Genomic DNA, 909,881 nt, shown 5'->3' with positions numbered 1-909,881 from the left:
TGCTTTCACCGCCGTCAACGCCCTGCCACAGACCAAAGGTGTGCGATACGAGCCCGACCGAGTCCAGCACATTCATGCCCAGGCTGCCGATGTAGGGCACGTCCTTGCCGGCCATGTTGAGCGCTGCAATGCGTCCATGCTCTGTGGCCGTGGGCTGCAGTGCGTGCACTACCCATTCACCGGTGGAAAAGTCGTGCCCTTCGGCCACGTCGCCCGCCGCGTAGATGTGTGGGACCGAGGTGCGCATGTGCGGGTCAATCACGATTCCGCTGCGGATTTCCACGCCGGTGTTTGCAAGGAACGACACGTTCGGATGCACGCCGGTTGCCAGAATGATGAGGTCGGCATCAATGGCGCCTGTGTCCATGATCAGGCGCGGACCGGGTTCTATGCGCAGGGTGCGCCCAGTGGTGATGACGTTCACACCGCGACCCTCCAGCCAGCGCTGCAGCATGCGGCTGCCCACTGGCGTCATCATGGAACGCAGGATCTGGCCCGAACGGCCCGCCACTACGGATAGCCGCACGCCCCTGCTCACCAGCGCCTTCATGCAGACCCCGGCCACGAAGCCGGCGCCCAACAAGACCACGCGCGCGCCAGGGACCAGACGGGGCGCAATCTTGTGCGCATCCTCCAGGGTCCAGCACGACACCACACCCGGCAGATCGGTGCCGGGCAACGGTGGCAAGCTGGGCGATGAGCCGGTTGCCACCAGCAGACGGTCATATCGCAGTTGCGAACCGTCGTCCAGATCGACCAGGCCGCCGTCCGGCCCGGCGTGCACCTGCAACGCCTTGGCATGGAGGTAGCGAATGCCAAGCCCTTCGAGGTGGTGGTGCGAGCGGCGTTGGCGCGCACCGTCGTCGTCTATGTTTCCGCTCAGGATATAGGGGATGGCCATGCGCGCATAGGGCTCACCCGGTTCGCCGCTGACCAGTGTGATGTGCGCATCGGCACTGGTTTCACGCAAGGTCTCGGCAGCGCGCATGCCAGCCGAGCCGGCGCCAATGATGACAAAGTCCATGGTCCTTCTCCTTCATGTTGCCAGTGAATGGCATCGCCACAAATATAGGCTTCGCCGGGGAGAAATCCTTGACCATGCGCAAGATAGTCAATGCGCCGGGGTCCATGTGGCGAGCAACGCACCCAGAATGCGCATGCCTTGCTGAATCTGCTCAACCGTCAGACTGGCATATCCCAGAATGAAACCGGCGGGCCGGTACGCGGCAGATTCCAGGCTCGCAAACAGTGTGGACACCGGATAGATACCCACACCCACCGCGCGCGCCGCAGCCACCAGAGCCGGCTCGTCACCGGGACGCAAAAAGGGCAGCCACAACACCACATGCAGACCCGCAGCGGTGCCCCTTACTTGCGCTTCCTCGGGAAGGTACTGTGCCACGGCATCCAGCAAGGCAGCGCGGCGGCGCTCGTTTTCACGACGCATGCGTCGCACATGGCGTTCGTACGCACCGCTCTGTATCAATGCAGCCAGCACCCGCTGCTCCAGCACGGGCGCATGCCGGTCGGTCAGGCGCTTGGCCTGCCGGAATACAGGCACCAATTCCACCGGCAGCACCACATAGCCGATCCGCAGCTGCGGAGACAATGCCTTGGAGAATGTGCCGACATAAGTCACACGGCCATCGCCATCAATGGACTGCAGCGCGTCGATGGGGCGCTGCCCGTAGCGGAACTCGCCGTCGTAGTCGTCTTCCACGATCCAGGCGTTCTGGCGCCGTGCCCACTGCAGCAGTTCCTGGCGCCGCCCGATCGGCAGCACGCCTCCCAGTGGAAACTGGTGGGAGGGTGTTGCGTAGACCAGGCGGGCGCCGTCCGCGTGGGGCAATTGGCCAGTATCCATGCCCTGTGCATCCACAGGCACGGGACAGCAGCGTGCACCCGTGGCCTCGAAACAGCGGCGTGCCATCAGGTAGCCGGGATCTTCAAACACAAAGATGTCGCCGGCATTGAGCAGCAGCCGCGCGCACAGATCGATGGCCTGCTGCGAGCCATGCACGATCAGAATCTGCTCGGCGCTGCAGGCCAGGCCCCGGGCCCGCCGCAGATAGCCTTGCACCGCGTGGCGTAGCTGCTCATCACCTTCGGGAGGGACGTAGTACAGGCGGCGCTGCTGTTGCAGCAACTCCGACTGGTAAGCCCGCCGCCATGCCAGCGTGGGGAAGTCGCGATGGGCCACTGCCCCGTAGAGAAAGTCAAACCGGAGTGGCTCGGTATGCGGTAGCGCGGGCATGCCGATCGCGCTGAGGCGGCGCCCGAAATCAGACAGTGCGGGATTCGGCCGGGCCTGGCGTTTGCGCGGCATGGCGGGTGCGGCAGAGGCAGTGAATCGTTTGGTGACTCTGGCCACCCGACCCGTGGAGGTAGCCAGATAGCCCTCGGCTGCAAGCTGCTCGTAGGCTGCCGTGACGGTCGTGCGCGATACACCCAGTTCGGCCGCAAGGCTGCGTGTAGAAGGTGCGCGGGCGCCCGCTGGCAAGGTACCGTCGTTGATCTGGGCCCGCAGCAACGCATAGATGCCGCGTCCGGCTCCGTTGGCAACGCGTTGGGATCTAGATCGACTTGTCAACTGGCCCATGAATATTGTGAAAAACTGGTTCTTCTCATTGTGCCGGTTTCAGGCGACAGTTGCGATCATTCCGTTCAACCCCTGCTCCAACACCACGATGTACATCCCTGCCCACTTTGCCGAAACCCGATCTGACGAGCTGCACCGTATCGTTCGCGAGAATCCGCTGGGAATGCTGGTGACCCATGGCGACGCTGGTCTGGATGCGGACCACATTCCGTTTGAGCTGGATGCAGCCACCGGAGCACACGGCGCTTTGCTCGCACACGTGGCCCGCGCCAATCCCCTGTGGCAGCGCTGTCCGACCGGCACGCCTGTGATGGTGGTGTTCCGTGGAGTGCAGGCCTACATTTCGCCCAACTGGTACCCCAGCAAGCATGAGACCCATCGCCAGGTGCCGACCTGGAACTACGAGGTGGTGCATGCCCACGGCACTCTCACCATTCACGACGACGAGCGCTTTCTGCGACGTCTGCTGGCCCATCTCACGCGCCGGCACGAGGCCACCGAACCCAAGCCCTGGAAGATGGGCGACTCCGCGCCAGAGTACATAGACGCCATGCTGCGCAATGTAGTGGGAATCGAGATCACCTTGAGCTCGCTGGTGGGCAAGACCAAGCTCAGCCAGAACCGGGAGGAGCGTGATCGCCTGGGTGCAGCCGACACGCTGGAGGCACGTGGAAACAACGCCATGGCACACGCCATGCGCAAAGCCGGTTGAGCACGGTGTACAGCGCCACTTTCATTTTTGCCAAGGGCGTGTTCGATGATGCGTTCTTTGCGCTCGATGCCGAGATTGCCGCGCTTGCGAAATCCATCCCAGGCTACCTGGGCGAAGAAGCGTGGGAGAACCCGGCCACGGGTCTGATTTCCAATGTGTACTACTGGGAGACCCTCGAGGCACTGCAGACCTTGATCAAACACCCTGCGCAGGTCGTACGCATCTACGGGGACGGCGGCATTGCGCACCCGCTAGGCCATCACACCGGGACCGGGCATTGCCTATGACTTGGTCAAGTACGTGGGTGCCCTTTACCTGATGAAAGGAGTTCTGGTGGAGGCGTTGAACGTCAAGACTGCGCTGTTCTTTCCGGCTGAAGTCGGCGCTGGCCCATCAACTCACCATTGCAGCGCCTGTTGATTGGAGGCGTGGATGTTGCTGCGTGCGAGTACCGTGCCTGCACGAACAGCTTCTGCCCATGTCTGTGTGGTGACGACTGCAGCGAAGCGCGAGTGCATGACCACGCTGAATACCCGGTGGATGTCCATGGCGCTGGCGTAGCCGGCCTCATTGCGATAGGGCACTGCGCCGGTTGCGTCGGCCAGAAATTCCACCGTGAGTCCGCGGTGCACCGCGTCGAAGACGGTGGACGCATCACAGTTGTGTGTCATGTAGCCCGCGACCGTCAGTGTGTCGATGTTCTTTGACTTCAGCCAGGCTTCCAGATTGGTTTCGGTGAATGCGCTGGGCAGCGTCTTCTCCACATAGTGGTCGCGCGGTCGTGATGCAACCACGTCGTGCAGCGCCCATCCATCCGACCCATGTGCAAACAGCGGAGCAGTGGGCGCTGTGCGGTTCTGCACCACGATGACGGGAACACCGGCTGCATGCGCCACGTCCATGGCGTGGCCGATGTTGGATAGCGAGATGTCAATGGGTGGGTATTCAATCCTCAGATTGCCGGTGATGTATTCGTTCTGCACGTCGATGACGATCAGTGCGCGGCGGGGTGTGGTGCTCATGGTGTGTTCCTTTCGGTGTGTAGAAGATGAGTAGGAATTCTGGAAGTTGGTCGCCTATTTGACGAGTGGCCCGAATGCCATTCTTCGATAGAATTGGGCCATGTCCACCCGTCGCGCACCGGCTGTCACTTCGTCACTCTCCGCCAGAAAAACATCGGGTAAGCCGCGGCACATCGTCGTGGTTGCTTTCGATGGGATAAGCCCGTTCCATCTGTCGGTGCCATGTCTGGTATTCGGCGAAGACCGTTCGGACATAGGCGTTGCACCGTTTGACTTTGCGGTTTGCGCCGTCGAGTCCGGACCACTGTCGACGTCCGCCGGATTCCGCATTGATGCCAAACATGGCCTGGGTGCTCTGCGCAATGCGGATGTGGTGGTGATACCGAGTTGGCGTGACGTGGACGAGCGCCCACCAGGGGCGCTGCTGCGTGCTCTGGTGGCTGCACACCGGCGCGGCGCCACGGTAGTGGGTCTTTGCCTGGGTGCCTTCGTGCTGGCGCAAGCTGGCTTGCTGGATGGCAGAAAGGCCACCACCCACTGGCACTGGGCCTCGCTGTTTGCCAGCCGCTATCCGCTGGTACGTCTGGACCCCAGTGTGCTCTACGTGGATGAAGACCGCGTCGTTACCTCCGCGGGTACGGCAGCCAGCATCGATTGCTGCCTGCACCTTTTGCGCACCTGGTGCGGTGCCACCCTGGCCAACCGCGTGGCGCGCCGTCTGGTGGTGGCCCCGCATCGCACCGGGGGCCAGTCACAGTTCATTGAAGAGGCGATTCCCCAGACCGGGCGGGGAGGTCGCATGAATGAGTTGCTGGAGTGGCTGCAGACGCGGCTGAACCATGCACACGACATCGATACGCTGGCCGCACGCCTGGCCATGAGTCGGCGCACTTTTACCCGGCACTTTCAGCGCACGACCGGAACCACGCTGGTGCAATGGCTCACCTGGCAGCGACTGGCACGCGCCAGCCAGTTGCTGGAGTCGTCTGACCGATCGGTGGAGGCCATTGCAGAGGAGTCCGGCTTTGGTTCACCGGTGTCGCTGCGCCAGCATTTTGTTGCCCGCTATGGTGTGTCCCCCACGGCTTACAGACGCCAATTTCAGGCAGTTGCTGATGCTTAGGAAATGGCGGATGTGCGCGGCGAGACTGCCGTACAAACTGATCCCGTTGCGCAATTGGCCGGTGGCACCTATTGCGTGATTGTGTCCAGCTGCGCCAATGTGTCTGAAGTCAGTGTCAGCTGCGCCGCGGCCAGGTTCTCCCGCAGATGGGCCACGGACGAAGTGCCGGGTATCAGAAGGATGTTGGGAGAACGCTGCAACAGCCAGGCCAGGGCCACTTGCATGGGTGTGGCACCGAGTTGCTGCGCAACGCCCGAAAGCTCCGAAGACTGCAGCGGTGTGAAGCCGCCCAGCGGAAAGAACGGCACGTAGGCGATGCCTTGCTGAGCCAGGTCGTCAATCATTCCGTCGTCATCGCGATGGGCCAGGTTGTACATGTTTTGCACGCACACGATCTCGCAAATAGAACGCCCTTGCGCAACCTGCGTGGGCGTGACGTTGCTCAGGCCGATGTGGCGCACCAGCCCTTGCTGCTGCAATTCGGCCAGAACCGTCAACGGCTCCTCCAGCGAGCCTTCGACAGGACCATGCACACCAAGCATGCTGCGCAGGTTCACGACATCCAACACGTCCAGTCCCAGATTGCGCAGATTGTCATGAACTGCCTGTATCAATTCATCGCTTGACATGGCGGGTAGCCAGGCACCATCGGCACCGCGGCGCGCGCTGATCTTGGTAACGATGGTGAGGTGATCAGGGTACGGATGCAATGCCTCGCGGATGATCTGATTGGTGACGTGCGGTCCATAGAAATCGGAAGTGTCGATATGGTCCACGCCGCTGGCAAGGGCTTCGCGCAGAACCGCCAGCGCAGCATCGCGGTCTTTGGGCGGACCGAAGACACCGGGGCCCGCGAGCTGCATGGCACCATAGCCGAGCCGATTGACCGAGCGGCGGCCGAGTGGGTAGATGGAGTGTGAAGCGTGGTGCGACATGGTCGAGGTTCCCGTGGGGTTGAAGTGGGCGAATGGTAGGTGCCCACCCTTTGTTCGACAATCCGCCACAATGCGCACGGGTTGTACGAATTACTGAACAATGGAAGCTGACCTCGGCGATTTGAATGCATTCCTTGCCGTTGCGCGTGCCGGCGGTTTCCGCGTGGGTGCCCGGGCCAGCGGAACCAGCGCCTCTGGCCTGAGCGAGGCAGTGCGCCGTCTGGAAACCCAACTCGGTGTCCGGCTGCTCCATCGCACGACGCGCAGCGTTGTTCCAACCGAGGCCGGGCAACGCCTGATTGAGCGGCTTGCACCCGCGTTGACCGAAGTGCAATCCGCACTCGACGTGGTCAATGGTTTTCGTGATCGGCCGGCGGGCACACTGCGGCTCAATGCAGCGGTCAGTGCTGCACGGCTGGTTTTGCCAGCGATCATTCCCGCCTTTCTCGAAGCCTACCCCGACATCCAGCTGGAAGTATTCGCGGACGACAGCTTTGTGGATGTGATTGCGGTCGGGTGCGACGCAGGCATTCGTTACGAGGAACGACTGGAAAAGGACATGATTGCCGTGCCCATCGGGCCCCGCGTGCAGCGTTTCGCATTGGCCGCATCGCCGGGCTATCTGGATCGGTGTGGACGCCCTCAGCACCCCAGCGAGTTGCTGCATCACGCCTGCCTGCGCGGGCGCTTTGCCAGCGGCGCCATGCCCACGTGGGAGTTCGAACGTAAAGGCGAGGTGGTACGCATCACGCCCGCCGGTCCGCTCATCGTGCAAATCGGCTCAGCAGTTGATCTTCTGGTTGAAACAGCAATGGCCGGAACGGGCCTGGTGTACCTGTTTGACGAGTGGCTGCGCCCCCAACTCGACAGCGGTGCACTGGAGCCCGTGCTCGAGGCCTGGTGGCCCCGTTTTTCGGGGCCGTTCTTGTACTACCCGGGTAGAAAGCTTCCACCGGCACCGCTGCGCGCGTTCATCGACTTTGTCCGGGCCGCAGCGTAGTCGCGTGGGGTGTCATTGACGGCACGTACATTTGGTCGCACAAGAACCATAGATGTTGCAATTGACCAAGGGCATTTGCGAGATGACGGGGCTAGCATGCAGTCTCTTCATCTCTGAAAGTACCACGATGGCATTGCAACCCGCATTCTTTGGTAAACGCCCCAACGATCCCCTTGCTTCCCGTCCGCTCCCGGGCCAACCCGGCGCCGTCGCAGGCTCGCACCCGGTCGCCGCTGGAGCGGCACCGGTAGCCCCGGCACCGACGCCAGCACCCGTTCAGGCACCTGCGGCGCCTATCGAGAGTGCGGCCACACCGGCCATATCCGGCGCACCCATCAAGGAGGGTGGCAGCAAGCTCACGGTGGGGCCCAACATCAAGCTCAAGGGTGTGGAAATCACCGACTGCGACACATTGATTGTTGAAGGCACGGTGGAAGCCACGATGGACTCGCGCGTCATGCACATCACCTCAATCGGCGCATTCAAGGGCTCGGCGGAGATTGACTACGCCGAGATTCACGGCGCCTTCAACGGTGATCTGACGGTGCGCGAAAAACTGGTGGTCTATTCCACCGGACGCGTGAGCGGCAAGATCCGTTACGGCAAACTGGTGATCGAGGAAGGTGGCCAGTTGACGGGTGATATCCAGTTTGGCACGGCCAATCCATCCAAGGAATCAGCGTCCGCCAAGGTGGGGCTGCTGGCCGCCGCATGATGCCCTGACATCTTGCGGCGCGGCGCGTTACTGGGCGTCAGGCTGCATGTGCGGCGCCGCCCTCTGGAATGCATCCAGTTGCTGGCAGGCAGCCTCCACGCTGCGTAGCCGGGGGTAGGCATCCAGCGGGACCTGGAACCGCCTGGCGTTGTACATCTGCGGCACCAAGCAACACTCTGCCATACCGGGGACATCACCGATGCAGAAGATGCTTGCCTGGGGCCGCGTTTGCAGCATGCGCTCCAGAGCCTCAAAGCCCAGCGTGACCCAGTGCTGGTACCAGGCAGCCCTGGCGGAAGCGTCAACGGCCAAATCATGCTCAAGGTAGTGCAGCACGCGCAGATTGTTCAAGGGATGGATGTCACAGGCAATCAGTTGGGACAGTGCGCGCACCTTGGCGCGACCAGCGGCATCTGCAGGCAGCAGTGGCGGATCGGGATACACCTCGTCCAGGTATTCCATGATGGCCAATGACTGGCCCATTGGCAGGCCCTGATCAATCAACGTGGGCACCAGATGGGACGGGTTGATATCGGCATAGGCCGGCGCGTGCTGCATGCCACCGTCCTTGAGCAAATGCACAGGGATCGTGTCGAAGGCAAGCCCCTTGAGGTTGAGCGCGATGCGCACACGGTAGGCGGCCGAACTGCGAAAGTAGGAATACAGGATGGGCATGGGCGGCTAGCGCTTCAAATGATCAAGAGGCAGCTCGGTACTGCTCTTGATGCAGTTGAGAACGATGTTTGAGCGGATACTGCCTACACCCTGGATGCGGGTAATGCGCCGCAGCACCTGCTCTGACAGTTGCCCCAGGTCCGCACACACGATGTGCAGGATGTAGTCCGACTCGCCAGCCACCGAGTAGCACTCCAGCACTTCGGCAATGGTGCCAATCTCTTTCTCGAAGGCAATGCCTTCGTCACCCCCGTGGCGGGTCAGCGTGACATAGCTCATCGCCCGCACACCCAGGCCCAACACTTTGGGTTCCAGCAGCGCCACATAGCGGCGGATGAAGCCTCCTGCCTGCAAGCGCTGCACCCGTCGGCTCACCTGGGATGCGGACAAATGCACCCGCTCGCCGATCTGCTGGTGGGTGGCGTACGCGTCTCGCTGCAATGCAGCAAAAAGGCTGATGTCAAAGCTATCAAGCAATGAATCGTCTGTACTTTTGATATTCATGCACGAATTATGCACAAACGTCGCAATTGACAGAAAACATGCATACCGTTTGCATTCCGCTTTGGCCACAATTTGCCTATATCTAACACTACTCCCGAGGAGCTTGCCATGACCACGAAAACGACTGATTTGTTCGAGAACCCCATGGGCCTGATGGGCTTTGAATTTGTGGAGTTCGCCTCCCCGCTGGCTGGTGTGATCGAGCCGGTTTTTGAGCGCATGGGTTTTCAGCTGGTGGCCAGGCATCGCTCCAAGAACGTCGTGCTGTATCGGCAAGGCGATATCAACTTCATTGTCAACCGCGAGCCCAAATCTGTGGCCGGCTACTTCGCTGCCGAACACGGACCCAGCGCCTGCGGCATGGCGTTCCGCGTCAAGGATTCACACCATGCGTACAACCGCGCCCTGGAGCTGGGTGCCCAGCCGGTGGAATTGCGTCCCGGCCCGATGGAGCTCAACCTGCCCGCCATCAAGGGCATTGGCGGTGCGCCCCTGTACCTGATAGATCGCTATGAGGACGGCAAATCCATCTACGACATCGACTTTGAATTCATCGAAGGCGTGGACCGCCATCCACAAGGCCATGGCCTGAAGTTGATTGACCACCTGACGCATAACGTCTACCGCGGCCGCATGGCCTTCTGGGCAGACTTCTATGAGCGGCTGTTCAATTTCCGTGAGCTCCGCTATTTCGACATCAAGGGCGAATACACCGGACTGACTTCCAAGGCCATGACCGCCCCGGACGGAAAAATTCGCATCCCCTTGAACGAAGAAGCGCGCCAGGGCGGTGGTCAGATCGAAGAGTACCTGATGCAATTCAACGGAGAAGGGATCCAGCACATCGCCCTGATCTGCGACGACCTGGTCAGCACCGTAGACAAGCTCGCCATGGCCGGTGTGCCGCTGATGACCGCGCCCAATGACGTGTACTACGAAATGCTGGATGGCCGCCTGCCTGGCCACGGTCAGCCGGTGGCGCAACTGCAGACGCGCGGCATTTTGCTGGACGGCTCGACGGAAGGCGGCAAACCGCGCCTGTTGCTGCAGATCTTCTCGCAACCCCAGCTCGGGCCGGTGTTCTTTGAATTCATCCAGCGCCAGGGAGACGAAGGCTTTGGCGAAGGCAATTTCAAAGCCTTGTTTGAATCGCTGGAACGCGATCAGGTGCGCCGCGGCGCTTTGGAGGTCGCATGAAAATAGAACGCATCCACCACGTCGCCTACCGCTGCAAAGACGCCAAGGAGACGGTCCTCTGGTACCAGAAGATGCTGCACATGGACTTTGTGCTTGCCATCGCCGAAGACCTTGTGCCCAGCACCAAGGCGCCCGACCCCTACATGCATGTCTTTCTGGATGCAGGGCAGGGCAATGTGCTGGCATTCTTTGAACTGCCCACCCAGCCGCCTATGGGCCGTGACCCCAATACGCCGGCCTGGGTGCAGCACATTGCCTTCAAGGTGAAGGACCGCGAAGAGCTGCTGCAGTTCAAGGCGCACCTGGAGGAACAGGGCGTCGATGTACTGGGTGTGACGGACCACGGCATTTTTCACAGCATCTACTTCTTTGATCCCAATGGCCACCGCCTGGAGTTGTCCTGCCCCGACCCCGACGAACAGGCCAAGCTGGCACAGATGGATCAGGTGAAGTGGGCCATGCTGGAAGAATGGAGCGTGACCAAGCGCGCGCCCAGGCACGCCGCCTTTTTGCATGCCAATGAGTTCGGAGCCCCAGCATGAGTGCATTGGATGCCACGCACGCACCTGGGACGCGGAGCTGGGTCGAATCGGCCAATGCGCCAGACACCGACTTCCCCGTCCAGAACCTGCCCTTCGGTCGTTTTCGCCACGACTTGACGGAGCCGTGGCGAATCGGCGTGGCCATCGGCGACCGGGTTCTGGATCTGCACGCAACCGGGCTTGTAGACCACAACGACATGCATCGCCTGATGGCCGAGCCCGTGCCACGGCGCCGTGCCTTGCGTCTTGCCTTGTGGGAAGGGCTGCGTGAGGGATCGGCTCTGCAAGGTGTATGGACCCAGGCCTTGCTGCGACGGACCGAGGTGGAATTGGGCCTGCCCTGCGAGATAGGCGACTATACGGACTTCTATACCGGCATCCACCATGCCACCACGGTGGGCAAACTCCTGCGCCCTGACAACCCCTTGCTACCCAACTACAAATGGCTGCCCATCGGCTACCACGGACGGGCCTCCAGCATCGGTGCCAGCGGCCAGCAGTTTCATCGCCCGCGCGGCCAGACGCTCAAGCCTGGCGCTACCGTGCCCGATTTCGGCCCCAGCGCTAGGCTGGACTATGAATTGGAGCTGGGAGCCTGGATTGGAACGGGCAACGCGCAGGGCACTCCTGTTTCGATGGCAGATGCCGAAAATGCGATCTTCGGCGTCACACTGCTCAATGACTGGAGTGCACGCGATGTGCAGACCTGGGAGTACCAGCCTTTGGGTCCGTTTCTGGCCAAGAGCTTCGCCACTACCGTCTCCCCCTGGCTGGTGACCCTGGAGGCGCTGGCTCCATTCCGTACGGCATTTGTGCGGAACGCCGCCGACCCGCAACCACTGCCCTACCTCGATAGCGAAGCCAACCGTTTGCAGGGGGCGCTGAACATACAGCTGGAAGTCTGGTTGCAAACCCCGGCGATGCGTGAAGCTGGCAGCACCGGCGTGCGACTATCGCAGTCGAACATGCGCGATGCCTACTGGACACTTGCGCAACTGGTGGCCCACCATACGGTCAATGGCTGCAACTTGCGCGCAGGAGACCTGCTGGGCACCGGCACCCTGTCCGGCCCGGCTCCGGAACAAGGTGGCTCCCTGCTGGAGCTGACACAAGGCGGCAAGCGTCCGCTGCCCCTGCCCAATGGCGAGACGCGCACTTTTTTGCAGGACGGTGATGCCGTCATTCTGCGCGCTGCATGCGAGGCGCCCCAGGCCCGGCGCATCGGTTTCGGCGAATGCCGGGGCACTGTGCTGGCCGCACGGGACCTGTAAAGGAGGCCACGCATGGAACCTATCAACCCGGACACCTTTGGCAGCCTGCAGCAGAGTTGGCCCCATTGGCATTTCAGCCCGGAGCGCGGCGGCCAGATGATGCGCGAACTGGTCTTTGCTGACTTTGCCCAGGCATTTGGCTTCATGGTCCAGATCGCCATCTTGGCTGAAAAACGCAACCACCATCCCGAATGGCGCAATGTCTACAACCGGGTGGAAATCACCCTCACCACCCATGACGTGCAGGGGCTGTCGCAGCGCGACCTGGATCTGGCACACAGCATTGACACGGCCTTTGCAGGTCTTTCGAGGTAATCACCACCATGAACCCATCTACAAGCTCTTCTTCCCAAAAGCACGGCCTGGCCGCAGGAAATGACATTGCGCCCGAGCGAGCCGACTGGACCATCGACCAGGGCTGGGAACGCTACACCCCCGAGGAACACGCAACCTGGAAAACCTTGTACGAGCGCCAGACCCGGCTTCTGCCGGGACGCGCCTGCGACGAGTTCGTGCAAGGCATGCGTGATTTGCCGATCGGGGCAGACGCCATTCCCGAGTTCAGGCGCTTGAACGATGTACTGATGCGGCGCACCGGGTGGCAAGTGGTGGCGGTGCCTGGCTTGGTCCCCGACGAGGTATTTTTTGAACACCTGGCCAACCGGCGGTTCCCGGCCGGTCACTTCATCCGCAAGCCGCATGAGCTGGACTACCTGGAAGAGCCCGATGTATTTCACGACGTGTTCGGTCATGTTCCCATGCTGATGAATCCTGCCATTGCCGACTACATCCAGGCCTATGGCGTCGGTGGACTGCGCGCCCGGAAACTGGGCGCACTCGACAAGCTGGCACGGGTGTATTGGTACACCGTCGAGTTTGGTCTGGTGCAGCAAAAGGACGGTTTGCGCATCTATGGGGCAGGCATCGCCTCATCTCCATCGGAAAGCATCTTTGCGCTCGAAGATACGTCGCCCAACCGATTGCGCTTTGATCTGCCACGCGTCATGCGCACCCACTATCGCATTGACGATTTCCAGGAAACCTATTTCGTGATCAACAGCTTCGACGAGCTGCTGGAATTGGCCACCATTGACTTTGGCCCCTTGTACGAGCAGGTGAAAAACCAGCAGGAATTCGCCCCGGAGCAGGTGTTGCCACAAGACGTGGTGCTAACGCACGGTACCGGCCGTTACCATGATGCACGACGAGGAGCGAAGTGACATGGACTTTTCAAACAAAACGGTAGTGATCACCGGCGCAGCGGGCAATCTTGGCGGCGCCGTGGCCGACTTGTTTTTCGCTTCCGGTGCCAACCTGGTGTTGCTGGACTTGAAGCGCGATGCATTGACGCAACGCTACGGGCAGGCAACCGATAGGCGCGTGCTGGAAGCTGTCAATCTGCTGGATTCCGCACAGGTGGATGCGGCGGTTCTGGCCGTCGAAAAGCAATTCGGGCGCATTGACGTGCTGTGCAACCTGGCAGGCGGATTCCGCATGGGCAATGCCGTGCACACCACTTCCACTGGCGACTGGGACTTCCTCATGGACATCAATGTCCGTACCCTCTTGAACATGGTTCGTGCAGTCGTGCCCAAAATGCAAACTGCAGGCAGTGGCTGCATCGTCAATGTCGGGGCCCGGTCGGCACTGAGCGGGGCCGCGCAGATGGGAGCCTACTGCGCCACCAAAAGTGCGGTCATCCGCCTGACCGAATCGATGGCCGCTGAATTGCGGGAGCAAAACATCCGCGTCAACTGCGTGCTGCCTTCTATCATCGACACCCCGGAGAACCGGGCCTCCATGCCGAATGCCGATCCAGCGCGCTGGGTTTCCCCGCAAGACCTGGCGCAGGTTATCGCCTTTCTGGCATCGGACGCGGCCCGCGCCGTGCACGGTGCAGCACTGCCCGTGAGCGGCCTGAGCTGAGAGTCCGCACAGGTCAACGCCTCTACATCCCCCAGCGCAGCGCCGCCGTGTGCACCGGTGCATCCCAAAGTTCCAGAAACTCCGAATTGGCCGCTGTCACGGTGATGGAACAGCCCGCCATTTCCAGCGAGGTCACATAGGAACCGGTGAGATAACGCACCACCTTCACACCATGGCGCTCCAGCACACCACGTGCGGCGTTGACCATGAGGTACAACTCCAGCATGGGCGTGCCGCCAAAGCCATTGACCAGGAGGATGACTTCCTGGCCTGCCGTGAGGGCCAGGTCCTTGAGCACCGCGCTGGTGAGCTCTTCCGCAATGTCATCGGCACTGGCCAGCGGCACACGGCGCCGACCGGGCTCACCGTGGATGCCCACGCCCACTTCCATCTCGTGCATGCCGATCTGGAAGGTGGGCTTGCCTGCGGCGGGCACGGTGCAGGATGTCAATGCGACGCCCATGGAGGCGGTGGCCTTGTTGACGGCATTGCCCAGGGCCTGCAGTTGCTCCAGGCTGTCACCACGCTCCGCTGCGGCACCCAGGATTTTTTCGATGATGAGTGTGCCGGCCACACCGCGCCTACCCGTGGTGTAGGTGGAGTCTTCCACGGCCACGTCGTCGTTGACGATGACGATTGCGTTCTCCTGGTCCAGCATGTCGGATGCCATCTGGAAATTCATCATGTCGCCGGAGTAGTTCTTGACGATGAACAGCACACCGACGCCACCGTCCACCGCCTGTGCCGCGTTGAGCATCTGGTTGGGCGTGGGCGAGGTGAAGATCTGGCCCGGGCAGGCCGCGTCCAGCATGCCGTGGCCCACAAAGCCTGCGTGCAAGGGTTCATGCCCCGCACCGCCTCCGGAGATCAGCGCCACCTTGCCGGGCTTGCAGGTCTTGCGCCGCACGAACTCGCGCTCCGCACCCAGGGTCACGATGTTGCTGTGCGCCGCGGCAAAGCCGTCCAGCGATTCCTGCAACACGGTTTCCACGTTGTTCATCAAGTTTTTCATAGCCGGTCCAAAGAGGTAGTTGAAATGGGGGGAATCAGGCCTGCGCCAGCGTGTCACAAAGCGCGCCGATGATCAAGGCCATGGAGCGCGAGCCCGGGTCCACATGGCCCTTGGCGCGGTCGCCCAGAAAGGAGGATCGGCCCCGCGTGGCATCCATGTCGGCGGTGGCCAGTGCGCTGTCGAAGGCACATTGGCGCACGCGCGCCAGCAGATCGGGGCCGCCCTGGGCCAGCACTTTTTGCACCGGGTCCAGCACGTCCAGCAGGGTCTTCTGACCGACCTCGGCCTTGCCCAGGCGGGTGAGCGCTTCTATGCCCTGGCGCAGCGCCACGGCCAGGTCTGCAGCGGTGGCTTGCGACGGCAGCTCCTTGCCCAGCGTGATGAGCAGGGTGCCGAACACCGGCCCGGATGAGCCGCCAATCATGGCCACGCAAATCTTGCCCATGGCCTTGAGGGCCTCGTTGAGCGGCAGGCCGGAAAGCTCCGGCAACTTGGCCTGGATGGCCTGCGCGCCGCGCTTCATGTTGAGGCCGTGGTCGCCATCACCGATGGCCTGGTCCAGCGCGGTCAACTCGTCCAGATGGTCGACCAGCGTTTGGGTCGCGTTGTGAATCAGTGGCTTCAATGGCATGGTGGTTTACCTGTTCCTAAGAGTCATGGTCGAACCCGTTGGTCTGCTGCATCAAACCAAAGGCATTGGGTCATCTCAATCAGCACATCCTGTCCGGTCTCTGCAATCTGGCCGGGGCCGATGGAGGCGATCAACTCCTGCGCGCTGTCCAGCAGGCGCAGATGCACCAGATGCTGGTCACTTAAGCGCTCCAGCCGTATCACCTGTGCCGGCACGCCCGCGGACACGGCGGAGCCGACCGGATGGATGTGCATGTGTTCCGCGCGAACACCCACGGTCTGCACGCTGGCGGGCATCACAAGCTGCGGCAGGCCGGAGCGTGCGATCAGGTTGATGCGCGGCGAGCCCAGACGGCTGGCAACGGCCACCGTGTCCGGGTCCTGGTAGACCTGCTGCGGCGTGCCCAGCTGTACCAGGCGGCCATGGTCCAGCACACCGATGCGGTTGGCCAGCGTTAGCGCCTCCACTTGGTCATGCGTCACATAGAGCAAGGTGGCGCCAGTGTCCTGCTGGATGCGCTTGAGCTCCAGGCGCAGGTCGTTGCGCAGCTTGGCATCCAGCGACGACAGGGGCTCGTCCATCAGATACACCGAGGGGCTGCGCACCAGGGCGCGGCCTATGGCCACGCGCTGCATCTGCCCGCCCGAGAGCTTGGTGGCCGGGTTCTGCAGCTTGTCTTCCATGCGCAGCATGCGCGCCACTTCCAGTACCTTGGCCTTGACGTCAGCCTCATTGGTCTTGCGCAGGGGTGAGCGCAACGGGAACGCTAGGTTGTCGTACACGGTGAGGTGCGGATACAGCGAGTACTGCTGGAACACAAAGGTCACATCGCGCAGGGCCGGTGCGGTGTGCGTCACGTCGCGCCCGTCAATCCACACCGAACCACTGTCCGGTCGCTCCAGGCCAGCCACCAGCCGCAACGTGGTGGTCTTGCCGGCACCGCTGGGCCCGAGCAACACCACGAACTCGCCGCTGGCAACGTCGAGGTTCAAATCGCTGACCGCGGCATGGGCACCGAAGTGCTTGCTCACGCCCTGTAGTCTGAGATCAGCCATGGGCCACCTTTCGGGTTCCAACCGTGCTCAGCGCAATGTCATCACGTGCGGTGCGGATGGCGCGTCCGCTAGCCTGGTCAAACAGCGTCATCTCGCTGCCATCGAGCTCCAGGCCCACCTGGTCCCCCCGCACGGCACGGGTCTGCACACCCACCTTGGCGCGCAACGTGCCACCTGCCGCCGTATTCAACGTGACGATCTGGCAATTGCCCAGGTACTCCACACCCACCACTTCGGCACGCAATGGTGCGTCGGCAGACAGGCGGATGTGCTCGGGCCGCACACCGTAGAGCAGCGGGCGCTGGCTGACATCGTCGGCAACGGCGGGTATGTTCAAGGCAATGTCTCCCAAGGGCAGGGTGGTGGCACCGCGCGCCAGGGCGGCGTTGACGGGCAAGAAGTTCATGGCCGGTGAGCCCATGAAGTCGGCCACGAACACGCTGGCCGGACGTTCATAGATTTCCTGCGGCGCACCCAGCTGCTCGATCACGCCCTGGTTCATGATGGCGATCTTGTCGGCCATGGACATGGCCTCGCGCTGGTCGTGGGTGACGTAGACGGTGGTGGCGCCCAGCCGGTCATGCAGGGCACGCAGCTCCTGGCACATCAGCTCGCGGAACTCGGCATCCAACGCGCCCAAGGGTTCATCCATCATGAAGGCCAGGGGTTGGCGCACGATGGCACGGCCCAGCGCCACGCGCTGGCGGTCGCCACTGGTCAGACCCGAGACCGAGCGCTTGAGCAAGTGGGTGATGTGCAAGGTGCTGGCGGCCTGGGCCACGCGCTGCTCGATCTCGGCACGCGGCACGCCTTGCGAGACCAGCGGAAAGGCGATGTTCTGGCGCACCGTCATGTGCGGGTAGAGCGCAAACATCTGGAACACAAAGGCGATGTCGCGGGCCGATGCGCGCTTGAAGGTAACGTCCTCGTTACCCAGAAAGATGGAGCCGGAGGTCGGCAGCTCCAGCCCGGCAATCATGCGCAGTGTGGTGGTCTTGCCGCAGCCCGAGGGCCCCAGCAGGCAGAAGAACTCGCCATCGTTGACGACAAAGGAGGAGTCCTTCACCGCGGTGAAATCGGCGAAGGCCTTGTGCAGGTTGTGTATGCGTATTTCTGCCATGGTGCTTACTCGGGAAACTTGGACACCACCATGAACATGACGGTGCCCGCCAGCATGGTGATGAAAGACCAGGTGTAGAGCACCAGCGCAAACGGCTGCAGCAGCATGAGCAACCCCAGGCCGATGACGGCGCAGGCCACCAGCTCCAGGGTGTTGCGGCGCAGCCAGCGCGGCCAGGCACGCGCGGGTGCTGGCGGTTGGGAAGAGGGCACAGGGTGTGACATGGAGAGCTCCGCCTTATTTGCGCACCGCGCCGAAGGTGATCCCACGCAGCAAGTGTTTGCGCAGCAGCACGGTGAAGACCAGGATGGGCACCAGGAACAGCGTGGTGCCCGCCGCCACGGCCGGCCAGTCCATGCCACCCTCGCCGATGATGATGGGGATGAAGGGCGGCGCCGTCTGTGCCTCGCCGGAAGTCAGCAGCACTGCAAAGGCGTATTCGTTCCAGGCAAAGATCAGGCAGAAGATGGCAGTGGCCACGATGCCGGTCACCGCCTGCGGCAGCACCACCTTGCGAAAGGCCTGCAGCCGCGTGTAGCCGTCCACCATGGCGGCCTCTTCGTATTCGCGCGGGATCTCGTCGATGAAGCCTTTGAGCAGCCACACCGACAGCGACACGTTGACCGCGCTGTAGAGCAGGATCATGCCCAGCCTCGTGTCGGAGAGACCCAGCTCGCGGTACATCAGGTAGATGGGGATGGCCACGGCAATGGGCGGCATCATGCGGGTGGACAGGATGAAGAACAGCAGGTCATCCTTGAGTGGCACCTTGAAGCGCGAGAACGCATACGCCGCCATCACGCCGAAGCCGACCGAGAGTACGGTGGAACCAAAGGCGATGATCAGCGAGTTGGTGAAGCGCGGTGCGAAGTTGGAGGGGCCCGCCACCACCATCTCCTGGTCACGTGCAATGCGCTCGCAATCGCCCTTGGCCGGTGGCAGGCTGGCAATGTATTCGCGTGTCTGGCGCGAGCGGGTGGTGAACAGGTTGCAATAGCCTTCCACCGAGGGGCTGAAGACCACCTTGGGCGGATAGCTGATGGCGTCGGCCGGCGTCTTGAAGCCGGTCATGATGATCCACACCAGCGGGATGATGGTGACCAGGGCGTAGAACACGACAAGCGTGCCGGCCACCCAGCGCGTCTGCGCCGAGGGCTCTACAACGGAGTGGGCGGTGCTGATACCTGTGCGCATGGTGCGTTACCGGTTCTTGATGTGGTTGAGGGCTTTGACATAGATGTTGGCCAGCCCGAATACGGCCACAAACAAAATGATGGCGAAGGCAGACGAGTAGCCAGTGCGCCATTTCTCGAAGGCTTCACGCTTGAGCGTGATGGAGGCCACCTCGGTGGTGGAGCCCGGACCACCCGAGGTCAGCAGGTTCACCATGTCGAACATCTTGAAGTTCTCGATGCCGCGGAACAGCACCGCCAGCATGATGAAGGGCAGCACCATGGGCAGGGTGATGGACCAGAACTGGCGCCACTTGGAGGCGCGGTCCACCTCGGCGGCTTCGTAGATGTAGTCGGGAATGGAGCGCAGGCCGGCCAGGCAGATCAGCATCACATAGGGCGTCCACATCCAAGTGTCCACGATGACGATGGCCCAGGGTGCCAACGGCACTTCACCCAGCATGGAAAAGGACGATGGCGACACACCCGTCAGCAGCGATGCAATGGCATTGAACAGACCGGTCTGCGGCTGGTACAGAAAAGCCCAGAAGTTGCCCACCACGGCGGGCGACAGCATCATGGGAATCAGGATCAGCGTGGTCCAGAACCCATGGCCGCGGAACTTGCGGTCTATCAGATAGGCCAGGCAAAAGCCGATCAACGTTTGCAACAGAATGGTCCAGAACACAAAGTGCGCCGTGGTCTGCATGGCGGCCCAGACGTCCGGGTCGGTGAGGATGGACACATAGTTGTCTATGCCGAGGTTGCTGACTTCGGCATTCGGGCGGTTGGCGCGGTAGTTGGTGAACGACAGCTTGATGGTCCAGATCAGCGGAAAGATATTGATGGCCAGCAGCAGCAGCATGGTGGGGCCGATGAATATCCAGGCAATGGAGCGGTCGGACAGCCCCCGCATGCGGCTGGCAAGCGGCGCCGGTGTGGAGCGTGCAATGCGGTCAAGCAGAGGTGTTGATTCGGACATGGTGGTGGCCCAGGGCGTTGGTGATCCGTGCACCTGCCCCACGCAACACGCGTGGAGCAGGAACACATACGGGAGTCAGGAAGACGGCGTGGTCTTACTTGATCTTGCCGTCGTCCTTGAAGACCTTCTTCCAGTCTTGCACCAGGGCGTCCAGCGCTTCCTTGGCAGTGCCCTTGTCGGCCACCACAAAGTCATGCACCCGTTTTTGTTCGGCCAACAGCAGCTGCGCATAGGAAGGCTCGGCCCAGAAATCCACCACCTGGTTCATGGATTCCTGGAACGCTGCCGCGTACGGTGCGCTCTTCAGGTAACCCGGGTCCTTGAGCACGGCGTTGTGCGCGGAGGAGCCGCCAATGGCTTGCCACTTCTTCTGCACTTCGGGGTTGGCAAACCACTTGATGTAGGCCAGCGCCTCATTGCGGTTGGGCGAGTACGACACCACCGAGATGCCCTGACCACCCAGCTGCACGCCCTTGGCCTTGTCCGACGGATTCACAAAGTAGCCGATCTTGGCGCCGCCCACATTGGGGTCCTTGTCCAGGCCCGGGAAGAAGGCGAACCAGTTCATCATCATCGCAACCTGGCCGGACTTGAAGGCGTCCAGCCCCTCGCCCATATAGGAGTTGGTCAGCCCCGGAGGCGTGCTGCCCTTGTAAATGGACTTGTAGAACTCCAGCCCGCGGATGGCATCGGCGGAGTTGACGAAGCCGTCCAGCGCATAGGGCTTCTTGGGGTCTTCGTATTTGAAGCCGAAGGGATAGAGCACATTGCTCACACCCATGGTGATGCCTTCGGAACCGCGCTCGGTGAAGATGTAGGCGCCGTAGACCTTCTTGCCGTCAATCATGCGGCCCTGGAAGAACTCGGACACTTCCTTGAAGTCTTTCCAGGTCTTGGGTGGTTCCAGATCGCGGTTGAATTTCTTCTTGAACTCAGCCTTGATCTCGGGCTTGCTGAACCAGTCCTTGCGGTAGGTCCAGCCCAACGCATCGGCCATGGCGGGCAGGGCCCAGTAGTTGGGTGTGTTCTTGGGCCACTCGGCATAACCCACCACGGTGGCGGGTGCGAAGTCGCTCATCTTGATGCCTTCCTTGTCGAAGAACTCATTGAGCTTGACGTAGTGGCCGCTCTCGGCCGCGCCACCGATCCACTGGCTGTCGCCAATGATCACATCGCACAGCTTGCCCTTGGAGTTGAGCTCATTGAGCATGCGGTCGGCGAAGTTGGGCCATGGAACAAACTCGAACTTCATCTTGATCTTGCTTTGCGCCGTGAAGTCTTTGGACAGCTCGACCAGCGCATTGGCCGGATCCCATGCGGCCCAGCACAGGGTGATGGTCTTGTCTTGCGCCTGTGCCACGCCGGCGCCCAGACTCAGTGCGGTGGCCACTGCCATGGACGCCAGCGTCGGCAGCTTTTTCAACATTGCTTTCATGAACCGTTCTCCTCGTAAATATGTATTGAAGGGACTCTCACTCAACAAACATCCCACCGCCGTTTCAATGCAGGTTTTCGGCAGTCAAGATCTCCACGCGCGGTTGCACCACGCTTTGCACACCGCGCACGTTTTCACACAGGCCACGCAGCACGCGCGCTGCCGTGAGAACGCAGTAATGAACATCCTGGTGCAGCACATAGGCCAGGCTGCCCTGGATCAGCATGGACTGGTGCGCCGCAGTCAGGTCGTGCGCAACCAGGGCCACGTCCTGCGTGAGACCGGCCTGGGCCAGAGCGCGCGCGATACCTGCGGTGGCCACGCCGACGCAATACACGCCGCTGATGTGGGACAGATCCACACCACTGTTGAAGTAGTCGCTCAGCGCTTTGCAGGCCTCGTCGTCATCGGCGGGAATATCCGGCAGACGTTCCACCACCAGCGCGGGAAAGCGTTCCTCGATGACCTGGACAAAACCGATGCGGCGTTCAATTTCGGCGGACATGCGCGTGGTCTGCGACAGCAGCAGCAGGCGGTTGCGTTGGGGTTGGCTTGCCATGCGCGCCAGCAGCAAACCCGCAGTACGTCCGGCCGCACGGTTGTCGGCACCCACAAAGGCCTGGCGCATGGAGCCGGCCACATCGGTAAACAGCGTCGCCACGTGCACGCCTGCACGTACGTGGTCGTTGATGGCCAGCTTGACGGCGGGTACATCCGGCCCGACCAGCACGATGGCGTCGCAGTCGGTCACGCGTGAGAGCTCCTGGGCAAAGCGCGCCGGGTCTTCGGCAGGAAAGCGATAGGTCAGCTCGGTGATGTGCTGGTGCCGAAAGTCACCTGCGGTCTGCGCGATATGGCGCTCCAGGTCGTCCAGAAACGGGGTGCTGGCTTCGGGCAGGACATAGGCAAACTTGAAGTTGCCCTTGCTGCGCGGCCGGCCCCGGGTCACGGTGGGCGCGCCCAGCGCATTGATGGCGTCCAGTACCTTGCGCTCGGTCTCTGCATTCACCCCGGAGCGCCCGTTCAACACCCGATCCACGGTGGCGGTGCCTACGCCTGCGCTCTTGGCTATTTCTGCAATGGTGACGGTGGTTGCCATGACTGATTGATAATTGATTGATGTGCAGTTTATGTACATCAATAATTAAATCAATCAGGGTTTTTACCGTCCCCTGAGATCGCGCGCACCGAGGCGCGCCAACAAAATGGCGCTACTGGACGGGCTGGTACTTCTTGATGGCTTCGGCCAAGTCCTCGTACTCCTCACACGACCGATTGCCGCAAATGGACTCCAGCATGGCAAGGTGCTTTTGAGCCTCCTCGGGTTGCCTGGCCATCAGATAGGCCTCGCCGATATATTCATGCGCGCCTTTGTGGTTGGGGTCAATTGCCAGCGCCTTCTTGTAAAAGTCAAAGGCCTTGTCCAGCTCCGGCGCAGGTTTCTTGCGATTGAAATAGCCCAGCAGATTGAGCACGTCCGGATTCCTGGGCTCCATCCTCAGCGCCTGCTCCAGCTGGTAGCCGGCATTGCGCCAATCCTTTCCATCCATCATCTTGCGCGCAGCCGCCAGCTGCTCGGCCATGGGAGGTGGGGAACTGGAGACGACTCCCGCCGCACTGGCGGACCCGGCCAAGCCCAGCAACAAGGTTGCGCACAACCATTGGTTCAACTTCATGACAGCCTCCTAAAGTGGAGGGCAATTTTCCGTCGCCCAAGTACAACTTGCGCGATCAGGGTCAAGGCATCAGTCCACCTGAACCAGCACCATGCCACCCTCCACCTTGGCCGGATAGGTCTTGAGGTTGATGCACACCGGCGCGCCCAGCGCACGGCCATCGCGGATGTCAAAGCGGCCGTTGTGCTTGGGGCATTCGATCACATGGTCCATCACCAGACCATCGCAGAGGTGCACCTGTTCGTGGGTGCACAAGCCGTCGGTGGCGTAGACCTTGTCCTCCACGCGGTACACGGCGTAGGTGTGGCCGTCTGCGTCGAAACGCACCACGTCTTCATCGTCGATATCGTCAAAGGCACAGGCGGTAATCCATTGGCTCATGGTGGTTGTCTCCGTAAAGGGTTCAGGCGGCTTGTGCAGGCAAGGTGCGGCGCACGCAGTGATAGGGGTCCTTGGCCTGGCGCCACATGGTGGGCAGGATTTCGGCGTAGGCGGCGATGGTGCTGGCGTAGGGTGGCGGGCAATCGGCCTGGATGGCTTCGTGTAGCCGCGGCAACTGGTGGTAAGGCACCATGGGGAACATGTGGTGCTCCACGTGGTAGTTCATGTTCCAGTACAGAAAGCGGAACAGCGGATTCATGTACACGGTGCGGCAGTTCAGGCGGTGGTCCAGCACGTTCTCGGGCATGCCCGCATGCTGCGTCAGCCCGAAGAAGTTGTAGAGCCAGGCGCCCAGCATGCCGGGCAGCAGGCCTATCAGCAGCACCGGCAACCAGCTCTGCAACGCCAAGGCGCTGCCCATCACCACGGCATACACCAGCACCCATAGCCGCGCCTCACGCACCATGCGGGGCCACTCCATTTCGGGCACAAAGGTTTTCTCCTCTGCACTGATGCTGCCGCAGGCATTGCGCAGTACCGCAACCATTTCCTTGGGGCCGTTCAGGATAGCAAACAAGTTGAGCAGCGTGGAGGCCCAATCGACAGGCACCGGCGCGGCAATTTCCGGGTCGCGCCCGGTCACCAGGGTATCGGTGTGGTGGCGCGCATGGCTCCAGCGCCACCGGGTGGGACGGCGCAGCACCTGGAAGGATGCGCACTGGTACAGCACATCATTGATCCAGCGCGTCTTGAAAGCGGTGCCGTGGCTGGACTCGTGCCAGCGGCTGTCGGCCGGACCGCAATACAAGGTGGCGTAGACAAAGTAGGCGGCAAACAATGCAACCGCGCCCCAACCGGCGGTCCACCCATATGCGAATAGCGCACCACTGCCGATGATGAGCGCATACCAAAGCGCCGTGTCGCGCAGGGCATGGGCGTCGTCCCGCTGCATCAGGCCCTTCATCACCGGGCGGGGTACAGGGCATTTGTACCACTGGGCGTTGACCAGTCGGGCGGCAGCTGCGCGCTCAGCGGCTCCGCCTATGAGGCGGTAGTCGTCGCGGCGACGCGGCGCGGGCGACTGCATCTGGGCGGGATTGCTGGCAAGGCTCATGACTGTTGGTCTCCTGTTTTTGGATTTCCGCGAATGGTATCGATTTGAAAATTTTTTCCAATCACAAACCATCAAATCACATCAAAAGCTATCAAAATCAGACTTTGAAAACTTGCATGACTTGCAGACAGGGGCCGCCATGAAACCCAAGATCACCATCCAGGCCATTGCAGAAGCGGCGGGTGTGAGCACTGCCACGGTGGACCGCGTGCTCAACAGCCGCTTGCCGGTGCGGGAAGGCACAGCACTGCGGGTCATCGAGGCGGCCGAACGTCTGGGCTACCACGCGGTGCATGTAATGCGTCAGCGCCTGCCCGAACGCGGCGCCAGCCGGCGCCTGGGCTTTTGCCTGCAAAAGCGCGCCTCGCCTTTCTACCAAAGCTTTGCCCAGGCGCTGCGCGATGCGGTGCAGCGGCAGACCGACGGACGCAGCACCACCGTGATCGAATTTGTGGATGACCTGGAGCCGGTGGCCATCGGCGAAAAGCTGCTGGAGCTGGGGCGCCGTTGCGATGCACTGGGCGTGGTGGCGCTGGACCACCCGCACGTGAACAGCGCCGTGGCGCAGCTGCATGCAGAAGGCCACCCGGTGATGGCCCTGCTGACTGACCTGAGTGCACCACAGCGCCTGGGCTGCGTAAGCATAGACAACCGCCAGCGTGGCCGCACGGCGGCCTGGGCGGTGCGGCGCCTGTCGCGCGGCGAAGGGGATGTGGGCGTGTTCGTGGGCAGCCACCGCTACCAAGGACAGGAGATCAGCGAAATGGCCTTTCGCTCCGCCCTGCGCGAACACGCACCGCAGCTGCGTGTGCTGGACGCACAGGTCAATCTGGAGGATGAACAGACCGCCTACGAGGCCACGGTGGGGCTGCTGCAGCGCAACCCCGATCTGGTGGGCCTGTACGACTCGGCAGGTGGCGGCGCAGTGGGCATCGTACGCGCCCTGCGCGAAGAAGCGACCGGTCGCAACATTGTGCTGGTGTGCCACGAGCTCACGCCGGCGCACCGGCTGGGCCTAGTGGACGGCATCATCGACTTGGTCATCCAGACCCCGCTGGTCGCGCTCACCGACACCACCGTGCGCGTGCTACTGCAAGCTTTGCAGATGCCGGAAGCCGGGCAGACACCGGTACTGGCCCAGCCCTTCATCCTGCCGTTCGAGATTTACACCTCAGAAAACGTCTGACCCGCGCGAAAGGGCGCGCGGCGCGATTCCTCAGCGTCCACGTTTCTTGTTGCGGTACTGGTCGGCAATCACCGCCACTACGATGATGGCACCCTTGACCATCTCCTGGTAGTAGGCGTCGATGCGGATGAAAGTGAAGCCCGACATCATCACGCCCAGGATCAGCACGCCGATCACCGTGCCGGTGATACGGCCCAGGCCACCCACCAGGGATGTGCCACCAATCACCACCGCCGCAATCGCGTCCAGCTCATACATCACACCCATGCCGGACTGGCCGGAGATGGCACGCGCAGCCGTCACGCTGCCGGCAATGCCGCTGAGCAAGCCCGCGATGGTGTAGATGTAGACCAGGTGGCGGTTGACGTTGATGCCCGAGACACGCGCGGCCTGGCGGTTGGCGCCTATGGCATAGGTGAACTTGCCAAAGCGGGTGTAGCGCAACACGATGTGGAAGATGACCGCAATCGTCAGGAAGATGTATACCGGGTTTGCGCCAGAGCCGATCCAGGCGAAGTCATCGGTCAGCATGCTCACCGGCATGCCGCCAGTAAACCACTTGGCAAAACCACGCGCTGCCACCATGGTGCCCAGGGTGGCGATGAAGGGCGGTATGGCAGTGAAGGCAATGAGCGAGCCGTTGAGCAGACCAATCAGGAGGCCCACGGTCATGCCCGCCAGGACGGGCCAGATCACCGGCAAATCGGTCAGCTGCGGAAACACCGCGCGCGGGAAGTCCGACACCTGTGCCAGGCTGGCAGAGACCACTGCCGCAGCCGCCACCACGGAGCCGGAGGACAGGTCGATGCCGCTGGTGATGATGACCATGTTGACACCGACGGCGATGATGCCGATCACCGACATCTGCAGGATGATGATCTGCAGGCGCTCGGCATTGAAGATGAAGCTCTGCCCGTTGATGTACCAGCCCAGCGCCTCAAAGAACAGGCTGATGCCGATCAGCACCATCAGGATGCTGGCCTCGGGCGGCAGTTTGAATTTGGCACCAGCGCCTACCGAAGGGCTGGACGGTGCAGTGGAGGTAGTCATAGTGGTCATCTTTGAAAAATCTATTTGGCAGCCAGGTCCATGATGGAAACCTGGTCTGCATCTTTGCGGTCCAGAATGCCGGACACATGGCCCTCGTGCATCACGACAATGCGGTCGCTCATGCCGAGCACTTCGGGCATTTCGGAGGAGATCATCAGAATCGCCACGCCCTGGCCCGCCAGCTCGGAAACCAAGCGGTGGATTTCTGCCTTGGCACCCACGTCGATACCGCGCGTGGGCTCATCCAGAATCAGGATCTTGGGGTTGGTCAACAGCCAGCGCCCGACCAGCACCTTCTGCTGGTTGCCGCCGGACAGATTGAGGATGACCTCATCCATGCTGGGCGTCTTGACGCGCAGGCGCTTGGCCATGTCCATGCAATCGGCATGGAGCTGTTTGCTCTGGACAAAGCCAGCGGCCACATAGCGCTGGGTGAGTACCGCGCTGTCCATGTTCTCCTGGATGGTCAGTCCCAGGAAGCAGCCGGTCTCCTTGCGGTCTTCGGTCAGAAAGGCCATGCCGTTGGCCAGGGCCACGGCCGGGCTGTGGATGGTGACGGGCTTGCCGTTGATGGCAATGGTTCCGGAGGTGGCCGGCGTCACGCCAAACAGCGCTTCCGCCACATTGGAGCGGCCCGAGCCCACCAGGCCGGCCATGCCGACGATTTCACCGGCGCGTACGTCAAAGCTGATGTCGCTGAACACGCCGTCCAGGCACAGGTCTTTGACGGACAGCACCACCTTGCCAATCGGGACTTCCTGCTTGGGGAACATCTGTGTGATCTCGCGGCCTACCATCATCTTGATGATGTCGTCGCGCGTGACTTCGGTCGAGAGCTTGGTGGCAATGTATTTGCCGTCGCGGAACACGGAGAACTCATCGGCGATCTCGAAGAGCTCATTCATCTTGTGGGTGATGTAGATGATGCCTTTGCCCTTGGCGCGCAGACTGCGGATGATGCGAAACAGGTGCGAGACTTCCTTCTCGGTCAGCGCCGAGGTGGGCTCATCCATGATGAGCACATCGGAGTTGTACGACACCGCCTTGGCAATCTCCACCATCTGGCGACTGGCCACCGACAGCGTCTGCACTTCTGCGCTCGGATCGATGTCGATGTTGAGTGTCTTGAACAGCTCTGCGGTGTTGCGGTACAGCGCACCATGGTCCACAAAGCCGAATGCATTGCGGGGTTCGCGCGTGATCCAGACGTTCTCGGCCACGGTCATGTAAGGCATGAGATTCAATTCCTGGTGAATCATGGCAATGCCCTGATTCAGCGCGTCTATGGGCGACTTGAGCGTGATGCGCCGTCCCTTGAGGCTGATGTCACCACGGTCCGGCATGTAGATGCCAGCAATGATTTTCATGAGAGTGGATTTGCCCGCGCCGTTCTCGCCCATGAGCGCGTGCACGGTACCGGCGCGCAGCTTGAAACCCACGTTGTCCAGCGCGACAACGCCGGGGAAGCCCTTGCGGATGCCGTGGATTTCCAGCAACGGCGGCGCGCCGGATCCGGCGGCTGGCGTGGGCGGGGCTTCCAGTGTGGCTGTGTCAGACATTCTGATATCTCGTTGAATAAAGCAAACAGCCATGCAAGCCCTTGCGGGCTTGCATGGCGAGAGACCACCGCTTAGTTTTTGCCGGTGTACTTGCTCAGGTTGGCCGGCGTGACCAGCTCGAAAGGCACGTTGACAAACCGTTCAACCGGTTGCTTCTTGATCAGCTTGAGGGCAGATTCCACGGCGCCGGCGCCTTGGCCCGCTGCGTTCTGGAAAACAGTGGCCTTCAGATCGCCGACCTTCATGGATGCCAGCGCATCCGGGGTGGCATCCACACCGGCCACGATGGAGGCGGGGGTCCATTTCTTGCCGGCCTTGAGTGCATTGATGGCACCGATGGCCATTTCGTCGTTGTTGGCAATGATGGCGTCAAACTTCACGCCGGAGGACAGCCAGTTGGTGACGATGTCCTGGGCCTTGGTACGGTCCCACTTGCCTTCGCGCTTGTCCACGATCTTCATGCCGGAGCAATCCTTGGTGGCAATGACTTCTTCGATGTCCTTGGTGCGGGTACGGGCAGCTTCGTTGGAAAGATCGCCCATCAGCACCAGAACGTCACCCTTGCCCTTGAGCAGGCGGCAAACTTCCTGGGTTTCCAGGGTGCCGGAGACGCGTTCGTCGGAGGCCACAAAGGCTACGCCCGCCGGCAGCTTTTCAAAGTCAACCGGTTTGCGGTTCACGTAGACCAAGGGGATCTTGGCTTCGGTCACCATCTTGGTGATCTTGGGGGTGGCATCGGTATCCACGGGGTTGACGATGATGGCATCCACCTTTTGTGCAATCAGGTTCTGGATCTGGCTGAGCTGCTTGCCCACATCGCCCTGTGCATCTTCCACCTGGACGGTAGCGCCGGCCTTCTTGCCCGCATCCACGGTTCCGTTCTTGAGAATGGTCAGGAAGGTATCGAGTTCAGCCATGGCCAGACCGATCTTTTGCGCATGCGCGGCCAGGGGCGCCAGCAGGGTGGTAGCGACGGCGGCGGCGATCATAAGTTTCTTCATGATGGGTGAGTCTCCAGAGTATTTGATTCGAAGCAAAAACGAACAGGTTTTATGCGGCGCACTATCAACAGAAATTTTTTTGCACCACAGGTTGTACTGTAATGAAAATTTTCCAAAAAGGAAAAATATTTTCTAAGTGATTACCCCAAGCGAAATCTTTGTCCATATAATCTAGAGTCCACGAATCGAAAAGTTTTTCTAATTCCGTGCAACTGGCATAAGCTGTTGATCCACACGGGGTTCCGATTCACGCCAACCAGATAGATCCAACATGCCAGCCTTCCCATTTCCTGAAAACCGTCCGATTGACCTCGCCTGCCTGGGGCGTCTGGCGGTGGACCTGTATGCCCAACAGTTCGGCAGCCACCTGGAAGATGCCCGCAGCATGGCCAAGTACCTGGGTGGCAGCTCGGGCAACCTGGCCTTCGGCGTAGCCCGTCTGGGCATGAAGAGCGCCATGATCAGCCGCGTGGGCAACGAGCAGATGGGCCGCTTCCTGACGCAGAGCCTGCAGGCCGAAGGCTGCGATGTGTCGCAGGTACAGGTGGACCCGGAGCGCCTGACCGCCCTGGTGCTGCTGGGCCTGAAGGACCGCGACACCTTTCCGCTGCTGTTTGTGCGCGAGAACTGTGCCGACATGGCCATTGACGCAGCGCAGATCGACGAGTCCTTCATCGCCAAGTGCCGCGCCCTGGCCATCACCGGCACCCATCTGTCCACGCCGGTCACCCGCAAGGCTTCGCAGACCGCGCTGGACTATGCCGCCAAACATGGCGTGGTGCGGGTGCTGGACATTGACTACCGCCCGGTGCTGTGGGGCCTGACGTCCCGCGGCGCAGGCGAGAACCGCTTTGTGGCCGATGCCCATGTCACGGCGCAGCTGCAGGAAATGCTGCCGCACTTCGAGCTGCTGGTGGGCACCGAGGAAGAGTTCTTCATTGCCGGTGGCGCAGGCGAAGACATCATTGCCAGCCTGAAAGCCGTGCGCGCCGTATCCAAGGCCACCCTGGTGGTCAAGCGCGGCGCTTTGGGCTGCTGCGTGATCGAAGGTGCCATTCCCGACCGCATCGAAGACGCGCCCACCTTCCGTGGCGAACGGGTGGAGGTGCTGAACGTGCTGGGCGCTGGCGATGCGTTCCTCTCCGGTCTGATGGCAACCCTGCTGCAGGGCAAGGACTGGGCCGAGTCCACCCAAGTGGCCAATGCCTGCGGCGCCATCGTGGTGTCGCGCCACGCCTGCTCCGCCGCCATGCCCACACCGACCGAGCTGGCCCACTGGTTTGGCGGCCAGCGCAACCCCAAGGTCGATGCCGACCAGCAGCTGGCACACCTGCACCGCGTCAGCATTGCCCGCCCGCAATGGGACGAGCTGTGCGTCATGGCCTTTGACCATCGCAGCCAGTTTTATGACCTGGCCCGTGAGGCCGGTGCTTCCGATGCACGCATTCCCGCGCTCAAGAAGCTGCTGGTGCAAGCCGCTGGGCAGGTGGAAGAAAGCCGCCAGATGCAGGGCCACACCGGCGTGCTGATCGACGGTGGCGACTATGGCCGCGACGCGCTGGCCAGCGCCACCGGCCGCGGCTGGTGGGTGGGGCGCCCGGTGGAGCTGCCGGGCTCACGCCCGTTGCGCTTTGATGGCACCCGCTCCGTGGGCAGCGCACTGATCCACTGGCCCACCGAGCACGTGGTGAAATGCCTGGTGCACTACCACCCGGACGACGCCTACGCCCTGCGCCTGGAGCAGGAGCAGAAGGTGCTGGAGCTGTGGGAAGCCACGCGCGAGAGCGGCAACGAGCTGCTGCTGGAAATCATCCTGCCCAAGGCCCTGACCGTGACCGGCCAGGAAGACGCGGCGGTGCTGCGCGCCGTCAAGCGCTTCTACAACATCGGCGTCAAGCCCGAGTGGTGGAAGCTCGCACCCATGCAGGCCACAGGCTGGCGTTGCCTGGAGGCACTGGTGGCCGAGCGCGACCCGCATTGCCGCGGCGCCGTGATCCTGGGCCTGAACCAACCCATCGCCCATCTGGTGGAGAGCTTCCGGCACGCCACCAACCCCATCGTCAAGGGCTTCATGGTGGGCCGCAGCCTGTGGGCCACGGAATCCCTGCAATGGCTCAAGGGGGACATCGATGACGCTACATTCGTGAACCGGGTGGCGGCCAACTACACCGTGCTGGTGGATGCATGGCGCAACCGCCGCAGCATGGCACACGCAGTGGCCTGACCTACAGAACAAACACAGCAGAGACACACCATGAAGACCCTGAGACTGACAATGGCGCAGGCCCTGACCAAGTACCTGGCAGCCCTGCGCGTGGAAATGGATGACGGCAGCATCCAGCCCTACTGCGGCGGCGTGTTCGCCATCTTCGGCCACGGCAATGTGGCCGCCTTTGGTGAAGCCCTGTGGGCCGAGCGCGCGCAGCTCCCCACCTACCGCGCGCACAACGAGCAGGGCATGGCCCATGCCGCCGTAGCCTATGCCAAGGCGCACCTGCGCCAGCGCATCATGGCGGTGAGCACCAGCATTGGCCCGGGCGCCACCAACATGGTGACGGCAGCGGCGGTGGCCCACGTGAACCGCATTCCGGTGCTGCTGCTGCCCGGCGACACCTTTGCCACCCGTGCGCCCGATCCGGTGCTGCAGCAGGTAGAGAACTTCCAGCAGGGTGACGTGTCGGCCAACGACGTGTTCCGCCCGGTCACGCGTTACTTTGACCGCATCACCCGGCCCGAACAACTGCTGACCGCGTTGCCACGCGCCATCCAGGTCATGACCGATCCGGCCAACTGCGGCCCGGTCTGCCTGGCCTTGCCACAGGACGTGCAGGCCCATGCGTTTGATTACCCGGCCAGCTTCTTTGAACCCGAAGTCATACGCCTGCGCCGCCCGCCCACCGATGCACACGAATTGCGACGTGCAGCTGCGCTGTTGAAGTCCGCCAAGCGGCCTCTGATCGTGGCCGGTGGTGGTGTGCTCTACAGCCAGGCCAGTGCCGGCCTGCGCGCATTTGCGGAGCAGTTTGGCATTCCCGTGGTCGAGTCGCACGGTGGCAAGAGTGCCCTGGAATGGGACCATCCGCTGAACCTGGGCGCCATCGGTGTGGACGGCGGCCCTGCCGCCAATGCCCTGGCGCGCGATGCCGATGTGGTGTTCGCGGTGGGCACGCGCCTGCAGGACTTCACCACCGGTTCGCACGCACTCTTTACCGCAGCCAGGCTGCTGAGCCTGAACGTGCAACCGTTTGATGCCGGCAAGTGGAGCGGCACCGCACTGGTGGCAGACGCCCGCGTGGGGCTGGAGCAACTGACATCCGCACTGGGCGGCTGGACCGCCGACGCCGCCTGGACCCAACGCGCCAAGCGTGAAGCTGCCGACTGGGTGCAGACCGTGACCACGCTGACTACGCATGTGCCCGAGCCCGGTACGCTGCCCTATGACGCCGAGGTGATTGGCGCCGTGCGTGACTCCCTGAATGACGCCGGTGGCAACAGCGGTACGCATGACGTGGCCGTGGGCGCCTCGGGCACCTTGCCGGCCGAGCTGCACAAGCTCTGGCGCGCGTCCAGCCCCGGCAACTACCACATGGAATACGGCTACTCCTGCATGGGTTACGAAATTGCAGGTGCGGTGGGCGTCAAGATGGCGCGGCCGCAGCAGGAGGTGATTGCATTCGTAGGCGACGGCTCCTACATGATGGCGAACTCCGAGCTGGCCACCTCGCTGCTGCTGGGCAAGAAGCTCATCGTCGTGGTGCTGGACAACCGCGGCTACGGCTGCATCCAGCGCCTGCAGACCGCTACCGGCAGCGCACGTTTCAACAACCTGCTGGATGACTGCGTGGTCGAAGGCGGCGAAGCCAGCAAGATCGACTTTGCCATGCACGCGGCGTCCATGGGCGCTGACGCCGTGCATGTGAAAAACGTGGCCGAACTCAAGAGCGCCATGGCCCGAGCCCGCGCCGCCACACGCACCCAGGTGCTGGTGATCGACACCACCCACACCCGCACCACCCAGGAGGGCGGCTGCTGGTGGGAAGTGGGCATTCCCGAAGTCTCGGCCCGTCCTGAAGTCCAGGCTGCCCACGCCGAATTGGCGGCCGCCAAACAAGACCAACGCGTCTGAACCTTTTGCTATTTTTCTGAGAGAACACTATGACCTGGAACGTACATATCGGCATCAACCCCCTGTCGTGGATGAACGACGACCTGCCCTCGCTGGGCGGCGAAACCCCGCTGGAAACCGCGCTGCGCGAAGGCAAGGAAATCGGCTACGAAGGCTTCGAGCTGGGCAACAAGTTTCCCAAGGACGGCCCCGGTCTGAAGGCCAAGCTCGACGAGTTCGGCCTGCGCTGCGTGTCGGGCTGGTACTCCGGCTTCCTGGCCGAGGTGGAACCCGGCCAGAGCAATGCCGATGCAGTGGCCGCCGAGATCGAGCGCTGCAAGGCGCATATGAGCAAGCTGCAGTACAACGGCGTGAAAGTCGTGGTGTACGGCGAGTGCGCCGGCACGGTGCAGGGCCAGATCGACACCCCCGTGTCCAAGCGCCCTACCTTTGCCAATGAAGCCTTGTGGCAAGGCTACGCCGAGCGCCTGAATGCATTCGGTGAACATCTGATCAAGACCTACGGCATCAAGCTGGCCTACCACCACCACATGGGCGCCTATGTGGAGTCACCCGCCGATGTGGACAAGCTCATGGCGCTGACGGACCCTGCCAAGGTGTTCCTGCTGTTCGACACCGGCCACGCCTACTTCGGCGGCGCAGCCGACCCGGTGGCGCTGCTGCAAAAGCACGTCAAGCGCGTGGTGCATGTGCATTGCAAGGACGTGCGCACCGCGGTCATCGCACAGGCCCGCAACGACAGCTGGAGCTTCCTGAACGGAGTGATCAACGGCACCTTCACCGTGCCGGGCGATGGCAGCATTGATTACAAGGCAGCACTCACCACGCTCAAGAACGCAGGCTATGAAGGCTGGCTGGTGGTGGAAGCCGAGCAGGACCCCGCCGTGGCCCCCAGCTACCAGTACGCCAAGAAGGGTTACGACACCCTGCGCGCCTTGGTGGATAGTTTGTAACCCCCTGAGCCGCTTCGCGTCTTCCCCCAAGGGGGACGCACCCGGTGGCCCGGCAAAGCCGGTTCCACGGGCGCCCTTGAAGAACACCCTGTAAAGGAACGAATAATGGTCAGTCCCCTACTTGCCAAGGCCGCCTCAGAAGGCCGCGAAATCGTCAACGTCACGCCCGAGCGCGCGGGCTGGACGCATCTGGGCTTTCGGGCCGTGCGTCTGGCTGCTGGTGAAACCGAGACAGTGCAGACCGGTACCCGCGAACTGTGCCTGGTGGTGCTCACCGGCACCGTCGATGTGGAAGTGGACGGCCAGGTGTTTGCCAACCTGGGCCAGCGCGCCACGGTGTTCGAAGAGGTCTCGCCCGCAGCCGTGTACGTGCCCTCCGGCAAGACCGTGGTGGTGCGCAACGCGGCCGGCGCTGGCCATCTGGCCGAAGTGGCCCTGTGCACCGCGCCCTGTGACGATGCCACGCGCAGCGTGAGCGTGATTGACCCGGCCAGCATGCGCCGTAGCGTGCGCGGCAAGGGCACGAACACACGCTATGTGTGCGACATCCTGCCGCACGACGACCCGCGCGCAGCCCATCTGCTGGTGGTGGAAGTCATCACGCCCAGCAGCCACAGCTCCAGCTACCCGCCGCACAAGCACGATCAGGAAACGCCGCCGACCGAGACGCTGCTGGAGGAAACCTACTACCACCGCCTCAATCCGCCGCAAGGCTTCGCCTTCCAGCGCGTCTACACCGATGACCGCAGCCTGGACGAAGCCTGTGCCGTGGAAAACCACGATGTGGTGATGGTGCCGCGCGGCTACCACCCGGTGGTCGCACCCCATGGCTACGATCTGTATTACCTCAATGTGATGGCGGGCCCGAACCGCTTCTGGGTGTTCAAAAACGACCCGGCACATGAGTGGATGCTGGCTCCCTGACGCCCGGCTTCCCCGCAACTTCCTTCACTGCAAACCCTTTACCAAAGCACCCCATGACACCCTATACCGATTCCACCGAAGTTGCGCAGTACATCCAAGGTGCACGCACCGCGGGCACCAGCACACGCACACAACCCGTCTACAACCCCGCCACCGGGCAGGTGGCACGCCAGGTGCGCCTGGGTAACGCCGCTGACGTAGCCGCTGCCGTGGCCTCTGCCAACGCGGCATTCCCCGCCTGGGCCGACACGCCGCCTATCCGGCGCGCGCGCATCATGTTCAAGTTCCTGGAGCTGCTCAATGCCCGGAAGGACGAACTGGCCCGCGTGATCACCGCCGAACATGGCAAGGTGTTTACCGATGCGCAGGGTGAAGTCTCGCGCGGCATCGACATCGTCGAGTTTTCCTGCGGCATTGCGCAACTGCTCAAGGGCGACTTCACCGACCAGGTTTCCACCGGCATCGACAACTGGACCCTGCGCCAGCCCTTGGGCGTGGTGGCCGGCATCACGCCGTTCAACTTCCCTGTGATGGTGCCCATGTGGATGTTCCCGGTGGCGATTGCCGCAGGCAACACCTTTGTCTTGAAGCCCAGTCCGCTGGACCCCAGCCCCAGCCTGCTGATTGCCGACCTGTTCAAGCAAGCCGGTCTGCCCGATGGCGTGTTCAACGTGGTGCAGGGTGACAAGGAAGCCGTGGACGCGCTGTTGGAGCACCCCGATGTGAAGGCCATCAGCTTCGTGGGCTCCACACCGATTGCCAATCACATCTATGAAACCGGCGCGCGCCATGGCAAACGCGTGCAGGCCCTGGGCGGTGCCAAGAACCATATGGTGGTGATGCCCGATGCCGACATTGATCAAGCCGTGGACGCCCTGGTGGGCGCGGGCTATGGCTCGGCTGGCGAACGCTGCATGGCCATCAGCGTGGCCGTATTGGTAGGGGATGTGGGTGATCGCCTGATCCCCAAACTGCTGGAGCGCACCAAGTCCCTGAAGGTGCTGGACGGCATGAACCTCTCTGCCGAGATGGGCCCCATCGTGACACAGGCCGCGCACGCGCGCATTACCGGCTACATCGAACAAGGTGTGAAGGAAGGCGCCACGCTCTTGCACGACGGTCGTACCTTCAGCGGCAAGGCCGCCGGTGCGGGCTGTGACAACGGTTTCTGGATGGGTGGCACGCTGTTTGACAACGTCACGCCCGAGATGAAGATCTACAAGGAGGAGATCTTCGGCCCGGTGCTGTCCTGCGTCCATGTGAAAGACCTGGCCCAGGCGGTGAACCTGATCAACGCGCATGAGTTCGGCAACGGTGTCTCCTGCTTCACCCGCGACGGCAACGTGGCACGCGAATTCAGCCGCCGCATCCAAGTGGGCATGGTGGGCATCAACGTGCCCATCCCCGTGCCCATGGCCTGGCACGGCTTTGGCGGCTGGAAGAAGAGCCTGTTTGGCGACATGCATGCCTACGGCGAAGAGGGCATGCGCTTCTACACCAAGCAAAAGAGCATCATGCAGCGCTGGCCGGAGAGCATTGGCAAAGGCGCTGAATTTGTGATGCCCACGGCCAAGTGAAAGAGCAGCTGCAGCAGCCTGCGTCCCTGCCCGACTGGGACCTGTACCACGCTCTACGCGAGCAGTGGACGCACGAGGACAACCTGGTCAACCACCGGTTGATGTGGCTGATCCTCTCGCAGGGCTTGCTGTTTACCGCCTACGGCACGCTGACCTTCGACAAGCACCGTTGGCTGATCTTTGGTTTTCCACTGTTTGGCATGGCGGTTGCGGGAGTGATTGGCATCAGCATCTTTGCCGCGCTGGATTCGTCCCGCGCCATTGAAGCAGCCTACCGCCAGGCCGGACTGGAACGCCTGTGCCACCTCACGCCGCAGAGTGGCAGTGCGCACCGTGGCAACTGGGCCGCCAAGGCGCTGCCCTTTGTGTTTGGCACGCTGTGGGTGCTGGCGGCTACCGGCTTCATCCAGAGCTAGCGTTTACTCGTACGAAGGGGGCACCGGCTTGGCAACCGGCTTGCCCGCAGCCACCCAGGCATCGAAGCCGCCGGCCAGATTCAGCACATTCAGATAGCCCATCTCGTGCAACGCGGCGCCAGCCAGAGCGGCGCGGCCGCTGGTCTTGCAATAGAGAACGATGGCAATGTCGCGTGACTGCAGTGCGGGCATGCCACTGAAGCGGAACTCCAGCATGCCGCGGGAGATGTGGATGGCGCCGGGCAGGTGGCCGGCTGCGAACTCATCGGCCTCGCGCACATCCACCAGCACGGCGGCGTCGCGAATGGCCTGGTCGGCATCGGCAATGGACACTTCCTTCACGCGCGCCTTGGCGGCGCTGACGAGGTCACTGGCTGTTTTCATAGGGTTCTTTCTGGGGGTGGGGTTCGTATTCAGGTGGCAGCTGCCATCTGGTCGTAGGCGGCCAGCGCCTCTGCGGTGTACATCAGGGCCGGGCCGCCGCCCATGTACACGCATACCGCCAGCATTTCTTCCAGCTCCTGCTTGGTGCAACCCAGCTTGAGGAGCGCCTTGACGTGAAAGCCGATGCATCCCGAACAATGCTGGGTGATGCCAATGGCCAAGGCCAGGAGTTCCTTGGTCTTGGCACCCAAGGCTCCTTCGGCCATGGAGGCGCGGGCCAGTTGCCCGAACGCCTGCAAGGCATCAGGCTGTGCCTTGCGAAACGGCGCCAGGTTCTGGTTGATGGACTGGATCAGACCGGTGTGGTCAAAGTTGCTCATGGACGGACCTTCAATGACTAAAAACTCGCAAGCACCATTTTATACCCCATGGGGTATATTGCAAGCTGCATATTTTCACCGCTTGTCCCCGCTCAACACAGGACCACTGGCGATATGCGATGCTGTGCCTCTCAACCACCGGACATGCCATGGATTACCTGAACATCGGCCAGGCGGCCAAGGCCTCGGGCGTATCGGCCAAGATGATTCGCCACTACGAAAGTGCAGGGCTGATCCCCGCGGCCTTGCGGTCGGATGCGGGCTACCGTCGATACGGCCCGGCCGATGTCCACACGCTGAAGTTTGTGCGCCATGCACGTGACCTGGGCTTTTCGCTGGTCGTCATCCGCGAGCTGGTGGGTCTGTGGCAGGACCGCGAGCGGCCCAGCCGCCAGGTCAAGGAACTGGCGCAGACGCATATCCGCGAACTGGAGCAAAAGGCCCACGAACTGCTAGCCATGAAAGCCGCCCTGGAAAAGCTGGTGCAGTGCTGCCATGGTGATGACCGGCCCGACTGCCCGATTCTGGAGACGCTGGCCAATGATGGCTCTCCCATAGGCTAAGCGCCTTTGGACGCACCTGCACGACTGCCGCACCACAAGTAACGCCCCACGCACGGGGTCGGTAACTACTCCGGCTGCACCTGCAGGGCCTCCAGGAAGCGCGACACCATGTTGTAGCTGGCAATTACGCCCACCAGTTCCACCAGCTGCTGCGTCGAGCCCAGACGCTGACGTACCCGTTCAAAGCAGTCGTCGCTCACCTGCACCTGCCTGCACATCTCCAAGCTCAATTCCAGCACAGCGCGCTCGATGGCATTGAAGTGCATCATGTCCCAGCTCGCCGCCTCGACATCGCGCAGAGACTCCAGTTGCTCCTGGGTGCCGCCCGCCGCCAGAAACTCCGGCGCATGCTGCAGCCACTCATACTCGGCGCGGTTGATGACCGCCACCGCGCAGATGGCGAGTTCACGCAGCTTGGGATCCAGCGTGAGCGCATTGCGCACAGCTCCGAGAAAGGTGTTCCAGCCCACCGCGAACGCCGGGCTGTTGAGCAGCATGCGGTCCAGATTGAGCAGCGTGCCGCCGCGCCGCTTGCGGATGGCCTGCACCACCTCGGCCGGACCCAACTGCTCGTCGGGAACGGAAGGAATGCGCGGTTCGCGGTCCATGCTCAGTCCACGGCTGCAACCAGCTCAGCATTGTGGTGACGCTGCTGCTCTTCCATCACCAGCTGGCCCAGCTCTCGCTTGAGTGCGTTGAAGGGCGCAGAGGCCGGGTCGCGCAGGCGCGGCAGGTCCACCAGCATGTCGCGCTTGACGGTGCCGGGTCGGTAGGTCATCACCACGATGCGGTCGGCCAGGTAGATGGCTTCTTCGATGCTGTGGGTCACGAAGATCACGGTCTTGCCCAGCTCGGCCCAGATGCGCAGCAGCTCATCCTGCAAGTTGCGCCGGGTCAGTGCGTCGAGCGCACCGAAGGGTTCGTCCATCAGCATGATGGGCGAGTCCAGCGCCAGTATGCGGGCAATCGCCACGCGCTGGCGCATGCCGCCCGAGAGGTCCTTGGGGTAGCGCGTGCGAAAGTCCGACAGGCCCAGCTTGGCTAGTAGCGCCTGTACCGTCTCCTGGATCTGCTGGGCGCCCACGCCCTTGATCTCCAGACCGAAAGCGATGTTCTTTTCCACGGTCATCCAGGGGAACAGGGCGTACTCCTGGAACACCATGCCGCGGTCGGGTCCGGGCCCGGTCACGACGGCGCCATCGGCGGTAATGGTTCCGCTGCTGGGCAACGAGAAGCCCGCAATGGCATTGAGCAGCGTGGACTTGCCGCAACCTGAAGGCCCTAGCAGGCAGACGAACTGGCCTTGTGGAATGTCGAGCTGGATGTCCTTGAGCGCCACCACTTCACGGTCCGCAGTGCTGAAGATCTTGTTGACGCCGTTCACGGCAATATGGGTTGCGCTCATCTCAGTGCTCCAGACCGCGGTGCCAGCGCAGCAAATAGTTGTTCAGGCGATTGACGCCGATGTCAATGGCCAGCCCCAGCATGCCGATGGTGATCATGCCGGCGATGATCTTGTCGGACCAGAAGTACTCGCGCGCCTCCAGAATGCGAAAGCCCAGGCCGTTGTTCACCGCGATCATCTCGGAGACGATCACCACGATGAACGCAGTACCGATGCCGATGCGCACACCCGAGAGGATGTAGGGCACCGCCGCTGGCAGGATGACACGCAGGAACATGGTGCGCTGATTGGCACCCAGATTGCGCGCGGCACGCAGGTAGATGCCGTCCACGTGGCGCACGCCGGCGATGGTGTTGATCAGCACCGGGAAGAATGCGCCGATGGAGATCAGAAAAATGGCCGGCGGATTGCCCAGACCAAACCACAGAATGGCCAGCGGAATGTAGGCAATGGGCGGAATGGGCCGCAGTACCTGCGCCAGCGGGTTCAACCAGGCATACACCCGCGGGCTCGCGCCCATGACCAGGCCCAGCGGCAGCGCCAGTGCGGCGCCGACCAGAAAGCCCACAACCACCCGGTACATGCTGCCCAGGGCGTCCACAATCAGTTCGCCCGACACGGCCCATGCCAGCCAGCTGCCACCCACTTCCGCAAACGGCTTGGCCGGCAGCAAATAGGCCACCCAACGGGTCACCACAGCCCAAGGTGAGGGCAGCACGTGCTCATTGGCCCAGCCCATGGAAGAAGCGGTTTGCCAGATGGCAATCAGCACGATGGGGACGATCAAACCGGCGCCTATCTCGCGCCATTTGAATGTTTTGCTTGCTGAAGTGCTCATGGCGGCTTACTTCACTCCCAGGGACTTCTTGGCAGCTTCCAGCAGATCGGTCTTGACCCAGTCCTTGGCCACAGGTGGCTTTTCCATCTTGCCGATGCCGTACTTGGCCATCAGGTCGGTGGAAATCTGGATGTGCTCGGGCGTGATGTCAAAGGTGTAGGGCGAGTTGTCGATGGCGTCGTTGAAATCGTCCTTGGTGATCTGGCCTTTGAACACAGTTTGCGTGACGTATTTTTCAGCCGTGGCCTTGCTGTCGATGAAGGTCTTGGTGGCCTCCACAAAGCAACGCATGAACTTCTCGGCCGTGGGGCGGTGTTCCTTGTAGAACTTCTCGCTCATCACCAGGGTACGCACGGGCTCGCCAATCGGGGTGTCGTAAGGCTTGATCACCTCCACGCCAAAGTTCTTGTTGAGCGCCTGCGAAGACTGGGGCTCAGTCTGCATGATGGCGTCCAGGTTCTTGCCCAGCAGCGCGGCGTTCAGATCGGGGTAGGAAAGATAGATGAGCTGTACGTCCTTGCCGGGCGCGTCCGAGGCGGTCAATCCGTTCTGGCCCAGCTCCACTGCCAACAGCAGCTCCTGGATGCTGCCGCGGGTCACACCGACCTTCTTGCCCTTGAGATCCTTGACCGATTTGATGCCCGCATCCGGACGCGCCACCAGACGTGCACCGCCCTTGGCAAAGCCGGCCACCACATAGACCGGCACACCCTTGGCGCGGCCGGAAATGGCCGCCTCGGAAGCCGTAGCACCCACGTCCAGCTCGCCGGCAATGATGGCCTGCATGATGTCCGGCCCCTTGGCAAAGGTACTTTCTTCCACCTTGATGCCGCACTTGGGCGCGATTTCCTTGATGTACGAAACAGCGGCGAAATGCGCCAGCTTGAGGTTGCCCAGGCGGATGACGTCATCGGCCGCGTGCGCGGACATGCTGCCAAGGGTTGCACAGGCCAGCAGGCCCAGAGTGAGGCGTTTGAACATGGTTTGTCTCCAATGGTTTGAACTCACAGGCAATCAGGCGGCCTGTTGATGCCGGATTGTGGAGCGCAGCCAGCCAATGCGCATCTGTAAAACTACGCATGGGGCCGCCAGAACGCGGCATCCCGGGCCGGCTCAACCGGGGCTAGGGCCTGTTCACACTATTTGTCATCCTCCTGGACCGGCACCCGCAGGTCGTCCAGGTAGTCACGTGCGATGTCGATGCTGGAGGCAACCCCCACGTGCACCAGTTTGCGCTCCAGCCAATGGCTGGCGCACCGCTGCCCCAGGTCACGCAGCTTGTAGATCAGGTCGGCACCGGTTTCGGATTTGGTGGACGCTGGGTAAGCGTCCAGCTCATGGCCCCCGTCGATGCGGTGCATCAGCACGTTCTTGTAGCGCTTGGGGTCCAGCTTGCCTTCGGCGAGCAGGCGCTTGACGAAATCGATGGCGCGCATTTCGGCAATCAGAGCCGAATTGAAGGTGATTTCGTTGAGGCGGTCCAGGATATCGACCGAACTGGTGGGCAGCACATTGCGTCGCAGCGGGTTGATCTGCACCAGCAACACGTCGGAGCTCTTGCATTCATACACCAGCGGGTGGATGGCAGGGTTGCCGGAGTAGCCGCCATCCCAGAAGTCCTCGCCTTCGATCTCCACCGCCCGGAAAACCGTGGGCAGGCAGGCTGACGCCATGACAGCCTTGGCCGTGAGCCGCCTGCCGGAAAAGACTTCTGCCTTGCCCGTGCTGACCCGGGTGGCCACCACGAAGACCTTCAACTCGTCAAAGGCTGCCAGCCTTTCAAAGTCGATCTGCCGCTCCAGAAAGTCTTGCAACGGGTTGATGTCCAGCGGGTTGGTCTGGTAGGGCGAGAACGACTTGGCCCAGAAACCGGTCAGGGCGTCACTCACCATCTGACCCGGCGACTGATGACCGACCAGGGCAGAGAGGCCGCCAAACAGCAGGTCAAACGGCACACGCTGGGCATTGGAAATGGTGGATTGCAGGGCGCCCATGGCGATCACACCCTCCCAGAAATCATGCAGGGACGCCCGCGCCGACTCGCGCTTGTCAATCTGGGACTTGCCTTTTGCCTGCGCCAGACCGTGGGCCATAGCCACGGCGTTCATGGCACCGGCACTGGTACCGCTAATGCCCTCAAAGTCCAGCCGCCCGTCCTGCAGCAGGGTGTCCAGAACGCCCCAGGTAAAGGCGCCGTGGGAGCCCCCGCCTTGCAGCGCCAGATTGATGGAGCGTTGTTCGGACGGTGTGGATAACGGAGTTTGCGAGTGGTTCATGGCTTCACTTATAGCGATTCTCAAATGCCGATTGTTGCTGAATAAGCAATGTGGCTGTGATTGGAATGCTATTTCTCCTTGGTTAAAGAAATTTTAAAGTCCAACCCATGGCCGCAGCAGACGCTTCGGCGACCCCAAAAACTGAAAGGACCTGCACCATGAAACTCTTGCACATTGACTCCAGCGTACTGGCTGACAACTCCGTTTCCCGCAAACTGACCGCGCAAATCGTGGCCGAGTGGAAATCCAACCATCCCCGCACCACGGTGGAATACCTGGACCTGGCCAGCCACGCCCCCAGCCACCTGTCGGCTGACTCCCTGGGCTTTCGCCTGCCTGCGGGCTCCAGCCTGACCGATGTGCAAAAGCACGAAAACGCTGTTTCTGAAGCCCTGGTGCAACAGTTCCTGGCTGCCGACGTGATCGTGGTGGGCGCTCCGCTCTACAACTTCTCCATCCCCAGCCAGCTCAAGGCATGGATTGACCGCGTGGCTCAGGTCGGCCGCACCTTCAAGTACACCGAAAAGGGTCCGCAAGGTCTGGCCGGTGGCAAGGTGGTGATCGTGGCTTCCACCCGTGGTGGCCTGTATTCCACCAGCGAAGGCGGCCGCGCCATGGAACACCAGGAAAGCTATCTGCAGACCGTGTTTGGCTTCTTTGGCATCACCGACGTGCGCATCGTGCGTGCCGAAGGTCTGGCCATGGGTGAAGAGGGCAAGGCTCAGGCACTGGCCTCTGCCACCTCCGATATCAAGACGGCCACGGTGGCAGCCAACGCAGCTAACGCCGCACTGGCTGCCTGATAGCAGGCCAACCCGGGAGTGGGCGGGGCGGGGTATCTGGTACAAACCCCGTATTCCCACACTTTCGGAGCGCGCATGTTGAATTTCAAAGTTGTTGTTGCCACCAGCCTGGGGCTGCTGGTAGCCCTTTCGGCCCTGGCCAAGGATGTGGTCATTGACGTACGCAGTGAGCAGGAGTTCCAGGCCGGCCACGTCGATGGTGCCCTCAATATTCCCCACACGGCGATTGGGCAGGACATTCTCAAGACCAAGGTGGCCAAGGATGACCACGTCATCCTGTACTGCCAGACCGGTCGACGCTCCGGCATTGCGCTGGAGACGCTCAAGGGCATCGGCTTTTCCAATGCCGAAAACTATGGCGGCATTGACCAGGCCAGGAAGCGGCTGCAAAAGCCTTGAACACCCGGCGTGACTGCACGCCGGATGGTGCTATTTACAGCAGGCTGTCCGCCGGTACGTAGGGCTTGCCCAAGGCCTGTGCCACGGCTTCATAGGTGACCTTGCCCTCTGCCACGTTCAGGCCGTTCTTCAGGTGGGCGTTGTCCTTGAGCGCCTGCTTCCAGCCCTTGTTGGCCAGTGCCACGGCGTGCCCAATGGTGGCGTTGTTGAGCGCAAACGTGGAAGTGCGGGCAACGGCGCCGGGCATGTTGGCCACGCAGTAGTGCACCACACCGTCCACCACGAAGGTGGGCTCAGCATGGGTGGTGGCGTGCGAGGTCTCGAAGCAGCCGCCCTGGTCAATCGCCACGTCCACCAGCACAGCGCCTTTCTTCATCCGGGCAATCATGGCTTTGGTCACCAGCTTGGGGGCCGCAGCACCGGGGATGAGCACGCCACCGATCACCAGGTCCGCATCCAGCACGGCTTCCTCCACGCTTTGCACATTGGAGTAGATGGTGCTGATGCGGTTGCCAAAGACCAGGTCGAGCTGGCGCAGGCGGTCCACGTTCTTGTCCAGCACAGTGACCTTGGCGCCCAAGCCCACAGCCATCTGTAGCGCATGCGTTCCCACCACGCCAGCGCCCAGGATCACGCAGTGTGCAGCCGGCACGCCGGGTACACCGCCCAGCAGCACGCCCATGCCACCCTTGGATTTTTCCAGGTGGGCGGCACCGGCCTGTATCGACATGCGTCCGGCCACCTCGCTCATGGGCGCCAGCAGGGGCAAGCCGCCGCCGGGGCCGGTGATGGTTTCGTAGGCGATGCAGATGGCGCCTGACTTGATCAGTGCGTCGGTCTGTTCGGGATCCGGCGCCAGGTGCAGATAGGTATAGAGGATCTGGCCCGGGCGCAGCATGGCGCATTCCTGCGGCTGCGGCTCCTTGACCTTGACGATCATTTCGGATTTCTCAAACACCTCGGCGGCACTGGCTGCCAGCGTGGCACCGGCTGCCAGGTACTGGTCATCGGTAAGGCCGATGGCGGCACCCGCTCCGGCTTGCACCAGGACCGAATGGCCGTGGGAGGTGAGTTCACGCACGCTGGCCGGCGTCAGGCCGACACGGTATTCGTGGTTCTTGATTTCCTTGGGTAGTCCGATGCGCATGGAGTGCTCCTGAGTGGTTTGTTATGAAGAGCGCAGTGTGCGCAGCAGCCATGTGCTTTGCCAATCAGCATGAATGAGATTCGCGGAGTATTCACATGGCTAATACTTTGTCGCGGCCCGCTAAAAGCATGTCCACAGCGGATAGACGACGACCCGGATTGCATGGCCTACTACGCCCCCATGAGTCGCCACGTCTTTGATTTCCTGTTGCTGCCGGAGTTTTCGTTCATCGGCTTTGCTGCGCTGGTGGAGCCGCTACGCATTGCCAACCGCTACAAGCCCGGTGCCTATGCCTGGCGCATGGTGTCAGTCGACGGCTTGCCCGTGACGGCCAGCAACGGCATTGACTTGCACCCCGAAGCACGGCTGGATGACGTCAGCAACGCCAGCGTGGTGTTTGCCATCGCCAGCTTCAATCCGCTGAACCGCTACACGCGCGAAATAGGTCGCCAGCTGCGCCAGCGGGTGCAGCAGGGCCAGCGCCTGGGTGCCATTGATACCGGTTGCTTTGTGCTGGCCGAAGCGGGGCTGCTGCAGGGCGAGAACATCACACTGCATTGGGAAGCGGTACCGGCATTCCAGGAGCGCTATCCGCTCATCCATGTGCAGGGCGAGGTGCGCTTTACGCTGTCACCGCGGCTGATGACGTCAGCGGGCGCCATGGCCAGCATCGACATGATGCTGGAGGTGATCAGCCGGGACCATGGCAATGCCTTGGCGCTGCAGGTTTCCGAGCAACTGGTCAGCGGCTGGGTACGCAACCGGGCGGACCACCAGCGGCTGCAGATCTCGGCGCGCTACAAGGTGCACAACGCCAAGGTGGTGCAGGTGATCGAGTGCATGGAGCAGCACCTGGAAAGCCCCTTGTCCAGCGACGATCTGGCCGCGCAGGTGCATGTCACCCGGCGCCAGCTGGAGCGGCTGTTCCAGGAGCATCTGCATGTGAGCCCGGTACAGCTGTATTTGCGGCTGCGGCTGGAGCGCGCGCGGCATCTGCTGCGCCAGACCAGCATGGGTGTGATCGAGGTGGGCCTGGCCTGTGGCTTTGCTTCCGCATCCGCTTTTTCACGCGCTTACCGACGCGAACACGGCATCGCACCCAAGGACGATCGCAAGGAAACGCTGCACAAATAGCGGCTATTCAGGCGCGATCTTTTTTTCGATGCGCCGGTCCGGGATCAGCCAGATGAGGGCCACGGCAAGAATCAGCACGCCCGCAAGCATGGGCAGACCCAGCAGGGCCAGGGGGACGGCCGACAGGTAAAAGGCCATCGATATCTTGCCCTTGAGATCGTGGCCCACGGCCTGCGACAGCAGGGATTCGGAGCCATGGGCCTTGATGATGCACACCTGCAACAGGGTGTAGCTGATCGCACACATGAGCAGGTCTGCCGCATACAGGGCCATGGGCGTGGCGGCGAAGTGGTTCTCTCCGACCCAGGCCGTGGCAAAGGGCATCAGGGACAGCCAGAACAACAGATTGAGATTGGCCCAGAGGATCCCGCCATTCACATGTCGGGTGGCGTGCAACAGGTGGTGGTGGTTGTTCCAGTAAATGCCCACATTCACAAAACTCAGGACGTAGCTCAGGACGATGGGCCACAGGGGCTGCAGGTCCGCAAGCTCTTCGCCGTGCGGCACCTTGATCTCCAGCACCATGATGGTGATGATGATGGCAATCACGCCGTCGCTGAAGGCCTCCAGCCGGTTCTTGTTCATGTTGCTTGGAATCCGGCGGCCTTGTGGCTGCCATCGCAATAGGGTTTGTTCTGGCTATGGCCGCAGCGGCATAGGTAGGTCTCACCCACCTTGTTGCAGGTGCGTCCCGTGCCGGTCACCACCTCCAGATTGCCCACCACACGCAAGGGGCCGTTGGGTGTGGGCTGCACATCCAGTGGCCCATTGCGCTGGGCCAGCGGCTCAAAGGCTGCCGTGGCCGGCTCACCCGATGCAACGAATCCGGCGGCCACATGGCTGCCATCGCAGAACGGCTTGTTGGCCGACTGGCCGCAGCGGCACAGCGTGGCGCGCGGAACGCTTTGAACTTCTCCCTGTATCTGCAACTCCGCCTCAAACGCCAGCGGCCCGTTTTCCCGCAGGCGCACCGTGTTGACAATGGGTGCCGCGTTCGAGTGCGGCATGGCTCCCGCGGTGGGCACATTGCGCAGGACCGAGATGGCGCCCGACGGGCAGCTCTGGCCGATGCGGATCAACTCCTCCACCGGTTGCGCGTCCGGGTGAATCCATTCACCCACCACATTGGGAACAAACACATCCGGATGCGAAAGTACGCAGTTGCGCGAGTGGATGCACTTGTGCGCATCGAAATGGATGGTTGCTTCTTTTCCGACGACGACTTCCATGGCCATGTGGAACTCCTTTGCGCAGTGACGGGTGCCCCGCAGTGCCGGAATTCTAGGCCGCGATTGGGGTGAAAATCGGGGCATGGCCTAATTGCCTGTCCGCCGTGCCGTCTTTCCATCCCACCACCTTTCCACCCAGCCTATGACCTCCGCCGTATCCGCCCCACTCACTACCCATGACACCACCCGTATTGACGACGTGCGTATCGGTGCGGTACGTCCGCTCATCACTCCTGCGCTGCTGGAAGAAAGGCTGCCAGCCCCGCCAGCGGCCCAATCCCTGGTGGAAACCAGCCGGGCCGCCATCTCCAAGGTACTGCATGGTGCCGATGACCGGCTGATCGTGGTGGTGGGCCCGTGCTCGATCCACGACCATGCGCAGGCAATGGAATACGCACGCCAGCTGAAAACCCACGCGGACCGTCTACAGCAGGATTTGCTGGTGGTCATGCGGGTGTACTTCGAGAAGCCGCGTACCACGGTGGGCTGGAAGGGCTATATCAACGACCCGCATCTGGACGGCAGCTTTGCCATCAATGAAGGGCTGGAAATGGCCAGACGCCTGATGCTGGACATTCTGGAACTGGGTTTGCCGATTGCCACCGAATTCCTGGACTTGCTGAGTCCACAGTTCATCAGCGAACTGGTGAGCTGGGGCGCCATTGGCGCGCGCACCACCGAAAGCCAGAGCCACCGACAGCTGGCCAGCGGACTGTCCTGCCCGGTGGGCTTCAAGAACGGAACCGACGGCGGCATCAAGGTGGCCAGCGACGCCATCCAGGCAGCGCAGGCGGCGCACGCGTTCATGGGCATGACCAAGATGGGGCAGGTTGCCATTTTCGAAACGCGCGGCAACCAGGACTGCCACGTGATCCTGCGCGGCGGCAAGCAGACCAACTACAGCAAGACCGATGTGGATGCAGCCTGCGCGCTGCTCAAGAGTGCAGGACTGCGGGAGCAGGTGATGATCGATGTCAGCCACGCCAACAGCAGCAAACAGCACCAGCGCCAGATCACCGTGGCCGCTGATGTGGCGGCCCAGATTGCGGCAGGCGACCAGCGCATCACCGGCATCATGATCGAGAGCCATCTCGAAGAAGGCCGCCAGGACATCGTCTCCGGCCAGGCGCTGCGCTACGGCGTGTCGGTCACGGATGCCTGCATCAGCATGGCGCAAACGGTGCCGGTGCTGGAACAACTGGCCGAGGCGGTGCGCACCCGCCGCGGCATCAAACCGGCCTGAGAATCACTTTCGGCTAGACCGCGGTCCAGGCACCGTCGTTCGTGCTGGAACGGATCACGGCGTCCACAAAGCGGATGCCGGACAGCCCATCGGCTGCGTTCGGGAAATGGGTGGACAACGGATTCACGGTCTGGCCGGCGCGGCGTGCGGCAATGGCCTCCGCTGCATCCGAGTAGATGTTGGCAAACGCCTCGTGAAAGCCTTCCGGATGGCCTGCGACGATGCGCGAGGCATGCGCCGACAGTGGCAAGGTGCCAGGTCCATTGGGGGTTCGGATTTGCGCCGGAACACCCATGGGCTTGAAGCTCAGCAATTGGGGCTGTTCCTGCTGCCATTCCAGCGTTCCAAGCGAGCCGCTGATACGGATGCGCAAGGCGTTTTCCACCCCGGCCGCGGCCTGGGTCACCCAGAAGCTGCCACGCGCGCCATTGTCGAGCCGCAGCAAGGCGCCGGCGTAGTCGTGGGTTACGCGGGTGGGCACGATGGTTCCGACTTCTGCAGCAACCTGGGCCACTTCCAGCCCCGTGATGAAGCGCAGCAGGTTGTGGGCGTGGGTGCCAATGTCACCCATGACCAGCGACGGACCACCGCGCGTCGCGTCATCTTTCCACGGCGAACGGGACGGGCCGGCCTTGGCGCGGCCACCTTGCACATATTCCACCTGCACCAGCCGGATATCCCCCAACTGGCCATCGGCCACCATGGCGCGCGCCTGGCGCACCATGGGATAGCCGGTGTAGTTGTGGGTCAGGCAGAACACCCGACCACTGCTGTGCACACGCTCCTGCAGAGCTTGCGCCTCCTGCAAGGTGTTGGTCATGGGCTTGTCGCAAATCACATCCAGCCCGGCATCCAGCGCCGCCATGGAAAAGCGGAAGTGGCTGTCGTTGGGTGTCATGATGGCCACCACGTCGGCACCATCGTTGCGTGTGGCCTCGGCAGCGATGAGGGCATCACCATCGGCATAACAACGGTCAGGCGCCAGACCCAGTTCGCGCCCGGCCTGCACGGATTTTTCGGGGTTGGATGACAGACACGCGGCCACCAGCTCGTAGCGGTCGTCCAGGCGCGCTGCCTGGCGATGCATGGCACCAATGAATGAACCGGGGCCACCACCAATGACGGCCAGGCGCAGACGCCGGCCCAGTAAGGAAATCACAGGGTTCAGGGACATGGGCGACAACCTTTCTGCGGCAAGATCTGGACAAAAAAAAGCCGCTCGAAGAGCGGCCGTTTGTTGGATTTACTGAGGACGGCGCGGCGTCATCGGCCCGCGGCCTTCAATGTGGCGGAAATTGATGCGCCCCTTGCTCAAGTCGTAAGGAGAAAGCTCCAGCGACACGCGGTCTCCGGCCAGGATGCGGATGTGGTTCTTGCGCATCTTGCCGGCGGAGTAGGCGATCAGTTGGTGACCGTTGTCCAGGGTGACGCGAAAGCGGGTGTCCGGCAACACTTCGTTGACAACGCCCATCATTTCAATCAGTTCTTCTTTAGCCATGGTTTTATCCTTAAGCCCTCGATTATCGTTTGATTTACTGCAAACGGGTAGTCTGGTGTACCCATTCGATGCCTTGGGCCAACGCATAGTGGGCTGCCGCATCGTGTGTGGAAAAGTCATCGCAGAAGCGCATGACGCGATCCGTGGACGCGCTACCGCGTCCGCTGGCAATGGAAACCTGGGCGGCAAAACGGCCGCCGGCCAGTTCCTGGGGGCAAGCCGCTACGCGGTATTTGCCGATGGTGACCGGTGAAGGTCGCATGAAATTATTGTTATGAATCATTAAAAATACAAAGGCACGTGTCACTGGCAGGGACGGTGTGCAGAAAAAAGGGGGAAAAACCGCAGTGCCGTGAGAGTGCTGGAGCGGGACGCTGAAAACTGCTGAACGGACGACCACCTCTGCCGGGGGCCGGTGCAGCGTTGCGTGTGATTGATTGCCTGGTTGGCAAACCGCAGATATGCACAGTCTGTTCGCTTGGAGCGACCCACTAATGTAACACAGTTACTAAAACAGGGGGAAAATACGTGGCCATGAAACTCTGCATTCTCGAAAACGACGATCTGGCACCAGAGGCCACACAGAAATACCACGGCTATGGCTCCATGGTCGAACGCGTATTCCGCGAAGCCGGTGCCAAGGACTGGCAGTTCGAGGTATTCCATACCCCTGTCTTTGAATACCCAGCATCCTTTGATGGCTATGACGCCGTCCTGCTGACCGGCAGCAAGGCTGACTCGTTTTCCGACGAACCATGGGTAGTGGAACTGCGCAAGCGTGTCAGTGAACTACTGGAACAGAAGAAGAAACTGCTGGGCATCTGCTTTGGCCACCAGCTGATTGCCATCTGCCTGGGCGCCAAGGTGGGCAGGGCGCCGCAAGGCTGGGGCGTAGGACGCATGTCCTATGACTGGCATGCTGCCGATTTGCTGAGCGCCCCTGAAGACAACAAGCTGTCCCTGCTGGTAAGCCACCGGGACCAGGTATTTGAACTGCCTGAAAACGCCATCCTGTTGGCCAGCAATGCGCACTGCCCCGTGGCGGGCTACGCGGTAGGCGAAGAGGTGTTCTGCGTGCAGGGCCACCCTGAATTTGTCGAAGAGTACAGTGCCTTTCTGATGGGCAGACGCCGCGAAGCACTGGGCGAGGATCTCTATACCAGCGCAGTCAAAAGCCTGGAGCATGGCCACGACGGACTGGACGTGACGCGCATGATGATTGCCTTTGTTGAGGGCAAATAGTCAGCCGGGGTTGCGCAGAACCTGCTCGATTTCCGCTGCGTCAATGGAGCGCGCAGCACCAAAGCCTGCTACCTGGCGTGCGCCACCCACGGCGATGGCAACAAATCGGAAGTCCCCCAACTGCGTCATGAATTCCACATCGGGAAAACGCGCCAGATAGGCCGCACGTGCGCTGGCCCAGGCGGGCGTATCCACCTCCAGGACAGAGGCCTGACCTTCCAAAGTGACCCGTGGCAAAGCGTGCACCGGTTCGTCGGGGTTTTCGGCCTGCATGACCATGACGGAGACTTGCGGCGTTGCTTGCAGATTGCGTGCGTGTGCCGCAAGGCCACTTACATGGATCACGAGGCACCCGGCCGCTGCATCGATGGCAAAAGGCACCATGGACACAAAGGCACGGCCGTCCTCCCCCAAGGTGCCCAGCGCAGCCACACGATGGGTATTCAACAAGGTGCGCAAAGCGGTAGTCAGTCGGGGTTCGTGGGTCATGGTGCGATGTGGTTATGCAGAGGCAAGCGCTGGTTATAGCGGAAGCTGGCACCTGGTTGCACTCCAAATGACAAACCCCCGGAACAGATGCTGCGCCGGGGGTTGCATTTGCAATGCCAACCCTTGTGAGGTGGGGCTGCGCAAGCTTGGCTTGTGGCCGGTCTTGCTTTGTGCTGTGGATTACAGATGCATCCAGTGTATGGGAGGGGGCTAGGCAGGCTATTGCGTTGTTGCCTCCATATTGTTATTTTTTGGCATAAACTGCCAATATTCAATTAATTGTGGCAAACAATATGACGCTTGACCGCTATGACCGGCAAATTCTGGAAATCCTGCAGACCGATGGCCGCATCAACAACCAGGATCTTGCGGACCGTATCGGCCTGTCGCCTTCACCATGCCTGCGGCGGGTACGGGTACTGGAGGAGTCTGGATTGATCATGGGCTACCGGGCCCTGTTGGACGCGCGCAAGCTGGGCCTGTCGCTGATGGCCCTGGTACATATATCCATGGACCGGCATACGCCGGAGCGTTTTGCCAATTTCGAAGCTTCCGTCTCGGTGCTGCCCGAGGTACTGGAATGTCTGCTGATCACCGGACAGGACGCCGACTACCAGCTCAAAGTTGCCGTGCGCGATATGGACCATTACCAGACGCTGCTACTGGAAAAGCTCACACGCATTACCGGGGTGACGGGCGTACATTCCAGCTTTGTACTGCGCCGTGTCGTAGACAAGACCGCATTGGCAGTTAATTGAATGTGCCTGATCGCCTGGAACTGGCAACCCGACAGCGAAACGCCCTTGCTGCTGCTCGGCAACCGTGACGAATACTTTGCACGTCCGGCACTGCCACTGCATTGCTGGCAGGACGCCGAGGTTCTGGCTGGCAAGGACTTGCAAGCCGGTGGAACCTGGCTCGGCATTGGCCGGGGCGGTCGTCTGGCTGCGCTGACCAACTACCGCCTTCCGGTGGTGGACTCTGCCCCGAAGCCATCGCGCGGCATGTTGACGACCCAATTTCTGCAAAGCAATAGCAGTGCAAGGACCTATCTGGAGGCGCTGGCTCCGCAGGGCGCCTACAACCCATTCAACTTGCTGTTGTGGGATGGTGAAGAACTGCTGGGCCTAGAGAGCCGCAATCAGCGAATAGTGACCTTGAAGCCCGGAATCAGTGCGGTATCGAATGCAGACTTTGATACGCCCTGGCCCAAACTGCTTCGCCTCAAATCAGCGTTGCAGCAGCAATGCAAGCAAGGCCAAACCACGGTAGAGGGCCTGTTGCCCCTGTTGCAGGATCGCAGCAAGGCTGCCTACGCCGAACTGCCTGACACCGGTGTACCCAGAGAAATAGAGCACATGCTGTCTGCAGCCTTTGTATCTTCGGCAGCGTACGGCACGCGAGCCAGCAGCATTTTGGCGCTGAACAGGCAAAGATCCTTCTTCTTTGAGCAAACCTACGGGGCCCAGGGCGCGCTGACAGCAACGAAACATTTCTTCACCATATAAATCGCCTTCTGGGCTTGAACCGGCCTGAATCCGCGTCATCTGGAAGTGTGTTCTTCATGTCGCCAGCCAACAGCTGGCGATTGTTCCTATGGCTTTTGCCCCTCTTTTTGCCTTTTCCCTGATCGTGCACGCATTGGTTGGCTGGCGCCTGGTACCTGATTTGGCGCAGTACTCGGTATATGCGGGATTTGCCTTTTCTCTGTGGTTGGTCCTTTCCACGGCACTGATGCCCATGGGCCTGGTGGCACAGCGGCTTGCACCAGAGCCCTGGGGCCACAGGCTGACCTGGATCGGGATGGTCTGCATGGGAGTTTTCTCCAGCCTGTTTGCCCTGATGGTCGTACGCGAGGTAGTACTGCTGTTTGCAACCATGCTGCAGTGGATGAACCCGGGTCTTTTGAATCTGATGGCACTGCGGGAAGTTACCGTCGTGCTGATTCCCATTGTTTCCATCGCAATTCTGGCAGTGGGCTACTGGAATGCCCGACGTACGGCCGCGGTGGTTTCAGTGGATGTACCGGTTAACAATTTGCCCGAAGCGCTGGTGGGATTTCGCATAGCGCAGATCAGTGACATACATGTGGGTCCGACTATCAAGGAGGCGTATCTGCAACGCATAGTCCATCGCGTCAATCGGTTGCAGGCCGACGTGGTGGCCATTACCGGCGATCTAGTGGACGGACCCGTTCAACAACTGGCGTCGCTGGTGGAACCCTTGCGCGGTCTACATTCCACATACGGCAGCTTCTTTGTCACCGGCAATCACGAGTACTACTCGGGTGCCCATGCATGGATCAATGCCTTGCGCATGCTGGGTGTCACTGTATTGATGAATGAACACGTAGTGATTGACCACGGCCTTGGCAGCAACACACATGCATCTGCATCCCTGGTTCTTGCCGGCGTGACGGACTACAGTGCCCACCACTTCGATACCAGCCATCAAAGTGACCCACACAAGGCCATTGCCAATGCACCTACCGATGCAGGATTCAAGCTGTTGCTGGCACACCAACCGCGTAGCGCCGATGCTGCAGCAAAGGCTGGATTCGACCTGCAACTCAGCGGACACACCCATGGCGGTCAATTCTGGCCGTGGCCGCACTTCATACGGCTGCAGCAGCCCTTCACAGCGGGACTGCAAAAACTGCGCAACATGTGGATCTATACCAGCCGCGGAACCGGGTACTGGGGACCACCCATGCGCCTGGGCGCTCCTTCCGAAATTACCTTGCTACGGCTGATTCGTGAGCAGGACGCAAATCCTGCCTGAAGCGGACTAGCGGGCGTCCGGCAATTCGATCTTGACTTCCAGAACTTCCAGATTGTCCTGACGCTCGAGATTGACCTTGATATCGTCGGGATTGATCTTGATGTATTTGCTGATCACTGCCACCAAGTCACGCTGCAAGTCCGGCAGATAGTCCGGTGTTGCGGCGCTGCGGCCACTACGCTCGTGCGCCAGAATGATCTGCAGACGCTCCTTGGCCACACCGGCTGTTTTCTTTTTTTCGCCCAGCAGAAAGGAAAGAAACGACATGGTTTATTTTCCCCCGAACAGGCGTTTGAGCAAGCCCTGTTTGGGTGCGTCGATGAAACGCATGGGTTTGTCTTCGCCGAGGAAACGGGATATCACGTCCTTGTAGGCTTCCGAAACATCGCTGCCCTGCATATGCACGGCCGGCACACCCTGGTTGGACGCTTGCAGCACCGATTCGCTCTCGGGAATCACGCCAATCAGCGGTATGCGCAAGATGTCCTTGATGTCGTCAAGCGAAAGCATCTGGCCCTGGTCCACGCGGGAGGGGTTGTACCGCGTGATGAGCAAATGTTCCTTGATCGGTTCACCACCTTCCATGGCACGCTTGGTCTTGCTCGACAACATGCCCAGAATGCGATCAGAGTCGCGCACAGAAGAGACTTCCGGGTTGGTCACCACCAGTGCCTCATCCGCGAAGTGCATGGCCATCAGAGCCCCGGTTTCAATGCCGGCAGGGGAGTCACACACAATGTACTCAAAGCCCATGGCCGCCAGATCGGCAAGAATTTTTTCCACACCGTCCTGCGTCAGTGCGTCCTTGTCACGTGTTTGCGATGCAGCCAGCACAAACAGGTTTTCACATTGCTTGTCCTTGATCAGGGCCTGGTTGAGATTGGCTTCACCATGGATCACGTTGATCAGGTCGTACACCACACGGCGCTCACAACCCATGATCAGGTCCAGATTGCGCAGGCCCACATCGAAGTCAATCACTGCGGTCTTGTGCCCGCGCAATGCCAGGCCGGTCGCAAAACTGGCGCTGGTCGTGGTCTTGCCAACGCCACCCTTGCCAGAAGTCACCACAATGATTTTTGCCATTTCGGGTTTCTTTCCAGTATTAAATTCAAATCAACTTTTGAGCGGTTCGAAGAGCAATTTGTCTTGTCCGCCTTCGCTTGAGAGCCGCACTTGAGCCGGCTTGCCTGCCACATTTTCCGGCAAAGGTGATTCACTGGTGCGATACACACCAGCGATGGAGATCAGCTCCGGCTCCAGACACAGCGAAAAAATGCGTGCCCCCGTGTTTCCACGGGCACCTGCCATGGCCTTGCCGCGCAGGGGTGCATACACATGGATATTGCCATCAGCCACCACTTCTCCGCCTTGGTTAACCATGGCCAACACCACCAGGTCGGCGCCCCTGGCATAGATCTTCTGACCAGAACGCACCGGCTTGTCGATGACCATGGTGCCGGGTCCTGGCACTTCACGCACCACGGTTTCTATGGCTTGGGGAGTGCTTTTTGTCGCCTGTTTTGACTTGATGACCTCCATCGGCGCTTGCACCAATCCCGATTGCAACAGAGTTTGCGTCCAAGATTGCGGTTCACCCCTGAAGGCCACGGGGACCAAGCGGCAGGAGCGCAAAGCCTGCACCAGCTTCGATATATCGACGTAATCCAGGTCTCTGCGCAAGGCTGAAAAGTCCAGTACCACCGGATCATTGTCGAAAAAATCCGGGCTTTCACCCCCCGCTCCAAACTGCTTGCTGACATCGGCGACCACAGTGTTCCAGACCTCGGTTTTGATGAACAAGGCCACCAGGGATAACTGGGCGCTCTTGATTTCAAAACTTGAGGTATTGGGCTGGGAATTTGTGCCTGAAGGCTTGACGGTCATGAAGGTGAAACAAAGCCTGTGGCTGCAACAAAACAGGCCAAATCTTACTTGATCGTGGGCCGGCAAAGCGAAGCTATGCACAACAACATTTTTGTTTTTTTGAGTGCTTGGTTTCCTGTCTTCTTATCTTCTTTTATTAGATACAGAGTAGTAGTCGTAGATAGAGCAAACGCTGTTTGTGTGGACAAGCCATTTTTCTGGATTGAAATCATGGGCTTAGCTACTTTTGAAGCATGTTGGTGAGTCTGCGTTCGAGGTGTACCCGCAGACTGGATAACTCGGGGCATTCTGTTCATCCTGTGGATAAGTGCACGGTTATGCCAGAACTATCCACAGTGTTGTTACTTGACATGCTGACAATGGCCGGGATTTTTCGGGTGCTTCTGATTCATGGAACAAGAGTTGTGACGGTAGGTTAAAAAAGCGGATACTTGATGCACAAGCAAATGCAGTTGCCATTCCGGAGTGAGACCTTTGAATGGGCTGTCTGGTTGCACAAAAAGCGATACAAAACGCAGCAGGTAGGTCCAGTTATGAGTGAAAAAAAACCATTTGAAGTTGCCAGGGAAACGCTCAAGCAGTTGACAGCCCGCAAGCTTGCTCCCACGCCTGTGAACTACAAGGCCATCTACAACGAGATCGCCGGTATTCCCTCGGTGGAGCAATTCCCTATCAATGAACTGCGTAGCATCGCCACTGCCTTGCAGGCCAAGACACCGGGGCAGCAAAGACAGAAGGGCCTACTGGAATCCGCCATTGAGCGCATGAATTGGGACGGTGTGCGCGCTGCCATGGTTGCCTATTCCGGCTTTACTCCGGTTGGTGGCAACGAATCTGCGGGTAGCGCCGGTGTGCCGATTGCTGTTGTGTCGAGCGAACCCTTGTCAGCACCGGCCCTGACCAATGAGTTTCTGTCTCACATCGGCCGTCTCATTGAGTATGCACAGCCTGCCTTGGGTACGGACGATGCACGGTTTGTGGAACAAACCCATCAGTTGACCAAGATGCTGAGGCAACCTGGTGTGGACGTGACTGCCGCCAAGCAGATGCTGGTCAACTACAGCCACCGTCTCTCTTTCGTGGCCGAGGATCAGGCGGAAATCAAGAAGACGCTGCTCAAGTTGCTCAATCTTGTTTTTGAGAACATTGGTGACCTTGGGGTGGAAGACCAATGGCTCAGTGGCCAGATGGATGCGCTTAAGGCAGCGTCCACGGAGCCATTGAGCCTGCGTCGCCTGGACGATGTGGAACGTCTGCTCAAGGACGTGGTCCACAAGCAGAAGGATGCCAAGCAAAGAACCCTGGAAGCGCAAAGTGAAATGCGCCAGATGCTGGCAGCTTTCATTGAGCGGCTATCGCAGATGTCGCAATCCACCGGTGCCTATCAGGAAAAGCTGGAAGAGAGTGCGCGCCTGATTGAGTCAGCCAAGACGCTTGCTGAAATCGCACCGGTACTCAAGGAAGTGGTGGGGGCAACACGTGTCATTTCCCAGGACGCTTTGCATGCGCGTGATGAGTTGCAAACCATGCGGGAACAGGCCAACAAGACACAGGCCGAAATTGCCAAATTGCACCAGGAGCTCGATCGCGTCAGTACCCAGGCGCGCCATGACCCATTGACTGGTGCCCTGAATCGACGCGGTTTGGAAGAAGCGTTAGAGAAGGAAATATCCACGCTGCGCCGCAAGGAAACGCCGCTGAGCATTGCCATGCTGGACATTGACAACTTCAAGGCAATCAATGACGCAAAGGGCCATGAGACCGGTGACTCGGCGCTGGCGCACTTGGCCCAGGTGGCACGTGAGTGCATGCGCCCGCAGGACACGCTGGCGCGTTTTGGTGGTGAGGAGTTTGTCATTCTTCTGCCTGATACGCCCCTGGACAAGGGAGTGGAGGCGATGACCCGTTTGCAACGCGAGCTGACCAAGCGTTTTTTCCTGGCCGGTACCGAAAAGATGTTGATTACCTTCAGTGCCGGCGTGGCGCAATTGGCCAGTGATGAACCGGGCATGGAAGGCATACGCCGTGCGGACCAGGCCATGTACCTTGCCAAGCGCGCGGGCAAGAACCGTGTGGTCGGTGCCTGATCAGGCTACGACATTCTTCATATCGAGAGCAACACCATGGCTTATCTGATTCTGGGACTGGTCCTGTTTCTGGGTGTGCATTCCGTGCGGATCTATGCCGACGGATGGCGCACGCAGACCATTGCCCGCGTGGGAGAGAACGCCTACAAGGGTGCTTATTCCGTGATGTCCCTCCTGGGTTTCGGTCTGATTGTCTGGGGCTTTGGCATTGCGCGTGATACGCCCACACAGATCTGGTTGCCACCCCAGCCGATGCGCCATATTGCAGCGCTGTTCAATGTGATTGCCTTTGTTCTTCTGACAGCAGCCTATGTGCCTGGCAATGCCATCAAGGCGCGAGTGCACCACCCCATGGTGTTGGGCGTCAAGACCTGGGCTCTGGCGCACCTGATTTCCAATGGCACCCTGGCTCACATGGTGCTGTTTGGTGCCTTCCTGGCCTGGGGCGTGCTGGACTTCATTAGTTCACGCCGTCGCGATCGTGCACAGAACACGCAGTACCCTGTTGGCACGGTTAATGCCACGCTGGTGACGGTTGTTGTGGGAGTGATTGCAGCCGGATTGTTTGCCGTGTGGCTGCACGGCCTGCTCATAGGCGTCAAGCCGTTCGGCTAGGGCTTGTTGTCGGGACTTCAGCGGGTCAGGTACCACTGGATCAGGTACTTGGCTACAAAGCCCACCATGCCAAACGCCAGCCCGAGAAAAATCACAAAGGTGCCAAAGCGGCCAGCCTTGGACTCCCAGGCCAGATGGCCGATGATGAACAGCATATAGAGCATGAACCCGCCCACCCCGAAGGTGAGGCCAAAGGTTGCGATCTGCTCTTCAGAAAAACCAAACATTAAAGATTACCAAACTGACTATCGGGTGCGGACAGAGCCTCTCGGGCCTCGATATGGGATACGTCGACCAAGTCGCGATAAGCATGCCAACTGGCGTGCCCCAGCATGGGGATGACAGGTATCAGACCCAACAGCAGTGAGCCCAGACCCAGCATTGTAAAAACCATGATGATGGCGGCCCAGAGCGCCATGGGTGCCGGGTTTTCCAGCACGGTTTGCCAGCTGGTCAATATGGCCTGCATCAGCGTCACGCGGCGATCCAGCAGCAGCGGCATGGCTACCACGCTGGAGGCGAACAGGGGAGCGGCCATCACGCCGCCCACGGCCAGCCAGATCTCGAACAGCCAGTTGTCGGACGCCAGCACCACGTGGTGCACAAAGTCTAGCGGGCTGTTGATGGGAACAGGCGCCAGCAGGGTGATAAGGGCGGCAGACGTGAGCACCCAACCGGTGGCTGCCGCACCAAGAAGAAGACCGAACTGCACCATGCACCAGTAGTCACTGTCCCATTTGTTGAAGTGACTGTGCTGCCAGTTCAACCAGGTTTTCAATACGACGGACAGATTGGCTTTTTCCCGACGCTCTATGGCCCGGCTCAGGGCATACAAGCCGGTTGCCAGCACGGGAGCGATGACCATGAAGCCCGACAAGGCGCCAGCCAGCAGCCAAAAACGATGGCGGGCAATCGCAATGATGATGATGCCGGCAATCGTGAGCGCCAGTCCATGGAACACGCTGACCCAGCCTGAGCGGACCACGTCGCGCAAACCTTGCACCAGCCAGATCAGGGGTTGCATCATCCCAATGGTCTTGATCCTGGGTGCGCTGTTGGATGGTGTGGGAGTAGGCATGGCGATAAGGTGAAGAGTGTAGTGCCGACTTCATCTTAGCGGCTTGATGCCAGTCAAGTGGGTAGGGGATGCACCAAGAAAAACGCCTTGATGGTCAGCATTCCATCAAGGCGTTTCCAGAGGACCGAACCGTGCACTGCGCACGGTCGCGCAAGCCTATGGCTTGGGTGGCGTCAAGGCCTTGCCGCTGGTATCCGCAGGGTGCATTTTGTGGAAGCGTTCTCCACGCTTGTCCATCCTGGCGTGCTCTGCGTCAAAGGTCTTTTGCTGTTCCGGTGTCAGAGCCGCATAAAAGGTCTTGGTCGCATCGGCGCGTTTGTCCATTTCAGCTTCCATGGCCGCCATGTGCTCCTTGCGCAGTGCACGCATCTTGTCGATACGTTCGGGGGTGGTGAGCTTGTCCAGTTCGGCACGGTCGGGGCGTGTTCCAGGCAGATTGCTTGGCGGCTTCATGCTCTCGGTGAAGGCGTTCCAGGCGGGTTCCTGGCTGGCAGTGATCTTGAGCTTGGCCTTGAGTTCCGACAGATGCTTGGCATGCATTTGGGCCATCTTGGCCGGGTCCCGGTGCATGCCGTCGGGGCCCATGGGACCGGCATCCATTTGTGCAAAGGCGGCACCGGCAGCAGTTGCCATCACACCTGCGAGGACCAGAGATTGAATCAGTTTTTTCATGGTGTTTCCTTGTATTCAGAGGGGTCGGAGCGAACATCGGCTTCAACCTGGAGTCCAGTGTGCGCCCCCTTTGTATCGCCACGATGGTGCGGCGACAAGGCTATGTAAAGTTGCATGAAAAAGCGGCATGCGCTTGCGTTGACAATAGGCCCTCGCGCAGCAAATCCTGCGCAGTCAACAAGAAGGAAATCTGTGTTCAAGAATGTGATGATGTACCGCATGCTGCCTCCCTGGAGCGTGACGGTTGCGCAGCTGGAAGCGGCACTGGAGCCGGCCCGTTTTGTGGAGTGTGCAGGGTCCCAAGAAAAGTCAGTGGGTTGGGTGGAGCCGCGCGGTGTGGCCCATGGCCCCTTGGTCGAAGTCGTGGGCGGACAGTGGATTCTCAAGCTGATGGTGGAGAGCAAGGTTTTGCCCGCCTCGGTGGTCAAGCGTCGTGCGCAGGAGCAGATTGCCCAGATTGAAGCCACCACCGGACGCAAACCTGGCAAGAAAGAGTCGCGCGAAATCCAGGAAGATGCCCGCATGAGCCTGCTGCCTATGGCCTTTACCAAGCAGGGTTCGGTTACGGTGTGGATCGATCCTCAGGCCGCACTGCTGGTGCTGGATGCAGGCAGCCAATCGCGCGCTGATGAAGTGATGACCTGCCTGGTCAAGGCCATCGATGGTTTTGCGGTGAAGCTGATAGACACCCAGGTTTCACCGGCTGCGGCCATGGCCCAGTGGCTGGCGACCAAGGAAGCCCCACCGGGCTTTACCGTGGACCGCGAATGCGAACTCAAGGCGGCCGATGAATCCAAGGCCGTGGTGCGTTACACCCGCCATGCGCTGGATACGGACGAGGTGAGCGAACACATTGCCCAGGGCAAGATGCCCACCCGTCTGGCGCTGACCTGGAATGACCACGTGTCCTTTGTGCTGACCGAGGCGTTGCAGCTCAAGAAGGTTGCGGTGCTGGATGTGGTGTTTGAAGCTGCCGCTGCACTTTCATCGGACGGCAAGGACGACAACTTCGATGCCGATGTGGCCATCGCCACGGGAGAGCTGCAAAAACTCATTCCCGATCTGCTGGAGGCGCTGGGCTCCGAGGTGCAGGGCACACCTGCAGCATAAGCAGCCCCTGCGGGCTGCTAGGCGGTGCAAGTGCGCTTAATCGTGGCGATCCCAGCCACGGTGTTCACCACCATGATGGTCCCAGTCGTGACGTTCCCAGCGGCGCTCATCCATGTAGCGACCATGCTCGCCCCAGCCGTGGCGACCATAGTCCGGAGCCGGGTAGTAGTTGACGCGCTCCACCACGCGGTAGCCATATACAGGAGTTGGGCGGGGTGGCTCGGTGTAGACCACGGTGCGCTGCGGTTCGCGACGACGTTCGCCGTTGCTGGCAATCACTACACCCGTGGCACCGCCAACGGCTGCACCGATCACGGCACCGTCACGGCCGCCCACCGACTGGCCGATGAATGCGCCGGCCACTGCGCCCAGTCCGCCACCCAGGATGGGGTTGAGGTTGTCAGCGTGTGCGCCCATGCCGGCCAGGGCCAGCGCCAGGGTGGCGGCAATGCGCGTCGTCGTGCGAAGGTGTGTAGTGGTCAACATGGCAGCTAGGGGCTGAAGCCCATACCGACAGAAGTGCCGGTTTATGGCTGTTCAACGGCAACCGCTGCCCCGCGATGACGCTATTAACAAGGTCTTACAACTTGGGATACCTCGTTACGCGACGACGTAGCCTTCTTCCGTGATGGCATGTGCCAAGGCCTCGCGCGGTTGTTCGGAGACCACTTCCACCCGGTTCTGGGGGCGGTCAATCTGCACTTGCGCTTGGGGGTCGACCTGCAAAATGGCCCGGGTCACGGCCTTTTCGCAATGGCCGCAGGTCATTCCGGTAACGGTAAAAGTCTGGTTCATGGCATTTCCATTCAAGGTGATTCAGATAAGGGCATAGTGTGAACCTTTCCACTATGGCAAAGTCAAGCGCCCATGAGGCTTGTGGTGCCGATCAGCAAAACACCTTGACCTTGCAACCGTGGGAAGCTTTAGGCTCCTGTCTATGAACAACGAACCCACTACGACAAGTATTGATCTAGGCATTGGTGGCATGACCTGCGCTTCCTGCGTTGCCCGGGTCGAGCGTGCCTTGAAGAAGGTGCCGGGCGTGGCTCAGGCCACCGTCAATCTGGCGACCGAGTCGGCCCGCGTGGAGCTCCGCGTGGGCGAGCCTGCGGTGGGAGGTGGGCCTGTGCCTGCCGACAACATGGAAGCCCGCTTGCGCCGCGCCGTGCGCGATGCCGGCTATGAGCCGCGTGCGGCCGATGCCATGCTGCGGCCCGGTGAGCAGTCGCGCTGGCAGGGTTTTGCGCCCATCGCCTGGGGACTGGCGCTCTCTGTGCCGCTGGTTTTGCCCATGCTGGGTGAATTATTGGGTTATCACTGGATGCTGCCCGCGCTGTGGCAGTTCCTGCTGGCCACACCGGTGCAATTTGTGCTGGGCGCGCGCTTCTACAAGGCGGGCTGGCACGCGCTGCTGGATTGGAGCGGCAATATGGATTTGCTGGTGGCCGTGGGCACAACCGCAGGCTGGGCGCTGTCGGTCTGGCTCTGGCTCACGGCGGAGCCCGGTGCCATGGTGCATCTGTACTTTGAAGGGTCGGCGCTGGTGGTGACACTGGTGCTGCTGGGCAAATGGCTGGAAGCAGGAGCCAAACGCCAGACCACTTCAGCCATACGCGCCCTGCATGCGCTGCGACCGGAGACGGCCCATTTGGTGGGTGTCGATGGCGAAACGGATGTGCCGGTGGAAGAAGTGTTGCCGGGGGATCGGCTGGTAGTCAAGCCGGGTGAACGCTTTGCCGCCGACGGCGTGGTTCTGGAAGGGCAGACCCAGGTCGATGAATCCATGCTGACTGGCGAATCCCTGCCGGTGGCCAAGGAGCCGGGAAGTCTGCTCACGGCCGGTTCCATCAACGGCGATGGCTTGGTGCACATGCAGGTGCAGGCGGTGGGCGCCGACACGGTGCTCTCCCACATCATTCGCCTGGTGGAAGACGCGCAGGCGGCCAAGGCGCCGATTCAGCGCCTGGTGGACCAGGTCAGCGCGGTCTTTGTGCCGGCGGTGCTGGGCATTGCGCTGGTGACGCTGCTGGGCTGGTGGTTCAGCGGCCATAGCTTTGAGCTATCCCTGATCAACGCGGTGGCGGTTTTGGTCATTGCCTGCCCCTGTGCTCTGGGACTGGCCACGCCGGCGGCCATCATGGCCGGCACCGGTGTGGCGGCCAAATACGGCATTCTGATCAAGGACGCAGAAGCACTGGAGCGCGCCCATCAGGTGGATACGGTGGCCTTTGACAAGACCGGCACGCTGACGGTGGGCAAGCCCAAGCTGCTGGAACTGGCGCCAGTGCCGGGTGGAGATCGCACTGAGGCATTGCTACTGGCAGCGAGTCTGCAAAGTGGCTCGGAGCATCCCCTGGCGCGCGCCGTGCTGGCATCTGCCACCAAGGAAGGGTTGCCACTGGCAACGCCGACCGATGTCAGTGCCGTGCCTGGTCGCGGCATGCAGGGCGTAGTGCAGGGCAAGACCTTGCTGCTGGGCAGTCTGCGTTGGATGGAGTCGCTGCAGGTGGAGCTGGGTTCGTTGGCTGCGCAGGCTGCGTTGTGGCAGTCGCAGGGGTCCACGGTGTCCGCGTTGGCCGAGCGTGTGGCGCAGCCCGGTGCCCGGCCCGATGAAGGAACTGTAGTGCTGCGTGCCCTGATGGCCTTTGGGGATGAGCCCAAACCTGCTGCGAAGCAGGCGCTGGCGGAATTGCGCGCCCGCGGTTTGCGTCTGGTCATGATCTCTGGAGACAACCGCGGTGCTGCCGAGGCCATGGCGCGCCAATTGGGACTCAAACCCGAAGACGGTGAGGTGCTGGCCGAGGTGCTGCCTGGCGACAAGGCGGCGCAGATTGCGCAGCTGAAGCAGGGTGGGCACACGGTCCTGATGGTGGGTGATGGTGTGAACGATGCGCCCGCCCTGGCCGCAGCGGACGTGGGCATGGCCATGGCCAATCCGGATGGCGGTGGCACCGATGTGGCCATGCATGCAGCGGGTGTGACGCTGATGCGTGGTGACCCGCTGCTGGTCGCCGCGGCGCTGGATATTTCCGCCCGCACCGTGCGCAAGATCCGCCAGAATCTGTTTTGGGCTTTTGCTTACAACGTGGCCGGTATTCCGCTGGCCGCTCTGGGTTTTCTGAACCCGGTATTTGCCGGTGCCGCCATGGCGCTGAGCTCGGTCAGCGTGATGAGCAATGCCTTGTTACTCAAGCGCTGGAAACCTTGAGAGGCCGACTTTGTCCGAAATCCCGCGCTCCCTGATTGCTTTGGCCCTGGCCCTTGCGCTGGGTGCAGCGGTATCGCTGGGTATCACCCGGTTTGCCTACGGTCTGCTGTTGCCCACGATGCGCCAGGACTTGGGCTGGTCGTATGCGCTGGCCGGGGCCATGAATACCGCCAATGCGATGGGCTATTTTCTGGGCGCGTTGGCCTGCCCGTGGTTGATGCGCAAGTGGGGGCCTTCGCTGATGCTGTGTGTTGGCGCCCTGTTGGCAACAGCTTTCATGGTGGGCAGCGGTTTTGTGACGCAAACCGACGCCCTGTTGCTGCAGCGGCTGCTGGCGGGCATTGCCAGTGCCCTGGTGTTTGTGGCGGGAGGTTTGCTGGCTGCTCGCCTGGGCGCGCGTGATCCATTGCATAGCGGATTGCTGTTGGGGCTGTACTACGGTGGCACCGGCGTGGGCATTGCGCTGTCCAGCGTCGTGGTGCCCACGGCACTGGATGCGGCACAGGCAGCTCTACACGGCTGGCGCTGGGCATGGTGGGCGTTGGGCGCGGTCTGCCTGCTGTTCAGCCTGGTCTTGCTGTGGCCGGCGCGGGTGATGGCAGGTTGGGAAGCACCCGCCTCGAACGGGTCGGGGCCTGCCGTGCACTTTCGCTGGCGCCAATTTGCCTTTGGCCTGAGTGGCTACACGCTGTTTGGTGTGGGCTACATCGGTTACATGACCTTTGTGGTGGCGCTGCTGCGCAGCCAGGGCCATAGCGCGACGGAGATCACCGTGTTCTATGCCCTGCTGGGACTGGCGGTGATGGCCTCTTCCCGCATTTGGGCAGGTCTGCTGAGCCGCCACCATGACGGGCGCCCTATGGCCTTGCTCAATGCGCTGTTGGGTCTGGCCACGCTGCTGCCGGCGTTGACGCAGTCCTGGGGCTGGGTGCTGCTATCCGGCATGGTGTTTGGCGGGGTGTTTCTGTCGGTGGTCGCATCGACTACTGCGCTGGTACGGCATAACCTGCCGCATACCGCCTGGGCCTCCGGCATCAGCGCGTTCACAGTGGTGTTTGCTGCGGGTCAGATCATTGGCCCGACGGTGGTGGGCTGGATCGCAGACGGAAGCGGCGGGCTGGAACGCGGGCTGGTGTTTTCAGCCAGTGCACTTTGGCTGGGCGCCGCGCTGGGCTTGCGCCAGCGTGCGCTGCCAAAGTCTGCGGCGCATTAGCCGCAGACTTCTGAGAACGAGTTACTTGAGCAGGCCTTCGGCCTTCATGGCGGCTTGCACGGCCGGGCGGGCGGCAACGCGTGCACGGAAAGCCAGCAGGTTGGGGTAGCCGGAGAGGTCCACCGACAGGAACGGCGCCCAGTTGGTAACCGTGAACAGATAGGGGTCGGCCACGCTGAAATGGTCGCCCAGCAAATACTGTTTTCCAGCCAGTTCGCTGTCCACCCATTTCAGGCGACCATGCAGACGCTCCAGCAGCACGGGTTTGAATTCGGCTGGTGTGGCGGGGTTGAACAGAAAGCTAAAGCCGCCTTTGTGCAGTTCGGTGCCGATCATGGTCAACCATTCCTGTAGCTTGTAGCGCTCAAAAGTGCCGTTGGCCGGTGCCAGCTGTTTGGCGGGAACGAGGTCGGCGATGTACTGGACGATTGCCGGGCCCTCGTGCAGGCGGCGGCCATCATCGAGTTCCAGCAGAGGCACATAGCCCAGGGGATTGATGGTGTAGTAGTCGGTGCCGTCTGCCAGCTTGTGAGTCTTGGTGGGTGCGGAAACGGCTTCGAACGCCAGGCCGGATTCATACAGAGCAATATGGGGGGAGAGCGAACACGCGCCGGAGGAGTAATAGAGTTTCATGCTGCACCTTATAAAAGTTATGGGGTTGGAGGCTGCCTCAGTCGGGGGCCTGAGACAGGGCGCCATGGTATTCGGATTCAGCGACTCTTGCCGGACCCGGGCTCTTTACCGCGTGTTCAGCCGGCCTTAACGTGGCGGCAGGCTGTGTGGCATAGAGTAGGGGCTTCTCAACTATTTCTTGTTCCGATGCAAACCAAGACAAGCCCCGTGTCACGCTACAGCACACCCAGCGTGGTCATGCACTGGCTGATGCTGCTGGCATTCATAGGCCTTTATGCGGCCATCAACCTGACCGACGTCTTTCCCAAGGGGAGTGATGGCAGGCAGTTGCTTAAGAACGCGCATTTTTCATTGGGACTTCTGGTGTTCGCGCTGGTGTGGTTGCGCATTGTGTTCCGTTTGATGGGCACGACTCCGGCCATAGTCCCTGAGCCACCCGCCTGGCAGGAGAAGCTGGCCAAGCTGGGCCATCTGGCGCTCTATGTCCTGATGGTCGTGATGCCCTTGATTGGCTGGGCTGCCCTGAGTGCACGTGGCAAACCCATTCCCTTCTTTGGCCTGGATTTGCCCGCGCTGATGGGAGAAAACCGGGAACTGGGCAGCACCCTGAAGGAAATCCATGAGTTGGGTGGAAACATCGGTTATTTCCTGATTGGCGGCCATGCTGCCGCGGCGCTGTACCACCACTATTTCATGAAAGACACTACGTTGCTGCGCATGAAGCTCGGCTAATTGCTCTGGCACCGGCTGTGGTGGCTGGCATAATGCTATAGAATTAATAGCAAAAACCCCTTGCTGCGGATTCTGAAATGGGCTTCGCAATAGCGCGAGAGGGGTGGGTTCGTGGATCAAGGGGCATGGCCGAATTCCGGGGTACTGCCTGAAATTGCAGCAAACGGTAGAATCGCAGGCTCCCCCTCCTGCCTGTTTGCGCCGCGCCTTCTGCGCCGCGCCCCATTGGATCCACCATGCTCTACCCAGATTATTTCGATGTCATCGTCGTTGGCGGCGGCCATGCCGGAAGCGAAGCGGCATTGGCTGCTGCGCGCATGGGCTGCAAGACCCTGCTGCTGACCCACAACATCGAGACCCTGGGTCAGATGAGTTGCAACCCTTCCATTGGCGGGATTGGCAAGGGTCATCTGGTCAAGGAAGTGGACGCTCTGGGCGGCGCCATGGCGCTGGCCACCGATGAGGCCGGCATCCAGTTCCGCATTCTCAACTCCAGCAAAGGTCCGGCCGTACGCGCCACCCGTGCCCAGGCGGACCGGGTGCTGTACAAGGCGGCCATACGCCGCATGCTGGAGAACCAGCCCAACCTGTGGCTGTTCCAGCAGGCGGTGGACGACCTGCTGGTGGAGGGCGAGCGGGTTGTCGGTGCGGTGACGCAAGTGGGCATCCAGTTCCGCGCACGTACCGTGGTGCTGACGGCAGGTACCTTCCTGGACGGCAAGATCCATGTGGGCCTGAACAACTATGCGGCGGGCCGCGCTGGAGATCCACCCGCGGTTTCCCTGAGCGCACGGCTGAAGGAACTGCAACTGCCGCAAAGCCGCCTCAAGACGGGCACGCCGCCGCGCATCGACGGGCGCAGCATCGATTTTTCCAAGTGTGAGGAGCAGCCCGGCGACGGCATGCCCGGTGGCATGAGCGCCCAGATGCCGGTGTTCAGCTTCATGGGCAATGTGCAGATGCACCCGCAGCAAATGCCGTGCTGGATCACCCACACCAACGCGCGCACCCACGAGATCATCCGCAGCGGCTTTGACCGCAGCCCCATGTTCACCGGCAAGATCGAAGGGGTAGGACCGCGCTATTGCCCCAGCGTGGAAGACAAGGTCAACCGCTTTGCCGACAAGGACAGCCACCAGATCTTTCTGGAGCCCGAAGGCCTGACCACGCACGAGTACTACCCCAACGGCATTTCCACCAGCCTGCCTTTTGACATTCAGCTGGCTTTGGTGCGCAGCATGCCCGGACTGGAAAACGCCCACATCCTGCGCCCCGGTTACGCCATCGAATACGACTACTTTGATCCGCGCTCGCTCAAGAGCAGTTTCGAAACCCGTCAGATTGGCGGCCTGTTTTTTGCCGGCCAAATCAACGGCACCACCGGCTATGAAGAGGCCGCAGCGCAAGGCCTGTTCGCCGGGCTGAATGCCGCGCTGCAGGCGCGCGCTATGGGCGGTGGCAACGATTCCGCCAGCGCCGCAGGAAGCATCACGTATACCGACAGCACCTGGCTGCCAGGCCGGGACCAGGCTTATCTGGGCGTACTGGTGGATGACTTGATCACCAAGGGTGTGACCGAGCCCTACCGGATGTTTACCAGCCGCGCCGAGTTCCGGTTGCAGTTGCGAGAGGACAATGCCGATGCCCGCCTGACCGAAGTGGGTCGCCAACTGGGGCTGGTGGACAACGCCCGCTGGGATGCGTTTTGCCGCAAGCGCGATGCTGTTTCACGTGAAACAGAACGTCTGCGCAGCATCTGGGTCAACCCGCGCAACCTGGCGCAATCAGAGGCTGAGCGGGTGCTGGGCAAGGCGATTGACCATGAGTACAACCTGGCCGATCTGCTGCGCCGGCCGGATGTGAACTACGCCAAGCTGATGTCCTTGGCGGATGGCAAGTACGCCAATCCGGAGCTGCCCGTCGTGGCCGGGGAATCTGGTGCGGATACGGCAGACTTGGAGCGGGAAGCCTTCGTGGCCTCCGTGCTGGAGCAGGTGGAAATTGCCGCCAAGTATTCCGGCTACATCGATCGCCAGAAAGACGAGGTGCAGCGCGCATCCCATTACGAGAACCTGCGCCTGCCGGCTGAGCTGGATTACATGCAAGTCTCGGCCTTGAGTATCGAGGCGCGCCAGCGCCTGAACAAATACCGACCCGAAACCCTGGGCCAGGCCTCGCGCCTCTCAGGCATCACACCCGCCACGATCTCGCTGCTGCTGATCCATTTGAAGCGCGGCAATTTCCGCGGCTTTGCCGACAAGGGTGAGCTGGGTAGTGAAGCAGCCATTGCCGCCACGGCAGAGGCAAGCCACTGATGCGCGCCATGGAATCGGATCTGCGCTCTGGGGCTGCTGCGCTGGGGCTGTCCCTGACGGACGCACAATTTGCCCAATTGCTGGACTACATGGAGCTGATCGGCAAGTGGACCAAGGTCTACAACCTGACCGCCGTGCGCGATCCGGCGGAAATGCTTACGCACCATCTGCTGGACAGCCTGGCGGTGGTGTTGCCGCTGCAAAGGCAGTTGGGCCAGATGTCGGCAGCGGGTGCCCTGCGTGCAGATGCGCCGGTTCGTCTGCTGGATGTGGGCTCCGGTGCTGGACTGCCAGGCGCTGTGATCGCCATCTGTTGCCCGCAAGTTTCCGTGCACTGCGTGGACACGGTGGCCAAAAAGGCCGCCTTCATCCAGCAGGTGGCCGTGTCCTTGAAGCTGCCCAATCTGCGCGGTATCCATGCGCGCGTGGAGAATCTGACGGAAACCTACGACGTGGTCAGCTCCCGAGCTTTTGCTGCACTAGTCGACTTTGTGAACTGGTCGATCAAATCGCTGGCAGAGCAGGGCGTGTGGATGGCCATGAAAGGCAAGCATCCGGCGGATGAGATGGCGGCCCTGCCTGCGGGGGTGGAAGTGTTTCACGTGGAACCATTGGTGGTTCCGGGGTTGCAGGCTGAGCGCTGCATTGTCTGGATGCGGCACCGTTTGCCTACCTAAATCGCACACGTGGTTGGCGGGATCAGACGGTTTGGGTACTCTGCGCCGCTCGTGTCCCCCGGCCTTCGGCCTCCTCCTTTACCTCGCTCTGCAGAGCACCCAAGCCACCTGATCCGGGGTGGTGCAGGCACGCAATCGATGCGAGCCAGTCCTCCTGCACAAGGGATGGGATGGGTGCCAAAGCGAGGTAAAGGAGGAGCAGAGGGCAACGCCCTCTGCGGGGGACACGAGCGGCGGTACCCATCCCATCCCTTGTGTGGGCGAATGAAAAGGCGCCATTCGAATCCGCTTCGTCAACCCAAGCTGCTGCCCAAAACAAGCACAACAAAAACCTAACGTAAACTCAGCTCTCCCTTTTGAAAGCCCCACCATGCTCGGCGTTACCGATTACGGCACTTTTGTCGTCACAGTCATTGTGTTTCTGGCCATTCCCGGACCAGGCAATCTGGCCCTGGTCACCAGCACCAGCAAGGGTGGCATGGCGGGCGGATTGGCGGCAACTTTGGGTGTCATTCTGGGCGACCAGGTCTTGATGTGGTCGGCTGTGGCAGGTGTGGCGGCCTTGCTCACCGCCTACCCGGAGGCCTTTGCTGCAGTGCAGTGGCTGGGTGCCACCTACCTGGCCTGGCTGGGTGTGAAGATGTTGCTGGCCAAGCCCGGTGCAGCTCCAGTCATCCATATCAAGCCCGGCCATTACCTGCGCCAAGCCATGATGATCACCCTGCTCAACCCCAAGGCGATTCTTTTCTACATGGCCTTCTTCCCGCTGTTCGTGGACCAGGCGCACCAGCAGGGCGTGGTCACCTACGGCCTCATGGCTGCCACCATCGCGGCACTGACTTTTCTCTACGGGCTAGGCGCCACGCTGCTGACCTACTTCCTGGCCGAACGCATGCGCGCCAATCCCAGGATCGGACAGGTGCTTGAAAAAGTGGCCGGTGTCTTCCTGTTGGGCTTCGGTATCAAGCTGGCACTTTCCAAATAGGCACCATGAAAATATTCTGCATCGCCAACCAAAAAGGGGGAGTGGGCAAGACCACGACCACCGTCAACCTGGCAGCCGGTCTGGCAAAAGTGGGCCAGCGCGTGCTGATGATTGACCTAGACCCACAGGGTAATGCCACCATGGGTTCCGGCGTGGACAAGCGCAAGCTGGAGCTCTCGGTGTACGACGTCCTGCTTGAGTCTGCCACTATTGCCGAAGCCCGCGTGCAGAGCGATAAGCTCAAGGTCGCCGGTTGCGGCTACGACATCCTGGGCGCCAACCGCGAACTGGCAGGTGCCGAGGTGGAGCTGGTGGAAGTGGAGCGGCGCGAACGCCGCCTCAAGACCGCCATCGCCGCGGTGGCCACCGAGTATGACTTCGTGCTGATCGACTGCCCGCCGTCCTTGTCCATGCTCACGCTCAACGGACTGTGCTGCGCCCACGGCGTCATCGTGCCCATGCAGTGCGAATACTTTGCGCTCGAAGGCCTGACGGATCTGGTCAACACCATCAAGCAGGTCAAGGCCAACCTCAATGACGACCTGCAGATCATCGGTCTGCTGCGCGTCATGTTCGACCCGCGCATCACTTTGCAGCAGCAGGTCAGCGACCAGCTCAAGGCGCATTTCGCCGACAAGGTGTTTGATACCGTTATCCCGCGCAATGTGCGCCTGGCCGAGGCACCCAGCTACGGTGTGCCCGGCGTGGTGTTTGACATCAACTCCAAGGGCGCGCAGGCCTTTGTGGCCTTCGCCCAGGAGATGGTGGCCCGCATCCAGACGATGTAGCTATCAAATTTGTAGCAAATGATTTTCACTGAAGCCATGTCTGATCCCAAAGTGCTCCTCTTGCCCGGATGGCAAAACTCCGGGGATGCCCATTGGCAAAGCCGCTGGGAAGCACTGTATGGCGACCAGCGGGTGGAGCAGCATGACTGGATGCGTCCGCTGCGGGGTGACTGGATCGCGCGCTTGGAAGAAGTGCTGCTGGAGCAGACAGCGCCCGTGATCCTGGTGGCCCACAGCCTGGGCTGCATGCTGACCGCAGCCTGGGCCGCGCATTCGCGCAACACCCAGAAGGTGCAGGCCGCCTTTCTGGTGGCGCCGGGCGATCCGGAGCGCGAAGAGCTGCAAGGCGCGCTCAAGAGCTGGACGCCCATCGTCACCCACAAGCTACCGTTCCCCAGCCTTCTGCTGGGAAGCCACGATGATCCGTACTGCAGCTTTGAGCGTGCCCGCCATTTTGCCGACGCCTGGGGCGCGGAATTCATCGACTACGGCGCACGCGGCCATATCAACGCCGATTCGGGCCTGGCCGACTGGCCAGAAGGTCGCGCGTTGCTGCAGCGCCTGGTGCAGACCAGCGCACCCCAATAAACCACAACAAGGAAAACACCACATGGTTACCAAGAAACCCAAGGGACTGGGCATGGGTCTGGAAGCATTGCTCGGCCCCAAGGTCAAGGAGCTGGCACCGGGCGAGACTTCCGGTGTATCCGGCGAGGGCCAACCCAGCACCTTGCCTTTGGGCGACATGGTGGCCGGCCAGTACCAGCCCCGTACCCACATGGATGAGGGTGCGCTGTACGAACTGGCCGAGAGCATCAAGGCGCAGGGCATCATGCAGCCTATCCTGGTGCGGCGCCTGACCGATGCACAGGCAGCCGCCAAGCGCCTGGAGCAGGGCAGCACCGGTGCGTCACGCCCTCTGTACGAAATCATTGCTGGTGAACGGCGCTTCCGCGCGGCCAAGCTAGCTGGGCTGGACACGGTGCCGGTGCTGGTGCGCGACGTGCCCGACCAGGCCGCCGCAGCCATGGCGCTGATCGAGAACATGCAGCGCGAAGACCTGAATCCGCTGGAGGAAGCCCAAGGTTTGCAGCGCCTGATCAAGGAGTTCGGCCTGACTCATGAATCCGCGGCCCAGGCGGTGGGGCGCTCGCGCAGCGCCGCCAGCAATCTGTTGCGCCTGCTGAATCTGGCCGATCCGGTGCAGACCATGCTCATGGCTGGCGATATCGACATGGGCCATGCCCGCGCCCTGCTGGCGCTGGACCGCGCAACCCAGATCACCGCAGCCAACCAGATCGCCACCAAGAAGCTCTCGGTGCGCGAAGCCGAAAGCCTGGTCAAGAAGCTCAGTGCCGAATTCGCCCTGACCTCACCCAAGCCCAAGAAAGAAAAGTCGCGTGACATCAAGCGCGTGGAAGAAGAGCTGTCCGATCTACTCATGGCGCAGGTGGACGTGCACATCAAGAAGCGCGTCAAGCGCAACGGCCGTATGGAAGACATGGGCGAGGTGGTGATCCAGTTCGGTTCGCTGGAAGAGCTCAACGGCCTGATTGAACGCCTCTCGCCGGGCGTGTCGCGCTAGGGACCTGAGCATGGCGCGCGCCAAGCTGTGGCCCGGCCATTGGCAATGGCCGTTGCCCGCCGTGCTGGCGTGGGCGCTGGCCTGGTTTTTGTTCAAGGCAATGGCGTCGCATGGATTTGCTGCCGGCGTGGCGTTGGGTGCTGCGTCTGCCGTGGGCGTGGCTTGCAGCCTGTGGGGCGAAACCTGGTGGCGGCGTCTGCTGATTGGCGCGGGCTTCCCGTTGTCCTTGGCAATTCTGCTGACCTCATCCGGTGCCAGTGCCGTGCCCCCTTGGGCCTGGCTGGTGCCGTTGGTTTTGCTGCTGCTGGTCTATCCCATCAATGCCTGGCGCGATGCGCCCGTCTTTCCCACACCGGCGGACGCACTGTTGGAGCTGCCGCGGCATGCAGCCCTGCCAGCCGGTGCGCTGATTCTGGATGCCGGATGCGGTGCCGGCCATGGTTTGCAGGCTTTGCGCACCGCCTATCCGGATGCAGTGCTGCATGGTTTGGAGTGGAGTTGGCCGCTGCGTTGGCTCAGCGCCATGCGCTGCCCTTGGGCGCGTGTGCGCCGGGGCAATATCTGGCTGGCGGACTGGTCGGACTACGACATGGTGTATTTGTTCCAGCGCCCCGAGAGCATGACACGCGCCGAACTCAAGGCCAGGGAAATGAAGGAAGGTGCCTGGTTGGTCAGTCTCGACTTTGAAGCAACAGATCTGCGCGCCACGGCCCGTTACCGCACACCCGGTGGCAAAATGGTCTGGGTGTACAGGGCGCCGATGGTGGTGCTCTAAGGAGGACATCCATGGACTTACAGCCAACCGCAGAGGGTCGCACCCTCGATGCATTGCATGCGCACCAGGTCGCCCTGTTTGCAGTGGCCTCGCTGGCCGAATTGCGCGAGTCCGATACTGAAAGCCATCTGCTGCGTGTCAGGCACTATGTGCGGCTGCTGGCCACCAAGCTGCAAAGCCATCCGTCCTTTGCAGGCCAGCTCACCGATGCCTACATCGAAGCACTGAGCGACGCCATTCCCATGTACGACCTGGGCACCGTGGCCATTCCAGACCGCATCCTGCTCAAGCCCGGACGCCTGACCGCAGAAGAGCAGGCCATAATGTCTACCCATACGACCAAAGGCTTTGATGCCATTGTGCGGGCCGAAAAGTCACTGGGGCTGCTCTCGCCCATGCTGGCGCTTGCCAAGGAAATGACCTTGTCGCACCACGAAAAGTGGAACGGCAAAGGCTATCCCAAGGGCCTGTCGGAAACCCAGATTCCGGTTTCTGCGCGGCTACTGGCGCTGGCGGATGTGTATGACGCGCTGATCAGCAACAAGGTCTACCGCCAAGGCAAGACCTACCAGGAAGCCCTGGGCATCATCTTTAGCGAGCGTGGCCAGCATTTCGACCCCGACGTGGTGGATGCCTTCATGGAGCTCTCTGCTGAGTTCGAGGAAATCGCCCACCGCTTTGCCGACACCGAGCAGGACATGCAAAACAAGATCGACTACATGGCCAACGCCATTGCGGAGATTGCCGTCCTGTAGGTGCCCGGTGCAACGCTTGCCCTCTAAAGCGTAAAGATCTTCCCTGGGTTGAGGATGTTGTGCGGGTCCAGTGCCTGCTTGATGCCGCGCATCATGGCCACAGCGCCTGCACCCGCTTCATCGCGCAGGAATTCCATCTTGTGCAGGCCCACACCGTGTTCGCCGCTGCAGGTGCCGCCCAGCCGCAGCGCGCGCTGCACCAACTGGGTATTGAGGGCTTCGGCTGCCACGCGCTCCTGGGGTTGGTTCGGATCCAGCAGGTAGCCCATATGGAAGTTGCCGTCCCCCACGTGGCCGACCAGAAAGTAGGGGATGCCGGCGGCATCTGCTTCGGTGACGCAGTCCAGCAGCGCATCGGCCAGGCGTGAGATCGGCACGCAGGTATCGGTGCTGATGACGCGGCAGCCCGGACGCGACTGCACACCGGCAAAGTAGGCGTTGTGCCGCGCAGTCCACAGGCGGCTGCGCTCCTCGGGCGTGTGTGCCCACTCAAAGGCGTTGCCGCCATGGTCATGGGCGATGGACTGCACAGTCTGCACCTGCTCTTTCACGCCTTCCGGTGAGCCATGAAACTCCATCAACAGCAGCGGCGTCTCGGGCAAGCTGAGTCTGGAATGCCGGTTGACCATGGCCACGGTTCGGCCATCGAGCAGCTCGCAACGGGCAATCGGCACGCCCATCTGGATGATCTGGATGGTGGTGTTCACCGCATCGGCCAGACTGGCAAACGACACGCTGGCGGCCATCACCGCTTCTGGCAGCGGGTGCAGCTTGAGTGTGATTTCGGTGATCACGCCCAGCGTGCCTTCGGAGCCCACCATCAGGCGGGTGAGGTCGTAGCCTGCACTGCTTTTCTTGGCACGTGTGCCGGTGCGTATGACTTCGCCGCTGGCGGTCACCACTTCCAGCGCCAACACGTTTTCGCGCATGGTGCCGTAACGCACCGCATTGGTCCCGCTGGCGCGGGTCGCGCACATGCCGCCCAGGCTGGCGTCGGCGCCGGGGTCTATGGGGAAGAACAAACCAGCGGACTTCACCGCCTCGTTGAGCTGCTTGCGCGTCACGCCGGGCTGCAGTGTGACCGTCAGGTCTTCGGCGTGTATGTGCAGCACCTGGTTCATGCGCGACACGTCCAGGCTGACGCCGCCATGCACTGCCAGCAGATGGCCTTCGAGCGAGGAGCCCACACCAAAGGGAATCACCGGCACCCGGTACTGCGCGCACAGTTTCACCGCATCGGCCACATCCTGCGTGCTCTGGGCAAACACCACGGCATCGGGTGGCGGCACGTCAAAGGCAGACTCGTCGCGGCCATGCTGTTCGCGCACGGCCATCGCCACGGAAAACTGTGCCCCGAAGCGGGCTTGCAGTGCGTCGAGCAATGCCTGGGGTACTTCGCGCAATTGCACGGATGGCATCAGGTGATCAGGGGGAATGGCAGCGTTCATGGTGGTCTCGGTCAATAATCCCATTTTGATCCAAGGACGACGCCATGGGAAACCGCCTCACACAAATCGCCACCCGCACCGGGGATGCTGGCACCACCGGACTGGGGGACAACACCCGCGTCTCCAAGAACAGCTTGCGCGTGCATGCCATGGGCGATGTGGACGAGCTCAACTCCCAGATCGGTGTGCTGCTGTGCGAAGACATGCCGGAGGGCATCCGCACACTGCTGGTGGAAATCCAGCACCAGCTTTTCAACCTGGGCGGCGAGCTGTCCATCCCCGGCTACGAGCTGCTCAAGCCCGAAGCCGTGCTGGCGCTGGACCAGGCGCTGGAAGAGTACAACGCCACCTTGCCCCGTCTGCAGGAGTTCATCCTGCCCGCCGGCACGCGCGCTGCGTCGCTTGCGCATGTGTGCCGCACCGTGGCCCGTCGCGCCGAGCGTGCCCTGGTTGCCTTGGGCAACGAAGAGGCCTTGAAGGAAGCGCCACGCCAGTACCTCAACCGCCTCTCGGACCTGATGTTCGTGCTGTCCCGTGCGCTCAACCGTTACCGCACCGATGGCAGCGTGGGCGATGACGTGTACTGGAAGAGCGAGCGCATGGCCAAGGGCGCCGCGGAGTAAAGACCAGGCCTGTAGGCCGCGTCAGAGCGGCAGATTGAACGGCGTCACCACCTGCACGCCGGACAGGGTTGGCAGCGTATGCGCAGGCCCGGCGCCATGGGCACGCATGATCTGCAGACAGGCCATGCGCATATCGTGCTGCAGATCATGGTGCAGCACCGCGTTGAGTTGCCCAGCACGCAGCAGCGGCAGGTTGTCGGCATCCAGGTCATGACCTATGAACACCCGGCAACGCCTGCCCGCTTTTTCGAAGGCCTGCAGGATGGCCGCATTGGCCCCACCTATCGAGTACACGGCACACACCTGCGGGTGCTCGTGCAGACGCTGCAGCACCAATGCTGCCGTGGCCTCATGCAGGCCCAGGCCTTCGCTGGCATCCACGGGTTGCAGCAGCGGGTGATGCTGGCCCAGCGCTTCGACAAAGGCGGCCTCACGCTCCTCTTCGCCACGAAAGCGCGTGCTGCTCAACGACACCAGTACTGCGGCTTGCTCCTGGGTACCCAGCCACTGGCCCAGCAGATAGGCGGCGGTTTGTCCGGCGGCGCGGTTGTCCATGCCCACATAGGCCAGGCGTGCGGAGTCTGGCAGATCGGTCACCAGCGTCACCACCGGAATGCCGCGTGCCTTGAGCCGTGCCACGGCCTCCACCATGCGCGCATCATTGGGCGCCTTGAGCAATACGCCGTGGCTGCCGCGCATGGCGATCTTGTCCAGCACCGCCAGCAGATCAGTCACCGGCAGTGACTCACCCATGTGGTAGCGCGCGCGGAAGATGGCCGGATGCATGAGCGGCATCTCGCGCTCCAGCGCATCGCGCACCACCTGGGCAAAGCGCGCCGGCGCCTGCATCACCACATCCAGCATGAACTTGCGGCCCTGCAGACCCACTTGTGCACTCTGGCGTTCCAGCTCGGCCACGGCCTGCTGCACGCGCCGCACCGTGTGGGCACGTACACCCGGGCGCTGGTGCAGCACGCGGTCCACCGTGGCCAGGCTCACACCGGCCTGCAGGGCGATGGCTTTGAGCAGATGGGGGTGGGACATGGTGGGCAGGCCTTGGGTGGGATGCAGCGGATTGTGCGCCAAGCCGATTCATTATGAGGTGTTTTTGAGGTATTTTGCTGCAACCGCACAGAGATGCTGTTCCTACACTGCAGCTACTTCGGAATTGACCCACATCACAAAGGTTCCCATGAACGCACCCATATCCCCTGCCCACACAGCACCCGATGGCTGGCTGCATGCCGATGCCTGCCGCGTGGATGATCTGGACTGGCTGGTGAAGACGACCACCTTGGCGCAGGACTGCCCGCAAGCCAGCACGCTGTTGCACAACGTGCCGGTGTATGACGGTGCCGCCTTGCGTGCTGCGCTGTCGGCCGCCAGACAACCGCAACAGTGGCGTGCCGCGCTGATGGCCGAGTGGGCGCAGGTGTGGATGCATGGCCCCGGCGTGCTGGTGGTGCAGGGCCTGTACCCGGACACGGCTGTGGTGGACGCAGCCACAGCCGCATTCAATGGCCTCATCGAGGAGTCCCGCCGTGCCGGCCATGCAGGGGATCACTTCGCCAAGCCGGGCGCCAACGACCGGGTCTGGAACGCGCTGGAAAAGCTCTGCCTGCGCGCACCCGATGTGTTCGCCGCCTACTACGGCAACCCCATGCTGGCCATGGTGTGTGAAGCCTGGCTGGGCCCGGCCTACCAGGTCACCTCGCAGATCAACTGCGTCAATCCCGGTGGCGAGGCGCAGGTGGCGCACCGTGACTACCACCTGGGTTTCTTCACGGCCAAGGGGGCCGAGCGCTTTCCCGCGCATGTGCACCGCCTCTCGCCGGTGCTTACCTTGCAGGGCGCGGTGGCTCATGTGGACATGCCGCTGGAGAGTGGCCCCACGCTGTACCTGCCGCATTCGCAGAAGTACGAAGCCGGCTATCTGGTGGCTGGTGTGCCCGCATTCCAGGAGTACTTCGACCAGCACCATGTGCAGCTGCCCCTTCAGAAGGGCGACGGCATCTTCTTCAACCCCGCGCTCATGCACGCGGCGGGCCACAACCGTTCGCAGGATATACGGCGCATGGCCAATCTGCTGCAGGTGTCGTCGGCCTTCGGGCGCTGCATGGAAACGGTGGACCGGGTGCGCATGGCGAAAGCGCTATACCCCAGCCTGCTGCGCATGCGCGGCACGGCCAGCTCCACGTTGTCGGCAGAAGTGGAAGCAACCATTGCCGCCAGTGCCGAGGGATATGCCTTCCCCACCAACCTGGACCGCGATCCGCCCATTGGTGGGCTGGCGCCGCAAAGCCAGCAGGACCTGCTGCGCAGCGCGTTGCAGCAGAACTGGAGTGCTGCGCAGTTCAACACCGCATTGCAGGCCCAGGCGCAGACACGGCTGAGCTGACTTCCGCCACCCCCATACCAACGACACACAACAGGAGACACCATGACAAACACTTCTTCCATCGCCGCAGCGGCTCCCGCATCCCTGCAAGGCAAGGTCGCCATCGTGACCGGCGGCACCCAGGGCCTGGGCGCCGCCATTGCGCAGGTGTTTGCCCAGCGCCAAGCCAAGGGTGTGGTCATCTGCGGCCGCAACCAGAGCAAGGGCGAAGCGCAGGCTGCACAGTTGCACAGTCTGGGTACTGAGGCGCTCTACGTGCAGGCGGATCTGGGCAACGTGGAGGACTGCCGCAAGGTGGTGCAGCACGCCGATGCCGCGTTCCACCGGGTGGACGTGTTGGTCAATGCCGCAGCCATTACCGACCGCGGCACGATTCTGGATACCGAGCCCGCGCTGTTTGACCGCATGTTTGCAGTCAATGTGCGCGCACCGTTCTATCTGATGCAGGAGTCCATCCGCATCATGCGGCGCGAACAGATCGCCGGCAGCATCGTCAACATCGGCTCCATGTCGGCCATGGCAGGGCAACCCTTCCTGGCGGCCTACTGCACCAGCAAGGGCGCCCTGGCCACGCTCACCCGCAACACCGCCTACGCATTGCTGCGCAACCGCATACGGGTCAACGGGCTCAACATCGGTTGGATGGCGTCCGAGGGCGAAGACCGCATCCAGCGCGAGTTCCACCATGCCGACGACGATTGGCTGCAAAAGGCTGCCGCGGCACAACCCAATGGCCGTCTGGTAGACCCGCACGAAGTGGCACGCGCCGTGGCATTTCTGTGCAGCGAGGAATCGGGTCTGATGACCGGCTCCGTCATTGAATACGATCAGTCGGTATGGGGCGCCTACGACGGCTCACCGCATCCGGTGGCGCCGCTGTAAGCGGGCTACTTACTTCGGCGCCAGCACCGCCATGGTGATGCGTGATACGCAGCTCAGTTCGCCCGCGTCGTTGCACATGTCGATCTGCCATACCTGCGTGGTGCGGCCTATGTGCACGGCACGCGCCGTCGCCGTGACCCAGCCGCTGCGCGCGCCCTTCAGGTGGTTGGCATTGATGTCCAGTCCCACCACCAACTGCCCCGGCGCGCAGCTGTAGGCCGCGCCACACGAGCCCAGGGTTTCGGCCAGCACCACCGACACGCCACCGTGCAGCAGGCCATACGGTTGGCGGGTATGCGCATTGACCGGCACGCGGCCGACGATGTAGTCGTCACCGACTTCCACGAACTCGATGCCGAGATGGGTTACGGCGGTATCCGCTGTCGCTTGCGCCAGGATGTCAACGGATATGGGCTGCTGCCAGATGGACATGGTGGATCACACTCCCAGAAAGCCTGCCAGTGTCTCATCGCCGGCAACCGCGTCCGCGTTGCCACTCAGCACCACCTGGCCCTTCTGCAGCACCAGGGCCTGGTCGCTGTGTGCCAGGACCTTGCGGTAGTCGCGGTCCACGATCAAGGTGGCGATGCCGCTCTTGCGGATCTCGCCGATCACGCGCCAGATCTCGGCCACGATCAGCGGTGCCAGGCCTTCGGTGGCTTCGTCCAGGATGATGAGCTCGGGGTGCGTCATCAGCGCGCGGCCAATGGACAGCATCTGCTGCTCGCCGCCGCTGAGCTGTGCGCCCAGATTGGTGAGCCGCTCCTGCAGGCGCGGGAAGGTCTGCATCACGCGCTCGAAAGTCCACTCCTTGCGGCCATCGCGTCCGGGGCGTGCGGCCATCACCAGGTTCTCGCGCACGCTCAGGTTGGGGAACACGCCGCGGCCCTCGGGTACATAGGCCACGCCCTGGCGCGCTACCTCGTACGGCTTGGCTTTGGAGACGTCCTGCCCGAACAGGCTGATGTGCCCGTCGCGCTGCGTGACATGGCCCAGCAGGGTACGGATCAACGTGCTCTTGCCCATACCGTTGCGGCCCAGCAGGCCCATGGTCTCGCCACGGCCTATGCGGATGTCCACGCCATGCAGCACATGGCTGGAGCCATACCAGGCGTGCAGGCCACGTGCGTCCAGAATCGGTTCGGTGGAAGACATGATTAGTGTTCCCCCAAGTAAGCGATCTGAACTTGCCGGTTGGTCTTGATGGCCTCGGGCGCATCGGTGGCGATGACGCTGCCGTTGACCATCACCGTCACGCGGTCGGCAATGCGGAACACCGCATCCATATCGTGTTCCACCAGCAGGATGGCGTGGTCGGCCTTGAGTTCATTCAACATGGTCAGCATGCGTTCGGTTTCTTCGGCGCCCATGCCGGCCAGGGGCTCGTCGAGCAGCAGCACTTGCGGTTTGGTGGCCAGGCACATGGCGATTTCCAGCTGGCGCTTTTGGCCGTGCGAGAGCAGGCCAGCCTGCAGGTTCTGCAGGTCGGTCAGGCCGCTGCGCGCCACCACCTCGCGCGCAATCGCGGTGCTGACCGAGCAATGCTCCGCACTGCGCCACCACTGCCAGGGCTTCTGGTGTGTAGCTTGCGCTGCCAGGCGGCAGTTCTCGAACACGCTGAAGCTGGGGTAAATGGTGTTGCGCTGGTAGCTGCGACCCAAGCCGGCGCGGGCGCGGCGCGGTTGCTGCCAGCGGGTGACGTCCTGACCCATGAGCTCCACGCCACCTTCGGACGGTGGGAACTCACCGGAAAGGATGTTGATCAGCGTGGACTTGCCGGCGCCGTTGGTGCCGATCACGGCATGCACGCTGCCACGTGTGAGCTCCACATTCACCTGGTTGAGCGCCACCAGGCCGCCCCAGCGGCGCGTGATGTTGATGCCGCGCAGCAGCACTTCGCCGGTGCTGGCGGACTGCGCGGGTGGGTTGTTCATCACGATGCTGCTCACGGTGTTGCTCCACCTGTATTCTTTGCGCCCAGCAGCCGTGCACGTATCTGCTGCGGCAGCCCCACCAGACCCCGCGGCAGGAACACCACGCTGGCAATGATGGACAGGCCCAGGCCCAGATGCCAGTGCTTGGCAAAGGCGCCAAAAATGGCTTCGGACTTGAACAGCTCCTGCAGCAGCGCAAACGCAAAGGCACCGATCAGCGCGCCACGCAAATGGCCTATGCCACCCAGGATGATCATGATCAGCACGGCACCCGAGAGGTGCCAGCTCATCATTTCCGGGTTCACAAAACCGTCCTTCACCGCGAACAGAAAACCGGCCAGCCCGGCAATGCCGCCCGACACGGTGAACGCGGCCAGCTTGTAGGGGTAGGTGGAAAAGCCGGTGGCACGCATGCGCTGCTCATTCACGCGGATGCCGGCCAGGGCGCGGCCGAAACGCGAGCGGTTGAGTACGCCCAGACCACCGAAGACCAGCAGCAGGCAGGCCAGCGTGAAGCCGTACAGGCTGGCCGCCTTGTCCAGGTCCAACAGCTTGCCCAGCACCGGCTTCATCATCATGTAGATGCCGTCGGTGCCGCCGCCCAGCGGCGTGTCGTGCACCACGTAGTAGGCCATTTGGGCAAAGGCCAGCGTCACCATGATGAAGTACACGCCCTTGGTGCGCAGCGACAGCGAACCTACCACCAGCGCGTAGGCTGCAGCGGCAGCCACACAAGCTGGCAGCAGCCAGAGCAGGGACGGCGAATCGCTTTGCGGCGAAAGCAGAACCGCGGCATAGGCGCCTATGCCGAAGAATGCGGCCTGGCCAAAACAGATCAGGCCGGTGGCGCCCACCAGCAGCTCCAGGCTGAGCGCAAAGATGGCGTACACCATGATCTTGGTGACGAAGTCGATGCCATAACTACCAGAGACCAAGGGGAACAACGCCAACAGCACAAAGCAGGCCCCAACGAAAACAAAACGTGTATTCATGGTGCTATGCGGCCTTGAACAAGCCGTCTGGCTTCCACAGAAGAATCAAGGCCATCAGCACATACACCAGCACGCCGGCGGCCTGGGGCAGCAGCACCTTGCCAAAGGTATCCACCACACCAATCAGCAGTGCCGCCAGCAGCGCGCCGCGGATGGAGCCGATGCCGCCAATCACCACCACCACAAAGCAGATGATGAGCACCGTATCGCCCATGCCCGGGTAAACCGAGGACACCGGCGCGGCCACCATGCCAGCCAGCACGGCAATGGCCATGCCCGCGGCAAACACCACGCGGTACAGGAACTTGATGTCTACACCGAGTGATTGCACCATCTCGCGGTTGGCACTGCCAGCGCGGATCATCATCCCTAAGCGCGTGCGGGTGAACACCACATACATGCCCAGGGCGAGCGCCAGGCACACGCCGGAGATGAACAGCCGGTACACCGGATAGGTCATCATCTCGCCCAGCGGCAGCGTCCCGGAGAGGAAGGCCGGTACTTCGACGCCGTGCACCTCGTCACCCACCAGCAGGCTGCGCATCTCCTCGAACACCAGGATCAGGCCGTAGGTCATCAGCACCTGCTGCAGGTGTTCGCGCTCGTACAGAAAGCTGAAGAACGCCCACTCCAGCACATAGCCCAGCAACACCGCCAGCACCACGCCCACCAGCAGCGTGGAGAAAAAACCGCCGCCAAACGTGCTGGCCACGATGGGCGCCAGCGCATAGGCCATGTAGGCCCCCATCATGTAGAAGCTGCCATGCGCCAGATTGATGACGCCCATGATCCCGAAGATCAGCGTCAGCCCCGACGCCACCAGAAACAACAGCAAGCCGTACTGGAGCGCGTTCAGGCACTGAATCAAAAAAGTAGAAAAGTCCATGTGCAATCAATCATTCTCAGCGCGAAGTGCCTACATTTCAGAATGCCGCGGGACCGGCTGTGCCGGCCCGCTGGCGCTGCCCCCTGCAAGGGGGAAAGCGAAGCGACACGCAGTGCGCGCAGCCGGGGGGTGTGCCACTACATCTTGCAGCCGCGGGCTGGATCGGCCAGTGCCTTGCTGGCAATGCCGATCAGCTTGTTTTCCTTGCCGGTGACCTGGCGCAGATAGATGTCCTGCACCGGGTTGTGGGCCTTGGAGAGCGAGAAGGTGCCGCGCGGGCTGTCGATCTTGGCGGCTTCCACGGCAGCGGCGAACTCGGCCTTTTTGCTCAGGTCGCCATTCACGGCCTTCAGGCCAATGCCCAGGATCTGCGCTGCGTCATAGCCCTGCACCGCATACACGTCGGGCTGCAGCTTGTAGGTCTTGGCATAGGCCAGACGGAAGGATTTGTCCTTGGTGATTTCCATGCTGTCGGCATAGTGCAGCGCGGTTTGCAGGCCTTCGGCATCGGCGCCCTGTGCATCCAGCGTGCCGTCGGTCAGGAAGCCCGAGCCATACAGCGGAATGGTTTTCTTCAGGCCTGCAGCTGCGTAGTCCTTCACGAACTTCACTGCACCGCCACCCGCGAAGAAGGTGAACACGGCGTCCGGCTTGGTCGCAGCGATATCGGTCAGCAGGGCCTGGAACTCCACATTGGGGAAGGGCAGGTTGAGCTCTTTCACCACGGTGCCACCGCCCTTCTCAAACGCCTCCTTGAATCCGCGTACGCTCTCGTCACCGGCTGCGTACTTCCAGGTGATGGTCACAACCTTCTTGATGCCCTTCTTGGCCATGACTTCACCCATGGCGTAGCCGGGTTGCCAGTTGCTGAAAGAGCTGCGGAAGATGTTGGGCGCGCACATGGGGCCGGTGACCGCGTCGGCACCCGCGTTGGGCACGATCAGCAGCGTGCCGCTTTCCTTGGCGACTTTGGCCATGGCCATGGCCACGCCGGAGTGCACCGTGCCGATCAGCACGTCCACGTTGTCGCGCTTGATCAGCTTGTTGACGTTGTCTGTAGCCTTGGACGGGTCGGACTCATCATCCACCTTGACGAACTCCACTTCGCGTCCGGCAATCTTGCCGCCCTGTTCGGTGATGTACAGCTTGAAGCCGTTTTCAATCGCATTGCCCAGCGAGGCAAAGGTGCCGGTGTAGGGCAGCATCAGGCCGACCTTGAGCTTGGCGCCAGCCTGGGCAAAGGCTACGGTGGAAAGCAGTGCGGTAGCGGCAGCAACCAGGGTGGTGCGGAAAAGGACGCGCGTGGGTTTCATGTTGTGTCTCCTCAGTGTGTTGATGAATAAAAATTCCGGACCACTTCTATCAGGCGGTCTCTTTGTTCCAGATGCGGTGAGTGGCCGCAATCGGCCAGCTCCACGACTGCACATTGTGGCGCGACTCGGGCTATTCCATGGACTTGTTCCATCGTGCCGTACCTATCGTTTACCCCTTGTACCGCCAGCAGCGGGCAGGTGATGGTGTGCAGTTCCTGGTCTATGCGCCAGCTGCGGAAGTCAGGGTGCAGCCAGATGTCGTTCCAACCCCAGAAGGCCGAGTCGGGATCGCGGTGATGGCGTGCCAGGCGCTGGCGCAGGTCGGTATCCAGATAGGCTGTGCGAGCTTCCGCAATGCTCTCGATCGAGACGTCTTCCACCAGGATGTGCGGCGCCAGCACGATGGCACCGCTGAGTCGGTCGGGAAACAGGGCGGCATACAGCAACGCAATAGAGCCGCCGTCGCTGTGGCCCAGCAGCCAAAGCCTGTCTTGGATGGGGTCGATATCCAAAGCGGAAAGCAGTGCTGGCAGGACCTCGCGTGCCTGGCGGTGCATGAAGTCCGGTCGCCATTGCTCACCCGAAGCGCGCGGTGTGGACAGGCCATAACCCGGACGCGAATACACCAGACCACGGCAGCCCAGAGCCTCGCACAAGGCAGCAGGGAAGTCGCGCCACATCGAGACCGAGCCCAGCCCTTCGTGCAGGAACACCATCAAGGGTGCCTGCGTGTCTTCACGGCGCAGCCACTGGTATTCCACACGCACCGGCCGGCCAGCCCAGTCCAGCTCCACCGATTCGGTGGACGCGACAACGGGTGCTTTGCGCACTGCGGTGTCCATGTTCAGACGCGTTCCTGGTCGCGCAGCTTGAAGCGCTGGATCTTGCCCGTGGCCGTCTTGGGCAGGTCTTTCACGAACTCGATCTGGCGCGGGTATTTGTAGGGTGCGAGCTTGTCTTTCACAAAGGCCTTGAGTTCATCGGCAGTGGCGGAGGCTCCATCTTTCAGAACAACGAAGGCCTTTGTTTTTGTCAGGCCTTCGCCATCGGGCACGCCGATCACGGCGGCCTCCAGAACCGACGGATGCTGCACCAGGGTGGCTTCCACTTCAAAGGGCGAGACGTAGATGCCACTGACCTTGAGCATGTCGTCGCTGCGTCCGCCGTAGGTGTAGCTGCCGTCCTCGTTGCGTACGTACTTGTCGCCGCTCTTGGTCCAGCCGCCCTGGAAGGTTTCGCGGGTCTTCTCGCGGTTGCCCCAGTACATCATGGCGGCCGAGGGACCCTGGATGTAGAGATCGCCCGGTTCGCCATCGGGCACGGGTTTGCCATCGTCACCGCGCAACTCGACGGTGTAGCCCGGCACCGGCCAGCCGGTGGTGCCATAGCGCACGCGCTCGGGTGTGTTGGAGAGGAAGATGTGCAGCATCTCGGTGGAGCCAATGCCGTCCACGATGTCCACACCAAAATGCGCCTTGAAGCGCTGGCCCAGTTCGGCTGGCAAGGCCTCACCGGCCGAGGACACCAGGCGCAACCGCACGTCGCTGCGCGCAGGCAGGTTGGGGTGGGCCAGCATGCCAGCAAAGCCGGTGGGTGCGCCGTAGAACACGGTGGGTTTGGTATTGCCAACACCGCCCAGCCAGCGCTTGAAGGTTGCGTCGGGTGTGGGGCGTTCAGCCATCAGGATGGTGGTGGCGCCCACGCCCATGGGGAAGGTCAGCGCGTTGCCCAGGCCATAGGCGAAGAACAGCTTGGCCGCGGAGAAGCAGACGTCGCTCTCCTGCAATTTCAGAATGCCCTTGCCATACAGCTCGCCGGTCCAGTAGGGGTTGCCATGCGAATGCACCGTGCCCTTGGGTCGACCGGTGGAGCCGGATGAATAGAGCCAGAAGCCGGGGTCATCGGGGCTGGTGGTTGCCGGTTTGTGCAACGGCTGGTGCGCCTGTACAAAGGCCTCGAACTCCACCTCCGCCGGGTGCAACGGCGCGGCCGGTTTGGACACCACGACCTTGATGACTTCGTGGTCTGACTTGGTCATGGCAGCCGTCAGCGTGGGCAGCAGCGCGCCCGAGACCAGCACCGCCTGCGCGCGCGAGTGTTCCAGCATGTAGGCGTAGTCATCCGCCGTGAGCAGCGTGTTTACTGCCACTGGAACCAGGCCGGCATACATGGCACCCAGAAAGCTCACGGGCCAGTCGGCGCAGTCGTGCATCAACAGCAGCACGCGCTCTTCGCGGCGTAGCCCCAGGGCACGCAGGCCAGCGGCCACGCGGCGCACGCGGTCGGTCAACTGGCCGTAGCTGAGCGTGCCGTGGTCGTCGATGAAGGCAGTCTTGTCGGCACGCTCTGCGTTCACCTGCAAAAGGTACTGCGCAAAGTTGAACGGCGTGGGCAGCGTGGTGGGAGCCGTTGCATCCGTGGTTTCTGTGGTCATGTCTGTCTCCTGTCTTTTTGTAATGCTCAGGCGCCGAGCTGGGCCAGCACGGTGGTGCTGGCCTGGATGGCGGCGCGTCGGTGGTAGAAGTTCAGCGCGCGTGCACCGCCCAGCTCCTCACCGCCACCCGCCCGGCCCGGGCCGCCATGCAGCGATTGCGGCATCACATTGCCGTGGCCGGTGTGCAGGGCCGCTACATCGGGCGAGATGATGTGCACGCGGCCATGGCTGTCGGCCAGCTCTGTGGCGGCTTTGGCCAGTGCCTGCGCGTCGCTGCCGTAGAGCGAACACACCAGCGAACCCTGGCCGCGTCGCACCAGCTGCAGGGCATGGCCCAGGTCGCGGTAGGCCACCAGCGTGGCCACCGGGCCGAACACTTCGGTGTCATGCACCCGGTCGCTGGCATCGCTGCCAGCCGCATTACGCGTGCCCAGCAGGGTGGGGCCTAGGCAGCAGGAAGCGGCATCGGCATCCACCAGCGCATGGGTGGCGCCGTCGTGCAGCACTTCGGTCTGTGCCTTCAGATAGTCCAGACCTTCGCGCACCGCGTTGAGCTGGGTGCGGCTCACCAGTGCGCCCATGCGCACCGCGTCATTGCGCGGGTTGCCCACCGTGGTCTTGGCCAGCCGTGCGCTGATGGCCTGTGCGGCGGCAGCGTACACACCTTCGGGCACGAAGACGCGACGTATGGCGGTGCACTTCTGGCCGGACTTGACCGTCATCTCGCGCGCCACTTCCTTGGCCAGCAAGTCGAAGGATTCGCTGCCTGCGGCTTCGCCGGGCAGCAGCAGGGCGGAGTTCACGCTGTCGGCCTCGATGTTCACGCGCACCGAACGCTGGGTGACAGCCGGGTGCGAGCGGATCACTGCCGCCGTATCGGCCGAGCCGGTGAAGGACACCACGTCGAAGGGCTGCAACTGGTCCAGCAGACCGGCCGAGCTGCCGCAGACCACCGACAGGGCGCCCGCGGGCAGGATGCCCGCGTCCACCACATCGCGCACCATGCGCTGCGTCAGCCAGGCGGTGGCCGTGGCGGGCTTGATGATGACGGGCACGCCGCTGAGCAATGCCGGTGCGGCTTTTTCCCACAAGCCCCATGCGGGGAAGTTGAAGGCATTGATGAACAGCGCCACGCCGCGTGTGGGCGTGAGGATGTGCTGGCTCTGGAACAGCGGGTCCTTGCCCAGGCGCGCTGCTTCGCCGTCGGGCAGATAGTGCTTGTCGCCCAGTGTTTCCCCCATGCGGGCATACACACCCAGGGTGAACAGGCCGCCGTCGATGTCCACCGCGGAATCGTTTTTCACCGTGCCGCTGTTGGCCGTGGCGATGTCGTAGTAGGCATCGCGCTGGGCCTGCAGCACCTTGAGGACTTCGCCCAGCAGGGCGCCACGTTGTTTGTAGGTGAGGGCACGCAAGGCAGCACCACCCTGTTCACGGGCAAAGGCAAAGCCGCCGGCCAGATCGAGGCCGGTGGCGTCTACGCGCACCAGTTCGGCACCGGTGACCGGGTCGAACAAGGGGGTGCCGGCGCCGCTACCGGACTGCCATTTGCCGCCTAGGAAATTGGGGAGGAGTTCTGTGGTGCTCATGCGGCCGCCGTGAATTCAATGCGGCCTTGGGGCAGCAGGTACAACACCAGGGCACGTCCCTGGGAAACGGTGGGGCGATGGGCGCTGCCCGCAGGGGCCACCATCCAGCCGGCCGGGCGACCGTCGAACAGGGCGCCTTCGTCCAGCGGCATGATCAGGTCGATCTCGCCTTCGGGGTGGGTGTGGTGGGGGCCGGCCAGGTCTTTCATGTCGACCACGTCGACCGAGAAGCCATGCAGGTCGTCGGCGGGCTTGAAGATGCGGCCGTAGCGCAAGCCACCCCCTTCGCGGTTGCACAGCCAGCCCTCGGTCGCGCCGGTGATGCAGGCGGCCTTGAGTTGCTGGTAGGTCTGGCTGTCGGGCCCGACGTTCTGGTTGAGCCAGGTATCCAGCGCCTGGTCCAGCGGCCTGCCAGCGATGGACTGGGTCAGGGATGCGATCATTTCGCGAAAATCGGAAGGGGAGACGGAGGTGGGGGACACAAATCACTCCAGTTTGAGTTTCAGGCTTGCCATTCCGCACAACATGAATTATTGTGCACGCATGAACGATAAAGCCCGCACAACCCCGTGTCAAGCACTATATTGCATGAGTGCGGGTTTACACTGAGTTCCCTATGAATACTGAACTAGAGCAGTCCGAAGCGGTTCCCCTGGTTGCTGAAACCGGCACCGCTGCACCACAGAAGAACCCGTTCCTGGTCAGCCTGGGTGAGCGCGTGCGCTCGCTGCGTGCGCGCCGGGGCATGACCCGCAAGGCAGTGGCGGTAGCCGCCGATGTGTCGGAGCGCCACTTGGCCAATCTGGAATATGGTGAGGGCAACGCCTCCATCCTGGTGCTGCTGCAGGTGGCGGGCGCCCTGCAGTGCTCCTTGATGGAGCTGCTGGGCGATGTGACCACCTCCAACCCCGAGTGGCTGCTGATCCGCGAGCTGCTGGAAAACGCCGACGACGCCAAGCTGCGCAAGGCCCGCATCGCCATCGGCGAAGCCCTGGGAACCGGTGGCGCTACCCCAATAGCCAACGCCAGAGTGGCGCTGATAGGGCTTCGCGGCGCAGGCAAGTCCTCACTTGGCCAGATGCTGGCCGATGATTTGGGCTATCCGTTTGTAGAGCTCAGCCGCGAAATAGAGAAGTTTGCCGGCTGCAGCGTGAACGAAATCCAGGCCCTGTACGGCATGAATGCCTACCGCCGCTACGAACGCCGCGCGCTGGAAGAAGCCATTCAGATCTACCCCGAAGCCGTGATTGCCACGCCCGGCGGCCTGGTGTCCGACCCGGCCACCTTCAACCAGTTGCTGTCGCACTGCACCACGGTCTGGCTGCAGGCCGACCCGCAGGACCATATGAAGCGGGTGCTGGAGCAGGGCGATTTGCGTCCCATGGCCTCCAGCAAGGAAGCCATGGAAGACCTCAAGAGCATTCTGGCCGGGCGCGCAGCCTTCTATTCCAAGGCCCAGCTCAAGCTCGATACCAGCGCCCAGCCGCTGGAGGCCACGTTCAAGGCTTTGCGCACCATGGTGCGTGAGCTCTTGCAACTGCCGGTTTAAAGAAATTTCCAAAAAAGATGCACAAAAGTGCTTGACTACGATTAAGCAGATGCAATATTATTCATATCAATGAATGAGCGCCTGCATCTATTTACATCTTTATCGGAGACAAGACCATGACCACTGCCACCCCACCCCGCGTTGAATACCAGACCGATCCCAGCCAGTACAAACACCTCAAGCTCAGTTTCAACGGTGCTGTAGCCAGCCTGGCCATCGACATCGACGAGTCCGCCGGACTGCGCCCCGGTTACAAGCTCAAGCTCAACAGCTACGACCTGGGCGTGGACATCGAACTCAACGACGCCATCCAGCGCATCCGCTTCGAGCACCCCGAAGTGCGCACCGTGGTGGTCAGCAGCGCCAAGGAAAAGGTGTTCTGCTCGGGCGCCAATATCTTCATGCTGGGTGTTTCCAGCCACGCCTGGAAGGTGAACTTCTGCAAGTTCACCAACGAAACCCGCAACGGCCTGGAAGACTCCTCCAAGCACAGCGGTCTGAAATTCCTGGCCGCCGTCAACGGCGCCTGCGCTGGTGGCGGCTACGAGTTGGCCCTGGCCTGTGACGAAATCCTGCTGGTAGACGACCGCTCCAGCGCCGTCAGCCTGCCCGAAGTGCCCCTGCTGGGCGTGCTGCCCGGTACCGGTGGCCTGACCCGCGTGACCGACAAGCGCCATGTGCGCCATGACCTGGCCGACATCTTCTGCACCAGCGTGGAAGGTGTGCGTGGCCAGAAGGCCAAGGACTGGCGCCTGGTCGACGACATCGCCAAACCTGCCGCGTTCGCAGCCAAAGTACAGGAGCGTGCCCTGGCCCTGGCCGCCCAGAGCGACCGTCCCGCGGACGCCAAGGGTGTGAAGTTCAACCCCTTGCACCGCACCGTGGAAGCCGATGCCCTGCGCTACCAACATGTGACGGTGGAAATTGACCGCGCCAAGCGCACTGCCACCTTCACCGCCAAGGCCCCCACCGGAGCCCAGCCCACCGACATCGCCGGCATCGAAGCCGCTGGCGACCAGTGGTTTCCGCTGGCGTTTGCCCGTGAACTGGAAGACGCGATTCTGCAAATGCGCACCAACGAACTGGACATCGGCATCTGGCTGATCAAGTCGCAGGGTGACGCCGCCGCCGTGCTGGCCATGGACGCCACGCTGGTGGCCCACAAGGACCACTGGTTGGTGCGCGAAACCATTGGCCTGCTACGCCGCACCTTCAGTCGCTTGGACGTGTCCTCGCGCAGCCTGTTTGCGCTGATTGAAGCCGGATCCTGCTTTGCCGGCACGTTTCTGGAAATGGTCCTGGCCTGCGACCGCAGCTACCAGCTGATGCTGCCTGACGACGAGGCTGCATCGCCCAAGATCACCGTGTCCGACACCAACTTCGGTCTGTACCCCATGGTCACCGAACAGAGCCGCCTGCAACGCCGCTTCTATAGTGAGCAGGCCGCACTCGACGCCGTGCGCGCCCAGGCAGGCAAGCCGCTGGATGCGGATGCAGCCTTTGCGCTGGGCCTGGTGACTTCCAACCCGGATGACATCGACTGGACCGACGAAGTGCGCATCGCCGTGGAAGAGCGTGTCTCCATGTCACCCGACGCGCTCACCGGCATGGAAGCCAACCTGCGTTTCAACGGCCCGGAAAACATGTTTACCCGCGTCTTTGGCCGCCTCACCGCCTGGCAGAACTGGATCTTCCAGCGCCCCAACGCTGTTGGAGAAAAGGGCGCTCTCAAGGTGTACGGCAAGGGCGACAAGGCCGTATTCGACTGGAACCGCGTTTAAACCAATCAACCCGAGGAAACAACCATGTCCACCATCAATTACAGCGACAAGATCCCCAACAACGTCAACCTGTCAGAGGACCGCACGCTGCAGCGCGCGCTGGAACAGTGGCAGCCCAATTACCTGCAATGGTGGGGCGACATGGGCCCGGATGGCTCGCAGAATTTTGACGTGTACCTGCGCACCGCCGTCAGCGTGGACCCGCAAGGCTGGGCGCAGTTCGGCCATGTGAAGATGCCCGACTACCGCTGGGGCATCTTCCTGAACCCGGCCGAGCAGGACCGCAAGATCCACTTTGGTGACCACAAGGGCGAAGCCGCCTGGCAGGACGTGCCCGGCGAATACCGCGCCAACCTGCGCCGCATCATCGTCACGCAAGGTGACACCGAGCCCGCATCGGTGGAGCAGCAACGCCATCTGGGCCTGACCTGCCCCAGCCAGTACGACCTGCGCAACCTGTTCCAGGTGAACGTGGAAGAAGGCCGCCACCTCTGGGCCATGGTCTACCTGTTGCACAAGTACTTCGGCCGCGATGGCCGCGAGGAAGGCGAAGCCCTGCTGGAGCGCCGCTCCGGCCAGGAAAACAACCCGCGCATCCTGCAGGCGTTCAATGAAGAGACACCCGACTGGCTGTCCTTCTTCATGTTCACCTACTTCACCGACCGCGACGGCAAGTTCCAGCTGTGCGCCCTGGCCGAGTCCTCGTTCGACCCGCTGGCACGCACCACCAAGTTCATGCTGACCGAGGAAGCCCACCACATGTTCGTGGGCGAGTCCGGCATCAGCCGCGTGATCAGCCGCACCTGCGCCGCCATGAACGAGCTCAAGACCGACGACGTGGCCAAGCTGCGCGCCGCTGGCGTGATCGACCTGCCCACGCTGCAGCGCTACCTGAACTTCCACTTCAGCGTGACCATCGACCTGTTCGGTGCCGACGAATCCAGCAATGCCGCCACCTTCTACAACACCGGCCTGAAGGGCCGCTACGAAGAAGGCAAGCGCGTGGACGACCACGTACTCAAGGGCCAGACCTACAAGGTGCTGTCGGTCAACAATGGCCAGCTGGTGGAGCGCGAAGTGCCCATGCTCAATGCGTTGAACGAAGTGCTGCGCGACGACTACATCAAGGATTCCATCGGTGGTGTGGAGCGCTGGAACAAGGTCATCGAAAAGGCCGGCATTCCCTTCCGCCTGAAGACGCCGCACAAGGCCTTCCACCGCAACATCGGTTCGCTCTCCGGTGCCAAGGTGTCTCCGGACGGCCGTGTGGTCAGCGAAGCGGAATGGAAGGCCAATGTGGACAACTGGCTGCCTTCCGGCGCCGACCGCGCCTTCGTAGCCAGCCTGATGGGCCGCGTGGTGGAGCCGGGCAAGTTCGCCAACTGGATTGCTCCCCCGGTCATGGGCATCAACCGCCAGCCGGTGGATTTCGAGTACGTGCGGTTCAACTGAGGTTCTGTGCTCCGTGGGCATGGGTGGTCGCTGAACCCGCAGCAAGGTGGGGGAACGTGCCGCCGCTCATGTCCCCCGCCCTTCGGGCTCCTCCTTTACTTCGCTATGGCACGTACCCCCACCCTGCTGCTGCGAATGAGATCGCTGCGTTCCCTCTGTGGGCATGCGTAACGTATGTCACCTGGAGCGGGTGGATTGGGTGTTCTGCAGAGTGAGGTAAAGGAGGAGGCCGCAGGCCGGGGGACACGAACGGCGCAGAATACCCAAGCCGCACGCTTCTGAGCGAATGTAGGCGAGCAATAACAGCACACAATTGCAGCATTGCACAAGAAGAGAGAGAGACAACCATGACAGAAGCCGTCATCAAGCAACACCTGATAGACCCCGAGATCTGCATCCGCTGCAACACCTGCGAAGCCATCTGCCCCGTGGGCGCCATCACCCACGACGCACGCAACTACGTGGTCAAGGCCGATGTGTGTAACCTCTGCATGGCCTGCATCTCCCCCTGCCCCACTGGCTCCATCGACAACTGGCGCATGATGCCTGCGGCCCAGGCCTACTCCATCGAGGCGCAGTTCTTCTGGGACGAGTTGCCCGCTGAACTCAGCGCCGAACAACTGGCCGAACAAGGCGTGGCCACCGAGGCTGTGCAAGAAGCGCAGGCCCCTGCACCTGCAGCAGACCCTGCCGGACAGCAGGCATTCAATTCCGCAGCCTTCGGCGCCACATTGCCGCCCTGGTCGGCTGCCCATGCCTACACCAACCTCTACGGCCCCAAGGCCGCCGAGAAGACCGTGACTGCCAAGGTCGTCGGCAACGTACGCGTGACCGAAGTGGGCGCCACCGCCGGTGCCGACTACGACACCCACCACATCGTGTTGGACTTCGGCAGCATGCCCTTTCCCGTGCTGGAAGGCCAGAGCATCGGTATCGTCCCGCCTGGCGTGGATGAAAACGGCCGCGCCCACCACGCGCGCCAGTACTCCATTGCCAGTCCGCGCAACGGCGAGCGTCCCGGCTACAACAACCTGTCGCTCACCATCAAGCGCGTGCTGGAAGACCACAGTGGCAAACCGGTGCGCGGCGTCGGCTCCAACTACATGTGCGACCTGCAGATTGGCGACACCGTGCAGGTTATCGGTCCGTTCGGCACCAGCTTCCTGATGCCCAACCATCCGCGCTCCAACATCGTGATGATCTGCACCGGCACCGGCAGCGCACCCATGCGCGCCATGACCGAGTGGCGTCGCCGGCTGCGCCAGAGCGGCAAGTTTGAAGGCGGCAAGCTGATGCTGTTCTTCGGCGCGCGCACGCAGCAGGAGCTGCCCTACTTCGGCCCGTTGCAGAACCTACCCAAGGATTTCATCGACATCAACTTCGCTTTCTCCCGCACGCCGGGCAGCCCCAAGCGCTATGTGCAGGACCTGATGCGCGAGCGCGCCGTCGACCTGGCACCGCTGCTGGCAGACAGCAACAGCTACTTCTATGTGTGCGGACTCAAGAGCATGGAAGAAGGCGTTGTGCTGGCGTTGCATGACATCGCCAAGGGCGCGGGACTGAATTGGGAAACGGTGGGCGCAGCGCTTAAGCGCGAGGGCCGCCTGCACTTGGAAACTTATTGATGCGCACCTACCAGACCCTGGCGCTCAGCGAGCGCGCGCCCGGTGTGGCGCAAATCACCATGGCGCGGCCCGCTGTGTTCAATGCGTTTGACGAGCTGATGATCGGCGAGCTGGATGCGGCCTTTGAAGCGCTGGTTGCCGACCCGCAGGTGCGCGTGATCGTGCTCGCGGGTGAAGGCAAGCACTTCAGCGCAGGCGCCGATCTGCAGTGGATGCAGCGCGCGGCAGAAGCCAGCGTGGAGTGGAACCTGCAGGATGCGCGGCGCTTTGCCGGCATGTTGCACCGCATCGCCAGCGCACCCAAGCCGGTGCTGGCGCGGGTGCAGGGCGCGGCGCTGGGCGGCGGCGTGGGACTGGCCTGCGCATGCGATATCGCCATTGCTGCCGACAACGCCAGCTTTGCCGTGAGCGAAGCCAAGTTCGGCATCCTGCCCGCCGTCATTGGCCCGTATGTGACCAATGCTGTGGGCAAACGCCAGGCGCAGCGGCTCGCACTCACCACCACGCGCATTGGCGCGGCCGAGGCACTGTCCATGGGGCTGGTGCAGCAGGTGGTGGCGCTCGACGCGCTGGACGCCGCGGTGGATGCCACAGTGAAGGAACTGCTGGTGGGCAGCCCCAATGCGCAGCGTGAAATCAAAGCGCTGTTTGCCCAGCTGGAAGTCGGCCCCATCACGCCCGAAGTGCGTGAACTCACGGCACAGACCATCAGCCGCGTGCGCGGCACCGACGAAGCACGCGAAGGCTTTGCCGCCTTCCTGGCCAAGCGCCCCGCCAACTGGATTCCCCAATGAGTGATACCTCTCTGAACAACGCACCGGTGCTGGTGGTGGGCGCGGGCATCATGGGCGCCGGTATTGCGCAAGTCGCAGCGCAGGCTGGTCATGCGGTCATGCTGTACGACACGCGTGAAGGCGCTGCGCTGGACGCCAAGGCCAAGCTCACAGCCAGCCTGCAGGCGCTGGTAACCAAAGGCAAGTTGGCCGCAGATGCGGTGGCGCAGACCCTGGAGCGCATCAGCGCCATCAGCACGCTGCACGAAGCGGCATCGGCCGGCCTGGTGGTGGAAGCCATCATCGAAAAGCTCGACGCCAAGCGCGGCCTGTTCCAGCAGCTTGAATCCATCGTGGGTGCCAACTGCATCCTGGCCACCAACACGTCTTCCATTTCGGTCACTGCGATTGCCAACGGCCTGCAGCGCCCGCAGCGTCTGGTGGGCATGCACTTCTTCAACCCGGTGCCGCTCATGAAGCTGGTGGAAGTGGTCTCGGGCCTGCAGACCGATGCCGCAGTGGCGCAGGCCATCTTTGACCTGTCCACACGCTGGGGCAAGGTGGCGGTGCATGCGCGCTCCACGCCGGGCTTCATCGTTAACCGCATTGCGCGGCCCTACTACGCCGAGACGCTGGCGCTGCTGCAGGAGCAGGCCGCAACGCCCGCCGTGCTGGATGCCTGTCTGCGCGCAGCGGGCTTTCGCATGGGACCGTGCGAGTTGATCGATCTGATCGGTCACGACACCAATTTCGCAGTGACACAGTCGGTGTACGAGGCCAACTTTTTCGACAAGCGCTTTGTTCCCTCGCTGGTGCAGCGCGAGATGGTGGACGGCGGCTTGCTGGGCCGCAAGTCCGGGCGTGGCTTCTATGCCTACGGCCCCGATGCCGCCGTGCCGCAGATTGCCGCGTATGCGGCAGCGGCACTGCCTGCAGCGCAGGAGATTACGGTGCATGGCAGCGGCGCGGTAGCCAAGCTGCTGTTGCAGGCGCTCGATACCGCTGTGGATGCGGCCATCAGCCTGGGTGAAGTGTCCGCGCCTGCCATACACAACGAACCCGGCAGCGACTGGGTCGGCCTGGATATCGATGGCTGCCAGTTGCGCCTGACCGATGGCCGCTGCGCCACTCAACTGGGTGGTGAGGTGGCCGTGTTCGATCTGCCCCTGCAAGGCAAGGGCAGCACCGCAGGCATCGCCAACGCGCCCTTGGCCTGGGCGGTGTCGGCGCGCGCCAGCGATGCGTGGGCCACACAGGCGGGTCAGTGGTTGCAGGCACTGGGTTTCAATGACCAGCGCGTGGCCGATACGCCCGCGCTGGTGGTGGCACGCACCATTGCCATGCTGGTCAACGAAGCGGCCGATGCAGTGCACCAGGGTGTGTGTACCGAACAGGGTGCCAACGATGCCATGAAGTTGGGCGTGAACTACCCCACTGGCCCGTTCGACTGGCTTGCCCTGTGGGGCGTGGCATCGGTGGTCCAGGTGCTGGACGCGCTGGACCTGCACTGCCGTGGCGAGCGCTACCGCGTGAGCCCCTTGTTGCGCCAGCGTGCCTGGGCGGTCTGAGATGCGGTTCGCTGAATTCTCTGCAGGGCTGGTGATAGAAGCCGGCCCCTACCATGTGACCCAGGCCGAAGTCCTGCAGTTCGCCACGGCCTACGACCCGCAGTGGTTCCACACCGATCCCGAGGCTGCAGCACAAGGTCGCTTCGGCGGCCTGATTGCCAGCGGTTGGCACACCTGCGGCATCGCCATGCGCCTGCTGGCGGACAAGGCGCTCAAGGGCTCAGAGTCGTTTGCCTCGCCGGGGCTGGCCTACATCAAGTGGCCACACCCGGTGCGCCCTGGGGACGACCTCACCGTCCGCGCCACGGTGCTGGAGACGCGCGTAGCGCGCAGCCAACCGGGTCTGGGCATCCTGCGCTGGCGCTGGCAACTGTTCAACGCCCAGGGTGCCGAGGTGCTGGGCCTGGAAGCCACCAGCCTGTTTGATCTGTCCCAGCAACTTTCCAACTGATACCTGCCATGCAACAAGCTTTCATCTGCGACGCCATCCGCACCCCCTTCGGCCGTTATGGCGGCGCCCTCTCCTCCGTGCGCACCGACGACCTGGGCGCCATCCCGCTGCGCGCCCTCATGCAACGCAATTCCTCGGTGGACTGGGATGCAGTCACCGACGTGATCCTGGGGTGCGCCAACCAGGCGGGTGAAGACAACCGCAACGTGGCGCGCATGGCTGCGCTGCTGGCGGGCCTGCCCCAGGAAGTTCCCGGCGGCACCGTCAACCGCCTGTGCGGCTCCGGCCTGGATGCGGTGGGCACGGCCGCACGCGCCATCCGCGCCGGAGAAGCCACGCTAATGCTGGCCGGTGGCGTGGAGAGCATGAGCCGTGCACCCTTCGTGATGCCCAAAGCCGAGAGCGCTTTCAGCCGCGCCAACGCGGTGTATGACACCACCATCGGCTGGCGCTTCGTCAACAAGCTCATGAAGGCCCAGTACGGCGTGGACAGCATGCCCGAGACGGCAGAGAACGTGGCCACCGATTACAAGATAGACCGCGAAGCGCAGGATCGCATGGCACTGGCCAGCCAGTTGAAAGCCGTGGCCGCGCAAAAGGCCGGCCACCTGGCGCGCGAGATCTGCGCGGTGCACATTCCCCAGAAAAAGGGCGATGCGCTCGTCGTGGAAACCGATGAACACCCGCGCGAAACCAGCCTGGAAGCGCTAGCCAAGCTCAAGGGTGTGGTGCGTCCGGACGGCACGGTGACGGCAGGCAACGCCAGCGGCGTGAACGATGGTGCCTGTGCCCTGCTGCTGGCCGACGAAGCCACCGCAGCCAAGAATGGTCTGACACCGCGCGCCCGCGTGGTGGGTATGGCGACTGCCGGCGTGGCGCCGCGCGTGATGGGCATTGGCCCGGCACCTGCGACAGAAAAGGTACTTGCTCTCACGGGCCTGGGCCTGGACCAGTTGGATGTAATCGAACTCAACGAAGCCTTTGCCGCGCAGGGCTTGGCGGTGCTGCGCATGCTGGGACTGCAGGACGACGATGCACGCGTCAACGCCTGGGGCGGCGCCATTGCCCTGGGGCATCCGCTGGGCGCATCGGGCGCACGACTGGCCACCACAGCGGTCAACCGGTTGCATGCCACCGGTGGGCGCTACGCGCTGTGCACCATGTGCATTGGTGTGGGCCAAGGCATCGCGCTGGTGCTGGAACGGGTCTGAAGACCGGCGCATACGGCGCTGAAGTTCCATAAACAAGAGCCCGCAGGACGCATGTCTTGCGGGCTCTTTATCATTCAGCCCTGTCGCCACCTGCGCGTTGAACAAAAACCTCAAGGAACCACCATGCAAACCAAAGCAGCCGTCGCCTGGAAAGCCGGGCAACCCCTCACCATCGAAACCGTGGACCTGGCTGGGCCGCGCCTGGGCGAGGTGCTGGTGGAGATCAAGGCCACCGGCATTTGCCACACCGACTACTACACCCTGAGTGGTGCCGACCCGGAGGGCATCTTCCCGGCCATCCTGGGCCATGAAGGCGCTGGCGTGGTGGTGGATGTGGGCCCGGGCGTCACCTCGCTCAAGAAGGGCGACCACGTCATTCCGCTCTATACGCCCGAATGCCGCCAGTGCAAGTTCTGCCTGTCGCGCAAGACCAATCTGTGCCAGCTGATCCGCGGCACGCAAGGCAAGGGCCTGATGCCCGATGCCAGCAGCCGCTTCAGCCTCAACGGCGACCCCATCTTCCATTACATGGGCACCAGCACCTTCAGCAACTACACCGTGGTGCCCGAGATTGCGCTGGCCAAGATCCGTTCCGACGCGCCCTTTGACAAGGTCTGCTACATCGGCTGCGGCGTGACCACCGGCATCGGCGCGGTGATCTTCACCGCCAAGGTGGAGGCCGGCGCCAACGCCGTGGTGTTTGGTCTGGGTGGCATCGGCCTGAATGTGATCCAGGGCCTGAAGATGGTGGGTGCCGACAAGATCATTGGCGTGGACTTGAACCCCGCCCGTGAAGCCATGGCCCGCAGCTTTGGCATGACGCACTTCCTCAACCCCAAGGACATCGAAGCCGCAGGCGGCAACATCGTGGACGCCATCGTGCAGCTCACCGACGGCGGCGCCGACTACAGCTTCGAGTGCATCGGCAACACCAAGGTGATGCGCCAGGCGCTGGAGTGCACGCACAAGGGTTGGGGCCGCAGCATCATCATCGGCGTGGCCGAAGCCGGCGCCGAAATCAGCACCCGTCCCTTCCAGCTGGTGACCGGGCGCAAATGGGAAGGCTCGGCCTTTGGCGGCGCCCGTGGCCGCACCGACGTGCCCAAGATCGTGGACTGGTACATGGAAGGCAAGATCAATATCGACAGCCTGATCACCCACACCATGCCGCTGGAAGACATCAACAAGGGCTTCGATTTGATGAAGCGCGGCGAGTCCATCCGCGGCGTGGTGCTGTTCTGATCCGGCCCATGACCAGCGTCACCCTGACCAGTGAGCATGCCTGCTTTGGCGGCGTGCAGCGCTTCTACCAGCATGCGTCCGCCACCATTGGCCTGCCCATGCGCTTCTCGGTCTACCTGCCGCCGCAGGCTGCGCAGGGCAAGGTGCCCGCAGTCCTGTATCTGGCGGGGCTGACCTGCACCGAAGAGACCTTCATGACCAAGGCCGGCGCCCAGCGCGTGGCCGCGGAACTGGGCCTGGCGCTGATTGCGCCGGACACCAGCCCGCGTGGCGCGGGCGTCGCGGGCGAAGCCGATGCCTGGGACTTTGGTGTGGGCGCCGGCTTCTATCTGGATGCCACGCAGGCCCCCTGGTCCAGGCACTACCGCATGGAGAGTTACCTGATGGACGAGCTGCTGCCGCTGGTCACCGACACCCTGCCGGTGGATGCGAATCGGCTGGGCATCATGGGCCACTCCATGGGCGGGCATGGCGCGCTGACGTTGGCGCTGCGCCACCCCGAGCGGTTCCAGAGTCTGTCGGCGTTTGCTCCCATCTGCGCGCCCACGCAATGCCCTTGGGGTCACAAGGCGTTCACCGGTTATCTGGGAGCCGATACCCAGGCCTGGCAGGCCCACGACGCCAGCGCCTTGATGACGCAGCGCGGCAAGCCCCTGCTGGAGCGCCCCATCCTGATCGACCAGGGACTGGGTGACAAGTTCCTGGCAGAGCAGCTGCATCCGCATCTGTTCGAGCAGGCTTGCGTCCGCGCAGGCCAGTCACTCACCCTGCGCCGTCACGAGCATTACGACCACGGCTACTACTTCATCAGCACCTTCATGGCGGACCACCTGCGTCATCACGCCGAGGGTCTGGGACTTCAGCTGCCCTGAACCTCCGACCGACTGTCGCGCCAAACTTGTGCATGGATGCGTTGAATCCACCCCACATGCACTGACAACGGGATCGAGGTAGCGCAATCCGGTGCCCTGTGTAACCTGACCGTTTGGTCAGGTTGGCATGGAGCTTGCGTTATTGCTTCCACCATGGGAGCAATGCCTTGATTCTGCGATTTGAGAAGGGCTGCGCGGCTCGCGCATACCCTTGATCAGGATCATTCCGAATAAGGGAAAGCGAGCGGACCGATGGCTGTGAATTCATCGATCCTGACCAATTGGTTAACTTATGATGTTCGAACCCTTGTAGAGCCTGCCTGAGTCAATGACCAATACCGAACCGAATCGCCCTGCAAACTCTGCCCGTCTGGCCGTTCAAGTGCAGAACGCCAGCGTGATCTACCAGACCGCCGACACGCCCGTCCATGCGCTCAGCGACATTGATCTGGACATTGCCGAAGGCGAGTTCGTCTCCCTGATCGGCCCATCAGGCTGCGGCAAGACCACCTTGATGCGCGTCATTGCCGATCTGGAGCACATCAGTGCGGGCAAAGTGCTGGTCAATGGTGTGTCGCCCCACGATGCACGTCTGGCACGTGCCTATGGTTATGTGTTCCAGGCACCGGCCCTGTTTCCCTGGCGCACCGTGTTGGCCAATGTGACCCTGCCCTTGCAGATCCAGGGCAAGGGCCGTGCGGAGGCCAAACAGATTGCGGTGGAGCATCTGGAGCGCGTGGGCCTCAAAGGATTTGAGGGGAAGTACCCCTGGCAGCTTTCTGGCGGCATGCAGCAGCGTGTGTCGATTGCGCGCGCGCTGTCGTTCGAGCCCAAGATACTGATGATGGACGAACCGTTTGGGGCGCTCGACGAAATCACCCGTGACCGTCTCAATGAACAGTTGCAGCAGCTTTGGCAGCGCGAACGCCGCACCGTGGTGTTCGTGACCCACTCGATTGCCGAAGCGGTGTATCTGTCCACCAAGATCGTGGTGATGTCACCCCGACCCGGGCGCATCGTGAAAGTGATCAACTCACCCCTGCCGGATGGCCGTCATCTGGGATTGCGCGATACCACCGATTTCATTGCCGTGGCGCACGAAGTGCGCGAGGCCCTGGCGGACCACCACCATGGCTGAAGCGACGGCGTCTTCAAGCGCCGGCGGCGGCCAAACCCCGTCTGGTCTGCACGGTCTGCTCCACAAGGGTTTGCCGATTGCGGTGGTGCTCTTTGCCGTGGTGCTGATCTGGTATGGCGCTGCCTGGGCGCTGAATGCACCGGGCGCCATCGAACGCGTGCTGGACGCGGACGCCGGCTACACCTGGCAGGAGCTGTTCAAGGCCACCATGACCATGGAGCGCCCGCTGATGCCGGCACCGCACCAGGTGGTGATGGACTTCTATGAGAGTCTCACCGGCTATCCCTTGGACAACCCGCGCAACCTGATGTACCACGTCGCCGTCACCGGCCAGAGCACCCTGCTGGGTTTTGCCATGGGCACTGTGCTGGGCCTGGTGCTGTCCATCCTGATCGTGCACAGCCGCACGCTGGACCGCGCGCTAATGCCCTGGATCGTGGCATCGCAGACAGTGCCGGTGCTGGCAATTGCGCCCATCGTGCTGGTGATTCTGGGCAGCCTGGGTTTTTCCGGGACGGCGCCCAAGGCAGTGATTGCCATGTACCTGTGTTTCTTCCCCGTCACCGTGGCCATGGTAGCCGGGCTGCGTTCGCCGCAAAAGATCGAGACCGAGATGATGCATACCTACGCTGCCAGCCGCTGGCAGGCACTGTGGCTGTTGCGCATGCCCGCAGCGCTGCCGTTCCTTTTCCCCGCCCTGCGCGTGGGTGTGGCCGCCGGGCTGGTGGGTGCCATGGTGGCTGAGCTGCCTACCGGCGCACAAGCCGGTCTTGGCGCACGGCTGCTCACGGGTTCGTACTACGGTCAGACAGTGCAGATATGGTCTGCGCTGGTGATGTCGGCGTTTCTGGGACTGTTCCTCACAGCCATCGTAGCGGCTGTCGAGCGACTCGTGCTGCGCAATCGGGGGGGCGTATGAACATTCTGCTGGACGGCAACGCGCCCATGTTCTGGCCGCTCATCACGCTGTTGGCTGTCATTGCCATTTTCACGATCTACAAGACCGCGGCACTCGACGGCAGCCGCTGGGTGGGGCCACTCACGGCTGGCGTGTTTGGCCTGTGGGTGCTGTTCTTCTGGGAAGTGCTGGTGCGTGCGCTCGATGTTTCGCGCGTGCTGCTGCCAGCGCCCAGCCTGATCCTGGGCTCGCTGGTCGAGCATGCGCCCAAGCTCTGGGGCGATTTTGTGCAGACGGTGCTCAAGGCAGTCCTCGTTGGCTGGGCCCTGGGTTGTGGTCTGGGTTTTGCCGTGGCGGTGGCCATCGACCGTATGCCGTTCTTGCAGCGCGGGCTGCTGCCGGTAGCGTCTCTTACCAGTGCGATTCCGCTGGTGGGCGTGGCGCCCATCGCGGTGATGTGGTTTGGCTTTGAGTGGCCCAGCAAATCGGCGGTGGTGGTGTTGATGACCTTCTTCCCCATGCTGGTGTCCACACTGGCAGGCCTGAAGGCGGCTGGCAAGCTGGAGCGGGAGCTGATGTACAGCTATGCCGCCAGCTACACCCGCACGCTGCTGGCACTACGCCTGCCCTCGGCCCTGCCCTATATCTTTAACGCACTCAAGGTCAATGCCACGCTGGCGCTGATTGGCGCCATCGTGGCGGAGTTCTTCGGCTCGCCCACCATGGGCCTGGGCTTTCGCATTTCCACCGAGTCGGCCAAGATGAATATGCCCTTGGTGTGGGGTGCGATTGTGGTGGCTTCGGTCACCGGATCGGTGGCCTATGCCGTGCTGGTCGCGCTGGAGCGCCGTGCCGCGTTCTGGCACCCATCGGTGCGCGAAGGCAAATAGTGGTGGCAAATGGTTTGTGTTCCTGTGTAGTTTCTTTAACCCTGAAGGAGTAGTCCATGATTCGTTCTCGCAAATTCACCAGTAGCCTGCTGGCTGCGGTATTGGCCGTGTGTGGCGTTGCTGCCAGCACCGGCGCCCTTGCCAATGAAGCGGTGACCGTGCAGCTCAAGTGGGTGCCGCAAGCCCAGTTTGCCGGTTATTACATGGCCGCTGCCAAGGGCTACTACAAGGCCGAGGGCCTGGACGTCACCATCAAACCCGGTGGCCCGGATATCGCTCCCACACAAGTGCTGGCAGGCAAGCAGGCCGACATCGTGGTGGACTGGATGCCCTCCGCCCTGGCTTCGCGTGAAGCTGGCGTGCCGCTGGTCAACGTGGCCCAGATCTTCAACCAGTCCGGCCTGATGCTGACCTGCAAGAAGAAGAGCGGCGTCTCCAGCCCCAAGGACTTCAAGGGCAAGACCCTGGGTGTCTGGTACGGCGGCAATGAATACCCCTTCCTCAACTGGATGAGCAAGCTCGGCCTCAAGACCGACTCCGACATCAAAATCCTCAAGCAAGGCTTCAACGTGGATCCGCTGCTGCAGGACCAGGCCGCCTGTATCTCCACCATGATCTACAACGAATACTGGCAAGTCGTGGAAGCCGGTGTGAAGGAAAAGGATTTGGTTACCTTCTTCTATGAGAAGGAAGGCGTGGCCACCCTGGAAGACGGCCTGTATGTGTTGGAACCCAACCTGAAAGACCCGGCCTTCGTCGCACGCATGGGCAAGTTCCTCAAGGCCACACTCAAGGGCTGGAATGATGCAGTGAAAGATCCCGCCGGTGCCGCCAAGGCTGTGGTAGATGCTGACACCTCTGGCAGCTCCAACCTGAAGGTGCAAACCCGTCAGATGGAAAACGTGGCCAAGCTGATCACCAATGCCGGTACCAAGAAGATCGGCTACCTGGAACCCGCCGCCTATGAGCGCACCGTCAAGGTGTTGCTGGCTGGTGGCAGCGACCCCGTGATCAAGAAGGATCCGGGCAAGGCCGCCTACTCGCACGCCATCTGGGACGCTGCGCAGAAGTAATCAGCCGCAAGCAGGAAGCACGCGAATGCCATTGAATACCAAGACCGTTCGCGTGCGTCCACAGACAGAGGCTGCAGAAGCCCAGACCAAGGGCCTCATTCGCCAGACGAACGAGGCCCGTATTTTGTTGGCTGCGGAGAAGGTATTTGCCCGGGCCGGATTTGGCGGCGCCACCATGGCCGCCATCGCCGAAGCAAGTGGCTTACCCAAAGCCAATCTGCATTACTACTTCGGCAGCAAGGACGTGCTGTACCGCGCGGTCCTGTCGCACATTCTCAACGACTGGCTGGTACCCACACACGGCATCACCGTAGACGCCGAACCACGCGCTGCGTTGGAAGCCTATATCCGCGCCAAGATGGACCTCTCCGCCCAACGGCCAGACGGCTCCAAGGTGTTTGCCAATGAATTGCTGCACGGCGCGCCGGTGGTAAGCGAACTGCTACGCACCGAGCTGCGCCAGCTCGTCAAACAAAAGGCTGCCGTGGTGCAGGGCTGGATTGATGCCGGGCGCATGGCACCGGTCGATGCCACCCATCTCTTCTTCACCATCTGGGCGGCCACGCAGACCTACGCCGATTTCGACGTGCAGGTCAGTGCCGTGCTGGGCAAGGAATCCCTGAGTCCCAAGGACCATGCCCGCGCCACCGAGCATGTGGTGTCGCTGATCCTGCGCGGCTGCGGCCTGTAGGTCCTCAGGCCACGAACACGCGCGCCTTGCGCGGCGTCAGCACCAGCGTCTCACCTTCCTTGAAGGCTTCTTGCGCGAACTGCGTGGCAGGGATCTGCGCTTCAATGATGTCGCCGCTGCCGGCCGCCGAGGCGTCCAAGGGCAGCAGTTCCAGCCGCGCAATCGGGCCCACCACAATGGCGCGCACCAGCTTGGCGGGGATACCGCTCTGGGGGTTCTCTGCGCTAACCTTGGCGGCCTCACCCGCCTGGTAGCGGCGCACATCCAGATCGTGGGGGCGCACATAGGCAAAGGCTTTGGCGTCCTGTGTGTCACTGTGTTCGGGGCTGGCCAGACGCACGCCGTGGAGCTGCTCGCCGATCAGCATCTCGCCCTCGTGCGCACGGCCGTGGAACAGGTTCACATCACCCAGAAAGCCATACACAAAGGGACTGGCTGGATGGTCCCACACTTCCTGCGGAGATCCGATCTGCTCAATGGTGCCGCTGTTCATCAGCACCACGCGATCGGCTACTTCCAGCGCTTCTTCCTGGTCGTGCGTCACAAAGATGCTGGTCACGTGCAGGTCGTCGTGCAGGCGGCGCAGCCAGCGGCGCAATTCCTTGCGCACCTTGGCGTCCAGCGCACCGAAAGGTTCGTCCAGCAGCAGCACCTTGGGCTCCACCGCCAGGGCGCGGGCCAGCGCGATGCGCTGGCGTTGACCGCCCGAGAGCTGCGCCGGATAGCGGTCGGCCAGCCAATCGAGTTGCACCAGGTTCAGCAGCTTGTGCACTTTCTCCTTGATGACAGCTTCCGAAGGGCGGGTTGCGCGTGACTTCATGCGCAGCCCGAAGGCCACGTTGTCAAACACGGTCATGTGGCGGAACAGCGCGTAGTGCTGGAACACAAATCCCACATTGCGGTCGCGCACATGCACGTCGGTGGTGTCTTCACCGCTGAACAGAATATTGCCTTGGTCCGCTGTTTCCAGGCCGGCAATGATGCGCAGCAAGGTGGTCTTGCCGCAGCCCGACGGGCCCAGCAGTGCCACCAGTTCCCCGGAGTCTATGTCCAGGCTGACATTGCGCAGCGCATGGAAGTTGCCGAAGTGTTTGTCGACGTTGCGAATGGCGATGCTCATGGTTTCTTCTCTAAATTTCGGGAAATGGTCACGTGGCAGACGGTGCAACAACCAAGGGGCGCTCGGGTGGCAGTGCCGCCGCGGCTTTTTGATCACGTTCGAATCGCCACTCCACAACCTGCTTGATAACTAGGGTGACCAAGGCCAACAGGGCCAGCAGCGATGCCACCGCAAAGGCTGCCACCGACTGGTACTCGTTGTACAGAATCTCCACGTGTAGCGGGATGGTGTTGGTCTGGCCGCGGATGTGGCCGGATACCACCGACACCGCACCGAACTCGCCCATGGCGCGCGCGTTGCACAGGATTACGCCGTACACCAGGCCCCACTTGATGTTGGGCAGCGTCACATGCCAGAAGGTCTGCCAGCCGGTGGCACCCAGCACGATGGCCGCTTGCTCCTCGTCGGTTCCTTGCGCCTGCATCAGCGGAATGAGTTCGCGGGCAATGAACGGGAAGGTTACAAAGATGGTGGCCAGCACAATGCCTGGTATGGCAAACACGATCTTGATGTCGTGCGCCTGCAGCCACGGGCCGATCCAGCCCTGGGCGCCAAACATCAGCACATAAATCAGGCCGGCCACCACGGGTGATACCGAGAACGGCAGGTCCACCAAGGTGGTCAGAAAGGCCTTGCCACGGAACTCGTATTTGGCAATAGACCAGGCAGCGGCAATGCCAAATACCAGGTTCAGCGGCACCGCAATCGCTGCGGTGATCAGCGTCAGCCGGATCGCGCTCCAGGCGTCCGGCTCCTTGAGCGCTTCAAAAGCCGCATCGCCGCCCTTGCGCAAAGCCTCGGTGAACACCGCGGCCAGGGGCAGCACCAGGAACAGGAAGATGAAAGCCAGCGCAATGGTCAGCAGGGTCCATTTGACCCAGGTGGGTTCAGTCGTTCCGGCTTGTGCGCGCCGTACCGTGCGTGTATTGCTCATGACGAACTCCCGCCGGAGCGGCGACGCTGCCAGGCTTGCAGGGCATTGATGACGAGAAGCAAGAGGAAGGAGATGACCAGCAGCACCACGGCGACTGCGGTGGCTCCGGCGTAGTCGTATTGCTCGAGCTTGCCGATGATGATGAGGGGGGTGATTTCCGAGATCATGGGCATGTTGCCGGCAATGAAGATCACCGAGCCGTATTCACCGATCGCGCGGGCAAAGGCCATGGCAAAGCCGGTCAGCAGTGCCGGTGCAATAGTCGGCAGGATCACGTGCCAGAAGGTCTGCAGACGGGTGGCACCCAGGCAGGTGGCGGCTTCTTCCAGCTCCTTCTCGGCGTCTTCCAGCACCGGTTGCACGGTGCGCACCACAAAGGGCAGGCCGATGAAGATGAGTGCAATCACCACGCCGTTGCGGTTGAAGGCCAGCTGGATGCCGTAGGGCTCCAGCAAGGAACCGATCCAGCCATTGCTGGCCAGCAGCGCGGTGAGCGAAATGCCCGCCACCGCAGTGGGCAGTGCGAAGGGCAAGTCCACCAGCGCGTCGATGATTTTCTTGCCGGGGAAGCTATAGCGCACCAGCACCCAGGCCACCAGCAGGCCGAACACGGCGTTCACCAGCGCCGCAATCAGGGACGCGCCAAAGGTCAGGCGGTACGAAGCCAGGACCCGGGGGCTGCTCACGGCCAGCACGAACTGGTCCCAGGTCAGGGTAAAGGTTTTGAAGATCAGTGCGGACAGCGGAATCAGCACGATCACGCTCAGATAAAACAGCGTGTAGCCCAGGGTGAGCTTGAAGCCCGGCAGCACGCGCCGGGGCGTTCGGCGGTTTGCGGACGCGTTGTCGGCACCCTGCACCGACAGGGCGTTCGCGGTGACGGCACTCATTTACTTGACCGTATACAGCTTGTCGAACTGACCACCGTCGTTGAAGTGCACTTTCTGTGCTTCGGCCAGGGAGCCGAACAGCTCTTCCACGGTGAATAGCTGGATGGGCTTGAAGGTAGAGGCGTACTTCTTGAGGATGGCGGCGTTGGTCGGGCGCAGGGCGTGCTTGGCGGCAATCTCCTGCGCTTCATCGCTATAGAGATAGGTCAAATAAGCCTTGGCAAGATCGGCCGTTCCCTTCTTGGCCACAGTACGCTCCACCACGGCCACCGGGTTTTCCGCCACGATGCTGATGCTGGGGTGGATGGCGTCGACCTTGCCGGTGCCAAATTCACGGTCCACGGAAACCACTTCGGATTCAAAGGTGATCAGCACATCGCCGATATTGCGTTGCAGGAAGATGGTCGTGGCATCGCGCCCGCCCTTGGCCAGTACCGGCACATTCTTGTAGAGCTTGGCCACAAACTCAGCGGCTTGGGCATCTGTGCCACCCTTCTTGCGCACATAGCCCCAAGCGGCCAGATAGGCCATGCGGCCGTTGCCGCCGGTTTTGGGGTTGACGACCACGACTTGAACGCCTGGTTTGATCAGGTCGTCCCAGTCCTTGATGCCCTTGGGATTGCCCTCACGGGTCAGGAACAGCATGGTGCTTGAATTCGGCGATGCGTTGTTGGGGAAGCGTTTCTTCCAGTCCTTGGCCACCACACCGGCATTGGCCAGGAAGTCCACGTCGGTGGTGGTGTTCATGGTCACCACGTCAGCGTCCAGGCCGTCGGCCACAGCGCGCGCCTGCGCGCTGGAACCACCATGGGACTGGTCAATCTTGATGTCCTTGCCGGTGCTTTTCTTGTAACTGGCAATGAAGGCGGCGTTCACATCCTTGTAGAACTCGCGCGACACGTCATAAGACGCATTCAGCAATGTCTGGGCGGATGCCAGATTGCTTACCGAAAGCGCCAAGGCCGCCAGGGCCAACGTCAGTTTTTGTTTGAATTGCATGGGTCAAGTTCAGGAAGGGTTGAGCGGCGGGTGCGAAAACACCCCATTGGAGTCCGCATTGTGCAGACCGAAGCCGCAATAACCAACGAATACTTGGTTGTTTGCATATGCGGATTCCCTCTATAGAAGGGTTCTCCATATGCAGAAAGCCTTGAAGCTCGGGAGACTCGGAGCAATCAGCCGAACAGCGTGACGCGGGCCGCATCGGTGATGGCCACGACGCATGGATGGGTAATGCGGCGCTCCACGGAGACGGCAAAAAACTCGTCCCGCAGCTCGTCGGTGCGGCCAATGACCTTCACGCCAAACTGCCGGATGATTTCGTCCTCGACCACACTGGGCGCCATGAACACGCCCCGGCCCTCGCGCCCGAAGGCGGTCATCAGGGCACCGTCGTCAAACTCGCCGACGATCCGTGGCTGCACACCGTGGCGCGTCAGCCAACTCTCGAGTTGGCCGCGAACCGAGGCTTGCGTGCCGGGTATCAGCATGGGCTGGTTGGTCATGCAGTGGGGAAACTTGCCCTTGAGCTGCGCCTTGAGTTCCGGCGTACAGAAGAAGCTCATGGCGGTGCCACCGAGCGCATGGTTGAAGGCACGCACGTTCAGGCGACGCGACATGGCTTCGTCGGCAATTACCAGATCCAGGCGGTTGAGCGCCAACTGCGCCAACAGGTCGGGGAACTTACCCTCCACGCAGATGAGCCGCACCGGCTCGTCAATGGACAGCGCCGGCTCCAGCAGCCGGTAGGCAATGGACTTGGTGACCGAGTCCGCCACACCCACGGAAAAGTCCAGAACCTTCTTGCCGTCCCGGGCGGTCTGCAAGGCGCTCTCCAGTTCAGCGCCCAGCGTGAATATCTGATCGGCATAGCCCAGGGCGATTCGTCCGTCTTCGGTCAGTTCCAGATTGCGGCCGCTCTTCTTGAACAGCTTGCGGCCCAGCCAGTCCTCCAGCAACTTGATCTGGCCGGACAAGGTTTGGGGCGTTGTGTGGAGCTGTTCCCCCGCCCGGGTGATGCCGCCGGCCTTGGCCGTGACCCAGAAGTAGCGCAGGTGTTTGAAGTTCATCAGTTTTTCGCGAAGTAAAGTAATGAAAAATTCGACTTTTCACGAAGCATTGTCGACCCTATATTCCACTCACACAAGTGCCTTTGCACTTGCATAGGAGTGATAACCATGCGACTCAGTACCCGTGGACGTTTTGCCATTACCGCCATGATTGACCTTGCGCTGCGCGACAAGGGCTACCCGGTACCTCTATCTGACTTGGCCTTGCGCCACGGCATTTCCCTTTCCTATTTGGAGCAGGTGTTTGCCAAGCTGCGCCAGCACAGCCTGGTGGAAAGCACACGCGGCCCCGGCGGCGGCTACACCCTGGGCTTTCGCGGTGACAGCATCACCGTGGCAGACATCATCAGTGCCATCGAGGAAGTGGGTGACCCCCAAAGCGCGCGCAAGCAACGCCAGGGCGTGCTCAACACCCAGGCGCTGTGGGACTCGCTACATACCGCCGTGTTTGAACATATGAAGACCATCACGCTCAAGAGCTTGGCAGATGGCCAGCGCGCCGCAGGCTTCAAGGTGGATGAACGCCGCAAGGTCAGCAACAAGGGCGTAATGCCTGCCGCACCGCGCCCAGTTTTGCGCAACCTGCCACCGAACTCGGTGTTCGCACTGGCGCAGCATTTCCGCCCCTGATGTGTGGCGGCCTGGAGCCGCCATCTTCGTTATTCACATTTACAAGATCGAAAACGGTCTTTGTCTAGCGCGAGGTCCCTCCATACAGTTCACCGAGGGTCACGCACCGTGGGCCTGTGAATTGTTAAAGAAGGACCTCGCACATGAAAATCGATAGAAGAAAGCTTGCCGCGACGCTAGCCACCCTGGCCCTAGCCGCCGCCTTTGGCGTGAGCGCTGCAGACAAGTCTGTGGTGGTCGGTTACCAGACCGACGCATTGCCCTCTTCGCTGGGCATTGCCAATGGAGACTATGAAAAGGCCACGGGTTACAAGATTGACTTCCGCAAGTTCAATTCTGGAGCTGACGTGTTCGCCGCCATTGCCTCCGGCGACGTGCAGGTGGGTTATGTAGGTTCCAGCCCCTATGCAGCAGCCACTTCCCGTGGACTGGACGTCAAGGCTTTCTATCTGGCTTCCATTTCGGGCATCGACGAGGCGCTGGTCGTTCGCAACGGATCGGGCATCAACTCCCTGTCCGATCTCAAAGGCAAGAAGCTTGCCGCGGCTCCCGTGTCCACAGACCATTACCAGTTGCTGGCACTCATCAAGAGCCAGGGCCTGACCGAGAAGGACGTGCAGGTCTTTGCCATTCCCCAGCCTGAAATCGTGGCCGCTTTCAACCGCGGTGACATCGACGGTGGCTTTGTCTGGGATCCGGCGCTCACCGAGCTCAAGAAGAACGGCAAGGTATTGGTGACCTCCAAGGAAGTGGCAGAAAAAGGTGCGCCCACCTTCTCCGCCTGGGTCGCCACTGGCGCCTTCGCCAAGGACCATCCGGAGTTCCTCAAAGGGTTTGCCAGCGTGATTGAAAAGCACACCCAGTCCTTTTTGACCAACAAGGCCGCCTGGAACAAGGACAGCGACAACGCCAAGCAGCTTGCCAAGTTGCTGGGCGGCACATCGGCCGATCAGGCTGCGGGCCTGCTCAACCTGAACCTGGTGCCCTTGACTGCACAGGCTTCCGACGCCTGGCTGGGCGGTGGTGAGAAGTCCGGCGTTGCCAGAATCCTGAAAGAGACTTCTGCCTTCCTGAAAGAGCAGAAGAAGATTTCCGACGTGTTGCCCAGCTACGCGGCCTACGTGACTCCCACGGTGGTTGCGTCCCTGAAGAAGTAAGCAGGCTTTCATGCTGAAGGTCGACAACGCCAGCGTCTTTTTTGAGGCCCGCAATGGCCGCCCGGTACAGGCACTCGATAACGTTTCACTCGAGATTCCCAACGGCGGCTTTGTGGTGGCTTTGGGCACATCGGGGTGTGGCAAGTCCACCCTGCTCAATGCCATGGCGGGGTTTCTGCCTCTGTCCAAAGGCACGATTACCTTGGACGGCCAGCCCGTCGGTGGGCCCGGCGCCGACCGCGGGGTGGTGTTTCAGAAAGACACCTTGCTGCCCTGGCAGTCGGTGCTGGACAACGTGGCTCTGGGCCTGAAGTTTGCTGGCGTGCCGCGGCGCGAGCGTGAAGAACGGGCACACGAACTGCTGCGCTTGGTGGGCTTGCAGGACTTTGCCAAGTCTGCGCCCTACGAATTGTCAGGTGGCATGCGCCAGCGCGTCGGCCTGGCACGGGCGCTGGCTACAGACCCCAAGATCTTGCTGATGGACGAGCCATTTGGTGCACTCGACAGCATGACGCGCGAACACATGCAGGAGCTGCTGGTATCGGTATGGGCACGTACCGGCAAACAGGTGTTCTTCATCACGCATTCCATTGAGGAGGCCTTGTTCCTGGGCACCCAGGTCATTGTGATGTCACCGCGTCCGGGTCGGATCGTGGCGCGTTTCGACGTGGATTTCGTGCGGCGTTTCGCGCGCGATCGGGATGCGCGTGCCATCAAGACCTTGCCCGAATTTTCCGAACTGCGCGAAGAGATCCGCAGCATCGTGCACCAGACCGAAGACCAGGAGTTGGCAAGCGTATGAGCGATATGGCTGCACAGCTGGCATTGATTCAGAACGTGGACGCCAGTCCCACCGTGATGTTGCCGGATACCAAGACACCTGCGCCCAAGGTTGTGAAGATGCGCAACTTTGGCATCGGGGAAGGGTCCACTGCGCCTATCAGCCTGATCAGTGGCGTTGTGTTGCTACTTGCCTGGTGGGGTGTGACGCAAGCGGGCTGGGTCTCCCACCTGTTTTTACCCACACCGGCTGAAGTCATCACCATGGCCCAATCGATCTGGGCGGATGGCTATGCCAACGCCACCTTGTGGGAACATGTATCGGCCAGTCTGGCACGCATCCTGTCGGCAGCGGCCATTGCCGTACTGCTGGGTATTCCGGTGGGCCTGCTCATGGGGTTGAACCGCTGGGCCAAGGGCGTGCTGGACACGCCCATCGAGTTCTACTGGCCGCTACCGCCCTTGGCGTACCTGCCCTTGATGGTCATCTGGCTGGGTATTGGTGAAGCATCCAAGATCACCTTGCTGACGCTGGCCATGTTTGCACCCATCGTGCTCTCGGCCCAGGCTGGGGTGCGTGCGCTGCCCATCGAGCGCGTCAACGCGGCACTCGCACTGGGCGCCAGCCCCTGGCAGCTGTTTACCGAAGTGGTGCTGCCCTCGGCACTGCCTGAAATCTTGACCGGCATACGCATTGCGCTGGGTGTGGGCTGGGGCACGCTGGTAGCCGCCGAACTGATTGCCGCCAATCGGGGCATCGGTTATCTGATCATGTCGGCCTCACACTTCCTGGCGACGGACGCAGTGTTCGTGGGTATTGGCGTCATTGCCATCTGCGCCTTTGGTTTCACCCTGGCTATGCGCCTGTTGGAGAGCGTACTGGTTCCCTGGAAGGGCAAGAGCTAGACATCAATCAAGTAACGTGCCTGTTATGGCGCATGCGGTACAGTTCTTGCACACCCGCAGGGCCCACCGCGGTGGGGTTCTTTCGATGCAAATACAGGAGACCCTTATGGCAACCAGCAAGAAAGCGGCAGATGCCCCCAAGGCAGCACCCGTAGTCACTCCGGCAACCAAGCCGGCAACCGCCGCCAAAAAAGCGGCCCCTGCCAAGAAGGCTGCGCCGGCAAAGGCAGTGACCAAGCCGGTGCCAGAAGCAGTACCGGCAACCAAGGCCCCGACCAAGAAGGCACCAGCCGCGAAGAAAGCGGCCAAGCCAGCAGCACGCGTGATCACACCTGAACAGCGCGCCAACTACATTGAGGTGGCCGCCTTCTACATTGCCGAGCGCCGCGGGTTTGCGCCCGGCAATCCGGAAGAAGACTGGTTGCTCGCTGCCGCAGAAATTGACCGCCTGATTGACGGCGGTCATTTCGGCAAGTAGGCGCACCCATTCAGGGCGCAGTCAAGCCGTTGTAGCTGGCTTCCAGCCGGTGCCATTTGGGTGCAACGCCTGGTTTGCGGCGCACGCTGAAGCCCGCCTGCCGTAAGCCGCTACGTACACTGCTGGCCACTGAAAAGCTGGCCAGGGTGGTGCCCGCAATGCAGCGGGCCGCCACCGCACGCAAGGTCTCGTCGGACCACATCTGCGGGTTCCTGGCCGGGCTGAAACCATCCAGGTACACGGCGTCCGCGCGGCAATCGAGTTGCTGCAGCATGGGCAGCACATCGCCTATGGCCAAGGTCAGAAGGATGGCACCTTGTGCGAGGCTGAACTGCTGCATGCCGGGCCGCAGCGTCTGCCAATGCAAGGCCAGTTCCCGCGCCAGATCGACAAGAGGCGATATGGCCTGTGTGTCGCTCAACGCTTGGGCACTGCGCACCACATCTGCGGCCGAGACCGGATAGGCCTCCACCGCCACATAGTGCAACCGCGCACAACGGCGCGCATCTGCCAGCCAGGTTGCCCAGGTCGCCAGAAAATTCAAACCCAGGCCAAAGCCGGTTTCCAGAATGGTGAAGTGCTCGGTGTTCTGCCAACGCTGCGGCAGATGGCAGCCGCCTACGAACACCGTCTGCGCCTGCTGCCAGCCGCCGACGCGCGAACGGTAGACGTCACCGAAGCGGGGACTGGTGGGGCACTGGTCTTCTGACCATTCAACCGGCTCATGCATGGCGCCGGATGATAAAGCCCCCCAATCGCCCCTTCAGTGGGAGCGCGCCGAGCTCAGGCGCCGCACCACGGCGATGAAGCGGTCCACCTCTTCGCAGGTGTTGTAGAACGCCAGGGATGGCCGTACCGTGGCTTCCAGTCCAAAGCGGCGCAGTATGGGTTGCGCGCAGTGGTGGCCGGAGCGCACCGCAATGCCTTCGCGGTTGAGTTCCTTGCCCACTTCCTCCGTGGTGTAGCCCTTGAGCACAAAGGACAGCACGCTGGCCTTGTTCTGCGCCGTACCGACCAGACGCACGCCGGGAATGGGTCGCAGCAGCTGCGTGGCGTATTCCAGGATGTCGTGCTCGTAGCGCGCAATGTTTTCCAGACCGATGCGCTGCACATAGTCGATGGCCGCACCCAGGCCTACGGCGTCGGCAATGTTGCCGGTGCCGGCCTCGAACTTGTTGGGCGGGGGCTGGAACAGCGTGCGCTCGAAGGTCACGTCTGCAATCATGTTGCCGCCACCCTGCCAGGGCGGCATGCTGTCGAGCAGCTCGCGCTTGCCGTAGACCACGCCAATGCCGGTAGGTCCGAAGATCTTGTGGCCGGAAAACACGAAGAAGTCGGCGCCAATGTCCTGCACATTCACGCGCATGTGGCTGACCGACTGTGCGCCGTCCACCAGTGCCTTGGCACCGGCACGGTGGGCCAGCTCCACGATTTCCTTCACCGGCACCACGGTGCCCAGTGCGTTGGAAACCTGGGTCACAGCGACGATCTTGGTGCGGTCGTTCAGCAGCTTCTTGTACTCGTCGAGCAGTACCTGGCCGGAGTCGTCCACCGGGATCACGCGGATGCGTGCGCCCTTTTGCGCGGCCAGTTGTTGCCAGGGCACGATGTTGGCGTGGTGCTCCAGGTTGGAGACGATGATCTCGTCGCCTTCCAGCACGTTCTGCACACCCCAGGTCTTGGCCACCAGGTTGATGGCCTCGGTCGCTCCGCGCACGAAGATCACCTCTTCCACACTGGATGCACCCAGGAAGGCGCGTACCTTCTCGCGCGCACTCTCGTACGCGTCGGTGGCGCGAGCTGCCAGCTCGTGGGCAGCGCGGTGGATGTTGGAGTTCTCGTGCTCGTAGAAGTACGAGATGCGCTCGATCACCTGGCGTGGCTTGTGGGTGGTGGCGGCGTTGTCGAACCAAGCCAGCGGACGACCGTTCACACGCTCTTGCAGGATGGGAAAGTCGCGACGGATCGCGTTCACATCAAACGCCGGGTGGCGTGCCTGCGGGTCTACTTGCGGATCACGCCCGGCATAACCACTGGGCGGACGCTTCTGGTCCAGGAAGTAGAACGGGCCCGCGGCGTGGGCGGCATCGGCCTGTTGCGGCCGGCCGCCCACTGCGGAGCCAGGGGTCGCACTAGAGGGTGCTGCGCTGCGCGGGTTGTCGCTCAGCAGGGCACGCAGGTCATCCGCTCCGGGCAGGCCGAACGAGTGCGCCGTGACACGGTCTTCGCGCGGCACAGAGAATTCGGTCAACGTGGAGGGATAGCCACTGCTCTCACCCAGAAAGTAGTACGGGGTGGATGGTGTTCCTGGAAGCGGCGAAGGCGACTGCGGCGCAGCGGGAAGCGATGCCGCAAACCCTTCAGGCACACCCAGCGCTTGGCCGCCAGTACGGTTGTCCACGGCAGGGGGCACGATGGCCGCGTTGTCGGGAAGACCGTTGGTTGCAGCGGAATGCGGCAGCAGCGATGGCGTGCTGGCGCCCAGCGACAGCACGTTCTGCGGCGTCGTGGGTGCCACATTGGCACCCGGCGCAATGGTTCCGGCCAGCTGCGGTTCGCGCACCAGCGGCCCCAGCGATGTACCGCCGGGCAGCACATTCGTTGGTGCTGGTACGCCACCGAGAGCGGGCGGATTGGGCGCGCCGGAAGGCAGCTTGGGCGCTTCACCCGGCAGGGCGGCGAAGAAGGCGCCGGCCAGTTGGGTGAGCGTGGCTACATCAGGCAGTCCAGCGGGAGGCGTGGCTCCCGGCAGATCACTTGTAGGTGTCTGGATAGTCATGGAACTTGCCAATCTCAACATCTTCCAGAACGGCCAGTGCGTCGTCGGACTGCACCACCAGCGAGCAGTACAGGCTGATCAGATAGGACGCAATCGCGCTGCGGTTGATGCCCATGAAGCGCACCGACAGGCCCGGGCTTTGTTCGCCGGCCAGACCGGGCTGGTACACGCCGACTACGCCCTGGCGCTTGTCGCCTACACGTAGCAGCAGGATCTTGGTCTTGCCGTCAGCCACCGGCACCTTGTCGCTGGGGATCAGCGGAATGCCGCGCCAGGTCAGGAACTGCGAGCCAAACAGGCTCACCGTGGGTGGCGGCACACCGCGGCGAGTGCATTCACGGCCGAAGGCGGCAATGGCCAGCGGGTGGGTCAGGAAGAAGGCGGGCTCTTTCCAGACCTTGGTCAGCAGCTCGTCGAGGTCGTCGGGCGTGGGTGCGCCGGTCAGCGGGTAGATGACTTGCTCGGGCGCGACGCTGGCCAGCAGGCCGTAGTCGGGGTTGTTGATGAGCTCGGACTCCTGGCGTTCCTTGATGGTCTCGATCGTCAGGCGCAGCTGTTCCTTGATCTGGTCATGGGGGCTGCTGTAGAGGTCACTCACGCGGGTGTGCACGTCGAGCACGGTGGACACGGCGTTCAGGAAATACTCGCGTGGCTGCTCTTCGTAGTCCACAAAGGTCTGCGGCAGTTCGGATTCATCCCGCTTGGTGCAGGCCACCAGCACGTCCTGCGGATTCTTGACCTTGTTGAGGCGGTAGATGCCCGCTTCCACCGGCGTCCATTGCAGCAGGTGCACCAGCCAGCGCGGGCTGATGGTCGACAGGATGGGTACTGTCTTGGTCGCGTTGGCTAGTTGCCGTGCGGCGCTGTCACTGAGCGCTTGTTGGGAAGAGGTGTTCTCGGACATGAATGACTCCGTGGGATGTGAATGAGAAACAGGGAATGAGTGTCTGAGGCCTGAAGCCCGTCTTCAACAGGCTATAGACGTCAATTGAATGCCGGCGACCACATGGTGTTGGGCCAGCCGTTCGGTCTGCGCCAGCAGGTGGCTCACGCTGACGCCAAATGCAGTGGCCAGCTTCTCCAGCGTGATGAGCGAGGCGATGGCTTCACCGCGCTCCAGTTCGCCGACGTAGGAGCGGTTCAGGTCGGCCTTTTCAGCCAATACCTCTTGTGACCAGCCTCTGCCCTCACGGAACCGGCGTACGGTGGCACCCAAGTGCCGGGTGAGGCTGACTGCGGTCTGGGATGGAGAGCGGGGAGTGGGGCGCGGCATCAACGGGCTTTGTTGTCCTGGCGCAAGCTGGCCTGGGTGATGGCGGTGCCCGGCTCCACATCGTGCGTGAGCCAGACGTTGCCGCCGATAGAGGCGCCTTTGCCGATGGTGACGCGGCCCAGCACGGTGGCGCCGGCGTAGATGACCACGTCATCTTCCAGGATCGGGTGGCGCGGCTGACCTTTGATGGGTTTGCCGTCGGCGTCCACCGGAAAACTCTTGGCGCCCAGTGTGACCGCTTGATACAGGCGTACCCGCTGACCAATCAGCGCGGTCTCACCAATCACGACACCGGTGCCGTGGTCGATGAAGAACCCGGCGCCTATGGTTGCGCCCGGATGGATGTCAATGCCGGTTTGCGCATGCGCCAGTTCCGCCACGATGCGTGCCAGCAAAGGCACACCGGCCATGTACAGCGTGTGGGCCACGCGGTGGTGAATCATGGCCAGGATGCCGGGGTAGCACAGCAGCACTTCGTCCACGCTGCGCGCGGCCGGGTCGCCATCAAAAGCGGCAATCACGTCGCTGTCGAGCAGGCGGCGGATGTGGGGCAGGGCATCGCCGAACGCGCGCACGATGCGCTCCGCCCTTGCGCCCAGTTCGGTGTCGTCGATGTCATGCACATGGCGTGCGGCATGGCGCAGTTCCAGGTGCACCTGCTCCAGCAATGCATGCAGCACCGAGCCCAGGGTGTGGCCGATGTAGAAGTCTTCGCTTTCCTGCCGCAAATCCTTGGGCCCCAGGCGCATGGGAAACAGCACGCCCTGCAGTCCATGAATGATCTCTGCCAGGGCATCGCGCGACGGCAGTTCACGCCCGCCCGGCTCGTTGGAGCGCTGCTGCGCGGTGCGCCATTGCTGTCTTACCGCGGCCAACTCCGAAACAATGTTCTTGAGATCAAAAAGTGGCGGTTCAATTTTGTTGTGGTGCTGGCTCATGCAGGCGCTCCAGCTCAGTCCTGTACCCAAGGGAGGTTGTGGAAGCGCCAGCCATCCTTGGTGCCGCGGTGTTTGTCCAGGTCGATCTCGCCTTCAAAACCTTCCAGGATGTTGAACACGCGGGGAAAGCCAGCCTGCGTCGCTGCCTGCGCTGCCAGGGCCGAGCGCTTGCCGCTGCGGCACAGCAGCAGGATGGTGGTCTGCTTGCCTACCTTGACTTCCAGCTCGCGCACAAAACGCGGGTTGCGTGTGAGTGCGGTACCAGTGGCCCAAGCCACATGCTGTGTGCCTGGCACATGGCCAACGAACTTGCGTTCTTCGGTGGTACGAACATCGACCAGCACCGCCTCACCTGCCGAAACCAGCTCCCAGGCCAGCTGCGGCGGCACCGCGCCCGCGTAGGGCAAACCGGTGGCAAGGGCTACCGCACGAATGGATTCGAGTGCGGCGGGCAGGTTGGCGGTGTCGGTGGTGGCAGTCATGGTGCGGTGTCCTTTGGTCTCGCTGAGGTCAGGTAATGCGAGGACTGTAGGAGCGCATCGTTCAAACGCAAACGAGTTTTAAAGTAGTTGTATAGTTGGTTTTTGCATATGAGCGCCGTGGTCTGCGTTACACCGGGCGCACAGGCAGCAACAGCAGATTGACCAGCACATAGGCCAGCACGACGATCAAAACCGCCACGCCCAGTCCGGGCAGGAATTCAACATCATCAAACGGGTTGTCCGGCTGGGGCCCTGGGTTGTGGTCGGTCTCTGGCATGTGTTCCTCCTGCGTGCATGCGCCTTGTCGGTCTTGGAAACCATTCTTGGCTACAGGGGAAGAAACGCGAACGAAGAAAACCGCGCTTGCTCATGCTGCAAGCGTGTATGCCAGGCTATGCAGGCCCTTAGGGAAGCAGCGGCTTTTTCATGTGACGCTGGTGGTTGCAGCGGGCATGGCTGATGGCTAGGTTCTCGACATGGCTGTTGCCGCCCTCGCTCAAGGGCTGGATATGTTCCAGCGTCGCTTCCGCGGGCGCCACATGTTCACCGCACATCCAGCAAGGAACTTTGCCGTGTAACTGGCGGGCCACTGTCTTGTAGATCTTGTCGCGTGTCAGGGAAAGTCTGCTCATGCCCCTCAGTATGCACAGCTTCCAGTAGGTGGCAGTACCGCCGCAAAAACAATGCTTGACTTCGAGTGCACTCGAAGTCTTACAGTGCCCGCATGACAACCTTCTTCAGCATCGCCGAGGCATCCCGCGCGACAGGTCTCTCGGCCCACACCTTGCGCTATTACGAGCAGATTGGCCTGATTGCGCCCGTGGCCCGCAGCAGCGGTGCACGCCGCTACAGCGCAGAAGACATGCGCTGGCTGGAATTCCTGGTCCGGCTGCGCTCCACCGGCATGCCCATGCGCGACATGCAGCGTTATGCGCAGTTGCGACGCCAGGGGCAAGACCCGGAAGGCGTGGCCGAGCGGCAGGCTTTGCTCGAGCGCCATGCCATACGCCTGGAAGAGGAGCAGCGTCTGCTGGCCGAGAACCTGCAGATCATCCGCGACAAGATCCAGACTTACCAGGCAATGCAGACAACCCCTCCAGGCAACACAAGCCATGTATCAACTTTTTCCAAAGGACGACTGAAACCATGAAGACACGCACACTGGGCCGCAACGGCCCCACCATTTCCGCCATCGGCCTGGGCTGCATGGGCATGAGTGATTTCTACAGCCACCGCGACGATGCCGAATCCGTGGCCACCATCCACCACGCGCTGGACCAGGGGTTGAATTTTCTGGACACCTCCGACGCGTACGGGCCTCACACCAACGAGGTGCTGATCGGCCAGGCCATTGCGGCCCGGCGCGCCGATGTGTTTCTGGCAACCAAGTTCGGCATCTGCCGCGATCCGGCCAACGAGAGTGCGCGCACCGTGAACGGCAGACCCGAATACGTCAAGGCCAGTTGCGATGCCAGCCTGCAACGCCTGGGGGTGGAGCAGATCGATCTGTACTACCAGCACCGCGTCGACAAGACGGTTCCCATCGAAGAGACCGTGGGCGCCATGGCCGATCTGGTGCGCGCGGGCAAGGTGCGCTACCTGGGCCTGTCCGAGGCATCGGCGGCAACCATAGACCGGGCCTGCGCGGTGCATCCGATTGCCGCTCTGCAAAGTGAGTACTCCTTGTGGACGCGTGATCCGGAATTCACCGGCACGCTGGCCGCCTGTCGGCGCAACGGCATCAGCCTGGTGGCCTATTCACCGCTGGGCCGCGGCTTTCTCACCGGAGCGTTTACCAAACCCGAGGACCTGCCGGAGGAAGACTACCGCCGCCGCTTTTCGCCACGCTTCCAGGGCGACAACTTCGATGCCAACCTCGCCCTGGTGCAACAGGTCAAGCAGCTGGCCGAAGAAAAAGGCATCACCGCAGCCCAGCTCGCACTGGCCTGGGTGCTGGCGCAAGGGGAGGACATCATCCCGATCCCGGGCACCAAGCGGCGGACCTATCTGGACATCAACATCGGTGCGTTGGATGTGGTGTTGGGGCAAGACGAGCTGGAGCGGCTGAACGCGGTCTTCCAACCGGATGCGGCGGCGGGTCTGCGTTATCCGGAAGCTTTTCTTGGTTCGGTCAACGTCTGAGCAGGAGCACTTGCCCTTGCGCGAGCGGTGCTTGCACACCCGCTTTATGATGAAGCATGTTCAAAATCTACAGGACCGACGCCGAGTCACAGGCCTGCTCGCAAGACGAAGAGCTGCTCACCAAAGCACTTGAAGTTGTCAAGGAAAAGCGGGATGCGGGGTATTCCTTTGTCACCATGGTGGCAGAAGACCCGCGCCATGTGGGCAAGCCCGGCGTCGATGCCGTGGTGGATGGAAAGACGCCGGATGGCCAGGACTATGAATGGTCCAAGACCGGCCGCGCTGGTCGACCCCGCCGCAACGACAAGATCGTCGCCACCAAAGACCACTGACTGGAATGCCGCTCCATGCCTGAAGCAAAGCCCTACGTACCGCCCAAAGTCTGGACCTACGACAAGGAGAACGGCGGCCAGTTCGCCAACATCAACCGCCCCATCTCCGGCCCCACGCACGAGAAACCGTTGCCGCGCGGCAAGCATCCTTTGCAGCTGTACTCGCTGGCAACACCCAACGGTGTCAAGGTCACGGTCATGCTCGAAGAGCTGCTGGCGCTGGGCATCACTGCCGCCGAATACGACGCCTGGCTGATTCGCATCAACGAAGGTGATCAGTTCGGCAGTGGTTTTGTAGAGGTCAACCCCAACTCCAAGATCCCGGCGCTGGTGGACTACAGCGAGCCCGAGCCGGTCCGGGTCTTCGAGTCCGGCTCGATTCTTCTGTACCTGGCAGAGAAGTTTGGCGCCTACATTCCCACGGGGCGTGCCAAGCGTACCGAGTGCCTGAACTGGCTGTTTTGGCAAATGGGCAGCGCGCCTTATCTGGGCGGTGGATTCGGGCACTTCTATGCCTACGCGCCAACCAAGATCGAGTACGCCATAGACCGCTTTGCCATGGAGACCAAGCGGCAGCTGGATGTGCTGGACAAGCGCCTGGCGCAGAGCCGCTATATCGCGGGTGACGACTACTCCATTGCAGACATTGCCATCTGGCCCTGGTATGGCGGGCTGGCCAAGGGGCTTCTGTACGGCGCTGGCGAGTTCCTGCAGGTGCAGGAGTACACCCATGTGGTGCGCTGGGCCGATGAAATCGCGCAGCGCCCGGCCGTCATCCGCGGCCGCATCGTCAACCGCGCATTCGGCCCGCTGGAATCCCAGCTGCATGAGCGCCATGATGCGGGCGACTTCGAGACCCGCACGCAGGACAAGATCCAGAAAGCCTGATCAGAAAATTCTGAACGTGGTCGGAATTTTCCGGCTGCGATTCCGCCTATTCCGATGCCGGGGAAGACCCGGAGGTTCAGGAGAGCCTGCAAGCCTGCGCCAGTGCCTATCTTGCCAAGCCTTTCAGCCCGGTGCGCCTGATTTCATTGGCACATCAATTGGTTCATGGTTCGGTGGAGGGGCTGGATTCGCAGATGCGACCAAGAGTACAAGAGCTTGACCAACACCATCTCGGAGCGGGTACGGGTACAGATCTTGCTGCTTGCGCCGGCGTATCCCCCCGATATGCGCAAGGAGTCCAAGGTGAAGCAGTCCATCGTCTCAACCGGCACCAAAATAGGTGCCGGTTCCGTCATTTTGGTCGCCGCCGCTCTGGTTCTGGGCATGCTGTTGTTCAACCCGCACGGCCGTATCAACCATGCGATCAAACAGGCGCATAGCCACCTGCAGGACAAGGCTCCTCTCACAGTTCATGAGCCGGAGGTTATGAAGTCCAAAGAAGTTCCCAAGCAGACGTCCGCCGCAGTAGATGATTGAGCGATAGCCTGGCAACCGTTGCCCGTGCCAGTGATCGTCTGCTGGCACACGGACGCTGCGCGCCCACCTGGGGGAGAATAGGGAATGATTCGACGCAGCCTGCTGCTTGCACTTTGCTGCACCCTCGTGCACGCGCAACCGGTGCCACCGTCTGACGCCACGCTGAATGCCTGGTCGTTGCGATTCACCAATGAGGTGGACCACCAGTTGCAGGTGCCTTCAGATGTTCAGAAGCGCTATACCGATATGCTCGCCCAGGAGTTGGGGGAGTCGCATATGCGCAATGCCCCGCCACAAGCCTACGTGCTGGTGGATCGCAGTGCCTTTGTACAGGCCGCCTTTGTCGTGGTGCGCACGTCTGCCGGTTGGCATTGGCTGGGCGCCACGGCGGTTTCCACCGGCAAGATCGGCACATATGAGCACTTTCTGACACCCTTGGGGGTCTTTGCGCATACCCTGGACAACCCGGATTTCCGGGCCGAAGGCACCTACAACCAGAACAAGATCCGTGGCTATGGCTTGAAAGGGATGCGGGTGTTTGATTTCGGCTGGCAGACGGCCCAGCGGGGCTGGGGTGACGATGGCGAGAGCCAGATGCGCTTGCAGATGCATGCAACCGACCCGAATGGGCTGGAGGCGCGACTGGGCAGCGTGCAATCCGAGGGCTGCGTGCGCATACCGGCCAGTCTCAACCGCTTTCTGGACCGCTACGGCGTGCTTGACGCCCAATACGAAGAGGCCGCAGCCAGCGGCAAGAAGCTTTGGATACTGCGTTCAGACCGGCAGACGATGCCCTGGCCGGGGCGTTATCTGGTGGTAGTGGATTCGGGTGCGACCGAACGCCCGGTCTGGTCCCCCAAGCCGGGCAAGCGTTGATTCAGCCCGATCGGCGCGCGGGATGACTGCGCCATTGTCTATTCGGCGCCGCAAGGGTAACCTGAGGGCTTCAATAGCAAGAGCCCACCATGAAACACAATCCGGTCCAAAGCATGCGCAAGTTTGTGCGCATTCCGTTCGATGCAGATGTCCTGCTCAGGGTGCAAGACAAGTCCATCAAGGTCCAGCTGATCGACATCTCCATCAAGGGTGCGCTGGTGCAGGGCGACGGTAGCGAGACGTTCCAGCTAGACGAAAAATGCCGGCTGAAACTGCCCATGGCCCAGGACGGAGAGGGCATTGTGATGGCAGGACGCATTGCCCATTTGAAAGGTCCGCTGATCGGTATTGAATGCACCGAAATCGATGTCACCAGCCTGACGCGTCTGCGGCGCCTCATCGAATTGAACAGCGGCGATCCCAGCCTGATGAATCGCGAGATTCGGCACCTGTTTGGTGACCATTGATTTGCTGCACTGCGAAATACGCAGTGTTGTCGTAGACGCTTTTGGCATGGGCAGCTCATGCCATACTTGAAGCGATGCGGTTGAACGTACCTAATAAGTGGGCAGGATTTGCGGTTGCCGCCTTGGCGCAACTCGCCATCCTGTGTGCTGTTCTGGTGACGCTTTCCCGTCTGGGGCAGGGCTTTGCAGTAACGACCACGGCCATCATGGGCAGCCTGGTCGCGGTCAATGCGGGTGGGGTGCTGATTTACCGGTACGTTCGGCAGCTGGAAGAGTCCTCACGCCGCGCCAGCTTGTTGGCCGAGATGAACGTGAAGGTCAATCGTGAGATCCTCTTGAACGAGGACATTGAACTCATTTACCGCACGATCCTCAATTATTTGTTCAGCGTATTCCCCAGTGCCACCACCGGCTCCATCCTGATTCTGGGCGAAGATGGATGTCTGACCTTTGTTGCCTCCAGAGGGTTCACCGAAGAGTTTGTCAGCAACTTCCACCTCAAGCTGGAAGACTGCTTTCTGTACCAGTTGACCGGGGGCCAAATTGAGGAGGCACGCCTGATCACCGGGCAGGATTTCAAGCACATCGAAACGGTCATCAAACCGGGTGAGTGGGAATACAAGTCTGTCATCAGCGCACCACTCTTCGTGGGCGACCGGCTGTTTGGACTGCTCAATCTCGATTCCCCGGTGACCGGCACCTATGACGTCAAGGACGTGGAGATCGTGGAGCGCTTTTGCACCCAGATCGAGGTGGGTTTGCTGGCGCGCGAGCGCTACACCGCCAACATCAAGCGCTATCAGGTGGACTCGCTTACAGGGCTGTTGACCCGTCGCTACTTTGACGATCTGTTCCGGATTACGCTAGACCGTTCCCTTAGGCACCAGGAGCCTTTTGTCGTCGCGTTGTTTGACGTGGACGGACTCAAGCACGTGAACGATACATCCGGCCATCTCGCGGGTGACCGGATGCTGCTGGCCATAGCCAACGCCTTGCGCGCGTCCTGCCGCAACTCGGACATCATGGGCCGTTTTGGCGGCGACGAGTTCATCGCCAGCTACCACCTGACCAAGGCGGAGACCATGGAAAAGAACATCGCCGGCATTCTTGCCCGTTTGCGTGCCAAGCCCATGCGTTTTGGCGATGCGGAACACAGCCTCTCCTTCAGCTTTGGACTCGCCAGCTTTCCGGAAGACGGGACCGATGCGCAGTCACTCATCGCCAGCGCCGACAAGCGACTCTATGCGATGAAAACCGCCACCAGATGAACGCCCTGAAGCAGCGCAAGAAGAACCAGCTGTATGTGTCGCCGCCCTTCATCAGCGCGCTGCGTGACATCACCCAGCATCTGCAGGCGGATGAGGAAATCCGGCGGCTTGCCCAACCGCACTCTGCTGCTGGCCCGGCTCAAGGAGTCGAGCATCGACTGCGATCGCCGCGGCAGCTGGGGCTCTCTGCTGTATATCGATCTGGATCACTTCAAGACCTTGAACAGCACGCTGGGGTATGACATGGGAGACCTGCTGCTCAAGCAGGTTGCTTTTGGAGCATCTCACCTTGGTCGTCAACGCCAGTTCCTGGCCGCGTCAGGTTGCCACGCCTGCCAGGGCTACCTGTTTGGCAGGCTCTTGCCGATTGACGCCTTTGAAGCCTACGTGCTGAACACCTGAAGACCGATACCTGTTCCGTGTCGCGCCTACGCTGGCAATGCGCTGACCAGCTCGGCGGTAATTTCCGCAGCGGACTTCTCCACGCATCCGCTGGTGTTCTGCCCGGCCCAAAGCGGTGAGAACGCGCCCGATTGCCGTGCTTCCGCGTATGCGCGCAAAGGGGCGATAGCGCCGCCAGCCAGGGGGAAGGCCGGCGCATGGGCGCTGATGTTCCCCAACTCCCGCATGACGCGGTTCACGATGCCGCGCGCCGGGCGACCGGTGAAGATGTTGGTCAACGCGGTGTGTACCGCTTCATCGCTTTTCAAGGCGGCGCGGTGCACAGCGCTGGTGCGGGCTTCATGTGCCAGCAGGTAGCTGGTTCCCACCTGCACGCCGGCTGCGCCCAACGCCATGGCCGCCTTGACGCCGCGCACATCGGCAATGCCGCCAGCCGCAATCACCGGCACGCGCACGCGTGCTGCCAACTGCGGCAGCAAGGCCATGGTGCCCACCTGCGTGCTGAGGTCATCCGAGAGAAAAATGCCCCGGTGTCCTCCGGCTTCCAGCCCTTGCGCGACGATGGCGTCTGCCCCATGGGCCTCCAGCCAGACAGCCTCTTCCAGCGTGGTTGCCGAAGATAGAACCTTGGTGCCCCAGGCCTTGACGCGTGCCAGCAATTGTGGCGTGGGCAGGCCGAAGTGGAAGCTGACCACCGGTGGCTTGAATTCCTCCAGCAAATCCGCCAGTTCGGCGCTGAAGGGCTGCCGCTGGGAGCCTGCGGTGATGCCTGCCGGGTCGATGTCAAATTCCCGGTAATAGGGCATCAGCGCTTCTTGCCACTGCGCCTCTCTTTGTGTAGAAACCTGGGGTGGGGTGTGGCAGAAGAAATTGACGTTGTAGGGCTTGTCCGTACCGCTACGAATGGCCGTGAGTTCGCTACGAATCTGTGCCGGCGACAGCATGGCGCATGGGAGGGACCCCAGAGCTCCGGCATTCGACACAGCGATGGCCAGCGCGCTGTCTTGCACACCTGCCATGGGTGCCTGTATCAGCGCGTATCGGATACCGAGCAATTCTGTGAGATGCATAAGCGGGTTCGGGGTTGAGAGCCTTCAGGTCCTGTAATTTATCTGCATCGCAGTACTGCGACTCAGGATGAGGTCAATCGCTTGGAGACGCCGTCTTTCCATTGCCAATGACCATTTCATTTTTGAAATATGTGAATATTTAGCATTCAATCGCACGTGCGCAGAAATATTGCAGGGCGAATTGCTTCGACTTTGCTTTGGCAGGGGGCAAGACGCTATCGGCACAGTTTATGCAATGCAGCCAGCAATATTGCAGCGCGGATGCGCTAAGCACGGCTTTGCATAGGTATGCAACATAATCCGTCATCAGAAAAATATTGGTAAATATGGATAACTATTTGCCGATAAGATGCGATTGGGCCTTCGGGCCGGAGAAAATGAAATATCGAACGCAGGCCGGTCACCTGTGCATTCGCTTGGCGGTATCAACTATTTTGGTGTCATATTGAACTACGCGGCGCACAGTATCCGGGCTTCAGGTGATTCAGAGTGAATATGAATGCCACGGATGTAAACCACAGACAAGTCATCGAAACTTCACTGGACGGCTACCTGCATATTTCCAGGGCAGGCGTGGTGGTTGACGTCAACGCCGCCTTCTGTGCGCTTTCCGGTTACCCGCGTGAAGAGCTGGCGGGCTTGCATATTTCCGCATTCGATAGCCATGCCCTGGAGGCGAATGCCAACGCAACACTTGTTGATGGTGCAAAAGGGCGGCGCTTCGAAACCATTCTTCGGCGCAAGGATGGAACCCTGTGGAATGCGGACGTATCCATGGCCCTTGCGGACGACAACGGGCAGGAGATGTTTGGCTTCTTTCGCGACATATCCGATCGCAAGAAGGTCCATGCCGAACTGCGCGAACAAGGCGAGTTCTTCCGCCTGATCACCGAAAACCTGGACGGCTTTGTTGCCGTGCTCGACCTCAAGGGCGTGCGCGTCTACAACAGTCCTTCCTACCGGCGCCTGCTGGGCCCCGGTGACTCCGCAGGGACGTTTTCCTTTCTGGAAATACACCCCGAAGACCGTGAGCGCGTGGAGCAGGCATTCCAGGAAGTCGTCACCACCGGTGTGGGGCGCCACCTGGAATACCGCTTCATGCTGCCCAACCACAAGGACGTGCGCTACATGGAATCGCGCAGCGGCGTCATCCGCGATGGCACGGGCAAGGTCAAGAATGTGGCGGTCGTTTCGTTTGACATCACCGAGCGCAAGGCAAAGGACGAGCGAGTGCATGACATGGCGTTCAACGATGTCTTGACCGGCCTGCCGAACCGCCGTCTGATGCTGGATCGCCTGAAACAGTCCATGGCAGCAAGCAAGCGGAGTTACTTCTACAACGCCCTGATATTCATCGACCTGGACAATTTCAAACCCATCAACGACCTGCACGGCCATGCCGTGGGGGATTTGCTGTTGATCGAAGTAGCCAATCGACTCAAACGCCTGATGCGCGCCGAAGACACCGTGGCGCGCATTGGCGGCGATGAATTCGTGGTGATCCTGAGCGCGCTGAGTATGGACGAAGCCGAATCGGCCTCACTGGCCCGCGCCATTGCGGGAAAAATCTGCAACACCATATCGCAGCCCTACCAGCTGCAGATTGAAGCCGATGGGGATGTGGGCAATCTGGTCGAGCACCACTGTTCTGCCAGTGTGGGCATTGCCATGTTTTTGGGCCATGAAACCAGACCCGATGACATCCTGAACTGGGCAGACCGGGCCATGTACCAGGCCAAGGAGGCCGGGCGCAATGCCATCCGCTTCCACCAGCCGGTGAACTGAACCGCGATCGCCAGACCGCGGTTCAGCCGCTCACTTTTGCCGACTGGAAATGATCGCGTCCGCCACGTTCTTGGGCGCGTCGCTGTAGTGCTTGAACTCCATGGTGTACGTTGCACGCCCCTGGGACATGGAGCGAAGCGTCGTGGAATAGCCGAACATCTCGGACAGTGGCACTTCTGCCTTGATGACCTTGCCACCGCCCGGCACATCGTCCATGCCTTGCACCATGCCGCGCCGTGACGACAGATCGCCCATGACGTTGCCGGCATAGTCTTCCGGCGTTTCCACTTCCACTGCCATCATGGGTTCCAGAATGACCGGCGTCGCCTTGCGGCAGCCGTCCTTGAAGCCCAGGGATGCAGCCATCTTGAAGGCGTTTTCATTGGAGTCCACCTCGTGGTAGGAGCCAAAGGTCAGCGTGACCTTGACGTCCACCACCGGGTAGCCTGCCAGCACGCCGTTGGGCAGTGAATCCTCAATGCCCTTCTTCACCGCGGGTATGAACTCGCGCGGCACCACACCACCCTTGATGGCATCGACAAACTCGAAGCCCTTGCCCGGCGCCTGTGGCTCCACCGTCAGTACCACATGGCCGTACTGCCCCTTGCCGCCGGACTGGCGCACGAACTTGCCTTCCACATCCGAGACGGACTTGCGTATGGTCTCGCGGTAGGCAACCTGGGGCTTGCCCACGCTGGCCTCTACACCGAATTCGCGCTTCATGCGGTCCACGATGATTTCCAGGTGCAGCTCGCCCATGCCGGAGATGATGGTCTGGCCGGACTCTTCGTCGGTGCGCACGCGGAAGGACGGGTCTTCCTGCGCCAGGCGGCCCAAGGCAATACCCATCTTTTCTTGGTCGGCCTTGGTCTTGGGCTCCACCGCCTGTGAGATCACGGGCTCGGGGAAGACCATCTTCTCCAGCGTGATCACGCTTTCCGGGTCGCACAGCGTCTCGCCGGTGGTGACTTCTTTCAGCCCGACACAGGCGGCAATGTCACCGGCCAGGATCTCCTTGATCTCCTCGCGCTGGTTGGCGTGCATCTGCAGAATGCGGCCTATGCGTTCCTTTTTGCCCCGTATCGGGTTGTAGACCGAGTCGCCCGACTTCAGCACGCCGGAATACACGCGCACAAAGGTGAGCTGGCCCACATACGGGTCCGTCATCAGCTTGAAGGCCAGTGCGGAAAACTTTTCGTCGTCGGCGGCGCGGCGCACGGTGGGTTGGTCATCGGCGTCGGTGCCGGGCACGGGTGGAATGTCCACCGGAGACGGCAGGTACTCCACCACCGCATCCAGCATGGCTTGCACGCCCTTGTTCTTGAAGGCAGAGCCGCACAGCATGGGTTGCAGTTCACCAGCCAGCGTGCGCTGGCGGATGGCAGCCTTGATCTCGGCTTCGCTCAGCGTGCCGGTTTCCAGGTACTTGTTCATCAGCTCTTCGCTGGACTCGGCCGCTGCTTCCAGCAGGATGCCGTGGTACTGCTCGCAGACCTCGGCCAGGTTGGCGGGAATCTCTTCGTACTTGAAGGTCACGCCCTTGTCGGCGTCCCAGATGATGGCTTTCATCTTGACCAGATCGACCACACCCTGGAAGTGCTCTTCCGCCCCGATAGGGATCTGCAACACGATGGGGTTCGCCTTGAGCCGGTCCACCATCATCTGGCGCACGCGCAGGAAGTCGGCGCCCACCCGGTCCATCTTGTTGACGAATGCCAGGCGCGGCACCTTGTATTTGTTGGCCTGGCGCCAGACCGTCTCGGATTGCGGTTGCACGCCGCCCACGGCGTCGTACACCATGACGGCGCCGTCGAGCACCCGCATGGAGCGCTCCACCTCGATGGTGAAGTCCACGTGTCCCGGGGTGTCGATGATGTTGATGCGGTGCTCTTCCAGGTTGCCCGCCATGCCCTTCCAGAAGCAGGTGGTGGCTGCCGAGGTGATGGTGATGCCGCGCTCCTGCTCCTGTTCCATCCAGTCCATGGTGGCCGCGCCGTCATGCACTTCACCAATCTTGTGGTTCACCCCGGTGTAAAACAGGATGCGCTCCGTGGTTGTGGTCTTGCCGGCATCAATGTGGGCAGAGATGCCGATGTTGCGGTAGCGCTGGATGGGAGTCTTGCGAGCCATGGTGGTTCTCCTGTTGGAAAGATCAACAACATTGGGTCAGATGCGCGGGATGCAAGGTCTGACCGACCCGTTCCGCACGGATCATGGTAGCGGTTTGCTAAAAGGCGCTCTTCAGACAGCCGCCGTCCACCCGGAGTGCGGCGCCCGTCGTTCCGGACGAAAGCGGGCTGGCGATGTAGGCAACCATGTTGGCAATTTCCTGCGGCGTCTCGAAGAACTGCTTTTCAAATGCCTCCACGGTTGTGCCGTCGGCCTTGGCCAGGGCCTCGACGAAGTCGCCTACGCCGCGTGATCGCGTGGGCCCCGGCAGAACGCTGTTCACGGTGATGCCGGTTCCGGCTACGGACTCGGCGAGCCCCCTCGATACGGCAAGCTGTGCCGTCTTGGTCATGCCGTAGTGAATCATCTCTGCGGGAATCTGCACCGCGCTCTCGCTGGAGATGAAGATGATGCGGCCCCAGTTAGCCGCCTTCATGGCAGGCAGGCACAGGCGCGCCAACCGCACACCACTGAGCACATTGACATCGAAGAACCGCAGCCAGTCCGCGTCGTCAATGTCCTCGAAGGGCTTGGGCTCAAAGATGCCCAGGTTGTTGACCAGTATTTCAATGTCAGGATATTGGCGGACAAGCGACTCGGCCACGGCAGCCTTGCTGAGGTCACCGGCAAACCCCAGCACCTGCCCGCCGGGGCCAGCGCTGATGGTCGCCACAGCCGCGTCAACAGATGCTTGCGACCTGCCATTGACGATGACGCGTGCGCCTTCTGCGGCCAGTGCCGCAGCAATGGCATAGCCAATTCCGGCCGTGCTTCCTGAAACCAGGGCCAGTTTGCCTTTGAGTTGGAGATCCATGATGTTCCTGATGAATGGGTTTAAGGACCCAGCGGGGCCAGTCAGTACTGCATGCTATACAGCACGGACGCCCGGCGCATCAGGAGAGCCGAAAAGCCCTGCGAGTCAAACAGCGGCGCTGATCACCACTTCAATTTTCCAATCCGGCTTGGCCAATGCCGCCTGCACGGTGGCGCGCGGCGGTGTCTGGCCGGGGAAGTCGGCCAGATCGGCCAGAAAGATCTGCGTCATCAGGATCTTGCTCTTGTCGCTGCCCACGCGCGCCAGCAAGGCATCAATTGCAGCGAGAACCTGCCGGGTCTGGCCGCCGATGTCCTGGCTGCCATCTTCGGCAACCTGTCCGGCCAGATAGGCCACTCCGTTGTGAACCGCGACTTCGGACATGCGGGCTCCGACATCCAGGCGTTTGATCATGGGTTTCTCCGTGCGTTCAAAAATAAGAAAAGGCGAGTGTAGCTAGCGGCGCTCGGGCCAACCCGGATGCAACGTCCAATCTTGCATCCACAGGGCAAAGGCATCACCCGCCATCGGCCTGGCGATTCCATAACCCTGCGCCAGGTCGCAGCCGAATTGCAGCAGCAACCTGCCATGTGCCTCGGTCTCCACCCCCTCGGCAATGACTTTGCGTCCGAAGGCCTGGGCCAGACCCACCACGCCACGCAGAATGGCCTGGTCGTCCACGTTGTCCAACATGTTGCAGACAAAACTCTGGTCTATCTTCAGCATGGCCACGGGCAGCTGACGCAGATAGGTGAGTGACGAATAGCCGGTACCAAAATCGTCCAGCGCGAATTCCACGCCCATATCCTTGCATGCCTGAATGACGGTAGTGACTTGCTGCATGTCCCGCAGGGCACTGGTTTCCAGGATCTCAATTTGCAGATTGCCGGGTTTGACGCTGGGGTAACGCGCCAGTATCCGTTGAAGACGTTGCAGGAAATCGCACTGCTGCAACTGGATGGCACCCACGTTGACACTCACCGGTATCTCGAAGCCCTGGCTCAGCCAGACCAGGTGCTGGCGCAGCGCTGCATCTATCACCCATTCGCCGATGTCCACGGAAATCGGACTCTCCTCCGCCGATGACAGGAACTCCCCAGGCGCAAGCAAGCCGCGTTCAGGGTGCTGCCAGCGGATCAGGGCTTCTGCGCCAATGACGGTGCCCGTGCGCATGTTCACCTTGGGCTGGAAGTGCAGCACATATTCGGACTGCGCCAAGGCCAGGCGCATGCGCTCCAATATGTCGAAGTGCACGCGTATCTCGCTGTCGTGGCGGAAATCGAATACGTGGTAGCGGTTCTTGCCAGCCACTTTGGCCTGGTACATGGCCTGGTCGGCCTGTCGCAGGAGTTGCTCGGCATCCAGCTCCGCCTCCTGCGGGAATACGGTGATGCCGACACTGGTGGATATGCGAAGCACCCGCTCTTCCAGATGGAAAGGCTCGGTCGCCGCGGCAATCAACCGGGAAATCAGTGGCATCACCGACTCCGTGTCCACAAAGTCCGTGAGCACGGCCACAAACTCGTCACCACCAATGCGCGCCAGCGTGTCACCATCGCGCAGGTGGGCCACCAGCCGCTGGCCCAGGGCCTGCAGTAGAGCGTCTCCCACTTCATGGCCGTAGCTGTCATTCACCCGTTTGAAATCATCCAGATCCAGATAGGCAATCAACACCTTCTGCCCGCGCCGCTGGCATTGGGCCATGGCTTGGTGCAGCCGGTCGGCCAACAGCAGCCGGTTGGGCAGTCCGGTCAAAACGTCGAAGTGCGCTACGTGCTCCAGTTCAGACTGGTACTTCTTGAGCGCCGTGATGTCGGAGAACAAGGCCACATATTGCACCACCTGACCGGTCGGGCCGCGCACGGCACTGATGGTGAGAAGCTCTGCATACTCTTCGCCATCCTTGTGGCGGTTCCACACCTCGCCGGTCCAGAATCCCAGTTCCAGCAAACGGGTCCACATGACGTTGTAGAACTCCTTGCTTTGTCGCCCGGAACTCAGGAATCTCGGGTTCCTTCCCAGGACTTCCTCACGGGAATAGCCGGTGACGCGTGCAAAGGCCTGATTGACATCGATGATGGCCCCTTCGGCGTCCGTTACCACGATGCCTTCACGTGCATGGTTGAACACCAGGCCGGCAAGCTCCAGTTGTTTTTCGGCCAGATAGCGGTCCGTGACGTCCCGCGCAATGAAGATGAAGCGCTTGCTGTTCTGTGTTCCCGTGGCCATGGGCGCAACCGAGAGGTCGAACCAGCGTGTACCTTGTGCCAGATCGAGCGAATACCGCTTGCCGGAAGAGAATCCGGTTCGCGATGCCTCGTCTATGGCGGCTCTGCACACAGCGCAGGCCTCGGGCGGCAGCACCTCGTCAAACCGCTTTCCAAGAAAAGCCTCCGGTGGTGCAGCCAGCAGATCCCTGCTGTGTGAGTGGTACTGGAATATGTAACCCTGTTCGCTGACCTCAAACAGCAGATCCGGCAATGCATCCAGGGTGGCCTGCAAGGTGTTGGTAGTCTCTGTGATCCGGGCCTGCGCCCACATCAGGGTGGATATGTCTTGCAGCGTCCCCGTCAATCGAGCCGGATTATCTTGCGCATCGCGCGTCACCTTGCCCAGCGCGCGGATCCAGCGGATTTCCTTGTCAGAGTGGCGGACGATCCGGTACTCCCGATCAAACGGTTTTCCTGCCTGCAGTACCTGTTCGGTGAAGTAGGCAAGCAATGCAGGCCAGTCGTCGGGGTGTACCAGGCCGCTCCAGCTCTCCAGCGTGCGCTCGAAGTCCCGGGGAATGCCAAGTACCTCATCGCAGATATCGGAGGAAGTCCAGCGCCCCGATGCAATGTCCAGCTCATAGCTTCCCAGTCCGGCGATGTGTTGCGCCTCCAGCAGCAGGTGCTGGCTGCGGTTGAGCTCGTCTTCGCGCAGCTTCAGTTGCTCCAGGGACTTTTCGTAGTTGCCGATCAGGCGGGAAATCAGTGTGAAAAGCAAGAGCGCAGTGACGCCCACAAACAGCCAGCCTTTGAACAAGCCGATCATGGCGACCACTTTGGCGTCGGAGAACATCGAGCCGACCAGCGTGTCGGACAGCAGAATCCACAACGCTGCGAAGATTGTGTAGACAGCTACGATTCGCCAAGCGGACTCCTGCTCCTGGCCGGAGGGTTTTTCAGAGGTTGTAGGCACTCCCATGGTGCGACTCTAAAGCAATCGCACCGGTTTCCGACAGAGCACAAATACCGAGTAGGGTTACTCCATGCCGAGGGCAAACGTATCGGTCAATTGTTCAATCCACTCCTCGACTTCGGCCGGTTCCATGGACAGCGTGCTGGGGACGTAGTCACCACCCTTGAGCCACTCCACGTTGGAATGCATCTGGGCATAGCGCTGGATGGCCTCCTCGGCCACGATGTTCAGCGAGATTAATCGCACCACTTCCAGCGGTGCCTGCGGGTCCAGAAACACGTGGTAGTCGTGGTGCATGCGGATGGCCAGTGCGACGTGCTTGGATAGTCCCCAGGTCCTCACCATCAGCGCGCCAATAAGGGCGTGGTCGGTGTTATGGGCTTCATGTTCCACGGCGGTAAAGGAGCGCTCGCTGTCCTCGTTCGCAATGCGCAGAGTCTGGGTATAGCTTGGGAAGCGCTGCATCAGCAGTGGAATGCCGACGTCGCAGAACAGGCCGAAGGTCTGGGCCAATCCCACATCCACCACACCGGTGGCCTTGGCCATATGGGCCATGGCCTGGGCGCGTCGGGCCGACGTGTCGTAGAAACGGCCCAGGAAATTGCTGTCACCCTTGAGCAGGTTGCGCATGGCCAGGGCTGTCACCAGGTTTTCCAGTTGCTTGAGCCCGATCAGGTTGACGGCCTGTTCCACTGATTCGGCCTTGCGACTCAAGCCATACATGGGGGAATTCACGGTCTTCAGAACGGCGACCGTCAGGCCAACGTCCTGGCCCACGATCTGGGCAATGCGACGCATGTCCGGTTCAGGCCACGCCATCTCTTCCTGCATCTGCTGAACCACCAGCGGGCGCGGTGGAATGGGAATTCCCTTGATGCCACCTGCATGGGCGGCGGAGTTCATTTGTTCTTCTGCGCCAAACACTGTCGCGACTGCAGCCATCGTTCCTCCCAGAACTTGTTCTTTGCTCAGGCGCTATCGTATGCCATTCGTCAAAGGTCTCGCACGCCGTGGAGTAAAGCTTGCTCCTGCATCGTCACACACATCTGGTAGTGCGATCTGTCGGTCACTTCAAAGCCGCTGATCAGTAGCGGCTTGCGCAGCGCGGCATAGGCCGCATCGTGCGCCAGGGTGTGCAGGCCTTTGCGCAAGGCTTGCAGCACTGCCGGCGGAGTTTCCAGCGCAGTGATCAAGGGCAGGCCGGGGTAGGGTTGGGTTTGCTCAAACACGCGCAGCTGCGTGCCAAGTGATGGGTTGCTGCGCTGCCAGTGCGCCCAGCTGACCGGGTCTATGGAGGCCATATCCGCCTGTCCCGTACGCACCGCTTCTATGGAGCGGTAATGCGAGCCGGTATGGAGCGCCTTGTCAAAGAACGGCCTCTGCGTGGTGGTGGTAGCCACCAGTGCGCGCAAGGCGTTGTAGCCGGATTGTGAGATGGTGTCGTTGAAGGCCACGGTGCTGCCGGCAAATTCCGCCAGCGTCTGGCGCACATCGTCTGCGCGGCAAATGAGCTGGCTGCGGCAATAAATGCCCTGCGCGCCCACCGCCTCATAGGCAAACGTGCCCACCAGTTGCACCCGCCCCTTGAGCATGGTGACGAAGGGGTAGCCACAGGCCTGGCTGAGCAACAGGTCACTCTCCAGCCATTGGGCATGAACGTCTTCGGGCCAGCGCAATGCGGCAGGGATGTCATATCCGGCGCATGCAGCATCCGTACGCAACAGTCCGGCCAGCGCCGCCCAGAAGGCCTCTACCGCCTCGCGCGGCGGGAAGTACATGGGCAATGCTGCCTGCATGCTCAGGGCTTGGCTGGCACGCGTTTGGGGGCGGTGCGCTTGGGTGCCGTGGCGGGAGCGGCCAGCACCGGATTGTCAACCGGCTTGAAGGCGAAGTTGCGAATCAGGTAGAGGTAGCCCGGCAGCACAAAGCCGCCGTTGCGCTCCTGGTAGGCGGCGCGGTCCGCCCGGTACAGCGCGGGAATCTTGTACCACTGCACGCCAGGGTAGGCGTGGTGCACCACGTGGAAGTTGTTGTTGAGGTAGAGCAGCCGCCAGGGCAGCGCGGCCTCGTTGATCACGGTGCGGTGTGCGGGCAAGACGCCGGGGCGGTGCTCGTACAACGAACGCAGCATGGCCAGGCCCAGTGCCGGGTAGGCAATGCCAAAGCAGTAGTGCCACACCGGGATGCGGGTGTACTGGTCCAACAGCCACAGCAGCAGCGCCACCAGCGGCAGGTGCAAGCTCCAGACTTTCAGTTCGGTGGTCTCGCCCTTGGCCAGGGACCGTACCAGCCGCGTCCACAGGCTCACGTTGACGATGGCCGGGCCGATGATGAAGCGGCCCAGCACGGTGCGCTGGCTCTTGTACAGCCACAGCGCCACCGGGCCCATGGTGGCGGCCTGCTCGGGGGTGATGTAGTTGCTCTCCGTATCCACACCGGGCTCGGTCAGATGCGCATCGTCATGGTGTTTGAGATGGTCCTTCTTGTAGGTGTCGAACGGATACCACACAGCCAGCGGTGGCAGGCCGATCAGCCGGTTGATGGTTTCGTTGCGCGTGGGGTGGCCGTGGGTGAGTTCGTGCTGAAAGCTCATGTACCACGCCAGCAGCACGATCAGCAGCCCGGTGGACAGCCAGGTGGGAATGCTGCCATAGGTTCCCACCAGTGCCACCCAGGACAACAGAATCACGCCCCACAACAACCAGGTGGGCCATTCGAATTCGCTGGACGGTGTGGGACGGTTCATGGGGGCTCGCTGAGTAGGTGGAATGGGCGCTTGTATCAGTTATCGGCGGTTGGCAGGTTGCGTTTAATCAATGTCGGCAGTCTGGCGGTAGTGGCTCCAGCGCTGCAGTGCGGCGCCGGCGATGATACTGGGCACCACCCAGAGCGCCTCCGGGTTGTTGAGGCCGCCAGAAGCAATTGCCGGGCCTGGGCAATACCCGGACAGGCCCCAGCCGATACCGAACAGGGCCGAGCCGATGACCAGTGGTTTGTCGATCGCACGCGCCAGCGGCAGGTGAAACACGGTGTCCCACAGGGGCGCACGGCGCTTCAGAATGAAATGGAAGACCACGGCGCTCACCACCACAGCGCCGCCCAGCACGAAGAGCAGGCTGGCGTCCCAGCTGCCTGCCACGTCCAGAAAGTTCAGCACCTTGTCGGGGTTGGTCATCTGCGCCAGCGACAGTCCTAGGCCGAACACCACGCCACTGGCCAGTGCCGCCAGATTGCGCAAGGTGGCGCGGCTCATGTGGCCAGCCCCACCAAATGCCGCACCACGAAGGTGGTCACGATGGCCACACCCAGGAAGGTGCCGGTAGCCACCAGTGAACGCACAGACAGACGCGCCAGACCGCAGACGCCGTGGCCACTGGTGCAGCCGTTAGCTTGGGCCGTTCCGTAGCCGGTCAGGAGGCCCGCCACGATGAGCAACGGCACAGGAAAGCCATGGCGCAAAGGCGTAGCTTGGCCCCAGGCGGCATACAGCACTGTGCCCAGCACCAGCCCGGCCAGGAACAGCAGACGCCAGATCTGTGTGCCTGACGGCTTGACCAGCAGACCGGTGATCATGCCGGTCACGCCGGCAATGCGGCCATTGAGCCAGAGCAGCAGGATGGCGGCCGTGCCGATCAGCAGGCCGCCGGCCAGAGCGCTCAGAGGGGTAAAGGAAGTCATGTGGGCTGAGGGTAGTTCGGATGGAAAACCGCCACTATAGGAGATGCGACCCGCTACCAGCGCTTTGGCGCCAGCAGTCAGCCGGCCTCCGCAAATGCCGCCGTCACCACTTCCCTGGTCAGGGTGGGCACGAACAGTTCCACAAAACTGTACGCGTAGCCACGTAGCCAAGCACCCTTGCGCAGACCCAGTCGGGTCACGTTCACGGTGAACAGATGGCCGGCATCCAGAATGCGCAGGGCGCGGTCGCGCTCTTCGTCCAGCGCAATGGAGGCCACGATGCCAATACCCATGCCCAGTTCGACATAGGTCTTGATCACGTCGGCGTCCATGGCGGTCAGCACCACGTCCGGCTGCAGCCCTTCGGCAGAGAAGGCATCGTCAATATGCGAGCGGCCGGTGTAACCCACCTCGTAGGTGATGATGGGATAGCGGATCAACTGCTGCAGTGTGATCGGGCCCTTTTCTTCGAGCAGCGGATGCCCGGGGGGCACGATCACGCTGTGGGTCCAGCGGTAGCAAGGCAGGGTCAGCAATTGGGCGTAGTCGCCCAGCGCTTCCGTAGCCACGCCGATGTCGGCCTCTCCCGAAATCAGCATCGCGGCCACCTGCTTGGGCGAGCCCTGGTGCAGGTGCAAGGTGACCTTGGGGAAGCGATCGCGAAAGTCCTTCACCACCTGCGGCAGGGCATAGCGTGCCTGCGTGTGGGTCGCGGCCACCGTGAGTTGGCCTTCCATCTGCGCCGTGAAGTCCTGGCCGGCGCGCTTGATGTTCTCGGCGTCCAGCAGCAGCCGCTCCACGATGGGCAGAATGGCCACGCCCGGGGGCGTGAGGCCGGTCAGGCGCTTGCCCGCGCGCACGAAGATTTCCACCCCCAGCTCTTCCTCCAGTTCACGGATCTGGCGGCTCACGCCGGGCTGCGACGTGAACAGCATGTGCGCCACTTCGGTCAGGTTGAAATTGCAGCGCACGGCCTCGCGCACGGAGCGCAGTTGTTGAAAGTTCATGTCGCTCCCAGTGCCTGCTCCAGATCGGCCAGCAGGTCGTCAATGTGTTCAATGCCCACCGACAGGCGCACCGCGTCTTCCGGCACGCCGGACTTGGTCAGCTCTTCAGCCGACAGTTGGCGGTGCGTGGTGGAAGCCGGGTGGGTGGCCAGTGACTTGGTGTCGCCGATGTTGACCAGGCGGGTGAAGACCTGCAGCGCATCGAGGAAGGCCGCACCGGCTTCACGGCGTTTGCCTTCGGGTGCCTTCACGCCAAAGGTCAGCAGACCGGAAGGTTTGCCACCCAGGTACTTCTGCGCCAGGGCATGGTCCGGGTGCTCGGGCAAACCGGCGTAGTTCACCCAGCTCACCTTGGGATGCTTTTGCAGGAACTGGGCTACCGCGCTGGCATTGCTTGTGATGCGCTCCATGCGCAGCGCCAGGGTCTCGATGCCTTGCAGGATCTGGAAGGCGTTGAACGGCGAAATGGCAGCTCCCATATTGCGCAGCGGCACCACGCGGGCGCGGCCGATGTAGGCGGCAGGGCCCAGGGCTTCGGTGTAGATCACGCCGTGGTAGCTCACGTCGGGTTCGTTCAGGCGCTTGAAGCGTGCCTTGTTTTCAGCCCACGGGAACTTGCCCGAGTCCACGATCGCACCGCCAATGCTGGTGCCGTGGCCGCCCAGGTATTTGGTGAGCGAGTGCACCACGATGTCGGCTCCATGCTCGATGGGGCGCAGCAGGAAGGGGGACGCCACCGTGTTGTCCACGATGAGCGGCACGCCATGGCGGTGCGCAATCTCGGCCACGCGCGCGATGTCGGTCACATTGCCTTGCGGGTTGCCCAGCGATTCCACAAAGATCGCCTTGGTCTTGTCGTCGATCAGCGCTTCGAAACTGTTGGGGTCGCGGTGGTCGGCGAAGCGGGTGGTGATGCCGTACTGCGGCAACGTGTGGGCAAACAGGTTGTAGGTGCCGCCATAGAGCGCCGTGCTGGAGACGATGTTGTCACCGGCCTCGGCGATGGTCTGGATGGCGTAGGTCACCGCGGCCTGGCCAGATGCCAGGGCCAGTGCAGCGATGCCACCCTCCAGCGCCGCCAGACGCTTTTCCAGCACGTCCTGCGTCGGGTTCATGATGCGCGTGTAGATGTTGCCCGGCACCTTCAGGTCGAACAGGTCGGCGCCATGCTGCGCGTTGTCGAATGCATAAGCAGCGGTCTGGTAGATGGGTACGGCCACGGCCTTGGTGGTGGGGTCGGGCGAATAGCCGGCGTGCACCGCCAGGGTTTCAAACTTGTGGGGGGTGGACATGGGGTCTCCGGTTCAGAGCTTGGCGATGGACACTTCGGTGGACTTCACCAGTGCCACGACTTCGGAACCCACGACCAGTTGCAGGTCCTTGACCGAACGGGTGGTGATGACCGAGGTCACGATGCCCCAGGGGGTTTCCACATCGACTTCGGAGACGACATCGCCGTGGATGATCTCGCGCACTTTGCCGCGGAATTGGTTGCGAACGTTGATGGCTTGAATGGACATGGGTTTCTCCTAAAAAGTCAGTTAAAAAATCAATAAATCGTTGCGGGCATATCGCATCAGATGGCCCAACGCAGTCCGTGTGCGGGTGCACCGGGCCAGGTGTCTGGCGTGGTGATCGCTTCCTCTTTGACAGGACGTTGCAGCACGCGGTTGAGAATGCGTTCTTCCAGCGCGGCAAAGCGGGGATCGCCCCGGTGGCGCGGGCGTGGCAGGTCGATGCGCTCATCCAGCGCAATCGCACCGTCCTCGATCAGCACCACGCGGTCGGCCAGTGCAACGGCTTCTTGCACATCGTGGGTGACCAGCAGGGCGGTAAAGCCGTTGCGCTGCCACAGGTCTTCGATGAGGGCATGCATCTCGATGCGGGTCAGCGCGTCCAGTGCGCCCAGAGGCTCGTCCAGCAGCAGCAGGTCCGGCTGGTGCACCAGGGCGCGGGCCAGTGCCACGCGTTGGCGCTGGCCGCCCGACAGGCGCGCCGGCCAGTCCTGCTGGCGCTCGCCCAGGCCTACCTGCTCCAGCACCCGCGCCGCATCGGCGTGGCGGATTGCGGGCAGTCCCAGGGCGACGTTGTCGACCACGCGCTTCCAGGGCAGCAAGCGCGCGTCCTGGAACATGATGCGGGTATTGCTGCGTATGCCTTCGGATGGCTTCTGGTCAATAAGCAGGCGGCCATCGCTGGCGGCTTCCAGACCCGCCACCAGACGCAGCAGCGTGCTCTTGCCACAACCGCTGCGGCCCACGATGGCTACGAACTCGCCGGGGGCAATCTGCAGTTGCGCGTTGTTCAGCACGGTGCGCGCGCCGTAGCGTTTGGTCAGTCCCTTCGCATCCAGTGCGACGCCGCGTTGTTGTGGGTTTGTCATGCGTGCCTCACTGTGCATCTTGGTAACCGGGGTGCCAGCGCAGCCAGCTGCGCTCCAGCGTGCGCGCAAACCAGTCGGCCAGCTTGCCCAGTGCGGCATACAGCAGGATGCCCACCAGCACGATGTCGGTCTGCAGGAACTCGCGCGCATTCATGGTCAGGTAGCCGATGCCGGCCTGTGCCGAGATGGTCTCCGCCACGATCAGGATCACCCACATCAGGCCCAGCGAAAAACGCAGGCCCACCAGAATGCTGGAGAGCGCGCCGGGCAATATCACCTGGGTATAGAGCTGCCAACGGTTGAGGCCATAGCTGCGTGCCATCTCCACCAGGCCGGGGTCCACGCCGCGGATACCGTGGAAGGTGTTGAGGTAGATCGGGAAGAACACCGACACCGCAATCAAAAACAACTTGGCTGATTCGTCAATGCCGAACCACAGGATCACCAGCGGAATCATGGCCAGGGCCGGAATGTTGCGCACCATCTGGATGGTGCTGTCCAGCAGGGTTTCGAAAATCCGTATCGAGCCGGTCAGCAAGCCCAGCAGCAAACCCAGGCCGCCGCCAATGGCCAGGCCCGTGAGCGCACGCGCCGCACTGACTTTGACGTGGGTGAACAGTTCACCGCTGAGAGTCAGCTTCCATGCGGCGGTCGCCACATCCAGAGGCGCTGGCAGCACGCGGCTGGACAGCCAGCCCAGTGCGCTGCTGAGTTGCCAGAGCGCAATCAGTGCCAGCGGAACCAGCCAAGGAATCAGGCGCTGCCATACGGCGCGCAGAAACGGCAGCAGGGCGGAGCCGGGCGCGCGTGCAGAAGGCAGCGCAGCCAGCAGGCCGAAGCCCGGCGCCTGCAAGGTGTCTGCCGAGGCCGAGGCGTCTTGAACAGCGTGTGTCATGTCCTGGGTGCCTCAGCTTTGCGAGACCTTGGGCAGGTACTCGTTGGCCACCACTTCGCCAAATGCCTTGCCGCCGCTGAACTTGTCTTGCAGCTCCAGAGGCAGCAAGGGGAACACCAGTTCGGCAAAGCGGTAGGCCTCTTCCAGATGCGGGTAGCCTGAGAGCACAAAGGTATCCAGTCCCAGTGCCGCGTATTCCTGAATGCGTGCCGCCACGGTTTGTGGGTCACCCACCAGCGCGGTACCTGCGCCACCGCGCACCAGGCCCACACCGGCCCAGAGGTTGGGGCTGATTTCCAGATCGGCGCGGCTGCGCTTGGCGCCGGAGCCATGCAGTGCAGCCATGCGGCGCTGGCCTTCGGAGTCCATGCGGGCAAAGGCTTTTTGCGCCGTGGCCACGGTCTGGTCATCCAGGTGGCTGATCAGCGCATCGGCAGCGGCCCAGGCTTCTGCATCGGTCTCGCGCACGATGACGTGCAGGCGGATACCGAACTGGACCGTGCGGCCATGCTTTGCTGCGCGGGCGCGTACATCGGCCACCTTCTTGGCGACCTCAGCAGGAGGCTCACCCCAGGTGAGATAGGTCTCCACCTGTTCAGCAGCCAGATCGTGCGCGGCTTCTGAAGAGCCGCCGAAGTACACCGGTGGATGCGGTTGCTGTACCGAGGGGTAGAGCAGCTTGGCACCCTTGACGCTGAGGTGCTTGCCTTCGAAGTCATAGGTCTTGCCTTCGTGGCTGCGGGCAATGATCTCGCGCCAGATGCGGATGAACTCTGCGGACTGTTCGTAGCGGGCGGCATGGTCCAGAAACACACCATCACCTTCGAGCTCGGTCTGGTCACCGCCGGTGACCAAGTTGATCAGCAGACGGCCGTTCGACAGGCGGTCGAAGGTGGCGGCCATGCGTGCTGCCAGCGCGGGCTGGTGCAGTCCGGGGCGCACGGCCACCAGGAACTTCAGGCGCTGGGTGACGGGCAGCAGGCTGGATGCCACCACCCACGGGTCTTCGCAGGAGCGGCCGGTGGGGATGAGCACGCCTTCATAGCCCAGGCTGTCTGCGGCTTGAGCCACTTGCTTGAGGTAGTCGTGACTTAGAGCGCGGGCTCCTTCGGAGGTACCGAGGTAGCGGCTGTCGCCGTGGGTGGGGATGAACCAGAAGATTTTCATGATGGTCTGTGGGGCAGTGGGGGTGGGGCGTTTTTGCGGTCAGGGTTTGGTGGAGGCTGCGGCCACGCGTGTGGCGGGGGCGGTCCACACGATGTTGGCAACCTGCACGGGTTTGGGGATGAGGCCGAGCTGCAGAAAGGCATCGGCCACGCGTTGCTGGTCGGCCTTGGTGGATGCGCTCAAGGGGCCTACCGGTGAAGCGGGGCGACGTTGCAGGAACAGGCTGACCACGCCGGCATCCAGTCCGCTGAAGCCAGCAATCAGCTTGATGGCTTCGGGGCGGTGCTCCTGCACAAACCGGTCGGCGCGGGTGAGTTCTTCAAACAGCACTGCGATGGCATCGGCATGCTGGTTGGCAAAGGGCAGCGAGGCCAGGTAGAACGAGTTGTTGTTGGACAGGCCACGCCCGGTTGCCAAGGCGCGTGCCTGGATGCTGAGTTGGGTGGCGGAATAGAACGGGTCCCAGATCGCCCAGGCATCCACGCTCTTGCGCTCGAATGCGGCGCGCGCGTCGGCCGGTGTGAGGTAAATGGGCGTGATGTCGCTCCATTGCAGGCCGGCCTTTTCCACCGCGCGCACCAGCAGGTAGTGGGCACTGGAGCCCTTTTGCACGGCAATCTTCTTGCCTTTGAGTTCGGGCAGGGTGCGCAGCGGCGAGTCGCGCTGCACTAGCACGGCCGAGCTGTCGGGCTTGGGTGGCTCGGCACCCACATAGACCAGCTCCTTGCCTGCAGCCTGCGCGAATACCGGGGGCGAGTCGCCGGTCAGGCCGAACTCCAAGCTGCCGGCGGACAACGCTTCGAGCAGCTGCGGACCAGCCGGAAACTCGATCCAGCTCACCTTGGTGTTGGGGAAGCGCTTCTCCAGCGCGCCCTGTTCCTTAAGGATGACCAGATTGGCAGCAGACTTTTGGTAGCCGATGCGCAGCACGTCCAGCGGCTTGGCAGCCGAGGGCGCCGCCTGCGCAAACGCCGGGTTGACGACGGGGCCGCTCAGACCCCAGGTACCCGCCGTGACGGCCAGCAACTGCAGCAGTCCGCGCCGCTGGGTATGAAAGGGTGAGGTGGTACGCATGGCAGTCTCTCGCAAGGCGTTTCAGCTCAGGTTGACCGGTGCTGCGTGCAGCAGGTTGAGCTTTTTGGGGATGAGCTTGAGCTCGAAGAAGGTGTCGGCCACGGCCTGCTGTTCGGCCAGGATGTCGCTGGTCACGGCCTTGGTGCCGTAGGCGGCGCGGCCCACGTACAGCTCGGTGATGCTCTTGTCCAGACCCAGCACGGTGGCCAGCTCGGCGGCACCGGCGGCCTTGTTGTTGCCGATCCAGGTGTCGATGGCGTTGATCTCCTCGATCGCGATCTTCAGCACGTCGGTGTTCTTGGTGGCGAAGTCACGCGAGGTGAAGTAGTACTGGCGGTTGTTCACTACACCGCTGCCGTCCACCAGCAGGCGCGCCTGCAGCGTCTTCTGGGCCGAGGCCAGGAACGGGTCCCAGATGATCCAGGCGTCCACGGCCCCTTTCTCGAACGCGGCACGCGCATCGGGCGGCGGCAGGAAGATGGGGGTCACGTCGCTGTACTTCAGGCCGTTCTTCTCCAGCAGCTTGACCAGCAGGTACTGCACGTTGGAGCCCTTGTTGAAGACGATGCGTTTGCCCTTGAGATCGGCCACGCTTTGGATGGGCGAGTCCTTGGGCACTAGCACGCCTTCCAGGCGCGGGCGCGGCACGGTGGCTGCGGCATAGACCAGCGGTGCGCCAGCGGCCTGGGCAAATATCGGAGGCGCTTCGCCTACATCGCCGAAGTCGATGGAGCCGACGTTGAGTGCTTCCAGTTGTACCGGGCCGGCGTTGAATTCGGTCCAGGTCACATTCACGCCCAGGGGTGTGAGGCGCTTTTCCAGCGTGCCGCGGCCCCGCAGGATGGACAGCCAGCCCTTCTGGTAACCGATGCGCAAGGTGCGTGACGCGCTTTGTGCCAGGACACTGCCGCCGGCCAACAAGGCAGTGGAGGCAGCGGCACCGGCCAGCAGGTGGCGTCGGGTGATGGACGGATGGGACATGGTTGGATTCCTTGCAAAAGTGAAGACAAAACCTCCCCCGGGGGCCGCATCCTGCGGTCCTCGAAAACGTGGAGAGTGGGGTTTGCGCACTCGGTGCGCGTTGGGTTGTTACACGCTACATCGCACCTGCGAGAAGTGCACCGGTGCAAAGCGGCTGGCGTGCGCCAGGGAAGGAGACAGCGCTTCCGTGACCAGCGTGGTGACAGCCGCATCCAGGCGGTCACTGATGTCAGGGCTCAGGCTATAGGACCCCTCCGGCGAAAGCGTGACCTGCGAGTCCACCGCAAAGATGCCCGATAGGATATGGCGCGCACCCAGCGACTGCAGGACCGGTCGCAAGGCATAGTCCAGCGCCAGCATGTGGTTGGGGCTGCCTCCGGTGGCCAGTGGCAGCACGGTCTTGCCCTTGAAGGCATCCTGCGGCAGCAGGTCCAGGAAGACCTTGAGCACGCCGCTGTAGGCGGCCTTGTACACCGGCGTGGCCACGATCACGACCTGCGCCTGTGCCACCTGACCAATAGCTTTGCTCACCGAGGGGTGGCCAAAGTCCGCTAGCAGCAGCGCCTGGGGCGAGAGGTCGCGCACACGAAGTCGCTCTACCAGCGCACCGCGGGTTGCCAGGCGCTGGCCGGCGGCATCCAGCAGTGCGGCGGTGCGTGAGCGTTCCGACGGGCTTCCGGCAATCAAGAGAACAGACATGACAGACCTTGGTTGATGATGCTAAGAGTTGGTTTCACCGCCGGGCCGTCCCAAGGTGAAATGCGTGGGGCCTTATTTCTTGGTGTAGATCTGGTCAAAGCTGCCACCGTCGGCGAAGTGCTCCTTGTCGGCCTTTTCCCAGCCACCGAAGGCTTCGTCGATGGTGAAGAGTTTGATCTTGGCGAATTGCTTGGCGTACTTGGCCTTGGCCTTTTCCGACACGGCAGGGCGGTAGAAGTTCTTGCCCGCAATGTCCTGGCCTTCTTCGCTGTACAGGTACTTCAGGTATTCCTCGGCAACGGCACGGGTGCCTTTCTTGTCCACGTTCTTGTCCACTACGGCCACTGGCGGCTCGGCCAGGATGCTCAAGGGAGGTGCAACCACGTCAAACTTGGCGCCGAATTCTTTTTCCAGCAGGTAGGCCTCGTTTTCCCAGGCAATCAGCACGTCGCCCTGGCCGCGCTGGCCGAAGGTGATGGTGGAGCCTCGGGCACCGGTGTCCAGCACAGGCACATTGGCGTACAGCTTGGCTACGAACTCTTTGGCCTTGGCGTCACCGCCGTACTTGAGGCGGGCGAACTCCCATGCTGCCAGGTAGTTCCAGCGTGCGCCGCCAGAAGTTTTGGGATTGGGTGTGATGACCTTCACGTCCGGGCGGATCAGGTCGTCCCAGTCCTTGATGCCCTTGGGATTGCCTTCGCGCACCGCAAAGATGATGGTGCTGGTGTAGGGCGATGAGTTGTGGGGCAGGCGCTTTTGCCAGTCCTTGGACAGCCAGCCGCCGTTCTTGACGATGGCATCGACGTCGCCTGCCAAGCCCAAAGTCACCACGTCGGCTTCCAGGCCATCAATGACCGAGCGGGCCTGTTTACCCGAGCCGCCATGGCTTTGCTTGATGGTCACGTCCTGGCCGGTCTTGGCTTTCCAGTACTTGGCAAAGGCCGCGTTGTATTCCACGTACAGCTCGCGCGTGGGGTCGTAGGACACGTTCAGCAGGGTGACGGCCTGCTGGGCCTGGGCTTGCAGCGATGCACCGAGGGACGTGGCAGCCACGGCGACTGCGGCAGCCAGTTTGAGGAAGGGACGGCGGGAAAGGCGGGATTGGGGGTGGCGGTTTGCCATAGTCAACTCCAGGATGTTTGCAACGCAACAGTGCGATGGGTTGCATTCTGGAAGTGGACCGTTAAAACAGGAACAACTTAATTGTCAGTTTCTAATTACAAAAACGTATATGAAGAGGCCTTGCAAGTACTTTTGCGTACTTTGCAGCCCGGCGAACGTCACACCGGAAGTACCGGTTCCGGCAAGGTCTGCAGGTAGTCCAGGAAGTCCTGTGCTGCCTTGAACTGTCCGGCAGCACCGCCCAGGTGGTCGCGCAGCATGTAGATGCGCACATTGCTATGGGCGATGCCCAGGCCGTTTTGGGGCGCTGTCTTGATAACCTGGCGCACCTTTTCCATCACCGGGTCAATCTGTGTGAACGGGGTAAGAATCCAGAAGTCCATGCCCTCGCGGGCAATGAAGTCGGTGCCACGGAACGAGCGTTTGAGGCATTCGGCCACTTCGCTGAGCTTTTGCGCGGCATCGCTGGCACCGAAGGTCAGGTCCCGGATGTCCTGGGGGTCGTACTTGATGTGGACCAGGCCCGGCTGCAACACGTCGGCATGGCGCTTTTCCAGGGCCAGCATCCACTCCAGCATGAGCAAGAATTTGTCGTGCGCCGTCAAATCGTCCAGAACCATCGCGTCCCCCTTTGTTGCTCGGAAGATTATCAGCGCAGAAACCGTCTTTGCGGTGGAGGCGGCGGCAAGGGCGACTGAGGTCCATCCAATTGGCGGGTGTCTTCGGGCTATCTCCGCCTCTATGCCTGGGCCAAGGCTGAACAAAATCAGGGGGTCCCACCGGAGGGCCACGAGCCCGCCCTACCAAGGAAATCACCATGAACATCAGCCAGTTGCTCAGCAGCAGCACGGCAAGCCTGGCATCCAGCAGCCAGTCCACCACGCAGGCCAGCAGCGCGCTCAGCCCGGTTTTGGCGGGCATCACCAAATCCAGCACCGCCTTGCAGGCCAAGCTGGATGCCGCCACCACAAGCCTGTCCACGCTGGGCCAGTTCAAATCCGCCGTTTCCCTGGTGCAAACCGCCGCGCAGGGACTCAGCGGGTTCCAGACCTCTTCCACCAGTGACGACGTGAAAGCGGGCATCACCAGCTTCATCACCAAATTCAATGCGATGGTGGCGTCGGCGCAAACGGCTGCGGCACAGACCAGCGGCACAGACAAGATCAGCTCCACCATGAGCCGCGCGTTGTCTGCCGATCTCAGCAAGATCAGCGACCTGCGCAACATGGGCTTTACCAAAGCCAGTGACGGCACGCTGAAACTGGATGCCACCAAGTTTGCGGCGGCCTACAAGGCTTCGCCCAGCACCGTGCAGACGGCTTTGTCCAAGCTCGGCAAGCTGGTGGACAAGGCGGCCGGCAAGGAGCTGGCCAGCGATGGAAGGATTGCCTCCTCAGTCAGCGCGCTCACCAGCAAGTCCACCTTGCTGCAAACCCAACGCACCGCCTTGCTCAAGGCGGTGCAGCAGTTCAGCGCCTCGCAGTCGTCAACCACTTCCAACGCCTTGAGCGCCTACACGTCCAACGCCTGAATCCAGCTCGTCTGCGCCGGGCGCCCCGGCAAGTTCAACTGGGCGGTGGCAGCGGGTGACTGCGCAATCAGTTTGCCGGCTCGAAACACCTTGAGGCGCGTGGCGCGCAGGCGTATGGCCTCCACCGGGTCGCGCGCCTGCAGCAGCACCAGGTCTGCGTTACAGCCCGCTGCCAGTCCGTAGCCCTGCAAGCCCAGTACGCAGGCCGCATTGCGGGTGACCGCGTCAAAGCACTGGCGCATCGCGTCCTGGCTGGTCATCTGGCCCACGTGCAGCCCCATGTGCGCCACTTCCAGCATGTCGCCGCTGCCCAGCGAATACCAGGGGTCCATCACGCAGTCATGGCCAAAGGCCACGTTGATGCCAGCGGCCATCAATTCCGGCACGCGGGTCATGCCGCGGCGCTTGGGGTAGCTGTCGTGGCGGCCCTGCAGCGTAATGTTGATGAGTGGGTTGGCCACCACATGCAGCCCGGCCTCGGCCATCAGCGGAATGAGCTTGCTGACGTAATAGTTGTCCATGCTGTGCATGGAAGTCAGGTGCGAACCGGTGACGCGGCCCTGCAGCCCCAGCCGTTGCGCTTCGAACGCCAGCGTCTCCACATGGCGCGAGTGCGGGTCATCCGACTCGTCGCAGTGCATGTCCACCATCAGCCCGCGCTCGGCGGCCAGCTCGCACAGCAGCTTCACGCTTAGGGCACCATCGGCCATGGTGCGCTCAAAGTGGGGAATGCCGCCCACCACGTCCACGCCCTTGTCGAGCGCACGTTTGAGGTTGTCCATATGCTGCTGTGCACCCTGCGGTCCGCGCAGAACGCCATCTTGCGGAAAGGCGACCAGCTGCAGGTCGATATAGGGCGCCACCCGCTTCTTGACCTCCAGCAGCGCATCCACCGCCAGCAGACGCGGGTCGCACACGTCCACATGGGTGCGTATCGCCAGCAAACCCTTGGCCGCGGCCCAGTCGCAGTAGGCCAGTGCACGCTCCACCAGGGCTTCCTGTGTGAGCAGGGGCTTGAGCTCGCCCCACAGCGCAATGCCTTCGAGCAGCGTGCCGCTCTGGTTCACCCGCGGCAGGCCGTACGACAGCGTGGCATCCATGTGGAAGTGCGCGTCCACAAACGGGCTGGACAACAGCATGCCGCCCGCGTCCACGGTTTCGTGCGCGGGGGCTTGCAGCCCTTGTGTGACTTCGACAATCTTGCCGCCCTGCACGGCAACAGACATGGCCTTGCGGCCGTCGGCCAGTGCGGCGTTGTGGATCAGCAGGTCCAGCATGCGTCAGGCGTGCTCAGGTTCCTGCCCGCTCCAGCATGGCATGCAGCAGCACATTGCAGCCTGCGGTGATGTGCTCGGGTTTGGCATCCTCGATCTCGTTGTGGCTGATGCCGTCCTTGCAGGGGATGAAGATCATGCCGCTGGGAGCCAGCTTGGCCATGTAGACCGCGTCGTGGCCGGCGCCGGAGACTGCGGGCATGTTGGAATAGCCCAGCTTCTTGGCAGCACGGCCCACGGCGTCCACGCAGTCGGCGTGGAAGATCTGCGCGGGGTAGCTGGAGACCAGTTCAATCTTGATGTCCACGCCATGCTCCTGTGCCACCTTGGCGGCGAAGGCTTTCACTTCGTCGGCCATCTGGTCCACCAGGGCGTCGGTGCTGTTGCGCAGGTCAATGCTGAACTTCACGTGGCCGGGAATCACGTTGCGGCTGTTGGGGAACACCTGCACCATGCCCACGGTGCCACGTCCGTGCGGCGGGTGGCGGTGGGCGGCGGCCACCACGTCCTGCATGATGCGGGTGGCGGCCAGCAGCGAGTCCTTGCGCAGGGCCATGGGGGTCGGGCCGGCGTGGGCTTCCATGCCGGTGACGGTGCAGTCAAACCAGCGAATGCCCAGCACGCCGCTGACCACGCCGATCGTGACGTCGTTGTCTTCCAGCACCGGGCCCTGTTCGATATGGGTTTCGAAGTAGGCACCAATGGGGTGGTCGCCCGGCTCTTGGTCGCCGATGTAGCCGATGCGTTCCAGCTCGCCCTTGACCGACTTGCCCTCGGTATCGGTAGCAGCGTAGGCGTGCTCCAGCGTGAAGGCCTTGGCGAACACGCCTGAGCCCATCATCACTGGCACGAAGCGCGAGCCTTCCTCATTGGTCCAGAACGCCACTTCAATGGGCGCTTCGGTTTCGATGCCGTGGTCGTTGAGGGTGCGCACCACTTCCAGGCCGGCGAGTACACCGTAGTTGCCATCGAACTTGCCGCCGGTGGGCTGGGTGTCGATGTGGCTGCCGGTCATGATGGGCGGCAAGCTGTTGTTGCGGCCCGGGCGGCGCATGAAGCCGTTGCCGATCTTGTCGATGGTGACGGTCATACCGGCTTCACGGGCCCAGCCGGTCACCAGGTCACGGCCTTGCTTGTCTAGGTCGGTGAGGGTGAGGCGGCAGACGCCACCCTTGGGCGTGGCGCCAATCTTGGCCAGCTCCATGAGCGAGGCCCACAGGCGCTCGCCGTTGACGCGCAGGGCAGAAATATCGGTTGCGGTTGCAGTGGTCATGGTGAATTCCTCAGCGTTGGACGGCGGTGGGCTTCAGGGCTTCCGCACGCAATTTCGATGCCTCAAAGTTCGCACTGAAAGCGGGACGCTTGATGTAGCGCCCCTTGCCGCGCACGGCGCGCAGGTCGCCTTGCACGTAGACCAGCTCACCCTGGCTGATGGTGTGGCTGGGTATGCCACGCACGGTACGGCCTTCGAAGATGTTGAAGTCGCCCTTGCTATGCTGGGTCTTGGCCGACAGCGTCTTGGTACCGGCCGGGTCCCAGACCACCAGGTCGGCATCGGCGCCCACCGACAGGCTGCCCTTTTGCGGGTAGATGTTGAACAGCTTGGCGGTGTTGGCCGAGGTAATGGCGACGAACTCGCTGGGCGTGAGGCGCCCGGTGTTCACGCCGGCATCCCAGATCACGGCCAGACGCTCTTCCACGCCGCCGGTGCCGTTGGGAATCTTGGAGAAGTCATCCTTGCCTGCAGCCTTCTGCGCGGCGCAGAAGGTGCAGTGGTCGGTGGCGGTGGTGTGCAGGTTGCCGCTTTGCAGACCGCGCCAGAGGAACTCCTGGTGGCCTACGGGGCGGAAGGGCGGGCTCATCACGTGGGCTGCGGCAGTGGCGAAATCGGGGTTGCGGTACACGCTGTCGTCCAGCACCAGGTGGCCGGCCAGCACTTCACCATACACGCGCTGTCCGCGGGCGCGGGCGCGGGCAATGGCTTCTGCCGCTTCGATGCAGGAGACGTGCACCACATAGATAGGCACGTTCAGCACGTCGGCAATAGCGATGGCGCGGTTGGCCGCTTCGCCTTCGACCATGGGCGGGCGCGAGAGCGGATGGCCTTCGGGGCCGGTGATACCCATCTCGGCCACTTGCTTTTGCAGCAGGTAGACCAGCTCGCCGTTCTCGGCATGCACCGTGGGCATGGCGCCCAGTTCCAGTGCGCGCTTGAAGCTGTTCACCAGCGTTTCGTCGTCGCACATGATGGCGTTCTTGTAGGCCATGAAGTGCTTGAAGCTGTTGACGCCTTCCTGCTGCACCAGAGTGCCCATGTCGCGCTTGACGGTCTCGTCCCACCAGGTGATGGCGACGTGGAAGCTGTAGTCGCTGGCGGACTTTTCGGCCCATTCGCGCCAAGTCTTGTAGGCCTCCATGATGGGTTGCTTGGGGTTGGGGATGACGAAGTCGATGATGGTGGTGTTGCCACCCGCCAGACCGGCTGCCGTGCCGGTGTAGAAATCATCCATCGTCGTCGTACCCATGAAGGGCAGCTGCATATGGGTGTGCGGGTCTATGCCGCCGGGCATCACATACTGGCCACCGGCGTCTACCACCGTTGCGCCAGCGGGGGCGCTCAGGCCTTCGCCCACCGCAACGATTTTCCCGTCCTGGGTGAGCACATCGGCAACAAAGGCACGGTCTGCATTGACAACGGTGCCACCACGAATCAAAAGGCTGGTCATGGAGAGTTCCTCAAGAAATTAGCAGATTAAGAATAGGGCAGATCGCGGTCCTTGTCACCGAAAAACTGCCCCTCGGATTCAGGCCGCCGTGCGCATGGGGTTGTTGGGGTGCGTGGTCCAGTCGGCGTGCTGTGCCTGCACCGGCTTTTGCGTGCGCAGGTCCACCTCGCCGGGTGCCAGATCGCGCATGGTGATGCACTCGGGCACCGGGCAGACGTTGACGCACAGGTTGCAGCCCACGCACTCGTCTTCCTTGACTTCGAAATGGCGCTTGCCATCTTTCTCAAACGTGATGGCCTGGTGCGAGGTGTCTTCGCAGGCGATGTGGCAGCGTCCGCACTGAATGCAGCTGTCCTGGTTGATGACCGCCTTGCTGATGTGGTTGAGGTTGAGGTAGCGCCAGTCGGACACGGTGGGCACGGCCTTGCCCACGATCTGGTCCACGCTGGTAAAGCCCATTTCGTCCATGTAGTTGGACAGGCCGTCCGTCATTTCCTGCACGATCTTGAAGCCATACACCATGGCGGCCGTGCACACCTGCACCGTGCCCGAACCCAGGGCGATGTAGTCCAGCGCGTCGCGCCAGGTGCCGATGCCGCCTATGCCGCTGATGGGCAGGCCCGCGGTCTGCGGGTCGCGCGCAATCTCGGCCACCATGTTCAGCGCAATCGGCTTGACGGCCGGGCCGCAGTAGCCGCCGTGCGAACCCTTGCCGCCGGTGGAGGGGCTCATGGTCAGGGTGCGTGGGTCCACGCCCATGATGGAGTTGATGGTGTTGATGAGCGACACCGCATCGGCGCCACCCTTCTTTGCGGCGCGGGCCGGGTAGCGGACGTCAGTGATGTTGGGGGTGAGCTTCACGATGACGGGCAGCTTGCTGTATTGCTTGCACCAGGCGGTGACCATCTCGATGTATTCGGGCACCTGGCCCACGGCCGCGCCCATGCCGCGTTCACTCATGCCGTGCGGGCAGCCGAAGTTGAGCTCGATGGCATCCGCGCCGGTGTCTTCCACGCGCGGCAGAATGGCTTTCCACGACTTTTCTTCGCAGGGCACCATCAGCGAGACGATCATGGCGCGGTCCGACCACAGGCGCTTGACCTCGGTGATTTCGCGCAGGTTGATCTCCAGGTCGCGGTCGGTGATCAGCTCGATGTTGTTGAAACCCATCAGGCGGCGGTCGTTGCTCAGCAGCGCACCGTAGCGGGGGCCGTTGACGTTGACGACCGGTGGGCCAGCTTCGCCCAGGGTCTTCCAGACGACGCCGCCCCAGCCGGCTTCGAAGGCGCGGTTGACGTTGTAGGCCTTGTCAGTGGGGGGAGCGGAGGCAAGCCAGAAGGGGTTGGGGCTCTTGACGCCGACGAACGTGGTTTGCAGATTGGCCATGGTGTTACTTCCAATACGGTATGCGTTGAATTCGGGTGGTGCGCTGAATTACTTGCCAGCGCTCAGGTGTGCATGAATGGCCTTGGCCGAGCGCTTGCCGTGTTCCACGGCCTCCACGGTCAGGTCCAGTCCGCCAGCACGGCAGTCGCCACCGGCCCAGACGCCGGGCAGGTTGGTCTTGCCGTCGTCGTCAGTGGCAATGCGTCCGCTTTGCAGTGTCAGCCCGGCTTCACCCAGTACCGCATTGCCCAGTGTCTGGCCAATGGCCTTGAGCACCGTGTCGGCTTCCCAGGAGATCTCGCGTCCGGTGGGTACCAGCTTGCCATCCACCAGGCTTTGCTCGGCAAAGCGCACTGCGCTGGCGTGGCCATTGCTGCCCACGATTTCCACGGGTGCAAGCCACTGGTGCAGCACCACGCCGTTGGTCTGGGCCCATTCCTGTTCGTCCTTGGAGGCGGACATCTGTTCCGGTCCGCGGCGGTACACCATGTGCACCACCTTGGCGCCCAGCAGCTTGCTTTGCACCGCGGCATCCACAGCCGTCATGCCACCACCGATGACGATCACGCGGCGGCCCACAGGCAGCGTGGAGAGGTCTTCGCATTGGCGCAGCGTGGCAATGAAGTCCACCGCGTCCTGCACGCCGTTCAGGTCTTCACCGGGAACGCCGAGCGACGCGGTACTGGACAAGCCCATGCCCAGGAAAACCGCGTCATAGTCCAGGCGCAGCGTTTCCAGCTGGGCGGCGGTTTCCAGCTTCCAACTGTTGACGATCTTGATGCCACCAATGCCCAGCAGCCATTGCACTTCGGCCTGGGCAAAGTTGTCGGGCGTCTTGTAGCTGGCCAGACCGTATTCATTCAGACCGCCGGCCTTGGGGCGGGCGTCATAGACCACCACGCTGTGGCCCAGACGCGCCAGGGTGTGGGCACAGGCCAGGCCGGCAGGGCCGGCGCCGACCACGGCTACCTTCTTGCCGGTGGATTCTGCGCGGGTAAATATCTGGGGCTGCTTGCTTTCCATCAAGGCATCCACGGCAAAGCGCTGCAGGCGACCGATGGAGACGGGGCGGTCTTCCTGGGTGTTGCGCACGCAGACGGCCTCGCAAAGGTTCTCGGTGGGACAGACCCGTGCGCACATGCCGCCCAAGGGGTTGCTGTCCAGAATGGTGCGTGCTGCACCACGCAGGTTGCCCTCGCCAATGCGGCGGATAAAGGACGGCACGTCGATGCTGGTGGGGCAGGCCGTGGCGCAAGGCGCGTCATAGCAGTACAGGCAGCGCTCGGCTTCCAGCAAGGCCTGCGAGGGCGTGAGCCGGGGTGTTGCATCGGCAAAGCGCCGTGCGTATTCATCGGCGGGCAGTCGGCCAGCCTGGATGTCGGGGGATGTGGGGTTGGTGGAAACAGGGCTCACGCGACTCGCTCCTTTTGGTGCAAAACTTAAAAAACTGACCATTTGGTCAAGTAATTGAGCGAATACTAGCAATGCACGTGCCAGCCTGTAAGTAGGGGCTTACCCGATGTCAGTGGAAGGATGCCGGGTGACTCTCCTACGGTTGGCCCACAGGAAACAGCACTGCAACAAAAAGAGGGCCAAGCCCTTTCGACCGCCAAGTCGACAAGAGATTGGCCCTGCGTGGAGGGTGCCGTGCAAACGAAAGTCTCACGGCCCGACTATGGCTACAAGTGGGTGTTGCGTACAAGCTGAAGATCCAGCTTGGGTTCGTCCTCCACGGAAATACCCGCCCTTTCAATAGGTTCAGTGCGGCGTTTGACGAAGACGTCCCAAACAAATCCTTTGGCGTCTATCCCGCGAACCCATTTGGTAGGACGCTCTCCTGGAGTAAGCAATAGGGTGCTGTGCCCATCTGGCCAGACGAGGCTCCAGGAGCGGTCTGTGCCATACCGAAGACGCAGATCACCCACCACCTGGCTGCCGGACCGCGCACCCAGTATTTCCCGAAAGTAAGGGGGTGAATCAACAGCGCTCCTCAACTCCCGGGTAACCGTTGGACCAGATGGATGGCGATCCTGGCGTGTGCACTCCCACAGGCGTCCATCGATCTGCGTACACTGAAAGTTCTGCGCCATGGCGAGCCCTTGCAGTGAAGCCATCCTTAGCGGCAGCAGGAGCAATCTCATCGCTGTTGCATCAGACGAAGGAGTTGGAGACGCGCTGCAGGAGGCGGCGCTTCAACAACGGCTTCTTGACGATCCGCCGAGACGGGGTTCAAGGCGGGCTTGGATTGGCTCAGGATCGATCTGCCTGCGTTTCCAGCATATTGGCGTGCAAACGGGAAGACCAGATTTGCCCAGTCGTTGTAGTCACTCAGGACGCTCTTATGGCCGTCTCCATTGATATCCACGCTGAGAAGCGCAGAGGTGATGCTTGCATTGCGGTCCCAATCTGCGTAGGCACCGCTCTTGGCTCCACGTCCCATGTTCTGGGCTTCTGACAAGCTGGATTCGTCCAAAGCACTGCCTGTGCCGTCGGAATAGCTGATGACGAAGTTCACCTTATCACCGCAGGGAGAGCCAATCAGGCTGCATTCAATGGTGTAGTCGTTGTTTGCGTACATTAGCCAGCGTTGATAGGCCGTTGCGGAAGCCGGATCCGGATCAAGACCATCCAACTGGTACATGTAGTTCATGATGCTCCAATAGTTGGGCTTGTAGTTGGTGTTTTCAAACCCGCCATGTCGGAGCCCCAGGTTGTGACCCAGTTCATGCATGATGGTCGATGCCTGCATGTTGATCAGCTTGTTCAGGCTCTGACCGGCGTTGGCGCTGAAACCCCAAGATCCCATGGTGACCAAAAAGTCGTTCCCCGGCAGTTCGGCTACGCCAGAAGAGCCTGCAGAACCGTCTGCCTTTTGGGAGTTGCCCAGAAGCAGGTAGTGAAAGATGGCTCTGCGACGCAGGTCCATGTAAGTGTCTTTCCAGTCGTAGATGCTGCGCATGTTGCTTTGGTTGGCCGTACAGGTTACCTGGTCCAGCGTGACGCAAGGTTCGTATGCAACGGTGCCATTGGGTTGGCCCAGGTTGAAATCGGCCACTGAAAACGTGGAGCTGAACAGATTTCCGGCATCAAAAAATACGTCAATTCCATGGGCTGCGAAGCTATCCACCACCTTTTGCAGAGACTCCTTCCTGGGTTTCACGCCAGGATCGCTGCTCTGCATGCTGTCCACTTCGATGAATATCGCCTTTCTTCCCTGACGCGCGCCCATCGCATACAAGTCCAGGCCAGCAAAGGTGCCACCCGAAATCTTGGCCGTGTTGGGGATGCCGTCGCCGTCTGCATCTATTGCGGAGGCCGGCACATCGTTCATTCCACCGGGCGTTGCCCAGTTGACGCTGGTCCAGTCTGCGGCTGAATGGGTATTGGTGTCGATGATCCGGGGATAGAGTCGCACAATGGCCTTGCCATAGTCCGTGGCGCTGGAGGGCATCGCAGAAACAGATTGGCCGGTCCACTTTGAGGTTGTCACAGGGGTCTGCGTAACGGAGCCGAAGCGGATAAAGTCTGCCGTAGCGCCTGAGTTGAGAAGTTCAATGAACCCATTGGCGTTCCAGAACGGAACCCGGTTGCCAGAGCGCAACCGAATATTCTGGTTATTGCGTTGCGTGAGGTTCTCCGCGTTTCCAGAGATCACCACATAACCGTCGGAAGGAATTGTGATGCTGGGGAGTGCAAAGGTGGAAATCGTGGCAGGGCCTCCAACGGTCGCATCGATGCTGTAAGTCTTTACTGCATAGCTGCTCAGGTTGATCGCCGAAGTAGTGGGGTTGTAGATTTCGAACCAGCAGCCCACGTCATAGTAGTAGCAGCTGGAAACCTCGGAGATGACCAGTTCATTCTGGCCAGGGAGCACTGCGACTTGCGCCTCACCACTGGTAACGCTGCCAGCGCTATTGGTGACTTTCACGGAATATTTGTCACCATTGTTGCCCAAGGACATTACGGCTGAATATGCAGACTGGTTTGCGCCTTGGATGGCCGCACCATTCCTCAACCACTGGTAGCTCAGGGATGGCATCCCGTTTGCGGTGACGGTAAAGCTTGCAGCTTGCCCCACAAGAACCGTCTTTGGCGTGGGTGCCGTCACGATGCTGGGTGCGGCCGCTTGTACATTCAACGTCGCGGTTGCACTGGTAGTAGTGCCGCCTGTGCTTGTCACTGCGACGGATAGGGTGCTGCCATTGTCGGCAAGCGCGGCGTTTGTCCAGTTGTAGGTATCCGAAGTGGCACCCGGTATGTTGACGTTATTTTTCTTCCATTGGTAGGTAACTGCATCCTTGGAAGAGGCGGTGACGCTGAAAGTGGCGGTTTGGGATTCGTAGACGGAGGCAGATATCGGTTGCTTTGTGATGACCGGGGCCGCAACGGAACTCTCAGTGGTAGTGGTGGAGCCTCCCCCACCGCCGCCTCCGCAGCCCGTTATAAAAACGATAGCAAATGCGGTTGCTATCAGCCGTAACTGGTTTTTCATTTTGATTCTCACTATTTGATCATTTGCTTGTGTAGTAGGAAGTTGCACAGATCCCGTGAGGGGAGCAAGCGTCTGGTGGTGCATGTTGTGAAACAGGCGGCCAGATGCTAGGGAGAAGCAAGGAATGAAGACGGATGAAATGTTCGTGTGCGGGCATTGTTCCCCTTCGGACTTGGTTGAGGCCGCTTCATGTGACAGGTGGCGCTAACATCCCCGCCATGAACCTGGACAACAACCCACCCAAGCGCGCGCGCCGTCGCAGCGGAGCTGTCACGCTCCAGGACGTGGCGCAACTGGCCGGTGTGGCGCCCATCACCGTTTCGCGCGCCCTGAATACGCCTGCGCAGGTGTCTTCTGATCTGCTGCGCAAGGTGCAGGACGCAGTGCAGCGCACGGGTTATGTTCCCAACCGCATGGCAGGCGGATTGGCCTCGCAGCGCAGCCGCCTGATAGCTGCGGTGGTGCCCAGCACGGTGATGTCGGTGTTCATGGAAACCATAGAAGCGCTCAACACCGCGCTCATGGATGCGGGCTACCAACTCATGCTGGGGCAGTCCAATTACGCGCCTGAGCGCGAGACCCGTCTGCTGGAAGAGGTGATCGCGCGCCGTCCGGATGGCATCTTCTTGATTGGTCTTCTGCCTTCCGGCGCGAGCCGCACGCGCTTGCTGGCGTCTGGCATTCCCGTGGTGGAGACCTGGGACCTGGGCACTTCGCCGATGGACATGCTGGTGGGTTTCTCCCACGCCGATATCGGGCGTGCGGCTGCGGATTTCCTGATCGGCAAAGGCCGCACGCGCTTGACCATGGTCATGGCCGACGACGCGCGCGCGCAGCGCCGATTTGAAGCCTTTGCAGCCACCGTGGCACAAGCGGGACTGCCGACTGTGCAGGTCATTAATGTGGGTTCCGCGCGCGACGTGCACACTGGCCGTCAGGCGTTGACGCAGCTGCTGGCGCAGGCGCCGGATGTGGATGCGGTGTTCTGCAGCTCCGACCTGCTGGCGCTGGGCGTGCTGACGGAGGCGCGTGTACGCAGCGTTGCTGTGCCAGAGCGGCTGGCCATTCTGGGTTTTGGGGATGTTCCGCTGGTGGCCGATCTGGTGCCGGCGTTGAGCACGGTGCGTATCAATGGTGCGGAAATTGGCCGCCTGTCCGCAGAGATGCTGATTGCCCGTGCCGAAGGGCGCAACGTGGACCAGCCCGTGGTGGACGTGGGTTTTTCCATTGTGGAGCGCGACAGCACCTGAGTGGGCCGAGTAGGGCTGTGGACAAACAGGCTTGACGTCCAGAATTGGTAGCGCTACCATTCGCACTAATTTAATTTGGTAGCGCTACCAATTCCTTCCATTTCTGCCATAGCCCTCACCCATGACCGCACCCACCATTGCCACGTTACGCGTCATTCCCGTCGCCGGACATGACAGCATGCTCATGAATCTCTCTGGAGCGCATGCGCCCTTCTTCACCCGCAATCTGCTGATCCTGACCGACAACGCGGGTCATACCGGCGTTGGTGAAGTGCCTGGAGGGGAGAAAATCCGGGCTACCTTGGCGGAAGCCAGCAAACTGGTGGTGGGCCAATCGGTTGCCCAGGTGCAGGCCGTGCTCAACGCGGTGCGGGCCCAGTTTGCAGATCGCGACGCAGGCGGCCGCGGCCTGCAGACCTTTGACCTGCGCACCACCATCCATGTGCTCACTGCCATCGAATCGGCCATGCTGGACCTGATGGGCCAGCACCTGGATTTGCCTGTGGCCGCCCTGTTGGGCGAAGGTCAGCAGCGCGACTCCGTAGAGATGCTGGGCTACCTGTTCTATGTGGGCGATCGCCGACGCACCGATCTGCCATATCGCGATGAAACGGCGTCTGCAGACCCCTGGTTCCGCCTGCGCAACGACACGGCACTGGACGCCGAGTCCATCGTGCGCCAGGCCGAGGCGGCCCATCAAAAATACGGCTTCAACGACTTCAAGCTCAAAGGCGGTGTGCTGGCCGGTGAGGCCGAAGTGGAGGCCGTCACGGCACTGCACGCGCGCTTTCCCAAGGCGCGCGTCACGCTGGACCCCAACGGCGGCTGGCTGCTGAAAGACGCTGTGCGCCTGATGCGCGATACCCGTGGCATCGTGGCCTATGCCGAGGACCCTTGCGGTGCGGAAGACGGTTTCAGCGGACGTGAGGTCATGGCCGAATTCCGCCGTGCCACGGGCTTGCCTACGGCCACCAACATGATTGCCACCGACTGGCGCCAGATGGTGCACGCGCTGTCACTGCAAAGCGTGGACATTCCCCTGGCGGACCCGCACTTTTGGACCATGGCCGGCTCAGTGCGCGTGGCCCAGACCTGCCGCGATTGGGGGCTGACTTGGGGGTCGCACTCCAACAACCATTTCGACGTGTCCCTGGCCATGTTCACCCATGTGGCAGCGGCAGCTCCGGGCAAGGTGACCGCCATCGACACGCACTGGATCTGGCAGGACGGACAAGGGCTCACCAAGGAGCCGTTGCAGATCGTGGGCGGTCATGTGCAGGTGCCACGCAAACCGGGCCTGGGTGTGGAACTCGACATGGACAAGGTGGAAGCTGCTCACCGCCTCTACCTGCAGCATGGCTTGGGCGCGCGGGATGATGCCATCGCCATGCAATACCTGATTCCGGGTTGGAAGTTCGACCCCAAGCGTCCCTGCTTGGTGCGATAACTCAGCAGCAGCAGCAGCAGCAGCTTGGCGCTAGCGCTGGGTTGCAGCCACGCCGGCGTCCAATGCCTGCCGTACCCAGGCGATGAAATTCAACACTGCTTGGGAGCGCTGGGCACCCATGGGCAACACCAGAAAGTAGCCCCGCTCGCTGGGCAGAGGCGTGGGGTGGGCCAGCGCCAGCTCACCCCGCGCCAGTTCCGCCTCCACCAGCAGGTGCGGCACGAGGGCCACACCCAAGCCCTGTGCCGCCGCTGCACTGGTCATGGAAAACAGCTCATAGCGTGGACCCGCCAATGCATTGGGTGCGTCCACACCCAGGGCCTGGAACCAGTTACGCCAGGCGTCGGGGCGGGTGGACTGCTGCAACAGCGGCATCTGGGTGAGGGCCTCGGGCTTGAGCTTGCGGCGCGCACCCAGTACGCGCGGGTTGCAGACGGCTACCACCTTCTCGTCGAGCAGCTTGGTGAACTCAGTACCGGCCCAGCGGTTCATCTGGTCCAGCGTGCCGGCAAATATGGCGGCATCGCATGTGCCGTCGGAGAACATGAACGGTCGTGTGCAGGTGTCCATGTGCACCGTGGTGCCCGGAAAGAGACGGCTGAATTCGCCGAGGCGCGGAATCAGCCACTTCACGGCAAATGTCGGCATGCAGGCCAGGTGCAGGTCACCACCTGGCGCCGAAGTGCCCATGACGTCCAGCGTGTCCTGCTCCAGCGCATCCAGGCGCTGTGCCACGCGGGCCGCGTACTCCGATCCCGCAGCGGTGGGCTCCATGCCATGGCGCGTGCGTCGGAACAAGGCAACTCCCAGGTATTCCTCCAGGGCAATGATCTGCCGCGAAATGGCACTTTGGGTGAGCGACAGCTCAACTGCCGCGCGGGTCAGGCTGCGGTGGCGCACTGCCGCCTCAAAACAGAGGAGCGTGGTGGAAGAGGGCAGCTTGCGGCGCATGGGAGGTGATGGCGTGAAGGGGTAATCCAGATATGCGCTTTAATCATATCTGAGCAAGAAAGCATCGATTGCCTCCCAAGGCGCCCACGCCTAACATGGCGCCTATTCCATCCCGCTGTTTGCGGGCAATTGCAATCCCCCTACGGAGACAACCATGGCCACTGCATTCAACTGGCAAGACCCCTTTCTGCTCGACACCCAGTTGAGCGACGACGAGCGCATGGTGCGCGATGCCGCAGCGGCTTACAGCCAGGACAAGCTGCTGCCCCGCGTCACACAGGCGTTTCGCGAAGGCAGTACCGATCCTTCCATCTTCCGCGAGATGGGTGAACTCGGCCTGCTGGGCCCGACCATTCCAGAGGCCTATGGCGGCCCCGGCCTGAACTATGTGGCCTACGGCCTGATTGCCCGCGAGGTGGAGCGCGTGGACAGCGGCTACCGCTCCATGATGAGCGTGCAAAGCTCGTTGGTGATGGTGCCCATCTTTGAATTCGGTACCGAAGCGCAACGTCAGAAGTACCTGCCCAAGCTGGCCACCGGTGAGTGGATTGGCTGCTTTGGCCTGACTGAGCCCGACCACGGTTCTGACCCCGGCAGCATGGCGACTCGCGCACACAAAGTGCCCGGCGGCTACAAACTCAGCGGCTCCAAGATGTGGATCTCCAACAGTCCGATCGCTGACGTGTTCGTGGTCTGGGCCAAGGAAGTCTCCGAAGGCGGCCAAGTTGGCCCCATCCGCGGCTTTGTGTTGGAAAAGGGCATGGCCGGTCTGAGTGCCCCCGCCATCCACGGCAAGGTGGGCCTGCGCGCCAGCATCACCGGCGAAATCGTGATGGACGGCGTGTTCTGCCCCGAAGAGAGCGCCTTTCCGGAAGTGCGTGGCCTCAAGGGCCCGTTCACCTGCCTCAACAGCGCCCGCTACGGCATCGCCTGGGGCGCCTTGGGCGCGGCAGAAGACTGCTGGCTGCGTGCACGCCAGTACACCATGGACCGCAAACAGTTCGGCCGCCCCTTGGCCGCCAACCAGTTGATCCAGAAGAAGCTGGCCGACATGCAGACCGAGATCGCACTCGGACTGCAAGGCTGTCTGCGTCTGGGGCGCATGAAGGACGAGGGCATCGCATCGGTAGAAATCACGTCCATCCTCAAGCGCAACAGCTGCGGCAAGTCGCTGGATATTGCCCGACTGGCGCGCGACATGATGGGCGGCAACGGCATCAGTGACGAGTTCGGTGTGGCGCGGCATCTGGTGAACCTGGAGGTGGTGAACACCTACGAGGGCACACATGACATCCATGCGCTGATTCTGGGGCGGGCACAGACGGGGATTGCGGCGTTCGGCAATTAAGGTCTTTTGCGGTGCTCTTGTGGTTGCGCAGTTGGGGTAGGGGCGGGCGCCTCCTACTGCGGGTACGCACAAGTCGGCGCCCGCCCCTACCCCAACCGCGCTGCCAACGTATCGGCGCGCCACAGGAAACAACATGACAACTGAAACTACCGGGGCGCTTTCCCATATCAAAGTGCTGGACCTCTCCCGTGTGCTGGCCGGCCCCTGGTGTACCCAGATGCTGGCTGACATGGGGGCCGACGTCATCAAGGTCGAGCGTCCCCAGGTCGGTGACGACACGCGCCACTGGGGCCCGCCCTTTCTGCAGGATGCCGACGGCAACAACACCCAGCAGGCCAGCTACTTTGCTGCCTGCAATCGCAACAAGCGCTCCATCACCATCGACATGTCCAAGCCCGAGGGGCAGGAGTTGATCCGCTCTTTGGCGATGCAAAGCGACATCGTGGTGGAGAACTTCAAGGTCGGTGGCCTGACCCAGTACGGTCTGGACTATGCGAGTTTGAAGAAGCTCAACCCCAAGCTCATCTACTGCTCCGTTACCGGCTTCGGTCAGGCCGGTCCCTATGCCGAGCGCGCGGGCTATGACCTGATGATCCAGGCCATGACCGGCATGATGAGCATCACCGGCAAGGCCGAAGGCGAGCCCATGCGTGTGGGCGTGGCCATCATCGACGTGTTCACCGGTGTCTACGCATGCAGCGCCATCCTCGCCGCACTGGAAGTGCGGCATCGCACCGGCGAGGGCCAGCACATCGACATGGCCTTGCTGGACGTGGGCATGGCCATCTTGGCGAATCAGGCCGCAGGCTTTCTCAACACCGGCAAAGTGCCCATGCGCCAGGGCAACAGCCACCCCAGTCTGGCGCCCTACCAGGACTTCGAAACGGCGGACGGTGCCATGCTGCTGGCCATAGGCAATGACGGACAGTTCGCCCGCTTCTGCGAAGTGGCTGGCCATCCGGAATGGGCGCAGGATGCGCGCTTTGCCACCAACACCACCCGCGTAACCCACCGTGTGGCGCTGGTGGAGTTGATGCTGACGGCGACGCGCCAACGCACCACGGCGCAGTGGATTGCCACACTGGAAGACAAGGCCGTGCCCTGCGGTCCCATCAACCACATGGGCCAGGCTTTTGCCGATGCCCAGGTACTGCACCGTGGGCTCAAGGTCACGCAGACCACTTCGGACAGCGTACGCGCCAGCACAGGTGTGGCGTCCATTGCCAGCGTTGCCAGTCCGCTGCGCCTGGGTAGCACCCCGCCGGTGCTGCGCAATCCGCCGCCAGCTCTGGGCGAACACACGCAGTCCGTCTTGCAGGAGATGGGGTTCGATGCCGCCAGGATCGCCGCACTCAGGGAGGCTGCGGTCATCTAACCCGGCACAGCCAGCGCCTACATTGCCCCAGGTGTGCGCTGCGGGAACCGCAGCACCACCTGGGTGCCACTTCCCGCCAAAGAGACGGCCCGGATGTCGCCCGCAAGAATGCTGTTGACGATACGGAAACAGATTGCCATCCCCAGGCCCGATCCGCCCTGCCCGAGCCGGGTGGTGAAGAAGGGCTCGAACACGCGGTTTCTGGTCGCGGCGTCCATGCCCACACCGTCGTCTGCCACGGTCAGCGTCAACTGCCCGTTTTCCGTTTGGGCACTGATTTCGACGTTGCCGTATTCGCGCTCCCCGAAGCCATGAATGATGGCGTTCTGCACCAGGTTGGTGACGACTTGTCCCAAGGGGCCGGGGTAACCGTCGCAGGCGATACCGGGTTCGATGGCGTTGGTCAGAACCCAGGGTTTGTGCTTGATGCCGGGGCGCAGGGTCTCCAGATTCTCTTCCACCACTTCGCGCAAATCGAAGGGACGTCGGCGCTCTGACACCTGGTCAATGGCAACCTGCTTGAAGCTCGTGATCAGGGTGGCTGCGCGATTGACCGAGCGGTCGGCAAGCCGGGCCATTTCCGCAGCAGACTGCAGGCCGTTGACAAGTTGTGATCTTTTGATGGTGCCCGAGTCAACCTTTCGCCCGATGCTCTGCAGGTGATCGTCCAGCGTCGACAGGATCGTGACCGAATTGCCAATGGGCGTGTTGAGCTCATGGGCAATGCCTGCCACCATGGTTGCAAGAGATGCCAGCTTCTCGGAATGGATCAGTTCTTCCTGCATGCTTTGCAGACGGGTCAGCGCGTCCTGCAGATCCTGTGTACGTTGAGCTACCTTGGAGTCCAGATCGCGGTTGAGTTCGACCAGGCTTTGGTTTAGTTGGACAGCGCGCGCATATTGTTCCCGCACGCTGCTGGTCATGGCGATGCCCAATACGGCACCAAAGCCGCAGACCATGCCAAAGGTCAACGCCCATACCGCAGGTTCGCGTGGCGCCGTAGGGAGTTGGCCGGTCTGCTGCATCCAGGCCAGTGCCACAAGCCCGACGGTCACGATGGCCAGCAATGCCCAGGTCTGGCTGCGCCGCAGCAGCCAGCCACTGAGCATGGTGGCAATGGGCAGCAGCAGCAAGGCGGGTGTCTGAAAGCCCGACACGGTAAAGCCGCGGTGCAAGGCCACAACAACCAATGTGGCAATGAACAGGAAGAACGCCCACTGGAACTTCTTCTTTCGCAGCAGCCAGAGCACTACCAGTATGTTCAGAAGGAACAGGGTCAACGTGACATAGGCAACGGTCCCATGCAGCAGGTAGATATACAGGCTGACGATGGCCACGGCCAGCACAATGAAGAAGATGACCCAGCGGATGACTGCTTCACCGCGCGTGTCAATGAACATCCTGATGGGGTCGGATGCACGGTGCGCGGCGGGTGGTTCGTTTGATCCGTTCATTCTGGGCGGTTGCAGGCCTGCGATCCGGCCTCCTGCTGCATCCTGAAAAAAATACTGATTGGGTGGGATTGTGTCAGGCCAGAGCGGCTTTGCGTTACCGGTCATGCGAGCAGGGTTATGGGCAAGCCGGACGAAGTCGCTCGGGTACAGTAGGGACATGCCAGCAGCTCTTCCTTTGCGCCACTTTCTACTTGCCCTGGCGGTGGTAGCTGTTTGGGGCACCAACTTCGTCGTCATCAAACTCGCCCTGGGTCATTTGCCGCCCCTGCTGTTTGCGGCGCTGCGTTTCACCCTTGCCCTGTTCCCGGCAATGCTGTTTTTGCCGCGGCCCAATGTGGGGTGGCGCAATCTGGCCCTGTATGGCGTATTGATCGGCGTGGGCCAGTTCGGTCTGTTGTATCTGGCCATCAATGGCCACATCTCCCCGGGCATCGCTTCACTGGTCGTGCAGACGCAGGTCTTCTTTACCATCGGCCTTTCTATGCGCATGCGGGCCGAACGGGTGCAGCCGTTCCAGTGGCTGGCGCTGGCACTGGCCACAGCGGGCATTGCCACCATCGGCATGCATACCGATGGCACGACCACCGTACTGGGCTTGCTGCTGGTGCTGGGCGCCGCCCTGTCCTGGGCTGGCGGCAACATTGCGGCCAAGGAGGGCAAGCCGGACAACATGGTGGCCTACGTGGTGTGGTCCAGCGCGTTTGCGGCACCTCCGCTGTTTGTCCTGTCGTATCTGTTTGAAGGGGGCGATGCTATCCTGCATGGGCTGCGTGATGCGGACCAGGCAACCTGGCTTGCCGTGGTCTGGCAGTCCTGGGGCAATTCACTCTTTGGCTATGCCGCATGGGGCTGGTTGCTGGCACGTCATCCGGCAGCCACCATCACGCCGATGGCGCTGCTGGTTCCGGTGTTTGGCATGGGTGCTTCAACCTGGTGGCTGGGCGAGTCGCTGCCGCTGTGGAAACTGACGGCAGCAGCCCTGGTCATGGGCGGTCTGGCGGTGAATCTGTTGTGGCCCACCCTGAAGCGCGCTTTCGGCCGTTGAATCAACGCCGCGGCTAGATAGCCGGAATTGCCCCGCTATTTGCCCTTTATTTCTGCGTTGACGGATTGACCCCGTCTCCATACTTGTCCCAGACCTTCACCCACTGGGGACGTGCCATGCAGATTGGCCAGCTAAACAACCTTATCTATCCCGACTTCGGCAGCCAGTCCGCGACCGCCAGCCCGGCCAAGGACACCACTGTCCGCCCGACGCCGGCTGCGCAGGACGCGCCCGGTGTCATTGCGACTATTCAGACCACCCGTGACACTGCACCTGCCGCCCCTGTGCCTGCGGATCTGGTGTATTCCAATGGGAGCAAAGCCAACGCTGCGTCCGATAGCGACGCAGATGCCGCACGCGCAAGCGAGCAATATCGCCAAGCCGTCGCGCGCAGTGCCGATTCCCCAAGCAGCTTGTCACTGGACAAGGACGGTGTGCTGGTCTCCAGGCCCGCTACGCAGGACAGCTCTTCGCAGGCCTTTGTAACCTTTGCCGTCAACACCATGCGCCAATACGCCGATGAGCAGGAGCGGCAAAAGTCACTTGCCAAGGAAACACAAACTGACAGTTCTGCCTCGCGGATACCGCGCAGCCTGGGGGACGTGCAGAAACTGGCATCACGCTTCAAACTGTTTGCCTGAAGGCAGCTACTTACCAGACATCAAGCCCAGGTTGTGCGCGTGCAATGCCGCTTGGGCACGTGAGGAAATATTGAGCTTGCGGTAAATGTTCTTGACGTGATCGCCCACGGTGTGGCGCGAGATACCCAGGTTTTCGGCAATGGTGGCCAGCGTGACGCCGCGCGATAGCTCCTGCAACACCTCGCGTTCACGCGCCGTCAGTGCCGCTTGCTGTGTGGAGTCTTCCACTGGTGCGAGTGTCGCAACCGGCTCACGGAAGTGCTTGAGCAAACGCCGCGCCACGGCGGGGGACAAGGGCGGCTGCCCCTTCACAATGCCTTGCAGCTGGGCCACCAGCCGCTCCAGCGTCTCGTCTTTGAGCAGGTAACCCTGGGCGCCCGCGCGCAGGGCTGGAAACAGATGCGCGTCGTCCTCGTAGATGGTGGCCACCACGATCATGCAGTCCGGGTAGCGCTCAGCCAGTGCCTGTATTACGGTTACGCCACTGCCATCGGGAAGGGCCAGATCGATCAAGGCCAAATCCAGCGGTTTTCGCGAAACACACTCCAGGGCGGCCGCAACGCTGGCCTCGGCATGCACCGTGATACCGGCAAACGCGGTCTGCAGTAGTTCGCAAAGCATCTCCTGCGACTCGGGCAGGTCTTCCAGCACCAAGGCGTTTTTCATGACACCGGCAGCTCTGCCTGAAACAGCAGAGTCTGGTCCCGCAAGGCCGCCGAGAGCGAGCCACCCTTCTCCTTCAGGCGGGCACGCAGATTGCGCATGCCGTAGCCGTCTTTCCATGAATCGGGTGCAGAGACGGCACCATCGTGCGTAAGCTGCAGCTGCAGCCTTTGCTCCTGCAATGCGAATGAAACGGCCACCTGGGTGGGAGCAGCATGCTTGAGTGCATTCGTCAGCAGCTCGCGTACCACGGCCTCCAGCGTGGCCTTGGTATGAGAGGACAGCGGTGTTTCGGTCAGCTCGGTCTGCTGCTCCCACTGCATGGTGCAACCCGCGGCCTCGCAACGCTCGCTGGCCTCCGCACGCCAGTCCGCCAGCGCGTCGGCAAGTGCCACCGGGTGCGAGTCCAAAGCGGCAATCGATGTGCGCAAGTCCTTCATGGCTTCGCGTGCCACTTCGGCGGTGGGTGTGCCGCGCAGCTGGTGGATCATCTTCAGCAGGCGTGCACCGATGTTGTCATGCAGATCGCGCCCTATGCGCAGCCGCTCCTGTGCCACACCGGCCTCATAGCTCAGGCGGCCGGTCAGCATATCTGCCATCAGTTCGCACAGTGCGCTGGCCCATTGCGCATCCCGCGTGGTGAACAGGCGTGCGCCGCCTCCGGCATAGCGCAGGGTACAGGGCGCCAGATTGGCCAGCCCACCTACTTGCAGCACCAGTCCGTCCTGCTCTACATGCGCCATCTTGGGTTGCGTTGTAGCTGATGGTGGCGCAACGGACAACTCGAGCGGGTCGAACAGGCGCTGCAGCAGCGCGCTCCAGGCCGCCTGCTGTTCGGGCGCGCCGGCCAGAAAAGTGATGCGGGTGATTTCCGGCAGCAGGCTGTCCAGTCGTGCACCGTGCCGGCGCAATAGCCGCTGCAACAGCCACTGGCGAAACGGGAAGTACAGGGCGCCCACCAGCAGCACCGTGGTGCCCAGGGACAGGGAAGGCCCCAGCCCGATGGTGAGCAGCGCGGCGTCCATGGCCATCACCGCCGCAATGCCACCCAGCCACAGAATCACGCGATAAGCCCACTCGCCCAGATCGAACAGCCGGTACTTGCTCAGCCCCAGCGCAATGCCCAGGTACATCACCAGAAACAAACCAAAGGCATAGGCCTGCGGCAGCGGCGCAAACCATCCGAGGAAGCTGGGCACGTACACCAGCAACACGGCCAGGCTGCAGCTCACCAGCGAGGACAACGCAAACCACAGCAGCGAAGCCCGTTCCACCGGTTTGCCGCGCGTGGTACGCCACTGCACCACGCCCATGACGATGGCCAACAGCATTTGCGCCATGATGGGTGTGCGACTACCCCAGTCCTGATCCGGTGCGCTGTGTGTGGCATCCAGCGCAAACCAGAGGCCAAAAACCAGCGGCAGCCACAGCAGGGTACGCGGCTTCACCAGGGGTCGTGGGTACATGAGGAATAGCCCGACCAGCGCGCACCCAAATGCATTTGCGCCCAAATGGTTCATGCTGGACAGCGTACGAAACAGCACACCAGGCAGTGCAAGCTCGCGGCTGCTGTACAAGGCAGCAGGGACAGTGAACAAGACAAAGCTCATGCCGGTGAACAGAAAGAGCTGCGTGCCCCACTGGCCTGGGCGCAGCACATATACCCAGGTGGCAATCAGCAAGGCTGCAAATCCCACCGCCAACTGGTACCAGTACGGCGTACCCAGGCTAGCTAGAGGACGGTGCTGCGGCCGGATCATGCTGGCTTGCGGATGTTCCTCGGTGGTTTGCCAGATGACGCTGACCTCGCCGGCGCGCAGTATGCGGGCGAGCTGGTTTTGCCGTGCAAAGAAGTCGTCCATTTCGGGATAGGTATCCAGAAAATCGGGCTCTTCGATCAGGTCGGTTGGCTTGAGCGCCAGGGTCTGCAGGCCGTCGCTCAGCTGCAGCACGCGCGCGTCTTTGGGAATTGGAGGGTTGGCTGTGGGAGCTTCTGCAGCCAGTATGACTGTGGCGGCATCACCCTCGCCTGTCGTCTGCAATGGAAGCCCCAGCCACGGCTGGGCCAGTGCGACCACGGTCACCACTATGACAACCAGCACACAGGTAGCCGCGACGGTCAGCAAGGCAAGACTGGGGCGCACCAATAGCCGGTTCATGCAAAGCACCTCCTCATTGCGCGAGCTCCCGTTTGTTTGCCCCACTCTAACAAAATACGGGCAAGTGCAGCGAGTTTTGCATCAGGTGTTGCCGCACCCCGCGATCGCGGGATTGCGCCAGGGGTAACAATCCCCTAGCGTGCTTGCAGGCTTCAGGCGCCCAGCGCTTCCCAGCGCTCCAGCGCGGTCATGAGCTCTTCGTCGATCTGCGCGCTGCGGCTGGTCAGCGCCAGCGCACGGGCGTTGTCGCGCGCAAACAGGCTGCCGTCGGCAAGCTGTTCGGTAATGTCTTTTTGCTCGGCTTCCAGCGCGGCGATCAGAGCGGGCAGGCTATCAAGCTCGCGCTGCTCCTTGAAGCTGAGCTTGCGCGCCTTGGCAGCTGGTGCTGCGGGTGCGGGTGTCGGCAGTGGTGTGGAGACTGCCGCTGCTGCGGGCTTGGCGGCCTGGTCGCGTCCGTAGTTGAACGGCGAGGCGCCTTTCTGGCCCTTGCTCTGTGCAATCTCGTTGGCGCGCTTGCTTTGCACCAGCCAGTCCGACACACCACCTTCGTACTCGCGCCACTTGGCATCGCCCTCGTAGGCGATGGTGCTGGTGACCACGTTGTCGAGAAAAGTGCGGTCATGGCTGACCAGGAACACGGTGCCGTCATAGCTTTGCAGCAGGTCTTCCAGCAGCTCCAGGGTATCGATGTCCAGATCGTTGGTCGGCTCGTCCAGTACCAGCACGTTGGCCGGGCGGGCAAACAGGCGCGCCAGCAACAGGCGGTTGCGCTCGCCGCCGCTCAGGGAGCGCACAGGTGAATTGGCGCGCGCGGGCGAGAACAGGAAGTCGCCCAGGTAGCTCTTGACGTGTTTGCGCTGGTTGCCGATCTCGATCCACTCGCTGCCCGGGCTGATGAAGTCTTCCAGCGTGGCGTCCAGGTCCAGCGCATTGCGCATCTGGTCGAAGTAGGCCACGGTGACATTGGCACCCAGGCGCACCGTGCCCCAGGGGCTGTGACCGGGTTCGGGCGCGGGGGCGTTGGCCGGGGCTGGATCGGGTGTGAGCTGGCCCAGGATGAGCTTGAGCAGTGTGGTCTTGCCTGCGCCATTAGGGCCGAGCAGGCCGATCTTGTCGCCACGCAGCACGGTGGTGGAGAAGTCGCGCACGATCACGCGGTCGCCAAAGGTCTTGGTCACATGCACCATCTCGGAAACCAGCTTGCCGCTGGCGGCACCGGAGGCGATGTCCATGTTGACGCTGCCCACGGCCTCGCGCCGGGCCTCGCGCTTGGAGCGCAGTTCCTGCAGGCGCACGATGCGTGCCGTGGCACGTGTGCGGCGTGCCTCCACACCCTTGCGGATCCACACTTCTTCTTGCGCCAGCAGCTTGTCGGCGCGTGCGTTGATCACTGCCTCCTGTGCCAGTTGCTCTTCTTTCTGCACCAGGTAGGCGGCAAAGTTGCCGGGGTAAGACAGCAGCTTGCCACGGTCCAGCTCTACGATGCGGGTGGCCACGTTGTCCAGAAAGGAACGGTCGTGGGTGATGGTGATGATGCTGCCCTTGAAGTCCACCAGCAGGCCTTCCAGCCATTCGATGGAATCCAGGTCCAGGTGGTTGGTGGGTTCGTCCAGCAGCAGCACATCGGGTTGGGCCACCAGCGCCTGGGCCAAGGCCACGCGCTTCTTGGTTCCGCCCGACAAGGTGCTCACAATGGCCTCGGGGTTCAGGTGCAGGCGGTGCAGGGTTTCGTTGACCCGCTGTTCCCAGTTCCAGCCGTCCAATGACTCGATCTCGCCCTGCATGGCGTCCAGATCGCCGTGGCCTTGGCAGTACTCCTCGATCAGTTCGATCACTCGGGACAGGCCAGCACGCACGGCTTCGAACACGGTTGCGTCCGCGTCCAGTTGCGGCTCCTGTGCCACGTAGGCGATGCGGGTGTTGCCCTGCACCTGCAGGGTTCCGTCGTCGGGCTTTTCCAGACCGCCCAGAATCTTGAGCATGCTGGATTTGCCCGCACCATTGCGGCCGATCAGGCCCACACGCTCCGCGGTTTCGAGGGAGAAGTCAGCGTGGTCGAGCAGGGGAACGTGCCCGAATGCCAGCTGGGCGTCAAGAAGGGTAATCAATGCCATAGGGGTGGGATTATCCCTTGCACAGGTTTCAGGGCCGTCACAGGGGCCGTTCATAATCCCCGGCAGCGGGGAATGTTTTCCCCGGGGTCAGGAATTCAGGAGCAAAGCAATGGCGGTGACGGTAAAACGGGTTTTGGGATATTTGCTGGGTGTGCTGGCAGGCGCGGCGCTACTGGCTGCGCTCTACACCTTTGTCGTATTGAAGTGGAGCTACGCCGTGGGCGAGCGCGCCGGCTACCTGCAAAAACTCTCCAACAAGGGCTTTGTCTGCAAAACCTGGGAGGGTGAGCTGCAACTGGTCGCCGTGCCCGGCAGCACGCCCGAGAAGTTTCTGTTCTCGGTGCGTGACGACGCCGTGGCACAGCGCCTCAACGCCACCATGGGCAAGCGCGTGGCGCTGACCTATGAACAACACATCGGTGTACCCACCAACTGCTTTGGCGAGACGGAGTACTTTGTGACCGATGTGAAGGAAGTGGCGAACCAGTAAGCGAATTAACGGCTGCTAGGGAACGCAAACACAGTGCCCTCACGCACACCGGCCGAGGGCCAGCGCTGCGTGATGGTCTTGCGCTTGGTGTAGAAGCGCACGGCATCCGGGCCATAGGCATGCAGGTCACCAAACAGGCTGCGCTTCCAGCCGCCAAACGAGTGGTAGGCCACGGGTACGGGTAGCGGCACGTTCACGCCGACCATGCCCACCAGGATGTTGTCGGTGAAGTAGCGTGCGGCTTCGCCATCGCGGGTGAAGATGCAGGTGCCGTTGCCGTACTCGTGCGCATCGATCAGGTCCATGGCTTCCTGCAGCGTCTTCACGCGCACCACGCCCAGCACTGGTCCGAAGATTTCTTCCTGGTAGATCTTCATGCCAGGCTTGACGTTGTCAAACAGGCAGGGGCCCAGGAAGTAACCTTCTTCGTGACCAGCCACCTTGACGCCACGGCCATCCACCAGCAGGGTGGCGCCTTCGGCAACACCCTGGTCCACATAGCCCTTGACCTTCTCGAAGTGGGGTTTGGTCACCAGCGGTCCCATGTCGCTCTTGGCATCAAAGCCGGAGCCCACGGTCATCTTGGCCATTTCGGCCTTCAGGCCGGCAATCACCGCTTCTGCGGTACCGTCGCCCACAGCCACCACCAGCGGGATGGCCATGCAGCGCTCACCGCAGGAGCCAAAGGCGGCACCCATCAGTGCGTTGACGGCATTGGGCACATCGGCGTCGGGCATCACCACGGCGTGGTTCTTGGCGCCACCCAGGGCTTGCACGCGCTTGCCATGCTTGCAGCCTTCGGCATAGATGTATTCGGCGATCGGCGTGGAGCCGACAAAGCTCACCGCCTTGACGCGCGGGTCGGTCAGCAGCGTGTCTACCGCTTCCTTGTCACCGTTGACCACATTGAGCACGCCGGGCGGCAGACCCGCCTGCAGCGCCAGTTCGGCCACACGCAGGGTGGAGCTGGGGTCACGCTCGGAGGGCTTGAGCACAAAGGTGTTGCCGCAGGCTACGGCCATGGGCCACATCCACAGCGGCACCATGGCCGGGAAGTTGAACGGCGTGATACCGGCCGTGACACCCAGCGCCTGGAACTCGCTCCAAGAGTCGATAGCCGGGCCCACGTTCTTGCTGTGCTCGCCCTTGAGCAGCTCGGGGGCGTAGGAGGCGTATTCCACGTTCTCGATGCCGCGCTGCAGCTCGCCCAATGCGTCGCTGAGCACCTTGCCGTGTTCGGCGGTGATGAGCTGGCACAACTCGTCGGCGTGCTGCTCCAGCAGCACCTTGAGGTTGCTCATCACGCGGGCGCGCTTGAGCGGAGGTGTGTTGCGCCAGGCCGGGAAGGCTGCTTGCGCGCTGGCAATGGCTTCTTCGACCGTGGCCTTGGGAGCCAGCAGCACGCGCTTCTCGGCCTTGCCGGTGGCGGGATTGAAAACGTCCTGGGCACGTGTGCCCGAGGTGACGGACTTGCCGCCGATGAGGTGACCAACGATGGGGAGAGTAGACATAAATGGAGCAGTTATCGCAAAAAGATTCAGGCAGTGGCGTTGATGGCTTCGCCCAGGGCGTTGATCAGGCTGTCGATCTCGGCTTCGGTGGTGATGAAGGGCGGAGCGAGCTGGATGGTGTCGCCGCCGTAACGCACGTAAAAGCCCTTTTCCAGGCACTTCATGGCAATCTCGTAGGGGCGCTTGGCCGGTTCACCGGGCACGGCGGCAATCGTCAGGCCGGCGGCCAGACCGCAGTTGCGGATGTCGGCTACGTGCTTGGCGCCCTTGAGGCTGTGCACTGCATTCTCGAAGTAGGGCGCCAGCTTGGTCACGCGCTCGATCATGTTTTCCTTGACCAGCACGTCCAGCGCCGCGATGCCGGCAGCGCAGGCGACCGGGTGTGCGGAGTAGGTGTAGCCATGTGCAAACTCCAGCATGTAGTCCGGACCGCCGGCAGCCATGAAGGTGTCGTAGATTTCCTTGCCGGCCACCACCACGCCCAGGGGCTGGGCACCGTTGGTGATTTGCTTGGCGGCGTTCAGGATGTCGGGCGTCACGCCGAAGGCGGCAGAGCCGGTGTAGGCGCCCATGCGGCCAAAGCCGGTGATGACTTCATCAAAAATCAGCAGGATGTTGTTCTGCGTGCAGATCTCGCGCAGGCGCTGCAAGTAGCCCACTGGAGGCACCACCACGCCGCCGGAGCCCGACATGGGTTCGACGATGACGGCCGCGATGTTGCTGGCATCGTGCAATGCGATCAGGCGCAGCAGTTCGTCAGCGAGTTCGGCGCCGTTCTTGGGCATGCCGCGCGAGAACACGTTGCTGGCCAACTGGGTGTGGGGCAGGTGGTCGGCTTCCACGCCCTGGCCGAACATCTTGCGGTTGGCACCAATGCCGCCCACCGAGATGCCGCCGAAGTTCACGCCGTGGTAGCCCTTTTCGCGGCCGATCAGGCGGGTCTTGGTACCCTGGCCCTTGGCACGCCAGTAGGCGCGGGCCATCTTGAGCGCCGTGTCGGCAGACTCGGAGCCGGAGCCGGTGAAGAACACGTGGTCCAGTCCCTTGGGCATAAGTTCGGTGATCTTGTTGGCCAGCTCGAATGACAGAGGGTGGCCGAACTGGAAGGCGGGCGAATAGTCCAGCGTGGCGGCCTGGTGGCCAATGGCCTCGGCAATGTCGGTACGGCCATGGCCCAGACCGCTGCACCACAGGCCGGAGAGGCCATCAAAGATCTTGCGGCCGTTGACGTCGGTGTAGTAGGCGCCCTTGGCGCTGACCATCATGCGCGGATTGGCCTTGAAGTTGCGGTTGCCGGTGTAGGGCATCCAGTGGGCTTCCAGAAAGCCTGGGCCTGCCGGATAGGGTGTGGTGCTGAGGACGGGTTCGGTAGCGGAGTTTTCGTTGAGTTTCATGGCAGGCTCCAGAGGGGGAAAGCGCGATTTTGCGTGCGTTGGATACTTCGATATAGTGAGAGTTATCACTATTCAGTTAGCACTTTATGAAACAAAAGAGTCGTGCCGCCCTGGGTCAGATCAGCGACATGGACTTGCGCCTGCTGCGCGTGTTCCGCACCGTGGTGGATTGCGGCGGTATGGCCGCGGCGGAGCTGGAGCTCAATATCGGCACCTCCACGGTGAGCCGCCACATCAAGGACCTGGAAACCCGCCTGGGCCTGACCCTGTGCCGCCGTGGCCGGGCTGGCTTTGCGTTGACTGCAGAAGGTGAGCAGATCTATGCGCAGACCACCCAGTTGCTGTCGGCCACCGACGCCTTTCGCAGCAGCGTGGACGAGATCCACCAACGCATGGGTGGGCAACTCCATGTGGCGGTGTTTGACAAGACCGCCAGCAACCCGGCCAGCCACATCGCGCAGGCCATTGCCCTTTTCACCGATCTGGCGCCCGACGTAAAACTCAACTTGCATGTGGCCACGCTCAACGGTATCGAGCGGGGGGTGCTGGACGGGCAATTCCAGGTCGGCGTCATCCCGGGCCACCGCAGTTCAGACACCCTGGAGTACACCCGCCTGTTTGACGAAGCCATGTTGCTGTACTGCGGCGCGGGGCACGCCCTGTTTGCCGGGGATGCAGACGATCTGGACTGGGACAGCCTGCGCCAGCACGCCTTCGCCGGGTTGGGCTATCACTCACCCAATATGGAAATCAGCCAGTCGCAGCGCATGGTGCGCAGTGCAACCGGCTTTGATCAGGAGTCGATCGCCACGCTGATTCTGTCGGGCCGCTTTCTGGGTTTTCTACCGATTCACTATGCGCAAAGCTTTGTGGCTGCCGGGCAGATGCGTGCGGTCAAGCCCGCGCTGTTTCATTACGAATGCGACTTCTTCGGCATCGTGCGCAGGTCGCCCCAACCGTCCCGGGCCACGCGCGCATTCCAGGCCTGCCTGGAGCAGGCGCACGCGGCTCAGTAGCCGTAGAACTTGAAGTTCATGTCCGGCTTGGCACCGCTGATGAGTTCTGCCACGGCCTTGCCTGAGCCAGCCCCGTGGGTCCAACCCAGGGTGCCGTGTCCGGCATTGACCCAGAGCTTTTGCACCTTGCTCTTGCCAATGTAGGGAATGTTGGTGGGCGTGGCTGGACGAAGGCCTGTCCAGAACTGCGGGTTCCCGCCTTCGGTGTCCAGGCGGGTATCGCAGACGCCTGGGAAGATGGCTTCCACACGGCGTGCCAGCATTTCGCAGCGTGCGCGCGACAGGCTGCTGTCCAGGCCGGTGTCGTAGCCGCCGACCTCAATGGTGCCGGCAATGCGCAGGTAGTCGCCCAGGCGGCTCATGGCGCACTTCACCGAGTCGTCAATGAAGCTGACTTGCGGCGCCAGTTCCGGTTTGAGGATCTTGAAGGTGGCGCTGTAGCCCTTGCCTGGGTAGATGGGCAGGTTGATGCCCACGGTGCGCAGCAACGGCGCCGTGTACGAACCCATGGACAGAACGAAGTGGTCGCTGCGCAGTGCGCTGGTCTTACCGCTACGGCGGTCCTGCACGCTCACGGAATCCATAGAGTCGCCCTGCTTGTTGAGCGACAGCACGTCGTGTTCCCACAGGAACTGAACGCCGCGCTCGGCACAACGCTGGGCCAGCTGCTGGGTGAATTCGCGTGCGTCGCCGCTCTCGTCACTGGGGGTATAGGTGCCGCCCACGATATGGTCGGCATAGAGCTTGAAGGCCGGTTCGATCCGCAGCAGTTCGTCGCGGCTGACCACGCGTCGCTGCACGCCGTACTTGGCCATCAACGCGGCCGCACCTGCGGCGGAGTCAAAGGATTTCTGGTCCACGTAGAAGTGGGCAATGCCTTTCTCCAGCCGGTTGTATTCAATGCCGGTGGCATTCACCACGTCCTTGAGCGCGGTGTGGCTGTAGGAGCCCAGTGCGACCAGCTGCTGCACATTGCGCTCGAAGGCGGCGTCATTGCAATTGGCCAGGAATTCCAGTCCCCAGCGGTATTGGTGCCAGCCCTTGCCGATGGGGAATTGCGGCCTGAACAGCAAGGGCGCTTCCTTGCTGAACATCCATTTGAGGGCCTTGAGCGGGGCTTCCTTATTGGCCCATGGTTCACAGTAACTCACGGAAATCTGGGCTGCGTTAGCAAAGCTGGTTTCCAGGGCCGCATCGGGCTGGCGGTCCACCACAGTGACCTCATGCCCTCGCTCCGCCAGATGCCATGCGGTGCTCACGCCCATGATGCCCGCGCCAAGTACAGTAATTTTCATGCGCGCAGTGTCGTTGATGGCGCCAAATGACGGAAGTCAAACTGCCATATTTTCCGAAATCATTAGCGGCGTTAATAATAGAAGCCATGCGAACTTTTGATGCAGATGCCTTGGAGTGCCTTGCGGCCATCGTGGAGGAGGGTGGTTTTGAGCGTGCCGCGGTGCGCCTGTCCATCACCCAGTCGGCCGTGTCCCAACGTCTGCGCTCATTGGAGGCCCAGGTCGGCACCGTGCTGCTGGTGCGCAGTCGGCCCTTGCGCCCCACCACCGCAGGTCGTCTGTTGATCAAGCATGCCGTCCAGCTGCGCCTGCTGCGCGCCGATCTGGAAAATGATCTGCACGAGCTGACACCCGGCGCCAATGCCCAGCGCGAAGAAGACCGCATCTCGATTGCCGTCAACGCCGACAGCATTGCCACCTGGGCACTGCCCGCCCTGAGCCATCTGGTCCATGACGGGTTGCCGCTGGAGATCATTACCGATGACCAGGATTTCACCCACGAGTGGCTGCGCGAAGGGCAGGTATTGGGCTGCGTCACCACGCTCAAGCAGGCGCTGCGCGGTTGCAAGGTGATGGCCCTGGGCGACATGCACTATGTAGCGGTGGCCAACCGGGAGTACGCGCAGGCGCAGTGCCCGCAGGGGCTCACGCCGCATAACTTCCGCCAGATTCCCTTCATTGCATTCAACCGCAAGGACGATTTGCAGGCCGAGTTTGTCGGTGGCGCATTGGGGCTGCGGCGGGTGGCGTTGAGCCAGCGCTTTGTACCCAGCACCGAAGGCCAGGTGCACGCGGTGTTGTCGGGCTGGGGCGCCAGCGTAGTGCCGCAGATGCTGGTGCAAAGCCGCATTGACAGTGGTGAGTTGGTGAACCTGGTTCCGGCATTCAGTTTGCCCGTGAGTCTGTACTGGCATTGCTGGAACCTGAGCTCGGACGTGATAGACCGATTGACCAAGGCCTTGGAGGCTGGCGCGCGGGCGTCCTTGGGCAAGCCGTCAAAACCCGTCAGTCACAAAATAACCCCAAGATCCACAAAGTGACGTTGCTGGCTAAACTGTGGCCATGAACTCCCGCAACGTTGTCAAAGTCTCCTTCAAGGAGCAGATGCTCCAGGCACGGGAAGACGCCATCATCCGCACCGTCAATCTGCTGCTGGCTGAAAAGGGTTTTGAGGCCATGACGGTGGACGAAGTGGCCGCGTCAGTCGGCATTGCCAAGGCGAGCCTGTACAAGCATTTCCCCAGCAAGGAAGACTTGGCTGCGGCCGCCATGGTCAGCGTGATGCGACGGGCGCAAGCCTTTATCGCCACATTGCCTGAGCAGGCACCGCCCCTGGAAAACTTGCGCGCGGTGGTGCGCTGGATCATGGAAGTCAAGCTTGCTGGAGAGATGCCTTCGCTTCCCAGCCAGAACTCCAAGCTGCGCGCCACCCTGATGGCCAATGCAGACTATATGGACGGCCTGATGGAAGCAAGCGATGTGCTGGGCGGCTGGATAGAGGCTGCGCAGGATCAGGGCACGCTCAACCGGGGGATACCGGCCATTGCGATTCTGTACACCGTATATGCCCGGGCTTGCGATCCGGTGCTGGAGTTCCTGAAGATGGGCGGCCAGTACAGCGATGAGCAAATCATCGATCTGGTGATGTCCACCTGTTTCGATGGCCTGAACGCGCGCTAAACCTTATTCCAGGCCGGAAAAACGCCATTCCACGTGCAATGTCAGCGTCTGGCCGGTTTGCAGTACCTGCAGACCGGGGCGCCCCTCCACATGGAAAGCATCAATCGGCTGTGTCACCGGTTCAAAGCAGAAGGCCGGTCCCTGAGGTGGCCGGTAGAGCAGGCAAAAACCATCGTTGCGCCCGCTGTCTGCCACGGCAGGGACGCGCATCTCCAACTGCAGATTGTTTTCGGGCCATTCAATGCGCGCACTGCCGGACCAGCCGGTATAGGCGTTGTCCACCAGCGTGCCGTTCACGTCAAGCCCTGCACGGGGATCCCAACTGGGCGGGAAGGTGCTGCTGTGGGCGACCGGCATCGGGTCGACGCCGCTGAGCCACACGCCTTGTACATTGGCATGCAGACGTGTTTGGGGCGTACGCAGGAACCAGGGGTGCTGTCCCAGGCCATAGGGCAAGGGTTGCTTGCCGGTATGGGTCACGCTCAGGGTTTGGTCCATACCGTCTTCACGCAACACGAAGCGTTGCAACGCTTGGTAGGCATACGGATTGCCCGCGAACTGCTCGGAAGACAAGGTCATTTCCACAGTGTCATCTGCAGGCTGCTCCAGGTTCCAGGTTTGCAGCCAACCGTCTCCGTGGATGGGATAGGGCTCGCCGACGCGGTTGAGCGCTACCGGATGAAAGACACCATCCTGCGTGAAGCCGCCCTCGCTGATGCGGTTGGACCACGGCACCATCGGAAATGAGGCCAGAGAGTAGCGATCCAGATTTCGCCCATCCCAGGGCCGCCAGAGATGGAGTGCTCCTTCAGGCCGTTCCAATTGCCATGCCGCTACGCCGCCTGCCAGATCGGGAACCAATCCCAGGTGCTGGCCGGCGTGGTGCAGCCAATGGATGGAAGGAGCGGTAGTTTCGGGCATGGTCGAAGGACTGGTTGGTGAGGCAGCAAGAGCGCCTTGCATGCTAGCAACGGTGATTGATAAAGGAAAATCAAATAATTGATACTTTCAATGCCTGATTTGCAATGTCAAATTGACAAAAATAACAAGGATTTAGCTTGAAATTTTTTAACAACACTTGTTATTTTTCTTTTTGAACAGAGAACATTCCCCAATGTCTCTTTGGCAATAGCAAGACTGCAAATCTCTATTGGATAGATATAGGTCGCCTTCGTATCATCCGCCCACTTCTGTAGGGTAAAGCGGTGCTTGACATCGCCTTGCAGTGGTTGAGACGGGGGTGCTGGATACGGGCGGCTCTCCTACATGGCTTGTACCCGTTCCATTACACAAACTCTAGGAGACATCGATGAAACAGAACCGCCGTACCCTGATTGCCTCGCTGGCCATTGCGCCTTTCGCAGCCAGTCTGCCATTGAGCGCATTTGCCGAGAAAAAAATCGTATTGGGTTTCAGCCAGATCGGAGCCGAAAGCGAGTGGCGCAGCGCCAACACGGCCTCCATCAAGGACACCGCAGCGAAGGAAGGCATTGACCTCAAGTTCTCCGATGCGCAGCAAAAGCAGGAGAACCAGATCAAGGCGCTGCGCTCCTTCATTGCGCAGAAAGTGGATGTGATCGCCTTTGCCCCCGTGGTGGAGTCCGGCTGGGATACGGTTCTCAAGGAAATCAAGGCCGCGAAGATCCCTGTGATCTTGACCGACCGCTCGGTGGACTCCAAGGACACCTCGCTGTACGTGACCTTCATGGGTTCCGACTTCACCGAAGAAGGCCGCAAGGCGGGCCGCTGGCTGCTGGAAAAGGTCAAGAACACCACGGGCGACGTAAACGTTGTGGAATTGCAGGGCACCGTGGGTTCCGGTCCTGCGATTGACCGCAAGAAAGGTTTTGAAGAGATCATCAAGGCCAACCCCCGCATCAAGATCATCCGCTCGCAGACTGGCGACTTCACCCGTGCCAAGGGCAAGGAAGTCATGGAAGCCTTCCTGAAGGCCGAGGGCAAGAAGATCAATGTGCTGTATGCACACAACGACGACATGGCCATTGGTGCCATCCAGGCGATCGAAGAAGCCGGTCTGAAGCCTTCCAAGGACATCACCATCATCTCGGTGGATGCGGTCAAGGGTGCTTTCGAAGCCATGATGGCCGGCAAGCTGGACGTCACCGTGGAATGCAGCCCGCTGCTTGGACCGCAGCTGATGTCTGCCGTCAAGGATTTGGTGGCCGGCAAGACCCTGCCCCGTCGCATCGTGACGCAGGAAGGCATCTTTCCGATGGAAGTGGCGGCCAAAGAGTTCCCCAACCGCAAGTACTGATCCAGCCTCAGGGCTCAGTCAATCATCTACATCTCCGGTGTTAGCGGGGATGGTTCAGAGGACAGGCCACGGTGTGGCTTGTTCTTCATGAGGCGCAAGGACAATGACCAACAAACCACAGACTGCTCCGGTACTGGAGCTCTCCGGTGTGGCCAAACACTTTGGCGGAACGCAGGCATTGAGCGGCGTGAATTTGCGACTGTTTGCCGGCGAAGTGCACGCGCTGATGGGGCAGAACGGGGCTGGCAAGTCCACCCTGATCAAGGTACTGACCGGCGTGCACCGCGCAGACCAGGGCGACATGCGGCTGGAAGGGCGCAGCATCCATGCGACTTCACCGGTACAGGCCCAGAACCTGGGTATCAGCACGGTGTACCAGGAGGTCAACCTCTGCACCAATCTTTCGGTGGCCGAGAACATCTATGCAGGGCGTTATCCGCGCCATGGTGCCGTCAAGGCCTGGGCGATTGACTGGCAGCGCATGCACCGCGAGGCGTCGGAACTGCTGGCCCGCCTGAACCTGGATATCGATGTCACCCAGACGCTGGGCAGCTACTCGGTGGCCGTGCAGCAGATGGTGGCCATTGCGCGCGGGCTAAGCATTTCAGCCAAGGTGCTGATACTGGACGAGCCAACCTCCAGTCTGGACGATGAAGAGGTGGAGCGCCTTTTTGCGGTGCTGCGCCAACTGCGCGACCAAGGTCTGGCCATTCTGTTTGTGACCCATTTTCTGGACCAGGTCTATGCGCTGTGTGACCGCATCACCGTGCTGCGCAATGGCGAACTGGTGGGTGAGTATCCGGCTGCGGAGCTGGGGCACAGTGCACTGATATCAGCCATGGTCGGGCGCGACATGGTCGCCGGTCTGACGCCAGCTTCCAGCGCACTGTCCGAGGCGGCGACACAGGCTCCCGAGTTGCTGAAGGTCACCGGCCTGGGGCGCCGAGGTCAGGTCAAGCCGCTGGACCTGACGCTGCACCGTGGCGAAGTGGTGGGGCTGGGTGGTTTGCTGGGCTCTGGTCGAACCGAACTGGCCCGTTTGCTGTTCGGGCTGGATCGCAGCGATGCGGGAACCATGGTGCTGCAGGGCGAAAGCGTGCACATGGATTCGCCCGCGCATGCCATTCGTCTGGGGCTGGGCCTGTGCCCAGAAGACCGCAAGGCCGAAGGCATCATTGCCGAGCTGTCGGTGCGCGAAAACATCGCGTTGGCCTTGCAGGCGCGTCAGGGTTTGTGGCCTTTCATCTCCATGGCACAGCAGACGGCACTGGCCGAAAAATATGTGGCGGCGCTGGGTATCAAAACCGCCAGCATCGAGACCCCCATGGGGCAGCTCTCGGGCGGCAATCAGCAAAAGGCCGTACTTGCGCGCTGGCTGGCGACCCAGCCCTGCCTGCTGATTCTGGACGAACCCACACGCGGCGTAGACATCGCAGCGAAACAGGAAATCATGAACGAAATTTTGTCCCTGGCACGGCAAGGCATGGCGGTGCTCTTCATCTCCTCCGAGATGGAAGAAGTGGTGCGGGTCTCGGACCGCATTGTGGTGATGCGTGACCGAGCCAAGGTGGGAGAGCTTCCCGCCGGCAGCGCCGACCATGCGGTCTACGCCATGATTGCGGGGCAGGCATGAGCGCGACAGCTTTCCAAGCAGGCCTGGTTACCCGCCTGCGTACGCATCCCTTGTTGTGGCCGGTAGTGACGCTGGTGATGATTCTGGTGGTCAATGCCAGCCTGAACCCAGGCTTCTGGGTCTTGCAGTGGCGCGATGGGCACTTGTATGGCAGCGTCATCGACATTCTCAACCGCGCAGCACCTCTGATGCTGGTGGCCTTGGGCATGACGCTGGTGATTGCCACTCGGGGCATTGATATCTCGGTGGGAGCGGTGGTGGCCATCAGCGCCTCCGTGGCCGCATTGATGATTGGCGGGACGCTGGTCATAGAGAACGGCGTGCCGATGCGGGTCAGCCGCTTTCCCATGCCCTTGGCGATTGGGTGCGCGCTGCTGGCGTCGCTGGCCTGCGGCCTGTGGAATGGTCTGCTGGTGGCCAAGATTGGGCTGCAGCCCATCATTGCCACGCTGATCCTGATGGTGGCCGGGCGCGGCATCGCGCAATTGGTAACCGGTGGCCAGATCGTGACCGTGTACTACACACCCTTCTTCTACTTTGGCAACGGCTTTCTCTGGGGTTTGCCGTTTGCGCTGTTCATCGCGGCGGCTGTCTATCTTCTGGTGCATCTGGTGGTTACGCGAACGGCGCTGGGGCTGTTCATCCAGGCCATAGGCATCAACCCTGCGGCGGCACGCCTGGCTGGCGTGCGTGAGCGCCTGATCAGCATTTGCGTCTATGCGTTCTGCGGACTGACGGCTGGCATTGCCGGCATCATCATCAGCTCCAATGTGAAGAGCGCGGATGGCAACAACGCTGGCAATTTGATGGAACTCGACGCGATCCTGGCGGTCACGCTGGGCGGCACCTTGCTCACCGGTGGGCGCTTCAGCCTAGCGGGCAGCCTGATAGGTGCTCTCATCATCCAGACGCTGACGTCCACGATCTATTCCATAGGCGTCCCGCCCGAAATCAACCTGGTGGTGAAGGCCGCGGTGGTGTTTGTCGTGATGCTGCTGCAGTCGGCCGAGTTCCGTCGGGCAGTGCATGGCTGGGTCGTGCGTCCGCAGGCCGCAGTGGCAATGGGCAAAGGGGGCAAGGCATGAAGCTGGAACCCAAATACATGCCGCTGGCGGCAACGGTCTCGCTGTTTGTGGCCATGGCGGTGTTCGGCTCGGTGTCCTACACCGGCTTCTTTTCCGTACAGGCCTTCTTGAACCTGCTGATCGACAACGCCTTTCTGGTCATCGTGGCCGTGGGCATGACGTTTGTCATCCTGACGGGTGGCATCGACCTCTCGGTAGGCTCGGTGGTGGCACTCAGCACCATGGTGCTGGCCGAGCTGGTGGAAAAGCAGCATTGGAGCCTGTGGTTGGCCATTCCCCTGGTGCTGTTGATGGGCACGGCCCTGGGCGCGTTCATGGGGTGGCTGATCCAGCGCTTCCGGCTGCAGGCCTTTATCGTTACCCTGGCCGGCATGTTCCTGGCACGCGGATTGTGCTACTTGATCAGCATCGACTCCATCAGCATCACCGACGAAACCTATACGGCCCTTGCGCAGATGCGCGTGCCACTCTGGGCCGATGGCGCCGCGGTGTCACTCAGTGCCATATTGGCTTTGCTGGTGGTGGCTGCAGCGTTCTTTGTAGCGCATTCCACCGAGTTTGGCCGCACCGTGTATGCCATCGGTGGCAGCGAACATTCGGCCATGCTAATGGGCTTGCCCGTGGCGCGCACCACGGTGCTGGTCTATACCCTGAGCGGCTTTTGCTCGGCACTGGGGGGCGTGGTGTTCACCTTCTACATGCTGTCAGGCTACGGCTTGCACGCCGTGGGGCTGGAGCTGGATGCCATCGCCGCGGTGGTCATTGGCGGCACGTTGCTCAGCGGTGGCGTGGGGTATGTGGTGGGCACGCTGTTTGGTGTGCTCACGCTGGGCATCATCCAGTCGCTCATCATGTTCGATGGGTCGCTCAGCTCCTGGTGGACGCGCATCGTAATTGGTGCGCTCCTGTTCGTGTTCTGTGTGCTGCAGCGGGTGTTCGAGACCAAGCGCAACGCGCACTGATTGAGCAGTTACCCTGGCGCCCCGCCTGGTCAGCCGCGCTAGGTGCCAACCTCTATCAGTAGATCGGGCCGAAAGGAAACCTGCTCATTCTTGCGGGCATAGCCCAGGGGGTTGGCTACCACGCGGCAACCGTTTGCAATGTAGTCGCTGGGCGCGTGCAGATGCCCGTGCAGCCAAACCTGCGCCTGTTTCAGCAAATCGTCCAGCGTGTTGCAGAACCCGGCGGTCCCCGGTGTGAGTCCATAGCGCGGGTCGGCACTTCTCAGGCTGGGCGCGAAGTGGGTCACCACCACCGTGGTTCCCTCAAACGGGCTGTCCAGGGCTTCGCGTAGCCACCGCTGGCACACCAGAGCCTGCGCATGCAGGCCTTCAGCCAGCCATGGCTCACCTGCGCGAACGGTATCGGTTTTCTTCAGGTAGAAATTGGCGGCACGGTAGGCTTTTTCGGGTGTGCCCAACGCGCCAAAGTCGCTCCACAGCGTCGTGCCAACGAAGCGAATGGCTGGCGCCTGGTGGCTTGCCGGAATCACATGGCTGGCGCGCTCCAGCCAGATCAGGCCCAGCCGGTCGCAGGTCTCACGCAGGCGTGCATGCGCGGCGTCGAAGTCCATGCCATCATATTCGTGGTTTCCGGGTACAAACAGCACAGGCGTCGGCCAACCGTGCAATGGTGAAAACTGACGCAGACCGAAATCCGGGTCCTGCATCTTGTTGCCAGGCTGGTAGGAGCCTATGTCGCCAGCCAGGACCAGCAGGTCCGCATCTGGGTTGGGATGGGCGCGCCAGTAGGGATCGGTTTCCAGGTGCAGGTCGGATAGCAGTTGTAGTTTCATGCGGGGAAAGCCTTGTCAGCGAGTGCCAGTACCTTGGATCGCAACCAGGCGTGGGCGGCAGATGCGTCTTGCCGATGGTGCCACACCGCATCTACCTGGATGGTGGGCACCTTGAAAGGCAACTCACGCTGTACCAGTTGATCGGCAAACCCCGTCACGTTGACAAAGTGGCGCGGCAGCACGGTCAGCAGATCCGAGTTGGCGACCACCTTGCCTGCTGTGAAGAATTGGTTCACGGTCAATACCACCCGGCGTTTGCCTCCTTTTTCGGCCAGCGCTTCGTCCACAAATCCGAAAGCGTGTCCGGAAAAGCTTACCAGCAGGTGGCGGGCCTGGCAGTAGCGGTTCAGTGTCAGCGGTAGTTTGGCGTAAGGATGGCCCTCACGCATGACGCACACGTAGTCGCCCTGGAACAGACGGTGGTGCATGTACGTTGGAACTTCCCCCTTCTGATCCTGCAAGGACAGTTCTGCCATGGCCATAGGAAAGTGACCGATGGCGATGTCGGCACGTTCGCTATCCAGCAGTTTGCGCGGGTCGCGCGTCGTCAGCGGCAATACGCGCAGACTCACGCCCGGTGCTTCATTGCCTATGGCATCCACCAGGCCGGGCATCAGCTCGGCCGCGGTTGCATCTGCCATGGCCAGTACGAACACGTTCTCGGCAGACGATGGCTGGAATACGCCGGGCGCCAGCGTGCTTTGCAGGTTGCGTAGGCTTTCACGCACGATGGGCCAGAGTTCTGTGGCCCTGGCGGTGGGCTCCAGGGCGCGGCCCTTGCGCACCAACAGCTCGTCCCCCAACGACGCCCTCAGCCGACGCAGCGCGTTGCTGACGGCAGGCTGTGTCAGCGACAGCCGTGCCGCCGCCTTGGTCAGGCTGCGTCCTGCCATCACTTCGTCAAACACCTTGAGCAGGTTCAGATCAAAGGTACGCAGGTTGAATGGGGCATTGGTTTCCATGGCTTTCGCGATACCTTATTACATTCACTATATGAATAACAATGATCACTAACCAAAAGTAGACCAACACTAGTGAAAACCCTATGATTTGGCCATGTCCACTTATTCCCTCCGTTCAGTCAATCTCTCCCGGGAGTTCGCCATGGCACGTTTTGCTGAACCACATTTCTTCATCCTGCCCAGGGCAGCGTCCCATTCGGCGCCGTCTGTAGGCGTTGACGCGGGTTCCGATGGCTCGCGTACGCTGGCTGGCATGCTGTTGGCTGCCGCCATGGCTGCTCTGCTGGTGGTTGCCGATCAGGTCATAGATACCTGGTCAGACGGTCACTTGTTGGCGGCTTGGGTTGCACTGTGGACCGTTGCCTTCGCTGCTCTGGCGCTTCTGGCACCGCCTTTGCGGCACGTGGCGGCATTCGCATCTGCCGGCATGTTCAAGCAGTTGGCCGAGTGGCGTGCACGGCGTGATGAAGCGCACCTGTGGGAGTTGGCATGCCATGACCCGCGAGTGGTGGAGGAAATCCGGGTGGCCATGGGGCGCATGGGCACCTGATTTCGGTAGTTACCCGGGCAAAAAAAAAGCCACCTTGCAGGGTGGCTTTTTAGTTGGTGCGCCTCTGATGGGCGCATTTCCGTTGTGGATCAGGCGGTAAGGCGCTGCTCCAGCTTTGCTTTTGTCTCTTCGAGTTCTTTGGGCAAGTGGTAGGCGAGTTGCGTGAACAACTCGGTGTGAAGTGCGAACTCCTGCTTCCAGGCGTCCTTGTGCAGGTTGGTGACCGAATCGAACTGGGCGGCGGTGAAATCCAGCCCGGTCCAATTGAACTCTGCATAGGCAGGCGCCACGCCGAATCCGGTTTCCACGCCCTTGGCATTGCCTTCCAGGCGGTCAATCATCCATTTCAGTACGCGCATGTTGTCGCCGTAGCCGGGCCAGACGAACTTGCCATCATCACCCTTGCGGAACCAGTTCACGCAGTAGATCTTGGGCAGGGTGTGGCCGCCTTCTTCCAGTTTGTGTTCCATATCCAGCCAGTGCTGGAAGTAGTCGCTCATGTTGTAGCCGCAGAAAGGCAGCATGGCAAACGGATCGCGGCGCACCACGCCCATCTGGCCGACGGCGGCGGCGGTGGTCTCGGAGCCCATGGTGGCAGCCATGTAGACGCCTTCCATCCAGGTGCGGGCTTCGGTCACCAGGGGAACCGTGGTGGAGCGGCGGCCACCAAAGATGAAGGCGTCAATGGCCACGCCGTTGGGGTCGTTCCACTGGCTGTCCAGCGCCGGATTGTTGGTGGCCGTCACGGTGAAGCGCGCATTCGGGTGAGCCGCCTTGGCACCGGTTTCCTTGGCGATAGCAGGAGTCCAGTCCTTGCCTTGCCAGTCAATCAGGTGATCGGGGAATTTGCCGGTGTCCTTTTCCATACCTTCCCACCACACGTCACCATCGTCCGTCAAAGCCACGTTGGTGAAGACGACGTCCTTGTCCAGACTGGCCATGCAGTTGGGATTGGTGTGGAAGTTGGTCCCGGGGGCCACGCCAAAGTAGCCTGCTTCGGGGTTGATGGCGTAGAGCTTGCCGTCCGCATGGGGTTTGATCCAGGCGATGTCGTCACCGATGGTGGTGACCTTCCAGCCTTCAAAACCAGCTGGGGGCACCAGCATCGAGAAGTTGGTCTTGCCGCAGGCACTTGGGAAGGCAGCAGCAACGTGGTATTTCTTGCCCTGGGGATTGGTGACTCCCAGGATGAGCATGTGTTCAGCCAACCAGCCCTGGTCGCGGCCCATGTTGGAGGCGATGCGCAGGGCAAAGCACTTCTTGCCCAGCAAGGCGTTGCCGCCGTATCCGGAACCATACGACCAGATTTCACGGGTCTCGGGGTAGTGGACGATGTACTTGGTCTTGTTGCAAGGCCACTTCACGTCGGCCTGGCCGGCTTCCAGGGGAGCGCCAACCGTATGCACGCACGGCACGAAGGCTCCATCGACGCCCAGAACGTCGTACACCGCCTTACCCATGCGGGTCATGATGCGCTGGTTCACCGCTACGTAGGCGCTGTCACTCAGTTCGATGCCGATGTGGGCGATGTGCGAGCCCAGAGGGCCCATGGAGAACGGCACCACGTACATGGTGCGACCCTTCATGCATCCGTCGAATAGTGCTTTCTGGCCGTCCTTGCCGGTTTGTAGCAGGGCGCGCATTTCGGCAGGTGCCATCCAGTTGTTGGTGGGGCCGGCGTTTTCCTTTTTCTCGCTGCAGATGTAGGTGCGGTCTTCCACGCGGGCCACGTCGCTGGGGTCGGAGCAGGCCAGGAAACTGTTGGGGCGCTTGGCTGGGTTGAGCTTCTTGAACGTGCCGTTGTCGACCAATTGCTGGCACAGGCGCTGGTATTCCTCGTCGGAGCCGTCACACCAGTAGATGGATTGGGGCTTGCACAGAGCGGCCATCTCGGCAACCCAGGCAATGAGGCGCGCATTTTTGACGTAGCTGGGGGCTTCCAGCGTGAGTCCTTGCATTACGGGTGAATTCATGAAAAAGCTCCTAAGTTTGAAAATCGCCTTTTCAAAAAAACTGTGGGAAGCTCTTTGAAAAGGGGACTCGCCAAGCGCACTTCGAAGGAAGTTCGTTTGGATGAGTCGTCGATTCTATGAACCGGTACCGGAGTTACCAAGTAATTACATCCAAAAGTAATGCAAAAAATGCATTACTTTATACATCCATTGGGTTGGAGTTTTGCGATGTGATTGCATGGCAGGACGAATGCAACTGTTTCCGAGTCAATGACCGACAGCAATGGTCTTGTAGCACCTTGGTGGCGCAGCTATGGCCTACGGGGATAGTTGCGCACGCAGAAAAGCCCTCGGGAGCCACGAGGGCCCGCGAAGGCTTTTCTTCAATCTTGAGCGGAAGGAGGGCGGAGGAACCCGGACGGGTCAGGCCATGGAGACGGCAATGAATGCCAGTAGGAAGATCAGTACGGCGCCAGCCAGAGGCAATATCACCGGGATCATGGGCACGACGCCTTCAACGGTGTCAGACGAAGTGGCTTCAGTATGGTGAGCGGACATTAGGGTGTCTTCCTTAAGAGTTCTTGACACGGATTCTATCTATTTCGCCAAAGAACCCAATAAGCCACTGCATTTGGTTACATGCGCATTTCATCATTTGTCAACCGTTTGGACGGTTGGCGCGTCAATACACGCAGGGGGATGCATGAGATATGCGACAAGCATCCGTGTTCATAGACTTTCACTGTATATATGCACAGAGATACGATTCAGGTTCCTGAAAAGGGCACCTACAAATGGCAATTGTTCAACTATTGGTCTGACGAATTTCGCCAGACCCATAACGATCACTCCGCCTACATCGCGCTGAATTTTGCAGGCGCTTTGGACACCTGCCGTACCAAGCTACAGGCGCTTATCCAGCATCACCGTCAACAAGCCGCAAAGGCCGCATCGTGCGAGCGCCACAACCGCGCCATTGCCCGCCTGCAAAACACCATGACGGGCGCAGCCATGTCCTTTGAGAACGGATTTAGGCAGCACTAGCCTGACCACAGTCAGGTGACACAGGCAATTGCCACCACGCGCAGTACTTCCTCGGCATAGGCCTCCAGCTTCTTGATGCCTATGCCGCTGATGCCTTGTAAATCATCCAAAGACTGAGGCGCCCGCTGGGCAATGGCCGCCAGCGTCGCATCATGAAAAATCACATAGGCGGGCAAATTGTGCTGGCGTGCCACCTCGGCGCGCCACGCCTTCAGGGCCGAGTACCGTAGCAAGCCCTCGCTGTCCAGGGAAATGGGAGCCTTTACCACAGCACCCAGGCGTGCATTTCGCTTGGGCCGCTTGTCCTTCTCCGCAGCAGACTCCCGCAGGAGCACAGGCACTTCACCTCGCAGCACGGCGCGAGACTGTTCCGTGAGCTGCAATGTGTTGAAAGCCTGCCCGTCCACATGGATGGCGCCCATGGCAATCATCTGGCGCAGCACGCCGCGTAACTGCATTTCGCTGAAGCCTGCGCCAATCCCGAAAGTGCTCAGCGCTTCATGCCCATACTGGCTGGTCTTTTCAGTCGTCTTGCCGCGCACCACATCCATCACGTGACCGGCGCCAAAGCTCATGCCGCTCATTTGCTGGATGCGGTACACCGTGCTGAGCAACTTGCGTGCGGCATCTGTGCCGTCCCACACCGCTGGCGGGTGCAGGCAGTTATCGCAATTGCCACAGGGTTGGCTTTGTTCGCCAAAGTAACCTAACAGACGCATGCGTCGGCAATTGGTGGCTTCGGCCAATGCCAGCAGTGCATCTAGCTTGCCGCGCATGACCTGCTTGAAGTCTTCGCCAGCAGGGCTCTCATCGATCATCCGGCGTTGGTTCACCACATCCTGCAGACCGTAAGCCATCCAGGCATTTGCGGGCAGACCATCGCGTCCGGCACGCCCGGTTTCCTGGTAGTAGCCTTCGATGTTCTTGGGCATGTCCAGGTGGGCGACAAAGCGAACGTCGGGTTTGTCGATGCCCATGCCGAAGGCAATGGTGGCGACCATCACAATGCCTTCCTCGCGCAGAAAGCGATCTTGGTGGGTCTGGCGCGTCTTGTTGTCCAGGCCGGCATGGTAGGGCAGGGCATTGATGCCGGCGTCCACAAGCGTGTTGGCCATATCTTCCACCTTGCGGCGGGACTGGCAATACACAATGCCTGCGTCACCCGGATGCTCGCGCTCAATGAATCGCAGCAATTGCAAGGTGCTATCGCGCTTTTCCACAATGGTGTAGCGGATGTTGGGGCGGTCGAAGCTGCTCACGAAGGCGCGAGCGTCCTCGAGCTGGAGGCGCTCCACGATGTCTTCCCGCGTCAGCGCGTCGGCCGTAGCCGTCAGCGCCATGCGTGGCACTCCGGCAAAGCGCTCGTGCAGTACGGTCAGTGCACGGTATTCGGGCCTGAAGTCGTGTCCCCACTGGCTTACGCAATGAGCCTCGTCGATGGCGAACATGCTCAGCAGCCCGCGTTCAAACAACGAATCCAGCAGTGCCAGAAAGCGTGGCGTGGTCAATCGCTCGGGCGCTGCGTACAGAAGCGTGATCTCGCCACGCAGCATGCGTTGCTCGATCTGGTAGGACTCGTCACCGCTCAAAGTCGAGTTGAGAAACGCCGCACTCACACCGGCTTCATGCAGTGCACCCACCTGGTCGTGCATGAGCGCAATCAGCGGTGAAACTACGATGGTGACACCGTGTCCCAGGCGTTGGCGCGCAATGGCGGGGATCTGGTAGCACAGGCTCTTGCCGCCCCCGGTGGGCATGAGAACCAGGGCGTCACGCCCGGCAACCATGTGTTCAACAATATCCTGCTGGGGACCGCGAAATTGTGCGTATCCGAAGACGTCGCGAAGTATCTGGTGGTGGGACAAAGCGATATGCGGGCGATAACGCCTTATGTGCCTTTGATAGGAGAAGCCGGCGTGCTGGAATGCGCCAGCTCCTCGCGCATGGCGGTAGCAAGACGGGCATAGAGCTTGAGTTGGCGGTTGGTGTCTCGCAGACGCTCGGCAATGCTGGCAGATACGCCCAACAACAGGCGCGCTGCAACCACAGGGTCGTGCTGGATCATGGCTTTGATGGCGTCGCGGGTGAGAATGGCGCACCACAGATCCGTATTGGCCGTGCACGATGCGGAGCGTGGCTCGCTGTCGACCAAGCCAATTTCACCAATCAGACTTCCCGGGCCCATGACGCGGATGGTGACAGGTTCATTGTTGTTGATGGTCACGCGCTCCACCACCACCTCACCCTCTATGAGAAGTGCCATGAAGCCACTGTCGCTGGCATCGCCTTCGCGTATGAACGTTGTGTTGGCGGGCACAAAGCGGGGCGTCATATATCCCACCACAACACGTGCCTCTTCGAGCGTGAGGCCAGTCATGGCCTCGGGAGCGGACAACAGTTGGGCTGCGAATTCGGCACCTGAGCCACCCAGTGCCACGGGTATCTGGTCTATGGTTTCTATATGGGTACTCATGGCATTACGCGAGGCGTCCTCTCAAGTCTGGCAGCGATGGTAGCGCAGAAGGTGTGCTGTGGGTTCACCTGGAAGCGCACATGAAGATCGTGTCCAAAGACCATCGCTGAACTTCATGCTGTCCGTTGGGCCACATGCTGGCGGTATTGCAGAGCCTCGGCGGCGTGCAGCAGCTCAATCCTTTCGCTGCCGGCCAGATCTGCGATGGTGCGGGCGACTTTCAGGGTCCTGTGGATTCCTCGCGCGGACCAACCCAGCCGGGACGCGGCCGAGCGCAGGAATTGGACCGTGGGTTCGTCCGGACATGCGTGCGCATCGATTTCACCAGCCGTCAGCAGTTGATTGGTCTTGCCCTGGCGCACCAGCGCCCGCTCACGCGCAACCAGACAGCGCGCACGTATCTGCCCGGACGACTCACCGACCGGAGCACCCAGCAAGTCGGACGTGGGGATGCTGGGCACTTCCACATGCAAGTCAATGCGATCCAGCAGCGGCCCGCTCAGCCTGCCCTGGTACCGCGCAATTTGGTCCGGTGCGCAGCGGCAGCGCTGTGCCGTGCTGCCAAAATGTCCGCAGGGACATGGCCGCGTTGCCTTCTTACCATATGTGCCATACGTCCGAAAAGTGGCGCTTTTCAAAGTTCCGGTCACCGTTGGCGACCATATTGCCAAAAAGCGGAGGGAACTTGGGGAAACCCAGAAGCAGTTTGCCGACCGCTTGGGGGTGACTGCGGCCACCGTGCTTAACTGGGAAAAGAACCTGACAAAGGAACTCCCCGTCAGGCTGGTACCAAAAGTCACAGAACTCCTTGGGTATAACCCGGAACCAGTACCGGAAGGCGTCGGGGCACGTTTGCGGCACAAGCGACGGTCACTTGGGTTATCAATTGAAGAAGTGGCAATTATGCAAAAGGTGGATCGGTGTACCTGGGAGACGTGGGAGCAGAAGGAGGACTGGCCAAGGTGGCCGAGGTACAGGAAGATGCTGGAACAGTTCCTCAAGGACGAGAGTGCCGGGTAGACGAAGACTCCATTTGCTTTCAAGATATTTGCGGATGTGCTGGGAAAAATTGATGCTTGTCAGGTGCGGATCAGTGGGAGGGCCGAAACTACCGATAACAATAATTCAAGGAATGATATGAGTTGGAGCATCATTTGGAGCCCGGACTTGGCGCTCGTCCGGTTCACAGGCATTACGTCGGTTGAAGACCTTGTCGCCGCCAACAACGCATGCCATGGCGACCATCGCTTCGATGGGCTCAAAGTGATAGTGCTTGATTTCCTGCCAATAGATGCGTTTTTGGGTCTAGAGAAGCTGAGTACTTGCGTTGAAGACGTATGGGTAGTCGATTACGGGTCAAAGCAAAGCAATGCCAAGGTTCAAAAATTCGTGGTGACAAACAATTCCATGGTGAAGGCATTTGTGGAGGAGTACCGCAATCTACCTGAACAAGGTACTCCCATACGCCTCTATGAAAGGCTCGAAGAGGCAATAGCTGATGCTCGAAAACTAGTCAGCGGGCAAATTTTGGGCGAGTTTGGGCCTTGACTGTCAAAACGCTCTTCGGCGATGACAGTCTGGCTTCCTAGATTACGAAGGCAGACGGGTCACGCGGGCTTACTTCAGCAAATGGGCGATCAGGTCGATCACATTCTTAAGCACGGTGCTTGCACCGGCTAAGAGTGGAATCCACCGTTTCGCGAGCTTGAATAGCTTACGCATGGGTGTTGTCCAGAAAAAAACCCGCTCGAAGGCGGGCCATTGAGAAACCCGCGTGGAGCGGGCACAAAAAAGCCCGCACAAGGCGGGCAATGAAAAATTTAGGGCGAGCAGGGCTTACGCAGCAATATGGTGCAGTCCACAACAGAATGCATCCGAACCTAGGGCATCACGCCCATTGTTACGCGCTCATAACGCTACCCTGCTTAGCGGGGTTGTGAGGGCATAGCTCCGCCCCCAATCGGGAGTGTATCGAAAATTTCAAATTTGAGGGATTCAATTTGCATTGAAATCACCAGCCGGTTCCAATGTCCGCCACATCAGAAGCGATTCTTGTCGAAGTTGAACGAGCACGGTCTGGCCATGCGCAGCAACCTTGACTTATGATGTGTCGCCCTGAATACCGAACATCAAGTGCCAGGCGGTACGTCTAACCAAAACGTATCACGACCGGCGGCCTTGGCTTGATACAGCGCACGATCAGCCCGAGCAACTAACGCAGCAGGATTCAATTCATTGCCCTCGCAGAGGGTAATGCCTATGCTTGTTGTAGCGTGGATCTTATGATCCCCTAGCTGCATTGTTGCCCGTATGGTTCCTACCAGCTTTTCAGCGATCATCTGCACCTCATCTTGGTCACTCAGATCCTCCAAGATGAGGACAAATTCGTCGCCTGCCAAACGAGCTGCCGTATCTGTAACCCGGATGCTCGACTTCAGGCGATTTGCAACTTCACACAATACAAGATCACCTACGCCATGCCCGTAAGTGTCATTGATGGATTTGAAGTGATCAATATCCAGGTACATGAGAGCCATACGTGAACCGGTGCGTTGGCAGCGTGCAATGGCTTGCCCAAGCTTCTCATCAAACTGCCGCCTGTTTGGTAGCCCCGCGGGTCTATACGAGCGATATCCTGAAGTTCCTTCTCCACCCGCTTTACGTCCGTCACATCCAAGCTAAGCACATATGCGCCATGTGCTACGCCATCAGGCCACACGTCAGGAATAAAGATGGTTCGCAGGTATCGGTGGACACCCTTCTCATTAATTTCAGAATCGAATTCAATGCGCTCGCCCGCAAGCGCCTTTCGTAGGGCATCCCTACGTTTTTCATAGCGGACGTCGCCGAGGACTTCATGGATCGAGCGCCCAGTTGCCCATTGCAAATCAATTCCCAACCAGTCTTTGAATGTTGCATTGAGAAACTGCAGTCGCTCCTCCGTATCGACATAGGCAATTAAAACCGGCAGATTGTCTGTCACCGCACGGAGCTGCCGCTCACTTGCCTCAAGGCGCGCTTGCGCCTGGTGTTGTTCTGTACGATCAAGCACCATGCCAAAGATACCTGTGACTGTACCTTGAGCATCTCTGTCTGGCACGTAGTGCACGTACAAGTTGGTTGGCGAGCCAGGAATTGTGTTCGTGAGTTCAAATGACACATCCTTGCCAGTCATTGCCTCCGCCATATAGGACTTAACCCCAGCAAAAACCTCTTCACCAAACACCTCAGCGACTGTCTTCCCAACAGTGGAGCCCTCTTTCAAATGGAACCATGTTTGGTATTTGTCGTTCGTAAAGGTATACCGGTAGTCCATATCCACATGGGAAATGAGCACGGGCAAATTGTTGGCAATTAACCGCAAACGCCGCTCGCTACGGGCCAGTGCACGCTCTACCTCTTTGCGCTCTGACACATCGTAGTTCGTACCTAGCACACGGGTTGCATTACCATGCTCATCTCGAATCACTTCCGCGCGGGCATGCACGTGGCGAATTTCCCCATTGTCTGTAAGTACGCGAAAGTCAAAATCGATAGGTTGATAGGTCTCAATGGCCTTCTGAAATTCAGTCACGCTTCGCTGGTAATCTTTTGGATGCAGTTTGCTTGACCAATCTTCAAGCGTGCCACCAAAGGATGCAGGGGTACTGCCAAAGATTTCGAACATGGTGTCGGTCCACTCGACCTTCCCAGTCTTTAGATCAACTTCCCAGATGCCTATGCCATTGACGGACGTTGCCAAAGACAAACGCTCCTCTTTCGCGATCAAGGCAGCTGACATCGCCTTCTTTTCAGTTACATCCTGAATGATGGCCAATGAGTGCTCTGGTTGCCCGGACGAGTCACGTTCCAATATTGCAGACATCACTATGTCGATAACCGTTCCATCTTTCCGAACCATCTGGTACTCGATGTCTTCGATCCGACCAGACTCAAAAAAATTAGGCAGCACATCGTTCGTCGCGTAGTCTCGCGAGGCCGGGGTGAGAAAGTCCGTGGAGCGCTTACCGACTACTTCTTCTCGGGTGTATCCCAAACTTCGGAGCCACATATCGCTCACGTACAGTATTCGTCCCTGTCGATCGATGGAATGCAGCATCGCCGGAGTGGACTCATACAGTGCACGCAAACGATTCTGGCTTGCCTTCAAGGCAAATTCGGCCTGCTTGCGATCCGTGATGTCCCTGCCCACGGAATGTAGGGAAATGACGTGATCGTTCTCGTCACCGATGGATCGATTGGACCAGGCCATCCAGCGTTCTTCACCTTTTGCAGAACGCATTTGATTTTCACCATACGCAACCCCGGGCCCTTCGCAAAGCTTCTGCAAATGGGATGCAACAGCGTCCCGATCCTTTACTGAAACATAGTCAAACAGGTTGCGTCCAACCATGTCTTTAGGCGTCAGTGCGAAATGCTTGGCATATGCTTCATTGACATAAGTCAATTCGCCGCTTGGTAGTGATAGAGAGACAAGATCAGTTTGGTCTTCAACGATAGCGTGATAGAGCGCTTCTTGCGTACTTATCTCCTGCGCCTTTTCTGCAGTTCGTGCGTGTAGCTGATCCAATTCCAAGGCGCGTTGGCGCATATCCAGTGCTTTTGAAGCAACAAGCGCGAGATCCGACAACACCTTGCGTTGCACATCATTTAGCACACGTGGTTGGGTATCGATTACGCACAAGGTGCCAACACTTTCGCCCTCTGACATGACCACCGGAGCTCCAGCATAGAAGCGAATATGTGGTTGCCCGATGACCAGTGGGTTTAAGCAAAACCTGGGATCTTCCATGGCATCAGGGACCTCCATCAGGTCCGTACCCAGAATTGCATGGGCACAAAAAGCCACTTCTCGGGACGTTTCGGCTGTTCCTTCCAGCCCGATGTTGGACTTAAACCACTGCCGGTCAGCACTTACTAGGCTCAGCAAGGCAATGGGAGCATTGCAAATGGCAGATGCGGTACGTGTCAGAGCGTCAAATATTGGTTCTGGCTCGGAATCGAGCACTTGCAGTGCCCGTAATCGAGCCAGTCGCCCTTCTTCATTGATGGATCGTGGAGCGGCGTAATTCATGCATTATTTTCTTCTGGCGCCCAACGCGCGCGTTACTACCTTGATGGTAGATCAATTTTCTTCAATCGTGTGTCAGGAATATGTGGGAGGTGGATTCTCAACACGCCTATTGAAATACCGAAGGAAAACTGTCGGGTAATCTGCGAACAGGTGCGTTCACTTTGAATGCGGGTGAGAGTTTTACATGCAATGGATGCGATGCCCGCATCACAATAGTCACTGCATTGATTTTGCCATCACAGCCGCAATCGCCCGCCTTCGAGCAAGCGCCTCCCTCGGATCAACCTCCTTCACGCGAGTTCTCACCGTATAACCCTTAATAGTTTTCTCCTTGGGCTCTTGCGTCATGGGATACCCATCAAGAAATCCTGGCAGGTCTTCTGGTAAGAGAAATGTCACGCGCTTCTTCTCACCATCTTCAAGTGCATTCCCAATGAACGTAGACAAACTTTTTAAGTGTCGCTGATGCGATGCCAACATCACAACATGTGTAAAAGGCAGTGCCAGGCACTTTTCCACATTGCCAAGCTCATGGTCTTTGGTGGTGGTCACAGAGATTTCAAATGCAAACGATAGCTGCTCACGCCTGAGCACCACATCCACACGCCCAGCACCGTCGTGTATTACCTCTTCAACGGACGCACGGAAACCACGTTCCTCGCCGAGCTCCTTAATGAGATGTTCCAGGTACTTGTGTTTGACCCCACCACCGCCAGTGTCTCGGGTTTGGATTGGTAAGGAAGTGGCGGGAGCACGGTGAATGACTATGTCGGGAGACACCTCAGGTGCAGCAGGTACCGTGTCAAAAGCAGGCCTCTCCGGTTCGTCGGGGGGCACTGGCTGATGCTCGACATTTGAAATGTCCTCAACCGGAGGCACGCTTTGAGTTTCATCTGTCACGGGTGCATCAGAGTACGGTACACCGTACGTCTGCCGTGAAGTCTCTAGAAGGGCCTGGTACTCTCCTTCGGATAAGCTCTCTTGTGATTCCAGATACCCAAGGGGAATGGATAGCGTCACGGCCTGGTCGGTCACGTTCCGTGCAAAGCATGCAAAGTGCGTTTGACTACGACCTCTCTTCTGTGAGAGCAAGAAATCTGCATCACAGCGGAAATCCCCTGCAAGACTGTGCGCATCTTTGGAGCTGACACCGCCGGCTAATTTGATAGACGTGTTGGCCAGCACCCCAGCACGGATGCTGGGCTCCAATTGATCCAGATTCTGATGCGCAAAGGTAATGGCCCCTTTGTACTTCCTCACCTGGGCAAGCATACGGGTCAGAGTCAGGTCTACAACATCTTCAGCTTCATCAATGTAGATGTACGTGGGAGTACGTTCGTACTTTGCGACAGCGGCACGACGCATGAGAGCTTGACCTAGCAGGGCGACAAACATTCGAGAGAAGATGGTTGAACCTTCATGCCCAAGAAAGTCCTTGGCAGTGTTGATGAAAACAATGGAACCGTTTTGCAACGACTGGAACAGGTCAACCGAGTTCTTGGTTGCGCTCATCATGCGGTCAAGCGTCTGGTTCGACAGTACCCCCCAAAGCCTTGTCAGAATCTGCTTCTTGGTTTCTGAGAATGTCCGGTCAAAGAATCTGGTTTCAAAGAAGATGCGAGCACTTCCTGGAAGCATCTGCATGCAAGGTTTGAACTGCTCTCCGTCTTCCATAAGGAGCAGTAGGGTGTGGATGTTGGCGTTTGGAATACGGGCAAGCAGTATTGCCAAGTACCGGAACACGACACCTTGTTTTTGAGTAAGTTCTGCACCGAGCAGACCACCAAAGAAGTACTCATACAGTTCAATCGTGCCATTCAGAATAGTTTCCCTGGCGACTGCATTTGTTAGTTTTCCGCTTCCTATGTCCACATCAAACAGATTAAGCCCTACCGGACGATCAAGGTCTTGCGGGTCAATGTAGATGAAGCGGTCCTTGAGTCCAGCTTCACCGAAATATGAACTGTGCATCAAGGTTTGCAAAAGATCACCTTGGCTGTCCATGACGACAACAGATCGTCTTTCCTTGAGTGCTTCTTCTAAGTCACCGGCAATGAGGAATTGAAGTGTCTGGGTCTTCCCGTGTCCTGTGCCCGCAAGCACATGGGTGTGCTCAAAGCGAATGGCTTCTGGGATGTAGAGTGGAATTTCAACCGTGAAGATGTCGACAAACGGCGTGCCTGAAAGGTAGAGCCGGATCAACTCAACAGAATCCAGTCCATGCTTGTCTTCCGGCAGAACATACGACTTCTTGCTGGTAAACCGCTCGTGAAATGGAATGTTGGATGCACTTAAAAGATTGCTATGGAGCTGGTCCCTGAGGTCATCAAACAATGCATCAGAAATCAAGTCATCTGCGAAGATGGTTGCAATGATCTTGTGAATGAGAACAGGAAGGTTCTTGATGTAGGTATGCAGTGGGGCAACAGGTGCCAGCCGTGAATACTCCTCAAACGTACCATCATCATGGGGATCAACGAACGCTTGCGGCGGTAGCTCTTTGTACAGGCTTGAAAGAATTGCAGACGTTACCTCTAACCACTTATCAAGGAAGTAGTCTTCCCGTTCATGCATGCGCACTGCTTTGCGCAGGCGATTGCGATAGTCCACACCTTCAGCGAGACTGAAGTCCGCAGTATCGGCATTAAGTGGTACGGTCAGTGGCTCGTGCCGAAGCAGTATGGAAAGAAGCGAGAATACAGGTGACCCAATACGGGTACCTAGTGTGACATCGAGCTCCTTACCGGCTTCCTCCATGACAGACATGATGAAGTCCGACTTAGCGTCTTCATCACTGAGCGTACTCTGTTGACGAAGCACCCTAACTTGCGACAGAAGCTCTTTGGTTTCCTTCTCCTCCTTGGACGAGGTACCAAGGAGTGAGGAAAGGAAGCTCATGCCGGTTCGAAGGTATGAACCGTTTCTCCACCAAAAGATTTTGCAGCAGTCAGTACCTTATGAAATACTTCTGCTGCCTTAATAATTTGCTCTTCGGCGTCGAGGATTTCAACAACGTCTTTGCCTTCAATGGTCTTGCCATCAACAAGGTCATGTACATGAAGACGTGGTACAGCAAAACGATAGGCAAGCATGGATGTGATGCTGTGCATGTTTGGACCATCGTTAGGCTTCTCATACAGCAGGGTATCACTGAGCTTGTATTTCTTGATTGCGTCTAACTCTTCGTCTGTAAGGCGAGCCTTTGCAGTCAGCAAGAATTTAATGCCACCCACAAGACCAGACTTCTGATTACGCGTAAGCAGTAGTTCCATTTTTCCTCCTGAATATATTTTTTTTGCGAAATACTACTCCCCTCCCTGGCACTTGTCACCCTCTATTTTCAAATGAAGGTATGCGCTACTTTGGTGCAATGGCTGGCAAGGAAAACAAACAAGGTATTAGCTACATTGGAGATACGGCTGGTAGACCACCGCATAAGCGATTTGGTATCAAGCAATCAGATCGTGCTTTCCACGTGCACGTCATTGGAAAGACAGGTACGGGAAAGACGACGCTCCTTGAAGTCCTGCTTCGTCAGGACATTGATGCGGGTCGTGGTGTGACCTTGATTGACCCACATGGGGATCTTGCACAACGTGTACTCCTGTATGCAAGGGCGTCTGGCCGTAAAGATGTCGTCTACCTTGATGCAACGGATGAAAATGTTCCCTATGGATACAACCCACTGAAAGCGGTAGGAGAGAAGTATGTAACTCTCGCAGTGTCTGGTCTCTTAGAAGTATTCAAAAAGCGATTCGCTGATACCTGGGGCGTACGCATGGAGCACATTCTGAGGAATGCTCTGTACGCCCTCCTAGATACAGGAGGTGGGACACTTCCTGATGTGCTCCAACTGATTACCGACAAGGACTTCCGAAGTGACTTGGTCAAGCGCATCAAGAACGAAACAGTACGTACCTTCTGGGAGTCTGAGTTCTCAAACTACTCGGACAGGTATCGCATCGATGGAGCAGCCCCAATACAGAACAAGATCGGAGCCTTTCTTGCGGACCCACGTATGCGGAAGCTTTTGACAGCACCCGATCAGCAGATTTCCTTCCGCAAAATCATGGACGAAGGCCAAATTCTGATCGTGAATCTGTCACGCGGGACCATTGGTGAAGATAGCTCATCGCTTCTTGGTGCAATGCTTGTGACCAGCATTTCTCTAGCGGCGTATTCGAGGGCCAGTATTCCAGAAGAGAAGCGCAGGCCACACTACCTCTACGTGGATGAATTCCAGGCATTCACCACACTGTCAGTTGCAGACATGATTTCCGAACTTCGTAAGTTTCGCCTTTCACTTGTCCTTGCACACCAGCACTTCCATCAACTTGAGGAAGCCGTGCAGCATGCAGTAATTGGAAATGCTGGCACCATGATCTCGTTTCGTCTTGGTGCGAAAGACGCCAGTCTGATTGCCAAGGAATTCATGGAAGTGGTCACCACAGAAGACTTAATAGGGCTTGCGAACTTCACAATCTACCTGCGCCTCATGATTGATGGCATGCCATCACGGCCATTCAGAGCTACAACAATTTCGCCAGAGGGTAAAAGTTGCCCGTGAGGCACAAAGTACCCTCGTGTCAAAAAACCTCTTTCTTGAGAAGCTGAACCGTGGATGTTCTTAACCACGAAGGAGTTCACTATGAAAGATATCAAGTCGGCATCATCAAGCACACTCCTTGCGGAGTTGATTGGTATTGAGACCACCAAGAAGCTGTATAGCGGTTCACTAACAAAGCTGCTTCAAAAAGGAGTTCCTGAACCTGAACTTCGTCCCATGTTTTCTGCTCGGGAGTTGTGGGAGCGGTTGTACCTGGCCAACCTTACTGATCAGCACATTCTTCATTCACCTGACGTAGTCAAACACTACCTGGGAATGGTCTACGCAACAAAGCGGCATGAAGTGTTCCTGGTGCTGTTCCTTGATGCCCAGAATCGATTGATTGCGTGCGAGGAAATGTTTAGGGGGACGCTCTGTCAGACAAGTGTGTATCCACGTGAAATCGTGGTTAGTGCACTTGACCATGGGGCTGCAGGCGTCATCCTTTCACACAACCATCCAAGTGGCAATGCGCAGCCAAGTCGAGCTGACGAAACTTTGACGCACGCTGTGAAGGCAGCTTTAGCACTTGTGGATGTGCGGGTGCTGGATCACGTGGTGTTTGCGGGCGGGGAAGTAGTGAGTATGGCGGAGCGTGGGCTAATTTAGCTTCGGTGGCGCTCACATTTCTAGAGCAAAATTAGGCCTGACATACGTCAGGCCTTCGTTACATGCAAACTGCAAATCGAAATAAATAGTTGAACGACAATAGTCTCGTTCAACCGAATAAATTGCCTAGACTTTGCTTATCGTGCACCCAGATTATCTAAAGCGACAGCGTTGCTATTATTTCAATTGAACTTAGGGAATAATTCTGCTAACTCACGGATATCCTGAATTGGAATGCTTGCGAGTTCTGGGAGCAGGGAAGTGTTAATTGCTGGATATTTCTCCAAGGGATGAAAGCTCTCACCATCCCATATAGAAGGTTTTTGATAGAGACCAATTTCAGGAGCGATAACTCCGCCTCTAAAATATGGTAAGTCAGCTAAGTTGCTTGGTACGGCACACGTTGCAACCATTGTCGCATCATGAGTCCGAGTTAATACCTTTATGGAAGAAAAGCAAGGTGCGTATTGCGTTTCAACAGCCTCTTGCTGAAAAAGCAATTCAGGTTGGGGTTGCCTTTCGATGAAGCGAATCTTTCGGAATCGTATCAAATCTCCCATAAGCCTGTGCCTATGAGTTAGTTGACCATAGAAAAAATCCCCATTAAATGTTCGAAATTCGAATACGGTTCCTATTTTAAATGTATTTCTCATGAATTTTTAAGTATTAGAACCCAGGCCAATTGGCAGCGCGCAGTGCCTCTATTCCCAATTTCAAGGCATTTGCCATTGATGGATTATCCGCCGCTATACTGTTGTACTTATTCAGCAACTGTCCACTTTCCCTTGCTAAGCCAAATCTGGCAATGTAGAGTTGCTCTATGCCATGAGCAGCCAATCGACTAACATTTGTTAATCCTGCAACAGGGATAATCTTATATCCGCGACTCAACCAATATGCTGCTCTTTGCGAGAAATTGCTCGTTATGCCAACATAGACAATTTTCTGAGCTAGTCGAATTACATATACCGTGTTTCCGGATTCGGCATACCATTTTTCTGCCGCCACTGCTGTAGCTATCGACGCCTCTTCCAGAAAAAATGGAACAAGCGGAATCAAAGACGCCTCTATGGCAAGGCCATCCGACGGTGCTACCTGCTGAGGCGTAGAGTTCGCGGTATCAAAAGCAATATTTGGTGAAACAATATTGCTTTTTTTCGCAACTGTTGTAGTTGGTGGTGTGAGGTATTGAGGGGTTGAGTTAGCGGTTTGCGAAGTACCAGCCGGAACTAACAATATGCCAGAGGGCACATTTGCACTAGAATTTGTTGGAGAGGAATGTGCGTTGGCAGCAGAGTCATTTTTTGATCCATCGGGTACTGTACTTGGCGATATTGCTGCCGTCGTTGTAGATCGACCATAGGTTATTTGCGGTAGCGGATTAGTTGCGGGTCTGTACAACGTTCCCCCACTATTTGATGGTGACACAGTACTACTTTGTGCCTGCTGAGCTGTGGCTTGCTGCTGATACCTTAAGCGCTCTGCCTCAGCCTGCTGCTGATACCTGAGTCGCTCTTGCTCAGCTTGTTTATTGAAAGCTGCGGTTTGAGCCTCCTGCTGTTTCCTGTATGAATCGGCCTGCGCCTGCGAACTGAAGGCTTGTGTCTGCGGGACTGTGGCTTGCTGCTGAGTATTGGACGGTGCAACATTCTGCTCTTGTGCACGGCGCTGTACGTCCGCCTTTCGGGCTTGCTCGGCCATTTGAACGTCAGCGGCCTGTGCTTGTCGCTTGGCAAGGGCGTCTGCATCTTTTGCTTGTTGATTGATCCTTGCCTGTTGTTCTACTGCCTGCTGGGTTGCTCTGGCCTGAGCATCGGCAGCTTGTTTGGCAAGAAGTATATTTTGCTCACGGAGTTGCCTGTCCGACGCTTCTTGCTGCGCTTTAATCAGGGCTTCTTCGGTTTGTCGTTGAGCGCGAATCTGGGCATCTGCAGCAGCAATGTTGGCCTTTGATTGTGCGTCAGCCGCTCTAGCCTGGGATGCATTTCGAGCATCAGCTTCCGCCGCTTGTCGTTTGACCAAATCGTTGGCAGCTTGCTCCTGTTGCGCGAGGCTCGGGTTGGCTACAGCCTGTTGCGTCCCTACTGTGGGGGATGCTCCGGTCTGCTGAGCACCTTGCAAACTATTCCGCAGTGCGGCAAATATGCCGCCGAAGATCGCTTTGGCCAGTGGATTGATTTCCGTCTGTTCGGAAGTCGCTTTTTGTGGCGGAGTGAACTGATTTCCTGTAGGCGATACTGATTCGTTGGACCGAAAGATCGCACCTTCTCGAAACTCTACTGCTTTCGCCTCGCCACCAAGCCGACGTTCATACCCTTTACCATTGTGCGGGCGCCAGTTGCGGATTTCACCTTCGAATCCAAATGACTTGTCCTCGGCTTGTATTGTCCCGCGTCCGCTTGGTGCGCCTTGGACAAATTGAGCGGAAATTCGAACAGCGGGCATACCATTTGCCACGCTATTTTCGACAACTACCTCGCCATACCCATTAGCAACGCCGCCTGGACATTCGACGTTGAATGAAGTGATAACCATGTTCGCACTCGGAACACTGAATGTACATTCAGCACCGAATACATCACCATGGAATAACAAGAGTCCGAAAACACTTGTGCAAAAAAATTTCCGTAATAGATGCACAACTCTTCTCCCAAATCTGGTGGTCGTAAGCACTTTGTGTCAGTCGACCACTCGATTAAGACTATCGAAGATTGGGAAATTGTCAAGGATTTCTGGCCCGACAGTGTCGGCGTTAATTCGACCAGCGTCCGACCCCTAGTGCGCCTAGCCAAATACAAAATATACGTCCTATCATTGGCACAACAAGGACATAGGGACGGAGGGCGATCAGTCTAGTATCTCAACAACAAATAACCTCACATAATTAACAATCTCTACTCAATTGAAAGTTTGAGGTGTGCTTTTGTAGACGCGACACGCTAGCTACTTCTTCCGCAATTCGGACAACCTCCAGGCTTTCCCTTCATTTGGCACTCCGGGCACCAGGTGTCTTGTGGTCGCGGTCCTCGCTCTAATGGACTGACGCATAGGCGTATGCCTAAGGCAACGATGAACAAGTCCAAACTGGCCCATGACTTGCATGTTGGTATGTAACTCTGTGAGGGCGCACCAATGAAGCAACAGACCCTGGCTATGGCGGCCGACCAATCGTTCGAGAACTACCGCAAGCCGACCCGGCGCGACGAGTTTCTGAAGACGATGGAAGCCATCGTCCCGTGGTCAACGTTGTGTGCTGTTATTGAACCCTTCTATCCCAAGGCAGGCAACGGCAGGCCACCCATTGGTCTGGAGCGCATGCTGCGCATTCACTTCGTCCAGCACTGGTTCAACCTGGCTGACATGGCCTGTGAGGAAGCGCTGTACGACAGTGCCAGCCTGCGCCGCTTTGTTGGCATCGATCTGGGCCGCGAGCCGGTGCCTGACTCCACGACCATTACGAAGTTCCGCAAGCTGCTCAATGACAACAAACTGGGCGAAGCACTATTTGCACAAGTTGGCAAAGAGTTGCAGGCACGTGGCTTCAAGCTCAACACCGGCACCATCGTGGACGCCACCATCATCGGCGCACCGAGCTCGACCAAGAATACCGACAAGACGCGCGACCCTGACATGCACCAGACGCGCAAGGGCCAGCAGTGGTACTTCGGCATGAAGCTGCACATCGGCGTGGACAGCCAAAGCGGCATGGCCCACAGCGCTGTGGTGACGCCGGCCAACGTGCATGACAAGCATCCACTGCCTGACTTGCTGCATGGCAACGAGCGGCGCGTCTATGGCGATTCAGCCTATGCCAGCCAGAAGAAGCTCATAGCCAGCAAGGCGCCCAAGGCCCGCGACTTTACCAACCAACGTAGCCGCTTCAAGGGCTTCATTGACGAAGCGGTGCGCGCAAAGAATCGCAGCAAGTCACGCATCCGGGCACGCGTGGAACATGTCTTTGGTGTGGTAAAGCGCCTGTGGGGATTTGGCAAGGTGCGTTACCGTGGACTGCAGAAGAACGCAACCCGGGCATTCACGGCCTTGGCACTGGCTAACATTTACCTTGGTCGCCAAAGCCTTTTGGCACAGGTGCGCTCATGAACAGGAAATGCAGGCCAAAGGGCTTGCAAAACCATACCCAAAAGCTCAAAGCGGCGCAAATATATTTCGATTTGGCAATTCCTAGCTGTTGCGACCACCGCCTCAGCTTGTCCCCCACTTATTCATCGTACCCCTAAGCTATAACGCCGGTAGTTTGCTTGTTCGTTCATAACGTTCCCCTTCCAGTTTGAGTTCAACTTTAAGAAGCACACAGGCCGAATCGCGGAAGCAGTTCGTGCAGTATGAATAACCGGTGGTACTGGACAGCATCGTGAAATCTCTTCCAATCAGATGCCAGAAAGGACTCGTCGAAATGGAAACGCTCATCCCCCGTTTCTTCGTCCGGATCTGCACCGAGCGCTGCAAATTTCCAGGACCCAGGTCCTTGTTCAACGTAGGCTGCATTTGCTGGACCGAATGAGAACTGGCCCTGCTGAATCGCGTTTAACCAAACAGGATGGCGGCGCTCCCCTTCGATAAAGAGGGTGGTCTCAAAAAGGTGCTGTATGAGCCCCAGGTCGGCTGCGTTGAGGTCAATGGAAGGGAGGTCAGGGTTTCTTGCAACATAGCGGCGGGCCATGTTGAATACACCACTCACCGCAGATAAAAAGTCGATAGGATTATTCCGCGAAACCTTTTCCCCGTTTTCTCTCACGAAACTCCACTTCAGAAAAGGCAAGTCTGGAAGGGTAACTGCTCCGGCATGGCCAACGGGCAAATGATTTGCGACGTATTCTTTGAACTGAGTAGCTCCGCTCGTTAAGTCTCCGTAAACTGGATCATTAACGTAGGACGGGTCAGGCAGAACCTGTACGCTTTTCAGTCGATTGACATCACAAATGATGCCAACAAATTGTTGATGCGCCCAGGTGTCCGCATACGTGTGCAGTGCGATGCCAAGCCTATGCGGTGCGAAGGGAAGGTCTTGCTTAACAATGCAATCATTCACCATCTGTTGTGCCACGACACTGTTGGGTTTGCACATCATGCGATGAATGATTAAATCGCCTGCATCAGTGTATGCCGCTGGGGTCTCGTTGCCTGGAAGAAAGTGGAAAGGTACCCAAACTAGACGGTTATCTGCCGCATCTCCGTTTTCCAACATTTGTAGCGTCTTGTGTGCCGAAGTCACGCGCACATATCGTTGCCCGTCATCGAATTCCAATGGGCCGTCATTCGTTGCATCGTCCACGTATTGGGCAGCATGTGCAACAGTGGATGCTTGTTCATGGGAAAGGCCGCCAAGGCGGGTTGCCACATAGGTTACCGCATGATGAAAATCTATTTGCATGGCTTTGCCCTATGAATTCAATATATGGAGAAGTTGAGTACTCAAATTGCCGCCTTCCACTTCATTACGGACATATAGCCCACAGTCGGAACTTAAGAGAAGGAGAAACAATCCATAAGCTACACCAAAAAATACGCGAAAAGCATAGATGATTTATTCCTCGGGGGCACAGATCCTTTGCCGGAATTTCACCGAAAAAAGTAAGAAAAATGTGAGGGCATGAAGTCGCATATGCCATTAGGCCGCGTCAATAGACGCGTGCATCAAAATAAAGTCATAGACAGAACATCTTCAGGGAGGGTTTTCTAAATTAACTTTCGTAGGAAAATGCAATCATTTGTTAAATCAGCAGGAATGACAAGAGCGCATTTCACTTGGGGAGGAACATGTAGACCCTCTTAATGATGAATTTGCGAGCGATATTTGACTCATAAATTAGCAGTTCTAGATTGGCTACTTACTGATTTGCATCTGAAGGTCTAGTCAACACAAGATTCCATACATATCCAATCTTCAGGCTTCACAGGTATATTGATAACATGTGTTGCTGGAAAGGGAGTGTTTCCTAATGGAAAAAAATGAATTCTTGGAAGTGTTGCCCGAAATGGTGACATTTGTTCGCGTGGCGGAATTAGGTAACTTCTCGGCTGCCGCACGTTTTCTGCACATCTCGCCGTCGGCCGTGAGCAAACAGGTGACGCGGCTTGAGAAAGTACTGGGAGCCCAATTGATTCGGCGCACAACCCGCCAGTTGCAACTAACCGATGTGGGTATGGAGGTTTTCCACAAATGCAGCGAACTGGTGGAGGCCGCACAAGGTGCCATGCAGGTAACGGCCAAGTTCATGGAACGTCCGCAAGGCTTGGTTCGCCTCACGGCACCCAAAGCTTTCGCCAAGCATATTCTGCACCCTGCCATCCTGGACTTTCTGGACAAGTACCCCGATGTGGATGTCCAACTCATTGTCACCGACAAGCTTGTCGACCCTATTCAGGAAGGTGTCGATCTGGTAGTCCAGCTGACAAAGGTGCCGCCGTTGAACCTGGCGTCACGACCCCTGATGAAGGTTGAGCACATCCTGTGTGCCTCGCCGAAATTTCTCAAGAACAACCACCCGATCAAGAATCCCAAAGACTTGGTGGGAGTCAACTGCCTCTACATTGGGGAGCGAGACAGGGATAACTGGTGGCGATTCAAGAAGGGTCAAGAAGTGGAAGATGTGGTGGTCAAAGGCCGCTATGTAGCCAACCACAGTGAAATGCGCCTAGAGGCTGTCCTACGAGGCGTTGGCATTGGTTGTGTTCCGGACTTCGTTGCCAGAGACGCGCTGCAAACGGGGGCCGTACAGCGGATTCTCTCCGAGTGGGAACTGGAGGCCAATTACCACGGAACCGCACACATCTTGTACCCACCCAATCGCTTCCTAGCTCCCAAATGTCGCGTTTTGATTGACTCTCTTGTTGAACATGTGGGACTGCGCTTGAAGGTTTGTTGAACATACTGTGCACCGCATGTCAGGCAAAAGCCTGTTGCCGCACAGGCAGAAAACGTGCGGCACCTCACACGCATTGAAAATTATCCAGTATCTTGACGCTTACTGGAACGAAGTGAACTTCACCCCCAAATCCGGCTTAAAAAATCGGTATAAGGATCTGCCGCAATCTCTCGTAATGGAACCTGTAGTGCGTTTACATCCATCTGCAATGCAGCCGCAATCGCGGGTAATGCCGCCACCGCACGATCGCGATTCGCCAAGGCCATTGCATCAGTGTTGCCCTTTGTATCAAAATCTAACTCATTTATGAAGTTCTTAATTTCGACCGCCCCCCGCAATCCAAACGGACGTATCACGGCTAGTTTTCCCTCAAAGTAGAGCCACGCCAACGCCTGGTTCATGCAATCGCAGACGAACACAAAGTCTAGATTGGCACGCATCACCAACCGTACTGGATCGCAATAGGCCATTTGCGTAACCGTGCTGATATCCTCGTTTCGCAAGCGGTCAAGAATCATCTTGTTGATCCCTTGAAGCTTTGTGATGTCATCGCTACTCTCTGCGTCTGTGTTCCCAAGTCCTAGCTGCTTTTCAGACAGTCGGCGCAGCATGACTAACAGAGCATCTAGAGGAAAGGCCCCAAGGGCAAATGACACAAATGGGCCAAAGCCGGGTGAGAGCAGCGCGCCAAATCCATACCCCATTGGAATTGCGATTACCAGCCGCAGCGTCCCCCAATGCACATCGGAGGGCGCAAAGTCAAGTCGGCGTGCTCTCGAAACATGGTCATCGACCACCCAAAGATAAGCACCTCCAAGCGCAGCCATCGCAGTATTGGGAAGTTCAAAGATGGTATAGGTAGTAAAACCTAGGTGCTTAAGGCACGTTAGAGTTACTAAAGTCACAGCTGAGACCGAGACCAGAAATAGCAATAAAGTCGGCCATGCGAAATACTTCCTCCCATACCACTTGAAATGAAAGTCTTCAAATGCCTTGGACGCATTCCCTGCTTTTGGAGTTTCGCTGCCTCGACTAAACATTTCAAAGTAAGCTTGACGAGCATCATCATTTAGTCCGTCCATGATGTCCTTGCGTTTCGCCAGCCAGCCATAGCAAATGTACCGGAGTACAGGCGTCATTAATACACAAGTACCAACAGCTATCAAAAATATACATATGATGTTGTTAATATTGATATTCATAGACTCCACCCCTATTGTTTGAACAATCCACAGTTATCGGTATTGACCCCAACCCCCGTCTTGAATCAAAATTGATGCATCTAAGCTTTAAGATTAGTATTTCTATTTTTCATCCTAGTTGAGTCATCGGAATGAATGCTCTGAATCTCTTTTCTAGAGGAGAGAGATTCCGGAGCAAATGGAGTTTTTCACCTTTCTGAATGCATACGCTTAGGAAGTTCGCACACATTTGGCACAGTTGCGATCATCTGGATCACAGCTAGCATTATTAATTTCGCCTATATAAGTCTCAAGATCAAGCAGAGCTGTATAGCAGATCAGGTGATGGTTGCATGCTGGGTTGTCGGTTATAGCCGCCGAAGTAATATCTGCAGGTATGGTCTTGGCTTGTCGTAAGTCGTGGTAAACCGAGAGATGCAAGATGTCAAACTTTGGGACGGTCGGTACAACGTCCCGTTCGTAGTTGAATAAATCGTAATTGGTGACTGTGGATTCAAAGAAATCCACAAAACTGCCATTACCGGTTTTAGGTGATGCAAATAAACAGGCCGTTGCTATTGATCCAGCGAGATTGAGATCCAGAGTTAAATAAGTCGCAAGCGCGGCACCTAAGCTATGACCCAAAACTCTGATGGTTCCCGAGTTGGAAATGGCCAGTATTCCGCTCACCACTGGAACACCAGTAGAAGGAGCAGCAATTGGGTGAAATTGCATTGTGGAATATATGCTGTAAAACCCCTGATCGACATAACCAGGAACTTTAGAGTTTCGATGTGACATCATCAGGAAATCAAGATCATCACCCCACTCTTCAGCACCATCAGTCCCACGTATAGCAATAATTGTCTCTTCGCCCTTTGTTGCGACATAACCGTAAGACACTCGATCACCTGCACCCATGACAGTCTGACGAATTGTGCCCCCGACTGCCTGAATATCGTCAGAGGCTGATAGAAATCCAACAATGCTCCATCCCTTTTGAGCGATGCGTTGATCAACGAACGGTGGAATATTCCTCGGACCTTTGTCACACATATCCCATGCGTACATAATCAACGGCGCATAACTTGCGGCAGCTTTTCTGTCCATAGGTTTCTCCAGTACAAGTAGTTAAAGGGCACTTCTGTAGCAAGCATTAGCTTGATGAGGGACTTTGCAACCGCCTTCTGGTCAGAAGCGGGTGTGCCATTGATCCAGTTCGAATGCAAGGTGTGCAGAAGACTCCCCGCCAGCGATGCCTCCTCCGACACCGCAGGAAAAAGAGGTTGGCAGCAGCTTGAATCGAATCAAAGCCAAAATTGGATACGTCGCCATCGGGCAAGGTCTTGGATGTGTCCACCAGTGCACTGGCTGCCAATCCCAAGCCTCCAATGGCCGTCACAATGTTTCCAAGCAACGCCAGATCAATGCTCATGCGCTTTCCCCCTAAAAGAAAGAACCCAAACGTGCTGTGTCCGAGATTTTTTGTCCGTTTGCCATCGGACATATACCTGATACTACGGCTGTTTACATATTTTTACTTATTCCACCAGGGCATAAGTCATAGTCCGTAGAGTAAGTAATATTTACCATACGCTTCCCTCAGATATAGATGCTTTTGAAGCATAGAAGCGACCCTCACAATTGCATTGGAAGCTCATGACGTAATGAAACTTTCAAGCGACGAAATAAGATTGCTACATATCTGGTGCGCTGATCTATTGGCTATCCTGCGAATAGTGGCAAGCAAGATTGCCGTCACAGAACCTTATTTGCCTGTTTCGATATTTGTGATAGTCTGCGGCTGAAATTGAGCTGACAAATAAGGTACTACAAAAGGGAGGGTGCTCGTGCGTACACGTTACGGTTTTGTTTCGTTGGCGATTTTTGTATGTCTACAATTTGCAGGACTTCAGAACGCACCTGGTGCCCCATGCACCGTTCTCAATAAACTCACCAACGGGCAAACCGCTGATGCCAATCAGGTAATGAGCAACTTCACTTCAGCGACTAACTGCATTGATGCCGTACCCGCAGGCTTCACCAACTCAGTTCAGATAAAGGGCACGTCCGGTCTTGCTGGAGTCGGTCCTCTCACAAATGGCCAGGTGTTGATAGGCTCTACCGGCGCACATACGCAGGCAACAACGCACACTTTTGGAAATGGGATATCTGTCACGCATGGTGTTGGAGTGGTAACCATCACGGCCACTAGTGAAGCTGGGACAAGCTACGACCTTGTCTTTTGGCCGAAAGCAGCCTATCCACTACTGGCTAACGTCTGATGCAGTGGGCTCTACTTCAGCTGCACCTTTTAAAAAACCGGCCGGATAGAGCGGCAAACAACATGACGAAGGAATAGTCAAATGACCCCGACACCTATTTTCCCCGACGCCAAACAAACCAACGCCAAGAGTGCTGGGCCAACCCCGCCAAGCGTGCTGTTTCAAGGAGTTGACACGTTCACAGGTAGCGCCCGTAGCACGGCGGTCGTAGGCACGTCAACGCAGGTAGGTGGGGAGGAGATCTGCACCTACACAACATGTACCAACGTGAAGTCTCTTACGAAATCGCTACAAATCAACGGGGATTTGTCCGCGAGCTCTGTCTTCGGAAGCATTGATGCAAAAACGAAGTATGTGCACAACCTCGATTTGACCTCGACCAGCGTAGTCGTCGCGGTTTACGTCAACAACGTCGCCGCCACCAACGCCTATACGAATGTAGGTCTGGCTCAAGGCGTGACGATCCCGAAACACATCAACGACTTCTATCTCGGATACGGCGATTCGTTTGTGAGCGAGATTACTGTGGGAGCCGAATACATCGCTACCTATGTTTTTTACTCGGAGTCGGCCGAAGATCAAACAAGCGTTGTCAATGCCTTGAGCGCTAAAGGCGTGGGGGCGGGCGGAAGCATTACAGTGTCGTTGGACACAGCCATCCAAACCGTGCGCAATCAGATGACCGTCCGTTTCGCCTTCGCGCAGACCATTCTTGGTCTCACCGGCGTACCATTGCCGACGGAGGAAAATCTCTACCAGTTCGCATTGGCGTTCGCCGCACGAACGCCAAATCCTGGCATGGTGATCAATTTCAAGACAACGGGATACGAGCATGTCCCAGGCGTTGGTAATGCGCTGGACCCCATCGTCAAGGTGCGTTTGGCGTTCACTGGCGGAATCAATGGCGATGGCATCTCCGCCAACTACGCAAGTCTGACTGGTCTGGATCACGCGACGCAATGGATACTTGATGTCTATAAGACCTATGGCTATGGAGGTGACAAAGATCTGACAGAAAGGGGAAAAAAGATATCGCTGGATCGCGAGTCGCTTGGTAACGTGATCATCGCCATCAGCAAGGATGCAACGGTATTGCCGAAAGTGCCACCATTGCCGAGCCTGGAATGGGGCACTCCTGTGCTCAATTTTTCAACTCCAGGAGCGGCAATGGTATGGCCCAGTTCGACCAGCCCGGGGCCATCCTACTTTGCCGACGTCGGATACCGAGATGTCTTGAGCCAGACGAAATTGACAAGCGTTTCAATCGGGGGTGTGACGGTATCCTCAATTGGCGGTACAGTCGAGGACGTTTCGATGATCAGCACGACCTATGCCAGCGCTGAGGGCAGTAAGACTTTCACGCGCGGTGGCAATGTTCAAGTATGGGGGAGTACATGGTCGCAGACCATGCCGTTCGAGTTTCAATTGACCGACCAGGTTGCCTCGATGTCTGGCACAGAGGAAAACGCAAACTCTATCTATCCTTTCGAGCGTTTCGTTCTTTCGTCTTTTGCGATTACGCGCCTCAGCCAAGGGGTCCCTGCGCACAGTAGATGGCCGCAGGCACAGGTAGGCGATCCGCAGGGCGCGACATGGACACCTGCAGTGGGAGAGGTTTTCGTCGGTTTTTGCGGAACCACCAGCCCCGACGGCGGGGTCAACGGCGGCAGCGTTCTCGTTACGCTATCGCCTTTGACAACTACTTTCAGTCCTGCCTCATGGAGTCCTACGCCATCGCAACAGGCCTAGTTCGGCGACGGTCTCTCCAACGAACTGGTCAGCATCGAGTAACTGCCGCTTTCTTCAGAAGATCTCTCAGAATGACAATATTCCCAGTATGGGGGATGTAAATCCCATGACCAATGTGGCATATTTCCGGAGTCAGGACGGGAAGTGAAATGCATCAGAACTTATATGAGGGATGGTTTCGCCGCGCTTACTTCCTTCGCCGCGAGAGAGCGACCTGTGACGCTGGTTTTTTTCATTTCACTGCAACTGGCTGGACCAATTAGTATTCGACAAAGGTCGATATCTATGCTTTGATGGTGACCTAGACAGGGAGTGCCAAATGACAGCCTCTGAAGTAAGGCGGGCGTTATGCGCCGTGGCCAATGACAAGTCCGCCGCCATCACTACCATACTGAACGGTATTGCGGGTGGGTGGGAGATTTGGCTGCAGGTTGAACTTGCACTTCAGCTGCTTGCCAATGCATCCGGGCATGCGACGCGGGAAGTGCCCTACCCATCGGGCCAAAAGTCGGACTTCATGATCGTTCCACGAGCTGGCTTGCCCATCTGGGTCGAGTTGAAAACACAAGTCAATGCGGAAGATACAACCGTCACCACCAGGTTCAAGGCAGACATTGCAAAGATTGATGGACAGTCGCCTCAATGGATTGCGCAGAACATTGCTGTTGCGCTGGCCTATGCATTGCCAAAAACCAAAGCCCAAGCCGATTTGATCGAGGTGCTGTGCAGGCCTGGCGCAAGGATTTCAGTATGGCAGCTTGTACTGCGCAATTGGCAATCTTGGTCGCCTGGAGGAGCGGCGCTGGCACTGGAAGCACCAACTGTCATTTACTACAGTCAATCCACCACGTAGCCGGTGTGTAGTGCCGACCTCACGGTACCCAATCGGGCGCTTCTATTTGCAGCAAACGCTCCGAGTTGTTGCCCAGCCAAAATCCGAAGAGATGAGCTCTCGGCAGTTGCATCAGGTAAAGCGGCGAGGAAACGAGGAACAGACTGCTTTTGCAGGCGGATGCGCATCGACGCAGATACTTGGGCCGCGACCCTCTGGTCCCCATTGGTTGCCAGGATCAATGCTGAACAAGCGCCTTGGGCGCAACCAAAGCAGGTCTAGCTTTCGCGCGTTGAATTTGGGGCTTGTTTTGCGGCGAATAGGTTGGTGCGTTAGACACTAGGGGCTTGGTGGAAAAGGAGCCGGTTTGTACCTTAAACACCGCCACAGCTTCCGCCAGCATGCCTGCCTGGATCTGAAGCCTATCGGCAGCGGCGGCGGACTGCTCAACTAAGGCCGCGTTTTGTTGCGTCATCTCATCAAGTTGCCCGACAGCGATATTCACCTGTCCAATGCCGCTAGACTGCTCACGTGTGGACTCGCTCATTTCACGGATCATGTGGGCCACTTGCTGTGCTTGGGCGACAATCTCAGTCATGGACGAGCCAGCAAGGACAGCCAATTTGCTGCCAGCCTCCACTGTCTCCGTGCTGTCCTTAATAAGTGTGGCGATCTCTTTGGCCGCATCCGCGCTTCGTTTGGCCAACGCGCGCACCTCGCCAGCCACCACCGCAAAACCGCGCCCCTGATCTCCAGCACGCGCAGCCTCAACCGCCGCGTTCAAAGCTAGGATATTCGTCTGAAAAGCGATGCCATCAATAACGCCGATGATGTCTCGGATCTTGTGGCTGGCATCAGTGATGGTACCCATGGTACCCACTACCTGCGCAATTACCTGGCCGCCTCGTTCTGCTGCAGCGCTAGAAGAAGCAGCCAAATGAGCGGCTTGCAGCGCTGTGTCGGCATTGTTGTGAACAATGGACGTCATCTCCTCCATTGAAGCGGCGGTTTGCTCCAGGTTGGAAGCTGCCTGTTCGGTACGTGCACTCAAATCGTTGTTGCCTTGGGCAATCTCGCCGCTGGCACCTCGTACGCCGTTTACCTGCTCACTGACATCGTCAACCAGCGAGCGCAAGTTCAGGCCAGACTGGTTGATGGCACGCAGGATCATCCCGATCTCATCCACCCGGTTCAGCTGGACGTTGGCCCCGGGATTGCCTGCGGCTACGTTTAGCGCCTGTTGCAAAACCACCTCCAGAGGGCGCGAAATCTGGCTTTCCAAAATGACAGATATTGCCAGAGTCAATCCTAGGGACCCTATACACAGCCAACCCATGGCTGATCCTATGGGAAATAGTGCAGCCGCCAGACCCAAGGTCAAGGCCAAGGTCAGGGCTAGAGCCAGACGGATGCGCCAGCGCACAGGTAAAATTTGGAACAGCGACATACAGGATAAAAGCCCTGTGTGCACGATTAAGCCTTCACGAAAGGCCAGGCTGCCATTCTTGTTTTCTCTGAACTTTTTATAGAGCTGTTCGGTCTGGCGCACTTCGTCTGTGCCGGGTTTGGTGCGTACTGACATATAGCCTGTCAACTGTCCGTTGCGCACTACGGGCGTAGCATTCGCGCGTACCCAGTAATGGTCACCATTTTTACGGCGGTTCTTCACCAGTGCAGTCCAGGACCGCCCGGCCTTTAATGTGGCCCACATGTCTGCGAACGCCTGCGTTGGCATGTCAGGGTGGCGTACCAAATTGTGCGGCTGACCAATGATTTCTTCGCGTTCGAAACCGCTAACGCTAATAAATGCAGCATTTGCATAAACGATGCGGCTTTGTGCGTCGGTGGTTGACATCAGCGTGGCGTCTGCCGGAAACTCATATTCACGCTGGGTGATTGGCAAATTAGTACGCATTTTCTTACCTTTGAAGTGGGTCTAAGCAGTAGGTCTATCCGGCCAGACATGCTTACTCGGCTCTGCGTCCGATTTGAATACTCCCCTTAGCTTCCAACTGTTTACGTTCAATACTCCAATTTATTCTTGTCCTTTGTATTGCGAGAAGAACGGTATCCAACTTTGAAGATGCGCCAAGCACGCGTCGATTTCTGAATTCTTGTCGTAGTAGGCGTAGGCGCCTAAAGCAAGGCACGCATCCCTCAATAAACGTCCCCCTTTGCTGCTCAATATGAGGAATCGTGCACTGTGCCCTGCGGCTTTTACACGCTGCAATACCTGAAGGCCGTTTCCTGACGCCAGAGATAAATCCAGCAATACAGCGTCAATCGGATTACTGAGAATTTTCTCCACTGCTTCTGCCTCTGTTGAGGCAGTACCAATGACATGAATCGCGGGATACGGTTCAAGCAAACGAACTAGTTGCCTGCAAATCAGCTCGCTGTCTTCGACGATAAGGATATTCATGAAGCGCTTGAGCATTTGAATGGGTACCCTGAGTGTCTTCCACACCCGAGAGTTCTAATAGCAGCGAGAACCCTATCATCCTGTCAGGTTTGGCGGATTACCTTGTAGGGGAAGGCCTACGGCAGTGGCCAAACACTCAGAGGGCTATACCGTGATCCAGGCAATAGCGAATCAGTTCACCATTGTTGGCGAGAGCGAGTTTTTCTAAAATGCGCGATCGGTAGGTGCTGACGGTCTTCGGCGATAGGTGCATCAATTCGCCGATTTCGGTTAGACGCATGTCCTGGGATAGCAGAAGCATGACGCGATATTCCTGTGCAGACAGTTCTTCGTGGGGGAGAATTGTGGCCCTACCTGACACGAGATCGAGCAAATGGTCGGCTTGGGTTGCGGTGACGTAGCGACCTCCCGCCATGACGCGTTCGAGCGCCACTACCAGTTCGTCTGCCGCTCTGTCCTTGGTAAGATAACCGAGAGCACCCAATTGCAATACGTGGCTAGCATAGGCGACCTCATCATTCAGGCTTAACACTAACAAATGCAACTGTGGAGCCGCGCGGCGCAATCGGGAAACGCTTTCCAATCCCTTGGCGTCAGGTAAGTTGAGATCTACGATAGCCGCGTCAAAGACCTGCTCGCGCACAAGCTCCAATGCCGTCGCAAGTGATGGTGCTTCCTGCATGAGGGCCTCGGGCCAGCGTTTGGCCACCAATTGGTGTAGTCCGATACGCACGATCGGGTGATCTTCTAGCAACAGGATTTTCATAAATTGGGCGGTTGATCCGGTGAATTCAATGGTAGTCGCAGCCTCAAGCATGTACCACCTTCGGCCGGGCTATCCAGCTCTAAGGCGCCGCCCAGCAAGTTCGCCCGCTCCTGCATTCCCGTCAAACCTAGGCCACCATGCCGCAACTCTGGGGTGGGAAGACCGACGCCGTTGTCACACAATGTGATCAGATACTGGAGGTCGTTCACCGGCTCACCGAAGATCTTCAGTTCAGAAGCTTGCGCATGTCGTGCGACGTTAGTACAAGCCTCTTGAAGAATTCGATACGCTCCAATAGTTTGGTGCTCCGTAAGCAGGTGCTGGTCCTCAAGCTGAACCGAAAAAGCTACACTACCGGCGCGAGACATATTTCCCAGCAAATGTTGTAGAGCTGCTTGCAAGCCCAGATCATCTATCAGCGGGGGCCGCAATTCCGACGCAATACGTCGTGCAATCATAATGCCCAAGTCAAGAGCCTCGAGAAATGCGACTTCCTGGTCGCTGGGCAAGCAGCCTTTGGGAATGCCGCGGAAAATCATCTTTAGCCCTGTCAGTACGGAGCCGATCTGATCATGCACTTCTCTGGAAATGCGGTGACGCTCCGCCTCCACGACGCGCTCTTGCTCAACCACAAAGCGACCCAGTCGTGCTCGCGCTTGCGTCAAGTCCTGTGTACGCTCAGAGACTTTTTGCTCAAGCCATTTGCTGCGCACGTCCACCGCCGTCAGACTGTCCCTCATCTGGTCAATTTCCAGGATGCCAGACGAGCGCTCGGCAACGAAAGTACCGTCCAACACGGACCGCGAGGCCTCCACCGCCCCCTTGAGTCCGCGTGTGATACGCCGAGATATCCACGCGGCAGCTACCAGAGCCACACCAAGGAGCACAGCACCGAAGGAGGCCAGAGCCGCTATTTCCGACCGCAGGGGGGCATTGAGTATTTCTGAGGGTACTCCGACAGCAACGTACCACTTCCAGTTCCCAACGGGGCGTATCACCGTTCGGGTCAGCACGTTCTCCTTGGTCAATGCATCCCAAGAGCCTTGCCTGTGGTCACGAATTGCTTTAAGAATGTTAGGTGAACTCTGTCCAATGAACTCCGGCCCCTTTGAGCGTCCGATTGTTACTCCGCTCGGACTAAACACACCTGAAATGCCGTTCAACGGCAGCGGCATTTGCTTCAACACACTATTAATCGATTCCGTAGTCAGGAGTGCCCGGATGCAATAAATCACCTCACCGTTCTGAAATACAGGGACTCCGAGAGCCACAACCAGATACTTTGAAATGGAAGATTGATATGGCTCGGAAAGAACAGGCCGTTTAAACTCAAACACTTCCTTGACCGCTTCCGGCTGCCCGGTGGGCAGTAGAGTTCCCAAAGGTTGAGGTGCTAGAAATACAAGTTTTCCTGCCCGATCAATTAATGAAATGCCTACTATGTCCGGATTGCTTGCTTGGATGCGCAGTGCACCACGATAGAGCGCAGCGACATCGCCTTGGTTACTGGCTTCCGAAACGGCCAGGCCATTCAGATAGCCAAGCGTTTTTTCAAGGTGGCTCTGAAGGTGGTTAGTGATAGCTTCGGCCCTCTGGGTCAAATCAGATTCGACGGCTAGTTGACGCTCCTTGGCATACTGCTGGGCCGAGTAAAGAGAAAAGAAAAATAAGGGAATAACGGGCAACAGGACCAAGAGCGTTAGCCAAATGACAATGCGCGGCTTGGATTTCATAGTCTTCACGTCTTTAAATGGTCAATTGCTAGCAACCATTGGGATGATCTTTCATAAAGACTCCCTAGTTGGTGCATAGAGATTTCTTGTGGCTTAAGGAAAAGTGAGTTACATCGAAACGATGTGCATTCCCACAGGGATAACTCGGCCGCGCGCCGGTGCGGAATATTGTCGGTCCCGTCAGACTCATATGGCTGGCCATTCGGTTGGGAGGAATTACATTTGATTTTTGTGGCGGAATGCTTGAGAGGATGCAATCATGCCAGATGCCTTTATATCGCGAGTATGCTACGTAACTTATACCAAAAGCAGGGGGTTATCGATGAACATCGGCATTAAAATCCGGTTCCAAAACTGGATCGCATTGAGTACTTTATTGATTGTGATCACACTGGTTGTGATTTTTCTTGGTACCGTGTTTCAGACGTTCACCAGTATCTCCGAAGATTCAGCACAGGAACGATTCTCTTTGATTGCCGCTCAGGCCTCAATGCAGTTGGAAAGTTTGGTGCTGCAAAATGCTAAGGTGGTAAAGGTGCGCGCAGGTGCACAGCGGCTGAACTACGTCAGGGACGGCACTCTGAATCCGAACAGCGTGGTTCCCTCTTTTTTGGGATCAGTTGCCGCAGACCCAGACGTGTACTCCGATTTTTTTGCGCTGAGCAATGACGATTTTTTACAGGTTATTAATGTCAAAGAGGACGAAAGAGTCCAAGCAGCGCTTCAAGCCCCTGCCAGAACTTTTTTTGCGGTGCGTCGTATCACCCATGATAGCAAAGGGCGTCGCAATGACGACTACCAATTCTTCGACAAGGACAGAACCCTGTTGGGTAATCGCTCCCAACCGGCGAAGCTGGTACCCACGCAACGTCCATGGTATGGAGGCGCCACCCAAAAAGGAGGTCTGTTCATAACGGAGCCCTATGTATTTGCTTCCAACAATGAGTTGGGTATCACGATTGCAGCGCCCCTTGCTGCTGGAGGTGGCGTGCTGGCCACCGATATTAGCTTGCGTTCCATGGGGGATATTTTGGCGCGGCTTAAGCTTCCACCCAACGGTGCCATTGCAATTCAGGACGCAAAGGGCCGCGTGCTGGCCTTTCATGGCTCGGGTTCCAATTTCGATAACGTAAGTATTGCCCCCTTAACCAAGCCAGAATCGTTGAAGAGTGCATACCTCTCGGTGCTAAAGACCAATAGTCCAGGCGGTTTGGACGTAGAGCCGGTGGGCACCGAAGGTGCTCGCTTTGTGGTCAATCATAAGCCCCTTCAAATTGCAGACGGCGCAAGTTTTAGCGTCACCGTCTGGGCACCAGTTACTGACTTCACCGCTGCATTTAGGGCCGCGCAACGCGACGTAATGCTGGTTGCCATGGCGGTTTTACTCGTGCTAGTGCCACTGGCTATGTTGGGCTCGCGTCGTATCGCCCAAACGCTGACGGCGTTAGCCACTGATTCCGAGCACCTCAAACGGCTGGACTTTTCGCAGGAGCCACACCAAACCAATTCCATGCTGTACGAAATCCAAGCCCTGGGTGACGCGCAATACGTCATGCATGGCGCCATCCAGAACCGCACCGAAGAGCTCAAGGCCTCGCAGGACAAGCTGGCGCAGCTGGTGGACAACGGTATCAGACTTTCGCGCGAACAGAACCGCACCCTACTACTACACCACGTGCTGTTCGGCGCGCGCGAGATTGCGCAATGTGCAGCAGCGACGCTGTTTCTCAAGACCGAGCACAACACCCTGGTGTTTGCCCAGCGCACCAGCGAAGACCCGCTCCCTTCCTTTGAGATTCCGCTCTTCGACGCCGAGGGCAAACCCAACAACCACTTTGTCGTGGTGAACGTAGCCAACACCAACACCTCCGTCATCGTGGACGACGTGTATGCGGAAACACGCTTTGACATGTCCGGTACCAAGAAGTTCAGCGAAGACTCCGGTTTCAGAACGGTTTCCATGCTGACCGTCCCCTTGAGCCCGCGCGAAGGAGAGGTCATTGGCGTGATCCAGTTGCTCAATGCACTGGACCCTAAAACGGGCGCCGTCATTCCCTTCCCGCAGGACCTGATTGGATTTGTCGAGGCATTGGCGGCCCAGTCTGCGGTGGCCATCGAGAACCAGAATTTGATCGAGGCCCAGAAGCTATTGATGGACGCGCTGATCAAACTGATTGCGGGTGCAATTGATGCCAAAAGTCCCTACACCGGTGGCCACTGTGAGCGCGTACCGGAACTCGGACTGATGCTGGCCGAAGCCGCTACCGCCCAGACCTCGGGCCCATTGGCCAGCTTCAAGTTTGAAACCGAAGACGAATGGCGCGAATTCCGTATCGGCGCCTGGTTGCACGATTGCGGCAAGGTCACCACGCCGGAGTACGTGGTGGACAAGGCCTGCAAACTGGAGACCATTTACAACCGCATCCACGAGGTGCGCATGCGTTTTGAAGTGCTGCTGCGCGATGCGCGCATCGCCCAGCTCCAAGCCCTGGCCATTGGCACCGATGCACAGGAAGCACAAGCTGCATTTGACACGCGACTTGCACAACTGCTGGATGACTTCGCGTTTGTTGCCGAGTGCAACCTGGGTGGCGAATACATGGCGCCGGAGAAAGTGCAACGCCTTCAGCAAATAGCCCAGCAGACCTGGCTGCGTCACTTTGACGACCGCGCCGGACTGGCCCACGAGGAGCTCAAGCGCCACACCGATGCACCGGCTGCCCTACCCGCCACCGAGCTGCTGCTGTCGGACAAGGCGCACCACATCATTCCGCGCACCAGCAAAGCAGTGATGGATCCCAAATGGAAGTTCAAGGTCAACATCCCGGAACACCAGTACAACTATGGCGAGGTATACAACCTCAGCGTAAGCCGTGGCACCCTCACCGAAGAGGAGCGCTTCAAGATCAACGAGCACGTGATGCAAAGCCTCATGATGCTGGAGCAACTGCCGCTGCCCAAAAACATGCGCCGCGTGCCCGAATACGCCGGCACCCACCATGAAACCCTGATCGGCACCGGCTACCCGCGCAAGCTGGGTGCCGACGAGCTGAGCGTGCCCATGCGCATCATGGCGATTGCCGACATCTTCGAGGCGCTCACCGCCTCGGACCGCCCCTACAAGAAGGCCAAGACGCTGTCGGAATCCATCAAGATCCTGTCCTTCTTCAAGAAAGACAAACACATTGACGGTGACTTGTTTGACCTGTTCCTGACCTCTGGTATCTACTTGCGCTACGCTGAGAAATACCTGCTGCCAGGACAAATCGATGTGGTGGATATAAGCGAATTTATCTAAAAGGGACGAACCAGATAGGTACTGCGACCGCTGGATATGTGCACTCAAGCATAAGAACTGGCGATCTCGCCATGTAGAAAATGGCCACGTGTGTACTTTGACCTTGGCAGCGGTCAACCCAAAAACTCCAATCTTGAATGCCTGCCAAAAGATGGTGCAACCATAGTCGTCGAATGTTGCCCCTGTCTTTGTTATCGATTCAACTTTGGGTTACGGACTGTCTTTTTTGAATTTTGTTATGTATGATTTTAATAGAAATGGTTCGGCCAATTGCTAACTGGTGCACTCCACGCAAATGATCTTTGCCAACCCAATGTAAGGATCGCGCTAAACTTGTTCATTCAAATCTGACCGAGGCATTATTACCATGGCTACAAGAATCGCCCCCGAAATTGCACACCTGTTTTCCGACAAAATAGGTGTTCGAAAATATTATGCCGAACCGATTCCTCCCACACCCTCTTTGCCAACGATTCGTCTCGATCCGAAAATAGTCAAGAAGATTGCCGACGGTGTGGCCATCTTTGCCAAAATGCAAAATGATGATTTGTTGGCGACGCTGGCGATCGGTGAAGTGCGTCCATTCAACGCAGGTGAAGTTCTGTTCCGAGAAGATGAAGTTGGGGATTCGTTCTATGTGATCGTCGTGGGTAGCGTAAACGTACTAAAGATACGTGAAAGTAAATCGCATGTAGTGGCTTCACTGGGAGTTGGTGAGTGCTTTGGCGAAATGGCACTCATCCTCGACGAAATTCGCACGGCTACCGTCGTGGCCAATGTGGATTGTGTGACCCTCTGTTTTCAGCGCGCAAGGTTTGAAGCATTCCACGATATTTCCTTGATCATCTATAAAAACATTGCGCATGTATTGGCCAGACGTCTGAACGAGCGTAGTAACTCACTTTCTGATCTCCTACTTGTTAGCCGATTCAATGTGGAATCAGATGGAATAGTAAAGTCTTAGAGTTCTCAAAAGATGTTTGTATATTTTTTCACAGAAACCAAAAAGCCAATGATGGATTATTATATTGATGGCTGAAATGGCAAATATCGTCGTTCTTACGCAGTTTTAGGAACTCATGTCTGGCGAACTGGTATTTGTCGGGAAGAAGTTAATTTCCACCCCTCCCCTTAAGGGGACAGCCGGACTGAACGCACCGTCGGCGATCCGGTATGACTGCAATATAGAGGGTGCTCAAGACCACTATCGTTCAGTTGCAGGCAGCCAGCAACACTTCATCAATATCAAAGGCGGCGCTTTCCAGTTTGGACATTGCGGCCTATCAGGCCAATTCAAATTTAGTTTGACGTCTATTTCACAATAACTGTGTACAGCACCACGTCGGTTTTGCCGACGTTTCTGACTGAGTATGCAGTGGTTGATGCATTGGATACGTCAAACCATTTCACCTCGCCGACTTTAAATGTGATTTTTTGCGTCTTACCGTCAGGGTACTCCCTCAGGAGGGTACCGCCCCTCATCACCCTTACCACTCGGTTTGCCAGTGCCTCGGAGGCACGTACTTGACCAGGCTTCCAAGAAGTCTCCCGAACCAAAACTTTGTCGTTTTCCAATAGCGTCTTGATGACGGCTTCTCCCTTCGTCGGCATTTCATCAGCACTTGCCCATGTGGGAAATGTTGATGCCATTAACAGGGTCAAAGCACCAACGTATGTTTTTAGAAAAAGCTTTGCTTGAGTGTACATTTACACGCTCCTTTTAAGGGTTAAGCTTCGGGCCTTTGTCCTGGAACCAAGTCTGGCGCCCCCGTGCAGCGCCAGACGCCCGTCCATGCTACGCCGAAGTTGGCCCTTTGGCCATGGCTTTGGGGTTTTTCGCAAAAAGGACTTCCGCCTTAAGGTTGGTACGCCACAAGGGGGCAGGTCAATGCAGATGACCGAGTCGAATGCTAAAACATGGGGACGTGGGGATGTCGCCTACTGCCTAGTGACATCTATATCTCCCATTAAAAGCTTTGTGAAGTACTCAATAGTTCGAGGCTCGGTCCTAGGATGGGCACTTGTAATCAGTTTCGCTTGATCCAAGACATGCTCAAACCTACTTTCCCATTGCAAAGCAACGGTTTTTCCCTTTGCATGAAAGTTCGAGGTAACACACCTGGACAATTGCCGTGCATCGCTTGGAGAATTGAGAAAGGCCATACGTCGCAATTGAATTGCGAGTTCGAGGTAGTACTCAGCATATGTCGCCACAGGAAGTTCTCCCCGCTCACTCTGCTCGATTAACTGACTTACATCAGCCTTTGAATTCAGCAGCTCATTCTTCTTCAGGATATATGCTTCTTTGTCAAGAACGCCATCAATGAATGCGTCCATTAGAGCGCTGAAACGGTCTTCAATTTTTGACCGCCTAAGGAGTAGCACCTGATGCGCATTCGCTGATTCTTTCTTCCTACGAGCGATAGCCACTCTTAGTGCCGCTTCCAATCCTGGATATGTTTCCACAAATCTAAGGAGAAGTTTTAAATCACGTTCCATGGAGGCTGTCACACGCTCTTCGCGGAATGACGTACCGGCGCACTGCTTGCTATGACAACGATAGTACACGTGGCTCTTCTGCTTCTCGCCCACCAAACGATACGAGCACAATGCGCATGTAATATCACCGCGATAGAGGAAATTGTGGCGTGATGCTTTTCTCCAAATACGCCCGTCAAGTACAGTTTGCACGTTATCAAACAGTACTTTTGAAATCAAAGGCTGGTGGACGCCAGGGAACTGCTCACCAGTTGAACGAAGTTGCAGTGAACCGTAGTAAAAGCGGTTGTGAAAAACACATGTTAGAGATTGCTTGGAAAGTGGCTTTCCACTTGAAGTCCGTAAGCCCAGGTCATGAAGCTTAAGACGCAGTGACTTAATTGTGTATTTGCCGGTCGCGTATAGCTCAAATGCCTGACGTACAAGAAGTCCGCGTAGCGGATCGATTGTCTTTGGCTTTCCTCCACCATTGTTCACATATCCAAGGGGCGCACTAAAAGGCCAGATGCCCTGTTTGAGTCGTCCTACTAATCCCTTCTTTGTCTCCTCCCGGAGATTGCGAACATAGTCCGCCGCGACGGCTGCAAGCATGTCACCAGTGAGACGACCCCCACGTGTATTGAGGTCGATGGAGTCATGTACAAAATAGACCTTCACACCAAGCTCGATGAGGTCAGTAATATCACTCCACTCGCGGAGATTTCTTGCACCACGATCAATCTTATGCAGAATGAGTCCCTCTGCCACACCGGCACGTAGCTCCTTCATCATTTGGGTGAAAACGGGCCGTCCTTGTTTAGCTGCCGTCTCCATCTCAGAAAAAACCTTTGTAACCTCGACACCTTTCTGACGGGCGAGATTACAGGCCTGCTCCCTTTGTACTTCCAAAGAGACACCTTCGATGCCCTGCTTTACCGTTGAAGTTCTGATGTAGACATAGAAGCCTCTCCTTTTCATAGTGTTCTCTTCAAACTATCACAATCATGAATTCCGTCAAGAGATTTGGCGGAAGTCACCTGCCTATGTTCCTTTAAGTACTCGTCGTGCAGCACACCAAAGAGGTCAATAAATCCTTCAAAAATATCAGAAAGTACCTCCCTTGAAAGCTCGGGAAATATCACACGAAGGATTTGAGGAATATCTGTGCTTTGTTCACCACTGTTGTCATTCATGGTCTCTAGTTTCCCAGATGACACCATCCGTTCGTAGAGGGGTAAAAGTGCACTAAATGACATGTTTCACCCTCTTTCTACTAACAGCCGAGTGACCTACGCTTTACGCATGAAAGAAAAACAACGTATAACAAAAATCGTAAGTCGTGTGTTAGAAGACGGAGCAATTTTAGAACTCGTTTGCGATGGTAAAAAAACATCGCTCTGCATGTATAGGCGGGGTGAAATATCGATGCATGAAAGCGTGCAAGATGGCGAAGATGTGTTGATACCATTGCCTGCTTACAACAACCTCATCAAACATTGTGCCGTACTTCTTCCTGAGAAGCCGTCTGACTATGAATCAGAAGAACAGTTGATTGGGGAAATACAAAGGTATCTGTATAGCTATGTTGATCTGTCACCGGAGTTCTTGGAGGTAGCAAGCGCGTACGTGCTTTTCACATGGGTCTACGACGCATTCAATGAGCTGTGTTACTTACGATTCTCTGGCGACTTCGGTTCCGGTAAAAGTCGTGCTCTCTATGTGCTTGGGAGCATCTGCAACAAGCCCTTCTTTGCATCCGCAGCTTCCACCATCAGTCCAGTGTTTTATACCTTGGACTTGTTTCGCGGCACCCTGATATTGGATGAAGCGGATTTCAGATATTCTGATATGCAGTCAGACATTGCCAAGATCATGAACAATGGTTCAGTAAAAGGCTTCCCTGTGCTCAGGCAGACCCAGACCATCACCAAAGAGTTTGATCCCAAAGCGTTCAACGTGTACGGCCCAAAAATAGTCGCCATGCGCAAGAAATTTGAGGACATCGCTCTTGAAAGCAGATTTCTGACGGAAGACATGGGAACTCGTGCACTGCGTGAAGACATTCCGCTTAGCTTGCCAGATGATCAGACAAAGGAAGCGGCGGTGCTTCGAAACAAGATGCTGATGTACAGATTCAGAACTTTGTCGGCTGCGGGCACCAAAGCGGACCAGGTGGACCGTAGCCGTTCAGGACGGTTCAATCAAACCGTAGTGCCGTTGTTGTCGATTGTTTCCGATGAACGCATACGGAATGTGATTCGAACGTTTGCCGTGACAAATGACGAGAAGAGCAAAGGACTTCGGTTGCTTTCCATTGAAGCCGAACTTGTTGAGAGTATCTGTGAACTGATCGATGCCAAAGACAGTAGTGATTGTCTCTCAGTAGGCGTGATCGCATCAACGCTTAGGCAAAAAGTGAATGGCGATTTCGAGCGCCCTATTACAAATCGGTACGTTGGCCAATTGCTTCGTGGCAACCTTGGATTGTCCACATACAAGAAGCATGGCAACTATGTGTTGCCTGCCGGTGAGTTTGAAAAAGTAAGACACATCGCAAAGCGGTTTGGCCTAGAGAGTGATGTCACTGGGAACGTCCCCATGTCCTCACATCCCCCTCCTGTGGATAACTAAGACAAAAGTTTCCTGGGGGGAGATTAATACCCTCTACGACAGAAACTGTGGATACGTCATGATGACAATGTTGCTCAAGCAAGCAACACTCGACGTATGACACAAACAAATCACAATTTAGCACTGCGTAAGTGGCGGCGTACAGCATCTTTCAAACAGAAAGAGATGGCGCAGCTAATTGGGCTTGCAAGTAAAACGTACATCTCTCGCCTGGAGTGTGGATATGGAAATCCTGGGCTGTGTATGGCGATCGCACTTGAAGTTTTGACTGGTATGCCACTTCATGAACTCATGCAACCTTTGTATGACATGGTAGAAGAGGAAACTCTAGCCAGAGTGACAACAATGCTTATGAGTATGGAAGAAAGCGCATCACTTAGAACATTAACAAAGTGTCGTCACCTCAAGGAGTGTCAAGATCGAGTTATTACAAAACATAAGCAACGTATGCATGAAGAAACACAAGAAAAATAGTTTCCTTGTTCTCTCTGTTTACCTTATCAAAAATGGATTTGCTTTTGTTCTCTTTGAGTCTGCGCTCTCACCACATGATTGGGGCATCAAAGAGGCTAAGAAGGATGTTGGCCATGTGAAGACCATTGCAAGCATTGAGAAGCTGCTGGCCCAATATCGACCAGACATCCTGGTAATCGACGACATTGGTGACATTAAGATGAAAAGCTCAGTGCGGCGTAAGCGAATCTATAAGTCGATTACTGCATGTGCTACATCACTTTCCATTGAAACCGTGGTCGTTGGAAGAAAAGCAGTTCGGTCCGCGTTCGCACAGTTTGGCGCTGTTACTAAGCATGACATTGCCAAGGTCATTGCAAACAAGATGGAAGTGTTTTCATCTCGTATGCCAGACGTTAGAGCGGCATGGCAAGCGGAAGACCGGCGCATGGCGCTCTTTGATGCAGCCAGTCGTGCCTTGACCTATTACTACACGCAAGAGCAGGCAGGTATTTGATATCTGTACTCTCCGCACATCGTGTGCGGGGTGCGGGTGGAGTGAAGACCACCCGCACCCCTCACATGATGTGGGGGAGAAAGGTCTATATGGAGCTACTTGATGAAATCAAAAAGCGGTGTGAAGGGTTTCCACTTTACAGTCAAGAGAACGTTTCTGATCCTACGATCCGTGTCAAACTTTGTTTTCCAATTGGGAAAGCGGCATGGTATATCTCCGAGTACGATTCGGTCACAATGATCGCATTTGGATATGTGACCGGACTTGCATATGACGAATGGGGATACGTCTCGATTCGTGAACTTCTGGAAGCAAAGATTGCAGACACGTTCTCGATCATGATTGACCCGATGTTTAAACCCATGAAAGTCAGTTGTCTTGGGATTGTGCGATAGTCCAATGGTAAGGTTCTAACGCCGTAATGCGAATCGCCATTAAGTTACTTTTTAGCGGTGAATAGGTCCTCCATATTTCAACGTATGGGGGACCTTCTTTATTGATAACTACCAACGAAGTAACTCTCTTAAAGACATATATGATGAAGCATAGCTCATGATTTATTCGGGGTGGCCCAAGCAGAAAGGCAATGCCGTGCTGAGAACTAGGACGTAGGTATGAGCTTTGCAATGCTCAAAGAATTGACGAAACCATAGGAGATTTTTATATGATTGAATGGATCTTAGTGGTCATCGCGGTAAGTACTGGCAACGCTTTTACTGTTGCCCCCTCACCTCCTGGGCCTATCCCAATTAAGGACCTTCCCGGTGTCGGTATGACGAGCTTTCAAATTGGATCATTTAAATCTGAAGCAGATTGCAACGTTGCCAAGAAGAAACTGTTCGCAGACTTAGGGGACTCGATCAACAATCAGACGCTCGCGGCCGTTAGAACGAGTTGCATCGCACGACCGCAATAGTCAGAGGTCTTCGCGTTCAAGATCGGAAATCTCGCCTGAGAAGAACGGGATATTCAACGTAGCGTACTGATTGAGGTACGATCTAAGTCCTCGCTCAAGCGAAGTGTCAACGGCAAGCCATAAAGCCCGGGCTAGTGGTCCGATAGTTCGAGCGTTAGCAGCTTAGGGAGGCATGTGACTTTCATACTTAATATTCTGCACAAAAATATGTCTATCTTGGCGGCAGACCAGAAGGCAATGGCGGAGTGGCCGGTTGTGTCAACGTCGCCCGACATAGCGTCTCAGACTTGCAGTGTTTCCGCAGTTTACAATTTCAATAAAATCACTCTGAATTCAAGCAGGAACTTGGCTCTGGGTATCGCCGGTCATAGACAAGACCATTACTACATCCAGATGATAGAGCGGAGTACCTCTATCGATGAATGGCTCTGGACAATTCGAAAACACATGGAAGGTTTTCTACGCGTTCATGATCGCCCTAGTTTGAGCACTTTGAACTCGTTTATGGTCAATCAAGGTATCGCCACGTTCTTTGACCACGTCGCTGACACTTACTTCACAAATACAATTTTGTTTAGTCCGGTTGAAAGCCAGACCCGTTTGCATCGATCCACTGACGGGGTTAAGATTTTGCATGCTGGTTCAGGAAGCGTGCATTTCGAAAAGGCAGTCGGATTGGCAAACATCAGTTCATTTATTGACTCCACCAAGAACTCGTGTTCACTTGAAACGTGCGTTCCTTGGATGCACGATGCATTCATGAAGGTCAACGCATGTGATTCCCGCTCTGGAGGTGAGGCTGTGTTCGTGGTGTCAACTAGGTCAGATCCGGAGTTCCGCTTCGTTGAATGCTGAATTGCCCGAGTTTTGTTGACGCATGTTTTCGGCTTGTAATCGAGCCGTTTGTCCACGATCTGCCCGTGTCAGAATTCGATATGACCGCGAGTGCCGCCACTAGAAGGGCGCTCACAATTTGAAAAATGTACCCTATGCAAAACAATCAGTCCGTCGGTAGTTGTTTATGCGGTTCAATTACCTTCACGTTAAAATATCCTACAAAGTGGGTGCTCCACTGTCATTGCTCACGTTGCCAGCGCGCGCACGGTAGCGCATTTGTAACTTGGGTTGGCGCTGAGACTGGTCAAGTGGAAATCGTCGATAGCAAGAATAGGCTGTGTTGGTACAGTGAGCCAACAGGTAGTAGTCGGGGGTTTTGCAATAACTGTGGAAGCCCAATGTTCTTTCGCTCCAAAGTTTGGACAGATGAAACACATATTGCGAGAGCATTGTTTACACAGCCGCTTGACCGTGAACCGGGTTCACATGTTCACTATGACACACACGTTGACTGGGTCTCTGTAGCTGATAGTCTTCCAGTCGAACCTGACGTGCGGTAGATGATGTTCCTCATAAATGGCAGAATAGCCGGGTCACAAGCGCACGTCATGTCACCGCTCGAAGTACATACATCGGTGCATCGAGAAAAATTCATGCGCCGGATTTATAGGCGAGGTGCCGAATCAGTATTCGACATTCCATATGAAAACTACTTACGTACTGAACTTTGGAATGCAATTCGAGATTGGGTCATAAAGTCGCAATCTGGAAAATGCGCAATCTGCGACCACGATGCTGCAGAGGTCCATCACCATGACTATGAGGAAGCTACCCTGTTAGGACTGCGTTCGAGCGGCCTCGTCGGTCTTTGCGCACGATGTCATAACCTCATTGAGTTCGATGATGCTCGCTCGAAAAGGGTATCCCTAATTGAGAAGAGAGAGGTTTTTGAGCACTTGGCCTCTGAGTTCACTTGCCTGAGGCAAGAAGGGTTCAGGGTCGTTATTGAAATATCAAAGCTGACAATAAATCTGGAGTACATCGGAAACAAGACCTTTTTGCAATTCATAAGCTGTTCATCGCTGGCGTATAGTTTCATCATCAAACTATTCTTGCATAGCGAAATGGCTTTTCCACTTCCATTTGGCAGAGAGAAGCTGAAACAGAAGTCTGGGGTCGTTCTCACGTTACGGGAATCGGCCAAGAAGATGGCCACAGTTAAAGCGGCACCGGCAAGTATCCAGATAAAATTGACAAAGACTTGTGCCTACCCATTTGAAGCGAGCCTGCGAGATTTCCTTGCGCAGGAACCGTTTGTCAGGGTAGTCCCTTGAAGGCGACTTCAACCCCTGCGTTCTACTGGAAGCTGCGCAGCAGAGCCGGACAGCGCCGACTGGCTTCACAATGAACCTACCGTTGAGTGGGCTGACATCGTGCGATGCATTTGACTACATTCAGCCCACCATTGACATTCTCAATCCAAGAACTTGAACGATTTCTGCTTAGTGTCGTTCGGACGAGGTGCAATCCGTCAAGCTGCCCCCTTTTTGTACTACCCCTTGACTGATGCAATCCTTTGGATCAGTACAGCCGGATCAGCCTTAATGGCTTTCGTCCAATCAATGAAGTCGATGATGTCGAGATACCGCTCTCCATTTTCAACCTTGGAGACAAACGATTGGCTCTTCTTGATTTTGTCGCACAGCATGCGTTGAGTTAAGCCCGCTTCCGTTCTGAGACGAATGAGCTCGTCTCGAAGCAAGGCATACCGATGGCTATACAACGTCATTCCCTTATGCTAGAGTCCGTTTCGGAATATTCCATTCCGGACTCAAAAGGGAGAGGTTCACTCATGGAAAGACCTATCGGTATCGGTAGTGATGCACTGCGACGAAAAGCTCGCAGCCTGCTTTTCTCAATGACCGTCGCCGGTCTGGTTTCCGGATGCGGAGGAGGAGGTGGGGGCGGTGCCCCAAGTACAACAACCCAATCAAACACCACCACGACCACGTCACAAACAACCACTGTTACTGCAACTGCTGGCGTAGAGGGGCTGTTCAAAGATGCAAGTCAAACGCGCTTACGGTATCTCTTAGTTGAACCCGATGGACAACTCTGGGGTACACCGTCTGTCCTGTATTCCACAGGGTCAACATCACTCGGTGTTGCGTTGGAAGCGAACAAAGGCAATATCAGCGCCACATCCGGCAATGTGACAGGTACCTACAAAGACATCATTGGACTTACCTGTTCATTCCTGTATACCTGTACTGTCTCAGGACTCTCTTCCCCTACGCAGCTTTCGGTATCGGGATCAAAGAGTCTTTCCGGTTCAACCATACCGGACTGGTCATTTACTGGTACGCCGGAAGCAAGCTATAGCGTGCAGGCAGCGGCTTCTGATATTGCCGGGACATGGAACATGAATGCGGCATTGCCATCAAATATGGCCGCATTCGGAACCCTCACTGTTTCAAGTACCGGTGCGGTGACCGTCACCAACATTGGCAGTTGTGCCTTCACTGGCACATTGACCCCAGTTACCGGCAAAGGGTACTTCCGTCTCACAGTGTCCACAGTTGCAGGAACCTGCGCAACTGGTACCACGGCAGCACAAATAAATGGTGTTGCCTTCAAAACGTCAGTGACAGGGAAGCCATCCGTGCTCAACGTCATGTGGCACAACACCAATCAAAGTCAATATTTCTGGGCAGCGGGGACACCATGAACAAAGTAGGCATCATCAAACATCTGACCATCTTGACATTGCTAACAGCCAGTCTTTCCGGTTGCATGCTAGCGCCCGTAGTAGGCATGGCAAATCTGGCTCATAAATCTGGAACCATGACGGTCACCCTTGAGGGGCAACGTGATGCGATTAAGGCCTTTAAAGATGCTGCCATTAAGAATGGCGGGACAGTGCCCGCAACCACCACGGACTTTGCCAGAGCAGAGTTCTCCAGCGTCGATATGAAAGTAGAAATTCAGGTAACAGGTACCCAGACTAAAATTGCTGTAGTCCGTGGATCTTCACTTTCGAATGTTGGCCGTACATATGAATTCAAGGACAACATTGGTGAGATTACAGAAAAGGTGGCACTTGATATGCAGGATGGCGGCTATGTAATTAAGTCAAAGCAGAGGGATCGAGGGATGTGACACCTTATAAATGCAGGCGGGAGCGCGCTGGCACAGTGAGCAGTGACAATGGAGCACCTACTTTTTTGGATATTGCAATGTGAAGGTAGTTGATCCGCATGGGCAACTATCGGCGGACCGGTTGTTTTGCATTTGGCATGCTTTTCAAATTGTGAGCTCCGTTCGCGTGACGGCTATCGTGGCATTCGCGCCAAAGCTTGATGGTGACTAACCGACAAGTGTGACGCTAGGAAACGTTAAGCCTCGGCGATGGCCGCAATTGACACCTTCAGGCCGGGAATGCGAGCTGGCAATTTCGCTCCTTGGCGGGCAGGCGGATTGGAAGGAAACCACTTCATCCACTCTTCATTCATACCGGCAAATTCATCCTCATCTGCAATGACGACAGTAACGCTGACGATCTTATCCATGGAACTTCCTGCTTCTTCAAGGATGGCCTGGATGTTGGTAAGGCACTGACGTGTTTGCTCTTGAATCGTAGAGCCCTTGAAGGCGCCGGTGGCTGGATCAGTTGGTGCAGTGCCCGATACAAAAATCAAACCAGCTGCCTTAACGGCTTGGCTATACATTGGCGGCGGCTTTGCCGCATTTGTTGTGAAGACAATTTGACGTGGCATTGTTATCCTGCAGCTTCTGTGGGTAAAGAAAGGGCGTTTCAAAGTCTAGTCTAGTGGACCATCAAAACTCCCTGACAACAGAGTAAGGATGTCTCCACTACCAAGTTAGAACGTCCTTCTGTGGAAGCTTCAATTGAATATCGCAATGTCGAGCGCGCATTGAGCAAAAATGGAGCTTCGAAAATGTCTATGGTCATATTCAAGCCTTCTTAATTTGATTCCTGTGCCCGCTGGAACCCTTCAACGATTGCTGAAGCCAATTCAGCTTCTTCGGCCAGTTGCACTTGCTCCTCGTGAAGTTGCAGAAGTGTATTCACCGAATGGCCCTCTTGCTCACGGAGGCTATAGCCCTCTCCATTCAGCGCCCTTACTCGGCATGCGAGTATTGAATCCAATGCAAGATTGAATTCGCTAAGCATTTCATATCCATATCCTTGCTCTGCTAAGACAATGCCGGTATGGGCGGTAACAACGAGCTCTCTGAAGTGCTCATACTGTCCATCACCGTTTGTAAGTGCGTAAAGCGCCATACGACCAGCTAGGCCGATGCTGGTCTGGGTCTTCTGTGAAACTGGTTTCTTCGCAAAGGCACGCCAGACCGGATTTGCGGTTAGCAAGACCATATTGCGCGTGTCCAGGTTCGATTTGCTCAAGCTGTTTTTCTTTATTGGTTTTTTCAAAGCCATTTCCCCCTCCCTGTCACTCGTCCAACTGACGCAGTTGCAATGCAATTATGTGGAATGTTGTAAGTGAGACTTCACGATAAGTCAATAAATTAAAAGTAAAACGTTTGCCGCCGCGGAAATTCTGCCACTAGCATGGGCTGAAAGAAGACACTCTTCAATATCACAATGAAAGGATAGAATTTACCACTTCACATGTAGAAAAGCATCTTTATGACTATTGAACGTGTTGGTGAAGAGGTGAAGGCTAGTGCGTGTTCATATGTAATGTTGATGCTTTTACAGAGACTTGAATCTTCACAAAAAGGGTTCATAGACGAGATGATTGCTGGTGCACTGGCTGATAAGTCAGCAGTTGACGAATCTGGCTCTATGACCGAGTCGATTCAAAATGTATTCACAGAAACTCTAAGACTTTTACGCCAAGCAAAAGGCTGAATTCGGTGTCAAAGAGAGGTGAGCGGAAACCGGATTTTGCGGCAACTCAGAAATTATTTATGTGGCACTCCAAACCTACCATCATCTGGTCTGTCCATCTGCAACATATAGGCTGTCTGACACGTCGATGGCCAAAGTGAACGGCCTTGAAAATATTGCCTTTTCACAGCGAAGGGATCAAGGGATGTGATTTCCTCAACTTGAAGCTAAATACTACTTGTTGTTGCCGATTCGTATATGCGCCAGTGCTAGATGCCAGGTGCTGTATGCGAGCAAGCAGATGAAGGTGATCGTGCCGGCAAAATCGGCCAACCCTTGTGCGTAGACAGTTGCTTGGTATTCCGAGGCACACAGCGCTAGAGCGTGTATGGTGTCAGCAGGCAAGCAGCGGTCTGCAAGGTACTGACCATAGTTGGAGTGCTTCGTCAACAAAGTTTGTTCAATTTCATGCCCGGCCTCGCCATAGATAAGCAACACAACCGTTATGAAGGCGAGCAGGATTGGAATAAAGAACGCAAGGATAGGTGTGCGTTCATTCACTTTCTTGGGGTCTGGACGGGCGGCGATCCAATAGGCAACCGAAAGACTGAGGGACGGTAATCCCAATGCTGACGCGAAATGCTCCATCCAGACAGGCCATTCGGCGGTTCTAAACGACAACAATTGGCCGGAAAATACTAATGGATTGACACGGATTATTCGACTTATCCAGGCGCACATGCAGAGCATGAAGACAAAGAAAAAGACCTTGGAAGGGAAGCGGTAGAGGTTGTAAGGGCTTCGGTTTTGCATGCTGAGTATTGGAAGGTTTATGCGAATGATATATGCAGCTTTCCCGTTTGGCATTCCCATCCTTGCAATTAATTTATCTCATAAACTGGTGTCGTATGCCGTGGCTCTATGTTGTGTGGCCATGACTTCAGCTGCAGATATTACTGCTGTCAAAGCGACTTTCCCCGCGGAGCATTCGGTTGTAGACCTAGTGCCTCAATCTGTGCTCGGTACTCAACTCCGTGACTTTCCATTTGGTGGATCAAGACCGCAATAACAGCCAGATGCGAAGGTATCTCCCCTTTCTGTTTGTAATTGGCAATAGTATTTGGGTTGAGTTTGAGGAGCTTGGCAAACTCCCGCCCTGAAAGGCTGGTGCCGGAAAGTAAGGTGGTGAATTCTTCGTAGTTCATTGCAACCGCCAAGCATACACGTTGCACATTGATTTGTGTGCAAACCACTTGATTGAACACTAATTAACGAGTAACATGTAAACCCATATTCCTTAGGGGACATTCATGGTGGAAAAGGACGGCAAGAAGCATGTCGGTATCTGGCTCCGTGTCAGTACCGAAGACCAAGTACGTGGCGAATCCCCTGAAATCCATGAACATCGCGCTCGGGCATATGCTGAGTCGAGGGATTGGAACGTAGTGGAGGTCTACCGACTGGACGCAACTTCTGGAAAAACGGTCAAAGATCATCCAGAAGCCAAGCGGATGCTTGCCGACATCAAGAGCGGTCATATTACTGGCCTCATTTTTTCCAAGCTCGCCCGCCTGGCACGTAACACTAAAGAACTTCTTGATTTCGCTGACTACTTCCGGGATGTGGGCGCAGACCTTGTGTCTCTCGGTGAGGCCATAGATACCTCAACACCAGCGGGGCGACTGTTCTACACCATAGTTGCTGCCATGGCCACGTGGGAGCGTGAGGAGATCTCCGCACGTGTATCTGCATCTGTTCCAGTGCGTGCTCAATTGGGAAAGCCACTTGGTGGCGCCGCAAGCTTTGGATACGAGTGGGTAGAGCAAAAGCTGGTCATCAACCAAGCCGAGGCCCCTATCCGCAAGCTTATGTACGAACTCTTCTTGGAACACAGGCGCAAGAAGACGGTGGCGCGCATACTCAACGATCGTGGCTATCGCACCAGAAATAACAGCCCATTCACCGACACCACGGTAGATCGGCTGCTACGTGACACCACAGCTAAAGGCGTTCGCCGTGCCAATTACACGCAGACCACGAACTCAAATGGTGCTTGGCAGGTAAAACCTGAAAGCGAATGGGTACTGACACCTGTAGAACCCATCGTGACTGAACAGCTGTGGACTGAGGTAAATGCAATCCTGGATGAAAAGCGAACAAAGGGTAAGAGACAAACCCGGTCTGTAGTACATCTGTTTGCAGGTGTCACCTCATGCGGATGCGGGTCAAAGATGTACGTACCGTCAAACTCACCGAAGTACACCTGTAGCAAATGCCGTAACAAGATCCCAGTCAACGACCTGGAAGCAATCTTCAAGGAAGAGTTGCGTGCTTTCATATTCTCACCAGATGAAATCTTTGGACATGTGCAGGCTGGTAACGAACAGGTGAAGTCATTTGAAGGCTTGATTGCAAGTCTGGACGCTGAGCAAAAAAAGCTCACCAGTGAAGCTGACAAGCTTATTGAGCTGTACCAAATCGGTGCCTTGGACAAGAAAGGATTTGCGCCCCGGTATGGGAAGCTCCGCACGCGACTTGATCAAATAGAAGACGAGCTTCCAGAGTTACAGGCCAAGCGTGATGTTCTCAAGATAGCGCTCACGTCACAGGAAGAAGTTCTAACGGGAAGCAAAGACCTGGTCGAACGCTGGGACACACTCCCTCATACTGAACGCAGACAAGTCGTGGAAACGATCCTTGACCATGTCGTCATTGGAGACGGAGAAGTTGAATTCAACTTCCTCTACAACCCAGGTCTTGCGAGTTCTTCGAACTCGCAAGAGACAATGTAAATTCCCTCTTACTATTTTAATTGATGGTGTTTAAGCAATGAATCTTCAAGGATTCATGGCGGCAATCAACTGGAAACGGGCAGGAAATTCGGCGCGCCGCGCCGCCCTGGAGATGGTGATCGTGCCGGTTTCCAGGGGTTCGCGCAGAGCCTCCAGGGCGGTGCGGTTGAACTCCGGAAACTCATCCAGAAACAGAACGCCGTTGTGCGCCAGTGAAATTTCGCCGGGTCGTGGCGGCGAGCCACCCCCGACCAAGGCTACCGCGCTGGCCGTGTGGTGGGGTGTCCCGGTAGGGCGCATGGCCCATTGCTCCATGCGAAAGCGCCCGCTCAGAGACTGGATGGCCGCGCTTTGCAAGGCCTCTTCATGCGTCATGTCTGGCAACAGCCCGGCAAAACGCTGGGCCAACATGGACTTGCCCGAGCCCGGAGGACCTACCAGCAACACGCTATGTCCCCCTGCGGCGGCAATCTCCAGCGCGCGCCTGGCACTGGCGTGCCCTTTGACGTCGGCCAGGTCCGGGAGCGATGCGCTGGCAGACTGCACTACGGGCTCCACACGAAACCAGCCGTCCTCCGTGCAGAGACCCGGAGGAACTTCTACTTCTTGCCCGGCAGGCGCGAATTGACGCACCACATCCAGCAGGTGCCGGGCGCAATACACCTGCACCTGTGGCACGAGCGCCGCTTCTTGGGCGCTATCTTGGGGCAACACCAGCTTGGTGGCGCTAGCGTCTCCCACCTGTGTCAATGCCATGGCCAGCGCTCCTCTTACGGGCCGCAGGTCGCCGGACAGAGAGAGTTCGCCGGCAAACTCGTATCCGGACAGCCGGGCCCCGTCGACCTGCCCGCTGGCTGCCAGAATGCCCAACGCGATGGGCAAATCCAGCCTTCCTGAATCCTTGGGCAAGTCTGCCGGGGCCAGATTGACGGTGATGCGCTTGTTGGAGGGGAACTCCAGGCCGGCATTCTGGATGGCACAGCGCACCCGTTCGCGCGCCTCCTTGACTTCCACATCCGCCAGGCCGACCAGCGTAAAGCTGGGCAGGCCATTGGCCAGATGCACTTCTACAGTGACCTTTGCCGCCTCCAGTCCTAGCAGGGCGCGGCTTTGCACCAAACATAAGCTCATTTGCGAGATTCCCAAAGAAGTGCGCATCCATTGGGTGCGCTTTTGTGTTGGCACCTAAATGGTGCGTTCTGATTATTTATACAGTGTTTGCAACGGATGAGGCGCCATTTGGTGCACACAAAAAGTGGGGGCATTGGTCCGAGCGGTTGGCACGGACTCTGCTTAGTGGGGTTATCTCCTGATCTTTTTTTGGAGAAGCCGGCTGATCCAGCCCGGTGTCTGCAACCCCTGTAAACAAGCTGAGGTGAACACATGAAACTCGTGACGGCCATCATTAAACCGTTCAAGCTCGATGAGGTGCGAGAAGCCTTGTCAAGCATTGGTGTGCAAGGCATTACTGTCACCGAAGTCAAGGGCTTCGGACGGCAAAAAGGCCACACAGAGCTCTATCGTGGTGCTGAATATGTCGTGGACTTCCTGCCCAAGGTGAAGATTGAGGCCGCCATCGATGACGCACTGGTGGAGCAAGTCATTGAAGCCATCGAAGGTGCGGCTCGCACCGGAAAGATCGGCGACGGCAAGATTTTTGTCTATGACGTTGAGCAAGCCGTGCGCATCCGTACCGGTGAGACAGGTAAAGAGGCCCTCTAAGGCGCTTCTGACAAATAAATAAAGGAACGAACCATGAAAAAACTGCTTGTATCCCTAGCCTTGGGGTTGGGCCTGCTGACGGCCGCCACGTTTGCCACAGCTCAAACTGCTGCTCCGGCCGCTGCCGAAGCCAAGGCTGAAGCTTCCGCTCCCGCTGCTGCAGCATCTGCTGAAGCTCCCGCCGGTGCAGCTGCAGCCGCAGCTGCACCGGCCGCTGACGCCTCGGCTCCGGCTGCTCCCGTTCCCAACAAGGGCGACACCTCCTGGATGATGGTCTCCACACTGCTGGTGATTCTGATGACGGTTCCCGGCCTGGCCCTGTTCTACGGCGGCCTGGTGCGCAGCAAGAACATGCTGTCCGTGCTGATGCAGGTCCTGGTGACGTTCTCGCTGATCGTCGTGCTGTGGTTCATCTACGGCTACAGCCTGGCATTCACGGAAGGCAACGCCTACATCGGTGGACTGGATCGCCTCTTCATGAAGGGCATCTGGGACAACGCTGCTGGCACCTTCGCGAACGCAGCGACCTTCAGCAAGGGCGTCTACATTCCCGAAATCGTGTACGCGGCCTTCCAGGCAACCTTCGCCGGTATCACCTGCTGCCTGATCGTCGGTTCCTTTGCCGAACGTATCAAGTTCTCTGCCGTGCTGGCCTTCATGGTCCTGTGGTTCACTTTCTCCTACGCTCCCATCGCCCACATGGTGTGGTTCTGGGCAGGTCCTGATGCCTACACCAGCAAGGAAGTGGTGGACAAGGTCAATGCCAGCGCCGGTATGGTGTGGCAATGGGGTGCTCTGGACTTCGCTGGCGGTACCGTTGTGCACATCAACGCTGCTGTGGCGGGTCTGGTGGGTGCCTACTTCATCGGCAAGCGCGTCGGTTACGGCAAGGAATCCATGGCTCCTCACAGCCTGACACTGACCATGGTGGGTGCTTCCCTGCTGTGGGTGGGTTGGTTCGGTTTCAACGCCGGCTCCGCTCTGGAAGCCAACGGTTTCGCCGCTCTGGCCTTCATCAACACCTTTGGTGCTACCGCTGCTGCCGTGCTGACTTGGTCTCTGGGTGAAGCACTGCACAAGGGCAAGGCTTCCATGCTGGGTGCTGCATCTGGTGCAGTTGCGGGTCTGGTTGCCATCACACCTGCTGCCGGCAACGTGGGCATCGGTGGTGCACTGATCATCGGTCTGCTGTCCGGTTTCGCCGGCCTGTGGGGCGTGACTGGTCTGAAGAAGCTGCTGGGCGCTGACGACACACTGGACGTGTTCGGCGTGCACGGTGTCTGCGGTATCCTGGGTGCGATCCTGACCGGCGTGTTCAACTCGCCTTCCCTGGGTGGCCCTGGCTACGTGGCCGACTGGGTTACTGCAACCGGCATCACCGCTGCTGACTACTCCATCAGCGCCCAGGTCTGGATCCAGACCAAGGCTGTGCTGACCACCATCGTCTGGTCCGGCGTCGTGTCTTTCGTGTCTTACTTCATTGTTGACAAGACCATCGGTCTGCGTGTCAGCGAAGAAGACGAACGCGAAGGTCTGGACGTCACTTCTCACGGCGAGTCTGCTTACGGCCGTTAAGCCCTGAGTCTCTCCTTGGCCGCCAGTTTGCTGGCGGATGCGCCCGGCGCAACTTTGGTAACCCCGAAGTTGCGCCGGGCTTCTTTTTGGGCGCTTGCGGAATGCACAATCTGCCATCCCTTGCCCAACGAGAATCCCGATGACAGAAACCATCACCCTCCGCGCCTCGACCATGCGTTGTGAAATTGTTCCCGCATTGGGAGGCAGTCTTGCCGGCCTGTGGTTTGGGGAACATGAGGTGCTCAGACACCAACCGGCAGCGCAGATGCAATCAGGCTTGGACGGTGCGAGCTATCCCTTGGTCCCCTATTCGAACCGGGTGGGCTATCGCCAACTGCGTTGGGATGGGCATGACTATGTGCTGGCGCCCAACTTCCCGCAGGAACCCCACTGCATCCATGGCGTGGGCTGGATGCGGGCTTGGGACGCGGAGCGGATGAGCGCCAGCCAGGCGCGTTTGACGTACCACCACGTTGCCGATGACTACTGGCCATTTGCCTTTGAGACGGAGCAGGTCTTTACGCTTGATGCCCATACCCTGGAGATGCACATCAGCATCACCAACCGCGCCGCAAAGGCCGTGCCGGCCGGGCTGGGCTGGCACCCCTACTTTGCCAAGAGTGCACAAACCCACGTTCGCTTTTCCAGCAACAGTCGCTGGGAAATGGGTGCTGACATGTTGCCTACGCATGCGCTCGCCCACAGCGGTCTGGATACGGATTGCGCCAACCTGACGGTGGACCACTGCTTTGAAGGATGGGCCGGAGCCCTGCAATTGCAGAGCGGGCCGTTGCGTGTAGAGGTCAGCTCGGACTTGTCGCGTCTGGTGGTCTTCACCACGCCTGCGCGGGACAGTATTGCCATTGAGCCCGTCAGCCACGTCAACAATGCGTTGTCCTTGGCGGAGCAAGGAGAGGCAACACTTGAAGCGCTGGGCATGCAGGTCCTGCAGCCCGGTCAGTCCATGCGCGCCACCATGCGCATCCGTGTGGAGGAGGTCGTATGAAAAAACCCATCTGGAGCACCGTAGGCACCGACACGTACGCCTTGGCCGAATCCCCCTTTTGGCATCCGCAGGAGCAGCGGCTGTACTGGGTGGACATCAGCGGGAAGAAGCTCCTGCGCATGCACGCATCGCAGAGCGGCGTAGAGGCGTGGGACATGCCGTCCGAGCCCGGTTGCATAGCGCCTGCTGCAAAGGGTGGCCTGGTGGTCGCCCTGCGCGACGGCGTGTACCGTGCCCGAAGCTGGGGTGGGTCGCTGGAGCGCATTGTTCAACTTCCCTACGACACAAGCTGCATCCGAGCCAATGACGGGAAATGCGATGCGCTGGGCCGATTCTGGATCGGCACCATCGACGAGCCCAAGGCGGGACGTGCTGCCGAACTGTTTTCACTGGATTGCCGCTCTGGAGCACCGCTGGTCACGCGCCAGGCCGGAGATGCGCTGACGGCCAACGGCCTGGCCTGGAGCCCCTCCAATCAGGTGCTGTACTGGGCCGATACCCCCAGCCACGTGGTGCATGCATGGGACTTTGACGTGCAGGTCAATGCGCTCAGTGCGCACCGCACCCATCTGCAGTTTGCACCCAAGCCACAGGGCTGGACATTCGAAGACACCAGTTACCAGGGTCGCCCGGATGGCGCGGCCGTGGACGTACAAGGCAACTACTGGGTTGCCATGTACGAAGGCCGACGCGTCTGTCAGTTTGCCCCCGACGGCAGCTTGCTGCAGGAACTGGAAACACCGGCCCAATGTCCCACCATGCCCTGCTTTGGCGGACAGGATCTGCAGACGCTGTATGTCACCTCCGCGGGGCATGGCAGAAGCGCAGCAGAGCTGGTGCAGTTCCCTGCGTCAGGCGCCGTGTTTGCCACGCGCGTGGAGGTGCCGGGCCTGCCCGTCAACGCGTTTGCGGACTAATTTTCAAGGTATTGCATACAAAAAATTCACGCTTTGCGCCGCGTCCAGCACGTAACATCGCGGCCATGCCAAATTTGGAACACGCCCTGCGAACCCTGACGGATCGCATTCACGCAGCCCGATCGGACGGCACCGCTCTGCAGATCAGAGGCGGTGGCAGCAAGTCCTTTCAGGGAACCTCCCACGGGGACGTACTGGACACCCGGGGGCTCAGCGGTGTGATCAACTACGAGCCGACCGAGCTGGTGGTCACCGTGGGCGTGGGAACACCCTTGCGCGAGCTGGAAGCACTGCTGGCCGAAAAAGGCCAATACCTGCCGTTTGAGCCTCCGCACTACGCCTGGTCCGGCGCGGCGCAGGCCACGGTGGGTGGCATGGTTGCCTGCGGTCTTTCCGGCCCTGCGCGGGCGAATGCCGGCAGCGTGCGCGACTATGTGCTCGGGCTTGAACTCATCAACGGTCTGGGGCAGCAGCTGACTTTTGGCGGTCAGGTCATGAAGAACGTGGCGGGGTATGACGTCTCCCGTTTGATGGCCGGTGCGCGCGGAACCCTGGGTCTGATTACCCAGGTCTCGCTCAAGGTATTGCCTTTCGCGCCGTCCGAGGCCACGCTGTACTTTGCTCTGGAGCAGGCCGTGGCGCTGGACCATCTGCAGCGCTGGGGGGCTGAGCCATTGCCGCTCAATGCCAGCTGTTGGGTCATGGACGATTCGGTAAAAGACGCAGCTCCGAGGCCGGGCTTGTACCTGCGGCTGCGTGGAGCCGCCGCGGCAGTGGATGCCGCGTGCAAACGCATGCTGGCTGAAGTGCCCGGTCAGCGTCTGGACAATGCACAGACCGCATCGGACTGGGAGCTGTGCCGCAACCAGCAACTGCCCTTCTTCACCGCAGCGCCAGAAGGCTGCGTACTGTGGCGCCTGAGCGTGCCGCAAACCGCGCTCGTGCTGCAACTGCCTGCACAGCCCTTGGTGGAGTGGCATGGCGGCTTGCGCTGGGTATGGGCGCCTCTTGCGGCGCGTTCCGGCATCGAAGCCGCCGCACGTGCCGTAGGCGGCAGCGCCAGCGTATTCATGATTCCCGGTACGGACAGCGGTCAGGCACGTGCCGCCCTGATTTCTGATGACCGCGCGTTGCAAACCATCAGCCAACGCCTCAAATCCAGTTTTGACCCGCAGGGCATCTTCAATCCGGGACTCACCCTCCATGCAAACCAATCTCGCGCCTGAGTACCAGAACACCCCCGACGGGTTAGCGGCCGAGGCCATTCTGCGCAAGTGCGTGCACTGCGGCTTCTGCACGGCCACTTGCCCGACTTACCAGCTGCTGGGTGATGAGCTCGATGGTCCGCGCGGACGCATCTACCTGATGAAGCAGGTGCTCGAAGGCGCCGCGCCCACCCGCGCCACCCAGATGCATCTGGACCGCTGCCTGACCTGCCGCAACTGCGAGAGCACCTGCCCCAGCGGTGTGGATTACGGGCATCTGGTGGACATTGGTCGCAAGCTGGTGGATGCCAAGGTGCCGCGCCCCGCAGCAGAAAAAGCCGTGCGTTGGGCGTTGAAGGAAGGTTTGCCATCTCCCCTGTTTGCACCGTCCATGCAACTCGGCCAGCTGCTGCGTCCGCTCTTGCCCGGCAGTCTGAAGAACAAAGTGCCACCGCGTCAGCCAAGTGGCAACTGGCCCGGCCGCAACCATGCGCGCAAAGTGCTGCTGCTCAAGGGCTGTGCCCAACCCACGATGAGCCCCAATATCGACGCTGCCACGGCACGCGTGTTGGATGCAGCGGGAATCCAGAGCGTGGTGGTGGGCAAGTCCGGTTGCTGCGGTGCCGTCAAGTTCCACTTGAATGACCAGGACGGCGGCATGGACCAGATGCGCGCCAACATCGACGCCTGGTGGCCGCTGATTGCGCCCGATACCCAAAGCGGCGTGGAGGCGCTGGTAATGAATGCTTCCGGCTGCGGTGTGACCGTCAAGGAATACGGACACATTCTGCGCAACGACCCGGCCTACGCGGCAAAGGCCGCACGGGTCAGCGAACTGACGCGGGACCTGAGCGAACTCCTGCCCGATCTGGTTCCTGCACTGCGCGGCAAGCTCAAGGGTACGCCCCGCAGTCCACTGGTGTTTCATCCCCCTTGCACTTTGCAGCACGGGCAGCAGCTGCGCGGTGGCGTGGAGCAGCACCTGCAGGAGCTGGGTTTTGCCGTGCGGCTGGCCAGCAACGAATCCCATCTGTGCTGCGGTTCAGCAGGGACCTATTCGGTGCTCAACCCGGACATTGCCTACCAGTTGCGTGACCGCAAGTTGCAGAACCTGCAACCGACTTCGGCCGAGACTATCATCAGCGCCAACATCGGTTGCATCACCCATTTGCAAAGCGGGACAAACACTGCGGTGCGGCACTGGATCGAGGTACTGGACGACGCTCTGCATTAGGCAAAAACGGGCGATAACGCCCATAATGCGGCCTACGCTTTTCCAGAGTTGCAGGCGTGCGCTCGCATAAACCATCAGGGTGTTCCATGAGCAAGTTCGAAGAGATCGATGATCCCCGTCGCGCGTGGCTGATCCGTGCCTTGTCTACCGGCATGCTGGCCGCGGGTTGGGATGCAGTGCAGGCACAAAGCATTCTGGGCAGCAAGCCCGCCAAGTTACCTGAAGGGCAATCTGTTTTCTCCACCAGCGGCGACGTGCAGGTCAACAACAAACCTGCTGACAAGAGCACACTCATCAAACCCGGCGATACGGTTCAGACCGGCCCCAACAGCCAGGTGGTATTTGCCGTCGGTACGCACGCCATGATTCTGCGCGGCGGCAGCACGTTGACGATTCAGCAGGCTTCTCTGGCACAGGACTCCAAGCTGTCCTCGGTTATTGCAGGACTGCAGTTGCTCACGGGAAAGCTGCTTTCGGTGTCCCGCAACTCCCCCATGACCGTGAAGACCAGCACCGCTACGGTGGGGATTCGCGGTACCGGTTTTTACATCGAAGCAGACCCTGCACAGACCTATTTCTGCACGTGCTACGGCATGACCCAGGTGCAGGCAACCGACGATCCAGAGAGCCATGAGACTGTGGCTGCGAGCCACCACGACCGGCCTCTCTACATCGTCAAGGATGGCGGTGCCGGACGCAATATCCGCAACGCGCCCTTTGTGAACCACACCGACCAGGAGCTCGCGCTCATCGAGGCCATCGTCGGACGCACCACGCCTTTCGTGTTTGGCAAAGACGCATACAGCGGCCCGCGCAAAACCTATTGATCCCCCACGTGCGCCTGCCCTGGCAGACGCACACCTCAAGCGCTTCAGTTTTCCGGCGCGCCGCGCAGAATCCAGGCAACGAGCTTGTCGTAATCCACGCGGGCTGAATTACCCAGTGCCTTGCTGGTATCAAATCCAGTGAGCTGACCGCCATTGTGGTGGTGGCCAGATGGTTTGCGCAGCAGGGGGCTGGCGATCAGATCTGTGAAGTTGATCCGGGAGCGCACTTCTGTGTAGAGCCAGTTCCGGTTGGTGGCATCGGTGCCTGCAACAACCCCCGTGCCGGCCCGGTCATAGTCGTTGTAGAAGACGGACGGTTTCGGGGCCGTTGCCGTGTTGACGTGGCAGGCGAGGCTGCAGCCACCACCTCCGTTTTGCAGGATGTCGCGGATCTGATTGGCGGGTGTTGCATTGTTGAACGACACCGCCTGCGGGTCCCAGGTAAGCGTAGAGTCCACCGCGATGGTCAGCGTCTTGGGGGCGCTGACGGTGCTGCCATTGCCCGTCACCAGCTGCAGCGTGTAACTGCCGTTGCCGCCCGCTGCCGTGAACGTGGGCGTTGCGGTGTTGGCATTGGTCAGGGTGGCGTTGCCTGTGAGAACGCTCCACTGGTAGGTGCTCGAGTACAGACTCATGGCAGCCGAGAGCGTGGTCGTGTTGCTCTTGATGATCCGGTCTGGTCCGGGGTCTGCCACCGGTCTGCCCGGCTGTGCATTTGCATCTGCAAAGCCCTTGCCGGCCAGGTAAGTTGCCATGGCGCCAAACATCGACGGCGTGGTCCAGTACTTGTCGTACACCAGTTTGGCCAACGGCATGTTGCCGCGGTCGATCACATGGGTCTTGATGCGATCGGAATAGCCGTCGAATTTGGTGAAGGACTCGAAATCGATATCCGACTGATTGCCATTGCCGCGCATGCTGTGGCACACACGGCAGGCGTTGGTCACAGTGTCTGCGTACAGACTGCTCTGGCCGGTGCTGCCCCAGTCACCAGGCAGATAGGTGTCAGAGGTTTCGGCCGTGGCATTGGGCAGGTCATTGCCGCCATACATGTGCTTGATATGTGCCGCTGCGGTGCCCTGGTATTCGTTGACATTGGCTGCACGGCGGCAGCTGTCGAAGGCGCCCGCGGTCTCGGAGGCCGGCTTGGCGTAGGTGCACAGCACCATCTTGTTGAGCTCCTTGATGTTGCTCTCCAGCGCCGCGCGGGTAAAGCCGCTGATGCTGGAGAAATCAAACGATGCCGGCTCGAATGCATGGGTCTGCCCGCCAACATCGCCTCGTGCGCCCGACTGGGAGTACGTCAGCTTGGGGAACAACCCTGATGGAGTCAGCGCATCTCCGCGACCGCCGTGGCAGGTGATGCAGATGGTTGGCATGGCTTTGTTGCCGCGCCCGTCCAGGTTGGCCGCAAGCAGCCGTGCTCCAGAGATCGGGTCGAAGGTGTAGAACTTCACAAAGTTGACCGTGCCACCTGGGCCTGGGCTGAATTCGATGCCGTTGGTGCCGATGTGCCAGCGCGATTCGGCGTTGACGGCGGCTTCCACGTTAAACGGGGTGTAGGGTCCGTAGCCACCGACCAGATAGTTTTCCACCACAAAGGCGATGGTGCCGTCCGCGTTCATGCGGCCCGTCATCTTGCGGCCATAGCCCAGATCCCGCTGGTCGCCGATGACGATGCTGATCTCGTTGCCGCCTGTGCCAAAACCATTGGTAGCCTTGAAGCCTGCCAGAGTGGCGCGCGCGTTGGTCGGGTCTATCGCCTGGTAATAGGCCGTGGCGTAGGCGGTGGAGTCCACCTGCAGCGAGCCATCTGTCTGCACCTGCGGATTGGGAAACAGCAGAAAGCTGTTGGGCCCGGCAGGTCCGGCCTGGCTGGCAGGGCTGCTGGATGCGGCAGCGCCGCTGTCACCCGTGCCTCCGCCACAGGCAGAGAGCAGCAAGCTGGCCCCAAGCAACAGCGTAGTGAAAGCGGGAAGCGCAAATCGTTTGTGCATCATGACCTCAGAAGCGCATCAGGTAGGTGGCGGACAGTTGGTTGCTGATGTAGCTGCTCGGCGACGTCGCCCAGGCAGGTCGCAGCTCCGGAGTGGACTGCACATAGCGCCACGAGAAGTCCAGTGAATCGCGTGCACCCAACCCGACGTTGTAGCCCAGCGTGAACAGTGCGGTCGTGCCCTTGAGCCGGTAGCTGAAGAATTCTCCGTTGGGGTAGGCGTCGTCCTGTACACGCGCCTGGGCGATCGTGATGTTCTCCAGCGATCGGTGACCGGTGGAAACGATGTCGCCATCGCGGTATTCGCCGGTCAGGTACAGGGTGGCTCCTTTGCCCAGCGAATAGTCCACATTCATGCGCAAAGATGTGTCCTGGGTCTCAAACACCGAGTCGTTGGCCTGGCGCGTGTTGTACATGAGCGCACTGAACAGCGTGATGCGGTCCGTCAGGGGTTGCAGCCAGGTGCCACCAACGGAGCTGCGTATGCCGTCACGCAGGCTGGACTGGTAGTCCTCTCCCGTGACCTTGCCCACCAGACCCCAGGTGGGGGCATCGAAATCTGCCGATCCGCGGTATTGCAGCGTGGCCTCTGCGCCCAGCGCGAAGCGGCTCAAGCCGTTGAAGTTCTGGAAGCGTTCGCCGGTGGCCACACCGGTCAGCAGGAAGCGGGTATTTCCTGTCAGCTGGTACTCCAGCGTGCGGCTCACGTTCACCGTGTAGACCATGTCGGAGCGGATGTCGCTGCCCAACTTGGCGCGGGTGATGTTGTCATCCCAGGTGGCGCTGGAGTCCACGGTGATCTCGTTTTCGTCATCCGTTATTTCTTCATCGCCCTTGAGCAGATTGCGCAGGCCCTTGGCCCCAAGCTCCTTGGTCAGCCGCATGCGCAATGCATAGCTAGACTCCGAGCTGGACACCCGGCTGAGTTGGTAGTCCAGACCAAAGGACCAGCCGTCGCGGAACAAGAACTCGCTGCCTAGGCCCAGCACCATGGCGCTGCGCCGGCTGTCGGTGGGAGCGATGGAGTAGCGCGTGCCACCGATCTGGTCGGCGTAGGAGATGACCGCATCACTGCCGTCCATCAGGTCCTGACGCCATTCCACGCGGGCGCGCGGCACGGCCCAGCCGAAGGACGTGGAGTGAACCGCTTCGCCTCGCAGACCCAGCACGGCCTGCGAGCTGTTGTTGGTCTGTTCAAAGTAGTGCAGGGCATAGTTGCCGGCGCCGGTTTCCGAGACCTCATCAAGCCTGTCCTGCGAGAAGTCCAGCCGCACATAGGGTGAAATCATGCGGCCGTTGTTGCGGTACTCCAGGCCGGTGCCTATGGAGCCGAAGATCTGCAGCCCCTTGCGGTTGCTCAGCGCAAAATCCGCCATGGGGTCCACCCAGCGCCGCATGTCGTAGTCAATCGTTCCCACCCCCAGCATGCCCTCGACAAAGGCGTTTTCGCCAAAGAGGTAGCTGCCGTACGCTGCCACGGAATAGCCCTGTGACTGGTTGCGTGAGCCATCCGTGCCGATGTAGGCCACGTCGCGCGCCAGGCCCACTCCCATGCCCCAGGTGAATGCATCGCTGACCGGAATATCCACACCGACGCTGATCCCGTTGGAGCTGTACTCGGTCGCGCTCACCGCGCCGTTGGCATCCCGCGAGCCAAAGCTGACCACGCCTTCCACCCACACCGAAGTACCTGGCAAGGTCGCCCCTGATTGGCCGTCACTGCCAAACGCCGATTTGAGTGCGCCCAGATCCAGGGTGCGGTTCTGGTTGAGGTTGTACAGAAGGCCGATCAACGGCGCATTGGGAACACCCAGCTGGTTCATTGCCATGGAGACGCCTGACTCCACCGGCAAGGACGCAGTGGGGTTGGTTCCGGTAGGCAACTGGGTGGCGTTGCCGACTTGCATTCCGGGTGCGGATGCTTGGGGCATGCCAGCGGAGAGCATATTGGTCAGGGCCGCATTGCCAAAGTTGCCATTGCCCGTTGCTGTCGTATTCCAGGCACTATCAGAACCCGGGTTGTTCACCACCTGTGCGCCTGCCGGCGTCAACCCCCCGAGTCCGCTGCGCTGGCCGCCCGGTCCTCCCGGGCGCCGCAGGCTTTCCATGTGGCGCCCGAAGTTGGAAACCTGTGCCTGCGAGAAACGCAATGCGGTTTGCGTCTGGTTGGCTACCAGCCCGGTGACGGCTGCGTTCTGTGTGGGATCGGGGCGGCCGGTGACGGTGATGGACACGGTACCCGCCGATGCCTTGAGCGCGCCAAACGACGCAACTACCATCATGGAGTCGGTACCGAAGTAATCCTTTGCCGGGGTGTAGGTGAGTTTGGTTCCACTCAGTTGGGTGCTGCCATGCCCAGGTGCGACCGAGACGGTAAAACCGGTGGGCGACAGGCCATTGAACATGCAGGCACTCAGGTCCAATGTTTGCGCAGTGTTGAGAGGCGTGGTCAGCGTGCAACCGGTTGGCGCAGGCGACCCGACCGCGAAGTTCAGTGTGATGGGTGCGCTGGGTCCTATCAGGTTGGTCGCCGTGAAGGTATAGGCCGTGCTTGCCATTGGCGCGGTCGGCAAAATCGTGATGAGCCCGGTGGCGGTGTTCAGGCTGAAGCCTGCGGGCAGGGCCGGCGTCACCGCAAAGGTGGCAGGCAGGTTGGTTGCCACCAATTGGACCGTGGTGGTCGTGTTGATGGTAAACACGGTTGAAGCCCCATTGGCCGGGCTGGTGATGGTGGACACGGCATTTGGGTTGATGGTGAATACGACCGTTTTGGAGCCCGTCAGATTGCCGGTGTTGATTGCCGAAACCGTGACGCTATAAATGCCGCTGACCGTGGGTGCGCCAGAAATGGCCCCGGTGCTGCTGTTGACCGACAGCCCGGGTGGCAGGCCGGATGCCGAGTACGGCGTGGTGGTCAACGGACCATTGGCGCCGGATGTGGCAATCGTGTACTGGGTCGCGTTAGTTCCTACCGCTCCCGTTGCCGTGCCTGCGCTGGAAATGACCGGGGCTTGGTCGGCATTGACCCGCACACTGACGGTCTTGGCCGTTCCCAAGGCGCCATTCGTGGCGTTCAGCGAGAGTGTGAAATCACCACTCACGGTGGGCGTGCCCGTCACCAGCCCTGTCGAGTCCACCGACAGACCGCTGACCCCTGAAACGTAGTACTGGCTGACCAACTGCGGGTTGGTCGCAAGGATGTGGAACGCCGTGATCGCCGTTCCCACGGTGCCAAGCACCGTGGGATTGTTTTGTGCAAGGTCGGTCGTGATGACCGGGGCACTGGCCTGGGCCACCGTGATGGTGAGCGTCTGCGACAGTGATCCGGAGGTCAGCGTCACCGGATAACTGCCTGCAGTGAGCGGGCCGGATGTGCTGGTCAGTCGCTTATTGGCCGAGTCGTACGTCACTCCAGGCGGCAACGTGCCGCTGAGCGATATGGCGGCTGACGGATAGACGGCGACGTTGAACGGGAGGTTGGTCGTGGCGCCCTGCGAGAGCGACAGGCTGGAAGCGTTGGTGAAACCCTGGATGGTCACCGAAATCGTGGTGCTGAGCGTCTTGACGCTTTCATCCACGGCACTGGGCAGCGTCACGGTGACTGTCACAGTGGCAGCGCCGGAAGAGGTGGGTGTGGTCGGTGTGCCCACAATCTTCCCGCCGGTTGTCATGCTCAATCCCGCAGGAAGGCCTGACGCGGCGAACGTGGCAGACGAGTCGTTGGAAGTGAAGGTCGCCAATGGAGAGCCGGAGGTATACGCGACGCCTGCATCCCCGGTTGCTGAGCTGGGCGCTGAAGTGAAACCGTAGACCGTAACGCCAATGGTGTGTGTATTGGACGTGCCCTTGGGATTGGTGGCCGTGACGCTAATGGAGTCCGAGCCGGTGTAATTGGCATTGGATGTATAGCCGATGTTGTATTGCATGGCCAGCGATCCCGCGGCCTGCGTGGGTGTGGCCGTGCCGTGGGAGGCACTTGCGGCAAGTCCGTTATCTGCCGCAGAGCCACCGGAAGTGCCGGAGGCCAGGTAGCCCCACACGTCCTTGGTAGCCGAGCCGCCGGACTTCACGCTCAAGGTGCTGGTGGTGGTGTTGAAGTGCGGCGTGAAATACTGGCCGATGTAGAGGGCCAGCGAGGTGATGTTGGCGTCGCTGGGTGGCGTGGGCGTGCCACCCGCTGCGGCATACATGAGACCTCCGGAGGAAAGCGCAGTCTTCAGGAAGGTCGGGTCGTTGGAGGCATTGGGGTGCCCCGGGGCCGTTACCGATTGGGTGGTGCTGTATTCCGTACCGAAGTGGCAACTTGAGCACACGCCATACCCGGTGGAGCCGGTTGTCCGGTATATGCCCTGTCCCGCGGAAACTGACTGCGCCTGCGCAGTGGAGAAGGCCAGCAGCGTCAGGGCAAGAATGCCGAGGGCCCTTTTGAGCTTGTTACATATCAGCACAAGGAATGAAAGCATGCCAAGTGGTCCCCATAAGTAGCAGTATTTATGTTGGCCGCACCCGCAATCCCTACAAAGTTTGACAAAGGCGCTTGCAGGTAAATGTAAACAAATGTAAGCAGCCGTGGCAAATACTTTGCAGTCTTGCAATGTGTTGCCAGTTGTTCCGTTGCATCCAGGTGGCATTTGCCGGTACCAAAACGGCAAAACTGATGAACTTGCCCGGGGGTAGATGTGATTTACAGCTTGATACGGGCAAGGCCCTTGGACTTGACGGACGTCAATGTCTCTTAATGTTGGCAGGCGATAATCCACCACTCTTGGAGCCTGGCGGCGGGGGAAACCGCTACAGCATGTGCCCGATGTGGCGGGGTTCTTATTTACCTTGGCGGACGATTTGACTTTTCAACACGAGCAGAGCGCGGGCATGCGGGCCCAGGATCTCACCGTTCGCCGGGGCACTGAGGTTCTGTTCAAGGCACTGAGTTTTGAACTGCAGGCAGGCCAGCTGGTCTGGCTGCGCGGCTCCAACGGCAGTGGCAAGACCAGTCTCTTGCGCGTGCTGGCAGGCCTGTCCCGCCCCGATGGCGGCCAGCTCCACTGGAATACCCAGACGCTGTCCGAATCTGAAGACTACCGCGCCCGCCTTGTCTACATGGGCCATGCCAATGCACTCAAGGACGATTTGACAGCCGTGGAGGCTCTGCGTTTTCTCACCACCGTGCATGGCCGCGTCTGCCCGCAGGACCGCATGGAAGCGGCATTGCGCCGCATGGGTGTGTTTCATCGGCGCAAGCTACCGGTGCGCATGCTTTCGCAAGGCCAGCGCCGCCGCGTTGCGCTGGCGCGTCTGGCCTTGGAAGACCGACCCGGCCTCTGGATACTGGACGAACCTTTTGACGCACTGGATGACGCCGGTCTGGCTCTGGTGCAGGAGCTGTTCCGCGAAAACGTGCAACGCGGCGGCATCGTGCTGTTCACCAGCCACATCCCCGTGCGCCCCGAGGGCTTGCCGCTGGTGGAGCTGACCTTGCAGGGAACGCGCGCCGCGCCGCGCAGCGCCGAGGTGATGCAGTGAACCCCATGGTGGCAGTTCTGGCGCGCGACCTGCGCCTGGCCAGCAGAAGGCCGGCAGAGGCCTTGCTGCCGGTGGCGTTCTTCGTGGTGGCTGCGAGCCTGTTTCCGCTGGGTGTAGGGCCGGAGCCGTCCACCCTCAAGCAGATAGCGCCCGGCATTGTCTGGGTCTGTGCGCTGCTGTCCAGCATGCTGTCGCTCAACTCCATGTATGGGAGCGACTACGCCGATGGCTCGCTGGAGCAGATGCTGATCTCGCGCATGTCGGGCACCGAGTTGGCTGTGGCCAAGGGCTTTGCCCACTGGCTCATGACCGGTGTACCGCTTCTGTTAGTGTCGCCGCTGTTGGGGCTGCTGTTTGGCCTGTCCTGGGAAGCCATTGGCCTGATGGCTCTGGGGCTTTTGCTGGGTACACCGATACTCAGCATGATGGGCGGCATGGGTGCAGCGCTGACGCTGGGGTTGCGCAACTCGGCCGTATTGATCCTGCTGATCGTGCTGCCCCTGTGCATTCCGGTGTTGATTTTTGGCGCTGGCGCGGTGTCGGCTGCGGAAGCGGGGCTGGCGCCGAATGGCCATTTTTATCTGTTGGGAGCGATGTTGCTGCTGACGTCGCTGGGCGCGCCAGTGGCCACTGCTGCAGCCTTGCGCATATCTGTATGAAAAACCTGCCACGACTTTTTTACTTCGCCGCACCTTCGCGCTTCTACTGGCTGGCAAGCTGGAGCGTGCCGTGGCTGTATGCCATAGCCGCGGTGTTTGCCGTCTGGGGGCTGTACATCGGTTTCTTTGTGGCGCCTACGGACGCCACCCAGGGCGATGCCTACCGCATCATCTTTATCCACGTGCCCGCGGCCTGGATGTCCATGGTGATCTATCTGGCCATGGCCGGCTGGGCTGCGTTCGGCTGGGCGGCCAATGCGCGGCTGGCGTCCATGATGGCGCGCGCTCTGGCACCTACCGGAGCCGCGTTTACTTTTTTGGCGCTGTGGACAGGTGCCTTCTGGGGCAAGCCCACCTGGGGCGCATGGTGGGTGTGGGACGCACGGCTTACGTCCGAACTGATCCTGTTGTTTTTGTACCTGGGCTTCATGGCCCTGGTCGAAGCCATTGACGACACGCGCCGTGCCGACCATGCGGGTGCCTTGCTGGCCATCATCGGCGCGGTGAATGTGCCCATCATCTATTTTTCGGTGCGCTGGTGGAACACCTTGCACCAAGGCGCCACCATCAGCATGACGGCTGCTCCCAAGATGGCCACCACCATGCTGACCTCCATGTTGCTGATGACCGTGGCTTTCTGGGCCTATGCTTTTGCCGTGGTGTTCAGACGCTGTAGCGCCATCGTGCTGGAGCGTGAGCGCGGCGCCGATTGGGTGCAAGCCCTGGCAAAGAAGTGAAGGTGACACCATGATCTGGAATAGCGCGAGTGATTTTTTTGCCATGGGTGGCTATGGCCTGTATGTATGGGGCTCCTACGGCGTAACGGCTGCCTGGATGCTGCTGGAGCCTGCTTTGGCTGCACGCAGACACCGTGCAGCTTTGGCGGCACTGAGTGAATGGGATGAACAAGGTGAACAAATATGAAAACGCGGCATAAACGGCTGGCCATCGCGGCCGGTGTGGTATTGGTGATCGGTGCAGCGGCTGCGCTGATCCTCAATGCCTTTCAGAGCAATCTGGTGTTCTTTTTCTCGCCCTCGCAGATCGCCTCCAAGGAGGCGCCCGTGGGCCGCACCTTCCGCCTGGGCGGTCTGGTGGTGGCCGGCAGCGTCAAGCGCGACGGCGTGGCCGTGGACTTCAAGGTAACCGACACGGCGCAAACCGTGCCGGTGCACTTTGAAGGCATCCTGCCCGACCTGTTCAAGGAAGGCAAAGGCGTGGTGGCACAGGGCAAGCTGCAGGACGGCGTGTTCATTGCCAAGGAGGTTCTGGCCAAGCACGATGAGAACTACATGCCGCCCGAAGCAGCAGAAGCACTCAAGAACGCCGCCAAGAGCAACGAGAAAACCGCCGCATCCCTGGTTACGAGCAAATAAACATGATTCCTGAACTTGGTCACTTCTTTCTCTGGCTGGCGCTGGGTGTAGCGCTCGTCCTCGGGGTGCTCCCGATGTGGGGCGCAGCGCGTGGTCGGGCTGATTGGATGGCGCTGGCGCGTCCTGCCAGTTACCTGTTGTTCTGCCTGGTTTCACTGGCTTCCGTGTGCCTGATGGTGTCCTTCATCCGCAGCGACTTCTCGGTGCTGTATGTGGCTTCCAATTCCAACACCGCCTTGCCCTTGCAGTACCAGATAGCCGGTTTCTGGGGCGGGCATGAAGGCTCGCTGCTGTTGTGGGTGCAGATGCTGGTGGTGTGGATGGTGGCCGTCGCGATTTTCAGCCGCCATTTGCCGCAGCCAGTGCTCTCGCGCATTCTCTCGGTGATGGGGCTGGTCAGCGTGGGCTTTCTGCTTTTCATGCTGCTCACTTCCAACCCATTTGACCGGCTGTTTCCCGCACCCCCTGATGGCCGGGACTTGAACCCGCTGTTGCAGGACCCGGGCATGGTGTTTCACCCGCCCACGCTCTACATGGGCTACGTCGGCTTCTGTGTCGCCTTCGCGTTTGCGATTGCGGCCTTGATAGGCGGCAACCTGGACGCCACCTGGGCGCGCTGGACCCGCCCTTGGACCACCGTGGCCTGGATGTTCCTGACCGTGGGCATTGCCATGGGTAGCTCCTGGGCCTACTACGAACTGGGCTGGGGCGGCTGGTGGTTCTGGGATCCGGTGGAAAACGCGTCGCTCATGCCCTGGCTCTTGGGCACTGCGCTGATCCACTCGCTGGCAGTGACCGAGAAGCGCGGCAGCTTCAAGAACTGGACCGTGCTGCTGGCGATCCTGGCGTTTTCGTTCTCGCTCCTGGGCACCTTCCTGGTCCGCTCGGGCGTGCTGTCATCGGTGCACGCCTTTGCCACTGACCCGCGCCGCGGCCTGTTCATTCTGGCCTTTTTGACAGTGGTGATCGGCTCCTCGTTCACCCTGTTTGCCTGGCGCGCTCCTACCGTGGGTCTGGGCGCACGCTTTGCGCTGTTCTCCAAGGAGACATCGCTCTTGGCCAACAACGTGCTGTTCATGGTGGCAGCCGGTGTGGTGCTGCTGGGCACGCTCTACCCCTTGCTGCTGGATGCCATGGGCATGGGCAAAATTTCGGTAGGCCCGCCGTATTTCGACTCGGTCTTCATGCCGCTGATGCTGCCTACCATCTTCCTGATGGGCGTCGGGCCCATGGCGCGCTGGAAGGAAACCTCGGTGCCGGATCTGGCCAGCCGCCTGAAGTGGGCCGCGGGTGTGACCGTGGTCGCTTCCATCCTCACCGGCCTGCTGGCGGGCTCCATCCATCTGGTGGCCAGCATCGGCTTGATGATGTCCTACTGGATCTTCAGCTCCGTGGCCACCGACTTCTGGGAGCGTGTGCGCCCCGAAGGCAAAGGCTTTGCCGAGTTGCGCCGTCGCATGGGTCAGATTCCGCGTGCGCTGGCCGGCATGATGGTGGCGCACATCGGCGTGGCCGTGTTCTGCTTTGGTGTGACCATGGTCAAGACCTATGAGGTCGAAAGTGACGTCAAGATGGCCGTAGGCGACACCACCACGGTGAAGGGCTACCAGTTTGCCTTCAAGGGCGTCAAGCAGATTACCGGCCCCAACTACGATGCGACGCGCGCCCAGATCGAAATCACCCGCAACGGCAGCAGGGTGGCCGAACTGCACCCGGAGAAGCGCATCTACCGCGTGCAGCAAAATCCCATGACGGAAGCGGCCATCAGCCCGGGCCTGACCCGTGACCTGTATGTCTCCATGGGTGAAGAGGTGGAGGGCGGAGCCTGGATCATCCGCGTCTATGTGAAGCCTTTTATTGACTGGATCTGGGGCGGTGGCCTGGTGATGGCCTTTGGGGGATTCCTGGCCTTGACCGACAGGCGTTACCGCCGCAAAGCGGGAGTGAAAGTATGAGCCCCCACGTTCGTCACTGCGTGTATTCACTGCCCCCCGAGGGGGCGCTGCTCTCCTTGGGGCGGCCCGGCGGAGAGCAACCATGAGCAAGTATCTGCGTTTCCTGTTGCCTCTGTTCATCTTCCTGGGGCTGGTCGGCTTTCTGTTCAAGGGCCTGTTTCTGGACCCGCGCGAGGTACCCTCACCGCTGATCGATAAACCGGCGCCAGCCTTCTCGCTGAGCCTGCTGGACAAGCCTGACACCACATTCAAGCGTGACGACATGCTGGGCAAGGTCTGGCTGCTCAACGTGTTTGCATCGTGGTGCGTGGCCTGTCGTGAAGAGCATCCCCTGCTGGTGGAGTTCTCGCGCTCCAAGATGCTGCCCATCTACGGCCTGAACTACAAGGACGACCGGGCCGCCGGCATGAAGTGGCTGGCCACCTTTGGCAACCCCTACGACGGTTCGCTGTTCGACCACGACGGTAAGGTCGGCATCGATTACGGAGTCTATGGTGTGCCGGAGTCCTTCCTGATCGACGCCAAAGGCGTGATCCGCTACAAGCAGATCGGCCCCTTCACGCCTGAGGCCATTGAGACCAAGCTGATTCCTCTGGTCCAGCAGCTCAAGAAGGAGGCCGGCAATGTCTAAGTGGCTTTTGCTGTTGTGCATGGCCGCTTGGATGTCCATCGCCTCGGCCAACGAGGCGGCTCCCGCAGCCGCCGATCCGGCGCTGGAAGCGCGCATGCTCAGCATCACGGCCGAGCTGCGCTGCCTGGTGTGCCAGAACCAGACCATTGCCGACTCCCATGCCGACCTCGCCGTGGACCTGCGTCAGCAGGTGCGCGAGATGCTGCAAAAGGGTCAGACCGACCAGCAGATCCTGGACTACATGACTGCACGCTACGGCGACTTCGTGCTGTATCGCCCGCCTTTCAAGAACACCACTGTGCTGCTGTGGGTGGGCCCTGGCGTGATGCTGGTGGCCGGGCTGGTGATGCTGGTGCTGATACTGCGCCGGCGCAACCGCATGCCTGCCGACAAGTTTGACCCGGAAGAACCGGATGACGGCGTCGCCGCCGAAGATGCCACCGAGCGTACCGCCCACTGATTTGGATTGCGAATGAACACCTCCACCGACACGATTGAAGGCCTCAAACAGAAGCTGGCCCAACTCAAGGACTTGCACGACAGCGGTGTGCTGGCCGAAGCCCAGTACCAGGAGGGAAGGGCCACGCTGGAGCGGCGCATTCTGGAGCTGGTGCTGTCCGCAGCGCCCGAGGCGACTACCCGTCTGGCTACGGCCGCCGCGTCTCCCAACCCCAGGAAGCAGTCCACGATGTCGGGCAAGGCGGCGGCTGCGGCGTATGCCGCCACGGCAGCGGCCAGTGTTCCGCCCGTGCCGGCTACCGCACCCCGGCCTTCGCCACTGCTGCTCACGGGGCTGGCCGTGGGCGTGCTGGCTTTGGCGCTGGCCGGATATGCCTGGAAGGGCTCACCCGGCGCGCTGACGGGCACCACCGATTCGGGTCAGGTAGCAGCGGACGGCAAGCCCGCACCCCACGCCGTGGGTGCCGAGCAGATCGCTGCCATGACCGAGAAGCTGGCTGAGCGACTCAAGTCCCGTCCCGATGATGTGGAAGGTTGGTCCATGCTGGCACGTTCCTACAGCGTGCTGGGGCGCCATGCAGAGGCGCTCAAGGCGTATGAGAAGGCTTTGAGCCTGCGCAAGGACGATCCCACACTGCTGGCCGATTACGCCGATTCCATGGCGGTCAATAACAACAGCGACCTCACCGGCGAGCCCATGAAGCTGGTGGAGCGTGCGCTCAAACTGGACCCCAAGAACCTCAAGGCCTTGTACCTGGCAGGTACCCAGGCCTTCAACACCAAGGACTACACCAGTGCGGTGCAGATCTGGGAAAAGATGGTGGCCGTCTCGCCCCCGGGCAATGTGTTCGCACAGCAGGTGGAGCCGGCCATTGTGGAAGCCCGTCGGCTCGCCGGCATGCCGCCAGCGGCCAAGCCGCTGGACGCGGCACCTGCAGGCAATGCGGCACCAGCCGCTGCAGGCGGTGGCGTAGTAAGTGGTACCGTCACCCTCGCGCCGGCACTGGCCAAGCAGGCCCAACCGGAAGACACCGTGTTCGTGTTTGCCCGCGCAGCCGAAGGCTCACGTATGCCCCTGGCGATTCTGCGCAAGCAGGTCAAGGACCTGCCGCTGAACTTTACGCTCAATGACAGCATGGCCATGTCGCCCGCCAGCGCGCTGTCCGCCGCCAGCAAGGTCATCGTGGGTGCGCGCGTCAGCAAGAGCGGCAATGCCATGGCCCAGCCGGGTGACCTCGCGGGCCAGTCGGCTGTCGTGAACGTGGGTGCAACCGGCCTGAAGATCGAAATCAAGGACGCTGTCAAACCCTAGTGCCTGTCTGCCCGGCGAGTCCGTCGTGAATTACCTGTACCTCTACGCTGCCATCATTCTCGCGGTCATCGTGTTGTATTCACGGCGGCATGTGAAGAAGGTTGAAACCGACAAGTCCCAGTTGCGGGAATCGATACAGGGTGGCATGGCAGAGCCGCCCTCGCTGCATCCGGTGTTTGACCCGGTGCGTTGCATAGGTTCGGGCTCCTGCGCCACGGTGTGCCCGGAAGGCGCCATTGGCATCGTCAACGGCCGCGGCGTGCTGATCAATGCCTCCCATTGCATAGGCCATGGCGCGTGCCTCGCAGCCTGTCCGCATGACGCCATCAAGCTGGTGTTCGGTACCGAGAAGCGCGGCATCGACATTCCCCACATCAGCGGTGAGTTCGAGACCAACGTGCCGGGCATCTTCATCGCTGGTGAATTGGGCGGCATGGGACTGATCCGCAAGGCGGCAGAGCAAGGGCGCCAGGCCATCAACGCACTGCGCAAGCGCGATGGAGGCCAAGCCGAATACGACGTGGTGATCGTGGGCTGCGGCCCGGCGGGACTCTCGGCCGGTCTGTCAGCCATGCACCACAAGCTGCGCTACAAGCTGATCGAGCAGGAAGATTCCCTGGGTGGCACGGTGTACCACTATCCACGCAACAAGATTGCGATGACCGCACCGGTGGTGCTGGACATCGTCGGCACGGTGAAGTTCGGCGAGGTGCAAAAGGAAAAGCTGCTCGAGTTCTGGTTGGGCGTTGTCGAAAAGACGGGGCTGCAGATCTCGTTTCACGAGCGCATGGAGAGCATTGAAAAATCCGGCGACGGTTTTGTGGTGCAGACCAACAAGGGTGGCTACGTCACCCGCAGCGTGCTGCTCAGCATGGGGCGGCGTGGCACGCCGCGCAAGCTCGATGTGCCGGGTGAAGACAGCCCCAAGGTGGTCTACCGCCTGATCGACCCCGAGCAATACAAGGGCCAATCCGTGCTGGTAGTGGGCGGCGGCGACAGTGCGCTCGAAGCCGCCATTGCCATTGCGGAGCAAGACGGCACCACGGTCACCCTGTCCTATCGCAGTGCCGCCTTTTCGCGCGTCAAACCCAAGAACAGAACCCTGCTGGAGCAGGCCGAAAAAGCAGGCCGCATTCAGGTGCTGCTCAATTCCGGCATCAAGGAAATCCTGGAGAAGGAAGTCCAGCTGGAGCAGAACGGACAGCTGCACACGCTGGCCAACGATGCGGTCATCGTCTGTGCTGGCGGCCTTTTGCCGACGCCCTTGCTGCGAAAAATAGGCATCGACTTCGAGACCAAGTTCGGCACCGTCTAACGCGCGGGCACGCAACATCCGCAGGTGCCAGGTTACAAAGACTGGCTGTTGTTACATTTTGTAGCATGATCCGCACGGTATTCCCGCGATGCGTGAGGTGATTCATACCTCACAATCACCTCGGAGTCGTTGGCCTTGCAATAAATATTGCAGGTGGCCGACACAGAATATAAATAGGCACAGGGCACGTCCATGCAATACATACACTACCTGCGCGTCTCGTGCGTGAGCGTCGCATTCTTGATGGCCACATTGGCGGGCAACCTGGCACGGGCGGCAGAGCGCGTCTTTTTTCTGGAGCCGCTCGACAAGGCCGAAGTCACATCACCGGTGACTGTACGGTTTGGCCTGGAAGGCATGCGCATTGCACCGTTGCGCGACAAGACGCCGGGTACTGGTCACCATCATCTGATCATCGACGGCGAGCCTGTTCCCAAGGGTGAGCCGATTGATGTGGATGAAACACACATCCACTACGGCACCGGCCTCACCAGCGCCCGCATCGACCTGCCACCCGGACCGCACAAGCTGACACTGCAATTCGGCAACGGACGCCACGAGTCCTATGGTCCGGAAATGAGCAGCACCATCAACATCACCGTGAAGCCACAGTGATTGGCTTACGGTTGTCTTAAGAAATTCGTCAGTGAAGGTCGCAACAATGCATGCGATCCGATAGAGGCAACACCATGAAGCCAATATATATATATGGTGGCGTCCTGCTGCTACTGCTGCTGAGTTTTTCGTTGCTGGGTATTTTCTTGACCAACGTCAAATGGCTGCGCCCACGCCTGGCCTCCAGTTACGTACGCATGTGCACCCTGGTATTTTTGCTGGCGGCCTATGCCATGGCGCAATACGGCTGGCCGGGTGTGCATCTGCGCGCGGTGGACCTATGGTCCCTCCTGGTCATTTTGGGCATTCTGGGGTATTCGCTGCTGAAGGCGACCCTGGCCTATTCGCAGCGCGAACTCGATCACCAGGACTTCAGCAAGAGCTATATGTTGTCCATGCTCTACACCGACAGCGAACAGATGCCCCATGAAGAAGCACAGGGTGCAACCCACAACGAGATACGAGACAAGCGACAGCCGTAGGTTTTCTGCAACCCGTTTGATGCACCCTTAAGAAATCCTTAATGGCTATCGAACTATGGTGCAGCACAGTGAGAAAAAGGCCACCGGCCTACGCTGCCATTAGCCAGGAGGAGCTCCGTGTGAGCCGGATACGAACAACATGAGTGCAGCACCGCCAAACAGATCGGCATCGAACGCCGAGCGTAAATCTTCTGTCCAGATACTGGCAGGAGACTCGCTCGTCTACATCGTGCTGGTTGCATTGCTGTGGGGCACCTGGGGCATCAGCCAGTTGGGCCTGTTCCAGTCCGGCGATGACACGGGCTACTGGATTGGGGTGACAGGCTCCGTCATGATGTTGTGCTTGCTGACCTATCCCTTGCGCAAATATGTACGCTTTGCGCAAGGCTGGGGCAATATCAAGATCTGGTTCTGGGTCCATATCGTTCTGGGCGTGCTGGGTCCACTGCTGGTCTTGCTGCACTCCAACTTCCGCACCGGCTCGCTCAATGCGGCCGTGGCCTTGTACAGCATGCTGGTGGTGGCGGGCAGCGGTGTGGCCGGGCGCTTCCTGTTTCAGCGTGTCAACCGTGGCCTGCAAGGCGAGCTCACCGACTTGAAGACCGTGACGCAAAACGCCGGTATGGACAAGGAAGATGCCCGCTCCCGCCTGGCCTTTGCGCCCCATGTGGAGCAACGGCTCAAGGCGTTTGAGGAGCGTGAGCTGCAGACCTCCGATGGCTTTGTGGCCAATATGCGTGCCGTCTTCTGGTTGCCTGTATTGCAGTTCAAGGTCTACCAGCAATGTGCCAGGGAGCTCGACATGCTGTTGCCGAAAATGGCGGCCAGCCAGCACTGGAGCCGTGAGGACCTGCAACGCAGACGTTCCAAGGCCAAGAAGATGGTGGACCGCTATCTGAATGCCGTGGTCAGCGTATCGCAGTTTTCTGCTTATGCGTTCCTGTTCTCGCTGTGGCACGTGGCACATATTCCGTTTGTGTATGTGCTGATCGTGACCGCGCTGGTTCACGTATACGCGGTGCACGCGTATTGACAACGTGCGACACCATGGCGACATCCACCCGAATACCGCAAGCGATATGCCATGTGTTGTGTCTGTTGCTTCTGGGGTTGTTGCTTGTGGGGGAGACCGCGGTGCATGCACAAGGTATTGAATCCATCATGGCGCCGGGCAAGCTGATGCAGGACCACGCCAAATACGAGGACGACTGCAAGCAATGCCATGTGCGCCTGGACCGCAAGGCGCAGGACGGGCTGTGCATGGCCTGCCACAAGGAGGTCGGTGCCGATGTGCGCGCCAAGGCGGGCTTCCACGGGCGGCTGGAGCAGCCCACGCCCTGCAAGACCTGCCACACCGACCACAAGGGGCGTGAGCTCAAGACCACCGGTTTTGACCACAAGACCTTCGAGCACAACAAGAAGACCGACTTCACGCTGCGCGGCAAGCACGACAAAGTGGCGTGCGAGAAATGCCACGTGACCGGCAAGAAGTTCCGTGAGGCGGCGCAGGACTGCAATAGCTGCCACAAGAAGGACGACAAGCACAAAGGCCAGCTCGGGCCCAAGTGCGCCGACTGCCACACCGAGTCCGACTGGAAGGAGGCCCGCTTCGACCACGACACCACCCGGTTCCCGCTCACTGGCAAACATGTGGACACCAAGTGCACCGACTGCCACAAGGACAATGTCTACAAGGACACACCCACCACCTGCTACGCCTGCCACCGCAAGGTGGATGAGCAAAAAGGACACAAGGGCCAGTTCGGCGAGAAGTGCGACACCTGCCACGGCACCAAGGCCTGGAAGCCGGCCAACTTCAACCACGATACCGACACCAAATATGTGCTCAAGGGCAAGCACCACGACGCCAGCTGCAAGAGCTGCCACAGTGGCAACCTGTACAAGGACAAGCTAAGCCAGGACTGCTACGCCTGCCACAAGAAGGACGACAAGCACAAGGAAACCCAGGGCACCAACTGCGCGGCCTGCCATGTGGAGAAGGACTGGAAAGAGGTGGGCAAGTTCAACCACCAGAAGACCGACTTTCCGCTACTGGGTAAGCACGCCAAGGTGGAATGCAAGGAATGCCACAAGAGCCAGGTCTTCAAGGATGCAGCCAAGGATTGCTACAGCTGCCACAAAAAGGACGACAAGCACAAGGACACCCTGGGCCACGATTGCGCCAGCTGCCACGGCGAGCAGGGCTGGAAAAATACGTCCGGGCGCTTCCGCCACGAGCGCACACGCTTTGCGCTGCGCAATGCGCATGCCGCACCCGGTGTGGAGTGCAGCGCATGCCACAAGGATTTGGTGAGTTTTCGTAACACGCCTGTTGCATGTATCAGTTGCCACAAGAAGGACGATGAGCACCAGACCCAGCTCGGCGAGAAGTGCGACAGCTGCCACAGCGACAAGAGCTGGAGAGGCACAACCTTCAACCATGGCAAGTCGCGCTTCCCGCTCACAGGGCGGCACATCCTGACCGAATGCAGCAAGTGCCACGCAACACTCCGTTACAAAGACGCGCCAAGAGATTGCTTCTCCTGCCATAAAAACGAGGACAAGCACAAGCAAGTACTCGGTGTGCGCTGTGAGTCCTGTCACAACACCCGGGCCTGGAGCACCTGGTCTTTCGACCACGACAACCAGACCCAGTACCGCCTGGAGTTCGCGCATGCCAAAGCAGCGTGCGAGAGCTGCCACAAGCGGCCGGCCCCCGCGGGCAAGGACATAGCGCCACTGGGCACCGCCTGTGTTTCGTGCCATCGGAGTCAGGATGTGCACAACGGAGGTTTCGGCCCCCGCTGTGAACAGTGTCACCTGGTGGAGAGCTGGAAGAAGGTGAAGAGCCGCGTTGGACAGGGGGCTCTTCCATGAAGACAAAATCAATGCGCGTTGTTTGGGGAAACTGGTGGAGGTTGTTGGCTCTGGTGCTGTTGCAACTGGGCCTGCTCCACATCGCCCATGCGCAGCAGACCGGCGCTGACTTCGACCACAGCAGCACCGGCTTCGTGCTCAATGCCCAGCACCAGAATGTGCGCTGCGAGACCTGCCATACCAAGGGCATCTTCAAGGGCACACCCAAGACCTGTGAGGCCTGCCACGGCTGGAACAATCCGCGTGCCACCACGGTCATGCCGACCAACCACATTCCCACGCGCAACGCGCCGTGTGAGTCGTGCCACGCGCCCAATATGTCGCAGTTCCAGGACGCGCTGCGTGTCTTCAGCCACGTCTCGGTGGCACCGCAGACCTGTCTGAACTGCCACGACTCGCGTAACCCCCATCCGGGCGTGGTGACCAACCCGTCCGACGCCATGCACATGGCGGTGCTGGGCAACAACACGCCCTGCGGCAAGTGCCATACCACGCTCCAGTTCACCGGCCCCAAGATGCCGGCCAACCATATCCCGACCGCAGCCGTGCCCTGCGTGGCCTGCCACACCAATTCCGACTTCTCGGTGATGCCCAGCATCTCCGCCATCCACGCCAACGCGCAGTCCACTACCGGCAATTGCGCGCAATGCCACAGCAATGCCAACGCCGCGGCCTACGCCATGCCCACTATGTCGCCGCCACTGGTCGGGGCGCCGGGTAACCACATCGGCATGAACGGACAAGGCTGCGAAACCTGTCACGTGGGCGCCGGCAGCAGCCTGACCCTGCCGGTGGTGGAAGGAGCGAAGTTCAGCAATGCCAAGTTCACCCATACCGGCATCACCAACGGCTGCGCCAGCTGCCACGGCCCGGGCATCACGGGTAGTAGCTTTGCTGGCATCAGCAGCATCGTGGTCATGCCCGACTCCAGTAGCCCGGGTGTGCGCTCGCACATTCCCAGCTCCACCAACTGCGAGGTCTGCCACACCGCCAACATGCCTTCGGGGCTCATCAACCCCAATGCCACCAGCACCGTGCCCGGTACCGCTTTCCAGCTGCCCAAGCCCACGGTGACCATGGTGCACGCAGGCGTGACCAGCAACTGCGTGGCCTGCCACGACACCAATGCGCAGTGGCTTGGCATGCAGCTCTACCCCATGATGGGCTACACCGGCTTCCAGACCCGGCCCCAGCTCGCCGCGGGTACCTTCAACGTGGCCGATGCCCAGCACCCGCAGACGGGTGACTGCTCCGACTGCCACGTGGGCATCTCGTTCAATCCCAGCGCCATCCAGCGGCCCGCCAACCACATCCCGATTGCCACCGGTGCCGCCTGCGGCGCCTGCCACAACACGGCCAACTTCGCGCAGATGCCCAGCATCGCAGCCATCCACGCCAATGCGCCCGCAGCTTCCATGGTCAGCGGCGCCACCAACTGCGCCCAGTGCCACAGCAGCGCCAATGCGGCTGTCTACGCCATGCCCACCATGGTGCCGGCCATCGTCGCGCCACCGGCCGGCCACATCGCCATGGGTTCGCTGGACTGCGGCGCCTGCCACGTGGGCAGCAACTCCAGCCTGACGCTGCCGGTGCAGAACGGCGCCAACTTCGGCAACGCAGCCTTCAGCCACAGCGGCATCAGCAGCGGCTGCGCCAACTGCCATGGCGACGGCGTGACCACCGGCACCTTCTACGGTGTGGTGCCCAAGACCAAGGCAACGCTCAACCCGCCCCACGTGCCTACCGCACTGGCCTGCGAAACCTGCCACGTGAACAGCGTGCCCGCCACCCTGGTGCCGCTCACCGGCGCCACTTCCGGCACCACGTTTGCCGGCGGGCGCTTCAGCCACAGCGGCATCAGCAGCGGCTGCGAAACCTGCCATGGCGCCAGCGTGGGCAGCGGTACTTTCTATGGCATCACCGGCATCGTCACCATGCCGCCCACATCGCCTGCGGGCGACCTGTCGCACATTCCTACCACTACCACGTGCGAGAACTGCCATGCCGGCAGTGTGCCGTCCACACTGCTGTCCGTTACCGCCGGTCACACCTTGCCGGGCAGCGGCTTCCAGAACGCGCCGCCTACCGCCACCATGATCCACAACGGCACCTCGGCCAGCTGCAACAGCTGCCACGAAGCCGGTATGTCCTGGCTCGGCATGACCGCCTATCCGCGTGTGCCGGCCAGCTTCAACGCCGGTAACCCCAACCAGCTCTACAACGGCTTCAACACGCGGCCCACCAGTGCGGGAGCCGGCTTCTCCCTGGCGGATGGCTCCCACCCGGCCACCGGCGACTGCGCGCAGTGCCACGGCAATACCGTGGCCTTCGGCGGCCCGGCCATGCCTGCCAACCACATACCGTATGCGGCGTCTGCCACCTGCGGCGCATGCCACGGCGACTTCAGCGCGCTGCCCACGGTGTCGGCCATCCACGCCAACATCCAGTCCACCAGCACGGGTTGCGACCAATGCCACAGCCCCGCCAACGCGGCGCTGTACGGTGCCAACATGCGCAATGGAACCGGCATCGTCACGCTACCGGCCAAGCACATCTCCACCGGCACCCTGGGTTGCGAGGGCTGCCACGTGGGCGCCAACTCCAGCATCGCCACTACGCCGGTGCCCGATGGCGCCCGGTTCTCGGGCTCGCTGTTCAACCACGCTGGAACTACCGTCAGCTGCGCCACCTGCCATGGTTCAACCGTAACGGCCTCCAGCTTTGCAGGGGTCTTCCCCATGACCATGGGCAGCCTGTCGCCCGCGCACGTGCCCACCACGGCAGCCTGTGACAGTTGCCACGTGGCGGGCGCCCCCAGCGGCCTGGTGCCGTCAGCGGGCATGACCACCTTTGCCAACGCGCAGTTCAGCCATACCGGCATCAGCACCGGCTGCGCTTCCTGCCATGGCCCTACGCTGTCGGGCAGCAGCTTCTTTGGTGTGAACCCGCTCATCGTGATGCCGCCGACCTCGCCTTCGGGCAGCACGTCGCACCTGCCTACATCCACCACCTGCGAGGATTGCCACGCCGGTGCCAAGCCCAGCACGCTGGTGCCGGCGTCTTCAAGCGCCACCATCGGCAGCAGCCTGTTCCGCAATGCACCGCCCTCGGCCACCACCCTCCACAACGGCGTGACCTCCGGCTGCAGCAGCTGCCATGAGGCCGGCATGACTTGGGCCGGCATGGACCTGAGCGCCTACGCGCGCAACTACTCCACGCTGCAGGCCAGCACCACGACGTTGTACCGTGGCTTCCAGACGCGGCCAGTCTCCGGTGGCGGGGGCAATTCCATCGCCGACGCCGCCCACCCCAATACCAGCTCGGGCGACTGCTCGCTGTGCCATGGCAACACCACGGCGTTTGGCCAGCCCTCGCAGCCGCCCAACCACATTCCCTATCTCTCCACTGCCGCCTGTGGCGACTGCCACACCAGCTTCGGCGTGGCGCCCACGGTCACCGCCATCCACGCCAAGCTGCAGTCCACCAGCAGCAACTGCGAGCAGTGCCACAGCACGGCCAATGCCGCGCTGTATGCGCCCACCACTACGCAGAACCCGATCAAGACGCCCACCGTCAACCACATTCCCATGGGCAACCTGGGCTGTGCGCAGTGCCACGTGGGTGCCGGCTCCAGCATCACCAGCACGCCGGTCACCACCGGTGCCAGCTTTGCTGGTTCGGCCTTCAGCCACAGCGGCATCAGCACCGGCTGCTCCACCTGCCACGGCGTGAACGTGGTGGCCGGCACGTTTGATGGCGTCACGCCCAAGACCGTGGCCAGCCTGACGCCCAGCCATATCCCGGTGTCCAACAACATCGGCTGCGAAACCTGCCACGTCAACAGCATTCCGTCAGGGTTGGTGCCTTCCACCGGCTACAGCGGCAGCCCCTCGTTCAGTGGTGGGCAGTTCATCCACACCTACATCACCACCGGCTGTGCCACTTGCCACGGCCCCACGGTGACGGGCGGCACCTTCTACGGTGTGAGCAACATTGTGGTGATGCCGCCGACCAGTGGCGCCACGGCCCACATCCCCAGCTCCACCACCTGTGAGAACTGCCACGCGGGCAGCATCCCCTCTACGCTGATGGCGGTGACCACGCCACGCACCGTGCCCGGCAGCGGCTTTGCCACCGCGCCGCCTGACACCACGGCCATCCACAACGGCATCGCTTCCGGTTGCACCAGCTGCCACGAGGCCGGCATGTCCTGGGTGGGCATGAGCGCCTACCCGCGCAGCCCCGCCACCTTCAACGCCAGCAACCCGTCGCAGCTCTACACCGGTTTCCACACCCGGCCGCAGGCCGCCGCCGCGGGCTATTCGATGGCTGATGCGGGCCACCCGACCACGGGTGACTGCGTCCAGTGCCATGGCGACACATCGGCCTTCGGTGCACCTTCCAGGCCGGCCAACCACATTCCCTATGCGGCCAGTGCCAGCTGCAGTTCCTGCCACGTGAGCTGGGGCACGCACCCCACCATCACCGCCATCCACGCCAACATCCAGTCCACCAGCAGCAACTGCGCCCAGTGCCACAGCGCGGCCAATGCCGCCACCTACAGCAGCGCCAGCCGCACCATCGTCGGCCCCGGCACCAACCACGTGCCTATGCGCAACCTGGGCTGCGAGAGCTGCCACGTGGGCAGCGGCTCCAGCATGGCCACCACGCCGGTGACGGGCTCGCCCACGTTCGGCTCCTCGGCCTTCAGCCACACGGGCATGTCGGCCAACTGCGCCGAGTGCCATGGCCAGAGCATCAGCGGCACCAGCTTCCAGGGCATCAGCACCATCGTGGTCATGCCACCCTCGGCCAGCGCCGCTTCCACCTCGCACCTGCCCACGTCCACCACCTGCGAGAACTGCCACCTGGGCAGCATGCCGTCCAGCCTGGTGCCGGGCAATGCGTCGCATGCGGCGCCCAACAGCGGCTTCCTGGCGCCCGCGCCCACCTCCACCATGATCCATAGCGGCGTCACCAGCGGCTGCGCCAGCTGCCACGAGAAAGACATGCAGTGGATGAGCATGTCGCCGTATCCCATCACCAACAGCGCGCCGTTCCGCGGCTTCCAGACACGGCCCTACGCCAGCCCCACTACCTTCAGCGTGGCCGACAGCGTGCACCCCACCAGCGGCGACTGCGCCAATTGCCACAGCGGTTTTGTGGAATGGGCCACCAACGTCAAGCCAGCCAACCACATTCCCACGGCCAACGTGGCCTGCAGCAACTGCCACACCAGCACCAACTACAGTGCCATGCCCACCATCACGGCCATCCACGCGAATGCGCCGTCCACCAGCACCAACTGCGCCCAGTGCCACAGCGCCGCCAATGCCGCGCTCTACAACACCGCGGCCATGACCATCAAGGCACCGGCCAACAACCACATCCCCATGGCCAACCTGGGCTGCGAAAGCTGCCACGTGGGCAGCAACTCCAGCATCGCCAGCACGCCGGTGACCGGCAGCCCCACCTTCGCCAACTCGGCCTTCAGCCACAGCGGCGTGACATCGTCCTGCGCTACCTGCCACGACAGCAGCATCAACTCCGGCAGCTTCCAGGGCGCATTGGTGCCGGTCACGCCGACCACGCCGCTGCTCTCGCCCGCGCACGTGCCCAACCCGGCAGGGCTGGACTGCGGCGTCTGCCACCTGAACATTCCTACTGGCCTGTCCAAGGCGGGCAGCACCAGCACCACCTTTGCTGCGGGCAAGTTCAGCCACAGCGGCATCAGCAACGGCTGCGATGCCTGCCACGGCAGCAGCATCAGCGGCAGCAGTTTCAAGGGCATCAGTGCCATCGTGGTGCTGCCCGCCACCACCTCCGGCAGCACCGGGCACATTCCCTCTCCGGTGAACAGCAGCTGCGAGGTCTGCCACCTGGGCGCTACGCCGTCCACGCTGGTGTCGGCCTCGGCCAGCGTGACCACGCCGGGCCTCACCAAGTTCAAGAGCCCCACGGTCACCGGCGCCATGATCCACACCGGCGTGACCACCGGCTGCAACGCCTGCCATGAGAACGGCAAGACCTGGGTCAACATCAGCCTGTATCCGCAAAACCTGAGCACCTATGTCAGTGGCGGAACCTACACCGGCTTCCAGACGCGGCCGGTCAGTGGCGGCACTTCGCCTTCGGTGAATGATGCCAACCACCCCGCCACAGGCGACTGTTCCAATTGCCACGGCAGCACGGTGAACTTCTCCGCCGTAGCCAAGCCGGCCAACCACATTCCCACCAGTGCCAGCGCGCAGTGCCAGAACTGCCACACCAACCTGTCCTTGGTGGGCGGCGCCTATGTCACCAGCACCATCGACTTCAGCCCGTTGCCCACGGTGACCAATATCCATACCTACGCGCCGTCTACCACCGCCAACTGCGCGCAGTGCCATAGCTCGACCAATGCCGCGGCCTATGCCATCCCGTCGGTGGGCTTCTCCATCAAGTCGCCAGCCAGTGTGTCCAACCACATTCCGTTTGGCTCCACCGGTTGCGAGGTCTGCCACGTGCCCACCACCACGCCGGTGCAGACCGGTGCCAGCTTTGCCGGTGGCAAGTTCAGCCATGCGGGCTTCTCTACCGGTTGCGCCGCATGCCACGGCCCTGGCATCAGCAACACCACCTTCAGTGGCGTCACTGCACTGGTGGCCATCCCCGCCTCGAGCAATACGCCGGGCTCAGGCACGCACATTCCCTACACCGCCAGCTGCGAAACCTGCCACTCGGCCACCGTGCCCAGCGGCCTGGTGTCCGTGACCAGCACCGGTACCCGGTTTGCGTCGCCGTTGGCCTCCGGCACGGTGATCCATGCCAACAGCACCGGCTTTGCCTGCAAGACCTGCCACGAGCGCGCTTATGTGTGGCTGGGCATGGCCAATTACCCGCGTACACCGGCCAGCCTGAATCTGGCCGTGCCCACCCAGGCCTACAACGGCTTCCAGACACGCCCCGGCGCCACCGCCACCACCTACGGCTACACCGATGCGGGCCACACCGGCAGTACGCTGGACACGGGCGACTGCTCGCTCTGCCACGCCGGTACCAGCGCCTTCACTGCCGAGGGCAAGCCAGCCGGCCACATGCCCACCACGGTCACCTCCTGCGCCACCTGCCACACCACACCGGGCGACTACTCCTCCAGCGGCGGCTTGGCATCGAACGCCATCCTGCACACCGGCATCACCATCCCCTCCGCCGTGGTGAAGTACACCACCGCCACGCTGGGCAACGCATCGTGCAAGACCTGCCACACCGTGGGTACCGGCGGCACCAGCGGCACTGCGCCTTTTGCCGGCTGCACCACGCAGGCCTCGTGCACCTCGCCGCCGCCCATCAACTACCAGCCCAAGACGGTGGCCGCCGTGGCCTCGCACGTGCCCACCGGCGTGCTCAGTTGCGACGCCTGCCACGTGGGCACCACGGCGTTCAGCGGCGTCGACATGAAGAGCGGCACCGCCGCCTCCACCATGCATGCCAACGCCGCGCTGGCCAGCATCCAGTGCCAGAGCTGCCACGAGTACGGCCTGTCGTGGACCAACGTCACCAACCTGCTCACCCGCATACCGAGCAAGCACACCACGGCCAGCCGCAAGGCGCCCAACGACTGCAGCAACTGCCATAGTTTCAACGGCGGCTTCCGCGCCTTGCAGCGCCCCATGATGCGCGAAGCGCTGGTCAGCCCGGACATGGGCCGCATCCGCCCCAACCTGCAGGCCGGCAAGCCCAGCCGCGGCACCCTGGGCAATAGCTTCGATCACCAAGGCGTGCGACCCGGCCAGTGCAAGACCTGCCACGACGGCAAGTCCGCCTCGGGCATGCCACCGCGCCATTTGATGGTGCCCAACTCCTGCGACACCTGCCACCGCACTACCACCTGGACGCCGGCGCAGTTCAACCACAACGGCGTGTCGCCCAACACCTGCATGGCCTGCCACAACGGCATGAGTGCCTCGGCCAAGCCCGCAGGCCACTTCATGACGGCGCGCTCCTGCGACAGCTGCCATAAGACCACGGGTTGGAAGCCGGTGACCTACCAGCATCTCTCGCCGCAGTACCAGCCATCCGGTGACCCGATGAATTGCGTGGGCTGCCACATCACCAACGGTGAAATCATTCCGCGCCAGATGCGTGGCCTGACCCGCACCAAACCGATACCGACAGGGCCCTGAGTGAAGACGTCAGCACGCATGGGGCTTGGGTTGGGCATGGCTTTGTTGCTGTGGAGCCTGGCTGCGCAGGCGCAGACCATTGAGAGCGTGGAGTGGCTGGCCGACGGCGCATCCACCGTGGCGCGCATCACCTTTGCGGCCAACGTGCGCTTTCTGCGCCAGGCGCCCTCGAACACCGTGCCCACCGATCTGGCGCAGCTGGGCTTTCAGATCGTCGCGGCAGAAGAAGCGGTGCTGACCCAGTCGGTGGAAGAAGGCAAGCGGCTATCCGGCGACGGTGAGCGGCCCACCATAGACCTCAGCTACGTGCCGGTGCAGCGCGCGCAGACCAAACTGATCAGCCTGCATCTGAGCCGCAAGGTGCTGCTGCAGGCGCGCCAGGGGCCGGGCGCCCGCACCATCGATCTGGTGCTGGGCAACGCCGCAGCAGACACGCAGGCCCCCACCTTGCCGGCCATGGCCGAGGACGCGCGGGATCGGCACTACGCGGTGGTGCTGCAGTCGGCCGTGGTGGACGGCGCGGCCACGCCCCGCATACCAGCCGAGTTCCAGAACTACGAAGTGTTCACGCAAAGCCGTGGCAGCAACGCGGGCTATGACCTGGTGTTGGGCTACTTCCGCAGCGAACAGGATGCGCAGCAAGTGCGCCAGCGCGCCTTGCGGGCGTTCCCGCAGGCCAGCGTGCAAAGTCTGGACACGCCGCCGCCGACCGCTGCATTGCCAGCGCCCCCCAGCACAACCGCGGCGGCGCAACCGACGCGGCCCGCGTCGCAACCCCAGGTGGAAGTGAACGTGAGCGACGTGGATGGTCAGGGCGCAGCGTTGCTGGAGCAGTCGCGCACCGCCTTTGCCGCGCAGCGCTACCAGGATGCCATCGACAGCCTGAACCAGGCCCTGATGCTGCCGCCCAACCCGTCTACGCCCGAGGCGCAGGAACTCATAGGCCGCACCTGGGAAGCCATGGGCCGCAGCGACAAGGCGCGCACCGAATACCAGCTCTACCTGCGCCTGTATCCGCAGGGCGAAGCGGTGGCCCGTGTGACGCAGCGGCTGCAGGCGCTAGGTGCGGTGGCACCGGCCACGGCTGCTGCACCTGCAGCAGCCGCAACCGCCGAGAAAAAGCGCATGAGCGCCACCGGCAGCATTTCGCAGTACTACTACGGCGGCCAGACCAAGACCGACTCGCTGGTCAACATCGCCTCCGGCATCGACCAGAACACGCTGACCCGCACCAACCAGTCGGTGCTGGTCTCCAGCTGGGACGCCACCGGCCGCTACGAGGGCGACGACTCGGTCACCAAGCTGGTGATGCGCGGCTCCCACTCCGACAACCTGTCCACGGCCAGCAGCCTGAGTTCCACCACACAGGGGCTGGTGAGTGCCGCCTATGTGGACTACCGCAACCTCAGCAACCGGCTAGACCTGCGGGTGGGGCGCCAATCGGCCATTGGCGGCTCGCTGTTCGGCCTGTTTGATGGCGTGTCCATGGCCATGCCGGTGTGGGAAGACTACAAACTCGATGCCATGGTGGGCGTACCGGCCAACACACTGGTGTCGGCGCCGCAGCAGAACCTGGCCGGCGTGATGCTGGAGGCCGACAACCTGTTCGAGCACTGGGGCGGCAACATCTCGCTGGTGGAGCAGACCACCGAGGGCATCTCGGACCGCCGCGCCATTGGCATGGAGGTGCGCTACTTCGGTGACACGCTGTCCATGTACACCCAGCTCGACTACGACATCAACTTCAATGTGCTTAACGCTTTCACGCTGCAGGGCTCGTTCCAGGGACCGTACGACACCACGGTGACCATGCTGGTGGATGACCGCAAGGCGCCCTCGCTGCAGCTCAGCGACGCGCTCATCGCATCGGGCAAGTCGTCGCTGTCCACGCTGCTGCAGACCATGAGCCTGGACCAGGCGCAGGCCTTGGCGCTGGGCACTGCGGCCGAGGCGCGCCAGGCCATGCTGAGCTTTTCGCGAGCCCTCTCCAGCCAGTGGCAGGGCTCCATGGACCTGCGCTATGCCGATGTGGGCGCGCTGCCTGCAGTGGGCAACTTCCAGGCCCAGCCCGCCACCGGCGCGCAGTACAACGTGTCGTTCCAGCTCACCGGCTCCAACCTGTATTCCAGCCGTGACATCAATGGCTTCAACGTCAGTTTCATCAGCAGCGACACCATGAACGGCACCCAGCTGGCGTACAACAACCTGACCGGTTTCATGGGCAACAAGCTCAGCCTGGAGCCCTCCATCCGTTACTACACGCAGACCGACAACACCGACACCAAGGTGGTTCGCATCTCGCCCGGGCTGCGGGTGTCCTACAAGCTCTCCAACCGGGCCAACCTGATGGCCGAGGGCATTTACGAGACTTCGCAGACCGACGGTCCCGGCAACCACGAGAGCAGCGAGTCGTACTTCTTCTACCTGGGCTACCGCTATGACTTCCAGTAGCCGTACGCGCCGCGGGCGCCATGCGTGGCTTGTCACGCTGCTGTGTGCGCATGCCGCAACAGCCTGGGCTGCGCTGGGGGAAACCCAGGCATCGGTGGAGCGTGAAGGCACGCAACTGGGTGCGCGCCGTTCCGTGGCGGCCATGATGCGCTACACCGTGCAGGAGCTGCAGCTACCCGACGGCTCGCGGGTGGTGCAGTACCTGGCGGGCAATGGGCGGGTGTTTGCGCTGCGCTGGAACACCCGCTCCAAGCCCGACCTCTCCGTCCTGCTGGGCAGCGCATTTCCCGGCTACGCCAGCGCGGCCCAAGCGGCGGCGCAGCATGGCGGCATCCAGCGCCAGTTCCGCCATGACGACAGCGATGTGGTGGTGCAATCGTCCGGGCACTTGCAGGCATATGTGGGCTATGCCTACCGCCGCTCGTTGTTGCCGCCGGGTGTGAGTGTCGCCAGCCTGGGCTGGGAGTAGTCGCATGCGGGCTTGGTGCACATGGATGGGAGTGTTGTGCTGCGTGGCCGTGCTCGCGGCCTGCGGTGGCGGCGGTGGTGGTGACTCCACCACCACCACGATCAGCGGCAGCGGCCTGAACAGCCTGGGCTTGAGCCCGGCTGTGGCAACCGCGTTTGTGCAGACGGTGAACAACTTGCCGGTCAAGGTGGAGGACGGGCCGCGTGCCTTCCAGTTCACACCCAATGCCAACATCCTGTATGCCACCGTCACCGTGTGCGCGCCCGGCGATGCCAGCCGCTGTGTGTCGATAGACCATGTGCAGGTGGATACCGGCTCGGTGGGTTTGCGCGTGCTGGCCAGCAAAGTCAAGGCGCTGAATCTGCCACCGGTCACGCTCGCACAAGGCCCGACCCAGAACGCCTGGGAGTGTTTTCCGTTCGTCATCGGCGGACTGTGGGGCGCCAATGCCGTGGCCGATGTGGTGCTGGGCCAGCAGACCGCCACAGCCGTGGCGGTGCAGCTGATCGAGGACGATCCCAATGCCGCCGTCCGCTACACCAGCGACTGCTACAACGCCGCCGACAGGAACATCCTGGACTCGGCGGCCACGCTGGGCTCCAACGGCATTCTGGGCATCGGCAGCACCACGCTGGACTGTGGACTGAACTGCGTGGCGGGCAACTACAGCGGGACTTTTGTGCAGTACTACAGCTGCCCGCAGGGCGCCACCAGTTCCGCGGCCTGTACGCCCGCTGCGGTGCCGGCCAACCTGCAGGTCTACAACCCGGTGGCTGCGCTGCCTGCGCCTTACAACAACGGCGTGGTGCTGAAGATGCCCGCCGTGGGCGACCCGGGCGCGGCCAGCGCCAGCGGCGAGTTGATCCTGGGCCTCAACAGTGCGGCCAACAACACCGTGCCATCCAATGCCACCAAGGTCTATCTGGGTGTGGACTACGTCAACCACCCCAACGCTTACCTGAACGTCAGCACGCAGTACAACGGCACCACCTTTGCCGGCAGTTACCTGGATACCGGCACCAATGGTCTGTTCTTTACCGATGCCACATTGCCGCGCTGCCAGGGCTCCACCTGGTATTGCCCCAAGAACACGCTGAACGTGAGTGCGCTGGTGTCAGATGGTGACAACCCCACGCAGAACCGGGTGCCGGTGGCGTTCCAGATCGGCAATGCCGAAGGTCTGTTTGCCACCAGCAATACCGCTTTTGGCGACGCGGCGGGTGCCACACCCACGGCGGGCAGCTCCTTTGCCTGGGGCATGCCGTTCTTCTATGGGCGCCAGGTGTATCTGGCAATCTGGCAACAGGCCGGCGCGTTGACGGCGCCCTGGTATGCCTGGGCGCCGCTGTAAGCAGTTCCGGGGTGCTCGGGGGCTAAGATAGGTCCAAATAAAGGATCCGCAGCCCGATGGAAACTGCAGTGAACGTCAACCCCGATAGGCATGCTGCGCGCAAGGAGCGCAGGTTCCTGTATGGCGCAGCGTTGACGGTCTGCCTGTTGCTCTGCGTGGGCTCCCTCTACGCGGTCCTTGAGTTGCGCGCAAGCGCCACGGCGCGCCTGCGCAGTACCACGCAAAACCTGGCGGCATCGGTCAACCAGACGGTGGACGGCCTGATTGATCAGATTGACGTGGCACTGCTGGCGTCGGCTGATGAAATCAAACGTCAGAGCGCAACCCTGCATCCCGAGCGCGCGGCCATTACCCGCTACCTGGAAACACAGGCCGGACGGGTACGGCACGTGGCCTATCTGCGGGCAACCGACGCGCAGGGTCGGGTGGTGTATGGGCCGGACCTTCCAGCAACCGCGGTGAGCGTGGGCGACCGCGAGTTCTTCGTCTATTTGCGTGATGACCCGGGGGCCGGTCTGTTCATGGCCAAGCCCGTTGTCAGCAGGACTTCCGGCCTGGCGGTGGTCACCTTTGCACGTCGTTTCAACCATGATGACGGGAGCTTTGCCGGCATCGTGTACGCCTCTGTGACATTGGACGAGCTCAAGTCTTTGCTGTCCCAAGTACCCATGGAGGACGGTGGTTCGCTGACGCTACGGCACCGGGATATGAGCCTGATGGTTCGCAAGGTGTTCGGTGGTGAAAACCAAATGCCTATGGGGAGCATGCGAATCAGCAGGAGCTTTGAGCAGGCTTTCAAGCGTGACCCGATGCAGGGAACCTATTTCAGCGACGACTTGGGGCCGGATGCGATTCCTCGGCTCTCGTCGTACCGGCGCAGTGTGAAGTACAGCTACGTGGTGAATGTGGGCATGCCGGTGGATGCGGCACTTCAGGGGTGGCAGCGCCAGGCGGCAGAGGTGCTCAGCCTGGCCGCATTGCTGGTTCTTTCGATACTGGTGCTGGCGCGCCAGATCAGCCAGTCGCGCATGCGCTTGCAGGATTTGGTGGATTCACTCCAGAACAGCCAGAGGGCGCTGGAGAGCAAAAATGCCGAGCTTGCACAGACCGAACTGCGCCAGCGCACGCTACTGGAGAATCTGCAGACCGGGCTGGTCGTGCACGCGCCGGACACCCATGTGCTGTTCTGCAATGCCATTGCCTCCAAACTGCTGGGCCTGAGCCGGGAGCAGATGGAAGGCAAGGTGGCAGTCGATCCAGCCTGGTGCTTTGTGGACACCACCGGTCGCAGGCTGGCACCGGACGAATACCCAATCAGCCGGGTGATTCGTGAACAGAAGGCACTCAAGGACATCGCGCTGGGCGTGCGCGTGCCGGGTCGTGAGGACGTGGTGTGGCTGGAGGTCAGCGCATTTCCAGAGTTCGAGACCGATGGCCCGCTCAAGCAGGTGGTGGTGAACTTTCATGACGTCACACAGCGCCGCCATGCGGAAGAAGCCCGCGAGAGGGCGGCGCGTGCCCTGCGCCTGGTGAGCGATACCAACATCACGCTGGCGCGCTCCGAAGGTGAGCACCAGCTGCTGGAAGACATCTGCCGCCTAGTCTGCGAAAAGGGTGGCTACCGCATGGCCTGGGTGGGTTACGCGCAGCAGGATGACAAGCGGTCGGTGGTACCAGAAGCGCAGTGGGGCATTGATGACGGCTATCTGGCAACGATACAGATTTCCTGGAGCGGCGACTCCGAATATGGCAGGGGCCCGGTGGGCACAGCGCTGCGGTCCGGTGTCGTGCAGGTCAATCGCAATTACTTGCAGAACCCCAACACGGCCCCATGGCGCGAGGCGGCGCTCATCCATGGCTACCGCTCCAGCATTGCCCTGCCGTTTGCCAAGAAGAGCGGCATGCGGGGAGTGGTTTCCATCTATGCCGCCGAGGAAGACGCCTTTGCTGCGGATGAGGTGGTTCTGCTGGAGGAGCTGGCGGGCAATCTCGCCTATGGGCTGGATGCGATTGAAGACCGGCAGCGCCGCATCGACGCCGAGTTCGCGTCGCGGGCCAAGGCGGATTTCCTGGCCAATATGAGCCATGAGATCCGCACGCCCCTGAACGCCATCACCGGCATGGCGCAACTCATCCGCAAGGACGGTCTCACGCACGAGCAATCGAACCGGCTGGACAAGCTGGAGGGTGCCAGCCGGCATCTGCTGCGCATCATCGACGCGATCCTGGACCTGTCCAAGATAGATGCGGGCAAGCTCACCCTCGAAGCCGTGCCCCTGCGCGTGGAACAGGTGGTGGCGAATGTGATGTCCATGGTGGCGGACCGCGCCCGCGCCAAGAACCTGGAGCTGGTCAGCGAGGTGCCCGCCATGCCGCTCAACCTGATTGGTGACGTCACGCGGCTGCAGCAGGCATTGCTGAATTACGCCTCCAACGCGGTCAAGTTCACCGAGTCCGGCAAGATCATCGTGCGGGCCATGCTGCTGGAGGAAACGCCGACCAGTGTCACTCTGCGCCTGGAGGTGGAGGACACCGGCATCGGCATTGAACCCCATGCCCTGCAGCGTTTGTTCGAGGCCTTTGAGCAGGCGGACAACTCCATCACGCGTAAGTACGGCGGAACCGGTCTGGGCCTGGCCATCACGGCGCAGTTGGCGCGCCTCATGGGCGGCGAGGCCGGCGCCACCAGCGCGCCGGGTGCGGGCAGTACCTTCTGGTTCACGGTGCGGCTGGAGAAGAACCCGGACGCGGATTTCGCAGACAGCGATGCAGACGACGACGAATTGCGTATGCTGTTGCAAGCCCGCCATGCCGGCAAGCGCGTGCTGCTGGCGGAAGACGAGCCGGTCAACTGCGAGATCACCAGCTACATGCTGGAGGAGGCCGGCTTTGTGGTGGACGTCGCGGAGGATGGCGTGGCAGCGGTGGAGCGGGCGGGTCAGCTCCTCTACGACCTCATCATCATGGACATGCAGATGCCGCGCATGAGCGGGCTGGAGGCCACCCGCGCCATCCGTCAGTTGCCGAACTATGGAGATGTGCCCATCGTGGCGATGACAGCCAATGCGTTTGTGGAGGATCGGGTGCGCTGCATGGAGGCCGGCATGGATGGCTTCGTGACCAAGCCGCTGCCTGCCCGCGTTCTGTATGCGGCCTTGCTGCAGGCGCTGAAGTAGCCTCTTTGCAAGTTGAGGTAAGGTATGGCCCGCTTATCAAGTCGTTACCAAACAAGAGGTTGAAATGCAAAAGCGTGCACTGGGAAGTTTTCAGGTCGGGCGCATCGGTCTGGGGTGTATGAACCTGGACCATGCCTACGGACCGGCGGTCAGCGAAGAAGAGGGTGAACGGGCCCTGCTCGGTGCCCTGGACGCGGGCTACACCTTGATGGATACCGCCACGCTGTATGGCGCCGGCATGAACGAGGAGCGGGTGGGCCGCGTGCTGCGCAACCGCCGCAACGACTACGTGCTGTCCAGCAAATGCGGCATGGAGATCACCAAGGTCGACGGCAAGCCCGTGCGCGTGATCGACGGCAGTCCCGAAACCCTGATGCGCCAGATCGAGGCCAGCCTGCGCCGCCTGGGTGTGGATGTCATCGATCTGTATTACCTGCACCGTTGGGACCGCAAGGTGCCCATCGAAGACAGCGTGGGTGCGTTGGCACGCATGGTGGAAAAGGGCTACGTGCGCAGCATCGGCTTGAGCGAGGTATCTGCTGTCACCTTGCGCCGCGCCCATGCGGTGCACCCTATCACTGCTTTGCAGACCGAGTATTCGCTATGGAGCCGCAATGCGGAAATCGCCGCACTGGACGCCTGCCGCGAGCTGGGCGTGGCCTTTGTGGCATTCAGTCCGGTGGCGCGCGGCTATCTGTGCGACCGGTTGCACGATGTCACTGCGCTGTACGCCAAGGACATACGTCGCAGCATGCCCCGCTTCGAGCCTGCGACCTACGCCAAAAATCTGGAGCTGCTTACGCCCTACCGGCAACTGGCGGAGCAGGTGGGTTGCACGCCGTCGCAACTGGCGCTGGCCTGGCTGCTGCACAAGGCGCCGCACATCATTCCGATTCCGGGCAGCCAGAAGCTCGATCACATTCTGGAAAACGCCGCAGCTGACAACGTGGTGCTCAGCGCCGACGTGATGCAGCAGCTCGAAGGCCTGATCAACAACAGCACGGTGCACGGGCCGCGCTACGACCCGCAAGCCACCGGCGAAGTGGATACCGAGCAATTCGCCTGAAGGCGCGCATGCACAGCTTCAGCTGTGCATGTCGTCGTTGCGGGCAATGTCGAGCAGGTATTCGACCTCGGCGGAGTGCTCGATGCAGTTGCGCTCGTGCCAGCGCTTGATCACCCACATGAAGCCGGCCACCACCACGCCGAACACCGTGATGGCGCCGAACGCCGACAGTCCCAGTCCGGTGGACAGACTGTAGAAGCCGCCCAGCCCCAGGATGCAGGCCTGCTCGTTGAAGTTCTGCACGGCAATGGAGCGACCCGAGCCCATCAGGTTGTGGCCGCGGTGCTGCAGCAGGGCATTCATGGGCACGACCAGAAAGCCGCCCAGCCCGCCCAGCAGCACCAGAAAAGGCGCTGCCACCCAGACGTTGTCGATGAAGTTCAGCAGGATGACCAGCAGCCCCATGCCTATGCCCAGCGGCATGACGTTGGTGGCGTGCTCCAGCCGCATGCGCAGCGAAGCTGCTACCGCACCCACGGCCGTACCGATGGCCACCACGCCGACCAGGGCGGAGGCCTGCGTCACGCTATAGCCCAGCGCAGCCGCAGCCCAGGCCAGCACGATGTAGCGCAGGTTGCCGCTCACACCCCAGAACAGGGTGGTGGTGGACAGCGAGATCTGTCCCAGGCGGTCGCGCCACAGCCGCACATTGCAGTGCCAGAAATCGGGCAGCAGTCCCAGGAAGTTGCGCGGCATGGGACGCAACGGAAAGTCGGTGAGCGGAATGCGTGTGTTGAACCAGGCCGCCAGCAAGTAGACAAAAATGAGCACGCAGATGGCGGCTTCCGGTGGTGTATTGATGCCGGTGTCTATCAGAGGAAGGTCAAACGCCAGCAGATGCGCGGAAATCTTGGGGCCTACCAACTGGCCGCCCAGCAGCACGCCCAGAATGATGGAGGAGATGGTTAGGCCCTCGATCCAGCCATTGGCCTTGACGAGTTGGGACGCTGGCAACAGTTCGGTGAGGATGCCGTATTTGGCGGGCGAGTAGGCCGCAGCCCCCAGACCCACAACGGCATAGGCCATCAGCGGGTGCGTGCCGAACAGCATCATCAGGCAGCCCACTACCTTGATGGAATTGCTCAGCAGCATCACGCGCCCCTTGGGCAAGGCATCGGCAAACGCGCCCACAAAAGGCGCCAACACCACGTAAAACAAAGCAAACATGGGCACCAGCGCCGCCTGTTGCCAGGTGGGAGCACCTCCGCCACGTAACAGTTGCACCGCTGCCACAAACAGTGCGTTGTCGGCCAGCGAGCTGAAGAACTGCGCCGACATGATGGTGAAAAAGCCGCGTTTCATTGATCCGGGAATGCCGCGCTGGAGTGACCAACGCTGTGGGTATTGTGATGGGGCTTCAAACGATGTGCGGTTATAGCACGGCATGCAGTGTCAAAATCGGGGAAAGCAGCCTTCTCTACCATCCACCATGCCCCGTCCGATCCTAGCCACCATCCACACCCAAGCCCTGGCCCACAACCTCAACGTCGCCCGCAGCCACGCGCCAGATGCCCGGGTCTGGGCGGTCGTGAAAGCGAATGCCTATGGCCACGGCATCGAGCGTGCCTTCAACGGCCTGCGCGGTGCTGACGGCTTTGCCTTGCTGGATCTGGCCGAAGCCCAGCGCGTGCGCGATCTGGGCTGGCGCGGTCCGGTGCTGCTGCTCGAAGGCGTGTTCGAGCAGCGTGACCTGGAACTGTGTTCACGCCTGGACCTCTGGCATGCGGTGCACTGCAATGAGCAGATCGACATGCTGGCCGCCCACAAGACCAACGTGCCGCAACGGGTGTTCCTCAAGATGAACAGCGGCATGAACCGCTTGGGCTTTCGGCCCGAGCGGTACCGCAGTGCCTGGACGCGCCTCAACGCCCTGCCGCAGGTGGACGAGATTTCCCACATGACCCATTTCAGCGACGCCGATGGCGCTGCCGGCATAGCACGGCAGATGCAGGTGTTCGATGCCACCACCCGCGATCTGCCCGGCGAGCGCACGGTGAGCAACAGTGCCGCGGTGTTGCGCCACGCGGGTGTGCCCGGTGCCAGCGACTGGGTGCGCCCCGGCATCGTGGTGTACGGCAGTGCACCGGACTTTCCCGAGCACAGCGCCGCCCACTGGGGTTTGCAACCCACCATGACGCTGGAGGCCAAGATCATTGGTGTGCAGCATCTGCAGCCGGGCGACACGGTGGGTTATGGCTCCAGCTTTGTGGCAACGGCACCCATGCGCATTGGCGTGGTGGCCTGCGGCTATGCCGACGGCTATCCGCGCATCTGCCCCACCGGCACACCGGCGCTGGTGGATGGCGCGCGCAGCCAGACGTTGGGACGCGTCAGCATGGACATGCTCAGCGTGGATCTGACGGACCTGCCAAATGCCGGCATGGGCAGCACAGTCACCCTCTGGGGGCGCGCCGCCAATGGCGCAGTGCTTCCCATCGATGAAGTGGCGGCCAAGGCGGGCACCCTGGCTTACGAGTTGATGTGTGCACTGGCCGCACGTGTCCCAGTGGTGGTGGATGCATGAAATACGTTCCTATCCCTGTAGCCATGCTGGAGGTGGGCAAGCCACTGCCGGTGGACCTGGTCAGCGACAGCGGGCAACTGCTGCTGCGCAAGGGGCAGCCCATACTGTCCGACCAGCACAGGGAGAAGTTGCAGAGCTTCAATGCGAGCGCGCGTGAGAGCGATGCCATTGCGTGGCAGCGTGCCTATGAACGGCTGTTGCATGAAATGCTCAACAGTGGTGTCGATGCGCGCGAGCTCACCAAATTGACGCTGCCCAGTGAAATCCGAGAAACCGACTACATCGTCGGCAAGCAGCTCAGCGGTGGTTGGCTGGACTTGCAGGAAGTGCTGCGCGGCATCCTGTACCAAGGCGGTCTGGCAATACAGCCCTTGCCGCGCCTCAAGGGCATAGAGCACAAAGCGCTGGAGCTGGTGCAGCAGGATGTGGACGGCAGCCTGTTTCAACTGTTCCAGGCGCTGACCGACAACAGCCTGGGTTATTGCGCCACACACGCCTTGTTGTGCGCCGTGGTGTGCGAACTCACCGCCATCAAGCTGGGCTACACGCCTTTGCAGCGCCAGCCGCTGGTGTCTGCCGCGCTCACCATGAACATCGGCATGGCCCGTGAGCAAGACAGCATGTCGCGCCAGACCACGCCCATCAACGCATGGCAGCGCGCCCTGGTGGCTGAACACCCGGTGCTGGGCGAGAAGCTATTGCGCGACCTGGGCGTGGACGATCCCCTGCATCTGGACCTGGTGCGCTGGCACCACGCGCCGCTGTCCCGGGAGGCGTTGCCGTCCGCTCTGCACAGCCGGCGTCTGCTCAATCTGGCCGACATGTTTGTGGCGCGCACGGCTGCACGCAAGACGCGCTCGGCACTGTCGCCGGTGGAGGCGGTCAAGACCATGGTGTTTGGCGCCAATGGCGACGACCTCGGTCTGGGCTCTGCCATGGCGCAGGCGGTGGGCTTCTACCCGCCGGGCACCTACGTCAAGCTGGCCAATGGCGAAATCGCGGTAGCGGTGCAGCGCGGCGAGCGCGCCAACACGCCGTGGGTCATCAGCATCGTGGGCAGCGATGCCATGCCGCTGGCCAAATACGAATGCAAGAGCACGGCCGAGCCGCGCACCGCCATCACCATGCCGGTCAACTTTGAAAAGATCAAGGTGGCGGTCAACCCCGACAAAGTGCACAAGGCGCGCGAGCGCATTCCCAAGCCTTAGCACGCAAACCATTCCTCTTTCCCCCGTGTTCGCGGGATTGTGAAGGTCAACCCATCTCTGAAAAATGGAGACGGGAGAAACGTTCAACAATTTTGGGAGAGGTTCATGCTCATTCAATCGGTTCGCGCTTTGCGCTTCATGTGTCTTGCGGCCGCCGCCGCGTTGCTTGCTGCCTGCGGCGGGGGCAGCAGCAGTCCGACCCTCAGTGGCGTGGCTGCGGTGGGTGTGCCCATCGTCAGCGGCTCGGTGAAAGTGAGCTGTGCCGGCGGCTCCGCGCTGAACACCACCACCAGCAGCAGCGGCAGCTGGAGCGTAACCACTTCCGGGCAGACCTTGCCCTGCGCAGTGCAGGTGTCCGGCGGCACGGCCGGTGGTGCCGCCAACACCACGCCCTATCACTCCATCGCTCTGTCCTTCGGCACCGTCAACATCACGCCCTTGACCGATCTGGTAGTTGCCCAGATGCTGGGTGCCGCGCCGCAGACCTGGTTTGCCAGCCCCGCTTTCAGCAGCGTGAATGCAACCAGTCTGAATGCGGCACTCACCACGGTCAGCAGTTCGCTGGGCATGACAAGCACCCTGGGCACTGTCAATCCTTTCACTACCGCATTCGTGCCGCAGAACGGCGTGCTGCTGGACGACGTGCTCGAAGCCATCAAGACGGCATTGACCAACCAGTCGCAAACCTATGCGGCCCTGCTGGCCGCGGCACAGGCCGGCAACTACGCCACATTCACCGGCTTTGGCACCGCGTTTACTGTCGCCTACGGTTCCGTATCCGGCCCGGGAAGTTCCGGGGTCACCAGCTGTGCCAACGGCGAAACCAAGATGACCTATTTCGGGACCAGCGGCAAGTACGCCGATGGCCAGTCCGTATGCTTTACCGGCAGCGCCACTGCGCTGAGTTTTTCGGGCAAGACCTTGACCAGTCCTACGCTCAATGGCGCGGTGACCAGTCCGTTCTCCGCCTATGTCTTTACCGACGCTTCGGACAATTACAAATACGAGATGATTCTTGACTCGGGTGCCCTGTATGAAATCAACGTCTCCAATGGTCCGACCTATGTGGGGCAGTTTGTGACCGGCAGCCTGACGGTGGAGACCACGGTGATGGGCGTCACCACGTCGATATCGATAGGGGGCATCCATGCACCTGCGGACCAGTCCACATTCTGCTCAGGAATACTGACCGACAACTCCATTACCTCGCTGACTTCAGCAGGCGGCTCGCTGACCATTGACAGTTGCAGCTTCTCGGGCAACGTGGGCAATATCGCTGCCACGCTGCATGTCACCACGCCCGTCACCCTCAATACCTCGTACACCATCAAGTACACCTACAACTGAAGGCAAGCAGTTCGCCCGCCCAGCGCATATGTGCCGGGCGGGCTTTTTTGTGGGCGATTGGCAATGGGTATCTGTGGATTCATACAGTATCATGCTGCATGGCCAAAGAGAAAAGCATCTACACCTGCAACGAGTGCGGCGGCACCAGTCCCAAGTGGCTGGGCAAGTGCCCGCATTGCAATGCCTGGAACACCCTGATCGAATCCGTCGCCGGCAGCGACGCACCGGCCAAGAACCGCTTTGCATCCCTGGCCAAGACCGCCGATGTGGCGGTGCTGGCAGACATCGAAGCCAGCGATGTGGAGCGCACACCCACCGGTCACGAAGAACTGGACCGCGTGCTGGGCGGTGGCATGGTCGAAGGCGGTGTGGTGCTCATTGGCGGCGACCCCGGTATCGGCAAGTCCACGCTACTGTTGCAGGCGCTGGATTCGCTGCAGCGCCAGGGCAAGAGTACCTTGTATGTCACGGGTGAAGAGAGCGGCGCACAGGTGGCGCTGCGCTCGCGGCGTCTGGGCTTGGACAAATCGCAGGTCAAGGTACTGGCCGAAATCCAGCTGGAAAAAATCCTCGCCACCCTGACCGCGCACAGCCCCGATGTGGCGGTGATCGACTCGATTCAAACTGTGTACTCGGAGCAGCTCACCAGCGCACCGGGTTCGGTAGCGCAGGTGCGCGAATGCGCGGCCCACCTCACGCGTGCGGCCAAGTCCAGCGGCACGGCCATCGTGCTGGTGGGCCACGTCACCAAGGACGGTGCCCTGGCTGGCCCGCGCGTGCTGGAGCACATGGTGGACACCGTGCTGTATTTCGAGGGCGACACGCACAGCCAGTTCCGTCTGGTGCGCGCCATCAAGAACCGCTTTGGCGCAGTCAATGAGATGGGCGTGTTTGCCATGACGGAAAAAGGCCTCAAGGGCGTGAGCAACCCCAGCGCCATTTTTCTGAGTCAGCATGCCGAGCCCGTGCCCGGCAGCTGCGTCATGGTCACGCTCGAAGGCACGCGCCCCTTGCTGGTGGAAATCCAGGCGCTGGTGGACAGCGGTGGCCCGTCGCCGCGGCGTCTCTCGGTAGGCCTGGACAAGGACCGATTGGCCATGCTGTTGGCCGTGTTGCACCGCCATGCGGGCGTGGCCTGCATGGATCAGGATGTGTTTGTGAATGCGGTGGGCGGTGTGCGCATCAGCGAGCCCGCTGCCGATCTGGCGGTCATGCTTTCCATCACGTCGTCGCTGCGCGGCAAGCCCTTGCCCAAGGGCTTCATCGCCTTTGGTGAGGTGGGTCTGGCCGGTGAGGTGCGCCCCGCGCCGCGCGGGCAGGAGCGCCTCAAGGAGGCCGCTAAGCTGGGCTTCAGCGTGGCCGTGGTGCCCAAGGCCAATGCACCCAAGAAACCCATCGAGGGGCTGACCATCCATGCGGTGGAGCGGGTCGAAGAGGCCATGCAGGTGGTGCGCTCACTGGCGTAACATGTTGGCCATGGGCTGGCTCAACAAACTTCCAAACTCCGTTCGCAGCGCCAGTGGCCTGGAATGGAGGTTGTGGCGCAAGCTCCCGCTGATTTTCCTGGTGGGTACCGCCATTCCTCTGGCAGCGGCTGTGGCTCTGCATCTTTTCACCAACCAGGAAAGCACGGCGCAGCTGCGCTGGCTGCAGACCATGGACTATGTAGTCGTCGGCGTGGTGGTCTTCCACTGGACCGCCGTGGCCACCATTGCCATCGGCTGCATCGTGGTGATGGTGATGAAGGGGCCCGGCTATGTAGCCGATGCCATGGAGGTCTCGCACAGCGACCGCCCCCGCAGCAGCATGGAAGAAGAAGCGCCGCCCGAGCATTAAGCGGCGTTTAATCTGCGCGGCCTACGATGCAGTCCATCGGAGGTTCCATGTTCACACGCAAGTTTCTATTGAGTTCCGCTCTTCTCGGCCTGGGCCTATGTGCTGGTGCCGCACAGGCACAGACCACCCCGGCGCAGCAGGTTGCCGGCTATGTCGCCCAGTCGGGCCAGCCAGCCCAGGCTGCGGCAGGCAAGGAGTTTTTCACCAGCAAGCACGGCAAGGACTGGAGCTGCTCCACCTGCCACACCGCCAACCCCACGGTGCAGGGCAAGCACGCCACCACCGGCAAGGTCATCGAGCCCATGGCCCCGGCTTTCAACGACAAGCGCTTTACCGATGCGGCCAAGACCGAAAAGTGGTTTCGCCGCAATTGCAATGACGTGGTCGGTCGCGAGTGCACACCGGCAGAAAAAGCCAATGTGCTGACTTGGCTGCTCTCCCTCAAACCCTGAAGCTGGAGCCTGACACCATGAAGAAGAAACTATCCGTCCTGGCGGGCACGCTGTTGCTGTGCCTGTCCTTCGCCGAAACTGCAGGCGCCAGCCAGGGCTACGCCGTCCCACCCAACGCGCGGCACCAGCAGGAGTGCTCGTCTTGCCACGTAGCCTATCCCCCGGGCCTGCTGCCCGCGGCTTCCTGGCAGCGCATCATGGGCAATCTGCACAAGCACTTTGGCACCGATGCGTCGTTGGACGAGGCAACGGCACGCGAGATCAGCGCCTGGCTGGAGGCGCACGCCGGTACCGGTCGCCGTGGTGGCGAGGAACCTGCCCAGGACCGCATCAGCAAGGCACAATGGTTTGTGCGCCAGCATGACGAAGTGTCTGCCAGCGTATGGAAGCGCGCTTCCGTGGGCAGCCCGTCCAACTGTTCGGCCTGCCATGCGGAAGCCGCCAAGGGCAATTTCAATGAACACCAGGTGCGTATCCCCAAATGAGTGAAGCTTCCGAGAAACTGCAGAAGATCCGCATCTGGGATGCACCGGTGCGGGTGTTCCACTGGCTGCTGGTGTTTTGCTTTGCTGGCGCCTACATCACGTCTGAAGGCGAGCAATGGCGTCTGGTGCATGTGACGCTGGGCTACACCCTGGGCGGCTTGCTGCTGTTTCGCCTGGTGTGGGGCATTGTGGGCACGCGCTATGCGCGTTTCAGCAGCTTTGTGCGCGGACCTGCCGCCGTGCTGCGCTATCTGAAGTCGATCCGGTCCGGGCGGCCGGAGCACCATCTGGGCCATAACCCGGCCGGGGCCGTGGCCATTGTGCTGCTCATGCTCATGGGGCTGGCGCTGGCGGCAACGGGTTACGCCACCTACAACGACATCGGTCCGGGCTGGTTGTCCGAGCTGCACGAGCTACTGGGCAACGGCATGCTGCTGGTGGTGATTGGACACCTGCTGGGCGTGGTCACCGCCAGCTGGCAGCACCGTGAAAACCTGGCGCGCGCCATGGTCACCGGATACAAGACGGGTCTGCCCGAACAGGGCATACGCCGCAGCTGGGCAGTGATTGCCGTGGCCCTGATTGCAGCGGTGCTGTTCTTCTGGTGGCAACAGTGGCAAAGTGCACCCAAGGCCGACGCCACCAGCGCCGTGCAGGAGTCCGTGCAAATGGAGCGGGTGGCCAATTCCGCCGGCAAGCCAACCGAGACGGAACACTGACCCACTATGCGTATCCTGCTGGCCGAAGACGACGACATGCTGGGTGATGGCTTGCGCGCAGGCCTGCGCCAGGCCGGTTTTCAGGTCGACTGGGTGCGCGACGGCATGGCGGCGGAACGGGAACTCGCCACTGGCGTCTATGCCGCTGGCGTGCTGGATCTGGGCCTGCCGCTGAAAGACGGGTTGGATGTGCTCAAGGATTTGCGCGCACGCAAGATCGACACGCCCATTCTGGTGCTCACCGCGCGCGACGCGGTGCCCGACCGGGTGGTGGGCCTGGACTCCGGCGCTGACGACTACGTCATCAAGCCGGTGGACCTGATCGAACTGGCGGCACGCCTGCGTTCGCTGGTGCGGCGCTCGCTGGGGCAGGTGCAGGAAACCCTGTGTGCTGGCACCGTGGTGCTGGATGCTGCTGCCCGCAGCGTGAGCTGCCAGGGCGAACTGGTGCAGCTGTCCACCCGCGAATTCGATCTGCTGCATGCGCTGATGCGCAATGTCGGGCGCGTCCTCACGCGTGAACAACTGGAGCAGCAGATGTACAGCTGGGGGCACGAGGTGGAGAGCAACGCCATCGAGGTGCACATCCATCACCTGCGGCGCAAGCTGGGCGCTGACTTGATACAGACTGTGCGTGGTGTGGGTTACACCGTGCAACGCGAGCCGGCCGCCTCATGAAACGCCCCCGGCAGGCCTCGCTGCAGTCCCGGCTGATGATTCTGGTGCTGGGGTTCGCGGCTGCGGTGTGGCTGGGCTCCGCGCTGATCACCTGGCGCGATGCGCAAGGTGAAATCGACGAGCTGCTTGATGGCCACCTGGCGCAGGCGGCGGCGCTGCTAATGGTGCAGACCCAGGGCGATCACGACGACGTGTTTGATACACCGGTGTTGCACAAGTACGCACCCCAGGTGGCGTTCCAGGTGTTTGTCGAAGGGCAGATGATCACGCGTTCCTCCAACGTCGGCTCCGAGCCCATGGCACCACAGAAAGTGGGGTTCAGCACCATACGGCGCAGCGATGGCGAGCTTTGGCGCGTCGTGGTGGTACGCGGGGAAGAGCACGACATCACGGTGTTCGTCGGTGAGAAGGTGTCTTCGCGTCAGGCCATTCTGTGGGCGCTTCTGCGCAGCCTGTTGCGTCCTTTGCTGCTGGCTCTGCCGCTGTTCGGACTGGCGCTGTGGTGGTCGGTGCGCAAGGGGCTTGCGCCCCTGCATGATTTGCGCGCCATGCTGGACAGGCGCGCGCCCCAGGCCGATGAACCAGTGCCATTGGATGGCATGCCGCGCGAGCTACGTCCGCTGGTAGAGACGCTCAACGGCCTGCTGGAGCGCATAGGCCGCATGGTGCAAAGCGAGCGCCGCTTTACGGCTGACGCGGCACACGAGCTGCGCACCCCGATAGCGGCCATTCGTGCCCAGGCACAGGTTGCGCTGGGGGCGGGAGACGACGTGGCCGAGCGCACCCATGCGCTGCAAACCACGCTGGCCGGTTGCGACCGGGCCAGCCGTCTGGTCGATCAGCTGCTCACACTGGCGAGGCTGGAGGCCGCGCCTGCGGCGCTGACTACCCGGGTAGACCTGAGTGCTGTGCTGCGTCGCGTGACCGGAGAACTCGCGCAGGGCGCGCTGGCGCGCCAGCAGGATGTGGAGGTGCTGGCCGACACGCCCTGTGCGGTAGCGGCGCAGGAAGTGCTGCTGGGGGTGTTGGTGCGCAATCTGCTGGACAACGCCATGCGCTACAGCCCGCCCCATGCCCGCATCCGGGCGCAGGTGTGCGTGGAAGGCGGCGTGCCGGTCCTGCGGGTGCAAGACAGCGGCCCGGGCATGAGCGACGAGGCCATTTCCCACCTGGGGGAGCGCTTCTTCCGGGTGCTGGGCAATGACCAGCCCGGCAGCGGTCTGGGCTGGTCCATCGTGCGGCGCCTGCTGGCGGTGATGGGCGCCCAGGCAGAGATTGCCCGTTCGGCGGAATTGGGAGGACTGTCGGTGACCGTGCGCTGGCCTGCATCCCCGTAAAATCCGGGATTCAGCCCAAATTGCAATCCACCTACCGAAGGACACACCCATGAGCGCTATTCCTCCCTCCATGTCAGACCGCGATGGAAAAATCTGGATGGATGGCCAGATGGTGGATTGGCGCGATGCCAAGATCCACGTGCTCACCCACACGCTGCACTACGGTTGCGGCGCGTTCGAAGGCGTGCGTGCCTACAAGTGCGACGATGGCTCTACTGCCATCTTCCGGTTGCAGGAACACACCGACCGCCTCTTCAACAGCGCCAAGATTCTGCGCATGAAGATCCCGTTCACCAAGGAGCAGGTCAATGAGGCGCAAAAGGCCGTTATCCGCGACAACAAGCTGGAGTCCGGTTACCTGCGTCCGCTCACCTGGATTGGCGACAAGAAGCTGGGCGTGTCGCCCAAGGGCAATACCATCCATCTGATGGTGGCCGCATGGCCCTGGGGCGCCTACCTGGGTGAAGAGGGCATGAAGCGCGGCATCCGCGTCAAGATTTCCAGCTACACCCGCCACCACGTCAACATCACCATGACCCAGGCCAAGGCGGTGAGCAACTACACCAACTCCATCCTGGCCAATATGGAAGCCACCGATGACGGTTACGACGAGGCTATGCTGCTGGACGCCAGCGGCTTTGTCTCCGAAGGCGCTGGCGAGAACGTGTTCGTGGTCAAGGATGGCGTGGTCTACACGCCGGACCTCTCCGCCGGCGCGCTCAACGGTATCACCCGCAATACCGTGCTGCACATCTGCAAGGACCTGGGCCTGGAGCTGGTGCAAAAGCGCATTACCCGCGACGAGCTCTACATCAGCGACGAGGTGTTCTTCACCGGCACAGCCGCCGAAGTCACGCCCATCCGCGAAATCGACCGCCTGGAAATCGGCAGCGGCTCGCGTGGCCCGATCACGGAAAAAATCCAGAGCGCGTTCTTTGACATCGTCAATGGCCGCAACCCCAAATACGCTCACTGGCTGAGCAAGGTCTGAAGCATTTCCACAGGAATACACCATGTCGAACACCCCATCCAAGATTGAACTGCTGGCCAAGGACCTGAACCACCAAGGCGGCGTGTTCTGCCCCAGCCCCCTGGCCCACATGAAGACCTGGAACACCCACCCCAAGGTATACCTGGACGTGGGCCGCACCGGCGAAGCCAAGTGCCCCTATTGCGGTACGGTCTACGCGCTCAAGGCTGGTGAACACTTCGAACACGGGCACTGATTCGCTCCTCATCGCGCCCCAATGGATTGGGGATGCGGTGATGACCGAACCACTGCTGCGTCGCCTGCATGCCAGGGGCGAACGCCTGACCGTAGGTGCACTGCCCTGGGTGGCGCCGGTGTACCGCGCCATGCCGCAGGTGGCCGAGGTTATTGAATTCCCGTTTGCCCACGGCGGTCTGCAATGGCAGGCGCGCCGCGCCATGGCAGCCCATTTGCATGGCCGGTTTGATGTGGCCTATGTCTGCCCCAACTCGCTCAAGAGCGCCCTGATCCCCTGGTGGGCCGGCATCCCGAAGCGGGTCGGCTACCGTGGAGAGGCGCGCTGGGGCATCCTCAACCGGCGCCTGCCCAATCCGCCCAAAGGTGAGCGCCCGCCCATGGTGGCGTTCTATTCCGCCCTGAGTGGCGAATCCGGCACTGAGGCCGATAGACCGCAACTGCAGTTGCACGAGGCTGCGCGCTTGCAGGCGGTGCAGGCCCTGGACTTGATGCCCGGAGGCTATTACGTGTTTGCGCCCGGTGCCGAATACGGCCCGGCCAAGCGTTGGCCCGCCTCGCACTTCGCCGGTCTGGCCGCGCAGCTGGCATTGCCCGTCGTTTTGCTGGGGTCGCCCAAGGAGGCGGCATTGTGTGCGGAGATTGCCCGGTTGGCGCACCAGCAGCGTCCGGGCGCCTGTGTGGACTTGTCAGGCCGCACCAGCTTGGACCAGGCGCTGGCGGTGATTGCATCTGCCAAGGCCATGGTCAGCAATGATTCGGGGCTGATGCACGTGGCCGCCGCGTTCGGTATCCCGCAAGTGGCGTTGTTTGGCTCCAGCAGTCCGCTGCATACGCCTCCCTTGAGCGCGAAGGCGCAGGTGATCTGGCTGAAGAACGATGCGTCCTACCTGCCGGCGCTGGATTGCGCACCGTGTTTTCAAAGGGAATGCCCGCTCGGGCACACCCGTTGCTTGAACGATATTGCGCCCGAGCGGGTGTTAGGATTTATTCGGTAGGTCGTTTCTTTAATAACTTGATGAAAGGGTTTGGAAATATGAAGACGGTATTTAAAAAGCTGGGGCTGGTGCTTGCACTGTCGGGCGCGGCCTTGATGACATCGGGCGCACACGCTGCCGATGCGTCCAAGGTGCTCAACATCTACAACTGGTCCGACTACATCGCCGAAGACACCATCAAGAACTTCGAGAAGGAAACCGGCATCAAGGTCCGTTACGACAACTACGACAGCAACGAAATCCTGCACGCCAAGCTGCTGGCGGGCAAGACCGGCTATGACATCGTGGTGCCCGGTGCCCACTTCGCCAAGACCCAGATCGAAGGCGGTCTGCTACAAAAGCTCGACAAGAGCAAGCTCACCAACTGGGGCAACCTGGACAAGGGCGTGCTGGAGCAACTTGCCAAGGTGGACCCAGGCAACGAATACCTGGTGGACTGGCTCTGGGGCTATGTGACCGTAGGTATCAATGTGGACAAGGTCAAGGCCGCACTGGGTGATAAGCCCATGCCCGAAAACGCCTGGGATCTGCTGTTCAATCCCGAGTACGTATCCAAGTTCAAGAAGTGCGGCGTCAGCGTGCTGGATTCCGCCTCCGAGGTGGTGCCCGCCGCGCTGCTGTACGCAGGCAAGAACCCCTACAGCAAGGACGCAGCCGACTACGAAGCCGCAGCCAAGGTGCTCAAGGCCATCCGTCCCTACGTGACACGCTTCTCGTCGTCCGGCTACATCGAGGAAATGGCCAGTGGGGCGACCTGCCTGGTCATGGGCTTCTCGGGCGATATCAACATCGCTGCCAGCCGCGCCGCTGCTGCCAAGACCAAGAAGCCTGTGGTCATCCAGACGCTGGTGCCCAAGACCGGCGCCACCTTGTTCTTTGACTCCATGGCTATCCCTAAGGATGCACAGAATGTGGAGAACGCCCACCTGTTCATCAACTACATCTTGCGCCCTGAAGTGGATGCGTCACTCACCAACAAGGTGTTCTACGCCAACCCCAATGCGGCCTCTTTGAAGTTCGTGAAGAAGGACGTGGCTGAGAACAAGACCATCTTTCTGGAGCCCGCGGTCATGAAGACCATGGTCGCTCCGGACGCTTTGCCGCAACCGATCCGCAAGGTGCAGACCCGCACCTTCACGGCTTTCAAGACCGGCAAGTAAGTCTTTCAGGTCTTCAAATCAAAGGTCCTTGGGCGTCAGGCCCTCGGACCTTTTTTCATGCGGCTGCGGGATTGCGCCTGCGCTCCACGCCGGCCACCAAGGTGCCATTGGAATTGGGTCTGCGCACAGACACCTTTTGCAACGCGTCTGCATCGTTGAGCTTGAAGGTGGCAACCACCCGGACCAGGTCCTGTGCCTGAGATTTGAGGCTGGCAGCGGCGGCCGCAATCTGCTCCACCAAGGCCGCGTTCTGCTGGGTGGTCTGGTCCATGCGGTGCACCGCTTCGCCCACCTGGGCCACGCCCGCGGACTGCTCGGCGCTGGCGGTGGTGATGGCGCCCATGGTCTCTGTGACACGTTGAATGCTGGCGACGATCTCGGCCATGGTCACACCCGCGCGGTCCACCAGGGCCGTGCCTTGCTCCACACGCTCCACGCTGGCATTAATCAGCGTCTTGATCTCCTTGGCGGCCTCGGCACTGCGACCGGCCAGGCTGCGGACTTCGGAAGCCACCACGGCAAAGCCGCGCCCTTGCTCGCCCGCGCGTGCAGCCTCCACCGCCGCGTTCAGGGCCAGTATGTTGGTCTGGAAGGCGATGCCGTCAATCACGCTGATGATGTCGCTGATCCTGCGTGAGGACTCGTTGATGCCCTTCATGGTCTCCACCACCTGACCCACCACCTCCCCGCCGGAAGTGGCCACACCGGAAGCCTTGAGCGCAAGCGCATTGGCTTCGCGGGCACGCTCGGCGTTCTGCACTACTTGCGAGCCCAGCTGCTCCATGGAAGAGGCGGTTTCTTCCAGTGCGCTGGCCTGCTGCTCGGTGCGTTCGGACAAATCGTTGTTGCCCTGTGAAATCTCGGTGCTGGATGTGGCTACCGTGTCCGAGCCCTGGCGTACGTTGACGACGATGGACTTCAGCGTAGACAGCATGTGGTCAAACGCGCTGGCCAGGCTGCCGGTCTGGGTGCTTCCATCGGTGAAACTGTGGGTCAGGTCGCCCTCGGCAATCTGGTGTGCCAGCACGGTGGCCTCGGCCAGTTCCATGCCCAGCTGCGAGGTGATGCTTCTGGAAATGTATTGGGTCAATGCCACCAGAAACATGCCGCCCACCAGAATGGACGCCGCGATCCAGGTGCGCGCGCCTTTGGACTCTGCATCGAACTGACTGTCCAGATCCTTGGCTTCCTTGGACACCAGCTCGTAGTACTTGCTGTATGCAGCATCGAAGCGGTCAATCTGCTTGTCCACGGCGTCATCGACAGAGCCCATTTCACTCTGGGGAACATTCTTCTTGGATAGCTCCAGATATTGGCCTTCGTACAGGGTGCGAATTTCCTTGATAGCCGCAACAGCATCCGCAAGAAGGGCCTTCTTCTCCGATGTATCGGATCCTGCGGAAGCCATGGCAAAGGAGTCGTCGATTTCCTTGTTGATTTCCTGCCATTTCTTGTGCACCTCATCGAAGTTCCGGTTGATGTAGGTGTCCGCAATGACCCGGTAGGCCTGGGCACCCAGGTTGGAGTCGTGCTTGATGTCGGAAGCCAGTTGGGCCTTGGTGACGCCCTGGTCCTGCAAGGCGGAGAGGCGGCTGAGCACAGACCAGTTGATAAGGGCCAACCCGATCATCACGGCAGCCGACAGGCCCACGATGAAATACAGGCGGTGTGCAATTTTGAGGTTCTTCATGTCTCCCCTCTCATTTGATGAATACCTGCATGGTACTGAATCCGCAACGGCACAAAAAAAAGCCACCTTGCGGTGGCTTTAAAAGTCCCCGAAGGGACGTCGTTGGATTTGTAGGAAGTCCGCCTTTTGGCTAGCGGATCTTCATTTTTTTGGACTGTGACAGCAGTTGGATGAACTTTACCGGGAGCCTGTCCCGTTTGATATCCCCCATACGGGGGAATTTCTATCCAAATGGTCAAATAAAAACGATAAAAATGATGAACTCCATCAGATTTGATCAGAAGTCTAGCTCTGGACGACCCAACTGGCACGGTGACGCGTAGCCGCTATGCGTATCGCATTGGGTTCGTCTGTCTGTTCTATCCAATCCAGCGCTTGCTGGTGGCTGCGGCCAAAACGCACATGACGCTCCAGCAGACGCTGGTGCCGTAGCGAGTGGGCGATGTCCAGGTACCAGGCTTCATCCAGCAGAGCGCGGACTCCGGCCCAGGCACCGTCTTCCATCAGCAGGTAATTGCCCTCGGTAATGATCAGCTGGGTGCTGGCCTCGATGGCGACCGCGCCAGCAATGCCTTCTTCCAGATCGCGGCGGAATTCGGGCGCGTAAATGGTTTCGCCGGGTTGCTGGTTGCGGATGCGGTGCAGCAGGTTCACATAGCCTGCTGCGTCAAAGGTATCCGGTGCACCCTTGCGGCCTGCGCGACCCAGGCGATGCAGCTCGGAATTGGCCAGGTGGAACCCGTCCATGGGCACAACCTGCACCTTGTCGCCCAGCGCCAGCAGCAGTCCTTCTGCGAGGGTCGACTTGCCGGCGCCGGGGGCGGCGGCAATTCCCAGAATCTTGCGCTGCCCGCTGGCGAGCAGCGCTTGTGCACGCAGCAGGACTTCAGCGGGTAGTGTGGTGTGTGTCATTGCGGTTCTCCGGTTCCCGTGCCGCTGGCAATCCGCCCGCTGGCCACATGGGCCAGCACTTCTTGCCGGCTGGGGGGCACGCAGCCGCGGCGCTGCACACAGATGCTGGCACTGGCGATGGCATTTTGCAGCAGCCGTTGTGCCACCGAAGCGTTCACTTCCGCACTGCCCCAGTCCGCAGCCAAGCCCGCCTCCAGCATGGCCGTGACCAGACCGGCCAGGAAGCAGTCTCCGGCACCTACTGTGTCCACCACCGCAAGCGGTGCGGACTCCCGCGCATGGAACACGGCGTCAGCCCGGGTGAGCAGGTTGGCACCCGCGCCGCCCCGGGTGAGCGCAATCACGCGCGCATCACACTGCCCCAGCAGGTTGCGGGCCTGGTCCAGGGCGGTAGCGCCCGCCATGCCCAGGTTGTCCAGGTCTTCATCGCTGACTTTGATCACATCGGCGTATTGCAGGGTGTTGAGCACATGGGCCCGGTAACGCGGCAGATCGGGCATGACGGAAGGTCGCAGATTGGCATCAATCACCACCACTTTGCCGGAGTCGCGCTGTCCGGCCAGCCAGGGCAGGTAGATGCCGGCGTCGTCGGGCGATAGCGCCAGCGCGCCCGTGCAGACCACTTGCAGCGCCGGTGCTGCCTCACAGGCCTGGGTCAGGCGCACCGCATCGGTGGCGCGATCGGCCACGCCTTCGCGATAGAACGCATAGTCTGGATGGCCGGCATCGTCGACGCTGACCACGGCCAATGAGGTCACTTCCACCACGGGCTCCGGGCGCGCCAGATGCACGCCGTCAGCCAGCAGCCCCTCGGCCAACTGGCGCCCAAAGCGGTCGCGCGAGAGCGGGTTGAGGTACAGGGTTTCAATACTCTGCCGCGCCAGGGCACGGGTCAGGTTATAGACCGCGCCGCCCAGACAAGGCTCATAACGCCCGTCGGGATTGCGGATCATGTCGATCAGGGCTTCGCCTGCCGTGGCTACCTGGATTTGCATATTTTTTTGCACCATACTAGGGTTTTCCATTACTAAAGTAACTTGATTTAATTAGTCTGGAGCGAATATAGTCCAGCCACGCTAAGACGTAAAGCGTATGAACCCAGGGACCTCCAATCCCTGATTACCCACGATCCAACGACATTCATTCGAGGAGAACGAGCTTGAAAAAATCCACCACCCTGGCCCTGACCGCCATCGCTTTTGCAGCTTCCGCTGCCTCTTCTGCCTTCGCCGCAGAAACCGTGATCGGCCTGATCACCAAGACCGACAGCAACCCCTTCTTCGTGAAAATGAAGGAAGGCGCTGAAGCCGAAGCCAAGAAGGCGGGCGCCAAGCTCATCAGCGCTGCGGGCAAGCAGGACGGCGACACCGCCGGCCAGATCAGCGCCATGGAAAACATGGTTGCCGCTGGTGCCAAGACCATCCTGATCACATCCTCTGGCGACGCCATCATCCCCACCGTCAAGAAGATCCAGGCCCAGGGCGTGCAAGTGATTGCGCTGGACAGCCCCTTCGAAGGCGCTGACGCCTTGTTTGCCACCAACAACTACAAGGCCGGCGAACTGATCGGCCAGTACGCCAAGGCTGCCCTGAACGGCAAGAAGCCCGTGATCGCCACGCTGGACCTGTTCCCCGGCCACCCCGTGGGCGCACAACGCCACAACGGCTTCCTGCAAGGCTATGGCCTGAAGAGCCTGGATGCCAAGAGCAATGAGCTGGCCCAACCCGCCGAGGTGGTCTGCATGGCCGACAGCTTCGGTGATGCCGCCAAGGGTCAGACCGGCATGGAAAACTGCCTGCAGAAGAACCCCAACATCAATGTCGTCTACACCATCAACGAACCCGCCGCCGCCGGTGCCTTCAAGGCTCTGAAGGCCGCTGGCAAGGAAAAGGATGTGGTCATCGTGTCGGTCGACGGCGGCTGCGAAGGTGTGAAGAACGTGGGCGCAGGCGTGATCGCCGCAACCTCGCAGCAATACCCCCTGAAGATGGCCGCCATGGGTGTGGCTGCCGGCGTGCAATACGCCAAGGACGGCAAGCGTCAAAGCGGCTACACCGACACCGGTGTGACCCTGATCGCTGCGAAGGCCATCAAGGGCGTGGACAGCAAGGACGTGAAGGTTGGTACCGACCTGTGCTGGGGCAACAAGTAATTCCCCACCTGTAAGCTGAAGACCGGAAGGGCTGCTTGTCGGCAGTCTTTCCGGCGTCGGTACCGTGTGCTGGTACCCCGATCCGGATTCAACGTGAGCAGGACAACCTCCAACGCGAGCCACGCCAAACCATGAACACCAAAACCTCCAAACTTCCCCCGATCGCCACCCTGGGACCGTTTATCGCGCTGCTGATTGCGTGCATATTCTTCGCGACCCAAAGCGACCGCTTTCTGTCCACCCAGAACTTCTCCCTGATCCTGCAACAGGTCATGGTGGTGGGGGTGATTGCCATCGGCCAGACACTGGTGATCCTGACCGCCGGCATCGACTTGTCCTGCGGCATGGTGATGGCGCTGGGCAGCATCGTCATGACCAAATTCGCAGCCGACTACGGCCTGTCGGCGCCCGTGGCCATAGCCTGTGGCATCGCGGCGACCGCCCTGTTCGGCCTGATCAATGGCCTCCTGGTCACCCGCATCAAGCTGCCCCCGTTCATTGTGACGCTGGGCACCCTCAACATCGCCTTTGCCTGCACCCAGCTGTATTCCCACGCGCAAACTATCACCAACATCCCGGACGGCATGAACTGGCTGGGCAACACCCTCAAGCTGGGTGATACCAACATTGCCTACGGCGCCATCCTGATGCTGGCCCTGTACGCCGTGATCTGGATCTGGCTGCGCGAAACCGCCGCCGGCCGCCACGTCTATGCCGTGGGCAACAGCCCCGAGGCCACCCGCCTGACCGGTATCAGCACGGACCGCGTGCTCCTGGGGGTGTATGTGCTGGCTGGCGTGTTCTACGGCATTGCTTCCATGCTGTCGGTGGCCCGCACCGGAGCCGGTGACCCCAACGCCGGGCAGACCGAAAACCTGGACGCCATCACTGCGGTGGTGCTGGGCGGCACCAGCCTGTTTGGCGGCCGCGGCATCATTCTGGGCACCCTGGTGGGCGCCATGATTGTGGGCGTGTTCCGCAACGGCCTCACGCTGATTGGCGTGTCCTCCGTCTATCAAATCCTGGTAACCGGCATCTTGGTGATTCTGGCCGTTGCCACCGACCAAATGTCCCGCAAAGGAGCACGCTAATGAGCGCCCCTGACTCTTCCACTCCCATCGTGATGCGGGCCAAGGGCCTGATCAAGCGCTATGGCCAGGTCACCGCCCTGGACGGCGCCGACTTCGAGCTGCGCGCCGGGGAAATCCTGGCGGTCATCGGCGACAACGGTGCCGGCAAGTCCAGCCTGATCAAATGCCTCTCGGGTGCCACCATCCCCGACGAGGGTGAAATCCAGCTGGATGGGCAAACCATCCAGTTCCGCAGCCCGATCGATGCTCGCCGCGCCGGCATCGAAACGGTCTACCAGGACCTGGCTGTAGCCCCGGCCATGACCATTGCCGAGAACCTGTTCCTGGGCCGCGAGCTGCGCCGTCCCGGCTTCCTGGGCAGCCTGGGCTTCATCGACAAGAAGCGCATGCTGGAAGAAAGCATCTCCCGCATGAACGACCTCAAGGTGGGCATACGCTCCATGACGCAGGCGGTGGAAACGCTCTCCGGCGGTCAGCGCCAGTGCGTCGCGGTGGCCCGCGCCGCAGCCTTTGCCCAGCACGTGGTCATCATGGATGAGCCGACTGCCGCACTAGGTGTGAAGGAAGGCAATATGGTGCTGGAGCTGATTCGCCGCGTGCGCGACAAAGGCCTGCCCGTGGTGCTGATTTCGCACAACATGCCCCACGTTTTCGAAGTGGCCGACCGCATCCACATCGCCCGCCTGGGCAAGCGCGCCGCGGTGGTCAATCCCAAGAAGATCAGCATGAGCGACACGGTGGCCGTGATGACGGGCGCCAAGTCCGCCAGCGAACTGCCCGAAGACGCACTGGCCCACTAGGAATACCCATGCTCAAAGGAATTGACCCGGTACTGACACCGGAACTGCTCAAGGTGCTGATGGAGATGGGCCATGACGACGCCATCGTGCTGGCCGATGCCAACTTCACCGCCGTGCGCTACACCAAAGACAAGCCGCTGATCCGCCTGCCCGGTATCAGCATGGCGCGTGCCGTGGCGGCGGTGAGTTCGCTGCTGCCGCTGGTGGCGGATGAAATCCACCCGGTGGGCTACATGCATGTGAGCAACCAGCCTGCGGGCTATCGCTCGGCCTTGCAGCGCGAAGTGCTGTCCCAGCTGGAGCCCAGCTTTCGGCAGGGTCAGTCGGCCGAGGCGATTGAACGCTATGCTTTTTACGAACGCACCATGGGGGCATTTGCCGTGGTTCTTACGGGCGAGCAACAGCCGTTTGGAAACTTTTTGCTGCGCAAGGGCGTCATAGGAGAAAATCTGCGTCCATGAGCCTTGTTGATACACCCGAAAGCCCCATCCTTGACCCAGGCAGTGGCCGTTCGGGTGTGCCCCAGGTGCTGCGCCCGCGTGGCTCCAACCATGTGGGCATGCGCCAGTTCAACGAGCGGGTGGTGTTGCAAGCCATCCGGCTCAATGGCAGCTGCCCCAAGGCGGAGCTGGCGCGACTCACCGGCCTGACCGCGCAGACCATCGGCCTGATCACCAGCCGCCTGGAAGAAGACGGGCTGTTGATCCGCCACGAGCCCTTACGCGGCCGCATTGGCCAACCCTCGGTGCCCATGGCGCTGAACCCGGACGGTGCGTTTTCGCTGGGCATCAAGATTGGCCGCCGCAGCGCAGATCTGTTGTTGGTCGACTTCACGGGCGCCGTGCGCCGACGTGAAACCCTGCCCTATGCATTCCCGGACGCGCAGACCCTGCTGCCCGCCATCAAACAACACATGGCTGCCATACAGGATGGCCTGGGTGCCTTGGCCCTGCGCCTGATCGGCATTGGCCTGGCAGCACCCTTCAACCTGGGGGGCTGGCACAAAATGCTGGGCCTGCCACCTGCCGTGTCGCACGAGTGGAACCATATCGACCTGTGCGCCCAGGTGCAGTCGTTTACCGATGCGCCGGTCAGCTTCGCCCGTGACACATCCGCAGCCTGCGTGGCCGAACTGGTGGCCGGACGCGGGCGGGACTTGAAAAGCTTTTTGTACCTGTTTGTGGATACCTTTGTGGGGGGCGGACTGGTCATCAACTCGCACCTGCACAACGGCGTGCACGGCAATGCCGGTGCGGTCGCTTCGTTGCCCCTGCAGGTATCCACCGGCAAGGGCATGCCGGAGCAACTGATTGCCCACGCCTCGCTGTGGGAGCTGGAGCAGAGTTTTCGCGAACGCGGTCTGGACCCCACCGCCGCCTACGATGAGCGGGCACTCGAAGCCCCTTATGCGGAGATGACCAGCGTATGGATTTCCAGCGCGGCACTGGCACTGGCGCAATGCGTGGTCAGCGGCACCGCGTTTCTGGATATCGATGCAGTGGTGATTGACGGGTCTTTCTCGCGCGCCATGCTGACGCGCCTGATAGACCACACGGAAGCAGCCTTGTCCCACTACGACTGGGAAGGCCTATGGCCGGCCACGCTGGTGGAAGGCAGCATAGGCTCCGATGCCCGCGCCCTGGGTGGCGCGTTGCTGCCTTTGCACGAAAACTTCGCGCCCGACCGCGACATCTTCCTCAAAGCCAGTTGACCAGCCTGCCGCGGCAGCCCGGCGGTCGCGTTCGGCGACTGCGCCGGGCCGTGGATTAATTGATCCTCTGCCTGAGGGTCCGCAGTATCTCCCAGCCCATCACATGCCTGGGCAGCGAGGCTTCGTGCCCGACGGATGCACCCATATTCAGGCTTTGCGCCTTTTGGGGCATGAAGTTCGCAGACGGGTTGGGTCCGCTGACAAACGGATCCAGCGCCCACACCACCGAGCCGCCGACCATGGTCATGAGCACCTTGTTGCGTGCCAGTTCGTCGTCAGGCACCTGCATGAAGTTCTTGTCGAGCACGATCAAATCCGCATACTTGCCGACTTCGATGGAGCCGATCTTGTCTTCCATGCGGAGCTGGTAGGCGGAATTCATCGTGATGGCGCGCAACGCATCCTGCCGCGATAGCGCCGGGTCGTTGTTGATCTTGCCAGCCAGATCGGGGCCGTAGCTATTCGGGTTCGTGGGGTCGCCCGAACGGGTGACGCCGATCTTCAGAGCCAGCATTTCATCGAAGGGATCGATGGGCCAATCGCTGCCGTAGCCCACCCGGGCGCCCGCGTTATGCAGGCTGCCAAAGGGTTCCATGCGGGCGAAACGATCAGGGCCGAGGTGGTGCTCGGTTTCGCCGGTGGAGTAAGGCGCTTGCTGCGCCCATTGAAAGGAGAACGACGCCATGACGCCCAGCGCTTTGTAGCGCCCATAGTCCGCGGTATCGACCGTTTCGTTGTGCGCAATCACGGGGCGGAAGCTCGTGTTGGGCACCTGCTGGCGCGCATATTCGATGGCATCCAATGTCTGCCGCACGGTACGTTCACCCGTGGCGTGGACGTGTGGGTCCATTCCAGACTTCGCAATTTCCGCCATCAAGGGCTTGAGTACTGCGGGTGAGAAATACACCTTGCCAGAGTTGGTGCTTGGCACCCAGTTAGGTGCATTGGCGGTGCCGATATTCATGTTGTACGGAGTCAGCAGGCCTCCTGTGTCGGCGGGGGCATTGACCACTCCATCACCAAACATCTTCAGGTTATGGAAGTTGATGCCCGGCGCAGCCTTGGACGGACCTTGGTCGTACTTGGCCGCCAAGGCCTTGGCGGCTGCCACCGTGGCAACGGGGTCGGCTGTGGCGTTATCCACACTCAGCTGGATGGCGAAGAATCCGCGTGCGGTCAGTTCGCCGTTCTTTTGCAAGGTGCTGAAGGTCTTGCCCTGGGTGTCACCTGCTGCCGCATCCATGAAGGTAGTGACACCTTGGCGGCGCATTGCGTCGAGTGCCGCACGGCCTTGCGCCAGAATGTCTGCGTCGCTGTCGGGCGGAATCAGCGCTGCCACGGCGAAGCTGGCGGTATCTTCGCAAATACCTGTTGGGTTGCCTTGCGCGTCCCGTGCATACGACCCGCCCGCAGGGTCTGGTGTGTTCCTGGTGACCCCGGCCAAAGCCAGCGCGCGCGAGTTGGCCAGCACGGAATGGAAGTCCGAAGAGCGTACCAGGATGGGTCGACTGGTGGAGAGTGCGTCCAAGGTGGACTTGTCTGGATCGGCATCAACCGACTGTGTAGCCTGGCGCGCCCAATTGACCACTTCCAGCCAGCCATCCGGTTCTTTATTGGACGAAGCGTCCAGGCAGGCCTGGATCTGTGTGCGCATCTGGGCGCGTGTCAATGTGGCGTAGTTCAGGTTGCACAAGAGCAGTGCACGTCCCCCGCCGATAGGATGCAAGTGGCCATCGACAAAACCGGGCATCAACATGCGTCCGCCCAGGTCAATGACCTTGGTGGCGCTACCTATGAATTTTTTGGCACCATCGTCTGTGCCGGCATAGACCACCAGTCCTTTGCGAATGGCAACGGCTTGCTTGACCGAGTTCGACGCGTCTACCGTGTAGACATAGCCATGGTTGAAAACGGTGTCGGCGGGTTCAGGGTCTGCCCCCCCACATCCGGCCACCAAGACGGCGGCAGCCGTCAACACAATCAATCCACCCCACAAGGCGCGCGCACGCGCCCTCCGCGCTTTCAACATGGCTCTTCCTTCATCTGGTTATTGGAAAGTTGTTCTGACTGCAATCTCCGTACGTTTGGAGGTGCACAACTTCCAGAGCCAATGTATCTGGATGGTTAACGAAACGCCCCTCCGCAGATGCGGAGGGGCGCCACGCGGGTGATCACGTGGTAGAGGGGGTGGGCTGGTGGCCGAGCGATTTGCTCAGCTCAATCTTGTTGCGCACGCCGAGCTGCAGGTACACATCACGCAGATAGGTTCTCACCGTTGCGGGACTCAGATCCAGTCGGCGTGCGATGGTTTTGTAGGAGTGGCCGCTGGCATACAGCACGGCCACTGCTCGCTCTCGCGGGGCCAGACTGTCATGCAGCAAGGTTGAATTCAGCAGCAGGGCCACGTACTCCCCGCAGCGCGTGAAGCTGATGCTGGAGCGGCCCCACTGGAGTTTGCAGGGGGCATCGGACAGGTGTGGGTGCAAGGCTTGCGGCAGTCTGGAGCCCGACCACGAAGGAAAGCGCTTTCTGATCGTCTTGGCTATGTCCGTGCCGATGTGCACCAACAGCCCTGAGGTCTCACACAGGGCCATACCTTCCAATCCGGCCAAGGCCGCGCGTTGAACCGCGTGTTGCACAGCTTCCCACCAGATTTGCTGCAGATGTCGACAGAATTCGCCGAATACGAGGGCCTCCATGTCGTCGAATGGAGGATCCTTTTCATCGCGGTAGATGGACACGAAAAATCGCATCTTGCTGTCTTGCAGCCCCATGGTAATCGCCATAGCGTGGAATAGCTTATGGCGGCGGGCGAATTGCTCCACCTCCTCGCTGTCCAATGTGTAGCCACTGTCTCTAAATACCTGACCCAAGGCATCGATGGAGGCTTGGGCAAACCTGTCGCTATCACTGATGGCGTTCCACTCTTGCGCGAATGTGGCTGGCAGTCCCATGCTTCCATGTTGCCAGTTGAGCGAACTGGTGGTGGTGTCGCCTGCAGTGCACTCTCCCCACCAGGCAGAGCGCAGCGGCAATAGAGATCCCAGGGCCTGGACGGCATCGGGTATCAATCGGTCCAGGCGGCGCTTACGGGCCGGGCCGTGCAATTCCAGCAACTGCTTGCTGAACTCCGTGAAAAGACCGGTGATGGGCCTGGGTGAGCTATGCGAAGCGAGCAGTGTGGGCATGGCTTGTCATCTGTGATGCGGTATGGGGACTGGTCCGCTATTTTGATGCAGGTCATATCCACCCCCCGGCCCGTGTTGGCCACATCGCTCTCGTCGGCTAAAGATGTGCGCCGGCTCAGGCGGCCAGCGGCAGCCGCACTTCAAAACAGGCACCGCCATCGGGCCGGTTGCGGCAGCTCACCGTGCCGCCATGGCGCAGCGTGATGGACTTCACCAGCGACAGTCCAAGGCCCACACCACCCTCGCGTTCGGAGGCGCCGGGTAGCCGGTAGAACGGCTCGAAGATGCGCTCGGCCAGCTCAGGCGGCACACCCGGTCCGCGGTCGTTGACCTGGATGACAGCCTGGCCCCCTTCGGTGCGTATCGTCAGTGTGGCCTCGCCTGCGGCGTAACGTTTGGCGTTTTCCAGCAGATTGCGCACCACACGGCGCAGCAGCTTGGCCACACCTGGCACCTGCACGGACGAAACCTCCACATCCAGCGTCACCTGCGTACGTGCACATTCTTCGGCTGCCAGGCCCACCAGGTCCACCGATTCCACGGTACCCAGGTCCGCTTCCTTGGCGTCCAGGCGACTGGCCAGCAGAATTTCGTCGATCAACTGGTCCAGCTCGGCGATGTTGCGTGATATTTCCTGGCGTGCCGTGGGGCTGGTGTTGTTGCCCATCAGCTCCAGGCCCATGCGGATGCGGGTGAGCGGGGAGCGCAGTTCATGTGAGGCATTGGCCAGCAGCGACTTTTGCGAGGTCAGCAAGGCTTCGCGCGTCTTGACCAGTGTCTCAATCTGTTCGGCGGCCTTGTTGAAGCGCGCTGCCAGAAAGCCTACCTCGTCGCGGCCACCGGTGGCCATGCGCACGCTCAGGTCGCCATCGCCCCAGCGCTCCACATTGCGCTGCAATGCCTCCAGACGGTGGGTGAGGCGACGCACGATCGGGTAGATGGCCAGGGCCACGGCCACGGCAACCAATCCCAAGGTCCAGAAAAATCCAAAGGGCGCGCGCCAGTTTCCGTTGGGTGGACGCGGCAGGTGCAGATGCATGGTCTGCCCGTCATTCATGCGCACGGTGAATTCCGGTCCGTTGCCGTATCGGCTGCGGGCAATTTCCCGGGTCTCTTCCTGCGATGGCTCAGCGCCTGCCGTATCCGGTGGGGCCGGGGTGGCGCCGTTGCTTGGCTCGATGTGACCCGCTTCGACATCCGGTTTGTCACCAGCATGGTCATTGGGATGCAAGTCACCGGGTCGTGCCAGCCTTACCTGGCCCTTGCCGATCACGTCTCCCATGGCATTGCGTACCACCACCTCGCGCAAGGGAGGCTCGGCGGTCATGCGCCAGGCCCAGCCCACCAGAAGCGTCAGAACGGCCACGGCCAGCACCACGGCCAGCCAGATCCGCACATACAACCTCTGGAAGAAGAGATTCATTCCTGCTGCCGGGCGAACACGTAACCCACACCCCGCACCGTGAGGATGCGTTTGGGGTCTTTGGGGTCGGCTTCGATGGCTGCGCGGATGCGGCCCATGTGTACGTCGATGGAACGGTCAAAGGCTTCCAGCTCACGGCCGCGTACGGCCTCCATGATCTGGTCGCGCGTCAGCACCCGGCCGGCACGCTCTGCCAGGGCCACCAGCAGGTCGAATTGGTAGGAGGTGAGGTCGCAGGGTTTGTTGTCCACGGTGACGGTACGGGCATCCCGGTCTATCGTCAGGGAGCCATAGCGCAGCGTGTTGCTGGCAGGCGCAGTGACGCCTTCGGTCTTGCGGCGCAAGATGGCGCGCACCCGGGCCAGCAGCTCGCGTGGTTCAAAAGGCTTGGGCAGGTAATCGTCGGCACCCATTTCCAGGCCGATGATGCGGTCCATGGGGTCGCCCTTGGCGGTCAGCATCAGGATAGGAATCTTTGACGTCGCAGTGGTCAGTGCGCGCACGCGGCGGCAGACTTCCAGCCCATCGATGTCGGGCAGCATCAGGTCCAGGATGACCAAGTCGGGAGGGTTGCTGTCGCCTTCCTGGCTTAGGCGGGCCATGCCGCTCAGACCGTCGGGCGCTTTGCTGACCGCGAAACCGTTTTGTTCCAGGTATTCGCCCACCATGGCAGCCAGGCGGGCGTCGTCTTCGATCATGAGCAGATGTTGGGTCATGGGCTGCAGTCTAGCGCTGCAACTTTACAAAGCAATTTGCTGCGCTTGAAGTGGGGGTAAAGATAGGTAAACAGCAGCTACTGCATTTCCTGCGTCGCAATGCGCGAGGCCAGCCAGACCAGCAGCAGCACCGGCGCACCCAGAAACGCGGTCGCGGTGAAGAAGCTGGCGTAGCCGAAGTGGTCCACATAGACGCCCGAATACCCCGCCACAAACTTGGGCAACAACAGCATCATGGAGCTGAACAAGGCGTACTGGGTGGCCGAGTAGTTCACATTGGTCAGCGACGACAGGTAGGCGATGAAAGCGGAAGAGGCGATGCCCCCGGCCAGGTTGTCGGCGGAGATGACGAAGATGAGCTTGGTCACATCATGGCCCTGGCCTGCCAGCCAGGAGAACAGCAGGTTGCTGCCCGCGCTCAGGATGGCGCCCAGCATCAGCACCCGCATCACGCCCATGCGCAGCGCCATGGCCCCTCCCACAAAAGCGCCGACCAGGGTCATGACCACGCCGTAGATCTTGGTGACCGCTGCCACCTCGTCCTTGGTGTAGCCCATGTCCACGTAGAACGGGTTGGCCATGATGCCCATGACCACATCGCTGATGCGGTAGGTGGCGATCAGCCCCAGGATGAGGATGGCCTGCCAGCGGTAGCGCCGTACAAACTCGGCAAACGGGTCCAGCAGCGCACCGCGCAGCCATTCGGCAGCGTTGCGGCTGGCGGGAATCTCGCGCTGCAGCGGCTCCTTGGAAAACAGCACGGTCAACACGCCGGGCAGCATGCTGGCCGCCATCACCAGGTAGGCGGTCTGCCAGGCGCCGTACTGGTAGATCTCTGCATTCGCCACCTCCGAGCGGGCTGCAAGCCACAGCGCGCCGGCTCCGGCCCAGATCATGGCCAGCCGGTAGCCGGTCTGGTAGGTGGCCGAGAGCGCGGCCTGGTGCTGCATGTCGGCGGACTCGATGCGAAAGGCATCCAGTGCAATGTCCTGCGTGGCCGATCCAAACGCCACCGCAATGGCGCACCACACCATGGGTGCCAGGGCCAGTTTGGGATCGGTGAAGGCCATGCTGATGAGCCCGCCCACGATGAGGGACTGCGCCAGCAGCAGCCAGCTGCGCCTGCGCCCCATCAGCCGGGTCAGCAGCGGAATTGGCAAACGGTCCACCAGGGGTGACCACACCCACTTGAAGCCGTAGGCCAGGCCCACCCAGCTCAGGAAACCGATGGTGCTGCGGTCCACACCGGCTTCACGCAGCCAGAAGCTCAGCGTGCCAAACACCAGCAGCAGCGGCAGCCCCGCGGAAAAACCCAGCGACAGCATGCGCAGGGAGGCGGGTTCCAGGTAGACCTTGAGGGTTTGAGCCCAGGTGGGCTTGGGTGCTGCGGGAGGTGCGCCGTGCGTGGAGGGGGTCATGGGGGAATAATACTTGCTGGCCTCTTGTGCAGCCGGGCACAGCGCCCCACTTCTAGGATTTATGAAAAGAGTTGTTTCAAAGTACTTGTTGCCATTGCGTGTCGCGCCGCTGGTGCTGGCGTGTGCCTTCCTCATGCAGCCGCTGGCTTCCCATGCGTTGGACGGGGAGGGCATCAACGTCGGCAAGAACTCCGTCTTTACCAATCTGGTGCCGGCAGAAACCGTGGAGCGCTCTGCCGCCAAGCAATATGCATTGATGCTGCAGCAGGCTTCGTCCAAGAATGCGCTGGGGCCGGCCGACAATGCGCAGGTCAAGCGTCTGCGCAGCATTGCCCAGCGGCTGATCCCCTATGCCATACCCTGGAACGACCGTGCACGCCAATGGCAATGGGAGGTGAACCTGATTGGTTCCACCCAGATCAACGCGTTCTGCATGCCGGGCGGCAAGATTGCGTTCTACAGCGGCATCCTCAAGAAACTGCAGCTTACCGATGACGAAGTGGCCATGGTCATGGGCCACGAAATAGCCCACGCCCTGCGCGAGCATGCGCGTGAGCGCATGGGCAAGAACGCCGCCACCGGCATGGGAGCCAACATCATTTCGCAGGTGTTCGGCTTTGGCCAACTAGGCCAGACCGTGACCAACTACGGCGCGCAACTATTGACGCTGGAATTCAGCCGTTCCGATGAATCCGAGGCCGACCTGGTGGGCATGGAGCTGGCGGCGCGCGCCGGCTTTGATCCGCGTGCCGGCGTCACCCTGTGGCAGAAGATGACGGCGTCCAACCAGGGCGCGCCACCGCAGTGGCTCTCCACCCACCCGTCCGGTCAGACCCGCATTGCCGATATCGAGGCCAATTTGCCCAAGGTCATGCCGCTGTATGAGCGCGCCAAAAAAACAGCCGGTACCGCGCAATAGGCGCGTTACCGGCTGTTGTTCGGTCTGAAGGTCTGATCAGGACTTGAGCGCCTTGTTCATGGCGTCCCTATCCAGCTCGTTTTCCCAATGGGATACCACCACCGTGGCCACGCCATTGCCAATGAAATTGGTCAGGGCGCGCGCCTCGGACATGAAGCGGTCAATGCCCAGGATCAGTGCCAGACCGGCCACCGGGATGGTGGGCACTACTGCCAAGGTGGCCGCCAGGGTGATGAAGCCCGCACCGGTCACGCCGGAAGCGCCCTTGGAAGTCAGCATGGCCACGCCCAGCATGGTGAGCTGCTGCGTCAGCGTCAGATCGATGTTGAGCGCCTGGGCCACGAACAGCGCCGCCATGGTCAGGTAGATGTTGGTACCGTCCAGGTTGAAGGAGTAGCCCGAAGGCACCACCAGACCGACTACCGACTTCGAACAGCCCAGGTTTTCCAGTTTGCGCATCAACGGCACCAGCGCCGACTCCGAAGACGAAGTGCCCAGCACCGTGAGCAGTTCGTCCTTGATGTAGACGATGAAGCGGAAGATGTTGAAGCCCACCAGCAGACCGATAGCACCCAGCACCACGATCACGAACAGGGCACAGGTCAGGTAGAAGCTGCCCATCAGCTTGGCCAGTGGCGCCAACGCGCCAACGCCGTACTTGCCGATGGTGAAGGCCATGGCGCCACCAGCGCCCAGGGGGGCCAGCTTCATGATGGCGTTCATCATGGCAAAGAAGATGTGCGAAGCCTCTTCAATGAAGACGTGTACCGCCTTCTGTGCCTTGCCCATGTGAACCAGGGCATAGCCAAACAGCACCGACACCAGCAGCACCTGCAGCAGGTCACCGGAGCCGGTAAAGGCATCGGTAAAGGTCTTGGGAATGATGTGCAGCACAAAGTCGACCGTGCTTTGCTCGTTGGCAGCCTTGGCGTAGTTGGCCACCGCCTTGGCATCCAGCGTGGCAGGGTCCACGTTGAAGCCGGCGCCGGGGCGCAAGAAATTCATCACGATCAGGCCGATGGCCAGGGCGAAGGTGGACACCACTTCAAAGTACAGCAGCGCCTTGCCGCCTACGCGCCCGACCTTCTTCATGTCACCCGCGCCGGCAATGCCCAGCACCACTGTGCAGAAGATCACGGGGCTGATCAGCATTTTGACCAGGGAAATGAAGCCATCCCCCAACGGCTTGAGCTTGACGGCATCTGTGGGGCTCAGGTAGCCGTAGGTGCCGCCCAGGATGATCGCGATCAGAACCCAGAAATACAGATGACTGGTTAGACGTTTCAATTCCATGCTCCTCGTTGTAAGAATGTGCGCGCATTCTGTGCCCATGCGGGTTGCGCCACAAGTGTGGAAAACCACATCGCGCAGGGCGTTGGCGAACGGATGCCACTGCGCATTTGGCGATGGTTGCGGGATTCCTCCTAAGATAGCGGCCATACCAACCGGAGACTTTTGTCCTATGAACCCCAAAACCATGAAACACAGCGCCAGCATCTGGGACGGAGAGGTGGGCCACTCCCGCTGCATCGACGTGGTGCATTGGGAAGGTGACATCACCCCCGAACAATTGGCCAATGTGGCCACCCAGATCTCCACCGACTGGCAGATGGTGGACCTGCAGCTGGACCCCGCCCACCCCCTGCATGGCAACGCCTTCCACCTGCGCAAGATGGATGACGACGAATACGAAGAAGTCGAGTACCAGAAGCGCAAGGCAGCTTTTGAAGCCCGCCACGCGGGCAAGCGCGTCTGGGTGCACGGCTACCACTTTGAAGAGGACGTGGAGGCGGGCACCAGCGAGCCGTTCTTCTACGACACCATGTTCAGCACGCTCTTCATCACGCTGGCCGACATTGAAGCTCTGTGCGACAAGCACTACGGCGAAGGCGTCTGGGACGAGTACAGCCTGTACCTGGATGACAAGCTGCCTACGCCCTTGGCGATTGACTTCTAAAGCAAACGGACCTGTCCGAGCCGGTCTTAGTTGATGAGCTGGTTGTACACGCTGGTGGCCAGCGCCATCAGTGTGGCCTTGTCCACCTGGCCTGAGAGCGCATAGCCAAAGCCTTGCTCGGCCCAGTAGAAGCTGGGGACCGAGCCATCCGTTTCGAAGCGGAACTGGGTGGCGTCGGTGTCCGCCTTGTTGGCCGACTTCTCCAGTGCACCCATGTAGAGAGTCAGGCGCCGCCCCTGGCCATCCTGGAACATGAACTGGGCCCGCGCTCCCGCATCGCCGGGCAGCAGGCGCCCGCCCACCAGTTCAAACCCCTGCGCATCCAATTGCGGGATCTTCAGCGGCTTGCCCAGGCGCTTGGACAGCCATTGCACCAAGTGGGCCTGCTCGGCGGCGGCCACCTCCACCGGATGGCGTTTTTCCGGCAGGTAGACGCTGTAGGCAAAGCTGGCCTGGCGCACAAACTCACGCTCCACGGCACTGCGGGACATCTGCAGGGCGTTTTGCTGCACATAGCCATGGGCAAACCAGCCCAACCCGGCCGCCATCACAAAACCGGCAGCCGTGTGCAGCCAGCGGCGCTCGCGCGCCACCCGGTCCTGCAACTCTGCCAACGCGTTGCCAGCTGTCTGCAAGGTTTGCGGCACCGGTTCATCCAGCACCTCTTGATGCAGATTGCGCAGAGACGCGTCCAGCGTGTCCGAATGCATTGCAGTCATTTCAATCGCCTCAAAGGGGTTGCCGCGGCACCATCGGCAGGTTCGCTCATGAGCTCACGCATACGTTCCCGGGCGCGAGACAGGCGCGACATGACGGTGCCCAGAGGTACGCCGGTGACCTTGGCCACTTCCGCATAGGACATGTCTTCGACAGTCACCAGCAGCAGTACCGCGCGTTGGTCCACCGGCAAGCGCAACAGGCAGCGCTGCAGATCCAGCTGCAAATCCGTCATGGGTGCAGGAGCGTGCAGTTCGTGGCTGACCTCGTCGATATCGGATACCAGGTGCGGCGCTGCGCGGCGCTGCACCTGGCGCACCTCGCTGATATAGAGGTTGTGCATGACCGTGAACAGCCAGGCTCTCAGGTTGGTTCCGGCCAGCCACAGGCGCCAGCGGGAGCAGGCACGCTCCAGCGTGTCCTGCACCAGGTCATCCGCTGCCCACACGTCTCCGGTCAGCGAGCGCGCATAGCGCCGCATGGCCGGAATGTGTTCGAGCAGGGAAGAGCGCATGCAGCAGCTTCAGTATGTCTTATGGTTTTGCAACCTGCCACACCTTGTTGAAGCCGTCACCGGTCTTGTCGCCGGGCTTGCTGTCTTTGGCCCAGTAATACAGGGGCTTGCCTTTCCAGGCCCATTGCTTGCTGCCATCGTCGCGGGTGATGATGGAGTAGTCGCCCTTGGCTGCATCCGAGTCTGCGGCCATCAACGGCGGCCAGTTGTTGGCACAGGGGCCGTTGCATACTGACTTGCCAGAGCCCGCGGCATCCTTGTCAAAGGTATAGAGCGTCATGCCGTTGGGGCCGGTCAGTACGCCGTCCGACACCATGGCAGGTGCCTTGCCCATGGAGGCACAGGCGCCCAGCAGGGCAGTAGCCAATACCAGTGTCAGAGCCGCTTTGCGGGGCAATGGGGAAAAATGCAGGTTCATGGAAGTCTCCGGTCAAGGTTCGCATCAAGGTGTGCGCACTGGATAAACGCTGCGGGAGCCCGCTTTATTCCATGCCCGTCAAAAAAAGTTGATGTCGTTCTGTCGCGCGCCTTTGGTCATCCGCCCCATGCTACAGCTGCGCCCTGATCAGCGTTGCAACCATTTCAAACCCGGAAAGAACTGCCTGCGCCAACGCGGTACAGCCTGCGCCATTGGCTGCGCGCCCTTCGCGTTCCAGCGCTTCGCACAGTGCGCCCAAACGCATGGCGCCCACTGCGCGTGATGACGATTTCAGCCGGTGTGAATGCTCGGAGGCCGATTGCCAGTCCCCATGCGCAACACTAGTCGCAATGGCGCTGGCGGTTGCGGGTGCGCTCTCCAGGTATTTGCCCAGCAAGCGCTTGTGGATGGTGGGGTTGTCGCCAACTGCCCGCGCAAGGGCGCCTGCGTCCCAGAGTGGCAGCAGTTCCAGTTCATTGTCCAGTGCGCGCAGGGGCATGGCGATTGGCTTCAGAGCTTGGCAATCAGGGCGGCAAGGGTATCGCGTTCCAGCGGCTTGGGGAGTGTGCCCAGCAGGGTGACGCGATGCAGTTTGGCAACCAGGGCCGCGCCGCGCATAACGTCCTCCGACTGACCCGATACGATCACCAGTGCACCGGAGTAGTCCAACTGCGTCAGGCTTTGCATGAACTGAAAGCCATCCATGCCGGGCATCTGGAGGTCGATTAGGGTGAGCTGGAAATGCCCCGGTTGTTCGGCCAGCCGTTGCAGGGCCTCATCGCCACTGGTGACGCCGGCCACGGCGCCAAAGCCCAGGCTGCGCAACAGCTCTGCGCTCAGATCCAGCTGAAAAGAGTCATCGTCAACGACCAGCACGTTGATGGAGCGGCGTTCCAGTTCCGGGGAAGTGGTCTTGACCATGGTGGAGTCAGCCTGCCGGATTCAGGCCCAGTGCGTTGGCCCACTGGACGTGGGCAACCGGCTTGACGAAGGCGCCGGTCACCTCCAGGCCGCTGGTACTGGCAATCTGGCGGGCCATGTCGAGCATGTCGATGTTGACTCCGCTGACGATAATGACCGCGCCCTTGAACTGCATGCGCGCGAGTTGCTCCAGGAATTCAAGCCCATCCATATTGGGCATGTAGATGTCGCAGACCAGTGCATCGGGCAGGACCTTGGCAGAGCGCAGCAGGCGCAGGGCGGCAACGCCGTCGTCCGCACAGGTGATCGTCATGCTTCCCCATGCGCCCAAGGATTCGCGGACTAGGTCCTGTGCGAACGGGTCATCGTCCACCACCAGAACTTCCAGGGGCCTTTGCGTCGTGTTCATGCAGGGAAGTAAGGGCGCATGAATTCGCGCAGCTTCTTGATGCCCTCCATCTCTGCGGGCTTGAGTACCACGTCGGTGTCCCAGTCGCAATACAGCAGGCCCGAGACCCTGCTGTTGGCAATGGGCAGGATGACGAACTTGGTCACCGTGGGCAACAATGCGCGAAAACCCTCCGGCAAGGACGCGTCCTTGAGCTTGGAGACGTCCGCTATCGAGACATCCATCTGGTTCTTGATGGAGGCATGAAAAGCCGTGGGCATGAATTCCGCGGATATGCGCAGGCGGCTCTTGAGCTCATCAATGCCCTTGCCATAGGCGCAACGCACCCGCATTTCGCCGGAGCGCGTGATCATGAACAGCAGGCAGTGCGCCGTATGCAGCACCTCGCTGATGCCGGGCAGCAGGGTGTTGGCCAGCTCTTCCAGGCTCGCCTTGTGTTCCTTTTGCAGGTCTTTGAGCAGCGTGTCCAGCCGTGACTCGTTGGACGCGACCACTCGCGCGGGTCGCGTCTGGCGTATGTGTTCGGCCTGACTGCTGACGATGGCGCCCAGGCGGGATTTGTCGACGCCCGGCAGGTCCAGGTCGTTCAGCAATGCATGCGCCGCCTCGACCTTCCCTTCAGAAATGAGCGCGGACGCGGAGCTTGAAAACCGTGCGATGCCCACCAGTGTGGGGTCGCCGCTGCCATCGATGGTGGCGCGCAGGGTCTGGGGCAAATTCCAGCGTGCGGCCAGCTCCACTCCTAGATCCTGAAAGGAAACACCCAGCACAGCCAGCGCAGCTGCATCGGGGGTCTTGCCTGCCGCGACCTGGCGCGCAATTGCAGCGGTTTCGACCGGCAGGTATCGGCTGGTCATCAGACGGCCGATCTCGTACATGAGGGTGGCGATCGAGGCGTCCTCAGCCCGGTCAACGCAGGCATTGCGAGCCAGCTCCGAGGCCATCAGGGTCTGGGACAGGTGCTCATCCTTGCGCAGTTCCTCTTCGGACACCAGATCGGCGCCCAGGGCCAGATGCAGCACCGCCTCGGAACCCAGTACGTCCACAGCCGAGCTGACGGAGGCCGAGCCGCCCGAGAAGGGCGCATACATGGAGGAGTTGGCCAGCTTCAGCACCTTCTGGGTCAGCGCAAAGTCCTCGATGATGTGGTCCACCACCCGCTGCTTGCCGTCCTCGCTGCTGTCCAGTGCACCCAACACCGACGCGACCGAGCGCTCCGTCGCCGGAACTCCTTTGGACGAATCCATGGCCTGGAGGATTTTGTCCAGTACGCTGGAGCTCATGCGACAGCCGCCTGGGGTTGTAGCAATCGGCTCAATGCTTCCGCCGATTGAGGTCTGCCGGTGAGGTAACCCTGGACCAGGTTGCAACCGGCAGCCTTGAGGAAGGCAAACTGGGCATTGGTTTCCACACCTTCGGCCACCACCTTGAGGTCAATGCTGTGCGCCAGGTTGATCATGGCGGTAATCAGCTTGCGATCCGATATGGCTTCGCTGCCGTCTTCACCCATGGCGGTGACAAAAGCCTTGTCGATCTTGATGCTGGACACCGGCAGACGGGTCAGGTACGACAGACTGGAGAAGCCGGTACCGAAGTCGTCAATCGAGAAGCGGATACCGTGTTCGCGCAACCGGGCCAGCGCCCTCTCGGTCTTCTGCTGGCTGCTCATCAAAGTGGATTCCGTGATCTCCAGAACGAGTCTGGAGGGATCTATGCCGGACTCCCGTATCACTTCCAGCACTTGCTCGTCAAAGTTGTCGCTGCCGAACTGCACGGGTGAAACATTGACCGACATGACAAAGTCCGGATCCAGGGCGTGGAACTTCTTGAGCTGGTAGCAGGAATAGCGCAAGGCCCATTTGCCCAGAAAAGGCATCAGGCCCGAATCTTCCACGATGGGGATGAACTGGTCCGGATTGACGCGTCCCAGATCGCGGTTGACCCAGCGCATCAGCGCTTCGGCACCAACCAGATTGTTCTGCATGTCGTACTGTGGCTGGTACTCCATGTAGAACTCGCCTTCCTGAATGCCGTTGTGAATGGCGGCCCGGATGGAGAAGTCCACATTGGCCTCAGTCGCGGCAAACACGGTGACACGGTTCTTGCCCGCGTTCTTGGAGAAATACATGGCCGTGTCGGCATTCTTGAGCAGGGTGGAGTAGTCCTCACCATGCAGCGGGTACTCCGCCACGCCGATGCTCACGCCCAGATAGGCATTGTGCGGCGCAGTGTCATAGGGACGGGCTACGGCCAGCAGCACGTTCTTGAGTGCCAGCTTGGCGGCCTCCGCGTTTTTGCCCCCGTACAGCAGCACGAATTCGTCACCACCCAGGCGCGCCATCATGTCACCCGGCCCAATGAGCTTGACCAGACGTTTGGTGGTTTCCACCAGCACGGCGTCGCCCATGGCGTGGCCATAGGTGTCGTTGACTTTCTTGAAGCCGTCCAGATCCAGCAGGGCGATGGAGAACGGTCCCTTGCCTTCCTGTATGTACTCGTCCACTGTCTTCTTCAGGAAGGCGCGGTTGGGTAAGCCGGTGAGCTCGTCATTTTCGGCAGCCCGACGTAGCGCGAAGTCTTCGGTCTTCCAGCGGGAAATATCGAATATGCAGAAAACGTGCTGACCCACACCCGACAGTGGATAGCAGCGCAGGTTGATCCAGCACTCCGTACCACCCTTGAGAATGCGCAGGTCGCGCGAGAAGGTTTCAGCTGTCCCGGCCAGCGCCTGACGGAAGCCCGCGACGTCTTCCGGGTGTACAACCTCTGCAAAATTCTTGGGTATCTGCGCGCCAGGAATCTGGGTAAACCAGCGCTGGCCCGGCTCCGACACGAACAGGATATCGAGCTTGCCGTCTACCCGCAGCACGGCATCCAGGACCCGATCCAAGGTGGGGGAGCTCATGGTGGATTAGTTGAATGGAAGGGCATGGAAACAAGAATTAGAGATTTCGCCTGCCAATGCTCACATTCATCCTCCAACAATTGCTATTAATCTGGAGAATACCATTCACTAACGCGTTTCAGCAAACCGCCCCAGGTCGGTCCCGCCATGGGCGCAGCATGACGCTGTCGAGGTGGTTGTGTCCATGACCGTGCCAATATCGCAGCCGTGTAAAGTCGGCGCCAACTGCTCGGGCAAGGTTGTGCGAGTGTGGTCTGTACGACACACTCCCCTGTCTGGTGAGGGTCTGTTTCGATTGAACCGCCTGCAAGGCTCGTGGTACCCTTATGAGTACCCAATATAAAACAGTTGGCTCTAATATCGTCACATATGATCCAGTCTGATCAGGACATTCGCAACCGGTTGCTGGTTGCGAAGCTGCCTGCGATGCCACAAATCTTGCTCAAGTTGCTTGGGTTGTGCCAAGCAGACGGAGCGGGCATGGCTGAAATGGCCAAGCTGGTGGCCAACGATCCGGGCATGACGGTCAAGGTACTCAACGTAGCCAACAGCGCAGCCTACAACCGGGGTGGACAGAAAGTGGGCCTGATGCAGGCCCTTTCCACTTTGGGCTCGGACATGATCAAAACCCTGGTCATCAGCGAGTCGGTGCTGCAGACATTCAACAGCTTTCCGTATTCCGCCAACAGTGACCTGCGCGTCTTCTGGAAGCATGCCTTGACCACGGCCGTCATTGCGCGCGAGCTGGCCCGGGCCATGGACTATGCGCATGGTGAGGAAGCCTATCTCGCCGGCCTGCTGCACGATGTTGGTCGCATGGCGTTGCTGGCAGCCGCGCCCGACGACTACACCAGCATCTTCTACTCGCCCGACAACGAGACGCTGTGCGCCCTGGAGCAGCGTAGCCTGCAGATTTCCCATGTGGAGGCAGGGGCCTGGCTGATCGAGCGCTGGAATCTGGACTCCTACATGGCCGATGCGGTGCTCTACCACCATGAGCCGGCCAGCCGGGTCGAGGGTGCGCACCCGCTGATCCGCATTGTTCATCTGGCCCATGCGCTCGCTTCGCACGACGCAGCGCTGCCGCTGGCCGAAGATGCCGGCTACCTGTGCAAGATTTCCGGCGAGAACCTGCTGGCGATCACGCAGGGAGCCGCCGGGCAGGTGGAAAAGGCAGCAGCCTATCTGGGCATTGATCTGTCGGGTCTGGAGGCCTGGACGCCACCGCAGACCTTGGGTGCTCCGGCGGCCAACCCGATCCAGCAGCGCATGAACGAGGAAATTCAGCACATGGCGCTGGCCGCCGAGGTGGGGCAATCGCTGGCGCGGCAAAAGGATGACAACCAGCTCCTCAAGGTCATACGCCAGAACGCCCAAATCCTGTACGACCTGGACAACACCATCATTCTGCTGATGAGCGGCAACGCCCAGTCACTGGTCGGCGTGTCCGTGGCGGACCATTTGCAGCGGTTGTCCGAGTTTTCCGTGATGCTGTCGGCTGGTGGCGGCATCGCGCAGTGCGCCTTGCAGAACCGGGTGGCTTTCCTGAGCCGCAAGGATGGTTTGCTCAATCTGAACGAAGAGCAGCTCCTGCGCACCTTTGATGCGGATGGCCTGGTATGCATTCCCCTGACCAGTGGCGCGCGTTGCCTGGGCGTGCTGGTGGGTGGTGTTCCCGCTCGCCTCATGCCCGATCTGAAGCGGCGCGAGCGCTTTCTGCAGGCCTTTGGTGTGCAGGCCGCTACGGCGCTCAATGTGGTCAACAGCGATCGCAGCGAGATCGACCGCCGTATCACTGCCATCAAGGAAGAGCATCGGGAAAGCGCAAGGCGCGTGCTGCACGAAGTCAACAATCCGCTGTCCATCATCAAGAACTACCTCGGTGTGCTGGATGACAAACTCACACGGCATGAACCCGTGGAAGGCGAGCTCAGCGTATTGAATGAAGAAATCGACCGTGTCGGCAACATCATGAATGAGTTTGTCGGCGCGGCCCCCGTGGTCGCGCCCGGCAAGGTCAATCTCAATCACGTCGTGGGCAATGTGGTGCGCCTGTTTCGCGAGAGCAAGTTCCTGCCCCCGTCGGTGGAAATCCTCTCGCAATTGTCGGAGCGCGACTGCGAGATCGAAGGCCCGGCCGACACGATCAAGCAGATCCTGGTCAACCTGATCAAGAATGCTGTCGAGGCCATGCCCAAGGGCGGTCGTATCGAGATCGCGCTCGGTGGCCCGGTGCAGCGGGATGGCCGCCCCTACTACACGCTGTGCGTGAAGGACAACGGTCCCGGCATTCCGCCCCAACTGCGTAGCCGGCTGTTTTCTCCCGTGCAGAGCACCAAGGCTGGCACGAATCGCGGCATTGGTCTGAGTATTGTGCATGGTCTGGTCAAGAAGCTGGGCGGCAGAATCGAATGCCAGAGCAGTGCCATGGGCACCGCGTTCGAGATGGAATTGCCCGTGCCCGTGACGGCCTCCGCTCGCAGCGGCGCCGGCATGCCTTTCCTGCAAGATCGTGTTTGATACCCACGCTTCGGCTGGAAAGGGCGCATCGGCCGATGCCGCGTTTCTACAGTCCTCCCAATTGCTCAACTCTCCGGTAGGCGAATACCAGCCACGCGTATTGCTGGTGGATGATGAACCCCGCGTGCTGGCCAGTCTGCTGGAGCTGCTCAACGGCAGGGGCTACCACATCACAACTGCGGGCGGCGGACGGGAAGCCATTGAACACCTGAGCAGGACGCCGTTTGATCTGGTGGTGCTTGACCTGCACATGCCGGAAGTGAGCGGGCATGATGTCATGGACTTCATCAGCGTGCGCAATCTGGACGCCCAGGTCGTGGTGACCAGCGGTGCCACCGAAATTGAAGCAGCCATCGGAGCCATACGCCAGGGCGCCTACGGCTATCTGCGCAAGCCGTATCCGAGGGAAGAGCTCTACAAGACCGTGGGCAATGCCCTGCAGCAGCGGCGCCTGGAGTCGGAAAACCAGCGCATCGCGCAGCAGCTCAAGCGCTCGGAGCGCATGTACCGCTATCTGGTGGATAGCTCGCCAGACATCATTTACACCCTGGGTCCGGACGGCTGCTTCACCTTCATCAATGACCGCGTACAACAACTGTTGGGCTACCGGCGCGAAGAGCTGATTGGTCAGCATTACTCCACCGTGGTGTATGAGGGCGATATGGAGCGCGCCAACTATGTGTTCAACGAAGGGCGCACCGCGTTTTCGCAATCGCGCAGCGTGGAACTGCGGCTCAAGCCTTTGCGCGCAGAAAACGAGCCACGCACCTTCAGCATCGTCATGGTGATGATTCAGCCGGGCACGGACAGTGACTCGGTGAAGCTGGATGCGCGCCACAAGACCGAAGGCGGCACCTACTGCGTGGCGCGTGACGTCACCGAGCGCAAGCGCGCCGACGAACAGATTGCCTATCAGGCCTATCACGACATCCTGACCGAGCTGCCCAATCGCGCGCTGTTCAAAGACCGCCTTGGCCTGGCATTGCTGCAGGCCAAGCGCAACGAGACCAATCTGGCGGTGATGTTCATTGATCTGGACCGCTTCAAGGTGGTGAACGACACGCTGGGCCATGGCGCAGGCGATGCCCTGCTGCAGCAGGTGGCCACGCGGCTCAAGGCCTGTCTGCGCCGCTGCGACACGCTCTCGCGCCTGGGAGGTGACGAATTCACCGCCGTGCTGCCAGAGCTGAGCGACCGCCAGGACGCCGCGCTGATCGCGGGCAAGTTTGTGGACTGTCTGCGCCAGCCGTTTCAGGTGGCTGGTCAGCCCGTGCACGTGTCGGCCAGCATTGGTGTTGCCCTGTACCCCTACGACGGTTCGCAGCAGGAGGAACTGGTGCGCAATGCCGACATCGCCATGTACCACATGAAGTCGCAGGGCAAGAACGGCTACGCGTTCTTCCATGCCAGCCTGCTCGAAACCTCGTACCAGAAGATCGTGCTGGAGCATGACCTGCACATGGCCCTGGAGCGCGGCGAGCTGGAAATGTTCTACCAGCCGCAAGTGGACATCAGCACCCAGAAGATCATCGGCGCCGAGGCGTTGATGCGCTGGAACCATCCCGCGCGCGGCTTCATGGGAGCCGGCGAATTCCTGCCGTTTGCCGAAGAGAGCGGCCTGATCCTGCCTATCAGTGACTGGATGCTGGAGGCCATTTGCCGTGACTTCCTGGAGTGGACGGCACTTGGGGGCGACTCCATGCGCCTGTCGCTCAACATCTCTCCGCAGTACCTGGACCGGGGTGACTTCTTCGAGAAACTCAAGAACGCGCTGGTGCGCCACCAAATCCCGCCCGGGCAGATCGAGGTCGAGGTGACCGAGAACATCTGCATCCGCAATCCGCAAAATGCCATCGATCAGCTCGACAAGCTCTGCCAACTGGGCGTGAGCGTGGCGATCGACGACTTCGGGACGGGCTATTCATCGCTGTCGTATCTGCACCGCTTCCCTATCCATACCATCAAGATCGATCGCTCCTTTGTCATGGAAATCCAGGACTCGGGTGCCCAGTTCCCGGTGGTGCTGGCCATTGTGGCCATCGCGCAGGGCCTGGGCCTGAACCTGGTATCGGAAGGGGTGGAAACGGCCGTGCAGGCCAAGTACCTCGCCGACGCGGGCTGCAGGATCATGCAGGGCTTTCTCTACCATCAGCCCATGGCGCAGGGCAAGTTGGTGGAGCTGCTTTCGGCGCAAGCGTCGGGCGGCGCAGAGCTGCACACACTCAACTGAATCCAATTTCGCATACACTGGCCGGGCTTGTCGGGGCGCCGTAGACGAAAGTCGAGGCTGAGACCACTTTGGTGGAACCCGCTGAACCTGATCGGGGTCATTCCCGCGTAGGGAACAACGCATATTGGCACCGGTCCCACCTGGCAATTCCCAGGGCACAACCCGGCCGCCCAGGCAGGCTCCATTCTTTACAACCGGAGACCGCCATGACCCAAACATCCAACACCGTAGATACCGCGGGCCTCGCCAGCCGCATCACCCGCACGCCTTTCCCGGGCTCTTCCCGCATCCATATCCAGGGTTCGCGCCCGGACATCCGCGTGCCGTTTCGCGAAGTCACGCTCAGCGACACGCTGGTGCACACTGGCAGCGGTGAGCCGCGGCGCGAGCCCAATCCGGCCTTGCGGCTGTATGACTCTTCCGGCATTTACACCGATCCTTCGGTGCCCGTGGATATCACCCGCGGTCTGGCACCCTTGCGTGCCTCCTGGATCGCCGAGCGTGGCGACACCGAAGCGCTGCCGGGCATCAGCAGTGCCTACGGGCGCCAGCGCCTGCAGGACCCGCGTCTGCAGGCCTTGCGCATGGCCCACACCCCGGTACCGCGCCGCGCCAAGGCGGGCGCCAACGTGTCCCAGGTGCACTATGCCAAGAAGGGCATCATCACGCCCGAGATGGAATACATCGCCATCCGCGAAAACCTGGTGCGTGCGCAACTCCAGGAGCGCCTGGCCACCGAGCGTCTGCCCAAACCGGGCCAGGCCTTTGGTGCGTTGATGGCGCAGCAGGTCACGCCCGAGTTCGTGCGCGACGAAGTGGCCCGCGGCCGCGCCGTGATCCCCTCCAACATCAACCACCCCGAGAGCGAACCGATGATCATCGGCCGCAACTTCCTGGTGAAGGTGAATGCCAACATCGGCAACTCTGCAGTGACTTCTTCCATTGAGGAAGAAGTGGACAAGCTGGTCTGGTCCATCCGCTGGGGCGCCGACACGGTGATGGACCTCTCCACTGGCGACAACATCCACGAGACGCGTGAATGGATTCTGCGCAACTCACCCGTGCCCATCGGCACCGTGCCGATCTACCAAGCCTTGGAAAAGGTACATGGCCGCGCCGAAGACCTGAGCTGGGAACTGTTCCGCGACACGCTCATCGAGCAAGCCGAGCAAGGCGTGGACTATTTCACCATCCATGCCGGCGTGCGCCTGGCCTATGTGCCGCTCACCGCCAACCGCCTCACCGGCATCGTCTCGCGCGGCGGCTCCATCATGGCCAAGTGGTGCCTGTCGCACCACCGCGAGAGCTTTCTGTACGAGCACTTCGAAGACATCTGCGACATCATGAAGGCCTACGACGTGTGTTTCTCGCTTGGCGACGGCCTGCGTCCGGGCTCGATCGCCGACGCCAATGACGAAGCCCAGTTTGCCGAACTGCACACTTTAGGCGAGCTCACGCAGATTGCCTGGAAGCACGACGTGCAGGTGATGATTGAAGGGCCGGGTCACGTGCCGCTGCAACTGGTCAAGGAAAACGTGGACAAGCAACTGGAGGCCTGCTTCGAGGCGCCCTTCTACACCCTGGGCCCGCTGATCACGGACGTGTCGCCGGGCTACGACCACATCTCCTCAGCCATGGGTGCTGCCAACATCGGCTGGTACGGCACGGCCATGCTGTGCTACGTCACGCCCAAGGAGCACCTGGGCCTGCCCAACCGCGATGACGTCAAGCAGGGCCTGATCGCCTACAAGATTGCCGCCCACGCGGCCGACCTGGCCAAGGGATTCCCCGGCGCGCAGATGTGGGACAACGCCGTCTCCAAGGCGCGCTTCGAGTTCCGCTGGGAAGACCAGTTCCGCCTGGCGATCGACCCGGACACCGCCATGGCCTACCACGACGAAACGTTGCCCAAAGAGAACGCCAAGGTGGCGCATTTCTGCTCCATGTGCGGCCCCAAGTTCTGCTCCATGAAGATCTCGCAGGAAGTGCGTGACTTCGCGCGGCTGAACCCCGCCAGCACCACCTTGCAGGGTGCAGCGGGCGTGATTGCCATCCAGCAAGTCAGCTCGGCTTTGGACGAAAAGGCCCAGGAGTTCCGCCAGGCCGGCAGCGAAATCTATCTCTGAGAGGCGCGCGCATGAAGCCTTTGCACATAGGCATTGCGGGCGCCGGTCTGGCTGGCCGTATGCTGGCCTGGCGGCTGCTGCGTGCCGGCCATCGCGTCACGCTTCTGGACAGCCGCAGGCGTGACGCGCTGGACACGGCATCCATGACGGCTGCAGCCATGCTCTCGCCGCTGGCAGAACTGGCGGTTTCCGACGCCGTGGTGTTCGCCATGGGGCAGCGCTCCATGCAGCTCTGGCCGCAATGGGTGGATGCGCTGCACGCGGATCACCCGGATGCGCCGCCGGTGTACTACCGCCAGCAGGGCACGCTGGTGGTGGCCCACGCTCCCGACCAGAGTTCCCTGCAGCACTTCACCCGGCTGCTGCAGCACAAGCTGCCGTCCGCGTTTGCCACGCAGGTGCAAAAGCTGGACGCTCCAGCCATCGCCCAACTGGAGCCCGCTCTGGCCGGGCGCTTTGCCAACGGCCTGCATCTGCTGGGCGAGGGGCAGCTCTCCAACGAGCAGTGGATGGCGGCGCTCTCCGGTGTGCTGGACCGGCTGGGCGCCGTCTGGCACGAAGGCGTGCCGGTCGAACTGCTGGAAGCGCAACGCATGGTGGCGCGCAACGGTCTGGAGGTGGCCGTGGACATCTGCGTGGATGCACGCGGTGTGGGCAGCAAGTCGGCGTTGCCGCAGCTGCGCGGTGTGCGTGGCGAGGTGCTGCGCGTGGAATGCAAAGGCGTGCAGTTGCAGCGACCCGTGCGGCTCATGCATCCGCGCTACCAGCTCTATGTGGCACCACGCCCGGACCATGCGTTTGTGGTCGGCGCCACCGAGCTGGAGTCCGAAGACACCGGGCCGGTCACCCTGCGCTCCATGCTGGAGCTGGGCAGTGCCTTGTACAGCCTGCACCCGGCCTTTGGTGAGGCGCGGGTGGAACGTCTGTCGGCCGCGCTGCGCCCGGCATTGGACAACGACCAGCCCGCCTGCCTGCAGCGCGAGGGTGTCTGGCACATCAACGGCTTGTACCGCCACGGCTACCTGTGCGCACCTGCGCTGGTGGAGTCGCTGGTGCAGAAGATTACGGAGCAACAACCATGAACGAACGCGAAATTTTCATCAACGGAGCGGTGCTGCAAACGCAGGCACCCAACCTGCAGGCGCTGCTGCTGGAGCGCGGCTTTGCCATGGACGCGGCCTTTGCCTGCGCCATCAACAACACCTTTGTGCCACGCGGGCTGTGGCCGCAGCAGCCGCTGCAAAGTGGCGACCGCGTGGACGTGGTGGCACCGATTACCGGAGGCTGATATGCAGGATATCCCCCAGGACAAGCACAGCGTCGCCGCGACAGAAGACACGTGGCAAGTGGCTCGCACCACCCTGTCCAGCCGCCTGCTGCTGGGCACGGCGCATTACCCCTCACTGCAGGTGCTATCCGATGCGGTGCAAGCCAGCGGCACCCAGGTACTGACCGTGGGCTTGCGTCGCATGCAACCCGAGACCGGCGGTGGCAACCACTTCTGGCAGCGTGTGCAGGCTATGGGTTGCCACGTGCTGCCCAACACCGCGGGCTGCCACAGTGCCAACGAGGCCATCACATTGGCCCACATGGCGCGCGAGATCTTCGGCACGCCCTGGATCAAGCTCGAAGTGATCGGCGACGATTACACCCTGCAGCCCGATCTGCTGGCCACGCTGGATGCGGCCACGCAGCTGGTGCGTGACGGCTTTTCCGTGTTCGCCTACACCACCGATGACCTAGTCATGGCGCAGCGCCTGCATGGTGCCGGTTGCGCCGCGGTGATGCCCTGGGCCGCCCCCATAGGCAGCGGTCGCGGCCCCATGAACCCGTATGCGCTGGAGACCTTGCGCCGGCGCCTGCCCGACGCGATGCTGGTGGTCGATGCGGGGCTGGGCCGCCCGTCACACGCGGCCACCGTGATGGAGTTCGGCTTTGATGCCGTGCTGCTCAACACCGCCGTAGCCCAGGCTGGCGACCCGGTGCGCATGGCGCGCGCATTTGCCAGCGCCGTGTCAGCCGGACGCGACGCCTTCCAGGCCACACCCATGCCCGAGCGCAGCGCCGCACAGGCATCCACCCCCACCGTTGGCATGCCGTTCTGGCATGCGCAGTAAAGGACCGTATGCCAGCACAAGCTACCTCTGCCTCCTTCGTACCCCTGAGCGGGCCTTTGGGTTTTTATCCGGTGGTGCCCGACGCAAGCTGGGTGGAGCGCCTGTTGCACTGGGGCGTGCGCACCGTGCAGCTCCGATTCAAGCCCGCTTCGGGCGACGATGCCGCAGTGCGAGAGCAGGTGCGTGCTGCCGTGGCCGCAGGTCACGCCGTGCCCGGTGCGCAGGTCTTCATCAATGACCATTGGCGGCACGCCATCGCGCTGGGCGCCTACGGCGTCCATCTGGGACAGGAAGACTGGGCCGCGCTGAGCGATGCTGAGCGCGATGCCTTACGCAGTTCGGGCATGCGTCTGGGATTGAGCACCCATACGCCCGCCGAGCTTGCTTTGGCCAAGGCTGCACGCCCTTCGTATTTGGCCATCGGGCCGGTGTTTCCCACCACATTGAAGGTCATGCCGTATGAGCCTGTGGGGCTGGAACGTCTCCAGGACTGGGCGCGCCTGGCAGCACCCTATCCGGTGGCTGCCATTGGCGGCATCACGCTGGAATGCATGGCCGATGTGCGCAACTGCGGTGTGGATGGCGTGGCCGTGGTGAGCGCCCTCACCCAGGCGGTGGACCCGCGGTTTGCGTCCCAGCAGGGGTTGCGGGTGTTCGAAAAGGGCCCGACCACGGGGAACCCATAGCGGCCCTTTTTCCTCACGCGCTGACTTTCATCAAGGCAGGGCGCGCCGACAGGGCGCAGGATCAGGGATGCGGTTGAGCCAGCATCTTCTGTTCACGCGGGGGCCTTATGACAGCGAAAAACATTCTCCTTATCCAGGGTCATCCGGATGGCTCCGTCATCCACCTGGGCCATCACCTGGAAGAGGCCTACGCACAGGGCGCGCAGTCCGCGGGTCATGCGGTGCGCAGGCTGGCCGTGGCCCAGCTCGACTTTCCCCTGCTGCGCAGCCAGAACGATTGGCAGAACGGTGCCCTGCCACAAGGTCTGGTGCAGGCGCAGAAGGACATTGCCTGGGCCGAGCACATCGTCTTCTTTTTTCCGCTGTGGCTGGGCGACATGCCGGCACTGCTCAAGGCATTTCTGGAACAGGTGGCACGCCCCGACTTTGCCTTCAAGAGGGATGGCAAAGACCTGTTCCAGCACAAGGCCCTCACCGGGAAGTCCGCCCGCGTGGTGGTCACCATGGGCATGCCAGCACTGCTGTACCGCTGGTATTTCCGCGCCCACAGCGTGAAGTCACTAGAGCGCAACATCCTGGGCTTTGTGGGCATCTCGCCAGTTCACAAGACGCTGATCGGCTTGGTCGATGCGCTGGGTGAAGCCGGGGTACAGAAATGGCAGGTACATCTCACCAGACTGGGCGCACAGGCCAGCTAGGACCGGACAGTGGGGATTCACAATTTCGTTCCATTTATGCAGTATTACTGTATATTATGCGCAAGTGCGCAGAGGTGCACACGACCCATACACCGAGAGAGCCTATGGAAGCAGAAACACGCAAGAACGTCGTACGGCGATTCAACAAGGAAGTCATTGAAGAAGGTCGTCGAGCGTCCTTCCTGGAGCTGATGGACGAATCCTTCGTCAACCGCTCCGCACCTGACGGGGCACCCAACGGGCCCGAGAGCATATGGAACACCTTCGAGAAAGTGCTGCGCCCGGCACTGGGCGGACTGAAGGTTGAAATCCATGAACAGCTCTGTGATGGCGACAGGGTGGTCACCCGCAAGTGCATCAGTGGCACCCACACGGGCAGCCTCATGGGCTTGGCTGCGACGGACATGCCCGTGGTCATCGACGTGATTGATATCGTGCGTGTGCATGGCGGTCGGTATGTCGAACATTTGGGCATCAACACGCTAACGGCGGTTCTATCCCAGCTGCGGGCTGGCTGAAGCAGGTCTTGCAAATCGGAATCTAGCAAGACAGGAAGGGCGCCTAAGTGACCAGACGAAGTACGGCAGTGAGAGCGTCAACCGAGGCGGAGGCCTTGGCGGACGAACTGCGTGAAGTCATTGGCCGCTTTGTCAGGTCGGTGAGAACCCAGGCGGGCACTCCGTCAGACGCACACGGGGAAACGCTGGCCTACCTGGAGCGCGCTGGCCCCGTGAGTATTGCAGTACTTGCCGACGCCCGGGGCGTGAAACACCAAAGCATGCGGTTGGTGACGACGCGTTTGGAGGCAGAGGGACTGATTGAACTCCTGCCCGATCCCAAGGATAAGCGGGGCTATCGCATCCACGTCACGCAAGCCGGTCTGCGGGAAACAGCAACTGACCGCACGGCAAGGGCGCAGTGGATCGCAAAAGCTCTGGCGGAAGCCTTGGACGAGGACGAGCGGGATATCCTGCGCCAGGCAGTTCCCGTTTTGAAAAAATTGGTCGATCTCGCCCAGGGCTAACCCTGGGCGCCGGGCAGCCGGCTGTGCCGGCTCGACCACGAAGCCGCTACCAGGCGTAGCCTACGGTGATGGGTGCGTGGTCGGAGAAGCGCTGGTCTTTGTAGATGGCAACTTCGCGCGCGCCGGCGGCCAGAGTGGGTGTTGCCAGGTGGTAGTCCAGACGCCAGCCCACGTTCTTGGCATAAGCCTCGCCACGGTTGCTCCACCAGGTGTAGCAAGCGTCGGTGGCGGTGGGCTCCAGGGTGCGGTAGACGTCGACCATGCCGCCCTCGGTGAGCAGCTTGGTCATCCAGGCGCGTTCTTCGGGCAGAAAGCCGGAGTTTTTCTTGTTGCCCTTGTAGTTCTTCAGATCGATTTCCTGGTGCGCGATGTTGATGTCGCCGCAAAGGATGTAGTCGCGCTCGGCCTTGAGCGCCATCATGTGCGGGTAGAACTCGTCCAGAAAGCGGAACTTGGCTTGCTGCCGTTCTTCACCGGACGAGCCGCTGGGAAAGTAGGCGCTGATGATGGAGTGCTTGCGCTGCAGCGTGTCAAAGCGCAGCTCCACGTAGCGGCCCTCGGGGTCGAACTCCGGCGAGTTGTAGCCCACCACCACGTCGCCGGGCTCCAGCTTGGTGTAGATGCCCACGCCCGAGTAGCCTTTTTTCTCGGCCAGATGGAAGTAGCCGCGCAGTCCGGCAAGCTCTTCGAAGCGGTCGGCCAGATCGGGCGCCTGGGCTTTGACCTCCTGCACGCAAATACAATCCGGTGCGGCCTGCGCAAGCCAGGCTTCCAGACCTTTGCTGGTGGCGGAGCGGATGCCGTTGAGGTTCAGGCTGGTTAACTTAAACAAGGAATTTCCCATGTCGATTCAAGACCCTGCGCAAGGCGCGAAAGCGGACCCGCTGGCCCTGGAGTTTGTGGCATTTGCCGTGGAATGCGGGGTGCTACGCTTCGGTGAGTTCAAGACCAAGGCGGGTCGCATGAGCCCGTATTTCTTCAACGCAGGCCTGTTTGACGATGGCGCCAGGCTGATGCGTTTGGCCGAATTCTATGCCCAGCGCCTGCTCTCCAGTGGCATCGAATTCGACATGGTGTTCGGCCCGGCCTACAAGGGCATTCCGTTGGGTGCGGCGCTGGCCGTGGAGCTTGCCCGGCGCGGTCGCAACGTCCCGTTTGCCTACAACCGCAAGGAGGCCAAGGACCATGGCGAAGGCGGCACCCTGGTGGGCGCTCCGCTCAAGGGCCGGGTGCTGATCGTGGACGACGTCATGTCGGCGGGAACGGCAGCGCGTGAGTCGATTGCCATCATCCGTGCGGCGGGTGCTGTGCCGCACGCGGTCTGCATCGCTCTGGATCGTCAGGAGATGGCCACGGAGAACGGCCAGGATGTGCCTTACAGCGCAGTGCAGTACGTGCAGCATAAACTGGGGCTGCAGGTGTGTTCCATTGCGAAGCTCACTGATTTGATGCAGTATCTGGCAGCCGGTGGCAGTGGCAGTTCGCCCGAAGACCATCAGAGAGTGTTGGCGTATCGTCAGCGCTACGGAGTCGAAGAAGGAAGCTTATGAAATTTGTAGCAGGTGGATTGCTGGCGTTGTTCACGGTGACAGGCGCTGCCTGGGCACAGAACGCGCCAGTGGGAGGAATCTATACCTGTGTGGATGCACAAGGGCGCAAACTCACCTCGGACCGCCCCATTCCGGAATGTCTGGACCGCGAGCAGAAGGTGCTCAACCCCAGTGGCACCGTGAAGCAGAAGGTCGGCCCCAGTCTGACCGCCGCCGAACGTGCCCAGCAGGAAGCCAGGGAAAAGCAGCAGCTTGAAGAACAGAACCGCCTGGCCGAAGAGCACCGCCGTGACCGCGCCCTGCTGATTCGCTACCCGAGCAAGGCGGTGCACGACAAGGAGCGCGCCGAAGCGCTGGCGCAAATCGATGTGGTGAGCAAGGCTGCCGACCTGCGCCTGAATGAACTGGCTGCACAGCGCAAGAAGCTGGACGACGAAATGGAGTTCTACAAGAAGGACCCCAGCAAGGCACCCATGTATCTCAAGCGCCAGGTGGAAGACAACAAGCACAGCGTGGAAGTGCAGAAGCAGTTCATCGCAGAGCAGGAGAGCGAAAGCCGCCGCGTCAATGAGCGCTTTGATTTGGAGCTGACGCGTTTGCGCCAGCTCTGGGCTGCTTCAGCCGCTTCCAAATAGGGCTCAGGCCAGCTTGGAGCGCAGCAGGTCGTTGACCTGTTGCGGGTTGGCCTTGCCCTTGCTGGCCTTCATGATCTGACCGACCAGGCCGTTGAGCGCCTTTTCGTTGCCAGCCTTGAACTCGGCCACGTTCTTGGCGTTGGCGGCGATCACTTCATCGACGATTTTTTCCAAAGCGCCGGTGTCGTTCATCTGCTTGAGGCCCTTGGCTTCGATGATGGCGTCGATCAGAGTCTGATCAGTTGCGCTTGGTTCGATGACCACCTTGTCATTCCACAGCACATCCAGGACTTGCTTGGCTGCGTTGTTACTGATCGTGCCGTCATAAACGCGTACGATCAATGCAGCAAGTGCAGTTGCAGAAATATGTGAAGCGGAAATTTCACTATTTTCAGCATTCAGGCGACGCGATATCTCACCCATGATCCAGTTGCTGGCCAGCTTGGCATTGCCGCAGGCCTTGGCCGCTGCTTCGAAGTACGCCGCCAACGCCAGGCTTTGCGTGAGTTGTGTCGCGTCGTATTCGCTGAGCGCATAGTCGTTCATGAAGCGTTGCGCCATCACGCGCGGCAGTTCGGCCATCTCGCCGCGCACCTTGGCAATCCAGTCTTCCGAAATCACCAGCGGCGGCAAGTCCGGGTCGGGGAAGTAGCGGTAGTCGGCCGCGTCTTCCTTGGTGCGCATCGCGCGGGTCTCGCCGGTATCGGGGTTGAACAGCACCGTGGCCTGCTGGATGGCGTGACCGTCTTCCAGTTGTTCGATCTGCCAGCGCACTTCGTAGTCGATGGCCTGCTGCATGAACTTGAAGCTGTTGAGGTTCTTGATCTCGCGGCGCGTGCCCAAGGGGCCGCCGGGCTTGCGCACCGAGACGTTGGCGTCGCAGCGGAACGAGCCCTCCTGCATGTTGCCGTCGCAAATGCCGATCCAGGTCACGATCTTGTGCAGCTCCTTGGCATAGGCCACTGCCTCGGCGCTGGAGCGCATGTCCGGTTCGGTCACGATTTCCAGCAGCGGCGTGCCGGCACGGTTGAGGTCGATGCCGGTCTGGCCGATGAAGTCTTCGTGCAGCGACTTGCCCGCGTCTTCTTCCAGGTGGGCGCGTACCAGGCGCACCGCCATCTTCCTGTCGCCCAGAAAGAATTCGACCACACCACCTTGCACCACCGGTATTTCAAACTGGCTGATCTGGTAGCCCTTGGGCAGGTCGGGATAGAAGTAGTTCTTGCGCGCAAAGATGCTGCGTGGCGCGATATGGGCGCCGACGGCCAGTCCGAACTCGATGGCACGTTCGACCGCGCCCTTGTTCATCACCGGCAAGGTGCCCGGCAAAGCCAGATCCACAGCGCAGGCTTGCGTGTTGGGTTCGGCGCCAAAGGCGGTGGAGGCACGCGAAAAGATCTTCGAGCGGGTGGAGAGCTGGCTGTGGGTTTCAAAGCCGATGATGACTTCGTAGCCGCCAACCAGCGGCGCGTCCGGACGGTCCAGAAGAGTGGGGGTGGTGCTTACTGACATGTTCAGAATCCTGCGGGGCGTGCGACGTGGAAGTCGGTGGCTTGCTGGAAGCGGTGCGCCGCGTTCAGCAGACGTGCTTCCTTGAAATAGTTGCCGATCAACTGCATGCCGATGGGCATGCCTTTGTCCTGCTTGGTGGTGGAGAAGCCCACCGGCACACTCATGCCGGGCAGACCGGCCAGGGAGCCGGGCAGGGTGAAGATGTCGGCCAGGTAGTTGGCCACCGGGTCGTCGGACTTTTCGCCCAGCTTCCAGGCCACGGTGGGTGCCACCGGGCCGGCGATCAGGTCGCACTCCTTGAAGGCGTTCTGGAAGTCGTCGGCAATCATGCGGCGGATCTTCTGCGCCTGCAGGTAGTAGGCGTCGTAGTAGCCGTGTGACAGCACGTAGGTGCCGATCATGATGCGGCGCAGGACTTCTTCGCCAAAGCCCTCGGAGCGGGTCTTCTTGTACATGTCGGCCAGATCGGTGTACTGCTTGGCGCGGTGGCCGAACTTCACACCGTCAAAGCGGCTCAGGTTGCTGGAGGCTTCTGCCGGCGCAATGATGTAGTACACCGGAATGGACAGCTCGGTGCGTGGCAGCGAGATGGGTACCAGCTTGGCCCCCAGCTTCTCGTACTGCGCCAGAGCCGCATTGACGGCGTTGCGCACGTCGTCGGAGAGACCGGCGCCAAAGAATTCCTTGGGGATGCCGATGCGCAGGCCTTCGATGGAGTCGTTCAGGGTGCGGCTGAAGTCCTCAGTGGGCACGTCCAGCGAGGTGGAGTCGCGGTCCGGGTCCGGACCGCAGATGGCGCTGAGCAGGGCGGCGCAATCCTCGGCACTGCGCGCCATGGGGCCGGCCTGGTCCAGGCTGGAGGCAAAGGCCACCATGCCGTAGCGCGATGCACGTCCGTACGTGGGCTTGATGCCGGTGATGCCGCAAAACGACGCGGGCTGGCGAATGGAGCCGCCGGTGTCGGTGCCGGTGGCTGCAGGGGTCAGGCGCGCGGCCACAGCCACGGCACTGCCGCCGGAGGAGCCGCCGGGGATGCGTTCGGTGTTCCAGGGGTTGCGCACGGGTGCCGGGGCATCCTGGCCCACGGGTGCCACGGCGGAGTTCTCATTGCTGGAGCCCATGGCGAATTCATCGCAGTTGAGCTTGCCCAGGGTGACCATGCCGGCCTGTGCCAGCCGGGTGACGACGGTGGCGTCAAACGGCGAGCGGTAGCCCTTGAGCATGCGCGAGCCGGCCGTGGTGGCGAAGTCCTTGGTGACGAAGATGTCCTTGTGCGCAATCGGCACGCCCTCGAGCGGGCCGGCGCTGCCTTGCGCAATGCGGGCATCAGCCGCAGCGGCCTGGGCCAGAGTGACTTCAGCGTTGACATCCACGTACGCGCCCAGATCGGCATGCGCCTGCGAGCGCGCCAGGAAGTGCTGTGCCGCTTCTACGGCGGAGACTTGTTTGCTGGCCAGGGCCGTGGCCAGTTGTTGCACGCCCAGGTCGTGCAATGCGGTTTGGGAAAGGGAAGTTGTCATTGCATCAGACCTTATTCAATGACCTTGGGCACCAGGAACAGGCCGTTCTGTACTTCAGGCGCACTTTTTTGATTGGCTTCGCGCTGGTTGGGCTCGCTGACCACGTCCTCGCGCAAGCGCAGGGCGATGTCACCGATGGCGGCCACTGGATGGGCCAGCGGTTCTATGCCTATGGTGTCCACGGCGCGCATCTGTTCCACGATGTCAAAAAAGCTGTTGAGCTGGTTCAGCATGCGGTCGCTGTGCTCGCTTGTCAGCTCCAGCCGCGCCAGATTGGCGATACGCGCGATGTCGGAAGATGTCAGTGACATGGGTGAAATAAGATTGAAAACAAAGGTAAATGGCGCCCGGCAAGGGCTGGTTACGCAGGGTATTCCCGAGCGATAGGGTATTATCCCGCCTTTGGCTTGAAGTCTGCGCAAGCACATTTTTCAGGGCCGAATTCACGGTTTTTATTGAATAGAACATGGTGACAGACGAGCGAAGTCCCGTCTGTGCCCGAGAGGAATTGAGATGTTTGGATCTTTCCGGCGGTATTTTTCTACCGACCTGGCGATTGACCTGGGTACGGCCAACACCCTGATTTTTGTACGCGACAAGGGCATTGTTCTGGATGAACCTTCTGTCGTTGCTATCCGCCACGAGGGCGGCCCCCAAGGCAAGAAGACCATCCAGGCCGTTGGCCGCGAAGCCAAGGCCATGCTGGGCAAAGTGCCCGGCAATATTGAAGCCATCCGCCCCATGAAGGACGGCGTGATTGCCGACTTCACGGTCACCGAGCAGATGCTCAAGCAGTTCATCAAGATGGTGCATCCGCGCGGCATCCTCAAGCCCAGCCCGCGCATCATCATCTGCGTGCCCTGCGGCTCCACCCAGGTGGAGCGTCGCGCCATCCGCGAAAGCGCCCTGGGCGCTGGTGCCAGCGATGTGTACCTGATCGAGGAACCCATGGCCGCCGCCATCGGCGCCGGTCTGCCGGTGTCGGAAGCCAGCGGCTCCATGGTGGTGGACATCGGCGGCGGTACCACCGAAGTTGGCGTCATCTCCCTGGGCGGCATGGTCTACAAGGGCAGCGTGCGCGTGGGCGGCGACAAGTTCGACGAAGCCATCATCAACTACATCCGCCGCAACTACGGCATGCTGATTGGCGAACCCACCGCAGAAGCCATCAAGAAGCAGATCGGCTCGGCCTTCCCCGGTTCCGAAGTCAAGGAAATGGAAGTGCGCGGTCGCAACCTGTCCGAAGGCGTGCCCCGCAGCTTCACGATCTCTTCCAACGAAATCCTGGAAGCGCTCACCGACCCGCTCAACAACATCGTCTCTGCCGTCAAGAACGCGCTGGAACAGACGCCGCCCGAGTTGGGAGCCGACATTGCCGACCGCGGCATGATGCTCACCGGCGGTGGTGCGTTGTTGCGTGACCTGGACCGCCTGCTGGCCGAAGAAACCGGCCTGCCGGTGCTGGTTGCCGAAGATCCGCTGACCTGTGTGGTGCGCGGTTGCGGCATCGCGCTGGAGCAGATGGAGCGTCTGGGTTCCATTTTCACCAGCGAATAATCCCCGAGGTCGGCGATGCCTCTTGGTACGCTGGACAGAGCACCCCCACCCTTTTTCCGCCAGGGGCCCTCAGCGCTGTCCAAGCTGGCAGTGTGCAGCGCCCTGGCGCTGTTCCTCATGGTGGCCGATACACGCTTCAAGGTGATGCAGCCGCTGCGCGTGGTGCTGGCTGCGGTCATCTATCCGGTGCAATGGCTGGCGTTGCAGCCCGTCAACCTGCTACTGGGCACCAGTGATTACTTCTCCAGCCTGAACGCGGCACAGCGCTCCAAGGAAGAGGCCTTCAAGCAGTTGGGATTGCAGTCCCTGCGCTCCAACCAGGTGGAACAGCTCACGCTCGAAAACGACAGGCTGCGCAAATTGCTGGACTTGCGCCAGCGCCAGCAGGCCACCGGCATTGCGGCCCAGGTGCTGTACGACTCGGCCGATCCCTTCTCCCGCAAGGTCATCATCGACAAGGGGCTGGTCAACAAGGTGCAGGAAGGTTCACCCGTGCTGGACGAGCGCGGTGTGCTGGGCCAGGTTACCCGCGTCTATCCCCTGGTGAGTGAAGTCACCCTGATCACCGATCGCGACCATGCCATTCCGGTGCTCAACACACGCACCGGCGCGCGCGGTGTGGCTTTTGGCGACACCACCACCCATGCCGATGCGATGGAGCTGCGCTACATGGCAGCCAATGTGGACGCCAATGTGGGGGATCTGCTGACCACCAGCGGTGTCGATGGCGTGTACCCGCCGGGGTTGCCGGTGGCGCGCATCGAGAAAGTGGACCGTCGCGTGGATGCCATCTTCGCGCGCATCTATTGCGTGCCTGCCGCCCTGGTTTCGGGCGCCAGCCATGTGCTGGTGCTGGCTTCCATGGCGGAGCAGCCGCCGCCCCGGCCGGTGCCGGAGCCGCCCGCGCCAACACGCAACAAACGCGGGGAGGTGATCAAGCCATGATCATGCCGCAGGGCAAGCAACTGCTGTTGCCGGCCAATCCCTTGTTTGTGTGGGGCAGCATGCTTGCTGCCATGCTGATCGACATGGTCCTGAACATGGGGCTGACGGGACGCGCCGCCTGGGTGCCCGATCTGCTGGCCGTCGTGCTGGTGTTCTGGACCGTGCACCAGCCGCTGCGCGTAGGCATTGGCGCCGCCTTTGTGTTTGGCCTGCTGACCGATGTGCACCAGGGAGCCTTGTTGGGCCAGAACGCCCTGGCCTATACGGTGCTGAGCTTCTTTGCCATCACCATCCACCGGCGTCTGCTGTGGTTCCCGGTGGCGTCCCAGATGGTGCAGGTATTCCCGCTGTTCGCGGCGGCCCATCTGGTGGAGATCTGCCTGCGCCTCATGGTGGGTGGCACCTTCCCCGGCTGGTGGATTCTGCTTTCGCCCGTGCTGGAGTCGCTCTTGTGGCCGGTGGCCACTGTTGCGCTGCTGGCGCCGCAGCGTCGCGCACCCAACCCCGACGCCAACCGCCCCTTGTAATATGGCCCCCACGCTTGTCACTGCGTGTACTACGCTGCCCCCCAAGGGGGCTGATTGCCCTTGGGATGGCCCGGCGGGCAATCGTACGGCCGCGTTGCTGCCATGACCGTTTTACGGAACGTCGAAGCCGATTTGGCGCGGTTTCGTACCCGCATTTTCGTGCTCAGTCTGGTGGTGCTGGTCTGTTTCCTGCTGCTGATTCTGCGGCTGGTGTATCTGCAGATCTGGCGTCATGAAGACCTGCGTGCACAGGCTGAAAACAACCGCACTTCGGTCGTTCCCATCGTGCCCAACCGGGGGCTGATCCTGGACCGTAACGGTGTTGTGCTGGCCAACAACTACTCGGCCTACACGCTGGAGATCACGCCGTCCAAGAGCGGGCCGTTGGAAGAAGTGCTGGACGATCTCTCCAAGGTGATGGAGATCACGCCGCGCGACCGCCGCCGCTTCAAGAAGCTACTGGAAGAGTCGCGCAGTTTTGAATCCTTGCCCATACGCACCCGGCTGACCGATACGGAGGTGGCCCGTTTTTCTGCGCAGCGCTACCGGTTTCCGGGGGTGGAAATCAAGGCGCGCCTGTTCCGCAATTACCCGTACGGCGAGCTTGCCAGCCACGTGATTGGCTACATCGGCCGTATCAACCAGTCGGAGAAGGAAAAGATCGACGAAGGTGACGACGCAGACAACTACCGTGGCACCGAATACATCGGCAAGCTCGGTATCGAGCAAAGCTACGAGACACAGCTGCATGGCATCACCGGCGTGGAGCAGATCGAAACCTCTGCCGGCGGGCGGGCCGTGCGCAAGCTCGCCAGCAATCCGGCCACACCCGGCAATACGGTCAAGCTCTCCATCGACATCAAGCTGCAGCACCTGATCGAGGCCATGTATGGCGAGCGCCGCGGTGCGCTGGTGGCCATAGACCCCAAGACTGGAGAGCTGCTGGCCTTTGTCAGCAAGCCCACGTTTGATCCCAATCTGTTTGTGGAAGGCATTGACAGCGAAAGCTGGCAGGCCCTCAACGAATCCATCGACAAACCGCTGCTCAACCGGGCCCTGCGCGGCACCTATCCGCCGGGTTCCACCTACAAGCCTTTCATGGCCATGGCGGCCCTGGAGACCGGCACGCGCAGCCCCGAGTTCACGGTTTCCGACCCCGGCTTCTTCATGTTCGGCGGGCATCGGTTCCGCGATGACAAGGAGGGTGGACATGGCATGGTGAACATGTACCGCTCCATCGTCGTGTCCTGCGACACCTACTACTACTCGCTGGCCAACGATCTGGGCGTGGACACCATCCACGACCAGATGCAGCGCTTCGGCTTCGGTGAAATCACTGGCGTGGACATCCTAGGCGAGACCCGCGGTCTGCTCCCTTCCACCGACTGGAAGCGGCGTGCCTACAAGCGCGCCGAGCAGCAGAAGTGGTACGCCGGTGAAACCATCTCGCTGGGCATCGGCCAGGGCTACAACGCCTTCACCATGCTGCAGCTCGGGCAGGCGATCGCCACCCTGGCCAACAACGGAGTGCGCCCCACACCGCATCTGGCGATTGCCACGCAGGACCCGGTCACCCACAGCATGGTTCCGATCACCGCGCCGGCGCTAGTGAATCTGGGCATCAAGCCAGCCAACCTGGACGTGATCCACAAGGCCATGGTGGGTGTGACGGTGGAGGGCACCTCAGCCAAGGTATTTGCAGGGGCTGGTTACGCCAGCGGCGGCAAGACCGGCACGGCCCAGGCCGTTGGTATTGGCAAAGACCAGAAATATGACGCCAGCAAGCTTGCCGAGCACCAGCGTGACCACGCCCTGTATGTGGCCTATGCCCCGGCGGAAGACCCCAAGATTGCCATCGCCATGGTGGTGGAAAACGCGGGCTGGGGCGCTGAACAGGCGGCTCCCATTGCGCGGCGCGTGCTGGACTACTGGCTGATGGGGCAATACCCCAGCGAGGAAGATCTGGCCGCCATCAGCAAGGGTCAGGCCGCCGCGCCCATAGGCAAACCGCGTCTGGTATCCGAAATACCCTGGCCTCCGCCTGGTGGCAGGCACTGACGCGGATTAACGCAGGAACGCGTCGTAGCCGGTCTTGAAAATCAATGCCGAGACCACCAGAATGAAAACGACGCGTACGAAGCCGGTGCCGTGTTTGAGGGCAATGTGGGTGCCGGCCAGGCTGCCCACCACGTTGGCAACCGCCATCACCAGTGCGAAGTGCCACCAGATGTGACCCTTGTAGATGAACAGGATCAGGGCCGACACATTGGTCGCCGTGTTGAGCAGCTTGGCTGCTGCCGAAGCATGCAGGAAGTCGTAGCCCAGAAAACGCACCATGCAGAAGACAAAGAAGCTGCCGGTGCCAGGCCCAAAGAAACCATCGTAAAAGCCGATGACAGCGCCAATGCAGCAGGCCGCTACCGCCTCTGCCGAGCCCGTGAAGCGGGGGGCATGGTGCCGCCCCAGCTCCTTGCGCGCCAGCGTGTAGCCCAGTACCAGCACCAGGATGAGCGGCAGGATCTTGCGCAGGTAGTCTGGTGACACGACGGTCACCAGCCAAGCGCCGCCCAGCGACGCCACAAAGCCCGCGGTGGCTGCTGGAATCAACGCGTGCCAGGGCATCTGGACACGGCGGCTGTACTGCAACGTGGCAATACCCGTGCCCCAGACCGAGGCGCCCTTATTGGTGCCAAACAGCGTGGCCGGGTGGGCGTTGGGGAAGGTGGTGAGCAGAGCAGGAATCAGGATCAGCCCGCCGCCCCCGACCATCGAATCCACAAAACCGGCGAAAAGTGAGGCCAGGGCCACGACAAGCATTTCCATCCGAAGATTGTCGCATCCGCACTGAACAGGCAAAAAAAAGCACCGGGGTAGCCGGTGCTTTTTTTCGTGGCACTTCGTGGAGCCACTGTTCTTGCTTTGTATTGCCGATGGTTCGACAGCTTCCTCGGGATCGGTTTCGTATCAGGTCTCGTGCCGATGGAATGTATTCTTACGCTCCAACACGCGAACAGACGGACTGTACCCCGCCACCCTGCAAGGGAGTATCAGGACTTACCCTGTGCAATCCATTCGGCGGCCTTTTCCGCAATCATCAGGGTGGGCGAATTGGTGTTGCCGCTGGTGATGCGCGGCATCACGCCCGCATCCACCACGCGCAAGCCCGCCACGCCGTGCACCCGCAGCCGCGAGTCGACCACGCTGGTTGGGTCGTCGGCGCGGCCCATCTGCGTGGTTCCCACGGGATGAAAAATCGTGGTGGCAATGTCCCCGGCCAACTTGGCCAGTTCGGCATCGGTCTGGAACTGCACGCCGGGCTTGTACTCCTCAGGGGCGTACTTCTGCAAGGCGGGCTGGCGCACGATGTTGCGGGTCAGGCGTAGCGAGTCGGCGGCGATCTTGCGGTCCTCGTCGGTGCTGAGGTAGTTGGGCGCAATGGCCGGCGCCATGCGGAAATCGGGCGAGGTGATGCGCACGTGGCCGCGGCTGCTGGGGTTGAGGTTGCAGACGCTGGCGGTAAAGGCATTGAAGCTGTGCAGCGGCTGGCCGAAAGCCTCCAGGCTGAGAGGCTGCACGTGGTACTCCAGGTTGGGGTAGGGCTGGGACGCATCGCTACGGGTGAAGGCGCCCAGCTGGCTGGGCGCCATGCTCATGGGACCGCTGCGCTTGAGCGCGTATTCCAGGCCGATCTTGGCCTTGCCCCAGAGGGAATTGGCCTGGGTGTTGAGGGTGGTCGCGCCCTTGACCTTGAACACCGCGCGAATCTGCAGATGGTCCTGCAGGTTCTCGCCCACGCCCGGCAGGTCGTGCACGACCGGAATGCCCAGCGACTGCAGCAAGGGTGCGGGCCCGATGCCGCTGAGCTGCAGAATCTGCGGCGAGCCAATGGCGCCGGCGCACAGGATGACCTCGGCACGCGCCGTGGCGGTCACCATCTCCGAACCGTTCCAGACCTGCACGCCGGTACAGCGCAGCGGGCGGTCCTCGCCTGCGGTGTTGGGTTCCACCAGCAGCTTGGCGACCTGGGCGTTGGTCCACAACTCGAAGTTGGGGCGACCATAGCAGGTGGGCCGCAGAAAGGCCTTGGCCGTGTTCCAGCGCCAGCCGGCGCGCTGGTTCACCTCGAAGTAGCCCACGCCTTCGTTGCTGCCGCGGTTGAAGTCATCGGTGGCGGGAATGCCGGCCTGAGTGGCGGCCTGAGCGAAGGCATCGAGCACGTCCCAGCGCAGGCGCTGCTTTTCCACCCGCCATTCGCCGCCGGCCTGGTGGTGGCGCAGGATGGTGCGGTACTCGGAGCCGTCTTGCTGCAGCAGCTCGGGCGCCTGACCTTTGGCACCGTGCAGGGTGTTGGCACCCTTGTGGTGGTCTTCGTGCAGCTTGAAGTAGGGCAGGCTGTTGTCCCAGCTCCAGGCGGCATCGCCGGTGAGCGCGGCCCACTGGTCGTAGTCGCGCGCCTGACCGCGCATGTAGATCATGCCGTTGATGCTGCTGCAGCCGCCCAGTGTCTTGCCGCGCGGGTAGCGCAGGGTGCGGCCGTTGAGGCCGGCGTCGGGCTCGGTGTTGTAGAGCCAGTCGGTGCGCGGGTTGCCTATGCAGTAGAGGTAGCCGACCGGAATGTGGATCCAGTGGTAGTCGTCCTTGCGGCCGGCCTCGATCAGCAGCACGCGCTTGGAGGCGTTGGCACTCAGGCGGTTGGCCAGCAGGCAGCCGGCCGTTCCGGCGCCGACAATGATGTAGTCAAAGGTGGTGTCACTCATGCTTATTTTCCGGCCCACTGGGGTTTGCGTTTTTCCTGGAAGGCCTTCTGGCCTTCCTTGGCGTCTTCGGTCAGGGTGAAGAGCGCGATCTGGCTCTCGGTGAAGGCCATAGACTCCTCAAAGGCCATGGATTCCACCTTCTTCATGGTGTAGAGGCCGCGCCGGATGGCCGCCGGCGACTTGTCCAGCATGCGCTCCAGCAGCCACTGCAGCTTGGCATCCACATCGTCGTCCACATAGTTCACCAGCCCGTATTCCAGCGCCTGCGCGCTGGTAATGGGCTCGCCGGTGAGGCACATCTCCACCAGTACGCGGCGTGGAATCAGGTGCTGCAGCACACTGAGCACCTGTGCGGGGAACACACCCACCTTGACTTCCGGCAAGCCGAACACCGCGTGGCTGGAGGCAACGGCCATGTCGCACATGCTCATCAGGCCCATGCCACCGGCCATGCAGGCGCCGTTGACCCGCGCGATCAACGGAATGGTGCTGGCACGCACAGCCCGCAGCACCTGCGCCAGATGGCCATGCGGCTCGGAGTAGTCGGTGGTGAATGCGTTGGCACTTTGCAGGTCCGCGCCGGCGCAGAAGGCCTTGCTGCCTGCGCCCGTGACCACGATGGCACGGATGTCGCGGTGCGCCTGTGCCTGTGTAACTGCCTGCGCCATGGATGCCAGCACGCCATGGCTCATGGCATTGCGGCGTTCTTCGCGCGTGATGGTCAGCCACAGCACGGTGCCGCGTAGCTCGACCGAAAGTTCGGGCGTGGAGAGAAACGAAGAGTGGTCAGCCATGGTGTGCAGGTAAAGCCAATGAATCCCCGTATTTTGCTTGCAAGCTGTGCGGAGGCGCTACCATAGCCCTCACATAATTCAGTCCCTGCAACCACCAGTGCAAAACACCCCGCCGCGCATCGTCAAGGAGGCCTCTGCCACTGGGGAAAGTCTGGTCTTGTACGGCAGCTGGAGCGCCGGTACGTTGGCGAACCGTGACCTCTGGAACAACCTGCAGGAGTCGCTGCCGCGACACGGCAAGGGCGGCATGGAAGCAAGCTGGGACCTGCGCCATATCGAGCGGCTCGACCACACCGGCGCGCAGTTGTTGTGGAACACCTGGGGCCGGGTCTGGCCGCGCCACGTGATGGTGCTGGACCTGCAGCGTGCCACGCTCAACCGGGTGGCACGGTTTGCCGTGGCACCGCCCAAGCCACATCACACCACACTCAAGGAGCTGTTTCTCAAGCTGGGCGAGTGGCTCATGGGTGTGGAAAGCCACGCGGAGAGTGCACTGCGACTTATTGGCCAGCTGTTCCTGGACACGCTGAATTTCCTGCGCGACCCCAGCCGTGCGCCCTGGCGCGATATCTCCGGCCACATCTACCGCATCGGCGCCACCGCGTTGCCGATCACGGCGCTGGTCGGATTCCTGATCGGTGTGGTGCTGGCCTACCTCATGTCTCGCCAGTTACGCCAGTTTGGCGCGGACGCCTTTATCGTCAACATCCTCGGCATGGCACTGATACGTGAGCTGGGGCCGGTGCTGGCGGCTATCCTGATTGCGGGTCGCTCGGGTTCGGCCATCACCGCCCAGATTGGCGTGATGCGCGTCACTGAAGAGTTGGATGCCATGCGCGTCATGGGCATACGCCGCGGCTACCGACTGGTGTTCCCGCGGGCACTGGCATTGGCACTGGTCATGCCCTTGCTCGCCATCTGGACCACGGCGGCGTCACTGCTGGGCGGCATGCTGGCGTCCGACTTGTCCATACATCTTTCGCCCGAATATTTCCTGATTGCGCTGCCCAAGGTGGTGCCGCTGTCCAACCTCTGGCTGGCCCTGTTCAAGTCGCTGGTGTTCGGCCTGCTGATTGCCATCAACGGTTGCCACTTCGGCCTGCGTGTGCTGCCCAATACCCAGAGTCTGGGCGAGGGCACTACGGCATCGGTGGTGAGTTCCATCACGCTGGTGATCCTGGTGGATGCGCTGTTTGCCGTGCTGTTCAAGGGGGTGGGGCTGTGAGCGCCGTGGTACCGCCCATCGTCGAGATCCGCGGGCTGTGGTCGTCGTTCTCCACCCGCGGCGTGCGCGCCATCATCCACCAGGATCTGGACTTGACCATTGCCCGTGGCGAGTTTCTGTCGATCGTGGGTGGCTCGGGCGGTGGCAAGACCGTGCTGCTGCGCCAGATCCTTGGGCTGGAGACGCCACTCAAGGGTAGTGTGACGGTGTTGGGCGAGCCTGCCAGCGAGTTGGGCCGGGCCGGTGCCGCCAGCCGGGTGGGCATGCTGTTCCAGCATGGTGCCCTGTTCTCCGCCTTCACCGTGCTGGAGAACATTGCCTTTCCGCTGCGCGAGCTGGGTGTGCTGCCCAAGAACCTGATCCACGATGTGGCCATGGTCAAGATGCAGATGGTGGGGCTGGATCCGTCTGCTGCACACAAGATGCCGGCCGATCTGTCCGGCGGCATGATCAAGCGTGTGGCCCTGGCACGCGCCCTGGTGATGGACCCGCCCCTGCTGCTGCTGGATGAGCCCACGGCGGGGCTGGACCCGGATGCATCCGATGCGTTCTGCACCTTGCTGCGGTCGCTGCACCAGGAGCTGGGCCTGACCGTGGTGATGGTCACCCATGACCTGGACACCATCTTTGAGCTGAGTACCCGCGTGGCGGTGGTGGCCGACAAGCACATCATTGTCGATGCACCGTTGCGTGAAGCAATCCGCTTTGCCCATCCGTTCGTGCGCGACTTCTTTCTGGGCGAGCGTGGGCAGCGCGCCATGGAAGTCTTGCACCACCCGGCGCAAGGCGTGTAAAAAGAGAACCTCATGGAAAACAAATCCCACGCCATCGCTGCCGGCACCTTCTTGCTGCTGATGATGGCCCTGCTGATCGCCATGGCGCTGTGGCTCAAGCGCGATACCAGTGAACAGCGCCAGTTCGAAATTTCCAGCAAGGAATCAGTCAACGGGCTGCAGCCCCAGGCCGGCGTGCGCTACAAGGGCGTGAGCGTCGGGCGGGTCACGGCCATTGGACTGGATACGCAAGTTCCGGGCAATGTGCTGGTGCGCATCGCCGTGAATGACAGCGCGCCCATGAGCACCACTACTTTTGCCAGCCTGGGTTTTCAGGGCGTGACCGGCCTGGCCTTCGTGCAGCTCGACGATGCCGGCTTGACCGGAGCACCCCTGTCCACCAGCAAGGCGCATCCGGCGCGCATCCCCATGCGAGCGGGGCTGATGTCGCGCCTGACCGAGCAGGGCGGCAACCTGCTCAACCAGCTGGAAGAAGCCAGCAAGCGCATGAACGCCCTGTTGGCTCCGGAGAACCAGCAGACGCTGACGACCGCAGTGGCCAACCTCGGTCAGGCTGCCGCCAGCATCCAGCAACTGACGCGCCATGCGGACCAGGCGCTGACGGGCACCGGACCTGAGGGCAGCACCAACCTGCCACGGCTGACCGCCCAGGTGGACGCCACCTTCAAGAGCATGCAGCAAACTTCCGAGCGGCTGCGCGACAGTGCCGAAGTCGTCAAGAATTCCGCCGAGCAGTTCCGCCGCACCTCGGTGCGCATGAATGAGCCCGGTGGCACGCTGGACCGCATTGCACGCAGCACCGAGGCCTTGACCAACACCGCCACCACCCTCAACGCCACCCTGCTGCCGCGCCTGAGTCGCACCAGCGAGGAGGCCACCCGCACGGTCCGTCTGGTGGGGCGTGCGGTGGAAGACATTGGCGATCAACCCCAGTCCCTGCTGTTTGGCAAGGGGCCTGCCGCGCCCGGTCCTGGTGAAAGCGGCTTTGTGCCACCGTCCGACAAAGCTGGCAGCCCGGCGGTACAACCCTGAGGTCCCTATGCATCTGCAACTTCCGTTCCTTCCATCCCTGCGACGCAGCGTGGCGCTTCCATCGGCACTGCTGCTGGGCGCACTGCTGTGCGCCTGTGCCGCACCGCCTGCGTCGCGCAGCGTGGTGTATGACTTCGGTCCGGGTGCCACCCAGCCCGTGATGTCCAACCGCATGGCGCCGTTGCCGCCTCTGGTGCTGGCGGATGTGGAAGCCCCGGCAGCGCTGGAAGGCAATGCGGTGCTGTACCGCCTGGCCTATGCCGACGCGCAGCAACTGCGTCCCTACGCCCAGGCCCGCTGGACCATGCCGCCCGGACAGCTGCTGCGACAGCGCCTGCGCGAACAGCTGGGGCAGCGCCGTCCGGTGCTGTTGCCCGCCGACGCGGTGGCGCCCGGCACGCTGGTGCTGCGGCTGGAGCTGGAGGAGTTCAGCCACTACTTCGAGTCGGCACAGAACAGCTCGGGCCTGGTGCGCGTGCGTGCGACGCTGAGCCGCACTGGCCTGCCCGCCAGGACGCTGGCACAAACCAGTCTGGTGGTGCAGAAGGTGGCCACCCGTGGCGACGCCGCAGGCGGTGTGCAGGCGCTTGCGCAAGCCAGTGACGCGCTGATCGCGCAACTGGACGCCTGGGTGCAGCAAGTGGCCAGTGCGGAATCCACAACACCGTGACGACCTGGACCGCCCCCACTCCCGGCACCGTGCAGCAGGAGCTGCCGCTGTTTCCGCTCAACACGGTGCTGTTCCCGGACGGCAGCCTGAGTCTGCAGATCTTTGAAGTGCGCTATCTGGACTTGATCGGCAAATGCCACAAGAGTGGTACACCGTTTGGCGTGGTGTCGCTCACCCAAGGGCAGGAAGTGCGTACGCGCGACCCGTTGGCGCCCACGGGCGAGGCCTTTGTGCGCGAGGACTTTGCCGACGTAGGCACGCTTGCCACCATCGTCGACTTTGCCGCGCCCCAGGCCGGACTGATGGTGATCCGTTGTACGGGCGGCGGCCGATTCAAGGTTCGTGCACGCAGGCAACTCAAGCATGGCTTGTGGGTGGGCGATGTGGAGCATCTTGCCAATGACGAACCCCTGCCCATTCCGGAGGACTTGCGGCCTGTGGCCCATGCGCTGGCGCATCTGCTGGAGCAGCAGAGCAGCCAGTCGCCACAGGAGTCGCCGCTTTTTTCTCAGCCCTACCGGTTGGACGAATGCGGTTGGGTGGCCAACCGCTGGTGTGATCTGCTGTCTTTGCCCACCACCTTCAAGCAAAGCCTGCTGCGGCTGGACAGCCCGCTGCTGCGGCTGGAGCTGGTGGCGGACCTGCTGTCCAACCAGACAGCGGCCTAAGGCTCAGTGTCCGCCCAGAAGCGGGAAGAGCTTGACCAGACCGTCGGACATCACTTCCACCGCTAGCGCGGCCAGGATCAGACCCATCAGACGCGTCATCACGCTAATGCCGGTCTTGCCCAGGAAGCGGGCGATGGGTGCGGCCAAAGAAAAACACGCCAGCGTAGCCAGCGCCACCACCACGCCATAGCCCACCAGGGTGGCCAGTTGCAGCATGGTCTTGGCCTTGTCGGCATAGATCACCACCGTGGACATGGTGGCCGGTCCGGTGAGCAGCGGGATGGTCAGCGGCACCACCGCGATGCTGGAGCCCTGTGCGGCCTTTTCGGCACCGTCCTCCATCACGTTGGTGCTGGGCTTGGCTTCGGCCGGTTGGGCGTTGAGCATGTTGAGGGCGCTGGTGAGCAGCAGCATGCCGCCACCCACCTGGAAACTCGCCAGCGTGATGCCGAAGAACTCCAGGATCTGCAGACCCGCCAGCGCACTCACCGCAATCACGATGAAAGTGCTCAAGGTGGAGACCAGAATGGTCTGGCGGCGCTGCTCGCGCGAGAACCCCTGTGTGTAGTGGATGAAGAACGGCACGATGGCCAACGGGTTGACGATGGCCAGCAGGGTGACGAGGGGTTTGAGTTCCATGGCCTGGTGAGTGTAGTGCCGGCCTGGGCACTAGGCTACCAAGCCAGGCTCAGAAAGTTTCCCATTCGTCGTCGTTGGCCTTGGCGGTTGTCTTGGCCTGCACGACTGGCTTGGGCAAGGCGGCGGCCGGGGCCGCAGGCGCTGCTGGTTTGGTGGCGGCAGGCTTGGGTGCCGCTGCAGCGCCCCGGCGCTCCTGGCCCTGGAACGGAGTGCTCTTGGGAGTTGTCGAACGCACCGTGGCTTTGGCCACGCCGTGCCCGGTCTCGAGCTTGAAGATGGCAACCGTCTTCACCAGATCTGCCGCCTGCGACTTCAGGCTGCTTGCGGCTGCGGACATCTCTTCCACCAGCGCTGCATTTTGCTGGGTGGCCTGGTCCATTTGTGCCACTGCCTCTCCCACCTGCGCTACGCCGGCCGACTGTTCGTTGCTGGCCGAGCTGATCTCGCCCATCAGGTCCGTCACCCGGCGGATGGAGCTGACGACTTCACCCATTGTGGTGCCGGCTTCATCCACCAACACGGTGCCTTGCTCCACCCGCTCCACGCTGGCATTGATCAGGGCCTTGATCTCCTTGGCCGCTTCCGCACTGCGTCCGGCCAGGGCCCGCACTTCCGATGCCACCACGGCAAAGCCACGTCCCTGGTCGCCGGCGCGTGCGGCTTCCACCGCCGCGTTCAGGGCCAGGATGTTGGTCTGGAAGGCAATGCCGTCGATGACGGAGATGATGTCGGAGATCTTGCGGCTGGATTCGTTGATGCCCTTCATGGTCTCCACCACCTGTCCCACCACTTCGCCGCCGCGCACGGCCACGGTGGATGCACTGGATGCCAGCTGGTTGGCCTGGCGTGCGTTGTCTGCGTTGTGCTTGACCTGCGAGCTGAGCTCTTCCATGGACGCCGCCGTCTGCTCCAGGGCGCTGGCCTGGCTCTCGGTGCGGGCGCTCAGGTCCTGGTTGCCTTGGGCAATCTCGGTACTGGCATTGGCCACCGATGAGGATGCGGTGATGACTTCACTGACTACGCCGTGCAGGCGGGAATTCATGTCATCCACGGCACGCATGAGTTCGCCGAATTCATCCTGGCGGGTGGTCTGCAGATGCTGGGTCAGGTCACCGGCTGCAATGTTTTTGGCCACGGCGACTGTCTGGTTCAGCGGCTGAATGATGGAGTGGGTCATGGTGTACACCAGCCACAAGCTGATCAGCACCACGCCCAGCATGCCGGCATAGCTCAGCATCTCTGCACGGCTGGCATTTGCCAGTGCGGTTTCCTTGGCCACATCGCGAGCCTGTTCCTGCGCCTTGACGAAACCGTCCAGCGCGTCCAGGTAACCCGTGATGGCTGGCAGGAACTGCTCCTTGGCCACTTTGGCCATTTCGGCGGCGTTCTCGGCCTTCTTGAGTTCAGCCAGGTTCTTCACGAAACCCAGCACTGCAGCGCGGCGTTCGCCGACCAAAGCCAGCGCCTTCTTGTCTTCCTCGGAAGTTGCATGCTCCAGAATGGCCTTCTGCATGGCACTGCTGGCCACGATGCCGGCCTTGTTGCTTTCCGTGAAGGTATCGGCAATGGCCGGGTCCATGGAAGAGGCCAGGGCCAGCGTTCTTTGAACGTTGGCCTCGATCAGTCCACGCCAACGCACCGCCTCGGTGATCCGGCTTTCGTGGAGCTGGATCTGCTCAATGGCTTCCTGCTGGTGTGCCTTGGAAGTACGCTGTCCGTAGATGGACACTGCCGTCATGGTGATGATGATGAACAGAGCGAGTAGCCACAGCTTGTGGGCAAAGGAAATGTTCTCAAGCTTCATAGGGTTCCCAATTTATATTTCATGTGAAAGTCGTCTCTCAGTTTGGCAGCCGACAGCGATACAACTCCGCCTATGCATCTGAATGCATACCCTGCTCAGTATAGATTCACGGCATTCGGTTTTCCAATGTCTACCTTCCACCTCCCACATCCAAAATGGCTCCTGTGGTGTAGCTTGCCTGCGGGCTGAGCAGCCAGACAATGGCCTGGGCCACCTCTTCGGCAGTTCCCGCGCGCTGCATCGGTATCAGGTGGGCGAGCTGGCGAGCGCGCTCGGGTTGGCCACCGGAGGCGTGAATTTCTGTGTCGATGATGCCCGGGCGCACAGCGTTGACGCGTATCCCGGCGGTCGCGACTTCGCGAGCCAGACCGATGGTGAAGACATCCACCGCGCCCTTGCTTGCGGCGTAGTCCACATACTGTCCCGGACTGCCCAGGGTGGAGGCCACGCTGGAGACGTTCACGATGGCGCCGCCTGCACCATTGCGCAGGGTGCTCATGCGTCGCACTGCTTCGCGGGCACAGACCATGGTGCCAATGACATTGGTGTCGAACATGCGCCTGAAGCGTGAAACCGACATGTCTTCAACGCGGCTGGTCACATCCACCAAGCCGGCATTGTTGACCAGCGCGCCCAGGCGACCTGGCTGCTTGTCAATCGCCTCGAACATCCGCAGCACCTGGTCTTCGTGCGCCACGTCGGCCTGCACGGCAAATGCATGACCGCCAGCTGTGATGATGTTCTGCACCACGGACTGGGCCGCAGAGGCATTGCTGTGGAAGTTGACTGCGACCGTGAAGCCTGCGGCTGCGCATAGCCGGGCTGTGGCGGCACCAATGCCACGGGAGGCACCGGTTATGAGAACAATGGGTTGCATGGTTGAGCTGACCATAGGGTATGACCGCGCGATTGTGCTTCAGAAGCCGCCCTGCGGCTTAATGCGTGAGCCCAAAGTTCGCCTAGGTGTGCAAGCGACGCGACGGCGGATCGCGATAATGCAATTTTCCTTTTTACGCTGAATGCCGATGTTCAAAATAGTCCGTTCTTTTGTGCGTGCCTGGGTATGTCTTGCTTTGGTTTTTGCCGGTGCGGCCTGGGCAGAGGGGTCTGCGCTGCACATGCTGGTGGGCTTCCCGCCCGGTGGTGGCACCGATGCGATTGCCCGCACGCTGGGTGACAAACTCAAGGATGTGTTGGGCGTTCCGGTGCTGGTGGAAAACAAGGCTGGTGCCGGCGGCCAGATTGCGGCGCAGGCGCTCAAGGCTGCGGCTGCGGACGGCAACACGGTCTTTCTGTCGCATGACCACACCATTTCCATACTGCCGCAGGTGCTCAAGAACCCGGGCTATGAGCCCGCCAAGGACTTTGTGCCCGTGGCCGGTGTGGCAACTTTTGTGAATGCCTTTGCCCTGTCGGGTGGCACACCGGCGAAATCCATGACGGCCTACGTGACCTGGATCAAGGGCCAGGGCGGCGGCAAGGGGACGGTTGGCGTTCCCGCGCCGGCCTCCGTGCCGGAGTTTCTGGTGCAGGTGATCGGGCAGAAATATGCGCTGGACTTGCAGGCCGCACCTTACCGGGGCGGTGCGCCCATGATGTCCGACATGCTAGGCAATCAGATAGCAGCAGGCGTGGCTTCAGTTCCAGACTTCATCGAGAACCACCGTGGTGGCAAGCTGCAGATCGTGGCAGTGATGGGCGCCAAGCGCCAAGCCATATTGCCCGATGTGCCCACCTTTTCCGAGCTGGGTCTGAGCGGCTTTGAGGACGTGCCGTACTACGGCTTCTTCGCACCGGCCGGTACGCCGCGCGCCGCGATAGACCGCTTCTCCGATGCGTTGGCCAAGGTGCTGGCCATGCCCGATGTGAAGGACCGCCTCACGCACATGGGGTTGACGGTGGGCTTCATGACCAGCCAGCAACTCGCCACACGGGAGCAGGCCTATACCAAGACCTGGGCCCGCATCATCAAGGCCAGCGGCTTTGTGGCGCAGTAGGGGCTACTGCGCCACTGCGCGCATTACAGCGCCTTGACCAGCTCCGGCACCGCGGCGAACAGATCCGCCTCCAGGCCGTAGTCGGCCACCGAGAAGATCGGGGCCTCGCCATCCTTGTTGATGGCCACGATCACCTTGGAGTCCTTCATGCCGGCCAGGTGCTGGATGGCGCCACTGATGCCTACGGCAATGTAGAGCTGGGGTGCCACGATCTTGCCGGTCTGGCCCACTTGCCAGTCGTTGGGCGCGTAGCCCGCGTCCACGGCGGCACGGGATGCACCCATCGCTGCATTGAGCTTGTCGGCCAGCGGAGTGATCACTTCCGTGAACTTCTCGGAGGAGCCCAGGGCACGGCCACCGCTCACGATGATCTTGGCGCTGGTGAGCTCCGGGCGATCGTTCTTGGCAATCTCCGAACCCAGGAAGGTGACGCTGGTTGCTGCGGCGACTGCACTTGCGGTTTCCACTGCAGCACTGCCACCGGTGGCAGCTGCCGGGTCAAAGCCCGTGGTGCGCACCGTCAGCACCTTGGTGGCGTCCGTGGCTTGTACCGTAGCAATGGCGTTGCCCGCATAGATGGGGCGCTCAAAGGTGTCGGGGCTGATCACCTTGGTGATGTCGCTGATCTGGCCCACATCCAGCTTGGCGGCAATGCGCGGCGCAATGTTCTTGCCCGAAGGCGTGGCGGCCAGCACGATGTGGCTGTAGCTGCCTGCAATGGCCAGCACCTGGGCGGTGACGTTCTCGGCCAGGCCGTGGGCCAGACCGGCCTCATCGGCATGGATGACCTTGGCCACGCCAGCAATCTGGGCGGCTTGGGCGGCAGCAGCTGCGGCATTGTGGCCAGCCACCAGCACGTGCACATCACCACCGAGCTGGGCGGCTGCGGTGATGGTGTTGAGGGTGGCGGGCTTGATGCTGGCATTGTCGTGTTCAGCGATTACAAGAGAAGTCATGGTTTGCTCTTTCAAATGGGGTTTGCTGGGTGCTGGCTGGCAGAGGACGGCATGGCGCTCAGCGCAGCGGCATAAAGGAGGAGGCCGAAGGCCGGGGGACAGCCGCGGAGCTGAGTGCCATGGCGGCCGGACTCCGCAGCACTAGATCACCTTGGCTTCGTTCTTGAGCTTGTCGACCAATGTGGCTACGTCGGGCACCTTGATGCCGGCGCTGCGGGCCGGCGGCTCGCTGACCTTCAAGGTCTTGATACGCGGGTTTACGTCCACACCCAGATCTTCGGGCTTGACGGTCTCCAGCGGCTTCTTCTTGGCCTTCATGATGTTGGGTAGCGTCACATAGCGCGGCTCGTTCAGGCGCAGATCGGTGGTGATGATGGCCGGCAGGGTCAAGGACAGGGACTCGGAGCCGCCGTCCACTTCGCGCGTCGCTTTGAGCTTGCCGTCCACGATCTCGACCTTGCTGGCAAAGGTGGCCTGGGGCCAGTCGCCCAGGGCGGCCAGCATCTGGCCGGTCTGGTTGCAGTCGTCGTCGATGGCCTGCTTGCCCACGATCACCAGGCCGGGTTGTTCCTTGTCCACCAAAGCCTTCAGGAGCTTGGCAACCGCCAGGGGCTGCAGGTCAGCCGTGGTTTCCACCAGGATGGCGCGGTCTGCACCAATGGCCATGGCCGTGCGCAGGGTTTCCTGGCACTGGGCTACACCGCAGGATACGGCGATGATCTCGGTGACCACGCCCTTTTCCTTTAGGCGCACCGCCTCTTCCACAGCGATCTCGTCAAAGGGGTTCATGCTCATCTTGACGTTGGCAATATCCACGCCCGTGCCGTCGGTTTTGACCCGAACCTTGACGTTGTAGTCCACCACGCGTTTGACCGCGACCATTGCTTTCATGCATTTCTCCGTAGGTAGCGCGCCATCTGGCGCAAAGAGCGGCGCCCCGCGGGGCGCACTGGTTTTTAAGAACGGGGTTTGATGTTTTCCGGATCGTACAGGGGGCCGTAGCCCACGGCTTCGACCTTGACCGGATACACATCGTCAAAGTACTGCACCTGCAGCTCACGGCCCACCTGGCAATATTCATGGGGCAGGTAAGCCAGCGCAATGTTCTTGCCGATGGTGGGGCCGAATGCAATGCTGGTGGTGTACGAGCGGCGACCTTCCGAGTCGATCAGCGTGGCGCCCGTGGCCGGGTCCATCACTGGCAGGTTGCCCAGGGGGTAGCGGGCCACGCCGGAGCTGTCGATGTTGCTGGTCATGACCAGGGTGCATAGCGTGGCGGGCTGGTGCGCACGCTCGCGGAACTTCATGTGGGCAGCCTTGCCGTGGAAGTCGGCAGCCTTGACCTTGGGGCGGGCCAGATCGGCTTCGAACAGGTTGTACTCGGTCAGCAGGTCGGCGTTCTGCAGGCGCAGGCTCTTTTCCATGCGGCGGCTGTTGGCATAGGTTTCCACACCCACGGGGGTGACGCCCAGGGCATACAGCGCGTCCCACAGGGCCAGACCGTCTTCGTACTTGAAGTGCAGTTCCCAGCCTTGCTCGCCCACGTAGGAGATGCGGAAGGCCAGCACCGGAACACCCTTGATCTTGAGTTCGCGCAAAGCCGCAAAGGGGAAGTTTTCGTTGGACCAGGCTTCTGGCTCGTCGGCAATCTTTTGGATGGTGGCGCGGGCGTTGGGGCCCCACACACCCAGGCAACCGTATTGCGTGGTGGTATCGGTCACTTCGACATTGGCACCGCGGTCCTGGGCCATGCGGCGGATCCAGGTCAGGTCGCGGTGGCCGGCGTCAGCGCCGTCGACGACGCGGTAGTGGTCCTGCCCCAGACGCAGGACGGTCAGGTCGGCGCGCACGCCGCCCTTGGCATCCAGGAAGTGGGTGTAGACACCTTTGCCAACCGGCGTGTCACCACCCACCTTGGCCACGCAGATGTATTCCAGCAGGTCGGCTGCATCCGGGCCCACCACGTCGATCTCGGCGAAGTGCGAGACGTTGATCATGCCCACGTCTTCCGACATCTTGAGATGCTCGGCGTTGGAGACGCGCCAGAAGTGGCGGTTGTCCCATTCGTTGGCGCGCACCGGCACCTTGTCGCCATAGACTTCCAGCAGATGCTCGTTGCTGGCGTAGCCGTGCGCACGCTCCCAGCCGGACAGCTCCATGAAGTAGGCGCCCAGGGCTTTTTCGCGCTCGTAGAACGGGCTCTTGAAGATGCCGCGTCCGGCGCTGTAGGGCTCGCGGTTGTGTACAGGGGGGTTATAGATCTTGAAGGCGCCTTCGTAGCAGCGGTCGTGGATGTACTTTTCGTCCTGCTGGTACGGATAGATGCGGGCCACGTCGATGCGGGCGTGGTCCAGGTGGGTATAGCCGTCGGTCATCCAGTCGGCCACCAGCTTGCCCACGCCGGGTGCGTCTTTCACCCAAATCGCTTCGGCGTACCACAGGCCGCGCACCTTGCTCGATTCGCCAATGGAGGGGTTGCCGTCGGTGGTGACTTGCAGCAGGCCGTTAAAGGAGTATTTCTCGTCGTAGCCCAGCTCGGCCAGGATGGGGGTCAGCTCGATGGCGCGTTCCAGCGGCTCCATGATCTGCTCCAGCTCCAGGTCGCGCTGCGAGGGCGACAGGCGGGCCTGCTCTTTCTCAAGCAGGTCGCGCGGGTGGCACATGCGGGGGTTTTTCTCTTCGTAGTAGCCCCATTCGATCTGGCCGCCTTCGGGGGTCTTGGGGTCCCCGGTGTCGCGCAGGTAGGCCGAGTTGCCCTGGTCGCGCAGCAGCGGGTAGCCGATGTCCTTGCCGGTGCCGGCAAATTCCAGGTAGGGTTTGAAGAAGGTGAGCGGGTGGTCCACCGGCATGATGGGCAGGTCTTCGCCCGCCATGTTGGCAATCAGGCGGCCCCACAGGCCGGCGCAGACTACTACGTAGTCTGCGGCGATATAGCCCTTGGTGGTTTCCACGCCCTGGATGCGGCCGTTCTCGATGCGCAGGCCGGTGCAGGCGGTGTTGGCAAACGACAGCAGCTTGCCAGAGGCCACGGCGGCGTCGACCAGTTCGCCGGCCACCATCTGTGAGCGTGGCTTGACCAGACCGGCGTCCGGGTCCCACAACGCGCCCTGGATCATGCTTTCTTCCAGCAGCGGGAACTTGGCCTTGGCTTCTGCGGGGGTGATCATCTCGACCCGGTTGCCGAAGGCCTTGCCGGACGCCACGCGGCGCTTGAGTTCCTGCATGCGCTCGTCATCGCCCACGCGGGCGACTTCGAGGCCGCCGATGCGCTCATAGCGGCCCATCTTGTCGTAGAAGTCGATGCTGTACTTGGTGGTGAAGATCGACATCTGATCGTGCATCGTGTTGAAGCAGAAATCAGAGGCGTGTGCGGTCGAACCCACGTCGGTGGGGATGGCGGACTTGTCGATGCCGACGATGTTGTCCCAACCGCGTTCGATCAGGTGATGCACCACCGAGGCGCCGACGATGCCGCCTTGGCCAATGATGACAACTTTGGCTCGTTCAGGAAATTTGGCCATTTTGCGCTTTGCTCCTAGGGGGATTGAATGATGTGAAGTGAGTGTGCCAAATCCGTGCCAAGCCTCGGACCGAGGCCGTACGACGGTAGTGAACAGCAGTTACTGGGGTAAGTCGAAATTGAGCCTCACGATAACCGGACAAAGTGTATTCAGCCCAAGGACAGGTGACGATTCATTTGCGACAGTCGCTGATGGAAACGCGTCAAGCCCCGCACACCGTCTTTCGCCCCACTTGTTTTCACAAAACTGCGTGCTCTTTCAGGGCAGCATGCGACGCAGCAGGCTGCGCAGTTTGGCCGGTCGCACCGGCTTGTGCAGCAAGGGCAGATCGGCAGCATTGACGGCGTCCAGAAACGCGTCATGGGTATCGCCGCTCATCAGGCATGCGGGCACCGTGCCGCCAGCCAGCGCGCGCAGTGCGGCAATGCATTCAATGCCGTTCTCTGCAGCGCCCAGATGGTAGTCACTCAGGATCACGTCCGGCACTCCGTGCTGCAGCAGTTGCGTCTGGGCCTCCACCAGCGTTTTGGCCACGACTACCTTGCAGCCCCAGGAAAGCAGCAGTTGGCGCACTGCCTCGCGGGCGTTGTCGTTGTCCTCAATCAGCAGGACATGCAAGCCGGTGATGTCCCCCAACGTGGGTTGCAACGCGCCCAACAGCTTGTCGGACTGGACCCTCACTGGCTGTGCTGCCTTGAGCAGGATGGAAAACCGGGTGCCGCAACCCAGGTTGGATCGCAGCACGATCTCGTGCCCCAGCAGAGCAGCACTGCGCTGCACGATGTTGAGCCCCAGACCCATGCCGAAGTTGCGGTCGCCGGCGCGGTTGGCGAGTTGGTAGAACTCCTTGAAGATGTCGTCATGGTGCTGTGCCGGTATGCCGATGCCGCTATCCCATACCTCGATGCGCACACCCTGCCCTTGGTCGTACGGACGACAGCACACCAGCACCGTTCCGCGCTCGGTGTATCGGATGGCGTTGATGACCAGATTGACCAGCATGCGAACCAGCAGCGTGGCGTCGCTCTGACCCCACAGACGGGTGGAGCGCACGCGCAGCCGCAACCCCTTGGCCTGGGCCACATTGGCCAGGGAACTTCGTACCGAGTTCAGCAGATCGTTCAGGTCCACGGGTGCCATGCGGATTTGCACGTTGCCGGAATCCAGCCGCGACAAATCCAACAGGCCATCCAGCAGGTCCTGCATTTCCTGTACCGAGACCTGCAGGTTGTTGACCAGCTGCCGCATCTGCGGGTCCATGGGCAACTGACCCAGCCGGGCCACAAACATGCCCAAGGCATGCGAAGGCTGGCGCAAATCGTGGCTGGCCGCCGCCAGAAAGCGCGACTTGGCCTGGGTTGCGCTTTCTGCCTGCTCCTTCTTCAGGCGCAACTCCTGCGTCACTTTCTCGACCTGGCGCTCCAGCTCATCGCGCCCCCAGGCCAGGCGTTCAGCCATCTGGTTGAGCGAAACCTGCAGCTCTTTCAGAGGGTCGCGCTCAGAGACGATGGGCGCGATGGTGAAGTCGCCCTGGCCGATGCGCTTGACCATCTGGGAAATGCGCACCAGTGGCCGCACCACCCAATCGCCTAGCCGGAACGCCAGAAACCCGCCGAGCAGCATGCCTGCGGCACCGACCCACAAAGCGGTCAGCAGGGCATCGCTCTTCTTTTCATCCAGATCCTGCCGGGACACCACCACCATGGCACTGCCCAACGGAGCCGCAAAGTGGGAGTTTGTGGTCTGCTCCGGCGTGAACATGTCATCAATCGGAACAGTCGTGGGCAGAACGGATTCGATGCGCATGTCCAGATGCCTGGTGCGCAGGCCGGCCTTGAAGTTGGGGGACTCGGCATCGGAGAGCGCACGTACCTCGGTAGGCCCGCTGTAGGCCAGCACGTCACCATTGGCGTCAAACACCATCACCAGCTGGACGTCGGCCTCGCGCTGGATTTCCTGCACCACACTTTGCAGACTGGCCGTGTTGCCCGAGAACAGGCCATAGGCGCTGAACAACGCCACCTGATGCACCAGCAAGCGAGTGCGCTGCTGGTGGGAGTTCTCCAGATCCTGAACCCTGCCTTGCCAGAAGATGCCGGCGATGGTGGCTACCACCAGCAACACCGGAAGAATGGAGGCCAGCGCCATGCGCGCGCGAATGCTGCTGCCCATCATGGCCGTTTCTCCATGCGGTGCAGCCGATCGGACAGCACCTTGGCATCCAGCGTCAAACCGAGCGAGCGGGCGATGTAGTCGTTGGTCGTGACGCTGAAGTCCACGGGGTATTGGCTCTGGGGCATGTTGTTGGTTTGCAGGACCTGATACGCCATGACGGCCAACTGGCTGCCGATCTGACCGGCCGTGCTGTGTACGGACAGCAGGGCACCCGCCTTGACGTATGCCGGGGAGAATGCCTGCACCGGAACTTTGGCGCGGTAACTGGTGAGCAGGATATTGGACACGGTGTTGGCGTTATAGATTGCGGTATCGGCAACTGCCAACAAACCATCGGCATCATGCAGCGCCATTTGCAATGCGCCAATCAGGGTTTGTCCGTCGCTGTAGAGGCCTTCAGATAATTCCATGCCGCGGGACTGGAGGGCCGTATTCAGCAGCGGCTGCAGGCTGATCGATTCGGGGCCCCACAAAACGCCCACGCGATGCAGGCGCGGCAAGGCCAGCCGCATCAGATCAAGCTGGCGGCCAAAGGGCTGATCCAGGTACAGTGCAGCGGTTGCCGCAGCACTTTTTCTGCCGGATTCGGCCAGCACGCGCTCATAGCTGATGCGCGGTATCAGTCCGGCAATCAGCAGCTTGCCATTGCGCGTGGCGACATGGCGCAAGGCGTCGGTGCCCAGGGTTATCAGCAGCCTTGCCTCCAGCACGGCGGGCCCGCCGTCCTGGTATTCGGCAATGCCCAGCAGTGCGATGTCCTGGCGCGCAACGCCTAGACGTTGCAGCTCCTGGCTGAGGCTGTCATAGGCCTCCTGGAACGCAGGTGCCTTCTCGCTGCTGACCACGCACACCTGACAGGCGAGCGCCGGACCGAAAGCCAGGGCCAAACCCAGCAGCAGTCCGAGTCGGTACCACAAGCGAAGGCGCTGCAGGATCACAGTTTCAGTTCTCGACCTTGAGGGTCACGAAGGCGCGTCGATTGAAGTAGAACTTCTGGTCCCCATCCCGGTACGGATCGTTCAGGTTCTGCACCACCAGTGCCAGCTCGGCCTTGCTGCCGCCAAGCCGGAAGTCCTGCGCCAGACGCAGGTCGGTGCGCTGCATGGAGAACACCCAGGGATTGTTGGAGATGGACATCAGTGCTACGTCATCGGCCTGCTGGTGCATCACGGAAAGATGCAGTCCGCTGTCAAAGGAATGCATCAGCGTCAGACTGGCCGCATAGCGCGGCGCGCTGTGCCCGGTGCGGAACAGGTTGTTTCCGGGTTCGGTGGTGGACGCTTGAATATCGGTCCAGGTCTGCGACAGCAGCATGCGGGTGGCTTCACCAGGTGACCAGGCCAGTTGCCATTCGACACCGTTGATCTGGTCATCATGGGCATTGACGTAGCGCTCCGGCTGTATGCCCGGGGTGACGGTTTCAGTGTGCGCAATACCGTCGCTGATGTGCTCATTGAAAATCCGCACATCCCCACTGAACTGGCTGGAGGGTGGTGCAAAGTAGTAGCCCAGCTCCTGCGAAAACAGCCGCTCCGCCTGAACGCTGCCGTCGTTATAGGTGAAGTAGCCGGTGGGGTTCTGGTGGTTGGCGTCGTAGTACTGGCGCTGGCCATATTTTTCGTAGGCACTGGGTGGACGAAACGCAGTTGACGCACCCACGCGCAAGGTGTGGCCGGGCTGGAAATGCCAGTTCAGCATCAATCGCGGTGAGACGGAGTCGCCGGAAAAGTCGTTGTGCTCGGCTAGCGCACCGGCATTGAGCAAAAGCGTGTCACTCATGCGCCACTCGGCGCTACCGAACAGACGATAGAAATCGTTGGTCACGCTGCCCAACTGGTCGAATTGGGATGGCGAGACCACACGCTCCTTTCGGAACTCTGCCCCCCAGACGGCGCGCCAATCCGGACTCAGGCGCGAGGTGTACTGCGAAGAGATCGAGTCCACATATTCGTTGCCGCTGAAGTCCACGGTGGCCATGTAATACGGTCCGGGAGTCAGGAAGTAGAAAGTGTCGTGGCTGGTGTTTTCGGTATGCGACACGCTCACCGACAGATCGTGCGCGTCGTCCAGCACGCTGCGCCAGTCGGCCTGGATGAATTGCGAACCCATGAACCAGTTGCGCGCCGGATTGCCGCCCGTATCGCCGGGCTCACCACGTCCGGCGTATACACCCACGCCACCGGCGCGAAACTCCAGGTCGGTGCCGGTACTGATGGCAATCAGGGAAGAGAAGTTGGCGCGTTCGGTGTGGTTCTTGCCGAAGGCACCTTGCAGGCCATCGTCCTGCACCTGGTCGGCGCTGATGCGGTAGGTGCCAATCCCATGGTTCCAGCCGACACGCAATCCCATGTCTGCAATGCTGTTCTCGCCCTGGCTCAGGTTCGCGGCCGCCCCTATGGTCTCGCGCACATCCCGGGAAATGATGTTGACCACGCCCAGAAAGGCCCGTGCACCATAGGTCGCCGAATTGGAACCGCGCAGGACTTCAATGCGCTCGATGTCGTCCAGCGCCAGTGTTTTCCAGCCAATGCCCGCTGAACCTTGCAGCAACCCCGAATACACCGAACGTCCGTCCACCAGCACCTGAATGCGGTTGGCCCAGTCGTCGTTGCGGCCATGGTAGGTGGCCATCGGGGCGTCAGTCTCGTACGAGGTGGTGGTTTGAAAGCCGGGCACCAGGCGCAGCAGGTCGACCACGTCGCGTGCACCGGACATATGGATGAACTGGCGATCCAGAATGGTGACAGCACCTGGCGTGTCTGCCAGGGTCTGCGATAGCCGCGATACCGAGATGATCGTCGGCACGTCCTGCAGGAAGTCGGATTCGGAGACAGTCGCCGCGGGCGCATCATCGCTTGCCGGTTTGCCGACCTGCGCCAATGCCATTTGCGCGCACACGCAGGCCAGACTGAAGAGAAATTTTGGATGAATCAAACAGCGCTCCCCTGTCATGCCGGCCATTGCGCGGCATTCGGATCTTGTTGCGCCTATTAGAACCCAGAGCGCGCCGGACGCGGTGAAGAAGTCGGTGCGGCGCGCCGGATTAGTGGTTTTTCACAAACGCCTGCATGTGAAAGGCCGCGTGCTCTGGCGTGTATCGGGACGCAGTGCCCACGGGGCAGGCGCGTCGTGCCAGGCAGCCCTGCTGCATGCAGTCGCCGTCCAGGTGCGCGTGCAGATGGGTGGCGCAGGCGTCGATGCGGTACTGCGTGCCGGTGAAGGCATCCACCGGACAGGCCTGCAGGCAGGGCTGGCCACTGCACTGCGTGCACAGGCTGGTGTTGTCGCTGGCAGACCGCAGCCGCTGGGCAGCCTCCACTTTCAGCGCCTGAGCGTCGTCACCATCGATCTCCGGCAAAGCCAGCGCGAACCGGTAGGCATGCCACAGGCCGTGCTGGGGATGGATACGCAGCATGAGCGGGCTGCTCTGGGTCGGCTCACTGCGATCGGCCCATTGTTGAAACGGATAGTACGGCGGCCCATCGAACGGGAACATGGCAACCCCGTCCCACTGCGCTGCCAGCGTCCGGCCCAGGTGCGCGCTCCAACGGTCCAGCGGATTGGGCAATCCATCCTGGTAGAACGGCGAGGCCTTGAAATGCGGCCACATGCTGGAACCCACCACTCCCACCATCCAGACCACGGCAGCCGTGCCGCCTTCAGGCAGGGCAGGCAGCTTGTCATCCGCGCCGGGAATCCAGCCGCCACGCAGGCTCAGGCCATGGTGCGCCAGCTCAGTGCTCAGACCGGCTCTGGTAATGGCTGGCATGCAGTCTCCTCATCCAATGCCGTGCGTGGCGCACCACTGGCGGTGGCAGTGACGATGGCTTCAAAAAACATGTTGCCGTCGATGTCGTTGTTGACGCTGTTGTCCACTTGACTGAAGTCCACCTGCACGGTGGCAGCGCCGGCCGCCAGGGCGTTGGCCCGGGCCTGCTCGGCTGCCAGTTCGCGTGCATGGGCCAGCGCCGGCTCCACCTTGGGAAAGTCCTGTGGCCCGCCATGTGTAAACACGCGGAAGGTGCCACGCACCGGTTGGGTGACGGTGATGTGCACCCGCTGCGACACTTCGCCCAGCACCGCACCGACGGCGTTAGCCACTTCGGCAAAGCGCGGCACCTGCAATTCCATGCCCAGACTGCGCGCCACTTCCGGGTAGTAGCTGGAGGCCGGTGCGCCCACGGCAACCAGCGGAATGTCGGGGGCGAAATGCAGGGCAAATACGGATGTCGGCGGCTGAGCCGTTACAGCTGCGCGGTTGCGCCCTTGCAGTGCCATCTCGGTCAGCAATGCGGCCATGTTGCTGGCGCGGTCCTCGTTGAACTGGCCCGCGTCATTCAGGCCGGCCTCTATCAACTTCTGGCAGATCGTGGCAATCACCTTGTCCACCACCTGCCTGGACGGTGCCACGGCGTCGCCCAATGTCCAGGTGCCCAGGCCATACATATAGCGCATCTGCCGTGCCCAGATGCGTGCTGCCAACACGGCTGCCGGCTGGCTCCAGTGGCTGGCCATACCCAGCACATGGGCGGCATCGCTGGGCGTGAAGCCGCTGTAGATGGCCAGGCCCTTGCGCTCCAGCCGCGCCAGGGCGCGTGACAGCGGGCGGTCTTCGATGTTGCTGCGTTCCAGATCCACCGGCCCTCGCGCCAGACGTTCCCAGGCGCGCAGCTCGTCGGCGGGCAGGCGGCTGATCAGGGCCTCATCGCTTTGCAGCCGCAAGGCAAACCGGATCTGGCTGCCATGGGGCGATTCATTCTGCTGGCGCTCCAGCACCGGCAGCACTTCGGGGTGTTCATGGGCCAGCAGACTGATGGGCACCACGCGGCGCGGCCCGATGGCCAGGCCTTTGCCACCCAGAAAGCGCACCTCGCTGTCACCCCCTAAGCCAATGGAATAGACCTTGACCGCTTCCACCATGGGGCGCCAGTCGCCGATCAGCGCGCCGTCCACACTGAGCTCGGGGCGGCCGTCACGCACCACGGCGATGTCGGTGGTGGTGCCGCCCATGTCGGCGACGATGGCATTGCGGCTGCCGCTCAGGGCGCAGGCGCCGATCACGCTGGCTGCCGGGCCGCTGAGCACCGTGCCCACCGGCCGGTCCAGGGCGCTGGCGGCGGTGATCAGGGTGCCGTCGCCTTTGACGATCATCAGTGGCGCATCGATTTGGCGCAGCTGCAGCGTGTGCCGCACCGAATCGATGAGCGCCTTGACGTGCGAAATCATGCGTGCGTTGAGCGCCACCGTCAGGGCGCGGCGCGGCGCGCCCAGGCTGGAGGCCAGCTCGTGGCCGCAGGTGACCGGCTTGTCGCACAGCTGCTTGACCCATTCGCGCAGCTGCAGCTCATGCTGCGGATTGCGCACGGCAAAGCTGGCGGAAATGGCAAACGCACTCACGCGCGGCGCGTGCTGCAGGATGGCTGCCTTGGAGGCAGCCTCGTCCAGTGCGGCAATCGGGTAGCCCCCCGCATCGTGGCCACCGGGCAGGGAAACAATGGCCTCGGCACCCAGCAACTCCACCATGCCGCTGGTCTTGATCTGTGCTGCGTCGTAACCGGCTAGCAGCACACACACCGGCGAGCCCTTGCCCTCGACCACCGAATTGGTGGTCAGCGTGGTGGACAGCGACACCAGCACGATCCGCTTCAAGGCGTCTTGCGGCAACTTGTCCAGCGCACCGCCAATGCCCTGTGCCAGGTCAAAGCGGGTGGTCAGGCTCTTGGCTGCCGCAACCACCTGCTTGGCGTCGTTCAGCAGCACGGCATCGGTAAACGTGCCGCCGGTGTCAATGCCGAGGTAGTAGTGCGCGCTCATCTACCTGTTCAGGAGAAGATGGCGTGAGCGCCGCCGGGCCGCCCCAAGGCGCGAGGGCCCCCATGGGGGAGCGTGGGGGCCATATTCTTCAGCTTCCAGCTTCACAGAGCCACTTGAAGAGGTAGTCAGCGAAGCTGCGGCGCACCGTCAGCTCATAGCTCTGTTCGGCCTTGACGCACAGGATGACCACGTTGGCCTTGGCAATGTGCGATTGCGCCAGCGAGCCATCGGGGAAGGAGCGGGCATGCAGATCCAGGGGGCAGCCGCGTGACAGCAAGTCAGCTGCCGCAGGGCCTTGCACCGAAAAGGTCGTGTTGCCACTGCCGACCTGCACGATGGAGAAATGCACGCCAGGCACGGCCGCCCGAATCGCAGCTTCTATTGGCGCGCCCTGTCCATTGGGAACCTTGAGCAGCCATTCATCCGGTCCCAGCCACAGCAGTTGGCGGTCGCCCAGCACGCTGGCGGTGTTGGGCTGGATGGGCAGTGCCAGGCCGGTGGCTTGTTCCACTGCCTGGACAAAGGCTGCATTGGCACTGTTGCCGCGCAGGTTGACGATGTCCAGCAGGGCAATTTCGTCCAGCAGGCAGCTGCGGTTGTCCACGTGCAGCTCGCGTTTGCCCAGGCGGGTGATACCCACCAGGGGGCTTTCCAGAACGACATTAGTCATGGTGATGCTTTCCTTCGGGGTCATAGAACACCGGGCTGCTGATGGTGGCGGCAACGTGGCGGCCATCAGCGAGTGCGGCGTAAATCTTCTGGCCCATTTTTTGTTGGCCGTCGCGTACCACCGCCATGGCAATGGAGCGCTTGAGGGTGGGGCTGTAGTAGCTGGAGGTCACATGGCCGATCATGGGCACCGGGTTGGCCACCGTGGGCGTGCCGATCTGCGCCAGCGCCGTGAGCTGTGCGCCTTCGGGCAGCACGGTCTGGCTGTCTTCGGTGAGCAGGCCTACGAGCTGCTTGCGGTTGGCACCAGCCGTGTGGCTGCGCGACAGCGAGCGGCGACCCAGGAAGTCCTTGGTCTTGGAAACCATGCCGCCCATGCCCAGATCGTGCGGCGTCATGGATCCGTCGGTGTCCTGGCCGACAATGATGTAGCCCTTCTCACCGCGCAGCACGTGCATGGCTTCGGTGCCGTAGGGCGTGATGTTGAAGTCCGCACCTGCAGCCATCAGTGCCTTCCACACATGGGCACCGGCGTTGCTGGGCACGTTGATTTCAAAGCTCAGTTCGCCCGAGAAGCTGATGCGCATGATGCGCGCAGCCACGCCGGCCACGGTGCCTTCGCGAAAGCTCATGAAGGGGAAGGCTGCCGCCGACAGGTCCACGTCCTTGCAGACCTTCTCGACCACGGCGCGGCTCTTGGGGCCGACCACGGCAAAGGTGCTCCACTGGTCGGTCACCGTGGTCATGTAGACCTGCATGTCGGGCCATTCGGTCTGCACCCAGCGCTCCATCCAGGTCAGCACGCGTGCGGCGCCGCCGGTGGTGGTGGTCATGAGGAATCGGTCTTCGGCCAGACGCACGGTCACGCCGTCGTCGAACACCATGCCGTTCTCGTCGAGCATCAGGCCGTAGCGGGCCTTGCCCACTTCCAGCTTGAGCCAGGGGTTGGTGTAGAGCCAGTTCAGCAGCTTGGCCGCGTCCGGGCCCTGGATGTCGATCTTGCCCAGGGTGGATGCGTCCATGATGCCGACGTTGTTGCGCACGGCCAGCACTTCGCGGTTGACCGCGGTGTGCATGTCTTCGCCCGGCTTGGGGAAGTACCAGGGGCGCTTCCATTGGCCCACGTCCTCGAACAGGCAGCCGGCGGCCACATGGTGGGCATGCGGGCTGGTCTTGCGCACGGGGTCGAACAGCTCACCGCGCTCCAGGCCGGCAAACAGGCCGAAGCTGATGGGCACGTAGTTGGGGCGGAAGGTGGTGGTACCCACTTGCGGAATGGTCTTGCCCATGGCGCGTGCGGCCAGGGCCATGCCGTTGATGTTGCCCAGCTTGCCCTGGTCGGTGCCGAAGCCCAGTGCGGTGTAGCGCTTGATGTGCTCGATGGACTCAAAGCCTTCGCGGATGGCCAGCTCGATGTCGGCGGCACCCACGTCGTTCTGCCAGTCCACAAAGGCCTTGGCGCGGCGCGAGACCTTCTCACCGGTTTCGGCAATCCAGAAGGGCGCAATGGCTTCGTTGCTGGGCTCCACCACCGTGTACTGGGTTTCGCTGGCGGCAAAGCCCGCATGGGATGCAGCAGCAGCGCCCGCCTGGCTGGCTTCTGCCAGCGTGGCGGCCAGCGTGCCGGTGGCGTTGCAGGCTCCCACGCTGAACTGGCCGGGCATGGCCGCGCCGGGCTTGAAGCATTCCAGTTGGTCACTCCACAGCGCCTTGCCACCGCTGTGCGAATACAAGTGGATGGCCGGGTTCCAGCCGCCGGACATGCCCACGGCGTCCACATTGAAGCTGCGGCTTTCGCCATTGGCCTTGTCGCCGATCTGCTGGCGCACCTGGACGGAGGTGACGACTGCGCCACCATCGGCCTGCACCGGCACGTAGCCGCGCAGCACGGTGATGCCTGCATCGTGTGCCTTTTGTGCCAGGCCACCGGCCACCGAGTGACCGGCGCGCACGTCGATCACGGTGACTTCTGCGCCCGCGGCCTTGAGCGTGAGGGCATCGCTGTAGGCCGTGTCGTTGTTGGTCAGCAGGGCAATGCGTTTGCCCACCAGCACGCCGTAGAGCTGGGCATAGTCGGCCATGGCGCTGGCGAGCATGATGCCGGGCAGGTCGTTGTTGCCAAACACCATGGGGCGCTCATGTGCACCCGTGGCCAGTACCACCTGCTTGGCACGTACGCGCCACAGACGTTCACGGAAACCCTTGCGGGCCGCCAAGGGGCGGTGGTCCGTCAGGCTTTCGCGGATGGTCAGGAAGTTGTGGTCGTGGTAGCCGAACACCACGCCGCGCCTGATGATCTTCACCTCGGGCAGGGTGGCGAGTTCGGCCTCGGCCTTCTTCACCCATTCGGTGGCGGGCAAGCCGTCAATCGTGCCTTGCAGGCGGTGGGCGCTGCCCCCCAGTTCGGATTGCAATTCGGCGAGGATCACGCGCGCCCCGCTGCGGCCCGCTGCCAGAGCTGCTGCCAGACCGGCCACGCCGCCGCCCGCGACCAGCACATCGCAATGCGTGTTCTGGTGGATGTAGCGGTCGGTGTCTTCCACCTCGGGCGACGCACCCAGGCCACCAGCCTTGCGGATGAAGCGTTCGTAGAACAGCCAGGCCTTGGCTGGCCACATGAAAGTCTTGTAATAAAAGCCTGCGGGGAACAGGAACGAGAAGTTGCGGTTGATGCTCAAAGCGCGGCTCAGTGCATTCGGCCAGGGGTTGACCGCAGTGGCTTGCAGGCTGTCGTAGAGCTCGACCTCGGGCATCTTGGCATTGGGGATGGTGTTCTTGCCACTCTCCAGTTGCACCAATGCGGAAGGTTCCTCGATGCCGCTGGTGACGATGCCGCGCGGGCGATGGTACTTCCAGGAGTGCGACAGCACGCTCTCGCCGGCAGCCAGCAGGGCCGATGCCAGGGTGTCGCCCTGAAAACCGGTGTAGCTGCGGCCATTGAACTGGAAGCTGAGCTTCTTGGTGCGGTCTACGCGCGAACCCAGGGAGTTGATGCGGCTAGCGGTCACGATTGACCTCCTGCGCCGTTACCGGATGCATCGGGGTTTTCGCCCACTTTGTAGAACTTGGTGAACTGGTAGGTCACGGTATGGCGCTCGGCATTGAACCAACGGCGGCAACCGGCGACGTGGTTCCATTGCTCGCGGTGCAAGCCCTTGATGTTCTTGCGCATGAACAGGTAGTCACCCCACTGTTCGTCGGTGAGGGAGTCGGTATCCAGCGGGCGCGCAATGTGCGCTTCGCCACCGCAACTGAATTCGCTTTCGGCGCGTGGGCCGCAATAGGGGCAGGTAATTTGAAGCATGGTTATTTCAGTGGGCAACAGCGGCTGCGCCGTGTTCGTCGATCAAGTGGCCGGTGTTGAAGCGGTTCAGGGAGAACGCCGCGTTCAACGGGTGCGGGTTGTCCTGTGCAATGGTGTGGGCCATGACCCAGCCCGAGCCGGGTGTGGCCTTGAAGCCGCCCGTGCCCCAACCGCAGTTGAAGTACAGACCCTTGATGTGCGTCTTGCTGATGATGGGACAGGCGTCGGGTGCCACGTCAACGATGCCGCCCCACTGGCGGTTCATGCGCACGCGGCGGAAGATGGGGAACATCTCGCAGATGGCCTGCAGCGTGTGTTCAATGACCGGGAAGCTGCCGCGCTGGCCGTAGCCCACGTAGGAGTCGATGCCGGCACCGATCACCAGGTCGCCCTTGTCGCTCTGGCTCACGTAGGCGTGGATGGCGTTGCTCATCACCACGGTGTGGATGATGGGCTTCATGGGTTCGGACACCAGTGCCTGCAGCGGGTGGCTTTCCAGCGGCAGGCGGATGCCGGCCATGGCGGCCAGCACGCTACTGTGGCCGGCGGCGACCACGCCGATCTTCTTGCTCTGGATGGTGCCGCGCGTGGTCTCAATGCCGGTGATCTGGTCGCCTTCACGCTGGAAGCCCACCACTTCGCAGTTCTGGATGATGTCCACGCCCAGACGGTCGGCCGCACGGGCAAAGCCCCAGGCGATGGCGTCGTGGCGGGCCACGCCGCCGCGCGGCTGGAACGACGCGCCCATCACCGGATAACGCAGCGAGGTCTGGTTCATGATGGGCACGATTTCCTGCACTTGCGCAGGCGTGAGCACCAGGCCGTCCACGCCATTGAGGCGGTTGGCATTGACGCGGCGTTCGATGTCGCGCATGTCCTGCAGCGAGTGGCCCACGTTCATGACGCCGCGCTGGCTGAACATGGTGTTGTAGTTCAGGTCCTGTGACAGGCCCTCCCACAGTTCCATGGCTTTTTCGTACAGGTGGGTGGCTTCGTCCCACAGGTAGTTGGAACGCACGATGGTGGTGTTGCGTGCGGTGTTGCCGCCCCCCAGCCAGCCGCGTTCGATCACGGCGATGTTGCGCATGCCGTGCACCTTGGCCAGGTAATAGGCAGTTGCCAGACCATGGCCACCACCGCCTACGATGATGGCGTCGTAACTGCGCTTGGGTGCGGGGCTGCGCCACTGCTTTTGCCAGTCCTCGTGGTAGGACATGGCATTGCGTGCCAGGGAAAAGATGGAGAAGTTGCTCACAGTATGTTTTCTTTCAGCATTCGATCACGTTGACGGCCAGGCCCCCTCGGCTCGTCTCTTTGTATTTTGTCATCATGTCCCGACCGGTATCGCGCATGGTCTTGATGACTTGATCCAGCGATACAAAATGCGTGCCATCTCCACGCAGCGCCATGCGCGCGGCATTGAGTGCCTTGATGGAACCCATGGCGTTGCGCTCGATGCAGGGAATCTGCACACGTCCGCCCACCGGGTCACAGGTCAGACCCAGGTTGTGCTCCATGCCAATCTCTGCGGCATTTTCCACCTGCTTGGGGCTTCCGCCCATGACGGCGGTCAAACCGGCTGCAGCCATGGAGCAGGCCACGCCGACTTCACCCTGGCAACCGACTTCGGCACCGCTGATGGAGGCGTTCTCCTTGTAGAGCTGCCCGACGGCACCGGCCGTGAGCAGGAAATCGCGTATGCCCTTCTGGTTGGCACCCGGAATGAAGCGATAGTAGTAGTGCATCACCGCAGGGATGATGCCTGCGGCACCATTGGTGGGCGCCGTGACGACGCGGCCGCCGGCTGCGTTTTCCTCGTTCACCGCCATGGCATAGACGTTGACGAAGTCCAGGATGGTGAGCTGATCGCGCAGGGCCTCTTCGGGATGTGCGCTCAAGGAGCGGTGCACTTCCGGCGCGCGGCGCTTGACCAGCAGGTTGCCGGGCAGATGGCCCTCGGTGCGGATGCCGCGGTCCACGCATGCTTTCATGGCGTCCCAGATGCGGTCCAGCCCGATGTCGACCTCTGCATCGCTGCGCCAGGACTGCTCGTTCACCCGCATGATCTGGGCAATGCTCAGGCCGGTGCCGGCGGCAATGCCGAGAAGGTCTGCGCCGCTGCTGAAGGGGTACTTCACCTTGGTCGGGTCGGAGACGATGACCGGATCGTTCATCGGCGAGTCGGCCTCTTCCTGCGAGACCACAAAGCCGCCGCCCACCGAGAAGTAACGGCGCTCGGTCACGATGTTGCCTTCGGCATCGAAGGCTACGAACTTCACGCCGTTGGAGTGGTAGGGCAGTGCCTCGCGGCGCAGAAAGGTGAGGTCGCTCTTTTCGGTAAACACCAGCGGGTGGGTGCCACCCAGCAGCAGCTTGCCTTCCTTGCGCATGTGGCGCAGGCGCGGCTCGATGGTGTCCGGGTCGATGGTGTCGGGCATCAGGCCTTCCAGGCCCAGCATCACTGCCTTATCAGTGCCGTGGCCCTTGCCGGTGGCACCCAGCGAGCCGTACATGCGTACTTCCACGCGGGCAATGCGGTCGATCAGGCCCTCGGCACGCAGGCGCGTGGCGAACATGGCGGCCGCCTTCATGGGGCCCACGGTGTGGGAGGAGGATGGCCCTATGCCAATCTTGAACAGGTCAAAAACACTGAGTGCCATGGTGTGCGGTGCTCGGTTGGGGCGGGTGCGGTCAGGCCGGAGCGGGGAAGCGGCGGCACAGCGCGGTGATGCGCGCGGCAACGTCCTTTTCGACCGCGGCCAGGTCACCCTTGGCGGCCATGCAGTCCAGCACATCGCACATGGCCGTGGCCACCTGCGTGCACTCGTCTACGCCGAAGCCGCGGGTGGTGATGGCGGGTGTGCCGACGCGGATGCCGCTGGTGACGAACGGGCTTTGCGGGTCGTTGGGTACCGAGTTCTTGTTGACCGTGATGTGGGCACGGCCCAGTGCGGCGTCGGCGTCCTTGCCGGTCAGACCCTTGGGGATCAGGCTCACCAGCATCAGGTGGTTGTCGGTGCCGCCGGACACTACGTCGTAGCCGCGTGCCACAAAGATGGCGGCCATGGCCCGGGCGTTGGCTACGACCTGGGTCTGGTAGGACTTGAATTCGGGCTGCAGCGCTTCGAGGAAGGCCACGGCCTTGGCTGCAATCACGTGCATCAGCGGGCCGCCTTGTGTGCCGGGGAAGACCATGGAGTTGAGCTTCTTCTCGATGTCGGCATTGGCGCGGCACAGAATCAGCCCGCCACGCGGACCGCGCAGCGTCTTGTGGGTGGTGGTGGTGACCACATCGGCGTAGGGCACCGGGTTGGGATAGAGGCCTGCGGCCACCAGGCCCGCCACGTGGGCCATGTCCACGAACAGGTAGGCACCGACCTTGTCGGCAATGGCGCGAAAGCGTGGGAAGTCCAGATAGCGGCTGTAGGCCGAGAAGCCGGCAATGATCATCTTGGGCTTGCAGGCAATGGCCTGGGCTTCCAGCGCGTCGTAGTCGATCAGGCCGGTGCTGGTGTCGATGCCGTACTGCTCGGCGTTGTAGAACTTGCCGGAGAAGCTGACCTTGGCGCCGTGCGTCAGGTGGCCGCCGTGGGCCAGGCTCATGCCCAGAATGGTGTCGCCCGGTTGCAGCAACGCCATGTAGACCGCTGCATTGGCACTGGAGCCCGAGTGCGGTTGCACATTGGCCCAGTCGGCGCCGAAGAGCTTCTTGGCGCGGTCAATGGCCAACTGCTCGGCCACATCCACGAATTCGCATCCACCGTAGTAGCGCTTGCCGGGATAGCCTTCGGCGTATTTGTTGGTGAGCACGCTGCCCTGGGCTTCGAGCACGCGCGGGCTGGTGTAGTTCTCGGAAGCGATGAGTTCCAGGTGGTCCTGCTGACGCGCGGCTTCGGCAGCGATGGCGGCGCCCAGCTCGGGGTCGAATTCATTCAGGGTAGCGTTCAATGCCATTGCAGTCCTTCTAGATGGGTAGATACGGGGATGCAATCGATTGTCGAGACTGGCCCTGCGGGCGGTGTCGGTATTACGACACGGGAGAATGTGCGGGCGACACGCTGCAAAAGGGATAACCGCAAGATGTTTACGGGAACAGCGGGCCGTCTCAAAATGGCACACATTTTCATTCCCAGCAAGTGAGCGAATCATGAAAAAGTGGCTGAAGGGCAACCGTGGATTCATTGCCTTCCTTCTGTGTTTCGGTTTCTTCCGTCTGGCCATTGCCGACTGGAATCCGGTGCCCTCCGGCTCCATGCGGCCCACACTGCAAGAAGGCGATGTGGTGCTGGTCAACCGGCTGGCCTATGACTTCAAGCTGCCGCTGACCGACACGGTGCTGTTCGCGCTGGGCACGCCGCAGCGCGGCGATGTGGTCACCTTCAACTCGCCCAAGGATGGCGTGCGGCTGATCAAGCGCCTGGTGGCACTGCCCGGCGACACCGTGGAAATGCGCAATGAGGTGCTGTACATCAACGGCCAGCCCAGTGCCTACGATGGCCTGGAGTTGCTGCAGGACCGGGTGGACCGGGAACACACCATGGCCGCCTTGAGAGCCGTTGAACATACGCAGGAAGGTGCCCATGCGGTGCAGTTTCTGCCGCAGGTATCGGCGCGGCGCAACTTCGGCCCGGTGACCGTGCCCGAGGGCAACTACTTCTTTCTGGGTGACAACCGCGACAACAGCGCCGACTCGCGCTACATCGGCTTTGTGCCCCGCAATCTGCTGATCGGCCGCGCCCACCACATCGTGGTCTCGGCCGACATGCTGGGCAATTGGCTGCCGCGCATTGAGCGCTTCGGCCAACGTCTCTAAGCCAGGCTCTCGGTTAGTTGCGCCTCGGCGCCGGCCAGGCTGCGTTTGGCGGCCTGCACCGTGTTGTGGACCAGCATGGTGATGGTCATGGGCCCCACGCCACCCGGCACCGGCGAGATGTAGGAAGCCTTCTGGCGCACGCCCTCAAAGTCCACATCGCCCACCAGCTTGCCGTTGGGCAGGCGGTTGATGCCCACGTCGATCACCACCGCGCCGGTACGCACCATCTGCGGCAGGATCAGGTTAGGCACACCGGCAGCCACCACCAGGATGTCGGCCAGGATGGTGAACTGCGCCAGGTCACGCGTCTTGGCATGGCAGATGGCCACGGTGGCATCGCGCTGCATCAGCATCATGGCCATGGGCTTGCCCACGATGTTGCTGGCGCCCACCACCACCACGTTCTGCCCGGCCACGGGGATGTTCTCGTACTCCAGCATTTTGGACACACCGTAGGGTGTGCACGGCGGAAACACTGTCTCGCCCTGGGCCAGTGCACCCACGTTGTAGAGGTGAAAACCGTCCACGTCCTTGTCCACCGAGATGCAGGCCAGCACGCGCTTGGCGTCGTAGTGGGCGGGCAGGGGGAGTTGCACCAGGATGCCGTGTACAGCAGGGTCTGCGTTGAGCGCCTGGATCTTGGCCTCCACCACGGTGTCGGGGGTATCGGCCTCAAAGGCATAGACGGTAGAGGCCAGTCCCACTTCGGTACAGGCCTTGACCTTGTTGGCGACATAGACCTTGGAGGCCGGGTTGTCCCCCACGATGATGACAGCCAGCCCGGGTGTGACGCCCTGGGCCTTGAGCGCCTGCGTCTGCTCCTTGCACTCCTGGCGCACATGCCGGGCTACGGCGTTGCCGTCGATGATTTTGGCGACCATATTCCACTCTCGCGATGGGGTTAAAGACGGTGTGAATGCTAGGGCCGCACGTGGGCGCAAGAGGTGCATGAGGCGACTTGGGGCGGCGCGAAAGCGACAAACTCCGGAGTGCGCAAAGGCGGCGGCGTTTACATGCAAATGCGTGTCGCAAACAGGTCAAGCCTATGGGCGAGGGCTGCAATACTATGACTATTCATATTGCAGCGCATGAATATTACTCATGCGGGCACGCATCAGGCACTGGAGAGACCGCATGACCGACACCGTTGAACAAACAGAAACCGAAGCCCCCCGCGGACGCCGTGCCGGTGGTGGCCGTGAGGCCAAGCGCGCAGCGCGCTCGGCCCGTAGCACCCAATCGGTTCCCTACATCACCCGCAAGATCCCGTACTTTGAAGTGCTCGATGAAGAAGGCCTGGCCATTATCGAGCGCAATGCCGACACGATATTGGAAGAAACCGGCATCGACTTTCGTGATGACGCCGAAGCGCTGGAACTGTTCCGCAACGCCGGCTGTGACGTCAAGGGCGAACGCGTGCGTTTTCCCCGTGGCCTGGCCCGCAAGATCGTGCAGGACAACGCCCCGCGCGAGTTCACCCAGCATGCCCGCAACGCCGCCCGCAGCGTGGTGATCGGTGGCAAGAACACCGTGTTTGCGCCGGCCTACGGCTCACCCTTTGTGCGTGACCTCGAAGGTGGCCGCCGCTACGCCACCATCCAGGACTTCCAGAACTTCGTGAAGCTGGCCTACATGGCCAACCCCATCCACCACTCGGGTGGAACGATTTGCGAGCCGGTTGATCTGCCGGTGAACAAGCGCCACTTCGACATGGTCTATTCCCATATGAAGTTCAGCGACAAGCCCTTCATGGGCTCGGTCACGCATCCCGAGCGTGCGCAGGACACAGTGGAGATGACCAAGCTGCTGTTCGGCGACAACTGGATTGACCCGCTGACCGGCAAGCCCCGCACGGCGATCATCAACCTGATCAACGCCAACTCGCCTATGACCTTTGACGAGACCATGCTGGGTGCGGCCAAGGTCTATGCGCGCAACAACCAGGCCACCATCATCACGCCCTTCATCCTGGCTGGCGCCATGTCGCCGGTGACGGTTGCGGGTACGGCCGCGCAGACACTCGCCGAAGCACTGGCCGGCATGGCCTTTGTGCAGTTGTGCAGCCCCGGTGCGCCGGTGGTGCTGGGCAGCTTTGCCTCCTCCATCTCCATGCAGTCGGGCGCTCCCACCTTTGGTACGCCGGAGCCCGCGCTGGTGCTGTACGTGATGGCAGCGCTGGCACGTCGCCTGGGCGTTCCGTTCCGCTCCGGTGGTGGCCTGTGTGGCTCCAAGATTTCCGATGCGCAAGCGGCTTCCGAATCGGCCAACACCTTGTTGCCCACCTGCCTGGGTGGCGTGAACTTTGTGCTGCACACCGCAGGCTGGCTCGAAGGCGGTCTGTCCATGGGGTATGAGAAGTTCATCATGGATGTGGATCAGGCCGGCATGATGCACACGCTTCTGGCGGGTGTGGACCTGTCGGAAAACGGCCAGGCCATGGATGCCATCCGTGAAGTCGGTCCGGGCAAGCACTTCCTGGGCTGTGCGCATACGCAAGCCAACTTCGAGAGCGCCTTCTACCGCTCGCCCATTACCGACAACAACAGCTTCGAGCAATGGGAAGCCGAAGGCTCACGTGACCTCACGGCCCGTGCCAACACCCTGTGGAAGAAGCAGCTGGCTGAATACGAAGCACCGGCTCTGGACGTGGCCACCGACGAAGCCATTCTGGACTACGTAAACCGCCGCAAAGGTTCTTTCGCCGATTCCAACGTCTGATCCCGGTTTAACATCGCAAGGCGCGTTGCTATTTGGCAGCGCGCCTTTTTTTATTGGGGCGCTATGGGCATCAACAAACTCCTGCTTCCTCTGGCTTCGTTGCTGAGCGGGCTGGCCATGCTGGTGGTAGGAACGGGGTTGCTATTTGCAGCCATCGGCGTGCAGGCGGGCTCTGCGCATTTCTCGAGCTTGGTGACCGGGTTGGTGATGTCGGCCTATTTTGCGGGCTTTGTCTACGGCACCTATGCCTGCCCGGCCATCATCCGCAGCGTAGGCCACATCCGCGCCTTTGCCGCCATGGCTTCCATCGCGTCGGCCATCCCCATGTTCCATGCGCTGTGGACCAATGCGCTGGCCTGGGGCATCCTGCGCTTCGTCACCGGCGTGTGCCTGGTCGGCCTGTACATCGTGGTGGAGAGCTGGCTCAATGTGGTGGCCACCACCGCGCAGCGTGGCAAGGTGTTTGCAGCCTACATGGCGGTCAGCGGCATCTCCATGGCGCTGGGGCAATGGCTGATATTGGTGGGGGACCGGTTTGGATTTGTGCCGTTCGCGCTGGTGTCGATCCTGTTTTCCTTTGCGCTGATCCCCATCACGCTGACACCGGTGACCGAACCCGAAACCATGGAAGCGCCGCGCTTTGTGCTCAAGGACCTGATCTATATCTCGCCCATTGGTGTGATCGGAACCATCGCATCAGGGCTGCTGGGCGGTGCCTTCTACAGCCTGGGCCATGTGTTCGGCCAGGGTGTGGGTTACAGCGAGCGCGGCATTGCCACCTTCATGGCGGCCACCATTCTGGGCGGCGCTGCCGGTCAGTGGCCCATCGGGCAACTCTCGGACCGGTACGACCGACGCTGGGTGCTGTTCTGGGTCTGCATGGCCAGTGCCGCAGTGTCCGGCGTGGGGTTCTATCTGGCACGCGAATACGAGGCCTCGCTGATCGCGCTGGGCATTGTGTATGGCGGCCTGTCCATGTCCATCTACGGCCTGAGCGTGGCCCACGTGAACGACCTGATCGACCCTAGCCGCGTGCTGGAAGTTACCAGTGGCCTGTTGCTGCTGTACGGCATCGGTTCCACCGTGGGGCCTACGCTGGCCGGGGGCGTGATGGATCTGCTGGGGCCGGAGGCGCTGATGCTGTACTTTGCCATTGTGCTGGGCCTGGTGTGCGTGAGCATCTGGGTGTTCGCGCCGCAGCGTTTCATCCACGCGTCAACGACCAGCCACAAGACCGACTACGTGGTCATGGGTGGCGGCTCGCAAGCCGTGCTGCAGATGGACCCGCGCCGCCCGGACTTTGAGCACAGCCGCCCTATGGCACCGTTTGTGGAGCCTGAGCAATAGGCGTTTGAGAGTGCTGCTCTTCAGGCACGGTCAGCAGTTTGTTCTTGAAGTCGGCAAACCCGCTGTACCCGATTCTTCTGCAAAACCGAAGAACGGTCGGCGGACTGACATGGGCCATGCGCGAAACTTCCTTCACTGTCATGTGGGCCAGATCGCTCGCGTTTTGTAGGTAAATTCGGGCGACCTTGGCTTCACACGTCGAGAGCGAATGCCAAACCCTATCCAGGTGATGTATCACATCGCGCTGTGCATCTGTTGCGGTTTGCGACTTCATGAGGTATCCAAAACTACAAAATGGTCCTGAGCAGCTTAGCCATTTCGGAGGGATTGCGTGTGACCTTGAAGCCACACTCTTCCATCACGGCCAGCTTGGCATCGGCCGTATCGGCACCACCGGAGATCAGGGCACCTGCGTGTCCCATGCGCTTGCCCGCAGGGGCAGTCACACCGGCGATGAAGCCAACAATAGGCTTCTTCATGTTGGCCTTGCACCAGCGTGCAGCCTCGGCTTCATCGGGCCCGCCGATTTCACCGATCATGATGACGGCATCGGTATCGGGATCTTCGTTGAAGGCGCGCATCACGTCGATGTGCTTCAAACCGTTGATGGGGTCACCACCAATACCAACTGCAGAAGACTGGCCCAGACCGATTTCGGTCAACTGCGCCACGGCTTCGTACGTCAGCGTGCCGGAGCGGCTGACCACACCAATGCGGCCCTTGCGGTGGATGTGTCCGGGCATGATGCCGATCTTGATTTCCTCAGGGGTAATCAGGCCGGGGCAGTTCGGGCCCAGCAGCAAAGTCTCCTTGCCACCCGCAGCCACTTTGGCCTTCATACGGTTGCGCACTTCGAGCATGTCCTTGACCGGAATGCCTTCGGTAATGCAGATCGCCAGATCCAGATCGGCTTCCACGGCTTCCCAGATGGCAGCAGCAGCGCCTGCGGGCGGCACGTAGATCACCGACACGGTAGCGCCGGTTTCCGATGCGGCTTCCTTGACGGAGGCGTAGATTGGGATGTTGAAGATGGACTCGCCCGCCTTCTTGGGGTTCACGCCGGCCACAAAGCAGTTCTTGCCGTTGGCGTATTCCTGGCACTTTTCCGTGTGGAACTGACCGGTCTTGCCGGTAATGCCCTGGGTGATGACCTTGGTGTCTTTATTGATGAAGATGCTCATGATGAATCCTTGTCAAAACGCGATGGATGTGCATACGCCCAGCCCAGTGGCCACCACAGAACCGGCTTTGCCGGGCTGTAGGTGGCGCCCCCTGCAGGGGGAGGCGCCGCAGGCGCTTCGGGGGGGTGTCACGCCACCGCTGCCACAATTTTTTGGGCCGCTTCGGCCATGGTGTCGGCGCTGATGATGGGCAGGCCCGATTCGGCCAGCATCTTCTTGCCGAGTTCTTCGTTGGTGCCCTTCATGCGCACCACCAGTGGCACCGACAGGTTCACCGCCTTGCAGGCCGTGATCACGCCGGTGGCGATGGTGTCGCACTTCATGATGCCGCCGAAGATGTTGACCAGAATGGCCTTGACCTTGGGGTTCTTCAGCATGATCTTGAAGGCTTCGGTCACCTTCTCGGGGGTAGCACCACCACCCACGTCCAGGAAGTTGGCGGGTTCTGCGCCAAACAGCTTGATGGTGTCCATGGTCGCCATGGCAAGGCCAGCGCCGTTGACCAGGCAGCCGATGTTGCCGTCCAGGCTGATGTAGGCCAAATCGAACTTGGAGGCTTCGACTTCGGCAGGATCTTCTTCGTCCAGATCGCGGTAGGCCACGATTTCGGGGTGACGGTACAGGGCGTTGGCGTCAAAGTTGAACTTGGCGTCCAGGGCAACGACATTGCCTTTGCTGTCGCGGTTCAGGGGGTTGATTTCCACCAGCGACGCGTCAGTGTCCATGTAGCACTTGTAGAGCTTCTGGAAGATGTCCACGGCTTGGGCGGTGGAGTCTGCCGGCATGCCAATGCCGTCGGCAATCTTCTTGGCCTGCTCGGCACCTAGGCCGGTCAGCGGGTCAATGAACTCGGTGATGATCTTCTCGGGGGTGGAGTGCGCCACTTCCTCGATGTCCATACCGCCTTCGCTGGAGGCAATGAAAGCCACTTTCTGCGAGGCGCGGTCGGTCACGACCGAGACGTAGTATTCCTTCTGGATATCGGCGCCGTCTTCGATGTAGAGGCGGCGTACCTTCTGGCCTTCGGGGCCAGTCTGGTGGGTCTTGAGCTGCATGCCCAGGATCTCGCCAGCCAGGCGCTTGACGTCTTCAATGGTCTTGGCAACCTTGACGCCACCGCCCTTGCCGCGGCCACCCGCGTGGATCTGGGCCTTCACCACCCACACCGGGCCACCGAGCTTTTGCGCAGCTTCTACTGCTTCCTGTACGGTAAATGCGGGGATACCGCGCGGCACCGGCACACCAAATTGGCGCAAGATTTCCTTGCCTTGGTACTCATGAATCTTCATAACATCTCTCTAGAGGGTTTGCATAAAGGGAAACGAAAGAGCCAAACGATGGGAGGGGACGGCTCTTCAGGCATGGGTATGGCTGTCTCGACAATCTCGCAGCTTGACGGCCTCAAGCCGCAACGCGTACGGGTGAGGCAGCCAGCTCGGGTTGCAATTGCAGACGCTCGGCGCCACTAAAGCACAGGAAGCGCCGGTTGGTGGCCCGACCAATGGCGCACAGGCCCAGCTTCTGCGCCACGGCATGCCCCATTTGCGTCATGCCGCTGCGCGACACCACGATGGCAATGCCCATCTGCGCCGCCTTGATGACCATCTCGCTGGTCAGCCGCCCCGTGGTGTACAGCACCTTGCCCGCGCTGTGCTGGTCGTTGAGTGCCATCCAGCCGGCAATGGTGTCGATGGCGTTGTGGCGCCCCACGTCTTCCACAAACAGCAGCATCTCTTCACCACGGAACAGCGCACAGCCATGCACCGAACCCGCGCTCTTGTACACGCTTTGCTGCAGGCGAATCGCATTGACGATGGAATACAGCTCGCTCTGGGTGATGCGGGTGTCGGGCAGCGCCAGCTGGTCTACGCCGTCCATCATGTCTCCGAACACACTACCTTGGCCGCAACCCGTGGTGACCACGCGGCGTGCGGTCTTTTGCGCCAGGTCCACGATGCCGCCGCGCGTTTTGACGGCTGCAGCACCCACTTCCCAATCGACGGTCACCGAGGCGATGTCTTCAACGCCGGCCACCAGACGCTGGTTGAGCAGATAGCCGGTCACCAGCCACTCGGGCCGCGCACCCAGGGTCATGAGGGTGATGAGCTCGCGCTTGTCCACATACACCGTGAGCGCGCGCTCACTGGGTATGGAGAGCAGGTAGCGCTCGCCCAGCTCATTGACCACTTCCACTTCGTGGGTCAGGGCTGCGCTTACCTGCGTGAGTGTGGGCTTGGCGTGCTGCATATCCAACCGTTGTAGTCGCTGGCGGCTCAGGCAGCCAGCTTGGCCGTGCCATAACCCGGCACTGCCTGTGGTTTTCCACCGCGGCGAATGGCCACTGCGCAGTACTTGAATTCCGGAATCTTGCCAAACGGATCCAGTGCTGCATTGGTCATCAGGTTGGCTGCTGCCTCGTAGTAGGCAAACGGGATGAAGACCGCACCACGCGGCGTGCCGTCATCGCGGCGCACATGGATGGCCACCTCGCCACGGCGCGACTGCACCGTCACCACGTCCCCGGCCTCCAGCCCGAGCAGACTCAGGTCTTCACCGCACATCGAGGCCGTGGCCATGGGTTCAATGGCATCGAGCACCACGGCGCGACGGGTCATGCTGCCGGTGTGCCAGTGCTCCAGCTGGCGCCCGGTGATCAGCACAAACGGAAACTCCGCATCGGGCCGCTCATTGGCCGGAATGATGTCGGCTGGCACCAGGTTCACACGGCCATCGGTGGTGGCGAACCGGTCGATGAACACCGTGGGCGCGCCCGGGTCTTCGGCACTCAGGCAGGGATAGGTGACGCTGGACTCGCGCTGCAGCCGCTCCCAGGTGATGCCGGAGATGGCCGTGGACATGGCCTGGCGCATTTCTTCGTAGACAGCGGCCACACCGTCCATATCCCCCTGGTAATTCCAGTTCAAGCCCATACGCTTGGCGATCTGCTGGATGATCCACAGGTCGGGCATGGCCTGACCCGGTGGGTCGATGGCCTTCTTGCCCAGCTGCACCATGCGGTCGGTGTTGCTGACGGTGCCGTTCTTTTCTGGCCAGGCGGTGGCGGGCAACACGACATCGGCCAGCCAGGCGGTCTCCGTCATGAAGATGTCCTGCACCACCATGTGCTCAAGTGAAGCCAGGGCATGGCGGGCATGGTTGAGGTCGGGGTCGCTCATGGCCGGGTTCTCGCCCATGATGTACATGCCGCGCACCTTGTGCGGGTCGCTGTCATCGGCCAAGGCCTTGTGCATGATCTCCACCACGGTATAGCCGGGTCGGTCATCGAGCTTGGTGTCCCAGAACTTCTCGAACCAGCTGTGCACCGCCTTGTTGTCCACGCGCTGGTAGTTGGGGAACATCATGGGGATCAGACCCGCGTCGGATGCGCCCTGCACATTGTTCTGGCCGCGCAGTGGGTGCAGGCCGGAGCCGGGCTTGCCGATCTGGCCGGTGACTGTGACCAGGGCAATCAGGCAGCGTGCGTTGTCGGTGCCGTGTACGTGCTGGCTCACGCCCATGCCCCACAGAATCATGGCGCTCTTGGCCTTGGCAAAGGCCCGCGCCACCTCACGCAGCGTCTGGGCCGGAATACCGCAGATGGGCTCCATCGCCTCAGGGCTGTAGCCTTTGACGTTCTCGCGCAGCGCTTCGAAGTTGTTGGCACGCTTGGCAATGAAGTCCTGGTCGGCCAGGCCTTCCTCGATCACCACGTGGATCAGTGCATTGAGCATGGCCACATCGGTGTCGGGCTTGAACTGCAGCGTGCGCCAGGCGTGCTTGCCGATGTCGGTAATGCGCGGGTCGGCCAGCACGATCTTGGCGCCCTGCTTGGATGCATTCTTCATCCAGGTGGCAGCCACCGGGTGGTTGGCCGTGGGGTTGGAGCCGATCACGAAGATCAGCTCCGAATGCTGCACGTCGTTGACCTGGTTGCTCACCGCACCGGAGCCCACACCTTCGAGCAAGGCGGCCACGCTGGAGGCGTGGCACAGGCGGGTGCAGTGGTCCACATTGTTGCTGCCAAAGCCGGTGCGCACCAGCTTCTGGAACAGGTAAGCCTCTTCATTGCTGCCCTTGGCCGAGCCAAAGCCCGCCAGCGCCTTCTTGCCATGGGCATCGCGCAGCCGCTTGAGCGTGCCAGCGGAACAGGCCAGCGCTTCTTCCCAGGTGGCTTCACGGAACACGTCGGACCAGTCGGCTGAATCGCGGTTGAGGTTGTCCAGCAGGGCCGGGTCCTTGGGCACGCCTTCCTTGCGGATGAGTGGCACGGTCAGGCGCTGCGGGTTGGCCGCATAGTCAAAGCCGAAGCGGCCCTTGACGCACAGGCGGTTGTGGTTGGCCGGGCCGTCGCGGCCATCGACGCTGACGATGACGTTGTCCTTGACGTTGTAGGTGAGCAGACAGCCCACGCCGCAGAACGGGCAGACGGAGTCCACCTTTTTATCCACCAGTTGCGAGCCGATCTGGGTCTTGGGCATGAGCGCGCCGGTGGGGCAGGCCTGCACGCATTCGCCGCAGGCCACGCAGGTGCTCTCGCCCATGGGGTCGTTCAGGTCGAACACGATCTCGCTGTGCGAGCCGCGCAGCGCGTAGCCGATGACGTCGTTGACCTGTTCTTCGCGGCAGGCGCGTACGCAGCGGTTGCACTGGATGCAGGCGTCCAGGTTCACGGCCATGGCGGGGTGGGATACGTCGGCCTGGGGTTGTTCTCTTCGGAGAGACTTCAAGGCCGGGCGCACGGTCACATCCAGCCGGTCGACCCAGTAACTGAGTTCGCCGTGTTGGCCGGGGTGATTGGCGCTCGCTTCTGGCACAGCGGCGTCGGCCGGTAAGCCGGGTGCCTCATGCGCGAGCGCAAAATCGGCTCCCGACTTACCGGCCGCCACCGCCGTGCCAGAAGAGGCAGAAGTAGCACCTGCGTCATTCCACTTGTACCCGGTATCGGGCATATCGGAGAGCAGCATCTCCAGAACCATCTTCTGGCTCTTCTCTACCCGCGGGGTCTTCAGTAGCACCTCCATGCCCGCTGTGGCATTGCGGCAGCAACTGGGCGCCAGGGTGCGCTCGCCCTTGATCTCCACCACGCAGGCGCGGCAATTGCCGTCTGCGCGCAGGCCGTCCTTGTAGCAAAGGTGCGGGATGTCCACACCGTGGCGCTTGGCCGCCTTGAGGATGCTTTCGCCCTCAAACGCGTGGATGGTCTGCTGGTCGAGCTTGAACTCCACGGTAGCGGGAAGCACTTCGTTCATCTTGGTGATGGCATTCATGGTTTATTGGCCCCCACGCTTGTCACGTTGTGTACTGCGCTGTCCCCCGTGGGGGCCCTCGTGCCTTGGGGCGGCCCGGCGTCACTCGCCCCCGCACCATTGATCTCGTGGGGGAAATATTTGATAACGCAGCGCACCGGGTTGGGCGCGGCCTGGCCCAACCCGCAGATGGAGGCGTCGGTCATCACGATGTTGAGGTCTTCCAGCGTGTCCACATCCCACACGGGCGCTTCCAGGAGCTTGGCCGCCTTGGACGTGCCTACGCGGCAGGGCGTGCACTGGCCGCAGCTCTCGTGGGAGAAGAAGCGCATCATGTTAAGTGCGGCATCGCGCGCCCTGTCGTGCTGGCTGAGCACGATGACGGCGGCGGAGCCGATGAAGCCGCCATGCGGCTGGATGGTGTCAAAGTCCAGCGGCACATCGGCCAGACTGGCCGGGAAGATGCCGCCTGAGGCGCCGCCGGGCAGGTAGGCGTACAGCGTGTGACCGTCCTGCATGCCGTCGCAGTATTCGTCGATCAGTTCACGCAGGGTGATGCCGGCCGGCGCCAGCTTGACACCGGGGTGGCGCACGCGACCGCTGACGCTGAAAGAGCGCAGGCCTTTGCGGCCATTGCGGCCATAGCTGCTGAACCAGGAGGCGCCCTTCTCCACGATGTCGCGCACCCAGTACAAGGTCTCGAAATTGTGCTCCAGCGTGGGGCGGCCAAACAGGCCGACCTGGGCGATATAGGGCGGGCGCATGCGTGGCTCGCCGCGTTTGCCTTCGATGCTCTCAATCATGGCCGACTCTTCGCCACAGATGTAGGCACCTGCACCGCGGCGCAGCTCGATGTGGGGCAAGAGACACGGCGGATTGGCCTGCAACTTGGCCAGCTCGGTTTCCAGGATGGCGCGGCAGCCGTGGTATTCGTCACGCAGGTAGATGTAGCAGCGCTCTATGCCCACGATTTGCGCGGCAATCAGCAGGCCTTCCAGAAAGCGGTGTGGGTCACGCTCCAAGTAGGTGCGGTCCTTGAAGGTGCCGGGCTCCCCCTCGTCGATGTTGACCGCCATGAGCTTGGGTGCGGGCTGGTCGCGCACGATGCGCCATTTGCGCCCAGCCGGGAAGCCGGCGCCACCCAGGCCGCGCAGCCCCGAATCCTCCATGGCCTTGATGACGCTCTCGGCATCCTGTTCGCCGTTGACCAGGGCCGCTGCCAAGGCATAGCCGCCAGCGTGGCGGTATGCCGCATAGCCTGCGTAGCCGGGTGCCACTTCAATGGCATGGGGGCGCGGGGAAATGCTGCACTCCGCGTTGGAGGACGCCATGAACACGGCATCGGCCAGGGCCTCCGGGTGGTGGGCGTGTGCCTTGTCCACCAGATCCACCACTGCCTCCACCGTAGCCACAGGCACAGGGTGCTGGTGCACCACAGCCACTGGGGCTTGTTCGCAGCGTCCCACACAGGGAGCGGCAACCACGCGCACGTCGCCGCCCAGCAAGGCAGGCAGGCGCTGCAGCAGATCCTGGGCACCTGCCATCTCGCAGCTCAGGCCGTCGCATACGCGCACCGTCAGGCCCGGTGCCTGCGCGTCGCCCTTGACCACTTCGAAGTGGTGGTAGAAGGTGGCCACTTCAAACACCTCGGCCATGGGGATGTTCATCTCCCGTGCCAATGCCACCAGGTGCCGGTCATGCAGGCAGCGGTAGGCGTCGTTGAGCTTGTGCAGGTGCTCGATGAGCAGATCGCGCGGGTGCGGCGCGTCTCCGATCAGTGCGCGCACCTCACCCAGTGACACATCGTCCGCCTGACGACCCTTGAGCTTGGCTTTGCGGCGTATGCGCTCGCGCATGTCCTCTACCGTGCCCAAGGACACGGGCTTCACTTCAGAAGACGGGGCAACTACAGATTGCATGTTCACTTGCGATTTATCCAGCTAAAAAATACACGCCATTTCGGCGCTGGCCTACAGTGTTTTGTGTGTATCAGGCGAATGGCGCATTGCGTGCATTGGCTTGCGCAATGCAGTTGCTGCGCATGGGTGCCAGAACCAGCTTGGCACACAGACCTGCGACGATGGCAATGCTTGCTGCAAGGATGAGCACGTTGTCCCAGTTGCCATTGGTTGACATCAGGGATGCCAATGGAACCAGCAGCGCTGCGGTGCCCTTGGCCGTGTACATGGTTCCCGCATTGGCAGCGGCGTTCTTGATACCAAATGTGTCAGCCACCAACGCAGGGAAAATCGAAAAGATTTCACCCCAGCAAAGGAATATCAGCGCCGCAAAGGTCATGAAGGCGTAGGGACTGTGTCCAAACTTCATGAGTCCGAGAAGCGCAAACCCTTCGCTGACAAACACGATTGCCATGGTGTTCTCACGACCCAGTCGGTCGGAAATGAATCCGCACAGTGGTCGTGTAAATCCGTTGGCCAAATTGTCAACAGCCAATGTCATGGTCAAGAGCGGCAAGGTCACCATGCCGAAGAAACTCACCGGTATTGCATTCAGTCCGTAGTCTTTGGCCATGGGGCCGAGTTGGGCAGTGGCCATCAAGCCGCCCGCTGCGACAGCCACAAACATCACATACGTCAGCCAGAACACCGGGGTCCGCACCATTTGTGCTGCCGTGTAGTCAACCTTGGTCATTACCAGTCGTGAGCGGATCGCGACATTTTTAGGTGGTACCGGCTTTACCATCATCAACGCAAAGATGAACATGCAGATGCCTTGCCCGATACCGAACGAGAGGAAGGTCTGCTCGTATCCAGCGGATTCGATCATGCTGGCAATTGGAATCACGGTTACCGCAGCACCGGCACCGAAACCAGCTGCCGTCAGTCCGGCAGCCAGGCCACGTCGATCCGGGAACCACTTCAAGGCATTGCCAACGCAAGTGCCGTAGACACAGCCTGCGCCAATGCCGCAAACCACCGCACCAAAATACAGCATGGTCAGAGAGTTGGCATAGGAGTTGATCGTCCAGCCCAAGCCCGCGAGGATGGCGCCACCGGCAACAACGGGGCGGGGACCGAATTTATCAACCAGCCAGCCCTCGATGGGGACCAACCAGGTTTCCACCACGACGAAAATCGTGAAAGACAGCTGAATGGCTGTCCGCCCCCAATGGAATTTGCTGTCAATGGGGTTGACGAACAGAGTCCAGCCATACTGCAAATTGGCAATCAAGGCCATGCAGAGAATGCCCAGAATCAGTTGTCCCCATCGGAACATGGGGTGGTGTACAGCGTCGGTCATATGGCCCACTCCTGAAGCGGCCACGGTATGTTGTTGTGTCATGTTATTTGTGTCTCCTTATCATTGCTCATGGCGAAACATCGGCGAAGATGTGGCAAGTTAACCCTAGACGAAGTGATTCATTTCCAATAGGGAAACGATGCTCGGGTGAGGAAATGTAGAAGCGTGACCCGCTTGGAGCGCTTGACCACCGTCATCTTTCGGAAAATTCGGGCTAGTATTTTCCCTAGGCATCTTCTGCACCTCTATGCCTTGTATACGCCCCTTTGGGGCGCCCGTGTGCACATGATTGGCGCAGTGTGTAGCCCTTTGTGCGGAAGGCTTCAGGTAGCTTGAAAAATGGGGGGAAATAGGGGGCGGTTCGGGGTGGCCATCAGCATTCGATTATTTGTAATCGGACCACCATGACTCGCCAATCTGCCCTTGCAACCAGTCAATGAAATGGCTGACTTTGACGGGAACCCGACGAGGCGATGGATACACCGCGTGTATCTCTTGCGAAGGAAGCGACCACTCGCTCAGGATGGGCACCACAGCACCGGACTGGACCGACTCATAGGCCACATACCACGGCAAGGCAGCAATACCCATGTCTGCGCTGGCAGCGGAAAGCAATGCGGACAGATTGTTGGAGCGAAGCAGGCCTCTTACCGGAGTCGGATGCAAGCGACCATCTGCTCCCGTGAATAGCCAACGCGCGTCGCCTTGTACCGTGCTGTATACCAAGGCGTCATGTCGAGCGAGGTCCGCGGGGCGTTTGGGTATGCCGCGTTCCACCAGATATTTGGGCGAACCAACCACGACCCAGGGATTGATGCCCAGAAAACGCGCACCCAAGGTGGAGTCGGACAAGCGCCCCATCCGTACGGCGACATCTATGCCCTGCGCTACGAGGTCGACATAGCGATCATCAAAAGTCAACTCGATCTGGACCTTGGGGTTGCTCCTCATGAAGCGCATGACCAGTGGCACCATGACACGTCTGCCGAAGGCCACCGAGGTGCTGATACGCAAAACGCCTTGTATTTGCGATTGCATCAGTGCGGCAACGGACTGCGCTTCTTCGAAGTGGTGGCTGATGAGTTTGCATTTCTCGTAGTACAGCAGGCCGATTTCCGTCGGCGTGACGCCATGGGTTGATCGATGCAGCAAACGGGAACCGAGTTGGGATTCCAGCTGAGCCACCACTTTCGTCGCAGAGGGTTGGCCTATGCCCAGGTCTGCGGCAGCCTTGCTGAAGGAGCCCAGGTCCACGACCCGAATGAAAAGTCTGACGGCATGCAGATGGTCCATGCGCCGAGTAGAACACGCGCGCCTGAAAACGCAAATATTCCGAACAGGAATAAACATAATGCCGCGCTCCGCACTTCCAGATATGTTGCCGTGCGCAGACACTTTCTCCAGTTACTCATCAAACATAACTGGAGACACAAGATGGCAAAGATGAAGGCAGCCATGGCCGCCGTGCTGGTCATGGAAAAAGAAGGTATCACCCAAGCGTTTGGTGTGCCGGGTGCAGCGATCAACCCTTTCTACGCTGCGTTGCGTGAGCGCGATTCCATCTCACACATTCTGGCCCGCCACGTAGAGGGTGCTTCGCATATGGCCGAAGGCTATACGCGTGCCAAGGCAGGGAATATTGGCGTATGCATTGGCACCAGTGGGCCAGCGGGGACCGACATGATCACCGGTCTGTACTCGGCTATTGCCGACAGTATTCCAATTCTGTGCATCACGGGTCAGGCGCCACGCGCACGACTGCACAAAGAAGACTTCCAGGCGGTTGACATCGAGAGCATCAGCAAGCCAGTGACCAAATGGAGTGTGACGGTGCGTGAACCGGCGCTGGTGCCGCGTACCTTCCAGCAGGCATTCCATCTGATGCGTAGCGGTCGCCCAGGCCCGGTTCTTATTGACCTTCCCTTTGATGTGCAAATGGCTGAGATCGAGTTCGACATCGATACCTATGAGCCACTGCCGGTTTACAAGCCGGCGGCCACACGCAAGCAAATTGAAAAGGCTCTGGACATGTTGATGGCCGCAGACAAGCCTTTGATCGTGGCAGGAGGCGGCATCATCAACGCAGACGCCTCGGAGTTGTTGGTGGAATTCGCCGAACTCACGGGCGTTCCCGTGATTCCTACGCTGATGGGCTGGGGCAGCATTCCAGACGACCATCCGCTGATGGCCGGAATGGTGGGTTTGCAGACAAGCCATCGCTACGGTAATGCAACCCTGCTGGCAAGTGATTTTGTGCTCGGTATTGGCAACCGCTGGGCGAACCGCCATACCGGATCTCCGGAGGTGTATTGCAAAGGCCGAACCTTTGTCCACGTCGATATTGAACCGACCCAGATCGGTCGGGTATTCAACCCGGACTTGGGCATCGTCAGCGATGCAAAGGCGGCGCTGGAGCTTTTCGTCCAGGTTGCACGGGAGCGCATGGAAAGCCGCAAACTCAAGAACTTCAGTGACTGGTCCAAGCGCTGCTTGGAGCGCAAGCAACTGATGCACCGCAAGACCCATTTCACAGAAACACCGATCAAACCGATGCGCGTGTACGAAGAAATGAACAAGGCCTTCTCGCGTGACACCATCTATGTCACAACCATTGGTCTGAGCCAGATTGCTGGCGCCCAATTCCTGCACGTCTATGGACCGCGCCAGTGGATCAACTGTGGTCAGGCCGGTCCTCTGGGCTGGACCATGCCCGCAGCTCTGGGCGTCGTCGTTGCAGACCCCACGCGCAATGTGGTGGCCTTGTCCGGTGACTACGACTTCCAGTTCATGCTGGAAGAACTCGCTGTGGGCGCCCAGTTCCGGTTGCCATACGTCCATGTGTTGGTGAACAACAGCTACCTGGGACTGATACGCCAAGCCCAGCGTGGTTTTGACATGGACTACTGCGTTCAGCTGGCGTTTGAAAACCAGAATGTGGATGACGCTACTGTGCAAAGCTATGGCGTGGATCACCAGGCCGTTGTGCAGGGACTTGGCTGCAAGAGTCTGCGTGTGACGGACCCCGAAAAACTCCAGGGTGCATTGGTGGAAGCACGTGCGATGGCGGAAAAGTACCAGGTTCCGGTGGTCGTGGAAGTCATTCTGGAAAAGGTGACCAACATTGCAATGGGCACTGAGATCGACAAGATCAACGAGTTCGAAGAAATCGAGTGTCTGCATCCGGAAGGGCGCAAAGGTCTGGAGCTCGCAGGGTTGCTTGAATAAGTGCCCAACGGAACCTATACGCAGCAACACAGCAGAACGTCAACATGCCAAAATTTTCCGCCAATCTCAGCATGCTCTTTACCGAGCTGCCTTTTCTGGATCGATTCGAAGCCGCATCACGGGCCGGCTTTCGCGCAGTCGAATTTCTCTTTCCCTATGCCTTCAAGGTGGAGGACCTACGATCACGTCTGGACGACAACGGACTTGAGCTGGTCTTGCACAACCTGCCTGCAGGGGATTGGGAGGCTGGCGAGCGCGGCATTGCCTGCGATCCCCAGCGCGTCGCGGAATTCCGCGACGGAGTCGGCCGTGCCATTGCGTACGCCCAGGCCCTGGGTGTGAAGCAACTCAACTGCCTCGCAGGCAAGGCACCCGCAGGAACCTCGCCCGAGGTTTTGCGTGCAACATTTGTGGCCAATCTCTCGTATGCAGCCAGAGCCCTCAAGGAGGCAGGTCTGCGGTTGTTGATTGAACCCATCAACACCTATGACATTCCCGGCTTCTACCTGAACCGCACCGAGCAGGCGATTTCCGTTCTGGATGAAGTCGGTGCAGACAACGCTTTCCTGCAATACGACATCTACCACGCACAACGCATGGAAGGTGAGCTTGCCACGACCATGCAAAAACACTTGCATCGCATTGCGCATATCCAGTTGGCAGACAACCCAGGGCGCAATGAGCCGGGTACCGGCGAAATCAACTACCCGTTTCTATTGGAGTACCTGGATCGCGTTGGCTATGCGGGCTGGATTGGTTGCGAATACAAACCTGCAGCTACCACGACCGCTGGCCTTGGCTGGCTGCAAAAAATGAAGCGGACTTGAAGGTATTGACCTGACTCGTCCCATCTCACAGAACAGGATTTTCTTATGACTTCATCCCCTCTCAAAATCGGCTTCATTGGTCTTGGCATCATGGGTGCCCCTATGGCTGGTCACCTCTTGCAGGCAGGCCACGATCTTTTCGTCTTTACCTTGGGCAAGATGCCCGCTCACATCGAAAGCAGCAGGGCTACCCAATGCCTGAGTGCACGCGGTGTTGCGGAGCGGGCCGACATCATTTTCCTGATGGTCCCTGACACGCCGGATGTTGAAGCTGCACTCTTCTCCGAGAATGGCGTGGCCGCCGGTCTGAGCAAGGGAAAGACCGTGGTGGACATGAGCTCCATTTCACCGATTGCCACCAAGGACTTTGCGAACAGAATCAACGCCATCGGCTGCGAATATCTGGATGCGCCTGTGTCCGGCGGCGAAGTCGGTGCCAAGAATGCCACGCTGTCCATCATGGTGGGTGGTTCCGAGGCAACCTTCAACAAGGTCAAGCCCCTGTTCGAATTGATGGGCAAGAACATTACCCTGGTTGGAGGCAATGGCGATGGTCAAACGGCCAAGGTCGCCAATCAAATCATTGTTGCCCTGAATATCGAGGCCGTTGCAGAAGCACTGCTGTTTGCTGCACGGGCCGGTGCCGACCCCGCACGCGTGCGCCAGGCGTTGATGGGTGGTTTTGCTTCTTCGAAGATTCTGGAGGTACACGGCGAGCGCATGATCAAGCGTACTTTTGATCCGGGTTTCCGTATCGGACTCCATCAGAAGGACCTGAATTTGGCTTTGTCCAGCGCACGTGCACTCGGTGTTTCATTGCCGAACACCGCAACCGCGCAGGAACTCTTCAACTCCTGCGTTGCCCATGGTGGCCAGGCATGGGACCACTCGGCAATGGTGCGCGCACTGGAAAAGCTGGCCAACTTTGAAATCGGCCAGACCGCCTGAAGCGGTTGTGGTTGTGATGGCCCCTTCCATGGCAGACTCCCACGGTGCCAACGCATCGCAACAGTTGCTCAGGCGGATGTTCGATGCGGCAATCGCCAGCGCCCAGCCGGCTCTCTGTGTTCCCAAGCACCTGCCCTTACCAGCACCCCATGGACGGCTCATCGTCATTGGAGCCGGTAAGGCATCCGCCGCAATGGCGCAGGCGGTAGAGACCCATTGGAAGGAACATCTGCCGCGCTTGGAGGGACTGGTCGTTACGCGCTACGGCTATGCCGCTCCGTGTGAGCACATCGAGATTGTGGAGGCCGCCCATCCTGTGCCCGATGCTGCGGGCCAGGTGGCGGCAGAGCGCATGTTGAAACTCGTCACCGGACTCAAGGAGGAGGACCTTGTCCTGTGTCTTATTTCGGGCGGCGGTTCTGCGCTGCTGCCGCTTCCTGCTGCGGGTCTTACGCTGCAGGACAAGACGGAGCTCAACCGTGCGCTGCTCCGTTCCGGTGCAACCATTTCCGAAATGAACTGCGTGCGCCGTCACCTGTCTGCCATCAAGGGCGGAAGACTGGCTGTCGCATGCCATCCGGCCCGTGTTGTCACGCTGCTGATCTCGGATGTGCCGGGAGACAATCCGATGGACATCGCGTCCGGTCCCACGGTGGGCGACCCAACCAGCTGTGAAGACGCGCTAGCCATCGTACGGCGCTACGGCATTGACTTGCCCCCCGCGGCCCTCGATCTGCTGGTGAGTGGGCGGGGCGAATCCATCAAGCCCGGGGACCCTCGGCTGGCCCGTACCGAGATACGTTTGATTGCCGCACCACAGCAGGCGCTGGAAGCGGCTGCGCGCATTGCACGCGAGTCGGGTATGCCGGCGCATATTCTGGGCGATGCGCTGGAAGGCGAGGCGCGCGATGTCGGCAAGGTCTTGGCGGGCATGGCATTGCAGGTCGCTGACCGCGGGCAGCCGTTCGCTGCGCCATGCGTGCTGTTGTCCGGTGGCGAGACAACAGTCACTGTGCGGGGCACCGGGCGTGGTGGCCGCAATGTGGAGTGTCTTCTGTCGATGGGGCTGACCTTGAATGGTCACCCCCGCGTTTACGCCCTTGCGGGAGACACGGACGGAGTGGATGGACAGGAAGAGATCGCGGGTGGGCTCTTGCGCCCCGACTCACTTGCGCGTGCCTGGAAGCTTGGCCGCAACCCGCAAGACGACTTATCCAACAACAACGGTCACGGCTTTTTCGGGCTGTTGGGGGATTCGGTGGTCACTGGTCCTACACGCACCAACGTGAATGATTTTCGTGCGGTGTTGATCGAGGCCGATTCCGGGACGTGAGTCGACACAAAGCCTGTTGCGCCATGTGTACAGCTGTTGCCGTTTGGACGTATATCTCGGCGGGACCTAGGGTTAATACTAGGTAAAAACGATTTTCCTTTTATAATAGGGTTAACCCTAGTTCAAAAGGAAAAAACCATGAAATCGCAAATTGGTTCCGTTAACTCCATCTACTCTCTGCCGAGCCAGAATTTCAGCTTCTTGGTCGAGTTGTTCGAGGCCATGCCCATCGTCATTTTCTTCAAGGCAGTGCAAGACGCGTTGAAGGCTGCGCGCTAAGCAACTTGCGTTGTGCGATGCCGGCATTCAAGCGGGCTTCGCGTAACTGTCGGTAGGGACGATTTTTGAAATGAGAGCTGCGCCGTCCTGCAGCAGATAGTCTTTGAATGCTTGCGCCACAGGCGGCAGGCGTTTGGAGCGCCGTTGCACGATGTACCAGTGCAACATCAGTGGGAAGCCTTGCACGTCCAGCACGCGCAGGCTGCCGCTTCTCAGTTCCTGGCTCACTGTGTGGGCGGACAGGAAGCTGATTCCCATCCCCGCGATCACTGCTTGCTTGATTGTTTCTGTGCTGCAGATCTCCATTGCAATGTTGAGGTTGCCCAAGTCACCCTCGAAACCTTGCTCCATGGATCGCCAGGTGTCCGATCCCTTCTCGCGGACCACGAATGGCTCTGCCATCAGGGTCGCTCTCGGGATGTTCTTTTTGCCAACCAGAGGATGGGTTGCGGCGGCGACAATGACATAGGGGTGCGGGGCAAAGGCCTGATGCACGGTATCCATGTCAGTCGGTGGTCGCACCATGATCGCCAGGTCGGTGAGGTTCTCGGTGAGTTGGTTCAGCAAGCCTTCCCGGTTGTGTACCTTGAAATTGAGAACCACACCTTTATGTCGGCTGGCAAACTCGACGAGCAATCTGGGAAAGAAGTAGTCGCCGGCGCTGATCACGCCAATGTTGAGTTTTCCGCCCGTCACGCCTTTGAAGTGCGCCATCGCGCTTTCAGCCGCCTCAAACTGCTGGATGATTCCACGACTGATCTGCAGCAGTTCATGCCCCGCGGGTGTCAGGTAAATCTTCTTTCCAAACTGTTCGAATAGAGGGTTTCCGGCATGCTCCTCCAATTTGGTTACCTGGGTGGATACCGCCGGTTGTGTCAAATGCAGCTCTTCTGCAGCGCGCGAGAAACTCAGGTTGCGTGCAACCGATTCAAATACCTTGAGTTGACGTAGTGTCGCGTGCTTCATCTGTCGCTGCTGCCAGCTACTCGATCGCCTTGGTCATGTCCTCAACGACCTTCTTGGCGTCTCCAAACACCATCATGGTCTTGTCCATGTAGAAGAGTTCGTTGTCCAGACCGGCGTAACCTGCGGCCATGGAGCGCTTGTTCACGATCACCGTCTTGGCCTTGTAGGCCTCCAGAATCGGCATGCCGTAGATCGGGCTGCCCTTGGTGTGCGCCGCCGGGTTCACCACGTCATTGGCGCCCAGGATGATGGCCACATCGGCCTGACCGAACTCGCCGTTGATGTCCTCCATCTCAAACACCTGGTCATAGGGCACCTCCGCCTCGGCCAGCAGCACGTTCATGTGGCCGGGCATGCGTCCTGCCACCGGGTGAATGGCGTACTTCACGGTAATGCCCTTCTCGGTGAGCTTGGCCGCCAGCTCCTTGACCGAGTGCTGTGCCCGCGCCACCGCCAGGCCATAGCCCGGCACGATGACCACTGTCTCGGCATTGCCCAGCACAAAGGCCGCATCATCGGCGGAGCCGCTCTTGACCGGGCGCTGCTCGGCCTTGCCCGCAGCAGGACCACCGGCCTCACCACCAAAGCCACCCAGGATCACGTTGAAGAACGACCGGTTCATGGCCTTGCACATGATGTAGGAGAGGATGGCGCCGCTGGAGCCCACCAGTGAGCCTGCAATGATCAGCATGCTGTTGTTTAGCGAGAAGCCAATGCCCGCCGCCGCCCAGCCCGAATAGCTGTTGAGCATGGACACCACCACCGGCATGTCGGCGCCGCCAATGGGGATGATGATGAGCACGCCCATCACAAAGGACAGCGCCAGCATGGCAAAGAAGTAACCCTCATTGCCGCTGACCATGAAGGCCACGCCCAGACCCAGCGTGAGCAAGCCCAGCACCAGATTGAGCTTGTGCTGACCGCCAAAGGTAACCGGCGCGCCCTGGAACAATCGGAACTTGTAGGTGCCCGAGAGCTTGCCAAACGCAATCACCGAGCCGCTGAAGGTGATGGCACCAATGGCTGCACCCAGGAACAGCTCCAGCCGGTTGCCGGTAGGAATCGGGTCCCCCTTGGCCAGTCCATGCAGCAGGGCCGCGGGCTCCAGCACCGCGGCCACGGCGATGAACACCGCCGCCAGACCGATCATGCTGTGGAAGAAGGCCACCAGCTCGGGCATCTTGGTCATCTCCACCGTCTTGGCGCGGTAGGCACCATAGCCGCCGCCCACCACCAGGCCCAGCAGCACCCAGGCCAGGCCCAGGCCGTTGCCGTGCGAGGTTTCGTAAATCAGGGCCGCCGTGGTGAAGGCAGCAATGGTCATGCCGATCATGCCGAACACATTGCCCCGGATGGAGGTGGTGGGGTGCGAGAGGCCTTTCAGAGCCTGGATGAAGCAGACTGAGGCAATCAGGTACAGCAGCGTGACAACATTCATGCTCATTTTTGGCCCCCTTCAGCTGCGGGAGTTGCCTTCTTCTCTTTCTTCTTGAACATCTCCAGCATGCGCCGGGTCACCAGAAAGCCACCGAAGATGTTGACCGCAGCCAGTGCCACGGCCAGCACGCCCATGGCCTTGCCCCAGGGGGTTTCGGTCTGGGCGGCCGCGAGCATGGCGCCCACCACCACGATGGCCGAGATGGCATTGGTCACCGCCATGAGCGGCGTGTGCAGGGCGGGCGTGACGGTCCACACCACGTGGTAGCCCACGTAGATGGCCAGTACAAAGATGATCAGGTTGGTGATCGTGGGGGATACGAGGTCCATGGGGGTTGTCCTTTGGTTGCTCTTCTTTATTTGCGCTTGACCTCAAAGCCCTGGGTCATCAGGCAGGCTGCCACGATGTCGTCTTCCAGGTCCACGTGCAAGGCGCCTTCCTTGTTGACGATCAGCTTGAGGAAGTCCAGCACGTTGCGGGCATACAAGGAGGAAGCATCGGCTGCCACCAACGCGGGCAGGTTGGTCTCGCCCACAATGGTCACGCCGTGCTTGACCACCGTCTTGTCGGCTTCAGACAGCGGGCAGTTGCCGCCCACGCCACCCGGGCCTTTGCCCGCTGCGATATCCACGATCACGGAGCCTGGCTTCATGGACTTGACCATGTCTTCCGTAATCAGCGTGGGGGCTGCGCGTCCGGGGATCAGGGCGGTGGAGATCACCACATCGGCCAGCGCCACGCGCTTGGCCACCTCGACCTTCTGGCGGTCCAGCCAGCTCTGCGGCATGGGCTTGGCATACCCCCCCACACCAACCGCGGCTTCCTTCTCTTCGTCGGTGTCATACGACACGTCGATGAACTTGCCGCCCAAGGATTCCACCTGCTCCTTCACGCTGGGGCGCACGTCCGAGGCTTCGATCACCGCACCCAGGCGCTTGGCCGTGGCGATGGCCTGCAGACCGGCCACGCCCACACCCAGGATCACCACACGGGCTGCCTTGACGGTACCGGCCGCAGTCATGAGCATGGGGAAGAAGCGCTGGTACTTGTCCGCCGCAATGATCACCGCCTTGTAGCCGGCGATATTGGCCTGGCTGGAGAGCACGTCCATGCTTTGCGCGCGGGTGGTGCGCGGTGCGGCTTCCAGCGCAAAGGAGGTCAGGCCGGCTGTGGCCAGCTGCTGCAGACCGGAAGCATCAAAGGGGTTGAGCATGCCCACCAGCGTGGTGCCCGCGCGCAGCAGGGGCAGCTCCGACACTTGTGGGCTGCGCACCTTGAGCACCAGATCGCAACCAAAGGCGCCCGCTGCATCGGTGATTTCGGCACCGGCTGCCACATAGGCCTCGTCGGTCACGCTGGCAGCGACACCGGCTCCGCTTTGTACCCACAGGCTATGGCCCTGGGCTTTGAGTTTCTTCACCGTCTCGGGCGTGACAGCCACCCGGCTCTCGCCTGCCAGCGTCTCCTTTGGAATACCAATCAACATACTTCAACCTATTTACTTGTAATGAGATCAGGGACCAGCTACCGATGCACGGTATCAACCAGGGATGCGTGCGACATGCAGCAAGTTGGTCGTGCCGGAGCGACCGAAAGGAATACCTGCGATGACAACAATGTTGGAACCCGCCTGGGCAAAACCTTGTTGCACAGCGGTATGCGTTGCCCGTTCAATCATTTCTCCCACGTCGTGAACGTCTTCCACCTGTACCGGGTGAACCCCCCAGACCATGGACATACGGCGTGCCGTTTCAACGGACGGTGTCAGGCAAAGAATGGGGGATTGCGATCGTTCACGCGCAGCGCGCAGACTCGTGAAGCCTGAAGAGGTATAGGTCACGGTGACGGCAGAGGAGAGTGTCGACGCCACTTGTCGAAGCGACGCACAAATGGCATCGGAGGTGGCGCCAGGCGTTGGCGCATGCCCCTGTCCGATTCCGTCGCGGTACGGAGAACTCCCCTCCACTCTGGAGATGATGCGACGCATCATCTCCACCGATTCCAACGGGTACTTTCCGGATGCGGACTCAGCCGAGAGCATGACGGCATCGACACCGTCGTATACCGCAGTAGCCACGTCGCTGACTTCGGCGCGGGTCGGCACAGGCGCGTTCACCATGGATTCCAGCATCTGGGTGGCCACCACAACCGGTTTGCCGGCCTTGCGACAAGCACGCACAATGAGTCGCTGCAACTCGGGCACCTGCTCCGGAGGGAGTTCGACTCCCAGATCGCCACGCGCCACCATGATGCCGTCGCACAAATCGACAATGGCTTCCAGATGTTCGACGGCTGAAGGCTTCTCCAGCTTGGCCATGATCCAGGCGCGTGATCCGATGATGGCGCGTGCTTCTTCTATGTCCTGGGGGCGCTGCACAAAGGACAAGGCCACCCAGTCCACTCCCAGTGCCAAGCCAAACTCAAGATCTTCCCTGTCCTTGGGAGTCAGTGGTGAGATAGGCAATATGACACTGGGAACGTTGAGACCCTTACGGTCCGAAATCTGCCCGCCCACCATGACCGTCGTTTCAGCAAAGTCCGACCCGCAGCGGTCCACGCGCAGACGAAGCCTTCCGTCGTCCAGCAGCAATTCAGAACCTGGCTGCAAGGCGGCAAATATCTCGGGATGCGGCAGGTAGGCGCGTTGTGCGTGCCCGGGCTCGCTGCACATATCCAGGCGAAAGGTTTGGCCGCTGACCAGCGTTGCTTTGCCATCTTGAAAGGTACCAAGACGCAGCTTGGGGCCTTGCAGATCCAGAAGTACACCGATGGGGCGGGCATATTCCTTCTCCAGGTTGCGCAAGATCAGTAGCCGCCGTGCGTGATCTGCCTGCGTTCCGTGGCTGAAGTTGAGGCGAAATACATTCACCCCGAGTTCAAACAGGGCGCGTATGGTTGCCTCGTCCGACGTGGCCGGACCCAGTGTGGCAACAATTTTTGCCAGTCGGGAATTGTGCATAGGATGTTTCCAGTTTGTTTCGGCGGCTTATGCGAGCTTTTGCAGTCGGACCTGCCCCTGTTGGGTATCCAACATGCGCGCGAGCAGCTTTACCAAGGAGAACACCGTGTCAATATGGGGCGTTGGCGTATCGGTCAGGCGGGCCAACTCAACAACAGAGCCGACCAAAGCATCGATTTCAGGTGCGCGCCCGGCTTCCACGTCCTGCAGCATGGAAGTCTTGTGCCGACCGACCTTCTCGGCCCCGGCGATGCGCTTTTCGAGTGAAACCCGAAACTCAATCCCCAGCTTCTGGGCAACCGCTTGCGCCTCCAGCATCATGGAGGCAGCCAGATCACGCGTCAGCGGAAACTGGCAAATGTCTTCCAGCGTGGAGTGGGATAGACAACTGATGGGGTTGAAGGTCAGATTGCCCCACAACTTCAGCCAGATCTCCGCACGTATATTGTCAAGAACCGGGGACTTGAATCCTGCGCGGGCAAAGCATTCCGACAGGCGCGTGACACGCGATGTAGTGGTGCCATCCAACTCACCGATGGGGAATCGATCCCCTTCGATATGTTTCACAATGCCGGGGGCAACAAGTTCGGAAGCAGGATACACCACGCACCCAATAATCTGCTGGCCCGGAATCGCACTGGCGATCTTGCCGGTGGGGTCAACGCTGCGTATGGGCGTGCCCGCGAATGTACCGCCGTGGTTGTCGAAATACCAGAAGGGTATGCCGTTTTGCATTGGCACGATCAAGGTCTGGGGTCCAATAAGTTTCGCGATATCGTCAACCACCGCTTCGACCTGGTGCGCCTTCATCGCCAATATGACGACGTCCTGTATGCCTGCTTCAGCATAGTCGTTGGTGGCGCGCACAGATGTGGCAACCTGCTTCTGGCCATCCGCCGAAATCAACGTAAATCCATTCTCACGAATGGCAGCAAGATTGGCGCCACGTACGAGGAAAGTCACATCCTCACCAGCCAGTGCGAGTTTGGCTCCTACCAGGCCCCCAATAGAACCTGCACCTATCACCGCGATCTTCATTCTTGTCTCCTCATATTAAAATTTGTAACGGGCGCTAGCTAGCCATACACATTGGAAAGCGTGCCTATGCCATCGATCTCTACCTCAACGTGGCTTCCCGGCTTCATCGATCCGACACCTACGGAGGTTCCACAAAGAATGACGTCCCCGGGAAACAGCGTCAAATCCTGGGATATGAGGCTCACCAGTTTTTGAACCGGGAATCGCATGTCACTGACCGGGTAATGCTGTCGTGTCTCACCGTTCAGTCGGGTGCAGACACTCAATGTCGAAGGGTCGAGGCCGGTTGCCACAACGGGCCCCATCGGGCAAAACGTATCAAAACCCTTGGCCCGATCCCACTGGGTAAACGATGCGTCCCGGTTCAATATGTCTGCAACGGTCACGTCGTTGGCACAGGTATACCCAAACACATGCGACAGTGCTTCTTCTTCGGGAACCGCTGTACACGTCTTGCCTATCACAATGCCAAGCTCCCCTTCGAAAACTACTTTGCCATCGCATCGAGGACGGCGAATGCTTTCCCCTGTGGCCAGAAATGAATTGGGCGCCTTGAGAAGGTAGAGGGGCTCGGCAGGTTCCGCCAGATTCAGCTTGGCGCCCAGGGCCTTGAAGTTGTTCCACAGCGCAATGACTTTGCTGGGTTGGGTAGGGGTCAGCACGCGCAATTGGGACAGCGGCAGAACAACGCCCGTCTTCTCCTTGCGGGAAAACATATCACCGTGATACTCATGGACCGAGTCATCGATCAAGGTTCCAAAACCCGTCTTGCCGGCATATTCAAAGCGAAGCCATTTGTTCTGCATGTCGTACTTTCAATGATTGGAGTTGTTGTGGCGAAAAATGACCCGATGATTTGCGCGTGTGGTTACTGATGCATTCACCTCAGAAACCAATCTGATGTGTGGATACATGTCGCCGTTGATAATTTCTGGAGAATTGCTTGGATGGACTGGATGCACGTGTGCAATATTCGGCCATCTTGGATTGGATGAGATCCGTCAAGAAGGTTGCGTCATACACCCGCAGCAGGTGAGGATGCTGTGCGTTCAAATAGTGCTGTATTTGTTCTGCAGGGCTATCGAACTGGCATGTGAGATCGGCATATATTTTTTCGTCCCAGTACCAGTTAAGTCCTATCTCATAGAAGGCGGCGTTGTAGGCGTCGCGATCAATTCCGCTATATGTTGGCTGAGTGATTTCATCTTTGAACATTTACAACTCCATAAAAGTGATTGGGAATGCTGTCAATGTAGATTGAGCAACCCATAAATAAAAGTTAAAGATATTTATCAAGACCATTTGCTATGCGTTATGACTACGACGGTTCAACTGTGAATGCGCAAGCGCGCAGCAAGCCCCCTCCATTGAAGGCCAAAGGTATTCAAAATATTTCCGCCCGAGGCGGCAAAAGATCAAAACTGCCTATCCGGTGCCATGCACGCACCGGATAGCGGCATACCTATTAATTCCGTTTGGGACGGAATCGATAGGCTCGGAAAGCGTCGGAGTTACCTGTATTCATGGAGACCATCAGATGGCTCCTTCCTGACGCAGATTTTCGATTTCGCTGGTATTGAATCCAAGCTGTACCAGCACTTCATCCGTGTGCTCTCCCAGAAGCGGAGAGCGTGTAACCTCGGTGGGACTATCCGACAGTTTGATGGGATTGCCCACACTCAGATACTTACCACGCGTGGGATGATCCACTTCGACCAAGGTGCCAGATTCGTACAGTGACCTGTCAGCCGCTATTTCCTTCATCGAAAGAATGGGACCGCAGGGGATGTCATATCGGTTGAGAATGTCCATGGCCTCGAACTTCGTCTTGGTCTGTGTCCATTGCTCAATGCGTGCAAAGATGGGCTTGAGATGCAGCAACCGTGCCTGCGGTGTGGCATAGGCCTCATCGGTGATCCAATCCTCTTCGCCAATGACCTTGCAAACTGCTGGCCACACTGCTGCTTGCGTAATGAAATAGATATACGCATTGGGGTCGGTTTCCCAGCCCTTGCACTTGAGAATGGCCCCTGGCTGTCCTCCGCCGGAGGCGTTGCCGGCGCGTGGCACAACGTCGCCAAATTTGCCATCGGGATATTGGGGATATTCGTGCATCGTATGGGTGCGTTCCAGACGTTGCTGATCCCGCAGTTTGACGCGGCACAGGTTGAGCACCGCATCTTGCATGGGAGCCAGCACCTGCTGTCCGCGACCGCTGTGCGTGCGTTGGTAGAGTGCCGCCACGATGCCCAGTGCCAGATGCAGACCGGTTCCACTGTCACCAATCTGTGCACCTGTTACCAGAGGAGGGCCGTCGTCAAACCCAGTGGTCGATGCAGCACCGCCAGCACACTGGGCAACGTTTTCATAGACTTTGCAATCGGCATAGGGGCCTGGGCCAAATCCCTTGACTGACGCAACAATCAGGCGCGGATTGAGTTCCTGGATGCGTTCCCAGGTCAGGCCCATGCGCTCCAATACGCCAGGAGCGAAGTTCTCGACCATCACATCACAGGTTTTGATCAGGCGATCCAGAACGGCCATACCCCCCTTTTTCTTGGTGTTGATGGTGACCGAGCGCTTGTTGTGGTTGAGCATCGTGAAGTAGAGGCTGTCCACTCCAGGAATGTCACGCAGTTGTCCGCGTGTTGCGTCCCCTTCGCCGGGGCGCTCTACCTTGATAACGTCTGCGCCGAACCAGGCCAGCAACTGCGTGCAGGTAGGCCCTGATTGGACATGTGTGAAGTCGAGGACTTTTACCCCGTCTAGCGCCTTCTTGCTCATCATTTGTCTTCCTGGCTCTATTTATTACTTAGTTTCGCCTCAAGTTCCGCTACACGTTTGCGCAACGCCTGGTCTTCGTTGAATCGGTTGGTTTCCTCACGGATTACCGAAGCTATGGCATTGACTTTGCCATCCGGCGCATACAGCAGCGCTACCGTGAAGGCAATGGACATCTTTTTACCTTGCTTGTCGACGGCAGGAACCCGCAGCACATCGGAACCATATTTGGTGACACCGCTGGCCATCGTCTGGTGATAGCCCTCCCAATGGCGCCCACGCAGCCGTTCCGGGATGATGATGTCCATGGAACGGCCCATTGCCTCAGCCGCGGTGTAGCCAAACATGCGCTCGCAGGCTGCATTCCAATAGGTAATTGCACCAGTCGCATCACACACCATGACTGCATCGCCCAGTGCGGCTACCAGCGCTGCGGGATCTATGTCTTGCATGAACTTCTCCAATGATGTCATGAGGACTGGGTCGTCGTCTGGCTACGAATACAACCCAGTCAATTTGGCTATTGTGCTCAGACAGCCTTGGCTGTGCGCAAGGACTTGATCTGTTCGCTGCTATAGCCCAGTTCGGCAAGTACCTCGTCGGTATGTTCGCCCAACAGGGGAGAGGCAGTGACCGTGGGTTTCAGGTCGGAGAACTTGATGGGGCTGCCGACCGTGAAGTAGCTGCCGCGTACCTTGTGTGGCACTTCCACAATGGAGCCGCTGGCACGCAGTGACTTGTCATGCAGGAGTTCTTTCATGGACAGCACGGGTGCGCAGGGGATGTCAAACTTGCGGAAGATGTCGACTGCTTCGTACTTGGTCTTGTCTTTGATGAAGTCTTCAATGGTGGCGAAGATGTCCATGATGTGCGGCTGACGTCCGCGTGGCGTGTTGTACGCAGGATCTTCCTTCCATTCCGGTTTGCCCAGTGCATCGCAGATGGGGCCCCAGGCATGTCCCTGAATGGTGAAGTAGATGTAGGCATTGGGATCGGTTTCCCAGCCCTTGCACTTCAGAATCCAGCCCGGCTGGCCGCCACCGCCCGCGTTTGCACCGCGTGGTACCACACCGTCCTTGAACGCTTCCATTTCGTGCGGATACTGTGGGTACTCTTCCAGGTAACCCACGTTGTCCAAGCGGAGTTGGTCGCGCATTTTCACGCGGCACAGGTTCAGCACGGCATCCTGCATGGAGACGGCAACTTTCTGACCCTTGCCAGTCTTCTGCTTGCCAATATATGCAGTGAGAATACCGATTGCCAAGTGCATGCCGGTGTTGCTGTCGCCCAGCGCAGCAGAGCTGATCGTGGGGCCGGAATTCTCGCCTTTCCAGTAGCCGGTTGTGGATGCTGCGCCACCTGCGCACTGGGCCACGTTCTCGTAAACCTTCAGGTCCTCGTAGTGGTGTCCGTCGCTGAAGCCTTTGACCGACGCCAGAATCATGCCGGGGTTCAGACTTTGGATGCGTTCCCATGTAAAGCCCATGCGATCCAAGGCACCAGGACCGAAGTTTTCCACCATCACGTCAGATTCCTTGATCATCTTCTCCAGGATGGCCTTGCCCTCTGGCGTTTTGGTGTCGAGTGTCAACGAGCGCTTGTTGCTGTTGAGCATGGTGAAGTACAACGCATCGGCTTCGGGAATGTCGCGCAGTTGGCTCCGCGTGACGTCACCGGATCCTGGACGCTCCACCTTGATCACGTCAGCTCCGAACCAGGCCAGCATCTGGGTGCATGCAGGACCTGCTTGCACGTGCGTGAAATCGATGATCTTGATACCGCTGAGTGGTTTGTTTGACATTTTGCTATCTCCTGTAAATGGCTCTTGTTGACTAACTTACGAACTTATTTCTTCTGTGCGGCAGTCTGCGGATTCAAGCTGGTAATCCGTCCGCTTTCTGTACCCGCAGTCTCATCGATCACCGCATTGATCAAGGTGGGTTTGCCCGACGCAATGGCCTCTTTCAGTGCCTTGCTCAGCTCTGCTGGTGTGGTTGCATTGACGCCCACGCCACCGAAGGCTTCCATCATCACGTCGTAGCGCGCACCTTTGACGAACACCGTGGGAGCAACATCGGCTCCACCCGACGGGTTGACATCGGTGCCGCGATAAACGCCGTTGTTATTGAAGACAATCACGCACACAGGCAGCTTGTAGCGGCAGATGGTCTCCACTTCCATACCGCTGAAGCCGAAGGCGCTGTCCCCTTCGATGGCGATGACAGGCTTGCCGGTAACCACAGCGGCTGCGACGGCATAGCCCATGCCGATGCCCATGATGCCCCAAGTACCTACATCCAGTCGCTTGCGAGGTTGGTACATGTCCACGATGCTGCGGGTGAAGTCCAGCGTATTGGCACCCTCGTTGACGAGCACAGCCTCGGGATTGGCCTTGACGATCTCCCGGATTGCCGCCAGGGCACTATGGAAGTTCATGACAGGCGGATTCTTGGACAAGGTCTCCGCCATCTTGACCACGTTCTTGTCGCGGCGCTCGTACACTGCAGACGTCCAGTCGGCAGGTGCTTTGGCCCAGTTGGCGCCCATGCCATCCACCAGTGCGGACACGCAGGAGCCGATGTCTCCCACCAAGGGTGCAGCGATGGCAACGTTGCTGTCCATTTCGGTCGGCGCAATGTCGATCTGGATGAACTTGCGGTCCTTCGCCTTGTCACCTCCCCAGGTCTTGCCCTTTCCATGCGACAGCAGCCAATTCAGACGAGCGCCAACCAGCAGCACGACGTCTGCTTCTGCCAGCACATACGAGCGTGCAGCAGATGCCGATTGCGCATGGTTGTCGGGCAACAACCCTTTGGCCATGGACATGGGCAGATAGGGAATGCCTGACTTCTCCACCAGCGCGCGAATGCTCGCATCTGCCTGGGCATAGGCTGCGCCCTTGCCCAACAGGATCAGGGGACGTTTGGCATCCTTCAACAACGTCAAAGCGCGTTGCACCGAGTCGGGTGCAGGAATCTGGCGCGGCGCGGCGTCCACAACCTTGATCAACGAACGTTTGCCCGCCTGCGCCTCCATGGTCTGCGAAAACAATTTGGCAGGCATATCAAGATAGACACCACCGGGACGCCCGGACACAGCCGATCGGATGGCACGCGCGATGCCGACGCCAATGTCTTCAGCGTGCAACACGCGATAGGCCGCCTTGCACAGGGGTTTGGCAATGGCGAGTTGATCCATTTCCTCGTAGTCACCCTGCTGCAAATCCACGATTTCACGCTCGCTGGACCCGCTGATAAGAATCATGGGGAAACAATTGGTCGTAGCGTTGGCCAAAGCAGTCAAGCCGTTCAGGAAGCCGGGGGCTGACACCGTCAGACAAATGCCGGGCTTTTGCGTCAAAAAGCCGGCAATGGCTGCTGCGTTGCCCGCATTTTGTTCGTGACGGAAAGAAATGACGCGAATCCCCTCAGCCTGCGCCATACGGGTCAGGTCTGTGATGGGAATGCCGGGGAGCCCGTAGATGGTATCTATCCCGTTGAGTTTGAGGGCATCTATGACGAGGTGAAATCCGTCTGTCATTTCTTGCGTGGCCGATTCGTTTGGCATGATGGGTTGTCTCTTTCTTCTTGACTTCGGGGGCAAACGCGTTGGATGATCTTGAAGGTCCAAGGTGGTGACGACTTGGCCCCTCTTCTTTCCGGTCGCTTTTGCCTACTTTCCACACAGTGCTACAACGTATACTTCTGTGCTTGGATCAAGTATCAATTGGGCGTTATCGACCAACGAATGACGGCGGTCAAGATTCTGAAAAAAAAAGGAAACGGGTCTAGATATGACTCCCTTGGTTGATCATCCGGAGCACAACGTAATCCGCTTGCAGATAAAGAAACACAAGTCGCTGCAGGGCTTGAGTGCGGAGGACTTTGCGGCGCTGGAGCCCCATCTGGAAATTATTGATGCCCGCAAGGGCGACTTCTTGCGCAATCAGGGCGTCCGCGACATGGCGCAGTATTTTGTTCTCGAAGGCATTCTCAAACGTGTCGTGTCCAATCCTGCTGGCAAGGAAATGATTCTGCGGTTTTCGGGTGAGGCAGACATGGAAACCAGCTACGCTGCGTGGCGAACGGGCACACCCACTCCGTATGCCATCGTCAGCGTTACCAAGTCGCGAGTGGCCTGTCTGCCGCTGGTGGATTGGGTCGCCTTCCTCGAAAAGCGTCCACAGCTGTTGCAGCAGTTCGAATTCAACGTCATGCAGGTGATGACCGAGATCATGGCGCACATCATTACCCTGCATCTGCTGGATGCGCCGGGGCGTTTTCAACGGTTCATGCGCAAGCACCCTGAAATGCTTGAACATCTCCCCCAGAAGGAACTGGCTTCCTACCTCAATCTGGCACCTGAGACCCTGAGTCGACTCAAGCACAGCGGCAAGATCTGATTGCTTGCCGCCTCTGTGTTTCCAGCCTCGGGGGGCGTCAGCGGTTAGGCCGTTTGCCGGACTTTCTGGTCTTGCTGCACGGTCAGCACCACTTTGCCGACATGGGAGGACTCCTGCACCAAGGCATGCGCTTGCCCTGCGGCGGTAAGTGGCAAGTGGCAGTGAATGATGGGGCGGATTTCTCCTGCCTCCACAAGGGGCCAGACGTTTTGCATCACACTCGCCACAACCTCTGCCTTGTTCTGTGGCGACAGGCTGCGCAGAGCTGTGGCGTGCAAGCTGCCGCGCTTTGACAGGAGTGTCCCAAGATTGATTTCCGCCTTGGTGCCACCCTGCAAACCAATCACCACAAGACGCCCCTTGTAGGCCAGACAGTCGACGTTCTTTCCCAGATACTTGGCACCCATGATGTCCAGAATGACATCGGCTCCGTGCCCAGCCGTATGCGCACGCATTTGCTCGACAAAGTCCTGCTCGCGGTAGTTGATCAGCAGTTCGGCTCCCAGCGCGCGACAGCGCTCCAACTTGTCGGCGCTTCCCGCTGTAACCGCAACCCTGGCGCCCAGGCGTCGGGCCATCTGGATTGCCATGGTCCCAATACCGCTCCCCCCGCCGTGTACCAGCAGCCATTCACCGGCTTGAAGACCGGCCACCATGAACAGGTTGTTCCAGACCGTGCAAACCACCTCCGGCAAGGCGGCTGCGTCTTCCAAGGGTAGCGACGCCGGCACCGGCAGCAGTTGCCCGGTCGGAACCGCCACTTTTTGCGCATAACCACCACCTGACAACAGGGCGCACACGGGATCACCCACAGACCATCCGCGTACGGCTTCGCCCACTTCGCTTATGCGACCGCTCACCTCAAGACCAGGCCAGTCTGGTGCGCCCGCGGGTGCGGGATAGAACCCTTGGCGTTGCAGCAGATCTGCGCGATTGACGGCCGTAGCCACCACGTCGATGACAACTTCCCCGGGCGCGGCATGCGGGTCGGGTGCATCGGTGTATTGAAGAACTTCCGGCCCTCCGGGCTGGGAGATACCCATGATTTTCATGATCTGGTCAGTCGGTTGAAAGAGGTTGTTGGATGGAGTGCATGGGGCACCAAGTCCCCGTCGAGGAGGTGCATTTTTAGCGCACTGTAACGAAGTTGCAATCCACCGTCCACACGAATGGCCATTTCGCAGAACGGCTTTCGCAAGCAAATCTGCTCCAACAGGCGACCCTGTGTGAGCCTGTTGTGTTCTATGTCGCCAAGTGACTACTGCGCCCAGCAGTAGCGCACGCTGGCCATGCCCAGGGCAAACAGGTAGGCATACATGAAGCGGTCAATCCCGGCCAGTGTCTGCCCTTTGCGTGTGCGCAGTTTGCCCAGCAGCACGGTGGATAGCGCAGCCAGCAGGGGCACCAGCAGGAGTGTGGCCAGACGGCCGTTGTGGCTGTGCGCCAGCGAGTGCGAAAACACCAGCAGGCTGAGCGCCCCCACGATCAGACCCAGCACGGAATAGCCAATCATCAGACGCCAGCCACTGCGGGGCTGCGCATCGGCATGGCGGCGCGTGAGGTGGATGCCGACCTCGGCCAGTGCTTCAAACAGCACTTGCAGAATCAGCTCGCCAAAGATCTCGAACAGTACTTCAAAAATGAATTCCATGGTCAGGCCCGTGCATGCGTGCCCGCCATGGTAACCACTACCACGGCCTAGGCAGCAACCTCTGCCGCGGCGTTGGGGCGGCCAATGGCCTCGGCCACGATGACGGCCTGCAGCAGGCCTTCTTCACCGCGGGCGTTGGGCATGTATTGCTTGGTGATGCTGAGCTTCACCTGAGGCTTGGGCGCACCCATCTCAACCACGGCATCGTGGGCCAGTTGCTCGGCCAGGGCTTGTGCTTCGGCCAGCGCTTCGTGCGGATTGGTGAACTGCTTGGTGCTGGCGTAGGAATGCAGACGGAACAGGCCGGTGCCGTCGCCCATCACTTCCACCGTCACGCTGTGCGCCACCACGCCAGTGGCTGCGCCCACGGCATTGGCCACTTCGCAGAATTCGGGGAACACCAGCTCGCAACCCAGGCGGCGCTGCACTTCTTCGTAGTACACCTTCACCGGGCCGCCCACGGCCACCACGGGAATGGTGGGTTTGAGGCTGACCGCGGCCAACCCGAGCTTGCCGTCACCCGTGCACACGGCCTGGGTGAGCGCGTTGTCGGCCATGTCCACACCAAAGGCGGTTTGCAGAATGGCCAAGCCAGTCAGGCGCACCGTTTCGGACCACACCTGGGTCGCAAAGGCACGGGTGCGCTCCGGTGTGGGCATCTTCATGTCGCGCAAGCGGGTCGCCAGTTGCGTGGCCATGGTGGCTGCCTCGGCGGACCAGTTGTCCTGCAGGCCCAGCACGTGCGACACGTCCGAGGGGGTGAGGCTGCTGACCTGGATCAGGCCCTTGCGCTGCAGGCTGCTGATGGCGCGCTGGGCGCTCAAGGACGTAGCCAGCTTGCGCAGGGGCTTGGGCTCGTGCGTGATGGTTTGCAGCATCTCGGCCTCGCGTGCGCTCAGGCCATTGGCAGCCTTGTCGCTATCGGCGGCAAAGGGCAGCAGCACGAATTTGCCGTGCATGGAACCGCCGCCTTCCACATCGTCCAGATCGGCGCGCAGCATGGACAGCACCGCGGGATAGCGTGCTGCAATCAGCGACACCGGCGCCACACGCTGCGGACCGACTGTGATCTTGCCATTGGCCAACGCCGTGATCTCGCTGTCACCGCCTAGGCCGATGGTGCGCACATCAATGGCGCGCACCATGGTGCGCCAGCCGCCGACTTCAGCACCTTCTTCTTTCACCTTGGGGCGGCCGTCGATGAGCAGGCCCAGATCGGTGGTGGTACCACCCATGTCGGAGAGGATGAAGCTGTCCAGGCCGCTGAGCCACTGCGCGCCCACCAGGCTGGCCGCGGGGCCGGAGAGCACCGTCTCGATCGGGCGTGTGGCCACGGATTCCGCCAGCGCCAGCGAGCCGTCGCCCTTGACGATCATCAGCGGGCAGGCAATGTCCAGCTGGGCCATGGCGCGTTGCACCGCGTCGATCAGACCCGAGATGCGCGGGATCAGCCGGGCGTTGAGCACAGCCGTGAGTGCGCGCCGCGGCGCGTCCAACGCGGAAGAGAGTTCGGTGGACAGCGTGACCGGTTTGCCGGTGCGGGCCACGATGAGGTCGCGCGCTTCGTGCTCGTGGGCCGCGTTGCGCACCGCGAAGGTGGATGCCACCGAGAACGCGTCGACCTTGGCGTTCATGCCAGCCAGTGCGGCTTCCAGCGCTGCGGTATCCAGCGGGCAGATCGCGTCACCGGCGTGGTTGTGGCCACCGGCCACCACGGCCATGGGAATGTCGGGGAAGGCCTTGGCAATGCCGGTGCGCTCCACCATGGCGGCATCGAAGCCGATGAGCACCACGCCGGTGGCGCTGCCATGGCCTTCGACCACGGCATTGGTTGCCAGCGTGGTGGACACCGACACCATGGCGATGCTCTGCGGCGGCACTTCGTGCGGCAGTTTGGCCAGCGCTTGGGTAATGGCCTCGGCCACGCCCACGGCCAGATCACCCTTGGTGGTGATGGCCTTGGCCGTGGCAATGATGCGGTGGCCGCGCGCCTCGATGACCGCGGCATCGGTATAGGTGCCGCCGGTGTCTACACCGATCAGGTAGCTGACAGAAGCAGGTGCCGCGGGCTTGTCCGTCCCCGCCATCACGACTCGGTCTTGCCTGCGCTACCGGCGCGGCGGCCACGTCCGCGGTTCAGCGTGGCGCCTGCAGCAGCGCCGCCAGCGCGGCTTTGTTCGCCACCCCACTGGGCGCGCGCACCGGTAGAAACTTCACCCAACGCGGCCACCACTTCTTCCAGCTCGGGGGCCGGGCCTTTGGTGTGGGCGTCCAGTGCGTCCTTCATCGCCTTGAGGTGCTTCGGTGATGTGCCGCAGCAGCCGCCAATGATGCGTGCGCCGGAGTCCAGCGCCATGCGGGCATACACGGCCATCAGCTCGGGTGTGCCGTTGTAGACGATCTTGCCTTCCACGTACTGGGGAATGCCGCAGTTGCCCTTGGCCACCAGCACGGCTTCCGGGCCCATGGCGGTAGACAGGTTGTGGATGCAGGCCACCATCTCAGAAGCGCCCACGCCGCAGTTGCTGCCGCAGGCAGCCAGGTGCGGTGTCAGCGTCTTTTGCAGGTCGGCGAAATCGCTGGGCGAAATACCCATCATGGAGCGGCCATTGGTGTCAAAGCTCAGTGTGCACACCACGGGCAGACCCACGCTGCCCGCACCCGCCACAGCGGCTTCCACTTCCTCGCGCGAGGACATGGTCTCTATCCACATCACGTCGGCGCCACCGGCAGCCAGTGCGCGGGCCTGCTCGGCAAAGGCTTCTTCAGCTTGTGCCTTGGTCAGCGGGCCAATGGGCTCCATGATTTCGCCAGTGGGGCCGATGCTTCCGGCCACCACCACGGGGCGGCCCGCCTTGTCAGCCACGGCGCGTGCAATGCGTGCGGCAGCCGTGTTCAGCTCGGCAACGCGGTCCTCGGCCTTGTGCAATTTCAGACGGTAACGCGTGCCGCCAAAGCTGTTGGTGAGGATGATGTCGGCACCGGCATCCACAAAGCTCTGGTGCAGCTTGGTGATGCGGTCCGGATGTTCGGTGTTCCACAGCTCGGGCGCATCACCGGACATCAGTCCCATGTCAAACAGGTTGCTGCCGGTAGCACCATCGGCCAGCAGCCAGGGACGGGTTGCAAGTAGTTCGGTGAAGCGGTTGGGGGCGGTGGATGTCATGGGGCAGTCGGGCCCTTTGCAGGGCGTGCGAAGTGGAGTCGTTGGATCCCCGATTTTGCCTGAGAGTCAAAGCCCATGACTGTGGCCCAGTAAAGGGGACGTCCGCATGCAGAACGGCGGCGCACAAGCTGGTGTAGGTCGACAGCACCGGGGCAGATGGTTACGCGAATGTCCCCCGGCCTTCGGCCTCCTCCTTTATTTCGCTTCACCATCCGCCCCGATACTGTCGACTGCGAGCAGTGTTGGTGTGTAGTGACTGAACTGCCCATGAATATCAAGAAGGCGACCAGATTCCAACCCGTGGTCCCCTATGGCTTCAGCGTTGCTGCGTCTGCCAGTTCGGGTGCACCCAGGCCGGCGCCTTGGAGGGTGGCAGGGCGGTTCCCTTGATGGCGTCGGCAATCTTCTCGGCCATCATGATGGTGGGGACGTTGAGGTTGCCGCTGACGATGAGGGGCATGATGGACGCGTCCACCACGCGCAGGTTCTGCACGCCGTGCACCCGGCCCTGGCTGTCCACCACCGCCATGTCGTCGGTGCCCATGCGGCAGGAGCAGCTGGGGTGGTAGGCGGTTTCGGCCTGGTTGCGGATGTGCTCGTCGATTTCGGCGTCGCTCTGTACTTGCGATGTGGGCGACAGCTCCTCTGCGCGGAAACGGTCAAAGGCCTTTTGTGCGAACACCTCGCGGGTGAGGCGGATGGCGGCACGGAATTCCTTGCGGTCCTGCTCGTTGCTCATGTAGTTGAACACAATGGTGGGCGCATCCAGATGGCTGGCCGTGCGGATGCGCACATGGCCGCGGCTGGTGGAGCGCATGGGGCCTACGTGGGCCTGGAAGCCATGGCCTTCCACCGGCGAGTTGCCGTCATAGCGCACCGCCATGGGCAGGAAGTGGTACTGCAGGTCCGGGTGCTTCACACCGGCGTCGCTGCGGATGAAGCCGCCGGACTCGAAGTGGTTGGTCGCGCCCAGCCCTTTTTGCGTGAGCAGCCACTGCGCGCCAATCATGCCCATGGCCAGCGGCTTGCTGGCCGAGTACAGCGTGATGGGTTCCTTGCAGGCGTACTGCACATAGGTTTCCAGGTGGTCCTGCAGGTTCTCGCCCACACCCTTGCGGTCGGCCACCACCATGATGCCCAGGGGCTTGAGCAGATCGGCGTTGCCGATGCCGGAGAGCTGCAGCAGCTGCGGTGAGTTGATGGCGCCGCTGCTGACGATGACTTCGCGCCGTGCCCGCACCTCGATGCGCTGGCCGCCGCAGTCCAGCGCCACGCCGACAGCGCGCGGGTTGTCCTTGCCTTCGAACAGGATCTTGCTGGCCAGCGTATTGGGCAGCAGCTTGACGTTGCCGCGCTTGAGAGCCGGGCGCAGGTAGGCCATGGCTGTGCTCCAGCGTCGGCCTTTGTAGGTCGTCATGTCCATGGGGCCGAAGCCCTCTTGCTGGTAGCCGTTCATGTCGGCGGTGTAGGCGTAGCCGGCTTGCTGCCCGGCTTCGATGAAGGCGTTGTACAGCGGGTTCTTGCACTCGCCGGTGTGCACGCGCAGCGGGCCTTCGCTGCCGCGGTACTCATCGCCACCCTTCTCGCGCGTTTCAGATTTGCGGAAGTAGGGCAGGCAGTGGGCGTAGCTCCAGTCGGGCAGGTTGAACTTCTCGGCCCAGCCGTTGTAGTCCTCGGCATTGCCACGGATGTAGACCATGCCGTTGATGCTGCTTGAGCCGCCAATCGTCTTGCCGCGCGGGCAGTGCACGCGTCGGCCATTCATTCCGGGGTCGGCTTCGGCTTCGTACATCCAGGTGTAGCGGGGGTTGGCCATGGGGTAGGCAAAGCCGCTGGGCATGTGGATGAAGAGGTTGTGGTCCATCGGGCCGGCCTCGACCACCAGGATGCGGGTGTTCAGGTCTTCGCCCAGGCGGTAGGCCAGGGTGCTGCCGGCCGAACCGGCGCCGATGATGATGTAGTCGAATTCTTTTTCCATGGCTTTATTTTGGCGAAAGTTGGTGTTGGGTCGAATTGCCTGTGAGGTCAAAGTCCTCTATGCGGCCTGGTGTACGCCGTGGGCGCTGGGGTGAATGCTTCCGCGGCTGTCCCCCGCCCTTCGGGCTCCTCCTTTATGCCGCTGCACCATCCACCCCAGCGCCCACGGCAGCCTGCCTGGTTGGTACGCCAAAGCCGGAGAAAGACCGGACTCCAAATTCTTCGCGCACCAACAGTGCTTGCAGACACAGGACGGCATGGCACTCTGCGCCGGTAGGTAAAGGAGGAGGCCGAAGGCCGGGGGACACGGACGGCGCAGAGTGCCATGCCGTCCTGTGTCCGAAGTGACCTATGACCTGGAGTGCAATGAATTACCACGTTGGCCCAAAAAAGGAAGGGGGTTTCAGCGATAACCGGTAGCCACTTCACCCATCTCCACATACACCGTCTTGAGCTGCGTGTAGTGGTCCAGCGCGGCCATGCTGTTCTCGGAGCCGATGCCGGATTCGCCCACGCCGCCAAACGGCATCTCGATGGGTGTGATGTTGTAGTTGTTGATCCAGCAGATGCCCGCCTTGAGCTGGCCCGCCACGCGGTGGGCCTTCTGGATGTTGGTGGTGAACACGCCGGCAGCCAGGCCGAAGCGCGACAGGTTGGCGCGGGCCACAGCTTCTTCTTCGGTATCGAAGGTCAGCATGGACAGCACCGGGCCAAAGATCTCTTCGCGCACGATGCGCATCTCGTCCTTGCAGTCGGCAAAGATGGTGGGCGCCACGAAATTGGAGCCCAGGCCGGGCACGGCCACACGCTCGCCGCCGCAGACCAGAGTCGCGCCTTCGGCCTTGCCGCTGGCGATGTAGTCCATCACCTTGGCGGTGTGGGCTTCGGAGATCAGTGCACCCACTTCAGTTACCGGGTCCATGGGGTCGCCCACGCGTAGCAGCAGTGTGCGCTCTTTCAGGCGGGCCAGGAACTTATCGGCAATGCCGCGCTGCACGAAGACGCGGGTGCAGTTGGTGCAGACCTCGCCCTGGGTGTAGAAATTGCCCATCATGGCCGCGGCCACTGCCTGCTCCAGGTCGGCGTCGTCAAAGATCACCAGGGGCGATTTGCCACCGAGCTCCATGGTCACGCGCTTGAGGGTTCCGGCGGCGGTCTGCATTACCTTCTTGCCGGTGGGAACCGAGCCGGTGACGGATACCTTGGCCACGCCTTCGTGTGCGGCCAGCATGGCACCGGTGGCGCCGCGGCCCTGCAGCACGTTGAACACGCCCGGCGGTACACCGGCTTCGAGGTAGACCTCGGCCAGCTTCACGGCGGTGGCCGGGGTCAGCTCGGAAGGTTTGAAGATCATGGCGTTGCCGGCGGCCAGCGCGGGGGCCGATTTCCAGCAGGCAATCTGGATGGGATAGTTCCAGGCGCCAATGCCCACGCACACGCCCAGGGGCTCCTTGCGGGTGTAGGCAAAGGCGTTCTTCAGCGGGTACTGCTGGCCGGTGAGGGTGGCCGCTGCGCCGGCGAAGTACTCGATGCAGTCAGCGCCGCTCATCACGTCCACCACCAGCGCTTCTTGCAGTGGCTTGCCGCAGTCTTGCACTTCGAGTGCAGCAAGCTCCTCGTTGCGGCTGCGCAGGATGTCGGCGGCGCGGCGCAGAATGCGCCCGCGCTCGGTGCCAGTCATGGCTGACCACACGGCAAAGCCGGCTTGCGCAGCGGCAACAGCTGCGTCCACGTCGGCTTGCGTTGCGTCATGCACCGCAGCATAGGCCTTGCCGGTGGCGGGGTTGATGGAATCAAAACGCTCGCCACCGCCTTGCAGGTGTTTGCCGTTCACGAAACTGGAAATGCTTGCTTCACTCATATCAATCCTTGCGGGCTTGCAAAGCCCCAATAAAAAAACTCCGACCCGGCCAGGCCGCGTCGGAGTGTGCACCGTAAAAAAGCGGGGTGCTTACTTCAGCGCGGCCTTGACTGCTGCCAAACCGTCCTTGCCATCCAAGGTCGTCACGCCAGCCAGCCATTTGTCCACGGTGCCGGGGTTCTTCTTGAGGTAGTCCTTGGCAGCGACATTGGGCTTGACCTTCTTCAGGATGGGACCCATGACCTGGTTCTCGATGTCGGTGGTGAACTGCAGGTTCTTCAGGAAGGTGTAGACGTTGGGGCACTTCTTCTCATACGAGGGAGGAATGGCGGTATAAACCTTGGCTTCGCCCAGGTTGGGTCCGAAGATGTCGTCGCCACCGGAGAGGTAGCTCATCTTCATCTGCACGTTCATGGGGTGGGGTTCCCAGCCCAGGAAGACGATGGCCTTGTTGTCCTTGATGGCGCGCTGGGCTTCGATCAGCATGCCGGCTTCTGAGGATTCGACCATCTTGAAGTTCTTCAGGCCGAACTTGTTGTCCTTGATCATGCCGGCGATCAGGGCGTTGCCGTCGTTGCCGGGTTCGATGCCATAGATCTTGCCGCCCAGGTCCTTCTCGAACTTGGCGATGTCGGCAAAGGTCTTCAAGCCCTTGTCAAACAGGTAGGTAGGTACGGCCAGGGTGTACTTGGCACCCACCAGGTTGGGCGTGTCCAGCACCTTGATGTCACCGGCCTTCACGAAGGGCTCGATCTGCGGAGTCATGGAAGGATTCCAGTAGCCCAGGAACACGTCGATCTGCTTCTTCTTCATCCCGGCGAATGCAATTGGAATGGAGGCGATGGTGACGGTGGGCTTGTAACCCAGGCCTTCGAGCACCACGGACGCCATGCCGGTGGTGGCTGCGATGTCACTCCAGCCGACGTCGGCGAAATGCACGGTCTTGCAGCTCGCGTCATCGGCGAGTGCGGATTGGGCAGCCAGGGCTGCAATGGCGGTGACGATTCCTGCTACTTTCATCTTCATGGGGACACTCCTGTAAAAAAAGGACTTACGCTGTTGCCGGTTTTCGCCAAGCCCTAGGAGGGCTTGGGGTCGCGCCGCGAGGGTCTGCGCCCTCGTTGGTTGGGTTCGGTGCTGGACATGGTTCGCTCAGGCAGTTGCACTGCCTTGCGCAATTCTTCAAACGGCGCGTTCAGGTGCGGAATGGCCATGGCCTCCACAAAGAATTCCTGGAAGCGTGGCTCCACCGCCGTTTCGATTTTTTCTACCCGGCGCACCAGCGCCTCGATGTCCTTGCGTGAGCGCTGGTCCAGCAGCGCGATGCGTGCCCCGGTACCGGCGGCATTGCCCGCCGAGGAGACGTGGTCCAGGCGGCAGTCGGGAATCATGCCCAGCACCATGGCGTATTTCACGTCGATGTGGCTGCCAAAGGCACCGGCCAGACGGATGCGGTCCACCGTGCTGATGTTGAGCCGCTCCATCAGCAGGCGCACGCCAGCATACAGCGCAGCCTTGCCCAGCTGGATGGCGCGCACATCGTTTTGCATGATCTTGAGGGCGCGGGCCTCGGCCGTGGCCTTGTACAGCTCGTAGGAGAAGGTGCGGCCATCTTCCTGAATACGCGGATTGCGCGCGGCCAGGGCGCCGTCGATGGTGCCGTCGTGGCGGATGATGCCGGCCAGGTACATCTCGGCCAGCGCCTCGATGATGCCGGAGCCGCACACGCCGGTGACACCGGTGCCTGCTACCGCTTCGGCAAAACCGGGCTCGTCGGACCACAGGTCGGAACCGATCACCTTGAAGCGCGGCTCCAGCGTCTGCGGATCGATGCGCACACGCTCGATGGCGCCAGGTGCCGCGCGCTGGCCGCAGCTGATCTGCGCGCCCTCAAAGGCCGGGCCGGTGGGGCTGGAGCAGGCCAGCAGGCGCTGGTTGTTTCCCAGCACGATTTCGGCATTGGTGCCCACGTCCACCAGCAGGGTGATCTTGTCGGTGAGGTCTGGGCGTTCGGCCAGCAGCACACCGGCAGTGTCCGCACCCACGTGTCCTGCAATGCAGGGCAGCACATAGATGCGGGCGTTGCGGTGGATGGCAAAGTCAATCTCCACCGCCCACAGGGTGATGGCGCGGTCGGTTGCCAACGCAAACGGTGCGCCACCCAGTTCGGTGGGGTCAATGCCCAGCAGCAGGTGGTGCATGATGGGGTTGCCGACAAAGGTGGCTTCCAGGATGTCCTGCGGCGTGATGCCGGCCTGGGCCGCCACTTCGGTGGCCAAGGTGTTGAGTGCCTCGCGCACGGCAGCCGTCATTTCCTTGTCGCCGCCCGGATTCATCATCACGTAGGACACGCGGCTCATCAGATCCTCGCCGAAGCGGATCTGCGGATTCATCAGCCCCGCCGAGGCCACCACTTCACCCGATGCCAGGTTGCACAGGTGGGCGGCTATGGTGGTGGAGCCAATGTCCACGGCCAGGCCGTAGACGTGTTCCTTGAAGCCGGGCCAGACCGCCACGATCTGATGGCCCGCATGCACCGCCACCGTAACCTTCCACTCACCGGCGCGCAGGGCCTTCTGCAATTGCTGGACCACGATGACGTCACAGGCCAGATCGGTCAGACGCCATTCGAATTCCAGCGCGTCTTCCAGGCGGCGCAGGTCGCCACTGGGGTCGTGCATGTCAGGCTGCTGCACTTCCACATAGTGCAGACGGATCAGCGGGTCCAGCTCCACATCGTGTGCTTCGGCTTCCTTGCGCACCACCTGCTTGTGCACCTGGCTGCTGGAGGGGACGTCGATCACCACATCACCCAGGATCTGGGCCGAGCACGACAGACGGCGGCCTTCGGCCAGCGGTTGGGTGACGCAGTATTCCTGCTCCACCTTGCCCACGGGCGAGAGGTTTTCCACCTTGGAGGTGAGGCCGTGCTTGGGGAACTCGCCCTCGGATACCAGCACCTGGCAGCGGCCGCAGATGCCGCGGCCTCCGCAGACGGAGTCAATGTCCACGCCCAAAGAGCGCGCTGCCTGCAGCACCGGTGTGCCCAGGGGGAAACGACCACGGCGCCCCGAAGGGGTGAAAACGACCAAGGGGTCTTTATTGCTCAATCACAGGCTCCTGACGAATGCACGAATCACGCGGAAGAGGGATTACTCGCGGCGGCGGCGGCTACCACCTTCGCGGCGGCCGCGGCCCATTTCACCGTCGGCGCCCATGGCAGGCGCTTCACGGAACTTGCGGATCCAGCGCATGCAGTCAGGGTCGTGGCCCATCATCACGTCGGCACCCATGATGGCCTTGACCACTTCGGCGTGCAAGGGGTTGGTGATAGCAGATGTCATGCCCGAGGCGATGGCCATGGTCAGGAAAGCCGCGTTCACGCCGTTGCGCTCGGGCAGGCCGAAGCTCACGTTGGATGCGCCACAAGTGGTGTTGACCTTGAGCTCGGTCTTGAGGCGGTGCACCAGTTGCATGACCTGCACGCCAGCCTGGTTGATGGCGCCAATGGGCATGACCAGCGGGTCCACCACGATGTCGGAGGCGGGGATGCCGTAGTCGGATGCGCGCTCCACAATCTTCTTGGCGACGGCAAAACGCACGTCGGGGTCCTGGGAGATGCCGGTTTCATCGTTGGAGATGGCCACTACGGCGGCGCCGTATTTCTTGACCAGCGGCAACACGGTTTCCAGGCGGTCTTCCTCGCCGGTGACCGAGTTCACCAGGGCCTTGCCCTTGTAGACGGCCAGACCGGCTTCCAGCGCGGCGACGATGGAGGAGTCGATGCTGAGCGGCACGTCGGTGACGGACTGCACCAGCTGGATGGCCTTGGCCAGCATGCCGGGTTCATCAGCCAGCGGGATGCCGGCGTTGACGTCCAGCATGTGCGCACCGGCTTCCACCTGGGCCAATGCATCGGCCACGACGCGGCTGTAGTCACCGGCCAGCATTTCGGCCGCCATGATCTTGCGGCCTGTGGGGTTGATGCGTTCGCCGATGATGACGAAGGGGCGGTCAAAGCCGATCACCACTTCTTTGGTGGCGGAGCTGATGATGGTATCGGTCACGTTGTTTCCTTTGTTAGTGTCTGATGGGTATCGCGTTCGGGGTACCAAGGGACGCGCCCCTTGAGTACACCGGATTTCTGAATGATTTCGGCTACGGATTCTTCCTGGCGGTAGGCCATGACATGCACGCCCGACACGCCCTTGATTTCCTGGATCTCCTGAATCAGGTCAATGCAGATCTGGCGGCCTTCCTGGGCGGGCTTTTCGGCCCCGGCCATGCGCTTGACCACGGAATCCGGAATGTGGATGCCCGGCACATTGGTGCGCATCCATTCGGCGGCCTTGGCGGTGCGCAACGGGCCCACGCCAATCAGGAAGAATGCCTTGTCCAGCAAGCCCAGATCCTCCATTTGCTGCATGAAGGTTCTCAGGCGGGGAACATCGTAGCAGTATTGGGTTTGCAGGAATTGGGCGCCGGCGGCGATCTTCTTGGCAATGCGTTCGGCGCGCCATTCATAGGGCGGCACAAAGGGGTTGGCCGCAGCGCCGAAAAACACGCGCGGCGCATAGGTCACCTTGCGGCCACTCTGGAACTTGTGTTCATCACGCAGGGTGCGGCCGATGTTGAGCAGTGACATGCAGTCCAGATCAAACACCGGTTTGGCCTGCGGGTGATCGCCCGACTGCACGCCGTCACCGGACAGGCACAGCATGTTGGCCACACCCATGGCCGCACCGCCCAGGATGTCGCCCTGGATGGCAATGCGGTTCTTGTCGCGGCAGGAAATCTGCATCACCGGTGCATAGCCCACGCGGGTCAGCAGGGCGCACACGGCCATACTGGACATATGGCAGTTGGCACCGCTGCCGTCGGTGGCATTGATGGCGTCCACGTAGCCGTCGAAGATGCGGGCGCGCTTGTAGACGTCTTCCGGGTCTGCCGAATCGGGCGGGTCCAGCTCTGCGGTTACCGCAAACGCACCCGCACGCAGCACCCGCTCCAGGCGCCCCGGCGAAGTGTGGCCCGGCAGGATGGGCAGCGGATAGCCCGGAACTGGTTCGTCTTCAAATTTCATGGTGCTTTGGGAGTGCTGCTGGTGGCGGAAGGGGCGGCGGCAACCGGGCTGGCAGGCTTGGGCGGCGGCGGATTCTTGTCGCGGGCCACCTTGAGCCAGGAGGATCGTCCTTCCAGGCGACGGTCCACCGGCAATTGCACGATGCGGATGGCTTTCTTTCCCTCCACCATGCGTTCGCTTCCGGCAAAGCCTTCCACCCAGACGCAGCGCATCTCGGGTTTGACCTCGCAATGCCCGTTGGCACGCACGCCGCCACAGGGGCCGTTGCGGATGTTCTTGGGGCAGTTCATGGAGCACGACATGCCAGTAGAGCTCAGGGCACACTGGCCGCACATCTTGCAGTCAAACAGAAAGCCCTTGGTCACTTTCTCCAGAGCGGCGATGGGTTTTTCCACCCGTTCGTAACCGATCCAGTTCCATACCGGATGCAGGGCCACAAAGGCCTTCTCGAATGCGCTGTAAAACTTCTCCAGCCCACGGGCATGGCGTACAGACCAGAGACGAACGGAATACATATCAGGCTTCTCCCGAAGGGGCTGGGGAATCGGGCGTGAGGGTTTCGTCCACGCCATGGGCGCGAATCAGGCGCAGCAAATCGTCATCGGAATAGCGGGCCTCGATCTTGGCGGCCTCTGCTTCCGCCTCGGCTTGCATGTCGTCACCGCAAGCGCGCGGCTCGCTACGCTTCCAGTCGGCCAGGTAGTCGGCAGAGCCGGACTTGCCCGCGCGCATGGCGGCGCGGTCCACCGCCTCCTGGAAGCGGTGCGAGAGTTGCACCTTGCCAGTTTCGCGGCCTTTCTTGACCACTACCTGCGCGGGAATGTCGCGCCAGGAAATCACAATCAGTTTTGCCATGTAATGGGCCTCGTAGTAGCGGTTGTTTGGGCGCGTTCCAGGCTGGTGGCCAGGTCTCCGTAGCCGGTGACGTGGTACTCGAATTGCAGTCCGAGGCGCTCTGCAGCCGCACGCCCTGCGGCAATCTTTTCCTCCGAGGCCACCTGCGCCAGGTACGTGAGCTTCTTGTAGTTACCAAAATAGATCGGCATCAGCTCCGGGTGTTTGTCTATGCCCAGACCGCGCAATATCAGGCGGTCGAAATGGGTCAGCAAAAAGTCAGTCAGGTAGAAGGTGCCAAGCTCTGCCTCGGCCATGGCCTCGAATTGCGCTGTGCCGGCAAAGAACTCATAGCAGTGGGAACCCGGAATGCGCTCCACCCTCTCTTCGGCCAGCACGGCATCCAGCAGACCGCCGGTGCCGCAGTCGGCGTAGGCTACAAAGATGGAGGTGAATTGGCCGCGCGCCGCCTGGATCTTGGCGCGCACCGCTTCGGGAATCTTTTCGGGGCGGTTGTGCAGGTCTGCGGGCAGACACTGCACAGCCATGTGCGGCCAGTTGTTCAGGGTGCGCAGCGCCACAATCTCGCGTGCCAGGGCGCCACAGGCAATGATCAAGCTGGCTGGCTGAGCACCCATGGCTACACCGGATCAGACAGGGTTGCCGACTCTGCGCAGGCTCAGGCTGCCGCTGCGCGCCGTGCAGCGATCAGGGTCTTGGCAGTTTCCACGGCGATACCAGCGTCGCGGCAATAGGCGTCCGCGCCCACAGCCTTGCCGAACTCTTCGTTCAGCGGTGCGCCGCCGACCAGCACGATGTAGTCATCGCGAATGCCTTTTTCCTTGAGGGTGTCGATGACGACCTTCATGTAGGGCATGGTGGTGGTCAGCAGAGCAGACAGACCCAGGATGTCGGGCTTGTGCTGTTCAATGGCTTCCAGGTATTTTTCAACGGGGTTGTTGATGCCGAGGTCGATGACTTCAAAGCCGGCACCTTCCATCATCATGCCCACCAGGTTCTTGCCGATGTCATGGATGTCGCCCTTGACGGTTCCGATCACCATCTTGCCGATCGGCTCCACACCGGTTTCTGCCAGCAGGGGGCGCAGGATTTCCATGCCGCCCTTCATGGCGTTGGCAGCCAGCAGCACTTCCGGCACGAACAGGATGCCGTCGCGGAAATCGATGCCCACGATACGCATGCCTTCGACCAGCGCGTCATCCAACACGCGGGCTGCAGTCCAGCCGCGCGAGAGCAGGATGTTGGTTGCTTCTATGACCTCGTCGCGAAGGCCGTTGTAGAGATCGTCATGGACTTGCTCTGTCAGCTCCTCGTCGTTCAAGGTGTTGAGATCCAGATCGTCATCAAATTCGTTGGCCACCGCTAACTCCTGAAAAATAGGTTGCTCATGTCACTGCATCGGCACAGTCAGAGCGTGTTGAAAATGGTACGAGTCGCTATCTGTCAGGGCTGACACAATAGCGACTTGGGATTGTCGTCACACGACAGTGTAATTGCCTCGTGAATTGCGTGGTCGTTCGGGTCGAAATGGCCGTCGCACCGAGATAATTCCGCGGGCGCCCAATCCATAAACTGCCCACTGGCAACGCAACTGTTTTGCGCCAACCTATTCGACAACCTACGGAGCCCGATTTCCATGAACGTCCCACTCGAAGGCAAGCCCCATTACATCCTCACGGCCACCTGCGCCAGCCGCATGGGGACTGTGGCACGCGTGTCCGGCTTTCTGGCCTCGCGCAAGTGCTACATCACCGACATGCAGCAGTTCGATGATGTGATCACCGGGCGCTTTTTTACCCGCATCAGCTTTTATGGCAACCCGGGCGCCACGCCCGAGTTGGCTGCATTGCGCGATGAATTCCAGGAGGTCGCCACACTGGAGGAAATGGAGTGGTCGATTGTGGACGCGGAGATCAAACCTCGCGTGCTGATCATGGTCTCCAAATTCGACCATTGCCTGGTGGACCTGCTGTACCGCAACCGCACCGGCGAACTGAAGATGGAAATCACCACCGTGGTCTCCAACCACCCCGACCTCAAAGGGCTGGTGGAAGCGCAGGGCATTCGCTATGTACACATTCCCGTCACGCCCGAGACCAAGGCAGCACAGGAAGACAAGCTGATGGAGCTGGTACATGAGACGCGCAGCGAGCTGGTGGTGCTGGCGCGTTACATGCAGGTTCTCTCGGACGACCTGTGCCGCCGTCTGCGCGGCCAGGCCATCAATATCCACCACTCGTTCCTGCCGGGCTTCAAGGGCGCCAAACCCTATCACCAGGCCCATGCGCGCGGTGTCAAGTTGACGGGGGCAACGGCCCACTACGTGACGGCGGATCTGGACGAAGGCCCGATCATCGAGCAGGTGGTGCAACGTGTGGACCACACCTACACGCCGGAAAAGCTGGCTGCCGCCGGTCGCGACTCCGAGTGCCGCGCCCTGGCAACGGCCGTGCGTCTGCACGTGGAACGCCGCGTATTCCTGAACGACTCCAAGACTGTGATTTTTGCCTGACCCTCACGGGCCGACATCGCCGCTCAGTATTCGGTGGCGATGTCGTCGTCCGCTTCGAGCGGCAGGTCGCCTATGGCAACCCGGCGGCTGTTACGGCGTTCGGCGCTGGGGGTGTGGCCAAACAAGTCGCGGTAGCACTTGGAAAAGTGCGGCGGGGATTGGAAGCCGCAAGCCACCGCCACTTCCATGATGGACATGGAAGTCTGCAGCAGCAGGCCGCGGGCGCGGCGCAGGCGCATGTCCAGGTAGTACTTGGTCGGAACCTCGCCCACATATCGCTTGAACAGCCGCTCAATCTGGCGGCGCGAAACGCCCACCAATTTGGCAATCTCGTCCAGCGACAGGGGTTCCTCCAGATTGGCCTCCATCAGGGCGGCCGCTTCGATTAGGTTCTCATGGAACAGGCCGACGCGGGCCAGCAGGGGCACATGCTGGCGGTCTTGGTCACTGCGGATGCGGTCCAGGATGAACTGGTCGGAAATCTGCGGCGCAATATCGCGACCCAGATGGTCCTTGATGATGTTGAGCATCAAGTCCAGCGGCGCAATCCCGCCCGAGCAGGTGTAGCGGTCCCGGTCAATGGCGTAGAGCTGCTTGGAGAACTGCACGGCGGGGAATTGCTCTTCCAGCGCCGACATGTTTTCCCAGTGCACCACGGCCTTGTATTTGTCCAGCAAGCCAGCCTTGGCCAGGGCGTAGCCGCCGGTGCACAGCGAGCCCAGCGGCACCAGACGTTGCGCAAAGCGGCGCAGGGCGGCAATGAGTTCCGGAGTGACGGCCTGCTCGACGTTGACGCCGCCGCAGACGAACACAATGTTGGCCGGACCAATGTCTTCAATGGCCACCGTGGGCGACATGGACAGACCATTGCTGGCGGGTGTGGGTTGGCCGTCCAGGCTGGCCAACGTCCACTCATACACGTCCTGTTCAGCAACCCGGTTGGCCATGCGCAACGCCTCGACCGCGCTGGACAGCGCAATCAGAGAGTAATTCTGCAGCGTCAGGAATACGAATCGGTGCTTTGGAAGGGGCCGGTTCGGGCGTTTAGCAGGCAAATCCATCAGAGCTGTGTGTAGTCAAGGGCCATCGACTTTGGGTTTAAGCCCGAGTTTATCCCTGAGTGTGCGGCGTTTGCCTTGTTCTCCGAAGGTTTCGGTGATGCGATCCAGCATGATGGCCAACAGCACCACGGCCAGGCCGGATTCAAAGCCCAGGCCGATATCCAGCCGTTGGATACTGGCCAGGACGTCGTTGCCCAGCCCGCCCGCACCCACCATGGAGGCGATGATGACCATGGAGAGCGCCATCATGATGGTCTGGTTGATGCCCGCCATGATGGATGGCATGGCGCCGGGGATCTGCACCTTGAACAGTACTTGCGTAGGCGTGCAGCCAAAAGTGATGCCCGCTTCTACTTGCTCCTTGTTGACCTGGCGGATGCCCAGGGCGGTGAGGCGCACTACCGGTGGCATGGCGAAGATCACGGTGGAGAGTACGCCAGGCACGCGTCCCAGGCCGAACAGCATGGCCGCAGGGATCAGGTACACAAACGCCGGCATGGTCTGCATGAAGTCCAGAGTAGGGCGCACGATGGCGGCCACCCGGTCATTGCGTGCGGCCCAGATGCCCAGCGGCAGTCCCAACACCAGGCTGATAAAGGTCGCGGCAATGATGAGCGCCAGCGTCACCATGGTTTGAGGCCAGAAGCCGGTACCGTTGATTACATAGCAGCAGGCCAGGCAGAACAGGGCGAATTTCCAGCCCAGGCGCCAAAAGCCTACGCCCACCAACACGGCCGCCACTACAGGCATGGGAATGGCCTGCAGCGCAGTTTCCAGCGCTTCGGTGAGGGTGCCGATGCCCGAGCCCAGTTGCTCCAGCGTGCCGCCGTCGTTGTCCACGACAAACTTGACGGCGCGATCTACGAATTCGCCCAAGGGCAATGTGTCACTCATGGGTGGCCTCTACTTCTTCTACGAGTTTTTTCAGCAAGATGGTCTGGGTCACGGCGCCCAGATAGATATTGTTGGCGTCCACCACGGGCAATGGCACCGGGTTGCGCACCAGGCGCCCGATCAGTTCCTTGAGCACCATGGTGGAGGGAACCGAGGCAATGTGTTGCAGGAAGGCTGCCGCCAGATGGTTGGAGTCGGCTTCCAGCGCGCGGAACATGGAGTCGATGGAAACCGTGCCCAGCAGCCGCCCATCGTTGCCTACGGCAAAAGCATAGTGGCGTTGCGTTTCGCGCAGTTTCGCGATGGCGGTGCGCATATCGGCTTTGGCGTCGGCACCGGGTTGGAAGACCAGGGTCTCGTCCGCGCTGGCCACGTCCTTGGCGACCAGGTACTTGTTGACGTCCACGCCCTTGAAGAAGGCGCGCACATATTCGTCGCTGGGGTTGCGCAGGATTTCATCGGGCGTGCCGATCTGCACAATGCGACCGCCTTCCATGATGGCAATGCGGTTGCCGATGTGAAAGGCTTCGTCCAGGTCGTGCGAGACGAAGACGATGGTGCGCTGTTGCTCAGCCTGCAGCTTGAGCAGCAGTTCCTGCATCTCGGTGCGCTTGAGTGGGTCCAGGGCTGAAAAAGCTTCGTCCATCAGCATGAGTGACGGGTCTACCGCCAACGCACGCGCCAGACCGACGCGCTGCTGCATGCCGCCAGACAGTTCGGCGGGCATACGCTGGGCAAAGGCTTTCAGGCCCACCTGGTCCAGCACTTCCATGGCGCGTTTTTCGCGCGTCTTGCGATCCACGCCGGCGACTTCCAGGCCGAAGGCGGTATTGCGCAAAACCGAGAGGTGAGGCAATAGCGCAAACGACTGGAACACCATGGCCAAGTCCTTGCGGCGCAGGTTGATCAATGCCTGCTTGCTCATGGTGGCAACGTCGTGGCCGCCCACCAGAATCTGCCCGTGCGTGGGGTCGACCAGACGGTTGAGCAGGCGGATCAGGGTGGATTTGCCGGAACCGGAGAGGCCCATGAGCACAAAGATCTCGCCCTCATTGACGTGGAAGTTGGCATCCTTGACCCCGACCACCATGCCGGTTTGCTGAAAGATCTGGTCCTTGCTCTGGCCCCGTTGCAGCATCTGCATGGCCAGTTCCGGGCTATGGCCAAATATTTTGTAGAGATTCTTGACGACGACTTTTTCGACCACTGCGCTTGTCCTCTGGTTCGTTGGGTTTGTTGCAGCTTTGGGCTACAGCGCCCTTCTCTATGCATGAAGCGGGCCATGCTAGCCGCACAAAACGCAACCAAACCCCAAAATGCGCCGTCAGATTGTCAATCTGCGACAAGGCCAGTGCGCACTAGGGAATGCCCTATGCAAATGCACTGTCCATTTCAGTGCGAGGCCGTGCGCGAGATGTATCGCTTGCGCCAAAACACCAGACTCAGAGCAGCTGCAATGGTGACCATGCTGCCCATGGCCCACCAGAAACCGCTGTGCACATGGAGCAGCGGGATGGAGTCAAAGTTCATGCCGAATATGGCGGCGATCAGATTCAATGGCAGGAAGATGGCGGTCAGCGCCGTGAGCGTGCGCATGATGTCATTGGTGCGGTGGCTCTGCGCGCTGAAGTGCATCTGCACCGCGGTTTCGGCGCTCTGTTCCAGGCGGCGCACGTGGTGCACTACGCGCTCAATATGCTCCAGCACATCGCGGCTGCGCACCTGCAGCAATTCGCGTTCGCGCGCATCTGCCGGCGTGTCGGCGTCCGGCCAGGTCTTGATGGCCTCGATCCAGTCCTGGATGCAGGCATGCTGGTCTTCACAGATCTCGTCCAGTTGGTGCAATGCGAGACGTGCATCCAACAGCGCTCCCCAGTTCGCAAAGCGTGCCTTGGGGCTGAGCAGCTCGGTCTGCCAATGGTCCAGCTGGTGCGTCATTTCCCGGCGCAGGGCCAGATAGCCGTCCACCATCAGATTGACAATGCGCAGCATCAAGTCCGCCGGGCTGCCCGGGAAACGCGTGCCCGTGACGCGCAGATCGGGGCTGCCGCCGACCTGGGTCAGCTTGCTCGCATAAGCATCTCGAACCAGACAGTCTTCGGGATGGACGGTCAGCAACACGCGATCAAACACCGCAAACCCCACCGGATTGGTATCTATGCGCCGCAGGATGGGCGGCCCACCCTTGGCCAATGCCAAAGCCGGTTTGACGCCGCCTTCCACGCGCGTGGCGGTGGCGTGGGAGGTCGCCAGGCGTCGGAACACCACCATGTCATATTGCGAGGTGTAGTCGTAGTGGGAGGGCAACTGCTGGTTCAGCAGGTCGGATACGTGCAGGTCCAGCAGGGCCTGGCCACACAGTGTCTGCAACACCGACTGGATGGTGCTCAGCTGTGTTTCAAATTCCTTGCGGGTGCAGCTGATCCAGACGAACCCGTTGGCGGGCGGGTCCGCCTGCAACAGGCTTTGCAAGTCCCCGCCCTCCATTGCGCCCGTGCTTTGGATCTGAAAGATGCGCATGGTCTGGCTCTCGCTGGGCGGCGGCCGGGGTTAGCGGTTGCGTAGCAGCCGGGCGACGTCGCGAGCGAAGTAGGTCAACACACCGTCGGCACCGGCACGCTTGAAGGCCAGCAGGCTTTCCAGCATGACGGCATCATGGTCCAGCCAGCCATTGGCCGCTGCAGCTTTGAGCATGGCGTATTCGCCGGAGACCTGGTAGGCAAAAGTAGGGATGCGGAACTCATCCTTGACGCGACGCACCACGTCCAGATAGGGCATGCCGGGCTTGACCATCACCATGTCGGCGCCTTCTGCAATGTCCATGGCGACCTCGCGCAAGGCTTCGTCGGTATTGGCAGGGTCCATCTGATAGACCTTCTTGTTGCTCTTGCCCAGATTGGAGGCCGAGCCCACAGCGTCGCGGAAGGGGCCGTAAAAGGCGCTGGCGTACTTGGCGCTGTAGGCCATGATGCGGGTGTGTACCAGCTTCTCTGCTTCCAGTGCGGTACGGATGGCGCCTATGCGCCCGTCCATCATGTCGCTAGGGGCAACGATGTCCACTCCTGCACGGGCCTGGGCCATGGCTTGCTGCACAAGCACTTCCACGGTCTCGTCGTTCAGGATGTAGCCCTCCGTCTCCGGGCGGGTGTCGGGCAGGCCGTCCTGGCCATGGCTGGTGTAGGGGTCCAGTGCCACATCGGTCATGACGCCCAGATCGGGGAACTCCTTCTTCAGCGCGCGGACCACACGGGGAATGAGACCATCGGGATTGAGCGCCTCACTACCACGGTAGTCCTTGAGGGACTGGTCGATGACGGGGAACAATGCCATCACCGGAATTTCCAGTTTGACGCATTCCTCAGCGACTGGCAGCAGCAGGTCCAGGCTGAGCCGTTCCACGCCGGGCATGGAACCGATGGGAACCCGTTGCCCCTGCCCATCCACCACAAAGACCGGATAAATCAGGTCATGTGCTGTCAGGTTGTTTTCACGTACCAGGTTGCGGGTAAACGTATCGCGGCGCAGACGACGGGGGCGTCCGGCGGGGTAGGGGGCATAGTTGGTCATATTGAAAATTGTGCCTGAATCCTTGGTAGGCACATTGCGTCATGTGTGATGGCGCAGTTTGTACTGCGATGCAACATCGGTTTGGAGTCATGTAAAGGGAAGAAATAGCAGACAGAGTCGCATGGGTATTTGAAAAAAATGCTTGTGCGGCAATGTGAAAATTGTTAAATTCAGCGCCGGGTAGCTTGCTACCTCCCGCTTTTCCTCCCTGAGCGGGGCCTTGATGTGTGACAGCAAATAGGCTTGCTACCCCAGCCCTTGTGCTGGGGTTTTTTTTGCCATTGCCGATATGGCCTACACTGAAAACCATGCTCTGGATAAAGTCCTTTCACATAGTCTTTGTGGCCAGCTGGTTTGCCGGGCTGTTCTACCTTCCGCGCATTTTTGTCAATCTGGCCATGGTCCCCAAGGGCTCGGACGCTGAGTTCGCCCGTCTGATGTTGATGGCCCGCAAGCTGATGCGCTTCAGCCACATGCTGATGGTGCCGGCGCTGGGTTTTGGCCTGTGGACTTGGGGGCTTTACGGTTTTGCATATGGCATGGGCAATGGTCAAGGAATGGGCTGGATGCACATCAAGTTGTTCCTGGTCGTGCTGGCCGTGGCGTACCACGTCGTGTGTGCCTTCATCCTGCGCAGTTTCGAAGTGGGGCGTGAGGCGCACGGCCACGTCTGGTTCCGCTGGTTCAACGAGATCCCTGTGCTGCTGCTGACTGCCATCGTCATCTTGGTAGTTGTCAAGCCGTTCTGAGGCTGTCTGCCATGCACAAGACCGCGGCCACGCCACTGGCGTTGATGTATGCGGTGCTGATTGTCTACGCCAGCCTTTATCCATTTGCAGACTGGCGCGATCAGGGGATAGACGCCTGGGCGTTCTTGCTGGCGCCCTGGCCTCGGTATTGGACTGGATTTGATGTGGCAGTCAATGTGGCGGGCTACATTCCGTTTGGCGGCCTGTTGATGCTGAGCGCGCTGCGGTCCGGGCGTCTGAGGCACCCGCTGATGCTGACTTTTCTTTGCGCCTCGCTGCTTTCCCTGGGAATGGAAACCCTGCAAAGCTACCTGCCTGTGCGCGTGGCTTCGCGCGAAGACTGGCTGCTCAATTCGGCCGGAGCCTGGGTCGGTGCCTTCATCACGTTGGGTTTGGAGCGGTGGGGGGCGATAGATCGCTGGACTGACTTTCGCAAGCGCTGGTTTTTCGAGTCGTATCGTGGTGGCGTTGTGCTGATTGCAACCTGGCCGCTGGCGCTCCTGTTTCCGCCTGCAGTTCCGTTTGGACTGGGGCAGATCTTTGAACGGATCGAAGCGCAGTTGGCAGACCGGCTTGCCGATACGCCGTTTCTGGACTGGCTTCCCGTACGGGAGGTTGAGTTGCAGCCCCTGCTTCCCAGTGCCGAACTGGTCTGTGTTCTGCTGGGGCTGTTGATTCCTTGCCTGGTGGGCTTTTGCGTAATCCGTCCGGGCTTCAGGCGGCTGCTTTTCGCGCCGTTGTTCATTGGCGTGGGTGTGTTGGTAGCAGCGCTTTCCGCGCTGCTGAGCTGGGGGCCGGACCATGCCTGGGCTTGGCTGGACCTGCCCACACAGGTGGCCTTGGTGGCAGCGGTCATTCTGGCTTCGTTTCTTTCGTTTGTGCCGGCGCGAGCCAGTCCTGCGCTGGTGCTGCTGGGGCTGGGGCTGTACTTGAGCATCCTGAATCAGGCTCCAGAGAACCCCTATTTCGCACAGACTCTGCAAGAGTGGGAACAGGGGCGATTCGTCCGCTTCAACGGGCTTGCTCAATGGTTGGGTTGGTTATGGCCTTACGCCGTTTTGGTGTATGCCGTATCGATGATCTGGCGCCGCAATCCGAATCCCTAAAATCGAGTCATGCCCGAAACCACTACGACTGCGCGTTCCTATTACGAGCGCCATATTTTTTTCTGCCTCAACGAACGCAAGAACGGTGAAGCTTGTTGTGCACAGTTCAAAGCCCAGGAGGCCTTCGACCACTGCAAGTCCCTGGTGAAGGCTGCGGGCCTGAATGGACCGGGCCAGGTGCGGGTCAACAAAGCCGGTTGCCTGGACCGCTGTGCGGCAGGCCCGGTGGCCGTCATCTATCCCGAGGCAGTCTGGTACAGCTACGTGGACAACGCCGATATTGAAGAGATCGTCGAATCGCATCTCAAGAATGGCAAAGTGGTGGAGCGACTGCTGACCCCACCACACCTGGGACGGTAACTGTGAAGGCTTCCACACGCAAAATCACGTTACTGGGTCCAGCGGGTGTACTGGAAGCGGCGGTGGACGAGCCCGCCAGCGAAACCGTACGTGGCGTGGCAATCATTGCCCATCCCCATCCTTTGTTTGGTGGCACCATGGACAACAAGGTGGTGCAGACCGTGGCGCGCGCCTTTGTGCAGTGTGGCTGGCGTGCGGTGCGCTTCAATTTCCGTGGGGTGGGCGGTAGTGCCGGGGTGTACGACGAAGGGCGCGGAGAGTTGCAGGACCTGTTGGCCGTTCTGGAAGACCAGGCACCCCAAGGGCCTTTGGCGCTTGCAGGATTTTCATTTGGGGCATTTGTCACCAGCACGGCGGTGGCGCAACTTTGGCCGCATCGCGACATCGAAAAACTGGTGTTGGTAGGTACTGCCGCCAGCCGTTTTGGCGTGGCACCGATTGCCACGGATCTGCATGCGCGTACGCTGGTGGTTCACGGTGAGGTGGACGACACGGTGCCTCTAACGTCAGTGATGGACTGGGCACGTCCCCAGAATCTTCCGGTAACTGTAATTCCAGGGGTCGAACATTTCTTTCACGGACAATTGCCACTGTTGCGCGGGCTGGTCGCCCGACACGTCATGAGTTCGCTACCCCCTGTGTGAGTTCGTTTATTCCATCGGAACCTTTGCGGGCCTTTTTTATCCCATGAAATTATTTCTGGCCGCTCTCTTGGTTGTTCTGAGTTTCGCCGCGGCGGCGCAAATGCCCCAGCCGCCGGAAGTGGCAGCTCGAGCCTATATGTTGGTGGACATCACAGCCAACCAAGTTCTGGCCGCGAAGGATATTGATGCACCGGTGGAGCCTGCATCACTCACCAAGCTGATGTCGGCCTATCTGGTGTTCGACGCACTGAAATCCAGGAAGATTGACCTCAAGCAAACCTTTGGAGTCAGTGAGGGGGCCTGGAAGATGCCGGGTTCCCGCATGTTCATTGATCCCAAGATGCAGGTGCCAGTGGAGGACTTGATTCAGGGCATGATTGTTCAAAGCGGCAACGATGCCACCGTGGCGTTGGCTGAAGGTGTGGGCGGCTCGGTCGAAAAATTCGTCCAAATGATGAATGCGCAGGCCAAGGCACTGGGTATGAAGAACACGAGTTACAAGAACCCGGAAGGCATGACCGAGGCGGGTCACACCACCACGGCGCGCGATCTGGGTATTCTTGCAACCCGTCTGATGGCCGATTTCCCGCAATACGTCGGCTACTACGCAATCAAGAATTACCGCTATCCCGGTACGCCAGCGGCCAATAGCAGCAACCGCAATCTGCTCCTTTTTCGCGATCCAACTGTGGATGGTCTGAAGACCGGTCATACGGATTCAGCAGGCTATTGCATGGTTGCCACCGCAAAACGTGACTTTCCGAATCTGGCCACTGCCGGCGCAGCGCCGGGCACACCGGCTGCGACCGGAAGCCGTCGGTTGCTGTCAATCGTTCTGGGCGCGGAGAGTGAAAATGCACGTGCAAATGAGTCGCAGAAGTTACTGAACTGGGGCTACACGGCTTTCGAGGCGGTCAAGCTGTTCAATGCTGACCAAGCGGTTGTGGAGCCCGCCATCTGGAAAGGCAGTTCGCCCACGGTGAGGTTGGGCAGCAGCCAGTCCATCATCGTGGCCGTGCCCAACGGCACCGCCACCAAGGTGAAAACCCAGGTCTTGCGCAAGGATCCCCTGGTAGCCCCGGTCATCAAGGGGCAGCAAGTCGGCACGCTGCGCGTTACCGCAGGAGACCTATTCGTGGTCGATGTGCCGCTGGTGGCGTTGGATGGGGTCGAGCAGGCCGGCATCCTGGGCCGCGCCTGGGACTCCGTGCGTCTGTGGATCCGGTAGGTTTTCGCACGGACTTGCGGGATAACCCCTGATCTGATACAGTCGAGGGCTTTTCGGAAATTCCGAAGGGATTCACGTTTTCATTTAGTTTCAAACGTTTAGGGACGTTTTTCAATGCCAACCATTAACCAGCTCGTGCGTCAAGGCCGTGAGGTCGAGACCATCAAGTCGAAGAGTCCTGCGATGCAGAACTCTCCGCAGCGTCGGGGTGTGTGCACTCGTGTGTACACCACAACGCCTAAGAAACCTAACTCCGCTCTGCGTAAAGTTGCCAAAGTGCGCTTGACCAACGGTTTTGAGGTCATTTCCTACATCGGCGGTGAAGGCCACAATCTGCAGGAGCACAGCGTGGTGCTGGTTCGTGGCGGTCGTGTCAAGGACTTGCCAGGTGTGCGTTACCACATCGTCCGCGGCTCGCTGGACTTGCAAGGCGTGAAAGACCGCAAGCAAGCCCGCTCCAAGTACGGTGCCAAGAAGCCCAAGGCCAAATAAGCCCTGGATTTGTAGATGCAAGGTGTTTGTTTGCTGCGTGGCGCGGCGAATAAACGTAGTGACCCGCTATTTGGGTCGAGTAAGTGAGAGTCTTATTGATTAACTCTCGCGGTGCCTGCAAAGGTGCCAACTGAAGCAAAGAGGTGAAAAAATGCCACGTCGTCGCGAAGTCCCTAAACGTGAAATCCTGCCGGATCCCAAGTTCGGCAATGTAGAGCTGTCCAAATTCATGAACGTGATCATGGAAGGCGGCAAGAAAGCTGTTGCAGAGCGCATCATCTACGGTGCACTGGAACTCATCGAAAAGAAGCACCCCGATAAAGATCCGGTGGAAGCATTCAGCGTTGCCATCAACAACGTCAAACCCATGGTGGAAGTGAAATCCCGCCGCGTGGGTGGTGCCAACTACCAGGTTCCGGTGGAAGTGCGCCCTGTCCGTCGTCTGGCTCTGTCCATGCGTTGGATCAAGGAAGCCGCACGCAAGCGTGGCGAAAAGTCCATGGCTCAACGTCTGGCCAACGAGTTGCTCGAAGCAACCGAAGGCCGTGGCGGCGCCATGAAAAAGCGTGATGAAGTTCACCGCATGGCTGAAGCCAACAAGGCCTTCTCTCACTTCCGCTTCTAAGAAGAAGCGAAAGCGGCGGCATCCGGTTGTCGGATGCTGTCGCAAAGTGGCAGTGCATGTGCACTGTCATAAAAGGGATTCAAACTCTTGGATCCCTTGTTGCGCCGTCCGATGCGGCACGACTGTTCTCCGACTAGACCAACCAAGGATCCATCATGGCTCGCACTACTCCCATTGAGCGCTACCGCAATATCGGTATTTCTGCGCACATTGACGCCGGCAAAACCACTACCACCGAGCGTATTCTTTTCTACACCGGCGTGAATCACAAGATTGGCGAAGTGCACGATGGCGCGGCCACCATGGACTGGATGGAGCAAGAGCAAGAGCGCGGCATTACCATTACTTCTGCTGCGACGACCTGCTTCTGGAAGGGTATGGACACTTCCTTCCCTGAGCACCGCATCAACATCATTGATACCCCCGGACACGTGGACTTCACGATTGAAGTGGAGCGTTCCATGCGCGTGCTGGACGGTGCTTGCATGGTGTACTGCGCTGTGGGTGGCGTGCAGCCCCAGTCTGAAACCGTGTGGCGTCAGGCTAACAAGTACAAGGTTCCTCGTCTGGCTTTTGTGAACAAGATGGACCGTACCGGCGCCAACTTCTTCAAGGTCGTGGAACAGATGAAGCTGCGCCTGAAGGCCAGCCCAGTGCCTATCGTGATTCCAATCGGTGCTGAAGAAAACTTCACCGGTGTGGTTGACCTGCGCAAGATGAAGGCCATCATCTGGGATGAAGCATCTCAGGGCATGAAGTTCACCTTCGAAGAAATCCCTGCCGAACTTCTGGCTACCGCCAAAGAGTGGCGCGAAAAGATGGTCGAAGCCGCAGCTGAAGCCACCGAAGAGCTGATGAACAAGTACCTGGAAGAAGGCGATCTGTCTGAAGAAGAGATCACCGCAGGTCTGCGTGCACGTACCATTGCTGGCGAAATCCAGCCCATGCTGTGCGGTACCGCGTTCAAGAACAAGGGCGTGCAACGCATGCTGGACGCCGTTATTGAACTGATGCCTTCCCCGCTGGACGTGAAGGCCATCAAGGGCTTTGACGAAGACGAAAAGGAAACCACCCGCAAGGCTGACGATAACGAGAAGTTTGCCGCCCTGGCGTTCAAGCTGATGACCGACCCGTTTGTGGGTCAGCTGACGTTTGTGCGTGTGTACTCCGGCGTTCTGAAGAAGGGCGACACCGTCTACAACGCGGTGCGTGGCAAGAAAGAGCGTATCGGCCGTATCGTGCAGATGCACGCCAACAACCGTGAAGAAGTGGAAGAAATCCGCGCCGGTGACATCGCTGCCTGCGTGGGCCTGAAAGACGTGACAACCGGCGAAACCCTGTGTGATCCAAATGCTGTGATCACCCTGGAGCGCATGGTGTTCCCTGATTCCGTGATTCGTCAGGCTGTAGAACCCAAGTCCAAGGCCGACCAGGAAAAGATGGGTATTGCCCTGAGCCGTCTGGCTGCCGAAGATCCTTCGTTCCGCGTGCAAACCGACGAAGAGTCCGGCCAGACCATTATTGGCGGCCAGGGTGAATTGCACCTGGAAATCATCGTGGACCGTATGAAGCGCGAATTCGGCGTGGAGGCCAATGTGGGCAAGCCCCAGGTTGCATACCGCGAAACCATCCGCAAGGGTGTTGCCGATGTGGAAGGTAAGTTTGTGCGCCAGTCCGGTGGTAAGGGCCAGTACGGTCACGTGGTGTTCCGTGTGGAGCCCAACGAAGCCGGCAAGGGCTTTGAGTTCCTGGACGAAATCAAGGGCGGTGTGGTTCCTCGCGAGTACATCCCTGCGGTTGAGAAGGGTGTGATCGAGGCCTTGAACCAGGGCGTTTTGGCTGGCTACCCTGTGGTGGACGTGAAGGTTGCTCTGACATTCGGTTCTTACCACGATGTGGACTCGAACGAAAACGCGTTCAAGATGGCTGCCATCTTCGGTTTCAAGGAAGCCTGCCGCAAGGCCAACCCCGTGATTCTGGAGCCCATGATGGCTGTGGAAGTGGAAACGCCTGAAGACTACGCCGGTAACGTGATGGGCGACCTGTCCTCACGCCGCGGCATGGTGCAAGGCATGGACGACATGGTCGGTGGTGGCAAGGCCATCAAGGCTGAAGTGCCCCTGTCCGAAATGTTCGGCTACTCCACCACTCTGCGCTCCATGTCGCAAGGTCGTGCGACCTACACGATGGAATTCAAGCACTACGCAGAAGCCCCGCGTAACGTGTCCGAAGCCATCATGGCATCGCGCGCCAAGTAATTTGAAGTTGTCTGCGACGGTGTGCCGCCCTGTTCCCGTGCGGGGCGAACCAGCAACATCGTGCAAACATTAAACCAATACACGGGATTTGCTCTTTTTAAGGATTGAACAATGGCAAAAGAAAAATTCACGCGTACCAAGCCCCACGTGAACGTGGGCACGATTGGTCACGTTGACCACGGCAAAACCACACTGACAGCGGCCATCACGACGGTTCTGGCGCAGAAGTTTGGCGGCCTGGCCAAGGCGTACGACCAGATCGACGCTGCTCCCGAAGAAAAAGCACGCGGCATTACCATCAACACCGCCCACGTGGAATACGAAACGGCCAACCGCCACTACGCCCACGTGGATTGCCCCGGACACGCCGACTATGTGAAGAACATGATCACCGGTGCTGCCCAGATGGACGGTGCCATTCTGGTGGTTTCCGCAGCCGACGGCCCCATGCCCCAGACCCGCGAGCACATCCTGCTGGCCCGTCAGGTGGGTGTTCCCTACATCATCGTGTTCCTGAACAAGTGCGACATGGTGGACGACGCCGAGCTGCTCGAACTCGTTGAAATGGAAGTGCGCGAGCTGCTGGACAAGTACGAATTCCCCGGCGACGCAACCCCCATCATCCACGGCTCTGCCAAGCTCGCCATGGAAGGCGACAAGGGTGAACTGGGCGAAGGCGCCATCATGAAGCTGGCTGACGCACTGGACTCCTACATCCCCACGCCCGAGCGCGCTGTGGACGGCGCATTCCTGATGCCCGTGGAAGACGTGTTCTCCATCTCCGGCCGCGGTACTGTGGTGACCGGTCGCGTTGAGCGCGGCATCATCAAGGTCGGCGAAGAAATCGAAATCGTAGGTATCAAGCCCACCTTGAAGACCACCTGCACCGGTGTGGAAATGTTCCGCAAGCTGCTGGACCAAGGTCAAGCGGGCGACAACGTGGGTATTCTGCTGCGCGGCACCAAGCGCGAAGAAGTGGAGCGCGGCCAAGTGCTGTGCAAGCCCGGCTCGATCAAGCCGCACCTGCACTTCACGGGTGAGATCTATGTTCTGTCCAAGGACGAAGGTGGCCGTCACACGCCTTTCTTCAACAACTACCGTCCCCAGTTCTACTTCCGTACAACGGACGTGACCGGTGCGATCGAGTTGCCCGAAGGCAAGGAAATGGTGATGCCTGGTGACAACGTGTCCATCACGGTGAAGCTGATCAACCCCATCGCCATGGAAGAAGGCCTGCGTTTCGCTATCCGCGAAGGCGGCCGTACCGTGGGCGCTGGCGTGGTGGCAAAGATCATCGCGTAATTCGCAATTAACAAAGGAATTACCATGGCCGCAAAACAAAAGATCCGCATCCGTCTGAAGGCGTTTGATTACAAGCTCATCGACCAGTCGGCCGCTGAAATTGTGGATACCGCCAAGCGCACCGGCGCGATTGTCAAGGGCCCTGTGCCCCTGCCAACACGCATGAAGCGTTTCGACATCCTGCGTTCACCCCACGTGAACAAGGCAAGTCGTGATCAGTTCGAAATCCGTACCCACCAACGTCTGATGGATATCGTAGATCCCACAGACAAGACAGTGGACGCGCTGATGAAGCTGGACCTGCCAGCTGGCGTGGACGTCGAAATCAAGCTGCAATAAGCAGTTCCGAATCCGGTGGGAACCGGATTCACAAAGAGTCGAATTGTGGCGCGCTTGCCTAGTTGGGCACAGCGCGCTACAATCGTAGGCTCCATTGGGTTTCCAATGGGGTTTTATTAACAGTCTTCCACGCAAAAACGTTGCAACCAATTGAAGCTGCAACGGTGGAAGTTACGGAGAAAACAATGAGTCTTAGCAATCACCTAGGGTTGCTGGGTCGCAAGGTTGGCATGATGCGCCTATTCACCGACGACGGGGATGCAGTTCCTGTTACGGTGGTCGACGTTTCCAACAACCGTGTTACTCAGGTCAAAACCCAAGAGAACGATGGCTACGTTGCCCTGCAGGTAACGTTCGGTTCGCGCAAAGCATCGCGCGTAACCAAGCCCGTTGCTGGTCACCTCGCCAAGGCGGGTGTTGAAGCCGGAGAAATCATCCAGGAATTCCGCGTAGCCGCTGATACGGCTGCCAAGTACGCCGCTGGTGCGCAAGTGCCTGTGTCGGACGTGTTTTCCGTGGGTCAAAAGGTGGACGTGCAAGGCACTTCCATCGGTAAAGGCTACGCCGGTACCATCAAGCGTCACAACATGAGCTCGCAGCGCGCCTCGCACGGTAACAGCCGTTCGCACAACGTGCCCGGTTCTATCGGTATGGCACAGGACCCCGGTCGCGTGTTCCCCGGCAAGCGCATGACAGGTCACCTGGGCGACGTCACCAAGACTACCCAGAACCTCGATGTCATCCGCATCGACGAAGCACGTCAACTGCTGCTGATCAAGGGTGCTATCCCTGGATCCGCTGGTGGTTTTGTGACCGTGCGCCCTGCTGTGAAAGCTAAAGCCGCGAAAGGAGCGAACTAATGCAGCTCGAACTCCTGAATGACCAAGGCCAGGCCACTTCGAAATACGAAGCGCCCGAGACCGTGTTTGGTCGTGAATACAACGAAGATCTGGTTCACCAGGTCGTGGTGGCTTTCCAGGCTAACGCGCGTCAAGGCACCCGTGCCCAGAAAGACCGCGAACAAGTCAAGCACTCCACCAAGAAGCCGTTCAAGCAAAAGGGAACCGGTCGCGCTCGCGCTGGTATGACTTCCTCGCCTCTGTGGCGCGGAGGCGGTCGTATTTTCCCGAATATGCCCGACGAAAACTTCGGCCAGAAGATCAACAAGAAGATGTACCGCGCTGGTATGGCTTCGATCTTCTCGCAACTCGCCCGCGAAGGCCGTCTGGCCGTGGTGGACTCGATCAAGGTCGACTCTCCCAAGACCAAGGTGCTGGCCGCCAAGTTCAAGGCCATGAACCTGGACTCCGTGCTGGTAATCGCCGACGAAGTCGACGAAAACCTGTACCTGGCATCGCGCAATCTGGTCAATGTGCTGGTGGTCGAGCCTCGTTACGCTGACCCCCTGTCTTTGGTGCACTACCGCAAGGTGCTGGTTACCAAGGCTGCCATGGACAAACTCAAGGAGATGTTCGCATGAGCCACGGTCCTAATCTGTCCAAATTCGACGAAGGTCGTCTGATGCAAGTGCTGGTCGCTCCCATCGTGTCCGAAAAGGCCACCATGGTTGCCGAAAAAAGCAATGCCGTGACCTTCAAGGTGCTGCAAGACGCCACCAAATATGAAATCAAGGCCGCTGTGGAGTTGATGTTCAAGGTGGAAGTCAAGGGCGTCTCCGTAGTGAACACCAAAGGCAAAACCAAGCGGTTCGGCAAGTCTGTGGGTCGTCGCGACAACGTTCGCAAGGCTTACGTGACCCTGCAACCCGGTCAAGAGCTGAACCTCGGTGGGGAGGCTGCGTAATCATGGCTGTTATCAAAATCAAACCTACTTCCCCAGGCCGTCGTGGCGTGGTGAAGATTTCGCGTGACCACCTGTACAAGGGTGCGCCTCACGCTGCATTGCTGGAGCCCCAATTCCAGCAAGCCGGTCGTAACAACAACGGCCACATCACTACCCGTCACAAAGGCGGCGGACACAAGCACCACTACCGCGTGGTGGACTTTGTTCGCAACAAGGACGGCATTCCTGCCAAGGTTGAGCGTATTGAGTACGATCCGAACCGTTCCGCGCACATCGCTCTGGTGTGCTATGCAGACGGCGAGCGCAAGTACATCATTGCTCCGCGTGGCCTGGAAGTGGGCGCTACCATTCTGAGTGGTTCGGAAGCCCCGATCCGTGTTGGTAACACTCTGCCAATCCGTAACATCCCCGTGGGTTCGATCATCCACTGCGTGGAACTGCAAGTCGGCAAAGGCGCACAGATCATCCGCTCTGCGGGTACATCTGCAACCCTGCTGGCCCGTGAAGGCACCTACGCCCAGGTTCGCGTCCGCTCTGGTGAAGTCCGCAAGATTCACATTGACTGCCGCGCCACCATTGGCCAGGTTGCCAACGAAGAACACAGCCTGCGCCAGCTCGGCAAGGCCGGTGTGAAACGCTGGATGGGTATTCGTCCTACCGTTCGCGGTGTGGTGATGAACCCGGTGGACCACCCCCATGGCGGTGGCGAGGGCAAGACTGGCGAAGGCCGTCATGCAGTCGATCCTTGGGGTAATCTGACCAAGGGTTACCGTACCCGTAACAACAAGCGCACGCAGGTCATGATCGTGTCGCGTCGCAAGAAGTAAGGGGAAGGTTAAATGACTCGTTCTCTCAAAAAAGGTCCCTTTGTAGACCATCACCTGATTGCCAAGACCGAAAAGGCCGTGGCAACCAAGGACAAGAAGCCGATCAAGACCTGGTCGCGTCGCTCCATGATCCTGCCCGAGTTCATCGGCCTGACCATTGCCGTGCACAACGGCAAGCAGCACGTGCCTGTCTATATCACCGACCAAATGGTAGGCCACAAGTTGGGCGAGTTCGCACTCACCCGTACTTTCAAGGGCCACCCTGCGGACAAAAAAGTCCAGAAGAAATAAGGAGGTGACCATGGAAACACGTGCAACCCTTCGTGGCGTTCGTTTGTCGGTAGACAAAGGTCGCCTGGTCGCGGATCTGATCCGTGGCAAAAAAGTTGATCAAGCCCTGAACATCCTGCAATTCACACAGAAAAAAGCTGCTGTGATCATCAAGAAGGTTCTGGAGTCTGCGATTGCCAATGCTGAGCACAATGACGGTGCCGATATCGACGAATTGAAGGTCAAGACCATCTACGTCGAACAAGGTGCTTCTCTGCGTCGCTTCACGGCCCGCGCCAAAGGTCGCGGAAACCAAATCCGCAAGCCCACGTGCCATGTGTACGTGACGGTTGGTAACTGAAAGAGGCCAGGAAGATATGGGACAAAAAATCCACCCAACCGGCTTTCGCCTGAGCGTCAGCCGTAACTGGTCTTCGCGTTGGTACGCCAGCAACCGTGATTTCGCCGGCATGTTGGCCGAAGACATCAAGGTTCGTGAGTACCTGAAGGCCAAGCTCAAGAACGCGTCCGTTTCGCGCATCTTGATCGAGCGTCCTGCCAAGAACGCACGCATCACCATTTTCTCGGCACGTCCGGGCGTGGTGATCGGCAAGAAGGGCGAAGACATCGAAAACCTCAAGCGCGATCTGGGCAAGCAATTGGGCGTGCCGGTAGCAGTGAACATCGAAGAAGTGCGCAAGCCTGAAATCGATGCCAAGCTGATTGCCGACAGCATCACCCAGCAACTCGAAAAGCGCATCATGTTCCGCCGTGCCATGAAGCGCGCCATGCAAAACGCCATGCGTTTGGGCGCACTGGGCATCAAGATCATGTCTGCCGGTCGTCTGAACGGCATTGAAATCGCTCGTACCGAGTGGTATCGCGAAGGCCGTGTGCCACTGCACACCCTGCGCGCTGACATCGACTACGGAACTTCTGAAGCCAAGACCACCTATGGTGTGATCGGCGTCAAGGTCTGGGTCTACAAGGGTGACACGCTGGGTCGTAACGATCTGCCGGCCGCCGTTGAGCCCCGCGCCGAAGAAGAGCGTCGCCCACGTGGCCCCCGTCGCGATGACCGCGGTGGTGCACGTCCTTCCGGTGACCGTCGCCCTGCTGCTGGTGCCCGTCGTCCTGCAGGTGGCAATGCCGCTCCTGCAGACGGCAGTGACAAGCCTGCAGAAGCACTCGGTGCCGATAACAAACCCGCCGTTAAGCGCGTTCGCAAAGTCGCCGCGCCAGCTGCAGCAGCTGACGGTAAAGGAGAATAACCATGTTGCAACCCGCTCGCCGGAAATACCGCAAAGAGCAAAAAGGCCGTAACACCGGTATCGCAACCCGCGGAAGCTCGGTCGCGTTCGGTGACTTCGGTCTCAAATGTACTGACCGCGGCCGTCTGACGGCTCGCCAGATCGAAGCTGCACGTCGTGCAATTTCCCGTCACGTGAAGCGTGGTGGCCGTATCTGGATTCGCGTGTTCCCCGACAAGCCAATCTCCCAGAAGCCTGCTGAAGTGCGTATGGGTAACGGCAAGGGCAATCCCGAGTACTACGTGGCTGAAATCCAGCCCGGAAAAATCGTGTTTGAAATCGTCGGCGTTCCCGAAGAGCTGGCTCGTGAAGCGTTCCGTTTGGCTGCTGCCAAGCTGCCTTTGCGCACCACCTTCGTGGCCCGCATGATCGGTCAGTAATTCAGGAGAAATCGAAATGACGAAAGCTGCTGAACTGCGCCAAAAAGACGTTGCCGGCCTGAAAGACGAAGTCAAAGCGCTGCAAAAAGCACACTTTGGCCTGCGTATGCAAAAAGCCACGCAACAACTCAACAACACCGCTACGCTGCGCCTCGCGCGCCGCGATATTGCTCGCGCCAAGACCATTCTTGTCGAGAAGCAAAGCGCTGAAAAATCCGCCAAATAAGGAGCGATAAATGACGGAAGCTAAAAAATCCCTCAAGCGCACCTTGATTGGCAAGGTGGTCAGCGACAAGCGTTCAAAGACAGTGACTGTGCTGATCGAGCGTCGTGTGAAGCACGAGCTTTACGGCAAGATTGTTGCGAAAACCAGCAAGTACCACGCCCATGACGAAAAGGGCGAGTACAAGTTGGGCGACGTGATCGAAATCACGGAGAGCAAGCCTATCTCCAAGACCAAGAACTGGGTTGCGACCCGTTTGGTGGAAAAGGCTGCTGCGGTTTAAGTCTTTAGACTTCCTCCCTGCAGGACTCTGATAAACGGCCCACAATGTGGGCCGTTTTCATTGGAAATTACAAACAGGAGATTCACATGATCAAAGTAGGCGACACACTTCCCGCAACCACATTGATGGAGTACTCGGAAGTGGAAGGTGAAGGCTGCAGCATTGGCCCCAATGCGGTTGATGTAGCCAAGGCCACTGCCGGAAAGACCATTGCCCTGTTTGCCCTGCCAGGCGCATTTACGCCCACCTGCTCTGCCAAGCATGTTCCTGGCTATGTGGAGTCGGCAGAGGCCTTCAAGGCCGCTGGTGTGGATGAAATCTGGTGTGTGAGCGTGAATGATGCGTTCGTGATGGGCGCCTGGGCACGCGACCAGAAGACCGCTGGAAAGGTCCGCATGCTGGGCGATGGCGATGCCACCTTTGCCAAGGCAACGGGACTGACACTGGACCTGACCGGCAAGGGCCTGGGATTGCGCAGCAACCGCTACTCCATGCTGGTCAAGGATGGCAAAGTTGTTACCCTGAATGTGGAAGGCCCTGGCAAGTTTGAAGTGAGTGACGCTGCAACCTTGTTGGCACAGGCAAAGGCCTAACGCAGAAGCGTATGCCGGGGAGGAGTCCCCGGCAGCGCCCTATAGATCAACCTTCAGGTAATGGGCGCCTGCAATCGGGTTGAAATAGTAGGGTGGAATTTCCTCAAAACCCAGATCGTCGTAGAGCGCGCGTGCCGCCTCCATCTCGTCCAAGGTGTCCAGTAGCACACAGGAAAAACCAGCTTGGCGTGCCTGATCCAGAACAGCCTCCACCAGCTTGCGTCCCAAGCCCAGACCACGGTACTGGGGGCGCACATAGAGCCGCTTCATTTCACAGGCATTGGCGTAATCGGTGGTGTCCAGGGCACGTAACGCGCAGCACCCGGCGTCGTCCGCGGCCACCGTTGCGATCAAAAGACTGCCTCTGGGGGGAGCGTATTCGCCGGGAAGTTGGGCCAGTTCCTGTTCAAAATTCTGGAAACACAAATCCACTCCCAAAGCCTTGGCGTATTCCCGGAACAGAAGCCGGATGCCTTCGAGCTGACTGTCGCTTTGGGCGGTTGAAACCCCTATACCGGTGCTGTCAGACCACAGGCCGGACTCACCACGTGCTCTAGCCATATTGCATACGTCCTTTATCGCATTGCCCAGGAGCGGCAGCCAACTGGAATCCAACGCGCTACCATGTGGCGTTGGACAGATTTCCTCAATAACACCCAAGGTATTTTCATGGATAGACGCCAGTTTAATTCCCTTACTTCCGTAACGCTTGCCGGATGGCTGGTCTTGGCCATGGAACAGGCCCGGGCTCTTACATTGGACGATCTGAGCGGCGCCGACGCCAGCAAAGGTTTGAAAACTGCGCTGGAAAAAGGCGCCTTGTCTGCCGTAGCCCTGCTGGGCAAACCAGACGGATTCCTGGGCAATGACAAAGTGCGTATTCCGTTACCGGGCTTTCTGAATGACGCGGTGCAGTTGTTGCGCACATTCGGTCAAGGTGCGAAGGTCGATGAATTGATCACCTCCATGAACCGTGCCGCCGAAGCCGCGGTACCCATGGCCAAGGATCTGTTGCTGAAGGCCGTGCAAAACATGACCGTGACCGATGCCAAAGGAATCCTGAGCGGCGGCAATACTGCCGTAACGGACTTCTTTGCCAGCAAGACGCGGCCGGCCCTGGCGGACCGATTCCTTCCTGTGGTCACCCAGGCCACGGCCAAAGTGGGATTGGCGGACAAATACAACGAAGTGGCAGGCAAGGCATCCGAACTGGGTCTGGTGAAAAAGGAAGACGCCAACATCCAGAAATACGTCACGGGGAAAACCCTGGATGGACTGTTCTTCATGATTTCCGAAGAAGAAAAGAAGATTCGCCAGAACCCGGTCGCATACGGCAGTGCCATTCTGACCAAAGTGTTTGGCGCCTTGCAGTGAGCCGCATCGCATCGGGTTCAATGCATTGGGCCCCTGTGGCAACCATCGCAGTCGCCGCGGCGGCATGTTCACCAAGTCTGAACTGGCGCGAAGTGCATGTGGGCGAACTCACGACGCTGCTGCCTTGCAAGCCAGACCGCGCAACACGCCCAATAACCCTGGAGGGGGAAACCGTCAACCTGGAGATGGCCGGCTGCGAAGCCGCCGGTGCCCTCTACACGGTGAGCCGCATCCAGATGGAAGACGCCATAAGGGCACAGGCAATCATGATCCGGCTGCGCAAGGCCAGCTTGGCCAGCGTGCAGGCGGGCAGCATCCACCCAACTGCCAACAGTGGTGACGAGCACAGCAGCTTCGACGTGCAAGTGAACGGTAGAGATCCCGCTGGAAGTCCGGTGCAGGCCCACTTCAAATGGATGATGCAAGGCCAATCGGCTTACCAGGTGGCTGTGTATGCGCCCAGTCTGCAGGCCGGGCAGGTCGAAGGCATAGTCGGTGGGATACGCTTCCAATGAGGCTGACCATCAATTGCAAATCACACCTGTGCTGCATATTTGCCGTGCAAAGACGCCATAATCGCCAAACGACTGGCAGACCATGAACACAGGCATTCTCATCATCGCCCACGCTCCTTTGGCGAGTGCATTGCGCATGGGGGTGCTGCACGTCTTTCCAGACCTGGGGCAAGGCATCTTGGCCCTGGATGTGCCTCCTCAGGAGGCCCCGGACGTCACACGTGCCACAGCCCAGCGCATGCTGGTCCAGTTGGGAACCCCCAACACGCTGGTGCTAACCGATGTGTTTGGCGCCACGCCGTGCAACATTGCCCAAAAGGTGGTGGACGGTGTGCGCTCCAAGCTGGTGGCAGGAGTCAACCTCCCCATGCTGCTGCGCACGGTCAACTACCGCCATGAACCCCTCGACGTCTTGGTGGCACGCGCGCTGGCCGGAGGTACCCAAAGCATCATGCAGGTGGCAGTGACAGCGCCGCAGAATCAGCAGAGAAAAATCAATGATCAACAGCACCACGACCATAGTCAATAAACTCGGCCTGCACGCCCGCGCATCGGCCAAGCTCACCAAGCTTGCCGGTTCCTTCCCCTGCGAAGTCTGGATGACCAAAGGCGAGCGCCGCGTGAACGCCAAAAGCATCATGGGCGTGATGATGCTGGCAGCCGGTATCGGTTCCGAAGTGCAGATAGAAACGCACGGTGAGCGGGAGCAGGAAGCCATGGACGCACTGTTGGCCCTCATTGCCGAAAAGTTCGGAGAGGGCGAATGAAGACGCGTACGGCGTCTCAGCCACTCGCTCGCAAAAGGAGCGTTGCTTGACCTTCTCCATCCACGGCCTGGCAGTATCCCGTGGTGTCGCCATCGGACGCGCGGTCCTGGTGGCATCAAGCCGGGTGGATGTGGCGCACTATTTCATCGATGCTACGCAGGTAAAGGCTGAAATCGACAGGGTGCGTGCGGGACGTGATGCGGTGGTGGACGAAATTCACCGGATGCAGGAAAGCATCACCCGCATGGGGCCCAAAGAGGCGCCGCACGAACTCAGTGCCTTGCTGGACGTGCATCTGATGCTGCTGCAGGATGCCGAACTGATCAGTGGCATTAAGCACTGGATTACAGACCGCCTCTACAACGCGGAATGGGCCCTGACCACGCAACTGGAGGTCATCGCCCGCCACTTCGACGAAATGGAAGACGCCTATCTGCGCGAACGCAAGGCAGATCTGGAGCAAATTGTGGAGCGTGTGCTGCGCGCCATGAAGGGCGCATCCTCACCTATTCAGGTGCCGCATGGCCACCGACCGGCGCGTAAGCAATCCCAGCAAGACCTGCTGCTGGACGACACAGTGGATGTGCCTCTGGTACTGGTGGCACATGACCTGTCGCCCGCCGACATGTTGCAGTTCAAGCAAAGCGTGTTCGCCGGATTCATCACGGATGTGGGAGGGCGCACCTCGCACACCGCCATCGTCGCACGCAGCATGGACATTCCAGCGGTAGTCGGTGCGCGCACCTGCAGCCAACTGGTGCGCCAGGACGACTGGGTCATCATCGATGGGGATTCGGGCGTGGTCATTGTGGATCCGTCCCCCATCATCCTGGCTGAATACGGCTTCAAGCAGCGCCAGGGCGAGCTGGAGCGGGGTCGCTTGCAGCGCCTGTTGCATACGCCAGCTGTCACGATGGACGGAGAAAAGGTGCAGCTGCTGGCCAATATCGAAATGCCGGACGATGCTGAGCAGGCGCTCAAGTCCGGCGCCCTGGGCGTGGGGCTGTTTCGCAGCGAGTTTCTGTTCATGGGGCGTCAGGGCAAGCTGCCCGATGAGGAGGAGCAATACCAAGCCTACAAACGCGCAGTGGAGGGCATGCGCGGCTTGCCGGTCACCATCCGCACGGTGGACGTGGGCGCAGACAAGCCGCTGGACGACTCCATCCGGGATGACGCCCACCTCAACCCCGCGCTGGGTCTGCGTGCCATTCGCTGGAGTCTGGCTGACCCGGCGATGTTCCTGACGCAACTGCGGGCCATCTTGCGGGCAGCAGCACATGGCCCTGTCCAGTTGCTGGTGCCCATGCTGGCGCATGCGCGCGAGATCCGCCAGACGCTGGCGCACATTGACCATGCACGGGCTTTGCTGGACAACAAGGGTATTGCCTATGGTCCAGTCAAGTTGGGTGCCATGATCGAAATACCGGCTGCGGCCCTGAGCCTGAAGCTGTTTCTCAAGTACTTTGATTTCCTGTCCATAGGTACCAACGATCTGATCCAGTACACATTGGCGATTGACCGGGCAGACGAATCGGTTGCCCATCTGTATGACCCACTGCACCCGGCGGTTCTGCAACTGGTGGCCGACACCATTGCCGAATGCCGTGCCCAAGGCAAGGAAGTCAGCGTCTGCGGCGAGATGGCAGGTGACACGGCCATGACCCGTTTGTTGCTGGGAATGGGCCTGCGCAGCTTCTCCATGCATCCGGCGCAAATTCTTGCAGTCAAGCAGGAAATTCTGCGCGCAGACGCCAGCAAACTGGTCAACTGGGCGCACAAGGTGCGCACCGCGGAAGACCCTGCCAAAGCCCTCGCATCTGCATAACGGGTCACGCCTGCACGCGTTCCCAGGCGTGCACGTCCAAGAGTTCGTCAGCGTGTGCTACTTGGCTGAGCGCGTTCCCAAGACGGCCGCGCCAACAATCATGATGGCAGCCAGAATCACCGAAGTGCTGGGCATCTGCGCACGCACGGCCAGCAAGGTCAGGGTGGACAGCAGCGGAGTGAGGAAAGACAGCAAGCCGATATGCCGCGCATCCCCGCGCTTGAGTGCTGCGTCCCACAGATAGAACGCGCCGCCCAGCGGCCCCAGTCCCAAGACGGCCAGCTGCGTCCAGTCCGTAAGGCTCAGTGGCACTGGCGGCTCCAGCGCAACATGGCAGAGAAGCGAAAGCAGACCTGATAGCAAACCGAACAGACCAATGGCCGCCGTGGGAATGCCTTGACCCAGGGCGGTGCGTCGGACGGTTTGCAGAGAATAGTTGGCCCAGATCAGGCCCGAGCAAAGTGCCAGCCCGTAACCCAGCGCAGCGCCCCAGCCAAGACTTACAGACTGGGTTTCGGCACGGCGGCTGCCGAGAATGGCAATGGCCGCACCCGCAAAGCCGATCAGGGCGGCTATGACATGCACCGCGCGCAACCGGATGTGTGGCAGGTACAGCGGCGACAGAATGACGATGAACAGCGGCCACAGGTAGTTCACCAGATTGACCTCAACCGCCGGTGCCAGTCGCAGCGCGATGAATAACAGGAAGTGGAAGCCGAACAAAGTGAATACGCCCAGAACCAAAGAGGACGGCGCAATCCTCCACAACTGCGGCTGTCGGGCTACCATGGGCCAAGCCAGCATGCTGCCGACCATGAGCGTGATGCCGGTCAGCAAGAAGGGCGGCACGTGTCGCAGCGCCACACCGAGTGCGGCAAGCGACGCCCACAGAGCAATGGCGGCAATGGCATAGAGGTTGGCTTGCATGCGTTGTAGCTTAGGGCCCTGCAAGCGCGCGTAACGACGGCCAACTAGCGCACAACGACGGTTTCAATGATCCAAGTGCTGACGCAGTGCCGCGCCCAAGGCAGAGGCAGACTGGTAGCCACAGCGCGCCGCGACCACGGCGGTTGGCAGCCCTTGTGCGCGCAGCACCCGCGCGCGGGCAAGACGCAAACCCCGCAGCCACTGCATGGCACTGATGCCGGTCTCCTGGCGGCAGCGCGCAGCAAACTGGGTGGGGCTGAGGCACACCTGCTCCGCCAGATCCGCAACCGTCAGTGGACGGTGCATATGCTCCTGACACCACTTCCCAAGCGCGGTCCAGTCAATGGCACGGCGGCTGCGGGCAAAGGTTGTGCTGGGCGCACGCCAGCAGTCGAGCAAGAGCATGGGACCATAGTGCCAGGCCAGGCTCTGCGGCTGCTCCAGTGCTTGGCTGAGATATTTCGCCAGCGCGCGAGCCGCCGCCGGCTGTGCCGGGTTGCCAGCACATGCAGCCCACCCCGATTCCTCGGTATCCAGCACGAGGCAACGGGCCATGCGGCGCGCCTCGAAGTCGTGCCGCTCCCACGGCGCGATGACACACCCATCACCCGGCACAATGCGCCGCCCCTTGCCCTGCACCTCAATCTCCAGCGTGCCTTCCACGCCAAGCAACACCTGAAAGTGGGCGTGCGCATGGCTGCCCGGCGAGTTGCCGTACTGGCGCAGGGAGAGTGAGCCGTGTGCGCTGTGCATGGTTCAACTGGGGCGTTGGTCGGTGGAAGGCTTCTTCCAGAGGTTGATGCCACCTTCCACAGCATGAACGTCAATGGCCGCAAGTTCGTCGGCAGAGAAATCCTTGTTGTGCATGGCGCCTGCCAGGTCGATGATCTGCTCGGGTTTGCTGGCGCCGATCAGGGCCGAAGTCACGCGCGCATCACGCAGCACCCAGGCCACGGCCATTTGCGCCAGAGACTGGCCGCGTGCCAGGGCAATCGCATGCAGGGCGCGCACGTGGCGCAGGTTGGTCTCGCTCAGGTAGTCGGCGGTAAAGGAGCCACCCCCCGGGCGATTGACCCGTGCGTCTTCGGGTACGCCGTGCAGGTACTTGTTGGTCAACAGGCCTTGGGCCAATGCACTGAATGCGATGCAACCCATGCCGGTATCTTCGAGCGCATCCAGCAGATCTTCCTCGATCCAGCGGTTGAGCATGCTGTAGGAGGGCTGGTGAATCAGCATGGGAACGCCCATGCTTTTCAGGATGGCCGCAGCCTCGCGCGTCTTGCCGGCCGAGTAGCTGCTGATGCCGACATAAAGTGCCTTGCCTTGCTGTACGGCACTGGCCAGGGCACCCATGGTTTCCTCCAGGGGTGTGTCGGGGTCGAAGCGGTGCGAATAGAAAATGTCCACATAGTCCAGGCCCATGCGCTGCAGGCTCTGGTCCAGACTGGCCAGCACATATTTGCGGGAGCCGCCACCTTGTCCGTAGGGGCCGGGCCACATTTCCCAGCCCGCCTTGGTGGAGATCAGCAGCTCATCCCGGTAGGGTTTGAAGTCCCTGCGCATGTGCTCGCCAAAATTGGTTTCCGAGCTGCCGAACGGTGGGCCGTAGTTGTTGGCCAGATCGAAATGCGTGATGCCCAGGTCAAATGCTGTGCGCAGCATCTGGCGCTGCGTCTCCATGGGGGTGGCATCGCCAAAGTTGTGCCACAGGCCCAGTGTGATGGACGGGAGTTTGAGCCCGCTCTTGCCGCAGTTGCGGTAAGGCATGCGGCCGTCGTATCGCTCGGGATTGGCTTGGTAGGGCATATGCGCTTTCCTATTTCTTTGCGGTCTTGGCCGCAGCCACGCCAGCGCGCAGCCCCAGCAGATAACTTTCTGCGCCGAAGCCGCAGATCTGCCCGCGCACGATTTCGGAGAAGACCGACACATGGCGGAATGCTTCGCGCGCGTGGATGTTGGACATATGCACTTCCACAATTGGGCAGGTGAGGATGGCCAGCGCATCCCGTATGCCGTAGCTGTAGTGGGTCCAGGCACCCGCATTGATCAGTACCGCATCCACCTTGTCGTGGAATGCCTGGTGAATGCGCTGACACATTTCACCTTCAATGTTGGTCTGGTAGCACTCCACAGAAACCCCCAGTTCCTGGCCCAGTTCGGCCAGGCGCAAGTTGATTTCTTCGAGTGTGACCGTGCCGTATTGCGCAGGGTCGCGCTTGCCGAACATGTTGAGGTTGACGCCGTTGAGTACCAGTACTTTCATGTGCACGCTCCTGATTGAGGATGGTGATTATCGGCTGCTTCGCCGTTTACCTGGGGTAGGCCGGTATTCCCGATAATGCTCCAGTACAGCTCCTGAATGCCTCCATGACACCTCGCGATCCTTCTGTAGCCGCAACGCTCAGCCTGCATGAGTGGATGCGTAGCCCCGTGCGTCAGGTCCCGGTGATCACCATGCTGATCGTCTGCAATGTGCTGTTGTTTCTTGTGATGGCTTGGTCTGGTCGGGCGCTGTGGCATATGACACCCGGCGTTCCCATGCAGTGGGGTGCGAACTTCGGCCCTGCCACCCAAAGCGGCGAGTGGTGGCGCTTGCTGAGCGCTGTCTTTGTGCACTTCAGCCTGATCCATATCGTGGTCAATATGTGGGCGCTTTGGGACGTGGGTCGACTGATGGAGCGCGTGCTGGGTCGATGGCGCTTTGTGGTCCTGTATCTGGGGGCCGGGGTTGTAGGCAACCTGGTGTCGTTGGCGATGCATGGGCAGCCGCGAGTTTCCGGTGGCGCTTCCGGTGCCATCTTTGGCCTATACGGCGCTTTGCTGGTGTTTCTGTGGCGCGAGCGACGCAGTATTGACCCCTTCGAATTTCGCTGGCTGTTCGTGGGTGCGCTGGTGTTTTCTGCGTTGATGCTGCTGCTGGGATTCTTTCTTCCCGGGATCGACAACGCGGCGCATGGCGGTGGCTTGCTGGCAGGGGGCTTGCTGGGCGGCTTGCTGCGGCGGCCCTTGGGTTTGCCGGATGGCGGATATGCGGGGCCCTCACGGCGGTGGACGGCTGCGTTGGCGCTTGCGGTGATTGTTACGCTGTTGGCCGGAATCTCCCCGCCGCCCTACCGCTATGAGGAAGAGCTGGAAACCCGCGCTGCCATTCAGCGCTTCTTGCGGGAAGACCAGGCCATTTCCGCGCGCTGGGGCGCTTTGCTGACGGATCGCCGGGGAATGTCATTCGATCAACTTGCCGATGCATTGCACAGTGAAGTGGCTGCATCCTATGAGCGCAGCTTCAACGAGCTGGCGGCGGTGCAAGCGAGCCCCGCCGTGCCCTCCCGGCCCACACTGCTGAAGCTGCAGGCCTATGCGGTGACCAGGAAGGAAGCCGCTCTACAAGCTGCCCAGGAACTACGGAGTCGTGGCGCGGGACACGCTTTGGTGCCCCAGCGCAAGGCGCCAATGACTTCTGGCAATCCTTGATGGTCAGATGGCCAAAGGCGCTGCTGTTGGCTAGCTCGCCTGGGCGGCGGAATGCGCTTGCTGATCGGCGTGGTAGCTCGAGCGCACCATCGCACCGACGGCTGCGTGCTTGAATCCCATCTTGTAGGCTTCGGCCTCGAACATCTTGAACGTATCCGGATGCACATAGCGGCGCACCGGCAAGTGGCTGGTCGACGGGGCGAGGTACTGGCCTATGGTGAGCATCTCGATGTTGTGCGCACGCATGTCGCGCATGACTTCCAGAATCTCTTCGTCGGTTTCGCCCAGGCCCACCATCAGGCCGCTCTTGGTGGGCACGTCCGGAAACAGGGCCTTGAATTTCTTCAGCAGATTGAGTGAGAACTGGTAGTCCGACCCGGGGCGCGCTTCCTTGTACAGGCGCGGAATGGTTTCCAGGTTGTGGTTCATCACATCCGGTGGGGCGGCTTTCAGGATTTCCAAGGCGCGGTCGTCACGTCCCCGGAAGTCAGGCACCAGCACTTCGATCTGGGTGGTGGGCGAGAGCTCGCGTGTCTTGCGGATGCATTCCACAAAGTGGCCAGCGCCACCGTCGCGCAGGTCATCGCGATCCACGCTGGTGATGACCACGTAGCTCAGCTTCAACTGGGCAATGGTCTTGGCTAGGTTGTCGGGCTCATTCACATCCAGCGGATCCGGGCGACCGTGGCCCACGTCGCAGAACGGGCAGCGGCGTGTGCACTTGTCGCCCATGATCATGAAGGTGGCCGTGCCCTTGCCAAAGCATTCACCAATGTTGGGGCAGCTGGCTTCCTCGCACACGGTTACCAGCTTGTTGGCGCGCAAGACGTCCTTGATTTCATAAAAGCGGGTGGAGGGGGAACCCGCCTTGACGCGAATCCATTCAGGTTTCTTGAGCACTTCGCCAGCCTGTACCTTGACCGGAATGCGTGACAGTTTGGCGGCAGCCTTCTGTTTGGCAGACGGGTTGTATTCCGCTGTGCTCTGTGCTTCCCGTACGGTGGGGGTGCTGTCGTTTTGGCTCATGGTGTGGGCGAAGTGATGGCACCTCAGGGCGCCAGGTAGGTTGCGAGCTTGTGGCTCAGAACATCAGCGGCATCCTGCCAACTGACCTGAAAGCCGATTGTAGAAAGGTCCACGGTTTGCAGGGCTACATAACCGCAAGGGTTGATACGCTGGAAGGGTTCCAGGTCCATGGCGACATTCAGTGCGACACCATGGTAGGTGCAATTGCGATTGACCTTGATGCCAAGCGCCGAGATCTTTCCCAGGCCGGTGAAATCCGGCTCTGCGGTCGGCGCATCCTTGCCCGGGCGATTGGGCAAAGGCGCATGACCCGCAGGGTCATCCAGTCGCACATAAATGCCCGGCGCGCCCGCAACGCGATGGCCGGTCACGCCGAAATGCAGCAAGGTGCGAATGACCGCCTCTTCGATGCGGTACACATATTCCTTGACGAAGTAGCCGACGCGTTTGAGGTCCATCAGGGGGTAGCCCATGACCTGACCCGGGCCGTGGTAGGTGACCTGCCCGCCGCGATTCGTCTGGACAACCGGAATGTCGCCCGGGTTGTAGATGTGCTCTGGTTTGCCGGCCAGGCCTTGCGTGTATACGGGAGGGTGCTCGCAAATCCAAAGCTGGTCTTCCGTGGCCCCATTGGCATAACGCTGTTCCGTGAATGCCTGCATGGCGGAGTACGTTGGCAGGTACTCTACGCGTCCCAGTTGACTAATCTGCATGCGCCAGCCCTTACAGCACAACCTTGACCATGGGGTGGGTGCTGAGCGTGCGGTAGAGCTCGTCGAGTTGCTCGCGGCTGGTGGCGTTCACCGTGACGGTAACGCCCAGGTATTTGCCACCCTTGCTTTCGCGCAGTTCGATGGTGCTGGCGTCAAATGCGGGGTCGAATTCTCGGGTGATGCTGGTGATGGCATGTACCAGCCCGTCCACCTTGTTGCCCATGACCTTGATTGGAAACTTGCAGGGGTATTCGATCAGCGACTCAGCGCGGGAACTGCCTGCTTGGGGTGTGGGCGCGTCAGGTGTAGACATGGTGTGGTTGTAGTAGGGGCAAATTATGCAGTGCGCGGGCGCTACTGCGCGGTGGCGCTTTTTTGTAAAGGACGTGTAATGAGGGTCTGGGTTTCTACGTATAATCGCGGGCTGTGCACAAATCTGCAGTCAGTCTGTAACCTGGGCGTAATTTGACATGGTCACAATCCCGCCAGATTCAGATGTGGAAGAAGTTTCTGACTTCACTCCGCTGACTGCGGCACAAGCAAAAGCGCTTCGCGAACAAAATCCGGCAATTTCTCCATGGTGGGTTGTTGCGGGACAAGTGGTGGTTGGAGTCCTGGTGGCTCTGGCGGCTTGGGGTGTGACGGGTAGATCGGTCGTTGGTTGGTCTGCGGCTTGTGGCGCGCTGGCGGTAGTCGTTCCGGCGGCGCTGTTTGCAAGAGGAGTTACTGGGCAATTTGCTTCGGTCAATGCGGGTTCCGCTGTGCTGAGCTTTTTTGTCTGGGAGTTGGTCAAGATTTTGGTGACGGTGGGCATCTTGTTTGCGGCCCACCTGATGGTGGCGGGGTTGAGCTGGCCGGCAATGCTGGTAGGTTTGATTGTCACGATGAAGGTGTACTGGCTAGCTTTGGGTTTCAAGCGAAAACCAAAGACAGTGCAAATTTAAAAACGCTTAACGGCAAAAGTAACTGATACGAGTAACTGATGGCTGCTGAAGAAAACGTTGCGGAACATGGCCTCACGGCCGGCGAGTACATTGGCCACCACCTGACGCACTTGCGCACAGCGCATCAAGCAGGTGTGGTTGATTTCTCCGTTTTCAATATGGACTCCATTTTTTGGTCTGTCCTGTTGGGCGTGGTGGGCATGTTTGTCATGTGGCGTGTGGCGCGTAGCGTCACGACTGGTGTTCCTGGCCGCATGCAGGCCGCCGTGGAAATCCTCCTGGAAATGGTGGATACCCAGGCCAAGGGCATTATTCACAATGCCGAGTCGCGCAAATTCGTGGGTCCCCTAGCTTTGACCGTGTTCATGTGGGTGTTTTTGATGAACTCCATGGACTTCTTGCCTGTGGACCTGATCCCGCTGATCTGGGAAGAGATTTATGGCGCCGCAGGTGGTGATATTCACCACGCCTACATGCGTGTAGTGCCTACGGCGGATCTCTCGACTACGTTGGGTATGTCCTGCTCCGTCTTGCTGGTCTGTCTGTACTACAACGTCAAGATCAAGGGTGCTGGTGGCTGGGCGCACGAACTGGTGACCGCCCCGTTCGGTACCAGCAAGAACCCCGTTTTTGCTCTGATTCTGGGTGTGCTGAATCTCAGCATGCAACTGATTGAATTCACCGCCAAGACCGTTTCACACGGCATGCGGTTGTTCGGAAATATGTACGCTGGCGAGCTGGTGTTCATGTTGATCGCACTCATGGGTGCGGTTGGTTTCGGGTCGGCTACAGGCATCGCCTTGTGGTTGGGTCATGTGGTTGCAGGTACCGGTTGGGCAATCTTTCACATTCTGATTGTTGCTTTGCAGGCCTTCATTTTCATGATGTTGACCTTGGTGTATGTGGGGCAGGCCCACGACCACCACTGAGTTTGTCGGTCTTTTCACTTTTTTGTTTTCTCGTTAACTTAAATCCATAGGAGCTCTTAAATGGAACACGTTCTTGGTTTTGTCGCGCTGGCTGCTGGTCTGATCATTGGTCTGGGTGCTATCGGTGCTTGTATTGGTATCGGCATCATGGGTAGCAAGTACCTTGAGTCTGCAGCACGTCAGCCCGAGCTGATGAATGAACTGCAAACCAAGATGTTCTTGCTGGCTGGTCTGATCGACGCTGCGTTCCTGATTGGCGTTGGTATCGCCATGATGTTCGCATTCGCCAACCCCTTCGTGCTGAAGTAAGCCCTTTCGCCTTCCTAACTTAGAGAGGTGTTGTTGTGAGTATTAACGCAACATTCTTCGCACAGATGGTGGTGTTTTTCATATTGGTGATGTTCACGATGAAACTCGTGTGGCCACCGATAGCGAAAGCACTCGATGAACGTGCGCAGAAAATCGCAGACGGCTTGGCCGCTGCGGACAAGGCCAAAGCAGAGTTGACCAGCGCCAACAAGCGCGTGGAAGACGAGCTGGCCAAGTCCCGCAACGAGACTGCAAGCCGTCTGGCTGACGCGGAACGCCGCGCGCAAGCCATCGTTGAAGAAGCCAAGGCCAAAGCAACCGAAGAAGGCAACAAGATCGTTGCTGCCGCCAAGGTTGAAGCTGAACAGCAAACCGTCAAGGCCCGTGAAGCACTGCGTGAGCAGGTTGCTGCGCTGGCTGTCAAGGGCGCCGAGCAGATTCTCCGCAAGGAAGTCAATGCTGGCGTGCATGCGGATTTGCTGGGCCGTTTGAAGACCGAGCTGTAAGAGGACACCATGGCTGAACTCGCCACTATTGCAAGGCCCTATGCCGAAGCGCTGTACAAGGCTTCTGCAGGTGATCTGGCTGCGGTAAGCACCTGGGTTGAAGAGTTGGCTGCAATTGCCGGCAACGAACAGTTGCTGCAATTCGCCGACAGTCCCAAGGTGACCTCTGCACAAGTCTTTGATGTGATCGCGGGTGTGGCCAAGTCGGCCCTGGGCGATCAGGCCAAGAACTTCCTGCGCACTGTGATCGAGAACGGTCGCCTGAGTGTTCTGCCTGAAATTGCTGCACAGTTCCGGGCGTTGAAAAACGCCCAGAGCGGATCTTCTGATGCTGTGGTTTTCAGCGCTTTCCCGATTGATCAGGCGGCATTGGCTGATGTGGCAGCAACGCTGGAAAAGCGTTTCGGCCGCAAGCTCAATGTGTCTGTGGAACTGCAGCCTGAACTGATCGGCGGCATTCGTGTCGTGGTGGGTGACGAGGTTCTTGATACATCTGTCAAGGCGCGTCTGGAACAAATGAAAGTGGCACTGTCAGCCTGAGGCGTTTGCCGCAGTCTGCAGCCCTAACTAAAGAAAGAAGGAAAGAGTCATGCAACTCAATCCCGCAGAAATCTCTGAACTGATCAAGAGCCGTATTGAAGGTCTGTCCGCCAGCGCCGACATTCGCAATCAGGGCACCGTGGTGTCGGTGACCGACGGTATCTGCCGCATCCACGGTCTGTCTGACGTGATGCAGGGCGAAATGCTTGAGTTCCCCGCCGGTAGCGATGGCCTGCCCACCTACGGTTTGGCGCTGAACCTGGAGCGTGACTCTGTTGGCTCCGTTATTCTGGGTGAATACGAACACATCTCCGAAGGCGATACCGTCAAGTGCACGGGCCGCATTCTGGAAGTGCCCGTGGGTCCCGAGCTCAAAGGCCGTGTGGTCAATGCGCTGGGTCAGCCTATCGACGGCAAGGGTCCCATCAATGCCAAGCTGACCGACGTGATCGAAAAAGTGGCTCCTGGCGTGATCGCCCGTGAGTCCGTCAGCCAGCCCATGCAGACCGGCCTGAAGTCCATCGACTCCATGGTTCCCGTCGGCCGCGGTCAGCGCGAGCTGATCATTGGTGACCGTCAGACCGGCAAGACTGCCGTGGCCATTGACGCCATCATCAACCAGAAGGGTCAGAACATGACCTGCGTGTACGTTGCGATCGGCCAGAAGGCGTCTTCTGTCAAGAACGTGGTGCGCGCTCTGGAACAAGCTGGCGCCATGGAATACACCATCGTCGTGGCCGCTACCGCTTCCGAGTCTGCCGCCATGCAGTACGTGTCTGCCTACTCTGGCTGCACCATGGGCGAATACTTCCGCGACCGCGGCGAAGACGCACTGATCGTCTATGACGATCTGTCCAAGCAAGCCGTGGCTTACCGCCAGGTTTCCCTGCTGCTGCGCCGTCCTCCAGGCCGTGAAGCCTACCCCGGCGACGTGTTCTATCTGCACAGCCGTCTGCTGGAGCGTGCAGCTCGCGTGAATGCCGACTACGTCGAAGCCTTCACCAAGGGCGCCGTGAAGGGCAAGACCGGTTCTTTGACCGCTCTGCCAATCATTGAAACCCAAGCCGGTGACGTGTCTGCCTTCGTTCCGACCAACGTGATTTCCATTACCGACGGTCAGATCTTCCTGGAAACCTCGCTGTTCAATGCAGGTATCCGTCCCGCTATCAACGCCGGTATCTCGGTGTCCCGCGTGGGTGGTGCTGCCCAGACCAAGCTGGTGAAGAACCTGTCTGGTGGTATCCGTACCGACTTGGCCCAGTACCGTGAGCTGGCTGCGTTCGCGCAGTTCGCCTCCGACCTGGACGAAGCCACCCGCAAGCAGCTGGACCGCGGTGCCCGTGTGACCGAGTTGCTCAAGCAAGCCCAGTACAGCCCGCTGACCATCAGCCTGATGGGCGCAACACTGTTCGCAGTGAACAAGGGCTTCATGGACGATATCGAAGTCAAGAAGGTTCTGTCCTTCGAGCACGGCCTGCACGCTTATCTCAAAGACAAGCATGCCGCTTTGCTGGCCAAGCTGGAAGCTGACAAGGCAATGGATAAAGACGCTGAAGCCGAATTGAACGCTGCCATCACAGCCTTCAAGAAGACTTTTGCTTAATTCCGCCCTGACGATCCAAGGAGCCATCAATGGCAGCAGGTAAGGAAATACGCGGCAAGATCAAATCGGTGGAAAACACCAAGAAGATCACCAAAGCCATGGAAATGGTGGCCGCATCCAAAATGCGCAAGGCGCAGGACCGGATGCGCGCTGCCCGTCCATACAGCGAAAAGATCCGCAACATTGCGAGCAATCTGGGCAAGGCCAATCCCGAGTACACGCATGCCTTCATGCGTGCCAACGATGCGAAGACATCCGGCTTCATCGTCGTCACCACCGACAAGGGTTTGTGCGGCGGCATGAACACCAATGTGCTGCGCGTGGTCACTGGCAAATTGCGTGAAATGCAAGGTGCGGGTGAATCTGCACAGGCCGTGGCCATTGGCAACAAGGGTCTGGGTTTCCTGAACCGTGTTGGCGCCAAAGTGGTCTCGCATGCGACCCAGTTGGGTGATACCCCCCACCTGGACAAGCTGATTGGCCCGGTCAAGGTATTGCTGGATGCGTACACCAAGGGTGAGTTGAAGGCTGTGTATCTTTGCTACACCAAGTTCATCAACACCATGAAGCAAGAGCCGGTGGTTCAGCAACTGCTGCCTCTCTCGGCTGCTGAAATGGACGCGCAGGCTGCCGCCAGCGGTACGCAGCACGGTTGGGACTACATCTACGAGCCGGACGCACAGTCGGTGATCGATGACTTGCTGACTCGCTATGTGGAAGCACTGGTGTATCAGGCGGTTGCAGAGAACATGGCATCCGAGCAGTCTGCACGGATGGTGGCCATGAAGGCTGCTACCGACAATGCAGGTAGCGTGATCGGGGAACTCAAGTTGGTCTACAACAAGACCCGCCAGGCCGCGATTACCAAAGAGTTGTCCGAAATCGTTGCGGGTGCTGCCGCGGTGTAAGTCGCAGCATTCGTTGTACAAGTAGTTATAGATTTAATTTTTGGAGCAAACAATGGCTCAAGCTAACTCCCCAGTTCAGGGAAAAATTGTTCAGTGTATTGGCGCGGTGGTGGACGTTGAGTTTCCCCGTGACAAGATGCCCGGCATTTATGACGCGCTGAAGATGGAAGGTTCCACCCTGACGCTGGAAGTGCAGCAGCAGCTGGGCGACGGCATTGTCCGTACCATTGCTCTGGGTTCTTCCGACGGTCTGCGTCGCGGCATGATCGTTTCCAACACGGAAAAACCGATCTCCGTTCCCGTGGGTCAAGCTACCCTGGGTCGCATCATGGACGTGCTGGGTGCGCCCATCGACGAGCGCGGTCCTGTGAATGCAGATCTGCACATGTCCATTCACCGCAAGGCTCCTACTTATGACGAGCTGAGCCCTTCTCAGGAACTGCTGGAAACCGGCATCAAGGTGATTGACTTGGTATGCCCCTTCGCCAAGGGCGGTAAGGTGGGTCTGTTCGGTGGTGCCGGTGTGGGCAAGACAGTGAACATGATGGAACTGATCAACAACATCGCCAAGGCGCACAGCGGCCTGTCCGTGTTCGCCGGTGTGGGTGAACGTACCCGTGAAGGTAACGACTTCTATCACGAGATGGCCGATTCTGGCGTTGTGAACTTGGAAGACCTGCCCAAGTCCAAAGTGGCCATGGTGTACGGTCAGATGAATGAACCCCCGGGCAACCGTCTGCGTGTGGCTCTGACCGGTCTGACCATTGCGGAGTCGTTCCGTGACGAAGGCCGTGACGTGCTGTTCTTCGTGGACAACATCTACCGTTACACACTGGCCGGTACCGAAGTGTCCGCTCTGCTGGGTCGTATGCCTTCCGCCGTGGGTTACCAGCCTACGCTGGCCGAAGAAATGGGCCGTCTGCAAGAGCGTATTACCTCTACCAAGGTTGGCTCCATCACTTCCATCCAGGCCGTTTACGTGCCTGCCGACGACTTGACCGACCCGTCTCCTGCGACCACGTTTGCTCACTTGGACTCCACCGTCGTGCTGTCCCGTGACATCGCTTCCCTGGGTATCTACCCTGCTGTGGACCCGCTGGACTCCACCAGCCGCCAGCTCGACCCCAATGTCGTGGGTGAAGACCACTACAACACGGCCCGCGCCGTGCAAGGTACGCTGCAGCGCTACAAGGAATTGCGTGACATCATCGCGATTCTGGGTATGGACGAACTCGCTCCCGAAGACAAGCTGACCGTGGCCCGTGCCCGTAAGATCCAGCGTTTCCTGAGCCAGCCTTTCCACGTGGCTGAAGTGTTTACCGGCTCTCCTGGCAAGTACGTGACCCTAGCTGAAACCATCCGCGGCTTCAAGATGATTGTGGCTGGCGAATGCGATCACCTGCCGGAACAAGCGTTCTACATGGTCGGTACCATTGACGAAGCGTTCGAAAAAGCCAAAAAGGTTGCCTAAATGAACACCATCCACGTTGATGTGGTCAGTGCAGAAGAGTCCATCTTCTCCGGTGAAGCGCGCTTTGTTGCGCTGCCCGGTGAAGCTGGCGAGTTGGGGATCTATCCCCGCCACACTCCGCTGATCACGCGCATCAAGCCTGGCTCGGTGCGCATTGAAAAGGCCGATGGCTCCGAAGAGTTCGTCTTCGTTGCCGGCGGCATTCTGGAAGTGCAACCCAACTGCGTGACTGTGTTGTCCGATACCGCCATTCGTGGCAAAGATCTGGATGACGAGAAGGCCAATGCCGCCAAGGCCGCCGCCGAAGAGGCCATCAAGAACGCCAAGAGCGAGATTGACCTAGCCAAGGCAACTTCCGAACTCGCAGTCATGGTGGCCCAGATTGCAGCGCTGCGCAAGTACCGTCAGAAGCGGTAATTAGATCTGCCACCAAGCAAGACCGCCTTTTGGGCGGTTTTGTTTTTTGTGCTGCGCATTCCTCGCACATGAGGGAAAATTGCCAGCATGGCAAGAACAAAATCCAAATTGCAGGCTGCGGCGGTGGGTGGAACGCCGGACGAGGTGGAGGCCACTTTTTACGAGGGTCTGCGTGAGGGCGATGCCGACAAAGTCATGTCATGCTGGGCCGACGAGGACGACATCGTGTGTATTCATCCGGGAGGTGCGCGCCTCCTGGGTGCTGCCAGCATTCGCGCAGCATTCGAAGAGATGTTCTCCAACGGAGGCACCCTCCAGCTCGATGTAACCAATGTGCGTCATGTTCACGCAGTAGCGTGCGCGATACACCACGTCAGCGAGCGCGTGGAAGTGGTCACGCAGCGAGGGCCGGTTCAGGCCTATGTACTGGCAACCAATGTGTATATCAAGACCGCACAAGGCTGGCGTCTGGTTGTTCATCACGCCAGTCCAGGTACAGAGTCACAAATGCAAGAAGACGTGTCCCAACCCAAAGTACTGCATTGAACGATTTGTTCGCCTACACCGCGCCTGTGTGGCTGCCCGGCGGGCACTTGCAAACCATATGGCCAGCGCTTCACAGTCGACGCTTCGCCGAAGCCCATGAGAGCTACAGGCGCACTCGGTGGACCACTCCAGACCAGGATTTCATCGACGTAGACTGGCTAGATGCTCACCAGGGCGAGCCGGGTCCACCAATGCCAAGGAACCCCTTGCTTGTGCTGTTCCACGGACTCGAAGGCAATTCCCAAAGCCACTACGCCCGTGCCTTTGCTCAGTTTTCACGACAACAAGGCTGGAATTATGTGGTGCCGCACTTTAGAGGATGTAGTGGTGAAATCAATCTCGCGCCACGGGCCTACCACTCGGGTGACCATGAAGAAGTCGACTGGATACTGCGACGTCTGAAGACCCAATACCGTGGGCCCATCGTGGCAGTCGGCGTGTCCTTGGGCGGCAATGCGCTGTTGCGCTGGGCACAGGAATCCGGATGTACCGCAGAGGAAGTGGTGCACGCAGTTTGCGCGGTGTGCGCACCAACCGACCTCACGGCCAGTGGTATGGCGCTGGGACAAGGTTTCAACAAGTTCACCTATACGCCGATGTTTCTGAATACGATGAAACCAAAGGCCTTGCTCAAACTGCGTCAACACCCTGGGCTGTTCAGCCAGGAAGCGCTGCTGTCTTCGCGCAATTTGTATGACTTTGACAATGTGTTCACCGCGCCGCTGCACGGCTTTAAGGATACGCAGGACTATTGGAGCAGAGCGTCATCCAAACCCCGGCTGCAAGCACTGCTGCTCCCCACGCTGATCGTCCACGCGCACAATGACCCGTTTGTACCTGCATGGAGCCTGCCGGTCCGGCAGGATGTGGGCGCCAATGTCACCTTGTGGCAGCCACGTCACGGAGGCCACGTGGGCTTCTCCACCGGGAGGCCCCCGGGAAGTCTGCACTGTCTGCCAAGCGCTGTCGGACAGTGGCTACAACAACATATTGCGTAAAAGGATTGCTATGGATGACATCGTCAAACAGGCCATGCTGAAATGGCCCAACGTGCCCCATTGCTATGGGTGGCTCGGGCTGGACGCGCGTGGCAATTGGTACATGCGAGACGACAGAGCTCAGGCGCAAGGTGGCTTTGCCAGTGGCGTACCGGGTGCGAAAGGAAGCCTGCTGCAGCACACCAAACTGATTGAGTTCATACAGCGCAACTACGCCGCAGATAATGAGGGTCAACAGTTCTTTCAGAATGGACCGCAGCGCGTGTATGTGGAGCTGGAAGCCACACCCTGGATATGGCGTATATCAGACCATCATCAAATAACCGCACATGACGGCAGTCCGGCCAATTTGAAGCAGTGCCTGGTAGACGAGCGAGGTTGGCTCTACTGCGAAACAGATGTGGGCTTCGGCCTGGTGCATACCCAGGACGTGGCGAATGCGGCAGATGCCATTGGGCAGCAACTGTGGACGATCAAGGAAGTGAACCGTTCCGAATTGGAGGGACGGTATGGCTATGTCTGCAGCCCGCAAATCCGACAGACAACAAAAAAGCCGGTTGACTGAACCGGCTTTTCTAAAGGTGCGAGCGCGTGCTTACTTGGCAGGCTCGGACGCAGCGGCCGCTGGCGGCTTGGGTTCTTCAAACTTGGCGCCGCCTGCGTTGGCCATGTAAACCACACCGCGTGCCACTTCGAAGTCGGACAGGTCGCCACCGCCTTGTGGACCCATGTTGCCCTTGCCCTTCAAGGCAGAGTTCCACAGTGCGTCAAAACCGTTCTTGATACGGGGACCCCATGCGCTGGCATCACCAAACTTGGGAGAGCCAGCAGCACCAGTCAAATGGCAGGCATAGCACTGGGCCTTGAACACCTGTTCGCCTGTACGTGGGGCACGGTTGGCATCGCGGATCTCGACCATGCCAACTTTCTGAATGCGCTCTGCCACCGCACGTTCCAGGTCAACCGAGCCAGCGGCCGGCTTGTTGCCGGAAGTGACGAAGTACACCAGTCCAATGATGATGAACACGGGGATGATGAAGGAAAAACCCACCGCCACCAGCAACTGCTTGGGATTGGTGATGGGGCCAGTGTGTGCCTCATCGTGGCCGTTAACGTTACTGGTGTCGCTCATAAAATCCTCGGAGTGGGTGCGGCTTCAGAATGAAGGCTGGATTATAGCGGGGTGCTTGCGTGAATACACCTACAATGTCGGCTGCGAGTTGCGGCTGTAGCTCAGTGGATAGAGTATTGGCCTCCGAAGCCTATGGTCATCCCAGGTTCGGCCGCAAAAGTGAGTATTGGTCTGTTTTCCGAAGTGCGGCTGTAGCTCAGTGGATAGAGTATTGGCCTCCGAAGCCAAGGGTCGTGGGTTCGATCCCCGCCAGCCGCACCATCAAAGGGAAATCCATAGATTTCAAGGGCCATATGGTGACGCGGCGTTTGCCCGCGGCAATAGTCAAAGTCTGCGAAATTAGGGCACAACCACCTTTGTGGACCAATCTTCAAACCAAGTTACTCACACCGGTCCGTGCCCAGGTTGTGCCACGTTTGTGCCCTGGCCGTGCCAAGCAATTTTCACAGAAGTCGAAAATTGACGATTAGTCCTGTGCCCGGCTGTTGGCGGGGTGTCTGAGGGATAAGTGTCAATGTCTGTTCCGCAGGGAGATTACAGTCATTACACCGTGGATTTCGGGAGCCATTGATGGGCCAGATGCCGACTTTAGTCAATGACTCCTTGAAAATCATCCATGGGCGGATACTCTTATGTTCCATTCGCTGCACAACGGCCAATTACCAAGTAACTTTAGGAAGTAACCGTGAGCTTCGACAACCAAAGAGAACTCACCCCTTTTTTGGGGTGTTCAAGTTGAAAAGGTGCGGAACAATATTTAGATTGAATTTAGAAATGTTTTTGTCTAAATAGCAACTGCAGCAATGCTACGGGCTTGATGAATAGGCCGTTTAGCCTCTCATAACTTTCCAGCGCGGCACGCGTAGGCCATTGAGCAGACGGAATTAGAAGAGAAATAATCAGAGTTGCAAGCCTCACGTCACCCATAATGTCCTGCCTCAATTGAGCCCAAGTAACTTGGATCATTGCAGCGCTCTTACGATAAGCTGCCGGAGGCTCTTTTATAATGCTCAAATAGTGATACTTGAGCGAGATCCTGCGGCCCCGATGACTCGTGTTATCCAGTCGATTGCAATTAGGAGAATATTCAAATGCCGTCCGTCCCTTTTTTGGTCAACTTTGCGAAACCTTGTATGTCTCCAGGGCGCGTCAGCCCAAATAGGGAATACGTTTATGACGATGTAGAGGACATGGTGCGATGGACGGGACACATGGATGCTCCATTTGCCATAGATCAAGCCGGAAAAAATGGTCCCATGACAAAGAAAGCCGATATTGAAAAGGGTGAGGACAATAAGGACCGGCGGATGTGGCGCTAGACCACGCCCATGATCCTCATCCTCTCAAACAAGTGGGATATCACTGTTGACTTCGTCGTCCGTGAACTCAAGGCACGCCGCGCGAAGTTTCTGCGAATCAACACAGAAGATTTAACTAAAGATGGGGTCGTTTTTCGCTTTCCGGGCCCATGTCTCGTAATCGGAAAAGGGGCAAAGACCTTTGATCTTTCGCAAGGTGTGACTGCGATTTGGTGCAGACGCCCAGGAAAACCATATGACTACGTACCTCAAGATCAGAAACCTTCCGACGCTATCCAAAAGTTCGCCAGTGATCAATGGCACGCGTGTTTGGAAGCACTTGAGCTTTTGAGAGACGTTCGCTGGATAAATCCTCCTACGACGAATGATCAGATGGAGAGCAAGCTCCGTCAGCTTCAACTTGCATCAGAACTGGGCTTTCGCGTTCCCAGGACTTTGATTTCAAATAGGGGTGAGGAAATCCGTGCTTTCTGCGAGGCTGAGGGCGGTTGTATCGTTGCCAAGGCACTCTACGCGCCGCTGATTGAGGAAACAGAGCAAGACTTCTTCATATTTTCTAATGTCGTCACACTCGCTGATTTGCAAAATAATGAGTCATTGTCGATAGCACCCAGCATATTTCAACAGATGCTGTCGCCCAAGATTGATTACCGCGTTACTGTGATTGGTGACAAAGTACTCCCTGTGCGGATTACCTCTTCCAATGAAGAATGCTTGGAGAGTGCTTTGGATTGGCGCACTCGAGAGGCAAATGTAAAGTTTGAGGTGGCCGATATTCCACGTTCGATAGAACAATTGTGCAGGCAATTTGTCGCTCATGCCGGACTGACGTTTGGGGCGATAGATTTGGTCGAGTATGCGGGTGATTTCTTTTTTCTTGAGATAAATCCGAATGGCGAATGGGGATGGTTGGAGAAGGCTGTGGGAGCTCCTATCAGTGCTGCCCTTTGTGACATTCTTCTTGCAAGGGAGGCGTGATGAGCCTGCGTTGCTTCATGAAGCGTGCATGGGGTTTTTTATATCCGCCCTACGAACTTTTGCTCTATGGACCAACTGATCAATTGCCGGATGAAGACCCGATCGTTACTTTATTTAAAAGTAAAAAATCGGTTGCACCAGATGTGCAGCAAAGTCACCTAGCAATTGCCGAAGCCATTTATAAGAGCGAAATAGACAGAAAAAAAGCATTGAAGACAAGGCTACTACCTTCCTTACAGGTGTGGCTGTATCTTTTAGTATTCTGATTGCGCTCCCCGCATTGCTAACAGACAGGATCGGGGGTTCGATCTATTTGAAGGTAATCGTCTCGGCTCTTTTCGCCGTCGCGGTGGTATATCTAGTCGTGGCTGCTCTCTATGCAATTAGAGTTCGCACGCGTGATCCACACTACGTTATCAACTCGGCCAGCTTACAAGACTTCGCACTAACTGACCCAGATTTCCGCCGTCAGTGGGCATTGCATCTCATCGATCTCGTACGTCGAAACGAACCTTTGCTTACGCGCAAAGGAAACTTGATGTACGTTTCTGAGAAGACCTTCCTAAGGGGGGTGATTGTTGCAACCCTTAGCGGTCTTCTCCTTGTGATCTTCTCTATTGCATATCCGAAAGTGCAGCCTAGTTTATTGGCAGCTACGGATAAGCAAGAGATTGCGCTGTTGGCCGGTAGCCTCGCGAGATGTGTCGATTCCAATAACAGCTTTGGTGCACAGCTATCAGCCGAAGGAAAAGCATTGGGGGAACTCAAAGCAGAATTGGCGGCAACTCTGAAAGCTCAGGCAAGTTCGAACGCAAAACTCGAAGCAAAACGGAAAGTTCCTAAGCGGAGTGCCCCGGCGCCAGCGCCCCCCCCTCCCTCAAGGCCGGTTACCCAAGGGTGCAGTTCCGGTCCTGCGCCTTGAGCACACACTACTGACAGCGCAGTTGGGTGAAGACCACTGTGACCGATAGATTGTGATCGGTTCAAGGATATAACTGTTGTCGTCGGCATTTACTTGACAGGCTTCTAGCACTTGTGCCGAGTTGCCACTGACACCCTAGCGCGTTGCACGAATCGCACTGAGCCTAACTTCTGCTGTAAACAGCCCTTTAATCAGGGAGTGGCACGCACTATCAACCTATGGGTGTCCTTGTTGACCTGCCCTAGGCGTTTTTTCCGGAAGATGCGAGCTGTTCCTAATGCCCGTGGGGACGGGTTTTAGGCTGGTGGTAATGCCCAAAGCTCTTGCAGGTTGACGTCATCACTACTGGGGCGATGCTCCTTTAGCAGCGGGTCAATCTTCAGGATCATGGGCAGGTCGAATGCAGTGCCTGTGACCACACAGCAACCTCTGGCAAGGGTGGGTATCAGTGCCTTTGAGGACGAGTCTAGTGTGCTGATGGTGTTGTCCAGCAGCATGAGGTCGCGCTCGTTTACCAGCCGGTGGATGAAAAAGTTGTGGATCTGCGAAACGATGGTGGGCGAGATGTCGGCCGGTCGCTGGCTGGAGAGAGTGAGGTAGACGCCGTACTTGCGGCCCTCCTTAATGATTTCCTCGAAAAGCTCAAGCCGGTAGTCTTTCCAGATTTCATGCTCGCGGGTGGATTGCTCTGACAGGATGTTGTGAGCCTCGTCAATAATGAGATGAAGAGTCCGAGTTGGTGGGCTCTTTAGGTTCTCTGAATCCCTGTGGTTCGTGTAGAAGTTTTTGGCGATGAGTAGCGGCAAGATTTTCTTGATTTCGTTCTTGCACTTCTTGAGCGAGATGACATGCAGGAGATGTGGAGGCGGTGGCACATCCACGATTTCAAGCACGTTGCGAAGAGCCGTGATGGATGACTTTGCCCTAGAAATTACCGGCTGGATGTGCTCGTACTGGGCATACCCCAGCACGACATCTGAACATAGCTGAAGGTAGCATCTCAGGATGAGTTCCGTGAACTGGTCCATGTCGGCAACATCCACGTGCGCATCCAGCAGCGGTTTTAGATGGGCTACAAAACCGTCACTGTCAGAGTTGTAGAAATTGCCGTCTGTATCTTTGAAATACTTGTGCTTAGCGTTGTAGGTGATGCCCTTGAGGTGATCCTGCAATTTTTCGCAATCAATGATTCTGGCTATCTCACGGCTCAATTCAAGCGCATCAGGTTTTGGCTCACTGGCACTGAAAGCCTTCTCAAAGGTCTTTTCAATGTAGCGCTCAAGTGGCACGTCCTTGAATCTTTCCTTGCCAGTTAGCACGCGCCGCAGGAATGGTTGCTGTGTGTTGGTTGTGGCCTGGAAGAGCAAGCTGAGGGTTTCAGCATCCCAGAAATGGGAGGCTTCAATCTTGAACTTGTGCTTGCCCTTCTTGGAATCCAGCATCGTTACTTGCTTGTCACTGGCGGGCAGGATCTGCCCCTCGGTGTACTCGCCATTGAAGTCAATGATGACGAACTGGCTCTTGTGCTTGAGGGCGGGAAGCTTTTCGTTGAAGAGAGTTGTATAGAGCTTTGCCAGCGTGTTGGATTTGCCGCTGCCTGTATTGCCAAAGATTCCAAGGTGGCTGTTGAAGATGCGTGTCCATGGCAGGTTGATGGGTACGTTCTCCTTGAGCATTGAACCAATGGAAAAGTTGGTCTTGCCCTCGGCTCCGTAAATTTTGCTCACCATGGGCTCGCCGAGCAGGGATGCCTTATCCCTGATCATTGGCATGTACTTCACGCCCTCAAAGAACTTGTCATCCATGATGTAGCCAATGGGACGAACATCAACCTTGCGGATGTACTGGGTCTTATCGGCATCAGCATCCATCTTGCGTTCATCAAGATATTCGCCTTCTACAAGGCAAACGATTTCTATGAACCCGCGTTGAATGGTTACATGCTCTCTAAGCGACACACCTCTGTACTTCACCCCTTCATAGAAAATAGTTTCCAGGCTGGAGTCTTCAAAGATACGCAGTGATATGCGAATACCTGATACGGCAATGACTTCGCCTATGACGATGCTCATAGAGCGTCCTTGTCTTCAACCGGCGTTTCATACTTCTCAGCCTTGAGAGAGAAGATGTACTTATTGAAGTTGGTGAAGTCCAGTTTTTCACCATCGGGCGGACCAATGACGATCACGTTCTTCCAGAGCTTGAATTCCTCCCTCATGCTCTCAGCACCGCTTTGGCTGTAGCAACAGATGAATGTTTGAAGTTGAGGGTTAGATAGGGAGCGTTGCACCAGCTTTCTGATGTGCTCATCGGCAAAGGAAAAGCCGAAAGTGATCAGAATGGAATTGGGTTTCTCAAGCTCATAGCTCAAGAACCTGAGCATCTGATAGTAATGCTCTTCAAAAACAGTCTCGTGAAACTTCCACTTGGTGGGATTGACGATGGGCAGCTTGTTGTACTCGGTCCAGAAATTCTCTCTTTGTGCAAACGTGAAGTTTACGGATGGAATTTTTGCCGTGCTGCCACCATCGGTCGTAAGGTACTCGGAAAACTTGCCAATCTTCTCCAGCGTCTTTTTATGGATCATGTTCCTGAAGTCGTTGACATACTTGACTTCAATCCTGTCGCCACTTATTGACCAGTAGACAGAACCATGGAGATGGATGATGTTGAGCTGGGGCACTCCGTAGCTGCTTCGCTCAAAAATACCTGTCTGGCACTGGAAGGTGCTGAAGTTTTTGGCATGCAGGTGCTTTCTGTGAAAGCCTGAAGTGCCATCGTTGACCACGAAATCATGCGAGCCCTTCATGAGAATGTTGTCGGCACTGTGAGCCAAGCATCCGTCATAGTTGGTCGTGAAGATGTTGATCTTGCGATTGAGATCCTTCCTTCTGTCTAGCAGCCCAAGAAGGGTTTTCAGGAAAACTCCATAATTTTCAAGATTGGCTTTTCCCTTGTCGGATGTGACTGCACTGGGCGTGAAGGTTTGAACTGGAAAAATGCACGTGTTGTAGTAGTGCATGAACAACGCAGTTCGCTTCTCCTGTGAAGTCTCAAACCTGGCGGCGAGAGTCTCAATCGTCTCCCATTCACCTTTGGTTCCCTTGATCGCGAGAGCAAGAGTTGGGAACAAGTCCGCTGAAGCTCCTGAGCCAATTAGTATGTTGATGTTCTTGTTGTATGCATCCAGTGGTTCAATCGATTCAAACATTACTGCCCCTCCTTATTTGACTTCGTAGAAGATAGCATCCAGTAAGGCAGCGACGTGCACGCCAAGCGTTGCTCCTGTTGATCGCATCCATAGTCATCAGAGTCTGCCTCTTGTACTGCGGCATGTTGTAGCTCTTCAGGCCAGTCAACAGGAGCGCGTCAATGCGCGTTTGATGGTCGCTCTGCCACTTGATCCCGTCCCACAGCAGAACAATCCTGGCAAAGACTGCTCCGTACACAGCAGGTTCCATCCCTGGCTCCTTCACGCGTCAGAAAATGTCTCATTTTCGTGCGCTAGGGAATCAGCCACCGCTGTAGTGGCGCACGATGAGGCCGATAACAGCCACCACGATACCGATGATTGTTAACATGGTTGTCCATCGGCGCGCAGCGGCCACACGCTCCGTGTTCCGTTCGTCTAGCCAATGCTGCGCGACAGGTCGCTGCCAGTCCAAGTACCCGTTCAGTGCCAGCTTCTTGCGCACGTAGCGCTCGTCGGTGGCGTTCAGTTCTTCGACCAACTCGGTACGGTTACTTGGCAGCATCGGGCGCTCCTCCTTCTTCGTCTTCCATCTCATGGCTCACGCCAATGCCCATCGCCCGCTCGGACACTGCCCTGAAAATTTGCTTGTCGAGGTGTCCCTCTTCGTGCAGCTTCTTAACGACCTGATACGGGTTGAACAGCAGTACCCACTTCACGCGGCCACGGCTCTCCTCGACGAAGTCGATGAAGCCCATCTGCTTCAAAGTGCGAAGGTGGCGGCGAAAGGTAGTCACGCCACGCTCGCCGCCATAGCCGGATTCGAACGCCGCGTCCTCCTCGCTCTCGACCCTGGCGATTCCACTGGCCTGCGAATGCATCCAGAGGGTCATGTAGGTCGTGCCGGCCGCGCTGGAAGCGTTGAACATCTTCTTATGCGCCTCCTTGACTACGACCTCGCAGATCAAGCCGACAGCCCGCGGCATAGCGGTCCAGCCGCCCCCGGCGGACGACCACACTTGCTCGTCAGCAATTGCCGCCCAGTGCAGTGCGCGAATGTCCTTCGCCCACTCAGCCAGCGTCTTGCGTTTCCGCACCTTACCCTTCTTGGGTGCCTGCGCGGGGATGGCAGCAGAAGCCGGGGGCGAGGCAGCTGGCGCTGCCAGTTTGGGTATGGTTTTCGAGCTCATGGCTCCCATTGTAGGCGTGCTGTCGACGCAAAAAAAGACAACTCAAATCTGAGTCAATAAAAACAGTTTTAATCTAATTGTGAGTTAGCCAATTTAGTAGCGCACTGGATGTGCAGAATTCACGCGACTTTGGTGACCATATTCAATAAAATCAAGCGCTTATTGCCAAAGACGATGTCATGGGTTTCATGTCTGTCTCACTATTACGTTATCCGTCCATCAGGGGGAGTTGTAAGAGGGGGATGCGAACCCATGAATTTGTAACAAAGTGTTACGGGGCTTGTTGGCCGCGCGCGGCCACCTACTTGCGGATGCCATTCTTGAAGTCCCATTCACCCATGGCCTGCTGAAGCGCCTTCGAGTAAGGCGTGGCCGCGTCGTGCAGCATCGCGCTGACGAACTCGGCAAAGGCTTCCAGAATATCAAGAGGGTCGCTGCTAGGCGCAGCAACCTTGCCCTTCGCCCCTTCGTCCCGCATCACCTTGAAGAGGCTCTGTGAAAGGAAGAACTGCGCATCTTCATCGGTCACGGTCGCAGACAGGTTGTGAGCCAACCGGTTTCGAATCTTGTTCAGATGACGGATGCCGCCAATCAGCATCCTGAGCATGGGGTCGCCAGGATTCAGCAGGTTCATCTTCTGCGCGAACGAAAGCCGGGCCTCCTCGAGGTCACCAAGAGAGTGGTTCGCGTGCTGCAAGTGCTCCGTCATGTAGTACTCTACGTGCAGATGCGACCGCAGTATGCGCCCGATGGTGGACACATCCTGGTTCCACCGCTCCTTCATGGTGTTGTACTCAGCCTCCATGGAGGCGATGGCCAGCTCCCGACCGCCCATGATCTCAAGGGTTCGCGTCGCGAAAAACCCCATCTGGGCATCGTCTGGTTTGGTAGTGGCCATAGAAGTGCGCCTAGGGCTTGACTCCGCCGAGTAGCAGGTCGTTCAGGTGAGCTTTCGTAGGCACGGAGTTCTCCTCGATCATGCGCACCAATACCACTTGCATGATGTTGAATGTCTGCACCAAGTGATCGAAGCTGTGCTTAGGCTTGCCGTGGGCCGCTGCAGACCGCTTGTCGTACAGGTCGTAGATTTCCTTCTGAATCTTGGCCCGATCCTCGCCGGGTGGGTGCAGGTAGGACGCGAGGAGGATCGAGACGCGGAATCGGAGCTCGCTGGTTGACGGCGAGAACAGAGCCTCAAGCGCCCCCCACAGGGCCACCAACGTAGTGCCATGGTTCGGGATGAACATCGACATAGCGAAGGTGTCAATCGCGGTCTTGAAGTCGGCATGCGACCCCATAAGGGAGACCGCGTGCTTCCAGTTGTCGCGCACCCACACCAATCTGTGGCTCGCCATCTTGGCGTCTTCTGGGTTGACGAAGCCGAGTCGTGTGTACTGCGGCATAGTCTCAATTGGCTTGATGCGCATCTGGTCGCCAAGATCAGCACCAGCGGACAGCGAGTAGTTCGACTCGACCAAGAAGCGCACGTTAGGGTCGCACTTCAGCCGGATCATGGCAACGAGCGTTCCAGCAACATCTCTCAGGCTGGCGCCGTGCTTAGGCTTGTAGCTGCTCGGAATAAACAGCTCGGCATGAACGTCCCATCCATCGTGTTGGGTCGTCGCCTTCCACGGGCCTGCATGATGCTCACCAGGGTTCGCCGGAAGCTTGAACGCCATGATGTTAGACTGCATGAAGTGGCCGTACGTGCGCTGGATCAGCAGCCCCTCGCCAAGCTCCAGCGGCTGCCAGTCAGACAGGAATTCCAGGCCGGATAGCCCAGCGTAGTAGCCCTCGGTCTGGGTTGGTGTTGTCATCCGCGGATCGTACATGAGTGCAAACCGCTGCCCGGCGGACTATCCAGTCATCGTGCTCCCGGGGTCAAGCGGATCAGTTGCCCTGGTGCACGGAATCGGCTCGGCTTGAGAGCCCTACGCGCACCTCGGTAAGCACCCCCGGGGCCGAGGGCATCAAGGTTTGCTGCGGGGTTGACGAGCGTGAGCCATCATTACACGTGATCATGCACGCCAAAGTAATGGTCTGCCGGTGGGGGGCGACCAATGGATCTAAGCAGATTCATAACCCAAGTCATCGTGATCTTGAAAACTGAAAATCTCTTGATCGACAAAACGTCCCAGTTTGCGCATTAGCGGCAACAATTCATCGTCTGCATAGATACAACCTGTGTGATTGGGATCTATTTGCTGAGCCTTTGAGGCTAATTCAGGTAGGTGACCTAAACCGGCTTCTAGCTGTCCTGACAGTTGCGAGTAGCCGGGACGCCATGCACTTGCGTTTGGAAAAATATCGCGCAAGCTCGCCAGGATCTGCATGCCTGCGAAATCGAGATCGCCGAAGAAATAAACCGGTACTGGAGACGAACTTGCAAGCTCATCTTCTGGCTGGAACAGCCAGCTCTCGATCTCAGGTAGTGATGTCGCAGACGCCGGTGCGCGCAAGTACAGGCGGCATCCAGCTCGAGAACGCAACCTGCGAGCGCTGCCTCGGAAACCCGCCGCATAGATCAGCAGGCTGCCTGCCCAGGCTGGGTTTCGCGTCTCAGCCATGTGCTCGAAGGTGACTAGGTTTTCGATAAACAGCACGTCCTTGAAGGCTCTGGTACCGCGAAAGCTACTGTTTGAAGAACTCCAATTCGGCGGCACCAGTAGCAACTGGATTGGTGCTTCGGTGAACTGACCGGAAGTAGAGCCCAGCAGCCTCAGCAGTTCCTCGCGGTGGTCCAGCACTTTGGAGCGGCCCTGGAAGGCGTGTGCTGAGGCTTCGCGCAAGGCCATTGTTCGGCCTGATCGGCATAGCTTGGTCAAAGTGACAAGACTCCGAGTAGCGTCTTCTGTTGGCAAATTCTCCACAGGAATCAATGGGCTGCGGTTCAGATGGTCTAACACAGCCGCCGAATCGGCAGGTGCCTCATGCGGATTTGCGGCCCAGTGAGCGGTCAGGTGCGCTCGCCATTGCTGCCGCCAACGTAGGGCTTGTGGCGTATATCCGGCCCAAGTCGTCAAGGCACTGAAATCACGCAGCTCTAGCCGAGGCTTGCGGTCGCTGAAGCTGGCAAATGCGCGAGGGTTGTCTAGTAACAAGGCAACCCAGCCCGTGGCACACAGGTCGTCAAGTTGCATGCGCAGCAACTGGATATGGTCGGCATCGACGGCATCATGCAGTTCGGGTGCGACCTTGCGCTCCAGCAGCAGACGTACCGGTCCTTGGACCGTGCCGCGCTCAGCCTTGGCAAGCAGAAGTCGGGCCAGGCGCAATAGGAAGGGATGCGGCGGAGGTGGATCGGGCAACGAGGGCAATTTGGGCGCGTTCATTGTCAGGACTGAGGTTTGTCATTGGTACCTTCAACTGCCAAGACCGTGACCTGATCTTTGTTCTCTTGTGCGACCCAATTGACGCGTGCTGCTTCGCGTGCTTGTTCGGCATGCGCACTCCACAGCCGAGCCAGGGCCGGGCGGTTAAGCGTTTTTTCCTGAGCCTCGCTGATGAACAGCTCTTGGCCATCACGTCGCGCCATTACCTTGGAAAAGGTGAATTCCTTGTCGAACTCGGGTTTGACCGCACCCGACTTAGAGGTGGGCATGGCCACGACGAGTTGCAGTCCCAGAGTCTGCGACAGGAACTGCAGCACGTTACGCGAACGCGTTTCGTCCATCTTGGAGAAGGCCTCATCGCTGAGCATTAGTCGCAGAGCCGGCGCTTCCCGGCGGTCTCCGCCGAAGTGTCCAAGTGCATGGGCTAGCACGGCCGAACGAACCACATAGAACGGAGTTTCCAACTCGCCGCCCGAACCTGTGCCCCAAGTGGACAGCCGCGTAGTGCCAACAGGACTGGTGCGCAGGATGTCGTAACGCCGGTAGTTGCGGTAATCGGCCAGTTCGCGCAACGCGCGTTCGCTGGCACCCTGGTCATTGGCCAGCAGCAGACGGCGAATCTCTTCCGCAGTGGCTCGCTGTTCGTCGGTGAGCCGAGCTGAGGTGAATATAGAGCTGTGGTCTTGCTCCAGTGCTTCGACTGCGCTTTCCACCGCCTCGAAGAACTCCTGCACCTTTTGCATGCGCGGTACCCAGTCCCATTCCAGTTTAAAGGTGTCGCTTCCGAAGCGGATGCCCTGTAGGTGACGGTTGAGCCGCTGCAGCGTCAGCGCGCCCTGCTTGACATCGTCGCGTACCTTGAAGCAGAAGCTGCTGGTGAAGACGTGATTGAACTGGCTTTCCGCTTCACGCAATGCGCGCGCGTTGTCCGCCAAGCCGATGGCGCGCTGGCGCTGAGCCTGCTCGGCGATGGCAGTGCGGGTGCGCTCGATCAGAGGCAGTAGCTCTTCCAGCCGATCGACGCTGCGCGGCGGGTCGGTCCAAGTAAAGCGCTCGCTGTCGTCCCGCGCGCCAGACAGATAGGTGCCCACGGCTTGGGCCAATTCGCGCAGTGTGCGTGGCAGGCCTTCGCGGAGACTCTGCACACGATGGCGCAGTGCGTCCAGACTGGTTTCCGACTCGGCCGCCAGCGTTTGGGCCTCACTTAGCAGTTGAGGTTCGGTGGCCAGAGTGGGTGCGGCACCTGCGAAACGTGAGGCCCAGACCATAGCATTGGTGCAGGCGACGTCGAGATCGGGTAGGCGTTCCGCCAGAGTTTTTTCGCGGCGGTGCAGTTCTACCAGTTCCTTGTCGGTGGCACCGACTTGCTTCAGCTCTTCGTCGCGTTGTCCGGTGACGCTGCCGATGCGAGTCTTCAGATTCTTTTGCTCAGCCAACAACTCGTCGATGGCCGACAGGTCCAGTGCTTTGAGCGCCTGCTCAGCGTGGGCATGCTGAGATTGACTCTCTAGCACAGCGAGCACCAACGGCGTTAGCGGTGTGAACACGGGGCCGTTGAACATTCGGGTGATTGCCAGCAGCGACTGGCGCAGCGATTGCAGAGTGTGCGTCTCCTTCGCCAGGCGTTGGAGTTCGTCCTCGCACCACTGCCGGCGCCGCTGGCGCGCGGCTTCACCGAATGCAAGCTCTCCATCGGGTGCACGGCAGGCGAACATGCCGTAGCCCCGGCTGCCTAGACCTTCCTCCATCAGGCCCTGTGGGGTGCGGGCCAGCTCTTCTTCGGTGTCCACCTTGCGCACGCGGCCATACTGCGCCATCAGAAAAGCGTGGGCTACCGGATGCTGGCAGACCAGTTCGTGCAGCACAGACCGCACCTCCAACTGGCGATTCTCGGTGTCCTCCATCGCCTTGCGACCCTGTACAACCTTGGGTGAGCGCACGCGGTAGTGCTGCTTGACCAGTCGGGCGCAGCGCGCTTCCATGCCCGCCTCGACGATGATGGCGAAACGATCACCGCCCATGTAGCCTTCGATGGCGTTCTGCCAGAGGGTGCCGGGGCGTGGTTCCACCAGTTGGGCCAGTAGGTGAGGTCGGGCCGAAGGAAGCTCGCGCTCGATCAGCGCTACGGCATCATGGGCATCCTTCGGTCCCTGGGATCGGCCAGACTGTAGACGACGCAGTTCAGCATCACGCTGTTCGATGTCGTCTTCTAGTTGATTCAATTGGATACCCACATCAGTCAAGGCCTGGAGCACCGCGCCTTGCACCGAGGTTTCACCGTCGTGCAGACCCTGGCGCAGGTTGGTCAGTTGCGTGTCGAACGCTTCTAACTCGAAGGCAGGCAGCACTACGTCCAGTTTCGCATCGCGCGCATATGCCTGGGCCATGACCGGCCAGGGCTTGAGTACCTGCTGTGCTGCGGGGTGTAAGGCTTGCACAGCCGCAGCCAGCGCTGGCAACGCCGACAGGTCCAGCGCCAGCAATTGTTCGAGTTGTGTGGTCATGCCGCCGATGCTGCGCGCGGCGTCCTGCACGCGACCCCAGTGCAGCCGGAACTGGTCGACCTGCAGCCGGATCTGGTTCTCCAGCGCATGCTTTTCGCGCGCAACATCACTGTCGTCTAGGCGCTTATCCACTCCACGCAACTGCTCGCGCAGCTGAGTCTCTTGCGCTTCGAGCGAGTCCAACTTCTCTCGCAGCTGTGTCTGCTTTCTATCCTGCGTTGAAATCTGGCGCTGCACCGAGGCCAATTCATCCTGTGTCTCATTGCGTGTACGTAGAGCATGGGCGATAGTGGTGATGACGAATCGCCGCGCCTCATCAATGACCTGGTCCGCACTGGTTTGAGCACCATCGAGTCGTTCCAAATTCAACACTAGGCGTTCAGCCTCAAGCTTCAGGCTAGCGATGGAGCGCATTAGTTCGCGCATCTTGTCGAGGTCTTTGCTGAAATCGTGCGGCTCTAGGATTTCGTCGCGCACCAGATCGTTGACATTGCCCAGCTCCTTGTATGCCATGGCTTTGACGAGCGACTTGGCTGCGCGGGTAGCATCGTGTTCACCTACAGCCGTCTTGCCCATCAACGCACCATAGAGATGCTGCAGATAGGTGCCCTTGTCGGGAAAGCGCTGTACCGTAGCGACGGACTTTTCGGCATGGGTCTGCAGGCGGTGCTGGAGTTGAACATACAGATCCTTTAGAGGCAATGGTGAGGCGGTGAGCACCTCGCCAGCGCGGCGTGCCAGATTGTCCATCGACAGGGCTCGGCGCACGATGAAGAACTGCGCTGTTCCCTGTAGGATGGCGCGCCGGCCGTCCTCAAAAGCTTCCACACCGACCAATGCTGTGAAGGGTTCGGCTTGCTCGCCTACCTGTTCGGAGGCTTCAAACACAATGCCGACGTAACTTGTTGACCGGGTGCGCAAGAACACACCGTCGGCCTGTTGGCCAAGGGCGTAGGCGGCCAGGGTACGCGGCTCCTTGCCGCCACGCCGACTTTGAGTGGATTCATCCTGGCCAATGTTGAACTGCACCACATGCTGGTGTGCGGCAGTCAGTACGGTCTGAATTGCATCAAGTAACGTGGATTTGCCCGAACCGGATTCGCCTGTCAGCAGAACAGAGTCTGCAAAGGGCCATTCACGGTCCTCCAGCGAACCCCAGTGCCAGGTTAGCAGCTTGGCAATCTTCATAGGCCGTCCTCGGGTACAGGCTTGGGGGAGGGCGTTTGGCGCTTCACCATCCGCAAAGCCTCTTCCAGGGCCTCGTCGCTAACGAAGCTCATCACCGGCCGCAGCACGGCTAGGCCCATTTGCATGTCGCCGACGTCATCGCCTTCGACGAAATGCAGAATGCGGTGTTTGCGCAGCTCACGCAGCAGCGACATGCGTTCACTGGCCGCGTTGGGCAGTTTGTGCGCCAGCAGCGACACCACCGTTTGTGAAAGCTCCTCCAAGCTGATAGCCAAGCGTTCGTCCACCAATTGGCGGCGTCCAGTAAGCGCCTCAGTGTAGAGAAAACGCAGGGCGATCACAGCAGCCACGAAATCGCGTGAAAGTCGGGCTCGCAGGCGGCGTACACCGTCTTCTTCTTCGTCGCTTCCACCTTCGCCTGGTGGATACAGACGTAGTAGGCGCGCATCGCTGTCATGGACCAGGACGAAACCGATGCATGCAAACCATTCGCGCAGCAACTGTTCGCATTGGATGGCATCGTCATACAACATAGCCTCTGGCCGTGAATACTCACGCCACACCACGCCGCTAGCCAGTAGTCGTCCGGCCAATTCGGAGAAGCGCGCGGATTTGACGTTGGCGGCACCTTCAGTTGTCAGCCTCTGTTCGATGTACTGAGCCAGGGATTGCAGCATGGTGTGTTCAGTGACCTCTGCTTATCTGGTTGGACGTCGCATCCACATCACCAATTGGTTCGATGCGCAACTCGTAGTCGTCGGCTCGGAAGTAGGGTGTACTTACTTGTCCGACTATCTTGCGAGCTTGCAATATGCGACGCCCTTCGCTCGAACGCGCCGCGCCCACGGCGTGCAGCACACGTACAGCGTCCTCGGCGGTCTCAACTGGCAGTGCCGCCAGTGTGATGGGGCCGTCCTGCAGATGAGTCATCAGACCTTGAAGCACCTGCTGATCGCTGAAGGCAAAAGCCTCGGCTTCAGCTCGACGCAGTAGAGCATTCAGACGGCTGGTTTCGTCCACGACTAGTGGTGCCTGTGCTACGGTCTCTGATTCCCGATCGCGCATCGTCCAGCGAAGCACGCCACCGGGCAAACGGATCTCGGCTGTAGACAAACGGCGTGTCAAGATGTCAAGCAAACCTTCACGAGACGGCTCTGGCTGCTCTTTCAACCAGGCCATAGTACGACCCAACGGGGACTCGGCACCATAGTCCAGGGATAGCGCTTGACGCAGCAGGCTGGTGAATCGGCGCACGTAGTTGTTCATCTCCGAGCGCAACATCGGTAGCTTCAGACTGCAGGCAGCCTCGACCATGCTCTCGATGCGGTCGGCCAGCCAAAGCATGGGGCTGCGGCCTCGAGCCGTCTGCTCTAGCCAGGGCGCGCGCTGTAACAGATGAGCATCTACGCTGGCGCGATGCTCACCATCAATTGTACGAACATCCTCCAGTGCTTCATTGATCCGGCCGCGATGGCGTTCAGCCGAGTCCGCCACCAGGCGCACGGTGTACTCGCGCGCAAAGCGCTTCTCAATAAACTCATTGAACTCGTTCCAGGCCACCTTCTGTGCCAGTGCCTCTCGCGTTAGGCTCTGAATCAAATGACGAAAGTATTCGATGTCGTCTTGCAGATCCTGCACCACGCGGCTGGCGAACTCGTGGGCGTCCAACAGTTCATCAGCATCTCGGGTGGCGAGGAAGGCAGCCAGAGCCTTGCGGGCCGAACGCATGTTGCGTTGGCGAGTTTTGGAACGGGAATCGTCTAGATTGGCAAATGTCTCGCTGAAAGCCTTGCCCGAACGGCTGAGTTTGAGCGTGGGTCGCAGATCAATGGGATCGCGATAGTCCTCAAGCCAACCATGCTCTTTGAGCTTGCGCAGCAGTTCGCTTGCGTAGGTGCGTTCCTCCTCAGCGCGCACAATCTGCCTAACCTCGAAAGCCAGGTTACGCAATTCAGGATTGGCGAGTGCATTCTGAATCACTTCGAGCACGAGTTCACGCGTCAGCACTTCTGCGTAGTCGGCATTTGCGCCATGCACTCGCGTATACAGGGCGCGCAGCACGGTGGCACATAGCTCGCGGTTCTCGTGCGTGAGAGGGCGAAAGAAGTGCTCACGGGGAGAGGAAAAGAACATCATCTGGGCGCGTTGATGTTCTGCACAGACTGAGCAAATTTAGGATTAACTAAATGAATACGGCGCCAGATGACGACGTCTTTCGCTCTGAAACGAATCGACGTAAGAGGTGGATTTTGAACACAAACGACCGTTGAACCGTTGGACGATTCCTGGTGCAACAATGCCTTATCAAGCAATTCGGACACCCTATAGGAAGTTGTCATAGACGGCTGCGTTGAACAATTTCGATTGAGTTCGGTTGGTTCTGAGTGGGGGGGTTCTCCCGTCTATACAAACCAAACGCAGTTTTGTATGACAATTCAGCATTAATTTCACCTATGAAACTCATCGTCCCTCCCATGCTTTTTACGTGTTGCCACTGAATTCGGGTTCAGAAGCTAATATGTAAGAGGGACTATAGCCTCTACTTGTGCAAGTAGTCATTAAGTGGCCAAACCTTTGCAGTTGGTCCCAGCCCGAAGTGGCGACCCTGACAATTCAGCTATCTATCTGATTTGTTTTGGGCTCGGGCAAGTGCTCCATTAAATCTTCGACTCGGCACCCAAAAAATTGGCAAAGCCGGTCCACGGTATCAGTCCCTGTGCCGTAGCCCTTCTGGTTCAGGATTTTCGAAAGAGTAGCCCTGCTCACGCCAGTGCCGCTGGCAACTTCCGTTAAGGAAACACGCTGCCCACCTGCAAAACGGCTTTTTTCCATTACCTCGGCGAGCTTGAATCTGATCATAAAAGTGACAAACGTAAAAAAAACTCGACAAATGACTTGAAAAATAGACGCAACTGCATAAAATACGCGACAGGTGTAAAAAATTCTTTACGTCCGTCGCTTAAATTGTAAAGGAGCAGGCTATGACGAACCAGACCTATCTGACAACAGAGGAGTTGGCAGCCAGGATTCGCTATGACGCACGCACAGTCCGGGATCGATTGAAGGACAGTGTTCTGCTCGAAGGGCGCCATTACTTCCGACCGTTCGGTGGACGCAAAACGCTCTACATCTGGGAAAACATTCTGCAAGACATGATGCAATATTCCAGTAGTTCGGGGGCGCCCATTCCGATGGCCAACGGAGGAACGCTCAATGGGTAGTATTCGTTCCAGGCCAGAAACTGGCGCATTGTTTCTGGACTTCAAATTTCAGGGACAGCGGGTACGGGAGCAGACTGCGTTGGCGGACAACCCTGCCAATCGCAAGCGTCTGCAAAAAGTCCTCGACAAGATTGAAGCCGAAATCGCCCTCGGTACCTTCGATTACGAAAAGACTTTCAACAAACCGCTACCCAAGCGGGAAGTAAGGTCCGATTCACCCGATGCGGCCCTGAATCCAACCACCTTGGCAGTGCAGGGCGCAGTCGCACCTACGCCCAACTTCAAGGAATTCGCCAACCAGTGGTTTGGCGAGACTGAGATCACCTGGCGTCGAAGCTACAAAATCACTCAGCGCGGCGCCTTGGACAAGTACATCCTGCCGCACTTCGGAGAAAAGTTCGTAGGCCAAGTCAGCAAAGCCGACATCCTTGCCTTTCGTTCGGATCTGTCCAAGCTCAAGGGCCGGGGTAAGAACGCGAACATGACTGCCCGGCGCATCAACGCGATCATGAAGCCGCTGCGCCAGATCCTCAATGAGGCAGCCGACCGCTTCAACTTCAACTCGCCGTTTCGCAACATCAAGCCGTTGCGGATGAAGCGCAGTGAGGTCATGCCATTCACTTTGCCTGAGGTGCAGCTGCTGATCTCGACCATACGGATGGACTACCGGCCGTACTTGAAGACGCGCATTTTCACAGGCATGCGAACGGGTGAGGTCAATGGCCTCAAATGGAAGTATGTCGACTTTGAGCGCCGCATGATCTACGTGCGGGAGTCCATCGTGCTCGGCGAAGAAGACGAGCTCAAGACCGATGGCAGCATGCGCGATATCCAGATGAGCCAGATCGTGTTCGATGCGCTCAAAGAGCAGCATGCGATCACCGGCGGCAAGACTGAGTACGTGTTCTGCAACCGGGCAGGAAATCCGATTGATAACAAGAACTTCATCAATCGGGTCTGGGCACCCTTGCTCCGACACCTGGGGCTGGAACATCGCAAGGCATACCAGATGCGGCACACCGCTGCCACGCTGTGGCTGGCGTCCGGTGAAGCGCCCGAATGGATTGCAAGGCAGCTTGGCCACACCACAACCGAAATGTTGTTCCGTGTGTATAGCCGCTACGTGCCCAACCTGACGCGTAATGACGGCTCTGCGATGGACCGACTGCTTACCAGCACCTTTGTTGGAACGCCTGTTGCGCCGGTCGCACCTGTGGCGCCAGTGCAGCTGATGGCCGTCCCACTGAGTGCGCCCGTGCAAGCCGTGGCAAAACCTGTGCAGCCAGCGTTGGTGCTTCAAGCTTTGGCACCTCAACAGATGCCACTGCAATCGAACGCAATTGCAGTTGATCAGAGTATGCGACAGCAGGCAGTACGTGCAGAGATGCCTTACCCGGCCAAGGCCGATGTACCCGGCAACTCGCAGGCACCGCCCATCTCCTGGGCGGACATGGCCAGAAATTGGAAAAGCGAAAGCTCATCCAACTCTGAGCCGTTCACCCAGGCCGCCTAAGCCTCATTCCATAGACAGCTAGTCCGCAACCCCTTCCGCCAAAACCTTGGCGCAGGGGGTGGGCGGAGCTTTGCCCGAACAACCGATTTTCAGCAGCATTTGTATGAGAAAGAACACCATGCACCGTATCGCCCCTACCATCTCAACCCCCACTGTCAAACCGAACGCAGGCCACACCACATTTCAAGTCACCGAGGGGCCAGACCTCCAGACCCTGATCGCCGAATCCGTGCGCAAGGTGGAGAGCTGTGAGCTGCGCAGGTTTCTGTGCGAATTCCTGGCTGAGCCTGAAATCCTCGAATTGCTGGGAACCCCCTTGGGTGATGCCAAGCAGTACCAGCGCACAGGTCTGTGCCGCTATGCCGTTCAGATCCTGCGCTCTGCGGCAGACACAGCAGCCTACGCCAGTGACTACGGCGGTGCGGAGCGTGAAGCGCTGTACGTGGCCACCTTCGTCGAGGGCTGCCATGCGTACTTGCGTTCCAGTATGGGTGCACACAACGCTGAGGACGTCTTGCGAACCCTGGTGCTGGCCCCTTTGCATCGCCTGGACAACCAAAGCGAGCGTCTGGCCGGGCTCCTTCGTATGTGCCTGGATTGGAGCCTGCCCGATGAGATGGATGACTTCTACGTGCCGCGCCTGCGCCACTGCGTGCAGCGTGCGCTGTCTCGCGTGAACGGCAGTGCAGGTCGATGCTTGCCACGCGTTGCAGCCCGCCCGGCTTCCAACCTGTCTTGCTACTGAACCGACACAGGAGACCACGTATGGATAACCATAGCTTCTTCGAACTGGATGGTGACGACCACTATGACCATCTAGACAGCCCCGACCACTGGTTCAGCGTGTCGGGTCAAACCACCCGCGAAGCCTACCGCCAGCGCATGAGCAGCTGGATCCTGCGAATCTTGCTGGGCCATGGCGGTATGCCGGCCTTTCATGTGGACGGATCCGGCCAGCACCAGCTGCTGTCCGCCGTGCTGGAAGTGCCCGAGCTTGCAGACCCAAGCTGCAAGGCAGCAGCAGTATTCGAAGCACTTCAGGTGAGGGCGCAGAAGTTCCTGGGACCCTTGGCAATGCAGGGCGAGGCCAATTGGCCGGTTGCCCCTTGCTGTATGTCCACGACATTGGCATGGCTGGGCAACAGTGCGGGGCTCAATTCAGTGGAACTTGCGATTTTTGAATTGGCCGTCGCTCTACGCGTATTCGATGCCCTCAAGAAAGCAGTAAAAACGTGGGGCTCCATCAACCGGGGCGATCTGCCCCATGCATTGAGTGCAGTCCTGAACCTCCCCTTGGAGGAAGTGCAGACCGCACTGAGCTCCAAAGGATCGCTCCTGTCCAGCGGCATCTTGCGCATGTATCCGGGTGGCGAGGAGTGGCTGGGCACCTTGCTGTTTGTCCCTCGCCAACTTTCTGAGGCCATTGCCTACCACCAGGGGCCACCCGAGGAAATCCTGGCACATATGGCCACCCCACTGCGCGGGGACGGACTAAGCCTAGGTGACTTTGCGCACATTCCGCACCACACGGCACTTGCCAGGAGCTGGCTAGAAGGCGTGCTCAAGGCGGCATCGGACGGACACACAGCAGGTCACATGCTGGTGACTGGAATGCCAGGACTCGGGAAGACCGAGTGGTGCAGGGCCTTGCTGAAGGAATCCAGTGTGCAGGCCATGGAGATGGTTGTTACCAATGACCGGGGTGGCGCCTTGACGGGTGAGGACCGATTGCACCACCTGCGCCTGGTCATGCGGATGATGCGCGCCACCCCCCGCGGGGCCATCCTCTTTGACGAAGCAGACGATGTGTTTCGACCGCCGGAATCGGATTTCGGTCATCGGCGTGGCTCAGGTGACGCGGATGCGGTGAGCATGGACAACCACCGGGCGGCATTGAACCAATTGCTGGAGGGCAGTCGCATCCCGGTCATCTGGATCATGAACCGCCCGGAGGTGCTGGACCGTGCCGTACTGCGCCGCTTCGATGTCGAAATTCACTTTGAGGGGATTCCCCGCTCGGTACGTCTGGGATTGATCCAAAAGCGATTTGCACCCAGACAGCACCGTCCCGCTGCCATCACAGAAACTGAACAGCAGCGCTGGGCTGAAGTCAGCACCTTGACACCGGCACTCATCGACCGGCTGGGCCAAGTCCATGCGCGTGGTGAGCATGCTGACGTCCCGATGGATGCCACCTTGTGCCGGCACTGGCTGCGCCAGCGACTGCCAGGCCGCCCCACCCAGCACCTGCAAATCCCAATCGAGCAGGGGGCCTACACGGAAGCATTTACAGAAGCATTCACGTGGAGTCCGACCCGGGTGAATGCCAGTGTGGACTTGATGGAACTGGTGGCCGGGATAGGGAAGGTAGGCAGTGCGCGACTGGCGCTGTGCGGACTTCCTGGTACCGGGAAGACCGCATTCGCCAAGGCCCTGGCGAACATGCTGGATAAGCCTTTGGTGGAGCAGCGTGCGTCTGACCTGCTGTCGGCCTATGTGGGAGAGACCGAGCAGCGCATTCGCACTGCGTTTGAGAAGGCGCTCGAAGAGGGCGCCTTGCTCTTCATCGACGAGGTCGATGGGTTGCTGGCCAACCGCGATATGGCTGCACGTACCTGGGAGGTCACGCAGGTCAATGAACTGCTGGAGCAGCTCGGTGAATACACAGGTGTTGTGGTGATTGCCACCAACCGCATGCAGGCCATCGATCCGGCCGCTATGCGCCGGCTGGACATGCAGATCACGTTTGAGCCCCTCAGGCCCGAGCAGGTGCGAGAGGGATTCGCAGCACTCTGCAAGGCGCACGCAATCGAGGTGGAAATCTGCGATCTGGACAGTGCCTCACAAATCACCGGTGTCACGCCCGGAGATTTCGCGGCCCTGTCGCGGCGCATGCGTTTTGCGCCGGATGCCCGCACGGCTGCGACTTTGATCTGCCTGCTGCAGGAACTGCAGACGGGCAAGCAGCCGCGGCGTGCGCCCATGGGCTTCGTAAGCGGGCGCGCTGCCACAGAGGCAGATGACAGCGTGTAGTGCTGCCTTCACCGCGAATCTGAATCCGCAAATCCCTGTTCAACCCATTCCGTACGCGAAGGAAAACCAACATGACGAATCAACCCCTCAATCCCATGCTATCCAAGCTGGTCGTTCACGACGCTAAGCGTCCCATTGATCCCTACGCCGAATTGCTGATCGAGAACCTCACCTTGCCGGTCAAGGGGCTGTATGTGCGCCAGTTCCTCGAAGACATCCTGGGACTGCAGGACCTACGCCAGATCCTGGCCACCCCCATTCGCGCAGACAGCCAGCAGGTGCGCTTACTGGTGGAGGTGGTCCAGCCCATCGCAGACGCCTGGCAAGAGGATGCGCTCGACTTCACTGCCAATGTGGATGCGGTGTATGTCGCATCCATTCTGTATGCCCTGGACTACTGCATGTTCCCAGCACTCTGCGGCAAGTACGACACACCGCATGCGTTGTACTGGATGGTGCAACCCTACTTGGCGCAGCTGCGCGTCCGGGACCAACCGTCGGCCAACACGCTGCAGCTGTGTATGCACTGGGACCAGTTCGATGTGGAGGGGGATTTTAGGGAATGGATGCAGGGCCGATTGGACAACGCACTGCGCCTGCTGGAACTTGCATCTTTTTAAAGAAATTTTGCAGAAACCTCAAAAACGCGCTTAGGCGCTCGACCTAAAAGTTCAGTATTTGATTTGTCAGTCAGACATACATCGCAATTCAAGGAGAAGTCAATGAAAGCTACCCATCACAACACATCGCGCGCTCGCAGCGGTCCCGCACTGTCCCTTCCGAAGAAGGTGCGCCAGAGCGCAGCCGTCATCGAGATTGACGTGGGTAAGAACCGCATCATGGATGCGCGCTTTTTGTGCGTGGCCATCAACTACCCCTACATGTTCGAGAACTCTCTGGCGACCATGAACATTGATCGGCGGTGGGCACCAGCCTTCACGCTCACCTGCATGGAAATCGATGCGGCCTTGGGTAACAGCACCCATGGCTTCCGTTGGAGGCTGCTCGCCGACGACGACGGGTTTCCTTTGTGGGCCTATACCCTGGCCGCCGAGTACAACCAGAAGGTGGCCATCACGTGGACGCCCAATGGGCCGGATGTGGAAATTCTCAACCCAGCGAACGACCCGCATGATCGTCTGCGCGAGACCATCGGCACCATCATTGGCCGCGGTGTGGAGCGGGCAATTGCTGCAACGGGTGGAGCTGAACAGGGTGAAACTGCAAACGGTGGTGCGGCCAATGATTCGGTCTTTTCCTATCCGGGAGACTGCAAATGAGTGCGCGCCTACAGCATCCATCCTCCCTTCATGGCGGCAAGTTAGCGGTGGCTGCCAATGGCGACCTCTTTGAAGGAACCCCGTGGGCCACCCGTCCGTTGGGCAAAACAATCGGCGCCACCCGGCTCAGGCTGGTCAATCCTGCTGACCTGGACGACATGTTCAGCGCAACCGAAGACCTGTGGCTGCGTATCAAGTGCCATCCCAGTCTGCGCATTTACGTGCTGAAGGACTCGGCCTTGGATATGCACCATGTTCTGGTGCGGCCGGTATCCCCGTTAGATCCAGAGGCCCGGCAATTGCTGCGCGCTGTCCAAGACCGTAACCTTTACGCCTGGAGGCCGCTTAAGGGTGACCACGGATCGGATCGGACGCACGCCCACAACCTGGTGCGCAGCATCACGCGCACAGGGGATACGGTGGTACTTGCGCTCACACCCATGCATCGACTGGTTCGTCAGGCGGGGTTCGGCGTGGTGGGGCAACTGGGTGGGCTTGTGGAACGGCTGTTGACTGCATCCTCTACAGCAGATGTGCCATTCACGAATGATGCGTCTCTTGGGACAGACGCATCGGTCCCAGGTAGCCAACCTCACGGGATCGACGGAGACACCATGGCCGAGCAATGGCAGGACCGTATGCGCTCGCTCAAGATCGAAATCGATGCGTTGGGAGGTTAAGCCATGACACCGTATCTCCAAGAAACGAGCCCACGGCGCTTGCCCCCAAGCCTCCATGCAACCAGAACATTGAAGGGAAAACCTTCACAGACGTCGCTTTTGAAGCCGCGAATCCGTGGTCCCAAGGCCAATCGCGTCCGCTATTCCATCTGGCGCACGCGCCCTGATCAGACGTTGGCAATTTGTTTGCCCCATCAAGCCATGACCAACTTGAACGCGCGTATGGGTGATCGGGTGTGGTTGAGCGTGCATGACCTCGGTGTGTGTGTCACGAAATATCCCAGGGGCCCCCATCCTGGACGACGGTACAGCGCCCGTCTGCGCAACTGCCACGAAGTCCTTCTTGGCCGCTTGGCATGTCGAATTGACTTCAGGGAGAAACTTTGATGCGCAGTCGAGACATCTTTGAACACCAGGTGCGGTCGCTGGTGAGCTTGGTTCGCAGTTGGAAAGCCCGCGCTTTGGGTGAACTGGAGGACGTAGAGGCTGATGTGCTGCAAGACATGGTGAGCCTTTGCAGTCAGAGCTTTGATCGTGGAGATGAAGTGTGGAATGCATTTGCAGTCCCGGTTGCCGTTCACTGGCGTATGCGACAAGAATGCTTCTTTCTGGCAAAGCGAGGGCAGGGCCCCTACTTGTCAGAATTGGCCGCGGGCATCCGGCAATGCACGGGAGCGGAAAAAGTGCTGCTGGATGACGCCATCTACAGTGCCAAGGCACTATTTGCCATGAGTGCCCATGCATTGCACGATCACCTGCAATTTCTGCTCCTGGCAACACCTAGGCTCACCAAGGCACCAGCAAGCATAGCTTTGCGCAGTTGCAGTGAACCGCCTTGGCGCATGGCCTACTTCCTGGGCGTGGAAGTGACCAAGCCTGGGGGGAAGCGTCAACTCAACGAGCCAGGGGTGCAGGATGCAGTGCAGGGCTGCCTGCATTGGGGAGTTGACGCACTGACCAAATCGGTAGGGCAGGACGATTTGGAATCAGCCGCCCCTAGCAAGTTCGAGCAAGGTGCATTCGGCACCACTGTCTGTCATGCACCGATGTACTTGTTGGACGCGATCCAGTTTGGCGAAAAGGCCCTACCTGGTTATCGCTTGCGACAACTGCTGCAGGAAATGGCCAAGGAAGACAAACAGGCAACGCTGTACTACGCCTTCAACCCGGTTTGCTTTGCACTCGATCTGCTGCTCAAAGGGCGGTGGCTGACGTCTGCGATGCGCTGGAGTCTGTTTGCTTCGGAGACTGTCGAAGATGCTCAGAGGCAGGTGCGGGGTGCAATCGCTGCAGCCAAAACCGGCCTTCGCTGTCAACTTGTTTCGCTGGAGCTAGATGCGCTGCAGGAGATGTCCAAGAAGACGGCACTTGGAATCTATTCCGTGCGAGGGCTTTGAATGACCAGGGTTCGAGACTTCCAACTTCCAGGTTTTGCTGCCTTCACACCGAAGGGACGGCGTGTCGCTGCGTATCCTAAGAGGAGACATGAAGGGTGGTACCACAGTCCCTGTCTGCATCGATCTTTTGGGCGATTTGTGGCACATCGGCCATTCATTCAAGACGATTGCCCGACCATGCATCCGAGGTCACGACGAGTAACCGAAGCCCTACTGGACACGAGGAAAGAAACGGTGGCTAGGGTCTATTCCTATGCCTCTTGGACATGTGCGCACGCGCAGCGTGGGCCTCCCACCGCGCCGTGAGTCGCTGCATAAATACATTGGAGTCCACGTTCAGTGCCTGCAGCCAATCGTAGAGTTCCACCACATCCACTCTACGCACGCCTGTCTCGCATTTGCTGATGGTCGTTTGCGGCACACCCAGCGCAAGCGCCAGTTCCACTTGGGAGACCCCTAAGTCCTCGCGCACCTCTCTGAGCAAGGTGGTAAAGATCTCGTACTGCTTGGAGTGAAACGATGCGGGCATTCTGCTGGGAAGAAAATCAGCAGAATCCATCCGATTTTGGAATATGCGAAAATCGGTTATAAACCGCCTCGCTTGAAGGCTTTAGCGTTCATCGTGAGGTGTCTTGATGACATTCAAGGCAATCGCCTGTGAAGTGTCTTCAACCCACACATCAACCAACTCTCAGGGAATTTATGAAAAATTCAATCTACGGTCACCTTATCGCCTGGCTCGCAGGCGCCTGCGTCGCTTCCAGTGCAGTAGCCGGGATTCCGGTAACTCCGGGCAACGTTCCGCAGAAGAAGTGTGACGTTGGTCACCTAGATCCCATCACGCGTATAGGAAAGGTTCGACCTGGAGGGACTGTGTACAGCGTTGCAGACAGACGCTTGAATCTTGGCAAACCACTGGCCAGCGGCGAGATGGTGTACTACGTCTCACTGATTGAAGGGACGAAGGTCTATCGCACCGAAAAGCAAATTGAGATCATTGATGCCAGTCCCCTGACCCCGGATATCAAACTTACGCCTCAGGACCAACTGTCCATTGCAGGAACATTTGTTTCGAGTGCAGGGCAAAAGTTTGACTTGATCGCCATCGGCAGCGCATTCAACAAGATCTTCGCGATGGTCGATGAATCCGGATTCATCTGTTCTGAAAGGTTAGATGAAAAGCTGATCGGTGTAGGAATGCCAACCACATACCAGGAAAGCCCGCTGAAAGCGGTGATCCTCAATCCAGGGCAACCACGAACGGTTTCCGTGGCGGTGACGTTTATGGGGTTGACAGGAGCCTCGGCAAGTTTTCAGGTGGCGGTGATGGTCAATGGTCAATTGGAAACATCCAAGGTGTCGTCCTTTGATGTGTATGCGCCGAGTACCTCGATTGGTGACTTGAGTTTCAGCATGAAGGCTGAGGAGGGCCACTTGACCATCACCTCTCTCAATGAGCCTGAAGATTACAGCGCTTGGATGATGACTTTACGCAAACGGCGATGAATACTCATGCCCTGAATGAGGATGGCCGGACTATCGGAGTCCTGGCCTATTCGTGTGGGCAATATTCACGTCACTTTTGAGAAATGACGCGCACTACGGATTCATGGGCGACCCTGAAGCCCATGCTTTCGTAGAGAGCATATGCACCGGCGTTTTCCCGTGAAACATGCAGAAAAGGCATCTCACCACGCCGTGTCTCCCGCTGCAACAGTTTGTAGACCAATTGCCGTGCGAGCCCCTGGCCTTGGTAATCTGGGTGAACACACACACCACTGATCTCTCGCATGATGCCCGCTTGCATGCGCTCGCCAGCCATTGCGATCAGACGGCCTTTGTCGAATTGACCGAAATACTCACCCAGTTCGATGGTTCTTTCGCCAAAGGGACCTGGTCGCGTGAGGGAGGTAAGCTCCAACGCCTGCTTTGCATGAGCTGGCCCCAGTGGAATGGCTGCCGGTGCAGCCTCCTCCTCTGGAAGCGACTGATTCCACGTCATCTTGAACATTACGGTTTCCCCTTCAATCTGCCAATTCGGCGGGGGACTCCCGGTCCAGTCAACACAATAAAAGTGCTCATCGCGGCCGCAGAACGATGTCAGGGCCTGAAAATTGGGCCGTGCCGTGTCGGCAAATCCAACGATTGGTGAAAAGCCTTTTGAATATCGCAGTGCATCTTCGGACCCGGTAGCGTATTTGGAATGAGCGCCCGTCAGCGTGTGCCACACGATGTTGGAAAAGTACACCTGCACTTGCTTTTGGGCTGGGACGTTTGATTGCATTGTTCGCTTTCAAAAAAGCTCTCTTCACTGAATTCGGATTGCCTGGTAGGTTAACTGCGCCTGTGCCTCTTTGAACGCTATTCGACATGAAAAATGAAAGTTTTTCAAAGGTAGAGTGTTGTGAACACTCGCTAACCGGCAATTTGAGGCTTACCGAAACTGGACATTCGTAAAAAACTTCTCCGGCAGCAACTTAGACCTTTAGAGGGCGGCAGGCAGGTTAAGGCCAAAACGGGTGCTCTCGACAGTCTGCTTTAGGTAGATCCAGTTCGGCTTCAGTCAGGAGTCGTTCGCGACATTCAGCAAAGGTGCCCATTGCAGTACTAGTGTCCCTTGAATTCAGCGCCCGTTAGCTGACATTCGTCAATAGCCTCAGACATACTTTCGATGTTCGCAATCGCGACTATCCCATTTGATAACGGAAGGCGAGTCCCGACTAGAGGCGGGAATTCATGGATCGAACAATGTTCGGCCTCTTGTGATTTGCCCGGACGATTGAATTTGCACCTGCTTTTGGGTCAGGATCCGTTGAAGGCTTATTGCTGCGCCGCAATCACTCCAATCTCGACCCGATAGCATGTTTCGGCAAGCTTGGAACTTTGAACGGTCGCGCGCGCTGGTGCACAGCCCGGCGCGACCCACGCGTCCCAAGCGCGATTCATATCGTCAAAGGTGTCCATGTCGGTAAGCCAAATGGTGGCGCTGAGTAGTTGCGACTTGTCAGTCCCGGCGGCCGCCAACAGGCGGTCGATACTCTCAAGCACCTGGGACGTCTGCACGAATACATCGGGACCCGCATCTGGTCTGGAGACCTGACCTGCAAGGTAAACCGTTTTCTGAAATACAACCGCCTGCGACATGCGCGGCCCAGCCTCGATTCGTTGAATCATGGTTTCATTCCTCTTAGTATGTTGTTTTACTCGCGCTTCACTGAATCTCACGTTCATCCAGAGGCTCCTGAACGAGCGCTTGCCCGCGCTGCACGGCCCTGCAGCCATTGCACACTTACCAGAAGCAGCACCGAGGCCACGATCAACAGGGTGGCGACAGCGGTGATAGTTGGGCTTATCGACTCGCGCACACCGCTCCACATCTGCCGTGGCAAAGTACGTTGCTCCGAGCCGGCAATGAAAAGCACGACAACCACTTCGTCGAAGGAGGTGATGAACGCAAACAAGGCGCCTGATGCAACTCCCGGGGCGATCACCGGTAGCATTACGCGAAAGAACGCACGCATCGGGCTCGCACCGAGGCTTGCGGCGGCCCGCATGAGGTTATGGTCGAAACTCGACAGAGTAGCCAGCACGGTGATTACTACGAAGGGGGCGCCCAGCGCGGTATGTGCAAACACGATTCCGGTCAAAGTATTGAGCAAGCCGACGCGCGCGAAACAGTAGTAGATACCTACGGCACTGACCACTACCGGAATAATCATCGGCGAGATCAGAACGGCCATGATGACGGCTCGCCACGGGCAGTCGTTGCGTGACAGTCCGAGAGCGGCCAGAGTGCCCAATACCGAGGCCAGCAGAGTTGCGAATGTTGCGACGATGAGGCTGTTGCGCAGTGCAAGTTGCCATACCGCAGACTCCATTAATTCCCGATACCACTGCAGTGAAAGGCCCGGCATTGGATAGGTGAAGAATGGCTCAGCATTGAAAGACAAGGGCACGATTGCCAAAATGGGCGCCACAAGGAACAACAAAACGACGACACAGAATGTGCGCAGCACCCACGCACGTGCGGAAGAACTATTGGCTTTCATGGCTTCACCCCATCCTGAGTTTGTCGATACCGACCATGCGGTGGTACACCGCGTAAAGCAGCAGCACGAGCACCAACAAAGTGGCACTGAGCGCAGCGGCCATGCCCCAGTTGGTCACTTGGCTGGCGAAATACGCGATGAAATAACTCAGCATCTGGTCCCGTGGTCCTCCCACCAGTGCCGGGGTGATGTAGTACCCGAGCGCTAGGATAAAGACCAGAAGGCAACCCGCGCTGATGCCTGGCAAACTGAGCGGAAGGTATACACGCAGGAAAGCCCGAAGCGGCGATGCGCCCAGCGATGCGGCGGCACGCATGTAGTTCGGCGGGATGCTCTTCATCACACTGTAGATCGGCAACGCCATAAATGGCAGCAGGATATGGGTCATTGCAATCAACACCCCGATTCGGTTATGGATCAACTCCAGCGGGTGTGCGGGGTCAATGAGGCCGAGCCAGCCCAGCAGACTGTTCACCACGCCGCCACTTTGCAAGACCACGACCCAGGCGGTGGTGCGCACCAGCAGCGAAGTCCAGAACGGCAACAGCACCATCAGCAACAGCAGGCGGGCCGTGCGGGGCGCTGCGATCGCGATCCAGTAGGCCAGCGGATAGCCGAGCAGCAGGCAGAGCAACGTTACCGCCGCACTAATGACGAAGGTGCGCACGATCACATCGCGGTAGATGGCACTGTCCCCGGTGGCAGCAACAATCGCACCCTGCGCGTCACGCCGAAGATCGAGGGATGCCAACAGATAGAAGTCCGTGGTCGGAGGTAGCGCACGTTGGATGACACTCCAAGTCGCGGGCTCGAGCCAACGTTCGTCGATTTCCTTCAGTCGCTCCAGGCCGGATAGATTCGACGCACTCTCATTGTTCACTTCTCGCGCCGTCTTCAAAACCATCGAACGCAGCCCTGACTGATAGTAGTTCAGCCGCTTGGCGACCTCCGCCACCGCCTCGCGCGGGCTGGTGCGAAGGTCGACAATGAGCGCATCGGCCAATACATGCGTGGGTGGCGCGTCGCCATTCCAGTCTTTCATAGCGATCGATGTCTGGGGCAACACCGCTGGTACCTCGTGATTGTCAACCGCGCGTGCCAGCAACAATACGATGGGCACCACGAAGACAAGCGCTAGAAAGACCATGAGCGGCGCGATCAGGCCAATTGCCTTCCAGCGACCTCGTCGTTGCAGTCGCAACAATTGGCGCCGCAACGCGACGTGATCGTCAACGGTGGTGGCGCCAAGTGCGCTGCCGTGTGATGGGACAGGTTTCATGGTGATCGGCCGCAATGTTGCGCTTTGCGTATTAGTTCGCCAGCCACTTGTTGAAGCGCTCGGTCAATTCTTCCTCGTGATCAGCCCAGAACTGAGGTGACACAACGAATGAGTTCTTGCCATTGGCGGGCGCGTTGGGTAGATCAGCTTGGATAGTGACGGGCACCTTGGCCATTGCGGCTTTCAACGTCGGTCCATACGAGATGTATTGCGATTGCGTTGCCATGATTTCAGGCTTGACCGAGAACGCCACGAACTGCTGAGCCAGTGCCAAATTCTTCGAGCCTTTTGGGATCGCCCACAAGTTGAAGTCCAAGCCTTGCCCGTCCCAGACGATCTTGAAATGCTTCCCGCTGTTCTTGACTGCGTCGTAAATGCGACCATTCCAGGCCGTTGTCATCACGACCTCTCCGTCGGCTAGCAGTTGGGGCGGTTGCGCCCCAGCGGTCCACCAGACTTTCACATTGGGCCGAATTTGATCGAGCTTTTTGAATGCCCGGTCCACGCCGGCTTTTGTAGCCAGCACTTTGTAGACATCTTTTGCCGGCACACCATCGGCGATCAGTGCAAACTCAAGCGTGGTTTTGGGAGACTTGCGCAGCGCACGCGCTCCAGGGAACTTTTTCACGTCCCAGAGATCGGCCATGGTGGTTGGGCCCCCGTTGGGAAACTTGTCGGCGTTATAGGCGTAGATGGTGCCGAACACGATGGTGCCAACCGCGCAATCGTATGCGGCACCCTCAATGAACTTGTCCTTGCCGCCTAGTTTGCTGTAATCCACCTTTTCCAGCCAACCTTCGTCGCAGCCTTGAATCGCGTGGCTAGGTTCAACGTCTACAACGTCCCATGTCACCTCCTTAGTCTCGACCATAGCTTTGATCTTGGCAGGCGATCCATCCCATTCGTCCTGTAGCACTTTGGTTCCAGTGGCCTTGGCGAAAGGCTCCATGAACGCTTTTTCCTGACTCTTGGTGTAAGCGCCACCCCACGAAGTGACGGTCAGCGTGGACTGCGCGTGCACTGCTGATGCAAGCATTGTGGTGGCCAATGTTGTAGCGACTGCGGCGATGGTGAGTTGGAAGGCGGGCTTGAGTTTCATGACTAGACTCCTTGGGTTGGGTTAAGGTAAAGAGGACAGGGGAAAACGATCAGTGCAGGGGAAGCGCGCGACATTGTTCAACCGCCCAGCCGATGGTTAACGACGTTGCTGGGACTAATTTTTGCGGTGCGGTGTGGTGCGGCAACTTCATCAAAAAGTCCTGCGTGCCGCAGCTTTCCAGAAGCAGACGCGTATGGTCGCCGTGGTATACCAAGTCAGTCACACTGGCTCGCGCGACGTTGAGCGAGTCGCTTCGCACAGCATCATTGGCCAGCAGTTGTACCTTCTCCGGCCGTAGCGCCAGTGCGGCGGACTGGCCCACCATGAGTCCCGGCGCGCTGCGAGCCAGCACTTCGGTACCGTCGCTGCAACGCAGCGTGCAGCGGTCTGCGGATAGTGCAATCACATTGCCGGTCAGAGTGTTGTTTTCTCCAATGAACTGGGCGACAAACAAGTTGGAAGGTGACTCGTACAACTCGTCGGGTGGCGCCAATTGCTGCATCACGCCCTTGTCAAAAACTCCGACCCGGTCGGACATCGTCAGCGCCTCCGATTGGTCATGTGTCACATAGACAATATTGATGCCCAGGCGATGGTGAAGCGCTTTTATCTCCATCTGCATGTGTTCACGCAACTGCTTGTCGAGCGCGCCCAGCGGTTCGTCCATGAGCACCAACTTAGGCTCGAACACCATTGCGCGGGCCAGCGCGACACGCTGCTGCTGCCCGCCTGACAACTGCGCTGGGCGGCGCTGATCCATCCCGACCAAGCGCACCATATCGAGAGCACGTTTGACCTGAACACCGATTTCAGTTGAGTTAACACCCCGCATGCGCAGTGGAAAGGCAACGTTGTCGGCCACGCTCATGTGGGGAAACAACGCATAGTTTTGAAATACCACTCCAATGTTGCGCTGATGCGCTGGTACTTGGTCAATTCGCCGACTATCCAGGTAAATCTCACCTGATGTTGGTGCCTCAAAACCCGCCAACATCATCAGACTGGTGGTCTTTCCAGAGCCAGAGGGGCCTAAAAGCGTCAAGAACTCGCCTTGACGAACCGACAGATCAAGTCCGCGCACGACATACGCATTGCCGTCATATGACTTTTTAACTGCGTTGAACCGGATAAATTCCGAGCTATTCATAACGAACCTCTGCGTAAAGATGGGTGAGTACTGTTGATCGGTGTCAACTGTATTACAACCAATAGAATGAAGTCAACAATTGTATGGTCATCATTTGGTCGGTATTTACCCTAGTTGTTGTGATACAACGCCTCAAATTGGCTAGAATAGCCTTGTTTTTCTAATGTGGCATGATCAACAAGATCAATGCAGGTCATACAACAGAGACAATATGCAATCCTTCAATGACTTCACACCGGCCCATGATGGCGGGGCGATTTATCAACAGTTGGCTGACGAGATAGAGCGTCGAGTAACAGTCGGGCAGTTGAAGCCAGGCGAGCACCTTCCTCCGCAGCGGGAGTTCGCTCGAATACTGGGTGTCAACCTGACCACGATCACCCGCGCCTTCGCGACGCTACAAAGACGAGGAGTGGTTGCCAGTCGTCCCGGGCGCGGATCGGTGGTTACTGGCCTTGCGGAAGAGCTGGCATTTGTGTCGGCACCGGAGCGTGAGCCAGGTCTCATTGATTTGAGTGTCAACCGCCCAGCCACCACCGATTACCTTGAGGCATTGGCACGCTTTCTTCCAAAATTGCCGAAGGACCCGCGTTACGCCGACCTACAGGACTTTCATGCTCCCGAAGGCCCGTCCTGGGCGCGCGAGGCTGTGGCGACATGGTTAGAACCCGTATTAGGTGAACGAGATCCGGGACGAATCGTTATTGCGCAAGGAGCACAAAGCGCACTAAGTTCGGTGTTTGGCGCGATTGCTCGCCCAGGCGATGTGGTTTTGGCGGACGCGGTTACTTACCAAGGCATGACCGCGTTGTGTCGCACCCTCAATCTTGTCCTGCAACCGGTGGAAATGGATCAGGATGGTTTGCGTCCGGATGCATTGGAAAACGCATGCAATGAGCACCGGCCACGGGCGTTGTTCGTTGTACCTTGCCTGCAAAATCCAACCGCCATCACAATGACGTTGGAACGACGCGGCCACATTTCCGAAATTGCTAGACGCCACGATTTGTTAATCGTCGAGGACGACGTCTACCGTCCTCTTGTTTCAGATGCTCCACCGGCATTTGCTCGGATTTGTCCGGAGCGGACAGTCTACGTCACTGGAATGTCCAAAACTGTTGCGCCAGGTCTGCGCTTTGGCGTCGCCATCGCCCCGACGGCACTGGTTGGCGATATTGCCGCGATGCAGCGCGTGGCGTGCTGGAGTATTGCCCCACTGACAGCACTAGTTGCAACGCGTTTGATAGAGGATGGCACGCTGGACCAAATCGTCGCAGCCCAAACGGGCGAGCTAAGGGCCCGACAATTGCTCTTACAAGAAGCCCTTGCTGGCTTCGACTTCCAATCAGGAGAAGCATCCCCCCATGCTTGGATAAAGTTACCATCTCCTTGGCGCGCAAACGCGTTCGCTGCCGTGGCACGTACGCAAGGTGTAGCAGTAATGGCGGCCGAAGCATTTGCAATTGGACAGCATGCAGCACCACACGCTGTACGCGTAAACCTGGCCGCCGCTCGCTCTCGCAGTGACCTACAGCGCGCACTGGAAGTCCTGGTCCAAGTCATGAAAAGTGGCGAGCGGCATGTTCCAAGCCTCGTCTGAGAGCTCACGATGAATCATTCGGTCACCATTATTGGCGCCGGTGTCATTGGATTGGCCATCGCCTTGCGCCTGCAGGACGATGGTAGGCAGGTACTACTTATCGACCCCGCCGAACCGGGCAGCGGTGCGTCGTTTGGCAACGCCGGCACAATCGCAGGATACGGCTGTGTACCTGTGGGCACACCAGATGTTCTCCGAGCCCTGCCGCGCCTACTACTAGACAGTGACAGTCCGTTTTCGATGCCTATGGAGGCGTTACCATCGTTGATGCCATGGTTGTGGCGCTTCGTACGTGCATCAACTCCGAGTGCAGCAAATGCAAGTGCAAATACCTTGGCTACGCTATTGACCCAAGTCGGCCCGTCTTGGGATCGACGTTGGCGCGCGCTACGTTGCGAAGAGCTAATCCGTCGTGAAGGATGCCTCTACCTTTATCGCCAAGCACCATCACCCCGCGCCTTTGATTTCCGGCTGCGTGAGCGCCTTGGCATACATCAGCAACTACTTTCTCCCAATGAGGTTTCCACACTAGAACCGGCCGTCGCGCATCATTCGCGCCACGGCCTATTTTTCCCTGATGCCGTTCATATCACTTCACCCGCTAAGTTGATGCAACAAATGTATAGACAAGTCATGCGAGGCGGCGCATATCACCTGCGCGCAAAAGTGACTGGACTGAAGAAGGAGGGAAATGGTGCAGTTCTGGAAATCGCTTACGAAAATCGCCACGATTCAATACGCAGCGAAACTGTGATTATCGCGGCTGGTGCGCATTCCCGTGAACTGGCGCTGCAAGCTGGCGAACAGGTGCCTCTGGATACCGAACGCGGCTACCACGTCGAATATACCTTGGACAAGCTACCACTGCGACGTCCGATATGCCCAGTTGAACGGGGCTTCTACATAACGCCGATGGAAGGCCGCCTGCGTGTAGCAGGTACCGTTGAGCTCGGCGGTCTCGCCCGCCCCGCAAACCCTCGGCAATGGGCGCTACTTGACAGGGGTGCACGTGTACTATTCCCTGACCTACCCACAGTCACTTCTGAGTGGATGGGATTTCGGCCTTCGATGCCGGACTCTGTTCCAGTGATTGGACGTGCACGAGGTGTGCCTGCAGCCATCTTGGCCTTCGGGCACGGGCATCTGGGGCTCACCTTAGCAACTGTCACGGCCGACCTTGTAGCTGCTGAGGTTAGCGGCCGAGCCAATGCGCCCGCTGCTTGTTCACCTCAGCGTTTTAGCCATTGAGACTTTACAAGAAAGAGTGACATGGCTTACACCCACACTTTGGCAGGAAACATCCACCGCTTTGAGGATCTGAAGTCGCTATTGGCCAAGGCTACTCCGCAACGCTCAGGCGACCAGTTGGCTGGAATTGGCGCCGATTCAGAAGAACAACGCATGGCGGCAAAGTATGCGTTGGCCGACTTGCCACTCCAAACCTTCTTACACCAACCAGTCGTCCCTTACGAAGAGGACGAGGTAACACGATTGATCATCGATTCGCACGATGCGTCGGCTTTTACCAAGGTCGCTCACCTAACTGTGGGCGATTTTAGAGACTGGCTATTGTCCAATTCGACAACCGGCGAGATATTGAGTGCGCTGGCCCCTGGTCTGACTCCGGAGATGGTTGCCGCTGTCAGCAAGCTCATGCGTAACCAGGATCTGATTTTGGTAGCGCGTAAATGTCGCGTCATTACCCAGTTCCGAAACACTATCGGTTTACCGGGTCGACTTGCCGTACGGCTCCAGCCAAATCATCCAACCGACGACATCCGAGGTATTGCGGCGTCGATGCTGGACGGCCTCCTCTACGGCTGCGGTGATGCCATGATTGGAATAAACCCGGCCAGCGATAACATAAATGTGCTCACTTCACTGGTTGCGATGATGGCGGACGTGATTGAGCACTACGAGATCCCGACCCAAAGCTGTGTTCTGACGCATGTGACCAATACCTTGCGCATGATCGAGGCCGGTGCGCCGGTGGATCTGGTATTTCAGTCAGTAGCTGGCACCGAAAAAGCCAATGCCAGCTTCGGCATCAACCTCGCACTCTTGCGTGAGGCACACGACGCCGCGTTGTCTCTCAACCGCGGCACGGTGGGAAGCAACGTGATGTATTTCGAAACGGGGCAGGGTTCGGCTCTTTCGGCTGGCGCACATCACGGGGTCGACCAGCAGACTTGCGAAGCGCGCGGATACGCGGTGGCACGGGCGTTCAACCCTTTTTTAACTAATACCGTGGTGGGTTTTATTGGTCCAGAGTATCTATACGACGGTCGGCAAATCATTCGGGCAGGCCTGGAAGACCACTTCTGCGGCAAGCTACTCGGCCTTCCACTGGGGTGCGACGTCTGCTACACAAATCACGCCGAAACCGACTCTGATGACATGGACAGTCTTATGACACTGCTCGGCACTGCTGGTGTGAACTTTACGATGGGTGTTCCAGGCGCCGACGACATCATGCTCAACTACCAGAGCACATCGTTTCACGACGCGCTTTATCTACGCGAAGTTCTGGGCTTGCGTCATGCCCCAGAATTTGAAGACTGGCTGCAACGCATCGGCCTTCTGGACACTTCTGGAAGGCTACTCCCAGCAAAGCTGCGCCACCCACTCCTAGGCGGAATGCATGTCGCATCACCTTGATACGAAGGCCTATGAACAGCATTACCCCACCCGATCCATGGACTGAATTGCGCACGCATACCAATGCACGCATTGCGCTTGGTCGCAGCGGAGCAAGTCTTCCGACGACGGAGTTACTAAGGTTTGGCGTCGCGCATGCCCAAGCGCGCGACGCGGTACACCTACCGTTTGATGCCTGCGCCATTCAACAGAATCTGCTGGCAAACGGATTCGAGACGATCGAGGTTGAGAGCGCAGCAGTTGACCGCGCAACCTACCTGCGTCGACCCGACTTCGGGCGGAGGCTGTCGATGCGAAGTCGGGAACTGCTGACCTCGATCGAAACGTCCGCTTCCGATGTATTGTTTGTGGTTGGGGACGGCCTGTCATCAAAGGCTGTGCATCGCAATGCCCAGGCATTGTTGCTTGAACTGCGACCACGCATGGAAGTTGCCGGACTACGGATCGGACCGGTCGTACTGGCGCATCAGGCGCGCGTTGCGCTTGGCGACGAGATTGGCGAGCTGCTGCGCACCCGCCTTGTTGTAATGCTATTGGGTGAGCGTCCGGGACTCTCTTCGTCCGACAGTCTTGGCGCCTACCTGACCTGGACGCCACACGTCGGGCGCAGTGATGCTGAACGCAACTGCGTGTCGAACATCCGATCCGATGGGCTGGCTGTCACGGAAGCGGCAGCAAAAATTGCTTGGCTTATCACGGCAGCAAATCAACTTGAAGCGACGGGGGTGCGCCTTAAAGACGAGAGCGAAACAGCGTCAATCCCGGCACCAGTAGGACAAGCGCACATACTGCCGTCGTAATTGGAGGACGGCGTCCATTGGATATTCGTACTTTTGAAACGACCAGTCTCCAGCAACACCCACAATCAATTTTAGGCTCCAGATATCGGTCATTCGCCAGGTACTGGTCATCACACGACGGCCAGCTTGATAGGTTGGCTGCCAAAAAGTTGCCGGCCACTCCTAGGTTGCGCATGACTGCTATGGAGCGGGCAGATCGCAAGTCTCTATGACTGGATACGCTGAAGTTCTGCCGATATAAGTACTGCCTTGTAAAGCCGGTTTGGGCACGAAGTCGTCAGCGATGATTGACTGTTGTGAAGATAAGTGGCGTTAGGCATATCCACTGCGCCAAACCGGCCATTGGGGAATGACTGTTTGTGGTCGACTCCTGAATAGGCGCCAAATCGACCTTACCCAAAGCTGCCGTTCAAATCAGATTGCCAGATTGCTGACCTTGGCGAGTAGCGCCAGTGTGCCCTTAGCGGGTGTAGCACCACTCGAATTCAGCGCCCGTTAGTCGCCGCTCAAGTGCTCGCAAAGTGGCTAAAGCGTTTCGATTCCTTTGGTGTGGGCGAGCGTCAGCTCTTCTTTACCAAGGATGAAATCTTTGCTGTTGGTTAAGCGCTCAACAGCAAGATCAATAAAACAGCGCACCCTTGCCGGTTGCGCCGTCCGGCTGCCGTAGTACAAATAAAGACTATAAGCATCGCTGACGTGCTCTAGTAGCAGCGGCACCAGCCGACCAGACCGAATATGTGATGCCACGGTAGGTGCCGCGAATTGCGCGATGATGGTGCCGGTCATAGCGGTGCGCAATTCAAAATCTTCATCATTGGTGGAAAAGGCCGGAGTGACGTGCTGGTCCTGAATGGCCTCACCGACTTGCACGCGCCACGGAGCGATTCGGCCGTTGTTGCTGCTGCGAAATGCGCTGCAGCGATGCTTGCTCAAATCATGCAACTGCCGTGGCACACCGTGCTTGCGCAGATAGGCCGGACTGGCGCAAATGATCAATTGCAGCGGGAACAGTCTGCGAGCGATCAAGCCTTCCTGTGGCGCTTGTCCTAGGCGAAATCCTATATCAACGCGATCCTCAACCCAATTGCCAATGCGATCATCTAGCTGTACGTCCGGCTGAACATCGGGATACAGACGACTGTATTCATCGAGTACAGGGCCCAGTATGGGTTGGACTACCGTACGCGGTCCAACGATGCGCAGCGGACCGGATATGTCTTCGCGTGTCTGACGCACGCCCAACAGTGCTTGCTGTAGCCCCATCAGGGAAGGCTGCGCAGCCTCCAGAAACCGTTGCCCTTCCTCGGTCAACGACATGCTGCGCGTGGTTCTGTGGAACAAGCGCACGCCCAGATGGGTCTCCAGTTGGCCAAGCGCCTTGCTCGCCGCTTGCGGCGAAATCTGCTGAACTTCTGCAGCCTTGCTGAGGCTTCCCAGTTCGGCGGTGCGGACGAAAGTGGTGATGGAGCGCAACTCGTTGATCATGCGTTATTCCCCTGATTTTCATCATCTGGTTGTAAGTTAATCCGCATTTTGACATCTAGTCAGATGTTTATCAGCTGCCTACAGTTCACCCCATTGGCAAACAGCCCGTTTGCATCCCACCCAACAAAGGACAATCCAATGGACAACTTCAGCTTTTACAACCCAACCAAGGTCGAATTCGGCAAGGGCAAGGAACAACTGATTGGCGCAATCCTCTCTGCGCATGGCATCAAGAAAGTGCTGCTGACGTACGGCAGCGAGCGCATCAAGAACGACGGGCTGTTCGCCAGCATCGCGAAGAGCCTCAACAAAGAAGGCATCGCCTTCGTCGAATGCGGCGGAATTGTCAGCAATCCGGTGATCTCCAAGGTGCGCGAGGCGATCCTCCTGGCGCGCGAACAAAAAGTGGAAGCCGTGTTGAGTGTGGGCGGAGGCTCTGTGCTCGACAGCTCCAAAGCCATTGCCGCTGGCACCCTATATCAGGGCGAGGTGTGGGACTTGTTTATCGGAAAGGGTCAGATCGAAACTGCATTGCCCGTCTTTGCGATTCTCACACTGGCAGCCACAGGCAGCGAGATGAATTCGGGCGCAGTCGTCACAAACGAAGCGACCAAAGAAAAGTTTGCGATCAACTCGGTGCATACCTTCCCCAAGGTCTCGATCGTCAATCCGGCACTGATGCAGACCGTTTCGCGGGACTACCTCGTGTATTCCGCCGCAGATATCATCGCCCATTCGATCGAGGGCTACTTCACCGCCACGGTGCAGCCGAAGATCCAGTCCCGTCTGATCGAGTCCGTCATTACTACGGTGATGGAGACAACGAATGCGCTGTTGGCAAATCCAGCCGACTACGACGCCCGCGCTGAGTTCGCCTGGGCCGCGACGTTGGCGCTTAACGGCATTACCTATGCCGGAACGGCAGGCTTTAGCTACCCCAACCACATGATTGAACACTCGCTTTCCGCACTGTTCAACGTCCCGCATGGTGCTGGTCTTTCTGTAGTGATGCCGGCCTGGATGAAGTGGTACCACGGACGCAACGCGGCACAGTTCGACCGCTTTGCACAGCAAATCTTCGGACTTGCAACGGCAGAGCAGGGCATCGCCGCGCTGGAGAAGTGGTTCGACAAGATCGGCACGCCCACGCGACTGTCCCAACTGCGCATCACCGAAGCAGATTTGCCGGCCATCCTCGACAACCTGCGCGGCAATGCGCAGTGGTTCGGCCTGGCCGAGACCTACACGCCCGAAGTGCTGACCGAAATTTTGAAACGCGCCCTGTGATTGCAACGCAATCACCCGATTGAATTGACAGGGACAAATCATCGTGACCCGCATCCTGATCCTCGGCGCCAACGGCCAGTTGGCGCGCCACACCATTCCCGTCTTTTTGCAGCGGGAATCAGTGGAGCTCACCCTTTACTTGCGCCGCGCCAAACGAATCACCAACCCGGACCCGAAGCGCGTCAGGGTCATTGAAGGCGACGTGCTGGATCGCAGCGCGCTCGAAGCTGCCATGCGCGGACAGGACGTGGTTTACGTCAACCTCGCCGGTGACATGACGACGCTGGCGCGCACCATCATTACGGCGATGGGAGTGGTGGGTCTCAAACGCCTGATCTTCATCAGCTCAATGGGTATTTATGGCGAGGTGCCGGGTGAACGCTACCGAAGCGTGTTGGATCCATACCGCGATGCAGCGGCCTTGATCGAAGCCTCCGATTTGGACTACACCATTCTGCGCCCCGGCTGGTTTACCCACGATGCGGCGGCGGATTACCAGCTCACGCAAAAAGGTGAACCATTCAAAGGACATGACGTTTCTCTGAACAGTCTTTCGGATTTGATTGTGAAGCTCTCTTTGTCGCCTGCGCTCGAAGTGCGTCGCAGTTTAGGAGTCAGTAGCGTATGAAAAACAAAAACGGTACACAGCAGGCCGCGATTCTCGCCATCATCGTTACAAGCTATTTGATGCTGGTGGTGGACATTTCCATCGTGCTGACTGGGTTGCCCAACATCCACGCAGAACTGGGTTTCTCCCACGCCGAGCTGTCATGGGTACAAAACGCCTATACGCTTACCTTTGGTGGCTTTCTCTTGCTGGGCGCACGCGCCGGGGACATCTTGGGGCGCAGGCGCATGTTCATTGCCGGTTTGGCGATTTTCACGGCAGCGTCGATGGGAATCGGTCTGGCTCAGTCACCCACTTGGCTGTTGCTAGGTCGCGCAATACAAGGTGTGGGTGCTGCAATTCTTGCGCCTTCTACCCTGGCATTGCTGTCGGTTCACTTTGCTGAAGGCCCCTCTCGCACCCGCGCCATGTCGATGTACGCCGCGGCCGCTGGCGTGGGAGCGAGCCTTGGCCTGGTGCTAGGTGGCCTGGTGGCTGAAATGATTTCCTGGCGCGTGGGTTTCTTCATCAATTTGCCCATTGGCATTGCGTTAATTGTGGGCGCCAAGCGGTACCTGGTAGAGACGCCCTTGAAATCGGGCAAGCTGGATATTGCTGCGGCCATGAGCTCCACCTTGGGAATGGGGGCACTCGTGTTTGGCATCGTGCGATCGGCAGAATTTGGCTGGACTGCACCTGCTACGTGGGTATCTGCAGCAGTCGGTCTGGCACTGTTGGTGCACTTCCTGATTCATGAGTCGCGTGCGCTGCAACCGATTCTTCCACTGCATCTGTTCACCAACCGGGAGCGTAACGCAGCTTACGCAGCGCGCTTGCTGTTTCTGGGCGGCATGGTTGGGTTCTGGTTCTTCACCACGCAGTTTTTGCAGGAAGTCATGCTGTACAAGCCGTTGCACGCAGGCCTTGCGTTTCTGCCAACCACGATCCCGAACTTTTTGGCGGCCATCTGGGTACCACGCCTCAGTCGAAGGTTTGGCAATGCAAGGTTGCTTGCGTTTGGCCTGCTGCTCTGCATCGGAGGCATGGCCTGGCTTGCCGGATTGACGAATCTTTCCGCCTATTTCCCCGACATCGCCTTGCCCATGCTCTTGCTGGGTGTTGGGCAGGGCTTTGTGCTGGCGCCGCTCACCGTTTCTGCCGTGCAGGGTGTTGCCAGCGAAGATGCGGGTGCAGCCTCCGGTGTTGTCAACGTGGCGCACCAGTTAGGCAACTCGCTGGGCCTGAGCATCCTGGTCGTGGTATTTGCGTTCGGGGGCGCTATCACTCCGGGTGCTATGGCAGCACTGGCACAGCACATTTCACACGCCCTCACGGCCAGCGCCGTGATGTTGGGTGCTGCATTGGCCCTGGTACTGATGTTCATTGTCCGGCCACGACGGGAAGTCCTGTCGGTGGCGGGATCGGCAAATTAAGGAGTCACATTATGTTGAAGAGAAAATTGGGTACATCCGGGCTCGAGGTCTCAGCCTTGGGCTTAGGCTGCATGGGGCTTGGTGGCGTGTATGGTCCGGCAACGGAAAAGACGGCGGCCATTGAATTGATCCGCACCGCCTTTGATGCGGGCGTGAACTTCTTTGACACTGCTGAAGCCTATGGGCCGTTCACAAATGAACGTCTGTTGGGTGAAGCCCTGGCACCCGTTCGTGATGAGGTGGTCATTGCCACCAAGTTCGGCTTTGCCATCGATATGGAGACGGGCGAGCGCAGAGGCGGTGTGAACAGCCGGCCCGAACATATCAAGGCCGTTGCCGAAGCCTCGCTCAGCCGTCTGGGCATCGAGTCCATTGATCTCTTCTATCAACACCGGGTCGACCCGGCCGTGCCGATTGAAGAGGTCGCCGGCGCGGTGAAGGAGTTGATTCAGGCAGGCAAGGTGAAACACTTTGGTCTCTCGGAAGCATCGGCGCAAACCATTCGCCGTGCCCATGCAGTTCAGCCGGTTGCCGCAGTTCAGAGTGAATATTCGCTTTGGTGGCGTGGACCGGAGGCGCAGATTCTTCCCACGTTGGAAGAACTGGGCATCGGCTTCGTACCGTTCAGTCCGCTGGGTGCTGGGTTCCTGACGGGCAAGATTGATGCAGCAACCTCCTTTGACAGCACAGATTTCAGGACACATGTGCCGCGCTTTGCACCGGATGCCTTGAAGGCCAACATGGCGCTGGTCGAAATGGTGCGTGCAGTGGCGGCACGCAAAGGCGCGACACCGGCACAGATTGCATTGGCTTGGCTGTTGGCACAAAAGCCGTGGATTGTTCCCATCCCGGGAACCACCAATTTGCATCGCTTGCAGGAAAACCTGGAGGCGGTCTCCATTGAGCTGACGGCCTCTGACCTGAAGGAAATCGATGTGGCCCTTTCCAACATGGCACTGGAGGGCGCACGCCTGCCAGAAGCGGTGTTGAAGATGACCGGTCTCTGATTTGGCAAATTTTTTTCACTTGCGCAAGTCAGCGCAGAAACTTCCAACCTACCCACGCCACATGAAGGACTACCAAAATGAATATGAAAATTAGCCGTAATGGCAGCAAGCCATCCGTCAAAGGACCTGAATCGTATTTCACGGGCTCAGTCCGAATTGACAGCCTATTTCAAGCCGAAGGAATTGGGCGCGCAGGCGGAGCCATCGTCACCTTCGAGCCCGGCGCGCGCACCCATTGGCATACCCACCCGGCAGGGCAATCCCTGGTCATCCTGTCCGGTCTGGGCTGGACCCAATGTGAGGGGGGGCCGCGCACTGAAATTCGAGCCGGCGATGTTGTGTGGTGCCCCTGTCAGAAGCGCCACTGGCACGGTGCTTCACTGACCACGGCCATGTCGCATGTTGCCATCACCGAGATCATCGAGGGCAAAAACGTCGAGTGGATGGAGCCAGTTACCGACGAGCAGTACCTAGCTGGACCTCTATTTACTGACTGATGAGCGAACGTTGGTGAATACTGGCAACTGGTCGGCACCTGAAATTGAGGTTCCTGGCCGGTCAGTCATGAAACTGACATTGAAATCACCGTTCCGGACTGCAGTCATCGGGGAGGGGCGGATGTGTGCCCATTGCGGTCAAAGAAATACACGAAATTACATCCGGAGACCTGCCGTTGTACCAGTCTGATTCGATCTGGACGCCACTATCGACAAGTGCAACCGGTTGAACACGGAAGCGGCTGAAGAAGGCTGCAAACGCACCTATTAAATTGAGGCTGCTAGCAACCTTTGTGCAGCCGTTGATGGCTATTGGCCGGTGTCAGATCGGCGAGTTCACAGCCTAAAACGTTCGCAATTGCCATCATTGCCCATTAGGTGAACTAATAGGACTCATCGCAATTGCGATAACTACTCCTGCAGAAGATCCATAGCATTTGCATTGTCATTTGTTCGTCTTCCACACCCCCAAGGAGCAGCGTATGCATTCTCGTATTTCCACTTTCGCAACCGTATCGGCGTTGTCCATGTCGGCCGTGCTGTGCGTGCACGCACAAACCACCACCACCTTGGACAAGGTGAAGGCAAGCGGCACCATTGCCGTGGGATATCGCGAGTCTTCCATTCCCTTTGCATATTTGGACGATAAGGCACAGCCTACCGGGTTCGGATGGGAAATCTGCGGCAGGATTGTGGAGGAAGTGCGCAAGGTAACTGAACGCAGCGATCTGAAGCTGGCCCCGCAACCGGTCACTCCGGCCAACCGCATTCCCTTGCTGACCAACGGCACCATTGATATCGAATGCGGATCGACGACCAACAACAGCGAGCGTCAAAAACAGGTCGCCTTTGCCACCAACTACTTCTACACTGGCACGCGTCTGATCATCAAGACTGGTGCGCCCTTCAAATCCCTGGATGACTTGAAAGGGAAGCCTGTTGTCTCCACTACCGGGACCACCAACTTTCGCGTCATCCGCAATCTGAACGAAGAAAAAAAACTTGGCATTGATCTGTTGGCCGCAAAGGATCACGCCGAATCCTTGTTGATGGTTCAAACGGGTCGGGCACAGGCGTTCGCCATGGATGACATCCTGCTATATGGACTCAAAGCCAGCGCCGCAAACCCGGCTGATTTTGAAGTGGTGGGCGATGCGCTGCAGGTGGAGCCTTACGCCATCATGCTGCGTAAAGACGACCCCGCCTTTAAGAAGCTGGTGGACACCACCATTGCGAACCTCGTCAAAAGCGGCGAATTCACCAAACTCTACAAGAAGTGGTTTCAGTCGCCCATTCCCCCCAAGGGGATCAACCTGAATGCACCCATGAGCCGGGAACTGCAGGAAAACCTGAAGAACCTGTCTGACAAGCCTGCCGCCTGACGATGGACGCCAACCTTCTTTCGCAAACACCCATGGACTCCGAATTGATTCCCGGCCTGATTGGTGTACTCGGTGGCATGGGCCCCATGGCGACCGTGGACTTCATGCAGAAGGTGCTCCAAGCAACACCTTCCGCCACGGATCAGGACCACATTCCAATGGTGGTGAGCTCGATTCCCCAAATCCCGGACAGGACTGCCGCGTTTCGCGGAGATGGTCAATCACCACTTCGCGCCATGATTGCCAGTGGACTGCGTTTGTCCCGAGCCGGTGCCGGGCTGATTGTGGTTCCTTGCAATACCGCACATCTGTGGTATTCCGAACTGCAGAGCGCAGTGGGGTTGCCCATGCTGCATCTGGTGGATGCCGCGTTGCAGGACGCCGTGGCCAGAGCGGGAGAAGGTGTGACGGTAGGACTTCTGTGCACCGACGCGACGCTGGCCTCAGGGCTCTATGTGAACCGGACTCAGTATCTGGCAAGCGCTACTAGCGTGCAGTGGGCCCTGCCCACTGCCGGTGAAATGTTGGAGTCCGTGATGCCAGGCATAGAAGCCGTGAAATCGGGCGCGCTAGATGTGGGCCGCAAGCATTTGCTGACAGCCGCCAACGCACTGTTCAGACGCGGGGCACAGGTACTGGTTCTGGGCTGCACGGAAATACCGCTGGTGCTTGATGACAGCAATGCGCCTGCGCCGGTAGTGGATGCCACTGCGTCTCTGGCTCGTCGAACCGTTGCCTGGTCGCTTTCGCAGCGTGCCGTGCCCACTGTCTGAAGACAGTCAGGCCCAGGAGAAACCATGCGTCTGCGTACGAAACTGCTGATCGCCCCTGCCTTGAGCACCGTGCTGCTGATCGTCTTGCTGGGTGCCTCGCTCTGGGCACTCAGCGTATTCCGTGAACGTAGCCGCACCTCAGAAGTGGCCATGATGGGGCGGTACACAGAAGTCCTGAAGATGCGATCCACCTTGAATGATGCGCATATAGACCTGTATCGAACCATGGCGGTCATCAATGCTTTGGGCAGCAAAAGAATCCAGGCGATTCGCACCCAGCGAGAGACGCTGCTGCACCGTATAGCCACGGGCAAGGAGGGCAAGGAGGGCAAGGAGGGCAAGGAGGGCAAGGAGGGCAAGGAGGGCAAGGAGGGCAAGGACCAAGCGGTGGACGCGTTGCTTGCCCAGACCATTGAACACCAGGTGCAGGCCTATGCACATTCGGGTGACCGGGCCATCGAACTATCGACCGAATCTCCCAATGACGAGGCTATGAAGAACGCCGATCAGGATTTCATGTCCCTGAACCAGACCTTGAACCAAGTCATGGAGCAGGTGCAACGACAAACCGATCTGCAAAGCAAGGAACTCGCTTCAGATGCGCAAAAGCAATCCGCACTTCTGATCGTGTTAGGACTGCTTGCAGTAGGTGCCTGTGTCGCGTTCTCCTGGGTAACCCAACAGCGCATTACTCGCCAGATCGGGCAGGTTATCCATACCACCCAGCGCGTTGCGGACGGGCAATTAGACATCCAGATTCGTACCCAGGAAAGTGATGAGATAGGTCATATGGTGAATGCACTGAGTCATATGGTTGCGCGGTTGAGGGCCTCCATGGAAGCCGTTCAATGGGCCTCAGAATCCATCCTTTCCACGGCCAGTGAAATCGCCACCGGCAATCTCGACCTGAGCCTACGTACAGAAACGACGGCAACCCAACTTCAACAAGCCAGCACAGACCTGGAGCAACTCTCTACCGTCATCCACCGATCGGCCGAAGCCGCGGTGCAGACCAATAATTCGGCCGATAACGCGGCGAAAGTGGCCTCACGTGGTGGTGTTGTCGTGAGATCTGTCGTGCAAACCATGCAGGCCATCAACGAGAGTTCCCAGAAAATCTCCGCCATTATTGGCGTCATCGACGGCATTGCCTTTCAGACCAACATTCTGGCGTTGAACGCCGCCGTCGAGGCAGCCAGAGCGGGCGAGCACGGACGCGGCTTTGCCGTTGTAGCGTCCGAGGTGCGGGGACTCGCGCAGCGCTGCGCAGAGGCTGCCAAGGAAATAAAGAGCCTGATCCAAGCGTCGGTAATCAGCGTGAATGCTGGCGCGGATCAGGTCCACAACGCAGGGCGCACCATGAACGAGATGGTGGGTTCCGTCAACAATGTCGCGCATCTCGTCGGTCAGATCACCATTGCCGCCACTGCGCAGTCCCTAGGCACGACCAGGTTGGAAACCGCCATGCGGCACCTGGACCACATGACGCAGCAGAACGCGGCCCTGGTGGAGCAAAGTGCCGCTGCCGCTCAGGCCATGCGCGATCAGGCCGACCGGCTCTCGCAGGTCGTAGGTCAATTCAAGTTGTAACCCAGGGGTCTTCATGTCTTTTTCCACATTCCCACCCGTCTCATGAATCCGAAACCACACCAAGATACCGTGTTCCGTCAGGAACGTAATCGTCTCGGCGGAAAGCAATTTCCAAGTCGCGTCGTGGGGGGTATGCAAATCCGCCCTGCGGAGGCTCCTCCATATGCCAACCATGTCGGGGGTCGTAAATGATGCAGCCGTGGTACTGGCAGATATTCCTGCAAGACAACGGCTCAGGACAAACGTACCTGCGATGGCTTCTGTCTGCGTGGGCCTGGACCCTGTCCGTTGCGTTGCTCGCCCTGTTGCTGGCGCTGGCCAGCGGGATTTTGGTGGGCATTTTGCGCACCACGCCCTCACGCGCCCTGGTTACTGTAGGCAATGTGTGGACCGAACTATTCCGCAACGTACCGCTTTTGGTACAAATTTTTGTGTGGTACCACGTCGTGCCATCCGTGTTTCCCAGTCTGAGGGCGGTCCCTGGCTTTCTGTTGGTGGTTACGGCATTGGGATTTTTTACATCGGCGCGGGTTGCAGAACAAGTCAAGGCGGGTATCCAAGCCATTCCTACCGGTCAGCGTTACGCCGGGCTGGCCATGGGCTTAACGTTGGTGCAAACCTACCGTTACGTGTTGCTACCTACGGCCATACGCATTGTCATTCCACCACTGACCAGCGAAGCGATGAACATCATCAAGAACTCTTCGGTGGCGTTTGCAGTAGGTATCTCGGAGCTGACTATGTTTGCCATCCAGGCCCAAGAAGAAACCGCGCGTGGTATTGAAATCTACCTTGCCGTCACCGGTCTGTATTTCATATCCGCGTTTGCCATCAATCGCATGGCCCTGGTGTTGGAGAACCGGATCAGTGTGGCACATCGACGTGGAGCTTCCCTATGAACTTCGACTTTTCATTCTTGAACGGGACGGTCGTCTCCAACTTCATCGCCAAGGGATTGTTCTTTTCATTGCAGCTGACTCTGATCTCCATGGTGTGCGGCATCCTGCTGGGTACCGCGCTGGCACTGATGCGGTTGTCCGACACCAAGGGGTTGCGTCTCGCGGCGTCAGCCTATGTCAATACGTTGCGCTCCATCCCGCTGGTCATGGTCATTTTGTGGTTCTTTCTGCTTATGCCCTTGCTATTGGGTCGGCCCATCGGAGCCGAAATGTCCGCCATCATCACCTTCTCAATATTTGAAGCGGCGTATTACGCCGAAATCATGCGCTCTGGCATCCAGTCTGTTCCCAAGGGACAAATGTATGCGGGCTATGCCATGGGTATGACATATGGACAGTGCATGCAGTTGGTGGTTCTGCCCCAGGCGTTTCGCAACATGTTGCCAGTCCTGTTGACACAAACCATCGTGCTTTTTCAAGACACCTCGCTGGTGTATAGCGTTGGCGCGTACGACCTATTGAAGGGATTCGAAATAGTTGGGCGTAACTACAACCGCCCAGTTGAAACCTACGTGGTGGCCGCCGCGAGCTACTTCCTGATCTGCTTCAGCTTGTCGATGCTGGTGCGTCGATTACAGAAAAAAATCCAAATCATTCGTTGAGGAGTCCCAAGATGATCAAAATCCAGAACGTTTCCAAATGGTACGGTGGCTTTCAGGTACTGAGCGACTGCACTACACAGGTTGCCGCTGGCGAGGTGGTTGTAGTGTGTGGTCCTTCCGGCTCGGGAAAGTCCACGCTGATCAAGACCGTCAATGCACTGGAGCCCGTTCAAAGTGGCGACATTGTGGTGGACGGAATCAGCCTGAGAGCACCCCACACCAATCTGCCAAAGCTACGCTCACGCGTTGGCATGGTATTTCAGCACTTTGAACTGTTTCCCCACTTGACGGTGACCGACAACCTGACACTCGCACAAGTCAAAGTTCTCAACCGCAGCGCGGGAGATGCCCGTGCGCGGGGATTGAAGATGCTGGATCGCGTCGGCTTGTCTCAGCACAAAGACAAGTTTCCAGGGCAACTCTCGGGAGGGCAACAGCAACGCGTGGCCATTGCAAGGTCTCTCAGCATGGACCCGATGGTGATGCTTTTTGACGAGCCCACTTCGGCACTGGATCCGGAGATGGTGGGAGAGGTTTTGGACGTCATGGTCTCACTTGCCAAAGAGGGGATGACGATGATGGTGGTTACGCATGAAATGGGGTTTGCCAAGAAGGTTAGCCACCGCGTGATCTTCATGGACGGAGGAAAGATTGTGGAGGATTGCCAAACCCGCTCTTTCTTCGGAGATACCGGATCACGCCCTCCACGCGCCCAGGATTTCCTATCCAAGATCCTGCAGCACTGAACGCAGCCACCCCGCATGGGCCCCACGCGTATCTGTGGACAGGGCCTCTCACGAGTCTTTGGTCGTCACGAAACGCAGGGCTTTCAGGAAGTCCGTTACTGGGCGCGGCGACCGTATGCCCAGCGGTAACAGTGCCCGAATTTCTACCGGTACTTCAGGTAACAAATCGCGCACATGGAGACGCGCATTCCGACTCGCCTGGGCTGTGAAGGAGTCAATGATCGCTGGACCAAATCCTTCCTCGGCCAACACCATTGCAATGTGATGGGTCTGGACGGTGATGTCCGCGTGAGGTGCCAGCCCCAGACGTGCCCATTGATCAGCCAGCATGGCGCCCAGCGGATCCCTTTCATCGATGCAGATGAAGCGACCGCGCAGCACGTCCTCCAGCGCCACGGTATTGCGTCCGTCCGCGCCCGGACTGCCGACCCGCGACACACACACCAAGCGCCCGACGGCAACGGATTCTTCGTGCACGGCAGGGTGGGGAAGGCTACCGTACACCACGCCGACATCCCCTTCCTGGAGGGCGATGGCCTGGGCAATTTCATTTGAATGCATCGTACGGATCGAAACCTGCATGTCCGGGTAACGTGCACGAAATCGCTGTAACGCGTCAGGGAGGGCGCGTACCGCCAAAGATGGAACAATCAAAATTCTCAAATGATTGCCTTCCCCCTTACCGAGGGCCTTGCTCATGCGCCGCACCGACTCCAGCTGCGACATGAGCCTTTGCACCTCGGGGTACATGGATTGTGCTTCACGCGTAGGAATGAGCCGATTGGACTGGCGTGTAAACAGCGCGTATCCCAATTGCAGCTCTGCATGCTGCAGTGTCTGGGTAACGGCGGACTGCGTGACATGCAGAAGCCGTGCCGCCGCACTAACTGTGCCAGTTAGCATGATCGCGTTGAAAACTTCGATGTGTTTAATGCGCATACGGGTGAACTACTGGAACGGGCACATGATACAAGTAGTAGCCGTGCCACACCACCATGCGGCTTGCGGCGGTTGCAGCCACCGGCGCGTCTCGGATTGTAGGTTAGGCCAAGAAGCAGGTTGATGTCGCGGCCGAAGCGAATGGCGATTGGCCCAGTTCTTGACTACTATGAAGAAAGTCGTATCCATTTGGGGGAGAATATGCGAGCCAACCGACCGGATTCCCGTAATAACGCATTGCGTTTGCGGTCCCTGTGCATTGATCTTCAATAATTTGCGTTCTGAATCGGGAATGGGTGACGAAATTGACTACCTGTTACCAACCATTGATGAGTGGCTGCTGGTGGTCGTCATGCGACGTACAACTATCGATTTGAATTGGCTGGTTACGGCCATTCGCCTTAACGCTTTACTGTCACTTCTCCCGCAGGCAAGGTTAACACAATCGATACTGATTTCATTAGCTGCATTGCCACCATGTATAGACAATGGATACACAGCCAGGCGTAAGATTGATTCGCTAAAGTATTCATTTCCTCATCTATTTTTCTCGGAGTTGTATGTCGCTATACCAAAAGAACCTATCGTTCATCCAAAAAGCAGGTCAAGCTGCTCACAATGCAGCTGAGGCCTTCGGGCAGACGGTGCGCGCGCAAGGTGAGGCGCTCGTTGCCAACCTGAGTAGTCAGCCGTTTGGTACGGAGTCGGATCAGGTGATCGAGCGATTCAAGTTACTCTCCAGCCTGAGCCAAGGCCTTGTCGCAGTGGAGTCCCAGCTTCAGAAGCTCTTTGCTCTGGCCAATGAACTGGCTGATCCTGTAGAAGACGTGATCGTTCTGCGGGATGTCGCCAAGCGTGGGGCGATTTCCAACGCTGCAGCAGTAGATGTCAAGGCTGCCAAGAAAGTAAAGGCATCGAAGAAGACTGGACGCAAGGCTGCTGCTCCCGGCGCCCTCACCGCAAACGACAGCAAGCTTCTGTCTTATCTGCAAGGTGTCTTAAAAGCAGACGTAGGTACGGCTGTCACTGGTGCTGCGTTGGCAGCTGGCGCCAAGCTTCCATTGGGCTCAGTGGGCATATCGCTGAAGAGAGTTCTAGCCACTGGCGCCGTCAAATTGGTAGGCCGTGGAACTTACCAACTGGGCGAAAGCGCTGCAAACGCCGCGAATTCGGAAGAACCTGTAAACGATGTGAAAGCGGTAGCCAAGGAGGCAAAGCCTGCCAAGAAAGAAAAAGCAGTAAGAACGCCTGCGAAACCCAAGGTGTCCCGCAAGGCCAAAGCAGCGCCGAAAAAAAGCAAGGTGGCAGAACAAGCTGCAGTGACGCATACGGGCGAAGAGGCCAATGCTCCGCTGTAAAATAAGCGGATTTGTCCGGTCGTCGACGAGGGGCCTGTGGGCCCCTTCTGTCTGGACATTTCCAGAAACGTGTATCTCATCACTGCACGATGGTCGTCATATGCAATGTGGAGCATTGCTTTTCACCTACCAATGATGTTCCTGCATAGGAAATAAGGAGCAAGAGTTATAGTGGCTGCAAAAATCGGGCTGCCTGGTTGCAACCACTAGAGAGTGCCAGCTTCGTGCCCATCTAGGCCTCTTGGTGTGGAATGCCCTACCACAATCGAATAAACGATCTGCATCCTTTTTGAGCACAAGCCGCAAACGCTGTAGGCATGCGGGTTCGCTGAGGTTATTCAAGAGTTTCCCACAGACCCACCCACAGTTCTTGGGGACGGATCCAGCCAAATGCACGGGTCCATATATGGCACCCGCGTGTACTCCACTCGGCTGGCATCCGATACCATAGGGAAAATTCAGGTAACGAAACGATGGCCAAAGCGACACATTCTGCAGAATACCTGTTGAATCAACTCGGCGAGCTCAGTCACGAATTGAGCAGCAGGTCGCTGCAGGGGCAAGGCTATTTTGATAAGCCACTGTAAATTGTCAATAACGTGATGGGCTTTCACGTTGGCGTCTTGTACAAGATTGCCAATGCCATTGAAAACGACCTGATACTGGAAGTGGTGGGCGTCTGCAGTTCAGAGCACCAGCGCCCGGATTTAGAAGAGGGCAGCAAGATATGCCTGGATATCAACAATCCCCCGGCGGAATTCATCAACGAGGTCATGGCCTTTAAACGTCGGAGTGTGTCGGCCGTCAATGTTCCAGGCTGGGGATGCGATATCGTTGGATCGATCTACATGCCCGAGAGTCTGGGCCATGGATACCTTCTGGCAGGTGACTTTTTTGGGGAAGAGTCTGACATTCAGACATACGAAGTGCGCGCTTGTGAAGTCATGTGCAACATGCTCAGTGCCGTACTCATGAAAGCACAATTCGAGAAATTGGCAAGCATAGATGGCTTAACCGGACTGATGAACAGCCGCGCCATACGGGAGGCATTTGAGAAAGCGTTTCAGCGCCAGAAGCGCAAGAATTCTGGCCTGGGAGCTGTTGTTCTGGCTGACATTGACTTTTTCAAGAAAATCAATGACCAGTACGGTCACATCCAGGGTGATTCTGTCTTGCAGGAGGTGGGAATGCTGTTTGACTCATTCACACGCAAGCATCTTGACGTGGCTGGCCGCTATGGCGGTGAGGAGTTCTTGCTGATTTATGAGGATTCCGATGCGCGGCAAGTCTTGAGCATTGTTGAGAGACTGCGGCAATCTATTGCAGGACACCCGTTTAAGAAGATTGGGCCCAGCGGTAACCCGATCCATGGTGAGTCCTTGCCTGTCACGATGTCTTTTGGCGTTGCCCGGCTTCAATACGACGGCGTCACGAGCAGCAAGGAGTTGCTGGCAATAGCCGATGCAGCACTCTATCAATCCAAGGAAGATGGTCGCAATCGGGTCACCCTGGGCCAGGCCCTTGCCAGTGCCAACTAATGCACAATTCCCTTGTAAAAGAAGAATCCATACGCTCCCAGCAACCCTATTCCGAAGATTCGCGGCACTCGTTTGAGGAAGGCCACGGTCAAGAAGTGCGGCACGCCCGCACCCAGGATGACGTAAATGCCCGTTTGGAACATGCCAGGGGTGTGAATCGAATTGAATACTGCAAATATGCCAATGCACATCGGAACGCAGATATGTGCATCACCAATTTGTGAACTCAGAACGATGTCTTGTCGACCCCGGCGCGCATAGTACACGGCAATCAGTGCATTGGGCAAAACCATCAGCAGGCCGCTAATCCAGCCAAGATTCGAAAAGCCGACGTACCGACTCCCTGCCCCGGACAGGGCGGATAGATAAACGCGAGTCGTCTAGCTCCACCAGTTTGAGCTTGCGGTTTGCGGGCGGACTATAGAAAATCCACATTCCGTACCATTATTGATGGATTTGGCAAGTTGCAGCGGCACGCGATCCGCTGGCGGACGTTTGGCCTCCCTACACCTGCGCACCGTCAGATTGGCCTCGGTGTACAGGTGGTACATGCGCTTGTGGTTAACGCCGGAGAATTCTGGGCGCAGCAGGTCGTGGATTCGCCGGTAACCAAAGCGCCGACGTATCTGGGCGATCTCAATGATCTTGCTGCTCAGTGCCAGCCTGACCTGGTCTGCTTCTGGCAGGTGCGATAGCTGTCGCGGGAGAGCCCCAGAAGGTGGCATGCGCGGAGCTCGGACAAATGATGTTCACTCACCATGCGTCCAATGGCCTCGCGTTTGGTCTGTGGGCTAGCGCTTTACCTCGAGAACACTCTTCAAGGCATGAATGTCCAGGTGGGCCTCTACCAGCAGTTTCTTGAGCTTGGCGTTCTCGCTCTCGATTTCACGGAGCTTGCGGGCGCCCGGCACATCCATGTCGCCACATATAAAAGGAGGTATCGCTGAAACCGCCTTTGCGGCAGATCCCCTTGATTGGTGCACTGGACAGATTCTGATTCTCGCCATTACCTATTTGCCTCGCTCAGCAAACGGTCCGTTATCTGCTTGCGCAAGCTGGCCAGCTCACCGCCAGACTTCATTTGTCTAATGACGACCTCCACCTTAGGCACCAGCGCACGATGTCGTTCGTGCAAAAAGTGATACAACTCGATGTGCTGCAACTTTGGAAAAAGAGGGTGAATATCTTCTTGAAATCCGAGTCTGCTTAAGACGAGCATCCCACTGAACAAATCATTAACAGCCACGTCAATGTGACCTGCATTGAGCATAAGCATCATCTGATCCATGGTCGTTGTAGGAGATACATGTGGCATTCCGAAAACCCCTCTTTCTGATGAGCCAACACCTCGCACGATGCCTATCCTGTATGGACGAAGTGAGTCCCAACCATTTACTGAGAAACTCATTGATTTGGTAAATGCAATGGGTTCGATGTAGTTGATGGATTCTGAAACAGCGATCAGCGTGGGATATTCATTCTGCACAGCAAGCACACGCTGTATTTCTCCATCGAGATGGCCCTCACTTGACTCAATCAATGATCGTTTCGCCGGACCATCTATGAACTGGAGTTGGATGCCTAGCTTGCTGTAGACCGCAACAAGAATTTCAGCACCAACCTGCTGATCTGGAACATTTTCGATCTTGGCAAGACGCAAAATGCCCTGGGCATGACACGCGAGGCAGGCGAGACCGAGCATTGCGCTGAATAACGCAATACTTCTCCAACGAGAGAATCCGAACCTACCAACGTACAGCGAATTCATGGGTTATGACTCATCATAGGCACCATCTGAATGGATGCCTTGCCATTTTTTCGCAATTGGGCTCCCAATTTTTACGGTTTGTCAAGGGGAATGAGGTTCATGTTGACCGCGCCTTTGTCATTAATCAGCAACGATACGGTGAAGGCCGCACTTGGTGTGTAGGGAACGAAGGCCAGATGTTCATAACATGGACGTGCATGTAGGCCAACAGATGCAAAGTTCTACCTTAATGGGAATTCCTGAAATTTCACGGGCCTTGCGGAAGGGGGCATACATCACCGTTTTCAATTGCCTTGATTGACCTGCCGGGTTTCTTCAGGCCAATCTCAACTTGACTTCCTGGTCTCGGTTGATAAATCGTTCTTCAAGCCCGCGATGAACTCAGCCGGTGTGCGGCAATTCAAACTCGAATGGGGCCGAATTTCATTGTAGTGACGCCGCCAGTCCTGAATGATGACCTTGGCCTCCAGCCGGTTTCGGAACCATTCCATGGCCATGCATTCATCTCTGAACTTGCCATTGAAACTTTCATTGGTACCGTTCTGCCAAGGCTTTCCTGGATCGCTCAAAACGGATTCCAGACGTTCATCTTTGGCCTAATTCAATAGGGCCAAACTGACGAACTCGGGACCTTTGTCACTGCGTAAATAGCGTGGTGCACCGTGAATGCTGATGAATTGGCTCAGCACATCAATGACCCGCTTGGAACGGATAGAGCCTGCCACGTCAATGGCCAGACATTCCCGTGTGTACTCGTCCACCACCGTCAGGCATTTCAATTGCTGGCCGTTCGCACAGGAGTCGAACACAAAGTCATAGCACCACACCGAATTGCGCCCCAGCGGCGACATTGGCCGTGGGCTGGTTCTGGCAAAGCCGCGCCGGCGCTTCTTGCGTGGCGGCACCTGCAGGCCCGCTACGCTCCAGATTTGACTGCAGCGGTCCTTGCTGATCTCCAGGCCCTGGCGCGACAGAAAGACATTGATCCGTCGAGCGCCAAAGCGCGGGAATTGCCCCGATAGATCTTTCATGGCTTCAATCACTGGTGCGTCTTTGACCGGCATGCGCAGGTCGTAATACAAGCCCGAGCGGGCTGCTCTCATCAGCGCACACGCCCGCCGCTGGCTCAGTCCACGCTGTACTGCGTAGCGGGCCTGATCCAGTCGGGCCTGTGCGCTCACCATCTTTTTGTGTTGATTTCCTTCATGACCTCGATTTCCAGGTCACGGTCAACAAGCAGCTTCTTCAGCCGGGCATTCTCCGCCTCCAGCGCTTTGAGGCGTTTGACCTCATCGGTATCAAGCTGACCAAACTTCTTGCGCCAGATGTAAATGGTCGCGTCACTCACACCGTGGCGCTTGGCCACCACCGCCACACTGTCCTGGTCCGTCTCGCGCAGCATCCGAACTATCTGCTCGTTACTGAATCGTCCCTGCTTCATTCCCGTCTCTCCTTGCAGAGGAGACCATTCTCTCAAGCTTCAATTGGTCCGAAATTCATCGGTCAGGTCATGATGATGTTTGGTCGGATTAGAAAAGGAGCACTTACTGTCACAGCATTCGGTGGTAGGTCAGGAGCACCTTACTGCAAACCAGTGATTCGTAAAGAGGCTGAGTAGCCGTGGTGGCCGTGGCAGTTTTGATCTTAAAGCGCTGAAAACGCAGACCCTTGAAGTACTCAATCGAGTAGCGCATAAGAACTTTGACATGGCCATTGAGGTTCATTGATGGATCGGCCAATAAGTATGACGAGCAAAGGACCGGTTTGATCGTGATGGAGCATCCTATAGGGTAGATCTGACAGTTCCTGAACCGGTAGTCATTTAGGCCTCCAATGCCAACGTAAGGAATGCCGATGCAGATCCTGTACATCGATCAGCATCCGTAACTGTGGTGCCTAACGCATACACCAATGAATTATGCTTGGATTAAATTCCTGTCCCAACGCAATTCCCGCCAGGTATGCGCCAAGCTTGCGGGATTGCTCTTACAACGAAGTCTTAATTCTGCCTTTTATTCGTGGCGTGGAGCGCGAAGCACTGCCAACGTTTGATCCACAGTCTCACGATTTCCCTCATAAGGTAAGGACGATTCATGATCGTCGATGCAGAGGGCAGATACTGCACGTCTCCGTAAACTGGGAATTCTGCGCAAAGGAGAACCAATCAGTTGTAAATGCCACAGTTTAATTTGTGCCCCACAGGCTAGTGGCACTGGGTCCGCCAAATTTCAAAAAGTTGACAGCACCCGCTATATTTTCTGGATCGTCAGGGCTGCCAATCCAGATATTGATGGTTACGTCCAGTAACTTTCCAAAACTCCCCTGTCTTGTGTAATTGTTCCATTCCTTCGATCAAGTAGCGGCGTGTTTCACTGGAGTCTGATTTGATGGGAACTAGTGCTCTGACTGGGTACACTTTGTACAACGCACGATGTATACCTTTATATTTCGGATTACTCAGCAGAGGATCAACAATATCTGCAGACACGATCATTGCGTCCGTTCTTCCCAATAAGATTTTGTCCAGGGTGCAGGGCACGCAATGCGTCACCTTTACAGGAAATGAAAAGAATGATTCGTGACCGGGTTCAATTTCAATTTTCTTGGCGCTAACTACACTTGAGGCATCAAGCGGTGCCCGCTGGTGCGAGTAAATGACAAATGGAACTTGGCCGAAATTAACTTCCGTAACGTAAGCTAACCCGGGGGGGGCAGAAGAGTCACCATTTTGAATGAGCGGAATGTGGAAATCCGCATGACCAGCCGCCGTCTCTTCCAAAGATCTGGCGAACGGGCGCAGGACAATCTTTGTCGAAGAATGAGTGGCCCTGTCAAGTGCGCGGATAAGATCTACCAACCTGCCATGACCTCCATTGGCGTCAGCTTCGGCAGAAAAAGGTGACTCCCCTATTGACACAACACGGTCTTCCGCCTGTGCTTGCAAGGCTGGGAACCCGGTTACAAGTATCCATGCGACCATTGTCTGACGTATCATCAGATCATCTTCACGTGGTTCTTCGCTTGGAGGCAGAAGAGGTCAATTCTATTCCCATTTAAGTCGAGGTTCTTTGTACTTGAGCTGCGTATTTTGTTGGAACTTCTGACGATATCAAATTAAGTAGGAAGCGTTGTAACACTTGCGGGGTCTCAAAAGTGAACTTAATCAAGATTAGTTCTCCTCAAACTTTGTCGCAACTGATATTACGCAGAATGTTGGTGGCGTACATTGTGTTCGCAACGTCAATTCTCGGCATCTTGATATTCCTTGAGTACCGTGTAGTCAAGGCGGAAATAGTCAGCAACCTGCATTCTATGGTAGGAACCTTCAAGCCAGGTGCTGAATCAGCACTTTGGGAACTGCAGGGTGAACTTCTCAATTCAATGGTCAATGGAATTGGGGCAAACCCTATTGTTGTTAGCGTTGAAATTGTTGGTTTGGAAGGCAAAGTTGGTGCGTCGTGGAGGAGTCCGTCCGGCGCTCGCCCATCCCCTGATCTGACAGTTCAACAGACTTTGCACCACACAGACGTCTATGGGTTACAGGACTTAGGATACTTACGAATTGCGTCAAGTGATGCAGTGCTTATGTCACGTCTTGGAGACTCAATTTCGCTGGTTGTTATGACTACGTCAGCAATTTTCATATTTCTTGCTCTGCTGATATGGTTCCTAATTCGCTCCGTTATAGTGAAGCCGTTGGTGGTTTTTTCTGATCAGGTTGAAACGCTATTTCTAAGTGGTCAAGGTAAACCAATTGATCTTGGAAAAGTTAAAGTTGGCGAGATTGAAACCTTGAAACTGGTTTTTAACCAGCTCATGAAACAATTGGCGGAAAGTCACGGTCAAATAGCAAAACAGAACGTATTACTTAATCTCGAAAAGGATGCATTAAAAAGAGAAAGTGAGAAGAACCTAGCACTCTTACGTAATGCCAGCGACGGCATTCATATACTGGATGCCGATGGCAATATCATTGAGGTGAGCGATTCATTTTGCAGCATGATAGGCTACGGACGAGATGAGCTAACAGGTATGAATCTCTCGCAATGGTCCACCAGTCGTTCCGCCGCAGAGCTTCAAAAGATTTTGTCAAAGTTGCTTTTAAGGGGTGGTCGTTACCAGTTTGAGACGACTCATCAACGAAAGGACGGAGCAGTTTTTGATGTTGAAATAAGCGGCGTTGCTCTCATGTTGGACGGTAAGCCGGCACTGTTCAGCTCTTCGCGTGATATTACGGAACGCAAGCAAAACGAAATCGAGTTGCGCATTGCCGCTACAGCATTTCAGTCTGAGTCAAGCGTGATGATCACCGATGCAAATACAGTAATCCTTCGCGTTAACCAAGCGTTTGTCGAGACAAGCGGATATTCGTCTGTTGAGGTTGTGGGACACACGCCGCGTCTTTTTAAGTCTGGCCGCCATGACGCTGAGTTTTACAGATCTATGTGGGAAGCAATAAGTGTCAACGGAGCCTGGCAAGGGGAAATTTGGGATCGTCGTAAGAATGGTGAAATTTATCCCAAATGGCTATCCATTGCAGCAGTCAAAGACGAAAAGGGAGCTGTCACTCATTACGTTGGATCTCACATCGACATAACTGATCGGAAGGCATCGGAGGAAAAAATTCAATATCTGGCTTTCTATGATCACCTGACGGCGTTGCCCAATCGACTGCTTTTAATGGACCGGCTTCAGCAGGCATTTGGTGCGCGCTCCAATCGAAAGGGGGCGTTACTGATCATTGACTTGGACAATTTCAAAAATCTTAACGACACTCTTGGACACGACTTCGGGGATATTTTGCTGCAACAAGTCACGCAACGCTTGAAATCTTGCGTTCGTGAGGGCGATACCGTTGCACGACTGGGAGGGGATGAGTTCGTGGTTTTACTGTTGAATCTGAGCGAACAATCCATGGAGGCCGCAGCGATCTCGGAATATATTGGTACAAAAATCCTCTCTGCCGTCAGCCAGCCTTATCAACTCAAAAACCACATGTTTCGTTGCACGGCCAGTATAGGAGTCACCTTGTTTGACAGCGGCGACCATGCCAAAGATGAGTTGATGAAGCAGGCTGATATTGCTATGTACCAGGCCAAGAAGGCTGGTCGCAACGCTATCCGCTACTTCGATCAGAATATGCAGGACAGTATTGCGGCACGTGTATACATGGAAAATGAATTACACAATGCTTTGGAATCACAGCAGTTGCATCTGTACTACCAAATACAAGTAGATGAGTTTCGCTGCCCAATTGGAGCGGAGGCACTGATTCGCTGGATTCATCCAGTGCGCGGAATGGTTTCGCCAATACAGTTTATTCCTCTGGCAGAGGAATCCGGATTAATTTTGCCCATAGGAAATTGGGTGCTGGAGAGGGCCTGCGCGCAGTTGAAGTCTTGGCAACAAGATGCGCGAACAAAACACTTTACTTTAGCGGTAAATGTCAGCGCTAAACAATTCCGACAAACAGATTTCGTGACGAATGTGAAGGCTGCGCTGCTTCGACATGAAGTAAATGCAAATCTACTTAAACTGGAGTTGACGGAAAGCCTCTTGCTGGAAAATATAGAAAAGACGGTTTCGACTATGAATGCATTGAATTCAATAGGAGTACACTTCTCATTAGATGATTTTGGTACTGGCTATTCGTCGTTGCAATACCTAAAACAATTGCCTCTCGACCAGCTTAAGATCGACAAATCATTCGTGCGAGATATCGAAACAGACGTTAGCGATTTGGCAATCGTTCGCACAATTATTGCCATGGCACATAGCTTGTCCATCAGCGTAATTGCTGAAGGAGTAGAGACGGAAGAGCAAAAAGAGCGCCTTCTAATGAGCGGTTGTTCCAATTATCAAGGATATTTGTTTGGAAAACCGCTTCCGATAGATGAGTTTGATGCGGCATTGTCTTGTAAATAAGTCGTCTTTATCTTTGTGAATTATTTGTCCTTTATAAATGCTATAAATGAAGCGCCATGTCTCGGATGCGCGCTAACTTTTAATCGATGCCAAGGTATTAGCCAGAACCTTTTCTTCAACTTCTTCGAGTAGGTGCTTAGTGCCATGTTAGCGTCAACCATTTTTTAAATGAAAGATTTGTGATAACCTTTTCAAATTGGAAAAATCGATGTTGCCTCAAAGTTCATTTAGGTAGTTTTGGTAAATTTTGTTTAATGTACCATTTTTGTACAGTTTTAAGACCGCACCGTTCAAGCGCTGAATAATCATGGGATCCAATTTGCGTGAAGCCCACAAGTAACTTGGGGACTCGCTTAATGTCCCCGGCATTAGTCGCAACTTGTCACTCAATCCCTCTGTCTTGATGTAATACGCACCGGTTAACTCATTAATGTAAAAGAAGCGAGTTCTTTTGTTGAGCAAAAGGCGAAAAGCTCCTGGAGTGCCGCCAGCACTCTCATCTACCCTGACGCCATGACTTCGTAACATGTTCGCATAGCTTGCACCGGCTTGAGTGGAAACTAGTTCACCCGTGTCAGCTAGTTCTTTATAGGAGTGAATTTGTAGAACTTCGTCATTGCGCCCAATCAAGCGCTCTCGAACGTTAAAAAGTGGGGTTGAAATGCGGTAAGAAATTTCATTGCGAAATGGTGTATCTAAAAGTGCGCAAACCACATCCAGCTTGCCCTTTTCCAAATCGAATTCAATACGTTTGATTGGTGTGGGTGTGGGATCAATGCGAAAGCGCAGACCCATTTCCACTTCTTCTATAGCTCGCAAGATGTCGGGACAGAGTCCCCGTGCTTCTTTTGTTGATTCGATATATTTTGGGGCGGAACCTACTTGTGCCACGGTTGACAAAATCACCGGCTCATTTGCGCCTGCCCCCTCTGTTAATAGGGCAAGCGACAGTATCAACAGTGAACGCATATTCATAGACACGAAGTATCTAGACCGCCTTTGTCATTGTCAAGGCAACGTACTTCTGGGGTCAAGCGAGAGTCAAACTGATCAGTCCACCCGGGACAACCGGTAGCCACTGAAGCTTTGTTGTTGGCAATCCCCCAACGTGACTTCGTGGGTGCCGGCAGCCCCAAGCATATTTCAGACTGGATCAGATCGCGCGTTTGGGGTGTCTGATCTAAGAGCTCGACTTGAGCCCAAAGGTCCACCGAGAACACTAATGCACAGGCACTGCAATCCTTCGGCCAAGGCCCCAAATGCTCAACAAGAGAAGACTTGCGCCGAACCATTGCCATCCGCTCAGTCTTTCCCCCAGAAACAGCGCCGCCAATACCACGGCTGTAAGCGGCTCCACCAATGTCGCAACTGTCAAGGCTGTCGGGTTCAGTCGTGCTGCGCCCCAACTGAACGCGAGCAGAGCGAGCGCAGCAGTCACTATTCCGAGGTACAGATACCAGGCTTGCGGTGGGATTTCGGTTGGCCAATGTAGTGGGCGGTACAATGAGGAGAGACTCATAACCAATGTCGCGACCATCGTTAGGCAGGTTGTTGCCTGCCCGGCGCCAAGTGCTTTTGAAAGACGCCCGCTAATCAGCGTGAAACCCGCGTAAAGAGTCGCGGAGGCAAGGGCACACAAAACGCCAACGATTAACTTATGTTGGTCCATCGCTCTTGTACCGGTATCGTGGAGCGAAACAATCAAAATCGTTCCTGTGACAGCCGCCGCAAGCACAGTGATAAGGTAAACGTCAAGCCTTTCTTGACCCCGGACAATCGCAACAATCGTCACGAGGACCGGCGGCAAACACAATGCGATAAGAGTTGGAATGGCGGCGCCAATGCGTTCAATCCCAAAGAACCAGAACAAAACATAGCCTGCCATCGATGTTCCGGCCACGACCACAGTAAACAGGAGTGGTCGTAACTTCGATAAAAGTATTTTTCGACCAAATACTGCAAGAAGAACAACCGAACCAACGGAGAATCGCCAGAACGAAATGTTTTCAGGTGAAATGCCGTGTCGGGCAATGAGCACGTTCACGATCAATGCACCCGTGCCCCATAGAAAACCCGCGAAGCAAGCAGCCGCCATCGCCAGGGCTTGCAGTATCGATTGATCGCGTGGCTCATTGGATGGGTTCATCATTTATCCTGGTGCATTTCGCTTGGATGTTTGAAAGGCTCGTCGTCATCGCCGAATGTTCCGTCGCTTCACGGCGTTGAGTTGGCCAATTCTGACGTGAAATATCTTCATTCTTTAACAGGAATTCAAATAGTCTCATCCCAACTATTCAAGTAGGTTGTTGCGCGGCTAGAAATTCCGCAAGACGTGTCAGCTTTGGCGCTTGTTTTCGGTCCTTAGGGTAAACGATGTGCATCGGTTGGGGGTAAGTGATTCGTTAACAAATTCTCCGGCCGCCCGGCGGCTACGTCGCCGCCTAGCATCACTAATGACCGCATCGCGATCCCAAACTCTTTCAATGCAGCCCTGCGCAGTTCCAGTGCATTGATGGACTGGAAGCGGCAAGCCGCCTAGCCACGTTGAGGGGTACTGGTGCGTTCCAGCACCCAGCCACCCCGACACGTCCAACGGTAAAACCCCAAGCATTGGTGATCGGCCAAATCCTCAGGATTGTGCGGCGTGCCCCAGCGTTTGGGGTAAGCAGGTGATGCGCGATCATGGAGTCATAGGCTTCAATGTTCGGGCCATCGAACCGGAGTCGACCATAGAAGAACTGATCTATAGGGCTTCCAGTTGAAAACATCTAGTTCTATGGATATGTTGTCTATAATATTGGAAATGAAAGAAGTCACTCCTATCCACCAGCGTATAGCCGAGGCATTGCGTCTCCAGCGGGCCGAGCGTGGACTGTCCCTGGAAGCTTTAGCCCAAGCCACAGGCGTTAGTCGCTCCGCCTTGTCGTTGATCGAGCGCGGGCAGAGCAGCCCGACTGCCATCGTGCTGGACAAAATTGCCGCAGGGCTTGGCATCACGTTGGGAAAATTGTTTGAACAGAGTGGTCGGAGCACCGATGTACCGGTTACACCACTGGCACGGCGTGCGGAACAAGTCACATGGACTGATCCTGGTTCAGGCTATGTCCGTCGAGCTGTATCTCCAAGGAATTTTCCTTCTTCAGTGCAGTTGGTTGACGTGGAATTTCCACCGGGTGCTCGTGTGGCTTTCGAGACTGTGTCGCCTACCCCCCACTTTCATCAACAGGTTTGGATACTTAGTGGTGAGATGACACTCGTCATTGGCGAAGACTCGTGGCATCTTAAAACCGGTGACTGCTTAGCTATGACGCTTGAGCAACCTACGGTCTTCTACAACCCAACGGACCGTGTCTCGCGCTATTGTGTGGTGATGGTGAGCGGTATCTACTCATAGTAGACATATGAAATGATTGAATACACCTTGATGCCGCAGGAAAAGCCCGATGAAACACAGGTCGAAATCCCGCTGTCCATATCGGAAGAACTAACTTTTCCGTGCACTTTGAGTTTCACCTCATGCAAGTGAAGCTAGCATGATGCGGTACAAAAAAGTTCGATGGACTATTTGTGCATTCTCGCTTGTGGTGTTGCCTCTATTTTTGCAGTGTATTGGAGGCGCGTGGGTGCGCATTGCCGACATGGCGCTTCTCTATGTGCTGCTGGCCTTAGGTCTTAACGTTGTGGTCGGCTATGCAGGACTTCTTGATTTGGGGTACGTGGCCTTCTACATGATTGGGGCATACAGTTACGCACTACTGGCTTCGCCGCACCTGGTCGAGACTTTCGACACCATTCAGGCGCTTCTTCCGCATGGCATGCACACGCCGATATGGATCATGATTCCGCTCGCGGGTACTTTGGCGGCATGTTTGGGTGCATTGCTGGGCGGGCCAACCTTGCGTCTGCGCGGAGACTATTTAGCAGTTGTTACCCTTGGTTTTGGCGAAATTATCCGCGTGCTTGTCATTAATTTGGATGCGCCTGCCAACATTACGAACGGCTCAAAAGGTATCGGGTCTATAGACCCAATTTACGTGTTTGGCCTCAATCTTGGTCGGCCGATAGTGATATCCGGATTCAAAGTCGTTTCGGTGACGCTCTATTACTACCTGTTCCTGATCTTGGTTGTTGTTAGCGCATTCGTGTGCTCTCGCATCGAACGCTCACGCGTTGGCCGTGCTTGGATGGCCATTCGTGAGGACGAAATCGCCGCCAAGGCGATGGGCATCAACACGCGCAACATGAAACTCCTGGCGTTCGCAATGGGTGCAACTTTTGGGGGGATATCGGGAGTCATGTTTGGCGCGTTCCAAGGCTTTGTCTCGCCGGAGGCCTTTACCCTCTTGGAGTCAGTCATGATCGCAGCGATGGTCGTTCTGGGTGGCATTGGACATCTGCCTGGCGTCATTCTTGGGGCGGTCCTTTTGTCCGCATTGCCAGAAGTGCTGCGGTACGTAGCAGCTCCGCTGCGCGACCTGACCGATGGAAGACTGGATCCTGCAATTTTGCGCCAGTTGCTCATTGCGGCATCAATGATTTCCATGATGTTGATCCGACCACGTGGTTTGTGGCCATCTTATGACCACAGCAAGAATATATTGAACAGTCGCCGTCAGATGCCAGATTGTTGACGTTGGTGGACAACGTCAATGTGCGGACTTATATATTGGCGACCCTCCCTACTTGAAGCAGACTTTGACAACATGGGCCGCGAAGCGGTTTGAGCATTGGAGGTCAGTTGAGTCGTTCGTAATGGCTAGCAATGTCTCGGCGTGCCACTGGACTCAGATGCCCTTTTGGGCTGCAAGACTGGAGAGTCTTGTATGTTTTTGCAAGGCATCCAAGAACTTATGAACAAAAATCCAGAGCCTGAACAAACTCTGACCAAGATGCCGTCTCTCGTGGTGGATAAGTCCTTAATTACCGTAGCGAAGTATCAAAGCTTTACGCGTACTGCTTCGGTGGTGAGCGTCACCCCGGCGGCGATCAGTAGACAAATTCGGGTGCTTGAGGATTACCTAGGAACTAAGCTTTTCATCTGCTCTGGCGGTACAGTCAGGCTAAGCCCGGAAGGTTCTGCCATTTATTACGCCGTTCAATTGTCAACATCTCACAATCAGCGGAGAGGCACAGAATCGCTGTCCGAACTGGTAGGCCGTTGGGACAAGTATCTGCATGCTTTTGAGAATCCGGTTCAGCCCCAGCCGCTGAATCAAAAGCAATTGCTGTTGTCTAGCAATGTGAAGTCACAGTTTCAGCCTCCAAGCCTGGAAGCAAAACACCAAATTAGGCACCGAAGTAATCGCCCGAGCTAGGTTTTGTACCGAGGCCGGGCACGGGCCTGAAAGTATATTATCGCTGCCAACTAGCGGATAACGGCCAGTTCCTCCAGCTTCCCCCCCTTGACAGTCTTAAGGGTCAGGGCACCGCCCTTGATGTCGCCCTTTTCGTCAAAGGAAATGGGGCCGGTCACGCCTTCGTACTTGGTGGCTGCCAGTGCGAGCAGGTACTTGGCTGGGTCGGAAGAACCGGCCTTGACCATGGCTGCAACCATTAGGTTGACCGCGTCATACACGTAGGGAGCGTAGATCTGCACGTCGACACCAAACTTGGTCTTGAACTTCTTGTCGAATTCTGCCTTGGCGGTAGCGTACTTGCTACCCTTTTCTACGCCGCCGGCTTCGGCGCAATAGACCTGGTTGTCAGCAATGGAGTCGCCAGCCAGCTTCACCAAGTCGGTGGAGCAGATACCGTCACCACCCAGGAACTTGGCGTTGATGCCTAGAGCCTTCATCTGGCGCAGCATGGGGCCAGCAACGGCGTCCATACCACCGAAGAACACCACGTCAGGCTTCTTGCCCTTAATGGATGTCAGGATGGCGTTGAAGTCAGTAGCCTTGTCGGTGGTGAATTCCTTGGCAACCACTTTGCCACCGGCGGCAGTAGCAGCCTTGGCGAACTCTTCGGCCACGCCCTGCCCGTAAGCAGTACGGTCGTCGATCACGGCAATGGACTGGCCCTTCAGGGTGTTCACAGCATAGCGGCCCAGGGTGCCACCCAGCTGAGTATCGTCAGCGACGATACGAAAGGCCGTCTTGAAGCCTTGGCGGGTGTATTTTGGGTTAGTGGCGGATGGGGAAACTTGAGGAATTCCGGCATCACTGTAAATCTTGGATGCAGGTATCGTCGTGCCGGAGTTCAGGTGACCGATCACGCCAGAAACCTTGGCATCAGCCAGTTTCTGTGCAACGGCGGTACCTTGCTTTGGGTCAGCCGCGTCGTCTTCGGTCATCAGTTTTAATATAACTTTTTGACCACCGATAGTCAGGCCTTTAGCGTTGATTTCTTCAACGGCCATGATGGCGCCGTTTTCATTGTCTTTGCCAAGATGAGCAATAGCGCCGCTGGTTGGACCTACGTGACCTATAGTAACGACGGACTGAGCATAAGCGCCAGAGGTAGATACAAGCACTGCGGCCAGGGACAATTTCTTAAAAAACAATTGCACGTTGATAACTCCATACTTTTGCATATTGACTGACTCTAATAATTGACATCATAAATATTGACATCGCCAATATCAGTAGGCATGTGGGGAAAGCCTTCATCAGTCACCGTAGTTCCCACATTCGAAATTAAAGTGCCCCAATCACTTTGAAAACCTTGCACTAGCTAATCAAAAAATCGCTCGTTCGGAAGACCGATATGGCTCCAACGAGGTCCGCCGCCTGACTCTTAAGGCTCGCTGCGGCGGCGGCCATCTGTTCGACTAAAGCGGCATTTTGCTGAGTAACCTGGTCAATATAGGTTATAGCCTCCCCTATCTCAGACACGTTTTCAGACTGGATTGAGCTTGCCTCGCTAATCTCACTCATTTGGGTGGCAACTAGACGGATACTGGCAACTACGTCATACAAAGTACCCCCAGCCTTGTCCACCAAATGTCTGCCTTGCTCAACTTTGGCCACGCTGTCGTTTATTAGGACCTTTATCTCCTTTGCGGCAGTTGCGGATCGTCCAGCCAATGATCGAACCTCTGAGGCCACTACAGCAAATCCGCGACCCTGATCCCCTGCTCGAGCAGCTTCTACGGCAGCGTTTAGAGCAAGTATGTTTGTTTGAAAGGCTATGCCATCAATTACGCCTATGATCTCCGAGATTCTGCTGGAGGATTGGCTTATCCCTTTCATGGTTTCGACCACCTCACGCATCACTTCGCCGGCGCTTTCTGCCATGCTCGAAGTAATGGATGCAAGGTCATTTGCCTTGCTGATACCGTCGAAGCTATGTCGTATAGATGCATCCAGATTACCCATGTTGGATGAAGTCTCCTGGAGATTGCCGGCCTGGAGCTCAGTTCGAGCTGACAAGTCATTGTTGCCTTGGGCTATTTCTGAGCTCGCCATTGCGACTTGTTCGCTTGTACCGCGAACATCTCGCACTAGACGTTGAAGATTCATTTGCATCGTCAGCAACGAGTGCATCAGACTTTCTGTGTCCCGTTCCTTCACCTGAATCGGCATAGAGAGATCCCCAACCGAAATCGCTCTTGAAATTTCCTTCGCATAAGCTGGCTCACCTCCCAATTGTTTGTCAAGTTTTTGGATCACCATTGCGCCTATAAAAAACGCGATTGACACAATGGCACCGGCAGCCGCGATAGTCCAATTTAGCGAGCTGGAGTAAACATGCTCAGATCTACCAACGGTGCTTTGTATCGATGCGGTTCTCAGCTCGAGAATCTCGTCGATGACTTGCCCAATTTTGTTTGCCCTTGTTAGGAGCGTTGCATCCTCCAATGGAACATCTGGACTCATCTGAACCAGGTCCAGAGGTTGAGACTGAACTAACTTAACAAAGGCTCGCAGATCCTTATCCCAACGTGCAGTTAGATCGGTGAGTTTTCGAGCGTCAGCGATCATCTTTTCTGTGTTCGCCATCTTGCTCACTAATGTCAATCTACTCTGTATTTGTGCTAGGTCAGAATCAACATCGTCTCCCAACTGCTTTCTTTCACTGTCGGTTGTTGCGGTGAGTAATTGGGCTTGGTCTCTGCTAGCTCGGTACAAAAAGCCACGTACTTGTTCAGTAGCCTGACCTGCCACGTACTCTTCCTCGTAGACTAGCTTGCTGGAAGAGCTAATCCTGCTCATCTGAAGAAGGGTGAATCCAAGTGCCAAAATGGTCAAAAGCACAATTATTGAAAACGCAGTCCAAAGCTGAGTACGCACTGTTAGGCCGTCCAACATGGGCCCTTTGGACAATTTGGAAAAATTCAAACTTTGCATTTAAGATCCCTTTCGGAATAGATAAAGCTCAGATATCTGATTGGACAGATGCTGTCGCTTCAATGCAAATAGACGTATCGCTTGAGTCTGATCAATCTGTTCCTTCACCGCCTTGAGTATTGAGGGCATTTATTTGAGCTTCTTGAGGGAGAGCGACTTGATAGGTTTCTTAATGCAGGGAGGGGCGCGCAATTGAGGCTCCTGTAGGCGAAGAAAACGGCCTCCGAAGGCGATATCTACGGGTATGAAGTTATTTTGTTAAAGCCCCTCCTTAAAGTCTTGGCAAAGTGTCAGTGTAAATGCGCGGAGTTCTGCATAGTCCATCACTGTCATGTGGGCGGTGACAGTAACATTCGCAGCTTACTCATCTTGGGTGCCTGGTCAGTTCTGCTTAGAGCAAAAGACAAGCCAGATACAGTAAGCCGGTGGGCACTGCAGGTCAAGTAACGCGGGGGATACTGGCGTGCCATTGTTGCCATCGAGGCAAAAAATGCGCGAAGGTGCTGGGCTGAGCTTTGGCTAGGGGTAAGTTTTAAAGTTCCCACCTGAAGATTGCAGCAAATCGGCAGGCCCGAATTTAAATTCAGTGGTCGGCTGACAGTAATTCAATTTAGCACCGTGTTAGAGCAGGTATTGATGGATTGAGATAGGGCCAAAGCCGCGAAAAGCTCGAGAAGGAAATAGAAGAACGAGACAAAATGGTCCGCGTCATCGAACTGCAAATGGACCGCTTGGCGTGCGTCTTTCATCAAGGTTTCCGCCACGAGCGCGGGATGATCACGGTTTGTAGACACGCTAGCCGATGGGCAAACCAGCCTTTGTGATTTCATCGGCTAAATCCTGCAAGGAGGCTTCCAGCAAGGAAGCCAATTCGTCAATTTCGGCCACGCTAATGGTTAGCGGCGGCGTCACCATCTGGAAATCGCCAAATTCACCCAAATTTGCTCGTCGGTTGTACAGCGCAATGCCACGCTGCAATCCGTGCTCGCTGAGGCGCTTGGGCGCATTAAATGCCGCTGGAAAAGGACGCTTGCTCTTCTTATTAGCCACCATTTCGATGGCGGTCAGCAAGCCCACGCCGCGCACATCGCCGACGATGGGTGAGCGCTGTGCTATGCCCTGCAGATGCTCCATCAGCACTGCCCCCATTTCGCGTGCGCGGGTGACCAGATCCTGGCGAACGACTTCACCCAACACTGCATTCGCTACCGCAGCGGAGAATGGATTGGTGGAATACGTGTGACCATGCACAAACCCGCCTTGGCCGGCCACGGCATCAACTATGTGGTTGGGCGCCAGCACCGCCCCCAAAGGGGTATAACCAGCGGCCAGGCCTTTGGCAAGTGTCACCATGTCAGGCCGGGCCTGTGGCCAGTGGTGGGCAGCCAGAAACGCACCCGTACGGCCGGCACCGCTCATCACTTCGTCATAGATCAGCAGCACACCATGCCGGTCGCAAATCTCGCGCACTCGCTCCAGGTAGCCGGGTGGAGGGACCGCAGCCCCGGTGGACAGGCCACCTACCGGTTCGAGGATGAAAGCCAGCACTGACTGGCTGCCTTCACGCAGTATTGTTTCTTCCAATGCATCTGCGCAAACTTCCGCATAGGTGGCCACGCTGTGGCCGTCGGGTAAACGGTAGGTCCAAGGTACAGGCACCTTGGGCACATGCGGCACGATGGCACTGAAGATTGAATGGGAATGCGCATCTCCTGTCAACGCCGTGGCCCCCAAGGTTGCACCGTGATAGCTGGGGTTGCGTGCAATGAATTTATGGCGCCCAGGCTGACCGATTGCCACCGCATACTGGCGGGCCAGCTTCATCGCTGAGTCATTGGCCTCGGATCCGCCGGATACAAAAAATGCTCGGTCGAACCCGTCACCCGCCAGTCCGCACAGATTGTTGGCTAGTTCGATGCTGTCCCGGCTTTCAAAAAATCCCAGTGGGGCGAAACTGACCTTGGCCGCCTGGGCTTGCATGGCAGCCACAACCGCCGGGTTATCGTGACCAATATTAGCGACCACCGCACCAGAGGTGGCATCTAGATAACGTTTGCCATCGTTGTCCCATAGGTAGACGCCTTGACCACGGTCCAATTGCGGCGGTCGCGGCGTGCCCTTGGGCGCATAAAACCCCAGAATGGAGCCGCCTTTGGGCGTATCCCCCACAGTGCGCGGTTGTATTGTCATGCTCATCATTTATTTCCTTCAGCGCGTTGGATGACATTAAATCTGTCACGGAAACTCAAAAAGAACCGGATACTGGCCGGATTCGCCATGGCATCTGGGCTCGCAACTTTTTCTGACGCAGCGCCTAACAGCAGCTTGCGAACGGGCAACTCCATCTTCTTACCGGTCAAGGTGCGAGGAACCTCGTCGATTTGAAACACCTCGTCGGGCACGTGCCGCGCCGAAGCCTTGGTTTTGATCGCGTTCTTGATGGAGGAAACCAACTCCGCTGTAAGCGTCTTTCCTGGTTCCAGACAGACAAACAGTGGCATATAGGATGGGCGGCCCAAATATTCTAGGTCCACAATCAGGCTGTCCTTAATCTCGCTCAGCTCTTCCACCACGCGGTAGATTTCGGCAGTGCCCATGCGAATGCCAAAGCGATTGATGGTGGTATCTGAACGGCCGTAAATGACACTACTGCCGCGCTCGGTGAAACGTATCCAGTCCCCGTGGCACCATATACCGTCAAATGCTTCGAAATAGCTCTCGCGATAGCGCTTGTCATCGGTATCTCCCCAGAAATACACCGGCATCGATGGCATGGGTTGGGTAATTACCAACTCACCCACTTCGTTAAGCACGGATTGGCCGGATTCGTCGAACGCGTAGGCCGCAACACCAAGTTCACGGCACTGAATCTCACCAGCGTGAACTGGCAAGTTAGGCGCACAGGCCACAAAGCCAGAGGCAATGTCGGTGCCTCCGCTTACTGAAGCCAGCCATACGTCTGGCTTAACACGTTGGTACACCCATGCGTAGGCTTCCAGCGGCAATGGCGATCCGGTGGAGTTGATGGCTCGCAGTGTTGCAAACGCCCGGGTTTGGCCCGGCGCCATGCCGTCTTTCATGCTCTTGACCAAAAGGGCTGCACCACAGCCAAAGTGAGTCACTCTATACGTGTCGATGAAATCCCACAGGCTCTCGTTGTCCGGATAGCTTGGATTGCCGTCTGACAACACTACTGTGGCACCAGCCAACAGACTCCCAACCATCAGATTCCAAACGATCCAACCCGTGCTGCCTAGGAACATGAAGCGGTCACTTGGGCGTACATCATGCTGTAACCGGTTGGTTTTCAGGTGCGTCAGCACGATGCCACCATGGCTGTGCACCATAGCCTTGGGCAGTCCGGTAGTGCCGGAGGAATACACAATCCACAGAGGATGATCAAAAGGCACTCTCTCAAACTGCAATTTCGCCGGCGTGGCTAGTGCGTCCTGCCATGGAAGTATGTTGTACCATGCCAGGGAGTTGCCTTGTGCCAGTGGGCCAGGAACATGAATGACCTTCCGCACCTCGGGTAGGGCATGCAGAAATTCTTCAACTATTTCTCTACGATCAAACAGTTTGCCACCGTATGTATAGCTGTCCACCGCAAACAGCAGTGTTGGACGAATCTGCTTGAAGCGGTCCACAACTACTGACACCCCCATCTCTGGCGAGCAACTGGACCAGGTGGCTCCAATCGAGGCGCAGGCCAAAAAGGCGATAACGGTCTCGGGAATGTTGGGAAGGTAGGCCACAATCCTGTCGCCAGATTTAACCCCCAAGCTACGCAAGGTGTGCGCCAATGCCCCTACCGCCGCACTCAGCTCCGCCCAGGATACTTCGGTAGGAACGGCCGCTTCTGATCGCGCAATGAGGGCGGGGTACGTATCAGATGCGTTGCGAAAAATGTGCTCCGCGTAGCTAAGCCTGGTGTGTGGAAACCACTGTGCACCTGGCATCTGACGACGACCTAGAACTACCGATGGGTCTCCATCAGCCAGGATGCCGAAGTAGTCCCATACGCTGCGCCAAAAGTCGTCAATGTGCGTGGTGGACCAACGCCAGAGATCCTGGTACTCCGCAAATTCCAGATGCCGATGCTGTTGCAGCCAATTCAGGTAGTGCGCCATGCCGGACTGCGCCACTTTCTCTGGTGAGGGACGCCAAAGTTCCTGCCCTTGGACGATGGCTGCCGTTGCTTGGGGCGCTATGCTGTGACCCGTCATGTGCGTGCCTTCTCATGGACCGACGTAGAGGACAACGCTGGCAGCACCCCCTTGCGTCGGGCCACGACCTTATGAAGCGTCTCTACCAAAGTATTGACTTCGACGTCGGCAAAAGGCAAAGACAGCGCCACTAAGCCACGCCGTGCCATAAATACGTCTTGCTCCAGCAGGTCAAAAAACAGCAGTGCCTTCACGCGATCATCCTCGCTGCGCACATCGACGGAGTTTCGGACGGGCACATCGGTGGCGTGCAACTGCATTACCGATCCCAAGCCCGTGAACTGCAAGCCCACTGCATGGGTGGCAAACACTCGGTTCAGGCGCGCACGTAGTTGTTCACCGCGTTCATTCAGTGCATCAATGGCCTGCGGCGTTAGAACCTTGGTCAGGCCGGTGAGGCCCGCAGCCATTGACAACACGTTGTTGTTGAAGGTGCCAGCGTGCCCCAGGGAACGAGGACGGCTGGGATCGAAACGCTGCATCACGTCTGCGCGTCCGCCAAAAGCGCCAAATGACAAGCCGCCGCCGAAATACTTGCCCAACGTGGTCAGGTCCGGCTTCAGGCCTAGCAACGCCTGTCGGCCTCCAACCGACAATCGCGACGTCATAACCTCGTCCAGGATCAGCAGTGCGCCACAGCGGTCGGCCAATACGCGAAGGCCGTTGAGAAATGCCGGGTCGCCTGGAATACAACCGCCTGCGCCCAGCATCGGCTCCACCAAGATGGCAGCCAACGTCGACCCGTGGGTCGCTATCTGCGCTTCGACACTATTCAGGTCGTTGTAGGTTCCAACCAAAAAGTCGTGCGGCACGTTCACCGGCGAACCGCCCCCTGCAAATGACAGCACGCCACCGTGATACGCACCATCGAACACCAGTACCTTGCTGCGTCCGGTATGCACCTTTGCCACTGCCAGTGCCATGAGATTGGCCTCGGTGCCTGAATTGGTGAAACGCAGCAACTCCAGGTTAACGAAGCGGCGCTGCAGTTCCTGCGCCAACAGTGCTTCACGGCGGGTATGCGAAGACAGATTCAGCCCGTCTTTCAGCGATTGCACGATAGTTTGGCGGATCTTTGGATTGGAGTGACCGTAGATGCCTGCGGTAAATTCGCCCAGCACATCCAGGTAGCGGTGGCCATCGGCATCCCAAAGATAACAACCTTCACCGCGCTCCATGCTCAGCGGAAAGGGTTGGTAGTACAGCACGCTGCGGGTGTTACCTGATGGTAGAACTCCGGCTGCCTCGATCATCAGGCGCTCACTATGTGGGTTACGGCTGCGGTAGGCTTCCATTGCCTCTGCCAGAGCCATATCTATCGGTTGGCCAGTGGTAACACCGGCACTTAAAGTGGTAGGCATAAAAACTCCATTTGCTGTACTTTGGTCTGCACGATAGTCAACAACCTTGCTCACCGCTAGACGTATATGGCGATGAAGTGTTATACATATGGCGCATGAAATACACAAACGACCGTTTCGAACTTCTGGAAACTTTCATTCGTATTGCTGAAAGTGGCTCCCTGAGCAAAGCGGCGCCTCTGATCGGCACAACACAGCCAACCATCAGCAGACGCCTTTCCGATCTGGAGCGTTTGTTGGGTTGCAAGCTTGTGATACGCAGCACCGCAGGCCTGTCGCTGACCGACGAAGGCCGTGTCTTACTGGCAGAGGCCTATGGGTTGCGTAATAGTTGGGAGGACTTGTCGCAACGGTTGTCCGGAAGCCAGAGCCGTCCAGATGGAACGTTACGTGTGATTGGTCCAGCAGGATACGCCAACAGTTTCCTCATAGACGTGATCACCAGTTTACGTTTGCAGTACCCGCAGCTGCGTATTGAATTGACGTTGACCGATCATGTTAAGGAATTTTCCGCCACGGGTGCGGAATGCTGGATTTGCGTAGGCACTGTGCAAGATCCGGGGTTGGCCATACGATACCTGGGGAAAATGCGTCGCATCCTGATTGCTGCGCCTCAGTTGGTCGGTACATTGGGCAAATTGAATATCAGTCGATTGGCATCTGCGCCGTTCATCGGTCTCATCCCGCATGTGATGGGCGAAGTACGCTTTGTGCACACTTCTGGAAAAACCTGCATGGTGACTCTGGACACCCCCCTCAAGACCGACAGTCTGCAAGCCAATTACCGCGCAGTACTGAATGGCGCCGGCATTGGCTCAGCGGCACCTTGGATGTGTGATGCAGACATCCGATCCGGCAAGCTGGTGCAGGTTTTGCCCCATTGGTCCCTGGAGCCGATTGGAATCCATATCGCACTGCCTCCAGGTGTTTTCCGGCCGGCCCGCGTGACTGCACTGATTACTGCCGTGGAATCACATCTGTGCAGCTTGTCTGGCTTCATACCAGCATGAGAGGCAATGACTAGTCATCAGCATGGTTGTCGCAAACGCTTTATATCGCGACCTAAATACAGTCATTCGCCAAAGACTGCATTGGTGTGTTGTGTTGTGAGAACTGCGTGTTAGTACTTTGGCGTCCGCAAACGGCCGGGGCTGTGTGAAAACACCATGAATCTTTACATTAGTTTGCTACGACATGTCAAGCCATTTGGAAGATTGAATATGTCCAGATTCATTGTGGGAGAAGACAGGCGGCAAGTGACTCTGTTGCCAGAATGTCGGGCCGATTACCTCGCTGAGGACAACATCGTTCGGGTGATGGACGCATTCATCAGCGAGTTGGACGTAGTGGTCCTGGGTTTTGAAGGTGCCAATCCTGCGTCAACGGGACGCCCTTCGTATCATTCAGTAGTCATGTTGAAGGTCCTACCTCTACGGGGACCTCAACCGCGTCCAATCCAGTCGTCGCTTGGAGCGTGAATGCCAGCGCAATGTTGAACTCATGTGGCTGACTGGAAGGCTTACCCCTGACTTCAAGACCATTGCAGACTTTCGCCGCGATAACAGTAAGCACCCAGCCATCACAGGCTTACAGGCGTGCTATGGAATCTGTAGCATTTAGTGGTGCGGAAGCAGTTCCTCGATCTGGCTGTGCCTTTGCGTTGGTAGCCGCGTGAGGATATCCTTCATGTAGGCAAACGGGTCATGCCTGTTGATCTTGGCGCATTGGATCAGGCTCATCACGGCGGGGGCACGCTGACCCGCACGCAGCGATCTTGCATAGAGCCAATTGTCCCTTACCGTTGCGACCGGACGAAATTGGTTCTCACGCTCAGACGCTCTTCAATTTGAAGACAATAGGCAATCCACTGTCTTTGCAATGACATCATAGCCGTTTTATCTCTGCTAATCTGAAGCAGCGCTAGTATCAAGTTACTGAGTGGATTAGCTTCGAGCGAAAGGTGACAGAATGATCGATCTATACAGCTGGGCGGCACCCAACGGGCACAAAGTGCAAATCTTGGTTGAGGAACTTGAGATACCCTATCAGGTGATTCCAATCAACATTACGGCGGGTGATCAACACGCAGACAGCTACCGCGCCATAAATCCGAACGGAAAAATCCCCGCCATCGTCGATCATGCTCCGGCCGATGCGGGACCACCGTTCACTGTCTTTGAGACAGGAGCAATCATGGTTTATTTGGCAGAGAAGGAGAGGCGCTTTCTTCCAAGTGATATGCGCAAGCGCAGTGAAGTACTTCAATGGCTATTCTGGCAGGTCGGAGGAATTGGACCGATGATGGGCCAGGCTCAACACTTCTTCCGGTACGCGCCAGAGAAGGTTCCCTATGCCATCACGCGTTATCAGACAGAGACCAAGCGCCTCCTAAAGATTTTGGAGGATCGTCTTGCGGGGCGCGAGTTCATCTGTGATGACTACTCTATTGCTGACATGGCTAGTTTCGCTTGGATTCGGATCCACAAGATGACCGGTGTGTCACTCGAAGAGTTCCCCCGAGTGTTGGAATGGTATGGGAGAGTTCGAAGCCGCCCCGGAGTTGGTCGAGGACTGAACCTCCTGAGGGATCAATGGGTGGATGTCACCAAGTCGGATCAAGCGAAGTTCAATCTTTTCAGGAAGAACTGCTAGTCATGTTGATCAACTTGGACCGAGTAGAAGTCTTCTTCGATCTGCGAAGCCCGTACTCTTACCTTGCGATTGGTCCCGCCCGTGCGCTAGCACAGCGCAGTGGAGTTGCCTTCGATTGGTGGCCATACGTAACGGACTTTCAGTCGGCTTACGGTGGTGAAGTCGAACAACGAACAAGCCGCGATGTCGCGAAGTTGAAATATCTTTATATGGATTGTCGACGGCTTGCGAAGACGCAAGGGCTGACGGTTCGATCTACGACGAAGCTCTGGGATCCCACGCTTGCGAGTCAGGCTGTTCTTTTCGCAAAAGCAGGTAACCGCCTTTGGGAGTTCTGTAGCCCTCTGCTAGCGGCATTCTGGCGAAGGGAGTTTGATCTGGAATCTCCTGCGCAAGTGCAAGCGCTACTTGTAAATGCGGGCTTGTCATCTGCGGAGTGGAACGAATTTCTACAAAAAGATGCAGCACGAGCTCTGACTGGGGCGCTTAAGCATGCGGAGGAGTTGGGAGTGTTTGGCGCTCCGACTTTTATCTATAGGGGTGAAATGTTCTGGGGCGGCGATCGGATGAATCTGCTCGAAGCTGCATTACTGGGAGGTACCTCGGGTGAGTAGTCTCGAACGACAGTATCTGTCCACTCTCTGCAAGATTATTGACACAAGGAGAGTTCGGTCGTTGACGAAAGTTCAGGTCATTCATGTGTCTTGTTCACCCAAGTAGTATCTAATCGCATTGTCAAGGCAGGCCAAACTGCATGCCAAAATATGCCAGTGGGTTGACGGAAGACGGCAGATGAGCAGCTGATCACCAATTACGATGTTTTTGCATGAAGCAAGTTGCCGTTTCGGGGAGCGGCGGCTAGATTGGAACGGAACACGCATGGGCCCACTGACAGGCCATGTCCAATCATGGTGCTGGGGAAAACTAATACGTGGCTGGCAACACAGATAGTCACTTTTGGAGTGAAAAAATTGGATCAGCCGCGGCGTACACGGCATACCTGTGGGTTTGGTCTATTCAACGGAGTGACACTATAAGCAGAAGACTCAGTGATTAGTTTTACTATTCAGTCAATGAAGAAAGTCCGCGCACAGCCTTACGAAGTTTCGCCTGGGCTATGTTGGATCAGAGACAAGTGACAGTCTTTTCCAACTAATGCCAATATGCAAACCAAATACATTCCAGAAAAGGTCGAAAGCGTGGGGACTTTCGAACTCGATTCGAAAAAAATTCGTTTCCACTGCATGGACAAACTATAGGTCCCCAATATAGTTGCTTAGGCGCCGTGTGTGGACGATCAGGTATCCCTTGGGTCCATCTGTATGGACGATCCCATTCTGTTTAAAAAACGAAAGTGCCATGTTCACCCGCTGGCGTGAGAGGCCACAAATCAGTGCCAGGTCGTGTTGATGGATTGACAGCCGCTGAGTATCCTCGAGTCGATCTTTCGTAAGCATGAGCAGAGCCTTTGCGACCCGCCCCTCAGGTCCCAATAGTCGTGACGCTGCGAGCATTCCCACAAAAACTCCCATTCGGGCATTCATGACATCACAAAGAAAGTTGCTGAACTCAAGGGACGAATTGCGTAACACGTTGAAGGTTTGCGCCGTAACGAGGCAGAGATGGACAGTAGTCAGCGTTCGCAAGTCGTATTGCAAGAGTTCTCCCTTTAACAAGGACCCGTCGCCACACCATTCACCTTCGCGAAGGTAGTAGAGAGTCGTCTCATTGCCCTCGGGAGTAACAACGTACATTTGCAAGTGACCGCGCATGACTCCGTACCAATGCGCGCTAGGGTCCCCTACTCGGGCGACATACTCGCCGGCGTCCAACTCCCTCTCCATTGACGTGTCCAATATCATTTCCCGAAGTTCCGCTGACAGCGTATTGAACCAGGACCACCTAGTGAAGAACTCGGTCACACCAGACTTTGACGTTTGATTCATCACTGATGTATGAATGCTCTTGCGTTCCATCATTCGCCCTAAATTACTCTGTCTCCGACATGCAATAGGATGGCCTGTGGCAACTTAGAGCGCCGAGCCCATTTGGAAGCGACCGCGGTAAGCACCCGGACTCATCCCAATGCGTTGACGGAAGAGCCTGGAGAAGGAACTGGTGTCGTTGTAACCAACTTGGCTCGCCACTTCTTCAACGCTGTGCGAACTGGTCTCGAGTAGGGCGCGCGCTGCTTCTAATCGAAGATCCTGGAGATAGGCCAGTGGTGTTTGGTCCAGTACGCTGCGGAAACGGCGGATTAGAGTTCTGTCGCTGACTGCGAGCGAATCGGCGAGTTCTGTGATCCGCAAGTCCTCGGTCATGTTGTTCTGCAGCCAGCGTTGGGCTCGATGTACCAGCGCATCAGAGTGATTCTTTTGCGCGAGCAGCGGAAGGTAGGGGATTTGGCTGGTCTGACTCACATCGATCAACATGGCCTTGGCGCATTGAGATGCAATGATTGGTCCTGCGAAACGCTCAATGACGCGTACGGTTTGAAGGAGATACGACGCCGAGGCCCCCGCGCAGATCAGCCGATCTATCTCAGTGACCACTGGGCGGAGTTGCAGGTCCACATGAGGAAATTTTGCCCTGAACTGCCGCTCTAGCCACCATGTGGTCGTTGCAATGCGCTTATCCAATAATCCAGTTTGGGCCAAGATGAAGGTGCCAGTGCAGTTCGCGGCCACCCAAGCACCTGCGCACCATTGAGCTGTCAACCACGCACAGGCGTCGGACTGTTTGCCCAAAAAATGGTCAAACTGATGATGCCCTCCATAGTGGAAACTCGGAACAAAAACCAAGTCATAGCGCTCTCGCGGATCCAACTTTTGGGTTTGCAGAGGAAGGCCATTGCTGGCAATGGCCGGCTCACCCGAGGGAGATACGAATCTCCAGTCGAACAGTGCAGACTTAGGTGCTTGCTCGAGCTTTAGGTGCGAATTCGCAATCTGAAGGATGTCGGCAAATCCCGCCACGCTAGAGGCGTAGCAGCCGTCGAAGGTAAGGATGGCGGCACGTGGCATAGTGAGGCGTAAACAGCACAATATATGTGAATATCGACACTTTACATCAAATCTGATCAGGTTTCCAATTGGGTGCATGGTTCCATGCAGCCCAAGCAGTTAATACTGAGTGGGCGTCACGCGAACATGTCGTCGCGGGATACCACGATCACGTTCGCTTGCACTTGCGGAAGGGCTTTTTGGGGCGCCAACTGAGGATTCGGAGGCTGATGGCAGTTGAAATAGAGTGCGGCTACCCGCGAAGGTGCGAAGGTATCCGGAAATCACTCAAGCAAGCAGAATTATGCTGGCCATTGAAGTGGCGAAAATGGCATAAATAAAGTCAACTTCGCCAATGTACGAAGAAGCCCGTTTGTCGGTTAATTGGGGGAACGGTATCTGGGCCGAGCAACGAAACAAGGAGACCCCCCATGAGCCTGTCACTGCGTGTGGCTGCCTCGCACAACGCACAATCAAGTGCCATACCCGTTTGCGGTACCCAGCATTGGGAGGTGCGACATGTCTGAGGTTGCACCAACGACGGGGTCGTTGCTGCGTCCGGCGAAGCTCGAAGACCGATACCAGTTAGATCGCGGTTCTGCCTATATCAGCGGTTCACAGGCGCTGGTTCGACTGCTGCTTAATCAAAGCGAACGCGACCGTGCGGCAGGTTTGAATACCGCTGGGTTCGTCAGTGGCTATCGCGGATCGCCGCTGTCAGGCCTCGATCAGGTGCTCTGGGGGATCCAAAAGCTTCTCAAGGAAAAGCAGATCGAGTTCATCCCGGGTCTCAACGAAGACTTAGCGGCGACTGCATGCTGGGGAACCCAGCAGTTGATGCAGCGTCCAGAGGAAGCCACAGTCGACGGTGTGTTCGCGATGTGGTATGGAAAAGGGCCGGGCGTAGATAGAAGCGGGGATGCCCTCAAGCATGCAAATGCAGCCGGAACCTCTCCCCATGGAGGGGCACTCGTACTGGCTGCCGATGACCACACTGCCAAGTCGTCCTCATTCGCGCACCAGAGCGAGCAGTTACTTGTAGCGTCATTCATTCCCATCCTGTATCCGAGCAATGTACAGGAATACCTCGACTTCGGGATTCACGGATGGGCGATGAGCCGTGTGTCGGGCCTATGGATTGGGCTCAAGTGTGTAGGGGACATCGTAGAAACGACTTCAATTGCAGATGTCGATCCTTTCCGAGTTGTATGCAGACCGCCTGAGGATTTCAAGGCGACGGAAGACGTGCACATCCGCTGGCCCGATGTTTGGGCAACGCAGGAGCCGCGGATTGTGCGCTCAAAGCTACCTTTGGCGCTGTCCTACTGTCGTGCCAACGGGTTAAACCGAATCGTGTCCAAGGATGCAGGTGCGCGCATTGGCATCATTGCTGGCGGCAAGCCCTACAATGATGTGCGCGAGGCCCTGGCAATGCTCGGCATTGGCGAGCAGGAATTGGCCACCAGGGGCATCGCCCTTTTGAAGTTGGGCATGGTCTGGCCTCTAGAGCCGCAGATCATTCGCGAATTCGCAAAGGGCCTTGACGAGATCTTCGTGGTCGAAGAGAAGCGCGCTCTGATCGAGCAGCAGGTCAAGGACATCCTTTATCCCTTGGCGGCAAGCGGCGAGAAAGCGCCACTGATCGTGGGAAAGTCCAGTGGCGGCCCCCAATGCGGGGAGTTCGAGATTCCGCAGGAGCAGCGACTCTTGCGCGGAGACGCAGAACTCGGGCCCATGGACATTGCGGCGGCGTTGCGGGCACGGCTGCACGCCGCAGGCATGGACGGATACCTGACGCTCTCTGTGCCAGAAATGGGAAAGCTCCAGACGCCTCTCATGCGCACGCCGTACTTCTGTTCTGGCTGCCCACACAGCAGCTCAACCAAAGTACCGGAAGGTTCGCGAGCCACGGCAGGTATCGGTTGTCACTACATGGCCAATTGGATGGACCGCCGCACAGAGAGCTACACGCACATGGGCGGCGAAGGTGCTCCCTGGGTGGGGCAAAGTCGCTTCTCTAAACGGCCGCATATGTTCGCCAACATGGGCGATGGTACGTTCTTTCATTCGGGCTCGCTATCCATTCGTCAGGCCGTTGCGGCCAAGACACCGATTACGTTCAAGATCCTGTTCAACGACGCCACAGCACTGACTGGCGGACAGCCGCATGACGGACCGCTCACGGCGCCGATGCTAACGCACCTGCTATATGCTGAAGGCGTGGCGCGCGTCGTGGTCGTCAGTGACGACATCGAGAAATATAAGGGGTATGAATCAGCGTTCGCGCCCGCTACGACCTTCCATCACCGGCGTGATTTGGATGCAGTACAGCGCGAACTGCGCGAACTGCCGCAGGTCACCGCGCTGGTTTACGACCAAACGTGTGCCGCTGAAAAGCGCCGCCGCCGTAAGCGCAACAAGTATCCGGATCCTTCCATCCGCTACGTCATCAACCCGGAGGTGTGCGAAGGTTGTGGGGACTGCACCGTAAAGAGCAACTGCGTTTCGATAGAGCCGTTGGACACACCACTGGGCCGTAAGCGCCAGATCAATCAGTCGTCTTGTAACAAGGACTACTCCTGTGCCGACGGTTTTTGTCCTAGTTTTGTGGCTGTGGATGGCGGAGTTTTGCGCAAGAAGCCAGTCGATTCCGGTGCCGGCTCAGAGGGCGATCCGGCAGTCTGGCCTGAGCCTCCCCATCCCCAACTTCCCGCGTTGCAAACCAGCTACGCTGTACTGGTCAACGGCATCGGCGGCACAGGTGTGCTGACGATCGGCAACATTCTAGGCATGGCGGCGCACTTGCAGGGCATGCACTGCTCCGTGATGGATATGGCCGGCTTGGCCCAAAAGGGCGGCGCAGTGTGGAGTCATGTGCGAATCGCTGCGTCGGCAGAGGACATTTACGCGCCCCGCATACCGGACGGTGCGGCCGATGCACTCATTGGCGGCGATCTGGTCGTAAGTGCACATCCGGATTCCATCAGTAGGCTAAAGTCCGATTGCCGTGCCCTGGTGAACGCCAACGTCGCGCCCACCTCCGATTTCCAGCGCAACGGCGACTTCAATATGCCGAACGATGCGCTGTGGGCCACCTTAGAGCAGGCGTGCTCAGCAGATAGTCTCGCCAAGATTCCAGCAAATGACATCGCGGTGCGCTACTGCGGGGACAGCGTCTACGCCAATATGATCATGCTGGGTGCGGCGTGGCAGGCCGGTCAGGTGCCGCTTTCGCTCGATGCGCTGAGCCGCGCGATCGAGTTAAATGGACAGGCCGTGGATGCCAACTTGCGGGCGTTCAAGATCGGTCGGCAGTACGTTTCGTCCCCAGACCGGCTCGTGGCGAAATCCACCTCAGTGGTTCAATGGATCCCGAGGGTCGACAAAGATGATGTATCGCAACTGGTGGAGGATCGGCGCACTCGACTCGTGGCCTACCAGGGGAGCAACTATGCAAAGTTGTACGGTGATTTTCTGCAGACGGTGCAATCGTCCAAAATCCGAAAGCCGGACGGCTATGAGCAGGTCGTCGCAAAGAATCTCTTCAAGCTGATGGCGTACAAAGACGAGTACGAAGTGGCGCGTATGCATTCGTCTGCGCAGCTGCGCAATCTGATCGAAAGCCAGTTCGATGGCGAGTACAAGGTGCGGTTCTCCCTGGCCCCGCCCCTTTTTGCACGTCGCGGCACGGATGGCCTGCCGCGCAAGCAGCTATACGGCGGTTGGATGGCATCGGTTTTTGGGGGCCTTGCGAAGCTGAAGTTTCTGCGGGGCACTCTGTTCGATCCGTTCGGGTACACGCACGAGCGCAGGATGGAGCGCACACTGATCGAGGAATACAAGTTCGGCATCAAAGCAACGCTGCCGTTCATCGAGGTCCAACCGAAGAAGTGCCTAGAGCTTGCGCGTATTCCCGAACAGATCCGCGGATTTGGACACGTGAAGTTGAAAGCCCTCGCGGAGGGCCGTGAACGTCAACGTGTTCTGCTTGGCGAGATCACCGGTAAAGACATCCCTCCGATGGATCCGTCGGAGCCATTGGCCTACGGACGTTACCTGGAAGGAGCATGGTCGTGACTGAGAGAACCATTGAATTCGTCAAATGTAGTGTTCAAGACGGGGTATGGCATATCTGTATTGATCGGCCTGAAAAGCGAAACGCACTGACGATGCCCATGTTTGCGGCTATCGCCGATGCTCTGAAAGCGGCGGACCAAAGAGACGACGTGCGATCCATCCTGGTGACGGGGACGGGTAATGTATTTTGCGCAGGACATGACTTGAAGTCCTTCGAAGAATGGCCCCAGCAGTCGCAAGATCCTGTACCGATCTTCCTACACACCATTGCCGACGTGAGGAAACCTGTCGTGATTGCTGCGCATGGCTCCGCCACCGGGATCGGTGTAACCTGGCTACTGCACGCAGACTGGGTAGTGACGAGTGTTGACAGTGTTTTCAGGCTTCCCTTCATCGACCTGGGCATTGTTCCGGAAGCAGCTAGTACGCTGCTTTTGCAGCGTGCCATTGGATTTTCGCGTGCCAAGCGTCTGCTCCTCGGTGGTGAGAAGTTCACGGGTGCCGAGGCATATCAGTGGGGACTCGTAGCAGAGCTCTCTTCAAACGCTGAAGTCTATGGCCGAGCCCTTGAACGTGCAAAGTTTCTCGCATCGAAGGATCCCGTAATTCTTCGGTGCATCAAGGATTGGCTGCATCCAAGCAGTGAGTATCACCGACGCATAGACGAAGAGGTGATTGAGATCAACGCGGCCGTCGGTCGCAGTCGGAAAGCAACGGAGGTTATCTAATGAAACGCGCTCATATTGTTTACGTGCATCCTGAGCCGAACTCGTTCGTCGCGTCGATGCGCGACTTCACTACGGAGGCCTTGGAGAAGCACGGCTGGCAGACCAGTGTCACGGACCTGACGGAAATCAACTTTAATGCGGTGGCGAGTGCAGCCGACTTCGGCACCCGGTCTCGCTCAGACTATCTTGTCTACCCCCTTGAGCAGCGAAGTGCTTGGGAGAACAAGACGATCGATCCACAAATTGCAGCCGAAGTCGAAGCCGTGCGTAGTGCCGATCTGCTCGTGCTGGTTTTTCCAATATTCTGGTATTCGGTGCCAGCCCAACTCAAGGGATGGATCGACCGGGTGTTTCTGTCGGGTGTCTTTTACGGAGGAACGCGCGTGTACGACCGCGGCGGCATGCGCGGCAAACACGCTATGGTCGTTTCGTCCCTGGGAGGGCGAGACTATATGTTTGGTCCCAATTCTATTCATGGCGACCTGAAGAGCATGCTGAAGCACCTATTGCAAGGCACCCTTGGGTACGTCGGTTACTCCGTTTATGAGCCATTTTTCGCATATCACGTGCCCTACGTGGAAAGCACGGAGCGTACGAGCATGCTCATGAAGCTCTTCTACGAAATCGAAAACATTGAGAGTCGCGCGATCCTTCCCATGCCCAGCTTGGACGACTTCGATGCGGAGTTTCGACCAAAGGCGGCGCAGATTTCATCCACATGAATGCAAAGTTTTTGAAGTAAATGAAATGACCGAAATTGTCGACGCTTGGATGCAACTTCCAAATAGCGCATACTTGCTCAACCCGATGTTCGACTCACTGCGCCGGTGGCCGACTGCTTGGCGAGCTGTGGCGAAGGACAATCCGGACATTACTCACGACGAGGCGCTTCAAACGTTTCGCGAGCAAGGCGTCACGCGGGCGATCGCGAGTGCCTGGTGGGGGCCAGGGGGGCAAATGATCACGAATGACGAAGTGGCCGCTGCGGTTAATGCGCACCCCGGATATTTAGTCGGCGTTGCGTCTGTCGACATCAACAGGCCGATGGAAGCGGTGAGAGAGCTACGGCGATGCGTTAAGCAGTTCGGATTTAAGGGCCTTCGTGTTCTGCCCTGGCTGTGGGGGCTACCTCCCGATGACCGCAGGTACTACCCACTCTATGCCGAGTGTGTCGAGCTCGACATCACGTTCTGCCTGCAAGTGGGCCATGCCGGGCCAATGAGACCTTCGGAGCCTGGGCGACCAATCCCTTACTTAGATAACGTCGCGCACGAATTTCCTGAGTTGCGCATCGTTGGCGGGCACATCGGATTCCCATGGGTGAACGAGATGATATCGCTCATGATGAAACACTCTAACGTGTACGTCGATACCTCTGCCTATAAAGCATCCCGATTCCCGCCGGAACTTGTCGCCTACATGGTCGGTTCCGGAAAGCACAAGGTGATGTTCGGCACCAACTATCCGATGCTTACCCCTGCGGAATGCCTTAAGGACATCCAAGCTTTGGGGCTCGGGGAAGATGCGCTTTCCCTCTTCCACGCGGGTAACGCACGTCGCGCTTTCAAACTGAAAGATTAGATCCAACGGCCGTTTTTTACATCAACTAAAGGAGACACCACATGGCATGGAATATTGAAGTCATTGATGATTGCGCCATCGTGCGCATGAACACCAACAAGGTCAACGTACAGAACGATCAGTTCTTCGCCGACTTGCACAGTGCGTTCGATCGCCTCGAGAGAGAATTCAGTGCGTTGCCAGTTGTCTTAACGGGTCAAGGTGATGCGTTTTCTGCAGGAATCGACTTCCAGTACAGCTTCGAGATCTTCGGGAGCGGCAATCACGAAAAAATTCGCGAGTGGTACAAGGCCTACCGTGAGACTAATCTTCGCATTTTCCGGTATCCGAGGCCAACGGTTGCGGCCATCAACGGCCACGCCATTGCGGGTGGCCTGATTACCGCTCTGGACTGCGATTTCCGAGTCGCAGCCCGAAAGCCCGCGAAATTCGGCCTCAATGAAGTCCCCATTGGCATTCCCATGCCAGCTGCCTATGTGGAGATCATCAAGTACGCATTAGGCGACCAGGTCGGCGCACTGACTACCTTGCGTGGCGAACTGTACGGCTTGGAAGAGGCGCAGCGTCTGGGCTTCTTCCACGAAGTGGTGGAGCTGGACCAGCTTCTGTCCACGGCTATCCGCTATGCGCGCTGTATCACTTCCGACTGCAATGTCGCCTACGCGATGTCCAAGATGGCTCTACAGGACGCAACGAACAAGCAGATTGATGAGCGCACCATTGCCTTGGATGCCCTACTGCCAAATGGCATGAGCGATCTCGGCAACCGCAAGGCTCAAGACAGACGCCGACAAGAAATCATGCACAAGCGCAAATAGGCCAACGCGCAAACTGCGTTTTCCCCGTTGCAGGCATCACGTGTTAAAGATGCCTTCCTTGCCGTACCCTGAGGCAGGGACGTTCCATCCCGAAAGACATTTAAAAACAGCTCTGAAAACTGGACCAGTTCCATATTTGGGCAAATTATTTGAGGAGATTATATGAATACTATTGATGTCCACAAGCTTGTAGACGAAGCCAGATTCAACCGCTTTCACGCCACTGTTCTCTTTCTGTGTGCGGTGATCATCGTCGCAGACGGTTATGATTTGGCTGTCGCCGGGATTGCACTACCGGCCATCATGAGCGGTATGAATGTCGATCCAACGACGGCCGGTTTCATGGCGAGCTCTGCCTTGTTCGGCATGATGTTTGGCGCAGTGGGAATGGGTATGCTCGCCGACCATATTGGCCGACGCTGGGCACTTTCGATCTCAGTTCTCCTCTTCAGTGTTTTCACAGCTGCAGCAGGTATGGCGCACGATCCCCTCACCTTTAGTGTGCTGCGATTTATCGCGGGGCTCGGTATCGGCGGTGCTCTTCCTTGTTCGACAGCGCATGTGTCGGAGTTCGCACCGAAGAAACTGCGAGGCCTGCTCGCAACAGCGATGCTTTGCGGCTATGCGGTAGGTAGCGTAATTGCGACATTGGTGGGCAAGCAATTCCTTGAGAAATATGGATGGCAATCGGTGTTCTTTGCGGCTGGTGCGCCAATTGTGCTGATCCCGTTCATTCTGAAGCTCATGCCTGAATCGTTGCCGTTTTTGTTAATACGAAACGACAATTCGCGCATTCGTGCGATCATTTCTCGTCTTGCGCCGAGCCATCCGCTTCACGCTGGTGTGCGTTTTCTCGTGCCTGTCGACAACGAGGCTGAAGGAGTGTCTATTGGCAGGTTGTTTCAGGATGGCCGCAGCTTCAGTACGGTCATGTTTGCTGCGGCGTTCTTCTCAGTGCTGTTCATGATGTATGCATTGAGCACATGGCTTGTCAAACTGATGGCGATGGCTGGGTATAGTGTAGGTTCTGCACTGAACTTCCTGTTGCTTTACAACGGCGGAGCGATTGTCGGAGCTATATTTGGTGGCTGGCTCAGCGACAAGCTTAAGATCAAGTGGGTTCTGTGCATCTTCTTCTCAGTGTCTGTGGTTACTCTGACGATGTTGGGCCACGGAGTGCAGCCGCTGTCTCTGATCGTCGCGGTCGTCGGTGCCTCCACGCTCGGCACCGGAATCGTGCTACACGCGTATGCCGCTCAGTTTTATCCGGCGGCGATCCGTTCGACCGGAGTCGGTTTCGCATCGAGCGTGGGACGTGCTGGCGGCATTTCGGCACCGATCGGAATTGGCGTGCTGATGTCGATGCATCTGCCGCTTGAGCAAAACTTCATTGCGATCGCGATGGCGGGACTTGTTGGCGCTATCGCGGTGGCATTGATCGATCATCGCCGGTCAGCGTCAGCAATTGACGCCTCGAAAGTGTTGGATGCCAGCGAGACAAAGACGGTCTCCGCTCGGGCGATTGCTGCTGCTCGTCCCTGAGCACAAGTGTGGGCTGATGGGCAGGGAGTAACCGGGAGGGCTTACTCAATTCTGTCGAACCTGATGAAGGTGTTGGCGTGATCTTGCACAATGACCGTTGGCTGTTCCGGCAGGCAAGACAGACTGTCCCTACTTTGTTGGTCGAATTATGAGGCAGGCATGAAATATCGCGATGTTTGTGCCTAATTATTCAATGGAGACTAAGTTTGATATGAATGTACTCACGAACAGCTATTCATGTGGCGCAGTGGATAGGCCATTGATTGAGCAGACAATTGGAAACCTCTTCGACGAAATGGTCATGAAGTTTCCCGAGAAGGAAGCGCTGGTCTCCTGTCACCAGAACATCCGGCGCACCTATGTTGAGCTGCAGCGCGAAGTCAACCGGATGGCGAGCGCATTGCTTAGGGCCGGCCTGGAGCCGGGTGACCGCATCGGAATTTGGTCGCACAATAATGCCGAATGGCTCGTTACCCAGCTCGCTACTGCCAAAGCTGGGATGACACTTGTCAACTTCAACCCGGCGTATCGAGTGTCGGAGTTAGAGTACGCGCTAAACAAAGTTGAATGCAAGGCTTTGATCACAATGCCGTCCTTTAAGACGACCAGCTATTTGGAAATGATCCGAAGTCTCGCTCCCGAGCTAGATGGCACAGCGCTCGGACACCTTGAATCAGCGAAACTACCGTCATTGAAAACCGTCATCCAGATTAGTTGCGATAGGGTTCCTGGATTTCTGCGCTTCTCGGATCTGTTGGCAATGGGCGACCCTGCTGACCAATGCGTAGAAGCTGTAAGCGCAAGATTACGCAACACGGATCCAATTAACATTCAGTTCACGAGTGGAACGACCGGCTCTCCAAAGGGGGCGACACTTACCCATCGCAACGTACTGAACAACGGATTCTTCATTGGCGAGGCAATGCGGTTGTCCCCGGATGACCGGTTGTGCATTCCGGTGCCTCTGTATCACTGTTTCGGCATGGTGGTTGGAAACTTAGCTGCTTTGACGCACGGATCGGCCATTGTGTATCCGAATGATGCGTTCGAACCCGTGTCCGTTCTGCAGTCTGTACAGAACGAGCGGTGTACTGCGCTTCATGGTGTGCCGACCATGTTTATTGCCGAACTTGACCATCCACGCTTCAAGGAATTCGATCTATCTACGCTGCGCACGGGAGTCATGGCGGGTTCGCCTTGCCCTATCGAAGTAATGAAGCGTGTCGTGAGCGAGATGCATATGAACGAAGTTACGATCGCATATGGCATGACGGAAACGAGTCCCGCGAGCTGCCAAAGCACTACGGACACTCCGCTTGAGAAACGGGTTTCGACTATCGGGAAAGTGCTGCCTCACCTGGAGTTGAAGGTCATCGCCCCAAATTCCGGAGAGATTTTGCCCGTTGGTGAGGTGGGTGAGCTTTGCACGCGCGGGTATTCCGTAATGCGCGGGTACTGGGCAGATGCAGCAAAGACTGCCGAGGCTATCGACGAAGAGGGCTGGATGCACTCGGGTGACCTTGCCGTCATGGATGTGGACGGATACGTCAACATCGCGGGTCGCATCAAAGATATGGTGATTCGTGGAGGTGAGAACGTCTACCCGCGCGAGATAGAGGAGTTTCTATACCGCCACCCCGTCATTCAGGACGTGCAGGTGATCGGAGTCCCGGATCAGAAGTACGGCGAAGAGCTTTGCGCATGGGTGGTCCTTCGTGATGGCGCTACGCTCAGCGAGGAGAACTTGAGAGAGTTCTGTCAAGGGCAGATCGCACATTTCAAGATTCCTCGATATATCCGCTTCGTCGAGAGCTTTCCCATGACGGTCACCGGGAAGATTCAGAAGTTCGTGATGCGAGAGATGATGATGAAGGAGCTCAATATTGTCGAAGCGAAGTCTGCGTGAATCGATGACAACTTGGATGTGCGTAGTTGATCTGAATGTCACTTGAGGACGATATGTCTCAACTAATGAACGCTCAAGTTTCGGGGTCGACGCACTATTAGCTGAACTTAAGTCATCCGCGCGAGCCAACCAAAATCTATAGACAAAGAAGGACGCTGGGTTGGACGTACAAGTGCTAAATTAACAGGAAATTGATCTTAGGTGTGCAGGCTTGTATTTGCGCCGTCAATTGCGCTCACACAGTAGCAGTCGGCCACACGCGGATCAATTACCTAAGGATCAATTGACATGATCTGCATCAGAAGTTGCTAATTTTATGAATACACCGCACGAAAAAGGACCGAAAGACGACTTACTCAATCTCGTCTACTTCAAATGGCTCATGGCTGGCGTTGGCTGGTGGGTCGATCTGTCGCGCCTACAGCGAGACAGAGCTTATATGGACGAGTGTCTACAGCACGCGCTGGGCAGCAATTCTGAGATGTTGCGAATACGCGGCCTTCAGTTGCTTGGCTTGCAGTCCAATCCGGCAAAGTGTTGAAGGAGCCTATCCTGAATTTTGTGTAAGAGGTCATAACATGCACCCCGAAGGAGCAAGTAACGACCGATTCACCCAAAGCTGCCAAGGTCAGGCAGCGCAAACCTAAAGGTCCCTTTTCGGACGAACTGCTGGACCAGATACTGAGCCAGTTAAAGGGTAATGACGCCGAGAGCCTTCTTGGCCAGTCTGGCCTGGTAGCCCAACTCAAGAAGCAATTGGCTGAGCGCATGCTCTCTGCCGAACTTGGACATCACCTGCGCCAAGAGCGCGAACTGGCCGAAGAAGGCGATCCTGCCAACTACCGTAATGGCAGCACCGCTAAGGCAGTATTGACCCCAGAGGGTTCACTGGCGCTGCAAATTCCGCGCGACCGGCAAGCCACCTTTGATCCGGTTCTGGTGGGCAAACACCAACGTAAGCGCGCGGCCAACCCATGTTGACCGCTGAGAGCTGCCGCGGTAGTCCGTCAGGTGGTAGTGGATTGCCAGCGATGCGGCAATAGCTCGCCGATCTGGCTGGCCCGTTGTGTAGGCAGCCGGGTGAGCACATCTTTCAGGTACGCATAGGGATCATGCCCATTCATGCGTGCTGACTGGATCAGGCTCATGACTGCCGCAGCCCGTTGGCCTGCGCGCAGACTCCCGGCAAACAACCAGTTGTTGCGGCCAATGGCAATGGGGCGGATTTGGTTCTCGATCCAGTTGTTATCCGCGGGAAGCCGTCCGTCATCGACGAACCGGGTGAGCGCCTCCCATCGCCGCAAGCTGTAGTCCAATGCTTTGGCGGTGGCTGAACTGGCGTGCACCTTCTGGCGCTGCAAGCCCATCCATTCATGCAAGGCATCGAGCACGGGCTTGGCCTTTTGTTGGCGGATGCGCTGGCGTTCCATTGCATCCAATTCCTTGACCTCGCGCTCGATCTCGTAGACCAGTGCAAACTGTGCCAGCGCAAACTCGGCGATATAGCTCTTGCTGGCGGCGTGCAGATCGAAGAACTTGCGCCGCGCATGGGCCAGACACCCCACCTCCGTCACACCGCTGGCGATCAGTGCTTTGTAGCCGCTGAAATCATCGCAGGTGAGACTTCCGCGCCAGTCCTCCAGGAACTTGCGTGCATGCTCGCCAGCCCTGGACTCGCAGAAGTCATACACCACGGCCCTCATGTCCTCGAAGGCTCCGGGCGCATAAGCCCATAGGTAGGCGCGATGCGTCTTGCCATCGCCTGGCTTGAGCATCGACACTGGCGTTTCATCAGCATGCAGTACACGATGTTGCAGCATCTCAGCCTTCAGTGCATCGACCAGGGGCTGCAGGCGCACGCCACAAGTTCCCACCCATTGCGCCAGAGTGGAGCGCGGGATGGCCAAACCGGCCCGACCGAAGATGCTCTCTTGGCGGTACAGCGGCAGATGGTCCGCGTACTTGGCCACCAGCACCTTGGCCAGCAGTCCGGCGGTGGGGATACCCTTGTCGATAACGTGCGCTTCGATCGGCGCCTGGGTGATGGTCTCGCACTTGGCACATGCCCACTTGCCGCGCACATGACGCTCCACGGTAAAGACGCCGGGCACATAGTCCAGCTTCTCCGCTACGTCCTCGCCAATGCGCTTGAGCTGGCAGCCACATTGACACGTGGTGGAGTCGGGTTCATGGCGAATCTCCCGGCGTGGCAGGTTGACCGGCAACGGTTGGCGTTTGGCCTGCCGCTTGTCCTGCGCAGGAGATACCGGCAGGCTTAGCTGCTCAATCTCTGCGGCCACGGCTGCCAGGTCCGCATCGATCTCGTCTTCGAGCAGGCTGCGCTGATCGGCGCTGAAGCGTTCAGACTGGGCGGCGAATTTCATGCGCTTGAGCAGCGCGTTCTCGTAGGTGAGTTTTTCGTTGAGGGCCTGGCTGTGGCGCAGTTCCGTGAGCAGTCGGGCTGTCATCGCGCGCAACTGCTCGGCGTTCAGGTTCTCCAGGGATTGCGGCTCCACCACCATGACCACGACTGTGCCAGAGTCGCTGTGTGCAGGCCATTGGCGCATGCCCCAATTGGCAGGTAGGGCCTATGCCGCCCGCGATCACACCACGGTAATGGCGCCGGCCTGTCCCACGCGTTTCCAGGGTAGGCCCAGCACCAAGGCATCGAGCTGGACTCGGTCCAGACTGCAGTGGGTGTCGCAGTCAGATGCCCATATGAACTTGCCCTGGTGTAGCCGGCGTGCAGCCAGCCAGATGCCAATGCCGTCATGCACCAGGATCTTGAGCCGGGTGGCGCGCTTGTTGGCGAACACATAGGCATGGTGAGGCTGTGCGGCACCGAAGACAGCGATCACGCGGGCCAGCGCTGTATCGGTTCCAGCGCGCATGTCCAGCGGTGCAGTCGCCAGCCAGACTGAGTCGATGCGGATCAACGCAGCAACTCACGCAGCACTTGTGCACATTGCGCAGCGCCCGTAAGTGGCCAGCGCACGCTCACGGTGGCACCGCCGCGCTGGATTTCAATGTGGATGGTCTCACCGGTGTGAGCAGGCTGCGGTGCCTCTGGTAGGTGCTTCATCGCTATGGCATCCGCATTGCCTGCCCCTGAAAGCTGCAGCGGCACGAAGGTTGCTGCCGTCTGTTGCAGCTCGGTCAGCACCCTGCGTTGGCGCTCCTCGCGTATCCAGCGGTGCACCATGTTCGGGTTGATGCCATGGCCCAGCGCAATGCCCGCCAGGGATGCGCCTGGCTGGCGACACTGCTCCAACACCGATGCCTTGAATTCCACGCTGTACTCGCGCCGCTTGAGGCGCTGCACTGTCGACACTTGATCCATAGTCTCCACGATCTCCTTCGTGGGGACGATGCCTGATCACCAAGGTCGATTCAATATGGGATGGCCGGACGCTTACACACCAACGTCGTCTGCCCGGCTTTGACGACCACGTTATTAGCATGTATGCCCGCGGGATGAGCGCGCGCGAAATCCAGGCGCACCTGCTGGAAACCCTGTCGCCTCCGTTGTGAGCAAATGGCTGAATCGCGTGGTGCAGGGATACTTCAACTACCACTCCGTGCCTGGGAATCTGTACCGACTGGGAGGTATGCGCAGTGAAATATGTCGTGCTTGGCGGCATGCACTGATGCGTAGAAGCCAGCGACACCGGCTCCCCTGGGCGCGTTTTAGCCGCATTGCCAAGCGATTCGTTCCAAACCCGCGCAACGCACATCCGTACCCCGAGGAGCGCTTCTACGTGTCACATACCTGAGGCAGGAGCCGTATGCGGTAATTCCGCACGTACGGATCTGTGCGGGGGGCGGGGGGTAACCTCCGTCCCTACCGCAACCGTTTCTCTTAAGTGCAATGGAGCTTGGAAAAGTTCTATTCTTGCAGCGCAAGGACGTCGCTCATTCAAGCCACAGGGATTCCGGCGAACAAGCGGAAGTAACAGTGCGCATGGCCGGTCTTTACTCATCGCAATAGGTGCACCTGACGTAGGGAAACCAAATCCTGTCGCCCACGGAAACTTTGGCGCAACGACGAGCTAACGGCTCACAAGTGCAAGCCAGCCAACAGGGATCCGGGTGCTAATTGCAGGCATAAAGAACCCACCAAATCATTAGCAACGGCTGCAGCAGGATGCGATATGCGCAAAGCACGGAGTGCGTACTTGGATCCTGGTTGGAGTGTGAGCGCCGTTGAGCTTCGATACAAGTACCTTGAAGCCGGTGTAGCACCTGCGGCGCACGTTTGATGGGTGCACCTCCTGAATCTTTATATTGACGGAATACGCATGGAAATAGTCAATTTAGCCACTGTGCGCTAAACGTCGAAATTCTTAAAGTAAACATAGTCGAGTTCCATGCCATGTCTGTGTATCTGTACAGCAACTTGAATTGAAAGTCTTCCTTAGCGGATGGCTATTGGAGATAGCGGCATTGGTTCAATGAGTTTAACCATCTATTTAGCTTCTGAAGATCCTGTATGAATGCTCGCGAAATCTTTGTCATCGCCACCGCTCGCACAGCCATTGGCACCTTCGGTGGTTCGCTAAAGGATGTTCCGAACACCCAACTGGCAACTACAGCGGTCAAGGCAGCGTTGGAGCGCAGCGGAGTATCGCCCGACGCCATCGGGCACGTTGTTATGGGAAATGTGATCCCAACTGATCCAAAGGATGCGTATCTCAGCCGCATTGCTGCCATTGATGCGGGCATTCCGATACAGACCCCAGCATTCAACGTCAATCGCCTTTGCGGCTCCGGACTTCAGGCCATCATCTCAGCCGCACAGGCCATTGCGCAGGGAGATTGCGACCTAGCCATCGGGGGCGGCTCGGAGTCGATGAGTCGCGGCCCCTACATCGATACTTCTGCGCGCTACGGTGCCCGCATGGGTGACACCGTGCTGATCGACTACACGCTGGGAATTCTGCATGACCCGTGGGAGAAGATCCACATGGGCATCACGGCGGAAAACGTGGCGGCCCGCTTCAAAATCTCTCGGGAGCGGCAGGATCAATTGGCCGCTCTCAGTCAGCAACGCGCGGCCGCAGCTATCACAGCAGGTCGCTTCAAGGAACAGATCGTCCCGGTGGCGGTGAAGACTCGCAAGGGGGTGGTGCTGTTCGATACAGATGAGCACGTGCGGGGCGACACCACAGTCGAATCCCTTGCCATGATGAAACCCGCTTTCAAGAAAGACGGGCTGGTCACGGCCGGCAACGCATCGGGCATTAATGATGGCGCGGCTGCCGTGATGCTGGCGGAGGGGGGGCGTGTGAAAGCGCTGGGCCTCAAGCCACTGGCCCGCCTAGTGGGCTATGCGCACGCAGGGGTCGAGCCGGCCTATATGGGCATCGGTCCAGTTCCGGCCACGCGCAAGGTATTGGAGCGTACCGGCCTTCAGGTCAAAGACCTCGACGTGATCGAGTCAAACGAAGCGTTTGCGGCACAGGCTTGTGCCGTGATTCAAGAGCTTGGCTTAGATCCGGGCAGGGTGAACCCGAACGGATCGGGCATCTCCTTGGGGCACCCCGTCGGTGCGACCGGGGCGATCATCACTACGAAGGCGATTGCCGAATTACACCGCACTGGTGGACGTTACGCGCTCGTGACGCTGTGCATTGGTGGAGGGCAAGGTATCGCCGCCATCTTCGAACGTGTTTGACTTTGTATTGTTGCGCGCTTGCCACGTCCTATCGCGGTGAGAACTCTGTGAAATTCTGGTGTCGAGTTCGATGCCAAATCATTTAAAGGAACCCTTATGTCCAGTCCCATCCCCACCGTCAAACTGCTGATCGGCGGCCAGTTCGTCGAATCCAAGACCACCGAATGGCGCGACGTTGTGAACCCCGCCACCCAGCAGGTGCTGGCTCGCGTGCCGTTTGCCACGGCCGAAGAAATCGACGACGCCGTGGCTTCGGCCAAAGAGGCGTTCAAGACATGGAAGAAGACGCCTATCGGCGCGCGTGCGCGCATCTTTCTCAAATACCAGCAACTGATCCGCGAAAACATGTCCGAGCTGGCCGCGATCCTGACGGCAGAGCAAGGCAAGACACTCCCCGACGCCGAAGGCGATGTGTTCCGTGGCCTCGAAGTAGTCGAGCATGCCGCCAGCATCGGCAACCTGCAACTGGGCGAGCTGGCCAACAATGTGGCCGGTGGCGTGGACACCTACACCGTGCTGCAGCCGCTGGGCGTGTGCGCGGGCATCACGCCGTTCAACTTCCCCGCCATGATTCCGCTGTGGATGTTCCCCATGGCCATCGCCACGGGCAACACCTTCGTGCTCAAGCCCTCCGAGCAGGACCCGATGGTGACCATGCGCCTGGTTGAACTGGCGCTCGAAGCCGGCATTCCGCCCGGCGTGCTCAACGTGATCCACGGCGGTGAATTGACCGTGAACGCGATTTGCGACCACAAGGACATCAAGGCCGTTTCGTTCGTGGGCTCCACCAAGGTGGGCACCCATGTGTACAACCGCGCCACCCTGGCCGGCAAGCGTGCGCAATGCATGATGGGCGCCAAGAACCACGCCATCATCCTGCCCGACGCAAACAAAGAGCAAACGCTCAACGCGATTGCTGGCGCTTCGTTTGGCGCGGCGGGCCAGCGCTGCATGGCCCTGCCGGTGGTGGTGCTGGTGGGTGAATCGCAAAAATGGATTCCCGAGCTGGTGGCCAAGGCCAAGACGCTCAAGGTCAACGGCGGCACAGAAAAGGGCACGGATGTGGGCCCACTAGTGTCCTGCGCCGCCCTCGCTCGCGTGGAAGGCCTGATCGAACGCGGCATCGCCGACGGTGCCACCTTGGAACTGGATGGCCGCAAGCCCACCGTGCCCGGCTATGAAAAGGGCAACTTCGTGGGTCCGACGATTTTCTCGAACGTGAAGCCCGGCATGGCCATCTACGACCAGGAAATCTTTGGCCCCGTGCTGGCCCTTGTGCCCGCTGCCGACATCGACGAAGCCATCGAGTTCATCAACAGCAACCCCAACGGCAACGGCACGGCACTGTTCACGCAGTCGGGCGCCGCGGCGCGCAAATTCCAGGAAGAGATCGATGTGGGCCAGGTCGGCATCAACGTGCCGATCCCTGTGCCTGTCCCGCTGTTCTCGTTCACCGGTTCGCGCGCCTCCAAGCTAGGAGACCTGGGACCCTACGGTAAGCAAGTCGTGCTGTTCTACACGCAGACCAAGACGGTGACCGAGCGCTGGTTCGATGACAGCACCACGAGCCATGGCGTCAACACCACTATCAGTCTGAAGTAGAAATGTCCGCCAGCGCCTGTCCCTTAAGCGCTAGTAGCTATTAATAAAGGCAGAGTAAAAACGAGGAGATCGCCGTACATGGACTTTGAACTGACCGAGGAGCAGTGCGCTTTCGCGCAGACAGCCCGCAACTTCGCGCGCGCCGAGTTCGGGCCTCATGCCGCGCACTGGGACGCCGAGTGCATCTTTCCGCGCGAGGCGATCGCCAAGGCAGGCGAACTTGGCTTTTGCGGCCTGTACGCTCCCGAGGCCGTGGGCGGCCTCGCGCTGCCTCGCCTCGACGCCACACTGGTGTTCGAGGAAATGGCGGCCGTCGATCCATCGACGACGGCCTTCATCACTATCCACAACATGGCCACCTGGATGCTCGGCACCTGGGCTCAGCCTGCCGTGCGCGATCACTGGGGCCCGCTCCTGACCACGGGCGAGAAGCTCGCCAGCTACTGCCTGACCGAACCCGGCGCAGGCTCGGACGCCGCCTCGCTCAAGACCCGGGCTGAGCTGGCCGGCAGCGAATACGTGATCAACGGCGCCAAGGCTTTCATCAGCGGCGCGGGCAGCACCGACGTGCTCGTGCTCATGGCCCGCACCGGAGATGCGAATTCCGGTGCAGGGGGCATCAGCGCGTTTGCCGTGCCTGCCGACGCGCCGGGCGTCAGCTACGGCAAGAAAGAAGAGAAGATGGGTTGGAACAGCCAGCCCACGCGCACTGTCAACTTCGACAACGTGCGCATTCCGGCCGACCACCTTCTGGGCTCCGAGGGCGAAGGCTTCAAGATCGCAATGAAGGGCCTGGATGGCGGGCGCATCAACATTGCCACCTGCTCAGTGGGCGCGGCCCAGGGTGCGCTGACGCAGGCCCGGCACTACATGCAGGACCGCAAGCAGTTCGGCAAGCCCATCGCGACTTTCCAGGCGCTGCAGTTCAAGTTGGCCGACATGGCAACCGAGCTCGTCGCCGCGCGCCTGATGGTGCGCCTGGCGGCGTCCAGGTTGGATGCCGGCCACGCCGATGCCAGTGTCTACTGCGCCATGGCTAAGCGCCTCGCGACGGACGTGGGGTTCGAAGTTTGTAACCAGGCGCTGCAAATCCACGGGGGCTACGGATACATCCGCGAATATCCGCTTGAACGCTACTTGCGAGATTCGCGAGTGCACCAGATTCTCGAGGGTACCAACGAAATTATGCGCGTCATCGTGGCGCGCCGCATGCTGCAAGACAACGCAACGGAGATCATTCGATGAGCATTTCCCCAAACACCACCTATGCCGGCCTCTCGCTCGAGAAACGAGGCCACACCGCGATCGTCACCCTTACCAATCCTCCCGCCCACACCTGGACGCGGGACAGCCTGGTGGCGTTGACCCAACTCGTACACGATCTCGAAGAGGATCGCGAAATCTACGCGTTGGTGATCACCGGCGCCGGAGAGAAATTCTTCAGTGCGGGCGCGGAACTCAGGCTTTTTGCCGATGGCGACAAGGCCGTGGCCACGACCATCGCGCGCCGCTTCGGCGAAGCCTTCGAAACCCTATCGGCGTACCGCGGGGTGAGCATCGCAGCCATCAACGGCTACGCCATGGGGGGCGGCCTGGAGTGCGCGCTGGCGTGCGACCTGCGGGTGGTCGAGGAGCATGCTGTGATGGCGCTTCCCGAAGCGGCGGTCGGCCTGCTGCCGTGCGCGGGCGGCACACAGTGGCTGACCCGGACGGTGGGTGAACCGTGGGCCAAGCGCATGGTACTGCTGGGCGAGCGAGTAGATGCATCCGCTGCGCTGCGCATCGGCCTGGCAGATGAGGTGGTAGGCAGGGGCCAATCGCTACAGCGCGCACTCGCGATGGCTGATTCGGTGGCTAAGCAAAGTCCGAGCTCGGTGCGTGCCTGCAAGCACCTGATCCAAGGGGCGCGCACCACGAGTCCACAGCAAATGCTTCTGGCCGAGCGCGAGTTGTTCACCGATCTCTTCGATACCGCTGACCAGCGCGAGGGCGTCAGTGCCTTCCTTGAGAAACGCGCGCCGCAGTGGCGCAACGGTTAAGGGGGCATCGTGCAAGCACAGGAATCAGTGGTTTTTCAACGGTTGCAAACGGTGTCTGGCCACGTTTTTGGCCACGCCACTCTGAATGCCCCGAGCGCATTGAACGCCTTGTCGATCGAGATGGTCAACCGACTGGACCCGCAGTTGAGAGCTTGGGCCGAAGATCCTAGCGTCGTTGGTGTGATCCTTGATGCAGCGGGTGACAAGGCGTTCTGCGCCGGAGGCGATGTGGTTGCCTTGCATCGCGCGATCCGTGCCGTGCCATTGGAGCAGATTCCCGCCGATGCCGCAGCATTCTTCGAGCGGGAGTATCGGCTGGACTACCTCATTCACACCTATCCGAAGCCTGTGCTGTGTTGGGGGCACGGCACCGTGATGGGGGGCGGCATCGGATTGATGGCAGGTGCCTCGCATCGGGTCGCGACACCGGGCACCCGGCTGGCGATGCCGGAAATCAGTCTGGGACTCTATCCCGACGTCGGAGGCAGTTGGTTCTTGCCACGCGCGCCTGGCAAGCTCGGGATGTTCCTTGCCTTAACGGGAGCTCCTCTGAACGCTGTCGACGCATGCTTTGCCGGTCTTGCCGATTTCGTGTTGGACGCAGGCGCTCTGCCTGCAGTTATCGAGGCGCTCAGCCACGAGCGTTGGCAAGGCCAATGTGCTGCTGATGCAGCACGCCTGAGCCACATTTTGGATCGCCATAACGCTGTGGATGCGCCTGTGGCGAAGGCCGCGAGTGCGCTTGGGCGCATCGACAAGATCATCGGCCACGACGACCTGATGAACGTTGCAGATCGGCTAAAAGCCTTGGAAGGAGATGCCGAGCCATGGCTGGCACAGTCTGCACGGGCTTTTGCGAAAGGTTCTCCGACATCGGCAAGATTGTCGTTCATCATGCCGCAATATGCGCGCCACCGCTCATTGGCGGACGTATTCCGGTTGGAGTACCAAGCTTCCGTTGGTTGCTGCGTTCACGGGGACTTTGCCGAAGGCGTGCGCGCGTTGCTGATTGACAAGGACAAGTGTCCCGCCTGGCAGCCCGATTCACTCGAGCGCGTCACCCAAGCGCACCTTGATTCTCTTTTGCGGCCGCGCTTTGACGGCGCGCATCCGCTGGCTGACCTTGCGTAAGTCAGATTCCCCCCCTCAACCTACATATCGGAGACCTTTATGGCGCAGAACAATCAGACTCAACGCATCGCCTTCCTCGGGCTGGGCAACATGGGCGGGCCCATGGCCATGAACTTGGTCAAGGCCGGGTATCTGGTGACGGCCTTTGACCTAAGTGCATCGGCCCTGGAAAAGGTCCGGGAGTATGGCGTCGGCACCGCCACATCGGCTCACCAAGCGGTTGAAGGCGCGGACGTCGTGATCTCGATGCTGCCCGCGAGCAGGCATGTTGAATTGCTCTACCTGGGTAGTGGGGATGAGCCTAGCCTATTGGCCGCGATGCGTGAAGGCACGCTGGTGATCGACTGCAGCACCATTGCGCCAGCATCCGCGCAGAAGGTGGCGCGCGCCGCAGAGGCGCACGGGTTGGCGATGATCGATGCGCCGGTGTCTGGCGGCACAGCCGGCGCCACGGCAGGGACTCTGACTTTCATCGTGGGGGGAAATCCCGCCGCTTTGGAGCGTGCCAGAGACGTGCTCAATGCCATGGGAAAGAACATCTTCCACATGGGAGCGGCCGGAGCGGGACAGGTGGCCAAGCTGTGCAACAACATGGCTTTGGGCGTCATCATGGCGGTTACCGGCGAGGCCATTGCCTTGGGCGTGGCGCACGGCTTGGATCCCAAAGCACTCTCGCTAATGATGGCTGTGAGTACTGGCCGAAGCTGGGCCACCGAGGTGTGCAATCCGTGGCCGGGCGTGCTGGAAAACGCGCCCGCCTCACGCGGGTATAGCGGAGGCTTTGGCAATGACTTGATGCTGAAGGATTTGGGCCTTGCTGCAGAAGCCGCCATGGCGATCGGTTCGCCCATTCCTCTGGGTGAACTCGCGCGCAATCTCTACGCCATGAATCGCCATGCCGGCCGTGGCGAACTGGACTTTTCCAGCGTAGTGAAATTGCTGGCGAACTCGCAGTGAAACTGCAGTAAACATAGGCGTGCTGTGTCAATTCAGGCTGCACAATTTTCAGGCTCCCGGTTGGGGGCGACTCTCATCTCGTAGTACTCATCATGAACGTACAACATGTTGGTGTTATCGGTGCCGGAACCATGGGCAATGGCATCGCGCAAGTGTGTGCAATGGCTGGACTTAATGTCACGATGCTAGACGTATCCGACAGCCAGCTTCGACGTGGTATTTCGACCATCGGAGCGAGCTTGGATCGACTGGTAAAGAAAAATACCTTGTGCGCTGACGATAAGGATCTTGTGCTTAACAAAATCTTTCCGACAGTTTCATATCAGGAATTGCGCGGCGCAGGATTGGTGATCGAAGCGGCCACGGAGAGGCTTGACATCAAGTTGCGGATCCTCCGTGATATCGAGGCGGCAGTCAACAACGATACTGTGATTGCTACCAACACCTCATCCATAAGCATCACGCAATTGGCTGCTGTCCTGGATCGCCCGAGCCGCTGCATCGGAATGCATTTCTTCAACCCAGTTCCCTTGATGGAACTACTGGAGCTGATACGTGGATTGCAGACTTCAGACCAAGCGCTTGAACAGGCCTTGGTTTTTGCCCGGACCATCGGCAAAAGTCCCATCACAGTCAAGAATAGTCCCGGGTTTGTGGTCAACCGCATTCTCTGCCCGATGATCAACGAGGCCATTTCCGTCCTGCAGGAGGGCCTCGCCAGCGCCGAGGAGATCGACGTCGGCATGAAGCTCGGTTGCAATCATCCCATCGGGCCTTTGGCCTTGGCCGACTTGATCGGCTTGGACACGATGCTTGCCGTCATGCAGGTGTTCCATGAAGGATTCGGCGACCCGAAGTACCGACCTGCTCCGCTACTCAAGGAGATGGTGGATGCCGGCCGCCTGGGACGCAAAACCGGCGAGGGCTTCTATGCCTACGGCAAGGCGGCAGCATAGAGCGCCCCGTCTGGGTTCTAACGCTTACCCGTAGTCGTGCGGAAGCGTGTCAGATGTGTCTGAATTGGCAAAGAATAAGTCAGTTTCGCCACTTCACGCTGTGACATGAAAGCGCGTTAATAGAGTGTGACAGTCGGCATACGTCACCGCCGCAGCAGTACTGCTGGACATCTTGTGGTTGGCGAAGGGATGGCGACTAAGTGCCGAGTGATGAAACTTTAATCGAACTTGACTTATGAGATTTTCCAAGCGCGCTGAGCGCATTGAGCCGTTTTATGTGATGGAGGTGGCCAAGACCGCCTCGCAGTTGGCGCGTCAGTTCGCCCACGGCGACAAGCCGATGGTCTTCCTAACCATTGGTGAGCCGGACTTCACCGCACCGCCACTGGTTCAGGAGGCGGCAGTGCGCGCCGTGCGCGACGGCACCACGCAGTACACTCCAGCAATTGGTCTGGAGGTGCTGCGTGAGCGCATCAGCGATTGGTACCGGCAACGTTTCGGCGTAAATGTTCCAGCGCGCCGAATCGTGGTGACTGCCGGTGCCTCGGCCGCATTGCAACTTGTTTGCCAAGCCTTGATTGATGTCGGCGATGAAGTCTTGATGCCAGACCCAAGTTACCCGTGCAATCGGCATTTCATCATTGCTGCAGAGGGTGAACCTGTGATGGTACCTACTACTGCAGCAGAGCGGTACCAGCTTAGCGCAGATAAGGTTGAAGCGTATTGGGGGGGCAAGACGCGTGGCGTGTTGCTCGCTTCGCCGTCCAACCCCACCGGAACGTCTCTCCATCCTGAAGAGTTGCGTCGCATACATGCCTACGTTCAGTCCAAGGGAGGTATAACGCTGCTCGACGAGATTTACCTTGGGCTGAGCCACGACGTTGCTTTTGGGCAAACTGGACTTGCCATCGATGAGAACATTATCAGCATCAACAGCTTCTCAAAGTATTTCTGCATGACCGGGTGGCGTCTGGGCTGGGTTGTGGCTCCCGAACCTTTGATCCCAGTAATCGAACGTCTTGCACAAAATTTCTTCTTGTGTCCCAACGCTGTTGCTCAGCACGCCGCACTTGCATGCTTCGAGCCCGACAGCATTGCTGAGTTCGAGAGCCGCCGCGCTCAGTTTAAGGCACGCCGCGATTGGTTTATCCCAGCGCTTGAGAAGATCGGATTCAAAGTTCCAGTAATGCCGGATGGTGCTTTTTATGCATGGGCGGATTGCTCGTCTTGGTTTGATGCCTGGAACGTTTCGAATAGCTGGGACTTCGCATTTGAGGCCATGAAACGAGCCCATGTCGCAATCTCGCCCGGAAGGGATTTCGGAAGGGCCGAGTCGGCGAAGTTCGTTCGCTTCTCCACAGCAAACTCAATGGCGCATTTACAGGAGGCTGTGTCTAGGCTTGCCGCTCTTCGACCGTAAATGAAGAAGAGTTTGACAATTTAGAATTGGTTCGTCGAATTGCGGTTTAAGCTGTTCGATCTGTTTCTCGACATCGTGGAATGATAGATTTACACGGCAGAATAGACTACGAATTAAGCTTTTTGATACTTTCAAGGATGGTCGATATGGAGAAAGCACTTTGGTTTTTTGACCTCGTATCGCCATTTTCGTACCTACATTTCCATAAGCTCGGACCTCTGCGCGATCAGTTGCAGATCCGGGCCGTACCCGTTCTTTTCGCAGGACTGCTGAAGCATTGGGGAACCAAGGGACCGGCTGAAGTTCCATCGAAACGTCTTCATACCTACCAATACTGCGTATGGGCAGCAGGCCAGCAAGGATTGCCGTTTTGCATGCCAGCGCGGCACCCCTTTAACCCGCTTCCGGCCCTGCGCCTTCTTGTCGCGTTGGGCGCGTCTGATGAAAGTGTCTCATCGGCATTCCACTTCGTTTACGGAGAAGGGCGTGACCCCGAAATTGAGCTGATGGCGTTAGGCAGGCGGCTCAAGGTGACCGATGTCCAAGCGTTAATCTCTTCGCCCGAAGTAAAGCAGCAGTTGGTAGGTAACACCCAGTGGGCCATAGATCTCGGCGTTTTTGGCGTATCGACTTTGATTGTTCGTAACAAGCTATTTTGGGGAAGCGATACGGTTGAATGGGCCCGACACTTTCTCAATGAGCCTGATCTGTTCGATCAGCCGGCGTACCGTAGGGCTGCCGACGCTGAGTTCGGTGTCGCGCGGAGTTAATATTTATGCGCCCACTCCTAGTCTCTCTGTTGTCTGCAGTCGATGCTCGTGCTACATATACTGAGCTGACTCAGTGGCTACCCGTATGGCGATCAGTTCAAAAGACAACCGTTGGTCGAGATCCGTTCTCCGATAGCGTTGTGGCTGCGCACAAGGCTGATCGACTTGCCTGGGCGTTCTTTAGTGGATACCAGGGAGCGATTCAAGCGGCTTTCCCCAATTTAGCGGAGGCGGGCGAGGTCGTTGCCTTTTGCGCCAATGAAACCGGCCGGAAGGTGACCGAGATCACTACAAAAGTGGATCACCGCAGCGGAATTCCACACTTGCATGGACAGAAGTCGTGGGCTTTGAGCGGAGTAGAAAATCTGGCCTTGTTGGTACTTGCAAGGCGTAGCGATGGCCCTCAGAAGGGAGCAGGTAGCCTTGTGATGGTGAAACTACCTTCAAGTTCATTCGGTGTCAGTTGGGGAGTTGCGCGTTCGCAGGCCGTTGTGCCCGAGCTCTCCCATTCAGAAGTTCGTTTCGATTCAGTTCGTTTGGACACTGCGCAGTTGGTGCCGGGCGATGGGTATTCTGAATTTGCCAAGCCGTTCAGAGTGCTAGAGGATGTATTTGTGTCGGGGTGCACATTGGCATATCTACTCGCTGAAGCCCAGTCGGGTAAATGGGCGACCAATTGGTGTCAACGTTGTATCGCAGCTATTGCTATGCTGCAAGTCTGCACTCGACTAGATCCGAAAGACATACACACGCACATCCTAGTCTCAGGATCTCTTTCCTTCGCAAGTAACGTGATCCAAGAGAGCGAAGGCCATTGGCAAACTGAGCAAGGTGTTGCGCACCATCGATGGCTGCGTGATAGGCAGATTCTATTGCAGGGAAAGGAGGCGAGACGTATGCGAGCCGTAGGCTCGTGGGAGCGGCTTCAGAAGGAGGCTGACAGCATTGCTTTGCGGCAAGGGATATGAAGGAGAATGGCAACTCAGCAGAGATCTCGCTTCCTTCGTTCTTGGAGCACTGGCCATGGTATCGCTCTCTGCCTTCCGAGCTGCGTTCACTGGTATTGAATACTGCAACTGAGAGGCTGGCCTTCGCAGGGGAGTATATTGCTCGCGCGGGGGATCCCTGCACGGATTGGTATGGTCTCATGCAGGGCATTCTGCAGATGTACGTAACGAGTACAAACGGTTCTGAGACCACTTTGTACTGCCTTAGAGAAGGCGAATGGGGCGGGGAAGGCTCTTTGCTGAAAAGAGAGCCGCGTCGCTACGACCTCCGAGCCCTTACCCCGGTAAGACTGTGTGGGCTCCCGTTGAAAACCTTTGAGCTGTTGCGCAACTCATCAATTGAATTCAATCACTTCCTTTGCGAAATAATGAACACTCGTATGGGTTTTTTCGTGGAAATGCTGGTGGCTTCTCGGCTGCTTGGACCGGAGGTGCGTGTGGCAAAAGCACTCATGATGCTTGCTGATGACCGAATAGGCACCACACAGGAGATTTTAATTCCGCAGCATCAACTGGCCCTAATGTGTGGGCTTTCACGTCAGCGGGTGAATATGGCACTCAACATGTTGAAGCAGTCAGGGTTGATCCGAAGCGAACGTCGTCGAGGTTTCGTCAGTGTGCACGTACCAAGATTGATCACCTATCTTACTGCGGCGAATTGAAATGTGTTGTTCCGTGGGAGAGGCGCCGTCACCCCCGAGAGTTTTGCACTGCGATCGATAGTGACTTGATGGACGGTAGGTGGTCATGGCAATCGAAGTTCTATCAATAAACGCGAATGCCCGCTTATAGTGGGAGTTGCGAAGTCAACTTTATCTTTTGCATGGGAATTTCAGTTTTCACACTTTGAACACCTTTTATACGCGTCAGATGCTCACCCTGGAAGCGTCTGTAGGCGTCGAGGTCGGCCGCAACAACGCGAAGCAAAAAGTCACAATCGCCTGCCATGAGATGGCATTCAACGATCTCAGGGAATCGCTGCACTTCAGCCGTAAATTCTTCAATCGTTCGCGCATCTTGGCTTGTTAGCCAAATGCGGACAAAGACGGTCAATCCGATGCCGAGTTTTGACGGGTTCAATAATGCGACGTACCTCTCAATAGCGCCAGACTCCTCAAGGATCTTGACTCGGCGTAGGCACGGAGACGGCGATAGCCCCACCTTCTCCGCAAGTTCCACATTTTGAATTCGCCCATCTTCTTGAAGAGCCTGAAGTATTCGACGGTCAATCGCATCGAGATTTTTGATGGTGTTGAATTGCATGGAATTTGATTTTACGATTGTCAATACGCAAAGCATTACATGCCACTATTGAGGTGCAATTTGTCATTAACGCAACCAAATTCTAATGCGATTGGCCTAATATTGCCGCTTTGATTTTTATGCGGCTAGCCTCGGATCAAGGAGTTAAGGAGTGACAACGTGTTCATCGCCGCGCTTTCGTGTGGAGCGCCATCTATGCCCGGTGGGCGAAGATGAGAGGCGGGCACTGCTTCGTGCCCCAGGTTTTGGCCAGGTTTTTACAGATCACATGGCCACAATCGGATATTCAGAGGATAGAGGCTGGCATGACGCAACGATCGGCCCTCGCCAGGCTTTATGCCTCGACCCCGCTGCACTAGTGTGTCATTACGCTCAAGAAATCTACGAAGGCATGAAGGCTTATCGTTTGGATGGAGGTGGAACGGAACTGTTTCGTCCCGATGCGAATGCACAGCGTTTTCGCAGATCAGCAGCCCGTCTGGCAATGCCACTATTACCAGAGGTTTTGTTCACGGAGTCCGTGCGTGCACTGGTGCGCGTGGAAAACGCATGGATACCTTCTACTCAAGGCCACGCACTGTACTTGAGGCCGTTCATGGTCGCAATCGAATCTGCTCGCGGTGTCCGAGCGTCGACAGACTATCTCTATTGCGTAGTTGCGTCACCAGTTAGGGTCTATTTCAGCCGCAGAGTTGTTGCAGTGACACTTTGGGTTTCAGACAAATTCACCCGTGCAGCCCCAGGTGGAACGGGAGACGTCAAATGTGGTGGCAACTATGCGGCTGGCCTAAGTGCACAGGCCGAAGCAATCCGCGAGCAATGTGATCAGGCGATTTTCCTTGACGCAGTGGAGCGCCGTTGGGTAGAAGAACTCGGAGGAATGAATGTCTTTTTCGTGTTCGCTGACGGATCGATACAGACACCACCGTTGAACGGTACGATATTAGCTGGCATTACTAGGGAATCGCTCATCGCTTTGGCCGATGACATAGGACTGATTGTTCGTGAAGAGTCTTACTCAATTGATCAGTGGCAAGACGATGCCAAGAGCGGTCGATTGCAGGAGTCCTTCGCTTGCGGTACGGCAGCGGTGGTGGCACCGATTGGAGAGGTCAGGGGACGCAAACATCGCTTCACCATCGGTGACGGTGACGGTGACGGTGACGGTGACGGTGGCCCAGATCCCATCACTGAGCGCTTGAAATACACACTGACGGACATTCAATTGGGACGTGCGGCTGACACGCACGGTTGGTTGGATAGGCTGTCATAAGCAAGGAAAGAGCAAAATGCGATTGTCCAAACAAAACTGTGTTTTCTACTCGCGACCAACCTGCGGACTATCAGTACCGCTACATGGGTAGCAGACCGCATGCCATCCGCTTCCCAGCAAATTAGTACATTCGTATGCGCAACGCAAATGCTGCGTAGTTGGCATCTTTCAACACAGGAGTTCTGAATGACACGCTTCGCTGCCGCACAGGGTTTCATGGGGCCTTTTTCCCATGATGGGAAAGCCAGTATTGCACCAAATCCACCGTGGCATTACGCGGCCGACTTCATCACTGTCGAGTGCTGGGTAAAACCTTTGGACATTGAGGCGCTACTGCCGCCTGGCTTGGGGCTACACCCTGACGAGCGCGGCTTGATGACAGTCTCTTTTGTCGACTGGCAAGCTTGCACGGACACAGGGGGTGAGCTGCTGGATCCAATCCGAGCGCAGTACCGCGAGTGCATTGTGCTGGTTAGCGTTCAGTATGAGGGGAAGTTGATGCAGTACTGTCCCTATATAGTGGTCGACCAGGATACTTCGCTGGCTCGCGGCTGGGCCCTGGGCTACCCGAAGAAGATTGGCTCAGTGTGGATCACGCGGTCCATGGGTGTACCTTCGATTGCGTCTCCAAAGTTGGAAAGCGGTGCGATCTTTGCAGGGACGGTGGCACTCAAAGACCGACGTCTCGCTGAAGGTTATGTGAGGCTCTCAGAGCTTGCAGACGACTCTGCGGTTACATTCGGAAGCCGGCCCATCGTGGCACTAAGGCACTTCCCCTCGCTTTTCGAAGGGCAGCACGATCGCCCAGCGGTTTGCGAGCTAGTTCGCCTTCAAGCCGAGAATGTGCATGCAAGCCCCATTTGGTCAGGGACGGCAGAACTAACGGTGTTCGACTCCCCAACAGAGCCGCTGTCTGCATTGCGTCCCATTCGAGTCGGCCGCGGATGGAGATATTCGATCGCCATGACAAACCGAAACAATCATTTGCTGCGAGATCTTCGCCGCACCCCTGCATATATTTTATCCGAGGAGAAATGACATGGATACTGTAAGACTTCAACGCACCTATCTGGACCTCACCACACCGCACGTCGCTGATGCCTGCATGCGCCTGGGAATCTCGGTTCGTTGTGCCCCAGTGGGAATCCGACCACTCTGGAATGGTACGCATGTAGTGGGGCGCGCGCGCCCTTCACGACACTATGGGAGTGTTGACGTATTTCTTGAAGCCATCAATCGGTCTGAGCCTGGAGACGTGCTGGTGGTCGACAATGGTGGGCGCCTGGAAGAGGCCTGTGTGGGCGATTTGGTGACGTTGGAAACGGCGCGAGCAGGTATGTGCGGCATAGTCATTTGGGGTTTGCACCGTGACTCAGTTGAACTACGAACCATTAGGCTACCAATTTTCAGTATGGGTACATTACCTGTCGGGCCACAAAGGCTGGATATACAGGAGGCTGATGCGCTCTTATCTGCCAATTGCGGCGAGCATACAATCACTACCGACGATTTCGTACTTGGTGACGATGACGGGGTAATCTTTATCCCGCTGAGCCACGCTCAAGAGGTGGCGAAACTGGCCACCACAATTCGGGACACTGAACGTAGTCAAGCGGCACGTATGCATTATGGTATTACCTTCAGACAGCAGGCGTGCTTTGATGAGTTTCTAGCTGCTCGAAAGGTAGACGCGACTGTGACGTTCAGGCAACATTTGCGTTCAACTGGTGGTGCTATAGAAGAGTGAGCATGAGCCACAGGAGCTTCTGATAATTGTCGATCCCAATCTATACATTTCTTGTTCACGGAGTTACTACCATGTCGACTGGCCTAGCATCTTCAATATTGCGACGGCTTCGCACCTATGTAGACTACGTTGCACCGGTTTGTAAAATGCAATTGGGCAGGGCAAGACCACTACTTCGTAGCCTAAAGCGCCATATGTGAAGCGGTTTCGTATTCCATAGACATCGACATTTCGTCGATGATGCCTCACTAGATGGCGCATTCGACGCAGTAACGTTAGCGAAAGTAAGAACAAGGTAATGTAGTCCAACTGAAGATCGCAGTCATCGTTTATGTCGTATGGAGCTACATTCTCTGTAGCATGCGCTCCGAAACGATCGGCGCCGCCCGAGTCATGGATAACTTTCCCGCTGCCATCTGCCCAATAAGTACTCTGTCGCCGGTCTGCCCTGGAGCAATGCAGGTAGAGTGAGAACCGGCGAAACTTCTACTATCAGACCAACATGGGGAAGACGTACGGGCTAGGCGGTTTCTGCAGTGTATGGTAGCTCGGGCATAAAGTGCAGTTGACAGGGAAACCCTGCGAGCACGCTGGTCAACTGCACATTGACATTTGTCGCAGGCGAATAATCGTTATTTTATCTGTACGACGACCAGCATATCTATTCGATCCACGTGTGCGAATACAAGTGAATTAGCAATGATGGTAGTTATGTCGTTTGGATGACTGTAAATAAATCATCTTCAGTACATAGTAGGAGGGTGTTTAGCATCAATTCAAATACTTTGAAGGATCAAAAGAAGATGAGCCCAATTCGCGGACTTTTTATTGCGCTGATAGCTGCATTTATTTCCCTTTCCTCCATTGCGCAGGAGCGTGGAACGAAAGAAGAAGCTAAGAACATGGTCAACGCGGCGTTGGCCCACATTAAGCAGGTAGGGAATTCCGCGGCTTTCAATGATTTTTCATCGGGAAATGGCTTGTGGGTAAATAAAGATCTATATGTCTCAGTTCTTGATAATAAAGGACTAGTTCTTGCGCACGGCGCGAATCAAAAACTTATCGGAAAAGTACTGATTGAGTTCAAAGACCAAAATGGAAAGTTGTTTATTCAGGAGATGATAAGTGTCGCCAATAAAGGTGACGGATGGGTTGACTATGACTTCACTAACCCTGTATCCAAAAAAGTTGAGGGAAAGTCTTCCTATGTAAAGCGAATTCCCAACTTCGATGGATTTGTTTTTGTAGGGGTGTATAGGTAAAGAAAAAAAGCTAATTTCCCTAATGTCTCTACAAGGTCACCTATAGAAAGCACATCTTGTGAAATCGAACTTTGACGATCTGTTGCTAATGACTAAAGTGGCTTTGGCGCCGGGTTTGGTTTTGTTGTGTCTCATTTTCGTTACTATATTCGGATATTGGAGTTCTAGCGCCACATCCGAGACGTTGGATTATTTGACTCAAAAAAGCATGGTTAACGTCACAAAGGTTGCCGAATTACAAGAGCGTGCAGTAGCGGTAAACGCGATGGTTATGCAAAGCATGGCGTATGCTGGCGCGGGTCTCAAACCGTCCGTCATTAAGTCTCTTGATGAGAGGATATTCTCAGAGCTCACGGCAATTCAACAGCAACTGGACCATTTTCATGAGGTTCTTTTAGATGACCCCGAATCAGTGGAAAAGTTAGTTTCTCTGAATAGTGCCTTTAAAAAATATGCAAAAGCCGCTGCAGATACATTGGACATGAAAGATGTTGATATTAGCACCGCTGCAGTGATGATGAGCACCGCCGAGAGTTCTTACAACGAGACCAGAAATCAATTGCGTGCCTTATTCAGACATAAGGTGCAACAAGCAGAAGCTAGCGGATTGGAAACAACCGCCAAAATGAGCCTTGGAAATCGTGTCTCGATTGGAATTTCTGCCCTAGCACTATTCATTGGAGTGACAATTACAATCGCTGTTTCTAGGCGAATCGTTCTCCCCTTGCAGATAGCTGTTCAGATAGCTCAAGAAGTTGCCAATGGAAATTTGAGAATGCGCAAGGTGAAAACGAATAGCGATGAAACCGGTCAGGTATTGACAGCCCTCGAAGATGTAGCTCAGCGCCTAAATGCCATGATCGGTCAAATTCGCAATGGAGCAGAGCAAATTGACGCGGCCGCCGGCGAAATTTCCACTGGAAATAATGACCTAGCAAGGCGAACCGAACAAATGGCGTCGGCTTTGCAGTTCATTTCCAATTCAGTAGCGAGTTTAACAAGTGCGCTTAAGCTTTCCGTCGAGACTGCTAATCAAGGGCGTAGCTTGGCCGTAGACTCAGCAAGCTTGGCCCTGCAGGGGGGACGAGACGTTGAGGAAGTAGTGAAAACTATGGATGCTATCAGTGCGCAGGCTAAGCGGATCAACGAAATAGTTGGCACTATAGATGGGATCGCTTTTCAAACAAACATACTGGCCTTAAATGCCGCTGTTGAGGCAGCTAGAGCAGGAGAGCAGGGTCGAGGGTTTGCTGTCGTAGCAAGTGAAGTTCGGTGTCTGGCGCAACGCAGTAGTGATGCGGCCAGGGAAATTCGTGTTCTGATAGGCGCTTCCTCGGAAAAGGTTCTCTCTGGGACTGATATAGTTCATGCAGCAGGAAACACGATGAAGCTAATTGTGTCTTCTATTGAAGAGGTAAGTGCCATGGTCAGTTCAATTTCTAATGCAACTGCTGACCAGGCTCGAGCGATTCATGACGTCAACGAAGCGGTTTCTGAAATAGACCGAAACACTCAGCAAAATGCAGCGTTAGTCGAAGAAAGTGCTGCAGCCGCGGAGTCACTCAGACTGCAAGCTGCCGGTCTAGTCCGTTCGATCTCTTTTTTTCGTATTGATTCAATTTCACAGCAAGGTAAAGACGGACACCAAAGTTCTAATGATCAATGAGATAACGCAACTAAGCTCTCTGCAGGGATCCGCATCGAATTTCTGTGGATCGCCACCGCGCCGATTGACACGCACATAGGCGCTGAGCGCCTGCTGGGTCCGGTGGTGCATGTGTTCGGTTCAGCCCAGGTCCATCATGGTTACCTGTTTGCCAACGTACGGATTATGGGCAGGCACAGCGTGCCAGATGCTCGTACAAGAGGCACTGCTCATCCTGATCAAGACACCTGAGGTCAAGTTGACTGATTTACGACCACCGCACGAAGTGCGCGACGGCGCAGAGATACATACGTGGGATTGGACTCAGCTACCCAAAGCCATCAGAACCGACAACGTACTAAATGTAATAGGTTTGTCAAAAAATGGCAACAGCATCCCATGCCGGTCCGCACTGGCGAATCGGCAATACTCAAAGAAGAAGCAACAGAGGTCTCAGCAGTCTTCCGCATCAATAGGTGTCTCAGTTAACCATAGTGGAATCAAGATTCCTGGCTGTGACCAGCCCGATCTTTACCGTACCTAAATCAATGTAAGCAGCCCAGCGGAAGGTCCAAGCATTATCCAAGTGGTCTCCAGCTCGAGCCGGTACCTCGACGGCCCTACTGAGAGGGATCGATCCGCTGAGCAAACTCTGTTCGAAAAACTGCCGAAACGGCACATTCTTCTTAATCACTCCATATGCAACTCGAGCCATCTTGGCCGCCACAGCGGTCAGCGCCTTTCATTTGAGATCAGGATCTGCATTTATTACGGCAAGGAGCTCTGCAGCCGAGCCGTGCTGACATAGGCGCACGCATGCACGGAGAGTTCAGTTGTTTTTGATCGAGCCGGGCAGCCTAACCAGACCGCCTACTTCGAATCATTCAGCGGGCGGTTCCAGGATGAACGTTTGAATGTGCATTGGTTTACCAGTTTTCGGTATGCCCGTGTTGTCATTGAAGTCTGGCGCAGGGAATACAACGAGGAGCAGCCAAATAGATCACTGGGCGGAATGACTCCGGCTATCTATGCAAGAAACACTGATTCAAAAACCAGTTAAATTAACCCCAGACTCCAAAGCTCAGTGCTACTGAAAACGAGGGGACGTCGGTGGCGCTTCCACATAGCGAAGTACTTCACTGATCGGCCGTATATTGCCAACCGTTGTGCACTTCCAAACTCTAAGCTTGATCAAGTTTGACCCGCTGCGAAATTAGTTCGGGCAATACAAGTAACTGATCCTTTGGGACGGGGCGGCCGTACAGAAAACCTTGGGCGAGCTGACAGCCCTCGGAATTCAAGAATTCGGCTTGCTCCGGATTCTCAACACCTTCGGCAACTACAACGAGGTTGAGGCAACGAGCAATGGACAATATGGCCTTGACTAGCTCGCTGCGGTAGCGATCGGTGGTAACGGTTTGCACGAAAGAGCGGTCAATCTTCAAAGTGTCTATCGGAAACCGCGTGAGGTACCCTAATGCAGAATAGCCAGTTCCAAAATCATCAATCGCAATGGTGGCGCCTAAGTCACGCAAGGCCATCAGCGCAGGCAGCACACGGTCGTCTTCGTCCAGTAACAGACTTTCAGTAATTTCAAATTCTAGCCAATGCGGCGCGCACCCAGTGTCACGGACGATATCGATGAGCTGCTCCAGCCAGTTCGACTCGAAGAACTGCCTAGGTGACAGATTGACCGCAACCTTGTAGCCATGCATTCCCGCCCCGGTGTTTCTGTTCCAGGCTATTGCCGTTTTGCAAGCCTCTTGCAACACCCATCGACCCATTTCACAGATTACACCAATATCTTCTGCCACTGATATGAACTGTACTGGCGATACCATCCCGCGCTCGGGGTGGTTCCACCTCAACAAAGCCTCACAACCCACAACGGCACCGGTGCTCAGGCTTACCTTTGGCTGGTAGTGCAGCATCAATTCTTGCCGTTTTGTGGCTCGCCGCAGATCCGACTCCAACGACAGACGGGCCTGCGCGCTGGCCGTTAGCTCCTTTGCATAAAATCGGAAGCCGTTGCGTCCGGACCGTTTGGCAAAGTACATGGCGGAGCCCGCGTACTTAAGCAGCTCTTGTTCGTGCTCACTGTCCTGCGGGTAGACCGCGATGCCAACGCTGCACGTGACAAAGATCTCCCCCCCCGCGAGATCAAAGGCAGGGTTCAGGGCCGACAGAATCTTGCTCGCCACATGGCCCAAGTTCTCTGCTTTCTTGATTTTGGGCAACAAGACACCGAACTCATCGCCACCCAAGCGAGCGACGGTGTCGTAGGTCCTTACACAATTCCGCAAACGGGTCGCGACCTCTTTCAATAATTGATCACCGGTTCCGTGTCCCAATGTGTCATTGACGTCCTTGAATCGATCCACATCCACAACCATGATTCCAGCAAGCTGGCCGTGGTAAGCCGCGTCAGCCAGCAACTGTGTCAAATGCTCGTGGAACAGTGCCCTGTTGGGGAGACCAGTCAGCGTATCGTAAAAAGCCATCTGATGGATCGTGTCTTGGTAAGTCCTCAGCTCGGTGATGTCACGCCCGACCATGAGCACACTAGCCAGTGCACGCGTATTGTCAAATTCAGGAGTCAGACTAACTAGAATGGAGCTCTGGCGCCCTTGAGTGTTTTTCCAGTACATGTCGAACTCCGCTCGCTGGTGGCTATCCTGTACCTTTTGCAGACGCTCGGTGAGCATTGCTCCTGTGTCAGTCCCGAATAAGGCACAAGGCGTGAATCCCCTCAATGGCAAACTTGCATAACCTAGAGACTGCGCCAACACCGGATTGGCATATTGGCACTGCTGTTCGAGGTCGAAGCGTGCTATCGCATCGGGAGAATGCTCAACCAAAGTGCGAAATTCGTGTTCTCGATTTTCAAGTTCTGCCTGCAGACGTATGCGTTCAGTGACATCGCGTGACACCGTGATGAAGTGGGGATTTGGGTCGTCGCTTAGCTGCATGCGCGACACTGAGATTTCAAACGAACGCAGCCCCACTGGTGTGTCAATGGAGATGATCTTCCCATGTGACGTCCCCGTGAGATTGGCCTCACGGAATGCCGCCCAGGCAATTGCCGCGCTTTTCGGAGACAGCACCTCGTCAAGCGAGCGACCCAGCATGTTTTCACGGCTAGCTGCTAGCAATTCGGGGTTGCGCGTCCACACATTGAGGTAGCGGCCATCATGGCTCCCTTCAAACAAGATATCAGGAAATGCATCAATTACGCCCTGAACAAAGGCCAGAGTTTTGGCCAAACTGTTCTCGGTTTGCTTACGACTGGAGATATCCCTTGAATAGCCGACAGTACCCTGCATCTGTCCTTCGACCAGCAAAGGGGCTGTCCAAGTTTCCGCCCAGTAGAAATTGCCATCTGGACCGCGGCGTTTTTCCTCAATATGAAGAGCATTCCCAGTAGACATAACTGTGATGTCATCCGCAGTCGAGCGCAAGGACTGTTCGGAGGGGAAGATGGTTAGTCCAACTAAATCGTCAATTGACGCCTTACCTGCATCGCGGGCGAATGCGTCATTTCCGATCAACAGACGCCCATCTGGATCCTGGAGCCAAACGGAAAAAGGAAAGTTGTTGAGCAATGTGCGTTGATATTTTTCATTACGCTGTAATTCCTCATTCATTTTTTTTCGTGCAGAGATGTCTCTGGCAATGGCCACGGCGTAGCGCCGTCCGTCAATGTCAAGATTGATTCCGTGAATATCGACCGGAATTACCTTCCCAGTTTGCGTTCGATGCACTGTCTCAAAAGTGAACGGAAAGCCCTGGGGATTTTGAAAAATATCGAGACATTTCTCTCTCGTAATATTTAAATCGATGTCGGGCGGCCCCATCCGCAGCAGTTCGTCCCGCCTGTATCCCAATTGTCGAATGACAGCATCGTTCACATACACGAAACGAATCTCATCATCGCAGATAAATACGCTTTCGGTACCCAAGTCCAAAGCATATCCCAACGCTCGAATGAAATCAGGTATGGCACTTGGTGCAAGCGGTTCAACGGTAGTTATTCTTTGCTCTAACACACAATCTCCGATGTCAGTTTTGAACAATTCTTTCTGACCCTGTGGACCGTATCCTACAACTTGTTTATTCCTTCCTTGAACTGGCCAATCTGACTTCGACCAATTGATCAGGCGATGTTTCCCTAAATTTAAGTGACGCGTAACCCTCGTGTCGTGGCCAACTGCTCCAGGAGGTGCACAAGTTGGTTACTGCCCAATGCGCACTCTGGAACGATCGCCACGGCCTCATGGGTTGCGCCTTCCACCACCGAGAGGCTCTTGATGCTGCGCCCCTCAGCGATACGGTCAGACACGAAGTCCATGGACCACACCTGATTGGCCACCGTTGGGCGCTCCAGCGGGCGCTGTTCGCTCAGCGGCATCTTCTTGCGTCTGCGCTTCTTCACCTGCAAACCAGCTTCGGCGTACAGGAAATCGACTCGCATGTGATTGACGACTTCTCCGGCCTGGCGCAGCTTCGGATAGATCATGCCAGCACCGTAGAGCCTATGCCGCTGTGCCAGGGCGATGATCTTCTCCTTGAGTGCGCAGTTGCGCTCCGGTGCGGGCTCATAACGGTACGCACTGGTGATCATGCCGATGATACGCGACGAACGACGTTCGCTCAGCACGTGGCTGATCATGTGGCGAACCAGTTCGCGTCTGGCCGGTGCGCTCACCACTTTTTTCCCCCAAGGCTTCTTTCGTCATCTCGTTTTCTAGCATCCCCGCGGACAATAGTTGGTTCAATATTGGAAAGAGGAGTGGAGCCCTGAGTTTCAAGTGTTGTTCATTTGCTTTTTTGAAATGAAGTAAAACGACGAATAACACGCTGGACGGCGATTTGGAACAGGGCTTTCCATCAGTGCCACTTGGACTTAGCACTATGGGACAAATGCAGGAGGTGGTGCTGTCAGTAGACTGCGTCTTCGACTATGAGACGCCCGGTCTGCAGTCGCTCGGGGGATAGAGGAGCCAAATCAATGCTGCGAAATTCGCCGTACTGAAGCAATTCAGCCATGCCACGTCCGACGCCCGCACTTTGCATGAGGCCGTGACCACTGAATCCGGCCGCCACGAAGTGGTTCTCTGGCCCCATTTTTCCAACAAGACCATTCTGGTCAAGGATGTTGACTTCGTAATATCCGGCCCAAGCTCTTTCGACGCGCAATGCTTCGAACTGGGGAATCCGCTCTGCCAGAGTTGGCCAGATACGCTCTTCAAAGAGTGAAAAGTCCGGGTCTAACGGCAGATCGTCGTGGTCTTCCGACTCCTCTGGAACAACCGTGCAGATGAAATGGTGTTGCTCTGGACGGATAAAAATACCGGACGAATCAATGAGTATCGGGAAATTTTCGATATGTTGCGGAGTCGATACCACAAAGATGGTGCGCCGTTTGGCATGAATGGGCAATGTCAAGCCCAATTGCTTGGCCAGTGAGGCTGACCAAGCACCGCACGCGTTAATGACGCGGTCACATTCGATAGCAGTTCCGTCGCCCAGAATGACCTTTGTAACACGTGAGTCATTGGTTTCGAATCCGACGGCTTCACCCTTGATGTAGTTCACGCCGTTACTGCGCGCGGTAGTTCGGTACCACTGCTGCAGCATGTATCCATCGAACCATCCCTCACCATAAGTACCTTCTGATGCGTATTCAATGTCTTCGACGTTGAGCCAAGGGTAGCGTTGCGAGAGGCTGCTCTTGTCGAACTCTTGCACTGTCCCGCCCATGGACAAAACAGTTGCAGTACGAGAGCGCAGAAAAGGTGCCTGGGTTTGTGTCCCGAGGAATAGGTACCCCCGATTCGTCAGACCGACGCCCGAACCAGGTTTGCCATCTGTAGAGCAGCCACGCATGAATTCGTAGCCAAACTTGGACAGCTCAATGCTCACAGGAGTTGAAAATTGGTGTCGAATGGAGCTGGCCGAGAGACTTGAAGAGGCGGTCTGGTAAGTTGGGTCACGTTCAATGACCGTGATGGCCTCGTCAGGCGCAGTCGATGAAAGGAATGAAGCGATGGATGAGCCAACGCCTCCGCCACCAATGATGACTGTCTTTTTGGTCAAAATTTATCTCCTTCGCCCAGCGCATCTACAGCGTTCTTTATACGTTCCACTGCCTCGCGCAACTGGTCAATGCTCGCAGCGTACGACACACGGAAGAACGGAGAGTGGAGGAATCCTGTGCCGGAGACAACAGCCACGTGAGCCGAGTCCAGCAAGTACCGTACGAAGTCCCGGTCAGTTTCAAGCACGGCACCTTGAGGGGTTCGCTTCCCAAGGATTCCCGCACAAGAAACAAACACATAGAAAGCACCATCTGGAGACTCAACAGATAGGCCTTTGATGCTATTGATAGCGTTCACTACCAGATCACGACGGGCATTGAATGCGGTCCGGAATTCCTGCACGCAAGACTGGTCACCATCCAGAGCAGCAGCAGCAGCAACCTGTGCTACGGCGTTTGCATTGTTTGTACTTTGACCCTGAACGAGGGTCATAGCTTTTATCAGTTCACGAGGGCCAACGGCATATCCAATACGCCATCCCGTCATGGAGTACATCTTGGACACACCATTGATAATCAGGGTCCGCGCTGACAGGTCTGGTGCCACTTCCAGAATGTTCACAAAATGCGCTTCGCCATAGACCAACTTCTCGTAGATGTCGTCTGTAAGTACCCAAATACTAGGGTGCTTGCGAAGTACCGCGGCCAGAGCGGATAGCTCTTTGGCGGAGTACACTGCGCCAGTGGGATTCGATGGCGAGTTCAGCATCAACCATTTGGTCTTCGAAGTGATGTGTTTCTCAAGTTGCTCAACCGTCAGCTTGAAGCCCGATTTACGTGGGCATTCCACCACTACCGGAATTCCCCCCGTCAATTTGACAATTTCGGGATAAGAAACCCAACAAGGTGCCGGCACGATAACTTCGTCGCCGGGATTGAGAGATGCAAAGAAGGCATTAAAGATAGCCTGCTTTGCGCCAGCGGTAATGGTCACCTGGTCAGCCGAATACTGCAGCCGTTGGTCTCGCTCCAATTTCCGGGTTACCGCTTCCCGTAAAGACAGCATTCCGGATGCTTCTGTGTAACGCGTTTTACCTTCGCGCATAGCCCGGATTGCGGCCTGCTGGATATGCTCCGGGGTAGGAAAGTCAGGCTCCCCTTGTGAAAGGGACACCACGTCCACCCCCAAGTGACGCAGCGCCGCTGCGCGCGCAGCCATCTCCATGGTTTCCGCAGGAGCGATGACTTCCAATCGTTTTGCAATAAAAGACATGAATGGTGACTTAGTACGTTGTTAGAAGCGTTCTGCCACAGCTTTCATTTGCAGGAACTGAAGTAGGTAATCCGGGCCGCCGGTCTTCGTGTCTGTGCCGGTCAGGTTGAAGCCGCCAAACGGCTGAACTCCAGCAAGGGCACCAGTGCATTTGCGATTGAAGTACAGGTTGCCGACATGGAACTCGCGGCGTGCCAGTTCGATGCGTGCACGGTCCGCGGAGTAAAGGGCGCCAGTCAGACCGTAAACAGTGTCATTGGCGACTCGCAAGCCTTCTTCAAAGTTGGGGACACGAATGGCCGCAACGACGGGACCAAAGATTTCTTCCTGAGCAATACGCGCCGTGGGTGACACCTCGCCAAACACGGTGGGCTCGAAGAAAAAGCCTTCAACGTCCAAGCGACGTCCACCGGTCAACAATTTGCCTTCCTTCTTGCCAATTTCGAGGTACTCCTTGACCTTCGCATCTTGAGCGGCATTGCAGACTGGGCCCAAGTTCGGGTTTTTCTCGGCCAGGTCAATTTTCAGTGCCTTTGCGCGCTCTACGACACGCTCAAGTAGAGCGTCGTACACGCTATCCACCACAATCAACCGCGAGCAGGCCGAACACTTTTGACCTTGGTAGCCGTAGGCACTTTGTATAACGCCAAGAGCTGCATCGTCCAGATTGGCGGTCTCATCCACCAAGATGGCATCCTTGCCGCCCAGTTCGAGGAACACACGCTTGAACCAGCGCTGACCTTCTCCGACTTTGGCGGCCACTTCATTGATTCGTTTGCCAGTCGCCAGACTTCCAGTGAAGTTGATGAATCGGGTTTGAGGATGCTCTACCAGGTAGGCACCAACTTCGCCGCCCTTGCCCGGCAGGTAGTTCACAACGCCAGGAGGCAGGCCCGCTTCTTCAAAAATGTCAAAGACTTTGGACAAGGACACTATAGTGTCTTCAGCCGGTTTGGCAACAATGGTGTTGCCAACTACGATTGCACCAACGGTCATACCAGTCATCAGCGCCATGGGGAAGTTCCAGGGGGCAATGGTGACACCCACGCCCAAAGGAATGTAGAAGCTGGAATTCTCTTCGCCGGGGACGGCTAAAAGGTTGCCTTGACTGCCCACATGCTTCAGCGCTAAGCGTGCGTAGTACTCGGTGAAGTCAATCATTTCAGCTACTTCAGCGCTGGCCTCAACGTAATTTTTGCCGATTTCGTAAATCAGCCACGCTTCGAGCTCTCGTTTGCGGCTGCGCATGATTTGCGCTGCCTTGAGCAGAACCCGTGAACGGTCTTCCTGTTTCCAGAGCTTCCACGACTCGAATGCCTTCCAGGCCGCCTTAAGAGCCGCGTCAGCGTGGTCGCGGGTAGCGCACGCGGCGCGACCAACCACTTCGCTCGGAGTGGATGGATTCGTAGACACCAGCGTCGAATCAGTATGAATCTTGATGCCATCAATGACCATCGGGTAGGTCTTCCCAAACTGGGCTTTGACGTCTTTGAGTGCAGTGGTAATTTCGTTGAGCTTTTCAGGGGTGCCAAAGGATTCGATAGGCTCGTTTGCGAAAGGTAGGACGTGCATTTGGGGCTCCTAAAGATGAAAGAAGGACTCCAAAGGCATGTCCCTTGGAGATGGAGTCATTGTGTGGAACCTGCACCTTTAAGTCTTGACCGGCCTTCCGTGTGAATATGCGGAAATCCGCATAATCAGAGATTCTCCGTATGAGAAGCAAAGATACCCATTTGTATCAGTTGAGTGCATAAATACCAATAGAAGCACCAACTTTGTGAAGCTTCAAATTTTCACACCATATTGGTGAAAACCCCAGGTTTGCATGCAGATTTCCGCATATAGATGCAGGCAATTTCCCAATACTGAATTTGTACCTCTCAACACAATCCCTCGGCAGCTGTGCAGTTGCGCAGCGATGCAAATCGGCGAGCGAAAGCTCTCCTCAATCAACACGTCTTCCAAGACACGAAAGGAATTTCATATGATTTCGACACGTAGCTGGTTCAACACGATTGCGGGCCTTGGTCTCGTGGCAGGCGCCTCAGGCGCTACGGCCGATATCGTTATCGGTGTGGCCGGTCCCATGACCGGACAATACGCATCTGGTGGTGAGCAAATGAAGCGTGGCGTCGAAGCTGCCGTGGCAGAACTGAATGCGAAGGGCGGCCTGCTTGGTCAGAAGGTTCGTGTTGAAGTGGGTGACGACGTATGCGACCCCAAACAAGCCGTTGCTGTTGCCAACACTTTTGTCAACAAGAAGGTTGACTTTGTAGTTGGACACTACTGTTCCAGCTCGACCATCCCAGCATCTGAGGTGTACAGCGAAGCTCAGATTCCGATGATTACCATTTCCACCAATGCCAAGGTAACTGACCGGGGACTGAAAAACGTCTTCCGAATCACTGGCCGTGACGACCAAGAAGGTGCGGTTGCTGCAAGGTACCTGGTCAGCAAATATGCTGGCAAGAAGTTTGCCGTCATTGACGACAAGGGTGCCTATGGCAAGGCCCAAGCCGATGTGGTTGCTCAGACCCTCGAGGAATTGAAGAACCCGCCTGCAATGCGCGAGTCCATCACTGCCGGCGAAAAAGACTACACCGCCCTCATTTCAAAGCTCAAAGCAGGTGGTATTGAAGTCGCTTTCTATGGTGGCTACTACACTGAACTCGGCCTCATCCTGCGCCAAGCCTCCCAAGGTGGCCTGAAGATGACCACGATGAGCGGTAACACTAGCACCAACTCCGAGCTTTACAGCGCTGCCGGCGCAGCTGTTGACGGTCTGCTGTTCACGTTCTACCCGGACCCACGCAAGTACCCTGCATCAGCCGAAGCGGTCAAGAAATTCCGTGCTGCAGGGTACGAACCTGATGGCTATGTGCTGTTTTGCTACGGTGCTGTGCAGGCTTATGCACAGGCCATCGATGCTGCCAAGAGTAAGAAGTTTGCAGATGTGCAAAAAGCTCTTTCTGCGGGCAAGTTCAGCACGGTGCTGGGCAGCCTAGAGTTCGACGCAAAGGGTGACCCGAAGGCACCTGCGTTCGCCGTTTACCAATGGAAGGGTAGCCAGTACGACCTGGCCAAGTGATATCTCGATGGCGCAGTGGAGATTCCACTGCGTCATTTCAATTTGTGGAAATCGCTTAAATCACCGGGTCTCTAAATGTCTCAATTCCTTCAGCAACTCATTAACGGGCTAACGCTTGGGTCGTTATATGGACTCATTGCCATCGGCTACACCATGGTCTTCGGCATCATCGGAATGATTAACTTCGCCCACGGCGACGTCTTCATGATAGGAGCCTTCATTTCAGTTACGGCGTTCACAATGCTGGCCTCGGTTGGCGTCACATCAGTTCCCTTAACTCTGACTGTGGTTCTTGTAGTCACCATCGCGTTCACTTCGCTCTATGGATGGGCGGTGGAGCGAGTCGCGTATCGTCCGCTTCGTGGTTCCACCCGGCTTGCTCCACTGATATCAGCAATTGGCGTCTCAATATTCCTGCAAAACACGGTGCAACTGACCCAGGGCGCTCGTCTAAAACAGGTTCCTCCAATGTTGACCGGTGGCTTCGATGTTGGGATTTACTTTGGTTGGGACGTGCGCGTGTCGCATGCGCAGGTTCTGATAGTGGTGGTCACCTTGGTGGCTCTGGCTGCATTCACCTGGCTGATTACCCAAACCGCATTTGGTAGGCAACAGCGTGCTTGTGAACAAGACCAGTTCATGACGCGAGTTCTGGGAATCAATGCAGAACGCACGATTTCCATAACCTTCATGATTGGTGCGGCACTGGCGGCGCTGGCCGGTGTATTGGTAACCGTTTACTACGGTGTTGTCGACTTCTACATTGGATTCGTCACCGGCATTAAGGCATTTACTGCAGCCGTTCTCGGCGGTATTGGCTCTTTACCTGGCGCAATGTTGGGCGGCTTGATTATTGGGTTGGTAGAGGCTTTCTACGGTACCTACTTCTCTGCTGAATATAAAGACGTTGTCGTATTTTCAATACTGGTCCTGGTTTTGTTGTTTAGACCTTCTGGGTTGCTTGGTCGTCCGGAAGTTGAGAAGGTATGAGTGACATGAATACGACTTCAAAAGATGACATGAAGGCAAAGTTTGTCGACGCAGCACTGGCGGCATTGATGATGCTTATTGTCGGACTTCCCCTGCTTGGGCTAACCACTGTTGACTCTGGTGGAACTCTGCAAGTTCAAACCCGTTGGAGCTGGCTATTCTCTGCTGCCGCTTCCGTATTTATATTTCGAGCATTTATCCTCAAATGGTTCATCCGAGGGGAAAAACTCAAACCAGCTAGCTCGGAACAAGTTGATGCCACGCCAACTCCACGAGCAACTACTTACCTCGGCTTTGCTTTAGGCGTGGTTGCAATTGGAATTCCATTCGTATTTTTTGACAACAGATACATCATAGATGTCTCAACCACAGTTCTCATTTATGTGTTGTTGGGGTGGGGATTGAACATCGTCGTTGGGTTGGCCGGATTGCTGGACCTTGGCTACGTCGCCTTCTATGCGGTAGGGGCGTATTCATACGCCGTGCTTTCAACGCATTTCGATTTCTCGTTCTGGCTGTCCATACCGATGGCCGGTGCACTTGCCGCAATCTTTGGCGTACTACTTGGTTACCCGACTTTGCGACTGCGTGGCGATTACCTGGCCATTGTGACACTTGGCTTTGGAGAAATCATTCGCATCGTGCTTATCAACTGGACTGACTTGACCAACGGTCCCAACGGGATAACGTCCATTCCCAGGCCATCGTTCTTTGGATTGCCGTTCTCATCGTCCGAAGACATCAATACTTTCTCGTCTTTCTTTGGGCTCGATTACTCGGTTTGGCACAGAACAGTTTTTCTATATGCACTGATTCTTGTAATGGCCGTTACTATCAATTTGGTCGTCCTGCGCTTGCGGCACTTGCCAATAGGCCGAGCGTGGGAGGCAATGCGTGAAGACGAAATTGCCTGCAAGGCACTTGGTATCAATGTGACCAACGTCAAGCTGTCCGCCTTCGCATTGGGTGCTATGGTGGGCGGCATAGCCGGAATCTTCTTCGCTGCGCGACAGGGCTTTATCTCGCCTGAGAGTTTCACCTTTGGAGAGAGCGCCACTATTTTGGCCATCGTCGTGCTTGGTGGAAGCGGCAGCCAGCTGGGCGTCGTCTTGGCAGCTTGTCTCTTGGTATTACTTCCCGAGCTTGGCCGCAGTTTTGCGGAGTATCGAATGTTGGTATTTGGCGCCGCGATGGTCGTAATCATGATTGTTAAACCCTCCGGACTTCTGTCGCAGCGAAAGTCTACGATTTCAGTTGAGAAACTGAAGCAAGGCGGAATCGTTCAGTCCACTAATTTGAAGGGGGCCTGCCAATGAGCGCCGCCAAAAAGAAAATTCTGACGGTAAGTAATTTGACCATGAAGTTTGGTGGGATAACCGCCATAGATGGTCTCAGCATGTCAGTTAACCAGGGCTCAATCACTTCGATTATTGGTCCAAATGGAGCCGGAAAGACTACGCTCTTCAACTGCCTTACAGGCTTTTACAAGCCAACAAGTGGTAGCGTCGTGATGCATCACCCCGAAAACGGGGACATGCAACTGGAGTGCATGAGCACCCATAAAGTGGCCAGCCATGCAAACGTCATGCGGACATTCCAGAACATTCGTCTCTTCCCGAAGATGACAGTGATGGAGAACCTCATTGTTGCTCAACACAATCGTCTTTTCCAAGCCAGTGGTTTCTCGATTGCAGGCTTGTTGAAGCTTCCGCGGTATACGCGAGCAGAGCGGGAAGCAGTCGACCACGCATGGAGCTTGTTGCGTCGGTTCTCACTGACCTCGTTTGCAGACACGCCTGCCGGCGCACTTTCATACGGTGTGCAGCGCAGAGTCGAGATTGCCCGGGCCATGTGCGCGAGGCCAATGCTTCTATGCCTGGACGAACCGGCGGCTGGATTGAATCCAAAGGAGTCGCTCGCGCTCAACGACTTGCTGCTCTCTCTGTCTCACGACGACAAAGTTTCGGTTCTCCTCGTTGAACACGACATGAGCGTTGTGATGAATGTCTCTGATGAGATTTACGTCATCAGCTATGGCAAGAAGATTGCTGTGGGTAGCCCGAACCAGATCCAAAACGATCCTCACGTCATCGCTGCCTATCTGGGGGAGCCCGAGGTCGAAGATGTACAGCTTGAAATGGAGAGTGGACAGTGATGCTCGAACTACGTGATGTTCACGTCCATTACGGACACGTGCACGCCCTCAAGGGTGTCAACATTGAAGTTCACCCTGGTGAAATCGTCACGCTCATCGGGGCAAATGGTGCGGGCAAGTCGACGCTGATGACAAGTATCTTCTCGTCGCCCCGAGTTTCCAAGGGCGGCATCTACTTCGAGGGTGAAGAGGTATCGCGACTTTCACCTCATCTGGTGGCTAGGCGTGGTATCTCTCTTTCACCCGAAGGTCGCAGGATTTTTCCGCGTATGTCGGTCATGGAGAACTTGCAGATGGGAGCAAGTCATTCTGACCCTGCGAATTGGGAATGCGATCTCAAACGCATTTTCGACACGTTCCCCATTCTGGGAGAGCGACAAAATCAACGCGCAGGCACTTTGTCTGGAGGAGAGCAGCAAATGCTGGCCATCGGACGCGCACTACTCAGCCGCCCCAGACTTCTGCTTTTGGACGAACCATCTTTGGGGCTTGCACCCATTTATATCCGGAAGATTTTTGACGTGATTGCTGAACTCAACCGTGAGCACTCAATGACCATATTGCTTGTCGAACAAAACGCACACCACGCTTTGCGCTTGGCTCATCGTGCCTACGTTCTCCAGCATGGAGAGGTTGTCCTATCAGGTACGGGGAAGGAGCTGCTCGACAGCGCAGAGGTACGGGCAGCGTACCTTGCCGGTGAACATTGATTCTGTTTTTGGAGTGGTTCAAATGAAAGTGTTGGTCGCTGTTAAACGCGTTGTTGATTACAACGTCAAGGTAAGAGTGAAGTTCGATGGCAGTGGCGTCGAAACCGTCGGACTCAAAATGAGCATGAATCCGTTCGACGAAATCGCCGTTGAAGAAGCAGTTCGATTGAAGGAGTCGGGTGTTGCGTCTGAAATCATCGCCGTCTCCTGCGGGGTGGCACAGTGCCAAGAGACCCTGCGTACCGCCTTGGCTATCGGCGCAGACCGCGCCATCTTGGTAGAGACCCCTGTTGGGCTCGACTTAGAACCTCTGTCGGTGGCCAAGCTGCTCAAAGCGCTTGTGGACAAAGAGCAGCCTGGCCTCGTGATTCTGGGTAAACAGGCAATTGACGATGATGCCAATCAGACCGGTCAGATGCTGGCCGCCTTAGGAGAGCTTCCCCAGGCTACATTCGCGAGCAAAGTCCAAGTCGCTGGCGAGAAGGTTACGGTGACCCGCGAAGTCGATGGTGGCCTGGAGAAGCTCGAACTCTCTGTTCCGGCGGTTATTACTACCGATTTGCGCCTCAACGAGCCACGCTACGTGACTTTACCCAACATCATGAGGGCCAAAAAGAAGCCTATCCAGATTCTCAGCCCACAGGAGCTCAGTGTCGACGTCACTCCCCGTCTAAAAATACTCAAAGTTACTGATCCACCGAAACGCGGCGCTGGTGTCAAAGTGGCGAGCGTCGCCGAGCTTGTCGAGAAGCTCAAGAACGAGGCGAAAGTCATCTAAGTTAGCACACAAAAAAACAACGAGGTATACAAAAATGACTGCACTGGTTATTGCCGAACACGATAATGTCTCTCTTAAAGCCGCAACGCTAAACACGGTGACTGCCGCAGTTGCCTGTGGGGGGGATGTACACGTATTGGTGGTTGGAAAAAAAGCCGAAGAAGCTGTGGTTGCTTCCTCCAAAATTATTGGTGTGAGTAAAGTTCTGCATGCGGACGATGAGTGCTTTGCTCATGGTTTGGCCGAGAATGTGACAGATCAAGTGCTAGCGATTGCATCGCACTATAGCCATATTCTGTTCCCCGCCACCTCTAATGGTAAGAATATCGCTCCACGTGTGGCTGCCAAGCTGGACGTAGCTCAGGTGAGTGACGTCACCAAAATCGTCAGCTCCGACACATTTGAGCGACCCATTTATGCGGGAAACGCCGTCGCTACAGTGCAGAGCTTGGAGCCTATCAAGGTCCTGACAGTTCGCACGACGGGCTTTGATGCCGCTGTTGCTATTGGGGGCAATGCTGTCAGCGAGGTACTCGCTGCAACCAGTAGCAACGGCAAGACACGGTACTTGGGGAGTGAAGTTTCCAAAAATGACCGGCCAGATTTGACCGCAGCGAAGATTATCGTGTCCGGTGGCCGGGCTTTGGGTAGCTCAGAGAGGTTCGTGGAAGTTATTACCCCCCTCGCTGACAAGCTTGGGGCTGCCATAGGTGCATCTCGAGCCGCAGTGGATGCTGGCTATGCGCCCAATGACCTCCAGGTTGGACAGACTGGGAAAATCGTCGCACCCCAGTTGTATATCGCCGCGGGAATCTCCGGGGCAATTCAGCACTTGGCAGGGATGAAAGACTCCAAGGTCATTGTTGCGATTAACAAAGACCCAGAGGCTCCCATTTTCGCCATTGCCGACTATGGATTGGAAGCAGATTTGTTTGAAGCCATCCCGCAGATGGTTTCAGCACTGTAGACCCAGGTCGGCGGCTCAATTGATGACTTGAGCTGCCTGATGAGTGACGCGGTATTGGGCAGGTGTGATGTGAGTTGCGACCTTGAATTGCCTTGTGAAGGCACTCTGGTCAACATATCCACAGACGCTTGATATTTCGGAAATCGACTGGGAGGTCTGCTCCAGCAACTGGCAAGCCTGGTCGATGCGCTTTTTCATCAAAAGCTGCTTCGGTTTGAGATGGTACACCTCGTATACCAACCTGGCCAGGGTGTCCATGGAGATGGAGGCTTGTTTAGCCGCATCGGCAATAAGCACACCTTCGCCGATATTCTTATCGATGTACTCCAGAAATTTTGCTAACCTGAAGTAACTCCGGTGCCTTTCGTTTGGACGCGGAAGGTCACGCGAAAGGCCAAAGAGACCTACCACTTCATTTTTGTCATTGAACAAAGGGTATCGCGAACTCAGGCACCAGTATCGCGCCCCACCCAAGACGCGGTACATACGCAGTGCCTCCTCAATGGGGCGTTTGCTTGTTATGACCTGCATGTCTTGTGTCATGGTACTCTGCCCGCTGGCCGGGAAAAGGTCGTCAGCCGTCTTGCCAAGAATGCCATCTCGCGACTTAAACCCGCTGCGGTTGACCAGGACGGAATTTCCCCAGATGTACCTTCCTTCAAGGTCTTTGACGAAGAAGAGCACATCCGGAAACGTGTCAAAAATTGTCTCCAACAGGCCTGGCGTCTTTGCCATGCAATGCAGAAGGATTCGGTAGTCGCTCAACATTAATGACATTCAAGTTGTCTTGGCTGGGGGTCAGGACACCTTACTTGTGGTCAGTAGCCATTGGATTGCTGTATCGATGGACGGATCATCTTCACCCACAGGAGTACTTTCCAAGCTCGCAATTGTCTTCTGAAAACGAGCCTCGATGCCAGGCAGAACTGCGGACGGCAGCCCGTGACTCGCGAGTTCTTCTGCGGCATCATGTACTTCGTGCGCCCGGCGCTTGGCGTGAATCACGTGTGTGCGCACAAGCATATTGATAAATGTGCGAAGCGGTGTGTTGTCAATATCCGAGAGGAGTTCGAAGAGTTTCTCTCTTACGCCTTGCGTCTCGGCTGCCATCAGCATTTCAACGCTCAAAGCTTCCATCCCCTTGGTGAAGATGCTGCGCAGGATTTTCAAGGAGATAGCGTCACCGGCCTTGCCGTCTTGTATGACTGTTACCTTGCCGCCGGCTTTCTCAAGCAGTGTGGAGAACTCATCAGCATGTTTTCCTGCGCTGAGCAAAGGAGTCTTAATCAGACTCAGGGAAATTGCACCCATGATTGCTGTGTCGACGTAGGCGACGTCGGCCTTTTCGCAAAGCGCTAGCGCGGTACGCTTTGTGGTCGGGCTCGCTGTGGTCATGTCACAAATTCTGGTTTGCGAGCCAATGTGTGCCAGTGCCTGCTCAACCACCGCCAATGCATGGGAACCCGTGACACAGGAAATCACCCAATTTGCCTCTTTCACCCATTCGCCGATGGACTGATGGATAGGGATACCCCATTCATCGGCCATCTGCTGCGAAGCTGTGCTGGGGCGTGGATCGCAGAGAACGAGGTCATAGCCGGCTTCTTTCAGAGGGCGGGCGTAACACCGGCCAACTTCACCCATTCCAATCAATGCAAACAACATTCTTATCTCCTTGCTAACTGTACTTACCAAATACCGAGGCGGTTGCTCATTTCCGCTCAAATGCGTTCAAAAATTGCAGCAATGCCCTGACCACCGCCGATGCACATGGTCACAAGTGCATACCGGCCGCCAATTCGCTTGAGCTCATGCAGCGCCTTCACCGTGATGAGTGCCCCGGTCGCTCCAATCGGATGACCGAGCGATATTCCTGATCCGTTCGGGTTGACCTTTGTCGGGTCCAGCCCCAATACGTGAGAAACGGCGCATGCTTGAGCAGCAAAAGCTTCATTGGCTTCAATTACGTCAAGGTCTTGTACCGGGAGCCCCGCCTTGGCGAGTGCCAGCTGGGTAGCCGGAACTGGACCGATGCCCATGTACTTGGGGTCCACGCCGGCATGTGCGTATGCAACTAGGCGGGCCAAAGGTGCCAAGCCACGGCTCTTGGCCGTTCTCGAGGCCATCAACACCACGGCTGCTGCCGCGTCATTGATACCAGATGCATTTCCTGCTGTAACCGTGCCGTTTTCCTTCAGAAAAACTGGCTTAAGCTTTGCCATGTCCTCAGGTTTGCAGTTGGATCGGAAGTGTTCGTCACTTTCAAAGGCGACTTCCCCCTTCTTGCTCTTTAGCATTACTGGAACAATTTGGTCTTTGAAATGGCCTGCTGCCGTGGCCTTTTCGGCACGGTTGTGACTTTCGACCGCCAATGCGTCTTGCTGATCGCGAGAAATGCCGTATTTAGCGGCTATGTTTTCTGCAGTCACGCCCATGTGAACCTTGTGAAATGGGTCGTGCAGTGCGCCAACCATCATGTCCACCATGTTGATGTCACCCATTCGGGCCCCCCAACGCATGGTCAAACTGGCGTATGGCGCACGGCTCATATTTTCAGCGCCACCACCAATTGCGATATCGCAGTCTCCCAGCTGGATGGCCTGGCTTGCCGAGATGATGGCTTGGAGGCCCGAGCCACAGAGGCGATTGACATTAAATGCCGGTGTGGACTCCGTGCAGCCGCCTTGGATGGCTGCGACTCGTGACAAATACATGTCTTTGGGTTCGGTGTTGACTACATGTCCAAATACGACGTGCCCCACATCTTTGCCCTCGATGCCTGCTTGCGAGAGCGATTCGCGCACTACCAGTGCACCCAACTCCGTTGGCGGCACGTCCTTCAGGCTACCGCCAAAGGTACCAATGGCAGTACGAACGGCGCTAACTACAACGACTTCTTCCATTTTTTTCTCTATTCAATTTTGTGTTGGCCCTGCGTTCTTCATAGTCGGCCACAGCCATCCTATGTTCGTTAGTCTTGTGCAGCATGCTTTGGTAGCTTGCAGACATGTCCAAAAGCGCTTTTAGATCCTGCTCTTCAGATTGACGAAGCAGACGCTTTGTCAGTCTTAAAGCTGCTGAGCCGTGCCTGGCCATACGTGCCGCTAATTCCTTTACAGCGGCCATCAGTTCACCAGGCGGCACGACTTTGCTTACTAAGCCAATGCCCAACGCTTCGGCGGCGGAAATGCCATCGCCCGTGAAGCTCATTTCAGCGGCTTTCGCCGTGCCCACAATGCGAGGCAAGAACCAGGCTCCTCCATCACCTGGAACGATTCCGAAGTGAATGAAGCTCTCAGCAAAGGTCGCTTCAGTGGATGCTATGCGAACGTCGCACATGCAAGTCAAGTCGCAACCGGCGCCAATGGCCGGCCCATTGACTGCAGCAATGGTTGGGACGGAGAGTGCTCGCAGCAGCAACGGAAGGCGTTGAATCCCATTGCGATAGTCTTCAACGATTTCGAAGGCCGGCATCGTTGAGCTCATACAACGATACATTGTGCTTATGTTTCCACCAGAGGAAAAGACTTTCCCATTTCCAGTGATGATGAGCACCTTGTCTTCTGGATTGTTTTCAATCTCCTGGCAAAGAGCGTCGAATTCGTCTACGGCACTGTTGTCCGTAATGGCGTTCTTTGTAGAGGGCTCAGACATGGTGGCAACCACCACGCCGTTCTCTCGAGTAACCGTTAGAAAGGGCATGTTTTGGCTCAAATCTTTACGGAACTGATGCGCTCAAAGTCGTTGAGCAATCGACGTTGAATCTTTCCCACTCCGGGGTCGCGCGGCAGATGGGGGATTTGATGCAGCATGCCAGGATGCATGTACTTGGGTAAATCCTTGATCGCATCCTTGACTTCCTGCATCTCGACCTCGGCCGATGTGGTGTACAGAACCACGTCGTGGCCACGAGACGGTGAGTCGACTCGCCACAAGGCAAATTCGCCCAACGACTTAGCTTGTTTGAGCCGTGCTTCAACGAAGTCAATGGGGACATATTCGCCATTGACTCTAATCGACTCGCTTATGCGTTCAACAAAAATCAGATTGCCGAACTCATCTAGTCGACCACGGTCACCAGTTGCAAACCAGCCGTTGGCATCCGTCTGGGGAACAATTTGTCCCCCCTTAGAATAGCCAGAGAACAAGGTGAGCGAATGCTTTCCGCGCACGAAGATTTCTCCGTTTTCTCCAATCCGGTGCTCAATGTCGTGCCGTGATCGGCCGGCCATATGGGTTGCGCCTTCGACAGGAAGGCCCGTATCGTCAGCACGGAGGTGCCAGCTGTGGCACAACCCTCCGGCTTCGGTCGATCCGTAGCCACCAATGCCCACAGAAATGTTGAATTGCTTGAGGAAAGCAGGGTCCGTAAGGAAAGAGACGCGGACTTTATGGCCTTTTGCATCCTCGCTTGTTGTCTTGGCTTTTAGCAGATTGGCCGGTGGCCCATGCAGAACGATGGCGGTGACGTCGTTGTTACGCACGTCCGCCCAGAATTCACCAGCAGAGAATTTGTCAGTGGACAACAGAGCCGCGTTGGCAGTGAGTGCGCCGACTACGCCATATCCCATTGGGTTAATGTGGAAGAGAGGAAGGGGGGCGCAAACCGTATCCAGTCGAGTGAGGCAAAGGGTGTCGGCAAAAAAGCGCCCCAACCGCAGAAAATAGCCGTGGCTCAAAGCGCAGAACTTGGGTCGGCCCGTTGTTCCTGACGTGTGGATGTACGCCGATATCTCTTCTTGCGTGCAATCAATGCCGGAGCCTGAGGTAGCACCTGCGCGCCCATCATTTTTAAGCACATTGATTTTTCCGGACCAGGCGGTCTGCATATCCAACTGCGTCTCTTCACGGGCGATGAGACTTGCGGCATCTCGGCCCACCCACAAGACGGCTCTGGGTAACAGGTCGTCCAGCATGCCCCCTAACAGTTCGTCGGGATAGGCTGGATTGATGAGCGCTGCCTGGAGGCCAGCAAATTGAGTGGCCATCCAGGTCACGAGGTAAGACCCGCTGTTGTTGCCAATGACTGCGACAACGTCGCCGCGAACTAGACCGACTGCCGTCAGACCCTTAGCTACGACTTGCGCTCTTTCAACGACGGCATCCAAGCGGTCATTTTGCTGAAAAGTGCCAAATGCCGCGTCGGGCGACTTCTTGGCCGCTGAGAGAATCAGTTCTGCAATGTTGTTCATTTCATGCCCTTCAGGTGTTCGTCCTTGAGAATTTGCTGCGCTACGTAGTTGCGAAGAATTTCGACAGACCCGCCTGCGATTCGCAGCGTTTTGATTTCAAGCAATAGCTGCCCCCATGGCTTGTCGCGATAGAGGCCGTATCCACCGGTCAGTGCGAAGCATTCGTTGGCAGTTTTCTCAGCAGCTTCCACCGCCATTTTCTTTGCCAAGCTGGTAGCAAATGCGTGTTCCTGCCCAGCCTTCACCAGATTAGCCGCATGGTCACGCGCGAGAGATGCACCGTACAAGGAGCTGTAGCAGTCGGCCAAGGTCCACTGAATGCCTTGGAAATCCGTGACTTTGTTGTTTCCAACGTTGCGTCCCTTTGCGTAGTCAGTAGCTAAGGCCAGTCCGCGCGTGGCATGTCCAATCAACTCGGAAGCGTTCCCCAGCCGGCTCACATTGAATGTCGATAGGAAGGTCTCCATGCCCTGGCCAGGAGCCCCCAGTAACGCGGAATTTGGTACCCGAACGTCGTTGAAGCTCATGTCCGCAGTAGGGAGGAATCGGTATCCCAGCGGGGCGGAGTGCTTTCTGCTTACGCCAGGCAGGTCGGTATCTACTAGAAAGGAAGTCAAGCCTTCTTCAGCCATTGCGTATACGAGTGTTACGTGGCTTTCCGCGCCCAGGTTGATGTGAATCTTTTCTCCGTTGATGAGCCAGTCTCCCCCGCTGCGGCGTGCCGTTGTGTTCAGTTTCTTCAAAGAAGACCCTGCGCCTGGTTCAGAAATGGACTCGGAAAAAACAATGGTGCCATTGACCATTCCCCGGAGATATTTTTCCTTTTGCTCAGGAGTGGCCCACTGAAGCATCCACCTCATGCCTTGAATTTGTACTTGGCTTGAGACAAGGTTGTAGCGAGTCATGGCTTCGGTGGTGAAGCAGTACTCGGGTGCATCCCCACCGTAACCACCCCACTCTTCAGGAGTAATGACACCCAACAGGCCTCGCCTGCCCATTTCTTTATACGTCTCTGCAGGGAAGCGTCCTTCGCTTTCGCAATGAGAAAGTTCTTCTTCACAGTCAACTGCAATGTCTTGAACGAGCTTTAGCGTAGCTTCTGCCCAAGCAGGATCCTTGTAATTTAAATTTACGTACATGATGGTTCTCCAGAGGTGAAGTTCAATGTCCGTACAATCATACATAAAGAAATTGAAAAGTCAAATCCATATTTTTTCATAGGTAATTCATTGAAAATTATTTGCTTTAATGTTCAATGTACATACAATAAAAGAGCAGCTTTACACTCACCATGCTCAACTCATCAACCAGCCTTCCACCCCCTACTTCGTATGCCGCCGTGAAATTCCGGCTCCCTTTAGGCAGCTGCGACTCGCATACTCACGTCATCCCGGCGTCCGGGGTGAGACTGGTTCCCTCTGCGACCTACACTCCGGCCGTCGCTACGGTTCAAGACCATCTGTCGATGCTAGAAGCCCTCGGACTCGACCGTGGAGTGGTTGTGCAGCCAAGCATCTTTGGAGTTGATAACTCAGCGGTCATTGAGGCCGTGGCCACAGCTCCAGACAGATTGCGTGGGGTTGGGGTACTAGGTGCGACTGCTACCTGGAGTGACGTTGAATACCTGCACGAGCGTGGAGTGCGGGGGTTACGCTTCAACGTGATGCTCGGAGGGGGGGATGGTCTCCAATCCATGAAAGCCTTGGCTCCAATCATTGCCGAGTTCGGCTGGCATGCCGAACTGCTTATTGCAAGCCAGCTCTTGCCCGACCTGGTTGATGACTTCAAGTCGCTTCCGTGCAGGCTTGTCGTTGACCATATGGGTAGTCTCGGTGTGGACGAAGGCATGAACTCCAAAGGCGTCACCGCATTACGTCGCCTGGTATCCGAGCGCGAGACCTGGGTTAAATTGTCCGGCGCATACCGACTGGGAGCTGACATCCAAGACGACCGGTTTGCTTTGCGGGCCAGGACCTTGATACACGACGCGCCCCAGCACATGGTTTGGGGAAGTGATTGGCCGCATGTCGCTTGTAGCGTTATGCCTGATGCGGCCGAATTGCTCAATGCGCTGGGAAATTGGCTGGAGGCTGACGCGAAGTTGCTAAAGGCGGTGTTGGCAGACAACCCCGCTAAACTGTTTGACTTCTCCTCCACAATCGAGTCAAAAGGCGCGCAGGCTGCCTTGCTCTGACCATTTCCTGTCATGTCGCTTCCTGAGTTTGAGAGTCAACAACCCAAATACGCCTTAGTTGCGCAGTCACTGCTATTGGATATTCGAGCGGGGCGATTCAGCGTTGGCTCCATGTTGCCAACTGAAGAAAATTTATCGACGCAGTATGGAGTAAGCCGTCAAACGGTAAGAGCAGCGTTGAAGCTTCTCTCTGACAAGGGCTATGTTAAGAGTCAACGGCCTCTTGGTACTAAGGTGATTGCTGCCAAAGAGCCGAAGAAACAGACCCTTGGCCTATCGTCGGTCAATGACCTGGTGCAGCTGACGGCAGGTAGCAAACAGATGATTACGTCCATTCAGGACGTACTGGCAGATGAGGATCTGGCGACCGAAATTGGCTGCCCTATAGGAAGAGCATGGAAGAAGGTCGAACTCTTGCGCTGGCTTTCGGACAGCGTTGGAGCGCCTAGCATGTTGAGCCGCCTATGGATTAATCCAATCTATGGGCGAGTGACTGACGGGCTTCATCTGAACAAGATACTCCCAGTCAAATCCCCATTTATTGAACAAATTGAGACCCTGTTTGGCGAGAAAGCTGTTGAGATACGGCAGAACATAGGCGCTGTCTTGATTGATGGGGAGTTAGCGAAAGCTCTGCATGTGCCAGAGTGTGCCCCAGGTCTTCGCATCCAAAGGTGGGTGGTGTCACGCAAGGGCGACCTGATTTTCTACAGTGACGCCACATACAACGGCGGCACCTTCACCTATCAGACAACGCTCAGGCTCTCCGAATAGTGCATATGACTGAGCAAATTGTCGTTTACGGAGCTGCTGGCAAAATCGAAGTACTCTTCGACCAAGCTGAGGTTTTAGGAGCCAAGGGCGCTGTTCTGATGGCACATCCGCACCCACTCTTGGGGGGAGACGCCAGGCATAAGGTAGTGGAATATCTGACGCGTGAGTTGGTACAAAACGGATGGAACGTATACCGCCCCAATTTCCGCGGTGTGGGTGCGACGCAAGGGGCACACGACGCCGGGGTGGGTGAGACCGATGACTTGGTTCGAGTTTGCGTCGAAATAACGCGCGCGTCGGGCGATGGGCCTTTAGTACTTGCCGGCTTCTCCTATGGTGCCTACATTCAGACGAGGGTTTACCAACGACTGCTGACCCAAGGAATACCTGTTCTGGCTGTGGCATTAGTTTCCCCCGGTGTCGGCGTAACTCAGAGTGGCCGGGTTTACGCCCCTGAACTTGTTCCAAAGGACTCACTCATCGTCCTTGGTCAATGTGACGAAAGAGTTTCCTTGAATGACATGTGCGATTGGGCAGAACATTGTGGAGCAAACGTCGTTGTACTTCCAAAAGCCGACCATTTCTATCGTGGAAAGCTGCCGTCCCTATCAACTGTTGTCATAGGCTACCTTGAACGTAATCTGTTGCAGCTTTAGTCAGCTAGCCCCCTCACCATCTACAAAAGATTCAAAATGAAAATCGAAACCGTAGGAATTATTGGCGCTGGGACTATGGGCAGTGGCATAGCTCAAGCATGCGCCACATGTGGCTTCAAAGTTGTAATGCTGGATGTGTCACAAAGTGCGGTCGAAAAAGGGTTGTCCACTATTTCGACCAGCCTGGACAGATTGATAAAGAAGGAAAGGCTGAGCCTGGAGCAAAAAGCAGCAGCAATTGAGGCGATAAAGGGAAGCACCGATTACGCAGACTTGGGCAGTGCCCAACTCGTCATCGAAGCGGCCTCCGAAAATGAGGCGATGAAGGTTAAAATTCTTCAGCAGCTCGATAAACAGCTGGGCGAAGAAGTCATCATTGCCACCAATACCAGTTCGATTTCGGTAACCAAACTTGGTGCGGCAACCGGTCGGGCAGAGCGTTTTATCGGAATGCACTTCTTTAATCCTGTGCCAATAATGACTTTGGTCGAAATCATATGCGGCCTACAGACCAGCAGCGAAACTCATGCTGCGGTCAAAGCGGTCGCTGAGCAGCTTGGAAAAACATCTATCACGGTGAAGAACTCCCCTGGCTTTGTTGTCAATCGAATTCTCGTCCCGATGATTAACGAGGCTTTCTTTGTCCTTGCAGAGGGCGTTGCGATCCCAGAAGATATTGACGCGGGGATGAAGCTGGGGACAAACCAACCAATTGGCCCGTTGGCATTGGCGGACATGATTGGTCTGGACGTATGCCTGGCCGTGATGAACGTCTACATGTCAGAGTTCAACGACAACAAGTATAGGCCGGCACCTTTGCTCAAAGAACTAGTGGCGGCCGGCTGGCTTGGTCGCAAAACAGGACGTGGCGTCTATCAGTATTAAGGTGCCCTTTCTTTGGGTCGTTCGCCAAAATTGTGCAGATTTCCGCAAAAACATTGACATCAATCTTCAATACTAAACCCTCAACTTTAGGCAGACTACAGGCATGAAAGTACTTATTGTTTTCGCTCACCCAGAGCCCAAGTCGTTCAGCGCAGCCCTCAAGGACATCGCTGTCAAGAAATTAGAGTCTCTCGGGCACGAGGTCAATGTTAGTGACCTATACAAAATGGCGTGGAGCCCGGCCCTAAGTGAGAAGGATTTCGGTGAAGACCGTGCAAATCCTGAGTACTTGGACCTTTCAGCCGAACAAGAGAATGCACACGCAAAAGGCAGCATCTGCGATGCCGTTCGCCTGGAGCAAGCCAAGCTCTCCGAGGCAGATCTCGTCCTGTTCCACTTCCCGGTGTGGTGGTTTTCCATGCCGGCCATACTCAAGGGATGGGTTGACCGGGTATTTAGCCGCGGGTATGCCTACTCCACCGGAAAGAAGTACGAAACAGGACACTTCAAGGGCAAGAAGGCAATGCTTTGCATCACCACTGGCACGGCGTCCACGTTGTATGAACCCAATGGAATTGACGGTGATCTGATGCACGTGTTGTGGCCAATCCACAATGGCATGCTCGGCTACACGGGATTCACGGTTTATCCGCCTTATGCCGCCTGGATGCCGGCACGTGTGAGTGAAGAGGACCGCGCTCAGTACCTTGAAGGCTATGGAAATCGCCTCCAGGATGTATTGAACGAAAACGTGGAGCCACTGTTCTTCCACCCTTGGAGCGACTACGATCAAACACAGCGTCTAAAGCCTGAAGTCAAAGCCAAGTCTGGCGTTCAGTGGAATCCGGCAGTCGGGCAATCCTTTGAGGAAGCGGCCCAAGAATCTTCGATGAAGGTTTGACAAAGGTCTCAATGACGATGAGCAACAATATGGCACAACCCAAACTGTTCAATGATGCACACCATGTTTGCATCATTGTTCGAGACATTGAAAAGGCGACGAAGTATTACGAATCATTGGGGATTGGCCCTTGGAAGGACTTCCCATCCTTGGAGCCCTATCTTGGCCATCTCGATGAAGATGGAAAGAGTGCATACATGAGCCTACATTATCGATTCGCAAACTTGAACAATATTCAGCTGCAGTTGTGCCAGCCCAAGGAAGGCAAGTCTCCGCAATGGAAGTTCCTGTTGGAAAAGGGGGAGGGTGTGTATCACATAGGTTTCAGCGTTGAAGATTTGGATGCCTCAGAGAAAGTTGCCCAAGAAATTGGCTTGGAGGTTCGGGCTCATGGCCGAAGAGCTGATGGAGCAGGTTTTACCTACTTTGAAACTGAAAATGAGGGGGCTGGTGTAACTCTTGAGATACGAGCCGCCGGACTGTCTTAAGCACTATTTGCTTTTAGTTGCGTGAAAGTTTGGCAAACGTTGCGCATCATTGTCTTGTTGTTGAGGCGAGATTAGAGCAGACTGTTCAGATGAACGTGCATGTCATCTGCGCGCAATTGCCGAACAAAGCCGTACTGGCAGAACTGCGACTCCTGAAGATGCCATTCTCCTATCTGTTTGAATTCATCGGATAGCTGCACAATTAACTGATACCGATCCCGCATAGCTTCAATCGCTAGGGCCGGGACCATCGCCAACAGCGCTGCTAACATTGGAGCAGCCTTCATGCTGAGCGCAGACACGCAACCATGCGCCGGGTATAACACGGCTGTATCGTAGCGATACCGAAATGGAGCCACTTGTGCAGACTAGCCGAGTTGGACATTCGTTTGACGCTTGCCTACTTTGCACGGGATACGTAGGGGGCGAACCACCCCAGACCGGCAGATGTTCCACCGGCTTCCTTGTTTGCCGGTCGGTATTCGCAACCGATCCAACCCGCATAGCCCAGCTCGTCGAGCAAGGCGAACAAATAGTCATGATTGATTTCGCCCAGATCGGGCTCGTTGCGTTGTGGAACACCAGCGATCTGCAAGTGCCCCACTCTTCCAGTGGGCAGGTAATGGCGTAATTTCATTGCCAGGTCTCCCTCGACTATCTGGCAATGGTACAGATCCATCTGCACCTTGAGATTGGACGCGCCCACTTCCTGCACTATGGAATGCGCCACGTCCTGGCGGTTCAGATAGAAGCCCGGTATGTCGCGAGAATTGATGGGTTCGATCAACACGTCGCGCCCGACGTTGGATGCGGCGCTTGCAGCCCAAGACAGGTTTGCAAGGTAGGTCGCCCGCAATGACGCAAAGTCCGCGTTTGCCTGTACCAGGCCCGCCATCACGTGAATGCGCGGGCAGTCCAATACTTTGGCATAGTCCAGCGCACGCTGGAAGCCTTCGCGGAACTCTGCCTCGCGGCCAGGCAGGCATGCAATACCGCGTTCGCCGGCATTCCAGTCACCTGGAGGCGCATTGAACAGCACCTGCTGCAGGCCGTTGTCTTGCAGGCGCCGCGCAATGTCCTTGGCTGCAAAGTCGTAGGGAAAAAGGTATTCAACGGCGGTAAAACCGTCCTGGGCCGCTGCAACAAAGCGGTCCAAAAAGTCGTACTCGTTGTAGAGAATGGAGAGGTTCGCGGCAAAACGAGGCATGGTCGATTCCTGAATAGGTGAGGTATTAATAAATCAATGTCGAAGCGTTGAGGACGCAGCTGGTACACTGCTTACCAGTGGGCACCAAAGTGTGTTCGCAGTTCTTCCAATTGTCCATCCGACAGCGCCTGCGGACGTGCAAGCAGATACAAGCGGGCGGTTTCTTCCAGCTCTTCCAGTACCGCACTGGCATTGGCGGGGCTGGTGTGCCAGACGTTGGGGCCCAGGCGGTCCAGCATGACGGCCCGAATGGGTGTGCCCTTGTTGCGCATGGCGCTGATGCGTGCGGCAACCAAGGTGCCAACGGCCGGATCACCGGGGCGGTGGTAGGGAATCAACGGCACGTGGCCGACCTTCATCACGTAATAGGGCGTGATGGGCGGCAGGATATCGTCCTGCGACCACACCCATGACAGCGTCAACGCAACCAGATGGGTGGAGTGGGTGTGGATCACACAGCGTGCATCAGGGTCGCTGCCATAGATCTTGCGGTGCAAGGCCAGCGTTTTCGAAGCCCTGTCTCCAGAGACCTGGTCACCGTCGGCGTTCACAAACGCCAGCTTGGCCGGATCCAGATTGCCCAGGCAGGCATCCGTAGGTGTGATGAGGTAGCCGTCGTCGGTACGCACACTGATGTTGCCGGCTGTGGCATGCACATAACCGCGTGCAAACAGCGATGCACCGATCCGGCAGATTTCTTCGCGCAAGGCGCTGGTCATGATGGTGTCTGCAACAGGGCAAAGGCATTGGTGAAGAAGTCGACCGTGCCAAAGTTGCCAGACTTCAACGCCAGGTGCAAGGTCTTTTGTGGCCATTGCGCAGACTGCACGGCGGTCCATGGTACCCCGGGATCGATTTGCGGCCCAATCGCCATACGTTGCACACCCAGAGCCTGCACCACGGCTCCGGAAGTCTCACCGCCGGCCACCACGAGCTGATGTACGCCCAGGTCTATCAGACCCACCGCGATGCGTGACAGCGCTTGCTCCACCATTTCGCCCGCGCGGGCCACACCCAACTTGGCCTGCACTTCCTGCACTGCGTTGGACTCAGCGGTGGCGTAAATCAGCACCGGCCCTTGCGGCAGCAGCGGCTTGGCCCACGCCAGGGCCTTGGCGACTACATCTTCTCCGGCGGCAATCGCCAGCGGATCCACGGCAAATGCCGGCCCACCTTGCTGCCGGAAATGGAGCACCTGGCCATTGGTCGCTTGCGAGCAACTGCCAGACACCACGGCACGCAACCCGGTTGCTGCAGGCAAGGTATCTGCACTGACGCCTGTGCGGCTGGCTGCGTTGTTCCAATTTTGGGGCAGGCCAATCGCAATCCCGGAACCTGCAGTGACCAGGGGCATGCCGGCCAACGCCTTGCCAATGTCCATCAGGTCGGCATTGCTGATGGCATCGACCACGGCCACGCCCACGCCCTGGGCTTGCAGTGCTGCAAATCGCGCGGCAATGGCAGTGGGGCCCTGACTGACAATTCCATAGGGCACCAGGTCCACCTTGCGATGGGTCTGGGATTGCATCACCCGCACCAGATTCGCATCGGTCATGGGCGTGAGCGGGTGTTGGCGCATGCCGCTGTCGCTCAGCAGCAGGTCGCCCACAAAAAGATGGCCTTTGAACACGGTGCGCTGGTTCTCGGGGAAAGCGGGGCACACGATGGTGAAACCCTGGCCTGGGCCGTGCAGGGCGTCCAGCAAGGCCTCAGTGACCGGCCCGATATTGCCCAGGGGCGTGGAGTCGAAGGTGGAGCAGTACTTGAAATAGATTTGCTGCACGCCTTGCGATTGCAACCAACGCAATGCGTTCAAGGACTGCTCTACTGCCTCTGCCGCAGGAATGGTGCGGGACTTCAGTGCGACCACAATCACGTCGGCGTCTATGGGTTCTGCAGCATCGGCTGGCACCCCAATGGTTTGCACTGTGCGCATGCCACTGCGTACCAAGTTGTTGGCGAGGTCGGTTGCGCCGGTGAAGTCATCGGCAATGCAACCCAGGACGGGACGTTTGTTCATAGGGACGGTCTCACGGTATCTAGGTAGTCTTGCAACAGGGCATCGGCCGAGCTGTCGGCGCGCAGACTGAGGTCATGGGCTCGCTGGGCATGGAAGCGACTGGGCCAGCCACCCACAATGGAAGTGATGCGGGCGTCCGGTGTCCAGTCCAGCAATCGGGCAACTTCGGCACCGGCAGCACGCTTCAGCGCTTCGGCTATTTCGCCCACGGTGGTGCTGAGGGCTGGCAGGTTGACCGCAGTGCGCGGGCCCCACTGCTGCGCCGTTGACTCTATGGCGCACAACAATCCGGCAATCGTGTTGGTTGGCGTGGCCAGCGCCACGCAGGTTTCGGGAGGCACCGGAACCGTGGCGCGCAGGCCGGCCAGTGGTTCACGCACCATACTGCTGAGAAAGCCGGAAGCCGCGCCGTTGGGCTTTCCGGGGCGTACGGCCACAGTCATCAAACGCACATTGCGACCATCCACCAGACCGCGCCGGGTGAAGTCCGCGACCAGTTGCTCGCCCGTGAATTTCTGGATGCCGTAGCTACTCTGTGGAGCGGGCAAGGTGTTGTCCTCGATGGTGTGCGGCAAGGGCAGGCCTGGCATGGCGCCAAATACAGCCACCGAACTGGCGTACACCAACACCGGACATCTTTCGCCATGCCGCGCGGCCTGCAACAAGGCCAATGTGGCATCCAGGTTGCTGTGCAGCCCCAGATCCAGATCGGCCTCGCAGTCGCCACTGACTGCAGCCGCCAGGTGGACAATCAGGTCGGCATCACGTACCAGACTGGGTGTGCGTGCCAGCACGGAATTGAGATCACCAGCGACACTGCGCACGCGGGCATCGTCCATCAACGGCCCCGCTGGCGCGACCAGATCGGTCAGCACCAACGATGATATTGCCTGCTCTTCAGCACCCGCAAGCCTGAGCGTGCCCCGCTCCAGCAAGGCCCGCGCGAGTCGTTGACCCAGAAATCCGGCACCGCCGGTGATCAGTACCTGCATGGTGACTATGCCTGTCTATCCGGCAGGGTAATGCCGGGAAATATCTTGATGACGGCTGAGTCGTCCTCACGGCCATGGCCTGCACTCGATGCCTGCATGAACATCTGGTGCGCCGTGGCAGAGAGCGGCAAGGGGAACTTGCTGGAACGTGCCGTGTCCAGCACCAGGCCCAGATCCTTCACAAAGATGTCTACCGCCGACAGCGGCGTGTAGTCACCGGCCAGCACATGGGCCATGCGGTTCTCAAACATCCAGCTGTTGCCGGCGCTGTTGGTAATGACCTCATAGATGGCTTTTGCGTCCACCCCTTCACGAATGCCCAGCGCCATTGCTTCGGCTGCAGCGGCAATATGGACACCGGCCAGCAGCTGGTTGATGATCTTGACCTTGCTGCCGGCACCGGCCTTGTCACCTAGTCGATACACCTTGGCGGCCATGGCATCGAGCGCAGCGCCGACCTTGGCATAGGCTTCCGGGGTACCTGCGGTCATCATGGTCATCTGGCCCGAGGCAGCCTTGGCCGCACCGCCGGAGATGGGTGCATCGAGGTACAGAATGCCTTGTTCTGCAAGGCGCGATTCCAGTGCAATGGACCAGTTCGGGTCCACAGTGGAACACATCACAAACACACTGCCATGCCGTAGCGCGGCAGCTGCGCCACCGTCGCCAAACAGCACCGCCTCGGTTTGCGCGGCGTTCACCACCACACTGACCACGACTTCGCATTGCGCCGCCACTTCTGCAGGGCTGGCACAGGCCACACCGCCCTCCGCTGCAAAGGCCTGTGCAACCTCGGGCCGCACGTCGCAGACATGCACTTGGTAGCCTGCGCGGCGCAGCGAGGTGGCCATTCCCTTGCCCATGGCGCCCAGGCCGATGATTCCAATTGTTTGATTCATGGTTTTTCTTGCGTCGTAGTGATCAATGAAAAGCTCAGCGATTGACCAGCTTGGCCGGGGTGCGCCAAACCAGGATGGCACCCAATACCAGCATGCCGGCCAGCACGTACATGCCGATCTGGGTGCTGTGGGTCAGATCCTTCAGGAATCCAATCATGTAAGGGCTGGCGAAGCCGGCCAGGTTGCCGACCGAATTGATGACGGCAATGCCTGCCGCCGCACCAGTGCCGGTCAGGAAGGCAGTGGGCAAGGACCAGAACAGCGGGGCGCAAGTGAGAACACCTGCAGCGGCCATGGACAGGAAGACGATGGAGACGACCACGTTGTCGGCAAAGGACGCGGCAACGGTAAAGCCCACGGCCCCCACCAAGGCGGGAACGATCAGATGCCAGCGGCGTTCACGACGGGCGTCTGCGCTGCGGCCGCAGATGTTCATCGCGATGATGGCGCAGATGAACGGGATGGCGCTCAGCAGTCCAATGTTCAGATTGCCCTTGATGCCGGTGGCCTTGACCAGGGTGGGCATCCAGAAGGTCAAACCGTACTGCCCCATCACGAAGGTAAAGTAGATCAGGCACATCATCCAGATGCGGCCGTCCTTGAACACGGCGCCCACCGAGTGAGGACCCTTCACGCCATGCTGGCGATCCTTGTCCACTTCGCTTTGCAGGTACTTCTTTTCGTCCGCCGTGAGCCACTTGGCCTTTTCAATACTGTTGTCCAGGAAGAAGATGACGGCCACACCCACCAGCAACGCAGGTAGGGCTTCAATGATGAACATCCATTGCCAGCCATGCATGCTGCCGGTGCTTTGAAATGCATCCATGATCCAGCCCGACAGCGGGTTGCCAAAGATGCCGGCAACAGGAATGGCCGACATGAAGACCGCGACGATCTTGGCCCGGCGATGCGCAGGAAACCAGTATGTCATGTACAGAATCACGCCGGGATAGAAGCCGGCCTCGGCTAGGCCCAGGAGGAATCGCATGATGTAGAACTCCGTCGGCGTAGTGACATACACAAACGCCGCGGAGATCAGGCCCCAGGTGATCATGATCCGCGCGATCCAGATGCGTGCGCCAATCTTGTTCATCAGCAAGTTGCTGGGCAGTTCAAACAAAAAGTAACCCGCAAAGAAAATGCCGGCGCCCAGACCGAACACAGTTTCGCTGAACCCGAGGTCTTGTCCCATTTGCAGTTTGGCAAAGCCCACGTTGACCCGGTCCAGGTAGGCAACCACATAGCAGAGCATGAGGAAAGGGACGATGCGCCAGAAGACCTTGCGATAGACGCTGCTTTCTGGATCCTCGACGGATAGCGATAAGGGGGGAGCGACGGACGTACTCATGAAACAGTTCTCCTGGTTAATCAAGGTGCTGGATCGCACCAAGTTGTTTGTTATCTAGATAACATCTTGTACGACAACTTTAATCAGGGGGCAAATCCTTCGCATTGGTATTTACCCTAGCTACTTCCGACTCGCTTTTTTGGTGGGTGTCTGTGGCGCGCCCAATTCGGAGCGCAACCGGTCCGCCAGACGCACGCCTTGCTGCGCCCAGAACTTGGGGTCGGCGCGCGCGATGCGCTCAGCCGCATTGACCATATGCATGGCACCCGCCATGCGCGCGGCGGTTGTATCGCCTGCTTCAATGCACTTCACGATTTGCGCATGCTCGTCACGCACCTGTTGTGCGAAGTCCGACCGTGTGGACTCGTTGGCGCGCGTGACCCGTGTGGCGTCACGCAAGAACTGGTTCAGGTAAGCCAGGGTCGCCAGCAAAAACGGGTTGTTGGCGGCGGTTGCGATGGCCGTGTGAAAGGCCACGTCCTCCGCCACGCCGTCACCGCCCGCTGCTACGGCGCGTTCAAGAGCGGCAATCTTTTCTTTGATACTCTTGATGTCAGCGGGCGTTCTTCTTGCAGCGGCCAAGGCAGCGGACTCTGCCTCCAATGCCCTGCGCATTTCAACCATCTGAATCACCGCATTCACCGAGCCGTCCGAGGTCAAGACCAGTTGATCTGCCGACGATTGGGAGCTGTTCTTTACGAAGGCGCCCGACCCTTGGCGCGATTCAATAAGTCCCATGGTCTTCAGTCGCGACAGGGCCTCACGGACCACGGTCCTGCTGACGCCAAATCTTTGAACCAAGGCGCTCTCGGTTGGCAGTCTTTCCCCAGACGGCAATTGACCGTCTCGTATGCTCACGACAAGCGCCTCGGCGAGCTGCTCGGACAGCCTCGTTCCGACACGTAACTCGGGGAGTTTGTCCAAAAAGGTTGGGGGATTCATGTTCAAATTTAGTGCTTCAAGAATGGTCATCTTGATGTAGTACAACAGTTTAACTTAAGCCATCGATCGCAACCTTTCAACCAGAAATATGGCTCTAATGGGTGTTCCCAGTTGAATCGCCCCGGATTTCCTAAACAGAGCTAAGCCTCAGGAAATATTGCTTCTCGAACTCTACAGGAGACAGGTCATTTGCATGGCTGTGCCTGCGCTTGGGGTTGTAAAACAATTCGATGTAATCAAAGACGTCTTGGCGGGCCTCCTCTCTGGTTGTGTAGGTCTTGCGCTTGATGCGCTCACGCTTGAGCAGTTGGAAGAAGCTCTCTGCCACCGCGTTGTAATGGCAGTTGCCCCGCCGGCTCATGCTGCCCAGCAGGTTGTGTGCTTTAAGGAAGTCTTGCCAGTCGTAGCTGCTGAACTGGCTGCCCTGGTCTGAAAGCACCATGACCTGCGCTTTGGGCTTGCGCCGCCAAACTACCATCAACAGCGCGTTGAGCGCCAGCTCGCTGGTGATGCGCTCGTTCATGGACCAGCAGTCTATCTAGCGCGAGAACAGGTCCATGACCACTGCCAGGAACAACCAACCCTCGTGGGTACGCAGGTAGGTGATGTCGGTGACTGTAGAGGCATTCTTGGCCAGTTGGTCCGATTGGCGCGCGTTCTCAGCGGTTTGCTTTGCCGTGGCGCTTAGCTCTTCCATGGATGCTGCTGTTTCTTGCAGTGCGCTGGCGTTTGGCAACTCTAGTTCGATCACAGCAAGCGTGGAGGACTCCTTGGAAGGTGGGTAGAACCTCCTGCGCGATCGATAAAGATTCAAGCGGTGTGTCCACCATCTTCGCTGAATCTGTTCTTCTGCATATCCGTCAATCTTCATAGTGGCGGAATTCCTGGTTCTTAGATTGGTACGGCCAGTAGGGAAGCGCTCAGATCGTCAACTACGGCGTTATTGGCAAATCATAAGCCTAGGGTTTTCACGAATAAATTCAATGCAGTTGTGATCTATCATGCGCAAACGGCTATTTATGCACAAAGTATATCTTGTGCGTAACAATCTAAGAATGCCGCCACCTTACATACCAAGCGCAGACAACTCGAATTCAGTCATGTTGAAAATTTTTGCAAAAGGAGACAACTAAGATGAAATATAAATATCGCAAGGGTCGCGTCGGACTCAGCGTGATCACTACCGCAGTGGTCACAGTGCTGGCAGGCGCATCGGCCTCTGCCATGGAATTCGATACGGGCAATCCGGACATCACTGCGCGTTGGGACAACACGTTCAAGTACAGCACCATGTACCGTCTGAACAATCCGGACGCGGCGCAGGTTGCCACCTATGCAGCCGCAGGGGGCGCGGCAGATGATGGCGAGAACAGTTTTCGCCAGGGCATCGCGTCGAGTCGGATGGACTGGCTCACTGAATTGGATCTGGGCTTTGGCGCCGATGCGGGCCTGCGTGTCAGTGCCGCTGCCTGGTACGACCCGGTCTATCAACGCGGCAACGCCAACACCTCTGCGGCCACTTCCAACAATCCGCTGGGCACGCCGGCCAATCAGTTTGCCCCAGGCACCGTGGACGCCCTGGGCCAGGGCTCACGCTTGATGGATGCCTTTGTGTACAAGAAGGGGCTGCTCGGCGACATGCCCGCTTCCGTTCGCTTTGGCAACCACACCGTGATCTATGGTGAAACACTCATGTCAGGCTCCAATGGCATTGCCGCCGCACAAGGTCCGGTGGATATCGTCAAGGCGGCCACCGTGCCAGGAGCACAGGTCAAGGAGTTTCTGCTGCCTACGCCCCAGGTGTCGGGCTCCCTGCAGGTGAATGACAAGCTCACCTTGGGCGCCTATTACCAATTGGGCTGGCAGAAATCTCCCTTCTTCGCGCCCGGCAGCTTTCTCTCGCCCAACGACTTTCTGGGGCCTTCGCACTCCTTCCTGCCGGGCATCACCACGCGCACCCCCGATCAGACCGCCAGTGACAGCGGCCAATGGGGTGCGCAGGCACGCATCAAGGGAGGCGATGTGGAGTACGGGGTGTACGCCGCCAACTACCACGACAAGACACCTTCTGCGGTGTATCTGAACGTGGGGGTCAATCCCGTGTTGACAGGACTGGGGCTCACGCCGCCGGCAAGCATTGCACCGACGACATTCACCCAGGTGTATGGCCAAAACATCGGTGTGGTGGGCGCCAGCGCCAGCACCGTATGGGGCAGCGACAACGTGTCGATGGAGGTTTCGCAACGCAGCAACATGCCGCTGACCGGCGGCAGTGGTTACGTCGTTGCAACAACGACCCTGCTGGGTGGCCCCGCGTACGACAACAATAACAATCCCGGGTACGCGGTCGGCACTACGCAGCACATGACGCTGGTGGACATCCACGTGATTCAGCCCAACTTCCTGATGCGCGATGGCGGCTCCATTGCAACACAGATCGATTACCACCGCGTGGCCAGTGTCGAAAAGAACCAGGGCGTGCTGAATGCATCGATTGCCCAAGACCATAGTACCGAGGACGCGGCAACCATCACCTCGGCATTCTCCGCTGATTGGTTCCAGGCTGCGGATGGATTGGATTTGTCGATCCCCTTGGTGGTGTCCTACAGCGTCGGGCGTTCGCGGGTCTTTGCGGCCTGGGTAGATCACGGCGGCACGGTCTCCACGGGGGTGAACTTTACCTACAACAACGTCTGGAAAGGTGGCTTGCTGTTCAACCACTACTACGGTCCGCACGGTGTCGGCCTGTTCGACCAGACCTTGTGGGACCGCGACTACCTCTCTTTCAATATTTCCCGTTCTTTCTAAGCGAGACATTTCATGAACTTCAAGACTTCCGTTTGCACCGCTGCCGTTGCCATGGCACTGGCAGGACATGCATGGGCCGCCGTCAGCGCCGATGAAGCCGCCAAGCTCAAGACCACACTCACTCCCATGGGGGCCGAGCGTGCGGGCAACAAGGACGGCAGCATTCCTCCATGGGAGGGCGGCTTCACCAAAGTGCCCGCGTCCTACAAGTCCGGTGATATCCGCCCGGACTTCTTTGCCGGGGAAAAGCCGGTGCTGTCGATCAATGCCAAGAACATGGACCAGTACGCCGACAAACTCACCGAAGGCGTCAAGGGCTTGATGAAGAAGTACCCCAGCTACCGCATTGACGTCTATCCCACCCACCGCAGCGCTGCGGCACCTCAGTGGGTGTATGACAACACCTTCAAGAACGCGACCAAGGCCAAGTTGACTGGCGATGGCTTTTCCTTAGAAGGCGCTTACGGTGGTGTTCCGTTCCCCATCCCCAAAGATGGAAAAGAAGCTCTTTGGAACCACAAAATGGCGTGGAACCAAGGTGAGTCCTCTTCGCGTGGTTCACGCTGTTTTGTTGTGACAGCAGAAGGTAAAGTTGTATTAGCCAGCGACGGGGTACAGGAAGACCAGAAGCCTTACTACTACAAAGACGGTAACGCCGAGTCCTATAAAGGGTATTTCAACTTAGTGCGTTATGTACAAACCGCGCCATCGTCAAAGGCTGGCGAGTCCATTCTTGCGCATGAGGCGTCAGACGGTCAACCACGCGGCATCTGGCAATACCTGGTAGGTCAGCGCCGCGTGCGCCGTGCTCCGGCCGTTGCGTATGACACGCCGGACTCGGTCACCTCCGGAATGGGATTTTTTGACGAGGCATTCATGTTGTTTGGCCCATGGGACCACCACGAGTACAAGATCGTGGGCAAGAAGGAAGTCTATGTGCCGTACAACAACAACCGGGCCGATGCTGCCAGCCCGGACGAACTGGTCAAACCGCAGTTTCTGAATCCGGACCTGGTGCGCTGGGAGTTGCATCGGGTCTGGGAGATCGAGGCCAATCTGGCTTCCGGCAAGCGCCACGTGGTGCCAAAGCGCAAGTACTATCTTGACGAGGATAGCTGGCAGATCCTTTTGACGGACGGCTGGGATGCCCAGGGACAGTTATGGCGTACAGGATACACCCTGACACTGCTGGCACCAGATGTGCCGGCACTTGTCGGCAATGTCTCCTGGGGCCTGTACAGCTTGCAAGGCGGTGGCTACTTCATCAACTCGGCGACCAATGGTCTGAACAAACAGTTCACGGTTTATCCCCGCCGTCCCGACAGTTTCTTCTCGCCCGATGAGCTGGCCAACCTGGGCGCCCGATAAGCGCCTGGCCTCTTCCCTGGAGCCGCGCACTCAGTGGGCTCCAGGTCTCGTCATTCGTCTACTCAGTAGTTCATGAACTCTTCCATTCGATTGCATTTATTCGCCCTGGCCGTGGGCGTGCTGGCCACATTGGCAGGTGGCACAAAGGCGCTGGCGCAGTCCGTTGGGGCTCCCGCCGCGCTGGATCGTCCGGCCCTGTTGTCGCCCAAGGCCGCAGGCCGGGCCATGCTGACATTGGCCCGTGCCGGCACGCGTCTGGTCGCCGCCGGTGAGCGCGGCATTGTGCTGTACTCGGACGATGGCGGAGCGCAGTGGAAACAGGTCGCGACACCCACCAGTGTCACGCTGGTGGCACTGCGTTTTGCCGACGACAAGCATGGCTGGGCCATTGGCCATATGGGTGTGATTTTGCATACCGAGGATGGCGGACAGACCTGGGTCAAACAACTCGACGGCCTGCATGCCGCCGCGCTGGTGGCCGAGGCGGCTAGGCGCAGCGGTGACGAGCGCGCCATTGCGCGTGCCGAGCGTCTGCTGGCCGACGGGGCCGACAAACCGTTCTTTGATTTGCACGTCGAAAACGCGACCACGGCCATCGTGGTGGGAGCCTTCAACCTGGCGTTTCGCACCGGGGATGGCGGCACCACCTGGTTGCCGTGGCAGGAGCACCTGGAGAACCCCAAGGCCTTGCATCTGCATGCCATACGCAAGGTGGGCAAGGCCTTGCTGATCGTGGGCGAGCAAGGGTTGATGCTGCGCTCCCTGGATGGTGGCGAGCACTTCCAGGCGTTGCCGTCACCGTATGTGGGCTCCTGGTTCGGTCTGCTGGAGACGCGTGGCGAGCAGCTCATTGCCTACGGCTTGCGTGGCAATGCCTATGTCTCGGCCGATGCCGGCAGTCACTGGGAGAAGCTGCAAACCGGAACCGTGGCCTCGATTTCTGCGGCCACGCAATTGGGCGATGGCCGGGTGGTATTGGCAAGCCAGGCGGGTGAACTGCTGGTGGCGGCGCAGCCAGACCGTGCGGGTGCCATCCCCACATTCACGCCGATGGCCGGCAAGGCCGGTTTGCCGTTGACCGACGTGGTGCAGGACGCGCACGGCGGCTTGGCGCTGGCCAGTTTGCGCGGCGTGCTCACCACGCCGGTGGCCGCAGCCCCACAGCCTTAATTCATTGAAAACCTTTTTGTTCAGGAGCAGCCGTTGAGCGCCCACACCCCCATGCCCCACCAGCCGGTTGTTCAATCGCTGGAAGACTTCGACGTGCAGTCGGGTAACACCGTTGAGCGTGCCTTGTTCAACCATCGCCGTATCGTGCTGCTAATTTGCCTGGTCTGCACCCTGGTCTTCGGTGCCTTTGCCACGCGCATCCGCCTGAATGCCAGCTTCGAGAAGATGATCCCCACGGGGCATCCCTACATTGCTAACTTTCTGGAGAACCGCCGCGATCTGGGGGCGCTGGGCAACTCCATGCGCATCGCCGTCGAGACCACCGAAGGCAGTATCTTCGACCGCAGTTACCTGGAAGTGCTGCAGCACATGAACGATGAGATCTATCTCATCCCGGGAGTGGATAGGCCCTTCATGAAGTCCTTGTGGACGACTGCCACGCGCTGGGCCGCGGTTACGGAAGAGGGGTTGGAAGGCGGCACCGTGATGCCGGATGGCTACGACGGGTCGCCCGCCGCGCTGGAGCAAGTGCGTCAGAACGTGGAGCGCTCGGGCGAGATCGGTCAGCTGGTGGCCAATGACTACAAGTCCAGCGTCATCTTTGTTCCCCTGCTGGACAAGGACCCGCAAACCGGTGCCGACATCGACTACCGGCAGCTGTCGCAGCGCATTGAGCAAATTCGGGAAAGGTACCAGCACGGAACGATCCAAGTCCATGTCACCGGTTTTGCCAAGGTGGTGGGCGACTTGATGGATGGCCTGGTGCAGGTGCTGGGCTTCTTTGCCGTGGCCACGGTGATCGCCGGCATCATGCTGTTCTGGTACACCCGCTGCGTGCGCAGCACCGCTCTGGTGGTGCTGTGTTCGCTGATCGCCGTGCTCTGGCAGTTCGGTCTGGTGGCGCTGGCAGGCTATCAACTCGATCCCTATTCGGTACTGGTGCCTTTCCTGGTATTTGCCATTGGCATGAGCCATGGCGCGCAGAAGATGAACGGCATCATGCAGGACGTGGGGCGGGGCACCCACCGCGTGGTGGCTGCGCGCTACACCTTTCGCCGCCTGTTCCTGGCAGGCATGACCGCGCTCCTGTGTGATGCGGTGGGCTTTGGCGTGCTGATGATCATCAAGATTGGCGTCATTCAGGACTTGGCCGTGATTGCGTCGATTGGTGTGGCGGTGCTGATTTTTACCAACCTGATCCTGTTGCCGGTGCTGCTGTCGTACACCGGTGTGAGCGCCAGCGCTGCGGCGCGCACATTGCAGGCAGAGCAGCTCGATGCGTCGGGCGCCAAGCACTGGATGTGGGAGATGCTGGACCGCTTTACCGCACGCCAGTGGGCCAGTGGCGCGGTCGTGGTGTCTGCGCTGCTGGCACTGCTGGGCTACGCGGTGAGTCAGCATCTGCAGGTAGGAGATCTGGACCCCGGCGCGCCGGAGCTGCGTGCCGATTCGCGCTACAACCGGGACAACGCGTTCATGGTGAAGAGCTATGCCGCCAGTTCGGACATCCTGGTGGTCATGGTCAAGACACCGGAAGACCAGTGCACCCATTACGCGGTGCTGTCCAAGGTGGACGAACTCGCCTGGAAGCTAGAGCAGTTGCCAGGGGTCGAGTCCACCAACTCCATGGCGGCGCTGTCGCGCATTGCCACGGCGGGTTACAACGAAGGTCACTTCAAGTGGCTCGATCTGGTGCCCAACGACGACGTGCTCGCCGGCGTGCAGAACCGCGCGCCGCGTGAGCTGTTCAATCAGAGCTGCAATTTGCTGACCTTGTATGTGTATTTGAAAGACCACAAGGCCGAGACGCTCACGCGGGTGGTCGACGCCGTGGAGGCCTATGCCCAGGCCAACAACAGCCCGGCAGGCACCTTTCTATTGGCTGCAGGCAGCGCCGGCATCGAAGCGGCGACCAATATCGTGGTCAAGAAGGCATCGCACGAAATGATGTTGTGGGTGTATGCGGCAGTGATTCTTCTGTGCTGGATCACGTTCCGTTCCTGGCGTGCGGTGGTAGTGGCGGTCTTGCCGCTGGTGCTGACCTCCATCCTGTGCGAGGCACTGATGGTGGCGTTCGGCATGGGCGTGAAGGTGGCCACGCTGCCGGTTATCGCGCTGGGCGTGGGCATCGGCGTGGACTACGCCCTGTACGTGCTGTCGGTGATGTTGTCGCGCCTTCGGGCTGGCACCTCTTTGTCGGAGTCGTATTACCAGGCGCTGCTGTTCACCGGCAAGGTGGTGATGCTGACCGGTGTGACGCTGTCCGTGGCGGTTGCGACCTGGGTGTTTTCTCCCATCAAGTTCCAGGCCGATATGGGCATCCTGCTGGCCTTCATGTTTTTGTGGAACATGATCGGTGCACTGGTGCTGCTGCCTGCCTTGGCGCACTTTTTGTTGGTGCCGAAAGTAGCGGTTACTCAAACCTCCGCAGTCTAAATTCAAGTGGAGCTCAAAATCAAGAATAGTACGTGGGGTACTGAACGGGGGGCAATGTGGTCACTGAACTTGAACACCGGGCCCAAATTGTTCCTGGCGTTTGGGGTTATGCTATTTCTGTTTGGTAGCGCCACAGTATTCACGTATTGGCAACTGCTGACACTGGAACGCGACATGCAGACGACCATGCGGTCCAGCAGTGAAATCAGGCAGGCCGTCGACGGCATGCACGACGCGGTGCAAAGCATCTTTAACAGCACACTGCTGGTGTCCACGGCACAAACCAAGGACGATGCGAACTTTTCTGCGGGTGAAGTACGCCGAGCCCAAGCGCTTTATATCGACGCCAAAAAGAAGCTGTTGGACGCAACTCGAGGCGGTCAGGCGATTGAAGGATTGTCCAAGGCGTTGGACGCGGTGGCTGCAGCGGAAATAGCCAATACCTTCGCAACCGCAGCACTAGCGCGTAGCGAGGATGCTACAGCTCAATTGGGGGAAACAGACACGATGACACTGGATGCCGATCAGATTTCGGAGGTCACTAGCAGTTTTAGGAGCCAGATGGACTTCTGGGCCAAGTCGATGAATGGCATTGTGGTTGTGCTGTCAACGTTCAGTGCCCATCGACAAATGCAGGACCAACAATCGGCGTCTATGGCCCGTCAAGTATTGGTGGCTGCTGCACTGATATCACTGCTGGTTGGAACGGTTGCGGCTTGGCTGATTTCTAGCAGCGTTTCGCGGCCACTGGTGCAAGCAGTGCAGGTGGCCGAACGCGTGGCCACGGGTGATTTGTCAGGCAGGATTACGACACAGTTTAAAGGGGAAACCGGAGCGTTGCTGCAGTCCTTGTCACTTATGCAGGACAGTCTGCACCATGTGGTGACCGATGTGCGCGACAGCGCAAACGCGATACAGTTGGCATCCGCCGAAGTGGCCAACGGCAATCTGGATCTTTCGCAGCGGACCGAGTTCGCATCTGGGCAATTACAGCAAACTTCCGGCGCGCTGCAGCAGCTTGAATCGCTGGTGCACGATTCCAACGTGTCAGCGCAGCGGGTGAACCACCTGGCCAGCGCTGCTGCCGATGCGGCTGATCAAGGTGGGCGAGTCGTGCAGCAAGTGGTGACCAGCATGGAGTCCATCGCTGTACAGTCGCGTCAGATCGCAGAGATTACTGGGGTAATTGATGGGATTGCCTTCCAGACCAATATTCTTGCTCTGAACGCGGCGGTCGAGGCCGCGCGCGCAGGTGAGCAGGGTCGAGGTTTTGCCGTCGTGGCTTCCGAGGTCCGCAGTCTGGCGCAGCGCTCGGCCGAGGCGGCCCACAATATCAAGACTTTGATTGACAGTTCACGGGGAGCCATTGATACAGGCGTGGAGCTGGTTCAAAAAGCTGGTAGAACCATTGCGGATGTGGTGCTTTCGGTGCGCGAGGTCAATCACACCATGGAGGTCATTGCCCAATCCTCGACGGCACATCGTCAGGGGATTCTCGCGGTCAATACTGCCATGGATGATCTGGATCAAATGACGCAACAAAACGCAGCCCTAGTGGAGCAGAGTGCTGCTGCAGCCGATTTGCTCACCGTACAGGCTCAACGACTGGCACAGTTGGTGGCCTCGTTTCAGCTAAGCGTTGACGGGTCGCCGGGAACGTACCTGCGCTTGTGATAGACCCAAGTGCAAGGGTCAAAGTGAGGCGCAAAGATCGGGTAGTGCTGAGAACAGATCCGCCTCCAGCCCGTAGTCCGCCACCGAGAAGATCGGAGCCTCGCCATCCTTGTTGATGGCCACGATCACCTTGGAGTCCTTCATGCCAGCCAGATGCTGGATGGCGCCGCTGATGCCGCAGGCAATGTAGAGCTGGGGTGCCACGATCTTGCCGGTCTGGCCCACTTGCCAGTCGTTGGGTGCGTAGCCCGCGTCCACCGCCGCACGGGATGCACCCATGGCTGCATTGAGCTTGTCGGCCAGCGGCGTGATCACCTCGGTGAACTTCTCGGAGGAGCCCAGGGCACGACCACCGCTCACGATGATCTTGGCGCTGGTGAGCTCCGGGCGGTCATTCTTGGCAATCTCCGAACCCAGGAAAGTGACGCTGGTTGCAGCGGCGACTGCACTTGCAGTTTCCACTGCAGCACTGCCTCCGGTGGCAGCTGCCGGGTCAAAGCCCGTGGTGCGCACGGTCAACACCTTGGTGGCGTCCGTGGCCTGCACCGTGGCAATGGCGTTGCCCGCATAGATGGGGCGCTCAAAGGTATCGGGGCTCACCACCTTGGTGATGTCGCTGACCTGGCCCACATCCAGCTTGGCAGCAATGCGTGGCGCAATGTTCTTGCCCGAGGGCGTGGCAGCCAGCACGATGTGGCTGTAGTTGGCTGCAATGGCCAGCACCTGGGCGGTGACGTTTTCTGCCAAGCCATGGGCCAGACCGGCCTCATCGGCATGGATGACCTTGGCTACACCGCTGATCTGGGCGGCTTGGGCGGCAGCAGCTGCGGCATTGTGGCCAGCCACCAGCACATGCACATCACCACCGAGCTGAGTGGCTGCGGTGATGGTGTTGAGGGTGGCGGGCTTGATGGATGCGTTGTCGTGTTCGGCAATAACGAGGGATGTCATGTTCAGATCACCTTGGCTTCATTTTTCAATTTGTCGACGAGGGTTGCCACATCGGGCACCTTGATACCCGCGCTGCGGGCCGGGGGCTCGCTGACCTTCAAGGTCTTGATACGCGGGTTTACGTCCACACCCAGATCTTCGGGCTTGACGGTCTCCAGCGGCTTCTTCTTGGCCTTCATGATGTTGGGCAGCGTCACATAGCGCGGCTCGTTCAGGCGCAGATCGGTGGTGATGATGGCCGGCAGGGTCAAGGACAGGGACTCGGAGCCGCCGTCCACTTCACGGGTAGCCAGCAGCTTGCCGCCTTCCACGCTGACCTTGCTGGCAAAAGTGGCCTGGGGCCAGTCGCCCAGGGCCGCCAGCATCTGGCCGGTCTGGTTGCAGTCGTCATCGATGGCTTGCTTGCCCAGGATCACCAGGCCGGGCTGTTCCTTGTCCACCAGAACCTTCAAGAGCTTGGCTACTGCCAGGGGCTGCAGGTCGGCAGCGGTTTCCACCAGGATGGCGCGGTCTGCGCCAATGGCCATGGCGGTGCGCAGGGTTTCCTGGCACTGGGCTACACCGCAGGAGACGGCAATGATCTCGGTGACCACGCCTTTTTCCTTGAGGCGCACTGCCTCTTCCACGGCGATCTCGTCAAAGGGGTTCATGCTCATCTTGACGTTGGCGATGTCGACACCACTGCCGTCCGATTTGACGCGGACCTTGACGTTGTAGTCCACCACGCGTTTGACACAAACAAGAACATTCATGGGGTATCCTCAACTGGCCGTATAGGCCGTTTTGACCGTGGTGAAAAACTCTACCGCGTAGCGTCCTTGCTCACGCGAACCGTAGCTTGATCCCTTGCGTCCACCAAAAGGTGCGTGGTAGTCAACGCCGGCCGTGGGTACATTGACCATAACCATTCCAGCCGCCGCTTGACGCTTGAAATGGGTGGCGTGTTTCAGTGACGCGGTGCAGATGCCAGCTGTCAAGCCGTAGGCTGTGTTGTTGGCCAAACTAAGGGCGTGTTCATAGTTGTCTGCCGCCAGTACGCAAGCTACCGGGCCAAAAATTTCCTCTTTGCAAATGCGCATGTCGGGTTCTGCTTCGGTAAATAGAGCGGGCGTCAGGAAAAAGCCTTGGGTTGAACGTTGGACACGCTGACCGCCGTAAACCAAAGAAGCGCCTTCATTCTTGCCAACAGCAATGTACTCAAGATCGACATTCAACTGGGCTTCGTCCACGACAGGGCCGATGTTTGTTCCTTGCTTTCTGGCATCATCCACTTGCAGCAATTCGATGCGCTCGCGCAAAGCGTTTACAAAGGCGGGCAAAATGCCCTTTTGCACGATGAAGCGGCTTGACGCAGTACAGCGCTGGCCGGTCGAGTAATAGGCTCCCTGTGTCGCGCAATCTACCGCGGTTCGGATATCGGCGTCGTCCAGAATCACCAGAGGATTTTTGCCGCCCATTTCCAATTGCAGTTTGGCCAGCCGGGGAGCTGCACCTGCGATGACACGTGCGCCCGTGGACGTGGAGCCGGTAAAGCTAATGGCATTGACAGCATGGTGGTTGATCAGCGTTTGCCCCACCCGGGTCCCGGGTCCCATCACCAGATTAAATACACCAGGTGGAAATCCGGCGCGGCTAATGATCTCCGCCAAGGCCCATGCAGAGCCCGGCACCAGATCCGCAGGCTTGAACACAACACAGTTGCCGTAGCACAGCGCTGGGGCGATCTTCCAGGCGGGTATGGCAATCGGGAAGTTCCACGGAGTGATGATGCCGATGACCCCCACCGGCTCACGCGTGATATCGACTTCGATGCCGGGACGAATAGAGGACATTCGTTCGCCGGCTTGTCGTAGAGCTTCCCCTGCAAAGTATCGAAATATTTGACCGGCACGTGTGACTTCGCCGATGGCTTCGGGCAATGTTTTTCCCTCCTCGCGTGCGAGCAAATTGCCAAGCTCGGTACTACGTGACAATAGCTCAGAGCCGACTTTGTCGAGCGCGTCAGACCGCATCTGAATACCTGAGACGGACCAAGCTGGGAAGGCAGCAACTGCAGCTTCAATGGCCTCAGTGGTTTGCTGCTCATCACCTTGGGCATACTGCCCAATGATGTCACTGGTATCTGACGGATTTACGTTGTTGCGTGCGAAGTCGCTGCGGATCCATTGGCCTGCGATGTAGTTCTGTTTCATGGAGAAAAAGTATTATGGAGAAAGAGGGAGGCAGTGCCATGAATGGCTTTGTCCAAGATGAGTGCATGCATGTCGTACGTAGACCTATAGGTATTGACGGACACCAGCTTGACCAGAAAGTAGACAATCGAAAACTCATTGCTTAACCAATGCCATCCAGCATTTGCGAGAGACGCGGGAATGCAGAAGGCGCTGCCGCACGAACTGCGTTTCATGAAGCAAGCGCACCCTATTGTTTGCGCATAGGATCTCTATGAGATGACTTTAGGGACCGTGGTGGATTGCCAGTTGACGACTTGCCACTGTCTATTGATGTTGGCCCAGGCAATACTGAAGCGGTTGTGCAATTGCCGCTCTTCGTTTGCAATTTTTAGCTTTGAGTGAACAATTCCGGTGACAATGGCAGTGTCGCCATAAATTCGTACTGTTTCCTCCGAGCAGTCTATTGCTTGGTAGACGGTCTTGCCCGACGCAATGGAGGCTATAACGCCGGACTTGGAATCAGCCCGTGCTGTGCCATGTATCCATACCATGCTATCGGCGAAGAGTTGGCTTAGTGTATCAGTGTCTGCATCGACCATTGCGCTACGGCGCTTGTGTTCGAGAGCCATGATTTCGTGTGATTGGATCATGATGTGGTGATGGAAATATAGAGCTGAGTGATTAGAGTGACGGCCTCGGCGGGTGAGGCCGCAGTTGCAAAAACATAGTGATCTGGGCGGACGATGACAATCGTTCGGTCTAGTTCAATGAGCCAACGTGACAAAGTTGGCTGTTCCTCGAAGAACTTACCTGCCTCTGACGCCCTATCGGTGTCTGACGCGAGTTCCAGGAGAATTCCGCCAATTGGAGACAAAGATTTGTGCATTAAATTGCGATCTTCGTCTGTCAGTGGTTTGATCGCAATGACCCGCACAGTTGGGCCGGTAAGATCATCCAGGCGTCCCTCAAAGCCATGTGCGCGCACAAAGGGTTGTGGCAGTATGGATCCGGCCCCTGGTGAGTCAAAGGCAATCAAACCGCAAGTCAAACCTGGTATGAGATTTTGGCGGAATGTGGTGGAAATACTTCCTCCCTGTTCTTCAATCAAACGCTCGTCGCGCGCTCTTGCCTGCTCTGGATCGCGTTCACAGATCACGCGGCCCAACGCCATCGCAGTCTGCGTGGTTGTCGTGACATGGGGGCGTCGCTCCTGTTGGTAGCTCTCCAACAGCGATGCAGGGGACTGGTTGCGTAGGATGCGTTCGAGCTTCCATGCCAGATTTTGTGCATCCCGCATTCCCTGCACCATGCCCTGCGTCATAAAAGGCGGAGTCATGTGCGCCGCGTCACCGGCCAACAGGATACGCCCGTGGCGCCAGGCATTGGCTACTAGCCCATGGAAGCGATAGGCGGCAGCACGCCATATCTTGCCCTCATGGGGCAGCAACCAGCGTTCAAGTAGCGGCCAAAGTTCTCCATCGGGAAACTCGGGCGACAAGCTTTCACCGGGCAGCAGCATCAATTCCCATCGCCGATGCTTGCCGACCCCAACGATGTACGTGGCCGGACGATCTGCTTCGCAATACTGAACCTGGGTTTGAGGCAGTTGCTCCAGTTTGTCGTCATTGACGATGGCATCCACCACCAGCCAAGGTTCGTCAAATCCCAAGTCCTCCAATGTAATGCCAAGACGTTTGCGTATGGGGCTAGAACCTCCGTCACAAGCGATCAGATAGCGTGCGCGATAACGAGTCGTCTGCTGATTACTTGCCAGGCGCACGTCGGCCCACACGTGATCTGATTCCTGTCCTACGTCCAAGACTTCGGCACTGCATTCGGTGCGGACCGTTGGTAGTTCTGTCAAACGTGAGCGAATGGTGCGCTCCAGCGCCGGCTGGTTAAAGACATAGTTGGGGGCCCAACCTAGCTTAAATGGGGGTGGAGTGGCATCGAGGCGTTTGATCAACTGCCCTTCCATGCCACGGTACTCACTGGGCCGATAGGGTGCGATGAAGGGTTCCACCCTGTCGGCCACTTGCAGCTCTTGGAGGATGCGCATGACCTCGTGGTCCAAACCTGCCGCCCGCGGCAGAGGGAAGAGGTCGGGCAGTTTGTCGAAAGCAACTACGCGAATGCCGCGTTGCCCTAAAAGGCCCGCCAGCGTGGCGCCAGTCGGTCCGAGGCCAGAGATGATGATATCTGCATCAATCATTTGGCTTTTCCAAAGCGTGCGGCCCACTCACTGACCGGCATGAAGGTTGGATCTGAGCGACAAGTCTGTTCGGTCGTGGCCCAAATGGCTTCGTCGGGCATGCTAAGGTCTAGTGGATCGCCATGCGGCTGCGCAACATACCAAGGCGTATCCAAATAGACTTCGACCAGATTGCCTTCGATGTCTTCGAAATAGATAGACAGCGCGTTGCCATGGTTGAGACTGCGCAGACTCTTTGCTCCATATCGCAGTGCCCGATTCTTAGCTTCGCGTAGATGATCGAGCGTTTGAACCTTGAAGGACAACTGCATAACGGTACTAGGTGCATCCGCAGCCCGACCGGTCGCCAGCACAAGTTGATGGTGCTGATCCGGGCGTCCACTCAGGAACACAATGGTCATGGGAAATGTGACGCCTTGTCCTCGGTCGGTTACTACCAGATCAAAGACGCCGCAGTAGAAGTGCGTCATCTCATCAATGTCTTTGCAAAACACACCAAAGTGGCTCAAATTGGGTGCATATGCTGCTGTCATATGGTCTCCTTTGTAGTAAATATGTCTATCGTTGGCCGTCGTGGACGGTAACCTGGTCCTTGGTGAGACCCCCTAGGCGAGAGTGAATTCGTCCGCCATCGGCCATGATCAGTGCAAACAAGATCTCATTCGGGCGTGGCGCATCCTGAATACCGACTTCGAAGCTGTTGAAGTGACTACGCACGTAGGCGGCGTGGATGTAGTGCAGTGGCACCATTAGCCGGTATCCAGTATTGGCCACACACTTGGCTGCGGGAACAATCGCCTTGGGCTCGCCAAGCACCTGCCGCATCGCCCATCCTCCGGCTTCATGCCAAACAGCACCGTGCTCAAGCTCGCCATTGACTCCCACAATGGCGGCTTTGCTATATGCCTCAATGCGTTCACGCCCACCGAGTGCTGTTACCAGCTCTTCGGCCAACAGTGTGCCCAGACTGCGCAATTCGGCCATGAACGGCAACAAATCGGGCTCAAAGAACCCCGCAAAGGGGTTGCGTATGACGGCACAGGCTGCGGCGAGCCGCAGGGGCTTGTAGGGGGCAGGACCACCTTCGTGGAACACTGTTTCAATGGTCAGGCTGCGTTTTCGAATTTCAATGTTTGGCATAGTGGCGGCTCAGGCTTGAGCGATGACTGGATTGGAGAGCAAGCCGATGGCTTCAATCTCGACTTCCACGACATCACCGGGTTTCATAAAACGTGGCGGCTTCTTGCTCCAGCCAACACCGGCTGGGGTGCCGGTGACGATTACGTCGCCTGGCATCAAGGTAAAGATGGTGGACGCATAGTTGATCATGCGTGGTATGTCAAAAATCATCTGACCGGTATCGCTGGACTGCACAATCTCTCCATTGAGGCGAGTCTGCAGTGCGAGCTTGCGACCCGGCGCAATTTCGTCAGCAGTCACCATCCATGGCCCGAAGGCACCAGTTCCTTCAAAATTCTTGCCAGAGGCAATTTGTTTGGCATGGAATTGCCACTCTCGAATGCTGGCATCGTTGTAGCAGCTATATCCGGCAACGTACTGCCAAGCGTTGGCTTCGGGAATGTTGCGCCCGGCCTTTCCGATGATGACCGCCAGTTCACCCTCCCAGTCCAGTGATTCCGACACGTTGGGGCGTACGATGGCCTGGCCATGGGCAACTTGCGAGCGCCACACGCGCAAGAAGATGGGTGGAAATTCCGACAACTCGCGGTGCATACCCGCTGCTAAGACCTCTTGGTGGTGGTCCATGTAGTTGCGTACCGCGCAAATGATCTTCTCTGGCCGTGGGATCACCGGCAAATAGACGATTTCGGACAGCAAGGGGCCAGGCTTGGCCAGCGCAACAAGGGTTTCACGTTCAGTGAAGGAAGCGCTTGCAATGAACTCTGCGAGGGTTGGACAAGCCGTAACAGCCGCCATGTCGAACACGCGATCGTCCACGACGGCACCCCAAGATTCTTTGCCTGCGTGCTTAAAGGAAACCAGCTTCATCAATATGCTCCAGTTGACAGTAAAATTTGAAAGTTTCATTATTATGCATAAAACGCAAATAACGCACAAACTATTTTTTGGAGATGAGAATGACTGATGATTGTCCACTGCGTGTGGTCGGACTTTGCGGCAGCTTACGACGCGATTCCTACAATTTGGCGCTATTGGAGGAGGCTGGTTTGCAGATGCCTGTGGGCATGCATTTGGACATCGTGCCGTGGACTCAGGTGCCAATTTATGGTGCCATCGAGAACGTGGACGAGTGGCCTGTAGCTGTCACCCAATTGGAGAAAGCCATGGCTCAAGCCGATGCCGTTTTGATTGCTTGTCCTGAATACAACTTTGGCATTCCTGGTGGATTCAAGAATGCGTTGGACTGGCTTTCGCGTCTACCTGCTCCACCATTCAAAGGACAACCAGTTGCGCTGTTGGGGGCCTCTACAGGTCCATTGGGTACGGCTCGTGTTCAATACGAATTGCGGCGCGTCTTGCATTGCATGGATGCGCATGTTCTCGCCAAACCAGAAATATTTGTGGGCAATGCCAAGGCCAAGTTTGATGCTGAAGGTCGGTTGACGGATGAGATCGCACGCAATCTTGTGAAAGACCAGATGCAGGCTTTGCTCCTCTGGATACACCGGTTGCGCAGGGTGAAGCCGCTACCCTGAAACACAGGACTCGGGTTTCTACCAATAGCAAGTGCACCAAGTCAACGTAAAGTACGCACAAAATACATTTTATGCACAAAGGAGAAAGTGATGACAATGATGAAAGCAGCCCGACTGCACAAGGTTGGCGAAGCCATGCAGATTGAGACTATTCCGATCCCCGAACCAGGCTCGAACGACGTTCTGGTGCGTGTCCATGCCTGCGGCATAGTTCCCAATCTGGGTAACATTCTTGCGAATTGGACGACATGGTTTCCAGAATTGCCGTTGCCTCCCCTGCCGGCAGTGTTTGGGCTTGACCCCGCAGGTGAGATTATCAAGGTTGGCTCCCACGTACACACGTGGCAACCGGGCGATCGCGTCTATGTAAATCCAGGTCTGTACTGTGGTGGTTGCCGAGCATGTCGCAAGGGCGATTTAATCAATTGCACGCACTACGCGTTTGGCGGCTACTTCGGATTTTCTCAGAACTCCCTGAAGCTCTACAAAAACTATCCAAACGGTGGTCTGGCCGAATACATGATTGCGCCGCAATACGCACTGGTCAAATTGCCCAAGAATGTGAGTTACAACCAGGCCGCACGTTTCGGCTACTTGGGCACCATGTATTCCGCCATGCGCAAGACGCAGATGGGTCCGGGTAAAAGCATGCTGGTCAATGGCATAAGCGGAACGCTGGGGATAGGTGGTGCATTGTTCGGACTGGCCATGGGAGTGACCAAGATTCTGGGTACTGGTCGTGACAAGAAGCTGCTGGAACGCGTCAAGGCACTGGCACCAGACCGTATCGAAATACTGTCGACCAACGATGGTGTGTCAGTCGATACCTGGGCCAAGGAGCGTACCGGTGGCCTGGGAGTAGATGCCTTCATCGATGCCATGGGGCCAGGCGCGCAACACGAAACATTTCAGCAAGGCATGCGTTCTTTGGGCAGGGGAGGGCAGGCCATCAATATTGGCGCCATCATGGGTATGGTTGGTATGGACTTGCACACGATGATGGATGATCAACAAAGCGTTGCGGGCTCGGCCTGGTTTACAGCAGCCGAAGGTCAAGACATGGCCGATATGGCGGAGGCTGGCACGTTGGATCTTTCGGTCTTCGAACATATTTGCAGTCCGCTTGAGAAGGTCAACGAAGCAATATCAGGCATAGCGCAGCGCAACGGCGGATTTAGCAATTTCGTCATCAACCCCTAATTCAGGAGCAGAAAATGAAAGTAAGACGCGTCGTATTGAGAAATGATGGTAATGGCAAGAGCTTTGTTCATTCAGATGGCGACGCGCCACGCGCCGATACCTACGCGAGTGTTTCAGGCTTTTCTTCAGCACTACTGTGGGCCACGGAAGCAAACGCTAATCTTGGCGTATCCACACCTGGAGTGGATACATCACTGAACGCTAGTTTTGTACCGAGCCCGGGGGAAACGCGGCTGATGTTTGTAACGTTCCCGCCCGATACAGTAATGATGCGAGCAGACTTCAATCCGATGGCCTTTGGTGCCGAATTCGCGCAAAAGGCGCCAGGGTTGGCAGAGCGTTTCGAGATGGATAGTCCAGGAATGCACACAACAGACAGTATTGACTACGACGTGGTGCTCGATGGTGAGATCACAATTGAACTGGACGAAGGTAGGGAAGTGCTGCTTAAGCGTCATGATGTGTGCGTACAGCACGGTACTCGCCATGCTTGGCGCAACAAGAGTGACAAGCCTGCAACCTTGCTGTTTGTTCTAATTGGAGCCTCTCGCTAGTCGGGTCACATACAAACAAGTCGTGTTTATGCATAAAATGCAAAAATACGAGGGAAAAGTTATGACAGAGAGTCCTCCACTGGTTGAACAAGCCTTTGAACGCTTACGTAAAGATGTCCTGACTGGGGTCTATCCAGCAGGTGTAAAGTTGAAAATTGATGACCTGCAGGAAGCCTATGGAATCTCAAGTAGTCCTCTGCGTGAGGCACTTAGTCGCCTAGCCCAGGAGGGACTGGTTCGCGCCGACGAGCGGCGTGGATTCCGTGTGGCTTCAATTTCCACGGAAGATTTAGCTGACATTACTCGAATGCGATTGGTATTGGATGTACAGGCTTTGGCTGAATCCATACAGTTGGGCGATGATGCGTGGGAAGCTTCCATTGTGGCCGCATACCATCGGCTTGAACGGGTTGAGTCTAGGCTGGGCGATGGCCCGCTGCAGTTAGACGATGAATGGGGTACGCTGCATCGTGAGTTCCATCTTTCCTTGTTGGCAGCATGTCCGTCGGAACGCCAGCGTAAATGGAGTGCCAGTCTTTTTGATCAAGCAGAACGGTATAGGCGTTATTCGGCCCGCTACCGCACCACACCAAGGCGCAAGTCAAATGAGCACAAGAAAATTATGGATGCGGCTCTAAAGAGAGACAATGAGGTCGCGTGTGCACTTCTACACGACCACATTCTGGGAACACAACGTAGTGTTCTATCGGTATTGAAGGTGATGACGTTGGAGGAACAAAGTTAACTTCCTGAAGAACTCATTTGGCAACAATATCGCTTCTTCGAGCCAGTCATCGACATTTGATAGACACTATGTTCTTCGCCACGACGACGTGAAAGGTGCGCAAGCGCCAGGGAGTGACATCGCGCTCTATCCTGTCGGCGGCAAGATTTTTGAAACAATCAGCAAAAGCGACGACTCATTCAGCTAGCTAACGGCATTTACTAAACAGTCTCTCCTATGCACGAATTACAAAAAGCCTGCACTGCACAAGTAGTTCCGACTGGCCATCACATCATCAAGGCTTGAAAAGGCGTTGCGTGGATCGCGCTCCTGCTCGACGGTGATGTATCCTTGGTAGCCAATTTCCAGCAGGGTTTGGCGTACTTGTGGGTAGTCGATCACACCCTGACCGATAGGGCACATGACACCGCGTGCACAGGCATCAAAAAACGCAATATGTTCCCCAAACACCTGCTGCAACAGGCCGGCATTGATGTCTTTGAAGTGCACATAGTCCAAACGCGCGGCGTGCCTCTTTAGCCATTGCGCCGGGTCCATCCCGGAGTAGTACAGATGGCCAGTGTCTAGACAGAGACCAGCAATGCTGTGGGGAACGTCGTCCAGAATGCGATCGATTTCATCGGCAAACTCAATATAGCCGCCCGCATGGGGATGTATGACGGCGCGAACACCAAACTCTCGCCAAGCGACAGTGGCAATCTGGCGGATATGAGAGACCATGTTGTTCCATTGCTCCGCATTTAAGCGTGGAGCGCGGTCTGAATGGCCGGCTGCATAGTCGCGCTCGGTATGCCCCCAATCCATTACCACCAGATAGGGCGTGGCAAAGCGCTGTCCTTGCTCGACAGGTAGCGCAGGCGATTGTTTGATCAGTGCGCAGATTTCGCGCGTTTGTCTGAGCAGGTTGGACAGGTTTGCTGTCGCGACCAAGTTATCAAAAATGGTGCCGGCGGTGATGCTTAGCCCGCGTGCTTTCAGCTCAGTGCCAACTTGTTCTGCATCCAGGGGCATGTAGCCATAAGGCCCAAGCTCAATGCCTTTGTAGCCGGCCGTGGCAGCTTCTTGCAGCACCTGACGCCAATCGGGTAAGTGCGGGTTTCTAACGTCATCCACGCCCCAGCAGCAGGGGGCACATCCAATATTCATTCCCATGGCGGTCATCCGTTTGTGTTGGTGTGAGGCTGTGGCATCCTGGCTTGTCTTGCATGGTCAGGGCTTAGCCATCTGATCTTTGCAATACGCCGCTACCGGGTGCAGTTTTCTCGAATTTACCATGCAATGACCACCTAAGTCTGGTAACGGTTCGCCCACGGAAAGTGCCTCCCAACAGGTGCAATGGCTTATGAGTGCCTGCATTGGGATGGTCATTTCTGTCCGCATTGGATGCCATCGCCGGCAGCTGTATGACTAAGCAACGGTCAAAAGGACACATTACTGTGTGTGAAATTCCTTATAGAAAAGACAACAATTGGCTCTTGGACATTCGGTTCGAACCTACTTCCACCTGGAGCCGGAGCCGCGCATTTCATTTCCGTTTGAAATATCAATTGGAAATTCATTTCTATAGGGTAACTACTTAGAAGCTTGTCAAACAAAGGCATGTACAGTTCACTGCAACCGGGTGCAGTCACTTGGCGCTAAAGAGACTGTCAGGACATCCATGAAGTGTTTTTTGATCGGTCAAGGTGCTCGGTTTGGCCATTCCGCTCTTGCAGGACACGCAATACAGTGTATGCACCCGACAAGATTTTTAACCGTGAATTCGAGAACGAGGAGATACCAATGAAATCAGCTGTGAACACAATGAAAGCCGTGGTGATTGCCGCCGGCATCGCTCTGACCGCAACGACTGCCATGGCGGCAGGCGCCAAGATTTTTGTGATCGGCGGTAAGGCCGATGATCCCTTCTGGTCCCGCGTGAAGAAGGGTGCCGATGATGCTGCTTTGGTCGTCAAGGCCGGCGGTGGCACCGTGACTTGGCTGGGCCCACAAAATTACGACAACCTCGGCCCGGATGCTGCCAAGCTGATTCGCACCGCATTGAGCCAGAAGCCCGATGCTATCGTTGGACCGGATTGGGTGCCTGAGGCTATGGATGCGGCCTTCAAGGAAGTTGTGGCTGCGGGTGTGCCGTTGATCATTTACAACGCCGGCGGCATGGAAGCCGCCAAGCGCCTGGGTGCACAGAACTATGTGGGCAGTGAAGAATACGTAGCTGGTATGGGTGGTGGTGAATACTTCCTTAAGAGTGGTGCCAAGAACGTGCTTTGCGTAAATACCCAGCCCGGTTCCACCAATCAAGAGTCCCGTTGCAAGGGTGTTGCGGATGGCATGGCTAAGGGCGGCGGCAAGGGCACGCAATTGCCTCTGCCCTCCTCTGCCTTTGGCAATCCCACCGCAGTGGCGCAGGCTGTGAAAGCCGCCCTGCTCAAAGACAAGACGATCGATGGCCTGATCACCATCAGCGCCGGTGACGCCACCAGTGCCGCAGCGGGCATCAGTCAGGCGGGCTTGGTCAAGTCAGTGAAGCTGGGCACCTTTGACATGGACCCCACCAACCTGGCGCGAATCAAAGACGGTAGCCAGCTGTTCTGCATTGACCAGCAACCTTATTTGCAAGGCTATCTGGCAGTTTCTATGCTCAACAGCTATGTGCAGTACGGCCTGAAAGTGCCGACAGCCCCGATTCTGACTGGCCCCGGCATTGTTGACGCATCCAATGTTGCGGCGACCATGGCGGGTGCTGCTGCGGGTGCTCGTTAATCAGTAGTTGCACGGGTGATCGGGTTCGGCCCCGCTGGCCCCAGTCACCCGCAACCATTGGTCAGCAGCAGCTACCCAAAACTTATGAAATTTGCTTTGAACAAAATCATGAACGCAACCTCCATCAACTCCCCTCCGGGCGAAGCCGCGGCCAAAGAAGCTGAAGTGCCTCCCAAGGACGCACTGGGCAACCTCATCCGCAGGCCGGAGACAGGTTCCTTCATCGGTCTGGTGTGTGTCTTCGTTTTCTTTTCTATCTTCGGCGGCGAAACATTTTTGTCGGTCAGTGGCTTGGCCAGTTGGCTCAACATCGCTGCTGAATTGGGAATTATTGCCTTGCCGATTGGCCTGCTGATGATCGCAGGTCACCTGGACCTCTCCATCGGCAGCGTGATCCCGGCGAGCTCGATGATGGTTGCAATTGTCTCTGGGCACTTCGGATTGCCCATGCCGGTTGGCATCGTCTGTTCATTGGCGCTCGGCGTCGGGGTTGGATTTCTCAACGGCTATGTGATCATCAAAACGGATCTGCCCAGCTTTGTGGTGACCCTGGCCACTCTGTTTGCGGTAGCCGGGCTGACTCTGGGGCTGTCGGTCATGGTGGCAGGCAGCACCAGCGTGGCGCTGAAGAGCGATCCCATCACCAAGATGGTGTTTGGTGACTTTATCAATGGTAAGTTCGAAGTGATTCTGTTGTGGTGGGTTGCTGCAATGGTGTTCGTGGGCTATCTGCTGGGGCACTCTAAATACGGCAACTGGATTCTGGCCCTAGGTGGCGACAAGGTCAGTGCCCGCAATGCTGGCATTCCTACCGACAAGCTCAACATTGCCTTGTACATGGGCAGTGGCTTGTGTGCCGCCTTTGTTGGCATGTGCCAGGCCATTCTGTACAACAGCGCCCAGGTTTCCGCCGGCCAGTCCTTCATCTTCAACTCCATCATTGCCGTGGTCATTGGTGGTGTGATCCTGACAGGTGGCTACGGTTCGGTGGTTGGCATTGTGCTGGGAACCATGACCTTTGCCATCGTCAACCAAGGTATTTACTACACCGGCTTCGACGCAAACTGGGCCAGCTTGATCATTGGTGTGCTGCTGCTCGCCGCTGTCTTGCTGAACAACACTTTCCGCGCCATGGCGATTTCCCACGCCGCACCGCGCATCAAACCGAAGGCCGCCAAATGACCGCTCCACTGCTACAACTCAAAGGTGTCAACAAATCCTTTGGCCCCATTGATGTCTTGCACGACATCTCGATCGAAGTCAAAGCCGGTGAAGTGCTGTGTTTGCTGGGTGACAACGGAGCAGGAAAGTCCACCTTGATCCGTCTTCTATCGGGGGTGCACAAGCCCACAAGTGGAGAAATGTTGATGAATGGCAAGCCAGTTTCCTTTGAGAACCCCAAGGAAGCCAGCGAGCATGGCATTGCCACCGTGCACCAGTTTGGCGGCACCTTTCCGCTGATGAGCATTGGCCGCTCCTTTTTTGTGGGCGCAGAGCCAACCAAAAAGCGCGGACCGTTTGAAGTTTTCGATCGCAAGAAGGCCAACGAGATCGCGGTGCGTGAAATGCGCCAACTGGGCATTACCCGCATCACCGATGGTGATCGCCTGGTGGGTGGACTCTCCGGTGGTGAACGCCAGGCCTTAGCGATTGCACGGGCTGTTTACTTCGGGGCCAGCGTACTGATTCTGGACGAACCCACGGCAGCCCTGGGTGTGAAGGAAGCGGCACACGTACTGCGCATTGTTCTGCAAGCGCGCAAGAAGGGCATTGCCGTGATCTTTATTACCCACCAGGTCACCCACGCATTGACCGTTGGCGACCACTTCGCGGTGCTCATCCGCGGCATGAAAGCGGCCGACTTCCGCAAGGGCGAGAAGACACGAGAGGAAGTGACTGACCTGATGGCAGGCGGCGAGGCGATGGCTGGCCTGGAAGCCGAAATCGAAAGCCATTTGAATTAGGCCAGGCACCCACACAGGGAATAAGAACGCCGTGTGATGGGGCCATTTTTTTGAAGATAACTGCACCCGGGTGCACTGCGAATTTGTAATTTTTTTAAAAAGGAAATGATATGTACAACGGTGAAAAAACAATAGCTCGTCCCCTGCGTTGGGGCATGGTGGGCGGTGGTCGCACGGGCCAGGTTGGTTATAAGCACCGCACCGGCGCGCTGCGCGACAACACGGCTTACCAGCTGGTTTGTGGCGCCTTTGACCTGGACGCTGCACGTGGCCGTGACTTTGGCGTCAACATCGGTGTCGCTGGTGAGCGCTGCTACGACGACTACAAGCAGCTGATCGCCCAAGAAGCCAAGCGCGCCGACGGTGTCGAAGTGGTGTCCATTGCCACGCCCAACTTCACCCACTTTGAAATCACCAAGGCCTGCCTGGAAGCCGGCCTGCATGTGATCTGCGAAAAGCCCTTGTTCTTCACAGTGCGTGAGTGCGACGAGATTGCCGCACTGGCAGAGTCCAAGGGACTGATCGTGGGCGTGACCTATGGCTTCTCCGGTCACCCGCTGCTGCACCAGATGGCCGCCATGGTCAAAAAAGGCATGTTGGGCGACATCCGCATGGTCGACATCCAGTACACCCACGGCTTCAACTCCGGTGACGACGTCGGTGCACCCGATGCGGTGAAGTGGCGCACCAACCCGGCCACCTCTGGCCCGACCTTTGTGCTGGGCGACATTGGAACCCACATCTACTACATGGCGACGCTGGTCTGCCCCGAGCTCAAGATCAAAAAGCTGCTGTGTGACCGCCAGTCTTTTATCAAGACGCGTGCACCGCTGGAGGACAACGCATATGTTCTGACGCACTACGAAGGCGGTGCGGTGGGGCGTCTGTGGGTGTCGTCGGTGAACGCCGGCAACATGGGTTCACAGTGCTTCCGTTTTGTTGGCACCAAGGCTTCGGTGCAATGGTCGGATGCACACCCGGACCAGCTGATCTATGAAGTGCAGGGCCAGCCCAATATGACCATGCACCATGGCATGCCCTACCTGGAAGAAGAAAGCCTCAAGGTCGACCGCATGGGTGGCCTGCACACCGAAGGCCTGGGCGACAGCTGGGCCAACATCTACCTGTGGATTGCGCAAGCCATCGACGCACAAAACCGGGACGACAAGGCCTTCCTGGCCACGCATCGCTACCCAGGCATCAAGGCTGGAACCGAAGGCGTGCGCTGGTTGGAAAACTGTGTGCGCTCGGCCGATGCCGGTTCGCAGTGGGTCGACTTCAAGTAAGGCCTTCGCTCGGCCCTGCCACCTGCGCAAAAAGGCGAGCAGGGCATTGCAACCCCATATCACTATAGGAAAACACCATGAAACTCGCAATCTGCACCGACGTTTACGGCAACCTCAGCTACACCGAAATGCTCGACAAGGTTCAATCCCTTGGCGTCAATGCCGTGGAAATGACCGCTGGCGGCTGGGCCTCCTGCCCCCACGTCAAGACCGCCGAATTGCTGGCCGATGAAGGCAAGCGCAAAGCATTCAAAGCTGAGCTGGAAAAGCGCGGCATGGAAATCGCCGCCCTCAATTGCTCGGGCAACCCCTTGAGCCCCGGCGAAATGGGTGAGAAGCACACCAAGTCCACCTACGACACCATCACTCTGGCAGGACTGCTGGGTGTGAAGAAAGTTGTGATGATGTCCGGCTGCCCCGCAGGCGCCCCTGGTGACAAGACCCCCAACTGGATCACTTCCACCGTATCCTGGCCCGACTACATGGGGCCGGCGCTGGAATACCAGTGGAACGATGTGGCCATCCCTTGGTGGAAGAAGTTCGTAGAGCATTGCAAGGCAAACAAGGTCGAGCAAATTGCCATCGAAGAGTTCCCCTGCATGCTGGTCTACAACCCGTCCACGCTCTTGCGCCTGCGCGCTGCGGTGGGGCCGATCGTCGGCATCAACCTGGACCCCTCGCACCTGATGGTCATGGGGGCAGACCCCATCGCTTCGGCCCGTGCCTTGAAAGGCGCGATCTTCCACATCCATGGCAAGGATGCGCGTGTGGAGCGTGGTCTGTGCGATATCGACGGCCTGCTGGAGACCAAGGCCGTCACAGAGTCCGACACCCGCACCTGGAACTATGTGGCGGTGGGCTGCGGACACGGAATGCAATGGTGGAAAGAGTTCTTCTCGGTCTGCCGCATGGGCGGTTACAACGGCCACGTCTCATTGGAAATGGAAGACCTGACCATGTCGGTGGAAGCTGGTGTGCAAACCTCCATTGACGCACTGAAGCAAACAATCAGCCAGTAAGCGCTTCGCTGCAAGTCCCGCAGGGTGCTGGCGGTCGTTGAAGACCTCCAGGACTGCGGGACGCGCCAAACCAAACCACACCTCATTCAAGGACCGCCATGCAAATCGCCCTCGACCCGTACATGCACCGCCATCTGTCCCTGCCGGACATCTGCAAGCTCACTGCCGAGTTGGGCTATGACGCCGTGGAGCTGTCGCCCCGCTCTGACTTCCTGGACTGGTGGGTGATGCCTCGCGCGCACAAGCAGCGCATCACAGCGTTCAAAAAGGCACTGAAGGAATACGGCGTCAAGCTCGCCACATTGCAGCCCATGTACCGTTGGGCCAGTCCCTTCGAGGACGAACGCCAGTGGGCCGTCAAATGCTGGAAGAAGGCGATTGAGGTGTCCGTGGAAATGGGTTGCGAAACCATGATTTCCGAATTTGGCCGTGGTGCATCGCCCGAGCGTTCCGTGGGAGAGAAGCCGGGCGCCAACACCAAGGAGATGTGTGAGGCAGCGTGGTGGCGTTCCATGGAAGAACTCACGCCCATCTTTGAGCGTGAGGGCATTACCTTGTCAGTGGAGCCGCATCCGGAGGACTGGGTTGAACGCCTGACCCCGGCAACCGACATCGTCAAGGTGTTGAATTCACCGCGCGTCAAGCTGTCCTACATTGCGCCCCACACCTTTTATTACGGTGAAGACATGGCCGCGATGATTCGCGATGCAGCGCCCGTACTGCACCATGTACGCGTGGCTGATACCTACAACCCCATGGCATCGAGCAATCTGCGTTACATCGTCAATCCGCCCGGATCCAACGTGCGGGTGCACCAGCACCTGGACATTGGCGAGGGAGAAATCAACTGGGATGTGTTCTTTGGCACCTTGGCCGAAGTGAAGTTCGACGGCATCCTGTCTGCATGTGTTTTTGCCTGGGAAGAGCGCGCCGAGGCCTCATCGCGCTTTATGCGCAAGGAAATCCAGCGCTACCTCGACAAGCACTATGGGGCAGCCAAGCCGCTAACCAAAAACGCGAAGCGCAAGGCATCCTGATGAGCACCTTTAACTTTCCCAGCGGGCGAACTATCGATTTGGCCTGCCTGGGGCGTCTGGCGGTGGATTTGTATGCGCAGCAATTCGGCTCCAAGCTGGAAGACGCACGCAGCATGGCCAAGTACCTAGGCGGCAGCTCCGGCAATCTGGCCTTTGGTTTAGCACGACTGGGTATGCGCAGCGCCATGATCGGCCGCGTGGGCGACGAACACATGGGCCGCTTTCTGACTCAGGCTTTGGAGGCAGAGGGGTGCGATACCTCGCAGCTGCAAGTGGATCCCGAAAGGCTGACCGCGCTGGTGCTCTTGGGCCTCAAGGATCGCGACACGTTCCCGCTGCTGTTTGCGCGTGAAAACTGCGCCGACATGGCTATTGACGCTGACCAGATCGATGAATCATTCATCGCCAAATGCCGCGCCCTAGCCATTACAGGCACACATCTCTCCACAGCGACCACACGCAAAGCGTCGCAGGCTGCACTCGACTATGCCGCCAAACATGGCGTCATCCGCGTATTAGACATCGACTACCGTCCGGTGTTGTGGGGTCTGACATCGCGTGGCGCTGGAGAAAACCGCTATGTGGCCGATGCCGGTGTTACGGAGCAGCTGCAGGAAATGCTGCCGCACTTTGATCTGCTGGTAGGTACCGAAGAAGAGTTTTTCATTGCCGGCGGTGTTGCCGACAATTTGATGGCCAGCTTGCACGAAGTACGCGCGCACAGTGCCGCCACGCTGGTCGTCAAGCGTGGCGCCTTGGGATGTTGTGTGATCGAAGGCGAAATTCCAGCGCGGATCGAAGACGCACCCACATACCGGGGGGAACGTGTCGAAGTCCTCAACGTCCTGGGCGCGGGTGACGCATTCTTGTCCGGCCTGCTGGCCTCTTTGTTGCAGGGCAAGGATTGGGCTGAATCGACGCGGGTGGCCAATGCCTGTGGAGCGATTGTGGTCTCGCGCCATGCCTGTTCGGCAGCCATGCCCACTCCGGCGGAACTGCAGCATTGGTTTGGCGGAAACCGTAACCCGAAGGTGGATGCCGATCAACAGTTGGCCCATTTGCACCGGGTAACCGTTGCACGCCCGCAGTGGGAAGAGTTGTGTGTCATGGCCTTTGACCATCGCAGCCAGTTTCGCGATTTGGCAGCCCAGGCGGGTGTGAGTGAAGAACGGATACCGGCGCTTAAAAAATTGTTGGTGCAGGCCACTGCGCAAGTGGAGCACAGCCGCAAGCTGCAAGGTCACACCGGCGTGCTGATCGATGGCGGAGACTATGGTCGTGACGCCCTGGCAAGCGCCACGGGACGCGGATGGTGGGTAGGACGTCCAGTCGAGTTGCCAAGCTCGCGCCCCTTGCGATTTGATGGCACACGCTCAATAGGTAGCAGTCTCATTCACTGGCCCACCGAGCAGGTGGCGAAGTGCCTGGTGTTCTACCATCCGGACGACTCCACCGAGCTGCGACTTGAGCAGGAACAAACAGTGCTGGAACTGTGGGAAGCCACTCGAGAAAGCGGCAATGAGTTGCTGTTGGAAATCATCCTGCCCAAGGACAGAATTGTTGCGGGTCAGGAAGACGCCGATGTGCTGCGTGCAGTCGAGCGTTTCTACAACATTGGCGTGAAGCCTGAATGGTGGAAGTTGGCCCCCATGGGTGCTGCGGGCTGGCAGAGTCTGGAGCAGCTGATCTCTGAACGCGACCGCCACTGCCGGGGCGCGGTGATTCTGGGACTGAACCAACCTATAGCCCACCTGGTGGACAGCTTTCGTTACGCCACCAACCCGATTGTCAAAGGCTTTATGGTGGGGCGAAGCCTCTGGATGAACGAGTCACTGGCTTGGTTGCGCGGTGACGTGGACGACGCCACGTTTGTTGCCAACGTGGCACATAACTACACCTTGTTGGTGGATGCATGGCGCAATCGCCGCAGCCTGATACGTGCGGTTGCCTGAACACATAGCCTGAGAAGTGAAATGACAACGATCCGACTGACCATGGCCCAGGCCCTGGTGAAATACCTGAGCGCACTGCGCGTGGAAATGGAAGGCGGCAGCATAGAACCTTATTGCGGCGGTGTCTTCACCATTTTTGGCCACGGCAACGTGGCCGGTATGGGCGAGGCACTTTGGGCTGAACGCGCATGTCTGCAAACTTTTCGTGCCCATAACGAGCAAGGCATGGCCCATGCGGCCATTGGCTTTGCCAAGGCGCATATGCGCCAACGCATGATGGCAGTCAGCTCCAGCATTGGCCCAGGTGCGACCAACATGGTCACTGCTGCCGCTGTGGCGCACGTGAATCGCATTCCGGTGTTGCTCTTGCCAGGCGATACATTCGCTACGCGCGCGCCGGACCCCGTACTGCAGCAGGTCGAAAGCTTTCAGCAGGGTGATGTCTCGGCCAACGATTGTTTCCGCCCCGTCACCCGTTACTTTGATCGCATCAGCCGCCCCGAACAGCTCTTGACGGCCCTGCCGCGGGCCATTCAAGTTATGACCGACCCGGCCGATTGCGGCCCGGTCTGTTTGGCCCTGCCGCAGGATGTGCAGGCCCATGCCTTTGATTACCCGGCCAGCTTCTTTGAACTCGAAATCATTCGCTTCCGCCGCCCGCCAGCTGACGCCTTCGAACTAGGCCGCGCCGCTAATTTGCTCAAGACCGCCAAGCGGCCGATGATCGTGGCCGGCGGTGGTGTGCTTTACAGTCTGGCCTGTGATGGACTGCGTGCCTTTGCGGACCGCTTTGGAATTCCTGTTGTGGAATCGCATGGTGGCAAAAGCGCCCTGCCCTGGGACCATTCGCTCAATCTGGGCGGCATTGGTGTGGATGGTGGCCTGGCCGCCAACGCACTGGCGCGCGAAGCCGATGTAGTGTTTGCCGTGGGTACCCGCCTACAAGACTTCACTACGGGCTCGCACGCCCTGTTTTCCAAGGCCAAACTCCTGAGTCTGAATGTGCAGCACTTTGATGCTGGCAAATGGAGCGGCACGGCCCTGGTGGCCGATGCCAAGGTGGGCCTAGAGCAACTGACCGCTGCGCTGGGTGCCTGGAGTGCGGACTCCGCCTGGACCACGCGCTGCAAGGTCGAGGCTGCGGGCTGGGTCAACAAGGTCACCGAGCTCACCACCAATATCCCCGCCGCCGGTACCTTACCCTATGACGCCGAAGTCATGGGCGCGGTGCGCGATTCGCTCAACGACGCCGGTGGCGATAGCGGAAAACACGATGTAGTAGTCTGCGCCGCCGGTACTTTGCCAGCCGAGTTGCACAAGCTCTGGCGCCCGTCCCTGCCGGGCAATTACCACATGGAATACGGCTACTCCTGCATGGGCTACGAGATTGCCGGTGCGCTCGGCGTGAAGATGGCGCGCCCGCAACAGGAAGTGATTGTGATGGTGGGCGACGGCTCCTACATGATGATGAATTCCGAGCTGGCCACCTCAGTTCTGTTGGGCCAGAAACTGATCATTGTTGTGCTGGATAACCGTGGCTATGGCTGCATCGAACGCCTGCAACTCAATACGGGTAGCCCCAGCTTTAACAACATGTTGGACGACTGTATCCCAGAAGGTGGCGAGGCCAGCCGCATTGACTTCGCCAAGCACGGTGCTGCTATGGGAGCAGACGCGGTGCATGTGAAGAATGTGGCTGAACTCAAAAATGCCATGGTCAAAGCCCGCGCAGCCCAACGCACCCAAGTGCTTGTGATAGACACCACACATTCCCGCATCACCCGTGAGGGGGGATGCTGGTGGGAAGTGGGTATTCCGGAAGTGTCGCAGCGCCCAGAAGTTGGCGAGGCCTATGCTGTGTACCTAGTGGCCAAGCAGGATCAGCGGGTTTGAAGTTCATCGATTTTGACTTCAATGCATTTAACAACTTCATAAGTTATTTCTATGGTCAGTCCCCTACTTGCCAAGGCCGCCTCAGAAGGCCGCGAAATCGTCAACGTCACGCCCGAGCGCGCGGGCTGGAAGCATGTGGGCTTTCGGGCCGTGCGTCTGGCTGCTGGTGAAACCGAGACAGTGCAGACCGGTACCCGCGAACTGTGCCTGGTGGTGCTCACCGGCACCGTCGATGTGGAAGTGGACGGCCAGGTGTTTGCCAACCTGGGCCAGCGCGCCACGGTGTTCGAAGAGGTCTCGCCCGCAGCCGTGTACGTGCCCTCCGGCAAGACCGTGGTGGTGCGCAACGCGGCCGGCGCTGGCCATCTGGCCGAAGTGGCCCTGTGCACCGCGCCCTGTGACGATGCCACGCGCAGCGTGAGCGTGATTGACCCGGCCAGCATGCGCCGCAGCGTGCGCGGCAAGGGCACGAACACACGCTATGTGTGCGACATCCTGCCGCACGACGACCCGCGCGCAGCCCATCTGCTGGTGGTGGAAGTCATCACGCCCAGCAGCCACAGCTCCAGCTACCCGCCGCACAAGCACGATCAGGAAACGCCGCCGACCGAGACGCTGCTGGAGGAAACCTACTACCACCGCCTCAATCCGCCGCAAGGCTTCGCCTTCCAGCGCGTCTACACCGATGACCGCAGCCTGGACGAAGCCTGTGCGGTCGAGAACCACGACGTAGTGATGGTGCCGCGCGGCTATCACCCGGTGGTCGCACCCCATGGCTACGATCTGTATTACCTCAATGTGATGGCGGGTCCGAACCGCTTCTGGGTGTTCAAGAACGACCCGGCGCACGAGTGGATGCTGGCGACCCCCTGACCTCCTGTCCCCCGGCTTCCCCGCAACTTCCCAACCCCCTTACCAAAGCACCCCATGACACCCTATACCGATTCCACCGAAGTTGCGCAGTACATCCAAGGTGCACGCACCGCGGGCACCAGCACACGCACACAACCCGTCTACAACCCCGCCACCGGGCAGGTGGCACGCCAGGTGCGCCTCGGTAACGCGGACGACGTAGCCGCTGCCGTGGCCTCTGCCAACGCGGCATTCCCTGCCTGGGCCGACACGCCACCCATCCGGCGCGCGCGCATCATGTTCAAGTTCCTGGAGCTGCTCAATGCCCGGAAGGACGAACTAGCCCGCGTGATCACCGCCGAACATGGCAAGGTGTTTACCGATGCGCAGGGTGAAGTCTCGCGCGGCATCGACATCGTCGAGTTTTCCTGCGGCATTGCGCAACTGCTCAAGGGCGACTTCACCGACCAGGTTTCCACCGGCATCGACAACTGGACACTGCGCCAGCCCCTGGGCGTGGTGGCCGGCATCACGCCGTTCAACTTCCCCGTGATGGTGCCCATGTGGATGTTCCCGGTGGCGATTGCCGCAGGCAACACCTTTGTCTTGAAGCCCAGTCCGCTGGACCCCAGCCCCAGCCTGCTGATTGCCGACCTGTTCAAGCAAGCCGGTCTGCCCGATGGCGTGTTCAACGTGGTGCAGGGCGACAAGGAAGCCGTGGACGCATTGCTGGAACACCCCGATGTGAAGGCCATCAGCTTCGTGGGCTCCACACCGATTGCCAATCACATCTATGAAACCGGCGCGCGCCATGGCAAACGCGTGCAGGCCCTGGGCGGTGCCAAGAACCATATGGTGGTGATGCCCGATGCCGACATTGATCAAGCCGTGGACGCCCTGGTGGGCGCGGGCTATGGCTCGGCTGGCGAACGCTGCATGGCCATCAGCGTGGCCGTATTGGTAGGGGATGTGGGTGATCGCCTGATCCCCAAACTGCTGGAGCGCACCAAGTCCCTGAAGGTGCTGGACGGCATGAACCTCGCTGCCGAGATGGGCCCCATCGTGACCCAGGCCGCGCACGCGCGCATCACCGGCTACATCGAACAAGGTGTGAAGGAAGGCGCTACGCTTTTGCACGATGGCCGCACCTTCAGTGGCAAGGCTGCTGGCGCCGGTTGTGACAACGGCTTCTGGATGGGGGGCACGCTGTTTGACAACGTTACGCCCGAGATGAAGATCTACAAGGAGGAGATCTTCGGCCCGGTGCTGTCCTGCGTGCATGTGAAAGACCTGGCCCAGGCGGTGAACCTGATCAACGCGCATGAGTTCGGCAACGGTGTCTCCTGCTTCACCCGCGACGGCAACGTGGCACGCGAATTCAGCCGCCGCATCCAAGTGGGCATGGTGGGCATCAACGTGCCCATCCCCGTGCCCATGGCCTGGCACGGCTTTGGCGGCTGGAAGAAGAGCCTGTTTGGCGACATGCATGCCTACGGCGAAGAGGGCGTGCGCTTCTACACCAAGCAAAAGAGCATCATGCAGCGCTGGCCCGAGAGCATTGGCAAGGGCGCCGAATTTGTGATGCCCACGGCCAAATAGGCAAGCTATCCGCGCATATCCGGCCAAAGGCGATGGACATTGAGCAGTTGTTACATTGAAATCATGAAAACTGCAGCCAGCCCACAGCCTACCGTTGATGAGACGATCCGGCGAATATCGCTGGCGTACGAATCCCTGAGCAATCAGCTGCAGGCCATAGCCAGATATGTTGAAAAAAATCGGGATCGCATAGGCATCGAGGGCATCCGAGAATTCGCACAGCAATGCGGAGTTCAACCTTCTGCTATCGTGCGCTTCTCCAAGCGCTTTGGCTTTTCAGGCTTTAGCGAATTGCAGGCTATGTTCCGGGAGAATCTTTACAAGCAACTGTCGCCTGAGGGCTGTTACACGGCACGGATCCGCAACTCGATTACATCGGCAAATCACATCCCGTCAACTGTTGAAGTTGCCAAGGATTTTCTGGAGCAGAGCATCTCGGGCATGCGAGATCTGCAGGACAGTATGAATTTGTCCACTTTTCAGAATGCAGTGGAACTGCTTTCCAAAACGGACTGTGTTTGGATTGCAGCTTCGCACCGTTCATTCCCTATTGCCGCATATTTGGAATACGCATTGCAGCACACCGACAAGCGAGTGATGTTGGTCGATACGAAGTCCAGCATGCACATGGGCCAGATGCATTCGGTGCGCAAGAATGATGTGATTTTGGCCATCTCGTTTCTGCCTTACGCAGAAGAAACCCTGGCGGTGGCACGCAACGCGATTGAACGCGGGGCTCATCTCATCGTAATTACAGACAGTGGGCTTAGTCCATTGGCGCAGCTTGCAAGTGTAGCGTTGGTGGTGCACGAGACAACAAGCTTTGGTTTTCGCTCGCTCTGCAATGCCATGGGCCTAGCGCAGAGCCTTTTTGTTTCATTGGCCTACTCCCTGGAATTATCCAAGACGTCCCCTTAGTAACTGAATTATGCAGGATCACGTGCAGGGCACATGAACTGATACGGCGCCCGGGATACCTGATCAAGCTGCTTTGCGTTTATGGCTCGCCCGCAATATAAGTGCTCCAGGGGACAGAAGCGACTTACGTTCATCACCAGAGGTATCAAGCAAGCGATTGATTGCCTCTCCCACCAGAAATTCCATGGGCTGCCTGAAAGTGGTGAGCTCATAGGCAGGAGAAGACGCCAATTCAATATCGTCGAAACCAACAATTGCTATCTTTCCAGTGGCGTGACACGCGAGCAAAGCGTCCATGGCACCGATAGCCAAAATATCGTTTTCGCAGAACATTGCTTCAATGCGTCTGTCCCTGGGGGTCGACTCCAGATATTTCATGAGCGATTGCATGCCTTCGCTGCGCTGGTAATGCCCTGTATTCAGTACGGTTGACAGCGTGATGCCTTTCTCCAGCAGGCCTTCCTTGAAGCCCTCAAAGCGCCTGAGCTCTGTGCTTTCTGATGTGGGGCCAGCCATGTAGCCAATACTTCGGTAGCCACTCTCCACAAAGAGTTCCGCAATTTCACGCCCAGCCTGAAAGCCATCTGTGCTGACAAAGGGGATTCCCGCATTGCCGCTGTTACGAAACATGACCACCAAGGGTATGTGCTTGATGTTCTGCGCCAGATTGATCAACTCGTGGGTCAGTGTCGTGCCCAGAAACAACAGACCGTCAACCTGCAGCTGATCTGCCAGCGTGAGCGCATTGGCCGGGCTGTATTCGGAACTGAGGTTGAGTAGCAGCGAGCTGTAGGACTTGAGTTGCAGTTGTCGCGTCACCTCATTGAGGAGTTTGAGCTGGTTGGGATTACCCAATTCGTCCATCACCAGTCCAATGATGTGGGTCTTGCGGGTGGACAGGCTGCGGGCGAGCAGGTTGGGGCTGTAGCCCAGTTCCGCTGAGATTTTCTTGACTCTTTCCCGTACCTCAGGAGCCACTTGAGCGCCTTCGGTGAAGGCGCGCGAAACAGTCCACTTTGAAACACCGGCTAGCGCGGCGACATCGCTGGCCGTGACCTTTCTGTTCGTTGAAGCCTGGATTTTCATAGGTACTCTTGGAAAGAAAGCTGAGCAAAAGAACGAAATGTATTTTCGTTTAATAATTTAAATTGAAAACAGATTTGCGACGGTTGTAAAATGCACTGCAACCGGGTGCAGTATAGCGTGGTCGTGGTTTTTGAGGGTAAGGCTTGACAGCGACTTGTCTTGTTTCGAAAGGGAATCTATGCGTTGGGCTTTTGGCGGGGCAAGCAATATTGCCAGCCAATGGATGGTGGAGGCAGTCTGAAGCATGGGCGATGAAATCGTAGCCATGGTTCCGGGTGAGGCCAGTCGTGCGAGGGCGTTTGCGGACAAGCACGGCATTGCCCACGCGTTGACGGACGAAGGCCAGCTAAAGGACCTCGGGGTGCAAGCCGTCTACATCTCCACCACCAATGAAAAGCACGAAGCGTCCGTTGTACATGCGGCCGCTTGTGGCTTGCATGTGTTGTGCGAAAAGTCGCTGGCGATTGACCTTGCGTCCGCCCAATGCATGGTCAACGCTTGCAAGAATGCCGGCGTCACCATGGGCTGCAACTTTCTTTTGCGCCACAACCAGGCTCACCGTTTGATGCGCGAAGCCGTGCGCAATGGAAAGCTCGGAAAACTGATCTCCGTCCGGTTAAATCACTCCGTGTCTTTACCGCAGCCTTTGCAAGGCTGGCGGCTCAAGGACAAGGAGGCAGGCGGTGGGGCGGTGTTGGACATTGGGGGGCAAAACGTGGATTCGCTGGCCTTGATATTGGGTGAGTACCCCGAGCAGGTGACGGCTTTACCAGCAATGCCGGCATGGGTGAAGGACTCGAAGACAACGCTCTGTCGCCCTGGCGCTTTCCGAGCGGGGTCACCGCTTTTACCCACCAGGGCTTTGCCACGTCCTTTGGTGAGAAAGACATTGAAATGCTGGGCACCCAAGCAACGCGCAAAGGCGTATCCATGTTGGATCAGGGTGCTCCAGGGACTCTGGAGATGATGTCAGCGCAAGGCGACGAGGTCAAGCAGATGCAGGACAGAAATCTCTATACCGATTTGTTGATGCAATTTCACCAGGCGCTACGCGGCGAACCTACTGACATGGCCGACGGCGAGGCGGGTCTGAAATCACTGGCGGTAGCACAGGCCATTCATGAGAGCGAAAAGTCGGGTGAGACGGTGCCGGTGCGTTACCCACAGCATTTGAACGGTGCTGTGCAATGAGTCAGGATTTGAAAATGCAAACAGACTTTGAGCCGGCACTGCCAACGGCCGCAGTAGCGATTGGGCAGTGGCATATTGCTGCACAATCCCATCAATTGGAGCCTCATAAGCCACTAGGAGTTTCGGTGATGAGCGAACCAGTTGTGCTCTACCGCAAAAAGGACGGGGCTCCAGTTGCATTGGAAGATCGGTGCCCACATCGCTGGGCACTATTGTCCGGAGGACGTGTCGATGGTGACAACATCGTGTGCCCCTACCATGGCTTCAAATTTTGTCCTCGTGGCCATCTGATCGAAATATCTGGCAAGTCGGGCTCACCAAGTATGGACAGTGCACGGGTTTATGCCGTCATTGAAAGGGATTCCCTTATTTGGGTCTGGGTGGGTGATGGAGATCCAACTTCTGCAGCCATTTAATGCACTTCAAGATCCGAACCCAAAGCCAGAGTACACCATAGTCAAGAGCGCGCTCGGTGTGAATTTGTGTGTCTCGCGTAACGTTGGCTCTAGCGACACCGAATTGCTAGTCGGTCTTACTTGTTGAATTCCATCGGCCATTAGTAAATGCTATCGGGGCACGCGTCTGATCACAATGCAGAAGAGTAAATCCGATTGAGGCTTTTGATTCCCGTATCGTCGTTACCCCCCTGGGGGAACTGAAAAGGTACGGCTTACAGCGCGGAGTCGCGAGCTTGTGAATTTGTGGCGGCGAGGCGACCGCATTGGCAGTGGAGATGTGTGACAGAAGTCACGCGCACGCTAATGCTCAGAAGACCTGACAGCAGACAAAAAAACGCTACGCTCAGATGGACAAGCTGACTCGCACAGTACCTGTCGCTTGTACGCACAGATTACCATCCGCGTCATACATGCCACCTAGCAGTTTCACCCTTTGTGCGTTGTTGCCGGTCTTTGAAGTGGCTACCACTTCCCATTCGATCCGCACAGCGGCGTCTGCAAATACGGCCTTACGGAACTCGACGGAAAAAGAAATTCCTATTACCGAATGGTTTTTGGAAAAGTGCGATGCGGTTAGTCCCAAAATGAGCGCGGTGGTGTGTGTACCACTGACAATCAGTTGCTTGTATCGGCTTTTCGCAGCAACCGCAGAATCATGGTGCAATGGGTTGGTGTCGCCGGCCTGCACGGCAAATGCACGGACCTGTTCCTCATTGAAGGTGTGACGTGTCGAAAACTTTTCTCCAACCATGACCAACGAGTGGGGTATTTCAGTCATCGCCGTTTACGCACCCAGTGCGTAGCGCTTCAGCCTGTCCAGGTCTAGTATTTCAATTGATCCGTACTCTACTTGAATCAGCCCCACCTTTTCCAGCTCATGCAAGGCGCGGTAAGCGGTCTGGCGCGCCATTCCGGTGAGACGGCCAATCTCCTCTTGGGAGATATCGATTCTGGCTTTGGTATTGGGATACAGTTGGGGGTTGAAGAGTTCAGCAAGACAGTAAGCAACTCTGGTGTTCACATCCCCTAATCGTAGGCCCTCCACCATGGCAACGTAGTAGCCCAGACGTGCGTTCAACTGGTCAATAAGCCAGCGGCTGAAAGAATGGCTGTTCTCCAGCAGCCACATAAACGTAGCGCGCGGCACAAAGGCGACTGTGCTGTCACGAATGGCAACCACGGCATAAGGACGCGGCTCGCCTTTGAGCACAGCGCCTTCGCCAAACCAGGAGCCTCCAGGCACCCCCGCAAACGTGGTGGCGCGCCCGTCGGTAGAAACGGTGTCGACCTTTACCAATCCGTTGACAACAGCCAACCAATGCTCTGACGGTGATTCGCGCAAACAAATGGTTGCGCCAGCGCTGAATTCGCGGCTGACGGCCTCATGGCATACGCGATCAAACTGGGACTCCGTGAGCCCGGAACGCCACGGAGAAGTGCGCAAAAACTCTGTCAGTACGTTCTGCGCAGGGAGTTGATGATCAGTCACGTTATTACCCTCTTTCCATTCGTTATTTCCTCGTTCACCTGCGGTCAGAGGTCGCTTGCCACGAAGCCGATGCAGTCCGGCGTGACCAGTGGCGGATCTTTGCGTCGTTGCAATACTAAACAACAAGTGGATTGAATTTCTAGAATGTCATCCCCGCAACATTCAGTTTGGTCGAGTTCTCGCACAATTTCAGCTTGGTTCAAGCTTCACGTGCATGCGTATGAACTTTGACCAATAAAAACCCAACCCGCTTACTGAAGCGTCTGACCCAATCCTGCCATGAGCATACGACTGTCTTCGCCCCCCAGTGTCCCAAACGACGTGCTGCGCAGCGCCGTTGATTGGGCCCTTATTACCCGCCGTTCCACTCGTGCCTTTCTGTCCACGCCGGTTGCCAGAGCGGATGTGGAGGCGATCCTGGATGTGGCCCGTTATTGCGCCTCAGGCGTCAATATGCAGCCCTGGCACGTTCATGTTGTCATGGGTGAAGCCAGGAAGCGCCTCAGCCGGACAATCATCAGCATCTACGACGACCCTGCACAAATGTCCGGGCTTGAAGAACCCTACGACTACTATCCGGCGCAATGGTCTTCACCGTACCTCGATCGCCGCCGCAAAGTGGGCTGGGATCTCTACGGTTTGCTGGGAATCCAGAAAGGCGACAAGGATCGCATGCATGCGCAGCACGGTGCCAACTACCGGTTCTTTGGTGCACCCGTGGGGCTGATGTTCACGATCGACCGGGGCATGGGGCGTGGCAGCCTGATCGACTATGGAATGTTTCTGCAAAGCATCATGGTGGCCGCCCGTGCGCGGGGTTTGGACACCTGCCCGCAAGCCGCCTTTACCCCCTTCCACCGGGTCATTTCCGAACAGCTGAAGATTCCGGATCAGCAGATGCTGGTGTGTGGCATGAGCCTTGGATATGCAGATCCCAGCCGGATCGAAAACTCGCTCGCTACCGACCGAGAATCCGTGGGCGCGTTCACAAGCTTTCACGAATAAATCAAAGAGGAGATAAGCCCATGAGCGCAACAGCTTACGCAAGCGGCCTCGAAAAATGCGAGGCCAATCATGTTCCCCTGACACCCTTGAACTTTCTGGGGCGAACTGCCGACGTTTACCCAAACCGCACGGCCATTGTGCATGGCAGCTTCCGCCAAACCTGGGCGCAGACACGGGAACGTTGCTATCGGCTGGCCTCGGCCCTTGTCCGGTTGGGAGCAGAGGTTGGCGACACAGTTTCCATCATCGCACCCAATACGCCAGCCATGCTGGAGGCTCACTTTGGCGTGCCACTGTCCGGTGCTGTCCTCAATGCCATCAACTGCCGTCTGGATGCCGAAGGGGTGGCGTTTATCTTGCGCCACGGTGAGTGCAAGCTGCTGCTGGTGGATCGTGAATTTGCGCCCCTGGTATCGAAAGCATTGCAGTCCGTACCCAACCCGCCGCGTGTCATTGACATCAACGATTCAGAAGCACCTGCCGGTCCGGCCATTGGAGAGACCGACTACGAGACGCTCCTGGCAAGTGGTGACCCTCAGTTTCCCGGCTGCTGGCCGAAGGATGAATGGACGCCCATTGCGCTGAACTACACATCAGGTACTACGGGTGACCCGAAAGGAGTGGTTCCAAGCCATCGGGGCACCTATTTAATGAGCCTCCTGCAAATGACGGACTGGGCCTTGCCCAGGGCACCGGTCTATTTGTGGACGCTGCCCATGTTCCATGCCAATGGCTGGTGTTTCACCTGGGCCATTACGGCGGCGGCCGGTACTCATGTGTGCCTGCGGCGGGTCACGGCAGCGAATGTGTTCGCCGCCATTGCTGAACAGGGCGTGGACCATTTTTGTGCCGCGCCCATTGTGATGGCTGGAATTGCCAGTACCCCGCAGGAGGAGCGCATCGCTTTGCCGCGCCGCGTACGGGTGCTAACCGCCGGTTCACCACCACCTGCTGCCGTTCTGGAGGCCGTGAAGACCATGGGATTTGATGTGGACCATGTTTTTGGCATCACGGAAATATCGGGCACGCCCGTGAGCTGTGCCTGGCAAGGCGAGTGGGATGCGCTGCCGTCCGAAACCCAGGGACGTTTGAAGGCACGCCAGGGTGTGCGTGCGGCAGCGTTGGAAAACGTGTGTGTTGCCGACCCGCAATCTTTTGAGCAAGTGCCACGGGATGCTGCGACAAGCGGTGAGATTCTGGTCCGTGGCAATACCGTGATGATGGGGTATTTGAAGAATCCGAATGCGACCGCCAAGGCATTTGAAGGCGGATGGTTTCACACCGGGGACGTGGCTGTTGTGCACCCCGACGGCTACATGCAGATCACCGACCGATCCAAAGACATCATCATCTCTGGCGGTGAAAACATTTCATCGGTTGAAGTTGAGGAGATCTTGTATCGCGTTCCCGGTGTTTTGAATGCTGCCGTAGTGGCTCAGCCCGATGAAAAATGGGGCGAGGTTCCCTGCGCCTTTGTTGAAATGAAATCGAATTCGCCTGCTTTATCCGAAGCGGAAATAATTTCCTTTTGCCGTGAGCGTTTGGCACATTTCAAATGTCCGCGCCGCGTGGTCTTCGTTGAGTTGCCCAAAACCGCCACGGGAAAAATTCAGAAGTTCCGCCTCAGGCAAATGGCGGGAAGCCGCGAGGCGATTACAAGACTGGCAGGCTGAGTTCATATCTCGTGACTGCTTGTCGTCAAGGCAACCACAGTGAAGTCTTTTTTAGGTACAGTAGTTGGTCGTCAAGTGCCGACCTTACTTCAATTTGCTTTCCCTGTTTGTAGTCATTCTGTATCGATATGTCTCAGCTCCGTCTGAGCAATGACTTAGTTAACGTAAATGTGCTTGTGTTGTGGAATGCATTCGGCCAATGCGGGTCCAAGGATTCCCTGTTTCGAATGCTATGCTGCCGCTAAACAGCAAGAAAGAGCCGATGCAAATCTCCATGCAAACCGCCTTCGCCCAAGCCCAACGGAGGGCTCTGATTTTGATTCTATGTATGGCGGCCACTGGCTGTGCACTGATTTCTGGTGATCGAGAAATTCCGATATCAGAAGCCGCGAAAGATCGCATGCACGACGCAGCTCCATCATTCCCACCAATTCTTCGTAATTCCGAAGGCCAATCAATGGTCTTTGTTGCAGCATTTGACGGAACTTTAAACGATCGTCTTTTCGTTCCAGATGACGAGAGTATGACCGTTATCGCAAAGCTTTATGACGCTATCGATGTTTCTAATGCTTCGGCTGGTCCAATTTCAAAGCATTATGAGAAAGGGCCGGGCTGCAGATTCGGTTTTAGTTGTTGGATTGATGCAATGACTGGATATAGCAGTGAGCATACTGCAATGATTGCATTGCAAGAATTACGGAACTTTATCCGAGACAAGTCGAATCAAATGGAACTTCGTGTAGTAGTACTGGGTTTTAGCCGAGGAGCTGCTACAGCACGTCATTTTTTAAATTTGGTCCAGCAAGAAAATAAAAATGGGTTTCTGCATGCGGCAGGTATCGCAACATGGTCTACTGCACTTCTATTTGATACTGTTGCCACTGGGCAGGAAGGCACTCTGAAACTTGGATTCCCTGAGAACTTGGAGTTCGCAGTCCACTATGTTGCACAGAACGAATCGCGGCAACTTTTTTCCCCCATCCTCGATAATGATGTCAACTTTAACGTAGTAGCATTAAGAAACGCTTACCCTGATCGACGGATTTGGACTATTTGGGTACCTGGCTCTCACTCAGATATAGGGGACTCATATCTGCGCGGAGCTGGACCACTCGTTGTGGCAAATGCAAAGGCTGTGCTGATCCAAATGGGATTGGTAAAACCGAAACCCATAGATCTTTGCCCCGATGAGCTCAAAGAGTGCCGGAGACTTGACGAAGGACTACATGACTCTCGAGGGTTGATAGATCGCCTTGCCGGGACGCCCTCTCCCTTTTCATGCGGTTTTCTTCGCAATATTGATCGTATCGAGAATGAGGAAATAGCCGAATTGGAAGCAAAATTGTTGATTGATCGAAGCCGTTTTCGTTGGGAACACAATCCAGCCGTGTCTGTATTGACATCCATACATACGCAATCCACTGAAAGCTATGTCATGGAGGGCAAGTTGGATTCAACAAGTTGGCTTGTCGTCAATCCGAAGTGGACTGGCTATGAGGGTTATGAAGCTCAGGTAAATAATGGAGCAAATGGATCGGAATTGATACTCGAAGATCCGATAAATTACGGTGTCAAGTTTCCGATTCCGAAAATCGTTTTCGAGGAACTAAAGCGGCAGGGAGGTAAGGCGTTGATTGAATTCAACATCCTTAAGCCCGGTGGTCCATGGTGGTTCGTCAACGGATGCCTGCCGGCCGAGTGATGGTTGGCATCGAGAACCCAATAGATTGAACCATAATTCGAATACTAGATGCTATTGTTAAAACAGACAAGCTTTAGCGGGTCGCGGAAATACTCACCGAATCTGAGCCGTCTTCACCGCTAAATTCGTTCTTCACGCTCCGCTTTCAAAATTTGGAATTCGGGCGTCCGATTCCAGTACTTTGAAGCGGTTTTCATGCTGTTTTGCACGCCATTTCTGTTGACGCCAGCGCAAATTTGACAGCGGACGCTGGAGATGACTGATACGGGAACGCAGGCGCTGCCAGCTCGCGCGCCCTTGGCGTCGACAACAGGCCCTCGGCACGGCGATGGAATAGCGGGTTGCCAAGTAGCATGCGTAGTCGAGACAAGGCAGCACTCATGGCTGGCTGACCCCCACGTGGGCAGCAGCCCGGGCGACATTCCGTTCTGCAATCAGCGCATCGAAGGCCACTAACAGGTTGAGATCAACGCCGTGAAAATCCACAAATCAAATAGTCACATATACGGTTTATCTGTTGCACAGATCATATCCAATTGCCCAAACTACGAGCCTTCCTAACCTGAAAGTGATTGCCATGACTACCCAGACCTCGACATGACCGACCGCCTGCGCACTGAGCGCCTAGCCGTCGAGGCCCTTTACCGAGCCTTCAGCGAAAAGGCCCCCGACCTCGTTGACGCTGTACTCGCTCCCGACTGGGACGACATCCCGTTAGCGCCCGGCCAGGGGTCAGGTCCGGCCGGCATCAAGCGATCATTCGCAGCTTCGGAGAAGCGTTTCCCAATGTGAAGGTGGTAATTCACGACCTCATCCAGTTGCCGGGCCGCGTGGGCGCGCGTGTGGAAATCACCGACACGCACCAGGGGGAGCTGTACGGCATCCCCGCCACCGACAAAAAGGTGAACTTCCGCTTGCACGAATTCCACACGATCGAGAACGGCTTGGTGAAGACTACCTGGCACATGGAGGACTGGTTCGGCCTGTTCCTGCAACTTGACCAGTTTCCACGACAAGCTTGAATCCAGGAGTCCCCATCAAGAAAGCAGCTCTGATTTCCAACATTGGTGGCCCTGAGGTCGTCACTATCGGCGACCTGCCAGTTGATGTAGTGCACATCCGCATCGAGACCGCTGGACTCAATCCCCTGGACGTGAAGATGATTACTGTCTACCTGCAGCAGGCCCTCCCGGTCACTCCGCCATAGTCAAGAGCTCAATGTAACAGTTTGACGCGGGAATAGGTTCGGTGAGTCCGCAGCGTGGTGCAACTTACTATGAACAGACTGCTTATCTCACAGAGTCGGCCGCTTATGTAACGAACTCTGCAAAATTTGCCCGGAAACCGGTTTGTCAATAAGCTCTTGGACAAATGTCGGTCCATGTACTTAGTATGAGGTGCCGGCAAAAAGCTCACCCAAGATGATTCATCACAATCTTTGTAGTTGATGATGAAACATCGTTACTGTAATGCAAACAGTTGGGTTTAAAAAATCATTGAAACAATGCAAGAACTGGAAAAGGGCAATGTATGAAAAAAGTGAGCAATCGCCAATTGGTCAATAGAAGTAGTTACCTGAAGTTGTTCAACAAAGCACTGGGTGGTCCCCCATCGATGCCTGATTGCCGTCATGCGGCACATGGTCTCTGGGTTGCAATGGGTTCATTACAGCGGGATTACATAGAGATTCCAGCCATCGAATTATACCAATGGAGGAGACGAGAAGGAAGTATCACCTATCCAAGCGGAACTATGTCTGAGTATCGGTTTGAAGAATGCAAACGCAAGCATCCACTATATGCGATAGCGATAGGATTATCTGATAATGACAATGGGTACTCAGATGTTGATATTGAAGTGGTCGCAACTGTTGGGGCATGGTTGGCACGTCGCCTCGTGGAAAAGTGGGAGCCAACATATCGTCAAATTCAACTGATAAATGCAGTGATTTTCAATCCAAGGGGAAGGGCAGCAATGAATTGGAGTCGAAACGACCGGCGTATGGCTTGTGATATCGCGATAGCAAACCTCATGGAATCCGTGCTAAAGAATGATGAGGCAGCCAAAGCTATGGGAATGAAACATCCATATTCGACATTTGAGAAATGTCTAGAAGATTGCAAGGATCGTGTGGGGAAACACAGGGTGCCGTTGTGCTCCCAATAGGTCAAAAAAATGGAGCAAACGTGGGGAAGAAGGAAAAAAGTGCCGAATTTAATTTCCAGCGCATTCAGACAAGCAAAAAGATGGTCGCCCTAGAAGACATCACGCCGATCGCGACTGGGCCTGTTGGCGAGTTGATGAAAATCATTCATCAGTTGCCATCAATTTATCCAAACTATTTTCAGCAGGCGCTTAATTACCTTGTCATTACAAACCCTGTCATAGTTGAAGCATATGATTTGAAATCTGAAAGAAAATATTGGCTGATTAGCGGTATGCGCACATATCAGGCCTTCATGGGTAAATATGGTAGGCGATATCGGATTCCAGTTGCTGTGGCGGAGAAAATAGAACAAAAAGACAGAGACGGAATGCAACTATTGGATTACATCAATTGTTATCTTTATCGTCAAGAAGGTGGTGTAGACAGTGGATATTTTTTGGGTGAATTAAAAGATAACAAAAATATCCACGATGTGGGCAGCAGTCTTCTGCCGTGTAGCACGATTGAGGAATTGGCAAGCCTTGTCGGCTTGGGAAGATCGGCTTTGTACGATCGTATTAGTGCAGCCAGGAGGTATGTCGTTGCACAAAAGGAGAGCTTGAATAAAAGGAATGTGGGGATTTCAGTAAAACTGCTGCCTCCACTTGGTGCATCTGGCAATCTAACTACCGATGTATCTAACTCTGTTAATGGAGATAAATAGATGGGTGAAAGTCTCGCCTTGGATTTGTTGGATGCACCACCAAAACAACCCCAAGTCTTTGAGGTTCTTGATTCCTTTGAACGAGCCCTCAATTTGCTGGAGGCAGTATCGGACTCTGATTCACGCTCAGGAATACAGAAAATTCTCGATGACATAGATGCTGTCAAGAAAAATCCTCACTTGATCGGGCGAGCTTCAGTGGAATCAACGCAGAATGAATCTCTTTACAGCTACAACAAGACTAACTCGCTATATTCACTTTTTAAATTTGAACCCGCTTCACCAGAAATAGAAAATATCTGGTACGCAATGGTTGCGACAGCATTGCCGGGCCTTTTCAGACTTGAACGTCGTCGAAAAGAGGATCCTATATCTCATGCGGACCATATGTATCAAGTTACATTGGCAATGAGGAATTTAAAAAAATGCTTCAACCATGAGAGGGTGTTGATGCTAGAAATGCCCGATGTGCCTACTTCAGCCCAAAAATACGCTGAAGAAATGGAGAAGGTATTTCAACATTTTGATATAAGGATGGAGAGCACAGGGAAATACCGACAGTTCTACTTAGTTCACAGACTACTGAGCTGGCAGGAAGGCGACGCATTAGTCGATGTCGTAGGCCCCGGGTATCGTCCAAGAACTGGGGAACGAGCTCCACGAAGAAAATCTACGCTAGATGCAGATATTAAGGAATATCAGCGTAAGACGTTTTTTGTGGATGAATCTCACACTGAAACACATATAAGGAAAATTTCTACATATTTTGAAAGGCCAAATCGAAGAGAGGCTGAACAAGAAAAGTTCGCCCCAGACCTTGAGGCCGAAATAAAACCAGTTGAATCAACGCTTGAGTTGCTTCCCGGTAAAGTTATGCAATATCACTTTCGACGGCAACGTGAGGGTGCTGGGCAGCGGGCGCGATATGCAGTGCAGGCTATTGAGTTGCAAAACCAACAACTCCCCATTACATATTCAAATTTGTCTGAGTATGAAATTCAACTCTTTCTGGAGAATCTAGATAGATGGAAATCATCATTGTGGCGAGTAATACCAAATGATAAGTTAGTAGAGGTTTCTCTGTGGGCGGCATGCAGATACTTGTTCTCCCGATCGCCAGATCAATTAATAAATTTGCGCATATCGACAAACGCTGAGACGCCAAGGTTGCCTACGTGGAATCCACAAACCAAGAGAATTACTTTTTCGACTTTGTCTCCAAAGCACAAAGCCAGTGCTTCTACCGCACTGAGCATTCCTGTCGGAGCACAACTGACACTGGAGGTGCCTACGCTAGTTCAGGTGTTGATTGAATTGGTAAAGGTTAAATCCGGACTAATTTTTAAAAGTTCTAAGGAAGAACTAGAGCGATACTTCTCGCTGCTGCTCAACTCAATAAATGCCAAATACAAAGTGGCGTTAAGCGCGCATAGGCTTCAAAATACTATGGCGGAGCACATCTCAACTTTGGCACCCAATGACCCTGTGCTTGCTTGCTACTTCACGGGCGCACCACCAAATTCGCATATGCCGGCGGTGTACTCTGCTGTACCCGAGAATCGAATTCAGCAACTCTTCATCCAAGCGTGGGAACGATACTCCGTGGCCTTAAAAGAAGACGATTGGGACGGAAGTAGGAATTTCGAACTCCCAAGTCTGATTGACTTTAACCATCAATTTGTGGGTTCCATGCAAGTTCCACAAAATGAGATGGTGAAAAGTACTGTGCATGATCTTTTGACACGATTAAACGCAGACATAGCTAACCCGGGCGTTAGCATATCGAGACGTCACAATTCGTATACGGCTTATGTTTGCTTCATGCTTCTGGTCCTGACCGGGATTCGTTCATTGACGACCTTATTGCCCGGAGCGATGGATGTAGATTGGAAATCCGGTATCTGTTTTGCGTCTGAGAAAGATAATAGTCGGTATAGCGAGGCCCGCTTGGTGTATATGTTGCCTTTGGTCGTTGAGCAGCTGCAAAGCTACCTACAACATGTGCGGCAGCTGCGCAAATATCTTGTGGCAAACGGTTCTGAGGCGCTTGTCAAATTAGATGCGAGACACGAGGAAATCAAGCTATCAAATCATATTCGCCCAGATCGGTCAGCCGATTTAAATTCGATTGATGGTGTTGCTCCGATGGTCTTCATGTTAGGCGAGTCAGGTTCCACCATGATTGAAGTCAAAGCTAAACAGCTTCAACAGTATATGGGTGACAAATGGTCCATGCGGATCGGTGCGACGCGGCATTTTATACGTACAGCATTATTGCTTGGTGGCACATCCGGTGAGTTGATTGATGCATTGCTTGGCCATTGGATTCGTGGTGCCGAGCCTTGGGGTGTCTACAGTAGCCTTCCGCCAAGGATATGGAAGTCCGAACTCAAAAGTCGTATTGATCAAATGGCTACACAATTAGGTTTCAAAGCACTGAAGCCGAACATTTTTCGATGAGCGCAGTAGGAAATGAATACTCGTCGCCAGACAGTTCGCAACTGACGATCAGGCAGGAGTGGCCTGAATGGGCGCGTGAGGTTGCACCACAGATTAGCAAAGGACGGCAGGATTTATTCACCGAGTTTCTTCATTGGATGTCCCAAAACGCCAAAGGTATTTGTATTGGGGAACCTGGAATCACATTGGAGAAGTCCGAGCATCAGCGCCTGCGAGACAAACTGTCTGCGGATTTGTCACGGGATGTGCGTGACGAGTTGTTATGTATCGAGTGGTGGAACAGACTAATTACAGCAGGATGTTCACAGGAACGTTGGAAGATAGAACTGTGCGGTGCTGTAGTTCGTATTCCACCGCCACCGACCACTTTCGTGCGGCGCGACTTTCAGTTGCTACAAACCTATCGGCAGTTGGAGCAAAAGTTTCAGCAGTTGCTGCAAGGTGTGATTGCCGACGTTCAGCTGTGCCACGCGGTGTTGCTTAGCGCTGTAGTTAATTGCGGCGTAACTGACTCAGACCTTTTGTCAGCGCTCGCCAAGTGGACGGGCATGTTCATACGAACATCACACGGGCGCATACGTGTTGTTCTTGAAATCACAAGGAACGGGCGCATTGCCAGAAGTCAGGCATGGTTTCCTGACTCAGTGACATCTACATTGCTGGTACGTTGTGCAGCGGCTGGATGCCTTGTAGCTGACCCGAAGGGCGTTGATCAAGATTCATCACAAAAGCTGTTGACCGCAATAGAAGTGTTTGGCTTACCAAGCATGGACGCTCCCGAACTGCTGCGAGCTGCGTCGGTTGCAACGGCAATGAAAATTCCGCCATTTTTGCGTGAGTACCTTGGCGGGGCGATTCGAGCTGCTTCGTTGTGCCAGGCAACCTGGCAGCGGTTGAATGGTTGGTCGTTTGTACCCCTAACGAAGGACAGTGACGCACTGGTCGACGTCGACACTTCCAATGTTGAAGTAGACCTGAGCGCTGTTACCAGTAAATTCAGTCCGGGTGCCAAATTTGTATCGCAAGGGTCCATCATCCGAGAAATTTTGCGCGCGCTGCGGAGCAGTAACCACGATGCGTTGGAGAAAATTGACGATGTAATCAGAAAAAATGGTACCTCGGTTTGGCCTGTGACACTCTGGCTTGCCTATTGGATACGGTGGCGCATTGGCGCGCCACTCAATGATAAACAGCCAGAAGTTGGTGCTGCCACAGTGGCACGAAGTACAGCGCACAGGTATCTGGCTACCATCGCACGACACCTCATTGCAGTTTGCGAATGCGAGGAACTCTTGCAGTTCGAGCAAGATGACTTTGAAGACTTGTACGAAATGGCGGCAGCTAGGCTGAAAACTGATGGCGAGCGGTCAAAGTTTTGGGGCTGTATCCACTCATTTCACACCTTTCTGACTTTTCGTGGTGCTCCGCCAATTCAGTTCGATGAATTGGATGGATACATGATGTCCACTAGCACAGGCGTTAGCGTCACGGCGAACTTGGTGAGTGAACGAGACTTTTTGAACTTCAAAACGGTACTTTTGAATACTGAACAACCTAATCTTGACAGCCCACGTGTCGTGACCTTTTTGGTCGGGATGCTGGGATTTCGATGTGGGTTACGGCGCCGCGAAATTCAGATGCTTTGGACAGATGATTTATTCGGTGACGACAATGCGGTGTTGGTCGTGAGGGCATCCAGACTGGCGACTCTCAAGTCACGCAATGCAAGGCGTCGTATGCCGTTAGCGGCACTATTGCCTGCAGATGAATTGAAGTTGCTATTGAGCTATCAGCAGCGACGTACTGCGCAGCTTGAAGGACATTCGGCCTTGCTCTTTTGCAATCCTGAAGCGCCTCGGGTCCCGCTCGACGACGTAGTGATGTTCCGGCCAATCACACAGATTTTTCAGCGAATTTGCGCAGGGTCTGGACCTCAATTCCGGTTTCACCACCTTAGGCACTCATTTGGCAACTGGTTGCTCTTACGTCTTCTTGCCGCGGACAACCCGGACTTAGTCAATAGCGATGAGCCTTTTCTCCCGCATAAAGATGAAAGAGACAATTGGACAAAGCAATTAAAGGAAAAGCTCTTTGTTCGCGCGCTTGGCACCGAATTACAGCCAAGTCGCAAGAACCTGTATCTAGTAAGCTCACTGTTGGGGCACCTTAGCCCAGATACAAGTTTGCGCCACTACCTTCATTTAATCGATTGGCTGGCTGGGCGTGAAATTGAACTTGCCTTGGCGGAAGCCCTCAAGGGATGGTCTGCTGAATCACTACGCAATCTTTGTGGCCTCTCGCCGTCTGCACCGTACAAACCGCCCTACAGGGCATTAATCAAAAAGCCGATCGAATTCTTGCGTCAGTTTGTCTTTCAGCGTGCGCCGAAGGAGTGGGTAGAAGTAAAGTCTATGGATTTAGGTCCAATTGATTTTTCGGACATTGTCGAAAGATTGGGGCAACCCCTGTTACCAGGGCCTTCACGCATGATGGTATTACTGGCCAACATGGTGACGGCGGCTTCGGATCCCGGCTGGCAACGAAAGAGCGGGAAGTCCTCACTTGCCATGCAAGCAGTGCTTGAGAGATTGGAACGTAATCACTGCATTCCCGAAAAGCAACTACTCAGCCTGTATGAGGATTATCTCAAGCTGCACGCCAAGCAGTCGATGGGAGAAGCAAAGGTGCTGCTAAGGATTCCCGGACCGCCCCGCACGGTTGAGGATAGATTTGAATTTTGGCGCATCCTAGATGTGTCGGTTGCCGCGCGGGAAAAGCCACACCGATGGGCTGCAATGGTTTGTGCCGCCGGCTTTCTTGTGAATAGAAACGGCCCAAAAAGCGGTAACGTGTATTTTGGAAAGCGTTGGGCATCAGCGCCAGTGGTGGTAGATGGACTCATTGCCATGGGTGTTCCAGTGACCAAGCTGGAGCTGATTGTCCGAGAGGAGATGCCTGGCGCTAAGCGTGCTTTGCAAATGCGTGAAATAGCTGATCAGGTCGCACAGCGCGGGGTGACAACACGAGTCGATAAACTCGATTGGGAAAAGCGTAAGTCTGCAGGTGCGACATTGTTGCTCCGCATTAGTGATGAGCGCGATTCTAGGAGTACACACAAAAAGCCCCAGAGATTTCTGGGACGGATGATGGGGGTAAATTACGCTGCGATTTGGGTGTTGTTTGTTGAGTCAATACAGGCGGTGAAGACAAAGGCTCTTGCTGATTGTGTTCAGCTGCAGTAGGTTTGAAATGACGAGTCGCACTAATGTTCCGAGTAAGGCAGCTTTAACACATTTCGGCAATTTTTGGCGCATTCGGTCAAATTTGCACCGATGCCAATACAGCAGGGATCCCGATCTAGGTTGGAAATGAGATATCCAGAACTACCACTGAGATACGTGCGCGTTGAGCCTCCTGCATCTGCGAAGTCAAGCGTTCGGTCAATTCTGAAGGAGAGGATGGTTTGCGCCCTCCGTCCCTCGGCGGTGTCATGTTGGATTCTCCTGTCCACAGTACCAGATAGATTCCATGCCCCTGAGACTTATCCTTGGTGTATTGATGATCGAGTTGATCGGTAAGTCCAGTCCAAAGTGCTGGGTTCCATTGACCTTTGATTTCGATGGGCAGGTCGATCTGAGAACCTTTTGACAGCATGATGTCTACGCGCTTCTCTGATTGCACCTGTGCCTCCGGAATGCAGGTGATGCCTTTCAGATCCAGGTGGGGCTGAAGTCGACTAAGCAGCAAATCGCGACAAGTATTCTCACTGACATGTATCAGCGCTTGGTTGCCTTTTCGATCAGATGCCTCTTTCCAAAAGTTTCGAATATAGTTGTCATTGCCGTTGCGGATTTCGTGCGCAATCTCGCCAAACAGGTCAATTGCCATTACCTTCAGATCAGACGGGTTCGCAGGCACGGCATTGCGCAAAATTTGGACGACATCATCGAGGTCGGCGTATCTGTAGTTCCGTTCGCGCAAGTGATTGATGGCCTGCTGCTTGTAGTCAGACAAAATTGGCTTGAGTGCTTGCAAGGAGGGTAGATTTTCAAGACGTGCAAGTTCTTGGACAGCCTCGCGCGTCCCTTGTTGAGTCAGACTTGAGATAAACGCGCGTACCGTGTCGCCAAGGCGCATTGCATCCGTGACCCAACCACTTCCTGACGGCCATTCCATTTGGGCAATGGGTCCCAATATCTCAATTAGCCGGGCCAACAGCTTTGCACCGAACCCAATGTCTGCCACACCACCCAATACGCCAGTTGAAAGCAACGATGCAACAGCCTGTGCGTGCAGCTCCGAACTTCCGAGTCGCTCCAGTAGGTCTTGCTCATATTTAGGGGCATCAACCATACTGCCCAGTGTGATCCAGTAAAGACGCTGCATCTTGTCAAGACTTCGTCTTGCTAAGCGACTGGTGCAGACCCGCCGTATATCTGCAGGGCATCGGCGGACGAAGATCTTGATCAGTGTTTCTAGTTGCTGTAATTGGGTCTTGTTGGAACGACTAGGGAACGATAGCAATATTTCAGGGAGTGACTGGCGAGCGACGTCCGTGAATGCTTCATTGGTGCTGAGCTCATGGAATCCTGTTACAAATTCACTCTGCCCAGCAATGTCTGCTTTAACAAAGGTGATAAGTGCACTGGCTGCAGCGGCAGACCGACGAGGTGCTATCTCCATGTACCATGCCGGTGTCTTGTCCAAGCCATATGAAAGCCAATACCCACATAGCAGTTCAACTTTTGATTCAGGTAAGGACTCAAACACCTCCGGATTCTGCGCCCACAGTAAGTCTGTGCCAACCAGGGTGGGAAGCACAAGAAAGTGAACCTTCTTTTGTTGGCGAAGCTTGATCACCTGCGGCAGTGACGGTAAATCGTTGCGATCCATACAAGCAAGGAATCCGCGCTTGGCGCACTCCAGCAATTGTTGATGGTTTTCAGCGTAACTCTCAAAACGGGACTCGGGGTTATCGCCAGGAATGTCTTGAAAGTGTCCGTACCAGACTTGCGCTAGATGGTGCATCAAGTTGGGCGGAGCGGATCCATCGTTTATCGCGGGTAAGTGTGGGGCGACACGTTCCGTGCGTAATCGCCGTTGGTCCTCTCGTTCGTGGCGCCGGGCAATAGTTGCTTCTTGATGGTCGAAATGCCATTCGGGAAGTTGGCAACTTAACATCGGTAGCAGCAGCGACCGGCGGTGCGCGGCCTGGCTTGCCCATTCAAATAGCGCATCCAAGTTCAATCCGTCGGCGCATCTTCCATAAGCAAGTGCGTTGATTACCTCTCCCAAAAGAACCTCGCGCATTGGCTCAGCGTCAAATTCATCTATCAATTCCAGGTGCCAGATTCCAAGGTCTGAGGGTGGCGGTATGCCTTCGAACATTCGCTGGAGCCGAAAGACAGCCATGCGCGGTTTATCGGCGCTGGCGAACTCGTTATAACCAATTCGCAAAATCGATTTGTATCGGTTTGGGCGATCAGCGAACCAGGCATTGATGGGGGTGCGCCCTTCGAGTGGTTGGTTGTTTGTCCCGTATTCGTCACTGCAAAGATGCATCCACCGATAAAGAACGTCATCGACAGTATGGTCGCCGCACTCTTGGAAGGCTCGTCCTAACACGGCGGTGGCCATTCGAGAAAAGTTGCGAACTTGGGTATTCCCGAGTTCAAGATCATCGCGCCTGAGCAGGTGTTCGATCAGCCTTGGAAGGTCTGAGCTTTCCGTGCGCTGTGCAAATTCGTGGTCCCAAAAGTACGAGAATGTGCCGGTTAGGCGGTCGTCCTTGCATTGGTGCAGATGTTTTAGTGCTCCGTCGAGGCCCATGTTGTCTGGATAGAGATGCTGCAACAATATTCCGGCCAGCTCGTCGTTAACATCTATAGTGGCGTTGCTTTCAATGGCGCGCAACAATTGAATTGCTTCCGTAACTGATTGGGAATGCTTTAGCGCTGCAGTGCAGGCCTCACCCCTAACCCATTGCCAACGTGATGTGTCCGCTGCTATCGACCATAGAGTTGAGAGCATCTCTTCGTCGTATTTGCATGTCGTCTGTTGCAGCACCCTGATCAAGAACACTGTCTGATGTTGTGCATCGGTGCTTCTGTTAGTGTCTGCCAGCCGCTGAATGAACAAGCCTTGCAGCGATTCATCCCATAGTTGCCCCCAATAGGTATTCCTGTCAAAGCTAGATGCAAGCGCCCGAATCTCCTGGTTTTTGGCTAGAAGGGTGTTCAGAAGCAAGGTCTTGTCACTAACCGGTAGCGTAGCCGGGTCACCGTATTGGGCCACGGATATTGGATCGTCTAGGATTAGGCGTTGACGAAAAGAGATGCCCAGCGTTGTCAGCCAGCCGTACAGGCCTCGCAGGCTGGATATCGGTTTGTTGTCGTTGCCCAGGAGAAGGTTCCGAATTCGGGTTAGTGACAGCTGCTTTTGGTCAATCTGCTGCGCCATCCATTGGGCAGCCAGAAACTCCGCGATGGTCCGGTGGGCAGGAACAAGCCGGTCGGCAACTTGGGCTGGTTTGAATAGCAGGCTTCCTAGTGCTGCTTGGCCGTGCTGCATATCCAGGGGCTGTAAGGCTTGCAATTCAGGAAAACGCCGGTTAACGGATGAGCGGCGGACAGCGATCCCGTCCAGGTCGGACAACAGGAGTGTTGCGCAAAGTTGGCCTGCCGAGGTCAGAATTTTTTCCTCGCTAATGCCAACTTGCTGATTACGTTGGTGCTTATCTTCTCTGCGCTCTCTGGCCATGAGCCCGCTGGCGGTTTGAAATAGCTCCGTTTTGGTGGTGGCATGAAGGCCACTTTTCGCAACTTCTGACCACAACTCGAGTAGGTGAGGGTTGCGTAGGAACAAATCTGCTCCGGCCGTGCGGGCGGAGGAAATCATGTCTTGTGCCAGTTTGACGTCGCCCAATATGTTGGCGATTTCATCGTCGTCAAGGTCGATCAAGGCGTAAAGCGGAATCTCGAAGTTAGCAACTTCGGACTTTAATGCATCCCGATCACTTGCTCCCAACCAGTCCGCAGCACGGCAGGAGATGCGAAATTTTGGCTTCCCAAGCTTGCGTAATTCACTGCGGATGCGATGGATGACGCTGCTGTCGCTGGGTTGTGCACGTGCCTCGTCTAAACCGTCAATGAAATAGGTGGCATCGGCGCCCTGGTCAAGATAGAGCCCATGTATGAACTCAGAAGCCGATACCAACACGCCGCCACAGGCATGCGCCTCGCTTCTGAATGCTTCAGTTTTGCCAGACCCGGGCTCTCCCAATAGCACCCAGGCTGGGACTTCCCGTAGATCCTCGATCGGCAGGGATGGGTACTCCTGTTGATCATTTTGGGAATCGCTTAGTCGCCTGACATGGCGGCCGATGATTACAGAGGCCATTTCAATCCAGCCATTCGTCGGCTGGCCGGGTCAGGAATTCGGCTATGGGAATGCCACCGTTGCCAACGAGTAGAGTTCTTGCCTTCGGAAATTTGGCCTGGAAGACGTCCAATCCCTTGGGTGCTGCAAATGTCTTACCGCTTTTGACTTCAATGGCCAGCAGACGTCCTTGGCTTTGCAGTACGAAGTCCACTTCATCCGGGCTTTCGCGCCAGTATTGCACCTTGGTGTCGGGATGCTTGGAATTGATCAGATGGGCGCCGACCGCACTTTCCACTAATCTGCCCCAGTGGGAACGGTCGTTCAGGGCGTTTTCATAGTCGTATCCGGCTAGGGCAGAAATCAGTGCAGTGTTGTGCGCATTGAATTTGGGTGGTGCCGCGCGGCCGCGATGTGGTCGCCCGGTGAATTTCTCCAGCCCGGATAGCAGTTCTGCCTTGGACAATAGATCCAGGTAGCGGGAGAGGGTCACAGTATTGCCGGCGTTTTCAACTTCACCGAGCAACTTAGTTAGGGCGACGATTTGGCCGGAATATGCGCCACAGCCTAGCTCAAACAATGTTCTTAGCGACGCTGGCTTGTCGACCCGGACCATTTCAAAAATGTCCAGACTGATGTTCGGTTCGATCATGGACTGACGGATGAACTGCCGCCAGCGCGCGCCTTCACGGTAAAGGTGGGTGCTGCCGGGGTAGCCCCCAAAGTAAATGAACTCGTCTAAGTTGACGTTGAATGCTTGCTGCATTTCGGCGTAAGACCAGTGTGTCAGGTGAATGGTCTCAAAGCGACCAAGCAAGCTTTCATGCATTCCCTGCTGCATCAGCCAGGCTGACGAACCCAGCAATACAACGTGCATTGGAATGTTGTCTGCACGATCAGCGTCCCACAGTCCTTTCACCACCTCGGACCAGCGCGGGATTTTTTGCACTTCGTCTATGGCTAAAACGTAGTACTGGCCTGGACTTAAGGCCTTTGCGTTGGAGCGGGCCAGTGTCCATTGTTCAACCAGCCACTGCTCACTTTTGGGCGCGAATCCCAGGGTCTCAGTGCTGGCGGTGGCACTGGTACCTTGTTCCCATGAGGCCACCGGTGACACTTGCTGGTCGGTTGCCAGATAGGTTGAAGTGCGCCTCAACCGACTGATGGCCTGCTGGACCATTGTTGTTTTGCCAACCCGCCGAGGGCCACTAACAAAAATCAGTGACCGCGGCTCTTCCCCGAGGCGGTTTGAAAGGATGTTCAGCTGAGGGCGTTCGATAATCATGCCTAATTATGAGTTAATTTACTCACAATGCGCAACTGTACAGGCGGGTGGGGCATTGATGTGCCTTTGTGTGGAGTTTCCTTCTCGATAGGCTGGAGTAGCCCTTGAAGGGCTACTCTGCATGGCATGCAAAGTCCAGAAATCGGACGATATCAAAATGCCGGAAGATGGCTAGAAGGCAGCGAAGAGGGGGAGGGCCAATAGTCAGGATCAGTCAAAAATGCGTCTAAAGGAAAATTGAAACGTCCGGAATACGGACGATGAAAACTATACCTACCACCGACCTATTGAGCTCACAGCAACTGGCCAAATTGGCGACGAAGGAGTGTTGCTGACATAAACCTAGACCAAGGTAATTGAACCGCCAGTGGAAAAATATGGTGCAAATCTGCATAAAACACCATAAATTAGATGAATTTTCACAGAAATGCGCAATATAATACCGATTTCTAACATCGAATAGCGACGAGTAATGGCCAGTAATCCAGGCTGATCGAGGTCAACGGATTGGGCCTCCGAAGCCAAGGGTCGTTGGTTCGATCCCCGCCAGCCGCACCAGCCTCTACAGAGGGGCGTCACGTTGCTACCGTGTTGCCCCTTCCTTTTCCTGCGTGACTCCTTGCGTGACTTTCGCCACGATCAGCCGTTGACCACGCGCAGTAGCGTGGTGCGATCGACGGTATGTTGCACGCGGTTTGCGGCGTCCACAAGCCTTGCAACTGTGGCCGATGCATAGTGCTGCGGCATCCCTTCAATCGCGTGTCCCAAGAGCAGCGCCCGATCTTCCTCGTTTACTCCAGCATCGCGCAGTCGCTGGCCAAAGGTGTGGCGCAAATCGTGTACCCGCACCTTTGTCAGACCCGCGGCATCCCGTGCCCGCTGCCATGCCGTGTTGTTCATTGTGCCAATGCGCTGGTAAGGCATCACCGGCGCCAGGTCAAAGTTCTTCACGCGCTCACGGCGGTACACAAAGACGTATTTGCTATGCTGACCCCTGCAGGCTTGGACGACGCGCCAGGCTGCGTCGTTCAAGATCAGCACGTGATCGCGCTTGCCTTTGAACTCGGCGGCAGGCACCACATAAACACTCCGCTGTAACTCAGGAGCCTCTACCTCCCACTCCCACCGGTGCGCACGGGCGTCAGTCTAGGCGACACACTTGCATCACTATACGGAACGATTGGCGCGCTGCTCGCCATGCATCATCTAAAAGTCAATGGTGGAAAGGGGCAGTACATCGATGTTGCACTATATGAGTCGGTGTTTGCAATCATGGAAAGCCTCATCCCGGAGTACGCGCAAAGCGGCTTTATCCGAGAGCGCTCCGGCGCCAGCCTGCCGGGCATTTCACCTTCCAACACCTATCGATGTGGTGACGGGCAATACGTGGTGATTGCAGGCAACGGCGACGGCATATTCAAGCGCCTGATGGCAGCGATAGATCGTGACGATCTCGCCAACAACCCTGAGCTGGCGCACAACGATGGACGTGTGCGGAACAACGAAATGTTGGATGAAGCCATCAGTGAATGGACGCTTAGACGGTCCCTGCCCGATGTCCTGAATGTATTGGAGGCCGCCGAGGTTCCGGTAGGACGCGTCTATTCCGCTGCCGACATACACAGGGATCCACACTACCGCGCACGTCAGATGATTGAACGTCACCAGCTGCCGGATGGTGCGCTCATTGACTTTCCGGGCATCGTGCCCAAACTCAGCGCCACACCGGGCCATATAGAGTGGGTTGGCCCAGCATTGGGTGCACATACGGATGAAGTATTGACGTCCCTGGGTGTATCCGCTGACGCCATCGCTCGTTTGCATGCTGACGGCGTGATTTAACGGAGACTTCCATGACTACTATTGTGCAACCTGTACGAATATTTGTGAATGACGTCTCGGCACGTGATGGCCTACAGATCGAGCCTATATGGGATCCGCTGGTGGGTGACAAGGTCAGCATAGACAAAAGAATCAAAGCTGAAATCCTCCAAATGCGAGGCATGGCTAGCATCCTCGAAGACGGCCCCGGGAAATTTGCTTGCGAAGCGGCCCATGGTCGGGCGGTTGTCGACCAGAAAGAGGCAATTCTGTTTGAACCGGTGACGATGAATCCGGTTCGCCGCCACTCCCACAAGAGCCATTTGTTCGCGGTCCACAGCGCCTTGTGTTGGGTGGTTCTGGGTGTTTCAATCGGCTAAAAGGACCAAGGCCATGATCGTTTTCCTCATTGACGCTGACAATCTGTCGTCGGCAGCCTGGATAGAAGAGGCATGTAGCAGCCTGGAGGCGGCAGAAGGCAGTCTGGCAGTGCGGCGCGCCTATGGCAGTGCGGAGAATCTCAAGGGGCTCGCGCAAACCATGCTGACCTGGGCCATACGCCCGTTTGTGAACCTGTCCCTGACCAAGAACACCACGGACGTGGCCTTGGCGGTGGACGCAATGGAGCTGGCCTGCCAGCTCCCCAAGCCGACAGTGATTGCCATTGGTTCCGGGGATGCGGATTTCGTGCCGTTGGTGGTGCGCCTGCGCGAGCGTGGCATTCGCATGATTTGCGTTTCCGAGCGGACCAAGATGGCCTCCGAGGCTGTGCATGCGTACGACTCGGTGCTCTTTGTCGGTAGGGAAGCGGTTAAGGAACGGGCGAAAGAAGAAGCACGCGCACCGGCGAGAAAGACACCCGTCAAGAGGTCCGCTGCAAAGAAGGCATCCGATACGACCGCCCCTGAACCTTTGGCAAAAAAAGTCACCGAGAAAAAGAAATCCGCGTCAGCAAAAAGTGCTGAAAAAGCGGAAGTCACTTTGGAGCAGATTCTGCAAGCTGCACCGGCACTGAAGACCGGTCAAGTTCAGCCCCTTGGCGATATCGTCATGCAACTGCACCACGCCAAGCTCATCGGAAGAAATGCCGCTTCCACCAAACTTTTCAAGAAGTTTCCCGGCCAGTTTGAACTGACACCGGAAAAGCAGCCCAATCAGCTGCGCTACAAATCGTCTTGAAGACCTGCAGCGCAGGTAGATAGAAAACTCTCCCACAGAAACTGTGAATTGAGCTGCCGATACAAGCGACGCGAGCCACATTGCGGCGCACTTCCCATTTTGCAGAACGGAACCATGCAAGCCGACACAGATTCAGATTCTGGTCAAGTATCGGAATCGGAAAATGGGTATTCGAAATCAGCCGTTTCCAATAGTTAGAAATGGTAACGAATACGTAAATACTGTGTCAGTTTGAAATATATATATGTATTGATACGGCGAATGGAGTAGCTAAAAATACATGCTCACCACTCGTGAAATGCTCCCGAAGCATTTGTACCAACTGTTTGGCAATTTGGTAACAAACTGACAAGTTGCGTAAAGTCGGCTCGGGAATGCCTTGAATGCACCGAAACTACAGGGGTTGACCAGATTGGCCTACTGACCCGTGACAGGGCTATGCCCGATGGTCAGTCCATATCCGTCACAAACCCGTGCTGTGTCCTTTTGTCGAACACTCTCCTCTCTAAGTATTTTCAATGACTTGCGATCACAAGAGCCCGATGGCGCGCGCGCGCCCGCCACACCATATTGGCTTGCTGCTTATGCGGGTGATGGCGCCATTGCCTCTGTCCTGGATTCGGGCGTTGGGCGCATTGTTAGGCGGCTTGCTTTACGGGCTTGTCGTCAAACGTCGCAAAGTCGTGCTGGCCAATCTGGCGTTGTGTTTTCCCGAGGTGTCGGTGCAACAGCGGGAGCGTTGGGCTCGCCAAAGTTTCATCTATTTCGCCCAATCGTGGCTTGACCGCGCCTGGCTTTGGCATGCCAAGCCGGAGACTGTGCGTAGACGCTTGCATTTGGTGGGGGCCGTGGAAGCATTGCATGGCACCGAGCCAACTGTCGTCTTTGCACCGCATTTTTATGGCTTGGATGCAGCAGGCACCGCATTGAACCTCATTCTCGCCCGCCCCATGGTGAGCATCTACACGCCGCAGCGAAACCAGGCCGTGGATCACTGGTTGCACGTTGGGCGTCGGCGATTTGGTCAACTACAACTGTTCTACCGAGACCACGGCGTGAAGGCTGTGGTGAGTGCATTGCGCGCTGGATCGCTTCTGTATTTGTTGCCGGACATGAATTTCGGTCTGAAGGAGTCCATCTTTGTTCCGTTTTTTGGCGTACCGGCGGCGACCGTTCCATCGCTGTCTCGTTTCGCACGTCTTGGTCTGGCTCAGGTAGTTCCGGTGACTGCCAGGATGACACGTACCGGATATGAAATCGAGGTGCATCGCGCCTGGGCCGACTACCCGAGTTCCGACGTTGAGGCCGATACCACTTACATGAATCACTGGCTGGAACAGGTGATTCGCAGCATGCCCGACCAGTACTATTGGGTCCACAAACGGTTCAAGGACCGGCCACCAGGAGCGCTACCCGTATATTGACGGAGCATTGTGAATGCATGAGGCCTTTTGCAGTTCGTCACAGCGCCCGCTAGAGGTTTTCGCTCAGCTAGTGAAGGGCTTCCGCTTCGGCCGGTGTGCCTGTGGTCGGCAGCTTCTCTGCCGGACGTATCAACAGCAGCAGCGGCATGGTCAACAGGGTCAGCCACATCATCACCCGAAAGTCGCCTACGTAGGCAAGCATGGCCGCCTGGCGATTGACTTCCATGTCAATGACCGCCAGCCCCGAGGGAGTTAGCGAGCTCATGGCGGGTGGCAAAGCCTGCAGCACTTGGTTGGTGTAGTTGATGTCCACTGCCAGTTCGGCATGGGCCCGTGCCATCGATTCAGTGAGCAGTGCCTGCACGATGGAGATGCCCACGCTGCTACCAATGTTGCGCATCAGGCTGTAGACCGGAGTGCCTTCGTTGCGCAGCCCGGGTGCCAGTGTGGCAAAAGTCACGGCGCTCAAGGGGACGAAGGTAAAGCCAATACCCATGCCCTGGATGAAGCCGGAGACGGTCACCAGGGTGCTATCCATGTCCAGCGTGATGTGTGTCATCTGGTAGAGCGAGTAGGCCGTGAGACAAAAGCCGAATGCCATGATGGCCCGCAGGTCGAAACGATGCACCAGCTTGCCCACCACCATCATGGCCAGCATGGTTCCCAGGCCTCGCGGCGCCATGATCTCGCCGGTAAAGACGACCGGGTAACCCAACAAGCCCTGCAGAAACGCCGGTAGCAGGGCCATCGTGGCATACAGAATCATGCCCACCACAAAGGCAAACGCAATGCCGGTGATGAAGTTGCGGTCCTTGAGCAGCGCGCGGTTCAGGAAGGACACTTTCGTGGTGGTGAGCGTATGGGCTATGAAGTAGGCAAGCGCCACGACGCAGCCAATTGCCTCGGCGCAGATCTCCGGCGAATTGAACCAGTCCAGCTGCTCGCCCCGATCCAAAAACAGTTGCAGCAGACCGACGGCCAGACTCAGGGTGGTGAGGCCAAAGATGTCCAGTTGTTCTCCTGCGGGCTTGCTCTCCGGCAGATAGCGGGCAATGCCATAGAAGGCAAACACACCCACTGGAAGGTTGATGAAGAACACCCAGCGCCAATTGGCGTTCTCCGTCAGCCAGCCGCCCATCACGGGGCCGAGGATGGGGCCGATCATGATGCCCGCGCCCCAGATGGCCATGGCTTGACCGACCTTCTCCTTGGGGTTGATGTCCAGCAGCACTGCTTGGGACAGCGGAACCAGAGCCGCACCAAACACGCCTTGCAGCAGACGCGCCAGCACGATCTCGCTCAAGTTCTGCGCCATGCCGCACAGTGCCGACGCGATCGTGAAGCCAACCACGGCAATCAGGAACACCTGTCTGCGGCCCCATTGGCCGCACAGCCAGCCGGTCAGCGGCGTGGCGATGGCCGCGGCAACGATGTAGGACGTCAGCACCCAGCTGATCTGGTCCTGCGAACTTTGCAGGGCACCCTGCATATGCGGCAAGGCCACGTTGGCGATGGTGGTGTCCAGCGCCTGCATGATGGTGGCCAGCATGATCGACAGCGTGATCATGCCCTTGTGCGGCACAGCGTTCACGGCGCGGTGAGGTTGTTGTGTATGTGATGCAGCATGTCCATCAGCGCGCTGCGCTGCTGTGCCGACAGGCCTTGCAGCGCCTGCACCTGCACCTTGTCGCTGATGGCATGTGCGGCCTTGAGCTCTTCCAGCGCCTTGGGTTGCAACACGATTTCATTGGCGCGGCTGTCGGTCGGGCTGACGCGGCGTGTCACCCAGCCGCCCGACTCCAGGCGCTTGCACAGGGACGCCACACCCATGGTCGTGAGGTCCAGACGATCAGCCAGCTCGGTCTGTGTCAGCGGCGTATCGCCTGCATGGCGTGCCAGGATGTTGATCAGTCGGCACTGTGCCCGGGAAAGCCCCAGCTGTTGGCGCGACAGCTGATCAAAACGCCTGCCATACAGACGTCCCACTTCATTGACCAGAAAACCGAAGCGGTTGTTGATATCGCTTTTAGCCATGCGATTATTGTAAATCAGTTTACTAAAATGAGTCGCGTGAGACCAGGTGCCTAGCGCAGACACGTCCGGCGCCGTCTGCTACAAATTGGGATTGATGAGGTATTTGGCTCCGGTGGAGCGCTGGCCGTAGATGGCAATGGCCTCGGGTTGCAGGGCTTCGGCCAGCGACACGACCCGGGTGTAACTGCTGGCAAAGGTGGTCTTCAGTTCGCGTGCAACGCGCTGCTTCAATGTCTGCACGGCCTCGGGCCCTATGCTTTGCAGAAACGGAAACAGCAGCCAGCCACCCATGCCCCACGTCATGCCGAAGTTGCGCTGGATCTCGGTGGGGCCCATATCCAGCCCGCCATAGATATAGACCTGCTTGTGCGTGGTGGATCCGTATCGGCTGTATTCCTTGGCGCTGCTGCTGATCGCACGCTCCATGCAGGTCAGGATCTGCCCGGCCAGCTTGCCGCCGCCGATGGCATCGAATGCAATGGTGGCACCGGTGGCCACGAGTGCCTGGGTGAGGTCCTCCATGAAGGTTGGCGATGCGGTGCTGCAGATGTGTACTGCGCCCTGTTTGCGCAACACTTCCACCTGTTCGGGTTTGCGCACAATGTTCACCAGCGCAATGCCGTCCTTGAGGCAAATCCGGTTGAGCATCTGCCCCAGATTGGAAGCCGCCGCCGTGTGCACCAGTGCCTTGTGGCCTTCGCGCCGCATGGTCTGCACCATGCCCAGTGCAGTCAGCGGATTGACAAAGCTCGAGGCTCCTTCTGCCACGGAGGCATCAGGCGGCAGCAGCAGGCATTGTTCCACCTTGACGCAGCGGTATTGGGAATACATGGCGCCTGCCAGAACCGCCACCTTCTTGCCCAGGAGCGCCTGCGCCGCATCCGACGATCCTGCCGCAATCACCACACCGGCACCTTCATTGCCAACCGGCATGGACTGGTCCAGCCGCGCTGCCATGGATCGCATTGCGCCCTGCGGCACAGTGGCGGTCACGATGGGAGATTGCGGCGTACCGGAGCACTGCACGCTGGCAAGGTCCGCAGCACCAAAGAGCAGGCCGATGTCGGAAGGGTTCAGCGGTGCTGCCTCCACACGGACCACCACTTCGTCCGCGGCAGGTGCAGGTGTTTCAACCGGCACCAGATCGAGTACCAGTTGCCCACCTGAGGTGATGGTGGAGCGAAGTTGAAGCCCTGAGCTGTGGGATGGTGTGTTCATGGTGGTTTCCTGGTGTGGTCTATGGCGTGGCGAAGCAAACTCGATTGCGCCCTTCGTCCTTGGCGCGGTACATCGCAGTGTCGGCGCGGGCAATGATGTCCAGGGTGCCGGCCTCTGTTCCGTTGAATATCGCCACGCCCATGCTGGCGGTGCAATGGTGTTCTATGTGGGCAGGCGGTGCGTCAGCGGATTCGGGTTGCAGCAAGTAGGGAGCTGCCAGGCAGATGCGTATCTTCTCCGCGATGGCCGCTGCTTCCGCTGCAGCCAGATTGCGGTCACGACTCATGTTATTGAGCAGAACCACAAACTCATCGCCCCCAAACCGGGCTACCGTGTCTCCCTTGCGTACGCAACTCCTGAGGCGGTTGGCAACCTCCATCAACAGCAGGTCTCCCACGCCATGGCCGTGCGCGTCGTTGAGTGGTTTGAAGTTGTCCAGGTCCAAAAACAACACGGCACCATGGCTGCCCACGCGTTCGGCCGTAGCCAATGCCTGGGTCAGTCGGTCCTCCATCAGGCGCCGGTTGGCAAGACGGGTGAGCGGGTCATGGAATGCCATCTGCCGGACCTGCTCGCCCATCAGCCTTCGCTCGGTAACGTCGCGTGTGATGCCGTGGTAGCCCGTGATGTTGCCCTGCGCGTCGTGTTCCGGCTTAGACAGCACTTCGCCCCATATCAGATGGCCATCCTTGCAACGATGCTCGACTTCGAAGGTCAGAAATCCGACGGGGTTTCCCGACTGCTCGGCCAGGCGTCTGCGTTCCATAAACTCCTTGACCAGTGCCACACCTTCCTCGGTGAACATGTCAAAGACGTGGTGGCCTATCACTTCGTCAGCCTTGAAACCGCGCAATCGCTCGTCGGCCGGGCTGATGTAGGTGATGCGCAAATCCTTGTCAGTCCGCCAGACCACGTCACGCGCATCTTCGGTCAGCAGCTGGTAGAGCGACTGGCTCTCCAGCAACGCAAGGGTACGTTGCCGGACCAAAGCCTCCAGCTCGCTGTTGCGATCTTGCAGACTCTTGAGCGGATAGACCTCGCCTTCGGAGGCCTGGCGATACGGGATGGATATGCTGCTGTGCGCTATCTTCCATTCACCCGACTCCTGGCGCAGCACCAATACCAGTCGAGCTACTTCCTTGGCAAACAGCGCATGGTCACCGGGCAGGTGGATATGGAAGAAGGCCGTCACCACGGCGACCTCTTCACAAAGGTCCTGGATCGACAGGTCCAGCATCTCGATGCGGATGCGTCCGGGCACCTGTGCAAAATCCTGATGCGTCACTTCGAGCCACGCGGGCTTGTTCTTGACCAGCACATCGCTGCTGCCTGCAAAGCCACTGAAGTTCTCGCTGAATCGCGCATGCAACCGTTCATCACGTGACGCATACATTGCAATGTATTCGTCAAACAACTGACGGATCATCTGATGTCGATTCGTCTGCATTGCGTTGGCGTCCATGATGAAGGGAGTTGAGCGATGTGACGCCGTCCTAAAACCTATTCTGTCACTCCCACATCCGGATGGCCGCAGGATTGAGAGGGTCACTTGATCAGAATCAAAATAAGCCGTTACGATCAGATGGTCACACAACTCCAGAACAACTGCAATGGCAGAACAACCTATACGATTTGACGACGGCGCGGCCTATGAGCAATACATGGGTGTCTGGAGCCAGGAGGCCGGATCGCAATTCCTGGACTGGCTCAATCCCGCAATGCAGCAGAGCTGGCTTGACGTAGGGTGTGGCAATGGCGCATTCACCCAGCTGCTACTGGAGCGTTGCAATGCCAAGTCCGTTCAGGGCATAGACCCATCTCCGGAGCAAATCCATTTTGCGCAGAACCGCTTTGCGCGTATCAATGCCCGCTTCATGTTGGGCGACTCCATGGAATTGCCGTTACCTGACGCTTGCGTGGATTACGCGGTCATGGCACTGGTCATTTTCTTTTTGACGGACCCGGCACGCGGCGTGGCCGAGATGGCCCGGGTGCTGAAAACCGGCGGAGTGGCGTCCGCCTATGCGTGGGATCTGGAAGGGGGCGGCTTTCCGTGGGCTGGCATCCAGAATGGACTGCGTGCCATAGGGCACACGCCTGCCTTGCCGCCCAGCCCGCACGCGGCCAACCTGGACGCGCTGCGCCAGTCATGGCATGCAGCGGGGTTTGTTGAAGTGCAGACCCACAAGCTGACGGTGGAGCGCACCTTTGGCAGCTTTGAGGAATATTGGCGCATCGGTCTGCAGGGTCCGTCCATACGCAGCCGAACCGACAAGCTGAGCCAGAACGAGCGCCAGGCATTGAAAGAGGCCGTGCGCGCCCAGATGGGCGGCACCGGCGAGCAGATAACCGTCGCGGCGCACGCCCATGCGGTCAAGGGCGTCAAGCTGGGCTGAGGCCGGCCGGGCCGCAGCGGCGCTTCACGCCCCTGTCAGGCTTTAGAACTTGTAGCCCACGCCGATCGAAAACACGTTTTCCTGCATGCTGGACGTGGTGCCGGTATTGAAGGTCACGTCGTTGAACTTGTTCAGGTCATACGCCACCTGCCAGTACATGTTCTTGTCCAGCATCTGGCGCAAACCGATACCGTAGCCAACGCCGTGTACGTCCGAGTTGCTCGAGCCATCGTCCGATGAGGCCCGGCCGTAGAGGGAAGACAGCTTGCCGAATAGCTGGTAGTTGTTGGCGAGTGCCACCGTGGGCATCACATCCAGGGAATAGCGGTTTCCGATCGTGGCCTCAGCGCCGCTGGCGTAGGTGCCGGCCTTGTGGTTGCTGGAGCTATAGGAGGCGCCCAGTCCAATGCCGAAGTTGGGTGCCACGGGAAAGTCGTAACGCCCTTGCAGACCCAACGCAGAGGTGTTGCCGTTGTCAGAAGTACCGTCCGTAGCGCTGGACGAGCCTTTGGAAAATTCCGCATTGGCACCGACGCTGAAGCCCGAGAGGTTCGACGTATCTGCTGCGAAGCTGGACGCTGCAGCAAGGGTGCCCAGTACGAAAGTTGTGACAAACAGTTTTTTCATTTGGAGGTTCCAAGTTAAGGGACCTCCATGGTGCTTGTGTGCTGTTAAGCGGCATTCGCCAGCGGGCAAATAATGGTAAACCCTGTAATGGGGAAGGTAAATCTTTGCAGCAATATGTAAATACCGCCTGCGACTGCATCAGGGAATCAGTACGGCGGCACCCACAAATCGCCCGGCGCGCAAATCCTCCAGTGCCTGATTGGCCTGTTGCAACGGGTAGGCTGTTGTCTTGGTGAAAATGCCCATCTGCGGGGCCTGGCTGAGGAAGTCCAGCCCATCCTGGCGCGTCAGATTGGCCACCGACAGCAATTGCCGCTCTTCCCACAGCAGGCTGTAGGCAAAGCCCGGAATGTCGCTCATGTGGATGCCGGCGCACACCACGCGCCCGCCCTTGCGCACGGCTCGCAGAGACTGCGGCACCAGGTCTCCCACGGCGGCGAAGATGATGGCTGCGTCCAGCGCCTCGGGTGGCATCTGGTCCGAGTCTCCAGCCCAGACGGCTCCCAGTTCGCGCGCAAAGCCTTGCGCATCCACATCCCCGGCGCGCGTGAAGGCAAAGACCTTGCGGCCCTGGCGTTGCGCCACCTGCGCCAGGATGTGCGCCGCGGCGCCAAAGCCGTACAAGCCCAGACACTTACCGTCACCGGCCAGCGTCAGTGCACGCCAGCCGATCAGCCCGGCGCACAGCAAGGGCGCAATCGACTCGTCACTGCCGTGTTCCCCCAGCGGAAAAGCAAAACGCGCATCGGCCACGGCGGCCGTGGCAAAACCGCCGTCGCGGGTAAAGCCGGTAAACAGCGGTCGATCGCACAGATTCTCGCGCTGCATCCTGCAGTAAGGGCAGACACCGCAGGTGTGGCCCAGCCAGGGAATGCCCACGCGCTGGCCCAGCTGCAGGCCCTGCACGCCATCGCCCAATGCATCGATGCGGCCCACAATCTCATGGCCCGGGATGATGGGCAGATGCGGGTTGGGCAGCTCACCGTCCACCACATGCAGATCGGTGCGGCACACGCCGCAGGCTGTGACACGCACGCGAATCTCTCCGGGGCCGGGTTGCCGGTCGGGCAACTCAGTCCACATCAGAGGGTGGCCCGTGTGCTTCAAAACCATCGCATGCATAAGCCGCCCCGTGGAGTGTGTGGAGGCCGCCTAGGCGACCAGAGCCACTTGGTAGATGCCTATCACCTGTTCGAGCGTGGCGGTGCGCGGATTGGTCAACTGGCAGGCGTCCTTCTTGGCGTTGACCGCCATGGTTTCCAGATCCTTTTCCTGCACACCCAGGGCCGTGAGGTTCTTGGGAATACCCACGTCCCTGGCCAAGCGCCGGATAGCGGCAATGGCCTTTTCGCCTGCTGCAATGGGCGATAGGCCGTCGGTGTTTTCACCCAGGGCGCGTGCGATATCGCCAAAGCGCGACACCGCGGCAATCAGGTTGAAGGTGCACACCTCCGGCAGCAGCACCGCATTGCAGACACCGTGCGGCAGGTTGTAGAAGCCGCCCAGCTGGTGCGCCATGGCGTGCACATAGCCTAGGCTGGCGTTGTTGAACGCCATGCCGGCCAGATACTCGGCATAGGCCATCTTGTCGCGGGCCTCGATGTTGGCACCGTTGGCCACGGCCGGGCGCAGCCATTCGGCAATCAGCGAAATGGCCTTGAGGGCGCAGGCATCGGTCACCGGCGTGGCAATGGTGGACACGTAGGCTTCTACCGCGTGTGTCAGCGCATCCATGCCGGTGGCCGCCGTCAGGCTGGCGGGCATATCCACCATCAGCAGGGGATCGTTGATGGCGATGTTGGGCGTGCAGCGCCAGTCCACCAGCGCCATCTTCACATGGGTGTCGGTATTGGTGATGATGCAAAACCGTGTCATCTCTGCGGCCGTTCCGGCCGTCGTGTTGATGGCCAGGAACGGCGGCATGGGTTTGGTGGTCTTGTCCAGGCCCTCGTAGTCGCGGATGTTGCCGCCGTTGCCTATGACCATGCCAATACCCTTGCCACAGTCGTGCGCGCTACCGCCACCCAGGGTGACGATGGCGTCGCACTCCGCAGCCTTGTAGACGGAGACACCTTCGTGCACATTGCGGTCGGTGGGGTTGGGCTCGGCTCCGGCAAATACCGTCACCTGGATACCTGCAGATTCAAGCTGCGCCTTCACCTTCTCGGCAATGCCCAGCTTGACCATGCCCGCGTCGGTGCACAGCAGTGCACGATGCGCGCCCAGTGCCCTGGCCTGCGGCCCGGCCTGTGCGGCACAGCCTACGCCCATGAGGGAGACGGTGGGCGTGAAAAAGCCAAATGTTTGGTTGGCGAGAGACATACATCCTCCTGGGGAAAACCCGTTGCGTTGCAAGTTGTGCCTGCTGGGTCATGGTCGCGCAGGGGCGACCGCGCACAGGCCTTCATTCACATAATGCGCGCATCAAACTATGTCTGCAAGAGCCGAAGCCGCCTTGCCGGTGGCATTGGATGATGCAGGTCAAAGAGTCGTTGTTTTGCAGTGGTCAGAGGGCTGTGTTCATGGATTTGCGCAGGCGTGCAGTCGCCGCACCCACACCGAGTTCAAACTCTTTCCAGCGTGCTGCAGTGGCCTGCTTCATCTCGGCCAGCTTGGTCTCGGCGGACTTCACGTCAGCGCGCAACACGGTGAGCTGCGCATCGATCTTGGCCTTGGCGTCGGCTGCTGCTGCGGTACTTTTCTTTTCCAGATCCGCAACCTTTGCCTTGCCGTCGGCAACGTCCTTGTCCGCAGCGGCGATGAACGCGTCGCGCTTGGTGTTGTCGGTGGCGTAGGTGAACTCAGGCATGGACTTGATGGTGTCCTTGGTTGCACCGGCCATGATCAGCTTGCCCGCGTGGTCCTGAATCTGAGAGACCGGTATGGCCACATCGTGGCGGCCAATGCCGACGAAGCCGCCTGCGCCCACGATCAGGTACGACACATTCTTGTCCGGGGCAATGATCAGGTCTTCCACCTTGCCGATTTTCTGGCCGGTTTCGTTGTAGATCGTCTTGCCCATCAGCGTCTTCTTGACGCTCCAGCCCATGGCGATCTTGGTCGATTCGACGACGGCGGTTTCGACGGTGGTCGTACCTCCTGCGACCTGTGCCCAGGCCGGTGCCGTGGTGGCCAGTGTGCCGGCAAGCGCCAGGGTTGCCAATGCCAGGGTAGTTCGTTGATTCTTCATGGAAAAAGTCCTCGTGAGTGGGTGCCACCAAAACGGCGACAGTGAATGCCATTCCCATCCGGTTATAGAAACCATGCGCCAGCCGGTCTGTTCGGCACCGTACTGCCACAAGTGCGCAAGAACATTTCCGGCGTGACGTGGCCTGGCGCACGGTGGGCGGCGGCAGATGTGCGCACAGTGAAGCCTTCATTCACTCAGGAAAGCCTCACCATGAAAACCGACAGTCAACTGCAACAGGACGTGATCGCCGAACTCAAATGGCAGCCATCGGTCAACGCCGAGGAAATCGGTGTCGAGGTCAAGGACGGCGTCGTCACGCTGGCCGGACACCTCAGCAACTACCTGGCCAAATACAACGCGGAAGAAGCCACGCTGCGCGTGAACGGCGTGAACGGCGTGAAGGCGCTGGCGGTGGAGATGGAGGTACGCCTGCCCAGCTTCAGTGAACGCACCGATGCAGATATTGCACGCGCCGCCAAGAACGCGCTGGACTGGCTGACCACGCCCTTGAGCGACAAGGTCAAGGTGATGGTTGAGCAGGGCTGCATCACGCTCACGGGTGACGTCGACTGGCAGTACCAGAAGATTTCCGCCGAAGTCGCAGTGCGCCATCTGTTGGGCGTAACCGGCGTTGCCAATCTGATTGCCATCAAGCCGACGGTCAAGCTCAGTGCCGTGCAGTCGGATATTGAAACCGCATTGGTACGCCGCGCCAAGTCTGACGCCAAGAAGATCCATGCCGCCGTCCACGGCAGCCAGATTACTTTGAGCGGAAAAGTGGACAACTGGGCCGAGCGCGATACCGCGCGAGACACCGCATGGGGCACGCCCGGCGTAACCCATGTCATCGACAGCATGACCATGGAATTCTGAGAGCTTCCATGAACCCGGACCCCAGCCGGGGTTGGCGCCTTCTGCCGCTAGCTACTGGTTGTATGCGAGGTGCGACACATCGACCACGTGCTGGCCGCGTACGGCCATTTGCAGTCCCCACGCGGTGACGGATTTGCCAACCTGAAGGTACGCGGCCAGGGCTTCATTGCCCTTGGGATGCACGCGCAGCAGCGTGCCATCGTCCAGCACGGCACCACAGGTTTCGCCCTTGGGTGCATAGAGCGTGCGTGCCACCGTTCCTGAAATTTCAACCGGCTTGCTCTTGGGCTTGCTCGCGGGCCGGTGCGGTTCTGCCTCAGGGCCATGGTCCTCGATGGTGTGGCCGCCGCGGGTGGTCAGCGTGAATGCCACCAACACATCGGCGCCGCGTGGTTTGACTCCACGCACGCGCACCGTATCGCCCGCCTTGACCCGTTTGAGGAGTTGGCGCGACAGGTGCGGCGGAAAGTGCACCTGCTGACCGTTGGCAAAAAAGAAACCATCGGCGCTGCCATCCGCGTTGAATATAAAACTGGCGACACGGTTTTCAATGGATGGCAGGGATTGGGGGTCTATCCAGTGCATGAGAGCGTTCTCCGTGGGATTGGTAAGTGCGCGGTGGATCGACGAGACCCACGCTAGCCGATGCTAGACAGGCAGGCTTCCGGAATCTGTCTGCAACCGCACAGACCTGGTAAAGGCAAGCGGCCACCATCGGAGACCTAACCGGAGTACCCCATGAAATCTACTGAAACCGAAAAAGTCACCAAGCTGAAAAAGCACCGCGACGCTCCCCTGAGCACACCGACCGACCTCAGCAGCGGCGCCACGCTGGAGATCAGCGGTTCGCTCAACGCTGTGCTAGCCGATGTCTATGCGCTGTACCTGAAGACCAAGAATTTCCACTGGCATATGAGCGGAACTCACTTCCGTGACTATCACCTGATGATGGATGAACAGGCGCTGCAACTCTTTGCCATGACCGACCCGCTGGCCGAGCGTATCCGCAAAGTAGGTGGCCAGACCTTGCGCTCCATCGGCCACATTGCGCGCACCCAGCGTGTGCTGGACAACGATGCGGACTATGTGACACCGCAGGACATGCTGTCGGAACTGGCCGACGACAACCGCACGTTGGTAGCCCATCTGCGTGAAGCCCATGACCTGTGCAACGCCCAGAAGGACATCGCCAGTGCCAGCCTGATTGAAGTCTGGATCGACGAGACCGAGCAGCGCTGCTGGTTTCTCTTTGAGGCTACGCGCACCCGCTAGGCATCGCTCTCAGACGGACGGATGCGCCCTGTGGAATAGGGCGTTCAGTTCGTCCACGATGGGTGCCCAGTTCGCATCCTGCGCAATCGCATCGCGCAGGAAAGCCGCTTGCGACCTTGACCAGCAACTGGCTTCGTACATGTGGGTGCCACCCCACAAGGTCCCGTTGCGCTCGATAAAGCGCGCAATGGCGACGGCATCATTGGCCTCACCCAATTGGGCAAACAGGCAGGGCATGGTCGGTGCAAGCAATTCCATAGTATTCCTTTAGTAATCGGCAAGCCACAGCACCAGCTCCTGCATGACCTTTTGCACGGCGGCGCGGGTTGCTGCAGCGGCGCCGGATGCGTTTTCGGCAGACGCGGGCTCGGCGATGTCAAATTCGTGCCAGGCCAGCACTTCCCGACTGTTGTTGTCCAGCAGCGTGACGCGCAAGCTGAAGTGCGCTTGGCTGGGTTGCTGCAAGTAGCTTTGTTGCAATCGCACGATGGAACTGTCCAGCCTCAGGTCGGCCCGGGCCGCACCCGGTGCCAGCAACACAGCGCGATAGGCTGCGGATTCCTGCAGCGCGTGCGCCATCAAGGGCGCCAGCATGCGTGCCGGTGTGTCCACCCACACGCTGTGGGTAAAGGACTCTAGTGACCCGGCCTCGCGTGTGTAGACCATGCGCGAACTGTCATAGCCTGGAGCCGCCGTAGGCATGCTGATCAGAATGACGCGCTGAGCAGCGCTGGCTGTGCGCACCGTGCTGGTGGCTTGCTGCAATGGCACAGGTGTATCCGTGCCAACCACACGGTCCAGCGCATAGGTCTGCATGGGCGCGGCGGGGAGCGGATTCAGTACCGAACATGCAGGCAGCAGAAGCGCCACACAGAGGATGCCAACACGGGTTGGGATGGGTTTTGGGTGTGTGCTCATGGTGTGGTTTTTCCTGGAGTGCCTTCGCCCGGCCCGGGGCGCACGGCCGGGTAACCGAAGATCAGACCTGCGGGCGCGCGCTCGGTTTGCTCCGTCAGACGCCGCAAGGAGGCGCTGAGCACGCTGAGTTCACCCAGCAAGCGGTCCAGTTCCGGCACGGTCTGAGTGCCCACGCGCTGGACCTCCGTGCCCAGGGTCTTGAAGGTTGCGCTGGCATCCGTGCTGGTCTGCGTGACCGCATCGCCCATGCGCCCTACGGCGTCGGCGCTGCGGTTGACGCGGTTGAGCGTGGCGGGCAACTGGCCCGATACCTGCGCCGTGTTGGCCAGTGTCTGGCCGGCATGCACGATGGCGCCGTCTATCACCTGCTTGCGCGCGGCCACGGTGTGGGTGATCTGGGCCATATCAGCCATGGCACTGCTGAAGGCAATCTGGTTCTTCTCGCTGAGAAACGCATCGATGTTGCCCGAGGTGCTGTCCAGCTTGGCCAGCACGCGCGTCAGCACATTTTCCAGCCGGGTGGACAGCGAAGACTTGGTGGCAATGACCGGATAGCTTGCGCCCGGCAATGTGGCTAGCGCAGGCGAGTCGCGTGCGCCACCCGAGAGCTCCACATAGGCAATGCCGGTCAGCCCCTGTGCCTTGAGCACGGCGACCGTGTCCTGGCGTATGGGCGAGCCCCGTTCGATGGCCAGAAACAGATTGACGCGTTGCGGGTCCTGCGGGTCCAGTGCAATGCGACGCACCTTGCCCACTTCCACGCCGTTGTATTTCACCGGCGCGTTCAGGTTGAGCCCGGCGACCGACTCCTCTTCCACGGCCAGGTAGACATCAAATTTCTTTTGCCACATGCCACATGCCGCCTGATGCAAGCCACAGCACGATGGCCACCAGCAGCAGCCCCAGGCTCAGCGTGAAGGCTCCCACCAGGGTGAGGTTCACTTTGGTTTCCATGCGTCGGCCTCCTGCTGTTGGTGTTGTGCGGTTGCCGCGCGCGCACGCGGTCCGCTGAAGAATTTTTCGACTGCTGGCACTTTCAGCGCCGACAGCTCTTGCATGGAACCCAGGCCCTGCACCCGCCCATCGGCCAGCACGGCCACGCGGTCGGTCACATGCCACAGCAGGTCCAGATCGTGGGTGATCATCACCACCGTCAGGCCATGGCTCTCGCGCAGGCTGTGGATCAGTTCATCCACGCCGTCTGCGCTTTCGGGGTCCAGTCCGGCAGTGGGTTCGTCGAGGAAAAGCAGCTCGGGGTCCAGCGCCAGCGCACGTGCCAGCGATGCACGCTTGAGCATGCCGCCGCTGAGTTGGCCCGGGTACTGCGCCCCGGCGTCAGCCCGCAGCCCGCTCAGCGCAATTTTTTCTGCAGCCAGTTTGTCGATCTGCTGGCTGTCCATGCGGGTGTGCTCGCGCATGGGCAGGCCCACGTTCTCCAGCACGGTGAGTGACGCAAACAGACCGCCATGCTGAAACATCACGCCCCAGCGTTTGCGCAAGCCCAGTGCCTGGGCAGCGCTGATGTTGTGCAGATCGGTACCCAGCACCCGGATGGAACCAGTATCTGGGCGCTGCAGCAAAATCATTTCGCGCAGCAGCGTGGACTTGCCGGAGCCGCTGCCGCCAACCAGCGCAAAGATCTCGCCCTTCTTCACCTCCAGATCCAGGTTGGTGTGCACCATATGTTCGCCAAACCGGGTGCTGACCTGCTTGAGTTGAATCACCGGTTCTGCGGCGGGAGTGGGGCTGGTCATGTCACAGGTCCAGTGCGCTGAAGGCCACTGAAAACAGAGCGTCTACCACGATCACCAGAAAGATGGACTGCACCACGCTGCGTGTGGTTTGCTGGCCCACGCTGTCTGCGCCACCCTGGGTGCGAAAACCCTGGAAGCAGCCGATCACCACAATCGTGGCGGCAAACACCGGCGCCTTGCACACGCCGATGAGGTAGTCGCTGACCTGAACGGCCTTGACGAAGCGCTCCATGAACTCGCCATAGCCCACGCCCAGGCGTACTTGTGCCATCACCATGCCACCGGCAACGCCCAGCACATCGGCAAACACCGTCAGCAGCGGTAGCGCAATCACCAGCGCCACAATCTTGGGCAGTACCAGCAACTCCTGCGGTTCGATGCCGATGGTGCGCAGCGCATCCATCTCTTCGGTGACCACCATGGTGCCGATCTGCGCGGCATAGGCCGAGCCGGAACGCCCTGCCACGATGATGGCGGTGATCAGCGGCGCGAACTCGCGCAACATGGACAGGCCCACCAGATCCGCCACAAAGATGTTGGCGTCATAGGTCTGTAGCTGGGCAGCCCCCTGATAGGCCACCACCACGCCCAGCAAAAACGCCAGCAAGCCCACGATGGGCAGTGCGTCCACGCCGGAGCTCCGCAGATTGAATGCCACCGGGCGCCAGCGGATGCGCGCCGGATGGCGCACACCGTGTGCAGCAACCCATGCCGTCTCGCCGACAAAGCGCACCAGCGCCAGTGTCTGCTGCAGAGCCGCCTGGATGGCTGCACCGGTGTCGGCGAGCAGTGTGCTCATGGGTGGCTCAGTGCGGTCGGTGCGACGCGCAGCAACTTGTGCTGCACGCGTGCGCGACATGCGGCTGCGTTGCTGTTGGCTTCACCATTGCTGCCCGGGTCTATCAGCGGGATGATTGCCGCCAGCGGGTTGAGCAATCCCAGCAACAGGGCAGTGCCCACCTTGATGCCCAGCGGGCGCTTTTCCACACCCACTTCCGGGTGCGCAAATGTGCCGGTGATACGCAGCGGCGAGCGTAGCGTCAGCGGGCTGAAGTCCTTGGGAGCCACCACGGTACGCAAGTCGAGGGTCTCCTTGGCCAGCGACAGCGTGCCGTCCATCCATACCGTGGAGTCGCTGGTGTCCAGCACCAGCAGGCGCGGCCGGACCACGCCGGTGTTGACCACCAGGTCGGCCAGCGCACAGTCCAGTACCAGCGCGTTGTCGCCCTTGACGTAGACCCCCAGCGACTCGGCCAGATCCAGGCCACCTTCTTCAATCAGCAGGTGCGAGATCGTGCCCTTGGTGATGGTGGCGCCCACGTCACCGCGCATGGAGCCCAGTATCTCGGCGGTGGAGCGGCCATCCCCCTGCAAGGTGGCATGGCCCTGCAAATCGCCTGACAGATATGGCGGCAGTGCGGCGCTGCGGGTCTGATGGATCCAGCGTTCCAGCTTGACGCCGTCCCAGTTCAGCGCGGCCACCCAGTGCGCGCTGTCTTGTTGACCATCCAGTGCCAGCGTGCCGACCAAATGGCCCTGGCCGGTGCGGGCATCGATTTCCTTGAGCGTCAGCATGCCGTCGGTGAGCTGCAGGTTGGCATTGAAAGGGCGCAAGGGTTCCAGCCATGTCACCTGTGCATCGACCTGCTGGAGGCGGATCAGCACATCGGCATTCATGGCGCGCAGTGATGCGAAATCAAAGGGCCGCGTCGGCAGCACCTTGGATACGGGAGCGGCACCCACCGCAGAAGCGGTGGCACCCAGGGCTGGTGCCAGGTCCCGCAGCTTGAGCAAGGTGCCCTCCAGCGTGCCTGTCAGACGCGGTACCGCGGCGCTGGTATCAAAGGAAAAAGTGCCCGCCAATTTGCTGTCACCCACATTGGCATAACGCAATGCCACTTCCCACACCTTGCCGGAGCGCGTCAGCGCGCCGGCTGCCTTGAAGGCGCGGGTGGTGGGCAGCGTGACGCCAAAGGGCGCGCCAACCGCGGCCAGCGATGGCCCTTCCACGACGAAGCGACCATTGAGCCCGCCCAGATGCAGAAAGTCCTGCGCCGTACCGCCAAAGTCCAGGCTGGCAGTGCCGGACTTTGCCACCAGCTTCACCGCCACCGGCGTGCCTTCTGCAGCGTCGGCATCCCACGGCAGCGCGCCGGTGGAAGTGAGGCTCAGCGCAAAAGACTTCTTGCGGTAGAGGCCCGACGCTGTCACATGCAGCACCTGGGACGGCTGCACTTGCGCAACCGACAGCGTGGGCTCGGCGTCTGTCAGACGCAACTCGGCAAGCAGGCTCAGGTCCAGCGTGGCGTCGTCGTAGTGCAGCTGCCCGGTATCGGCTTGCACATGCTCCAGGCGCGGGATGGCAGGGGGCTGACCACTGGCCGCCAGTTGCCAGGAGGCGCGGCCATCGCCGGTGCGCTCCAGATAGGCATCCAGGTGGCGTGCCTGCAGATACTGCACCACGGGTTGCTGCCCCAGGTACGCATGCCATAGGTCGATATAGCGCAGTCGTACCTGCACATCCTGCGCCAGCAGCAGGTAGGGTGTGTGGCTCCAGGCCGGCGCACCGATGCGCAGCAGCGGGCTTTGCAACGCCACGCCGCCCCACAGATGCAGTTCCACCTTCCGCTCTGGTCCCTGGGCGGAACCGGCGGCCGGTTGCAGCAGCACGGTGCGTCCCAGCTTTTGCTGCAGCAGCGACTCCAGGGGCGTGATCAGAAAGGGCCAGCCGCGCGACTCGCAAACCGCAAACGCCACACCCAATGCCAGTACCAGGACCGTGCCGATGCCAAGCCAGAGCCTGGGCGTGGAGCGGGTCAGGACAGGTTCAACCACCGCATTGCTTCTTCACCCAGGCCACATAGCGGTCCATCCAGCCTTGCAGAAACGCCCTGCTGGACGCGGCTATGTTTCCGTCTGCGTCGAACAGACCTTCCTTGGCCTGAACAAAGACCTCCGGCTGCCCCAACGTGGGCACGTCCAGATAGGCCAGGATGGTGCGCAACTGCTGCTGTGCCACGGCTGTGCCGATGGTGCCCACCGATGCACCCAGGACGCCGGCTGGCTTGCCGGCCCAGGCGCTTTCACCATAGGGACGTGAGGCGTGGTCGATCGCGTTTTTCAGGACGCCGGGAATGGCCCGGTTGTATTCAGGTGTAACAAACAGCAAACCTTGTGCAGCCTGGATCTGCTGCTTGAGGCGCTTGACGGGGGCGGCCTGGTTGCCATCGTCATCCTGGTTGTACAGCGGCAGGTCACCGATGGACACCATGGTGAAGTGGAACTCGGGTGGCGCCAGCTTGGTCAGGGCGCGGGCCAGTTGGCCGTTGATGGAGGCGGTGCGCAAGCTCCCCACGATGGTGGCAATCTCGTATGTAGTCATGGAATTCCCCGAAGAAGGTGGTCAAGGAGAGTCACCTTGCAGCAAAGGCTTGCATTCTTCTGTGCGGCAGCGTACGGTGCATATGTGTCTGCGGCTCATGTGCGCTGAGTAACAGACGCTTGTCACATTCCATCAGGTAATACGACCATGCACCATCCACCCGACACGGACCCGTCGCCCACGGAAACCGGCGAACCCGCGCCTGCATCGCCGCCGCCTGAGCGCGAGTTTGCGGAAGGTCTTGACGACCCGCTCCAGGCCGAAGAGCTGGAACGGCAACAGGACGCCTGAGCGCACAGACTCCGATGATCACCACACGCACCGAAACCGACAGCTTTGGCTCTCTGGAGATTCCCGTGGATGCGCTGTGGGGTGTGCAGACCGCGCGCAGCCTGCATTTCTTTGCCATTGGAAGTCAGCGCATGCCGCTGGAAATCGTGCATGCGCTGGCACTCATCAAATGGGCCGCGGCGCAGGTCAACCTGCAACTGCAACGGATGGATGCGGCCAAGGCCCAGGCCATTGCGGATGCGGCGTTGCAGATCGCCGAGGGCCGGCATGACGATGCCTTTCCCCTGTCGGTATGGCAGACCGGCTCGGGCACCCAGACCAACATGAATGTGAACGAGGTGATAGCCCGCATTGCCTCCGCTCGCATCACCGTTCACCCCAATGACGACGTCAACCGGGGACAGTCTTCCAACGACGTGTTTCCCACGGCCATGCACATGGCGGCGCTGGAGCAGACCCACATCCGGCTGCTTCCGGCATTGAGCGCGCTGCATCAGGAACTACTGATCAAAGCGGTGGAGTTCAAGGACATGGTGAAGATCGGTCGTACCCACATGCAGGACGCCACACCGGTAACGCTGGGGCAGGAGTTCGGTGGCTATGCCGCGCAACTGGCCTTGTGTGAGGAGGCCGTGCGGCATGCGCTGGGCGCAGTCGGCAAGCTGGCCATTGGCGGCACCGCTGTGGGGACCGGCATCAACACCCATGCAGAGTTCGGGCCACGTGTGGCCGCCTTGCTGGCAGAGAAGATGCAGCTGCCCCTGACGCAGGCGGACAACCTCTTTGCCGCCATGGCCGGGCACGAAGCGCTGGTGGCACTGCACGGCAGCCTGCGCATGCTGGCCATTGCACTCAACAAGATGGCCAACGACATCCGCCTGATGGGTAGCGGGCCGCGCGCCGGTCTGGGTGAATTGCTGCTGCCGCAAAACGAGGCAGGCAGCTCCATCATGCCGGGCAAGGTCAACCCGACCCAGATCGAGGCGCTGACCATGGTCTGCGCTCAGGTCATGGGGCACGATGTGGCCATCGGTATGGCCGCAGCGCAAGGCCAGTTTGAGCTGAATGTCTACAAGCCGCTGATCGCCCTGAACATGCTGGACTCGATCCGCCTGCTGTCAGACGCCATGCAGAGCTTCCGGCAACACTGCCTGATGGGCATACGCGCGAATGCCGTGCAACTGGAGCGCAATCTGCAGTCCTCGCTGATGCTGGTGACGGCCCTGGCGCCGCACATCGGCTACGACAAGGCGGCACGCATCGCCCGCCACGCGCAGCAGCAGGGCACCAGCCTGCGCGAAGCCGCACTGGCCCTGGGCCATGTCACTGCGCAAGAGTTCGACGCCTGGGTTCGACCTGAAGACATGCTGTAGATGCTTTGTATACGCCGCTGACACTGGGGCGGCCTACCTGACCCGGCGCTATGTGCGCCGCCGCACGGACGCAGAAGTGCATCAAACCTAAGCTGGTATGAACCGCCGAGGAATTCCGCATGCACCCGTTTCAATTCCTGCGCGCTGCGCTGCTGCGCATCGAACTTTTCAGACAACACCCTAACACCCAGACCCATAGCGATACCGAAGTCCCCTTGCGTGCCGAGCTGTTTGGCGCCGAGCAGATGGAGCGCTATGGCAAGACGCTGTCGGCCCTGCACGCAGTGCGCGGAGGACGCGGTGGCGACCAGCTGCTGCTGCGTCTGCAGGACAACGAGGTGGTGTTGCAGTCAGCCCGCGAGCTGTTGGTGGCAGCCGTGCGCCAGGGGCGGCGCGTCACTCCGGCAGGCGAGTGGCTGCTGGACAACTTCTATCTGATTGAAGAGCAGATCCTGCTGGCGCGCTCCCACTTTTCCAAGTGGTACAGCCGCGAGCTGCCGGTGCTCTCCAGCGGCCCCTCCAAGGGGCTGGCGCGCGTCTATGACATTGCGCTGGAGGTCATAGCGCATGGCGATGGCCGGGTGGACCCGGAAACGCTGAACCGCTTTGTCGCCGCCTACCAGACCGGCGCGCAACTCAAGCTCGGCGAGTTGTGGGCCATTCCCATCATGCTGCGGCTGGCGCTGATCGAGAACCTGCGACGCATCAGTGCGCGCGTGGCGGCCAGCATGGTGGAGCGCAACCGCGCAAGCGTCTGGGCCGACCAGATGCTCAGCGTAGCCGAGCACGATCCCAAGAGCCTGATCCTAGTGATCTCGGACATGGCGCGCGCAAGCCCCGCCCTGGTCAATTCCTTTGTGGCCGAACTGGCGCGCCGGCTGCAGGGCCACAGCTCTGCGCTGGCTTTGCCGCTGACCTGGATCGAACAGCAGCTGCGTGAGTCTTCCACGACCATCGAGCAGATGGTGCAGTCGGAAACCCAGAGCCAGGCCATCAACCAGGTCTGCATCAGCAACAGCATTGCCAGCCTGCGCCTGCTCAGCGCCATGGACTGGCGCGAGTTTGTCGAGTCGCAAAGCCAGGTGGAATGTGAACTGCGCGAGGATCCGCACGGTGTCTATGGCCGCATGGACTTCCAGACCCGTGACCGCTACCGCCACGTGGTGGAGAGAGTCGCCCGGCAAAGCCATATGACGGAGCCGGCCGTGGCACGCAAGGCCGTGCAGCTGGCCCACCATGCGCTGGCCACGGGGGCGGCCGGCGCAGTGGCAACACCGCACATCCATGTGGGCTACTACCTGGTGGGCGATGGACTGGCCGTGCTGGAGCGTGCAGCCCAGGTACACAAGTCATTTGCCGAGGACGTTCGCCAGGGCGTGCGCAATGCGGCGCTGCCACTGTATCTGGGAAGCATCTCAGTACTCTCCTTGGTCATCACCGGGGCACTGCTGTGGTGGGCTGCCTTGCAAGGCATGCCACTGTGGGCGCTGGTGCCTGCCGGTGTGGCGGCCTTGATCGTAGCCAGCCAGTTTGCGGTCACGCTGGTGAACTGGCTGGCCACTCTGGTGGTGTCTCCGCACGCCTTGCCTCGCATGGACTATTCCAAGGGTATTGCGCCGCAGGCGCGCACGCTGGTCGTGGTGCCCACCATGCTCAGCAATGCGAACGGTGTGCGTGCCTTGGTGGAGGCACTGGAGGTCCGCTTCCTGTCCAACCAGGACGCGCATCTGCACTACGGATTGCTGACGGACTGGGGTGACGCCAGCAGCGAAACCCAGGATGACGATGCGGCACTGCTGGCGCTGGCCAGCGACGGCATTCGCGATCTGAATACCCGCTATCCCGGCGACCGGCAGGACACGTTCTTTTTGTTCCATCGCGCACGTCTGTGGAATGAACGTGAACAACTGTGGATGGGCTATGAGCGCAAGCGCGGCAAGCTCGCCGCGCTCAATGCGCTGCTGCGCGGCAGTGACGGTTCCGACTTCGCACTGATCGTGGGCAACGTAGCGCCGCTGCAGCAGGTGCAGTACGTCATCACGCTGGACACCGACACCCAACTGCAGCGCGATTCGGCCCGCAGCTTTGCCGCCACCATGGCGCACCCGCTCAACCGTCCGCACATTGACGCGACCCGGCACTGTGTGACTTCGGGCTACGGCATTCTGCAACCGCGCATGGCCGTGAGCCTGCAGAGTAGCAATCGCTCACGCTACGCCCGCTTCATGGGCAGCGAGGCAGGTGTGGACCCTTATACGAGGGCGGTTTCCGACGTGTATCAGGACCTGTTTCACGAAGGCTCTTTCATCGGCAAGGGCATTTATGACGTGGATGCCTTCGAACTGGCCCTCAAGGGCCGCTTTCCCGAAAATCGCATTCTGAGCCATGACCTGCTGGAAGGGTGTTATGCCCGCACCGGGCTGATCAGCGACGTGCAACTCTATGACGACTACCCCGCGCGCTACGACGCGGATGTGAAGCGCCGCACCCGCTGGATGCGCGGCGACTGGCAGATCGCTTCCTGGCTGCTTCCCTATGTGCCGGGCAGCGCCATGGGCAAGGCACCCGAGGCCGGACAGACGCGGGCGCCCGAGACGCGCCAGCGCAACCAGCTGTCTTTCCTTTCGCAATGGAAAATTCTGGACAACCTGCGGCGCAGCCTGGTGGCTTCGGGCGTCGTGATCCTGCTTCTGCTGGGGTGGACTCAGATGCATAGGTCGCTGGCCTGGACACTGGCCTTGCTGGCGCTCATGGTTTTTGTACCGGTCGTGAGCAATGCTTACGGTCTGCTGCGCAAGCCGCGTGAATTGCCTTGGTCGCAGCACGCCCGCGTGGTGCTGGGCAATGGGTTCCGACAGCTGATGCAGGCCGCACTGACTTTGGCCTTCTTCCCACATGAGGCGGGTTACAGCCTGCTGGCCATCGTGCGTACCAATGTGCGTGTGCTGCTGACCCACCATCGCCTGCTGGAGTGGCAGGCATCGGACGCGCCACCGCCTCCTGGATCACCCCGCCTTGCGGCAACCGTGCCGGGCAGCATGGCGGACTTGCTGCGTACCACCTGCCGTATGGGGGTGTCGCCTGTACTGGCTCTGGGTATCGCATGGTGGTTGTTCCAGGATGCCCCGCACGGCAGCAGCCTGGCTGCTGTGGTTCCGGTGCTCGTTCTGTGGTTTCTAGCCCCAGCGCTGGCCTGGTGGCTCAGCCGCCCCTTGTCCGAGCGTGCGGTGCATCTGGGTGCGGGCCAGATCCTGTTCCTGCGCAAGCTCACGCGCAAGACCTGGCGCTTCTTCGAGGAATTTGTGACCGCGCAGGACCGTTGGCTGCCGCCTGACAATTACCAGGAGCATCCGGTTGCCGTGCTGGCCCACCGCACCTCGCCGACCAACATGGGGCTGGCGCTGCTGGCAAACGTGGCCGCCTTTGATTTCGGCTACATCAGCGGCGCAACACTGGTTGCACGCAGCAGCGACGCGCTGCAATCCATGCAGCGGCTGGAGCGTCACAACGGCCACTTCTTCAACTGGTACGACACACTGACCGGTCTGCCCCTGCAGCCACGCTACGTCTCTGCGGTGGACAGCGGAAATCTGTCGGGTCATCTGCTCACGCTGCGCCCGGCGCTGCTGGATTTACTGGACCAGCCGGTGGTTCATGCGCGCACGTTCGAGGGCATGGTGGATGCCCTGGCCAATCTGCAGGACGTGGTGGATGCCCATGCTGGCGTCGCCCTGACCCAGGCCATCGAACACCTGCGCCTGGGACTGGAGGCGGCCTGTGATGCGCCTGCACTCACCCTGCGCGATGTCGCCTTGCGCCTGGCCAGTACCGATGCCCTGGCCGCCTCGGTGCTTTCGCGTCTGGCCGAAGACAGCACGGTTCACGCAGCATCTGCCATGCAGGTGTGGGCGCAGGCGCTGCAGGCGCAATGTCGTGATGCGCTTGACGACCTGCATCTGCTGCTGCCTGAGCTGGATCTGGCGGCTATGTTCGCTGGCGACAACGTGCCCACTTTGCGCGCGCTGGCGGCCACCGGCAATGCCCAGGCGCAGGCGCGCATGCAGACGATTGCAGCACTGGCCATGCAGGCCACCACCATGGCGCGTGCGGACTACAGCTTTCTGTACGACAGCGCGCGCCATCTGATCGCGGTGGGTTACAACGTGGACGAGCAGCGTCGCGATACCGGCTACTACGACCTGTTGGCCAGCGAGGCACGTCTGTGCAGCTTCGTCGCCATCGCGCTGGGTGAGGTACCGCAGGAGAACTGGTTTGCACTGGGGCGGCTGCTCACCTCGGCGGGCGATGCGCCCACGCTGCTGTCCTGGAGCGGGTCCATGTTCGAATACCTCATGCCCAATCTGGTCATGCCGGTGTATGCCAATACGCTGCTGGCCCAGACCAGCCGCACCGTGGTGCAAAGGCAGATTGCCTATGGCGACCAGCAGGGTGTGCCGTGGGGCATTTCCGAGTCGGGCTACAACGCCGTGGACGCGGCCCTGAACTACCAGTACCACGCCTTCGGGGTGCCGGGCTTGGGGCTGAAGCGTGGGCTGTCCGCGGACTTGGTGGTCGCACCCTATGCCTCGGCCTTGGCGCTGATGATCATGCCCGAGCAAGCCTGCAAGAATCTGCAACGCCTGGCCGATACCGGACTGCAGGGTGCCTACGGGATGTACGAGGCCATGGACTACACGCCGGCACGCCTGCCGCGCGGTCAGAGTGGCGCCATCGTGCGCTCCTTCATGGCCCATCACCAGGGCATGACCTTGCTGTCGCTGGCCCACGTGCTGCTGGAGCAGCCCATGCAAAAGCGCTTTTGCAGTGATCCGCTGTTCCAGGCCACCATGCTGTTGCTGCAGGAGCGTGTTCCCAACGCCGCCATCTTCCATGCCCAGACGGCGGCGGATCTGTCCGAGATACAGACCAGCTCCATGGGGCAGGGGTCGCCGATGCGGGTGCTGCGCAATCCCGACCTGGCCACACCCGAAGTGCAGCTGCTCTCCAACGGGCGTTACCACGTGATGGTGAGCCAGTCGGGCGCCGGCTACAGCCGCTGGAAAGACATTGCCGTGACCCGCTGGCACGAAGACGCCACGCGCGACAACTGGGGCAACTTCTGCTACCTGCGCGATGTGGACAGCGGTGAATTCTGGTCAGCGGCGCATCAGCCGGTATTGCGCCACAGCGACAGCTACGAGGCCATCTTTTCCGAAGGACGGGTGGAGTTCCGCCGGCGGGACAACGACTTCGAGAGCTACACCGAAATGGTGGTTTCGCCCGAAGACGATATCGAATTGCGCCGCACCCGCATCACCAACCGCTCGCGCAGCCGCCGCACCATAGAGATCACCAGCTACGCCGAAGTGGTGCTGGCAACGGCTGCATCCGACGCACTGCATCCGGCCTTCAGCAATCTGTTTGTGCAGACCGAAATTGTGCGTGAGCGCCAGGCCATCCTGTGCCATCGCAGACCGCGCTCGGACTCCGAGGCTTCACTGTGGCTGTTCCATCTGATGGCGGTGCATGGAGCGGATGCACAAACCATCTCGTACGAAACCGACCGCATGGCGTTTGTGGGGCGCACCCGCTCGCTGGACGCGCCTCTGGCCATGACCGAGCGCGTGCTGCTGTCCGACACGCAAGGCGCGGTGCTGGACCCGATCGTGTCCATTCGCCAGCGCATCACGCTGGAGCCGCGCCAGACCGTGACCGTGGACATGGTGACAGGCGTCTGTGCCGAGCGCACTGCGGCACTGGCGCTGGTGGACAAGTACCGCGACATGCATCTGGCTGACCGTGTCTTCGAGTTGGCCATGACGCATGCCTGGGTCAATCTGCAGCAGATCAACGCCTCCGAGGGCGATGCCCAGGTGTTCGCACGTCTGGCCAGCTCCGTGATCTATGCCAACCCGGCGCAGCGCGCACCCAATATGGTTCTGGCGCGCAACCGCCGCGGCCAGTCGGGTCTATGGGGCTATGGCGTCTCGGGCGATCTACCCATGGTGCTGCTGCAGATCAGCAGTCTGGACAACATCGAGCTGGTGCGCCAGCTGGTGCAGGCCCATGCCTACTGGCGTCTCAAGGGGCTGGCGGTGGATCTGGTGATCTGGAACGAGGACCATGCCGGTTACCGTCAGGCCTTGCAGGACCAGATCCTGGGGCTGATTGCCGCAGGCATAGAGGCCAATCTGACGGACAGACCCGGAGGCATCTTCGTGCGTGCGGCCGAACAGATGTCGCCGGAAGACCGCACGCTGTTCCAGACCGTGGCGCGCGTCATCATCACCGACACGCAGGGCAGCCTCAAGGACCAGGCCAATCGTCACCAGGCCCGCGATGCACGCGAGATGCCGCCGCAACTGGTGTATGCCTCACGTCAGGTCGTGCCGCGATTGGCTGGCCCCGAACCAGTGGAGCCTGCACTGCAGTTCTTCAACGGGCTGGGAGGTTTCTCTGCCGATGGACGCGAGTACGTCATCACCACCCACGCTGCCAGTGGCGGCAAGTCGGTCCTCACCCCGCTGCCGTGGGTCAACGTGATTGCCAATGCGCGCTTTGGTACCGTGATATCGGAGAGTGGCAGTGCCTACACCTGGAGCGAGAACGCACATGAGTTCCGCTACACGCCCTGGAGCAACGACCCAGTTGGCGACAGCTGCGGCGAGGCTATCTACATCCGTGATGAGGACTCGGGCAGCTTCTGGTCACCCACGGCACTGCCTTGTGGTGGCGCTGGCAACTACGTCACCCGCCACGGCTTTGGCTACAGCACCTTTACCCATGAGCAGGATGGCATTGCATCCGAGTTGACGGTGTTCGTGGATCTGGAAGCGGCCATCAAGTTCTCGTGCCTGAAGGTGCGCAACCTTTCTGCACAGACGCGCAGGCTCTCTGCCACCGGATACGTGGAGTGGGTGCTGGGGGATCTGCAGCCCCGCTCGGCCATGCACGTCACCACAGAACTCGACCCGAACAGCGGCGCCATTCTGGCCCGCAACCCCTACAACCCGGAGTTCGGTGACCGAATGGCGTTCTTTGATGCCGACGGTGCCACGCGAGCGCATGGCGTCAGCGTGAGTGCGGACCGGCGTGAATTCCTGGGTCGCAACGGCACGCTGCGAAATCCGGCCGCCATGCGCCGCACCAGCCTGTCCAATCGCGTGGGCGCCGGCATGGACCCCTGCGCTGCGGTGCAGGTGCCGTTCGAGCTGCTGCCGGGGCAGGAGCGCGAAATCATCTTTCGTCTGGGTGCTGCGGGACGCCGTGGCATGGACGATGCCCGCGTCATGGTGCAGAACCTGCGTGAACCGCACGGCCAGAACAATGCCCTGCAGGCGGTGCACACCTATTGGGCCCGCACCCTGGGCGCAGTGCAAGTGCACACACCGGATGCTGCGCTGAACCTGCTGGCCAATGGCTGGCTGCAATACCAGACGCTGGCCTGCCGACTGTGGGCACGCACCGGCTTCTACCAGTCGGGTGGTGCCTTTGGCTTTCGCGATCAGCTGCAGGATTGCATGGCGCTGGTGCACAGCGAGCCCGCGCTGCTGCGCGAACATCTGCTGCGCAGTGCGGCGCGTCAGTTCGTCGAAGGCGACGTGCAGCATTGGTGGCATCCGCCGCAAGGGCGTGGCGTGCGCACGCATTGTTCGGATGACTACCTGTGGTTGGCCCAGGCCGCCTGCCGTTACGTGCAAAGCAGTGGCGACACCGGTGTGCTGGACGAGAGCATGCCCTTCTTGCAGGGGCGCGCCCTCAACCCGGAAGAGGACTCGTACTACGACCTGCCCACGGTGTCGGAAGAGCGGGCCACGCTGTACCAGCATTGCGTGCGAGCGCTGCGCCACGGCCTGCGCTTTGGCACACACGGTCTGCCCCTGATGGGTTCGGGTGACTGGAACGACGGCATGAATCTGGTGGGCCTGCAAGGGCGCGGAGAAAGCGTGTGGCTGGCCTTCTTTCTGTTTGACACGCTCACACGTTTTGCGCCGCTGGCGCGTGCGTATGGAGATGACGCATTTGCCGACGAGTGTCTGGCCGCGGCCAGCGTGCTGCGCGAAAACATTGCCGAACACGGCTGGGATGGAAGCTGGTACCGGCGCGCCTTCTTTGATGATGGCACCGCGCTGGGCTCGGTCACCAACACCGAATGCCAGATCGACTCGGTCACGCAGAGCTGGGCCGTGCTCTCGGGTGCGGGTGACGCGCAGCGCAACCTCAGCGCCATGAATGCGGTGGACCAGCGTCTGGTGAACCGGCAGGCCGGTCTGATCCAGTTGCTCACACCGCCTTTTGACACCTCACCACTCAACCCCGGTTACATCAAGGGCTATCTGCCGGGCGTGCGTGAAAACGGTGGCCAGTACACGCATGCCGCCATCTGGGCCGTGATGGCGTTTGCCGCCGCGCAGGACGCCGAGCGCGCCTGGGAATGCTTCGACCTGATCAACCCGGTGCGCCATGGCAGCACTGCGGCTGCGACGGCGCTCTACCAGGTGGAGCCCTATGTGGTGGCAGCGGACGTGTATGCGGTGGCACCCCATATAGGGCGTGGTGGCTGGACCTGGTACACCGGGTCAGCGAGCTGGATGTACCGGCTCGTCACCGAGTCCCTGCTGGGCCTGCGGCTGCAGGCGCAGACGCTGCACTTCGCACCCTGCATTCCCGCACAGTGGCCGGGCTTTGGCATGCAGTACTGCTTTGGCGACACGGTGTATGCGATTGACGTGGTGCGTGTGGCGGCTGGCGCAAAGCCGGTCGTGCTGTTGGACGGCGTGCCGCAGGACGGCGGCACAGCCGCGCTGCGGGACGACCATGCAAACCACACTATCACTGTGCAGATTGCTGCCTGAATGGAAACCGCAACCGCAACGAAAGGCGTGGCGCTACTTGCGATTGGCAAGCACGCTGGCTGGCAGCATGGACCGCAGAACGCCGTCCTTGAGCACCAGGTGGTGGTAGATGGCTGCGGCCGCATGCAGCCCAGCGACCCACAGAATCACGTCACCCAACCAGCCATGCACCTCGGCCAGTGTGGCGCCCAGTGCATGTGCTTCGGCCATGGGGGGAGCAATCTGGATGCCGGTAGCCAGCACCACGGCGTGGCCCTCGAACCAGGCACCCAGGACGGCGGTGGCGGGCACCAACAGCAACAGCAGATACAGAATGCCCTGCACGGCCTTGGAGCTGATGTGCATCCAGCGCGCCATGGGTTCCGGCGCGGGCGCGGTGTCCAGCATGCGCCAGAGGATGCGCAGCAGCGAAATGGCAAACACGGCCATGCCCAGGGTCTCATGGATCATGCGTTCGCCATCGCGGCTGCTCAGATAGACGCGGTTTTCCGGGCCACCCGGTCCGTAGATGAAGGCGACCAGTACCAGGATGGCAGTGGTCCAGTGCAACATCTGGGTGAAAGCGCTGTAGCGCGTGGTGGTGGATGGGCTCATAAGTATTCCTTCACAAACTTCCGTTCGATTTCCATCATAGTCAGTGCAATGGTTTCAAGCCAGACGCTGATCAGCCAACTCTTTCAAAACCAACGACAATCCTGATGATGATCAAAAACTTCTTTGCAGCCCTGGTGCTTTCAACGTGTGTCGCTGCCGTACCGGCAATGGCGCAGGTTCCCAAGATTGGTTCAGTTTCACCGGACATCATCTTGCGTGATTCCAAATTTGCTCAGAGCGCGAGCAAGAAACTGAATGACGAATTTGCACCCCGCAGTGCCGCGATCGGCAAGCGGATTGAAGCCTTCAAGCAGAAAGCAGCGCTGCTGGAGCGCGAAGGTCCGACCCTGACCGAATCGCAACGCGCTACGCGCCGGAAGGAAGTTGCGGACCTGGAGCATGATATCCAGAAAGAACAGCGCGACTTCCAGGCCGATCTGGAAACACAGAAGCGTGCCGGAATCCAGAAGGTGCTGGATCTCATCAACAAGGTGGTGCTTCGCATTGCCAAGGATGAGAACTATGACCTGATATTGCAGCATGCGATCTATGCGTCCAAAACCGCCGATCTGACGCCGCGCATCATTGCCGAAATGGACAAGGAAAAAGTCCAGTAACTGCCTACTTTGCCGCACGTCGCGCGCGTCGCGGTTTGGCAGCGGGCAGTGTGGTTTTTTCGCTTTGCTCCAGACACAGCAAGGCATCGGCGTACGACATGAAGCGGTTCATGTAGTCGGGCGAGATGTCCCGCATCAAGGCCAGTGAGCGCAATACCAGCATGTGGGAGTTGATCGGGCCGGCATTCTTGGGGGCCTGATCCAGCGCTTGCCGCAGTTGCTTGTCGGTACTGAGACGGGACCAGGTCTTTCTGAATTTGCGTACCGATTTCAATTCAGGGCGTGCCGTGGCATCGGCACGCTGCGCCAGCGCATCAGATGCATCCCGGGAATCGGCAGAATATTGTGACAAACTGTGAACCAAGGCCCGCAGCGGTGACATTGCGGATGCTGCGCCGGTGGCCTGTGCGCCATCGTGCACAGACGGCGGTTGGTTCTGGTCCAGGCGGGACTGCAACTCTTGCAGCGCCCGGATCAGTTTGGCTTCCAGCATGCGCTTCACCGGCTCCTGCTGTGTCTGCACCCTGGTGGCCAGCAGGTCCAGATAGTGCAGGCGCACCTGTTCCCGTTGTGCACCACTGTGCTGACGCAAGGCCGCAATCTGTGCACACCAGTCCGGCGCGGGTGACGCCAATTCCGGCAAGGCATCGGCAGACTGCGTGCTATTGCTGGGGTGCTGCGCTGTCATGCGGTGCCTTGGGCACGGGGGCCATTTCCACGCGCCGGTTCTGCGCGCGCGCGGCCTCGTTCACATTGGGTGTGACGGGTTGTTCGGAGCCAAAGGCGGCTGCGAAGACCATGGAGGAGGGCATGCCCGCATCAATCAGGGTGCGTGTCACCGTGAGCGCGCGTTGGGCCGACAGCTCCCAGTTGTCCTCGAACTGGCTGGTGCTGCGCACCGATTTGTCATCGGTAAAGCCGCTGACCATCAGCAACTCATCGCGCGCTGTCAGATAGGCCTTCAGCGGCGTGACCAAGCTGACCAGCAACTGGCGTCCCTCGGGCTGCAGCTGGTCCGAGTTCAGCGAGAACAACACACGGCCGCTGATACCGATGCGCCCGTTGTTCAAGGTGATGCGCCCCGAGGCCAGAGGAATGGCCAGCGCTTTTTCCAGCGACATGCGGCGCTGTTCTTCCTGCTGGCGCTTCTTCACTTCGTCCTGCAGGTGGTTGGTCAGCTGCAACTGCACCACCAGCACGCCTACCAGCAGGAGCACAAAGGCTCCCAGCAGGCCCGACATCAGATCGCCGAAGACCGCCCAGACCGGTGCAGTCTGCTCCAGCCCTGCGTCATGCTCTTCCATCACGCGGCCTCATCCGCCAGGGCTGCCTGCCTGGCCGGGAGCTGGCGCAATTCTTCGACCACCTCTTTCTGCGACATGATGCTCAGGTCAATGATCTCGCGCGCCTGGGCCACGTAGTAGGCCAGCTGGTCGTCGCTGCGGGCCATGGACTTGCCCAGCGCGTCTTCGATGCGTTGCAGGCTGGCAATGAGCTTCTCGTTGGCGTCGTTGAAGGAGCGCACTGCAAAGCCAAAGGTCTCCCCCAGCGCCGATACTTCCACGGCACTGCTGGTGACGCCGGCTGATATGTCTGCCAGCTTGGCGGCCTCGGCGGCCGTCTGGTCGGCAAACTGGTTGCTGGCCGCTTGCAGCACCTGAGCCGAAGAGGAAACCAGCGCATCGATGACGCCACGCTGCTCCGCTGACGCGTGGTGTATGGATGCCAGCAGCCCGTTCAGTGTTTCCAGAATGCGGCCGCGCTCCTCCAGCAATTCGTTGTCGCGGGCTGCGCTGTTGGATACCTCCTGACGCAGCTTGCCGATCACGTCTGCTGCTGCGCGAGGTGCCTCGGATGCGGTCGCTATGAGGCGGGCAATCGGCTCCTCCAACGCGGTACCCAAGGTGGTCAGATGGGTGCGCACAGCGGTTTGCAGCGCGTCCAGTCGCTCGACGGCGGCGTTGCCGCGCTCTGCTTCCTGGTCGCGCAAGGCTCCCAGCTCGGTGCGCCACAGTTCCAGCAACTGCGCCATCTGTGCGCCATGCGTTTGCGTCCATGCGGCTTCGGACGCGATGCGGCTTTGCACCAGTTCTTCGGAGCTGGCCAGCAAACGGGTGATTTCGGCAAGAGTGCTCTCGTTGCGGATTTGTGCGTCTGCCGCAGCCTGTTGCGTGGTCTGCGCCAGCGCGTCCAGCGATCCCTTCCATTGCTGCAGCCGCTCGGCTTCGTTCTGCGTCTGGTCGGCTTGCAGAGCGGCATAGGCATGCTTGACCTCCTGCAGCAAGGCTCCAGATCGTTGCGCATGCGACGCACCAAATGCTTCCAGTTGCTCGCGGGTGGTGGCAACCAGGCGCTCGTGCATTTGCTGGGCTTCGGTGGCAATGCCCGCCATGGCGGCCTGTACCACGGGTTGCAGGCTCTGCCCGGCAACTTGCGCGCTGTGCAGCAGGGTCTCGCGCAGCGATTGGTCCACGGTATGTGCCAGCTCGCTGTAGACGCCCTGGATGTTGCTGTGAAAACTCTCCTGGTTGCTGAGCAGCCGCTCATTGAGCTGCAGGCTCATGTGGTGCATCTGTTGCATCAAGTCCTGCAGCTTGTCCACCACCTGGGGCAAGGCCTGGGACTGCAGTTGCAGTGCCTTCAGTGTTTCCTGCCGCTGGTGGGTCAGCGAGAAGGGGCGCAGCTGCTGCGCAATCCGGGTCTCCAGCAACTGCGCTGCGTGGGCGCGCTCACGCCGGCTCAAGGCAGACATCAGGCCCAGCATGGCAGAGGACGCCACACCGGCCACCGAAGTACCAAAGGCCAAGCCCAAACCCTTGATGGGCGTGGCAAATGCGGTGCGAATGGCCTGCAGGTCGGAGGTGCCCTCCAGCGCAAACACCGCACCGTTGAGTGTGACCACCATGCCCAGGAAGGTGCCCAGCATGCCCAGCATCACCAACAGGCCCAGCAGATAAGGGGTGAGCGCCGGCCCCGGCAGGCCAACACGCTCGCCCTCGATGCGCAAGCGCACCGGGTTCTGCAATGAGGAATGGACTCCGGCCAACCAGCTGCCCAGATCGGACAGCCCCTCGGGTATGGTTGTCAGTGCAGTGGTCAGACTGGCAGTTGCGTGGCGGAAGTCGCGCAGTTCCCGTGCGCCATAGGCGTAGATGGCGCCTATGAGCAGCGTCATGGTCAGCGCCAGGGTGTTGGTACCCAGAAAACCAAACGCAACCCAGGCAACGGCCAGGGCGCCCAGGGCAAAGGCGCCGGTGAAAAAGTGTCTGTTCATGAAAAGGTGGGTATTTCGTTATCGAGGGCTTCCATCAGCCCCACGGTGGGTTGCAGGCGTAGATCCAGCTCTGCGAGCAATACGGTTTGCATTTCCTGCGCAAAGCGCGTGAGCCATCCGTCGGCTTGCGTCCAAAGGTCGGGATTGTCCTCCAGCCCGGTTGCGGCTTGCGCATCCTGGTGTGTCTTGCGCAATCGCTTGAAGCGCTGCTCCAGCAGGGCGGGAACCTTGGCCAGCAGCATGGCTTCGCGCTCTTGCAGAATGCCGTCGAATGCCGCGTCCAGTGCGGCCAGCTGTTGCAGCGTGGGTGACATTTCGGCGACGGCGCTGCGCACCTTGGCGCGCAGGGGTTTGATCTTCAGCTCCATCTCGCGCTGGTGGGCGACGTAGTAGCGCTTGTAAGGCTCGTAGGCACCGGCCAATTCGGCCGGCGTGCCGCGCTTGGGACGGGGCAGGCTGGTGCGTGCTGCGCCGGGTTTGGCGCTGCTGTCTGCACCCGCATGCAATGTCTTTTCCAATGCTGCACGTGCGTGCGTGAATGCCTCGCGCACATGCGCAGCGGCCTGCGAAGGCTTCACACTGCTTGTGTCTGCTGTAGTGGGTGCGGCGGCATTGTGCGCGGCACGCAAGGTGATGGCGTCGGCAATATGAATCCACTGCGCCAGCTTCTCGGCAAAGGCGGCACGCGACTCCACCGCATCCAGTTCCACCAGGTCGGCAAGAACTCGAACAAAGCTTGTGCTGTGCAAGTGGGTACGCGCCAAAGTCCGCGTCATATCGAAGGGGTCATCTGCATTCAAAACGTCTGTGTCATGGCGAACCGGCCCGCGATACCCAAGGGAATCGCTGCGCGCATTCCACGCTTGCAGGGCTGTATTCAGGGGGTGTCTGGGGCAAAGACAGGATGTCTGGCATCCCGTGTGCACCGGCAATCACACATGTTCGGGAGGAGGATTTTATCCTACGCCATCTCACTCATACAGGCACAGGCGGTGCCTCGTTGCAAACGCCTTTCCCAGGCGGTTTACAGGAGTTGGTGGCGCAGGCCCATGGGTTCGTCGTGGAAGATGCGTGCGTCCATGAGCCGGGGGGCGCCTTGCATGGCGGGAACAAAGTCCATGTGGTCCAGGATGTCACGCTGCAGGTCAATGCCGGGGGCGATTTCAATCAACTCCAGCCCTTCGCTGCCAAGCTGAAAGACACAGCGCTCGGTGATGTACAGAACCGGTTTGCCGCGTGCCCATGCGATGGCGCCGCTGAAGGTACGGTGTTCGACCGCATGCAAGAACTTGCGGGCGCTTCCTTCCTGGTGGATGTGCACCCGCCCTCGCGCAACCGAAAGTTCCAGTTGGCCCGCGGTGAATGTGCCGACAAAGACCACCCGTCTGGCGTTCTGGCTGATGTTGATGAAGCCGCCAGCGCCGGCCAATTTGTTGCCGAACCGGGACACATTGATGTTGCCCTGTCGGTCTGCCTGTGCAAGGCCGAGAAAGGCGACATCCAGTCCGCCGCCGTCATAGAAGTCAAACTGGCTGGGTTGGTCGATGATGGCCTGAGCATTGGTGGCCGCGCCGAAATTCAATCCCCCAGCGGGAATGCCCCCAATCACGCCGGGCTCGGTGGTGAGGGTCATGAGGTCTGCGATGTTTTCTTCTGCTGCCACCGCGGCCAGCCCTTCGGGCATGCCGATACCGAGGTTGACTACGTCATTGGCTTTTATCTCCATGGCGGCGCGGCGCGCAATGATCTTGCGCGCATCGAGCTTCATCGCAGGCAGTGCATGGTCAGGCTGGCGGATCTCGGAGGCAAAGACAGCGCTGTAGGGCTCCACAAAAGTTTGCTGGTGGTACGCGGGCTTCTCGGCAACGACAACGCAGTCCACCAATACCCCAGGCACTTTGACCTGGCGCGGGTTGAGCGAGTGGCGTTCGGCAATGCGTTCAACCTGGGCGATGACGATGCCACCGCTGTTGTGGGCTGCCATGGCAATGGCTTGCGCCTCCAGAGTGAGGGCTTCGCGCTCCATGGTGATATTGCCATCGGCGTCGGCGGTGGTGCCCCGTATCAGACCGACATGGATGGGGAAGGCCTTGTAGAACAGGTACTCCTGGCCATCGAGCTCCATGAGTCTTACCAGCTCCGTTCCGCACTGCCTGGTTATTTCATTGAGCTTGCCGCCGCCATGGCGCGGGTCGACAAAAGTGCCCAGTCCCACGTGGGTCAGTGTGCCCGGCTTGCCTGCAGCGATGTCACGGAACAGATGGCAGATGACACCCTGGGGCAAGTTCCAGGCCTCGATGAGGTTGTTCAAGGCCAGATGCTGGAGCTTGGGCACCAACCCCCAATGCCCACCCACCACGCGACGCACCAGACCCGGGTGACCCAGGTGGTTGAGACCGCGCTCCTGCCCATCGCCCTGACCCGCCGCATACACCAGGGTCAGGTTGCGGGGATGGCCCACAGAGGAGTCGCTGGCACGCTGCCCTTCAAGAAACAGCGTTTCAATGGCAACTGCCAGGTTTTCTGCGAAGCCGATACCCACAAAGCCGCCTGTGGCTACCGTGTCGCCATCCCGTATCAACTGGGCCGCCTGGCGCGCGCTGACGACCTTGCCAGTGGGGCTGCCGCGCAGCGTGGCGGCCATTGCCTGTGTCTGCATGCGGACCTACACAAGTCCGGTCAGGTAGTAGACGGCAATCACCACGAAAACCGCCGAGGTCTTGAGCAGGGTGATGGCGAAAATGTCGCGATAGGCCACGCGGTGCGTGAGCCCGGTGACGGCCAGCAGGGTGATGACGGCGCCGTTGTGCGGCAAGGTGTCCATGCCGCCGCTGGCCATGGAGGCCACGCGGTGCAGAACCTCCAGTGGTATGCCCGCGGTGTTGGCCGCCTGGATGAAGAAGTCGGACATGGCAGCCAGTGCGATGCCCATGCCACCCGATGCCGATCCGGTAATGCCCGCCAGCGAGGTGACGGTGATGGCTTCGTTGATCAGCGGGTTGGGTATGGATTGCAGGGCGTTGGCGACCACCAGAAATCCGGGCAGGGCGGCGATGATGGCACCGAATCCGTACTCGGAAGCGGTGTTCATGGAGGCCAGCAACGCACCTGCAATGGCACTTTTGGTGCCCTCCGCAAACTTGGCAATCACCCCTTTGTATGCGAACACGATGACCGACAGAATGCCCACCAGCAGCGCGCCTTCCACTGCCCAGATGGCGGCCACCTTGGTGACGTCCTGCGTGACGGGCGTGGCCTTGCCGATGACGGCCGGAATGAACTCGACCGATTTGCCATAGACCTTGGGAATGAGGTCGGTGAACAGGCGGTTGGTTGCGCCGACGAGGACCAGCGGAAGAATGGCCACCCAGGGGTTGGCGAGTTTTTCGGAATGGTCGAACGGCTCCGGTTCGTTGCTGTGTCCCGTGCCATAGCCTTCACCTGCAGCCAGCGCACTGCGGCGGCGCCATTCCAGATAGGCCATGCCGGCGAAGAAGATGAACAGTGCGCCTATGCTTCCAAGCCAGGGTGCTGCATAGATATTGGTCTTGAAGAATGTGGTGGGGATCAAATTCTGGATCTGGGGCGTGCCTGGCAGCGAGTCCATGGTGAAGCTGAAGGCCCCTAACGCAATGGTGCCCGGAATCAGTCGCTTGGGAATATCGCTCTGACGGAACATTTCCGCTGCAAAGGGGTACACGGCAAAGACCACCACGAACAGCGATACGCCACCATAGGTGAGCAAGGCGCAGACCAGCACGATGGACAGCATGGCACGTCCACTGCCCAGCATCTGGATCACCGAAGAAACAATGGCCTTGGAAAAGCCCGAGAGCTCAATGACTTTGCCAAACACGGCGCCCAACAGGAATACCGGGAAGTAGCTTTTGACAAACCCCACCATCTTGTCCATGAACAAACCGGTGAACATGGGCGCGACCATGCCGGGGTCGGTCAGCAGCACGGCGCCCAGAGCAGCCACCGGGGCAAACAATATGACGCTGTAGCCTCGGTAGGCAACAAACATCAGAAAGCATAGGGCTGCCAGAACAATCAAAAATGCCATAGATATCTCCTCGTTATGCAATCACACAACCCGTGTGAAGTGCTGGGACTTTGCAAAAGTCTTGCCAGTCAAAATGCGGGGGATTCGTCACGGGTAAACCCTGCGTTTAGAGGGTTTTGTCCTGCAATGTGTCTGGCGCACCGGACGGCGTGTCCGCTTCTCCGGATGTCTTTTCAGGAAAGCCCGTGCAGCGTCACCTTTTCATACAGGCTGGTCCGCGATATGCCCAGCTGCTGTGCTGCACGCGTGCGATTGCCAGCACATGCAAGCAGTGCTTGCGCTATGGCAATTTTTTCGGCATTGCGCAAGGTATCGGTTAACGTGAACGCTGCGGCAGCTACTGGTTCTGCAGGGTTAGGGGCGGCTGCTGGGAGCACTGCGTTCACCGCTTCCAGGGTGATCGTGTCTGCATCGCTCATCAGAAGCACCCGTTCCAGAATGTTGCTCAACTCCCGAACGTTGCCGGGCCAGGCATGCTGTGCCAGCCGATTCAGCGCGTCGGGCGTGATTTCCCGAGGGGGCAGCCTGAGCTTTTGCGTCAGGCTGTCCAACAGATGCTCGCACAGGGCGGGCAAGTCCGAAGTCCGCTCCCGTAGTGGTGGCACGTGTAGGCTGACTACGTTGAGGCGGTAAAACAGGTCGGGGCGAAAGCGACCTGCGGCCATCTCGACCTGCAGGTCACAACTGGTCGCTGCAACAATGCGCACGTCGACGGTCTCCAGTCGATTGGAGCCCAGTGCCTCGAATTCCCCTTCCTGCAATACGCGCAGCAACTTGGCCTGGACGGCGGCAGACATGTCGCCAATTTCATCCAGAAACAGCGTGCCACCATTTGCCATCTTGAATTTGCCTTCGCGCCCCTTGCGGTCAGCGCCCGTGAATGCACCGGCAGCGTGGCCGAAGAATTCGGATTCCAGCAGGTTCGCCGGAATGGCCGCGATATTGACTGCAACAAAGGGCTTGCTGGCGCGGTCACTGGCGTTGTGTATGGCCTGGGCGAGCAACTCTTTGCCCGTGCCCGTTTCACCCTGGATCAGCACGGCAGCGTTGGAGCGCGCGGCGCGGCGCGCCTGGAGCTTGAGCTGAATGCAGGCGGGTGAACCGCCGACGATGCTGCCGAGTGTGTACTTGGCTCGGCGCGCCAGTGCAAGCTTGTTCTGTGCATCCGAATAGTCTTGCCGGAGTCGGTTGTAGCGACCGACAAGAGGCGCCAGTCCCAAAGCATTGTCGAGCAGAATTATTCCGATCGCACCGATGATGTTGTGGTCGCCGTCGCGCAGAGGCAGGCGCACCACGACAAAGCTCTCAGATCCAAACTCCATGATGTCCAGCATGATCGGGCGACCGGTTTCCACCACGGTGCGCATCAGGCTATTGGGCAATATTTGCTCCACCGGTTTACCGATGGTCCCAGCGAGATCGGTGATGCCCAGGCGATGGGGGTAGCGCTCGTTCATCCACACTATGCGGGCGTCCTTGTCCACAATGAGTGCACCTTCGCACATGGTGGCAATGTGACCAAGCAGGGAGTCTGTGGCGACTTGCAACAGCTTTCGGACCTCGTCCGACTCCATGGATTTGTCTGTCGCCAATAAAGAGAAGGATGCTTCGAATCGATCGGAAGATCTCAATGTCGGTACCTGACTCATCAACTTGCTCCGCTTCCAGATTCACCGCAAGTTGCGGCCCGTGCATTGTGTTTGTCCGGGCCTTGGGCACGGTGATTGCTAAGTGGGATTTACAGTGTGAAGACTTCTGTTGTCTTCTAATTTGCCGGATCGGCACAGCAATCGACCCCGCATGTTTCCAAGCGAACTTTCACCCTCGGTGATGCGGTCGCCGCGATTGGGCATGAGGCCCGGCTTGAACGGGTTCCGCGTCTTCCGGTTGCACGCCTGGCAATTTGCCAAAGTCTCATTGGAGGAGAAAGCAATGGATGTGCATTTCCGCTACCGCAGGTCACACAAGGGAGCAAGCCGCAGCGACCAGTCCCCCCGACTGGAGAAGGTCGCCTCCGTGATGAATGTACCTGAAGGCGTTGTCTATGAATTCAGCAAATACCTCCTCTCCGCCGTCACCTCTGACTTTCCTGAACAGCAGCCGCAACTCTGCGATGCGGCGCTGCAAGACATAGGCAAACTGGAGAGAGGCGAGATCGATGCTGCTGAATGGGGTGGGAAATATTTCTCACACTTTCTCACGCGCTCCCAAGCGACCTTTGAACATGTGGTCTATGGCGAAAGCGCAAGCTGGCCGCTTTGGTCGTGCACGCTGGGGCAATACAAGGCCGTGTTGCAGGGGTGGCGTCAATTCATGGATATGCCCGCTGACATCGACAGCCATTTGACCGTTGCGTTGCCATCCGACAGGCCCTGAGCCCTGCATTCCCTACGTCTTTGTTGGGCAGCAGCCCCACGCGTATCAGGGCATCTGCCGCCGGGTGCAAAATCGGCCTATGCAACTTGTTCTGGAATCGCTGGCATTTGCCTTGCGCAAATTGCTCAAACTCACTTTCGTCGCGCTGGTGACTGTGCTGGTGTTGTGCCTGGTCGCAATCGGCATCGCCGTTCTGGCATTTGTCGTGTTGCGCGCGCTGTTGACGGGACGTAGGCCACAGGTGGGCGCGACCTTCACACGGTTCAAGCAGGCAGCAGGGCCCTTTCAGCAAGGGGCGTGGTCCGCAGGCGCCGGGCGGCGTCCTGCGTCAGCCGATGTTGTGGACGTGGAGGCAACGGAGGTGCCGAGCGTCCGGATCGAAGGCCGTTAGCCCAAGGTTCGACCGAAGAAGCGCAGTGTGCGATCCCAGGCTTGCTGGGCCCATACAGGATCAAACTGCGTGGCTGGAATGCGACCGGGACCTACCGCAGTTTCGTTGGCGAAGGCATGGTGCGCCAGATAACGGTGGAACTCCAGGTTGACATCCGCCGCACGCAACTTGTCTTCCAGCAGATTTACCGTTTCCGCCTTGAAGAATTCGTCCTGCGTGGCCCAATGACCGAGGATGGGCGCGCGGATCTTGCTGGCGTCGATGTACTCCAGTGGAGGGCAACCGTACCAGACCACACCGGCATCAATTTCCGGGGATTGCGTAAGTGCCAGCAGCGTCAAAGCGCCGCCCATGCAGAAGCCGGTCAGGCCCACCTTGGACGTGCGGGCCTTGAGAAACTGCACTGCGCCACGAATGTCCTGTGACGCCGCGTCGGCAAAATCCAGTCCCGACATCAGGTGGTGCGCCTCTTCTGCTTCCACGGTGGAATTGCCCCGGTACAGGTCTGGCACCAACGCCTGGTACCCCGCAGTTGCCAACCGGTCTGCCACGCCGCGGATCTGCGCGTTCAGGCCCCACCATTCCTGGATCACCACCACGCCTGGAGCGCCCGCGGCCTGTGCCGGTTCAGCGAGGTAGCCCTGCACCGTCTTGCCGTCGGGGCGTTGAAAATTGATTGAAGATCCCATGTCTCTCTCCTCTTGAAATAGACCACAACGGCGTGCATGCTGCCACGGTTTTGCATTTTGTGCCGAAGGTTGCGAATTCTGTTACCCCGGGAACTTGAAACTGCATACACTGGTTCATGACTAAAACAAAGGAGCGCGCCATGAAGCTGTTGTTGCCCGTGGATGGATCGGAGTTTTCATTGGAGGCCGTACGGTTTGCCATCCGTCTGGTGGCAGATGGGTTGCGCGCAGACGTGGTTCTGGCCAATGTGCAGGAACCAGCCAATCTGTACGAGCTGATCGTGGCCCACAACCCGGAAGTGATTGAGCAGGTCAGTGCCGATGCCGGTATGCATGCCTTGCGATCTGCCCAGGCATTGCTGGAAGCCGCCGGCATTGCCTACGAAAGCGAAGTCGCCCAGGGCGACCCGGCGCACACCATTGTGGACATCGTGGAGCGCTTTGGCTGCCAGATGGTGATCATGGGCGCACGCGGCCAGAGCGGATTGCGTCGGGCCTTGATGGGCTCGGTGTCCAACGAAGTGCTCCACGCCTGTCCGGTCCCGGTGCTGATCGCACAGCCGCAAAGCCCACCGGAGGTGGAACCTCAGGAGTAGGCAGCTACGGGCGTATAGGCCGCGCCGCTCAGGCGGTCGGCTGGTGTGGTTTGTCGGCGCGATGTCCGCGCAGAGTGATTGCAGTCAGCAGCAAGGTCACGAGTGCGGAACCCGCAATGCCCGCCAACATCGGGCGGGCCGTGCCATCCACGAACAGTCCCACCAGGGCCATGACGGCAGCTCCGGTCATGAACTGCAGTGTGCCCATCAGCGCGGAGGCCGTGCCGGCGATCTCGCCATGCTCGTCCAGCGCCAGCACGGCAGCCGAAGGCATCACCAGACCCAGAAAACCATAGCCGACAAAGAGCAGGGCAATGATCAGAGGAAGTCCTTCGAACCCGGCCCAATGCAGCACCATCAGCAGCGTCATCACTGCCGCGTAGCAGGCTACGCCGCCACGCACCAAAGGCACCATGCCAAAGCGCTTGACCATGCGGCCGGTGAGCTGCGACATGCCGATGAAGGACGCAGCGTTGGCCGCAAAGGCAAAGCTGTACTCGCGCGGTGTCAGGCCGTAGTGGTTGATGAGAACAAAGGACGAGTTGGCCAGGTAGGCGAAAAAGCTGGAGATGCCAAAGCCGCCAATCAGCACCAGTCCGATGAAATGGCCGTCACGCAGTAGCACGCCGTATCCGCGCAGGGCGCTGCCCACACTGCTGCCGATACGACTTTCCTTTGAGCGGGTTTCTGGCAGCGCCATGGCCAGCAACACCATTGCGAGCACCGCCGCCACCGTAACGGCCCAGAACACTGCACGCCAGCCGCTCCATTCGATCAGAAAACTGCCAAATAGGGGCGCCAGAATGGGTGACACGCTGAACACCAGGGTCAGCAGCGCCATCAGGCGTGCCGCCTCCGGCCCGGTGTGCAGGTCGCGCACCACTGCGCGCGGCACCACCATGCCAGCGCAAGCGCCGGTGCCCTGCACCAGGCGCCACAGAACCAGGGTCTGGATGTCAGGCGCCAGCGCACAGCCCACACTGCCCACGGCGAAGATGACCAGTCCCCAATACAGGGGACGCTTGCGCCCAAACATGTCCGATGCCGGGCCATACACCATCTGCCCCAGTCCCAGGGCGATGAAGAAGGCCATCAGACTCATCTGGACGGCACCAGCCGAAGCGCCCAGGCTGCTGCCGATGGACGGCAGGGCAGGCAGGTACATGTCGATGGCAAAAGGTCCGATGGCTGACAACAGGCCAAGGACCATGGCAATTTGTAAGAAGTTGTTGTTCATGGTGATGCGCAGGGAACCGTGGAAGATAACAAAGAAGTCCAAGCCATGCGCGCGGGCGTGCGATAGGCCTGTTTGATGCAGGTTAGACTGCGCACACTTCCCCGCCCCTGCTGGGGGCTGCCAACCAAACACGGGTGCTTTTGAGAGTCGTATGGGAAAAACAATAGCCTGGTTTCGCCGCTTTTCCTGGAGGGATGCGTTGGCCTCCGCCCTGCCGGTCGCAGCGGCAGTCGCCGTGGCGGTGTGGGCTGCCCTGCATTTCATCGACCCGGCACCGTCGCGCCATGTGGTGATCGCTACCGGCGCCGAAGACAGCGAGTACCTGGACTTTGCCAACCGCTACGCCAAGGAGTTGGCGCAGGATGGTGTGGAGCTGGAGGTGCAGTCCTCCGGTGGTGCGCTGGACAACGTCAAGCGGCTGCGGGACGAGGATGACGCGGCGCGCATTGCCTTCCTGCAGGATGGCTTGTCGGATACCGAGGAAAGTCGTGCCAGCGATTCCGATGTGGACCTGGTGTCGCTCGGCTCGGTGTCGTATGAGCCGATCTGGATTTTCTATCGTGACCGCCACCTACAGACGCGCCTGTCCGCACTCAAGGGGCAACGCATTGCGGTCGGCCCACCGGGCTCCGGCACCCATGTGTTCGCCCTGCGTCTGCTGCAGGCCAACGGCGTGGACGCCAAGAACAGCCGCTTCGTCACCGTGGGCCGGGCAGCGGCGCAAAAGCTGTTGCAGCAAGGGGAGGTCGATGCGGGCATCTTCATTGGAGCGCCTGAATCCGCGATGGTGCGCGAGCTGGTGGCAACACCCGGCATCCGCATCATGAACCTGGACCAGGCCGAGGCGTACACCCGGCAGTTCCCCTATTTGCACCACCTGGTGTTGCCGCACGGCGCATGGGATCTGGGCTCCAATCGGCCCGCACACGACCTGAATTTGCTGGCCACCACCACCACCGTAGTGGTCACCCAGAGTCTGCATCCCGCTCTGGTATCGCTGCTGCTCAAGGCCATGCAGAAGACCCATGGCGGAGCCGACCTGCTCAACGCACCCAAGGCCTTTCCTGCAGTCAAGGACACCGACTTTCCCCTGAGCAAGGATGCGGCCCGCTTCTACCAGTCCGGCCCGCCATTCCTGCAGCGGTATCTGCCTTTCTGGCTGGCCACGTTGGTAGATCGCGCGGCCCTGGCCATCATCCCCTTGTTGGCCATTCTGGTGCCGGTATTGCGTACCGCACCGGCGCTGTACGGTTGGCGTATTCGCCGGCGCATCTATCGCTGGTATGGCGAGCTCAAGTACTTGGAAATCCAGGTGCGCTCACCCGATGCATCCGAGTCGCGCGAAGAGTTGCTGCGCCAGTTGGACCAGATCGAGCACAAGGTCACCCATGCCGTATTGCCGCTGGCCTTTTCCGAGCACGCCTACATGCTCAAGGAGCATATTGATCTGGTCAGGCGGCAGATGCAGGCAGCGACTGCAGGAGCTTGACGGTGACTGGCAAAGCAACGGACATCAAGCCCCTGCTGCGCGGGCTGCTGAGTTACTACGTGGCCAATGGCGTGTCGGCGGCTCTGGGGTTGCTGCTGATTACCGGCGTGGTGCATTGGCTGCTGGGTGCGGCGGCTGCCGCGGCAACTTCCATAGGTGTCATCGTCTGCATCCCGCCCGACCAGGCCTCTCCCGTCAAGGGCAAGTTCTGGCACTTGCTGCCTGCGGCTGTGATGGGATTGCCTCTGTTCTTCGTGGTGCAGGCGCTACGCAATGCGCCGGTGTGGCTGGGGCTGGTGTTAGTACCGGCGACGTTTGTGGCGTTTCTGGGCGGCGCCTGGGGCAAGCGGGGATTGCCGATCGCGGTATCGCTGATGTTTGCCATGATTTTCTCCATGGCCTTTCCGGACCACTCCGGTGCAGGCGCACTGACCAGCTCACTCTACTTTGGGCTGGGCGCTGCGTTGTACCTGGTGTATTCGCCGTTGGCCAATCGCCTGCTCAACAGCCGCTACCGCACCCAGATGCTGGCCGATACCCTGATGGCTTTGGCCCAACTGATGCGTAGCCAGGCCGAGCAGTTCATGCGCATTGCGCAGGCCGACCGGCGCGACCCAGCACCCTTGATTGGCGTGCTGCTGCGCCAGCAGGCCGCGCTGACGGACCAGTTGCAGAGCGCGCGCGACATCGTGCTGGAGTCCCCGGATTCGCCGCCCAGGCAGCGGCTTGCCGGCATCCTGCTTCTCATCCTGGAGATGCGCGACCATTTGACCGCGTGTGAACTGGATCTGGATCTGCTGCGCGCATCGACGGGCAGTTTCCAGGCCATGCAGGGGCTGAGCGATGTGCTGCGGGACATTGCCCAGGACATGGAGGACCTGGCTGATGCCCTGCTGTTCCGGCGCACGCCGGCTCCCATCGTGGACCGGCGGCCACTGCTTGCGGCATTGTCCTGGGAGAGTGCGCCTGGCGTCGGAGATTCGCACATCACCGTCCTGGCCCGTGGCCTGGCCAACCGGGTTGGCAATCTCAGCGATGAAGCGATGCGCGCCAGCGCCCTGGCACGTGGTGCGGCAATGCCCGACTCGGAGCTGATCAAGCAGACCTGGCAGATGTTCGTCAGCAGCACCGCATGGTCGCTGCGTCCCTTTCTGACCGTGTGGCAGTGGGACGCGCCCACCATGCGCCACGCGATACGCGCTGCATTGGCCATCGGTTTTGCCTATGTGCTGGGTCTGGTGCTTCCCTGGGGCACGCACGACTACTGGATCCTGCTCACCATCGTGGTGGTGCTGCGCGGCAGCCTGGCGCAGACGCTGGAGCGCCGCAACAGCCGTGTCATGGGCACCTTGATTGGTTGTGTACTGGCGGGCCTCATCCTGGCCGCGCATGTCTCCGTGGTCACCATGCTGCTGGTGGTCACGGTGGCGCAGGCCATCGCCCACGCACTCGCATTGCGGCGCTACCTGTTCACGGCCATCGCGGCCACGGTGCTGGGGCTGGTGCAGGCGCACATGATCAATGTGGGTGCCAGTCCGGTGTTTGATGAGTTGGAGCGTATTGCGGATACCCTGATGGGTGTGTCGATTGCCTGGGGTTTCAGCTACGTGCTGCCGTCCTGGGAGCGGCACCGCATATCCGCCTTGGTCGCACGGGCCCGGGCTGCCCAGGCCCGCTATGCGCGCATTTCACTGAACCTGGGCCGTGTACAAAGGCAGGCGAGTGCACCGGAACTGGAGTGGCGGCTGGCCCGGCGCGAATGCTATGAAACCCTGTCCGCCCTGGTGCAGGCCACTCAGCGCGCCCTGTTCGAACCGCGCGCCGTGCGTCCGCAATTGGAGCCGTTGGGTCGCATACTGGCGCTGAGCTACCAGCTGCTGGCGCAGCTCACTTCGATCAAGACCATGTTGCTGCTGCGCCGCGCAAGGCTGGAGCAGGATCGTATTGCCCAGCCCCTGGTCAACACGGCAGAGCGCATTGAGGCGGCACTGACGCGCGGCGTTTCGTCCGGGGTTGTGCAATGGGATGCCTCGGCCGCGCCCACGCAGCACATATTGCCGGACCCGTTTGAGGGAGACCTTACACCGTGGTTGCTGCGGCGCCTGGAGCTGGCATCGGGCCTTGCGGCTCAGATTGCCATGGTACGAGAGGATGCCGACTGACAGATGTTGCGGCCAAACGCCGGGGCTGGCAGTGGTACAGTTGCGCCCGCTATGCACCCCGTTGCGGGGGTAAGAGGATCACATGCCCATCTATGAATACGCCTGCAGCGATTGCGGCAAGGAATTCGAAACCTTGGTGCGCTCCGGCAGTACGCCCGAGTGCCCCGCTTGCCACTCCGTCAGCCTGGAAAAGAAGCTCTCTGTCTTCGCAACTACCGCAGTGACCGAGTCGGCCCCAGCCGTCCTGAGCGGACCGTGTGGCTCCTGCGGGCATCCGGATGGTCCGGGCGCCTGCCAACTGCACTGAATCTGAAAGAGCCCATTCGCATGACTGAGTCAACCAATCGCCCTGAACTGCCGGACCACCTGTCCATTGACCCGCGCAGCCCGCATCACGTCGCTGCCATTTTTGAACACGATATCGGCATTCGCTTCAACGACAAGGAGCGCCATGACGTGGAAGAGTACTGCGTCAGCGAAGGATGGGTGCGGGTCCCGGCCGGCAAGACCCTGGACCGCAAAGGACGCCCGCTGCTGATCAAGATCAAAGGCAAGGTCGAGGCGTTCTACAAGTAAAGCCCCACCAAAGTAGGGCTGTAGCCAGCCCTACATGAACCAGTCGGGAAAGACATAACGCGCCTGTGTGATCGCCGCGTCACCCAGCACCGTCAGATGGCTGGCCTCGTCTTCTTCCACAGGCTCGGTGGAACCATAGCTGATGAGTTCGCGGTGGGTGTTGGCGTAGAGAATCTGGTCGCGCAAGGCGTGCGGCAGGTGCATCTGCTCACACCCCACCTGCATGGTCATGGAGCGGTGCCCTACCAGGCCGGTGGGTAGCAGGCCATGCAGGTACAAGACACCCAGACAGAGCGAGTGAATGCCCTCGTTGGCCATGAAGAACCGTCCCATGGCACTGAAATCCCGGTTCTTGGCATTGCGCACACAGCACACCGCGTTGGATAGCAGTCGGATTGCGGAGTATTCGTAGAACGTGGTCTTTCGAAGTTGCCCACTCCATACCAATACCTGGAGTTCCGTGGGCATGGCCCTTTGCAATGTGGACGTGGTCATTCTGTGTGGCCCTCTTGGTTGCGTCACTGATTTCATCTAACTGGTTATCGGCTGTTCGCGCCTTAACCGTAGGGAAAAATGCAGTGGTACCAAGCGCCTACAGAGTCCTTCGCAAGGCGGCAAAGAACAGTTCAGACTGCAGCCGTTCGCCAATGGTCTGTTCCATGACCTTGTGGGCGATATCGGCCGCCACGGGAACCACGGGCGCACCGGTACTTTGGGCCAGTACCTGGACCTGGCAGGCACGCTCCAGGTAATAGAGGTCGTCGTACGCATAGTCCATGCGCTGGGCGCAGACCACCACGCCATGGTTGCCAAGAAAGACCACATCAGCGCCCTGCATGGCGTTGGCAATGCGCTCTCCTTCGGATGTGTCCAGCGCCAGCCCGTTGTAGTGCGCGTCGGCGGCGACACGGCCATGAAATCGCATGGCGTTTTGCGACAGGCAGGTGTCCAGTGCGCGCCTGGCCGTGAGAGTAAGGGCCGTGGCATAGGGCATGTGGGTGTGCAGCACGCAGGCCTTGCCGGCAATGCGATGGATGGCCGCGTGGATGAACATGGCAGTCGGCTCCACTGCGTGGCGCCCGGCCAGCTTGTTGCCGTGTACATCGATCAGCACGATGTCGTCGGCCTGTATCTCCTGCCAGAGCAGGCCGCGTGGATTGAGCAGAAAACGCCCGGATGCGTCGGGCAATTCCACACTAAAGTGGTTGCAGACACCCTCGGCCAAGCCATGAAAGGCTGCTGCGCGCAGCGCCAGCGCCAGGTCCTCACGCAATTGCGTCACGGTTTCGGATTCAAAGTCTTGCAAATGTTGGTTCATGGCCGCAGTCAAGAGGTAGTGAGTTGCCATTTTTGCACCATCCAGTGCGCAGATTGGTGGCGGGTGTCTCTAGACGATGTCGGTGATCATCGAAATTTCTTGACTTGTCTCAGGAAATTGCCTTTAATTTACCAATTGGTTAATTAAGAGGTTTGTTTTGCAACCACCCGACACCCTGAGCACCACCTTCGCCGCCCTTGCGGACCCGACGCGGCGCGCCATCCTGGCGCGGCTGTCGCAGGGAGAGGCCTCGGTGAGCGATCTGTCCAAGCCCTTTTCCATGAGCGCGCCAGCGGTGACCAAGCACCTCAAGGTGCTGCAGCGCGCCGGGCTCATCAGCCAGAGCCGGCAGGCCCAATGGCGTCCGTGCAAGCTGCAGGCCAAGCCGCTGATGGAGGCAGCCGACTGGGTTGCCCAGTACCGCCAGCACTGGGAAGAGCGCCTGGACCGGCTGGAGGACTATTTGCAAACCTTGCAGACCGATATCCCAACCACCGGTACCCCCACAAAGGAGAACATCCCATGAGCACCCCATTCAAGATCCAGCGCCTGCTCAAGGCGCCACGCCAACTGGTGTGGGACGTGTATTCGCAGGCCCAGCACCTTCCCCATTGGTTTGGCCCCAAGGGCAGCACCATGCCTTTCTGCGATCTGGACTTCCGCGTGGGGGGCACCTTCCACTACTCCATGAAGACGGCCGAAGGCATGGAGCTATGGGGTAAGTGGCTGATTCGTGAAATCGTGGAGCCTGAGAAGATTGCGTTGATTCAATGCTTCTCGGACCCGCAGGGCAACGTCACCCGCAACCCCTGGACGTCCACCTGGCCGCTTTACACCCATTCGGTCACCACCTTGCAGGAGCAGGGCGACTCCACGCTGTTGACCATCGAGTGGGCAGCTCACGAAGCCACCGCAGAAGAGCAGGCGATGTTCGACGCAAGCCACGCCAGCATGACCCAGGGCTGGAGCGGCAATCTGGATGTGCTGGAAAGCTATCTGGCGTTATTGCAAACACCTTGAATGGGAACCAGGAAACCACCATGTCACTTACCCTTTACTACCACCCTTTGGCGTCCTTTTGCCACAAGGTCCTGATTGCCTTGTACGAGAACGGCGTCGCATTTGATGCCCGCATCATTGATCTCGGAGCGGAACAGGACCGGGCGGAACTCGCGTCAATGTGGCCGTTCTGCAAGTTTCCCGTGCTGAGGGATAGCGCGCGCAACCGGGATGTTCCGGAGTCATCCGTCATCATTGAATACCTGGACCGTTTCTTTCCCGGTAAGAGCCCGTTGCTTCCCGTTGATTTCGATGCGGCGTTGCAGGTGCGCCTGTGGGATCGCATATTCGACAACTACGTGCATGCGCCCATGCAAGACATCGTCATGGACCATATTCGCGGCGCCAAGGCGGACATGGGCGGCGCCCGGTCAAGCATACAGACCGCGTACTGTTTGCTTGACAAGCAATTGGCGTCTTCACTCTGGGCCGCAGGCGCAAACTTCAGTCTGGCCGACTGTGCCGCAGCACCCGCCCTGTTCTACGCGCACACACTGGAGCCTTTTCCTGAGCAACTCGGGTACTTGCGCGCCTACTTCGACAGATTGATGGCGCGACCCTCTGTGCAACGGGTGCTGGCAGAGGCCAGACCCTACTTTCCCCTCTATCCGTTTCATGCCGCCATTCCCGCGCGGTTTCTTTCCTAAAAGGAGCACTTCATGGCACGTACCAGCACCTACCTCAATTTCAATGGCAATACCGAACAAGCCTTTGCGTTCTATCGCACGGTGTTTGGTGGCGAATTCAACGGTCCCGTACACCGCTTCCGCGACGCACCCGCCGCACCTGGTCAGCCTCCCATGCCAGCCGACACCGCCAACATGGTGATGCACATCGAGCTGAACTTGCTGGGTGGGCATGTGTTGATGGGGACTGACGCACCGCAGTCCATGGGCTTCAAGGTGGTGCAGGGCAACAACGTGCATATCAACCTGGAGCCCGACACCCGTGCCGAAGCCGAGCGTCTGTTCAACGCGCTGGCCGCCAGCGGCACGGTGGAAATGCCGCTGCAGGACATGTTCTGGGGCGCTTATTTCGGCAGCCTCACTGATAAGTACGGCATCCACTGGATGATCAACTGCGTGGAAAAGGCCTGAACATGCCCGTTGCAGCCGATGCGTTCTTGATGGTGCGCACGGTGCACGCACCGCGTGCCCTGGTGTGGCAGGCCTGGACCGACCCCAAGCTGTTGGTGCAATGGTGGGGCCCGCGGGCATTGACGCATTGTGAGTGCGCTCTGGATGTGCGTGTGGGTGGAAGCCACAGCGTCACCATGCAGATGCCGGACGGCACGCGCTATCCCATCCGCGGGGAGTACCTGGAAGTGCTGCCCATGCAACGCCTGGTAATGACCATGGATTGCACCGACCACCCTGCTGCCTGGCACGACATGATTCGCCCCGGGCGCGCACCGGGCGACAACAACGCTCCGGGCATCATGGTGCAGACCGTCCAGTTTGAGGACGATGGCGATCGCACCCGCCTGACGATTCACACCCGCTTTGATTCGATAAAGATCCGCAACGCCATGGTGCAACTGGGCATGAACCAGGGCTGGTCGGAGAGTGTGGAAAAACTCAACGAGCAAATGGCGGCCTTGACGGGCATTGTCGACCGGCACATCGTGATCTCGCGCGCCATCAAGGCGCCGCGCGAGCGCGTTTGGGCGGCCATGACCGATCCGCTGCAGGTAGTCAAATGGTGGGGGCCAACCGGCTTCAGCACCACCATCGTGGAAATGGACGTGCGCGTGGGCGGTGTGTGGAAACACACCATGCACGGACCGGATGGTACCGACTATCCGAACAAAAGCATCTTCAAGGAGGTGCTGCCACCCGGGCGCATCGTGTATGCGCACGCGGGCGGGAAGGTAGGCGGAAAAGGCGCCAACTTCGTTTCCACCTGGACCTTTGAGGAGCTTGGCGAGGGCACCTTGCTGACCATCCGCATGGTGTTTCCCACGCCCGCTGATCGCGACCACGTGGTTGCCGAATACGGTGCCATTGAAGGAGGACGCCAAACACTCGGACGGCTGGACGCCTACCTCACGCAAGGCGACGGTTACAATCAGGCGGTCATTGGGGAGTAGCCGCTCTTCTTCGGAAGAGGCTTACGTCAACATACTTGACCCGCAGGTCATGGCGTACGCAGTTCCTTTGCCTGGCAAGACCTTTGGCCGTATCGCCTCCACCGTGGCCGGGGAAGCGATGCGGTCATTCGTCCGAATCCGGCCCTGGAACCCTTATGGAAGCCCTTCTCATCTCCACCGGAGTCGTTGCCCTTGCGGAAATCGGCGACAAGACCCAACTCCTGGCATTCATCCTCGCGGCGCGCTTCAAGAAGCCGCTGCCCATCATCCTCGGCATTCTGTGCGCCACGCTGGTCAATCACGGTCTGGCCGGCGCGCTGGGTGCGTGGATCACCGCCAGCATCACACCGGGTATCTTGCGCTGGGTGCTGGGCGCCTCCTTCATCGCCATGGCGATCTGGACACTGATCCCGGACAAGATTGAAGAGGAGGAAACCCAGGTGGCGCATCGGTTCGGCGTTTTCGGCGCTACCTTGATCACCTTCTTTCTGGCCGAGATGGGCGACAAGACCCAGATCGCTACCGTGGCCCTGGCCGCGCACTACGCCAGTCCGCTGTGGGTGGTGGCTGGCACCACGCTGGGCATGTTGATCGCTGACGTGCCGGCGGTCTTCATTGGCGACAAGCTGGCCAACAAGATCCCCATGAAGCTGGTGCACTCCATCGCCGCCGCTGTGTTTGCGCTGCTCGGACTTGCCACGCTGCTGGGCGCGGGCTCCGGACTCGGTCTCTAGGCAGCGCTCTTGCGCTGGGCGGTTTGCGCCGATACCCAGCGCATGCCGCTGGTGATGACGATGAGTACCAGCACGTAGGCAATCACCTGCATGCCTGCGGGCTGCGCGTCGTAACCCACCAGGCCGTGCAGTATGGTGCCAGCCACCGTGTCCTGCGACAGCACGCTGGAGGTGTCCCAGATCGGCGCGCCCAGGCTGGGCAGCACATCGGCCTGAATCAGCATGCGGGCCGCTTGCGAAGCCATGCTGGCGGCCAGCAACAGCACCAGTACACCGGTGACGGCAAAGAACCAGCGCACCGGTATTTTCAGCAAGCCCATGTAGAGCAGGCTGGCGACGGCAGCGCCTGCAGCCAGGCCCAGTCCACCACCCAGTGCGGTGTCACGCAGCCCGCTGTCACCGCTGGTGGCAACGCCGTACAGAAACAGCACCGTCTCGGAACCTTCGCGCAAAACGGCCAATGCGATGACGATCAGGATCACCGAGCGCTCGCGACTGCCATCAGTTATCGAGCGCGCCGTACTGCTGATTTGCTGGGCCAACTCCTTGCCGTGTGCCGACATCCAGATGTTGTGCCAGGCCAGCATGGCGACTGCCGTGATCAGAATGGCCACGTTGAAGAACTCCTGGCCCATGCCGTCCGCCAGATTGGCAATGGCGCCCATGCTGGAAGCCACGATGGCAGCGCCAATCAGCCCCAGCAACACGCCACCGGCGACCCAGCGACTGCGTTGTGGAACGCCCCTTGTCGCGGCCATCATGATGCTGATGATGAGCGACGCTTCCATGGATTCACGGAAGACGATGATGGCGGCTGCAAACATGGCGTGCTCCCGGGTTTATTCGACGACGATGGTGCCCTGGGCGCCGGCTTCGGTCTCGTGGTATTCCTCGACAAATGCGTAGCGGCCCGGCTTGAGCGGCCCCAGATTGATGGTGGCGGTGGTCTTGCCGGGAATCACCTTCTCGCGGCCTAGGGGCTTGCTTTCAAACTCGGCCGGTGTGGGATCTGCATTGATCACTTGCAGTTTGATCTTCTGGCCGGCGGGAAGCTTGATTTCCTTGGGCTCGAACACATGGTTCTTGATCGTCAACGTGAATTCGTCGGTGGCGGCAAAGCTGGTGGCAGTGGCGAACGCCAACAAGGCCAAGGCGAGGGTTGATTTCATGAAGTACACCCAGTTAATGAGAATGATTCGCATTGTATAACCAACTGGGAGATTTGCAGTGCCACTTTGGTCGGGAGTTCCCGAGTACGGATTGCGCGGCATGCACTTGTGCATCCGTGTTTTTGCTTGGGTGCAATGAATTGAGATCATAAAAACTCTATTTTCCACTTATAGGTAGATTTAATGGTTTATTTGTGATCACAAATAGGTCAATGCATGTATCATTGAAAGATCCCCACAAACTGTCATTCCCATGCCACAAACCCTGGAAGAATTCCTGATTGCCCATCGCATCCATGAGGTTGAATGCGTCATTCCCGATATGACCGGTATTGCGCGCGGAAAGATCCTTCCGCGCGATCTGTTCCTGGCGGAAGGGCAGATGCGCCTGCCCAAGAGCGTGCTGCTCAACACGGTCAACGGGCAGCAGCCTGACAACGGCCCCTTTGTCGGAGACACCGACCCCGACATGGTGTGCGTCCCGGACGGTGCCACGGTGCGGCTGGTGCCCTGGGCGGCCGAACCGGTTGCCGTGGTCATCCATGATTGCCAGGAATGGGACGGTAGCCCGGTCCAGATATCGCCGCGCGGCGTGCTGCGCCGGGTGCTGGAGTTGTACCGTGCCAAGGGATGGACGCCGGTGGTCGCGCCGGAAATGGAGTTCTATCTGGTAGCACGGCAGAACAACCCGCACGAACCACTGCAGCCGCCCTTGGGCCGCACCGGCAAACCCGAAGCGGGGCGCCAGAGCTATTCGATTGATGCGGTGAATGACTTCGACCCCTTTTTCATGGAGCTGTCCACTTTCTGCGTACAGCACCGCCTGGGCGTCGAAACCCTGATCCACGAGGCCGGGCCCGGCCAGATGGAGATCAACTTTTCGCATGGTGAGCCCATGGATCTGGCCGACCGCGTGTTTCTGTTCAAGCGCACGGTGCGCGAGACGGCGCTGCGCCACGGTATCTTTGCCACCTTCATGGCCAAGCCGATGGAGCAGGAACCCGGCAGCGCCATGCACATCCACCAAAGCATTACCGATGCTGAAGGACACAATATCTTCAGTCTGCCCGATGGCACCGAGAGCCCGCTGTTTGGCAGCTACATCGCAGGCCTGCAGGCCTACATCCCCAAGCTGATGCCCATGTTCGCGCCATATGTGAACTCGTACCGGCGTTTGTCGCCCTTCATGTCGGCGCCCATCAACGTGCGCTGGGGCAATGACAACCGCACATGCGGCATTCGCGTGCCCAAGTCCGGCCCGGATGCGCGCCGTGTGGAAAACCGCGTGCCTGGCGTGGATGTGAATCCGTACCTGGCCATGGCAGCCACGCTGGCCGCGGGTTACGTGGGCATGTGTGAGAAGCTGCAGGCATCGGAAGCCACCATCGACAGCGCCTGGAACGTCAGCCACGAGTTGCCGCGCAATCTGGAAGATGCCATCAACGCCATGCGCGCCTGCGAACCCATGCGCGATATGTTGGGAAGCGCCTTTGTGGATGCCTTCTGCGCCGTGAAAGAGCTGGAATTTGCCATGTACAACCGCGTCATCAGCTCCTGGGAGCGTGAGCATCTGCTGCTGTTGGTCTGAGGGTAATTCAATGAACACTACGATTTCTGCCCTGCGTCCCAGCGGCATTTCCACAGACAAGCTGCATGCACTGGTCGCGCGCGAACGTGCGCTCTACATGCAGCGCAATCCCAAATCCCAGGCACTGGCCACGCGTGCCGGTGCGCACCTGATGTTCGGTGTACCGCTGCACTGGATGAGCGATTGGGGCACACCATTTGCCTTGCAGGTGGCCAGCGCACAGGGCGCGCACCTGCAGGATGTGGATGGCCACCGTCTGGCGGACTTCTGCCTGGGCGACACGGGTGCCATGTTCGGTCACGCGCCTGCGGCAGTGACCGCAGCGTTGCAGCGCCAGGCGGCATTGGGCCTGACCACCATGCTGCCCAATGAAGACGGTGCCGTGGTGGCCGAGTTGCTGGCAGAACGCTTTGGGTTGCCGCAATGGCAGTTCGCCATGACCGCCACCGACGCCAACCGTTTTGTGCTGCGCTGGATGCGCGCGGCTACGGGTCGCAAGGTTCTGCTGGTTTTCAATGGTTGTTACCACGGGACGGTCAGCGACGTATTTGTCGATCTGGTGGACGGCCAGCCCGTGCAGCGCGACAGCCTGCTGGGCCAGGTGCACGACCTGACGCAGACCACCCGCGTAGTGGAGTTCAATGATCTGGCTGCACTCGAAGCCGCGCTGGCACCCGGTGACGTGGCCTGCGTGCTGGCCGAACCGGTCATGACCAACATTGGCATGGTGTTGCCGCAGCCGGGCTTCTGGGAACAGGCGCAGGCGCTGATCAAAAAGCATGGTGCCATGCTGGTGATGGATGAAACCCACACCATCAGCAGCGGCCCAGGCGGCTATGCAAGGGCGCACGGACTGTCGCCCGATGCGGTGGTGGTTGGCAAGCCGCTGGGCGGCGGCATGCCGTGTGCCGCCTACGGCTTCAGTGCCGAACTGGCGCAGCGTGCGGTGCAGGCCAAGCGCAATGCGCCACCGGGCCATTCGGGCATTGGCACCACGTTGACGGCCAATCTGTTGGCCATGGCGGCCATGCGGGCTACCTTGTCAGAATTAATGACGGCTCCCACCTATGTGCCCTTGCACGCCTTGGCCGGCGTGCTGGCCCAGGGGTTGCAAGAGTTGTTGGCAAGCCGTCACATGCCCTGGTGCGTCACACAAGTCGGCGCTCGGGTAGAGTTCCAGTTCTGCCCGGTGGCTCCTGTCAACGGTACCCAGGCCGCCAACGCCATGGATGCCGAGCTGGAGCATGCCATCCACCTGTATCTTTTGAACCGCGAAGTGTTGATCACGCCCTTTCACAACATGATGCTGATTTGCCCCGATACCCGGCATGATGATGTGGCGCGCCTGCTGCAGGGCATGCGCGATTTTCTGGATGAATGCACCTGACGGCACACGACCCACGCAATACATGAACCCAACGCCAAGCAGCCCGGTCCCTTCGGAAGTCGCCACCACCACACAGCAGGACACTGTGTACCAGACGCTGCGGCAATGGATCACGGTGGGCCGCTTTTTGCCCGGTGAACGCCTCAAGATTCGCAATGTGGCGGCGGATCTGGGCGTGGGCCAGATGCCGGTGCGTGCGGCATTGCAGCGGCTGGCAGCCGAAGGCGCACTGATCAACGTGCCCAATGCCGGCGTGACCCTGCCGGTGCTGTCGGTGCCCGAGTTTGACGATCTGCTGCAAATGCGCATGCTGCTCGAAGGGGAGGCCGCCGAGCGCGGCAGTCTGCGTCTGCAAAGCGAACAGCTTGCCCATATGCAGGCGTTGAGCGAGCGCATGGCAAAAGCCCTGGCCGATCTGAACCGGGATGAGTACCTTGCAGCCAACGAAGACTTTCACGTGCTGCTGTACCGTGCCTCCGGTTCGCCCCTGCTGTTTCATCTGATCGACAACCTGTGGCTCAAAGCCGGGCCTATTTCGAATCAGCTGTTTGACACACCGGATGCAGCCGCCTGCCTGAACGACGCCCATGAGGATGTGATGCAGGCGCTGGAGAAACGCGACAGCGCCGCAGTGCGGCGTGCCATTGAGCGTGACATTTTTGTTGCAGGCCAGTTCCTGCGACGCAGCGCAACTGCGCGTCGGCCCAACAAGCCAATCAAGCCGGATTGATGACTATGTCAGAGCAAGGGTAGGCCTGGCAGGGCAGCACGTAGCCTTCTTCCATTTCTTCGGTGGACAGTCCCGGCCACTCGATCTCGTAGCGGACTGTGCCAGATTCAAGCTTGCCGATGCAGGTACGGCAGGTGCCATTGCGGCACGAACTCACCCAGTTGGCACCGCCTTGCTCCAGGGAGATCAACAGCGGCTGGTTGTCCGGCGCGTCCACCTGCAATCCGTCCTGCTCCACCGTGGCGGTGTACCAGGTGGGCGCGGAGCCTTCGGGCGTCATGCAAGGGAGCGCCGGTTCAACCGGTCAAGTGCATTACTCGTCATTCAGTCGTGGAGTTGAAAGCCCCTCTGCCGGTTCACCGGTGTCGGGGTCGATCCAGTCGGCTATGCCGAGTTCGTCTTCGGCCTCTTCCAGCGACTCTCCAGGCCCGGGCTCCTCTTCAGAGTCCGAAGCCTCCAACTCGGCCAGCGCCTCTTCCATGGTGGCGAAGGGGCCGAGTTCCTGCTTGCCCTCGGTGGGTTGCCAGTAGTAACCGTCGGGGCGCAGAACCACTTGCCCCATGTCAACTTCCGTGATGGCGTCGTCGTCTGTCGCCTTCATCGCGTCCTTGAAAGACTGTGTAGGGGTTGCGGTCATGGAGATCTCTCGAAGTGGGTCGTGTCAAAGAACGGGGGCGCGCTTGGCCGCGTCCTTGGAGTGATCCTGGATCTTCTCCTTGTGGCGCATGACCTGACGCTCCAGCTTGGCAGCCATTTCATCGATGGCGACGTACAGATCTGCGTTGGAAGATTCGGCAAACAGATCCGCGCCTTTGAGGTGCAACGTGCACTCGGCGTGTTTGCCGTCTTTTTCCTTGTGCTTTTCCACGGACAGCGTGACCTTGGTATCCACCACTTCCTCAAAGTGTCCAGTGATCTTGTCGAGCTTGCCTGTCACATAAGACTTCAGTGCGTCGGTAACTTCGATGTGGTGTCCGCTGATAGTCAGTTTCATTTTCATTCTCCTTTTCGTGGTTCCAGGCTTCTGCCGATTGTGGTGCGGTTGGAAGGATCTTGCGAAACGTCCTTGCTGCACCGTCGTAAACAGCATATCACTGCGCTACACCGGTGCGGCGACAAAGCCTGTGCCGAGAAGGGGGGCATGCGCATTCCTTGATCTTGAGCAAGAAACCATACTGCCTGCATTGACGGAGCTACGCAGGCATTTCCTCCAGATCAATATGGATGGTGAGCGCATCGGAGATGCTGTCGAGCTGGCCGTGAAGTTCGTCCAGATCCAGTGTGCTGGGCACCTCAATGCTTGCCGCCGCTTCAAATAGCGGCTCGCCGCTCATGGCCGCGCTGGTGATGCGGGTATCCATTTCACGCACACTGATGTGACGGGCCGCCAGTGCCTGGGATACCTCGCGCACGATTCCAGGCCGGTCGTTACCCACAAGCGTCAGTCGCAGGTGACGAACCCCGCTGGGGACCTTCTCTCCCTGGCTTTGCGCCACCACCACCGACAGGTTGTGCGCCGACAGTGCCAGCAACGCAGCGCGCAATGCGGCTGCCCGCGCCAGCGGGACTTCGACCTGAACGATGCCGGCAAACTGACCAGCCAGTTCGCTCATGCGGCTCTCCAGCCAATTGCCGCCATGCTCGGCCACTGTGCGGGACAGTTCCTGCACCAGGCCCGGCTTGTCAGCCCCTACAAACGTGAATACCAGGGGTGTGGACATGAGGGACTCCTGAATGGATGAGGCGCGACTACTGGTTCAACACCAGTGTGACCAGGGCCGAAGCATTGGCGATTGCCGTCACGCTGTGGGGAACGGAGCCCAGCAAGAACATGAGTTGCCCGGCCAGCAAGCGGGTGCTGTTGCCATCCACCTGCACGTCCAGCTCACCCTCGATGCACTGGATGGTGATCTCGCCGCTCACCTTGTGCATGGGCATGGATTTGCCTGCAGACAGCACCAGGCGTATGACTTCCAGCTGCTCCGACTTGAAAAGAGCCGCTGAGCGCTGCTCGCCAAGCCGTGCGTCGTAGGGCGTAACGTCGATGGGTTCGCCTGAAAGGGCATGGGCAATGGACATGGTGCTGTCTCCTCAAGAGTGTCGAGTGTCGTTCTGTGTTCAGTTATACCCCGCATCCCGCGTCATATCAAACCGGTGACAGATCTTCACATGGAGTGCATGAGAAAATTGCGCAGCCGTGTGGCCCGTTCATTCCTGTTTTCGTCTGAGGACCCTGTCAATGAAAAGTATCGTGATCACCGGCCATGGCGGCAATGAGGTGGTGTCCCTGATCCAGGGTGAGAAGCCGCTGCGCCAGCCCGGCCATGCACTGGTGCGCATGCAGGTGGCAACCTTGAATCGCGTGGACCTCTATATGCGCAACAGCGGCGCTGGCATCACCCACAAACTGCCGCAAGTCATGGGCATAGACGGTGCCGGCATTGTCGAAGAGGTGGACGCATCGGAAACGGACCTGACGGTGGGCCAGCGCGTCACCTTGTACCCTGCTGTCATGTGTGGGCGCTGTGAGTTCTGCCAGCGCGGTGAGGGCGTGTTGTGCAACAAGATTCAGTACCTGGGCGAGCATCGCGATGGCACCATGGCGCAATGGGTCAGTGTCCCGGTCCAGAATGCGCTCGCCATTCCCGACGGTCTTTCGTTCACCGATGCAGCGGCCTTGTGTGGCAACCACCTCACGGCTTGGCGCATGTTGTTCACCAAGGCACGGGTGCAACCTGGTGAAAGCGTGCTGATTTTCGGAATTGGCGGTGGTGTGTCACTGGCTGCCCTGCAACTGGCCAAGCTGGTGGGGCTGACTACGTTTGTCACATCCCGCAGTGCGGACAAGCTCAGCCGCGCCGCCGCGCTGGGAGCAGACCATTGCATCGACAGTTCCCGGCAGGACGTTGCCAAGACCGTGCTCGCGCTGACCCAGGGCCGCGGCGTGGATGTGGTGATAGAGAACATCGGCGGTGACACCTGGCCCCAGGCCATGAAATCCCTGGTGCGTGGCGGCAGGCTGGTGACCTGTGGTGCCACTGCGGGAGACCAACCGCCTGCAGACCTGCGCCGCATCTTCATCCGGCAACTGCAGATCATGGGCTCCACGCTGGGAGACCTGTCGGAGTTCCGTCAACTCATTGCCTTTGTGCAGAAGACCGGTTTGCGCCCGGTCATCGACAGCACCTACCCCATGGAGCAGATTCATACAGCGCTGGACCGGTTGGAGGCGGGTGAGCAGTTTGGCAAAGTGGTTCTGTCGTTGCAGGACTAGAGCGCGTTGGCGTTCCGATCTGGGTGCGGTCAGGAAATAGGGCGCGGCAACTAATCGCACTTGGGACGGGTGAAAAAGTGGCACGTTGGGCCGCGTTGATCAATAATTGCTGCACTGCAACAATTTTTACCAAAGGACCCCACCATGTTCAAGAACACTCCCTTCGAAGCCATCGCCAAGACCATGTCGGAATCGGCTCCCAAACTGAATCCCGCCGCCATGCAAGAAGCTCTCAAGCCCGTGCAGGACAACCTCAAGGCATGGGCCGACCTGGCTCAGGCCCAAGCCAAGGAAGCACAAGCCGTGCTGGCCGAATCCGTGGAATCGATCAAGGGTGCCAAGGACCCGCAAGCCGCATTTGAAGTGTTCAAGGCCTCCGCAGAAGCCAGCATGGCGCTGTTTGCCAAGAACCTCAAGGCCGCCACTTCCCTGAGCGTGGACCAGTTCCATAGCAGCGTGGATGCTGTGGAAAAGGCCCATCCCGCTCCCGAGGCATTTGCCGCCGTAGCCAAGAACCTGAAGGCTGCTGCCTCCACAGCTGAAACCACACTGGGTTCGGCACTGGACAAGGGGGCATCGGTTGCCGCTTCGGTCGCTTCGGCCACCAAGACCAAGAAGTCCGCCAAGTAGGCCTGGGCTATACGCCAGACACGAAAACCCGCCGGGCTTGAAGTCCGCGGGTTTTTCGTCGTTGCAAACAGGCTTTGCCAGTTCAGCGTCACGCAAGCTTCACGACGCCTAGCTACCCTACACTGCAGAAGACTTGAAGTAAATCTACTCTGAGTTTCAAACAAATAAAGCCATGCTCCCCCTATTCAGCTCCACGCCTTTCGAGGAACATGTTCCTGCTGATCTGGAGACGCTTTCCAAGCAGTCCAACCGGCTTCTCTCCAGCGCAACGCACCACCGTGAAAAGATTGCCCGAACACACGGGGCCCGCGCACTGGAACTGTCGAAGGAACTGGCGCAGACGCAGCAGGACATTGCACAGGCAATGACGGCGGCAGAGGCCTACCAGATGTTCATGGAATACGGGGCCGATGCCGCGCGGCGTATGGCGCTGACACTGGATGTTCTGCGTGAGCGCGGCAACATCGATCGGGCCCACGAAGAAGCGGGCACGCCACCCGTGCTGGACTATGCCTATGAAGTGGTGGTGGATGGACGCAAGCTGCAAAGCCCGGTCAACTACCAGTTGCTCAAGATCCTGCCGCCGCAAGGTGTGCAGGTGCTGGATACCAAACGCCCGTTCATGATCATCGACCCGCGTGCCGGGCATGGTGCGGGCATAGGCGGCTTCAAGCCGGACAGCCAGGTCGGCGTGGCCTTGCGTGCCGGGCATCCGGTGTACTTTGTGGTGTTCCGCCAGCATCCCGAGCCGGGGCAGACCCTGGTGGAAGTAATGCGCGCCGAGGCCGAGTTCCTGCGTGAGATCGCCAGACGCCACCCCGACGCACCCAAGGCTGTGGTGGTGGGCAATTGCCAGGGTGGCTGGGCCACACTGATCCTGTCTGCGGCCAACCCCGACCTGACCGGTCCGTTGGTGATCAACGGTGCACCGGTGGCCACCTGGTCGGGCCAGGTGGGCGAGAACCCCATGCGCTACAACGGCGGTCTGCTGGGCGGTGTGGTCCCCGCACTGCTGATGTCCGACCTGGGCGGCGGTGAGTTCGACGGTGCGCATCTGGTGTCCAACTTCGAGATGCTCAACCCCAGCCGCAACTTCTTCGGCAAGTACTACGACCTGTTCTCGGACGTGGACAACAAGCGCAAGAGCTTTCTGGAGTTCGAGAAATGGTGGGGGGGATTTCACTTCACCAACGAAGCCGAGATCCGCTGGATCGTCGAGCAACTGTTCGTGGGTAACAAGCTGGCCCGCGGTGAGGCCGAGCTGGAGCCCGGCCACAAGCTCGACTTGCGGGCGATCCGCTCGCCCATCATTGTGTTTGCCAGCCGCGGCGACAACATCACTCCGCCGCAGCAGGCGCTCAACTGGATCGTGGACACCTTTGTCGATGAGCTGGAAATCCGTGTACGGGGCCAGCGCATCATCTACATGGTGCACGACAAGGTGGGCCACCTGGGCATCTTCGTGTCGTCCTCCATTGCCCGCAAGGAACACACGGAAGTCGCCTCCACCCTGAAGACCATCGAGGCGCTGACGCCAGGTCTGTACGAGATGAAGATCGACGAAATGGAAGGTGACGAAGGCAACGAGCACTTCTACGTCAGCTTCCACGAGCGGCGCATGAAGGACATCCTCACCACGGTGGAAAACGACCGCGACCAGGAAAAGGACTTTGCGGCAGTGGCCCGCTTTTCCGAGCTCGGTGCCCAGGCGTACGACACCACGGTGCGCCCTTTGCTCAAGAGCATGGTGACGCCGCAGACCGCCAAGGCGCTGCGCGAGGCCCATCCATCGCGAGTGAGCCGCAAACTGTTCTCCGACGCTAATCCGCTGTTGCCGGCCATGACGCCGTTCGTCGAATGGGCCAAGAGCCAGACCCCTTCCGTGACACCCGGCAACCCGTTTCTGGAGCTGGAGCGGGTGATGGCCAACAGCATCATCCAGGGCATGGACCTGATGCGCGACCTGCGCGATGCAACCTACGAGAACACCTTCCTGGCCATCTACGGCACGCCCTTGATGCATTGGCTGGGACGCCCCGAAGAAATGGAAAACGAGCGCAAGGAAGGCCGCAACCTGCGTCGTTCGGCCTCCGTGCAGAAGATACTGGCCAACATGGAGCGTGGCGACCTGGCAGCCGGTGTGATCCGCATGCTGGTGCTGATGGCGGATTCGCGCGGCTCGGTGCGACGCGACCGGCTGGAGCGCTCGGCCCAAATACTCAACCACACCGAACCATTCCAGTCCATGGGACCGGAGCGCAGAGGCGAGCTGATCCAGGAGCAATCCATCATCGCCGAGTTCGAGCCCAAGCGTGCAGTGGAAACACTGCCCCTGCTGCTGAAGACGCCGCAAGACCGTGCCAAGGCACTGGAGCTGGTGAACTTCATCGTGGGTGCGCGCGCGGAGATGGCTCCCCACTCGCTGGAATTGATCCAGCGCATGGAGCAGTTGCTGGGCGTGGCTGACAATAAAACCACTGAGGAGCCAAGCAATGAAATCAAAAATAGTGTCGGCCAGCGACGCCGTCGCACTCGTACACGATAACGACACACTGGTCTGCTCCGGATTCGGAGTTGTTGGTGTCCCCGACGAGTTGCTGGCAGCGCTGGAAAAGCGCTTTCTGGAGACAGCGCAGCCGCGCAATCTGCATCTTTTATTTGGCGGCGGCCCGGGCGATGGGAAGGACCGCGGCCTCAACCGCATCGCCTACGAGGGGCTGATTGCCTCTGCCATCGGCGGCCATTGGGGGCTGGTGCCCAAGATGGGCGCGTTGGCCATGGCCAACCAGATCCAGGCCTACAACCTGCCGCTGGGCGTCATCTCCCACATGTACCGCGACATCGCCGCAGGCCTGCCGGGCAACCTCACGCCGGTGGGGCTGGGCACCTTTGTGGACCCGCGTTTGCAAGGCGGCAAGATCAACGCCAGCACCACCGAAGACATTGTGGAAGTCACCACCCTGGGCGGGCGCGAGATGCTGTTCTACAAGGCGCCCAAGCCGAACGTGGCCTTCATTCGCGCGTCGATTGCCGATCCGGATGGCAACCTGTCGCTGGAGCGTGAGGCGCTCACGCAGGACGCGCTGGCGATTGCCATGGCCGTGAAGAACGCCGGCGGTATCGTGATTGCACAGGTGGAATTCATCACCGAAGCCGGGGCCATGCTGCCGCGCCGCGTGAAGGTGCCCGGCATTCTGGTGGATTGCGTGGTCGTGGCCCGTCCCGAATATCACATGCAAACCTACGGCACGCCTTACAGCCCGGCGCTCTCGGGTGAGATGCGTGTACCGCTGGATGCGCTGCCGCCCATGCCTTTTGATGAGCGCAAGGTGATTGCGCGCCGCGCCGCCTTCGAGCTCATGCCCAATGCAGTGGTCAACCTGGGCATCGGCATGCCCGAAGGCGTGGCCGATATCGCCAACGAGGAGCGCCTGCTGCGCTACATGACGCTCACCGCCGAGCCCGGCGTGGTGGGCGGTGTTCCCGGCAGCGGCCTGAACTTCGGCTCCTCCACCAACGCCACGGCACAGCTGGACATGAACCAGCAGTTTGACTTCTACGACGGCGGCGGCCTGGACCTGGCCGTGCTGGGGCTGGCCGAGTGCGATGCGCGCGGCAACATCAACGTCAGCCGCTTCGGCCCGCGTCTGGCCGGCGCTGGTGGCTTCATCAACATCACGCAGAACAGTCGCACGGTCATCTTCATTGGCACTTTCACCGCGGGTGGCCTGGAGGTGAAGGTGGGGGACGGCAAACTCACCATCCTGAAGGAAGGCAAGTTCCGCAAGTTCGTGGAGAAGATCGAGCAGGTCACCTTCAGCGGCGAATACGCTGCACGCATGGGCAAGAAGGTGCTCTACGTTACCGAGCGTTGCGTGCTGACCTTGACCCCCGAAGGACTGGAACTGACCGAAGTGGCACCCGGCGTGGACATCGAGCGCGACATCCATGCCCTACATGGCCTTCAAGCCCATCATCCGCAATCCTTTGACTATGGATGCACGCATCTTCCGCGAGGAGCCCATGGGCCTGAAGGACACGCTGCTGTCCATCTCGCTGCTGGACCGCATTGCCTACCAGCCTGAGCGCAACCTGCTGTTCCTCAACTTCCAGGGACTCAAGCTCCTCACACCCAAGGACGCGCAAGATGTGCAGGCGGCCGTTGAGCGCAAGTGCCAGGAGATCGGTCACCGCGTCAACACCATCGTCAACTACGACGGCTTTGAAATCATGGAGCCCGCCATGGACGCCTATGCCGAAGTGGTCAAGCACATGAGCGAGCACTACTACGCCCGCATCACGCGCTACAGCACCAGCGCGTTCCTGCGCAACAAGCTGGGCGCGGCCATCAGCAGCCGTGGTCTGGCACCGCACATTTACGAGACGCAAGCCGAAGCGGAGGCCGCAATTTAGCGGCGGCAATCACCCCTGCTCCGACCATGCCCAATGGATCGGTGTTTAATCTGCACAGATTACCCACCCATCCATGCACAGACCGCCCATCCAGTTTGTCACCAAGGCTTCGGCACTCAAGCTGTCCGAGCTCATCAGCGCACTGAGTCACGCACTGGACATCACGGAAGGGCAGCCGGTGGGGCACTGCGTACGCTGCTGCTGGATCGGCATGCACATAGGCCGCGAAATCGGCATGCCCGAGCAGCAGTTGTGGGAGCTCTACTACACACTGCTACTCAAGGACCTTGGCTGCAGCAGCAACGCGGCGCGCATTTGCGAGCTCTACCTGACCGATGACCTGAGCTTCAAGCGTGATTTCAAGCAGGTGGGCGACAGCCTGCCGCAGGTGGTGCGTTTTGTGTTGCAGCACACCGGCCTCAAGACCGGGCTGGCTGAGCGCTTCAAGAGTGTGCTCAACATCTTCAAGAACGGGTCGGAGTACTCCACACAGTTGATCCAGACCCGCTGCCAGCGCGGTGCCGAGATTGCCCGGCTGCTGCGCTTCTCCGAAGGCATTGCCCAGGGCATCTACAACCTGGACGAACACTGGAACGGCGCGGGCAAGCCCAGTGGCGTCGCTGGCACCGATATCCCGCTGTACTCCCGCATTGCCCTGCTGGCACAGGTTGTTGACGTATTCCACACGGCCGACAGCAAGGAGGCCGCGCTGGCCGAAGTAAGCAATCGCAAAGGCCAGTGGTTTGACCCCACGCTGGTGGATGCGGTGCAGCGCCTGGCAGCACAGGATTCGTTCTGGAACACCTTGACTTCCAGTGATATCGACGCGGCCGTGGCGGCTCTGGAGCCGGCCCGCTTTGAGGTGCCTCTGGATGAGGACTACCTGGACGACATTGCCACGGCCTTCGGTCAGGTGGTGGACTCCAAGAGCCCCTACACCAGCGGCCACAGCGCGCGCGTGGCCTTGTACACCGACTTGATCAGCGAGACCTTGGGATTGAACCTGGAGCGCAGGCGTTGGCTCAAGCGCGGGGCACTGCTGCACGACGTGGGCAAGCTGGGCGTGAGCAACAGCGTGCTCGACAAGGCTGGCAAGCTCGATGCAGCCGAGTGGGAAGCCGTGCGCAAGCATGCGGAGCTCACTGAGTCCATCCTCTCTCGCATCAGCGCCTTTCGCGAACTGGCGCGCATTGCCGGAGCCCACCACGAGCGCCTGGACGGTGGTGGCTATCCACGCGGATTGACGGCGGAAGACATTGCTATCGAAACCCGCATCATCACCACGGCCGACATCTTCGATGCCATTACTGCTGAGCGCCCTTACCGCGGTGCTGTGCCGGTGGACCAGACGTTGGAGATGATGAAGAAGACCGTGGGCACCGCGCTGGACCCGCTGTGCTATGACGCCTTGTGCGCCGCCATGGCCAACGTGCCCAAGCTCGGTTAGTTGCCAGTTGCTGCCTGTGGTTCGGGCGCACTCTTTTTTGGTGCTGCACCGTCCACGCGCAGAGTCAGTCCACCCGCCTTGCGCGGTCCTTCGCCCGGCCCCACGCGTGCCTTGCTCGCCGCGCACCGCAGGCGCAGCGCCTCTACCTGCGATTTCAGCTCCGTGGTGTCACCGATCTTGTCGCTGTAGCGGTCCAGCACACTGAAGGCCGACTCCACTAGTTTGATGTTGAGTGTCTCCTCGCCCCGCAGCAGCAGCTCCTTGACAGCGGCAGCCGGGTCGCCCTTGAGGCTGAGCGACATGGCGTATTCGGCGTACTTGAGTATCTTGGCGCTGCAGGTGCGCACGCGGTCGGCGTATTCGGGGTGAGCCTTGGCAGCGCCGATCAGCAGCTCGCTCATGGCCCGGCTGGAGCAAAAGCGCAATGCCAGCCGGTCGATCACCGAGTACACCTCTTCAAGCTGGATGGCGCGCTTGGCCAGCTGCGCCAGCAACGCCACCAGATTGGAGGCTGACTCGAAGTCGAACTCCGGCAGTCGTATTTCGCCGATCATGGCGCGCACCGACACCAGCGACTGCGCAATCTGGTGGTGGTGTATCAGGCTCAAGGTCTGCACGACCTTGGACAGGCGCCGCGTGCGTTCCTGCCCTGGGTCACGTTCCAGCAGGCGTTCAAAGTCATTGACGCAACGCTGCAAGCCCTTTTGCTCATTGCGTCCGAACGTCATGAAGGCGCTGAGCACCAGCACCTGGCAATCAAAGATCTTGGAGTCCAGACCCAGGAACGCTGTGCGCTGCAGAGCCCTGTCCGCATCTTCGAGCTTGCCGGCATAAAACGACATCATCCCAAAACTCTGCAGCCGTCCGATGGAGGCTGGCGTGAGCTGGCTGGCCATGCGGTAGGTTGCCAATGCCTCCTCGAATTTGCCCAACTCAAACTGGGCGCGGCCCATGACGTCATAGGCATCGGCATAGGTGGGGTCTTCCGTGATTAGGTTTTCCAGCGTGCTGACCGCTGCGGCGGGCTGTCCGCCATCGAGCATGGAGCGGGCAACACCCAGTTTGGCCCAGGGCAGGGTCTTGGCCTGAATGACGGCCTCGTACAGGCGCTGGGCCTGGGTCGGCTGGTCCAGACGCAGCAGCAGCTCGGCCCCAATGCGCGCGGCATACAGCCAATAGGCATTTCGGGCTTCAAAGCGCGCGATGCACAGCTTGGCGGCGCGGGCAAAGTCGCCTTCTTCTATGGCAGAAAAGATCTCCTGCAATGCCGCCTTGCGTATCCGGGCCTGCTGCAACCGCTCGCTCAATTGCGAAGGCTTGTGGGGCTTGAGCAAATAGCCATCCAGCGCCGACTCGGCGGCATCAGCCACCTTGGCATAGGTGGCCTCACCGGTGATCATCACGAACACGGTCGAGAACGGAAGCAGCTGGTTGCGCCGCAGATCGTTGAGCAAGTCCTGTCCGGTTGCGCTTTCCATGGGAAAGTGCTGTTCGCACAATACGAAGTCAAAGCTCTGAAACTCCAGCATGCGCCTTGCGTCTGCAATGCGCCCGCACTGCATCACGGTGCGGATTCCGAAGTCCTTGAGTTGACTAACCAGTATCGAGCGCATGGCCGGGTTGCCTTCCACGACCAGGGCCCGCGTGTTGGAAATGTCTTCTAGCAGCTGTGCCATATGTGCCGCCCATGGACGTGGGCGTGTAATTGTTTGTCCGGCTACATTGCCGATGAGACATTGTGATGCACGCCATTGTGTTGACGCAAATCAATATTGACGTGGACGCGCGGGAACAGAATGCCTTCACCTTTGGTTTCAAAGAGGATGGTCTTCCATGTTGCAGATTCGCATTCACGGGCGCGGTGGACAAGGGGTGGTCACGGCGGCCGAAATGCTGTCGCTGGCCGCCTTCGAACAGGGTCACCATGCGCAGGCTTTTCCCAGCTTTGGTTCCGAGCGTACCGGCGCTCCCGTGGTGGCCTTCTGCCGCATCGACGACCATGAAATCCGCCTGCGCGAACCCATACTGGCGCCCGACGTTCTGATCGTGCAGGACCCCACCCTGCTGCACCAGGTCGACGTGTTCCAGGGGCTGCAGCCCGGCGGCTATGTGCTGATCAACACCCGCCGCACCTTTGATGAACTGGGTTTGGCGGATATCAGCAAGCACTTTCGCCACGAGCGCCTGACCACGGTTCCGGCCACGGATATTGCGCTGCGGCATTTGGGCCGCCCCTTGCCCAACGCCGTTTTGCTGGGCGGCTTTGCCGCGCTCGCCGGGCTGGTCACGCTGGATGCGGTGGAGCATGCCATACGCCACAAGTTTTCCGGCAAGGTCGCAGACGGCAACATCGCCGGCGCCCGCGAAGCCTATGCCTATGTCCAGAATGAAATGAAGGAGCTGGCCCATGCGCAAGCAAGTTGAAGGTTCGGCCGCCGTTGCCGAAGCCGTGGCGCTGGCGCGTCCGGAAGTGATTTGCGCCTACCCCATTTCACCGCAGACGCACATCGTCGAAGGTCTGGGCGAGCGGGTGAAGAGCGGTTCGCTCACGCCTTGCGAGTTCATCAATGTGGAGAGCGAGTTCGCCGCCATGAGCGTGGCCATCGGTTCATCGGCAGCCGGTGCACGTACCTACACGGCCACGGCCAGCCAAGGCCTGTTGTTCATGGCCGAAGCGGTCTACAACGCCTCCGGCCTGGGGCTGCCGATTGTGATGACGGTGGCCAATCGCGCCATTGGTGCACCCATCAACATCTGGAACGACCACAGCGACTCCATGAGCCAGCGCGACTGCGGCTGGCTGCAACTGTTTGCCGAGACCAACCAGGAGGCGTTGGATCTGCACATCCAGGCCTTCAAGATTGCCGAGGAGCTGTCCATGCCGGTGATGGTATGCATGGACGGCTTCATCCTCACCCACGCCTACGAGGGCGTGGACATGCCCACGCAGGCCGAGGTGGACGCCTTTCTGCCGCCCTACGAGCCGCGCCAGGTGCTGGACCCGGCCGAGCCCGTGTCCATAGGCGCCATGGTCGGACCCGAAGCCTTTATGGAGGTGCGCTACCTGGCCCACGCCAAGCAGACCATGGCGCTGGAGCGCATCCCGCAAATTGCGGCGGAGTTCAAGCAACGCTTTGGCCGCGACTCCGGCGGGTTGGTACGACCCTACCGCACCGAGGATGCCGAGACCATCGTGGTGGCCTTGGGCTCGGTGCTGGGCACCATCCAGGATGCGGTGGACGAGATGCGCGCTGCGGGCGTGAAGATCGGCGTGCTGGGTATCCAGTCCTTCCGCCCCTTCCCTCTGGCCGCGGTGCGCGCGGCGCTGCAGGGTGCCAAGCGGGTGGTGGTGCTGGAGAAGAGTTTTTCCGTGGGGCTGGGCGGCGTGGTGTCTACCGATGTGCGGCTGGCCTTGTCGGGCCTGCAGCTGCACGGCTACACCGTGGTCGCTGGCCTGGGCGGCCGAGCCATCAGTAAGGCGTCCCTGGTGCGCACCTTTACCGAGGCCACCAGCGACAGCCTGCAGAGTCTGACCTTCATGGACCTGGACTGGCGCATCGTGAACCGCCAGCTCGAACGCGAAGCCGCCACGCGACGCAGCGGCCCGATTGCCGAGAACCTGCTGCGTGACGTAGGTTCCATTGCCTCCAAGGTGACGTAATGACGACCCCCATCAAGTTCTACCAGACCGGCACCTTCACCGTGGGCAACCGCCTGCTCACGCCCGAGCAGCGCAGCGTGCAGTCGAGCGAGGAGCGCAGCAACGCCCTCAACTCCGGTCACCGCGCCTGCCAGGGTTGCGGCGAGGCCTTGGGTGCGCGCTATGTGGTGGATGCGGCCATGCGCGCCACCCACAACCAGCTCATTGCAGCCAATGCGACCGGTTGCCTGGAAGTGTTCAGCACACCGTATCCGGAAACGTCGTGGCAACTGCCCTGGATCCATTCGCTGTTCGGCAATGCGGCAGCGGTGGGCACCGGCATTGCCGCGGCACTCAAGGTCAAGGCGCAGAAGAACGGCACCGCCAACAACGTGCGCGTGATCGCGCAGGGTGGGGATGGCGGCACCACCGACATTGGCTTTGGCTGCCTCTCGGGCATGTTTGAGCGCAACGACGATGTGCTCTACATCTGCTACGACAACGAGGCCTACATGAACACCGGCGTGCAGCGCAGCTCGGCCACGCCCATGGGTGCGCGCACCGCCACCACCATGGCGGTGGGAGCACATCCGGGCGCACCCGCAGGCCAGGGCAAGAACCTGCCGCAGATTGCCATGGCGCATGAGATTCCTTATGTGGCTACGGCTACTGTGGCCGACTTGCGCGACCTCGAAGCCAAGGTGGAGAAGGCCATGTCCATTCGCGGTGCGCGCTATCTGCATGTGCTGGTGCCGTGCCCGTTGGGCTGGGGCTCTGCCAGCCACGACACCATCAAGCTCGCCCGCCTGGCGCGCGAGACCGGTCTCTTCCCGGTCTTTGAGGCCGAGCACGGCGAAGTGACTGCCGTTACCCAGCTCCGCCATCCCGTGCCGGTGCAGGAATACCTGAAGCTGCAAAAGCGCTTTGCCCATCTGTTCGGACCCAAGGGCGATGCGCAGATGCTGGCGCGCATACAGGCCGATGCCGACCGTAACATCCGCCGCTTCAAGCTGTTGGAACAGGAAGCCTGATCATGCAAAAACCCTTTGCCATCACACTGGACCCGGGCTCTTCACTGGCCAACAAGACCGGGTCCTGGCGTACCGAGCGCCCGGTCTACGCCGACCATCTGCCACCCTGCAATGCACAGTGCCCTGCGGGTGAGGACATCCAGGGCTGGCTGTTCCACGCCGAAAGCGGAGACTACCTGCAGGCCTGGCAGCACCTCACGCGCGACAACCCGTTTCCCGCCATCATGGGCCGGGTCTGCTACCACTCCTGTGAGGGAGTCTGCAACCGTGGCAAGCTGGACGCCGCGGTGGGCATCAATTCGGTGGAGCGCTTTCTCGGGGACGAGGCGCTCAAGCGGGGCTGGAAGTTTGCTGCGCCTGCAGCGGATACCGGCAAGCATGTGCTGGTGGTAGGGGCCGGACCATCGGGCATGTCGGCGGCCTACCATCTGCGCAGGCTGGGCCATCGCGTCACGGTCAAGGAAGCGGGTCCCTTGATGGGCGGCATGATGCGCTTCGGCATTCCGCAGTACCGCCTGCCGCGCGACGTGCTCGAGGCCGAGATGCAGCGCATTGTGGACATGGGCGTGACGGTGGAGCTGGGTGCCAAGGTGGAGCACATCGCCCGCACCATGCAGGAGGGGCGCTTCGATGCCGCCTTCCTGGCTGTGGGCGCACACATCGCCAAGCGCGCCTTCATTCCCGCCAAGGACTCCTCTCACATTCTGGATGCGGTATCGGTGCTGCGCTCCATGGAAGGGGCCGACAAGCCCATGCTGGGCCGCAGGGTGGTGGTGTATGGCGGCGGCAATACCGCCATCGACGTGGCGCGCACGGCCAAGCGCCTGGGCGCTACCGAGGCCATCATCGTCTACCGCCGCAACCGCGAGAAGATGCCTGCACACGATTTTGAAGTGGAGGAGGCGCTGCAGGAAGGCGTGATGGTCAAGTGGCTCTCCACCATCAAGCAGGCCGATGGCGGCGTGCTGACCGTGGAGAAGATGGTGCTGGACGACCAGGGCAATCCGCAGCCCACCGGCGAGTTTGAAAGCCTGGAGGCCGACTCGCTGGTGCTGGCACTGGGCCAGGACGTAGACCTTTCCCTGCTCGACGGTGTGGAGGGGCTGGAGGTGAAGGACGGCGTGGTACAGGTGGACCCGCACAGCATGATGACCGGGCACCCGGGCCTGTTTGCCGGTGGCGACATGGTGCCGGCGGACCGCAACGTCACCATCGCCGTAGGCCATGGCAAGAAGGCCGCGCGCCACATCGACGCCTGGCTGCGCGGCCAGACGTTGGCGCCCACAGTCAAGCATGCAGTGGCAGGCTTTGAGCGCATCAACAGCTGGTACTACAGCGATGCCCCCAAGACCGTGCGCCCGCAGCTGGAGCTGGCACGGCGCACCAGCAGCTTTGACGAAGTGCAGGGCGGCCTCACCGAGGACAACGCCTTGTTCGAGGCGCGCCGCTGCCTGAGCTGCGGCAACTGCTTCGAGTGCGACAACTGCTACGGTGTCTGCCCCGACAACGCGGTCATCAAGCTGGGGCCGGGCAAGCGCTTTGCCTTCAACTACGACTACTGCAAGGGCTGCGGCATCTGCGTGCAGGAGTGCCCCTGCGGTGCCATCGACATGGTGCCAGAAGAGACTTGAAAAACGGTATATATCGTATATATTAAAGTGCCTTGGGTTTAACGGTGGAGGCACTCGCGCATGTCAAACGAAGTTCTGGTCTGGTGGTTTTTCCTGTGCGTGGTGAGTGCGGCCAATGTCATGGCGCTGACATATTCCGGTCATCTGCTGCTGCGCCGGCAAGGGCAAATTCCGCGCGAGGTGTATGCGTCACGCAAGCTGCAGTTCCTGCTGTCGGCAGGCTACGTGCTGGGCTGTGCCTACCGTTCGGCGCTGCCGGTGTTTGATGTGCAGCGCATCTGCCTGTTTGATTCCTGGTTTTCCAGTGTGATCGTGGGCCGCTCGGTGGCCACGGTGGCCGAGCTGTGCTTTGTCACGCAATGGGCCTTGCTCATGCGCGAGATCGCCGACGTCACGCAAAGCAAGGCGGGTCGCTGGACCTCCATGGCACTGGTACCGTTGATCGCCATTGCCGAAACCTGCTCCTGGTATTCCGTGCTCACCACCGCCAACATCGGTCACGTCATCGAGGAGTCGCTCTGGGGCTTGTCTGCCGCACTGTTGGTGGTCAGTCTGTTCTCGGTCTGGCCGCGTTGCAGCGAGCGTCTGCGCCCGGCCTTGCTGCTGACGGGCATTGCCGGTGTGGCCTATGTGGCTTTCATGTTCCTGGTGGATGTGCCCATGTACTGGTCGCGCTGGTTGCAGGACGAGGCCAGTGGTCGCCATTACCTCAGCCTGCAGCAAGGCGTGCTGGATGCGTCGGCCCGTTGGGTGGTGTCGCACCAGTGGCAGGTCTGGAAAAGCGAAGTGGCATGGATGTCGCTGTATTTCAGTGTGGCGGTGTGGCTCAGCATTGCGCTGATCCACACACCGGCCTTTGATCGCCAGGCGCGCAGCGTGCCAAAGGGGCATTTGCAACCGGCCTGAGGGTCAGGGCTGCAGTCGGGCTATCTGGACTTGGATGCCTTCTTCTTGGGCTTGGCAAACAGCGTGTCGTGCAGTTCCACCAGCGCCTGTGTCAGACGGTGCTTGGGGTCCAGGTAGACCATGGGGCGGGATTGCTCGTGCGACTCGCGGATGCGCACGGAAGAGGGCAGATAGGGCTGCAACACCGGCAGGCCTTCGGCAATCAGTTCATCCACGATGCGTTGCGGCAGATTGGCGCGCGGCTGGAACTGGTTGACCACAATGCCTTTGACGTCCAGTTCGGGATTGTGATCGGCCTTGATCTCCTGCACATTGTCCAGGAGGGTGTACAGCGCCTTGCGTGAAAACTCGTCACAGTCAAACGGGATCAGGCAGCCGGTGGCGCCTATGAGCGCCGAGCGGGTGTAAAAATTCAGCGCGGGCGGGGTGTCGATATAGATGCGGTCGTAGTCTTCGCTGAGCTGCTGCAGTGCTTCGCGTAGCTTGTAGATTTTTTGGCGCGACTCCAGCTTGGTTTGCAGCTCGTTGAGTTCGGCGTTGGCCGCCATTAGGTGCAGCTTGTCAAACGGCGTGGGGATGACAAAGTCGGTGGCGGTGAGCGGCTTGAAGCTGAAGCTCAGACAGAAGTCAAAGAAGCCGCCCACGTTGGGCTGGTCTTCGGTGGCGGTCTCTCCCAACAGGTAGCTGCTGGAGTTGCCCTGCGGGTCCAGGTCGATCACCAGGGTACGCAGGCCTTGGCTGGCGCTGATGGCCGCCAGGTTGCAGGTGATGGTGGATTTGCCGACGCCACCCTTTTGGTTGAATACGACGAGCGCCATCTTGCGTGTTCCCCTGCTGTAGTTCCATGGAAGTTCCACGCACGAGTGTAAGCGAGCTGGATTGCACCCATGGGGCGCAATCCACTGCTGCGGCGTTCAGAACGGAGACCGCTGCATGCCCATGGCACGCAGCGTACTTAGTCAGCTTTGACGGTCAGGATGGGGCAGGGAATGTTCATCAGGATTTCCTGCGCCATGCTGCCCATGATGAGTTTGCCCACTGCACTGCGTTTACGCAGACCGATCACCAGCAATGAAACCTGGTATGTGGCAACCATTTCTTCCAGTTCTTCCACGGCATTCTTGCCGCGCACAAACTGCTTGAATTCTGCGTTGATGCCGGACACCGACAGGAGCTGTTCAACCCGCTCCACGTCCTGTGCGTCAGCGCGTGAAGGATCTTCACCACTGCCGCCCGGTGTGGCATTCACCACGATCAGCGTTTCGTTGCGTTCCTTGGCGATCTCAATGCCTTTTTCGAGGGCGGTTTGACCTTCGGGACGGGGAACATAGGCTACGAGAATTGTCATTCGAAAGCTCCTTGGCTTGTAATGGGTGTGCGGCAAATGATAGCGCTTGAGCACATTTGTACTATGACGCAGATCAATTTCCGGCGTAGTGTGTTGATGGTGCGGTCGGCTAGCTGCGTGCCAGATAGACGCCCCAGACGGTCAGGGCCATACCTACCAGCGCCATGCCGGTCAGTGTGTTGCCAAAGAGCGCCCAGGCAAACAGGGCGGTACACGGGGGAACCAGATAGAACAGGCTGGCGACGTTGACCGCGTTGCTGTGGCGTATCAGCCAATTGAGCAGGCTCACGGCACCCAGGGACAGCACCAGCACCAACCAGCCCAGGGCAAAGAACAACTCACCACTCCAGTCGATGGCGCCGTGCTCGGTAGCGATTGCCGCCAGGCCGGTGACGACGGTGGTGGGCAGGAACTGGGCGACCGCACCAGTGCGCCAATCGAATGCGGGGCAGAACTTCTTCTGGTACAGCGTGCCCGCGGTGATGGCCAGCAATGCGACCACGGCGGGCAGCAGCGCCTGCAGGCCGAACTCCTGGCCGAGCTTGTTCCACAACACCAGTGCCACTCCCACCAAGCCCAGCAGCAGCCCAACCCACTGACGCGGCAGCACGGTAGCGCCCAGCAGATAGCCCGCGCCAATGGCGGTCAGCAAGGGCTGAACACCCACGACCAGGCTGGCCAGGCCAGCGGGCAGTCCCAAGCCGATGGCCACAAACACACCACCCAGATACAGCCCGTGCATCAGCAGACCGGATATGCCGATGTGTACCCACTGCCGCATGTTCTGCGGCCACGGCGCGCGACTGGCAATGGCGATGGGCACGATGCACAGCAGCACCGCAACGTAGCGAATGGATAGAAAGGTCAGCGGCTGAATGTGGGGCAGTCCCAGCCGCGCGCCAATGAAGCCGGTGGACCACAGCACCACGAAGACAAAAGGCAGCAGGCGGGCGAATTTGGGGCCCATGGTTTCAAGTCTCCCCAAGACGGTGCTTTCCCGTCTCAATTTGCGACACTTTGTTGGAAAAAGAAACTAAGTAGTGCGGATTTGGCGGCACACATTTTGCTCAAGACAAGCTGAGGCCGTGAAACATATCGCAATCGCGGCTTCTTATAGGAGGTATCAAGATATGTCACAAGCTATCAAAGACTTTCTGGTGTCTGTTGGAGTTACGTTGGCCGCTGTTCTTCTGTCCGGCGTCATGTTGACCCTCAGGCCCTGAGAACGGCACTGCCATCCCCCGCAGGGAGCGTTGCAAGCATACCGTTTGGCCGAATGATTGGGCTGTCGTGCGCGGGACACGCATAATTGTCCGCATGACGTGAAAGGCCAGACGATGACAAGTTCCCGATTTCCCACGATGTTCGTGTCCCACGGTGGCGGCCCCTGGCCTTTCGTGGCTGGCATGCGCGAAATGTTTGCCAAGACCGCGCAGGAGTTCCGCGACCTTCCCGAACGACTGCCAGCCAGGCCGCGGGCCGTGCTGGTGATCACCGGGCACTGGGAAGCGCCGCAGTTCAGCGTGTCCATCTCGGAGCATCCGCCCATGGACTACGACTACTACGGCTTTCCCCCCCATACCTATCACCTGAAGTATCCCGCGCCCGGCTCGCCCGTGCTGGCTGCGCGCGTGACCGAGTTGCTGGCTGCCGGCGGCATCACCTGTGCGCAGGACCCGACCCGCGGGTTCGACCATGGCACCTTTGTTCCCTTGGGGCTGATGTACCCAAAGGCGGACGTACCCATCGTTCTGCTGTCCATGAAGTCGGGCTATGACGCAGCCGAGCACATCCGCGTGGGCCAGATGCTCGCCCCCTTGCGCGATGAGGGCATCCTGATCCTGGGCAGCGGCCTGACCTATCACAACATGCGTGGCTTTGGTAACCCGGCATCCTCGCCCATTGCCACCGCCTTTGAACACTATCTCAATGATGCGGTGACGCAGCCCCAGGAGTCCGAACGCAACCGCATGCTAGTGGAGTGGCAGAAAGCCCCCAAGGCGCGCCTGGCCCATCCGCGCGAGGACCATCTGATTCCTCTCATGGTGGTTGCCGGCGCGGCGGGCGCGGACCGTGGAGAGCGCATCTTTGTGGACCACGTGCTGGAAGTGGTCATGGCGTCCTACCAGTTCGGCTGAGGGGAAGCATCCGGGATCGTTGAAAGTTGGAGGAGCATTGACGTTGCTCAAACTCCGGAAAACTGTGACCTGCACAATTTGTTGCACATGCACAAATTTTCCGGAGATTCCCATGACTGCCGTTGCACCCCTTCAACCTTTCGAGGCACTGGACGCCTGCCATCTGCAAATCCAGAGGACGCTGCAGGACTTGACGCGTTTGGCCCGGCGCCTGGAGACCGGTGGTGTAAATGAAATGGACCGCAAGCTGGCGGGCGATATCGAGAGCTTCTTTTCCAACACCTCGCGGGAGCACCATGCCGAGGAAGAGGCGCATGTGTTTCCGCAGATTCTGGCCAGCGGCAGTGCCAAGCTGTCTGCGGCAGTGAAAAGCCTGCAGCAGGACCATGGCTTCATTGAAGAGAACTGGATTGAGCTGGCGCCCCAGTTGCGCGCCATTGCCGAGGGCAATGACTGGGTGCATGCGGAAGAGTTTCAGCACAACGTGAGCACCTTTCTCGAGCTGCTCAACGGCCATATTGCGTTGGAAGAGTCGTTGATCTACCCCGAGTCCAAGGCCATGTGGGCCGCAACCATCGCCCGACGGCGATAGCCTAGCGCTGGGCTACGGCCAGCCGCAAGGCCAGCGCGGCAAACACCGCGCCTGCGGCGCGATTCATCCACTGCTGGGCGCGCGCCGAGCCGCGTAGTCGCTGCCCCAGGCTGGCAGCAAAGTAGCTGATGGCGCCAAAGGTCACCAGCGTTGCCAGGATGAAGATGGCGCCCAGCTCTGCCAGTTGTAGCACCACCGAGCCGCGTCGCGCGTCCACGAATTGCGGCAAAAAAGCGAGAAAGAAGAAGACCACCTTGGGGTTGGTCAGATTCATCACGATGCCGCGGCGGTAGAGCTGCAGAGGGCGCAACAAGGGTGCTGAGGCATCGCTGCCTTCTGTCACGGGGGCCCTGAACGCGCCCCAGGCCAGATAGGCCAGATAGCCGGCGCCCACCATCTTCAGGACCACAAAGGCCGTCTCGGAAGCTGCAAAGACAGCGGCCAGACCCAGCGCAACGGCCGAGGTGTGCACTACCAGACCGGTGCACAGCCCCAACACCACCAGCATCCCGGCGCGCTTGCCCTGGGTGGCGGACTGCACCAGCACAAAGATGTTGTCAGGACCGGGCGTGACCCCCAGAAGAAGGGAGACCCCGAAGAAGGCAATGGCGGTTTGCAGACTGAGCATGGGGCGATGGTAGCGGGTTTGCGCTCAGCCTTGCCTGAGCAGGACTTGCAGTTCCGCCAGAAAGCTGTCGCGAATCTGATGCAACTGCTGCAGCGCTTCGGATACGGCATGGCGCTCACCCAAGGCATGCTGGCGCAGAATCTGCGCAGCCAGCGTATGCACGTCGTGGTGGAGGCGGTGTGCATTCTGCACAGCGGCCAGATCCGGGTGCCTGTCCAGGCCGCCTCTTTTCAGCCATATCCCCAGGCGGCACTGGTCCATGTCCATAGGCGGAGGGACATCATGCTCGCCCATCAGGAAGTGCTCCAGCGCTATGACCCAGGCCCTGTGCTCCACGCCTGCAAACAGCAGCGGCCGGTTGGAGCGGCTGATCTCTGCCTGGTTCAGCCAAGTCGGGTCGGGACGCCAGCTTGCAATCCAGCCGGACAGATCCTGCGCGGGCATGGGCTTGGCAATGCAATAACCCTGGGCCAGTTCACAGCCCATCTGCAGCAGCATGCGGCCGGTTTCCACGGACTCGACGCCCTCGGCGATGACCTGGCGCCGAAACGCATTGGCCAGGCCGATGGTGCCTTCCAGGATGGCCAGGTCATCGGGCTCCACCATCATGTCCCGGACAAAGCTCTGGTCGATCTTCAGCTGCGTGACCGGCAGCAGCTTGAGATAGGTAAGTGAAGAGTAGCCCGTGCCGAAATCGTCCAGCGCAAAGTGCACACCCATCTGGCTGCATTCTTCGATGAGGCGCGATACATGGTTCAGGTCTTCCAGTGCACTGGTTTCCAGAACCTCCAGCTCCAGGGATCCGGCGGGCAGGTCGGGATAGGCAGACAGGCTCTCGCGCAAACGGTTGACGAAGTTGAGCTGCTGCAATTGCCGCGCGCCGATGTTCACGCTGACCGGAATGTGCAGGCCCTCGCGCTGCCACCGCATCAGTTGCGCCAGCACCTCTTCGATCACCCATTCGCCCAGCTCTACCGCCAGCGGCTGGTCCTCAATGGTGGGCAGGAACGTGGCGGGTGCCAGCAATCCCCGGCTGGGATGCTGCCAGCGTATGAGTGCCTCTGCGCCCACCACGGCGCCGCTGCGCATGTTCACCTTGGGCTGGAAATGCAGTACGAATTCGCGTTCCCGCAGCGCTCTGCGGATGTTTTCCAAGTCCTCGTGGTGGCCGCGCACGCTGCGGTCCTGCTCCGCATCGAAGACGTGGTAGCGGTTCTTGCCCGCCAGCTTGGCCTGGTACATGGCCTGGTCGGCCTGGCGCAGCATCTGGTCGGCATCCACCATGTCCACCTGGGGGTAGAAGGTGACCCCCACACTGGCAGATACCTGCAGCAGCATGTCACCCCATATGTGGGGCTGGGACGCGGCATCCAGCAGGCGCGTCAGCATGTGCACGCTGGCTTCCACGTCTGGCAGGTCCAGCAGCACCGCCACGAATTCGTCCCCACCCAGACGGGCCAGGGTGTCGCCTTCGCGCAAGGCCAGCTTCATGCGGGCAGAGAGTGCGACCAGCAGTTGGTCGCCCGCCTCGTGGCCATGGGTGTCGTTGATGGACTTGAATCCGTCCAGATCTAGGAAAGCCACCGCCATCAACTGCTTGTGTCGCTGCACCTGGGCGATGCCCTGACGCATGCGGTCGGCCAGCAGCACGCGGTTGGGCAGGCCGGTCAGTGCGTCGTAATGGGCGATGTGCTCGAGCTGATTCTGGTGTTCCTTGTAGACGGATATGTCGGAGAACAGCGACACAAAGTGCTGCGCCCGTCCGTTGCCATCACGCACGGTGGTGATGGTCTGCATCTCGGCATAGACCTCGCCGTTCTTGCGGCGGTTCCAGATTTCGCCGTACCAGTGCCCCTTATCGAACAGGCCGCTCCACATCTTGGCGTAGAAGTCCTTGCCCTGTCTTCCGGAGTTCAGGATGCGCGGATTTCGGCCCTGCACTTCTTCCCGGGAATATCCGGTGATGTTGGTGAAGGCCTCGTTGACGTCGATGATCGTTCCGTCCAGCGCGGTGATCATGATGCCTTCACGGGAGTTGGAAAACACGCTGGCGGCCAGGCTGAGGCTCTCTTCGGCCTTCTTGCGTTCGGTGATGTCGCGGGTCAGGCTGAGCATGTGCGGTTCGCCATCCAGGTCCATCACCGACGCGGACAGCAGGCCGTGCACCGTGTGGCCGTCCTTGGCACACATGACGACTTCCATGTTGGTGACGATGCCCTTTTGCTCCAGGCTATCGATCAGGCGCTTGCGGTGGCTGACATCGCTCCAGATATTGATCTCCGTTGACGTGCGACCAATCACCTCGGAGGAGGTGTAGCCCATTACCTGTGAAAACCCACGGTTGACCGACACGATCATGCCGTCCGTCACGCGGCTGATGATCAGCGAGTCCGGGGTCAGGTAGAAGGTCCGCCGGAATCGCTCCTCACTGACTTCCAGCGCCTTTTGTGAGCGCTTGTATTCGGAAATGTCTTCGTAGATTCCCAGCACGCCGATGATGGCGTTCTCATGGTTCCTGAGCGGTACCTTGGAGGTGCGCAGCCAGAAGGTGTGGCCGTCAGGACCGATCTGGGGGATGTCGTAAGACAGCTTGGGCTTTCCTGATTCGATGACGGCACGGTCGTCACCGCGGTACTGATCGGCCTGCTCTGCCCAGGGCAAGTCGTGGTCGGTCTTGCCAATCAGGTCGGATGCCTGCGTCATTCCCGCATCCTGGGCAAAGGCCTCGTTGCAACCCAGGTAGTGCAGGTCTCGATCCTTCCAGAAAACCCGTACCGGTGCCGTGTTGATGATGGACATCAGCAGGGTATGTGACTCCGCGAGCGCGCGCTGGGCCACGTTGTGTGCCGTGATGTCGCCGGTGCCGCCAATGAAGTGCTGCAGTCGGCCTTCCTTGTCGCGGGAGGCGGTGACGGACAGGCGCGCGTTGTACAGGCTGCCGTCCTTGCGCCGGTTGATCACCTCGCCGTGCCAGACTCCGTTTTGCAGAAGCTCGCTCCACATGTCCTGATAGAAGGACTTGGGGTGCAGGCCGGAGGACAGGATCCGTGGCGTCTTGCCCAGCGCTTCTTCTGCGCTGTAACCCGTGATGCGGGTGAACGCCGCGTTGACGGAAAGAATGCGTGTCTCCGGATCGGTGACGATGATGGCGTCGGCGCTTTCGGCAAATACGGTGGCGTTGATGCGCTGCAAACGTTCCACTTCCTGTTGCTGTGCCAGGAATTGCCTTTGCCGGCGCAGGTATTCCAATACCAGAAGGGTCAGCACCAGCAACGACGGGACGACCACCGCGACCAGGACCGTCGCTTCTTCCTTCCACTGCTTGAGTACCTGGGCCTCGGGCCGGCGGGTGACAACCAACAGCGGGAAGAGGGCCGATGTGCGGTAGGCCAGCAGCGTGCTTTCGCCATTTGCAGGGCGACGCATGACGGCACCCACTTCCGCTTCGTCCAGGCGCAGATCGTGCGAAATGAAGTCCTGCACCGTGCCCAGCTGTGTCGCTGAACCGGTATCCATCAGCAGGACGCCGTCATAGCGGAACATCTGCAGCCGACCCTCGGCAGGGTCCACGGTATGCAGTGCGTAATTCAGATAGAAGTCCGAGTTGACGGCGGCCAGTACCCGCACCTGTCGTGCGCCTATGTCGATGGTGCGCAGAATGGGGAGGAAGTTCTGGACCTCGGGCGCCACTGGGGTCCGCGGGGTGGATGCCGCCCCGTTGGCGAAGTCCCGGCCGGACCAGGGCGCGCCAAAGCGCAGTATTTCCGAAGAAGCCTGGGCGGTGGGGAAATAGTCTACCGTTGGCACGGTCAGTCCCACGTTGGCCGGGTTGGTGCTGGCGATCACGTGGTCGTTCTCGTCCAGCAAGGAAACCGAACGCAGAAAGGGCGACTGGTGCAATGTGGCCGCCAGTGCCACCTGCGTTTCCCGCAGTGACAGCGTGTTGTTGTGTACCTGCACGGTCTGCACCAGTGCGGTTTCCGCGGCACGCAGGTTCTGGCTGAGAAAGCTCTCGAAGTTGCAGGTTTGCACCTTCGAAATCTCGAATCCGTTGGCGACTGCCTCGGCCCGCAACATCCACAAGGTGTAGCCCGTGACGGTCAGCATGGCCGCATTGAACAGCAGCAGACCGGCAACCAGGGCCGTGCGAAGTTGCTGGACGGGGTGGTTCACGGCGAAACGATACGTTCGAGCTTGTTGTGCTTGGCGGCAGCCATCAGCCGGCCATCACGTTTGATATCGCTGACAAATCGTTCCATGCGCGCGTACCAGACGTCATCGCCTGGCTTGACGGCATAGGCATAAGGGGTGACGTGGTAGGTATCGGGTGGTGCCACCAAGCGCGCCCAATCTGCGTTGATCAGGAAGCGCTGGCTGTAGGGGTAGTCGGTCATGAAGACATCGGCACGTCCGGCCTGCACTTCCTGCTCGCGCGCGAAGGGCGTATCCAACACCAGCAATTGCGCGTTCTTGAGCTTCTCTTTCATGACGGGCTCATGCAGCGTGCCCTTGGCAACCGCCACCACGGTGCCGGTCTGGTCGATGTCCGCCCAGTCCTTGATACGCCGGTTGGATTTGCTGGCAATGGCGTAGATGTCGCTGGCCAGATGCGGACGGGTGAAGCGCAACTTTTCCATGCGCGCCGGTGTAATGCCTATGGCAAACATGGCGACGTCGCAGCGGTCCTGCGTGATGTCGTCCACCAGTCTGGCAAAAGAGGAGTCGACAAATTGCACGTCCACCGCCAGATCCTTTGCCAGCTCCTGCGCCAGCTCGATATCGATGCCCGAGAGTTGCTGCGTCTTGGGATTGCGGTAGGTGATGCTGTAGTAGTCGGGCCAGATGCAGACCCTCAGAGTCGTGCTGGCGAGGATGCGCTCCAGGTGATTGACCCCGGCCCCTGCGGCATGTCCGGGGCTCCATAAAGTAAGGCCCATGGCGAGTGCCGCGAGCAAAGAGGTGGTTCGCATAGATCCAACAAGTATTTGTTTGCATTGTATGGTGGGAGGGGCATTGAAACGGATTGCCTTACATTGCAGTGGCGTACGCAAAGAAGGGGTGCACACATGAAAATGATTTCGCGCTTGGGGCTGCTCTGTCTGCTGTCATGGGCCATGCTCTCCCACGCGTTCGCAGGGGACATGGCCGCGGCTCAGCCGCCCGCATTGGTGCAGTTTGCCTCGGAAGAAGGGCTTGCACGCCTGTCCCGAGCTAGCGCCAAGACCGACTTCCCGGTTCTGGCCAACCAGTTTGAAGCGCAGAGCAACGCGGCCTTTTGCGGCCCCACCACGGCAGCCATCGTGCTCAACGCCGCACGGGGACGAAATACCGGCCTGCCGCGCGACCGCAGCCGGTTGCGTCCAGAAGACCTGCAGTATCTGCCGCCCGGCGTCGATTTGTCGCTGCCGCGATACACCCAGGACAACGTGATTGACAAAGGCGCCAAGAAGCGTGCCCAGGTCCTGGGCGAGCCGGTGCTGGTCAATGGCAAGCTGATTCAGGATTTTGGTTACCAGACGCGGCAGATGGATGAGCTGCTGCGCGCCAACGGTCTGGAGACACAGCTCGTCATCGTCGATGACGGCAAGCCGCAGGAGCAGGTGCGTGCAGACCTGGTCCAGGCGCTGGGCACACCGGATACCTACGCCATCGTCACCTACAAGCGCAGCGCGGTCGGCCAGCAGGGTGGCGGGCACATCTCACCCCTGGGCGCGTATGACGCGGTGTCCGACTCATTTCTGGTGCTGGATGTGAACCCTTCCAGCGCGGGCTGGATCTGGATGCCAGCGCCGGTGCTGATCGAGGGCATGCGCACCTTCGACACGGTGGAGAACCGGGGCTACATACTGGTACGCACGCCCTGAGCGTGAATACCCATGTGGGCGTCATGCCTACGCACCCGGCTACCATCAACTGCAATACAAATAAGGGTCACGAACCCGAAGGGTGCAAAAGGGATGAATGAGCTGACCGATTCCATGCTGTGTGAGGGACGCGAAGGGCCGACCCCGCATCCGGTTCACCTGATATGACCCCAGCCTACTTCCAGGCCATCGTGGATTCGTCGGATGACGCCATCGTCGGCAAGACGCTGGACGGCATTGTGACCAGCTGGAACCGCGGTGCCGAGACCATCTTTGGCTACACCGCACAGGAAATGCTGGGGCAGAGCCTGCTGATTCTTTTTCCTCAAGATCGCCTGGACGAAGAGCGCTTCATCCTGAAGCGGATGATGGAAGGCGAGAGGATTGATCACTTCGAGACCGTTCGCATCCGCAAGGATGGAAAGCAGGTGCACGTTTCCGTCTCGATTTCCCCTATCCGCAATGCCCAGGGTGTCATCATCGGGGCCTCCAAGGTGGCGCGGGACATCACACCGCTCAAGATGGAGCAGGAGCGCCTGAAGCTGGCTCTGGATGCAACCTGCAATGGCTTGTGGGATTGGGATTTGCGTACTGGACGGGTCTACCGCTCGGACCACTACTACGCCATCACCGGCCATGACGCCGGCGAAGACGATCACAGCCTCGACTTTTTCTGGCGCACCGTGCATTCGCAGGATGTTCCCAATGCGCGTCAGGCCATGGCGGACCACATCGCAGGCCGGTCCGATCGGATTGAGTTCGAATACCGCCTGGTTTCCAAGACGGGGCAGATGGGCAAGTGGATTCATGCCAGAGGGCAGGCCGTTGAACGGGATGCCTGGGGCACGCCCACGCGGATCGTGGGCACCTTGTCGGATATCACGCCCAGCAAGCTCTTCGATGTGGCGCTGCGTGATCGCGAGAAGCGCCTATCCAGGGTACTGGAAGGTTCGGACCAGGGTTATTGGGACTGGAATGTGCAGACCAACTATTTCCAGGTCAGTGCGCGCTGGGAATCCATGTTGGGCTATGCACCGGGCGAAATGGACGTGTCCACCGACCACTGGGCTGAGTTGGTGCACCCGGATGACTTTCCCTCCGCACTGCAGTCCATCGAGCGGCATTTGCGCGGCGAAACGGCAAGCCACGAGGCTGAAATGCGGGTGCGTACCAAGACGGGTGAGTGGAAGTGGATTCTGACCCGCGGCAAGGTCGTCGAATACGACGCAGACGGCATGCCTCTCATGATGTCAGGCACGCACACCGACATTTCGGAGCGCAAGGTCCTGGAGCAAGCGCAACGCGAAGCACTCACAGTATTTGCCAACAGCTACGAAGGCATCATGGTGGTGGACGTTCAGCGCCTCATCCTGCGGGTCAATCCGGCCTTCACCCGTATCACGGGCTACCAGCCCGAAGAGGTACTGGGGAAGTCGCCGGGGATTCTGTCTTCCGGAAGACAGAACGAGCGTTTTTACAGGGACATGTGGCACTCTATTGAAAGCACGGGCTTTTGGTCCGGCGAGATATGGAACCGCAGAAAGAACGGCGAGATCTATGCACAGATACTGTCCATCTCGCAGGTCACGGACGGTCAGGGCCGGTTGCAGCATTACGTTGGTTTGTTTTCGGACATCAGCCAGATCAAGGCGCACGAAGAAGAGCTGGACCGGGTCGCGCATTACGACCCACTCACCGGCACACCCAATCGCAGATTGCTGGGAGACCGTCTGGCGCAGGCCATAGCCCGTACCGATCGCAGCGTGTTGTCGCTGGCGGTTTGCTATCTGGACCTGGATGGGTTCAAGGGCATCAATGACCGCTTCGGCCACGTGACCGGTGACAAGCTGCTGGTCGGGGTGGCGGAGAGTCTGAAGGCCGTGCTGCGCTCCGAAGACACTCTGGCTCGCCTAGGGGGCGATGAGTTCGTGTTGCTGCTCGCAGACATCGAGTCGCCGGAAGAGTGCTCGCTGATTCTGGAGCGCATTCTGCTCGCCGCCAATGTGCTGCTGAACATTGACGACAACATGGTTCGCGTGTCGGCCAGCATCGGCGTCACCCTGTATCCGCAGGACAGTTCGGATGCAGACACGCTGATGCGCCATGCGGACCAGGCCATGTACCTGGCCAAGGAAGCGGGCAAGAACCGCTTTCACCTGTTTGACCCCGAGAGCGACCGCAAGGCGCAGGAGCACAGGGAGTTTGTGGAGCGCCTCACGGGCGCCTTGCAGCAGCAGGAGTTCTGCCTGTACTACCAACCCAAGATCGATCTGTTGACCGGCGAGGTTCAAGGGGTGGAGGCGCTGTTGCGGTGGCAACATCCCGAGCGGGGTCTGCTGCGGCCCGCAGCCTTTCTGCCCCATGTGCAGGGCACCCGCCTGGAGCGGCCCCTGGGCATCTGGGTCATGCAGGCGGCGCTTGCGCAAATGCAGCTTTGGCTGTCGCAGGGGCATGTGGTGAAGGTGAGCATCAATGTCAGCGCTACCCATTTGCTGAGCGCCGAGTTCATCGATGACTTGCGTGAGGCACTGGCCATGTATCCCGAGATCCTGCCGGCTTCTCTGGAGCTGGAAGTGTTGGAGACAACCGCCATCGACGACATCACCTTGGCGAGCTTTGTGCTGGATCAGTGCCGCTCCATGGGCGTCAATCTCGCACTGGATGATTTCGGCACCGGTTACTCGTCCCTGACTTATTTGCGCAAGCTGCCGTTCGAGGTGCTGAAGATTGACCAGAGCTTTGTGCGCGACATGCTCCGGGATGCGGAAGACCTGGGCATCGTGGAAGGTGTCATCCGGCTCGCCTCCGCATTTCATCGTAGCGTCATTGCCGAGGGCGTGGAAACCATGGAGCACGGCGCCGCGTTGCTCAAGCTCGGTTGCCGCATGGCACAGGGCTACGGTATTGCCAGGCCCATGCGGCCCGAGGCGTACCTTGACTGGATAAAGACCTGGAAGACGCAAGCCGCCTGGCTGGCCATCCGCAACGTGTAGTGGCGGGGAGCGGCCTTTCAGCTTGAATACAGCGACACCCGGTTGCGCCCGCTGTGCTTGGCCTGGTAGAGCGCACGATCCGCCTGGCTGAGCAGGGTATCCAGATCGACGGTGTCGTCCCCCATGGTGGCCACGCCAATGGAAATGGTGAAGTGCACCGTCTCCCCATGCGGTGCGGCAACGCTGGCCTTTTCCACGGTTTCCCGCAGACGTTCGGCAACGGCCATCGCATGGTCTACGTCGGTGCGCGGTAGCAGCACTGCAAACTCCTCGCCACCCAGACGGCCGACACAGTCCACGTCACGCAGGACGTCCCGGCAGATTTCGCCCACCTTTTGCAGCACCAGGTCGCCAGTCTGGTGCCCATAGGTGTCGTTGACGACCTTGAAGTGGTCCAGATCCATCATGAACACCGCAAGCTCCCCGCCATAGCGCCGTTTGCGTGAAAGTTCGTGCTCGGCGAGCTGCAAGAAGCGGCGGCGATTGGCCAGCCCGGTGAGCATGTCCACCTGGGACAGGCGCTCCAGTTCCTGCTCGACCTTCTTGCGCTCGGTGATGTCCCGCGTGATGCCCAGCAAGGAAACAGGCTGGTCCTTTTCGTTGAAGATGACGGAGGTCACCACTTCTGTACGCACAATGCTGCCGTTCCGGTGCGGTTGGCCGACTTCCACGGTGCAGGTCGGGTGGTTGCGTTGGCCGCCTGCGATCTGGGCCAGTTGCTCCGCAAGCGTCTTGCGCAGCAGGGCGGCGGATTCCGGCGTCATCGCCTCTTCCAGTGTTTGTGTCATCACGTCTTCTGGCGTGAAGCCACGCAGGCCATGCACCGATGGTGAGACGTAGCTGAAGCGTTCCGTGTGCAGGTCAAAGGTCCATATCACGTCATGGCTGTTCTCTGCCAGCAGGCGGTAATGCTGCTCGCTCAGCCTGATCTGGCTGACCAGTGCCGCATTGCGGACCGCCGTGTCCAGGGCATGCAGCAGTTGAAGCCGCGCGACCTTTGCATAGCGCAGCTGCACGATGAACAGCACCACCATGCCCACTGCAATCTGGGGTGCCAGCGGGTTGGGGACAACCAGAAGCTGGATCAACACCGGCAGCACCACGCCTGCCGAAAAGAGCACTGTGGCGCTGGCAAAAGGTGAAACGATGGTGAGCGTAATGGCCGTTACCGCCACCAGCACAGTGATGTTTGCAAGGTATTCCAGGAACTGGCCGTCCACCCAGAAGAACCAGACCGAAGACCCCCAGGCCAGTCCCAGCAGCGGCGCACAGGCAATCTGCAAGATGCCCCAGCGCATGGTGGTCAGATCATTTTTGGGGGCGGCGCGGTAGCCGTAGCCCAGCAGCAGTACCAGCACTTCCACCGTATTGATGCAGGCCAGCCACGCCAGTGCGTGGCCCAGGCCAGCCACCCGGACCTGCATCCAGGCCAGGAGGAAGGTTCCCAGAATGGCCGAGTAGACCCCATCCACCGTCCGGTCGGTGAAGACCCGCACCCGTTCAGACATGACTTGTCGTGCGATTGCACTTTCATCAGCCTTGAATAAATGCGAAACACCCACACGGGCCTCCCAGCTGTATTTATGCCTTTGACTCTACAGCAGACGGACGGACAACGATAGTGCCATTCTGCGGCCAGGGGGTGTTTGGCGCCTAGTCGGAAACCCCGGGGTAACCGGAGCGTGCGGGCGGCAGGTACAGTACGCGTTTGCATCCATTGCGGCCATTGAACACCATGAATCCTGCTACCCACCATCCCATCCAGGCTGTCATCTTTGATTGCGATGGCACGCTGGTGGACAGTGAGGTACCCGGCATGGACGTGATCCACGAGCACGCCAGTGCGCTGGGGCTGGACTTCACGCGGGAGGAAGCGCACCAGCACTTTCGCGGCTTGCGTATGAACGACGTGGTGGCCTGGATCGGCGCACGACTGGCGCAGGTGCCCGAAGGCTTTGCCGAGAACTTTCCCCGCACGCTGCGCAGTGCGCAGGCCGAGCGCTTCAGCCAGGGGCTGGACGTCATTCCCGGCGCGCGGGAACTGTTGCAGGGGCTGACCATCCCCTTTTGCGTGGCCACCAACGGGCCGCGCGAGAAGGTTGAATTGACATTGCGCCTGACCGGCTTGCGCCAGTACTTTGGCGACCGCATCTTCACCGCCTATGAGGTGGGTAGCTACAAGCCCGACCCGGGGCTGTTCCTGCATGCCGCCCAGGTTCTGGGCGTGACGCCTGCGTTCTGTGCCGTGGTGGAGGACAGCGTGCCCGGCATTCGCGCGGGTCTGGCCGCGGGCATGCAGGTGTATTCGCTCTTTCCCATGGAGGAGCTGGATGCGGAACTCGCGTCGCGCGTGCACTCCATCCGCGACCTGACGGAGCTGGACTTTCAAGGGAGCCGCGCTTGAACACCCCTCTATACATGTGGCTGGCCGGAGGTGCCGCCTTTCTGGTGGGTCTGTCCAAGGGGGGCTTGCCCGCCATCGGCATGCTGGCCGTGCCGCTGATGTCCCTGGTCATGCCACCGGTAGATGCTGCCGTGATGCTGCTGCCCATCTACGTGATCTCGGATGTGATGGGTGTGTACCTGTACCGGCGCGACTACAGCGCGCCCAATCTGCGCATCCTCATTCCCGCGAGCCTGTTGGGCGTGTTCATCGGCTGGCTGACGGCCTCCGTGGTTTCGGACCGTGCCATCACTTTCCTCATAGGCGCCATGGGCGTGGCCTTCTGCCTCAACGTATGGCTGCGCAAACAGGGCAATGCAGTGGCACAGGCGCCCAGCATTCCCAAGGGCGGTTTCTGGGGCATGCTGGCTGGCTTCACCAGCTTCATCTCCCACGCTGGCGCGCCGCCGTTTCAGGTGTACATGCTGTCGCAGCGATTGCCCAAGGCGGAGTTCGCGGGGACTGCCACCATTCTGTTTGCGGTGATCAATGCGTCCAAGATCGTGCCGTACCAGTTTCTGCGTCCCTACTCCCTGGAGTCGCTGCGCAGTGCGGCCGTGCTGGTTCCGTTCGCGCTGGTCGGTGCCATCAGCGGGGCTTACCTGACAAGGTGCGTGGCCGACGTCTGGTTCTACCGCATCGTGCAGGTCAGCCTGTTTGGCGTCTCGCTCAAGCTGATCGCTGATTCACTCAAAGGTCTGTGGGCCTAGCGGCGCGTTCACGACGCAGATTTACAAACTTTCACACGCAGCGGGTAAGCAGGGATCGCGTGGTGGCCGTTGGGGAAGCAGGTCGAACGGACCTGACAACACCCAAGAGGATTCCATGAAATACCGCATTCTTCTCGCTTCCCTGCTGGCGGCCCTTGGCGCCACCGGCGCCTTTGCCCAAACCACCACAGCCACCACGGTGCAGCGTGATGTCAACCAGCAGACGCGCATTGAGAACGGCCTGAAGGACGGCAGTCTCACGACCCAGGAGGCCGGTCGCCTGGAGCGTGAACAGAGTCAGGTGGATCGCCTGCAGGCCAAGGACCTCAAGAACGGAAAGCTCAGCCTGAAAGAGCGCGCCCAGCTGCGACGTGCGCAGGACAAGGCCAGTCACGACATCCGGGCCGCTGAAACCAATGGTGTCAAGGGCAATCCACAATCGCTATCTTCCGAGCGCATGCAGGCGGACGTGCAACGCGACGTCAACCAGGAAAAGCGCATTGAACAAGGCGTGCAGTCCGGCAGTCTGACCAACCATGAAGCTGGTAGTCTGGAGCGCGGGCAGGCTGGCGTGGATCGCAAGGAAGCACAGGCCGCCCACAATGGACATATCAACAAGCACGAGCAGGCCGCCATTCAAGGCAAGCAAAACCGGCAGAGCGAAGTGCTATTCGAGAAAAAGCACAACGACAAGCTCCGCAAGGGCTAAGAGACGCAGTGCAGTCGGGGGGCGTCCTGTGGCGTGCAGGGCGCTCAGCCACCGTGCCGGAGATCTCTTCCGCTGATGCGGTCGTGGTTCCACGCCCGGGGCCTGCACATCTGTACGACTGGAAAGGTGGTCACCGTTCTTGCGCCGGTTCTTGACGATGCCAGTCCAAGGGCGGCCGCGTCCTACGGTGGGCCACAGATCCTTGAATGCTTCGGGAGGCATGTCCGGATGCCGCACCATGTCGTGCGGCTGGCCCAGCAACTCCTCATAGTCATACCCGCTGGCGACCACAAAGCCGTAGTTGCAGCGGGTGATGTGCCCTTTCAGGTCAGTCGTCGATACGAGCAAGGCATCATCGGGCAGTTCGTATTCATTCTGGGTAACAGGTGATTGATTGTTCATGGGATTTCAAACGGCCCGCTATTACCTGTGTCCGATTTCAAGTGATCAAAACGGAAAATGCGGCCAAATTGATCGAGTGTGATGGCACCGCAAAGTGCGCAACGGCTGCTTGATCAATGTCAGAGAAGAGGTGTTGTCCAGGTCCCGCCTAGTGAGCGAGCCGCAACTGGAGGGTCAATCTGCAGAGCCCTGCGCGAGCTCTTGCAGCCGAGCCGCTACTGCACCCATACTGGACGCTCGGAACAACCACATAGGAGATGGGGAACGATGACGTCTGTTGTTGTTACATGCGACGAAGGGGTGGGCCATGTGCAGATGGCACGCGCTGATGCCCTGAATGCGCTGAGCGTGCCGTTTTGTCGTGAGATCGATGAGGCACTGTTAGCACTGGATGCGCGCGAGGATGTGCGCGCTATTCTTATTTCCTCCGCACTCAAGCATTTCTGCGCTGGGGCCGACATCCGGGAGATGTCGGCCATGACGCATGAAGAGGCCAAGGCATCCAGCTTCATGGGATGTGTCTCTGCTCCCCCTCGCATCACGAAACCCTTGGTAGTTGCCGTAAAGGGTCTGGCCGCAGGTGGCGGGTGCGAACTCGTTGAAATGTGCGACATCGTCGTGGCGGGCGCTTCGGCTCGCTTTTGCCATCCGGAAATCACCCTGGCTGCCATGCCTGGTGCAGGTGGCACGCAACGATTGACGCGTGCTGTTGGCAAGCACATTGCCATGGACGTGCTGCTGACGGGACGTGCTTTGAATGCCGAAGAGGCGCTGGCGGTGGGGCTGGTCTCACGCGTCGTCGAAGACGAACATCTCGAACCCACCGCGCTCTCCATCGCGCGGCTGATTGCGTCCTATTCCAGCCCTGTGACGGGCCGCATCAAGACTGCGGTCAATCTGGCGCAGGTGCAGCTGGAGCAAGGGTTGGCAATGGAGCGCGAGCTGTTCCATACCTGCTTCTCCGAGCATGATTTCAAGGAGGGACTGGCTGCATTCCTCGAAAAAAGAAAGCCCAACTTCCTGCATCGTTAGACGGCAAACGGGCTGCACGTGAAGGCGTCAATCTCCATGGACTGCGGCAGGGCGCACTAGGGCAAAGAGCACCATGGCTACAAGCGACAGTGCCAGGGCCAGACCAAAGGCCCAACCCGGCGCGATGGTCCACAAGGCGCCGGCCACCAGGGAAGCGGGGATGTACATGAGCCCGGTCACAAAGTTGTAGACCCCCACCGCGGTTGCGCGGCGCTCGGGTTCGATGTCGGCAATGAGGGCTTTGCTCTGCGATTCATCGATCGCGTAGAACAGGCCGTAGAGGGCGAACACCGCCACGATTTCCCAGCGGCTGTTCGCCACCATCAACCACAGGTTGACTGCCGCGTACACGCCATACCCGAGCACGACGATGCGCCCGCGCCCGACCTTGTCACCCAGCCGACCTACCAGGGGGGCGCTAGCCACGCAGGTGACGTTGAAGAGTGCGTACAGCAGTACGACGTCGGCGACACCAAACCCCATTGCGTGCGCCTTGAGCAGCAGGAAGCCCAGGCTGAAATACGCCAGAGCAAACACCGCGGCCGGAAACAGATAGCGCTTGAAGCCGGGGCTGAGCTGGCGCCAGTTCTCACGCATGCTTTCGCGCTGATGCGCAACACCCGGATGGTCATTCACCCTAGTCAGCACCAGCACACTGAGCACTGCCGGAACAAACGCAACGATAAACAGGACACCATAGGTGCTGGCCGATTCCCCCAGCCAGGACAGCAGCGCATAGGCCACCAGCGGCCCGAGCACCGCGCCTGATTTGTCCAGTGCCTTGTGAACACCAAAGGCGTAGCCACGCGACTCCTTGGCTGCGATGGTGGATAGCCACGCATCACGCGGTGGTCCGCGAAAGCCCTTGCCCAATCTCTCAACGACGCGAAAGACGGCAAGGCCGCTCACCGACGTCGATACCAGCAGGATCAACTTGGCCAGTGTGGAAAAACCATAGCCTGCCGTGGTTAGCCACTTGCGCCTGCCACTGCGGTCAGAAAGCCAGCCCGCCAGGTAATTGAGCGACGAGGCGGAAAAGTCCGCCAACCCTTCGATCAGCCCCAGCAATGCGCTGGAGGCGCCTGCGATGGTGGTGAAGAAGACGGCAAAAACTGAGAAGATCATCTCCGAACTCAGGTCGGTGAGAAAGCTCACCAGACCCAGCTTGAGCACATCCGGATGGAGACGCTGCCCCTTGGGCGGCGGGACCGATGGCACGTTCGCGCTATCGGAGGTGGACTGGCGCATGGTGGGATTGCCTTGTGGAAGTGACAGATCCAAATAATAGAGTCTTTCCCACCGGGCTCGGACGGCTGCTGCAAGCGACGCTAAGCTATGTGCAATAGGCCCAAAGGAGAGCACACCATGTCCCTGCCCCAAGCTGTACCCGACAACACCGCCGTGCGCACCGCACTGTGGCGCGCATTGCATCTTGAAGCCGATGCCGCGCCGCATGTGCTGGAGGACCGTGTCGGACTGGAGCTGGTGGCACCGGAGGATGGTTGGCAAGACCGCCCGGATATGAGTCCGTTCACGCGGCCTTTTCGTGCGTCCATTGTGGCGCGCGCCCGCTTTGTCGAAGACCATGTCGAGGCGCAACTTGCAGGCGGTGTTTCGCAATACGTCATTCTGGGCGCAGGGCTGGATACCTTTGTGCAGCGCAAGCCGCAACTCGCATCGCGCCTGCAGGTGTACGAGATCGACCGGCCGGCGTCACAGCACTGGAAGCGTCAGCGCCTCATGGACCTGGGGTATGGCATAGCGCCCCATCTGCATCTGGTCCCTGTGGATTTTGAAGCGGGGGAGGCATGGTGGTCGCGCCTGGGTGCATCCGGCTTCGATGTTGATCAGCCTGCCGTGGTGGCATCCACCGGTGTTAGCATGTATCTGTCCCGCGAGGCGAACCTGGCGACGCTGCGGCGGGTCGCCGCGCTGGCAAAAGGGTCGACCCTGGTGATGTCGTTCATGCTGCCGATTGAGCTCAACGACCCGGAGGTTCGCGTGGGCGTGGAGCGCGCAGCGGCCGGTGCGAAGGCCAGTGGCACGCCCTGGCTGAGCTTCTTTACGCCCGCTGAAATGCTGGCACTGGCGCGTGAAGCCGGGTTTGCGAGGGTCGAGCATGTGTCAGCCGTGGCGCTGGCTGAGCGCTATTTCTCCGGCCGCACCGACGGCCTGCGCCCGCCACGCGATTCCGAAGAATTGCTGGTGGCGACCGCCAAAGCATAGTTGGGTCGTGCCACTGAATCAGTGCTCTGAGGGCAGAACCAGAAAGAGCGATTCGAATACATCGGCAGGAACCGGTTTGCTGAACAGATAACCCTGTATCTCGTCGCAGTTCAGCAGACGCAGCAGGCGAGCCTGCTCCTCGGTTTCAACACCTTCGGCCACGACCTTGAGCTTGAGCGCATGGGCCAGATTGATGATGGTGGAAACCAGTGCCAGCCCTTCGGGGGTCAATGTCATGTCCGACACGAAGGAGCGATCAATCTTCAAACTATCCACCGGCAATTTGGACAGGTAGCTCAGAGAGGAAAAACCGGTTCCGAAGTCGTCAATCGCGATGGTGAGGCCCAGCGCACGAATGGCCTGCAGGCTGATGATGCTGTGCTTGACATCCTCCATGATCAAGCTCTCGGTGATCTCCAGTTCCAACCCGGTCTCTGCCTGTGTATGGCCTTCGATGAGCACGCGTACCTCGTCGAAGAACGTGCGATTGCGCAGCTGCAGCGCCGACACATTGACGGCGATGCGCACCGGCTTCATGCCCGCCGCATGCCAGCGCCTGTGGTCCGCACAGGCCTGTGCCATGGCCCAGCGCCCGACTTCGTGGATCAGGCCGATTTCCTCCAGCACGGGAATGAAGTGGCCGGGCGCGACCAGGCCTGCCTGCGGCTTGTTCCAGCGGATCAGTGCTTCCGCTCCGGTAACCTCGCCGTTCAGCAGATTGACCTTGGGCTGGTAGTGCAGCACAAATTCGCCGCGTTGCAAGGCCAGGCGAAGTTCGTTTTCCAGCGTCAACTTTCCTGCGACCAGCTCGTTCATGCTCTGCGTGTAGAGCAGATAGCGTTCGCCGCTGGACTTGGCCTTCTTGAGCGCCACTTCGGCGTTGCGAAACAGGGTGTCTTCATCCGCTCCGTCCGCTGGATAGATGGCAATGCCCACCTTGGCGGCAATGCGGAAAATGGCATCACTCAGGCGGAAAGGATGTTCCTGGAGCGCCTTCATCATCTGGGAAGTCATCAGCTCGACTTCCGGGCAGGTGTGAACAACCGGAATGAGCACCGCGAAGTGATCGGCCCCTAGGCGCGCCAGCAGGTTGGCATCGCCTGTGGAGCGGATCAGCCATTGCGCCATCTTGCGCAAAAGCTCGTCGCCCGCAATGTGGCCCAGACTATCGTTGATGTTCTTGAAGCGTTCCAGGTCAATGAGGGCGATCGCCACCTTATGACCCATCCCCTGGCCGCTGCGCGCAGCCTGGGCCACCCGCTCCAGAAATAGCCTTTGGTTGGCGAGCCCCGTGAGTGCATCGTAGTAGGCGAAGTAATTCAGATGCTCCTGCTTTTCGATATGGTCAATGGCAAACGACACATTGCCGGTGAGTTCGGCCAGCAGCTTCAATTCTTCGCCATGAAAGAACTCGATCTCACCCGCATACAGCGCCAGTACGCCAACCGCCTTGTCTCCCACCAGCAAAGGGAAGACAGCCATCGAGTGGATACCGGAAGCGATGTACTTTTCACTGAACAGTACCTGCGGATCTCCCTGTGAGCGGTTGGAGACGATGGCCCGCCGCTCCATCAGTGCACGGGCACTCATGGTCTTTGCCGCATCCGCATCCGACGACAGGATGCTGGTGATGGCGGACAGCAGGTCATCGTCCTTGCCCTGTGAGGCAACCGGCACCAGCTTCTGGCTGCCCTGGTCGACCAGGGCAATCAGCGCCATGCGAAATCCCCCGTCCACCGCAATGCGACAGGCTTCCTTGAACAGTTCTTCGCGGTTGTCGGTTCGCACAATCAGCGTGTTGATGCCGCTCATCATGGCGTAGACGCGATTCAGGTAGGAGATGCGCTCCTGGTATTTCCGGTTCTGGGTCACGTCGCGGATGGCGGCAATCAGCAGCAAGCCCTCGTCGGATTGCATGGGGCTCAGCGTGATTTCAACCGGAAACAGGCTGCCATCCTTGCGTATGCCAGACAGCGCCGGGCCGGCGGACTGGATTTGCTCGCGCAGCAATTCCAGGCAGTGGCCGCTGCCGTCCGTGACCGCATCACATTCCATTTTCGGAACCAGGGCGTGAACCTTTTTGGCCAGCAGCTCCGCACGACTCCAGCCAAACAATTGCACGGCCTGTGCATTGACCAGAACGATCTGCGCGCTGGCATCGACGATCAGCATGGCGTCCGGCGCCGATTCAAGCAGGTCCTCGAACTTCTGTGTGGCCCTCTTGCGTTCGGTGATGTCGCGGAAATACCAGACTCTTCCGTAATGGGTGAGGTCCGCTCCGATGACTGGCGCGGAGTAGCGGTCAATGATTCTTCCGTCCAGCAGGCGCAGTTCTTCGCGGCTTCTGCCCTCGCGATGCAGATTCAGGTAACGGATGCGCTCAATGAATGCCCTGGGGTTTTCAACCTGTGTCGCCACGGCACGCAATACCGGGGCATCCAATCTGGCACCAATGAGTTCGGGCGCCAGATTCCAGAGGTCGACAAATTGCTGGTTGTAGGAAATGATCTTGCCTTCATCGCTCACGATCAGGATTCCGTCCAGCGAAGTTTCCTGCTGCGTCTTGAGTATGGTGTTCTTGAACTTCACCTCTTCTTCCACACTGCGTCGGCGCTCCTCGCTGGCAAACCGATCCAGTGCAAAGCTGATGTCTTCAGCCATTTCGATCAGCAGGTTGCGCGTGGCAATGCCAAAGGCCTGTGGCTCAACGGCGTACAGCGTGAAGACGCCAACCAGCTGGCCCTCTTTGGTGAGGGGGATGGAAGCCGATGACGCCAGTCCCGCCAGGCGGGCAGGGCCGTGCCACAGTGCGGTGGATGCGTCATTGAGAAAGTCCTGGCACCAGACTGGCTGCCGTTCGCTGATGGCCCTGCCGGCCGGGCTTTGGCCACTTGGAATCTCGCTGTCGGTGGAGATGATCAGGTTCTTCAGATACGCGGTATCGTCGCCGAAGCTGGCCTGTGGCTGCAACAGCCGTGTTTCGCTGTTGATCAAGCCGACCCAGGCCATCTTCATGCCACCGAACTGCACTGCCACACGGCATATCGTCTGCAGCAGTTCGACATCGCTCTTGCAGTGCACGATGGCCTTGTTGCATTGACTCAGGGTGGCATAGAGTTGCGTGAGGTGGCGTATGCTGGCCTGATCGGCGTGGCGCTGACTGATGTTGCGCACATTGCACTGGATCACCCGTATGCCGTCGCAATCGTATGCATTGCTGACAAATTCCACCTGGATGATGACGCCACTCTTGGTCTTCAGCGGCAAATCGTCGTAGCGGACGTAGCCGTGCCGCTGCAAGGCTGTGAACATTTCCTTGCTTTGCGCCTTGTCAGCAAAAGGGCCCACGTCCCAAATCTTCTTGCCCAGAAACTCCGCGTGCGAATAGCCGAGCATGTCCACCAGATAGGGGTTGACATCTTCTATCTGCGCCGTCTCTGCGTTCAGAAGCAATATGCCATCCTGTGCCGCCTCAAACAAACGGCGATAGCGGCTCACGGAAGCCCGTAGCGCCTGTTGCGCAGACTCGTTTGCCGCCTTTGTGTTGCAAGTATCTAGATATTCCACTCGGGATTCTTCTTCGTGTCCTCTGGAGTTCCCAAGTTTGGTTCCTTGAACAGGCTCCATCTGTGCGACGGCTCACAAACAGAAAGATTCTTTCCACCCACCATGCGCTCACTTGATCAAACCCCTGCGATCTCCAACGCACACACCATGATGACCACCACGCTTGAGCGGAAGAATGTTGCCGTGCAAGACAAAGACCGCGAGTCCGCTGCCGGCAACCCATCCGTCCATGGAGACTATGGATTTGCGGTCAGTCTCATGCAGTTCCTGGTTGTGCCGGCCTTTGTGCTGGACGCGCACGGCAGGGTCATGATCTGGAACAAGGCATGCGAGCGGCTGACCGGCATGGACGCGCAGCGTTATCTTTACGCCGACGCCGGCCCCATCTTCGACACCGACGGAAGACTGCTGGCCGTGGTGCAGACTTTGCGTGACATGACGATTCACAAGAAGGCCCAGCTCGAGCTTGAAAGGCTTGCGGTTCACGGTGGCATGACGGGCATTCTGAATCGCCGTGGTTTTGACCATGCGCTGCAAGTGGCCTGGGGCAGCGCTGCCCGCAGCAACACGTAACGGTCAGCGTGGGTGCGGCCACTGCCATTCCGGACACGAACAACTCACCCCTCGGCCTTATCGGGCTGGCAGACAGATCACGCTATCAGGCCAAGCTGATGGGGCGCAACCAGGCGGCGTTGAACGTCCACTGAGGTCGCGTCTTCACGGTTGTGCGAGGGCGGCTGGCGGATTCGAAGGCAGTGGCGGGTTGCCGTTTGCAAATGCGTAGCCCGACCTGCTTTGCTTGGCACGGTACATGGCGGCATCGGCGCTATGGATCAGCGCTTCCACGCTACTGCCATCCTGTGGGTAGATGGCGATTCCGATGCTGGTGTTGACCTCAATCCGGGTATCACCCACCACGCAGGGAATCTGGACTGCCTGCAGTATTTTCTTTGCCACGATGGCTGCGTCCTTCTCTTCACCCATTTCCATGAGCAGGTACAGGAATTCGTCACCGCCGTGCCGGCTGATCGTGTCGTCAGTGCGGGTGGTTTCTGCCAGGCGTTTGGCAATGGTCAGAAGGATGGCATCTCCGACCGCGTGGCCATGCGAGTCATTGATGGACTTGAACTTGTCAATGTCCAGGAACATCACGGACAGGCTCCAGCCGTGCCGTTTGGCTTGCTCCATGCCATGTTCCAGTCGGTCATAGAAGAGCACACGATTGGGCAGGCCTGTGAGCGCATCGTGTAGCGAGGAGTGAAGGGACTGCTTGTGGTGCTCCCCGATGTCAGCCAGATCCTGCTCCAGCCTTTGTCGTTCGTGAACCCCTCTTTCCAGACTCAGGTTCACCTGTGCCAGCTTCTCGGACGCCTCCTGCACCTTGAGTTCAACGGCTTCGCTTTTCTCCAGCGCTTTTTCGACCCCGGGGAGCTGTTTGCCGTTGGAAAGGTTGTCATTGAGGACCGAGTTGACCGACGCGAGCTCGGCTGCGGACTCCTTGATCATGCCGCCAACGTGCTCGCTGTCTTTCAACACTTGGGTCAATGACTTGGCTGGCAGGGGCGCGCCAGGTCGCTTGAGTGTCTGTTTCTGGTTCATGGAATGGTGCCTTCACCGGGTGGTCTGGACGACATACGTGACTTTTTTCGATTCTTGTCGGAACGGGCAAAGCCTTCCGTGCGCTGGCTCACGTTGGGGCTGCTTTGGGGCAAGCGGAGCCGTGTGTGGGGATGCTGCCGGGCTAGGTTGTAGGGACTTCGCTGGCGTGCCGGACGGAGTCATCGTTTAAGATGGTGGCACCGCCGGGCTTGAAACTGCGCTTGTTCCGGTTGCGCAAGCGGCAGTTTCGGGAGACCCAATAGCGAGATACAACAAATGACCGTTCGTTCAGTGATTGCCGCCCTGGTTGCGTTCACCTCCCTGGGCCTCTCCAGCGCCAGCGCCGTCGTTTGCTCACGCACGTACACCCTGGCACTGCACGATCACGGGCTGCTGTACTCCGCCGATACCGATACCGGAATCGACAAGGATGTGGCCGACGAGCTGATCCGCCGCAGCGGATGCAAGGTCATCGTGAGCCTGATGCCACGCGCACGCATCTGGCAGCTCATAGAGTCCGGCGCCCTGGATTTCAGTCTTTCGGGCATTACCAACGACGAGCGGGACAAATTTGCCGATTTCGCCTGGTACTTCAGCAACAAGTACTACCTTCTGGCGCGCAACGATGCCGGAATCCGCAATCTCGCCAGTTTTGAGAAAAATGACAACCTGCAACTGGGCGTGATCCGGAGCTTCCGTTACAGCGAATCAGCCAACCGTTTTGTGGACAAGCTGCAGGAGGCCAACCGCGTCAGGCAGGCCGGTGGTTTGGCCCCGCTGTACCAGGCACTCATGCAGGGGCAAATCCAGGGCATGATCATTGAGCCATTCGATTTCCCGGCGCTGGAGGAAAAGAAGATCCGCGAGATGAGCAGCATCCTGGAGTTCAAGGACCCGGCCGTGCCGCATGGACTGATCATGTCCAGGAAGGCGTTCTCACCTGCCGAGCTGGAGCAGTGGCGCGCCATCATCAACGAGATGCGCAGGGATGGTACCGTCGGTCGCATATTCGAGAAATACTTCAAGCCGGAATTGGCTGCCACGCTGGTGAACTTCTAGGCACCGCCCTGGCATGAAGGTACAACAAGACAATCGCGCCATCGCACGCACGCTGTTGCGGCAATTGCCCTGGCTCGTGTTGGTCGTCATGCTCGCCGTCACCTGGTTTACTTGGGGCCATGAACGGCAAAGCACGCGCAAGGCGCTGCGCTTCCAGTTTGACTTTGCCCTGCGTGAGTCGGTGAGCCGCATCGAGCAGCGCGTCCAGGGGTATGAGCAGATGCTGCGCGGCGTGCAGTCCCTGTTTGCCACCACGTCATGGAACAACCGCACCGCCATGCACAACTACGTTGATGCGCTGCAGCTGGATGCCAACTTTTCCGGTGTCCAGACCATTGGCATGATCGACTGGAGCCCGCATAAGACCAAAGTTCAGCTCGACGATGACTGGTCCGATCCGGTGCGTCGCGAAGCCATGGAGCGGGCGCGGGACTCCGGCATCGCCGCCATTTCCGGCAACGTCCAGTTGAAAACGCAGGGCAACCTGGCCTCCCCCGGATTCATCATGTACCTGCCGGTCTACGCGTCAGGCATGCCGCACGAGAGTCTGCAACAGCGCCGTGACCATCTGGTGGGCTGGGTGTATGCGGCCTTCCAGATGAGCGACTTCATGGCCAGCCTGTATGGAAGCCAGTCGCCGGGGTTGATGGTTGCGATCTATGACGGCACGGATGTCCGGGACAGCGCCTTGCTGTACCAGTCCGACAACGGCAATGCCAATGGCGATGGACCATCAGCCGAGACCCTGCAGTCCATCGAATACATGGTGCTGGCGGGCCACAACTGGACGCTGTTGCTTCGTAGCAAGGATTCATTCGAGTCCAACTTCGGTCGCAGCATGGCCACCGGCATTGCCGTGGGCGGTGCCATTCTGGGCCTGGTGATGGCTCTTCTTGCCTGGCAGCTCATCCACGGCAGGGAGATGGCCCTGCGCTTTGCCTCCTCCATGACCGAGGAACTGCGCCACATGGCGCAGCACGATCCGTTGACCGGGCTTCCCAACCGGGCGCTGTTCAATGACCGTCTGCACCAGGAACTGGCACGTGCCAAGCGACAGAACGGCCGGTTCGCCATGGTCTTTCTGGATCTGGACCAGTTCAAACCGATCAATGACAACTACGGCCATGCCATCGGCGACCAGATCCTGAAAGAGGTGGCCAAGCGCCTGCAGAAGTGCGTGCGTGCGGCGGACACGGTGGGGCGCATCGGCGGTGACGAGTTTGTCGTCCTGCTGGCTCACCTCAGCGAGACAGATCACGTCCTGGAGTTGGCCGACAAATTCAGACTCGCCCTGAAGGCCCCCTTCATGGTCAACGGCCAGCCGCTGGCACTTTCCTGCTCCGTCGGCGTTGCGGTCTACCCTGACAATGGCACCGATGCCATTGCGCTGGTCAAGAACGCCGACGAGGCCATGTACCGCGCCAAAGACGCGGGGCGGGACTGCGTGAAGCAGACCTGAGCATTCTGACAAAGGATTCGTTTGGAACATCGACTGGCCGTCGACAAGACGGCAACACTCACCATGGTCATGCTGTGCCTCATCTGGAGCGCACAGCAAATCGCACTCAAGGCCGTTGCCCACGACATCAGCCCCGTCATGCAGATTGCACTGCGCTCCGCAGGAGCATCCGTGTGGGTGGCGTTGCTGATGCGCTGGCGCAAGGAAGCCGATGACTGGAGCGTATGGCGCCCCGGTACGCTGGTTGCGGCCCTGTTTGCTGCCGAGTTCCTGTTTGCGGGCGAGGCCTTGCGCTACACCAGTGCATCGCACGTCGTCGTCTTTCTATACACCGCGCCGATTTTTGCGGCGCTGGGTCTGCATGCCAAATTGCCCTCCGAGCGGCTGGACCGCATGCAGTGGCTTGGCATCACGCTGGCATTTGCTGGTGTGGCCGCTTCATTCCTGAGCAAGAACACCGAAGCCAGCCGCGCCCTTGCCGGAACCAGCCTGTTCGGCGACTTTCTTGCGCTCCTGGGTGGCATGGCCTGGGCTGCCACCACCGTGCTCATACGCACCACACGCCTGTCATCGACATCACCCACGCAGACGCTGCTCTTTCAGCTGCTGGGCGCCGCCGTGATCCTGCTGGGCGCTGCGGTGCTGGGCGGCCATGCCAGCGTGCACTGGAGCATGGCCGTAGTAGCCAGCCTGCTATTCCAGACGGTGGTGGTGTCCTTCATCAGCTTCCTGACTTGGTTCTGGCTGCTGCGCACCTACTTGGCTTCACGCCTGGGCGTGTTCACCTTCATGACGCCGGTGTTCGGTGTGGTGCTGGGCGTGCTGGTGTTGAACGAACCCCTGGATGTGGGCTTTGTGGTGGGAGCGCTGATGGTCATGGCTGGTATCTTTGTGGTGAGTGCCCATAACTTGCTGAGTAATAGAAGAACCGCTCGTGGCTGAATGGGGCTCATGCGGCCCTGCTGGCAGATGTCAGCAATAAATAATTGAACGTCAGCTTTGGAGATGCTTGTAATTCAATAGTGCCGCGAAAGCGGATCCTGGGCCAGGTTTCGTGACCGTTCGCTGTCGCCACGGGACTGTCGGTAGCCGATACATCGAAATTGCCATCTGAACTGCCGGCAGACAACGGTTTGGGACATCAATCACTCCGTCGATATTGATTGACGAAAAGCCCTCCGGCCGGGGCTTACGGCTGCTAACCTAGCCGTCATCAATGTCATGCGACCCTACCGTGGAAACTTCCAAAGTTACAGAGTCCCTTCGTAGCCGCTTGATTAAGGCGGCACTTGATTGCTTCCTCGCCGATGACTATCACAGCGTCACGACCCGGCGCATCGCCGAGTGCGCCGGGGCCAACGTGTCGATGATTCGATACTACTTCGGCAGCAAAGAAGGGCTTTACGAGGAGATGATTCGCGAATCCTTAAGTCCACTGCTGGATGTCCTCGATGGGCCGCTCTTGGCCTCCACCGCCGGTTTCGCAGAATTTCTAAGCCTGTACTACAGAACGATGTCGGCGCGCCCAGAGTTTCCCAAGCTAATCTTGAAGGTCTTGGCGCTTCACCATGGCCCTGGGCGACGTTTTATTCATCAACTTCTGGAACGCGGACGCACCCGAAGCGCGCTCAAGGTCGCAGACTTGAAGTCTCAAGGGAAGATGGCGACAAACATCGACCCCGACATCCTGCGCCTAGCCTTCGTCAGTCTTGCGATGACTCCAATGCTACTCAAGGACATTTTCGAAGAACAAATGGAGCGCCCAATGGATGACGTTTTCCTAGAAAGTCTCGCCAGCTTCAATGGGCGCCTATTTTCTGCAGGTCTGGCGCCGGTATTGCCAACTTGCTTAGGAGAAGCGGAATGACACTCCAAAAGAACGCGAGTGCAGTGAGCCGATTTGCAAAGGCGATGCGGTTTGGTGCTTGGCTACAGTCAATTCCCAATAAGGTCACGCCAGCACCTTTTCGACTCGTCCAAATTGGCTCGGCCTACTGGCAATCACGAGCAATTTTCGTAGCGGCTCGACTAGATCTGGCCACCGTTCTTGGGACGGACGTCCTGCATGCATCGGAGCTTGCAGGACGGGTTGGCGTCAACAGCGATGCGCTCGGGCGTCTGATGCGACTGCTTGCGGCTATCGGGGTCTTCGAAGAATTGGCTCCCATGGTCTTTCGCAATAACAAGTTGTCCAACTGTCTGCGTAGTGACGACCCTCAAAGTGTGCGGGCAATGATTCTGATGCACAACTCGGAGCCATTTAGTCGCCCCTGGTTCGAGCAGTTGGAAGCTGGGATTCGTGGCGGTAAACCGCCGTTCCAACTTAGCCACGGTGAGGAGTTATTTGATTACCTTGACCATCATGCAGACTTCGACCGCATTTTTTCTGAAGCCATGGACAGTGTTGAGGCTTTGACTGGCGACGGATTTTGCACTGATTTTGATTGGAGTCAATTTGAGCGCATTATTGATATAGGCGGCTCGCGGGGAACCAAGGCGCTCTCCATTTTGAAACGCCATCCCAAGCTATCAGCGTTGATTGTGGACCGACCCCAGGTCATCGAGGAAGCCAAGAGGTACTGGGCAACTCAACACATAGAGGGAGTCGAACGCCTCCACTTCCAGGCTGGTGACCTGTTCAATACGATTCCAGTCGCGACCGGTCCTAAAGACATCTATCTGCTCTCGGCTGTCCTGCATGGCTTTGACGACAGTACCTGCGTACGTGGGCTGCAAAGCCTTCAGGCAGCCATAGAAAGCAGCGGTGCGTGTGTGGCGATACTTGAGATGGTCTTACCGGAAACAGGCGCCGACATCGCCAGCGCTTCCTTTGACATGCAAATGTTCGTTGGGTGTCGAGGACGGGAGAGGACCTTGTCCGAATGGAAATCGGTGATTCAAGCTAGTGGATTGGTGCTCCAAGAAGTCGTGCGGCTTCGGTCGCTCGGAAGTATTTTGGTTCTTCGGTCAAGGTAATGGCAACGACAGCTCTGGATGAATCTCGATGTCGGGTTCCAGCCCATCAGAGACATTCAAGGACACGGTTTAGTTCACCGTCTCACCCGGTCTTGCGGGCCATGCGCAAGCCGCTGGCATGAGCCCGACCTCTTAACGCAGCTGCCGGGATCGGGAGCGATGCGGATCACATCTACCCGATCCGCAGCAGCATGCGCACGTCAAGCCTTCACGATATGGTCACTGATGTAGTGCGCCAATGCGTACACCGTCTCCGAAGGGTTGTAGCCAATCGATGTGGGTAGCAGGCTGGCGTCGGCGATGTACAGGCTCTTGATGTCGTGGGTTTCGCCGTAGGGGTTGACCACGCTTTTTTTCGGGTCTGCTCCCATGCGGCAGGTGCCCTGGGGATGGAACGACGTGTAGCGGTAGCGGGCCCGTTCGTTCTTCAGTGAGGCAACAGCCGCATCCACGTCTTCCATGCGGTTGATTTCCAGGTGCTGCGATGATGGGATGTAGACCTTGTTTGCACCACTGGCGAACAACACCTTGCAGGTGGTGGCCAGGCCCTTCTTCATGGACTCGAAATCCTCGTCGTCCACGTCATAGTTGATTTTCTTGACACCGTTCTCCCAGACCACTTCACCGTTGTTCTTGTCGTGGATCAGGCTGATCAGGCGGATGGTGTTCTTGTACTTGCTCATGTAGGCCACATAAGGCTTGCCCGTGCCCGGCTCCACCTGGAAGCTGGCCTCTACGGGGTCCTGCACCGCGTTGAGGAGCAGGTAGCCGCCTTCCTCGGGCAGGGTATTGCGGTCCATGTACAGCGAGTGGGTCGCGCCATGGAAGTCGTTGACTTCCTTGTCAAACACGGCAGTCACCGACAGGGTGGGGTGACAGGCGAAGTTCTTGCCCACTTGTCCGCTGCTGTTGGCCAAGCCACTGCGTTGCAGCAGGATGGGCGTTTGCACCGGGCCCGCTGCCAGCACGACGATGGGCGCATCCACCTGGAGCTGGGCTTTCACCTTTCCGGTCGCCGGGTCCATCACCTCTGCGCGAATGCCGGTGGCGCGCCCCGATTCGGCAAGCACTTCCACAGCCCGGGTGTCGGAGTAGATGGTTGCCCCATAGGCGACGGCCCAGGGCAGATAGGTCACCAGCATGGATTGCTTGCGGTCGGACGCACACCCTGCAAAGCAAAAGCCGCTTTGCACGCACTCCTTCACGTTGCGGCGTGCGCGGCCCAGGGGCAGCTTCATCTTTTTCAGGCCCTTGCCAATGAGCTCCGCGCCTGCGCTGGTCTCGTTGGGGCCCACGGCCTTGATGCCCAGATGCTGCTCGACCTTTTCAAAATAGGGGCGCATGGTTTCGGGTTTGAGGTTGGTCAGCCCATGCTCCTTGCCCCAGCGGTGCAGGTAGTAGTCGGGTGTGCGAAAGCACAGCGCGGCATTGACCACGGTGGAACCACCCACGCAGGCGCCCTGCAATATGGAGATGTCTCCGGTGGTGTTGGACTGGCCGCCCGCGTCGGCATACATGGTGCCCATGCTGATGGCCAACATTTCGGTAAATTTCTCGGATGGCACGTAAGGGCCGGCTTCGAGCACGATCACCTTCTTGCCGCTCTTGGCCAGCTCATAGGCCGTGATGGCACCACCGGCACCGGAGCCGACGACAACGGCGTCCGCCTGCAGTTTCAAGGTGCTGCCGGCCTGGATGTCGCTAGCCTGCGTCACCTGCAGGCCATGTTTGGGTTGCTTGACGGGAATGATTTTTTTGGACACTGGGGGTCTCCTGGTATGTCTTGTTAGCTGCGGGGAAGAGCGGCGTTGCCCAGCGAGGGGATGTTGCGCTTGCGCGTGTTGGGGCCGTCGTAGCCCAGCGGTGCCCAGGTAGGCGGGTTCGCAAAATAGGCCAGCGCAATGAGCTTCTTGAGCCCGACGCTCAGCGCGCGTTGCGGTACCTCGGATCCATTGGCCCAGGCATCGCAAAAGCGCACGGCCTCTTCATCGTTCAAGTCCACGAAGGGGCGGTTGAACTGGGCGCGCGGTCCGTCGTTCCAGTACCCGATGCCGCCCTTGAGGCCGGCCAGGATGTGCGGCGGCATGGTGGCTAGCAGCGCGCCGTCGAGTGTGGGCAGCACCGCAACCTGCGACAGCGGCAGCAGGTCGCTACCCGACAGTGGCAGCGTTACCTCCATCAGGCGTTGCAGCACGGCAGCTTCCGATGCGCCTACGAACTTCATGGCCGGTGGTGCTGCGGCAGCGCGGCCCATCACCGTGAGGGCGCCCGCTGCAGCGGCTGCTTGCAGAAAGCTTCTGCGCGAGAGGCGGCCAATGGCGGCCATTGCCGGCATGGCAGCCTCTGCCCGCGGGTCTTTGGTGAACATGTACATGCAAGTCTCCTTGGTGTGGTTCTGTAAGAGCGCTCAAAACACCTGCAGCAAGCGCAGGTTCAAACGGGAACTTTCCTGGAATCCGTTGTCGACATTCAGGTCGCGGCCCCAGGTGGCCAGCACCTGGGTTTTGGGGCCCACGAATACCGCGGTACCCAACTGCATCTTGGTGACGTTGGAGGCGTTGCCCTGGTCCACGCCGCCGAGTTGGGTGGCTCCGGTGTGGGCATAAGACAGGCCTGCACGCAGGTCCCAGGTGGCACTGGGTGAATAGCGCAGAAAGGCCTGGACCTGCGATGAGGCGTCTTGCTTGAGGTTCTTGCCCCCACCTGCGTCGTTGTTCTCGCCGTAGGCCGTAACGTCTGCGGCGACGTCTACGGTCCACTTGTCGCCAAAGCCATGGATGTAGGCCGCCTGCAAGGCGTACTTCCAGCGGTTCTCACCCAGGTTCAACGCCTTGTTTGCGTCGTAGGTGCCGGTGGGTGCATACAGGAACGGGGTGATGCCGAAGTAGCGGCGGCTTGCCGGGTCGTTAAGCGTCCAGACCGTTGCCGCAAAGATCAGGTCACCCGTCCCGTTGGCTTGCCCCAATGCTGGCGCCAGGCCGCCTGTGGCCTTGAGGTTGCCAAAGGGCAGCAGCACCTGCGGGTCCACAACGTAGTCTCCAATCTTGGTGAAGTGGATGAGGCGCAGGATGCCGATGTCAGAGTCCAGGCCATTGGTGCCGGGAACCTGCTGGCCCTTGGCGTACAGCGTGTTGCGCTCGGCGTGTTGGGCGTAGACCAGTCCGACGTTGGTGCCTTCCGGCAGTGCGGTGTAGTCGCCAGCGTCGATGTCGATGGCGTGGCTGGAGAGGGTGGTGCCGAGCAAGGCCATGCTGGCCGCGGCGGTGCGAAGGGTTTTGTACATGGTGTGTGGGGAGTGGGGAAGTTGATGCCGATATGTCAGAACGGGTACTGGATGCCTTGCTCCAGCACGCTGACCCACTGCGTCTGGGTGAACTCTTCCAGATTGGATGGGCCGCCAAAACGTCCCCCGTTGCCGGATGCGCCCATGCCGCCGAACGGCACGTGGAACTCGTTGTTCACGGTCTGGTCGTTGATGTGAACCATGCCGGTGTGCAACTGGTGGGCAAAGGCCAGCCCGCGTTGCGTGTTGCGAGTGTGGATGGCGGCAGCCAGCCCGTAGGGCGAAGCATTCACCAGGTCGATCGCCTCTGCGTCACTTTCAAAGACGGTGATGGGTGCGACGGGGCCGAAGATCTCTTCCTGGAAGACCTTCATGTCAGGGGTCACCGCATCCAGCACGGTGGGGCGGTAGAAGCGTCCTTCATGGGAGGCACCTGTCAGTGCCTTGGCGCCTGAGCGCAGGGCGTCCTGCACCAGACCATCGATGCGCTGCACCTGCTTGTCATTGATGATGGGGCCCAGGTGCACGGGGCCGGCGTGCGGGTTGCCCACGTAGAGCTTCTCGGCACGTTCCTTCAGCAGCGCGGCATAACGCTCTGCAACACTTTTGTGGACCAGGTGACGGCCGGCCTGCATGCAGATTTGCCCCTGGTGCAGAAAGGCGCCCCAGGCACCGCTGGAGCTGGCTGCTTCCAGGTCTGCATCGTCCAGCACGACGATGGCGTTGTTTCCGCCCAGCTCCAGCGCCACCTTCTTCAGCATGCTGCCGCAGATCGCGCCAATGCTGCGGCCCACGGCGGTGGAGCCGGTGAAGGAAATCATGTCGACCGCAGGATGGCGGACCAGTGCGTCCCCCGTGGATGCGCCGCCGGGCAGCACGTGCAGCACGCCTTCGGGCAGCCCTGCATCGGCAAATATCTGTGCAATCAACTGGCCGCCCGTGACCGCGGTTTGCGGGTCCGGCTTGAGCAAAACGGCGTTGCCCAAGGCGAGGGCGGGTGCAACCGAACGCATGGCCAGCAGCAAGGGGAAATTCCAGGGCGCAATCACGCCCACGGTACCCACGGGCACGCGCCGCCACATGTTGGTTCGGCCAGGCATGGCAGAGGGAAACAGTAGCCCGTTGGATTGCATGGGCAGTGCCGCTGCCATGTGCACCTGTTCGATGGTTGCATGCAGTTCCCAGTCCGCCTTGGGACCGATGGAGCCGCCCTCGCGCATATTCCAGGCGTTGATTTCCGAGGCGCGTTCCTTGAACAGGCGCGCGGCCTCCCGCATCACAGCGGCGCGCTGATCAAAGGGGGTGGCGGCCCACTTGGAACGCGCGGCCTGCGCGCTGCGGGCAGCCTGGTCCACGTCTTCGGCATTGGCTTGCCCGACGCTGCCCAGGACGTCGCCCGTGGCGGGTTCCACGATGTCGTGAACCCCGCCTGCGGCAGAGGTCCAGCCGTTGCTGTAAATCTTCCCTTTCCAGGGCGCTTGGGAAGCAATGTGCTCCAGAACGATGCTCATCTTGTGTCTCCGTTGAATGGGTTGTTGCATGTGCCAACCGACCCACTCCCGCAACCTGCATGCCAGTCATGCATTTCAGTGCATTTGCGGCCTTTGATGCCGGGTTTTTACCTATGAAATGATCCAAGTCATGCATTAAAGTGCATCAAACCAAGGCAACTTCTCACGCAGATCATCTCTGTCTGAGACAGAAGGTCTCAATCTGAGACAGCCTGAGAGCCATCAAGAAACGAGTTGTGCCATGACCATTTCCCGCGCGAACGCGTCATCTCCTGCGGGTCAGCGCTATGTTCCGCAGCGCATCTGGCAAGCCAGAGAGCGGTACTTTGTCGATGGCCTGCTCCCTGTGGATTTGGTGGAGCACCCCCTGCTCCAGTCCTGGGAGCGATGCCGCCAGTCGGGTCTGGGGGCCAACGAACATGTGGCGTTTGCTCCGGTGGAACGAAGCACTCTCTCGCACATGATGGACTCTGAGCGCCATTGGCTGGACCTGGCGCAGTCCGAGCTGCAGCAGCTGGCAGCCGGTGTGGCCGAAGCGGGCTACGCCGCCATGCTGACCAATGCCTGCGGGACGGTGTTGTCCGTGGCGGGCAATATCAGCCAACGCAGCATTGCATTGCGCAACGCGTTCCGGCCTGGCGTTGACCTGTCGGAGATGGCCATTGGCACCAACGCCATGTCGGTAGCCATCGCCGAGCGACGCGCAGTGAAGGTGCTCGGGCCCGAGCACTATTTTTCGGACAACCAACTGTTCCACTGCTGCGCGACGCCCATCTTTGATCCCCAAGGGCACCTGTTGGGGACGGTGGACGTCACCCGCGACACCCCAGGCCTGGTCGCTGGGGCCATGGCACTCACACAGGCGTGCGCGCACCGCATAGAGCGCAAGCTGTTTGACGCCATGGGTGCGTTCGTCAAGATTGAATGGGTGGGGGCAGACGGAGCCTGCCTGTCGTTCGACAGCGATGGTCAGCTGATTGCTGCCAGCAGTTCTGCGCGCCGCCTCATCGACCTGCCCACCGTGCGCGAGGGGTGCAGGTTCGAAGACATCTTCGAGGGCGACTTCTCGCGCTGGGTCCGCAGCCACCGTGAAAACCAACGCCAGGCGGGTCTATTGAATTTGAACGGAGGGGTGCGAATTCATGCAAACGCGGTGTTCGAAGGCGCCACGCCTAGAGTGCATGCAGTGAGCGGCGCTGCAATGGCCGAGCCGCCAAGACAGGTCAGCAGCAGGCCGCATGACCCCGGTTACCTGGCGAACTTCCAGGTGGCACTGCGGGCGTTCGAGGCCGGGCTGCCCACGCTGGTGACGGGTGAGACGGGCTCTGGCAAAGAGGTGGCGGCAAGAAACCTGCACCTTGGCAGCCGCCGCAGAAAGGCCCCTTTTGTGGCGATCAACTGTGGCGCCATGGCACCCGAACTGATTGCGTCCGAATTGTTTGGTCACGTCGAAGGCGCATTTACCGGTTCGGCACGCGGCGGCAGCCCCGGCAAGATTGAAGCAGCCCGGGGCGGCACCATGTTTCTGGACGAAATCGGCGACATGCCCTTGAGCCTGCAGGTAGCCCTGCTTCGCCTGCTAGACAGTGGAGAGATCTTGCCCGTGGGGGCTTCCCGGCCGGTTGCGGTGGACGTGCGCTTCATCTGCGCCACGCACCGGGATCTGCAATCGCTGGTGGATCAGGGGCTCTTTCGCCAGGACCTCCTCTATCGCATCCACGGCTTCAACCTGCGCGTGCCGCCGCTACGTGAGCGCGCAGACTTCGACGCGGTGTTGGACGGCCTTTGCGAGAAAGTGGGAATCAGATCCAGCCAACTGTCCTCTTCGTTGAGGCACGCGCTCCAGTGCTACCCATGGCCGGGCAATGTGCGCCAACTCCAGCATGCATTGACCTTGGCCGCGGCGCTGGCCGAACCCGGCGCGCCGCTGAGCCTGGGCGACTTCAACCTGCATGCACATGCTCCAGCAAAAGAAGCGGTCGCGCGCACGGCCTCCAGCACGCTGGACATGGGCCAGGCTATGCGCGATTCCATAGCCCAGGCGATGGAGCGCACGAATGGGAATGTGGCCGCAGCCGCCGCACTGCTTGGAATCAGCCGGGCCACGCTGTATCGGAAGTTGAAACAGCTACCGCGTTAGGCCCTGCGCCAACGCCTAGCCGAACTTGAACAGAATCCCGTGCCCGCCGCGCGGATACTCCCAGTCCACATTGGCGTGGTCGCTGCAGATGATGCGGCAGCTGCCGCACTCCAGGCAGCCGTCGGTAATCAACGTCACGCTGCCATTGCCTTCAGTCTTGTAGCAGGATGCAGGGCAGACGTAGGTGCAGCTCTTGCTCACGCAGATGTTGGTGCAGACGTCGGCGCTCTTGATCTTGATATGGGGCCGCCCGGCATCCACCCGGTAGCGGTTCTGGAAGAGCTTGTCTTCCACATTGACGGCTATGGCGTTCATCGTATGGCCTTCCAGAGTTTGTATGCATCACCCATCAGTCCGGTGAGTTTGCGGGTCTGACGGAAGTTGGCAAAGATCGCGCGCTCTTTCGTCTTCTTGTCCACACCGTCCACCGTGATCATGGTGCGTGCGGCTTGCGCCACCATGTCGGGGTAGCTGGTGAAGAACTGCGGGTTCTTGTGCAGCACCGCTGGCATGTCGCGGTATTTGTACAAGTCCTTCATCACAAAGCTGGCGTCCAGCTTTTTCTTGTAGTCACTCAGTGCCGCGGCCTTGAAGCCTTTGCCGGCAGCCTTGGCGGCAATCGCCGTCTCGGCGGCCAGGCGACCGGTGGTCATGGCCAGGTTGGAGCCTTCGCGGTGCACGGCGTTCACAAAGCCGCCCGAGTCACCCACGATCATCCAGCCATTGCCATAGATCTGCGGGATGGCATGGAAGCCACCTTCGGGAATCAGGTGGGCGCAGTATTCCTTCATCTCGCCGCCTTCAATCAGCGGTGCAATCGAGGGGTGGCGCTTCATCTGTTCCAGCAGGCCATAGGGCGTGGTCTTGTTGGGGTTGGCCTTGAAGTCAGCCAGCATGCAGCCCACGCCAATGGTGATGGACTCCTTGTTGGTGTACAGAAAGCCGGTGCCCATCATGCCGTCGGTGATGCGCCCCACCATCTCGATCACCACACCCGACTCTTCGCCAATGTTGAAGCGCTGGCGTATCACGTCTTCGGGCATGAACAAAATCTCTTTCACCGCCAGCGCCACGTTGCCGGCCTCTATCTCGCCATGGAAACCCGCCTTGCGTGCCAGGGTGGAATTCACACCATCGGCCAGGATCACCATATCCGCATAGACATCGCCATTCAGGCGGTCGCATTGCACGCCTACCACTTGCTCACCGTCCATGATGAGGTGGTCCACCGTGGTTTCGCAGATCAGCAGCGCGCCAGCCTCACGCACCTTGGAGCTGAACCACTTGTCAAACTGCGCACGCAGAATGGTGTAGCGGTTGTAGGGCGGTTTGTTGTATTCCTCGCTGCGGATATGCGTGCCCACAAACGAGCTTTCATCCAGCATCCACATGCGCTGTTCGATGATGTGGCGCTCCAGCGGCGCGTCCTCGCGGAAGTCGGGAATGATCTCCTCCAGCGCCTTGGCATACAGGATGGCGCCTTGCACATTCTTGCTGCCCGGGTATTCGCCGCGCTCGATTTGCAGCACCTTGAGGCCGGCCTTGGCCATGGTGTAGGCGCAGGCGTTGCCCGAAGGGCCGGCACCGACCACGATGGCATCAAATTGGGAAGGCTTCTTCATCGTGTTCTCCTTTAGGCGGCCTGGCGGGTACGCAGCGCCAAGTGCGCGGCAAACCCCTGTGTCAGCGCGGGCAGCACCTGCATGGCGTTGCCCACGATGCCGTAGTGCGCGAATTCGAAGATTGGCGCGTTGATGTCGGTGTTGATGGCCACGATCACGTCAGACGCTTCGCAACCCACACGGTGCTGCACCGCGCCGGAGATGCCCGCGGCAATGTAGAGCTTGGGCCGTACCGTCTTGCCGGTCTGGCCGACCTGACGGTCTGCTTCCACCCAACCGGCCTGCACGCAGGGGCGGGTGGCTCCCACTTCGGCACCCAGCACGCGCGCCAGCTCGAACACCAGCTTGAAGTTCTCCGGCGTCTTCAGGCCCTTGCCGCCGCTGACGATGATGTCGGCATAGGGCAGGTTGATCTTGTTGCTGTTGGCGTCCGCTATGAAGTCCAGCAGCTTGGTCACGATCTGTGTTTCCACCATGCCCAGTGCGTCGTAGGTGATCTCGCCGGTCCGGCTGGCATCGGCGCGCGGCATTTCCATCACGCGCGGGCGCACGGTCGCCATCTGCGGGCGGTAGGCCAGGGTCATGATGGTGCAGTACAGCGATCCACCAAAAGTGGGGCGCGTGGCCGCCAGCGCCTTGCTGACCGGGTCAATGCGCAGCTCGGTGCAGTCGGCGGTCAGGCCGGTGAGCAGCGTGGTCGCCACCGAGCCCGCCAGGTCACGACCTTGTGAAGTGGCGCCCAGCAGCAGGATCTCGGGCTTGTACTTGTTGACCAGATCGGTCATGCCTTTGGTGAACGGTTCGTTGCGGTAGCCCTTGAGCACTGGGTCCTTCATTAGATAGGCCTTGTCGGCGCCGAAGGTGAACGCTTCCGCAGCAAACTTTTCCAACCCTTCATCTTCCCCGCCCAGCAAAATGGCGCTGACCGGGCAACCCAGCTGGTCGGCCAGCTTGCGCGCCTCGCCCACCAGCTCCCACGACACGCTGTGCACATGGCCGCGGTCATGCTCGATGAAGACCCACACGCCCTTGTAGGCCTTGAGTTCTTCCGACAGTTCCAGATTGCGTCCGCGTCCGGCGGTGGGCCGTGCGGTGGGGGCGGCTGCAGGTGCTTGGCTCATGTCATTTCCTTCGTCAGCAGGTCGGCTTCGAGCGTCGGGTGGCGGGTGAAAATCTTCTGGATCAGGTTGAGCGAGACGTCGCGCAGCGTGGAGGTTTCCAGCTCCAGCATCTCGACCTTCTCGGTGCGCGGTGTCGGGCCGAAGACCTTGCTCACCACCGTGGGCGAGCCCTTGAGGCCGATCTTGCCGAAGTCTTCAATGCCAGCCTGCTCCTTGTTCCATTTGCGCACCGGGTAGGCGGCGGCGTGGATCATGGCGGGCAGGGCGGCAAAGCGCATCTCGTTGGTGTTCTCCAGCATGGTGATCAGGCAGGGCAGCGCGGTCTTGAGCACCTGCACGCCGCCCTCGGCGCGTCGCTCCACGGTGATGGTGCGGTTCTCCAGGTCGGTCTCGATGATGCGCGACACATAGGTCAGCAGCTGCAGGCCCATGCGCTTGGCAATGCCGGGGCCCACCTGGGCGGTGTCGCCATCAATCGTCTGCTTGCCGGTGAACACAATGTCCACCGCTTGTTCGGATGCAATCTGGCGCACACCGGCAGCCAGTGCATAGGAGGTGGCTAGCGTGTCGGCGCCGGCAAAGGCGCGGTCGGTCACCAGCACGGCATCGTCGGCGCCGAAGCTGATGCACTTGCGTAGCGCTTCCTCGGCTTGCGGTGGGCCCATGCACAGCACCGTGACCCTGCCGCCGAACTTGTCCTTCAGCCGCAGCGCCTCTTCCAGCGAGAACAGGTCATACGGGTTGACGATGGCCGGCACGCCCTGGCGCATGATGGTGTTGGTGACCGGGTGGACGCGGATCTGCGCCGAGTCCGGTACCTGCTTGATGCAGACGACGATGTGCATGGAGTTGCTCCTTTCAAGCGGCCATGCGCTGGGGCAGCGAGGCACGCAGGTTGTCCAGCGACACGTGCTGGCGGCCATTGGTGTCCTGGAACACCTTGAAGACCTTCTCCTGCGCCGGTGTGGATTTGACGAAGTCGGCATAGGCCTTCATCAGCTGGGTGCGGTAGGCGGTGTAGAGCTCCAGCTCGTCGCTCTGGGCCAGCAGGTTCTCCTGGCGGATGTACTGGAAGAAGCGCTTGAGGATGTGCAGGCGGCTCACGTTCACCACGCTCTGCTCAAACGGCACGCCAAAGTACTGCAGAAAATCCTCCGCGGAGGACAGCTCCTTGAGTTTCAAAAGGAAGGTTTCCATGGTGGTTTACTCCAGGTTGGCGGGTTGAAGAACGGGACGGTTGAAGACGGGCTCCACACAGCTGTCATCGCAGGTGGCGCAACTCGTGTCGGCGGCGGCCAGCTGGGTGCGCTCCAGCAGGGCCACGCGGTCCAGCAGGCAGGCGATGGCCTTGCCCACCGGGTCAGGGATCAGGTGGTGGTCCAGGTCGAAGCCGTGCGTGGTGCTGCGCTGTGGCGCCACCACACGCCCTGGGATGCCAACCACCGTGGCACCGGCAGGCACGGCCTCTATCACCACCGAATTGGCGGCAATGCGGGCGCGGTCGCCAATGCGTATGGGGCCCAGGATCTTGGCGCCCGCGCCGACCACCACGTTGTTGCCCACCGTGGGGTGACGTTTGCCGGCATGCCAAGCGGTGCCACCCAAAGTGACGCCGTGGTAGAGCGTGACATCGTTGCCAATCTCGGCGGTCTCGCCAATGACGACGCCGTTGCCGTGGTCGATGAAGAAGCGCTCACCGATGCGCGCACCGGGATGGATGTCGATCTGCGTCAGGCAGCGCGACACAAACGAAATCCAGCGCGGCAGGTAGCGCCAGCCGCGCATCCACAGTGCGTGGGCGATGCGGTGGTGGGCAATCGCATGCACGCCGGGGTAGATGGTCCAGGCTTCCAACCGGTTGCGTGCGGCCGGGTCACGGTCCAGCACACAGTGCACGTCACCGACCAGCAGCGACCACCAGGAGGCGCGGGCTTGGCTCATACAACCAGGCCACTGCCGTGGCATGCGGGGTTGTCCAGCGACGCAAACAGGAAGTCGCGCAACTGGTCTGGCGTGGGTTCCTGCTTGGCGCGCATGGCGTGTTCGCGGATGCGGGTCAGCAGGCGGCTCACCAGGGCGTCGTCGTCCAGCACCACGCCCAGCATGGCATAGGCCTGGCGTACGGCTTGCGAGCCGGAGTGCTTGCCCAGCACCGTGCTGCGCGTGCGGCCCAGTTCGCTGGGGTCGAAGCTCTCGTAAGTGGATGCGTTCTTCATCAGGCCATCGATATGGATGCCCGACTCGTGGGTGAACACGGCGGAGCCCACAATGCTTTTGTTGAACGCCACCGCGCGCCCCGAGGCCTTGGCCACCAGATGCGAAATCGGCACCAGGGCCTGGGTGTCTACGCCCGTCTCTGCGTGGTGCAGATGGCGCACTGCCATCACCACCTCTTCCAGTGCCGCATTGCCAGCACGCTCGCCCAGGCCGTTGACTGTGGTGTTGGCGTGGGTGGCACCGGCACGGAATGCAGCCAGCGTGTTGGCTGTGGCCAGACCCATGTCGTTGTGGGTATGGATTTCAATCTCCAGGTCCACCGCATCGCGCAGGCGCGCAATGGCCTCGAAGGTGGTGAACGGGTCCATCACCCCCAGCGTGTCGGCAAAGCGGATGCGGCTGGCGCCACAGTCTTCGGCGCGCTGCGCCACCTGCGCCAGAAAACCCGCTTCGGCACGCGACGCGTCTTCAGCGCCCAGAGATACCTTGCGGCCACTGCGCACGGCCTGGGTGATCACGCGCGTGACCTGCTGCAGCACCCATTCGCGCGACTGGCGCAGCTTGTAGGTGAGGTGGATGTCCGACACAGGGATCGACAGGTGGATGATGTCGGCCTCGCAACGCAAAGCGCTTTGCAGGTCCGCGTCGGTCAGGCGCCCCCACACCATCAGCGCTGCGGGCAAGTGCAGGGCGGCAATGCTGTTGATGCAGTCAATCTCCTGCTCACCCATGGCCGGTATGCCGATTTCCATCTCCGGCACGCCGGCGTTGGCCAGGGCTGTGGCGATATCGCACTTCTCCGCAACAGTGAAGGCCACTCCGGCCGTCTGTTCGCCATCGCGTAGCGTGGTGTCGTTGATGATGAGATTGGGCGTCATGGTGAGCAGTGTTTGACTAGCTCATTGCAAGGTGTGTGCCACCCGTTTTTGCCTGCAAACACGACGCTTTGGGCGCTTGCTGTGGGGTGCTGTGTCGGGAATGTTTTGTTTCAGACAGTACTTTTGTTTTGCTGCTTTTGTGCGCCGATGTCACTGGGGTAGATGCTTCCGCGACTGTCCCCCGGCCTGCGGCCTCCTCCTTTATGTCGCTGCAGCATCCACCCCAGCGCCATCGGCAACCCGCACCGATGGCATGCAGTGACTAAAGGCCAAAAGACCTTCGCACACCAACGACGTTTGCAGACTCAGGATGGCGTGGCGCTCTGCGCCGGTAGGTAAAGGAGGAGCCCACGCAGTGGGCGGGGGACACGGACGGCGCAGAGTGCCACGCCGTCCTGGGTCCCCCAACAAAGTAGGCAAGAGGTGAACGAGAGACTCAATGCTCCCGCGCATGGTTGCGCGTGTGGCGAGGAAACTCCACCGTGATGTCCATATCCTTCAACCGCACACAGCAAGCCAGTCGCGACTGCGGCTGCAAACCCCAGGCGTGGTCCAGCTGGTCGTTCTCTTCATCATCCGGCTCGGCCAACGACGCGCCACCTTCGCGCACATACACATGGCAGGTGGAGCACGCCGCCACCATCTCGCAGGCGTGCTCAATTGCCACGCCGCCCTTGAGCAGACTCTCGCACAGCGAAGCACCGCGCTTGACTTCCAGGTCGCGGCCGTCCGGGCACAGGTCAGGGTGGGGGAGCAGGTGGACGATGGGCATGGGGCTTCAGGCCAGGCTGTCCATGGACTTGCCCGAGAGCGCTTTGCTGATGGAGGCATTCATGCGCTTGGCGGCAAAGCCGTCGGTGGCTGCACCCAGGGCTGCGGTTGCCTTGCGCACGGCATCCAGCGGCGCTTCGGTTTCCAGCATGTCGCCGAGTGCGTACATGGCTTGGCGTATGGTTTGCAGTTCGGTAGCGGTGAGCAACTCGGCATCGGCATTCAGCGCGGTCTGCGTGGCGTCCAGCATGCGGCGTGCATCCACCTGAGCCTCGCGCAGCGAGCGCAAGGCCATGTCTTCCTTGGAGGAGCCAATGGCGTCCTGCAGCATGGCGGCAATCTGGGTGTCGGCCAGGCCGTAGGTGGGTTTGACTTCGATGTGTGCCTCGATGCCACTGGCCTGTTCGCGCGCCGTGACCGACAGCAACCCGTCGGCATCGATCTGGAAACTCACACGGATGTGTACCGAACCCGCCACCGCCGGCGGAATGCCGCGCAGCTCAAAGCGCGCCAGCGAGCGGCAATGCGCCACCGACTCGCGTTCGCCCTGCACCACGTGCAGCGACATGGCCGTCTGCCCGTCCTTGAAGGTGGTGAACTCCTGCGCGCGTGCCACTGGCAGTGTGGAGTTGCGCGGAATGATTTTTTCCACCAGGCCGCCCATGGTCTCTATGCCCAGCGAGAGCGGGCACACGTCCAGCAGCAGCCAGTCGTCATCCACGCCGCCATTGCCCGCCAGCACATTGGCTTGCAGGGCCGCGCCTATGGCCACTACCTGGTCCGGGTCTATGTCCACCAGGGGATCGCGGTCAAAGAAGTCGCGCACGGCATCGCGTGCAATCGGCATGCGCGTGGAGCCGCCCACCAGCACCACGCCGGTGATGTCGTCGATGCTGAGCTGCGCATCGCGCAGGGCACGCTTGGTCGCTGCCATGGTGCGGGCGATCAGCGGCGCGCCCAGCTCGGTGAACTGCACGCGCGACAGAATGGCTTGCTGGGTCTGGCCGTCGGCGTTGGTGAGCGTGACGGCAGCCGTGTCGTGGGCCGACAGTGCCTCCTTGGCCGCACGCGATGCGGCCAGCAGGCTGCGTTGTGCACCGGGTGGCAGGGCCGAGAGGCCTGCAATGCCATGCTGGGTGCAGAACCACTCGGCAATGGCGTGGTCGAAATCGTCACCGCCCAGGGCCGAGTCACCGCCGGTGGACAGCACTTCAAACACGCCCTTGGTCAGCCGCAAGATGGAAATATCAAAGGTGCCGCCGCCCAGGTCGTAGATGGCAAACGTGCCTTCGGCGGCCTTGTCCAGCCCGTAGGCGATGGCAGCGGCGGTGGGCTCGTTGAGCAGGCGCAGTACCGAGAGGCCCGCCAGCCGTGCGGCGTCCTTGGTGGCCTGGCGCTGCGCGTCATCAAAGTAGGCGGGCACGGTAATCACCACGCCGCTCAAAGGCCCGCCCAGTGTCACCTCGGCGCGTTCGCGCAGGGCCGTCAGTATCTCGGCGGACACCTGCACCGGTGAACGCTCTCCGGCCACCGTGCGTATGCCCACCATGCCCGCACCGTCGGTGAACTGGTAGGGCAGGCCGGTGGCTTCTTTCAGGTCGGCCAGGGTGCGCCCCATGAAGCGCTTGACCGACACAATGGTGTTCTGCGGATCGTCCGCCTGGCTTTGCTGGGCTTCGTGCCCCACCACAATTCCGTTGCCCGCCAGATAGCGCACCACCGACGGCAGCAGCAGCGCGCCGTCTTCGTCCGGCAAGGCCCGCGCCACCGCGCTTTGCACCGTGGCAATCAGCGAGTTGGTGGTGCCCAGGTCAATGCCGGCTGCCAGACTGTGCTGATGCGGCGCCGCGCTTTGGCCCGGTTCCGAAATCTGAAGAAGAGCCATAAAAAAATTACCTCAAATGCGTCCGGCGCGAAATGCCTAACCCAGGAACACCGCGGAACCGGCTCCGCCGGGCCGCTGGTGTTGCCCCCTGAGGGGGTATGCGGCTACGCGCAGCGAGCAAGCAACGGGGGGGAGCTGTTTCATACCGCGAAGCTCTCACCGCAACCGCAATTGGCCTTGGCATTCGGGTTGGTGAACTTGAAACCTTCGTTCAGGCCTTCGCGCACAAAGTCCAGCTCGGTGCCATCTAGCATGCCAAAGCTGCGCGGGTCCACGATGACCTTCACGCCCAGGCTGTCGAAGCACAGGTCTTCTTCATTGGCCGCATCGACAAATTCCAGCGCATAGGCAAAGCCGTTGCAGCCGCTGGTCTTGACCGCCAGGCGCAGGCCGATGCCGCTGCCGCGCTTGGCCAGGGACTTCTTCACGTGGCGCACCGCGGCGGGTGTCAGGGAGACAGACATGGTGAAACCTCTTTACACGGAGAACGAACTGCCGCAGCCGCAGGTGGTCTGGGCGTTGGGGTTGTGGATGACAAAGCGTGAGCCTTCCAGCCCGTCTTCAAAGTCCACGCGGGCGCCCACCACATATTGCAGGCTCATCACGTCCACCACCAGGGCCACGCCTTCGGTCACGATCAGCGTGTCGTCCTCAGCCACGGCGTCGTCAAAGGCAAAGCCGTAGGAGAAGCCGGAGCAGCCGCCACCGGTGACATACAGGCGCAGCTTCAGGCCGGGGTTGCCTTCTTCGATGATCAGCTCCGCAACCTTGGCGGCGGCGGCGGGTGTGAATTCCAGTTGGCTGGGCATGCCGGCTGGCTGGCTGGTAGTGCTAACGCTCAGTGCTGCTTCCATGATGGTTCCTTGTGGGTGGGGGTGGTGCCAAGCCGGGCTTAGCGGGTGGTAGATGCGCAAGCCATCTGCTCGGACACCAGGGTGCCGCCGCCGGGTGCAGGATGGCGTGAACGGAAATCGGCCACGGCCGCCTTGATGGCGTCCTCGGCGAGGATGGAGCAATGGATCTTGACGGGGGGCAGCGCCAGCTCTTCGGCGATGTCGGCGTTCTTGATGGCCAGGGCTTCGTCCAGCGTGCGGCCACGCACCCATTCGGTCACCAGCGAGCTAGACGCAATCGCCGAGCCGCAGCCATAGGTCTTGAACTTGGCATCTTCAATCACGCCCTCGGCGTTGACGCGGATCTGCAGGCGCATCACGTCACCGCAGGCGGGCGCGCCCACCATGCCGGTGCCGACGTTGTCGTCCGACGCATCCAGGGCTCCGACGTTGCGGGGGTTCTCGTAGTGGTCAACCACTTTGTCGCTATAGGCCATGGAAGTTCTCCTGGTTACAAATCAAATAAAGAGGGCGGGCTACTCAATGGGGCCGGGTTAGTGTTCAGCCCACTTGATAGTGGACAGGTCCACACCGGCCTGCACCATGTCCCACAGCGGGCTCATGGCGCGCAGGCGTGTCACCACCTGGGTGACTTGGGCGATGGTGAAGTCGATCTCTTCCTCGGTGGTGAAGCGGCCGATGGAAAAGCGCACCGAGCTGTGGGCCAGCTCGTCGCTGCGGCCCATGGCGCGCAGCACATAGCTGGGCTCCAGGCTGGCCGAGGTGCAGGCCGAGCCGGACGACACCGCCACACCCTTGATACCCATCAGCAGGGACTCGCCTTCCACATAATTGAAGCTGGCGTTGAGGTACTGCGCGGCGCGGTGCTCCTCGTCGCCGTTGAGCACGACTTCGTCCATCTTGGATAGACCCGCCCAGAGCCGCTCACGCAGCGCGCGTATGCGCTGGTTGTCGGCCGCCATATTTTTGTGCGCCAGCCAGAAGGCCTCGCCCATGCCCACGATCTGGTGCGTGGGCAGCGTGCCCGAGCGCATGCCGCGCTCGTGGCCGCCGCCGTGCATCTGCGCCTCGATGCGCACGCGGGGTTTGCGCCGCACGTACAGCGCACCAACCCCTTTGGGGCCATATATCTTGTGGGCCGACAGGGACATCATGTCGATGGGCAACTGCTCCAGGTCAATTTCCACCTTGCCGGCAGCCTGCGCTGCGTCCACATGGAACAGCACCCCTTTGGCGCGGCACAGTGCACCGATTGCGGCCACATCCTGGATGACGCCGGTTTCGTTGTTGACAAACATGACCGAGGCCAGCACCGTGTCTGGGCGCAGGGCGGCTTCGAACACCGCCAGGTCCAGCAAGCCACTGGGCAGCACCGGCAGCACCGTGACCTCAAAGCCCTCGCGCTCCAGCTCGCGCATGCTGTCAAGCACCGCCTTGTGTTCAGTGGCCACGGTAATCAGGTGTTTGCCTTTGCCCTTGTAGAAGTGCGCAGCGCCCTTGATGGCCAGGTTGTTGGATTCGGTGGCGCCCGACGTCCAGACCAGCTCACGCGGGTCGGCGCCAATCAGTGCGCAGACCTGTTCGCGCGCCAGCTCCACCGCCTCGTCTGCGGCCCAGCCAAAGGCGTGCGAGCGGCTGGCCGGGTTGCCATACAAGTCCGTCAGGTAGGGAATCATCTTGGCAGCCACACGCCGGTCCACCGGGGTGGTTGCGGCGTAGTCCAAATACACGGGCGGTGCACTGCGCATGGAGGCCTTGTGGTTGCTGGAATCCGTCATGGGGCGTTCCTGAAAAAGTTGGACGCTCTCTTTTCGCAATTTCGGTGCCATGCGCTGGAACGCAGAATTGGGCCTTTTGAGCCGCAAATTTGTTGTTTTTGTTTGCCGCGTCCTCACATGTGTGGGAATTGTTGTCATGTTTGTCACGAAGCGGCAGTTGACAACGGCGGGACCATTTTTGAAACACCCGCGGGCGCGTTTCTTGCATCGCACAAAACCTCAGATGTGCAATGCCCCAGATCACGTCAACCGGAGTTCAGCATGGTGAATACACAGTCAATCGAATCACGCCGCGAGCTCAACGCAATCTATGAAGTCAGCAAGACGCTGGCAACGTCACTGGACGTGGCCAAGACGTTTCGTGAAGCGCTGAACTATCTGCTGCATGCTTTTGATTGGCGCCGTGCATTCGTGGTGCTGGGTGAGTCTGACGGCAAGCTGAACGGCCTGTGCGCTGTCGGCCTCACACGCGATGAGCAGCAGCGCCTGCAGTTCCAATCCAACGAAGGCATTGTCGGCCGCGTCTTTGCCAACGGCCACCAGGTGCTGGTGCCCGACGTGCGCGCCGAGCCACTGTTCCTCAACCGCACCGGCGGTGCCGACCAGAGCCCCGGCGTGGCGGTGGCCATGTTGGTCACTCCCATTCGCGCAGACCGCCAGACCATTGGCGTGTTGGCGGTGGATTGCCTCAACCCGGGCGAGAAGCGCGCCTTTGCAAACGATTTGCAGTTACTCAAGATGGTTGCCACGCTGATGGGCCAGGCGCTGCTGCTACACCGCAACGTGAGCGTCGCGCACGACAACCTGCAGGACGAGGTGCGGCGCATGCACAAGGTCCTCAAGCCCGGCAAACAGATTCCCCATGTGGTGGGCAACTCCACCCCCATGCAGGAAGTCTTTGCACAAGTTCACAAAGTGGCCGGCACGCGCACCACCGTGCTGCTGCGCGGCGAGAGCGGCACCGGCAAGGAGGTGATCGCACGCGCCCTGCACAACCTCTCCAATCGCAAAAACGAGGTGTTCGTCAGCGTCAACTGCGCGGCACTGTCCGAGTCGCTGCTGGAGAGCGAGCTGTTTGGCCACGAGAAGGGCGCCTTCACCGGAGCCCAGGCCACGCGCAAAGGGCGCTTCGAGCTGTCCCACGGCGGCACCCTGTTTCTGGACGAGATCGGTGAAATCTCCATGGCCTTCCAGGCCAAGCTGCTGCGCGTGCTGCAGGAGCGCGAGTTCGAGCGCGTGGGCGGCTCCACGCCGGTCAAGGTAGACGTGCGCCTCATCCTGGCGACCAACCGCAACCTGGAGCGCATGGTCAAGGCCGGCGAGTTCCGCGCCGACCTGTACTACCGCATCAACGTGGTCAGCATCCAGCTGCCACCGCTACGCGAACGCCGCGAAGACATTCCGGCCATGGCCCAGCATTTTCTGGAGCGCTTCAACCGCGAGAACGAGCGCACCGCCCAGTTCAGCCCTACCGCCATTCGCGTACTGAGCAACTGCTACTGGCCCGGCAATGTGCGCGAGCTGGAGAACTGCGTGGAGCGCACCGCCACCATGGCGCAGGGCGACCTCATCACCGACCTGGCCTTCCCCTGCAAGGAAAACCGCTGCCTGACCCAGGTGCTGCACCACATCGAACGCGAAGACGCGGTCGTCAGCACACGGCTGGCCGACATCCCCGTGGTGGAGATACCCACCGGTGCGCCCGCCGCCGCTTCGGCACCGCCCATGCCAGCGCGCTCGGAGGCTGCACCTGCGGACGGAGATGACGTGGCGGTGGCAGAGAGCGCCGCATCCGACAGCGATGGCAAACCCGAAGGCGAGCGCGAACGCCTGATCTGGGCCATGGAGCGCTGCGGCTGGGTCCAAGCCAAGGCCGCCCGCCTGCTCAAGATATCGCCACGCCAGATGGGCTATGCGTTGCAGAAGAATGGGATTGAGGTGAGGAAGTTTTGACGTTGCTTTGACTCACCCGAATGGGGGATGGCTAGGCCGTGGATAGAGGGGCAGAATGGGTGGAACCAGTTTGCGGTGTTTCACAGATTTTTATATCTGTTTGTAACTAAACCATTTTGGCTGTGTCGCAACGCTGTAAGCCACTTTCGGGTGCATTGAATGTCCTGTTTATCGAGCAGTGTCCGATTTATGGAGCAAGGTATGCTCTGTACATTGCGTTAGATTTCAAAGGCGACTATGGGCAACATCTTTGCGGAAATTCCTCCGCCGAGCTACTGGCAAGACTTCGAACTCTTGACCTTAGATCTGTGTAGACTGAAGTGGCGAGACGACTACGCGGAGCACTATGTCTAGTTGCCGAAAAAAGCCAAAGAAAACATGTTCATCTCCAACGCGTCGCCTCATCACCTTAGAGGCAATGGTGAGGGAGTTCATCGACACGTATAGGCATGGTGAGCGGGATGAACTTGCGTTCTTCAAAGAGATCTCGCAAGAAAAAGCGCTTGAATTTGCAGCGTTGGCGAAAGACTCTCGAGGAAATCGCTTCTCGCACCAGCGCAGACTTACTCGTGAGAGCCTACAGCAAGGCAAGCAAGCCATCATGAGCATGCTCGGAGCATTTCAAAAGGCCAATTCCTTCGAAGAAGTACTTCAGATCGTTAGAGGCGTCACGTCCAAAGTCCATGGTCTTGGTGAGCTCTACGCCTACGATACTGCTCTGCGAATTTCCGCCAAGACGGGGCACGAACCAAAGCATGTCTACTTGCATGCAGGTACAAGAGTAGGAGCGAAGCGACTGGGTATTCCCACGAATCGCGACTACGTTCCAATGACAGAACTGCCCGAAGCACTTCTGCTGCTTAAAGCGCACGAAGTGGAGAGCTTCCTATGCCTCTACAAAAATCACTTCGGCAGCGTGGTCGAGCGGCGCGCCTAGCTGATCGGTCAAGCGGACGCCAACACAGACCATGCCTTCGGCATTCTCATGGCCTGTGTTGGTGCCCTCCGCCCTGCCGGGCTCCGGCGCCGCTTACCTTGGGCGTTGGGCGTCTCAGTAATGGAAACGCAATTGGGCTATTTGAAGTTGGTCGTCTTCAAGCCGATACACCATACGGTGCTCGTCCGTGATCCGGCGTGACCAAAATCCTGAGAGGGCATGTTTCAGTGGTTCGGGTTTGCCGATGCCGCCGAACGGTTCTCGCTGGGTCTCGCGAATCAGTTTGTTGATCCGCTCGACCATCTTCCTATCCTGCTTTTGCCAATACAGGTAGTCTTCCCATGCCTCGTCAGCGAAGACAAGCTTCACTTGGCCAACTTCCGCTCAACACCCTTCCCGGCGTTCAGCTGCGCCGCTGCCGCAAGAAGGCGCTTTGCGTTCGCGGGGGTGCGCAGAAGGTACGCAGTTTCTTCCAGCGCCTTGTAGTCTTCGAGCGAGAGCATCACAACCGACTGCTCTCCGTTGCGCGTGATGATCAAAGCTTCGTGGTCCTCGCAAACGCGGTCCATCGCACTCGCCAAATTCGCTCGAACCGTCGTGTAGGTAATCGCATCCATATCGGGGCTCCTTATATGTACGTGTTACTGTACATCATTGCCGACCATTTGTCCAATGCTGATCGCCTGACCCGACTGAACTACCGGGGCTGCGCCAAGGAAAACGTGCAGTGGAATCTTTACTGCATGGTGTACAACATCGAGAGGTTATCCAAGACCACGCTGGGGCGAGATATCCAATAGACAGGAGGCGAGGACCTTGATCGCCCATATGGACTGAAAGGGCGAAGTTGCGGCACACTGAGAGCATGAAAGCCAAATTCCAGATGCGCGATTTACGCAGGATGCAACGCAGCCACGTGGCGCGCGAGAATCGCATTTTTTTACAACCTCGTTAGGCCGCACAGAACGACCCGCAGTTATTCCTGACCACTGCCTCATCATTCAACCTGGGAGACTCGAGTGCCACAAGACACGTTCCGCGCATCAGTCCAATACGGTGATTTCAAAGGAAGCTCCGCCGCAGATCGCGCTGACAAGGCCGATGCAGACGATTGGCTAACAAGTAAAGGACTAAAGACGGACGACGAATTCCTGCTTGGCATTAAGCTGTTTTCAGGCGAGAGTCACGGGGTTCATAAAGACCCCGTCAACGTCCAATTCTTACTGGTCAAGCCGCGCGCCCACGACAGCGTGAAGTCCATGCTCGACACAACGCCAGGCCCTATACCGGTTCGACGCGTCGATGTGCAAATGCCGTTGGTGGAATTCTTTGGCTTGTTCAAGCGGCTCAGCATCACGCTGTCGCCGCACGGCATGATTGAGGGTCGGGATTACATCTGGCCATAGTTTGGCGGGCGGCACACGCACCCACTGCACCATGCGCGTTGAAGTCACTCCCCACACACTCGCTGAGATCGCCGAGCACTACGAAGCAGCCCTGGCTTGGGTGGCGGCTAACGGATTTCCTGTTGATCGAGGCCGCCACGCAGAGTACCGAAGAACCATCAAAACGCTACTCGACCAGTTCACAGACAATGGTTGGGGAAACATTTCAGACGACAGCTACCGGGATCGCGTGTGCACTGCTCTGCTTGAAAGCCGAGAGCTCGTTTCAATCTATCGAGGGCTTTCTACCTCAACTGAATCGGCCGCTATAGAGAATTTGCAGCACTACATCAAGGGGCCTGTGCTACCGACTCAAGAGCAAGCCGCCACAGCCTCGAACAAAGCGCGGAACTTTGGCTTTGAGCTTTACTTAAATGCCTTGTTTGCGCATGCAGATCTTCATCCTGAATACAGCACCAAGGCTGACCTATCTTTCCTTGTTGACGAACTCCGCATTTTTGTTGAGGCGAAGCGCCCAACGTCCGGAACGTCCGTAGAGACTTCGCTGCGAATTGCAATTGGTCAGTTGACTGATCGACTTTGCAAGCACGAAGAACCCGACCGCGCGGGCATAGTCGCACTGGATCTCTCCAAGGTGATTAATCCTGAGAATCGCGTCATGCTTGTACGTGATGAAGATCATCTTTACGAATTGATGTACGCGGAAGACAAACTTCAGATGGATCGGCTGTTACCAATGGTTGTCAAGAGGGTCAAGCCTGGAGTCGTTGGAATTATTTTGCACTATCGCCTCCTCACGACCTTCGAGAGTACTGGGAGCCTGAATACGTTGAAGTGGCTCGGTTGGATTCCATTTCTTGACGAGCCCAGACTCACGGAAATGAATGCAAGGCTCCAAAGAGGTGTCCGGACGATCTGCTGAAGTACCGCCGAATCATTATTCGAGCCAGAGTGCGGGGCGGCTGCGGATGCCCGCAGCCGCATATGTACTTCATCGCGTAGCGCGCGTTTACCCAACGTGCACCGCCCCTTTGTGCAAGAAGCACGTCTTATCAAACAACCCCAGTTCCAACGGATTGGGCAACCGCACATCCGCAAGGCTCGGAACAGTTTGTTTGGCACCGTCAAATGACCGGTCAATCTGCGAGAGAAAGACCATTACCATTCCACGCTCCCGCGCAAATTCCTTGAGCGCCTGGACTTGCTCGGCCAGCGGCGGATTCTCGCGCCGTTGGTCCAGTATCTGGAGGTAGTCGATGACAGCCACAGTTCCGCTTTCGGCGCTGGAGAGCTGTTCCATGATGTAGCTGGCGCATATCGCGTCGGCGTTGTCAAAGCGGAAGCGTTCGGGGATGGCGGTGGGCGCTTCGCCCAGCGTCTGCATGCCGCCCAACAGGTCCGCGGCGGTCCATTCCAGTGTAAAGAACCAGCCGCTGCGCCCAGACTTCGCGGCGGCTATGGCGAGGTCCAGGCCCAGCAGGGTCTTGCCTTGGCCGGGGCGGGCGCCAAGCAATACCAGGTCGCCGGGTTCCAGGCGGGAGAGCAGTTTGTCGGTAGGGCGCTCTGTGGCCAGTTGCGCTGCCAGCAGGCTCCAGCTGGCAAAGCCTTCCTCCTGCGCGACGCGGTCCAATGCCGCATGCAGAGGAATGTTCTTCTCTTTGGAAAGTTCTTTTGCCAGCCTCTTCAGGCGGTAAACGGGAGCGGAAAGTTTCATGGTCAAACCTCGTGTTGCGAACCTGTGTCGCAATCCCTCCTTATGCGTCTGGCCCGAACATGTGGTTTGCGGATGTGGTGAGTGCCCTGCATGTTGCGTGCTTTCCCGTTGGAGGGGGGAGGCTTGGACGAAAGCCAGGGCCACATTATGGATGCTGCTGCGTCTTAATGAATTCAATCCATATTGAATTTCATCGCTCAATCACGTCTGCAGGCAACCGGATCGAAAGCAGTTTCTTGGATTCTCGGAGACTGGTCGGCTGCCTTTGTTGACCGTAGCACGCGCAAGCATGTCATCTGTCAGTTCAGGCAACTCCCTATATTCGCCCTTTCCTACAACGTGGGCATCTACACGTGCGAGGTCAGACTTCAAGGAGCGGGGCGATGCGTTTTTTTCATGTTCATTTGCTTTCCTCAAGCTAGCAAATACAGTTCGACTCGGTCCGAAGTCCAGGTCGCAATTCCGGTGCCAAAGAAATCGACGTCCTCTGTCCACACCGGGCAACCAATTGCCATTGCGCATGCCAAAACAGGCCAATCATCGGCGTCACGCATGGCAATTCGTTGGAGTGCCTGGGCTTGCAGTCCTGCATACACGCCAAGTTCCAAGGGCCGGACGATGGATTCCAGCGCATCCAACACCGCCATGGCCGGACCACTGGTCACACCTCTTTTTTCTAGCAGTGCTGGAAGATATTTCCTGGCGTCTGCATATGCCACATCGGGGGCAAAGAACTGGACGGATTCCGCATTGTCGACAATGAGTTCCCGCACCCGCTTGCCCAACACCGCTCGAATCAGGATGTTGGCATCAAGAACGATTGCCTTGTTGCTCATGCCGCCGATGGCGCGGGTTTCTTGGAGGCTCCCGAACGCTTGCGAGCGGCTTTGAACTCAGCAACAACCCCCTCCACATCAACGCCCTTGGCTGCAAGCAGCCGATCCAGCGTCTTGCTCGCCTTTTTGAGCGAAGCAACGTCTGCCTCCGCCTGGCCATGGGTCGGGATGAAGTAGCCAATAGTTTGTCCATGGCGCGTCACCGCTACCGGCGTGTTGGACGTAATGAACTCGGCCATTCCGGCGCGAAATTCTCGAATGCCCACTTTGGTGGCTTCCATCATTTTTCCCTTCGCTTCAAAGGTCATTTGTGAATCATAGTGTACACAAATCACGAAAAATGACGTTGATATCTGTGGCTGGCAAGTGAACTTAACTTCCTCAACCACCCCACCCGGTCTGCCAGCCCGCCCACACGTTGGCGCACAACCCGCCCAAACCCAAACAATTTGCCTGTGTCACCTTTGTCGCATCACTGACAGCAACCCCTGCAAACCCGGCGCCCAAGAACCCGTCCCGTGTGCCACTTCCTACAAACTTCCGGCAAAAAAGGTCGTTTTTGTATGGCATGGATTTAGCTATTAACCCCCTGTGCGGCCAGCGTTGGCTGCGAGAAGGGTCTCCATGCAAGCGACATCTTATGTAAGCATCGGCCAGATTAAAACCCTGGGTGCCAAGTTTGAAATGCCCGCCAGCGGTGGCGGCTGCGACACCCACGGTGGTGAAGGCAAGGCCAGTTGCGGCTCGTCCGACGGACCCGATGACATGCCTCAGGCCATCTGGGACAAGGTCAAGAACCACCCCTGCTATTCCGAAGAAGCCCACCACCACTTTGCCCGCATGCACGTGGCCGTGGCGCCTGCCTGCAACATCCAGTGCAACTACTGCAACCGCAAGTACGACTGCTCCAACGAATCGCGCCCCGGCGTGGTCTCGCAAAAGCTCACGCCCGAGCAGGCCGTGAAAAAAGTGGTGGCCGTGGCCAGCGAGATTCCGCAGATGACGGTGCTGGGCATTGCCGGCCCGGGTGATGCGCTGGCCAACCCGGCCAAGACCTTCCAGACCTTCCGCATGCTGCAGGAGCAGGCGCCGGACCTCAAGCTCTGCATCTCCACCAACGGCCTGGCCTTGCCCGACCATGTGGACGAAATCTGCAAGTACAACGTGGACCACGTCACCATCACCATCAATATGGTGGACCCGGCCGTGGGCGAAAAAATCTACCCCTGGATCTTCTGGGAACACCGCCGCGTCACTGGTTATGAAGCCGCCAAGATATTGCATGAACGCCAGATGCTGGGCCTGGAGATGCTCACCGCCCGTGGCGTGCTGACCAAGATCAATTCGGTGCTGATCCCCGGCATCAACGACGAGCATCTGATTGAAGTGAACCGCGAAGTGAAGAAGCGCGGCGCCTTCCTGCACAACATCATGCCGCTGATCTCCGAAGCCGAACACGGCACGGTGTTTGGCCTCACCGGCCAGCGCGGCCCGACCGCTTCTGAACTCAAGGCCGTGCAGGACGCCTGCATGGGCGGCGCCAACCTGATGCGCCACTGCCGCCAGTGCCGTGCCGATGCGGTGGGCCTGCTCGGTGAAGACCGCAGCGAAGAGTTCACCCTGGACAAGCTGGAGCAGATGGACGTGGTCTACGACCTGGACAAACGCAAGTCCTATCAGGAACAGGTGGAAGTCGAGCGCCAGGCACAGCACGCTGCCAAGCAGCAGGCTTTGGCCGAAGCCAGTGCCATCACCGTTGGCGATGACCTCAAGGTCATGGTGGCCGTGGCCACCAAGGGCGGTGGCCGCGTCAACGAACACTTTGGCCACGTCACCGAATTCCAGGTGTTTGAAGTGTCCGCAGCGCAGGCCCTGTTTGTAGGCCATCGCCGGGTCGACCAGTACTGCCAGGGCGGCGCGGGTGATGACGAGCAACTGCCATCGGTGGTGCGCGCCATCAACGATTGCCATGCGGTGCTGGTGGCCAAGATCGGCGCCTGCCCCAAGGACGAATTGCTGCAGGCCGGTGTGGAGCCGGTAGACCAGTACGTGGGTGAGTTCATTGAAAAAGCCGCGCTCGACTGGTTCAACGATTACCGCGCCCGCATTGCCAGCGGCGCCGTGGTGCACCAGGCCCGTGGCGACGCGCAGATCCGCCAGGGTGCCTACACCAACCTTGGCAACAGCGCTGCACTGGCAGCTTGAGTACCCGTTTTTTCAACCCACTGGAGACCGACCATGGCTCACAAAATCATTGCCTCCACCTGCACCGCCTGTTCCGCCTGCGAACCCGAGTGCCCCAACGTTGCTATTCGTGAAAAGAATGGCACCTATGTGATCGACCCCAAGAAGTGCACCGACTGCGTCGGCCACTTCGACACCGCCCAGTGCGTGGCGGTGTGCCCGGTCGATGGCTGCATCGTCAAGGCCTGATTCTTATTCCTACGGAGACTTCACCATCATGCTGCCCACTGTCACCATCACCCCCGCTGCGGCGAAATTCATCAACCGCATCGTGCGCTTCTCCGGCCTGCCTGCAGGCGCGGGCCTGCGCCTGTCGGTGACGCCGGGCGGCTGCTCCGGTTACTCCTCCGAGTTCAGCGCCGAGGCCGCACCGCAAGGTGGCGAGCAACTGCTGGAAACCGGTGGCGTGCGTCTGTTTCTGGGGGCCGAGAGCCGCCTGATGCTCAACGGCATCACCATCGACTTTGTGGAAACCGCCACCCAGTCCGGCCTGTCGTTCATTGACCCCAACAAGGCCGCCTGCGCCTGCAGCAGCGCCGAGAGCGCGCCCCAGGTCGGCGTGACCAAGATCGACATCGGGTCGATTGGCCGGGGCCGTCCGGCCCCTGTAGTCGCCTCCTGATCGCACGCTGCCATGACTGCGGACAGCCTGCGCTTCGGTGACGACCTGGCGGCATTTGCTGACAGCGTCATCGGCTCAGGCCTGAGTCCGCAGGTGCGCGGCCTGATTGAGCAGGCTGCCAAGTTGTACGAGTCACCCGAGCAGGCACTGGCACTGCTGGAGCAGGCGCGCGCCGCCGCGCCCAGCCACCCGGCGCCGCTGATTGCGCTGTACCGTTTCTTCTTCTACGGCCACCAGCTGGACAAGGCCAGGGCCGTGGGTGAAGACGCACTGGCCATTGCGCGCACCGCGCTGGGCCCCGACTTTGGCGACGAGCCGCCCAGCGACGATGCCACCCGGCACGACGCTGCCGTGCGCTTCTATCTGTTTGCGCTCAAGGGCCTGGCCTATCTCAACATGCGTCTGGGTGACATGGACGAAGCGCGCCTCATGCTCGCTGGCCTGCGCCGCCTGGACCCCAAGGACCATGTGGGCGGCGGACTGCTGGCCCATGTGCTGGCGCGCCATGAAGCCGGTGGGCCCACCGACACCTCACCGGAATACCCGGCACGCGGCTGGGGCGCAACCACACCATGAACGCCACCGGCGACATGCCCGTAGTGCTGGGTGCCCGCAAGCCCTCCGTACGCGCACCGCAGGACGATATCCCGGCCCAGCACTGGCAGGGCGGCCCGGTGCACTGCGGCAGCTGCACCTATGCGCACCTGCGCGAGCTGGAAGGCCGCAATGGTTGCGAGCCCGGCTACGCCTGCATGCAGGACGTGTACGCCCGCCGCATAGACCGCTTCTTTCGCTGGCACCCGAATCTTTGCGACGAACAGTTGGCCCATCCCTATTTCGAAGTGCGCGCCATTGCCGCGCGTTTTGCCAGTGTGTTCCGCCTCACTGCCCTGATGGACGACCCGGATGAAACCGTGCGTCTGCAAGTTGCATTGCGTCTGCCCATGACCCAGTTGCTGCGCATGGTGAACGACCCGCACCGTGAGGTGCGTATCCGCGTGGCCCAGCGCCTGGCGCCGCATGACCTGGCCGCCTTGCGCAACGACCCCGACTACGGCGTGCGTGAGCTGGTGGCGCTGCGCCTGCCGCTGGCACTGCTGCCCACCATGGCCACCGATGCCGACCGCGCCGTGCGCATGCGTGTGGCCCGCCGCCTGGAAATGCCCGCGCTGCTGCGCATGGCCGATGACAGCGAGGCCGAGGTGCGTTGCATCGTCGCCGCGCGCCTGCCTGCGGCCCTGCTGTCGCGCCTGGCAAATGATGCCGACTGGCGTGTGCGCTTTGAAGTGGCCGAGCGTGCCGATATCGCCACGCTGCGCGGCATGCAGGAAGACGCCGATACCGAAGTCCGCCGCATGGTGCAGGAGCGCCTGGCACTGCCCTGCGGCCCGCAAGGAGTGCCCCATGGCTGACATCAACCGCGACAGCGATGAAATCGAACTGGCCTCGCCACCACGCTTTTCGTATGGCGAGCGGGTGATTGCGCGCTCCGTGGTGCGCAACGACGGCACCTACAACGGCCGCGACATTGGCGAGGTGCTGGTGAACAAGGGCGAGATCGGCTACGTCATCAACATCAACACCTTTCTGCAGCAGTTCTACATCTATGCGGTGGACTTTGTGGAGTCTGGCCACCGCGTGGGCATGCGCGCCAAGGAGTTGTGCACGCTGGACAACCTGCCCGAAGAAGTGCTGGCGCAGCTCGGCGAAAAAGCCACTGCATTGCAAACCCTGGGCTCCGCCCAAACCACCAAGGAGTCGTGATGAGCACCATGCCCGGAATGGATATCCGCGAACCGGCCTACGCCTGGGGCCAGCGCGTGATTGCGCTGGACGACCTGATCAACGACGGCAGCCACCCCGAGCGCGCCGAAGACGCCTTGCTGGCAGCGCGCGGCTCGGTGGGTGAAATCGTCAACATCGGCCACGCCGAAGAAATCAACGAGCCGGTGTACCTGGTGCAGTTTGCCGACTGTGTGGTCGGCTGCCTGGAGATCGAACTGGTGCCGGCGCCTGCCGGGTTGCTGCCCGAGACGGAGGAGCCGCTGTGACTGCGGTCAACGCGCATGCCGCTGCCAGCGGTGCCGTCGTCATGAACCTGACGCTGCACCGCCTGGAGCGCGCTCTGCGCGAGCGGGTGCGCTACCGCTATGTGCGCCCGCAGGTGCTGCAGGAGGGTGATGCCTTTCGCATCCAGAGCCCCAACTGCTCGCGCAAGATAGACCCCAGCGGCGGACTGATCGACATCGCCCTGCTGGTGCCGCACGAGGCCAACCGCTGGTGCCTGTGCTCGCGCGACCACGCCAACGCCAGCTGGGAACCCCAGTTGCAGAACGCAGAGCTGGACGCCGCGCTGGACCTGCTGTGTGTGGACCCTGATCGCCAGTTCTGGCCGTAAGCCGCACGACCATGATCTACCTCGACCACAACGCCACCACCCAGCCCGCGCCCGCCGTGGTGCAGGCCATGCTGCAGCAGATGAGCAGCACCTGGGCCAACACCTCGTCGCAGCACGGCCCGGGTCAGGACGCCAAGCGCGCCCTGGGTGCGGCCCGTGCCGTGGTGGCGCGTGTGCTGGGTTGCAAGCCGGTGGAAGTGGTGTTCACCAGCGGCGCCACCGAGTCCAACCAGATGGCGGTGCGCGGCTTGCTGGCAGCGGCAGAGCCCGTTCGCCGCCGCGTGCTGTTCAGCCGCGTGGAGCATTCGGCCCATCTCAAGCTGGCGCGTGCGCTGGCCGAGAGCGGCGTGCAGGTGGACTGGTTGCCGGTGCGCGCCGACGGCACGCTGGATGTGGCAGCCGCTGCTGCTTTGATGGGGCCGGATGTGGCCCTGGTATCGCTGATGGCGGCCAACAACGAGACCGGCGTGCTCATGCCGTATGAGGCCGTAGCCCAGCTCGCACAGAACGTCGGCGCCCGCATGCATGTGGATGCCACCCAGCTGATTGGCAAGCTGCCGTTTGACTTTGCTGCCAGCGGCGCCGATGCGGTGTCGCTGTCGGCGCACAAGTTCCATGGCCCCAAGGGCGTAGGCGCCTTGCTGCTGCGCCAGGGCACGGCCTTTGTGCCGCCCACGCCGGGCAGCCAGGAGCGCGGTCGGCGCGGCGGCACCGAGAACCTGCCGGCCATCGTGGGTATGGCCGCCGCACTGGAGCGCCTGGGCGACCTGGAACAGCAAGCGGCCCGCATTGCCCAGCTGCGCGACGCGCTGGAGGCCGGGCTGCAGCAGGCACTGCCCGCCACCCATGTCTGGAGCCAACAGGTGGCGCGCCTGCCCGGCACCAGCTACCTGCGCTTTGGTCAGCTGTCGGTTGACGTGGTGCTGCAGCGCCTGGACACACTGGGCGTGGCCGCTTCCAGCGGTGCAGCCTGCTCCTCCGGCGGCAGCGAGCCGTCGCATGTGCTCAAGGCCATGGGCGTGCCTGCCGACGAGGCGCTGGCCGCTGTGCGCTTCTCGTTGGGAAGTGACACCACCCACGGCGACGTGGGCTACCTGCTGAACAAATTGCCGCCCCTGCTGGCACCGCTGCTGCGCGAAGAAACGACCACCCCATCCACCACCGAAAGTCCATGATGAAACTGATGATCCGCAAAGACAGCAAGGGCGTGCTGACCGGCTATGTGCCCAAGAAAGATCTGGAGGAACCCATTGTTTCCATGGCCAACCCGGCGATGTGGGGCGGGCTGGTGACGCTGGCCAATGGCTGGCAGTTCGAGCTGCCGGAGATGCCGGCCGACACACCGCTGCCCATCACGGTGGAAGCACGCCGCCTGGCGCTCACGGACGAATAGCCATGGTCACCCCCGAATACCTGCGCAACGCCAGCGAAGTGATTGGCGCCGCTCCCTCGCTGCGTGACGCCGCCGCCCTCTGGCGCGCCCGTGACCCCGCCATGCGCGTGGTGCTGGTCGATGCCATGGACATGCGCGATGAGACACCCGCGCTCAAGCTGGGCAGCCGCAATGTCTACCTGGCAAGCAGCAACGGCCACTGCTGGTCGGTGACGGACCGGGCAGACGAAGCCACCGCCCTCATCCTGACGCAAAACTAACTATGGAAGTCGACCTGATTTCCCTCTTCGAGCCCGAATGCGGCGCGCGCGAAATCGAATTGGTGAGCGCCGTGCTGGAGTCCGCACGCTGGGGCGATGGCCCCATGCTGGAGTCGTTCGAGCGGGCCTTTGCAGGCTGGGTCGGGCGCAAGCATGCGGTGGCGGTGGGCAGTGGCACGCTGGGCACCTGGATTGCCTTGCGCGCACTGGGCATAGGCCCGGGGGACGAGGTGATCTGCACCTCGCACACCTGGCACCAGGTGGCACAGGCCATCACCCTGTGCGGCGCCACGCCGGTGTTTGCCGACATCAACTACTGGACCGGTAGCCTCAGCCCCGAAAAGGCCGCGCTCAAGATCACGCCGCAGACCCGCGCCTTGCTGGCTGGCAACACCAACGGCCACCCGGCCGCCTGGGAACCTCTGCGCGCCCTGGCTGTTGCCCATGGTCTGGTGCTCATTGAAGACAGCACCGAAGCCTTGGGCTCGCGCTACCAGGGCCGCCAAGTGGGCACCTTCGGTGATGTGTCGGTGTTCGACTTCTCCGCACCTTGCGCCTTGTGCACGGGTGAGGGCGGCATGGTCGTGACCGACGACGACATGCTGGTACATGAGCTGCGCTACCTGCGCCAGCGCCGACTGGCGGACCGCTCTTCGGTATCGGTCGGCTCGCGCGTGCCCTTGCAGGCGGGCATGAGTGAACTTACGGCCGCACTGGGTCTGGCGCAACTCGCCGGGCTGGACGACCGACTTGATGCACGTAAGCAGGTGGTGGCCTGGTACCACGACCAGATGCAGAGCTTTGAGGGCGTCAAGCCACCCTACATCGGCGAGCATGTGGACGAGGTGCACTGGATGCTCTACGTGGTGCATCTGGGCAAGCGCTTCTCCGGCAGTGCGCGCGCGCAGATGATCGACGACCTGCGCTCCTGCGGTGTGGAGACCGCTGCCTACAGCCACCCGTTGCACCAGCAGTTCTATTACATGAACGCCGCCGATGCCATTGGACGGCGCCGTGGCGTGCTGATTGATACCGACCGCATCGGCGACCGCGCCCTGGCGCTGCCGTTGCACACGCAGCTGGATGAAGAACAGGTCCAGTACATCGTCAAGACGCTCAAGGACACTGCGACAAACGTCGGTGCGGGCGCCGCTATTTACCTCTAAGGAACACCATGACCGATCTGATCCACACCATTGCCAACAGCCTCGACAGCGGCACGGTCATTCCCTATCTGGGGCCGGACATGCTGAGCCTGTGCAGCGACGTGCAGGTACCCGCCACGCCGCTGGCGCTGGCCGAGAGCATGACCGTCAAGGTCAGCGTGCCGCACAAGATCCGCAAGCGCCTCACACAGGCGGCGCAGTTCATCGAGAACTTCAAGCACCGCAAATCGGTGGTGCATCTGATGAACGAGGCCTATGCCAGCTCACCTGCGCCCTCGCCACTGCACAAGGTGCTGGCAGGAAGTGCTGCGCAGCTGTGGGTGGACACCTGGTATGACGACACCTTTGCCAAGGCGCTTTCGCAAACACCGGGCGAGTGGACGCAGGTGCAAGGCCTGTCGCAGTCGGAGCACTTCGGCGACTGGGTTGCCGCCTACGGTAGCGACGGCACCTTGCTGCCAGACATGCCCGCCACGGCCGAGCGCCTGCTCTACAAACCGCTGGGCAGCCACAGCCCGGCATCCAACTACTTGGTGTCGGACAGCGACTTTGTCGAGGTGCTCACCGAGATCGATATCCAGACACCCATCCCGGCAGCAGTGCAGGCCTTTCGCAGCGGACGCAGCTTTTTGTTTCTGGGCTGCAGGTTTGACGACCAGCTCACCCGCTGCTTTGCCCGCCAGATCATGAAGCGCTCCAGCGACCAGCACTGGGCTGTATTGCCCGAAGAGCCCACCCGCATGGAAGCGCGCTTTCTGCAGGAGCAGAACATCACCCGCATCGCCATGCCGCTGGCGCAGTTTTCTGAAGCGCTGATTGCCGCGCTGCAGGTGGATGCCACCGCCTGAGTTTTTTTCGTTCCGTTTCCTCAACCACCAATGGCCCTCGTGCCCGTTTGACACCATGACCACTCTCACCGTTCTTCCTTCCGGCAAATCCTATGACGTGGCTGCCGGCCAGAGCCTGCTTGCCGCTTTGCAGTCGGTAGGCGAACCGATCAAGACCAAATGTGGCGGCGGCGCAAAGTGCGAAGCCTGCCATGTGATGGTGCCCGAGGGCCGCAAGAGCCTGTCCAAGATCCAGCGTGCCGAAAACGAAAAGCTCGACGGCATGGTCGGCGTTGCCTCGGCCTCGCGCCTGGCCTGCCAGGCCATCCTGGGAGAAGAAGCCGTTACCGTGCAACTGCTCTAACCGCCACACCATGCCATGACAGAGCCTGTGCCGCTGCCCATCGCCCGCAATGCGGAGCCGACCTGGGACGTTGCCATCGTCGGTGCAGGCCTGTGCGCCCTGGCCCTGGCGCACACCCTGCATGCGCGCGGGCTCAGGGTGCAGCTGCTGGAGGCGCGTGAGCGCCTGGGTGGTCGCGCGCTCACGCTGCAGTGTCCCGACACCGGTCAGGCGCTGGACCTGGGGCCGACCTGGTTCTGGCCGGAAACCGAGCCGCGAGTGGCCGCATTGCTGGCCGCGCTGAACCTGCCCGACATGGCGCAACACGATCCGGGTGACGCGCTTTGGCTCACCGACCCCAACCGCGCACCCGAGCCGCGCCATGAGCCGGACGGTGTGCATGCCGGTGCCCGCCGTATTCAGGGCGGCGTGGCCGCGCTGGTGCAGGCACTGGCCGTGGCCTTGCCGCAAGACAGCATCCAGTTGGGGAAGACTGTGCGTGCCGTGCGCGACTGCGGCAATCGCGTCGAACTGGTCATGGCCCAAGGCCAGGTGGTGCGTGCCCAACATGTAGTGCTGGCACTGCCACCCCGGCTGGCGCTGCAGCATCTGGAATTCCTGCCGGCCTTGCCCGAGCACGTGACGCAGGCCATGCAGGACACACCGACTTGGATGGCGGCACAGGCCAAGGCCCTGAGCACCTTTGCGCAGGCGTTCTGGCGCAGCAACGGCCAGTCGGGCAATGCCTTTGTGCGCCATCCGCAGGCCGTGCTGGACCCGGTGTATGACTGCTGCGCCCACGCTGGCGAAGCGCAGCAACCGGGCGCGCTGGGCGGCTTTGTGGCGCTGGATGCGGCGCAGCGGGAGAACTTCCAACGCGGCCTGCCTCTGCTGCTGGAAAGCCAGTTGGCCCAGCTCTTTGGCGCAGAGGCGCAGCAGGGCCGCTGGTTTGTGCAGGACTGGGCTCTGGAGCCCTGGACCTGCAGCGCCCTGGACCTGGCCCAACCGGGCGAGCCGCCGCAGGCTGATCCGCTGTTGCGCCAGCCCCTGTGGGGTGGCCGCTTGTATATGGGGGGCAGTGAAACGGCGGCGCATGGGGCAGGGCACATGGAGGGCGCACTCGAATCTGCCGACCGCATGGCCCATGCCTTGCTGCGCGGGCAGATTGTTTTAGCCCATAGCAGCGAACACGGTGAGCGCCTGACCCGTGCCGCAGCCATAGGTGCTTATTCTTGCGGTGTGGTGACGCTGCGCAGCCTGGCGGCAGAGCGCTATCGCCAGCACCTCACGCGCTTGCTCGTGGCGCAGCAGACGGACATGCTGACCCAGCGCGCTCTGGTGGCCACGGTGGAGCAGTGCTACAGCGAAGCCCTCTCCCGTCTGGACCCGTTGCTGGAAAGCCTGGATGCGTCCCAGGCCGAAGTCGTGCAGGGCCGCCACGCGCTGACGGCGGCCTTGCTGGCGCCGTTTGAAGGCTGGAACAAGGAGTTGTTGGACCGTGCACTGGCCTTCAACGGCGCGTCTTGCGCTCTGTCCAACTTTGCCCAGGAACACCGGCCGGACGCCGAGACGCTGCGTGCCATCACCCGCGACATGGCATCGGCTTGGCGCGAATTTGCCATTGAGCTCAACAGCCGGTTACTGCTGGCCGCCGAAGCCCATCTGCCAGCCTGAAACCCGCATGACCCATATCCTGGAAAGCGCCCTGCTGGGGCTGATGGAACAAGCCGCAACGGCGGTGGCCACCCTGGTGGAAGATCTGTCGCGCGAGGAACTGCTGCGCTCGCGCCTGACGCGGCGCGAGGTGCTGCGCCAGCTCGTGGTGCTGGCCGACAGCGCCCGCCAGGTGGACGCCGCCATCCGCAGCGCGTTGCCGGAGCTGGACTGGAGCGGCTGGGACACCATGCGTACGCGCTTCGATCTGCCCGCCGGTGAGGCGCTGGATGAAGCCCTGTGGTTTGCCTGCGAGTCCCTGGTGCCTGCCACCTTGCTGTGGCTGCGCTTCTACCAGCACAGCCAGCCCGCGCTGTTTCGCATGACGCCCTAGAACCTGCGCGCGTATCCCATGCTGACTGCCGATGAATTCAATGAGCTCGAACGCATACTCGACGCCCTGCGCCTGCGCCTGAAGGTCACACCGCACTGGGAGTTTTGCGAAGGGTTCCTGGCTGCGTTGGTGTGCTGCCGCCGACCCATGCAGCCCGATGAATACCTGCCGGTGCTGCTCACCACCGATGGGGCGCGCCTGCCACTGGAAACCGTGTTCGCCGATGCGGCCCTGCAGCAGCGTTTTCTGGAACTGTGGATGCGCCGCTGGAATGCGGTCGCGCTGGCGCTGGACACACCGGTCACCACGCTGGAAGACCCCAGGGCTTACCAGCCGGAAGTGACCGACGCACGCGCCGCGTACGCCGCCTTGCCATCCGCAGAGCGCACGCCCGCAAACTGGGCGCAGCTGGCATCCTTCGGCCAGCTCTGGGCCGTGGGCTTTCTGGCCGCCGTCAACGCATGGCCCGAGGAATGGGCCGGGCCGCGCAACAAGGCCGCACAACACTGGCGCGCCACTACGCTGAACCTGCTGGAACAATTGACCCTGGACGATACCGACGAGCCCACCCTCTCTGCCTTTGTGGACAACCAGCTGGCGGCATTGCCCACCGTGAGCGACCAGCGCATGAAAGCATTCGCCGACTCCATCTGGGCGGTCTACAACATGCGTGAAACCTGGCGCACCCTGGGCCCGCGGGTGGAAACCGTACACGCACAGGCCACACCGAGGCGCAACGACCCATGCAGCTGCGGCAGTGGCAGGAAATTCAAGAAGTGCTGCGGCGGCGGTTGAAGAGTGAAAGTGACGTCGTCAGCTATATCCGCGTGTCGCGGACAACGTTCAGGCATCCGGGCCTAGCAGAAACCGCCGCTTGACCTCTGGCTTGATATCATCCGTTTTTTGTCCGGGCCAGTGCGTGTAAGGCTCCAGCGCAAAGTGCTGCGTCCGGCCCACAGGCAGCGGCAAGCGGGTTGTGCCCTTTACCAGACTGGCAGTGAATGTCTTGAAGTCGTCACTGATGTTGACTTCCACCGTTGCCATGTCTTCGTCCGATGGTGCGTAGGCGTTGTCGTCCATGCTGCGGCCGGGAAACATTTTTTCAAATGCTGCCCATACCTCGGAAAGGTCAGACTCAGATACCGCCCGTTCCCGTAAGGAAAAGCTGATCCATAGATGGTGTCGCACGCCAGAGCGATCATGGAACCAGAACTTGGCCGTATCGGGTACGCCGCGCATCGCAGTAGTGGCTTCATACAGGCCCATTTCCCAGGCGCCTATGGTCTGAGCTTCGGCATTGCCTTGGTAGCTCTCCAGCTCTGTCATACGCGTCACATTGCCGGTGAGCTTGTGGCGCCAAGGATATTTGACCCGAATGGTGCGCATGTACCACGTGGGGTCAGGTACCCAACCCGCCTTGATGCGTTCCAGGGTTTCGGGCTTCATGCGCCCGCCCAACAGCACCGTGTCGCGGTCTTCCATCAGCGTGAAGGTGCCGCCGGGAAGGCTGTCGTTGTACCTCTTGCGCGTGACGCCCTGCATGACGACTTGACCGTGATAAGTTTGCAGTTCCACTTGATCATTCCCGGCTGCCCAAATCATGACGTTGCCTAGTGGTGCCACGCCGATGCGCAAATCGTTGAAGCAGGGAATGACCCTGCCGTACTCCACATCCTTGTCAATGGTGCGCGGCTTGAACAACTCATACATGCGCCGCATAGGCAATTCGCCCTCCACCTGGTAAAAGCGGTCTTCCAAATAGTCGTAGTAGGTCAACCTGAAAGTCTTGGGCAGGCGACTTCCACGGGGATTGGTTCCCCCCATGCCGGCGCTGCCGGCGCCCCAAGCTGCGCCAAAGCCCGTGTAAAAGTTGGCAACGATGTTGCTGTCTGTGTCTTTGAACCAGTTGTCATTCCAAAGCGTCTTGACGCTACCTTGCCCCTTGGGATCAATGTCTAAGCCATACGAACAGAATGTCAAATCCCATTTGAATAGTTCGGTGGCATAGGCGTTCACGGTGTTTCCTTTCAAGGATTGGGATAAGTGATGGAGCCAGCTTTGAGCGTTGGCGCGCTTGCTTGTTGTGAGGGCACCCACACCCAGTGTGAGCAACAAGCGACGCCGGTCCATGACGGGTGCTGCATGTTTGGTGTGGCGCTCATCCGGGTTCATGGTGGCGCTCCAGTGTGTTGATGTTTTTGTAGCGTGGCCCCATGCCCGTTGCGTCCAGGTTAAAGGAGAGATGCAGGTGCTTGTGGCGGATTTCTTTGGCGGCCTGCTGGCCCAGTTCGGAGTCAAGTTCCCAGTTCATGCGACTGGGTCTTGCTGGGGCAAAGGCGTTGGATGCGACGAAAGCCCGCAGACTGGGTTGCAGCGGTGCAATGGCCGCCTCCCGGGCGTTCATGTCCAACTTCGTTCTGTATTGCGCAGTGGAAAAACGCTCAGCCATGTCCACCATCAGTGACAAGGCCACCTTGTAGTAGTCGCCGGTGACTTTGCGCGTATGCTGCCAAGGAAGCCAGCGGGTGGGATTCTGGTCATTAGGGGTGTACCAGCCGTGCGCGTAGACGAATTCTTGAGGGCCAGGTAGATCCGTGCTTTGCCCATCGCCCATATTGAGGGTTCGCGCCGGCGGTAGCTTGCGTTCCTCGGTAATAGGTTTCCCGAAGTCCGTGGTGTAGCCGCCTCCCACATCGGAGTGAGCACCAGGAATACCCAGCTCGAATCCCATGGCAGCACGGATACCGTGGAAGGTGGAGTCGGCTGTACGGGCGCTCTCTATGGTGGTGTCGGAAAAGTTCTCGCGGTATTCGTCTAGCGCCACCAGATGGAACACGCGAAACGCGGAATCATCCACAAAGCGCAGGCCCAGATCGTCCACGTCATTGCCGTAATTGGCAACCGGATTGCCCTTCTTGTCTTTGAGTACAAACATTTCATTCATCTCTTCCTTGGATGCGGGCAGATCGACCACTGGCAAACTCTGAGGCCCCTCCATAGACGTACCTGCCGAATGCACCACAAACTCACCCGCTGTGTTGTGTTTGATGCCCGCCTTGTTGAGCACGCTGTAGCTGCTGCCTCCGCCCAGCTCAAGTTCCTTCTTGGCGCGGAATTCGATGACGTCTGCCGTTTCGGTAATGCTGACGTTGGCCAGGAAGTGCACGCCCTTTTCCACTGCCGTGATTTCGATATCGCCACCCCATGCAACGAGCCGTATGCCCAGCTTGCGGCCGAAGATGCGAACTGCCTCTTTGGCACTCACCAGAAAGCTCTTAGCCGTCCAGCTTTACCGAATCTTTGTCGTTCGCAAGCAGTTTGAAACGCACACACGCCATACTGGCACTCAAAAGAGTGCCACCCCGGCGCTCGCCCCATGGTAAAACCCTGCGCATGAAACTGAAACAAAGACTGTTGTGGCTGGTACTGGGCTTTGCGGCGCTTGCACAAGGCGCAACGCCCGATGTCGGCCTGTCCGCCCCGCCCACGCTGACCCCGGAACGCTACGAGGCGCAGGCCGCGCGCCTGGCCGCGGAGGTCCTGACGCGTTACCACTACAAGGCCATGGCGCTGGACACCACCCTGTCCGGCAAGATCTTTGACCAGTATCTGAAGGCGCTGGACGGTGAGAAGTATTTCTTCGTGCAGGCGGACATTGACCGCTTTGCCGCGCAGCGCAACCAGCTGGGAAACGCCATCCTCAAGGAAGACCTGAGCCTGCCATTTGCCATGTTCAACCTGTATGAGCAGAGGGCGACCGAGCGCTTCGCCTATGCCAGAACCCTGCTCAAGCAGAGCATGGATTTCAATGCGCGTGAGGTGCTGGAGCTTTCCCGGGACAAGCTGCCCTGGGCGCAGAGCGAAGCGGAAATACGTGATCTCTGGCGCAGGCGTGTCAAGAACGACTGGCTGCGCCTGAAGATCGCGGGCAAGGACAGCGCCAGCATCGCCGACATCCTGGACAAGCGCTATGCGCATGCCATGCAGCGTATCTCCAAGGTCAAGAGCGAAGAGGCGTTTCAGACCTTCATGAACGCCTACACCATGTCGATTGATCCGCATACCAATTACATGGCACCCAGAGCTGCGGCTGAGTTTGATATTTCCATGCGACTTTCGCTGACTGGCATTGGTGCAACCCTGGCCGAGACCGAGGACTACACCGCCATCCGGGAACTGGTGGTTGGCGGGCCCGCCGGTCTGTCCGGGCAATTGCATGTGGGAGACCGCATTGTCGGCGTGGGGCAGGACACGGCCGGGCCCATAGTCGATGTCGTGGGCTGGCGCCTGGATGACGTCATCCAGTTGATTCGCGGACCCGGCGATACCGTGGTGCGGCTCGACATCCTTCCCGCACAGGCCGGACCGGATGGAAGCCACAAGGTGGTGACCCTGGTGCGCAAGCCGATACGCCTGAGCGAACAGGCAGCCAAGTCGTCAATTCAAACCGTCACCAAGGGCAGTGAGACCCACCGCATCGGCGTCATCACCCTGCCTTCGTTTTACGAGGACTTTGCCGCCAAGCAGGCTGGCAACAAGGACTACAGCAGCGCGACCCGTGATGTGGCCCGTCTGGTGCAGGAGCTCAAGGCGCAGCAGGTTGACAGCCTGCTGATTGACCTGCGCAACAACGGCGGCGGTTCACTCGCCGAGGCTATCGAGCTCACCGGTCTGTTCGTGGGCAACGGCCCGGTGGTTCAGCAGCGCAAGGCCAACGGCAGTGTCTCGGTGGAACGCGATGGGCAGGCCAAGGTCATCTGGAATGGCCCGCTGGGCATTCTGATCAACCACGGCTCGGCATCAGCTTCCGAGATCTTCGCCGCAGCGATGCAGGATTACGGGCGCGGGCTGGTGATGGGGGACCCCAGTTTCGGCAAGGGCACGGTGCAGTCCATGGTCGATCTGGACGCCATTGCCAAGAATGGCAAACCGCGCTTTGGCGAGTTGAAGATGACTGTGGCGCAGTTCTTCCGCGTCAATGGTGGAACCACGCAGCTGCGTGGTGTGGTGCCCGACATCCCCTTGCAAGGCGGGACCGATGAAGGTGATTATGGTGAGGCAAGCTATGACAATGCGCTGCCCTGGACGCAGATCAAGCCGGCAGACTTCGTGCCTACCAGTGACTTGCAGAGTATGGTCCCGGTGCTGCTGAAAAAGCATGAGATCCGGGTCGCCGTCGACGCGGACATGAAGCACGTGTTCGAGGACATCGCAAAGTTCAAGCAGGAGCGCAAGAAGAACACCATCTCCCTCAACGAAGCGGAACGTCGCAAGGAGCGCGACGCGCAGGAAGCGCGTCTGGCCTCCCGCACGGCTACCGACCAGTCGGCGAAGACGCCGGCGACCGATACCGTGGCCGCGTCCCGTGACGATGGACTGCTGCCCAACGAGCGCAGCCTTGCCAATTCGATCTCGGCGGAAAAGGCGCGCAAGGAAGCCAAGGATATTTTCCTGCTGGAGGCCGCGCGCGTTCTGAGTGATGCATTGGATGTGGCCAAGACGGAACCGCGATTGGCCGCCTCCCAGAAGTAGCCGTGCGTGGTGCTTTTTCGGATTTGCATAACTTGACTCTGCAGACATAGCCTTGGTGCAAGGCGCACTTACGATCGCTCCATTTGCATGGGAAGCGATACGCGATGACTGACAAATCTTCAACCGTGAACCTCGGCACGCGCCGCGCCTGGGTCGGTGTGGCGGCACTGGGACTGCTGGGTGCGGGTGCCGTTCGTGCGCAGATGAGCGGGGGGATGGGTGGAGGAATGGGTGGGCCAGGAGGCGGGCGAGGCCGGCCGGGTGGTGATTGCAAGAGTGCGTCTGCCGAGTCACCCGGACCCGCTGGCGCCACGCTGATCAAGATGGCCGCCGGTGAACGGCTGCGCAGCTTGCCCGGTGAATTGCAACTCACGCCCCAGCAAGTGGCGCTGTATGCGCGCTATGCGGGCGCGGTGGAAAAAATCATGCTCGACGAAGGCACCTGGGCCAGCCGGCCCGCGCCCACGGAAGGCAGTGCCATGCAGCGCATAGGCAGCCAGATTGATCGGGCCAGCAATCGCGCGGCCGGATGGGAAGAGGTGCTGGATGCCGTCAAACCCTTGTACGCATCCTTGAGCATCTCGCAGCAAGCCATCGCCGACAAGCGACTGGTGGTGTCACTGGAACCCAATGCCTGGGTGTTTGCCAAGGGTGATGACGCCGGCCCGCCCTCCGGTGCACCGCAAGGCACACCGCCACAGCGGCCGAGTCAGCCCTGAGCCTGAACGGCGTCTGCGGCTACTGCTTTCGGCAGAGGATCAATGCGACATGGGCATTGCGGTAGGCGGGGTCATCAGCACGGGTACCTTGACTTCAATCTTGCTCTCCGCGCCCTTGGCATCCTTGAACACCAGGGTCAACGGAATGGTGGTGTCGGCCTTGAGACCCAGCTTCAGGTCCATCAGCATCACGTGGTAGCCGCCAGGATTGAGGGCAACTGCCTTGCCCGCCGGCAAGTCCAGTCCACCCTCGACCGCACGCATCTTCATGACGCCGCCGTCCGTCTTCATTTCGTGGACCTCTGCTACACCGGCTACTGGCGTACTCACGCCCACCAGCTTGCCACCTTCCTTGGCGGTCAAGGTCATGAAGGCGCCAGTGGCTTTTTGGCCCTGCACCGTGGCCCGTACCCAGGGGTTTTGCACATCCAGCGATTGGGCCCACAGGGCAGTCGAGCCGCAGGCGGCCATCAACGATACACAGGCAATGCGAACGAATTTCATGGTGATCCTTTGGGGTGGTGGTTTAGTGGGAATGGCTTCCAGCGGCCTGCACGTCCAGAATGTCCAGACGTGCCGCAGGCGACTTCAGACTATGCGCGTCCTGGCCGGCAGCGGGGATTTCCACCCATTCATTGCTGCCTTTGTCGCAGCCCTGGACGACCTTGAACCAGGTGGCACCGGGCTTCTTGGGGGTGGTGACGCGAAAGACGAATTCATCTGCCAAGGCATTGGGCAGTGCATTTTCCGGGCCCTTGGCGGTCCAGGTGATTTCCTGCACGCCCTCGGTGATCTTGCTGCCGTGCATCTCGTAAGGCTCGGCCAGCTTGCCGATCTTGGTGGAGATATTCCAGCCGGGTTTCACCAGCGGTTGCGCAGACACAAACCCGCTGGGGATGGTGACCGACAGCGAATTGGTGGAGGCGCCATCGCAGCCATGGCCCACGCGCAGCACCGCGCGGTAGGCCGCGCCTGCGGCAGCAACCGGGTCATCGAGAACCACGTGGGAGAGGGCGGCCACTGCGGTGAGGGAAGTGGCCAGGGCGAGAACGAATTGGGTGTAGATCTTCATGTTGGATGTCCTGTAGTCGAATCTGAATAAACAAGGCGTGCACTGCCAACGCGGCAATGCGCCATGGCTGCGCCTCAGCGGCGCAGACCAATGTCGGGTTCAGATGGAGGACGGAGGATCACGGGCCGACGTGGGGTCGGCCAGGCGCCAGACGGCGACTGCGGGACGGGCCGCATGGAAGACCTGGCCCAGGTCCGGTGCGCCCGGTACCGGCATCTCGGCGGCCGGGGGCGCGCCGAAGGGCAGGCACATCACGCAATGCAGTGCGTGGGTGACTGACGGGTTGGACGGGCCTGCCGCGTCGTTGGCAGGAACCAGCTTGACGTTGCCCGTGGCCGAGCAGACCAGTTCCATGCCCTGCGGATTGACCAGCGGCGAAGCAATGGCCACACCAATCGACAGCGCAAAGCACAGCAGCATCCATCGGACGATGGAGCGCGCTTCGCGAAGGGACTGGAGGGTCGACATGGATCGCATTATTACCCAGCGGGTGCTGTGTGCGTTGCGCCTGGGGGCGGCAGCGCCAGTTTGCTCAGCAGCTCCAGCAGCATTAACCGCTCGCCCGGACTGAGGTGGCTCATGGCCACTTCCTCGGCCTTCTTCAAACGAACCAATGCGTCCTTGACAAGCTCCTTGCCCTGGGCTGTCAGACGCAGATGCTGGGCACGTCCGTCACGCAGGCTTTTTTCCCGGACCAGAAGTCCACGCGCTGCCAGCTTGTCCACAGCAACCGTGATGTTGGAAGTCTTGATGGAGATGGCCTGGGATATCTGGGTAGGGGTCATGCCGTCAGTCAGGTCCACCAGATTGAGGATGGTGAACTCTATTCTCCCCATCTGCATGGGCAGGCCGACCTCGCGGAAGTAGACGGGACTCAGCACTGCGGTGGACAGTGCCAGCTGGTAGCCAACCAGGGCATGGATTCCGCCTGCGACTTGCACGCTGCCGGAGCCCGGAGTGCTGCCGGATTTCACAGTCTTCTTGTTCATTCAGGCGATTATCACCTTGGCTCATTTACTTAGGTTGAGTAACAAGTTTCGTCGATTGTCTTGGGGTTTGTACTAGATAGTTACCAAAGATAATTACATAACATAATCATATCTGAGCTGAAATCAGATTGAGCACGCGTGATTCAACACACGGCCCGTACGACGACAAATCGTTTGCCCCATCACAAACTACAGGAGACAAGACATGAAGAGAAATACCTACAGTGCCATAGCACTCAGCGCGATCTGCGTTCTCGCCAACGCACAAAGTACGACTGCAAGCGCACCAGGCGCTCCGGCTTACACCATCTACGGACTCATTGATATCGGCGAGGAAAGCATCAACAACGTAGGCACCACCGGCAACAATCTCGTGCGTATGGCCAGTACCACTGGCGCGCTTCCTTCCCGCGTCGGTATCCGTGGCAGCAAGGAGTTTGGCGAGGGACTCACCGGCGTGTTCACGCTGGAGAGCGGCTTTGCGCCCGACTCCGGTACCTCGGGTCAGGGCGGTCGCCTGTTTGGTCGCCAGGGGTTTGTCGGATTGAGCGGCAGCTGGGGTACGTTCTCGGTGGGGCGCCAATACACCATGCTGTACTGGTCCTTGCTCGATGCCGATAACATTGGTCCGATGGTGTTCGGTCTGGGTTCGCTCGACAGCTACATCCCCAACACGCGCGTTGACAACTCGCTGGCATGGAAAGGCAGCTTCAGCGGTCTGACCATGGGCGCAACGTTCAGCACCGGCCGCGACTCGGCCAACCCCACGCCCAACAACCCCGCCGGCACGAACTGCGGTGGTGAGTCGGCCAACGACCCCAATGCCTGCCGTGAATGGTCGGTCATGGCCAAGTACGACCAGCCCACCTGGGGCGTGGCTGCCGCCATCGACGAGATGAATGGTGGAGCAGGTTCGTGGGCCGCGCTGGGCTTGACGTCCAGCGATCTGACCGACCGTCGCACCACACTCAACGGCTACTACAAGTTCGGCAGCGTCAAGTTGTCCGGCGGCCTGATGACCCGCAACAACATGGGCAGCGCTGCCACCCCCAAAAGCGATCTGACGTTCTTCGGTGTGACCTATCCCGTGACGCCCACCTTTGTGCTGGATGCGCAGGTGTCGCAGCTTACGTTCAAGGACTCCTCGAACAAGGCCCAACTGTTCGTTGCACGCGGTACCTACACGCTGGCAAGCGGCCTGGTGGTGTACGCTGGATTGGGTCAGATCGCCAACGAAGGTGCGTTGGCCATATCGGTCAGCTCCGGTGCCTCCGGCAGCAACCCGGTGGCGGGCGGCTCGCAAACCGGCATTGTGGGTGGTCTTCGTTACGCCTTCTGACGCAGTGAGCGTGGCAGGTGCACGTGCCGCACACCGGCATGCGCACCTGCCACGGAAAATGTGTGGTGCATTGCTATCATCGCTGCCACCGCTCCTGCCCGCAACGCGGGCGGAGATCACCTGACACTCCTATGCCCACACCAAGCAAGAGCAGTACTGCCTTCGTCGAAGACGTCGACACGCGATTTCTGGAGACCCTGCTGGGCTACAACGCCCGGCGCGCCGCGCTGGCCGTCATCGAGGTTTTCCTGGTGGAGATGGCGCCGTTCGATCTGAGGCCGGTGGACTTTTCCGTGGCGTCGCTGGTGCTGCACAACCCGGGCATCACGTCCCGACAGATTTGCGCCGCATTGGGCATCCTGCCACCCAATCTGGTGGCGCTGCTCAATGGCCTGGAGAAGCGCGGACTGGTGGTGCGCAGGCCCCATCCCAATGACGGTCGCGCCACGGGATTGCACCCCACACCCGAATGCGTGGAGATGTTGCGCGCAGCGGAGAAGAAGGCCAGTGAACTGGAACTCAAGGCCTGTAGCAAACTCAGCGAGAGTGAGCGCAAGACACTGCTGCGGCTGCTGCAGAAGGTCTACCGCTAGCGCTGCGGCGCGTTGAATCACACAGGGTAAACACCAATCATTTGGTTATTAAATATAACCATAATTCACCCACTTGATGGAGAACCGATGACACGCAAAGACATACAGATGGAGCTCAAAGGCGATAGCCAGGAGGTGGCAGTGATTCGCCTCCTGCGCAGCCACAAGCGCAACGCACTCAACGACGGACTGGTATTGGCCATCCGCAAGCTCTTCGATGAAATGCCCACGTCGGTCCGGGCCGCCGTGATCGAAGGCGAAGGTGAGCACTTCTGTGCTGGCCTGGATCTGTCTGAGCTGAAGGAAAGAGATGCGGGCCAAGGTCTACACCACTCGCGCATGTGGCATGACGCGTTGGACCGTGTGCAGTTCGGCCCGGTTCCCGTGGTCGCGGCACTGCACGGTGCTGTGGTCGGAGGCGGTCTGGAGCTGGCCAGTGCCTGCCACATCCGTGTGGCAGACGAGACCACGTTCTACGCCTTGCCCGAAGGTTCGCGCGGTATTTTTGTGGGCGGTGGTGGTGCTGTGCGCATCCCGCGCCTGATCGGCACCGCACGCATGACGGACATGATGCTGACCGGACGTGTGTACAACGCGCAGGACGGCGAACGCATTGGCATGGCGCAGTATCTGGTGCCTGCCGGAACCGCTTCGGCCAAGGCCTTTGAACTGGCGCTGCGCATTGCACAGAACGCGCCCCTGACCAACTACGCATTGATGCACGCACTGCCGCGCATCGCAGAACAACCTTCGGACCAGGGCTTCTTTACCGAAGCCATGATGGCCGCCATTGCCCAGAGCGCACCCGAGGCCAAGGCCCGCGTGACGGCCTTTCTGGAAGGCCGGGCCGCCAAGGTCCAGAAGAGCTGACAACCAACCCCACCTGACTTTCGGACGCAGAAGCCGAGGGCAAGCAGGAGACAAGACAATGACAGCAAAGTACAAGTATCGGGAACTCCAGTTCGGAGTGACCCGTGGTGAGTTGACCGATGGCGCCAACGGCGTGCAATACCTGCGCGCGCAGGTGCCGCTGCAGGCTACCGCTAGGCGCATGACCGATCGCCTGCTCCATTGGGCGGCAACCGCACCGGATCGCGTCTGGATGGCTCAACTCAGCCGCGAGGCCGATGGCAGCCGGGGCGCATGGCAGTTCATCACCTACGCTCAGGCGCTGGAGCGGGCCCGCTGCATTGCACAGGCACTGCTGCAACGCGGCCTGAGCGCCGAGCGCCCGGTCCTGATCCTGTCGGAAAACGGTACCGAGCACGCCTTGCTGTCGCTGGGTTGCATGCTGGCAGGTGTGCCGTGGTGTCCCGCGTCGCCTGCGTATTCCACCATCAGCACCGACTACTCCAAGCTGCGCCATGTCTACAACACGCTCACGCCCGGCCTGGTGTTTGCCTCGGATGCCACGCGTTACCAGAAGGCCATTCAGACCGTAGTGGCTGCAGACGTGGAAGTGGTGTTGTGCCGGGGTACGCTGGAGCAGCGCGCCAGCACCAGCTTCGGTGCCTTGCTGGATACTGAAGCAACGGCAGAGGTGGATGCCGCCATTGCGGCCACCGGGCCGGACACCATCGTCAAGTTCCTGTTCACCAGTGGCTCCACCAAACTGCCCAAGGCGGTGATCAATACCCAAAGCATGTGGTGCTCCAACCAGCAGCAGATGCGCCAGAGCATGCCGGTGTTGGCCGAGGATCCGCTGGTGCTGGTGGACTGGCTGCCCTGGAACCACACCTTTGGTGGCAACCACAATTTCGGGCTGGTGCTCTACAACGGTGGCACGCTCTACATCGACGAAGGCAAACCGGTACCCGCATTGATTGGTGAGACTTTGCGCAACCTGCGTGAAGTGGCACCCACTGTGTACTTCAATGTGCCCACCGGCTTTGAAGCCATTGCCGCGGCCATGCAGATCGACCATGCGCTGCGCCGCACCTTTCTCTCCAGGGTCAAGATGTTCTTCTACGCTGGTGCCGCACTGGCACAGCCGGTGTGGGACAGCCTGTACGCCAGCGAAGAAGCGGAAATCGGCGAGCGCATCGTGATGACCAGTGGCCTGGGCATGACCGAGTCCGGCCCCTTTGGCATCTATGTCACCAACCCGGAGGTGCGCGCCGGTGACCTGGGCCTGCCCGCGCCGGGCATGGAGCTCAAGCTGGTGCCCAGCGACGGCAAGGTGGAGGTGCGCTACCGCGGACCCAACATCACACCTGGATACTGGCGGGCGCCGGAAGAGACCAAGGCCCACTTTGACGAAGAAGGATTCTTCAGAACCGGCGATGCGGTCGCGTGGATCGATGCAAACAACATCCACCTGGGCCTCAAGTTCGATGGCCGCATTGCCGAAGACTTCAAGCTCGCAACCGGAACCTTTGTCAGCGTGGGGCCGTTGCGCGCCAAGATCATCGCCAGTGCCGCCGGACTGGTGCAAGACGTGGTGATTACCGGCCTGAATATGCACGAAGTCGGCGCCATGGTGTTTCCTAATGCGGCGCTCTGCCGCGCGTTGAGTGGCTTGCCCGACGGCGCACCGCTGGAAGGTGTGTTGGCCGCGCCCGCCGTGCTCGCACGTTTCCAGAGTCTGGTGGATGAGCTGGCCAAGACGGCCACCGGTAGCGCCAACCGCGTTGCCCGGCTGTGCCTGCTGTCCACGCCTGCGTCGCTGGATCTGGGCGAGATCACCGACAAGGGCTCCATCAACCAGCGTGCCGTGTTGGCCCATCGCAGTGCCATTGTTGAAGCAATGCACGATGGCCGTTTGCCTCACACGCTGACACCATCCCACTAACTAAGCACGACCCATACAAGGAACCATATGGCATCCAAAGGATTCTTCAACGCATTCGACGACATCTGGATGATCGACGGCATGCGCACCCCCATGGTGGACTACTGCGGTGCGCTGGGCCACATCTCGCCCACCGATCTCGGTATCAAAGCGGCCCGTGCAGCCTTGCACAAGGCAGGCGTCCCGGCCGATCACATCGAGACGGTGCTGACCGGCAACATGGCGCCTGGCGATTACGAGCAGTTCATGCTGCCGCGCCACGTCGCTCTGTATGCAGGTGTGCCACAGACCGTGCCCGCGTTGATGGTGCAGCGCATCTGCGGCACCGGTTTTGAGCTGTTCCGCCAGGCGGGTGAGCAGATCCAGGCCGGGTGTGCCGATGTGGCCCTGGTGGTGGGCGCAGAGTCCATGACCCGCAACCCGATTGCCTCCTTCACCCATCGCACCGGTTTCAAGCTGGGTGCGCCGGTGGAGTTCAAGGATTTTCTGTGGGAGGCGCTGAAAGATTCCGCCTGCGGCATCACCATGATCCAGACGGCCGAGAATCTGGCCAAAAAATACGGTATCACCCGCGAAGAGGTGGATGCCTTTGCCAGCGCGTCGTTTGCCAAGGCGGTGGCCGCACAGGCCGATGGTTTCCATGCTGGCGAGATTGCGCCCGTGGTCAGCGAAAAGTTTGAGCTTCCCGGTTACGCCACGCGCGGCATCCAGTTGCAGGGCAAGGTAACCGAAGTGGCCACCGACACCCATGCCCGCCCGTCCCCGGTCGAAGTGCTTGCCAAGCTGCGCACCGTGTATCCGGACGGCGTGCAGACCGGCGGCAACAGCGCGGCATTGGTGGACGCGGCGGCGGCCGCCGTGGTGGCCGCGGGCAGCTATGTGCGAGCCCAAGGCAAGAAGCCGCTGGCACGCGTGGTGGCTGCCGCCGTGGTGGGGGTGCCACCGGAAATCATGGGCATAGGCCCGGCGCCTGCCATCCGCCTGCTGCTGGAACGCGCAGGGCTGTCTTTGGATGCCGTGGGCCGGTTCGAGATCAATGAAGCCCAGGGTGCGCAAACCCTGTCGGTGGGCCGCGAACTGGGCCTGGACATGTCCAGGCTCAACGTCAACGGCGGTGCGATTGCCCTGGGCCACCCCTTGGCCGCAACCGGCGTGCGCCTGACCCTGACGCTGGCGCGCGAACTGCAGCGCAGCGGTCTGCGCTACGGCGTTTCCAGCGCCTGCATCGGTGGCGGTCAGGGTATTGCCCTGCTGCTGGAAAACCCCGCTGCAGCCTGAGACCGCACCCTTAGACAACCCACGCACAAGCAAAGGAACTCCATGCACATCACAGGACAAGCGGCACTGGTCACCGGCGGCGGATCAGGCCTGGGCGAGGCCAGCGCGCGCGAGCTCGCACGCCTGGGCGCCAAGGTCACCATCCTGGACGTCAACTTGGCACAGGCGCAGCAGGTGGCCAGCGAAATCGGTGGCCTGGCCATTCAGTGTGACGTGACCAATGCCGCCAGCGTGCAAGCGGCCCTGGAGCAGGCAGCCGCAACCCATGGGCCGGCGCGCATCCTGCTGCAGATCGCCGGCATCGGCAGCGCCAAGCGTGTCATTGCAAAGGACGGCAGCGCCGCCCCGTTGGAGGACTTCGCCAAAGTCATCGAGGTCAATCTACTGGGTACCTACAACGTGGCGCGCCTGTTTGCCGCCGCCTGTGCACAGCAGGAGCCGCTGGTGGATGGCGAACGCGGCGTGATGGTGTTTACTGCGTCGGTGGCGGCATTTGACGGCCAGGTGGGCCAGCAGGCGTACAGCGCCTCCAAGGCCGGGGTCGTGGGCATGACCCTGCCTATGGCACGTGACCTCGCGCAGCACGGCATCCGCGTGTGCACCATTGCGCCCGGCCTGTTTGCCACGCCGTTGATGCGCACCTTGCCCGAAGCGGTGCAGAAGTCACTGGCCGAGAGCATCCCGTTCCCCAAACGCCTGGGTAAACCCGAAGAGTTCGCGCAGCTTGCTGCGCATATCGTCACCAATGGCCACCTCAATGGCGAAGTGATACGCCTGGACGGCGCACTGCGCATGGCCCCCCGCTAACCCAAGGAAGACGATGAGCAAAACCGTGATCTACGAAGTGGAAGTGATGTTCGGGGACTGTGATCCCGCCGGCATCGTGTTCTTCCCCAATTTTTCCAAGTGGATGGATGCCTCTTCGCTGAACTTCTTCGTGAAGTGCGGTGTGCAGCCCTGGCGCGAACTGGTCAAGACCACCGGCATCATCGGCACCCCGCTGCTGGAGATCAACACCCAGTTCAAGCGACCGGCCACCTATGGAGAGCGGCTGCAGATCCACACCAGCGTGACCGAATGGCGCGAGAAGGTCTTTTTGCACCGCCATGTCGTCATGCGCGGTGACGACCTGCTGTGCGAAGGCACCGAGGTGCGTGCCTTCGTCGTGCGCCTGCCCGGCGACGAGGTGCGCATGAAATCCATTCCGGTACCGGAATTCATCAAGACACTGTGCTCTTGATCCACTGCTTCAACCACCACAAAAAGGAGACAACCGTGAAACTTAGCTACCAAGTGATTGCCGCTGCCGCAACCACACTGATGTCGGGTCTGGCCATGGCCGACCTCACCATCGGTGTGATTCTTCCGCTGACCGGTCCGGCCTCCGGCCTGGGCATTCCCATGAAAAACCAGATCGCCTTGTGGCCGGAAAAGATTGCCGGCGAGAAGCTCAAGGTGATCGTGCTCGACGATGCCACCGATCCCACCCAGGGCGTGAAGAACGCGCGCCGCCTGGTGGCCGAAGAGAAGGTGGACGTGCTGCTCGGTTCCGCTGCCACACCGGTGGGGATTGCCATTGCCGACGTGGCGGTGGAAAGCCAGACGGTGCAACTCGCAGCCACCCCCATTGGTCTGCCACCCGGCAAGGACACCTGGTCCTTCCGTCTGCCCCAGTCGAATGACGTCATGGCGCACGCCGTGGTTGCGCACATGAAGAAGCAGGGCGTCAAAACGGTGGGCTTCCTGGGTTACACCGATGCCTATGGCGAACAGTGGCTCAAGGCCTTCACCGCTGCCGGTGACAAGGAAGGCATCAAGGTGGTGGCCGCCGAACGCTTTGCCCGCACCGATACCGGCGTGACCGCGCAGGCCTTGAAGCTCACCGCCGCTAATCCCGATGCCATCCTGGTGGTGGCCTCGGGCAGCGGAGCCGCCATGCCCGAGATGGCCGTGCTGGACCGTGGCTACAAAGGCAAGATCTACCAGACCCATGCCGCTGCCACTAAGGACCTGATGCGCGTGGGTGGCAAGGCCATGGAAGGCACCTATGTGGTGTCGGGCCCGGTGATTGCACCGGCGCAGTTGCCAGACTCCAACCCCTCCAAGAAGTTTGCCCTGGACTTCGTGGCCAAGTACGACGGAGCCTATGGTGCGGGCAGCCACAACCAGTTCGCCGGCCACGCTTACGACACCGTCCTGGTGCTGGAAAAAGCGGTTCCCCTGGCGCTGAAGAAGGCCAAGACCGGTACGCCCGAATTCCGCGCGGCCCTACGCGATGCGCTGGAGACCATGGGCCGCACCGTGGTGGCCCACGGCACGCTCAACTGGACCAAGGAAGATCACTGGGGCTACACCCTGGACACCGGCGTGATCGTGAAGGTGGTCAACGGCGACTGGAAAATCGAATAACACGCAAAAGGATTCAAGCCCATGGACTCCACGATTGCCAGCATCCTGCTGCTGGATGGCTTGACCAACGGGGCGGTATATGCCCTGTTGGGTCTGGCCACCGTGCTGGTATTCACGGTCACGCGTGTGATCTTCATCCCCCAGGGGGAGTTCGTCGCCTACGGCGCGCTCACCCTGGCCATTCTGCAGACGGGGCACGTGCCCGGCACGGTATGGCTGTTGCTGATCATGGCATGCATAGCCGCTCTGATGGAGCTGGTAAGCCGGTGGCACCACCACCGCAACCCGCTGGCTGCACTCAAGTCGGCCCTCAAGGTGCTGGCGGTTCCGGTGGCGCTTGCGCTGGTCACGCTGTGGGCCGCGCCGCGCCAGTTTCCGTTGGAAGTGCAAGCCTTGCTGAGTGTGGCCATCGTCACCTCCTTCGGGCCCCTGGTGTACCGCGTGGCCTTCCAGTCGCTGGAAGATGCATCGCCCTTGGTGTTGCTGATCGTGGCCGTGGGTGTGCACTTCGCCATGACTGGCCTGGGGCTGCTGTTTTTCGGGGCCGAAGGTTTCCGCAATCCGCCGTTCTGGGATTTGCGCCTTTCGCTGGGTCCGGTGACGCTGACCGGCCAGACCCTCATCATCTTTGCCTGCTCTGTTGCGCTCATCGTGCTGCTCTGGTTGTTTTTTGAACGTGCCCTCATGGGCAAGGCCCTGCGTGCCACCGCGGTCAACCGCCTGGGTGCGCGCCTCATGGGCATTTCCTCCCACGCGTCCGGCCAGACGGCATTTGCCATGGCCGCACTCATCGGTGCGCTGTCGGGCCTGCTGATCGGGCCGACCACCACCGTGTTCTACGACTCGGGTTTCCTCATCGGCCTCAAGGGTTTTGTGGCGGCGGTGGTGGCTGGTCTTTCGAGCTACCCAGGTGCCCTGGTGGGCGCCCTGTTCGTGGGCATCGTGGAGTCGCTGGCCTCCTTCTGGGCCAGTGCGTTCAAGGAGGTCATTGTGTTCACGCTGATTCTTCCCATCCTGCTCTGGCGTTCGCTCCAGGGTGGCCATTCGGATGAGGAGCACTGACATGAACAACCGTAACATGCGCTGGCTCGCTCTGGGGGCCCTGGTTCTGCTGGTGGCCCTGCTGCCACTGCCCGAGTTCTGGATCACCCAGCTCAATTACATCGGCCTCTACAGCCTGACTTGCCTGGGGCTGGTGTTGCTCACCGGCGTGGCCGGCCTCACCTCCTTCGGGCAGGCTGCGTTCGTAGGTATCGGTGCCTATGCCAGTGGCTGGTTCACCCTCAACCTGGGCCTCTCGCCCTGGGTGACGCTGTTCATCGGTCTGGCCATCACCTCGGCTTCTGCGCTGGTCGTGGGCGGCATCACGCTGCGCATGTCCGGCCATTACCTGCCGCTGGCCACCATCGCCTGGGCGCTGGCCCTGTACTACCTCATGGGCAACCTGGACGCCCTGGGCAAGTACGACGGCCTGCTGGGCCTGCCGGGTCTGTCGGTGTTCGATTGGCAGATCGGCCAGGGCAAGGGCTTCTTCGTCCTGACCTGGGTGGTGGTGCTGTGTGCGGCGGCGGCGCTGATTTCGCTTCTGGATTCGCGCGCCGGCCGCGCCATGCGCTCCTTGCGCAACGGCACCCGCATGGCCGAAGCCATGGGCGTCAACACCTTGCGCTACAAGATCATCATCTTCCTGATCGCGGCACAACTGGCCTCCATTTCCGGATGGCTGTTCGCACACTTCCAGCGCTCCATCAACCCCTCGCCCTTTGGTCTCAAGATGGGCATTGAGTACCTGTTCATGACCGTGGTGGGTGGCATCGGCCATGTGTGGGGTGCGGTCGCAGGTGCATTGATCACCAAGCTGATGGAAGACCAGTTGCAGGTGCTGTTGCCCAAGCTCATCGGCACCAGCGGAAGCTACGAGGTCATCGTGTTTGGCATTGTCCTGGTGGTGATGCTCAAGTTCCTTCCCGATGGGCTGTGGTCCATGGTGCAACGCAAGCTGCCGCGTGCTGCGCGCGTTGTGGACTGGGCCGATGCACCCGCCCTGCCTGAGCGCAGCAAGCCAGCCAAGGGCGAACCGATTCTGCAGGTGAAGGGCATTCGCAAGGTGTTCGGCGGGCTGACCGCGGTGAACAACATCAGCTTCCAGATCGATGCCGGGCAGATCGTGGGCCTGATCGGCCCCAACGGGGCGGGCAAGTCCACCACCTTCAACCTCATCACCGGCGTGCTGGCCCTGAGCGGCGGGGAGGTGATGTTCCGTGGCGAAGTGGTCAGTGGCCTGCCTTCCCGCGAAATCGCAAGGCGCGGCATGTCCCGCACCTTCCAGCACGTCAAGATGATTCCCGACATGACGGTGCTGGAAAACGTGGCGCTGGGCGCCCACCTGCGTGGCAGCAAGGGCGTGCTGTCGGCCATGACAAACACCAACCGCATGGAAGAGCGCCAGCTCTACAAGGAAGCGCAACGCCAGTTGGAGCGCATTGGCATGGGCGAGTACCTGCACGAGCTGGCGGGCAACCTGGCCATGGGGCCGCAGCGCCTGATGGAGATCGCGCGCGCCCTCTGCAGTGACCCGGCCCTGTTGTTGCTGGATGAGCCCGCAGCCGGACTGCGCCACCTCGAGAAGAAGCGCCTGGGCGAAGTGCTGCGGCAGTTGCAACAGCAAGGCGTGAGCATTCTGCTGGTGGAGCACGACATGGAACTGGTCATGGACGTGTGCGACCACCTGGTGGTGATGGAGTTCGGCACCTTGCTCACGCAAGGAACGCCCGAGCAGATTCAGGAAGATCCCAAGGTGCGTGCCGCGTACCTGGGTACGGAACATTAAGGAGCGATTCATGACCACCCCGGTACTGCGCGTTCACAACCTGCGTGCGGGCTATGGCCGCGCCGAGGTTCTGCACGGCATAGACCTGCATGCGGACCAAGGCAGCGTGATCACCGTCATCGGTCCCAACGGCGCGGGCAAGTCCACGCTGCTCAACACGCTGATGGGCATCCTGCCCGCCAACGGACAGATCGATCTGGAGGGCGACCCCATCCAGTCGCTGACGCTGGAGGAGCGCGTCATGCGCGGCATGGCCCTGGTGCCGGAGAAGCGCGAACTGTTTGGCACCATGCCGGTGGAAGACAACCTGCTGCTGGGCGGCTTTCGCCAGATGCGTCTGGCCAATCCGCACTGGCGTGACCGCATGGACGAGGTCTACACCTTGTTCCCCCGCCTCAAAGAGCGCAGGCTGCAACTCGCCGGCACCCTCTCGGGTGGCGAGCGCCAGATGCTGGCGGTGGGCCGCTCGCTCATGTCCGGTCCCAAGGTGTTGATGCTGGATGAACCCAGCCTGGGCCTGGCGCCGCTGGTCGTCAAGGAGATATTCACCATCATCGAGCGCTTGCGCGAGACTGGCGTGACCATCGTGCTGGTGGAACAGAATGCGCGCGCCGCACTGGCGGTTGCGGACTATGCCTACGTGCTGGAGATGGGCGCCATCGGGATTCACGGCCCGGCCGAACAACTGGCGCAAGACCCGCGCGTGATCGAGTCCTATCTGGGCGCGGCCAAACGGAAGGAAGTGGCATGAGCGTGTACCAGCCTCCCACACAGGACATGCAGTGGCTGTTGGCCGCTGTGGTGCAGGCGCCCGCGGCGCTGCAGCAGCTGCAGGCGTTTGCAGAAGTCGATGAAGACCTGATGGCCCAGGTGCTGGAAGAGTCCGGCAAGTTTGTGGGCGAAGCCATTGCCCCGTTGAATCGCCAGGGCGATGAGGTAGGCGCGCAGTGGAAGGACGGATCCGTCACCATGCCGCCGGGCTTCAAGGACGCCTACGCCGCCTTCTGGCACGCGGGCTGGCCTGCGTTGGCGGCCGATGTGGAAGACGGAGGGCAGGGTCTGCCTTCGGTGCTGGCCGCCATGCTGTATGAAATGCTGAGTGCCGCCAACCACGCCTGGACCATGGCTCCCGGCTTGCTGCACGGCGCCTACGAATGCCTCAAGCACCACGGCAGCGAGGCCTTGCAGAAGCGTTACCTGGAAAAGATTGCCACTGGCGAATGGCTGGCCACCATGTGCCTGACTGAAGCGCATGCCGGCAGCGACCTGGGCCTGGCGCGTACCAAGGCTGTGCCACAGGCGGATGGCAGCTACCGCGTCTCGGGCACCAAGATATTCATCTCCGGCGGCGAGCACGACCTTAGCGACAACATCGTGCACCTGGTGTTGGCGCGCCTGCCCGACGCACCGCCCGGCCCCAAGGGGCTGTCGCTGTTTCTGGTGCCCAAATACTACGAAGACGGCAGCCGCAGTGCGGCCTACTGCGACCGCATAGAAGAAAAGATGGGCCTGCACGGCAGCCCCACCTGCGTCATGCGTTTCGAAGATGCAACGGGCTGGATCGTGGGCGAGCCCGGGCGTGGTCTCAACGCCATGTTCGTCATGATGAACGCCGCGCGCCTGCATGTGGCCTTGCAGGGCATTGGCCTGCTGGAAGCCGCGTGGCAAACCGCAGATACCTACTCCCGCGAGCGCAGGCAAATGCGCGCACCTGGCCGCGGCAGGTCAGCTGCCGAAGCGGACCTGATCGCCGAGCATCCGGCCATGCGCCGCATTCTGGATACCCAGCGGGCCTGGATCGATGGCGGCCGTGTGCTGGCATACCGAACCGCTGTTGAGCTGGACATGGGCAAACACCACGCAGACACCGCACGCCGTGAAGCGGCCCAGCGCTGGTGCAGCTTTGTGACGCCGGTCATCAAGGCCGCCTTCACCCAGCAGGCGTTTTACGGTGGCAGCGAATGCCTGCAGGTGCTGGGCGGGCATGGTTATGTGCGCGAGTGGGGCATAGAGCAAATCGTGCGCGATGCGCGCGTGGCCATGATTTACGAAGGTACCAACGAGATCCAGGCGATAGACCTGCTGGTGCGCAAGGTACTGGCTGACGCGGGCACATCCTTTGGCAACTGGCTGGACGGCCTGGTTGCAGAGCTGGACCTGGCTGTGCCATCGCACCCCCGCGTGTTGCAGCGCGTGGAGGCGCTGCGTTCTGTCACACGACAACTGTGCGAGGCGGGCCAGCGCGATGCAACACTGGCCTATTGGGTGGCCGACGACTTCCTGCGCGTGGTAGCGATCGTGTTGCTGGACTGGGCATGGGCGCAGATTGGCGTCAGGGCGCCCGCGCTTGCCCGCTGGACGCAACCCATGCAGGCCATGGAGCGCTGGATTGCGCCGGAGCTGCGCACGCGCATCGCCGTCATCGAGTCCGCATTGGCCGGAGTGCCGGCTTAGGCACGCGTCCCCGGCGTCTTATGCCAGGTTGCTGAAGAGGCTGCCCAGTGAGGATGTGCTGGAGGTAGCGCCATAGCCCAGGTTCTGCTGCATCTGGCTGAGCAGGGCCTGCAGGCTGACTTGTGAACTGGTCGATCCGCTGCCGCTGGTGCCCGTGCTGCCAGAGCTTGAACTGGAGCTGCCTTGCAGGTCCGCCACCATCTTGTTGAAGGCGCTTTGCAGGTCCGAGGGCGCATTGCCGCTGGTGACCTGTGAAATCAGGGCCGACAGGCCGGAGGCAAAGTCGCTCTTGGGATCACCGGAATTGCTGCCTGTGCCGCTACCCGAAGCGCCGCCGGTGTTCTCACTCTTGACGGCCTGAAACAGGGCATGCATGAAGGCACCAATGTCCGCCTTGGTGCTGCTGGCACCGGAGGTGGAGCCGTCGTCATCACCGTCGCTGTCGGTGCCGGCGGTGGTGGTGGACGAACTGCCCGAAGTGCTGGAGGTGGCGCTGGTGCTCTGGGTGGTGTTGAGCCCCAGGCTTTGCAGTGCCTGCATCAAAGCGGACTGCAGGGCGCCGCCGCGACCATGGCCATGCCCGTGGTGACCCGAACCCTTGACACCTTTGCCGCCGTCCCCATCGCCATCCGGGTCAGAAGTGTTGCTGGTCTGGCTCGTCTGTGTCAGGTTGGATGGGGGCACATAGACCGAGGAGGAAATGCTGTCGATGCTGCTCATGTTGACTCCAATGGGGTGGGATGGACTCCATTGGAATTCGGCGGAAAATTTTCTAAATCAAATGAAAAGCGGCAAAAACGTAGCTGTTTACCTATCTTTACCGCAGCTATGTAAAGACACGCTTTTTTGTTACATCTGCCAGCGACCCGCAATGTTCTTGAGCAGGGTGTTAATGGCAATTAGCTGGCGATTGCGCACCGAGACCAGGGTTGCCTCGCTGCTCAGTGCCGAACTTTGGGCACTGCTGACATTGAGGTAGCTCACCGTGCCCGCGCGGTACTGTTCCATCACGATCTCCAGGTTGCGCTGTGCCGCCTGCAGGGCCAGGGTTTGTGATTGCACTTCGTCGGAAAGGCGCGCGCTCAGGACCAGGTTGTCTTCGACTTCCTGCAACGCGGTGAGCACCAGTTGCCGGTACGACGAGGTGACCTGGTCGGCCGAGGTACGCGCCTGCGCGCTGGCCAGCTGGCGGCTGCCCCCATCCAGAATGGACTGGCCCAGCGAAGCGCCCAGTGACCACAACAGATTGGGCGTGCTCAGCAGATTGGCGATCGAAGACTGGCTGTAGCCTGCCGTGGCGGACAGGTTCAGGGTGGGGAACAGGGCGGCATCGGTCACGCCGATCTGTGCATAAGCGGCCTTCACGCGTTCGCGTGCAGCGGCAATGTCCGGCCGCCGCTCCAGCAAGGTGGACGGCAGCAGCGCGGGCACAGCCACTGCCTGGGGCAAGGTTGCTGTGGGCGCGATGGAGAAGACCGCGGGTGCCTCGCCCAGCAGCACCGCCAGTGTGTGCTCCAATTGGGCGCGCTGCGCCTGCATGTCGGCCAGTTGGGTCTGCACGCTGCTGAGCTGGGTCTGCGCCTGCAACACGTCGGTGAGACCGACCACGCCCGAGTTGTAGCGCACACGGGTCAGTTCCAGCGCACGCTGGTAGGCCTGCACATTGCGCTCCAGCAGGGCCTGCTGCGCCTCGGCTGCACGCAGCGAAAAATAGTTTTGCGCCACGGCCGCCTGCACCGACAGGCGCGCGGCAGCCAGATCCGCCTGCGATGCATTCAGGCTGGCCTCTGCACCTTGTGTGGCCATGGACAGGCGGCCCCACAGGTCCACCTCCCAGCTGGCGGTGGCGGTGAGGGAGACGCTGTTGCTCGGGTTCTCAGCCGCCGTCGATTGCGCGTTGGCCGTGCGCGTGCCGTTCAGGTTGGCAGACAGAGTGGGCCCGGTGGCGCTGCGGCTGGCGCCCAGCACCGCCTGCGCACTGGCAAGTTGGGCCTGCGAGGACTTGATGCTCTCATTGCCGATGACCACGCGGCGTTCCAGATCATCCAGCACCGGGTCCTGGAACAGGGTCCACCAAGCGTCCGGCACGTTCTGCATAGTGGCAGCGTCAGGACCAGCGCTTTCCTTGAACCGGGCCGGCGCGTCTTGCGGCGCGGGTGGTGCAACCTGCGTGATGGCACAGGCGCTCAGCAGCGCGCACACGGCCAGGGAGAGAAGGGTGAGGCGAGGGAGTTTCAGCATGGCGGTCTCAGTGTGCAGTCGCGTTCGGCAAAGGGGTGAGGGCAGGGGCGGCAGTGGCCTTGGGCTTGCGGCGCAGCCGGTCCATCAGCACAAACACCACCGGCGTGGTGTAGAGCGTGAGCAGCTGACTCAGGATCAGCCCGCCCACGATGGCAATGCCCAGTGGTTGGCGCATCTCGGCGCCATCGCCGGTGCCCAGGGCCAGCGGCACCGCGCCGAACAAGGCAGCCATGGTGGTCATCAGGATGGGCCGCAGCCTCAGGCTGGCGGCACGGAAGATCGCGGCACCCGCGCTGACGTTGCCCACGCGCTGGCGCGCAATGGCGAAGTCGATCATCATGATGGCGTTCTTCTTCACGATGCCGATCAGCAGGATCACGCCGATGAAGGCGATGATGGAGAACTGCGTGTCAAACAGCATCAGCGCCAGCAGCGCACCCACACCGGCCGAGGGCAGGGTGGACAGGATGGTGAGCGGGTGGATCAGGCTCTCGTACAGAATGCCCAGCACCAGGTAGATGGTGACCAGCGCTGCGGCGATCAGCAAGGGTTGTGACGACAGCGACTGCTGAAACGCATTGGCCGTGCCCTGGAAGCTGCCGCGCACCGACACCGGCACGCCCAGCTGCAGCAGCGCACCGTCAATGGCAGCGGTGGCCTCCGACAGCGACACGCCCAGCGGCAGGTTGAAGCTGATGGTGGAGGCCGGTGTGCCGCTCTGGTGGTTGACGGACAGCGGCGTGTTGGTGGTCTCCACCTTGGCAAAGGCCGACAGCGGCACCTGCGCACCGGTCTTGCTGGTGACGTAGAGGCGACTCAGCATCTCCGGCCCTTGCAGGTACTCGGGTGCCAATTCCATCACCACCCGGTACTGGTTGAGCGGGTTGTAGATCACGCCGACTTGGCGCTGGCCAAACGCGTCGTTGAGCGTGGTGTCCAGATTGCTCACCGTCACGCCCAGCCTGGCTGCAGCATCGCGGTCAATGGTGAGCGTGGTCTGCATGCCCTTGTCCTGCTGGTCGGAGTTCACGTCGGCCAGCTCCGGCAGTTTGGACAAAGCGGCACGTACGCGCGGCTCCCAGCTGCGCAGGTCCTCCAGCGAGTCGGCCTGCAAGGTGTACTGGTACTGCGCATTGGCCTGGCGGCCACCCATGCGGATGTCCTGCACCGGCACCAGAAACAGATTGGCGCCGGGCTCATGCGCCAGCTTGCCGCGCAGCCGGGCAATGACACCGTCCACGCTGATCTTGCGCTCGGCCAGGGGTTCGAGCGTGACATAGAAATTGGCCGTGTTGCGCTGCCCGCCGCCGGTGGAGCCGCTGACGTTGGCGACGGCCGGGTCGGCCATCAAGATGGCCACAAAGGTATCGACCCGCTTTTGCATCATCTCGAAAGAGCTGCCCTGGTCAGCCTGCACGCCGCCCACGATGACACCGGTGTCCTGCTGCGGAAAGAAGGCCTTGGGGATGGCGGTGTACAAGTAGATGTTGAGCGCGATCACCGCCAGCAGCGACAGCATGGCCACCGGCTGATGCCGCAGCGTCCAGGCCAGGCTGCGCCGGTACAACCGCACGGCCTTGCGCCCCAGCGTTGCCACTCCATCCGACAGCGCCTGCAGTCGTGCGTTGCGCGGGCGTTGCTTCTCGCGGGGGCGCAGCAGCAGCGAAGCCATCATGGGTGTGGTGGTGAGCGACACCAGCATGGAAACCATGATGGCCGTGGACAGCACCACCGCAAACTCGCGGAACAGGCGACCTACCACGCCACCCATCATCAGAATCGGAATGAACACAGCGATCAGTGACACGCTGATGGACACCACGGTAAAGCCGATTTCGCGCGCACCCTTGCGCGCGGCCTCGCGCGGGCTCAGTCCCTGCTCGGTATAGCGGGTGATGTTCTCCAGCACCACGATGGCATCGTCCACCACAAAGCCGGTGGCTACCGTCAACGCCATGGCCGAGAGGTTGTCCAGGCTGTAGCCGCACAGGTACATCACGCCCAGCGTGCCTGCCAGCGACACTGGCACGGCCACCGCCGGCAGCAGCGTGGCGCGCCAGCTGCGCAAGAACAGCAGCACCACCAGAATCACCAGCCCGATGGCAATGGCCAGCGAGCGCTCCACTTCGCGCAGCGACGCACGTATGGTGGGCGTGCGGTCGCTCAGCACCTTCACATCGATGGCCGCGGGAATGGAGGCCTGCAGGCGCGGCAGCAGCTCGCGCACCCGTTGCACCGTGTCGATGATGTTGGCGCCAGGCTCTTTCTGTACAAACAGCGCCACCGCTGGCTTGCCATTGGCCACGCCATAGTTGCGCGTGTCCTGCACCGAGTCGCGTACGGTCGCCACATCGCGCAGGCGCACCGCCGCACCGCTGCGGTAGCTCAGGATCATGGGGGCGTATTCGGCCGCGGTACGGGCCTGGTCATTGGCACCCACCTGCCAGCTGCGTGCGCCGTCTTCCAGCGTGCCTTTGGGACGGTTGGCATTGGTGGCGGTGAGTGCAAGGCGCACGTTGTCGAGCGCAATGCCGTTGGCTGCGAGCTGGTCCGGATTGAGTTCTACGCGCACTGCCGGCAGGGCTCCGCCACCCACGCTCACCTGTCCCACACCTTCCACCTGCGCAATGCGCTGCGCCAGCACGGTGGAAGCCGCGTCATACATCTGGCCGCGCGTGAGCGTGTCCGAGGTCAGCGCCAGAATCATGATGGGCGCATCCGCTGGGTTGACCTTGCGGTAGGTCGGGTTGCTGGGCATGCCGGTGGGCAGCAGCGTGCGTGCGGCGTTGATGGCAGCCTGCACATCGCGGGCGGCGCCATTGATGTCGCGCTTGAGGTCAAACTGCAAGGTGACGCTGGTGGAGCCCAGTGAGGAGCGCGAGGTGATCTCGCTCACCCCGGCAATGCTGCCCAGCACCCGCTCCAGCGGTGTGGCCACGGTGGCGGCCATGGTGTCGGGGCTGGCGCCGGGAAGTGAGGCGCTGACCGAGATGGTGGGGATGTCCACTTGCGGCAGCGGTGCGATGGGCAGCAGCCAGAAACTCAAGGCGCCAGCCAGCCCTATGCCCAGCGTGATCAGTGTGGTGGCAACGGGGCGGTTGATGAAAGGCGAGGAGATGGAGCCCCCCTGTGTCGCCTTCGGCGCCTCCCCCCCCGAGGGGGGGCGCTGCTGGCGGACCGGCGGAGCCGGATCCGCGGCAGCCTTGGTGGGCTCGCTCATGCCGCTGCTCCTTCGGAGCTGCGCGCCTTCCAGCGCTGCGATAGCTGCGCGAAGCCCAGGTAGATCACGGGGGTGGTGAACAGGGTGAGGATCTGGCTCACGATCAGGCCGCCGACCATGGTCACGCCCAGGGGGTGGCGCAGCTCATGGCCGGCGCCGGTGCCCAGCATGAGTGGCAGTGCGCCCAAGAGCGCGGCCATGGTGGTCATCAGGATGGGGCGAAAGCGTAGCAGGCAGGCCTGGTGGATGGCCTCGCGTGGCGAGAGCTGCTGCTCGCGCTCGGCGTCCAGCGCGAAGTCGATCATCATGATGGCGTTCTTCTTGACGATGCCGATGAGCAGCACGATGCCGATGATGCCCACCACGCCCAGGTCCTGGCGTGCCAGCAACAAGGCCAGCAGTGCACCCAGTCCGGCTGAGGGCAGCGTGGACAAAATGGTGACCGGGTGGATGAAGCTCTCATACAGCACACCCAGCACGATGTACATGGTGACCACCGCCGCCACGATCAGCAGCAGGGTGCTGGTCAGCGATGCGCGGAACGCTTCGGCCGCACCCTGGAAGCTGGTCTCCACACTGGCCGGCAGATCGAGCTTGGCTTCTTCGGCCTTGATGGCATCCACTGCCGCACCCAGCGACACGCCCGGTGCCAGGTTGAAGGACATGGTGGCCGAGGGGAACTGCGCCACATGGTTGATGGAAAGCGCCGAGGGGCGCTCCACAAACTGCGCCACCGAAGACAGCGGCACCTGCACGGTCGTGGTGGTGCCGCTGCTATTCACGCTGCTGCCGGGCACATACAGCTTGTCGAGCGAGCGCAGGCCGGTGCGAAACGGCGCAGCCGCCTCCAGCACCACGCGGTACTGGCTGGCCTGGGTGTAGATGGTGGAGATCAGGCGCTGGCCGTAGGCGTTGTAGAGCGCGTTGTCGATGGCGGACACCGTCACGCCCAGCTTGCCAGCGGCCTCGCGGTCGATCTGCACATAGGCCTGCAGGCCCTGGTCCTGCAAGTCGGTAGCCACGTCTTCAATCTGCGGCAGGGTCTTGAGGCGCTCCAGCAGCCGGCTGGTGGCCGTAGTCAGATCGTTGGAGTCCGGTGAGCTGAGCAGGAACTGGTACTGCGTCTTGGAGACGCGGTCTTCAATGCTCAGGTCCTGCACCGCCTGCATGTAGGCGGTAATGCCTGGCACATGCGAGGTGCTGGCGGACAGGCGGTGTATCACTTCGCTGGCCGAACTGGTACGCTGGGCAAACGGTTTGAGCGTGATCTGCATGCGCCCGGTATTGAGCGTGGCGTTGGCACCATCCACACCGATGAAGGAGGCCAGGTGGTCCACATCCGGGTCCTGCAGGATGGTGTCTGCCAGTGCCTGTTGGCGCTCACCCATGGCGGCAAACGAGGTGCTCTGCGACGCCTCGGTGATGACCTGTATCAGCCCGGTGTCCTGCACCGGGAAGAAGCCCTTGGGCACTGCTACATAGAGCGCTACTGTGGCAAGCAGCGTGAGGCCGAACACCATCAGCGTGAGGGCCGAGCGGTCCAGTACCCAGTTGAGTGCGCGGCCATAGGTCGCCACCATGGCGTCAAAACTGCGGCCACTCCAGGCGCCCAGGCGGCTGTGGTTGCGTTGCGCTTCGGGGCGCAAGAGGCGTGCACTCATCATGGGCGTGAGCGTGAGCGAGACCACGGCGGAAATCAGGATGGAGACCGCCAGCGTGATGGCGAACTCATGGAACAGCCGACCCACCACATCGCCCATGAACAGCAGCGGAATCAGCACCGCGATCAGCGACACCGTGAGCGAGATGATGGTGAAGCCAATCTGCTTGGAACCCTTGAACGCGGCCTGCATGGGGCTGTCGCCTTCTTCCACGAAGCGGGCAATGTTTTCGATCATCACAATCGCATCGTCCACCACAAACCCGGTGGAGATGGTCAGCGCCATCAGCGTGAGGTTGTTGATGGAGAAGCCCGCCAGGTAGATCACGCCGAATGTGCCCACCAGCGATAGCGGCACGGCCACCGCCGGAATCAGCGTGGCGCGTGCATCGCGTAGGAACAGGAAGATCACCATCACCACCAGCGCCACGGCCAGCAGCAGTTCGAACTCGGTGTCGTCCACCGAGGCGCGTATGGTGGTGGTGCGGTCGGCGATGATGCGCACGTCCACCGAGGTCGGCAGCGTGGATTGCAGCCGCGGCAGCAGGGCCTTCACTCGGTCCACTGTCTGGATCACGTTGGCGCCGGGCTGGCGTTGCACGTTCAGGATGACGCCGGGCGTCTGGTCGGCCCAGGCGGCCAGACGCAGGTTTTCGGCATCGTCCACGATCTGCGCCACGTCTTTCAGGCGCAAGGGGTTGCCGTTCTTCCAGGCAATGATCAGGTCCTGGTATTCGGCAGCCGACTTGAGCTGGTCATTGGCATCGATGGTGGAGGCGCGCTGCGCACCGTCGAAGCTGCCCTTGGCCTGGTTCACATTGGCTGCTGCGATGGCGGTGCGAATGTCATCGAGCGACAGACCCAGGCTGGCCAGCGTCTGTGGGTTGGCCTGTATGCGCACAGCGGGTTTGCGGCCACCGGCAATGCTGACCAGGCCCACCCCGTCCACCTGCGAGAGCTTGGGGGCCAGCCGGTTCTCGGTCAGGTCGTGCAGCTTGATGGCGGTGAGCGACGGCGAGGTCACGGCAACGGTGAGCACCGGCGCATCGGCCGGGTTGACCTTGCTGTAGACCGGCGGCATGGGCAGGTCGCTGGGCAGCAGGTTGCTACCGGCGTTGATGGCGGCCTGCACTTCCTGCTCGGCCACATCCAGCGACAGCCCCAGCGAGAAGCGCAGCGTGATGATGGACGCACCGCCCGAGCTGCTGGAGGTCATTTGGCCCAGGCCCGGCATCTGTCCGAACTGACGCTCCAGCGGCGCGGTCACCGTGGTGGAAATCACGTCCGGGCTGGCGCCGGGATACAGCGTAGTGACCTCGATGGTGGGGTAGTCCACCTCGGGCAGGGCCGATAGCGGCAACAGCCGGTACGCCAGCAGACCCGAAAGCAAGATGGCCAGCATCAGCAGCGCGGTTGCCACCGGCCGCTCGATAAATATGCGCGACGGATTCATGGGGGCCTATTGCGGATTGAGCTTGGCACGCATCTTTTCGCGCCAGGCTTGGCGCTCTTCTGGCGTCATGTTGCGCAGCTTCTCGCGATCTTCGGGGGATAGGCTCTGGAAGAAGGCGCGGCGTTGCGCCGCTGCAGCGTCGTCGGCACCGGCGGCTCCCGCATTCTCGGCGGGGCCCTCCTTGCCGGCTGCAGGTTGGGGTGGTGCGCCTGCCGGAGCAGGTCTGGTGCCGGGGCCGAGAGCTGCAGGGGCTGGTGCTGCTGCGCCAGATGCCGCAGGTGCAGCACCATTGGCAGCTTTGCCGCCCTTGTCGCCGCCCTTCCAGTTGCCACCGCCACCCGGTTTGGCATTGGGAACTATGACTTCCACCTTGGCGCCATTGCGCAGCCGGTCCACACCGTCGATCACAATTTTTTCGCCTGGCTGCACAGCGCCTTCGACGGCCATCCAGTCGCCGTCCACCACGCCGGGTTTGATGACCCGGGTGCTGACCGTGTTGTCATCGCCGACGACGTACACATAAAAGCCCTGCGCACCCCGCAGTACGGCCGCTTGCGGCACAGCCAGCACATTGCTGAGCGTGTCGAGCTGCAGTCGCACGCTGACCGACTGGTTGGGGAACAGCGCATCGTCCTTGTTGGGGAACAAGGCCTTGACCTTGATGGTGTCGGTGCTGGCGTCAATCGCGTTGTCGATGGTCGCTACCTGGCCAGTGGCCAGCAGCTTGGCACTGCCTTTGTCCCAGGCCTCCACGCGCAGCGGCTGCTTGGCCTTGAGTTTGGCCTGCAGCACCGGCACCTGCGCGGCAGGGATGGAAAACACCAGCGCAATCGGCCGCGTCTGTGCGATGGAAACAATGCCGTTGGTGTCCGCAGGCTGCACCACGTTGCCGATATCGGATTGCTTGAGGCCCACCCGACCGCTGGTGGGCGCCACCACCTTGGTGTAGGACAGTTGCAACTGCGCGCTGTCGAGCGCGCCGCGGTCCACCTTGACGGTGCCTTCGAGCTGACGCACCAGGGCCAGTTGGGTATCGACCTGCTGTTTGGGAGCGGCATCTTTGGCCACCAGGTCCTTGTAGCGTTGCAGGTCCAGCCGGGCGTTGTCGAGCTGTGCGGTATCGCGTGCCAGTGCGCCTTCTGCCTGGCTCACGGTGGCCTGGAAAGAGCGCGGATCGATCTGTGCGAGCAGTTGGCCGGCCTGCACCTGCTGCCCTTCCTGGAACAGGATGCTCTGCAGCGTGCCGCTCACCTGCGCGTGGACCACTGCCGTGTTGGATGCGGTCAGGCTGCCAATGGCGCTGGCCGTGACCCGTATGTCCTGTAGCCGCGCGGCCATGACCGACACCGGCTGTACACCCAAACTGCCGCCAAAGCGGCGCGAACCGCCACCGGGCCCCATGCCGGGTGGGCCACCTGCAGCCTGACCCGTTGCGGCGGTATCACTGGCGTGCGGCGCGAACTTCCACCATGCAGCGCCGCCAGCTGCCAAAACCACCAGGGCGGTAAGTGCCCAAGTGCTGAGCTTGCCCGATTGGCTGCCTGCAACGGCGGAAGCGCTCGGTTGGCTTGGGGTGGATGGGTACATGCTTTGCCTGCTGCTCATAAGGTATGCCTTGGATGGAGACGGAGTCGAGATCAGCCGCGCGTGCAGGTCTGATGGGCTATGACCCCGATTGTTGCAATGAAGCCTCTTCAGTTGACGAAGGAAATGTGAAGCTACGGAACTTTACTTTTTCTTCACTGCTCAGGCATGAAACCGTGCGCGGCAAGGTGGATTATTGAGCCATCTGAAACGTCAGGAGAGTTGCACATGCATAAGCTCATTGCTTTTTCGACCTTGCTGGTTGCCTCCGGCATCTGCCTGGCAGATGATGTGGGGCGGGTGATCTCCACTACACCAGTGGTGCAACAGGTGGGCGTTCCACGCAAGGTCTGCACCACCGAACAGGTGGCCGTGCAATCGCAGAAGTCAGGCGCAGGTGCCGCCATGGGCGCGATTGCCGGTGGCGCGATAGGCAACCAGGTGGGACGTGGCGCAGGCAATGCTGCGGCCACCATGCTGGGTATTGTGGGCGGCGCCATTTTGGGCGACAAGATTGAAGGCAGCCCACCGGCGCAGCTGCAGGACGTGCAGCATTGCAGCACCCAGGTCTTCTATGAAAACCGTACCGTGGCCTATAACGTGGTGTATGAGTTCGGTGGCAAGCAGTACACCGTGCAGATGCCGCAAGACCCTGGCCCCACCATTCGCTTGCAGGTCACGCCCATAGGTGCGGCGACGCAGGGCACCACCTCCACGTATTCAACCGCCCCTGTGGAATATGCACAAGCACCGACCAGTGTGATCGTGCCCGCTGCGCCGGTGTATTACGCACCCTCACCGGTCACGGTTGGCGTGGGTTTCGGGTATTGGGACCATCACCACTGGCATTGAGCAGATAGCAGCTTGACGCGCCGCCGCGCCAGCTAACGAAGCAACAACCAACTGATCAGCAGATAAACACCATAGACCACCAGAACGCCCAACGCGAACAGGCGCACCCGCGAGCGCAGGCGCCTTGCGTTGCGGGCTCTACGGTTGGGCGGCGGGGATGCAGGATGTGTTTTCAAAAACGCCTCCGTTCACAACCAGCTGACGCTCGTCTGCCGAGAGAATCTTCACCGGCGGCGGTGCGCCCAATCGGGCACCGGCATCACGGTAGTCTTCCCACACGACGCGGTCCTCGATGACGGTGGTGGACACCGCACCTTTTGCGGTGGCAAAGCGGATTTCGCGGGCATGGGGCAGGTAGCTGATAGCCATGGCCGGTTGCTTGCACAGATAGGTGATGAAGCGGTCCGGGACGGCCGGCTGGTACACATTGAGCAAGTAGTACGCCGCACCTCCGGAAAGAATCATGAACAGGCCCAGCGCAATCAGCACACGGTGCTCACCGCCTTGCGCTACGGGCGCCGGTCGCACCGGCTTGGCCGTGGACGCGGGTGGCGTAGCGAGAGCGGCGTTGACGGGGGCAGCTTTGGCAACAGGGTGCTGCGCGGTTTCAGCTGCCACGGCCAAGGCCAGCACTGGCTGTGGCACAGCCGCATCTGCCCGCGGCGCATCCGGCGCGCTCTTCCACAGAATGCTCAGCAGAGACGGTGGCTTGGGCACGCCCTGCATGCGCTGTGCATTGGTCGCAATCACCCGGCTGATCTGCACCACAAAGCCGGCAGCGATCACCGGCACCACCAGGTTGGACAGGGTGGAGGCGCTGCTGAATGCGCCACCAAAGACAGGGTCGTCCATGATGAGCGAGCCGGCCACGCCACCCAGAATGGCACCGCCCACCCACAGCAGATAGGGAAACACATCCATCAGCCGCGCCACATACAGACTGCCGAACATCAGGATGGGAATGCTCAACAGCAGGCCTGCCACCAGCATCTGCCAGTTGTTCTGGGTGATGGCCGAAAGTGCCAGCACGTTGTCCAGGCTCATCACGATGTCGGCCAGCACAATGGTCCTGGCCGCTGAAAAAATATCTTGCGCACTGGAGTGCTGCGGCCCGGCGCCATCGCCGGACTGCTGCAGGTTGTCCACGATCAGCTCGATCGAAATTTTCAGCAGCAGCAGGCCGCCTATCAGCTTGATCAGGGGCAGGTTCATGGCCAGCGTGGCGCAACTGGTCAGCACCAGCCGGGCCACAAATGCGCCCATCACCCCCAGCCACAGAGCCTTGGTGCGATGCTCCTTGGAGAGCGAGCGACATACCAGCGCAATGACGATGGCGTTGTCACCGCTGAGCAGAATGTCCACCAGCAGCACGCCCAGTGCCACATTGAAGGACAGCAGTGAAGGATCCGTTTCCACCTTACTTGCGGCCGGCTGTGGCGGGGCCGTTTTTCAGGTTCCGCAAAAACTCGGTATCGGGTGAGAGAAACAGGCTGGGCCCGCTGTCGGCCAAGGCTTGCCGGTAGGTTTGCAGCGAGCGGTACAGGCGGTAGAACTGCGGGTCGCGGCCAAAGGCGTCCGACAGCACCTGGTTGGCCTGGGCGTCGCCCTGGCCGCGTGCAATCTTGGCGGTGCGTTGTGCCTCCGACAGAATGGCCGAGCGCTCCTTGTCCGCCTTGGACTGGATCTGCTGCGCCCACTCAGCGCCCTGGGCACGCAGCTCCTTGGCTTCGCGCTGGCGCTCCGACTTCATGCGCTCGTAGATGGCCTGGCTGGTTTCCAGCGGTAGGTCGGCCTTGCGAAAGCGCACCTCCGATACTTCCACACCCAGTTGCTTGGCTTTCTGCTGCACTTCGGTCTCGATGCGTGACACCACCTTGGTCCGCTCTTCCGACAGCAGCGCAGGCAAGTTGATCTGCCCCAGCTCCTTGCGCAGGGACGAACTCACCAGTTGGCCTAGCTGCGCATTGGCCTGGTCCAGCGTGCGCAGTGACTGATAGAACTGCAGCGGATCCACGATACGGTAGTGTGCGTAGGTCTGCACTTCGATGCGCTTCTGGTCCCCCAGAATCACCTGCTCCAGCGGCGGCTCCAGCAGCAGCTGGCGGCTGTCATACAGGTTGACGGTGTCGACAAACGGAACTTTGAATTGCAGTCCCGGCACACTGACCACGCCCACCGGCGCACCCAGGCGGATGATCAGGGCCTGCTCGGTTTCCGACACCACATAGGTGGTCATGGATACCAGCCAGAGAGCGGCAACGCCGGCGATGGAAGCCCACAGGACGGGTCGCTTCATTTGCTGCTCTCCTTGGGCGCGTCCTTGGCCTTTTCGCCGATGTTCATGTACGGCATGACGGCAGAGGCGCCTTTACCGGTGGTGTCCACTATCACGCGGGTGGACTTCTTGAGCAGCTCGTCCATGCTTTCCATATACAGACGCCAGGCCGTCACGTCCTTGGACTTCACATAGCTGTTGTAGACCGACATGAAGCTCTTGGCATCGCCCTCAGCCAGCTTGACGGCCTGCTCCTTGTAGGCCTCGGCCTCCTGGGTGATCTTGGATGCCTCGCCGCGGGCGCGTGGCAGGATGTCGTTGGCATAGGAGTCCGCCTCGTTGCGGGCACGTTCCTGGTCGGCACGGGCACGCTGCACGTCGTTGAAGGCATCGATCACCGCAGCCGGTGGGTCCACCCGTTGCAGCTGCACCTGCGATACCAGAATGCCGGCATGTTCACGGTCCAGCAGCGTCTGCATCAGGTCGCGGGTCTGGTCGGCAATCTGCTGGCGCTTGTCCGACATGGCGGCCTGAATCGGAGTGCGGCCGATGATTTCGCGCAAGGCACTTTCGGCGGCAATGCGCACCGACACCTCGGGGTTCTTGATACGGAACAGAAAGTCCTTGGCGTCCTTGATGCGCCAGAACACGGCGCACTCGGCTTCCAGAATGTTTTCGTCACCGGTCAGCATCTGGCGGTCGTGCGAGTCTTCGTTGGAGACATTGGTGGCAGCGCCCGTGCGCGCCGTTCCCAACTGCAGCTGATTGACCTGGGTGACCTTGGGCAGTAGCACCGACTCCACCGGGTAGGGCCAGTGGTAATGCAGACCGGGGTCCACCGTTTCCTGGAACTTGCCAAAGCGCAGCACTACGCCCTGCTCATCGGGCTGTACCTTGTAGATGCCGGAGTTGACCCAGAGCAGCCCGATCACCACTGCCACCACCATGCCGCCGCGGCCCTTGAGTCCCAGCAGCTGTGCGTAGTAGGCGAACCAGTCGCGCAGAGATTGCAGCGTGCTCATGCCAGCCAGCCCATGCCCAGCGCGACCAGCAAAAAGATGCCCAGCAGCGCGCGGTACGCCACAAACACCCAGGTGGAAAAACGCTCCAGAAAATGCATCAGCCCCCAGATGGCGGCAAAGGCCGAGACGCTACCCACCACTAAGCCCACTGCCAGGTGTTGCCACGCTTCCAGAGGAATATGCGCATGCCACAGCACCAGCAGTTCCTTGAGCCCGGCCAGCGCAATGGCAGGCAAGCCCAGTAGGAACGAAAACTGCGCCGCGTCTTCGCGGCGGAAGTTCAGGAACAGGGCACCGGTCAGGGTGGAGCCGGAACGCGACACGCCGGGGATGAGCGCGCCCACCTGGGCCAGACCGACCCAGAGCGCATCGCGCAGACGCATTTCATGCATGCGGCGCTCATGCTTGCATTTCCATTCGGAGATGGCCAGCAGTGCTGCCATGACGATGCAGGCCACCGCAATCACCGGCAGGCCGCGCAGCGCGGAGCCGCAGGCGTTCAGCAGATGCGACAGCAGCAGTCCGGCGATGCCGATGGGAATGGTGGCCAACACAATGCCCACCGACATGCGAAAGTGGGGCGACTGGTAATTGCGCACCTGGATCGCCTGCACCGTACCTTGCAACAGCGCGCGCACATCCTTGGCAAAGTAGGACAACACGGCGGCCAGTGCTGCGAGCTGCATGATGGCCGAGAACGCGGAGCCCGGATCGGTCCAGCCCAGCAGTGCGGGCACGATGCGCATATGCGCCGTCGATGAAATCGGCAGCAGCTCCGTGATTCCCTGCACGACACCGAGAAAACCGATCTGCAAATAATTCAATGAGGCGAAACCGATATCGATTCCATTGGTGCAAGCGGCAGACACTGGTGGATCCTTTGGTGAGTGCCAAATGGTAGCCAGAATCCCCTTGCAGTCTCAGGCCCAAAGCGACTTCACCAAACTTTACACAGGCTCATATTCCGCCGCGGGCATAGTTCTCAAAGTCGGCCAGCGGCACGGCCTTGCTGTAATAGTGGCCCTGGTAGGCATGGCAACCGGCTTCGGCGAGAAAGTCGCGTTGTGCTTCCATTTCCACGCCTTCCGCAATCAGGCTCAGGCCCAGGCTTTGGGCCAATGCAATGATGGTGCGTGTGATCGAGGCATTCTGGTGATCGCTCAGGATGTCCTTGACAAAGGAGCGGTCCACCTTCAGCTGGTCCAGCGGCATTCGCTTGAGGTAGGCCAGCGACGAGTAGCCGGTGCCGAAGTCGTCCAGCGAGAAGGAAACGCCCTTGGCCTTGAGGGTAAACATTTTTTCCATAATGGTGGCTACGTCATCCACCAGCAGGCTCTCCGTAAGTTCCAGCTTGAGCCGTATGGGGTCTGTATCCAGTTTGTCCAAAGCGGCCATTACCTGCTCGACAAAATTTATCTGGCGGAACTGGTACGCGCTCACATTGACCGCCAGTGTGATGTGGGAGAGTACCGGGTCCGCAGACCAGCGCGCGAGCTGTTGGCATGCGGACTCCAACACCCAATTGCCCAGCGGCAAAATCAGGCCAGTCTCTTCGGCCAGGGGAATGAAATCTGCCGGCAACAGCAATCCGCGTTGCGGATGCCGCCAGCGCACCAGTACCTCAGCACCAGTGACCCGACCACTGCCTACGACCTGGGCCTGGTAGTACAGCTCAAACTGCTGCGCCTGCAGTGCCTGACGCATTTGAATTTCGAGCTCACCCCGTTCCAGCACGGCCGACTGCATGGCCGGGTCAAAAAACTGCAGGCGATTGCGTCCAGTCTCCTTGCACTTGTACATGGCCAAGTCGGCCTGCTTGAGCAGGTCTTCTGGCAAGTCGGTGGCCAGGCTGAACAGGGTGGCGCCTATGCTGGCAGTGACGCGACAGTCTGACGTACCCATGTTGTAGGGTTGGTTGAGCGAGGCCAGAATTTTGTCGCCAATCTCCTGCGCCTGGGTTGCAGCCTCCTGGCGGCAATCGTGCAGTCTTTCAAGGACCACCACAAACTCATCCCCCCCCAGCCTTGCCACGGTGTCGCCTTCACGCACGCAAGCTTTCAAGCGCATGCCAACCTGCTGCAGCAGCAGGTCGCCGGCATCGTGCCCCTGGATGTCATTGATGGCCTTGAACTGGTCCAGATCCAGAAACAGTACCGCGCCACACACCTTGTTGCGCAGCGCGCTTATGACGGCCTGGCTCAACCGGTCCAGTAAAAGGGTGCGGTTCGGTAGCGACGTCAGGGGATCGAAAAAGGCCAGTTCATAAATGCGCTCTTCAGAGCGCTTGCGCGCGCTGATGTCGCGGATGTTGCACTGGATGACAGTGACGCCTTCGCATTCATAGACGTTGCTGACGAATTCCACGGCAATTCTTTTCCCGGCCTTGGTAACCAATGGCAGATCGTCGTAGCGCACATACCCGAGTGTCTGCAGTTCTGCAAATTTGTCGCGGTTCTCGATGGCATCGGAAAATGCTCCCAGCTCCCACAGGTGCTTGCCCATCAGTTCCGTATGCGAATAGCCGAGCAGCTCGGTCAGAAACGGGTTGGCGTCCTCGATTTGTGATGTCGACGCATTGAGCAGCAGGATGCCGTCGCGCGCAGTCTCGAACAACCTGCGATAACGGCCCTCTGACATCCGCAATGCCTTGAGCGCAGCCGGATCGCGGTTGTATTGCCTTTGGGCGCTCATAGGTAGGAGCCGCCGGTATCTCGGCTGTGGGGTGGCAGATGCATGCCAGGCAATTGCGTGTGGTTCATATGGCAGTTGGAGTGAGCAGGCTCCATTCGAATGCGAATGGCAAACAAACTCTCATGCCGGTTGTAAAGCCAGCCAACTGCAGGGTCTGTACGCCACCGAACGAGGTGCAGATGCATTCAATTTCGCCCAGGGTCTGCCACCGTACAGACCAGGGTCGGCATCTGCTGGATGCTCGTGCCATCTTCAATACATTGGCCCTTCGCCGATATTCACAACCAACCATTCATGCCTGTACCCAACCACTCGCCAGCGCCGCATGCCGACAAGCAAAAGGCCCAATCGAATCTTTTGCTGGGAGCATTGCCGCACGCCCTGTTGGAGCGCTGGTTGCCGCAGCTAGAGCTGATGGAGTTGCCTCTGGGAAAGGTGTTGTATGAGGCCGGTGGGGTTGAAAAATACGTCTACTTTCCTACGTGCGGAATCGTTTCGCTTCTCTACGTCATGAAGAACGGCGATGCAGCTGAAATTGCGGTGGTTGGTTTTGAAGGGATTGTGGGTATTTCCCTGTTCATGGGAGGCAACTCGACTCCCAGCCATGCCGTGGTTCAGAGCGCGGGATGGTGCTTTCGCCTGAAGGCCAAGACGCTCAAAGACGACTTCGAGCAGTTCGGCCCGGTGGCCCATCTGTTGCTGCGCTACACGCAGGCGCTCATTACCCAGATGGCCCAAACCGCGGTTTGCAACCGCCATCACTCGCTCGACCAGCAGCTCTGCCGTTGGTTGCTGCTCAGCCTAGATCGGTTGCCGGGAATCGAAATTGCCATGACCCAGGAACTCATTGCCAACATGCTGGGCGTGCGCAGGCAAGGCGTGACCGAATGCGCCGTCAAGTTGCAGGATGCGGGCCTGATTCGCTATTCACGCGGGCGCATCACCGTATCGGACCGCAAGGGGCTGGAAGAGCGCGTGTGCGAATGCTACGAGGTCGTCAAACACGAATACGATCGTCTGCTGACCTTTGCATAGAAGTACCTGCTTGCTGCTTTCCAAGGTTGACCGCGTGCAAGGCGGTATCTATCAGCGCCATCAAGTCATCAATGCGGTAGGGCTTGGTCAGATACCCGAACGCGCCTGCGTCCAGGCACTTTTGCTGCTGGCCCCGTGCCGCGCTGGACGTCAAGATCAGGACCGGGATGTGTTTTGTCAGCGCGTTTTCGCGCAGCAACAGCAGGGTCTCATAACCCGTGACGACCGGCATCACCATGTCCAACAAGATGATGTCCGGCTGCAAGGTTTGCGCCAACACATAACCTAGCAATCCGTCCACTGCGGTATGCAACGTCAGGTTGGCTCGGCGTGCAATGAGTCGGCTGATCAGGTCTGCATTTGCCGCATTGTTTTCAATCTGCAGGACGATGCCTTGCCCGTTGCCGTATGCATCTCGTGCCCAATCGATGGGGGCGTTCACCCTATGCATGTAATGACTCCCTTCTGCATCGAGGCCCAGCCCGCGTCCATGCGGGGCAATTCGGCGTTTCGATCAGGCTACTTTATTTTTTTGTTCGGATCCTGTCTGTCCGTATGCGGACATTTGCGCAATACGCACAATTTCCTTGGCAATGCCCTTTTTCACCTTGGCATCGTAGGTCCTGGCCGGGGCGCGTTCCGTCTGCCACCACACAGATACTGTGCGCCGGTTCGGCGAGTGGTCCAGGCGGTGCGGTATGGTTCAATGGCCGTATAGAACGATCCAAGTGCGACCGAACATGCCATCGCCATCCGACATCCCAAGCTCCTCTTCGCCGACTCCCCACCCTTTGCGGGCCTGGGGTGCTGCAGTGCGCCCCCCCAGTCTGCTGCTGGCTATCGCGCCCGTGCTGGTAGGGGTGTCGTTGGGATACCGGCAAACCGGTCAGGTTGACCTGGTGCTGGCACTGTTGGCGCTTCTGGCCGCCGTTCTGATGCAGGTGATCACCAATCTGCAGAACGATGTGGGCTACACCCAGCGCGGGGCCGAGCACGTGGGGCAGCGTATCGGCCTGCCCCGCGCCACAGCACTTGGGTGGCTGAGCCCCAGACAGGTTCGGTTGGCCATTGTGGTTTTGTCTGCACTGGCTACCGGCTTGGGTTTCTACATGGTTGCACTGCGTGGCTGGCCGGTGCTGGCATTGGGCAGTGCATCCTTGCTGGCCGCCTTGGCGTATATGGGTGGCCCGCGTCCGATTGCCTATACACCTTGGGGCGAAGCCACGGTGTTCGTGTTCTTTGGTCCGGTAGCCGTGCTGGGTACTGGGTGGCTGTTGACCGGCGGCTTGAGTGGCATCGGCGTGTTCGCATCCATGGCCGTGGGCAGCATGGCTGCTGCCGCACTGGCGGTCAACAACCACCGTGACATGGCGCACGACAGACTGGCAGGGCGCAGGACGTTTGCCGTGGTGTACGGGGCACGTGCTTCACAGCGTTGGTTTGCCCTGCTGCTGTTCCTTCCGTTTGCGCTGGCTCTGGTGATGGCGCTGTTCGCTCAACAGGTCTGGCCCTTGCTGGTATGGACGCTGGCGTGGCGGGCCTGGAACATCTACCGGGACTTTGGCGCGGTCACGCAAGGTGTTGCCTACAACGCCATCCTGTTTCGCACCTTCCGGCTGGGTTGGTGGTTTGCCGTCGCACTGTCGCTCTCAGCGTGGCTCCTCGCATAGCACGTAGCAGTCCTTGCCGCGTGTCTTGGCCTCATACATGGCCTCATCGGCCAGTGCCACCAGGGTGTCCACCTGATCGCCGTGTTGCGGATAGAACGAAACGCCAATGCTGGCCTTGACCACCACCGTGTGGCCGTCTTCGATCAGTATGGGGCGTCTGACTGCGGCCAACAGCCGCTCCAGCACAGTGGCATAGTCCGGGTCGGTGCCGTATTCGCAGAGCAGCAGAACGAACTCGTCCCCGCCCACGCGGGTGACCAGATCGCTGGCCCGCACGCACTCGGTCATGCGCTGGGCGCAAACCCTGAGAACCTGATCGCCGGCCGTATGGCCGTATTGGTCGTTGACCGCCTTGAAGCCGTCCAGGTCCAGATAGCAGATGGCAATCTGGCCACCGGTGCGCCGGGCCGTGGCTATGGCGGTCTGCAGGCCTTCCTGCAGCATGCGGCGGTTGGGCAACTGGGTCAACTCGTCGTGCTGGGCCACGGCCTCCAGGGTCTGCTCGTTATTCTTGGCCTGGGTAATGTCCACCAGAATCCAGAGCGACTCACGCAGGTTGTCTCCCAGCAGGCTGCCACTGATGTCCAACCAGAGCACCGAGCCGTCCTTGCGTCGCAACTGGGCCTGGAAGCGGAACGTGTTTCTGCTGTCCAGTGCCACGTAGGCGCGCTCTCCGATGTCTGCATACGATTCCGAGTCGGGGTACAGCATGCGCACCGACTGGCCATCGAGCTCTGCGTCCGAGTAACCCAGATTTCTGGTGACCCACTTGTTGTGCCACAGGATCTTGCGGTCTGCCAGCTTGATGATGCCGACCATGTCGTTGTTGAGCATGATCTCCTGTTCCTGGGTGATGGCCTGTAGTGCAGCTTCATACGCGTTGCGACTGCGTATGACCCTTCTTCCCAGCACATAGGCCATCGCCAGTGAACTGCTGACCAGCAGAAGCGCTACCCCGGCGAATCGCAACAGGGAGGACTGGATGGGGCCGTCCAGTTCGTGCTGCGGTATGCCGATGGCCACGGTCCAGCCGGTTGTCGCCGAGCGCTCGTAGGCCGTGCTCACTACCTCCCCGTCGGCTGTGCGCGAGAGAAACATCCCCTTGTAGCCTTGTTGCACCTGTTCTATCAGCGTGGGCGAGGCAGACATTCCAATGAGCTTTTCGGGCGCTCGGGACCGTCCGGCAATGCGCATGTCTCGATCCAGGACCGCGCCGGTCCATGTGGGCACCATCTTTTGTTCCGTGAAGATGGCACTGATCACTGCCGGGCGCAGGGCCACACCGATGACATAGCGGACCTGGTCCTGCTCCATTACAGGGGCCATCAGCAGAATCAGCGGCTCCGGTATAACCTTGCCTTGGGGAAAGACACCCGCAATGGCGGGCTCTCGGGTCTGCACAGCCGTTTCCACGGTTTGCGGTGAAATCGTTTGCTGCCCGGGGATGTGTAACGCAGGCTCGCTGAAGACAATCGCTTTGGTGACCGGGTCGATCAGGGCCAGACTGGCCCACTCCGGCTTGTCGGCCAGAATACGTTTGGCGTGCAGCGCAAAGCGCTGGTTGTCGGCCACGTTGAAGCGCAGTTCCGTACCCGCTACTTGCATGGAGCTGAATTGCCCCTTGAGCTCACGATCCACCGCAACCCGGATGGCACGTGCCAAACCCACCAGCTCCGCTTGCGCATCTGATTGTTTTTGCTGGACCACCGTCCAGCTTGCAAAGGCGGCAAAAGCCACCAAGGGAGCAATGGCTGCAAAAACAACCAAGGCCAGCGACCAACCCGTGGCACCAAATGCCTTGCGGGGGACGGATGCGACCCGTCTTGCCATTTCTCTCATATGTGTAGTCCAACTGCTAACAGGCATGTCCGCGGCGCAAGACATAGGGCTCTTACAGTTTCAGATTATGGGGAAGCCATAACGACGGGTATTGATGCGTGTCAATATTCGCTTGTGAGCCGTAGCGATACCATGTGCCGGAGACAATATCGGCCCAGAGGACCTTACCCGGAAAAAAGCGCCATGCCCGATACAAAAGCGTCCAGTGACATTGCCGTAGACAGGGCAACCCGTTTCGCGGCAGGAACAACCGTTCTGACCTATGCCACCCTGGCGGCCTTGTGGATACTGGTGTCCGACTATGTGGTGGCCTGGATGTTTCAGGATCCGGGGCTCATTGCCCGGGCCAGCACGCTCAAGGGGTGGTTGTTCGTGGGTGTGACGACGGTGCTGCTGTACCGTTTGATCCGGCGTTTGCAACAGCAGATTGGGGCGACCTTGCAACAGGAGCTGCGGGTCCGCGACGAGCAGGCTCAGCTGCGTCAGCTGCTCAACAGCATCGTGGAAGGCGCCTCCGACGCCATCTTTGCCAAGGATCTGGAAGGCCGTTACCTGCTGTGCAACACGGAATCCGCACGCGTGACCGGACTCACCGTGGCGCAGATGCTGGGTCAGAAGGAGGCGGCAGTCTTCCCGGAACAGTCTGAAAGCATTCGGCAGAACGACGTGCGTGTTCTGCAGGAAGGCGTCACACTGACTTTCGAGGAGACGGTTTCCACCATCGACGGTGAGCGCACCTATCTGTCAACCAAGGGACCGTTGCGTTCTGCGGATGGGCGGATCTACGGGCTGTTTGGACTGGCGCACGACATCACCGAGCGCAAGCGCATGGAAAACACGCTGTTTGAAAGCGAGGCACGGCTGCAGACCTTGATCCGCTCCATTCCCGATCTGGTCTGGCTCAAGGATTTGCAAGGTGTCTATCTGGCCTGCAACCCGCAGTTCGAGAAGTTTTTCGGGGCCAAGGAAAAGGACATTCTGGGCAAGTCGGACTACGACTTCGTGGACAAGGAACTTGCCGATTTCTTCCGCGCCAATGACCAGAAAGCCATGGACAAGGAAGGGCCCAGTGTCAACGAGGAGTGGGTCACATTTGCGTCGGATGGGCGCCGGGCACTGCTGGAAACCACCAAGGTGGCACTACGTGCGCAGGATGGCAAGATCATCGGCGTGCTGGGAATTGGTCACGACATCACCGAGCGGTACCAACTGCACGAGTCGGTTGAAAGAAGCCGTATCCGTTTGCAGACGATACTCAAGACGTCCAGTGACGGCATTCACATTCTCGATGCCGAAGGGACCTTGGTAGAAGCCAATGACGCGTTTCTGGACATGTTGGGGCTGAGCAAGAGCGACATCGGTGCTATGCGCGTCACGGACTGGGACGCACAGCTGAGCTGGGACGAAATCAAGAAATTCAATGACGGACTGGTCAAGACGCAAGGCAAGACACTGTTCGAAACACGCCATCGCCGCCGCGACGGAAGCATCATCGACGTGGAAATCAGCGCGTCGGGCATAGAGATCGATGGCAAGGGGTATCTCTACGCGGCATCGCGCGACATCTCATTGCGCAAGCAAATGCAGTCGGCACTGGTGGAGAGCGAGAAGCGCTACCGTACGATTCTGGAGTGGGCGCCGGATCCCATCGTGGTGCAGCGTAACGGCAGGTTGCTGTACCTCAATCCGGCTGCGGTGAAACTCTTTGGTGCTGCGTCGGAGGAAGAACTGCGGCAGACCCCGGTTATTGCACTGGTGCATCCGGATAGCCGTGAAAGGTCGCTGCAGCGTTCACGCAGGCTCGATGAGGGGGCGCAGGTGAATCCGCTCATCGAGCAGCGCTACCTCAAGCTGGATGGAACGTCCATAGATGTCGAGGTGCAGAGCAGGTGGATTCAGTTTGATGGGGCGCCGGCGGTACTGGTTGCCATCCGTGACGTCACCGAGCGCAAGGCGGCATCCCAAAAAATAGAACACCTGGCTTTCTACGATCCCTTGACCAACCTTCCCAATCGGCGCCTCATGTTGGACCGGCTCGACCAGGCCCTGATCGGTTGTGCACGCCAGGAATGCCAGGGGGCTCTGATGATGATTGATCTGGACAACTTCAAGTTGCTCAACGACACACTGGGCCATGCAACCGGTGATCGGCTGCTGACAGAGGTGGCCTGCCGCTTGCGCAACAGCATTCGGGAGGGGGACACGGTGGCACGTATGGGTGGCGATGAGTTCATCGTCATCCTGAAGGATCTGGGCGACAACGAACTGGCGGCTGTGCAGGCGGAACAGGTGGCCAACAAGATACTGTCCAGCCTGGGGCAGGCGTACTTGCTTCACACCGGAGAAGGGCCGAACGCTGCCAGTGACCGTGCTTACTACTGTACTTCCAGTATCGGCATTGCCATGTTCAAGGACCATTCGGTCTCCGTGAATGACCTCTTGCGGCGCGCAGACACGGCGATGTACCAGGCCAAGGCCGGGGGTAAGAATATGCTGCGATTCTTTGACATCGAAATGCAGACGTTGGTTACCCAACGGGCAGCTGTCGAGGTGGAACTGCGCACGGCCATCAAGGAAGGGCAGTTGGTGTTGCACTACCAGCCGCAGGTGGATTCTGCTGGGCAGGTGACAGGTTCCGAGGCGCTGGTACGCTGGCAGCACCCCTCGCGCGGCTTGCTGGGGCCGGGCAGCTTCATTGCACTGGCAGAGGAGTCGGGCCTGATCGTTCCTTTGGGGCAGTGGGTGCTGGATGCAGCATGCCTGCAGCTCGCCAAGTGGTCCACCAATCCGCTGCTGAGCGCGCTCACACTGGCCGTCAACGTCAGTGCACGTCAATTTGCGCAGAGCGCCTTTGTGGAAGTCGTGCTGGAAATCGTGAACCGGCACGCCATTGCACCGGGACGACTCAAGCTTGAGCTGACTGAGAGCCTGTTGCTGGAAAACACCGAGTCCGTTATCCAGAAAATGAGCCAACTCAGGGCGCGGGGCATCATGTTTTCCCTTGACGATTTCGGCACAGGCTATTCGTCTCTGTCCTATCTCAAGCGGCTGCCCCTGGACCAGCTCAAGATTGATCAGACCTTCATCCGCGACGTGCTGACCGACCCCAATGACGCAGCCATAGCGCGCACGGTGGTGACGCTGGGACGCAGCCTGGGTCTGAACGTCATTGCCGAAGGGGTGGAGACCCTGGAGCAACGCGAATGGTTGATTCGCAATGGTTGCTTTGTCTTCCAGGGGTACTTCTACAGCCGCCCGGTCACAGCCCCTGCATTTGAGGCGTATGTCATGCGGGGTGGTCAATCCGATGCATCTGCTTGAAATTCCCCTGCCACCCGGTCTCATTGCCGTCACTGGCGACGAGCGCACTGGCAAGACCAGCCTGTTGCGTCGCCTGAGCGGTGACCTTGCGGCCCCGCCGGGCGTGTCCGCGGTCATTGATGCGCTGTGGCTGGACCTGTCCTTGCCCGGGCATGACGAGCAGACCGCGCTGCAAGTGTGGGACGCGCTGCGTGCACGCTGCGCGCGCTGGAACGCGGCCCTGCATGCTGAGCTGGTGGATGCCTTGACTTTGACAGACCACCAGGAAAAGAAGTTGTTCATGCTCTCCACCGGCAGCCGTCGCAAGGTTGCCATTGCAGCGCTGCTGGCCAGCGGTGCAACCGTGACCTGCCTGGACCAGCCCTACGCCGCCCTGGATCAGGCGTCCATCCGGGTGATACGCGCCTTTCTGGGCGATATGGCGGCGCACACTATGCGCAGTTGGGTGGTGGCAGACTATGCGGCGGACCCAGACCTGCCTTGGCGGCGGGTTGTCGCTCTGGACTGAATCTTTAGCGCCCTATTTGTAGCGCCGTTGGCCGGGCCAGTACACGTCGATCTCCTTGCGCTTGCCCTGGTTCTCCGGCTTGCAGCAAAACATGCCCGGACCGTACGGACAGCCCCAGTATTTCGTGTTTTCGGGGTGGAGCGGATTGGGTTGCCTGTGCTCGCGCACCGTGGAGACTTCCCCGCAGCCAGCACATACTTTTTTCTTGTCACCCAATCCGATGAAGTTCAGCAAGCCCATGTCCATCTCCAGTGAAACGTTGTTGATAGTCGATCCTGGGCCTTGTGGATGAAGTGCTGGTTCCGTGTGAAAGGGGTTGCCAGTGCTTCAGACAATGCTGGTCGCAATATGGTCGAGATCATTGGCAGGCAGCTTTGCCGCACAGACCTCGTTGTGAATGGGGGCCGTCATTGGAATAACCTGCGTCACGTACTGCACCGAAGCAAATTGCCGGGTGGCACTGTCGATTTCCGCGGGAGTTCCCTTCACCTTCAACAGATACTTGTATACGCACAGCGCCGAATCGCAACGCACCAGGGCATTGTGCGTAGCCTTGACGGGGCTCAGTAAGGCAGCAGCGATAAAGAGCGCACACAAGATGAGTGCGCTTTCCATCATGGTAATCAGGACCGATACGACCGGTCCGGCCGAGGCGTAGAAGCCATGCGGTTGCAGGAAGTCGGCAGCGGGTGAAATCAGAATTCCCAGAATGCAACCCAGAAAGGCGCCATTGCAGCCCCAGGCAATCATTCTGTTGCGGATGCTCGCGACTTGTCTTGGCGGGCCTTCGGCTTGGAAGACACGTCCCAGGCGAAGAATATTGTCGGTTGACACGCCTGTTTTCAACAGATCGAGGATGGCTTGCTCAGCGTGGGCTTGGGTGGTGCAGATGAAGGTGCAGCTTGATTCGTCAGGGTTGGGTGGCATGGCTATTCCTCTTGTTCTTGGACTGGACGCCAAGGCTGTGGGCTGATCCAGGGCGATGCGCGCTACGACAGCGCGTGTAAAACATGCAACGCACGACATGGCAAACGGCGCCGGAGTTCGCTCCAGCGCCGCATGACGTGCTGGCGTTTATGCTTTCTTGCGCCGCGCTGCCCCCAGCAAGCCCACAGCTCCCAGTCCCATGAGCGTCACAGTGCCTGGCTCTGGTACGTCATTGGTGGGTGCTGCTCGGTCATCCCACGAGGCCGCCCAGCCCGAGTCGGTGGTGATGATGCCGGAGAAGTTGACGTCCAGCATGAAGTTCTGCCCCTGGGAAAGTTGCTTTCCCTCAGGTGCTGTAAACAGCACCTGCTGATACAGACCACTGATGGTATCCAGGAGGCTGTAGGTCGCTGCCCAGGACGCCCAACTGGTGGAGTCGCCAGCAATTTCCTGCACCATGAATCCATTGCTCAGACCGGACGCGACCGGGGTCTGAATGATGCCTTTGAATCCCGAACCCTGCTGGCTCTTGTTGATCGTCAATTGAAACGAATTGGCCCAGCTGCCCAGTCCATTGCTGAAATTGAGGATGTTGAACGCCTGTGCAGTTTCCTGCTGATCGGCCATCGTGAAGCTGCTGTTGATGTTGGAAGGGCCGTCGCTGGTGACCCACGTGTTACCGAGGTTGTCCACGCCGCTCACAACACCGGTTGTGGCGGTGTTGCTCCCGGAGAAGCTCACTTCCACTGCCTGGGCTGGCAACGCCAGCACCGCCAGACTGACGGCCGACAAGGCCAGGGAATATTTCCCCAATACATTTTTCATATGAAACTTTCCAAGTTGGATACAAGCAAAATTGCAGCGGACGGTTCACCCTTCAACAGAAACATGAAAGTCCATTGCACGCATGCAAGCAGACGTTGAATTGAAAATCTCCACCTGCTCGCCATGACATGGTCGCCAAGCAAGCGGCGCCTGTATGTACGTTGCACCCCGTAGCGCCGGTATCTCTGCCAATGGGGCAATGCGTTGGTTTGGGTTGGCTATCGCACAGACCGGTGTGCCTGCCTTTGGCACGCTGTACCCCTGTCATCGCCTTTTGCGGTGAATGGGGAATCAATATGCCTGCTGTTCCAAGCGCTCAACAAAGTATTCGTCGTTGCGTCGGCATCGCCATGGTGGCGCTGCTCTGGGCCCATGTGGCCACCGTGGCCGCGCAGGACCGTGGCGAAAGGGCACGCCGCTTCGAGGCGGATCAACGTGCTTGCCAGGACGGCAAGTCCGGTCAGGCTTTCGAGCCCTGCATGAAAGAAGCCAGGGCGGTACAGGCCCAGCGTCTGGACTCCACGCCTTCTGCCGACGCGGAACAACTCCGGCGCAACGGCCTGATGCGTTGTGATGCACTCAAAGGTGAGGATCGGGTGGCCTGCGACGCCAGAATGCGCGGCGAAGGCACGGTCAGCGGCAGCGTTGCCGGTGGTGGGATCTTGCGGGAACTGATCACCACCGATGCACCGGACGGCGCGCCTCCAAAGCCAGCGCCTGCTGAGTCTGTTCATGGGCAATGAGCGCATGGCCCATCAGAGCCACAACCCGGGGTCAGGTGCCTAGCGTTTTGAACATGACATAGGCATCCACATAGCCCAGTGCTCTGTGTTGAAACGCGCCGGGGAGTGTTCCCACGATGGAAAAGCCGTGCTTCTTCCACAGGTTCACGGCTACTGCATTGGTAGACACAACCAGGTTGAATTGCATGGCCTTGAAACCGCGCTTCACCGCTTCGACTTGGGAGTGCTCGCACATTGCCGATGCGACACCTTGCCCCCGGGCGCTGGGTGCCACAACGTATCCACAGTTGCTGACATGTGAGCCAAGTCCGGGCTGGTTGGATTGAAGCTTGTAGGTACCGAGCAATGAACCATCCTCTGCCACAGCGACATACGTGGCGGCAGGTGTTTCAATCCAGACTTTGTGGACGTCCGCTTCTGTGCTTTCGGGGGCGTACGCATAGGTATCACCGGCCGCGAAAGTGGTGTGGAGCACAGGCCAGAGAAGGGGCCAATCCTTGGGTTCGTAGGGGCGTATGGTTATTGGCATGGTCCGTAGGTTAGCCGATCAGTGCCACGGCCTTGATCTGCACCCACACCGGCATGCCAGGCGCCAGTTCCAGCTGCGCGGCGGCGCGCTGGGTCAGCCGGGCGAGCAGGGGCGATGTGCCTACATGCAGGCGCAGCAACGCAAGTGCCGGGTGGTAGTCGGTAGCCATCTGGTCAATGGTGGCGGGCAGGCAGTTCTGGATGCTGATGCCGCCCACCTGTTCGCGGGCGATGGATACGTCACGCGCCAGTATGCGCACCCGCACCGCATGGCCTACCGGATGTCCACCGTCGCGCACCCACAGGCTGCCGCCCGGAAACTCCACGCGCGCCAGGTGCCATGCCAGATCACGCTCGACCACCACGGCTTGCAGCACCACACCAGCGTCTTCGCCCAGATGCACCGGCAGGTCCAGCCGGGCCAGCGTGTCGGTAAGCGGCCCACTGGCCACCACACGCCCCTGATCCATCAGCACCATGTGGTCGGCCAGCCGGGCCACTTCGTCCGGTGCGTGGCTGACGTAGATCACCGGAATGTCGAGCTCGTCATGCAGGCGCTCCAGATACGGCAGGAACTCGTTCTTGCGCGACTGGTCCAGCGCCGCCAACGGCTCGTCCATCAGCAGCAGGCGCGGACTGGTCAGCAGCGCACGTGCAATGGCCACGCGCTGGCGCTCACCACCCGACAGACCCTGCGGCATACGGTCCAGCAAATGGGCAATGCCCAGCAGCGCTACCACGTCGTCCCACGCTACCTTGCGCTGCGCTGGCGTGACCCGCTTCAGACCGTACTGCAAATTGCGCCGCACATCCAGATGCGGGAACAGCCCCGCCTCCTGGAACACGTAGCCCAAGGGGCGCTGGTGCGTGGGCAGGAAGGACTGCGGGCTTTGCCACTCCTCGCCGTTCACGGTCAGTTGCCCTTGCGGTGCACGGGTTAGGCCGGCCATGCAGCGCAGTACCGACGTCTTGCCGCACCCCGAGGGGCCGAACAAGGCCGTAACGCCCTTGCCCGGCAGGTCCAGGTTCACATCCAGCGTGAAGCTGGGGTAGGACAGATGGAACTGTGCGTGGATGCTCATGAAGTCCGGTTCCAGCCGCGGCTGTACAGCACCAGCAGCACCACGAACGAAAAGACCAGCATGCCGCCAGCCAGCCAGTGCGCGTTGGCGTATTCCAGCGCTTCCACATGGTTGTAGATGGCCATGGACAGCACCTGTGTCTTGCCCGGGATATTGCCGCCAATCATCAGCACCACACCAAACTCACCCACCGTGTGGGCAAAGCCCAGCACCGCCGCGGTGATGAAGCCAGGGCGCGCCAGCGGCAGGGCCACGGTGAAGAAGGCATCCCAGGGCGAGGCGCGCAAGGTGGCAGCGGCCTGCAATGGTTGCTCGCCCATGGCCACAAAAGCCTGTTGCAGCGGCTGCACGACAAAGGGCATGGAATAGATTACCGAGCCCACCACCAGGCCGGCAAAGGTAAAGGGCAGCAGCCCCAGGCCCAATGATTGGGTCAGTTGCCCCACGGGCCCCTGCGGCCCCATCAGCACCAGCAGATAGAAGCCCAGCACCGCAGGCGGCAGCACCAGCGGCAGCGTCACGATGGCGCCCACCACATGGCGCAGGCGTGAGCGGCTGCGCGCCAGCCACCAGGCCACGGGCGTGCCAAACAGCAGCAATAGCAAGGTGGTGAGCCCGGCGAGTTTGGCGCTCAGGGCAATGGCGGCGATGTCAGCGGACATGGGCGGTGGTGCCTACTCTTCCTTGCCAAAACACTTGGCGTGGTCAGCGCACTCCCCGCAAGATGGTGCCGGGCATACGTAAATACCTTCGCGGCTGCAGTAGTGGCGGTAGAGGAACTTCTTCCATTTCATGTCCCCCGTGTTCAGCGCGGCCAGTGCCGGAAAGGCGGTGGTCATCAACAGGGACAGCTCGCCCCGGTTGGCCAGGCCCAGGTCTTGCCACAGATGGTCCCGGCCGGAGCAGCCGTAGGCCACGATCTGCGCCAGCCAGACTTCTGATTCAATGCGATGGGCGCGGTACTCCAGCAGCAGGTTCTGCAGATCCTCCTGCTCCACGATGGCTTCGCCGGGGCCGTCTTCCAGCCACAGCGTGTCGCCGTCAAAGTAGTCCTGCCAAAGTGTTTGAAATGTCGCCAGCGGCAGTCCCAGCGTGGCACTCAGCACGCCCAGGTTCAGCGAACGCCCGACCACCATGCTGACCAGCACAGAACGCAAAGGGTCTGCCTGAGCAGCTGCACCAACCGGCCGTGCCAGCAATTCGGCTTGCAGCAGTTCCCTGTGGTTGTGTGATGCATTCATGGCAGGCGACGGAAGTGGACTTGCACGTCCTTGGGGCTGGCGGTGTAGGGCGCTGACGTTACCAGAAAGTCCGCGCCGGCGGCCACATAGGCCGCGGCATTGTCGGCTCGCACGCCACCTGCTGCGGCCAGCAGTGCGCAGCCGCCTCCGTGCGGTCCTATGGCAGCGCGGCAAGCAGCGACTTGCTCTGGCGTGAACTTCTCCAGTTGCAGCACATCGGCATCCACCCATTGCAGTGCCTCCTCAACGGAAGCCACCTCGACCACGATCTTCTTCTCGGGCTGCTGGCGGCGCAGGCGTGCCAGTGTGGCGGCCGGTGGTTCGTCCAGAAACAGGCGGTGCTCTGCAAACACCAGCAGGGTTTCCGACAGGCCCAGCCGGTGCATGGTGGCGCCACCTGCCTGCACCGCCTTCACGGACATGGCTTTGGTGCCCGGCACGTTCTTGCGGGTACAGGCAACGGCCACGCCTTGCGCAGCCGCCACAATGGCCGCTGCTGCGCTGCCGATGCCGCTGGCCCACTCGATCAGCGTCTGTGCGGATTTCCAGGCGCTGTGCAGTGCTGTGGCCGAACCGCGGGCCTCCAACATCAGTCCGTCGGCCTGCAGCAGGCTGCCGCTGGTCGCAACCACTATGCTTTGGGCTCCGGCCAGGGTGAACAGGCGCGCGGCTTCTTCGGTGGCAACCACCGTCATGGGCTGGCGTGCATGGAAGGCAATGTGCGCCGCCTGCGAACCTATGCCCAACGCTTGCGTCGTCAGGTCGCCGCAGGGCACGTCGTCGGCCAGCAGGGCCAGCAGTTGGGTGTCGTTGAGTGCCAGCATGGATGCGCACCTAGTGCCGTGAGAACAGGTCACGTACCTTGCACAAGGTGGTGGTGATGTCAAAGCGGGTATCTGGCAGCGCCTCCCCCGCGAGGATTTTTTCCAGAGCTTGCGTGGGCAGGGTCTCGCCGGTCAGTAGCACCTGCGTGCCCCACTTCTGCATGTGGCGGATGTAGCCGTCACCGGCACTGGCCACCACCACAATCTCCACACCGTGCAAGGGGTGCGGGCCGTCGTCATGGAAGTTGTGTGGCAACTGCTCTGTGGTGAGCACCACGCGCTGCGGCTGCGGCACCGGCGTGCCGGGCTGGCAGTCAAACACCAGCCAGTCGTGTGCCTTGCCCGCATGGCCTGCGACCTGGCCCCAGTTGTCCTTGGTTGCCACTGCAATTTTCATGGTTCAGGTTCCGGTTGCCTTCAATTCCTGCTCAGCAAGCCATTTCCATGCCCGCTGCTGTCGCATCAGGAAAACTCGTAGCCAAACGACTTGATCACCGCACGGGCCTTGTCGCCCTTGAGGTACTTCATCAGCGCTTCCACTGCGGCATTGCCCTTGCCTTTTTCCAGAATGATGGCGTCCTGTTTGATGGGGGTATACAGGTTGGCGGGCACCAGCCAGGAAGAGCCCTCGATCTTGCCATCCTTGAGCACTTGCGAGAGCGCCACAAAGCCCAGCTCCGCGTTGCCGCTGGCAATGTACTGGTAGGCCTGTGTGATGTTCTCTGCAGTCACTACCCTGGTTTGTAGGGTTTCGTACACGCCCAGTGCCTTCATGGTCTCCACGCCGGCGGCGCCATAGGGAGCAAGCTTGGGGTCGGCCAGGGACAGATGCTCAAAGCCACCCTTCTTCAACACGGCTCCCGCACCGTCTACCAGTCCAGCCTTGGCCGACCACAGCACCAGCTTGCCCACTGCGTAGGTGAACTGGCTGGAACCCGTGGCCGCACCTTCCTTGGCCAGCTTGGTCGGTGTTTCGTCATCCGCGGCCAGCAGGATTTCAAACGGTGCGCCGTTCTTGATCTGGGCGTAGAACTTGCCGGTGGAACCGAACGATGCCACGACCTTGTGGCCGGTTTCCTTTTCGAATTCCGCTGCAATCAGTTTCATGGGCGCGGTGAAGTTGGCAGCTACCGCAACCGATATCTCTTCGGCATGTGCGGGCAAAACGGTGAAGAGCAGGGCCGCCAACAGGCCCGATACGCGATGTGAAATGTTCATGACAACTCCTAGGTAAAAAATCAGTCGACGGCGGCCAGAAAAACGGCAGACGCCTTGAATACGGCGGTGGCAGTCTGGCCTGCCACCAAGTCCAGCCGCTTGACGCTGTCATCGGTGATGACGGCGGTGATCACGTGCTGCCCGCCTGGAAGCGAGAGCGTGACCTCGGAATTCACCGGCCCTTGCTGGATGCGGGTGACCGTGCCGGTAAAACGGTTGCGTGCAGAGATGCGCTTGTCATCCCCCACCAGCATCAAAATGGAAGAGGCTTTGACAAAGGCCAGCACGTCGCGGCCCACACGCAAGTCCATCTCTTCCGCCGACTCGCGCGTGACGATGGCAGTGAGTTGCAGGGTGGGAGAGAGCGCCAACGTGACTTCTGTGTCCACCACGCCCTCCTTGACCTCTACCACCGGGCCTGCAAACTGGTTGCGTGCACTGGTCTTCATGGACATTCTCCTGAGAATCTGGCGGAAGTCGTCTACATCGCACACGCCGCTTTGCTGCAGATTGCTGGTGAGCTTTTCCAGCGCCAGTTGCGATTCCTTTTCCAGCGCGCGGTAGAAGGCAATCAGGCGCCGGGCAAATGCGGTGAGCTCGGTGCCGCCACCATGCTTGCCGCCGGCGCTACGGGTCACCAGGGGCTCGGGTGCCACGTTGTTCATGTCATCCACCGCATCCCAGGCCGCCTTGTACGAAAGGGGCACGGCTTTGGCCGCCTGCGAGATGGACCCCGTCTTGTCGATGGCTTCCAGCAGGCGTATGCGTTTGTCGCCCAGAAAGCTGCCCAGACCGGTGTCGATCTGCAGCTTGCCGGTCAGTGTTTGGGAAGGTGTCTTCAAAGGCATGTGGTGTTGTGCCAACGAAGTTGGCGTTGTGGTGGAAAAGGAAAAACGCTTGGGCGCACCATGGGCTGTCGTTCATCCGGGCTTTGGCCCTTCACAACAGGAAACTCACCATGACCATCAGCGCACGCAATGTATTCAAAGGCACAGTCACCGAAATCAAGGACGGCCCCATCAACGCCGAAATCGAAATCACCACAGCGGGCGGCGACAGGATCGTGGCCACGCTGACCGAAGCCAGCGTCCAGTCGCTGGGACTGGCCAAGGGCTCCCAGGCTGTGGCCGTGGTCAAGACGCCCTGGGTCACCTTGCTGTCGGGCACGCCCGAATACCGTTTCAGCGCCCGCAACCAGCTCAAGGGAACGGTCAGCGCCCTCACCAAGGGCGGCGTCAACTCCCACGTCAAAGTGGCCTTGGTCGGTGGCGCCACCGTCAGCGCCATGGTGACCAACGATGCCGTGGCCGAACTCGGTCTGGTCGAAGGCGCCGCAGTGATCGCACTCTTCAAGGCCAGCCATGTGCTGGTGGGTGTGCCGGTTTGATCCTGGGGTAGACGCGTTCATTTTCTGCACATGGACAAGGCGGGAAAGCGCTTGCGCGCCTCCAGCCAATTTCGGAGATCCTGAAGCTGCGGTGCAGGCACGGTGGCGCTGCCGTCGTCAGGCATTTCGTGGCATACCCGCGCGGGCGCGGTTTGCCCCAAGCCTTCTGCCGCGGCGTACCCGCGCGCCGCCTCGGTTGGCGGCGGTTCGCTTGGAGCAAGGGGCTGAGGGCTGCACATGGTTTCAGTCCACCAGCGTGGCCCGTATGTCGGCCAGCCAGCGCACGTGGCGTGGTCCGGTCTTGCTGTCCTGCAATGAGATCAGTGCAAAGCGCCCCTCTTCGTCGCCAAGCGGTTTACCTTCCTTGGTCACCAGGACGTAGACGCCTTCACCAATGGCCGTGTTGTAGAGCTCGTTCCAGGAGAACACGGCCTTGTAGTCATCGGTAGCCGTGGCGACTACGATGGTTTTCTTCAGATCGTTGTGGTCCCTGGCAACGATCTGCGCCTTGTCCAGCAGATCGGTCAGGCGGATGCCGCTATAGCCCGAGAGCACCCGCAAGGCATCGCCGGTTCGTCCGCGCAAGGGAGTGTCGGCAATCGTGACCTTGGCGAAGTCGCCCAGTGTTTCTGGTGTCAGCAGCACATCGCGTTGCACCCGGCCACCCACGCGCAACTGCAGGCTGACCCGACCAGCAGCTTCGCCGCCCGCCGCAGGGTGGGCTACCGCCATCGTCGAGCCCAGAGCCAGCAGGCCACACAATCGCCTGCGGTGATTGTCAGGGGGACCAGTCATCATGCTCTGCCTTTCATGTTGGTTACAGGACACGGTGGCGCACAAGAGGCGACAAATCCGACAAAACCCGTGATCGCTATAGCCTTGAGCAAATAGCGTGCCGCTGGAACGTTGGCGTAGAACCTGTATACGTTATTTACTTTACTATATAACGCATTCCAAAAGAAAATCCCGCTATTTCAGGTGTTTGGAAACCGTTGCATCGGTGCTCATCGCGGCATGTGGTCACTGAGCGATAGGATGGTTTGCGACCCGTGCTGACCCAGCCGATCCAGCGTAGTGCGGCACACCAGCCAGCGCTCGTCCAACAGTCGCCACGAAGTCAGCGTCTCCGCGTATACCGGTGTCTCGTAAAACACCTCGTTATCATCTGAGCGCAATTGGGTGAGCACAAAGCGGTACTCGCAAAAGCATGGGGCATTGGCAGCATCGCGGCCCTGGGTGCGTTCGGCCTGCATCTCGTATTCATGGAACACGTCAATCGAGACGGGTGCCACCACCAGATCCAGCAGATCCGGCGGCAGATCCGCGAGCCAACGCTGCGCCTGCGCATGGCGCACAGGACAGTCGGGACGGGCCGGCAAAGCGTCTGGTAACTCTATATATAGCGCGGTTGGCATGAAAACCTCCACAAATTGTTGCGATCAGGACAAACGCTACACAGCGGATTGGACAACTCCGACAAAGCTGGCTCGCGCCGAGTGCAGAGGCAAATTGCGTGCCTTGTCGGCAGACGTCCCACCCGAACGGCTCCAGTCAGCCGGGGTTGAACATTTGACGCATCAGTACTTCTGCAGCAGATACGCGCTGACCTTGGGGGCCTCCTTGTCCAGCAAGGTATCCAGCCGCGAATTCAATACATAGAGGTCCCTGCCTACGATGGCGACGGATGTCGGGAATGCGTAGGCTGTCTTGCGCGCGGGCTGCAGCGTGGCAGATTTCCAGCCGTCTCTGGACACCAGTTCCACGACTTGGTTGCTGCCTGCACCTTCCACCAGGACCAGATGGTCCTTATCACGCAGTTGCATGCCGTCGGCGCCGTTCACCGCCTCGGGCAGGCTCACGCGCTGGATGTCTGCGCCGTTGCGGATACTGATGCGAAAGACTTCGCCGCTGTTGTACTTGTTGACCAGCAGATAGCCGTCCGGGTGGGCCACGATGCCATTGAGGTTGAAGCCCTCGCCCTTGAACAGGTCGCTTTGAGCAAAAACACTGGCCTGGCCCTTGGTATCCACACGGTAGATCACGGGTGCAAAGCTGTCGGTGATGTAGACATTGCCGGCGGCGTCCACCGCAAGGTCATTGGCCAGTTTGCCGCCTCCTGTCATCAGATTGCTCAGGTCATGGTAGGCGCGTCGCTCGCCGGTTGTGGCGTCGTAGGCGGCCACGGCTGCCAGCTTGTAGGCGGTTGCTTCGCTGCTGCGGATGGAGGTGCCCAGGTCACCGATGGCCACCCAGAGCAGGTTGTGCTGCAGATCCAGCGTGACGCCCAGGGTGGAAACCAGCTTCTCGTCTTGGATGAACGGTGTGTAGACGCCCTGCGGGGTGACCTTGCCAATGGTGCCCGTGTGCACCGAGCTTACAAAAAACACCTTTTGTGTGGGGTGCCAGGCCATCCCTTCAGGGTAGGACTGCTCCGCAGTGAAGGTGATGCCTTGCGCCGTCACACCATCGGCGTGGGCGATGCCGACGCCAAGCGCAGGCGCAGCAAGCAATGCGGCCAAGGCCAGACTGCGAACGAGTTGGGTTTTTGAAAATAGAGACATGGGGTGCTTTCGGTTCAAAGGGTTGGTGACGGGGTGGATTGTGTTTTTTAGCGATAACAACAACAATCACTTGAAAAGCTAAAGATCTTTGCGTTAGCTGCAAACTAAAAACTGCCACAGTTCCATGCTCGACAACATCCAGGCCTTTCTAGACGTCCATAAGGCGGGCACCTTTTCCGCGGCTGCCAAGCTGCACAACGTGGCTGTGTCGTCGGTATCACGGCAGATTGATGCACTGGAGCAGTCCCTGGGGGTGGCGTTGTTTCAGCGCAGCTCACGCAGGCTGTTGCTCACCGATGCGGGAGAGCAATTTCTGCCGCGAGCGCAGCTCATCGTCTCGGAAATGGTGGATGCCAAGGCCGCGCTGCTGGACGCGCAAGCCGAACCGCGTGGTCTGTTGACGGTCACCGCGCCCTCCATCTTCTGGCGCTTGCACATTGCACCCACTGTGGCCAGCTTCATGGACAAATACCCGCAGATTGACCTCGAACTGCAACTCAGCGACCACTGGGTGGACCTCACCGCGCAAAGGGCGGACGTGGCCATACGCATAGGTGCCTTGCCCGACAGCGACCTGGTTGCCACCCGACTGGCGCCCATGTTGCGCATTGCCTGTGCCAGTCCGCAGTACATCAAGCAGCACGGTCACCCAGCAAAGCCACAAGACCTGCTGCAGCACAACTGCCTGTGCGTGAATTCAACGCCATCGGGGTTGTGGAGCTTTCCAAACGTCAACCAGGGCAAGCCGCTGCCCGTGCAGGGGCGCATACGCAGCAACGACATTGACTCCCTGCTGGCAGCCGCGGTCGCCGGGCTGGGTGTGGCGCATCTGGCCAATTGGCTGGTCTACCCCAAGATTGCGTCAGGCGAGTTGGTGAACCTTTTCCCTGATTCGGTAGCCCTAGCTGCGGCTCAGGCAGCCACCAGCCAGGTACCGGCCATTCATGCCGTGCGGCTCAAGGGGCGGTCACACTCGGCCAAGGCGCAACTGTTCATCAACCACCTGAAACATGCGTTTGGTTCGCCGCCGTATTGGGATCAGGGGACATTGCCGGTACGTGCAAAGCGCGCTGGCTGAATACTTGACAGAAAGGATGGTCAATCCATGAAGTTTCGAATGTTTGCGCCAAGGGGTCCTGGACTTCGGCGCGCCAACTTTTGATCGCGAAGTCAAAGAACTTGCCACGGCGTGCCTGAAGTCAGGAGAGCCTTTGTACGCCGCGTCTTGCATTGGCATCGGCAAAGAGAGTCAAAAATGGAGCGAGGATGACATCAAGAGGCTCGAAATTGGCGTGGTGGGCGAAGCCGGATTCAACAGCCTGGCCATTTTTCGCTCGGGCATCATCGCCGGCAATGTGCACACGCCCACGGTGCTGGCATGGATGGGAAGACTCATTCCTGGCCCATTGGGGGCGATTGATCAGAGTGACATTGGCCGTGCTTTTGTCGGTGAATTTCTGCAGGGCAGCGGTGGGACGACGATTCTGGAAAATGCCCTCATGAAGCAGCGTTCTCGCGGCCTTTTGCAAGGCCAAATTGATACGGATTAATTCGGTATCGAGTGGTAGCTTCGCTTCGATGAATATGCGGCCGCCTGAGTGAACAGGCTACATCGCACATCTTCCATGGACCGAAGAAAAACTGGCTGCACGCGCGCCGCTTATGTAATAGGATGCCCGCAGGCGCGCTTGCCTACATTACGTTACGCAAATACTGTAAAGGAGAATTCCTATGAGCAGTTTGAAGATTGGCGCAAAACTCGGTCTGGCCTTCGGAGTCATCGTAGCGCTCACCATCAGCATGGGCCTCTTTGCTATATCACGTATAGCAGGCATGACCGGGACGATCGTGGATCTGGGCGAGAACGCCCTGCCGAGTGTAATGACCATTTATGAGGTCCGCACCAAGGTGAACGACTTGCGACGTCTTGAGGCCAATTCCATTCTTGCCGATGACAAAGAGCGCGCTTCACTGCGTCAGCGTATCGATGCCGCAAAGGCCGACGCACGCAAGAGTCTGAAAAGTTACGAGAGTCTGTTGAGTGATGCAGAGGATCGGCGACTCTATGAAGACGATGTTGTGAAAGTCGAAGCGTACTTTTCCATGTCGGCCAAGTTGCTGGCACTGCTGGACAAGGGTGAAGCAGGAGCAAAAGAGGCCACTGCGCTTCTGTTCGGTGAGTCGCGTGCCACATACAAACCCATCAGTGCGGCATTGGATGAACATGTCCAATACAACGTCAAGCTGGCAACGAACTCGGGCATCCAGGGCAAGGCGGCCGCTGACAGTGCGCGAATTGCCACCATCGGAGTGCTGGTGGCCGTTGTGATCATTGGCATTTTGCTGGGTGTCACAGCGACCCGAATGATCGTGGGACCTGTGAACTTGGCCGCGCAGGCGGCAGCGGCTGTCGCATCCGGTGATTTGACCAAAACCATTGAAGCGGATGGTCAAGATGAAATTGCACAATTGCTCAAGAGCATTCAATCCATGCAACAGAGCTTGACCAAAACTGTTTCTGCGGTGCGTCGGGGCTCTGAGAGCGTTTCAACCGCCAGCGCGGAAATCGCCCAAGGCAATCAAGATCTCTCAAGCCGGACCGAAAGCCAGGCCAGCGCATTGGAAGAGACAGCTGCCTCCATGGAGGAGCTTTCCTCTACGGTCAAACAAAATGCAGACAATGCCCGCACAGCCAATCAGCTTGCGCAGAGTGCATCTACCGTGGCCGTGCAGGGGGGCGAGGTTGTCGGCAAGGTGGTGGAAACCATGAAGGGCATCAACGACTCCTCACGCAAGATTGCCGACATCATCAGTGTGATCGACGGCATAGCGTTTCAGACCAATATATTGGCTTTGAACGCAGCCGTAGAAGCGGCACGTGCGGGCGAGCAGGGGCGTGGTTTTGCAGTGGTTGCTTCCGAAGTGCGGTCCTTGGCAGGTCGAAGTGCGGATGCCGCCAAGGAAATCAAGAGTCTGATCGGCGCCAGCGTAGAGCGGGTGGAGCAAGGTACCGCCTTGGTGGACAGGGCCGGTGAAACCATGGTTGAAGTGGTGGCCTCCATCCGGCGCGTTACGGACATCATGGGCGAAATAAGTGCCGCCAGTAGCGAGCAATCTCAAGGAGTCAGCCAGGTGGGAGAGGCCGTCACGCAAATGGACCAGGCTACGCAACAAAATGCAGCACTCGTCGAAGAGATGGCCGCCGCCGCTTCCAGTCTCAGGAGTCAGGCGCAAGACCTGGTTCGAGTGGTTTCTACTTTCAAGCTCCGCGCCGATGAAGATGGCGCCCAACTTTCATTGGCATCGCCCGTCTTCGGATAGATTTTGGGAGCGGACAATGACCACGGAACCCGAAGACGATGAAGCCAGGATACTTGCAATGCTCTTGCAATGCTCTTGCAATTTCGTGACTCTTTGACCGAAATGTCCCTCATGCTGAAAGACTATCAGGCGAATTTGGATGTCATGCGGCAAGGCCCTGCCATCAAGACCTCCTCCCTGTACGTGGAGTCGGTTCGCCGACATGCGGTCACGGTGCACGAGCGCAAGGCCGTGATGCCCACAACGGACAATGAACCGAATCACAACTGAGTCGTGTTGCACCTCGTGCACAAAACTGGAGACACACCATGACACGCGTACGCGTTGAAGCTTTCACCATTTCGCTGGATGGATACGGAGCAGGACCAGATCAGGACATTGACCATCCACTCGGCGTTGGCGGGACGGAGCTGCACCAGTGGCTTTTTCCCACACGAACCTCCCAGCGGGCACTGTTTGGCAAGGATGACGGTACGACAGGCGTTGACGACGACTTCGCTGCCCGCAGCTTCCAGAATGTCGGGGCCTGGATTCTGGGGCGCAACATGTTCGGCCCTGTTCGGGGGAGCTGGCCGGACGATAGCTGGAAAGGCTGGTGGGGAGACAACCCGCCGTACCACGTCCCCGTCTTTGTTCTGACCCACCATGCACGTGCCTCCATAACGATGGAAGGTGGCACCACGTTCCACTTCGTGACCGGTGGCATTCACGAGGCGCTGGATCGCGCACGTGCGGCCGCTGGTGAAAAGGATGTGCGCATTGGCGGCGGGGCTAGCACCATACGACAGTACCTGCGCGAAGGACTCATCGACGAATTGCACATTGCCATCTCGCCCGTACTGCTGGGCCGCGGCGAGTCGCTGTTCCAGGGGCTGGATTTGCGAACCTTGGGATACGAATGCGTTCAATCCGTGGCGACCGAAAAGGCCACGCATGTGGTCCTGCGACGCAAGATGCAAACGGGTGGCTAGATCGCCGCGTCCCAACGCCTGAACACTACGCTGGCGTTGACACCGCCAAAACCAAAACCATTGGATAGGGCGTACTCCATGTCCAGGGCGCGCGCATGCCTTCCCACAATGTCTAGGCCATGGGTCACCGGATCGGCATCGTGCAGATTGCGGTTGGGTGGGGCTATCTTGTGCCGCAGCGCCAGCACCGTGAAGATGGCCTCGACTGCGCCCGCAGCGCCCAATAGATGCCCGGTTGCCGCCTTGGTAGCACTGATGGCAGGGCTATGCTCGGCAAATACGGCGCGAAAAGCAGCCGCTTCCGCAGCATCCCCCATGGGAGTGGATGTGGCGTGTGCGTTCACGTGTTGTACCTGGCTGGGCGCAATGCCCGCCTGTTGAAGGGCCCAGCGCATGGCCCGCGCTGCGCCATTGCCGTCATCCGGTCCAGACGTGATGTGGTACGCATCCGAGCTGGTGCCGTAGCCCACAAGCTCTGCCAACGGCTGGGCTCTGCGCTGCAGGGCATGCTCCAGGGATTCAATGACCAGCACCCCTGCACCTTCACCCACTACAAATCCGTCACGCGCCTTATCAAAGGGACGGGACGCTTCGGTCGGTGTTTCGTTATAGGCGGTGGACAGCGCACGCGCCGCAGAAAAGCCGGCCTGCGTCACCAGGTGAATGGCCGCTTCGGTGCCGCCGCATACGGCAACGTCGGCTTCGCCGCTGCGTATCAGCCGTGCACCATCGCCCAAGGACTGCACACTCGCTGCACAGGCTGTCACCGGGGCACCCAAAGGGCCTTTGAACCCGTGCTGGATGGACACATGGGCTGCAGCCATGTTGGCCAGAAAGGACGGCACGGTAAAAGGGGACAAGCGCTTGGGGCCGCGTGTGTCACTGGTGCGGACCGCATCGGCAATGGCCGGGAAACCGCCTATGCCAGAGGCAATGATGGTTGCCGTGCGCTCTTGCGCGTGCAGCGAGTCGGGGCGCCAGTCCGCCTGCACCAATGCCTGCTCCGCTGCGGCCAGTGCCAGCACGATGAAGCGGTCCACCTTTTTCTGGTTCTTGGCGCTGACCACTTTTTCGCTATCCAGGCCCAGCTGCGGATCGTCCTGGATTGAGGGAACGCGTGCCCCTACCTGCGCATCGAGCCCCAGACAAAATTCCTGCGGCAGTCGCTGCAGACCACTTGCACCGGAGAGCAGACGCTGCCAAACCGGTTCAACGCCGCAGCCCAAAGGGGTCACCAAGCCCATGCCGGTCACGACGACCCGTGTGCGATTGTTCATTGTGTTTCCTATTTATGTACCGAATGGTATTTAATGGGGGATTGTTGCACAAAGCCATCGGCGTCCCGCGGGACGCGACAATGGCCTGAAAATCACCGGAACCTCATATGGAGAAAGCACATGGCACTGGGGCGCCCTCGCGCGTTTGACAAGGAAGTGACGCTGGAAAAAGTTGTAGATGTGTTTTGGACACATGGATACGAAGGCAGTTCAATGGCAGCGCTCACCGCTGCAACGGGCTTGAGCAAACCATCGCTGTATGCGGCCTTTGGCGACAAGGAGCAATTGTTCAAGACGGCATTTGCCCGCTACCGCGCGCGTCAATCGGAATTCGCCAACAAGGCACTCGCCCATCCCCAGGTGCTTGCTGGGGTGGAAGCGCTTCTGATGGGCCTGGTAGACAGACAGACCCAGGCGGATAAGCCGCACGGCTGTCTGATGGTGCACGGAAACCTAGTGGGAACGCCCGAAAGCAGGCAAGTCCGCGAGGAGCTGCAGCTGCACCGCCGCGCGGTGGTGAGCAAGCTGCGTGAGCGATTGCGCAAGGCGCAGGCGGAAGGCGACTTTCCAGCGGACGTCAATGCTGCGGACTTTGCACTGTTCATCACCACGCTGATCCAGGGCCTGGCGGTACAGGCCGCAGGCGGCGCCTCGCGAAAGGCCCTGCACCGCGTTGTCACACTGAGCCTGCAAGCCTGGCCCAGCGGGGACTGATTGCTAGATGTTTTTCTTGCCCGCCAGCAGCTTGGCCTTGTCCGACGGGCTGTAGTGGTCGAAGTGGCCTTGCGCTGCAGCCACACGGCGGTGTGCCATGCGGATGGCTTCTATCTTGCCCGCAGGCGATATGCGCGAGACGCACTTCTCCAGCGCGCTGCTCTGGCATTGCGGGCACACGGGCGTGTCGCCATGGCGCACCAGGGTTTCAAAGTCGTGGCCGCAGGCGGGGCAGTGGAAGTCAAACAGTGGCATGGGTCGCTCCGGAAGATGCAAGTGGTGTGGCGCAGCGTTCGGTGGGGGAGGCACAGCCTTCGCCCGTTGACGTTGCAGGGTTCGTGCCAAGTCCGACCCAGGCGTGGACTGCCGCGGTATCGAAACCGACATGGCGTGTCTGGTCGTCCGCGCGCTGCATCAGCGGCCTGCGGATCAGCAGGGGCTCTTGCAGCAACAGTTGCAGCGCCTGCTCCCGATCGAGCTGGTCCGGCTGCACCTCACCGCTCTTGACGCGCGGCGCTGCGCGGTTGAACCAGTCCGCGACCGCGAGTGGCGCCAGAAACTCCAGCAGTGTCTCCGCCGTCCAGTGCGCGGTCAGCAGATTGCGCCGCTCCAGGGTATGGCCGGCATCTTCCAGCGCACGGCGCTGCCGTGCATTGCCGCCGCAACCGGGTTTTTCAAAAAAGAGAATGTGTGTCATGGAACCGCCAAAGCATGTGAAAGGTCCAGCAGCGCAACCGTCTGCTCGGTAACGGCTTGCCGGGTGGCAGGCTGCAAACGGTCCAGCCAACGCCTGGGCAACTGCGATGCGCCGCAGCGTGCACCGGCCAGCATGCCCAGCAGTGCGCCGGTGGTGTCGGCATCGTCGCCCTGGTTGACGGTGGCAACCATGGCCGTCTCGAAGTCCGCGTGCAGCGTCAGAAAGTGCAGCACGGTCTGCACCGTATCCACCACATAGGCAGTGGCGCGCTCGCGGTAGGGTGTAAAGCGGAATACCTCGTTCTCGGCGATCCACTTTTCTGTCCAAAGCTGGCACACGCTGTGGTCCGCGCCACGCAGCAGGGTACGCAGCAGCCAGCCCAGGCCCAGCGTTGCAGAGTCCGAGAACGGATGGTGGTGGGTCAGCCGCGCCTGCGCCATGGACAGGCGCTCAAACGCGGATTCGCTGTGCAGCGTGGCCAGCACGGTGGGCAGGTTGCGCATGAGTGCGCCATTGCCGCCGTCACCGGGGTTGTAGGGGCCTTGCAGCGTGCCTTCGCGCAAATAGCGCTGTATGCCCCGGCGGCAGGTGTTGCCGCAGTCCACCGGTTTGGATTTGAGCCAACGTCCATAAGCGTCACCAATGCTGCGCACCAGCGCGTCATCGCCCTGCATCAATCCTTGCAGGGCCGCGTTGCCACCTTGCAGCAAGGCCTCGCCCAGGGCCAGGCTCATGGTGGTGTCGTCAGTCACTTGACCCGCAGCCAGCTTGAGCCAGCCGCCGCCAATGATGTCGCGGTGCACGCCGTACAGCTGCACGATCTCGCGTGGCCGCATGAATTCCACCGTGGCACCCAGCGCGTCGCCAATGGCAAAACCCAGGTAGGCGCCCAGGGCGCGGTCGGCCAGATCAGGCATAGCGCGCCATCACTTCGTAGTCGCCACCCAGGGCCAGCACTTCCTGCTCGCCCTGCAGCACCTGGCCGGGCAATAGTTCGGGGAACACCAGTACCTTCACGATGGGCACCTGCACTTCCAGCACCCAGTCGCCAAAGCACGAGGCATCTTCCTGCGACAGGCTGAACGACACCAGGTTGTTCAGGCGCACGGTGCAGCGGCGGTTCTGCAGTCGCCCGGCCACCACCTGTTCCTCGCACTGGTTGCTGCCGCGCCAGAGGCGCAGGTGCTGTGCGTTGGTGCCGTCCTGCTGCTGGATGCGGCGAAGGGCCCACTGGCAATACGTGTAGAGCAGGTCGAGCTGCTGGTGGATATTGTTGTTGTTGTAGCGGCTGGCTGCCTTCTCCTGCAGGTAGACCACCCAGGCCGGGGAGGGAAAGCGCAGCAGCGGCTGCTTGTGAAAGCTGGGTACCAGGCCAAAGCGGCTCTCCACCCAACCCTTGAGCACGGCGCCTGCCGGGCCGTTGGAGTCCATGCCCCAGCCCTGCAGCAACTTGCGCCAGCTGCTGCGCCAGCGGCGTTGTTCGGCCGCACCCATGGCCTGTGCTTCGTGGGCTTCGGGTTTGCGCAGTCCAAAGGCCAAGGTCAGGTAGTGCACAAACATGTCATGGGCCTCGTTCAGGTCGCGGCTGCTGTCGAGTAGATGAAACAGGGCGGTATGGGCCTCATAGGTGCCGGCAATCGCGAGTGCTGTGGGGTGCGCATTGAAGTCGGTGCTGGCCAGCACCCGCGCTGGCACGCCCACCAGGTTGGAGGCGTACCAGCGGTGGGGCAGGTCCGTGTCATCGTCGTACGCCACGGCAGGCCGGGCAGCGCCTCAGACCGGGCGGTTTTCGTTGGGGTTGCGCACCGGGCCCATCAGCTCCAGGCCTTCTGCGTAGGTGATGGTGTCAAACGTGATGTCGAACTTGAGCGCGGCGTCGGCAATGGCGTCGAGCTTGCCCGCGGTGTCCTTCTTCTTCAGGTCGTTCTTTTCCAGGTAGAACAGGTCCAGCAGCTCGTTGTAGACGGTGGACTCGTCGATGGGCAGCACATAGAACAGGGCGCCCTTGTATGGCACCTGGTACTTCTTGGACAGGTCGATGTTGTTGCAGAACAGAAAGTACTTGCCACCGGCGCTCAAGGAGTCGCCCAGTGTTTCGGCCACGTCCTTGAGGTATTCAAAGCTCAGCAGGTAGCCGGCAAAGAAGGGCAGGTGTTTCTCGCCCACATTGGCAATGGCCATGGCCTGTGCGCACAGCAGTTCGGGCGGACGCGCTTCGTCGGCCAGCTTGGGGGCAAAGCGCAGCGCCAGTTCACCGCGAAAACCCACGCGACCGGGTTTGCTGGTGGCGGCCTTGAGCAGGGGGTTGAGCAGGCGACCTTCATTTTCCAGAGGAGCGAGCGCGGTGTCGTCAGTGGGTTTGAGGGCGAGGGTTGCGGTCATGAAGAGTCCTTGGTTGTGGTTGCGATGGTTGCGGGATGGGGGCCGGTGTTTCGCATCCAGTCGGCCGTCTTGAAAAAGGAAGTCATCAGCGTCTGGTGCAGGCCAGGGTCCGCACCGATGTCCGTCAGGGCGGCGTCCATGCAGGCCAGCCAGGCGTCGCGTTCGGCCACGCCAATGGCAAAGCCGCCATGGCGCATGCGCAAGCGCGGATGGCCATGGCGCTCGCTGTAGGTCTGCGGGCCACCCAGCCACTCGCACAGGTAGCGCACGAGTACCGTCTTGGTCGAAGTCAAGTCATGCGCATGCATGGCACGTATGCCGCGCGCGTCGCTACGTGCGTCCATATGCCGGTAGAAGGCATCCACCAGTTTCACCACGACGGCTTCCCCGCCCAACAGGTCGAAGTGCCTGGAAGTCGGCTGTGCGGCGGTGATGGGCTGGGGATTCATGCCGCTATATCAGCAATGACCGTACCAACCCGCAAATGCAATACAGCACCCTGCAAACCCTACACAAATGGCGCCCCGCGTCGTGCGCCAACGGAATATTTGCGACATCCAAACCCGTTTTGTAGGGAAATGAACAAAGCCGGGTTGATGGATGTCATGGCCCTCGAAAAACACGTTTTTCCCTCTGAAGAAGTGGTTTGAAAGGGCGTTTGCAATGCGCTTGAAAAGCATGGCACGGAAGGTGCAATGAGGGGACTGCGCGGACAAAAGTCCGGCCGAACCGTGACCCCAATAACAAGACTTACAGGCACGTCAGGCTGACATGGTCGCGGCTACGCAACCTTGTTTTACAACCTTACTGAATGGAGTATGAAATGGCTAAACTTCGGCAAATCGCCTTCTACGGCAAAGGCGGCATCGGCAAATCAACCACCTCTCAAAACACCCTGGCCGCACTGAGCGACCTGGGCCAGAAGATTCTCATCGTCGGCTGCGACCCCAAAGCCGACTCCACCCGTCTGATCTTGCACGCAAAGGCCCAGGACACCATTCTGTCCCTGGCTGCAGAAGCCGGTTCCGTGGAGGACCTGGAGCTCGAAGACGTGATGAAGATCGGCTACAAGGACATCCGCTGCGTGGAGTCCGGCGGTCCTGAGCCAGGCGTGGGATGCGCCGGCCGCGGCGTGATCACCTCGATCAACTTCCTCGAAGAAAACGGTGCCTATGACGGCGTGGACTATGTGTCCTATGACGTGCTGGGTGACGTGGTGTGCGGCGGCTTTGCCATGCCCATCCGTGAAAACAAGGCGCAGGAAATCTACATCGTCATGTCCGGCGAAATGATGGCCATGTACGCTGCCAACAACATCTCCAAAGGCATCTTGAAGTACGCCAACTCCGGCGGCGTGCGTCTGGGTGGCCTGGTCTGCAACGAGCGCCAGACCGACAAGGAACTGGAACTGGCCGAAGCACTGGCCGGCATGCTGGGCTCCAGGCTGATCCATTTCGTGCCACGCGACAACATCGTGCAACACGCCGAACTGCGCCGCATGACCGTGATCGAGTACGCACCCGACTCCAAGCAGGCCGGTGAGTACCGCACGCTGGCACAGAAGGTTCACAACAATGCGGGCAACGGCACCATCCCCACCCCCATCACCATGGACCAACTGGAAGACATGCTGATGGAGTTCGGAATCATGAAGACCATCGACGAGTCCGAAGTCGGCAAGAAGGCTGCTGAGCTGGCGGCCTGAACAGAAGCACCCCCGTTGCTTGCTCACCGCGTGTAGCCGCCTCCCCCCTCAAGGGGGCGCTCCCTGCGGACTGGCAAAGCCAGATCCGCGGGGCCCCTGAAGGGGGCGCGCGTGAACGCAGCGCAGTGTGTATAGCAACCCATTCATTTTTTACTGGAGTTTCCACATGACCGCCACCGTTGAAGAGCGCAAGGCCAGCAACAAGGCCCTGATTGATGAAGTGCTGAAGGCCTATCCCGAAAAGATGGCCAAGCGCCGTGCCAAGCACCTGGGTACGTTTGAAGAGGGCAAGCCCGATTGCGGCGTGAAGTCCAACATCAAGTCCTTGCCTGGTGTGATGACCATTCGCGGTTGCGCCTACGCTGGCTCCAAGGGCGTGGTGTGGGGACCGATCAAGGACATGGTGCACATCAGCCATGGCCCCGTGGGCTGCGGCCAATACAGTTGGGCGGCTCGCCGCAACTATTACATCGGTACCACCGGTATCGACACCTTTGTGACCATGCAGTTCACCTCCGACTTCCAGGAGAAGGACATTGTGTTCGGTGGTGACAAGAAGCTCGACAAGATCATCGACGAGATCCAGGACCTGTTCCCCTTGAACAAGGGCATCTCCATCCAGTCCGAGTGCCCCATCGGTCTGATTGGTGACGACATCGAAGCCGTCTCCAAGAAGAAGAGCAAGGAATACGAAGGCAAGACCATTGTGCCGGTGCGTTGCGAGGGTTTTCGCGGCGTGAGCCAGTCGCTGGGTCACCACCTGGCCAACGACGCTATCCGTGACTGGGTGTTTGACCGTACCGATCCCAACAAGCGCCCCGAGTTTGTTTCCACCCCCTATGACGTGGCCATCATCGGTGACTACAACATCGGTGGCGATGCATGGTCCAGCCGCATCCTGTTGGAAGAAATGGGCTTGCGCGTCATCGCCCAGTGGTCCGGTGACGGCACTATTGCCGAAATCGAGAACACGCCCAAGGCCAAGCTCAACGTGCTGCACTGCTACCGCTCGATGAACTACATCAGCCGCCACATGGAAGAAAAGTATGGCGTGCCATGGGTCGAATACAACTTCTTCGGCCCCACCATGATCGAGAAGAGCCTGCGCGAAATCGCCAGCCACTTTGACGACACCATCAAGGCCAAGGCCGAAGAAGTGATCGCCAAGTACAAGCCTCTGATGCAGGCCGTGATCGACAAGTTCAAGCCCCGTCTGGAAGGCAAGACCGTGATGCTGTACATCGGTGGCCTGCGCCCCCGTCACGTCATCGGCGCTTACGAGGACCTGGGCATGGTCGTGGTCGGTACCGGCTACGAGTTCGGCCACAACGACGACTACCAGCGCACCACCCACTACATCAAGGACGCCACGCTGATCTATGACGACGTGACCGGCTACGAGTTTGAACACTTCGTCGACAAGGTCAAGCCCGACCTGGTGGGCTCCGGCATCAAGGAAAAGTATGTGTTCCAGAAGATGGGCGTTCCTTTCCGCCAGATGCACAGCTGGGACTATTCCGGCCCCTACCACGGCTACGACGGCTTTGCCATCTTCGCCCGTGACATGGACATGGCGATCAGCTCGCCCATCTGGGGACTGACCAAGGCCCCTTGGAAGTCCTGATCCGCATACCACCGATTCACTTATCTATTGGAGCCAGCCATGTCTCAATCTGCTGACAAAGTCATTGACCACGAAATGCTGTTTCGTGAGCCCGAGTACCAGAAGATGCTCGCCGACAAGAAGGAGTTCGAATTCAACCACTCCGATGACAAGATCAAGTCTGTCGTCGAGTGGACCAAGACCGAGGACTACAAGCAAAAAAACTTTGCCCGTGATTCCCTCACTGTGAACCCGGCCAAGGCCTGCCAGCCGCTGGGCGCCGTGTACGTGGCCAACGGCTTTGCCAAGACCCTGAGTTTTGTGCACGGCAGCCAGGGCTGCGTGGCCTATTACCGCTCGCACTTCTCGCGCCATTTCAAGGAACCCACCTCCTGCGTGTCATCGTCCATGACGGAAGATGCAGCCGTGTTCGGTGGCCTCAACAACATGGTCGACGGCCTGGCCAACGCCTACAGCCTGTACAAGCCCGACATGATTGCCGTCTCCACCACCTGCATGGCCGAAGTCATTGGCGACGACGTGGACGCCTTCATCAAGACCAGCAAGCAAAAGGGCAGCATTCCCGAAGAGTTCGACGTGCCCTTTGCCCACACCCCCGCTTTTGTGGGCAGCCACATCACCGGTTACGACAATGCGCTTCTGGGTGTGCTGCGCCACTTCTGGGACGGCAAGGCCAAGACCACCGAACCGCTGGTGCGCGTGCCCGATGACAGCATCAACTTCATTGGTGGCTTTGACGGCTTCGTCGTCGGCAACATGAAGGAAATCCGCCGCATATTCGATCTGTTTGGGGTCAAGGTCAACATCATCTGCGACCCGTCCGGCAACTGGAACACACCGACCGATGGCGAGTTCCGCATGTACGCCGGTGGCACGACCAAGGAAGAAGTGATTGCCGCCCTGCACGCCAAGGCAACCATCGTGTTCCAGGAATACTGCTGCGAAAAGACCAGCAAGTTCATCGCCGAGCACGGCCAGGAAGTCGTGGTGCTCAACGCCCCCATGGGTGTGGCTGGCACCGATAAGTTCCTCATGGAAATCTCGCGCCTGACCGGCAAGCCCATTCCGGCCCAGCTGGAAAAGGAACGCGGCGAACTGGTGGACGCCATGGCAGACAGCCAGGCCCACTTGCACGGCAAGCGCTATGCCCTGTATGGCGACCCCGACCAGATGCTGGGTTATGCAGCCTTCCTGATGGAGCTCGGTGCAGAACCGTCCCATGTGCTGTCCACCAATGGCACCGAAACCTGGGCAGACAAGATGCAGGCGCTGTTTGACTCCTCGCCCTACGGTGCGGGCTGCAAGGCCTACCCCAAGCGCGACCTGTGGCATCTGCGTTCCCTGCTGTTCACTGAGCCGGTGGACTTCATGATCGGCAACACCTACGGCAAGTTCCTGGAACGTGACACCAAGACACCGCTGGTGCGCATGGTGTTCCCGATCTTCGATCGCCACCACTACCACCGCTACGCCACCTGGGGCTATGACGGCGCGATGCGCGTTCTGGTGATGTTGCTCGACGAGTTCTTTGAAGCACTCGATGGCAACACCATGGAAATCGCAAAGACCGACTACTCCTACGACATCATTCGCTGAGGCACTGCATCCGCCTACTGCGCGGGCCGATCTTGCGTTTGCAGTCCTCGCCGTACGGGTGTACGGCTGTGGGCTTCAACGCAACCTCGACCCGCTCGCTACGGCGGCTGCAGCACCTCAGTCAACTCGCTGCGGCTCGCTTCGCTTCGCCACGGCTTGTTGACTGATAACTGCTTTGAACTATCGAGAAACATATGGCCAACGTAACTTTCAGCTCGCCGCGCCTGAAGAAAGATGTCACGGTCTATGCCGTGGCAGGTGACACCAAGACCTTGCTGGCTACGGCCAAGGCCCACAATATTCCGTTGGACTCGGAGTGCGAGAACGGCGAATGCGGTTCCTGCCAGGTGCGGGTTTCCGTGCTGTCGGGCAACACGCCTATCGGTGTGGCGCTGACGGAAAAAGAGAAGACAGTTCTGAAGCTGGCCGGCAAGATCACGGCGCAGCAAATCAGTGACGCCGAAACCAAGGACTTGCCGCCACCCTGGCGCCTGGCTTGCCAGATGGTGGTGCGTGATGAAGACATCGTCGTGAATTTCTGAGAGCGCATTGCGCAACGGAGGCTTTTCCATGGGCACTACCTTTATCAGGACGACATCGGACGGACGCAAGGTGGAAGTCATAGACGGCTGGATCTGCCTGAACGGTGTGCGCGAAGCCGACAGCCTGATCCCCATGGAGGAGCACCCCAACCGCCAGGCCATTGCCCGGGCCGTACCGGGTGCCACGCATGCAGGCGGGCGTTTGCCCTTTACCTTGGCTGAAGCGGCCGCGGTGCAGGGGGCCTTGTCCGAAGCGCAGCGCCAGTTTGATGCCAGCCCGGCGGGCATCACCCAGAGACTGCGCCACGCGGTCTGGGCCAAGGCCCATGCGGATGGCGTGGAGTAGGCCGTGATCTACGTCATAGAGCTTCCCGCCAAGGGCTATCCACAGGCCTGGTTCGCCTATGACAAGCAGGACTTTGCCAACAAGATGCAAACCCTGGGCAGCCCGGAGCGTGAGCGCTATGTGTACTGGGACGAGGCCGAGGCCATCGCAGCTTTTGAAGGACGGGACCCGCTCATTGCCGACAAGTCCATGTGGCGCGCGCGCCATGCGCTACATGAGCAACTGGTGGCTCTCGATGTGCTGACGGACGATTGAGCCGGGGGCTGACATGCTGACGCGCATGCAATACGACATCCTCAAGGGCAGCGCCCACAGCATGGCGGTGTTGCTGACCCATATGCAGAGCGAAGTGGAGCTGTTTGCCAGTCCCAACACGCTGGAGCGGGTGGAGAGTTATCTGCTGGTGATGGCCCAGACGCTGGCGCATCTGCCCCAACCCTTGCGGGATCGCCTGGTGCAGGTGGACTGGCACGGCTGGGCCTGCCTGCAGAAGTTGCTGGAAGAGGACGGCCAGCCGCGCCGTGCGGAGGTCTGGTATGGCATCCAGTCGCTGGTGCCGGCCACGCTGGAGCTGATTGCCAAGTTGCGCAAGCAGGAACCGGTGTGGTTTGAGATCGGGTTTTGAACAAGGAACACCATGAACAGCGTTGAAGAATTTCTGGCCCACACCATCCAGCTGGAGAGCGAGGCTGCATTGCGTTTCGGTCAACTGGCCGATGCCATGATGACCGCCGGCAACCGGGATGTCGGCAAGCTGTTCCGGCGTCTGGCGGACTACTCCCTGCTGCATCTGGGCGATGCGCGTGCGCGTTCGGGCTATCGCGATCTGCCGGTGCTGCAGAGCAGTGACTTCCGCTGGCCCGATATCGAGAGCCCGGAAGCCGCAGCTATCTGGGCGGCGGACCCGTTCATCGGCATCGAGCAGGCGCTGCAGGTGGCGCTGGACGCCGAAACGGCTGGCCTCAACTTCTACAGCAGCGTGCTGGAGGCCACACAGGACCCGGAGATCCGCGTATTAGCCAAGGAATTTGTGGATGAGGAGGCCGAGCACGTGGCTGAACTCAAGCGCTGGATTCAGTTGCATCTGGCGGGTGCCAGACTACCCACGCAGGATTGAAGTGAGGGCGGGAGAGCCCGCCTAGGAGTCCTTCTTCTTCACGTTGGCGAAGATGTCCAGCATGTCTTCGGTTTCGGGAGTCAGCGGCTGCTTGGTGGTGTCTGGGAAACCGCCTATCAGGCTGTCCTGGAAGGCTACCGAGTCTTCCCATTCGGCCCAGTCCGACTCCTGTACTTCGCCAACGGGAATCGGCTCCAGAGGATCAATGATCTTCTTGGGAGCTTTGCGAAAAAAGTCCATACACCACCTCCGATCCAGCGTTTTTGGAGTGTCGCCACTCTTTTAGTCTGGAGCGATGATAGCGTGCATGCCCAAAGTGTTGAAACGCCTGTCCGGCAGGCCCTGGCAGTATGTGGTCTTGTCAGTCTCCTTGGGCCTTGAATAAGGGGGCTGGGGCGGTGAGCACGGATTCCTCGAAATCCTGCACAAATACCGAGTCCCGCCAATGCTGCCAGCCTTCTTCACCTTCAAATTCGATGACCTCACACTCCGGGTTTGGTGATGGTGCCTCTTCATTCTGAATACTCAGGTTCAGCACCCGAAGGTGTGTTTCCGGCTTCAGAGGTTTGTCGATCGAATGGTTCATAGGGCTCACCGTTGAATCAGTCCGGTCCCTGGTCAGGTATTGGCTTGCGGACCCGGAGCCTGCATCGCTGATTCAAACTCGGCCCAGGCGGACTCGCTGTTGAGTTCTTCCGCGACCGGTGCCGGAATGGCTCGTATGAATTTGCGGCGTTCGGCCCATAACGGCTCAGGGTTCGCGACTTGGGGGGGCGTGACGGGCGCAGCGGCAACGCCTGCTCGCGGGGTGGCCTTCCCGTTTGCAAAAAATGGCCAGCGTCCTGTCATGTTTCGACTCCCTGGGTTACTGACGGCCAATGTTCCGATGTGGAGTGAATGGGATATTTTCCCATTTATCACAAGGATATACGCATTTGCGAAGGTCTGCATTCGACCAAAGTACTAAAAGCACGGATTTCGTTGATGCAGTGCAATATTGCGCAGTCGGACCCGCTGTTCAGCGGCTTGTGTCGCATTGCCTTCAAACCCGCCAAAGAGCAGGTCTCTGCGCCCACAAAACCACCAATAAAAGCCGATTTTGGCTGGCACCCAAATTGCGATGGATGGATCAACCACCCTGCAAGGAGTTGTCCATGTCCGTATCGCTCAAAGCCAAGATTGCCGAAGTGTTCGAAGAACCGGGCTGCGACAAGAACCAGGGCAAGAGCGAGAAAGAACGCAAGAAGGGCTGCACCAAGCAGCTCAACCCCGGCGCAGCGGCTGGCGGCTGCGCCTTTGATGGCGCCAAGATCGCATTGCAACCGATTGCCGATGTGGCGCACCTGGTCCACGGCCCGATTGCCTGCGAAGGCAACTCCTGGGACAACCGGCACAGCGCGTCCTCGCACTCGCAGATCTACCGCTCCGGCTTTACCACCGACATCAACGAGTTGGATGTGATTTATGGTGGCGAGAAGCGCCTGTTCAAGTCCATCCGCGAGATCCTGGAAAAGTACGACCCACCCGCCATCTTTGTCTACCAGACCTGCGTCACCGCCTTGGTGGGGGATGACATTGAGGCGGTGTGCCAGCGTGCCAGCGAAAAGTTCGGCAAGCCGGTCATCCCGGTCAACGCGCCGGGCTTCGCCGGCCCCAAGAACCTGGGCAACAAGCTGGGCGCAGAGGCGCTGCTGGACTATGTGATCGGCACGGTGGAGCCGGAGTTCACCACGCCTTATGACATCAACATCATTGGCGAATACAACCTGGTGGGCGAGCTGTGGCAGGTCAAGCCCTTGCTGGACGCGCTGGGCATACGGGTGCTGTCCTGCATCTCGGGTGATGGCCGCTACAACGAAGTGGCCAGCGCCCACCGCGCCAAGGTCAACATGATGGTGTGCTCCAAGTCCATGATCAATATCGCCACCAAGATGGAGCAGCGCTGGGGCATTCCGTATTTCGAGGGCTCGTTCTACGGCATTGGCGACATGAGCGATACGCTGCGTCAGATTGCCAAACTGCTGGTGCAGCAGGGTGCGCCGGACGATTTGCTGGAGCGTACCGAGCGCCTGATCGAGGTGGAAGAGGCGCGCGCCTGGAAGCGCATTGCGCACTACAAACAACGCCTGGCGGGCAAGCGCGTGCTGCTGATCACCGGTGGGGTGAAGTCCTGGTCGGTGGTGGCGGCGCTGCAAGAGGGCGGCATGGAGATCGTCGGCACCAGCATCAAGAAGAGCACCAAGGAAGACAAGGAAAAGATCAAGGAGATCATGGGCGACGACGCCCACATGATCGACGACATGACCCCGCGCGAGATGTACGCCATGCTGCGCGATGCACGTGCCGACATCATGCTCTCGGGTGGACGCTCGCAGTTCGTGGCGCTCAAGGCGCGCATGCCCTGGCTGGACATCAACCAGGAGCGCTACTACCCCTATGGCGGCTACGAAGGCATGGTGGAGCTGGTCAAGCAGATCGACCGCGCCCTGTTCAACCCGGTGTGGCAGCAAGTGCGCATTGCCGCGCCCTGGGGTGACGATGGTGAGACGCTGGGTGCGGTGCAACCGGCAGCCAAACCGCTGGATTTCCTGGCGACAGCTGCAGCCAGATCGCTGGGGCTGGAGCCCGAAGAAGTGCCCGTCTGACCCAACCCACACAAGGCACACACCATGGCAAACGTCGTTGAATCCAAGAAAGCCTGCGCCGTCAACCCGCTCAAGATGAGCCAGCCGCTGGGCGCCAGCTTTGCCTTCATGGGGCTGGACGCCTGCATGCCGGTCATGCACGGCTCGCAGGGCTGTACCTCCTTTGGCCTAGTGCTGCTGGTGCGCCACTTCAAGGAAGCCATTCCGCTGCAGACCACGGCCATGAACGAGGTCACCTCCATCCTGGGGGGCTACGACAACATCGAGGCGGCGCTGGTCAACATCTACAAGCGCGCGGCACCCAAGGTCATCGCCATCTGCTCCACGGGCCTCACCGAAACCAAGGGCGACGATGTGGACGGCTACATCGTCACCGTGCGCAAGCGCAAGCCCGAGCTGGCCGATACCGAAATCATCTACGTCTCCACGCCCGACTACGTGGGCGGCTTTGAGGACGGCTACCAGCACGCTGTCACCGCCATCGTGAAGACCCTGGTCAAACCCTTGCCGGTGCGCGCCGACCAGGTCACGCTGCTGCCGGGCAGCCATCTGACACCGGCGGACATCGACGAGCTGCGCGAGATCATCGAAGCCTTTGGCCTGAACCCCATCGTGTTGCCGGATATCTCCGGCTCGCTGGACGGCCACATCCCGCCCGATTGGCGCGGCACCACCATTGGTGGCACCACGCTGGAGCAGATCCGCGCTGCCGGTGCCTCTGCGCTGACCATTGGCATTGGCGAGCAGACGCGTGAAGCGGCGCTGGCCCTGCAGGAGATTGCCGGCACGCCCATGGAGGTGTATGAGCGACTCACCGGGCTGGAAGTGAATGACCGCTTGTTGCAGCGCCTGTCGGCGCTGTCGGGCAATCCGGTGCCTGCCAAATACCGGCGCCAGCGCAGCCAGTTGCTCGATGCCATGCTCGATGGCCACTTCTATACCGGCGGCATCAAGGTGGCGATTGCAGCCGAGCCCGATCTGCTGCTGGCCGTGGGCAGCCTGTTGCACGAGATGGGCGCAGAACTGCGCTGCTGCATCAGCACCACCAAGTCGGCCGCGCATGCGCTGCTGCCGGCCGAGCAGGTGCTGCTGGGCGATCTGGAAGACCTGGAGCAGGCCGCTGCGGACTGCGATCTGCTGGTGACCCATTCGCATGGGCGCCAGGCTGCGGAACGTCTGCACAAACCGCTGTTGCGCATCGGCTTTCCGGTGTTTGACCGCATCGGCAACGCACATCGGCGCATGGTCGGCTACCGCGGCACCATGGATCTGATCTTCTCCATTGCCAACCTGATGCTGGAGAACATGGATCACCACCACGCAGGCGACTGGCCGCTCACGCCCGAAGCCCTGCGCGCCGCAACCACCACCAGCGCACGCATGGCCGACGTCACCGTGACCGCAGGTTCCTGCAGCACTGGGTCGTGCGGCGGCTGCGCGCCTTCCAACCCCACCGATCTGGCCGAGGCCAGTGTTTGACCAACCCAGGAGAAGCCGTATGAAAATTGCCTTCGCTACCCAGGACAAGGAGCGCGTGGACGCGCACTTCGGCTGGGCCAAAAGCATCGTGGTCTACGAAATCAGTGGCGCAGGCCACCGCTTCGTCGAGAGCTTCGAGTTCGGTGACAAGCTCGAAGAAGACGGCGACGAGGACAAGCTCGCACCCAAGCTCGAAGCCATCAAGGACTGCGCCATCGTCTACGTGGCCGCCATTGGCGGCTCCGGTGCCGCCCGCGTGGTGGCCATGAAGATCCACCCGATCAAGGTGCCACAGCCGGAATCGATTGCCGAGATCCTGGACAAGCTCCAGGTCGTGCTGCAGGGCACCCCGCCCCCCTGGTTGCGCAAGGCCCTGGAAAAAGACAGCCCGCGCAGCTACAACTTTGAAGAAGACGAGGTCACCCCATGACGACAGAAGCCACGGTGGAAGATGCTGCCGGCACGGTCAGCGACGAAAGCTACCTGACCACCCCCTTTGTGCAGCAGCTCATCAAGCAGATGCGGGCACAGGACATCCACGGCACCTGGGAAAGCAAGAGCGATCTGGAATTGCTCAAGCCCTATATCCACACCGCTGAAGAGCGCCGTGCCCTGCCCATCATGGGGGACCCGGACCCGGAAACCCTGTGGCATCTGGAAATCTTCTACAACGCCATCGCGGTGGCCATTGAACGCGAGACCGGCCAGATGGTCTCGCCCATGATGAAGATGAGTCATGAAGGCTTCGGCCGCATGGTGCTGATTGCCGGACGCCTGGTGGTGGTCAACAAGCAGCTGCGTGATGTGCACCGCTTCGGCTTCCCGTCACTGGCCAAGCTGGCGGCGGCCGGCGGCAAGTTCTTTGACGAGGCCGTGGGCATGATCCGCAGCTACCCCGAAGTCGCACAGTACGGAGCCTGAGCATGAGTACCGATGCCGAAGAACGCAAGGCCCAGTTGAAAAAGCTCAACGCCCGTGCCACGCAGGCCAAGATGGACCTGCACGACCTGTCGGAGGAGCTGCCCACCAACTGGGAAAACGTCCTCTCCGTGGCACAGCGCTGCCACGACGCCCACGCCCAACTCATGGAGGCGCGCAAAGCCGCGGAGCAGATATGAGCGAAACGTTCAATGTCACGCTGCCCAGCGGCGAAGTCTGGACACCCAACTTCGTCCAGAAGCTCGACGACACCAAATGCATAGGCTGCGGCCGCTGCTTCAAGGTCTGCCCGCGCGGCGTGCTGGAGCTGGTGGGCCTGACCGACGAAGGCGAATACGTGCGGGTCGATGACGACGCGGATGATGATGACGAATACGAAAAGAAGGTCATGACCATCGCGCATCAGGAGCTGTGCATCGGCTGCACCGCCTGTTCCAAGATCTGCCCGAAGAAGTGCTACACCCATGCGGCTGCGGTGATGTAGCCTGCTGGCCCGGGCGCTCAGGTGCAATCGGTGCATGGGCTGATACAGTCAGCCCTTGTTTTGATTGGCACCTGCCCCGATGGATTTCTTGAGCGCTTCCTTTTTTGCCACCCTGGCGCAAATTGTGCTGGTCAATATTGTGCTGTCCGGCGACAACGCGGTGGTCATTGCACTGGCCGCACGCAACTTGCCGCCACGGCACCAGAAGCAGGCCATTCTGTGGGACAGCGGCGGCGCCATCGTGTTGCGCGTGGCGCTCACGGTGGTCGCGGTTCAGCTGCTGAAGGTGCCTTTTTTGCAAAGCCTGGGCGGTCTGCTGCTGGTCTGGATTGCGCTGCAGCTGCTGGTGGAAGACGATGAAGATGAGGCGGCGCACCAGGCCCACGCCAGCCTGTGGGGCGCGGTCAAGACCATCCTGATTGCCGATGTGGTCATGAGCCTGGACAACACCCTGGCCATTGCCGGGGTGGCCAAGGGCGACTGGACGCTGCTGATTGCCGGCCTGACCCTGTCCATCCCCTTGATCGTGCTGGGCAGCACGCTGATCATGAACATCATGGACCGTTACCCCATCGTGGTCTATGTGGGGGCCGCGCTGATTGCATGGACGGCGGGCGAGATGGTGGACGGCGATGCCGCGGTGCTGCCCTACCTGCCTGCGCTGTTTCGGGAAAGCATCTATCTCCCCCTGCTGCTGACGTTGGTGGTGGTCGGCTACGGCTGGTACAGCAACGCAAGGCGCCAGCGCACGGCACGCGATGTGCTCGAGGCCGACAAGCACGCTGCGCTTC

General features: G+C 59.4%; 854 protein-coding genes, 2 tRNA genes, 15 pseudogenes and 2 riboswitches (2 of these 873 cut by a window edge). Of the genes and pseudogenes, 456 read left to right on the top strand and 415 right to left on the bottom strand.

Translation table 11 applies throughout. The annotated features are described in order from the left end of the window. Both AAGF34_RS07565 and AAGF34_RS07560 read right to left on the bottom strand, forming a co-directional pair. A protein-coding gene (locus tag AAGF34_RS07565) for an FAD-dependent oxidoreductase (protein ID WP_342620002.1) crosses the window boundary here: on the bottom strand, positions 1-1,024 show its 5' portion. It extends 212 nt beyond the left edge of the window; 1,024 of the gene's 1,236 nt are visible here — the first part of the coding sequence; its start codon is at positions 1,022-1,024; the stop codon falls past the left edge of the window. A gap of 87 nt (positions 1,025-1,111) precedes the next feature. Then, positions 1,112-2,599: a PLP-dependent aminotransferase family protein gene (locus AAGF34_RS07560; RefSeq protein ID WP_342620001.1), complete on the bottom strand. Its 1,488-nt coding sequence runs from the start codon at positions 2,597-2,599 to the stop codon at positions 1,112-1,114. 88 nt (positions 2,600-2,687) lie between these two features. Here AAGF34_RS07560 and AAGF34_RS07555 point away from each other — a divergent pair, with 88 nt between their 5' ends. Further along, on the top strand, positions 2,688-3,311 hold the full coding sequence (locus tag AAGF34_RS07555; protein WP_342620000.1) for an FMN-binding negative transcriptional regulator: 624 nt from the start codon (positions 2,688-2,690) through the stop codon (positions 3,309-3,311). Positions 3,312-3,316: 5 nt separating this feature from the next. Further along, positions 3,317-3,598, top strand: coding sequence for an antibiotic biosynthesis monooxygenase (locus AAGF34_RS07550; RefSeq protein ID WP_342619999.1), 282 nt, complete (start codon positions 3,317-3,319; stop codon positions 3,596-3,598). Positions 3,599-3,709: 111 nt separating this feature from the next. On the opposite strand, the gene AAGF34_RS07545 is transcribed toward AAGF34_RS07550, so the two are convergent. Next, complete coding sequence (locus AAGF34_RS07545; RefSeq protein WP_342619998.1) at positions 3,710-4,333, bottom strand: cysteine hydrolase family protein; 624 nt, start codon at positions 4,331-4,333, stop codon at positions 3,710-3,712. A 100-nt stretch (positions 4,334-4,433) separates the two neighbouring features. Between AAGF34_RS07545 and AAGF34_RS07540 the strand changes: the two genes are divergently transcribed. Next, entirely contained in the window at positions 4,434-5,456 is a 1,023-nt protein-coding gene (locus AAGF34_RS07540; protein ID WP_342619997.1) for a helix-turn-helix domain-containing protein, read from the top strand. A 68-nt stretch (positions 5,457-5,524) separates the two neighbouring features. Here AAGF34_RS07540 and AAGF34_RS07535 read toward each other — a convergent pair whose 3' ends face one another. After that, on the bottom strand, positions 5,525-6,391 hold the full coding sequence (locus AAGF34_RS07535; protein ID WP_342619996.1) for an aldo/keto reductase family oxidoreductase: 867 nt from the start codon (positions 6,389-6,391) through the stop codon (positions 5,525-5,527). A 100-nt stretch (positions 6,392-6,491) separates the two neighbouring features. Here AAGF34_RS07535 and AAGF34_RS07530 point away from each other — a divergent pair, with 100 nt between their 5' ends. Then, positions 6,492-7,391 carry a LysR family transcriptional regulator gene (locus AAGF34_RS07530; protein WP_342619995.1) on the top strand — a complete coding sequence of 300 codons (900 nt, stop codon included), beginning with the start codon at positions 6,492-6,494 and terminating at the stop codon, positions 7,389-7,391. Between the two features lie 127 nt (positions 7,392-7,518). Beyond that, positions 7,519-8,106 carry a polymer-forming cytoskeletal protein gene (locus tag AAGF34_RS07525; RefSeq protein ID WP_342619994.1) on the top strand — a complete coding sequence of 196 codons (588 nt, stop codon included), beginning with the start codon at positions 7,519-7,521 and terminating at the stop codon, positions 8,104-8,106. A gap of 27 nt (positions 8,107-8,133) precedes the next feature. Here AAGF34_RS07525 and maiA read toward each other — a convergent pair whose 3' ends face one another. Further along, the gene (maiA, locus tag AAGF34_RS07520; RefSeq protein ID WP_342619993.1) at positions 8,134-8,781 is read right to left on the bottom strand and encodes a maleylacetoacetate isomerase; all 648 of its coding nucleotides are present in this window, start codon (positions 8,779-8,781) and stop codon (positions 8,134-8,136) included. Between the two features lie 6 nt (positions 8,782-8,787). Then, positions 8,788-9,285 (bottom strand): Lrp/AsnC family transcriptional regulator, encoded by a 498-nt coding sequence (locus AAGF34_RS07515; protein WP_342619992.1) that lies wholly within the window; start codon positions 9,283-9,285, stop codon positions 8,788-8,790. A gap of 108 nt (positions 9,286-9,393) precedes the next feature. Here AAGF34_RS07515 and hppD point away from each other — a divergent pair, with 108 nt between their 5' ends. Genes hppD through AAGF34_RS07485 form a run of 6 tightly spaced genes read left to right on the top strand, consistent with a single transcriptional unit; the run spans position 9,394 to position 14,221 of the window. Next, a complete protein-coding gene (hppD, locus tag AAGF34_RS07510; protein ID WP_342619991.1) occupies positions 9,394-10,482 on the top strand; it encodes a 4-hydroxyphenylpyruvate dioxygenase in 1,089 nt (362 codons plus the stop codon). Beyond that, positions 10,479-11,024 (top strand): VOC family protein, encoded by a 546-nt coding sequence (locus AAGF34_RS07505; protein WP_342619990.1) that lies wholly within the window; start codon positions 10,479-10,481, stop codon positions 11,022-11,024. Before hppD ends, AAGF34_RS07505 begins: the two co-directional genes overlap by 4 nt. After that, positions 11,021-12,295 carry a fumarylacetoacetase gene (fahA, locus tag AAGF34_RS07500; RefSeq protein ID WP_342619989.1) on the top strand — a complete coding sequence of 425 codons (1,275 nt, stop codon included), beginning with the start codon at positions 11,021-11,023 and terminating at the stop codon, positions 12,293-12,295. The genes AAGF34_RS07505 and fahA overlap by 4 nt, the downstream gene beginning before the upstream one ends. Before the next feature lie 12 nt (positions 12,296-12,307). Continuing rightward, positions 12,308-12,610, top strand: a complete 303-nt coding sequence (locus tag AAGF34_RS07495) for a 4a-hydroxytetrahydrobiopterin dehydratase (RefSeq protein ID WP_342619988.1) — start codon at positions 12,308-12,310, stop codon at positions 12,608-12,610. Between the two features lie 8 nt (positions 12,611-12,618). Then, on the top strand, positions 12,619-13,515 hold the full coding sequence (gene phhA / locus AAGF34_RS07490; RefSeq protein WP_342619987.1) for a phenylalanine 4-monooxygenase: 897 nt from the start codon (positions 12,619-12,621) through the stop codon (positions 13,513-13,515). Position 13,516: 1 nt separating this feature from the next. Continuing rightward, positions 13,517-14,221 (top strand): SDR family NAD(P)-dependent oxidoreductase, encoded by a 705-nt coding sequence (locus AAGF34_RS07485; RefSeq protein ID WP_342619986.1) that lies wholly within the window; start codon positions 13,517-13,519, stop codon positions 14,219-14,221. A 22-nt stretch (positions 14,222-14,243) separates the two neighbouring features. Here the strand turns inward: AAGF34_RS07485 and dhaK are convergent, their stop codons facing one another. From dhaK to AAGF34_RS07425, 12 genes are all read right to left on the bottom strand, one after another. Next, entirely contained in the window at positions 14,244-15,233 is a 990-nt protein-coding gene (gene dhaK, locus AAGF34_RS07480; protein WP_342619985.1) for a dihydroxyacetone kinase subunit DhaK, read from the bottom strand. A 34-nt stretch (positions 15,234-15,267) separates the two neighbouring features. Continuing rightward, positions 15,268-15,864, bottom strand: a complete 597-nt coding sequence (gene dhaL, locus AAGF34_RS07475) for a dihydroxyacetone kinase subunit DhaL (protein WP_342619984.1) — start codon at positions 15,862-15,864, stop codon at positions 15,268-15,270. 23 nt (positions 15,865-15,887) lie between these two features. Beyond that, positions 15,888-16,919, bottom strand: a complete 1,032-nt coding sequence (locus AAGF34_RS07470; RefSeq protein ID WP_342619983.1) for an ABC transporter ATP-binding protein — start codon at positions 16,917-16,919, stop codon at positions 15,888-15,890. Then, positions 16,912-18,039: an ABC transporter ATP-binding protein gene (locus tag AAGF34_RS07465; RefSeq protein ID WP_342619982.1), complete on the bottom strand. Its 1,128-nt coding sequence runs from the start codon at positions 18,037-18,039 to the stop codon at positions 16,912-16,914. The genes AAGF34_RS07470 and AAGF34_RS07465 overlap by 8 nt, the downstream gene beginning before the upstream one ends. Positions 18,040-18,044: 5 nt before the next feature. Next, positions 18,045-18,263, bottom strand: coding sequence for a hypothetical protein (locus AAGF34_RS07460; RefSeq protein WP_342619981.1), 219 nt, complete (start codon positions 18,261-18,263; stop codon positions 18,045-18,047). Between the two features lie 13 nt (positions 18,264-18,276). Further along, positions 18,277-19,233: a carbohydrate ABC transporter permease gene (locus AAGF34_RS07455; protein ID WP_342619980.1), complete on the bottom strand. Its 957-nt coding sequence runs from the start codon at positions 19,231-19,233 to the stop codon at positions 18,277-18,279. A gap of 6 nt (positions 19,234-19,239) precedes the next feature. Then, complete coding sequence (locus tag AAGF34_RS07450) at positions 19,240-20,193, bottom strand: sugar ABC transporter permease (RefSeq protein WP_342619979.1); 954 nt, start codon at positions 20,191-20,193, stop codon at positions 19,240-19,242. A gap of 94 nt (positions 20,194-20,287) precedes the next feature. Continuing rightward, positions 20,288-21,619 carry an extracellular solute-binding protein gene (locus AAGF34_RS07445; RefSeq protein WP_342621059.1) on the bottom strand — a complete coding sequence of 444 codons (1,332 nt, stop codon included), beginning with the start codon at positions 21,617-21,619 and terminating at the stop codon, positions 20,288-20,290. Between the two features lie 73 nt (positions 21,620-21,692). Beyond that, the gene (locus tag AAGF34_RS07440; protein WP_342619978.1) at positions 21,693-22,727 is read right to left on the bottom strand and encodes a LacI family DNA-binding transcriptional regulator; all 1,035 of its coding nucleotides are present in this window, start codon (positions 22,725-22,727) and stop codon (positions 21,693-21,695) included. 112 nt (positions 22,728-22,839) lie between these two features. Continuing rightward, a complete protein-coding gene (locus tag AAGF34_RS07435) occupies positions 22,840-23,304 on the bottom strand; it encodes a tetratricopeptide repeat protein (RefSeq protein ID WP_342619977.1) in 465 nt (154 codons plus the stop codon). A gap of 69 nt (positions 23,305-23,373) precedes the next feature. After that, positions 23,374-23,685 carry a MocE family 2Fe-2S type ferredoxin gene (locus AAGF34_RS07430; RefSeq protein WP_342619976.1) on the bottom strand — a complete coding sequence of 104 codons (312 nt, stop codon included), beginning with the start codon at positions 23,683-23,685 and terminating at the stop codon, positions 23,374-23,376. A 22-nt stretch (positions 23,686-23,707) separates the two neighbouring features. Then, positions 23,708-24,799: a fatty acid desaturase family protein gene (locus AAGF34_RS07425; RefSeq protein ID WP_342619975.1), complete on the bottom strand. Its 1,092-nt coding sequence runs from the start codon at positions 24,797-24,799 to the stop codon at positions 23,708-23,710. A 139-nt stretch (positions 24,800-24,938) separates the two neighbouring features. Here AAGF34_RS07425 and AAGF34_RS07420 point away from each other — a divergent pair, with 139 nt between their 5' ends. Then, the gene (locus tag AAGF34_RS07420) at positions 24,939-25,985 is read left to right on the top strand and encodes a LacI family DNA-binding transcriptional regulator (RefSeq protein ID WP_342619974.1); all 1,047 of its coding nucleotides are present in this window, start codon (positions 24,939-24,941) and stop codon (positions 25,983-25,985) included. Between the two features lie 30 nt (positions 25,986-26,015). Here AAGF34_RS07420 and AAGF34_RS07415 read toward each other — a convergent pair whose 3' ends face one another. The 3 genes from AAGF34_RS07415 to AAGF34_RS07405 form a co-directional block, all read right to left on the bottom strand. Beyond that, positions 26,016-27,035, bottom strand: coding sequence for an ABC transporter permease (locus AAGF34_RS07415; protein WP_342619973.1), 1,020 nt, complete (start codon positions 27,033-27,035; stop codon positions 26,016-26,018). Positions 27,036-27,055: 20 nt separating this feature from the next. Beyond that, entirely contained in the window at positions 27,056-28,594 is a 1,539-nt protein-coding gene (locus AAGF34_RS07410; RefSeq protein ID WP_342619972.1) for a sugar ABC transporter ATP-binding protein, read from the bottom strand. A gap of 71 nt (positions 28,595-28,665) precedes the next feature. Then, a complete protein-coding gene (locus tag AAGF34_RS07405) occupies positions 28,666-29,595 on the bottom strand; it encodes a sugar ABC transporter substrate-binding protein (RefSeq protein WP_342619971.1) in 930 nt (309 codons plus the stop codon). Positions 29,596-29,866: 271 nt separating this feature from the next. Here AAGF34_RS07405 and iolC (AAGF34_RS07400) point away from each other — a divergent pair, with 271 nt between their 5' ends. From iolC (AAGF34_RS07400) to AAGF34_RS07375, 6 genes are all read left to right on the top strand, one after another. Next, a complete protein-coding gene (gene iolC, locus AAGF34_RS07400) occupies positions 29,867-31,819 on the top strand; it encodes a 5-dehydro-2-deoxygluconokinase (protein WP_342619970.1) in 1,953 nt (650 codons plus the stop codon). Between the two features lie 30 nt (positions 31,820-31,849). After that, positions 31,850-33,721 (top strand): 3D-(3,5/4)-trihydroxycyclohexane-1,2-dione acylhydrolase (decyclizing), encoded by a 1,872-nt coding sequence (gene iolD / locus AAGF34_RS07395; protein WP_342619969.1) that lies wholly within the window; start codon positions 31,850-31,852, stop codon positions 33,719-33,721. Between the two features lie 29 nt (positions 33,722-33,750). Further along, on the top strand, positions 33,751-34,674 hold the full coding sequence (gene iolE, locus AAGF34_RS07390; protein WP_342619968.1) for a myo-inosose-2 dehydratase: 924 nt from the start codon (positions 33,751-33,753) through the stop codon (positions 34,672-34,674). Positions 34,675-34,776: 102 nt separating this feature from the next. Continuing rightward, the gene (gene iolB, locus AAGF34_RS07385; RefSeq protein ID WP_342621058.1) at positions 34,777-35,598 is read left to right on the top strand and encodes a 5-deoxy-glucuronate isomerase; all 822 of its coding nucleotides are present in this window, start codon (positions 34,777-34,779) and stop codon (positions 35,596-35,598) included. A gap of 53 nt (positions 35,599-35,651) precedes the next feature. Beyond that, positions 35,652-37,175 (top strand): CoA-acylating methylmalonate-semialdehyde dehydrogenase, encoded by a 1,524-nt coding sequence (locus tag AAGF34_RS07380; protein ID WP_342619967.1) that lies wholly within the window; start codon positions 35,652-35,654, stop codon positions 37,173-37,175. Then, positions 37,172-37,591, top strand: a complete 420-nt coding sequence (locus tag AAGF34_RS07375) for a hypothetical protein (RefSeq protein WP_342619966.1) — start codon at positions 37,172-37,174, stop codon at positions 37,589-37,591. Before AAGF34_RS07380 ends, AAGF34_RS07375 begins: the two co-directional genes overlap by 4 nt. A 3-nt stretch (positions 37,592-37,594) precedes the next feature. On the opposite strand, the gene AAGF34_RS07370 is transcribed toward AAGF34_RS07375, so the two are convergent. After that, positions 37,595-37,975: a rhodanese-like domain-containing protein gene (locus tag AAGF34_RS07370; protein WP_342619965.1), complete on the bottom strand. Its 381-nt coding sequence runs from the start codon at positions 37,973-37,975 to the stop codon at positions 37,595-37,597. A 29-nt stretch (positions 37,976-38,004) separates the two neighbouring features. Then, positions 38,005-38,355: a carboxymuconolactone decarboxylase family protein gene (locus tag AAGF34_RS07365; RefSeq protein WP_342619964.1), complete on the bottom strand. Its 351-nt coding sequence runs from the start codon at positions 38,353-38,355 to the stop codon at positions 38,005-38,007. A 158-nt stretch (positions 38,356-38,513) separates the two neighbouring features. Between AAGF34_RS07365 and cueR the strand changes: the two genes are divergently transcribed. Continuing rightward, entirely contained in the window at positions 38,514-38,918 is a 405-nt protein-coding gene (gene cueR / locus AAGF34_RS07360; protein WP_342621057.1) for a Cu(I)-responsive transcriptional regulator, read from the top strand. 65 nt (positions 38,919-38,983) lie between these two features. Here cueR and AAGF34_RS07355 read toward each other — a convergent pair whose 3' ends face one another. The 5 genes from AAGF34_RS07355 to AAGF34_RS07335 all read right to left on the bottom strand — a co-directional run bounded on the left by AAGF34_RS07355 (position 38,984) and on the right by AAGF34_RS07335 (position 43,437). Further along, positions 38,984-39,526, bottom strand: coding sequence for a carboxymuconolactone decarboxylase family protein (locus tag AAGF34_RS07355; protein ID WP_342619963.1), 543 nt, complete (start codon positions 39,524-39,526; stop codon positions 38,984-38,986). A gap of 2 nt (positions 39,527-39,528) precedes the next feature. Then, on the bottom strand, positions 39,529-40,323 hold the full coding sequence (locus AAGF34_RS07350) for an ABC transporter ATP-binding protein (RefSeq protein WP_342619962.1): 795 nt from the start codon (positions 40,321-40,323) through the stop codon (positions 39,529-39,531). Position 40,324: 1 nt separating this feature from the next. Then, on the bottom strand, positions 40,325-41,161 hold the full coding sequence (locus AAGF34_RS07345; RefSeq protein WP_342619961.1) for an ABC transporter permease: 837 nt from the start codon (positions 41,159-41,161) through the stop codon (positions 40,325-40,327). Between the two features lie 6 nt (positions 41,162-41,167). Next, a complete protein-coding gene (locus AAGF34_RS07340) occupies positions 41,168-42,091 on the bottom strand; it encodes an ABC transporter substrate-binding protein (RefSeq protein ID WP_342621056.1) in 924 nt (307 codons plus the stop codon). A gap of 209 nt (positions 42,092-42,300) precedes the next feature. Next, positions 42,301-43,437, bottom strand: coding sequence for a patatin-like phospholipase family protein (locus AAGF34_RS07335; RefSeq protein ID WP_342619960.1), 1,137 nt, complete (start codon positions 43,435-43,437; stop codon positions 42,301-42,303). Between the two features lie 158 nt (positions 43,438-43,595). On the opposite strand from AAGF34_RS07335, the gene AAGF34_RS07330 reads away from it, so the two are divergent. Both AAGF34_RS07330 and AAGF34_RS07325 read left to right on the top strand, forming a co-directional pair. Beyond that, a complete protein-coding gene (locus tag AAGF34_RS07330; protein ID WP_342619959.1) occupies positions 43,596-44,240 on the top strand; it encodes an NAD(P)H-dependent oxidoreductase in 645 nt (214 codons plus the stop codon). A gap of 75 nt (positions 44,241-44,315) precedes the next feature. Continuing rightward, positions 44,316-44,639 carry a rhodanese-like domain-containing protein gene (locus AAGF34_RS07325; protein WP_342619958.1) on the top strand — a complete coding sequence of 108 codons (324 nt, stop codon included), beginning with the start codon at positions 44,316-44,318 and terminating at the stop codon, positions 44,637-44,639. A 34-nt stretch (positions 44,640-44,673) separates the two neighbouring features. Here the strand turns inward: AAGF34_RS07325 and ald are convergent, their stop codons facing one another. Next, on the bottom strand, positions 44,674-45,786 hold the full coding sequence (gene ald, locus AAGF34_RS07320; protein WP_342619957.1) for an alanine dehydrogenase: 1,113 nt from the start codon (positions 45,784-45,786) through the stop codon (positions 44,674-44,676). A gap of 180 nt (positions 45,787-45,966) precedes the next feature. Here ald and AAGF34_RS07315 point away from each other — a divergent pair, with 180 nt between their 5' ends. Next, positions 45,967-46,920, top strand: a complete 954-nt coding sequence (locus AAGF34_RS07315; RefSeq protein ID WP_342619956.1) for a GlxA family transcriptional regulator — start codon at positions 45,967-45,969, stop codon at positions 46,918-46,920. A 3-nt stretch (positions 46,921-46,923) separates the two neighbouring features. Here AAGF34_RS07315 and AAGF34_RS07310 read toward each other — a convergent pair whose 3' ends face one another. Together AAGF34_RS07310 and AAGF34_RS07305 are read right to left on the bottom strand one after the other, a co-directional pair. Then, positions 46,924-47,505: a TMEM175 family protein gene (locus tag AAGF34_RS07310; RefSeq protein WP_342619955.1), complete on the bottom strand. Its 582-nt coding sequence runs from the start codon at positions 47,503-47,505 to the stop codon at positions 46,924-46,926. Continuing rightward, positions 47,502-48,155 carry a CDGSH iron-sulfur domain-containing protein gene (locus tag AAGF34_RS07305; RefSeq protein ID WP_342619954.1) on the bottom strand — a complete coding sequence of 218 codons (654 nt, stop codon included), beginning with the start codon at positions 48,153-48,155 and terminating at the stop codon, positions 47,502-47,504. Before AAGF34_RS07305 ends, AAGF34_RS07310 begins: the two co-directional genes overlap by 4 nt. A 136-nt stretch (positions 48,156-48,291) precedes the next feature. Between AAGF34_RS07305 and AAGF34_RS07300 the strand changes: the two genes are divergently transcribed. Further along, positions 48,292-49,392, top strand: a complete 1,101-nt coding sequence (locus AAGF34_RS07300) for a 3-deoxy-7-phosphoheptulonate synthase (RefSeq protein ID WP_342619953.1) — start codon at positions 48,292-48,294, stop codon at positions 49,390-49,392. 13 nt (positions 49,393-49,405) lie between these two features. Here AAGF34_RS07300 and AAGF34_RS07295 read toward each other — a convergent pair whose 3' ends face one another. From AAGF34_RS07295 to AAGF34_RS07285, 3 genes are all read right to left on the bottom strand, one after another. Beyond that, positions 49,406-50,566: a Gfo/Idh/MocA family oxidoreductase gene (locus AAGF34_RS07295; RefSeq protein WP_342619952.1), complete on the bottom strand. Its 1,161-nt coding sequence runs from the start codon at positions 50,564-50,566 to the stop codon at positions 49,406-49,408. Positions 50,567-50,635: 69 nt separating this feature from the next. Next, positions 50,636-50,890, bottom strand: coding sequence for a translation initiation factor IF-1 (gene infA, locus AAGF34_RS07290; protein WP_117179267.1), 255 nt, complete (start codon positions 50,888-50,890; stop codon positions 50,636-50,638). Positions 50,891-50,924: 34 nt separating this feature from the next. Next, positions 50,925-51,152 carry a hypothetical protein gene (locus tag AAGF34_RS07285; RefSeq protein ID WP_342619951.1) on the bottom strand — a complete coding sequence of 76 codons (228 nt, stop codon included), beginning with the start codon at positions 51,150-51,152 and terminating at the stop codon, positions 50,925-50,927. 272 nt (positions 51,153-51,424) lie between these two features. Between AAGF34_RS07285 and AAGF34_RS07280 the strand changes: the two genes are divergently transcribed. Then, complete coding sequence (locus AAGF34_RS07280; protein WP_342619950.1) at positions 51,425-52,132, top strand: amidotransferase; 708 nt, start codon at positions 51,425-51,427, stop codon at positions 52,130-52,132. On the opposite strand, the gene AAGF34_RS07275 is transcribed toward AAGF34_RS07280, so the two are convergent. Continuing rightward, positions 52,133-52,621, bottom strand: coding sequence for a pyridoxamine 5'-phosphate oxidase family protein (locus AAGF34_RS07275; RefSeq protein WP_342619949.1), 489 nt, complete (start codon positions 52,619-52,621; stop codon positions 52,133-52,135). A gap of 293 nt (positions 52,622-52,914) precedes the next feature. Here AAGF34_RS07275 and AAGF34_RS07270 point away from each other — a divergent pair, with 293 nt between their 5' ends. The 3 genes from AAGF34_RS07270 (at position 52,915) to AAGF34_RS07260 (ending at position 55,402) form a co-directional block, all read left to right on the top strand. Next, positions 52,915-53,379: an Lrp/AsnC family transcriptional regulator gene (locus tag AAGF34_RS07270; RefSeq protein WP_342619948.1), complete on the top strand. Its 465-nt coding sequence runs from the start codon at positions 52,915-52,917 to the stop codon at positions 53,377-53,379. Further along, complete coding sequence (locus AAGF34_RS07265) at positions 53,380-54,129, top strand: NRDE family protein (protein WP_342619947.1); 750 nt, start codon at positions 53,380-53,382, stop codon at positions 54,127-54,129. An 88-nt stretch (positions 54,130-54,217) separates the two neighbouring features. Beyond that, the gene (locus AAGF34_RS07260) at positions 54,218-55,402 is read left to right on the top strand and encodes a metallophosphoesterase (RefSeq protein WP_342619946.1); all 1,185 of its coding nucleotides are present in this window, start codon (positions 54,218-54,220) and stop codon (positions 55,400-55,402) included. 6 nt (positions 55,403-55,408) lie between these two features. On the opposite strand, the gene minE is transcribed toward AAGF34_RS07260, so the two are convergent. From minE to minC, 3 genes are read right to left on the bottom strand one after another with little or no spacing between them, the layout of a single operon-like run. Continuing rightward, positions 55,409-55,669: a cell division topological specificity factor MinE gene (gene minE, locus AAGF34_RS07255; RefSeq protein WP_342619945.1), complete on the bottom strand. Its 261-nt coding sequence runs from the start codon at positions 55,667-55,669 to the stop codon at positions 55,409-55,411. Between the two features lie 3 nt (positions 55,670-55,672). Further along, complete coding sequence (gene minD, locus AAGF34_RS07250; protein ID WP_342619944.1) at positions 55,673-56,488, bottom strand: septum site-determining protein MinD; 816 nt, start codon at positions 56,486-56,488, stop codon at positions 55,673-55,675. A 30-nt stretch (positions 56,489-56,518) separates the two neighbouring features. Further along, on the bottom strand, positions 56,519-57,289 hold the full coding sequence (minC, locus tag AAGF34_RS07245; RefSeq protein ID WP_342621055.1) for a septum site-determining protein MinC: 771 nt from the start codon (positions 57,287-57,289) through the stop codon (positions 56,519-56,521). A 533-nt stretch (positions 57,290-57,822) separates the two neighbouring features. Here minC and AAGF34_RS07240 point away from each other — a divergent pair. Beyond that, a complete protein-coding gene (locus tag AAGF34_RS07240) occupies positions 57,823-59,376 on the top strand; it encodes a GGDEF domain-containing protein (protein WP_342619943.1) in 1,554 nt (517 codons plus the stop codon). A 36-nt stretch (positions 59,377-59,412) separates the two neighbouring features. Further along, positions 59,413-59,991: an NnrU family protein gene (locus AAGF34_RS07235; RefSeq protein WP_342619942.1), complete on the top strand. Its 579-nt coding sequence runs from the start codon at positions 59,413-59,415 to the stop codon at positions 59,989-59,991. 17 nt (positions 59,992-60,008) lie between these two features. Here the strand turns inward: AAGF34_RS07235 and AAGF34_RS07230 are convergent, their stop codons facing one another. The 3 genes from AAGF34_RS07230 to AAGF34_RS07220 all read right to left on the bottom strand — a co-directional run bounded on the left by AAGF34_RS07230 (position 60,009) and on the right by AAGF34_RS07220 (position 61,741). Beyond that, entirely contained in the window at positions 60,009-60,218 is a 210-nt protein-coding gene (locus AAGF34_RS07230) for a DUF2788 domain-containing protein (RefSeq protein ID WP_342619941.1), read from the bottom strand. Beyond that, on the bottom strand, positions 60,218-61,069 hold the full coding sequence (locus AAGF34_RS07225) for a DUF2189 domain-containing protein (RefSeq protein WP_342619940.1): 852 nt from the start codon (positions 61,067-61,069) through the stop codon (positions 60,218-60,220). The genes AAGF34_RS07230 and AAGF34_RS07225 overlap by 1 nt, the downstream gene beginning before the upstream one ends. 156 nt (positions 61,070-61,225) lie before the next feature. Further along, positions 61,226-61,741 carry a Spy/CpxP family protein refolding chaperone gene (locus AAGF34_RS07220; RefSeq protein WP_342619939.1) on the bottom strand — a complete coding sequence of 172 codons (516 nt, stop codon included), beginning with the start codon at positions 61,739-61,741 and terminating at the stop codon, positions 61,226-61,228. Positions 61,742-61,933: 192 nt separating this feature from the next. On the opposite strand from AAGF34_RS07220, the gene AAGF34_RS07215 reads away from it, so the two are divergent. Continuing rightward, on the top strand, positions 61,934-62,851 hold the full coding sequence (locus tag AAGF34_RS07215) for a recombination-associated protein RdgC (RefSeq protein ID WP_342619938.1): 918 nt from the start codon (positions 61,934-61,936) through the stop codon (positions 62,849-62,851). Between the two features lie 36 nt (positions 62,852-62,887). Here the strand turns inward: AAGF34_RS07215 and AAGF34_RS07210 are convergent, their stop codons facing one another. After that, positions 62,888-63,337, bottom strand: coding sequence for a glycine zipper domain-containing protein (locus AAGF34_RS07210; RefSeq protein WP_342619937.1), 450 nt, complete (start codon positions 63,335-63,337; stop codon positions 62,888-62,890). A gap of 114 nt (positions 63,338-63,451) precedes the next feature. Further along, entirely contained in the window at positions 63,452-63,646 is a 195-nt protein-coding gene (locus AAGF34_RS07205) for a heavy-metal-associated domain-containing protein (protein WP_342619936.1), read from the bottom strand. A gap of 142 nt (positions 63,647-63,788) precedes the next feature. Here AAGF34_RS07205 and AAGF34_RS07200 point away from each other — a divergent pair, with 142 nt between their 5' ends. Further along, on the top strand, positions 63,789-66,059 hold the full coding sequence (locus AAGF34_RS07200; RefSeq protein ID WP_342619935.1) for a heavy metal translocating P-type ATPase: 2,271 nt from the start codon (positions 63,789-63,791) through the stop codon (positions 66,057-66,059). Between the two features lie 10 nt (positions 66,060-66,069). Further along, positions 66,070-67,272: a YbfB/YjiJ family MFS transporter gene (locus AAGF34_RS07195; protein WP_342619934.1), complete on the top strand. Its 1,203-nt coding sequence runs from the start codon at positions 66,070-66,072 to the stop codon at positions 67,270-67,272. Between the two features lie 21 nt (positions 67,273-67,293). Here the strand turns inward: AAGF34_RS07195 and gstA are convergent, their stop codons facing one another. Beyond that, positions 67,294-67,905 carry a glutathione transferase GstA gene (gene gstA, locus AAGF34_RS07190; protein WP_342619933.1) on the bottom strand — a complete coding sequence of 204 codons (612 nt, stop codon included), beginning with the start codon at positions 67,903-67,905 and terminating at the stop codon, positions 67,294-67,296. A gap of 186 nt (positions 67,906-68,091) precedes the next feature. Between gstA and AAGF34_RS07185 the strand changes: the two genes are divergently transcribed. From AAGF34_RS07185 to AAGF34_RS07145, 9 genes are all read left to right on the top strand, one after another. Beyond that, positions 68,092-68,637, top strand: coding sequence for a cytochrome b (locus AAGF34_RS07185; protein WP_342619932.1), 546 nt, complete (start codon positions 68,092-68,094; stop codon positions 68,635-68,637). 236 nt (positions 68,638-68,873) lie between these two features. Then, positions 68,874-70,952, top strand: coding sequence for a tRNA uridine-5-carboxymethylaminomethyl(34) synthesis enzyme MnmG (mnmG, locus tag AAGF34_RS07180; RefSeq protein WP_342619931.1), 2,079 nt, complete (start codon positions 68,874-68,876; stop codon positions 70,950-70,952). Beyond that, a complete protein-coding gene (gene rsmG, locus AAGF34_RS07175; protein ID WP_342619930.1) occupies positions 70,952-71,629 on the top strand; it encodes a 16S rRNA (guanine(527)-N(7))-methyltransferase RsmG in 678 nt (225 codons plus the stop codon). Before mnmG ends, rsmG begins: the two co-directional genes overlap by 1 nt. A gap of 370 nt (positions 71,630-71,999) precedes the next feature. Next, complete coding sequence (locus AAGF34_RS07170; RefSeq protein ID WP_342619929.1) at positions 72,000-72,614, top strand: LysE family transporter; 615 nt, start codon at positions 72,000-72,002, stop codon at positions 72,612-72,614. Between the two features lie 5 nt (positions 72,615-72,619). Beyond that, a complete protein-coding gene (locus AAGF34_RS07165) occupies positions 72,620-73,402 on the top strand; it encodes an AAA family ATPase (RefSeq protein WP_342619928.1) in 783 nt (260 codons plus the stop codon). A 36-nt stretch (positions 73,403-73,438) separates the two neighbouring features. After that, positions 73,439-73,990 carry an alpha/beta hydrolase gene (locus AAGF34_RS07160; RefSeq protein ID WP_342619927.1) on the top strand — a complete coding sequence of 184 codons (552 nt, stop codon included), beginning with the start codon at positions 73,439-73,441 and terminating at the stop codon, positions 73,988-73,990. 22 nt (positions 73,991-74,012) lie between these two features. Next, entirely contained in the window at positions 74,013-74,987 is a 975-nt protein-coding gene (locus AAGF34_RS07155; RefSeq protein ID WP_342619926.1) for a ParB/RepB/Spo0J family partition protein, read from the top strand. Positions 74,988-74,997: 10 nt separating this feature from the next. Beyond that, positions 74,998-75,762, top strand: coding sequence for a class I SAM-dependent methyltransferase (locus AAGF34_RS07150; RefSeq protein WP_342619925.1), 765 nt, complete (start codon positions 74,998-75,000; stop codon positions 75,760-75,762). 11 nt (positions 75,763-75,773) lie between these two features. Continuing rightward, positions 75,774-76,517, top strand: coding sequence for an HD domain-containing phosphohydrolase (locus tag AAGF34_RS07145; RefSeq protein WP_342619924.1), 744 nt, complete (start codon positions 75,774-75,776; stop codon positions 76,515-76,517). Positions 76,518-76,540: 23 nt separating this feature from the next. Here AAGF34_RS07145 and AAGF34_RS07140 read toward each other — a convergent pair whose 3' ends face one another. Then, a complete protein-coding gene (locus AAGF34_RS07140; RefSeq protein WP_342619923.1) occupies positions 76,541-77,965 on the bottom strand; it encodes an FAD-linked oxidase C-terminal domain-containing protein in 1,425 nt (474 codons plus the stop codon). A gap of 44 nt (positions 77,966-78,009) precedes the next feature. Here AAGF34_RS07140 and AAGF34_RS07135 point away from each other — a divergent pair, with 44 nt between their 5' ends. Further along, positions 78,010-78,588: a cob(I)yrinic acid a,c-diamide adenosyltransferase gene (locus AAGF34_RS07135; protein WP_342619922.1), complete on the top strand. Its 579-nt coding sequence runs from the start codon at positions 78,010-78,012 to the stop codon at positions 78,586-78,588. Between the two features lie 21 nt (positions 78,589-78,609). Here the strand turns inward: AAGF34_RS07135 and AAGF34_RS07130 are convergent, their stop codons facing one another. Further along, positions 78,610-79,632: a LacI family DNA-binding transcriptional regulator gene (locus tag AAGF34_RS07130; protein WP_342619921.1), complete on the bottom strand. Its 1,023-nt coding sequence runs from the start codon at positions 79,630-79,632 to the stop codon at positions 78,610-78,612. A 148-nt stretch (positions 79,633-79,780) separates the two neighbouring features. Here AAGF34_RS07130 and AAGF34_RS07125 point away from each other — a divergent pair, with 148 nt between their 5' ends. After that, positions 79,781-80,986 (top strand): phytanoyl-CoA dioxygenase family protein, encoded by a 1,206-nt coding sequence (locus tag AAGF34_RS07125; RefSeq protein WP_342619920.1) that lies wholly within the window; start codon positions 79,781-79,783, stop codon positions 80,984-80,986. 42 nt (positions 80,987-81,028) lie between these two features. Then, complete coding sequence (locus AAGF34_RS07120) at positions 81,029-81,868, top strand: SDR family oxidoreductase (protein WP_342619919.1); 840 nt, start codon at positions 81,029-81,031, stop codon at positions 81,866-81,868. A 9-nt stretch (positions 81,869-81,877) separates the two neighbouring features. Here AAGF34_RS07120 and AAGF34_RS07115 read toward each other — a convergent pair whose 3' ends face one another. From AAGF34_RS07115 to AAGF34_RS07070, 10 genes are all read right to left on the bottom strand, one after another. Then, positions 81,878-82,300, bottom strand: coding sequence for a hotdog fold thioesterase (locus AAGF34_RS07115; protein WP_342619918.1), 423 nt, complete (start codon positions 82,298-82,300; stop codon positions 81,878-81,880). A gap of 6 nt (positions 82,301-82,306) precedes the next feature. Beyond that, the gene (locus AAGF34_RS07110) at positions 82,307-83,023 is read right to left on the bottom strand and encodes an ABC transporter ATP-binding protein (protein ID WP_342619917.1); all 717 of its coding nucleotides are present in this window, start codon (positions 83,021-83,023) and stop codon (positions 82,307-82,309) included. Between the two features lie 2 nt (positions 83,024-83,025). Next, the gene (locus AAGF34_RS07105; protein WP_342621054.1) at positions 83,026-83,802 is read right to left on the bottom strand and encodes an ABC transporter ATP-binding protein; all 777 of its coding nucleotides are present in this window, start codon (positions 83,800-83,802) and stop codon (positions 83,026-83,028) included. A gap of 11 nt (positions 83,803-83,813) precedes the next feature. Then, positions 83,814-84,794 (bottom strand): branched-chain amino acid ABC transporter permease, encoded by a 981-nt coding sequence (locus tag AAGF34_RS07100; RefSeq protein ID WP_342619916.1) that lies wholly within the window; start codon positions 84,792-84,794, stop codon positions 83,814-83,816. Between the two features lie 4 nt (positions 84,795-84,798). Further along, positions 84,799-85,680, bottom strand: coding sequence for a branched-chain amino acid ABC transporter permease (locus tag AAGF34_RS07095; RefSeq protein ID WP_342619915.1), 882 nt, complete (start codon positions 85,678-85,680; stop codon positions 84,799-84,801). A 137-nt stretch (positions 85,681-85,817) separates the two neighbouring features. Continuing rightward, positions 85,818-86,993, bottom strand: a complete 1,176-nt coding sequence (locus AAGF34_RS07090; protein ID WP_342619914.1) for an ABC transporter substrate-binding protein — start codon at positions 86,991-86,993, stop codon at positions 85,818-85,820. A gap of 11 nt (positions 86,994-87,004) precedes the next feature. Then, positions 87,005-87,835, bottom strand: a complete 831-nt coding sequence (locus tag AAGF34_RS07085) for an alpha/beta hydrolase (RefSeq protein WP_342619913.1) — start codon at positions 87,833-87,835, stop codon at positions 87,005-87,007. 2 nt (positions 87,836-87,837) lie between these two features. Further along, on the bottom strand, positions 87,838-89,427 hold the full coding sequence (locus AAGF34_RS07080) for a benzoate-CoA ligase family protein (RefSeq protein WP_342619912.1): 1,590 nt from the start codon (positions 89,425-89,427) through the stop codon (positions 87,838-87,840). A gap of 26 nt (positions 89,428-89,453) precedes the next feature. Then, a complete protein-coding gene (locus tag AAGF34_RS07075) occupies positions 89,454-91,016 on the bottom strand; it encodes a 3,4-dehydroadipyl-CoA semialdehyde dehydrogenase (protein ID WP_342619911.1) in 1,563 nt (520 codons plus the stop codon). Beyond that, positions 91,013-91,459: a DUF4863 family protein gene (locus AAGF34_RS07070; RefSeq protein WP_342621053.1), complete on the bottom strand. Its 447-nt coding sequence runs from the start codon at positions 91,457-91,459 to the stop codon at positions 91,013-91,015. The genes AAGF34_RS07075 and AAGF34_RS07070 overlap by 4 nt, the downstream gene beginning before the upstream one ends. Before the next feature lie 173 nt (positions 91,460-91,632). On the opposite strand from AAGF34_RS07070, the gene AAGF34_RS07065 reads away from it, so the two are divergent. The 15 genes from AAGF34_RS07065 (at position 91,633) to AAGF34_RS06995 (ending at position 108,230) form a co-directional block, all read left to right on the top strand. After that, complete coding sequence (locus AAGF34_RS07065; protein WP_342619910.1) at positions 91,633-92,565, top strand: helix-turn-helix transcriptional regulator; 933 nt, start codon at positions 91,633-91,635, stop codon at positions 92,563-92,565. 116 nt (positions 92,566-92,681) lie between these two features. Next, entirely contained in the window at positions 92,682-94,346 is a 1,665-nt protein-coding gene (gene boxC, locus AAGF34_RS07060) for a 2,3-epoxybenzoyl-CoA dihydrolase (protein WP_342619909.1), read from the top strand. Between the two features lie 24 nt (positions 94,347-94,370). Next, entirely contained in the window at positions 94,371-95,798 is a 1,428-nt protein-coding gene (gene boxB, locus AAGF34_RS07055) for a benzoyl-CoA 2,3-epoxidase subunit BoxB (RefSeq protein ID WP_342619908.1), read from the top strand. Between the two features lie 347 nt (positions 95,799-96,145). After that, complete coding sequence (gene boxA, locus AAGF34_RS07050) at positions 96,146-97,423, top strand: benzoyl-CoA 2,3-epoxidase subunit BoxA (RefSeq protein WP_342619907.1); 1,278 nt, start codon at positions 96,146-96,148, stop codon at positions 97,421-97,423. Next, the gene (locus tag AAGF34_RS07045) at positions 97,423-98,217 is read left to right on the top strand and encodes an enoyl-CoA hydratase-related protein (RefSeq protein WP_342619906.1); all 795 of its coding nucleotides are present in this window, start codon (positions 97,423-97,425) and stop codon (positions 98,215-98,217) included. Before boxA ends, AAGF34_RS07045 begins: the two co-directional genes overlap by 1 nt. After that, positions 98,214-99,764 (top strand): 3-hydroxyacyl-CoA dehydrogenase, encoded by a 1,551-nt coding sequence (locus tag AAGF34_RS07040; RefSeq protein ID WP_342619905.1) that lies wholly within the window; start codon positions 98,214-98,216, stop codon positions 99,762-99,764. Before AAGF34_RS07045 ends, AAGF34_RS07040 begins: the two co-directional genes overlap by 4 nt. Before the next feature lies 1 nt (position 99,765). After that, a complete protein-coding gene (locus AAGF34_RS07035) occupies positions 99,766-100,215 on the top strand; it encodes a MaoC family dehydratase (RefSeq protein WP_342619904.1) in 450 nt (149 codons plus the stop codon). An 8-nt stretch (positions 100,216-100,223) separates the two neighbouring features. Further along, positions 100,224-101,426, top strand: a complete 1,203-nt coding sequence (gene pcaF, locus AAGF34_RS07030) for a 3-oxoadipyl-CoA thiolase (RefSeq protein WP_342619903.1) — start codon at positions 100,224-100,226, stop codon at positions 101,424-101,426. Positions 101,427-101,549: 123 nt separating this feature from the next. Further along, positions 101,550-102,668 carry an S-(hydroxymethyl)glutathione dehydrogenase/class III alcohol dehydrogenase gene (locus tag AAGF34_RS07025; protein ID WP_342619902.1) on the top strand — a complete coding sequence of 373 codons (1,119 nt, stop codon included), beginning with the start codon at positions 101,550-101,552 and terminating at the stop codon, positions 102,666-102,668. A gap of 8 nt (positions 102,669-102,676) precedes the next feature. Further along, positions 102,677-103,540 (top strand): S-formylglutathione hydrolase, encoded by an 864-nt coding sequence (gene fghA / locus AAGF34_RS07020; protein ID WP_342619901.1) that lies wholly within the window; start codon positions 102,677-102,679, stop codon positions 103,538-103,540. 328 nt (positions 103,541-103,868) lie between these two features. Next, positions 103,869-104,678 (top strand): ABC transporter ATP-binding protein, encoded by an 810-nt coding sequence (locus AAGF34_RS07015; RefSeq protein WP_342619900.1) that lies wholly within the window; start codon positions 103,869-103,871, stop codon positions 104,676-104,678. Next, entirely contained in the window at positions 104,671-105,597 is a 927-nt protein-coding gene (locus AAGF34_RS07010; RefSeq protein ID WP_342619899.1) for an ABC transporter permease, read from the top strand. Before AAGF34_RS07015 ends, AAGF34_RS07010 begins: the two co-directional genes overlap by 8 nt. Beyond that, complete coding sequence (locus AAGF34_RS07005) at positions 105,594-106,466, top strand: ABC transporter permease (RefSeq protein WP_342619898.1); 873 nt, start codon at positions 105,594-105,596, stop codon at positions 106,464-106,466. The genes AAGF34_RS07010 and AAGF34_RS07005 overlap by 4 nt, the downstream gene beginning before the upstream one ends. 56 nt (positions 106,467-106,522) lie before the next feature. Continuing rightward, complete coding sequence (locus AAGF34_RS07000; RefSeq protein WP_342619897.1) at positions 106,523-107,539, top strand: ABC transporter substrate-binding protein; 1,017 nt, start codon at positions 106,523-106,525, stop codon at positions 107,537-107,539. 25 nt (positions 107,540-107,564) lie between these two features. Beyond that, on the top strand, positions 107,565-108,230 hold the full coding sequence (locus tag AAGF34_RS06995) for a TetR/AcrR family transcriptional regulator (RefSeq protein WP_342619896.1): 666 nt from the start codon (positions 107,565-107,567) through the stop codon (positions 108,228-108,230). A 4-nt stretch (positions 108,231-108,234) separates the two neighbouring features. Here the strand turns inward: AAGF34_RS06995 and AAGF34_RS06990 are convergent, their stop codons facing one another. The 5 genes from AAGF34_RS06990 to nhaR all read right to left on the bottom strand — a co-directional run bounded on the left by AAGF34_RS06990 (position 108,235) and on the right by nhaR (position 113,243). Then, positions 108,235-109,350 carry a sulfate ABC transporter ATP-binding protein gene (locus AAGF34_RS06990; protein ID WP_342619895.1) on the bottom strand — a complete coding sequence of 372 codons (1,116 nt, stop codon included), beginning with the start codon at positions 109,348-109,350 and terminating at the stop codon, positions 108,235-108,237. A 28-nt stretch (positions 109,351-109,378) separates the two neighbouring features. Continuing rightward, positions 109,379-110,284 carry a sulfate ABC transporter permease subunit CysW gene (cysW, locus tag AAGF34_RS06985; protein WP_342619894.1) on the bottom strand — a complete coding sequence of 302 codons (906 nt, stop codon included), beginning with the start codon at positions 110,282-110,284 and terminating at the stop codon, positions 109,379-109,381. After that, positions 110,281-111,174 carry a sulfate ABC transporter permease subunit CysT gene (gene cysT / locus AAGF34_RS06980; protein WP_342619893.1) on the bottom strand — a complete coding sequence of 298 codons (894 nt, stop codon included), beginning with the start codon at positions 111,172-111,174 and terminating at the stop codon, positions 110,281-110,283. Before cysT ends, cysW begins: the two co-directional genes overlap by 4 nt. Beyond that, on the bottom strand, positions 111,175-112,173 hold the full coding sequence (locus AAGF34_RS06975; RefSeq protein WP_342619892.1) for a sulfate ABC transporter substrate-binding protein: 999 nt from the start codon (positions 112,171-112,173) through the stop codon (positions 111,175-111,177). A 176-nt stretch (positions 112,174-112,349) separates the two neighbouring features. Then, positions 112,350-113,243: a transcriptional activator NhaR gene (gene nhaR, locus AAGF34_RS06970; RefSeq protein ID WP_342619891.1), complete on the bottom strand. Its 894-nt coding sequence runs from the start codon at positions 113,241-113,243 to the stop codon at positions 112,350-112,352. A 108-nt stretch (positions 113,244-113,351) separates the two neighbouring features. Here nhaR and AAGF34_RS06965 point away from each other — a divergent pair, with 108 nt between their 5' ends. From AAGF34_RS06965 to AAGF34_RS06945, 5 genes are all read left to right on the top strand, one after another. Continuing rightward, a complete protein-coding gene (locus AAGF34_RS06965) occupies positions 113,352-113,873 on the top strand; it encodes an Rrf2 family transcriptional regulator (protein WP_342619890.1) in 522 nt (173 codons plus the stop codon). Positions 113,874-114,016: 143 nt separating this feature from the next. Further along, complete coding sequence (tauA, locus tag AAGF34_RS06960) at positions 114,017-115,030, top strand: taurine ABC transporter substrate-binding protein (protein ID WP_342619889.1); 1,014 nt, start codon at positions 114,017-114,019, stop codon at positions 115,028-115,030. Between the two features lie 10 nt (positions 115,031-115,040). After that, a complete protein-coding gene (locus AAGF34_RS06955) occupies positions 115,041-115,832 on the top strand; it encodes an ABC transporter ATP-binding protein (RefSeq protein ID WP_342619888.1) in 792 nt (263 codons plus the stop codon). Next, positions 115,829-116,716, top strand: coding sequence for an ABC transporter permease subunit (locus AAGF34_RS06950; protein WP_342619887.1), 888 nt, complete (start codon positions 115,829-115,831; stop codon positions 116,714-116,716). The genes AAGF34_RS06955 and AAGF34_RS06950 overlap by 4 nt, the downstream gene beginning before the upstream one ends. Positions 116,717-116,822: 106 nt before the next feature. Continuing rightward, positions 116,823-117,194: a DUF2934 domain-containing protein gene (locus tag AAGF34_RS06945; RefSeq protein WP_342619886.1), complete on the top strand. Its 372-nt coding sequence runs from the start codon at positions 116,823-116,825 to the stop codon at positions 117,192-117,194. 10 nt (positions 117,195-117,204) lie between these two features. Here the strand turns inward: AAGF34_RS06945 and mnmD are convergent, their stop codons facing one another. From mnmD to AAGF34_RS06905, 8 genes are all read right to left on the bottom strand, one after another. Next, positions 117,205-117,924, bottom strand: coding sequence for a tRNA (5-methylaminomethyl-2-thiouridine)(34)-methyltransferase MnmD (mnmD, locus tag AAGF34_RS06940; RefSeq protein WP_342619885.1), 720 nt, complete (start codon positions 117,922-117,924; stop codon positions 117,205-117,207). A 33-nt stretch (positions 117,925-117,957) separates the two neighbouring features. Then, positions 117,958-119,973, bottom strand: a complete 2,016-nt coding sequence (locus tag AAGF34_RS06935) for a family 2A encapsulin nanocompartment cargo protein cysteine desulfurase (RefSeq protein WP_342619884.1) — start codon at positions 119,971-119,973, stop codon at positions 117,958-117,960. Continuing rightward, a complete protein-coding gene (locus tag AAGF34_RS06930) occupies positions 119,948-120,877 on the bottom strand; it encodes a family 2A encapsulin nanocompartment shell protein (protein WP_342619883.1) in 930 nt (309 codons plus the stop codon). Before AAGF34_RS06930 ends, AAGF34_RS06935 begins: the two co-directional genes overlap by 26 nt. Before the next feature lie 63 nt (positions 120,878-120,940). After that, the gene (locus tag AAGF34_RS06925) at positions 120,941-121,246 is read right to left on the bottom strand and encodes a helix-turn-helix transcriptional regulator (RefSeq protein WP_342619882.1); all 306 of its coding nucleotides are present in this window, start codon (positions 121,244-121,246) and stop codon (positions 120,941-120,943) included. Beyond that, a complete protein-coding gene (gene epsC / locus AAGF34_RS06920) occupies positions 121,246-122,184 on the bottom strand; it encodes a serine O-acetyltransferase EpsC (protein WP_342619881.1) in 939 nt (312 codons plus the stop codon). The genes AAGF34_RS06925 and epsC overlap by 1 nt, the downstream gene beginning before the upstream one ends. A gap of 14 nt (positions 122,185-122,198) precedes the next feature. After that, a complete protein-coding gene (locus AAGF34_RS06915; protein ID WP_342619880.1) occupies positions 122,199-122,666 on the bottom strand; it encodes a rhodanese-like domain-containing protein in 468 nt (155 codons plus the stop codon). A 127-nt stretch (positions 122,667-122,793) separates the two neighbouring features. Then, the gene (locus AAGF34_RS06910) at positions 122,794-122,943 is read right to left on the bottom strand and encodes a hypothetical protein (RefSeq protein WP_342619879.1); all 150 of its coding nucleotides are present in this window, start codon (positions 122,941-122,943) and stop codon (positions 122,794-122,796) included. A 127-nt stretch (positions 122,944-123,070) separates the two neighbouring features. Beyond that, positions 123,071-123,298 (bottom strand): HNH endonuclease signature motif containing protein, encoded by a 228-nt coding sequence (locus AAGF34_RS06905; RefSeq protein ID WP_342619878.1) that lies wholly within the window; start codon positions 123,296-123,298, stop codon positions 123,071-123,073. A 92-nt stretch (positions 123,299-123,390) separates the two neighbouring features. Between AAGF34_RS06905 and AAGF34_RS06900 the strand changes: the two genes are divergently transcribed. The 9 genes from AAGF34_RS06900 to AAGF34_RS06860 all read left to right on the top strand — a co-directional run bounded on the left by AAGF34_RS06900 (position 123,391) and on the right by AAGF34_RS06860 (position 129,578). After that, complete coding sequence (locus AAGF34_RS06900) at positions 123,391-123,816, top strand: MerR family transcriptional regulator (RefSeq protein ID WP_342619877.1); 426 nt, start codon at positions 123,391-123,393, stop codon at positions 123,814-123,816. Continuing rightward, the gene (locus AAGF34_RS06895) at positions 123,813-124,808 is read left to right on the top strand and encodes an aldo/keto reductase (RefSeq protein ID WP_342619876.1); all 996 of its coding nucleotides are present in this window, start codon (positions 123,813-123,815) and stop codon (positions 124,806-124,808) included. The genes AAGF34_RS06900 and AAGF34_RS06895 overlap by 4 nt, the downstream gene beginning before the upstream one ends. Before the next feature lie 56 nt (positions 124,809-124,864). Further along, a complete protein-coding gene (locus AAGF34_RS06890) occupies positions 124,865-125,140 on the top strand; it encodes a hypothetical protein (RefSeq protein ID WP_342619875.1) in 276 nt (91 codons plus the stop codon). Between the two features lie 15 nt (positions 125,141-125,155). Further along, positions 125,156-126,028, top strand: coding sequence for a glutathione-dependent disulfide-bond oxidoreductase (gene yghU / locus AAGF34_RS06885; RefSeq protein WP_342619874.1), 873 nt, complete (start codon positions 125,156-125,158; stop codon positions 126,026-126,028). 216 nt (positions 126,029-126,244) lie between these two features. Then, a complete protein-coding gene (locus AAGF34_RS06880; RefSeq protein ID WP_342619873.1) occupies positions 126,245-126,565 on the top strand; it encodes a hypothetical protein in 321 nt (106 codons plus the stop codon). Positions 126,566-126,649: 84 nt separating this feature from the next. After that, the gene (locus tag AAGF34_RS06875; protein WP_342619872.1) at positions 126,650-127,441 is read left to right on the top strand and encodes a murein L,D-transpeptidase; all 792 of its coding nucleotides are present in this window, start codon (positions 126,650-126,652) and stop codon (positions 127,439-127,441) included. Between the two features lie 89 nt (positions 127,442-127,530). Beyond that, positions 127,531-127,908, top strand: a complete 378-nt coding sequence (locus AAGF34_RS06870; RefSeq protein ID WP_342619871.1) for a PilZ domain-containing protein — start codon at positions 127,531-127,533, stop codon at positions 127,906-127,908. Between the two features lie 74 nt (positions 127,909-127,982). After that, the gene (locus tag AAGF34_RS06865; protein ID WP_342619870.1) at positions 127,983-129,176 is read left to right on the top strand and encodes a GGDEF domain-containing protein; all 1,194 of its coding nucleotides are present in this window, start codon (positions 127,983-127,985) and stop codon (positions 129,174-129,176) included. Positions 129,177-129,284: 108 nt separating this feature from the next. After that, on the top strand, positions 129,285-129,578 hold the full coding sequence (locus AAGF34_RS06860; protein WP_342619869.1) for a diguanylate cyclase: 294 nt from the start codon (positions 129,285-129,287) through the stop codon (positions 129,576-129,578). A 26-nt stretch (positions 129,579-129,604) separates the two neighbouring features. Here AAGF34_RS06860 and AAGF34_RS06855 read toward each other — a convergent pair whose 3' ends face one another. Beyond that, complete coding sequence (locus AAGF34_RS06855) at positions 129,605-130,648, bottom strand: nitronate monooxygenase (protein ID WP_342619868.1); 1,044 nt, start codon at positions 130,646-130,648, stop codon at positions 129,605-129,607. A 495-nt stretch (positions 130,649-131,143) separates the two neighbouring features. Between AAGF34_RS06855 and AAGF34_RS06850 the strand changes: the two genes are divergently transcribed. Further along, entirely contained in the window at positions 131,144-132,433 is a 1,290-nt protein-coding gene (locus AAGF34_RS06850; protein WP_342619867.1) for a diguanylate cyclase, read from the top strand. Positions 132,434-132,463: 30 nt separating this feature from the next. Here AAGF34_RS06850 and fusA (AAGF34_RS06845) read toward each other — a convergent pair whose 3' ends face one another. From fusA (AAGF34_RS06845) to AAGF34_RS06750, 20 genes are all read right to left on the bottom strand, one after another. Continuing rightward, positions 132,464-134,563 carry an elongation factor G gene (gene fusA / locus AAGF34_RS06845; protein WP_342619866.1) on the bottom strand — a complete coding sequence of 700 codons (2,100 nt, stop codon included), beginning with the start codon at positions 134,561-134,563 and terminating at the stop codon, positions 132,464-132,466. Between the two features lie 97 nt (positions 134,564-134,660). Beyond that, positions 134,661-135,416 carry an SDR family oxidoreductase gene (locus AAGF34_RS06840; RefSeq protein ID WP_342619865.1) on the bottom strand — a complete coding sequence of 252 codons (756 nt, stop codon included), beginning with the start codon at positions 135,414-135,416 and terminating at the stop codon, positions 134,661-134,663. Positions 135,417-135,521: 105 nt separating this feature from the next. Beyond that, the gene (locus AAGF34_RS06835; RefSeq protein ID WP_342619864.1) at positions 135,522-135,830 is read right to left on the bottom strand and encodes a RidA family protein; all 309 of its coding nucleotides are present in this window, start codon (positions 135,828-135,830) and stop codon (positions 135,522-135,524) included. 42 nt (positions 135,831-135,872) lie between these two features. Then, a complete protein-coding gene (locus tag AAGF34_RS06830) occupies positions 135,873-138,605 on the bottom strand; it encodes an EAL domain-containing protein (protein WP_342619863.1) in 2,733 nt (910 codons plus the stop codon). 57 nt (positions 138,606-138,662) lie between these two features. Continuing rightward, on the bottom strand, positions 138,663-139,541 hold the full coding sequence (locus AAGF34_RS06825; protein WP_342619862.1) for an HDOD domain-containing protein: 879 nt from the start codon (positions 139,539-139,541) through the stop codon (positions 138,663-138,665). 50 nt (positions 139,542-139,591) lie between these two features. Continuing rightward, positions 139,592-140,395: a PhnD/SsuA/transferrin family substrate-binding protein gene (locus AAGF34_RS06820; protein WP_342619861.1), complete on the bottom strand. Its 804-nt coding sequence runs from the start codon at positions 140,393-140,395 to the stop codon at positions 139,592-139,594. Positions 140,396-140,397: 2 nt separating this feature from the next. After that, on the bottom strand, positions 140,398-141,345 hold the full coding sequence (locus tag AAGF34_RS06815; RefSeq protein ID WP_342619860.1) for a fatty acid desaturase: 948 nt from the start codon (positions 141,343-141,345) through the stop codon (positions 140,398-140,400). A gap of 63 nt (positions 141,346-141,408) precedes the next feature. After that, the gene (locus AAGF34_RS06810) at positions 141,409-141,852 is read right to left on the bottom strand and encodes a YeeE/YedE family protein (RefSeq protein ID WP_342619859.1); all 444 of its coding nucleotides are present in this window, start codon (positions 141,850-141,852) and stop codon (positions 141,409-141,411) included. Further along, on the bottom strand, positions 141,849-142,277 hold the full coding sequence (locus AAGF34_RS06805) for a YeeE/YedE family protein (protein ID WP_342619858.1): 429 nt from the start codon (positions 142,275-142,277) through the stop codon (positions 141,849-141,851). Before AAGF34_RS06805 ends, AAGF34_RS06810 begins: the two co-directional genes overlap by 4 nt. A gap of 77 nt (positions 142,278-142,354) precedes the next feature. After that, on the bottom strand, positions 142,355-143,284 hold the full coding sequence (locus AAGF34_RS06800; RefSeq protein ID WP_342619857.1) for a CysB family HTH-type transcriptional regulator: 930 nt from the start codon (positions 143,282-143,284) through the stop codon (positions 142,355-142,357). Continuing rightward, positions 143,281-144,576 (bottom strand): aminotransferase class I/II-fold pyridoxal phosphate-dependent enzyme, encoded by a 1,296-nt coding sequence (locus AAGF34_RS06795; protein WP_342619856.1) that lies wholly within the window; start codon positions 144,574-144,576, stop codon positions 143,281-143,283. Before AAGF34_RS06795 ends, AAGF34_RS06800 begins: the two co-directional genes overlap by 4 nt. A gap of 12 nt (positions 144,577-144,588) precedes the next feature. Beyond that, positions 144,589-144,804, bottom strand: coding sequence for a TOBE domain-containing protein (locus tag AAGF34_RS06790; protein ID WP_342619855.1), 216 nt, complete (start codon positions 144,802-144,804; stop codon positions 144,589-144,591). Between the two features lie 56 nt (positions 144,805-144,860). Continuing rightward, the gene (locus AAGF34_RS06785) at positions 144,861-145,667 is read right to left on the bottom strand and encodes an ATP-binding cassette domain-containing protein (protein ID WP_342619854.1); all 807 of its coding nucleotides are present in this window, start codon (positions 145,665-145,667) and stop codon (positions 144,861-144,863) included. A 7-nt stretch (positions 145,668-145,674) separates the two neighbouring features. Beyond that, positions 145,675-146,562 (bottom strand): aliphatic sulfonate ABC transporter permease SsuC, encoded by an 888-nt coding sequence (gene ssuC / locus AAGF34_RS06780; RefSeq protein WP_342619853.1) that lies wholly within the window; start codon positions 146,560-146,562, stop codon positions 145,675-145,677. Positions 146,563-146,574: 12 nt separating this feature from the next. After that, positions 146,575-147,729, bottom strand: a complete 1,155-nt coding sequence (gene ssuD / locus AAGF34_RS06775; RefSeq protein WP_342619852.1) for an FMNH2-dependent alkanesulfonate monooxygenase — start codon at positions 147,727-147,729, stop codon at positions 146,575-146,577. Positions 147,730-147,768: 39 nt separating this feature from the next. Continuing rightward, positions 147,769-148,803 carry a sulfonate ABC transporter substrate-binding protein gene (locus AAGF34_RS06770; RefSeq protein ID WP_342619851.1) on the bottom strand — a complete coding sequence of 345 codons (1,035 nt, stop codon included), beginning with the start codon at positions 148,801-148,803 and terminating at the stop codon, positions 147,769-147,771. Between the two features lie 21 nt (positions 148,804-148,824). Next, complete coding sequence (locus tag AAGF34_RS06765; RefSeq protein WP_342619850.1) at positions 148,825-149,784, bottom strand: sulfonate ABC transporter substrate-binding protein; 960 nt, start codon at positions 149,782-149,784, stop codon at positions 148,825-148,827. Positions 149,785-149,892: 108 nt separating this feature from the next. Continuing rightward, positions 149,893-150,483 carry an NADPH-dependent FMN reductase gene (gene ssuE / locus AAGF34_RS06760; protein WP_342619849.1) on the bottom strand — a complete coding sequence of 197 codons (591 nt, stop codon included), beginning with the start codon at positions 150,481-150,483 and terminating at the stop codon, positions 149,893-149,895. Positions 150,484-150,555: 72 nt separating this feature from the next. Then, positions 150,556-151,605 carry a sulfate ABC transporter substrate-binding protein gene (locus AAGF34_RS06755; RefSeq protein WP_342619848.1) on the bottom strand — a complete coding sequence of 350 codons (1,050 nt, stop codon included), beginning with the start codon at positions 151,603-151,605 and terminating at the stop codon, positions 150,556-150,558. A gap of 158 nt (positions 151,606-151,763) precedes the next feature. After that, positions 151,764-152,225 carry a hypothetical protein gene (locus tag AAGF34_RS06750; RefSeq protein WP_342619847.1) on the bottom strand — a complete coding sequence of 154 codons (462 nt, stop codon included), beginning with the start codon at positions 152,223-152,225 and terminating at the stop codon, positions 151,764-151,766. Positions 152,226-152,422: 197 nt separating this feature from the next. Here AAGF34_RS06750 and fliD point away from each other — a divergent pair, with 197 nt between their 5' ends. After that, positions 152,423-153,136 carry a flagellar filament capping protein FliD gene (gene fliD / locus AAGF34_RS06745; protein WP_342619846.1) on the top strand — a complete coding sequence of 238 codons (714 nt, stop codon included), beginning with the start codon at positions 152,423-152,425 and terminating at the stop codon, positions 153,134-153,136. On the opposite strand, the gene AAGF34_RS06740 is transcribed toward fliD, so the two are convergent. The 6 genes from AAGF34_RS06740 to AAGF34_RS06715 form a co-directional block, all read right to left on the bottom strand. After that, a complete protein-coding gene (locus tag AAGF34_RS06740) occupies positions 153,118-154,413 on the bottom strand; it encodes an amidohydrolase family protein (RefSeq protein ID WP_342619845.1) in 1,296 nt (431 codons plus the stop codon). The two genes, fliD and AAGF34_RS06740, sit on opposite strands and share 19 nt — an antisense overlap. A gap of 13 nt (positions 154,414-154,426) precedes the next feature. Beyond that, positions 154,427-155,683: a Zn-dependent hydrolase gene (locus AAGF34_RS06735; RefSeq protein WP_342619844.1), complete on the bottom strand. Its 1,257-nt coding sequence runs from the start codon at positions 155,681-155,683 to the stop codon at positions 154,427-154,429. Positions 155,684-155,693: 10 nt separating this feature from the next. Then, the gene (gene hydA / locus AAGF34_RS06730) at positions 155,694-157,136 is read right to left on the bottom strand and encodes a dihydropyrimidinase (RefSeq protein WP_342619843.1); all 1,443 of its coding nucleotides are present in this window, start codon (positions 157,134-157,136) and stop codon (positions 155,694-155,696) included. Positions 157,137-157,214: 78 nt separating this feature from the next. After that, on the bottom strand, positions 157,215-158,522 hold the full coding sequence (gene preA, locus AAGF34_RS06725; RefSeq protein WP_342619842.1) for an NAD-dependent dihydropyrimidine dehydrogenase subunit PreA: 1,308 nt from the start codon (positions 158,520-158,522) through the stop codon (positions 157,215-157,217). Between the two features lie 48 nt (positions 158,523-158,570). Then, the gene (locus AAGF34_RS06720; RefSeq protein WP_342621052.1) at positions 158,571-159,899 is read right to left on the bottom strand and encodes an NAD(P)-dependent oxidoreductase; all 1,329 of its coding nucleotides are present in this window, start codon (positions 159,897-159,899) and stop codon (positions 158,571-158,573) included. Between the two features lie 760 nt (positions 159,900-160,659). After that, on the bottom strand, positions 160,660-163,014 hold the full coding sequence (locus AAGF34_RS06715) for a zinc-dependent metalloprotease family protein (protein ID WP_342619841.1): 2,355 nt from the start codon (positions 163,012-163,014) through the stop codon (positions 160,660-160,662). A gap of 218 nt (positions 163,015-163,232) precedes the next feature. Between AAGF34_RS06715 and AAGF34_RS06710 the strand changes: the two genes are divergently transcribed. Both AAGF34_RS06710 and gudD read left to right on the top strand, forming a co-directional pair. Beyond that, positions 163,233-164,264, top strand: coding sequence for a LacI family DNA-binding transcriptional regulator (locus AAGF34_RS06710; RefSeq protein ID WP_342619840.1), 1,032 nt, complete (start codon positions 163,233-163,235; stop codon positions 164,262-164,264). A gap of 121 nt (positions 164,265-164,385) precedes the next feature. Further along, positions 164,386-165,711, top strand: a complete 1,326-nt coding sequence (gudD, locus tag AAGF34_RS06705) for a glucarate dehydratase (RefSeq protein WP_342619839.1) — start codon at positions 164,386-164,388, stop codon at positions 165,709-165,711. 30 nt (positions 165,712-165,741) lie between these two features. Here gudD and AAGF34_RS06700 read toward each other — a convergent pair whose 3' ends face one another. Next, positions 165,742-166,662 carry a LysR substrate-binding domain-containing protein gene (locus tag AAGF34_RS06700; protein ID WP_342619838.1) on the bottom strand — a complete coding sequence of 307 codons (921 nt, stop codon included), beginning with the start codon at positions 166,660-166,662 and terminating at the stop codon, positions 165,742-165,744. 154 nt (positions 166,663-166,816) lie between these two features. On the opposite strand from AAGF34_RS06700, the gene AAGF34_RS06695 reads away from it, so the two are divergent. Then, entirely contained in the window at positions 166,817-168,010 is a 1,194-nt protein-coding gene (locus AAGF34_RS06695; protein WP_342619837.1) for an acyl-CoA dehydrogenase, read from the top strand. A 133-nt stretch (positions 168,011-168,143) separates the two neighbouring features. Beyond that, the gene (locus AAGF34_RS06690; RefSeq protein ID WP_342619836.1) at positions 168,144-169,385 is read left to right on the top strand and encodes a CaiB/BaiF CoA-transferase family protein; all 1,242 of its coding nucleotides are present in this window, start codon (positions 168,144-168,146) and stop codon (positions 169,383-169,385) included. A gap of 17 nt (positions 169,386-169,402) precedes the next feature. Here the strand turns inward: AAGF34_RS06690 and AAGF34_RS06685 are convergent, their stop codons facing one another. Further along, the gene (locus tag AAGF34_RS06685; RefSeq protein WP_342619835.1) at positions 169,403-170,839 is read right to left on the bottom strand and encodes an ATP-binding protein; all 1,437 of its coding nucleotides are present in this window, start codon (positions 170,837-170,839) and stop codon (positions 169,403-169,405) included. Positions 170,840-170,996: 157 nt separating this feature from the next. Here AAGF34_RS06685 and AAGF34_RS06680 point away from each other — a divergent pair, with 157 nt between their 5' ends. Together AAGF34_RS06680 and AAGF34_RS06675 are read left to right on the top strand one after the other, a co-directional pair. Continuing rightward, on the top strand, positions 170,997-171,884 hold the full coding sequence (locus AAGF34_RS06680) for an EamA family transporter (protein WP_342619834.1): 888 nt from the start codon (positions 170,997-170,999) through the stop codon (positions 171,882-171,884). An 83-nt stretch (positions 171,885-171,967) separates the two neighbouring features. Beyond that, a complete protein-coding gene (locus tag AAGF34_RS06675; RefSeq protein WP_342619833.1) occupies positions 171,968-172,525 on the top strand; it encodes a hypothetical protein in 558 nt (185 codons plus the stop codon). 6 nt (positions 172,526-172,531) lie between these two features. Here AAGF34_RS06675 and AAGF34_RS06670 read toward each other — a convergent pair whose 3' ends face one another. The 3 genes from AAGF34_RS06670 to AAGF34_RS06660 form a co-directional block, all read right to left on the bottom strand. Beyond that, entirely contained in the window at positions 172,532-173,191 is a 660-nt protein-coding gene (locus tag AAGF34_RS06670; protein ID WP_342619832.1) for a response regulator, read from the bottom strand. Then, on the bottom strand, positions 173,188-175,347 hold the full coding sequence (locus tag AAGF34_RS06665) for a hypothetical protein (protein WP_342619831.1): 2,160 nt from the start codon (positions 175,345-175,347) through the stop codon (positions 173,188-173,190). Before AAGF34_RS06665 ends, AAGF34_RS06670 begins: the two co-directional genes overlap by 4 nt. Positions 175,348-175,499: 152 nt before the next feature. Next, the gene (locus AAGF34_RS06660) at positions 175,500-177,461 is read right to left on the bottom strand and encodes an ATP-binding cassette domain-containing protein (protein ID WP_342619830.1); all 1,962 of its coding nucleotides are present in this window, start codon (positions 177,459-177,461) and stop codon (positions 175,500-175,502) included. A gap of 109 nt (positions 177,462-177,570) precedes the next feature. On the opposite strand from AAGF34_RS06660, the gene AAGF34_RS06655 reads away from it, so the two are divergent. Further along, positions 177,571-177,951 (top strand): hypothetical protein, encoded by a 381-nt coding sequence (locus AAGF34_RS06655; protein WP_342619829.1) that lies wholly within the window; start codon positions 177,571-177,573, stop codon positions 177,949-177,951. A gap of 5 nt (positions 177,952-177,956) precedes the next feature. On the opposite strand, the gene AAGF34_RS06650 is transcribed toward AAGF34_RS06655, so the two are convergent. Both AAGF34_RS06650 and AAGF34_RS06645 read right to left on the bottom strand, forming a co-directional pair. Next, complete coding sequence (locus AAGF34_RS06650; RefSeq protein ID WP_342619828.1) at positions 177,957-179,462, bottom strand: CoA-acylating methylmalonate-semialdehyde dehydrogenase; 1,506 nt, start codon at positions 179,460-179,462, stop codon at positions 177,957-177,959. A 26-nt stretch (positions 179,463-179,488) separates the two neighbouring features. Continuing rightward, a complete protein-coding gene (locus tag AAGF34_RS06645; protein ID WP_342621051.1) occupies positions 179,489-180,769 on the bottom strand; it encodes an aspartate aminotransferase family protein in 1,281 nt (426 codons plus the stop codon). 173 nt (positions 180,770-180,942) lie between these two features. Here AAGF34_RS06645 and AAGF34_RS06640 point away from each other — a divergent pair, with 173 nt between their 5' ends. Then, positions 180,943-181,872: a LysR family transcriptional regulator gene (locus tag AAGF34_RS06640; protein ID WP_342619827.1), complete on the top strand. Its 930-nt coding sequence runs from the start codon at positions 180,943-180,945 to the stop codon at positions 181,870-181,872. Here AAGF34_RS06640 and AAGF34_RS06635 read toward each other — a convergent pair. Next, on the bottom strand, positions 181,866-183,167 hold the full coding sequence (locus AAGF34_RS06635; protein WP_342619826.1) for a D-amino acid dehydrogenase: 1,302 nt from the start codon (positions 183,165-183,167) through the stop codon (positions 181,866-181,868). The two genes, AAGF34_RS06640 and AAGF34_RS06635, sit on opposite strands and share 7 nt — an antisense overlap. A gap of 86 nt (positions 183,168-183,253) precedes the next feature. Between AAGF34_RS06635 and AAGF34_RS06630 the strand changes: the two genes are divergently transcribed. After that, the gene (locus AAGF34_RS06630) at positions 183,254-184,207 is read left to right on the top strand and encodes a LysR family transcriptional regulator ArgP (RefSeq protein ID WP_342619825.1); all 954 of its coding nucleotides are present in this window, start codon (positions 183,254-183,256) and stop codon (positions 184,205-184,207) included. Positions 184,208-184,229: 22 nt separating this feature from the next. Continuing rightward, positions 184,230-184,847: a helix-turn-helix domain-containing protein gene (locus AAGF34_RS06625; RefSeq protein ID WP_342619824.1), complete on the top strand. Its 618-nt coding sequence runs from the start codon at positions 184,230-184,232 to the stop codon at positions 184,845-184,847. 3 nt (positions 184,848-184,850) lie between these two features. Here AAGF34_RS06625 and AAGF34_RS06620 read toward each other — a convergent pair whose 3' ends face one another. Further along, a complete protein-coding gene (locus AAGF34_RS06620; protein ID WP_342619823.1) occupies positions 184,851-185,768 on the bottom strand; it encodes an aldose 1-epimerase in 918 nt (305 codons plus the stop codon). Positions 185,769-186,156: 388 nt separating this feature from the next. Between AAGF34_RS06620 and AAGF34_RS06615 the strand changes: the two genes are divergently transcribed. From AAGF34_RS06615 to yjfF, 4 genes are all read left to right on the top strand, one after another. Further along, positions 186,157-187,122, top strand: coding sequence for an ABC transporter substrate-binding protein (locus AAGF34_RS06615; protein WP_342619822.1), 966 nt, complete (start codon positions 186,157-186,159; stop codon positions 187,120-187,122). Between the two features lie 103 nt (positions 187,123-187,225). After that, entirely contained in the window at positions 187,226-188,755 is a 1,530-nt protein-coding gene (locus AAGF34_RS06610; protein WP_342619821.1) for a sugar ABC transporter ATP-binding protein, read from the top strand. Continuing rightward, positions 188,752-189,840 carry an ABC transporter permease gene (locus tag AAGF34_RS06605; RefSeq protein WP_342619820.1) on the top strand — a complete coding sequence of 363 codons (1,089 nt, stop codon included), beginning with the start codon at positions 188,752-188,754 and terminating at the stop codon, positions 189,838-189,840. The genes AAGF34_RS06610 and AAGF34_RS06605 overlap by 4 nt, the downstream gene beginning before the upstream one ends. Further along, positions 189,837-190,802, top strand: coding sequence for a galactofuranose ABC transporter, permease protein YjfF (gene yjfF, locus AAGF34_RS06600; RefSeq protein ID WP_342619819.1), 966 nt, complete (start codon positions 189,837-189,839; stop codon positions 190,800-190,802). Before AAGF34_RS06605 ends, yjfF begins: the two co-directional genes overlap by 4 nt. Before the next feature lie 38 nt (positions 190,803-190,840). On the opposite strand, the gene AAGF34_RS06595 is transcribed toward yjfF, so the two are convergent. Both AAGF34_RS06595 and AAGF34_RS06590 read right to left on the bottom strand, forming a co-directional pair. Then, entirely contained in the window at positions 190,841-191,635 is a 795-nt protein-coding gene (locus AAGF34_RS06595) for a metallophosphoesterase (protein WP_342619818.1), read from the bottom strand. Continuing rightward, positions 191,632-192,597 (bottom strand): LysR family transcriptional regulator, encoded by a 966-nt coding sequence (locus tag AAGF34_RS06590; protein WP_342619817.1) that lies wholly within the window; start codon positions 192,595-192,597, stop codon positions 191,632-191,634. The genes AAGF34_RS06595 and AAGF34_RS06590 overlap by 4 nt, the downstream gene beginning before the upstream one ends. 142 nt (positions 192,598-192,739) lie before the next feature. On the opposite strand from AAGF34_RS06590, the gene AAGF34_RS06585 reads away from it, so the two are divergent. Next, the gene (locus tag AAGF34_RS06585; RefSeq protein ID WP_342619816.1) at positions 192,740-193,147 is read left to right on the top strand and encodes a hypothetical protein; all 408 of its coding nucleotides are present in this window, start codon (positions 192,740-192,742) and stop codon (positions 193,145-193,147) included. Between the two features lie 89 nt (positions 193,148-193,236). Here AAGF34_RS06585 and AAGF34_RS06580 read toward each other — a convergent pair whose 3' ends face one another. After that, complete coding sequence (locus AAGF34_RS06580; RefSeq protein WP_342619815.1) at positions 193,237-195,120, bottom strand: phosphoenolpyruvate carboxykinase (GTP); 1,884 nt, start codon at positions 195,118-195,120, stop codon at positions 193,237-193,239. Between the two features lie 402 nt (positions 195,121-195,522). Beyond that, on the bottom strand, positions 195,523-195,657 hold the full coding sequence (locus AAGF34_RS06575; protein WP_342619814.1) for a hypothetical protein: 135 nt from the start codon (positions 195,655-195,657) through the stop codon (positions 195,523-195,525). A gap of 192 nt (positions 195,658-195,849) precedes the next feature. On the opposite strand from AAGF34_RS06575, the gene AAGF34_RS06570 reads away from it, so the two are divergent. Beyond that, positions 195,850-196,143, top strand: coding sequence for a hypothetical protein (locus tag AAGF34_RS06570; RefSeq protein WP_342619813.1), 294 nt, complete (start codon positions 195,850-195,852; stop codon positions 196,141-196,143). A gap of 11 nt (positions 196,144-196,154) precedes the next feature. Here the strand turns inward: AAGF34_RS06570 and recQ are convergent, their stop codons facing one another. From recQ to AAGF34_RS06550, 4 genes and pseudogenes are all read right to left on the bottom strand, one after another. Beyond that, positions 196,155-198,014, bottom strand: coding sequence for a DNA helicase RecQ (gene recQ, locus AAGF34_RS06565; protein WP_342621050.1), 1,860 nt, complete (start codon positions 198,012-198,014; stop codon positions 196,155-196,157). A 17-nt stretch (positions 198,015-198,031) separates the two neighbouring features. Next, positions 198,032-198,616, bottom strand: coding sequence for a cyclic nucleotide-binding domain-containing protein (locus AAGF34_RS06560; protein ID WP_342619812.1), 585 nt, complete (start codon positions 198,614-198,616; stop codon positions 198,032-198,034). A 113-nt stretch (positions 198,617-198,729) separates the two neighbouring features. Next, positions 198,730-199,083: a hypothetical protein gene (locus AAGF34_RS06555; protein WP_342621049.1), complete on the bottom strand. Its 354-nt coding sequence runs from the start codon at positions 199,081-199,083 to the stop codon at positions 198,730-198,732. A gap of 33 nt (positions 199,084-199,116) precedes the next feature. Beyond that, a pseudogene (locus AAGF34_RS06550) lies at positions 199,117-199,266 on the bottom strand (ATP-binding protein); the annotation flags it as partial. 487 nt (positions 199,267-199,753) lie between these two features. Here AAGF34_RS06550 and AAGF34_RS06545 point away from each other — a divergent pair. Then, entirely contained in the window at positions 199,754-200,164 is a 411-nt protein-coding gene (locus AAGF34_RS06545) for a hypothetical protein (protein WP_342619811.1), read from the top strand. A 581-nt stretch (positions 200,165-200,745) separates the two neighbouring features. On the opposite strand, the gene AAGF34_RS06540 is transcribed toward AAGF34_RS06545, so the two are convergent. From AAGF34_RS06540 to AAGF34_RS06525, 4 genes are all read right to left on the bottom strand, one after another. Next, a complete protein-coding gene (locus AAGF34_RS06540; protein WP_342621048.1) occupies positions 200,746-201,183 on the bottom strand; it encodes a GGDEF domain-containing protein in 438 nt (145 codons plus the stop codon). Next, positions 201,087-203,690: a PAS domain S-box protein gene (locus AAGF34_RS06535; RefSeq protein ID WP_342619810.1), complete on the bottom strand. Its 2,604-nt coding sequence runs from the start codon at positions 203,688-203,690 to the stop codon at positions 201,087-201,089. Before AAGF34_RS06535 ends, AAGF34_RS06540 begins: the two co-directional genes overlap by 97 nt. A gap of 216 nt (positions 203,691-203,906) precedes the next feature. After that, positions 203,907-206,588, bottom strand: a complete 2,682-nt coding sequence (locus AAGF34_RS06530) for a DUF87 domain-containing protein (RefSeq protein ID WP_342619808.1) — start codon at positions 206,586-206,588, stop codon at positions 203,907-203,909. After that, positions 206,585-206,962: a hypothetical protein gene (locus tag AAGF34_RS06525; protein WP_342619807.1), complete on the bottom strand. Its 378-nt coding sequence runs from the start codon at positions 206,960-206,962 to the stop codon at positions 206,585-206,587. Before AAGF34_RS06525 ends, AAGF34_RS06530 begins: the two co-directional genes overlap by 4 nt. Before the next feature lie 80 nt (positions 206,963-207,042). Between AAGF34_RS06525 and AAGF34_RS06520 the strand changes: the two genes are divergently transcribed. Both AAGF34_RS06520 and radC read left to right on the top strand, forming a co-directional pair. Further along, entirely contained in the window at positions 207,043-208,257 is a 1,215-nt protein-coding gene (locus AAGF34_RS06520; RefSeq protein WP_342619806.1) for a type IV secretion system DNA-binding domain-containing protein, read from the top strand. A gap of 147 nt (positions 208,258-208,404) precedes the next feature. Beyond that, a pseudogene (radC, locus tag AAGF34_RS06515) lies at positions 208,405-208,905 on the top strand (DNA repair protein RadC); the annotation flags it as partial. A 182-nt stretch (positions 208,906-209,087) separates the two neighbouring features. Here the strand turns inward: radC and AAGF34_RS06510 are convergent. Further along, positions 209,088-209,558: a hypothetical protein gene (locus tag AAGF34_RS06510; RefSeq protein WP_342619804.1), complete on the bottom strand. Its 471-nt coding sequence runs from the start codon at positions 209,556-209,558 to the stop codon at positions 209,088-209,090. A gap of 13 nt (positions 209,559-209,571) precedes the next feature. Next, on the bottom strand, positions 209,572-211,545 hold the full coding sequence (locus AAGF34_RS06505; protein ID WP_342619803.1) for a hypothetical protein: 1,974 nt from the start codon (positions 211,543-211,545) through the stop codon (positions 209,572-209,574). Positions 211,546-212,037: 492 nt separating this feature from the next. On the opposite strand from AAGF34_RS06505, the gene AAGF34_RS06500 reads away from it, so the two are divergent. Further along, positions 212,038-213,006 carry an IS5 family transposase gene (locus tag AAGF34_RS06500; protein ID WP_342619802.1) on the top strand — a complete coding sequence of 323 codons (969 nt, stop codon included), beginning with the start codon at positions 212,038-212,040 and terminating at the stop codon, positions 213,004-213,006. A 199-nt stretch (positions 213,007-213,205) separates the two neighbouring features. On the opposite strand, the gene AAGF34_RS06495 is transcribed toward AAGF34_RS06500, so the two are convergent. After that, positions 213,206-214,297 carry a DUF6765 family protein gene (locus AAGF34_RS06495; protein WP_342619801.1) on the bottom strand — a complete coding sequence of 364 codons (1,092 nt, stop codon included), beginning with the start codon at positions 214,295-214,297 and terminating at the stop codon, positions 213,206-213,208. 568 nt (positions 214,298-214,865) lie between these two features. Between AAGF34_RS06495 and AAGF34_RS06490 the strand changes: the two genes are divergently transcribed. Beyond that, the gene (locus tag AAGF34_RS06490) at positions 214,866-215,792 is read left to right on the top strand and encodes a LysR family transcriptional regulator (RefSeq protein ID WP_342619800.1); all 927 of its coding nucleotides are present in this window, start codon (positions 214,866-214,868) and stop codon (positions 215,790-215,792) included. A gap of 119 nt (positions 215,793-215,911) precedes the next feature. On the opposite strand, the gene AAGF34_RS06485 is transcribed toward AAGF34_RS06490, so the two are convergent. Beyond that, positions 215,912-216,994, bottom strand: a complete 1,083-nt coding sequence (locus AAGF34_RS06485) for a hypothetical protein (RefSeq protein ID WP_342619799.1) — start codon at positions 216,992-216,994, stop codon at positions 215,912-215,914. 210 nt (positions 216,995-217,204) lie between these two features. Then, entirely contained in the window at positions 217,205-218,083 is an 879-nt protein-coding gene (locus AAGF34_RS06480; RefSeq protein WP_342619798.1) for a lipase family protein, read from the bottom strand. A gap of 740 nt (positions 218,084-218,823) precedes the next feature. Here AAGF34_RS06480 and AAGF34_RS06475 point away from each other — a divergent pair. The 3 genes from AAGF34_RS06475 (at position 218,824) to AAGF34_RS06465 (ending at position 221,860) form a co-directional block, all read left to right on the top strand. Further along, positions 218,824-219,258, top strand: coding sequence for a hypothetical protein (locus AAGF34_RS06475; RefSeq protein WP_342619797.1), 435 nt, complete (start codon positions 218,824-218,826; stop codon positions 219,256-219,258). An 81-nt stretch (positions 219,259-219,339) separates the two neighbouring features. After that, positions 219,340-221,007, top strand: coding sequence for a hypothetical protein (locus AAGF34_RS06470; RefSeq protein WP_342619796.1), 1,668 nt, complete (start codon positions 219,340-219,342; stop codon positions 221,005-221,007). A 319-nt stretch (positions 221,008-221,326) separates the two neighbouring features. Beyond that, positions 221,327-221,860 carry a hypothetical protein gene (locus AAGF34_RS06465; RefSeq protein WP_342619795.1) on the top strand — a complete coding sequence of 178 codons (534 nt, stop codon included), beginning with the start codon at positions 221,327-221,329 and terminating at the stop codon, positions 221,858-221,860. 217 nt (positions 221,861-222,077) lie between these two features. Here the strand turns inward: AAGF34_RS06465 and AAGF34_RS06460 are convergent, their stop codons facing one another. The 5 genes from AAGF34_RS06460 to AAGF34_RS06440 form a co-directional block, all read right to left on the bottom strand. Continuing rightward, positions 222,078-223,754 carry a methyl-accepting chemotaxis protein gene (locus AAGF34_RS06460; protein WP_342619794.1) on the bottom strand — a complete coding sequence of 559 codons (1,677 nt, stop codon included), beginning with the start codon at positions 223,752-223,754 and terminating at the stop codon, positions 222,078-222,080. 120 nt (positions 223,755-223,874) lie between these two features. After that, a complete protein-coding gene (locus AAGF34_RS06455) occupies positions 223,875-224,276 on the bottom strand; it encodes a response regulator (protein WP_342619793.1) in 402 nt (133 codons plus the stop codon). A gap of 121 nt (positions 224,277-224,397) precedes the next feature. Beyond that, complete coding sequence (locus tag AAGF34_RS06450; protein WP_342619792.1) at positions 224,398-225,027, bottom strand: response regulator transcription factor; 630 nt, start codon at positions 225,025-225,027, stop codon at positions 224,398-224,400. Beyond that, entirely contained in the window at positions 225,024-226,760 is a 1,737-nt protein-coding gene (locus AAGF34_RS06445) for an ATP-binding protein (protein WP_342619791.1), read from the bottom strand. Before AAGF34_RS06445 ends, AAGF34_RS06450 begins: the two co-directional genes overlap by 4 nt. A 676-nt stretch (positions 226,761-227,436) precedes the next feature. Beyond that, entirely contained in the window at positions 227,437-227,865 is a 429-nt protein-coding gene (locus tag AAGF34_RS06440; RefSeq protein WP_342619790.1) for a hypothetical protein, read from the bottom strand. A gap of 267 nt (positions 227,866-228,132) precedes the next feature. Here AAGF34_RS06440 and AAGF34_RS06435 point away from each other — a divergent pair, with 267 nt between their 5' ends. After that, complete coding sequence (locus tag AAGF34_RS06435; RefSeq protein ID WP_342619789.1) at positions 228,133-230,058, top strand: HD domain-containing phosphohydrolase; 1,926 nt, start codon at positions 228,133-228,135, stop codon at positions 230,056-230,058. A 367-nt stretch (positions 230,059-230,425) separates the two neighbouring features. Next, positions 230,426-231,022, top strand: coding sequence for a cyclic nucleotide-binding domain-containing protein (locus tag AAGF34_RS06430; protein ID WP_342619788.1), 597 nt, complete (start codon positions 230,426-230,428; stop codon positions 231,020-231,022). 347 nt (positions 231,023-231,369) lie between these two features. On the opposite strand, the gene AAGF34_RS06425 is transcribed toward AAGF34_RS06430, so the two are convergent. From AAGF34_RS06425 to AAGF34_RS06415, 3 genes are all read right to left on the bottom strand, one after another. Then, positions 231,370-231,765: a hypothetical protein gene (locus AAGF34_RS06425; RefSeq protein ID WP_342619787.1), complete on the bottom strand. Its 396-nt coding sequence runs from the start codon at positions 231,763-231,765 to the stop codon at positions 231,370-231,372. Positions 231,766-231,996: 231 nt separating this feature from the next. Continuing rightward, a complete protein-coding gene (locus AAGF34_RS06420) occupies positions 231,997-233,514 on the bottom strand; it encodes a recombinase family protein (protein ID WP_342619786.1) in 1,518 nt (505 codons plus the stop codon). Then, entirely contained in the window at positions 233,511-233,729 is a 219-nt protein-coding gene (locus tag AAGF34_RS06415; protein WP_342619785.1) for a hypothetical protein, read from the bottom strand. The genes AAGF34_RS06420 and AAGF34_RS06415 overlap by 4 nt, the downstream gene beginning before the upstream one ends. A gap of 109 nt (positions 233,730-233,838) precedes the next feature. On the opposite strand from AAGF34_RS06415, the gene AAGF34_RS06410 reads away from it, so the two are divergent. From AAGF34_RS06410 to AAGF34_RS06385, 6 genes are all read left to right on the top strand, one after another. Beyond that, a complete protein-coding gene (locus AAGF34_RS06410) occupies positions 233,839-235,167 on the top strand; it encodes a hypothetical protein (protein ID WP_342619784.1) in 1,329 nt (442 codons plus the stop codon). A 96-nt stretch (positions 235,168-235,263) separates the two neighbouring features. Further along, positions 235,264-235,641 (top strand): helix-turn-helix transcriptional regulator, encoded by a 378-nt coding sequence (locus AAGF34_RS06405; RefSeq protein ID WP_342619783.1) that lies wholly within the window; start codon positions 235,264-235,266, stop codon positions 235,639-235,641. Next, positions 235,619-236,137: a hypothetical protein gene (locus tag AAGF34_RS06400; protein WP_342619782.1), complete on the top strand. Its 519-nt coding sequence runs from the start codon at positions 235,619-235,621 to the stop codon at positions 236,135-236,137. The genes AAGF34_RS06405 and AAGF34_RS06400 overlap by 23 nt, the downstream gene beginning before the upstream one ends. Before the next feature lie 41 nt (positions 236,138-236,178). Beyond that, a complete protein-coding gene (locus AAGF34_RS06395; protein ID WP_342619781.1) occupies positions 236,179-236,532 on the top strand; it encodes a DUF2958 domain-containing protein in 354 nt (117 codons plus the stop codon). A gap of 1,501 nt (positions 236,533-238,033) precedes the next feature. Continuing rightward, positions 238,034-238,450, top strand: coding sequence for a GFA family protein (locus tag AAGF34_RS06390; protein ID WP_342619780.1), 417 nt, complete (start codon positions 238,034-238,036; stop codon positions 238,448-238,450). Positions 238,451-238,498: 48 nt separating this feature from the next. Then, positions 238,499-239,224, top strand: coding sequence for a hypothetical protein (locus AAGF34_RS06385; RefSeq protein WP_342619779.1), 726 nt, complete (start codon positions 238,499-238,501; stop codon positions 239,222-239,224). A gap of 218 nt (positions 239,225-239,442) precedes the next feature. On the opposite strand, the gene AAGF34_RS06380 is transcribed toward AAGF34_RS06385, so the two are convergent. Next, positions 239,443-239,679, bottom strand: a complete 237-nt coding sequence (locus AAGF34_RS06380; RefSeq protein WP_342619778.1) for a helix-turn-helix transcriptional regulator — start codon at positions 239,677-239,679, stop codon at positions 239,443-239,445. A gap of 63 nt (positions 239,680-239,742) precedes the next feature. Between AAGF34_RS06380 and AAGF34_RS06375 the strand changes: the two genes are divergently transcribed. Further along, positions 239,743-240,618: a hypothetical protein gene (locus tag AAGF34_RS06375; RefSeq protein ID WP_342619777.1), complete on the top strand. Its 876-nt coding sequence runs from the start codon at positions 239,743-239,745 to the stop codon at positions 240,616-240,618. Beyond that, a complete protein-coding gene (locus AAGF34_RS06370) occupies positions 240,615-241,049 on the top strand; it encodes a hypothetical protein (RefSeq protein WP_342619776.1) in 435 nt (144 codons plus the stop codon). Before AAGF34_RS06375 ends, AAGF34_RS06370 begins: the two co-directional genes overlap by 4 nt. A gap of 236 nt (positions 241,050-241,285) precedes the next feature. Here the strand turns inward: AAGF34_RS06370 and AAGF34_RS06365 are convergent, their stop codons facing one another. Both AAGF34_RS06365 and AAGF34_RS06360 read right to left on the bottom strand, forming a co-directional pair. Next, entirely contained in the window at positions 241,286-241,666 is a 381-nt protein-coding gene (locus AAGF34_RS06365; RefSeq protein WP_342619775.1) for a RidA family protein, read from the bottom strand. Between the two features lie 209 nt (positions 241,667-241,875). Continuing rightward, positions 241,876-242,352, bottom strand: coding sequence for a hypothetical protein (locus AAGF34_RS06360; protein WP_342619774.1), 477 nt, complete (start codon positions 242,350-242,352; stop codon positions 241,876-241,878). Between the two features lie 210 nt (positions 242,353-242,562). On the opposite strand from AAGF34_RS06360, the gene AAGF34_RS06355 reads away from it, so the two are divergent. Further along, the gene (locus tag AAGF34_RS06355; protein ID WP_342619773.1) at positions 242,563-242,787 is read left to right on the top strand and encodes a hypothetical protein; all 225 of its coding nucleotides are present in this window, start codon (positions 242,563-242,565) and stop codon (positions 242,785-242,787) included. A gap of 213 nt (positions 242,788-243,000) precedes the next feature. On the opposite strand, the gene AAGF34_RS06350 is transcribed toward AAGF34_RS06355, so the two are convergent. Together AAGF34_RS06350 and AAGF34_RS06345 are read right to left on the bottom strand one after the other, a co-directional pair. Beyond that, positions 243,001-243,579, bottom strand: a complete 579-nt coding sequence (locus tag AAGF34_RS06350; RefSeq protein ID WP_342619772.1) for a hypothetical protein — start codon at positions 243,577-243,579, stop codon at positions 243,001-243,003. A gap of 149 nt (positions 243,580-243,728) precedes the next feature. Beyond that, complete coding sequence (locus AAGF34_RS06345) at positions 243,729-243,971, bottom strand: XRE family transcriptional regulator (protein WP_342619771.1); 243 nt, start codon at positions 243,969-243,971, stop codon at positions 243,729-243,731. A 105-nt stretch (positions 243,972-244,076) separates the two neighbouring features. Here AAGF34_RS06345 and AAGF34_RS06340 point away from each other — a divergent pair, with 105 nt between their 5' ends. After that, positions 244,077-245,558 (top strand): recombinase family protein, encoded by a 1,482-nt coding sequence (locus AAGF34_RS06340; protein WP_342619770.1) that lies wholly within the window; start codon positions 244,077-244,079, stop codon positions 245,556-245,558. A 48-nt stretch (positions 245,559-245,606) separates the two neighbouring features. Here AAGF34_RS06340 and AAGF34_RS06335 read toward each other — a convergent pair. Further along, positions 245,607-246,689 (bottom strand): annotated as a pseudogene (locus tag AAGF34_RS06335) (YifB family Mg chelatase-like AAA ATPase); the annotation flags it as partial. A gap of 252 nt (positions 246,690-246,941) precedes the next feature. Between AAGF34_RS06335 and glnK the strand changes: the two are divergent. The 7 genes from glnK (at position 246,942) to AAGF34_RS06300 (ending at position 254,044) form a co-directional block, all read left to right on the top strand. Further along, on the top strand, positions 246,942-247,280 hold the full coding sequence (gene glnK, locus AAGF34_RS06330; protein ID WP_342619769.1) for a P-II family nitrogen regulator: 339 nt from the start codon (positions 246,942-246,944) through the stop codon (positions 247,278-247,280). 33 nt (positions 247,281-247,313) lie between these two features. Further along, positions 247,314-248,855: an ammonium transporter gene (amt, locus tag AAGF34_RS06325; protein WP_342619768.1), complete on the top strand. Its 1,542-nt coding sequence runs from the start codon at positions 247,314-247,316 to the stop codon at positions 248,853-248,855. Between the two features lie 139 nt (positions 248,856-248,994). Next, positions 248,995-249,861: an aldose 1-epimerase gene (locus AAGF34_RS06320; RefSeq protein ID WP_342619767.1), complete on the top strand. Its 867-nt coding sequence runs from the start codon at positions 248,995-248,997 to the stop codon at positions 249,859-249,861. Then, on the top strand, positions 249,858-250,778 hold the full coding sequence (locus AAGF34_RS06315; RefSeq protein ID WP_342619766.1) for an SMP-30/gluconolactonase/LRE family protein: 921 nt from the start codon (positions 249,858-249,860) through the stop codon (positions 250,776-250,778). Before AAGF34_RS06320 ends, AAGF34_RS06315 begins: the two co-directional genes overlap by 4 nt. A gap of 65 nt (positions 250,779-250,843) precedes the next feature. Next, complete coding sequence (glcE, locus tag AAGF34_RS06310) at positions 250,844-252,004, top strand: glycolate oxidase subunit GlcE (RefSeq protein ID WP_342619765.1); 1,161 nt, start codon at positions 250,844-250,846, stop codon at positions 252,002-252,004. Further along, positions 251,982-253,217: a glycolate oxidase subunit GlcF gene (gene glcF / locus AAGF34_RS06305; RefSeq protein WP_342619764.1), complete on the top strand. Its 1,236-nt coding sequence runs from the start codon at positions 251,982-251,984 to the stop codon at positions 253,215-253,217. Before glcE ends, glcF begins: the two co-directional genes overlap by 23 nt. Positions 253,218-253,303: 86 nt before the next feature. Beyond that, the gene (locus tag AAGF34_RS06300; RefSeq protein WP_342619763.1) at positions 253,304-254,044 is read left to right on the top strand and encodes a FecR family protein; all 741 of its coding nucleotides are present in this window, start codon (positions 253,304-253,306) and stop codon (positions 254,042-254,044) included. A gap of 44 nt (positions 254,045-254,088) precedes the next feature. Here AAGF34_RS06300 and AAGF34_RS06295 read toward each other — a convergent pair whose 3' ends face one another. Both AAGF34_RS06295 and AAGF34_RS06290 read right to left on the bottom strand, forming a co-directional pair. Beyond that, complete coding sequence (locus AAGF34_RS06295; protein ID WP_342619762.1) at positions 254,089-256,044, bottom strand: hypothetical protein; 1,956 nt, start codon at positions 256,042-256,044, stop codon at positions 254,089-254,091. Positions 256,045-256,048: 4 nt separating this feature from the next. Then, complete coding sequence (locus AAGF34_RS06290; protein ID WP_342619761.1) at positions 256,049-260,503, bottom strand: autotransporter domain-containing protein; 4,455 nt, start codon at positions 260,501-260,503, stop codon at positions 256,049-256,051. A 379-nt stretch (positions 260,504-260,882) separates the two neighbouring features. On the opposite strand from AAGF34_RS06290, the gene ccmA reads away from it, so the two are divergent. The 20 genes from ccmA (at position 260,883) to AAGF34_RS06190 (ending at position 289,922) form a co-directional block, all read left to right on the top strand. Then, positions 260,883-261,563 (top strand): cytochrome c biogenesis heme-transporting ATPase CcmA, encoded by a 681-nt coding sequence (ccmA, locus tag AAGF34_RS06285; protein ID WP_342619760.1) that lies wholly within the window; start codon positions 260,883-260,885, stop codon positions 261,561-261,563. Positions 261,564-261,568: 5 nt separating this feature from the next. Continuing rightward, positions 261,569-262,222: a heme exporter protein CcmB gene (ccmB, locus tag AAGF34_RS06280; RefSeq protein ID WP_342621047.1), complete on the top strand. Its 654-nt coding sequence runs from the start codon at positions 261,569-261,571 to the stop codon at positions 262,220-262,222. After that, on the top strand, positions 262,219-262,959 hold the full coding sequence (gene ccmC / locus AAGF34_RS06275) for a heme ABC transporter permease CcmC (protein ID WP_342619759.1): 741 nt from the start codon (positions 262,219-262,221) through the stop codon (positions 262,957-262,959). The genes ccmB and ccmC overlap by 4 nt, the downstream gene beginning before the upstream one ends. 10 nt (positions 262,960-262,969) lie before the next feature. Next, entirely contained in the window at positions 262,970-263,146 is a 177-nt protein-coding gene (ccmD, locus tag AAGF34_RS06270) for a heme exporter protein CcmD (protein ID WP_342619758.1), read from the top strand. Beyond that, entirely contained in the window at positions 263,143-263,598 is a 456-nt protein-coding gene (gene ccmE / locus AAGF34_RS06265) for a cytochrome c maturation protein CcmE (protein ID WP_342619757.1), read from the top strand. The genes ccmD and ccmE overlap by 4 nt, the downstream gene beginning before the upstream one ends. 2 nt (positions 263,599-263,600) lie before the next feature. Continuing rightward, complete coding sequence (locus tag AAGF34_RS06260) at positions 263,601-265,553, top strand: heme lyase CcmF/NrfE family subunit (RefSeq protein ID WP_342619756.1); 1,953 nt, start codon at positions 263,601-263,603, stop codon at positions 265,551-265,553. Between the two features lie 82 nt (positions 265,554-265,635). After that, positions 265,636-266,184 (top strand): DsbE family thiol:disulfide interchange protein, encoded by a 549-nt coding sequence (locus AAGF34_RS06255; protein ID WP_342619755.1) that lies wholly within the window; start codon positions 265,636-265,638, stop codon positions 266,182-266,184. Then, positions 266,177-266,644 carry a cytochrome c-type biogenesis protein gene (locus tag AAGF34_RS06250; protein WP_342619753.1) on the top strand — a complete coding sequence of 156 codons (468 nt, stop codon included), beginning with the start codon at positions 266,177-266,179 and terminating at the stop codon, positions 266,642-266,644. The genes AAGF34_RS06255 and AAGF34_RS06250 overlap by 8 nt, the downstream gene beginning before the upstream one ends. Before the next feature lie 12 nt (positions 266,645-266,656). Further along, positions 266,657-267,955 carry a tetratricopeptide repeat protein gene (locus AAGF34_RS06245; protein WP_342619752.1) on the top strand — a complete coding sequence of 433 codons (1,299 nt, stop codon included), beginning with the start codon at positions 266,657-266,659 and terminating at the stop codon, positions 267,953-267,955. A gap of 25 nt (positions 267,956-267,980) precedes the next feature. Then, positions 267,981-269,270 carry an NAD(P)-binding domain-containing protein gene (locus AAGF34_RS06240; RefSeq protein ID WP_342619751.1) on the top strand — a complete coding sequence of 430 codons (1,290 nt, stop codon included), beginning with the start codon at positions 267,981-267,983 and terminating at the stop codon, positions 269,268-269,270. A 192-nt stretch (positions 269,271-269,462) separates the two neighbouring features. Further along, on the top strand, positions 269,463-269,885 hold the full coding sequence (locus AAGF34_RS06235) for a DUF4399 domain-containing protein (protein ID WP_342619750.1): 423 nt from the start codon (positions 269,463-269,465) through the stop codon (positions 269,883-269,885). 74 nt (positions 269,886-269,959) lie between these two features. Then, positions 269,960-270,367, top strand: a complete 408-nt coding sequence (locus tag AAGF34_RS06230; protein WP_342619749.1) for a hypothetical protein — start codon at positions 269,960-269,962, stop codon at positions 270,365-270,367. Between the two features lie 139 nt (positions 270,368-270,506). Next, complete coding sequence (locus AAGF34_RS06225; protein ID WP_342619748.1) at positions 270,507-271,400, top strand: hypothetical protein; 894 nt, start codon at positions 270,507-270,509, stop codon at positions 271,398-271,400. Between the two features lie 14 nt (positions 271,401-271,414). Then, on the top strand, positions 271,415-273,244 hold the full coding sequence (locus AAGF34_RS06220) for a cytochrome C (RefSeq protein WP_342619747.1): 1,830 nt from the start codon (positions 271,415-271,417) through the stop codon (positions 273,242-273,244). Beyond that, positions 273,241-281,409 carry a cytochrome c3 family protein gene (locus tag AAGF34_RS06215; protein WP_342619746.1) on the top strand — a complete coding sequence of 2,723 codons (8,169 nt, stop codon included), beginning with the start codon at positions 273,241-273,243 and terminating at the stop codon, positions 281,407-281,409. Before AAGF34_RS06220 ends, AAGF34_RS06215 begins: the two co-directional genes overlap by 4 nt. Next, positions 281,410-283,860: a hypothetical protein gene (locus AAGF34_RS06210; RefSeq protein ID WP_342619745.1), complete on the top strand. Its 2,451-nt coding sequence runs from the start codon at positions 281,410-281,412 to the stop codon at positions 283,858-283,860. Then, entirely contained in the window at positions 283,847-284,329 is a 483-nt protein-coding gene (locus tag AAGF34_RS06205) for a DUF2844 domain-containing protein (protein WP_342619744.1), read from the top strand. Before AAGF34_RS06210 ends, AAGF34_RS06205 begins: the two co-directional genes overlap by 14 nt. A gap of 43 nt (positions 284,330-284,372) precedes the next feature. Then, complete coding sequence (locus tag AAGF34_RS06200; protein ID WP_342619743.1) at positions 284,373-285,680, top strand: DUF3443 family protein; 1,308 nt, start codon at positions 284,373-284,375, stop codon at positions 285,678-285,680. 56 nt (positions 285,681-285,736) lie between these two features. Continuing rightward, complete coding sequence (locus AAGF34_RS06195) at positions 285,737-288,856, top strand: response regulator (RefSeq protein WP_342619742.1); 3,120 nt, start codon at positions 285,737-285,739, stop codon at positions 288,854-288,856. A 64-nt stretch (positions 288,857-288,920) separates the two neighbouring features. Beyond that, on the top strand, positions 288,921-289,922 hold the full coding sequence (locus AAGF34_RS06190; protein WP_342619741.1) for an aldo/keto reductase: 1,002 nt from the start codon (positions 288,921-288,923) through the stop codon (positions 289,920-289,922). Positions 289,923-289,940: 18 nt separating this feature from the next. On the opposite strand, the gene lplT is transcribed toward AAGF34_RS06190, so the two are convergent. After that, the gene (gene lplT / locus AAGF34_RS06185) at positions 289,941-291,224 is read right to left on the bottom strand and encodes a lysophospholipid transporter LplT (RefSeq protein ID WP_342619740.1); all 1,284 of its coding nucleotides are present in this window, start codon (positions 291,222-291,224) and stop codon (positions 289,941-289,943) included. A 127-nt stretch (positions 291,225-291,351) separates the two neighbouring features. Here lplT and alr point away from each other — a divergent pair, with 127 nt between their 5' ends. From alr to AAGF34_RS06115, 14 genes are all read left to right on the top strand, one after another. Beyond that, positions 291,352-292,446, top strand: a complete 1,095-nt coding sequence (gene alr / locus AAGF34_RS06180; protein ID WP_342619739.1) for an alanine racemase — start codon at positions 291,352-291,354, stop codon at positions 292,444-292,446. Beyond that, positions 292,443-293,654, top strand: a complete 1,212-nt coding sequence (locus AAGF34_RS06175; RefSeq protein WP_342619738.1) for a hypothetical protein — start codon at positions 292,443-292,445, stop codon at positions 293,652-293,654. The genes alr and AAGF34_RS06175 overlap by 4 nt, the downstream gene beginning before the upstream one ends. A gap of 105 nt (positions 293,655-293,759) precedes the next feature. Then, on the top strand, positions 293,760-295,001 hold the full coding sequence (locus AAGF34_RS06170) for a hypothetical protein (protein ID WP_342619737.1): 1,242 nt from the start codon (positions 293,760-293,762) through the stop codon (positions 294,999-295,001). Between the two features lie 98 nt (positions 295,002-295,099). Further along, positions 295,100-296,467 (top strand): DNA repair protein RadA, encoded by a 1,368-nt coding sequence (radA, locus tag AAGF34_RS06165; RefSeq protein ID WP_342619736.1) that lies wholly within the window; start codon positions 295,100-295,102, stop codon positions 296,465-296,467. Between the two features lie 10 nt (positions 296,468-296,477). Further along, positions 296,478-296,837 (top strand): hypothetical protein, encoded by a 360-nt coding sequence (locus AAGF34_RS06160; protein WP_342619735.1) that lies wholly within the window; start codon positions 296,478-296,480, stop codon positions 296,835-296,837. Between the two features lie 47 nt (positions 296,838-296,884). Then, a complete protein-coding gene (locus AAGF34_RS06155) occupies positions 296,885-297,289 on the top strand; it encodes a DUF1924 domain-containing protein (protein ID WP_342619734.1) in 405 nt (134 codons plus the stop codon). Positions 297,290-297,306: 17 nt separating this feature from the next. Further along, positions 297,307-297,774 carry a diheme cytochrome c gene (locus AAGF34_RS06150; protein WP_342619733.1) on the top strand — a complete coding sequence of 156 codons (468 nt, stop codon included), beginning with the start codon at positions 297,307-297,309 and terminating at the stop codon, positions 297,772-297,774. Further along, entirely contained in the window at positions 297,771-298,493 is a 723-nt protein-coding gene (locus AAGF34_RS06145; RefSeq protein WP_342619732.1) for a cytochrome b/b6 domain-containing protein, read from the top strand. Before AAGF34_RS06150 ends, AAGF34_RS06145 begins: the two co-directional genes overlap by 4 nt. A 6-nt stretch (positions 298,494-298,499) precedes the next feature. Continuing rightward, positions 298,500-299,171 carry a winged helix-turn-helix domain-containing protein gene (locus AAGF34_RS06140; RefSeq protein WP_342619731.1) on the top strand — a complete coding sequence of 224 codons (672 nt, stop codon included), beginning with the start codon at positions 298,500-298,502 and terminating at the stop codon, positions 299,169-299,171. Further along, the gene (locus tag AAGF34_RS06135; protein ID WP_342619730.1) at positions 299,168-300,508 is read left to right on the top strand and encodes an ATP-binding protein; all 1,341 of its coding nucleotides are present in this window, start codon (positions 299,168-299,170) and stop codon (positions 300,506-300,508) included. The genes AAGF34_RS06140 and AAGF34_RS06135 overlap by 4 nt, the downstream gene beginning before the upstream one ends. 49 nt (positions 300,509-300,557) lie before the next feature. Then, complete coding sequence (locus tag AAGF34_RS06130) at positions 300,558-301,499, top strand: branched-chain amino acid transaminase (RefSeq protein WP_342619729.1); 942 nt, start codon at positions 300,558-300,560, stop codon at positions 301,497-301,499. A gap of 22 nt (positions 301,500-301,521) precedes the next feature. Continuing rightward, on the top strand, positions 301,522-301,734 hold the full coding sequence (locus AAGF34_RS06125; RefSeq protein WP_342619728.1) for a zinc-finger domain-containing protein: 213 nt from the start codon (positions 301,522-301,524) through the stop codon (positions 301,732-301,734). A 40-nt stretch (positions 301,735-301,774) separates the two neighbouring features. Then, positions 301,775-302,731 carry a lipopolysaccharide heptosyltransferase II gene (gene waaF, locus AAGF34_RS06120; protein ID WP_342619727.1) on the top strand — a complete coding sequence of 319 codons (957 nt, stop codon included), beginning with the start codon at positions 301,775-301,777 and terminating at the stop codon, positions 302,729-302,731. Positions 302,732-302,769: 38 nt separating this feature from the next. After that, positions 302,770-303,891, top strand: coding sequence for a polyamine ABC transporter substrate-binding protein (locus tag AAGF34_RS06115; RefSeq protein WP_342619726.1), 1,122 nt, complete (start codon positions 302,770-302,772; stop codon positions 303,889-303,891). A 55-nt stretch (positions 303,892-303,946) separates the two neighbouring features. On the opposite strand, the gene AAGF34_RS06110 is transcribed toward AAGF34_RS06115, so the two are convergent. The 3 genes from AAGF34_RS06110 to AAGF34_RS06100 form a co-directional block, all read right to left on the bottom strand. After that, the gene (locus tag AAGF34_RS06110; protein ID WP_342619725.1) at positions 303,947-305,581 is read right to left on the bottom strand and encodes a methyl-accepting chemotaxis protein; all 1,635 of its coding nucleotides are present in this window, start codon (positions 305,579-305,581) and stop codon (positions 303,947-303,949) included. A 285-nt stretch (positions 305,582-305,866) separates the two neighbouring features. Further along, positions 305,867-306,493 (bottom strand): nucleoside/nucleotide kinase family protein, encoded by a 627-nt coding sequence (locus AAGF34_RS06105; RefSeq protein ID WP_342619724.1) that lies wholly within the window; start codon positions 306,491-306,493, stop codon positions 305,867-305,869. Further along, positions 306,490-307,488, bottom strand: a complete 999-nt coding sequence (locus tag AAGF34_RS06100; RefSeq protein ID WP_342619723.1) for a PfkB family carbohydrate kinase — start codon at positions 307,486-307,488, stop codon at positions 306,490-306,492. The genes AAGF34_RS06105 and AAGF34_RS06100 overlap by 4 nt, the downstream gene beginning before the upstream one ends. 164 nt (positions 307,489-307,652) lie before the next feature. Here AAGF34_RS06100 and AAGF34_RS06095 point away from each other — a divergent pair, with 164 nt between their 5' ends. The 5 genes from AAGF34_RS06095 (at position 307,653) to AAGF34_RS06075 (ending at position 312,247) form a co-directional block, all read left to right on the top strand. After that, a complete protein-coding gene (locus AAGF34_RS06095) occupies positions 307,653-308,645 on the top strand; it encodes a substrate-binding domain-containing protein (RefSeq protein ID WP_342619722.1) in 993 nt (330 codons plus the stop codon). Between the two features lie 131 nt (positions 308,646-308,776). Continuing rightward, positions 308,777-309,736, top strand: a complete 960-nt coding sequence (locus AAGF34_RS06090) for an ABC transporter permease (protein WP_342619721.1) — start codon at positions 308,777-308,779, stop codon at positions 309,734-309,736. Continuing rightward, positions 309,736-310,536, top strand: coding sequence for an ATP-binding cassette domain-containing protein (locus tag AAGF34_RS06085; RefSeq protein WP_342619720.1), 801 nt, complete (start codon positions 309,736-309,738; stop codon positions 310,534-310,536). Before AAGF34_RS06090 ends, AAGF34_RS06085 begins: the two co-directional genes overlap by 1 nt. Positions 310,537-310,544: 8 nt before the next feature. Further along, a complete protein-coding gene (locus tag AAGF34_RS06080; protein ID WP_342619719.1) occupies positions 310,545-310,997 on the top strand; it encodes an RbsD/FucU family protein in 453 nt (150 codons plus the stop codon). 98 nt (positions 310,998-311,095) lie between these two features. Beyond that, entirely contained in the window at positions 311,096-312,247 is a 1,152-nt protein-coding gene (locus AAGF34_RS06075) for an ROK family transcriptional regulator (protein ID WP_342621046.1), read from the top strand. A gap of 55 nt (positions 312,248-312,302) precedes the next feature. On the opposite strand, the gene AAGF34_RS06070 is transcribed toward AAGF34_RS06075, so the two are convergent. From AAGF34_RS06070 to AAGF34_RS06050, 5 genes are all read right to left on the bottom strand, one after another. After that, entirely contained in the window at positions 312,303-314,276 is a 1,974-nt protein-coding gene (locus tag AAGF34_RS06070) for an amidohydrolase family protein (protein WP_342619718.1), read from the bottom strand. A gap of 142 nt (positions 314,277-314,418) precedes the next feature. Further along, complete coding sequence (locus AAGF34_RS06065; protein WP_342619717.1) at positions 314,419-315,435, bottom strand: helix-turn-helix transcriptional regulator; 1,017 nt, start codon at positions 315,433-315,435, stop codon at positions 314,419-314,421. A gap of 115 nt (positions 315,436-315,550) precedes the next feature. Continuing rightward, entirely contained in the window at positions 315,551-316,858 is a 1,308-nt protein-coding gene (locus tag AAGF34_RS06060) for an ATP-binding protein (RefSeq protein ID WP_342619716.1), read from the bottom strand. After that, a complete protein-coding gene (locus tag AAGF34_RS06055; RefSeq protein ID WP_342619715.1) occupies positions 316,855-317,574 on the bottom strand; it encodes a response regulator transcription factor in 720 nt (239 codons plus the stop codon). The genes AAGF34_RS06060 and AAGF34_RS06055 overlap by 4 nt, the downstream gene beginning before the upstream one ends. 77 nt (positions 317,575-317,651) lie before the next feature. After that, on the bottom strand, positions 317,652-318,992 hold the full coding sequence (locus tag AAGF34_RS06050) for an AmpG family muropeptide MFS transporter (protein ID WP_342619714.1): 1,341 nt from the start codon (positions 318,990-318,992) through the stop codon (positions 317,652-317,654). A gap of 133 nt (positions 318,993-319,125) precedes the next feature. Between AAGF34_RS06050 and AAGF34_RS06045 the strand changes: the two genes are divergently transcribed. Further along, positions 319,126-319,911, top strand: a complete 786-nt coding sequence (locus AAGF34_RS06045; RefSeq protein ID WP_342621045.1) for a M48 family metallopeptidase — start codon at positions 319,126-319,128, stop codon at positions 319,909-319,911. A gap of 36 nt (positions 319,912-319,947) precedes the next feature. On the opposite strand, the gene AAGF34_RS06040 is transcribed toward AAGF34_RS06045, so the two are convergent. After that, positions 319,948-321,162, bottom strand: a complete 1,215-nt coding sequence (locus tag AAGF34_RS06040) for a dicarboxylate/amino acid:cation symporter (protein ID WP_342621044.1) — start codon at positions 321,160-321,162, stop codon at positions 319,948-319,950. 211 nt (positions 321,163-321,373) lie between these two features. Here AAGF34_RS06040 and AAGF34_RS06035 point away from each other — a divergent pair, with 211 nt between their 5' ends. Beyond that, positions 321,374-321,868 carry a hypothetical protein gene (locus AAGF34_RS06035; RefSeq protein ID WP_342619713.1) on the top strand — a complete coding sequence of 165 codons (495 nt, stop codon included), beginning with the start codon at positions 321,374-321,376 and terminating at the stop codon, positions 321,866-321,868. 26 nt (positions 321,869-321,894) lie between these two features. Here the strand turns inward: AAGF34_RS06035 and AAGF34_RS06030 are convergent, their stop codons facing one another. From AAGF34_RS06030 to AAGF34_RS05995, 8 genes are all read right to left on the bottom strand, one after another. After that, positions 321,895-322,587, bottom strand: a complete 693-nt coding sequence (locus AAGF34_RS06030; RefSeq protein ID WP_342619712.1) for an anti-sigma factor — start codon at positions 322,585-322,587, stop codon at positions 321,895-321,897. Continuing rightward, positions 322,584-323,099, bottom strand: a complete 516-nt coding sequence (locus tag AAGF34_RS06025) for a sigma-70 family RNA polymerase sigma factor (protein WP_342619711.1) — start codon at positions 323,097-323,099, stop codon at positions 322,584-322,586. Before AAGF34_RS06025 ends, AAGF34_RS06030 begins: the two co-directional genes overlap by 4 nt. Positions 323,100-323,118: 19 nt before the next feature. Further along, positions 323,119-323,496, bottom strand: a complete 378-nt coding sequence (locus tag AAGF34_RS06020) for a hypothetical protein (protein WP_342621043.1) — start codon at positions 323,494-323,496, stop codon at positions 323,119-323,121. 151 nt (positions 323,497-323,647) lie between these two features. After that, positions 323,648-324,016 carry an Hpt domain-containing protein gene (locus AAGF34_RS06015; protein ID WP_342619710.1) on the bottom strand — a complete coding sequence of 123 codons (369 nt, stop codon included), beginning with the start codon at positions 324,014-324,016 and terminating at the stop codon, positions 323,648-323,650. A gap of 11 nt (positions 324,017-324,027) precedes the next feature. Continuing rightward, positions 324,028-324,438, bottom strand: coding sequence for a response regulator (locus AAGF34_RS06010; protein ID WP_342619709.1), 411 nt, complete (start codon positions 324,436-324,438; stop codon positions 324,028-324,030). A 7-nt stretch (positions 324,439-324,445) separates the two neighbouring features. Beyond that, positions 324,446-324,847 carry a response regulator gene (locus tag AAGF34_RS06005; protein WP_342619708.1) on the bottom strand — a complete coding sequence of 134 codons (402 nt, stop codon included), beginning with the start codon at positions 324,845-324,847 and terminating at the stop codon, positions 324,446-324,448. Then, positions 324,844-326,130, bottom strand: coding sequence for an HDOD domain-containing protein (locus AAGF34_RS06000; RefSeq protein WP_342619707.1), 1,287 nt, complete (start codon positions 326,128-326,130; stop codon positions 324,844-324,846). The genes AAGF34_RS06005 and AAGF34_RS06000 overlap by 4 nt, the downstream gene beginning before the upstream one ends. After that, complete coding sequence (locus tag AAGF34_RS05995) at positions 326,127-327,752, bottom strand: GGDEF domain-containing protein (protein WP_342619706.1); 1,626 nt, start codon at positions 327,750-327,752, stop codon at positions 326,127-326,129. The genes AAGF34_RS06000 and AAGF34_RS05995 overlap by 4 nt, the downstream gene beginning before the upstream one ends. A gap of 369 nt (positions 327,753-328,121) precedes the next feature. Here AAGF34_RS05995 and AAGF34_RS05990 point away from each other — a divergent pair, with 369 nt between their 5' ends. The 10 genes from AAGF34_RS05990 (at position 328,122) to AAGF34_RS05945 (ending at position 339,153) form a co-directional block, all read left to right on the top strand. After that, positions 328,122-330,272: an HDOD domain-containing protein gene (locus AAGF34_RS05990; RefSeq protein WP_342619705.1), complete on the top strand. Its 2,151-nt coding sequence runs from the start codon at positions 328,122-328,124 to the stop codon at positions 330,270-330,272. Between the two features lie 61 nt (positions 330,273-330,333). Further along, entirely contained in the window at positions 330,334-332,502 is a 2,169-nt protein-coding gene (locus AAGF34_RS05985) for an EAL domain-containing protein (protein WP_342621042.1), read from the top strand. A 21-nt stretch (positions 332,503-332,523) separates the two neighbouring features. Beyond that, positions 332,524-332,633: riboswitch (TPP riboswitch) on the top strand. Between the two features lie 75 nt (positions 332,634-332,708). Beyond that, entirely contained in the window at positions 332,709-334,628 is a 1,920-nt protein-coding gene (gene thiC / locus AAGF34_RS05980) for a phosphomethylpyrimidine synthase ThiC (RefSeq protein WP_342619704.1), read from the top strand. Positions 334,629-334,639: 11 nt separating this feature from the next. Further along, complete coding sequence (gene thiO / locus AAGF34_RS05975) at positions 334,640-335,710, top strand: glycine oxidase ThiO (RefSeq protein WP_342619703.1); 1,071 nt, start codon at positions 334,640-334,642, stop codon at positions 335,708-335,710. Then, positions 335,707-335,916 (top strand): sulfur carrier protein ThiS, encoded by a 210-nt coding sequence (gene thiS / locus AAGF34_RS05970; protein WP_342619702.1) that lies wholly within the window; start codon positions 335,707-335,709, stop codon positions 335,914-335,916. The genes thiO and thiS overlap by 4 nt, the downstream gene beginning before the upstream one ends. Before the next feature lies 1 nt (position 335,917). Beyond that, entirely contained in the window at positions 335,918-336,745 is an 828-nt protein-coding gene (locus tag AAGF34_RS05965) for a thiazole synthase (RefSeq protein ID WP_342619701.1), read from the top strand. Between the two features lie 8 nt (positions 336,746-336,753). Continuing rightward, positions 336,754-337,431, top strand: a complete 678-nt coding sequence (locus AAGF34_RS05960) for a thiamine phosphate synthase (protein WP_342619700.1) — start codon at positions 336,754-336,756, stop codon at positions 337,429-337,431. 107 nt (positions 337,432-337,538) lie between these two features. Then, the gene (locus AAGF34_RS05955; protein WP_342619699.1) at positions 337,539-338,129 is read left to right on the top strand and encodes an NAD(P)H-dependent oxidoreductase; all 591 of its coding nucleotides are present in this window, start codon (positions 337,539-337,541) and stop codon (positions 338,127-338,129) included. A 104-nt stretch (positions 338,130-338,233) separates the two neighbouring features. Further along, positions 338,234-338,647 (top strand): ester cyclase, encoded by a 414-nt coding sequence (locus AAGF34_RS05950; RefSeq protein ID WP_342619698.1) that lies wholly within the window; start codon positions 338,234-338,236, stop codon positions 338,645-338,647. Between the two features lie 95 nt (positions 338,648-338,742). Beyond that, positions 338,743-339,153, top strand: coding sequence for a MarR family transcriptional regulator (locus AAGF34_RS05945; RefSeq protein WP_342619697.1), 411 nt, complete (start codon positions 338,743-338,745; stop codon positions 339,151-339,153). Between the two features lie 46 nt (positions 339,154-339,199). Here the strand turns inward: AAGF34_RS05945 and AAGF34_RS05940 are convergent, their stop codons facing one another. Continuing rightward, positions 339,200-339,985, bottom strand: a complete 786-nt coding sequence (locus tag AAGF34_RS05940; protein ID WP_342619696.1) for an exodeoxyribonuclease III — start codon at positions 339,983-339,985, stop codon at positions 339,200-339,202. A gap of 10 nt (positions 339,986-339,995) precedes the next feature. On the opposite strand from AAGF34_RS05940, the gene pyrE reads away from it, so the two are divergent. Then, positions 339,996-340,703 carry an orotate phosphoribosyltransferase gene (pyrE, locus tag AAGF34_RS05935; protein ID WP_342619695.1) on the top strand — a complete coding sequence of 236 codons (708 nt, stop codon included), beginning with the start codon at positions 339,996-339,998 and terminating at the stop codon, positions 340,701-340,703. Then, entirely contained in the window at positions 340,700-341,338 is a 639-nt protein-coding gene (locus tag AAGF34_RS05930; protein WP_342619694.1) for a DUF4124 domain-containing protein, read from the top strand. The genes pyrE and AAGF34_RS05930 overlap by 4 nt, the downstream gene beginning before the upstream one ends. Positions 341,339-341,341: 3 nt before the next feature. On the opposite strand, the gene gatB is transcribed toward AAGF34_RS05930, so the two are convergent. Genes gatB through gatC form a run of 3 tightly spaced genes read right to left on the bottom strand, consistent with a single transcriptional unit; the run spans position 341,342 to position 344,681 of the window. Then, the gene (gene gatB, locus AAGF34_RS05925) at positions 341,342-342,850 is read right to left on the bottom strand and encodes an Asp-tRNA(Asn)/Glu-tRNA(Gln) amidotransferase subunit GatB (protein WP_342619693.1); all 1,509 of its coding nucleotides are present in this window, start codon (positions 342,848-342,850) and stop codon (positions 341,342-341,344) included. A 2-nt stretch (positions 342,851-342,852) separates the two neighbouring features. Then, complete coding sequence (gene gatA, locus AAGF34_RS05920; RefSeq protein WP_342619692.1) at positions 342,853-344,370, bottom strand: Asp-tRNA(Asn)/Glu-tRNA(Gln) amidotransferase subunit GatA; 1,518 nt, start codon at positions 344,368-344,370, stop codon at positions 342,853-342,855. Between the two features lie 11 nt (positions 344,371-344,381). Continuing rightward, positions 344,382-344,681, bottom strand: a complete 300-nt coding sequence (gene gatC / locus AAGF34_RS05915; RefSeq protein ID WP_342619691.1) for an Asp-tRNA(Asn)/Glu-tRNA(Gln) amidotransferase subunit GatC — start codon at positions 344,679-344,681, stop codon at positions 344,382-344,384. A gap of 202 nt (positions 344,682-344,883) precedes the next feature. Here gatC and AAGF34_RS05910 point away from each other — a divergent pair, with 202 nt between their 5' ends. From AAGF34_RS05910 to mrdA, 4 genes are all read left to right on the top strand, one after another. Then, positions 344,884-345,927, top strand: a complete 1,044-nt coding sequence (locus AAGF34_RS05910; RefSeq protein ID WP_342619690.1) for a rod shape-determining protein — start codon at positions 344,884-344,886, stop codon at positions 345,925-345,927. A 15-nt stretch (positions 345,928-345,942) separates the two neighbouring features. After that, positions 345,943-346,872, top strand: a complete 930-nt coding sequence (gene mreC / locus AAGF34_RS05905; protein ID WP_342619689.1) for a rod shape-determining protein MreC — start codon at positions 345,943-345,945, stop codon at positions 346,870-346,872. Beyond that, a complete protein-coding gene (gene mreD / locus AAGF34_RS05900) occupies positions 346,869-347,399 on the top strand; it encodes a rod shape-determining protein MreD (RefSeq protein WP_342619688.1) in 531 nt (176 codons plus the stop codon). Before mreC ends, mreD begins: the two co-directional genes overlap by 4 nt. Before the next feature lie 102 nt (positions 347,400-347,501). After that, entirely contained in the window at positions 347,502-349,457 is a 1,956-nt protein-coding gene (gene mrdA, locus AAGF34_RS05895) for a penicillin-binding protein 2 (RefSeq protein WP_342619687.1), read from the top strand. Between the two features lie 6 nt (positions 349,458-349,463). On the opposite strand, the gene AAGF34_RS05890 is transcribed toward mrdA, so the two are convergent. The 3 genes from AAGF34_RS05890 to AAGF34_RS05880 all read right to left on the bottom strand — a co-directional run bounded on the left by AAGF34_RS05890 (position 349,464) and on the right by AAGF34_RS05880 (position 352,950). Then, positions 349,464-350,222 carry a TSUP family transporter gene (locus AAGF34_RS05890; protein WP_342619686.1) on the bottom strand — a complete coding sequence of 253 codons (759 nt, stop codon included), beginning with the start codon at positions 350,220-350,222 and terminating at the stop codon, positions 349,464-349,466. A gap of 224 nt (positions 350,223-350,446) precedes the next feature. Further along, positions 350,447-352,156 carry a GMC family oxidoreductase N-terminal domain-containing protein gene (locus tag AAGF34_RS05885; RefSeq protein ID WP_342619685.1) on the bottom strand — a complete coding sequence of 570 codons (1,710 nt, stop codon included), beginning with the start codon at positions 352,154-352,156 and terminating at the stop codon, positions 350,447-350,449. 2 nt (positions 352,157-352,158) lie between these two features. Then, a complete protein-coding gene (locus AAGF34_RS05880) occupies positions 352,159-352,950 on the bottom strand; it encodes an enoyl-CoA hydratase/isomerase family protein (protein ID WP_342619684.1) in 792 nt (263 codons plus the stop codon). Positions 352,951-353,047: 97 nt separating this feature from the next. On the opposite strand from AAGF34_RS05880, the gene AAGF34_RS05875 reads away from it, so the two are divergent. From AAGF34_RS05875 to AAGF34_RS05855, 5 genes are read left to right on the top strand one after another with little or no spacing between them, the layout of a single operon-like run. Further along, positions 353,048-354,175 (top strand): ABC transporter permease, encoded by a 1,128-nt coding sequence (locus AAGF34_RS05875; RefSeq protein WP_342619683.1) that lies wholly within the window; start codon positions 353,048-353,050, stop codon positions 354,173-354,175. A gap of 5 nt (positions 354,176-354,180) precedes the next feature. Continuing rightward, on the top strand, positions 354,181-354,969 hold the full coding sequence (locus AAGF34_RS05870) for an ATP-binding cassette domain-containing protein (protein WP_342621041.1): 789 nt from the start codon (positions 354,181-354,183) through the stop codon (positions 354,967-354,969). Between the two features lie 12 nt (positions 354,970-354,981). Next, entirely contained in the window at positions 354,982-356,001 is a 1,020-nt protein-coding gene (locus AAGF34_RS05865; protein ID WP_342619682.1) for an MlaD family protein, read from the top strand. A gap of 7 nt (positions 356,002-356,008) precedes the next feature. Beyond that, the gene (locus AAGF34_RS05860) at positions 356,009-356,671 is read left to right on the top strand and encodes an ABC-type transport auxiliary lipoprotein family protein (RefSeq protein WP_342619681.1); all 663 of its coding nucleotides are present in this window, start codon (positions 356,009-356,011) and stop codon (positions 356,669-356,671) included. Further along, on the top strand, positions 356,668-357,339 hold the full coding sequence (locus AAGF34_RS05855) for an LON peptidase substrate-binding domain-containing protein (RefSeq protein ID WP_342619680.1): 672 nt from the start codon (positions 356,668-356,670) through the stop codon (positions 357,337-357,339). The genes AAGF34_RS05860 and AAGF34_RS05855 overlap by 4 nt, the downstream gene beginning before the upstream one ends. A 3-nt stretch (positions 357,340-357,342) precedes the next feature. On the opposite strand, the gene AAGF34_RS05850 is transcribed toward AAGF34_RS05855, so the two are convergent. From AAGF34_RS05850 to AAGF34_RS05840, 3 genes are all read right to left on the bottom strand, one after another. Further along, positions 357,343-357,978 carry a MarC family protein gene (locus tag AAGF34_RS05850; RefSeq protein WP_342619679.1) on the bottom strand — a complete coding sequence of 212 codons (636 nt, stop codon included), beginning with the start codon at positions 357,976-357,978 and terminating at the stop codon, positions 357,343-357,345. A 49-nt stretch (positions 357,979-358,027) separates the two neighbouring features. Beyond that, positions 358,028-359,782, bottom strand: a complete 1,755-nt coding sequence (locus AAGF34_RS05845) for a methyl-accepting chemotaxis protein (protein ID WP_342619678.1) — start codon at positions 359,780-359,782, stop codon at positions 358,028-358,030. A gap of 130 nt (positions 359,783-359,912) precedes the next feature. After that, a complete protein-coding gene (locus AAGF34_RS05840; RefSeq protein WP_342619677.1) occupies positions 359,913-360,659 on the bottom strand; it encodes an SDR family oxidoreductase in 747 nt (248 codons plus the stop codon). 142 nt (positions 360,660-360,801) lie between these two features. On the opposite strand from AAGF34_RS05840, the gene AAGF34_RS05835 reads away from it, so the two are divergent. Beyond that, a complete protein-coding gene (locus AAGF34_RS05835) occupies positions 360,802-361,779 on the top strand; it encodes a Bug family tripartite tricarboxylate transporter substrate binding protein (protein WP_342619676.1) in 978 nt (325 codons plus the stop codon). A 23-nt stretch (positions 361,780-361,802) separates the two neighbouring features. Here the strand turns inward: AAGF34_RS05835 and AAGF34_RS05830 are convergent, their stop codons facing one another. From AAGF34_RS05830 to glyA, 14 genes are all read right to left on the bottom strand, one after another. Then, on the bottom strand, positions 361,803-362,735 hold the full coding sequence (locus AAGF34_RS05830; protein ID WP_342619675.1) for an FAD-binding protein: 933 nt from the start codon (positions 362,733-362,735) through the stop codon (positions 361,803-361,805). A 141-nt stretch (positions 362,736-362,876) separates the two neighbouring features. Further along, complete coding sequence (locus tag AAGF34_RS05825) at positions 362,877-363,626, bottom strand: electron transfer flavoprotein subunit beta/FixA family protein (protein WP_342619674.1); 750 nt, start codon at positions 363,624-363,626, stop codon at positions 362,877-362,879. 65 nt (positions 363,627-363,691) lie between these two features. Beyond that, the gene (locus AAGF34_RS05820; RefSeq protein ID WP_342619673.1) at positions 363,692-366,256 is read right to left on the bottom strand and encodes an FAD-dependent oxidoreductase; all 2,565 of its coding nucleotides are present in this window, start codon (positions 366,254-366,256) and stop codon (positions 363,692-363,694) included. Positions 366,257-366,514: 258 nt separating this feature from the next. After that, entirely contained in the window at positions 366,515-368,431 is a 1,917-nt protein-coding gene (locus AAGF34_RS05815) for an ATP-binding protein (protein WP_342619672.1), read from the bottom strand. Further along, the gene (locus AAGF34_RS05810) at positions 368,428-369,348 is read right to left on the bottom strand and encodes an ABC transporter substrate binding protein (protein ID WP_342619671.1); all 921 of its coding nucleotides are present in this window, start codon (positions 369,346-369,348) and stop codon (positions 368,428-368,430) included. Before AAGF34_RS05810 ends, AAGF34_RS05815 begins: the two co-directional genes overlap by 4 nt. Positions 369,349-369,373: 25 nt before the next feature. Next, on the bottom strand, positions 369,374-371,365 hold the full coding sequence (locus tag AAGF34_RS05805) for a TonB-dependent receptor (protein ID WP_342619670.1): 1,992 nt from the start codon (positions 371,363-371,365) through the stop codon (positions 369,374-369,376). 109 nt (positions 371,366-371,474) lie between these two features. After that, positions 371,475-372,200: a hypothetical protein gene (locus AAGF34_RS05800; protein ID WP_342619669.1), complete on the bottom strand. Its 726-nt coding sequence runs from the start codon at positions 372,198-372,200 to the stop codon at positions 371,475-371,477. Continuing rightward, complete coding sequence (locus AAGF34_RS05795) at positions 372,173-374,245, bottom strand: hydantoinase/oxoprolinase family protein (RefSeq protein WP_342619668.1); 2,073 nt, start codon at positions 374,243-374,245, stop codon at positions 372,173-372,175. The genes AAGF34_RS05800 and AAGF34_RS05795 overlap by 28 nt, the downstream gene beginning before the upstream one ends. 88 nt (positions 374,246-374,333) lie before the next feature. Beyond that, positions 374,334-374,915, bottom strand: a complete 582-nt coding sequence (locus AAGF34_RS05790; RefSeq protein ID WP_342619667.1) for a sarcosine oxidase subunit gamma family protein — start codon at positions 374,913-374,915, stop codon at positions 374,334-374,336. Then, on the bottom strand, positions 374,908-377,922 hold the full coding sequence (locus tag AAGF34_RS05785) for a sarcosine oxidase subunit alpha family protein (protein WP_342619666.1): 3,015 nt from the start codon (positions 377,920-377,922) through the stop codon (positions 374,908-374,910). Before AAGF34_RS05785 ends, AAGF34_RS05790 begins: the two co-directional genes overlap by 8 nt. Next, a complete protein-coding gene (locus AAGF34_RS05780; protein ID WP_342619665.1) occupies positions 377,919-378,218 on the bottom strand; it encodes a sarcosine oxidase subunit delta in 300 nt (99 codons plus the stop codon). Before AAGF34_RS05780 ends, AAGF34_RS05785 begins: the two co-directional genes overlap by 4 nt. A gap of 7 nt (positions 378,219-378,225) precedes the next feature. Further along, on the bottom strand, positions 378,226-379,473 hold the full coding sequence (locus AAGF34_RS05775; protein ID WP_342619664.1) for a sarcosine oxidase subunit beta family protein: 1,248 nt from the start codon (positions 379,471-379,473) through the stop codon (positions 378,226-378,228). 13 nt (positions 379,474-379,486) lie between these two features. Then, positions 379,487-380,878 (bottom strand): L-serine ammonia-lyase, encoded by a 1,392-nt coding sequence (locus tag AAGF34_RS05770; protein ID WP_342619663.1) that lies wholly within the window; start codon positions 380,876-380,878, stop codon positions 379,487-379,489. A 31-nt stretch (positions 380,879-380,909) separates the two neighbouring features. After that, positions 380,910-382,172, bottom strand: coding sequence for a serine hydroxymethyltransferase (gene glyA / locus AAGF34_RS05765; protein ID WP_342619662.1), 1,263 nt, complete (start codon positions 382,170-382,172; stop codon positions 380,910-380,912). 193 nt (positions 382,173-382,365) lie between these two features. Here glyA and lepB point away from each other — a divergent pair, with 193 nt between their 5' ends. After that, positions 382,366-383,031, top strand: coding sequence for a signal peptidase I (lepB, locus tag AAGF34_RS05760; protein ID WP_342619661.1), 666 nt, complete (start codon positions 382,366-382,368; stop codon positions 383,029-383,031). On the opposite strand, the gene folD is transcribed toward lepB, so the two are convergent. Beyond that, a complete protein-coding gene (folD, locus tag AAGF34_RS05755; RefSeq protein ID WP_342619660.1) occupies positions 383,028-383,912 on the bottom strand; it encodes a bifunctional methylenetetrahydrofolate dehydrogenase/methenyltetrahydrofolate cyclohydrolase FolD in 885 nt (294 codons plus the stop codon). The genes lepB and folD overlap by 4 nt on opposite strands. A gap of 253 nt (positions 383,913-384,165) precedes the next feature. Here folD and AAGF34_RS05750 point away from each other — a divergent pair, with 253 nt between their 5' ends. Together AAGF34_RS05750 and AAGF34_RS05745 are read left to right on the top strand one after the other, a co-directional pair. Continuing rightward, positions 384,166-385,749 (top strand): trimethylamine methyltransferase family protein, encoded by a 1,584-nt coding sequence (locus tag AAGF34_RS05750; protein WP_342619659.1) that lies wholly within the window; start codon positions 384,166-384,168, stop codon positions 385,747-385,749. A gap of 63 nt (positions 385,750-385,812) precedes the next feature. After that, the gene (locus AAGF34_RS05745) at positions 385,813-387,096 is read left to right on the top strand and encodes an MFS transporter (protein ID WP_342619658.1); all 1,284 of its coding nucleotides are present in this window, start codon (positions 385,813-385,815) and stop codon (positions 387,094-387,096) included. On the opposite strand, the gene AAGF34_RS05740 is transcribed toward AAGF34_RS05745, so the two are convergent. The 8 genes from AAGF34_RS05740 to AAGF34_RS05705 form a co-directional block, all read right to left on the bottom strand. Continuing rightward, positions 387,065-387,370, bottom strand: coding sequence for a hypothetical protein (locus AAGF34_RS05740; RefSeq protein ID WP_342619657.1), 306 nt, complete (start codon positions 387,368-387,370; stop codon positions 387,065-387,067). The two genes, AAGF34_RS05745 and AAGF34_RS05740, sit on opposite strands and share 32 nt — an antisense overlap. Positions 387,371-387,383: 13 nt before the next feature. Beyond that, positions 387,384-388,277 carry a succinate--CoA ligase subunit alpha gene (gene sucD, locus AAGF34_RS05735; protein WP_342619656.1) on the bottom strand — a complete coding sequence of 298 codons (894 nt, stop codon included), beginning with the start codon at positions 388,275-388,277 and terminating at the stop codon, positions 387,384-387,386. 128 nt (positions 388,278-388,405) lie between these two features. Then, positions 388,406-389,566 carry an ADP-forming succinate--CoA ligase subunit beta gene (gene sucC / locus AAGF34_RS05730; protein ID WP_342619655.1) on the bottom strand — a complete coding sequence of 387 codons (1,161 nt, stop codon included), beginning with the start codon at positions 389,564-389,566 and terminating at the stop codon, positions 388,406-388,408. A 112-nt stretch (positions 389,567-389,678) separates the two neighbouring features. Then, positions 389,679-390,524, bottom strand: coding sequence for a formate dehydrogenase accessory sulfurtransferase FdhD (locus tag AAGF34_RS05725; protein ID WP_342619654.1), 846 nt, complete (start codon positions 390,522-390,524; stop codon positions 389,679-389,681). 26 nt (positions 390,525-390,550) lie between these two features. Then, positions 390,551-393,544, bottom strand: coding sequence for a formate dehydrogenase subunit alpha (fdhF, locus tag AAGF34_RS05720; RefSeq protein WP_342619653.1), 2,994 nt, complete (start codon positions 393,542-393,544; stop codon positions 390,551-390,553). Then, entirely contained in the window at positions 393,541-395,379 is a 1,839-nt protein-coding gene (locus tag AAGF34_RS05715) for an NADH-ubiquinone oxidoreductase-F iron-sulfur binding region domain-containing protein (protein ID WP_342621040.1), read from the bottom strand. The genes fdhF and AAGF34_RS05715 overlap by 4 nt, the downstream gene beginning before the upstream one ends. 133 nt (positions 395,380-395,512) lie before the next feature. Further along, positions 395,513-396,784: an oxalate/formate MFS antiporter gene (gene oxlT / locus AAGF34_RS05710; RefSeq protein WP_342621039.1), complete on the bottom strand. Its 1,272-nt coding sequence runs from the start codon at positions 396,782-396,784 to the stop codon at positions 395,513-395,515. Between the two features lie 384 nt (positions 396,785-397,168). Further along, positions 397,169-398,077, bottom strand: a complete 909-nt coding sequence (locus tag AAGF34_RS05705; RefSeq protein ID WP_342619652.1) for a LysR family transcriptional regulator — start codon at positions 398,075-398,077, stop codon at positions 397,169-397,171. A gap of 141 nt (positions 398,078-398,218) precedes the next feature. Between AAGF34_RS05705 and gcl the strand changes: the two genes are divergently transcribed. The 5 genes from gcl to AAGF34_RS05680 all read left to right on the top strand — a co-directional run bounded on the left by gcl (position 398,219) and on the right by AAGF34_RS05680 (position 403,396). Continuing rightward, on the top strand, positions 398,219-400,009 hold the full coding sequence (gcl, locus tag AAGF34_RS05700; RefSeq protein ID WP_342619651.1) for a glyoxylate carboligase: 1,791 nt from the start codon (positions 398,219-398,221) through the stop codon (positions 400,007-400,009). Positions 400,010-400,053: 44 nt separating this feature from the next. Further along, entirely contained in the window at positions 400,054-400,836 is a 783-nt protein-coding gene (gene hyi, locus AAGF34_RS05695; RefSeq protein WP_342619650.1) for a hydroxypyruvate isomerase, read from the top strand. A 45-nt stretch (positions 400,837-400,881) separates the two neighbouring features. Then, on the top strand, positions 400,882-401,784 hold the full coding sequence (glxR, locus tag AAGF34_RS05690) for a 2-hydroxy-3-oxopropionate reductase (RefSeq protein ID WP_342619649.1): 903 nt from the start codon (positions 400,882-400,884) through the stop codon (positions 401,782-401,784). 28 nt (positions 401,785-401,812) lie between these two features. Beyond that, positions 401,813-403,117: a glycerate kinase gene (locus AAGF34_RS05685; protein WP_342619648.1), complete on the top strand. Its 1,305-nt coding sequence runs from the start codon at positions 401,813-401,815 to the stop codon at positions 403,115-403,117. 138 nt (positions 403,118-403,255) lie between these two features. Beyond that, positions 403,256-403,396 carry a hypothetical protein gene (locus tag AAGF34_RS05680; protein WP_342619647.1) on the top strand — a complete coding sequence of 47 codons (141 nt, stop codon included), beginning with the start codon at positions 403,256-403,258 and terminating at the stop codon, positions 403,394-403,396. Between the two features lie 27 nt (positions 403,397-403,423). Here AAGF34_RS05680 and AAGF34_RS05675 read toward each other — a convergent pair whose 3' ends face one another. The 12 genes from AAGF34_RS05675 to oxc form a co-directional block, all read right to left on the bottom strand. Continuing rightward, positions 403,424-404,362, bottom strand: a complete 939-nt coding sequence (locus AAGF34_RS05675) for a LysR family transcriptional regulator (RefSeq protein ID WP_342619646.1) — start codon at positions 404,360-404,362, stop codon at positions 403,424-403,426. A 16-nt stretch (positions 404,363-404,378) separates the two neighbouring features. After that, the gene (locus tag AAGF34_RS05670) at positions 404,379-405,806 is read right to left on the bottom strand and encodes an NAD(P)(+) transhydrogenase (Re/Si-specific) subunit beta (protein WP_342619645.1); all 1,428 of its coding nucleotides are present in this window, start codon (positions 405,804-405,806) and stop codon (positions 404,379-404,381) included. Further along, positions 405,803-406,129: an NAD(P) transhydrogenase subunit alpha gene (locus AAGF34_RS05665; RefSeq protein ID WP_342619644.1), complete on the bottom strand. Its 327-nt coding sequence runs from the start codon at positions 406,127-406,129 to the stop codon at positions 405,803-405,805. Before AAGF34_RS05665 ends, AAGF34_RS05670 begins: the two co-directional genes overlap by 4 nt. 26 nt (positions 406,130-406,155) lie before the next feature. Then, a complete protein-coding gene (locus AAGF34_RS05660; protein ID WP_342619643.1) occupies positions 406,156-407,286 on the bottom strand; it encodes a Re/Si-specific NAD(P)(+) transhydrogenase subunit alpha in 1,131 nt (376 codons plus the stop codon). A gap of 54 nt (positions 407,287-407,340) precedes the next feature. Beyond that, positions 407,341-408,759 carry a pyruvate kinase gene (gene pyk / locus AAGF34_RS05655; RefSeq protein ID WP_342619642.1) on the bottom strand — a complete coding sequence of 473 codons (1,419 nt, stop codon included), beginning with the start codon at positions 408,757-408,759 and terminating at the stop codon, positions 407,341-407,343. Positions 408,760-408,786: 27 nt separating this feature from the next. Then, complete coding sequence (locus AAGF34_RS05650; RefSeq protein WP_342619641.1) at positions 408,787-409,797, bottom strand: 2-dehydropantoate 2-reductase; 1,011 nt, start codon at positions 409,795-409,797, stop codon at positions 408,787-408,789. 38 nt (positions 409,798-409,835) lie between these two features. Further along, complete coding sequence (locus AAGF34_RS05645) at positions 409,836-410,603, bottom strand: fumarylacetoacetate hydrolase family protein (protein WP_342619640.1); 768 nt, start codon at positions 410,601-410,603, stop codon at positions 409,836-409,838. Between the two features lie 79 nt (positions 410,604-410,682). After that, positions 410,683-411,012, bottom strand: a complete 330-nt coding sequence (locus AAGF34_RS05640; RefSeq protein WP_342619639.1) for a hypothetical protein — start codon at positions 411,010-411,012, stop codon at positions 410,683-410,685. A 318-nt stretch (positions 411,013-411,330) separates the two neighbouring features. Continuing rightward, positions 411,331-412,581, bottom strand: a complete 1,251-nt coding sequence (gene frc, locus AAGF34_RS05635) for a formyl-CoA transferase (RefSeq protein WP_342621038.1) — start codon at positions 412,579-412,581, stop codon at positions 411,331-411,333. 17 nt (positions 412,582-412,598) lie between these two features. After that, on the bottom strand, positions 412,599-413,030 hold the full coding sequence (locus AAGF34_RS05630; protein ID WP_342619638.1) for a PAS domain-containing protein: 432 nt from the start codon (positions 413,028-413,030) through the stop codon (positions 412,599-412,601). Positions 413,031-413,107: 77 nt separating this feature from the next. Next, the gene (gene frc, locus AAGF34_RS05625) at positions 413,108-414,379 is read right to left on the bottom strand and encodes a formyl-CoA transferase (protein WP_342619637.1); all 1,272 of its coding nucleotides are present in this window, start codon (positions 414,377-414,379) and stop codon (positions 413,108-413,110) included. A gap of 44 nt (positions 414,380-414,423) precedes the next feature. Then, positions 414,424-416,145 carry an oxalyl-CoA decarboxylase gene (gene oxc, locus AAGF34_RS05620; protein ID WP_342619636.1) on the bottom strand — a complete coding sequence of 574 codons (1,722 nt, stop codon included), beginning with the start codon at positions 416,143-416,145 and terminating at the stop codon, positions 414,424-414,426. Between the two features lie 226 nt (positions 416,146-416,371). Between oxc and AAGF34_RS05615 the strand changes: the two genes are divergently transcribed. Continuing rightward, entirely contained in the window at positions 416,372-416,980 is a 609-nt protein-coding gene (locus AAGF34_RS05615) for a Crp/Fnr family transcriptional regulator (protein WP_342619635.1), read from the top strand. 44 nt (positions 416,981-417,024) lie between these two features. Here the strand turns inward: AAGF34_RS05615 and AAGF34_RS05610 are convergent, their stop codons facing one another. The 14 genes from AAGF34_RS05610 to AAGF34_RS05545 form a co-directional block, all read right to left on the bottom strand. After that, positions 417,025-418,032 (bottom strand): NAD(P)H-quinone oxidoreductase, encoded by a 1,008-nt coding sequence (locus AAGF34_RS05610; protein ID WP_342619634.1) that lies wholly within the window; start codon positions 418,030-418,032, stop codon positions 417,025-417,027. Positions 418,033-418,238: 206 nt separating this feature from the next. Next, positions 418,239-418,631, bottom strand: coding sequence for a hypothetical protein (locus AAGF34_RS05605; RefSeq protein ID WP_342619633.1), 393 nt, complete (start codon positions 418,629-418,631; stop codon positions 418,239-418,241). 47 nt (positions 418,632-418,678) lie between these two features. Further along, complete coding sequence (locus AAGF34_RS05600) at positions 418,679-420,718, bottom strand: hydantoinase/oxoprolinase family protein (protein ID WP_342619632.1); 2,040 nt, start codon at positions 420,716-420,718, stop codon at positions 418,679-418,681. Further along, positions 420,718-421,797, bottom strand: a complete 1,080-nt coding sequence (gene bmt / locus AAGF34_RS05595; protein WP_342619631.1) for a betaine--homocysteine S-methyltransferase — start codon at positions 421,795-421,797, stop codon at positions 420,718-420,720. Before bmt ends, AAGF34_RS05600 begins: the two co-directional genes overlap by 1 nt. Before the next feature lie 316 nt (positions 421,798-422,113). Then, complete coding sequence (gene betA / locus AAGF34_RS05590; RefSeq protein ID WP_342619630.1) at positions 422,114-423,775, bottom strand: choline dehydrogenase; 1,662 nt, start codon at positions 423,773-423,775, stop codon at positions 422,114-422,116. A 402-nt stretch (positions 423,776-424,177) separates the two neighbouring features. After that, a complete protein-coding gene (gene betB / locus AAGF34_RS05585) occupies positions 424,178-425,635 on the bottom strand; it encodes a betaine-aldehyde dehydrogenase (protein WP_342619629.1) in 1,458 nt (485 codons plus the stop codon). A gap of 90 nt (positions 425,636-425,725) precedes the next feature. After that, positions 425,726-426,661 (bottom strand): choline ABC transporter substrate-binding protein, encoded by a 936-nt coding sequence (locus tag AAGF34_RS05580; RefSeq protein ID WP_342619628.1) that lies wholly within the window; start codon positions 426,659-426,661, stop codon positions 425,726-425,728. Between the two features lie 53 nt (positions 426,662-426,714). Next, a complete protein-coding gene (locus AAGF34_RS05575; protein ID WP_342619627.1) occupies positions 426,715-428,745 on the bottom strand; it encodes an ASKHA domain-containing protein in 2,031 nt (676 codons plus the stop codon). 42 nt (positions 428,746-428,787) lie between these two features. Next, positions 428,788-429,702 (bottom strand): methyltetrahydrofolate cobalamin methyltransferase, encoded by a 915-nt coding sequence (locus AAGF34_RS05570; RefSeq protein ID WP_342619626.1) that lies wholly within the window; start codon positions 429,700-429,702, stop codon positions 428,788-428,790. Then, entirely contained in the window at positions 429,699-430,718 is a 1,020-nt protein-coding gene (locus AAGF34_RS05565; RefSeq protein ID WP_342619625.1) for a methylenetetrahydrofolate reductase, read from the bottom strand. Before AAGF34_RS05565 ends, AAGF34_RS05570 begins: the two co-directional genes overlap by 4 nt. Continuing rightward, on the bottom strand, positions 430,715-431,233 hold the full coding sequence (locus AAGF34_RS05560) for a methylenetetrahydrofolate reductase C-terminal domain-containing protein (protein WP_342619624.1): 519 nt from the start codon (positions 431,231-431,233) through the stop codon (positions 430,715-430,717). Before AAGF34_RS05560 ends, AAGF34_RS05565 begins: the two co-directional genes overlap by 4 nt. Before the next feature lies 1 nt (position 431,234). Then, entirely contained in the window at positions 431,235-431,573 is a 339-nt protein-coding gene (locus tag AAGF34_RS05555) for a virulence factor (RefSeq protein ID WP_342619623.1), read from the bottom strand. Beyond that, positions 431,561-432,190, bottom strand: a complete 630-nt coding sequence (locus tag AAGF34_RS05550; RefSeq protein ID WP_342619622.1) for a DUF1638 domain-containing protein — start codon at positions 432,188-432,190, stop codon at positions 431,561-431,563. Before AAGF34_RS05550 ends, AAGF34_RS05555 begins: the two co-directional genes overlap by 13 nt. A 41-nt stretch (positions 432,191-432,231) precedes the next feature. Next, complete coding sequence (locus tag AAGF34_RS05545; RefSeq protein WP_342619621.1) at positions 432,232-432,933, bottom strand: B12-binding domain-containing protein; 702 nt, start codon at positions 432,931-432,933, stop codon at positions 432,232-432,234. A 276-nt stretch (positions 432,934-433,209) separates the two neighbouring features. Here AAGF34_RS05545 and purU point away from each other — a divergent pair, with 276 nt between their 5' ends. Beyond that, positions 433,210-434,085, top strand: a complete 876-nt coding sequence (gene purU / locus AAGF34_RS05540; protein ID WP_342619620.1) for a formyltetrahydrofolate deformylase — start codon at positions 433,210-433,212, stop codon at positions 434,083-434,085. A gap of 23 nt (positions 434,086-434,108) precedes the next feature. Here the strand turns inward: purU and AAGF34_RS05535 are convergent, their stop codons facing one another. From AAGF34_RS05535 to hemB, 5 genes are all read right to left on the bottom strand, one after another. Next, complete coding sequence (locus AAGF34_RS05535) at positions 434,109-435,146, bottom strand: GlxA family transcriptional regulator (protein ID WP_342619619.1); 1,038 nt, start codon at positions 435,144-435,146, stop codon at positions 434,109-434,111. Between the two features lie 15 nt (positions 435,147-435,161). Then, the gene (locus AAGF34_RS05530; RefSeq protein WP_342619618.1) at positions 435,162-436,040 is read right to left on the bottom strand and encodes a proline/glycine betaine ABC transporter permease; all 879 of its coding nucleotides are present in this window, start codon (positions 436,038-436,040) and stop codon (positions 435,162-435,164) included. Further along, positions 436,033-437,184: a glycine betaine/L-proline ABC transporter ATP-binding protein gene (locus AAGF34_RS05525; RefSeq protein WP_342621037.1), complete on the bottom strand. Its 1,152-nt coding sequence runs from the start codon at positions 437,182-437,184 to the stop codon at positions 436,033-436,035. The genes AAGF34_RS05530 and AAGF34_RS05525 overlap by 8 nt, the downstream gene beginning before the upstream one ends. 248 nt (positions 437,185-437,432) lie before the next feature. Further along, on the bottom strand, positions 437,433-438,560 hold the full coding sequence (locus AAGF34_RS05520; RefSeq protein ID WP_342619617.1) for a magnesium transporter CorA family protein: 1,128 nt from the start codon (positions 438,558-438,560) through the stop codon (positions 437,433-437,435). Between the two features lie 30 nt (positions 438,561-438,590). Next, on the bottom strand, positions 438,591-439,607 hold the full coding sequence (gene hemB / locus AAGF34_RS05515) for a porphobilinogen synthase (protein ID WP_342619616.1): 1,017 nt from the start codon (positions 439,605-439,607) through the stop codon (positions 438,591-438,593). Between the two features lie 308 nt (positions 439,608-439,915). On the opposite strand from hemB, the gene AAGF34_RS05510 reads away from it, so the two are divergent. The 21 genes from AAGF34_RS05510 (at position 439,916) to AAGF34_RS05410 (ending at position 454,399) form a co-directional block, all read left to right on the top strand. After that, on the top strand, positions 439,916-440,356 hold the full coding sequence (locus AAGF34_RS05510; RefSeq protein ID WP_342619615.1) for a CopD family protein: 441 nt from the start codon (positions 439,916-439,918) through the stop codon (positions 440,354-440,356). Between the two features lie 11 nt (positions 440,357-440,367). Continuing rightward, on the top strand, positions 440,368-441,462 hold the full coding sequence (locus AAGF34_RS05505) for a VanZ family protein (RefSeq protein WP_342619614.1): 1,095 nt from the start codon (positions 440,368-440,370) through the stop codon (positions 441,460-441,462). A gap of 9 nt (positions 441,463-441,471) precedes the next feature. Next, positions 441,472-441,822, top strand: a complete 351-nt coding sequence (locus AAGF34_RS05500; protein ID WP_342619613.1) for a (2Fe-2S) ferredoxin domain-containing protein — start codon at positions 441,472-441,474, stop codon at positions 441,820-441,822. Between the two features lie 2 nt (positions 441,823-441,824). Further along, on the top strand, positions 441,825-442,466 hold the full coding sequence (locus tag AAGF34_RS05495; protein ID WP_342619612.1) for an alpha/beta fold hydrolase: 642 nt from the start codon (positions 441,825-441,827) through the stop codon (positions 442,464-442,466). Between the two features lie 43 nt (positions 442,467-442,509). After that, on the top strand, positions 442,510-443,694 hold the full coding sequence (locus AAGF34_RS05490) for a D-alanyl-D-alanine carboxypeptidase family protein (RefSeq protein ID WP_342619611.1): 1,185 nt from the start codon (positions 442,510-442,512) through the stop codon (positions 443,692-443,694). A gap of 114 nt (positions 443,695-443,808) precedes the next feature. After that, the gene (gene rpsL / locus AAGF34_RS05485) at positions 443,809-444,186 is read left to right on the top strand and encodes a 30S ribosomal protein S12 (protein WP_076196147.1); all 378 of its coding nucleotides are present in this window, start codon (positions 443,809-443,811) and stop codon (positions 444,184-444,186) included. A gap of 151 nt (positions 444,187-444,337) precedes the next feature. After that, a complete protein-coding gene (gene rpsG, locus AAGF34_RS05480) occupies positions 444,338-444,811 on the top strand; it encodes a 30S ribosomal protein S7 (RefSeq protein WP_342619610.1) in 474 nt (157 codons plus the stop codon). A 155-nt stretch (positions 444,812-444,966) separates the two neighbouring features. Next, positions 444,967-447,069, top strand: coding sequence for an elongation factor G (fusA, locus tag AAGF34_RS05475; RefSeq protein ID WP_342619609.1), 2,103 nt, complete (start codon positions 444,967-444,969; stop codon positions 447,067-447,069). A gap of 111 nt (positions 447,070-447,180) precedes the next feature. Next, positions 447,181-448,371, top strand: a complete 1,191-nt coding sequence (gene tuf, locus AAGF34_RS05470; protein WP_342619063.1) for an elongation factor Tu — start codon at positions 447,181-447,183, stop codon at positions 448,369-448,371. A 24-nt stretch (positions 448,372-448,395) separates the two neighbouring features. Beyond that, complete coding sequence (gene rpsJ, locus AAGF34_RS05465) at positions 448,396-448,710, top strand: 30S ribosomal protein S10 (protein WP_068674876.1); 315 nt, start codon at positions 448,396-448,398, stop codon at positions 448,708-448,710. Between the two features lie 185 nt (positions 448,711-448,895). Next, positions 448,896-449,570, top strand: coding sequence for a 50S ribosomal protein L3 (gene rplC / locus AAGF34_RS05460; RefSeq protein ID WP_342619608.1), 675 nt, complete (start codon positions 448,896-448,898; stop codon positions 449,568-449,570). Next, positions 449,570-450,190, top strand: a complete 621-nt coding sequence (rplD, locus tag AAGF34_RS05455; protein WP_342619607.1) for a 50S ribosomal protein L4 — start codon at positions 449,570-449,572, stop codon at positions 450,188-450,190. The genes rplC and rplD overlap by 1 nt, the downstream gene beginning before the upstream one ends. Next, positions 450,187-450,513, top strand: a complete 327-nt coding sequence (gene rplW, locus AAGF34_RS05450) for a 50S ribosomal protein L23 (RefSeq protein WP_342619606.1) — start codon at positions 450,187-450,189, stop codon at positions 450,511-450,513. The genes rplD and rplW overlap by 4 nt, the downstream gene beginning before the upstream one ends. 2 nt (positions 450,514-450,515) lie before the next feature. Further along, positions 450,516-451,340, top strand: a complete 825-nt coding sequence (rplB, locus tag AAGF34_RS05445; RefSeq protein WP_342619605.1) for a 50S ribosomal protein L2 — start codon at positions 450,516-450,518, stop codon at positions 451,338-451,340. 12 nt (positions 451,341-451,352) lie between these two features. Beyond that, complete coding sequence (gene rpsS, locus AAGF34_RS05440) at positions 451,353-451,631, top strand: 30S ribosomal protein S19 (protein ID WP_087495489.1); 279 nt, start codon at positions 451,353-451,355, stop codon at positions 451,629-451,631. A gap of 10 nt (positions 451,632-451,641) precedes the next feature. Then, complete coding sequence (gene rplV, locus AAGF34_RS05435) at positions 451,642-451,971, top strand: 50S ribosomal protein L22 (protein ID WP_075585605.1); 330 nt, start codon at positions 451,642-451,644, stop codon at positions 451,969-451,971. Between the two features lie 16 nt (positions 451,972-451,987). Continuing rightward, a complete protein-coding gene (gene rpsC / locus AAGF34_RS05430) occupies positions 451,988-452,881 on the top strand; it encodes a 30S ribosomal protein S3 (RefSeq protein ID WP_342619604.1) in 894 nt (297 codons plus the stop codon). Between the two features lie 2 nt (positions 452,882-452,883). Beyond that, positions 452,884-453,300, top strand: coding sequence for a 50S ribosomal protein L16 (gene rplP / locus AAGF34_RS05425; RefSeq protein ID WP_029708121.1), 417 nt, complete (start codon positions 452,884-452,886; stop codon positions 453,298-453,300). A 16-nt stretch (positions 453,301-453,316) separates the two neighbouring features. Further along, positions 453,317-453,526, top strand: coding sequence for a 50S ribosomal protein L29 (gene rpmC / locus AAGF34_RS05420; protein ID WP_342619603.1), 210 nt, complete (start codon positions 453,317-453,319; stop codon positions 453,524-453,526). Between the two features lie 10 nt (positions 453,527-453,536). Beyond that, on the top strand, positions 453,537-453,806 hold the full coding sequence (gene rpsQ / locus AAGF34_RS05415) for a 30S ribosomal protein S17 (protein WP_105261715.1): 270 nt from the start codon (positions 453,537-453,539) through the stop codon (positions 453,804-453,806). An 86-nt stretch (positions 453,807-453,892) separates the two neighbouring features. Further along, positions 453,893-454,399: a peroxiredoxin gene (locus tag AAGF34_RS05410; protein WP_342619602.1), complete on the top strand. Its 507-nt coding sequence runs from the start codon at positions 453,893-453,895 to the stop codon at positions 454,397-454,399. A gap of 39 nt (positions 454,400-454,438) precedes the next feature. Here AAGF34_RS05410 and AAGF34_RS05405 read toward each other — a convergent pair whose 3' ends face one another. Further along, positions 454,439-454,960: a GNAT family N-acetyltransferase gene (locus AAGF34_RS05405; protein ID WP_342619601.1), complete on the bottom strand. Its 522-nt coding sequence runs from the start codon at positions 454,958-454,960 to the stop codon at positions 454,439-454,441. Positions 454,961-455,068: 108 nt separating this feature from the next. Between AAGF34_RS05405 and AAGF34_RS05400 the strand changes: the two genes are divergently transcribed. The 5 genes from AAGF34_RS05400 (at position 455,069) to ptsP (ending at position 458,880) form a co-directional block, all read left to right on the top strand. Beyond that, positions 455,069-455,773: a DUF4197 domain-containing protein gene (locus AAGF34_RS05400; RefSeq protein WP_342619600.1), complete on the top strand. Its 705-nt coding sequence runs from the start codon at positions 455,069-455,071 to the stop codon at positions 455,771-455,773. 35 nt (positions 455,774-455,808) lie between these two features. Next, positions 455,809-456,288, top strand: a complete 480-nt coding sequence (locus tag AAGF34_RS05395) for a hypothetical protein (protein WP_342619599.1) — start codon at positions 455,809-455,811, stop codon at positions 456,286-456,288. Between the two features lie 82 nt (positions 456,289-456,370). Beyond that, on the top strand, positions 456,371-456,817 hold the full coding sequence (locus AAGF34_RS05390) for a PTS fructose transporter subunit IIA (protein WP_342619598.1): 447 nt from the start codon (positions 456,371-456,373) through the stop codon (positions 456,815-456,817). Continuing rightward, the gene (locus AAGF34_RS05385) at positions 456,786-457,055 is read left to right on the top strand and encodes an HPr family phosphocarrier protein (protein ID WP_342619597.1); all 270 of its coding nucleotides are present in this window, start codon (positions 456,786-456,788) and stop codon (positions 457,053-457,055) included. The genes AAGF34_RS05390 and AAGF34_RS05385 overlap by 32 nt, the downstream gene beginning before the upstream one ends. A 46-nt stretch (positions 457,056-457,101) precedes the next feature. Then, a complete protein-coding gene (gene ptsP / locus AAGF34_RS05380) occupies positions 457,102-458,880 on the top strand; it encodes a phosphoenolpyruvate--protein phosphotransferase (protein WP_342619596.1) in 1,779 nt (592 codons plus the stop codon). 57 nt (positions 458,881-458,937) lie between these two features. Here the strand turns inward: ptsP and AAGF34_RS05375 are convergent, their stop codons facing one another. From AAGF34_RS05375 to aroQ, 4 genes are all read right to left on the bottom strand, one after another. Beyond that, positions 458,938-459,807, bottom strand: a complete 870-nt coding sequence (locus AAGF34_RS05375; protein ID WP_342619595.1) for a DMT family transporter — start codon at positions 459,805-459,807, stop codon at positions 458,938-458,940. A gap of 63 nt (positions 459,808-459,870) precedes the next feature. After that, a complete protein-coding gene (locus AAGF34_RS05370) occupies positions 459,871-460,560 on the bottom strand; it encodes an AraC family transcriptional regulator (protein WP_342619594.1) in 690 nt (229 codons plus the stop codon). 3 nt (positions 460,561-460,563) lie between these two features. Continuing rightward, entirely contained in the window at positions 460,564-461,613 is a 1,050-nt protein-coding gene (gene mgrA, locus AAGF34_RS05365; RefSeq protein ID WP_342619593.1) for an L-glyceraldehyde 3-phosphate reductase, read from the bottom strand. A gap of 10 nt (positions 461,614-461,623) precedes the next feature. Continuing rightward, positions 461,624-462,070: a type II 3-dehydroquinate dehydratase gene (gene aroQ / locus AAGF34_RS05360; RefSeq protein ID WP_342619592.1), complete on the bottom strand. Its 447-nt coding sequence runs from the start codon at positions 462,068-462,070 to the stop codon at positions 461,624-461,626. Between the two features lie 104 nt (positions 462,071-462,174). Here aroQ and AAGF34_RS05355 point away from each other — a divergent pair, with 104 nt between their 5' ends. Beyond that, positions 462,175-463,278 (top strand): rhomboid family intramembrane serine protease, encoded by a 1,104-nt coding sequence (locus AAGF34_RS05355; protein WP_342619591.1) that lies wholly within the window; start codon positions 462,175-462,177, stop codon positions 463,276-463,278. 30 nt (positions 463,279-463,308) lie between these two features. Here AAGF34_RS05355 and lipA read toward each other — a convergent pair whose 3' ends face one another. From lipA to AAGF34_RS05340, 3 genes are read right to left on the bottom strand one after another with little or no spacing between them, the layout of a single operon-like run. Further along, positions 463,309-464,304, bottom strand: a complete 996-nt coding sequence (gene lipA, locus AAGF34_RS05350; protein WP_342619590.1) for a lipoyl synthase — start codon at positions 464,302-464,304, stop codon at positions 463,309-463,311. Positions 464,305-464,327: 23 nt separating this feature from the next. Continuing rightward, positions 464,328-465,017, bottom strand: a complete 690-nt coding sequence (gene lipB / locus AAGF34_RS05345) for a lipoyl(octanoyl) transferase LipB (RefSeq protein WP_342619589.1) — start codon at positions 465,015-465,017, stop codon at positions 464,328-464,330. 10 nt (positions 465,018-465,027) lie between these two features. Further along, entirely contained in the window at positions 465,028-465,330 is a 303-nt protein-coding gene (locus tag AAGF34_RS05340; RefSeq protein ID WP_342619588.1) for a DUF493 family protein, read from the bottom strand. Positions 465,331-465,487: 157 nt separating this feature from the next. Between AAGF34_RS05340 and AAGF34_RS05335 the strand changes: the two genes are divergently transcribed. From AAGF34_RS05335 to AAGF34_RS05280, 12 genes are all read left to right on the top strand, one after another. Then, positions 465,488-465,961, top strand: a complete 474-nt coding sequence (locus tag AAGF34_RS05335; RefSeq protein WP_342619587.1) for an ATP synthase subunit I — start codon at positions 465,488-465,490, stop codon at positions 465,959-465,961. A gap of 38 nt (positions 465,962-465,999) precedes the next feature. Continuing rightward, the gene (atpB, locus tag AAGF34_RS05330; protein WP_342619586.1) at positions 466,000-466,890 is read left to right on the top strand and encodes a F0F1 ATP synthase subunit A; all 891 of its coding nucleotides are present in this window, start codon (positions 466,000-466,002) and stop codon (positions 466,888-466,890) included. Positions 466,891-466,950: 60 nt separating this feature from the next. After that, positions 466,951-467,199 carry a F0F1 ATP synthase subunit C gene (gene atpE, locus AAGF34_RS05325; protein WP_011827793.1) on the top strand — a complete coding sequence of 83 codons (249 nt, stop codon included), beginning with the start codon at positions 466,951-466,953 and terminating at the stop codon, positions 467,197-467,199. Positions 467,200-467,234: 35 nt separating this feature from the next. After that, a complete protein-coding gene (locus AAGF34_RS05320) occupies positions 467,235-467,705 on the top strand; it encodes a F0F1 ATP synthase subunit B (protein WP_342619585.1) in 471 nt (156 codons plus the stop codon). A gap of 9 nt (positions 467,706-467,714) precedes the next feature. Beyond that, a complete protein-coding gene (locus AAGF34_RS05315; protein ID WP_342619584.1) occupies positions 467,715-468,245 on the top strand; it encodes a F0F1 ATP synthase subunit delta in 531 nt (176 codons plus the stop codon). A 49-nt stretch (positions 468,246-468,294) separates the two neighbouring features. Then, positions 468,295-469,848: a F0F1 ATP synthase subunit alpha gene (gene atpA, locus AAGF34_RS05310; RefSeq protein WP_342619583.1), complete on the top strand. Its 1,554-nt coding sequence runs from the start codon at positions 468,295-468,297 to the stop codon at positions 469,846-469,848. A gap of 29 nt (positions 469,849-469,877) precedes the next feature. Further along, a complete protein-coding gene (gene atpG / locus AAGF34_RS05305; protein WP_342619582.1) occupies positions 469,878-470,756 on the top strand; it encodes a F0F1 ATP synthase subunit gamma in 879 nt (292 codons plus the stop codon). Between the two features lie 52 nt (positions 470,757-470,808). Next, positions 470,809-472,227 (top strand): F0F1 ATP synthase subunit beta, encoded by a 1,419-nt coding sequence (gene atpD / locus AAGF34_RS05300; protein ID WP_342619581.1) that lies wholly within the window; start codon positions 470,809-470,811, stop codon positions 472,225-472,227. Next, positions 472,228-472,644 carry a F0F1 ATP synthase subunit epsilon gene (locus AAGF34_RS05295; protein WP_342619580.1) on the top strand — a complete coding sequence of 139 codons (417 nt, stop codon included), beginning with the start codon at positions 472,228-472,230 and terminating at the stop codon, positions 472,642-472,644. A gap of 87 nt (positions 472,645-472,731) precedes the next feature. After that, on the top strand, positions 472,732-473,190 hold the full coding sequence (locus AAGF34_RS05290; protein WP_342619579.1) for a nuclear transport factor 2 family protein: 459 nt from the start codon (positions 472,732-472,734) through the stop codon (positions 473,188-473,190). Continuing rightward, positions 473,187-474,188 carry an alpha/beta fold hydrolase gene (locus tag AAGF34_RS05285; RefSeq protein WP_342619578.1) on the top strand — a complete coding sequence of 334 codons (1,002 nt, stop codon included), beginning with the start codon at positions 473,187-473,189 and terminating at the stop codon, positions 474,186-474,188. The genes AAGF34_RS05290 and AAGF34_RS05285 overlap by 4 nt, the downstream gene beginning before the upstream one ends. Positions 474,189-474,198: 10 nt before the next feature. Beyond that, positions 474,199-474,753: a DUF2946 family protein gene (locus AAGF34_RS05280; RefSeq protein ID WP_342619577.1), complete on the top strand. Its 555-nt coding sequence runs from the start codon at positions 474,199-474,201 to the stop codon at positions 474,751-474,753. A gap of 30 nt (positions 474,754-474,783) precedes the next feature. Here AAGF34_RS05280 and AAGF34_RS05275 read toward each other — a convergent pair whose 3' ends face one another. Beyond that, complete coding sequence (locus AAGF34_RS05275; protein WP_342619576.1) at positions 474,784-475,320, bottom strand: c-type cytochrome; 537 nt, start codon at positions 475,318-475,320, stop codon at positions 474,784-474,786. A 90-nt stretch (positions 475,321-475,410) separates the two neighbouring features. On the opposite strand from AAGF34_RS05275, the gene AAGF34_RS05270 reads away from it, so the two are divergent. The 4 genes from AAGF34_RS05270 (at position 475,411) to AAGF34_RS05255 (ending at position 477,883) form a co-directional block, all read left to right on the top strand. After that, positions 475,411-475,476: transfer RNA gene (locus AAGF34_RS05270), tRNA-Arg, on the top strand. Between the two features lie 29 nt (positions 475,477-475,505). After that, positions 475,506-475,581, top strand: a tRNA-Arg gene (locus tag AAGF34_RS05265). 1,067 nt (positions 475,582-476,648) lie between these two features. Further along, the gene (locus AAGF34_RS05260) at positions 476,649-477,617 is read left to right on the top strand and encodes a hypothetical protein (protein ID WP_342619575.1); all 969 of its coding nucleotides are present in this window, start codon (positions 476,649-476,651) and stop codon (positions 477,615-477,617) included. Then, positions 477,617-477,883: a hypothetical protein gene (locus AAGF34_RS05255; protein WP_342619574.1), complete on the top strand. Its 267-nt coding sequence runs from the start codon at positions 477,617-477,619 to the stop codon at positions 477,881-477,883. The genes AAGF34_RS05260 and AAGF34_RS05255 overlap by 1 nt, the downstream gene beginning before the upstream one ends. Positions 477,884-478,835: 952 nt before the next feature. Here the strand turns inward: AAGF34_RS05255 and AAGF34_RS05250 are convergent. The 11 genes from AAGF34_RS05250 to AAGF34_RS05200 form a co-directional block, all read right to left on the bottom strand. Next, positions 478,836-480,611, bottom strand: a complete 1,776-nt coding sequence (locus AAGF34_RS05250) for an ATP-binding protein (protein ID WP_342619573.1) — start codon at positions 480,609-480,611, stop codon at positions 478,836-478,838. Then, positions 480,608-481,750: a hypothetical protein gene (locus AAGF34_RS05245; protein WP_342619572.1), complete on the bottom strand. Its 1,143-nt coding sequence runs from the start codon at positions 481,748-481,750 to the stop codon at positions 480,608-480,610. Before AAGF34_RS05245 ends, AAGF34_RS05250 begins: the two co-directional genes overlap by 4 nt. A gap of 301 nt (positions 481,751-482,051) precedes the next feature. Next, a complete protein-coding gene (locus AAGF34_RS05240; protein ID WP_342619571.1) occupies positions 482,052-482,294 on the bottom strand; it encodes a hypothetical protein in 243 nt (80 codons plus the stop codon). Next, a complete protein-coding gene (locus AAGF34_RS05235) occupies positions 482,281-482,919 on the bottom strand; it encodes a hypothetical protein (protein ID WP_342619570.1) in 639 nt (212 codons plus the stop codon). Before AAGF34_RS05235 ends, AAGF34_RS05240 begins: the two co-directional genes overlap by 14 nt. 301 nt (positions 482,920-483,220) lie before the next feature. Continuing rightward, positions 483,221-483,817: a hypothetical protein gene (locus tag AAGF34_RS05230; protein WP_342619569.1), complete on the bottom strand. Its 597-nt coding sequence runs from the start codon at positions 483,815-483,817 to the stop codon at positions 483,221-483,223. A gap of 10 nt (positions 483,818-483,827) precedes the next feature. Further along, entirely contained in the window at positions 483,828-484,736 is a 909-nt protein-coding gene (locus tag AAGF34_RS05225) for a hypothetical protein (protein WP_342619568.1), read from the bottom strand. A gap of 249 nt (positions 484,737-484,985) precedes the next feature. After that, positions 484,986-486,251: a hypothetical protein gene (locus tag AAGF34_RS05220; RefSeq protein WP_342619567.1), complete on the bottom strand. Its 1,266-nt coding sequence runs from the start codon at positions 486,249-486,251 to the stop codon at positions 484,986-484,988. 2 nt (positions 486,252-486,253) lie between these two features. After that, positions 486,254-489,943 carry an SbcC/MukB-like Walker B domain-containing protein gene (locus AAGF34_RS05215; RefSeq protein ID WP_342619566.1) on the bottom strand — a complete coding sequence of 1,230 codons (3,690 nt, stop codon included), beginning with the start codon at positions 489,941-489,943 and terminating at the stop codon, positions 486,254-486,256. Beyond that, complete coding sequence (locus AAGF34_RS05210) at positions 489,940-490,620, bottom strand: DUF4194 domain-containing protein (RefSeq protein WP_342619565.1); 681 nt, start codon at positions 490,618-490,620, stop codon at positions 489,940-489,942. Before AAGF34_RS05210 ends, AAGF34_RS05215 begins: the two co-directional genes overlap by 4 nt. 7 nt (positions 490,621-490,627) lie before the next feature. Beyond that, positions 490,628-492,079, bottom strand: a complete 1,452-nt coding sequence (locus AAGF34_RS05205) for a Wadjet anti-phage system protein JetA family protein (protein WP_342619564.1) — start codon at positions 492,077-492,079, stop codon at positions 490,628-490,630. Positions 492,080-492,556: 477 nt separating this feature from the next. Further along, complete coding sequence (locus AAGF34_RS05200) at positions 492,557-492,802, bottom strand: helix-turn-helix transcriptional regulator (RefSeq protein WP_342619563.1); 246 nt, start codon at positions 492,800-492,802, stop codon at positions 492,557-492,559. Positions 492,803-492,924: 122 nt separating this feature from the next. On the opposite strand from AAGF34_RS05200, the gene AAGF34_RS05195 reads away from it, so the two are divergent. From AAGF34_RS05195 to AAGF34_RS05160, 8 genes are all read left to right on the top strand, one after another. Continuing rightward, the gene (locus tag AAGF34_RS05195) at positions 492,925-493,164 is read left to right on the top strand and encodes a hypothetical protein (RefSeq protein WP_342619562.1); all 240 of its coding nucleotides are present in this window, start codon (positions 492,925-492,927) and stop codon (positions 493,162-493,164) included. Next, positions 493,157-494,677: a DUF3596 domain-containing protein gene (locus AAGF34_RS05190; protein ID WP_342619561.1), complete on the top strand. Its 1,521-nt coding sequence runs from the start codon at positions 493,157-493,159 to the stop codon at positions 494,675-494,677. The genes AAGF34_RS05195 and AAGF34_RS05190 overlap by 8 nt, the downstream gene beginning before the upstream one ends. Positions 494,678-494,795: 118 nt before the next feature. Further along, on the top strand, positions 494,796-495,422 hold the full coding sequence (locus AAGF34_RS05185; protein WP_342619560.1) for a hypothetical protein: 627 nt from the start codon (positions 494,796-494,798) through the stop codon (positions 495,420-495,422). 20 nt (positions 495,423-495,442) lie between these two features. Then, on the top strand, positions 495,443-497,710 hold the full coding sequence (locus AAGF34_RS05180; RefSeq protein ID WP_342619559.1) for an AAA family ATPase: 2,268 nt from the start codon (positions 495,443-495,445) through the stop codon (positions 497,708-497,710). A 71-nt stretch (positions 497,711-497,781) separates the two neighbouring features. Next, positions 497,782-498,330: a hypothetical protein gene (locus tag AAGF34_RS05175; protein WP_342619558.1), complete on the top strand. Its 549-nt coding sequence runs from the start codon at positions 497,782-497,784 to the stop codon at positions 498,328-498,330. A 102-nt stretch (positions 498,331-498,432) separates the two neighbouring features. Next, positions 498,433-498,990, top strand: coding sequence for a hypothetical protein (locus AAGF34_RS05170; protein ID WP_342619557.1), 558 nt, complete (start codon positions 498,433-498,435; stop codon positions 498,988-498,990). Then, positions 498,987-499,670 (top strand): hypothetical protein, encoded by a 684-nt coding sequence (locus AAGF34_RS05165; protein ID WP_342619556.1) that lies wholly within the window; start codon positions 498,987-498,989, stop codon positions 499,668-499,670. The genes AAGF34_RS05170 and AAGF34_RS05165 overlap by 4 nt, the downstream gene beginning before the upstream one ends. A gap of 386 nt (positions 499,671-500,056) precedes the next feature. Continuing rightward, on the top strand, positions 500,057-501,067 hold the full coding sequence (locus tag AAGF34_RS05160) for a hypothetical protein (protein ID WP_342619555.1): 1,011 nt from the start codon (positions 500,057-500,059) through the stop codon (positions 501,065-501,067). A 238-nt stretch (positions 501,068-501,305) separates the two neighbouring features. On the opposite strand, the gene AAGF34_RS05155 is transcribed toward AAGF34_RS05160, so the two are convergent. Next, positions 501,306-501,596, bottom strand: coding sequence for a helix-turn-helix transcriptional regulator (locus AAGF34_RS05155; RefSeq protein WP_342619554.1), 291 nt, complete (start codon positions 501,594-501,596; stop codon positions 501,306-501,308). Between the two features lie 173 nt (positions 501,597-501,769). On the opposite strand from AAGF34_RS05155, the gene AAGF34_RS05150 reads away from it, so the two are divergent. After that, positions 501,770-502,573 carry a hypothetical protein gene (locus tag AAGF34_RS05150; RefSeq protein WP_342619553.1) on the top strand — a complete coding sequence of 268 codons (804 nt, stop codon included), beginning with the start codon at positions 501,770-501,772 and terminating at the stop codon, positions 502,571-502,573. Between the two features lie 70 nt (positions 502,574-502,643). Here the strand turns inward: AAGF34_RS05150 and AAGF34_RS05145 are convergent, their stop codons facing one another. The 6 genes from AAGF34_RS05145 to AAGF34_RS05120 form a co-directional block, all read right to left on the bottom strand. Continuing rightward, positions 502,644-503,351 carry a GNAT family N-acetyltransferase gene (locus AAGF34_RS05145; protein ID WP_342619552.1) on the bottom strand — a complete coding sequence of 236 codons (708 nt, stop codon included), beginning with the start codon at positions 503,349-503,351 and terminating at the stop codon, positions 502,644-502,646. Between the two features lie 536 nt (positions 503,352-503,887). Further along, complete coding sequence (locus AAGF34_RS05140) at positions 503,888-504,241, bottom strand: RidA family protein (protein ID WP_342619551.1); 354 nt, start codon at positions 504,239-504,241, stop codon at positions 503,888-503,890. 53 nt (positions 504,242-504,294) lie between these two features. Next, positions 504,295-505,116: an ABC transporter permease gene (locus AAGF34_RS05135; RefSeq protein WP_342619550.1), complete on the bottom strand. Its 822-nt coding sequence runs from the start codon at positions 505,114-505,116 to the stop codon at positions 504,295-504,297. A gap of 4 nt (positions 505,117-505,120) precedes the next feature. Continuing rightward, complete coding sequence (locus AAGF34_RS05130; protein WP_342619549.1) at positions 505,121-506,395, bottom strand: ABC transporter permease; 1,275 nt, start codon at positions 506,393-506,395, stop codon at positions 505,121-505,123. Between the two features lie 31 nt (positions 506,396-506,426). Next, entirely contained in the window at positions 506,427-507,494 is a 1,068-nt protein-coding gene (locus tag AAGF34_RS05125; RefSeq protein ID WP_342619548.1) for an ABC transporter substrate-binding protein, read from the bottom strand. Between the two features lie 49 nt (positions 507,495-507,543). Continuing rightward, positions 507,544-508,641: an ABC transporter ATP-binding protein gene (locus AAGF34_RS05120; RefSeq protein ID WP_342619547.1), complete on the bottom strand. Its 1,098-nt coding sequence runs from the start codon at positions 508,639-508,641 to the stop codon at positions 507,544-507,546. A gap of 211 nt (positions 508,642-508,852) precedes the next feature. Between AAGF34_RS05120 and AAGF34_RS05115 the strand changes: the two genes are divergently transcribed. From AAGF34_RS05115 to eutC, 4 genes are read left to right on the top strand one after another with little or no spacing between them, the layout of a single operon-like run. After that, complete coding sequence (locus tag AAGF34_RS05115; protein ID WP_342619546.1) at positions 508,853-510,241, top strand: PLP-dependent aminotransferase family protein; 1,389 nt, start codon at positions 508,853-508,855, stop codon at positions 510,239-510,241. Positions 510,242-510,250: 9 nt separating this feature from the next. Then, positions 510,251-511,489: an FAD-dependent oxidoreductase gene (locus AAGF34_RS05110; protein ID WP_342619545.1), complete on the top strand. Its 1,239-nt coding sequence runs from the start codon at positions 510,251-510,253 to the stop codon at positions 511,487-511,489. A 21-nt stretch (positions 511,490-511,510) separates the two neighbouring features. Further along, on the top strand, positions 511,511-512,899 hold the full coding sequence (locus AAGF34_RS05105; protein WP_342619544.1) for an ethanolamine ammonia-lyase subunit EutB: 1,389 nt from the start codon (positions 511,511-511,513) through the stop codon (positions 512,897-512,899). 11 nt (positions 512,900-512,910) lie between these two features. Further along, on the top strand, positions 512,911-513,699 hold the full coding sequence (eutC, locus tag AAGF34_RS05100; protein WP_342619543.1) for an ethanolamine ammonia-lyase subunit EutC: 789 nt from the start codon (positions 512,911-512,913) through the stop codon (positions 513,697-513,699). A 525-nt stretch (positions 513,700-514,224) separates the two neighbouring features. Here eutC and AAGF34_RS05095 read toward each other — a convergent pair. Next, positions 514,225-515,184 (bottom strand): LysR family transcriptional regulator, encoded by a 960-nt coding sequence (locus tag AAGF34_RS05095; RefSeq protein WP_342619542.1) that lies wholly within the window; start codon positions 515,182-515,184, stop codon positions 514,225-514,227. Between the two features lie 138 nt (positions 515,185-515,322). On the opposite strand from AAGF34_RS05095, the gene AAGF34_RS05090 reads away from it, so the two are divergent. The 11 genes from AAGF34_RS05090 (at position 515,323) to AAGF34_RS05040 (ending at position 526,067) form a co-directional block, all read left to right on the top strand. Further along, on the top strand, positions 515,323-516,471 hold the full coding sequence (locus AAGF34_RS05090) for an iron-containing alcohol dehydrogenase (RefSeq protein ID WP_342619541.1): 1,149 nt from the start codon (positions 515,323-515,325) through the stop codon (positions 516,469-516,471). Positions 516,472-516,514: 43 nt separating this feature from the next. Beyond that, positions 516,515-517,099: an NAD(P)H-binding protein gene (locus tag AAGF34_RS05085; protein ID WP_342619540.1), complete on the top strand. Its 585-nt coding sequence runs from the start codon at positions 516,515-516,517 to the stop codon at positions 517,097-517,099. Beyond that, positions 517,096-518,511, top strand: coding sequence for an MFS transporter (locus AAGF34_RS05080; RefSeq protein WP_342619539.1), 1,416 nt, complete (start codon positions 517,096-517,098; stop codon positions 518,509-518,511). The genes AAGF34_RS05085 and AAGF34_RS05080 overlap by 4 nt, the downstream gene beginning before the upstream one ends. Before the next feature lie 11 nt (positions 518,512-518,522). Continuing rightward, complete coding sequence (locus AAGF34_RS05075) at positions 518,523-519,518, top strand: aldo/keto reductase (RefSeq protein ID WP_342619538.1); 996 nt, start codon at positions 518,523-518,525, stop codon at positions 519,516-519,518. An 83-nt stretch (positions 519,519-519,601) separates the two neighbouring features. Beyond that, complete coding sequence (locus tag AAGF34_RS05070; RefSeq protein ID WP_342621036.1) at positions 519,602-520,015, top strand: cupin domain-containing protein; 414 nt, start codon at positions 519,602-519,604, stop codon at positions 520,013-520,015. A gap of 482 nt (positions 520,016-520,497) precedes the next feature. Further along, positions 520,498-521,397, top strand: coding sequence for an amino acid ABC transporter substrate-binding protein (locus tag AAGF34_RS05065; protein ID WP_342619537.1), 900 nt, complete (start codon positions 520,498-520,500; stop codon positions 521,395-521,397). 32 nt (positions 521,398-521,429) lie between these two features. Beyond that, complete coding sequence (locus AAGF34_RS05060; RefSeq protein WP_342619536.1) at positions 521,430-522,170, top strand: amino acid racemase; 741 nt, start codon at positions 521,430-521,432, stop codon at positions 522,168-522,170. A 24-nt stretch (positions 522,171-522,194) separates the two neighbouring features. Continuing rightward, complete coding sequence (locus AAGF34_RS05055; RefSeq protein ID WP_342619535.1) at positions 522,195-523,760, top strand: methyl-accepting chemotaxis protein; 1,566 nt, start codon at positions 522,195-522,197, stop codon at positions 523,758-523,760. A 188-nt stretch (positions 523,761-523,948) separates the two neighbouring features. After that, positions 523,949-524,659 carry an amino acid ABC transporter permease gene (locus AAGF34_RS05050; RefSeq protein ID WP_342619534.1) on the top strand — a complete coding sequence of 237 codons (711 nt, stop codon included), beginning with the start codon at positions 523,949-523,951 and terminating at the stop codon, positions 524,657-524,659. Further along, positions 524,656-525,321 (top strand): amino acid ABC transporter permease, encoded by a 666-nt coding sequence (locus AAGF34_RS05045; protein ID WP_342619533.1) that lies wholly within the window; start codon positions 524,656-524,658, stop codon positions 525,319-525,321. The genes AAGF34_RS05050 and AAGF34_RS05045 overlap by 4 nt, the downstream gene beginning before the upstream one ends. 11 nt (positions 525,322-525,332) lie before the next feature. Beyond that, positions 525,333-526,067 carry an amino acid ABC transporter ATP-binding protein gene (locus AAGF34_RS05040; RefSeq protein WP_342619532.1) on the top strand — a complete coding sequence of 245 codons (735 nt, stop codon included), beginning with the start codon at positions 525,333-525,335 and terminating at the stop codon, positions 526,065-526,067. Between the two features lie 48 nt (positions 526,068-526,115). On the opposite strand, the gene AAGF34_RS05035 is transcribed toward AAGF34_RS05040, so the two are convergent. Continuing rightward, positions 526,116-527,006 carry a LysR family transcriptional regulator gene (locus AAGF34_RS05035; protein WP_342619531.1) on the bottom strand — a complete coding sequence of 297 codons (891 nt, stop codon included), beginning with the start codon at positions 527,004-527,006 and terminating at the stop codon, positions 526,116-526,118. A gap of 560 nt (positions 527,007-527,566) precedes the next feature. Between AAGF34_RS05035 and AAGF34_RS05030 the strand changes: the two genes are divergently transcribed. Both AAGF34_RS05030 and AAGF34_RS05025 read left to right on the top strand, forming a co-directional pair. Continuing rightward, positions 527,567-528,364, top strand: a complete 798-nt coding sequence (locus AAGF34_RS05030) for a hypothetical protein (protein WP_342619530.1) — start codon at positions 527,567-527,569, stop codon at positions 528,362-528,364. 623 nt (positions 528,365-528,987) lie between these two features. Further along, the gene (locus AAGF34_RS05025; protein ID WP_342619529.1) at positions 528,988-529,902 is read left to right on the top strand and encodes a GGDEF domain-containing protein; all 915 of its coding nucleotides are present in this window, start codon (positions 528,988-528,990) and stop codon (positions 529,900-529,902) included. Here the strand turns inward: AAGF34_RS05025 and AAGF34_RS05020 are convergent. From AAGF34_RS05020 to AAGF34_RS05005, 4 genes and pseudogenes are all read right to left on the bottom strand, one after another. Then, positions 529,899-530,195: a hypothetical protein gene (locus tag AAGF34_RS05020; RefSeq protein ID WP_342619528.1), complete on the bottom strand. Its 297-nt coding sequence runs from the start codon at positions 530,193-530,195 to the stop codon at positions 529,899-529,901. The two genes, AAGF34_RS05025 and AAGF34_RS05020, sit on opposite strands and share 4 nt — an antisense overlap. Positions 530,196-530,908: 713 nt before the next feature. Next, entirely contained in the window at positions 530,909-531,670 is a 762-nt protein-coding gene (locus AAGF34_RS05015) for a transporter substrate-binding domain-containing protein (protein WP_342619527.1), read from the bottom strand. A 398-nt stretch (positions 531,671-532,068) separates the two neighbouring features. Next, a pseudogene (locus AAGF34_RS05010) lies at positions 532,069-533,111 on the bottom strand (IS3 family transposase); the annotation flags it as partial. Positions 533,112-533,936: 825 nt separating this feature from the next. After that, positions 533,937-534,665: a hypothetical protein gene (locus AAGF34_RS05005; protein ID WP_342619526.1), complete on the bottom strand. Its 729-nt coding sequence runs from the start codon at positions 534,663-534,665 to the stop codon at positions 533,937-533,939. Positions 534,666-534,823: 158 nt separating this feature from the next. Between AAGF34_RS05005 and AAGF34_RS05000 the strand changes: the two genes are divergently transcribed. Next, on the top strand, positions 534,824-537,595 hold the full coding sequence (locus AAGF34_RS05000) for an EAL domain-containing protein (RefSeq protein WP_342619525.1): 2,772 nt from the start codon (positions 534,824-534,826) through the stop codon (positions 537,593-537,595). A 216-nt stretch (positions 537,596-537,811) separates the two neighbouring features. Here AAGF34_RS05000 and AAGF34_RS04995 read toward each other — a convergent pair whose 3' ends face one another. Both AAGF34_RS04995 and AAGF34_RS04990 read right to left on the bottom strand, forming a co-directional pair. After that, positions 537,812-538,570 carry a transporter substrate-binding domain-containing protein gene (locus AAGF34_RS04995; RefSeq protein WP_342619524.1) on the bottom strand — a complete coding sequence of 253 codons (759 nt, stop codon included), beginning with the start codon at positions 538,568-538,570 and terminating at the stop codon, positions 537,812-537,814. Between the two features lie 244 nt (positions 538,571-538,814). After that, a complete protein-coding gene (locus AAGF34_RS04990; protein WP_342619523.1) occupies positions 538,815-539,744 on the bottom strand; it encodes a DMT family transporter in 930 nt (309 codons plus the stop codon). 654 nt (positions 539,745-540,398) lie between these two features. Between AAGF34_RS04990 and AAGF34_RS04985 the strand changes: the two genes are divergently transcribed. The 3 genes from AAGF34_RS04985 (at position 540,399) to AAGF34_RS04975 (ending at position 542,910) form a co-directional block, all read left to right on the top strand. Next, positions 540,399-540,989 carry an XRE family transcriptional regulator gene (locus AAGF34_RS04985; RefSeq protein ID WP_342619522.1) on the top strand — a complete coding sequence of 197 codons (591 nt, stop codon included), beginning with the start codon at positions 540,399-540,401 and terminating at the stop codon, positions 540,987-540,989. A 142-nt stretch (positions 540,990-541,131) separates the two neighbouring features. Continuing rightward, positions 541,132-542,226, top strand: a complete 1,095-nt coding sequence (locus AAGF34_RS04980; protein ID WP_342621035.1) for an ABC transporter ATP-binding protein — start codon at positions 541,132-541,134, stop codon at positions 542,224-542,226. 192 nt (positions 542,227-542,418) lie between these two features. Beyond that, complete coding sequence (locus AAGF34_RS04975) at positions 542,419-542,910, top strand: LysR family transcriptional regulator (protein WP_342619521.1); 492 nt, start codon at positions 542,419-542,421, stop codon at positions 542,908-542,910. 50 nt (positions 542,911-542,960) lie between these two features. Here the strand turns inward: AAGF34_RS04975 and AAGF34_RS04970 are convergent, their stop codons facing one another. Both AAGF34_RS04970 and AAGF34_RS04965 read right to left on the bottom strand, forming a co-directional pair. Further along, positions 542,961-544,127 carry a branched-chain amino acid ABC transporter substrate-binding protein gene (locus tag AAGF34_RS04970; RefSeq protein WP_342619520.1) on the bottom strand — a complete coding sequence of 389 codons (1,167 nt, stop codon included), beginning with the start codon at positions 544,125-544,127 and terminating at the stop codon, positions 542,961-542,963. A 136-nt stretch (positions 544,128-544,263) separates the two neighbouring features. Further along, positions 544,264-545,883: a methyl-accepting chemotaxis protein gene (locus tag AAGF34_RS04965; RefSeq protein ID WP_342619519.1), complete on the bottom strand. Its 1,620-nt coding sequence runs from the start codon at positions 545,881-545,883 to the stop codon at positions 544,264-544,266. Positions 545,884-546,222: 339 nt separating this feature from the next. Between AAGF34_RS04965 and AAGF34_RS04960 the strand changes: the two are divergent. After that, positions 546,223-546,432, top strand: a pseudogene (locus AAGF34_RS04960) (IS110 family transposase); the annotation flags it as partial. Between the two features lie 246 nt (positions 546,433-546,678). Here the strand turns inward: AAGF34_RS04960 and AAGF34_RS04955 are convergent. The 3 genes from AAGF34_RS04955 to AAGF34_RS04945 are packed head-to-tail and all read right to left on the bottom strand — an operon-like array spanning position 546,679 to position 551,470. Continuing rightward, positions 546,679-548,073, bottom strand: coding sequence for an aminotransferase class III-fold pyridoxal phosphate-dependent enzyme (locus AAGF34_RS04955; protein ID WP_342619518.1), 1,395 nt, complete (start codon positions 548,071-548,073; stop codon positions 546,679-546,681). A gap of 5 nt (positions 548,074-548,078) precedes the next feature. Then, the gene (locus AAGF34_RS04950) at positions 548,079-550,109 is read right to left on the bottom strand and encodes an acetoacetate--CoA ligase (RefSeq protein WP_342619517.1); all 2,031 of its coding nucleotides are present in this window, start codon (positions 550,107-550,109) and stop codon (positions 548,079-548,081) included. Beyond that, positions 550,106-551,470: an aminotransferase class III-fold pyridoxal phosphate-dependent enzyme gene (locus AAGF34_RS04945; RefSeq protein WP_342619516.1), complete on the bottom strand. Its 1,365-nt coding sequence runs from the start codon at positions 551,468-551,470 to the stop codon at positions 550,106-550,108. The genes AAGF34_RS04950 and AAGF34_RS04945 overlap by 4 nt, the downstream gene beginning before the upstream one ends. Positions 551,471-551,481: 11 nt before the next feature. Here AAGF34_RS04945 and AAGF34_RS04940 point away from each other — a divergent pair, with 11 nt between their 5' ends. Both AAGF34_RS04940 and AAGF34_RS04935 read left to right on the top strand, forming a co-directional pair. Next, positions 551,482-552,480 (top strand): LysR family transcriptional regulator, encoded by a 999-nt coding sequence (locus AAGF34_RS04940; protein ID WP_342619515.1) that lies wholly within the window; start codon positions 551,482-551,484, stop codon positions 552,478-552,480. A 210-nt stretch (positions 552,481-552,690) separates the two neighbouring features. Then, a pseudogene (locus tag AAGF34_RS04935) lies at positions 552,691-553,039 on the top strand (transposase); the annotation flags it as partial. Between the two features lie 47 nt (positions 553,040-553,086). On the opposite strand, the pseudogene AAGF34_RS04930 reads toward AAGF34_RS04935, so the two are convergent. Beyond that, positions 553,087-553,296 (bottom strand): annotated as a pseudogene (locus AAGF34_RS04930) (transposase domain-containing protein); the annotation flags it as partial. Positions 553,297-553,438: 142 nt separating this feature from the next. Between AAGF34_RS04930 and AAGF34_RS04925 the strand changes: the two are divergent. Continuing rightward, the gene (locus AAGF34_RS04925) at positions 553,439-554,122 is read left to right on the top strand and encodes a glutathione S-transferase N-terminal domain-containing protein (RefSeq protein ID WP_342619514.1); all 684 of its coding nucleotides are present in this window, start codon (positions 553,439-553,441) and stop codon (positions 554,120-554,122) included. Between the two features lie 2 nt (positions 554,123-554,124). Beyond that, positions 554,125-554,736: a DsbA family protein gene (locus tag AAGF34_RS04920; RefSeq protein WP_342619513.1), complete on the top strand. Its 612-nt coding sequence runs from the start codon at positions 554,125-554,127 to the stop codon at positions 554,734-554,736. Positions 554,737-555,375: 639 nt separating this feature from the next. Here AAGF34_RS04920 and AAGF34_RS04915 read toward each other — a convergent pair. Together AAGF34_RS04915 and AAGF34_RS04910 are read right to left on the bottom strand one after the other, a co-directional pair. Next, complete coding sequence (locus tag AAGF34_RS04915; RefSeq protein ID WP_342621034.1) at positions 555,376-555,966, bottom strand: Crp/Fnr family transcriptional regulator; 591 nt, start codon at positions 555,964-555,966, stop codon at positions 555,376-555,378. A gap of 186 nt (positions 555,967-556,152) precedes the next feature. Next, positions 556,153-557,145, bottom strand: a complete 993-nt coding sequence (locus AAGF34_RS04910; protein ID WP_342619512.1) for a helix-turn-helix domain-containing protein — start codon at positions 557,143-557,145, stop codon at positions 556,153-556,155. Positions 557,146-557,643: 498 nt separating this feature from the next. On the opposite strand from AAGF34_RS04910, the gene AAGF34_RS04905 reads away from it, so the two are divergent. The 9 genes and pseudogenes from AAGF34_RS04905 to AAGF34_RS04865 form a co-directional block, all read left to right on the top strand. Next, complete coding sequence (locus tag AAGF34_RS04905; RefSeq protein ID WP_342619511.1) at positions 557,644-561,201, top strand: indolepyruvate ferredoxin oxidoreductase family protein; 3,558 nt, start codon at positions 557,644-557,646, stop codon at positions 561,199-561,201. Continuing rightward, on the top strand, positions 561,198-561,929 hold the full coding sequence (locus tag AAGF34_RS04900; protein ID WP_342619510.1) for an enoyl-CoA hydratase-related protein: 732 nt from the start codon (positions 561,198-561,200) through the stop codon (positions 561,927-561,929). The genes AAGF34_RS04905 and AAGF34_RS04900 overlap by 4 nt, the downstream gene beginning before the upstream one ends. Then, positions 561,929-562,651, top strand: a complete 723-nt coding sequence (locus tag AAGF34_RS04895) for an NAD(P)H-dependent oxidoreductase (protein WP_342619509.1) — start codon at positions 561,929-561,931, stop codon at positions 562,649-562,651. Before AAGF34_RS04900 ends, AAGF34_RS04895 begins: the two co-directional genes overlap by 1 nt. A gap of 25 nt (positions 562,652-562,676) precedes the next feature. Next, complete coding sequence (locus tag AAGF34_RS04890; protein ID WP_342619508.1) at positions 562,677-563,510, top strand: amidohydrolase family protein; 834 nt, start codon at positions 562,677-562,679, stop codon at positions 563,508-563,510. A 41-nt stretch (positions 563,511-563,551) separates the two neighbouring features. After that, positions 563,552-564,328, top strand: a complete 777-nt coding sequence (locus tag AAGF34_RS04885; protein ID WP_342619507.1) for an enoyl-CoA hydratase/isomerase family protein — start codon at positions 563,552-563,554, stop codon at positions 564,326-564,328. A 162-nt stretch (positions 564,329-564,490) separates the two neighbouring features. Further along, positions 564,491-565,870, top strand: coding sequence for an MFS transporter (locus tag AAGF34_RS04880; RefSeq protein WP_342619506.1), 1,380 nt, complete (start codon positions 564,491-564,493; stop codon positions 565,868-565,870). Between the two features lie 211 nt (positions 565,871-566,081). Then, positions 566,082-567,776 (top strand): AMP-binding protein, encoded by a 1,695-nt coding sequence (locus AAGF34_RS04875; RefSeq protein WP_342619505.1) that lies wholly within the window; start codon positions 566,082-566,084, stop codon positions 567,774-567,776. 316 nt (positions 567,777-568,092) lie between these two features. Then, positions 568,093-568,317, top strand: a complete 225-nt coding sequence (locus tag AAGF34_RS04870; protein WP_342619504.1) for a hypothetical protein — start codon at positions 568,093-568,095, stop codon at positions 568,315-568,317. Between the two features lie 125 nt (positions 568,318-568,442). Then, positions 568,443-568,736: pseudogene (locus AAGF34_RS04865) on the top strand (transposase); the annotation flags it as partial. Between the two features lie 47 nt (positions 568,737-568,783). Here the strand turns inward: AAGF34_RS04865 and AAGF34_RS04860 are convergent. The 3 genes from AAGF34_RS04860 to AAGF34_RS04850 all read right to left on the bottom strand — a co-directional run bounded on the left by AAGF34_RS04860 (position 568,784) and on the right by AAGF34_RS04850 (position 571,116). Continuing rightward, positions 568,784-570,298, bottom strand: a complete 1,515-nt coding sequence (locus tag AAGF34_RS04860) for an IS66 family transposase (RefSeq protein WP_342621033.1) — start codon at positions 570,296-570,298, stop codon at positions 568,784-568,786. Between the two features lie 81 nt (positions 570,299-570,379). After that, a complete protein-coding gene (gene tnpB, locus AAGF34_RS04855; RefSeq protein WP_342616766.1) occupies positions 570,380-570,712 on the bottom strand; it encodes an IS66 family insertion sequence element accessory protein TnpB in 333 nt (110 codons plus the stop codon). Then, positions 570,709-571,116, bottom strand: coding sequence for a transposase (locus AAGF34_RS04850; protein ID WP_342616765.1), 408 nt, complete (start codon positions 571,114-571,116; stop codon positions 570,709-570,711). Before AAGF34_RS04850 ends, tnpB begins: the two co-directional genes overlap by 4 nt. 1,149 nt (positions 571,117-572,265) lie before the next feature. Between AAGF34_RS04850 and AAGF34_RS04845 the strand changes: the two genes are divergently transcribed. The 11 genes from AAGF34_RS04845 (at position 572,266) to AAGF34_RS04795 (ending at position 583,994) form a co-directional block, all read left to right on the top strand. After that, positions 572,266-573,450 (top strand): acetyl-CoA C-acyltransferase family protein, encoded by a 1,185-nt coding sequence (locus AAGF34_RS04845; protein ID WP_342619503.1) that lies wholly within the window; start codon positions 572,266-572,268, stop codon positions 573,448-573,450. A 96-nt stretch (positions 573,451-573,546) separates the two neighbouring features. Next, positions 573,547-575,052: a CoA-acylating methylmalonate-semialdehyde dehydrogenase gene (locus AAGF34_RS04840; protein WP_342619502.1), complete on the top strand. Its 1,506-nt coding sequence runs from the start codon at positions 573,547-573,549 to the stop codon at positions 575,050-575,052. Positions 575,053-575,130: 78 nt separating this feature from the next. After that, positions 575,131-576,297, top strand: a complete 1,167-nt coding sequence (locus AAGF34_RS04835; protein WP_342619501.1) for an acyl-CoA dehydrogenase family protein — start codon at positions 575,131-575,133, stop codon at positions 576,295-576,297. Then, the gene (locus tag AAGF34_RS04830) at positions 576,294-577,091 is read left to right on the top strand and encodes an enoyl-CoA hydratase (protein ID WP_342619500.1); all 798 of its coding nucleotides are present in this window, start codon (positions 576,294-576,296) and stop codon (positions 577,089-577,091) included. Before AAGF34_RS04835 ends, AAGF34_RS04830 begins: the two co-directional genes overlap by 4 nt. 9 nt (positions 577,092-577,100) lie before the next feature. Then, positions 577,101-578,222, top strand: coding sequence for an enoyl-CoA hydratase/isomerase family protein (locus AAGF34_RS04825; protein WP_342619499.1), 1,122 nt, complete (start codon positions 577,101-577,103; stop codon positions 578,220-578,222). Between the two features lie 39 nt (positions 578,223-578,261). Then, the gene (gene mmsB / locus AAGF34_RS04820) at positions 578,262-579,179 is read left to right on the top strand and encodes a 3-hydroxyisobutyrate dehydrogenase (protein ID WP_342619498.1); all 918 of its coding nucleotides are present in this window, start codon (positions 578,262-578,264) and stop codon (positions 579,177-579,179) included. A gap of 92 nt (positions 579,180-579,271) precedes the next feature. Further along, complete coding sequence (locus AAGF34_RS04815; protein WP_342619497.1) at positions 579,272-580,135, top strand: 3-hydroxybutyryl-CoA dehydrogenase; 864 nt, start codon at positions 579,272-579,274, stop codon at positions 580,133-580,135. Between the two features lie 235 nt (positions 580,136-580,370). After that, the gene (locus AAGF34_RS04810; RefSeq protein WP_342619496.1) at positions 580,371-581,555 is read left to right on the top strand and encodes a pyridoxal phosphate-dependent aminotransferase; all 1,185 of its coding nucleotides are present in this window, start codon (positions 580,371-580,373) and stop codon (positions 581,553-581,555) included. A 146-nt stretch (positions 581,556-581,701) separates the two neighbouring features. Next, positions 581,702-582,325: a DsbA family protein gene (locus AAGF34_RS04805; protein ID WP_342619495.1), complete on the top strand. Its 624-nt coding sequence runs from the start codon at positions 581,702-581,704 to the stop codon at positions 582,323-582,325. A gap of 140 nt (positions 582,326-582,465) precedes the next feature. Then, positions 582,466-583,293, top strand: a complete 828-nt coding sequence (locus AAGF34_RS04800) for a hypothetical protein (protein WP_342619494.1) — start codon at positions 582,466-582,468, stop codon at positions 583,291-583,293. After that, positions 583,290-583,994 carry a Crp/Fnr family transcriptional regulator gene (locus AAGF34_RS04795; RefSeq protein WP_342619493.1) on the top strand — a complete coding sequence of 235 codons (705 nt, stop codon included), beginning with the start codon at positions 583,290-583,292 and terminating at the stop codon, positions 583,992-583,994. Before AAGF34_RS04800 ends, AAGF34_RS04795 begins: the two co-directional genes overlap by 4 nt. A 124-nt stretch (positions 583,995-584,118) precedes the next feature. Here AAGF34_RS04795 and AAGF34_RS04790 read toward each other — a convergent pair whose 3' ends face one another. Beyond that, entirely contained in the window at positions 584,119-584,595 is a 477-nt protein-coding gene (locus tag AAGF34_RS04790; RefSeq protein ID WP_342619492.1) for an Lrp/AsnC family transcriptional regulator, read from the bottom strand. A 151-nt stretch (positions 584,596-584,746) separates the two neighbouring features. Between AAGF34_RS04790 and AAGF34_RS04785 the strand changes: the two genes are divergently transcribed. The 5 genes from AAGF34_RS04785 to AAGF34_RS04765 all read left to right on the top strand — a co-directional run bounded on the left by AAGF34_RS04785 (position 584,747) and on the right by AAGF34_RS04765 (position 590,543). Then, positions 584,747-585,868: a branched-chain amino acid aminotransferase gene (locus tag AAGF34_RS04785; RefSeq protein ID WP_342619491.1), complete on the top strand. Its 1,122-nt coding sequence runs from the start codon at positions 584,747-584,749 to the stop codon at positions 585,866-585,868. Between the two features lie 186 nt (positions 585,869-586,054). Next, positions 586,055-586,906, top strand: coding sequence for an acetoacetate decarboxylase family protein (locus AAGF34_RS04780; RefSeq protein ID WP_342619490.1), 852 nt, complete (start codon positions 586,055-586,057; stop codon positions 586,904-586,906). Position 586,907: 1 nt separating this feature from the next. Further along, positions 586,908-587,615, top strand: a complete 708-nt coding sequence (locus tag AAGF34_RS04775; protein WP_342619489.1) for an RraA family protein — start codon at positions 586,908-586,910, stop codon at positions 587,613-587,615. An 803-nt stretch (positions 587,616-588,418) separates the two neighbouring features. Then, complete coding sequence (locus AAGF34_RS04770; protein WP_342619488.1) at positions 588,419-588,877, top strand: cache domain-containing protein; 459 nt, start codon at positions 588,419-588,421, stop codon at positions 588,875-588,877. A gap of 58 nt (positions 588,878-588,935) precedes the next feature. Then, complete coding sequence (locus AAGF34_RS04765) at positions 588,936-590,543, top strand: methyl-accepting chemotaxis protein (RefSeq protein ID WP_342619487.1); 1,608 nt, start codon at positions 588,936-588,938, stop codon at positions 590,541-590,543. Positions 590,544-591,703: 1,160 nt separating this feature from the next. Here AAGF34_RS04765 and AAGF34_RS04760 read toward each other — a convergent pair. From AAGF34_RS04760 to pruA, 5 genes and pseudogenes are all read right to left on the bottom strand, one after another. Further along, positions 591,704-594,595: an EAL domain-containing protein gene (locus AAGF34_RS04760; RefSeq protein WP_342619486.1), complete on the bottom strand. Its 2,892-nt coding sequence runs from the start codon at positions 594,593-594,595 to the stop codon at positions 591,704-591,706. A 113-nt stretch (positions 594,596-594,708) separates the two neighbouring features. Beyond that, positions 594,709-595,291 (bottom strand): annotated as a pseudogene (locus AAGF34_RS04755) (IS3 family transposase); the annotation flags it as partial. Between the two features lie 169 nt (positions 595,292-595,460). Beyond that, positions 595,461-596,618: an FAD-binding oxidoreductase gene (locus AAGF34_RS04750; protein WP_342619485.1), complete on the bottom strand. Its 1,158-nt coding sequence runs from the start codon at positions 596,616-596,618 to the stop codon at positions 595,461-595,463. Next, a complete protein-coding gene (locus AAGF34_RS04745) occupies positions 596,615-597,832 on the bottom strand; it encodes a pyridoxal phosphate-dependent aminotransferase (protein WP_342619484.1) in 1,218 nt (405 codons plus the stop codon). The genes AAGF34_RS04750 and AAGF34_RS04745 overlap by 4 nt, the downstream gene beginning before the upstream one ends. 21 nt (positions 597,833-597,853) lie before the next feature. Further along, the gene (pruA, locus tag AAGF34_RS04740; RefSeq protein ID WP_342619483.1) at positions 597,854-599,404 is read right to left on the bottom strand and encodes an L-glutamate gamma-semialdehyde dehydrogenase; all 1,551 of its coding nucleotides are present in this window, start codon (positions 599,402-599,404) and stop codon (positions 597,854-597,856) included. Positions 599,405-599,816: 412 nt separating this feature from the next. Here pruA and AAGF34_RS04735 point away from each other — a divergent pair, with 412 nt between their 5' ends. The 7 genes from AAGF34_RS04735 (at position 599,817) to AAGF34_RS04705 (ending at position 606,520) form a co-directional block, all read left to right on the top strand. Then, complete coding sequence (locus AAGF34_RS04735) at positions 599,817-600,920, top strand: branched-chain amino acid ABC transporter substrate-binding protein (RefSeq protein WP_342619482.1); 1,104 nt, start codon at positions 599,817-599,819, stop codon at positions 600,918-600,920. A gap of 75 nt (positions 600,921-600,995) precedes the next feature. Beyond that, positions 600,996-601,910, top strand: coding sequence for a branched-chain amino acid ABC transporter permease LivH (locus AAGF34_RS04730; RefSeq protein ID WP_342619481.1), 915 nt, complete (start codon positions 600,996-600,998; stop codon positions 601,908-601,910). Positions 601,911-601,915: 5 nt separating this feature from the next. Beyond that, on the top strand, positions 601,916-603,226 hold the full coding sequence (gene livM / locus AAGF34_RS04725) for a high-affinity branched-chain amino acid ABC transporter permease LivM (RefSeq protein WP_342619480.1): 1,311 nt from the start codon (positions 601,916-601,918) through the stop codon (positions 603,224-603,226). Then, on the top strand, positions 603,223-604,065 hold the full coding sequence (locus tag AAGF34_RS04720; RefSeq protein ID WP_342619478.1) for an ATP-binding cassette domain-containing protein: 843 nt from the start codon (positions 603,223-603,225) through the stop codon (positions 604,063-604,065). Before livM ends, AAGF34_RS04720 begins: the two co-directional genes overlap by 4 nt. After that, positions 604,065-604,775 (top strand): ABC transporter ATP-binding protein, encoded by a 711-nt coding sequence (locus AAGF34_RS04715; RefSeq protein ID WP_342619477.1) that lies wholly within the window; start codon positions 604,065-604,067, stop codon positions 604,773-604,775. The genes AAGF34_RS04720 and AAGF34_RS04715 overlap by 1 nt, the downstream gene beginning before the upstream one ends. Before the next feature lie 22 nt (positions 604,776-604,797). Continuing rightward, entirely contained in the window at positions 604,798-605,553 is a 756-nt protein-coding gene (locus AAGF34_RS04710; RefSeq protein ID WP_342619476.1) for an electron transfer flavoprotein subunit beta/FixA family protein, read from the top strand. Positions 605,554-605,587: 34 nt separating this feature from the next. Next, positions 605,588-606,520 carry an FAD-binding protein gene (locus tag AAGF34_RS04705; RefSeq protein ID WP_342619475.1) on the top strand — a complete coding sequence of 311 codons (933 nt, stop codon included), beginning with the start codon at positions 605,588-605,590 and terminating at the stop codon, positions 606,518-606,520. Between the two features lie 15 nt (positions 606,521-606,535). Here AAGF34_RS04705 and AAGF34_RS04700 read toward each other — a convergent pair whose 3' ends face one another. From AAGF34_RS04700 to AAGF34_RS04675, 6 genes are read right to left on the bottom strand one after another with little or no spacing between them, the layout of a single operon-like run. Further along, a complete protein-coding gene (locus AAGF34_RS04700; protein WP_342619474.1) occupies positions 606,536-607,288 on the bottom strand; it encodes an AraC family transcriptional regulator in 753 nt (250 codons plus the stop codon). 30 nt (positions 607,289-607,318) lie between these two features. Further along, complete coding sequence (locus tag AAGF34_RS04695) at positions 607,319-608,185, bottom strand: NAD(P)-binding domain-containing protein (RefSeq protein WP_342619473.1); 867 nt, start codon at positions 608,183-608,185, stop codon at positions 607,319-607,321. 56 nt (positions 608,186-608,241) lie between these two features. After that, the gene (bktB, locus tag AAGF34_RS04690) at positions 608,242-609,423 is read right to left on the bottom strand and encodes a beta-ketothiolase BktB (protein ID WP_342619472.1); all 1,182 of its coding nucleotides are present in this window, start codon (positions 609,421-609,423) and stop codon (positions 608,242-608,244) included. Further along, complete coding sequence (locus AAGF34_RS04685; RefSeq protein WP_342619471.1) at positions 609,401-610,222, bottom strand: enoyl-CoA hydratase-related protein; 822 nt, start codon at positions 610,220-610,222, stop codon at positions 609,401-609,403. The genes bktB and AAGF34_RS04685 overlap by 23 nt, the downstream gene beginning before the upstream one ends. An 8-nt stretch (positions 610,223-610,230) precedes the next feature. Further along, on the bottom strand, positions 610,231-611,712 hold the full coding sequence (locus AAGF34_RS04680; protein ID WP_342619470.1) for a class I adenylate-forming enzyme family protein: 1,482 nt from the start codon (positions 611,710-611,712) through the stop codon (positions 610,231-610,233). Beyond that, the gene (locus tag AAGF34_RS04675; protein WP_342619469.1) at positions 611,709-612,851 is read right to left on the bottom strand and encodes an acyl-CoA dehydrogenase family protein; all 1,143 of its coding nucleotides are present in this window, start codon (positions 612,849-612,851) and stop codon (positions 611,709-611,711) included. Before AAGF34_RS04675 ends, AAGF34_RS04680 begins: the two co-directional genes overlap by 4 nt. Before the next feature lie 152 nt (positions 612,852-613,003). On the opposite strand from AAGF34_RS04675, the gene AAGF34_RS04670 reads away from it, so the two are divergent. From AAGF34_RS04670 to AAGF34_RS04645, 6 genes are all read left to right on the top strand, one after another. Then, positions 613,004-613,906: an amidohydrolase family protein gene (locus AAGF34_RS04670; protein WP_342619468.1), complete on the top strand. Its 903-nt coding sequence runs from the start codon at positions 613,004-613,006 to the stop codon at positions 613,904-613,906. A gap of 12 nt (positions 613,907-613,918) precedes the next feature. Then, entirely contained in the window at positions 613,919-614,680 is a 762-nt protein-coding gene (locus AAGF34_RS04665) for a GntR family transcriptional regulator (RefSeq protein ID WP_342619467.1), read from the top strand. A gap of 5 nt (positions 614,681-614,685) precedes the next feature. Next, positions 614,686-615,336 (top strand): alpha/beta fold hydrolase, encoded by a 651-nt coding sequence (locus AAGF34_RS04660; RefSeq protein WP_342619466.1) that lies wholly within the window; start codon positions 614,686-614,688, stop codon positions 615,334-615,336. A gap of 36 nt (positions 615,337-615,372) precedes the next feature. Beyond that, on the top strand, positions 615,373-616,221 hold the full coding sequence (locus AAGF34_RS04655; RefSeq protein WP_342619465.1) for a 3-hydroxybutyryl-CoA dehydrogenase: 849 nt from the start codon (positions 615,373-615,375) through the stop codon (positions 616,219-616,221). Between the two features lie 103 nt (positions 616,222-616,324). Beyond that, positions 616,325-617,122 carry an NAD(P)H-dependent oxidoreductase gene (locus AAGF34_RS04650; RefSeq protein ID WP_342619464.1) on the top strand — a complete coding sequence of 266 codons (798 nt, stop codon included), beginning with the start codon at positions 616,325-616,327 and terminating at the stop codon, positions 617,120-617,122. 29 nt (positions 617,123-617,151) lie between these two features. Beyond that, positions 617,152-617,610, top strand: a complete 459-nt coding sequence (locus tag AAGF34_RS04645) for a VOC family protein (protein ID WP_342619463.1) — start codon at positions 617,152-617,154, stop codon at positions 617,608-617,610. Positions 617,611-618,010: 400 nt separating this feature from the next. Here AAGF34_RS04645 and otnI read toward each other — a convergent pair whose 3' ends face one another. The 8 genes and pseudogenes from otnI to AAGF34_RS04605 all read right to left on the bottom strand — a co-directional run. After that, positions 618,011-618,817: a 2-oxo-tetronate isomerase gene (gene otnI, locus AAGF34_RS04640; RefSeq protein ID WP_342619462.1), complete on the bottom strand. Its 807-nt coding sequence runs from the start codon at positions 618,815-618,817 to the stop codon at positions 618,011-618,013. A gap of 71 nt (positions 618,818-618,888) precedes the next feature. Beyond that, positions 618,889-619,536, bottom strand: a complete 648-nt coding sequence (locus tag AAGF34_RS04635) for an aldolase (protein WP_342619461.1) — start codon at positions 619,534-619,536, stop codon at positions 618,889-618,891. Further along, positions 619,533-620,837, bottom strand: a complete 1,305-nt coding sequence (gene otnK / locus AAGF34_RS04630; RefSeq protein ID WP_342619460.1) for a 3-oxo-tetronate kinase — start codon at positions 620,835-620,837, stop codon at positions 619,533-619,535. The genes AAGF34_RS04635 and otnK overlap by 4 nt, the downstream gene beginning before the upstream one ends. Continuing rightward, positions 620,834-621,829: a D-erythronate dehydrogenase gene (gene denD, locus AAGF34_RS04625; protein WP_342619459.1), complete on the bottom strand. Its 996-nt coding sequence runs from the start codon at positions 621,827-621,829 to the stop codon at positions 620,834-620,836. The genes otnK and denD overlap by 4 nt, the downstream gene beginning before the upstream one ends. Before the next feature lie 5 nt (positions 621,830-621,834). Beyond that, complete coding sequence (gene ltnD / locus AAGF34_RS04620; protein ID WP_342619458.1) at positions 621,835-622,728, bottom strand: L-threonate dehydrogenase; 894 nt, start codon at positions 622,726-622,728, stop codon at positions 621,835-621,837. 34 nt (positions 622,729-622,762) lie between these two features. Next, positions 622,763-624,076, bottom strand: a complete 1,314-nt coding sequence (locus tag AAGF34_RS04615) for an MFS transporter (protein WP_342619457.1) — start codon at positions 624,074-624,076, stop codon at positions 622,763-622,765. A 120-nt stretch (positions 624,077-624,196) separates the two neighbouring features. Continuing rightward, positions 624,197-625,018 (bottom strand): FadR/GntR family transcriptional regulator, encoded by an 822-nt coding sequence (locus tag AAGF34_RS04610; protein ID WP_342619456.1) that lies wholly within the window; start codon positions 625,016-625,018, stop codon positions 624,197-624,199. A gap of 130 nt (positions 625,019-625,148) precedes the next feature. Then, positions 625,149-625,634, bottom strand: a pseudogene (locus tag AAGF34_RS04605) (IS3 family transposase); the annotation flags it as partial. Positions 625,635-626,152: 518 nt separating this feature from the next. Here AAGF34_RS04605 and AAGF34_RS04600 point away from each other — a divergent pair. From AAGF34_RS04600 to AAGF34_RS04580, 5 genes are all read left to right on the top strand, one after another. Beyond that, positions 626,153-627,826, top strand: a complete 1,674-nt coding sequence (locus AAGF34_RS04600) for a DUF1302 family protein (RefSeq protein WP_342619455.1) — start codon at positions 626,153-626,155, stop codon at positions 627,824-627,826. Between the two features lie 12 nt (positions 627,827-627,838). After that, a complete protein-coding gene (locus tag AAGF34_RS04595) occupies positions 627,839-629,194 on the top strand; it encodes a DUF1329 domain-containing protein (protein WP_342619454.1) in 1,356 nt (451 codons plus the stop codon). A gap of 72 nt (positions 629,195-629,266) precedes the next feature. Continuing rightward, entirely contained in the window at positions 629,267-630,364 is a 1,098-nt protein-coding gene (locus AAGF34_RS04590; protein WP_342619453.1) for a YCF48-related protein, read from the top strand. Positions 630,365-630,415: 51 nt separating this feature from the next. Further along, positions 630,416-632,800 carry an MMPL family transporter gene (locus AAGF34_RS04585; RefSeq protein ID WP_342621032.1) on the top strand — a complete coding sequence of 795 codons (2,385 nt, stop codon included), beginning with the start codon at positions 630,416-630,418 and terminating at the stop codon, positions 632,798-632,800. A gap of 108 nt (positions 632,801-632,908) precedes the next feature. Beyond that, positions 632,909-634,474 carry a methyl-accepting chemotaxis protein gene (locus tag AAGF34_RS04580; protein WP_342619452.1) on the top strand — a complete coding sequence of 522 codons (1,566 nt, stop codon included), beginning with the start codon at positions 632,909-632,911 and terminating at the stop codon, positions 634,472-634,474. An 18-nt stretch (positions 634,475-634,492) separates the two neighbouring features. On the opposite strand, the gene AAGF34_RS04575 is transcribed toward AAGF34_RS04580, so the two are convergent. From AAGF34_RS04575 to AAGF34_RS04540, 8 genes are all read right to left on the bottom strand, one after another. After that, the gene (locus AAGF34_RS04575; RefSeq protein ID WP_342619451.1) at positions 634,493-635,425 is read right to left on the bottom strand and encodes an electron transfer flavoprotein subunit alpha/FixB family protein; all 933 of its coding nucleotides are present in this window, start codon (positions 635,423-635,425) and stop codon (positions 634,493-634,495) included. 2 nt (positions 635,426-635,427) lie between these two features. Next, the gene (locus AAGF34_RS04570; RefSeq protein ID WP_342619450.1) at positions 635,428-636,177 is read right to left on the bottom strand and encodes an electron transfer flavoprotein subunit beta/FixA family protein; all 750 of its coding nucleotides are present in this window, start codon (positions 636,175-636,177) and stop codon (positions 635,428-635,430) included. Positions 636,178-636,186: 9 nt separating this feature from the next. After that, entirely contained in the window at positions 636,187-637,617 is a 1,431-nt protein-coding gene (locus AAGF34_RS04565; protein ID WP_342619449.1) for an aldehyde dehydrogenase family protein, read from the bottom strand. Between the two features lie 251 nt (positions 637,618-637,868). Next, the gene (locus tag AAGF34_RS04560; RefSeq protein ID WP_342619448.1) at positions 637,869-638,249 is read right to left on the bottom strand and encodes a nuclear transport factor 2 family protein; all 381 of its coding nucleotides are present in this window, start codon (positions 638,247-638,249) and stop codon (positions 637,869-637,871) included. After that, a complete protein-coding gene (locus AAGF34_RS04555; RefSeq protein WP_342619447.1) occupies positions 638,246-639,811 on the bottom strand; it encodes a bifunctional 3-(3-hydroxy-phenyl)propionate/3-hydroxycinnamic acid hydroxylase in 1,566 nt (521 codons plus the stop codon). The genes AAGF34_RS04560 and AAGF34_RS04555 overlap by 4 nt, the downstream gene beginning before the upstream one ends. Then, positions 639,808-640,344 carry a VOC family protein gene (locus AAGF34_RS04550; protein ID WP_342619446.1) on the bottom strand — a complete coding sequence of 179 codons (537 nt, stop codon included), beginning with the start codon at positions 640,342-640,344 and terminating at the stop codon, positions 639,808-639,810. The genes AAGF34_RS04555 and AAGF34_RS04550 overlap by 4 nt, the downstream gene beginning before the upstream one ends. 25 nt (positions 640,345-640,369) lie before the next feature. After that, complete coding sequence (locus tag AAGF34_RS04545) at positions 640,370-640,951, bottom strand: amino acid synthesis family protein (RefSeq protein WP_342619445.1); 582 nt, start codon at positions 640,949-640,951, stop codon at positions 640,370-640,372. Positions 640,952-640,960: 9 nt separating this feature from the next. After that, the gene (locus AAGF34_RS04540; protein WP_342621031.1) at positions 640,961-641,821 is read right to left on the bottom strand and encodes a fumarylacetoacetate hydrolase family protein; all 861 of its coding nucleotides are present in this window, start codon (positions 641,819-641,821) and stop codon (positions 640,961-640,963) included. A gap of 89 nt (positions 641,822-641,910) precedes the next feature. Here AAGF34_RS04540 and AAGF34_RS04535 point away from each other — a divergent pair, with 89 nt between their 5' ends. From AAGF34_RS04535 to AAGF34_RS04520, 4 genes are all read left to right on the top strand, one after another. Then, on the top strand, positions 641,911-642,489 hold the full coding sequence (locus tag AAGF34_RS04535; RefSeq protein ID WP_342619444.1) for an NADPH-dependent FMN reductase: 579 nt from the start codon (positions 641,911-641,913) through the stop codon (positions 642,487-642,489). 90 nt (positions 642,490-642,579) lie between these two features. Further along, entirely contained in the window at positions 642,580-643,689 is a 1,110-nt protein-coding gene (locus AAGF34_RS04530) for an alcohol dehydrogenase catalytic domain-containing protein (RefSeq protein ID WP_342619443.1), read from the top strand. Between the two features lie 14 nt (positions 643,690-643,703). Then, positions 643,704-644,243 carry a cupin domain-containing protein gene (locus AAGF34_RS04525; RefSeq protein WP_342619442.1) on the top strand — a complete coding sequence of 180 codons (540 nt, stop codon included), beginning with the start codon at positions 643,704-643,706 and terminating at the stop codon, positions 644,241-644,243. Positions 644,244-644,271: 28 nt separating this feature from the next. Then, positions 644,272-644,988 (top strand): FCD domain-containing protein, encoded by a 717-nt coding sequence (locus AAGF34_RS04520; RefSeq protein WP_342619441.1) that lies wholly within the window; start codon positions 644,272-644,274, stop codon positions 644,986-644,988. Positions 644,989-645,213: 225 nt separating this feature from the next. Here AAGF34_RS04520 and AAGF34_RS04515 read toward each other — a convergent pair whose 3' ends face one another. Then, positions 645,214-646,140 (bottom strand): TIM barrel protein, encoded by a 927-nt coding sequence (locus AAGF34_RS04515; protein ID WP_342619440.1) that lies wholly within the window; start codon positions 646,138-646,140, stop codon positions 645,214-645,216. 630 nt (positions 646,141-646,770) lie between these two features. On the opposite strand from AAGF34_RS04515, the gene AAGF34_RS04510 reads away from it, so the two are divergent. From AAGF34_RS04510 to AAGF34_RS04460, 11 genes are all read left to right on the top strand, one after another. After that, positions 646,771-647,751: a sugar ABC transporter substrate-binding protein gene (locus AAGF34_RS04510; protein WP_342619439.1), complete on the top strand. Its 981-nt coding sequence runs from the start codon at positions 646,771-646,773 to the stop codon at positions 647,749-647,751. A gap of 108 nt (positions 647,752-647,859) precedes the next feature. Then, positions 647,860-648,933: an ABC transporter permease gene (locus tag AAGF34_RS04505; protein ID WP_342619438.1), complete on the top strand. Its 1,074-nt coding sequence runs from the start codon at positions 647,860-647,862 to the stop codon at positions 648,931-648,933. After that, complete coding sequence (locus tag AAGF34_RS04500) at positions 648,930-649,715, top strand: ATP-binding cassette domain-containing protein (protein ID WP_342619437.1); 786 nt, start codon at positions 648,930-648,932, stop codon at positions 649,713-649,715. The genes AAGF34_RS04505 and AAGF34_RS04500 overlap by 4 nt, the downstream gene beginning before the upstream one ends. A gap of 110 nt (positions 649,716-649,825) precedes the next feature. Further along, positions 649,826-651,001: a Gfo/Idh/MocA family oxidoreductase gene (locus AAGF34_RS04495; RefSeq protein ID WP_342619436.1), complete on the top strand. Its 1,176-nt coding sequence runs from the start codon at positions 649,826-649,828 to the stop codon at positions 650,999-651,001. Positions 651,002-651,078: 77 nt separating this feature from the next. After that, a complete protein-coding gene (locus AAGF34_RS04490) occupies positions 651,079-652,020 on the top strand; it encodes a sugar phosphate isomerase/epimerase (RefSeq protein ID WP_342619435.1) in 942 nt (313 codons plus the stop codon). Positions 652,021-652,118: 98 nt separating this feature from the next. Continuing rightward, entirely contained in the window at positions 652,119-653,057 is a 939-nt protein-coding gene (locus tag AAGF34_RS04485) for a sugar phosphate isomerase/epimerase (RefSeq protein WP_342619434.1), read from the top strand. Continuing rightward, positions 653,057-655,009: a 5-dehydro-2-deoxygluconokinase gene (gene iolC / locus AAGF34_RS04480; protein WP_342619433.1), complete on the top strand. Its 1,953-nt coding sequence runs from the start codon at positions 653,057-653,059 to the stop codon at positions 655,007-655,009. Before AAGF34_RS04485 ends, iolC (AAGF34_RS04480) begins: the two co-directional genes overlap by 1 nt. Before the next feature lie 21 nt (positions 655,010-655,030). After that, positions 655,031-656,902 carry a 3D-(3,5/4)-trihydroxycyclohexane-1,2-dione acylhydrolase (decyclizing) gene (gene iolD, locus AAGF34_RS04475; RefSeq protein ID WP_342619432.1) on the top strand — a complete coding sequence of 624 codons (1,872 nt, stop codon included), beginning with the start codon at positions 655,031-655,033 and terminating at the stop codon, positions 656,900-656,902. A gap of 51 nt (positions 656,903-656,953) precedes the next feature. Continuing rightward, complete coding sequence (gene iolB / locus AAGF34_RS04470) at positions 656,954-657,775, top strand: 5-deoxy-glucuronate isomerase (RefSeq protein ID WP_342619431.1); 822 nt, start codon at positions 656,954-656,956, stop codon at positions 657,773-657,775. Positions 657,776-657,829: 54 nt separating this feature from the next. After that, positions 657,830-659,353: a CoA-acylating methylmalonate-semialdehyde dehydrogenase gene (locus AAGF34_RS04465; RefSeq protein WP_342619430.1), complete on the top strand. Its 1,524-nt coding sequence runs from the start codon at positions 657,830-657,832 to the stop codon at positions 659,351-659,353. A gap of 63 nt (positions 659,354-659,416) precedes the next feature. Then, positions 659,417-660,271 carry a MurR/RpiR family transcriptional regulator gene (locus tag AAGF34_RS04460; RefSeq protein ID WP_342619429.1) on the top strand — a complete coding sequence of 285 codons (855 nt, stop codon included), beginning with the start codon at positions 659,417-659,419 and terminating at the stop codon, positions 660,269-660,271. 63 nt (positions 660,272-660,334) lie between these two features. Here the strand turns inward: AAGF34_RS04460 and AAGF34_RS04455 are convergent, their stop codons facing one another. Together AAGF34_RS04455 and AAGF34_RS04450 are read right to left on the bottom strand one after the other, a co-directional pair. Next, positions 660,335-661,357: a LacI family DNA-binding transcriptional regulator gene (locus tag AAGF34_RS04455; protein WP_342619428.1), complete on the bottom strand. Its 1,023-nt coding sequence runs from the start codon at positions 661,355-661,357 to the stop codon at positions 660,335-660,337. A gap of 346 nt (positions 661,358-661,703) precedes the next feature. Continuing rightward, complete coding sequence (locus tag AAGF34_RS04450; RefSeq protein ID WP_342619427.1) at positions 661,704-661,904, bottom strand: hypothetical protein; 201 nt, start codon at positions 661,902-661,904, stop codon at positions 661,704-661,706. A gap of 236 nt (positions 661,905-662,140) precedes the next feature. On the opposite strand from AAGF34_RS04450, the gene AAGF34_RS04445 reads away from it, so the two are divergent. After that, on the top strand, positions 662,141-662,548 hold the full coding sequence (locus AAGF34_RS04445; RefSeq protein WP_342619426.1) for a Gfo/Idh/MocA family oxidoreductase: 408 nt from the start codon (positions 662,141-662,143) through the stop codon (positions 662,546-662,548). 14 nt (positions 662,549-662,562) lie between these two features. Beyond that, the gene (locus AAGF34_RS04440; RefSeq protein WP_342619425.1) at positions 662,563-662,964 is read left to right on the top strand and encodes a Rieske 2Fe-2S domain-containing protein; all 402 of its coding nucleotides are present in this window, start codon (positions 662,563-662,565) and stop codon (positions 662,962-662,964) included. Between the two features lie 385 nt (positions 662,965-663,349). Here AAGF34_RS04440 and AAGF34_RS04435 read toward each other — a convergent pair whose 3' ends face one another. Together AAGF34_RS04435 and AAGF34_RS04430 are read right to left on the bottom strand one after the other, a co-directional pair. Further along, positions 663,350-663,784 (bottom strand): MaoC family dehydratase, encoded by a 435-nt coding sequence (locus tag AAGF34_RS04435; RefSeq protein ID WP_342619424.1) that lies wholly within the window; start codon positions 663,782-663,784, stop codon positions 663,350-663,352. 6 nt (positions 663,785-663,790) lie between these two features. Beyond that, positions 663,791-664,621, bottom strand: coding sequence for a Crp/Fnr family transcriptional regulator (locus AAGF34_RS04430; protein ID WP_342619423.1), 831 nt, complete (start codon positions 664,619-664,621; stop codon positions 663,791-663,793). A gap of 153 nt (positions 664,622-664,774) precedes the next feature. Here AAGF34_RS04430 and AAGF34_RS04425 point away from each other — a divergent pair, with 153 nt between their 5' ends. The 3 genes from AAGF34_RS04425 (at position 664,775) to AAGF34_RS04415 (ending at position 668,875) form a co-directional block, all read left to right on the top strand. Beyond that, on the top strand, positions 664,775-665,500 hold the full coding sequence (locus AAGF34_RS04425; protein ID WP_342619422.1) for a nitroreductase: 726 nt from the start codon (positions 664,775-664,777) through the stop codon (positions 665,498-665,500). A 20-nt stretch (positions 665,501-665,520) separates the two neighbouring features. Then, entirely contained in the window at positions 665,521-667,173 is a 1,653-nt protein-coding gene (locus tag AAGF34_RS04420) for an AMP-binding protein (RefSeq protein WP_342621030.1), read from the top strand. A gap of 274 nt (positions 667,174-667,447) precedes the next feature. After that, on the top strand, positions 667,448-668,875 hold the full coding sequence (locus tag AAGF34_RS04415) for a DUF2235 domain-containing protein (RefSeq protein WP_342619421.1): 1,428 nt from the start codon (positions 667,448-667,450) through the stop codon (positions 668,873-668,875). Between the two features lie 274 nt (positions 668,876-669,149). Here the strand turns inward: AAGF34_RS04415 and AAGF34_RS04410 are convergent. Continuing rightward, a pseudogene (locus tag AAGF34_RS04410) lies at positions 669,150-669,361 on the bottom strand (LysR family transcriptional regulator); the annotation flags it as partial. Between the two features lie 302 nt (positions 669,362-669,663). Between AAGF34_RS04410 and AAGF34_RS04405 the strand changes: the two are divergent. The 6 genes from AAGF34_RS04405 to AAGF34_RS04380 all read left to right on the top strand — a co-directional run bounded on the left by AAGF34_RS04405 (position 669,664) and on the right by AAGF34_RS04380 (position 677,447). Continuing rightward, entirely contained in the window at positions 669,664-669,897 is a 234-nt protein-coding gene (locus AAGF34_RS04405; RefSeq protein ID WP_342619420.1) for an ester cyclase, read from the top strand. Beyond that, positions 669,894-670,082 (top strand): hypothetical protein, encoded by a 189-nt coding sequence (locus AAGF34_RS04400; RefSeq protein WP_342619419.1) that lies wholly within the window; start codon positions 669,894-669,896, stop codon positions 670,080-670,082. The genes AAGF34_RS04405 and AAGF34_RS04400 overlap by 4 nt, the downstream gene beginning before the upstream one ends. A 323-nt stretch (positions 670,083-670,405) precedes the next feature. Next, on the top strand, positions 670,406-671,041 hold the full coding sequence (locus AAGF34_RS04395; RefSeq protein ID WP_342619418.1) for a hypothetical protein: 636 nt from the start codon (positions 670,406-670,408) through the stop codon (positions 671,039-671,041). Positions 671,042-671,061: 20 nt separating this feature from the next. Beyond that, positions 671,062-671,745, top strand: a complete 684-nt coding sequence (locus AAGF34_RS04390; RefSeq protein WP_342619417.1) for a hypothetical protein — start codon at positions 671,062-671,064, stop codon at positions 671,743-671,745. Continuing rightward, on the top strand, positions 671,746-674,205 hold the full coding sequence (locus tag AAGF34_RS04385) for a hypothetical protein (RefSeq protein WP_342619416.1): 2,460 nt from the start codon (positions 671,746-671,748) through the stop codon (positions 674,203-674,205). Continuing rightward, positions 674,202-677,447, top strand: a complete 3,246-nt coding sequence (locus tag AAGF34_RS04380; RefSeq protein ID WP_342619415.1) for a hypothetical protein — start codon at positions 674,202-674,204, stop codon at positions 677,445-677,447. The genes AAGF34_RS04385 and AAGF34_RS04380 overlap by 4 nt, the downstream gene beginning before the upstream one ends. Positions 677,448-677,562: 115 nt before the next feature. On the opposite strand, the gene AAGF34_RS04375 is transcribed toward AAGF34_RS04380, so the two are convergent. From AAGF34_RS04375 to AAGF34_RS04365, 3 genes and pseudogenes are all read right to left on the bottom strand, one after another. Beyond that, complete coding sequence (locus AAGF34_RS04375) at positions 677,563-681,423, bottom strand: hypothetical protein (protein ID WP_342619414.1); 3,861 nt, start codon at positions 681,421-681,423, stop codon at positions 677,563-677,565. 181 nt (positions 681,424-681,604) lie between these two features. Beyond that, positions 681,605-682,867 carry an AAA family ATPase gene (locus AAGF34_RS04370; protein ID WP_342619413.1) on the bottom strand — a complete coding sequence of 421 codons (1,263 nt, stop codon included), beginning with the start codon at positions 682,865-682,867 and terminating at the stop codon, positions 681,605-681,607. A gap of 639 nt (positions 682,868-683,506) precedes the next feature. After that, positions 683,507-683,950: pseudogene (locus tag AAGF34_RS04365) on the bottom strand (tyrosine-type recombinase/integrase); the annotation flags it as partial. A gap of 39 nt (positions 683,951-683,989) precedes the next feature. On the opposite strand from AAGF34_RS04365, the pseudogene AAGF34_RS04360 reads away from it, so the two are divergent. The 4 genes and pseudogenes from AAGF34_RS04360 to AAGF34_RS04345 all read left to right on the top strand — a co-directional run. Continuing rightward, a pseudogene (locus AAGF34_RS04360) lies at positions 683,990-684,709 on the top strand (CoA transferase); the annotation flags it as partial. An 11-nt stretch (positions 684,710-684,720) separates the two neighbouring features. Continuing rightward, entirely contained in the window at positions 684,721-685,068 is a 348-nt protein-coding gene (locus AAGF34_RS04355) for a hypothetical protein (protein WP_342619412.1), read from the top strand. 13 nt (positions 685,069-685,081) lie between these two features. Further along, a complete protein-coding gene (locus AAGF34_RS04350; protein WP_342619411.1) occupies positions 685,082-685,867 on the top strand; it encodes an NYN domain-containing protein in 786 nt (261 codons plus the stop codon). Positions 685,868-686,409: 542 nt separating this feature from the next. Then, positions 686,410-687,291 carry a lipid A biosynthesis acyltransferase gene (locus AAGF34_RS04345; protein WP_342619410.1) on the top strand — a complete coding sequence of 294 codons (882 nt, stop codon included), beginning with the start codon at positions 686,410-686,412 and terminating at the stop codon, positions 687,289-687,291. Positions 687,292-687,358: 67 nt separating this feature from the next. On the opposite strand, the gene AAGF34_RS04340 is transcribed toward AAGF34_RS04345, so the two are convergent. The 4 genes from AAGF34_RS04340 to AAGF34_RS04325 form a co-directional block, all read right to left on the bottom strand. Further along, complete coding sequence (locus AAGF34_RS04340) at positions 687,359-688,882, bottom strand: DHA2 family efflux MFS transporter permease subunit (protein WP_342619409.1); 1,524 nt, start codon at positions 688,880-688,882, stop codon at positions 687,359-687,361. After that, complete coding sequence (locus AAGF34_RS04335; RefSeq protein WP_342619408.1) at positions 688,879-689,325, bottom strand: MarR family winged helix-turn-helix transcriptional regulator; 447 nt, start codon at positions 689,323-689,325, stop codon at positions 688,879-688,881. Before AAGF34_RS04335 ends, AAGF34_RS04340 begins: the two co-directional genes overlap by 4 nt. Positions 689,326-689,403: 78 nt before the next feature. Then, positions 689,404-690,543: a zinc-binding dehydrogenase gene (locus tag AAGF34_RS04330; RefSeq protein ID WP_342619407.1), complete on the bottom strand. Its 1,140-nt coding sequence runs from the start codon at positions 690,541-690,543 to the stop codon at positions 689,404-689,406. Between the two features lie 19 nt (positions 690,544-690,562). Beyond that, positions 690,563-691,990, bottom strand: coding sequence for a diguanylate cyclase (locus AAGF34_RS04325; protein ID WP_342619406.1), 1,428 nt, complete (start codon positions 691,988-691,990; stop codon positions 690,563-690,565). A 163-nt stretch (positions 691,991-692,153) separates the two neighbouring features. Here AAGF34_RS04325 and AAGF34_RS04320 point away from each other — a divergent pair, with 163 nt between their 5' ends. Beyond that, positions 692,154-692,939: a class I SAM-dependent methyltransferase gene (locus AAGF34_RS04320; protein WP_342619405.1), complete on the top strand. Its 786-nt coding sequence runs from the start codon at positions 692,154-692,156 to the stop codon at positions 692,937-692,939. 42 nt (positions 692,940-692,981) lie between these two features. Here AAGF34_RS04320 and AAGF34_RS04315 read toward each other — a convergent pair whose 3' ends face one another. From AAGF34_RS04315 to AAGF34_RS04300, 4 genes are all read right to left on the bottom strand, one after another. Then, a complete protein-coding gene (locus AAGF34_RS04315) occupies positions 692,982-693,566 on the bottom strand; it encodes an outer membrane beta-barrel protein (protein ID WP_342619404.1) in 585 nt (194 codons plus the stop codon). Between the two features lie 138 nt (positions 693,567-693,704). Continuing rightward, positions 693,705-694,688, bottom strand: a complete 984-nt coding sequence (locus tag AAGF34_RS04310; RefSeq protein WP_342619403.1) for a zinc-dependent alcohol dehydrogenase family protein — start codon at positions 694,686-694,688, stop codon at positions 693,705-693,707. Between the two features lie 30 nt (positions 694,689-694,718). After that, positions 694,719-695,888 carry an iron-containing alcohol dehydrogenase gene (locus AAGF34_RS04305; protein WP_342619402.1) on the bottom strand — a complete coding sequence of 390 codons (1,170 nt, stop codon included), beginning with the start codon at positions 695,886-695,888 and terminating at the stop codon, positions 694,719-694,721. Between the two features lie 184 nt (positions 695,889-696,072). Further along, positions 696,073-696,756 carry a PRC-barrel domain-containing protein gene (locus AAGF34_RS04300; RefSeq protein WP_342619401.1) on the bottom strand — a complete coding sequence of 228 codons (684 nt, stop codon included), beginning with the start codon at positions 696,754-696,756 and terminating at the stop codon, positions 696,073-696,075. 210 nt (positions 696,757-696,966) lie between these two features. On the opposite strand from AAGF34_RS04300, the gene AAGF34_RS04295 reads away from it, so the two are divergent. Then, positions 696,967-697,629, top strand: a complete 663-nt coding sequence (locus tag AAGF34_RS04295) for a BON domain-containing protein (RefSeq protein WP_342619400.1) — start codon at positions 696,967-696,969, stop codon at positions 697,627-697,629. A gap of 51 nt (positions 697,630-697,680) precedes the next feature. Here the strand turns inward: AAGF34_RS04295 and AAGF34_RS04290 are convergent, their stop codons facing one another. Next, positions 697,681-698,214, bottom strand: a complete 534-nt coding sequence (locus AAGF34_RS04290) for a hypothetical protein (protein WP_342619399.1) — start codon at positions 698,212-698,214, stop codon at positions 697,681-697,683. 153 nt (positions 698,215-698,367) lie between these two features. Between AAGF34_RS04290 and AAGF34_RS04285 the strand changes: the two genes are divergently transcribed. After that, positions 698,368-698,901: a DNA starvation/stationary phase protection protein gene (locus AAGF34_RS04285; RefSeq protein WP_342619398.1), complete on the top strand. Its 534-nt coding sequence runs from the start codon at positions 698,368-698,370 to the stop codon at positions 698,899-698,901. A gap of 9 nt (positions 698,902-698,910) precedes the next feature. Here the strand turns inward: AAGF34_RS04285 and AAGF34_RS04280 are convergent, their stop codons facing one another. The 8 genes from AAGF34_RS04280 to AAGF34_RS04245 are packed head-to-tail and all read right to left on the bottom strand — an operon-like array spanning position 698,911 to position 704,955. Next, positions 698,911-699,159 carry a DUF2789 family protein gene (locus AAGF34_RS04280; RefSeq protein WP_342619397.1) on the bottom strand — a complete coding sequence of 83 codons (249 nt, stop codon included), beginning with the start codon at positions 699,157-699,159 and terminating at the stop codon, positions 698,911-698,913. A 9-nt stretch (positions 699,160-699,168) separates the two neighbouring features. Beyond that, positions 699,169-699,819, bottom strand: coding sequence for an ABC-type transport auxiliary lipoprotein family protein (locus tag AAGF34_RS04275; RefSeq protein WP_342619396.1), 651 nt, complete (start codon positions 699,817-699,819; stop codon positions 699,169-699,171). Then, positions 699,816-700,670 carry an MlaD family protein gene (locus tag AAGF34_RS04270; protein WP_342619395.1) on the bottom strand — a complete coding sequence of 285 codons (855 nt, stop codon included), beginning with the start codon at positions 700,668-700,670 and terminating at the stop codon, positions 699,816-699,818. Before AAGF34_RS04270 ends, AAGF34_RS04275 begins: the two co-directional genes overlap by 4 nt. Next, positions 700,651-700,773, bottom strand: coding sequence for a hypothetical protein (locus AAGF34_RS04265; protein WP_342619394.1), 123 nt, complete (start codon positions 700,771-700,773; stop codon positions 700,651-700,653). The genes AAGF34_RS04270 and AAGF34_RS04265 overlap by 20 nt, the downstream gene beginning before the upstream one ends. Next, the gene (locus AAGF34_RS04260; RefSeq protein WP_342619393.1) at positions 700,758-701,573 is read right to left on the bottom strand and encodes an ATP-binding cassette domain-containing protein; all 816 of its coding nucleotides are present in this window, start codon (positions 701,571-701,573) and stop codon (positions 700,758-700,760) included. Before AAGF34_RS04260 ends, AAGF34_RS04265 begins: the two co-directional genes overlap by 16 nt. A 1-nt stretch (position 701,574) precedes the next feature. Next, positions 701,575-702,372, bottom strand: coding sequence for an ABC transporter permease (locus tag AAGF34_RS04255; RefSeq protein WP_342619392.1), 798 nt, complete (start codon positions 702,370-702,372; stop codon positions 701,575-701,577). Then, positions 702,369-704,408, bottom strand: coding sequence for an AsmA family protein (locus AAGF34_RS04250; protein WP_342619391.1), 2,040 nt, complete (start codon positions 704,406-704,408; stop codon positions 702,369-702,371). Before AAGF34_RS04250 ends, AAGF34_RS04255 begins: the two co-directional genes overlap by 4 nt. After that, entirely contained in the window at positions 704,401-704,955 is a 555-nt protein-coding gene (locus AAGF34_RS04245) for an NADPH-dependent FMN reductase (protein ID WP_342619390.1), read from the bottom strand. Before AAGF34_RS04245 ends, AAGF34_RS04250 begins: the two co-directional genes overlap by 8 nt. A 147-nt stretch (positions 704,956-705,102) precedes the next feature. On the opposite strand from AAGF34_RS04245, the gene AAGF34_RS04240 reads away from it, so the two are divergent. The 3 genes from AAGF34_RS04240 to AAGF34_RS04230 all read left to right on the top strand — a co-directional run bounded on the left by AAGF34_RS04240 (position 705,103) and on the right by AAGF34_RS04230 (position 715,474). Then, the gene (locus AAGF34_RS04240) at positions 705,103-705,246 is read left to right on the top strand and encodes a hypothetical protein (protein WP_342619389.1); all 144 of its coding nucleotides are present in this window, start codon (positions 705,103-705,105) and stop codon (positions 705,244-705,246) included. 17 nt (positions 705,247-705,263) lie between these two features. Beyond that, positions 705,264-706,619 carry a class II fumarate hydratase gene (locus AAGF34_RS04235; protein ID WP_342621029.1) on the top strand — a complete coding sequence of 452 codons (1,356 nt, stop codon included), beginning with the start codon at positions 705,264-705,266 and terminating at the stop codon, positions 706,617-706,619. 119 nt (positions 706,620-706,738) lie between these two features. Continuing rightward, on the top strand, positions 706,739-715,474 hold the full coding sequence (locus AAGF34_RS04230) for a glucoamylase family protein (RefSeq protein WP_342619388.1): 8,736 nt from the start codon (positions 706,739-706,741) through the stop codon (positions 715,472-715,474). Positions 715,475-715,507: 33 nt separating this feature from the next. On the opposite strand, the gene AAGF34_RS04225 is transcribed toward AAGF34_RS04230, so the two are convergent. Next, a complete protein-coding gene (locus AAGF34_RS04225; RefSeq protein WP_342619387.1) occupies positions 715,508-716,068 on the bottom strand; it encodes a cytochrome b/b6 domain-containing protein in 561 nt (186 codons plus the stop codon). Between the two features lie 104 nt (positions 716,069-716,172). Here AAGF34_RS04225 and AAGF34_RS04220 point away from each other — a divergent pair, with 104 nt between their 5' ends. Then, complete coding sequence (locus AAGF34_RS04220; protein WP_342619386.1) at positions 716,173-716,685, top strand: OmpH family outer membrane protein; 513 nt, start codon at positions 716,173-716,175, stop codon at positions 716,683-716,685. A 4-nt stretch (positions 716,686-716,689) separates the two neighbouring features. On the opposite strand, the gene AAGF34_RS04215 is transcribed toward AAGF34_RS04220, so the two are convergent. From AAGF34_RS04215 to AAGF34_RS04185, 7 genes and pseudogenes are all read right to left on the bottom strand, one after another. Continuing rightward, positions 716,690-717,373, bottom strand: a complete 684-nt coding sequence (locus AAGF34_RS04215) for a DUF2894 domain-containing protein (RefSeq protein ID WP_342619385.1) — start codon at positions 717,371-717,373, stop codon at positions 716,690-716,692. Further along, positions 717,348-717,989: an OmpA family protein gene (locus AAGF34_RS04210; RefSeq protein WP_342619384.1), complete on the bottom strand. Its 642-nt coding sequence runs from the start codon at positions 717,987-717,989 to the stop codon at positions 717,348-717,350. Before AAGF34_RS04210 ends, AAGF34_RS04215 begins: the two co-directional genes overlap by 26 nt. After that, positions 717,989-719,959 carry a hypothetical protein gene (locus AAGF34_RS04205; protein ID WP_342619383.1) on the bottom strand — a complete coding sequence of 657 codons (1,971 nt, stop codon included), beginning with the start codon at positions 719,957-719,959 and terminating at the stop codon, positions 717,989-717,991. The genes AAGF34_RS04210 and AAGF34_RS04205 overlap by 1 nt, the downstream gene beginning before the upstream one ends. Next, the gene (locus AAGF34_RS04200) at positions 719,956-720,735 is read right to left on the bottom strand and encodes a DUF3348 domain-containing protein (protein WP_342619382.1); all 780 of its coding nucleotides are present in this window, start codon (positions 720,733-720,735) and stop codon (positions 719,956-719,958) included. The genes AAGF34_RS04205 and AAGF34_RS04200 overlap by 4 nt, the downstream gene beginning before the upstream one ends. 251 nt (positions 720,736-720,986) lie before the next feature. Beyond that, positions 720,987-722,618: pseudogene (locus AAGF34_RS04195) on the bottom strand (acyl CoA:acetate/3-ketoacid CoA transferase); the annotation flags it as partial. A 6-nt stretch (positions 722,619-722,624) separates the two neighbouring features. Then, the gene (locus AAGF34_RS04190; protein ID WP_342619381.1) at positions 722,625-724,025 is read right to left on the bottom strand and encodes a GntP family permease; all 1,401 of its coding nucleotides are present in this window, start codon (positions 724,023-724,025) and stop codon (positions 722,625-722,627) included. A gap of 173 nt (positions 724,026-724,198) precedes the next feature. Then, on the bottom strand, positions 724,199-725,572 hold the full coding sequence (locus tag AAGF34_RS04185; protein ID WP_342619380.1) for a sigma 54-interacting transcriptional regulator: 1,374 nt from the start codon (positions 725,570-725,572) through the stop codon (positions 724,199-724,201). Positions 725,573-725,957: 385 nt separating this feature from the next. Between AAGF34_RS04185 and AAGF34_RS04180 the strand changes: the two genes are divergently transcribed. Next, positions 725,958-726,401 (top strand): hypothetical protein, encoded by a 444-nt coding sequence (locus AAGF34_RS04180; protein WP_342619379.1) that lies wholly within the window; start codon positions 725,958-725,960, stop codon positions 726,399-726,401. A gap of 79 nt (positions 726,402-726,480) precedes the next feature. Beyond that, positions 726,481-726,792, top strand: a complete 312-nt coding sequence (locus tag AAGF34_RS04175; protein ID WP_342619378.1) for a hypothetical protein — start codon at positions 726,481-726,483, stop codon at positions 726,790-726,792. On the opposite strand, the gene AAGF34_RS04170 is transcribed toward AAGF34_RS04175, so the two are convergent. Continuing rightward, a complete protein-coding gene (locus AAGF34_RS04170) occupies positions 726,789-727,481 on the bottom strand; it encodes a dienelactone hydrolase family protein (protein ID WP_342619377.1) in 693 nt (230 codons plus the stop codon). The genes AAGF34_RS04175 and AAGF34_RS04170 overlap by 4 nt on opposite strands. Positions 727,482-727,621: 140 nt before the next feature. Here AAGF34_RS04170 and AAGF34_RS04165 point away from each other — a divergent pair, with 140 nt between their 5' ends. Next, complete coding sequence (locus tag AAGF34_RS04165; protein WP_342619376.1) at positions 727,622-728,077, top strand: universal stress protein; 456 nt, start codon at positions 727,622-727,624, stop codon at positions 728,075-728,077. A 28-nt stretch (positions 728,078-728,105) separates the two neighbouring features. Here the strand turns inward: AAGF34_RS04165 and AAGF34_RS04160 are convergent, their stop codons facing one another. Continuing rightward, positions 728,106-729,314 (bottom strand): multidrug effflux MFS transporter, encoded by a 1,209-nt coding sequence (locus AAGF34_RS04160; protein WP_342619375.1) that lies wholly within the window; start codon positions 729,312-729,314, stop codon positions 728,106-728,108. A 151-nt stretch (positions 729,315-729,465) separates the two neighbouring features. Here AAGF34_RS04160 and AAGF34_RS04155 point away from each other — a divergent pair, with 151 nt between their 5' ends. From AAGF34_RS04155 to AAGF34_RS04140, 4 genes are all read left to right on the top strand, one after another. Then, on the top strand, positions 729,466-730,803 hold the full coding sequence (locus tag AAGF34_RS04155; protein ID WP_342619374.1) for a TAXI family TRAP transporter solute-binding subunit: 1,338 nt from the start codon (positions 729,466-729,468) through the stop codon (positions 730,801-730,803). Between the two features lie 2 nt (positions 730,804-730,805). Next, positions 730,806-732,965 (top strand): FUSC family membrane protein, encoded by a 2,160-nt coding sequence (locus tag AAGF34_RS04150; protein ID WP_342619373.1) that lies wholly within the window; start codon positions 730,806-730,808, stop codon positions 732,963-732,965. An 82-nt stretch (positions 732,966-733,047) separates the two neighbouring features. Next, entirely contained in the window at positions 733,048-733,272 is a 225-nt protein-coding gene (locus tag AAGF34_RS04145) for a zinc ribbon domain-containing protein (protein WP_342619372.1), read from the top strand. Between the two features lie 20 nt (positions 733,273-733,292). Further along, positions 733,293-733,541: a DUF3297 family protein gene (locus AAGF34_RS04140; protein WP_342619371.1), complete on the top strand. Its 249-nt coding sequence runs from the start codon at positions 733,293-733,295 to the stop codon at positions 733,539-733,541. 30 nt (positions 733,542-733,571) lie between these two features. Here AAGF34_RS04140 and AAGF34_RS04135 read toward each other — a convergent pair whose 3' ends face one another. Together AAGF34_RS04135 and AAGF34_RS04130 are read right to left on the bottom strand one after the other, a co-directional pair. After that, positions 733,572-734,036, bottom strand: a complete 465-nt coding sequence (locus AAGF34_RS04135; protein WP_342619370.1) for a hypothetical protein — start codon at positions 734,034-734,036, stop codon at positions 733,572-733,574. A 97-nt stretch (positions 734,037-734,133) separates the two neighbouring features. Beyond that, positions 734,134-734,859, bottom strand: a complete 726-nt coding sequence (locus AAGF34_RS04130) for an aldolase (protein WP_342619369.1) — start codon at positions 734,857-734,859, stop codon at positions 734,134-734,136. A gap of 157 nt (positions 734,860-735,016) precedes the next feature. On the opposite strand from AAGF34_RS04130, the gene AAGF34_RS04125 reads away from it, so the two are divergent. The 6 genes from AAGF34_RS04125 to AAGF34_RS04100 all read left to right on the top strand — a co-directional run bounded on the left by AAGF34_RS04125 (position 735,017) and on the right by AAGF34_RS04100 (position 738,741). After that, the gene (locus AAGF34_RS04125) at positions 735,017-735,385 is read left to right on the top strand and encodes a metalloregulator ArsR/SmtB family transcription factor (protein ID WP_342619368.1); all 369 of its coding nucleotides are present in this window, start codon (positions 735,017-735,019) and stop codon (positions 735,383-735,385) included. Next, positions 735,382-735,879, top strand: a complete 498-nt coding sequence (locus AAGF34_RS04120; protein WP_342619367.1) for an SRPBCC domain-containing protein — start codon at positions 735,382-735,384, stop codon at positions 735,877-735,879. The genes AAGF34_RS04125 and AAGF34_RS04120 overlap by 4 nt, the downstream gene beginning before the upstream one ends. A gap of 20 nt (positions 735,880-735,899) precedes the next feature. After that, complete coding sequence (locus tag AAGF34_RS04115; RefSeq protein WP_342619366.1) at positions 735,900-736,565, top strand: glutathione S-transferase family protein; 666 nt, start codon at positions 735,900-735,902, stop codon at positions 736,563-736,565. Positions 736,566-736,577: 12 nt separating this feature from the next. After that, entirely contained in the window at positions 736,578-737,015 is a 438-nt protein-coding gene (locus AAGF34_RS04110) for a VOC family protein (protein WP_342619365.1), read from the top strand. Positions 737,016-737,017: 2 nt separating this feature from the next. After that, positions 737,018-738,007, top strand: coding sequence for an SRPBCC family protein (locus AAGF34_RS04105; RefSeq protein WP_342619364.1), 990 nt, complete (start codon positions 737,018-737,020; stop codon positions 738,005-738,007). After that, a riboswitch (yybP-ykoY riboswitch) is annotated at positions 737,987-738,159 on the top strand. (Overlaps the previous gene by 21 nt.) 3 nt (positions 738,160-738,162) lie before the next feature. Continuing rightward, complete coding sequence (locus AAGF34_RS04100; RefSeq protein WP_342619363.1) at positions 738,163-738,741, top strand: TMEM165/GDT1 family protein; 579 nt, start codon at positions 738,163-738,165, stop codon at positions 738,739-738,741. Here the strand turns inward: AAGF34_RS04100 and AAGF34_RS04095 are convergent. Then, positions 738,738-739,565 carry an FTR1 family protein gene (locus tag AAGF34_RS04095; RefSeq protein ID WP_342619362.1) on the bottom strand — a complete coding sequence of 276 codons (828 nt, stop codon included), beginning with the start codon at positions 739,563-739,565 and terminating at the stop codon, positions 738,738-738,740. The two genes, AAGF34_RS04100 and AAGF34_RS04095, sit on opposite strands and share 4 nt — an antisense overlap. A gap of 15 nt (positions 739,566-739,580) precedes the next feature. Continuing rightward, complete coding sequence (locus tag AAGF34_RS04090; RefSeq protein WP_342619361.1) at positions 739,581-739,910, bottom strand: cupredoxin domain-containing protein; 330 nt, start codon at positions 739,908-739,910, stop codon at positions 739,581-739,583. A 253-nt stretch (positions 739,911-740,163) separates the two neighbouring features. On the opposite strand from AAGF34_RS04090, the gene AAGF34_RS04085 reads away from it, so the two are divergent. The 3 genes from AAGF34_RS04085 to AAGF34_RS04075 are packed head-to-tail and all read left to right on the top strand — an operon-like array spanning position 740,164 to position 743,615. Then, positions 740,164-741,498 carry a glutamine synthetase family protein gene (locus AAGF34_RS04085; RefSeq protein WP_342619360.1) on the top strand — a complete coding sequence of 445 codons (1,335 nt, stop codon included), beginning with the start codon at positions 740,164-740,166 and terminating at the stop codon, positions 741,496-741,498. Between the two features lie 10 nt (positions 741,499-741,508). Further along, positions 741,509-742,885, top strand: a complete 1,377-nt coding sequence (locus AAGF34_RS04080; RefSeq protein ID WP_342619359.1) for an aspartate aminotransferase family protein — start codon at positions 741,509-741,511, stop codon at positions 742,883-742,885. Between the two features lie 22 nt (positions 742,886-742,907). Next, positions 742,908-743,615, top strand: coding sequence for a GntR family transcriptional regulator (locus AAGF34_RS04075; RefSeq protein WP_342619358.1), 708 nt, complete (start codon positions 742,908-742,910; stop codon positions 743,613-743,615). On the opposite strand, the gene AAGF34_RS04070 is transcribed toward AAGF34_RS04075, so the two are convergent. From AAGF34_RS04070 to AAGF34_RS04050, 5 genes are all read right to left on the bottom strand, one after another. Further along, positions 743,602-743,895 (bottom strand): 2Fe-2S iron-sulfur cluster binding domain-containing protein, encoded by a 294-nt coding sequence (locus AAGF34_RS04070; protein WP_342619357.1) that lies wholly within the window; start codon positions 743,893-743,895, stop codon positions 743,602-743,604. The two genes, AAGF34_RS04075 and AAGF34_RS04070, sit on opposite strands and share 14 nt — an antisense overlap. 33 nt (positions 743,896-743,928) lie before the next feature. Continuing rightward, positions 743,929-744,252: a hypothetical protein gene (locus AAGF34_RS04065; protein WP_342619356.1), complete on the bottom strand. Its 324-nt coding sequence runs from the start codon at positions 744,250-744,252 to the stop codon at positions 743,929-743,931. 24 nt (positions 744,253-744,276) lie between these two features. Then, a complete protein-coding gene (gene raiA / locus AAGF34_RS04060; RefSeq protein WP_342619355.1) occupies positions 744,277-744,609 on the bottom strand; it encodes a ribosome-associated translation inhibitor RaiA in 333 nt (110 codons plus the stop codon). Positions 744,610-744,808: 199 nt separating this feature from the next. Beyond that, a complete protein-coding gene (locus tag AAGF34_RS04055; protein WP_342619354.1) occupies positions 744,809-745,336 on the bottom strand; it encodes an ACT domain-containing protein in 528 nt (175 codons plus the stop codon). Positions 745,337-745,364: 28 nt separating this feature from the next. After that, positions 745,365-745,694, bottom strand: coding sequence for a cupin domain-containing protein (locus tag AAGF34_RS04050; protein WP_342619353.1), 330 nt, complete (start codon positions 745,692-745,694; stop codon positions 745,365-745,367). A gap of 160 nt (positions 745,695-745,854) precedes the next feature. On the opposite strand from AAGF34_RS04050, the gene AAGF34_RS04045 reads away from it, so the two are divergent. The 6 genes from AAGF34_RS04045 (at position 745,855) to AAGF34_RS04020 (ending at position 753,379) form a co-directional block, all read left to right on the top strand. Next, positions 745,855-746,889, top strand: coding sequence for a zinc-binding dehydrogenase (locus AAGF34_RS04045; RefSeq protein WP_342619352.1), 1,035 nt, complete (start codon positions 745,855-745,857; stop codon positions 746,887-746,889). Between the two features lie 144 nt (positions 746,890-747,033). Beyond that, positions 747,034-747,519 carry a hypothetical protein gene (locus AAGF34_RS04040; protein ID WP_342619351.1) on the top strand — a complete coding sequence of 162 codons (486 nt, stop codon included), beginning with the start codon at positions 747,034-747,036 and terminating at the stop codon, positions 747,517-747,519. Positions 747,520-747,691: 172 nt separating this feature from the next. Continuing rightward, positions 747,692-750,064: a DUF3141 domain-containing protein gene (locus AAGF34_RS04035; protein ID WP_342619350.1), complete on the top strand. Its 2,373-nt coding sequence runs from the start codon at positions 747,692-747,694 to the stop codon at positions 750,062-750,064. Beyond that, positions 750,012-751,604, top strand: a complete 1,593-nt coding sequence (locus AAGF34_RS04030; RefSeq protein WP_342619349.1) for a malonate decarboxylase subunit alpha — start codon at positions 750,012-750,014, stop codon at positions 751,602-751,604. The genes AAGF34_RS04035 and AAGF34_RS04030 overlap by 53 nt, the downstream gene beginning before the upstream one ends. Then, the gene (locus AAGF34_RS04025; protein WP_342619348.1) at positions 751,513-751,932 is read left to right on the top strand and encodes a hypothetical protein; all 420 of its coding nucleotides are present in this window, start codon (positions 751,513-751,515) and stop codon (positions 751,930-751,932) included. The genes AAGF34_RS04030 and AAGF34_RS04025 overlap by 92 nt, the downstream gene beginning before the upstream one ends. Before the next feature lie 73 nt (positions 751,933-752,005). Beyond that, a complete protein-coding gene (locus tag AAGF34_RS04020) occupies positions 752,006-753,379 on the top strand; it encodes an HD domain-containing phosphohydrolase (RefSeq protein ID WP_342619347.1) in 1,374 nt (457 codons plus the stop codon). Here the strand turns inward: AAGF34_RS04020 and AAGF34_RS04015 are convergent. Continuing rightward, the gene (locus AAGF34_RS04015) at positions 753,376-755,055 is read right to left on the bottom strand and encodes a response regulator (protein ID WP_342619346.1); all 1,680 of its coding nucleotides are present in this window, start codon (positions 755,053-755,055) and stop codon (positions 753,376-753,378) included. The two genes, AAGF34_RS04020 and AAGF34_RS04015, sit on opposite strands and share 4 nt — an antisense overlap. A gap of 157 nt (positions 755,056-755,212) precedes the next feature. Here AAGF34_RS04015 and AAGF34_RS04010 point away from each other — a divergent pair, with 157 nt between their 5' ends. Genes AAGF34_RS04010 through AAGF34_RS03990 form a run of 5 tightly spaced genes read left to right on the top strand, consistent with a single transcriptional unit; the run spans position 755,213 to position 760,587 of the window. Beyond that, entirely contained in the window at positions 755,213-755,803 is a 591-nt protein-coding gene (locus tag AAGF34_RS04010; protein WP_342619345.1) for a 2-oxoacid:acceptor oxidoreductase family protein, read from the top strand. Next, the gene (locus AAGF34_RS04005) at positions 755,787-757,040 is read left to right on the top strand and encodes a transketolase C-terminal domain-containing protein (protein WP_342619344.1); all 1,254 of its coding nucleotides are present in this window, start codon (positions 755,787-755,789) and stop codon (positions 757,038-757,040) included. The genes AAGF34_RS04010 and AAGF34_RS04005 overlap by 17 nt, the downstream gene beginning before the upstream one ends. Then, the gene (locus tag AAGF34_RS04000) at positions 757,040-758,050 is read left to right on the top strand and encodes a thiamine pyrophosphate-dependent enzyme (protein ID WP_342619343.1); all 1,011 of its coding nucleotides are present in this window, start codon (positions 757,040-757,042) and stop codon (positions 758,048-758,050) included. Before AAGF34_RS04005 ends, AAGF34_RS04000 begins: the two co-directional genes overlap by 1 nt. 2 nt (positions 758,051-758,052) lie before the next feature. Continuing rightward, positions 758,053-759,681: an NAD(P)-binding protein gene (locus AAGF34_RS03995; protein ID WP_342619342.1), complete on the top strand. Its 1,629-nt coding sequence runs from the start codon at positions 758,053-758,055 to the stop codon at positions 759,679-759,681. Between the two features lie 60 nt (positions 759,682-759,741). Next, entirely contained in the window at positions 759,742-760,587 is an 846-nt protein-coding gene (locus tag AAGF34_RS03990; RefSeq protein WP_342619341.1) for a hypothetical protein, read from the top strand. A 20-nt stretch (positions 760,588-760,607) separates the two neighbouring features. On the opposite strand, the gene AAGF34_RS03985 is transcribed toward AAGF34_RS03990, so the two are convergent. The 3 genes from AAGF34_RS03985 to AAGF34_RS03975 form a co-directional block, all read right to left on the bottom strand. Beyond that, a complete protein-coding gene (locus AAGF34_RS03985; protein ID WP_342619339.1) occupies positions 760,608-761,405 on the bottom strand; it encodes a ParA family protein in 798 nt (265 codons plus the stop codon). Positions 761,406-761,542: 137 nt separating this feature from the next. Continuing rightward, positions 761,543-761,935 (bottom strand): universal stress protein, encoded by a 393-nt coding sequence (locus tag AAGF34_RS03980; protein WP_342619338.1) that lies wholly within the window; start codon positions 761,933-761,935, stop codon positions 761,543-761,545. A 109-nt stretch (positions 761,936-762,044) separates the two neighbouring features. Continuing rightward, positions 762,045-762,902 carry a DMT family transporter gene (locus AAGF34_RS03975; protein ID WP_342619337.1) on the bottom strand — a complete coding sequence of 286 codons (858 nt, stop codon included), beginning with the start codon at positions 762,900-762,902 and terminating at the stop codon, positions 762,045-762,047. Between the two features lie 370 nt (positions 762,903-763,272). Between AAGF34_RS03975 and AAGF34_RS03970 the strand changes: the two genes are divergently transcribed. After that, positions 763,273-764,073 (top strand): class III extradiol ring-cleavage dioxygenase, encoded by an 801-nt coding sequence (locus AAGF34_RS03970; protein WP_342619336.1) that lies wholly within the window; start codon positions 763,273-763,275, stop codon positions 764,071-764,073. A 112-nt stretch (positions 764,074-764,185) separates the two neighbouring features. Then, the gene (locus tag AAGF34_RS03965; protein WP_342619335.1) at positions 764,186-764,665 is read left to right on the top strand and encodes a hemerythrin domain-containing protein; all 480 of its coding nucleotides are present in this window, start codon (positions 764,186-764,188) and stop codon (positions 764,663-764,665) included. Position 764,666: 1 nt separating this feature from the next. On the opposite strand, the gene AAGF34_RS03960 is transcribed toward AAGF34_RS03965, so the two are convergent. Genes AAGF34_RS03960 through AAGF34_RS03950 form a run of 3 tightly spaced genes read right to left on the bottom strand, consistent with a single transcriptional unit; the run spans position 764,667 to position 770,263 of the window. Continuing rightward, positions 764,667-765,293 (bottom strand): LysE family translocator, encoded by a 627-nt coding sequence (locus tag AAGF34_RS03960; protein ID WP_342619334.1) that lies wholly within the window; start codon positions 765,291-765,293, stop codon positions 764,667-764,669. A gap of 24 nt (positions 765,294-765,317) precedes the next feature. Further along, positions 765,318-769,466, bottom strand: a complete 4,149-nt coding sequence (locus AAGF34_RS03955) for a PAS domain S-box protein (RefSeq protein ID WP_342619333.1) — start codon at positions 769,464-769,466, stop codon at positions 765,318-765,320. Further along, positions 769,463-770,263 (bottom strand): ABC transporter substrate-binding protein, encoded by an 801-nt coding sequence (locus AAGF34_RS03950; protein WP_342619332.1) that lies wholly within the window; start codon positions 770,261-770,263, stop codon positions 769,463-769,465. Before AAGF34_RS03950 ends, AAGF34_RS03955 begins: the two co-directional genes overlap by 4 nt. A gap of 96 nt (positions 770,264-770,359) precedes the next feature. On the opposite strand from AAGF34_RS03950, the gene AAGF34_RS03945 reads away from it, so the two are divergent. After that, positions 770,360-771,157, top strand: a complete 798-nt coding sequence (locus AAGF34_RS03945; RefSeq protein WP_342619331.1) for a phytochelatin synthase family protein — start codon at positions 770,360-770,362, stop codon at positions 771,155-771,157. A 164-nt stretch (positions 771,158-771,321) separates the two neighbouring features. Then, positions 771,322-774,150, top strand: coding sequence for an EAL domain-containing protein (locus AAGF34_RS03940; RefSeq protein ID WP_342619330.1), 2,829 nt, complete (start codon positions 771,322-771,324; stop codon positions 774,148-774,150). A 17-nt stretch (positions 774,151-774,167) separates the two neighbouring features. On the opposite strand, the gene AAGF34_RS03935 is transcribed toward AAGF34_RS03940, so the two are convergent. Continuing rightward, the gene (locus AAGF34_RS03935; protein ID WP_342619329.1) at positions 774,168-775,658 is read right to left on the bottom strand and encodes a sensor domain-containing diguanylate cyclase; all 1,491 of its coding nucleotides are present in this window, start codon (positions 775,656-775,658) and stop codon (positions 774,168-774,170) included. 227 nt (positions 775,659-775,885) lie between these two features. Here AAGF34_RS03935 and AAGF34_RS03930 point away from each other — a divergent pair, with 227 nt between their 5' ends. The 3 genes from AAGF34_RS03930 (at position 775,886) to AAGF34_RS03920 (ending at position 778,012) form a co-directional block, all read left to right on the top strand. Beyond that, the gene (locus AAGF34_RS03930) at positions 775,886-776,554 is read left to right on the top strand and encodes an HAD family hydrolase (RefSeq protein WP_342619328.1); all 669 of its coding nucleotides are present in this window, start codon (positions 775,886-775,888) and stop codon (positions 776,552-776,554) included. After that, on the top strand, positions 776,551-777,303 hold the full coding sequence (locus AAGF34_RS03925; protein WP_342619327.1) for a sulfite exporter TauE/SafE family protein: 753 nt from the start codon (positions 776,551-776,553) through the stop codon (positions 777,301-777,303). The genes AAGF34_RS03930 and AAGF34_RS03925 overlap by 4 nt, the downstream gene beginning before the upstream one ends. Before the next feature lie 115 nt (positions 777,304-777,418). Beyond that, a complete protein-coding gene (locus tag AAGF34_RS03920) occupies positions 777,419-778,012 on the top strand; it encodes a hypothetical protein (protein WP_342619326.1) in 594 nt (197 codons plus the stop codon). Positions 778,013-778,138: 126 nt separating this feature from the next. Here AAGF34_RS03920 and AAGF34_RS03915 read toward each other — a convergent pair. Next, positions 778,139-778,414, bottom strand: a pseudogene (locus AAGF34_RS03915) (PAS domain-containing protein); the annotation flags it as partial. A gap of 267 nt (positions 778,415-778,681) precedes the next feature. Here AAGF34_RS03915 and AAGF34_RS03910 point away from each other — a divergent pair. Next, on the top strand, positions 778,682-779,446 hold the full coding sequence (locus AAGF34_RS03910; RefSeq protein ID WP_342619325.1) for an enoyl-CoA hydratase-related protein: 765 nt from the start codon (positions 778,682-778,684) through the stop codon (positions 779,444-779,446). 27 nt (positions 779,447-779,473) lie between these two features. Here the strand turns inward: AAGF34_RS03910 and AAGF34_RS03905 are convergent, their stop codons facing one another. Next, entirely contained in the window at positions 779,474-780,694 is a 1,221-nt protein-coding gene (locus AAGF34_RS03905) for an MFS transporter (protein ID WP_342619324.1), read from the bottom strand. A gap of 117 nt (positions 780,695-780,811) precedes the next feature. Between AAGF34_RS03905 and AAGF34_RS03900 the strand changes: the two genes are divergently transcribed. Then, positions 780,812-781,672 (top strand): class I SAM-dependent methyltransferase, encoded by an 861-nt coding sequence (locus AAGF34_RS03900; protein WP_342619323.1) that lies wholly within the window; start codon positions 780,812-780,814, stop codon positions 781,670-781,672. Between the two features lie 18 nt (positions 781,673-781,690). Here the strand turns inward: AAGF34_RS03900 and AAGF34_RS03895 are convergent, their stop codons facing one another. After that, complete coding sequence (locus AAGF34_RS03895; RefSeq protein WP_342619322.1) at positions 781,691-785,170, bottom strand: EAL domain-containing protein; 3,480 nt, start codon at positions 785,168-785,170, stop codon at positions 781,691-781,693. Between the two features lie 216 nt (positions 785,171-785,386). Here AAGF34_RS03895 and AAGF34_RS03890 point away from each other — a divergent pair, with 216 nt between their 5' ends. Further along, complete coding sequence (locus AAGF34_RS03890; protein ID WP_342619321.1) at positions 785,387-785,812, top strand: hypothetical protein; 426 nt, start codon at positions 785,387-785,389, stop codon at positions 785,810-785,812. Between the two features lie 144 nt (positions 785,813-785,956). On the opposite strand, the gene AAGF34_RS03885 is transcribed toward AAGF34_RS03890, so the two are convergent. Continuing rightward, entirely contained in the window at positions 785,957-786,838 is an 882-nt protein-coding gene (locus tag AAGF34_RS03885) for a GGDEF domain-containing protein (RefSeq protein ID WP_342619320.1), read from the bottom strand. A gap of 276 nt (positions 786,839-787,114) precedes the next feature. Between AAGF34_RS03885 and AAGF34_RS03880 the strand changes: the two genes are divergently transcribed. From AAGF34_RS03880 to AAGF34_RS03860, 5 genes are all read left to right on the top strand, one after another. Further along, a complete protein-coding gene (locus AAGF34_RS03880) occupies positions 787,115-787,897 on the top strand; it encodes a transporter substrate-binding domain-containing protein (RefSeq protein ID WP_342619319.1) in 783 nt (260 codons plus the stop codon). 13 nt (positions 787,898-787,910) lie between these two features. Continuing rightward, positions 787,911-789,356: a diguanylate cyclase gene (locus AAGF34_RS03875; RefSeq protein ID WP_342619318.1), complete on the top strand. Its 1,446-nt coding sequence runs from the start codon at positions 787,911-787,913 to the stop codon at positions 789,354-789,356. Between the two features lie 21 nt (positions 789,357-789,377). Continuing rightward, positions 789,378-790,298 carry a DMT family transporter gene (locus AAGF34_RS03870; protein WP_342619317.1) on the top strand — a complete coding sequence of 307 codons (921 nt, stop codon included), beginning with the start codon at positions 789,378-789,380 and terminating at the stop codon, positions 790,296-790,298. A 292-nt stretch (positions 790,299-790,590) separates the two neighbouring features. Then, complete coding sequence (locus tag AAGF34_RS03865) at positions 790,591-791,223, top strand: TetR/AcrR family transcriptional regulator (protein WP_342619316.1); 633 nt, start codon at positions 790,591-790,593, stop codon at positions 791,221-791,223. After that, positions 791,220-792,332 (top strand): methyltransferase, encoded by a 1,113-nt coding sequence (locus tag AAGF34_RS03860; protein ID WP_342619315.1) that lies wholly within the window; start codon positions 791,220-791,222, stop codon positions 792,330-792,332. Before AAGF34_RS03865 ends, AAGF34_RS03860 begins: the two co-directional genes overlap by 4 nt. 200 nt (positions 792,333-792,532) lie before the next feature. On the opposite strand, the gene AAGF34_RS03855 is transcribed toward AAGF34_RS03860, so the two are convergent. The 4 genes from AAGF34_RS03855 to AAGF34_RS03840 are packed head-to-tail and all read right to left on the bottom strand — an operon-like array spanning position 792,533 to position 797,126. Beyond that, entirely contained in the window at positions 792,533-794,095 is a 1,563-nt protein-coding gene (locus AAGF34_RS03855; protein ID WP_342619314.1) for a GMC family oxidoreductase, read from the bottom strand. A 23-nt stretch (positions 794,096-794,118) separates the two neighbouring features. After that, a complete protein-coding gene (locus AAGF34_RS03850) occupies positions 794,119-794,706 on the bottom strand; it encodes a twin-arginine translocation signal domain-containing protein (RefSeq protein ID WP_342619313.1) in 588 nt (195 codons plus the stop codon). Between the two features lie 33 nt (positions 794,707-794,739). Further along, entirely contained in the window at positions 794,740-795,615 is an 876-nt protein-coding gene (locus AAGF34_RS03845) for a transporter (RefSeq protein WP_342619312.1), read from the bottom strand. A 35-nt stretch (positions 795,616-795,650) separates the two neighbouring features. After that, positions 795,651-797,126, bottom strand: coding sequence for a benzaldehyde dehydrogenase (locus AAGF34_RS03840; RefSeq protein WP_342619311.1), 1,476 nt, complete (start codon positions 797,124-797,126; stop codon positions 795,651-795,653). Positions 797,127-797,367: 241 nt separating this feature from the next. On the opposite strand from AAGF34_RS03840, the gene AAGF34_RS03835 reads away from it, so the two are divergent. Continuing rightward, complete coding sequence (locus tag AAGF34_RS03835) at positions 797,368-799,266, top strand: sigma-54-dependent Fis family transcriptional regulator (protein ID WP_342619310.1); 1,899 nt, start codon at positions 797,368-797,370, stop codon at positions 799,264-799,266. Positions 799,267-799,281: 15 nt separating this feature from the next. On the opposite strand, the gene AAGF34_RS03830 is transcribed toward AAGF34_RS03835, so the two are convergent. The 13 genes from AAGF34_RS03830 to AAGF34_RS03770 form a co-directional block, all read right to left on the bottom strand. Continuing rightward, on the bottom strand, positions 799,282-799,581 hold the full coding sequence (locus tag AAGF34_RS03830; protein WP_342619309.1) for a 4Fe-4S dicluster domain-containing protein: 300 nt from the start codon (positions 799,579-799,581) through the stop codon (positions 799,282-799,284). Then, on the bottom strand, positions 799,578-800,888 hold the full coding sequence (locus AAGF34_RS03825) for an FAD-dependent monooxygenase (RefSeq protein ID WP_342619308.1): 1,311 nt from the start codon (positions 800,886-800,888) through the stop codon (positions 799,578-799,580). Before AAGF34_RS03825 ends, AAGF34_RS03830 begins: the two co-directional genes overlap by 4 nt. Positions 800,889-800,899: 11 nt before the next feature. Further along, positions 800,900-802,009, bottom strand: a complete 1,110-nt coding sequence (locus AAGF34_RS03820) for an electron transfer flavoprotein subunit alpha/FixB family protein (RefSeq protein WP_342619307.1) — start codon at positions 802,007-802,009, stop codon at positions 800,900-800,902. Continuing rightward, positions 802,006-802,854, bottom strand: a complete 849-nt coding sequence (locus AAGF34_RS03815) for an electron transfer flavoprotein subunit beta/FixA family protein (RefSeq protein ID WP_342619306.1) — start codon at positions 802,852-802,854, stop codon at positions 802,006-802,008. Before AAGF34_RS03815 ends, AAGF34_RS03820 begins: the two co-directional genes overlap by 4 nt. A 13-nt stretch (positions 802,855-802,867) precedes the next feature. Then, positions 802,868-803,206, bottom strand: coding sequence for a nitrogenase stabilizing/protective protein NifW (nifW, locus tag AAGF34_RS03810; RefSeq protein ID WP_342619305.1), 339 nt, complete (start codon positions 803,204-803,206; stop codon positions 802,868-802,870). A 6-nt stretch (positions 803,207-803,212) separates the two neighbouring features. Beyond that, positions 803,213-803,950: a serine O-acetyltransferase gene (gene cysE / locus AAGF34_RS03805; RefSeq protein ID WP_342619304.1), complete on the bottom strand. Its 738-nt coding sequence runs from the start codon at positions 803,948-803,950 to the stop codon at positions 803,213-803,215. After that, positions 803,947-805,104 (bottom strand): homocitrate synthase, encoded by a 1,158-nt coding sequence (gene nifV, locus AAGF34_RS03800; RefSeq protein ID WP_342619303.1) that lies wholly within the window; start codon positions 805,102-805,104, stop codon positions 803,947-803,949. Before nifV ends, cysE begins: the two co-directional genes overlap by 4 nt. Positions 805,105-805,540: 436 nt before the next feature. After that, positions 805,541-805,876: an ISC system 2Fe-2S type ferredoxin gene (gene fdx / locus AAGF34_RS03795; RefSeq protein ID WP_342619302.1), complete on the bottom strand. Its 336-nt coding sequence runs from the start codon at positions 805,874-805,876 to the stop codon at positions 805,541-805,543. 6 nt (positions 805,877-805,882) lie between these two features. Next, positions 805,883-807,760 (bottom strand): Fe-S protein assembly chaperone HscA, encoded by a 1,878-nt coding sequence (hscA, locus tag AAGF34_RS03790; protein ID WP_342619301.1) that lies wholly within the window; start codon positions 807,758-807,760, stop codon positions 805,883-805,885. 140 nt (positions 807,761-807,900) lie between these two features. Continuing rightward, on the bottom strand, positions 807,901-808,224 hold the full coding sequence (gene iscA, locus AAGF34_RS03785; RefSeq protein WP_342619300.1) for an iron-sulfur cluster assembly protein IscA: 324 nt from the start codon (positions 808,222-808,224) through the stop codon (positions 807,901-807,903). 12 nt (positions 808,225-808,236) lie between these two features. Beyond that, on the bottom strand, positions 808,237-808,614 hold the full coding sequence (gene erpA / locus AAGF34_RS03780) for an iron-sulfur cluster insertion protein ErpA (RefSeq protein WP_342619299.1): 378 nt from the start codon (positions 808,612-808,614) through the stop codon (positions 808,237-808,239). A gap of 38 nt (positions 808,615-808,652) precedes the next feature. Continuing rightward, on the bottom strand, positions 808,653-809,090 hold the full coding sequence (gene iscU / locus AAGF34_RS03775; protein ID WP_342619298.1) for a Fe-S cluster assembly scaffold IscU: 438 nt from the start codon (positions 809,088-809,090) through the stop codon (positions 808,653-808,655). A 57-nt stretch (positions 809,091-809,147) separates the two neighbouring features. Then, positions 809,148-810,362 (bottom strand): IscS subfamily cysteine desulfurase, encoded by a 1,215-nt coding sequence (locus AAGF34_RS03770; protein WP_342621028.1) that lies wholly within the window; start codon positions 810,360-810,362, stop codon positions 809,148-809,150. A 291-nt stretch (positions 810,363-810,653) separates the two neighbouring features. Here AAGF34_RS03770 and nifA point away from each other — a divergent pair, with 291 nt between their 5' ends. Further along, complete coding sequence (nifA, locus tag AAGF34_RS03765; RefSeq protein WP_342619297.1) at positions 810,654-812,345, top strand: nif-specific transcriptional activator NifA; 1,692 nt, start codon at positions 810,654-810,656, stop codon at positions 812,343-812,345. Between the two features lie 346 nt (positions 812,346-812,691). Further along, the gene (locus AAGF34_RS03760) at positions 812,692-813,282 is read left to right on the top strand and encodes a hypothetical protein (RefSeq protein ID WP_342619296.1); all 591 of its coding nucleotides are present in this window, start codon (positions 812,692-812,694) and stop codon (positions 813,280-813,282) included. Positions 813,283-813,396: 114 nt separating this feature from the next. On the opposite strand, the gene AAGF34_RS03755 is transcribed toward AAGF34_RS03760, so the two are convergent. Further along, complete coding sequence (locus AAGF34_RS03755; protein WP_342619295.1) at positions 813,397-813,651, bottom strand: Txe/YoeB family addiction module toxin; 255 nt, start codon at positions 813,649-813,651, stop codon at positions 813,397-813,399. Beyond that, the gene (locus tag AAGF34_RS03750; protein WP_342619294.1) at positions 813,648-813,899 is read right to left on the bottom strand and encodes a type II toxin-antitoxin system prevent-host-death family antitoxin; all 252 of its coding nucleotides are present in this window, start codon (positions 813,897-813,899) and stop codon (positions 813,648-813,650) included. The genes AAGF34_RS03755 and AAGF34_RS03750 overlap by 4 nt, the downstream gene beginning before the upstream one ends. A gap of 15 nt (positions 813,900-813,914) precedes the next feature. Here AAGF34_RS03750 and AAGF34_RS03745 point away from each other — a divergent pair, with 15 nt between their 5' ends. The 3 genes from AAGF34_RS03745 (at position 813,915) to AAGF34_RS03735 (ending at position 815,610) form a co-directional block, all read left to right on the top strand. After that, positions 813,915-814,082 carry a hypothetical protein gene (locus AAGF34_RS03745; RefSeq protein ID WP_342619293.1) on the top strand — a complete coding sequence of 56 codons (168 nt, stop codon included), beginning with the start codon at positions 813,915-813,917 and terminating at the stop codon, positions 814,080-814,082. 219 nt (positions 814,083-814,301) lie between these two features. Next, positions 814,302-814,688: a hypothetical protein gene (locus AAGF34_RS03740; protein WP_342619292.1), complete on the top strand. Its 387-nt coding sequence runs from the start codon at positions 814,302-814,304 to the stop codon at positions 814,686-814,688. 31 nt (positions 814,689-814,719) lie between these two features. Beyond that, positions 814,720-815,610, top strand: coding sequence for a hypothetical protein (locus AAGF34_RS03735; RefSeq protein WP_342619291.1), 891 nt, complete (start codon positions 814,720-814,722; stop codon positions 815,608-815,610). Positions 815,611-815,697: 87 nt separating this feature from the next. Here AAGF34_RS03735 and AAGF34_RS03730 read toward each other — a convergent pair whose 3' ends face one another. From AAGF34_RS03730 to AAGF34_RS03720, 3 genes are all read right to left on the bottom strand, one after another. Continuing rightward, complete coding sequence (locus AAGF34_RS03730; RefSeq protein WP_342619290.1) at positions 815,698-816,402, bottom strand: DNA helicase; 705 nt, start codon at positions 816,400-816,402, stop codon at positions 815,698-815,700. A gap of 413 nt (positions 816,403-816,815) precedes the next feature. Then, the gene (locus AAGF34_RS03725) at positions 816,816-817,238 is read right to left on the bottom strand and encodes a PIN domain-containing protein (protein WP_342619289.1); all 423 of its coding nucleotides are present in this window, start codon (positions 817,236-817,238) and stop codon (positions 816,816-816,818) included. Then, a complete protein-coding gene (locus AAGF34_RS03720) occupies positions 817,235-817,519 on the bottom strand; it encodes a type II toxin-antitoxin system Phd/YefM family antitoxin (protein ID WP_342619288.1) in 285 nt (94 codons plus the stop codon). Before AAGF34_RS03720 ends, AAGF34_RS03725 begins: the two co-directional genes overlap by 4 nt. A gap of 343 nt (positions 817,520-817,862) precedes the next feature. On the opposite strand from AAGF34_RS03720, the gene nifB reads away from it, so the two are divergent. Genes nifB through AAGF34_RS03635 form a run of 17 tightly spaced genes read left to right on the top strand, consistent with a single transcriptional unit; the run spans position 817,863 to position 829,333 of the window. Further along, positions 817,863-819,443 (top strand): nitrogenase cofactor biosynthesis protein NifB, encoded by a 1,581-nt coding sequence (gene nifB, locus AAGF34_RS03715; protein WP_342619287.1) that lies wholly within the window; start codon positions 817,863-817,865, stop codon positions 819,441-819,443. 33 nt (positions 819,444-819,476) lie between these two features. Then, positions 819,477-819,671, top strand: a complete 195-nt coding sequence (locus AAGF34_RS03710; RefSeq protein WP_342619286.1) for a 4Fe-4S binding protein — start codon at positions 819,477-819,479, stop codon at positions 819,669-819,671. 28 nt (positions 819,672-819,699) lie between these two features. Beyond that, on the top strand, positions 819,700-820,104 hold the full coding sequence (locus AAGF34_RS03705) for an iron-sulfur cluster assembly accessory protein (protein WP_342619285.1): 405 nt from the start codon (positions 819,700-819,702) through the stop codon (positions 820,102-820,104). A 12-nt stretch (positions 820,105-820,116) separates the two neighbouring features. After that, positions 820,117-820,680, top strand: a complete 564-nt coding sequence (locus AAGF34_RS03700) for a hypothetical protein (RefSeq protein ID WP_342619284.1) — start codon at positions 820,117-820,119, stop codon at positions 820,678-820,680. Beyond that, positions 820,677-821,516: a 4Fe4S-binding leucine-rich repeat protein gene (locus tag AAGF34_RS03695; RefSeq protein WP_342619283.1), complete on the top strand. Its 840-nt coding sequence runs from the start codon at positions 820,677-820,679 to the stop codon at positions 821,514-821,516. The genes AAGF34_RS03700 and AAGF34_RS03695 overlap by 4 nt, the downstream gene beginning before the upstream one ends. After that, on the top strand, positions 821,509-821,868 hold the full coding sequence (locus AAGF34_RS03690) for a nitrogen fixation protein NifZ (RefSeq protein ID WP_342619282.1): 360 nt from the start codon (positions 821,509-821,511) through the stop codon (positions 821,866-821,868). The genes AAGF34_RS03695 and AAGF34_RS03690 overlap by 8 nt, the downstream gene beginning before the upstream one ends. Beyond that, a complete protein-coding gene (locus AAGF34_RS03685) occupies positions 821,868-822,155 on the top strand; it encodes a nitrogen fixation protein NifZ (RefSeq protein ID WP_342619281.1) in 288 nt (95 codons plus the stop codon). Before AAGF34_RS03690 ends, AAGF34_RS03685 begins: the two co-directional genes overlap by 1 nt. Beyond that, a complete protein-coding gene (locus AAGF34_RS03680; protein WP_342619280.1) occupies positions 822,152-822,502 on the top strand; it encodes a hypothetical protein in 351 nt (116 codons plus the stop codon). The genes AAGF34_RS03685 and AAGF34_RS03680 overlap by 4 nt, the downstream gene beginning before the upstream one ends. Before the next feature lie 11 nt (positions 822,503-822,513). After that, the gene (locus tag AAGF34_RS03675; RefSeq protein WP_342619279.1) at positions 822,514-823,677 is read left to right on the top strand and encodes a cysteine desulfurase family protein; all 1,164 of its coding nucleotides are present in this window, start codon (positions 822,514-822,516) and stop codon (positions 823,675-823,677) included. After that, positions 823,677-823,895 (top strand): putative nitrogen fixation protein NifT, encoded by a 219-nt coding sequence (gene nifT, locus AAGF34_RS03670; protein WP_342619278.1) that lies wholly within the window; start codon positions 823,677-823,679, stop codon positions 823,893-823,895. Before AAGF34_RS03675 ends, nifT begins: the two co-directional genes overlap by 1 nt. Before the next feature lie 2 nt (positions 823,896-823,897). Then, positions 823,898-824,155, top strand: a complete 258-nt coding sequence (locus AAGF34_RS03665; protein WP_342619277.1) for a hypothetical protein — start codon at positions 823,898-823,900, stop codon at positions 824,153-824,155. 2 nt (positions 824,156-824,157) lie between these two features. After that, on the top strand, positions 824,158-825,321 hold the full coding sequence (locus AAGF34_RS03660; RefSeq protein ID WP_342619276.1) for a DegT/DnrJ/EryC1/StrS family aminotransferase: 1,164 nt from the start codon (positions 824,158-824,160) through the stop codon (positions 825,319-825,321). Positions 825,322-825,329: 8 nt separating this feature from the next. Continuing rightward, positions 825,330-826,169, top strand: coding sequence for an SIR2 family protein (locus AAGF34_RS03655; protein ID WP_342619275.1), 840 nt, complete (start codon positions 825,330-825,332; stop codon positions 826,167-826,169). Between the two features lie 55 nt (positions 826,170-826,224). Beyond that, the gene (locus AAGF34_RS03650; RefSeq protein WP_342619274.1) at positions 826,225-826,512 is read left to right on the top strand and encodes a 2Fe-2S iron-sulfur cluster-binding protein; all 288 of its coding nucleotides are present in this window, start codon (positions 826,225-826,227) and stop codon (positions 826,510-826,512) included. A gap of 15 nt (positions 826,513-826,527) precedes the next feature. Continuing rightward, positions 826,528-828,165 carry an FAD-dependent oxidoreductase gene (locus AAGF34_RS03645; protein WP_342619273.1) on the top strand — a complete coding sequence of 546 codons (1,638 nt, stop codon included), beginning with the start codon at positions 826,528-826,530 and terminating at the stop codon, positions 828,163-828,165. Positions 828,166-828,172: 7 nt separating this feature from the next. Further along, positions 828,173-828,538, top strand: coding sequence for a hypothetical protein (locus tag AAGF34_RS03640; RefSeq protein WP_342619272.1), 366 nt, complete (start codon positions 828,173-828,175; stop codon positions 828,536-828,538). 18 nt (positions 828,539-828,556) lie between these two features. Further along, a complete protein-coding gene (locus tag AAGF34_RS03635; protein WP_342619271.1) occupies positions 828,557-829,333 on the top strand; it encodes a UPF0149 family protein in 777 nt (258 codons plus the stop codon). Positions 829,334-829,381: 48 nt separating this feature from the next. Here the strand turns inward: AAGF34_RS03635 and AAGF34_RS03630 are convergent, their stop codons facing one another. Together AAGF34_RS03630 and AAGF34_RS03625 are read right to left on the bottom strand one after the other, a co-directional pair. After that, the gene (locus tag AAGF34_RS03630; protein ID WP_342619270.1) at positions 829,382-830,710 is read right to left on the bottom strand and encodes a DUF2931 family protein; all 1,329 of its coding nucleotides are present in this window, start codon (positions 830,708-830,710) and stop codon (positions 829,382-829,384) included. Further along, complete coding sequence (locus tag AAGF34_RS03625; RefSeq protein ID WP_342619269.1) at positions 830,697-831,803, bottom strand: DUF2345 domain-containing protein; 1,107 nt, start codon at positions 831,801-831,803, stop codon at positions 830,697-830,699. Before AAGF34_RS03625 ends, AAGF34_RS03630 begins: the two co-directional genes overlap by 14 nt. A gap of 128 nt (positions 831,804-831,931) precedes the next feature. Between AAGF34_RS03625 and AAGF34_RS03620 the strand changes: the two genes are divergently transcribed. Together AAGF34_RS03620 and AAGF34_RS03615 are read left to right on the top strand one after the other, a co-directional pair. Next, a complete protein-coding gene (locus tag AAGF34_RS03620) occupies positions 831,932-834,070 on the top strand; it encodes a carboxy terminal-processing peptidase (RefSeq protein WP_342619268.1) in 2,139 nt (712 codons plus the stop codon). Positions 834,071-834,174: 104 nt separating this feature from the next. Then, positions 834,175-834,789, top strand: a complete 615-nt coding sequence (locus AAGF34_RS03615) for a hypothetical protein (RefSeq protein WP_342619267.1) — start codon at positions 834,175-834,177, stop codon at positions 834,787-834,789. A gap of 39 nt (positions 834,790-834,828) precedes the next feature. On the opposite strand, the gene AAGF34_RS03610 is transcribed toward AAGF34_RS03615, so the two are convergent. The 4 genes from AAGF34_RS03610 to AAGF34_RS03595 form a co-directional block, all read right to left on the bottom strand. After that, the gene (locus AAGF34_RS03610; RefSeq protein WP_342619266.1) at positions 834,829-835,293 is read right to left on the bottom strand and encodes a copper chaperone PCu(A)C; all 465 of its coding nucleotides are present in this window, start codon (positions 835,291-835,293) and stop codon (positions 834,829-834,831) included. Positions 835,294-835,315: 22 nt separating this feature from the next. Beyond that, entirely contained in the window at positions 835,316-835,861 is a 546-nt protein-coding gene (locus AAGF34_RS03605) for a YcnI family protein (RefSeq protein WP_342619265.1), read from the bottom strand. A 99-nt stretch (positions 835,862-835,960) separates the two neighbouring features. After that, the gene (locus tag AAGF34_RS03600; protein WP_342619264.1) at positions 835,961-836,329 is read right to left on the bottom strand and encodes a DUF2946 domain-containing protein; all 369 of its coding nucleotides are present in this window, start codon (positions 836,327-836,329) and stop codon (positions 835,961-835,963) included. Positions 836,330-836,340: 11 nt separating this feature from the next. Further along, the gene (locus tag AAGF34_RS03595) at positions 836,341-836,850 is read right to left on the bottom strand and encodes a MarR family transcriptional regulator (protein ID WP_342619263.1); all 510 of its coding nucleotides are present in this window, start codon (positions 836,848-836,850) and stop codon (positions 836,341-836,343) included. A gap of 205 nt (positions 836,851-837,055) precedes the next feature. Here AAGF34_RS03595 and AAGF34_RS03590 point away from each other — a divergent pair, with 205 nt between their 5' ends. From AAGF34_RS03590 to AAGF34_RS03535, 12 genes are all read left to right on the top strand, one after another. Beyond that, on the top strand, positions 837,056-838,189 hold the full coding sequence (locus AAGF34_RS03590) for a porin (protein WP_342619262.1): 1,134 nt from the start codon (positions 837,056-837,058) through the stop codon (positions 838,187-838,189). A gap of 131 nt (positions 838,190-838,320) precedes the next feature. After that, on the top strand, positions 838,321-838,782 hold the full coding sequence (locus AAGF34_RS03585) for a MarR family winged helix-turn-helix transcriptional regulator (protein WP_342619261.1): 462 nt from the start codon (positions 838,321-838,323) through the stop codon (positions 838,780-838,782). A gap of 87 nt (positions 838,783-838,869) precedes the next feature. Continuing rightward, positions 838,870-839,652, top strand: a complete 783-nt coding sequence (locus AAGF34_RS03580) for a crotonase/enoyl-CoA hydratase family protein (RefSeq protein ID WP_342619260.1) — start codon at positions 838,870-838,872, stop codon at positions 839,650-839,652. A 58-nt stretch (positions 839,653-839,710) separates the two neighbouring features. Then, positions 839,711-841,573, top strand: a complete 1,863-nt coding sequence (locus tag AAGF34_RS03575) for a feruloyl-CoA synthase (RefSeq protein ID WP_342619259.1) — start codon at positions 839,711-839,713, stop codon at positions 841,571-841,573. Between the two features lie 27 nt (positions 841,574-841,600). After that, a complete protein-coding gene (locus tag AAGF34_RS03570) occupies positions 841,601-842,851 on the top strand; it encodes a thiolase family protein (protein ID WP_342619258.1) in 1,251 nt (416 codons plus the stop codon). Positions 842,852-842,893: 42 nt separating this feature from the next. After that, entirely contained in the window at positions 842,894-843,658 is a 765-nt protein-coding gene (locus tag AAGF34_RS03565; protein ID WP_342619257.1) for an SDR family NAD(P)-dependent oxidoreductase, read from the top strand. 13 nt (positions 843,659-843,671) lie between these two features. Beyond that, positions 843,672-844,091 (top strand): acyl-CoA thioesterase, encoded by a 420-nt coding sequence (locus AAGF34_RS03560; protein ID WP_342619256.1) that lies wholly within the window; start codon positions 843,672-843,674, stop codon positions 844,089-844,091. 80 nt (positions 844,092-844,171) lie between these two features. Beyond that, positions 844,172-845,260 carry an ABC transporter substrate-binding protein gene (locus tag AAGF34_RS03555; protein ID WP_342621027.1) on the top strand — a complete coding sequence of 363 codons (1,089 nt, stop codon included), beginning with the start codon at positions 844,172-844,174 and terminating at the stop codon, positions 845,258-845,260. Between the two features lie 21 nt (positions 845,261-845,281). Further along, positions 845,282-846,322, top strand: coding sequence for a branched-chain amino acid ABC transporter permease (locus tag AAGF34_RS03550; RefSeq protein WP_342619255.1), 1,041 nt, complete (start codon positions 845,282-845,284; stop codon positions 846,320-846,322). A gap of 1 nt (position 846,323) precedes the next feature. Next, a complete protein-coding gene (locus AAGF34_RS03545; RefSeq protein WP_342619254.1) occupies positions 846,324-848,090 on the top strand; it encodes a branched-chain amino acid ABC transporter ATP-binding protein/permease in 1,767 nt (588 codons plus the stop codon). A gap of 10 nt (positions 848,091-848,100) precedes the next feature. After that, positions 848,101-848,841, top strand: coding sequence for an ABC transporter ATP-binding protein (locus tag AAGF34_RS03540; protein WP_342619253.1), 741 nt, complete (start codon positions 848,101-848,103; stop codon positions 848,839-848,841). Continuing rightward, positions 848,838-850,544: an acyl-CoA dehydrogenase family protein gene (locus AAGF34_RS03535; RefSeq protein ID WP_342619252.1), complete on the top strand. Its 1,707-nt coding sequence runs from the start codon at positions 848,838-848,840 to the stop codon at positions 850,542-850,544. The genes AAGF34_RS03540 and AAGF34_RS03535 overlap by 4 nt, the downstream gene beginning before the upstream one ends. A gap of 18 nt (positions 850,545-850,562) precedes the next feature. Here AAGF34_RS03535 and AAGF34_RS03530 read toward each other — a convergent pair whose 3' ends face one another. From AAGF34_RS03530 to AAGF34_RS03510, 5 genes are all read right to left on the bottom strand, one after another. Next, positions 850,563-851,264: a hypothetical protein gene (locus tag AAGF34_RS03530; RefSeq protein WP_342619251.1), complete on the bottom strand. Its 702-nt coding sequence runs from the start codon at positions 851,262-851,264 to the stop codon at positions 850,563-850,565. Positions 851,265-851,393: 129 nt separating this feature from the next. Beyond that, entirely contained in the window at positions 851,394-852,785 is a 1,392-nt protein-coding gene (locus AAGF34_RS03525; RefSeq protein WP_342619250.1) for an efflux transporter outer membrane subunit, read from the bottom strand. A gap of 7 nt (positions 852,786-852,792) precedes the next feature. After that, positions 852,793-856,005 (bottom strand): multidrug efflux RND transporter permease subunit, encoded by a 3,213-nt coding sequence (locus AAGF34_RS03520; protein ID WP_342619249.1) that lies wholly within the window; start codon positions 856,003-856,005, stop codon positions 852,793-852,795. Continuing rightward, the gene (locus AAGF34_RS03515) at positions 856,002-859,118 is read right to left on the bottom strand and encodes an MdtB/MuxB family multidrug efflux RND transporter permease subunit (RefSeq protein WP_342619248.1); all 3,117 of its coding nucleotides are present in this window, start codon (positions 859,116-859,118) and stop codon (positions 856,002-856,004) included. Before AAGF34_RS03515 ends, AAGF34_RS03520 begins: the two co-directional genes overlap by 4 nt. A gap of 6 nt (positions 859,119-859,124) precedes the next feature. After that, positions 859,125-860,723, bottom strand: a complete 1,599-nt coding sequence (locus AAGF34_RS03510) for an MdtA/MuxA family multidrug efflux RND transporter periplasmic adaptor subunit (protein ID WP_342619247.1) — start codon at positions 860,721-860,723, stop codon at positions 859,125-859,127. 207 nt (positions 860,724-860,930) lie between these two features. Here AAGF34_RS03510 and AAGF34_RS03505 point away from each other — a divergent pair, with 207 nt between their 5' ends. Further along, on the top strand, positions 860,931-861,554 hold the full coding sequence (locus AAGF34_RS03505; protein ID WP_342619246.1) for a hypothetical protein: 624 nt from the start codon (positions 860,931-860,933) through the stop codon (positions 861,552-861,554). A 138-nt stretch (positions 861,555-861,692) separates the two neighbouring features. Here the strand turns inward: AAGF34_RS03505 and AAGF34_RS03500 are convergent, their stop codons facing one another. The 5 genes from AAGF34_RS03500 to AAGF34_RS03480 all read right to left on the bottom strand — a co-directional run bounded on the left by AAGF34_RS03500 (position 861,693) and on the right by AAGF34_RS03480 (position 867,542). Continuing rightward, positions 861,693-862,970 (bottom strand): YjbE family putative metal transport protein, encoded by a 1,278-nt coding sequence (locus AAGF34_RS03500; protein ID WP_342619245.1) that lies wholly within the window; start codon positions 862,968-862,970, stop codon positions 861,693-861,695. Between the two features lies 1 nt (position 862,971). Beyond that, complete coding sequence (locus AAGF34_RS03495; RefSeq protein ID WP_342619244.1) at positions 862,972-863,850, bottom strand: protease modulator HflC; 879 nt, start codon at positions 863,848-863,850, stop codon at positions 862,972-862,974. Further along, positions 863,847-864,851 (bottom strand): FtsH protease activity modulator HflK, encoded by a 1,005-nt coding sequence (gene hflK, locus AAGF34_RS03490; RefSeq protein WP_342619243.1) that lies wholly within the window; start codon positions 864,849-864,851, stop codon positions 863,847-863,849. The genes AAGF34_RS03495 and hflK overlap by 4 nt, the downstream gene beginning before the upstream one ends. After that, positions 864,848-865,720, bottom strand: a complete 873-nt coding sequence (locus tag AAGF34_RS03485) for an undecaprenyl-diphosphate phosphatase (protein ID WP_342619242.1) — start codon at positions 865,718-865,720, stop codon at positions 864,848-864,850. Before AAGF34_RS03485 ends, hflK begins: the two co-directional genes overlap by 4 nt. A gap of 88 nt (positions 865,721-865,808) precedes the next feature. Beyond that, positions 865,809-867,542, bottom strand: a complete 1,734-nt coding sequence (locus tag AAGF34_RS03480) for an EAL domain-containing protein (RefSeq protein ID WP_342619241.1) — start codon at positions 867,540-867,542, stop codon at positions 865,809-865,811. Between the two features lie 294 nt (positions 867,543-867,836). Here AAGF34_RS03480 and AAGF34_RS03475 point away from each other — a divergent pair, with 294 nt between their 5' ends. After that, positions 867,837-868,577, top strand: coding sequence for a Crp/Fnr family transcriptional regulator (locus tag AAGF34_RS03475; protein ID WP_342619240.1), 741 nt, complete (start codon positions 867,837-867,839; stop codon positions 868,575-868,577). Here the strand turns inward: AAGF34_RS03475 and AAGF34_RS03470 are convergent. Next, the gene (locus AAGF34_RS03470; protein WP_342619239.1) at positions 868,540-869,028 is read right to left on the bottom strand and encodes a response regulator; all 489 of its coding nucleotides are present in this window, start codon (positions 869,026-869,028) and stop codon (positions 868,540-868,542) included. The genes AAGF34_RS03475 and AAGF34_RS03470 overlap by 38 nt on opposite strands. A gap of 289 nt (positions 869,029-869,317) precedes the next feature. Between AAGF34_RS03470 and menA the strand changes: the two genes are divergently transcribed. Further along, positions 869,318-870,247 carry a 1,4-dihydroxy-2-naphthoate octaprenyltransferase gene (gene menA / locus AAGF34_RS03465; RefSeq protein WP_342619238.1) on the top strand — a complete coding sequence of 310 codons (930 nt, stop codon included), beginning with the start codon at positions 869,318-869,320 and terminating at the stop codon, positions 870,245-870,247. On the opposite strand, the gene AAGF34_RS03460 is transcribed toward menA, so the two are convergent. Then, positions 870,227-872,077, bottom strand: coding sequence for a diguanylate cyclase (locus tag AAGF34_RS03460; RefSeq protein WP_342619237.1), 1,851 nt, complete (start codon positions 872,075-872,077; stop codon positions 870,227-870,229). The two genes, menA and AAGF34_RS03460, sit on opposite strands and share 21 nt — an antisense overlap. A 192-nt stretch (positions 872,078-872,269) precedes the next feature. On the opposite strand from AAGF34_RS03460, the gene AAGF34_RS03455 reads away from it, so the two are divergent. Both AAGF34_RS03455 and AAGF34_RS03450 read left to right on the top strand, forming a co-directional pair. After that, positions 872,270-875,407, top strand: coding sequence for a PAS domain S-box protein (locus tag AAGF34_RS03455; RefSeq protein WP_342619236.1), 3,138 nt, complete (start codon positions 872,270-872,272; stop codon positions 875,405-875,407). Next, positions 875,394-875,915 (top strand): ATP-binding cassette domain-containing protein, encoded by a 522-nt coding sequence (locus AAGF34_RS03450; protein WP_342619235.1) that lies wholly within the window; start codon positions 875,394-875,396, stop codon positions 875,913-875,915. Before AAGF34_RS03455 ends, AAGF34_RS03450 begins: the two co-directional genes overlap by 14 nt. Before the next feature lie 12 nt (positions 875,916-875,927). Here AAGF34_RS03450 and AAGF34_RS03445 read toward each other — a convergent pair whose 3' ends face one another. The 3 genes from AAGF34_RS03445 to AAGF34_RS03435 all read right to left on the bottom strand — a co-directional run bounded on the left by AAGF34_RS03445 (position 875,928) and on the right by AAGF34_RS03435 (position 877,667). Beyond that, positions 875,928-876,155, bottom strand: coding sequence for a hypothetical protein (locus AAGF34_RS03445; protein WP_342619234.1), 228 nt, complete (start codon positions 876,153-876,155; stop codon positions 875,928-875,930). Between the two features lie 87 nt (positions 876,156-876,242). Beyond that, positions 876,243-876,842 (bottom strand): hypothetical protein, encoded by a 600-nt coding sequence (locus tag AAGF34_RS03440; RefSeq protein WP_342619233.1) that lies wholly within the window; start codon positions 876,840-876,842, stop codon positions 876,243-876,245. Between the two features lie 147 nt (positions 876,843-876,989). Continuing rightward, positions 876,990-877,667, bottom strand: a complete 678-nt coding sequence (locus AAGF34_RS03435; RefSeq protein ID WP_342619232.1) for a PEP-CTERM sorting domain-containing protein — start codon at positions 877,665-877,667, stop codon at positions 876,990-876,992. Between the two features lie 296 nt (positions 877,668-877,963). Here AAGF34_RS03435 and AAGF34_RS03430 point away from each other — a divergent pair, with 296 nt between their 5' ends. Then, positions 877,964-878,410 (top strand): hypothetical protein, encoded by a 447-nt coding sequence (locus tag AAGF34_RS03430; RefSeq protein ID WP_342619231.1) that lies wholly within the window; start codon positions 877,964-877,966, stop codon positions 878,408-878,410. A 31-nt stretch (positions 878,411-878,441) separates the two neighbouring features. Here AAGF34_RS03430 and AAGF34_RS03425 read toward each other — a convergent pair whose 3' ends face one another. The 8 genes from AAGF34_RS03425 to AAGF34_RS03390 all read right to left on the bottom strand — a co-directional run bounded on the left by AAGF34_RS03425 (position 878,442) and on the right by AAGF34_RS03390 (position 884,145). Continuing rightward, positions 878,442-878,939, bottom strand: coding sequence for an N-acetyltransferase (locus AAGF34_RS03425; protein ID WP_342619230.1), 498 nt, complete (start codon positions 878,937-878,939; stop codon positions 878,442-878,444). Between the two features lie 10 nt (positions 878,940-878,949). After that, positions 878,950-880,020, bottom strand: coding sequence for a molybdenum ABC transporter ATP-binding protein (gene modC, locus AAGF34_RS03420; RefSeq protein WP_342619229.1), 1,071 nt, complete (start codon positions 880,018-880,020; stop codon positions 878,950-878,952). Next, a complete protein-coding gene (gene modB, locus AAGF34_RS03415) occupies positions 880,017-880,682 on the bottom strand; it encodes a molybdate ABC transporter permease subunit (RefSeq protein WP_342619228.1) in 666 nt (221 codons plus the stop codon). The genes modC and modB overlap by 4 nt, the downstream gene beginning before the upstream one ends. A gap of 12 nt (positions 880,683-880,694) precedes the next feature. Continuing rightward, positions 880,695-881,261, bottom strand: coding sequence for a nitrogen fixation protein NifQ (locus AAGF34_RS03410; protein ID WP_342619227.1), 567 nt, complete (start codon positions 881,259-881,261; stop codon positions 880,695-880,697). Continuing rightward, positions 881,258-882,085: a ModD protein gene (gene modD, locus AAGF34_RS03405; protein WP_342619226.1), complete on the bottom strand. Its 828-nt coding sequence runs from the start codon at positions 882,083-882,085 to the stop codon at positions 881,258-881,260. Before modD ends, AAGF34_RS03410 begins: the two co-directional genes overlap by 4 nt. A 10-nt stretch (positions 882,086-882,095) precedes the next feature. Beyond that, positions 882,096-882,482, bottom strand: coding sequence for a hypothetical protein (locus AAGF34_RS03400; RefSeq protein WP_342619225.1), 387 nt, complete (start codon positions 882,480-882,482; stop codon positions 882,096-882,098). A gap of 65 nt (positions 882,483-882,547) precedes the next feature. Next, entirely contained in the window at positions 882,548-883,303 is a 756-nt protein-coding gene (gene modA / locus AAGF34_RS03395; RefSeq protein ID WP_342619224.1) for a molybdate ABC transporter substrate-binding protein, read from the bottom strand. A gap of 20 nt (positions 883,304-883,323) precedes the next feature. Beyond that, positions 883,324-884,145 carry a TOBE domain-containing protein gene (locus AAGF34_RS03390; protein ID WP_342619223.1) on the bottom strand — a complete coding sequence of 274 codons (822 nt, stop codon included), beginning with the start codon at positions 884,143-884,145 and terminating at the stop codon, positions 883,324-883,326. Positions 884,146-884,261: 116 nt separating this feature from the next. On the opposite strand from AAGF34_RS03390, the gene AAGF34_RS03385 reads away from it, so the two are divergent. Beyond that, complete coding sequence (locus AAGF34_RS03385; protein ID WP_342619222.1) at positions 884,262-884,690, top strand: TOBE domain-containing protein; 429 nt, start codon at positions 884,262-884,264, stop codon at positions 884,688-884,690. Positions 884,691-884,933: 243 nt separating this feature from the next. On the opposite strand, the gene AAGF34_RS03380 is transcribed toward AAGF34_RS03385, so the two are convergent. The 3 genes from AAGF34_RS03380 to AAGF34_RS03370 all read right to left on the bottom strand — a co-directional run bounded on the left by AAGF34_RS03380 (position 884,934) and on the right by AAGF34_RS03370 (position 887,251). Beyond that, complete coding sequence (locus tag AAGF34_RS03380) at positions 884,934-885,485, bottom strand: sulfite oxidase-like oxidoreductase (RefSeq protein WP_342619221.1); 552 nt, start codon at positions 885,483-885,485, stop codon at positions 884,934-884,936. 209 nt (positions 885,486-885,694) lie between these two features. After that, complete coding sequence (locus tag AAGF34_RS03375) at positions 885,695-886,105, bottom strand: hypothetical protein (protein ID WP_342619220.1); 411 nt, start codon at positions 886,103-886,105, stop codon at positions 885,695-885,697. A 162-nt stretch (positions 886,106-886,267) separates the two neighbouring features. Next, positions 886,268-887,251, bottom strand: a complete 984-nt coding sequence (locus AAGF34_RS03370; protein WP_342619219.1) for a hypothetical protein — start codon at positions 887,249-887,251, stop codon at positions 886,268-886,270. A 124-nt stretch (positions 887,252-887,375) separates the two neighbouring features. On the opposite strand from AAGF34_RS03370, the gene AAGF34_RS03365 reads away from it, so the two are divergent. From AAGF34_RS03365 to AAGF34_RS03345, 5 genes are all read left to right on the top strand, one after another. After that, positions 887,376-888,329: a LysR family transcriptional regulator gene (locus AAGF34_RS03365; protein ID WP_342619218.1), complete on the top strand. Its 954-nt coding sequence runs from the start codon at positions 887,376-887,378 to the stop codon at positions 888,327-888,329. Positions 888,330-888,543: 214 nt separating this feature from the next. Then, positions 888,544-888,801: a hypothetical protein gene (locus AAGF34_RS03360; RefSeq protein WP_342619217.1), complete on the top strand. Its 258-nt coding sequence runs from the start codon at positions 888,544-888,546 to the stop codon at positions 888,799-888,801. A 181-nt stretch (positions 888,802-888,982) separates the two neighbouring features. After that, complete coding sequence (locus tag AAGF34_RS03355) at positions 888,983-890,572, top strand: methyl-accepting chemotaxis protein (protein ID WP_342619216.1); 1,590 nt, start codon at positions 888,983-888,985, stop codon at positions 890,570-890,572. Positions 890,573-890,683: 111 nt separating this feature from the next. Further along, positions 890,684-890,842, top strand: coding sequence for a hypothetical protein (locus tag AAGF34_RS03350; RefSeq protein WP_342619215.1), 159 nt, complete (start codon positions 890,684-890,686; stop codon positions 890,840-890,842). 38 nt (positions 890,843-890,880) lie between these two features. Then, complete coding sequence (locus tag AAGF34_RS03345; RefSeq protein WP_342619214.1) at positions 890,881-891,543, top strand: dihydrofolate reductase family protein; 663 nt, start codon at positions 890,881-890,883, stop codon at positions 891,541-891,543. Here AAGF34_RS03345 and fabF read toward each other — a convergent pair. Continuing rightward, positions 891,540-892,820 (bottom strand): beta-ketoacyl-ACP synthase II, encoded by a 1,281-nt coding sequence (fabF, locus tag AAGF34_RS03340; RefSeq protein ID WP_342619213.1) that lies wholly within the window; start codon positions 892,818-892,820, stop codon positions 891,540-891,542. The genes AAGF34_RS03345 and fabF overlap by 4 nt on opposite strands. Positions 892,821-892,940: 120 nt before the next feature. On the opposite strand from fabF, the gene AAGF34_RS03335 reads away from it, so the two are divergent. After that, positions 892,941-893,534 (top strand): TetR/AcrR family transcriptional regulator, encoded by a 594-nt coding sequence (locus AAGF34_RS03335; RefSeq protein WP_342619212.1) that lies wholly within the window; start codon positions 892,941-892,943, stop codon positions 893,532-893,534. A 3-nt stretch (positions 893,535-893,537) separates the two neighbouring features. On the opposite strand, the gene AAGF34_RS03330 is transcribed toward AAGF34_RS03335, so the two are convergent. Genes AAGF34_RS03330 through AAGF34_RS03305 form a run of 6 tightly spaced genes read right to left on the bottom strand, consistent with a single transcriptional unit; the run spans position 893,538 to position 897,062 of the window. Next, positions 893,538-893,789 carry a zinc ribbon domain-containing protein gene (locus tag AAGF34_RS03330; protein WP_342619211.1) on the bottom strand — a complete coding sequence of 84 codons (252 nt, stop codon included), beginning with the start codon at positions 893,787-893,789 and terminating at the stop codon, positions 893,538-893,540. Then, positions 893,776-894,231 carry an ArsC/Spx/MgsR family protein gene (locus tag AAGF34_RS03325; protein WP_342619210.1) on the bottom strand — a complete coding sequence of 152 codons (456 nt, stop codon included), beginning with the start codon at positions 894,229-894,231 and terminating at the stop codon, positions 893,776-893,778. Before AAGF34_RS03325 ends, AAGF34_RS03330 begins: the two co-directional genes overlap by 14 nt. Then, positions 894,228-895,148 (bottom strand): ADP-ribosyl-[dinitrogen reductase] hydrolase, encoded by a 921-nt coding sequence (gene draG, locus AAGF34_RS03320; protein ID WP_342619209.1) that lies wholly within the window; start codon positions 895,146-895,148, stop codon positions 894,228-894,230. The genes AAGF34_RS03325 and draG overlap by 4 nt, the downstream gene beginning before the upstream one ends. Further along, complete coding sequence (locus AAGF34_RS03315) at positions 895,141-895,986, bottom strand: NAD(+)--dinitrogen-reductase ADP-D-ribosyltransferase (protein ID WP_342619208.1); 846 nt, start codon at positions 895,984-895,986, stop codon at positions 895,141-895,143. Before AAGF34_RS03315 ends, draG begins: the two co-directional genes overlap by 8 nt. 18 nt (positions 895,987-896,004) lie before the next feature. Further along, on the bottom strand, positions 896,005-896,613 hold the full coding sequence (locus AAGF34_RS03310) for a hypothetical protein (RefSeq protein WP_342619207.1): 609 nt from the start codon (positions 896,611-896,613) through the stop codon (positions 896,005-896,007). After that, on the bottom strand, positions 896,610-897,062 hold the full coding sequence (locus AAGF34_RS03305; protein WP_342619206.1) for a group II truncated hemoglobin: 453 nt from the start codon (positions 897,060-897,062) through the stop codon (positions 896,610-896,612). Before AAGF34_RS03305 ends, AAGF34_RS03310 begins: the two co-directional genes overlap by 4 nt. Positions 897,063-897,436: 374 nt before the next feature. Here AAGF34_RS03305 and nifH point away from each other — a divergent pair, with 374 nt between their 5' ends. The 8 genes from nifH (at position 897,437) to AAGF34_RS03265 (ending at position 903,543) form a co-directional block, all read left to right on the top strand. Beyond that, positions 897,437-898,318, top strand: coding sequence for a nitrogenase iron protein (gene nifH, locus AAGF34_RS03300; RefSeq protein ID WP_342619205.1), 882 nt, complete (start codon positions 897,437-897,439; stop codon positions 898,316-898,318). 166 nt (positions 898,319-898,484) lie between these two features. Beyond that, a complete protein-coding gene (nifD, locus tag AAGF34_RS03295; RefSeq protein WP_342619204.1) occupies positions 898,485-899,942 on the top strand; it encodes a nitrogenase molybdenum-iron protein alpha chain in 1,458 nt (485 codons plus the stop codon). Positions 899,943-899,981: 39 nt separating this feature from the next. Beyond that, entirely contained in the window at positions 899,982-901,538 is a 1,557-nt protein-coding gene (nifK, locus tag AAGF34_RS03290; RefSeq protein WP_342619203.1) for a nitrogenase molybdenum-iron protein subunit beta, read from the top strand. A 194-nt stretch (positions 901,539-901,732) separates the two neighbouring features. Further along, positions 901,733-902,080, top strand: coding sequence for a 2Fe-2S iron-sulfur cluster-binding protein (locus AAGF34_RS03285; RefSeq protein WP_342619202.1), 348 nt, complete (start codon positions 901,733-901,735; stop codon positions 902,078-902,080). Between the two features lie 28 nt (positions 902,081-902,108). Next, the gene (locus AAGF34_RS03280) at positions 902,109-902,426 is read left to right on the top strand and encodes a hypothetical protein (RefSeq protein WP_342619201.1); all 318 of its coding nucleotides are present in this window, start codon (positions 902,109-902,111) and stop codon (positions 902,424-902,426) included. 3 nt (positions 902,427-902,429) lie between these two features. Beyond that, positions 902,430-902,681, top strand: coding sequence for a hypothetical protein (locus AAGF34_RS03275; protein WP_342619200.1), 252 nt, complete (start codon positions 902,430-902,432; stop codon positions 902,679-902,681). A 25-nt stretch (positions 902,682-902,706) separates the two neighbouring features. Next, entirely contained in the window at positions 902,707-903,051 is a 345-nt protein-coding gene (locus AAGF34_RS03270) for a hypothetical protein (RefSeq protein ID WP_342619199.1), read from the top strand. Positions 903,052-903,063: 12 nt separating this feature from the next. After that, positions 903,064-903,543 (top strand): ferritin family protein, encoded by a 480-nt coding sequence (locus tag AAGF34_RS03265; RefSeq protein ID WP_342619198.1) that lies wholly within the window; start codon positions 903,064-903,066, stop codon positions 903,541-903,543. A 21-nt stretch (positions 903,544-903,564) separates the two neighbouring features. Here AAGF34_RS03265 and AAGF34_RS03260 read toward each other — a convergent pair whose 3' ends face one another. The 3 genes from AAGF34_RS03260 to AAGF34_RS03250 all read right to left on the bottom strand — a co-directional run bounded on the left by AAGF34_RS03260 (position 903,565) and on the right by AAGF34_RS03250 (position 904,392). Then, entirely contained in the window at positions 903,565-903,783 is a 219-nt protein-coding gene (locus tag AAGF34_RS03260; protein WP_342619197.1) for a hypothetical protein, read from the bottom strand. A gap of 121 nt (positions 903,784-903,904) precedes the next feature. Next, complete coding sequence (locus AAGF34_RS03255; RefSeq protein WP_342619196.1) at positions 903,905-904,129, bottom strand: hypothetical protein; 225 nt, start codon at positions 904,127-904,129, stop codon at positions 903,905-903,907. Between the two features lie 32 nt (positions 904,130-904,161). Next, entirely contained in the window at positions 904,162-904,392 is a 231-nt protein-coding gene (locus AAGF34_RS03250) for a hypothetical protein (protein WP_342619195.1), read from the bottom strand. A 305-nt stretch (positions 904,393-904,697) separates the two neighbouring features. Between AAGF34_RS03250 and nifE the strand changes: the two genes are divergently transcribed. From nifE to AAGF34_RS03215, 7 genes are all read left to right on the top strand, one after another. Beyond that, positions 904,698-906,188, top strand: a complete 1,491-nt coding sequence (nifE, locus tag AAGF34_RS03245; protein ID WP_342619194.1) for a nitrogenase iron-molybdenum cofactor biosynthesis protein NifE — start codon at positions 904,698-904,700, stop codon at positions 906,186-906,188. Positions 906,189-906,212: 24 nt separating this feature from the next. Next, complete coding sequence (nifN, locus tag AAGF34_RS03240) at positions 906,213-907,667, top strand: nitrogenase iron-molybdenum cofactor biosynthesis protein NifN (RefSeq protein ID WP_342619193.1); 1,455 nt, start codon at positions 906,213-906,215, stop codon at positions 907,665-907,667. 19 nt (positions 907,668-907,686) lie between these two features. Then, on the top strand, positions 907,687-908,097 hold the full coding sequence (gene nifX, locus AAGF34_RS03235) for a nitrogen fixation protein NifX (protein WP_342619192.1): 411 nt from the start codon (positions 907,687-907,689) through the stop codon (positions 908,095-908,097). Beyond that, positions 908,094-908,588 carry a NifX-associated nitrogen fixation protein gene (locus AAGF34_RS03230; protein ID WP_342619191.1) on the top strand — a complete coding sequence of 165 codons (495 nt, stop codon included), beginning with the start codon at positions 908,094-908,096 and terminating at the stop codon, positions 908,586-908,588. Before nifX ends, AAGF34_RS03230 begins: the two co-directional genes overlap by 4 nt. Positions 908,589-908,590: 2 nt before the next feature. Next, positions 908,591-908,785: a CCE_0567 family metalloprotein gene (locus tag AAGF34_RS03225; RefSeq protein WP_342619190.1), complete on the top strand. Its 195-nt coding sequence runs from the start codon at positions 908,591-908,593 to the stop codon at positions 908,783-908,785. Continuing rightward, positions 908,782-909,090, top strand: coding sequence for a ferredoxin III, nif-specific (gene fdxB, locus AAGF34_RS03220; RefSeq protein ID WP_342619189.1), 309 nt, complete (start codon positions 908,782-908,784; stop codon positions 909,088-909,090). Before AAGF34_RS03225 ends, fdxB begins: the two co-directional genes overlap by 4 nt. A gap of 79 nt (positions 909,091-909,169) precedes the next feature. Then, a protein-coding gene (locus tag AAGF34_RS03215) for a TerC family protein (RefSeq protein ID WP_342619188.1) crosses the window boundary here: on the top strand, positions 909,170-909,881 show its 5' portion. It continues 23 nt past the right edge of the window; 712 of the gene's 735 nt are visible here — the first part of the coding sequence; the start codon lies at positions 909,170-909,172; its stop codon lies beyond the right edge, outside the window.

It is taken from the genome of Rhodoferax sp. GW822-FHT02A01 (assembly GCF_038784515.1).
In the GTDB taxonomy this organism is placed as follows: Bacteria; Pseudomonadota; Gammaproteobacteria; order Burkholderiales; family Burkholderiaceae_C; genus Allorhodoferax.
This window is presented reverse-complemented; position numbering and strand designations above follow the sequence as displayed.

Excerpts from the sequence above, each read along its gene's own strand:
- AAGF34_RS07560 (WP_342620001.1), bottom strand. The coding sequence starts at position 2,599 with ATGGGCCAGTTGACAAGTCGATCTAGATCCCAACGCGTTGCCAACGGA.
- AAGF34_RS07555 (WP_342620000.1), top strand. The coding sequence starts at position 2,688 with ATGTACATCCCTGCCCACTTTGCCGAAACCCGATCTGACGAGCTGCAC.
- AAGF34_RS07545 (WP_342619998.1), bottom strand. The coding sequence starts at position 4,333 with ATGAGCACCACACCCCGCCGCGCACTGATCGTCATCGACGTGCAGAAC.
- AAGF34_RS07540 (WP_342619997.1), top strand. The coding sequence starts at position 4,434 with ATGTCCACCCGTCGCGCACCGGCTGTCACTTCGTCACTCTCCGCCAGA.
- AAGF34_RS07535 (WP_342619996.1), bottom strand. The coding sequence starts at position 6,391 with ATGTCGCACCACGCTTCACACTCCATCTACCCACTCGGCCGCCGCTCG.
- AAGF34_RS07530 (WP_342619995.1), top strand. The coding sequence starts at position 6,492 with ATGGAAGCTGACCTCGGCGATTTGAATGCATTCCTTGCCGTTGCGCGT.
- AAGF34_RS07525 (WP_342619994.1), top strand. The coding sequence starts at position 7,519 with ATGGCATTGCAACCCGCATTCTTTGGTAAACGCCCCAACGATCCCCTT.
- maiA (WP_342619993.1), bottom strand. The coding sequence starts at position 8,781 with ATGCCCATCCTGTATTCCTACTTTCGCAGTTCGGCCGCCTACCGTGTG.
- AAGF34_RS07515 (WP_342619992.1), bottom strand. The coding sequence starts at position 9,285 with ATGAATATCAAAAGTACAGACGATTCATTGCTTGATAGCTTTGACATC.
- hppD (WP_342619991.1), top strand. The coding sequence starts at position 9,394 with ATGACCACGAAAACGACTGATTTGTTCGAGAACCCCATGGGCCTGATG.
- AAGF34_RS07505 (WP_342619990.1), top strand. The coding sequence starts at position 10,479 with ATGAAAATAGAACGCATCCACCACGTCGCCTACCGCTGCAAAGACGCC.
- fahA (WP_342619989.1), top strand. The coding sequence starts at position 11,021 with ATGAGTGCATTGGATGCCACGCACGCACCTGGGACGCGGAGCTGGGTC.
- AAGF34_RS07495 (WP_342619988.1), top strand. The coding sequence starts at position 12,308 with ATGGAACCTATCAACCCGGACACCTTTGGCAGCCTGCAGCAGAGTTGG.
- phhA (WP_342619987.1), top strand. The coding sequence starts at position 12,619 with ATGAACCCATCTACAAGCTCTTCTTCCCAAAAGCACGGCCTGGCCGCA.
- AAGF34_RS07485 (WP_342619986.1), top strand. The coding sequence starts at position 13,517 with ATGGACTTTTCAAACAAAACGGTAGTGATCACCGGCGCAGCGGGCAAT.
- dhaK (WP_342619985.1), bottom strand. The coding sequence starts at position 15,233 with ATGAAAAACTTGATGAACAACGTGGAAACCGTGTTGCAGGAATCGCTG.
- dhaL (WP_342619984.1), bottom strand. The coding sequence starts at position 15,864 with ATGCCATTGAAGCCACTGATTCACAACGCGACCCAAACGCTGGTCGAC.
- AAGF34_RS07470 (WP_342619983.1), bottom strand. The coding sequence starts at position 16,919 with ATGGCTGATCTCAGACTACAGGGCGTGAGCAAGCACTTCGGTGCCCAT.
- AAGF34_RS07465 (WP_342619982.1), bottom strand. The coding sequence starts at position 18,039 with ATGGCAGAAATACGCATACACAACCTGCACAAGGCCTTCGCCGATTTC.
- AAGF34_RS07460 (WP_342619981.1), bottom strand. The coding sequence starts at position 18,263 with ATGTCACACCCTGTGCCCTCTTCCCAACCGCCAGCACCCGCGCGTGCC.
- AAGF34_RS07455 (WP_342619980.1), bottom strand. The coding sequence starts at position 19,233 with ATGCGCACAGGTATCAGCACCGCCCACTCCGTTGTAGAGCCCTCGGCG.
- AAGF34_RS07450 (WP_342619979.1), bottom strand. The coding sequence starts at position 20,193 with ATGTCCGAATCAACACCTCTGCTTGACCGCATTGCACGCTCCACACCG.
- AAGF34_RS07445 (WP_342621059.1), bottom strand. The coding sequence starts at position 21,619 with ATGTTGAAAAAGCTGCCGACGCTGGCGTCCATGGCAGTGGCCACCGCA.
- AAGF34_RS07440 (WP_342619978.1), bottom strand. The coding sequence starts at position 22,727 with ATGGCAACCACCGTCACCATTGCAGAAATAGCCAAGAGCGCAGGCGTA.
- AAGF34_RS07435 (WP_342619977.1), bottom strand. The coding sequence starts at position 23,304 with ATGAAGTTGAACCAATGGTTGTGCGCAACCTTGTTGCTGGGCTTGGCC.
- AAGF34_RS07430 (WP_342619976.1), bottom strand. The coding sequence starts at position 23,685 with ATGAGCCAATGGATTACCGCCTGTGCCTTTGACGATATCGACGATGAA.
- AAGF34_RS07425 (WP_342619975.1), bottom strand. The coding sequence starts at position 24,799 with ATGAGCCTTGCCAGCAATCCCGCCCAGATGCAGTCGCCCGCGCCGCGT.
- AAGF34_RS07420 (WP_342619974.1), top strand. The coding sequence starts at position 24,939 with ATGAAACCCAAGATCACCATCCAGGCCATTGCAGAAGCGGCGGGTGTG.
- AAGF34_RS07415 (WP_342619973.1), bottom strand. The coding sequence starts at position 27,035 with ATGACTACCTCCACTGCACCGTCCAGCCCTTCGGTAGGCGCTGGTGCC.
- AAGF34_RS07410 (WP_342619972.1), bottom strand. The coding sequence starts at position 28,594 with ATGTCTGACACAGCCACACTGGAAGCCCCGCCCACGCCAGCCGCCGGA.
- AAGF34_RS07405 (WP_342619971.1), bottom strand. The coding sequence starts at position 29,595 with ATGAAGAAACTTATGATCGCCGCCGCCGTCGCTACCACCCTGCTGGCG.
- iolC (WP_342619970.1), top strand. The coding sequence starts at position 29,867 with ATGCCAGCCTTCCCATTTCCTGAAAACCGTCCGATTGACCTCGCCTGC.
- iolD (WP_342619969.1), top strand. The coding sequence starts at position 31,850 with ATGAAGACCCTGAGACTGACAATGGCGCAGGCCCTGACCAAGTACCTG.
- iolE (WP_342619968.1), top strand. The coding sequence starts at position 33,751 with ATGACCTGGAACGTACATATCGGCATCAACCCCCTGTCGTGGATGAAC.
- AAGF34_RS07380 (WP_342619967.1), top strand. The coding sequence starts at position 35,652 with ATGACACCCTATACCGATTCCACCGAAGTTGCGCAGTACATCCAAGGT.
- AAGF34_RS07370 (WP_342619965.1), bottom strand. The coding sequence starts at position 37,975 with ATGAAAACAGCCAGTGACCTCGTCAGCGCCGCCAAGGCGCGCGTGAAG.
- AAGF34_RS07365 (WP_342619964.1), bottom strand. The coding sequence starts at position 38,355 with ATGAGCAACTTTGACCACACCGGTCTGATCCAGTCCATCAACCAGAAC.
- AAGF34_RS07355 (WP_342619963.1), bottom strand. The coding sequence starts at position 39,526 with ATGGACCGCGAACCGCGCATTCCTTCCGTTCCCGACGAGCAGTTGGGT.
- AAGF34_RS07350 (WP_342619962.1), bottom strand. The coding sequence starts at position 40,323 with ATGAGCGCAACCCATATTGCCGTGAACGGCGTCAACAAGATCTTCAGC.
- AAGF34_RS07345 (WP_342619961.1), bottom strand. The coding sequence starts at position 41,161 with ATGAGCACTTCAGCAAGCAAAACATTCAAATGGCGCGAGATAGGCGCC.
- AAGF34_RS07340 (WP_342621056.1), bottom strand. The coding sequence starts at position 42,091 with ATGTCCGCGCACGCGGCCGATGACGTCATCCGCCTGGGCAACCTCAAG.
- AAGF34_RS07335 (WP_342619960.1), bottom strand. The coding sequence starts at position 43,437 with ATGAACCACTCGCAAACTCCGTTATCCACACCGTCCGAACAACGCTCC.
- AAGF34_RS07330 (WP_342619959.1), top strand. The coding sequence starts at position 43,596 with ATGAAACTCTTGCACATTGACTCCAGCGTACTGGCTGACAACTCCGTT.
- AAGF34_RS07325 (WP_342619958.1), top strand. The coding sequence starts at position 44,316 with ATGTTGAATTTCAAAGTTGTTGTTGCCACCAGCCTGGGGCTGCTGGTA.
- ald (WP_342619957.1), bottom strand. The coding sequence starts at position 45,786 with ATGCGCATCGGACTACCCAAGGAAATCAAGAACCACGAATACCGTGTC.
- AAGF34_RS07315 (WP_342619956.1), top strand. The coding sequence starts at position 45,967 with ATGAGTCGCCACGTCTTTGATTTCCTGTTGCTGCCGGAGTTTTCGTTC.
- AAGF34_RS07310 (WP_342619955.1), bottom strand. The coding sequence starts at position 47,505 with ATGAACAAGAACCGGCTGGAGGCCTTCAGCGACGGCGTGATTGCCATC.
- AAGF34_RS07305 (WP_342619954.1), bottom strand. The coding sequence starts at position 48,155 with ATGGCCATGGAAGTCGTCGTCGGAAAAGAAGCAACCATCCATTTCGAT.
- AAGF34_RS07300 (WP_342619953.1), top strand. The coding sequence starts at position 48,292 with ATGACCTCCGCCGTATCCGCCCCACTCACTACCCATGACACCACCCGT.
- AAGF34_RS07295 (WP_342619952.1), bottom strand. The coding sequence starts at position 50,566 with ATGTCCCTGAACCCTGTGATTTCCTTACTGGGCCGGCGTCTGCGCCTG.
- infA (WP_117179267.1), bottom strand. The coding sequence starts at position 50,890 with ATGGCTAAAGAAGAACTGATTGAAATGATGGGCGTTGTCAACGAAGTG.
- AAGF34_RS07285 (WP_342619951.1), bottom strand. The coding sequence starts at position 51,152 with ATGCGACCTTCACCGGTCACCATCGGCAAATACCGCGTAGCGGCTTGC.
- AAGF34_RS07280 (WP_342619950.1), top strand. The coding sequence starts at position 51,425 with ATGAAACTCTGCATTCTCGAAAACGACGATCTGGCACCAGAGGCCACA.
- AAGF34_RS07275 (WP_342619949.1), bottom strand. The coding sequence starts at position 52,621 with ATGACCCACGAACCCCGACTGACTACCGCTTTGCGCACCTTGTTGAAT.
- AAGF34_RS07270 (WP_342619948.1), top strand. The coding sequence starts at position 52,915 with ATGACGCTTGACCGCTATGACCGGCAAATTCTGGAAATCCTGCAGACC.
- AAGF34_RS07265 (WP_342619947.1), top strand. The coding sequence starts at position 53,380 with ATGTGCCTGATCGCCTGGAACTGGCAACCCGACAGCGAAACGCCCTTG.
- AAGF34_RS07260 (WP_342619946.1), top strand. The coding sequence starts at position 54,218 with ATGGCTTTTGCCCCTCTTTTTGCCTTTTCCCTGATCGTGCACGCATTG.
- minE (WP_342619945.1), bottom strand. The coding sequence starts at position 55,669 with ATGTCGTTTCTTTCCTTTCTGCTGGGCGAAAAAAAGAAAACAGCCGGT.
- minD (WP_342619944.1), bottom strand. The coding sequence starts at position 56,488 with ATGGCAAAAATCATTGTGGTGACTTCTGGCAAGGGTGGCGTTGGCAAG.
- minC (WP_342621055.1), bottom strand. The coding sequence starts at position 57,289 with ATGACCGTCAAGCCTTCAGGCACAAATTCCCAGCCCAATACCTCAAGT.
- AAGF34_RS07240 (WP_342619943.1), top strand. The coding sequence starts at position 57,823 with ATGAGTGAAAAAAAACCATTTGAAGTTGCCAGGGAAACGCTCAAGCAG.
- AAGF34_RS07235 (WP_342619942.1), top strand. The coding sequence starts at position 59,413 with ATGGCTTATCTGATTCTGGGACTGGTCCTGTTTCTGGGTGTGCATTCC.
- AAGF34_RS07230 (WP_342619941.1), bottom strand. The coding sequence starts at position 60,218 with ATGTTTGGTTTTTCTGAAGAGCAGATCGCAACCTTTGGCCTCACCTTC.
- AAGF34_RS07225 (WP_342619940.1), bottom strand. The coding sequence starts at position 61,069 with ATGCCTACTCCCACACCATCCAACAGCGCACCCAGGATCAAGACCATT.
- AAGF34_RS07220 (WP_342619939.1), bottom strand. The coding sequence starts at position 61,741 with ATGAAAAAACTGATTCAATCTCTGGTCCTCGCAGGTGTGATGGCAACT.
- AAGF34_RS07210 (WP_342619937.1), bottom strand. The coding sequence starts at position 63,337 with ATGTTGACCACTACACACCTTCGCACGACGACGCGCATTGCCGCCACC.
- AAGF34_RS07205 (WP_342619936.1), bottom strand. The coding sequence starts at position 63,646 with ATGAACCAGACTTTTACCGTTACCGGAATGACCTGCGGCCATTGCGAA.
- AAGF34_RS07200 (WP_342619935.1), top strand. The coding sequence starts at position 63,789 with ATGAACAACGAACCCACTACGACAAGTATTGATCTAGGCATTGGTGGC.
- gstA (WP_342619933.1), bottom strand. The coding sequence starts at position 67,905 with ATGAAACTCTATTACTCCTCCGGCGCGTGTTCGCTCTCCCCCCATATT.
- AAGF34_RS07185 (WP_342619932.1), top strand. The coding sequence starts at position 68,092 with ATGCAAACCAAGACAAGCCCCGTGTCACGCTACAGCACACCCAGCGTG.
- mnmG (WP_342619931.1), top strand. The coding sequence starts at position 68,874 with ATGCTCTACCCAGATTATTTCGATGTCATCGTCGTTGGCGGCGGCCAT.
- rsmG (WP_342619930.1), top strand. The coding sequence starts at position 70,952 with ATGCGCGCCATGGAATCGGATCTGCGCTCTGGGGCTGCTGCGCTGGGG.
- AAGF34_RS07170 (WP_342619929.1), top strand. The coding sequence starts at position 72,000 with ATGCTCGGCGTTACCGATTACGGCACTTTTGTCGTCACAGTCATTGTG.
- AAGF34_RS07165 (WP_342619928.1), top strand. The coding sequence starts at position 72,620 with ATGAAAATATTCTGCATCGCCAACCAAAAAGGGGGAGTGGGCAAGACC.
- AAGF34_RS07160 (WP_342619927.1), top strand. The coding sequence starts at position 73,439 with ATGTCTGATCCCAAAGTGCTCCTCTTGCCCGGATGGCAAAACTCCGGG.
- AAGF34_RS07155 (WP_342619926.1), top strand. The coding sequence starts at position 74,013 with ATGGTTACCAAGAAACCCAAGGGACTGGGCATGGGTCTGGAAGCATTG.
- AAGF34_RS07150 (WP_342619925.1), top strand. The coding sequence starts at position 74,998 with ATGGCGCGCGCCAAGCTGTGGCCCGGCCATTGGCAATGGCCGTTGCCC.
- AAGF34_RS07145 (WP_342619924.1), top strand. The coding sequence starts at position 75,774 with ATGGACTTACAGCCAACCGCAGAGGGTCGCACCCTCGATGCATTGCAT.
- AAGF34_RS07140 (WP_342619923.1), bottom strand. The coding sequence starts at position 77,965 with ATGAACGCTGCCATTCCCCCTGATCACCTGATGCCATCCGTGCAATTG.
- AAGF34_RS07135 (WP_342619922.1), top strand. The coding sequence starts at position 78,010 with ATGGGAAACCGCCTCACACAAATCGCCACCCGCACCGGGGATGCTGGC.
- AAGF34_RS07130 (WP_342619921.1), bottom strand. The coding sequence starts at position 79,632 with ATGTCCCACCCCCATCTGCTCAAAGCCATCGCCCTGCAGGCCGGTGTG.
- AAGF34_RS07125 (WP_342619920.1), top strand. The coding sequence starts at position 79,781 with ATGAACGCACCCATATCCCCTGCCCACACAGCACCCGATGGCTGGCTG.
- AAGF34_RS07120 (WP_342619919.1), top strand. The coding sequence starts at position 81,029 with ATGACAAACACTTCTTCCATCGCCGCAGCGGCTCCCGCATCCCTGCAA.
- AAGF34_RS07115 (WP_342619918.1), bottom strand. The coding sequence starts at position 82,300 with ATGTCCATCTGGCAGCAGCCCATATCCGTTGACATCCTGGCGCAAGCG.
- AAGF34_RS07110 (WP_342619917.1), bottom strand. The coding sequence starts at position 83,023 with ATGTCTTCCACCGAACCGATTCTGGACGCACGTGGCCTGCACGCCTGG.
- AAGF34_RS07105 (WP_342621054.1), bottom strand. The coding sequence starts at position 83,802 with ATGAACAACCCACCCGCGCAGTCCGCCAGCACCGGCGAAGTGCTGCTG.
- AAGF34_RS07100 (WP_342619916.1), bottom strand. The coding sequence starts at position 84,794 with ATGAATACACGTTTTGTTTTCGTTGGGGCCTGCTTTGTGCTGTTGGCG.
- AAGF34_RS07095 (WP_342619915.1), bottom strand. The coding sequence starts at position 85,680 with ATGGACTTTTCTACTTTTTTGATTCAGTGCCTGAACGCGCTCCAGTAC.
- AAGF34_RS07090 (WP_342619914.1), bottom strand. The coding sequence starts at position 86,993 with ATGAAACCCACGCGCGTCCTTTTCCGCACCACCCTGGTTGCTGCCGCT.
- AAGF34_RS07085 (WP_342619913.1), bottom strand. The coding sequence starts at position 87,835 with ATGGACACCGCAGTGCGCAAAGCACCCGTTGTCGCGTCCACCGAATCG.
- AAGF34_RS07080 (WP_342619912.1), bottom strand. The coding sequence starts at position 89,427 with ATGACCACAGAAACCACGGATGCAACGGCTCCCACCACGCTGCCCACG.
- AAGF34_RS07075 (WP_342619911.1), bottom strand. The coding sequence starts at position 91,016 with ATGAGCACCACAGAACTCCTCCCCAATTTCCTAGGCGGCAAATGGCAG.
- AAGF34_RS07070 (WP_342621053.1), bottom strand. The coding sequence starts at position 91,459 with ATGATCGCATCCCTGACCCAGTCCATCGCTGGCAGGCCGCTGGACCAG.
- AAGF34_RS07065 (WP_342619910.1), top strand. The coding sequence starts at position 91,633 with ATGAATACTGAACTAGAGCAGTCCGAAGCGGTTCCCCTGGTTGCTGAA.
- boxC (WP_342619909.1), top strand. The coding sequence starts at position 92,682 with ATGACCACTGCCACCCCACCCCGCGTTGAATACCAGACCGATCCCAGC.
- boxB (WP_342619908.1), top strand. The coding sequence starts at position 94,371 with ATGTCCACCATCAATTACAGCGACAAGATCCCCAACAACGTCAACCTG.
- boxA (WP_342619907.1), top strand. The coding sequence starts at position 96,146 with ATGACAGAAGCCGTCATCAAGCAACACCTGATAGACCCCGAGATCTGC.
- AAGF34_RS07045 (WP_342619906.1), top strand. The coding sequence starts at position 97,423 with ATGCGCACCTACCAGACCCTGGCGCTCAGCGAGCGCGCGCCCGGTGTG.
- AAGF34_RS07040 (WP_342619905.1), top strand. The coding sequence starts at position 98,214 with ATGAGTGATACCTCTCTGAACAACGCACCGGTGCTGGTGGTGGGCGCG.
- AAGF34_RS07035 (WP_342619904.1), top strand. The coding sequence starts at position 99,766 with ATGCGGTTCGCTGAATTCTCTGCAGGGCTGGTGATAGAAGCCGGCCCC.
- pcaF (WP_342619903.1), top strand. The coding sequence starts at position 100,224 with ATGCAACAAGCTTTCATCTGCGACGCCATCCGCACCCCCTTCGGCCGT.
- AAGF34_RS07025 (WP_342619902.1), top strand. The coding sequence starts at position 101,550 with ATGCAAACCAAAGCAGCCGTCGCCTGGAAAGCCGGGCAACCCCTCACC.
- fghA (WP_342619901.1), top strand. The coding sequence starts at position 102,677 with ATGACCAGCGTCACCCTGACCAGTGAGCATGCCTGCTTTGGCGGCGTG.
- AAGF34_RS07015 (WP_342619900.1), top strand. The coding sequence starts at position 103,869 with ATGACCAATACCGAACCGAATCGCCCTGCAAACTCTGCCCGTCTGGCC.
- AAGF34_RS07010 (WP_342619899.1), top strand. The coding sequence starts at position 104,671 with ATGGCTGAAGCGACGGCGTCTTCAAGCGCCGGCGGCGGCCAAACCCCG.
- AAGF34_RS07005 (WP_342619898.1), top strand. The coding sequence starts at position 105,594 with ATGAACATTCTGCTGGACGGCAACGCGCCCATGTTCTGGCCGCTCATC.
- AAGF34_RS07000 (WP_342619897.1), top strand. The coding sequence starts at position 106,523 with ATGATTCGTTCTCGCAAATTCACCAGTAGCCTGCTGGCTGCGGTATTG.
- AAGF34_RS06995 (WP_342619896.1), top strand. The coding sequence starts at position 107,565 with ATGCCATTGAATACCAAGACCGTTCGCGTGCGTCCACAGACAGAGGCT.
- AAGF34_RS06990 (WP_342619895.1), bottom strand. The coding sequence starts at position 109,350 with ATGAGCATCGCCATTCGCAACGTCGACAAACACTTCGGCAACTTCCAT.
- cysW (WP_342619894.1), bottom strand. The coding sequence starts at position 110,284 with ATGAGCAATACACGCACGGTACGGCGCGCACAAGCCGGAACGACTGAA.
- cysT (WP_342619893.1), bottom strand. The coding sequence starts at position 111,174 with ATGAGTGCCGTCACCGCGAACGCCCTGTCGGTGCAGGGTGCCGACAAC.
- AAGF34_RS06975 (WP_342619892.1), bottom strand. The coding sequence starts at position 112,173 with ATGCAATTCAAACAAAAACTGACGTTGGCCCTGGCGGCCTTGGCGCTT.
- nhaR (WP_342619891.1), bottom strand. The coding sequence starts at position 113,243 with ATGAACTTCAAACACCTGCGCTACTTCTGGGTCACGGCCAAGGCCGGC.
- AAGF34_RS06965 (WP_342619890.1), top strand. The coding sequence starts at position 113,352 with ATGCGACTCAGTACCCGTGGACGTTTTGCCATTACCGCCATGATTGAC.
- tauA (WP_342619889.1), top strand. The coding sequence starts at position 114,017 with ATGAAAATCGATAGAAGAAAGCTTGCCGCGACGCTAGCCACCCTGGCC.
- AAGF34_RS06955 (WP_342619888.1), top strand. The coding sequence starts at position 115,041 with ATGCTGAAGGTCGACAACGCCAGCGTCTTTTTTGAGGCCCGCAATGGC.
- AAGF34_RS06950 (WP_342619887.1), top strand. The coding sequence starts at position 115,829 with ATGAGCGATATGGCTGCACAGCTGGCATTGATTCAGAACGTGGACGCC.
- AAGF34_RS06945 (WP_342619886.1), top strand. The coding sequence starts at position 116,823 with ATGGCAACCAGCAAGAAAGCGGCAGATGCCCCCAAGGCAGCACCCGTA.
- mnmD (WP_342619885.1), bottom strand. The coding sequence starts at position 117,924 with ATGCATGAGCCGGTTGAATGGTCAGAAGACCAGTGCCCCACCAGTCCC.
- AAGF34_RS06935 (WP_342619884.1), bottom strand. The coding sequence starts at position 119,973 with ATGACTATCCAGACACCTACAAGTGATCTGCCGGGAGCCACGCCTCCC.
- AAGF34_RS06930 (WP_342619883.1), bottom strand. The coding sequence starts at position 120,877 with ATGTCCGAGAACACCTCTTCCCAACAAGCGCTCAGTGACAGCGCCGCA.
- AAGF34_RS06925 (WP_342619882.1), bottom strand. The coding sequence starts at position 121,246 with ATGCCGCGCCCCACTCCCCGCTCTCCATCCCAGACCGCAGTCAGCCTC.
- epsC (WP_342619881.1), bottom strand. The coding sequence starts at position 122,184 with ATGAGCCAGCACCACAACAAAATTGAACCGCCACTTTTTGATCTCAAG.
- AAGF34_RS06915 (WP_342619880.1), bottom strand. The coding sequence starts at position 122,666 with ATGACTGCCACCACCGACACCGCCAACCTGCCCGCCGCACTCGAATCC.
- AAGF34_RS06910 (WP_342619879.1), bottom strand. The coding sequence starts at position 122,943 with ATGCCAGAGACCGACCACAACCCAGGGCCCCAGCCGGACAACCCGTTT.
- AAGF34_RS06905 (WP_342619878.1), bottom strand. The coding sequence starts at position 123,298 with ATGAGCAGACTTTCCCTGACACGCGACAAGATCTACAAGACAGTGGCC.
- AAGF34_RS06900 (WP_342619877.1), top strand. The coding sequence starts at position 123,391 with ATGACAACCTTCTTCAGCATCGCCGAGGCATCCCGCGCGACAGGTCTC.
- AAGF34_RS06895 (WP_342619876.1), top strand. The coding sequence starts at position 123,813 with ATGAAGACACGCACACTGGGCCGCAACGGCCCCACCATTTCCGCCATC.
- AAGF34_RS06890 (WP_342619875.1), top strand. The coding sequence starts at position 124,865 with ATGTTCAAAATCTACAGGACCGACGCCGAGTCACAGGCCTGCTCGCAA.
- yghU (WP_342619874.1), top strand. The coding sequence starts at position 125,156 with ATGCCTGAAGCAAAGCCCTACGTACCGCCCAAAGTCTGGACCTACGAC.
- AAGF34_RS06875 (WP_342619872.1), top strand. The coding sequence starts at position 126,650 with ATGATTCGACGCAGCCTGCTGCTTGCACTTTGCTGCACCCTCGTGCAC.
- AAGF34_RS06870 (WP_342619871.1), top strand. The coding sequence starts at position 127,531 with ATGAAACACAATCCGGTCCAAAGCATGCGCAAGTTTGTGCGCATTCCG.
- AAGF34_RS06865 (WP_342619870.1), top strand. The coding sequence starts at position 127,983 with ATGCGGTTGAACGTACCTAATAAGTGGGCAGGATTTGCGGTTGCCGCC.
- AAGF34_RS06855 (WP_342619868.1), bottom strand. The coding sequence starts at position 130,648 with ATGCATCTCACAGAATTGCTCGGTATCCGATACGCGCTGATACAGGCA.
- AAGF34_RS06850 (WP_342619867.1), top strand. The coding sequence starts at position 131,144 with ATGAATGCCACGGATGTAAACCACAGACAAGTCATCGAAACTTCACTG.
- fusA (WP_342619866.1), bottom strand. The coding sequence starts at position 134,563 with ATGGCTCGCAAGACTCCCATCCAGCGCTACCGCAACATCGGCATCTCT.
- AAGF34_RS06840 (WP_342619865.1), bottom strand. The coding sequence starts at position 135,416 with ATGGATCTCCAACTCAAAGGCAAACTGGCCCTGGTTTCAGGAAGCACG.
- AAGF34_RS06835 (WP_342619864.1), bottom strand. The coding sequence starts at position 135,830 with ATGATCAAACGCCTGGATGTCGGAGCCCGCATGTCCGAAGTCGCGGTT.
- AAGF34_RS06830 (WP_342619863.1), bottom strand. The coding sequence starts at position 138,605 with ATGGGAGTGCCTACAACCTCTGAAAAACCCTCCGGCCAGGAGCAGGAG.
- AAGF34_RS06825 (WP_342619862.1), bottom strand. The coding sequence starts at position 139,541 with ATGGCTGCAGTCGCGACAGTGTTTGGCGCAGAAGAACAAATGAACTCC.
- AAGF34_RS06820 (WP_342619861.1), bottom strand. The coding sequence starts at position 140,395 with ATGCAGGCAGCATTGCCCATGTACTTCCCGCCGCGCGAGGCGGTAGAG.
- AAGF34_RS06815 (WP_342619860.1), bottom strand. The coding sequence starts at position 141,345 with ATGAACCGTCCCACACCGTCCAGCGAATTCGAATGGCCCACCTGGTTG.
- AAGF34_RS06810 (WP_342619859.1), bottom strand. The coding sequence starts at position 141,852 with ATGAGCCGCGCCACCTTGCGCAATCTGGCGGCACTGGCCAGTGGCGTG.
- AAGF34_RS06805 (WP_342619858.1), bottom strand. The coding sequence starts at position 142,277 with ATGACTTCCTTTACCCCTCTGAGCGCTCTGGCCGGCGGCCTGCTGATC.
- AAGF34_RS06800 (WP_342619857.1), bottom strand. The coding sequence starts at position 143,284 with ATGAACTTTCAACAACTGCGCTCCGTGCGCGAGGCCGTGCGCTGCAAT.
- AAGF34_RS06795 (WP_342619856.1), bottom strand. The coding sequence starts at position 144,576 with ATGTCCACCCCCCACAAGTTTGAAACCCTGGCGGTGCACGCCGGCTAT.
- AAGF34_RS06790 (WP_342619855.1), bottom strand. The coding sequence starts at position 144,804 with ATGTCCATTCAAGCCATCAACGTTCGCAACCAATTCCGCGGCAAAGTG.
- AAGF34_RS06785 (WP_342619854.1), bottom strand. The coding sequence starts at position 145,667 with ATGACAAACCCACAACAACGCGGCGTCGCACTGGATGCGAAGGGACTG.
- ssuC (WP_342619853.1), bottom strand. The coding sequence starts at position 146,562 with ATGACACACGCTGTTCAAGACGCCTCGGCCTCGGCAGACACCTTGCAG.
- ssuD (WP_342619852.1), bottom strand. The coding sequence starts at position 147,729 with ATGAAAATCTTCTGGTTCATCCCCACCCACGGCGACAGCCGCTACCTC.
- AAGF34_RS06770 (WP_342619851.1), bottom strand. The coding sequence starts at position 148,803 with ATGCGTACCACCTCACCCTTTCATACCCAGCGGCGCGGACTGCTGCAG.
- AAGF34_RS06765 (WP_342619850.1), bottom strand. The coding sequence starts at position 149,784 with ATGTCCCATCCGTCCATCACCCGACGCCACCTGCTGGCCGGTGCCGCT.
- ssuE (WP_342619849.1), bottom strand. The coding sequence starts at position 150,483 with ATGTCTGTTCTCTTGATTGCCGGAAGCCCGTCGGAACGCTCACGCACC.
- AAGF34_RS06755 (WP_342619848.1), bottom strand. The coding sequence starts at position 151,605 with ATGGCAAACCGCCACCCCCAATCCCGCCTTTCCCGCCGTCCCTTCCTC.
- AAGF34_RS06750 (WP_342619847.1), bottom strand. The coding sequence starts at position 152,225 with ATGGTTCTGGACGATTTGACGGCGCACGACAAATTCTTGCTCATGCTG.
- fliD (WP_342619846.1), top strand. The coding sequence starts at position 152,423 with ATGAACATCAGCCAGTTGCTCAGCAGCAGCACGGCAAGCCTGGCATCC.
- AAGF34_RS06740 (WP_342619845.1), bottom strand. The coding sequence starts at position 154,413 with ATGCTGGACCTGCTGATCCACAACGCCGCACTGGCCGACGGCCGCAAG.
- AAGF34_RS06735 (WP_342619844.1), bottom strand. The coding sequence starts at position 155,683 with ATGACCACTGCAACCGCAACCGATATTTCTGCCCTGCGCGTCAACGGC.
- hydA (WP_342619843.1), bottom strand. The coding sequence starts at position 157,136 with ATGACCAGCCTTTTGATTCGTGGTGGCACCGTTGTCAATGCAGACCGT.
- preA (WP_342619842.1), bottom strand. The coding sequence starts at position 158,522 with ATGGCCAATCTGCAAACCACGTTCGTCGGCGTCAAGAGCCCCAACCCC.
- AAGF34_RS06715 (WP_342619841.1), bottom strand. The coding sequence starts at position 163,014 with ATGAAAAACCAGTTACGGCTGATAGCAACCGCATTTGCTATCGTTTTT.
- AAGF34_RS06710 (WP_342619840.1), top strand. The coding sequence starts at position 163,233 with ATGAACCTGGACAACAACCCACCCAAGCGCGCGCGCCGTCGCAGCGGA.
- gudD (WP_342619839.1), top strand. The coding sequence starts at position 164,386 with ATGACCGCACCCACCATTGCCACGTTACGCGTCATTCCCGTCGCCGGA.
- AAGF34_RS06700 (WP_342619838.1), bottom strand. The coding sequence starts at position 166,662 with ATGCGCCGCAAGCTGCCCTCTTCCACCACGCTCCTCTGTTTTGAGGCG.
- AAGF34_RS06695 (WP_342619837.1), top strand. The coding sequence starts at position 166,817 with ATGGCCACTGCATTCAACTGGCAAGACCCCTTTCTGCTCGACACCCAG.
- AAGF34_RS06690 (WP_342619836.1), top strand. The coding sequence starts at position 168,144 with ATGACAACTGAAACTACCGGGGCGCTTTCCCATATCAAAGTGCTGGAC.
- AAGF34_RS06685 (WP_342619835.1), bottom strand. The coding sequence starts at position 170,839 with ATGAACGGATCAAACGAACCACCCGCCGCGCACCGTGCATCCGACCCC.
- AAGF34_RS06680 (WP_342619834.1), top strand. The coding sequence starts at position 170,997 with ATGCCAGCAGCTCTTCCTTTGCGCCACTTTCTACTTGCCCTGGCGGTG.
- AAGF34_RS06670 (WP_342619832.1), bottom strand. The coding sequence starts at position 173,191 with ATGAAAAACGCCTTGGTGCTGGAAGACCTGCCCGAGTCGCAGGAGATG.
- AAGF34_RS06665 (WP_342619831.1), bottom strand. The coding sequence starts at position 175,347 with ATGAACCGGCTATTGGTGCGCCCCAGTCTTGCCTTGCTGACCGTCGCG.
- AAGF34_RS06660 (WP_342619830.1), bottom strand. The coding sequence starts at position 177,461 with ATGGCATTGATTACCCTTCTTGACGCCCAGCTGGCATTCGGGCACGTT.
- AAGF34_RS06655 (WP_342619829.1), top strand. The coding sequence starts at position 177,571 with ATGGCGGTGACGGTAAAACGGGTTTTGGGATATTTGCTGGGTGTGCTG.
- AAGF34_RS06650 (WP_342619828.1), bottom strand. The coding sequence starts at position 179,462 with ATGTCTACTCTCCCCATCGTTGGTCACCTCATCGGCGGCAAGTCCGTC.
- AAGF34_RS06645 (WP_342621051.1), bottom strand. The coding sequence starts at position 180,769 with ATGCCCTACACCGGCAACCGCAACTTCAAGGCCAATCCGCGCATGATG.
- AAGF34_RS06640 (WP_342619827.1), top strand. The coding sequence starts at position 180,943 with ATGAAACAAAAGAGTCGTGCCGCCCTGGGTCAGATCAGCGACATGGAC.
- AAGF34_RS06635 (WP_342619826.1), bottom strand. The coding sequence starts at position 183,167 with ATGAAAATTACTGTACTTGGCGCGGGCATCATGGGCGTGAGCACCGCA.
- AAGF34_RS06630 (WP_342619825.1), top strand. The coding sequence starts at position 183,254 with ATGCGAACTTTTGATGCAGATGCCTTGGAGTGCCTTGCGGCCATCGTG.
- AAGF34_RS06625 (WP_342619824.1), top strand. The coding sequence starts at position 184,230 with ATGAACTCCCGCAACGTTGTCAAAGTCTCCTTCAAGGAGCAGATGCTC.
- AAGF34_RS06620 (WP_342619823.1), bottom strand. The coding sequence starts at position 185,768 with ATGCCCGAAACTACCGCTCCTTCCATCCATTGGCTGCACCACGCCGGC.
- AAGF34_RS06615 (WP_342619822.1), top strand. The coding sequence starts at position 186,157 with ATGAAACAGAACCGCCGTACCCTGATTGCCTCGCTGGCCATTGCGCCT.
- AAGF34_RS06610 (WP_342619821.1), top strand. The coding sequence starts at position 187,226 with ATGACCAACAAACCACAGACTGCTCCGGTACTGGAGCTCTCCGGTGTG.
- AAGF34_RS06605 (WP_342619820.1), top strand. The coding sequence starts at position 188,752 with ATGAGCGCGACAGCTTTCCAAGCAGGCCTGGTTACCCGCCTGCGTACG.
- yjfF (WP_342619819.1), top strand. The coding sequence starts at position 189,837 with ATGAAGCTGGAACCCAAATACATGCCGCTGGCGGCAACGGTCTCGCTG.
- AAGF34_RS06595 (WP_342619818.1), bottom strand. The coding sequence starts at position 191,635 with ATGAAACTACAACTGCTATCCGACCTGCACCTGGAAACCGATCCCTAC.
- AAGF34_RS06590 (WP_342619817.1), bottom strand. The coding sequence starts at position 192,597 with ATGGAAACCAATGCCCCATTCAACCTGCGTACCTTTGATCTGAACCTG.
- AAGF34_RS06585 (WP_342619816.1), top strand. The coding sequence starts at position 192,740 with ATGGCACGTTTTGCTGAACCACATTTCTTCATCCTGCCCAGGGCAGCG.
- AAGF34_RS06580 (WP_342619815.1), bottom strand. The coding sequence starts at position 195,120 with ATGAATTCACCCGTAATGCAAGGACTCACGCTGGAAGCCCCCAGCTAC.
- AAGF34_RS06575 (WP_342619814.1), bottom strand. The coding sequence starts at position 195,657 with ATGTCCGCTCACCATACTGAAGCCACTTCGTCTGACACCGTTGAAGGC.
- AAGF34_RS06570 (WP_342619813.1), top strand. The coding sequence starts at position 195,850 with ATGCACAGAGATACGATTCAGGTTCCTGAAAAGGGCACCTACAAATGG.
- AAGF34_RS06560 (WP_342619812.1), bottom strand. The coding sequence starts at position 198,616 with ATGAGTACCCATATAGAAACCATAGACCAGATACCCGTGGCACTGGGT.
- AAGF34_RS06545 (WP_342619811.1), top strand. The coding sequence starts at position 199,754 with ATGAGTTGGAGCATCATTTGGAGCCCGGACTTGGCGCTCGTCCGGTTC.
- AAGF34_RS06535 (WP_342619810.1), bottom strand. The coding sequence starts at position 203,690 with ATGAATTACGCCGCTCCACGATCCATCAATGAAGAAGGGCGACTGGCT.
- AAGF34_RS06530 (WP_342619808.1), bottom strand. The coding sequence starts at position 206,588 with ATGAGCTTCCTTTCCTCACTCCTTGGTACCTCGTCCAAGGAGGAGAAG.
- AAGF34_RS06525 (WP_342619807.1), bottom strand. The coding sequence starts at position 206,962 with ATGGAACTACTGCTTACGCGTAATCAGAAGTCTGGTCTTGTGGGTGGC.
- AAGF34_RS06520 (WP_342619806.1), top strand. The coding sequence starts at position 207,043 with ATGCGCTACTTTGGTGCAATGGCTGGCAAGGAAAACAAACAAGGTATT.
- AAGF34_RS06510 (WP_342619804.1), bottom strand. The coding sequence starts at position 209,558 with ATGAGAAATACATTTAAAATAGGAACCGTATTCGAATTTCGAACATTT.
- AAGF34_RS06500 (WP_342619802.1), top strand. The coding sequence starts at position 212,038 with ATGAAGCAACAGACCCTGGCTATGGCGGCCGACCAATCGTTCGAGAAC.
- AAGF34_RS06495 (WP_342619801.1), bottom strand. The coding sequence starts at position 214,297 with ATGCAAATAGATTTTCATCATGCGGTAACCTATGTGGCAACCCGCCTT.
- AAGF34_RS06490 (WP_342619800.1), top strand. The coding sequence starts at position 214,866 with ATGGAAAAAAATGAATTCTTGGAAGTGTTGCCCGAAATGGTGACATTT.
- AAGF34_RS06485 (WP_342619799.1), bottom strand. The coding sequence starts at position 216,994 with ATGAATATCAATATTAACAACATCATATGTATATTTTTGATAGCTGTT.
- AAGF34_RS06480 (WP_342619798.1), bottom strand. The coding sequence starts at position 218,083 with ATGGACAGAAAAGCTGCCGCAAGTTATGCGCCGTTGATTATGTACGCA.
- AAGF34_RS06470 (WP_342619796.1), top strand. The coding sequence starts at position 219,340 with ATGACCCCGACACCTATTTTCCCCGACGCCAAACAAACCAACGCCAAG.
- AAGF34_RS06465 (WP_342619795.1), top strand. The coding sequence starts at position 221,327 with ATGACAGCCTCTGAAGTAAGGCGGGCGTTATGCGCCGTGGCCAATGAC.
- AAGF34_RS06460 (WP_342619794.1), bottom strand. The coding sequence starts at position 223,754 with ATGCGTACTAATTTGCCAATCACCCAGCGTGAATATGAGTTTCCGGCA.
- AAGF34_RS06455 (WP_342619793.1), bottom strand. The coding sequence starts at position 224,276 with ATGCTCAAGCGCTTCATGAATATCCTTATCGTCGAAGACAGCGAGCTG.
- AAGF34_RS06450 (WP_342619792.1), bottom strand. The coding sequence starts at position 225,027 with ATGAAAATCCTGTTGCTAGAAGATCACCCGATCGTGCGTATCGGACTA.
- AAGF34_RS06445 (WP_342619791.1), bottom strand. The coding sequence starts at position 226,760 with ATGAAATCCAAGCCGCGCATTGTCATTTGGCTAACGCTCTTGGTCCTG.
- AAGF34_RS06440 (WP_342619790.1), bottom strand. The coding sequence starts at position 227,865 with ATGAAAGGCCAGCACGCGGCCCTTTGCGTCCTGAATTGCAATGGCACC.
- AAGF34_RS06435 (WP_342619789.1), top strand. The coding sequence starts at position 228,133 with ATGGCGGTTTTACTCGTGCTAGTGCCACTGGCTATGTTGGGCTCGCGT.
- AAGF34_RS06430 (WP_342619788.1), top strand. The coding sequence starts at position 230,426 with ATGGCTACAAGAATCGCCCCCGAAATTGCACACCTGTTTTCCGACAAA.
- AAGF34_RS06425 (WP_342619787.1), bottom strand. The coding sequence starts at position 231,765 with ATGTACACTCAAGCAAAGCTTTTTCTAAAAACATACGTTGGTGCTTTG.
- AAGF34_RS06420 (WP_342619786.1), bottom strand. The coding sequence starts at position 233,514 with ATGAAAAGGAGAGGCTTCTATGTCTACATCAGAACTTCAACGGTAAAG.
- AAGF34_RS06415 (WP_342619785.1), bottom strand. The coding sequence starts at position 233,729 with ATGAATGACAACAGTGGTGAACAAAGCACAGATATTCCTCAAATCCTT.
- AAGF34_RS06410 (WP_342619784.1), top strand. The coding sequence starts at position 233,839 with ATGAAAGAAAAACAACGTATAACAAAAATCGTAAGTCGTGTGTTAGAA.
- AAGF34_RS06405 (WP_342619783.1), top strand. The coding sequence starts at position 235,264 with ATGACACAAACAAATCACAATTTAGCACTGCGTAAGTGGCGGCGTACA.
- AAGF34_RS06400 (WP_342619782.1), top strand. The coding sequence starts at position 235,619 with ATGAAGAAACACAAGAAAAATAGTTTCCTTGTTCTCTCTGTTTACCTT.
- AAGF34_RS06390 (WP_342619780.1), top strand. The coding sequence starts at position 238,034 with ATGTACCCTATGCAAAACAATCAGTCCGTCGGTAGTTGTTTATGCGGT.
- AAGF34_RS06385 (WP_342619779.1), top strand. The coding sequence starts at position 238,499 with ATGTCACCGCTCGAAGTACATACATCGGTGCATCGAGAAAAATTCATG.
- AAGF34_RS06380 (WP_342619778.1), bottom strand. The coding sequence starts at position 239,679 with ATGACGTTGTATAGCCATCGGTATGCCTTGCTTCGAGACGAGCTCATT.
- AAGF34_RS06375 (WP_342619777.1), top strand. The coding sequence starts at position 239,743 with ATGGAAAGACCTATCGGTATCGGTAGTGATGCACTGCGACGAAAAGCT.
- AAGF34_RS06370 (WP_342619776.1), top strand. The coding sequence starts at position 240,615 with ATGAACAAAGTAGGCATCATCAAACATCTGACCATCTTGACATTGCTA.
- AAGF34_RS06365 (WP_342619775.1), bottom strand. The coding sequence starts at position 241,666 with ATGCCACGTCAAATTGTCTTCACAACAAATGCGGCAAAGCCGCCGCCA.
- AAGF34_RS06360 (WP_342619774.1), bottom strand. The coding sequence starts at position 242,352 with ATGGCTTTGAAAAAACCAATAAAGAAAAACAGCTTGAGCAAATCGAAC.
- AAGF34_RS06355 (WP_342619773.1), top strand. The coding sequence starts at position 242,563 with ATGACTATTGAACGTGTTGGTGAAGAGGTGAAGGCTAGTGCGTGTTCA.
- AAGF34_RS06350 (WP_342619772.1), bottom strand. The coding sequence starts at position 243,579 with ATGCAAAACCGAAGCCCTTACAACCTCTACCGCTTCCCTTCCAAGGTC.
- AAGF34_RS06345 (WP_342619771.1), bottom strand. The coding sequence starts at position 243,971 with ATGAACTACGAAGAATTCACCACCTTACTTTCCGGCACCAGCCTTTCA.
- AAGF34_RS06340 (WP_342619770.1), top strand. The coding sequence starts at position 244,077 with ATGGTGGAAAAGGACGGCAAGAAGCATGTCGGTATCTGGCTCCGTGTC.
- glnK (WP_342619769.1), top strand. The coding sequence starts at position 246,942 with ATGAAACTCGTGACGGCCATCATTAAACCGTTCAAGCTCGATGAGGTG.
- amt (WP_342619768.1), top strand. The coding sequence starts at position 247,314 with ATGAAAAAACTGCTTGTATCCCTAGCCTTGGGGTTGGGCCTGCTGACG.
- AAGF34_RS06320 (WP_342619767.1), top strand. The coding sequence starts at position 248,995 with ATGACAGAAACCATCACCCTCCGCGCCTCGACCATGCGTTGTGAAATT.
- AAGF34_RS06315 (WP_342619766.1), top strand. The coding sequence starts at position 249,858 with ATGAAAAAACCCATCTGGAGCACCGTAGGCACCGACACGTACGCCTTG.
- glcE (WP_342619765.1), top strand. The coding sequence starts at position 250,844 with ATGCCAAATTTGGAACACGCCCTGCGAACCCTGACGGATCGCATTCAC.
- glcF (WP_342619764.1), top strand. The coding sequence starts at position 251,982 with ATGCAAACCAATCTCGCGCCTGAGTACCAGAACACCCCCGACGGGTTA.
- AAGF34_RS06300 (WP_342619763.1), top strand. The coding sequence starts at position 253,304 with ATGAGCAAGTTCGAAGAGATCGATGATCCCCGTCGCGCGTGGCTGATC.
- AAGF34_RS06295 (WP_342619762.1), bottom strand. The coding sequence starts at position 256,044 with ATGATGCACAAACGATTTGCGCTTCCCGCTTTCACTACGCTGTTGCTT.
- AAGF34_RS06290 (WP_342619761.1), bottom strand. The coding sequence starts at position 260,503 with ATGCTTTCATTCCTTGTGCTGATATGTAACAAGCTCAAAAGGGCCCTC.
- ccmB (WP_342621047.1), top strand. The coding sequence starts at position 261,569 with ATGGTGGCAGTTCTGGCGCGCGACCTGCGCCTGGCCAGCAGAAGGCCG.
- ccmC (WP_342619759.1), top strand. The coding sequence starts at position 262,219 with ATGAAAAACCTGCCACGACTTTTTTACTTCGCCGCACCTTCGCGCTTC.
- ccmD (WP_342619758.1), top strand. The coding sequence starts at position 262,970 with ATGATCTGGAATAGCGCGAGTGATTTTTTTGCCATGGGTGGCTATGGC.
- ccmE (WP_342619757.1), top strand. The coding sequence starts at position 263,143 with ATGAAAACGCGGCATAAACGGCTGGCCATCGCGGCCGGTGTGGTATTG.
- AAGF34_RS06260 (WP_342619756.1), top strand. The coding sequence starts at position 263,601 with ATGATTCCTGAACTTGGTCACTTCTTTCTCTGGCTGGCGCTGGGTGTA.
- AAGF34_RS06255 (WP_342619755.1), top strand. The coding sequence starts at position 265,636 with ATGAGCAAGTATCTGCGTTTCCTGTTGCCTCTGTTCATCTTCCTGGGG.
- AAGF34_RS06250 (WP_342619753.1), top strand. The coding sequence starts at position 266,177 with ATGTCTAAGTGGCTTTTGCTGTTGTGCATGGCCGCTTGGATGTCCATC.
- AAGF34_RS06245 (WP_342619752.1), top strand. The coding sequence starts at position 266,657 with ATGAACACCTCCACCGACACGATTGAAGGCCTCAAACAGAAGCTGGCC.
- AAGF34_RS06235 (WP_342619750.1), top strand. The coding sequence starts at position 269,463 with ATGCAATACATACACTACCTGCGCGTCTCGTGCGTGAGCGTCGCATTC.
- AAGF34_RS06230 (WP_342619749.1), top strand. The coding sequence starts at position 269,960 with ATGAAGCCAATATATATATATGGTGGCGTCCTGCTGCTACTGCTGCTG.
- AAGF34_RS06225 (WP_342619748.1), top strand. The coding sequence starts at position 270,507 with ATGAGTGCAGCACCGCCAAACAGATCGGCATCGAACGCCGAGCGTAAA.
- AAGF34_RS06220 (WP_342619747.1), top strand. The coding sequence starts at position 271,415 with ATGGCGACATCCACCCGAATACCGCAAGCGATATGCCATGTGTTGTGT.
- AAGF34_RS06215 (WP_342619746.1), top strand. The coding sequence starts at position 273,241 with ATGAAGACAAAATCAATGCGCGTTGTTTGGGGAAACTGGTGGAGGTTG.
- AAGF34_RS06205 (WP_342619744.1), top strand. The coding sequence starts at position 283,847 with ATGACTTCCAGTAGCCGTACGCGCCGCGGGCGCCATGCGTGGCTTGTC.
- AAGF34_RS06195 (WP_342619742.1), top strand. The coding sequence starts at position 285,737 with ATGGAAACTGCAGTGAACGTCAACCCCGATAGGCATGCTGCGCGCAAG.
- AAGF34_RS06190 (WP_342619741.1), top strand. The coding sequence starts at position 288,921 with ATGCAAAAGCGTGCACTGGGAAGTTTTCAGGTCGGGCGCATCGGTCTG.
- lplT (WP_342619740.1), bottom strand. The coding sequence starts at position 291,224 with ATGAAACGCGGCTTTTTCACCATCATGTCGGCGCAGTTCTTCAGCTCG.
- alr (WP_342619739.1), top strand. The coding sequence starts at position 291,352 with ATGCCCCGTCCGATCCTAGCCACCATCCACACCCAAGCCCTGGCCCAC.
- AAGF34_RS06175 (WP_342619738.1), top strand. The coding sequence starts at position 292,443 with ATGAAATACGTTCCTATCCCTGTAGCCATGCTGGAGGTGGGCAAGCCA.
- AAGF34_RS06170 (WP_342619737.1), top strand. The coding sequence starts at position 293,760 with ATGCTCATTCAATCGGTTCGCGCTTTGCGCTTCATGTGTCTTGCGGCC.
- radA (WP_342619736.1), top strand. The coding sequence starts at position 295,100 with ATGGCCAAAGAGAAAAGCATCTACACCTGCAACGAGTGCGGCGGCACC.
- AAGF34_RS06160 (WP_342619735.1), top strand. The coding sequence starts at position 296,478 with ATGGGCTGGCTCAACAAACTTCCAAACTCCGTTCGCAGCGCCAGTGGC.
- AAGF34_RS06155 (WP_342619734.1), top strand. The coding sequence starts at position 296,885 with ATGTTCACACGCAAGTTTCTATTGAGTTCCGCTCTTCTCGGCCTGGGC.
- AAGF34_RS06150 (WP_342619733.1), top strand. The coding sequence starts at position 297,307 with ATGAAGAAGAAACTATCCGTCCTGGCGGGCACGCTGTTGCTGTGCCTG.
- AAGF34_RS06145 (WP_342619732.1), top strand. The coding sequence starts at position 297,771 with ATGAGTGAAGCTTCCGAGAAACTGCAGAAGATCCGCATCTGGGATGCA.
- AAGF34_RS06140 (WP_342619731.1), top strand. The coding sequence starts at position 298,500 with ATGCGTATCCTGCTGGCCGAAGACGACGACATGCTGGGTGATGGCTTG.
- AAGF34_RS06135 (WP_342619730.1), top strand. The coding sequence starts at position 299,168 with ATGAAACGCCCCCGGCAGGCCTCGCTGCAGTCCCGGCTGATGATTCTG.
- AAGF34_RS06130 (WP_342619729.1), top strand. The coding sequence starts at position 300,558 with ATGAGCGCTATTCCTCCCTCCATGTCAGACCGCGATGGAAAAATCTGG.
- AAGF34_RS06125 (WP_342619728.1), top strand. The coding sequence starts at position 301,522 with ATGTCGAACACCCCATCCAAGATTGAACTGCTGGCCAAGGACCTGAAC.
- waaF (WP_342619727.1), top strand. The coding sequence starts at position 301,775 with ATGACCGAACCACTGCTGCGTCGCCTGCATGCCAGGGGCGAACGCCTG.
- AAGF34_RS06115 (WP_342619726.1), top strand. The coding sequence starts at position 302,770 with ATGAAGACGGTATTTAAAAAGCTGGGGCTGGTGCTTGCACTGTCGGGC.
- AAGF34_RS06110 (WP_342619725.1), bottom strand. The coding sequence starts at position 305,581 with ATGAAGAACCTCAAAATTGCACACCGCCTGTATTTCATCGTGGGCCTG.
- AAGF34_RS06105 (WP_342619724.1), bottom strand. The coding sequence starts at position 306,493 with ATGACACACACCACACTACCCGCTGAAGTCCTGCTGCGTGCACAAGCG.
- AAGF34_RS06100 (WP_342619723.1), bottom strand. The coding sequence starts at position 307,488 with ATGCAAATCCAGGTAGCCACGGCAGGCGAAGCCCTGATCGACATGATC.
- AAGF34_RS06090 (WP_342619721.1), top strand. The coding sequence starts at position 308,777 with ATGAACACCAAAACCTCCAAACTTCCCCCGATCGCCACCCTGGGACCG.
- AAGF34_RS06085 (WP_342619720.1), top strand. The coding sequence starts at position 309,736 with ATGAGCGCCCCTGACTCTTCCACTCCCATCGTGATGCGGGCCAAGGGC.
- AAGF34_RS06080 (WP_342619719.1), top strand. The coding sequence starts at position 310,545 with ATGCTCAAAGGAATTGACCCGGTACTGACACCGGAACTGCTCAAGGTG.
- AAGF34_RS06075 (WP_342621046.1), top strand. The coding sequence starts at position 311,096 with ATGCGCCAGTTCAACGAGCGGGTGGTGTTGCAAGCCATCCGGCTCAAT.
- AAGF34_RS06070 (WP_342619718.1), bottom strand. The coding sequence starts at position 314,276 with ATGTTGAAAGCGCGGAGGGCGCGTGCGCGCGCCTTGTGGGGTGGATTG.
- AAGF34_RS06065 (WP_342619717.1), bottom strand. The coding sequence starts at position 315,435 with ATGCCCACACTGCTCGCTTCGCATAGCTCACCCAGGCCCATCACCGGT.
- AAGF34_RS06060 (WP_342619716.1), bottom strand. The coding sequence starts at position 316,858 with ATGAATCTCTTCTTCCAGAGGTTGTATGTGCGGATCTGGCTGGCCGTG.
- AAGF34_RS06055 (WP_342619715.1), bottom strand. The coding sequence starts at position 317,574 with ATGACCCAACATCTGCTCATGATCGAAGACGACGCCCGCCTGGCTGCC.
- AAGF34_RS06050 (WP_342619714.1), bottom strand. The coding sequence starts at position 318,992 with ATGACCCCCTCCACGCACGGCGCACCTCCCGCAGCACCCAAGCCCACC.
- AAGF34_RS06045 (WP_342621045.1), top strand. The coding sequence starts at position 319,126 with ATGCAGCCGCTGGCTTCCCATGCGTTGGACGGGGAGGGCATCAACGTC.
- AAGF34_RS06035 (WP_342619713.1), top strand. The coding sequence starts at position 321,374 with ATGAACCCCAAAACCATGAAACACAGCGCCAGCATCTGGGACGGAGAG.
- AAGF34_RS06030 (WP_342619712.1), bottom strand. The coding sequence starts at position 322,587 with ATGACTGCAATGCATTCGGACACGCTGGACGCGTCTCTGCGCAATCTG.
- AAGF34_RS06025 (WP_342619711.1), bottom strand. The coding sequence starts at position 323,099 with ATGCGCTCTTCCCTGCTCGAACACATTCCGGCCATGCGGCGCTATGCG.
- AAGF34_RS06015 (WP_342619710.1), bottom strand. The coding sequence starts at position 324,016 with ATGCCCCTGCGCGCACTGGACAATGAACTGGAACTGCTGCCACTCTGG.
- AAGF34_RS06010 (WP_342619709.1), bottom strand. The coding sequence starts at position 324,438 with ATGGTCAAGACCACTTCCCCGGAACTGGAACGCCGCTCCATCAACGTG.
- AAGF34_RS06005 (WP_342619708.1), bottom strand. The coding sequence starts at position 324,847 with ATGAACACGACGCAAAGGCCCCTGGAAGTTCTGGTGGTGGACGATGAC.
- AAGF34_RS06000 (WP_342619707.1), bottom strand. The coding sequence starts at position 326,130 with ATGAGCTCCAGCGTACTGGACAAAATCCTCCAGGCCATGGATTCGTCC.
- AAGF34_RS05995 (WP_342619706.1), bottom strand. The coding sequence starts at position 327,752 with ATGAGCTCCCCCACCTTGGATCGGGTCCTGGATGCCGTGCTGCGGGTA.
- AAGF34_RS05990 (WP_342619705.1), top strand. The coding sequence starts at position 328,122 with ATGATCCAGTCTGATCAGGACATTCGCAACCGGTTGCTGGTTGCGAAG.
- thiC (WP_342619704.1), top strand. The coding sequence starts at position 332,709 with ATGACCCAAACATCCAACACCGTAGATACCGCGGGCCTCGCCAGCCGC.
- thiO (WP_342619703.1), top strand. The coding sequence starts at position 334,640 with ATGAAGCCTTTGCACATAGGCATTGCGGGCGCCGGTCTGGCTGGCCGT.
- thiS (WP_342619702.1), top strand. The coding sequence starts at position 335,707 with ATGAACGAACGCGAAATTTTCATCAACGGAGCGGTGCTGCAAACGCAG.
- AAGF34_RS05965 (WP_342619701.1), top strand. The coding sequence starts at position 335,918 with ATGCAGGATATCCCCCAGGACAAGCACAGCGTCGCCGCGACAGAAGAC.
- AAGF34_RS05960 (WP_342619700.1), top strand. The coding sequence starts at position 336,754 with ATGCCAGCACAAGCTACCTCTGCCTCCTTCGTACCCCTGAGCGGGCCT.
- AAGF34_RS05955 (WP_342619699.1), top strand. The coding sequence starts at position 337,539 with ATGACAGCGAAAAACATTCTCCTTATCCAGGGTCATCCGGATGGCTCC.
- AAGF34_RS05950 (WP_342619698.1), top strand. The coding sequence starts at position 338,234 with ATGGAAGCAGAAACACGCAAGAACGTCGTACGGCGATTCAACAAGGAA.
- pyrE (WP_342619695.1), top strand. The coding sequence starts at position 339,996 with ATGTCGATTCAAGACCCTGCGCAAGGCGCGAAAGCGGACCCGCTGGCC.
- AAGF34_RS05930 (WP_342619694.1), top strand. The coding sequence starts at position 340,700 with ATGAAATTTGTAGCAGGTGGATTGCTGGCGTTGTTCACGGTGACAGGC.
- gatB (WP_342619693.1), bottom strand. The coding sequence starts at position 342,850 with ATGTCAGTAAGCACCACCCCCACTCTTCTGGACCGTCCGGACGCGCCG.
- gatA (WP_342619692.1), bottom strand. The coding sequence starts at position 344,370 with ATGACAACTTCCCTTTCCCAAACCGCATTGCACGACCTGGGCGTGCAA.
- gatC (WP_342619691.1), bottom strand. The coding sequence starts at position 344,681 with ATGTCACTGACATCTTCCGACATCGCGCGTATCGCCAATCTGGCGCGG.
- AAGF34_RS05910 (WP_342619690.1), top strand. The coding sequence starts at position 344,884 with ATGTTTGGATCTTTCCGGCGGTATTTTTCTACCGACCTGGCGATTGAC.
- mreC (WP_342619689.1), top strand. The coding sequence starts at position 345,943 with ATGCCTCTTGGTACGCTGGACAGAGCACCCCCACCCTTTTTCCGCCAG.
- mreD (WP_342619688.1), top strand. The coding sequence starts at position 346,869 with ATGATCATGCCGCAGGGCAAGCAACTGCTGTTGCCGGCCAATCCCTTG.
- mrdA (WP_342619687.1), top strand. The coding sequence starts at position 347,502 with ATGACCGTTTTACGGAACGTCGAAGCCGATTTGGCGCGGTTTCGTACC.
- AAGF34_RS05890 (WP_342619686.1), bottom strand. The coding sequence starts at position 350,222 with ATGGAAATGCTTGTCGTGGCCCTGGCCTCACTTTTCGCCGGTTTTGTG.
- AAGF34_RS05885 (WP_342619685.1), bottom strand. The coding sequence starts at position 352,156 with ATGAGTGACACCACCTTTGACTACATCATTGTCGGCGCCGGAACGGCC.
- AAGF34_RS05880 (WP_342619684.1), bottom strand. The coding sequence starts at position 352,950 with ATGGCTGACCACTCTTCGTTTCTCTCCACGCCCGAACTTTCGGTCGAG.
- AAGF34_RS05865 (WP_342619682.1), top strand. The coding sequence starts at position 354,982 with ATGGAAAACAAATCCCACGCCATCGCTGCCGGCACCTTCTTGCTGCTG.
- AAGF34_RS05860 (WP_342619681.1), top strand. The coding sequence starts at position 356,009 with ATGCATCTGCAACTTCCGTTCCTTCCATCCCTGCGACGCAGCGTGGCG.
- AAGF34_RS05850 (WP_342619679.1), bottom strand. The coding sequence starts at position 357,978 with ATGGAACTCAAACCCCTCGTCACCCTGCTGGCCATCGTCAACCCGTTG.
- AAGF34_RS05845 (WP_342619678.1), bottom strand. The coding sequence starts at position 359,782 with ATGAAGCTTGAGAACATTTCCTTTGCCCACAAGCTGTGGCTACTCGCT.
- AAGF34_RS05840 (WP_342619677.1), bottom strand. The coding sequence starts at position 360,659 with ATGCAACCCATTGTTCTCATAACCGGTGCCTCCCGTGGCATTGGTGCC.
- AAGF34_RS05835 (WP_342619676.1), top strand. The coding sequence starts at position 360,802 with ATGCCGATGTTCAAAATAGTCCGTTCTTTTGTGCGTGCCTGGGTATGT.
- AAGF34_RS05830 (WP_342619675.1), bottom strand. The coding sequence starts at position 362,735 with ATGACTTCTCTTGTAATCGCTGAACACGACAATGCCAGCATCAAGCCC.
- AAGF34_RS05825 (WP_342619674.1), bottom strand. The coding sequence starts at position 363,626 with ATGAAAGCAATGGTCGCGGTCAAACGCGTGGTGGACTACAACGTCAAG.
- AAGF34_RS05820 (WP_342619673.1), bottom strand. The coding sequence starts at position 366,256 with ATGGCCAAATTTCCTGAACGAGCCAAAGTTGTCATCATTGGCCAAGGC.
- AAGF34_RS05815 (WP_342619672.1), bottom strand. The coding sequence starts at position 368,431 with ATGATGGGCAGCAGCATTCGCGCGCGCATGGCGCTGGCCTCCATTCTT.
- AAGF34_RS05800 (WP_342619669.1), bottom strand. The coding sequence starts at position 372,200 with ATGCCAGCCATTACCAGAGCCGGTCTGAGCACTGAGCTGGCGCACCAT.
- AAGF34_RS05795 (WP_342619668.1), bottom strand. The coding sequence starts at position 374,245 with ATGAGCGCGCACTACTACCTCGGCATTGACACCGGCGGCACGTTTACC.
- AAGF34_RS05790 (WP_342619667.1), bottom strand. The coding sequence starts at position 374,915 with ATGACTAATGTCGTTCTGGAAAGCCCCCTGGTGGGTATCACCCGCCTG.
- AAGF34_RS05780 (WP_342619665.1), bottom strand. The coding sequence starts at position 378,218 with ATGCTTCAAATTACCTGCCCCTATTGCGGCCCACGCGCCGAAAGCGAA.
- AAGF34_RS05770 (WP_342619663.1), bottom strand. The coding sequence starts at position 380,878 with ATGGCACTCAGTGTTTTTGACCTGTTCAAGATTGGCATAGGGCCATCC.
- glyA (WP_342619662.1), bottom strand. The coding sequence starts at position 382,172 with ATGGCATTGAACGCTACCCTGAATGAATTCGACCCCGAGCTGGGCGCC.
- lepB (WP_342619661.1), top strand. The coding sequence starts at position 382,366 with ATGAAAAAGTGGCTGAAGGGCAACCGTGGATTCATTGCCTTCCTTCTG.
- folD (WP_342619660.1), bottom strand. The coding sequence starts at position 383,912 with ATGGTCGCCAAAATCATCGACGGCAACGCCGTAGCCCGGCATGTGCGC.
- AAGF34_RS05750 (WP_342619659.1), top strand. The coding sequence starts at position 384,166 with ATGACCGACACCGTTGAACAAACAGAAACCGAAGCCCCCCGCGGACGC.
- AAGF34_RS05745 (WP_342619658.1), top strand. The coding sequence starts at position 385,813 with ATGGGCATCAACAAACTCCTGCTTCCTCTGGCTTCGTTGCTGAGCGGG.
- AAGF34_RS05740 (WP_342619657.1), bottom strand. The coding sequence starts at position 387,370 with ATGAAGTCGCAAACCGCAACAGATGCACAGCGCGATGTGATACATCAC.
- sucD (WP_342619656.1), bottom strand. The coding sequence starts at position 388,277 with ATGAGCATCTTCATCAATAAAGACACCAAGGTCATCACCCAGGGCATT.
- sucC (WP_342619655.1), bottom strand. The coding sequence starts at position 389,566 with ATGAAGATTCATGAGTACCAAGGCAAGGAAATCTTGCGCCAATTTGGT.
- AAGF34_RS05725 (WP_342619654.1), bottom strand. The coding sequence starts at position 390,524 with ATGCAGCACGCCAAGCCCACACTCACGCAGGTAAGCGCAGCCCTGACC.
- fdhF (WP_342619653.1), bottom strand. The coding sequence starts at position 393,544 with ATGAATGCCATCACCAAGATGAACGAAGTGCTTCCCGCTACCGTGGAG.
- AAGF34_RS05715 (WP_342621040.1), bottom strand. The coding sequence starts at position 395,379 with ATGCGCGAGCGCATACGCCGCAAAGCCAAGCTCAAGGGTCGTCAGGCG.
- oxlT (WP_342621039.1), bottom strand. The coding sequence starts at position 396,784 with ATGACCGACGCTGTACACCACCCCATGTTCCGATGGGGACAACTGATT.
- AAGF34_RS05705 (WP_342619652.1), bottom strand. The coding sequence starts at position 398,077 with ATGGACCATCTGCATGCCGTCAGACTTTTCATTCGGGTCGTGGACCTG.
- gcl (WP_342619651.1), top strand. The coding sequence starts at position 398,219 with ATGGCAAAGATGAAGGCAGCCATGGCCGCCGTGCTGGTCATGGAAAAA.
- hyi (WP_342619650.1), top strand. The coding sequence starts at position 400,054 with ATGCCAAAATTTTCCGCCAATCTCAGCATGCTCTTTACCGAGCTGCCT.
- glxR (WP_342619649.1), top strand. The coding sequence starts at position 400,882 with ATGACTTCATCCCCTCTCAAAATCGGCTTCATTGGTCTTGGCATCATG.
- AAGF34_RS05685 (WP_342619648.1), top strand. The coding sequence starts at position 401,813 with ATGGCAGACTCCCACGGTGCCAACGCATCGCAACAGTTGCTCAGGCGG.
- AAGF34_RS05680 (WP_342619647.1), top strand. The coding sequence starts at position 403,256 with ATGAAATCGCAAATTGGTTCCGTTAACTCCATCTACTCTCTGCCGAGC.
- AAGF34_RS05675 (WP_342619646.1), bottom strand. The coding sequence starts at position 404,362 with ATGAAGCACGCGACACTACGTCAACTCAAGGTATTTGAATCGGTTGCA.
- AAGF34_RS05670 (WP_342619645.1), bottom strand. The coding sequence starts at position 405,806 with ATGAGCATGAATGTTGTCACGCTGCTGTACCTGATTGCCTCAGTCTGC.
- AAGF34_RS05665 (WP_342619644.1), bottom strand. The coding sequence starts at position 406,129 with ATGGACCTCGTATCCCCCACGATCACCAACCTGATCATCTTTGTACTG.
- AAGF34_RS05660 (WP_342619643.1), bottom strand. The coding sequence starts at position 407,286 with ATGTTGATTGGTATTCCAAAGGAGACGCTGGCAGGCGAGAGCCGGGTG.
- pyk (WP_342619642.1), bottom strand. The coding sequence starts at position 408,759 with ATGCACAATTCCCGACTGGCAAAAATTGTTGCCACACTGGGTCCGGCC.
- AAGF34_RS05650 (WP_342619641.1), bottom strand. The coding sequence starts at position 409,797 with ATGAAGATCGCGGTGATAGGTGCAGGTTCTATTGGGGGCCTGGTAGGA.
- AAGF34_RS05645 (WP_342619640.1), bottom strand. The coding sequence starts at position 410,603 with ATGCAGAACAAATGGCTTCGCTTTGAATATGCCGGCAAGACGGGTTTT.
- AAGF34_RS05640 (WP_342619639.1), bottom strand. The coding sequence starts at position 411,012 with ATGTTCAAAGATGAAATCACTCAGCCAACATATAGCGGAATTGATCGC.
- frc (WP_342621038.1), bottom strand. The coding sequence starts at position 412,581 with ATGAGCAAGAAGGCGCTAGACGGGGTAAAAGTCCTCGACTTCACACAT.
- AAGF34_RS05630 (WP_342619638.1), bottom strand. The coding sequence starts at position 413,030 with ATGCAAGACATAGATCCCGCAGCGCTGGTAGCCGCACTGGGCGATGCA.
- frc (WP_342619637.1), bottom strand. The coding sequence starts at position 414,379 with ATGTCAAACAAACCACTCAGCGGTATCAAGATCATCGATTTCACGCAC.
- oxc (WP_342619636.1), bottom strand. The coding sequence starts at position 416,145 with ATGCCAAACGAATCGGCCACGCAAGAAATGACAGACGGATTTCACCTC.
- AAGF34_RS05615 (WP_342619635.1), top strand. The coding sequence starts at position 416,372 with ATGACTCCCTTGGTTGATCATCCGGAGCACAACGTAATCCGCTTGCAG.
- AAGF34_RS05610 (WP_342619634.1), bottom strand. The coding sequence starts at position 418,032 with ATGAAAATCATGGGTATCTCCCAGCCCGGAGGGCCGGAAGTTCTTCAA.
- AAGF34_RS05605 (WP_342619633.1), bottom strand. The coding sequence starts at position 418,631 with ATGGAATTCATTTTTGAAGTACTGTTCGAGATCTTTGGCGAGCTGATT.
- AAGF34_RS05600 (WP_342619632.1), bottom strand. The coding sequence starts at position 420,718 with ATGGCGGGGACGGACAAGCCCGCGGCACCTGCTTCTGTCAGCTACCTG.
- bmt (WP_342619631.1), bottom strand. The coding sequence starts at position 421,797 with ATGACATCCACCGCCCCCAACCGCTTCACCGAACTACTTGCAACCCGT.
- betA (WP_342619630.1), bottom strand. The coding sequence starts at position 423,775 with ATGGAAAAAGAATTCGACTACATCATCATCGGCGCCGGTTCGGCCGGC.
- betB (WP_342619629.1), bottom strand. The coding sequence starts at position 425,635 with ATGAGTGAAGCAAGCATTTCCAGTTTCGTGAACGGCAAACACCTGCAA.
- AAGF34_RS05580 (WP_342619628.1), bottom strand. The coding sequence starts at position 426,661 with ATGAAGATGAAAGTAGCAGGAATCGTCACCGCCATTGCAGCCCTGGCT.
- AAGF34_RS05565 (WP_342619625.1), bottom strand. The coding sequence starts at position 430,718 with ATGAAATTTGAAGACGAACCAGTTCCGGGCTATCCGCTGCCCATCCTG.
- AAGF34_RS05560 (WP_342619624.1), bottom strand. The coding sequence starts at position 431,233 with ATGTATTCCGTTCGTCTCTGGTCTGTACGCCATGCCCGTGGGCTGGAG.
- AAGF34_RS05555 (WP_342619623.1), bottom strand. The coding sequence starts at position 431,573 with ATGGCAAAACTGATTGTGATTTCCTGGCGCGACATTCCCGCGCAGGTA.
- AAGF34_RS05550 (WP_342619622.1), bottom strand. The coding sequence starts at position 432,190 with ATGGGTGCTCAGCCAGCCAGCTTGATCATTGCCTGTGGCGCCCTGGCA.
- purU (WP_342619620.1), top strand. The coding sequence starts at position 433,210 with ATGAACGTCCCACTCGAAGGCAAGCCCCATTACATCCTCACGGCCACC.
- AAGF34_RS05535 (WP_342619619.1), bottom strand. The coding sequence starts at position 435,146 with ATGGATTTGCCTGCTAAACGCCCGAACCGGCCCCTTCCAAAGCACCGA.
- AAGF34_RS05530 (WP_342619618.1), bottom strand. The coding sequence starts at position 436,040 with ATGAGTGACACATTGCCCTTGGGCGAATTCGTAGATCGCGCCGTCAAG.
- AAGF34_RS05525 (WP_342621037.1), bottom strand. The coding sequence starts at position 437,184 with ATGCAGATGCTGCAACGGGGCCAGAGCAAGGACCAGATCTTTCAGCAA.
- AAGF34_RS05520 (WP_342619617.1), bottom strand. The coding sequence starts at position 438,560 with ATGCGCATCTTTCAGATCCAAAGCACGGGCGCAATGGAGGGCGGGGAC.
- hemB (WP_342619616.1), bottom strand. The coding sequence starts at position 439,607 with ATGACCAACTATGCCCCCTACCCCGCCGGACGCCCCCGTCGTCTGCGC.
- AAGF34_RS05510 (WP_342619615.1), top strand. The coding sequence starts at position 439,916 with ATGCTCTGGATAAAGTCCTTTCACATAGTCTTTGTGGCCAGCTGGTTT.
- AAGF34_RS05505 (WP_342619614.1), top strand. The coding sequence starts at position 440,368 with ATGCACAAGACCGCGGCCACGCCACTGGCGTTGATGTATGCGGTGCTG.
- AAGF34_RS05500 (WP_342619613.1), top strand. The coding sequence starts at position 441,472 with ATGCCCGAAACCACTACGACTGCGCGTTCCTATTACGAGCGCCATATT.
- AAGF34_RS05490 (WP_342619611.1), top strand. The coding sequence starts at position 442,510 with ATGAAATTATTTCTGGCCGCTCTCTTGGTTGTTCTGAGTTTCGCCGCG.
- rpsL (WP_076196147.1), top strand. The coding sequence starts at position 443,809 with ATGCCAACCATTAACCAGCTCGTGCGTCAAGGCCGTGAGGTCGAGACC.
- rpsG (WP_342619610.1), top strand. The coding sequence starts at position 444,338 with ATGCCACGTCGTCGCGAAGTCCCTAAACGTGAAATCCTGCCGGATCCC.
- fusA (WP_342619609.1), top strand. The coding sequence starts at position 444,967 with ATGGCTCGCACTACTCCCATTGAGCGCTACCGCAATATCGGTATTTCT.
- tuf (WP_342619063.1), top strand. The coding sequence starts at position 447,181 with ATGGCAAAAGAAAAATTCACGCGTACCAAGCCCCACGTGAACGTGGGC.
- rpsJ (WP_068674876.1), top strand. The coding sequence starts at position 448,396 with ATGGCCGCAAAACAAAAGATCCGCATCCGTCTGAAGGCGTTTGATTAC.
- rplC (WP_342619608.1), top strand. The coding sequence starts at position 448,896 with ATGAGTCTTAGCAATCACCTAGGGTTGCTGGGTCGCAAGGTTGGCATG.
- rplD (WP_342619607.1), top strand. The coding sequence starts at position 449,570 with ATGCAGCTCGAACTCCTGAATGACCAAGGCCAGGCCACTTCGAAATAC.
- rplW (WP_342619606.1), top strand. The coding sequence starts at position 450,187 with ATGAGCCACGGTCCTAATCTGTCCAAATTCGACGAAGGTCGTCTGATG.
- rplB (WP_342619605.1), top strand. The coding sequence starts at position 450,516 with ATGGCTGTTATCAAAATCAAACCTACTTCCCCAGGCCGTCGTGGCGTG.
- rpsS (WP_087495489.1), top strand. The coding sequence starts at position 451,353 with ATGACTCGTTCTCTCAAAAAAGGTCCCTTTGTAGACCATCACCTGATT.
- rplV (WP_075585605.1), top strand. The coding sequence starts at position 451,642 with ATGGAAACACGTGCAACCCTTCGTGGCGTTCGTTTGTCGGTAGACAAA.
- rpsC (WP_342619604.1), top strand. The coding sequence starts at position 451,988 with ATGGGACAAAAAATCCACCCAACCGGCTTTCGCCTGAGCGTCAGCCGT.
- rplP (WP_029708121.1), top strand. The coding sequence starts at position 452,884 with ATGTTGCAACCCGCTCGCCGGAAATACCGCAAAGAGCAAAAAGGCCGT.
- rpmC (WP_342619603.1), top strand. The coding sequence starts at position 453,317 with ATGACGAAAGCTGCTGAACTGCGCCAAAAAGACGTTGCCGGCCTGAAA.
- rpsQ (WP_105261715.1), top strand. The coding sequence starts at position 453,537 with ATGACGGAAGCTAAAAAATCCCTCAAGCGCACCTTGATTGGCAAGGTG.
- AAGF34_RS05410 (WP_342619602.1), top strand. The coding sequence starts at position 453,893 with ATGATCAAAGTAGGCGACACACTTCCCGCAACCACATTGATGGAGTAC.
- AAGF34_RS05405 (WP_342619601.1), bottom strand. The coding sequence starts at position 454,960 with ATGGCTAGAGCACGTGGTGAGTCCGGCCTGTGGTCTGACAGCACCGGT.
- AAGF34_RS05400 (WP_342619600.1), top strand. The coding sequence starts at position 455,069 with ATGGATAGACGCCAGTTTAATTCCCTTACTTCCGTAACGCTTGCCGGA.
- AAGF34_RS05390 (WP_342619598.1), top strand. The coding sequence starts at position 456,371 with ATGAACACAGGCATTCTCATCATCGCCCACGCTCCTTTGGCGAGTGCA.
- AAGF34_RS05385 (WP_342619597.1), top strand. The coding sequence starts at position 456,786 with ATGATCAACAGCACCACGACCATAGTCAATAAACTCGGCCTGCACGCC.
- AAGF34_RS05375 (WP_342619595.1), bottom strand. The coding sequence starts at position 459,807 with ATGCAAGCCAACCTCTATGCCATTGCCGCCATTGCTCTGTGGGCGTCG.
- AAGF34_RS05370 (WP_342619594.1), bottom strand. The coding sequence starts at position 460,560 with ATGCACAGCGCACACGGCTCACTCTCCCTGCGCCAGTACGGCAACTCG.
- mgrA (WP_342619593.1), bottom strand. The coding sequence starts at position 461,613 with ATGCCCTACCAAGCCAATCCCGAGCGATACGACGGCCGCATGCCTTAC.
- aroQ (WP_342619592.1), bottom strand. The coding sequence starts at position 462,070 with ATGAAAGTACTGGTACTCAACGGCGTCAACCTCAACATGTTCGGCAAG.
- AAGF34_RS05355 (WP_342619591.1), top strand. The coding sequence starts at position 462,175 with ATGACACCTCGCGATCCTTCTGTAGCCGCAACGCTCAGCCTGCATGAG.
- lipA (WP_342619590.1), bottom strand. The coding sequence starts at position 464,304 with ATGAGCCAAAACGACAGCACCCCCACCGTACGGGAAGCACAGAGCACA.
- lipB (WP_342619589.1), bottom strand. The coding sequence starts at position 465,017 with ATGCAGATTAGTCAACTGGGACGCGTAGAGTACCTGCCAACGTACTCC.
- AAGF34_RS05340 (WP_342619588.1), bottom strand. The coding sequence starts at position 465,330 with ATGTCTACACCTGACGCGCCCACACCCCAAGCAGGCAGTTCCCGCGCT.
- AAGF34_RS05335 (WP_342619587.1), top strand. The coding sequence starts at position 465,488 with ATGGTCACAATCCCGCCAGATTCAGATGTGGAAGAAGTTTCTGACTTC.
- atpB (WP_342619586.1), top strand. The coding sequence starts at position 466,000 with ATGGCTGCTGAAGAAAACGTTGCGGAACATGGCCTCACGGCCGGCGAG.
- atpE (WP_011827793.1), top strand. The coding sequence starts at position 466,951 with ATGGAACACGTTCTTGGTTTTGTCGCGCTGGCTGCTGGTCTGATCATT.
- AAGF34_RS05315 (WP_342619584.1), top strand. The coding sequence starts at position 467,715 with ATGGCTGAACTCGCCACTATTGCAAGGCCCTATGCCGAAGCGCTGTAC.
- atpA (WP_342619583.1), top strand. The coding sequence starts at position 468,295 with ATGCAACTCAATCCCGCAGAAATCTCTGAACTGATCAAGAGCCGTATT.
- atpG (WP_342619582.1), top strand. The coding sequence starts at position 469,878 with ATGGCAGCAGGTAAGGAAATACGCGGCAAGATCAAATCGGTGGAAAAC.
- atpD (WP_342619581.1), top strand. The coding sequence starts at position 470,809 with ATGGCTCAAGCTAACTCCCCAGTTCAGGGAAAAATTGTTCAGTGTATT.
- AAGF34_RS05295 (WP_342619580.1), top strand. The coding sequence starts at position 472,228 with ATGAACACCATCCACGTTGATGTGGTCAGTGCAGAAGAGTCCATCTTC.
- AAGF34_RS05290 (WP_342619579.1), top strand. The coding sequence starts at position 472,732 with ATGGCAAGAACAAAATCCAAATTGCAGGCTGCGGCGGTGGGTGGAACG.
- AAGF34_RS05280 (WP_342619577.1), top strand. The coding sequence starts at position 474,199 with ATGGATGACATCGTCAAACAGGCCATGCTGAAATGGCCCAACGTGCCC.
- AAGF34_RS05275 (WP_342619576.1), bottom strand. The coding sequence starts at position 475,320 with ATGAGCGACACCAGTAACGTTAACGGCCACGATGAGGCACACACTGGC.
- AAGF34_RS05260 (WP_342619575.1), top strand. The coding sequence starts at position 476,649 with ATGATCCTCATCCTCTCAAACAAGTGGGATATCACTGTTGACTTCGTC.
- AAGF34_RS05255 (WP_342619574.1), top strand. The coding sequence starts at position 477,617 with ATGAGCCTGCGTTGCTTCATGAAGCGTGCATGGGGTTTTTTATATCCG.
- AAGF34_RS05250 (WP_342619573.1), bottom strand. The coding sequence starts at position 480,611 with ATGAGCATCGTCATAGGCGAAGTCATTGCCGTATCAGGTATTCGCATA.
- AAGF34_RS05245 (WP_342619572.1), bottom strand. The coding sequence starts at position 481,750 with ATGTTTGAATCGATTGAACCACTGGATGCATACAACAAGAACATCAAC.
- AAGF34_RS05240 (WP_342619571.1), bottom strand. The coding sequence starts at position 482,294 with ATGCTGCCAAGTAACCGTACCGAGTTGGTCGAAGAACTGAACGCCACC.
- AAGF34_RS05235 (WP_342619570.1), bottom strand. The coding sequence starts at position 482,919 with ATGAGCTCGAAAACCATACCCAAACTGGCAGCGCCAGCTGCCTCGCCC.
- AAGF34_RS05230 (WP_342619569.1), bottom strand. The coding sequence starts at position 483,817 with ATGGCCACTACCAAACCAGACGATGCCCAGATGGGGTTTTTCGCGACG.
- AAGF34_RS05225 (WP_342619568.1), bottom strand. The coding sequence starts at position 484,736 with ATGACAACACCAACCCAGACCGAGGGCTACTACGCTGGGCTATCCGGC.
- AAGF34_RS05220 (WP_342619567.1), bottom strand. The coding sequence starts at position 486,251 with ATGAACGCGCCCAAATTGCCCTCGTTGCCCGATCCACCTCCGCCGCAT.
- AAGF34_RS05215 (WP_342619566.1), bottom strand. The coding sequence starts at position 489,943 with ATGAAGATTGCCAAGCTGCTAACCTGGCACTGGGGTTCGCTGGAGGAC.
- AAGF34_RS05210 (WP_342619565.1), bottom strand. The coding sequence starts at position 490,620 with ATGCTGCAATCCCTGGCTCAGTACATCGAACAGAGGCTGACAACTGAA.
- AAGF34_RS05205 (WP_342619564.1), bottom strand. The coding sequence starts at position 492,079 with ATGATGTTCTTTTCCTCTCCCCGTGAGCACTTCTTTCGCCCTCTCACG.
- AAGF34_RS05200 (WP_342619563.1), bottom strand. The coding sequence starts at position 492,802 with ATGATCAGATTCAAGCTCGCCGAGGTAATGGAAAAAAGCCGTTTTGCA.
- AAGF34_RS05195 (WP_342619562.1), top strand. The coding sequence starts at position 492,925 with ATGACGAACCAGACCTATCTGACAACAGAGGAGTTGGCAGCCAGGATT.
- AAGF34_RS05190 (WP_342619561.1), top strand. The coding sequence starts at position 493,157 with ATGGGTAGTATTCGTTCCAGGCCAGAAACTGGCGCATTGTTTCTGGAC.
- AAGF34_RS05185 (WP_342619560.1), top strand. The coding sequence starts at position 494,796 with ATGCACCGTATCGCCCCTACCATCTCAACCCCCACTGTCAAACCGAAC.
- AAGF34_RS05180 (WP_342619559.1), top strand. The coding sequence starts at position 495,443 with ATGGATAACCATAGCTTCTTCGAACTGGATGGTGACGACCACTATGAC.
- AAGF34_RS05175 (WP_342619558.1), top strand. The coding sequence starts at position 497,782 with ATGACGAATCAACCCCTCAATCCCATGCTATCCAAGCTGGTCGTTCAC.
- AAGF34_RS05170 (WP_342619557.1), top strand. The coding sequence starts at position 498,433 with ATGAAAGCTACCCATCACAACACATCGCGCGCTCGCAGCGGTCCCGCA.
- AAGF34_RS05165 (WP_342619556.1), top strand. The coding sequence starts at position 498,987 with ATGAGTGCGCGCCTACAGCATCCATCCTCCCTTCATGGCGGCAAGTTA.
- AAGF34_RS05160 (WP_342619555.1), top strand. The coding sequence starts at position 500,057 with ATGCGCAGTCGAGACATCTTTGAACACCAGGTGCGGTCGCTGGTGAGC.
- AAGF34_RS05155 (WP_342619554.1), bottom strand. The coding sequence starts at position 501,596 with ATGCCCGCATCGTTTCACTCCAAGCAGTACGAGATCTTTACCACCTTG.
- AAGF34_RS05150 (WP_342619553.1), top strand. The coding sequence starts at position 501,770 with ATGAAAAATTCAATCTACGGTCACCTTATCGCCTGGCTCGCAGGCGCC.
- AAGF34_RS05145 (WP_342619552.1), bottom strand. The coding sequence starts at position 503,351 with ATGCAATCAAACGTCCCAGCCCAAAAGCAAGTGCAGGTGTACTTTTCC.
- AAGF34_RS05140 (WP_342619551.1), bottom strand. The coding sequence starts at position 504,241 with ATGATTCAACGAATCGAGGCTGGGCCGCGCATGTCGCAGGCGGTTGTA.
- AAGF34_RS05135 (WP_342619550.1), bottom strand. The coding sequence starts at position 505,116 with ATGAAAGCCAATAGTTCTTCCGCACGTGCGTGGGTGCTGCGCACATTC.
- AAGF34_RS05130 (WP_342619549.1), bottom strand. The coding sequence starts at position 506,395 with ATGAAACCTGTCCCATCACACGGCAGCGCACTTGGCGCCACCACCGTT.
- AAGF34_RS05125 (WP_342619548.1), bottom strand. The coding sequence starts at position 507,494 with ATGAAACTCAAGCCCGCCTTCCAACTCACCATCGCCGCAGTCGCTACA.
- AAGF34_RS05120 (WP_342619547.1), bottom strand. The coding sequence starts at position 508,641 with ATGAATAGCTCGGAATTTATCCGGTTCAACGCAGTTAAAAAGTCATAT.
- AAGF34_RS05115 (WP_342619546.1), top strand. The coding sequence starts at position 508,853 with ATGCAATCCTTCAATGACTTCACACCGGCCCATGATGGCGGGGCGATT.
- AAGF34_RS05110 (WP_342619545.1), top strand. The coding sequence starts at position 510,251 with ATGAATCATTCGGTCACCATTATTGGCGCCGGTGTCATTGGATTGGCC.
- AAGF34_RS05105 (WP_342619544.1), top strand. The coding sequence starts at position 511,511 with ATGGCTTACACCCACACTTTGGCAGGAAACATCCACCGCTTTGAGGAT.
- eutC (WP_342619543.1), top strand. The coding sequence starts at position 512,911 with ATGAACAGCATTACCCCACCCGATCCATGGACTGAATTGCGCACGCAT.
- AAGF34_RS05095 (WP_342619542.1), bottom strand. The coding sequence starts at position 515,184 with ATGATCAACGAGTTGCGCTCCATCACCACTTTCGTCCGCACCGCCGAA.
- AAGF34_RS05090 (WP_342619541.1), top strand. The coding sequence starts at position 515,323 with ATGGACAACTTCAGCTTTTACAACCCAACCAAGGTCGAATTCGGCAAG.
- AAGF34_RS05080 (WP_342619539.1), top strand. The coding sequence starts at position 517,096 with ATGAAAAACAAAAACGGTACACAGCAGGCCGCGATTCTCGCCATCATC.
- AAGF34_RS05075 (WP_342619538.1), top strand. The coding sequence starts at position 518,523 with ATGTTGAAGAGAAAATTGGGTACATCCGGGCTCGAGGTCTCAGCCTTG.
- AAGF34_RS05070 (WP_342621036.1), top strand. The coding sequence starts at position 519,602 with ATGAAAATTAGCCGTAATGGCAGCAAGCCATCCGTCAAAGGACCTGAA.
- AAGF34_RS05065 (WP_342619537.1), top strand. The coding sequence starts at position 520,498 with ATGCATTCTCGTATTTCCACTTTCGCAACCGTATCGGCGTTGTCCATG.
- AAGF34_RS05060 (WP_342619536.1), top strand. The coding sequence starts at position 521,430 with ATGGACTCCGAATTGATTCCCGGCCTGATTGGTGTACTCGGTGGCATG.
- AAGF34_RS05055 (WP_342619535.1), top strand. The coding sequence starts at position 522,195 with ATGCGTCTGCGTACGAAACTGCTGATCGCCCCTGCCTTGAGCACCGTG.
- AAGF34_RS05050 (WP_342619534.1), top strand. The coding sequence starts at position 523,949 with ATGATGCAGCCGTGGTACTGGCAGATATTCCTGCAAGACAACGGCTCA.
- AAGF34_RS05045 (WP_342619533.1), top strand. The coding sequence starts at position 524,656 with ATGAACTTCGACTTTTCATTCTTGAACGGGACGGTCGTCTCCAACTTC.
- AAGF34_RS05040 (WP_342619532.1), top strand. The coding sequence starts at position 525,333 with ATGATCAAAATCCAGAACGTTTCCAAATGGTACGGTGGCTTTCAGGTA.
- AAGF34_RS05035 (WP_342619531.1), bottom strand. The coding sequence starts at position 527,006 with ATGCGCATTAAACACATCGAAGTTTTCAACGCGATCATGCTAACTGGC.
- AAGF34_RS05030 (WP_342619530.1), top strand. The coding sequence starts at position 527,567 with ATGTCGCTATACCAAAAGAACCTATCGTTCATCCAAAAAGCAGGTCAA.
- AAGF34_RS05020 (WP_342619528.1), bottom strand. The coding sequence starts at position 530,195 with ATGGTTTTGCCCAATGCACTGATTGCCGTGTACTATGCGCGCCGGGGT.
- AAGF34_RS05015 (WP_342619527.1), bottom strand. The coding sequence starts at position 531,670 with ATGAATTCGCTGTACGTTGGTAGGTTCGGATTCTCTCGTTGGAGAAGT.
- AAGF34_RS05005 (WP_342619526.1), bottom strand. The coding sequence starts at position 534,665 with ATGATACGTCAGACAATGGTCGCATGGATACTTGTAACCGGGTTCCCA.
- AAGF34_RS04995 (WP_342619524.1), bottom strand. The coding sequence starts at position 538,570 with ATGAATATGCGTTCACTGTTGATACTGTCGCTTGCCCTATTAACAGAG.
- AAGF34_RS04990 (WP_342619523.1), bottom strand. The coding sequence starts at position 539,744 with ATGATGAACCCATCCAATGAGCCACGCGATCAATCGATACTGCAAGCC.
- AAGF34_RS04985 (WP_342619522.1), top strand. The coding sequence starts at position 540,399 with ATGAAAGAAGTCACTCCTATCCACCAGCGTATAGCCGAGGCATTGCGT.
- AAGF34_RS04980 (WP_342621035.1), top strand. The coding sequence starts at position 541,132 with ATGCGGTACAAAAAAGTTCGATGGACTATTTGTGCATTCTCGCTTGTG.
- AAGF34_RS04975 (WP_342619521.1), top strand. The coding sequence starts at position 542,419 with ATGTTTTTGCAAGGCATCCAAGAACTTATGAACAAAAATCCAGAGCCT.
- AAGF34_RS04970 (WP_342619520.1), bottom strand. The coding sequence starts at position 544,127 with ATGCAAAAGTATGGAGTTATCAACGTGCAATTGTTTTTTAAGAAATTG.
- AAGF34_RS04965 (WP_342619519.1), bottom strand. The coding sequence starts at position 545,883 with ATGCAAAGTTTGAATTTTTCCAAATTGTCCAAAGGGCCCATGTTGGAC.
- AAGF34_RS04955 (WP_342619518.1), bottom strand. The coding sequence starts at position 548,073 with ATGACAATACAACCGCGCACTGTGGGGGATACGCCCAAAGGCGGCTCC.
- AAGF34_RS04950 (WP_342619517.1), bottom strand. The coding sequence starts at position 550,109 with ATGACGGGTCACAGCATAGCGCCCCAAGCAACGGCAGCCATCGTCCAA.
- AAGF34_RS04945 (WP_342619516.1), bottom strand. The coding sequence starts at position 551,470 with ATGCCTACCACTTTAAGTGCCGGTGTTACCACTGGCCAACCGATAGAT.
- AAGF34_RS04925 (WP_342619514.1), top strand. The coding sequence starts at position 553,439 with ATGATCGATCTATACAGCTGGGCGGCACCCAACGGGCACAAAGTGCAA.
- AAGF34_RS04920 (WP_342619513.1), top strand. The coding sequence starts at position 554,125 with ATGTTGATCAACTTGGACCGAGTAGAAGTCTTCTTCGATCTGCGAAGC.
- AAGF34_RS04915 (WP_342621034.1), bottom strand. The coding sequence starts at position 555,966 with ATGGAGAGGGAGTTGGACGCCGGCGAGTATGTCGCCCGAGTAGGGGAC.
- AAGF34_RS04910 (WP_342619512.1), bottom strand. The coding sequence starts at position 557,145 with ATGCCACGTGCCGCCATCCTTACCTTCGACGGCTGCTACGCCTCTAGC.
- AAGF34_RS04905 (WP_342619511.1), top strand. The coding sequence starts at position 557,644 with ATGTCTGAGGTTGCACCAACGACGGGGTCGTTGCTGCGTCCGGCGAAG.
- AAGF34_RS04895 (WP_342619509.1), top strand. The coding sequence starts at position 561,929 with ATGAAACGCGCTCATATTGTTTACGTGCATCCTGAGCCGAACTCGTTC.
- AAGF34_RS04890 (WP_342619508.1), top strand. The coding sequence starts at position 562,677 with ATGACCGAAATTGTCGACGCTTGGATGCAACTTCCAAATAGCGCATAC.
- AAGF34_RS04885 (WP_342619507.1), top strand. The coding sequence starts at position 563,552 with ATGGCATGGAATATTGAAGTCATTGATGATTGCGCCATCGTGCGCATG.
- AAGF34_RS04880 (WP_342619506.1), top strand. The coding sequence starts at position 564,491 with ATGAATACTATTGATGTCCACAAGCTTGTAGACGAAGCCAGATTCAAC.
- AAGF34_RS04875 (WP_342619505.1), top strand. The coding sequence starts at position 566,082 with ATGAATGTACTCACGAACAGCTATTCATGTGGCGCAGTGGATAGGCCA.
- AAGF34_RS04870 (WP_342619504.1), top strand. The coding sequence starts at position 568,093 with ATGAATACACCGCACGAAAAAGGACCGAAAGACGACTTACTCAATCTC.
- AAGF34_RS04860 (WP_342621033.1), bottom strand. The coding sequence starts at position 570,298 with ATGGTGGTGGAGCCGCAATCCCTGGAGAACCTGAACGCCGAGCAGTTG.
- AAGF34_RS04850 (WP_342616765.1), bottom strand. The coding sequence starts at position 571,116 with ATGGATCAAGTGTCGACAGTGCAGCGCCTCAAGCGGCGCGAGTACAGC.
- AAGF34_RS04845 (WP_342619503.1), top strand. The coding sequence starts at position 572,266 with ATGAATGCTCGCGAAATCTTTGTCATCGCCACCGCTCGCACAGCCATT.
- AAGF34_RS04840 (WP_342619502.1), top strand. The coding sequence starts at position 573,547 with ATGTCCAGTCCCATCCCCACCGTCAAACTGCTGATCGGCGGCCAGTTC.
- AAGF34_RS04835 (WP_342619501.1), top strand. The coding sequence starts at position 575,131 with ATGGACTTTGAACTGACCGAGGAGCAGTGCGCTTTCGCGCAGACAGCC.
- AAGF34_RS04830 (WP_342619500.1), top strand. The coding sequence starts at position 576,294 with ATGAGCATTTCCCCAAACACCACCTATGCCGGCCTCTCGCTCGAGAAA.
- mmsB (WP_342619498.1), top strand. The coding sequence starts at position 578,262 with ATGGCGCAGAACAATCAGACTCAACGCATCGCCTTCCTCGGGCTGGGC.
- AAGF34_RS04815 (WP_342619497.1), top strand. The coding sequence starts at position 579,272 with ATGAACGTACAACATGTTGGTGTTATCGGTGCCGGAACCATGGGCAAT.
- AAGF34_RS04810 (WP_342619496.1), top strand. The coding sequence starts at position 580,371 with ATGAGATTTTCCAAGCGCGCTGAGCGCATTGAGCCGTTTTATGTGATG.
- AAGF34_RS04805 (WP_342619495.1), top strand. The coding sequence starts at position 581,702 with ATGGAGAAAGCACTTTGGTTTTTTGACCTCGTATCGCCATTTTCGTAC.
- AAGF34_RS04795 (WP_342619493.1), top strand. The coding sequence starts at position 583,290 with ATGAAGGAGAATGGCAACTCAGCAGAGATCTCGCTTCCTTCGTTCTTG.
- AAGF34_RS04790 (WP_342619492.1), bottom strand. The coding sequence starts at position 584,595 with ATGCAATTCAACACCATCAAAAATCTCGATGCGATTGACCGTCGAATA.
- AAGF34_RS04780 (WP_342619490.1), top strand. The coding sequence starts at position 586,055 with ATGACACGCTTCGCTGCCGCACAGGGTTTCATGGGGCCTTTTTCCCAT.
- AAGF34_RS04775 (WP_342619489.1), top strand. The coding sequence starts at position 586,908 with ATGGATACTGTAAGACTTCAACGCACCTATCTGGACCTCACCACACCG.
- AAGF34_RS04770 (WP_342619488.1), top strand. The coding sequence starts at position 588,419 with ATGAGCCCAATTCGCGGACTTTTTATTGCGCTGATAGCTGCATTTATT.
- AAGF34_RS04745 (WP_342619484.1), bottom strand. The coding sequence starts at position 597,832 with ATGTCTTTTATTGCAAAACGATTGGAAGTCATCGCTCCTGCGGAAACC.
- pruA (WP_342619483.1), bottom strand. The coding sequence starts at position 599,404 with ATGCACGTCCTACCTTTCGCAAACGAGCCTATCGAATCCTTTGGCACC.
- AAGF34_RS04735 (WP_342619482.1), top strand. The coding sequence starts at position 599,817 with ATGATTTCGACACGTAGCTGGTTCAACACGATTGCGGGCCTTGGTCTC.
- AAGF34_RS04730 (WP_342619481.1), top strand. The coding sequence starts at position 600,996 with ATGTCTCAATTCCTTCAGCAACTCATTAACGGGCTAACGCTTGGGTCG.
- livM (WP_342619480.1), top strand. The coding sequence starts at position 601,916 with ATGAATACGACTTCAAAAGATGACATGAAGGCAAAGTTTGTCGACGCA.
- AAGF34_RS04720 (WP_342619478.1), top strand. The coding sequence starts at position 603,223 with ATGAGCGCCGCCAAAAAGAAAATTCTGACGGTAAGTAATTTGACCATG.
- AAGF34_RS04715 (WP_342619477.1), top strand. The coding sequence starts at position 604,065 with ATGCTCGAACTACGTGATGTTCACGTCCATTACGGACACGTGCACGCC.
- AAGF34_RS04710 (WP_342619476.1), top strand. The coding sequence starts at position 604,798 with ATGAAAGTGTTGGTCGCTGTTAAACGCGTTGTTGATTACAACGTCAAG.
- AAGF34_RS04705 (WP_342619475.1), top strand. The coding sequence starts at position 605,588 with ATGACTGCACTGGTTATTGCCGAACACGATAATGTCTCTCTTAAAGCC.
- AAGF34_RS04700 (WP_342619474.1), bottom strand. The coding sequence starts at position 607,288 with ATGTTGAGCGACTACCGAATCCTTCTGCATTGCATGGCAAAGACGCCA.
- AAGF34_RS04695 (WP_342619473.1), bottom strand. The coding sequence starts at position 608,185 with ATGTTGTTTGCATTGATTGGAATGGGTGAAGTTGGCCGGTGTTACGCC.
- bktB (WP_342619472.1), bottom strand. The coding sequence starts at position 609,423 with ATGGAAGAAGTCGTTGTAGTTAGCGCCGTTCGTACTGCCATTGGTACC.
- AAGF34_RS04685 (WP_342619471.1), bottom strand. The coding sequence starts at position 610,222 with ATGCCCTTTCTAACGGTTACTCGAGAGAACGGCGTGGTGGTTGCCACC.
- AAGF34_RS04680 (WP_342619470.1), bottom strand. The coding sequence starts at position 611,712 with ATGAACAACATTGCAGAACTGATTCTCTCAGCGGCCAAGAAGTCGCCC.
- AAGF34_RS04675 (WP_342619469.1), bottom strand. The coding sequence starts at position 612,851 with ATGTACGTAAATTTAAATTACAAGGATCCTGCTTGGGCAGAAGCTACG.
- AAGF34_RS04670 (WP_342619468.1), top strand. The coding sequence starts at position 613,004 with ATGCTCAACTCATCAACCAGCCTTCCACCCCCTACTTCGTATGCCGCC.
- AAGF34_RS04665 (WP_342619467.1), top strand. The coding sequence starts at position 613,919 with ATGTCGCTTCCTGAGTTTGAGAGTCAACAACCCAAATACGCCTTAGTT.
- AAGF34_RS04660 (WP_342619466.1), top strand. The coding sequence starts at position 614,686 with ATGACTGAGCAAATTGTCGTTTACGGAGCTGCTGGCAAAATCGAAGTA.
- AAGF34_RS04655 (WP_342619465.1), top strand. The coding sequence starts at position 615,373 with ATGAAAATCGAAACCGTAGGAATTATTGGCGCTGGGACTATGGGCAGT.
- AAGF34_RS04650 (WP_342619464.1), top strand. The coding sequence starts at position 616,325 with ATGAAAGTACTTATTGTTTTCGCTCACCCAGAGCCCAAGTCGTTCAGC.
- AAGF34_RS04645 (WP_342619463.1), top strand. The coding sequence starts at position 617,152 with ATGGCACAACCCAAACTGTTCAATGATGCACACCATGTTTGCATCATT.
- otnI (WP_342619462.1), bottom strand. The coding sequence starts at position 618,817 with ATGCCTCGTTTTGCCGCGAACCTCTCCATTCTCTACAACGAGTACGAC.
- AAGF34_RS04635 (WP_342619461.1), bottom strand. The coding sequence starts at position 619,536 with ATGACCAGCGCCTTGCGCGAAGAAATCTGCCGGATCGGTGCATCGCTG.
- otnK (WP_342619460.1), bottom strand. The coding sequence starts at position 620,837 with ATGAACAAACGTCCCGTCCTGGGTTGCATTGCCGATGACTTCACCGGC.
- denD (WP_342619459.1), bottom strand. The coding sequence starts at position 621,829 with ATGCAGGTACTGATCACCGGCGGTGCCGGATTTCTGGGTCAACGACTC.
- ltnD (WP_342619458.1), bottom strand. The coding sequence starts at position 622,728 with ATGAATCAAACAATTGGAATCATCGGCCTGGGCGCCATGGGCAAGGGA.
- AAGF34_RS04615 (WP_342619457.1), bottom strand. The coding sequence starts at position 624,076 with ATGAGTACGTCCGTCGCTCCCCCCTTATCGCTATCCGTCGAGGATCCA.
- AAGF34_RS04610 (WP_342619456.1), bottom strand. The coding sequence starts at position 625,018 with ATGAATCCCCCAACCTTTTTGGACAAACTCCCCGAGTTACGTGTCGGA.
- AAGF34_RS04600 (WP_342619455.1), top strand. The coding sequence starts at position 626,153 with ATGAAATATAAATATCGCAAGGGTCGCGTCGGACTCAGCGTGATCACT.
- AAGF34_RS04595 (WP_342619454.1), top strand. The coding sequence starts at position 627,839 with ATGAACTTCAAGACTTCCGTTTGCACCGCTGCCGTTGCCATGGCACTG.
- AAGF34_RS04590 (WP_342619453.1), top strand. The coding sequence starts at position 629,267 with ATGAACTCTTCCATTCGATTGCATTTATTCGCCCTGGCCGTGGGCGTG.
- AAGF34_RS04585 (WP_342621032.1), top strand. The coding sequence starts at position 630,416 with ATGCCCCACCAGCCGGTTGTTCAATCGCTGGAAGACTTCGACGTGCAG.
- AAGF34_RS04580 (WP_342619452.1), top strand. The coding sequence starts at position 632,909 with ATGCTATTTCTGTTTGGTAGCGCCACAGTATTCACGTATTGGCAACTG.
- AAGF34_RS04575 (WP_342619451.1), bottom strand. The coding sequence starts at position 635,425 with ATGACATCCCTCGTTATTGCCGAACACGACAACGCATCCATCAAGCCC.
- AAGF34_RS04570 (WP_342619450.1), bottom strand. The coding sequence starts at position 636,177 with ATGAATGTTCTTGTTTGTGTCAAACGCGTGGTGGACTACAACGTCAAG.
- AAGF34_RS04565 (WP_342619449.1), bottom strand. The coding sequence starts at position 637,617 with ATGAAACAGAACTACATCGCAGGCCAATGGATCCGCAGCGACTTCGCA.
- AAGF34_RS04560 (WP_342619448.1), bottom strand. The coding sequence starts at position 638,249 with ATGATCCAATCACACGAAATCATGGCTCTCGAACACAAGCGCCGTAGC.
- AAGF34_RS04555 (WP_342619447.1), bottom strand. The coding sequence starts at position 639,811 with ATGATTGATGCAGATATCATCATCTCTGGCCTCGGACCGACTGGCGCC.
- AAGF34_RS04550 (WP_342619446.1), bottom strand. The coding sequence starts at position 640,344 with ATGACAGCAGCATATGCACCCAATTTGAGCCACTTTGGTGTGTTTTGC.
- AAGF34_RS04545 (WP_342619445.1), bottom strand. The coding sequence starts at position 640,951 with ATGCCAAACATTGAAATTCGAAAACGCAGCCTGACCATTGAAACAGTG.
- AAGF34_RS04540 (WP_342621031.1), bottom strand. The coding sequence starts at position 641,821 with ATGAAGCTGGTTTCCTTTAAGCACGCAGGCAAAGAATCTTGGGGTGCC.
- AAGF34_RS04535 (WP_342619444.1), top strand. The coding sequence starts at position 641,911 with ATGACTGATGATTGTCCACTGCGTGTGGTCGGACTTTGCGGCAGCTTA.
- AAGF34_RS04530 (WP_342619443.1), top strand. The coding sequence starts at position 642,580 with ATGACAATGATGAAAGCAGCCCGACTGCACAAGGTTGGCGAAGCCATG.
- AAGF34_RS04525 (WP_342619442.1), top strand. The coding sequence starts at position 643,704 with ATGAAAGTAAGACGCGTCGTATTGAGAAATGATGGTAATGGCAAGAGC.
- AAGF34_RS04520 (WP_342619441.1), top strand. The coding sequence starts at position 644,272 with ATGCATAAAATGCAAAAATACGAGGGAAAAGTTATGACAGAGAGTCCT.
- AAGF34_RS04515 (WP_342619440.1), bottom strand. The coding sequence starts at position 646,140 with ATGGGAATGAATATTGGATGTGCCCCCTGCTGCTGGGGCGTGGATGAC.
- AAGF34_RS04510 (WP_342619439.1), top strand. The coding sequence starts at position 646,771 with ATGAAATCAGCTGTGAACACAATGAAAGCCGTGGTGATTGCCGCCGGC.
- AAGF34_RS04505 (WP_342619438.1), top strand. The coding sequence starts at position 647,860 with ATGAACGCAACCTCCATCAACTCCCCTCCGGGCGAAGCCGCGGCCAAA.
- AAGF34_RS04500 (WP_342619437.1), top strand. The coding sequence starts at position 648,930 with ATGACCGCTCCACTGCTACAACTCAAAGGTGTCAACAAATCCTTTGGC.
- AAGF34_RS04495 (WP_342619436.1), top strand. The coding sequence starts at position 649,826 with ATGTACAACGGTGAAAAAACAATAGCTCGTCCCCTGCGTTGGGGCATG.
- AAGF34_RS04490 (WP_342619435.1), top strand. The coding sequence starts at position 651,079 with ATGAAACTCGCAATCTGCACCGACGTTTACGGCAACCTCAGCTACACC.
- AAGF34_RS04485 (WP_342619434.1), top strand. The coding sequence starts at position 652,119 with ATGCAAATCGCCCTCGACCCGTACATGCACCGCCATCTGTCCCTGCCG.
- iolC (WP_342619433.1), top strand. The coding sequence starts at position 653,057 with ATGAGCACCTTTAACTTTCCCAGCGGGCGAACTATCGATTTGGCCTGC.
- iolD (WP_342619432.1), top strand. The coding sequence starts at position 655,031 with ATGACAACGATCCGACTGACCATGGCCCAGGCCCTGGTGAAATACCTG.
- iolB (WP_342619431.1), top strand. The coding sequence starts at position 656,954 with ATGGTCAGTCCCCTACTTGCCAAGGCCGCCTCAGAAGGCCGCGAAATC.
- AAGF34_RS04465 (WP_342619430.1), top strand. The coding sequence starts at position 657,830 with ATGACACCCTATACCGATTCCACCGAAGTTGCGCAGTACATCCAAGGT.
- AAGF34_RS04460 (WP_342619429.1), top strand. The coding sequence starts at position 659,417 with ATGAAAACTGCAGCCAGCCCACAGCCTACCGTTGATGAGACGATCCGG.
- AAGF34_RS04455 (WP_342619428.1), bottom strand. The coding sequence starts at position 661,357 with ATGAAAATCCAGGCTTCAACGAACAGAAAGGTCACGGCCAGCGATGTC.
- AAGF34_RS04445 (WP_342619426.1), top strand. The coding sequence starts at position 662,141 with ATGGGTGAAGGACTCGAAGACAACGCTCTGTCGCCCTGGCGCTTTCCG.
- AAGF34_RS04440 (WP_342619425.1), top strand. The coding sequence starts at position 662,563 with ATGCAAACAGACTTTGAGCCGGCACTGCCAACGGCCGCAGTAGCGATT.
- AAGF34_RS04435 (WP_342619424.1), bottom strand. The coding sequence starts at position 663,784 with ATGACTGAAATACCCCACTCGTTGGTCATGGTTGGAGAAAAGTTTTCG.
- AAGF34_RS04425 (WP_342619422.1), top strand. The coding sequence starts at position 664,775 with ATGAGCATACGACTGTCTTCGCCCCCCAGTGTCCCAAACGACGTGCTG.
- AAGF34_RS04420 (WP_342621030.1), top strand. The coding sequence starts at position 665,521 with ATGAGCGCAACAGCTTACGCAAGCGGCCTCGAAAAATGCGAGGCCAAT.
- AAGF34_RS04415 (WP_342619421.1), top strand. The coding sequence starts at position 667,448 with ATGCAAACCGCCTTCGCCCAAGCCCAACGGAGGGCTCTGATTTTGATT.
- AAGF34_RS04395 (WP_342619418.1), top strand. The coding sequence starts at position 670,406 with ATGAAAAAAGTGAGCAATCGCCAATTGGTCAATAGAAGTAGTTACCTG.
- AAGF34_RS04385 (WP_342619416.1), top strand. The coding sequence starts at position 671,746 with ATGGGTGAAAGTCTCGCCTTGGATTTGTTGGATGCACCACCAAAACAA.
- AAGF34_RS04380 (WP_342619415.1), top strand. The coding sequence starts at position 674,202 with ATGAGCGCAGTAGGAAATGAATACTCGTCGCCAGACAGTTCGCAACTG.
- AAGF34_RS04370 (WP_342619413.1), bottom strand. The coding sequence starts at position 682,867 with ATGATTATCGAACGCCCTCAGCTGAACATCCTTTCAAACCGCCTCGGG.
- AAGF34_RS04355 (WP_342619412.1), top strand. The coding sequence starts at position 684,721 with ATGACTACTATTGTGCAACCTGTACGAATATTTGTGAATGACGTCTCG.
- AAGF34_RS04350 (WP_342619411.1), top strand. The coding sequence starts at position 685,082 with ATGATCGTTTTCCTCATTGACGCTGACAATCTGTCGTCGGCAGCCTGG.
- AAGF34_RS04345 (WP_342619410.1), top strand. The coding sequence starts at position 686,410 with ATGGCGCGCGCGCGCCCGCCACACCATATTGGCTTGCTGCTTATGCGG.
- AAGF34_RS04335 (WP_342619408.1), bottom strand. The coding sequence starts at position 689,325 with ATGGCTAAAAGCGATATCAACAACCGCTTCGGTTTTCTGGTCAATGAA.
- AAGF34_RS04330 (WP_342619407.1), bottom strand. The coding sequence starts at position 690,543 with ATGAACACACCATCCCACAGCTCAGGGCTTCAACTTCGCTCCACCATC.
- AAGF34_RS04325 (WP_342619406.1), bottom strand. The coding sequence starts at position 691,990 with ATGCAGACGAATCGACATCAGATGATCCGTCAGTTGTTTGACGAATAC.
- AAGF34_RS04320 (WP_342619405.1), top strand. The coding sequence starts at position 692,154 with ATGGCAGAACAACCTATACGATTTGACGACGGCGCGGCCTATGAGCAA.
- AAGF34_RS04315 (WP_342619404.1), bottom strand. The coding sequence starts at position 693,566 with ATGAAAAAACTGTTTGTCACAACTTTCGTACTGGGCACCCTTGCTGCA.
- AAGF34_RS04310 (WP_342619403.1), bottom strand. The coding sequence starts at position 694,688 with ATGCATGCGATGGTTTTGAAGCACACGGGCCACCCTCTGATGTGGACT.
- AAGF34_RS04305 (WP_342619402.1), bottom strand. The coding sequence starts at position 695,888 with ATGTCTCTCGCCAACCAAACATTTGGCTTTTTCACGCCCACCGTCTCC.
- AAGF34_RS04300 (WP_342619401.1), bottom strand. The coding sequence starts at position 696,756 with ATGAAGAATCAACGAACTACCCTGGCATTGGCAACCCTGGCGCTTGCC.
- AAGF34_RS04295 (WP_342619400.1), top strand. The coding sequence starts at position 696,967 with ATGAAAACCGACAGTCAACTGCAACAGGACGTGATCGCCGAACTCAAA.
- AAGF34_RS04290 (WP_342619399.1), bottom strand. The coding sequence starts at position 698,214 with ATGCACTGGATAGACCCCCAATCCCTGCCATCCATTGAAAACCGTGTC.
- AAGF34_RS04285 (WP_342619398.1), top strand. The coding sequence starts at position 698,368 with ATGAAATCTACTGAAACCGAAAAAGTCACCAAGCTGAAAAAGCACCGC.
- AAGF34_RS04280 (WP_342619397.1), bottom strand. The coding sequence starts at position 699,159 with ATGGAATTGCTTGCACCGACCATGCCCTGCCTGTTTGCCCAATTGGGT.
- AAGF34_RS04275 (WP_342619396.1), bottom strand. The coding sequence starts at position 699,819 with ATGAGCACACACCCAAAACCCATCCCAACCCGTGTTGGCATCCTCTGT.
- AAGF34_RS04270 (WP_342619395.1), bottom strand. The coding sequence starts at position 700,670 with ATGTGGCAAAAGAAATTTGATGTCTACCTGGCCGTGGAAGAGGAGTCG.
- AAGF34_RS04265 (WP_342619394.1), bottom strand. The coding sequence starts at position 700,773 with ATGGAAACCAAAGTGAACCTCACCCTGGTGGGAGCCTTCACGCTGAGC.
- AAGF34_RS04260 (WP_342619393.1), bottom strand. The coding sequence starts at position 701,573 with ATGACCAGCCCCACTCCCGCCGCAGAACCGGTGATTCAACTCAAGCAG.
- AAGF34_RS04255 (WP_342619392.1), bottom strand. The coding sequence starts at position 702,372 with ATGAGCACACTGCTCGCCGACACCGGTGCAGCCATCCAGGCGGCTCTG.
- AAGF34_RS04245 (WP_342619390.1), bottom strand. The coding sequence starts at position 704,955 with ATGACTACATACGAGATTGCCACCATCGTGGGGAGCTTGCGCACCGCC.
- AAGF34_RS04240 (WP_342619389.1), top strand. The coding sequence starts at position 705,103 with ATGCACCATCCACCCGACACGGACCCGTCGCCCACGGAAACCGGCGAA.
- AAGF34_RS04230 (WP_342619388.1), top strand. The coding sequence starts at position 706,739 with ATGCACCCGTTTCAATTCCTGCGCGCTGCGCTGCTGCGCATCGAACTT.
- AAGF34_RS04225 (WP_342619387.1), bottom strand. The coding sequence starts at position 716,068 with ATGAGCCCATCCACCACCACGCGCTACAGCGCTTTCACCCAGATGTTG.
- AAGF34_RS04220 (WP_342619386.1), top strand. The coding sequence starts at position 716,173 with ATGATGATCAAAAACTTCTTTGCAGCCCTGGTGCTTTCAACGTGTGTC.
- AAGF34_RS04215 (WP_342619385.1), bottom strand. The coding sequence starts at position 717,373 with ATGACAGCGCAGCACCCCAGCAATAGCACGCAGTCTGCCGATGCCTTG.
- AAGF34_RS04210 (WP_342619384.1), bottom strand. The coding sequence starts at position 717,989 with ATGGAAGAGCATGACGCAGGGCTGGAGCAGACTGCACCGGTCTGGGCG.
- AAGF34_RS04205 (WP_342619383.1), bottom strand. The coding sequence starts at position 719,959 with ATGAACAGACACTTTTTCACCGGCGCCTTTGCCCTGGGCGCCCTGGCC.
- AAGF34_RS04200 (WP_342619382.1), bottom strand. The coding sequence starts at position 720,735 with ATGACGCGGACTTTGGCGCGTACCCACTTGCACAGCACAAGCTTTGTT.
- AAGF34_RS04190 (WP_342619381.1), bottom strand. The coding sequence starts at position 724,025 with ATGGCATTTTTGATTGTTCTGGCAGCCCTATGCTTTCTGATGTTTGTT.
- AAGF34_RS04180 (WP_342619379.1), top strand. The coding sequence starts at position 725,958 with ATGGATGTGCATTTCCGCTACCGCAGGTCACACAAGGGAGCAAGCCGC.
- AAGF34_RS04175 (WP_342619378.1), top strand. The coding sequence starts at position 726,481 with ATGCAACTTGTTCTGGAATCGCTGGCATTTGCCTTGCGCAAATTGCTC.
- AAGF34_RS04170 (WP_342619377.1), bottom strand. The coding sequence starts at position 727,481 with ATGGGATCTTCAATCAATTTTCAACGCCCCGACGGCAAGACGGTGCAG.
- AAGF34_RS04165 (WP_342619376.1), top strand. The coding sequence starts at position 727,622 with ATGAAGCTGTTGTTGCCCGTGGATGGATCGGAGTTTTCATTGGAGGCC.
- AAGF34_RS04160 (WP_342619375.1), bottom strand. The coding sequence starts at position 729,314 with ATGAACAACAACTTCTTACAAATTGCCATGGTCCTTGGCCTGTTGTCA.
- AAGF34_RS04155 (WP_342619374.1), top strand. The coding sequence starts at position 729,466 with ATGGGAAAAACAATAGCCTGGTTTCGCCGCTTTTCCTGGAGGGATGCG.
- AAGF34_RS04145 (WP_342619372.1), top strand. The coding sequence starts at position 733,048 with ATGCCCATCTATGAATACGCCTGCAGCGATTGCGGCAAGGAATTCGAA.
- AAGF34_RS04140 (WP_342619371.1), top strand. The coding sequence starts at position 733,293 with ATGACTGAGTCAACCAATCGCCCTGAACTGCCGGACCACCTGTCCATT.
- AAGF34_RS04135 (WP_342619370.1), bottom strand. The coding sequence starts at position 734,036 with ATGACCACGTCCACATTGCAAAGGGCCATGCCCACGGAACTCCAGGTA.
- AAGF34_RS04130 (WP_342619369.1), bottom strand. The coding sequence starts at position 734,859 with ATGAACCAACATTTGCAAGACTTTGAATCCGAAACCGTGACGCAATTG.
- AAGF34_RS04120 (WP_342619367.1), top strand. The coding sequence starts at position 735,382 with ATGAGCACCCCATTCAAGATCCAGCGCCTGCTCAAGGCGCCACGCCAA.
- AAGF34_RS04115 (WP_342619366.1), top strand. The coding sequence starts at position 735,900 with ATGTCACTTACCCTTTACTACCACCCTTTGGCGTCCTTTTGCCACAAG.
- AAGF34_RS04110 (WP_342619365.1), top strand. The coding sequence starts at position 736,578 with ATGGCACGTACCAGCACCTACCTCAATTTCAATGGCAATACCGAACAA.
- AAGF34_RS04105 (WP_342619364.1), top strand. The coding sequence starts at position 737,018 with ATGCCCGTTGCAGCCGATGCGTTCTTGATGGTGCGCACGGTGCACGCA.
- AAGF34_RS04100 (WP_342619363.1), top strand. The coding sequence starts at position 738,163 with ATGGAAGCCCTTCTCATCTCCACCGGAGTCGTTGCCCTTGCGGAAATC.
- AAGF34_RS04095 (WP_342619362.1), bottom strand. The coding sequence starts at position 739,565 with ATGTTTGCAGCCGCCATCATCGTCTTCCGTGAATCCATGGAAGCGTCG.
- AAGF34_RS04090 (WP_342619361.1), bottom strand. The coding sequence starts at position 739,910 with ATGAAATCAACCCTCGCCTTGGCCTTGTTGGCGTTCGCCACTGCCACC.
- AAGF34_RS04085 (WP_342619360.1), top strand. The coding sequence starts at position 740,164 with ATGCCACAAACCCTGGAAGAATTCCTGATTGCCCATCGCATCCATGAG.
- AAGF34_RS04080 (WP_342619359.1), top strand. The coding sequence starts at position 741,509 with ATGAACACTACGATTTCTGCCCTGCGTCCCAGCGGCATTTCCACAGAC.
- AAGF34_RS04075 (WP_342619358.1), top strand. The coding sequence starts at position 742,908 with ATGAACCCAACGCCAAGCAGCCCGGTCCCTTCGGAAGTCGCCACCACC.
- AAGF34_RS04070 (WP_342619357.1), bottom strand. The coding sequence starts at position 743,895 with ATGACGCCCGAAGGCTCCGCGCCCACCTGGTACACCGCCACGGTGGAG.
- AAGF34_RS04065 (WP_342619356.1), bottom strand. The coding sequence starts at position 744,252 with ATGACCGCAACCCCTACACAGTCTTTCAAGGACGCGATGAAGGCGACA.
- raiA (WP_342619355.1), bottom strand. The coding sequence starts at position 744,609 with ATGAAACTGACTATCAGCGGACACCACATCGAAGTTACCGACGCACTG.
- AAGF34_RS04055 (WP_342619354.1), bottom strand. The coding sequence starts at position 745,336 with ATGTCCACACCCCTGGTATTCACGTTTGTAGGGGCTGACAAGCCGGGC.
- AAGF34_RS04050 (WP_342619353.1), bottom strand. The coding sequence starts at position 745,694 with ATGTCCATTGCCCATGCCCTTTCAGGCGAACCCATCGACGTTACGCCC.
- AAGF34_RS04045 (WP_342619352.1), top strand. The coding sequence starts at position 745,855 with ATGAAAAGTATCGTGATCACCGGCCATGGCGGCAATGAGGTGGTGTCC.
- AAGF34_RS04040 (WP_342619351.1), top strand. The coding sequence starts at position 747,034 with ATGTTCAAGAACACTCCCTTCGAAGCCATCGCCAAGACCATGTCGGAA.
- AAGF34_RS04035 (WP_342619350.1), top strand. The coding sequence starts at position 747,692 with ATGCTCCCCCTATTCAGCTCCACGCCTTTCGAGGAACATGTTCCTGCT.
- AAGF34_RS04030 (WP_342619349.1), top strand. The coding sequence starts at position 750,012 with ATGAAATCAAAAATAGTGTCGGCCAGCGACGCCGTCGCACTCGTACAC.
- AAGF34_RS04025 (WP_342619348.1), top strand. The coding sequence starts at position 751,513 with ATGGATGCACGCATCTTCCGCGAGGAGCCCATGGGCCTGAAGGACACG.
- AAGF34_RS04020 (WP_342619347.1), top strand. The coding sequence starts at position 752,006 with ATGCACAGACCGCCCATCCAGTTTGTCACCAAGGCTTCGGCACTCAAG.
- AAGF34_RS04015 (WP_342619346.1), bottom strand. The coding sequence starts at position 755,055 with ATGGCACAGCTGCTAGAAGACATTTCCAACACGCGGGCCCTGGTCGTG.
- AAGF34_RS04010 (WP_342619345.1), top strand. The coding sequence starts at position 755,213 with ATGTTGCAGATTCGCATTCACGGGCGCGGTGGACAAGGGGTGGTCACG.
- AAGF34_RS04005 (WP_342619344.1), top strand. The coding sequence starts at position 755,787 with ATGCGCAAGCAAGTTGAAGGTTCGGCCGCCGTTGCCGAAGCCGTGGCG.
- AAGF34_RS04000 (WP_342619343.1), top strand. The coding sequence starts at position 757,040 with ATGACGACCCCCATCAAGTTCTACCAGACCGGCACCTTCACCGTGGGC.
- AAGF34_RS03995 (WP_342619342.1), top strand. The coding sequence starts at position 758,053 with ATGCAAAAACCCTTTGCCATCACACTGGACCCGGGCTCTTCACTGGCC.
- AAGF34_RS03990 (WP_342619341.1), top strand. The coding sequence starts at position 759,742 with ATGTCAAACGAAGTTCTGGTCTGGTGGTTTTTCCTGTGCGTGGTGAGT.
- AAGF34_RS03985 (WP_342619339.1), bottom strand. The coding sequence starts at position 761,405 with ATGGCGCTCGTCGTATTCAACCAAAAGGGTGGCGTCGGCAAATCCACC.
- AAGF34_RS03980 (WP_342619338.1), bottom strand. The coding sequence starts at position 761,935 with ATGACAATTCTCGTAGCCTATGTTCCCCGTCCCGAAGGTCAAACCGCC.
- AAGF34_RS03975 (WP_342619337.1), bottom strand. The coding sequence starts at position 762,902 with ATGGGCCCCAAATTCGCCCGCCTGCTGCCTTTTGTCTTCGTGGTGCTG.
- AAGF34_RS03970 (WP_342619336.1), top strand. The coding sequence starts at position 763,273 with ATGACAAGTTCCCGATTTCCCACGATGTTCGTGTCCCACGGTGGCGGC.
- AAGF34_RS03965 (WP_342619335.1), top strand. The coding sequence starts at position 764,186 with ATGACTGCCGTTGCACCCCTTCAACCTTTCGAGGCACTGGACGCCTGC.
- AAGF34_RS03960 (WP_342619334.1), bottom strand. The coding sequence starts at position 765,293 with ATGCTCAGTCTGCAAACCGCCATTGCCTTCTTCGGGGTCTCCCTTCTT.
- AAGF34_RS03950 (WP_342619332.1), bottom strand. The coding sequence starts at position 770,263 with ATGCGAACCACCTCTTTGCTCGCGGCACTCGCCATGGGCCTTACTTTA.
- AAGF34_RS03945 (WP_342619331.1), top strand. The coding sequence starts at position 770,360 with ATGAAAATGATTTCGCGCTTGGGGCTGCTCTGTCTGCTGTCATGGGCC.
- AAGF34_RS03940 (WP_342619330.1), top strand. The coding sequence starts at position 771,322 with ATGACCCCAGCCTACTTCCAGGCCATCGTGGATTCGTCGGATGACGCC.
- AAGF34_RS03935 (WP_342619329.1), bottom strand. The coding sequence starts at position 775,658 with ATGTCTGAACGGGTGCGGGTCTTCACCGACCGGACGGTGGATGGGGTC.
- AAGF34_RS03930 (WP_342619328.1), top strand. The coding sequence starts at position 775,886 with ATGAATCCTGCTACCCACCATCCCATCCAGGCTGTCATCTTTGATTGC.
- AAGF34_RS03920 (WP_342619326.1), top strand. The coding sequence starts at position 777,419 with ATGAAATACCGCATTCTTCTCGCTTCCCTGCTGGCGGCCCTTGGCGCC.
- AAGF34_RS03910 (WP_342619325.1), top strand. The coding sequence starts at position 778,682 with ATGACGTCTGTTGTTGTTACATGCGACGAAGGGGTGGGCCATGTGCAG.
- AAGF34_RS03905 (WP_342619324.1), bottom strand. The coding sequence starts at position 780,694 with ATGCGCCAGTCCACCTCCGATAGCGCGAACGTGCCATCGGTCCCGCCG.
- AAGF34_RS03900 (WP_342619323.1), top strand. The coding sequence starts at position 780,812 with ATGTCCCTGCCCCAAGCTGTACCCGACAACACCGCCGTGCGCACCGCA.
- AAGF34_RS03890 (WP_342619321.1), top strand. The coding sequence starts at position 785,387 with ATGATGACCACCACGCTTGAGCGGAAGAATGTTGCCGTGCAAGACAAA.
- AAGF34_RS03885 (WP_342619320.1), bottom strand. The coding sequence starts at position 786,838 with ATGAACCAGAAACAGACACTCAAGCGACCTGGCGCGCCCCTGCCAGCC.
- AAGF34_RS03880 (WP_342619319.1), top strand. The coding sequence starts at position 787,115 with ATGACCGTTCGTTCAGTGATTGCCGCCCTGGTTGCGTTCACCTCCCTG.
- AAGF34_RS03875 (WP_342619318.1), top strand. The coding sequence starts at position 787,911 with ATGAAGGTACAACAAGACAATCGCGCCATCGCACGCACGCTGTTGCGG.
- AAGF34_RS03860 (WP_342619315.1), top strand. The coding sequence starts at position 791,220 with ATGACACTCCAAAAGAACGCGAGTGCAGTGAGCCGATTTGCAAAGGCG.
- AAGF34_RS03850 (WP_342619313.1), bottom strand. The coding sequence starts at position 794,706 with ATGTACATGTTCACCAAAGACCCGCGGGCAGAGGCTGCCATGCCGGCA.
- AAGF34_RS03845 (WP_342619312.1), bottom strand. The coding sequence starts at position 795,615 with ATGTACAAAACCCTTCGCACCGCCGCGGCCAGCATGGCCTTGCTCGGC.
- AAGF34_RS03840 (WP_342619311.1), bottom strand. The coding sequence starts at position 797,126 with ATGAGCATCGTTCTGGAGCACATTGCTTCCCAAGCGCCCTGGAAAGGG.
- AAGF34_RS03835 (WP_342619310.1), top strand. The coding sequence starts at position 797,368 with ATGACCATTTCCCGCGCGAACGCGTCATCTCCTGCGGGTCAGCGCTAT.
- AAGF34_RS03830 (WP_342619309.1), bottom strand. The coding sequence starts at position 799,581 with ATGAACGCCATAGCCGTCAATGTGGAAGACAAGCTCTTCCAGAACCGC.
- AAGF34_RS03825 (WP_342619308.1), bottom strand. The coding sequence starts at position 800,888 with ATGAAGAAGCCTTCCCAATTTGATGCCATCGTGGTCGGTGCCGGCCCT.
- AAGF34_RS03820 (WP_342619307.1), bottom strand. The coding sequence starts at position 802,009 with ATGAGCCAAGCACCTGCAGCCGCCCCCACCGCACGGCCCACCGCCGGA.
- AAGF34_RS03815 (WP_342619306.1), bottom strand. The coding sequence starts at position 802,854 with ATGCACATCGTCGTCTGCATCAAGCAGGTACCGGACTCGGCGCAGATC.
- nifW (WP_342619305.1), bottom strand. The coding sequence starts at position 803,206 with ATGGAAACCTTCCTTTTGAAACTCAAGGAGCTGTCCTCCGCGGAGGAT.
- cysE (WP_342619304.1), bottom strand. The coding sequence starts at position 803,950 with ATGAGCCAAGCCCGCGCCTCCTGGTGGTCGCTGCTGGTCGGTGACGTG.
- nifV (WP_342619303.1), bottom strand. The coding sequence starts at position 805,104 with ATGACGCCCAATCTCATCATCAACGACACCACGCTACGCGATGGCGAA.
- fdx (WP_342619302.1), bottom strand. The coding sequence starts at position 805,876 with ATGCCCATCGTCCACCTGCTCCCCCACCCTGACCTGTGCCCGGACGGC.
- hscA (WP_342619301.1), bottom strand. The coding sequence starts at position 807,760 with ATGGCTCTTCTTCAGATTTCGGAACCGGGCCAAAGCGCGGCGCCGCAT.
- iscA (WP_342619300.1), bottom strand. The coding sequence starts at position 808,224 with ATGTCTGTCTCCCTGACACCCGCCGCGGTGCGCCACGTGAAGAAGTCC.
- erpA (WP_342619299.1), bottom strand. The coding sequence starts at position 808,614 with ATGGAAGCAGCACTGAGCGTTAGCACTACCAGCCAGCCAGCCGGCATG.
- iscU (WP_342619298.1), bottom strand. The coding sequence starts at position 809,090 with ATGGCCTATAGCGACAAAGTGGTTGACCACTACGAGAACCCCCGCAAC.
- AAGF34_RS03770 (WP_342621028.1), bottom strand. The coding sequence starts at position 810,362 with ATGCGCAGTGCACCGCCCGTGTATTTGGACTACGCCGCAACCACCCCG.
- nifA (WP_342619297.1), top strand. The coding sequence starts at position 810,654 with ATGGTGAATACACAGTCAATCGAATCACGCCGCGAGCTCAACGCAATC.
- AAGF34_RS03760 (WP_342619296.1), top strand. The coding sequence starts at position 812,692 with ATGTCTAGTTGCCGAAAAAAGCCAAAGAAAACATGTTCATCTCCAACG.
- AAGF34_RS03750 (WP_342619294.1), bottom strand. The coding sequence starts at position 813,899 with ATGGATGCGATTACCTACACGACGGTTCGAGCGAATTTGGCGAGTGCG.
- AAGF34_RS03745 (WP_342619293.1), top strand. The coding sequence starts at position 813,915 with ATGTACGTGTTACTGTACATCATTGCCGACCATTTGTCCAATGCTGAT.
- AAGF34_RS03735 (WP_342619291.1), top strand. The coding sequence starts at position 814,720 with ATGCGCGTTGAAGTCACTCCCCACACACTCGCTGAGATCGCCGAGCAC.
- AAGF34_RS03730 (WP_342619290.1), bottom strand. The coding sequence starts at position 816,402 with ATGAAACTTTCCGCTCCCGTTTACCGCCTGAAGAGGCTGGCAAAAGAA.
- AAGF34_RS03725 (WP_342619289.1), bottom strand. The coding sequence starts at position 817,238 with ATGAGCAACAAGGCAATCGTTCTTGATGCCAACATCCTGATTCGAGCG.
- AAGF34_RS03720 (WP_342619288.1), bottom strand. The coding sequence starts at position 817,519 with ATGGAAGCCACCAAAGTGGGCATTCGAGAATTTCGCGCCGGAATGGCC.
- nifB (WP_342619287.1), top strand. The coding sequence starts at position 817,863 with ATGCAAGCGACATCTTATGTAAGCATCGGCCAGATTAAAACCCTGGGT.
- AAGF34_RS03710 (WP_342619286.1), top strand. The coding sequence starts at position 819,477 with ATGGCTCACAAAATCATTGCCTCCACCTGCACCGCCTGTTCCGCCTGC.
- AAGF34_RS03705 (WP_342619285.1), top strand. The coding sequence starts at position 819,700 with ATGCTGCCCACTGTCACCATCACCCCCGCTGCGGCGAAATTCATCAAC.
- AAGF34_RS03700 (WP_342619284.1), top strand. The coding sequence starts at position 820,117 with ATGACTGCGGACAGCCTGCGCTTCGGTGACGACCTGGCGGCATTTGCT.
- AAGF34_RS03695 (WP_342619283.1), top strand. The coding sequence starts at position 820,677 with ATGAACGCCACCGGCGACATGCCCGTAGTGCTGGGTGCCCGCAAGCCC.
- AAGF34_RS03690 (WP_342619282.1), top strand. The coding sequence starts at position 821,509 with ATGGCTGACATCAACCGCGACAGCGATGAAATCGAACTGGCCTCGCCA.
- AAGF34_RS03685 (WP_342619281.1), top strand. The coding sequence starts at position 821,868 with ATGAGCACCATGCCCGGAATGGATATCCGCGAACCGGCCTACGCCTGG.
- AAGF34_RS03675 (WP_342619279.1), top strand. The coding sequence starts at position 822,514 with ATGATCTACCTCGACCACAACGCCACCACCCAGCCCGCGCCCGCCGTG.
- nifT (WP_342619278.1), top strand. The coding sequence starts at position 823,677 with ATGAAACTGATGATCCGCAAAGACAGCAAGGGCGTGCTGACCGGCTAT.
- AAGF34_RS03665 (WP_342619277.1), top strand. The coding sequence starts at position 823,898 with ATGGTCACCCCCGAATACCTGCGCAACGCCAGCGAAGTGATTGGCGCC.
- AAGF34_RS03660 (WP_342619276.1), top strand. The coding sequence starts at position 824,158 with ATGGAAGTCGACCTGATTTCCCTCTTCGAGCCCGAATGCGGCGCGCGC.
- AAGF34_RS03655 (WP_342619275.1), top strand. The coding sequence starts at position 825,330 with ATGACCGATCTGATCCACACCATTGCCAACAGCCTCGACAGCGGCACG.
- AAGF34_RS03650 (WP_342619274.1), top strand. The coding sequence starts at position 826,225 with ATGACCACTCTCACCGTTCTTCCTTCCGGCAAATCCTATGACGTGGCT.
- AAGF34_RS03645 (WP_342619273.1), top strand. The coding sequence starts at position 826,528 with ATGACAGAGCCTGTGCCGCTGCCCATCGCCCGCAATGCGGAGCCGACC.
- AAGF34_RS03640 (WP_342619272.1), top strand. The coding sequence starts at position 828,173 with ATGACCCATATCCTGGAAAGCGCCCTGCTGGGGCTGATGGAACAAGCC.
- AAGF34_RS03635 (WP_342619271.1), top strand. The coding sequence starts at position 828,557 with ATGCTGACTGCCGATGAATTCAATGAGCTCGAACGCATACTCGACGCC.
- AAGF34_RS03630 (WP_342619270.1), bottom strand. The coding sequence starts at position 830,710 with ATGAACCCGGATGAGCGCCACACCAAACATGCAGCACCCGTCATGGAC.
- AAGF34_RS03620 (WP_342619268.1), top strand. The coding sequence starts at position 831,932 with ATGAAACTGAAACAAAGACTGTTGTGGCTGGTACTGGGCTTTGCGGCG.
- AAGF34_RS03615 (WP_342619267.1), top strand. The coding sequence starts at position 834,175 with ATGACTGACAAATCTTCAACCGTGAACCTCGGCACGCGCCGCGCCTGG.
- AAGF34_RS03610 (WP_342619266.1), bottom strand. The coding sequence starts at position 835,293 with ATGAAATTCGTTCGCATTGCCTGTGTATCGTTGATGGCCGCCTGCGGC.
- AAGF34_RS03605 (WP_342619265.1), bottom strand. The coding sequence starts at position 835,861 with ATGAAGATCTACACCCAATTCGTTCTCGCCCTGGCCACTTCCCTCACC.
- AAGF34_RS03600 (WP_342619264.1), bottom strand. The coding sequence starts at position 836,329 with ATGTCGACCCTCCAGTCCCTTCGCGAAGCGCGCTCCATCGTCCGATGG.
- AAGF34_RS03595 (WP_342619263.1), bottom strand. The coding sequence starts at position 836,850 with ATGAACAAGAAGACTGTGAAATCCGGCAGCACTCCGGGCTCCGGCAGC.
- AAGF34_RS03590 (WP_342619262.1), top strand. The coding sequence starts at position 837,056 with ATGAAGAGAAATACCTACAGTGCCATAGCACTCAGCGCGATCTGCGTT.
- AAGF34_RS03585 (WP_342619261.1), top strand. The coding sequence starts at position 838,321 with ATGCCCACACCAAGCAAGAGCAGTACTGCCTTCGTCGAAGACGTCGAC.
- AAGF34_RS03580 (WP_342619260.1), top strand. The coding sequence starts at position 838,870 with ATGACACGCAAAGACATACAGATGGAGCTCAAAGGCGATAGCCAGGAG.
- AAGF34_RS03575 (WP_342619259.1), top strand. The coding sequence starts at position 839,711 with ATGACAGCAAAGTACAAGTATCGGGAACTCCAGTTCGGAGTGACCCGT.
- AAGF34_RS03570 (WP_342619258.1), top strand. The coding sequence starts at position 841,601 with ATGGCATCCAAAGGATTCTTCAACGCATTCGACGACATCTGGATGATC.
- AAGF34_RS03565 (WP_342619257.1), top strand. The coding sequence starts at position 842,894 with ATGCACATCACAGGACAAGCGGCACTGGTCACCGGCGGCGGATCAGGC.
- AAGF34_RS03560 (WP_342619256.1), top strand. The coding sequence starts at position 843,672 with ATGAGCAAAACCGTGATCTACGAAGTGGAAGTGATGTTCGGGGACTGT.
- AAGF34_RS03555 (WP_342621027.1), top strand. The coding sequence starts at position 844,172 with ATGTCGGGTCTGGCCATGGCCGACCTCACCATCGGTGTGATTCTTCCG.
- AAGF34_RS03550 (WP_342619255.1), top strand. The coding sequence starts at position 845,282 with ATGGACTCCACGATTGCCAGCATCCTGCTGCTGGATGGCTTGACCAAC.
- AAGF34_RS03545 (WP_342619254.1), top strand. The coding sequence starts at position 846,324 with ATGAACAACCGTAACATGCGCTGGCTCGCTCTGGGGGCCCTGGTTCTG.
- AAGF34_RS03540 (WP_342619253.1), top strand. The coding sequence starts at position 848,101 with ATGACCACCCCGGTACTGCGCGTTCACAACCTGCGTGCGGGCTATGGC.
- AAGF34_RS03535 (WP_342619252.1), top strand. The coding sequence starts at position 848,838 with ATGAGCGTGTACCAGCCTCCCACACAGGACATGCAGTGGCTGTTGGCC.
- AAGF34_RS03530 (WP_342619251.1), bottom strand. The coding sequence starts at position 851,264 with ATGAGCAGCATCGACAGCATTTCCTCCTCGGTCTATGTGCCCCCATCC.
- AAGF34_RS03525 (WP_342619250.1), bottom strand. The coding sequence starts at position 852,785 with ATGCTGAAACTCCCTCGCCTCACCCTTCTCTCCCTGGCCGTGTGCGCG.
- AAGF34_RS03520 (WP_342619249.1), bottom strand. The coding sequence starts at position 856,005 with ATGAGCGAGCCCACCAAGGCTGCCGCGGATCCGGCTCCGCCGGTCCGC.
- AAGF34_RS03515 (WP_342619248.1), bottom strand. The coding sequence starts at position 859,118 with ATGAATCCGTCGCGCATATTTATCGAGCGGCCGGTGGCAACCGCGCTG.
- AAGF34_RS03510 (WP_342619247.1), bottom strand. The coding sequence starts at position 860,723 with ATGAGCAGCAGGCAAAGCATGTACCCATCCACCCCAAGCCAACCGAGC.
- AAGF34_RS03505 (WP_342619246.1), top strand. The coding sequence starts at position 860,931 with ATGCATAAGCTCATTGCTTTTTCGACCTTGCTGGTTGCCTCCGGCATC.
- AAGF34_RS03495 (WP_342619244.1), bottom strand. The coding sequence starts at position 863,850 with ATGAAGCGACCCGTCCTGTGGGCTTCCATCGCCGGCGTTGCCGCTCTC.
- hflK (WP_342619243.1), bottom strand. The coding sequence starts at position 864,851 with ATGAGCACGCTGCAATCTCTGCGCGACTGGTTCGCCTACTACGCACAG.
- AAGF34_RS03480 (WP_342619241.1), bottom strand. The coding sequence starts at position 867,542 with ATGAGCGCCCAAAGGCAATACAACCGCGATCCGGCTGCGCTCAAGGCA.
- AAGF34_RS03475 (WP_342619240.1), top strand. The coding sequence starts at position 867,837 with ATGCCTGTACCCAACCACTCGCCAGCGCCGCATGCCGACAAGCAAAAG.
- AAGF34_RS03470 (WP_342619239.1), bottom strand. The coding sequence starts at position 869,028 with ATGCATAGGGTGAACGCCCCCATCGATTGGGCACGAGATGCATACGGC.
- menA (WP_342619238.1), top strand. The coding sequence starts at position 869,318 with ATGCCATCGCCATCCGACATCCCAAGCTCCTCTTCGCCGACTCCCCAC.
- AAGF34_RS03460 (WP_342619237.1), bottom strand. The coding sequence starts at position 872,077 with ATGGCAAGACGGGTCGCATCCGTCCCCCGCAAGGCATTTGGTGCCACG.
- AAGF34_RS03455 (WP_342619236.1), top strand. The coding sequence starts at position 872,270 with ATGCCCGATACAAAAGCGTCCAGTGACATTGCCGTAGACAGGGCAACC.
- AAGF34_RS03450 (WP_342619235.1), top strand. The coding sequence starts at position 875,394 with ATGCATCTGCTTGAAATTCCCCTGCCACCCGGTCTCATTGCCGTCACT.
- AAGF34_RS03445 (WP_342619234.1), bottom strand. The coding sequence starts at position 876,155 with ATGGGCTTGCTGAACTTCATCGGATTGGGTGACAAGAAAAAAGTATGT.
- AAGF34_RS03440 (WP_342619233.1), bottom strand. The coding sequence starts at position 876,842 with ATGCCACCCAACCCTGACGAATCAAGCTGCACCTTCATCTGCACCACC.
- AAGF34_RS03435 (WP_342619232.1), bottom strand. The coding sequence starts at position 877,667 with ATGAAAAATGTATTGGGGAAATATTCCCTGGCCTTGTCGGCCGTCAGT.
- AAGF34_RS03430 (WP_342619231.1), top strand. The coding sequence starts at position 877,964 with ATGCCTGCTGTTCCAAGCGCTCAACAAAGTATTCGTCGTTGCGTCGGC.
- AAGF34_RS03425 (WP_342619230.1), bottom strand. The coding sequence starts at position 878,939 with ATGCCAATAACCATACGCCCCTACGAACCCAAGGATTGGCCCCTTCTC.
- modC (WP_342619229.1), bottom strand. The coding sequence starts at position 880,020 with ATGAGCATCCACGCACAGTTCCATCTGTCCTACCCCAGCTTCACGCTG.
- modB (WP_342619228.1), bottom strand. The coding sequence starts at position 880,682 with ATGTCCGCTGACATCGCCGCCATTGCCCTGAGCGCCAAACTCGCCGGG.
- AAGF34_RS03410 (WP_342619227.1), bottom strand. The coding sequence starts at position 881,261 with ATGAATGCATCACACAACCACAGGGAACTGCTGCAAGCCGAATTGCTG.
- modD (WP_342619226.1), bottom strand. The coding sequence starts at position 882,085 with ATGCTGGCACTCAACGACACCCAACTGCTGGCCCTGCTGGCCGACGAC.
- AAGF34_RS03400 (WP_342619225.1), bottom strand. The coding sequence starts at position 882,482 with ATGAAAATTGCAGTGGCAACCAAGGACAACTGGGGCCAGGTCGCAGGC.
- modA (WP_342619224.1), bottom strand. The coding sequence starts at position 883,303 with ATGAACATTTCACATCGCGTATCGGGCCTGTTGGCGGCCCTGCTCTTC.
- AAGF34_RS03385 (WP_342619222.1), top strand. The coding sequence starts at position 884,262 with ATGACCATCAGCGCACGCAATGTATTCAAAGGCACAGTCACCGAAATC.
- AAGF34_RS03380 (WP_342619221.1), bottom strand. The coding sequence starts at position 885,485 with ATGACTGGTCCCCCTGACAATCACCGCAGGCGATTGTGTGGCCTGCTG.
- AAGF34_RS03375 (WP_342619220.1), bottom strand. The coding sequence starts at position 886,105 with ATGCCAACCGCGCTATATATAGAGTTACCAGACGCTTTGCCGGCCCGT.
- AAGF34_RS03370 (WP_342619219.1), bottom strand. The coding sequence starts at position 887,251 with ATGTCTCTATTTTCAAAAACCCAACTCGTTCGCAGTCTGGCCTTGGCC.
- AAGF34_RS03365 (WP_342619218.1), top strand. The coding sequence starts at position 887,376 with ATGCTCGACAACATCCAGGCCTTTCTAGACGTCCATAAGGCGGGCACC.
- AAGF34_RS03355 (WP_342619216.1), top strand. The coding sequence starts at position 888,983 with ATGAGCAGTTTGAAGATTGGCGCAAAACTCGGTCTGGCCTTCGGAGTC.
- AAGF34_RS03350 (WP_342619215.1), top strand. The coding sequence starts at position 890,684 with ATGCTGAAAGACTATCAGGCGAATTTGGATGTCATGCGGCAAGGCCCT.
- AAGF34_RS03345 (WP_342619214.1), top strand. The coding sequence starts at position 890,881 with ATGACACGCGTACGCGTTGAAGCTTTCACCATTTCGCTGGATGGATAC.
- fabF (WP_342619213.1), bottom strand. The coding sequence starts at position 892,820 with ATGAACAATCGCACACGGGTCGTCGTGACCGGCATGGGCTTGGTGACC.
- AAGF34_RS03335 (WP_342619212.1), top strand. The coding sequence starts at position 892,941 with ATGGCACTGGGGCGCCCTCGCGCGTTTGACAAGGAAGTGACGCTGGAA.
- AAGF34_RS03330 (WP_342619211.1), bottom strand. The coding sequence starts at position 893,789 with ATGCCACTGTTTGACTTCCACTGCCCCGCCTGCGGCCACGACTTTGAA.
- AAGF34_RS03325 (WP_342619210.1), bottom strand. The coding sequence starts at position 894,231 with ATGACACACATTCTCTTTTTTGAAAAACCCGGTTGCGGCGGCAATGCA.
- draG (WP_342619209.1), bottom strand. The coding sequence starts at position 895,148 with ATGCCTGATCTGGCCGACCGCGCCCTGGGCGCCTACCTGGGTTTTGCC.
- AAGF34_RS03310 (WP_342619207.1), bottom strand. The coding sequence starts at position 896,613 with ATGACCGCAACCCTCGCCCTCAAACCCACTGACGACACCGCGCTCGCT.
- AAGF34_RS03305 (WP_342619206.1), bottom strand. The coding sequence starts at position 897,062 with ATGAATCCCCAGCCCATCACCGCCGCACAGCCGACTTCCAGGCACTTC.
- nifH (WP_342619205.1), top strand. The coding sequence starts at position 897,437 with ATGGCTAAACTTCGGCAAATCGCCTTCTACGGCAAAGGCGGCATCGGC.
- nifD (WP_342619204.1), top strand. The coding sequence starts at position 898,485 with ATGACCGCCACCGTTGAAGAGCGCAAGGCCAGCAACAAGGCCCTGATT.
- nifK (WP_342619203.1), top strand. The coding sequence starts at position 899,982 with ATGTCTCAATCTGCTGACAAAGTCATTGACCACGAAATGCTGTTTCGT.
- AAGF34_RS03285 (WP_342619202.1), top strand. The coding sequence starts at position 901,733 with ATGGCCAACGTAACTTTCAGCTCGCCGCGCCTGAAGAAAGATGTCACG.
- AAGF34_RS03280 (WP_342619201.1), top strand. The coding sequence starts at position 902,109 with ATGGGCACTACCTTTATCAGGACGACATCGGACGGACGCAAGGTGGAA.
- AAGF34_RS03270 (WP_342619199.1), top strand. The coding sequence starts at position 902,707 with ATGCAATACGACATCCTCAAGGGCAGCGCCCACAGCATGGCGGTGTTG.
- AAGF34_RS03265 (WP_342619198.1), top strand. The coding sequence starts at position 903,064 with ATGAACAGCGTTGAAGAATTTCTGGCCCACACCATCCAGCTGGAGAGC.
- AAGF34_RS03260 (WP_342619197.1), bottom strand. The coding sequence starts at position 903,783 with ATGGACTTTTTTCGCAAAGCTCCCAAGAAGATCATTGATCCTCTGGAG.
- AAGF34_RS03255 (WP_342619196.1), bottom strand. The coding sequence starts at position 904,129 with ATGAACCATTCGATCGACAAACCTCTGAAGCCGGAAACACACCTTCGG.
- AAGF34_RS03250 (WP_342619195.1), bottom strand. The coding sequence starts at position 904,392 with ATGACAGGACGCTGGCCATTTTTTGCAAACGGGAAGGCCACCCCGCGA.
- nifE (WP_342619194.1), top strand. The coding sequence starts at position 904,698 with ATGTCCGTATCGCTCAAAGCCAAGATTGCCGAAGTGTTCGAAGAACCG.
- nifN (WP_342619193.1), top strand. The coding sequence starts at position 906,213 with ATGGCAAACGTCGTTGAATCCAAGAAAGCCTGCGCCGTCAACCCGCTC.
- nifX (WP_342619192.1), top strand. The coding sequence starts at position 907,687 with ATGAAAATTGCCTTCGCTACCCAGGACAAGGAGCGCGTGGACGCGCAC.
- AAGF34_RS03230 (WP_342619191.1), top strand. The coding sequence starts at position 908,094 with ATGACGACAGAAGCCACGGTGGAAGATGCTGCCGGCACGGTCAGCGAC.
- AAGF34_RS03225 (WP_342619190.1), top strand. The coding sequence starts at position 908,591 with ATGAGTACCGATGCCGAAGAACGCAAGGCCCAGTTGAAAAAGCTCAAC.
- fdxB (WP_342619189.1), top strand. The coding sequence starts at position 908,782 with ATGAGCGAAACGTTCAATGTCACGCTGCCCAGCGGCGAAGTCTGGACA.